Annotated in this window: 822 protein-coding genes, 11 tRNA genes, 10 pseudogenes and 4 riboswitches (2 of these 847 cut by a window edge); of the genes and pseudogenes, 474 read left to right on the plus strand and 369 right to left on the minus strand. The window is 73.3% G+C overall.

Features of this window, described 5'->3' with window-relative positions:
- Positions 1-2237, plus strand: partial view of a LamG-like jellyroll fold domain-containing protein gene (locus tag ACN27D_RS22125; protein WP_199733169.1) — the 3' portion only. Its footprint begins 1225 nt before the window's first position; only the last 2237 of its 3462 coding nucleotides appear in the window; its start codon lies beyond the left edge, outside the window; it ends in the stop codon at positions 2235-2237.
- A gap of 91 nt (positions 2238-2328) precedes the next feature.
- Positions 2329-9099, plus strand: a complete 6771-nt coding sequence (locus ACN27D_RS22130) for a polymorphic toxin-type HINT domain-containing protein (protein ID WP_421499897.1) — start codon at positions 2329-2331, stop codon at positions 9097-9099.
- A 1143-nt stretch (positions 9100-10242) separates the two neighbouring features.
- Here the strand turns inward: ACN27D_RS22130 and ACN27D_RS22135 are convergent.
- Together ACN27D_RS22135 and ACN27D_RS22140 are read right to left on the minus strand one after the other, a co-directional pair.
- Positions 10243-10629: a polyketide cyclase gene (locus ACN27D_RS22135; RefSeq protein ID WP_421499898.1), complete on the minus strand. Its 387-nt coding sequence runs from the start codon at positions 10627-10629 to the stop codon at positions 10243-10245.
- Positions 10619-11353, minus strand: coding sequence for a class I SAM-dependent methyltransferase (locus ACN27D_RS22140; protein ID WP_358170124.1), 735 nt, complete (start codon positions 11351-11353; stop codon positions 10619-10621). The genes ACN27D_RS22135 and ACN27D_RS22140 overlap by 11 nt, the downstream gene beginning before the upstream one ends.
- Positions 11354-11633: 280 nt before the next feature.
- Here ACN27D_RS22140 and ACN27D_RS22145 point away from each other — a divergent pair.
- A tRNA-Lys gene (locus ACN27D_RS22145) sits at positions 11634-11709 on the plus strand.
- An 81-nt stretch (positions 11710-11790) separates the two neighbouring features.
- Here the strand turns inward: ACN27D_RS22145 and ACN27D_RS22150 are convergent.
- Both ACN27D_RS22150 and ACN27D_RS22155 read right to left on the minus strand, forming a co-directional pair.
- On the minus strand, positions 11791-12732 hold the full coding sequence (locus ACN27D_RS22150; RefSeq protein WP_421499899.1) for a GlxA family transcriptional regulator: 942 nt from the start codon (positions 12730-12732) through the stop codon (positions 11791-11793).
- 16 nt (positions 12733-12748) lie between these two features.
- Entirely contained in the window at positions 12749-13183 is a 435-nt protein-coding gene (locus ACN27D_RS22155) for a DUF6010 family protein (RefSeq protein ID WP_252449503.1), read from the minus strand.
- A gap of 184 nt (positions 13184-13367) precedes the next feature.
- On the opposite strand from ACN27D_RS22155, the gene ACN27D_RS22160 reads away from it, so the two are divergent.
- The 3 genes from ACN27D_RS22160 to ACN27D_RS22170 all read left to right on the plus strand — a co-directional run bounded on the left by ACN27D_RS22160 (position 13368) and on the right by ACN27D_RS22170 (position 16664).
- Positions 13368-13440, plus strand: a tRNA-Lys gene (locus ACN27D_RS22160).
- Between the two features lie 141 nt (positions 13441-13581).
- A complete protein-coding gene (locus ACN27D_RS22165) occupies positions 13582-14910 on the plus strand; it encodes an MFS transporter (RefSeq protein ID WP_421499900.1) in 1329 nt (442 codons plus the stop codon).
- On the plus strand, positions 14907-16664 hold the full coding sequence (locus tag ACN27D_RS22170; protein WP_421499901.1) for a glycoside hydrolase family 2 protein: 1758 nt from the start codon (positions 14907-14909) through the stop codon (positions 16662-16664). Before ACN27D_RS22165 ends, ACN27D_RS22170 begins: the two co-directional genes overlap by 4 nt.
- Here ACN27D_RS22170 and ACN27D_RS22175 read toward each other — a convergent pair.
- Together ACN27D_RS22175 and ACN27D_RS22180 are read right to left on the minus strand one after the other, a co-directional pair.
- Positions 16649-17629, minus strand: coding sequence for a DUF2804 domain-containing protein (locus tag ACN27D_RS22175; protein WP_358170131.1), 981 nt, complete (start codon positions 17627-17629; stop codon positions 16649-16651). The genes ACN27D_RS22170 and ACN27D_RS22175 overlap by 16 nt on opposite strands.
- 45 nt (positions 17630-17674) lie before the next feature.
- Positions 17675-19171 carry a sigma-70 family RNA polymerase sigma factor gene (locus ACN27D_RS22180; protein ID WP_421499902.1) on the minus strand — a complete coding sequence of 499 codons (1497 nt, stop codon included), beginning with the start codon at positions 19169-19171 and terminating at the stop codon, positions 17675-17677.
- Positions 19172-19283: 112 nt separating this feature from the next.
- Here ACN27D_RS22180 and ACN27D_RS22185 point away from each other — a divergent pair, with 112 nt between their 5' ends.
- Positions 19284-19592, plus strand: a complete 309-nt coding sequence (locus ACN27D_RS22185; RefSeq protein ID WP_252449498.1) for a hypothetical protein — start codon at positions 19284-19286, stop codon at positions 19590-19592.
- A complete protein-coding gene (locus tag ACN27D_RS22190; protein WP_421499903.1) occupies positions 19593-22247 on the plus strand; it encodes a DUF4132 domain-containing protein in 2655 nt (884 codons plus the stop codon). It begins immediately after the preceding gene.
- Between the two features lie 27 nt (positions 22248-22274).
- On the opposite strand, the gene ACN27D_RS22195 is transcribed toward ACN27D_RS22190, so the two are convergent.
- The gene (locus ACN27D_RS22195) at positions 22275-23984 is read right to left on the minus strand and encodes a Na+/H+ antiporter (protein WP_421499904.1); all 1710 of its coding nucleotides are present in this window, start codon (positions 23982-23984) and stop codon (positions 22275-22277) included.
- Positions 23985-24048: 64 nt separating this feature from the next.
- On the opposite strand from ACN27D_RS22195, the gene ACN27D_RS22200 reads away from it, so the two are divergent.
- On the plus strand, positions 24049-24786 hold the full coding sequence (locus tag ACN27D_RS22200; RefSeq protein ID WP_421499905.1) for a Clp protease N-terminal domain-containing protein: 738 nt from the start codon (positions 24049-24051) through the stop codon (positions 24784-24786).
- Positions 24787-24835: 49 nt separating this feature from the next.
- On the opposite strand, the gene ACN27D_RS22205 is transcribed toward ACN27D_RS22200, so the two are convergent.
- Positions 24836-25354 (minus strand): hypothetical protein, encoded by a 519-nt coding sequence (locus ACN27D_RS22205; RefSeq protein ID WP_358170135.1) that lies wholly within the window; start codon positions 25352-25354, stop codon positions 24836-24838.
- Positions 25355-25462: 108 nt separating this feature from the next.
- The gene (locus ACN27D_RS22210; protein WP_120573939.1) at positions 25463-25648 is read right to left on the minus strand and encodes a DNA repair protein; all 186 of its coding nucleotides are present in this window, start codon (positions 25646-25648) and stop codon (positions 25463-25465) included.
- A gap of 229 nt (positions 25649-25877) precedes the next feature.
- On the opposite strand from ACN27D_RS22210, the gene ACN27D_RS22215 reads away from it, so the two are divergent.
- Positions 25878-26543, plus strand: a complete 666-nt coding sequence (locus ACN27D_RS22215) for a GNAT family N-acetyltransferase (protein WP_421499906.1) — start codon at positions 25878-25880, stop codon at positions 26541-26543.
- Between the two features lie 183 nt (positions 26544-26726).
- On the opposite strand, the gene ACN27D_RS22220 is transcribed toward ACN27D_RS22215, so the two are convergent.
- From ACN27D_RS22220 to ACN27D_RS22235, 4 genes are all read right to left on the minus strand, one after another.
- Positions 26727-27428: a TetR family transcriptional regulator gene (locus ACN27D_RS22220; RefSeq protein WP_120571348.1), complete on the minus strand. Its 702-nt coding sequence runs from the start codon at positions 27426-27428 to the stop codon at positions 26727-26729.
- Entirely contained in the window at positions 27367-27849 is a 483-nt protein-coding gene (locus ACN27D_RS22225) for a thiol-disulfide oxidoreductase DCC family protein (protein WP_091419207.1), read from the minus strand. The genes ACN27D_RS22220 and ACN27D_RS22225 overlap by 62 nt, the downstream gene beginning before the upstream one ends.
- On the minus strand, positions 27846-28283 hold the full coding sequence (locus tag ACN27D_RS22230) for a hypothetical protein (protein ID WP_120571347.1): 438 nt from the start codon (positions 28281-28283) through the stop codon (positions 27846-27848). Before ACN27D_RS22230 ends, ACN27D_RS22225 begins: the two co-directional genes overlap by 4 nt.
- 118 nt (positions 28284-28401) lie before the next feature.
- Positions 28402-29856: a glycoside hydrolase family 3 protein gene (locus tag ACN27D_RS22235; RefSeq protein WP_421499907.1), complete on the minus strand. Its 1455-nt coding sequence runs from the start codon at positions 29854-29856 to the stop codon at positions 28402-28404.
- Positions 29857-29980: 124 nt separating this feature from the next.
- On the opposite strand from ACN27D_RS22235, the gene ACN27D_RS22240 reads away from it, so the two are divergent.
- A complete protein-coding gene (locus tag ACN27D_RS22240) occupies positions 29981-31186 on the plus strand; it encodes an ROK family transcriptional regulator (protein ID WP_421499908.1) in 1206 nt (401 codons plus the stop codon).
- Between the two features lie 85 nt (positions 31187-31271).
- Here the strand turns inward: ACN27D_RS22240 and ACN27D_RS22245 are convergent, their stop codons facing one another.
- Both ACN27D_RS22245 and ACN27D_RS22250 read right to left on the minus strand, forming a co-directional pair.
- A complete protein-coding gene (locus ACN27D_RS22245; RefSeq protein ID WP_120571344.1) occupies positions 31272-32282 on the minus strand; it encodes an ABC transporter permease subunit in 1011 nt (336 codons plus the stop codon).
- Positions 32279-33283: an ABC transporter ATP-binding protein gene (locus ACN27D_RS22250; RefSeq protein WP_120571343.1), complete on the minus strand. Its 1005-nt coding sequence runs from the start codon at positions 33281-33283 to the stop codon at positions 32279-32281. The genes ACN27D_RS22245 and ACN27D_RS22250 overlap by 4 nt, the downstream gene beginning before the upstream one ends.
- 132 nt (positions 33284-33415) lie before the next feature.
- On the opposite strand from ACN27D_RS22250, the gene ACN27D_RS22255 reads away from it, so the two are divergent.
- Both ACN27D_RS22255 and ACN27D_RS22260 read left to right on the plus strand, forming a co-directional pair.
- Complete coding sequence (locus ACN27D_RS22255; protein WP_393155357.1) at positions 33416-34255, plus strand: ABC transporter ATP-binding protein; 840 nt, start codon at positions 33416-33418, stop codon at positions 34253-34255.
- A gap of 16 nt (positions 34256-34271) precedes the next feature.
- Positions 34272-35168, plus strand: coding sequence for a ribokinase (locus ACN27D_RS22260; protein ID WP_350814128.1), 897 nt, complete (start codon positions 34272-34274; stop codon positions 35166-35168).
- A 3-nt stretch (positions 35169-35171) separates the two neighbouring features.
- On the opposite strand, the gene ACN27D_RS22265 is transcribed toward ACN27D_RS22260, so the two are convergent.
- Together ACN27D_RS22265 and ACN27D_RS22270 are read right to left on the minus strand one after the other, a co-directional pair.
- Complete coding sequence (locus ACN27D_RS22265) at positions 35172-35942, minus strand: hypothetical protein (protein WP_421499909.1); 771 nt, start codon at positions 35940-35942, stop codon at positions 35172-35174.
- Positions 35943-36008: 66 nt separating this feature from the next.
- Positions 36009-36488 (minus strand): DUF6232 family protein, encoded by a 480-nt coding sequence (locus tag ACN27D_RS22270; protein ID WP_018786214.1) that lies wholly within the window; start codon positions 36486-36488, stop codon positions 36009-36011.
- Between the two features lie 57 nt (positions 36489-36545).
- Here ACN27D_RS22270 and ACN27D_RS22275 point away from each other — a divergent pair, with 57 nt between their 5' ends.
- Entirely contained in the window at positions 36546-36977 is a 432-nt protein-coding gene (locus tag ACN27D_RS22275) for a nuclear transport factor 2 family protein (RefSeq protein WP_421499910.1), read from the plus strand.
- Here ACN27D_RS22275 and ACN27D_RS22280 read toward each other — a convergent pair.
- The gene (locus ACN27D_RS22280; RefSeq protein ID WP_421499911.1) at positions 36923-37489 is read right to left on the minus strand and encodes a DUF6232 family protein; all 567 of its coding nucleotides are present in this window, start codon (positions 37487-37489) and stop codon (positions 36923-36925) included. The genes ACN27D_RS22275 and ACN27D_RS22280 overlap by 55 nt on opposite strands.
- Before the next feature lie 131 nt (positions 37490-37620).
- Here ACN27D_RS22280 and ACN27D_RS22285 point away from each other — a divergent pair, with 131 nt between their 5' ends.
- Together ACN27D_RS22285 and ACN27D_RS22290 are read left to right on the plus strand one after the other, a co-directional pair.
- The gene (locus ACN27D_RS22285; protein WP_121685869.1) at positions 37621-38394 is read left to right on the plus strand and encodes an enoyl-CoA hydratase/isomerase family protein; all 774 of its coding nucleotides are present in this window, start codon (positions 37621-37623) and stop codon (positions 38392-38394) included.
- Between the two features lie 70 nt (positions 38395-38464).
- Positions 38465-40087: an acetolactate synthase gene (locus ACN27D_RS22290; protein WP_421499912.1), complete on the plus strand. Its 1623-nt coding sequence runs from the start codon at positions 38465-38467 to the stop codon at positions 40085-40087.
- Between the two features lie 56 nt (positions 40088-40143).
- Here ACN27D_RS22290 and ACN27D_RS22295 read toward each other — a convergent pair whose 3' ends face one another.
- The 3 genes from ACN27D_RS22295 to ACN27D_RS22305 are packed head-to-tail and all read right to left on the minus strand — an operon-like array spanning position 40144 to position 41254.
- Positions 40144-40545, minus strand: a complete 402-nt coding sequence (locus ACN27D_RS22295; RefSeq protein ID WP_120571335.1) for a PLD nuclease N-terminal domain-containing protein — start codon at positions 40543-40545, stop codon at positions 40144-40146.
- Positions 40546-40571: 26 nt separating this feature from the next.
- Complete coding sequence (locus ACN27D_RS22300) at positions 40572-40871, minus strand: DUF202 domain-containing protein (protein WP_357799460.1); 300 nt, start codon at positions 40869-40871, stop codon at positions 40572-40574.
- A complete protein-coding gene (locus ACN27D_RS22305) occupies positions 40868-41254 on the minus strand; it encodes a YidH family protein (RefSeq protein WP_421499913.1) in 387 nt (128 codons plus the stop codon). Before ACN27D_RS22305 ends, ACN27D_RS22300 begins: the two co-directional genes overlap by 4 nt.
- Positions 41255-41295: 41 nt before the next feature.
- On the opposite strand from ACN27D_RS22305, the gene ACN27D_RS22310 reads away from it, so the two are divergent.
- From ACN27D_RS22310 to ACN27D_RS22325, 4 genes are all read left to right on the plus strand, one after another.
- Positions 41296-42093 (plus strand): GNAT family N-acetyltransferase, encoded by a 798-nt coding sequence (locus ACN27D_RS22310; protein WP_121685872.1) that lies wholly within the window; start codon positions 41296-41298, stop codon positions 42091-42093.
- Between the two features lie 2 nt (positions 42094-42095).
- Positions 42096-42500, plus strand: coding sequence for a hypothetical protein (locus ACN27D_RS22315; RefSeq protein WP_120573938.1), 405 nt, complete (start codon positions 42096-42098; stop codon positions 42498-42500).
- A 176-nt stretch (positions 42501-42676) separates the two neighbouring features.
- On the plus strand, positions 42677-43456 hold the full coding sequence (locus ACN27D_RS22320; RefSeq protein ID WP_120571331.1) for an electron transfer flavoprotein subunit beta/FixA family protein: 780 nt from the start codon (positions 42677-42679) through the stop codon (positions 43454-43456).
- A 12-nt stretch (positions 43457-43468) separates the two neighbouring features.
- Positions 43469-44428, plus strand: coding sequence for an electron transfer flavoprotein subunit alpha/FixB family protein (locus ACN27D_RS22325; RefSeq protein ID WP_358170147.1), 960 nt, complete (start codon positions 43469-43471; stop codon positions 44426-44428).
- A gap of 97 nt (positions 44429-44525) precedes the next feature.
- Here the strand turns inward: ACN27D_RS22325 and ACN27D_RS22330 are convergent, their stop codons facing one another.
- The gene (locus ACN27D_RS22330; protein ID WP_421499914.1) at positions 44526-45299 is read right to left on the minus strand and encodes an anti-sigma factor; all 774 of its coding nucleotides are present in this window, start codon (positions 45297-45299) and stop codon (positions 44526-44528) included.
- Positions 45253-45858: an RNA polymerase sigma factor gene (locus ACN27D_RS22335; RefSeq protein WP_120571328.1), complete on the minus strand. Its 606-nt coding sequence runs from the start codon at positions 45856-45858 to the stop codon at positions 45253-45255. Before ACN27D_RS22335 ends, ACN27D_RS22330 begins: the two co-directional genes overlap by 47 nt.
- Before the next feature lie 240 nt (positions 45859-46098).
- Here ACN27D_RS22335 and ACN27D_RS22340 point away from each other — a divergent pair, with 240 nt between their 5' ends.
- From ACN27D_RS22340 to ACN27D_RS22370, 7 genes are all read left to right on the plus strand, one after another.
- Positions 46099-46932 (plus strand): DUF4397 domain-containing protein, encoded by an 834-nt coding sequence (locus ACN27D_RS22340; RefSeq protein ID WP_120571327.1) that lies wholly within the window; start codon positions 46099-46101, stop codon positions 46930-46932.
- Complete coding sequence (locus ACN27D_RS22345; RefSeq protein WP_121685876.1) at positions 46929-47594, plus strand: class F sortase; 666 nt, start codon at positions 46929-46931, stop codon at positions 47592-47594. The genes ACN27D_RS22340 and ACN27D_RS22345 overlap by 4 nt, the downstream gene beginning before the upstream one ends.
- 97 nt (positions 47595-47691) lie before the next feature.
- The gene (locus ACN27D_RS22350) at positions 47692-48867 is read left to right on the plus strand and encodes a cysteine desulfurase family protein (protein ID WP_121685877.1); all 1176 of its coding nucleotides are present in this window, start codon (positions 47692-47694) and stop codon (positions 48865-48867) included.
- A 37-nt stretch (positions 48868-48904) separates the two neighbouring features.
- Positions 48905-49981: a tRNA 2-thiouridine(34) synthase MnmA gene (gene mnmA / locus ACN27D_RS22355; RefSeq protein WP_013284461.1), complete on the plus strand. Its 1077-nt coding sequence runs from the start codon at positions 48905-48907 to the stop codon at positions 49979-49981.
- A 30-nt stretch (positions 49982-50011) separates the two neighbouring features.
- Positions 50012-51016 carry a methionine synthase gene (locus ACN27D_RS22360; protein ID WP_121685879.1) on the plus strand — a complete coding sequence of 335 codons (1005 nt, stop codon included), beginning with the start codon at positions 50012-50014 and terminating at the stop codon, positions 51014-51016.
- Between the two features lie 37 nt (positions 51017-51053).
- The gene (locus tag ACN27D_RS22365) at positions 51054-51422 is read left to right on the plus strand and encodes a VOC family protein (protein WP_184682833.1); all 369 of its coding nucleotides are present in this window, start codon (positions 51054-51056) and stop codon (positions 51420-51422) included.
- Positions 51423-51448: 26 nt separating this feature from the next.
- Positions 51449-52486, plus strand: coding sequence for an ADP-ribosylglycohydrolase family protein (locus ACN27D_RS22370; RefSeq protein WP_421499915.1), 1038 nt, complete (start codon positions 51449-51451; stop codon positions 52484-52486).
- A gap of 131 nt (positions 52487-52617) precedes the next feature.
- On the opposite strand, the gene ACN27D_RS22375 is transcribed toward ACN27D_RS22370, so the two are convergent.
- Positions 52618-53253: a type II toxin-antitoxin system PemK/MazF family toxin gene (locus ACN27D_RS22375; RefSeq protein WP_421499916.1), complete on the minus strand. Its 636-nt coding sequence runs from the start codon at positions 53251-53253 to the stop codon at positions 52618-52620.
- A gap of 183 nt (positions 53254-53436) precedes the next feature.
- Here ACN27D_RS22375 and ligA point away from each other — a divergent pair, with 183 nt between their 5' ends.
- The 5 genes from ligA to ACN27D_RS22400 all read left to right on the plus strand — a co-directional run bounded on the left by ligA (position 53437) and on the right by ACN27D_RS22400 (position 61677).
- A complete protein-coding gene (gene ligA / locus ACN27D_RS22380) occupies positions 53437-55590 on the plus strand; it encodes an NAD-dependent DNA ligase LigA (RefSeq protein ID WP_421499917.1) in 2154 nt (717 codons plus the stop codon).
- Between the two features lie 151 nt (positions 55591-55741).
- Positions 55742-58306, plus strand: coding sequence for a putative bifunctional diguanylate cyclase/phosphodiesterase (locus ACN27D_RS22385; protein ID WP_120571319.1), 2565 nt, complete (start codon positions 55742-55744; stop codon positions 58304-58306).
- Positions 58307-58411: 105 nt separating this feature from the next.
- The gene (gene gatC, locus ACN27D_RS22390; RefSeq protein WP_013284468.1) at positions 58412-58717 is read left to right on the plus strand and encodes an Asp-tRNA(Asn)/Glu-tRNA(Gln) amidotransferase subunit GatC; all 306 of its coding nucleotides are present in this window, start codon (positions 58412-58414) and stop codon (positions 58715-58717) included.
- A 76-nt stretch (positions 58718-58793) separates the two neighbouring features.
- Positions 58794-60269 (plus strand): Asp-tRNA(Asn)/Glu-tRNA(Gln) amidotransferase subunit GatA, encoded by a 1476-nt coding sequence (gene gatA, locus ACN27D_RS22395; RefSeq protein ID WP_120571318.1) that lies wholly within the window; start codon positions 58794-58796, stop codon positions 60267-60269.
- A 253-nt stretch (positions 60270-60522) separates the two neighbouring features.
- Entirely contained in the window at positions 60523-61677 is a 1155-nt protein-coding gene (locus tag ACN27D_RS22400; protein WP_421499918.1) for a putative Ig domain-containing protein, read from the plus strand.
- Here the strand turns inward: ACN27D_RS22400 and ACN27D_RS22405 are convergent.
- Entirely contained in the window at positions 61661-62197 is a 537-nt protein-coding gene (locus ACN27D_RS22405; RefSeq protein WP_421499919.1) for a hypothetical protein, read from the minus strand. The genes ACN27D_RS22400 and ACN27D_RS22405 overlap by 17 nt on opposite strands.
- 239 nt (positions 62198-62436) lie before the next feature.
- On the opposite strand from ACN27D_RS22405, the gene gatB reads away from it, so the two are divergent.
- Both gatB and ACN27D_RS22415 read left to right on the plus strand, forming a co-directional pair.
- On the plus strand, positions 62437-63930 hold the full coding sequence (gene gatB / locus ACN27D_RS22410) for an Asp-tRNA(Asn)/Glu-tRNA(Gln) amidotransferase subunit GatB (protein WP_252449471.1): 1494 nt from the start codon (positions 62437-62439) through the stop codon (positions 63928-63930).
- Positions 63931-64026: 96 nt separating this feature from the next.
- A complete protein-coding gene (locus tag ACN27D_RS22415; RefSeq protein ID WP_421499920.1) occupies positions 64027-66384 on the plus strand; it encodes a transketolase-like TK C-terminal-containing protein in 2358 nt (785 codons plus the stop codon).
- A 602-nt stretch (positions 66385-66986) separates the two neighbouring features.
- On the opposite strand, the gene ACN27D_RS22420 is transcribed toward ACN27D_RS22415, so the two are convergent.
- The 3 genes from ACN27D_RS22420 to ACN27D_RS22430 form a co-directional block, all read right to left on the minus strand.
- Positions 66987-68600: a metallophosphoesterase family protein gene (locus tag ACN27D_RS22420; RefSeq protein WP_121686469.1), complete on the minus strand. Its 1614-nt coding sequence runs from the start codon at positions 68598-68600 to the stop codon at positions 66987-66989.
- A 53-nt stretch (positions 68601-68653) separates the two neighbouring features.
- Entirely contained in the window at positions 68654-69829 is a 1176-nt protein-coding gene (locus tag ACN27D_RS22425; RefSeq protein WP_421499921.1) for a PQQ-dependent sugar dehydrogenase, read from the minus strand.
- 86 nt (positions 69830-69915) lie between these two features.
- Positions 69916-71721: a SpoIIE family protein phosphatase gene (locus ACN27D_RS22430; RefSeq protein ID WP_421499922.1), complete on the minus strand. Its 1806-nt coding sequence runs from the start codon at positions 71719-71721 to the stop codon at positions 69916-69918.
- A 142-nt stretch (positions 71722-71863) separates the two neighbouring features.
- Here ACN27D_RS22430 and ACN27D_RS22435 point away from each other — a divergent pair, with 142 nt between their 5' ends.
- Positions 71864-72790, plus strand: coding sequence for a 2-hydroxyacid dehydrogenase (locus tag ACN27D_RS22435; RefSeq protein ID WP_421499923.1), 927 nt, complete (start codon positions 71864-71866; stop codon positions 72788-72790).
- Here the strand turns inward: ACN27D_RS22435 and ACN27D_RS22440 are convergent.
- The gene (locus ACN27D_RS22440; protein WP_358170163.1) at positions 72784-73167 is read right to left on the minus strand and encodes a PH domain-containing protein; all 384 of its coding nucleotides are present in this window, start codon (positions 73165-73167) and stop codon (positions 72784-72786) included. The genes ACN27D_RS22435 and ACN27D_RS22440 overlap by 7 nt on opposite strands.
- A 346-nt stretch (positions 73168-73513) precedes the next feature.
- Between ACN27D_RS22440 and ACN27D_RS22445 the strand changes: the two genes are divergently transcribed.
- Positions 73514-75829 carry an EAL domain-containing protein gene (locus tag ACN27D_RS22445; protein ID WP_421499924.1) on the plus strand — a complete coding sequence of 772 codons (2316 nt, stop codon included), beginning with the start codon at positions 73514-73516 and terminating at the stop codon, positions 75827-75829.
- An 11-nt stretch (positions 75830-75840) separates the two neighbouring features.
- Here ACN27D_RS22445 and ACN27D_RS22450 read toward each other — a convergent pair whose 3' ends face one another.
- Entirely contained in the window at positions 75841-76866 is a 1026-nt protein-coding gene (locus ACN27D_RS22450; protein ID WP_421499925.1) for a LacI family DNA-binding transcriptional regulator, read from the minus strand.
- 349 nt (positions 76867-77215) lie between these two features.
- Here ACN27D_RS22450 and ACN27D_RS22455 point away from each other — a divergent pair, with 349 nt between their 5' ends.
- The 6 genes from ACN27D_RS22455 to ACN27D_RS22480 all read left to right on the plus strand — a co-directional run bounded on the left by ACN27D_RS22455 (position 77216) and on the right by ACN27D_RS22480 (position 84988).
- Positions 77216-78499 carry an ABC transporter substrate-binding protein gene (locus ACN27D_RS22455; RefSeq protein WP_421499926.1) on the plus strand — a complete coding sequence of 428 codons (1284 nt, stop codon included), beginning with the start codon at positions 77216-77218 and terminating at the stop codon, positions 78497-78499.
- 70 nt (positions 78500-78569) lie between these two features.
- On the plus strand, positions 78570-79583 hold the full coding sequence (locus tag ACN27D_RS22460) for a carbohydrate ABC transporter permease (RefSeq protein WP_421499927.1): 1014 nt from the start codon (positions 78570-78572) through the stop codon (positions 79581-79583).
- Positions 79580-80440, plus strand: a complete 861-nt coding sequence (locus tag ACN27D_RS22465) for a carbohydrate ABC transporter permease (RefSeq protein ID WP_421499928.1) — start codon at positions 79580-79582, stop codon at positions 80438-80440. The genes ACN27D_RS22460 and ACN27D_RS22465 overlap by 4 nt, the downstream gene beginning before the upstream one ends.
- Positions 80437-82884: a glycoside hydrolase family 2 protein gene (locus tag ACN27D_RS22470; protein WP_421499929.1), complete on the plus strand. Its 2448-nt coding sequence runs from the start codon at positions 80437-80439 to the stop codon at positions 82882-82884. Before ACN27D_RS22465 ends, ACN27D_RS22470 begins: the two co-directional genes overlap by 4 nt.
- 77 nt (positions 82885-82961) lie before the next feature.
- Complete coding sequence (locus tag ACN27D_RS22475) at positions 82962-83300, plus strand: ArsR/SmtB family transcription factor (RefSeq protein ID WP_091419334.1); 339 nt, start codon at positions 82962-82964, stop codon at positions 83298-83300.
- Positions 83297-84988, plus strand: coding sequence for a SulP family inorganic anion transporter (locus tag ACN27D_RS22480; protein WP_421499930.1), 1692 nt, complete (start codon positions 83297-83299; stop codon positions 84986-84988). Before ACN27D_RS22475 ends, ACN27D_RS22480 begins: the two co-directional genes overlap by 4 nt.
- Here the strand turns inward: ACN27D_RS22480 and ACN27D_RS22485 are convergent.
- Positions 84985-85668 carry a DUF4386 domain-containing protein gene (locus ACN27D_RS22485; RefSeq protein WP_421499931.1) on the minus strand — a complete coding sequence of 228 codons (684 nt, stop codon included), beginning with the start codon at positions 85666-85668 and terminating at the stop codon, positions 84985-84987. The two genes, ACN27D_RS22480 and ACN27D_RS22485, sit on opposite strands and share 4 nt — an antisense overlap.
- Positions 85669-85754: 86 nt before the next feature.
- Here ACN27D_RS22485 and ACN27D_RS22490 point away from each other — a divergent pair, with 86 nt between their 5' ends.
- A complete protein-coding gene (locus ACN27D_RS22490; RefSeq protein ID WP_421499932.1) occupies positions 85755-86456 on the plus strand; it encodes a TetR/AcrR family transcriptional regulator C-terminal domain-containing protein in 702 nt (233 codons plus the stop codon).
- Positions 86457-86501: 45 nt separating this feature from the next.
- Entirely contained in the window at positions 86502-86675 is a 174-nt protein-coding gene (locus ACN27D_RS22495; protein ID WP_358170173.1) for a hypothetical protein, read from the plus strand.
- Positions 86676-86752: 77 nt separating this feature from the next.
- Here the strand turns inward: ACN27D_RS22495 and ACN27D_RS22500 are convergent, their stop codons facing one another.
- Positions 86753-87475, minus strand: coding sequence for a hypothetical protein (locus ACN27D_RS22500; protein WP_421499933.1), 723 nt, complete (start codon positions 87473-87475; stop codon positions 86753-86755).
- A 61-nt stretch (positions 87476-87536) separates the two neighbouring features.
- The gene (gene ilvD, locus ACN27D_RS22505; protein WP_364804106.1) at positions 87537-89384 is read right to left on the minus strand and encodes a dihydroxy-acid dehydratase; all 1848 of its coding nucleotides are present in this window, start codon (positions 89382-89384) and stop codon (positions 87537-87539) included.
- Between the two features lie 110 nt (positions 89385-89494).
- Here ilvD and ACN27D_RS22510 point away from each other — a divergent pair, with 110 nt between their 5' ends.
- The 4 genes from ACN27D_RS22510 (at position 89495) to ilvC (ending at position 95605) form a co-directional block, all read left to right on the plus strand.
- Positions 89495-91942 carry a putative bifunctional diguanylate cyclase/phosphodiesterase gene (locus tag ACN27D_RS22510; RefSeq protein WP_421499934.1) on the plus strand — a complete coding sequence of 816 codons (2448 nt, stop codon included), beginning with the start codon at positions 89495-89497 and terminating at the stop codon, positions 91940-91942.
- 180 nt (positions 91943-92122) lie between these two features.
- Entirely contained in the window at positions 92123-94018 is a 1896-nt protein-coding gene (locus ACN27D_RS22515; RefSeq protein WP_120571300.1) for an acetolactate synthase large subunit, read from the plus strand.
- Positions 94018-94533: an acetolactate synthase small subunit gene (gene ilvN / locus ACN27D_RS22520; protein WP_030500879.1), complete on the plus strand. Its 516-nt coding sequence runs from the start codon at positions 94018-94020 to the stop codon at positions 94531-94533. Before ACN27D_RS22515 ends, ilvN begins: the two co-directional genes overlap by 1 nt.
- A 58-nt stretch (positions 94534-94591) precedes the next feature.
- Positions 94592-95605: a ketol-acid reductoisomerase gene (gene ilvC / locus ACN27D_RS22525; RefSeq protein ID WP_421499935.1), complete on the plus strand. Its 1014-nt coding sequence runs from the start codon at positions 94592-94594 to the stop codon at positions 95603-95605.
- An 81-nt stretch (positions 95606-95686) separates the two neighbouring features.
- Here ilvC and ACN27D_RS22530 read toward each other — a convergent pair whose 3' ends face one another.
- Positions 95687-97369 carry a tetratricopeptide repeat protein gene (locus ACN27D_RS22530; protein ID WP_358170180.1) on the minus strand — a complete coding sequence of 561 codons (1683 nt, stop codon included), beginning with the start codon at positions 97367-97369 and terminating at the stop codon, positions 95687-95689.
- A 265-nt stretch (positions 97370-97634) separates the two neighbouring features.
- On the opposite strand from ACN27D_RS22530, the gene serA reads away from it, so the two are divergent.
- Entirely contained in the window at positions 97635-99233 is a 1599-nt protein-coding gene (serA, locus tag ACN27D_RS22535; RefSeq protein WP_421499936.1) for a phosphoglycerate dehydrogenase, read from the plus strand.
- Positions 99234-99293: 60 nt separating this feature from the next.
- Here the strand turns inward: serA and ACN27D_RS22540 are convergent, their stop codons facing one another.
- Entirely contained in the window at positions 99294-99650 is a 357-nt protein-coding gene (locus ACN27D_RS22540; protein ID WP_205775916.1) for a hypothetical protein, read from the minus strand.
- A gap of 310 nt (positions 99651-99960) precedes the next feature.
- Entirely contained in the window at positions 99961-100833 is an 873-nt protein-coding gene (locus ACN27D_RS22545) for an FAD:protein FMN transferase (protein WP_421499937.1), read from the minus strand.
- 218 nt (positions 100834-101051) lie between these two features.
- Between ACN27D_RS22545 and ACN27D_RS22550 the strand changes: the two genes are divergently transcribed.
- Both ACN27D_RS22550 and ACN27D_RS22555 read left to right on the plus strand, forming a co-directional pair.
- Positions 101052-102083 carry a 3-isopropylmalate dehydrogenase gene (locus ACN27D_RS22550; protein WP_121686051.1) on the plus strand — a complete coding sequence of 344 codons (1032 nt, stop codon included), beginning with the start codon at positions 101052-101054 and terminating at the stop codon, positions 102081-102083.
- Between the two features lie 185 nt (positions 102084-102268).
- Positions 102269-103363, plus strand: coding sequence for a branched-chain amino acid aminotransferase (locus tag ACN27D_RS22555; RefSeq protein ID WP_121686052.1), 1095 nt, complete (start codon positions 102269-102271; stop codon positions 103361-103363).
- 101 nt (positions 103364-103464) lie between these two features.
- On the opposite strand, the gene ACN27D_RS22560 is transcribed toward ACN27D_RS22555, so the two are convergent.
- The 4 genes from ACN27D_RS22560 to ACN27D_RS22575 form a co-directional block, all read right to left on the minus strand.
- The gene (locus tag ACN27D_RS22560) at positions 103465-104205 is read right to left on the minus strand and encodes a tyrosine-protein phosphatase (RefSeq protein WP_421499938.1); all 741 of its coding nucleotides are present in this window, start codon (positions 104203-104205) and stop codon (positions 103465-103467) included.
- Positions 104206-104256: 51 nt separating this feature from the next.
- A complete protein-coding gene (locus tag ACN27D_RS22565) occupies positions 104257-104721 on the minus strand; it encodes a PRC-barrel domain containing protein (protein WP_120571231.1) in 465 nt (154 codons plus the stop codon).
- Between the two features lie 190 nt (positions 104722-104911).
- Complete coding sequence (locus ACN27D_RS22570; protein WP_421499939.1) at positions 104912-105442, minus strand: carboxymuconolactone decarboxylase family protein; 531 nt, start codon at positions 105440-105442, stop codon at positions 104912-104914.
- 2 nt (positions 105443-105444) lie between these two features.
- The gene (locus tag ACN27D_RS22575; RefSeq protein ID WP_121686053.1) at positions 105445-106005 is read right to left on the minus strand and encodes a peroxiredoxin; all 561 of its coding nucleotides are present in this window, start codon (positions 106003-106005) and stop codon (positions 105445-105447) included.
- 315 nt (positions 106006-106320) lie between these two features.
- Here ACN27D_RS22575 and cimA point away from each other — a divergent pair, with 315 nt between their 5' ends.
- Positions 106321-107919, plus strand: coding sequence for a citramalate synthase (gene cimA / locus ACN27D_RS22580; protein ID WP_120571228.1), 1599 nt, complete (start codon positions 106321-106323; stop codon positions 107917-107919).
- Between the two features lies 1 nt (position 107920).
- Here cimA and ACN27D_RS22585 read toward each other — a convergent pair whose 3' ends face one another.
- Positions 107921-108913 carry an endonuclease/exonuclease/phosphatase family protein gene (locus ACN27D_RS22585; RefSeq protein WP_350814156.1) on the minus strand — a complete coding sequence of 331 codons (993 nt, stop codon included), beginning with the start codon at positions 108911-108913 and terminating at the stop codon, positions 107921-107923.
- Positions 108914-109193: 280 nt separating this feature from the next.
- On the opposite strand from ACN27D_RS22585, the gene ACN27D_RS22590 reads away from it, so the two are divergent.
- From ACN27D_RS22590 to ACN27D_RS22630, 9 genes are all read left to right on the plus strand, one after another.
- Positions 109194-109715, plus strand: coding sequence for a hypothetical protein (locus tag ACN27D_RS22590; protein WP_120571227.1), 522 nt, complete (start codon positions 109194-109196; stop codon positions 109713-109715).
- A gap of 192 nt (positions 109716-109907) precedes the next feature.
- The gene (locus tag ACN27D_RS22595) at positions 109908-110957 is read left to right on the plus strand and encodes an AAA family ATPase (protein WP_121686054.1); all 1050 of its coding nucleotides are present in this window, start codon (positions 109908-109910) and stop codon (positions 110955-110957) included.
- Positions 110954-111970 carry a DUF58 domain-containing protein gene (locus tag ACN27D_RS22600; RefSeq protein ID WP_121686055.1) on the plus strand — a complete coding sequence of 339 codons (1017 nt, stop codon included), beginning with the start codon at positions 110954-110956 and terminating at the stop codon, positions 111968-111970. The genes ACN27D_RS22595 and ACN27D_RS22600 overlap by 4 nt, the downstream gene beginning before the upstream one ends.
- The gene (locus ACN27D_RS22605; RefSeq protein WP_013284520.1) at positions 111967-112926 is read left to right on the plus strand and encodes a VWA domain-containing protein; all 960 of its coding nucleotides are present in this window, start codon (positions 111967-111969) and stop codon (positions 112924-112926) included. The genes ACN27D_RS22600 and ACN27D_RS22605 overlap by 4 nt, the downstream gene beginning before the upstream one ends.
- Positions 112927-112965: 39 nt before the next feature.
- On the plus strand, positions 112966-113826 hold the full coding sequence (locus ACN27D_RS22610) for a S1C family serine protease (RefSeq protein WP_421499940.1): 861 nt from the start codon (positions 112966-112968) through the stop codon (positions 113824-113826).
- Between the two features lie 152 nt (positions 113827-113978).
- On the plus strand, positions 113979-114275 hold the full coding sequence (locus tag ACN27D_RS22615) for a hypothetical protein (protein ID WP_013284522.1): 297 nt from the start codon (positions 113979-113981) through the stop codon (positions 114273-114275).
- A 9-nt stretch (positions 114276-114284) separates the two neighbouring features.
- On the plus strand, positions 114285-114710 hold the full coding sequence (gene arfB, locus ACN27D_RS22620; RefSeq protein ID WP_120571223.1) for an alternative ribosome rescue aminoacyl-tRNA hydrolase ArfB: 426 nt from the start codon (positions 114285-114287) through the stop codon (positions 114708-114710).
- A gap of 49 nt (positions 114711-114759) precedes the next feature.
- A complete protein-coding gene (locus ACN27D_RS22625; protein WP_120571222.1) occupies positions 114760-115332 on the plus strand; it encodes a GNAT family N-acetyltransferase in 573 nt (190 codons plus the stop codon).
- Positions 115333-115419: 87 nt separating this feature from the next.
- Positions 115420-116553 carry a cellulose binding domain-containing protein gene (locus tag ACN27D_RS22630; RefSeq protein WP_421499941.1) on the plus strand — a complete coding sequence of 378 codons (1134 nt, stop codon included), beginning with the start codon at positions 115420-115422 and terminating at the stop codon, positions 116551-116553.
- 27 nt (positions 116554-116580) lie between these two features.
- Here the strand turns inward: ACN27D_RS22630 and ACN27D_RS22635 are convergent, their stop codons facing one another.
- Both ACN27D_RS22635 and ACN27D_RS22640 read right to left on the minus strand, forming a co-directional pair.
- Positions 116581-117465, minus strand: a complete 885-nt coding sequence (locus ACN27D_RS22635; RefSeq protein WP_421499942.1) for a 3-methyladenine DNA glycosylase — start codon at positions 117463-117465, stop codon at positions 116581-116583.
- A 34-nt stretch (positions 117466-117499) separates the two neighbouring features.
- On the minus strand, positions 117500-118969 hold the full coding sequence (locus tag ACN27D_RS22640; protein WP_121686060.1) for a hypothetical protein: 1470 nt from the start codon (positions 118967-118969) through the stop codon (positions 117500-117502).
- Positions 118970-119185: 216 nt separating this feature from the next.
- Here ACN27D_RS22640 and ACN27D_RS22645 point away from each other — a divergent pair, with 216 nt between their 5' ends.
- The 4 genes from ACN27D_RS22645 to ACN27D_RS22660 all read left to right on the plus strand — a co-directional run bounded on the left by ACN27D_RS22645 (position 119186) and on the right by ACN27D_RS22660 (position 120542).
- Positions 119186-119989 carry a fumarylacetoacetate hydrolase family protein gene (locus ACN27D_RS22645; RefSeq protein ID WP_120571218.1) on the plus strand — a complete coding sequence of 268 codons (804 nt, stop codon included), beginning with the start codon at positions 119186-119188 and terminating at the stop codon, positions 119987-119989.
- A gap of 106 nt (positions 119990-120095) precedes the next feature.
- A tRNA-Gln gene (locus tag ACN27D_RS22650) sits at positions 120096-120167 on the plus strand.
- A 76-nt stretch (positions 120168-120243) separates the two neighbouring features.
- Positions 120244-120316: transfer RNA gene (locus ACN27D_RS22655), tRNA-Glu, on the plus strand.
- A 153-nt stretch (positions 120317-120469) separates the two neighbouring features.
- A tRNA-Glu gene (locus tag ACN27D_RS22660) sits at positions 120470-120542 on the plus strand.
- Positions 120543-120728: 186 nt separating this feature from the next.
- Here the strand turns inward: ACN27D_RS22660 and ACN27D_RS22665 are convergent.
- The gene (locus tag ACN27D_RS22665) at positions 120729-121415 is read right to left on the minus strand and encodes an IclR family transcriptional regulator (protein ID WP_013284529.1); all 687 of its coding nucleotides are present in this window, start codon (positions 121413-121415) and stop codon (positions 120729-120731) included.
- A gap of 49 nt (positions 121416-121464) precedes the next feature.
- On the opposite strand from ACN27D_RS22665, the gene leuC reads away from it, so the two are divergent.
- The 4 genes from leuC (at position 121465) to ACN27D_RS22685 (ending at position 126390) form a co-directional block, all read left to right on the plus strand.
- Positions 121465-122907: a 3-isopropylmalate dehydratase large subunit gene (gene leuC / locus ACN27D_RS22670; RefSeq protein ID WP_421499943.1), complete on the plus strand. Its 1443-nt coding sequence runs from the start codon at positions 121465-121467 to the stop codon at positions 122905-122907.
- 16 nt (positions 122908-122923) lie between these two features.
- A complete protein-coding gene (gene leuD / locus ACN27D_RS22675) occupies positions 122924-123511 on the plus strand; it encodes a 3-isopropylmalate dehydratase small subunit (RefSeq protein ID WP_120571216.1) in 588 nt (195 codons plus the stop codon).
- Between the two features lie 159 nt (positions 123512-123670).
- Positions 123671-124276 (plus strand): HU family DNA-binding protein, encoded by a 606-nt coding sequence (locus tag ACN27D_RS22680; RefSeq protein ID WP_421499944.1) that lies wholly within the window; start codon positions 123671-123673, stop codon positions 124274-124276.
- Between the two features lie 134 nt (positions 124277-124410).
- A complete protein-coding gene (locus ACN27D_RS22685; RefSeq protein WP_421499945.1) occupies positions 124411-126390 on the plus strand; it encodes an endonuclease/exonuclease/phosphatase family protein in 1980 nt (659 codons plus the stop codon).
- A gap of 28 nt (positions 126391-126418) precedes the next feature.
- On the opposite strand, the gene ACN27D_RS22690 is transcribed toward ACN27D_RS22685, so the two are convergent.
- From ACN27D_RS22690 to cofC, 3 genes and pseudogenes are all read right to left on the minus strand, one after another.
- Positions 126419-127336: an NUDIX hydrolase gene (locus ACN27D_RS22690; RefSeq protein ID WP_421499946.1), complete on the minus strand. Its 918-nt coding sequence runs from the start codon at positions 127334-127336 to the stop codon at positions 126419-126421.
- Positions 127337-127343: 7 nt separating this feature from the next.
- On the minus strand, positions 127344-129650 hold the full coding sequence (locus tag ACN27D_RS22695) for an RNA degradosome polyphosphate kinase (RefSeq protein ID WP_421499947.1): 2307 nt from the start codon (positions 129648-129650) through the stop codon (positions 127344-127346).
- 276 nt (positions 129651-129926) lie between these two features.
- A pseudogene (cofC, locus tag ACN27D_RS22700) lies at positions 129927-130550 on the minus strand (2-phospho-L-lactate guanylyltransferase); the annotation flags it as partial.
- 95 nt (positions 130551-130645) lie between these two features.
- On the opposite strand from cofC, the gene ACN27D_RS22705 reads away from it, so the two are divergent.
- The 5 genes from ACN27D_RS22705 (at position 130646) to ACN27D_RS22725 (ending at position 135604) form a co-directional block, all read left to right on the plus strand.
- Positions 130646-131371 carry a lysophospholipid acyltransferase family protein gene (locus tag ACN27D_RS22705; RefSeq protein WP_421499948.1) on the plus strand — a complete coding sequence of 242 codons (726 nt, stop codon included), beginning with the start codon at positions 130646-130648 and terminating at the stop codon, positions 131369-131371.
- A complete protein-coding gene (locus ACN27D_RS22710) occupies positions 131368-132375 on the plus strand; it encodes an NAD(P)H-dependent glycerol-3-phosphate dehydrogenase (protein WP_120571211.1) in 1008 nt (335 codons plus the stop codon). The genes ACN27D_RS22705 and ACN27D_RS22710 overlap by 4 nt, the downstream gene beginning before the upstream one ends.
- A gap of 11 nt (positions 132376-132386) precedes the next feature.
- Positions 132387-133505, plus strand: a complete 1119-nt coding sequence (locus ACN27D_RS22715; RefSeq protein WP_421499949.1) for a cystathionine gamma-lyase — start codon at positions 132387-132389, stop codon at positions 133503-133505.
- Between the two features lie 172 nt (positions 133506-133677).
- Entirely contained in the window at positions 133678-134469 is a 792-nt protein-coding gene (locus tag ACN27D_RS22720) for a putative protein N(5)-glutamine methyltransferase (protein WP_421499950.1), read from the plus strand.
- 85 nt (positions 134470-134554) lie between these two features.
- The gene (locus ACN27D_RS22725; protein WP_421499951.1) at positions 134555-135604 is read left to right on the plus strand and encodes an ROK family protein; all 1050 of its coding nucleotides are present in this window, start codon (positions 134555-134557) and stop codon (positions 135602-135604) included.
- Positions 135605-135625: 21 nt separating this feature from the next.
- Here ACN27D_RS22725 and ACN27D_RS22730 read toward each other — a convergent pair whose 3' ends face one another.
- The gene (locus tag ACN27D_RS22730; RefSeq protein WP_120571209.1) at positions 135626-135826 is read right to left on the minus strand and encodes a DUF397 domain-containing protein; all 201 of its coding nucleotides are present in this window, start codon (positions 135824-135826) and stop codon (positions 135626-135628) included.
- A gap of 4 nt (positions 135827-135830) precedes the next feature.
- Positions 135831-136676, minus strand: coding sequence for a helix-turn-helix domain-containing protein (locus tag ACN27D_RS22735; RefSeq protein ID WP_013474343.1), 846 nt, complete (start codon positions 136674-136676; stop codon positions 135831-135833).
- A gap of 235 nt (positions 136677-136911) precedes the next feature.
- Between ACN27D_RS22735 and ACN27D_RS22740 the strand changes: the two genes are divergently transcribed.
- Complete coding sequence (locus ACN27D_RS22740; protein WP_120571208.1) at positions 136912-137136, plus strand: hypothetical protein; 225 nt, start codon at positions 136912-136914, stop codon at positions 137134-137136.
- A 166-nt stretch (positions 137137-137302) separates the two neighbouring features.
- Complete coding sequence (locus ACN27D_RS22745; protein ID WP_421499952.1) at positions 137303-138406, plus strand: D-alanine--D-alanine ligase family protein; 1104 nt, start codon at positions 137303-137305, stop codon at positions 138404-138406.
- An 11-nt stretch (positions 138407-138417) separates the two neighbouring features.
- Here the strand turns inward: ACN27D_RS22745 and ACN27D_RS22750 are convergent, their stop codons facing one another.
- Together ACN27D_RS22750 and ACN27D_RS22755 are read right to left on the minus strand one after the other, a co-directional pair.
- Positions 138418-139005, minus strand: coding sequence for a DUF3515 domain-containing protein (locus ACN27D_RS22750; RefSeq protein ID WP_120571206.1), 588 nt, complete (start codon positions 139003-139005; stop codon positions 138418-138420).
- Positions 139006-139239: an Lrp/AsnC ligand binding domain-containing protein gene (locus ACN27D_RS22755; protein WP_013284547.1), complete on the minus strand. Its 234-nt coding sequence runs from the start codon at positions 139237-139239 to the stop codon at positions 139006-139008.
- 163 nt (positions 139240-139402) lie between these two features.
- Between ACN27D_RS22755 and ACN27D_RS22760 the strand changes: the two genes are divergently transcribed.
- Both ACN27D_RS22760 and ACN27D_RS22765 read left to right on the plus strand, forming a co-directional pair.
- Entirely contained in the window at positions 139403-140350 is a 948-nt protein-coding gene (locus ACN27D_RS22760; RefSeq protein ID WP_421499953.1) for a thiamine-phosphate kinase, read from the plus strand.
- Positions 140351-140475: 125 nt separating this feature from the next.
- On the plus strand, positions 140476-140943 hold the full coding sequence (locus tag ACN27D_RS22765) for a GNAT family N-acetyltransferase (RefSeq protein WP_120571204.1): 468 nt from the start codon (positions 140476-140478) through the stop codon (positions 140941-140943).
- On the opposite strand, the gene ACN27D_RS22770 is transcribed toward ACN27D_RS22765, so the two are convergent.
- Positions 140940-142196 (minus strand): ATP-grasp domain-containing protein, encoded by a 1257-nt coding sequence (locus ACN27D_RS22770; protein ID WP_421499954.1) that lies wholly within the window; start codon positions 142194-142196, stop codon positions 140940-140942. The two genes, ACN27D_RS22765 and ACN27D_RS22770, sit on opposite strands and share 4 nt — an antisense overlap.
- Before the next feature lie 209 nt (positions 142197-142405).
- The gene (rpmB, locus tag ACN27D_RS22775; protein ID WP_013284551.1) at positions 142406-142597 is read right to left on the minus strand and encodes a 50S ribosomal protein L28; all 192 of its coding nucleotides are present in this window, start codon (positions 142595-142597) and stop codon (positions 142406-142408) included.
- 210 nt (positions 142598-142807) lie between these two features.
- Here rpmB and ACN27D_RS22780 point away from each other — a divergent pair, with 210 nt between their 5' ends.
- The 3 genes from ACN27D_RS22780 (at position 142808) to ACN27D_RS22790 (ending at position 147627) form a co-directional block, all read left to right on the plus strand.
- Positions 142808-144421, plus strand: coding sequence for a DAK2 domain-containing protein (locus tag ACN27D_RS22780; RefSeq protein WP_350814170.1), 1614 nt, complete (start codon positions 142808-142810; stop codon positions 144419-144421).
- Positions 144418-146619: an ATP-dependent DNA helicase RecG gene (gene recG / locus ACN27D_RS22785; RefSeq protein ID WP_121686137.1), complete on the plus strand. Its 2202-nt coding sequence runs from the start codon at positions 144418-144420 to the stop codon at positions 146617-146619. Before ACN27D_RS22780 ends, recG begins: the two co-directional genes overlap by 4 nt.
- Positions 146620-146691: 72 nt before the next feature.
- A complete protein-coding gene (locus ACN27D_RS22790; protein ID WP_358170196.1) occupies positions 146692-147627 on the plus strand; it encodes a serine hydrolase domain-containing protein in 936 nt (311 codons plus the stop codon).
- Between the two features lie 99 nt (positions 147628-147726).
- Here the strand turns inward: ACN27D_RS22790 and ACN27D_RS22795 are convergent, their stop codons facing one another.
- On the minus strand, positions 147727-148689 hold the full coding sequence (locus ACN27D_RS22795; RefSeq protein ID WP_421499955.1) for a cell wall anchor protein: 963 nt from the start codon (positions 148687-148689) through the stop codon (positions 147727-147729).
- Positions 148690-148935: 246 nt separating this feature from the next.
- On the opposite strand from ACN27D_RS22795, the gene rsmD reads away from it, so the two are divergent.
- The 9 genes from rsmD (at position 148936) to ACN27D_RS22840 (ending at position 156802) form a co-directional block, all read left to right on the plus strand.
- On the plus strand, positions 148936-149499 hold the full coding sequence (rsmD, locus tag ACN27D_RS22800; protein ID WP_421499956.1) for a 16S rRNA (guanine(966)-N(2))-methyltransferase RsmD: 564 nt from the start codon (positions 148936-148938) through the stop codon (positions 149497-149499).
- Positions 149496-149972 carry a pantetheine-phosphate adenylyltransferase gene (gene coaD, locus ACN27D_RS22805; RefSeq protein ID WP_120571198.1) on the plus strand — a complete coding sequence of 159 codons (477 nt, stop codon included), beginning with the start codon at positions 149496-149498 and terminating at the stop codon, positions 149970-149972. Before rsmD ends, coaD begins: the two co-directional genes overlap by 4 nt.
- 249 nt (positions 149973-150221) lie before the next feature.
- The gene (locus ACN27D_RS22810) at positions 150222-150719 is read left to right on the plus strand and encodes a hypothetical protein (protein ID WP_018786307.1); all 498 of its coding nucleotides are present in this window, start codon (positions 150222-150224) and stop codon (positions 150717-150719) included.
- A gap of 124 nt (positions 150720-150843) precedes the next feature.
- Positions 150844-151407 carry a YceD family protein gene (locus ACN27D_RS22815; protein WP_421499957.1) on the plus strand — a complete coding sequence of 188 codons (564 nt, stop codon included), beginning with the start codon at positions 150844-150846 and terminating at the stop codon, positions 151405-151407.
- A 5-nt stretch (positions 151408-151412) separates the two neighbouring features.
- The gene (gene rpmF, locus ACN27D_RS22820) at positions 151413-151586 is read left to right on the plus strand and encodes a 50S ribosomal protein L32 (protein ID WP_030500827.1); all 174 of its coding nucleotides are present in this window, start codon (positions 151413-151415) and stop codon (positions 151584-151586) included.
- Between the two features lie 132 nt (positions 151587-151718).
- Positions 151719-152678 (plus strand): phosphate acyltransferase PlsX, encoded by a 960-nt coding sequence (locus ACN27D_RS22825; RefSeq protein ID WP_421501184.1) that lies wholly within the window; start codon positions 151719-151721, stop codon positions 152676-152678.
- A complete protein-coding gene (rnc, locus tag ACN27D_RS22830) occupies positions 152675-153490 on the plus strand; it encodes a ribonuclease III (RefSeq protein WP_120571195.1) in 816 nt (271 codons plus the stop codon). Before ACN27D_RS22825 ends, rnc begins: the two co-directional genes overlap by 4 nt.
- Entirely contained in the window at positions 153483-154340 is an 858-nt protein-coding gene (gene mutM / locus ACN27D_RS22835; protein WP_421499958.1) for a bifunctional DNA-formamidopyrimidine glycosylase/DNA-(apurinic or apyrimidinic site) lyase, read from the plus strand. The genes rnc and mutM overlap by 8 nt, the downstream gene beginning before the upstream one ends.
- 239 nt (positions 154341-154579) lie before the next feature.
- Positions 154580-156802 (plus strand): MMPL family transporter, encoded by a 2223-nt coding sequence (locus tag ACN27D_RS22840; protein ID WP_421499959.1) that lies wholly within the window; start codon positions 154580-154582, stop codon positions 156800-156802.
- A 225-nt stretch (positions 156803-157027) separates the two neighbouring features.
- On the opposite strand, the gene ACN27D_RS22845 is transcribed toward ACN27D_RS22840, so the two are convergent.
- Together ACN27D_RS22845 and ACN27D_RS22850 are read right to left on the minus strand one after the other, a co-directional pair.
- Positions 157028-157897 carry an endo alpha-1,4 polygalactosaminidase gene (locus ACN27D_RS22845; protein WP_421499960.1) on the minus strand — a complete coding sequence of 290 codons (870 nt, stop codon included), beginning with the start codon at positions 157895-157897 and terminating at the stop codon, positions 157028-157030.
- A 77-nt stretch (positions 157898-157974) separates the two neighbouring features.
- Positions 157975-159183: a CAP domain-containing protein gene (locus tag ACN27D_RS22850; RefSeq protein ID WP_421499961.1), complete on the minus strand. Its 1209-nt coding sequence runs from the start codon at positions 159181-159183 to the stop codon at positions 157975-157977.
- Between the two features lie 372 nt (positions 159184-159555).
- Here ACN27D_RS22850 and ACN27D_RS22855 point away from each other — a divergent pair, with 372 nt between their 5' ends.
- From ACN27D_RS22855 to ACN27D_RS22865, 3 genes are all read left to right on the plus strand, one after another.
- Positions 159556-159750 (plus strand): hypothetical protein, encoded by a 195-nt coding sequence (locus ACN27D_RS22855; protein ID WP_013284566.1) that lies wholly within the window; start codon positions 159556-159558, stop codon positions 159748-159750.
- Between the two features lie 315 nt (positions 159751-160065).
- On the plus strand, positions 160066-163665 hold the full coding sequence (smc, locus tag ACN27D_RS22860) for a chromosome segregation protein SMC (protein ID WP_421499962.1): 3600 nt from the start codon (positions 160066-160068) through the stop codon (positions 163663-163665).
- The gene (locus tag ACN27D_RS22865; protein WP_120571189.1) at positions 163662-164279 is read left to right on the plus strand and encodes an HAD family hydrolase; all 618 of its coding nucleotides are present in this window, start codon (positions 163662-163664) and stop codon (positions 164277-164279) included. The genes smc and ACN27D_RS22865 overlap by 4 nt, the downstream gene beginning before the upstream one ends.
- 6 nt (positions 164280-164285) lie before the next feature.
- Here the strand turns inward: ACN27D_RS22865 and ACN27D_RS22870 are convergent, their stop codons facing one another.
- From ACN27D_RS22870 to ACN27D_RS22890, 5 genes are all read right to left on the minus strand, one after another.
- Positions 164286-164816, minus strand: coding sequence for a DinB family protein (locus ACN27D_RS22870; RefSeq protein WP_120571188.1), 531 nt, complete (start codon positions 164814-164816; stop codon positions 164286-164288).
- A 52-nt stretch (positions 164817-164868) separates the two neighbouring features.
- The gene (locus tag ACN27D_RS22875; protein ID WP_358170202.1) at positions 164869-165357 is read right to left on the minus strand and encodes a universal stress protein; all 489 of its coding nucleotides are present in this window, start codon (positions 165355-165357) and stop codon (positions 164869-164871) included.
- Positions 165358-165359: 2 nt separating this feature from the next.
- Positions 165360-166949 (minus strand): MDR family MFS transporter, encoded by a 1590-nt coding sequence (locus tag ACN27D_RS22880; protein WP_121685479.1) that lies wholly within the window; start codon positions 166947-166949, stop codon positions 165360-165362.
- 110 nt (positions 166950-167059) lie between these two features.
- Positions 167060-167485, minus strand: coding sequence for a MarR family winged helix-turn-helix transcriptional regulator (locus ACN27D_RS22885; RefSeq protein WP_120571185.1), 426 nt, complete (start codon positions 167483-167485; stop codon positions 167060-167062).
- Positions 167486-167498: 13 nt separating this feature from the next.
- Positions 167499-169211 carry an alkaline phosphatase D family protein gene (locus ACN27D_RS22890; protein ID WP_121685480.1) on the minus strand — a complete coding sequence of 571 codons (1713 nt, stop codon included), beginning with the start codon at positions 169209-169211 and terminating at the stop codon, positions 167499-167501.
- A 148-nt stretch (positions 169212-169359) separates the two neighbouring features.
- On the opposite strand from ACN27D_RS22890, the gene ftsY reads away from it, so the two are divergent.
- The 8 genes from ftsY to ACN27D_RS22930 all read left to right on the plus strand — a co-directional run bounded on the left by ftsY (position 169360) and on the right by ACN27D_RS22930 (position 179002).
- Positions 169360-170550 carry a signal recognition particle-docking protein FtsY gene (ftsY, locus tag ACN27D_RS22895; protein WP_120571183.1) on the plus strand — a complete coding sequence of 397 codons (1191 nt, stop codon included), beginning with the start codon at positions 169360-169362 and terminating at the stop codon, positions 170548-170550.
- 8 nt (positions 170551-170558) lie between these two features.
- The gene (locus ACN27D_RS22900; RefSeq protein WP_174361701.1) at positions 170559-171422 is read left to right on the plus strand and encodes an aminoglycoside phosphotransferase family protein; all 864 of its coding nucleotides are present in this window, start codon (positions 170559-170561) and stop codon (positions 171420-171422) included.
- 166 nt (positions 171423-171588) lie between these two features.
- Entirely contained in the window at positions 171589-172944 is a 1356-nt protein-coding gene (locus ACN27D_RS22905) for an ammonium transporter (RefSeq protein WP_013284577.1), read from the plus strand.
- Positions 172945-172969: 25 nt separating this feature from the next.
- Positions 172970-173308: a P-II family nitrogen regulator gene (locus ACN27D_RS22910; RefSeq protein WP_013284578.1), complete on the plus strand. Its 339-nt coding sequence runs from the start codon at positions 172970-172972 to the stop codon at positions 173306-173308.
- A gap of 17 nt (positions 173309-173325) precedes the next feature.
- Positions 173326-175587 (plus strand): [protein-PII] uridylyltransferase, encoded by a 2262-nt coding sequence (locus ACN27D_RS22915; RefSeq protein WP_421499963.1) that lies wholly within the window; start codon positions 173326-173328, stop codon positions 175585-175587.
- A 114-nt stretch (positions 175588-175701) separates the two neighbouring features.
- Positions 175702-177258 (plus strand): signal recognition particle protein, encoded by a 1557-nt coding sequence (ffh, locus tag ACN27D_RS22920; RefSeq protein WP_421499964.1) that lies wholly within the window; start codon positions 175702-175704, stop codon positions 177256-177258.
- Between the two features lie 67 nt (positions 177259-177325).
- Complete coding sequence (locus ACN27D_RS22925) at positions 177326-177904, plus strand: Uma2 family endonuclease (RefSeq protein WP_120571180.1); 579 nt, start codon at positions 177326-177328, stop codon at positions 177902-177904.
- A gap of 18 nt (positions 177905-177922) precedes the next feature.
- A complete protein-coding gene (locus ACN27D_RS22930; RefSeq protein ID WP_421499965.1) occupies positions 177923-179002 on the plus strand; it encodes an amidohydrolase family protein in 1080 nt (359 codons plus the stop codon).
- 22 nt (positions 179003-179024) lie between these two features.
- Here ACN27D_RS22930 and ACN27D_RS22935 read toward each other — a convergent pair whose 3' ends face one another.
- Both ACN27D_RS22935 and ACN27D_RS22940 read right to left on the minus strand, forming a co-directional pair.
- A complete protein-coding gene (locus ACN27D_RS22935) occupies positions 179025-179618 on the minus strand; it encodes a TetR/AcrR family transcriptional regulator (RefSeq protein ID WP_252449413.1) in 594 nt (197 codons plus the stop codon).
- Positions 179619-179643: 25 nt separating this feature from the next.
- The gene (locus ACN27D_RS22940; RefSeq protein WP_421499966.1) at positions 179644-180174 is read right to left on the minus strand and encodes a hypothetical protein; all 531 of its coding nucleotides are present in this window, start codon (positions 180172-180174) and stop codon (positions 179644-179646) included.
- A 69-nt stretch (positions 180175-180243) separates the two neighbouring features.
- Between ACN27D_RS22940 and proS the strand changes: the two genes are divergently transcribed.
- The 12 genes from proS to ACN27D_RS23000 all read left to right on the plus strand — a co-directional run bounded on the left by proS (position 180244) and on the right by ACN27D_RS23000 (position 188514).
- Positions 180244-181650, plus strand: coding sequence for a proline--tRNA ligase (gene proS / locus ACN27D_RS22945; RefSeq protein ID WP_358170208.1), 1407 nt, complete (start codon positions 180244-180246; stop codon positions 181648-181650).
- A gap of 1 nt (position 181651) precedes the next feature.
- The gene (locus tag ACN27D_RS22950; protein ID WP_120571175.1) at positions 181652-182320 is read left to right on the plus strand and encodes a DUF402 domain-containing protein; all 669 of its coding nucleotides are present in this window, start codon (positions 181652-181654) and stop codon (positions 182318-182320) included.
- A 242-nt stretch (positions 182321-182562) separates the two neighbouring features.
- Positions 182563-183009, plus strand: a complete 447-nt coding sequence (gene rpsP / locus ACN27D_RS22955) for a 30S ribosomal protein S16 (RefSeq protein WP_120571174.1) — start codon at positions 182563-182565, stop codon at positions 183007-183009.
- Positions 182984-183244 carry an RNA-binding protein gene (locus ACN27D_RS22960; protein ID WP_026268109.1) on the plus strand — a complete coding sequence of 87 codons (261 nt, stop codon included), beginning with the start codon at positions 182984-182986 and terminating at the stop codon, positions 183242-183244. Before rpsP ends, ACN27D_RS22960 begins: the two co-directional genes overlap by 26 nt.
- The gene (rimM, locus tag ACN27D_RS22965) at positions 183244-183783 is read left to right on the plus strand and encodes a ribosome maturation factor RimM (protein WP_030269963.1); all 540 of its coding nucleotides are present in this window, start codon (positions 183244-183246) and stop codon (positions 183781-183783) included. Before ACN27D_RS22960 ends, rimM begins: the two co-directional genes overlap by 1 nt.
- Before the next feature lie 13 nt (positions 183784-183796).
- Positions 183797-184585 carry a tRNA (guanosine(37)-N1)-methyltransferase TrmD gene (gene trmD, locus ACN27D_RS22970; protein ID WP_030269961.1) on the plus strand — a complete coding sequence of 263 codons (789 nt, stop codon included), beginning with the start codon at positions 183797-183799 and terminating at the stop codon, positions 184583-184585.
- A 143-nt stretch (positions 184586-184728) separates the two neighbouring features.
- Entirely contained in the window at positions 184729-185088 is a 360-nt protein-coding gene (gene rplS / locus ACN27D_RS22975; protein WP_013284591.1) for a 50S ribosomal protein L19, read from the plus strand.
- A gap of 168 nt (positions 185089-185256) precedes the next feature.
- Complete coding sequence (gene lepB, locus ACN27D_RS22980; RefSeq protein ID WP_120571173.1) at positions 185257-186138, plus strand: signal peptidase I; 882 nt, start codon at positions 185257-185259, stop codon at positions 186136-186138.
- Positions 186135-186767 carry a signal peptidase I gene (gene lepB / locus ACN27D_RS22985; protein ID WP_120571172.1) on the plus strand — a complete coding sequence of 211 codons (633 nt, stop codon included), beginning with the start codon at positions 186135-186137 and terminating at the stop codon, positions 186765-186767. The genes lepB (ACN27D_RS22980) and lepB (ACN27D_RS22985) overlap by 4 nt, the downstream gene beginning before the upstream one ends.
- Positions 186768-186857: 90 nt before the next feature.
- Positions 186858-187325: an NUDIX hydrolase gene (locus ACN27D_RS22990; protein WP_120571171.1), complete on the plus strand. Its 468-nt coding sequence runs from the start codon at positions 186858-186860 to the stop codon at positions 187323-187325.
- A complete protein-coding gene (locus ACN27D_RS22995; RefSeq protein ID WP_120571170.1) occupies positions 187319-188194 on the plus strand; it encodes a ribonuclease HII in 876 nt (291 codons plus the stop codon). The genes ACN27D_RS22990 and ACN27D_RS22995 overlap by 7 nt, the downstream gene beginning before the upstream one ends.
- Positions 188191-188514, plus strand: a complete 324-nt coding sequence (locus ACN27D_RS23000; protein ID WP_011905215.1) for a DUF2469 domain-containing protein — start codon at positions 188191-188193, stop codon at positions 188512-188514. Before ACN27D_RS22995 ends, ACN27D_RS23000 begins: the two co-directional genes overlap by 4 nt.
- Positions 188515-188538: 24 nt before the next feature.
- Here ACN27D_RS23000 and ACN27D_RS23005 read toward each other — a convergent pair whose 3' ends face one another.
- Both ACN27D_RS23005 and ACN27D_RS23010 read right to left on the minus strand, forming a co-directional pair.
- A complete protein-coding gene (locus tag ACN27D_RS23005) occupies positions 188539-189645 on the minus strand; it encodes a sulfite oxidase (protein WP_393155465.1) in 1107 nt (368 codons plus the stop codon).
- The gene (locus tag ACN27D_RS23010; protein ID WP_421499967.1) at positions 189642-190301 is read right to left on the minus strand and encodes a methyltransferase domain-containing protein; all 660 of its coding nucleotides are present in this window, start codon (positions 190299-190301) and stop codon (positions 189642-189644) included. Before ACN27D_RS23010 ends, ACN27D_RS23005 begins: the two co-directional genes overlap by 4 nt.
- 279 nt (positions 190302-190580) lie before the next feature.
- On the opposite strand from ACN27D_RS23010, the gene ACN27D_RS23015 reads away from it, so the two are divergent.
- Positions 190581-191165 (plus strand): murein hydrolase activator EnvC family protein, encoded by a 585-nt coding sequence (locus ACN27D_RS23015; protein WP_421501185.1) that lies wholly within the window; start codon positions 190581-190583, stop codon positions 191163-191165.
- A gap of 31 nt (positions 191166-191196) precedes the next feature.
- On the opposite strand, the gene ACN27D_RS23020 is transcribed toward ACN27D_RS23015, so the two are convergent.
- Both ACN27D_RS23020 and ACN27D_RS23025 read right to left on the minus strand, forming a co-directional pair.
- Entirely contained in the window at positions 191197-192378 is a 1182-nt protein-coding gene (locus ACN27D_RS23020) for an aminotransferase class V-fold PLP-dependent enzyme (protein ID WP_421499968.1), read from the minus strand.
- An 86-nt stretch (positions 192379-192464) separates the two neighbouring features.
- Positions 192465-193454, minus strand: coding sequence for a tyrosine recombinase XerC (locus ACN27D_RS23025; protein ID WP_421501186.1), 990 nt, complete (start codon positions 193452-193454; stop codon positions 192465-192467).
- Positions 193455-193902: 448 nt separating this feature from the next.
- Here ACN27D_RS23025 and ACN27D_RS23030 point away from each other — a divergent pair, with 448 nt between their 5' ends.
- A complete protein-coding gene (locus ACN27D_RS23030; protein WP_358170218.1) occupies positions 193903-194244 on the plus strand; it encodes a hypothetical protein in 342 nt (113 codons plus the stop codon).
- Positions 194245-194249: 5 nt separating this feature from the next.
- Here the strand turns inward: ACN27D_RS23030 and ACN27D_RS23035 are convergent, their stop codons facing one another.
- Genes ACN27D_RS23035 through ACN27D_RS23045 form a run of 3 tightly spaced genes read right to left on the minus strand, consistent with a single transcriptional unit; the run spans position 194250 to position 197306 of the window.
- The gene (locus ACN27D_RS23035) at positions 194250-195428 is read right to left on the minus strand and encodes a DNA-processing protein DprA (RefSeq protein ID WP_421499969.1); all 1179 of its coding nucleotides are present in this window, start codon (positions 195426-195428) and stop codon (positions 194250-194252) included.
- A complete protein-coding gene (locus ACN27D_RS23040; RefSeq protein WP_421499970.1) occupies positions 195425-196945 on the minus strand; it encodes a YifB family Mg chelatase-like AAA ATPase in 1521 nt (506 codons plus the stop codon). The genes ACN27D_RS23035 and ACN27D_RS23040 overlap by 4 nt, the downstream gene beginning before the upstream one ends.
- Position 196946: 1 nt before the next feature.
- Positions 196947-197306, minus strand: coding sequence for a YraN family protein (locus tag ACN27D_RS23045; protein WP_120573924.1), 360 nt, complete (start codon positions 197304-197306; stop codon positions 196947-196949).
- 264 nt (positions 197307-197570) lie between these two features.
- On the opposite strand from ACN27D_RS23045, the gene ACN27D_RS23050 reads away from it, so the two are divergent.
- From ACN27D_RS23050 to ACN27D_RS23085, 8 genes are all read left to right on the plus strand, one after another.
- Positions 197571-198635, plus strand: a complete 1065-nt coding sequence (locus tag ACN27D_RS23050) for a hypothetical protein (protein ID WP_364804236.1) — start codon at positions 197571-197573, stop codon at positions 198633-198635.
- Between the two features lie 373 nt (positions 198636-199008).
- Entirely contained in the window at positions 199009-199896 is an 888-nt protein-coding gene (gene rpsB, locus ACN27D_RS23055; protein ID WP_421499971.1) for a 30S ribosomal protein S2, read from the plus strand.
- A gap of 127 nt (positions 199897-200023) precedes the next feature.
- On the plus strand, positions 200024-200851 hold the full coding sequence (gene tsf, locus ACN27D_RS23060; protein WP_120571160.1) for a translation elongation factor Ts: 828 nt from the start codon (positions 200024-200026) through the stop codon (positions 200849-200851).
- Positions 200852-201008: 157 nt separating this feature from the next.
- A complete protein-coding gene (gene pyrH / locus ACN27D_RS23065; protein WP_013284607.1) occupies positions 201009-201776 on the plus strand; it encodes a UMP kinase in 768 nt (255 codons plus the stop codon).
- An 86-nt stretch (positions 201777-201862) separates the two neighbouring features.
- Positions 201863-202420 (plus strand): ribosome recycling factor, encoded by a 558-nt coding sequence (frr, locus tag ACN27D_RS23070; protein ID WP_091419619.1) that lies wholly within the window; start codon positions 201863-201865, stop codon positions 202418-202420.
- A gap of 255 nt (positions 202421-202675) precedes the next feature.
- The gene (locus ACN27D_RS23075; RefSeq protein WP_421499972.1) at positions 202676-204013 is read left to right on the plus strand and encodes a phosphatidate cytidylyltransferase; all 1338 of its coding nucleotides are present in this window, start codon (positions 202676-202678) and stop codon (positions 204011-204013) included.
- A 104-nt stretch (positions 204014-204117) separates the two neighbouring features.
- Entirely contained in the window at positions 204118-205263 is a 1146-nt protein-coding gene (gene rlmN, locus ACN27D_RS23080; RefSeq protein ID WP_120571158.1) for a 23S rRNA (adenine(2503)-C(2))-methyltransferase RlmN, read from the plus strand.
- A gap of 22 nt (positions 205264-205285) precedes the next feature.
- Positions 205286-206515 carry a DivIVA domain-containing protein gene (locus tag ACN27D_RS23085; protein WP_252449397.1) on the plus strand — a complete coding sequence of 410 codons (1230 nt, stop codon included), beginning with the start codon at positions 205286-205288 and terminating at the stop codon, positions 206513-206515.
- Between the two features lie 77 nt (positions 206516-206592).
- Here the strand turns inward: ACN27D_RS23085 and ACN27D_RS23090 are convergent, their stop codons facing one another.
- Entirely contained in the window at positions 206593-206817 is a 225-nt protein-coding gene (locus ACN27D_RS23090) for a hypothetical protein (protein ID WP_081635946.1), read from the minus strand.
- Positions 206818-207065: 248 nt separating this feature from the next.
- Here ACN27D_RS23090 and ACN27D_RS23095 point away from each other — a divergent pair, with 248 nt between their 5' ends.
- Complete coding sequence (locus ACN27D_RS23095) at positions 207066-208646, plus strand: Rieske 2Fe-2S domain-containing protein (protein ID WP_357897621.1); 1581 nt, start codon at positions 207066-207068, stop codon at positions 208644-208646.
- Between the two features lie 108 nt (positions 208647-208754).
- The gene (locus ACN27D_RS23100) at positions 208755-209393 is read left to right on the plus strand and encodes a TMEM175 family protein (protein WP_199733249.1); all 639 of its coding nucleotides are present in this window, start codon (positions 208755-208757) and stop codon (positions 209391-209393) included.
- Positions 209394-209397: 4 nt separating this feature from the next.
- Here ACN27D_RS23100 and ACN27D_RS23105 read toward each other — a convergent pair whose 3' ends face one another.
- Complete coding sequence (locus ACN27D_RS23105; RefSeq protein WP_421501187.1) at positions 209398-210996, minus strand: phytoene desaturase family protein; 1599 nt, start codon at positions 210994-210996, stop codon at positions 209398-209400.
- A 238-nt stretch (positions 210997-211234) separates the two neighbouring features.
- Between ACN27D_RS23105 and ACN27D_RS23110 the strand changes: the two genes are divergently transcribed.
- Together ACN27D_RS23110 and ACN27D_RS23115 are read left to right on the plus strand one after the other, a co-directional pair.
- The gene (locus tag ACN27D_RS23110) at positions 211235-211654 is read left to right on the plus strand and encodes a 50S ribosomal protein L7/L12 (protein WP_421499973.1); all 420 of its coding nucleotides are present in this window, start codon (positions 211235-211237) and stop codon (positions 211652-211654) included.
- 106 nt (positions 211655-211760) lie between these two features.
- A complete protein-coding gene (locus ACN27D_RS23115; RefSeq protein ID WP_421499974.1) occupies positions 211761-212930 on the plus strand; it encodes an alkaline phosphatase PhoX in 1170 nt (389 codons plus the stop codon).
- Between the two features lie 9 nt (positions 212931-212939).
- Here the strand turns inward: ACN27D_RS23115 and ACN27D_RS23120 are convergent, their stop codons facing one another.
- Entirely contained in the window at positions 212940-213782 is an 843-nt protein-coding gene (locus tag ACN27D_RS23120) for a YhjD/YihY/BrkB family envelope integrity protein (RefSeq protein ID WP_120571151.1), read from the minus strand.
- 51 nt (positions 213783-213833) lie between these two features.
- On the opposite strand from ACN27D_RS23120, the gene ACN27D_RS23125 reads away from it, so the two are divergent.
- The 5 genes from ACN27D_RS23125 to ispG all read left to right on the plus strand — a co-directional run bounded on the left by ACN27D_RS23125 (position 213834) and on the right by ispG (position 218968).
- The gene (locus tag ACN27D_RS23125) at positions 213834-214379 is read left to right on the plus strand and encodes a GNAT family N-acetyltransferase (RefSeq protein WP_358170227.1); all 546 of its coding nucleotides are present in this window, start codon (positions 213834-213836) and stop codon (positions 214377-214379) included.
- A gap of 189 nt (positions 214380-214568) precedes the next feature.
- Positions 214569-215195, plus strand: coding sequence for a Uma2 family endonuclease (locus ACN27D_RS23130; RefSeq protein ID WP_421499975.1), 627 nt, complete (start codon positions 214569-214571; stop codon positions 215193-215195).
- Between the two features lie 129 nt (positions 215196-215324).
- The gene (gene dxr / locus ACN27D_RS23135) at positions 215325-216539 is read left to right on the plus strand and encodes a 1-deoxy-D-xylulose-5-phosphate reductoisomerase (protein ID WP_393155489.1); all 1215 of its coding nucleotides are present in this window, start codon (positions 215325-215327) and stop codon (positions 216537-216539) included.
- Positions 216536-217783, plus strand: coding sequence for a M50 family metallopeptidase (locus tag ACN27D_RS23140; protein ID WP_121685507.1), 1248 nt, complete (start codon positions 216536-216538; stop codon positions 217781-217783). The genes dxr and ACN27D_RS23140 overlap by 4 nt, the downstream gene beginning before the upstream one ends.
- A 9-nt stretch (positions 217784-217792) precedes the next feature.
- Positions 217793-218968 carry a flavodoxin-dependent (E)-4-hydroxy-3-methylbut-2-enyl-diphosphate synthase gene (gene ispG, locus ACN27D_RS23145; RefSeq protein ID WP_030504228.1) on the plus strand — a complete coding sequence of 392 codons (1176 nt, stop codon included), beginning with the start codon at positions 217793-217795 and terminating at the stop codon, positions 218966-218968.
- Positions 218969-219083: 115 nt separating this feature from the next.
- Here the strand turns inward: ispG and ACN27D_RS23150 are convergent, their stop codons facing one another.
- The gene (locus ACN27D_RS23150) at positions 219084-219677 is read right to left on the minus strand and encodes a PadR family transcriptional regulator (RefSeq protein ID WP_421499976.1); all 594 of its coding nucleotides are present in this window, start codon (positions 219675-219677) and stop codon (positions 219084-219086) included.
- Positions 219678-219796: 119 nt separating this feature from the next.
- Between ACN27D_RS23150 and ACN27D_RS23155 the strand changes: the two genes are divergently transcribed.
- From ACN27D_RS23155 to ACN27D_RS23180, 6 genes are all read left to right on the plus strand, one after another.
- Positions 219797-221023, plus strand: a complete 1227-nt coding sequence (locus tag ACN27D_RS23155; RefSeq protein WP_120571144.1) for an MFS transporter — start codon at positions 219797-219799, stop codon at positions 221021-221023.
- 64 nt (positions 221024-221087) lie between these two features.
- Positions 221088-221927 (plus strand): GNAT family N-acetyltransferase, encoded by an 840-nt coding sequence (locus ACN27D_RS23160; protein WP_421499977.1) that lies wholly within the window; start codon positions 221088-221090, stop codon positions 221925-221927.
- 93 nt (positions 221928-222020) lie between these two features.
- Positions 222021-222758 carry an ATP-binding cassette domain-containing protein gene (locus tag ACN27D_RS23165; RefSeq protein WP_421499978.1) on the plus strand — a complete coding sequence of 246 codons (738 nt, stop codon included), beginning with the start codon at positions 222021-222023 and terminating at the stop codon, positions 222756-222758.
- Positions 222755-224905, plus strand: coding sequence for a YhgE/Pip family protein (locus tag ACN27D_RS23170; RefSeq protein WP_421499979.1), 2151 nt, complete (start codon positions 222755-222757; stop codon positions 224903-224905). Before ACN27D_RS23165 ends, ACN27D_RS23170 begins: the two co-directional genes overlap by 4 nt.
- A 10-nt stretch (positions 224906-224915) precedes the next feature.
- Positions 224916-225509: a TetR/AcrR family transcriptional regulator gene (locus ACN27D_RS23175; RefSeq protein ID WP_120571140.1), complete on the plus strand. Its 594-nt coding sequence runs from the start codon at positions 224916-224918 to the stop codon at positions 225507-225509.
- A gap of 90 nt (positions 225510-225599) precedes the next feature.
- Positions 225600-229085 carry an ATP-binding cassette domain-containing protein gene (locus tag ACN27D_RS23180; protein ID WP_421499980.1) on the plus strand — a complete coding sequence of 1162 codons (3486 nt, stop codon included), beginning with the start codon at positions 225600-225602 and terminating at the stop codon, positions 229083-229085.
- 115 nt (positions 229086-229200) lie between these two features.
- Here the strand turns inward: ACN27D_RS23180 and ACN27D_RS23185 are convergent, their stop codons facing one another.
- The 4 genes from ACN27D_RS23185 to ACN27D_RS23200 all read right to left on the minus strand — a co-directional run bounded on the left by ACN27D_RS23185 (position 229201) and on the right by ACN27D_RS23200 (position 233378).
- A complete protein-coding gene (locus tag ACN27D_RS23185) occupies positions 229201-230268 on the minus strand; it encodes an NADH:flavin oxidoreductase/NADH oxidase (RefSeq protein ID WP_421499981.1) in 1068 nt (355 codons plus the stop codon).
- 66 nt (positions 230269-230334) lie between these two features.
- A complete protein-coding gene (locus ACN27D_RS23190) occupies positions 230335-231615 on the minus strand; it encodes a dicarboxylate/amino acid:cation symporter (protein WP_181373726.1) in 1281 nt (426 codons plus the stop codon).
- 136 nt (positions 231616-231751) lie between these two features.
- On the minus strand, positions 231752-232420 hold the full coding sequence (locus tag ACN27D_RS23195) for a DUF998 domain-containing protein (protein ID WP_121685513.1): 669 nt from the start codon (positions 232418-232420) through the stop codon (positions 231752-231754).
- A complete protein-coding gene (locus ACN27D_RS23200) occupies positions 232413-233378 on the minus strand; it encodes a glutathione S-transferase family protein (RefSeq protein WP_421499982.1) in 966 nt (321 codons plus the stop codon). The genes ACN27D_RS23195 and ACN27D_RS23200 overlap by 8 nt, the downstream gene beginning before the upstream one ends.
- A 98-nt stretch (positions 233379-233476) precedes the next feature.
- On the opposite strand from ACN27D_RS23200, the gene pcaF reads away from it, so the two are divergent.
- The 6 genes from pcaF to ACN27D_RS23230 all read left to right on the plus strand — a co-directional run bounded on the left by pcaF (position 233477) and on the right by ACN27D_RS23230 (position 240575).
- A complete protein-coding gene (gene pcaF, locus ACN27D_RS23205; RefSeq protein ID WP_358170241.1) occupies positions 233477-234682 on the plus strand; it encodes a 3-oxoadipyl-CoA thiolase in 1206 nt (401 codons plus the stop codon).
- Between the two features lie 116 nt (positions 234683-234798).
- Complete coding sequence (locus ACN27D_RS23210; protein WP_121686128.1) at positions 234799-235617, plus strand: SAM-dependent methyltransferase; 819 nt, start codon at positions 234799-234801, stop codon at positions 235615-235617.
- A 4-nt stretch (positions 235618-235621) separates the two neighbouring features.
- Positions 235622-237772, plus strand: a complete 2151-nt coding sequence (locus ACN27D_RS23215) for a putative bifunctional diguanylate cyclase/phosphodiesterase (RefSeq protein ID WP_421499983.1) — start codon at positions 235622-235624, stop codon at positions 237770-237772.
- Positions 237773-237831: 59 nt separating this feature from the next.
- On the plus strand, positions 237832-238332 hold the full coding sequence (locus tag ACN27D_RS23220; protein WP_120571132.1) for a DUF456 domain-containing protein: 501 nt from the start codon (positions 237832-237834) through the stop codon (positions 238330-238332).
- Between the two features lie 261 nt (positions 238333-238593).
- A complete protein-coding gene (locus ACN27D_RS23225; RefSeq protein ID WP_350814202.1) occupies positions 238594-240168 on the plus strand; it encodes an amino acid permease in 1575 nt (524 codons plus the stop codon).
- A gap of 29 nt (positions 240169-240197) precedes the next feature.
- Positions 240198-240575, plus strand: a complete 378-nt coding sequence (locus tag ACN27D_RS23230; protein WP_421499984.1) for a nuclear transport factor 2 family protein — start codon at positions 240198-240200, stop codon at positions 240573-240575.
- A 39-nt stretch (positions 240576-240614) separates the two neighbouring features.
- On the opposite strand, the gene ACN27D_RS23235 is transcribed toward ACN27D_RS23230, so the two are convergent.
- Together ACN27D_RS23235 and ACN27D_RS23240 are read right to left on the minus strand one after the other, a co-directional pair.
- On the minus strand, positions 240615-240809 hold the full coding sequence (locus tag ACN27D_RS23235; RefSeq protein WP_421499985.1) for a DUF397 domain-containing protein: 195 nt from the start codon (positions 240807-240809) through the stop codon (positions 240615-240617).
- Positions 240800-241600: a helix-turn-helix domain-containing protein gene (locus tag ACN27D_RS23240; RefSeq protein ID WP_421499986.1), complete on the minus strand. Its 801-nt coding sequence runs from the start codon at positions 241598-241600 to the stop codon at positions 240800-240802. The genes ACN27D_RS23235 and ACN27D_RS23240 overlap by 10 nt, the downstream gene beginning before the upstream one ends.
- A gap of 228 nt (positions 241601-241828) precedes the next feature.
- Between ACN27D_RS23240 and ACN27D_RS23245 the strand changes: the two genes are divergently transcribed.
- Genes ACN27D_RS23245 through ACN27D_RS23255 form a run of 3 tightly spaced genes read left to right on the plus strand, consistent with a single transcriptional unit; the run spans position 241829 to position 242549 of the window.
- Positions 241829-242011, plus strand: a complete 183-nt coding sequence (locus ACN27D_RS23245; protein WP_421499987.1) for a hypothetical protein — start codon at positions 241829-241831, stop codon at positions 242009-242011.
- The gene (locus ACN27D_RS23250) at positions 242008-242301 is read left to right on the plus strand and encodes a hypothetical protein (RefSeq protein ID WP_421499988.1); all 294 of its coding nucleotides are present in this window, start codon (positions 242008-242010) and stop codon (positions 242299-242301) included. Before ACN27D_RS23245 ends, ACN27D_RS23250 begins: the two co-directional genes overlap by 4 nt.
- Entirely contained in the window at positions 242301-242549 is a 249-nt protein-coding gene (locus ACN27D_RS23255) for a flavin reductase (protein WP_421499989.1), read from the plus strand. Before ACN27D_RS23250 ends, ACN27D_RS23255 begins: the two co-directional genes overlap by 1 nt.
- 31 nt (positions 242550-242580) lie before the next feature.
- On the opposite strand, the gene ACN27D_RS23260 is transcribed toward ACN27D_RS23255, so the two are convergent.
- Positions 242581-243759, minus strand: coding sequence for a PQQ-dependent sugar dehydrogenase (locus ACN27D_RS23260; protein ID WP_421499990.1), 1179 nt, complete (start codon positions 243757-243759; stop codon positions 242581-242583).
- A gap of 86 nt (positions 243760-243845) precedes the next feature.
- On the opposite strand from ACN27D_RS23260, the gene ACN27D_RS23265 reads away from it, so the two are divergent.
- The 5 genes from ACN27D_RS23265 to ACN27D_RS23285 all read left to right on the plus strand — a co-directional run bounded on the left by ACN27D_RS23265 (position 243846) and on the right by ACN27D_RS23285 (position 252035).
- Positions 243846-245210 (plus strand): glutamine synthetase family protein, encoded by a 1365-nt coding sequence (locus ACN27D_RS23265; RefSeq protein ID WP_421499991.1) that lies wholly within the window; start codon positions 243846-243848, stop codon positions 245208-245210.
- Positions 245211-245338: 128 nt separating this feature from the next.
- A complete protein-coding gene (locus ACN27D_RS23270; protein ID WP_421501188.1) occupies positions 245339-246685 on the plus strand; it encodes an aldehyde dehydrogenase family protein in 1347 nt (448 codons plus the stop codon).
- Positions 246686-246690: 5 nt separating this feature from the next.
- Positions 246691-247458, plus strand: coding sequence for a 3-oxoacyl-ACP reductase (locus ACN27D_RS23275; protein ID WP_252453926.1), 768 nt, complete (start codon positions 246691-246693; stop codon positions 247456-247458).
- Positions 247455-248165 carry a gamma-glutamyl-gamma-aminobutyrate hydrolase family protein gene (locus ACN27D_RS23280; RefSeq protein ID WP_421499992.1) on the plus strand — a complete coding sequence of 237 codons (711 nt, stop codon included), beginning with the start codon at positions 247455-247457 and terminating at the stop codon, positions 248163-248165. Before ACN27D_RS23275 ends, ACN27D_RS23280 begins: the two co-directional genes overlap by 4 nt.
- Before the next feature lie 207 nt (positions 248166-248372).
- Positions 248373-252035, plus strand: coding sequence for a SpoIIE family protein phosphatase (locus tag ACN27D_RS23285; protein ID WP_358170247.1), 3663 nt, complete (start codon positions 248373-248375; stop codon positions 252033-252035).
- 13 nt (positions 252036-252048) lie between these two features.
- Here the strand turns inward: ACN27D_RS23285 and ACN27D_RS23290 are convergent, their stop codons facing one another.
- Both ACN27D_RS23290 and ACN27D_RS23295 read right to left on the minus strand, forming a co-directional pair.
- The gene (locus ACN27D_RS23290; protein ID WP_252453931.1) at positions 252049-252618 is read right to left on the minus strand and encodes a GNAT family N-acetyltransferase; all 570 of its coding nucleotides are present in this window, start codon (positions 252616-252618) and stop codon (positions 252049-252051) included.
- Between the two features lie 86 nt (positions 252619-252704).
- The gene (locus ACN27D_RS23295) at positions 252705-253016 is read right to left on the minus strand and encodes an STAS domain-containing protein (RefSeq protein WP_244933058.1); all 312 of its coding nucleotides are present in this window, start codon (positions 253014-253016) and stop codon (positions 252705-252707) included.
- A 94-nt stretch (positions 253017-253110) separates the two neighbouring features.
- Between ACN27D_RS23295 and map the strand changes: the two genes are divergently transcribed.
- Positions 253111-253968, plus strand: a complete 858-nt coding sequence (gene map / locus ACN27D_RS23300) for a type I methionyl aminopeptidase (RefSeq protein WP_030269849.1) — start codon at positions 253111-253113, stop codon at positions 253966-253968.
- On the plus strand, positions 253965-254681 hold the full coding sequence (locus ACN27D_RS23305; protein ID WP_120571123.1) for a VIT1/CCC1 transporter family protein: 717 nt from the start codon (positions 253965-253967) through the stop codon (positions 254679-254681). The genes map and ACN27D_RS23305 overlap by 4 nt, the downstream gene beginning before the upstream one ends.
- A gap of 56 nt (positions 254682-254737) precedes the next feature.
- Here the strand turns inward: ACN27D_RS23305 and ACN27D_RS23310 are convergent, their stop codons facing one another.
- Complete coding sequence (locus ACN27D_RS23310) at positions 254738-255466, minus strand: nucleotidyltransferase domain-containing protein (RefSeq protein WP_121685891.1); 729 nt, start codon at positions 255464-255466, stop codon at positions 254738-254740.
- A gap of 67 nt (positions 255467-255533) precedes the next feature.
- Between ACN27D_RS23310 and ACN27D_RS23315 the strand changes: the two genes are divergently transcribed.
- Positions 255534-255803, plus strand: coding sequence for a type II toxin-antitoxin system prevent-host-death family antitoxin (locus ACN27D_RS23315; protein WP_121685890.1), 270 nt, complete (start codon positions 255534-255536; stop codon positions 255801-255803).
- On the plus strand, positions 255800-256081 hold the full coding sequence (locus ACN27D_RS23320; protein ID WP_233586152.1) for a type II toxin-antitoxin system RelE family toxin: 282 nt from the start codon (positions 255800-255802) through the stop codon (positions 256079-256081). The genes ACN27D_RS23315 and ACN27D_RS23320 overlap by 4 nt, the downstream gene beginning before the upstream one ends.
- Positions 256082-256100: 19 nt before the next feature.
- Here the strand turns inward: ACN27D_RS23320 and ACN27D_RS23325 are convergent, their stop codons facing one another.
- From ACN27D_RS23325 to ACN27D_RS23350, 6 genes are all read right to left on the minus strand, one after another.
- Positions 256101-256580, minus strand: a complete 480-nt coding sequence (locus tag ACN27D_RS23325; protein WP_121685884.1) for a nitroreductase family deazaflavin-dependent oxidoreductase — start codon at positions 256578-256580, stop codon at positions 256101-256103.
- Between the two features lie 181 nt (positions 256581-256761).
- Positions 256762-259443 (minus strand): ABC transporter permease, encoded by a 2682-nt coding sequence (locus ACN27D_RS23330; RefSeq protein ID WP_357897581.1) that lies wholly within the window; start codon positions 259441-259443, stop codon positions 256762-256764.
- Positions 259440-260171 carry an ABC transporter ATP-binding protein gene (locus ACN27D_RS23335; RefSeq protein ID WP_121685882.1) on the minus strand — a complete coding sequence of 244 codons (732 nt, stop codon included), beginning with the start codon at positions 260169-260171 and terminating at the stop codon, positions 259440-259442. Before ACN27D_RS23335 ends, ACN27D_RS23330 begins: the two co-directional genes overlap by 4 nt.
- Positions 260172-260190: 19 nt before the next feature.
- The gene (locus ACN27D_RS23340) at positions 260191-260772 is read right to left on the minus strand and encodes a PadR family transcriptional regulator (RefSeq protein ID WP_013284661.1); all 582 of its coding nucleotides are present in this window, start codon (positions 260770-260772) and stop codon (positions 260191-260193) included.
- 69 nt (positions 260773-260841) lie between these two features.
- Positions 260842-261282: a ferritin-like domain-containing protein gene (locus tag ACN27D_RS23345; RefSeq protein ID WP_302904926.1), complete on the minus strand. Its 441-nt coding sequence runs from the start codon at positions 261280-261282 to the stop codon at positions 260842-260844.
- 53 nt (positions 261283-261335) lie between these two features.
- Positions 261336-261785: a hypothetical protein gene (locus ACN27D_RS23350; protein ID WP_421501189.1), complete on the minus strand. Its 450-nt coding sequence runs from the start codon at positions 261783-261785 to the stop codon at positions 261336-261338.
- A gap of 264 nt (positions 261786-262049) precedes the next feature.
- On the opposite strand from ACN27D_RS23350, the gene rimP reads away from it, so the two are divergent.
- The 12 genes and pseudogenes from rimP (at position 262050) to ACN27D_RS23410 (ending at position 273533) form a co-directional block, all read left to right on the plus strand.
- The gene (gene rimP, locus ACN27D_RS23355; protein WP_120571118.1) at positions 262050-262700 is read left to right on the plus strand and encodes a ribosome maturation factor RimP; all 651 of its coding nucleotides are present in this window, start codon (positions 262050-262052) and stop codon (positions 262698-262700) included.
- A complete protein-coding gene (gene nusA, locus ACN27D_RS23360) occupies positions 262697-263740 on the plus strand; it encodes a transcription termination factor NusA (RefSeq protein ID WP_120571117.1) in 1044 nt (347 codons plus the stop codon). The genes rimP and nusA overlap by 4 nt, the downstream gene beginning before the upstream one ends.
- Positions 263741-263755: 15 nt before the next feature.
- Positions 263756-264092: pseudogene (locus ACN27D_RS23365) on the plus strand (YlxR family protein).
- A gap of 93 nt (positions 264093-264185) precedes the next feature.
- Positions 264186-267197, plus strand: coding sequence for a translation initiation factor IF-2 (gene infB, locus ACN27D_RS23370; RefSeq protein ID WP_421499993.1), 3012 nt, complete (start codon positions 264186-264188; stop codon positions 267195-267197).
- An 82-nt stretch (positions 267198-267279) separates the two neighbouring features.
- Positions 267280-268323: a TRM11 family SAM-dependent methyltransferase gene (locus tag ACN27D_RS23375; RefSeq protein ID WP_120571115.1), complete on the plus strand. Its 1044-nt coding sequence runs from the start codon at positions 267280-267282 to the stop codon at positions 268321-268323.
- A 41-nt stretch (positions 268324-268364) separates the two neighbouring features.
- Positions 268365-268658 (plus strand): DUF503 domain-containing protein, encoded by a 294-nt coding sequence (locus tag ACN27D_RS23380; RefSeq protein ID WP_043325814.1) that lies wholly within the window; start codon positions 268365-268367, stop codon positions 268656-268658.
- A 181-nt stretch (positions 268659-268839) separates the two neighbouring features.
- Positions 268840-269331 (plus strand): 30S ribosome-binding factor RbfA, encoded by a 492-nt coding sequence (gene rbfA, locus ACN27D_RS23385; RefSeq protein WP_252453939.1) that lies wholly within the window; start codon positions 268840-268842, stop codon positions 269329-269331.
- A complete protein-coding gene (locus ACN27D_RS23390) occupies positions 269328-270344 on the plus strand; it encodes a DHH family phosphoesterase (protein ID WP_421499994.1) in 1017 nt (338 codons plus the stop codon). The genes rbfA and ACN27D_RS23390 overlap by 4 nt, the downstream gene beginning before the upstream one ends.
- Positions 270345-270487: 143 nt before the next feature.
- A complete protein-coding gene (locus tag ACN27D_RS23395; RefSeq protein WP_357899785.1) occupies positions 270488-270895 on the plus strand; it encodes a hypothetical protein in 408 nt (135 codons plus the stop codon).
- Positions 270895-271104, plus strand: a complete 210-nt coding sequence (locus ACN27D_RS23400; protein ID WP_030269837.1) for a DUF6186 family protein — start codon at positions 270895-270897, stop codon at positions 271102-271104. Before ACN27D_RS23395 ends, ACN27D_RS23400 begins: the two co-directional genes overlap by 1 nt.
- 549 nt (positions 271105-271653) lie before the next feature.
- Positions 271654-272163, plus strand: coding sequence for an adenylate kinase (locus ACN27D_RS23405; protein WP_421499995.1), 510 nt, complete (start codon positions 271654-271656; stop codon positions 272161-272163).
- Positions 272164-272210: 47 nt separating this feature from the next.
- A complete protein-coding gene (locus ACN27D_RS23410) occupies positions 272211-273533 on the plus strand; it encodes an MATE family efflux transporter (protein ID WP_357899791.1) in 1323 nt (440 codons plus the stop codon).
- 6 nt (positions 273534-273539) lie between these two features.
- Here ACN27D_RS23410 and ACN27D_RS23415 read toward each other — a convergent pair whose 3' ends face one another.
- Entirely contained in the window at positions 273540-274481 is a 942-nt protein-coding gene (locus tag ACN27D_RS23415; protein ID WP_393155516.1) for a hypothetical protein, read from the minus strand.
- Complete coding sequence (locus ACN27D_RS23420; RefSeq protein WP_357899797.1) at positions 274475-275479, minus strand: hypothetical protein; 1005 nt, start codon at positions 275477-275479, stop codon at positions 274475-274477. Before ACN27D_RS23420 ends, ACN27D_RS23415 begins: the two co-directional genes overlap by 7 nt.
- 108 nt (positions 275480-275587) lie before the next feature.
- Between ACN27D_RS23420 and truB the strand changes: the two genes are divergently transcribed.
- The 7 genes from truB to ACN27D_RS23455 all read left to right on the plus strand — a co-directional run bounded on the left by truB (position 275588) and on the right by ACN27D_RS23455 (position 283335).
- Positions 275588-276472, plus strand: coding sequence for a tRNA pseudouridine(55) synthase TruB (gene truB / locus ACN27D_RS23425; RefSeq protein WP_358194303.1), 885 nt, complete (start codon positions 275588-275590; stop codon positions 276470-276472).
- A 29-nt stretch (positions 276473-276501) separates the two neighbouring features.
- A complete protein-coding gene (locus tag ACN27D_RS23430) occupies positions 276502-277428 on the plus strand; it encodes a bifunctional riboflavin kinase/FAD synthetase (protein ID WP_421499996.1) in 927 nt (308 codons plus the stop codon).
- A 182-nt stretch (positions 277429-277610) separates the two neighbouring features.
- A complete protein-coding gene (gene rpsO, locus ACN27D_RS23435; RefSeq protein ID WP_013284678.1) occupies positions 277611-277880 on the plus strand; it encodes a 30S ribosomal protein S15 in 270 nt (89 codons plus the stop codon).
- A gap of 219 nt (positions 277881-278099) precedes the next feature.
- Entirely contained in the window at positions 278100-280466 is a 2367-nt protein-coding gene (locus ACN27D_RS23440) for a polyribonucleotide nucleotidyltransferase (RefSeq protein ID WP_121683006.1), read from the plus strand.
- Positions 280467-280587: 121 nt separating this feature from the next.
- Positions 280588-281955 (plus strand): M16 family metallopeptidase, encoded by a 1368-nt coding sequence (locus ACN27D_RS23445; protein ID WP_421499997.1) that lies wholly within the window; start codon positions 280588-280590, stop codon positions 281953-281955.
- Between the two features lie 81 nt (positions 281956-282036).
- Entirely contained in the window at positions 282037-282798 is a 762-nt protein-coding gene (dapB, locus tag ACN27D_RS23450; protein WP_120571106.1) for a 4-hydroxy-tetrahydrodipicolinate reductase, read from the plus strand.
- A 66-nt stretch (positions 282799-282864) separates the two neighbouring features.
- Complete coding sequence (locus ACN27D_RS23455; RefSeq protein ID WP_252453952.1) at positions 282865-283335, plus strand: GNAT family N-acetyltransferase; 471 nt, start codon at positions 282865-282867, stop codon at positions 283333-283335.
- A gap of 216 nt (positions 283336-283551) precedes the next feature.
- On the opposite strand, the gene ACN27D_RS23460 is transcribed toward ACN27D_RS23455, so the two are convergent.
- Positions 283552-284145: a GNAT family N-acetyltransferase gene (locus tag ACN27D_RS23460; RefSeq protein WP_252453954.1), complete on the minus strand. Its 594-nt coding sequence runs from the start codon at positions 284143-284145 to the stop codon at positions 283552-283554.
- A gap of 35 nt (positions 284146-284180) precedes the next feature.
- Between ACN27D_RS23460 and ACN27D_RS23465 the strand changes: the two genes are divergently transcribed.
- On the plus strand, positions 284181-285485 hold the full coding sequence (locus tag ACN27D_RS23465) for a glycosyltransferase family 87 protein (protein ID WP_357799371.1): 1305 nt from the start codon (positions 284181-284183) through the stop codon (positions 285483-285485).
- Here ACN27D_RS23465 and ACN27D_RS23470 read toward each other — a convergent pair.
- On the minus strand, positions 285390-285935 hold the full coding sequence (locus ACN27D_RS23470) for a GNAT family N-acetyltransferase (RefSeq protein ID WP_121684112.1): 546 nt from the start codon (positions 285933-285935) through the stop codon (positions 285390-285392). The two genes, ACN27D_RS23465 and ACN27D_RS23470, sit on opposite strands and share 96 nt — an antisense overlap.
- 97 nt (positions 285936-286032) lie before the next feature.
- Here ACN27D_RS23470 and ACN27D_RS23475 point away from each other — a divergent pair, with 97 nt between their 5' ends.
- From ACN27D_RS23475 to ACN27D_RS23500, 6 genes are all read left to right on the plus strand, one after another.
- A complete protein-coding gene (locus ACN27D_RS23475; protein ID WP_421499998.1) occupies positions 286033-287262 on the plus strand; it encodes a winged helix-turn-helix domain-containing protein in 1230 nt (409 codons plus the stop codon).
- Complete coding sequence (locus ACN27D_RS23480; protein WP_421499999.1) at positions 287252-287932, plus strand: DUF2752 domain-containing protein; 681 nt, start codon at positions 287252-287254, stop codon at positions 287930-287932. The genes ACN27D_RS23475 and ACN27D_RS23480 overlap by 11 nt, the downstream gene beginning before the upstream one ends.
- 115 nt (positions 287933-288047) lie before the next feature.
- The gene (thyX, locus tag ACN27D_RS23485) at positions 288048-288785 is read left to right on the plus strand and encodes an FAD-dependent thymidylate synthase (protein WP_120573916.1); all 738 of its coding nucleotides are present in this window, start codon (positions 288048-288050) and stop codon (positions 288783-288785) included.
- 52 nt (positions 288786-288837) lie between these two features.
- Positions 288838-289764 carry a 4-hydroxy-tetrahydrodipicolinate synthase gene (dapA, locus tag ACN27D_RS23490; RefSeq protein ID WP_421500000.1) on the plus strand — a complete coding sequence of 309 codons (927 nt, stop codon included), beginning with the start codon at positions 288838-288840 and terminating at the stop codon, positions 289762-289764.
- Positions 289765-289815: 51 nt separating this feature from the next.
- On the plus strand, positions 289816-291504 hold the full coding sequence (locus ACN27D_RS23495) for a ribonuclease J (protein ID WP_120571099.1): 1689 nt from the start codon (positions 289816-289818) through the stop codon (positions 291502-291504).
- A gap of 174 nt (positions 291505-291678) precedes the next feature.
- Positions 291679-293229, plus strand: coding sequence for a S1 family peptidase (locus ACN27D_RS23500; protein ID WP_421500001.1), 1551 nt, complete (start codon positions 291679-291681; stop codon positions 293227-293229).
- A gap of 87 nt (positions 293230-293316) precedes the next feature.
- On the opposite strand, the gene ACN27D_RS23505 is transcribed toward ACN27D_RS23500, so the two are convergent.
- Together ACN27D_RS23505 and ACN27D_RS23510 are read right to left on the minus strand one after the other, a co-directional pair.
- A complete protein-coding gene (locus tag ACN27D_RS23505; protein WP_421500002.1) occupies positions 293317-294963 on the minus strand; it encodes a YbjN domain-containing protein in 1647 nt (548 codons plus the stop codon).
- The gene (locus tag ACN27D_RS23510) at positions 294960-295439 is read right to left on the minus strand and encodes a YbjN domain-containing protein (protein WP_350814229.1); all 480 of its coding nucleotides are present in this window, start codon (positions 295437-295439) and stop codon (positions 294960-294962) included. Before ACN27D_RS23510 ends, ACN27D_RS23505 begins: the two co-directional genes overlap by 4 nt.
- 113 nt (positions 295440-295552) lie before the next feature.
- Between ACN27D_RS23510 and ACN27D_RS23515 the strand changes: the two genes are divergently transcribed.
- The gene (locus ACN27D_RS23515) at positions 295553-298006 is read left to right on the plus strand and encodes a DNA translocase FtsK 4TM domain-containing protein (RefSeq protein WP_421500003.1); all 2454 of its coding nucleotides are present in this window, start codon (positions 295553-295555) and stop codon (positions 298004-298006) included.
- Between the two features lie 64 nt (positions 298007-298070).
- On the opposite strand, the gene ACN27D_RS23520 is transcribed toward ACN27D_RS23515, so the two are convergent.
- Entirely contained in the window at positions 298071-298313 is a 243-nt protein-coding gene (locus ACN27D_RS23520) for a hypothetical protein (RefSeq protein WP_121684120.1), read from the minus strand.
- An 86-nt stretch (positions 298314-298399) separates the two neighbouring features.
- A complete protein-coding gene (locus ACN27D_RS23525; RefSeq protein ID WP_120571093.1) occupies positions 298400-298714 on the minus strand; it encodes a DMT family transporter in 315 nt (104 codons plus the stop codon).
- Between the two features lie 59 nt (positions 298715-298773).
- Positions 298774-298838: riboswitch (guanidine-III (ykkC-III) riboswitch) on the minus strand.
- 96 nt (positions 298839-298934) lie between these two features.
- On the opposite strand from ACN27D_RS23525, the gene ACN27D_RS23530 reads away from it, so the two are divergent.
- From ACN27D_RS23530 to pspM, 7 genes are all read left to right on the plus strand, one after another.
- A complete protein-coding gene (locus ACN27D_RS23530) occupies positions 298935-299858 on the plus strand; it encodes an ornithine cyclodeaminase family protein (protein WP_199733122.1) in 924 nt (307 codons plus the stop codon).
- 49 nt (positions 299859-299907) lie between these two features.
- Complete coding sequence (rimO, locus tag ACN27D_RS23535) at positions 299908-301410, plus strand: 30S ribosomal protein S12 methylthiotransferase RimO (RefSeq protein WP_421500004.1); 1503 nt, start codon at positions 299908-299910, stop codon at positions 301408-301410.
- A 47-nt stretch (positions 301411-301457) separates the two neighbouring features.
- Positions 301458-302039, plus strand: a complete 582-nt coding sequence (gene pgsA / locus ACN27D_RS23540; protein ID WP_358170475.1) for a CDP-diacylglycerol--glycerol-3-phosphate 3-phosphatidyltransferase — start codon at positions 301458-301460, stop codon at positions 302037-302039.
- Between the two features lie 59 nt (positions 302040-302098).
- Complete coding sequence (locus tag ACN27D_RS23545; protein WP_252453971.1) at positions 302099-302656, plus strand: CinA family protein; 558 nt, start codon at positions 302099-302101, stop codon at positions 302654-302656.
- A gap of 208 nt (positions 302657-302864) precedes the next feature.
- A complete protein-coding gene (locus ACN27D_RS23550) occupies positions 302865-303305 on the plus strand; it encodes a helix-turn-helix domain-containing protein (RefSeq protein WP_121684125.1) in 441 nt (146 codons plus the stop codon).
- Between the two features lie 127 nt (positions 303306-303432).
- Positions 303433-304284, plus strand: coding sequence for a PspA/IM30 family protein (locus tag ACN27D_RS23555; protein ID WP_013284702.1), 852 nt, complete (start codon positions 303433-303435; stop codon positions 304282-304284).
- A 16-nt stretch (positions 304285-304300) separates the two neighbouring features.
- Positions 304301-305062, plus strand: coding sequence for a phage shock envelope stress response protein PspM (gene pspM / locus ACN27D_RS23560; RefSeq protein ID WP_120571087.1), 762 nt, complete (start codon positions 304301-304303; stop codon positions 305060-305062).
- A 501-nt stretch (positions 305063-305563) separates the two neighbouring features.
- Here pspM and ACN27D_RS23565 read toward each other — a convergent pair.
- Both ACN27D_RS23565 and ACN27D_RS23570 read right to left on the minus strand, forming a co-directional pair.
- Positions 305564-309235, minus strand: coding sequence for a fibronectin type III domain-containing protein (locus tag ACN27D_RS23565; protein ID WP_421500005.1), 3672 nt, complete (start codon positions 309233-309235; stop codon positions 305564-305566).
- A 129-nt stretch (positions 309236-309364) separates the two neighbouring features.
- On the minus strand, positions 309365-310186 hold the full coding sequence (locus ACN27D_RS23570) for a DNA-formamidopyrimidine glycosylase family protein (RefSeq protein WP_421500006.1): 822 nt from the start codon (positions 310184-310186) through the stop codon (positions 309365-309367).
- Positions 310187-310294: 108 nt separating this feature from the next.
- Here ACN27D_RS23570 and ACN27D_RS23575 point away from each other — a divergent pair, with 108 nt between their 5' ends.
- Positions 310295-311545: a hypothetical protein gene (locus tag ACN27D_RS23575; RefSeq protein WP_421500007.1), complete on the plus strand. Its 1251-nt coding sequence runs from the start codon at positions 310295-310297 to the stop codon at positions 311543-311545.
- 117 nt (positions 311546-311662) lie between these two features.
- On the opposite strand, the gene ACN27D_RS23580 is transcribed toward ACN27D_RS23575, so the two are convergent.
- Genes ACN27D_RS23580 through ACN27D_RS23590 form a run of 3 tightly spaced genes read right to left on the minus strand, consistent with a single transcriptional unit; the run spans position 311663 to position 317758 of the window.
- Positions 311663-312451, minus strand: coding sequence for an SAM hydrolase/SAM-dependent halogenase family protein (locus ACN27D_RS23580; protein WP_421500008.1), 789 nt, complete (start codon positions 312449-312451; stop codon positions 311663-311665).
- Positions 312448-312951, minus strand: coding sequence for a GNAT family N-acetyltransferase (locus ACN27D_RS23585; RefSeq protein WP_421500009.1), 504 nt, complete (start codon positions 312949-312951; stop codon positions 312448-312450). The genes ACN27D_RS23580 and ACN27D_RS23585 overlap by 4 nt, the downstream gene beginning before the upstream one ends.
- A 40-nt stretch (positions 312952-312991) precedes the next feature.
- Positions 312992-317758, minus strand: coding sequence for an Lhr family helicase (locus ACN27D_RS23590; protein ID WP_421501190.1), 4767 nt, complete (start codon positions 317756-317758; stop codon positions 312992-312994).
- A 189-nt stretch (positions 317759-317947) separates the two neighbouring features.
- Here ACN27D_RS23590 and ACN27D_RS23595 point away from each other — a divergent pair, with 189 nt between their 5' ends.
- From ACN27D_RS23595 to ACN27D_RS23640, 10 genes are all read left to right on the plus strand, one after another.
- Positions 317948-318271, plus strand: a complete 324-nt coding sequence (locus ACN27D_RS23595; protein WP_421500010.1) for a hypothetical protein — start codon at positions 317948-317950, stop codon at positions 318269-318271.
- Positions 318272-318516: 245 nt separating this feature from the next.
- Positions 318517-321351 (plus strand): Na+/H+ antiporter subunit A, encoded by a 2835-nt coding sequence (locus tag ACN27D_RS23600; RefSeq protein ID WP_121683670.1) that lies wholly within the window; start codon positions 318517-318519, stop codon positions 321349-321351.
- Positions 321348-321830 carry a Na(+)/H(+) antiporter subunit C gene (locus ACN27D_RS23605; RefSeq protein ID WP_120571080.1) on the plus strand — a complete coding sequence of 161 codons (483 nt, stop codon included), beginning with the start codon at positions 321348-321350 and terminating at the stop codon, positions 321828-321830. The genes ACN27D_RS23600 and ACN27D_RS23605 overlap by 4 nt, the downstream gene beginning before the upstream one ends.
- The gene (locus tag ACN27D_RS23610) at positions 321827-323332 is read left to right on the plus strand and encodes a Na+/H+ antiporter subunit D (protein ID WP_252454451.1); all 1506 of its coding nucleotides are present in this window, start codon (positions 321827-321829) and stop codon (positions 323330-323332) included. Before ACN27D_RS23605 ends, ACN27D_RS23610 begins: the two co-directional genes overlap by 4 nt.
- A complete protein-coding gene (locus tag ACN27D_RS23615) occupies positions 323329-323979 on the plus strand; it encodes a Na+/H+ antiporter subunit E (protein ID WP_358170276.1) in 651 nt (216 codons plus the stop codon). Before ACN27D_RS23610 ends, ACN27D_RS23615 begins: the two co-directional genes overlap by 4 nt.
- Positions 323976-324239: a monovalent cation/H+ antiporter complex subunit F gene (locus ACN27D_RS23620; RefSeq protein ID WP_120571077.1), complete on the plus strand. Its 264-nt coding sequence runs from the start codon at positions 323976-323978 to the stop codon at positions 324237-324239. The genes ACN27D_RS23615 and ACN27D_RS23620 overlap by 4 nt, the downstream gene beginning before the upstream one ends.
- Positions 324239-324571, plus strand: a complete 333-nt coding sequence (gene mnhG, locus ACN27D_RS23625) for a monovalent cation/H(+) antiporter subunit G (RefSeq protein ID WP_121683666.1) — start codon at positions 324239-324241, stop codon at positions 324569-324571. The genes ACN27D_RS23620 and mnhG overlap by 1 nt, the downstream gene beginning before the upstream one ends.
- Before the next feature lie 163 nt (positions 324572-324734).
- Positions 324735-326090 (plus strand): hemolysin family protein, encoded by a 1356-nt coding sequence (locus ACN27D_RS23630; protein WP_350814242.1) that lies wholly within the window; start codon positions 324735-324737, stop codon positions 326088-326090.
- Positions 326087-327151 (plus strand): hemolysin family protein, encoded by a 1065-nt coding sequence (locus tag ACN27D_RS23635; RefSeq protein ID WP_350814243.1) that lies wholly within the window; start codon positions 326087-326089, stop codon positions 327149-327151. The genes ACN27D_RS23630 and ACN27D_RS23635 overlap by 4 nt, the downstream gene beginning before the upstream one ends.
- A gap of 102 nt (positions 327152-327253) precedes the next feature.
- Positions 327254-328183 carry a sporulation protein gene (locus ACN27D_RS23640; protein WP_421500011.1) on the plus strand — a complete coding sequence of 310 codons (930 nt, stop codon included), beginning with the start codon at positions 327254-327256 and terminating at the stop codon, positions 328181-328183.
- A gap of 13 nt (positions 328184-328196) precedes the next feature.
- On the opposite strand, the gene leuE is transcribed toward ACN27D_RS23640, so the two are convergent.
- Positions 328197-328859, minus strand: coding sequence for a leucine efflux protein LeuE (gene leuE / locus ACN27D_RS23645; RefSeq protein WP_120571072.1), 663 nt, complete (start codon positions 328857-328859; stop codon positions 328197-328199).
- Positions 328856-330103, minus strand: a complete 1248-nt coding sequence (locus tag ACN27D_RS23650) for a bifunctional pyridoxamine 5'-phosphate oxidase family protein/GNAT family N-acetyltransferase (protein ID WP_421500012.1) — start codon at positions 330101-330103, stop codon at positions 328856-328858. The genes leuE and ACN27D_RS23650 overlap by 4 nt, the downstream gene beginning before the upstream one ends.
- A gap of 38 nt (positions 330104-330141) precedes the next feature.
- On the opposite strand from ACN27D_RS23650, the gene ACN27D_RS23655 reads away from it, so the two are divergent.
- Positions 330142-331476 carry an aminotransferase class I/II-fold pyridoxal phosphate-dependent enzyme gene (locus ACN27D_RS23655; protein WP_421500013.1) on the plus strand — a complete coding sequence of 445 codons (1335 nt, stop codon included), beginning with the start codon at positions 330142-330144 and terminating at the stop codon, positions 331474-331476.
- 50 nt (positions 331477-331526) lie between these two features.
- Positions 331527-332225 (plus strand): UdgX family uracil-DNA binding protein, encoded by a 699-nt coding sequence (locus ACN27D_RS23660; protein WP_121686670.1) that lies wholly within the window; start codon positions 331527-331529, stop codon positions 332223-332225.
- Position 332226: 1 nt separating this feature from the next.
- On the opposite strand, the gene ACN27D_RS23665 is transcribed toward ACN27D_RS23660, so the two are convergent.
- Positions 332227-332883, minus strand: coding sequence for a 4a-hydroxytetrahydrobiopterin dehydratase (locus ACN27D_RS23665; RefSeq protein ID WP_252454439.1), 657 nt, complete (start codon positions 332881-332883; stop codon positions 332227-332229).
- Between the two features lie 83 nt (positions 332884-332966).
- Between ACN27D_RS23665 and ACN27D_RS23670 the strand changes: the two genes are divergently transcribed.
- The 8 genes and pseudogenes from ACN27D_RS23670 (at position 332967) to rny (ending at position 341700) form a co-directional block, all read left to right on the plus strand.
- Positions 332967-333497: a hypothetical protein gene (locus ACN27D_RS23670; protein ID WP_421500014.1), complete on the plus strand. Its 531-nt coding sequence runs from the start codon at positions 332967-332969 to the stop codon at positions 333495-333497.
- A gap of 20 nt (positions 333498-333517) precedes the next feature.
- Positions 333518-334660, plus strand: coding sequence for an acyl-CoA dehydrogenase family protein (locus tag ACN27D_RS23675; protein ID WP_421500015.1), 1143 nt, complete (start codon positions 333518-333520; stop codon positions 334658-334660).
- 70 nt (positions 334661-334730) lie between these two features.
- Positions 334731-336043: pseudogene (locus ACN27D_RS23680) on the plus strand (MFS transporter).
- A complete protein-coding gene (locus tag ACN27D_RS23685; RefSeq protein ID WP_120571064.1) occupies positions 336034-336234 on the plus strand; it encodes a DUF3046 domain-containing protein in 201 nt (66 codons plus the stop codon). The pseudogene ACN27D_RS23680 and the gene ACN27D_RS23685 overlap by 10 nt, the downstream one beginning before the upstream one ends.
- Positions 336235-336419: 185 nt before the next feature.
- Positions 336420-337469, plus strand: a complete 1050-nt coding sequence (gene recA / locus ACN27D_RS23690) for a recombinase RecA (RefSeq protein WP_073830227.1) — start codon at positions 336420-336422, stop codon at positions 337467-337469.
- Between the two features lie 11 nt (positions 337470-337480).
- On the plus strand, positions 337481-338173 hold the full coding sequence (locus ACN27D_RS23695) for a regulatory protein RecX (protein WP_120571062.1): 693 nt from the start codon (positions 337481-337483) through the stop codon (positions 338171-338173).
- Positions 338174-338219: 46 nt separating this feature from the next.
- Positions 338220-338924, plus strand: a complete 705-nt coding sequence (locus tag ACN27D_RS23700) for a 3-keto-5-aminohexanoate cleavage protein (protein WP_421500016.1) — start codon at positions 338220-338222, stop codon at positions 338922-338924.
- A gap of 1009 nt (positions 338925-339933) precedes the next feature.
- A complete protein-coding gene (gene rny, locus ACN27D_RS23705) occupies positions 339934-341700 on the plus strand; it encodes a ribonuclease Y (protein ID WP_121685685.1) in 1767 nt (588 codons plus the stop codon).
- Between the two features lie 74 nt (positions 341701-341774).
- Here rny and ACN27D_RS23710 read toward each other — a convergent pair whose 3' ends face one another.
- The 4 genes from ACN27D_RS23710 to ACN27D_RS23725 all read right to left on the minus strand — a co-directional run bounded on the left by ACN27D_RS23710 (position 341775) and on the right by ACN27D_RS23725 (position 345123).
- Entirely contained in the window at positions 341775-342650 is an 876-nt protein-coding gene (locus tag ACN27D_RS23710) for an amino acid ABC transporter permease (protein WP_121685690.1), read from the minus strand.
- A complete protein-coding gene (locus tag ACN27D_RS23715; RefSeq protein ID WP_013284735.1) occupies positions 342647-343303 on the minus strand; it encodes an amino acid ABC transporter permease in 657 nt (218 codons plus the stop codon). Before ACN27D_RS23715 ends, ACN27D_RS23710 begins: the two co-directional genes overlap by 4 nt.
- Before the next feature lie 78 nt (positions 343304-343381).
- Positions 343382-344317, minus strand: a complete 936-nt coding sequence (locus ACN27D_RS23720) for a glutamate ABC transporter substrate-binding protein (protein WP_121685686.1) — start codon at positions 344315-344317, stop codon at positions 343382-343384.
- A 50-nt stretch (positions 344318-344367) separates the two neighbouring features.
- Positions 344368-345123: an amino acid ABC transporter ATP-binding protein gene (locus tag ACN27D_RS23725; RefSeq protein WP_120571055.1), complete on the minus strand. Its 756-nt coding sequence runs from the start codon at positions 345121-345123 to the stop codon at positions 344368-344370.
- Positions 345124-345321: 198 nt separating this feature from the next.
- Here ACN27D_RS23725 and selD point away from each other — a divergent pair, with 198 nt between their 5' ends.
- Both selD and ACN27D_RS23735 read left to right on the plus strand, forming a co-directional pair.
- A complete protein-coding gene (gene selD, locus ACN27D_RS23730; protein ID WP_120571054.1) occupies positions 345322-346311 on the plus strand; it encodes a selenide, water dikinase SelD in 990 nt (329 codons plus the stop codon).
- A gap of 213 nt (positions 346312-346524) precedes the next feature.
- Positions 346525-347004: a hypothetical protein gene (locus tag ACN27D_RS23735; protein WP_018785973.1), complete on the plus strand. Its 480-nt coding sequence runs from the start codon at positions 346525-346527 to the stop codon at positions 347002-347004.
- A 78-nt stretch (positions 347005-347082) separates the two neighbouring features.
- Here ACN27D_RS23735 and ACN27D_RS23740 read toward each other — a convergent pair whose 3' ends face one another.
- The gene (locus ACN27D_RS23740) at positions 347083-347310 is read right to left on the minus strand and encodes a DUF2277 family protein (protein WP_396883574.1); all 228 of its coding nucleotides are present in this window, start codon (positions 347308-347310) and stop codon (positions 347083-347085) included.
- A 52-nt stretch (positions 347311-347362) separates the two neighbouring features.
- Between ACN27D_RS23740 and miaB the strand changes: the two genes are divergently transcribed.
- Positions 347363-348862 (plus strand): tRNA (N6-isopentenyl adenosine(37)-C2)-methylthiotransferase MiaB, encoded by a 1500-nt coding sequence (miaB, locus tag ACN27D_RS23745; protein WP_421500017.1) that lies wholly within the window; start codon positions 347363-347365, stop codon positions 348860-348862.
- Positions 348863-348904: 42 nt separating this feature from the next.
- On the opposite strand, the gene ACN27D_RS23750 is transcribed toward miaB, so the two are convergent.
- The gene (locus ACN27D_RS23750) at positions 348905-350527 is read right to left on the minus strand and encodes a cellulase family glycosylhydrolase (protein WP_421500018.1); all 1623 of its coding nucleotides are present in this window, start codon (positions 350525-350527) and stop codon (positions 348905-348907) included.
- A 331-nt stretch (positions 350528-350858) separates the two neighbouring features.
- Entirely contained in the window at positions 350859-352067 is a 1209-nt protein-coding gene (locus ACN27D_RS23755) for a DUF349 domain-containing protein (protein ID WP_120571050.1), read from the minus strand.
- Between the two features lie 204 nt (positions 352068-352271).
- Here ACN27D_RS23755 and ACN27D_RS23760 point away from each other — a divergent pair, with 204 nt between their 5' ends.
- The 3 genes from ACN27D_RS23760 to dapF are packed head-to-tail and all read left to right on the plus strand — an operon-like array spanning position 352272 to position 354746.
- Positions 352272-352991 (plus strand): hypothetical protein, encoded by a 720-nt coding sequence (locus ACN27D_RS23760; protein WP_421500019.1) that lies wholly within the window; start codon positions 352272-352274, stop codon positions 352989-352991.
- Positions 352874-353893 carry a tRNA (adenosine(37)-N6)-dimethylallyltransferase MiaA gene (gene miaA / locus ACN27D_RS23765; RefSeq protein WP_421500020.1) on the plus strand — a complete coding sequence of 340 codons (1020 nt, stop codon included), beginning with the start codon at positions 352874-352876 and terminating at the stop codon, positions 353891-353893. The genes ACN27D_RS23760 and miaA overlap by 118 nt, the downstream gene beginning before the upstream one ends.
- A gap of 7 nt (positions 353894-353900) precedes the next feature.
- Complete coding sequence (gene dapF, locus ACN27D_RS23770; RefSeq protein WP_421500021.1) at positions 353901-354746, plus strand: diaminopimelate epimerase; 846 nt, start codon at positions 353901-353903, stop codon at positions 354744-354746.
- Positions 354747-355301: 555 nt separating this feature from the next.
- Here the strand turns inward: dapF and ACN27D_RS23775 are convergent.
- A complete protein-coding gene (locus tag ACN27D_RS23775) occupies positions 355302-356774 on the minus strand; it encodes an NAD-dependent malic enzyme (RefSeq protein WP_421500022.1) in 1473 nt (490 codons plus the stop codon).
- Positions 356775-356970: 196 nt separating this feature from the next.
- On the opposite strand from ACN27D_RS23775, the gene hflX reads away from it, so the two are divergent.
- Positions 356971-358434, plus strand: coding sequence for a GTPase HflX (hflX, locus tag ACN27D_RS23780; protein ID WP_421500023.1), 1464 nt, complete (start codon positions 356971-356973; stop codon positions 358432-358434).
- A 50-nt stretch (positions 358435-358484) separates the two neighbouring features.
- Positions 358485-360191 carry a hypothetical protein gene (locus tag ACN27D_RS23785; protein ID WP_421500024.1) on the plus strand — a complete coding sequence of 569 codons (1707 nt, stop codon included), beginning with the start codon at positions 358485-358487 and terminating at the stop codon, positions 360189-360191.
- 56 nt (positions 360192-360247) lie between these two features.
- Here the strand turns inward: ACN27D_RS23785 and lexA are convergent, their stop codons facing one another.
- Positions 360248-361030, minus strand: coding sequence for a transcriptional repressor LexA (gene lexA / locus ACN27D_RS23790; protein ID WP_358170305.1), 783 nt, complete (start codon positions 361028-361030; stop codon positions 360248-360250).
- Positions 361031-361519: 489 nt separating this feature from the next.
- Here lexA and nrdR point away from each other — a divergent pair, with 489 nt between their 5' ends.
- From nrdR to ACN27D_RS23830, 8 genes are all read left to right on the plus strand, one after another.
- Positions 361520-362020: a transcriptional regulator NrdR gene (nrdR, locus tag ACN27D_RS23795; RefSeq protein ID WP_013284751.1), complete on the plus strand. Its 501-nt coding sequence runs from the start codon at positions 361520-361522 to the stop codon at positions 362018-362020.
- A gap of 38 nt (positions 362021-362058) precedes the next feature.
- Positions 362059-364953, plus strand: coding sequence for a vitamin B12-dependent ribonucleotide reductase (locus ACN27D_RS23800; RefSeq protein ID WP_121684300.1), 2895 nt, complete (start codon positions 362059-362061; stop codon positions 364951-364953).
- Positions 364954-365053: 100 nt separating this feature from the next.
- Entirely contained in the window at positions 365054-365989 is a 936-nt protein-coding gene (locus ACN27D_RS23805; RefSeq protein ID WP_421500025.1) for a DUF2332 domain-containing protein, read from the plus strand.
- Positions 365990-366119: 130 nt separating this feature from the next.
- Complete coding sequence (locus ACN27D_RS23810; protein WP_421500026.1) at positions 366120-366761, plus strand: class I SAM-dependent DNA methyltransferase; 642 nt, start codon at positions 366120-366122, stop codon at positions 366759-366761.
- A 101-nt stretch (positions 366762-366862) separates the two neighbouring features.
- On the plus strand, positions 366863-367888 hold the full coding sequence (locus tag ACN27D_RS23815; protein WP_421500027.1) for an alpha/beta fold hydrolase: 1026 nt from the start codon (positions 366863-366865) through the stop codon (positions 367886-367888).
- 12 nt (positions 367889-367900) lie between these two features.
- Complete coding sequence (locus ACN27D_RS23820) at positions 367901-368305, plus strand: alpha/beta fold hydrolase (protein ID WP_421500028.1); 405 nt, start codon at positions 367901-367903, stop codon at positions 368303-368305.
- A gap of 29 nt (positions 368306-368334) precedes the next feature.
- Entirely contained in the window at positions 368335-368568 is a 234-nt protein-coding gene (locus ACN27D_RS23825) for a DUF5522 domain-containing protein (RefSeq protein WP_071096262.1), read from the plus strand.
- An 87-nt stretch (positions 368569-368655) separates the two neighbouring features.
- A complete protein-coding gene (locus ACN27D_RS23830) occupies positions 368656-369204 on the plus strand; it encodes a hypothetical protein (RefSeq protein WP_120571040.1) in 549 nt (182 codons plus the stop codon).
- Between the two features lie 149 nt (positions 369205-369353).
- On the opposite strand, the gene ACN27D_RS23835 is transcribed toward ACN27D_RS23830, so the two are convergent.
- Entirely contained in the window at positions 369354-370040 is a 687-nt protein-coding gene (locus ACN27D_RS23835; protein WP_030274585.1) for a metal-dependent transcriptional regulator, read from the minus strand.
- A 97-nt stretch (positions 370041-370137) separates the two neighbouring features.
- Here ACN27D_RS23835 and ACN27D_RS23840 point away from each other — a divergent pair, with 97 nt between their 5' ends.
- Genes ACN27D_RS23840 through ACN27D_RS23850 form a run of 3 tightly spaced genes read left to right on the plus strand, consistent with a single transcriptional unit; the run spans position 370138 to position 374805 of the window.
- Complete coding sequence (locus ACN27D_RS23840; RefSeq protein WP_121684296.1) at positions 370138-370995, plus strand: sulfurtransferase; 858 nt, start codon at positions 370138-370140, stop codon at positions 370993-370995.
- A gap of 47 nt (positions 370996-371042) precedes the next feature.
- A complete protein-coding gene (locus tag ACN27D_RS23845; protein WP_252450635.1) occupies positions 371043-372224 on the plus strand; it encodes an acetoin utilization protein AcuC in 1182 nt (393 codons plus the stop codon).
- Between the two features lie 25 nt (positions 372225-372249).
- Entirely contained in the window at positions 372250-374805 is a 2556-nt protein-coding gene (locus tag ACN27D_RS23850) for a bifunctional GNAT family N-acetyltransferase/acetate--CoA ligase family protein (protein WP_120571038.1), read from the plus strand.
- 3 nt (positions 374806-374808) lie between these two features.
- On the opposite strand, the gene ACN27D_RS23855 is transcribed toward ACN27D_RS23850, so the two are convergent.
- The 4 genes from ACN27D_RS23855 to ACN27D_RS23870 form a co-directional block, all read right to left on the minus strand.
- On the minus strand, positions 374809-375216 hold the full coding sequence (locus tag ACN27D_RS23855; RefSeq protein WP_421500029.1) for a VOC family protein: 408 nt from the start codon (positions 375214-375216) through the stop codon (positions 374809-374811).
- Positions 375213-375704, minus strand: a complete 492-nt coding sequence (locus ACN27D_RS23860; protein ID WP_120571036.1) for an SRPBCC family protein — start codon at positions 375702-375704, stop codon at positions 375213-375215. Before ACN27D_RS23860 ends, ACN27D_RS23855 begins: the two co-directional genes overlap by 4 nt.
- On the minus strand, positions 375701-376036 hold the full coding sequence (locus ACN27D_RS23865) for an ArsR/SmtB family transcription factor (protein ID WP_262013557.1): 336 nt from the start codon (positions 376034-376036) through the stop codon (positions 375701-375703). The genes ACN27D_RS23860 and ACN27D_RS23865 overlap by 4 nt, the downstream gene beginning before the upstream one ends.
- A 109-nt stretch (positions 376037-376145) precedes the next feature.
- The gene (locus tag ACN27D_RS23870; RefSeq protein WP_421500030.1) at positions 376146-376967 is read right to left on the minus strand and encodes a sigma-70 family RNA polymerase sigma factor; all 822 of its coding nucleotides are present in this window, start codon (positions 376965-376967) and stop codon (positions 376146-376148) included.
- A 220-nt stretch (positions 376968-377187) separates the two neighbouring features.
- Here ACN27D_RS23870 and ACN27D_RS23875 point away from each other — a divergent pair, with 220 nt between their 5' ends.
- Positions 377188-377976, plus strand: a complete 789-nt coding sequence (locus tag ACN27D_RS23875) for a sporulation protein (RefSeq protein ID WP_121684305.1) — start codon at positions 377188-377190, stop codon at positions 377974-377976.
- A 6-nt stretch (positions 377977-377982) separates the two neighbouring features.
- Here ACN27D_RS23875 and dtd read toward each other — a convergent pair whose 3' ends face one another.
- Together dtd and ACN27D_RS23885 are read right to left on the minus strand one after the other, a co-directional pair.
- On the minus strand, positions 377983-378405 hold the full coding sequence (gene dtd / locus ACN27D_RS23880; protein WP_013474500.1) for a D-aminoacyl-tRNA deacylase: 423 nt from the start codon (positions 378403-378405) through the stop codon (positions 377983-377985).
- A complete protein-coding gene (locus tag ACN27D_RS23885) occupies positions 378405-379889 on the minus strand; it encodes a DUF7059 domain-containing protein (RefSeq protein WP_421500031.1) in 1485 nt (494 codons plus the stop codon). Before ACN27D_RS23885 ends, dtd begins: the two co-directional genes overlap by 1 nt.
- A 180-nt stretch (positions 379890-380069) precedes the next feature.
- Between ACN27D_RS23885 and ACN27D_RS23890 the strand changes: the two genes are divergently transcribed.
- The 4 genes from ACN27D_RS23890 to ACN27D_RS23905 all read left to right on the plus strand — a co-directional run bounded on the left by ACN27D_RS23890 (position 380070) and on the right by ACN27D_RS23905 (position 383848).
- Complete coding sequence (locus ACN27D_RS23890; RefSeq protein WP_421500032.1) at positions 380070-381290, plus strand: S8 family peptidase; 1221 nt, start codon at positions 380070-380072, stop codon at positions 381288-381290.
- 114 nt (positions 381291-381404) lie between these two features.
- Positions 381405-381872: a hypothetical protein gene (locus ACN27D_RS23895; RefSeq protein ID WP_350814263.1), complete on the plus strand. Its 468-nt coding sequence runs from the start codon at positions 381405-381407 to the stop codon at positions 381870-381872.
- An 86-nt stretch (positions 381873-381958) separates the two neighbouring features.
- Entirely contained in the window at positions 381959-382543 is a 585-nt protein-coding gene (locus ACN27D_RS23900; RefSeq protein ID WP_184977128.1) for an HhH-GPD-type base excision DNA repair protein, read from the plus strand.
- A 72-nt stretch (positions 382544-382615) separates the two neighbouring features.
- The gene (locus tag ACN27D_RS23905; protein ID WP_350814264.1) at positions 382616-383848 is read left to right on the plus strand and encodes a low temperature requirement protein A; all 1233 of its coding nucleotides are present in this window, start codon (positions 382616-382618) and stop codon (positions 383846-383848) included.
- Positions 383849-383852: 4 nt separating this feature from the next.
- Here the strand turns inward: ACN27D_RS23905 and ACN27D_RS23910 are convergent, their stop codons facing one another.
- Together ACN27D_RS23910 and ACN27D_RS23915 are read right to left on the minus strand one after the other, a co-directional pair.
- On the minus strand, positions 383853-384164 hold the full coding sequence (locus tag ACN27D_RS23910) for a hypothetical protein (RefSeq protein ID WP_121684289.1): 312 nt from the start codon (positions 384162-384164) through the stop codon (positions 383853-383855).
- Positions 384154-384465 carry a hypothetical protein gene (locus ACN27D_RS23915; protein WP_216932656.1) on the minus strand — a complete coding sequence of 104 codons (312 nt, stop codon included), beginning with the start codon at positions 384463-384465 and terminating at the stop codon, positions 384154-384156. Before ACN27D_RS23915 ends, ACN27D_RS23910 begins: the two co-directional genes overlap by 11 nt.
- Positions 384466-384571: 106 nt before the next feature.
- Between ACN27D_RS23915 and ACN27D_RS23920 the strand changes: the two genes are divergently transcribed.
- Positions 384572-384928, plus strand: a complete 357-nt coding sequence (locus tag ACN27D_RS23920; RefSeq protein WP_013284780.1) for a DUF3099 domain-containing protein — start codon at positions 384572-384574, stop codon at positions 384926-384928.
- 39 nt (positions 384929-384967) lie between these two features.
- On the opposite strand, the gene ACN27D_RS23925 is transcribed toward ACN27D_RS23920, so the two are convergent.
- Together ACN27D_RS23925 and ACN27D_RS23930 are read right to left on the minus strand one after the other, a co-directional pair.
- Positions 384968-385864, minus strand: a complete 897-nt coding sequence (locus ACN27D_RS23925; protein ID WP_252450662.1) for a carbohydrate kinase family protein — start codon at positions 385862-385864, stop codon at positions 384968-384970.
- A complete protein-coding gene (locus tag ACN27D_RS23930; RefSeq protein WP_421500033.1) occupies positions 385861-386781 on the minus strand; it encodes a pseudouridine-5'-phosphate glycosidase in 921 nt (306 codons plus the stop codon). The genes ACN27D_RS23925 and ACN27D_RS23930 overlap by 4 nt, the downstream gene beginning before the upstream one ends.
- An 88-nt stretch (positions 386782-386869) precedes the next feature.
- On the opposite strand from ACN27D_RS23930, the gene ACN27D_RS23935 reads away from it, so the two are divergent.
- From ACN27D_RS23935 to ACN27D_RS23945, 3 genes are all read left to right on the plus strand, one after another.
- Positions 386870-387088, plus strand: coding sequence for a DUF3039 domain-containing protein (locus tag ACN27D_RS23935; protein ID WP_013284783.1), 219 nt, complete (start codon positions 386870-386872; stop codon positions 387086-387088).
- Positions 387089-387128: 40 nt separating this feature from the next.
- Positions 387129-387779: a trimeric intracellular cation channel family protein gene (locus ACN27D_RS23940; protein WP_120571027.1), complete on the plus strand. Its 651-nt coding sequence runs from the start codon at positions 387129-387131 to the stop codon at positions 387777-387779.
- A gap of 192 nt (positions 387780-387971) precedes the next feature.
- Positions 387972-389693, plus strand: coding sequence for a DEAD/DEAH box helicase (locus ACN27D_RS23945; RefSeq protein ID WP_120573908.1), 1722 nt, complete (start codon positions 387972-387974; stop codon positions 389691-389693).
- 100 nt (positions 389694-389793) lie between these two features.
- On the opposite strand, the gene ACN27D_RS23950 is transcribed toward ACN27D_RS23945, so the two are convergent.
- Positions 389794-390027 (minus strand): DUF7455 domain-containing protein, encoded by a 234-nt coding sequence (locus tag ACN27D_RS23950; protein ID WP_013284786.1) that lies wholly within the window; start codon positions 390025-390027, stop codon positions 389794-389796.
- Between the two features lie 244 nt (positions 390028-390271).
- Positions 390272-391873 (minus strand): RNA polymerase sigma factor, encoded by a 1602-nt coding sequence (locus ACN27D_RS23955; protein ID WP_121684303.1) that lies wholly within the window; start codon positions 391871-391873, stop codon positions 390272-390274.
- 287 nt (positions 391874-392160) lie between these two features.
- Here ACN27D_RS23955 and ACN27D_RS23960 point away from each other — a divergent pair, with 287 nt between their 5' ends.
- Positions 392161-392982, plus strand: coding sequence for an inositol monophosphatase family protein (locus ACN27D_RS23960; protein ID WP_421500034.1), 822 nt, complete (start codon positions 392161-392163; stop codon positions 392980-392982).
- A gap of 69 nt (positions 392983-393051) precedes the next feature.
- Here the strand turns inward: ACN27D_RS23960 and ACN27D_RS23965 are convergent, their stop codons facing one another.
- The gene (locus ACN27D_RS23965; RefSeq protein ID WP_199733148.1) at positions 393052-393567 is read right to left on the minus strand and encodes a LytR C-terminal domain-containing protein; all 516 of its coding nucleotides are present in this window, start codon (positions 393565-393567) and stop codon (positions 393052-393054) included.
- Positions 393568-394006: 439 nt separating this feature from the next.
- On the opposite strand from ACN27D_RS23965, the gene ACN27D_RS23970 reads away from it, so the two are divergent.
- Together ACN27D_RS23970 and ACN27D_RS23975 are read left to right on the plus strand one after the other, a co-directional pair.
- The gene (locus ACN27D_RS23970) at positions 394007-394303 is read left to right on the plus strand and encodes a DUF4193 domain-containing protein (protein ID WP_013284790.1); all 297 of its coding nucleotides are present in this window, start codon (positions 394007-394009) and stop codon (positions 394301-394303) included.
- A gap of 292 nt (positions 394304-394595) precedes the next feature.
- Positions 394596-395324: a hypothetical protein gene (locus tag ACN27D_RS23975; RefSeq protein ID WP_176739835.1), complete on the plus strand. Its 729-nt coding sequence runs from the start codon at positions 394596-394598 to the stop codon at positions 395322-395324.
- Positions 395325-395348: 24 nt separating this feature from the next.
- Here ACN27D_RS23975 and ACN27D_RS23980 read toward each other — a convergent pair whose 3' ends face one another.
- A complete protein-coding gene (locus ACN27D_RS23980) occupies positions 395349-395840 on the minus strand; it encodes a DUF3093 domain-containing protein (protein ID WP_120571024.1) in 492 nt (163 codons plus the stop codon).
- A gap of 85 nt (positions 395841-395925) precedes the next feature.
- On the opposite strand from ACN27D_RS23980, the gene dut reads away from it, so the two are divergent.
- The 4 genes from dut (at position 395926) to ACN27D_RS24000 (ending at position 398296) form a co-directional block, all read left to right on the plus strand.
- Entirely contained in the window at positions 395926-396423 is a 498-nt protein-coding gene (dut, locus tag ACN27D_RS23985; protein ID WP_364772276.1) for a dUTP diphosphatase, read from the plus strand.
- A 25-nt stretch (positions 396424-396448) separates the two neighbouring features.
- Positions 396449-397069 (plus strand): DUF3710 domain-containing protein, encoded by a 621-nt coding sequence (locus ACN27D_RS23990; protein WP_421500035.1) that lies wholly within the window; start codon positions 396449-396451, stop codon positions 397067-397069.
- A gap of 169 nt (positions 397070-397238) precedes the next feature.
- Positions 397239-397619, plus strand: coding sequence for an OB-fold nucleic acid binding domain-containing protein (locus tag ACN27D_RS23995; RefSeq protein WP_013284795.1), 381 nt, complete (start codon positions 397239-397241; stop codon positions 397617-397619).
- Positions 397616-398296, plus strand: coding sequence for a DUF3159 domain-containing protein (locus ACN27D_RS24000; RefSeq protein ID WP_120571021.1), 681 nt, complete (start codon positions 397616-397618; stop codon positions 398294-398296). Before ACN27D_RS23995 ends, ACN27D_RS24000 begins: the two co-directional genes overlap by 4 nt.
- Before the next feature lie 10 nt (positions 398297-398306).
- Here ACN27D_RS24000 and ACN27D_RS24005 read toward each other — a convergent pair whose 3' ends face one another.
- Positions 398307-398996 (minus strand): potassium channel family protein, encoded by a 690-nt coding sequence (locus tag ACN27D_RS24005; protein WP_120571020.1) that lies wholly within the window; start codon positions 398994-398996, stop codon positions 398307-398309.
- A 3-nt stretch (positions 398997-398999) separates the two neighbouring features.
- A complete protein-coding gene (locus tag ACN27D_RS24010; protein ID WP_421500036.1) occupies positions 399000-399665 on the minus strand; it encodes a potassium channel family protein in 666 nt (221 codons plus the stop codon).
- Positions 399666-399823: 158 nt separating this feature from the next.
- Here ACN27D_RS24010 and ACN27D_RS24015 point away from each other — a divergent pair, with 158 nt between their 5' ends.
- From ACN27D_RS24015 to ACN27D_RS24035, 5 genes are all read left to right on the plus strand, one after another.
- On the plus strand, positions 399824-401875 hold the full coding sequence (locus ACN27D_RS24015) for an APC family permease (protein ID WP_364814459.1): 2052 nt from the start codon (positions 399824-399826) through the stop codon (positions 401873-401875).
- Positions 401876-401994: 119 nt separating this feature from the next.
- Positions 401995-403203, plus strand: coding sequence for a class I SAM-dependent RNA methyltransferase (locus tag ACN27D_RS24020; RefSeq protein ID WP_421501191.1), 1209 nt, complete (start codon positions 401995-401997; stop codon positions 403201-403203).
- Positions 403204-403212: 9 nt separating this feature from the next.
- Positions 403213-404403, plus strand: a complete 1191-nt coding sequence (locus tag ACN27D_RS24025) for an anhydro-N-acetylmuramic acid kinase (protein WP_421500037.1) — start codon at positions 403213-403215, stop codon at positions 404401-404403.
- Between the two features lie 58 nt (positions 404404-404461).
- A complete protein-coding gene (gene dxs, locus ACN27D_RS24030) occupies positions 404462-406405 on the plus strand; it encodes a 1-deoxy-D-xylulose-5-phosphate synthase (protein ID WP_252450680.1) in 1944 nt (647 codons plus the stop codon).
- 143 nt (positions 406406-406548) lie between these two features.
- Positions 406549-407064: a GNAT family N-acetyltransferase gene (locus tag ACN27D_RS24035; RefSeq protein WP_421500038.1), complete on the plus strand. Its 516-nt coding sequence runs from the start codon at positions 406549-406551 to the stop codon at positions 407062-407064.
- Between the two features lie 132 nt (positions 407065-407196).
- Here the strand turns inward: ACN27D_RS24035 and ACN27D_RS24040 are convergent, their stop codons facing one another.
- Entirely contained in the window at positions 407197-408387 is a 1191-nt protein-coding gene (locus tag ACN27D_RS24040; protein WP_421500039.1) for a hypothetical protein, read from the minus strand.
- Between the two features lie 156 nt (positions 408388-408543).
- Here ACN27D_RS24040 and ACN27D_RS24045 point away from each other — a divergent pair, with 156 nt between their 5' ends.
- Positions 408544-410490: a hypothetical protein gene (locus tag ACN27D_RS24045; RefSeq protein WP_421500040.1), complete on the plus strand. Its 1947-nt coding sequence runs from the start codon at positions 408544-408546 to the stop codon at positions 410488-410490.
- Positions 410448-412232, plus strand: coding sequence for a hypothetical protein (locus tag ACN27D_RS24050; protein ID WP_421500041.1), 1785 nt, complete (start codon positions 410448-410450; stop codon positions 412230-412232). The genes ACN27D_RS24045 and ACN27D_RS24050 overlap by 43 nt, the downstream gene beginning before the upstream one ends.
- 9 nt (positions 412233-412241) lie before the next feature.
- On the opposite strand, the gene ACN27D_RS24055 is transcribed toward ACN27D_RS24050, so the two are convergent.
- The gene (locus ACN27D_RS24055; protein WP_421501192.1) at positions 412242-414113 is read right to left on the minus strand and encodes a hypothetical protein; all 1872 of its coding nucleotides are present in this window, start codon (positions 414111-414113) and stop codon (positions 412242-412244) included.
- Between the two features lie 84 nt (positions 414114-414197).
- Between ACN27D_RS24055 and ACN27D_RS24060 the strand changes: the two genes are divergently transcribed.
- Positions 414198-415460, plus strand: a complete 1263-nt coding sequence (locus ACN27D_RS24060; RefSeq protein WP_421500042.1) for a PQQ-binding-like beta-propeller repeat protein — start codon at positions 414198-414200, stop codon at positions 415458-415460.
- A complete protein-coding gene (locus ACN27D_RS24065) occupies positions 415457-416749 on the plus strand; it encodes a PQQ-binding-like beta-propeller repeat protein (RefSeq protein ID WP_421500043.1) in 1293 nt (430 codons plus the stop codon). Before ACN27D_RS24060 ends, ACN27D_RS24065 begins: the two co-directional genes overlap by 4 nt.
- On the opposite strand, the gene ACN27D_RS24070 is transcribed toward ACN27D_RS24065, so the two are convergent.
- Entirely contained in the window at positions 416750-418123 is a 1374-nt protein-coding gene (locus ACN27D_RS24070) for a peptidase C39 family protein (protein ID WP_421500044.1), read from the minus strand.
- Between the two features lie 470 nt (positions 418124-418593).
- Here ACN27D_RS24070 and ACN27D_RS24075 point away from each other — a divergent pair, with 470 nt between their 5' ends.
- The 4 genes from ACN27D_RS24075 to ACN27D_RS24090 all read left to right on the plus strand — a co-directional run bounded on the left by ACN27D_RS24075 (position 418594) and on the right by ACN27D_RS24090 (position 423772).
- Positions 418594-419262: a response regulator transcription factor gene (locus tag ACN27D_RS24075; RefSeq protein ID WP_421500045.1), complete on the plus strand. Its 669-nt coding sequence runs from the start codon at positions 418594-418596 to the stop codon at positions 419260-419262.
- Positions 419259-420425, plus strand: a complete 1167-nt coding sequence (locus ACN27D_RS24080; RefSeq protein ID WP_374668547.1) for a sensor histidine kinase — start codon at positions 419259-419261, stop codon at positions 420423-420425. Before ACN27D_RS24075 ends, ACN27D_RS24080 begins: the two co-directional genes overlap by 4 nt.
- A gap of 205 nt (positions 420426-420630) precedes the next feature.
- Positions 420631-423180 (plus strand): malectin domain-containing carbohydrate-binding protein, encoded by a 2550-nt coding sequence (locus tag ACN27D_RS24085; RefSeq protein ID WP_421500046.1) that lies wholly within the window; start codon positions 420631-420633, stop codon positions 423178-423180.
- A gap of 205 nt (positions 423181-423385) precedes the next feature.
- The gene (locus tag ACN27D_RS24090; RefSeq protein ID WP_358170347.1) at positions 423386-423772 is read left to right on the plus strand and encodes a VOC family protein; all 387 of its coding nucleotides are present in this window, start codon (positions 423386-423388) and stop codon (positions 423770-423772) included.
- Between the two features lie 57 nt (positions 423773-423829).
- Here the strand turns inward: ACN27D_RS24090 and ACN27D_RS24095 are convergent, their stop codons facing one another.
- The 4 genes from ACN27D_RS24095 to ACN27D_RS24110 all read right to left on the minus strand — a co-directional run bounded on the left by ACN27D_RS24095 (position 423830) and on the right by ACN27D_RS24110 (position 429445).
- A complete protein-coding gene (locus ACN27D_RS24095; protein ID WP_121686449.1) occupies positions 423830-424576 on the minus strand; it encodes a hypothetical protein in 747 nt (248 codons plus the stop codon).
- Positions 424577-424764: 188 nt separating this feature from the next.
- A complete protein-coding gene (locus tag ACN27D_RS24100; RefSeq protein ID WP_357899900.1) occupies positions 424765-426828 on the minus strand; it encodes a 3-hydroxyacyl-CoA dehydrogenase NAD-binding domain-containing protein in 2064 nt (687 codons plus the stop codon).
- Positions 426825-428021: a thiolase family protein gene (locus ACN27D_RS24105; protein ID WP_091420004.1), complete on the minus strand. Its 1197-nt coding sequence runs from the start codon at positions 428019-428021 to the stop codon at positions 426825-426827. The genes ACN27D_RS24100 and ACN27D_RS24105 overlap by 4 nt, the downstream gene beginning before the upstream one ends.
- Before the next feature lie 101 nt (positions 428022-428122).
- Entirely contained in the window at positions 428123-429445 is a 1323-nt protein-coding gene (locus ACN27D_RS24110; RefSeq protein ID WP_421500047.1) for a ribonuclease D, read from the minus strand.
- Between the two features lie 235 nt (positions 429446-429680).
- Here ACN27D_RS24110 and ACN27D_RS24115 point away from each other — a divergent pair, with 235 nt between their 5' ends.
- Both ACN27D_RS24115 and ACN27D_RS24120 read left to right on the plus strand, forming a co-directional pair.
- Complete coding sequence (locus ACN27D_RS24115) at positions 429681-431066, plus strand: trypsin-like peptidase domain-containing protein (protein WP_421500048.1); 1386 nt, start codon at positions 429681-429683, stop codon at positions 431064-431066.
- An 87-nt stretch (positions 431067-431153) separates the two neighbouring features.
- Positions 431154-431969, plus strand: a complete 816-nt coding sequence (locus ACN27D_RS24120) for a hypothetical protein (RefSeq protein WP_350815149.1) — start codon at positions 431154-431156, stop codon at positions 431967-431969.
- Positions 431970-432067: 98 nt separating this feature from the next.
- Here the strand turns inward: ACN27D_RS24120 and ACN27D_RS24125 are convergent, their stop codons facing one another.
- The gene (locus ACN27D_RS24125; RefSeq protein WP_120571001.1) at positions 432068-432640 is read right to left on the minus strand and encodes a DUF3000 domain-containing protein; all 573 of its coding nucleotides are present in this window, start codon (positions 432638-432640) and stop codon (positions 432068-432070) included.
- Between the two features lie 166 nt (positions 432641-432806).
- Between ACN27D_RS24125 and hemE the strand changes: the two genes are divergently transcribed.
- From hemE to hemQ, 3 genes are read left to right on the plus strand one after another with little or no spacing between them, the layout of a single operon-like run.
- On the plus strand, positions 432807-433898 hold the full coding sequence (gene hemE / locus ACN27D_RS24130) for a uroporphyrinogen decarboxylase (protein ID WP_205776070.1): 1092 nt from the start codon (positions 432807-432809) through the stop codon (positions 433896-433898).
- Between the two features lie 9 nt (positions 433899-433907).
- Positions 433908-435317, plus strand: coding sequence for a protoporphyrinogen oxidase (hemG, locus tag ACN27D_RS24135; RefSeq protein WP_421500049.1), 1410 nt, complete (start codon positions 433908-433910; stop codon positions 435315-435317).
- A complete protein-coding gene (gene hemQ, locus ACN27D_RS24140) occupies positions 435314-436015 on the plus strand; it encodes a hydrogen peroxide-dependent heme synthase (protein WP_135238969.1) in 702 nt (233 codons plus the stop codon). Before hemG ends, hemQ begins: the two co-directional genes overlap by 4 nt.
- A gap of 45 nt (positions 436016-436060) precedes the next feature.
- Here hemQ and ACN27D_RS24145 read toward each other — a convergent pair whose 3' ends face one another.
- The 4 genes from ACN27D_RS24145 to ACN27D_RS24160 form a co-directional block, all read right to left on the minus strand.
- The gene (locus ACN27D_RS24145) at positions 436061-437176 is read right to left on the minus strand and encodes a lytic polysaccharide monooxygenase (protein ID WP_194803024.1); all 1116 of its coding nucleotides are present in this window, start codon (positions 437174-437176) and stop codon (positions 436061-436063) included.
- 107 nt (positions 437177-437283) lie between these two features.
- On the minus strand, positions 437284-437727 hold the full coding sequence (locus tag ACN27D_RS24150) for a GNAT family N-acetyltransferase (RefSeq protein ID WP_421500050.1): 444 nt from the start codon (positions 437725-437727) through the stop codon (positions 437284-437286).
- 95 nt (positions 437728-437822) lie between these two features.
- Entirely contained in the window at positions 437823-438500 is a 678-nt protein-coding gene (locus ACN27D_RS24155; RefSeq protein ID WP_421500051.1) for a hypothetical protein, read from the minus strand.
- 53 nt (positions 438501-438553) lie between these two features.
- Complete coding sequence (locus ACN27D_RS24160; protein ID WP_013284826.1) at positions 438554-438814, minus strand: hypothetical protein; 261 nt, start codon at positions 438812-438814, stop codon at positions 438554-438556.
- Positions 438815-438969: 155 nt separating this feature from the next.
- On the opposite strand from ACN27D_RS24160, the gene ACN27D_RS24165 reads away from it, so the two are divergent.
- Positions 438970-439245: an isoamylase early set domain-containing protein gene (locus ACN27D_RS24165; protein WP_120570994.1), complete on the plus strand. Its 276-nt coding sequence runs from the start codon at positions 438970-438972 to the stop codon at positions 439243-439245.
- A gap of 8 nt (positions 439246-439253) precedes the next feature.
- Here ACN27D_RS24165 and msrB read toward each other — a convergent pair whose 3' ends face one another.
- The gene (gene msrB / locus ACN27D_RS24170) at positions 439254-439664 is read right to left on the minus strand and encodes a peptide-methionine (R)-S-oxide reductase MsrB (protein ID WP_013284828.1); all 411 of its coding nucleotides are present in this window, start codon (positions 439662-439664) and stop codon (positions 439254-439256) included.
- 47 nt (positions 439665-439711) lie between these two features.
- On the opposite strand from msrB, the gene ligD reads away from it, so the two are divergent.
- The gene (gene ligD / locus ACN27D_RS24175; protein WP_121686439.1) at positions 439712-440737 is read left to right on the plus strand and encodes a non-homologous end-joining DNA ligase; all 1026 of its coding nucleotides are present in this window, start codon (positions 439712-439714) and stop codon (positions 440735-440737) included.
- 64 nt (positions 440738-440801) lie between these two features.
- Here ligD and ACN27D_RS24180 read toward each other — a convergent pair whose 3' ends face one another.
- Positions 440802-441614, minus strand: coding sequence for a hypothetical protein (locus ACN27D_RS24180; protein WP_421500052.1), 813 nt, complete (start codon positions 441612-441614; stop codon positions 440802-440804).
- Positions 441615-441930: 316 nt separating this feature from the next.
- On the opposite strand from ACN27D_RS24180, the gene ACN27D_RS24185 reads away from it, so the two are divergent.
- The 4 genes from ACN27D_RS24185 to ACN27D_RS24200 are packed head-to-tail and all read left to right on the plus strand — an operon-like array spanning position 441931 to position 449597.
- Complete coding sequence (locus tag ACN27D_RS24185; RefSeq protein ID WP_121686436.1) at positions 441931-445116, plus strand: FtsX-like permease family protein; 3186 nt, start codon at positions 441931-441933, stop codon at positions 445114-445116.
- Positions 445113-447836, plus strand: coding sequence for an FtsX-like permease family protein (locus tag ACN27D_RS24190; protein ID WP_421500053.1), 2724 nt, complete (start codon positions 445113-445115; stop codon positions 447834-447836). The genes ACN27D_RS24185 and ACN27D_RS24190 overlap by 4 nt, the downstream gene beginning before the upstream one ends.
- A gap of 1 nt (position 447837) precedes the next feature.
- Positions 447838-448872, plus strand: a complete 1035-nt coding sequence (locus ACN27D_RS24195) for an ABC transporter ATP-binding protein (RefSeq protein ID WP_421500054.1) — start codon at positions 447838-447840, stop codon at positions 448870-448872.
- Positions 448872-449597 (plus strand): ABC transporter ATP-binding protein, encoded by a 726-nt coding sequence (locus ACN27D_RS24200; protein WP_357824361.1) that lies wholly within the window; start codon positions 448872-448874, stop codon positions 449595-449597. Before ACN27D_RS24195 ends, ACN27D_RS24200 begins: the two co-directional genes overlap by 1 nt.
- Before the next feature lie 73 nt (positions 449598-449670).
- Here ACN27D_RS24200 and ACN27D_RS24205 read toward each other — a convergent pair whose 3' ends face one another.
- A complete protein-coding gene (locus ACN27D_RS24205) occupies positions 449671-450123 on the minus strand; it encodes a GNAT family N-acetyltransferase (protein ID WP_252450778.1) in 453 nt (150 codons plus the stop codon).
- A 159-nt stretch (positions 450124-450282) separates the two neighbouring features.
- Positions 450283-451431 (minus strand): helix-turn-helix domain-containing protein, encoded by a 1149-nt coding sequence (locus ACN27D_RS24210; RefSeq protein ID WP_393377538.1) that lies wholly within the window; start codon positions 451429-451431, stop codon positions 450283-450285.
- Between the two features lie 172 nt (positions 451432-451603).
- On the opposite strand from ACN27D_RS24210, the gene ACN27D_RS24215 reads away from it, so the two are divergent.
- Positions 451604-452878 carry a YncE family protein gene (locus ACN27D_RS24215; protein ID WP_421500055.1) on the plus strand — a complete coding sequence of 425 codons (1275 nt, stop codon included), beginning with the start codon at positions 451604-451606 and terminating at the stop codon, positions 452876-452878.
- 15 nt (positions 452879-452893) lie between these two features.
- On the opposite strand, the gene ACN27D_RS24220 is transcribed toward ACN27D_RS24215, so the two are convergent.
- Both ACN27D_RS24220 and ACN27D_RS24225 read right to left on the minus strand, forming a co-directional pair.
- On the minus strand, positions 452894-454483 hold the full coding sequence (locus ACN27D_RS24220; RefSeq protein ID WP_252450794.1) for an alpha/beta hydrolase: 1590 nt from the start codon (positions 454481-454483) through the stop codon (positions 452894-452896).
- 34 nt (positions 454484-454517) lie between these two features.
- Positions 454518-455630 carry an ATP-dependent DNA ligase gene (locus ACN27D_RS24225; protein WP_421500056.1) on the minus strand — a complete coding sequence of 371 codons (1113 nt, stop codon included), beginning with the start codon at positions 455628-455630 and terminating at the stop codon, positions 454518-454520.
- Between the two features lie 136 nt (positions 455631-455766).
- On the opposite strand from ACN27D_RS24225, the gene ACN27D_RS24230 reads away from it, so the two are divergent.
- A complete protein-coding gene (locus ACN27D_RS24230) occupies positions 455767-455979 on the plus strand; it encodes a hypothetical protein (protein ID WP_357824355.1) in 213 nt (70 codons plus the stop codon).
- A gap of 194 nt (positions 455980-456173) precedes the next feature.
- Entirely contained in the window at positions 456174-456596 is a 423-nt protein-coding gene (locus tag ACN27D_RS24235) for an SRPBCC family protein (protein ID WP_121683107.1), read from the plus strand.
- A 19-nt stretch (positions 456597-456615) separates the two neighbouring features.
- On the opposite strand, the gene ACN27D_RS24240 is transcribed toward ACN27D_RS24235, so the two are convergent.
- A complete protein-coding gene (locus ACN27D_RS24240; RefSeq protein WP_357899939.1) occupies positions 456616-457092 on the minus strand; it encodes a GNAT family N-acetyltransferase in 477 nt (158 codons plus the stop codon).
- Positions 457093-457147: 55 nt separating this feature from the next.
- Here ACN27D_RS24240 and ACN27D_RS24245 point away from each other — a divergent pair, with 55 nt between their 5' ends.
- Positions 457148-457669 (plus strand): DUF1990 family protein, encoded by a 522-nt coding sequence (locus ACN27D_RS24245; protein ID WP_421500057.1) that lies wholly within the window; start codon positions 457148-457150, stop codon positions 457667-457669.
- A gap of 4 nt (positions 457670-457673) precedes the next feature.
- On the opposite strand, the gene ACN27D_RS24250 is transcribed toward ACN27D_RS24245, so the two are convergent.
- From ACN27D_RS24250 to ACN27D_RS24295, 10 genes and pseudogenes are all read right to left on the minus strand, one after another.
- Positions 457674-458588, minus strand: a complete 915-nt coding sequence (locus tag ACN27D_RS24250) for a DNA-3-methyladenine glycosylase family protein (protein WP_278090451.1) — start codon at positions 458586-458588, stop codon at positions 457674-457676.
- A gap of 151 nt (positions 458589-458739) precedes the next feature.
- Positions 458740-459399: a hypothetical protein gene (locus tag ACN27D_RS24255; RefSeq protein WP_120570974.1), complete on the minus strand. Its 660-nt coding sequence runs from the start codon at positions 459397-459399 to the stop codon at positions 458740-458742.
- 204 nt (positions 459400-459603) lie between these two features.
- Positions 459604-460383, minus strand: coding sequence for an anti-sigma factor family protein (locus ACN27D_RS24260; protein ID WP_357154911.1), 780 nt, complete (start codon positions 460381-460383; stop codon positions 459604-459606).
- Positions 460380-461078: a sigma-70 family RNA polymerase sigma factor gene (locus ACN27D_RS24265; protein WP_013284847.1), complete on the minus strand. Its 699-nt coding sequence runs from the start codon at positions 461076-461078 to the stop codon at positions 460380-460382. The genes ACN27D_RS24260 and ACN27D_RS24265 overlap by 4 nt, the downstream gene beginning before the upstream one ends.
- A gap of 98 nt (positions 461079-461176) precedes the next feature.
- Positions 461177-462019, minus strand: a pseudogene (locus tag ACN27D_RS24270) (spermidine synthase); the annotation flags it as partial.
- Positions 462019-462990 carry a hypothetical protein gene (locus tag ACN27D_RS24275; protein ID WP_120570971.1) on the minus strand — a complete coding sequence of 324 codons (972 nt, stop codon included), beginning with the start codon at positions 462988-462990 and terminating at the stop codon, positions 462019-462021. The pseudogene ACN27D_RS24270 and the gene ACN27D_RS24275, both read right to left, overlap by 1 nt.
- Entirely contained in the window at positions 462987-465461 is a 2475-nt protein-coding gene (locus tag ACN27D_RS24280) for an AAA family ATPase (protein ID WP_421500058.1), read from the minus strand. The genes ACN27D_RS24275 and ACN27D_RS24280 overlap by 4 nt, the downstream gene beginning before the upstream one ends.
- Entirely contained in the window at positions 465461-466609 is a 1149-nt protein-coding gene (locus ACN27D_RS24285) for an exonuclease SbcCD subunit D (protein ID WP_363604821.1), read from the minus strand. Before ACN27D_RS24285 ends, ACN27D_RS24280 begins: the two co-directional genes overlap by 1 nt.
- 11 nt (positions 466610-466620) lie before the next feature.
- On the minus strand, positions 466621-468369 hold the full coding sequence (locus ACN27D_RS24290) for an ATP-binding protein (protein ID WP_421500059.1): 1749 nt from the start codon (positions 468367-468369) through the stop codon (positions 466621-466623).
- 278 nt (positions 468370-468647) lie between these two features.
- Entirely contained in the window at positions 468648-469415 is a 768-nt protein-coding gene (locus ACN27D_RS24295) for a pyrimidine reductase family protein (RefSeq protein ID WP_421500060.1), read from the minus strand.
- Positions 469416-469565: 150 nt separating this feature from the next.
- On the opposite strand from ACN27D_RS24295, the gene ACN27D_RS24300 reads away from it, so the two are divergent.
- The 6 genes from ACN27D_RS24300 to ACN27D_RS24325 all read left to right on the plus strand — a co-directional run bounded on the left by ACN27D_RS24300 (position 469566) and on the right by ACN27D_RS24325 (position 476276).
- Positions 469566-470111 (plus strand): plasmid pRiA4b ORF-3 family protein, encoded by a 546-nt coding sequence (locus tag ACN27D_RS24300; RefSeq protein ID WP_199733041.1) that lies wholly within the window; start codon positions 469566-469568, stop codon positions 470109-470111.
- 279 nt (positions 470112-470390) lie between these two features.
- The gene (locus tag ACN27D_RS24305) at positions 470391-471710 is read left to right on the plus strand and encodes an ABC transporter substrate-binding protein (RefSeq protein WP_120570966.1); all 1320 of its coding nucleotides are present in this window, start codon (positions 470391-470393) and stop codon (positions 471708-471710) included.
- A 118-nt stretch (positions 471711-471828) separates the two neighbouring features.
- Positions 471829-472809, plus strand: a complete 981-nt coding sequence (locus ACN27D_RS24310; protein WP_120570965.1) for a carbohydrate ABC transporter permease — start codon at positions 471829-471831, stop codon at positions 472807-472809.
- Between the two features lie 105 nt (positions 472810-472914).
- On the plus strand, positions 472915-473715 hold the full coding sequence (locus ACN27D_RS24315; RefSeq protein WP_199733042.1) for a carbohydrate ABC transporter permease: 801 nt from the start codon (positions 472915-472917) through the stop codon (positions 473713-473715).
- Entirely contained in the window at positions 473712-475145 is a 1434-nt protein-coding gene (locus ACN27D_RS24320) for a GH1 family beta-glucosidase (protein WP_120570963.1), read from the plus strand. Before ACN27D_RS24315 ends, ACN27D_RS24320 begins: the two co-directional genes overlap by 4 nt.
- Positions 475146-475229: 84 nt before the next feature.
- The gene (locus tag ACN27D_RS24325; RefSeq protein ID WP_120570962.1) at positions 475230-476276 is read left to right on the plus strand and encodes a LacI family DNA-binding transcriptional regulator; all 1047 of its coding nucleotides are present in this window, start codon (positions 475230-475232) and stop codon (positions 476274-476276) included.
- A 22-nt stretch (positions 476277-476298) separates the two neighbouring features.
- Here the strand turns inward: ACN27D_RS24325 and ACN27D_RS24330 are convergent, their stop codons facing one another.
- Both ACN27D_RS24330 and ACN27D_RS24335 read right to left on the minus strand, forming a co-directional pair.
- Complete coding sequence (locus tag ACN27D_RS24330; RefSeq protein ID WP_356999324.1) at positions 476299-477510, minus strand: acyl-CoA dehydrogenase family protein; 1212 nt, start codon at positions 477508-477510, stop codon at positions 476299-476301.
- Entirely contained in the window at positions 477511-478584 is a 1074-nt protein-coding gene (locus ACN27D_RS24335) for a phosphotransferase family protein (protein ID WP_421500061.1), read from the minus strand. It abuts the gene before it with no gap.
- Between the two features lie 150 nt (positions 478585-478734).
- Between ACN27D_RS24335 and ACN27D_RS24340 the strand changes: the two genes are divergently transcribed.
- Both ACN27D_RS24340 and ACN27D_RS24345 read left to right on the plus strand, forming a co-directional pair.
- Positions 478735-479439: an amino acid-binding protein gene (locus ACN27D_RS24340; protein WP_355113187.1), complete on the plus strand. Its 705-nt coding sequence runs from the start codon at positions 478735-478737 to the stop codon at positions 479437-479439.
- An 80-nt stretch (positions 479440-479519) separates the two neighbouring features.
- Positions 479520-480608 carry a GNAT family N-acetyltransferase gene (locus tag ACN27D_RS24345; protein WP_421500062.1) on the plus strand — a complete coding sequence of 363 codons (1089 nt, stop codon included), beginning with the start codon at positions 479520-479522 and terminating at the stop codon, positions 480606-480608.
- Positions 480609-480783: 175 nt separating this feature from the next.
- Here the strand turns inward: ACN27D_RS24345 and ACN27D_RS24350 are convergent, their stop codons facing one another.
- Positions 480784-482349 (minus strand): aldehyde dehydrogenase family protein, encoded by a 1566-nt coding sequence (locus ACN27D_RS24350; RefSeq protein WP_421500063.1) that lies wholly within the window; start codon positions 482347-482349, stop codon positions 480784-480786.
- Between the two features lie 429 nt (positions 482350-482778).
- Between ACN27D_RS24350 and ACN27D_RS24355 the strand changes: the two genes are divergently transcribed.
- The 3 genes from ACN27D_RS24355 (at position 482779) to ACN27D_RS24365 (ending at position 488942) form a co-directional block, all read left to right on the plus strand.
- Positions 482779-485652 (plus strand): glycoside hydrolase family 9 protein, encoded by a 2874-nt coding sequence (locus ACN27D_RS24355; protein ID WP_421500064.1) that lies wholly within the window; start codon positions 482779-482781, stop codon positions 485650-485652.
- Between the two features lie 207 nt (positions 485653-485859).
- Positions 485860-488295, plus strand: coding sequence for a non-reducing end alpha-L-arabinofuranosidase family hydrolase (locus ACN27D_RS24360; RefSeq protein WP_421500065.1), 2436 nt, complete (start codon positions 485860-485862; stop codon positions 488293-488295).
- Positions 488296-488318: 23 nt separating this feature from the next.
- Complete coding sequence (locus ACN27D_RS24365) at positions 488319-488942, plus strand: DUF488 family protein (protein WP_421500066.1); 624 nt, start codon at positions 488319-488321, stop codon at positions 488940-488942.
- 1 nt (position 488943) lies between these two features.
- Here the strand turns inward: ACN27D_RS24365 and ACN27D_RS24370 are convergent, their stop codons facing one another.
- Genes ACN27D_RS24370 through bioB form a run of 3 tightly spaced genes read right to left on the minus strand, consistent with a single transcriptional unit; the run spans position 488944 to position 490672 of the window.
- A complete protein-coding gene (locus ACN27D_RS24370) occupies positions 488944-489450 on the minus strand; it encodes a GNAT family N-acetyltransferase (protein WP_120570954.1) in 507 nt (168 codons plus the stop codon).
- A gap of 3 nt (positions 489451-489453) precedes the next feature.
- Positions 489454-489669, minus strand: a complete 216-nt coding sequence (locus ACN27D_RS24375; protein WP_393155654.1) for a hypothetical protein — start codon at positions 489667-489669, stop codon at positions 489454-489456.
- 7 nt (positions 489670-489676) lie between these two features.
- A complete protein-coding gene (bioB, locus tag ACN27D_RS24380; RefSeq protein WP_120570953.1) occupies positions 489677-490672 on the minus strand; it encodes a biotin synthase BioB in 996 nt (331 codons plus the stop codon).
- A gap of 159 nt (positions 490673-490831) precedes the next feature.
- Between bioB and ACN27D_RS24385 the strand changes: the two genes are divergently transcribed.
- The 4 genes from ACN27D_RS24385 to ACN27D_RS24400 are packed head-to-tail and all read left to right on the plus strand — an operon-like array spanning position 490832 to position 495060.
- Positions 490832-491968, plus strand: coding sequence for an 8-amino-7-oxononanoate synthase (locus tag ACN27D_RS24385; protein WP_364804518.1), 1137 nt, complete (start codon positions 490832-490834; stop codon positions 491966-491968).
- Entirely contained in the window at positions 491965-492696 is a 732-nt protein-coding gene (gene bioD, locus ACN27D_RS24390) for a dethiobiotin synthase (RefSeq protein ID WP_120570951.1), read from the plus strand. The genes ACN27D_RS24385 and bioD overlap by 4 nt, the downstream gene beginning before the upstream one ends.
- A 46-nt stretch (positions 492697-492742) precedes the next feature.
- Positions 492743-494386, plus strand: coding sequence for a sensor histidine kinase (locus ACN27D_RS24395; RefSeq protein WP_421500067.1), 1644 nt, complete (start codon positions 492743-492745; stop codon positions 494384-494386).
- Complete coding sequence (locus ACN27D_RS24400; RefSeq protein ID WP_421500068.1) at positions 494383-495060, plus strand: response regulator; 678 nt, start codon at positions 494383-494385, stop codon at positions 495058-495060. The genes ACN27D_RS24395 and ACN27D_RS24400 overlap by 4 nt, the downstream gene beginning before the upstream one ends.
- A gap of 15 nt (positions 495061-495075) precedes the next feature.
- Here the strand turns inward: ACN27D_RS24400 and ACN27D_RS24405 are convergent, their stop codons facing one another.
- The 4 genes from ACN27D_RS24405 to ACN27D_RS24420 form a co-directional block, all read right to left on the minus strand.
- Positions 495076-495897, minus strand: a complete 822-nt coding sequence (locus ACN27D_RS24405) for an ABC transporter permease (RefSeq protein ID WP_421500069.1) — start codon at positions 495895-495897, stop codon at positions 495076-495078.
- Positions 495894-496826 (minus strand): ABC transporter ATP-binding protein, encoded by a 933-nt coding sequence (locus ACN27D_RS24410; RefSeq protein WP_421500070.1) that lies wholly within the window; start codon positions 496824-496826, stop codon positions 495894-495896. Before ACN27D_RS24410 ends, ACN27D_RS24405 begins: the two co-directional genes overlap by 4 nt.
- 69 nt (positions 496827-496895) lie before the next feature.
- Positions 496896-498059, minus strand: a complete 1164-nt coding sequence (locus ACN27D_RS24415; RefSeq protein ID WP_421500071.1) for a cytochrome P450 — start codon at positions 498057-498059, stop codon at positions 496896-496898.
- A gap of 9 nt (positions 498060-498068) precedes the next feature.
- The gene (locus tag ACN27D_RS24420) at positions 498069-498737 is read right to left on the minus strand and encodes a class I SAM-dependent methyltransferase (protein WP_121683085.1); all 669 of its coding nucleotides are present in this window, start codon (positions 498735-498737) and stop codon (positions 498069-498071) included.
- Positions 498738-498927: 190 nt separating this feature from the next.
- Between ACN27D_RS24420 and ACN27D_RS24425 the strand changes: the two genes are divergently transcribed.
- The gene (locus ACN27D_RS24425; protein ID WP_358192298.1) at positions 498928-499758 is read left to right on the plus strand and encodes a hypothetical protein; all 831 of its coding nucleotides are present in this window, start codon (positions 498928-498930) and stop codon (positions 499756-499758) included.
- Between the two features lie 11 nt (positions 499759-499769).
- Here the strand turns inward: ACN27D_RS24425 and ACN27D_RS24430 are convergent, their stop codons facing one another.
- The gene (locus ACN27D_RS24430; RefSeq protein WP_091420285.1) at positions 499770-500372 is read right to left on the minus strand and encodes a TetR/AcrR family transcriptional regulator; all 603 of its coding nucleotides are present in this window, start codon (positions 500370-500372) and stop codon (positions 499770-499772) included.
- A gap of 274 nt (positions 500373-500646) precedes the next feature.
- Here ACN27D_RS24430 and ACN27D_RS24435 point away from each other — a divergent pair.
- The 6 genes from ACN27D_RS24435 (at position 500647) to ACN27D_RS24460 (ending at position 504176) form a co-directional block, all read left to right on the plus strand.
- Positions 500647-500719, plus strand: a tRNA-Gly gene (locus ACN27D_RS24435).
- A 34-nt stretch (positions 500720-500753) separates the two neighbouring features.
- Positions 500754-500824: transfer RNA gene (locus ACN27D_RS24440), tRNA-Cys, on the plus strand.
- A gap of 12 nt (positions 500825-500836) precedes the next feature.
- Positions 500837-500911: transfer RNA gene (locus ACN27D_RS24445), tRNA-Val, on the plus strand.
- Positions 500912-501023: 112 nt separating this feature from the next.
- A complete protein-coding gene (locus tag ACN27D_RS24450) occupies positions 501024-501842 on the plus strand; it encodes an isocitrate lyase/PEP mutase family protein (RefSeq protein ID WP_421500072.1) in 819 nt (272 codons plus the stop codon).
- 52 nt (positions 501843-501894) lie between these two features.
- On the plus strand, positions 501895-503394 hold the full coding sequence (locus ACN27D_RS24455; RefSeq protein WP_421500073.1) for a response regulator transcription factor: 1500 nt from the start codon (positions 501895-501897) through the stop codon (positions 503392-503394).
- A gap of 95 nt (positions 503395-503489) precedes the next feature.
- Positions 503490-504176, plus strand: coding sequence for a hypothetical protein (locus ACN27D_RS24460; RefSeq protein ID WP_396786561.1), 687 nt, complete (start codon positions 503490-503492; stop codon positions 504174-504176).
- 76 nt (positions 504177-504252) lie between these two features.
- Here the strand turns inward: ACN27D_RS24460 and ACN27D_RS24465 are convergent, their stop codons facing one another.
- Positions 504253-504498: a DUF6458 family protein gene (locus ACN27D_RS24465; RefSeq protein ID WP_013284878.1), complete on the minus strand. Its 246-nt coding sequence runs from the start codon at positions 504496-504498 to the stop codon at positions 504253-504255.
- 159 nt (positions 504499-504657) lie between these two features.
- Here ACN27D_RS24465 and ACN27D_RS24470 point away from each other — a divergent pair.
- The 3 genes from ACN27D_RS24470 (at position 504658) to ACN27D_RS24480 (ending at position 506627) form a co-directional block, all read left to right on the plus strand.
- Positions 504658-504730, plus strand: a tRNA-Gly gene (locus ACN27D_RS24470).
- A gap of 11 nt (positions 504731-504741) precedes the next feature.
- Positions 504742-504813: transfer RNA gene (locus tag ACN27D_RS24475), tRNA-Val, on the plus strand.
- 167 nt (positions 504814-504980) lie between these two features.
- Entirely contained in the window at positions 504981-506627 is a 1647-nt protein-coding gene (locus ACN27D_RS24480) for a PKD domain-containing protein (protein WP_421500074.1), read from the plus strand.
- Positions 506628-506688: 61 nt separating this feature from the next.
- On the opposite strand, the gene ACN27D_RS24485 is transcribed toward ACN27D_RS24480, so the two are convergent.
- Positions 506689-507264 (minus strand): hypothetical protein, encoded by a 576-nt coding sequence (locus tag ACN27D_RS24485; protein WP_409072955.1) that lies wholly within the window; start codon positions 507262-507264, stop codon positions 506689-506691.
- 1280 nt (positions 507265-508544) lie between these two features.
- Between ACN27D_RS24485 and ACN27D_RS24490 the strand changes: the two genes are divergently transcribed.
- Positions 508545-509546 carry an NAD-dependent epimerase/dehydratase family protein gene (locus ACN27D_RS24490; protein WP_421500075.1) on the plus strand — a complete coding sequence of 334 codons (1002 nt, stop codon included), beginning with the start codon at positions 508545-508547 and terminating at the stop codon, positions 509544-509546.
- A gap of 18 nt (positions 509547-509564) precedes the next feature.
- On the opposite strand, the gene ACN27D_RS24495 is transcribed toward ACN27D_RS24490, so the two are convergent.
- Entirely contained in the window at positions 509565-510539 is a 975-nt protein-coding gene (locus ACN27D_RS24495; RefSeq protein ID WP_120570939.1) for an Acg family FMN-binding oxidoreductase, read from the minus strand.
- Between the two features lie 187 nt (positions 510540-510726).
- On the opposite strand from ACN27D_RS24495, the gene ACN27D_RS24500 reads away from it, so the two are divergent.
- Complete coding sequence (locus ACN27D_RS24500) at positions 510727-511365, plus strand: response regulator (protein WP_013284884.1); 639 nt, start codon at positions 510727-510729, stop codon at positions 511363-511365.
- Positions 511366-511372: 7 nt separating this feature from the next.
- Here ACN27D_RS24500 and ACN27D_RS24505 read toward each other — a convergent pair whose 3' ends face one another.
- Positions 511373-513040 carry a GAF domain-containing protein gene (locus tag ACN27D_RS24505; RefSeq protein WP_421501193.1) on the minus strand — a complete coding sequence of 556 codons (1668 nt, stop codon included), beginning with the start codon at positions 513038-513040 and terminating at the stop codon, positions 511373-511375.
- Between the two features lie 93 nt (positions 513041-513133).
- Positions 513134-514144: an Acg family FMN-binding oxidoreductase gene (locus tag ACN27D_RS24510; protein ID WP_421500076.1), complete on the minus strand. Its 1011-nt coding sequence runs from the start codon at positions 514142-514144 to the stop codon at positions 513134-513136.
- Positions 514145-514297: 153 nt separating this feature from the next.
- Between ACN27D_RS24510 and ACN27D_RS24515 the strand changes: the two genes are divergently transcribed.
- Positions 514298-516646, plus strand: coding sequence for a heavy metal translocating P-type ATPase (locus ACN27D_RS24515; protein WP_421500077.1), 2349 nt, complete (start codon positions 514298-514300; stop codon positions 516644-516646).
- Position 516647: 1 nt separating this feature from the next.
- Here ACN27D_RS24515 and ACN27D_RS24520 read toward each other — a convergent pair whose 3' ends face one another.
- The 4 genes from ACN27D_RS24520 to ACN27D_RS24535 form a co-directional block, all read right to left on the minus strand.
- Entirely contained in the window at positions 516648-517514 is an 867-nt protein-coding gene (locus ACN27D_RS24520; RefSeq protein WP_047893581.1) for a universal stress protein, read from the minus strand.
- Positions 517511-519913, minus strand: coding sequence for a phosphoketolase family protein (locus tag ACN27D_RS24525; protein WP_421500078.1), 2403 nt, complete (start codon positions 519911-519913; stop codon positions 517511-517513). The genes ACN27D_RS24520 and ACN27D_RS24525 overlap by 4 nt, the downstream gene beginning before the upstream one ends.
- 128 nt (positions 519914-520041) lie before the next feature.
- A complete protein-coding gene (locus tag ACN27D_RS24530) occupies positions 520042-520872 on the minus strand; it encodes a universal stress protein (protein ID WP_121683204.1) in 831 nt (276 codons plus the stop codon).
- Positions 520873-520955: 83 nt separating this feature from the next.
- Positions 520956-521756 carry a PP2C family protein-serine/threonine phosphatase gene (locus ACN27D_RS24535; RefSeq protein ID WP_421500079.1) on the minus strand — a complete coding sequence of 267 codons (801 nt, stop codon included), beginning with the start codon at positions 521754-521756 and terminating at the stop codon, positions 520956-520958.
- Positions 521757-521854: 98 nt separating this feature from the next.
- On the opposite strand from ACN27D_RS24535, the gene ACN27D_RS24540 reads away from it, so the two are divergent.
- From ACN27D_RS24540 to ACN27D_RS24565, 6 genes are all read left to right on the plus strand, one after another.
- Positions 521855-522091 (plus strand): HTH domain-containing protein, encoded by a 237-nt coding sequence (locus ACN27D_RS24540; protein ID WP_030275209.1) that lies wholly within the window; start codon positions 521855-521857, stop codon positions 522089-522091.
- Positions 522091-522666 (plus strand): Clp protease N-terminal domain-containing protein, encoded by a 576-nt coding sequence (locus ACN27D_RS24545; protein WP_421500080.1) that lies wholly within the window; start codon positions 522091-522093, stop codon positions 522664-522666. Before ACN27D_RS24540 ends, ACN27D_RS24545 begins: the two co-directional genes overlap by 1 nt.
- A 100-nt stretch (positions 522667-522766) precedes the next feature.
- Complete coding sequence (locus ACN27D_RS24550; RefSeq protein ID WP_120570931.1) at positions 522767-523774, plus strand: diacylglycerol/lipid kinase family protein; 1008 nt, start codon at positions 522767-522769, stop codon at positions 523772-523774.
- Entirely contained in the window at positions 523767-524768 is a 1002-nt protein-coding gene (locus ACN27D_RS24555; protein WP_120570930.1) for a YihY/virulence factor BrkB family protein, read from the plus strand. Before ACN27D_RS24550 ends, ACN27D_RS24555 begins: the two co-directional genes overlap by 8 nt.
- Positions 524769-524868: 100 nt before the next feature.
- Positions 524869-526359 (plus strand): phosphatase PAP2 family protein, encoded by a 1491-nt coding sequence (locus tag ACN27D_RS24560; RefSeq protein ID WP_358175633.1) that lies wholly within the window; start codon positions 524869-524871, stop codon positions 526357-526359.
- 4 nt (positions 526360-526363) lie between these two features.
- Positions 526364-527161, plus strand: coding sequence for an endonuclease/exonuclease/phosphatase family protein (locus ACN27D_RS24565; protein ID WP_421500081.1), 798 nt, complete (start codon positions 526364-526366; stop codon positions 527159-527161).
- Here the strand turns inward: ACN27D_RS24565 and ACN27D_RS24570 are convergent.
- The 3 genes from ACN27D_RS24570 to ACN27D_RS24580 form a co-directional block, all read right to left on the minus strand.
- A complete protein-coding gene (locus ACN27D_RS24570) occupies positions 527148-527801 on the minus strand; it encodes a GAP family protein (RefSeq protein WP_421500082.1) in 654 nt (217 codons plus the stop codon). The genes ACN27D_RS24565 and ACN27D_RS24570 overlap by 14 nt on opposite strands.
- A 165-nt stretch (positions 527802-527966) precedes the next feature.
- Positions 527967-528803 (minus strand): alpha/beta fold hydrolase, encoded by an 837-nt coding sequence (locus ACN27D_RS24575; RefSeq protein ID WP_421500083.1) that lies wholly within the window; start codon positions 528801-528803, stop codon positions 527967-527969.
- Positions 528800-529762 (minus strand): TIGR03557 family F420-dependent LLM class oxidoreductase, encoded by a 963-nt coding sequence (locus ACN27D_RS24580; RefSeq protein WP_252451064.1) that lies wholly within the window; start codon positions 529760-529762, stop codon positions 528800-528802. The genes ACN27D_RS24575 and ACN27D_RS24580 overlap by 4 nt, the downstream gene beginning before the upstream one ends.
- A 294-nt stretch (positions 529763-530056) precedes the next feature.
- On the opposite strand from ACN27D_RS24580, the gene ACN27D_RS24585 reads away from it, so the two are divergent.
- The 3 genes from ACN27D_RS24585 (at position 530057) to ACN27D_RS24595 (ending at position 532857) form a co-directional block, all read left to right on the plus strand.
- On the plus strand, positions 530057-531451 hold the full coding sequence (locus tag ACN27D_RS24585; protein ID WP_421500084.1) for a cellulase family glycosylhydrolase: 1395 nt from the start codon (positions 530057-530059) through the stop codon (positions 531449-531451).
- Positions 531452-531639: 188 nt separating this feature from the next.
- Entirely contained in the window at positions 531640-532209 is a 570-nt protein-coding gene (locus tag ACN27D_RS24590; RefSeq protein WP_421500085.1) for a hypothetical protein, read from the plus strand.
- 114 nt (positions 532210-532323) lie between these two features.
- Positions 532324-532857, plus strand: coding sequence for a hypothetical protein (locus tag ACN27D_RS24595; protein WP_421500086.1), 534 nt, complete (start codon positions 532324-532326; stop codon positions 532855-532857).
- A gap of 66 nt (positions 532858-532923) precedes the next feature.
- Here ACN27D_RS24595 and ACN27D_RS24600 read toward each other — a convergent pair whose 3' ends face one another.
- From ACN27D_RS24600 to ACN27D_RS24615, 4 genes are read right to left on the minus strand one after another with little or no spacing between them, the layout of a single operon-like run.
- Positions 532924-535167: an alpha-galactosidase gene (locus ACN27D_RS24600; protein WP_421500087.1), complete on the minus strand. Its 2244-nt coding sequence runs from the start codon at positions 535165-535167 to the stop codon at positions 532924-532926.
- Positions 535164-536045, minus strand: a complete 882-nt coding sequence (locus ACN27D_RS24605) for a carbohydrate ABC transporter permease (RefSeq protein ID WP_120570922.1) — start codon at positions 536043-536045, stop codon at positions 535164-535166. The genes ACN27D_RS24600 and ACN27D_RS24605 overlap by 4 nt, the downstream gene beginning before the upstream one ends.
- On the minus strand, positions 536042-536998 hold the full coding sequence (locus ACN27D_RS24610; protein WP_421500088.1) for a carbohydrate ABC transporter permease: 957 nt from the start codon (positions 536996-536998) through the stop codon (positions 536042-536044). Before ACN27D_RS24610 ends, ACN27D_RS24605 begins: the two co-directional genes overlap by 4 nt.
- A gap of 22 nt (positions 536999-537020) precedes the next feature.
- Entirely contained in the window at positions 537021-538352 is a 1332-nt protein-coding gene (locus tag ACN27D_RS24615; RefSeq protein ID WP_120570920.1) for an ABC transporter substrate-binding protein, read from the minus strand.
- A gap of 279 nt (positions 538353-538631) precedes the next feature.
- On the opposite strand from ACN27D_RS24615, the gene ACN27D_RS24620 reads away from it, so the two are divergent.
- The 3 genes from ACN27D_RS24620 (at position 538632) to ACN27D_RS24630 (ending at position 542545) form a co-directional block, all read left to right on the plus strand.
- Positions 538632-540641, plus strand: coding sequence for a beta-galactosidase (locus ACN27D_RS24620; RefSeq protein ID WP_421500089.1), 2010 nt, complete (start codon positions 538632-538634; stop codon positions 540639-540641).
- Positions 540642-540675: 34 nt separating this feature from the next.
- Positions 540676-541452, plus strand: coding sequence for a DeoR/GlpR family DNA-binding transcription regulator (locus ACN27D_RS24625; RefSeq protein WP_421500090.1), 777 nt, complete (start codon positions 540676-540678; stop codon positions 541450-541452).
- A gap of 103 nt (positions 541453-541555) precedes the next feature.
- Entirely contained in the window at positions 541556-542545 is a 990-nt protein-coding gene (locus ACN27D_RS24630) for a sporulation protein (protein ID WP_121686309.1), read from the plus strand.
- A gap of 65 nt (positions 542546-542610) precedes the next feature.
- Here the strand turns inward: ACN27D_RS24630 and ACN27D_RS24635 are convergent, their stop codons facing one another.
- The gene (locus ACN27D_RS24635) at positions 542611-542988 is read right to left on the minus strand and encodes a hypothetical protein (protein WP_091427728.1); all 378 of its coding nucleotides are present in this window, start codon (positions 542986-542988) and stop codon (positions 542611-542613) included.
- 283 nt (positions 542989-543271) lie between these two features.
- On the opposite strand from ACN27D_RS24635, the gene ACN27D_RS24640 reads away from it, so the two are divergent.
- On the plus strand, positions 543272-543694 hold the full coding sequence (locus ACN27D_RS24640) for a hypothetical protein (protein WP_162959127.1): 423 nt from the start codon (positions 543272-543274) through the stop codon (positions 543692-543694).
- Positions 543695-544289: 595 nt separating this feature from the next.
- Here ACN27D_RS24640 and ACN27D_RS24645 read toward each other — a convergent pair.
- Together ACN27D_RS24645 and ACN27D_RS24650 are read right to left on the minus strand one after the other, a co-directional pair.
- The gene (locus tag ACN27D_RS24645; protein WP_421501194.1) at positions 544290-546515 is read right to left on the minus strand and encodes a HelD family protein; all 2226 of its coding nucleotides are present in this window, start codon (positions 546513-546515) and stop codon (positions 544290-544292) included.
- 241 nt (positions 546516-546756) lie between these two features.
- A complete protein-coding gene (locus ACN27D_RS24650) occupies positions 546757-547878 on the minus strand; it encodes a LolA family protein (RefSeq protein ID WP_421500091.1) in 1122 nt (373 codons plus the stop codon).
- Between the two features lie 95 nt (positions 547879-547973).
- On the opposite strand from ACN27D_RS24650, the gene ACN27D_RS24655 reads away from it, so the two are divergent.
- Both ACN27D_RS24655 and ACN27D_RS24660 read left to right on the plus strand, forming a co-directional pair.
- Positions 547974-548630 carry a response regulator transcription factor gene (locus tag ACN27D_RS24655; protein WP_091427735.1) on the plus strand — a complete coding sequence of 219 codons (657 nt, stop codon included), beginning with the start codon at positions 547974-547976 and terminating at the stop codon, positions 548628-548630.
- Positions 548627-550030 (plus strand): sensor histidine kinase, encoded by a 1404-nt coding sequence (locus ACN27D_RS24660; RefSeq protein ID WP_421500092.1) that lies wholly within the window; start codon positions 548627-548629, stop codon positions 550028-550030. The genes ACN27D_RS24655 and ACN27D_RS24660 overlap by 4 nt, the downstream gene beginning before the upstream one ends.
- A 4-nt stretch (positions 550031-550034) precedes the next feature.
- Here the strand turns inward: ACN27D_RS24660 and ACN27D_RS24665 are convergent, their stop codons facing one another.
- Together ACN27D_RS24665 and ACN27D_RS24670 are read right to left on the minus strand one after the other, a co-directional pair.
- Positions 550035-551624, minus strand: a complete 1590-nt coding sequence (locus ACN27D_RS24665) for a tetratricopeptide repeat protein (protein ID WP_421500093.1) — start codon at positions 551622-551624, stop codon at positions 550035-550037.
- A gap of 48 nt (positions 551625-551672) precedes the next feature.
- Positions 551673-552143 (minus strand): MarR family winged helix-turn-helix transcriptional regulator, encoded by a 471-nt coding sequence (locus ACN27D_RS24670; RefSeq protein ID WP_151500744.1) that lies wholly within the window; start codon positions 552141-552143, stop codon positions 551673-551675.
- Between the two features lie 50 nt (positions 552144-552193).
- Between ACN27D_RS24670 and ACN27D_RS24675 the strand changes: the two genes are divergently transcribed.
- Positions 552194-552715 carry a VOC family protein gene (locus ACN27D_RS24675; RefSeq protein ID WP_120570912.1) on the plus strand — a complete coding sequence of 174 codons (522 nt, stop codon included), beginning with the start codon at positions 552194-552196 and terminating at the stop codon, positions 552713-552715.
- A 48-nt stretch (positions 552716-552763) separates the two neighbouring features.
- Positions 552764-553666, plus strand: coding sequence for a hypothetical protein (locus ACN27D_RS24680; RefSeq protein ID WP_357792869.1), 903 nt, complete (start codon positions 552764-552766; stop codon positions 553664-553666).
- On the opposite strand, the gene ACN27D_RS24685 is transcribed toward ACN27D_RS24680, so the two are convergent.
- Together ACN27D_RS24685 and ACN27D_RS24690 are read right to left on the minus strand one after the other, a co-directional pair.
- On the minus strand, positions 553632-554150 hold the full coding sequence (locus ACN27D_RS24685; protein WP_421500094.1) for a potassium channel family protein: 519 nt from the start codon (positions 554148-554150) through the stop codon (positions 553632-553634). The genes ACN27D_RS24680 and ACN27D_RS24685 overlap by 35 nt on opposite strands.
- A gap of 114 nt (positions 554151-554264) precedes the next feature.
- Positions 554265-554438, minus strand: coding sequence for a DUF4236 domain-containing protein (locus ACN27D_RS24690; RefSeq protein ID WP_064498970.1), 174 nt, complete (start codon positions 554436-554438; stop codon positions 554265-554267).
- Positions 554439-554701: 263 nt separating this feature from the next.
- Between ACN27D_RS24690 and ACN27D_RS24695 the strand changes: the two genes are divergently transcribed.
- From ACN27D_RS24695 to ACN27D_RS24725, 7 genes are all read left to right on the plus strand, one after another.
- Positions 554702-554779 (plus strand): putative leader peptide, encoded by a 78-nt coding sequence (locus ACN27D_RS24695; RefSeq protein ID WP_349881247.1) that lies wholly within the window; start codon positions 554702-554704, stop codon positions 554777-554779.
- 136 nt (positions 554780-554915) lie between these two features.
- Complete coding sequence (locus tag ACN27D_RS24700; protein WP_421500095.1) at positions 554916-555944, plus strand: ABC transporter substrate-binding protein; 1029 nt, start codon at positions 554916-554918, stop codon at positions 555942-555944.
- Complete coding sequence (locus tag ACN27D_RS24705) at positions 555941-556759, plus strand: ABC transporter ATP-binding protein (RefSeq protein WP_252450019.1); 819 nt, start codon at positions 555941-555943, stop codon at positions 556757-556759. Before ACN27D_RS24700 ends, ACN27D_RS24705 begins: the two co-directional genes overlap by 4 nt.
- Complete coding sequence (locus ACN27D_RS24710; protein ID WP_421500096.1) at positions 556752-557600, plus strand: ABC transporter permease; 849 nt, start codon at positions 556752-556754, stop codon at positions 557598-557600. Before ACN27D_RS24705 ends, ACN27D_RS24710 begins: the two co-directional genes overlap by 8 nt.
- 11 nt (positions 557601-557611) lie before the next feature.
- Positions 557612-558946: an LLM class flavin-dependent oxidoreductase gene (locus tag ACN27D_RS24715; protein WP_121683380.1), complete on the plus strand. Its 1335-nt coding sequence runs from the start codon at positions 557612-557614 to the stop codon at positions 558944-558946.
- Positions 558943-559506, plus strand: coding sequence for a flavin reductase family protein (locus ACN27D_RS24720; RefSeq protein ID WP_120570906.1), 564 nt, complete (start codon positions 558943-558945; stop codon positions 559504-559506). The genes ACN27D_RS24715 and ACN27D_RS24720 overlap by 4 nt, the downstream gene beginning before the upstream one ends.
- The gene (locus tag ACN27D_RS24725) at positions 559503-560114 is read left to right on the plus strand and encodes a malonic semialdehyde reductase (RefSeq protein ID WP_421500097.1); all 612 of its coding nucleotides are present in this window, start codon (positions 559503-559505) and stop codon (positions 560112-560114) included. Before ACN27D_RS24720 ends, ACN27D_RS24725 begins: the two co-directional genes overlap by 4 nt.
- A 1-nt stretch (position 560115) precedes the next feature.
- On the opposite strand, the gene ACN27D_RS24730 is transcribed toward ACN27D_RS24725, so the two are convergent.
- Positions 560116-560571, minus strand: coding sequence for an RrF2 family transcriptional regulator (locus tag ACN27D_RS24730; RefSeq protein WP_104114498.1), 456 nt, complete (start codon positions 560569-560571; stop codon positions 560116-560118).
- A gap of 7 nt (positions 560572-560578) precedes the next feature.
- Positions 560579-561496, minus strand: a complete 918-nt coding sequence (locus tag ACN27D_RS24735) for a helix-turn-helix transcriptional regulator (protein WP_120570904.1) — start codon at positions 561494-561496, stop codon at positions 560579-560581.
- 188 nt (positions 561497-561684) lie between these two features.
- Between ACN27D_RS24735 and ACN27D_RS24740 the strand changes: the two genes are divergently transcribed.
- Positions 561685-562461, plus strand: coding sequence for a glucose 1-dehydrogenase (locus tag ACN27D_RS24740; protein WP_421500098.1), 777 nt, complete (start codon positions 561685-561687; stop codon positions 562459-562461).
- Positions 562462-562534: 73 nt separating this feature from the next.
- Here the strand turns inward: ACN27D_RS24740 and ACN27D_RS24745 are convergent, their stop codons facing one another.
- Complete coding sequence (locus tag ACN27D_RS24745) at positions 562535-562966, minus strand: SsgA family sporulation/cell division regulator (RefSeq protein WP_007457244.1); 432 nt, start codon at positions 562964-562966, stop codon at positions 562535-562537.
- A gap of 273 nt (positions 562967-563239) precedes the next feature.
- On the opposite strand from ACN27D_RS24745, the gene ACN27D_RS24750 reads away from it, so the two are divergent.
- Together ACN27D_RS24750 and ACN27D_RS24755 are read left to right on the plus strand one after the other, a co-directional pair.
- On the plus strand, positions 563240-563779 hold the full coding sequence (locus tag ACN27D_RS24750; protein WP_174361703.1) for a TIGR02611 family protein: 540 nt from the start codon (positions 563240-563242) through the stop codon (positions 563777-563779).
- 50 nt (positions 563780-563829) lie between these two features.
- Positions 563830-563901: transfer RNA gene (locus tag ACN27D_RS24755), tRNA-Val, on the plus strand.
- A gap of 78 nt (positions 563902-563979) precedes the next feature.
- Here the strand turns inward: ACN27D_RS24755 and ACN27D_RS24760 are convergent.
- The 4 genes from ACN27D_RS24760 to ACN27D_RS24775 all read right to left on the minus strand — a co-directional run bounded on the left by ACN27D_RS24760 (position 563980) and on the right by ACN27D_RS24775 (position 567797).
- A complete protein-coding gene (locus tag ACN27D_RS24760) occupies positions 563980-565200 on the minus strand; it encodes a tyrosine-type recombinase/integrase (protein ID WP_184977079.1) in 1221 nt (406 codons plus the stop codon).
- Positions 565200-565397: an excisionase family DNA-binding protein gene (locus tag ACN27D_RS24765; protein ID WP_184977078.1), complete on the minus strand. Its 198-nt coding sequence runs from the start codon at positions 565395-565397 to the stop codon at positions 565200-565202. The genes ACN27D_RS24760 and ACN27D_RS24765 overlap by 1 nt, the downstream gene beginning before the upstream one ends.
- Positions 565394-566944: a replication initiator gene (locus ACN27D_RS24770; RefSeq protein WP_184977841.1), complete on the minus strand. Its 1551-nt coding sequence runs from the start codon at positions 566942-566944 to the stop codon at positions 565394-565396. Before ACN27D_RS24770 ends, ACN27D_RS24765 begins: the two co-directional genes overlap by 4 nt.
- Before the next feature lie 520 nt (positions 566945-567464).
- Positions 567465-567797 carry a hypothetical protein gene (locus tag ACN27D_RS24775; RefSeq protein ID WP_184977077.1) on the minus strand — a complete coding sequence of 111 codons (333 nt, stop codon included), beginning with the start codon at positions 567795-567797 and terminating at the stop codon, positions 567465-567467.
- Between the two features lie 676 nt (positions 567798-568473).
- Between ACN27D_RS24775 and ACN27D_RS24780 the strand changes: the two genes are divergently transcribed.
- Together ACN27D_RS24780 and ACN27D_RS24785 are read left to right on the plus strand one after the other, a co-directional pair.
- Positions 568474-569409, plus strand: coding sequence for a phosphotransferase enzyme family protein (locus ACN27D_RS24780; protein ID WP_114919826.1), 936 nt, complete (start codon positions 568474-568476; stop codon positions 569407-569409).
- An 83-nt stretch (positions 569410-569492) separates the two neighbouring features.
- Positions 569493-570319, plus strand: a protein-coding gene (locus ACN27D_RS24785; protein ID WP_085985943.1) for an IS5 family transposase whose coding sequence is annotated in 2 segments (ribosomal slippage) — positions 569493-569856 and positions 569856-570319 — 828 coding nt in all. Because the reading frame shifts where the segments join, the coding sequence is not laid out codon by codon here.
- A gap of 149 nt (positions 570320-570468) precedes the next feature.
- Here ACN27D_RS24785 and ACN27D_RS24790 read toward each other — a convergent pair.
- Positions 570469-570777 carry a hypothetical protein gene (locus tag ACN27D_RS24790; RefSeq protein ID WP_162881519.1) on the minus strand — a complete coding sequence of 103 codons (309 nt, stop codon included), beginning with the start codon at positions 570775-570777 and terminating at the stop codon, positions 570469-570471.
- A gap of 179 nt (positions 570778-570956) precedes the next feature.
- Between ACN27D_RS24790 and ACN27D_RS24795 the strand changes: the two genes are divergently transcribed.
- Positions 570957-571523, plus strand: coding sequence for an NUDIX hydrolase (locus ACN27D_RS24795; protein WP_114919827.1), 567 nt, complete (start codon positions 570957-570959; stop codon positions 571521-571523).
- A 3-nt stretch (positions 571524-571526) separates the two neighbouring features.
- Here the strand turns inward: ACN27D_RS24795 and ACN27D_RS24800 are convergent.
- The 4 genes and pseudogenes from ACN27D_RS24800 to ACN27D_RS24815 all read right to left on the minus strand — a co-directional run.
- Positions 571527-572522: pseudogene (locus ACN27D_RS24800) on the minus strand (XRE family transcriptional regulator); the annotation flags it as partial.
- Between the two features lie 511 nt (positions 572523-573033).
- The gene (locus ACN27D_RS24805) at positions 573034-573351 is read right to left on the minus strand and encodes a hypothetical protein (protein WP_421500099.1); all 318 of its coding nucleotides are present in this window, start codon (positions 573349-573351) and stop codon (positions 573034-573036) included.
- The gene (locus ACN27D_RS24810; protein ID WP_358175727.1) at positions 573348-574184 is read right to left on the minus strand and encodes a hypothetical protein; all 837 of its coding nucleotides are present in this window, start codon (positions 574182-574184) and stop codon (positions 573348-573350) included. The genes ACN27D_RS24805 and ACN27D_RS24810 overlap by 4 nt, the downstream gene beginning before the upstream one ends.
- A 424-nt stretch (positions 574185-574608) precedes the next feature.
- Positions 574609-575421, minus strand: a complete 813-nt coding sequence (locus ACN27D_RS24815; RefSeq protein ID WP_421500100.1) for a hypothetical protein — start codon at positions 575419-575421, stop codon at positions 574609-574611.
- Positions 575422-576200: 779 nt separating this feature from the next.
- Here ACN27D_RS24815 and ACN27D_RS24820 point away from each other — a divergent pair.
- The 4 genes from ACN27D_RS24820 (at position 576201) to ACN27D_RS24835 (ending at position 582046) form a co-directional block, all read left to right on the plus strand.
- Entirely contained in the window at positions 576201-577172 is a 972-nt protein-coding gene (locus ACN27D_RS24820) for an IS481 family transposase (RefSeq protein WP_421500101.1), read from the plus strand.
- A gap of 188 nt (positions 577173-577360) precedes the next feature.
- A complete protein-coding gene (locus ACN27D_RS24825; RefSeq protein WP_358175733.1) occupies positions 577361-577909 on the plus strand; it encodes a DUF6426 family protein in 549 nt (182 codons plus the stop codon).
- A gap of 553 nt (positions 577910-578462) precedes the next feature.
- Positions 578463-581330, plus strand: a complete 2868-nt coding sequence (locus ACN27D_RS24830) for an FtsX-like permease family protein (RefSeq protein ID WP_358175736.1) — start codon at positions 578463-578465, stop codon at positions 581328-581330.
- 44 nt (positions 581331-581374) lie between these two features.
- Positions 581375-582046 carry an ABC transporter ATP-binding protein gene (locus tag ACN27D_RS24835; protein ID WP_421500102.1) on the plus strand — a complete coding sequence of 224 codons (672 nt, stop codon included), beginning with the start codon at positions 581375-581377 and terminating at the stop codon, positions 582044-582046.
- Positions 582047-582105: 59 nt separating this feature from the next.
- Here ACN27D_RS24835 and ACN27D_RS24840 read toward each other — a convergent pair.
- The 3 genes and pseudogenes from ACN27D_RS24840 to ACN27D_RS24850 all read right to left on the minus strand — a co-directional run.
- Positions 582106-582858 (minus strand): annotated as a pseudogene (locus ACN27D_RS24840) (replication-relaxation family protein); the annotation flags it as partial.
- 12 nt (positions 582859-582870) lie between these two features.
- Complete coding sequence (locus tag ACN27D_RS24845) at positions 582871-583785, minus strand: IS3 family transposase (protein ID WP_421498224.1); 915 nt, start codon at positions 583783-583785, stop codon at positions 582871-582873.
- On the minus strand, positions 583782-584075 hold the full coding sequence (locus ACN27D_RS24850) for a transposase (RefSeq protein ID WP_421498225.1): 294 nt from the start codon (positions 584073-584075) through the stop codon (positions 583782-583784). Before ACN27D_RS24850 ends, ACN27D_RS24845 begins: the two co-directional genes overlap by 4 nt.
- Before the next feature lie 880 nt (positions 584076-584955).
- Between ACN27D_RS24850 and ACN27D_RS24855 the strand changes: the two genes are divergently transcribed.
- The 8 genes from ACN27D_RS24855 to ACN27D_RS24890 all read left to right on the plus strand — a co-directional run bounded on the left by ACN27D_RS24855 (position 584956) and on the right by ACN27D_RS24890 (position 591940).
- The gene (locus ACN27D_RS24855; RefSeq protein ID WP_421500103.1) at positions 584956-585876 is read left to right on the plus strand and encodes a hypothetical protein; all 921 of its coding nucleotides are present in this window, start codon (positions 584956-584958) and stop codon (positions 585874-585876) included.
- Complete coding sequence (locus ACN27D_RS24860; protein ID WP_421500104.1) at positions 585860-586861, plus strand: TRM11 family SAM-dependent methyltransferase; 1002 nt, start codon at positions 585860-585862, stop codon at positions 586859-586861. Before ACN27D_RS24855 ends, ACN27D_RS24860 begins: the two co-directional genes overlap by 17 nt.
- Positions 586862-586987: 126 nt before the next feature.
- Complete coding sequence (locus ACN27D_RS24865) at positions 586988-587290, plus strand: helix-turn-helix domain-containing protein (protein ID WP_421500105.1); 303 nt, start codon at positions 586988-586990, stop codon at positions 587288-587290.
- Positions 587291-587353: 63 nt separating this feature from the next.
- Positions 587354-588490, plus strand: a complete 1137-nt coding sequence (locus tag ACN27D_RS24870) for a tyrosine-type recombinase/integrase (protein WP_421500106.1) — start codon at positions 587354-587356, stop codon at positions 588488-588490.
- 178 nt (positions 588491-588668) lie between these two features.
- The gene (locus tag ACN27D_RS24875; RefSeq protein ID WP_421498245.1) at positions 588669-589448 is read left to right on the plus strand and encodes a transposase family protein; all 780 of its coding nucleotides are present in this window, start codon (positions 588669-588671) and stop codon (positions 589446-589448) included.
- Positions 589449-589770: 322 nt separating this feature from the next.
- Positions 589771-590967, plus strand: a complete 1197-nt coding sequence (locus tag ACN27D_RS24880; protein WP_421500107.1) for a helix-turn-helix domain-containing protein — start codon at positions 589771-589773, stop codon at positions 590965-590967.
- A gap of 488 nt (positions 590968-591455) precedes the next feature.
- On the plus strand, positions 591456-591635 hold the full coding sequence (locus ACN27D_RS24885; protein ID WP_421500108.1) for a hypothetical protein: 180 nt from the start codon (positions 591456-591458) through the stop codon (positions 591633-591635).
- Positions 591632-591940: a hypothetical protein gene (locus ACN27D_RS24890; RefSeq protein WP_421500109.1), complete on the plus strand. Its 309-nt coding sequence runs from the start codon at positions 591632-591634 to the stop codon at positions 591938-591940. The genes ACN27D_RS24885 and ACN27D_RS24890 overlap by 4 nt, the downstream gene beginning before the upstream one ends.
- A 111-nt stretch (positions 591941-592051) precedes the next feature.
- Here the strand turns inward: ACN27D_RS24890 and ACN27D_RS24895 are convergent, their stop codons facing one another.
- Complete coding sequence (locus ACN27D_RS24895; RefSeq protein WP_421500110.1) at positions 592052-592621, minus strand: TetR/AcrR family transcriptional regulator; 570 nt, start codon at positions 592619-592621, stop codon at positions 592052-592054.
- Between the two features lie 93 nt (positions 592622-592714).
- On the opposite strand from ACN27D_RS24895, the gene ACN27D_RS24900 reads away from it, so the two are divergent.
- Positions 592715-593644: an NmrA family NAD(P)-binding protein gene (locus tag ACN27D_RS24900; RefSeq protein ID WP_421500111.1), complete on the plus strand. Its 930-nt coding sequence runs from the start codon at positions 592715-592717 to the stop codon at positions 593642-593644.
- Between the two features lie 117 nt (positions 593645-593761).
- Here ACN27D_RS24900 and ACN27D_RS24905 read toward each other — a convergent pair whose 3' ends face one another.
- From ACN27D_RS24905 to ACN27D_RS24920, 4 genes are all read right to left on the minus strand, one after another.
- On the minus strand, positions 593762-595501 hold the full coding sequence (locus tag ACN27D_RS24905; protein ID WP_421500112.1) for a PQQ-dependent sugar dehydrogenase: 1740 nt from the start codon (positions 595499-595501) through the stop codon (positions 593762-593764).
- Between the two features lie 28 nt (positions 595502-595529).
- Positions 595530-596597 (minus strand): SMP-30/gluconolactonase/LRE family protein, encoded by a 1068-nt coding sequence (locus ACN27D_RS24910; protein WP_421500113.1) that lies wholly within the window; start codon positions 596595-596597, stop codon positions 595530-595532.
- Between the two features lie 332 nt (positions 596598-596929).
- Entirely contained in the window at positions 596930-597571 is a 642-nt protein-coding gene (gene wrbA, locus ACN27D_RS24915) for an NAD(P)H:quinone oxidoreductase (protein WP_358175777.1), read from the minus strand.
- A gap of 48 nt (positions 597572-597619) precedes the next feature.
- Positions 597620-600895: a BTAD domain-containing putative transcriptional regulator gene (locus tag ACN27D_RS24920; RefSeq protein ID WP_421500114.1), complete on the minus strand. Its 3276-nt coding sequence runs from the start codon at positions 600893-600895 to the stop codon at positions 597620-597622.
- A gap of 225 nt (positions 600896-601120) precedes the next feature.
- Between ACN27D_RS24920 and ACN27D_RS24925 the strand changes: the two genes are divergently transcribed.
- Together ACN27D_RS24925 and ACN27D_RS24930 are read left to right on the plus strand one after the other, a co-directional pair.
- Entirely contained in the window at positions 601121-602284 is a 1164-nt protein-coding gene (locus ACN27D_RS24925; RefSeq protein ID WP_421500115.1) for an MFS transporter, read from the plus strand.
- 107 nt (positions 602285-602391) lie between these two features.
- Entirely contained in the window at positions 602392-603054 is a 663-nt protein-coding gene (locus tag ACN27D_RS24930) for a hypothetical protein (RefSeq protein ID WP_421500116.1), read from the plus strand.
- 29 nt (positions 603055-603083) lie between these two features.
- Here the strand turns inward: ACN27D_RS24930 and ACN27D_RS24935 are convergent, their stop codons facing one another.
- Positions 603084-604172, minus strand: coding sequence for an epoxide hydrolase family protein (locus tag ACN27D_RS24935; RefSeq protein ID WP_421500117.1), 1089 nt, complete (start codon positions 604170-604172; stop codon positions 603084-603086).
- 248 nt (positions 604173-604420) lie between these two features.
- Here ACN27D_RS24935 and ygiD point away from each other — a divergent pair, with 248 nt between their 5' ends.
- Positions 604421-605266, plus strand: coding sequence for a 4,5-DOPA dioxygenase extradiol (gene ygiD / locus ACN27D_RS24940; RefSeq protein ID WP_421500118.1), 846 nt, complete (start codon positions 604421-604423; stop codon positions 605264-605266).
- Between the two features lie 27 nt (positions 605267-605293).
- A complete protein-coding gene (locus ACN27D_RS24945; protein WP_421500119.1) occupies positions 605294-606049 on the plus strand; it encodes an ABC transporter permease in 756 nt (251 codons plus the stop codon).
- Positions 606050-606162: 113 nt separating this feature from the next.
- Here ACN27D_RS24945 and ACN27D_RS24950 read toward each other — a convergent pair whose 3' ends face one another.
- The 5 genes from ACN27D_RS24950 to ACN27D_RS24970 all read right to left on the minus strand — a co-directional run bounded on the left by ACN27D_RS24950 (position 606163) and on the right by ACN27D_RS24970 (position 614322).
- Entirely contained in the window at positions 606163-608991 is a 2829-nt protein-coding gene (locus ACN27D_RS24950; protein ID WP_421500120.1) for a hypothetical protein, read from the minus strand.
- 32 nt (positions 608992-609023) lie between these two features.
- On the minus strand, positions 609024-610595 hold the full coding sequence (locus ACN27D_RS24955; RefSeq protein WP_421500121.1) for a hypothetical protein: 1572 nt from the start codon (positions 610593-610595) through the stop codon (positions 609024-609026).
- Positions 610592-612262, minus strand: coding sequence for a hypothetical protein (locus ACN27D_RS24960; RefSeq protein ID WP_421500122.1), 1671 nt, complete (start codon positions 612260-612262; stop codon positions 610592-610594). Before ACN27D_RS24960 ends, ACN27D_RS24955 begins: the two co-directional genes overlap by 4 nt.
- 204 nt (positions 612263-612466) lie before the next feature.
- Positions 612467-613105: a response regulator transcription factor gene (locus ACN27D_RS24965; RefSeq protein ID WP_350815052.1), complete on the minus strand. Its 639-nt coding sequence runs from the start codon at positions 613103-613105 to the stop codon at positions 612467-612469.
- Positions 613102-614322 carry a sensor histidine kinase gene (locus tag ACN27D_RS24970; RefSeq protein ID WP_421500123.1) on the minus strand — a complete coding sequence of 407 codons (1221 nt, stop codon included), beginning with the start codon at positions 614320-614322 and terminating at the stop codon, positions 613102-613104. Before ACN27D_RS24970 ends, ACN27D_RS24965 begins: the two co-directional genes overlap by 4 nt.
- Before the next feature lie 124 nt (positions 614323-614446).
- On the opposite strand from ACN27D_RS24970, the gene ACN27D_RS24975 reads away from it, so the two are divergent.
- From ACN27D_RS24975 to ACN27D_RS25015, 9 genes and pseudogenes are all read left to right on the plus strand, one after another.
- Positions 614447-615586 (plus strand): ABC transporter permease, encoded by a 1140-nt coding sequence (locus ACN27D_RS24975; RefSeq protein WP_421500124.1) that lies wholly within the window; start codon positions 614447-614449, stop codon positions 615584-615586.
- The gene (locus ACN27D_RS24980) at positions 615583-616266 is read left to right on the plus strand and encodes an ABC transporter ATP-binding protein (RefSeq protein WP_120570878.1); all 684 of its coding nucleotides are present in this window, start codon (positions 615583-615585) and stop codon (positions 616264-616266) included. The genes ACN27D_RS24975 and ACN27D_RS24980 overlap by 4 nt, the downstream gene beginning before the upstream one ends.
- A gap of 155 nt (positions 616267-616421) precedes the next feature.
- Positions 616422-616585, plus strand: a riboswitch (cobalamin riboswitch).
- Positions 616586-616631: 46 nt separating this feature from the next.
- Positions 616632-617726 (plus strand): peptidase, encoded by a 1095-nt coding sequence (locus ACN27D_RS24985; protein ID WP_421500125.1) that lies wholly within the window; start codon positions 616632-616634, stop codon positions 617724-617726.
- Between the two features lie 35 nt (positions 617727-617761).
- The gene (locus tag ACN27D_RS24990; RefSeq protein ID WP_121683348.1) at positions 617762-618247 is read left to right on the plus strand and encodes a hypothetical protein; all 486 of its coding nucleotides are present in this window, start codon (positions 617762-617764) and stop codon (positions 618245-618247) included.
- A gap of 91 nt (positions 618248-618338) precedes the next feature.
- Positions 618339-618455, plus strand: a riboswitch (cobalamin riboswitch).
- A gap of 138 nt (positions 618456-618593) precedes the next feature.
- A pseudogene (locus ACN27D_RS24995) lies at positions 618594-620049 on the plus strand (prenyltransferase/squalene oxidase repeat-containing protein).
- Positions 620046-620957: a hypothetical protein gene (locus tag ACN27D_RS25000; protein WP_421500126.1), complete on the plus strand. Its 912-nt coding sequence runs from the start codon at positions 620046-620048 to the stop codon at positions 620955-620957. Before ACN27D_RS24995 ends, ACN27D_RS25000 begins: the two are co-directional and overlap by 4 nt.
- Positions 620950-622191 (plus strand): energy-coupling factor transporter transmembrane protein EcfT, encoded by a 1242-nt coding sequence (locus tag ACN27D_RS25005; RefSeq protein WP_421500127.1) that lies wholly within the window; start codon positions 620950-620952, stop codon positions 622189-622191. Before ACN27D_RS25000 ends, ACN27D_RS25005 begins: the two co-directional genes overlap by 8 nt.
- Positions 622188-623819, plus strand: a complete 1632-nt coding sequence (locus ACN27D_RS25010; protein ID WP_421500128.1) for an ABC transporter ATP-binding protein — start codon at positions 622188-622190, stop codon at positions 623817-623819. Before ACN27D_RS25005 ends, ACN27D_RS25010 begins: the two co-directional genes overlap by 4 nt.
- Positions 623816-624730 (plus strand): ECF transporter S component, encoded by a 915-nt coding sequence (locus tag ACN27D_RS25015; protein ID WP_421500129.1) that lies wholly within the window; start codon positions 623816-623818, stop codon positions 624728-624730. The genes ACN27D_RS25010 and ACN27D_RS25015 overlap by 4 nt, the downstream gene beginning before the upstream one ends.
- A gap of 132 nt (positions 624731-624862) precedes the next feature.
- Here the strand turns inward: ACN27D_RS25015 and ACN27D_RS25020 are convergent, their stop codons facing one another.
- Complete coding sequence (locus ACN27D_RS25020) at positions 624863-625645, minus strand: aminoglycoside adenylyltransferase domain-containing protein (RefSeq protein ID WP_421500130.1); 783 nt, start codon at positions 625643-625645, stop codon at positions 624863-624865.
- Between the two features lie 192 nt (positions 625646-625837).
- On the opposite strand from ACN27D_RS25020, the gene ACN27D_RS25025 reads away from it, so the two are divergent.
- Genes ACN27D_RS25025 through ACN27D_RS25040 form a run of 4 tightly spaced genes read left to right on the plus strand, consistent with a single transcriptional unit; the run spans position 625838 to position 629388 of the window.
- Positions 625838-626746 carry an ABC transporter ATP-binding protein gene (locus ACN27D_RS25025; protein WP_421500131.1) on the plus strand — a complete coding sequence of 303 codons (909 nt, stop codon included), beginning with the start codon at positions 625838-625840 and terminating at the stop codon, positions 626744-626746.
- A 9-nt stretch (positions 626747-626755) separates the two neighbouring features.
- Positions 626756-627496 carry an ABC transporter permease gene (locus ACN27D_RS25030; protein WP_421500132.1) on the plus strand — a complete coding sequence of 247 codons (741 nt, stop codon included), beginning with the start codon at positions 626756-626758 and terminating at the stop codon, positions 627494-627496.
- 3 nt (positions 627497-627499) lie between these two features.
- Complete coding sequence (locus ACN27D_RS25035; RefSeq protein ID WP_421500133.1) at positions 627500-628762, plus strand: sensor histidine kinase; 1263 nt, start codon at positions 627500-627502, stop codon at positions 628760-628762.
- Positions 628759-629388 carry a response regulator gene (locus tag ACN27D_RS25040; RefSeq protein ID WP_120570867.1) on the plus strand — a complete coding sequence of 210 codons (630 nt, stop codon included), beginning with the start codon at positions 628759-628761 and terminating at the stop codon, positions 629386-629388. The genes ACN27D_RS25035 and ACN27D_RS25040 overlap by 4 nt, the downstream gene beginning before the upstream one ends.
- Positions 629389-629404: 16 nt before the next feature.
- Here the strand turns inward: ACN27D_RS25040 and ACN27D_RS25045 are convergent.
- Positions 629405-630109, minus strand: a pseudogene (locus ACN27D_RS25045) (TIGR04222 domain-containing membrane protein); the annotation flags it as partial.
- Between the two features lie 36 nt (positions 630110-630145).
- Entirely contained in the window at positions 630146-630355 is a 210-nt protein-coding gene (locus ACN27D_RS25050; RefSeq protein WP_421500134.1) for a hypothetical protein, read from the minus strand.
- A gap of 158 nt (positions 630356-630513) precedes the next feature.
- On the opposite strand from ACN27D_RS25050, the gene mraY reads away from it, so the two are divergent.
- Positions 630514-631617 (plus strand): phospho-N-acetylmuramoyl-pentapeptide-transferase, encoded by a 1104-nt coding sequence (gene mraY, locus ACN27D_RS25055; protein WP_121683339.1) that lies wholly within the window; start codon positions 630514-630516, stop codon positions 631615-631617.
- A gap of 25 nt (positions 631618-631642) precedes the next feature.
- Here mraY and ACN27D_RS25060 read toward each other — a convergent pair whose 3' ends face one another.
- Both ACN27D_RS25060 and ACN27D_RS25065 read right to left on the minus strand, forming a co-directional pair.
- The gene (locus tag ACN27D_RS25060) at positions 631643-632131 is read right to left on the minus strand and encodes a MarR family transcriptional regulator (RefSeq protein ID WP_421500135.1); all 489 of its coding nucleotides are present in this window, start codon (positions 632129-632131) and stop codon (positions 631643-631645) included.
- Positions 632132-632139: 8 nt separating this feature from the next.
- A complete protein-coding gene (locus ACN27D_RS25065; protein ID WP_421500136.1) occupies positions 632140-633387 on the minus strand; it encodes an FAD-dependent oxidoreductase in 1248 nt (415 codons plus the stop codon).
- A gap of 92 nt (positions 633388-633479) precedes the next feature.
- Here ACN27D_RS25065 and ACN27D_RS25070 point away from each other — a divergent pair, with 92 nt between their 5' ends.
- The gene (locus ACN27D_RS25070; RefSeq protein WP_120570861.1) at positions 633480-633863 is read left to right on the plus strand and encodes a PadR family transcriptional regulator; all 384 of its coding nucleotides are present in this window, start codon (positions 633480-633482) and stop codon (positions 633861-633863) included.
- On the plus strand, positions 633860-634756 hold the full coding sequence (locus ACN27D_RS25075) for a hypothetical protein (RefSeq protein ID WP_421500137.1): 897 nt from the start codon (positions 633860-633862) through the stop codon (positions 634754-634756). The genes ACN27D_RS25070 and ACN27D_RS25075 overlap by 4 nt, the downstream gene beginning before the upstream one ends.
- An 81-nt stretch (positions 634757-634837) precedes the next feature.
- Here ACN27D_RS25075 and ACN27D_RS25080 read toward each other — a convergent pair whose 3' ends face one another.
- The 3 genes from ACN27D_RS25080 to ACN27D_RS25090 form a co-directional block, all read right to left on the minus strand.
- Entirely contained in the window at positions 634838-635854 is a 1017-nt protein-coding gene (locus tag ACN27D_RS25080) for a hemolysin family protein (protein ID WP_421500138.1), read from the minus strand.
- Entirely contained in the window at positions 635854-637164 is a 1311-nt protein-coding gene (locus tag ACN27D_RS25085; RefSeq protein ID WP_421500139.1) for a hemolysin family protein, read from the minus strand. The genes ACN27D_RS25080 and ACN27D_RS25085 overlap by 1 nt, the downstream gene beginning before the upstream one ends.
- Before the next feature lie 232 nt (positions 637165-637396).
- The gene (locus ACN27D_RS25090) at positions 637397-638137 is read right to left on the minus strand and encodes an alpha/beta fold hydrolase (RefSeq protein WP_421500140.1); all 741 of its coding nucleotides are present in this window, start codon (positions 638135-638137) and stop codon (positions 637397-637399) included.
- 56 nt (positions 638138-638193) lie between these two features.
- Between ACN27D_RS25090 and ACN27D_RS25095 the strand changes: the two genes are divergently transcribed.
- Positions 638194-639159: a helix-turn-helix transcriptional regulator gene (locus ACN27D_RS25095; protein WP_421500141.1), complete on the plus strand. Its 966-nt coding sequence runs from the start codon at positions 638194-638196 to the stop codon at positions 639157-639159.
- 6 nt (positions 639160-639165) lie between these two features.
- Here ACN27D_RS25095 and ACN27D_RS25100 read toward each other — a convergent pair whose 3' ends face one another.
- Positions 639166-639543, minus strand: a complete 378-nt coding sequence (locus ACN27D_RS25100) for a nuclear transport factor 2 family protein (RefSeq protein ID WP_358175839.1) — start codon at positions 639541-639543, stop codon at positions 639166-639168.
- Between the two features lie 80 nt (positions 639544-639623).
- Here ACN27D_RS25100 and ACN27D_RS25105 point away from each other — a divergent pair, with 80 nt between their 5' ends.
- Positions 639624-640391, plus strand: coding sequence for a helix-turn-helix domain-containing protein (locus tag ACN27D_RS25105; RefSeq protein WP_421500142.1), 768 nt, complete (start codon positions 639624-639626; stop codon positions 640389-640391).
- 164 nt (positions 640392-640555) lie between these two features.
- Positions 640556-641512, plus strand: a complete 957-nt coding sequence (locus tag ACN27D_RS25110; protein WP_349878105.1) for a LysR family transcriptional regulator — start codon at positions 640556-640558, stop codon at positions 641510-641512.
- Here the strand turns inward: ACN27D_RS25110 and ACN27D_RS25115 are convergent.
- The 8 genes from ACN27D_RS25115 to ACN27D_RS25150 are packed head-to-tail and all read right to left on the minus strand — an operon-like array spanning position 641437 to position 649640.
- Positions 641437-642672 carry a vWA domain-containing protein gene (locus ACN27D_RS25115; RefSeq protein WP_421500143.1) on the minus strand — a complete coding sequence of 412 codons (1236 nt, stop codon included), beginning with the start codon at positions 642670-642672 and terminating at the stop codon, positions 641437-641439. The two genes, ACN27D_RS25110 and ACN27D_RS25115, sit on opposite strands and share 76 nt — an antisense overlap.
- Entirely contained in the window at positions 642669-643505 is an 837-nt protein-coding gene (locus ACN27D_RS25120) for an SRPBCC family protein (RefSeq protein ID WP_421500144.1), read from the minus strand. Before ACN27D_RS25120 ends, ACN27D_RS25115 begins: the two co-directional genes overlap by 4 nt.
- A complete protein-coding gene (locus tag ACN27D_RS25125) occupies positions 643502-644371 on the minus strand; it encodes an AAA family ATPase (RefSeq protein ID WP_121683329.1) in 870 nt (289 codons plus the stop codon). Before ACN27D_RS25125 ends, ACN27D_RS25120 begins: the two co-directional genes overlap by 4 nt.
- On the minus strand, positions 644368-644940 hold the full coding sequence (locus ACN27D_RS25130; protein WP_358175854.1) for a nucleotidyltransferase family protein: 573 nt from the start codon (positions 644938-644940) through the stop codon (positions 644368-644370). The genes ACN27D_RS25125 and ACN27D_RS25130 overlap by 4 nt, the downstream gene beginning before the upstream one ends.
- A gap of 8 nt (positions 644941-644948) precedes the next feature.
- Positions 644949-645818: an XdhC family protein gene (locus ACN27D_RS25135; RefSeq protein WP_358175857.1), complete on the minus strand. Its 870-nt coding sequence runs from the start codon at positions 645816-645818 to the stop codon at positions 644949-644951.
- 11 nt (positions 645819-645829) lie between these two features.
- Complete coding sequence (locus tag ACN27D_RS25140; protein WP_358175859.1) at positions 645830-648220, minus strand: aerobic carbon-monoxide dehydrogenase large subunit; 2391 nt, start codon at positions 648218-648220, stop codon at positions 645830-645832.
- On the minus strand, positions 648217-648765 hold the full coding sequence (locus ACN27D_RS25145; protein ID WP_421500145.1) for a (2Fe-2S)-binding protein: 549 nt from the start codon (positions 648763-648765) through the stop codon (positions 648217-648219). Before ACN27D_RS25145 ends, ACN27D_RS25140 begins: the two co-directional genes overlap by 4 nt.
- Positions 648766-648767: 2 nt before the next feature.
- On the minus strand, positions 648768-649640 hold the full coding sequence (locus ACN27D_RS25150) for an FAD binding domain-containing protein (protein WP_350815018.1): 873 nt from the start codon (positions 649638-649640) through the stop codon (positions 648768-648770).
- A 116-nt stretch (positions 649641-649756) separates the two neighbouring features.
- Between ACN27D_RS25150 and ACN27D_RS25155 the strand changes: the two genes are divergently transcribed.
- Positions 649757-650830 carry an XdhC family protein gene (locus tag ACN27D_RS25155; RefSeq protein WP_358175865.1) on the plus strand — a complete coding sequence of 358 codons (1074 nt, stop codon included), beginning with the start codon at positions 649757-649759 and terminating at the stop codon, positions 650828-650830.
- Between the two features lie 19 nt (positions 650831-650849).
- Here the strand turns inward: ACN27D_RS25155 and ACN27D_RS25160 are convergent, their stop codons facing one another.
- The 7 genes from ACN27D_RS25160 to ACN27D_RS25190 form a co-directional block, all read right to left on the minus strand.
- On the minus strand, positions 650850-651953 hold the full coding sequence (locus ACN27D_RS25160) for an FUSC family protein (protein ID WP_349878096.1): 1104 nt from the start codon (positions 651951-651953) through the stop codon (positions 650850-650852).
- Between the two features lie 172 nt (positions 651954-652125).
- Complete coding sequence (locus tag ACN27D_RS25165) at positions 652126-652455, minus strand: cupin domain-containing protein (RefSeq protein WP_120570860.1); 330 nt, start codon at positions 652453-652455, stop codon at positions 652126-652128.
- 87 nt (positions 652456-652542) lie between these two features.
- Positions 652543-653319, minus strand: coding sequence for an ABC transporter ATP-binding protein (locus ACN27D_RS25170; RefSeq protein WP_421500146.1), 777 nt, complete (start codon positions 653317-653319; stop codon positions 652543-652545).
- Positions 653316-654335 carry a FecCD family ABC transporter permease gene (locus ACN27D_RS25175; protein ID WP_421500147.1) on the minus strand — a complete coding sequence of 340 codons (1020 nt, stop codon included), beginning with the start codon at positions 654333-654335 and terminating at the stop codon, positions 653316-653318. The genes ACN27D_RS25170 and ACN27D_RS25175 overlap by 4 nt, the downstream gene beginning before the upstream one ends.
- On the minus strand, positions 654332-655321 hold the full coding sequence (locus tag ACN27D_RS25180; RefSeq protein ID WP_233585420.1) for a FecCD family ABC transporter permease: 990 nt from the start codon (positions 655319-655321) through the stop codon (positions 654332-654334). The genes ACN27D_RS25175 and ACN27D_RS25180 overlap by 4 nt, the downstream gene beginning before the upstream one ends.
- Positions 655311-656126 carry a siderophore-interacting protein gene (locus tag ACN27D_RS25185; protein WP_421500148.1) on the minus strand — a complete coding sequence of 272 codons (816 nt, stop codon included), beginning with the start codon at positions 656124-656126 and terminating at the stop codon, positions 655311-655313. Before ACN27D_RS25185 ends, ACN27D_RS25180 begins: the two co-directional genes overlap by 11 nt.
- Positions 656123-657121: an ABC transporter substrate-binding protein gene (locus ACN27D_RS25190; protein ID WP_421500149.1), complete on the minus strand. Its 999-nt coding sequence runs from the start codon at positions 657119-657121 to the stop codon at positions 656123-656125. The genes ACN27D_RS25185 and ACN27D_RS25190 overlap by 4 nt, the downstream gene beginning before the upstream one ends.
- A gap of 105 nt (positions 657122-657226) precedes the next feature.
- Between ACN27D_RS25190 and ACN27D_RS25195 the strand changes: the two genes are divergently transcribed.
- A complete protein-coding gene (locus ACN27D_RS25195; RefSeq protein ID WP_120570855.1) occupies positions 657227-658099 on the plus strand; it encodes a helix-turn-helix domain-containing protein in 873 nt (290 codons plus the stop codon).
- Positions 658100-658139: 40 nt separating this feature from the next.
- Here ACN27D_RS25195 and fmdA read toward each other — a convergent pair whose 3' ends face one another.
- Together fmdA and ACN27D_RS25205 are read right to left on the minus strand one after the other, a co-directional pair.
- Positions 658140-659393: a formamidase gene (fmdA, locus tag ACN27D_RS25200; RefSeq protein ID WP_121684223.1), complete on the minus strand. Its 1254-nt coding sequence runs from the start codon at positions 659391-659393 to the stop codon at positions 658140-658142.
- Between the two features lie 21 nt (positions 659394-659414).
- On the minus strand, positions 659415-659693 hold the full coding sequence (locus tag ACN27D_RS25205; RefSeq protein ID WP_421500150.1) for an FmdB family zinc ribbon protein: 279 nt from the start codon (positions 659691-659693) through the stop codon (positions 659415-659417).
- A gap of 213 nt (positions 659694-659906) precedes the next feature.
- Between ACN27D_RS25205 and ACN27D_RS25210 the strand changes: the two genes are divergently transcribed.
- Positions 659907-661082 carry a cellulose binding domain-containing protein gene (locus ACN27D_RS25210; protein ID WP_421500151.1) on the plus strand — a complete coding sequence of 392 codons (1176 nt, stop codon included), beginning with the start codon at positions 659907-659909 and terminating at the stop codon, positions 661080-661082.
- Between the two features lie 11 nt (positions 661083-661093).
- Positions 661094-662218 (plus strand): glycoside hydrolase family 53 protein, encoded by a 1125-nt coding sequence (locus ACN27D_RS25215; RefSeq protein WP_421500152.1) that lies wholly within the window; start codon positions 661094-661096, stop codon positions 662216-662218.
- A gap of 25 nt (positions 662219-662243) precedes the next feature.
- Here the strand turns inward: ACN27D_RS25215 and ACN27D_RS25220 are convergent, their stop codons facing one another.
- Both ACN27D_RS25220 and ACN27D_RS25225 read right to left on the minus strand, forming a co-directional pair.
- Positions 662244-662648 (minus strand): DoxX family protein, encoded by a 405-nt coding sequence (locus ACN27D_RS25220; RefSeq protein WP_120570850.1) that lies wholly within the window; start codon positions 662646-662648, stop codon positions 662244-662246.
- Between the two features lie 113 nt (positions 662649-662761).
- Positions 662762-664345, minus strand: a complete 1584-nt coding sequence (locus ACN27D_RS25225) for a nucleotidyl transferase AbiEii/AbiGii toxin family protein (RefSeq protein ID WP_421500153.1) — start codon at positions 664343-664345, stop codon at positions 662762-662764.
- Between the two features lie 128 nt (positions 664346-664473).
- Between ACN27D_RS25225 and ACN27D_RS25230 the strand changes: the two genes are divergently transcribed.
- Positions 664474-665655 carry a hypothetical protein gene (locus ACN27D_RS25230; RefSeq protein WP_421500154.1) on the plus strand — a complete coding sequence of 394 codons (1182 nt, stop codon included), beginning with the start codon at positions 664474-664476 and terminating at the stop codon, positions 665653-665655.
- A 26-nt stretch (positions 665656-665681) separates the two neighbouring features.
- Here the strand turns inward: ACN27D_RS25230 and ACN27D_RS25235 are convergent, their stop codons facing one another.
- Positions 665682-666113, minus strand: a complete 432-nt coding sequence (locus ACN27D_RS25235; protein ID WP_175438913.1) for an SRPBCC family protein — start codon at positions 666111-666113, stop codon at positions 665682-665684.
- A 189-nt stretch (positions 666114-666302) separates the two neighbouring features.
- Here ACN27D_RS25235 and ACN27D_RS25240 point away from each other — a divergent pair, with 189 nt between their 5' ends.
- Both ACN27D_RS25240 and ACN27D_RS25245 read left to right on the plus strand, forming a co-directional pair.
- Complete coding sequence (locus tag ACN27D_RS25240) at positions 666303-667166, plus strand: DUF6745 domain-containing protein (RefSeq protein WP_421500155.1); 864 nt, start codon at positions 666303-666305, stop codon at positions 667164-667166.
- 227 nt (positions 667167-667393) lie between these two features.
- Positions 667394-668674 carry a cellulose-binding domain-containing protein gene (locus ACN27D_RS25245; protein ID WP_421500156.1) on the plus strand — a complete coding sequence of 427 codons (1281 nt, stop codon included), beginning with the start codon at positions 667394-667396 and terminating at the stop codon, positions 668672-668674.
- A 75-nt stretch (positions 668675-668749) separates the two neighbouring features.
- Here ACN27D_RS25245 and ACN27D_RS25250 read toward each other — a convergent pair whose 3' ends face one another.
- Entirely contained in the window at positions 668750-669601 is an 852-nt protein-coding gene (locus tag ACN27D_RS25250; protein WP_421500157.1) for a helix-turn-helix transcriptional regulator, read from the minus strand.
- A gap of 85 nt (positions 669602-669686) precedes the next feature.
- On the opposite strand from ACN27D_RS25250, the gene ACN27D_RS25255 reads away from it, so the two are divergent.
- Entirely contained in the window at positions 669687-670466 is a 780-nt protein-coding gene (locus tag ACN27D_RS25255; protein WP_121684213.1) for an SDR family NAD(P)-dependent oxidoreductase, read from the plus strand.
- A gap of 6 nt (positions 670467-670472) precedes the next feature.
- On the opposite strand, the gene ACN27D_RS25260 is transcribed toward ACN27D_RS25255, so the two are convergent.
- The 12 genes from ACN27D_RS25260 to ACN27D_RS25315 form a co-directional block, all read right to left on the minus strand.
- Positions 670473-671171 (minus strand): DUF4386 domain-containing protein, encoded by a 699-nt coding sequence (locus ACN27D_RS25260; RefSeq protein WP_421500158.1) that lies wholly within the window; start codon positions 671169-671171, stop codon positions 670473-670475.
- Between the two features lie 146 nt (positions 671172-671317).
- Entirely contained in the window at positions 671318-672349 is a 1032-nt protein-coding gene (locus tag ACN27D_RS25265; protein ID WP_421500159.1) for a hypothetical protein, read from the minus strand.
- A 53-nt stretch (positions 672350-672402) separates the two neighbouring features.
- Positions 672403-673539, minus strand: coding sequence for an SPFH domain-containing protein (locus ACN27D_RS25270; RefSeq protein ID WP_421500160.1), 1137 nt, complete (start codon positions 673537-673539; stop codon positions 672403-672405).
- Between the two features lie 114 nt (positions 673540-673653).
- Positions 673654-674655, minus strand: a complete 1002-nt coding sequence (locus tag ACN27D_RS25275) for a glycosyltransferase family 2 protein (RefSeq protein WP_393378617.1) — start codon at positions 674653-674655, stop codon at positions 673654-673656.
- Positions 674656-674703: 48 nt separating this feature from the next.
- On the minus strand, positions 674704-676515 hold the full coding sequence (locus ACN27D_RS25280; RefSeq protein ID WP_421500161.1) for a hypothetical protein: 1812 nt from the start codon (positions 676513-676515) through the stop codon (positions 674704-674706).
- An 89-nt stretch (positions 676516-676604) separates the two neighbouring features.
- Positions 676605-677195 (minus strand): DinB family protein, encoded by a 591-nt coding sequence (locus ACN27D_RS25285; protein ID WP_120570839.1) that lies wholly within the window; start codon positions 677193-677195, stop codon positions 676605-676607.
- A 44-nt stretch (positions 677196-677239) separates the two neighbouring features.
- Entirely contained in the window at positions 677240-677656 is a 417-nt protein-coding gene (locus tag ACN27D_RS25290) for a PPOX class F420-dependent oxidoreductase (protein ID WP_121684207.1), read from the minus strand.
- A 104-nt stretch (positions 677657-677760) separates the two neighbouring features.
- The gene (locus ACN27D_RS25295) at positions 677761-678885 is read right to left on the minus strand and encodes an RICIN domain-containing protein (RefSeq protein WP_358175916.1); all 1125 of its coding nucleotides are present in this window, start codon (positions 678883-678885) and stop codon (positions 677761-677763) included.
- A gap of 11 nt (positions 678886-678896) precedes the next feature.
- On the minus strand, positions 678897-680621 hold the full coding sequence (locus tag ACN27D_RS25300; RefSeq protein WP_421501195.1) for a family 43 glycosylhydrolase: 1725 nt from the start codon (positions 680619-680621) through the stop codon (positions 678897-678899).
- Between the two features lie 113 nt (positions 680622-680734).
- Complete coding sequence (locus tag ACN27D_RS25305; RefSeq protein ID WP_358175919.1) at positions 680735-683164, minus strand: ricin-type beta-trefoil lectin domain protein; 2430 nt, start codon at positions 683162-683164, stop codon at positions 680735-680737.
- Between the two features lie 284 nt (positions 683165-683448).
- Positions 683449-684756 (minus strand): cellulose binding domain-containing protein, encoded by a 1308-nt coding sequence (locus ACN27D_RS25310; RefSeq protein WP_421500162.1) that lies wholly within the window; start codon positions 684754-684756, stop codon positions 683449-683451.
- 355 nt (positions 684757-685111) lie between these two features.
- The gene (locus ACN27D_RS25315; protein ID WP_120570834.1) at positions 685112-686299 is read right to left on the minus strand and encodes an ROK family transcriptional regulator; all 1188 of its coding nucleotides are present in this window, start codon (positions 686297-686299) and stop codon (positions 685112-685114) included.
- A gap of 373 nt (positions 686300-686672) precedes the next feature.
- Here ACN27D_RS25315 and ACN27D_RS25320 point away from each other — a divergent pair, with 373 nt between their 5' ends.
- From ACN27D_RS25320 to ACN27D_RS25410, 19 genes are all read left to right on the plus strand, one after another.
- Positions 686673-687788, plus strand: coding sequence for a substrate-binding domain-containing protein (locus ACN27D_RS25320; RefSeq protein ID WP_091427902.1), 1116 nt, complete (start codon positions 686673-686675; stop codon positions 687786-687788).
- A gap of 111 nt (positions 687789-687899) precedes the next feature.
- Positions 687900-688892, plus strand: coding sequence for a phosphotriesterase family protein (locus ACN27D_RS25325; protein WP_252450093.1), 993 nt, complete (start codon positions 687900-687902; stop codon positions 688890-688892).
- Positions 688892-689869 (plus strand): ROK family protein, encoded by a 978-nt coding sequence (locus ACN27D_RS25330; RefSeq protein WP_421500163.1) that lies wholly within the window; start codon positions 688892-688894, stop codon positions 689867-689869. The genes ACN27D_RS25325 and ACN27D_RS25330 overlap by 1 nt, the downstream gene beginning before the upstream one ends.
- The gene (locus tag ACN27D_RS25335; RefSeq protein WP_121684515.1) at positions 689870-690850 is read left to right on the plus strand and encodes an ABC transporter permease; all 981 of its coding nucleotides are present in this window, start codon (positions 689870-689872) and stop codon (positions 690848-690850) included.
- 19 nt (positions 690851-690869) lie between these two features.
- The gene (locus ACN27D_RS25340) at positions 690870-692129 is read left to right on the plus strand and encodes an alanine racemase (RefSeq protein ID WP_358175922.1); all 1260 of its coding nucleotides are present in this window, start codon (positions 690870-690872) and stop codon (positions 692127-692129) included.
- Positions 692129-692917 (plus strand): ATP-binding cassette domain-containing protein, encoded by a 789-nt coding sequence (locus ACN27D_RS25345; protein ID WP_120570829.1) that lies wholly within the window; start codon positions 692129-692131, stop codon positions 692915-692917. Before ACN27D_RS25340 ends, ACN27D_RS25345 begins: the two co-directional genes overlap by 1 nt.
- Positions 692918-693195: 278 nt before the next feature.
- Entirely contained in the window at positions 693196-694851 is a 1656-nt protein-coding gene (locus ACN27D_RS25350; RefSeq protein WP_120570828.1) for an ABC transporter substrate-binding protein, read from the plus strand.
- Positions 694852-694866: 15 nt separating this feature from the next.
- Positions 694867-695877 carry an ABC transporter permease gene (locus ACN27D_RS25355; RefSeq protein WP_128138124.1) on the plus strand — a complete coding sequence of 337 codons (1011 nt, stop codon included), beginning with the start codon at positions 694867-694869 and terminating at the stop codon, positions 695875-695877.
- The gene (locus ACN27D_RS25360) at positions 695877-696761 is read left to right on the plus strand and encodes an ABC transporter permease (RefSeq protein WP_091427917.1); all 885 of its coding nucleotides are present in this window, start codon (positions 695877-695879) and stop codon (positions 696759-696761) included. The genes ACN27D_RS25355 and ACN27D_RS25360 overlap by 1 nt, the downstream gene beginning before the upstream one ends.
- A 2-nt stretch (positions 696762-696763) precedes the next feature.
- Positions 696764-698797, plus strand: coding sequence for a dipeptide ABC transporter ATP-binding protein (locus tag ACN27D_RS25365; protein ID WP_421501196.1), 2034 nt, complete (start codon positions 696764-696766; stop codon positions 698795-698797).
- Entirely contained in the window at positions 698794-700845 is a 2052-nt protein-coding gene (locus ACN27D_RS25370) for a hydantoinase/oxoprolinase family protein (RefSeq protein WP_421500164.1), read from the plus strand. The genes ACN27D_RS25365 and ACN27D_RS25370 overlap by 4 nt, the downstream gene beginning before the upstream one ends.
- Entirely contained in the window at positions 700842-702530 is a 1689-nt protein-coding gene (locus tag ACN27D_RS25375; protein ID WP_421500165.1) for a hydantoinase B/oxoprolinase family protein, read from the plus strand. Before ACN27D_RS25370 ends, ACN27D_RS25375 begins: the two co-directional genes overlap by 4 nt.
- A complete protein-coding gene (locus tag ACN27D_RS25380; RefSeq protein WP_421500166.1) occupies positions 702523-704193 on the plus strand; it encodes a hydantoinase B/oxoprolinase family protein in 1671 nt (556 codons plus the stop codon). The genes ACN27D_RS25375 and ACN27D_RS25380 overlap by 8 nt, the downstream gene beginning before the upstream one ends.
- Positions 704190-705455, plus strand: a complete 1266-nt coding sequence (locus ACN27D_RS25385) for an amidohydrolase family protein (RefSeq protein WP_421500167.1) — start codon at positions 704190-704192, stop codon at positions 705453-705455. The genes ACN27D_RS25380 and ACN27D_RS25385 overlap by 4 nt, the downstream gene beginning before the upstream one ends.
- Entirely contained in the window at positions 705452-705865 is a 414-nt protein-coding gene (locus tag ACN27D_RS25390) for a nuclear transport factor 2 family protein (protein ID WP_350814974.1), read from the plus strand. The genes ACN27D_RS25385 and ACN27D_RS25390 overlap by 4 nt, the downstream gene beginning before the upstream one ends.
- Positions 705862-706866, plus strand: coding sequence for a zinc-binding dehydrogenase (locus ACN27D_RS25395; RefSeq protein ID WP_421500168.1), 1005 nt, complete (start codon positions 705862-705864; stop codon positions 706864-706866). Before ACN27D_RS25390 ends, ACN27D_RS25395 begins: the two co-directional genes overlap by 4 nt.
- Positions 706863-707192 (plus strand): TIGR04076 family protein, encoded by a 330-nt coding sequence (locus ACN27D_RS25400; RefSeq protein WP_091427932.1) that lies wholly within the window; start codon positions 706863-706865, stop codon positions 707190-707192. Before ACN27D_RS25395 ends, ACN27D_RS25400 begins: the two co-directional genes overlap by 4 nt.
- Positions 707189-708187 carry an LLM class flavin-dependent oxidoreductase gene (locus ACN27D_RS25405; protein WP_421500169.1) on the plus strand — a complete coding sequence of 333 codons (999 nt, stop codon included), beginning with the start codon at positions 707189-707191 and terminating at the stop codon, positions 708185-708187. The genes ACN27D_RS25400 and ACN27D_RS25405 overlap by 4 nt, the downstream gene beginning before the upstream one ends.
- A gap of 5 nt (positions 708188-708192) precedes the next feature.
- A complete protein-coding gene (locus ACN27D_RS25410; RefSeq protein ID WP_421500170.1) occupies positions 708193-709284 on the plus strand; it encodes an alpha/beta hydrolase in 1092 nt (363 codons plus the stop codon).
- A gap of 74 nt (positions 709285-709358) precedes the next feature.
- Here ACN27D_RS25410 and ACN27D_RS25415 read toward each other — a convergent pair whose 3' ends face one another.
- The 3 genes from ACN27D_RS25415 to ACN27D_RS25425 all read right to left on the minus strand — a co-directional run bounded on the left by ACN27D_RS25415 (position 709359) and on the right by ACN27D_RS25425 (position 712683).
- Positions 709359-709994, minus strand: coding sequence for a helix-turn-helix domain-containing protein (locus ACN27D_RS25415; RefSeq protein ID WP_421500171.1), 636 nt, complete (start codon positions 709992-709994; stop codon positions 709359-709361).
- A 148-nt stretch (positions 709995-710142) separates the two neighbouring features.
- Positions 710143-711138, minus strand: a complete 996-nt coding sequence (locus ACN27D_RS25420) for an alpha/beta hydrolase (RefSeq protein ID WP_421500172.1) — start codon at positions 711136-711138, stop codon at positions 710143-710145.
- An 18-nt stretch (positions 711139-711156) separates the two neighbouring features.
- Complete coding sequence (locus tag ACN27D_RS25425; protein ID WP_421500173.1) at positions 711157-712683, minus strand: FG-GAP-like repeat-containing protein; 1527 nt, start codon at positions 712681-712683, stop codon at positions 711157-711159.
- A 396-nt stretch (positions 712684-713079) separates the two neighbouring features.
- Here ACN27D_RS25425 and ACN27D_RS25430 point away from each other — a divergent pair, with 396 nt between their 5' ends.
- Genes ACN27D_RS25430 through ACN27D_RS25455 form a run of 6 tightly spaced genes read left to right on the plus strand, consistent with a single transcriptional unit; the run spans position 713080 to position 723890 of the window.
- Positions 713080-716364, plus strand: coding sequence for a DUF2961 domain-containing protein (locus tag ACN27D_RS25430; protein WP_421500174.1), 3285 nt, complete (start codon positions 713080-713082; stop codon positions 716362-716364).
- Positions 716364-718487, plus strand: a complete 2124-nt coding sequence (locus ACN27D_RS25435; protein WP_421500175.1) for a family 43 glycosylhydrolase — start codon at positions 716364-716366, stop codon at positions 718485-718487. The genes ACN27D_RS25430 and ACN27D_RS25435 overlap by 1 nt, the downstream gene beginning before the upstream one ends.
- Positions 718484-720097 (plus strand): sugar ABC transporter ATP-binding protein, encoded by a 1614-nt coding sequence (locus ACN27D_RS25440; RefSeq protein WP_421500176.1) that lies wholly within the window; start codon positions 718484-718486, stop codon positions 720095-720097. Before ACN27D_RS25435 ends, ACN27D_RS25440 begins: the two co-directional genes overlap by 4 nt.
- Positions 720094-721185, plus strand: a complete 1092-nt coding sequence (locus tag ACN27D_RS25445; RefSeq protein ID WP_421500177.1) for an ABC transporter permease — start codon at positions 720094-720096, stop codon at positions 721183-721185. The genes ACN27D_RS25440 and ACN27D_RS25445 overlap by 4 nt, the downstream gene beginning before the upstream one ends.
- Positions 721186-721210: 25 nt before the next feature.
- Entirely contained in the window at positions 721211-722203 is a 993-nt protein-coding gene (locus tag ACN27D_RS25450; protein WP_421500178.1) for a substrate-binding domain-containing protein, read from the plus strand.
- Between the two features lie 52 nt (positions 722204-722255).
- The gene (locus ACN27D_RS25455) at positions 722256-723890 is read left to right on the plus strand and encodes a fucose isomerase (protein ID WP_421500179.1); all 1635 of its coding nucleotides are present in this window, start codon (positions 722256-722258) and stop codon (positions 723888-723890) included.
- Here the strand turns inward: ACN27D_RS25455 and ACN27D_RS25460 are convergent.
- Positions 723880-724944 carry a LacI family DNA-binding transcriptional regulator gene (locus tag ACN27D_RS25460; RefSeq protein ID WP_421500180.1) on the minus strand — a complete coding sequence of 355 codons (1065 nt, stop codon included), beginning with the start codon at positions 724942-724944 and terminating at the stop codon, positions 723880-723882. The two genes, ACN27D_RS25455 and ACN27D_RS25460, sit on opposite strands and share 11 nt — an antisense overlap.
- Before the next feature lie 244 nt (positions 724945-725188).
- Here ACN27D_RS25460 and ACN27D_RS25465 point away from each other — a divergent pair, with 244 nt between their 5' ends.
- Both ACN27D_RS25465 and ACN27D_RS25470 read left to right on the plus strand, forming a co-directional pair.
- On the plus strand, positions 725189-726637 hold the full coding sequence (locus ACN27D_RS25465; protein ID WP_357899169.1) for an FG-GAP repeat domain-containing protein: 1449 nt from the start codon (positions 725189-725191) through the stop codon (positions 726635-726637).
- 20 nt (positions 726638-726657) lie between these two features.
- A complete protein-coding gene (locus tag ACN27D_RS25470) occupies positions 726658-728730 on the plus strand; it encodes an N-acetylmuramoyl-L-alanine amidase (protein WP_421500181.1) in 2073 nt (690 codons plus the stop codon).
- Between the two features lie 38 nt (positions 728731-728768).
- On the opposite strand, the gene ACN27D_RS25475 is transcribed toward ACN27D_RS25470, so the two are convergent.
- Positions 728769-729722 carry a hypothetical protein gene (locus ACN27D_RS25475; RefSeq protein WP_421500182.1) on the minus strand — a complete coding sequence of 318 codons (954 nt, stop codon included), beginning with the start codon at positions 729720-729722 and terminating at the stop codon, positions 728769-728771.
- A gap of 144 nt (positions 729723-729866) precedes the next feature.
- On the opposite strand from ACN27D_RS25475, the gene ACN27D_RS25480 reads away from it, so the two are divergent.
- From ACN27D_RS25480 to ACN27D_RS25495, 4 genes are read left to right on the plus strand one after another with little or no spacing between them, the layout of a single operon-like run.
- Positions 729867-730205 carry a PadR family transcriptional regulator gene (locus ACN27D_RS25480; RefSeq protein ID WP_013285163.1) on the plus strand — a complete coding sequence of 113 codons (339 nt, stop codon included), beginning with the start codon at positions 729867-729869 and terminating at the stop codon, positions 730203-730205.
- Positions 730202-731023 carry an ATP-binding cassette domain-containing protein gene (locus ACN27D_RS25485; protein ID WP_120570806.1) on the plus strand — a complete coding sequence of 274 codons (822 nt, stop codon included), beginning with the start codon at positions 730202-730204 and terminating at the stop codon, positions 731021-731023. The genes ACN27D_RS25480 and ACN27D_RS25485 overlap by 4 nt, the downstream gene beginning before the upstream one ends.
- Positions 731020-731706 carry a hypothetical protein gene (locus ACN27D_RS25490; RefSeq protein WP_421500183.1) on the plus strand — a complete coding sequence of 229 codons (687 nt, stop codon included), beginning with the start codon at positions 731020-731022 and terminating at the stop codon, positions 731704-731706. Before ACN27D_RS25485 ends, ACN27D_RS25490 begins: the two co-directional genes overlap by 4 nt.
- 52 nt (positions 731707-731758) lie before the next feature.
- Positions 731759-734896, plus strand: coding sequence for a BTAD domain-containing putative transcriptional regulator (locus tag ACN27D_RS25495; RefSeq protein ID WP_421500184.1), 3138 nt, complete (start codon positions 731759-731761; stop codon positions 734894-734896).
- Here ACN27D_RS25495 and ACN27D_RS25500 read toward each other — a convergent pair.
- Positions 734880-735626 (minus strand): ABC transporter permease, encoded by a 747-nt coding sequence (locus tag ACN27D_RS25500; RefSeq protein WP_421500185.1) that lies wholly within the window; start codon positions 735624-735626, stop codon positions 734880-734882. The genes ACN27D_RS25495 and ACN27D_RS25500 overlap by 17 nt on opposite strands.
- Positions 735623-736564, minus strand: a complete 942-nt coding sequence (locus ACN27D_RS25505; protein ID WP_421500186.1) for an ATP-binding cassette domain-containing protein — start codon at positions 736562-736564, stop codon at positions 735623-735625. The genes ACN27D_RS25500 and ACN27D_RS25505 overlap by 4 nt, the downstream gene beginning before the upstream one ends.
- Positions 736565-736912: 348 nt before the next feature.
- On the opposite strand from ACN27D_RS25505, the gene ACN27D_RS25510 reads away from it, so the two are divergent.
- Together ACN27D_RS25510 and ACN27D_RS25515 are read left to right on the plus strand one after the other, a co-directional pair.
- Positions 736913-737995, plus strand: a complete 1083-nt coding sequence (locus ACN27D_RS25510) for a hypothetical protein (RefSeq protein WP_421500187.1) — start codon at positions 736913-736915, stop codon at positions 737993-737995.
- On the plus strand, positions 737992-738981 hold the full coding sequence (locus tag ACN27D_RS25515) for a BtrH N-terminal domain-containing protein (protein ID WP_421500188.1): 990 nt from the start codon (positions 737992-737994) through the stop codon (positions 738979-738981). The genes ACN27D_RS25510 and ACN27D_RS25515 overlap by 4 nt, the downstream gene beginning before the upstream one ends.
- Before the next feature lie 3 nt (positions 738982-738984).
- Here ACN27D_RS25515 and ACN27D_RS25520 read toward each other — a convergent pair whose 3' ends face one another.
- Positions 738985-739410 carry a VOC family protein gene (locus ACN27D_RS25520; protein ID WP_071095991.1) on the minus strand — a complete coding sequence of 142 codons (426 nt, stop codon included), beginning with the start codon at positions 739408-739410 and terminating at the stop codon, positions 738985-738987.
- A 45-nt stretch (positions 739411-739455) separates the two neighbouring features.
- Positions 739456-742728, minus strand: coding sequence for a hypothetical protein (locus ACN27D_RS25525; RefSeq protein WP_421500189.1), 3273 nt, complete (start codon positions 742726-742728; stop codon positions 739456-739458).
- Between the two features lie 243 nt (positions 742729-742971).
- Between ACN27D_RS25525 and ACN27D_RS25530 the strand changes: the two genes are divergently transcribed.
- Positions 742972-743865 carry a sulfotransferase domain-containing protein gene (locus tag ACN27D_RS25530; RefSeq protein ID WP_421500190.1) on the plus strand — a complete coding sequence of 298 codons (894 nt, stop codon included), beginning with the start codon at positions 742972-742974 and terminating at the stop codon, positions 743863-743865.
- A gap of 49 nt (positions 743866-743914) precedes the next feature.
- On the opposite strand, the gene ACN27D_RS25535 is transcribed toward ACN27D_RS25530, so the two are convergent.
- Complete coding sequence (locus ACN27D_RS25535) at positions 743915-744379, minus strand: VOC family protein (protein WP_121683115.1); 465 nt, start codon at positions 744377-744379, stop codon at positions 743915-743917.
- 151 nt (positions 744380-744530) lie between these two features.
- Between ACN27D_RS25535 and ACN27D_RS25540 the strand changes: the two genes are divergently transcribed.
- Positions 744531-745241 (plus strand): helix-turn-helix domain-containing protein, encoded by a 711-nt coding sequence (locus ACN27D_RS25540; RefSeq protein ID WP_421500191.1) that lies wholly within the window; start codon positions 744531-744533, stop codon positions 745239-745241.
- Here ACN27D_RS25540 and ACN27D_RS25545 read toward each other — a convergent pair.
- Both ACN27D_RS25545 and ACN27D_RS25550 read right to left on the minus strand, forming a co-directional pair.
- Positions 745223-745801, minus strand: coding sequence for a dihydrofolate reductase family protein (locus ACN27D_RS25545; protein ID WP_421500192.1), 579 nt, complete (start codon positions 745799-745801; stop codon positions 745223-745225). The genes ACN27D_RS25540 and ACN27D_RS25545 overlap by 19 nt on opposite strands.
- Before the next feature lie 55 nt (positions 745802-745856).
- On the minus strand, positions 745857-746321 hold the full coding sequence (locus tag ACN27D_RS25550; protein WP_421500193.1) for a rhodanese-like domain-containing protein: 465 nt from the start codon (positions 746319-746321) through the stop codon (positions 745857-745859).
- 62 nt (positions 746322-746383) lie between these two features.
- Here ACN27D_RS25550 and ftrA point away from each other — a divergent pair, with 62 nt between their 5' ends.
- A complete protein-coding gene (gene ftrA / locus ACN27D_RS25555) occupies positions 746384-747385 on the plus strand; it encodes a transcriptional regulator FtrA (RefSeq protein WP_421500194.1) in 1002 nt (333 codons plus the stop codon).
- Here ftrA and ACN27D_RS25560 read toward each other — a convergent pair.
- Genes ACN27D_RS25560 through ACN27D_RS25570 form a run of 3 tightly spaced genes read right to left on the minus strand, consistent with a single transcriptional unit; the run spans position 747352 to position 748503 of the window.
- The gene (locus ACN27D_RS25560) at positions 747352-747720 is read right to left on the minus strand and encodes a nuclear transport factor 2 family protein (RefSeq protein ID WP_421500195.1); all 369 of its coding nucleotides are present in this window, start codon (positions 747718-747720) and stop codon (positions 747352-747354) included. The two genes, ftrA and ACN27D_RS25560, sit on opposite strands and share 34 nt — an antisense overlap.
- Positions 747698-748174 (minus strand): SRPBCC family protein, encoded by a 477-nt coding sequence (locus tag ACN27D_RS25565; RefSeq protein ID WP_358173148.1) that lies wholly within the window; start codon positions 748172-748174, stop codon positions 747698-747700. The genes ACN27D_RS25560 and ACN27D_RS25565 overlap by 23 nt, the downstream gene beginning before the upstream one ends.
- A complete protein-coding gene (locus ACN27D_RS25570) occupies positions 748171-748503 on the minus strand; it encodes an ArsR/SmtB family transcription factor (RefSeq protein ID WP_421500196.1) in 333 nt (110 codons plus the stop codon). The genes ACN27D_RS25565 and ACN27D_RS25570 overlap by 4 nt, the downstream gene beginning before the upstream one ends.
- 214 nt (positions 748504-748717) lie before the next feature.
- On the opposite strand from ACN27D_RS25570, the gene ACN27D_RS25575 reads away from it, so the two are divergent.
- Positions 748718-749440 (plus strand): hypothetical protein, encoded by a 723-nt coding sequence (locus tag ACN27D_RS25575; RefSeq protein WP_120570791.1) that lies wholly within the window; start codon positions 748718-748720, stop codon positions 749438-749440.
- Here the strand turns inward: ACN27D_RS25575 and ACN27D_RS25580 are convergent.
- Both ACN27D_RS25580 and ACN27D_RS25585 read right to left on the minus strand, forming a co-directional pair.
- Entirely contained in the window at positions 749437-750006 is a 570-nt protein-coding gene (locus tag ACN27D_RS25580) for a hypothetical protein (protein WP_421500197.1), read from the minus strand. The genes ACN27D_RS25575 and ACN27D_RS25580 overlap by 4 nt on opposite strands.
- A 17-nt stretch (positions 750007-750023) precedes the next feature.
- A complete protein-coding gene (locus tag ACN27D_RS25585; RefSeq protein ID WP_233585374.1) occupies positions 750024-751163 on the minus strand; it encodes a zinc-dependent alcohol dehydrogenase in 1140 nt (379 codons plus the stop codon).
- 162 nt (positions 751164-751325) lie between these two features.
- Here ACN27D_RS25585 and ACN27D_RS25590 point away from each other — a divergent pair, with 162 nt between their 5' ends.
- Positions 751326-752279 carry an FAD-dependent oxidoreductase gene (locus ACN27D_RS25590; protein ID WP_421500198.1) on the plus strand — a complete coding sequence of 318 codons (954 nt, stop codon included), beginning with the start codon at positions 751326-751328 and terminating at the stop codon, positions 752277-752279.
- Positions 752280-752291: 12 nt separating this feature from the next.
- On the opposite strand, the gene ACN27D_RS25595 is transcribed toward ACN27D_RS25590, so the two are convergent.
- Positions 752292-752717: an iron chaperone gene (locus tag ACN27D_RS25595; protein ID WP_091423431.1), complete on the minus strand. Its 426-nt coding sequence runs from the start codon at positions 752715-752717 to the stop codon at positions 752292-752294.
- 144 nt (positions 752718-752861) lie between these two features.
- On the opposite strand from ACN27D_RS25595, the gene ACN27D_RS25600 reads away from it, so the two are divergent.
- From ACN27D_RS25600 to ACN27D_RS25615, 4 genes are all read left to right on the plus strand, one after another.
- Positions 752862-753599 (plus strand): VOC family protein, encoded by a 738-nt coding sequence (locus ACN27D_RS25600; RefSeq protein WP_358173141.1) that lies wholly within the window; start codon positions 752862-752864, stop codon positions 753597-753599.
- A gap of 52 nt (positions 753600-753651) precedes the next feature.
- Positions 753652-754188, plus strand: coding sequence for a DinB family protein (locus tag ACN27D_RS25605; RefSeq protein WP_421500199.1), 537 nt, complete (start codon positions 753652-753654; stop codon positions 754186-754188).
- Positions 754189-754270: 82 nt separating this feature from the next.
- On the plus strand, positions 754271-754885 hold the full coding sequence (locus ACN27D_RS25610) for a dihydrofolate reductase family protein (protein WP_421500200.1): 615 nt from the start codon (positions 754271-754273) through the stop codon (positions 754883-754885).
- 47 nt (positions 754886-754932) lie between these two features.
- Positions 754933-755832: a hypothetical protein gene (locus ACN27D_RS25615; RefSeq protein ID WP_421500201.1), complete on the plus strand. Its 900-nt coding sequence runs from the start codon at positions 754933-754935 to the stop codon at positions 755830-755832.
- 2 nt (positions 755833-755834) lie between these two features.
- On the opposite strand, the gene ACN27D_RS25620 is transcribed toward ACN27D_RS25615, so the two are convergent.
- The 6 genes from ACN27D_RS25620 to ACN27D_RS25645 are packed head-to-tail and all read right to left on the minus strand — an operon-like array spanning position 755835 to position 758667.
- Positions 755835-756371 carry an SUKH-4 family immunity protein gene (locus ACN27D_RS25620; protein WP_120570784.1) on the minus strand — a complete coding sequence of 179 codons (537 nt, stop codon included), beginning with the start codon at positions 756369-756371 and terminating at the stop codon, positions 755835-755837.
- On the minus strand, positions 756368-756913 hold the full coding sequence (locus ACN27D_RS25625; RefSeq protein ID WP_121683124.1) for an SUKH-4 family immunity protein: 546 nt from the start codon (positions 756911-756913) through the stop codon (positions 756368-756370). The genes ACN27D_RS25620 and ACN27D_RS25625 overlap by 4 nt, the downstream gene beginning before the upstream one ends.
- Positions 756910-757437, minus strand: coding sequence for an endonuclease (locus ACN27D_RS25630; protein WP_252450152.1), 528 nt, complete (start codon positions 757435-757437; stop codon positions 756910-756912). Before ACN27D_RS25630 ends, ACN27D_RS25625 begins: the two co-directional genes overlap by 4 nt.
- The gene (locus tag ACN27D_RS25635; protein WP_421500202.1) at positions 757430-757924 is read right to left on the minus strand and encodes a hypothetical protein; all 495 of its coding nucleotides are present in this window, start codon (positions 757922-757924) and stop codon (positions 757430-757432) included. Before ACN27D_RS25635 ends, ACN27D_RS25630 begins: the two co-directional genes overlap by 8 nt.
- Before the next feature lie 3 nt (positions 757925-757927).
- Complete coding sequence (locus ACN27D_RS25640; protein WP_091423449.1) at positions 757928-758257, minus strand: hypothetical protein; 330 nt, start codon at positions 758255-758257, stop codon at positions 757928-757930.
- A complete protein-coding gene (locus ACN27D_RS25645) occupies positions 758254-758667 on the minus strand; it encodes a YbaB/EbfC family nucleoid-associated protein (RefSeq protein WP_421500203.1) in 414 nt (137 codons plus the stop codon). Before ACN27D_RS25645 ends, ACN27D_RS25640 begins: the two co-directional genes overlap by 4 nt.
- A gap of 178 nt (positions 758668-758845) precedes the next feature.
- Between ACN27D_RS25645 and ACN27D_RS25650 the strand changes: the two genes are divergently transcribed.
- The 7 genes from ACN27D_RS25650 to surE all read left to right on the plus strand — a co-directional run bounded on the left by ACN27D_RS25650 (position 758846) and on the right by surE (position 764158).
- A complete protein-coding gene (locus tag ACN27D_RS25650) occupies positions 758846-759460 on the plus strand; it encodes an RNA polymerase sigma factor (RefSeq protein ID WP_355513673.1) in 615 nt (204 codons plus the stop codon).
- Complete coding sequence (locus tag ACN27D_RS25655; RefSeq protein ID WP_421500204.1) at positions 759453-760364, plus strand: CU044_5270 family protein; 912 nt, start codon at positions 759453-759455, stop codon at positions 760362-760364. Before ACN27D_RS25650 ends, ACN27D_RS25655 begins: the two co-directional genes overlap by 8 nt.
- 70 nt (positions 760365-760434) lie before the next feature.
- Positions 760435-761388 carry an FAD-dependent oxidoreductase gene (locus ACN27D_RS25660; RefSeq protein ID WP_358173134.1) on the plus strand — a complete coding sequence of 318 codons (954 nt, stop codon included), beginning with the start codon at positions 760435-760437 and terminating at the stop codon, positions 761386-761388.
- Positions 761389-761443: 55 nt separating this feature from the next.
- Positions 761444-761986, plus strand: coding sequence for a hypothetical protein (locus ACN27D_RS25665; protein WP_421500205.1), 543 nt, complete (start codon positions 761444-761446; stop codon positions 761984-761986).
- Positions 761987-762141: 155 nt separating this feature from the next.
- Positions 762142-762354: a hypothetical protein gene (locus ACN27D_RS25670; RefSeq protein ID WP_120570776.1), complete on the plus strand. Its 213-nt coding sequence runs from the start codon at positions 762142-762144 to the stop codon at positions 762352-762354.
- Positions 762355-762396: 42 nt separating this feature from the next.
- A complete protein-coding gene (locus ACN27D_RS25675; protein WP_364805297.1) occupies positions 762397-763338 on the plus strand; it encodes a 1-phosphofructokinase family hexose kinase in 942 nt (313 codons plus the stop codon).
- On the plus strand, positions 763328-764158 hold the full coding sequence (surE, locus tag ACN27D_RS25680) for a 5'/3'-nucleotidase SurE (protein WP_421500206.1): 831 nt from the start codon (positions 763328-763330) through the stop codon (positions 764156-764158). The genes ACN27D_RS25675 and surE overlap by 11 nt, the downstream gene beginning before the upstream one ends.
- Positions 764159-764210: 52 nt before the next feature.
- Here the strand turns inward: surE and ACN27D_RS25685 are convergent, their stop codons facing one another.
- Both ACN27D_RS25685 and ACN27D_RS25690 read right to left on the minus strand, forming a co-directional pair.
- The gene (locus ACN27D_RS25685; RefSeq protein ID WP_120570774.1) at positions 764211-764438 is read right to left on the minus strand and encodes a hypothetical protein; all 228 of its coding nucleotides are present in this window, start codon (positions 764436-764438) and stop codon (positions 764211-764213) included.
- 68 nt (positions 764439-764506) lie between these two features.
- On the minus strand, positions 764507-765334 hold the full coding sequence (locus ACN27D_RS25690; protein ID WP_421500207.1) for an alpha/beta fold hydrolase: 828 nt from the start codon (positions 765332-765334) through the stop codon (positions 764507-764509).
- Between the two features lie 96 nt (positions 765335-765430).
- Here ACN27D_RS25690 and ACN27D_RS25695 point away from each other — a divergent pair, with 96 nt between their 5' ends.
- Complete coding sequence (locus tag ACN27D_RS25695; RefSeq protein ID WP_120570773.1) at positions 765431-766465, plus strand: sigma-70 family RNA polymerase sigma factor; 1035 nt, start codon at positions 765431-765433, stop codon at positions 766463-766465.
- A gap of 30 nt (positions 766466-766495) precedes the next feature.
- Here the strand turns inward: ACN27D_RS25695 and ACN27D_RS25700 are convergent.
- Positions 766496-766729 (minus strand): annotated as a pseudogene (locus ACN27D_RS25700) (hypothetical protein); the annotation flags it as partial.
- A 242-nt stretch (positions 766730-766971) separates the two neighbouring features.
- On the opposite strand from ACN27D_RS25700, the gene ACN27D_RS25705 reads away from it, so the two are divergent.
- Positions 766972-767463 carry a winged helix-turn-helix domain-containing protein gene (locus tag ACN27D_RS25705; protein WP_120570772.1) on the plus strand — a complete coding sequence of 164 codons (492 nt, stop codon included), beginning with the start codon at positions 766972-766974 and terminating at the stop codon, positions 767461-767463.
- Positions 767464-767614: 151 nt separating this feature from the next.
- Here ACN27D_RS25705 and ACN27D_RS25710 read toward each other — a convergent pair whose 3' ends face one another.
- Entirely contained in the window at positions 767615-772012 is a 4398-nt protein-coding gene (locus ACN27D_RS25710; RefSeq protein WP_421500208.1) for a S8 family serine peptidase, read from the minus strand.
- A 259-nt stretch (positions 772013-772271) separates the two neighbouring features.
- Between ACN27D_RS25710 and ACN27D_RS25715 the strand changes: the two genes are divergently transcribed.
- Entirely contained in the window at positions 772272-772823 is a 552-nt protein-coding gene (locus ACN27D_RS25715) for a winged helix-turn-helix domain-containing protein (RefSeq protein WP_421500209.1), read from the plus strand.
- A 254-nt stretch (positions 772824-773077) separates the two neighbouring features.
- Positions 773078-776308, plus strand: a complete 3231-nt coding sequence (locus ACN27D_RS25720) for an Ig-like domain-containing protein (RefSeq protein ID WP_393378569.1) — start codon at positions 773078-773080, stop codon at positions 776306-776308.
- Positions 776309-776370: 62 nt separating this feature from the next.
- On the opposite strand, the gene ACN27D_RS25725 is transcribed toward ACN27D_RS25720, so the two are convergent.
- The 3 genes from ACN27D_RS25725 to ACN27D_RS25735 all read right to left on the minus strand — a co-directional run bounded on the left by ACN27D_RS25725 (position 776371) and on the right by ACN27D_RS25735 (position 779106).
- Positions 776371-777417, minus strand: a complete 1047-nt coding sequence (locus ACN27D_RS25725; RefSeq protein WP_357829545.1) for a zinc-dependent alcohol dehydrogenase family protein — start codon at positions 777415-777417, stop codon at positions 776371-776373.
- Between the two features lie 460 nt (positions 777418-777877).
- On the minus strand, positions 777878-778597 hold the full coding sequence (locus tag ACN27D_RS25730) for a hypothetical protein (RefSeq protein WP_421501197.1): 720 nt from the start codon (positions 778595-778597) through the stop codon (positions 777878-777880).
- 5 nt (positions 778598-778602) lie between these two features.
- Complete coding sequence (locus ACN27D_RS25735) at positions 778603-779106, minus strand: SigE family RNA polymerase sigma factor (protein WP_358173120.1); 504 nt, start codon at positions 779104-779106, stop codon at positions 778603-778605.
- Positions 779107-779242: 136 nt separating this feature from the next.
- On the opposite strand from ACN27D_RS25735, the gene ACN27D_RS25740 reads away from it, so the two are divergent.
- A complete protein-coding gene (locus ACN27D_RS25740; RefSeq protein ID WP_421500210.1) occupies positions 779243-780037 on the plus strand; it encodes a DUF3152 domain-containing protein in 795 nt (264 codons plus the stop codon).
- 173 nt (positions 780038-780210) lie between these two features.
- On the opposite strand, the gene ACN27D_RS25745 is transcribed toward ACN27D_RS25740, so the two are convergent.
- Genes ACN27D_RS25745 through ACN27D_RS25755 form a run of 3 tightly spaced genes read right to left on the minus strand, consistent with a single transcriptional unit; the run spans position 780211 to position 782035 of the window.
- The gene (locus tag ACN27D_RS25745) at positions 780211-781038 is read right to left on the minus strand and encodes a DUF72 domain-containing protein (protein ID WP_358173184.1); all 828 of its coding nucleotides are present in this window, start codon (positions 781036-781038) and stop codon (positions 780211-780213) included.
- 29 nt (positions 781039-781067) lie between these two features.
- Positions 781068-781697, minus strand: coding sequence for a hypothetical protein (locus tag ACN27D_RS25750; protein WP_358173117.1), 630 nt, complete (start codon positions 781695-781697; stop codon positions 781068-781070).
- Positions 781694-782035: a hypothetical protein gene (locus ACN27D_RS25755; RefSeq protein WP_358173115.1), complete on the minus strand. Its 342-nt coding sequence runs from the start codon at positions 782033-782035 to the stop codon at positions 781694-781696. Before ACN27D_RS25755 ends, ACN27D_RS25750 begins: the two co-directional genes overlap by 4 nt.
- Before the next feature lie 198 nt (positions 782036-782233).
- Here ACN27D_RS25755 and ACN27D_RS25760 point away from each other — a divergent pair, with 198 nt between their 5' ends.
- The gene (locus ACN27D_RS25760; RefSeq protein ID WP_120570764.1) at positions 782234-782659 is read left to right on the plus strand and encodes a VOC family protein; all 426 of its coding nucleotides are present in this window, start codon (positions 782234-782236) and stop codon (positions 782657-782659) included.
- Positions 782660-782721: 62 nt separating this feature from the next.
- Here ACN27D_RS25760 and prfH read toward each other — a convergent pair whose 3' ends face one another.
- The 4 genes from prfH to ACN27D_RS25780 form a co-directional block, all read right to left on the minus strand.
- The gene (gene prfH, locus ACN27D_RS25765) at positions 782722-783327 is read right to left on the minus strand and encodes a peptide chain release factor H (RefSeq protein ID WP_121683287.1); all 606 of its coding nucleotides are present in this window, start codon (positions 783325-783327) and stop codon (positions 782722-782724) included.
- Positions 783324-784472 (minus strand): RNA ligase RtcB family protein, encoded by a 1149-nt coding sequence (locus ACN27D_RS25770; RefSeq protein WP_358173113.1) that lies wholly within the window; start codon positions 784470-784472, stop codon positions 783324-783326. The genes prfH and ACN27D_RS25770 overlap by 4 nt, the downstream gene beginning before the upstream one ends.
- Positions 784473-784671: 199 nt before the next feature.
- The gene (locus tag ACN27D_RS25775) at positions 784672-784797 is read right to left on the minus strand and encodes a hypothetical protein (protein ID WP_255498956.1); all 126 of its coding nucleotides are present in this window, start codon (positions 784795-784797) and stop codon (positions 784672-784674) included.
- Positions 784798-784818: 21 nt separating this feature from the next.
- Positions 784819-788163, minus strand: coding sequence for an RHS repeat domain-containing protein (locus tag ACN27D_RS25780; protein WP_421500211.1), 3345 nt, complete (start codon positions 788161-788163; stop codon positions 784819-784821).
- Positions 788164-788729: 566 nt separating this feature from the next.
- On the opposite strand from ACN27D_RS25780, the gene ACN27D_RS25785 reads away from it, so the two are divergent.
- Both ACN27D_RS25785 and ACN27D_RS25790 read left to right on the plus strand, forming a co-directional pair.
- Positions 788730-789488 carry a peptidylprolyl isomerase gene (locus ACN27D_RS25785; RefSeq protein WP_252454055.1) on the plus strand — a complete coding sequence of 253 codons (759 nt, stop codon included), beginning with the start codon at positions 788730-788732 and terminating at the stop codon, positions 789486-789488.
- Positions 789489-789558: 70 nt separating this feature from the next.
- Positions 789559-790536, plus strand: a complete 978-nt coding sequence (locus ACN27D_RS25790; protein WP_421500212.1) for a DUF2804 domain-containing protein — start codon at positions 789559-789561, stop codon at positions 790534-790536.
- A 46-nt stretch (positions 790537-790582) separates the two neighbouring features.
- Here ACN27D_RS25790 and ACN27D_RS25795 read toward each other — a convergent pair whose 3' ends face one another.
- The 11 genes from ACN27D_RS25795 to ACN27D_RS25845 form a co-directional block, all read right to left on the minus strand.
- A complete protein-coding gene (locus ACN27D_RS25795) occupies positions 790583-791956 on the minus strand; it encodes a glycosyl hydrolase family 18 protein (protein ID WP_421500213.1) in 1374 nt (457 codons plus the stop codon).
- Between the two features lie 122 nt (positions 791957-792078).
- On the minus strand, positions 792079-793179 hold the full coding sequence (locus ACN27D_RS25800; protein ID WP_120570757.1) for an L-dopachrome tautomerase-related protein: 1101 nt from the start codon (positions 793177-793179) through the stop codon (positions 792079-792081).
- An 86-nt stretch (positions 793180-793265) separates the two neighbouring features.
- Entirely contained in the window at positions 793266-795527 is a 2262-nt protein-coding gene (locus tag ACN27D_RS25805; protein WP_121683294.1) for a catalase, read from the minus strand.
- 92 nt (positions 795528-795619) lie between these two features.
- On the minus strand, positions 795620-796282 hold the full coding sequence (locus tag ACN27D_RS25810; RefSeq protein WP_421500214.1) for a 4'-phosphopantetheinyl transferase family protein: 663 nt from the start codon (positions 796280-796282) through the stop codon (positions 795620-795622).
- Entirely contained in the window at positions 796279-797103 is an 825-nt protein-coding gene (locus ACN27D_RS25815) for a metallophosphoesterase family protein (protein ID WP_120570754.1), read from the minus strand. Before ACN27D_RS25815 ends, ACN27D_RS25810 begins: the two co-directional genes overlap by 4 nt.
- A gap of 65 nt (positions 797104-797168) precedes the next feature.
- Positions 797169-798119, minus strand: a complete 951-nt coding sequence (gene pip, locus ACN27D_RS25820; protein WP_252454062.1) for a prolyl aminopeptidase — start codon at positions 798117-798119, stop codon at positions 797169-797171.
- 43 nt (positions 798120-798162) lie between these two features.
- Positions 798163-798537 carry a hypothetical protein gene (locus tag ACN27D_RS25825; protein ID WP_120570752.1) on the minus strand — a complete coding sequence of 125 codons (375 nt, stop codon included), beginning with the start codon at positions 798535-798537 and terminating at the stop codon, positions 798163-798165.
- A gap of 127 nt (positions 798538-798664) precedes the next feature.
- Entirely contained in the window at positions 798665-800134 is a 1470-nt protein-coding gene (locus ACN27D_RS25830; RefSeq protein ID WP_120570751.1) for a hypothetical protein, read from the minus strand.
- A gap of 135 nt (positions 800135-800269) precedes the next feature.
- Entirely contained in the window at positions 800270-801232 is a 963-nt protein-coding gene (locus ACN27D_RS25835) for an anti-sigma factor RsbA family regulatory protein (protein ID WP_120570750.1), read from the minus strand.
- Positions 801229-802056, minus strand: coding sequence for an MEDS domain-containing protein (locus ACN27D_RS25840; protein ID WP_120570749.1), 828 nt, complete (start codon positions 802054-802056; stop codon positions 801229-801231). Before ACN27D_RS25840 ends, ACN27D_RS25835 begins: the two co-directional genes overlap by 4 nt.
- A gap of 23 nt (positions 802057-802079) precedes the next feature.
- Positions 802080-803189: a hypothetical protein gene (locus tag ACN27D_RS25845; protein WP_357798588.1), complete on the minus strand. Its 1110-nt coding sequence runs from the start codon at positions 803187-803189 to the stop codon at positions 802080-802082.
- A gap of 175 nt (positions 803190-803364) precedes the next feature.
- On the opposite strand from ACN27D_RS25845, the gene ACN27D_RS25850 reads away from it, so the two are divergent.
- A complete protein-coding gene (locus ACN27D_RS25850; RefSeq protein ID WP_421500215.1) occupies positions 803365-803823 on the plus strand; it encodes a GNAT family N-acetyltransferase in 459 nt (152 codons plus the stop codon).
- A gap of 174 nt (positions 803824-803997) precedes the next feature.
- Here ACN27D_RS25850 and ACN27D_RS25855 read toward each other — a convergent pair whose 3' ends face one another.
- Positions 803998-804513 carry a 2'-5' RNA ligase family protein gene (locus ACN27D_RS25855; RefSeq protein WP_120570747.1) on the minus strand — a complete coding sequence of 172 codons (516 nt, stop codon included), beginning with the start codon at positions 804511-804513 and terminating at the stop codon, positions 803998-804000.
- A gap of 119 nt (positions 804514-804632) precedes the next feature.
- On the opposite strand from ACN27D_RS25855, the gene ACN27D_RS25860 reads away from it, so the two are divergent.
- The gene (locus ACN27D_RS25860; RefSeq protein WP_252454070.1) at positions 804633-805139 is read left to right on the plus strand and encodes a mycothiol transferase; all 507 of its coding nucleotides are present in this window, start codon (positions 804633-804635) and stop codon (positions 805137-805139) included.
- Here ACN27D_RS25860 and ACN27D_RS25865 read toward each other — a convergent pair.
- A complete protein-coding gene (locus tag ACN27D_RS25865) occupies positions 805126-806103 on the minus strand; it encodes a glycoside hydrolase family 88 protein (protein ID WP_421500216.1) in 978 nt (325 codons plus the stop codon). The genes ACN27D_RS25860 and ACN27D_RS25865 overlap by 14 nt on opposite strands.
- Before the next feature lie 133 nt (positions 806104-806236).
- Between ACN27D_RS25865 and ACN27D_RS25870 the strand changes: the two genes are divergently transcribed.
- Together ACN27D_RS25870 and ACN27D_RS25875 are read left to right on the plus strand one after the other, a co-directional pair.
- On the plus strand, positions 806237-806614 hold the full coding sequence (locus ACN27D_RS25870; RefSeq protein WP_120570744.1) for an SCP2 sterol-binding domain-containing protein: 378 nt from the start codon (positions 806237-806239) through the stop codon (positions 806612-806614).
- The gene (locus ACN27D_RS25875) at positions 806611-808689 is read left to right on the plus strand and encodes a glycogen debranching N-terminal domain-containing protein (RefSeq protein WP_358173085.1); all 2079 of its coding nucleotides are present in this window, start codon (positions 806611-806613) and stop codon (positions 808687-808689) included. The genes ACN27D_RS25870 and ACN27D_RS25875 overlap by 4 nt, the downstream gene beginning before the upstream one ends.
- 12 nt (positions 808690-808701) lie before the next feature.
- Here the strand turns inward: ACN27D_RS25875 and ACN27D_RS25880 are convergent, their stop codons facing one another.
- Both ACN27D_RS25880 and ACN27D_RS25885 read right to left on the minus strand, forming a co-directional pair.
- On the minus strand, positions 808702-809412 hold the full coding sequence (locus ACN27D_RS25880; RefSeq protein ID WP_421500217.1) for a Pr6Pr family membrane protein: 711 nt from the start codon (positions 809410-809412) through the stop codon (positions 808702-808704).
- Between the two features lie 23 nt (positions 809413-809435).
- Positions 809436-810164 carry a hypothetical protein gene (locus ACN27D_RS25885; protein WP_358173081.1) on the minus strand — a complete coding sequence of 243 codons (729 nt, stop codon included), beginning with the start codon at positions 810162-810164 and terminating at the stop codon, positions 809436-809438.
- Positions 810165-810308: 144 nt separating this feature from the next.
- On the opposite strand from ACN27D_RS25885, the gene ACN27D_RS25890 reads away from it, so the two are divergent.
- Both ACN27D_RS25890 and ACN27D_RS25895 read left to right on the plus strand, forming a co-directional pair.
- Positions 810309-811199, plus strand: a complete 891-nt coding sequence (locus tag ACN27D_RS25890; RefSeq protein WP_357899059.1) for a DUF72 domain-containing protein — start codon at positions 810309-810311, stop codon at positions 811197-811199.
- A gap of 36 nt (positions 811200-811235) precedes the next feature.
- Complete coding sequence (locus tag ACN27D_RS25895) at positions 811236-811445, plus strand: GTPase activator (protein WP_358173079.1); 210 nt, start codon at positions 811236-811238, stop codon at positions 811443-811445.
- Position 811446: 1 nt separating this feature from the next.
- Here the strand turns inward: ACN27D_RS25895 and ACN27D_RS25900 are convergent, their stop codons facing one another.
- The 13 genes and pseudogenes from ACN27D_RS25900 to ACN27D_RS25960 form a co-directional block, all read right to left on the minus strand.
- Complete coding sequence (locus ACN27D_RS25900; RefSeq protein WP_120573875.1) at positions 811447-811830, minus strand: hypothetical protein; 384 nt, start codon at positions 811828-811830, stop codon at positions 811447-811449.
- Positions 811831-811941: 111 nt separating this feature from the next.
- Complete coding sequence (locus ACN27D_RS25905) at positions 811942-812571, minus strand: hypothetical protein (RefSeq protein WP_120573874.1); 630 nt, start codon at positions 812569-812571, stop codon at positions 811942-811944.
- 84 nt (positions 812572-812655) lie between these two features.
- Positions 812656-813513, minus strand: coding sequence for an alpha/beta fold hydrolase (locus ACN27D_RS25910; RefSeq protein ID WP_358173077.1), 858 nt, complete (start codon positions 813511-813513; stop codon positions 812656-812658).
- A gap of 23 nt (positions 813514-813536) precedes the next feature.
- On the minus strand, positions 813537-814517 hold the full coding sequence (locus tag ACN27D_RS25915; RefSeq protein WP_358173075.1) for a glycosyltransferase family 9 protein: 981 nt from the start codon (positions 814515-814517) through the stop codon (positions 813537-813539).
- On the minus strand, positions 814514-815209 hold the full coding sequence (locus tag ACN27D_RS25920; protein WP_421500218.1) for an SDR family oxidoreductase: 696 nt from the start codon (positions 815207-815209) through the stop codon (positions 814514-814516). Before ACN27D_RS25920 ends, ACN27D_RS25915 begins: the two co-directional genes overlap by 4 nt.
- A 21-nt stretch (positions 815210-815230) precedes the next feature.
- Complete coding sequence (rfaE2, locus tag ACN27D_RS25925) at positions 815231-816631, minus strand: D-glycero-beta-D-manno-heptose 1-phosphate adenylyltransferase (protein WP_421500219.1); 1401 nt, start codon at positions 816629-816631, stop codon at positions 815231-815233.
- A gap of 168 nt (positions 816632-816799) precedes the next feature.
- Positions 816800-817551, minus strand: a pseudogene (locus tag ACN27D_RS25930) (D-sedoheptulose-7-phosphate isomerase).
- Complete coding sequence (locus tag ACN27D_RS25935; protein ID WP_120570735.1) at positions 817551-818768, minus strand: glycosyltransferase; 1218 nt, start codon at positions 818766-818768, stop codon at positions 817551-817553. The pseudogene ACN27D_RS25930 and the gene ACN27D_RS25935 overlap by 1 nt, the downstream one beginning before the upstream one ends.
- Positions 818753-819736: a glycosyltransferase gene (locus tag ACN27D_RS25940; protein WP_358173071.1), complete on the minus strand. Its 984-nt coding sequence runs from the start codon at positions 819734-819736 to the stop codon at positions 818753-818755. Before ACN27D_RS25940 ends, ACN27D_RS25935 begins: the two co-directional genes overlap by 16 nt.
- Positions 819737-819786: 50 nt before the next feature.
- Complete coding sequence (locus tag ACN27D_RS25945) at positions 819787-821355, minus strand: HAD-IIIA family hydrolase (protein WP_358173069.1); 1569 nt, start codon at positions 821353-821355, stop codon at positions 819787-819789.
- Positions 821355-822371: a glycosyltransferase family 2 protein gene (locus ACN27D_RS25950; RefSeq protein WP_121683158.1), complete on the minus strand. Its 1017-nt coding sequence runs from the start codon at positions 822369-822371 to the stop codon at positions 821355-821357. The genes ACN27D_RS25945 and ACN27D_RS25950 overlap by 1 nt, the downstream gene beginning before the upstream one ends.
- Positions 822368-824020, minus strand: a complete 1653-nt coding sequence (locus ACN27D_RS25955; protein ID WP_421500220.1) for a carbamoyltransferase — start codon at positions 824018-824020, stop codon at positions 822368-822370. The genes ACN27D_RS25950 and ACN27D_RS25955 overlap by 4 nt, the downstream gene beginning before the upstream one ends.
- A gap of 162 nt (positions 824021-824182) precedes the next feature.
- Positions 824183-825394, minus strand: coding sequence for a globin domain-containing protein (locus ACN27D_RS25960; RefSeq protein WP_358192405.1), 1212 nt, complete (start codon positions 825392-825394; stop codon positions 824183-824185).
- Between the two features lie 155 nt (positions 825395-825549).
- Here ACN27D_RS25960 and ACN27D_RS25965 point away from each other — a divergent pair, with 155 nt between their 5' ends.
- The gene (locus tag ACN27D_RS25965) at positions 825550-825987 is read left to right on the plus strand and encodes an RrF2 family transcriptional regulator (protein WP_091423567.1); all 438 of its coding nucleotides are present in this window, start codon (positions 825550-825552) and stop codon (positions 825985-825987) included.
- Positions 825987-826619, plus strand: a complete 633-nt coding sequence (locus tag ACN27D_RS25970) for a class I SAM-dependent methyltransferase (protein WP_421500221.1) — start codon at positions 825987-825989, stop codon at positions 826617-826619. The genes ACN27D_RS25965 and ACN27D_RS25970 overlap by 1 nt, the downstream gene beginning before the upstream one ends.
- A 40-nt stretch (positions 826620-826659) precedes the next feature.
- Here the strand turns inward: ACN27D_RS25970 and ACN27D_RS25975 are convergent, their stop codons facing one another.
- Positions 826660-827916 (minus strand): hypothetical protein, encoded by a 1257-nt coding sequence (locus tag ACN27D_RS25975; RefSeq protein WP_421500222.1) that lies wholly within the window; start codon positions 827914-827916, stop codon positions 826660-826662.
- Positions 827917-828205: 289 nt separating this feature from the next.
- Between ACN27D_RS25975 and ACN27D_RS25980 the strand changes: the two genes are divergently transcribed.
- Positions 828206-830320 (plus strand): DNA gyrase/topoisomerase IV subunit B, encoded by a 2115-nt coding sequence (locus tag ACN27D_RS25980; protein ID WP_199733045.1) that lies wholly within the window; start codon positions 828206-828208, stop codon positions 830318-830320.
- A 32-nt stretch (positions 830321-830352) separates the two neighbouring features.
- Complete coding sequence (locus ACN27D_RS25985; RefSeq protein ID WP_358173059.1) at positions 830353-832842, plus strand: DNA gyrase/topoisomerase IV subunit A; 2490 nt, start codon at positions 830353-830355, stop codon at positions 832840-832842.
- A gap of 620 nt (positions 832843-833462) precedes the next feature.
- Here ACN27D_RS25985 and ACN27D_RS25990 read toward each other — a convergent pair.
- The 3 genes from ACN27D_RS25990 to ACN27D_RS26000 form a co-directional block, all read right to left on the minus strand.
- Positions 833463-834803 carry a uracil-xanthine permease family protein gene (locus ACN27D_RS25990; protein WP_358173057.1) on the minus strand — a complete coding sequence of 447 codons (1341 nt, stop codon included), beginning with the start codon at positions 834801-834803 and terminating at the stop codon, positions 833463-833465.
- Positions 834804-834897: 94 nt separating this feature from the next.
- Positions 834898-835533, minus strand: coding sequence for an alpha-ketoglutarate-dependent dioxygenase AlkB (locus ACN27D_RS25995; protein WP_421500223.1), 636 nt, complete (start codon positions 835531-835533; stop codon positions 834898-834900).
- Between the two features lie 40 nt (positions 835534-835573).
- Positions 835574-836899 carry a polysaccharide pyruvyl transferase family protein gene (locus tag ACN27D_RS26000; protein WP_357899028.1) on the minus strand — a complete coding sequence of 442 codons (1326 nt, stop codon included), beginning with the start codon at positions 836897-836899 and terminating at the stop codon, positions 835574-835576.
- Positions 836900-837054: 155 nt separating this feature from the next.
- Between ACN27D_RS26000 and ACN27D_RS26005 the strand changes: the two genes are divergently transcribed.
- The 5 genes from ACN27D_RS26005 (at position 837055) to ACN27D_RS26025 (ending at position 842053) form a co-directional block, all read left to right on the plus strand.
- Positions 837055-838272: an acyltransferase family protein gene (locus ACN27D_RS26005; RefSeq protein WP_421500224.1), complete on the plus strand. Its 1218-nt coding sequence runs from the start codon at positions 837055-837057 to the stop codon at positions 838270-838272.
- Between the two features lie 80 nt (positions 838273-838352).
- Complete coding sequence (locus ACN27D_RS26010; protein WP_421500225.1) at positions 838353-838697, plus strand: hypothetical protein; 345 nt, start codon at positions 838353-838355, stop codon at positions 838695-838697.
- A 127-nt stretch (positions 838698-838824) separates the two neighbouring features.
- Positions 838825-839589 (plus strand): hypothetical protein, encoded by a 765-nt coding sequence (locus ACN27D_RS26015; RefSeq protein ID WP_421500226.1) that lies wholly within the window; start codon positions 838825-838827, stop codon positions 839587-839589.
- Positions 839590-839897: 308 nt separating this feature from the next.
- A riboswitch (cyclic di-AMP (ydaO/yuaA leader) is annotated at positions 839898-840039 on the plus strand.
- Positions 840040-840243: 204 nt separating this feature from the next.
- A complete protein-coding gene (locus ACN27D_RS26020; protein ID WP_350815239.1) occupies positions 840244-841086 on the plus strand; it encodes a C39 family peptidase in 843 nt (280 codons plus the stop codon).
- 220 nt (positions 841087-841306) lie between these two features.
- Positions 841307-842053, plus strand: a complete 747-nt coding sequence (locus tag ACN27D_RS26025) for an alpha/beta fold hydrolase (protein ID WP_421500227.1) — start codon at positions 841307-841309, stop codon at positions 842051-842053.
- 6 nt (positions 842054-842059) lie between these two features.
- Here ACN27D_RS26025 and ACN27D_RS26030 read toward each other — a convergent pair whose 3' ends face one another.
- From ACN27D_RS26030 to ACN27D_RS26045, 4 genes are all read right to left on the minus strand, one after another.
- Complete coding sequence (locus tag ACN27D_RS26030; protein WP_421500228.1) at positions 842060-843736, minus strand: CDP-glycerol glycerophosphotransferase family protein; 1677 nt, start codon at positions 843734-843736, stop codon at positions 842060-842062.
- A gap of 19 nt (positions 843737-843755) precedes the next feature.
- Entirely contained in the window at positions 843756-845258 is a 1503-nt protein-coding gene (locus tag ACN27D_RS26035; protein ID WP_121683891.1) for a bifunctional cytidylyltransferase/SDR family oxidoreductase, read from the minus strand.
- A 104-nt stretch (positions 845259-845362) separates the two neighbouring features.
- Positions 845363-846163, minus strand: a complete 801-nt coding sequence (locus tag ACN27D_RS26040; protein WP_091423599.1) for an ABC transporter ATP-binding protein — start codon at positions 846161-846163, stop codon at positions 845363-845365.
- Positions 846156-847058: an ABC transporter permease gene (locus ACN27D_RS26045; RefSeq protein WP_120570717.1), complete on the minus strand. Its 903-nt coding sequence runs from the start codon at positions 847056-847058 to the stop codon at positions 846156-846158. The genes ACN27D_RS26040 and ACN27D_RS26045 overlap by 8 nt, the downstream gene beginning before the upstream one ends.
- 155 nt (positions 847059-847213) lie before the next feature.
- Between ACN27D_RS26045 and ACN27D_RS26050 the strand changes: the two genes are divergently transcribed.
- The 5 genes from ACN27D_RS26050 to ACN27D_RS26070 all read left to right on the plus strand — a co-directional run bounded on the left by ACN27D_RS26050 (position 847214) and on the right by ACN27D_RS26070 (position 853481).
- Entirely contained in the window at positions 847214-847846 is a 633-nt protein-coding gene (locus ACN27D_RS26050; protein ID WP_120570716.1) for a TetR/AcrR family transcriptional regulator, read from the plus strand.
- A 151-nt stretch (positions 847847-847997) separates the two neighbouring features.
- The gene (locus ACN27D_RS26055) at positions 847998-849104 is read left to right on the plus strand and encodes a DegT/DnrJ/EryC1/StrS family aminotransferase (protein WP_120570715.1); all 1107 of its coding nucleotides are present in this window, start codon (positions 847998-848000) and stop codon (positions 849102-849104) included.
- Positions 849101-850132 (plus strand): Gfo/Idh/MocA family protein, encoded by a 1032-nt coding sequence (locus tag ACN27D_RS26060; RefSeq protein WP_421500229.1) that lies wholly within the window; start codon positions 849101-849103, stop codon positions 850130-850132. The genes ACN27D_RS26055 and ACN27D_RS26060 overlap by 4 nt, the downstream gene beginning before the upstream one ends.
- Positions 850129-851811: a glycosyl transferase family 1 gene (locus tag ACN27D_RS26065; protein WP_421500230.1), complete on the plus strand. Its 1683-nt coding sequence runs from the start codon at positions 850129-850131 to the stop codon at positions 851809-851811. Before ACN27D_RS26060 ends, ACN27D_RS26065 begins: the two co-directional genes overlap by 4 nt.
- Positions 851812-851861: 50 nt before the next feature.
- A complete protein-coding gene (locus ACN27D_RS26070) occupies positions 851862-853481 on the plus strand; it encodes a glycosyltransferase family 4 protein (protein WP_421501198.1) in 1620 nt (539 codons plus the stop codon).
- Between the two features lie 66 nt (positions 853482-853547).
- Here the strand turns inward: ACN27D_RS26070 and ACN27D_RS26075 are convergent, their stop codons facing one another.
- A complete protein-coding gene (locus ACN27D_RS26075; RefSeq protein ID WP_233585561.1) occupies positions 853548-855698 on the minus strand; it encodes a glycosyltransferase family 1 protein in 2151 nt (716 codons plus the stop codon).
- A complete protein-coding gene (locus ACN27D_RS26080; protein ID WP_358173039.1) occupies positions 855695-857137 on the minus strand; it encodes a glycosyl transferase in 1443 nt (480 codons plus the stop codon). Before ACN27D_RS26080 ends, ACN27D_RS26075 begins: the two co-directional genes overlap by 4 nt.
- Before the next feature lie 275 nt (positions 857138-857412).
- Between ACN27D_RS26080 and ACN27D_RS26085 the strand changes: the two genes are divergently transcribed.
- On the plus strand, positions 857413-859308 hold the full coding sequence (locus ACN27D_RS26085) for a hypothetical protein (protein WP_421500231.1): 1896 nt from the start codon (positions 857413-857415) through the stop codon (positions 859306-859308).
- 4 nt (positions 859309-859312) lie between these two features.
- On the opposite strand, the gene ACN27D_RS26090 is transcribed toward ACN27D_RS26085, so the two are convergent.
- A complete protein-coding gene (locus ACN27D_RS26090; RefSeq protein ID WP_363603823.1) occupies positions 859313-860503 on the minus strand; it encodes a hypothetical protein in 1191 nt (396 codons plus the stop codon).
- Positions 860504-860784: 281 nt separating this feature from the next.
- Between ACN27D_RS26090 and ACN27D_RS26095 the strand changes: the two genes are divergently transcribed.
- From ACN27D_RS26095 to ACN27D_RS26110, 4 genes are all read left to right on the plus strand, one after another.
- Entirely contained in the window at positions 860785-862353 is a 1569-nt protein-coding gene (locus ACN27D_RS26095) for a glycosyltransferase family 4 protein (RefSeq protein WP_013285270.1), read from the plus strand.
- On the plus strand, positions 862350-863918 hold the full coding sequence (locus tag ACN27D_RS26100; protein ID WP_013285271.1) for a glycosyltransferase family 2 protein: 1569 nt from the start codon (positions 862350-862352) through the stop codon (positions 863916-863918). Before ACN27D_RS26095 ends, ACN27D_RS26100 begins: the two co-directional genes overlap by 4 nt.
- A gap of 3 nt (positions 863919-863921) precedes the next feature.
- Positions 863922-865205, plus strand: a complete 1284-nt coding sequence (locus ACN27D_RS26105) for a nucleotide sugar dehydrogenase (RefSeq protein ID WP_013285272.1) — start codon at positions 863922-863924, stop codon at positions 865203-865205.
- 201 nt (positions 865206-865406) lie between these two features.
- Positions 865407-867155 (plus strand): CDP-glycerol glycerophosphotransferase family protein, encoded by a 1749-nt coding sequence (locus ACN27D_RS26110; protein ID WP_421500232.1) that lies wholly within the window; start codon positions 865407-865409, stop codon positions 867153-867155.
- 54 nt (positions 867156-867209) lie between these two features.
- Here the strand turns inward: ACN27D_RS26110 and ACN27D_RS26115 are convergent, their stop codons facing one another.
- Both ACN27D_RS26115 and ACN27D_RS26120 read right to left on the minus strand, forming a co-directional pair.
- Positions 867210-867752 (minus strand): acyltransferase, encoded by a 543-nt coding sequence (locus ACN27D_RS26115; RefSeq protein ID WP_120570706.1) that lies wholly within the window; start codon positions 867750-867752, stop codon positions 867210-867212.
- 67 nt (positions 867753-867819) lie between these two features.
- The gene (locus ACN27D_RS26120; protein ID WP_421500233.1) at positions 867820-868158 is read right to left on the minus strand and encodes a DUF952 domain-containing protein; all 339 of its coding nucleotides are present in this window, start codon (positions 868156-868158) and stop codon (positions 867820-867822) included.
- A gap of 84 nt (positions 868159-868242) precedes the next feature.
- On the opposite strand from ACN27D_RS26120, the gene ACN27D_RS26125 reads away from it, so the two are divergent.
- Together ACN27D_RS26125 and ACN27D_RS26130 are read left to right on the plus strand one after the other, a co-directional pair.
- A complete protein-coding gene (locus tag ACN27D_RS26125) occupies positions 868243-868899 on the plus strand; it encodes a response regulator transcription factor (RefSeq protein ID WP_120570704.1) in 657 nt (218 codons plus the stop codon).
- Positions 868900-868909: 10 nt separating this feature from the next.
- Complete coding sequence (locus ACN27D_RS26130) at positions 868910-870298, plus strand: sensor histidine kinase (protein WP_421500234.1); 1389 nt, start codon at positions 868910-868912, stop codon at positions 870296-870298.
- Between the two features lie 7 nt (positions 870299-870305).
- Here the strand turns inward: ACN27D_RS26130 and ACN27D_RS26135 are convergent, their stop codons facing one another.
- From ACN27D_RS26135 to ACN27D_RS26150, 4 genes are all read right to left on the minus strand, one after another.
- Entirely contained in the window at positions 870306-871229 is a 924-nt protein-coding gene (locus ACN27D_RS26135) for a TAXI family TRAP transporter solute-binding subunit (protein WP_421501199.1), read from the minus strand.
- Between the two features lie 108 nt (positions 871230-871337).
- Positions 871338-871985 carry a hypothetical protein gene (locus ACN27D_RS26140; protein ID WP_421500235.1) on the minus strand — a complete coding sequence of 216 codons (648 nt, stop codon included), beginning with the start codon at positions 871983-871985 and terminating at the stop codon, positions 871338-871340.
- A 109-nt stretch (positions 871986-872094) separates the two neighbouring features.
- Positions 872095-872898, minus strand: a complete 804-nt coding sequence (yaaA, locus tag ACN27D_RS26145; protein WP_421501200.1) for a peroxide stress protein YaaA — start codon at positions 872896-872898, stop codon at positions 872095-872097.
- 16 nt (positions 872899-872914) lie between these two features.
- Complete coding sequence (locus ACN27D_RS26150; RefSeq protein WP_421500236.1) at positions 872915-874519, minus strand: hypothetical protein; 1605 nt, start codon at positions 874517-874519, stop codon at positions 872915-872917.
- 82 nt (positions 874520-874601) lie between these two features.
- Here ACN27D_RS26150 and ACN27D_RS26155 point away from each other — a divergent pair, with 82 nt between their 5' ends.
- The gene (locus ACN27D_RS26155) at positions 874602-875678 is read left to right on the plus strand and encodes an App1 family protein (RefSeq protein WP_120570699.1); all 1077 of its coding nucleotides are present in this window, start codon (positions 874602-874604) and stop codon (positions 875676-875678) included.
- 104 nt (positions 875679-875782) lie between these two features.
- Here the strand turns inward: ACN27D_RS26155 and glgB are convergent, their stop codons facing one another.
- The 4 genes from glgB to glgA form a co-directional block, all read right to left on the minus strand.
- Entirely contained in the window at positions 875783-877885 is a 2103-nt protein-coding gene (gene glgB / locus ACN27D_RS26160) for a 1,4-alpha-glucan branching protein GlgB (protein ID WP_421500237.1), read from the minus strand.
- On the minus strand, positions 877873-879984 hold the full coding sequence (locus ACN27D_RS26165; protein ID WP_421500238.1) for a maltotransferase domain-containing protein: 2112 nt from the start codon (positions 879982-879984) through the stop codon (positions 877873-877875). The genes glgB and ACN27D_RS26165 overlap by 13 nt, the downstream gene beginning before the upstream one ends.
- A 216-nt stretch (positions 879985-880200) precedes the next feature.
- On the minus strand, positions 880201-880929 hold the full coding sequence (locus ACN27D_RS26170) for a class I SAM-dependent methyltransferase (protein ID WP_421500239.1): 729 nt from the start codon (positions 880927-880929) through the stop codon (positions 880201-880203).
- A 57-nt stretch (positions 880930-880986) separates the two neighbouring features.
- Entirely contained in the window at positions 880987-882180 is a 1194-nt protein-coding gene (glgA, locus tag ACN27D_RS26175) for a glycogen synthase (protein ID WP_358173016.1), read from the minus strand.
- A gap of 94 nt (positions 882181-882274) precedes the next feature.
- On the opposite strand from glgA, the gene glgC reads away from it, so the two are divergent.
- Positions 882275-883507, plus strand: coding sequence for a glucose-1-phosphate adenylyltransferase (gene glgC, locus ACN27D_RS26180; protein WP_091423661.1), 1233 nt, complete (start codon positions 882275-882277; stop codon positions 883505-883507).
- Positions 883508-883542: 35 nt separating this feature from the next.
- On the plus strand, positions 883543-885186 hold the full coding sequence (gene pgm / locus ACN27D_RS26185) for a phosphoglucomutase (alpha-D-glucose-1,6-bisphosphate-dependent) (RefSeq protein ID WP_091423665.1): 1644 nt from the start codon (positions 883543-883545) through the stop codon (positions 885184-885186).
- 6 nt (positions 885187-885192) lie between these two features.
- Here the strand turns inward: pgm and ACN27D_RS26190 are convergent, their stop codons facing one another.
- Entirely contained in the window at positions 885193-886122 is a 930-nt protein-coding gene (locus ACN27D_RS26190) for an NAD(+)/NADH kinase (RefSeq protein WP_358173012.1), read from the minus strand.
- A 98-nt stretch (positions 886123-886220) separates the two neighbouring features.
- Here ACN27D_RS26190 and ACN27D_RS26195 point away from each other — a divergent pair, with 98 nt between their 5' ends.
- Complete coding sequence (locus ACN27D_RS26195; RefSeq protein ID WP_421500240.1) at positions 886221-887090, plus strand: GNAT family N-acetyltransferase; 870 nt, start codon at positions 886221-886223, stop codon at positions 887088-887090.
- On the plus strand, positions 887087-888145 hold the full coding sequence (locus ACN27D_RS26200) for a DegT/DnrJ/EryC1/StrS family aminotransferase (RefSeq protein WP_421500241.1): 1059 nt from the start codon (positions 887087-887089) through the stop codon (positions 888143-888145). Before ACN27D_RS26195 ends, ACN27D_RS26200 begins: the two co-directional genes overlap by 4 nt.
- Positions 888146-888188: 43 nt before the next feature.
- On the opposite strand, the gene ACN27D_RS26205 is transcribed toward ACN27D_RS26200, so the two are convergent.
- Positions 888189-888830 (minus strand): sugar transferase, encoded by a 642-nt coding sequence (locus ACN27D_RS26205; RefSeq protein ID WP_357208523.1) that lies wholly within the window; start codon positions 888828-888830, stop codon positions 888189-888191.
- Positions 888827-890113 (minus strand): glycosyltransferase, encoded by a 1287-nt coding sequence (locus tag ACN27D_RS26210; protein WP_421500242.1) that lies wholly within the window; start codon positions 890111-890113, stop codon positions 888827-888829. Before ACN27D_RS26210 ends, ACN27D_RS26205 begins: the two co-directional genes overlap by 4 nt.
- A 137-nt stretch (positions 890114-890250) precedes the next feature.
- On the opposite strand from ACN27D_RS26210, the gene ACN27D_RS26215 reads away from it, so the two are divergent.
- Entirely contained in the window at positions 890251-891240 is a 990-nt protein-coding gene (locus ACN27D_RS26215) for an NAD-dependent epimerase/dehydratase family protein (RefSeq protein WP_421500243.1), read from the plus strand.
- Positions 891241-891381: 141 nt separating this feature from the next.
- Here ACN27D_RS26215 and wzy read toward each other — a convergent pair whose 3' ends face one another.
- From wzy to ACN27D_RS26245, 6 genes are all read right to left on the minus strand, one after another.
- Positions 891382-892650, minus strand: a complete 1269-nt coding sequence (wzy, locus tag ACN27D_RS26220; protein ID WP_421500244.1) for an O-antigen polysaccharide polymerase Wzy — start codon at positions 892648-892650, stop codon at positions 891382-891384.
- A gap of 373 nt (positions 892651-893023) precedes the next feature.
- Positions 893024-894382, minus strand: coding sequence for a lipopolysaccharide biosynthesis protein (locus ACN27D_RS26225; RefSeq protein WP_421500245.1), 1359 nt, complete (start codon positions 894380-894382; stop codon positions 893024-893026).
- A gap of 114 nt (positions 894383-894496) precedes the next feature.
- The gene (locus tag ACN27D_RS26230) at positions 894497-895735 is read right to left on the minus strand and encodes a glycosyltransferase family 4 protein (RefSeq protein ID WP_421500246.1); all 1239 of its coding nucleotides are present in this window, start codon (positions 895733-895735) and stop codon (positions 894497-894499) included.
- A gap of 86 nt (positions 895736-895821) precedes the next feature.
- Positions 895822-897027, minus strand: a complete 1206-nt coding sequence (locus ACN27D_RS26235) for a DegT/DnrJ/EryC1/StrS family aminotransferase (RefSeq protein ID WP_421500247.1) — start codon at positions 897025-897027, stop codon at positions 895822-895824.
- A 155-nt stretch (positions 897028-897182) separates the two neighbouring features.
- On the minus strand, positions 897183-898265 hold the full coding sequence (locus ACN27D_RS26240; protein ID WP_421500248.1) for a GNAT family N-acetyltransferase: 1083 nt from the start codon (positions 898263-898265) through the stop codon (positions 897183-897185).
- A gap of 112 nt (positions 898266-898377) precedes the next feature.
- Entirely contained in the window at positions 898378-898812 is a 435-nt protein-coding gene (locus tag ACN27D_RS26245) for a hypothetical protein (RefSeq protein ID WP_135239255.1), read from the minus strand.
- 144 nt (positions 898813-898956) lie between these two features.
- Between ACN27D_RS26245 and ACN27D_RS26250 the strand changes: the two genes are divergently transcribed.
- On the plus strand, positions 898957-899967 hold the full coding sequence (locus ACN27D_RS26250) for a DUF389 domain-containing protein (protein ID WP_421500249.1): 1011 nt from the start codon (positions 898957-898959) through the stop codon (positions 899965-899967).
- Between the two features lie 97 nt (positions 899968-900064).
- On the opposite strand, the gene ACN27D_RS26255 is transcribed toward ACN27D_RS26250, so the two are convergent.
- Entirely contained in the window at positions 900065-902512 is a 2448-nt protein-coding gene (locus tag ACN27D_RS26255; RefSeq protein ID WP_421500250.1) for a Tex family protein, read from the minus strand.
- A 171-nt stretch (positions 902513-902683) separates the two neighbouring features.
- Here ACN27D_RS26255 and ACN27D_RS26260 point away from each other — a divergent pair, with 171 nt between their 5' ends.
- Together ACN27D_RS26260 and ACN27D_RS26265 are read left to right on the plus strand one after the other, a co-directional pair.
- Positions 902684-903946: a nucleotide sugar dehydrogenase gene (locus ACN27D_RS26260; protein WP_357828102.1), complete on the plus strand. Its 1263-nt coding sequence runs from the start codon at positions 902684-902686 to the stop codon at positions 903944-903946.
- A 45-nt stretch (positions 903947-903991) separates the two neighbouring features.
- Entirely contained in the window at positions 903992-905503 is a 1512-nt protein-coding gene (locus tag ACN27D_RS26265) for a deoxyguanosinetriphosphate triphosphohydrolase family protein (protein ID WP_421500251.1), read from the plus strand.
- Between the two features lie 49 nt (positions 905504-905552).
- Here ACN27D_RS26265 and ACN27D_RS26270 read toward each other — a convergent pair whose 3' ends face one another.
- The 5 genes from ACN27D_RS26270 to ACN27D_RS26290 all read right to left on the minus strand — a co-directional run bounded on the left by ACN27D_RS26270 (position 905553) and on the right by ACN27D_RS26290 (position 910863).
- On the minus strand, positions 905553-906698 hold the full coding sequence (locus ACN27D_RS26270) for an MBL fold metallo-hydrolase (protein ID WP_421500252.1): 1146 nt from the start codon (positions 906696-906698) through the stop codon (positions 905553-905555).
- 124 nt (positions 906699-906822) lie between these two features.
- Positions 906823-907767 carry an SDR family NAD(P)-dependent oxidoreductase gene (locus ACN27D_RS26275; protein ID WP_421500253.1) on the minus strand — a complete coding sequence of 315 codons (945 nt, stop codon included), beginning with the start codon at positions 907765-907767 and terminating at the stop codon, positions 906823-906825.
- Entirely contained in the window at positions 907764-908948 is a 1185-nt protein-coding gene (locus ACN27D_RS26280) for a zinc-dependent alcohol dehydrogenase (protein WP_421500254.1), read from the minus strand. Before ACN27D_RS26280 ends, ACN27D_RS26275 begins: the two co-directional genes overlap by 4 nt.
- Before the next feature lie 74 nt (positions 908949-909022).
- Entirely contained in the window at positions 909023-909598 is a 576-nt protein-coding gene (locus tag ACN27D_RS26285; RefSeq protein ID WP_357390186.1) for an isoquinoline 1-oxidoreductase, read from the minus strand.
- Between the two features lie 65 nt (positions 909599-909663).
- Complete coding sequence (locus ACN27D_RS26290) at positions 909664-910863, minus strand: oxygenase MpaB family protein (protein WP_357898961.1); 1200 nt, start codon at positions 910861-910863, stop codon at positions 909664-909666.
- 122 nt (positions 910864-910985) lie between these two features.
- Here ACN27D_RS26290 and ACN27D_RS26295 point away from each other — a divergent pair, with 122 nt between their 5' ends.
- Together ACN27D_RS26295 and ACN27D_RS26300 are read left to right on the plus strand one after the other, a co-directional pair.
- Positions 910986-911792 carry an SDR family NAD(P)-dependent oxidoreductase gene (locus ACN27D_RS26295; protein WP_421500255.1) on the plus strand — a complete coding sequence of 269 codons (807 nt, stop codon included), beginning with the start codon at positions 910986-910988 and terminating at the stop codon, positions 911790-911792.
- Between the two features lie 204 nt (positions 911793-911996).
- Complete coding sequence (locus ACN27D_RS26300) at positions 911997-913868, plus strand: AMP-dependent synthetase/ligase (protein ID WP_421500256.1); 1872 nt, start codon at positions 911997-911999, stop codon at positions 913866-913868.
- Here the strand turns inward: ACN27D_RS26300 and ACN27D_RS26305 are convergent.
- Positions 913776-914747, minus strand: a complete 972-nt coding sequence (locus ACN27D_RS26305; protein WP_120573863.1) for an oxygenase MpaB family protein — start codon at positions 914745-914747, stop codon at positions 913776-913778. The two genes, ACN27D_RS26300 and ACN27D_RS26305, sit on opposite strands and share 93 nt — an antisense overlap.
- Positions 914748-914900: 153 nt before the next feature.
- Here ACN27D_RS26305 and ACN27D_RS26310 point away from each other — a divergent pair, with 153 nt between their 5' ends.
- On the plus strand, positions 914901-916118 hold the full coding sequence (locus ACN27D_RS26310; protein ID WP_421500257.1) for an oxygenase MpaB family protein: 1218 nt from the start codon (positions 914901-914903) through the stop codon (positions 916116-916118).
- Positions 916119-916131: 13 nt separating this feature from the next.
- Here ACN27D_RS26310 and ACN27D_RS26315 read toward each other — a convergent pair whose 3' ends face one another.
- On the minus strand, positions 916132-917325 hold the full coding sequence (locus tag ACN27D_RS26315; RefSeq protein ID WP_233585567.1) for a TetR/AcrR family transcriptional regulator: 1194 nt from the start codon (positions 917323-917325) through the stop codon (positions 916132-916134).
- 63 nt (positions 917326-917388) lie between these two features.
- Positions 917389-918597 (minus strand): TetR/AcrR family transcriptional regulator, encoded by a 1209-nt coding sequence (locus ACN27D_RS26320; RefSeq protein ID WP_358172972.1) that lies wholly within the window; start codon positions 918595-918597, stop codon positions 917389-917391.
- A 162-nt stretch (positions 918598-918759) separates the two neighbouring features.
- On the opposite strand from ACN27D_RS26320, the gene ACN27D_RS26325 reads away from it, so the two are divergent.
- Together ACN27D_RS26325 and ACN27D_RS26330 are read left to right on the plus strand one after the other, a co-directional pair.
- The gene (locus ACN27D_RS26325; protein ID WP_120570672.1) at positions 918760-919974 is read left to right on the plus strand and encodes an acetyl-CoA C-acetyltransferase; all 1215 of its coding nucleotides are present in this window, start codon (positions 918760-918762) and stop codon (positions 919972-919974) included.
- A 9-nt stretch (positions 919975-919983) separates the two neighbouring features.
- Positions 919984-922131: a 3-hydroxyacyl-CoA dehydrogenase NAD-binding domain-containing protein gene (locus tag ACN27D_RS26330; RefSeq protein WP_421500258.1), complete on the plus strand. Its 2148-nt coding sequence runs from the start codon at positions 919984-919986 to the stop codon at positions 922129-922131.
- 6 nt (positions 922132-922137) lie between these two features.
- Here the strand turns inward: ACN27D_RS26330 and ACN27D_RS26335 are convergent, their stop codons facing one another.
- Positions 922138-922746, minus strand: the 3' end of a protein-coding gene (locus tag ACN27D_RS26335; RefSeq protein ID WP_358172968.1) for a GMC family oxidoreductase N-terminal domain-containing protein. The gene runs 1338 nt beyond the window's last position; 609 of the gene's 1947 nt are visible here — the last part of the coding sequence; its start codon lies beyond the right edge, outside the window; it ends in the stop codon at positions 922138-922140.

A 922746-nucleotide genomic window follows, 5' to 3' on the forward strand; every position in this document is an offset into this window, starting at 1 on the left:
CCAAGACGCAGGCCACCTGTACCTCCACCAACCAGAACACGGAGTGGAACGCGAAGGCCGCGGTGCAGCAGGCGGTGACCAAGGGCTGGAGCAACGTGACCCTCGGCCTGCGGTCGGTCAGTGAGAGCGACTCGACGCACACCAAGCGGTTCTGCGACAACGGCGTCCTCTCGGTCCGCTACAACCGGGCGCCGGTGATCGCCAACCTCAACGAACTCACCATGTCCCCCGGCGGGCAGTGTGTCTACGGCTCCGGCGCGCCCTACGTGGACGTGCCGCCGCGGCTGAACGCGGTGCTGCGGGACCCGGACCACTCCTCGGCCCACACCGAGCAGATCAAGGCCGAGTTCAAGGTGACCTGGACGCCGGCCGGCGGGACGTTGCAGACGCGCTCGTACACCACTCCGCTGAAGGCCAGCGGATCGGTCTTCTCGTACACGGTCCCGAGTGACATCGCGCAGAACGTCCCCATCTCCTGGGAGGTGCGGGCCAGCGACAACACCAGCTGGGGTCCGTGGAGCAGTGAGGGCTCGCGCAACGTCTGTCAGTTCCTCTACGACAAGACCAGCCCCAGCGCGCCCGACGTCGACTCCGCCGTGTACCTGCCGCAGGACGCGGCCGACAACGGGACGGCGAGCGCGTCGAACTGCATCGAGAGCGACGAGTGGCTGGGTTCGATCGGTGTACCCGGCAACTTCGTCTTCGACTCCGCGGCCACGGACGTGGTGGAGTACCGGTACGGCTTCAACACCAACCCGGCGCCGGGCGTGAACGTGCTTCGGCCCACCACCGACGGCGGGCCGGTCACCCTGCCGAACTGGTACCCGGACAAGGAGGGCCCGCGGACGATCAACGTCCAGGCCGTCGACCGGGCCGGCCGGTCGAGCAGCATCGCCTCGTGCACGTTCCGGGTGGGCAAGCGACCGCCGACCGCCCAGTGGTCGCTCGGCGAGGTCGCGGGCGAGGACGGTGCCAGCGACGGGCTCGGTGACAACGACGCGACGGCTGGAAGTGGCGTCACGTTCGGGGTCGAGGGTCCGGGTGGGACGTCCGACACCGCCGCCCGGTTCGACGGTACGGCCAACGCCCATCTCACGACCAGCAAGCCGGTCCTGACCGACACGTCGGCGAGCTTCGCCGTCACCGGCTGGTTCAAGGTCGACGATGCCGGCCGCCGGCAGGTGGCGGTCAGCCAGGACGGCACCGGTGAGCCCGGGTTCGCGCTGGGGGTCGAGGGAGGAACCTGGTTCTTCCGGATGCCGGTCAACGACGTCAACTCGCTGGGCCGCTGGCAGGTGGACGGTGCGGCGGCCACCACGGGTTGGACGTACGTGTCCGCCATCTTCGACGGTGCGAAGAAGGAGATGTCGCTCCAGGTCGGGAACAACGCCCCGCGCGTCGCCCAGCGCAGGTCGCTGACCAAGTCGCGCGGTCCGCTCCAGATCGGCCGTGTGCTCACCAAGAGCGGTTACGCCGACAACTGGGGAGGGGCGATGGCGGACGTCTCGGTCTTCGACCGGCTGATCATCGCCGACGAGGTCACCGGTCTGCAGAAGACCGCTCCGAGCCGTAAGGCGTACTGGCGGTTGAACGCGGAGACCAACAAGGTCAGCCCCGAGGAGCGCGGCGGAGCGGGACTCACCCTGGGCGCTGGCGCGACGGTCTTCAAGCACCCGGTCCTGTCCCTGCTCGGCGGTGGTCACCTCGCGCTGACCGGTGGCGCGGACAGCTACGCCAGCACGTCGACCAACGCGGACATGGCGGGCAGTTTCTCGATCAGCGCCCGGGTCAAGCTGACCAGCAACTGTGCGGGTACGCCGATGACGGTCTTCTCGCAGAAGGGCACCAACGGCAGTTCGGTCGTCGTGCGCTGCAACGACGCCGGGCAGTGGGAACTGGCGATGGCGAGCACCGACACGGTCGCGCCGGAGTGGACCAGGAAGGCGACCGACGAGGCGCCGAAGCTGGTCGGCAAGGGTGACCACCTGACCCTCGTCTACAACGGCTACGCCCGCGAAGTGACCCTGTACGTCAACGGGTCCTTCACCGAGGCGATCCAGTTGGTGTCGCCGTTCGTCGCCACCGGCGGGGTGCAACTCGGCCGCGCCTGGCTCGACGGCGCCTTCAAGGAGCACCTGTCCGGTGCCATCGACGACGTCCGGGTCTACGACGGCGTCGCCGACAAGGTCCTGATCGAGAAGCTCAACGTCCAGGTCCGCGAACAACTCTCGCTCTGACGTGACAGGCGGTGGGGCCGCCCGCTCCCGGGCGGCCCCACCGGCACGCGAGACCTTTCCCCGTTCTTGTCCCGCAACCCCTGGAGGGGTGATGTTCTCCCGACTCCTGGTCCGGTCCGGCGGCTTCGTCCGCCACACCGTACGACCGGTTTCCTGGGCGATGGCCGGTGTCATGGCCGCCGGCTTCATCCAGATCGCGACCCCACCCGCCTCGGCCGAGGCGAAGCCGAACCGTCCGTCGACCTCGGACGCGTCCAAGGTCCTGCCCAAGCGCGACCCGCTGCCGGCCAAGCCGAAGGCGGCCAACCCGGCGGTGGCTGCCGCCTCCACCGCCCCGGCGAAGGTCACCTGGCCCGCCGCCGGCGCCGCGGACGTCACCGTGCCGGCGCCCGGGGCCGCCCGCTCCAAGGCCCCGGCGGCCACCGCCAAGATCGGTGGCCTGCCGGTCGCGGTGTCGGCCGCACCCGCCGCCGCGTCCGCCGCGGCGGACGCGGCCCGTCCGGCGGCCTCCGCTCCCGGCAAGGTACGCATCGAGGTGCTCGACCGGAAGGCCTCGGAGAAGGCAAAGGTCGACGGCCCGATCGTCCGGCTGAAGCGGGCCGACGGCCAGGCCGCTGCCGGGAACGTCCGCCTCGACCTCGGCTACGGCGGGGTCGCCGGTGCGTTCGGTGGCGACTTCGGCGCCCGGCTGCGGCTGGTCCGCCTGCCCGAGTGTGCGCTGACCACGCCGGAGAAAGCCCAGTGTGCTCCGGTTCCGCTGCCGACGACGAACGACAGCGCCGCCGAGACGCTCTCCGCCGAGGCGGGCACCGGTGCGCTCTTCGCCATGACCGCCACCGACTCCTCCTCGCAGGGCGACTACGGCGCCACGAAGCTGTCCCCGTCGTCCAAGTGGTCGGTGGCCCCCTCCACGGGTGGCTTCTCCTGGAGCTACCCGCTACGGAGCCCGCCGGTGCCGGGTGGTGGTGCGCCGCCGATCGCGCTGGCCTACTCGTCGCAGTCGGTCGACGGCCGGACCGCGACGACCAACAACCAGGGCTCGTGGATCGGTGAGGGCTTCAACTACGAGCCCGGGCACATCGAGCGCCGGTACAAGCCCTGCTCGGACGACGGACACGACCAGTACGCCGACCAGTGCTGGGCGTACGACAACGCGACCATCCTGCTCAACGGCAAGTCGACGGAACTGGTCAAGACCGGTGACACCTGGCGGTTCGGGACCGACGACGGCTCGAAGGTCGAGCGGCTCACCGGCGCGGCGAACGGTGACAACGACGGCGAGTACTGGCGGGTCACCACCACCGACGGCACCCAGTACCACTTCGGCCTGAACCGGCTCCCCGGCTGGACCTCCGGCAAGGAGGAGACCGGCTCGACCTGGACCGTGCCGATCTACGGCGACGACTCGGGCGAGCCCTGCTACAACGCGACGTTCACGTCGGCGTACTGCGACCAGGCGTGGCGCTGGAGCCTCGACTACGTCAAGGACCGCTACGGCAACGTCACCTCGTACTTCTACGAGAAGGAGATCAACTACTACGCCCGGGGCAAGAAGACCGACGTCAACGGTGTCCCGTACGTCCGGGGCGGCTGGCTCAAGCGGGTCGACTACGGCCAGCGGCACGAGACCGTCTACACGACCAACGCCCCCGCCCGGGTGCGCTTCGAGACCAAGGAACGGTGCCTGCCGTCCGGCAACGTCGACTGCGACCCGCAGGATCTGAACACCACCACCGCGCCCTACTGGCCGGATGTGCCGTTCGACCGGAACTGCGCCAAGGACACCAAGTGCAAGCTCGACCAGATCACCCCGACGTTCTGGACCCGGGCCCGGTTGACCGGCATCACCACCGAGATCCGCGAGGGCACCGGCTGGACGCCGGTGGACAACTGGAAGCTCGACCACCTGCTCACCGACAACGGTGACGGCTCGCGGACCCTATGGCTCCACAAGATCACCCACACCGGTCTCTACGGGCCGGGCGCCGACATCGCCATGCCGTCGGTCGAACTGGGCGGCCTGCAAATGCCCAACCGGATCGACCGCGACGGCGACAACATCGCTCCGCTGGTCCGCTTCCGGCTGGCGACCGTGTGGACCGACGCCGGCGGTCAGATCGACGTCAACTACGCCACCCCGGACTGCACCAAGAGCACGCTGCCCACGCCGGGCAACAGCACCAGGCGCTGCTACCCGGTGAAGTGGAACCCGCTCGGCAGCGGCGACCCGATCACCGACTGGTTCCACAAGTACGTGGTCGAGCAGGTCGTCGAGACCGACCGCACCGGCGGGGCGCCGGACATGGTGACCCGCTACCAATACCTGGACGGGGCGGCCTGGCGGCACGCCGACCCGGACGGCATCTCCGACCCGAAGGACCTCACCTGGAGCGACTGGCGCGGTTACGGCCGCGTGATCGTCACGGCCGGCGACGGTCAGGTCCAGACGACCAAGACGGAGTACCGCTACCTGCGCGGCATGCACGGCGACAAGGATCCGGACGGCGGCACGCGTACCGTCAGCGTCGCCGACTCGACCGGCGGGAGCCACACCGACCACAACGAGTTCTCCGGCCACCAGTTGGAGAGCATCGTCTACGACGGCGCCAACGCGGTCAGCAAGAGCATCGCCGTCCCGTGGCGGCACAACACCGCGACGGAGACCCACAGCTGGGGCAGCAAGAAGGCCTGGTTCATCAACACCACCACCGCCCGGAGCCTGGTCGCCCTGGCCGCCGGCGGGTGGCGGGAGACGAAGCAGACCTCGACCTTCGAGACCAGCTTCGGCCGGGTGACCGAGACCGAGAACGAGGGTGACGTGGCGGTCACCGGCGACGAGGCATGCAGCCGGACCACGTACGCCGACAACGCGACCGCCCACCTGTACAGCCTGGTGTCGCGGGTCGAGTCGGTGTCCGTGGCGTGCTCGGCCACCCCCGACCGCAGCAAGCAGGTCATCTCCGACACCCGGACGCTCTACGACGGCAAGGCGTTCGGCGTCGCGCCGACGCTGGGCAACCCGACGCGGACCGAGCGGCTGAAGAGCCACAACGGCACGACGGCCACCTACATCCGCGCGTCGGAGGGCACGTTCGACGCGTACGGCCGGCCCTTGACCGCCGTCGACGCGCTGGGCCGGGTCACGAAGACCGTGTACACGGACACCAACGGCCTGACCACCAAGGTCAAGGAGACCAACCCGCTGCAGTTCGTCACCACCACCGACTACGCCCCGGCGTGGGGTGTGCCGGTCGGCCAGGTGGACCAGAACGGCCTCAAGAGCGTCCTGGAGTACGACGCCCTGGGCCGGCTGGCGAAGGTCTGGATGCCGGACCGGACGGGCGCCAGCGGGCTGGAGCCGAGCATCCGCTACAGCTACCTGGTCCGCACCGACAAGCCGGTCGCCATCAAGACCGAGCGGCGGCAGAACGACGGCTCCTACAGCGTCGAGTACAAGCTGCACGACGGTCTGCTCCGGCCCCGCCAGGTGCAGTCGGAGGGCCCGGACGGCACCCGTACCGTGGCCGACACCTTCTACACCGGCACCGGCCAGCTGGCGAAGACGTACGCGACGTACACGGTGGCGGGCACGCCCACCGACGTGATCTACCCGGCCGTCAACGGTGACGTCAACGGCCAGACGCTGTACGTCTACGACGGCGCGGACCGGGTCAAGGCGGAGATCTTCGCGGTCGCGGGCAACGAGAAGTGGCGCACCACGACCACCTACGGCGGCGACCGGGTTTCGGTCGATCCGCCGGCCGGCGGCACCCCGACGACCTCGATCACGAACGCCCTGGGCAAGACCACCGAACTGCGGCAGTACAAGGGCAGCGGTCCGACGGGCGACTTCGACAAGACCGAGTACACCTACACGCACGCCGGGCAGCTGAAGACGGTCAAGGACCCGGCCGGCAACGTCTGGTCCCACGAGTACGACCAGCTGGGCCGCAAGACGAAGTCGATTGACCCGGATGCCGGCACGTCGACGTCCGGCTACGACGACCTGGACCGGCTCACCAGCACCACGAACGCCCTCAACCAGACGATCAGCACGAAGTACGACGAGATCGGCCGGAAGATCGCCGTCTACAAGGGGGCCGCCGATACCGGGGAACTGCTGAGCAGCTGGACGTACGACCTGGAGATGCTGGGCCAGCTCTCCTCGACGAGCCGCTGGATCGACGGGCACGAGTACGCCACGTACTTCTCGATCTACGACGAGTTCTACCGGCCGCACGCCACGTACTACTCCGTGCCCGAGCACGCCGGTGCCGAACTGGCCGGCTTCTACACCTTCGGCACGGAGTACAACCGGGACGGCAGCGTCCAGTCGGTGAGCATGTCGGACGGCGGTGGGCTGCCGTTCGAGACGGTCGCCTACACCTACGACGATCTTGAGCGCCTGACCGCGACGACCGGTGACGCCCCCTACCTGACCGACGTCGAGTACGCCAGCACCGGCGAGGTGCTGCAGACCGAGGCCCGGGTGGGCACCCGGAAGGTCTGGTCGACCTACGAGTACGAGCAGGGCTCCAAGCGGCTCACCCGGCAACGGCTGGACCGCGAGTCGGCCCCGGTCGTGGACATCGACGCCCGCTACACGTACGACCAGTCCGGCAACATCCTGCGGATCGCCAACAACCCGTCCGGCACGCAGGACACGCAGTGCTTCACGTACGACTACCTGCGCCGGATGGAGCGGGCCTGGACGTCGGCGAGCACCGCGACCGACCCGTGCGCCGGCGGGCCCTCGGTCACCGGGGTGGGCGGTGTGGCCCCGTACCACCACGCCTACACCTTCGACGTCACGGGCAACCGCAAGACCGAGGTCCAGTACGGGACCAACGGCACTCCGCTCATCGAGCGCAGCTACACCTATCCGGCCGCCGGCCAGGCGCAGCCGCACACGCTGAGCCAGATGACGGAGAAGACTCCGCAGGGCGACCGGCTGTACTCGTACGAGTACGACGCGGCCGGCAACACGAAGAAGCGGACGAGGACCGGCGAGGACCAGACCCTGGTCTGGGACGCCGAGGGCAACCTCGAGTCGGTCACCGAAGCCGGCAAGAAGACCAGCTTCCTCTATGACGTCGACGGCTCCCGGATGCTCCGCAAGGAGCCGGCCTCGACCACGCTCTACCTGCCGGGCATGGAGATCCGGCTGAACCACCAGACCCGGTCCACCGACGCCACCCGGTACTACGCGCTTCCGGGCGGGGCGAGCCTGGTCCGCAAGGTGGACGGCCTCCGGTACGTCGCGAACGACCACCACGGCACCGGCCAGGCAGTGGTGGACCAGAGTGGCGCTGTCACGCACCGGCGGATGACCCCGTACGGCGAGAACCGGGGTGCCTCGCCAGGTCAGTGGCCGACGGAGAAGGGCTTCGTCAACGGGAACATCGATTCCACGACAGGCCTGGTCAACATCGGCGCGCGGGAGTACGACACGATCACCGGCCGGTTCATCTCGGTCGACCCGATCATCGACGTCAACGACCCGCAGCAGATGAACGGGTACGCGTACGCCAACAACAACCCGATCTCGTTCTCCGACCCGGACGGCCTCAAGGCCTGTTCCGACGACGCCTGCGGCCCGGGCGCCGACTACGAGGACATGTACGGCAACTACCACAAGGTCAAGGGCCACAACGACGGTTGCGGTGGTTGCTCGGGCGCGTACGACCCGGACGAGCCGACGATCAACGTCCACAACAACCCGCGGGCATCAGCGGAGGAGCGGGCCGCGGCCGCGCGGGCGGCGGCGGAGAAGGAAAGGCAGCGGCGGATCGCCGCGGCCAAGGCGAAGATGCTCAACGCCGCCAAGGCCCTGGCGAAGATCCTGATGGACGAGTTGGGTATCACCGATGCCCTGGACTGCTTCCTCAAGGGCGACATGGGCGGCTGCCTGGCCACAGCAGTCAACGTCGCGGGCGCGGCGATCGGCGGTGCGCTGGGCAAGCTGGCCGTCAGATACGGCGCTCCATGGAAGTGGAAGAAACTCGCCAACCTGACCAGCCGGGTCAAGGGCCTGCTCATCGACCTGGTCGACAACGCCAAGGCATTCATCAAGTGCAAGAACAGCTTCGTGCCCGGCACGTTGGTGGTGATGGCCGACGGATCGCGCAAGCCGATCGAGGACGTCAAGACCGGCGACATCGTGTTGGTGACCGATCCGGTGACCGGCAAGACGACGATCAAGCCGGTGGTGGCGACCATCATCGGTCAGGGCAGCAAGAACCTGGTCGAAGTCACCATCGATCCCGACGGTGACAGCGGCGACGCCACGGAGCGCGTGGTCGCCACCGACAACCACCCGTTCTGGGTACCGGGCCTCGACGAGTGGGTCGATGCCGCCGATCTGCGTGCCGGTCAGTGGCTGCGTACCTCGGCCGGCACCCACGTGCAGATCAGCGCGACCCGGCAGTGGACGGAACCGGCACAGGTCTACAACCTCACGATCGACGACATCCACACGTACTATGTGGTCGCCGGGTCCACGCCGGTCCTCGTACACAACTGCACAACTGATCTCTATCGAGTTTCCCCGATTGATCGGGGTTCCAGCGAGTTGGATCATGGACTTGATCCACGCAACCACCCGCTGGATTTCGATGAGGGTCTGGACGGTTCGGCTTACTTTGGCAACAGGGCGAGGGTTGAAGACTACGCTTCCCAGCACCGCGATTCTCATGGTCAGGGGTTCAAGGTGGCGGTCCCAACAAAATGGCTGAGAAAAAATAATATCGAGCCTATTGAGGATTTCCTTAACGAAGGCGCGGTTGAGTATGCTATCCCGTCGCACCTCTTTGATGAATTCAATACATTCCCACGCACTCCTTGGAAGCCTGGTGGCGCCTGATGGGCACTCCTGAGCACCCCCAATACTCTCTGGTCGAGTGCCGCATAGTCAGGCATCAGCACTATGGCTTGGTAGTGCGTACGGTGTCTGACGATCAGCCAGGATTCGTCGACGAATCCGCGATATCTGATCAGCCGTCAGTCCCTATGGATGAGTGGCCGGGCGTGGGAGCAACGTTGCCTTGTGTCGTCCTCGGCGGCACTCGGGACGGTAGGCTGCGGTTAAGCTCTCGGCCCCGTGATGTGGCTCTCGCCCGCGCAGGGTTGAATGTCGAGGCCGCGCTTTCAACGTGGCGGCGCATACGGGATGAGGCGACCGTGGAGGATGATCTCTTGGTGGATTTCTTCGAGTCGCAGGAAGCTCTGCCGACGCTGCGATGGGCGCTTGATAGGCCGCACGGGTCAGCAGATCGTTCACGTGCAATCGAAATTGCCGAAAAGGCGCCTGACTGGCTGAAGAGTCGACTGTGCTGACAGAACAATAGGTCTCGTTTCCTGCGTTAAGAGTATTGGGCTGTCTGGACTCCGCGAAGATCCCTTCACCACCCTCCGGCTGGTGAAGGGATCTTCGCGGAGTCGGCGATTGATTGCCGCTGCTCTTGGTGCGCAGCCCGATGCTTGCCGGGGTGCGCGGAGCCGTAGGTCCGTAGCGCGTGCGCGCGATCCAGCGCATGCTGCCCCGTCTTGATCCCGTAGAAGCAGTTTGAGCCAGTCGGGATCTTGGCCGGAGGCCTCGGTTCGGACTGGCTTATTGCTTCGGAGGTGTTCGGGCTGCTGGGCGTAGTTGCCGCGGTCGACCTGTTAGTAATCACTTCAGCGATGAGGCTGCTGTTGCTGTGGACGTGACGCAGCAGGACGTGCTGGGCTGTCGTCGTCGGCCGCGCGAGCGTAACGGTAGCGGTGATGGCTTATTGGGGTCGGCGAGCCAGACGAGTGTCGCGGTGGCCAACCTGGCGGCGCCCGACGCCCGCGGCGCCGATACTGCCCTGCCCGCACGGCGATCGAGGCGGCTAGCGCAGTGTGCAGAGCGAGCCAGAGGCCGCCAGGGCGCCGGATGCTAGGGCTGACGGTGATTAAGAGCCGTGCTTCGGACGTCTAAGGCACCGTTCCGGTCGTGGGCCGCCGACCTTAACCGGTACTCGAACTACAGCGGTCCCGGTCCGAGCGCAATACCCACCATTGCGCGGACGATCGTGCCCGTGAGGCCCGGCGGCACGCCCCGGTTAGGCAGCACGGGCTCGACCGCGAGGATCCGGCCCCGCCGCCGCCCGCCGGCAGTCGTGAACGCCTCGCCCACCACCGGCTCGGGAAGGTTCACCAACCGTTGCGGTGAACGGCGGCCGAGATTGTCGATCCAGTCGTACGAGTACGGCGCGAGCCGGATCTGGGCGACCCACCGCCACACGGCGGAAGGTGGCGCGTCCACGCTTACCCCGCGCCACGCCCGCAGGTTGGGCGCGGGAACGAAGTCGTCGCACGGGTACCGGCGACGTGTCTCGTCGTCGGAGACACCCCACCGGTCACCGAGCATCGGCCCGGCCCAGCACCAGCGTGGTCCGCAGGTCGAGCACCACGGTGCCGCCGAAGTCGTCGACCAGCCGGTCCAGCGCGGCGATCCCGCGTCGCTGCTGCTCCGGGGTGCGGGACAGGTACGGCCCGAACGTGCGCATCAGCGCCAGGTAACGCTCCTTGTCCAGCGGCAGCTCCCGCCGGAACACCTCGCGGCGTACGTCGTCGAACTGCCCGCTGTCGAGGACGTCCCGGTGGAACCAGTCGACGGGCCGCTCCCGGACGGTGGGGTCGACGGATCGCAGTGCGGCCCGGACGGCGGCCTGCTGGTCGGCGTCGGCGTAGTCGTAGCGGTGCCCGAAGACGGCGAGCGTGCCGCCGGGTGCCAGGGCGCGCCGGGCCAGGGCGTTGCGGGTGGCGGCGTCCAGCCAGTGCCAGGCCATCGCGCAGGCGAGCACGTCCACCCCGCCGGTGGGCGGCGACCATCGCTCGAACGTCGTCGCCTCGACGCGGGCGTCCGGGAACCGCTCGGCCAGCCGGGCCGCCATCAGTGCGTCCGGCTCCACGCAGGTCAGTGGCCCGCCGAGGCGGACCAGCACCTCGGTGCCCTTGCCGGTGCCCGCGCCGACCTCGGCCACCGACGCCGGTGCCCCGCCGTGGTAGGCGCGTATCGACTCGGCGATCTCCCGCGGATATCCGGGCCGGGCGCGCTCGTACAGGTCGGCCACCGTGCCGAAGAGCTCCATCACCAGCACGATACGGCTCCGACCGGTTCCCGACCGGCCGCGAGGAAGCCGGCGTCCGCCTCTCCAGCCCGCTCCACGGGTACGCCGCACCTCCCGCCACGTGATCGACAGTGCCGGCGGACCCGGGCCGGCGGTGTTGCCGGCGTCCGGGGCGTACACCCTGGTGGTGGGCCCGTCTGGGGCGGCGACCGGGCGGGTCAGGCCGGCATTGCGGTGAGGCCGGCCCTGCGTTTTCGGGGTGGTGTTCGGGCGTGCTAACGTCGCGTCCCGTTGTCAGTGAGCGCCGCTAGCTCAACTGGCAGAGCAGCGGACTCTTAATCCGCGGGTTCGGGGTTCGAGTCCCTGGCGGCGCACCAACGAGCAAGGCCCTGACCAGGCATTCCACGCCGGTCGGGGCCTTCTTCGCGTGTGGGTCCGCCGCTGGTCCGCGGGGACGCTCACCCGCTCCGGAAGCTGCGCCGGTACGCCTGCGGGCTGGTGCCGGTGACCCGCCGGAAGCGGTCCCGGAAAGCGGTGACGGAGCCGAATCCGACCTGCGTCGCCACCCGGTCCACCGGATGCGCCGTGGTCTCCAGCAGGTGCTGGGCCTGGTGGACGCGGACCCGGTGCAGCCACCGCAGCGGGGTGGTACCCACCTGGTCCCGGAACCGTCGGTTCAGGGTGCGGACGCTCATACCGGCGTGACGGGCGATGTCGGCCAGCGCCAGGTCCCGCCCCGCGTTCTGGCGCATCCAGGTCAGCAACGGCTCCAGTGTGGCTCCGTCGGGGGCGGGCGGTTCGTGTGCGATGAACTGCGCCTGCCCGCCCGCGCGTTCCAGCGGCATCACGGACAGCCTCGCCGCGTCGGCGGCGACGGCGGCACCGTGGTCGGTTCGGACCAGATGCAGACACAGGTCGAGGCCGGCAGCCGCGCCGGCCGAGGTCAGGATCTGGCCGTTGTCGACGTACAGGACGTTCGGGTCCACCTGGACCTGTGGGTACCGGGCGGCGAGCTGCGCGGCGGCGACCCAGTGGGTGGTGGCGCGCCGCCCGTCGAGCAGGCCGGCGGCGGCCAGTGTGAACGCCCCGCCGCAGATCGAGGCGATCCGGGTGCCGCGGGCCTCGGCGGCACGCAGCGCGTCCAGGACCGGGGCGGGCGCCGCCGCCCCCGGGTCGGTCACCCCGGGCACGATGACGGTGTCGGCATCGGCCAGGACGTCCAGGCGCCACGGTACGGCGATGTCGAACACGCCGGTGGTCACCGTCGGCCGTTCGGCGCAGACGACGACGCGGTAGCCGGGACGGCCGCCGGGCAGGCGGGTGCGGTCGAAGACCTCGATCGGGGTGGCCAGATCGAACGGTACGACGGTGTCGAGGGCGAGCACGGCCACGGTGTGCATGGGGAGATCCAAACAGTCAGGACCCGGCGGTCACCGGTCGGCCCGCGTCGGGCACCCGCCGGGTGAGGCGGTGGTACAGGTCGGTGACGGACGGGCCGCCGGCGAAACACCAGAGGGCGATCACCGGGTCGCAGAGGGCGCAGCCGAACGACGAGTCGTGCAGCGACGGGATGATCGGGGTGCCGCGACGGTGGTGCAGGACGTCCCAGACGGTGTGCAGGAGCCAGCCCACACCGATGAAGGTGTACGAGGTGAGCCCGGCGTAGCCCACCGCCACCAGCAGGGCGCAGAACGCCAGCTCCCACAGGCCGAATCCACCGCCGCTGAGGTAGGCGGCCCCCGCGCCGGTGACCACGAGTGCGTTGAGGCGCCGCCGGTGCGGTTCGGGCACCACGGAGTTGAGCCCGACGTAGACCAGCCCGATCACCATCGGCATGACATAGCGAAGCATGATCCCAGTCCTGTCCCGGTCCGCGGAAGCGTGTCGGAAAGGCAGCCTAGGCAGGCCGGACGTGGGGGACGAGAGGCGAAACTGCCGGGGTCCGACGGATTCCGGCCACGCCGATCAGCCCCGGGTCGCCCTGTCTGCCCGGGGTGGTGGGGGGCGTGCTAACGTCTCGTCCCGTTGTCAGCGAGCGCCGCTAGCTCAACTGGCAGAGCAGCGGACTCTTAATCCGCGGGTTCGGGGTTCGAGTCCCTGGCGGCGCACAGACGATCAAGGCCCTGGTTCGGTCACCCGTACCAGGGCTTTTTCGTCATGCCTGCTCGGACGCGGCAGCACGGCCGACCCCGGACCCATCGACGGCCGGACGGAATAGATCATATTCTGATCCGTCGAAGGAGGCCGTCGTGTCCACCACCCGGAGCGTGCTCACCCCGGCCACCTCGGCCGGTCCGGCCGGCCTGCGCCCCCGGGTCTGGACCGCCCTGATCGTCCTCGGACTCGTCGGGCAGATGGCCTGGACCATCGAGAACATCTACCTGAACCTGTTCGTGTACGACACGATCACCGGCGACCCGAACGTGATCGCCACGATGGTCGCCGCCAGCGCCGTGACCGCCACTGTCGCCACCCTGCTGCTCGGCGCCCTCTCCGACCGGACCGGCCGGCGCCGGTCGTTCATCGCCGGCGGCTACCTGCTGTGGGGCGTCTCCACCGCTGCCTTCGGCTTCCTCACAGTGGGTTTCGTGGAGGACATCGCGCCCGTGGCGAACGTCGTGCTGGTCACGGCGATCGCGGTCGTCACGCTGGACTGCCTGATGTCCTTCCTCGGCTCCGGGGCCAACGACGCGGCGTTCCAGGCGTGGGTCACCGATGTGACCGAGCCGGCCAACCGTGGCCGGGTCGAGTCGGTGCTCGCCGTCATGCCGCTGGTCTCGATGCTGGTGATCTTCGGCGGGTTCGACGGGCTGGCCCGCGCCGGGAACTGGCAGCTGTTCTTCGTGATCATCGGCGCGATCATGGCGGTGGCCGGGGTGCTGGCCTGGTTCCTGGTCGAGGACAGCCCGTCAGTCGTGCGGCACGAGGGCGGGTACCTGCGCGCCGTCGTCCACGGTTTGCGCCCGGCCGCCGTCCGGGCCAACCCGGGGCTCTACCTCGCCCTGGCGGCCTGGTCGATCTGGGGGATCTCCACGCAGGTGTTCCTGCCGTATCTGATCATCTACCTCCAGCGGTACCTGCGGATCGAGGGGTATGCGATCGTCCTGGCCGTCGTCCTCGTCACGGCGTCGGCGGTGAGCGTGGTCGGCGGGCGGCTCATCGACCGCGTCGGCAAGGTGCGCTTCCTGCTGCCGGCGGTAGTGGTCTACGGCACCGGCCTGGCCCTGATGTTCTTCGCCCGCGGCATGGTTCCCGTGATCGCCGCCGGGATCGTGATGATGTCGGGCTTCATGCTGGTCCTCGCCCCGATCGGCGCCATCGTGCGCGACCACTCGCCACCAGACCGGGCCGGTCATGTGCAGGGGCTGCGGATGGTCTTCGCCATCCTCGTCCCGATGCTCATCGGCCCCTACCTCGGCGCCGCCGTGATCACCGGCGCCGGCGAGGTCTACGAGGATCTCGGCGTGGTGAAGCAGGTTCCGACGCCGGGCATCTTCCTCATGGCGCTGGCCGTGCTGGTCCTCATCGCGGTGCCGGCCGTGGCGCTGCGGCGGCGGGAGCGGGAGGCCCGGGCATGACGCTGCTGACCCCGTGGGGTGCCACGCTCGACGCGGAGCGTGTCCTGCCCGAGTATCCCCGACCGCAGTTCGCCCGGGACAGCTGTCTCAACCTCAACGGCCGGTGGGAGTACGCGATCACCGGTTCCCCCACCGAGCCGGAACGCTACGACGGGGAGATCATCGTTCCGTTCTCCCCGGAGTCCGCGCTCTCCGGCGTCGGGCGGCAGCTCCAGCCGGGCGAGACGCTCTGGTACCGCCGTCCGCTGACCCTGCCGGCGGGCTTCCACGCTGCCGGCTCTCGGCTGCTGCTGCACTTCGGCGCGGTCGACCAGACCTGCCAGGTCTACCTGAACGACGTCCCGGTCGGCGGCCACACCGGCGGGTATCTGCCGTTCACCTGCGACATCACCGACGCGCTCCGCGAGGACGCCAACGTCCTGGTCGTGGCGGTCCAGGACGACAGCGACACCGGCCACCACTCCCGGGGCAAGCAGCGGTTGCGCCGCGGCGGCATCTGGTACACCGCCCAGTCCGGGATCTGGCAGACGGTGTGGGCGGAGAGCGTGCCCGCCGTACACCTGCGGCACCTCACCCTGACGCCGCTCCTCGACGAGGGGTGCGTCGAGGTGACGGCGCACGCGACGGCGGATGCCGGCGACGCCGGCATCCGGATCCTGGCCGACGGGATCGCGGTGGCCGAGGCCACCGCGCCGGTCGGCGTGGCGGTGCGCATCCCGATCCCCGAGGTACGGCAGTGGAGCCCCGAGGATCCGTTCCTCTACGACGTGACCGCCGAGCTGGGCGCGGACCGGGTCCGCAGCTACTTCGGCATGCGCTCGTTCGGTGTCGGACCGGACGGGGACGGCGTGCCCCGCCTGCTGCTCAACGGCCGGCCGTACTTCCACGCCGGGATCCTCGACCAGGGCTACTGGTCGGACGGCATGTACACGGCGCCCTCCGACGAGGCGATGATCGCCGACATCGCCACGATGAAGCGGCTCGGGTTCACCATGCTGCGCAAGCACATCAAGATCGAGCCGCTGCGCTGGTATTACCACTGCGACCGGCTGGGGATGCTGGTCTGGCAGGACATGGTCAACGGCGGCAGCGGTTACCACCCGCTGGTCGTCACCGCGCCCGCGGTGACGCCGCTGCGGCTGCCCGACCGGGGCCGGTGGCGGCGCTGGTTCGGCCGTGCCGACGCAGGCGGACGGGACCGATTCCGGGCCGAGCTGCGCGACACCGTCGAGCATCTGCGCAACGTGGTGAGCCTCGCCGTGTGGGTGCCGTTCAACGAGGGCTGGGGGCAGTTCGACGCGGCCCGGATCGCCCGCGACGTCGCCGAACTCGACCCCACCCGTACTGTCGACCACGCCAGCGGCTGGCATGACCAGCGCGGGGGCGACCTGCGCAGCCTGCACGTCTACTTCCGCCGGTTCCGCGTGCCGCGGCGACGCGGTGACCGCCGGGTGCTGGTGCTGTCGGAGTACGGCGGCTACAACCTGCGCGTCGACGGGCACGCGTTCAGCCGCAAGGATTTCGGCTACCGGCGGTGCCGCAGCGCCGAGGAACTGGCGGAGGCGTTCACGCGGCTGCACACCGAGCAGATCGTGCCCGCGATCCGGGCCGGTCTGAGCGCGACCGTCTACACCCAGCTGTCCGACGTGGAGGACGAACTCAACGGTCTGCTCACCTACGACCGGCGCGTGGTCAAGCTTCCCGAGGACGTGGTGCGGCAGGTCAACGCCCAGCTGCGTCACCAGCGGTTCTGAGCTTCCTCCGCCCAGCCGACCAGGCCGTCCAGAGCCACCCGCTCGCCGTCGTCCGCCTGGGCCCAGCCGGAGAAGTGCCCGAAGCACTGGTGGGTCTCGCTGGCCACGACGCCGAGGTTGGTGCGGGAGACCTTCTCGTGGAACGGGTGGAACTCCACCTCGACCCGATCACCGCTGATCCGCCACGGCCGCAGCCAGTCGCTGCGGTCGTAGCTCCAGCGCAGTTCGGCGCCGAGCTTGTGCAGCCGGCCGCCGGTGAACAGCGCGTTCTCGGTCGAGCCGGTGCCGTCGGTCCACTTGCCGCCGAGCTGGATCGACACGTCCGGTCCGCTGCCCGCCGCCCAGTTCCACGTGATCGCGTACGGCCACTTGCCCCGGCCGTGGTCGAGCACGGCGAACGAGTCGTCCTCGGCCACGGTGTGCGTCGTGCCGTTCACCCGCAGCGAGCCGCGCACCGGGCGGCCGACGTCCTTGACCGTGTACTGGAACCGTCGCGTGCTCCACGGGACCACGACGCCGAGCGACTCGTGGCCGGGCGGGAGTGGCACCACGAGGTCGATCTCGATGCCCGGTGCGGTGGCACGGATCGTGCTGCCCTCGGCGGTCTGGCCGATGTCGATCGACAGGCCGTCCCCTCGTGCGCACACGGTGCCCGCGCCGCTGACCGGCGGCATGACGACGCCACGGGCGAACGGGACCACGACGTCCTTGCCGGTCTCGACCTTCGTGGCGCGGTCGAGCACGTAGACGCCGTGCACCCCGGCGTAGTCCAGCGACGACGCGACGAGGCCGACGATGTGGGTCGGCGTCACGATCCCCCAGTACTCCCAGCGCTTGGCTCTTCCCCAGCCGCGCAGGTTCGCCCGGTGCAGCGGCCGGCGGGTCCAGCCGATCGCGGCGGGGTTGAGTCGCCCGTCCGGCATGCACAGGTCGACCGGCTCGACGATCTCCTTCTCGTGCGTCATCGGGGGAGCGTAGCGACCGCCCGCGACGGTGGTCCGAGCCCGCCCTCAGTAGTCGATGTTGATGGCGGCGACCTGGCGGCTGCCGTTGAAGACGATCGCCGGGCCGGCGAAGCGGGAACTGGCGTACGTCAGCGCCGTCTTGTGCCCGGGGCTGTTGAACCAGGCCTCGATCATCTGCTCCGGCGAGGAGTTGCCCGACGAGGCGAACAGCACCTCGTGCCCGCAGTGCTTCAACCCGCTGCCGGCGTTCAGGTTCTGCCGTACGCAGGACTCCGCCTCGCGGTGCTGCGCCGCGCCGAGCTTGACCTCGGTCAGCCCGAGCGCGCGACGCCGCTCGTTGAGCAGCACCAGCAGCCGGCGTTCCGCTGCGGACAGGCCGGTGGACGTGGCGGCGGACCTGGAGGGCGACGACGACGGGGTCGGCTTGGGCGACTTGCTGGGCTTCGCCGACCTGCTGGGGGTGGGGCTCGGGCGGGCAGCGGTCGGGGACGGCTCCACCGCGGTCGGCGAGGGCGTGAGCGCCGGTGCGGCGGTCGCGGCCGAGGGCTGCGCGGCTGCCGCACTCGCCGGCTGCGTCTTCGGCTCGCTGTTGTAGTTGGCGAGGACGAGCGCGCCACCTCCGGCCACCGCGACGGCGGCGACGACGCCGACCAGGACCTTGGACAACGAGAGCCCCGACCGCGCTCCGGCGGTCACGGCGTGGAGGCCGGGCGAGGCGGCCTGCGAGCCGGCGACGGTGTGCATCGTGTGGGTGACGTCCGAGGCGAGTGCGGCCGGGGGTGGCGTGAGCGCCAGGCCGGCCAGCAGCCGCTCGGCGGGTACCAGGTCGTTCGTCGCGTCCGGGCAGTGCGGGCAGTCCCGGACGTGCCGGGCGAACCGCTTGCGCCACACCGGCGCCGGCTGACGGTCCCAGCCGGCGGCCGTGTCGGCCAGGGCGGCGCAACCGGGCCGGGCGGTGAGCGCCCGCACCACCAGCCGGGCGGTGTCCAGTTGCGCCTTCATCCGGGACACCCGGACGGTCACGTGATGCGGCGCCAGGTTCAGGGCGTCGACCAGATCGGCGCGGGTGAGGTGGCCGGCCTCGACCAGCCACCAGAGCGACAGCAGGTGACGGTGGTCGTCGTCCAGCCAGCGTGTGGCCAGGACGACCTCCCGGCGCTGGTCGGAGAGGCGGAGCTGGGTCAGGGTCAGGTCCTCGAAGTCCGCGCGCGGGTCGATCACGTTGTCGATGTCCTCCGGCGGCGCCGGTGTGGTGTGCCGGCGCTGCGTGTGGGTGCGGATCTCGTTCATGGTGACGGCGACGAGCCACGACCGGAAAAGCCGCGGCTCGCGTACGCCCGCCAGCCCGCGTACGACGTTCAGCATCGTGTTCTGCACCACGTCGTCGACGTCGGCCGACCGGTTCAGCGCCCGGCCCACGATGTTGTAGACCAGCGGCAGACAGTGCGAGACCAGCTCGTCCATCGCCGCCCGGTCGCCGCGGCGAGCCGCGTCCACCACCGCCGACATGCCGGCCCTGCTCGGGTACGCGTGATAGGACACGCTCACAACCTCGCCTTCGCGGAACGATCTCGTACACCGTGGAGACTGTCCGATACGCACTCAGGTCACACAAATGCGTGCGCTGTCGGAGGAGAGCGCTATCTTCTCCGCCATGCCGATGATCACAATCGCCGATGAAGTGACCGGGGCGCCGAGCGGGCCGGTGTGGACCATGAAGGTCTTCGAGGACGAGGTACGTCTCGACGAGCTGATCCGCCGCCGGGTGTTCCTGGAGATCGCCGAGTCCGGCGTGGACGCCGATCCGGAGGAGCGCACCCGGACGACGCTCGACGCCTTCGGCCGCAACGCCTTCGTGGTGCTCGTCGACGACCGCCAGGTCACCGCCCTGGACGAGAAGGTCCGCCTGCACGCGGGATCCCGCGTCACCTTCCTCAAGCTCGTCCCGCTGGTGGGTGGCTGAATGACGACGTACGACCCCGAGTCGGCCCTGCGCGATGTGGCCGCCACCGCCAAGAAGTGGTGGGGCCCGAGCGGCGAGAACCTCAACGAGACCGGCAAGCAGGAATTCGTCGACCGGGTGGTGGCGGTGTGCTGCTGGGCGCCGGCGGGGACGGCTCCGTCGCTGCTCGCTGCGCTCAAAGATCCGCACGGGCCCTACGATCTCGCTGCGCCGTTGGTCGAGCTGCTGCCGGAGGCCACCCGGAAGGTCGAGTCGGTCGCCGCCGCCGTGGCCGACCTGACCGGCGACGACGCGGATCACGACAGGCGGGTCGCTGCCGCCTCCACCCTGATCGGCAGTCTGCCGGACCTGCCGTACCAGCACGAGAAGCCGTTGGACCGGGCCCGGGGCGAGGCGTGGCGCCGGACGACAGAACTCCTTGCCGCACAACCGGCGCCGGTGCGGCAGGTGGTGTTCGACGCGCTCACGGTGCCGGGGGAGAAGAGCGACGGCAGGGGCAAGCTGATCCGTGCCGCGCGCTCCGGCGGCGGGCTCGACGGCGCCGTCTGGCTCGATCGGCTCGGTGGTCAGGCCTGGCTGGGATTCGGTTACTGGAGCTCGCAGCTCCAGGGCTTCACCTGGGAGTCCATCAAGGCGACGGCGGCGGCCGGGCGTACGAATCCGGCGGCGCTGGCGGCCTGGCGCCGGACCCGGCTCGAACGTTCGCTGAGCGACATCAGCGACGAGGCCGACCGGATGTGGCCGATCCCCAACGTCGGTGAGCAGTGGGCCGACCGCGCCGTCGCGGACATCGAGGCGATGCCGGCGGATCGCCGGTCCTCGTGGGAGGCGCTGCTGGCCCACTGTCCGGTCGAGGTGGACAAGGCGAAGCCGACGGCCGGTTGGCGCAAGCAGGCCCGGTCGCTGCTCGACGCGGTGGGCGTCGACGATTTCACCGCCCGGCTCGACGACTGGCTTCCGCTCGTCGGGCAGGCGCGTAGCCTGCCGCTGCGCATGACCACATGCTGCCCCGGCCACATCAAGGACATGCCACCACGGATGATCGACCGCTACAACGTCGGGCTGCTGTGGGGACTGATCTGGATGCGGACGATGTGCCCGCCGTCCGAAGAGGCCCTGCGCAGCCTCGGCCAGATCGCGGAACGGGCCGCCCGCAAGATCTCCGGCCACGGCCCGGCGAGCCCGAAACTGGCGAACGTCGCGGTCGCGGCGCTCGTCGACACCGATCACCCCGCCGCGCTCGCCCAACTGGCCCGGCTGTCCTCGCGGCTGACCTACAAGAGCACCCTGCGCCTGGTGGAGAAGGGGCTGACCCGGCACGCCGAGGCGCGCGGCGTCAGCCGGGAGGACGTCGAGGAGATGGCCCTGCCCGGCTTCGGGCTGCCGCTCGCGGACAAGCTGGGCGACTGCTCGTACGAGCTGGAGGTGCGCGGTGTCGACGCCGTAGTGGTGTGGCGCAACGCGGACGGCAAGGTGGTCAAGACGCCTCCGGCCCAGGTGCGCAGGGATCACGGCGACGAGGTGAAGGAGCTGAAGGCGACTGTCGCCGACGTCGCCGCCACGCTCGTCGCCACCCGCGACCGGTTGGAAGGGCTCCTGCGGCGCGACCGTTCGTGGACCGTCGAGCAGTGGCGCGAGCGGTTCCTGGACCATCCGCTGGCCCGTACGCTGGCCCGGCGTCTCATCTGGACCGTCGACGACGTGGCCTGCTGCTGGGCCGGTGAGGCGCTGCGAACGGTGGACGACACCGTGGTCGAGCCGGCCGACGAGGCGACGGTCCGGCTGTGGCATCCGGTGCTCGACCCCGACGCGGTGGCGCCGTGGCGGGACTTCCTGACCCGGCACGCGATCACCCAGCCGTTCAAGCAGGCGCACCGGGAGCAGTACCTGCTCACCGACGCGGAGCGGGCCACGGGCATGTACTCCAACCGGTTCGCCGCGCACATCGTGCGTCAGCACCGGCTCAACGCGCTGCTGTCCCGGCGCGGCTGGTCGTACGTCCAGCACCGCAACGACGGGGCCTCGTACAACCTGCCCTGGCTGGCCCTCCCGGACTGGGGGCTGCGCGCCGAACTGGGCGTCGCCGGGATCGAGGACCGGGGCGACGACCTCGTGTTCGACACGATGGGGACCGACCAGCTGTTCTTCATCCGGGGGGAGCGCCTGCCGGTTCCGCTGGCGGAGGTGCCGCCGGTCGTGCTGAGCGAGGTGATGCGCGACGTCGACCTGTTCGTGGCCGCGGCCGGGGTGGGCGCCGACCCGAACTGGTACGACGGTGGGCCGCAGGGCCGGCATCGCGACTACTGGGCGCAGAGCAGCTTCGGCGAGCTGACCCCGACCGGCCGGACGCGCCGGGACGTGCTGGCGGAGCTGATCCCCCGGCTGGCGATCGCCGGTCGCTGCACGCTCACCGACAGGTTCCTGGAGGTACGCGGCGACCTGCACACGTACCGCATCCACTGCGGCTCGGGGAACATCCTGATCGCCCCGGACGAGCGGTACCTGTGCATCATCCCGGACTCGGCGAAGGCGAAGGAGCCGGAGATGTACCTGCCCTTCGAGGGTGACAGCCGGCTCGCCGAGATCATCAGCAAGGCGTTGCTGCTGGCCGCCGACAAGAAGATCAAGGATCCGGTGATCCTGCGCCAGCTGTGAGGCGGCCGGCGGGCGCCGGGCCCAGGGTCAGCCCGGCGCCCGCTTCGGCAGCAACAGCTCCTCGTGGTCGAGTTCGCGTTCCAGCACCCGCAGCTCCTCGTCCGGCAGCCGGCCGGAGTCGCGCCACCGCAGCAACTCCTCGCGCTGCGCTTCGAGGACGGTCCGGCGGACCCGCAGCGCCGTCTCGTACTCCGGTGAGGTGGGCAGCTCCGACGAGCCGCTCTGCTGGATCAGGTCGAGCCGTCCCCGGTAGCGGGCCAGCCGGGTCTGCAACTGGGTCCGCGTGGTGTCGACGGCGACCCTGCTGTCCGGCTCCTCGGCGACGACGGTGTCGAGGCGGGCGAGCGCGGCCTCCACAGCGGCCGAGCGGGCCTCGTTGCGTACCCGGGCCTGGTCGGCCTCGTTGGCGCGCAGGCCGAGCATCCGCACGAGCGGCGCGAACGTCAGGCCCTGCCCGACCAGCGTCACCAGGACGACCACGAAGGTGCAGAACAGCAGCAGGTCACGATCGGGGAAGGGGTCGCCGCTGCGGGTGGTCAGCGGCAGCGTGAAGATCGCGGCCAGGCTGATCACACCACGCGTACCGGACCAGCTCAGCGCCACCACCTCGCGGGAGGTCAGCCCGCGGGCGTTGCGGTCGACGCCGCCGAGCCGCCGCGCGGCGTCCGGCCCGTCGGTGTCGTCCTGCTCGGCGACGCCACCGAGCCGGGTGTGCAGCGACCGGGGGAGCCACTGCGTCAGGATCAGCCAGGCCGGGCGCAGGAGCAGCACCACGCCGACCGACACGGCGACGGCGATGACGATGGTCGACGTGTCGTACTGGCGCAGGCCCCGCATGACGGCGGGGAGCTGCTGGCCGATCAGCAGGAAGACGAAGCCTTCGAGGAGGAAGTCGACGAGCCGCCACACGGCGTTGGTCTGGAGGCGGGCGGCGCCGGACCCGAACTCCGGCGTCTGGTGGCCGACGATCAGGCCGGCGACCACCACCGCCAGCACACCGGAGACGTGCAGCGCCTCGCCCAGCAGGTACGCCACGAACGGTGTCGCGAGCGAGATCGCGTTCGACAGCAGCGGGTCCGCGGTGAGCGGCCGGACCAGTCGTTTCGCCCGGGCGACGACCACGCCCACCGCGATCCCGCCGGCGGCGGCCAGCACGAACTGCCCGATCGCGGCGTGGAACGAGAACTCGCCGCCCACGGCGGCGGCCACGGCGACGCTGAGCATGGTCAGCGCGGTGGCGTCGTTCAGCAGTCCCTCGCCCTGGATGATCGTGACCATCTTCGGCGGCAGGTTGACCCGCCGGCCCACGGCCAGGGCGGCGACCGGGTCGGGCGGGGCGACGGCGGCGCCGACCGCGATGCCTGCGGCCAGCGTCGCGCCGGCGACGAACAGGTGGAACCCGACGCCCACGAGCAGTCCGGTGAGGAGCACCAGCACCACGGAGAGGCTGACCACGATCCGCAGGTTGCGGCGGATGTCCAGCAGGGACGAGTCCAGCGCGGCGCTGTAGAGCAGCGGCGGCAGCACGACCATGAGCACCAGCTCGGGGTCGAGGCCGATGTTGGGGCCGGGGAGCAGCGCGTACGCGATGCCGATGAGCGGCAGGAGTGCCGCCGCCGGCAGACCGGTACGGGAGGCGACCCACCGCACGGCGATGATGACCGCGACGGCGGCGAGCACGAACAGCAGTGTCGAATGGGTGCTCACCCCGACCGACAGTACCGGGGCCGAGATCATCGCGCGCCGACGGTGCCGTCAACCGAGGGTTGACGGGCAAGGACCGTCAACCTATGGTTGACGCATGGAGGAGACCGAACCGCTCAAGATGACCCATCCGGTACGCCTCGACGACCTCATCGACGGCATCAAGAAGGCACACACCGACGCGCTCGACCAACTGGCCGACGCCGTCCTCGTCGCCGACCACCTGGGCGACGTCGCCGACCACCTGATCGGGCACTTCGTCGACCAGGCGCGCCGCTCCGGCGCCTCGTGGACGGAGATCGGCCGCAGCATGGGCGTGACCAAGCAGGCCGCCCAGAAGCGCTCCGCCGCCAAGGCGGAGACCGCCGCCGCGCTCGACCCGAACTCGGGGTTCGGCCGGTTCACCCCGCGCGCCCGCAACGTGGTGCTGGCCTCGCAGGAGGAGGCGCGGGCGGCGGGCAACGCCGAGATCACCCCGGGACACGTCGCGCTCGGGCTGCTCGCCGAGCCGGAAGGGCTCGCGGCCGCGGCGATCGTGGCTCGGGGCGTACCCCTGGAACGGCTGCGGGAGGTCGTCACCGCGACGCTGCCGGCGAAGGCCGGCCAGGTCCCGGACCTGATCCCCTACGACGCGCGGGCCAAGAAGGTCCTGGAGCTGACGTTCCGGGAGGCGTTGCGGATGGGGCACAACTACATCGGTACGGAGCACATCCTGCTCGCCCTGCTGGAGGAGGAGGGCGACGACGGGGTGCTGCGCGGGCTCGGCCTGGAGAAGTCCGAGCTGGAGTCGGCGTTCGAGGCGACGCTCGCCGAGATCACCCGGAAAGGGGCCTGACACCGCGCCGGGCACGCGTCACGGGGGCGCGTGCCCGGTGTGCGGGTGTTCAGCCGGCGACGGGGAAGCCGTACCGGGCGGCGTGCTCCGGGTCGGCCGGGTCGACCTGGCGGATGCCGGCGTCGGCGAGGCGCTTGTTCACCTCGTCAAGGTGCTCCCGGACCAGCCGGGCCTCCTCCTCGGTGACCCGGCCGCGGTGCGGGCGCCCGGCGTGCTCGATGGTGCCGTAGTCGATCTTCTCGGTGGCGCGGCGGGCCTTGGGCGGCTTGACCCGCTCGGCGGTACGCAGCAGCTGCGCCATCGGCACGTCGGTCGCCATCGAGTCGAACTCGCTGGCGGTCAGCACCACCCGGCGCGGCTCACCGTGACCGTGCCGGTCGTGGATCTCCACCACCGCGACGTCGAGCGCCGCGTCGTCGATGCTCTCCACGTCGACCGGGGTGGCGTCCAGCTGCACGGGCCCGGCGACCAGGTCCGGGTGCTCCAGGACGACGACCTTGACCACCTCGTCGTCGGGGCTGAGCACCTGACCGGTGAAGTCGGAGACGTGGATCGTCTTCTTGCCCATGCGCGGAGCTTCTCCTGTCGTAGGCCGGAAATCGGACCACAAGACGCTACCGCACAGGTGTGCGAAGGCCGGTACGCGCGCCCGGCCGGTGTGTCGCCGCCCGCGTTCCTATAGGGGTGAGAGGCCACGCCAGGCGGCGGCACCGGCCGGTTGCGCGTTCAGTTCGGCCCAGGAGAGCCCTCGGTCGCGGGCCTCGCGGTACGCCGGCTGCGCCGGGAACCGTCGGGCGTCTGCGGCGGCCCGCCAGCCGCGCTCCGCGTCCTGCTGGAATCGGTCATTCGGTTCGTGAGGCATGACCACTACCGTCCCAGAGAAACTTGTCCATGTATGGAAATGAATATGACGCAGGGGCGATGCCTTCGGTTCCGCGAAGCGCCGGGTTTCCTGCGGCCGGTGGCGGGACCAGGAATCGGCGTCCGTCGCTGGCGTGCCGACCCTCTACCCACCTGCCGCGCGTCTCAACCGCGCCGCGATCGGCGAATTCCGCGGGCACGGGCGCGGCGTCCCGGCGTACCATGATCACGTGCTCGACCGGCGGGTCTTCCTTCATCTGGCGACCTGGTTGGGGCAGTGGCCGGCGGGCCCCGGGCTGCACGTGGTCCGGTCCTATCGCCGCGCCCGCCCGGCCTGGGACGGGCGGCTGCGCCCGGCCGTCGCGGTGACCGCGGGCGGCAGCACCGTCCTCTCGGTGGCCGCCGACCGGGTGGAGGCGGTCCGGACGCTGGTACGCGACCGGCCGCTCGGGGAGTGGCTGTCCGACCTGCCGGTCACTGTCGGCATGCCCGAGTTCGTCGCGCACGCCTCGGTCTTCCGCTGGTGCACCGACCCGGCGCCGCTGCCCGAGGTGGGGGAGTGGGTCCCGCCCACGCTGCCCGGGCTGCCGCCGTGGCTGCGGCTGTTCGACCGGGAGGTGCTCGTGGTGCGGGGCGCCGACGGCGCGTACCGGGCCGGCGTGGGGATCAAGCGGCACGACGCGTACGGGCACGAGCTGGCGGTGGGCACGGTGCCGACGGCGCGCGGGCGCGGCCTGGCCCGGCGGCTGGTCGCGCAGGCGGCCCGCCGGGTGCTGGACGAGGGGGCGATCCCCACCTACCTGCACGACCCGGGCAACGCCGCGTCGGCGCGGGTGGCCGAGGCGGCCGGGTTCCCGGAGCGCGGCTTCACCGCGTTCGGCGTCTTCCCCCGCTGACCCGCCCCGCTGGCCGAGTCCGGCGCGGACCGTGGATCCCGGGCCGGATCCACGGTCCGCAGCTCTCCCCCCAGGCCCGACATCGGTAACGCTATGTGTCAGTTCCTGTCGGGAGCAAGGGGTGCGTTGCTGTCCGGTTACGGACTCTCACCTGCGCAATCGCTTGCCTTCGCGTCGGCGGGATCAGTGACGCAGCGTGTGGATCAGGGCGAGCGCCTGTCGGGTGACCGGCCGCAGCACGCGCAGCCGGGACAGACCCACCAGCCGGTCCACGAGCGGCACCACGCCGTCGATGAGCTGCCGGGTCTTGACCTGCCCCTCCGAGCGGTCGTGCACCCAGTAGAGCACCACACCCATGTAGCCGAGCCAGAGCAGCTCGGGCAGTGCCTCGCGCAGCTCGTCGTCGAGCTTGACTGTGGACCCGGTCAGCGCCTCGCGGAACAGCGCGATCGACATGTCCCGGGGTGCCGACGACTCGGCGGAGAACGGGCTGAGCGGTGAGGTCGGCTCGGCCGCCGTCTTGAAGAAGGCGCCCGCGAACGCGTGGTACGGGCTCAGCACGTCGATGCCCGCGTGCAGCACCCCGGCCAGTCGCGGGCCGAAGTCCCGCTCCCGGGCGAGCACCGGCGCGGCTGCCTCCCGGTGCTCGCGCTGGGTGCCCGCGTAGAACTCCTGGACCAGGTGTTCCTTGGAGCCGAAGTAGTAGTAGGCGTTGCCCACCGCCACGCCCGCCTCCTGGGCGACGGCGCGCATCGTCGTCCGCGCGTATCCGCGCTCGCGGAACAGCCGCATCGCGGTGTCGAGGATCAGCTGGCGGGTCTGCTCACCCCGGGCCGTCGACCCCTGCCCACCCGCAGCGGTCGTCGGCGCACTCTGCTCGGTCATCGTCGTCACCGTATCCCGGTTCCCGGATCCGTTCGCGGACCGCGGAGGCCGCCGCCACCACCCGCCGGGCCAGCGGCAGCAGGTGCGGGCGGGCCAGCCGCTCGGCCGTGCCGCGATGTTCGGCGAGCGCCCAGAGGCAGGCGAACCAGGCGCCGTCGCCGCGGTAGACCGCACCGGTGTCGGCCACCACGGTCAGGTCGCGCAGTGTGGCATCGTGGTCGAGCCCGGGGAAGCGCCGCCGGGCCTCGGCGGACCCGGCCGGCACGAACTCCAGCGGTACGAGCTGGGCGCGCGAGGCGAGCCAGCGCCGGGCGGCCCGGCACATCGGGCAGTCCGCGTCGAACAGGACGGTGAACCCGCGGATCCCACCGGCCCCGTGCCCGGTGGGATCCTGCTGGTGCCCGCCCGCGGCGGACGTCACCGGGCCGGCGGGTTCGGGCCCGCCGCCGGTACGGGCCCGCCCTGCGGCGGGAGCATCCTGACCGGCGGCAGCGGCGGGTGGAGGGCCTGCTGGCGCAGGCGGCCGCGCCGGTAGCGGCCGAGCGCGAAGACGTTGAAGAAGTGCAGCGCGCCCAGCACCAGCAGGACGAATCCCACCTTCATGGAGAGCTGCTCCAGCGCCTGGCTGGTGTCGCCGACCGGGCCGGACTCCTTCATCGCCACCGTGACGTAGCCGAGGTTGAGCAGGTAGAAGCCGACCACCAGCAGGCTGTTGACCGCCTCGGCCAGCCGGCTGTCGGCGAACACGTCCTGCAGGAACACCAGCCCGTTGCGGGACAGTGCCCGCGCCACCCAGATGGTGAGGCCGATGCTCACCGTCAGGTAGGCCAGGTACATCCAGACCTTCACGTCCATCCCCGTCGCCTCTCTTGAACGTGTTCAAATCCTGGGCACCCTGAGCGTACGACAGAATTTGAACACGTTCAAGAGAGCGGCCGGCCGTCCGGAGACGGCGGGCCGGGTGGGGTCCGGGTCAGGCGGTCAGGCCGAGCACCTCGGCGGCGGCCCGGCCGTTGGCGTGGCTGGCGCCGTGGGTCGCGACGAAGGCGCGCGCGCCCGCCGGCCGCCAGGCGCCCGGCCAGCCCATCTCGACCACGACGACGCGGTGCGTGACGGCCAGCGCCTCGACCAGCTCGCGCGCGCCGGGAAGCCGGTGCAGGTGCCGGCCGACCAGCACGACCGGCCGGTCCCCGGCGAGCCGCCGCAACTGCTCCGGGTCCGTCTCGCCCGCCACCGCGCGGGCCTGCTCGACTCCGGCGGTCAGGTGCGGGCCGAGCCCCCAGGGCACCCGCCCCTCGGCGATGGTGGAGGTGGCGTGCACCTGCACCACCAGGGGCGCGGTGTCGCCGGTGAGGTCGCCCTCGACGCGTACCGCCCGCAGCGCGGCGGCGTAGCCGAGGCCGTCGACGGCCGGCGGCGGAGCGTCGGCGGGGCCGGTGGCGGCGGCGAGCGCGGTGGTCCGGCCGGCGGCCTCCTCGACCCGGGCGCGCGCCAGCCGGCCGTCACCGATGGCCGCGACGATCTCGGCGGCGACCGACTCGACCAGCTCGGCGTCGACCCGGGCGCCGATGCAGAGCAGGTCCGCGCCGGCGGCCAGGGCCCGGACCGCGCCCGCGCCGACCCCGCCCGCGGCGAGCACTGCGCCCTTCATCTCCAGCGCGTCGGTGATGACCGCGCCGGCGAAGCCGTACTCGACGCGCAGCAGGTCGTGCAGGACCGCGCGGCTGAACGTGGCCGGACCGTCGCCGGTCAGCGCCGGCACCCGGATGTGCGCGGTCATCACCGCGCGGACGCCCGCGTCGACCACGGCGGCGAACGGCGGCAGGTCGCGGCCCCGCAGGACCGCCGGCGGCACGTCGACGGTGGGCAGCTCGTGGTGCGAGTCGGCGACCGTGGCGCCGTGCCCGGGGAAGTGCTTGGCGCAGGCCGCCACGCCGGTCGACTGGAGGCCGGCGACGGCTGCGGCCGAGTGGACGGCGACCCGCTTCGGGTCCGCCCCGAACGAGCGGGTGCCGATCACCGGGTTCTCGTCGGCGGTGTTCACGTCGACAGTGGGGGCGAGGTCGACCGTGATGCCGAGCGCGGCCAGCTCCGCGCCGATCGCCGCGTACACCTGGCGGGTGAGGTCGGGGTCGTCCACCGCGCCGAGCGCGGCGTTTCCGGGGTACGGGCTGCCGGTGGCGTGCGCCAGCCGGGTGACGTCGCCGCCCTCCTCGTCGATCGCGACGATCACGTCGGGGCGGCCGGCGCGCAGCGCCGCGGTGGACGCCGCCACCTGGGCCGGGTCGTGGATGTTGGTGCCGAACAGGGTGTGCCCGGCGAGCCCGTCGGCGAGCAGGTCGACCGCCCAGTCCGGCGGGACCGGTCCCGGGTACGCGGCCAGCAGCGTGCCCAGCGCGAGCCGGCGCAGTCCTGGATCCAGACCCACGAGTATCCCCTTTCCCTGCCGGGTCGTCCGACCTCTGCGGATGGGGGTGGCCGATACGCTAACGGGCACCCCTCGGCAGGCGTTTTGTGGTTAGAAAACTTTACTGAAAATTGAGGACGTTGGCATGAGTGCGACCCGGCTGCCCGGCACCCCCCGACTCCTGCGGGCGCTCAACGATCGTGCGGCGCTGGAGCTGCTGCTCGAACGCGGCCCGCTGACCCGGGCCCGGATCGGTGAGCTGACCGGGCTGTCCAAGGTCACCGCGTCCCAGCTCGTCGAGCGGCTGGAGGAGCGTGGCCTGGTCGCCCGGGTCGGCGAGCAGGCCGGCGGGCGGGGCCCGAACGCCCAGCTCTACGCCGTCCGGCCGAGCAGCGCGTACGTGGTGGGCGTGGAGGTGGGCGCGGAGCGGGTGGTGGCCGCCTGCGCCGACATCACCGGCACCGTGGCGGGCCGGGTCGAGCAGTCCACCAGGGACACCGACGACCCGGTCGGCGTGGTGCACAACGCCGTGGTCCAGGCGGCCAGCAGCGCCGGGGCGGAGCTGTCCGCCGTCCGGCGCGTCGTGCTCGGCACCCCGGGCCTGGTCGACCCGCAGACCGGCGACATCACGTTCGCGTTCAACCTGCCCCGCTGGCACAGCGGCCTGCTCGCCGCGCTGCGCGAGGACCTGGACACCCCGGTCGTGTTCGAGAACGACGTGAACCTCGCCGCCGTGGCCGAGGCGCAGTCCGGCGCGGCCCGTGGCACCGCCGACTTCGTGCTGGTCTGGGTGGACGCGGGCGTCGGCCTGGCGATCATGCTGGGCGGCCGGCTGCACCACGGCAGCAGCGGCGCGGCGGGGGAGATCGGCTACCTGCCGGTGCCCGGTGCGCCCATCCCGCGCGACGTGTCCAAGCGGGCCAAGCCGGCGTTCCAGCAGCTCGTCGGCGCCGACGCGGTGCGCGCGGTGGGCGCCGAGCACGGTTTCGCCAGCCCGGAGGCGGCCGAGCAGGGCGTCGCGGCGGCCCGGGCGGCCGAGGTGGTACGCGCGGCGATCGCGGCCGGCACCGCGGGCGGGCCGATGCTCGACGAGCTGGCCCGGCGGCTGGCGCTCGGTGTGGCGAGCACCTGCGTGGTGCTGGACCCGCCGCTCGTGGTGCTCGCCGGCGCGGTCGGGCAGGCGGGCGGGGCGGCGCTGGCCGAGCGGGTGCAGCACGAGGTCGCCGCGATCACGCTCGTGCGCCCCCGGGTGGTGACCACCGGGCTGACCGAGGAGCCGATCTTGCGGGGCGCGCTGCGTACCGCGCTGGACGCCGTACGCGACGAGGTGTTCGGCTCGACCGTCGGCTGACCACGTCGTGCACCCTGGCGCCATGTGAAGGAATCCTTCATCATGGCGCCAGGGTTCGCAAGGAGTTGCCGGAGCGTCGCTCCGGTCAGATCAGGTCGCGGCGACGGAACACCGTGAACGCGGCGGCCACCAGCGCACCGGTGAGCCCGAGCAGCACCACCAGGCCCGACGTCCACGTCAACGTGTACGAGCCGTCGCAGTAGCCGGAGATCCCCGGGCCGCAGGCGTTGCTGTCCCACAGCCGCACCTCACCGGACAGCCAGGCCGCCAGATAGCTGGACAGCATGTACCGGTCCGGCCGGCCGACCTCCAGGATCTGGAACACCAGCCGCGCCCCCAGCTCCCACACCACCACGTACGCGGCCACCGTGCCGAGCGCCGCCGACGTGTGCCGGCCCAGCGTGGCGACGGCGAACCCGAGCGCCGCGGCGAGCAGCACCAGCATCAGCCCGCGTACCCAGATCGCCGCCAGCGACGGCCAGAAGTCGCCGCCGGTCCGCCCGACCAGGCCGGACGCCTGGCCGATCAACCAGAACGCCCCGAGGTACGCCGCCGACGCCAGCACCGACAGGCCGAGCAGCCCGCCCAGCAGCGTGCCCAGCTTCGCGGCGAGCACAGTGGGCCGCCGTGGCCGCCACAGCAGCAGGTTGACCACCCCGCCCGAGTTCAGGTCGGCCCCGATGTAGGAGGCGCCGACCAGGAACCCGAACAGCGTCAGGAACGCGATCAGGAAGTAGAGCAGCGGCTCGGCCTCCTTGGCGAAGACGAAGACGCCGCTGAGGTAGTCGGCCGCGCTCGGCAGCTCCTCGATCTGGGCCGGGTCGATCTGGGCGCAGTCGCGCGGCAGGTAGTCGTTCTCGCCCGGCGGGAGCGAGCCCTCCCGGATCCGCAGGCAGCGGTCGTACGTCATCTCCATCTGGCGCACGCTCTCCGCCGCCTGGGCCTGCGCCCGGCTCAGCTCCGCCGGGCCGGGCCGGTGCGAACCGGCGAGCGTGGTCACCACTGTCACCGCGAAGGCGGCAGCCAGCAGCACCACCATGAGCTGCACGAAGCGCCGGGCGGCCAGCCGCTCCAGCTCGGCACGGACCAGGTTCACGCGTCCACCTCCCGGCTCTCCCGGACGTCGAGGTCGATCACACCGTCGTTCGGCGGTGCGCCGTCGACCTGTCGCGGCACCGCCACGTGCTCGTGGCCGCCGGTCAGCTCCAGGAAGACGCTCTCCAGGTCCGGCCGCAGCGGGACCAGCTCGCGTACCCACATGCCCTGCTCGCCGAGCGTCCGGCTGATCGTCTCCGGATCCTGCACGCCGGTCACCACCAGGTGGTCCGGCGCGACGGTCACCGACAGGCCGGCCCGGCCCAGCAACTGCCCGGCCTGCTCCGGGTCGGCCACCCGGACCCGCCACTGGTGCTGGTCGAAACCGGCGAGCACCTCCTCCACCGGCCCGTACGCGACCCGCCGCCCCCGGCTGACGATCGTCACGTGGTCACAGATCAACTGGATCTCGGCGAGGATGTGACTGGACAGCAGCACCGTCACCCCGGCCTCGGCCAGCGACCGGGTCAGGTCACGCATCTCCCGGATGCCGGCCGGGTCCAGCCCGTTCGCCGGTTCGTCCAGGATCAGCAGCTCCGGGTTCTTCAGCAGGGCCGACGCGACCGCCAGCCGCTGCTTCATGCCCAGCGAGTAGCCCTTGACCCGCTCGTCGCCCCGGTCACGCAGCCCGACCTGCTCCAGCACCTCGTCCACCCGGGCGGTCGGCACACCACCGGCCAGGGCCAGCAGCCGCAGCGTCCGGTGGGCGGTGAAGTTGGCGAAGAACTGCGGGCTCTCCACGATCGCGCCGACCCGCCCGGCCACGTCCGCCAGATGCTCGGGTGACTCGGCGCCCAGCACGCGCATCCGCCCGGCGTCCGGCCGGACCAGCCCCAGCAACGCGCGCAGCGTGGTGGTCTTCCCGGACCCGTTCGGCCCCAGGAAGCCGTGCACCTGGCCCGCCTCGACCAGCATGTCGAAACCGTCGACGGCGATCCGGCGCCCCTGGCGCAGCGTGTGGAACGTCTTGCGGAGGCCGGCGATCTCGATGACCGCGCTCATCCGCGCGCCTCCCGGCAGCGGTCGGGCATGGGTGTCCTTCCGGAAGCGGTGACCAACGACACGGCGCCCCACCCTATGGCGGTGGCGCCGCCCGTGGGGGGCGCCGGGCCGGGTGCGTGATTGGATGGAGCGGTGACTGGTGACCTGATCCCCGGCGCCCCGGGCGCCCCCGCCCCCTCGACCGTGGACGCGGATCTGGTGGTCAGCCTCGACGGAGTCGTCGTCAGGCGTTCCGGCACCGCGCTGGTGCACGACGTCGACTGGCGGGTCGAGCTGGACGAGCGGTGGGTGGTGCTCGGGCCGAACGGCGCGGGCAAGACCACGCTGCTCAACCTGGCCGCCGGCCGGCTGCACCCGACCAGCGGCGTCGCGCACGTGCTCGGCGAGCGCATCGGCCGTACCGACGTCAACGAGCTGCGGACCCGCATCGGCCTGTCCACCGCGACGCTCGCCGAGCGGATCCCCGCCGAGGAGCGCGTTGTCGACGTGGTGGTGACCGCCGCCTGGTCCGTGGTCGGCCGCTGGCGGGAGAGCTACGACCGCACCGACGTGGCGCGCGCCGCCGCGCTGCTGCGCCAGCTCGGCGTCGGCCACCTCACCGACCGCACGTACGGCACGCTGTCCGAGGGCGAACGCAAGCGCGTCCAGATCGCCCGCGCCCTGATGACCGACCCGGAACTGCTGCTGCTCGACGAGCCCGCCGCCGGGCTCGACCTGGGCGGGCGCGAGGACCTGGTGGCCCGGCTGGCCGAGCTGGCGTACGACCCGGACGCGCCCGCGATGGTGCTGGTCACCCACCACGTCGAGGAGATCCCGCCGGGCTTCACCCACGCGCTGCTGCTGCGCGAGGGCGGCGTGGTGGCGCAGGGGCTGCTCGCCGACGTGCTCACCGCCGACAACCTGTCGAAGACGTTCGGCCTGCCGCTGGTGGTCACGCGGTCCGGCGACCGCTGGGCCGCCCGCGCCGCCTGAGCGACGGGACGACACAGTGCCGCAGACCCGGATCGCCGTCGTCGGCAGCGCCAACATGGACCTGGTCGGCATCGGCGCCGCGCTGCCCCGGCCCGGCGAGACGGTGCTGGGCGACGACTTCGTCATGCTGCCCGGCGGCAAGGGCGCCAACCAGGCGGTCGCCGCGGTACGTGCCGGCGCGTCCTGCGTCTTCCTCGGCGCGATCGGCTCGGACTCGTTCGGCGTGACGCTGCGGGCCCGGATGACAGCGGCCGGCGTGGACACCGGCCACCTGCGGGTGGTCTACGGCCCGTCCGGCGTCGCGCTGGTCATGGTCGGCGGCGCGGGGGAGAACGCCATCCTGGTCACCCCCGGGGCGAACGCCGCGTTCACGTCGCTGACCGCCGACGAGCTCTCCGCCGTACGCGATGCGGACGTGCTGGTCGCGCAGCTGGAGGTGCCGGTCGAGACGGTGACCGAGGCGGCGCTGGCGGCCCGTTCCGCGGGCACCCGGGTGGTGCTCAACGCCGCACCGGCCCGGCCGGTGCCGGCCGAGCTGCTGGCGGCCACCGACCTGCTCGTGGTGAACGAGCCGGAGGCGCAGGCGCTGACCGGCCGCGGCCGGGACGAGCCGGCGGCGCTGCTGGACCTGGTGCCCCGGGCGGTGCTCACGCTCGGCGGCGACGGCGCCTGGTACGTCGACCGGGACCGGCCGCCGACGCACGTGCCGGCGGTGCCGGTGGACGTGGTCGACTCGACCGCCGCCGGGGACGCGTTCACCGCCGCGCTCGCCGTTGCCTGGGGCGAGGGGCGGGACCTGGCCGACGCGGTGCGCTGGGCGGCGGCCGCCGGTGCGGCGTGCGTGCGCAAGCTGGGCGCCTCGGTGGCGCTGCCGCACCGCGCGGAGATCGACGAGCTGTTCCCGGCCGGCTGAGCCTCAGCCGGCCGGTTCGTCGGTGAGGCGCTCGCCGCGGCGGCGCAGCATGCCGAGCCCGGGGATGCCGGCGACCGCGAGCTTGAGATCGCGTGTGACGTCCAGCAGGTCGTGCAGGTCCGGACCGACCCGGTCCAGCGTGGCCAGGATCGGCAGCACGTCCGAGGTGAGATGGTCCTTGAGCTTCGGCAACTCGTCGACCAGCCGGATCGCGGCGGTCACCTCCTCCGGGCTGAGCTGCTCCACGAAACGGGCCGCCATCGGCGCGGCCCGGCGCAGCGTCGCCTCGTACGCGGTCAGCAGCTCGGTCGCGACGCCCGTCGCCTTCTCGGCGGTCGCCAGCGTGCCCGCCGCGCGGGTGGTCACCGTCTCCGCCTCGGTCACCACACCGGCCGCCGTCCGGGCCACCCGGTCGGCCTCGCCGACCACGGTGGCCGCCGCCTCGGAGACCCGCTGCGCCTCGCCGACCACCACAGTCGCCGCGGCGGCCACCTCGGTCGCCGTGTCGATCGCCGCGGTGGCGGCGGCGCTGATCACCGCCACCTCGCGGACCGCCGTCTCCGCGTCGGTGAGCACCCGGTCGGTGCGGTCGAGCGTGCCCTCGATCCGGTCCACCACCCCGTCGATCCGCCGGACCAGCGCCTCCACCTGGTCGAGGACGGCGAAGGCGCGAGCGGGTACCGAGGCCACCGTGGCGGCCGAGCCGAGCGCCTGGTCCACTGCGGTACGGGTGAGGCCGAGCAGGGCGCCGGGCCGGGGAAGAGGGATCGCCATGGCATCCAGTGTGCGGCGTCGCGGCCAGTGCCGCCGGATGAGGTGGCCGCCGCGCGCCGGGCCGGCTCACCGCAGGTCGCCCTGCTCGACGGCCCGCTGCACGGCCCGGTAGATCTGCCCGAACCGCAGCGCGTCCGGCGTGCGGACCAGCATCGTTTCCCGGCCGTGGTGCTGCACCCACAGCTCGTGCACCCGGTTGCCGCGCTCGTAGGAGCGGTCCAGCCAGCCGAGCGGCACCTCCAGGAACGGGGTGAGCGCCAGACCGGCCACCACGAACGCGGCCAGGATGATCAGGGCGAGTTTCCACTCGCCGCGGTCCTGCGCGGACCAGGCCAGCGAGAGCACGCAGACCACCGCGACCAGTGGCGGCAGCGACAGCAGCAGGACCAGCACGCCGCGGCCCAGCACCCGCCCCCGGACGGCGAGCGTGGTGGTGCCGCGCGCGTGCCAGACGTACGTGACGTCGGCGAGCGCGACGACCTGCCCGCCCGCGTGGATCGCCTCCGAGGTGACCTGCACGGCGTCGTCCCGGTAATAGAGGACCATGAATCAGCCTAACCGCGCGGGGCGGCGTCGGTGATCGCGCACCGTTAGGCTGGCGGCATGACGGACCGGAACGGGGCCGGAACCAGCGGTGACGAGCAGGCGCGCAACGTCGAGGTGGTCCGGCGTTACCTGCGCACCTTCGTCACGAAGGACCTGGCCGAACTGGCCGAGGTGGTCGACGAGGACGTGGAGATCTACGGCTCGGGCACCGCGGTACGCGGCCGGCGCTACCCGGAGGCAGCGGTCTCCTCACCCGGCCTGACCGTGCTCGACCAGGAGATCCGGGAGATCTTCGCGGCCGGGGACCGGGTGGTGGTGTCGATGGCGCAGACGTACCGGCGGGAGGCGACCGGTGCGACCACGGTGCAGAGCGCGTGCAAGATGTACCGCCTGGCCGGTGGCCGGATCGTGCAGTTCTGGGGCGAGCAGGACACCTACGGCCTGTTGCGCGGGCTCGGCCTGCTGCCGGACGAGCCGATCACGTTCTGACGCGAGGCACGATCGGGCTGGCGGGCGGCACGATCGGGCGCGGCGCGCCCCGGCGCTGGCGGCAGGGCCTCCATGGCCCGCTGCACCGCCCGGTAGACCTGGCCGAAGCGCATCGCGTCGCGGGTGTGCAGCAGCCGCACCGGCCGGCCGCGCCACTGCGCCCACATCTCCATCTCCCGGCTGCCCCGGGCGTAGGAGCGGTCCAGGTGTTCGAAGAGGAAGTCCGCGAGCGGACCGACGGCGAGGCCGAGCAGCACCGAGACCCCGACGATGGCGATGGTGACCACCGCCGAACGCTGGAGCCACACGGCCAGCGCTATGCCCAGCACGGCGGCCACCAGCGGTCCGGCGAGCGCGGCCCCGATCGCGCCGCGCCCGGCGATCACCCGCCAGGAGCGGTCGCCCCGACGGTGCCACACGGTGGTCAGTTCGGCGAGCGGGTAGCTGCGCCCGTCCACCCGTACCGCGGTGGAGGTGACCTGGACGGAGCGGTCGTCGTAGTAGGTGATCATGGCCTCACTCCCGGTGGCGGGGCGGCGGCGGCTCCGGCGGCGACCTGGGGAGTCGCCGACACCACACTGTCTACCCCAACGAGGCGAGTCGTAAGGTTGGCACGCGACTTCGACGAGGAAGTGAGGGCAGCGTGGGCGAGTTCGTCAGGCTGGAAGTGAAGGACGGCATCGGCACCATCCGGCTGGAGCGGCCGCCGATGAACGCGCTCAACACCCAGGTGCAGGAGGAGCTGCGCGCCGCCGCGTCGGCGGCCACCGCCGACACCGAGGTCCGCGCCGTGATCGTGTACGGCGGCGAGAAGGTCTTCGCGGCCGGTGCGGACATCAAGGAGATGGCCGACATGTCCTACGTGGACATGGCGGAGCGCGCGGCCGACCTGTCCAGCGCGCTCGGCGCGATCGCCCGCATCCCGAAGCCGGTCGTCGCCGCGATCACCGGGTACGCGCTCGGCGGCGGCTGCGAGCTGGCGCTGGCCTGCGACTGGCGGATCGTCGCCGAGGACGCCAAGCTCGGCCAGCCGGAGATCAAGCTCGGCATCATCCCCGGCGCCGGCGGCACCCAGCGGCTGGCCCGCCTGGTCGGCCCGGCCCGCGCCAAGGATCTGATCATGACCGGGCGGATGGTCGACGCCGCCGAGGCGCTGCGGATCGGCCTGGCCGACCGGGTGGTCCCGGCCGCCGAGGTCTACGACGCCGCGGTGGCGTACGTGAAGCCGTTCCTGACCGGGCCGGTGCAGGCGCTGCGCGCGGCGAAGGCGGCTGTCGACGGCGGTCTGGACATGGACCTCACCTCGGGCCTGGCCTGGGAGAGCCAGCTCTTCGCGGCGTTGTTCGCCACCGACGACCGGCGCGAGGGCATGGCCGCGTTCGTGGAGAAGCGCAAGCCGGGCTTCACCGGTCGCTGACGCGAGAGCTGTTCACATCTGCTGTACCGGCCAGTAGCGTGACCCCGGTCGGTCGACGAAGGGGAATGGCATGACGGAGCGGATCGAGGGCCACGGGGGCGATCTGGCACTCGCGGCACTACGCGCGCACGGCGTACGGGAGATGTTCACGCTGTCCGGCGGGCACGTCTTCCCGCTCTACGACGCCGCGCACAAGGCGGATTTCCCCCTCTACGACGTGCGGCACGAGCAGTCCGCCGTGTTCGCCGCCGAGGCGGTCGCCAAGCTCCAGCGCCGCCCCGGCCTGGCCGTGCTCACCGCCGGCCCCGGCGTCACCAACGGGGTCTCCGGCCTGACCAGCGCGTTCTTCAACGCCTCGCCGGTGCTGGTGCTCGGCGGGCGGGCGCCCCAGTTCCGCTGGGGCTCGGGCAGCCTCCAGGAGATGGACCACCTGCCGCTGGTCGCGCCGGTGACCAAACACGCCGAGACGGTGTTCAGCGCCGACGACATCCCGCGCGCGGTGTCGGCGGCGCTGACCACCGCGCTCACCCCGCACCGCGGCCCGGTCTTCCTGGACTTCCCGCTGGAGGCGGTCTTCTCGGTAGGCGACGCCGACCTGCCGGCGGTCACGCCGCCGGCGCCGATCGAGCCGGACCCGGACGAGGTGGCCAAGGCGGCCCGCCTGATCGCGGGCGCGTCCCGGCCGGTGATCATCGCCGGTTCCGACGTGTACGCGGGCGACGCCGTCGAGGCGCTGCGTGCCGCCGCCGAGTCGCTGCGGGTGCCGGTGTTCACCAACGGCATGGGCCGGGGCGCGCTGCCGCCGGAGCACCCGCTCGCGTTCGCCAAGGCGCGCCGGGTCGCGCTCAAGGGCGCCGACGTGGTCGTGGTGATCGGCACCCCGCTGGACTTCCGGCTCTCCTTCGGCGACTTCGGCGACGCCCAGGTGGTGCACGTGGTGGACGCACCGAGCCAGCGGGCCGGGCACGTGCAGCCGGCCGCCGCGCCGGCCGGTGACCTGCGGCTGATCCTCGGCGCGTTCGCCGACCACACCGGTGACCGGGCCGACCACGCCGACTGGATCGCCGAACTGCGGACCGCCGAGGACGCGGCGAAGGCCCGCGACGCGGAGGAGATGGCCGCCGAGAGCGACCCGATCCGCCCGGCCCGGATCTACGGCGAGCTGCGCAAGGTGCTCGCCCCGGACGCCATCACCATCGGCGACGGCGGCGACTTCGTCTCGTACGCCGGGCGGTACCTGGAGCCCGCCCAGCCGGGCACCTGGCTCGACCCCGGGCCGTACGGGTGCCTGGGCACCGGCATGGGCTACGCGATGGGCGCCCGGGTCAGCCACCCGGACCGGCAGATCTGTGTGCTGATGGGCGACGGCGCGGCCGGCTTCTCGCTGATGGACGTGGAGTCGCTGGTCCGGCAGAAGCTGCCGGTGGTGATCGTGGTCGGCAACAACGGCATCTGGGGGCTGGAGAAGCACCCGATGCGGGCGATGTACGGCTACGACGTGGCCGCCGACCTCCAGCCCGGCCTGCGTTACGACAAGGTGGTCGAGGCGCTGGGCGGCGGGGGCGAGACGGTGGAGAAGGCCGCCGACCTCGGGCCCGCGCTGGGGCGCGCGTTCGACTCGGGCGTGCCGTACCTGGTGAACGTGCTGACCGACCCCGCGGACGCGTACCCCCGTTCGTCGAACCTGGCCTGAGACACGGCGCGTGCGGGCCGTCCGCCGGGTGACCGGCGGGCGGCCCGCTGCGCGTGTCAGACCTCGGGGCGGTCCCGGTCGTCCGGACGGCCGCGCAGCTCCTCCTCGCGGCGGCGCAGGTCCTCCTCCCACAGCCGCAGCCGTTCCTGGTCCTCGCGGCGGGACCGCTCGTCCAGCGAGGCGAGGAACTCCGGGTCGTCGTCCGGTGCGAGCGGGCGGCGGGCCGCCGGGGCGGCGGGACGGGTCGTGCCGGTGACGCCGGCGGTCCCGGCCGGGCGCTCGCGGCCCACCAGGAACCAGGCGATCGAGCCGACCAGCGGGAAGAAGAGAATGATCAGCACCCAGATCATCCGGGGCAGCGCCTTGACCTTCTCCTCGTCGGCGGAGAGGCAGCTGATCAGCGCGCACACGGCGAGGACGATCTGAACCAGGAAGAGCAGCACGTAGAGGCGGGCCATGCCCCATGATGGCTCACCGCCGCACGTCAGCGCACCCCGCCGAGCACGTGCGCCACACCGAGCACCGCCAGTCCGGCCGCACCGAGCGCGGTCAGCGGCACCGACCAGCTGTCGAACCGGCGGGGTCCGGTGCCGGTGGCCCGGTGCCACGTCACCACCAGCACGGCGAGCCAGACCAGGAGCGCCGCCCCGGTCAGCAGCGCGTCGAGGACGCGGCCGGTGAACGCCTGCCGGAGCTGGAGCAGCAGCACCGCGGTCAGCGTGAGCAGCGTCCGCCGCCAGGCCAGCCGGGTGCGCTCGGGCTGCAGTCCGGGATCTCGGGTCACCCCGCGCCGCCCAGCAGCACGGCGGCCACCAGCAGCAGCGCGCCGACCGCGACGACGAGCGCCAGCACGGCCGGGAAGCGGGACGCGGGCAGCTCCTCGTTCAGTCGCATGGCGCGTTCGGTGCGCGCCCAGTGGTCGACCGCCCGGATCGAGACGGCCGCGCCGAGCAGCAGCAACGCGATCGCGAGCGCCTCGCGCAGGTGGGCCAGGCGCAGCGGCGGGAGGAACTGGGCGGCGGCCAGCCCGCCCGCGACCAGCGCGAGCCCTGTCCGCAGCCAGGCCAGGAAGGTCCGTTCGTTCGCCAGCGAGAAGCGGTAGTCCGGCGGGATGCCGACCGAACGCAGCTCACGCGGGTCGAACCAGCTCTTGATCGACTCCCACACGCTGCCGATTATCCGCTTTGCCCCGCGCCTAGCCTGGGGGGATGACCGATCTTGACGCGCGCGAGCTGCGTGACGCCTACGACAGCCAGATCCGACCGGAGCTGCCGGACCCGCTGCCGGACGGGGTGACGGTGGAGCGCGACGGCCCGCTGTTCCGCGTGCTCGGCCTCGACCACCGGGGCTTCCTCACCTACCGGACGCTCGACGGCCTGGCCGGCGCCGAGCTGGACGCGCTCATCGCCCGGCAGGTCGAGGTCTTCCGGGCCCGGGGCGAGTCGGTCGAGTGGAAGCTCGCCGGTCACGACGAGCCGGCCGACCTGGGCGACCGGCTGCGCGCCGCCGGCTTCGTACCGGAGGACCAGGAGACCGTCGTGGTCGGCCCGGTCGCGCCGCTCGCCGCCGCCGTCCCGGTGCTCCCCGAGGGGGTACGCCTGCGCGAGGTCACCAGCCGGGCCGACCTGGAACGGATCGCGGCGATGGAGGAGGAGGTCTGGCGCACCGACCGCAGCCACCTGGTGATCGGCCTGCTCCGGGAGATCGAGGCGGACCCGCAGTCGATCACGGTGGTGGTGGCCGAGGCGGGGGAGACGGTGGTCAGTGCGGGCTGGATCCGCTACCAGCGCGGCACCGGCTTCGCCAGCCTCTGGGGCGGCTCGACGCTGCCGCAGTGGCGGAAGAAGGGCATCTACCGGGCGCTCGTGGCGTACCGGGCGCGGCTGGCACAGCAGCGCGGCAAGACGTTGCTCCAGGTGGACTGCTCGCCGGACAGCCGGCCCATCCTGGAGCGGCTCGGGCTCGTTGCGGTCACCACCTCCACGCCCTACGTCTACACTCCGTGATCATGGAACGGTTGACGGCGGACGAGCGGCTCACCCTGAAGACCGGCGCGTTCGGTGCCGTGTTCCTGGTCTCCAACGCCGTGCCCGGCGTGCTGGCCATGGTGCGGGAGAGCTTCGCCGCCTCCGGTGCGCTCGCCGAGGTGGGGGGTGTGGTCAAGGAGGCGCTGACCACCGGGCCGCTGCCGCAGCTTCCCCGGGACTCGGTCATGGAGATCGAGTCGGTGGTGCTGCCCGCGCTGGGCCGGTCGGTGGAGATCCTGCGCGCCAAGTCGCCGGACGACGTCGAGACGTACCGGTCGGTGGTGCTGGCCGCGGCGGAGCGGGTGGCGCAGGCGCACCGGGGGATCGAGCCGGCCGAGGCGGCGGCGATCGAGAAGATCCGGCAGGCGCTGGCCGAGGCGGCGTGACGGTGGTGAGTTGCGTCACTCCGGGCCGCCGGGGTGGCCATGCTACTTGCGGGTAACATTGCCTCGTGGGGAAGTGCACAGCTGCCCGCGGTTGACCCACGTTGCGTCACGCGGGAGGCTGCGCCCGTGACCGGGCGAGTGATCGCTACACCAAACAGGAGGGTCGTCGAAGCGCGATGAACATCGTCGTACTCGTCAAGCAGGTGCCCGATTCGGGCGCGGACCGCAACCTGCGTTCTGACGACAACACCGTCGACCGCGGTTCGGCGAACAACGTCATCAACGAGATGGACGAGTACGCCATCGAGGAGGCGTTGAAGATCAAGGAGGCGCACGGCGGCGAGGTCACCATCCTGACCATGGGTCCGGACCGGGCGACCGAGTCGATCCGCAAGGCGCTCTCCATGGGCCCGGACAAGGCCGTCCACGTCGTCGACGACGCCCTGCACGGCTCCTGCGCGGTGGCCACCTCGAAGGTGCTCGCCGCCGCCCTCGGGCAGCTCAACGCCGACCTGGTCATCTGCGGCGCCGAGTCGACCGACGGCCGGGTCCAGGTCATGCCGCACATGATCGCCGAGCGGCTGGGCGTGGCCGCCCTGACCGGCGCCCGCAAGCTCACCGTCGACGGCGCGAACCTGACCGTCGAGCGGCAGACCGAGGAGGGCTACGAGGTGGTCACCGCCTCCACCCCGGCCGTGGTCTCCGTCTGGGACACCATCAACGAGCCGCGCTACCCGTCCTTCAAGGGCATCATGGCCGCCAAGAAGAAGCCGGTGCAGACGCTCTCCCTGGGCGACCTGGGCGTGGCCCCGGCCGAGGTGGGCTTCGACGGCGCCACCAGCGCCGTGGTCGAGCACTCCAAGCGCCCGCCGCGCTCCGGCGGCGAGAAGATCACCGACGAGGGCGAGGGCGGCGTGAAGCTGGTCGAGTTCCTCGCCACCGAGAAGTTCGTGTGAGAGGTCACTGACATGTCTGAGGTTCTCGTCGTCGTCGAAGCCACCAAGGAATTCGGCGTCAAGAAGGTCACCCTGGAGATGCTCACCCTCGCCCGCGAGCTGGGCACCCCGAGCGCTGTCGTCCTCGGTGGCGCCGGCGCCGCCGAGGCGCTGAGCGCGAAGCTCGGCGAGTACGGCGCGGAGAAGATCTACGCCGCCGAGGGCGAGGAGATCGACGGCTACCTGGTGGCCCCCAAGGCGACGGTGGTCGCCGAGCTGGTCAAGCGCGTCCAGCCGGCCGCCGTGCTGCTCGCCTCCTCCCAGGAGGGCAAGGAGATCGCCGCCCGCCTGGCGGTCAAGCTGGACAACGGCATCCTGACCGACGTGGTCGGCCTGGCCGCCGACGGCACCGCCACCCAGGTCGCGTTCGCCGGCTCCACCATCGTCAAGTCCAAGGTCACCAAGGGCCTGCCGCTGGTCACCGTCCGGCCGAACTCGCTCAACCCGGCCCCGGCCGCGGCCACCCCGGCCGTCGAGCAGCTCACCGTGTCGGTCACCGACGCGGACAAGCTGGCCAAGGTCGTCGAGCGGGTCGCCGAGCAGAAGGGCTCCCGCCCCGAGCTGACCGAGGCGTCGGTCGTCGTCTCCGGCGGTCGCGGTGTCGGCAACGCCGACAACTTCAAGCTGGTCGAGGAGATGGCCGACCTGCTCGGCGGCGCGGTCGGCGCGTCCCGCGCGGCAGTCGACTCCGGCTACTACCCGCACCAGTTCCAGGTCGGTCAGACCGGCAAGACGGTCTCCCCGCAGCTCTACGTCGCGCTGGGCATCTCCGGCGCGATCCAGCACCGGGCCGGCATGCAGACCTCGAAGACCATCGTCGCGGTGAACAAGGACGCCGAGGCGCCGATCTTCGAGCTGGCCGACTTCGGCGTGGTCGGCGACCTGTTCAAGGTCGTCCCGCAGGCCGCCGAGGAGATCCGCAAGCGCAAGTGAGCGTCGCGTGAGAGAAGGCCGCCGCCCGGTGCACCGGGCGGCGGCCTTTCTCGTAGGGAGCTGATCGGCGGGCCGGGGAGCTGAGCCGGCCCGCCGATCAGCCCGTCAGGGTGCCCCTCAGCAGGCTGTCGCCGGAGTGGCCGGGCTTGTTGTCGTACTGCTCCGCGCTGACGTCGACCACGGTGTAGGTGCGCAGGTCGACGTTCGAGGGGATCGGCAGCAGCGCATCCCCCGAGCCGTTGCTCAGCGTACCCACGGAGAACATCTCCATCGTGTTCGGATCGATCAGCCAGACCTCGTAGTACCCCGGAACGCTCGGGAGATTCGCCACGTGCAGATGCAACCGGTTGTCACCGAGCACCCGGGCGTCGCCGGAGGCGTCCTTCGGCGTCGCGCCGAACGCGGCGAGCGGCGCGCTGGCCACCACCGGCGGCTCGGGGTCGGCCGGCTCGCCGCCGCCACCGCCGAGCACCGCGGCCGTGCCGGCCACGCCGATCACCGCGGCGGCGGTGGCGGTGACCGCCGTGGTCGCCCACCCCGGCCAGCGCCGGCTCCGCCGCGGACGACGTGCCACGACGGGTACGGCGGCCGGCTCCACCGGGTCGGCCGGGCGCGGCAGGCGCCGATCGGTCAGCGCCGGCAGTTCCTCGGCGGCCCGGATCTCGGCCACGATGCCCTGCCAGATGTGCTCCGGCGGGTCGGGCAGGTCGGCCAGGCCCTGGGTGCCGGCGCCGAGCCCGGCGACGTGCTGGAGCGACTCCATCTCGCCCCGGCAGTGGTCGCAGGTGTCCAGATGGGTGGCCTCGCCGTCAGCCGCCTCGCTCTCACCGAGCGCCAGAAAGACCAGCCGGTCGTGGTCCAGGTGCTGCACCGTCCACCTCCCATCTGCGTTTCAGGCTCTGCATGCCGCGTCTGATGTGACTCTTGACGGTGCCGAGCGGCACTCCGGTCACCGCCGCGATCTGCTGGTGTGTCAGGTCGTCGTAGAACGCCAGCTCCAGCATCCGGCGTTGTTCGTCGGGGAGCCGGGCCAGTTCGTCGGCGACCACCAGCCGGTCGACCACGGTGTCCGGGTCGGGGCCGGTGGAGACCGGCTCCGGCAGTTGCTTCACCGTCTCGACCACCCGGGTCTCCCGGGCCGCGGCCCGGATCCGGTCGACCACCTTGCGCCGCCCGATCCCGAGCAGCCAGCCGACCAGTGAGCCTTTCGCCGGGTCGAACGTCTCCCGGCCGAGCCAGGCGGCGACGAACGTCGCCTGGGTCACGTCCTCGGCGTCACTGCGGTTCACGAGCGTCGTGGTGGCCAGGTGCAGCACCGCCCGCCCGTACCTGTCGTACGCCTCTCGCAGGGCCGCCTCGTCGCCGTCGCGGAACCGGGTGGCGAGGTCGTCCTCGCCCGGCGGTTCGGGGCCCTGCCTGGCCGCCGTCACCGGGCGGCTCGCCTTCCGTGGGGCATGCCCGACTGTAACTCCCACAGCCCCCGCCCCACTCTCCCGGTGTGTCCGTCACGACCCTCGTCACCTCTCCTTCGTCGCCGCAGGGTCCGGCGGATGCGCCCGGAGACGGGAAAAAGAAATCGGATCCGGGCGCATCCGGGGGCGACGGAGCCGGCGTAACCCGTTCTGCAAGCCAGGCCTGACGAATCAGCATCAACCACCAGGAGGCAGACAATGCAGTACGCGATGTTCCGTCGGGTCGCCGCGGGCGGCGCGGTGGCCGCCCTCACCTTCGCCGGCGTCGGCGCCGCCACCATGAGCCCGGCCTACGCCGCCTCGTCGAAGGTCTCCGTGGTCCACGGCATCCCGGACACCCCGGTCGACGTGTACGTCAACGGCGAGAAGACGCTGAACAACTTCAAGCCCGGCGACGTCGCCGGCCCGCTCACCCTGCCCGAGGGGGAGTACGACATCGCCCTGACCAAGCCCGGCGAGGCGATCGACAAGGCGATCCTGAAGGTGGACGACGCCGAGGTGCCGGGCGGGGCGAACATCAGCCTCGCCGCCCACCTCAGCGCCGCCGGCGAGCCGCAGATCACCCCGTTCGTCAACGACGTGTCCAAGGTGGGCGCCGGCAAGGCCCGGCTGATCGTCCGGCACACCGCCGCCGCCCCGGCCGTCGACGTGCGGGCCGGTGGGAAGCCGGTCTTCGAGAACCTGACCAACCCGAAGGAGGCCAAGGCGGACGTGGCCGCCGGCTCGGTCGAGGCGGACGTGGTGCTCGCCGGCACCGACACCGTCGCCATCGGCCCGGCCGACCTGAACCTGAAGGAGGGCACCGCCACCATCGTCTACGCGATCGGCTCGGCCGAGGCGAAGAACCTGAACGTGGTCGCCCAGACCATCAGCGGCCTGCACTCGGCGCCGGGCGGCGTGCCCAGCGGCACCGGCGGCCAGGCCGGCACCGGCGTGGACACCTGGTGGTACGTGCTGGCCGGGGCCGGCGTGCTGCTCCTGGTCGGCGGCGGGGCGCGGGTGGCGGCAACCGCCCGGGCCGGTCGCCGGTGACGGTGCGCAACCGCGGGGCGCTGGCGGCGATGGCCGCCGGCGCCGCCGCGCTCACCCTGGCGACAGTGGTGGCGTGCGGATCCGAGCCCGCCGAGGACGTCGGCGGCGACGAGGTGACGGCGCTGGCCAGTGCCACGCCCACACCCGCGCCCTCGGCGACCGGCGGCGGCTCGGTCCCGGTGAACCCGGGCACGCTGCCCGCCGGCGCCGAGATCGTGCCGCCGGTGAAGCTGAGCATCCCGCCGATCCGGGTCACCGCCACCGTCAACCCGGTGGGCGTCAACGAGCGCACCGACGAGTTCGAGGTGCCGCCCAGCGTGGACCAGGTCGGCTGGTACCGCTACGGCCCGGGCCTGGAGGCCGGTGCCGGCTCGGTGGTGATCGCCGGGCACGTGGACAGCGCCGAGCAGGGCAAGGGGGCGTTCTTCCGGCTGCGTGAGCTGGGCCGGGGGGACGAGCTCACCGCCACCGGCTCGGACGGCCGCGAGCGCTCCTACCGGGTGGTGGCCCGGGAGGAGTACCGGAAGTCGAAGATCCCGCTGGAGCGGTACTTCGCGCGTGACGGCAAGCCGCGCCTCACGCTGATCACCTGCGGTGGGCCGTTCGACGCGAAGACCCGCAGCTACCGGGACAACATCGTGGTCACGGCCGTTCCCGCGTGACCATGACGGGCCCGCGTGAGCGGGCCGGACCGCCCCGGGTGGGACGGGGCGGTCCGGCCCCCGGGGCCGGGTACGCAGGCCGTTAGGCTGAACCGTGATGGCATACCTTGATCACGCCGCGACGACCCCGATGCTGGACGAGGCACTCGAGGCGTACGTCGCTGTCGCCCGCGAGGTCGGCAACGCCTCGTCGCTGCACGCGGCGGGTCGCCGGGCCCGGCGGCGGGTGGAGGAGTCCCGCGAGCGGGTGGCCGCCGCGCTCGGCGCCCGCCCCTCCGAGGTGATCTTCACCGGCGGCGGCACGGAGAGCGACAACCTCGCCGTGAAGGGCGTCTTCTGGGCCCGTCGCGCCGCCCGCGCCGACCGGGTCCGGGTGGTCTCCAGCGCGGTCGAGCACCACGCCGTCCTCGACGCGGTGGACTGGCTGGTCGAGCACGAGAGCGCGCAGGCCGGCTGGCTTCCGGTCGACGCGGCCGGGCGGCTCGATCCGGAGCGACTGCGCGCCGAGCTGGCCGAGCACGGCGAGCGCGTCGCGGTGGTCACCGCCATGTGGGCGAACAACGAGGTGGGCACCGTCCAGCCGGTGGCCGAGCTGGCCGCCGTCGCCGCCGAGCACGGGGTGCCGTTCCACACCGACGCCATCCAGGCGGTCGGGCAGGTCCCGGTCGACTTCGCCGCCAGCGGCGTGTCGGCGCTCACCGTGACCGGGCACAAGCTCGGCGGCCCGGCCGGCGTGGGCGCGCTGCTGCTGGCCCGCGACGTGGCGGCCACCCCGCTGCTGCACGGCGGCGGCCAGGAGCGCGACGTACGCTCCGGGACGCTCGACACCGCGGGCATCGTCGCGTTCGCGGTCGCCGTCGAGAGCGCGGTCAAGGGCCAGCAGGAGTACGCCGCCCGCGTCGCCGCGCTCCGCGACGAGCTGGTCGAGCGGGTCCGGCAGGCCGTCCCCGAGGTGATCTTCAACGGCGACCCGGCCGACCGGCTCCCGGGCAACGCGCACTTCTCCTTCCCCGGCTGCGAGGGGGACGCGCTGCTGCTGCTCCTGGACGCCCAGGGCATCGCCTGCTCGACCGGGTCGGCCTGCTCCGCCGGGGTGGCCCAGCCCTCACACGTGCTGCTGGCCATGGGCGCCGACGACGACCGGGCCCGGTCCTCGCTGCGCTTCACGCTCGGGCACACGAGCACCGGCGCGGACGTGGACGCGCTGATCGCCGCGCTGCCGGCCGCGGTGGAGCGGGCCCGCCGCGCGGCCGCCCTCCGTACTCCCCGCTGATCCGGATACGCTCGGTGAGGACGAGGGGAGTGGGCCGGTGAGGGTTCTGGCGGCGATGTCGGGCGGGGTGGACTCCGCCGTCGCGGCGGCACGGGCGGTGGAGGCCGGGCACGACGTGACGGGCGTGCACCTGGCGCTGGCCCGCAACCCGCAGACGTACCGCACCGGCGCCCGGGGCTGCTGCACGCTGGAGGACTCCCGGGACGCCCGGCGCGCCGCCGACGTGCTCGGCATCCCGTTCTACGTGTGGGACATGGCCGACCGGTTCCACGACGACGTGGTGGACGACTTCGTGGCCGAGTACGCCGCCGGGCGTACCCCGAATCCCTGCCTGCGCTGCAACGAGAAGATCAAGTTCGCGGCGGTGCTGGACCGGGCCGTGGCCCTGGGCTTCGACGCGGTGGTCACCGGCCACCACGCCCGGCTCGGCGCCGACGGCCTGCTGCGGCGCAGCGTGGACGCGGCCAAGGACCAGTCGTACGTGCTGGCGGTGCTGACCCGCGCGCAGCTCGACCGGTCGATCTTCCCGCTCGGCGACTCGACGAAGGCCGAGGTGCGCGCGGAGGCCGCCCGGCGCGGCCTCGCCGTGGCCGACAAGCCGGACTCGCACGACATCTGCTTCATCGCCGACGGCGACACCCGCGGCTTCCTGGCCGAGCGGCTCGGCGAGGCGCCGGGCCAGGTGGTGGACGCGCTCACCGGCGCGGTGGTGGGCAGCCACAGCGGCGCCTACCAGTACACCGTCGGGCAGCGGCGTGGCCTGCACCTGGACCGCCCGGCGCCGGACGGCCGGCCCCGCTACGTCCTGTCCATCACCCCGACCACGAACACCGTGACGGTCGGCCCGGCCGAGGCGCTGGAGGTGTCCGACGTGCGGGCCACCCGCCCGGTGTGGACCGGCGGGCCGCGCCCGGACGGGCCGGTCGAGTGCGAGGTGCAGCTCCGGGCGCACGGCGACGTGGTGCCGGCCGCGGTCGAGGTCGACGCCGACGGGCTGCGCGCGTCGCTGCGCCGCCCGGTGCGGGGTGTCGCCGCCGGCCAGGCGATCGTGGCCTACCGGCCGGACCCGGCCGGCGACGTCGTCCTCGGCTCCGCCACCATCACCGCTGCCTGACCGGCGACGGGCAGCGGATAGGCTGCGGCCGTGACTGAGCAGGCGTGGCCCTGGCCCACCGGCGCGGCGACCGGCATCGGTTCGCTGCCCGGCACCGACATCGCCGAGGCGCAGCGGATCGTGCTCGGCGAGCTGCCCGCCCTGCCGCACCTGCCCGAGCTGCCCGCGCGAGGGCCGGGCGCGGACATCGTCGGCCGCACCGCCGGCCTGCTCGTCGAACTTCCGGTCGAGCTGTACGCGGCCCGCTGGCGGATCGCCCCGCGCCCCGGCCGCGACCTGCGCCGCGCCCGCGACCTGATGGAACGCGACCTCGACCAGCTCGCCGAGCAGGCCGAGGAGTACGCCGGACCGGTCAAGGTCCAGGCGGCCGGCCCGTTCACCCTCGCCGCCGCGCTGGAGCTGCCGATCGGCGGCCGGATGCTGCGCGACCCGGGCGCGGTACGCGATCTCGCCGGCTCGCTCGGCGAGGGGCTGCGCGGGCACGTCGAAGCGGTGACCCGGCGGCTGCCCCGCGCCTCGGTGCTGCTCCAGCTCGACGAGCCGTCCCTGCCGGCGGTGCTGGCCGGCCGGGTTCCCACCGAGAGCGGCTTCGGCACCCACCGACCGGTGGAGACCGAGGTGGCGCGCGGGCTGCTGCACGACGTGATGGAGGCGGCCGGCGTCCCGGCGCTCGTGCACTGCTGCGCGCCGGACGCCCCGCTGGAGCTGATCCGGTCCGCCGGGGCCGTGGGCGTCGCGCTCGACCTGTCGCTCGTCACCGACCTCGACCCGCTCGGCGAGGCGATCGACGCCGGGCTCGGGCTGCTGGCCGGTGCCGCGCCGACGCTGCCGCCGCCGTCCGGGCGGGCGCCGACGTCGGCCGAGGTCGCCGACCGCATCCGGCGGGTCTGGGACCAGCTCGGCTTCCCCCGTCGCCGGCTGGCCGAGCAGGTGGTGGTCACCCCCGCGTGCGGTCTGGCCGGCGCCACCCCGGCGTACGCCCGCGCGGTGCTCACCGCCTGCCGCGACGCCGGCCGGCGGCTCGCCGAGGACTGACGTTTTTCCGTCGTACCCGCCGGGCACGATGACCGGCATGATTGGACGACTGCGTTCCACAGTGATCGACTGCCCCGATCCGCACGCGCTCGCCGCCTTCTACTCCGAGCTGCTCGGCCTGCCCTTGGTGGAGGAGAACTCCGACGGCGACGAGTGGGTGGTGCTCGGCGGCCCGCCCGGGCACCAGCCGCGGGTGGCCTTCCAGCGGGCGCCCGGCCTGCGCGCCCCCGACTGGCCCGACCCGGCCCGGCCGCAGCAGTTCCACCTCGACGTGACGGTCGACGACATCGAGGCGGCCGAGAAGGCGGCGCTGGCGCTCGGCGCGCGGCGGCTGCCGGGTGAGGGGGAGGGCTTCCGGGTCTACGCCGACCCGGCCGGTCACCCGTTCTGCCTCTGCTGGGACTGATCTTCCGCGACTTGCGCGGCGGGGGCATGATCGCCACCGTGACCGCCTCCACCGCCACCGGCCGCGCCGCCGGTTCGCTGTTCGGCCTGGCCTACGGCGACGCCCTGGGCAAGCCGACCGAGTTCCTCACCGTCACCGAGATCGTCCGGCGCTACGGTCCGGGCGGTCCGCGCGAGCTGACCGGCGACCCGGCCCTGGTCACCGACGACACCCAGATGGCGCTGGCCGTGGCGTGGGCGCTGCACGACGCGCCCGCGTACACGGCCGGGGCGGTGGAGCCGCTGCTGCGGCAGCGCTTCGTCGACTGGTCGGTCAGCCCGGAGAACAACCGCGCCCCCGGCATGACCTGCCTGCGGGCCTGCGCCGAGCTGGCCCGGGGTGCCCGCTGGCAGGAGGCCACGGTCGCCGGTTCCAAGGGCTGCGGCGCGAACATGCGGGTCACCCCGGTCGGGCTGCTCGACGTCGACCTGGACACGATGGCCGGGCTGGCCCAGCTCCAGGCCGGTCTCACCCACGGCCACCCGACCGGGCTGGCGGCGAGCGAGCTGACCGCGTACGCGGTCCGGCTGCTGCGCGACGGTGCGGCGCTGCCGGAGCTGCCCGGCCTGCTCACCGAGCGGGCCCGGGAGCAGCGCACCGTCTACCGGGACGACTGGCTGGGCGACCTGTGGCAGCGGCCCGACGAGAGCAGCGCGGCCGAGTTCGTCGCCCGGGGCTGGGACGACTGCCTGCGCGTGCTCGGCCGGCTGGAGGCGGCGCTGGCCCGCCCGGACGACGGCGGCGACCCGTGCCGGTTCACCGGCGAGGGGTGGATCGCCGAGGAGGCGCTCGCCACCGCGCTGCTCTGCGCGCTGCGCCACACCGACGACCCGGTCGGCGCGCTGGCCCGGGGCGCCACCACCGCCGGTGACTCGGACTCCATCGCCGCCCTGGCCGGCGCGTTCGTCGGCGCCGCGTACGGCATGGCCGCCTGGCCCGCCGGGTGGGCCGGCCGGATCGAGTACGCCGGTCAGCTCACCGCGCTCGCCGCCGCATTCGACGGAGGGGTCCAGCCCGCGCGCTGAGGGCCGGACAGCCGCACCGGCTCCCGCTCGCGCGGGTGGTTCGGACGCCGCTTCCGGCTCGCGCGGGTGGTTTCGGGCGCCGGTTCGGCTCGCGGGGTGGGCGGGTCCGGGTGCCGGCTGCCGCGGACGGGTCAGCCGGTGAGGTGGTCGAGGCGGCGGATGCCGCGCCACAGGGCCGGGTCGCAGGTGCCGGCCCGGTCGGCGAACGCGCTCAGCGGCACCGGGATCGGCTCGCTGACGTCCAGGTAGCTGTCGTGGTCGGCGTCCGGATCCCAGTCCCGCGTCGGGATCGGCAGGTGGTCGTCCCGGTCCGACTTGTCCTGGCTGGTGATCTTCAGCACCTCGGCGTCCCGGCCGTCGACGCGCAGCACCAGGCAGGGGCGCACCTTGGAACCGGTTCCGTCGGCGTAGGGCACGTCGGCCCACCAGATCTCCCCGGGCCGGGGCTCGTCCCGGTCGGCCCGGGCGCCCCGCGGCCTCGGCGGCGCGCCGACGCGCTCACCTCGCGACCCGCCGCCGGCCCGGTCACCGCGGCGCCCGCCGCCGGGCCGGTCGTCCCCACGTCCACCGCCGGCCCGGTCGGTGCCGGGCCGGTCGCCGCCCGGCCCGCTGCTCCGGCTGCCACGGCCGGTGCCCGGCTGCCGTCCACCGGCCCGGTCGCGCGTCCCGGCGGCGCGTTCGGCCGAGCGGCGACGCCAGTCGTTCCACAGCCAGCCGGCCGCGACGCAGGCCACGATCACCAGCGCCCAGATCACCCCGTCGCGCATCCGTCGCCCGCCTTCCCGACCGTTGTCGCCCAGCACCGCCGACGCGATCGTCGCACGGCCGGGCCGCACCCGCCCGGCGGCGCGACCGGCGCCGGTTCGCCCTGCTCGGCGCGGGTGGCCGGACGACTGTCACCCCCGACCGCTACGGTTCTCGGGTAGCACGAACACGGGAGGTCGACAGCGGTGTCCGAAGGCGGCGGCGTGTCCGAAGAAGCGGTTCCCCCAGCGGTCGACGCGGCCCAGGACGCGGCGGCGGGTGCCGAGCCGACCCCGGCGGCCCGGGAGCGGCACGCCACGCTCAGCCAGGAGCTGACCGAACACCAGTACCGCTACTACGTGCTCGACGCGCCGACCGTCACCGACGCGGAGTTCGACAGGCAGCTGCGGGAGCTGGAGGCGCTGGAGGCCGAATACCCGGCGCTGCGCACGCCCGACTCGCCCACCCAGCGGGTCGGCGGCACCTTCTCCACCGACTTCACGCCGGTCGCGCACGCCGAGCGGATGCTCTCGCTCGACAACGCCTTCGCGGACGAGGAGCTGGCGGCCTGGTCCGAGCGGGTCGAGCGCGACGCGGGCGGTCCGGTGCCCTACCTGTGCGAGCTGAAGGTCGACGGGCTCGCCATCAACCTGACCTACGAGAAGGGCCGGCTGGTGCGCGCCGCGACCCGGGGCGACGGCCGCACCGGCGAGGACGTCACCGCCAACGTGCGCAGCATCAAGGGGGTGCCGGCCCGGCTGACCCCGGCCGACGACTTCCCCGACGTGCCGGATCTGATCGAGGTGCGCGGCGAGATCTACTTCCCGGTGGCCGCGTTCGCCGACCTGAACGCGAGCCTGGTCGAGCAGGGCAAGGCGCCGTTCGCCAACCCGCGCAACGCCGCCGCCGGCAGCCTGCGGCAGAAGGACCCCCGGGTGACCGCGTCCCGCCCGCTGCGCCTGGTGGTGCACGGCATCGGCGCGCGCAGCGGGTTCCGGCCGGCCGCGCAGTCCGAGTCGTACGCTGCGCTCAAGGCGTGGGGGCTGCCCACCAGCGACAGGTGGCGGGTGGTGGACGACCTGGCCGGCGTCGCGGACTACATCGCCTACTACGGCAAGCACCGGCACGACGTCGAGCACGAGATCGACGGCGTGGTGGTCAAGGTCGACCCGGTCTCCATCCAGGGCCGTCTCGGCTCGACCAGCCGCGCGCCGCGCTGGGCGATCGCCTTCAAATACCCGCCCGAGGAGGTGAACACCAAGCTGCTCGACATCGACGTCAACGTCGGGCGCACCGGCCGGGTCACCCCGTTCGCCGTCCTCGAACCGGTCCGGGTGGCCGGCTCCACAGTGGCGCTGGCCACGCTGCACAACGCCCGCGAGGTCGAGCGCAAGGGCGTGCTCATCGGTGACACGGTGGTGCTGCGCAAGGCCGGCGACGTGATCCCCGAGGTGCTCGGCCCGGTGGTCGAGCTGCGCCCGGCCGACGCCCGCCCGTTCGTCATGCCGACCACCTGCCCGGCCTGCGGCACGCCGCTCGCGCCGGCCAAGGAGAGCGACGTCGACATCCGCTGCCCCAACGGGCGGGCCTGCCCCGGTCAGATCCGCGAGCGGGTCTTCTACCTGGCCAGCCGCAAGGTGCTCGACATCGAGGTGCTGGGCGAGAAGGGCGCGGCGGCGCTGCTCGACGCCCAGATCATCACCAACGAGGGCGACCTGTTCCAGCTCGACGCCGAGCAGTTGAGCCGGTCGCCGTTCTTCGTCAACAAGGACGGCAGCCTGGGCAGCAACGCCACCAAGCTGCTCGACAACCTCGCCGAGGCCAAGGAACGCGACCTGTGGCGCGTGCTGGTGGCGCTGTCCATCCGGCACGTCGGCCCGACCGCCGCCCAGGCGCTCGCCCGGCACTTCCGCTCGGTCGCCGCGATCGAGGCCGCGAGCGAGGAGGAGCTGTCCTCGGTGGACGGCGTCGGCCCGACCATCGCGGCGAGCGTGAAGGAGTGGTTCGCTGTCGACTGGCACCGCGACGTGGTGCGCAAGTGGGCCGAGGCGGGCGTACGGATGGCCGAGGAGGCCGCCGACGAGGGGCCGCGACCGCTCGACGGCGTCACTGTGGTGGTCACCGGCACGCTCAGCGGGTTCAGCCGTGACCAGGCGGCCGAGGCGATCCAGGCCCGGGGCGGCAAGGTGACCGGCTCGGTCTCCAAGAAGACCGGCTTCGTGGTGGTCGGCGACAATCCCGGCTCCAAGGCCGACAAGGCCGCCACGCTGAAACTGCCGATCCTCGACGAGGACGGATTCCGCGTCCTGCTGGACTCCGGCCCGGAGGCGGCCCGCGAGGTGGCTCGGGTGGAGGACTGACAGGCTGGTCACAGCTTCTGTCCGGCGGATACCAAGTTAATTACGACTACGACCGATTCGTGACTGTCGTGTCGGGGAAATCGCCTCGGAGGGCGTTTCATTGGCGTACGACGCGTGACGGCGCGCGCCAGGACGTTCCCCGGGAGGTGCGATGGAGACCGGCGACCCGCGTAACTCCGTCCCGCCCGGGCGGAGCGGGCCGTTCTTCGGCTTCGTCGGCGCGATCGGCGTCGTCGCCCTGGCGGTCTCGGCCGGTCCGCTCGTCGCGCTCGCCGACAGGTGGAGCGGACTGCCGGCCGCGTTCTGGACCATGGCGGCGCTCGCTGTCGCCTGCGACGCCCGCCCGTTCGTCCCGCCCGGCCGGCGGCAGACCTCGGCGGTGTTCCCGTCGACCTGCTTCACCTTCGCCATCCTGCTCGGCTGGGGCTTCGGTCCGGCCGTCGCGGTGCAGGCCGTGGCGGTCGCGGTCAGCGGCTGGCGGCTCGGGTACGCCCCCTGGCGCACCGGCTTCAACGCGGCGCAGTACGCGTGCGCGCTGGCCGCCGCGTACGCCGTCACCCGGATCGGCCCGGGTGAGCTGTTCGACGGCGGCCGGTTGCACTGGACCGACGTGGCGGCGGTGGGCGGCGCGACTGTCGCCTGGTTCGTGGTCAACTACGGGCTGGTCAGCTCGGCGGTCCGGTTGCGCTTCGGCGACCGCTGGTGGCCCAGCGTCCGCAGCGGCCTGGCCTACGAGCTGCTCGCCACCGGTTCGCTGCTGCTGCTCGCGCCGGTGCTGGTGGCCGCCGCCCGGGCCAGCGCGGCGCTGATCCCGCTGGTGCTGGTGCCGCTGTTCGCGGTCTACCGGATGGCCCGGCTCTCCGCCGAACGGGAACAGCTCGCCGACGTGGACCCGCTCACCGGGCTGCCCAACCGCAAGGCGCTGCTGACCGAGGTGGCCGAGCAGGTGCACCTGCACGGCGACCGGGCCGCCCGGGGCGCGCCGGACGCCCACCTGGCGCTGCTGCTGCTCGACCTGGACCGGTTCAAGCACGTCAACGACGCGCTCGGGCACGCCGTGGGTGACCGCCTGCTGGTCGAGGTGAGCGCCCGGCTGATGGGCGCTGTGGACGGCGGTGACATGGTGGCGCGGCTCGGCGGCGACGAGTTCGCCATCGTCGTACCCCGGCTCACCGACATCGACCAGGCCCGCGAGCGGGCCGACCGGGTGGTGGCCGCGCTCGCCGAGCCGGTGCCGCTGGACGGGCTGCCGCTGGACGTGGGCGGCGCCATCGGCATCGCGCTCTACCCCGACCACGGCGAGGACTTCGCCACCCTGATGCGTCACGCCGACGTGGCCATGTACGACGCGAAGCACCGCAACGACACGGTGGCGGTCTACGCGCCGGAGTCCGACCACAACTCGGCCGAGCGGCTGAGTCTGCTGGCCGACCTGCGGCGGGTGCTGGAGTCCGGCCCGTCCGCGCAGGGCGGCGAGACGGTCGGCGTACGCGGGGGTGACGGCGCCGCCCTCCAGCCGGCGCTGCCGGTCCGGGCCGACCGCCCGGCCCGCAACCAGCGCCCGGCGCGCGACGGCGGCCGCGGGCGGTCCGGCGACGGGCCGAACCGGTGGCTGCGGCGTCGCCGGGACCGGGCGGAGGAGCGGCACGACGACGACCTGATCGAGCGGATCCTCACCGGCGCCGACCCGATCCGCAGCCGGGCCGCGCGCGCCGGCGGCACCGCAGCGGTGGTGGCGCCGCTCGTGGCCGGTGGCGGGGATGCCGACGCGGAGACCGCGCGCGGGACGGACGCCGGGCACGACGTCGAGGCCGGCACCGGGCACGACGCGCAGGCCGCGGTGAGTACGGGCGCGCCGGGCGTCATCGGCCCGACCGCCGACGGGAGCACGACCGCCGAGCCGGACGACCAGGCCGCGCACCCGGGCGAGATCACCATGTACTACCAGCCGCAGATCGCCATCGCGACCGGCGAAGTGGTCGGCGTCGAGGCGCTGCTGCGCTGGCGGCACCCGCGCCGGGGCATGGTCGACCCGGGCGAGCTGATCCAGGTCGCGGAGCAGAGCGCGGTGATGCGGCTGCTCACCCGCCGCGTGGTGGACGACGTGGTGGAGCAGCTCGCCAAGTGGTCGGCGGCCGGGCTCACGCTGCGGGCCGCGCTCAACGTCAGCGTCCGTGACCTGCACACCGGCGAGATCGCCGACCAGATCGCCGACCGCCTGGCCCGGTACGGCGTGCCGCCGGAGCGCCTCCAGGTGGAGATCACCGAAGGCGCGCTGATGGCCGACCCGCGGCGGGTGCTCGCCAGCATCACCCAGCTGCACCGGATCGGCGTCGGCATCGCGCTCGACGACTTCGGCACCGGCTATTCGTCGCTGCAGCACCTGCGCCGGCTCCCGCTGTCCGAGGTGAAGGTGGACCGGTCGTTCGTCCTCGGGATGGCCGAGGACCCGGACGACGCCGCGATCGTCCGCTCGATGATCGAACTGGCCGGCGCGCTCGGGCTGCGGGTGGTGGCCGAGGGCGTGGAGGACGAGCGCACCTGGCGGCTGCTGCACGCCGCCGGGTGCGACGTCGCGCAGGGCTGGTTCCACGCCCGGCCGATGCCGGCCGAGGATCTGGTGGCCTGGCTGTCCCGCTACCGTCCGGTGCGCCCGGTGGAGGCGGGGAGCCGCAGCGGTCCGGCGCCGGAGGGGGAGTCGAAGGCGTCGTCGTGACGGCGGGACAATAGACTCGCTCCGGTCACCGCGCGTCATCGAGCACGCCCGTACGCGCGGCCGGCCCACCGCAGACGTCTCAGGACAGCCACGAAGGGGGCACTGATGGCCGCCATCTCCCGCGAGGAGGTCGCGCACCTCGCGCGACTGTCGCGGCTCGCCGTCACGGAGGAGGAACTGGACACCTTCGCCGGCCAGCTGGATGTGATCCTCCAGTCGGTCGCGCAGGTCGGCGAGGTCGCCGCGGCGGACATCCCGCCGACGTCCCACTCCGTGCCGCTGACGAACGTGCTCCGCGAGGACGTGGTGCGGCCGGGCCTGACCCCGCAGGAGGCGCTGTCGGGCGCCCCCGACGCCGAGGAGCAGCGGTTCCGCGTCCCGCGGATCCTGGACGAGGATGTGGCCTCATGAGCGAGCGCAGCGAGCGAATCATCAGGCTCAGCGTGGTTGTCGGTCGTGACGGCACGGAGCGAAGCGGAGTGCCGGCATGACCGACCTGACGAAGCTGACCGCCGTTGAGATCGCCGGGCTGGTGGCGAGCGGCGAGACCTCCGCGGTCGAGGTCACCCAGGCCCACCTGGACCGCATCGGCGCCGTCGACGACCGGGTGCACGCGTTCCTGCACGTCGACACCGAGGGGGCGCTCGCCGCCGCCCGGTCCGTGGACGAGCGGCGCGCCGCCGGTGAGGAACTGGGCCCGCTCGCCGGTGTGCCGGTCGCCGTGAAGGACGTCCTGACCACCAAGGGCGTGCCGACCACCGTCGGGTCGAAGATCCTGGAGGGCTGGCGCCCGCCGTACGACTCGACGATCGTCGAGCGGCTGCGCGCGGCCGGCACGGTGATGCTCGGCAAGACGAACATGGACGAGTTCGCGATGGGCTCCTCCACGGAATACTCGGCGTACGGTCCGACCCGTAACCCGTGGGACACCGACCGGATCCCGGGCGGCTCCGGCGGCGGCAGCGCGGCGGCGCTGGCCGCGTACGAGGCGCCGCTGTCGATCGGCTCGGACACCGGCGGCTCGATCCGCCAGCCCGGAGCGGTCACCGGCACCGTCGGCGCGAAGCCCACCTACGGCGGCACCTCCCGCTACGGCCTGGTCGCGTTCTCCTCGTCGCTGGACACGCCCGGCCCGTGCGCGCGTACCGTGCTCGACGCCGCGTTGCTGCACGAGGCGATCGGCGGTCACGACCCGCGCGACTCCACCTCGATCCCGGCCCCGGTGCCGGACGTGGTGGCCGCGGCGCGGCGCGGCGCCACCGGCGACCTGACCGGCGTGAAGCTCGGCGTGGTCACCGAGTTCACCGGTGAGGGCGCGGAGCCGGGCGTGATGGCCGCGTTCCGCGAGTCGGCCGAGGCGCTGGCGAAGCTGGGCGCCGAGATCGTCGAGATCTCCTGCCCGCACTTCAAGTACGCGCTGCCGGCCTACTACCTGATCGCGCCGAGCGAGTGCTCCTCCAACCTGGCCCGGTTCGACGGCGTCCGGTTCGGCCTGCGGGTCGGCGACGACGGCAACCGGTCGCTGGAGGAGGTCATGTCGCTGACCCGCGAGGCCGGCTTCGGCCCCGAGGTCAAGCGCCGCATCATGATCGGCACGTACGCGCTCTCGTCGGGTTACTACGACGCCTACTACGGTCAGGCGCAGAAGGTCCGCACCCTGATCACGCGGGACTTCACCAGCGCGTTCGAGCAGGTCGACGCGCTGATCTCGCCGACCACGCCGTTCGTGGCGTTCCCGATCGGGTCGCGTACCGCCGACCCGTACCAGATGTACCTGGCGGACCTGTTCACCATCCCGACGAACCTGTACGGCGGCCCGGCCATCTCGGTGCCGTGCGGCCTGTCCGAGGGGCTCCCGGTCGGCTTCCAGATCATGGCGCCGACCATGGCCGACGACCGGATGTACCGGGTCGCCGCCGCGCTGGAGAGCGCCGTCGGCACGCTCACCCCGCCGACGCTCTGAACCCGGGGGTACGGAGGCGCTCGCCCGCCTCCGTACCGGGAAACGTCCCGCGCCCGGTGCGGTCACCACGACCGCGCCGGGCGCGGCTGTCGTCGTGGCGACACGGTGATCACCGATCAGTGGATTGCCCGGGGTCGCTGGCACTGGTCGAATAAACTCCGAGTCTGCTGGATCGACTGGACTGTGGCCCGCTGGCGGACGCGAGCGGTTCCGACCGAGAGCTGGATGTGCGATGGGGACACTTCGCCCGGTCATGGCCCTGACGATGGTTGCCGCTCTGCTGCTGGGCGCCGCGCAACCGGCCACCGCGCAACCGGCCACCGCCGCCACCGAGGCCGTCACCATCACCTCGGGCAAGCCCCGGTCGGTCATGGTCATCGGGCAGGTCTACGCGATCCACACCGTCGAGGCGAGCGGTGGCACCGGGCCGTACCGGTTGTCGGTGGTCTCGGGCGCTCTGCCGCCGGGCATGCTCGTGGTGGGGAACTCGCTCGGCGGTGCCCCCACGACGCCTGGCACCTACACCTTCACGCTGCGGATGACCGACCAGAACGACCTCTTCGACGAGCAGACGGCAACAGTCGAGGTACGCGAACCGAAGGTGGTCATCACGTCGGGCAAGCCCCGGTCGCCCCTGTACCTCGGGCGGGTGTACGGGATCCACACCGTCGAGGCGAGCGGTGGCACCGGGCCGTACCGGTTGTCGGTGGTCTCGGGCGCTCTGCCGCCGGGGATGCTCGTGGTGGGGACGTCGCTCGGCGGCGCGCCGACCATCCCTGGCACGTACACGTTCACGCTGCGGATGACCGACAAGAACGACCGCTTCGACGAGCAGAACGCCACAGTCGTCGTCGCCGAGGCGGCGACCGCGTTCACCTCCGGCGAACCGCCCGCCGGCACCGTCGGTAAGCCCTACTCCTTCCGGTTCACCGCCGACGGCGACTCGGACATCGCGTTCGCACTGGCCGCCGGGGCCCTGCCGGACGGCCTCACCCTCGACGAGGAGGGCCGGCTCCGCGGCACCCCGACCAGCGCCGGCACGTTCGCCTTCACCGTCGCGGCGAAGGGGTACAGCACCAGCGCCACGAAGCAGGTGTCGCTGACCGTCGCCGCCCCGGCCCCGGGCACCCCCACGGCGACCCCGGCCGACCCCACGGCCACGCCGACGCCGGCCGACCCGACGGCGACGCCGACGCCGAGCGATCCGGCCGCCACGCCGTCGGAGAGCAGCACCGCGGCGCCCCAGCCGACGCCGTCGCCGTCGAAGGTGAGCGGCGCGTGGCTGCCGATCACCGGGCCGGGTTCGCCGCTCGTCCTGCTGCTGTTGAGCGTCGTGGCCTTCTCCGTCGGCGGCATCCTGCTCGTGCTGGCCTACAACCGTCGGCGGAGTTTCACCACGCCCGAGTGACGCCCGGCCCGGGCCCGGTCGTCGTTCTGGGGTGTTCCGCCGGCGTCAGGTAGCGGCGCGCCTCCCGGAGGCCGCGCCACCGCAGCCACGCCGTGCCCGACCACAACGCGAGGAGCACACCGGCGGCCAGCCGGGTGGACCACCGGGGGCCGCCGACGAGCGGCAACGTCTGCAGCGCCGCCAATCCCAGATAGAGCCACAGATGCCATCGCTGGCCGAGCCGGCGGCGGGCCTCCCGGCGGGCGGCGGCGTCCACGGCCGGGTCGGTGGTCCGGCCCGCGCGCAGAGCGTCCCGCACGGCTACGGTCGGGCTCGCAGCGGAGGTACGCATCCGCGGCACCAGCCGCCGGCCGAGCAGCAGCGCCGCGCCGGCACCGACGAGTGCGGGCACGGCCGTGACGAGGAACAGGCCCACCACGTCCTGGAAGTCACGCTCGCCTTCGGTTGCCCACATACCGACCGCCAGGGCGGGCACGCCGAGGGCCACCGCCCCGGCCACCAGCACCGCGCCCGTCGTCACGGGGCCCCTGCTCCCTTGGTCCTCCCGTCCTCGGTCCGGCGCGTTCACCGCCCTGGTCCGGCCACCCCGTGCCGTCGAGCCGTCCCCCGTATTCGTCATCGTCGAGACGTACCCTCGGGTTGGTCGTGCCATGCCGGCGCGGCGGCCCGCCGTGCGGTGATCTCGAAGCCCGACAGCGGGGTGGCCGGGCCAGCCGATTAGGCTGGAACGGTTCTGTCCGGATCGCGCCTGGAGCTCAGATGACGACGACACTGCCCGCGTACGACGAGGTCGTCGCGCGCTTCGAACCGGTGATCGGCCTGGAGACCCACGTCGAGCTGGGCACGAACACCAAGATGTGGTGCGGCTGCCCGACCGACTTCGGCGGCGAGCCGAACACCCGGGTCTGCCCGGTCTGCCTCGGCCTGCCCGGCTCGCTGCCGGTGGCGAACAAGGCCGCCATCGAGGCGACCATCCGGATCGGGCTGGCGCTGAACTGCTCGATCGCGCAGTGGTGCCGGTTCGCCCGGAAGAACTACTTCTACCCGGACATGCCGAAGAACTTCCAGATCAGCCAGTACGACGAGCCGCTGTGCTTCGACGGCTACCTGGACGTCGAGGTCAACGGCGAGCTGGTGCGCATCGGCATCGAGCGGGTGCACCTGGAGGAGGACACCGGCAAGACGCTGCACGTCGGCGGCGCCACCGGCCGCATCCACGGCGCCACCGAGTCGCTCGTCGACTACAACCGGGCCGGCATCCCGCTCGTCGAGATCGTCACCAAGCCCATCCCAGGCACCGGCGCGCTCGCGCCCGAGGTCGCCCGCGCGTACGTCGCCGAGCTGCGTGACGTGATCCGCTCGCTCGGCGTCTCCGACGTGCGGATGGAGGAGGGGTCGCTGCGCTGCGACGTCAACACGTCGCTGAACCGGCCGGGCGAGGAGTGGGGCACCCGCACCGAGACCAAGAACGTCAACTCGCTGCGCTCGGTCGAGCGGGCGGTGCGCTCGGAGATGCTGCGCCAGGCGTCGGTGCTGGAGGCCGGCGGCCGGATCACGCAGGAGACCCGGCACTTCCACGAGGACACCGGCGACACCACGCCGGGCCGGTCCAAGGAGACCGCCACCGACTACCGGTACTTCCCGGAGCCGGACCTGGTGCCGCTGGCCCCGGACACCGCGTGGGTGGCCGAGCTGAAGGCCGCCCTGCCGGAGCTGCCGCGGCTGCGCCGCAAGCGGATCCAGCAGGAGTGGGGCCTGTCCGACCTCGACATGCAGTCGGTGGTCAACGCCGGCGCGGTCGAGCTGATCGAGGCGACGGTGGCCGCGGGCGCCACCCCGGCCGCCGCCCGCAAGTGGTGGCTGGGCGAGCTGTCCCGCCGCGCCAACGAGACCGGCGTGGAGCTGGCCGACGTGGGCGCCACCCCGGCCCAGGTCGCCGAGCTCCAGGGCCTGGTCGACGCCGGCAAACTCAACGACAAGCTGGCCCGTACCGTGCTGGAGGGCGTGGTGGCCGGCGAGGGCTCGCCGACCGAGATCATGACCAACCGCAACCTGGAGGTCGTCTCGGACACCGGCGCGCTCACCGCCGCCGTGGACGAGGCGATCGCAGCCAACCCGGACGTCGCCGACAAGGTCCGCAGCGGCAAGGTCGCGGCGGCCGGCGCGCTCGTCGGCGCGGTCATGAAGACCACCCGTGGCCAGGCGGACGCGAAGACCGTCCGCGAGCTGATCCTGGCGCGCCTCGGCGCCTGATCCGGTCGTGTGGGCCCTTTCCCGGCAGGGGAGGGGCCCTTCGTCCGCTCCTCACCCCGCAGAGGGCGTCAACGGCGACGCCCGGATGGAGTCACCGTGAACCAGCACGACCTCGACGTCCTCGACGAGATCCAGCGCCGGGTGCTCTGGCTCGCCACCCGCATCGTCGACGCGGCCAACCACGACCGCGACACCGGTGACGGGGTGAAGGTCGGCGGCCACCAGGCGTCCAGCGCCTCCCTCGTCACCGCGATGACCGCGCTCTGGTTCCATCACCTGGACGCCGAGGACCGGGTGGCGGTGAAGCCGCACGCCTCGCCGGTGTTCCACGCGATCCAGTACCTGCTGGGCAACCTCGACAAGTCGTACCTGCCGAAGCTGCGGGCACGCGGCGGGCTCCAGTCGTACGCGTCGCGCACCAAGGACCCGGACGAGGTGGACTTCTCCACCGGCTCGGTCGGCCTGGGCGCGGCCGCGCCGCTGTTCGCCGCCGTCACCCGCCGCTACGTCGACGCGCACTTCGGCCCGCGCCCGCACTCCCGGTTCGTCGCCATCATCGGCGACGCCGAGCTGGACGAGGGCAACATCTGGGAGGCGGTCGCCGACCCGGCCACCACCGGGCTCGGCAACGTGATGTGGCTCGTCGACTTCAATCGCCAGTCGCTGGACCGGGTCGTCCCCGGCATCCGGATCAACCAGTGGCGCGGCCAGTTCGAGGCGGCCGGCTGGCACGTCGTGGAGGTCAAGTACGGCCGGAAGCTCGCCGAGGCGTACGCCCGGCCGGGCGGCGCGGCGCTGCGCGACTGGATCGACCGGATGCCCAACGAGCAGTACCAGTCGCTGTTCGGACTGGCCGGCCCGGCGCTGCGCAAGCAGTTCCTGGACGGCGCGCCGGCCGAGGTGGCCGCGTTCGTCGCCGACATCGGCGACGACGAGCTGGGTCCGCTCGTCACCGACCTGGGCGGGCACGACGCGCAGGCCATGCTCGACGCGTACGCCCAGTGCGACGCGATCACCGACCGGCCCAGCGTCGTGTTCGCGTACACGGTCAAGGGCTGGGGTCTGCCGATCGCCGGCAACCCGCGCAACCACTCGGCGCTGCTCACCACCGACCAGGTCGACGCGCTGCGCGCCGCGCAGGGCCTCACCGCCGAGACCGAGTGGGACCGCCTCGACCCGGCGTCCCCGGCCGGCATCCGGGCCGGCGAGCGCCGGGAGGCGCTGTCCCGCCCGCCGCGCGAGCGGGCGCTGGGCGTCACCGTTCCGGAGACCACGCGGGTACGCGCGAACAAGCCGGTCTCCACCCAGGAGGTCTTCGGCCGGGTGCTCGTCGACCTGGCCCGCGATCCGCAGGTGGCGCCCTACCTGGTGACCACCGCGCCGGACGTGGCCACCTCGACGAACCTGGCCGGGTTCATCAACAAGACGGGCGTCTTCGCCCCGACCGAGCAGCGGTCCTGGACCGAGGACCGGATGCTGCGCTGGACCGAAAGCCCTGCCGGGCAGCACATCGAGCTGGGCATCTCGGAGATGAACCTGTTCCTGCTGCTGGGCCAGCTCGGCCTGTCGTGGGACCTGTCCGGCCAGCCGCTGCTGCCCGTGGGCACCGTCTACGACCCGTTCGTGCTGCGCGGTCTCGACGCGTTCCTCTACGGCACGTACTCCGGCTCGCGGTTCGTGGTGGCGGGCACCCCGTCCGGCATCACGCTGGCCCCCGAGGGCGGGGCGCACCAGTCCACCATCACCGCCTCGGTCGGCCTGGAGCTGCCCGGGGTGACGTTCCTGGAGCCCGCGTACGCCGGCAGCCTCGACTGGCTGCTCTGCGACGCGCTGGGGCAGATCGCGGGTGGCTCCGCTCCGGCCGCGACCGCCGCGCCGGCCGAGGACGGGGCGTACTACTTCCGGCTCAGCACCCGGCCGATCGACCAGGCGCCGTTCGAGGCGGCCCGGGCGCGACTCGGGGACGCCGTGCTGCGGCGGCAGGTGGTGGCCGGGGCGTACCGGCTCGTCGACGCGCACCAGGCGTACCCCGATCTGGCTGACGCCCCGGTCGTGCAGCTCGCCGCCTCCGGCGCGGTGCTGCCGGAGGTGCTCGCGGCCGCCGCGGAGCTGGCGGAGGAGGGCGTGGCCGCGCACGTGGTGGACGTGACCAGCCTGGACCGGCTGTACCGCGCGTGGCAGCGGACGCTGCGCCAGGGCGTGCGGACCGCTACCGTGCCGAGCGTGCCCGGCGCGCTGCGGTCGGCGTTCGCCGACCGGGTGCCGGTGGTCACCGTGCACGACGCCGCCTCGCACGCGATGGCCTGGCTCGGATCGGCGGTCGGCGCGCCGGCGGTGCCGCTCGGCGTGGACGAGTTCGGCCAGTCCGGCAGCGTCCGGGAGCTTTACGAGCTGCACGACCTCCTGCCCGGCAGCATCGTCAACGCCGCGCTGGCCGCGATCGCGCTGCGCTGACGCGCCTGCGTCGCGCTGACCGCACCGCGCCCCAGTTGCCCTGACCGCACCGCGTCACGGGGCCGGCCGGACCTTCCGGGCGGCCCCTCGCGCCGCGGTGAGGTCCGGCCTCCGTGCGCGCGCCTCGGCCGCTCGCTCGCCGGCCTCACGGCGCTCTCGGGCCGGTCCGTCCTGCCCTCGGGCACTCGGCCCCGGTGCGTGCTGCGACCGGACTGTCCCGGCTCGACTCCGGCATGGCGGTCCGCGTCCTGGTCGATCCTGGACGATTTGTCTAACGGAACGTAACCGCTGAGGTGGTTGCGGGGAGTAACTGCCTCTGGCAGCCGAAGCTGTTGCCTCTCGGCCCCTTTGCTCTGCAGCCATATCCGCAGCACCGCTCTTGAGCTGGGGTGGGGCGGTCCGCGCCGCTGCTCTGCAGCCACCCGCGCGGTTACTCTCGGTGCCTGCTGCGCCGATGGGTGCAGAGCAAAGGCGGCGGCGGGGTATCCCGGCGCCGCACGGATTTGTTACGCGGAGTGACCGGATGTCACGCGTGGCGAGCGGTCAAGCGCCACGTGAGGGACCGCCAGAAGCAGCGAAGAATGGACGCAGGTGCGGGACGGTCAGCTCGTCGGGGTGGGGCTCAGGGTCGTCGTACCCGGTGACGGCGACTCCGAGGGGCCGCGGGTGGGCGTCGGGGTGACCGGCACCTGGTCGCCCTTGGCCGGGTCGCGGATGACGTGCCGTTCCAGGTTGACCTGCGACTGCCCGGTGCCGCCCACGGTGATCTCGTCGTACGCCTGGAGCAGCTTCTGCTGGTCGAAGTAGAGCACCGTCATGGTCAGCGGGGTCGGCTTCTCGCCCTCCAGACCGCGCAGCCCGGCCCCACCGGTCGAGCCCTGCACCATCAGCGTGGTCGGCTGCTTGCCCTCGACCTGCGGCAGCTTCGACACCTGCCGGGAGTGCGTGTGCCCGGAGAGCACCAGCGGGCAGGTGCCGGAGAGCGGGCCGGCCGAGGCGGGGTCGTGGATGAGCGCGATGTCGACCTTGCGCGGCGACTTCTGGATCGTGCCGGCGAGCTGTTCGCCGGCGCCGATCACCTGGTCGGCGACGGCCGAGGTGAGGCCGCTGCCGGCCGGCGAGGTCTCCTTGTCCGGCGTGAAGCGGGGGTCGCCGATGCCGGCGATGGTCAGGCCGCCCACCGTCGTGACCGAGTTGTTCAGCACGATCGCGTTCGGCTGCTGCGCCACGGCGGCGGCGGTGCGCGGCGAGTCGTGGTTGCCGCGGATGAACACGTACGGCTTCTTGAGCAGGCCGATCGAGCCGACGAACGACGCCTCCGGCTCGCTGCCCCAGTCGGTCATGTCGCCGGTGTCGACCACCACGTCGATGCCGAACTGCTCGACCACGGTACGGATCAGCTGCCACCCGGTCGGGTTGAGGTGGATGTCCGACACGTGCAGCACCCGGGTGGTGCCGGGCGACGGCTGCACCACGGGCAGGGCGGAGACCGTGGTGTAGAGCTTGCTGACGTTGCCGACCAGCCGTTGGAGCTGCTCGGCGTACTTGGTGTAGTCGTTCGCGATCCGCCGCGCGTCACCGACGATCGCGGGCGCGTTGACCAGCAGGCCCTCGTACCGTGGCTCCTCGATCGCCTGCGGGCGCAGGGTGCTCGCGGCCATGCCGAGGCTGCCGGCGGTCACGACGAGCGCCAGGCCGCCGGCCCAGGCGGTACGCCGGACGTCCCGGAAGACGAGCGCGGCCAGCAGCAACGTGGCCAGCACGGCCGAGGCGAGCGTACGCAGCCCGAGCCGCATCACGCCGTCGCGGACGTCCTGGACGGCCGACTGGCTGGCCCGGCTGATGCTGGCCGGGTCGTCGATGAGCGCCTCGGTGCGCCCCTGGTCCAGCGAGCCCACCTCGACGGTGAGGTACGCCGGGCCGTCGTGGCTGTCCAGCAGCAGCGCGCCCAGCGGCGGGATGTCGACGGTGGTGCCGCCGGACAGCGACGGGCTGAGCTTCAGCTCGGCCCGGAACGGGCCGATGTCGGTGCCGACGTGGCCGCCCGCGTACGTGCCGACCACTATGCCGCCGAGCGTGACCGCGAGGACAGCCAGCACGACACCCAGCCGACGCAGCCGGTCACCGGGCCGCCACGCCGCCCAGCGGCGGGCGCGCCCGCGCTCCGGAGACGTCTCGTCCCCGGTGCGGTGCTGTTCGTTCTCGTGGCCGTCCATGCTGAGATCCTGACCTGCCCCTTGAGCGATCTTGACAAACCCGGTGGGCCGGATCAGCTCCGGCCGGCGCCCCCGTCGGCGAAGACGAGTCGCAGGATGCGGTCGTCCTCGGCGGTGGGCGTACCCCGCCCGTCGCGGTTCGAGGTGCTCACCCAGAGCGAGCCGTCCGGCGCCGCCGCGACGGCCCGTAGCCGACCGTACCGGCCGGTGAGCAGGTCGCGGGGCTGACCGAGGACGGTGCCGTTGCCGGCCAGCTCGACCAGCCACAGTCGCTGGCCGCGCAGGCAGGCGGCGACGAGCAGACGGTCCGCCGCCGCCAGGCCGGAACAGGAGGCGTCACCGGTGGGCCACTGCGTGATCGGGTTCACGTAGCGCTTGTCGTCGCCGCGCCCCTCCACCCGGGGCCACCCGTAGTTGCCGCCCTTGTTGATCTGGTTGATCTCGTCCCAGGTGTTCTGGCCGAACTCCACCGCGTACATCTTCTTGTCCGGCGTCCAGGCGAAGCCCTGGACGTTGCGGTGACCGGTCGACCAGACCGGCGACCCGGCGGTGGGGTTGCCCGGCGCCGGCTTGCCGTCCGGCGTGATCCGCAGGATCTTGCCGCCGAGACTCTTGGCGTCCTGGGCGTTCTCGGTGCGCCCGGCGTCGCCGGTGCTCGCGTAGAGGTGGCCGTCCGGGCCGAAGCCCAGCCCGCCGCCGTTGTGCGTGCCGGACTTCGGGATGCCGGTCAGGATCGGCTTCGGCGCCTGCCCGAGCTGCATCTTCGCGATCCGGTTGTCGTCCTCGGCCGTGTAGTAGACGAAGACCGTGCGGTCCCGGGCGTACGCGGGAGAGACCGCGATGCCCAGCAGGCCGCCCTCGCCACCGGCGGCCACGTCGGGCACTGTCTGCACCGGCCGGACGGCCAGCCCGTCCGGGCCGGACTCCGGGCCGACCTGGAGGATCCGTCCCTCGTCCCGCTCGGTCACCAGCGCCCCGCCGTCGGGCAGGAACGCGATGCCCCACGGCACCTCCAGGCCCTTGGCCAGCACGGTGGCGACCACCTGCTGGCCGGCCCCGCCGGGACTCGCGGTGCCGGACGGCGTCGGCAGGTTGGGCGGCGCGCCCGCCGGGTCCGGCTCGGGCTCGCCGAGGGCGCAGCCGGCGGTGCCCAGCAACAGCGCCGCGCAGGACGCCGCCAGCGCCGTCCGGAGGCGGCGGACACGGGGGTACGCAAGACGCGGGCTCACCCGCCCCAGCCTAGCCGGGCGGACCCGCGAACCGGGCACGTCACGCGTACGCCTGCCCGCGTCCGGCCGTTCGGGGGAGTGCCGGTTCAACCGGCCCGCAGCGCGAGCAGGGCCACGTCGTCCTCCCACTGGTGCGCGGCGGCGAGCAGCCGGTCGCAGAGCAGGTCCAGCGGTACGCCCGGCCCGCCGGCCCGGAGGTGGGCGAGCAGATCGGCCTGGCCCTCGTCGATCGGCTGGTCCCGGCGCTCGATCAGCCCGTCGGTGTGCAGCAGCAGCGTGTCGCCGGGGGCGAGGGTCAGCGTCCGGCCGGCGCGCCGGGGCGGCCGGGCCAGGCCGAGCAGCGGTCCGCGACCGTCGGCCACCGAGACAGTGCCGTCGGCCCGCACCAGCAACGGCGGCGGGTGTCCCGCGTTGCACCAGGAGACCGCCAGCCCGTCGGCGGCCGGGCGCACCCGGGCCAGCACGGCGGTGGCGACGGTGGGCACCCGCAGCCCGCCCATGGCCCGGTCGAGGTGGGCCATCAGATCCTCCACCGGATCGTCCCGCCCGTACGCGTTGCCCCGCACCAGGTTGCGCAACTGGCCCATGGTGGCCGCCGCCTCGATGTCGTGCCCGGCGACGTCGCCGATCGCGGCGATCAGCTCGCCGTCCGGCTGGACGAAGGCGTCGTACCAGTCGCCGCCCACCTCCACCCGGTCGGCGGCCGGCAGGTAGCGGGCGGCCAGCTCGATCCCCGGCACGGCCGGCAGGGCGGGCAGCATGCTGTGCTGGAGCACCTCGGCGACGTGGCGCTGCTCGCCGTAGAGGCGGCTGTTGCCGACCGCCTGTCCGGCACGTACCCCGATGTCCTGCGCGGTGCGCAGGTCGCTCGCGTCGAAACCGCGCCGCCCCTCACGGTTGACCAGCGTGACGGCCCCGATCACCCGGTCCCCGGCGGCGGTGATCGGCACGGTCAGGTGGGAACCGACGCCGAGCCGGTCGGCGAGCGGCACCAGGTCCGGGTGCGTGGTGCCGCGCGCCACGTCGTCCAGGCCGGCCACGGCGCGCACCGCCGGCCGTCCGGTACGCAGCACCGACCGGATCTGCGACTCCGCGCTGAGCCCGGTGGTCAGCAGCTCGGCGAAGCGGGCCAGGTCGGCCTCGCGTTCGGCGTCCCGGTGCACGCCGGTGACCGTGCGCGGCCGGCCGGCCGGGTCGACGAGCGTGACCAGGCACCAGTCGGCGAGCAGCGGCACCATCGCGTGCCCGAGCCGGGCGACGGCAGTGGCCACGTCGAGCGTGCCGCCGAGCATCTCGCTCATCCCGGCCAGCATGGCGAGCCGGTCGTGCGCCTCCTCCGCGCGGCGGCGGGCCTGCTCGGCGCCCCGGACCGCGATGCGCAGCCGCAGCTCCGAGGAACACGCGGCGGCCAGGTCCGCGAGCGTGCGCAGCTGCTCCTTGCTCCAGGCCCGGGGCTTGCTGTCGATCGCGCAGAGCGAGCCGAGCACCCGCCCGTCCAGGTCGGTCAGCGGCATGCCCGCGTACGCGACCACGCCCAGGTCCTCGATGGCCAGGTTGAGGCGCACCCGGGGGTAGAGGCGGGCGTCGGGCAGCACCAGCGGCATCTCGATGTCGACGACGTGCTGGCAGAACGAGTGGCTCAGCGGCGTCTCCCGGCGTGCCGCCCACGGCTCTGGCAGGCCGGTGGCCCCGGGGAAGAACTGGCGCTCGGCGTCCACCAGGGAGACGAGTGCGACAGGCACGTCCAGCAGGTCGCCGACCAGACGCGCGAACCTGTCGAACGCCTCGTCCGGTACGGCGTCGAGCCGCGTCTCGTCGAGTGAACGTAACCGGTCGGGGTCGGCGAGCGCCGGAATCGGCACGGACACCCGTCCCCGGCCGTGCTCGCTCATCGCCACCGTCCTCAGGAAGCGGAACACCCGACCGGCGTCCCGCACTCGGTTATACCCCGCCGGACCGTCACTCCATTCCCGGCGCGGTGTTCGTCACGGGTCACGCCGCGCCGGCCGGTCCGGGCCGATATCGTCGGCGGTCGTGAAGGCATGGATCCCGCACCCCGAGGGCCGTCGGCTGCTCGGCGAGCTACCGCCCGGCGTCACCGTGGAGCTGCTGGACGACCCGCGGCGGCTCCCGTCGTCCCCGGTCGGTGTGCGGTTCTGGGTGCCGCCGTTCCTGTCCGGCCCGGACGCGGGGGCGCTCCTGGCCGAGCTGCCCGACGTCGAGGTGGTGCAACTGCTCTCCGCCGGGGCGGACGCCTGGGTGGGACGGATCCCCGACGGCGTGACGCTCTGTGACGCCCGGGGCGTGCACGACTCGCCCACCGCCGAATGGGTGGTCGCCGCGATCCTCTCCTCGCTGCGCGGGTTCGCGCCGCTGGCCCGTGCCCAGGCGCGGCGCGAGTGGGCGTACGACGAGGTGGCGCCCACCGACGAGCTGGCCGGCAAGCGGGTGCTGATCGTCGGCGCCGGCTCGATCGGCACCGCGGTACGCGACCGGCTCGCCCCGTTCGAGGTGAGCTTCACGCTCGTGGCCCGTACGCCGCGACCCGACCAGGGCGTGCACGGGGTGGACGAGTTGCCCGCGCTGCTGCCCGAGGCGGACGTGGTGGTCCTCCTGGTGCCGCTGACCGAGCAGACCCGGGGCATGGTCGACGAGCGCTTCCTCGCCGCGATGCCTGACGGCGCGCTGCTCGTCAACGCCGCCCGCGGGCCGGTGGCGCGTACCTCGGCGCTTGTGGCCGAGCTGACCTCGGGCCGCCTGCGCGCGGCGATGGACGTCACCGACCCGGAGCCGCTGCCCGCCGACCATCCCCTGTGGGAGCTGCCGAACGTGTTGCTCACCCCGCACGTCGCCGGCTCGGTACGCGGGCTGCTGCCCCGCGCGTACCGCCTGGTGGGCGAGCAGTTGCGCCGGTACGTGGCCGGGAAGGAGCTGACGAACCGGGTGGTCGACGGCTACTGATCGCCGGCGGTGCCGGAGAGCTCCTGGCCGGTGACGGCGACCAACTGGGGCAGGTCGGTGGCGCGTACCGCCGGCAGCACCACGACCTCGCCGTCGTCGAGCCGGGCCACCGCCCGGCCCCGGGCGTCACCGGCGAGTTCGGCGACCCGGTTCCACGGCACCCGGCGCTGCCCGACGAGCGCCCGCAGCCGCAGCTCCCTGGCGTCGGCGTCGGTGCCGGCCCGCCACGCCCAGACCGCGACGGCGAGCGGTACGAGCAGCACCCAGAGCAGCCACCAGCGGGCGGAGGCCAGCGGCAGCGCGCCGATGAAGGCGACGATCGCGGCGACCAGGATGGCCTGGTTGTGACGGAAACGGACGGTATCGGCGCGGCTCACCCCCCGATGATCCCATCCGGCCAGCTCACCCCACCCCGCGGGCGTCCCCACCCCAACCGACCGCGCCGAGATCTTGGTACGGCTCCGCCCTTCCTGGGGCGGTTCGGTACCAAGATCTCGTGCCGGGAGACGCGGCGGCGTCGATCTTGAACGGGATCCGTCGCGATGGCGTCTATTGATGTGACGGACGTCACTGGTGCGGTGACGTCACCGGACGCTTCCGGGATCGTTTCTAGGCGTGGCCGCAGCGGTCCCCGCCGATGCGTCCCGCCCCGCCCCGACCCCGCACGTCGTACCGCGTACCGCAACCGCACCGCCCCCGTGCCCCCTCACGAAGGCGACCGCCGTGCCCGTCCCCCCTCCCGCCGCTCCTCGCCGGCGACCAGTCCTGCCCGATGTCGTCGTGTCGCTCGCCGGCGCGGCCTTCCTCCTCGCCGGTGTCGCCGGTGTCCTGCCCGGCCCCGCCGCGGCCGCACTCGCCGTCGCCGGCGGCTTCGCCCTGGCCTGCGTCCGGCTCGCCTGGCTGGCCGGACCCGGACCGCAGCAGCCCGGACCGCAGCAGGCGCTCGCGTTCCGGTGTCACGCGGGCGAGACGACTGACACCGCCCTGGCGCACGGCGCAACGACGACCGGGCGGCGGGCGCGACGCGCTGCCCTGTCCCGCCGGGTCGCCGCCATCCTCGACAGCGCCGTCCTGGTCGCCGGGCTCACCGTCGCGGTGCTGCCGCTGAGCGACGCCGCCCACCGGCTGCCGGTCGCGCTGGCCGGGCTGTGCCTCACCGGGGCGCTGCACGTGACGGCCCTGTTGCGCCTGCCCGGCCGCTCGCGGCTGTCCGGCCCGGAGCTGGTGCGCCGGACCGTCGACGTGCTCGCGCTCGGCGTCAGCCTGGTCTTCGCGGGCTGGATGCTGCTGCCGGGCGGCCCGGTCCCGGCCGTCGCCGGGGTCGTCGCGGCTGGTGGTGCGGTGGTGCTCGCCGTGCTCGCGGTGGCGGCCGTCGCCGAACGTCGCCGCCGGCCGGGCGCCGCTCGCTGCCACGCCGGGGCGGCGCTGACGCTCGGCGGGCTGACGCTGCTCGTGGTGCTGCTGGCCTACGGCGCGCCGGACCGGGCGCTGCCGCTCGTCGCGGCGCCGCTGGTGGCCGGGGCGCTGCTCACCGCCGCCGGGGCCCGGCGCACCTCGGGCGGTGAACGACCGGGCCGGGACGTGGCGCCGGCCGCCTGGCCCCGCCTCACCGCGCCGGCCGGGATCGCCGCGCTGGCCGCCGGGATCCACCTGGGTACGGCGGGGGAGTTCAGCACCGCCGCGATGGCGCTGGGCCTGGCCGTCATTCCGCCGATCATGATGGGTGAGCTGCTCGCCGCCGCCGACCAGCGCCGCCGGGTGCAGCGGCTCGCGGCCCGCGAGGCGTGGCTGCGGCGCCGCCTCGGACCGGACGCCCGGGCCGCCGAGCCCGTGCCGCTGACGCGCGCGGAGCTGGTCCGGGCGATGGCGGAACGCAGTGGCGGCGCGCTGCTCGTCGTCGACCTGCACGGGGTGGGTGGCGCGGTGCCGGAGGGACCGGTGCTCACCGAGGCCGCGCGCCGGCTGCGGGCGGGCTCCGGGACGCACGATCTGGTGGCCCGGCTCGGCGACACGGAGTACGCCGTCCTCACCGACGCGGGGCCGGTGCTCGCGTACGCGCTCGGCCTGCGGCTGCTGGCGGCGCTGGCCGAGCCGTACCCCCGGCCCGGCGGCGTCGCCCGGCTGGGGGTGAGCGTCGGGCTGGCCGAGACCGGCGGCGGCGATCCGGAGGACGTGCTGCGCCAGGCGGACCTGGCCCGCCGGGCGGTGCAGCTCGGCCGGGACCGGGTCGAGTGGTACGACGCCTACCTGGAGGAGCAGCTGGTCCGCCGGCTGGATCTGGAACGGGAGCTGCCCGGCGCGGTGGCGCGCGGTGAGCTGGACCTGGTCTACCAGCCGGTGGTGGCGCTCGCCGACCGGATGCCGGTGGGTACGGAGGCGCTGCTGCGCTGGCGCAGCCCGGCGCTGGGCACCGTGCTCCCGGCCGAGCTGCTGCCGGTGGCGGCCGACCTCGACCTGACCGGTGAGATCGGGCGGTGGGTGCTGGACCGGGCCTGCCGGCAGCTCGCCGCGTGGTCGGAGGGCGGCCGTGAGCTGTGGATGGCGGTCAACGTGACGCCGCGCGAGCTGGCCGCGCCGGACTTCGTGGCGCGTACCGCGACCGCGCTGGCCGCGTACGACGTGGTGCCGGAACGGCTGGTGGTGGAGGTGGCCGAGCCGGTCGTGGGCGGGGAGCTGTCCACTGTGGTGGCCCGGCTCGCCGGTCTGCGGTCGATCGGCGTGCGGATCGCGCTCGACGACTTCCGGGCCGAGCACGCCTCGCTCGCGCAGCTCCGCCGGCTGCCGATCGACCTGCTCAAGGTGGGGCCGCACCTGGTCGGCCCGGGCGGGGACGGTCAGCGTCCGCTGATCGACGTGGTGGCGAACCTGGCCGACCGCCTCGGCGTGGAGTTGGTGGTCGAGGAGCTGGAGTCGGAAGGGCAGGTGGCGGGCGCGCGGCGGGCCGGCTGCCGGTACGGCCAGGGCTTCGCGCTGGCCCGCCCGGCGACCGCCGAGCGGGTCGAGGCGTGGTTCGAGGAGTACCCGTCCACCGCCCGGTGAGCTGAACCGGTTCAGCGAGCCGTCGTACGAGGTGGGGCGGTGCTGCCGCGCGGCGTCAGGTGCGCCGTCTCGTCCTGCACGACGGCCGCCGGTTCGCCGGCGATCACGGCCAGGAGCTGCCGGGCGGCGTGCGCGCCGTACGCCGGGATGTCCCGGCCCAGCGCGGTCAGCGGCGGGTGCACCAGCCGGCAGAGCGGTGAGTCGTCCCAGGCCACGATGGACAGGTCGCCGGGCACGGTCAGGCCCATCTCCTGGGCCACCGAGAGCCCGGCGATCGCCATCACGTCGTTGTCGTAGATCACCGCGGTCGGGCGCCCGGCGGAGCTGAGCAGCCGGCGGGTGGCCCGCGCGCCCTCCTCGCCGGTGTAGTCGGACCAGACCGTCGCCGCCTCGTCCAGCCCGAGCCGCGCGCACACACCGGTGAACGCCTCGTTGCGGATCTCGGTGTGCAGCAGCGAGGGCAGCCCGCCGACCCGGGCGATGCGCCGGTGGCCGAGCGCGACCAGGTACTCCACCGTCTCGACCAGGGCCGCCGCGTCGTCGGACCAGACGCTCGCCAGGCCGCCGGTGTGCCCGGGGCCGCCGATCACCACGGCCGGCAGTTGCAGTTCCTCCAGCGCCGGCACGCGCCGGTCGTCGGTGCGCAGGTCGCACACGAGCACGCCGTCGACCCGGCGTTCGGCCCACCACCGCCGGTAGACCGCGATCTCGGCCTCCTGGTCGCTGACCACCTGGAGCGTGAGCGCGTACGAGCGGGCCGACAGCTCGGCCTCGACGCCGCTGATCAGCTCCATGAAGAACGGCTCGATGCCGAGTATCCGGGCGGGGCGGCACAGCGCCAGCCCGACCGCCTTGGCGGTGGCGCCGGACAGCGCGCGGGCGGCGCTGCTCGGACGGAACCCGATCTCGGCCGCGATGGCGAGGATGCGCCGGCGGGTCGCTTCGGAGACGCCGGGCTGCCCGTTGAGCGCGTACGACACCGCGCCCTTGGAGACCCCGGCGCGCCGGGCGACGTCGGCGATGGTCGGCCGCTTCACCGGAGCGTTCCTCCACTGTGTCCGGCCCTCGCGGGCGCTTCCGGTCGCCGGATCACCGGCGTCTGGTGACGCTACTGCACGCGTCGCCGGTCCCGGGTGCAGCCGGCTGTGCCGATGGACCGCGGTCGGCCGAAGGCGCTTGTGCGGTTCAGCTTAGATCCCCGGCTCGCCGACGAGCGTCACCAGCGCCCCGGATCTCGGTCGTGAGCGGCGGGGAGGTTACCGGGCGGGTGCATCGGTAACCGACCGTTGACAGTCATGAATGGGGACCGTACGGTGGCGTCACTTATCCGGTTCAGTCAACGTCTCTCGATATTCGGGAGCGTTCCCTTTAGGCGCGGAGGATGAGATGAGACGGTCCTGGACGCACCTGGCGCGCGTGGCCGCCGTCGGTGCCGTCAGCCTGGTCATGGTCGCCGCCTGCAGCGGCAGGAGCACCACCGGCGGCTCGGACTCGGCCGGCGGTCAGGTCACGCTGAAAATCAACTTCTGGGGCGACTTCGGCCTCCAGGACCTCAAGGTCAAGTACGAGGCCGAGCACCCGAACGTCAAGATCCAGCTCAACTCCGGTGAGTACAACGCCCAGCACGAGGACCTGCAGAAGAAGCTGGTCGCGGGCAACGGGGCACCGGACATCGCGGCGATCGACGAGGGCTTCATGGTCCAGTTCCGCAGCCAGTCCGACAAGTTCGTCAACCTGCTCGACAAGGGCGCCGGCTCGTACGAGAGCAAGTACCTGCCCTGGAAGTGGAAGCAGTCGCTGTCGGCCGACGGCAAGACACAGATCGGCCTCGGCACCGACGTCGGCGGCCTGGCCATGTGCTACCGCACCGACCTGTTCAAGGCCGCCGGCCTGCCCACCGAACGCGACCAGGTGTCAGCGCTCTGGCCCACCTGGGACCGGTTCATCGAGGTCGGCCAGCAGTACACCGCCACGACGAAGAAGAAGTTCATCGACGCCGGCACCAACCTGTTCAATCCGATCCTCGGCCAGCAGCCGGTCGGCTTCTACGACGAACAGGACCAGCTCCGGATGGAGCAGGGCCCGAAGGTCGCGTTCGACTACACGGTCAAGGCCGTCGGCGCCGGGCTGTCGGCCAACCTGGTCAGCTTCCAGGCCGACTGGGACAAGGGCTTCACCAGCGGCGCGTTCGCGGTGCTCGCCTGCCCGGCCTGGATGCTCGGCCACATCAAGGACACCGCGCCCGGCACCGAGGGCAAGTGGGACATCGCCGCGGTACCGGGTGGCGGCGGCAACTGGGGCGGCTCGTTCCTGACGCTGCCCAAGCAGGGCAAGAACGTCGACGAGGCGTACAAGCTGCTGACCTGGCTGGTCGCGCCGGAGCAGCAGATCGAGATCTTCAAGAAGGTCGGCAACCTGCCGTCACAGCCGGCGCTCTACGCCGACCCGGCCATCGCCGACTTCAAGAACCCGTTCTTCAACGACGCCCCGGTCGGCCAGATCTTCCCGAAGATGGCGCAGGGCCTCACTCCGCAGTACCTGGGCCGCAAGAACGGCCCGACCCGGGTGGCGGTGGAGAACGTGATCCGGCGGGTGGAGAACAAGTCGCTCAAGTCCGACGCCGCCTGGTCCGAGGCGGTCAAGGAGGCCGAGAAGGCCGCCAAGTCCTGACGTGTCAGCGGTGGCGGGGCGGCCCGGTCCGCCCCGTCGCCGTCCGATCTCCCGGCCCTGGAGTGAACCGATGTCCAGCACCCGTGCCGCGCCCGCGCCGCCCGACCGCCCACCCGCGCGCAAGCCCGGCCCTACCGGAGCCGCCGACCGGCGGATGACCTGGCGCGACCGGCTGTACCGCTTCGACATGCGGTACATGCCGTACCTGATGATCGCGCCGTTCTTCCTGCTCTTCGTGGTGTTCGGGCTGTTCCCGCTGCTGTTCAACGCGGTCGTGTCGCTGCGCAACTACCGCCTCGACGACCCGACGCTGCCGTACTGGGCGGGCGTGGAGAACTTCAGCCGCCTGGTCGCCGACGAGGACTTCTGGAACGCCCTGGCCAACACGTTCGGCATCTTCCTGCTCTCCACGGTTCCGCAACTGCTGCTCGCGCTGCTCGTCGCGTCGCTGCTCAACCGCAAGCTGCGGGCGCAGACGTGGTGGCGGGTGGGCGTGCTGCTGCCGTACGTGACACCGATCGTGGCCTCGACGATGGTGTTCAGCGTCTTCTTCTCCCGCGACTTCGGCATGGCGAACTGGGCGCTGGGCCTGCTCGGCATCGGCGGCGCGGACGACCCGATCGACTGGCGGGCGGACAAGCTGCACGCCTGGATCGCCATCGCCACGATGGTCAACTGGAAGTGGATCGGCTACAACGCGCTGCTCTACCTGGCCGCCATGCAGTCCATCCCGCGCGACGTCTACGAGGCCGCGGCGATCGACGGCGCCGGGCAGTGGAAGCAGCTCTGGCGGATCACCGTGCCGATGATCCAGCCGGTGGTCCTGTTCACAGTCATCCTGTCCACCATCGGCGGGTTGCAGCTGTTCACCGAGCCGATGCTGTTCGACCCGAACGCGCAGGCCGCGACCGGCGGGCCGGACGGCGAGTGGCAGACCATCGCCCAGCTCATCTACAAGGTCGGCTGGAAGGACCTCAACCTCGGGTACGCCGCCGCCATGTCCTGGGCGCTGTTCCTGATCATCCTGATCGTGGCCGGCGTCAACTACCTGCTGACCAACCGACTCTCCGGAGGCCGCCGGTGACGACGCGACGCGTGGTGGCCCGGGCGCCACAGGACACCCCGGCCGGGCTCTGGACCTACCTGCTCCTCGCGGTGAGCATGCTGTTCGCCGCGTTCCCGCTCTACTGGATGTTCGTCATCGCCACCGGCGACGACGAGGCGCTGGCGAAGCTGCCCCCGGCGGTGATCCCCGGCGACCGCTTCCTCACCAACGTCGACGAGGTCTTCTCCCTCCAGGACGTCTACTTCGCCGCGTCGCTGGTCAACAGCGTCATCGTCTCCGCCGTGGTGACCGCCTCGGTGCTGTTCTTCTGCTCGCTGGCCGGGTTCGCCTTCGCCAAGCTGCGCTTCACCGGCAGCCGCGTGCTGATGCTGTTCGTGGTTCTCACGCTCACCGTCCCCAACCAGCTCGGCATCGTGGCGCTCTACATCGTGATGGGCAAGCTCGGCTGGAACGGCACGCTGCTCGCGGTCATCGCGCCCGGCCTGGTCACCGCGTTCGGCGTGTTCTACATGCGGCAGTTCATCGTGAACACCGTCCCGGACGAGCTGATCGAGTCGGCCCGGGTCGACGGCGCCACGACCATGCGGGTGTACGCGACGATCGTGCTCCCCGCGATCCGTCCGGCCCTGGCGGTGCTCGGCCTGCTCACGTTCGTGGCCACCTGGAACGACTTCCAGTGGCCGCTGATCACGCTCAGCGGCACCGACTACCCGACGTCGATGGTGGCGATCTCGGACCTGGCCAGCGGCAACTACGTGATCTACCGGCGGGTGCTCGCGGGCGCGTTCATCGCCACCGTCCCCCTGCTGGTCATGCTGTTCATCGGTGGACGTCAGATCGTCCGCGGAATCATGGAAGGCGCGGTGAAGTCGTGAGCCGTCGAACGCTGCTGCACGAGGGATGGACGCTGCGGGCCGAGCCCGGCCCGGCGGTGCCGCCGGAGATCGCCGGGGCGGCGGTGCCGGCCACGGTCCCCGGTAGCGTGCACACCGACCTGCTCGCGGCCGGCCTCGTCCCCGACCCGTACCTGGACGACAACGAGAACCGCCTCACCTGGATCGGCCGCACCGACTGGGTCTACGAGACCACATTCGCCTGGCAACCCGGTGACGAGGACCGGATCGACCTGGTCTGCGCCGGACTGGACACGGTCGCCACCGTCACGCTCAACGGCGTCGAGGTCGGCCGCACCGAGAACCAGCACCGCTCGTACCGCTTCGACGTCCGTGCGCTGCTGCGCCCGGACGGCAACACCCTCGCCGTACGCTTCGCCTCCCCGTACCGGTACGCGGAGGCGCACCGGGACCGGCTCGGTGACCGGCCGAACGCGTACCCGGAGCCGTTCCACTTCATCCGCAAGACCGCCTGCAACTTCGGCTGGGACTGGGGACCGACGCTCGTCACCGCCGGCATCTGGCAGGACATCGGGCTGCACGCCTGGTCGACCGCCCGGCTCGCGTCGGTCCGGCCGCTGGTCACGGTGGTCGACGGCACCGGCCGGGTGGAGCTGCGCGCCGAGGTCGAGCGGGCCGGCGACGAGCCGCTGACCGTCCGCGCCACCGTCGCCGGGGTCACCGCCGAGGTCGCCGTACCGGCGGGGGAGCGGACCGCCGTCGTGACGCTCACCGTCGCGGACCCCGCGCTGTGGTGGCCGATCGGGTACGGCGACCAGCCGCGGTACGACCTCGACGTGAGCCTGCACGGCGCCGGTGGCCGGGAGCTGGACGCCGCGTCCCGCCGGATCGGGTTCCGTTCGGTCCGGCTGGACACCACGCCCGACGCGCACGGCACCCCGTTCGCGCTGCACGTCAACGACGTGCCGGTGTTCGTCAAAGGCGTCAACTGGATCCCCGACGACGCGTTCCCCGACCGGGTCACGCGGGAGCGCCTGGCGCAGCGGTTCGCCCAGGCGGCCGGGGCGAACGTCAACCTGCTGCGCGTCTGGGGCGGCGGCCGGTACGAGTCGGACGACTTCTACGACCTCGCCGACGAGATGGGCCTGCTGGTGCAGCAGGACTTCCTGTTCGCCTGCGCGGCTTACCCGGAGGAGGAGCCGTTCCGCACCGAGGTCGAGGCGGAGGCGCGCGAGCAGGTGACGCGCCTTGCCGGGCACCCGTCGCTGGTGCTCTGGACCGGCAACAACGAGAACATCTGGGGCTGGCACGACTGGGACTGGCAGGAACCCCTGGCCGGGCGCACCTGGGGACGCGGCTACTACCTGGAGCTGCTGCCGGAGATCGTCGGCGAACTGGACCCGACGGTCCCGTACTGGCCGGGTAGCCCCTGGTCCGGCAGCGAGGACGTCCACCCCAACGACCCGGCGCACGGCACCACGCACATCTGGGACGTGTGGAACACCGACGACTACACCCGCTACCGGGACTACGTGCCCCGCTTCGTGGCCGAGTTCGGCTACCAGGCGCCGCCGGCGTACGCGACGCTGCGCCGGGCCCTCTCCGACGACCCGCTCGCGCACGACTCGCCGGGCATGGCGCACCACCAGAAGGCGGCCGACGGGGACGGCAAGCTCCGGCGCGGGCTCGACGCGCACCTGCCGCCGCCCGCCGACTTCGACGACTGGCACTACCTCACCCAGCTCAACCAGGCCCGCGCCATCCAGTTCGGCGTGGAGCACTTCCGCTCGTACCGGCCGGTCTGCGCGGGCACCGTCGTGTGGCAACTCAACGACTGCTGGCCGGTCACGTCCTGGTCGGCGATTGACGGCGACGGGCGCCGCAAACCGCTGTGGTACGCGCTGCGCCGCGCCTACGCCGACCGGCTGCTCACCGTGCAGCCGCGTGACGGCGGGCTGGCGCTGGTGGCGGTGAACGACACCGCCCAGGCGTGGAGCGGGCCGGCCACCGTCACCCGGCTGACAGTCACCGGGGAGCCGAGGGCGAAGACCTCGGTCGACCTCGACGTCCCGGCGTACTCCTCGGTCGTGGTGGTGCTGCCGGCGGAGCTGGCGCGGCCGGACGACGGCCGCGTCGAACTGCTGGTCGCGGACGCCGGGGACGCCGCGGAGCGCGCGCTGTGGTTCTTCGCCGAGGACCGCGACGTGCGGTGGCCGGCGGCGCAGTGGGACGCGACCGTCGAGCCGGCCGACGGCGGCTGGCGCGTCCGGGTGACCGCCCGGACGGTGCTGCGCGACCTGACGCTGTTCCCGGACCGCCTCGATCCGGCCGCGCAGGTGGACCGGGCGCTGGTGACGCTGCTGCCGGGGGAGAGCGCGACGTTCACCGTGCGCGCGCCCGGTCCGCTCGACGCCGACGCGCTCACCCGCCGCCCGGTGCTGCGCTGCGTCAACGACCTGCTCTGAGGCGGTCAGCCTCATCTCCGTCGATTTGAAGATTTCTGCAAGTGCTAAAGTCTTCAGAGTCGTCGGAGGGGTGAGTCGTGTCGGTGCCGCTGTACCAGGCCAAGGCGGAGCTGTTCCGCACCCTCGGGCACCCGGTCCGCATCCGGGTGCTCGAACTGCTCCAGGACGGGCCGTTGCCGGTCCGCGACCTGCTCGCCGCCATCGACGTGGAGGCGTCGAACCTCTCCCAGCAGCTCGCCGTGCTGCGCCGCGCCGGCATGGTCACCTCCTACCGGGACGGCCCGCTGGTGATGTACGCGCTCAGCACCCCCGACGTGGCCGACCTGCTCGCCGCCGGACGGCGCATCCTCGGCGCGGTCCTCACCGACCGGGATGCCCTGCTGGACGAACTGCGGGCCTCGGGGACGGACCGGTGAGCGGGGCGGCCCTTCGCGCCGGTGACCTCGTACGGCAGGCGGGCCGGCTGTTCGGCCGGCTGCTGCCCGGTCGGGCCGACTGGGCGGCAGTGCGCCGCTCGCCCCGGCGCGACCTGCTCGCCGGGCTCACCGTCGCCGTGGTGGCGCTGCCGCTGGCGCTGGCCTTCGGCGTCACCTCCGGGCTCGGCGCGCAGGCCGGTCTGGTCACCGCCGTCGTCGCCGGAGCGGTCGCGGCGGTCTTCGGCGGCTCCAACCTCCAGGTCTCCGGTCCCACCGGGGCCATGACAGTCGTGCTGGTGCCGGTGGTGCAGCAGTTCGGCGCCGGTGGCGTGCTGATGGTCGGCGCGCTGGCCGGGCTGATCCTGATCGCGCTCGCGCTGGCCCGCCTCGGCCGGTACGTCCGCTACCTGCCGGCCCCGGTGATCGAGGGCTTCACCGCCGGCATCGCCGTGGTGATCGCGCTGCAACAGGTGCCCGCCGCGCTCGGCGTCACCGGGGCGCACGGCGAGAAGGTGTGGGCGGTGGCCGCCGACGCGGTCGCCCGGTTCGCCGCCCAGCCCCGGCCCGCGGCGATCGCCGTGGCGCTCGGCGTGGCGGCGCTGATGCTGCTCGGCGGCCGGTGGCGGCCCGCCGTGCCGTTCTCCCTGGTCGGGGTGGCCGCCGCGACGATCCTCGCCGAGCTGGCCCCGATCGACCTGGCCCGGATCGGCGAGCTGCCGCAAGGGCTGCCCGCGCCGTCGCTGGACTTCGTGGACCTCGGCGCGCTGGGCGTCCTGCTGCCGAGCGCCCTGGCCGTGGCCGCGCTCGCCGCCCTGGAGAGCCTGCTCTCCGCGACGGTGGCGGACGGCATGACAGTCGGCGAGCGGCACGACCCGGACCGGGAACTGTTCGGCCAGGGCCTGGCCAACCTCGCCTCCCCGGTGTTCGGCGGCATCCCGGCGACCGCCGCCATCGCCCGTACCGCTGTCAACGTCCGAGCCGGTGCGTCCTCGAAACTCGCCGCGCTCACCCACGCGGTGGCCCTCGCCGCGATCGTGCTCGCCGCCGCCCCACTCGTCGGCCGCATCCCGCTGGCCGCGCTGGCCGGCGTGCTGCTCGCCACCACGGTCCGGATGGTGGAGGCGGCCTCCCTGCTGGCGCTGATGCGGGCCACCCGGGCCGACGCGGTGGTGCTGGTGCTGACGTTCGCCGTCACGGTGATCTGGGACCTGGTCACCGCAGTGGTCGTCGGGCTCGCCGTCGCCGTGGTCCTGGCGCTGCGCGCGGTGGCCCGCAGCGCCAAGCTGGAACAGGTGCCGCTGGACACCGGCGAGCACAGCGACGAGGAGCACGCGCTGCTCGCCGAGCACATCGTCGCGTACCGGCTGGACGGTCCGCTGTTCTTCGCCGCCGCGCACACCTTCCTGCTGGAGCTGGCCGAGGTGGCCGACGTACGGGTGGTGATCCTGCGGATGTCCCGCGTCTCCACCATCGACGCGACGGGCGCCCAGGTGCTCGGCGACGCCGTCGCCCGGCTGCGCGGCCGGGGGATCACGGTGCTGATCTCCGGCATCACCCCGGGCCACGACCAGGTGCTCAGCACGCTCGGCGTCGCCGACGAGCTGCGCCGCGAGGGCCTGGTGTTCGCGGACACCCCGGCCGCCATCCGGTACGCCAGAGGTGTCGCCCTCGCCGCGAGCCACGCCTAGGCTTTCGTCACCTCGGCGTCCACCTCCTTCTGCTTCCGCACGCCGAAGATGATCAGGTAGCCGAGGATCCAGACCTCGCCCACGGTGGCGGGCACCACCAGCAGGTCGCCCACGGCCCCGGCGCCGGGCGCGAGGTACGCGACGAACGTCATGAGCACGTAGCCGGCGCCACCTGCGACGAGGACCCAGCCCAGCGGCAGGGGCAGCCAGCCCGACCGGAGCACGCACCAGCCCATCGGCACCAGCCAGAGGCCGAAGAAGAGGCCGCCCACCTCCCACAGGTTCCCGCTGACCAGATAGAGCAACTGGACGGTGCCGGCGTCGCCCGGCCCGGCGGTCGCGGCCTGCAGAGCCGTCGCGAGGACGGCGGCGCTGCCGAGGATCGCGACGGCGTTGACCAGCCCGAAGGCGGCGATGCTGCCCGCAGCGGTGCCGTCGACGGTACGGAACAGCCGGTAGAACCAGACGGCGGTGAGCGTCTGGGTGAGGACGACCAGCAGTTCGAGCGCGATGCCGGCGCGAGCCAGCGGCTCGTGGGCCACCAGGTTGGCGAGCGTCGTGCCCGCGTCGTCGGCGTCGAAGATCATCGGCCGGACGGTGAGGAAGCCCAGCGCGCCGGTGACGGCGAGCCCGAGGTAGAACAGCCCGGTCACGCGGGCGGTACGGATCAGCTGGTGCATGGCGGCTCCTCGGGGGTGGGTCGACGTGCCGTGGCGGGGTTGCCTTACGTCGTAAGGCCAACCATACGTTGTAAGGTCAAGGGGAGATGGGAAGCCGGATGGGAGCGCGGAAGCCTCGGGAGCCGCTGAGTCGCGAGCGAGCCCTGGCCAGCGCGATCGCCCTGGTCGACGCCGAGGGGATGGCCGCGCTCACGATGCGCCGGCTCGCCGCCGAACTCGGCGTCGAGGCCATGTCGCTCTACCACCACCTGCCCGGCAAGGCCGGACTGCTCGACGGCCTCGTGGACGCCGTAGCCGCGGAGATCACCTCAGCCGCCGAGCAGGCCGAGGCGGACGCGCCCGGCGCCGACTGGCGAACCCGGCTGCGGCTGCGCTTCCTCGCCGCGCGTGCCGTCATGCTGCGGCACCCATGGGCCCCGGCGCTGCTCAGCTCCCGCCCGACCGTCCCCACCGGGGTGTACGCCTACTACGACGGCATCCTCGCCACACTCGTCGACGGCGGCTTCTCGTACCGGATCGCCCACCGGGCGCTGCACGCCTTCGGCAGCCTGGCGCTCGGCTTCGCCCAGGAGGTGTTCCGGCCGGACGCGGGCGGGGAGGCGGACGCGGACGCCGCGGAGGCCGAGATGGTGGCGCTGGCCGAACGGCTGCCGCACCTGGCCGCGATGGTCGCCGCCGAGACGCACGACGCGGCGGATCCGACACTCGGGTGGTGCGACAGTCGGACCGAGTTCGAGTTCACCCTCGACCTGCTCTTCGACGGCCTGGAACGACACCTGCCGCGCTGACGTCCCCGGCGGGTTCGGGCGGCGCCCGGCGGGTACCAGGACGGCATGACTGATCCGGTTGAGCTGTCCGAACTGCACGCCGGAGGCGCCGACCCCGACGACGTCACCCCGGACGACCCGCACGCGGACCTGGACGGGACCGACGAGAACTCACCGGCGGAGTTCGGCCTGCCAATCGACGGCACCGCAGCGGCCGAGGAAGATCCCACCCAGCGGTGAGGGGAACGCCATGGGTGTCAAACGGGCCCGGAGACACCCATGGTGTTCCACTCGGTGGCGGCGGAGGCCGCGGGGCGCTAGTTGGGCAGGGCGGCGAGGCCGGCCAGCAGTTCCCACCGCTCGGCCTCGGTGAGCACCGCGTACGCCGGTTCGTCGCGGCGGTCGGTGTCCGCCTCGATCGCCGCGCGTTCCGGGCCGTCCGGCAGCGCGCGGATCTCGTCGGCGGTCAGCCCGGCGGCCCGCCACGCGGCCCGGTGCGCGTCCGCGCGGTGGTGGCGCAGCGAGCCCAGCCGGGTGACGAGCAGCAGCGCCGGGGAGGCGCCCTTCGGCTCGTACGGCGGGGACATCGCCCGGAACACCGGCCCGCCGGTGGCCTGCGCGTGCGTCAGCACCCGGCCGACCAGGTCGGCGAGGCGGGGCACGATGCTCAGACCGGGCAGCACCCCGGGCAGCATGGTCCACAGTTCCTCGGCGGCCTCGCCGGTGGCCCGCTGGGCGAACAGCGTCAGCTCGCGGCCGAGGTCGGTGAGGTGCCACGCGCCCTCGGCGTCCCGGACGACGACGCCCTGCTCCAGTTCCTCGTCCATGCTCCCGGAGGTGTAGACCAGGCCGTCGGCCAGCGCCTCGGCGGGCATCGGCCGGGCCAGCACACCGGAGAAGAAGGTGTTCTCCGCGCCGAGGGTGCAGCCCCGCTCGGCGTAGAACGCCTCCATCCGGGCGCGGGCTCCCCAACGGGCGCCCACGTAGACCCGGTCGATCGCCGGCCGGACCAGTCGCGCGTAGCTCACCGTCGTCTCCACGCCGCCGGACCCTACCGGCGGCGGGCGTCGCGCGGGGCCCTGTCGCAGACCCCCGCGCTGCTCACTCGGGGACGCGGCGGTAGGCGCCGTCGCTGGCCGAGGTCGCCATCGACGCGTACGCGCGAAGCGCCGCCGACACCGGACGCTGCCGGTCGACCGGGGTGTACGGGCGGTCCCGCTTCTCCTCGGCCACCCGGCGCGCCTCCAGCTCGTCGGCGGGCACGTTCAGTTCGATCGACCGGCCCGGGATGTCGATGACGATCTCGTCGCCGTCACGGACCAGCGCGATCAGCCCGCCGGAGGCCGCCTCCGGGGAGACGTGCCCGATGGACAGGCCGGAGGTGCCGCCGGAGAACCGGCCGTCGGTCAGCAGCGCGCAGGAACGGCCCAGCCCACGGCCCTTGAGGAACGAGGTGGGGTAGAGCATCTCCTGCATCCCGGGGCCGCCCTTCGGGCCCTCGTACCGGATCACCACCACGTCCCCGGCGACGATCTCCTTGGCGAGGATCGCGGTCACCGCGTCGTCCTGCGACTCGTAGACCTTGGCCGGGCCGCGGAACGTGAGGCACTCCTCGGGCACACCGGCGGTCTTCACCACGCAGCCGGCCGGCGCGAGGTTGCCGTGCAGGATCGCCAGGCCGCCGTCCGCGCTGTACGCGTGCTCCCGGTCGCGGATGCAGCCGCCGGCCGCGTCGGTGTCCAGCGACGACCAGCGGTTGGCGGTGGAGAACGGCTCGGTGGTGCGCACCCCGCCCGGCGCGGCGTGGAACAGCTCGACCGCCTCTCGCGTGGCCGAGCCGCCCCGGACGTCCCAGTCGGCGAGCCACTCGTCGAGGCTGGGGGAGTGCACCGCGCGCACGTCGCGGTGCAGCAGCCCGGCGCGGTCCAGTTCGCCGAGGATGGCGGGGATGCCGCCGGCCCGGTGCACGTCCTCCATGTGGTAGTTCGGCGAGTTCGGGGCGACCTTGGCCAGGCACGGCACCCGACGGGAGATGGCGTCGATGTCGGCGACGCCGAAGTCCAGTTCCGCCTCGCGGGCGGCGGCGAGCAGGTGCAGCACGGTGTTCGTGGAGCCGCCCATCGCCACGTCGAGGGCGATCGCGTTCTCGAACGCCTCCCGGCCGGCGATCGAGCGCGGCAGCACCGAGGCGTCGTCGTTCTCGTACCACTGCTTGGCGATCTCGACCACGGTGCGCCCGGCCTCGACGAACAGCGACCGCCGCGCGGCGTGGGTGGCGAGCGTCGAACCGTTGCCGGGAAGGGCCAGGCCGATGGCCTCGGTGAGGCAGTTCATCGAGTTGGCGGTGAACATGCCGGAGCAGGAGCCGCAGGTGGGGCACGCGGAGCGCTCGATCTCGCCGAGCTGGTCGTCGGTGACCGCCTCGTTCGAGGAGGCGATCATGGCGTCGATCAGGTCGATCTTGGAGTGCACCACGCCCTCGATCGCCACCGTCTTGCCGGCCTCCATCGGGCCGCCGGAGACGAAGACCGTCGGGATGTTGAGCCGCAGCGCGGCCAGCAGCATGCCCGGGGTGATCTTGTCGCAGTTGGAGATGCAGACCAGGGCGTCCGCGCAGTGCGCGTTGACCATGTACTCCACCGCGTCGGCGATCAGCTCCCGGCTGGGCAGGGAGTAGAGCATGCCGCCGTGGCCCATGGCGATGCCGTCGTCCACGGCGATCGTGTTGAACTCCCGGCCGACGCCGCCGGCCTCGGCCACCGCGTCGGCGACCAGGCCGCCGAGGTCCTTGAGGTGGACGTGACCGGGTACGAACTGGGTGAAACTGTTCGCGATGGCGACGATCGGCTTGCCGAAGTCGTCGTCGGTCATCCCGGTGGCCCGCCAGAGGGCCCGGGCGCCGGCCATCGTCCGACCGTGGGTGGAGGTCCTCGACCGCAGCTCAGGCATGACAACCAGTCTGACACCATCCGCGCGGCTATCCCGCGGCGCGCACCCTGTGTCCCAACAGTTGCACACCCGGTGCCCCACGAGAGGCGCTCATCCGGCAGAGTTGACGCGTGCAGTCGTCCCCGGGGATGGTCACCGTCGCGGTGTTGAGCGGCATCGTCGCGGCCGGTGCCGCCGGGCTGCTCGCCGCGTCGGTGCGGCGCCGCACCGGCCCCCGCCGGCCGGCCCACCTGCTGCTCGCGGTCGCCGCCGGGGCCGCCCTGTTCAGCCTCCTGGTCGGTCTCGGCGGCCTGCTGGCCGCCGGTGACCACTGGGCGCACCGGCAGGGCCAGCGGACCGGGTGGGCGGTCCTCGTCTCCGTCGGTACGACGCTCGCGGCGCTCGGCCTCGGCGCCGCCGTCCTGCGGCTGCCCGGCGCCGCCGCGACCCGGGCCGCCACCGCCCGGCTGCTGCTCGACGGCCTGATCATGGGCAGCGCGCTCTGGTTCGTCGGCTGGGTGGCGTTCAGCGAGCCGACCCGGCTGCTCGGCGACGCCACCCCGGTCGCCTGCCTGCCGATCGTGCTGGCCACCGTCAGCGCGGCGCTCACCACCGGGCTCACGATGATCGTCGTGCTGCGGGTCGCGCCGCCACGCGGGTGGCTGACGCTGCTCGCCGCCGGCGCGATAGCGGTGACAGCCGGCGGGCTGGCCGTGTCCGCCGGGCTCTGCCAGGCCGGCCCGGGCATGGTGCTCACCGGCGCGGTGCTGACCGCCGCCGGTCTGCTGGCCACCGTCGTGGCCGGGCGCCGGGCCGACCTCACGCAGCTCGACGTCGACTTCATCCGCCGCGACGGCGAGTACGCCTTCGTGCCGATGTTCGCCATGGCGGCCTCCGCGATGTACCACCTGGTGCAGGGCGGCGGATTCGACGGGTACGCCATCGTGGCCGGCACCGTCGAGGGGTTCGCGCTGGTGACCCGGCAGTACCTCGCCCTCAACGACGTGCGCGGCTACGCGATCCGGCTCGCCGAGCGGGAGGCGCACTTCCGCGAGCTGGCGCACACCGACCCGCTGACCGGGCTGGCGAACCGGCGCGGGCTGCTGCGTGCCCTGCACCGCAGTGCCGAGGCCGGCGTGCCGTGCGTGCTGCTCGGGCTCGACCTCGACGGCTTCAAGAACGTCAACGACATGCGCGGGCACGACGTCGGCGACGCGGTGCTGATCGAGGTGGGGCGGCGGCTGCGGGGCAACCTGCGCCCGGGTGACCTGGCCGCCCGGCTCGGCGGCGACGAGTTCGCGGTGCTGATGCACGGGCCGGCCGACCCCGGCCCGGTCGCCGACCGCCTGCTCGGGGTGCTCGGCCGCCCGTACGAGCAGGGGGACGGGCCGGTCTTCCTGTCGGTGAGCATCGGGGTGGCCGCCGGGCACGGTGAGCAGGACGTCGAGCTGCTGCTGCGCAACGCCGACCTGGCGCTGCGCTACGCCAAGCAGCGGGGCAAGAACCGGATCGAGCGCTACGACGCCACGTACGACCAGCTGCTGAGCCGGCGTACCCGGATGGAGCACGAGCTGCGCGGCGCGATCGAGCGCGACGAGCTGCGGCTGGTCTTCCAGCCGGTGGCGTCGCTGCCCTCGGTGCGGCCGGTCGGCGCGGAGGCGCTGCTGCGGTGGCGGCACCCGGAGCTGGGCAACGTCCGGCCGGACGAGTTCATCCCGCTCGCCGAGGAGTGCGGGATGATCGCCAAGCTCGGCGCGTGGGTGCTGCACCAGGCCTGCTTCCAGCTCTCCCGCTGGCTGGCCGACGGGCACGACGTCTGGGTGTCGGTGAACGTGTCGCCGCGTGAGCTGCACGCCCCGGAGTACGTGGTCCAGGTGGCCGACGCGTTGCGCGCGCACCACGTGCCGCCGCAGCGGCTGGTGCTGGAGGTGACCGAGCACGCGGTCGCGACTGACCTGGACGAGCTGATCCGGCGGCTCACCGCGCTGCGGCTGACCGGCGTCCGGATCGCGTTGGACGACTTCGGCGCCGGCTACTCGTCGCTCGGCCAGCTCCGGCGGCTGCCGATCGACATCCTCAAGATCGACCACAGTCTGGTCGCCGAGCACGAGCCGGTACGGCCGGTCGGGCGGGACGGCCCGGCGTTCGCCCCGATGGTCGACATCGTCATGCGCCTGGGCCACCAGCTCGGGCTGGAGGTGATCGCCGAGGGCGTCACCAACCCGACCGAGCTGGCCGCCGTGGTGGCCGCCGGCTGCCGGTTCGGCCAGGGCGCGCTGTTCGGCTGGGGCGTACCGGCCGAGCACCTGGAGGCGATGCTGGAGGCGGCCACCGCCCCCGGCAACCGGCACAGCGCGATGCCGCCGGTGCCGCCGCCCGCGCCGGCGCGCGCCCCGTCGCCGCTGCTGCCGCGGCTGCGCAACAACCCGCCCGCCGCGGTGCCCGCCCAGCGTCCCCCGATGGGGGGATCTTCGCAGGTGGCGGCGGGCGCGGAGGGGGTGCCGGCGGCCGACACTCCCACGTCCGTGAACCAAAATGTGGGATCAGTTGACTCATCGCGTGAGATGCGTCAGGCTTAGCCGCATGTCGTCGAACCGGTCGCCGCGAGTACTTACCTGAGCGCACTCTCCCACCGAGAGTGCGCTGGCCCCGTGCATCCTGCACGTGGGCTTTTTTGTTGCCGTCGGACCATCGCCGGGACCTCCCCGTCCCATCCTGAGAAGCGCGTCACCCACTCACTTCCGAAGGCTTGAACCGCCATGACGAGACCCACGCCAGAGACCCTCGCCCACTCCGCCCGCCGTGCCCGTTCCGGCACCGGCGCGGCCGGTGACTCCGACCCCGCCGCCCGCTCCGGCCGTACCGTCCCGGCGGCCCCCACCACCGAGACGCCCGTACGGGAGCCCGCCACCGCGCAGGTCTCGGGTGCCGGTTCGCTCGTGCGGTCGCTCGAGGCGCTCGGCGTCGACGTGGTCTTCGGCATTCCGGGCGGCGCGATCCTGCCCGCCTACGACCCGCTCTACGACTCCACGGTCCGGCACATCCTGGTCCGCCACGAGCAGGGCGCCGGGCACGCGGCCACCGGTTACGCGCAGGCCACCGGCCGGGTCGGCGTGTGCATCGCCACCTCCGGCCCGGGCGCGACGAACCTGGTGACCCCGATCGCGGACGCGTACATGGACTCGGTCCCGATGGTGGCGATCACCGGCCAGGTGGCCCGGCCGTCGATCGGCACCGACGCCTTCCAGGAGGCGGACATCCAGGGCATCACGCTGCCCATCACGAAGCACAACTTCCTGGTGCAGACCGCCGACGAGATCCCCCGCGTGCTGGCCGAGGCGTTCCACCTGGCCGCGACCGGCCGTCCGGGCCCGGTGCTCGTCGACATCCCCAAGGACGTGCTCCAGGCGCCGGCGACGTTCTCCTGGCCGCCCACGCTCGACCTGCCCGGCTACCGGCCCACGCTGCACCCGCACGGCAAGCAGATCCGGGAGGCGGCCCGGCTGATGACCTCGGCCCGCCGCCCGGTCCTCTACGTCGGCGGCGGCGTGCTCAAGGCCGGCGCCACCGAAGGGCTGCGCAAGCTGGCCGAGCAGACCGGCATCCCGGTGGTCACCACGCTGATGGCGCTGGGCGCGTTCCCCGACTCGCACCGCCAGCACCTGGGCATGCCCGGCATGCACGGCACCGTCGCCGCGGTCTACGGCCTGCAGAAGGCCGACCTGATCGTGGCGCTGGGCGCCCGCTTCGACGACCGGGTGACCGGCAAGCTCGACTCGTTCGCGCCGGACGCGGCAGTGGTGCACGCCGACATCGACCCGGCCGAGATCGGCAAGAACCGGCACGCCGACGTCCCGATCGTGGGCGACGCGCGGCACGTGATCGACGAGCTGATCGCGGCGGTCACCGCCGAGCAGGCCGCGCACCCGTCGGTGGACCTGACCGACTGGTGGGCCCAGCTCGACGACCTGCGCGAGCGCTACCCGCTCGGCTTCGAGGAGCCGGCCGACGGCACGCTCTCCCCGCAGTACGTGATCAAGCGGCTGGGCGAGATCGCCGGCCCGGACGCGGTCTACGTGGCGGGCGTCGGCCAGCACCAGATGTGGGCCAGCCAGTTCATCTCGTACGAGAAGCCGCACACCTGGCTCAACTCCGGTGGCCTGGGCACGATGGGCTACGCCGTCCCGGCCGCGATGGGCGCCAAGGTCGGCAAGCCGGACACCACGGTGTGGGCGGTCGACGGCGACGGCTGCTTCCAGATGACCAACCAGGAGCTGGCCACCTGCGCGCTGGAGGGCATCCCGATCAAGGTCGCCGTGATCAACAACGGCAACCTCGGCATGGTGCGGCAGTGGCAGACCCTGTTCTACGGGGAGCGCTACTCCAACACCGAGCTGGGCACGCACAAGCACCGCATCCCGGACTTCGTCAAGCTCGCCGAGGCGCTCGGCTGCGTCGGGCTGCGCTGCGAGAACGCCGCCGACGTGGACAAGACCATCGAGGCGGCCATGGCGATCAACGACGCGCCTGTGGTCATCGACTTCGTGGTCGGCAAGGACGCGATGGTCTGGCCGATGGTCGCCGCCGGCACCAGCAACGACGAGATCATGTTCGCCAGGGGTGTGCGCCCCGCGTTCGACGAGGACGAACTCTAATGACTATGCACACGCTGTCCGTGCTGGTGGAGAACAAGCCGGGTGTCCTCGCCCGGGTCTCCGGGCTGTTCTCCCGGCGCGGGTTCAACATCGACAGCCTCGCCGTGGGCGAGACCGAGAACCCGGACGTCTCCCGCATCACCATCGTGGTCAACGCCGAGTCCTCGCCGCTGGAGCAGGTGACCAAGCAGCTCAACAAGCTGGTCAACGTACTCAAGATCGTGGAACTGGACCCGCAGGTGTCGGTGGCGCGGGAGCTGCTGCTGGTCAAGGTCCGCGCGGACCGCACGGCCCGCGCCCAGGTGCTGGAGACGGTCGGCCTGTTCCGCGCCCGGGTGGTCGACGTCGCGCCGGACACGCTGACCGTCGAGGCCACCGGCACGCCGGACAAGCTCGACGCGCTGCTGCGCGACCTGGAGCCGTTCGGCATCAAGGAGATGGTCCAGTCCGGCACCGTGGCCATCGGGCGGGGCTCGCGGGCCATCACCGCCGGCCCGGCCCTGCGCGCCGCCTGATCCGTACCCATAAGTTTTTCGACGGGCCGACGGGCACCGCCGTACGAAAGGGAAGTCAATGAGCGTTGAGGTGTTCTACGACGACGACGCCGACCTGGGCCTGATCCAGGGCCGCAAGGTCGCCGTGATCGGGTACGGCAGCCAGGGCCACGCGCACGCGCTGTCGCTGCGCGACTCCGGCGTCGACGTGGTGATCGGCCTGCTCGCCGGGTCGAAGAGCCGGCCGAAGGCCGAGGAGCAGGGCCTGCGGGTGCTCACGCCCGCCGAGGCGGCGGCCGAGGCCGACGTGATCATGATCCTGGCGCCGGACACCGCCCAGCGGCACATCTACGCCGAGTCCATCGCGCCGAACCTGGCCGCGGGCAAGGCGCTGTTCTTCGGGCACGGCTTCAACATCCGGTACGGCCTGATCAAGCCGCCGGCCGACGTGGACGTGGCGATGGTCGCCCCGAAGGGCCCCGGTCACCTGGTCCGCCGCCAGTACGTCGACGGCAAAGGCGTGCCCTGCCTGGTCGCCGTCGAGCAGGACGCCAGCGGCAACGCGTTCGGCCTGGCCCTGGCGTACGCCAAGGCGATCGGCGGCACCCGGGCCGGCGCGATCCGGACCACCTTCACCGAGGAGACCGAGACCGACCTGTTCGGCGAGCAGGCGGTGCTGTGCGGTGGCGCGGCGGCGCTGGTGCAGACCGGTTTCGAGGTGCTCACCGAGGCCGGCTACGCGCCCGAGGTGGCCTACTTCGAGTGCCTGCACGAGCTGAAGCTCATCGTCGACCTGATGTACGAGGGCGGCATCGCCCGGATGCGCTACAGCATCTCCGACACCGCCGAGTACGGCGACCTGTCCCGCGGCCCGCGCGTCATCGACTCCCGGGTCAAGGACGAGATGCGCAAGATCCTCGGCGAGATCCAGTCCGGCGAGTTCGCCCGCGAGTGGGTGGCCGAGGACGAGGCCGGCCGGCCGAACTTCGCCAAGTGGCGGGCCGAGGGCGCGGCGCACCCGATCGAGGAGACCGGGCAGAAGCTGCGGGCCATGATGAGCTGGGTCGACCGGCCGATCACCGAGACCGCCTGAACCCTCCCCACGTGCGGCCCGCGACCCGACGCTCTCCCCGGCGTCGGGCCGCGGGCCGCAGTCCGTTCCGCCCACCACCGGTCAGGTCGCGACCAGCCGGTCCGCCTCGGCGAGTGCCCGCCCGGCCTCGTCCCGGCGGCCGAGCGCAGCCAGCGACGTGGCCAGGTTGCGCAGTGCGACGGCCATCTCCGCGGGCGGCAGCCCGCCGTCCACCGCACGCGCCTGCTCCACCGACTCGCGGTGGGCGTCGTACGCCTCGTCGAGCCGGCCCAGCGCGTCCAGCCGGTTGCCGAGATTGCCCAGCGCGTGGGAGAGGTCGGCCCGGTGGGCCGGATCCTCGTCGGCCAGCTCCCGGCGCAGGGCCACGCACTCCCGCAGCGCCTCGGCCGCCCCGGCCACGTCACCGGACCGGTTCAGGGCCCGGTCCAGGCCGAACAGGGCCGCGCTCAGCAGCGCGCGGTAGGCCGGTTGTTCGGCCACCAGTGACCGGGCCAGCTCGACCGCCTCCCGTCCGGCCGCTGTCCCGGTCGTACCGGCGATCCGCGTGCCGGGCGGCGGCGGATCCTCGTCGCCCCGCTTGAAGGCGGACATGACCGTCACCGCGCACAGGCTCTGGACGAGCAGTGGGCGGAACACCTCGGGCAGGTCGTCGGCCTGCCGTCGGCAGAGCGGCAGGAACTCCTCCAGGAGCGGCTCCAGGTCTTCCCACGCGCCGGCCGTCATCCGTGCCGAGACGAGCGACGCCAGTGCCCCGGCCAGGTGCATGCCCCCGCCTTCGCGTGCCACCTCGACGGCTTCGGCGAGGCGGGCGACGCCCTCGTCCGGCCGGCCGCTACGCAGCAGCAGGAGACCGTGGGTGCGCAGCGCGTGGGCCAGGCTGCTCCCGCGTACTCCGGGAGTCCGGTCGACGAAGCGCCGTAGGTGGTCGACCGCCGTGGCGGCGAGCCGGTCGGCCGCCTCGTCGTCACCCAGTTCCTGCCGGCAGAGCGCCTCGGTCAGCAGCGCGTCGGCGGACATGCGGTGCCCGGGTACCGGTGTGACGGATCGGAGCACCTCCAGGTTCGTGGCGGAGGCCGTCAGCAGTTCCAGCGCGTCCCGGTGCCGACCGTGCACGGCCATGCTGCCCGCGAGGCTCACCGCGGCGTTGGCGCCGACGGACATCCAGCGCAACCGGTGCCGCCAGGGAAGGCCGCGGTACGCGTCCCAGGCCTGCCGGCGGACGTCGAGCGCTTCGTCGGACCGCTCCAGCGTCGTCGCGCATTCCCCGACCACCAGCAGGGTGAGGATCCACCGGGCCCGATCGTCGACGGTGAGCGGTTCCACGCCGGCCCAGGTGCGCAGCGCCAGCCGCGCCGACGTGAGCGCCTCCCGCACCTGGCCGAGATGGGCCCGGTGCCGGGCGAGCAGCATCCGGGCGGTGGCGAGCGCCACGAGCCCGAGCCGGTCGGACGACTCCTCGACGTACCCGATCGCCTCGGTGAGCTCGGCGATGACCGCGGTCGTGGGACGGACGTCCGGCACGCCGGCGCGGGCCACCAGCGCCCGGGCCAGAGCCGTCCGGTGCCGATCCGGGCGTTCGGCGACCAGCCGGCGGCAGAGCGCCACCGCCTCCTCGGCGGCGGCCGTCCGCCGGGCCGTTCCACCCCGCAGGCCGCTCACCACCTGGGACCGGGTGATCAACGCCTCGGCCAGCCTCGGCCCCCAGCCTGCCGGGTCGAGCCGGGCCATCGGCCGCAGCAGCGCGATCCGGACGACCACCGACATCGGCGCTTCCTCCCTCGTGACGACAGCTCCCGTTGTAGCGGGCCGCTGCCAGCGCGACGTCCGGTGAACGGGGGATGACAGGCGTGCGACGGGCCTGTGTGAGGGCCCTCACCCCGCAGTCCGGGACACGCCGGGCGGGCGGCCCCCTACCATCCTTGGTGTGGTGCCCGAGCGCACCCGACGGCCGTGGCACGGATCGGCGCAGGGCGCAGCGCGGCGTCCCGGCGCCCCAGGCCGAACCATTACCGAGCGTCTACGAGGACCGATGAATCCTGTCGTACTGATCGCCGAAGAACTCGCCCCCGCCGCCATCGAGGTGCTCGCGCACGACTTCGACGTGCGCCACGTGGACGGCACCGACCGCCCCGCCCTGCTCTCCGCCCTCTCCGAGGCCGACGCGGTGATCGTACGCAGCGCCACCCAGATCGACGCCGAGGCCGTCGCCGCCGCGCCGCGGCTGAAGGTGGTCGCCCGGGCCGGCGTCGGCCTGGACAACGTCGAGGTGCCGGCCGCCACCGCGCGGGGCGTCATGGTCGTCAACGCGCCCACCTCGAACATCGTCTCCGCCGCCGAGCAGGCCGTCGCGCTGCTGCTCGCGGTGGCCCGCAACACCGCCAGCGCCAGCGCCGCGCTCAAGGCGGGGGAGTGGAAGCGGTCCAAGTACACCGGCGTCGAGATCCAGGGCAAGACCGTGGGCGTGGTCGGCCTCGGCCGCATCGGGGTGCTCTTCGCGCAGCGCATCGCCGCGTTCGGCACCCGGCTGATCGCGTACGACCCGTACATCCAGCCGGCCCGTGCCGCGCAGCTCGGCGTCCGCCTGGTCGGGCTGGAGGAGCTGCTGCGGGAGAGCGACTTCATCTCGATCCACCTGCCGAAGACGCCGGAGACGGTCGGCCTGATCGGCGAGAAGGAGCTGGCGATCGTCAAGCCGGGCGTCCGGATCGTCAACGCCGCCCGCGGCGGTCTGGTCGACGAGCAGGCGCTCGCCGACGCGATCGCGGAGGGCCGGGTCGCCGGCGCCGGCGTCGACGTGTACGCCAAGGAGCCGTGCACCTCCTCGCCGCTGTTCGCCTTCGACAACGTGGTGGCCACCCCGCACCTGGGCGCCTCCACCAACGAGGCGCAGGACAAGGCCGGCCTCGCGGTGGCCAAGAGCGTCAAGCTCGCGCTCCAGGGCGAGTTCGTCCCGGACGCGGTGAACGTGCAGGCCGGCGGCGTGGTCGCCGAGGACGTCCGCCCGCTGCTGCCGCTGGCCGAGCGGCTGGGCCGGGCGTTCACCGCCCTGGCCGGCGGGGTGGCCGCCAGCGTCACCGTCGAGGTGCGCGGCGAGATCGCCGCCCACGACGTGTCGGTGCTCAAGCTCGCCGCCACCAAGGGCCTGTTCAGCTCCGTGGTGGAGGAGCAGGTCACCTACGTCAACGCGCCGCACCTGGCCGCCGAGCGGGGCGTCGAGGTCACGCTCGCCACGCCGGGCGAGACCGTCGACCACCCGAACCTGGTGACCGTGCGCGGCGCGCTGCCGGACGGGCGCACCGTCCGCGTCTCCGGCACCGTGGCGCACACCGGCACCCGCGACGTGTTCAAGCTGACCGAGGTGGACGGCTTCGACGTGGAGATCGGCGCGGAGGGCATCCTGGTCTTCCTGCGCTACGCCGACCGGCCCGGCGTGGTCGGCACCGTCGGCACGCTGCTCGGCGAGGCCGGCGTGAACATCGCCGCCATGCAGGTGGCCCGCCGCGAGGCCGGTGGTGAGACGCTGATGACGCTCACCGTCGACCAGGCGCTCGGCGCCGACCTGCTGACCTCCGCCGCCGACTCGATCGGCGCGGTCGCGGCCAGCGCGGCCGACCTGCGCGACGTGTAGTCCGAACAGGACACATGGGGGCCCGGCCGGATCGGCCGGGCCCTTCGTCGTCCCGGTGGGTCAGGAACGGACGCGGGCCGGTGGCGGGTAGACCGAGCCGTCCTGCGCGTCGAAGAGCATCAGGTCGTGCTCGCCGGCCAGCCGCTCGATGTCCAGCAGGACCTGGTCCGGGCAGGTCGGATGCAGGTTCATCTCGATGTGGTCGGCGGCCGTGTGCAGCGGCGCCACCTCCCACGGCGTACCGGGCCGGGCCGGGCGGTCCGGGTAGCTCGCCGTGATCGCCCGGTAGAAGGCGACGAGTCGCGGGTCGGGGTGCTGCTCGCCGTGCCAGCCGTCGCGGCACTGCTGCACCGCCGCGCGCACCTGCTCCGGTGTCGCCCCGTTCGGCAGGGCCCACACGCTCAGATCGAAACTCACGGCGGACAGCGTGCCATCCCGGGCCCGGCCCGTCACCTCTGCCCCACCGTGCGTTCACCGCTGATTGCCGACACCGTTCACCCGGCGTCCGCTGTGGAGACTGTTGCGTCGAGTTGCGTCGATTCGCTAGCGTACCGATGCGGTTTCCGCTGAGTCGATCCCCGGCCCGTCTTCGGGTGGCGTGGTCGGGCGCCCGGCCCCTCGGCCCGCACCCCTCGATTGCGCGAGCCACGCGCACTCGTCGCTGACCGGCCCTCACGGTCGTTGCCGAGACCGTGGGGGCCGATCGCGCTCCGCGCCGGGCAGCGGATCAGCGTCGGTGGTGCGCGAACAGCGGCCGGTAGTCCGAGTCGTGACGGAACCAGGCCAGCCCGGCCGGTCCGGCGGCGTACAGGGCGGTGGCGTAGGCGTCGGCGACGGCGAGGTTCGGGCCGAGCACGGTGGCGGCCACCAGCCGGTCGGTCGGCTCGCCGGTGTGCGGGTCGACGACGTGGCCGCGCCGGCCGGTGACGCCGGACGTACCGACCGCGCCCGTCGTCATCTCCAGCACGACAGGTGTCCGGCGGGTGTCGGTGGGGTGGTGCACCGCGACGCGCCACGGCCCGCCGTGCGCCGCGTGTCCGCGTACCGTCAGGTCGGCGCCGCTGAGCACGGCGTAGTCGTGGATGCCGGCGGCGCGCAACCGCGCCGCGGCCCGCTCCACCGCCCAGCCGCCGAGCAGGCCGCCCGGGTCGAAGCCGCCGGGCACGGCCCAGGCGTCGAACCAGCCGTCGGTGGCCGCCCGCATCGCGGCGCAGAGGTCGATCAGGTCGGCCAGCGGCGGGTACGAGTCGGGGCTGATCTCGTCGCGGCGCAGCCGGGAGACGAGGCTGTCCGGCCGGTTCGGGCCGTAGGTGAGGTCGACGGCGCGCAGTTCGGCGACGGCGTCGCGCAGCGCCTCGCTGACCGCCCGGTGGCCGAACCACTCCGGCGCGTTGAGCAGCATGGTGTAGTCGGCGGTCGAGGTGGCGACGGTGTGGCGGACGCTGATCCGGCCGGACGCGGCGACGCCGGACCGCTCGGCGCGGTGGTTCGTGGCGCCCAGGTGCAGGTCCGGGCGGGCCGGGCGGAACGCGGACTGGTCGACCCAGCGGGTGCGTGGCTGTTCGTCCGCCCAGTGGGCCCGCCGGTGCTCGATCCGCATGACACCTGCCCCCTCGGTGGTCGCCGCCGCGTCGCGGCGGTGCCGGATTCCGGGCCCCCGTCGGCCCGTGACCCCGACCCTAAGCAGTGGAGATGACCGCACCATGAGTGCCGGCTGGGAGCCTCCTGTGATTCGCCGTCCCGGATGATGGAAGATTCGTACCGGGGGGCGGGACGGCGACGTACGGTTGCGCCTAACGACAAGACGAGGAGCGTCAGGTGGCACACATCGCGGTGGTGGCCGGCGACGGCATCGGACCCGAGGTGGTCGCGCAGGCCCGTAAGGTCCTCGACGCGGTGGTGCCCGGTATCGAGGCCACCGAGTACGACCTGGGCGCGGCGCGCTATCACCGCACCGGCGAGGTGCTGCCCGACTCCGTCCTCGACGAGCTGGCCGGTCACGACGCCATCCTGCTCGGCGCGGTGGGCGACCCGACCGTGCCGCCGGGTGTGCTGGAGCGCGGTCTGCTGCTCAAGCTCCGGTTCGCCTTCGACCAGTACGTCAACCTGCGCCCGTCCCGGCTCTGGCCCGGCGTCGCCGGTCCGCTGGCCGCGGTCAAGCCCGGCGAGGTTGACCTCGTGGTGGTCCGCGAGGGCACCGAGGGGCTGTACGCGGGTGCCGGCGGCGCGCTGCACCGGGACACCCCGGCCGAGGTGGCCACCGAGGAGAGCCTGAACACCCGGCACGGCGTCGAGCGGGTGATCCGCGACGCGTTCGCCCGCGCCGCCCGCCGGGAGCGGCGCAAGGTCACGCTCGTGCACAAGACCAACGTGCTCACCCACGCCGGGTCGCTCTGGGCGCGCGCCTTCGCCGCGGTGGCCGCCGAGCACCCGGACGTGACCACGGAATACCAGCACATCGACGCCGCCGCGATGTTCCTGGTGACGAACCCGTCGCGGTACGACGTGGTGGTCACCGACAACCTGTTCGGCGACATCCTCACCGACATCGCCGCGGCCGTGACCGGTGGCATCGGGCTGGCGGCCAGCGGCTGCATCAACCCCGAGGGGCGCTACCCGTCGATGTTCGAGCCGGTGCACGGCTCGGCGCCGGACATCGCCGGCCAGGGCGTCGCCGACCCGGTCGCCGCGGTGCTGTCCGCCGCGCTGCTGCTGGACCAGCTCGGCCACGCCGACGCCGCCGCCCGGGTCACCGCCGCGGTCGGCACCGAGCTGGCCGCCCGTACGCCCGGGACGCCGCTGCGCACCGAGGAGGTCGGCGACCGGCTCGCCGCGCTCTCCGTAGCCTGACCGGGCCGACCCTGCTGGCGGCCCGGTACCGGGCCGCCAGACCCGTCACCGGGCCCACCCCGACCGTCCGGCGCGTCCGCCGGGGCGGAGCTATCCGCTGAACGACCGTTCGGGGTAAGTTTTCTGGCACCAGTGACGTCGGCGCGCGATCCCGCATGCCGTCAACCCGCAGGGAGGTCAGCGCGATGAGCGGTGGTGACATGCTCGATTTCGAGATCCGTCCGAATCCCGCGCCGGTATCCGCCGCCGACCGGGCCGCCCTGCTGGCGAACCCGGGCTTCGGCCGGGTCTTCACCGACCACATGGTCACCATCCGGTACGCCGAGGGCAAGGGCTGGTACGACGCCCGCCTGGAGGCGCGCGCGCCGATCCCGATGGATCCGGCCGCTGCGGTGCTGCACTACGCGCAGGAGATCTTCGAGGGGCTGAAGGCGTACCGCACCGGTGACGCGGTGACGATGTTCCGCCCGGAGGCCAACGCGGCCCGGTTCAACGCGTCCGCCCGCCGGCTGGCCATGCCGGAGCTGCCGGAGGAGACGTTCGTGGAGTCGCTGCGCCGGCTGGTCGAGATCGACCAGGCGTGGATTCCCGAGCACGAGGACGCCAGCCTCTACCTGCGGCCGTTCATGTTCGCCAGCGAGGTCTTCCTCGGTGTCCGCCCGGCCAACGAATACCTCTACTGCGTGATCGCCTCGCCGGCCGGCGCGTACTTCGCCGGTGGCGTGAAGCCGGTGACGGTGTGGGTCTCGCCGGACTACACCCGGGCCGCGCCCGGCGGCACCGGGGCGGCCAAGTGCGGCGGCAACTACGCCGCCTCGCTGGCGGCCCAGGCGGAAGCGATCGAGGCCGGGTGCGACCAGGTGGTGTTCCTGGACGCGGTGCAGCGGCGGTACGTCGACGAGCTGGGCGGCATGAACGTCTTCTTCGTCTACGACGACGGCAGCATCGTCACCCCGCCGCTGGGCGGCACGATCCTGCCGGGCATCACCCGCGACGCGATCCTCGCGCTGGCCGCCGAGGCCGGGCACGAGGTGCGGGAGGCGCCGGTCGCCTTCGACGACTGGCAGGCGGACGCGGCGAGCGGGCGGCTGCGCGAGGTGTTCGCGTGCGGCACGGCCGCCGTGATCACCCCGATCGGCGGCGTGCGCTTCCCGGACGGCGAGTTCCTGATCGGCGGCGGTGAGCCGGGCCGGGTCACCATGGCCCTGCGCCAGAAGCTGGTGGACATCCAGCGCGGCCGCGCCGAAGACCCCCACGGCTGGGTCACCCGGGTCCTCTGACGGTCCTCCCGCGGTGATCAAGGAGTTTGCGTCCGGTTCCGGCGCGGACGAGGACACCAACTCCTTGATCACCGCTGGGCAGGGCCGGGGCGGGGCGGCGGTCAGTCCAGGAGGTGGGTGCGGAGGGACTCCAGCTGCGCCTCGGTGACGCCGGCGTGGGTCAGGTAGCCCTCGATCGAGCCGTAGCCGCCGCGCAGCTCGGCGAGGAACAGCTCCATCGCCTCGGCCGGGGAGGCCAGGAACGGCGGCGGCGGTTCCTCCGCGTCCGGCAGCGTGGCGCGGACCCACTCGGCGAAGCGCTGCGACGCGGCGCTGCTGAGCGCGTAGTCGGCGACCACGTCCTCGTCGGGCACCCCGAGCACCGCGAGCGTGAGCGCGCAGACGATGCCGGTGCGGTCCTTGCCGGCGACGCAGTGCACCACCACCGGGGCGTTGGCGCTGTCCGCGATCAGCCCGACCGCCTCGGCGAGCCCGGCCGTGCCGGTGTGCGCCAGGTCGGCGTAGCGGTCGGCCAGGTAGCGGGCCAGGCTGACGCCGGAGGAGTCGAACCGGTTCGCGCCCCAGTCGGCATGCTCGGGGTGGATGTGCCGGTAGGTCAGGCCGTCGTAGTCGGGCACCCGCCCGTCGCGTTCCACCTCGGTGGGGCGGCGCAGGTCGATCACGGTACGGATGCCGAGCGCGGTGAACGCGCTCCGGTCGGTGTCGTCGATGCGGTGCAGCGAGTCGGAGCGGTAGAGCCGGCCGCGGCGGACGGTGCGCCCGTCGCGAGCGGCGTATCCGCCGACGTCGCGGAAGTTGAACAGGGCGGGGAAGGGGCTCTCCGGGGCGTCCACATCCGACACGGTAACGGCCGGCGGGGCGCTCGCGCGTCCCCGCCGGCCGTCGCCGAGGTGTCAGATGCGCGGCGGCACGTCCGGCGGCAACGCCGAGTGGTTCTCGCCGTAGTAGCCGCCCAGCCGGTCCCGGTAGCCCGGGTCGGCGTGGCTGGACTCGTCGTACTCCGGGGCGGCCTTGATCTGGTCCTTCTCCCGGTCGACGTGCACGGTCCGGGCGTCGTGGTCGACGTGGTTCACGGTGCCGGCCGGGAGCATCACCTTCTTGCCGAAGATCCACGGCCCGGTGTCCACGACCAGGTAGCTGTCGTCCACCTCGTGGCTCGCCCGGTCGATCTTGCCGATGGCGCCGTCGGTGGCCTCGACCTTGTAGCCGGTCAGGTCGGCGCTCGCCACGCCCGCCTCGTCGCGGTAGCGCCACGGGTCGAAGGCGCCCGCCGGAGCGCCCCCGGCGACCGTGCCCCGGCCGTCGTCGAGGATCGGCTCGGTGCCGCCGTGCGTGGCGCGCGGGTCCAGTCCGTCCATGTGCCGCCTCCCGTCCCCAGGGCCGCGGCCGTCGCGGCGCCGTCAGTCGAAAGGGTTACCCACCCTGTCCGGGCACCAACCCGCCGGCGGCCGGCCCGCCGACGCCGAGGGGCCGGCGCCACGGTGGTGACGCCGGCCCCTCGGGTCGTCGGCCCGCGCGGTGCCGGTCGGGCGCGCACGGGCCGGTGGGTCAGGTCAGTGCGGCCTCCGCGTCCAGGGTCACCGCGGCGGCGTGTACGACGGCGGCGATCCGCAGTCCCTCGTGCACCTGCTCACGGCTGAACCCGGCGGCGCGCAGCGTCTTCTCGTGCGACTCCAGGCAGACGCCGCAGCCGGTGATCGCCGAGACGGCGAGGCACCACAGCTCGAAGTCGGTCTTCTCCACGCCGGGGCGGGCGATGATCTGCATCCGCAGCCGGGCCGGCAGCGACGCGTACTGCTCGTCGCCGATCAGGTGCTTGGCCCGGTAGTAGACGTTGTTCATCGCCATGACCGCCGCCGCGCCCTTGGCCGCCTCGACCGCCTCGGGCGTGAGGTGACCGGCCGCCTCGGCGGCGATCTCCCGCAGCACCACCGGGTTGCGGGCCGCCACCGCGCAGGCCAGGGCGGTGCCCCACGCCTGCTCCGGCTTCAGCGTCGAGGTGGTGATGGTGGAGCCGAGGTTGAGCCGGATGTCCTTGGCGTACTCGGGCAGACCCGCCTTGATCACGTCCAGGCCCATGGTCAGGCCCCGGCGCCGGCGAGGAGCGCGTTGGCGTCGAGCGTCGCCCCGCCCTTGTTCCAGTTGCACGGGCACAGCTCGTCGGTCTGGAGCGCGTCGAGCACCCGCAGCACCTCGGAGACGTTGCGGCCGACCGAACCGGCGGTCACCATGGCGAACTGGATCTCGTTGTTCGGGTCCACGATGAAGGTGGCCCGCTGCGCGACACCGTCCTCGCCGAGCACGCCGCAGGCGGAGGTCAGCTCACGCTTGATGTCGCTGAGCATCGGGAAGGGCAGCTCGCGCAGGTCCGGGTGGTCCTTGCGCCAGGCGTAGTGGACGAACTCGTTGTCGACGGAGACGCCGAGCACCTGGGCGTCCCGGTCGGCGAACTCGCCGTTGAGGCGACCGAACTCGGCGATCTCGGTCGGGCAGATGAAGGTGAAGTCCTTCGGCCAGAAGAACACGACGCGCCACTGGCCCTCGTGGGACTTGTGGTTGATCGTCTCGAACGCCTTGTCGGCGTCGAGCGACACGCAGGCGGTGAGTTCGTACTCGGGGAAGTGGTCACCGACAGTGAGCACGGGTCCTCCTTGAGCGTGACCCGGCAGCACCGCCGGGTCAGTAACTGGATCTGTTCAAGATTCTTCCGTAGCCCCGTTTGCGCTCGTGGCGGGCGTGCCCGCGTGTGAAGACGATCACCGGGCGGGCCGTCGTCCCGGAATATGGGTTTCGCCTCCCAAAACCGGGGGCGGGGTGGCAGAGTACGGGTCGTGACCAGCTTCGTCCTGATCATTAGCAGCTAGCGCGCCGGCCCTTCCCTCGCCGAGCGCGCAGACCTCCCGCATCCGCGGGGGGTCTTTTTGTTTGCTCCCCCAGGGCACGAGAAGAGGACTCCGATGACGTTCCAGGTGTACGACACGACGCTGCGCGACGGCGCGCAGCGCGAAGGGCTCACGTACTCGGTGGTCGACAAGCTGGCGGTGGCCCGCCTGCTGGACGACCTCGGAGTCGGCTTCATCGAGGGCGGCTGGCCGGGCGCGGTGCCCAAGGACACCGAGTTCTTCCGCCGCGCCCGCACCGAGCTGGAGCTGCGGCACGCGATCCTGGTCGCCTTCGGCGCCACCCGCAAGGCCGGCCTCGCCGTCGAGGACGACCCGCAGGTGCGCGGCCTGCTCGACGCGCAGACCCCGGCCGTGGCCCTGGTCGCCAAGGCGGACCTGCGGCACGTGGAGCGGGCACTGCGCACCACCGCCGAGGAGAACCTCGCCATGGTCCGGGACACCGTCTCCTACCTGGTGGCGCAGGGGCGGCGCGTCTTCGTCGACGGGGAGCACTGCTACGACGGGTTCCGGTTCGACCCGGGCTACACCGCCGCCGTCGCGGAGACCGCGCTGGCCGCGGGCGCCGAGCGCTTCGTGCTCTGTGACACCAACGGCGGCATGCTGCCCTCCCAGGTCACCGCCGTGATCGAGGGACTGGTGGCGCGGACCGGGATCGCGCCGGAACGGCTCGGCATGCACGCCCAGAACGACACCGCCTGCGCGGTGGCGAACACGATCGCCGCGGTCGAGGCGGGCGTCCGGCACGTGCAGGGCACCGCCAACGGGTACGGCGAGCGCCCCGGCAACGCCGACATCTTCGCGATCGTCGCCAACCTCCAGCTCAAGCTGGGCATGCCCGTCCTACCGGAGGGCTGCCTGGAACAGATGGTGCGGGTCTCGCACGCCATCGCCGAGATCGCCAACATCGCCCCCGACACCCACCAGGCCTACGTCGGGGCCGCCGCCTTCGCTCACAAGGCGGGGCTGCACGCGAGCGCGATCAAGGTCGACCCGTTGCTTTACAACCACGTGGAACCCACTGTGGTGGGCAACGACATGCGGATCCTGGTGACCGAGATGGCCGGCCGGGCCAGCATCGAGCTCAAGAGCCGCGAGCTCGGTCTGGACCTGGCCGGCCATCCGGACGCCCTGTCCCGGGTCACCGGGCGGGTCAAGGAGCTGGAGGCCGACGGCTGGTCGTTCGAGGCCGCCGACGCCTCGTTCGAGCTGCTGGTCCGCTCCGAGCTGCCGGACGCCGCGCCGGCCCGGCCGTTCGCGCTGGAGTCGTACCGGGTGATCGTCGAGCACCGCGAGGACGGCGCCGTGGTCTCCGAGGCGACGGTGAAGATCCGGGTACGCGGCGAGCGGGTGATCGCCACCGCCGAGGGCAACGGCCCGGTCAACGCGCTGGACGAGGCGCTGCGGGTGGGTCTGGCCCGGCACTACCCGGAGCTGCGCGAGTTCGAGCTGGCCGACTACAAGGTCCGCATCCTGGAGGGCAGCCACGGCACCGGCGCGGTGACGCGCGTGCTCGTGGAGACCGCCGGCGCCGGCCGCGACTGGACCACTGTGGGCGTACACCCGAACGTGGTCGAGGCGAGCTGGCACGCCCTGGTCGACGCGCTCACCTACGGCCTGGACCGGGCCCGGGTGCCGGGCGCGACGGCGGCCTGACTCACCCGGCCGGTAGGCGCAGCTCGACCAGCAGCGCGCGGTGGTCGCTCCCAGGCACCGGACGGGTGCCGGCGGCGCGGACCGCGATGCGCCGGTCCACCAGCACGTGGTCGATGGCGACCGGCGGGATCGGGTCGCCGTCGTACGGGCCCCAGGTGCCGCCGAACCCGGCTCCGGCCGCGTCCGCCGCGTCGGTGTAGCCGGTGGCGATCAGGTCCCGCAGCGCCGCGTGGTCGAGCGTGGCGTTGAAGTCGCCGGCCAGCACGCTCAGCCCGCCGTCCGGGGTGGCCGGCGGCTGGGCGCGCTGGTCGGTCCACCAGTCCGGCACCACGTCCGGGGCGTACGGCGCGGCCGGGTGCGCCGACTCCACCCGCAGCGGCGGCGCCCCGGGCACCGTCACCGTCGCGTACGCCTGGGTGAAGAAGAAGCCCTGGTTGCGCCGGTGGCCGGTGTCGCGCAGCGGGTGCCGGGCGTACACGCCGGAGCCGGTCGAGCCGACCTCGGGGGTCAGCGACCGGTACGGCAGCAGCGCGGCCAGGCCGAGCCGGTCCAGCTCGGCGGCCAGCGGCGGGGTGAGCTCCTGCACCGTGAGCACGTCCACCCGGCGCGTCCGGACCAGGTCCACCAGCGCCGCCGGATCGGCCGAGCCGAGACGCAGGTTGGCGGTGAGCAGCCGCAGCGCCGGCCCGTCGGCGGCGGGCCGGTCGCCGGGGACCGCGCGGGGCGCCACCGCGCCGGCCAGCGCCAGCGCGGCGAGGGCCGCGACCACCGCCGGGGCGCGGCGCCGCAGGGCGAGCGCCGCCACCGCCACGACCGGGGCCACGGCGGCGGCGTACGGCGTGAACGCGATGGCCAGCACCATCGGACCGCGTTCCAGTCCGGTCAGGCGCACCAGCGCCCACGCGGCGACCGGCGCGACCGCGAGCCAGCACGCGACGGTGGCCGGGCGGCCGCCCCGGGTGCCGGCCCGGGGCAGGCGCGGCAGGGTGATCATGACGGTGAGGCTACCCCGATCCGGGCCGGCGCGACGCCCTCCGAAACAATTTCGTGAATTGTTTCTCGCAATTTTGGGGCATCTATGCGGATCGGTCGGACACGCAATAACACTATTGACCGCCCGCATTTTACGGTGCTAGGTTCCACCTGGTTGAGACGTCGCGACTCTCTGTAGTAAGGCCAGCTCACGAGCGGTGCGCTCCCGAGCGGATACCCGATGATCCGCAATTTTGACGCGCGCAGTCGCCGTATCACCACGGTCTACCAAGGGAGAACTCATGGCCACATTCTTCAAGCGAAAGGCGACGGTGGTGGCGCTCGCCGCGCTGTCCCTCAGCCTGGCCGGTGGCGGGATCGCCGCGGCCGCCCAGCCGGAGGCGAAGCCGCAGCCCGGCGCCCGGCACTCCACGGCGCAGCCGCCGGTGACCGCCGTCGAGCGGCAGGCCGCCCGGACCGCGATGCGGGCCACCCTGGCCCCACCGGCCGCCGGCCAGGTCGCCTGGGCCGTCGTGGCGGCCAACGGGACGCTGTTGCAGCACTCCGGCAACGTGGTGTCCTCGTTCCGGTTCACCCCGGGCACCGGCGTCACCGCCGGGCAGTACCAGGTGCTGCTGGACTACAACGTCTCGGCCAAGGCGTACGTGGCGACCATCGGCACGAACGACCCGGCGAACGTGCCGCCCGCCGGTGAGGTGTCGGTCGCGCCCCGCACGCTGACCCCGAACGCGGTCTTCGTGCAGACCCGCAACTCCACCGGCGGCGCCGCCGACCGGCCGTTCCACCTGGTCATCGCCAACTGACCCGTCCGGCCCCGCACCGGCCCCCGCTCCGGCGGGGGCCGGTGTCGTGTTCCGTGCCGGTCCGGCCGGTGCCGCGCCGCTTCGTGCCGTTCCCGCCCGGCTGGGGAGATGCTGCCCGTCCGGCCCGCAGACCACCGTCCAGGGGCCGATAATCCGACGTTTGTCGCCGGTCCGGTACGGGAAGCAAGCACCGTGACGGACATCTCGGACACCCCGGCCAGCGTGCTCAGCCCGGTCGACGCCGACGCGAGCGGCGTCGAGCTGGAACAGACCCTCGTCGAGGTCAAACGCGTGATCGTCGGGCAGGATCGGCTCGTCGACCGCCTGCTCACCGCCCTGATCGCGGACGGGCACTGCCTGCTGGAGGGCGTACCGGGGGTGGCCAAGACGCTGGCGGCGCAGACGCTCGCCACAGTGGTCGGTGGCACGTTCTCCCGGATCCAGTTCACCCCCGACCTGGTTCCCTCCGACATCGTCGGCACCCGCATCTACCGCGCCTCCACCGAACAGTTCGACGTGGAGCTGGGGCCGATCATGGCGAACCTGGTGCTCGCCGACGAGATCAACCGGGCCCCGGCCAAGGTGCAGTCGGCGCTGCTCGAGGCGATGGCCGAGCGGCAGGTCTCCATCGCCGGCCGGAGCTGGCCGGTGCCGGACCCGTTCCTGGTCCTGGCCACCCAGAACCCGATCGAGTCCGAGGGCGTCTACCAGCTCCCCGAGGCGCAACGCGACCGCTTCCTGATGAAGGTCGTGGTCGACTACCCGAGCGACGCCGACGAGCTGGCCATCCTCTACCGGATGAGCACCGAGCGGCCCACCGCGCGTACCGTGCTCGACCCGAACCGGCTGCGCGATCTCCAGCGCCGCGCCACCGACGTCTTCGTCCACCACGCGCTCGCCGAGTACGTGGTCCGGCTCATCCTCGCCACCCGCGACCCGGAGCGCTTCGGCCTGCCCGACGTCGCGCCCCTGCTGGCGTACGGGGCCAGCCCCCGGGCCACGCTCGGCCTGGTGGCCGCCGCCCGCGCCCAGGCGCTCATCCACGGCCGGGACTACGTGCTCCCCGAGGACATCCGGGAACTGGCGGTGGACGTGCTGGCGCACCGGCTCGTGCTCTCCTTCGACGCGATCGCCGACGGGATCTCCGGCGAGGACGTGGTGCGCCGCGTGATCGAGGCGGTGCCGCCGCCCCGGCTGGTCAACGGGCCCACGGAGACGGTGAACGACCTGGCGGCGGCATGACCGGCGCAGCCGAACCCGGGCTCGCCGATCTCGCCCCGGACCAGCGGCTGCGCCGGCTGGAGCTGACGGTGACCCGGCGGCTCGACGGCCTGCTGCACGGCCGGTACCGCGGCCTGCTCCCCGGACCCGGCAGCGAGGCGGCCGGCAGCCGGGAGTACCGCCCCGGCGAGGACGAGGTACGCCGGATGGACTGGGCGGTCACCGCCCGGACCACCGTTCCGCACGTCCGCGAGGTCGACGCGGACCGGGAACTGACCACCTGGCTGCTCGTCGACGCCAGCCCCAGCATGGAGTACGGCACGTCCACGCTGGACAAACGGGAGCTGGCGGTGGCGGCCGTGGCGGCGGTCGGCTTCCTCACCGCCGGAGTCGGCAACCGGCTCGGCGCCCAGGTGCTCACGCCGGACGGGCTGCGCCGGTTCCCGGCCCGCAGCGGGCGTACCCATCTGCTCGGGCTGCTCCGCGCGCTGCTCGGCGCCCCGCGTACCGGCGGCCTGCCGGACTCCGGCGGCGCGGGCGCGGCCGGCGCGGGCCCTCGGGACGCGGTGCCGGGCCTGGTCGACGGGCTGGACGGCCTCCAGCGCGTCGCCACCCGGCGCGGGCTCGTGGTGATCGTCTCCGACTTCCTCGACGAACTGCCCGACGACCCAGACACCGCGCCGCCGCCGTGGGCCGCGGCGCTGCGCCGCCTGGCGGTCCGCCACCAGGTGCTCGCGGTCGAGGTGACCGACCCGCGCGAGCTGGAACTGCCCGACGTCGGCCTAATCACGCTCGTCGACCCGGAGAGCGGCCGGCACCGCGAGGTGTGGACCGGCGACCCGGGCCTGCGCGAGCGGTACGCGCGCGCCGCCGCCGAGCAGCGCGACCAGGTACGCCGCACGCTGCGCCGGGCCGGCGCCACCCACCTGGCGCTGCGCACCGACCGGGACTGGTGCGCGGACGTCGTCCGGTACGTGCACGAGCAGCGCCGGCTGGCCATGGTGCCGGCCGCCGCCCGCGGAGGTGTCGCATGACCTGGCAGTCACCCGCCCGCCTCTGGCTGCTGCTCGCCGTCGTCGCCCTGGTCGCCGGCTATCTGGTGCTGCAACGACGGCAGAGCAGGTACGCGGTGCGCTTCACCAACCTGCGCCTGCTCGACCGGGTCGCCCCGCGCCGCCCGGCCTGGCGGCGGCACGTCCCGGCGGGCCTGTTCCTCGCCATGCTCGCGCTGCTGGTGGTCGGGTTCGCCCGGCCCGAGGCGGAGGTGCGGGTGCCCCGGGAACGGGCCACGGTGATGGTCGCGGTGGACGTCTCCACCTCGATGCTCGCCGGTGACGTGGACCCGGACCGGTTGACCGCGGCCAAGGAGGCGGGCCGGCGGTTCGTCGACGGGCTGCCGGACGAGTTCAACGTCGGCCTCGTCGCGTTCGCCGGCAGCGCGGCGGTGCTGGTGCCGCCGAGCACCGACCGGGAGGCGCTGCACGACGGCATCGGGCGGCTGGCCGAGGGCATCACCGGCGTGCAGGGCACCGCCATCGGCGAGGCGATCAGCACCTCGCTCGGCGCGGTCAAGAGCCTGGACGCCACCGCCGCCAAGGACCCGCCGCCGGCCCGGATCATCATCCTCTCCGACGGCGCGAACACCTCCGGCATGGACCCGATGGAGGCCGCCGACCAGGCGGTCGCCGCGAAGGTGCCGGTGCACACCATCTCCTTCGGCACCCCGGGCGGCTCGGTCGACCGGGGCGGCCGGGCGATCCAGGTGCCGGTGGACGGCCAGACGCTGCGGGCGGTCGCCGAGCAGACCGGCGGCGGCTTCCACGAGGCGTCCACCACCGCCGAGCTGAAGGACGTCTACGAGGACATCGGCACCTCGGTCGGCTACCGCACCGAGCGGCAGGACATCTCGGCCCGCTTCATCGGCCTCGGGCTGGTCCTGGCGATGGGCGCCGCGGCCGGCTCGCTGCGGTGGTTCTCCCGGCTGCCCTGACCCGCACACCACTACCGCACGACATGTGAGGAGCCAGGCATGGCAGTGCAGACCGGACTCGGCGAGCCACGCGGACCGTGGTTCGTCTCGCCGGAGCTGGACCCGGACGGGCGCGGCCACCGGGACGTACCCGGGGGTGGGCCGGACGCCGGGCGGCGCAGCCTGCGGCACCGGCTGCTGAGTGTGGCGGCGGTGGTGGCGCTGTCCACCGTCTCCGGCGCGGCGGCCGGCACCTGGGCGGCCGACCGGGGCGCGCCGGGACCGACGGCGGCCTCCGCCGCGCCGGTGCCGGCCGAGCTGGTCACCGCCGCCGGCAAGACGGTGCCCGGGGTGGTGTCGGTGATGGTCGGGGGCCGTTCCGGCGCGTCCGCGTCCGGCTCCGGGTTCGCCATCGACAACGAGCAGCACATCGTCACCAACGACCACATCCTGGCCCGGGGCGGTGCCGGCGCGGTCACGGTGGAGACCTCGGACGGGCGGCGTTTCCCGGCCGAGGTGGTGGGCCGGGAACCGGCCAGCGACCTGGCCGTGCTGAAGGTGCCCGCGTCGGCCGGGTTGCCGCCGTTGCCGCTGGCCAAGGCGAACTCGACCAGGGTGGGGGAGCCGGTGCTCGCGGTCGGGTCGCCGCTCGGGCTCGCCGGGACGGTCACCGCGGGCATCGTCAGCGCGCTCAACCGGCAGGTACGCATCGGCAACGGCCGGCACACGGCGGTGCAGACCGACGCCTCCATCAACCCGGGCAACTCCGGTGGGCCACTGGTGAACGCGCGCGGTGAGGTGGTCGGCGTGAACACCGCGATCGCCACCATCGACGGCAACGGGTCGATCGGCATCGGCTTCGCCATCCCGATCGACCAGGTCCAGCAGACCGCCGACACCATCATCGGCCGGGGCGGCTGAGTCGCCGGCGCGGCCACCCGCGCGGGGTTGCTCCGGCGCCCCGCGCGGCGCTGACCTGCACAGGCGCCGCAAGATCGGTGCGAAGTGTCGGATATCCGGCGTGGGATCATTGGGGCATAGAAATATTACGCTGAGTATGGATACTGGCGGAGGTGGAGCAAGCTGTCATTGCGGCCCTCCTCGTGGTGGGCCTGATCATCGGCGCCGGTGTCGGCGCCTCCTACGCGCGTGCGAAACGCGGCTGGACGGACTACCAGACGATCCGTACCAGCGTCCCCGGCGCCCGGCGCAACGCCTGGCTCGCGATCCGGGGCGTGGTCGTCAAGCTCGCGGTGATCGCCCTGCTGCTCGTCGGCGCGGCCGCGTACGCGGCGTCCGGCGGCGGCGAGGAACGGGCCGGTCCCACGCCGAGCGCCACCCCCACCCCGAGTCACCGCGCCGGGCGCTAGCCTCGGGGAGTGGACGACGGACTGCGGGTCACCGATCGGCTCGTGGTGCCCGCCGCCGAGCTGCGCGAGCGGTTCTCCCGCTCCTCCGGCCCGGGTGGGCAAGGGGTGAACACCACCGACTCCCGGGTCGAGCTGAGCTTCGACCTGGGCGGTTCGCCGAGCGTGCCGGAGGCGCTGCGGGAACGCGCGCTGGCCCGGCTCGCCGGCCGCCTGGTCGGCGGCGTGCTCACCGTCACCGCCAGCGAGCACCGCGCCCAGCTGGCCAACCGGGAGGCGGCCCGCGAGCGGATGGCCGCGCTGCTGCGCGAGGCAGTCGCCCCGCCGCCGAAGGCACGCCGTCCGACCCGCCCCTCCCGTGGCGCGAAGGAGCGCCGTCTGGCCGAGAAGAAGCGCCAGTCCCAGCGCAAACGCGACCGCCGGGTGGACGGCGACTGACCGAAAATCCGTTGAGCCGCCACGCGCGCCGCGCGGAGAATTCCGCCACGTGATCGACTTCTCCGTCAAGCCCACGCTCACCGGCGAGCTCGTCGTGCTGCGCCCGTTCCACGACGACGACCTGCCGGCGCTCGCCGAGATCCTGGCCGACCCGGAGGTGGCCCGGCTGACCGGCAGCCCGGCCGGCGAGACGTTCGAGCCGTCCCGCCTGCGCGCCTGGTACGGCACCCGCAACAGCCAGGACGACCGGCTCGACCTCGCGGTGGTGGACCGGGCCGGCGGTGTCTGCGTCGGTGAGGTGGTCCTCAACGAGTGGGACCGGACCAACGCGAGCTGCAACTTCCGCACCCTCATCGGCCCCGGCGGCCGCGACCGCGGCCTCGGCACCGAGGCGGTCCGGCTCATCGTCGGGTACGGCTTCGAGCAGCTCGGCCTGCACCGCATCGGCCTGGAGGTGTTCGCGTTCAACCCGCGTGCCCGGCGCGCCTACGAGAAGGTGGGCTTCGTCGCCGAGGGGACGCTGCGGCAGGTGCTGCGCGACGGCGACGACTGGGTGGACGCCACAGTCATGTCGATCCTCGCCCCGGAGTGGAACCGGCATCGGGGTCACCCGGAGGCTTGAGCCGGAGGCGTCGAAGCGCTTCAATGCGTACGGGAGCTTCAGGGCCGTCACCGACCACCACGTCACAGTGACAGGAGTCCTTTCCGCATGTCCCGAAACCCGCTGCGCGCCGCGCTGACCGCGCTCGCCGCGCTGCTACCGGTCCTCGCCCTCGGCCTCACCCTCACCGCCACCACGCCCCCGGCCGCCGCGGCGGCCACCCCGGTCCGCGTCATGCCGCTCGGCGACTCCATCACCGGGTCGCCCGGCTGCTGGCGGGCACTGCTCTGGAACCGCCTCCAGTCCACCGGCCACACCGACGTCGACTTCGTCGGCACGCTGGGGCCGCAGGGCTGCGGTGTGCCGTACGACGGCGACAACGAGGGGCACGGCGGCTACCTCGCGACGAACGTGGCGAACCAGAACCTGCTGCCCGGCTGGCTCGCCGCCACCCGGCCGGACGTCGTGCTCATGCACTTCGGCACCAACGACGTGTGGAGCAACATCGCGCCCGCCACCATCCTGGCCGCGTACTCGAAGCTGGTGGACCAGATGCGGGCCGCCAACCCGGCCACCACAGTGCTGGTCGCGAAGATCATCCCGATGAACCCGGCGAGCTGCCCCGAGTGCGGCTCGCGGACGGTGGCGCTCAATGCGCTCGTCGACGGCTGGGCGGCCGGGAAGACCACAGCCGCGTCGCCGATCGTGGTGGTCGACCAGTGGACCGGGTTCAGCACCGCCACCGACACGTACGACGGCGTGCACCCGAACGCCGCCGGGGACCAGAAGATGTCCGACCGGTGGTACCCGGCGCTGGTCGCCGCGCTCGACCGCACCACGCCCGGCCCGACCACGTCCCCGACCGGCGGCCCCACCTCGTCGCCCACCGTCAGCCCGTCACCGACGACCAGCCCGTCGCCCACCGGCGGCCCGACGGCGGCGCCCGGCGGCTGCACCGCCACCTGGCGCCTCGCCGGTCAGTGGCCGGGCGGCTTCCAGGGCGAGGTGACCGTCCGCAACGACGGCGCCGCGCCGATCGGCGGCTGGACCGTACGCTTCCCGCTCGCCGCCGGACAGCGGATCAGCCAGGCGTGGAGCGCGGACGTGACACAGAGCGGAACCACGGTGACCGCCCGGAACGCGAGCTGGAACGGCGCGCTGGCCCCGGCCGTCCAGACCACGTTCGGGTTCCTGGCCGAGGGAACCGCGCCGAGCCCGGCGCTGACCTGCGTGGCGAGCTGAGCCGTCGGGCGTGCCGGCCGGCTCCGCTCAACGGGGGTCGGCCGGCACGGCCCGGTCCAGCGCGGCCAGCAGCCGGGCCCGCAACCCGGCGGCCCGCTCGGCGAACCCGCGCTGGGCCGCGGCGTACTCGGCCCGGCCCTCCGGCGTCTCCACCCGCACCGGCGGGTAGCCGAGGTCGGCCAGGTCGTACGGGCTGGCCCGCATGTCCAGCGCCCGGATCTCCCGGGCCAGCGCGAAACAGTCCGCCACCAGCTCCGACGGCACCAGTGGCGACAGCTTGTACGCCCACTTGTACAGATCCATGTTGGCGTGCAAGCAGCCCGGCTGCTCCAGCGCGTGCTGACCCTCCCGGGTCGGCTGGAGCACGTTGAGCGGCCGGGCCGGCGCGGTGAAGAAGCGGAACGCGTCGAAGTGGCTGCACCGCACGCCGCGCTCCTCGACCACAGCCGCCGTCGCCGCCGGGCTCAACCGCAACGGCCAGGCGTTGTGCCGTACCTGCTCCTGGGTCTGCCGGTAGACCATCGCCCACTCGTGCATGCCGAAACAGCCGAACTGCGCCGGGCGTCCGGCGGTCGCCGCGAGCAGCGTACGGATCCAGGCGATCGACTCGGCGCGCCGCGCGCGTACCCGATCGGTGTCGAGAGTGAGCCCGGCGGAGGCCGCTGTGTAGTCCGGGCCGAAACCGGCCGGGTCGGCGTCGCGCAGCACCACGCCGGCACCCGGGTGCCAGCGGCGCAACTGCGCCGGGCGGTGCGAGTAGTAGGTGAACAGGAAGTCCTCGACCGGGTGCTTCACCCCGGTGCGGCGGCGGGCCAGGTGCGGCGTCAGCCAGGCGTCCACCCGAGCCTCGTGGGCGTGCCGGCGCGCCTGCCAGTCGGCCAGGTCGAGCGCGGGGGCGAGGGCGGCGGTCACACACCCCAGGGTACGACCGCCGCCCGTGCCCGGATCACGCCACGTCCACCCGCACGCCCGCGGAGAAGACGCCGCTGCGCAACTCCAGCCGCTTCGGCGGCTCGTCGCCGCGCATGGTGAACACCAGCGGCAGCAGCACCCGCCGCCCGGCGGCCACCGGCTGGGAGAAGACGTCCCGGCCCAGGTTCGCCACCCGGGTCGCGTCCTCGTCCGCCGCCACCCAGTTGCCGCTCGGCAGGTACGCCCGCTGCAACTGCCCGTGCCAGGTCTGGTCCTCGTTGGTGAGGTTGCGCACCCCGACCGTGGCCAGGCACGGCCGGCCCCCGCCGGGCGCCGGTGGCAGGACGTCGGCGCCGCAGCTCACCCGGTAGACGGTGAACTCGAACGCGGTCTCGCGCAGCGGCTGGCCCAGCGCGCCGGTGACGCTGCTGCCCACCCACGCGCCGCTCGTCGGCTGCTTGGTGGTGTCCATCGCGGCCACCCGCTGTGTGGCCGACCAGGCCGCCGCGCCGACCACACCGGCGAGCACCGCCGCCGCCACGCCGACCACGAGCCAGACCGGCGGCCGGCGACGACGGCTCGCGGGCGACGGCACTGCCGTACGCGGATAGACGGTGCCCCGCTCGGCCGGCCCGCTGTGGCCCGGCATGCCGTTGCCCGGTCCGCCCTGGCCGGGTCCGGCTCCGCCCGGCATGTCCAGGCCGGGCACGCCGCCTTCGGGGGCGCCGGTGTGCATGGCGCCGCCTCCGGGCGTACCGGTGGGCGTCGCGGCGCTCCGCGCGGCCGTGCGCCGGCGGCGGCGCCACACCGCCCACCACACCACACCGGCGGTGACCACCAGCAGCGCGGTGAACGCGGCGAGCAGCACCGGCGGTCGCCGCCAGGCCGGGGCGGCGGTGACCTGCGCCGCCGGGGCCGTCGCGGCACCCACCCAGGTCGCCGTGGCGCAGTCGAACGGGCGGGTGCCGTCCGTGCCGTACACGCAGGTGGGAGCGGTCACCGAGCGGCCCGGACCGGGGACCGACAGCGCGGTGTGCAGCGTGGTGGTGCTCTTCGCCGGCAGCCGCAGCCGCCAGGTCACCTCACCGGCGCTCATCCCGGCGGGCCGGCTGGCCCGGCCGCCGCCGGTCACCGTGGTGGCCCGCGACCCGTTCGGCAACTCCTGCCGGACCATCGTGTCGACGGGTGCCGAGCCGGCGTTGCGGACCTCGATCCGGTAGCCCGGCGCCGGGGTGCCCGACGCGCCCACCGCCACGCTCACCGGGGGCATCGACGGCCGGACCGGGGCCGGGCCGGTGGTCGGCACCGCCGGGGGCACCGCCGGCACGCCGGTCGGGATCGGGGTGGCCGCGGCACCGGGGAAGACCGCCGGTGCCGGAGCCGGATGGGCGGGGGCGGCGGCCGCGCCTGGCGTCGCCGGGGACAGCGCCGGTACGGCGGCGATGACGCCGAGGCAGTTCACGAACACTGCCAGGGCCCTGTGGTGTCGTCTCGATGCAGGCATACCAACGAACCTCCGGACCCGAAGCTATGGTCCGGGGCCCGCCGGGCGGGTACGAAGCCGCCATTCCCGCCCCGTCCGGCGCGATCGCGCGTACCCTGTGCGGCTCCCGCCGGTCCGGTGCCGCCGGCGGCCCGCGAGGGTGTGGTGCGCGACCGCCGGGGCGTGCCGCCTGCCGGTGTCCGCCGGGCGGCCCGCGGGCGGGGATAGATTGGCCGGGTGCGTATCGCTCGTTTCGCTCATGCCAAGGGAATGTCGTTCGGGGTCGTCGAGGGCGAGCCGGAGGCCGGGCCGCAGGGCCTGACCATCGCCGAGATCGAAGGCCACCCGTTCGGGCAGATCCAGTTCTCCGGCGCCCGCTGGGCGCTCTCCGACGTGCGGCTGCTGTCGCCGATCCTGCCCAGCAAGGTGGTGTGTGTCGGCCGTAACTACGCCGAGCACGCCGCCGAGCACGGCAGCGAGGTGCCGAAGGAGCCGCTGCTCTTCCTCAAGCCGTCCACCTCGGTGATCGGCCCGCGCGACGCCATCCGGCTGCCGATCTTCTCCAAGCAGGTCGAGCACGAGGCGGAACTCGCCGTGGTGATCGGCGCCCCGGGCGCCCGCCGGGCCGACCGGGCCGCCGCCGAGCGGGCCATCTTCGGCTACACCTGCGCCAACGACGTCACCGCGCGGGACCTCCAGCGCTCCGACGGGCAGTGGACCCGCGCCAAGGGCTTCGACTCGTTCTGCCCGATCGGGCCGTGGATCACCACCGGGCTCGACGTCAGCGACCTGGAGATCCGGTGTGAGGTGGGTCGCAACCCGGAGGAGATGGAGGTACGCCAGCTCGGCCGGACGAAGGACATGGTGTTCGACGTTGCCGGCCTGGTGTCGTACATCTCGCACGTGATGACGCTGCTGCCCGGCGACGTGGTCCTCACCGGCACGCCGGCGGGGGTTAGCCCGCTCACCGAGGGGGATACGGTCACCGTGCGGATCCAGGGGATCGGGGAGCTGAGCAACCCGGTGGTCCCTGTCGCCTGATCGCTCCGATGCCTCGTTTCCGCTGGTCAGGTGGGTTTCGAGGGGTTGGATTTGGCCTGTCGGCACCGGGAGGGTAAAGTTCATTCCCGGCGCCGCAAGGGGCCAATGGGGTATGGGGTAATTGGCAGCCCGACTGATTCTGGTTCAGTTAGTCTAGGTTCGAGTCCTGGTACCCCAGCGCAGCCGCGGGTTCGCGAGAACCCTCGGACGCTGGAATCCGGCAGCTCACGCTGGCGGAGTGCAATGAAGGTTCTGGCCCCGTCGTCTAGCGGCCCAGGACGCCGCCCTCTCAAGGCGGTAGCGCCGGTTCGAATCCGGTCGGGGCTACAGCACCGACAGCCCGTCCCGTTCTCCGGGGCGGGCTTTCTGCTGTCCGGCCCACGCGCGCAGGGGGTGGACCCCCCTCCGTGGTGCCGGACGGGATGCCGCTAGACTACTGCCACACCGCCCGGCAGGGTGGTGAAGCACGAAAAAGTGCCTGGCCCCGTCGTCTAGCGGCCCAGGACGCCGCCCTCTCAAGGCGGTAGCGCCGGTTCGAATCCGGTCGGGGCTACATCCACGAACGGCCCGTCTCGCTCCGCGAGGCGGGCCGTTCCGCATCCCCGCCCCGCCCTCCCCGCGCCCTCCCCGCCCTCGCCCGTTGATCATGAAGTTAGCGGCAGTCTGAGAGATCAAAAATGCCGCCAACTTCATGATCAACGGGGGCGGGTGGTGGGTGGGGTGGGTGGGGGGCGGGGGGTTAGAGGCCGGAGAGGCGCTGGCCGGCTCGGACCACTGCCATGGCGTGGCGTTCGCCGGGGCGGCGGCCGAGGCGCTCGATCGGGCCGGAGATGCTGATCGCGGCGATCACCCGCCCGGTCCGGTCGCGGATCGGCGCCGAGACGCTCGCCACACCCGCCTCCCGCTCGGCGACGCTCTGCGCCCACCCGCGCCGCCGCACCTCGGCCAGCGTGCGGCCGGTGAACTTGGAGCGGGGGAGCAGCGGCATGACCGCCTCCGGCGGCTCCCAGGCGAGCAGGATCTGCGCCGCCGAACCGGCGGTCATCGGCAGCACCGAGCCGACCGGGACGGTGTCCCGCAGGCCGCTGGCACGCTCGGCGGCGGCCACACAGATCCGCTCGTCGGCGCGGCGCAGGTAGAGCTGGGCGCTTTCGCCGGTGGCGTCCCGTAGCGCGGCGAGCAGCGGCTCGGCGGCGGTCAGGAGCACGTCCGGGGCCGCGTTGGCCAGCTCGCCCAGGCGTGGACCCGGGCGCCAGCGCCCCTGGGTGTCCCGGACGAGCATCCGGTGGATCTCCAGCGCCTGTGCCAGCCGGTGCGCGGTGGCCCGGGGCAGCTTGGTGCGTTCAACGAGTTCGGCCAGGCTAGCGCCGTCGACACAGGCGGCCAGGATGACCACCGCCTTGTCGAGAACGCCGACACCGCTCATACTGTGTCCCACAAGCCGAAATTTACCTCCCAGAATTTAGGATGTCCAGATGGTGGGAGTCACTCAACCGAGGACCCTGGCCGAGAAGGTCTGGGACGCACACGTGGTCCGCTCCGCCGCCGGCGAGCCGGACCTGCTCTTCATCGACCTGCACCTGCTGCACGAGGTGACCAGCCCGCAGGCGTTCGACGGTCTGCGTCTGGCCGGGCGCGGGGTCCGCCGTACCGACCTGACGATCGCGACCGAGGACCACAACACCCCGACCGGGTACGACGACCCGGTGTTCCGTTCCCGGCGCGGCGACCTGCTCACGATCGCGGACCCCACCTCCCGCACCCAGATCGAGACGCTGCGTCGCAACTGCGCCGAGTTCGGCGTCCGCCTGCACCCGCTGGGCGACGAGAACCAGGGCATCGTGCACGTCATCGGCCCGCAGCTCGGCCTCACCCAGCCCGGCATGACGATCGTGTGCGGCGACTCGCACACCGCCACCCACGGCGCGTTCGGGGCGCTGGCGTTCGGCATCGGCACCAGTGAGGTCGAACACGTCCTGGCCACGCAGACGCTGCCGCAGGCCCGCCCGAAGACCATGGCCGTGAACGTCGTCGGCGAGCTGGCGCCCGGCGTCACCGCCAAGGACCTGGTGCTCGCGCTGATCGCGCAGGTCGGCACCGGCGGTGGACGCGGTCACATCGTCGAGTACCGGGGCGAGGCGATCCGCGACCTCTCGATGGAGGGGCGGATGACGATCGCCAACATGTCCATCGAGTGGGGCGCCAAGGCCGGCATGATCGCGCCGGACGAGACCACGTTCGCGTACCTGAAGGGGCGGCCCAACGCGCCCCAGGGCGACGACTGGGACGCGGCGCTGGAGTACTGGCGGACGCTGCCCACCGACGAGGGCGCGACCTTCGACACCGAGGTGACGCTGGACGCGAGCCGGATCACGCCGTTCGTCACCTGGGGCACCAACCCCGGGCAGGGCGTGCCGCTGGGCGCCACGGTGCCGGACCCGGAGGAGTTCGTCACCGAGCCGGAGCGGGTCGCCGCCCGCCGGGCGCTGGAGTACATGGACCTCACCCCGGGCACCCCGCTGCGCGACCTCGCGGTGGACGTGGTGTTCGTCGGCTCGTGCACCAACGGCCGCCTGGAGGACCTGCGGGCCGCCGCCGAGGTGCTGCGCGGGCGGCGGGTCGCCGACGGCGTACGCATGCTCGTGGTCCCCGGCTCCGCCGCGGTCCGCGAGGCGGCCGAGATCGAGGGGCTGGACAAGGTCTTCACCGACGCCGGCGCCGAGTGGCGTTTCGCCGGCTGCTCCATGTGCCTGGGCATGAACCCGGACACGCTGAAGCCGGGCGAGCGTTCCGCCTCGACCTCCAACCGCAACTTCGAGGGCCGCCAGGGCCGGGGCGGGCGTACCCACCTGGTGTCCCCGCCGGTCGCCGCCGCCACCGCCGTGGTCGGCCGGCTGGCCGCCCCCGCCGACCTGTAAGAAGGGCAGCCGACAGATGGACAAGTTCACCACCCACACCGGCACGGCCGTGCCGCTGCGCCGATCCAACGTGGACACCGACCAGATCATCCCCGCCGTGTACCTCAAGCGGGTGACCCGGACCGGATTCGCCGATGGTCTGTTCAACGCGTGGCGGGAGGACCCGTCATTCGTCCTCAACGATCCCGTCCATTCGGGTGCGTCGATTCTGATCGCCGGCCCCGAGTTCGGCACCGGATCCTCCCGGGAGCACGCCGTGTGGGCGCTGCGGGACTGGGGCTTCCGGGCCGTCATCTCGCCTCGCTTCGGTGACATCTTCCGCGGCAACGCGCTCAAGGAAGGTCTCCTTCCGGTCGAGCTGGAATTGAAAGCCGTGGAAGAACTGTGGGATCTCGTGGAATCCGAGCCGACCACGCCGATCACTGTCGACCTCGCCGCCCGCCAGGTCCACGCCGGTGACGCCACCTGGGCGTTCCCGCTGGACGACCACAGCCGTTGGCGGCTGATGGAGGGCTTGGACGACATTGGACTCACCCTCCGGCACGAGGCCGAGATCAGCGCGTACGAGGCCGACCGGCCGGCGTTCCTGCCCTCGATCGCCTGACTTCCAGCGCTATTCGCCCCCACCGGTGCATCCGGTGGGGGCGAATCCGTTGCGACACAAGGGCTTTTTTCCACCGAATGTTTGTGTCCAGGCAGCACAGGGCATACCGTGCGCGCAGAATGGCTCGCGTCGAGTCAGTTGCACAATCGGGAGGAAGTCGTGAACAAGGCCGAGCTCATCGAGGCGCTCGCCGTTCGCCTGGGGGACCGGAAGACGGCGACGGCCGCGCTCGACGCGGTTCTCGCTGAGGTCCAGGCGGCGGTCACCAAGGGCGAGAAGGTGGCGATCACCGGTTTCGGAGCGTTCGAGAAGCGCGTCCGGGGAGCCCGAACAGCGCGCAATCCGCGGACCGGCGAGGCGGTGAAGGTCAAGAAGACCTCCGTCCCGACGTTCCGGGCGGGCGCGGGCTTCAAGGAGATGGTGGCCAGCGGCAAGGTGCCGAAGGACACCGCCGCCGCGAAGAAGACCACCGCCGCCGCGAAGAAGACCACCGCGGCGAAGACCACCGCCGCCGCGAAGAAGACCACGGCGGCGAAGGCCACCAAGACCACCGCGACGAAGAAGGCCGCGCCGGCGAAGAAGGCCGCCGCGACCAAGACCACGGCGGCGAAGAAGACGACCGCGGCGAAGTCCACCGCGGCGAAGAAGACCACCACCGCCAAGAAGACGACCGCGGCGAAGTCCGCCACGGCCAAGAAGACCACGGCGGCGAAGAAGGCGCCCGCGAAGAAGGCGCCGGCCAAGAAGGCCGCCACCCGGCGCTGACCGGACGGCCCACGAAAGGGCGCCCACCGTTCGCGGTGGGCGCCCTTTCGTATGGGTACGCGTTGACCGCCCGCCGCCGCGCCCCGCAGAATCGCCGTGCCGAAAACCCCCGTCGGTCACGAGAAGAGGCGCCCGTGCGGCACCGTCACCTCTCCACCCTGGCGCTCGCGCTGGGCATCGCGATTCTGCTGGACGTGCTGCGGGTCTGGCTGCCGTCGATCATCACCCTGTTCGGCCAGGCCGCCGAGACGCCGGCCGAACTGCTCGGCGCGTTCGCGCTCGGCTGGTTCCTGCTCGCCCTCGCCGCGCCCACGCTCGTACGCCGGATGGGTGCCGGCCCGGTCGGACTCGTCGCCGCGGGCGTGCTGGCGGTGGCCCGGCTGGCGCTGACCGCGCAACCCGGCGGCCCGGCCCAGCTCTGGCTGGCCTGCGCCGGGCTGCTCGCGGGCCTGGTCTGGCTCGCCGCGATCGCCGCGTCGGTTCCAAGGCCGGTCGCCGGGCTGGCGCTCGGCCTGGCCGGGAACGCGGTCGGGCACGCCCTGCTCGGCACCGAGGACCTGGTGTGGCGCGGCGGCGTGCTCGGCTGGGGCCTGAGCGCCCTGCTGGTAGCGGCGTTCCTGGCCGCGTCGGTGGCACGGCGGGAGCGGACGGCCGCTCCGGTACGCGCCGACGCGGCGCGGCCGGCGGCGGATGCGGCGGACGGCGACGGCGGGCGGCGCGTGCCCACCCCGGGCCGGCGGGCCTGGTCGCTGTGCGGGCCGGCGCTGTTGCTGGCCGGTCAGGTGGCGCTCGCCCCGGCGATCTGGAGCGCCGCCGCCGGCACCGGGTCGCCGGATTTCCCCGGTCTCGCCCGCCCGGCCGGCGGATCGCTGTGGGGCGCGCTCGCGGTGCTGCTGTTCCTCGCGGCGGCACTGTTCCGGGCACCGGCGCGCGTGGCCCGGGTGCTGTGGCCGCTGGCGCTGCTCGCCGGGTCGGTGCTGTTCGTGACCGGGCGTCTCGTCCCGGCGTACCTGCTCACCGCCGCCGGTCTGGGCGGCTGCCTGGCGCTCACCGACACGCCCGCCGACGACGCGGCCGGGAACGGTGACGACGGGCGGGCGGGGGCGCGGCGCGGACGGGTGGCGGTGCTCGGGATGCTGGTGTTCGCGGTGGCCACGGTGGCCTACTACGCCGCCTACGACGTGGGGTACCCCAACGGGTGGGCTCCGGTCGCCACGGCCGTCCTGGTGGCTCTGGTGGCGGTTACCGCGCCTGTCCGCCCCGCCAGGACGTCGCCCGCCCCGATGTCGCGCGGCGCGGCAGCGCCCGGCCCGGTGCTGCCCGCCACGGTCCGGGTCGCGGCCCTGGCGGGGCTCACCGCGCTGGCCGGGCTCGCCGCCGCGCTGCACGTGCCGCCCACATCGGCCCGGGCCACCACCGCACCGGCGGCGGTACGTGTGGCCGCGTACAACATCCGGATGGGGTTCGGCCTGGACGGCCGGCTGGACCTGGACGCGGTGGCCCGGGAGTTGCGCGACGCGGACGTCGTGCTGCTCAGCGAGGTGGATCGGGGCTGGTGGCTCAACGGCGGCCACGACACGCTGGCGTTGCTGGCCGGGCGGCTCGGGATGCCGTACGTCTTCGCGCCCGCCGCCGACCCGGTCTGGGGCGACGCGGTGCTCAGCCGCTTCCCGATGCGCTCCGGGCAGACCCGGCGGCTCACCGCGCACGGCGCGCCGACCGGGGCGCAGGCCCTCGGCGTCACGCTCGAGGTCGGCGGCCGCGAGTTGGCGGTGGTGGCCACGCACCTGCAACCGCCGCCCGGCCGGGATCCGGTCGAGCAGGCGGGCGAGGTGGCCGCGTTCGCCGGCCGGTACGCGAACGGCCGTCCACTGGTGCTCGGCGGCGACCTGAACACCGAACCGGACGACCCGGCGTTCGCCGAGTTCACCCGTGCGGGCCTGGTGGACGCGCTGGCTGCGGCCCGGCCGCTGCGGACCAGCCCGGCCGACGAGCCGCGCACCCAGATCGACCACGTCTTCGTGTCGCCGGGCCTGACCGCCGGCGAGGTACGCGCGCCGCGCACCGAGGCCAGCGACCACCTCCCGGTGACGCTCACCGTCACGCTGCCCTGAGCGGCCGCCGCAAGAACCGCGGCCGGCCTCACAACCGGTCGGGAAGGACCAACCGGTCACCGGCGAACGGCAGCAGCCAGCCGCCGCCCTTGGCGGTGGTGAAGTCCTCGTCCACGCGGCCGGTGAGCCGTTCCAGCGCGCCCGGGATCACCTTGCCCTGGCTGCACACCGCTACCGTCCCGACGGCCTGCGCCAGCGCGGTCAGCCGGGCCGCGGCGGCGAGCGCGCACTCCTCGACCTGCTGGCCCGGCGCCGGCTCGTCGAAGTCGCCGCAGACCTCGATCGGCAGGTCCAGCCGGGCCGCCGCCGGGTCCAGCGTCTGCACGCAGCGGCGGGCCGAGGCGGAGAACAGGCGGGCCGGGCGGACCAGCGCCACCAGCGGGACCAGCAGACGTGCCTGCGCCCACCCCTGCTCGTCCAGCGGGCGGCCGTGGTCGGGGCCGGTCCAGGTGCCGCGCTTGCCGGCGTGCGCGTGCCGGACCAGCAGCACCGTCGCGGTGACCGGCGGCAGCGCCGCGAACGCGGCGATCACCTCGGCGTCGTGCGGGTAGCTGACCCGGCGTACCGCGTCGTCGACCGGGAACCAGGCCACGTCGTCGACCTCGGTGCCGGGCTGGAAACCGCCGGTGCCGGCCGCCCGCATGGACCAGTAGTCGACCGCCTTGGCGAGACCCTCGCTGCGGTAGCGGACGGTGGGCAGGCGTACCTGCGGCACGGCGCGTACGTCGCTCTCCTCGGCCACCTCGCGGACGGCTGCCACGAGCGGGTGCTCACCGCGGTCCAGCTTGCCCTTCGGCAGCGACCAGTCGCCGTACCGGGGACGGTGCACCAGGCAGACCTCGACGCCGGCCGGACCCGGGCGCCACACCACGCCGCCCGCGGCCCGGATCCGTACCGGTTCGTCGTCGCTCACCCGCTCACCGTATGCCCGCCCGGCACGCCCCACGGCCCGGTCAGTCGGCCCGCCCGCCGACCCGGCGCAGCAACAGATCCTGGAGGTGGGTCAGCGGCACGTCGCCGTCGGCGGTACGCCGGTGCCAGGTGCCGTCGGCGGCCAGCTCGAACGCGTCCACGTCGGGATCGAACGCGGCGGCGAGGACGTGGTCCAGTTCGGCCCGGGCCACCGGGTCGCTCACCTGCACCAGCGCCTCCACCCGGCGGTCCAGGTTGCGGTGCATCAGGTCGGCCGAGCCCATCCAGAACTCGGCGTCGCCGTTGTTGCCGAACCGGAAGATCCGGGAGTGTTCCAGGAACCGGCCGAGGATCGAGCGGACCCGGATGTTCTCCGACAGGCCCGGCACGCCCGGCCGCAGCGTGCACATGCCGCGGATCAGCAGGTCCACGTGCACGCCGGCCCGCGACGCCCGGTAGAGCGCGTCGGTGATCTCCTCGTCCACCAGGGAGTTCACCTTGAACTGCACGAGCCCCGGCATGCCCAGCCGGACGTGTTCGATCTCCCGGTCGATGCGCTCGATCAGGCCGCTGCGGATGCCCTGCGGCGCCACCAGCAGCCGCCGGTACGCGGTCTGCCGGCTGTAGCCGGTGAGCACGTTGAACAGGTCGGTCAGGTCGGCGCCGATCTCCGGGTCGGCGGTGAGCATGCCGAAGTCCTCGTAGAGCCGGGCGGTCTTGGGGTGGTAGTTGCCGGTACCGATGTGGCAGTAGCGGCGGATCTGGTTGCCCTCCTGGCGTACCACCAGCGCGGTCTTGCAGTGCGTCTTGAGCCCCACCAGGCCGTACACCACGTGACAGCCGGCTCGTTCCAGCGTGCGCGCCCAGCCGATGTTCGCCACCTCGTCGAAACGCGCCTTCAGCTCGACCAGCACCACCACCTGCTTGCCGGCGGCGGCCGCGTCGACGAGCGCGTCGACGATCGGGGAGTCGCCGCTGGTGCGGTAGAGCGTCTGCTTGATGGCGAGCACGTTCGGGTCGGCCGCCGCCTGCTCGACGAAGCGCTGCACGCTCGTCGCGAACGAGTGGTACGGGTGGTGCACCAGCACGTCGCCGTCGCGCAGCGTGGCGAAGACGCTGCGCGGCACCTCACCCTCGGCCAGGCGCGGATGGGTGGCCGGCACGAACGACGGGTCCTTGAGGTCGGGCCGGTCGGCCTCGCCGTAGACCTGCCAGAGCGCGGACAGGTCGAGCAGCCCGCGTACCCGCAGCACGTCGTGGCCGTCCATGTCCAGCTCGCGGACCAGCAGCTCCAGCATGTGGTCGGAGATGGAGGCGGCGACCTCCAGGCGTACCGGCGGGCCGAACCGGCGCCGGGCCAGCTCCCGTTCCAGCGCCTGGAGCAGGTCCTCGTCGCGGTCCTCGTCCACCTCCACCTCGGCGTTGCGGGTCACCCGGAACAGGTGGCACTCGACCACCTGCATGCCGGAGAACAGCTGGCCGAGGTGCACCGAGATGAGGTCCTCGACCGGCAGGAACCGCACGCCCGGCTGGTCGCGGTGGACCCGGACGAACCGGGGCACGTTGTTCGGCACCTTGACCCGCGCGAACAACTCCGAGCCGCCGTCCGGGTCGCGTACCGACACGGCCAGGTTCAACGACCGGCCGGAGATGTACGGGAACGGGTGCGCCGGGTCGACCGCCAGCGGGGTGAGCACCGGGAAGATGTGCTCCCGGAACCAGGTGCGCAGCCGCTCCCGCTCGGCGTCGTCCAGGTCGCTCCAGCGCAGTATGCGGATGTCCTCGGCGGCGAGCTTCGGCAGCACGTCGTCGACCAGGCAGGCGGCGTGCCGGGCGACCAGGCCGGCCGCCTTGGCGGTGACGAGGTCGAGCTGGGTGCGCAGCGGCAGCCGGTCACCGCCGCGTACCGGCAGGCCGGCGGAGAGCCGCCGCTTCAGCCCGGCGACCCGGACCATGTAGAACTCGTCCAGGTTGCTGGCGAAGATGGCCAGGAACTTGGCCCGTTCCAGCAGCGGGGTGCGCGGGTCCTCGGCGAGCGCCAGCACCCGGGCGTTGAAGTCGAGCCAGGACAGCTCCCGGTTGAGGAAGCGGTCCTCCGGCAGCGGCGGCACGGCCGGCGACGCGGCGTCCGCTGCGGTCTCGTCGGCCGGGCCGGGGCCCTCCACCGGGTCGAGCGGTTCGTCCAGCCCGGCCGCGCCGGCCGCGTCCGGATCGGCGCCGAGGCGCTCCTCCGGGGGCCGGGGCTGGCGGAACCGCCCGTCCGGGCCGCGGGTGGGGCGGCCGTTGCGGGGCGTGCCGGGGTCGAGGATCGGCGGCGGGCCGTCGGGTTGCTCGCGAGGGGTGCTCACCACCTCATGATTCCCCGATAAGGGTGAACGGAAAATGAACTCGGGCCAGGTTGTTCACGCCATCGTCGGCAAGGTCACCCGGACCACCTCGCCGTCGGCGTCCCGCTCGATCCGGACACGCTGCCCCAACCGGAGCAGTCGCAGCCCGGAGGCGTCGAACGCGCGGGCCGGGAACGCCAGCTCGGTGCCGTCGTCGAGCAGCAGCACACCGCTGCGGGTCGACGCGTCGTAGGTCGCCACCGTCCCCTGCATGCCAGCACCGTACTCCACCGCCGCGGCGACCCGGGCCAGCAGCGCGGCCGTGCGCGGCCCCACGCCCAGCCCGGCGGCGTCGGCCAGGTCCGCCGGGGTGTCCACGTCCCGGCGCAGGCTGGGCCAGTCGCCGGCGAGCGGCAGCGCCCCGCTCGCCGCGTGCGCCGCGGCCGAGCCCGGCCCGAACCGCGGCGCCAGCGGCGTACCGGCCGGCGCGGCGAGCAGCACGGTGCCTCCGCCCGGGGCATCAGCCACGAACCCGCGTACCCCCTGGGTGGCCCGCAGCGCGGCGGCCAGGTCGGCCGGTCGCAGCGCCGGCAGGTCGGCGGTCAGGCCGGCCACGGCGGCGCGCGGCCCGGCGACGGCCGCGCCGTGCCGCAACGCCGCGTTCAGCCCGCCGCCGGGGTCGCCGGCGACGCGGGCGCCCGCCGCGCCGGCCGCCGCGCTCACCCGCGGGTCGTCGGTGACCACGAGCACCCCGGCGACCGCCGGGCACGCCCGGACCGCGCGCAGCGTGTCGGCCGCCAGGGCCAGTGCCAGTTCCTCATGGGGTACGCCGGGCAGCGCGCCCCGCAGACGGCTCTTCGCCGCCGGAAGGCGCTTCACCGGCATCACCACGGTCCAGCGGGCCTCAGACACGCCGACCATCCTGCCAGCGAGGGCGGCGGTACCCGCACTGGCCGCAGCGGGGGCGAACAGGCATGATTCTGTGCCGGGGCGCGAGGGCGGATCGAGGAGGCACTGTGGCACGGCGGAGGCTGGGGGTCTGGCGACGGCTCGCCGTGGTGCTGGTGAAGCCGCTGATGACGGTCTGGACCCGGCGCACCTGGCGGGGCATGGAGCACCTGCGCGGCGACGGCGGCGTGATCCTCGTGCCGAACCACATCTCGCACGCCGACCCGCTCGTGGTCGCGCACTACATCTACGACGCCGGGCGCTGGCCGCGCTTCCTCGGCAAGGCCAGCGTGTTCCGGGTGCCGGTGGTCGGCTGGATCCTGCACCGGTGCCAGCAGATCCCGGTCGAGCGGGGCACCGTCGAGGCGGTCAAGTCGCTGGACAAGCTGGTCGCGGCGCTGGCCGAGGGCGGCGCGGTGGTGATCTACCCGGAGGGCACCACCACCCGCGAGCCGGACCTGTGGCCGATGAAGGGCAAGACCGGCGCGGCCCGCCTGGCGCTGGCCACCGGCGCCCCGGTGGTCCCGATCGCCATGGTCGGCCCGGAACGGATGTTCGACCCGCGCACGGCCCGGTTCGGGCTGCGCCCGCGTACCCCGGTGACGGTGATCGCCGGTCCGCCGGTGGACCTGAGCCGCTGGGCCGGCGCCACGCCGACCCGGCCGATCCTGGAGGAGATGACGGACACCATCATGCTGCGCATCCGGGATCTGGTCGCGGAGATCCGCGGCGGCACACCACCGCCGCTCTGGCAGCGGCCCGCCCGCACCGGCACCCGGGAGGCCACCGAATGAGCGGGCACGTCGCCGTGCTGGGCGCCGGTTCCTGGGGGACCGCGTTCGCCAAGATCCTCGCCGACGCCGGGCGGGACGTCACGGTCCTGGCCCGCCGGGCCGCCGTGGCCGAGGCGATCCGGACCGGGCGGCACAACCCGGAGTACCTGCCGGGCGTACGCCTGCCCGAGCGGGTGACCGCCACCGGTGACGCCGCCGAGGCGATCGAGGGGGCCGAGGTGGTGGTGCTCTCGGTGCCCTCGCAGACGCTGCGCGGCAACCTCGCCGACTGGACGCCGTACCTGGCGCCGGACGCCACGCTGGTGTCGCTGATGAAGGGCATCGAGCTGGGCACCACCAAGCGGATGAGCCAGGTGATCACGGAGACCGCCGGGGTGCCCGCCGACCGGGTGGTGGTCGTCTCCGGGCCCAACCTGGCCCCGGAGATCGCCGCCGAGCAGCCGGCCGCCACTGTCGTCGCGGGCACCGACAGCCGCCGTACCGCGCTGGTGCAGGCGTCCATCCGGACGCCGTACTTCCGCCCGTACACCAACGACGACGTGATCGGCTGCGAGCTGGGCGGCGCGGTGAAGAACGTGATCGCGCTGGCGTACGGCATCGCCACCGCGATGGGCTTCGGCGACAACACCCGGGCCATGCTGATGACCCGCGGCCTGGCCGAGACCGCCCGGCTGGGGGTGGCGCTCGGCGCCGACCCGATCACGTTCGCCGGGCTGGCCGGCATGGGTGACCTGGTCGCCTCCTGCTCGTCGCCGATGGCCCGCAACCGCACCTTCGGCGAGCACCTGGGCCGGGGGGAGACGCTGGAACAGGCCCAGGCGGCCACCCGGCAGACAGCCGAGGGCGTCAAGAGCTGCCTGGCCATCCGCGACCTGGCCCGGGCGCACGGGGTGGAGATGCCGATCACCGAGCAGATCGAGCGGATCTGCCACGAGGGGATGGATCCGCGCCTGGCGGTGGACGCGCTGATGAGCCGCACCGCCAAGCCCGAGTCGTACGAGTGAGCGGAGCCGGGATGACCGACGAGCACTGGGGTGACGGCACGCGCAGCGTGCACGCCGGCCTGCCGGACGCGGTACCCGGGCAGCCGTTCCTGCCCGGCCCGGTCTTCGCCGCGCCGTACCACCTGGACCCGGAGCGCGGCCCGTCGGCGGCGGTGGACGGGTACGGACGGCCCGACAACCCCACCCGGCGGCTGCTGGAGACCGCGATCGGCGAGCTGGAGGGCGGCGACTGCCGGGTCTTCGCCAGCGGCCAGGCCGCCATCACCGGGCTGCTGCTGACCGTGCTGCGCCCCGGCGACACCGTGCTGCTGCCCGCCGACGGCTACTACTCGGTGCGCGCGTTCGCCTCGGGCACGCTGGAACAGCTCGGCGTACGCGTGGTGCTCGTGCCGACGGCCGGGCCGTACCCCTCGTTCGAGGGTGTCCGGCTGGTGCTGCTGGAGACCCCGGCGAACCCCGGCCTGGACGTCGCCGACGTCCGGGCGGTGGCCGCCGCCGCGCACGCCGCCGGTGCGCTGGTGGCGGTGGACAACACCACCGCGACGCCGCTCGGGCAGCGCCCGCTGGACCTCGGCGCGGACGTGGTGGTCGCCTCCGGCACCAAGGCGCTGACCGGCCACTCGGACCTGCTGCTGGGCTATCTGGCCACTCGGGACCCGGGGCTGCGGGACGCGGCGACCACCTGGCGCAACGCCACCGGCGGGGTGCCGGGCGCGTTCGACTGCTGGCTGGCCCACCGCTCGCTGGCCACGCTCGACCTGCGGCTGGCCCGGCAGACCGCGAACGCGCGGGCGCTGGCCGACCTGCTCGCGGCCCGCCCGGATGTCACCGGCGTGCGCTGGCCCGGACGGCCGGACGACCCGGCGTACCCGGTCGCGTCGGCCCAGATGCGGCGCGTACCGGGTGTGCTCTCGTTCGACCTGGGCGACGAGCGCCGGGTGGCCCGGTTCCTCGGCGCCGCCCGGCTGGTGGCCGCGGCCACCTCGTTCGGCGGCCTGCACACCACAGCCGACCGGCGGGCCCAGTGGGGTGACGACACGTCGGCGGGTTTCGTGCGGTTCTCCTGCGGCGTCGAGGACACCGCCGACCTGCTCGCCGACGTGTCGGCGGCGCTCGACGCGGCGGGCTGACGGCGTGTCGGCCGCTGGGCTATCGTGACGGTCAGCCACGGCCCGTGCGGCCCCGACCCGAGGAGGTGAGTCCGATCCACCAGCAGAGGACCGGCGCTCCCTCCGAGTCCGCGTCGCTTCGGGGCTGAGGCGACGCCGGGGGCGCCGACGAGCGCTTCCCGAAAGGCTTGCCATGGCATCCACCGTGTTCACCCCCGACCGTCCCGCCCTCGTCCGGCGGTTGCGCGCCGCCGGTTGCGTCTTCGCCGAGGACGAGGCGGAACTGCTGATCGCCGCCGCCGACTCGGCGCAGTCGCTGACCCGGCTGGTCGACCGTCGCGTCGCCGGCCTGCCGCTGGAGCACCTGCTCGGCTGGGCCGAGTTCTGCGGCCGGCGGATCGCCGTACACCCGGGGGTCTTCGTGCCGCGCGGCCGGACCGCGCTGCTCATCGACGCGGCGACGGCGCTGGCCGGGCCGGCGCCGGCGGTGCTCGACCTGTGCTGCGGCTCCGGCGCCGCCGCCGTGGTGCTGCACGAACGGCTGGCGCCCCGCTGGCTGGCCGCCGCCGACATCGACCCGGTGGCGGTGGCCTGCGCCCGGCGCAACCTCGAACCGCTCGGCGTCCCGGTCTACCAGGGCGACCTGTTCGACGCGCTGCCGGCCGGGCGGCGCGGAGAGCTGGACCTGGTGGTGGCGAACGCGCCGTACGTGCCGAGCGGTGCGGTGGCCTCGTTGCCGGCCGAGGCGCGTCTCTACGAGGCGCCGGTGGCGCTGGACGGCGGCACGGACGGCCTGGCCGTGCTGCGCCGGGTCGCCTCCGGCGCAGCCGAGTGGCTCGCGCCGGGCGGGCACGTCGTGGTCGAGGCGAGCGCCGCGCAGGCCCCGGAACTGTGCGCCGTGTTCACCGCCGCCGGGCTGGCCCCCGCCGTGGTACGCGACGAGGAGCGGGAGGCCACGGCGGTCACCGCCCGTCGTCCCGGCTGACCGCACCGGGGAGTCCGCGCCGGGGCGTGGCGGGTGGGCCGGGCGGGAACTAGCCTCGGGTCAGGCGCGGCGGGAGGCGGTGGCGGTGGGCGGCTCAGGTGTGCCGGTGGTGGTGGGGCTGGACAACGGGGGCACGAGCGACAACGCCACGGTGCTCACAGTCGACGGCCGGTTCCTGGTGGACGGGCTGCTGGAGATCCCGAGCGAGGTCGGCGACGGCCCGGAGGCGGCGGTGGAGGCGCTGGCGCGGGCGTTCGACGGCGTCCTGGCCCACACCGGCGTGCCGCGTGACCTGGTCCGCGCGGTCGGGCTGGACACGCCCGGCCCGGCCAGCGCCACCGGCGTCATCTCGTCCCGCGGCTCGACGAACTTCTCCCAGCCCGCCTGGCGGGGCTTCGACGTGCGCACCGCGCTGGAGCGGCGGCTGGGCCTGCCGGTGGTATACGCCAACGACGGCAACGCCGCCGCGCTCTACGCCCACCACGTGCACTTCGGCGCCGAGGCGATGGCCCGGTCGTCGGTGTCCGCGATCGTCGGCACCGGGCTCGGCGGGGGAGTGGTGGAGTCCGGTCGGGTGATCGGCGGCGCGGCCGGCATGGCCGGCGAGTTCGGGCACGTGCACATCCCGCTGGACGGCCTGGTCGAGCCGGACCAGGCGGCGCCGGTCTGCGCCTGCGGCTTCACCGGGGACGCGGAGAGCGTCGCCTCGCTCACCGCGATCCGGCGCAACCTGCTGCCGTACTGGCTGGCCCGGCACCCGGAGCACCCGCTCGCGGCGGAGGAGCCGAACCGGGCGGCGAAGCTGCTGCGCGGCTACGGCGAACGCGGCGACCCGCTGGCCCGCCTGGTGTTCACCCAGCAGGCCAAGGCGCTGGGCCGGCTGTTCACCATCGCGGCCAACTTCACCGACCCGCACGCGTACTTCGTCGGCGGGGGTGTGGTGGAGGCGGCGCCGGAGTTCCGGGACTGGTTCCTCGCCGCCGTCGCCGAGCACACGGTGCTCCGGGAGGAGCAGCGGGCGGTGGCCACCTTCGCGCTGGTGCCGGACCGGGACATGGCCGGGGCGCGCGGGGTGGCCATCGCGGCGCTGGAGGCGGTACGCGGCATCGTCACCGCCGCCGCCCCACTCGGCTGATCGCCGCCCGCCGAGGGCCGCTCAGGCGTGCGGCGGCGCCGCGGTGAACGCTGCCCACGCCTGCGGCGGGAACACCAGCACCGGGCCGGCCGGGTCCTTGGAGTCGCGGACCGCCACCGCGCCGGGCAGCGGCGCCATCTCCACGCACGCGCCCTCGTCGCCGCTGTGGCTGCTCTTGCGCCAGCGGGCCGGTGTGGGGTTCGCGCGGTTCGTGCCGTTCATCTGGTCACCTCTCGTTCAGCAGGCGGAGGAGCTGGTCCCGACTGGCCGCCGGGCTCAGCGCCACGGTCCGCAGGTGCTCCATGATCTTGGCGCAGGTCCGCAGGTCACCCGGCCGGTCGAGGACCATCTGCCCGGCGACCGTCTCCACCGAGGCGATGATCGGGTCCTCCGGGTCGGCGAACTCCAGGATGTGCAGCGATCCCCGGGTGCCCCGGTGGTAGCCGGCGGCCAGCGGGATCACCTGCACCGTGACGTTCGGCAGCTCGGCCATCTTCAGCAGGTGCTGGAGCTGGCCGGACATGACCGAGCGGTCACCGACCGGGCGCAGCAGCGCGCCCTCGTCGATGATGGCGTCGAGGATCGGCGGCTCGGCGCCGGAGAGCCGCTGCTGGCGGTCCAGCCGTAGCTGGACCCGCTGCTCCACCTGCTCGTCGGTGAGCGTGTGCGGCCCGCCGCGCATCACCCCGCGGATGTAGTCGGCGGTCTGGAGCAGGCCGGGCACCACCGACGGCTCGAAGTTCGCGATGCCGGTGGCCTCGGCCTCCAACGCGATGAAGTCGATGGTGCGCTGGTCCAGCAGGTACGAATAGGACACCCACCAGCCCGGCTTGCGGGCGTCCTTCGCCAGCTGCACCGCCGCGGCGATGTCCGCCGGGCCCACGCCGTAGCTGGTCAGCAGCGCGCGCACGGTGGCAGGACTGACGAGCGTCTGCGCGTTCTCGTAGCGGGACAACGTGCTCCGGGTGCTGTTGATCTCGTCGGCCGCGGCCTCCAGGGTGAGGCCGGCGGCCTCCCGGTGGGTCCGCAGGGCGATGCCGAGCCGTCGGGCCCGGGCGGTCTTCGGCGCCATGCATCGATGGTCGCACATCCCGCGGGAAAGCGGGCATGAGAGAAAGTCGATGAGAGTTGCATTCACGCCGGTGAACCTGTCAATGTGTGACGGAGTCCTCACCATCGGTTGTCGTGGCGACGGTGATGGTGAGCGACCGGAGGGGATGGGGCGCGCGGTGGTCGGATTCTTCACTCCCCCACGATCCGACCGCCGCGTGCCCCTGCCGGTCCACGAGACGGGGAGGGGTTCCGCGGTGACCAGGTTCCTGGTGGTCCTGACCGACGTGCGTCCACCGGACGGCACCCGGCGTGACGAACGGACCAGCCCGGAACGCCGCCGCCAGGTGGTCGGCGCGAGCAGCCGGGAGGCCGCCGACCGGATCGCCGGCGCGTTCATGGCGCTGGGCATGGTGCGGGCCGGCCGGCAACGCGTGAAGGTCATCGCGGTCGGCCGCCGGCCCCGGCACCCGGTCTTCTGAGACACACCGTTCCGTTACTCCCCGTAGATGTCACCTTGACCGTTTGCCACGCGACTCCGCGTCTCCCCGGGTAACGACCACCGCTTGCGGCAACGCACAGTAAGGTCATTCGGGTGAGCGCCACCGGCGAGCACGGCCAGCCGCAGTCGCGAACGATGAGGTGACCATGACCACCCCAGGCAAGACCCGCGTGGCGATCGTCTTCGGCGGCCGCAGCCCCGAACACGGCATCTCCTGCGTCAGCGCCGGCAGCGTGCTGGCCGCGCTCGACCCGGACGAGTTCGAGGTGGTCCCGGTCGGCATCACCCGGCAGGGCCAGTGGGTGCTCGCCAGCGGTGACCCGAGCGGGCTCGCCATCGCCGACCGCAAGCTCCCCGAGATCACCGCCGGCTCCGGCGCCGAACTGGTGCTGCGCGCCGATTCCGCCGTCGGCGGTCTGATGGTGCTCGACCCGGCCCAGGGGCCGGTCGCACTCGCCGACGTGGACGTGGTCTTCCCGGTGCTGCACGGCGCGTACGGCGAGGACGGCACCATCCAGGGCATGCTGGAGATGGCCGACATCCCCTACGTCGGCGCGAACGTCTTCGCCTCCGCCGCGGCCATGGACAAGGAGTTCACCAAGAAGCTCTGCGCCGCCGAGGGCATCCCGGTCGGCCCGTACGCGGTGCTGCGCGCCGGGATGTCGCTGAGCGAGGAGGACAAGGAGCGCCTCGGTCTGCCCGTCTTCGTCAAGCCGTCCCGGGCCGGCTCCTCGTTCGGCATCACCAAGGTCGACGACTGGGCCGACCTGGACGCCGCGCTCGTCACCGCGCGCGAGATCGACAGCAAGGTGCTCGTCGAAGGCGCGGTGGTCGGCCGCGAGATCGAGTGCGGCGTGCTGGAGGGCGAGGCCGGTGGCGCGCCGGAGGCCTCGGTGCTCGCCGAGGTGCGCATGATTGGCGACCGCGACTGGTACGACTTCGAGGCCAAGTACATCTTCGCCGACGAGGTCTGCGAGTACGACGTACCGGCCGACCTGCCCGAGCCGGTGGCCCGGCAGGTGCGCGACTACGCCACCCGTGCGTTCACCGCGCTCGACTGCTCCGGCCTGGCCCGGGTCGACTTCTTCGTGACCCCGCAGATGGACGTCTACCTCAACGAGATCAACACGATGCCGGGCTTCACCCCGACGTCGATGTTCCCGCGGATGTGGTCGGCCAGCGGGCTGGAGTACCCGAAGCTGGTCAACCGGTTGATCCGTACCGCCCTGCACCGCCGCGCCGGCCGCTGAGCCGGCGGGCGTCAGGCGGAGCAGCCCGAGGGGGCCTGCTTCGCCGAGGGGACCGAGCTGACGATCGTGTCGGAGATCGAGGTCACCCACTGCAGCGGCGGCTCGTACGACTTCGGCACCCGGACCCGGATCGGGGTCTCCCGGTCGACGGTGGTCAGGATCGTGGCGTCGGCCTCCTCGGCCGCGTGCCAGCAGACCTTGTTGACCGTCCACACCTCGTCGGTGGGCGGGAACTGCGCCGGGCTGCCGCCGCAGGCCACGGTCAGCGCCGGGTCGCCGTACGCGGCGTTCTGCTCCGGGCCCGCGGTCACCGGGCGCTGCGCCAGGTCACGCACGCTGTCCGGGAGCTGCGACATGAGGGCCCGGCAGAGGATGGTCGGGCGCTCGGCCAGCGCCGGTGCGGGCATCTCGACCGGCGCGCTGGACTGCGTCCGGGGGCTCGCCGACGCGCTCGGCTCGGCGTCCGGCGACTCCGGGGCCAGCTTGGCGAACGTGAACCCGGCCACCGCCAGGGTCACCGGCACCGCGACGAGCGTCGCCCAGAGCGCGGCACGGCGGGTGGCGCCGTCCCGGCGGGGGGAGGTGTCCTTCTCGTCCACTTACAGCCGCACCACCGAACACGTGAGGGTGCGGGTGATGCCGGGCACCATCTGCACCTTGCTGACGATGAGTTTGCCGAGCTCGTCGACGGTGTTCGCCTCGGTGAGCACCACCACGTCGTACGGCCCGGTGACGGCGTCGACCCGTACCACGCCGGCCAGGTCCGCGATCAGACCGGCCACGTCACGCGCCCGGCCGACCTCGGTCTGGATGAGGATGTACGCCTGTACCACGACTCGACCTCCGTCCGTCGCCTCCGGGCGACCCGAAGGGTGAAACTACCGTACTGAGCGGCCGTGATCCCTATCGGTTGCCGGTCGGACGCGGTGAGCGAGCACACGCCGGTACGGACAGGGGTGGGACGTGCGGAACGACGCAGCGGAGCGAGGGGACGGAATGACTGTCACTGATGTCGGCGAGTTCGGCCTGATCGACCGGGTGACCGCCCGGCTGGCGCAGGGACAGAACTGCCTGCTCGGCCCCGGCGACGACGGCGCGGTGGTGGCGGCGCCGGACCGGCGGGTGGTCGCCTCGACCGACGTGCTGGTGGAGGGCCGGCACTTCCGCCGGGACTGGTCGTCGGCGCGGGACGTGGGACACCGGGCGGCGGCGGCGAACCTCGCGGACATCGCCGCCATGGGCGCCACCCCGACCGCGCTGCTCGTCGCGCTCTGCATGCCGGCTGAGCTGGACCCGGCCTGGGCCGAGGAACTGGCCGACGGGCTGGGCGCGGAGGCGGCGCTCGTCGGCGCGAGCGTGGTCGGCGGGGACATGTCCGGCAGCCCGACGCTCACCGTCGCGGTGACGGCGCTCGGCGACCTGGCCGGCCGCGCCCCGGTGGTCCGCTCCGGCGCCCGCCCCGGCGACGTGGTGGCGCTGGCCGGGCGCACCGGCTGGTCGGCGGCCGGCTACACAGTGTTGTCCCGGGGTTTCCGCACGCCCCGGCTGCTGGTCGAGGCGTTCCGCCGCCCCGAGGTGCCGTACGCCGCCGGACCCGCTGCCGCCGCGGCCGGGGCCACCGCCATGATCGACGTGTCGGACGGGCTGCTGGCCGACCTCGGGCACGTGGCGACCGCCAGCGGCGTGGCGATCGACCTGAGCCGTGAGGCGTTCGAGGTGCCCCGGCAGATGCGGGACGCGGCGCAGGCGCTCGGCGTCGACCCGTACACCTGGATCCTGGCCGGCGGCGAGGACCACGCGCTGGCGGCGACGTTCCCGGGGGACGCCGTGCTTCCCGACGGCTGGCGGCCGGTCGGGCGGGTGGCGGCCGGCGCCGGGGTCACCGTCGACGGCGCCGCCTACAGCGGCCCGCGCGGCTGGGACCACTTCCGCAGAGCGGAATAGTCGGCACAGCCGGCGGACGGCGGCACAGCCGGCACAGCCGGCGCAGTGGCGGGGCCGGAGTGATCTGCGTCCGACCCCGGGCCGCCGGGCCGGGCCGGGGCCGGCGGCGGTCGTAACCTGGCACGGTGAGCGAGATCGAGATCCGGGAGCGGCGCTTCGACGCGCCCGAGTCGCAGGCGCTGATCCGGGCGGCGCTGGCCGACCTCGGCGCCCGGTACGGCGGCAGCGGCGACGAGACCCCGGTCGACGCGGCCGAGTTCACCCCGCCGGACGGCGCGTTCCTCGTCGCCTACCTGGACGGGCGGCCGGTGGGCTGCGGCGGCTGGCGCAGCCACGGCGAGGACGGCGACACGGCCGAGCTGAAGCGGATGTACACCGACCCGGCGGCCCGGGGCCGGGGCGTGGCCCGCTCGGTGCTCGCCGCGGTCGAGCGGTCCGCCCGCGACCACGGCCGCAAGCGGATCGTGCTGGAGTGCGGCGACAAGCAGCCCGAGGCGATCGCCATGTACACCTCGGCGGGCTACGAGCGGATCCCGAACTTCGGCTTCTACAAGGACGCCCCGGGCTGCCTGTCGTACGGCCGCACCCTCTAGCCGACGGTGATGCGGATCTGGCTCGCGGCGCGGCGGGCGGCGTTCGCGGCCTCGTCCGGGGTCGCGCCCCAGGCCATCAGGTGCCCGCTGCGGTGCGCCGAGGAGAGCAGCTCCGGCACGGTCTGCCCGACCTTCGTCTCCACCTGCACGTCGAGCACGCCCGGCACGCGCAGCGCGTCGCGCCTGCCGTCCACGGCGGTGACCCGGCCGGGCGGCGCGATCAGGAACTCGATGGCCGCCGCGCCGGTCGCCCGCGCCGGCAGCGCCGGCCGTTCGCCGCGCAGGATCCGCAGGTACGCCTCGATGACGTCCCGCTCGTAGGCGATCGAGATGAGCGCGGTGATCATGTCGCCGGGCATCCGGGCCGCGCACTCCACCAGCGTCGGCACGTCGTCGGCGAGGATCCACTCGCTGTGCAGCATGCCGCTGCGGAAGCCGGCCGCCTCGGCGAGGCGTACCGCGGCGGAGCGCAGCGCGTCGTGCGCGGCGGCGGGCAGCGCGGACGGCACCGTGTGGCCGGTCTCGACCGGGTAGCGGCCTCCGGCGATCCGCTTGTCGGTGACGTTGGCGAAGACCACCTCGCCGTCGGCGACCAGCAGCTCCACGCTGTGCTCGGAGCCGACGAGCAGTTCCTCGACCAGCACGCCGGTGGGCAGACCGCGCTCGGTGGCCTCGGCCGGGTCGGGCGGGGCGGCGCTCGCCGCCCAGCGGGCCGGCACCTCGGCCGCGTCGGTGATCAGTTGTACGCCCAGGCTGCCCGAGCGGCGGGTGGGCTTGAGCACGCACCGGCCGCCGTGCGCCTGCGCGAACTCCACCGCCCGCGCCGGGTCGTCGACCAGCTCGTACGCGGGGTTGGCCAGCCCGATCCGGTCGGCGAGCAGCCGCATCCGGTGCTTGTCGGAGAAGACGTCGGCGGCCTCCACCCCGGCGCCGGGCAGGCCGAGGCGCTCGGCGAGCCGGGCGGTGGCGCCGACCGCGTACTCCAGGCCGGGCAGGACCAGCCGGGCGTCGGCGAGGCCGGGCTCGCGGGCGAGCAGGGCGTCCGGGTCGAAGCCGGTCTGGTACTCGGCCGCGACGAGGCGCCCGATCATCGGCAGCCGCTCGGCGAACCGGGCCAGGTCGCGGCGGGCGATCACGTCCGGTTCCTCGACCAGCACCACGCTGCCCGGCGGCAGTTCCTGGTCGAACCAGCTCAGCGAGCCGAACGACGCGCCCACCACCACCAGTTGCTCGCGACCCAGATCGAGGTCCACCGGTCACCCTCCCCACGGCTCGCGCCGGAACCGGACGGCCGGCGCAGCAGCACCCTAACCGGCCGGATCGCGTCGGTCGCCGTACGGTCGGTCAGGGGTGCGGGGGCGGGTCGGTGGATACAACGCCCCGGGTCGCCGGACACGACAGAAGCCGGCGGACCCCGAAGGGATCCGCCGGCGACCGACGATGTTCCGGTGGCGCTACCGCGTCAGGCGCGGGTGACCTTGCCGGCCTTGATGCACGAGGTGCAGACCTGCAACTTCTTGGTGGTGCCACCACCGGCCGGGGTACGCACCGACTGGATGTTCGGGTTCCAGCGGCGGTTGGTCCGCCGGTGCGAGTGGGACACGTTGTGGCCGAAGCCCGGCCCCTTGCCACAGACGTCGCACACGCTAGCCACGGGATACTCCTGGGATTGAAACGTTCATGAGGTCGCCGCCAGGCGCTGCCCGGGCAACCTGGTCAGGTTACCCGATGACAGTCGGTACGCCCAACCGGCCCTTTCGCGAGCCCACCCAGCGTACCGGCGTCCCCGCCGGGCCGTCGGCCGGGGCGGACACGCGGCGGACGACCCCGGCGCGTGTCGGTGTACGCCAGTAGGCTTCCCGACGTGCTGGAGACCCTCGACGCCGCAGCGGTACGCCGCTGGTGCGCGAGCGGGCTGACCGCCCTCCGGGCCCACCAGGGCGAGATCGACGAGCTGAACGTCTACCCGGTGCCCGACGGCGACACCGGCACCAACCTGGTCCTCACACTCACGTCGGCCCAGCAGGCCCTGGCCATGGACCTCGGCACGCTCCCCGACGACGGGCACACCCCGCACGGGCACGCGCTGCGGCTGATGGCCCGGGGCGCGCTGCTCGGGGCGCGCGGCAACTCCGGCGTGATCCTCTCGCAGATCCTGCGCGGTCTCGCCGACACGCTCGCCGCCGCGCCCGCCGTGCGCGGGCGGCAGCTCGCCGACGCCCTGGCCGACGCCACCACCGCCGCCTACGCCGCTGTGGCCCGGCCGGTCGAGGGCACGTTGCTGAGCGTGGTCGCCGCCGCGGCGCACGCGGCCCGCCGGGCGGACAGCGACGACCTGCGCGCCGTGGCCCGGGCCGCGTCCGAGGCGGCGGCGCACGCGCTGGCGCGTACCCCCGAGCAGCTGCCGGAGCTGGCCCGCGCGGGCGTGGTCGACGCCGGCGGGCGCGGCCTGTGCCTGCTGCTGGACGCTCTGGTCGAGGTGGTGACCGGGGAGAGCCCGGCCCAGCCGGCGCCCGCGCCGCCCGCCCGCCGCGTGCCGGCGACCGCGGTGCGGGAGAGCGGCTCCGACGCGTACGCCTACGAGGTGCAGTACCTGCTCGACGCCACCGACGAGGCGGTGACCCGGCTGCGCGCCGAGCTGGACGCGCTCGGCGACTCCCTGGCGATCGTCGGCGACGGCGCCGGCACCTGGAACGTGCACGTCCATGTCAACGACATCGGGGCGGCGGTCGAGGCGGGCGTGGTCGCCGGCCGGCCGCACCGGATCAGCGTGACCCGCTTCGCCGACCAGGTCGCCCCGGCGCCGGGGCCGCAGGTGCCGCTGCCCGAGGGGCGGGCCGCCGTGGTGGTGGCGACCGGTGCGGGCATCGCGGAGCTGTTCGCCGCCGAGGGCGCGGTGGTGGTGCCGGCCAACCCGTCCACCGGTGAGCTGCTCGACGCGATCCGGGCCACCGGCGCCGCCCGGGTGGTGGTGCTGCCGAACGACCCGAACACCCAGTCGGTGGCGAGCGCGGCGGCCAAGGAGGCGCACGGGCTCGGCATCAAGGTGAGCGTGGTGCCCACCCGCTCGCCGGTGCAGGCGCTCGCGGCGCTGGCCGTACGCGATCCGAAGCGGCGCTTCGAGGACGACGTGATCGCGATGGCCGAGGCGGCCGGCGCCTGCCGGTACGCCGAGGTCTGCCACGCCGCCCGGGAGGCTCTCACCGTCGCCGGTCCGGCCCGCCCGGGTGACGTGCTGGCCCTGGTCGAGGGCGAGGTGCACCTGATCGGGCAGGATCTGGTCGACACCTGCACCGCCGTGGTGGACCGGATGCTCGGCGGCGGCGGCGAACTGGTCACGTTGCTCTGCGGCGCGGACGCGCCGGCCGGGCTGGCCGACCGGGTCCGCGCGCACGTCGAGAGGGCCTGGCCGTTCGTCGAGGTGCAGGCGTACGAGGGCGGGCAGCCGCACTATCCGCTCCTGGTGGGGGTCGAATGACGAGCGAGGCGGCCACCGTGGACACGCCGCTGAAGAAGCTGGTCGGCGAGCGCACGGCGAAGGCGCTGGCCGGGCATCTCGACCTGCACACCGCGGGCGACCTGATCTACCACTTCCCGCGCCGGTACGACGAGCGCGGCGAGCACACCGACATCCGCTCGCTCGACGTGGGGGAGCAGGTCACCGTGCTGGCCCAGGTGCAGCGCACCGCGGTCCGCCCGATGCGTCAGCGGCGCGGCAACCTGCTGGAGGTCACCGTCGGCGACGGCTCCGGCGGCGTGCTCACCTGCACGTTCTTCGGCAACCAGGCGTGGCGGGAACGGGAGCTGCGGCCCGGCCGGTGGGGGCTGTTCGCCGGCAAGGTGACCGAGTTCCGCGGGAAGCGCCAGCTCAACGGCCCGGAGTACGTCCTGCTCGGCGAGGGCGGCGAGGGTGAGGCGGCGGCCAACGAGGAGGTCGAGGAGTTCGCCGGGGCGCTGATCCCGGTCTACCCGGCCGCGGCGGCGGTGCCGACCTGGGTGATCGCCCGCTGCGTCCGCGTCGTGCTCGACACGTTCACCCCGCCGGAGGATCCGCTGCCGGCCACCGTGCGGGCCACCCGCAACCTCATCGACATCGGCACCGCGCTTCGCGAGATCCACCGTCCGACCAGCAAGGAGGCGCTCTACCGGGCCCGCCGCCGGCTGAAGTGGGACGAGGCGTTCGCGGTGCAGCTCACGCTGGTGCAGCGCAAGCACCGGGCGGCGGCGTCGCCGGGGCGGGCCCGACCGGCGAAGGCGGGCGGCCTGCTGGACGCGTTCGACGCCCGGCTGCCGTACGAGCTGACCTCCGGCCAGCAGGTCGTCGGGCGGGAGATCGCCGCCGACCTGGCCCGGGCGCACCCGATGCACCGGCTGCTCCAGGGCGAGGTGGGTTCCGGCAAGACGGTGGTGGCGCTGCGCGCCATGCTCCAGGTGGTCGACGCCGGTGGGCAGGCCGCGCTGCTGGCCCCGACCGAGGTGCTCGCCGCCCAGCACCACCGGGGCATCCTCGACCTGCTCGGCCCGCTCGGCCGGGCCGGTGAGCTGGGCGCCGCCGAGGACGCCACGCGGGTGGAGCTGGTCACCGGCTCGCTCGGCGCGGCGGCCCGGCGCCGGGCACTGACCGAGGTGGCCGAGGGCCGCGCCGGCATCGTGCTCGGCACGCACGCCCTGCTCTACGAGGGCGTCGACTTCCACGACCTCGGCCTGGTGGTGGTGGACGAGCAGCACCGTTTCGGCGTGGAGCAGCGCGACGCGCTGCGCGCCAAGGCCGAGCAGCCGCCGCACGTGCTGGTGATGACCGCCACCCCGATCCCGCGCACCGTGGCCATGACCGTCTACGGCGACCTGGAGACGTCCACGCTGTCCCAGCTTCCGCAGGGCCGCTCGCCGATCGCGTCGCACGTGGTCCCGGCCGCCGAGAAGCCGGCCTTCCTCGACCGGGCCTGGCGCCGGCTGCGCGAGGAGGTCGCGAAGGGCCACCAGGCGTACGTGGTGTGCCCGCGGATCGGCGAGGGCCCGGTGTCGGACGAGGAACCGCCGCGGGAGGACGACAACGGGCGGCGCCCGCCGCTGGCCGTGACCGAGGTGGCCCCGCTGCTGGCCGAGGGGCCGCTGCACGGGCTGCGAATCGGGGTGCTGCACGGGCGGCTGCCGGCGGACGAGAAGGACGCGGTGATGCGCGCGTACGCCGACGGCGAGCTGGACGTGCTGGTCGCGACCACAGTGGTCGAGGTCGGCGTGAACGTGCCGAACGCGACGGTGATGATCGTGCTGGACGCCGACCGGTTCGGCGTCTCCCAGCTGCACCAGTTGCGCGGCCGGGTGGGCCGGGGCTCGGCCGCCGGTCTGTGCCTGCTGGTCACCGAGGCGGCCGAGGGCTCGTCCGCGCGGGAGCGGCTGGACGCGGTCGCCTCCACCACCGACGGCTTCAAGCTCGCCGAACTCGACCTGGAACAGCGCCGGGAGGGCGACGTGCTGGGCGCGACCCAGTCCGGCCGGCGCTCGCACCTGCGGCTGCTGTCGTTGCTGCGGGACACGGAGCTGATCCGCGACGCGCGGGCCGAGGCGATCGAACTGGTCGAGGAAGACCCGGATCTTTCCCGGCATCCGGCGCTGGCGGCGTCGGTTGCCGCGCTGGTCGACGAGGAGCGCGCCGAATACCTGGAGAAGGGCTGACCCGCAAGCTCGGCGGGGCGGTGACGGATCGCGGGACTGCGGCGCGCGCGTCGCGTGCCTAGGCTCGCGCAGATGTCGACACCATTCCTCGAACGCGGTGTGCTGCTGCTGGCCCGGGGCGACGAACTGCTTGTGGACCGGGCGGTCGGAGCGGCCGACGAGACGTCCGGCCGGCCGTGCACCGCGGCGACCCGGTTCCAGATCGCGTCGATCAGCAAGCAGATGGCAGCCGTGGCGGTGCTGCTGCTCGCCGAGCGCGGCGTGCTGCGGCTGACCGACCCCGTCACCCGGTGGCTGCCCGGCACGCCGCCGCGCGAATGGTCCGGCATGACGCTGCACCACCTGCTCACCCACACCTCCGGCCTGGGCCACTGGGAGGAGTACCCGGCGATCGACCTGCACGGGCCGGCCGAGCCGGACGAGCTGCTGGACCGGTTCGCGGCGCTGCCGCCGCTGTTCCCGCCCGGATCCGGGTGGCACTACAGCAGCCCCGGTTACGTGCTGCTGGCCCGGACCGTCGAGCGGGCGGCCGACCGGCCGTACGCCGCGTTCCTCGCCGAGGAGGTCTTCGCGCCGCTGGGCATGACTGGTAGCTTCGCCGGTGCGGGCGACGGCCGGCCGGACCTGGCGGTCGGGCACGAGGGCGGCCGTCCGGTGCCGTCCTGGGACCTGGCGACCGTGAGCATGGGCGCGGGTGACGTCTGGTGCACCGCTGCGGACCTGATGACCTGGCTGGACGTACCGCGCCGGGGCCGGCTGCTCGCCCCGGCCTGGGTGACGGCGCTGACCGCACCGCACGCACCGACCGGGCGGCCGGATGAGGCGTACGGCTACGGGTTCTTCGTCGGGCCGCTGGCCGGGCGGCGGGCGGTGCACCACTCGGGGGACAACGGCGGCTACAAGGCGTTCGCGGCCTGGCTGCCCGACTCGGACGAGCGGCTCGTCCTGCTGGCCAACCAGGCCGAGGTGAACCCGGCCGCTGTCACGTCGGTGCTCGACGCGGTCTGATCCGCCCGCGTCGCACGCACGGCGAGGGCGCGCCGACCGGGTGGTCGGGCGCGCCCTCGACGCGGATCAGCGGGTCAGCGGATCAGCCAGATCGGCGGATCAGGCGGTGAAGCGGATCCGGCGGCGACGGGCCACCACGAACAGCACCGCGCCGGCGGCCAGCAGCAGTGCCGCGCCACCGGCGATGGCGCCTGCGGCCGGGCCGGTCACCGGCAGGCCACCGCCCTGCCCGGAGCAGTCGTCCGGCTGGGCGTACGGAATGGTCTCCGCGTCCTCGACCACGTCGTACTTCACCGTGACCTTGAGGCCCGGGTAGGCGTCGAACCCGACCGAGCTGGTCCTGCCCGGCTCGGAGACGAGCTTCCTGGTGACGCCCTTCTCCGTGGTGAGCGTGGCGGTGAAGGGCACGCCGTCGGCCGGGTTCTCCACGACGAAGGTCATCGAGTCGCAGTCCTGGTCCAGCTTGAAGATCGGCTCCGCGGGCTGGGCGGGAGAGCTGGGCGGGGCGGACGGGCTCGGCGGGACGGACGGGCTCGGCGGGACGGACGCCGAGGGCGTCGGGGTCGGCGAGTCGGGCGTGCTCGGCGAAGGGCTGGCGCTCGGCGGCGTGCTGGGCGAGGGCGACGGCGACGGGCTCTGCGTCGCGCAGTTCCGTCCCGGGCGGGCCGTCACGGTCCGCTCGCCGTCGTGCGACTTACGACCTCGCTCCCAGTGCGCCCCGACGGTCAGCTTCAGTTCCGGGACCGGGCCGGCGAACGTGTGGGTCTGGGTGCCGGTCAGCGGGCCCTGGCCGGCCGGCTTCAGCTCCGCGCCGACCGCGAGGCCGCCGCTGATCGCGCCGGGCACCGTGGATTCGATCTTGATGATCCGGCCGGAGATGTCGGTCTCGCTGCTGATCACCGACCAGGTCACGGTCACCGTGCCGTTCTCGGTGGCGCAGTAGCTGCCGGACGGCTCGGGGTGGTGGGCGGCGGCCGGGCCGGCGACGGTGGCGACGCCCGCGAGGCCGAGCAGCGTGCCGGCGGTGAGGACGGCGGCACGCCGGAGGTGGAGACGGTTCACGCCTACTCCTGACGAGGGGAGGATGGGAGAGGCCGGGCGGAGGGGCCGAAGCCACGCGTCCGCTCGGCAATCGGGCCAGACCCTAGCGAGATCGACAGTGCGGGCGTCACCATGATCGAAGGGTCGTAAAGGGTCCGTTATGCATTCGAGATCATTGATGCACGTCGAGTCACGGATCGTCGCGCCGGGTACCTCGTCCACGCCTCCCGGCGTCGCGTAGCGTCGGGGCATGCGCAGGGAGCGACGGTGACCCGGATCGTGGCCGGCACGCTCGGCGGCCGGCGGATCGCCGCGCCACCGGGTGCCGGCACCCGGCCCACCTCCGACCGGGTCCGCGAGGCGCTGTTCAGCGCCGTGCACTCCCACGTCGACCTGGACGGGGCGCGCTTCGCCGACCTGTACGCAGGTTCCGGCGCGGTCGGTCTGGAGGCGCTGTCCCGGGGCGCGGCCCACGTGCTGCTCGTCGAGTCCGACGCGCGGGCCGCCCGGGTGATCCGGGAGAACATCGCCGCGCTGCGGGCCGCGCCGGCCGCGCGCCTGGTCACCGGCAAGGTCGCCACTGTGCTGGCGGCCGGGCCCACCGACGGGCCGTACGACGTGGTGTTCGCCGATCCGCCGTACGCGGTGCCGGACGCCGAGATCACCGCGATGCTGGCGGCCCTGGTCGGCGGCGGCTGGCTCGCCCCGGATGCCCTCGTGATCGTCGAGCGGTCCAGCCGTACCGGACCGGTCGCGTGGGTGGAAGGTGTCACTCCGGAGCGCAGCAGACGTTACGGCGAGACCACTCTTTGGTACGGTCGCCGATCATGAGACGTGCGGTCTGCCCGGGCTCGTTCGACCCGGTCACCAACGGACACCTCGACATCATCGGCCGGGCCAGCCGGCTGTTCGACGAGGTGATCGTCGGAGTGCTGGTCAACCAGTCGAAGCAGGGCCTGTTCACGGTCGAGGAGCGGATCGACATGCTCCACGAGGTGACCGCCTCGTACGACAACGTCCGGGTGGAGTCGTTCCGCGGCCTGCTCGTCGACTTCTGCCGGGCGCAGCAGGCGAGTGTGCTGATCAAGGGCCTGCGTGCGGTGAGCGACTTCGACTACGAGCTGCAGATGGCCCAGATGAACATCGGCCTGGCCGGCGTGGAGACGCTGTTCATGCCGACCAACCCGCTCTACTCGTTCATCTCGTCCAGCCTGATCAAGGACGTGGCGAAGTGGGGCGGCGACATCTCCGCCCACGTCCCCGACCTGGTCCGAGCCCAGCTCGCCGCCCGCCTCCGCCCCTGACCCCCGCCCCCGCCCGCCCCACCCCTCCGCCCCGCGATCTTGCACTTTCGGCCCGGACATTCCTCCCGCAAGGGACGAGTGCCGGGCCACAAGTGCAAGATCGCGGGGGAGGGGGGCCGGGCGGGCGACGCGCCGGGTGGGGCGGGTGGGGTGTGGGTGGCCTCGGCGCGACATGATGTCTGCAGCGCCGAGACGGGGCGCGAGGCCGCATGATGGAGGGCGGCCGACGAAGACAGGAGTGAGGTACCGGTGGACCCGCTCGATCGCATCGACGAACTGATCGCCATGGTGGAGCAGGCCCGCTCCGTCCCGATGTCGCGCAACAACTGCATGGTCGACCGGGGCGAGATGATCGCCGCGCTCGACGAGCTGCGCGCGGAGCTTCCCGCGGACCTGCGCCGGGCCGCCGCGCTGCTGGAGGAGCGGGACAAGATCATGGAGGCCGGCAAGCGTGAGGCCGACCGGATCATCAGCGAGGGTGAGGCGGAACACGCCCGGCTGGTCTCGGTCAACGAGATCACCGTCTCGGCCGAGCACGAGGGCGCCCGGATCATCGCCGAGGCACGGGCCGAGGCGCAGCGCCTCCGCGAGGAGGTGGACGACTACGTCGACACCGCGCTGGCCAACTTCGAGCAGTTCCTCACCCGGGCGCTGGCCTCGATAGAGCGTGGCCGCGACAAGATGCACGCGCTGCGTGAGATCGGCACCTTCGCCGGGGACGAGGCGGACCGCCCGCTACCCTTCTGAGCGGCGCGCGGGCCGGTCGCCGACAGCCGGCTGCCGTCGGGCCGGAGGTGAGCCCCCGGTTCGACGGTCCGCCCGTCTGGCAGGTAACCTTCTTTGTCGGCCTCTCAACGGCCGGAGTCTGACTATGCCCAAACACTCGCCAAGCACACTCGACCCCAGGTCGCCGCTGGTCCTCGACACGAGGGAACTGCCGCGCCGACCTGGCGCGTTGCGTATGCACAAGCGGGTCGTGCCGGCACCGGCGGACCTCGGCGTCGAGTTGATCGGCGTGCCGGAGGGCGCGGACCTCGACCTCGACCTGAGGTTGGAGTCGGTGTCCGAGGGCGTGCTCGTCTCCGGGACCGTCACCGGTCCCGTCAAGGGCGAGTGCGGCCGCTGCCTGCGCGAGATCGACGACTCGTTGGCCGTGACGATCCAGGAGCTGTACGCGTACGAGCACAGCACCACGGACGACACGACCGACGAGGACGAGGTGGGCCGGATGCAGGGCGATCTGATCGACCTGGAGCCGGCGTTGCGGGACGCGGTGGTGCTGGCGCTGCCGACGAACCCGCTCTGCCGGGAGGACTGCCCAGGCCTGTGCCCCGAGTGTGGGGTGCACTGGGACGATCTGCCGGCCGACCACAGCCATCAGCAGGTCGACCCGCGTTGGGCGAGCCTGACGCAACTGACCCGTACAGAGGAGTAAGAACCGTGGCCGTCCCCAAGCGCAAGATGTCGCGCAGCAACACCCGCGCCCGCCGGGCGAACTGGAAGGCCTCGGCGGTGGCGACCGTGGCCTGCCCGCAGTGCAAGTCGGCCAAGCTGCCGCACGCCGCCTGCTCCGTCTGCGGCACCTACAACGGCCGTCAGGTCCTCGAGGTCTGACCCGGCCGCCGAGTGACGTCCCCGACCACCGGTCGGGTGACGCGCGCACCAAGGCTCTCGCCCGGTGCCCCGGCTCCCGCCACCGCCGACCGGCTTCAGGTCGGCGGACCGTCGGAGCCGGGCACCGCGCGGATCGCCGTCGACCTCCTCGGCGGGGACGATGCTCCCGCCGTCGTGGTTGACGGCGCTCTGCGAGCGGTACGCACGGATCCCGCCCTGCACCTGCTGCTCGTCGGCCCGATCGAGGTGGCCGACGAGCTGATCGGTGCGCTCGAACCGGCCCAGCGCGCCCGGGTCACGGTCCGCCCGGTGCGGACCGCCGTCGGCATGGCCGACCATCCCACCGCCGCCCGCGGCGAGAGCACGGTACGCACCGCCGTGCATTCCGTCCGCGACGGACTCGCCGACGCGGTCGTCTCCGCCGGCTCGACCGGCGCCACGGTCACCGCCGCCGCGCTCGGCCTCGGCCGCTGGACCGGGATACGCCGGCCCGCGCTCGCCGCCACGCTGCCCGCCGTCGAAGGGCCGGTGGTGCTGCTCGACGTCGGCGGCACGCTCGAACCCGGCCCGGCCACGCTGGCCCGCCACGCCCTCCTCGGTGCCGCCTACGCGTCGGTGGCCCACGCCGTCACCGCGCCCCGCGTCGGGCTGCTCTCCGTCGGCCTCGAAACGGGCAAGGGCGACCGCCTGCGCCGGATCGCCGCGCCCGCGCTCGCCGCCGCGCCGCTGCCCTGCGACGGCCGCTACGTCGGCCTGGTCGAGGGGTACGACATCTCGCTCGGTGCCCGCGCCGACGTCGTGGTGACCGACGGCTTCACCGGAAACGTCCTGCTGAAAGCCATCGAGGGCGCGTACGCCATGGCCGGCGGCCCACCGTCACGCGGCGGCGCCCCGCGTGCCGCGGCCCTGCTCGGGGTGGGCGGCACCGTGGTCGTGTGCCACGGCGCGGCCGGCTCCGAGGACGTCGCCTCCGGTATCGCGCTGGCCGCCCACCTGTGGCGCCGTGACGCCGCCGGGACGGTCCGCGGCCTGCTCGACGACATCCCGCACGATCTCGCACCTGACCGACACGACACCGAGGTAGCACCATGACCAACGACAAGCGGCGGCGTGCTCCCGTCGGCCACCTGGAGGCGGCCTTCGGGGTGTCGCTCGACCCGGAGCTGCTGGAGCGCGCGCTGACCCACCGCTCGTACGCGTACGAGAACGGTGGCCTGCCCACGAACGAGCGGCTGGAGTTCCTGGGCGACTCGGTCCTCGGCGTGGTGATCACCACAGCGCTGTTCCACAACCACCCCGACCTGCCCGAGGGCCAGTTGGCGAAGCTGCGCGCCAGCGTGGTCAACATGCGGGCGCTCGCCGACGTGGCGCGTGGCCTCGGCCCGGACGGGCTCGGCGCGTACCTGCTGCTGGGCAAGGGCGAGGAGGCCACCGGCGGACGGGACAAGGCGAGCATCCTGGCCGACACGCTGGAGGCGCTGCTGGGCGCGATCTACCTCCAGTACGGCCTGGACACCGCGGCCATCGTGATCCACCGGCTGTTCGACCCGCTGATGGCCGAGTCGGCGGGCCGGGGCGCGGCGCTGGACTGGAAGACCAGCCTCCAGGAGCTGACCGCCGCGCTCGGGCTCGGCGTGCCCGAGTACCGGATCGAGGGCACCGGGCCGGACCACCTCAAGACGTTCACCGCCTGGGTGGTGGTGGCCGGCAACCGCTACGGCGGCGCGGAGGGGCGCAGCAAGAAGGAGGCCGAGCAGCGGGCGGCCGAGTCGGCCTGGCGCACGCTCACCGAGCAGGCCGAGGCGGCGGCACGGGCCGAGGCGGACGCGGCGGCGCAGGCCCAGGACGGGACGAGCCCGCAGGCCGACACGACGGATGTCGAGGCGGGCGCCGGCCGTGCCTGAGCTGCCCGAGGTCGAGACCGTCCGGGTGGGACTCGCCCAGTGGGTGATCGGCCGGCGGATCGCCGCCGTCGAGGTACGCCACCCGAGGGCGGTACGCCGGCACGCGCCCGGTGGTGCGCACTTCGCCGACGTGCTCGCCGGACGGACGATCACCGGCGTACGGCGCCGGGGCAAGTACCTCTGGCTGCCGCTGGACAGCGGCGACGCGGTGATCGGCCACCTCGGCATGTCCGGCCAGCTGCTGTTGCAGCCGGTCGGAGCGGCCGACGAGCTGCACCTGCGGGTCCGGTTCCGGTTCGCCGACGACGGGCCGGAGCTGCGCTTCGTCGACCAGCGCACGTTCGGTGGGCTGTCCGTGTCCGAAGGCGGGGCGGAGCTGCCCGCCGAGATCGCGCACATCGCCCGCGACCCGATGGACACGGAGTTCTCCGACGAGGCGTTCGTGGCGGCGCTGCGCCGCAAGCGTACGGAGGTCAAACGCGCGCTGCTCGACCAGACGCTGATCTCCGGGGTGGGCAACATCTACGCCGACGAGGCACTGTGGCGGGCGAAGCTGCACGGCGCCCGCCCGGCCGACGCGCTCACCCGTCCGGCCGCGCTGCGGCTGCTCGGGCACGTCCGGGACGTGCTCGCCGAGGCGATCAAGCAGGGCGGCACCAGCTTCGACGAGCTGTACGTCAACGTCAACGGCGAGAGCGGCTACTTCGACCGGTCGCTCAACGCGTACGGCCGGGAGGGGGAGCCCTGCCCGCGCTGCGGCGCGCCGATCCGGCGCGAGGCGTTCATGAACCGGTCCTCCTACAGTTGCCCGCGATGCCAGCCGCGGCCCCGGGGCACCCTCCGGGGATGACCCCGAGCCGGTTCGGGGTTGCGCCGGTGTGCATCGCCAGGCGGTCCCCGGAGACGCGCCGGAGCGTACCCGGAGATGCCCTTTTCCGCCCGGTCCGCGCGGCCGGAACCGGCCGCGCGGACCTCGCCGCCCGGATCGGGGACGAGCGGGGGCCGTTCCCCGATGCCGGGGCCCCGCCTGCTGCCTAGCGTCATCCTGGGTCGGCGCAGGGCCGGCATCAGGAGGGTGGAACCCGGGACATGGGCAGGCGACCGGTGACCGTGCGGCTGGCACGGTGGAGTGCGGAGCATCCGTGGCGCGCGATCGCGTTGTGGGTGGTCTTCGTGGCGGTGTGCTTCGTCGGCGGCAGCGCCGCCGGGCTGAACGAGGCCACCGACGAGGATCAGGCGATCGGCGAGTTCGGACGGGCACAGCTGATCGTCGACAGTGGCGGGTTCGACCAGCCGGCCACGGAGAACGTGCTGATCACCGCCCGGTCGGGTCCGCTCGACCAGGCCGCCGCGAAGGCCGCCGCGCAGGACGCGGCGGACCGGCTGCGGCAGGTCGACGGCGTGGCGTCGATCGGTACGCCGATGCCGTCGCGCGACGGCAGCGCGCTGCTGGTGCCGATCACCATGTCGGGCGACCCGGGCACCGCCGGGGACCGGGTGCAGCCGCTGCGGGACACCACCGCGAAGGTGCAGGTCGCGCACCCGCAACTGCGGGTGGAGCAGGTCGGCGGCCCGTCGATCGACAAGGCGCTCGACGACACGCTCGGCAAGGACTTCAAGCGCGCCGAGCTGCTCAGCCTGCCGGTGACGCTGGCCATCCTGATCATCGCGTTCGGCGCGCTGATCGCCGCCGGGGTGCCGGTGCTGCTGGCGCTCTCCTCGGTGGCCGCCGCGATGGGTCTGTCCACACTCGCGTCGCACCTGGTGCCGGCCACCGACACCACCGCGAGCGTGATCCTGCTGATCGGCATGGCGGTCGGTGTGGACTACTCGCTGTTCTACGTGCGGCGGGAACGGGAGGAACGGGCGAAGGGCCGGTCCGGCCTGGACGCCGTGGAGATCGCGGCGGAGACCTCCGGGCACGCCGTGGTGGTCTCCGGCACCGCCGTGATCATCTCGATGGGCGGTCTGCTGCTCGCTCAGGACGCGATCTTCTCCTCGCTGGCGGTCGGCTCGATCCTGGTGGTGGCGGTCGCCGTGATCGGCTCGCTCACAGTGCTGCCGGCGCTGCTGGCGAAGCTGGGCCGCTGGGTGGACCGGCCGCGGGTGCCGCTGCTGTGGCGCCTCACCGCCCCGCGCACCGGGCGGGACGGGCAGCCGGCGCGGCCCCGGTTCTGGCCGGCGGTGCTCAAGCCGGCGCTGCGCGCGCCGGTGGCCACGCTGCTGATCTCGGTGGCGCTGCTGCTCGCGCTCGCCGCGCCCGCGCTCGGCATGAAGCTGAAGTTCCCCGGCCCGGAGGACGTGCCGCGCAACACCGCGGCCATGCAGGCGTACGACCGGCTCACCGCGGCCTTCCCGAGCAACGGCACCAGTCACACGGTGGCCGTGCGGGCGCCCGCCGAGCAGGCCGACCGGGTGCGGGCCGCGCTCACCGACCTGGCCGGCCGTACCGCCGCCGATCCGCTCTTCGCGCCGGCCGAGGGGGACGGCCCGGAGATCCAGGTGTCGGCGGACCGGCGGGTGTCGGTGCTGGAGGTGGCCACGCCGCACGCCAGCCGCTCCGACGAGGCGTCCCGGTCGCTGCACGAGCTGCGCGAGGACCTGGTCCCGGCCACGCTCGGCGGCATCCCGGGCGTGGAGTACGCGGTCGGCGGCGGCGTGGCCGCCAGTGAGGACTACGCCGCCCACATCTGGGCGAAGCTGCCGATCGTCGCGGCGTTCGTGCTGGCGCTGACGTTCCTGGTGATGGCGTGGACGTTCCGGTCGGTGGTGGTGGCGCTGACCTCGATCATGCTGAACCTGCTCTCCGCCGGCGCCGCGTACGGGCTGCTGGTGCTGGTCTTCCAGAGCGACTGGGCGGAGGGACTGCTCGGCTTCACCTCGATGGACGCGATCGTCACCTGGCTGCCGCTGTTCCTGTTCGTGGTGCTGTTCGGACTGTCCATGGACTACCACGTGTTCGTGGTGAGCCGGATCCGCGAGGCGGTCGACCGGGGGATGCCCAACCGGGAGGCGGTGGCGCACGGCATCACCTCCTCGGCCGGGGTGGTGACCAGCGCGGCGGTGGTGATGGTGGCGGTGTTCTCCATCTTCGCCACGCTCAGCATGATCGACTTCAAGCAGCTCGGCATCGGCCTGGCGGCGGCGATCCTGCTGGACGCCACGATCATCCGCGCGGTCGTGCTCCCGTCGGTGATGACGCTGCTGGGTGACGCGAACTGGTGGGCGCCGCGCTTCATGCGCCGCCGTACGGCCGCCCCGGCGGTCGAGCCGCCGCCCGCACCGGCGCCGGAGCTGGTCGGCGCCCGCTGACCAGGGCGCCCAGGCGGCGTACGGCCCGCACGACATGCCCCGGGAGTCACGGCTCCCGGGGCATGCCGGTTCCGGGTCTTCGCCGTGGATTAAGGCCCCGACCAGCGGGGCATCTCGGCCGCCATGGGCGAACAGCTGTCGCCGGCGGCCCGTCGCGCCTCGGCCTCCGCATCCCGCCGGCGGGCGTCGTGAGCACCGACGCCGACGGGCGGGGGCGCCGGGGCGTCAGGGCAGCGTGCACGGCTCCCGCCAGGAGTCCAGCTGGCGGTCCTTGCGGATCGAGGCGAAGCCGTAGCCGACCGAGGTGACGCAGAAGTCCGCCGGCTCGCCGGTGTACTCGACGTGGAAGACCGGCTTGCCGGCGTCGACGAACGGCAGCAGCTTCGCGCACTCGCGGCGGCGTACGCACTCCTGGTTGACCGCGAAGTCGAAGTCGGGGGCCAGCGCGGCCACCTGCGCGACGTCGTCGACCAGGCCGGGGGAGAGGTCCAGCTTGCGGGCCAGCCCGGCCAGCCGGCGGTTGAACAGCAGCTGGTCGTCGAAGTCCAGCGGGAAGCCGGAGCGGTGCCGGTAGCCGTCCGCGTCGGCGAACGCCACCGCGCCGAAACCCTTGCCCCGGCACAGCCGGAACCGGTCGGCCAGCACCGGCGCGAGCGCGTCCCAGTTCCGTACGTCCAGGAAGCGGCTTCCCGGCCGCCCCGGCACGGCCGTGCCGCGTACGGCGGCGGGGAAGCGGGTGGCGTCCGGTTCGTCGGCGGCGTACGTGCCGACCCGGACGTGGCAGACCAGCCGGCGGTCCTGCTCGCGCAGCGCGGCGGTCTCGGCCGAGGTGGTCGCCACCGGGTCGAGGAGGAAGACGTCGGCGTCGACGGTGGTGTCCACCGGGGTGGTGAGCTGCCACTGCCACCGCCAGCTGCCGGCCTGGGCGGCCGGCCAGGGCGTGGGCGCGCCGGGCGGCGTGATCGGCCGGCGGCAGGCCGGCACCGGGGCGAGCAGCAGCGCGGTCAGCGCGAGCGCCACGCCCCGGCGCGGGCCACGTCGGCGGACGTGGGCCGGCCGGGAGCGCGGCACGGCCCACACCGGCCGGATCCGCATCGACAGCTCCCCGGACGCGGGCGGCCCGACGCCGCCCCCGACCGGTCAACGAGCGCCGGGCCGGTCACGACGCGCGGTCAGCTCGGGGTGGCGAAGACCTGCGTCCAGTACGGCCCGTTGCTGCGCGCAACGCCCACACCGATCTGGGTGTACGAGCAGTTGAGGATGTTCTTCCGGTGGCCTTCGGAGTTCATCCAGCCCTCCATGACCGCCGCCGGGGTCTGGTAGTTCCAGGCCACGTTCTCGCCCACCATGCGGTAGCTGTAGCCGGCGGCCTTGACCCGGTCCCAGGGCTGGCTGCCGTCGCTGCCCGTGTGGTCCATCTTCTTGTGGTCGGCCTGGTCCTGGCTGTGCCGCTGGGCGGCCAGGTTCAGCTTGGCGTTGACGGTGAGCGCCTTGCAGCCGGCCTTCGCCCGCTCCTGGTTGACGATCGTGACGACCTTCTGGAGTTCGGCGCTGAGCCCGGTCGTGGCGGTGGCCTTGGTGCTCGTGGAGCCGCCGCTCGACCCGCTCGACCCGCCGCCGCTCGGGGCGCTGCTGCGCTCCTGCTGCCGCGACGGTGCGGTGCTGCGGCTCGGCTTAGGGGTGGCCTTCTTCGTCGGGCTCGGCGCGGCGGTGGTCGGTACGGCCGACGGGCTCGCCGACTCGGGTGCGAGCGCGTCGGCCGGCCCCTCCTCGGTGCCGTCGGGCGCCTGCGGCGCGGCGGCCACCGGGGCGTCGGCGGACGTGCGCTTGGTGCCCTGGTCGTCGCCGGGCAGCAGGACGGCGCCCACGCCGAGGCTCACCACGAGCGTCGCCGCGGCGGCGGCCCCGCCGATCACGAGCGGCCGGGACAGGCGCCGCTTCGGGCGCCGGTCGTCGGCGGGGGTGTCGGTCGCCGGCTGCCAGGTCGCGGCGGGCTGCTCCCAGCGGCCGGCCGGCTGCTCGTGCCCCTGCCAGGCGGTGGGCTGCTCATGGCCCTGCCACGCCGCGGGCTGTTCCTGGCCCTGCCACGCGGGCTCCTGGCCGTGCCAGGCGGCGGTCGGCTGCTCCTCGCCGTTCCACCGGTCCCGGGGCGGCGGGTAGGAGCCGGCCGGTCCGTAGGCCGGGGGCGCGCTCTCGGGGCGGTAGCCCTCGGCGGCCGGCGCGGGTCCGTGACCGGCGGGCGGCTGCTGCGCTCCGTCCCCGAACAGGTACGACGACCGCGGCTCGGGCCGGTCGCTGAGCCACGCCGGACCCTCGTCGGTCGGCGGCTCGGGACGCCGGCGGGCGCCCTCCGGTTCGATCGGGTCGTTCCAGCGGTACACGCCTGTCCCCTCCACGGGTCGGTTGCGGGCCCGGGTGACGCTACGGGTGCGCTCCAAGCTGCGGCAACGTGGCTAAGAAAGAGTTAAGGCGAAGCCGGCGGCAAGGATGAGTCGTTCACACATTTCCGGCGTACAGTAAAGGCGTCCGGACAGAGCGTGTCCGCGCCTTGTGGCAGCCCCCCGGCGAGTGGACCGGCCGACGTGGAGATGATCTACGGCCTTGGTCAACTTGACGAAGGAGGGGGTTTCGGCTCAATATGTAGGTGTCGCCAGTCGCGCCCAGCCATGCCCCGATGCAGTGGGAATGGTAGCCGCGAACATCATGGGCGCGCGTTGGCCGGCCTTTCCGGCAGCGCACATCAAGGAGTCAGCATGGCGAAGGCCCTCTACGGCCACGTAAGTGCAGCGCCCGACCGGCGTCTGCTCGACGAGGTCACCCGACTGCGTGCCAGGGTTCAGGCACTGGAGTTCGAGATCACGCGTCTGCGCGCCGACAACGATCGGCTCGCGGCGGCAGCGGCGGAGGCGGATGACCTCCTCCGTCTGGCTGAGCCCGCACTGACCTGATCTCCAGTTGTCGAAAAACTGAATCGCACCACACCGAAAAGCGCGCCGACACTCAAGTGCCGGCGCGCAGCCATGTTCGTACCCCTTTTCGTCGCTGCCGCCGCAATTATCGATCTTGCGGAACCGCCCGGAATTGCGCCCGGTAATTGTGATCATGCATTTCCGTTCCCTCCGCGACCACCGGGCCGAAAGCGGACAGCCGGTCCGGCGGGTGGGTCGCGTGGCGGCGGCGCCCCGGTCCCGGGTTAGTCTGCGGGTTCACCAGGTCCGCGCAGCCGGCGACGGTACGGCGGCCACCGGACGAGGATCGAGAAGGTGCATCTCAAGAGCCTGACGGTGAAGGGCTTCAAATCCTTCGCCTCCGCCACGACGTTGAAGCTGGAGCCCGGGATCACCTGCGTGGTGGGCCCGAACGGCTCCGGCAAGTCCAACGTCGTCGACGCCATCGCCTGGGTGCTCGGCGAGCAGGGCGCCAAGGCGCTGCGCGGCGGCAAGATGGAGGACGTCATCTTCGCCGGCACCGCCGGGCGGGCGCCGCTGGGCCGGGCGGAGGTCACCCTCACCATCGACAACACCGACGGCGCGCTGCCGATCGAGTACACCGAGGTCTCCATCACCCGCCGGATGTTCCGCTCCGGCGAGAGCGAGTACGAGATCAACGGCGACTCCTGCCGTCTGCTGGACATCCAGGAGCTGCTGTCCGACTCGGGCATCGGCCGCGAGATGCACATCATCGTCGGGCAGGGCCGGCTCGACGGGATGCTGCACGCCAAGCCGGAGGACCGGCGGGCGTTCATCGAGGAGGCGGCGGGCGTCCTCAAGCACCGCAAGCGCAAGGAGAAGGCGCTGCGGAAGCTCGACGCGATGCAGACCAACCTCAACCGTCTGACCGACCTCACCGCGGAGCTGCGCCGCCAGCTCAAGCCGCTGGGCCGGCAGGCCGAGGTGGCCCGCCGCGCCGCCGGGATCCAGGCCAACCTGCGCGACGCCCGGCTGCGGCTGCTCGCCGACGACCTGCACACGCTGCGGACCACACTGGACAAGGAGATCGCCGACGAGACCGCGCTGCGCGAGCGGCGCGAGCTGATCGAGGCCGAGCACGGCGAGGTGCAGGGCCGCCTCGGCGAGCTGGAGGCGGCGCTGGCCGAGGACGCGCCGCTGCTCGCGGCGGCGCAGGACACCTGGTACCGCCTCTCCGCGCTCCAGGAGCGGTTCCGCTCGATCGAGCAGTTGGCCCGGGAGCGGCTGCGTCACCTCAGCGCCGCCGGCGACGACGAGCGCCCCGGCCGCGACCCGCAGCAGCTGGAGGCGGAGTCGCGGCGCGTACGCGAGCAGGAGGAGGAGCTGCGCGCCGCGCTCACCGAGGACCAGATCCGGCTGGCCGAGGCGGTCGAGCACCGCCAGGAGCTGGAACGGCAGCTCGCCGCGGCCGAGCGGGAACTGGTCGCCGCTGCCAAGGCCATCGCCGACCGGCGGGAGGGGCTGGCCCGCCTGACCGGCCAGGTCAACTCCGCCCGGGCGCGGACCACGAGCGCGGGCGAGGAGACCGAACGGCTGGCCGCCGCGCACACCGACGCGATGGGCCGGGCCGAGAAGGCGCAGGCCGACCTGGACGCGGTCGCCGAACAGTCCACCGAGGCGGACCGGGACAACGCCGACCTGGACGCCCGGCACGACGAGGCGGTGGCCGTGCACGAGCGGGCCCAGGCGGCGGTGCGCAGCCTGGCCGACGGTGAGCGCGCCGCCGAGAAGGACGCCGCCACCTGGAAGGCCCGCGAGGAGGCGCTCGCCATGGGCCTGCGCCGCAAGGACGGCGCCGGTGAGCTGCTCGCCCGCGCCGACCAGGTGCCGGGGCTGCTCGGCAGCCTCGCCGGGCTGCTCACCGTCGCCCCCGGTGAGGAGGCGGCACTGGCCGCCGCGCTGGGTGGCCTGGCCGACGCGGTGGCGGTCAGCGGCGTGGACGAGGCGGTCGAGGCGATGCGGCTGCTGAAGATCTCCGACGCCGGCCGGGCCGGGCTGCTCGTCGGCAGCCCCGCCGGGCCGGGCATGGACGGCTCCGCCGACGCGCTGCGCCCGAAGCTGCCCGAGGGCGCCCGCTGGGCCCCGGACCTGGTGGAGTGCTCGGCCGCGATCCGCCCGGCCGTGCACCGGGCGCTGCGCGACGTGGCGCTCGTCGACGACCTGGCCGCCGCGTCCGCGCTCGTCGCCGCGAACCCGGAACTTCGCGCGGTCACCCCCGACGGCGACGTGGTCGGTGCGTACGCGGCGGCGGGCGGGTCGGCCAAGGCGCCGAGCTTCATCGAGGTGCAGGCCGCCGTCGAGGAGGCGCGCGCCAACCGGGCCACCGCCGAACGCACCGCCGCCGAGCTGCGCGAACAGCTGGCCGAGGCGCGCGCCGAGGTGACCGCCGCCAAGGAGGCGGTGCAGCATGCCGCCGCCGCCAAGCGGGAGGCGGAGAGCCACCGCAACGCCGCCGCGCGCCGCCTCGCCGAACTGGGCGCCGCCGCCCGCTCGGCGAAGGCGGAGACCGACCGTCTCGGCGAGTCCCGGGCCCGCGCCGAGGCGGCCCGGGAACGGGATCTGGCCGCGCTCGCCGAGTTGGAGGAACGGCTCCGGCTGGCCGAGGCCACCCCGATCGACGCCGAGCCGTCCACCGAGGAGCGGGACCAGCTCGCAGCCATGGTGCCGCAGGCACGGCAGAACGAGATGGAGGTCCGGCTCGCGGTGCGTACCGCCGAGGAGCGGGTGGCCTCGATCGCCGGGCGGGCCGACTCGCTGGCCCGGCAGGCCACCGCCGAACGGGCGGCGCGGGAGCGCGCCGCGGCCCGGCGCGCGGCCCGTACGCGCGGCGCCCAGATCGCCCGGGCCGTGGTCGGCGGCGCCCGCGAGGCGCTCACCCGGCTCACCGTCTCGATCGCCCGGGCCGAGGAGCACCGCGACGCCGTCGCCCGCGAGCGCGCCGCCCGCGAGGCCGAGCTGTCCGAGGTACGCGGCGCGGCCAAGCGCCTCGCCGCCGAGCTGGAACGGCTCACCAGCCAGGTGCACCGCGACGAGGTGGCCCGCGCCGAGCAGCGGATGCGCATCGAGCAGCTGGAGGCGAAGGCCGCCGAGGACTTCGGGCTGGACGTGGCCACGCTCGTCGCCGAGTACGGCCCGGACCGGCTGGTCCCGCCGACCGACGCGGACGTGGCGCTGGCCGAGAAGGACGGCCGGCCGGTGCCCGAGCCGGTCCGCTACGAGCGGCCGGTGCAGGAGAAGCGGGCGGCCAAGGCGGAGCGGGAACTGGCCCTGTTGGGCAAGGTGAACCCGCTCGCGCTGGAGGAGTTCGCGGCGCTGGAGGAGCGCTTCAAGTTCCTCTCCGAGCAGCTGGAGGATCTCAAGGCCACCCGGCGCGACCTGCTCACAGTGGTCAAGGACGTGGACGACCGCATCCTGGAGGTCTTCGCCAGCGCGTTCGAAGACACCGCCCGGGAGTTCGAGCAGGTCTTCACAGTGCTGTTCCCCGGCGGCGAGGGCCGGTTGGTGCTCACCGACCCGGAGGACCTGCTCACCACCGGTGTCGAGGTCGAGGCCCGCCCGCCGGGCAAGAAGATCAAGCGGCTCTCGCTGCTCTCCGGCGGGGAGCGGTCGCTGACCGCCGTGGCGATGCTCGTGGCGATCTTCCGCGCCCGGCCCAGCCCGTTCTACATCATGGACGAGGTGGAGGCGGCGCTCGACGACGTGAACCTGGGCCGCCTGATCACGCTGCTGGCGCAGTTGCGGGAGAAGAGCCAGCTCATCGTGATCACGCACCAGAAGCGGACCATGGAGATCGCCGACGCGCTCTACGGGGTGACCATGCGCGCCGGTGTGACCCAGGTGATCAGCCAGCGGCTCAACCGGGCCGACGACGAGGAACAGGTGACGAGCGAGTGAGTCGGGAACGCGCCACGGCGCTCCTGGTGGACTTCGACGGCGTGCTGCGCCGCTGGGATCCGGCGGTGGCCGCGGGTGTCGAGCGGGAGTACGGGCTGACCGAGGGTGTCCTCGGTGAGATCGCGATGTCCTGGGGAATGCTCCAGCCGGTGCTCACCGGCCAGGTCAGCCACGCCCAGTGGATGATGAGCGTCGCCGACGCGCTGACCCCCGCGGTCGGCGTGGATCGGGCGCGTGCGGCCGTTGCGGAGTGGCAGAGCTACCGCGGCGAGGTCGACCCGGAGGTGCTGGCGTTCGTCCGCGAGGTGCGGGCGGCGGGCATCCGGGTGGGGCTGGGCACCAACGCCACCGACCTGCTCGACGCCGACCTGGCCGCGCTGGGCCTGACCGAGGAGCTGGACGTGATCGTCAACTCCTCGGTCATCGGGGTGCACAAGCCGGCGAAGGAGTACTTCCAGGCCGCCTGCGAGGCACTGGGGACGCCGCCGGGGCGGGTGCTGTTCGTCGACGACGAGGACCGCGCGGTGGCCGGTGCCCGGGTGGCGGGCCTGTCCGCGCACCGCTGGAGCGGCCCGGCCGACCTGCGGTACCTGCGGGCGGCGCTGGCGTACTGAGCCGGGTCAGCTTCCGGTCACGCCGTCGACGCGTTCCCGGATCAGGTCCGCGTGGCCGTTGTGCCGGGCGTACTCCTCGATCACGTGCACGTACACCCAGCGGAGGCTGATCTCGCCGGTGCTGCCGTCGGGCAGGCGGTGCCGGAACGTGTGGTCCAGCGGCAGGTCGGCAACGGCCCGGTCGGCCGCCTCGATCTCGGCCCGCAGCGTGGCGAACGCCTCGGCCGGGTCCGCGTCGGCGATGTCGTTGAGGTCGGCGTCCGGGTCGGTGCTGTAGTCGTAGAGGTCCGGCAGGTCCAGGCCGGCGGCGCGGTGGCGGAACCACCACCGTTCGACGTCGGCCAGGTGCCGGACCAGGCCGAGCAGCGTCAGCCCGGAGGGCTCCACGCTCGGTGTGCGCAGTTGCTCGGCGGTCAGCCCGGCGCACTTGTGTTGCAGGGTGTCACGGTGGAGGTCGAGCCAGCCTTGCAGCATGGTGCGCTCGTCGGCGACGTAGGGCTCGTGGCGGCGGTCGATCTCGGGTGCGGTCCAGGTCATCCGAGGGATGCTAGGTGAGCGCCGGGCACGCCGCGACGCGTTAACCGCCGGGTCACGGCACCACGACGACCGGCCAGCGGCCGGTGCGGACCAGCCGGGTGGCGACCGAGCCGACCAGCCTGTGCCCGGCCTGCTCGGAGGAGCCGACCACCACCATGTCGGCGCGGTGCTCGTCGGCGGCCCGGCACAGCTCGGTGTAGGCGTCGCCGCGCCGGCACAGGAACGTCACCGGCAGGTCCAGTTCCTCGGCCCCGCGCCGGCACTCGGCGCGCAGCTCGTCGGCCAGCTCGTCGTGGGTCTGCTGGACCGCCCCGGCCACCACGCCGGAGAGCATCGCGCTGTACGAGGCCGGCGAGCTGACGAACACCGCCACCAGCGTGGCGCCCTGCCGCCGGGCCAGTCCGGCGGCGTACGCGGCGGCGCGCATCGAGGTGCGGCTGCCGTCCACGCCGACGAGGACCACCCGTGGCCCGTCCGTACCCCGTTCGTAGGGCAGCGGACGGGTCCGCGGGCCGTACCGCTCACGTTCCGCGGCGTCCATCGTCAGTCTCCCGCTCGCGCCGGGATCGCGTCGGCCGTCTCCCGCCCGGCGGGGACCGGCTCGGCGTTGGAGCGGCGCAGCGGCACCTCCCGGATGAGGACCACCGCGACGAGGGCGAGCAGCCCGAACGGTGCGGCGGCCAGGAAGATGTCACCGGCGGCGTGGCCGTACGCGGCCTCGACCACGTCCCGGATCGGGCCGGGCAGCGTGTGCACGTCCGGCAGCCCGCCGCCGCCCGACCCGGAGGCCGGGATGCCGAGGCGGCTCAGGCCGTCGGCCATGTAGCCGGTGACCCGGTGCCCGAGCACCGCGCCGAGCGCGCTCACGCCGATCGCGCCGCCGAGGCTGCGGAAGAACGCCACCACCGAGCTGGCCGCGCCGAGTTCGTCCGGGCGGACCGTGTTCTGCACGGCCAGCACCAGGTTCTGCATGCTCATGCCGACGCCGAGGCCGATCAGCGCCATGAACACGGCGAGGTGCCAGTACGGGGTGTCCGCGCGCATGGTGCCCATCAGCGCGAAGCCGGCGGTGAGCAGCACCGAACCGATGACCAGCCAGCTCTTCCAGCGGCCGGTGGCGGTGATGATCCGGCCGACCACCGTGGAGGAGACCAGCAGGCCGCCGATCATCGGGAGCGTCATCAGGCCGGACATGGTCGGGCTGGCGCCGCGGCTGATCTGGAAGTACTGCCCGAGGAACACCGAGGCGCCGAACATGCCGACGCCGACCGCGATGCTGGCGACGACGGCGAGCGTGATGGTGCGGTTGCGGAACAGCCGCGGCGGGATCATCGGGTCGGCGGCACGCTTCTCGACCCGGGCGGCGAGCACGCCGAGCGCCGCCGCGCCGGCCACCATCACGCCGCTCTGCCAGGAGATCCAGTCGTACTTGTCGCCGGCCAGCGTGATCCAGACGAGCAGCAGCGAGACGGCGGCGGTGATGAGCGTGGCGCCCCACCAGTCGATCTTCACCTCGCGCTTGACCACCGGAAGGCGCAGCGTCCGCTGGAGCACGACCAGGGCGAGCACGGCGAACGGCACGCCGACGTAGAAGCACCAGCGCCAGCCGAGCCAGGAGGTGTCCACGATCACGCCGCCGATCAGCGGGCCGCCGATGGTGCCGACGGCCATCACGGCGCCGAGGTAGCCGCTGTACCGGCCGCGCTCGCGCGGCGCGATCATCGTCGCCATGATCACCTGGGCGAGGGCGGTGAGGCCGCCCGCGCCGACGCCCTGCACGACCCGGCAGGCGATCAGCTCACCGGTGGTCTGTGCCTGCCCGGCGAGCACCGAGCCCAGCACGAAGACCACCAGGGAGAGCTGGACCAGCAGCTTCTTGCTGAACAGGTCGGAGAGCTTGCCCCAGATGGGCGTGGTCGCGGTGGTCGCCAGCAGCGTCGAGGTGACCACCCAGGTGTACGCGGACTGGCCGCCGCGCAGGTCGGTGATGATCCGCGGCAGCGCGTTGGAGACGACCGTGGAGGAGAGGATCGCGACGAACATGCCCAGCAGCAGGCCGGAGAGCGCCTCCAGGATCTGCCGGTGGGACATGTCGACGGCGGTCGCCCGTGCGGGCGCAGTCGCCTGAGTCATCGTGGATTGCCTCCGGAGCGGGGGAGAAAGGTTGCTTTGGGCAACCGTATGAGGTGGTTGCCCAAAGCAACAACTTCACCCGGGCGGGCTTTGTTCCAGGTGGGGCCGGGTCAGAACGACTCGTTGAAGCGGTGCATCAGGCGGGCGAGGTCCGCGACGTCCTCTTGCGGCCAGCTTTCGAGGGAACGCCTTATCTGTCCGAGTCGGGCCGCCCGGGCCGCGTCGAACCGCCGGGTGCCCTCCTCGGTGAGGCTGAGCTGGGCCGCCCGGCGGTCCGTCGGGTCCGGGTCGCGGCGGACCAGGCCCAGCGCCTCCAGCCCGCCGATCTGGCGGCTGAGCGTGCCCTTGCCGATGCCCAGCTTCGCGGCCAGGTCGGTGAGCCGGATCGAGCCCGAGCGGCGCAGCCAGAGCAGCAGGCCGTACGCGTTGGGCTCCAGATTCGGGTGGACCTCGCGGGCGATCTCCCAGGACAGCGCCCGGCCGCGGCGCAGCAACGCGGTCAACTCGTGCTCCACGGCGCGCAGCGTCTCGTCCACGCTCAGAGGGTACTCAGTCCCCGTCGCTGAGTTGCTGTTGCGCCACCGGCCGCAGCTCGCCGTCGCTGGTCGTGCCCTCGATCACCACGGCGGCCTTACGGCCCTGGTGGGTGAGCGTGGCCACCGCGTTGCCGAAATAGGGCCCGGCCAGCTTCCGCCAGCGCACCGGCGGGCGGCGTACCCCGGCCGAACGCGCCAGCGCCCGGGTCGCCCCGGCTGGGCCGGGGTTCCAGCCGAGCGTCATCAGCGGGCGCATGCCGGCCGGCACCTGGTTGTGGATCGGCGAACAGGTGAGCTGGTGCACGGGCGTGCGGACGTCGCGGTCGGCGAACCGGGCCCGGGCCACGTACGAGTGGTGCACGTCACCGGAGAGCACGCTGATCGAGGCCGGTCGCGCGTACGCCGGCCCGGCGCCCACCCGCGCCCCGGTGCGGGGCGCGGTGCCGCTGCCCAGCCGCGCGAACAGCTCGCCCAGCGCCTCGAACGAGCGCCGGAACGCCGCCCAGTGCTCCAGGTCCAGGGCCCGGCGGATCTGCTCGGAGAGCCGGGCCACCCAGGGCCGGCTGGAGTCGGCCAGGCGCTCGTTCCACGCCTCGACGTGGTGGATGCCCGGCGGCAGCAGCCACGGCAGCGAGCTGCCCACCACCAGGTGGTCGTAGGTGCCGTGCGCCTGGTCGAGGAACCACGACCACTCGCCCGGCGGCAGCATCGCCCGGTTGCCCGGCTGGAGCACCCGGCTGGACCGGTTGTCCAGCATGACCAGGCGGGTACGGCCCAGGTCCAGCGCGTAGCTCCACTGGTACTGCACGGCCCGCCAGCGCTCGGTGTCGTGCGCCAGGTCGGCCTCCTTGTCGACCCGCTCGCCGAACTCGTGCAGCACGCTCGTGGCGTCCTCGGCGGCCATCACCTTCGCGTACACCGGATCGGCGGCGATCTCGTCCGGGCTCAGGTTGCCCAGGTGCTGATAGACCCAGTAGGAGGCGAGGCCGCTGCGGATCCGCTCGGCCCACCACGGCTGCTCGCGCATGTCCGCGCGCCACGACTGCGAGGTGTTCCAGTCGTCGATCACCTCGTGGTCGTCGAAGATCATCACGCTCGGCACGGTGGAGAACAGCCAGCGGATCTCCGGGTCGCGCCACGACTCCAGGTAGAGCTTGGTGTACTCGTCGAAGCTGACCACCTGCGTCGCCGGGGCGTCCTTCGGCCGCCGCCGGCGCCGCTTGAGCAGCCGCCGCACCGTCGGCGAGGTCTCGTCCGCGTACACCTGGTCGCCGAGCAGCACCAGCAGGTCGGGCAGCGCGGCGTCGTCGGGCGCGGCCATCACCCGCCGGGCGTACGCGTCGAGCGCGTCCGGCGGCAGCTTCCGCGCGGTGGAGTGCTGGGTGGTCTCCCGGCAGGAGCCGAACAGCAGCCGCACCGGCTGGTCCGCGTCGTCGAGCGCGCGGGTCCGGATCACGCTGGGCGGGAACGACGAGTCGGGCAGCGGCCACGCCACCTCGTCGTCGATCAGCACCTCGTAGGTCGTGACGCTGTCCGGGGTGAGCCCGGTCACCACCACGATCGCGTAGTGGTGGTCGTACGCGGAGAAGGTCGGTGCGCTGCCGGTGGCGCCGTCGGCCGTGCGGACGGTGACCACCGCGGGCGCGCTCGTCTCGACCCAGACGGTCGCCCGCGTGTCGACGACCCGGCGCAGCAACGGGCCGATGAGCAGGCGGGAACCGGGCACGACATACACCTCCGACAAGATCGTTTCGGCTGTTCCCTACCCGGCCGGCGGTTGCGGTACGCCTTCCGGTGCGAGCGTACCCGCAGGTTGTTCGCGTGCCGAGGCGGTGAGTGGGACGCCGTCGCCGGCATCTGACAGGATTTCGGGCATGACGGAATACCTCCTCGTCGCTCTCGCCCTGCTCGGCGTGCTGATCATCGGCGGCCTGAGCCTCGTGGTGCCCCGGCTGCGCCGGCGCCCGCAGCCGCCGCTGCCGCGTACGGAGGTCGACACCCGGACGGAGGAGGACCTGGCCGGCCCGCCGGTCGAGGCCCCGGAGGCGGAACTCACCACCGGCGTGGTGGTGGAGGCGCCGCCGGCCCCTCCGGTCGAGGTGCCGCAGGTCGAGGTGCCGGAGCCCACGGCCGGCCGCCTGGTCCGGCTGCGCTCGCGGCTGTCCCGCTCGCAGAACGTCTTCGGCAAGGGCCTGCTCGGCCTGCTCAGCCGCGACCGGCTGGACGAGGACACCTGGGAGGAGATCGAGGACAGCCTGATCACCGCCGACGTCGGCATCGATGCCACCCGGGAGATCGTCGACCGGCTGCGCGAGCGGACCCGGGTGCTCGGCACCCGTACCGGTGACGAGCTGCGGGCGCTGCTCGCCGCCGAGCTGGTCAACGCGCTCGACCCGGGCCTGGACCGCGCGCTGCGCACCGCGCCGAAGGAGGGCGTCCCGGCGGTGGTGCTCGTGGTCGGCGTCAACGGCGCCGGCAAGACCACCACCTGCGGCAAGATCGCCCGGGTGCTGGTCGCGGACGGCCGCAGCGTGCTGCTCGGCGCGGCCGACACGTTCCGGGCCGCCGCCGCCGACCAGCTGGAGACCTGGGGCGGCCGGGTGGGCGCCGAGACGGTCCGCGGGCCCGAGGCCGCCGACCCGGCGAGCGTCGCGTTCGACGCGGTCAAGCGCGGCATCGACACCGGCGTCGACACCGTGCTCATCGACACCGCCGGCCGGCTGCAGAACAAGGTCGGCCTGATGGACGAGCTGGGCAAGGTCAAGCGGGTGGTGGAGAAGCACGGCCCGATCGACGAGACGCTGCTGATCCTCGACGCCACCACCGGCCAGAACGGGCTGGAGCAGGCGCGGGTCTTCACCGAGGCGGTGAACGTCACCGGCGTGGTGCTGACCAAGCTCGACGGGACGGCCAAGGGCGGCATCGTGATCGCCGTGCAGCGCAAACTCGGCATCCCGGTCAAGCTCGTCGGCCTCGGCGAGGGCAAGGACGACCTGGCCCCGTTCGACCCGGCACAGTTCGTCGACGCGTTGCTCGGCACCGAGCCGCTCGCCCGGGACGCGTAGCCTCTCCCGTGACGACTGACGATCGCGCCTACGCGGGGTGGCGCGACCCCAGCCACCCGTCGCCACGCCTCGGGAGACCGTACGTGACTTCGCAGGAGATCCCGCTGCACGGCGGGAACGTGAGCACAGTGGTCCGTGTGGGCGACACGGTCCGGCGCAACGCCGGCCCGTGGACGCCCTCCGTGCACGCGCTGCTGCGCCACCTGGAGTACGTCGGATTCACCGGCGCGCCCCGGGCGCTCGGCATGGACGAGCGCAACCGGGAGGTCCTGTCGTACCTGGAGGGGGAGTGCGGGGAGTACCCGCTGGCCCCGCACTGGGTCACCGACGAGGCCCTGGTGACGGTGGCCACCATGCTGCGGATGTTCCACGACGCGCAGTACGGCTTCACCCCGCCGCCCGGCGCGGTCTGGCGCTCGTTCGGGCCGCCCCCGCCGGACACCGAGGTCATCTGCCACCACGACGCCGCGCCGCACAACGTGATCTGGCGGCCGGACGGCACGCTCGGGCTGATCGACTTCGACCTCGCCTCGCCCGGCGCCCGCATCTACGACGTGGCGTACGCGGCCTGGACCTGGGTGCCGATCTTCTCCGACCGCGACTCGATCACGCTCGGCTGGAAGCACCCGGACCGGCCGCGCCGGCTGCGGCTGTTCGCCGACGCGTACGGGCTGATCCCGCGCGACCGGCACCGCCTCATCCGGACCATCCGCAAGCGCATCGTCGACCACGTCGAGGGCATCCGGCGGATGGCCGCCGCCGGTGAGCCGGCGTTCGTCCGGATCGTCCACAAGGGTCACCTGCGTCGCCCTATGCGCGACCTGCGGCTGCTCGACTACGAGCGGCACCAGCTGGAGTACGCGCTCCGCTGACCAAGATCGGCGTTCTTCACACGCCGGAAACAACCCGTCACGCGTCGGAAATCGCGCGGTGTCGCTGAAGGAAACAGCCGGCGACAAAGCTTCCGCGCAACCGGCTGACGGGCGATGCTGCCAGGTCTCAGTCGGAGGGAGGAATACGACAACGAGAGGAGGCAGCGTGGAGATCGACACCGGGAACACTGCCTGGTTGCTTGTCTCGACTGCCCTCGTGCTGCTCATGACCCCCGGTCTCGCGCTGTTCTACGGCGGCCTGAACCGGTCCAAGGGCGTTCTGAACATGATGATGATGAGCTTCTCGTCCATCGGGCTCGTCAGCATCCTGTGGCTTTTCTACGGCTTCACCGTCGCCTTCGGCGAGGGCGGCAGGTTCTGGGGTGACCTGGGCCAGTACCTGGGCACCAAGACCTTCGTCGGCGAGAACGACCTGTGGGGCGAGACCGGCATCCCGATCTACGTCTTCATCGCCTTCCAGATGATGTTCGCGATCATCACCGTGGCGCTGATCAGCGGCGCGCTCTCCGACCGGGTGAAGTTCGCCGGCTGGCTGCTGTTCGCGTTCGGCTGGGCCACGCTGGTCTACTTCCCGGTCGCCCACATGGTCTGGGGCGGCGGGCTGATCGGCGGCGACATCGGCGCGCTGGACTTCGCCGGTGGTACCGCCGTGCACATCAACGCCGGTGCGGCGGCGCTCGCGCTGGTGCTCGTGCTCGGCAAGCGGGTCGGCTGGCCGCGCGAGAGCATGAAGCCGCACAACGTCCCGATGGTCGCCCTCGGCGCCGCGCTGCTGTGGTTCGGCTGGTTCGGCTTCAACGCCGGCTCCGAGCTGACCGCCGACGGGGTCACCGCGCTGGCGTTCATCAACACCCAGGTCGCCACCGCCGCCGCGCTGCTCGGCTGGATCGTGGTGGAGTGGCTGCGCGACGGCAAGCCGACCCTGGTCGGCGCCTCGTCCGGCGCCATCGCCGGCCTGGTCGCGATCACCCCGGCCTGTGCGTTCATCACCCCGGCCGCAGCGGTGCTGCTGGGCGTGGTGGCCGGTGCGGTCTGCGCCCTCGCGGTCGGCCTGAAGTACCGGCTCGGCTACGACGACTCGCTCGACGTGGTCGGCGTGCACTTCGTCGGCGGCTGGATCGGCTGCCTCTGGATCGGCCTGTTCGGCACCGCCTCGGTCAGCTCGCTGGTGGAGACCGACGGCCTGTTCGTCGGCGGCGACGCCTCGCTGCTCGGCAAGCAGGCGATCAGCGCGCTGATCGTGAGCGTCTACTCGTTCGTGGTCGCCTTCGCCCTGGGCTTCGTGATCGACAAGACGATCGGCCTGCGGGTCTCCGCCGAGGCCGAGGTCGACGGCATCGACATCGCCGAGCACGCGGAGAGCGGCTACGACCTGTCGCCCACCACGGGCAGCAGCGGTGGCGCGTTCGCGATGGCCGGGATCGGCGCCGGCAAGCCGGCCGCGGAGCCCGCCGTCGAGACCGACGAGTCCGCGCCGGTCAGCGAGAAGGTCGCCGGTTAACGTTCCTGGGATGGAGGGGTTGGACATGAAGCTGGTGACCGCGGTCATCAAGCCGTACCAGCTGGACGCGGTGAAGGAGGCCCTGCACGCGCTCGGCGTGGCCGGGCTGACCGTCAGCGAGGTCCAGGGCTACGGCCGGCAGAAGGGGCACACCGAGGTCTACCGGGGTGCCGAGTACACGGTCGAGTTCCTGCCCAAGATCCGGGTCGAGGTGCTCACCGACGAGATGGACGTCGACAAGATCGTGGACGCGATCGTCGGCGCCGCCCGGACCGGCAAGATCGGCGACGGCAAGGTCTGGGTGACCGGCGTCGAGGAGGTCGTCCGGGTGCGTACCGGCGAGCGCGGGCTCGACGCCCTCTGATCGCCGGATCCGCCGACATGACCTCGTTGACCACCGCCACCGGCCCCTCCGAGGGCCAGGCGGTGGTCAACGAGGTCGTCGGCGTACCCGGGGGCATCGGCGCGGCCGCCCGGTCCGCGCGGGCCGACGCGCTCGACGCCTGGCTGTGCCGGGCCTTCCCGGACCGGGACGGCGTCGCGCTCGTCGCGGTGGGCGGGCTGGGCCGCCGCCAGTGCGCCCCCTACGGCGACCTCGACCTGGTGCTGCTGCACGCCGGGGTGCCCGGCATCGACGAGCTGGCCGCGTCGCTCTGGTATCCGATCTGGGACGCCGGCCTGCGGCTGGACCACTCGGTGCGCACCGTCGCCGAGGCGCTGTCGGTGGCCCAGGACGACGTCAAGGTCGCCCTCGGCCTGCTCGACGCCCGGCACGTGGCGGGCGACCCGGCGCTCACCGACCAGCTCTCCCGTACCGCCACCGACCACTGGCGGCGGACCGCGATCCGCCAGCTCCCCGGCCTGCGCGAGATCACCGCCGCCCGCTGGGAGGCGCACGGCGAACTGGCCTTCCTGCTCGAAGGCGACCTCAAGGAGGCGGCCGGCGGGCTGCGCGACGTGGGCATCCTGCGCGCCATCGCCACCGCCGGGGTCACCGACGCGCTCCGCCCGGCCGTGTACGCGGCACACCGGCGGCTGCTGGACACCCGCGACGCGCTGCACCAGCAGGTGGGCCGCCGGGTCGACCGCCTGGTCGCCCAGGAACGCGACGGCGTGGCGCGCCTGCTCGGCGCCGAGGACGGCGACGCGCTGCTGCGGCTGGTGGCCGGCGACGCCCGCACGGTGAGCCACGCCCTCGACGACGCCTGGCGGGCCGCCGACCGGCTCCGCTCCGGCCGGCACCGCGCCGCGCCCGGCCGCCCGCTGCGCCGCCCGGTCGCCCGGGACGTGGTGGAGCAGGACGGGGAACTGGTGCTCGCCCGCACCGCCATCGGGGCCCGCCCCGACCCGAGCCTGTCGCTGCGCGTGGCCGCCGCGGCCGCCACCACCCGGCTGCCGATCGCGCGGGCCACCTGCGAGTGGCTGGCCGCGTACTGCCCGCCGCTGCCCGCGCCCTGGCCACCGGCGGCCCGCGCCGCGCTGATCACCCTGCTCGGCGCCGGTCCCGGCCTGGTGTCCGCCTGGGAGACCTGCGACAGGTACGGGCTGATCGACCGCTGGCTGCCCGAGTGGACCCGGATGCGCAGCCTGCCCCAGCACAACCCGGTGCACCGGTTCACGCTCGACCGGCACCTGGTCCAGACCGCGTACGAGGCGAGCCGGCACACCCGCGACGTGGAACGGCCGGACCTGCTGCTGCTCGGCGCGTTCCTGCACGACATCGGCAAGGGACTGCCCGGCGACCACTCGACAGTGGGCGCGCCGCTGGCCGAGGCGGTCGCCACCCGGGTCGGGCTGCCGCCGGACGAGGCGGCGCTCATCGGCACACTGGTCCGGCTGCACCTGCTGCTGCCCGACGTGGCCACCCGGCGCGACCTGTCCGACCCGAAGACCATCGCGGGGGTCGCCGGGCGCGTCGGCGACACCGGCACGCTGGAACTGCTGCACGCCCTGGTCCGCGCCGACGCCGCCGCCACCGGCCCGGCCGCCTGGTCCGGCTGGAAGGGCCGGCTGATCGCCGAACTGGTGAGCCGGGTCCGCACCACGCTGGACACGGGCGTGGTGCCCGCCCCACCGGCTCCGGACCCGGCGCTGGTGGCGGGGCCGCTGCCGGTCGTACACCTGGGGGAGGACCGGGTGTCGGTGGCCGCGGCCGACCGGCGCGGGCTGCTCGCGACGGTCGCCGGCTGCCTGGCGCTGCACCGCCTGGAGGTGATCTCCGCGGACGCCGCCACCGTCGACGGCCGGGCCCTGGTCGAGTGCCGGGTGCAGCCGCGCTACGGGCTGGCCCCGGAGCCGATCGCGCTCAGCGCCGACCTGCGCCGCGCGGTCGGTGGCGACGTCTCGGTCATCCAGCGGCTGCGCGGCCGGGCGCTCGCCGCGCGCGGCCAGGGTGCCGCACCCCGGGTGGTCTGGCACCGGGAGGCGGCCACCGACGCGGTCCTGCTGGAGCTGCGGGCCGCCGACGCGGCCGGGCTGCTGTACCGGGTCACCTGTGCGCTGGACGAGGCCGGCGCCCAGGTGCGCGCGGCCCGGATCTCGACGCTCGGCGGCGACGTGGTGGACACGTTCTACCTGGTCGGCGGCGGGCTCTCGGACGAGGAACGGGCCCGGATCGAGGCCGCCGTGCTCGCCGCCGTGTAGCGGAACGGGCTGCCGGGCCGGAGCGGGCGGGTGGGCGGCGGGATACCCTAACGGTGGGCTGGACCACCGGCCCGGCAGCATGTGCCCGCCGAAAACGACAAACGGGATGTTCGCGTGTTTGACACCTTGAGTGACCGCCTGTCCGGGATCTTCACCAAGCTCCGCGGCAAGGGCCGGCTCACCGACGCCGACATCGACGCCACCGCGCGCGAGATCCGGATGGCGTTGCTGGAGGCCGACGTCGCCCTGCCGGTGGTCAAGGGCTTCATCGCGAACGTCAAGGAGCGGGCGCGGAGCGCCGAGGTCTCCCAGGCGCTCAACCCGGCGCAGCAGATCGTCAAGATCGTCAACGAGGAGCTGATCAACGTCCTCGGCGGCGAGGGGCGGCGGCTCCAGTTCGCCAAGAACCCCCCGACGGTGATCATGCTGGCCGGCCTCCAGGGCTCCGGCAAGACGACGCTCGCCGGCAAGCTGGCCCGCTGGCTCAAGAGCCAGGGCCACCAGCCGCTGCTCGTCGCCGCCGACCTCCAGCGTCCCAACGCCGTCGGGCAGCTCCAGGTGCTCGGTGGCCGGGCCGGCGTCGAGGTGTACGCCCCGGCGCCCGGCAACGGCGTCGGCGACCCGGTACAGGTGGCCCGCGACTCGATCGAGCACGCCCGCCGCGCCGCCCGGGACATCGTCATCGTCGACACCGCCGGCCGGCTCGGTATCGACACCGAGATGATGCAGCAGGCCGCGGACATCCGCGACGCGGTCCAGCCCGACGAGGTCATCTTCGTCATCGACGCCATGGTCGGTCAGGACGCGGTACGCACCGCCGAGGCGTTCCGCGACGGCGTGGGCATCACCGGCGTGGTGCTGTCCAAGCTCGACGGCGACGCCCGCGGTGGCGCTGCGCTCTCCGTCCGCGAGGTGACCGGCCAGCCGATCCTGTTCGCCTCCACCGGCGAGAAGCTGGAGGACTTCGACGTCTTCCACCCGGACCGGATGGCCAGCCGGATCCTCGGCATGGGCGACGTCCTAACTCTGATCGAGCAGGCCGAGGCGGCCTTCGACTCCGATCAGAAGGAGAAGATGACCGCCAAGCTGATGGGCGGGGAGACCTTCACGCTGGAGGACTTCCTCGACCAGCTCATCGCGGTCCGGCGGATGGGCCCGATCGCCAACGTGCTGGCCATGATGCCGGGCATGGGGCAGATGAAGGACCAGCTCGCCGAGCTGGACGACAAGCACTTCGACCGGGTCACCGCGATCATCCGGTCGATGACCCCGGCCGAGCGCACCAACCCGAAGATCATCAACGGCTCCCGCCGGGCCCGGATCGCGGGCGGCTCCGGCGTCACCGTCATGGACGTCAACCAGCTGCTCAACCGCTTCGCCGACGCGCAGAAGATGATGAAGCAGATGGGCGGCATGATGGGCCTGCCCGGCGGTGGCCGGCGCAAGGCGACCAAGTCGCCGAAGAACAAGCGCAAGGGCACCAAGGGCGGCGGGCGGCCGCGTACCGGCGCCGGGATGCCGGGCGGCTTCCCGGGCGGCGGCATGCCGCAGCTCCCGCCGGGCCTGGACCCGGGCGACCTGGCCGGTGGGCAGGGCCTGCCGCCGGGCTTCAAGCTCCCGAAGATCGACTTCAACAAGCTGGGCAAGGGCGGCGACAAGGGCCCCCGCTAGCGTGTCGGTGACGGTGGGCGACATTGCTGTCTCTTAAGGTGATGTCGCCCCCTGGAAGGAGATGTCAATGACCGCGGCCCCGATCCTGCCGGAGCGGCACGAGTGGACGGTCGACGACCTGGGCGAACTGCCCAAGGACCTTCCGTACGAACTGATCAACGGAAGGTTGATCGTGCCGTCGCCCACTCTGCTGCACCAGGACATGTGTGTCGAGTTGCTGCTCGCGCTCCGCGTCAACTGCCCGAAGGAGTACCAGGTCGGGATCGACCTGTCGATGCGGGTCGACCACCGGAACGAGCCCCGGCCGGACGTCGTCGCGGTCGTGCGGGGTAACGCCAACCGGAGCCCGTTGCCGGTCGAGGACGCGGTGCTCGCCGTCGAGGTCATCTCGCCGACCTCCACCTTCCGCGACATGTACGACAAGGCCAGGGTCTACGCGCACGCCGGTGTCCGCTCCTACTGGGTGCTCGACCCGGTCAAGGAGAAGATCACGCTGACTGAGTACGTGCTCGGCGCCAATCGCGAGTACAAGCAGGTCAGTCAGGCCGAGGACCTGTTCGTCACCGAGCGGCCCTGGAAGGTCTCGGTCGACCTGCCGGCGCTGACCGCGCGCCGCAACGACCTGCTCGCCGGCGAGGAGGACTGATCGGGTAGGACTGTGCACATGGCTCTGCACGTGCGCGGTGTGTTCCTTCCCGACGACGAGGTCCGGGACGTCTGGCTGGTCGGCGACCGGGTCACCTTCGAACCGGTGCCCGGCGCCGAGACGGTGGCCGACGGCGGCTTCGTCCTGCCCGGCCTGACCGACGCGCACTGCCACATCGGCATCGCCCGCGGCGGCAGCCCGATCACCTCCCTCGACCAGGCCCGGGAGCTGGCCCGGATCGACCGGGACGCGGGCGTGCTGGCGATCCGCGACGCCGGCTCGCCGTACCCGTACCCCGAACTGGAGGACGAGCCGGACCTGCCGCGACTGTCCCGCGCGGGCCGGCACGTCGCGCCGCCGAAGCGCTACCTGCGCGACATCGGCGTGGAGGTCGGCGCCGCGGAGGTGGCCGCGACGGTGGCCGCGCAGGCCGCGGCCGGCAACGGCTGGGTCAAGCTGGTCGGCGACTGGATCGACAGGGGGGTGGGGGACCTGGCGCCGGCCTGGGACGCCGACACCATGACCGCGGCGGTCGCCGCCGCGCACGTCGCCGGGGTACGCGCGGCGGTGCACACCTTCTCCGAGTCGGCCGTGGAGATCATGGTGCGGGCCGGGGTGGACTCGGTGGAGCACGGCACCGGGCTGAGCCTCGACCTGATCGACCTGATGGCCCGGCAGGGCACCGCGCTGGTCCCCACGATGATCAACATCCGGACGTTCGGCCACATCGCGGAGCAGGCCCGGCCCAAGTTCCCCGGGTACGCCGACCACATGCTCGCCCTGCGCGACCGCTTCCCCGAGGTGGTGCGCGCCGCGCACGAGGCGGGCGTGCCGATCTACGTCGGCACCGACGCGGGCGGCGGCATCGACCACGGCCTGGCGGCCGAGGAGATGCTGCTGCTGCACGAGCAGGCCGGGATGTCCGCCCCGGACGTGCTGGCGGCCGCCTCCTGGGGGGCCCGCGAGTGGCTCGGCTTCCCCGGGCTGGTCGAGGGCGGCCTCGCCGACCTGGTGGTCTACCCCGAGGATCCGCGCCGCGACCTGAGCGTGGTCCGCGCGCCCAGCCGGATCGTGCTGCGCGGCCGGGTCGTCCGCTGAGCGGCCGTCGCGGGCGGCGGGCCTAGCGGGCGGTCGCCGCCATCACGAACAGGCGCACCGCCAGGTCGGCCAGCCGGTCGGCGGTCTCCTCGACCGGGCCGCCGGGCAGCACGATGTGGCTCACCACCAGGCGTACGACGCTGTCCGCCGCGAACGCCAGCGCCGCCGGGTCGGCGTCCGGCAGGCGGTGCCCGGTCCACTCCAGCAGCGCCGCCGCGGCCTCGGCGAGCACCAGTTCGGACCGGGTGGTCAGGTACGGCAGCAGCTCCTCCGAACCGCCCCGGGTGCTGGTCAGCACCGCCCGGACCAGCGGGTTCTCGGCGGCCGAGGCGAGGGTGCGGTGGATCGCCGCGTACGCGGCCGCGCGGACGTCCGAGTCGTGCTCGTCGAGCGCGGACCGGACCTGGCCGACGAACCGGTCCACCTCGTGCCGGGCCAGCGCATCGCCCAGGCCCGCCTTGGTGCCGAACTCGTTGTAGACCGTCTGCCGGCTCACCCCCGCCGCGCTCGCGACGGCGCCCATCCGGACCCCGGCCCAGCCGGTCGTGACGGTCAGCGAACGGGCGGCGTCGACGATCGACTCGCGCACCGGTGTGACATTCCTCGGCTTAGGCATGGTGATCGAAGTCTACGGGCGCTCGTCAGCGCACCTCGAGGTCGTACTCCGCCTCGACCCGGAACGCTCCGCCGTCGTGGCCGCCGAAGGCCAGGTGGTGCGTCCCCGGCGCGGGTGGCGGCACCAGACCCCACAGGCCCCAGCAGGAGACGTGCACCGGCCACGGCCACGCGGTGACGACGTTGTTGAAGAACCCCCGTACCGGGAACGAGGCGGGGGAGCCCGCCGGCCGCACCGGCACCGCGACCCCGTCCAGTTCGGCGTGCCCGCCGGCGTGGGGCATCGGCGCGACCGGGCCGTCCCGGCGGCCGACCCGCCAGCAGCAGATCGCCGGGAAGAACAGGGGGCGACCCGCCGGTACCACGCAACGCCGGGCGACCCCGCCGCCCTGCGTGCCGGCGAGGAACCACACGTCGTCCGGCTGGTGGCGCCCGCCGTGCCGGCCGGTGGTGTCCTTGAGCGGGTTGACCGGCTGGCGGTGGGCGGCCACCCAGGCCACCCAGCGGGCGGCGAGCGGGGCCAGCGCCGGTGCCGGGTCGGGGCTGGGGGAGAGCATGACGGCAGATGGTAGTGCGGGCGCGCCCGGCTGCGGCGACCCGTCACGGGACGCATAGGATGTGCGGTCATGGCACGCGTGCTCACTCCCCGTGCGGAGGACTTTCCCCGCTGGTACCAGGACCTGATCGCCAAGGCGAAGCTGGCCGACAACGGCCCGGTCCGGGGGACCATGGTGATCCGACCGGCCGGCTACGCCATCTGGGAGCGGATGCAGGCCGAGATGGACGCCCGGATCAAGGCGGCCGGCGCGGAGAACGCGTACTTCCCGCTGTTCATCCCGGAGAGCTACCTCAAGCGCGAGGCCGAGCACGTCGAGGGCTTCTCGCCGGAGCTGGCGGTGGTCACGCACGGTGGCGGCAAGCAGCTCGCCGAGCCGGTGGTGGTGCGCCCCACGAGCGAGACGGTCATCGGCGAGTTCATGGCCAAGTGGATCGACTCGTACCGCGACCTGCCGCTGCTGCTCAACCAGTGGGCCAACGTGGTCCGGTGGGAGCTGCGCCCGCGGATCTTCCTGCGTACCAGTGAGTTCCTCTGGCAGGAGGGGCACACCGCGCACGCGACCCGCTCCGACGCCCGCGCCTACGCCCGGCGGATCCTGCACGAGGCGTACGAGGACCTGATGGTCAACGTGCTCGGCATCCCGGTGGTGGTCGGCCTGAAGACCGCCCGGGAGCGCTTCGCCGGCGCCACCGCCACGTACACGTGCGAGGGCATGATGGGCGACGGCAAGGCGCTCCAGCTGGGCACCAGCCACGAGCTGGGCCAGAACTTCGCCAAGGCGTTCGACATCAGCTACTCCTCGGCCGAGGGCGGCCGGGAGCACGCGTGGACCACCTCCTGGGGCACGTCCACCCGGATGCTCGGCGGCCTGATCATGTGCCACGGCGACGACAACGGGCTGCGGGTGCCGCCGAAGCTGGCGCCGGTCCAGGCGTACGTGATGATCGTCAAGGACGGCGACGGCGTCGGTGAGGCGGCCCGGAAGCTTCACGACGCACTGCGGGACGCCGGGGTGCGGGTGGCGCTCGACGACCGGACCGACACCGCGTTCGGCCGCCGCGCCGTCGACGCCGAGCTGCGCGGCTACCCGGTGCGCGTCGAGGTCGGCCCGCGTGACCTGACCGCCGGCAACGCCGTGGTGGTCCGGCGTACGGACGGCTCGAAGGCCCCGACGCCGGTCGCCGACGTGGTCGGCGCGGTGCTGGCCGCGCTGGAGGCCGACCAGCGGGCGCTGCACGACCAGGCGCTGGAGTTCCGCCGGTCCCGCACTGTCGAGGTGTCGACGCTGGCCGAGGCGATCGAGGCGTCCGCCACCGGCTGGGCGCGGGTGCCGTGGTCGGCGGTCGGCGTCGAGGGCGAGGCCGAGGCGAACGGCCAGGGCGTGACGGTCCGTTGCCTGGTGCGCGCCGACGGCTCGGTGCCGGACTCGGAGGACGAGCCCGACCTGGTGGCGATCCTCGCCCGCGCGTACTGAGATGCGGCCCGGCGATCCGGCCGGCCGGTTCGCGCCGGGGCGGCTGATCCTGCACCGGAACGTGCGGCACGGCCGGATCGGCTGGGTCCGGTCGGCCCGCGTGGTCTCCGACGACGAGCGCGGCCTGCTGCTCTGGGTGGCGCGGACGGCGCCGGTCGCGCACGAGGTGACGGAGGCGGGCCTGGGCATGCGGGCCGTGCCGTTCGCCGAGTGGGTGACGTCGTCCTACCGGCTCGCGCAGGGGCTGTGGAACGGTCCCCCGGTGCTGAAGTTCCTGCCCACTGGCGCGGCCCACTCGGTCTGGTGGTTCCGCGACGCGGCGGGGCGCTTCCAGAACTGGTACGTGAACCTGGAGGAGCCCGGCGTCCGCTGGGACGACGGCGCGGTGGCCGGGGTCGACATGGTCGACCAGGACCTCGACGTGGTGGTCCACCCGGACCTGAGCTGGGAGTGGAAGGACGAGGACGAGTTCGCCGAGCGGCTGGCGTTCCCGGAGCACTACTGGGTGACCGACGAGAAGGCGGTACGCGCCGAGGGCGAGCGGGTGATCCGGATCGCCGAGGCGGGCGAGTTCCCGTTCGACGGCACCTGGTGCGACTTCACTCCACCCGCGGAATGGGATGTACCGGACGAACTTCCGCCCGGTTGGGACCGTCCGCCGGTGCGCTGAACCGGTGTCCTCCGTCACGGCCCGCCCCGCCCCGGGCGTGGTGTCCGGGTCCGGTGTGAGAGTTCCGGGCCGGATCTGGCAGAATGGGTCGCTGGTATCCGGCGCGCGTCCGGCGCCCTCTAACCCGGGCGCGTCGCCAGTTCACCGAGCAGTCTCCGGCCCAAACCCCACTGTGCCGGTCGGCGCTCACCCGCCACACCGCCCTTACGGGCCGGTGAGATCGCAACAGGAGCGAAACAACTGTGGCCGTAAAGATCCGGCTCCTGCGGATGGGCAAGATCCGCAACCCGCAGTACCGCATCGTCGTCGCCGACTCGCGCACCAAGCGTGACGGTCGCGCGATCGAGTTCGTCGGTGTGTACCAGCCGAAGGAAGACCCTTCGGTGATCGAGGTCAAGTCGGAGCGGGTCCAGTACTGGCTCTCGGTCGGCGCCCAGCCGAGCGAGGCCGTGCAGCGCCTGCTGGAGCTGACCGGTGACTGGCAGAAGTTCAAGGGCCTGCCCGCCCCGCCGCCGCTGAAGGTCGCCCCCGAGCGGGCCGACCGCAAGGCGGCGTACGAGGCCGAGGCGAAGGCCGCCGCCGGCGTGGCGGACACCCCGGCGAAGCCGGCCAAGAAGGCCGCCAAGCCGGAGGCCGAGGCCCCCAAGGCCGAGGAGCAGACCGGTGCCGAGTCCGGCGAGCAGGCCTGACATGCCGCTGCGTCCCGCTCTGGAGCACCTGGTCAAGGGCATCGTCGACCACCCGGACGACGTCCGGGTGCGCATGGTCGACTCCCGTCGGGGCAAGCGCCTCGAAGTCCGCGTGCACCCCGAGGACCTCGGCACGGTGATCGGGCGGTCCGGCCGGACCGCCAAGGCGCTGCGCCAGGTCATCGGCTCCATCGGCGGGCGTGGGGTACGCGTCGACATCGTCGACTCGTACTGATGCTTCTCGTCGTCGGCCGGATCGGTAAGCCGCACGGCATCCGCGGTGAGGTCACCGTGGAGGTGCGTACCGACGAGCCCGAAGCACGGTTCGCCCCCGGTTCGGTGTTGACCACCGAGCCGGGGGTCACCCCGTCGGAGCCCGGCGCCTGGCGGGTACCGCCGACACTCACCGTCGAGTCGGCCCGCTGGCATCAGGGCCGCCTGCTCGTCGCCTTCGAGGGCGTGCTGGAGCGCGACGTCGCCGAGGCGCTGCGCAACACGCTGCTCGGCGTGGACAGCGCCGACGTCGCCCCGCCGGAGGACCCGGAGGAGTTCCACGACCACCAGCTGGTCGGGCTCACCGTGGTCACCCGCGACGGCGAGCACGTGGGCGAGGTCGCCCGCATCGACCACGCGCCCGCGTCCGACATGCTGGTGCTGCGGCGCCCCGAGGGGCGTACCGCGCTGGTCCCGTTCGTCAAGGCGATCGTGCCCGAGGTGGATCTGGCCGGCGGTCGCGTCGTCGTCGACCTGCCCGGCGGTCTGCTCGACCTCTAGCTGGAGCCACCGCATGCGCGTCGACATCGTGTCGATCTTCCCCGAGTACTTCGCCCCGCTGGATCTCTCGCTCATCGGCAAGGCCCGGGCGAACGGCACGCTGCGGCTGGCCGTACACGATCTGCGGACCTGGACCCACGACGTGCACCGCACCGTCGACGACACGCCCTACGGCGGCGGTCCGGGCATGGTCATGCGGCCCGAGCCGTGGGGCGAGGCGCTGGACGCGCTGGCGCCCGGCGAGCTGAGCCCGGACGGGCACACGCTGCCCCGGCTGCTCGTGCCGTCGCCCGCGGGCGTCCCGTTCACCCAGGCCCTGGCGCACGAGCTGGCCGCCGAGTCGCACCTGCTGTTCGCCTGCGGCCGGTACGAGGGCATCGACCAGCGGGTGCTGGACCACGCGGCGACCCGGATGCCGGTGACCGAGGTCTCCCTCGGCGACTACGTGCTGTTCGGCGGCGAGGTGGCCGTGCTGGTGATCCTGGAGGCGGTCACCCGGCTGCTGCCCGGCGTGCTCGGCAACGCCGGGTCGCTGGACGAGGAGTCGCACGCGCACGGGCTGCTGGAGGCACCGCTCTACACCAAGCCGGCGAGCTGGCGCGGGCTGGACGTGCCCGAGGTGCTGCGCTCCGGCGACCACGCCAGGATCGACCGCTGGCGGCGGGACGAGTCGCTGCTGCGGACCGCGGCCCGGCGCCCCGACATGATCGGCGCGCTGGCCCCGGAGACGCTCGACAAGCGGGACCGGGCGACGCTGGACCGGGGCGGATTTTCCTCGCCGCCGGGGCATGTGGCAAAGTAGAGGGGTTGCCGCATCCGTCCGCGCCGTGGGCGGCTGCGAGGACCCTCGACCGGGGCCGGTCTCGCCGGTCACCACCCGGGGGTCAGAATCACCCATCCGCGCATCGACTGACGATGCGCCGTGAGCCTCACGAGGACACAGCGATGAACATCCTGGACGCCCTTGACGCCCAGTCGAAGCGTACCGACCTGCCCGACTTCCGTGCCGGTGACACCGTCAAGGTGCACGCGCGGGTCGTCGAGGGCAACCGGTCCCGGGTCCAGATCTTCCAGGGCGTCGTCATCCGCCGCCAGGGTGACGGTCTGCGCGAGACCTTCTCGGTCCGCAAGGTCAGCTTCGGCGTCGGCGTGGAGCGGACCTACCCGCTCAACGGCCCGGGCATCGACCGGATCGAGGTCGTGACCCGCGGTGACGTGCGTCGCGCCAAGCTCTACTACCTGCGTGAGCTGCGCGGCAAGAAGGCCAAGATCAAGGAGCTGCGGGAGAAGCAGCCGGCGAACTGACGTCCGTACGCCACGCCGCCCGAGCTGCGCGGATGTCGTATCGACCAGACCGCATTACCCTGGTCGGTACGGGCGCAGCCGGACGGTGCGAAACGGTCCACTACCGCCCGTGGGGTCTCCGAGGAGACTCCCGGGCGGTAGTGTCGTTTCCGCGGACCGGAGAGTGGCATGGTGCAGATGGTTGACGAGGACGGCGCCGTCGATCCCTGGCGCCGGCGGGCCCGCCGCGGCCGCCGCCAGATGCCGCTCTGGCAGGAGCTGCCGCTGCTGCTGATCGTGGCGTTCTGCCTCGCGGTGCTGATCCGCACCTTCCTGCTCCAGGCGTTCTTCATCCCCTCCGGGTCGATGGAGAACACGCTGCTCGTCGGCGACCGGGTGCTGGTCAACAAGGTCGTCTACGACGTCCGCGACCCGGTCCGCGGCGAGGTGGTGGTGTTCCGGGGCACCGACCGCTGGGTCGCCCAGGAGGCGCCCGCGCCGCCGGCCAACTTCGCCGGCCGGGTCGGCCGCACGCTCGGCGACCTGGTGGGCGTCAGCCGCCCCGGCGAGAAGGACTTCATCAAGCGCGTCATCGGCGTACCGGGCGACAAGGTCTGGTGCTGCGACGACGGCCGGGTGGTGGTCAACGGGGTGCCGCTGGACGAGCAGGCGTACGTCTCCGAGGACTCCCCGGTCGAGCTGCCGCCCAATCCCAAGGAGTGCCGGTCCCGGCAGTTCACCGAGGTGGTGGTGCCGCCGGGGCAGATCTTCGTGATGGGTGACCACCGGCTGGTCTCGCAGGACGCCCGATGTCAGGGGCCGGTGCCGATCGAGAACGTGGTCGGCCGGGCCTTCATGATCGTCTGGCCGTCGCAGCGGTGGACCACTCTGTCCGTACCGGAGACGTTCACCAGCGTGCCCCGCGCGGACGCCGCGCCCGCGGGGCCGCTGCCGGTGGATCCCGACCCGGTCGGCGGCGTCGTCCTGATCCTCCCGGTCGCGGCGACGCTCACCGTTCTGGCGGGTTCGGGGCGACCGCGCCGTACCCGGCGACGTAGGCTCCTCCCGTGATCGACGAGCAGACCGAGAAGCCCCGCAGTTCCTTCTGGAAGGAGCTGCCCATCCTCCTGGGCGTGGCGATCCTGGTCGCGGTGCTGGTGCGTGCCTTCGTGCTGCAGACCTTCTTCATCCCGTCGCCGTCCATGGAGAACACCCTCAAGATCGACGATCGGGTGCTTGTCAACAAGCTGGTCTACGACTTCCGCTCGCCGCACCGGGGTGAGGTGATCGTCTTCAAGGCGCCCACCGAGTGGAGCGGCAACCCCGACGGCGAGGACTTCATCAAGCGGGTGATCGGCGTCGGCGGCGATCACGTGGTCTGCTGCGACCGCACCGGCGGCCAGGAGCGGCTGGTCATCAACGGCAAGCCGATCGACGAGCCGTTCATCTTCCCCGGCAACAAGCCCGCCGACCAGGACTTCGACGTCACCGTGCCGAAGGGGCGCCTGTGGGTCATGGGCGACCACCGGGAGGCGTCCGGCGACTCGCTGGAGCACTGGCAGCAGTCGGGCGAGGACATCAACGTCGCCACCATCCCCGAGGGCGAGGTCGTCGGCCGGGCCTTCACCATCTTCTGGCCGGTCAGCCGCGCGACCTGGCTCAGCGTCCCCGAGCAGTTCGACGGGATCCCCAATCCCTGAGCCGGCCCGCGTCACGCTCCGGCACGCCGGCCCCGGCTCGGCGGCGGGAGGGCGTGGTCGTTCGTCGCAGGCGTCTGGCAGGCTGGTGCGGTGACCGTCTACACCCCTCGTCGCGCGGCCCGGGTGCTGCTGGTCGACGCGTCCGACCGGGTGCTGCTCTTCCAGGGCAGTGATCCGGCCCGGCCGGGTCACCGCTACTGGTTCACCCCCGGCGGCGGGCTGGACCCGGGGGAGTCCCCGGCCGACGGCGCCGCCCGGGAACTGGCCGAGGAGACCGGCTTGCGCATGGCCCCGGCCGAGCTGGGCGCGCCGGTCTGGGCGGAGACCGTCGAGTTCCCGTTCGACGGCGTCTGGTACCGCCAGGAGCAGCAGTTCTACCTGGTCCGGGTGACGGGCTGGGAGGTCGACACGGCCGGCTTCAACGACGTCGAACGGGCGAGCGTGCACGGGCACCGCTGGTGGCCGGTCGCCGAGCTGGCCGCCTCCGCCGAGCGCTACTACCCGCCGGACCTGCCCGGCCGGCTCGGCGCCGTGCTGGGGGGAGGTGGCGCGTGCTGACCCCGCCGCGCACCGTGGTGCGCCGCGACGGCGGCCTCTACGCGCTGGAGCGGGCCCTGCAACGGCGCGGCTTCCGGCACGTGGCGGGCGCCGACGAGGCCGGTCGAGGCGCCTGCGCCGGGCCGCTCGTGGCCGCCGCCGCGATCCTGCCCGAGGGCCGGCGCGGCGAGATCGACGAGCTGGCCGACTCGAAGCTGCTCACCCCCGCCGCCCGCGAGCGCGTCTACGACGAGGTGGTGGCACGGGCCCTGGCGTACGCAGTGGTGGTCATCCCGGCCGAGGAGGTCGACGCCCGCGGGCTGCACGTGTGCAACCTCGCCGCGATGCGCCGGGCGCTCGCCTCGCTCACCACCCGCCCGGAGTACGTGCTGACCGACGGCTTCGGCGTCGACGGGCTGGACGTGCCGGGCCTGGCGGTCTGGAAGGGCGACCGGGTGGCCGCGTGCGTGGCGGCGGCGAGCGTGCTGGCCAAGGTCACCCGGGACCGGATCATGGTGGAACTGGACGGGCGGTTCCCCGGCTACGGCTTCGCCGAGCACAAGGGCTACATCACCGCCGAGCACAGCGCTGCCCTGCGCGCGCTCGGGCCCTGCGGGGAACACCGCTTCTCGTACGTGAACGTGGCCGCCGTCTCCGGACGGGACGGCCGGCCTCCCCGCGCCCGCCGACCGGTGGGCGCCGACGCGGCTCGGCCCGAGCCCGCGGCCGGGCTGCCGGGTCTCGGGCCCGGAGCGTTCGCCGGCCGCCCGGACGAGCCGATGGGGCACTGCGGCGCGTCAGGGGGTACCGTCGGCGTGGCGTTGGGCGAGCAGCCGCGACCTCCGGCGTCGGTGGGGGAAGATGTGGTCATGGAAGGCGGAGTGCGATGAGCGCGGAAGATCTCGAGAAGTACGAGACCGAGATGGAGCTGCAGCTCTACCGGGAGTACCGGGACATCGTCCGCCAGTTCTCCTACGTGGTGGAGACCGAGCGCCGTTTCTACCTGGCCAACCAGGTCGACCTGCACGTGCGCAACTCCGACGGCGAGGTCTACTTCGAGGTCGAGATGCACGACGCCTGGGTGTGGGACATGTACCGCCCTGCCCGTTTCGTCAAGAATGTTCGAGTAATGACGTTCAAGGACGTCAATGTGGAAGAGCTCGAAAAGCCCGACATCTCGCTTCCCGCAGATTCCGGATTCGGGAGCTGACCGCAGGCGGCTGACCGCCCGGGATCACTCCGCCGGCACGACCACCTCGACCCGCTGCACCAGGTTGTTCGCGAACCCGCCCCGGTTCCACGGCTGCTCGACCGGCTGGGTACGCCCCGACGCGTCGGTCGCCCGGGCGCCGAGCACGTACCGCCCCGGCGTCGCCGTCCAGCTCACCGACCACCGGCGCCACGCCCACTCGCCACCGGCCGGCTCGTCCAGGACCGCCGGTGTCCACGTCTCGCCGCCGTCGACAGTCACCTCGACCGAGGTCACGGGTGCGTGACCGGACCAGGCGCGGCCGTCCAGAGTGCACGGTCCCGGCCGCAGCACCCGGGTGCGGGACATGAAGTCCGGGAACCCGGGCGGACGCACCAGCGCGCGCGGCTCGATCCGGGTCACCGGCACGCCCGGGTCGTCGGCGTCGCGTCGCAACCGGTAGGCCACCGCGTTCTGGTAGCCGTCGAACGGCCCGGTCGTCACGGTGATGTCGCGCAGCCACTTCACGTGCGCCATGCCGTACCAGCCGGGCACGATCAGGCGCAGCGGCGCGCCGTGCTGCGGCAGCAGGGGAGCGCCGTTCATCTCGTACGCCAGCAGCACCTCCTCGCGCAGCGCGTCGGCCACCGGCAGCGCCCGCTGGTAGTCCTGCTCGACACCGCGCTCCACCCCGTGGTCCGCGCCGGTGAACACCACGTCCACCGCGTCGCCGGACAGGCCGGCCTCGCGCAGCAGCGGCGCCAGCGGCGTACCGGTCCACTCGGCGTTGCCCACCGCCTCCACCAGCCACGGCTGGCTGACCGGCCGGGGATGCAGCAGCGCCCGGCCGTTGCCGGCGCACTCCAGCGTGACCCGGTGGGTCACCCGGGGCCGGTCGCGCAGCGCCGCCAGGTCCAAGCGAAGTGGACGCTCGACCGCGCCGGACACGCTCAGCGCGTACCCGGCCGGGTCGACGTCCGGGATGTCGTAGTGGATGAGCAGATAGTGCAGGCCCGCCGGGGTCACGTCGTACCGCAGCGCCTCCAGCGGGATGCCGTGGTTACGCGCGGCGAGCTGAAGCTCCTCGGCACTGATCGCCTCGTCCGGCCCGGCCACCCGGGAGGGCCGGCTGACGTCGTCCACAGTGGTCATGACTGCTCCGTCCGCTCCAGCACGTCGTAGCCCACGAACGTGAACATCCGCGCCCCCGCCGCCAGCGGGCGGGGCGTACCGGTGAAGCGGTGCGCGCCGACGCCCACACCGTCCGCCGGGCTGTTCACCGCCACCGCCTCGAAGCCCTCCTCGGCGAACCACTCGCAGATGACCGGCACCAGATCCGGCTCACGCCGGTGCCGCGTCCACAACACGGTGCCGCCGGTGGCGCAGAGCGAGGCGCAGTGCCGCACCGTCGCCCGGATGTCGTCGTCGGTGATGTTGCCGAAGATGCCGCAGACCAGCACCAGATCCGCCGGGGCCAGGTCGGCGTAGCCGTCGGTCAGCGAGGCGTCCCCGGTCACCACCTCCACGCCGGTCAGCCCGGCGTCGACGGCCGCCCGACGGGCCAGGTCGGCGTTGCGTGGATCCAGTTCGACCAGGCGGGCGGTCACGTCGCCGCCCCGGGGATGGGCGGCCAGCACCGGGATCAGGTCGCGGCCCTGACCCGCGCAGAGGCTCAACGCGCGCAGCGGGCCGGGCGGCGCCACGTCCAGCGCGTCGGCCACACGCTGCCGCACCTCGGCGAGTCGCCGGGCCAGTGCGGACTCGGGCTGGTCGTAGTCGCTGTGCCAGGCGTACCAGTCCTTCGTCACCCGGCCAGCATAGGCGTCCGGGCCGTAGCAGATCGGCCCCGATTCCGGCGCTCGTCCACAGCCGGTGCGTCGTCCACAGGGCGGTCGCGCGGTGCTCGCGGGACGGTGCCCGTGGTGGGCAGGGTGTCCGGCGTGCGTACCTCGATTTCTCCGGCCGGCCGGGCCGTGCTGTCGGTGTTGTTCCTCGCGGCTTGCCTGCCGGGCGCCTCCGCGCCGTCCCGGGCGGCGCTGTCGTCCTCGGCCGGGCCGCCGTCGCCCTGGACCGGTGCCCATTCGTTCGTGGCCGGGCCGTTCGCCGGGTCCGCGGCGGGCGCCCATTCGTCCGTGGTCGGGCCGTTCGCCGGTGTGGCGGCGGGTGCCTCGGCAGCCGGTGATCCGATGGCGGGTGTTTCGGGGGCGGGAATCCGGGCTGCGCCCGGTGGGCGGTTCCGGTGGCCGCTGCCGGGCGCTCCCCGGGTGGTGCGGCGGTTCGACCCGCCGCCGCAGCCCTGGCTGTCCGGGCACCGGGGCGTCGACCTCGCCGCCGCACCCGGTGCGCCCGTGCTGGCGGCCGGTGCCGGGACCGTCCTGTTCGCCGGGTCAGTCGCCGGCCGGCCGGTGCTCACCGTCGGCCATGTCGACGGGCTGCGCACCACATACGAGCCGGTCCGCTCCCGGCTCACCGCCGGTACCCCCGTGGACGCCGGCACGCCGGTCGGCGACCTGCTCGCCGGGCATCCCGGCTGCACCGAGGCGGCCTGCCTGCACTGGGGCCTGCGGCGCGAGACCGAATACCTCGATCCGCTGGCCCTGCTCGGGCTCGGCCGCGTGCGGTTGCTGCCGCTGCACCCCGTCTCCGACGGTCCCGCGGTTGTCGCCGGCTGATCGGCGGCGGCGCCGGTCGGCGGCGCGCGGCTCAGCCCTGGGCGAGCAGCGTGGGCAGCCGGACGGCCAGCCGGTCGTACTCGTCGGGGGTGTTGTAGACCTGGCCGCACAGCCGCAGGTAGCCGCGCCCGTTCCAGCCGGCGACCGACACCTCGGCGGAGAGCCGGTCGGCGATCCGGGCCCGGAGCTCCCGGGCCGCGTCCAGCGTCGTCGCGACACCGGGCGGCAGCGGCACGAGCCGCATCGCGACCGCCGGTCCGCCCGGCTCCGGCAGCCGCTCCGGCGTCACACCGAGCGCGTCCCCCACGACCCGTTGCCCGTACGCGGCCAGCGCCGCGTTGTGCGCGCGTACCCGGTCCACGCCGAGGCTGCGCAACGTGAACAGGCCCACCGGGGCGGCCAGCCAGCCGGTGTAGTCGAGCGTCGCCTGCCACTCCACCCGGACCGGGAACCCGCTGTCCTGCTCCCACGAGACGACGAGTGGCTGGATCTTCTCCCGCCACTGCGGCGTCACCACGAGCACGGCGGTGCCGCGCGGCGCGTACGCCCACTTGTGCAGGTTGCCGACCCAGAAGTCGGCGCCGACGGACGCGACTGTGGCCGGCAGCATGCCCGGCGCGTGGGCGGCGTCCACCAGCACGGGCACGCCCTGCTCCCGGGCCACCGCGACGATCGCCGCGGTGGGGAACAGCCGGGCGGTCGGCGAGGTGAGCTGGTCGACGATCAGCAGCTTGGTACGCCCGGGGCGCAACCCGTTGCGGACGATCTCGACCACCTCCTCGTCGGTGGCCATCAGCGGCACCGGCAGGGTGCGGGACACCGCCCCGGTGCGGCCGCACTCGCGGGTGACCGACAGCGCCACCGCCCCGTACCCGTGGTCGGTGGTCACGATCTCGTCGCCGGGGCGCAGCGCCAGCGACTGCAACACGACGGCCGCGCCCGTGGTGGCGTTGCCGACGAGCGTGGTCCCGTCCGGGTCGGCGCCGAGGAACGCGGCCAGGTGCCGCCGGGCGTGGGCGATCCGGTCGACCAGGCCCTGCGTGAAGAACCGCAGCGGGTTGGCCTCCATCTCGTCGCGCAGGCGCTGCTGGGCGCGTTGCACGGCGATCGGTACGGCGCCGAACGAGCCGTGGTTGAGATGGCTGACGGAGGGATCGAGGGAGAAGAGCAGCCGAGCCCCGGGAATCGGCTCGGGTGGCTGCGGCACCGTCATCCGTCGATCCTAGCCCGAGATGGATCATGCGCTGGGCGGATTCCGCCCGCAGACCGTGCCACCGACGGCCTGCGCGCCCGTGGCGGTCAGGCGCGGGGGTGGGCCTGCCGGTACGCGGCGCGGAGCCGCTCCACCGAGACGTGCGTGTAGATCTGCGTGCTGGCGAGCGACGAGTGCCCCAGCAACTCCTGTACGGCGCGCAGGTCCGCGCCGCCTTCGAGCAGGTGCGTGGCGGCCGAGTGGCGCAGCCCGTGCGGCGTCACCCGCGGCACCCCGGCGGCCCCGGCCCACGCGGCCACGATCCGCCGCGCGGTGGTCGGGTTGAGCCGTCCGCCGCGCGCCCCGAGCAGCAGCGCCCGGCCCGAGCCCGGGGCCAGCAGGGCGGGTCGCCCGTCGCGCAGCCAGGCGTCCAGCGCCCGCTGGGCCGGCACTCCGTAGGGCACCGACCGCTCCCGCCCGCCCTTGCCCAGCACGCGTACCACCCGGCGGGCCTGGTCGACGTCGGTGACGTCCAGGCCGCACGCCTCGCTGATGCGTACCCCGGTGCCGTAGAGCAGTTCCAGCAGCAGCCGGTCGCGCAGCAGCACCGCGTCGGGCGGTCCGTCGCCGACGGCCTCGGCGGTCGTTCCGTCGTCGCGTCCGAGCCCGGCGCCGTCGGGGTGGGCCGTCGAGCGGTCGGCCCCGGACGGGCCCGGGCGCTGCTGCGAGGGCGCCTCCACCAGGGCGGCGGCCTGGTCGGCGCGCAGCACGGTGGGTAGTTCCCGCCGGGCCCGAGGGCTGGCCAGCGGTGCGGCCACGTCGTCGGCGAGCAGGCCGGTCCGGTGCGCCCAGGCGCTGAACGTCCGGGCCGCGGCGGTGCGCCGTGCCATCGTCGTCCGGGCCGCGCCCATGGTCCGCTGCTTCGCCAGCCAGCTACGAACCACGGCGAGGTCCAGCTCCGGCAGTTCGGCGCAGCCCATCCGGACGGCGTGGTCCAGGAGCGACACGAGATCCGTGACGTACGCCCGGACGGTGTGGACGGAGCGGTTGCGGACCCGCGACAGGTGGTCGGCGAAGTCGTCCACCGCCTCGCGCATCGACGCGGGCAGCTCCTCGTGCGCGTCCCGCGTGCCGCGCCGCCGCTGACTCACCGCGGCACCCGGTCCGGGCGTACGCGGTCGGGGCGGCGGAGGCGGACGGCGATCACCGCCCCAGCGTAAGGCGGAAGTGCCCTCGTCCGCCGTGCCGCCGTCCCCGCCGTTCACCGTGCCGGCCCGGCCGTCACTCCGCCGTCCGGCGTCGGTCGGTCGACCGGCGTGTGCCGTCCGCCACGTCGGACGCGCCCTTCCGGCGCCGGATCAGTGCCGACGCGTGGAACGGGGGTGGCAGAAGCGGGTCTGGACAGGGGAAACTCATGCTGCGGCACGCTCCGGTGCGGCGACCGGCGGGCAGCGTGGCCGAGCCGGCCCTGACGGAGGGTCGATCCGGCCGCGATCAGGCGAACGCGTCCCCGTGACGGTGACGCCGCTACGAGGAGGGCCGAGAGTGGGAGTGGACGCCGTCCTCTACCGGCAGGTGTCGGCGGGTGACAGTCGCCGCCGGCCCGTGTACGTCTCGATCGAGGTCGTCGCGGACCCGCAGGACGTGCTGCTCGACCTGCTCAAGCGTGTCCGCGGCGGTGGCCGGACCCCGCTGCTGGACCGTGTCGACCCGCTCGGCGAGCTGACAGTGGGCGCCGAGCGGATGTCGCAGCTGCTGGCCGAGCTGCGGTGCCTGGCCGAGGTGGCCGGGGCGCCGACCGAGGTCGACCACGTCCACCGGCTGGCCCGGCTCGTCCGCCGGTGCGCGGAGCGCCGCGACGCCGAGATCCGGTTCGAGGGCGACTGACGCGTTCACGTGCGTGCGGCCGACGGCGGCGCGAGCGCGTAGCCGCCGTCGCGGCGTACCACCATCGCCAGTTCCTCCAGCATGGACAGCTTGCGCATGGCGGTACGCAAATCCACGCCCGCGCGCGCCGCGACGCTCTCCAGGTCGAGCGCCCGGCGGCGCGGCAACGCCTCCAGCACCTGGGTGGCCTCCTCGTCGAGCCGGTCCCGTGCGCGCTCGGGCGCCCGGGCGGGCGGGGCCAGGTCGTACCCGATGCGCCCCACCTCCTCCAGCACGTGCGCGACATTCGTGACCAGCCGGGCCTCCGGCCGTTCCCGCAGCACCTCGTGCCCGCCGACGGACATCGCTGAGGTCACCGGTCCGGGCACCACCATCGCCGGCCGGCGCAGGCCGAGCGCCCGGTTGAGCGTCTGGGTGGCGCCGCTGCGGGCGGCGGCCTCGACCAGCACCGTGCCGCTCGTCGCCGCCGCGATCACGCGGTTGCGGATGAGGAACCGTGGCCGCAGCGGCTCCGCGCCCGGAATCCACTCGCTCACCAGCAGGCCGGTCTCGGCGATCCGGTCGAACAGCGCGGCGTTGCCCATCGGGTACGGGCGGTCCACCCCGCAGGCGAGCACGGCGACGGTGCGCCCGCCCGCCGTCAACGCGCCCCGATGCGCGGCGGCGTCGATGCCGAACGCCCCACCGGAGACCACTGTCCACTCCCGGTCGGCCAGGCCGTAGCCCAGCTCGGTGGCGATGTGCGCGCCGTAGGGGGTGGCCGCCCGGGCGCCGACCACCGCCACCGAGCGCGCCAGCGCCTCACCGAGCGGCCACGCCCCGCGTACCCAGAAACAGAGCGGCGGGTCGGTCTCCACGTCGACCCGCCGGGTGGCCCCGGACAGCGCCAGCCGGCGCAGGTCGCGGACCTGAGCGGGCCATTCGTCGTCCTCGGGGGTGACCAGCCGGGCGCCGAGCCGTTCGCCGCGGGCCAGCGCCTCCGCGGCGACCGCCCGGGCGTCACCGGAGGCGCCGCGCGCCGCGACGGCCGACCGGAGTGCCCGTTCCGGCGCCTCGCCGGACAGCAGCAGGTCGAGCGTGGCGACCGGCCCGATCCGCTCCACCAGGGCGTACACCGACCGGGTGCCGGGCTCGGCGAGCCAGGTGAGCGCCACCCGCGCCAGCCGGCGGTCGTCGGCGCTCACGCGACCTCCCCGGTCCTGAGCTGGATGGCCTCCGCCACGTCGTCGTGGCCGGGCCGGTCCCGCCCGTCCAGGTCGGCGATGGTCCAGGCGAGACGGAGTACGCGGTCGTAGCCGCGCGCGGACAACGAACCGGTGTCGAGCCGGTGGCGCAGATCCCTGGTGACCCGGGCGGGCAGGTGCCACGGCGGCCGGCGCAGGTCCGGGCCGGGGACGTCGGCGTTCACCCGGTGCCCGGTGGCCGCCCAGCGATCGGCGGCGGCGTGCCGCGCGGCGACCACCCGGGCGGCGACGGTGGCCGAGGACTCCTGCGCGGCGTCGGTGCTCAGCAGCTCCGCCGCGCGTACCGCCTTCAGCTTGACCTGCACGTCCACCCGGTCGAGCAGCGGACCCGACAACCGTCCCAGGTAGCGTCGCCGGGCCAGCGGCGGGCACTCGCAGTCGACGTCACCGGAGGGCTTCGCGCACGGGCAGGGATTGGCCGCCAGCACCAGTTGGGTGCGGGCCGGGTACTCGGTGGCACCGCGGGTACGCGCCACCCGCACCCGGCCGCTCTCCAGCGGCTGCCGCAACGCCTCCAGCGCGCTCTTGCCGAACTCGGGCGCCTCGTCCAGGAACAGGACCCCGCGGTGGGCGAGCGACACCGCGCCGGGCCGGGCCAGCCCGGAACCGCCTCCGACGAGCGCGGGCACCGTGGCGGTGTGGTGCGGCGCCTGGAACGGGGGACGGCGCAGCAGCCCGCCGCCGGGCGGCAGCAGGCCGGCGATCGAGTGCAGCGCGGTCACCTCCAGGGCTGCCTCGTCGTCCAGCTCCGGCAGGATCGAGGGCAGCCGCTCGGCGAGCATGGTCTTGCCGGCGCCGGGTGGGCCGAGCAGCGCGAGGTGGTGGCCCCCGGCGGCGGCGATCTCCAGGGCGCGCCGCCCGAGCGGTTGCCCGGCCACGTCGACCAGGTCGGGCCCGGCCGGGCCGCCGGGCGGCACGTGGGCGGGTGGGGCGAGCAGGGGACTGCCGTCGCGGACGTGGGCGACGAGCCGGTGCAGGGTGTCGACCGCGTGCACCCGTACGCCCGGGATGACTGCCGCCTCGGCGGCGTTGCCGGCGGGCACGACGACGCGGGTGTGCCCGGCGCGGGCGGCGGCGGCGATCATGGGCAGCGTGCCGCGGACGGGGCGTACCGCGCCGTCGAGGCCGAGCTCGCCGAGCACGACAGTGGCGTCCAGGGCGACCGGTGGCAGCTCGCCCGAGCCGGCCAGGACGGCGAGCGCGATGGCGAGGTCGAACGCCGAGCCGTACTTGGGCAGGGTGGCGGGAAGCAGGTTGAGGGTGATGCGGCGGTTGGGCCACTTCTGGCCGGAGTTGACGATCGCGGCGCGGACCCGGTCGCGCGCCTCGTGCAGCGCGGTGTCCGGCAGGCCGGAGATGATCACGGCGGGCAGTCCGGGCGCCAGGTCGGCCTCGACCTCGACGAGGTGCCCGGCGACTCCGGCCAGGCCGACGCTCAGCACTTTCGCGTACCCCATGTCAGAACGCGCCGCGGAGGTGCTCGACGCGGGCGGGGCCGGTGAGCGGGAGCCGGACGGAGAGCACGTCGAAGCGGACCTCGTCGGCGGTGGTCCCGGTCTCGGCGAGCCAGCGGGCGGCCAGGCCGCGCAGCCGGCGGGCCTTGGCGTGCACGACGGCCTCGGCGGGGGAGCCGAACTGCTCGCCACGGCGGGTCTTGACCTCGCAGATGGCGAGGACCGGGCCCTCCCAGGCGATGATGTCGATCTCGCCCTCGGGACAGCGCCAGTTGCGGGCGACCGGGCGCAGGCCCGTCTCGATCAGGTGCCGTAGCGCGCACCGCTCGCCGTACGCCCCGACGGCTCGGTTCCGGTTCGTCATGCCGGCCAGGATGCGACCGGCGGCCGCGAGCAGGGGCGCCGTGAAGGGCCGCCCTGTGGACAAGGTGCCGCCTGTGGACGGAACGACGATCATGATTCCGATCTGCTACGGAGCGGCCTCCCGTACCCGGACGTCATGCCGGCGTTCACACCGTGCGGCTACTGACCGTGTCCCGTCGGCGACCCGGCGGCATCGGCGCTGACCTGGGCCGATCCCCGGTGACCCGAATGGCGCGGCTGGAGCCGGTCGCATACCGTGCCGGTCGTGGACGGACGACGGAGCTACTCCGAGGATGAGCAGGGGTCGCGATGGGGCGACCGGGGATACGAGTCGGACTGGCGCGCCGCGGGCGAGCCCCGCTACCGCGACGACGACTACCGCACGCCCGAGCAGCGCGCCGGTGACAGCCGGTACGCCGAGCCGGGCCGGTACTCCGCCGCCGATCCGCTGGTGGACGACACGAGCAGCTGGCGGTCGCAGCGGCCGGACGACCCGGAGGTCTCCGGTGAGCTGCCCGGATCGCGCGCCGGCCGCCGCGCGGCTCGCGAGTCGGCGGCCCGTGGCGCGGACGACCCGCTCGGCGCGGTGTCCCGCAGCGGCGTCGACGCGCTCGGCACCGCCGCGCACGGGAACCCGCTGTCGAGTTCGCTCGGTACGCCGGCGGCCGCCCCGCTGACCGGTGCCGCCCCGGCCGGTGCCGACCCGTACGGCCTCATCGCCCACGGCAGCGACCCGGCCGGCGGTCCCGGCGTCGACGCCCGGAGCGCTGCCGGCGTCGACAAGCCGCGGCTCAGCCCGATCGGCGGCTACCCGGTCGTCGAGCCGGCACCGGGAACCACCGGCCCGGACGGCGGGGCCGAACCGACCGCCGCGGCACGGCTGAACCCGGGCGAGGCCACCCCGCTGCGGATCGGCGAGCGTCCGGGCGGCCCGGCCCAGCCGGCCGCGACCCCGAACCCGCTGGAGATGCCGACCGGCCCGATGCCCGCGGTGCTGCCGCGTCCGGACGGGCCGCCGCCCGGTGACGGCGTCTACCGGACCCGGCGCCCCGCGCTGGCGGTGCTGCTGGCGGTGATGGTGCTGGTGCTGGAGGTGCCGGCGGTGCGGGTGCTGCTGCACGGCCTGTTCGGCGACCCGGTGTCGACGTCGCACGTGGTGGTGGGCATCTTCCTGGTGGTCGGGCTGCCGATCTTCGGCACCGGCCTGTACGGGCTGCGTACCGGAGGGCTGGCGCTCGCCGACGGCAGCCGGGGCTGGCTGCGCCCGCCGACGGCGTACCTGACCGTCGGCCTGGTCCTGTTCCTCGCCGCCGCCCTGGCGGCGGGCTGAGCGGCGAACGCCCGCTGATCCCAGTACGCCGGAGTGGCGGTGTCACCGACAGGTTGACACCGCCACTTCGCCGTAATGGCGTCGATCAAGGCCGGGGTCGATCAAGGCGGAGTCGATCAAGGCCGTCCCCAGGGTCGGTCAAGGCGGCCTCCCGCACCCGGGGGCCGGGCAGCGGGGAGGGCGCGTACACTGGTCGACTGGCGACCGCCTCGTGCGGTCGACCTCGCGTGCCCTCTCCACGGTTTCCTCCGTGGGGCGACGGCCTCCCTGGTCCTGATCTGACGTATCGGGCCCACCCTGGCCGGCGACCGGGCGCCAGGCGTCCGGCCGCCGGCCGGACGGACAACCAGGGACAACGTAGGAGTAACCCACCATGGCCGTCGTGACCATGCGTCAGCTGCTGGAAAGCGGTGTGCACTTCGGGCACCAGACCCGGCGCTGGAACCCGAAGATGAAGCGCTTCATCTTCACCGAGCGCAACGGTATCTACATCATCGACCTGCGCCAGACGCTCGACTACATCGAGAAGGCGTACGAGTTCGTCCGCACCACCGTCGCCGGTGGCGGCAGCATCCTGTTCGTCGGCACCAAGAAGCAGGCCCAGGAGGCCATCGCCGAGCAGGCGACCCGGGTCGGCCAGCCGTACGTCAACCACCGCTGGCTCGGTGGCATGCTGACCAACTTCCAGACCGTGTACAAGCGGCTGCAGCGGATGAAGGAGCTGGAGGCCCTGGGTGACCTGAGCGGCACCGCCGCCGGTTACACCAAGAAGGAGACGCTCCAGCTCTCCCGCGAGAAGATCAAGCTCACCAAGACCCTCGGTGGTCTGCGGGACATGCAGAAGCTCCCGGCCGCGGTCTGGATCGTCGACACCAAGAAGGAGCACATCGCCGTCGACGAGGCCCGCAAGCTGGGCATCCCGGTCATCGCGGTGCTCGACACCAACTGCGACCCGGACGAGGTCGACTTCCCGATCCCGGGCAACGACGACGCCATCCGCTCGGCCGAGCTGCTGACCAAGGTCGTCGCCGCCGCCGTCGCCGACGGTCTGATCGCCCGCTCCGGTCGCAACCGGGGCGCGGACGAGAAGCCCGAGGCCGGCCAGGTCGGTGCCGACGAGCCGCTGGCCGAGTGGGAGCGCGAGCTGCTCGAGGAGCCGAAGAAGGCCGACGAGCAGCCCGCCGCCGCCGCGCCGGCCGCCGAGCAGGCCGCGCCGGCCGCGCCGGCCGCCGAGCAGCCGGCGACCGCCTCCGCGGAGTGATCTCGCCGTCGCGTCCCCACCGGCCGGATTCCCGGCGGTGGGGACGCGACGGGTACGCCGGGCAGAACCGGCCCGGAACCGGGTAACCAGCACCCCAGACCACCTCACTGACACCGAAGAGAGAGTCATGTCCAACTTCACCGCCGCGGACGTCAAGAAGCTCCGCGACCTCACCGGCGCCGGCATGATGGACTCCAAGAAGGCGCTGACCGAGGCCGAGGGCGACTTCGACAAGGCCGTCGAGATCCTGCGCGTCAAGGGCGCCAAGGACGTCGGTAAGCGGGCCGGGCGCACCGCCGCCAACGGCCTCATCGCCCACTCCGGCCAGGCGCTGCTCGAGCTCAACTGCGAGACCGACTTCGTCGCCAAGAACGACGCCTTCATCGCGCTGGCCCAGCAGCTGGTCGAGCACGGCGTGGCCAGCGGCGCCACCAACGCCGAGGAGCTGCTCGCCAGCAGCATCGACGGCAAGAGCGTGGCCGACCTGATCCAGGAGCAGTCCGCCAAGATCGGCGAGAAGCTGGTGCTCAACCGCTTCGCCAAGCTGGACGGCACCACCGCGGTCTACATGCACCGCAAGAGCCAGGACCTGCCCCCGGCGGTCGGCGTGCTGGTCGAGTTCACCGGCAAGACGGACGAGGCGGCCGACGCCGACGCGCGCGCCGTGGCCATGCAGATCGCCGCGATGCGGCCGAAGTACCTCACCCGTGACGAGGTGCCGGCCGAGACCGTCGAGTCCGAGCGGCGCATCGCCGAGCAGACCGCCCGCGAGGAGAACAAGCCCGAGGCGGCGCTGCCGAAGATCGTCGAGGGCCGGGTCAACGCCTTCTTCAAGGACTTCGTCCTGCTGGAGCAGTCGTCGGTCGCCGACAACAAGAAGACCGTCAAGCAGGTGCTGGCCGACGCCGGCATCGAGGTGACCCGCTTCCTGCGGTTCGAGGTCGGCCAGGCCTGAGCCGCCGCACCGGGCCGTCCGGCCCGGGCACAGGGGAGAACGTCGACGAGGAGGCCGCCGGTGTACGCGACAGGCACCGCGGCCTCCTCGTCACATAGGGTCGGCAGGGGCACGTACGCGACGCTCGCGCGATGCGCGGGGAGAAGGGGCGGGGCGGATGACGCAGGTTGTGAGTGACCGGAGCCTGGCGGCGGAGGACCCGACCGCCCCTCCGCCCGGTCGGTCCCGCCGGGTGGTGCTGAAGCTCTCCGGTGAGGTCTTCGGCGGCGGCGCGATCGGCGTCGACCCCGACGTCGTGCAGGGCATCGCCCGCCAGATCGCCACAGTGGTACGCCGCGGCGTGCAGGTGTCGGTGGTGGTCGGCGGCGGCAACTTCTTCCGCGGCGCCGAGCTGCAGAAGCGCGGCATGGACCGCGCCCGCGCCGACTACATGGGCATGCTGGGCACGGTCATGAACTGCCTGGCCCTCCAGGACTTCCTGGAGAAGGAGGGCATCGAGACCCGGGTGCAGAGCGCGATCACCATGGCCCAGGTCGCCGAGCCGTACATCCCGCTGCGCGCGATCCGGCACCTGGAGAAGGGCCGCGTGGTCATCTTCGGCGCCGGCGCCGGCATGCCGTACTTCTCCACCGACACGGTGGCTGCCCAGCGGGCGCTGGAGATCCGCGCGGACGTGGTCCTGATGAGCAAGAACGGCGTGGACGCGGTCTACACCGCCGACCCCCGGATCGACCCGACCGCGAGCAAGCTCGACTCGATCACCTTCTCCGAGGTGCTGCGCCGTAATCTGCGGGTGGCCGACGCCGCCGCGTTCAGCCTCTGCATGGAGAACGGCCTGCCGATGCTGGTCTTCGGCGCCCAGGGCGACGACACCATCGTCCGGGCCGTCGGCGGCGAGAAGATCGGCACCCTGATCACCGCCTGACCGGCCCGCCGGACCGGCAGCGGTCCCTCTGCCACGGCAGCACCCGCACCACACACGACGAGCGACAGAAGGAGGCGAGGAGACCGGTGATCGACGACACCCTCCTCGAGGCGGAGGAGAAGATGGAGCGTGCCATCGAGCACGCCAAGGAGGAGTTCGGCGGCATCCGTACCGGACGCGCCAACGCCGCCATGTTCTCCCGGATCGTCATCGACTACTACGGCAGCCCGACCCCGCTGCCGCAGATGGCGTCCATCGCGGTGCCCGAGCCGCGCATGGTGATCATCAAGCCGTACGACAACTCGCAGCTGGGCGCCATGGAGAAGGCGATCCGCGACTCGGACCTCGGGGCCAACCCGAACAACGAGGGCAACCAGCTCCGCATCGTCCTGCCGCAGATGACCGAGGAGCGGCGCCGCGACATGATCAAGGTCGCCCGGCAGAAGGGCGAGGAGGCCAAGGTCGCCGTCCGCAACATCCGCCGCAAGGCCAAGGAAGAGCTGGACCGCCTGGTCAAGGACGGCGAGGTCGGCGAGGACGAGGGCCGGCGCGCGGAGAAGGAGCTGGACGACCTGACCCAGCGCTTCGTCGCCAACGTCGACGAGCTGGTCAAGCACAAGGAGAGCGAGCTGCTCGAGGTCTGAGCACCCGCGTACCTCGCACGGCACCGCGCCGCCGTCGCCCGCCCGGGCGGCGGCCCGGTGCCGTCGTCGTGCCCGGCGGCGCACACCCTCGGGGCCGCGGCGGGTGCAGTAGGCTCGGCACGATTCCCGACCACCACGGGGTGAACGGCGGGAGTCGCCCGGCCCTCGGTCGGTAAAACAGGAAGTCTCACGCCGGTAGGGGATGGTCTTGGTCTTGCGTCATGTGGTGGCTCTCGTACCGGCTGCCGGTGCGTGATGTCCCACCCCGACCCCTACGGCAACACCGAGTCGCGCGGCTGGGACCGCCCGGCCGCCCCGGCCCTGCCCTGGCCGGACACCGATCTGGAGCCCGGCCCGTGGCGACCGGGTCCGGCCGCGCACACCCGCCCCGCCGAGCCGGACACCTACGCCCGTCCCGGCGCAGGCCCGGACCCGTATGCCGCTCCGGACACCTATGCCGCTCCGGACACGTACGCCGGGCCGTACCCGACGACCTCGCGGCACCACGACGGCCCGGGCCGGTACGACGGACCGCCGGCCGGTGACCGCGCCCGGCCGGACGGGCCGGAGCACGACGGCCCGTGGGGCGAGCCCGCCCGCGACGACGAGTACCCGACCGCGCAGATCGCGCCGGTCCGGGACGAGCCCACCGACCAGATCCCGGCGGTACGCGACGAGCCCGCACCCACGCCCGAGCCCGAGCCGCCGGCCGGCCGCCGCGGGCCGGGACGCCGTCGGGCGAGCGCGGAGCGTCCGCCGACCACCGCACCGAAGGCGTCCCGGGCGGGGCGCAACCTGCCGGCCGCGATCGGCGTCGGGGTGGCCCTCGGCGCGGCGGTCGTGGTGCCGCTGTTCTTCTTCATGCCGGCGTTCCTCGCCGTGCTCGCGGCCGCGGTGGGGATCGGCATCTGGGAGATGGCCCGCGCGGTACGCCGCAGCGGCGCCCACCCGCCGCTGGCGCCGCTCGTCGCCGGTGGCGTGATCACAGTGGGCCTGGCCTGGTACGCGGGCCCCGACGCGCTGTGCCTCGGGCTGCTGGTCACGGTGCTGGGCACGATGATCTGGCGGCTGGGCGACGGGCCCGGCAACTACCAGCGCGACCTGACCGCGGCCACTCTGATCGCGGTGTACGTGCCGTTCCTCGCCGGGTTCGCGGCCATGCTCGCGGCGGCGCCCGACGACGGGGCCCTGCGGGTGCTGGTGACGCTGGCGGCGGTGGTGCTCTCCGACACCGGCGGGTACGCCGCGGGCGTGAGTTTCGGCAAGCACCCGATGGCGCCGACGATCAGCCCGAAGAAGTCCTGGGAGGGCTTCGCCGGCTCGGTGACGGCCGCGGCGGCGGGCAGCGCGGCGCTGCTGTGGGCGTTGTTCGACGTGGCCCCCTGGTGGGGTGCGCTGTTCGGGATGGCGATCTCGGTCTCGGCGGTGCTCGGTGACCTCGCCGAGTCGATGATCAAGCGGGATCTCGGCGTCAAGGACATGAGCAACCTGCTGCCCGGGCACGGCGGCCTGATGGACCGGCTCGACTCGATCCTGTTCGCCGTGCCGGTGGCCTACCTGCTGCTCGCCGTCTTCGTCCCGGTGGTGAGCTGAGGCATGCGTCACGGCGGCGACCCGCTGCGGACCGGGTGGCCGGGGGCGATTCGACACGTACGGACGGGTGCGTCCGGGCGGGAGCGTGTCAGACTGGACGCGCCATGACGAGTCTCCCGCTGATCTCCGTAGACCCCGACGCCCGCGGCCGCCGGCCCGCGATGCCTCCCCGCCACCTCGCCGACCTGGACCTGCCGGGCCGGCAGGCGCTCGTCGCCGAGCTGGGTGAGCCCGCGTTCCGCGCCAAGCAGGTCTCCAACCACTACTTCGGCCGCCTGGTGCGCGACCCGGAGCAGATGACCGACCTGCCGGCGGCGACCCGGGAGCGGCTGGCCGGCGAGCTGCTGCCCAACCTGCTGACCCCGGTACGCGAGCTGGCCTGCGACGACGGCGCGACCCGCAAGGCGCTCTGGCGGCTGCACGACGGCTCGCTGGTGGAGAGCGTGCTGATGGGCTACCCGGACCGGGTGACCGTCTGCATCTCCAGCCAGGCCGGCTGCGGCATGGCCTGCCCGTTCTGCGCCACCGGCCAGGCCGGGCTGACCCGCAACCTGTCCACCGCCGAGATCGTCGACCAGGCGGTCTACCTGGCCGGGGTGGCCGCCTCCGGCGCGGTCGCGGGGTCGCCGCCGCGGCTGTCGCACGTGGTGTTCATGGGCATGGGCGAGCCGCTCGCCAACTACTCGCGGGTGGTGGCGGCGATCCGCCGACTGGTCGCCCCGGCACCGGAAGGGCTGGGCCTGTCGCAGCGGCACATCACCGTCTCGACGGTGGGCCTGGTGCCGGCGATCCGCCGACTGGCCAGCGAAGACCTCTCGGTGACCCTTGCGTTGTCGCTGCACGCCCCCGATGATGAGCTGCGCGACGAACTCGTCCCGGTCAACCAGCGCTGGAAGGTGTCCGAGGTGCTGGACGCGGCGTGGGACTACGCGGCCACGACGGGGCGTCGCGTGTCCATCGAATACGCGATGATCAAGGACGTGAACGACCAGCCGTGGAGAGCCGATCTGCTCGGGCGGCTACTGGCCGGCAAGCTGGCCCACGTGAACCTGATCCCGCTCAACCCGACTCCGGGCAGCCGCTGGGACGCCAGCCCGAAGCCGGTCGAGCGGGAGTTCGTCCGGCGGTTGCGCGACGCCGGGGTGTCGACCACGGTGCGCGACACCCGGGGACGCGAGATCGACGGGGCCTGTGGGCAGCTCGCCGCCGCCGGGGACACGGACGGCGACTCAGGCGCGGCAACGGCGTAGCGGTACGAGACCAGGAGACATAGTGGCGAGTCAGGGTCAGCGTTTCCGGCGTAAGGCGCTCCGCCGGGGCTACAAGGTCGACGAGGTCGATGCCTTCCTGGACCGGGTCGAGGCGACACTCGACGGCCAGCCGATCGGCGCGCCCGTGGCCTCCCAGGAGGTCCACGACGTCGTCTTCCGGGTCCGGTTCAACGGCTACGACGAGTGGCAGGTCGACCTGCACCTCGACCGGGTCGAGCGGCAGCTCGCCGAGCTGGAGGAGCGCGGTGGCGCACCGGCCGGGCGCGGTGGCGATCCCCGGATGGCCGACCGGCTCGGCCCGCCGATGCGCGACGACCGGGGCATGTCGCCGGTGCCGCAGCCGCCGATGCCGCCCCGGCAGATGCCCGCTCAGCCCGGCCCGCCGGCCGACCGCTACGGCAACCGCTACGACGAGCCGACCGGCGCGTTCGCCGGTGGTTACGACGGCCCGCGCGGCGGCTACGACGGCCCCCGCGGCCCGGGTGGCCCCGGCCCGATGGGTCCGGGTGCGCCGATGGGGCACGGCGGCCCGCCGCCGCGCGGCCTGCCGCCCGGCCCGGGTGGCTACGGTCCGCCGGACAACGGCCCCGGCGGCTACGGTCCGCCCGACAGCGGCCCCGGTGGGTACGGTCCGCCGGACAGCGGCCCGGGTGGCTACGGTCCCCCGGACAGCGGTCCCGGCGGGTACGGCCAGGAGGAGCGGTTCGACGGGTTCGAGGCCGGCCGGCGCGCGCGTGCCGACATGACCGCCGAGATCCGCATGCCCGAGCGCGAGCTGCGTGGTCGTGGCCCCGGCGGCCCGCCGGCGCTGCCGCAGCAGGGCTACGGCGCACCGGAGCCCGGCTACGGGCCGCCCGACCCGGGTTACGGTCCGCCGGACCAGGGCTACGGCCCGGGCCCCTCGATGACCGGCCCGCCGCTCGTGGGTCCGCCGGTCGCCGGGCCGCCGATGGTGGGACCGCCGATGGCCGGTCCGCCCGGCAGTGACCTGCACCGGGTCGACCAGATCCGGCGCAGCTTCCAGGTCCGCCGGTTCGGCAGCGGCTACGACCCGGACCAGGTCGACCGGTTCTTCGAGACGCTGCTCGGCGGCATGCAGGGGCGCAACCCGATGCCGGTGAACCCGAAGGAACTCGACACGCTGCGCTTCGGGCTGGTGCCCGGTGGCTACTTCGAGGCCGAGGTCGACGCCGCGCTCAAGGACGTGCAGGACATCCTGCTCGGCCGCTGACCCCGGCCGCGAGACGACGAAGGGCCCGCCCCCTCACCGGGGGCGGGCCCTTCGCGCACTACCGTGGGCGCCGCGCGTCAGGACCGCAGACCGTTGCGGCGCAGCACGGCGTCGCCGATGACGATGGCGATCAGCAGTCCGGCGATCCCGAACAGCCAGATGTGCTCCACCCGGCCCTCCTCGATCCCGCAGAACGCCATCAGAACCAAGGCCAACGCCGACAGCACCGCACCGATCCGTCCGGACTTGCGGTGTCCGGGCTTGTGCTGATCTGGCGCGGTTACCGGCTCGTCTCCTGCCACTGTCGGTCCTTCCCTCGCGATCGGATCTCCGATCAGTCTGGCACGCCCCCAACCGGGCCCGGCGCAGGGTCCGACCTCCTGTGCCGGGGATGACCCGGGCGGGCGACAGCGGGTGGCCCGGCCGGCCCGGGTCGTTGGTCCCGTACCGGTGGGGGCGGATGGCCACTACCGGCGTCGCGGGACGGCGAGCACACTGCCTCCGGTAGCGTCTTGACGTACACCTTGATGCCTTTTTGAGGAGGACTGCGGTGCGAGTGACCGGTACGGGGCATGCCAGCATGCGGATCGACACGGCCGCGGGCAGCATCCTGTGCGACCCGTGGGTCAACCCCGCCTACTTCGCCTCGTGGTTCCCCTTCCCGGACAACTCCCTCCTCGACTGGGCGACCCTGGGCCAGGTCGACTACCTGTACGTGTCGCACCTGCACCGGGACCACTTCGACGCGAAGCACCTGCGTGACTTCGTGTCCAAGGACGCCACAGTCCTGCTGCCCGAGTTCCCCACCTCGGAGATGGAGGACGAGTTCCGGGAGCTGGGCTTCACCAAGTTCCTCAAGGCCCCGAACGAGCAGGTGGTGGAGCTGCCCGGCGGCCTGAAGATCATGATCCAGGCGCTGACCAGCCCGACCGACGGCCCGATCGGCGACTCCTCGCTCTGGGTCGAGTACGACGGCGTGCGGCTGCTCAACCAGAACGACGCCCGGCCGACCGACCTGAGCGTGTTCGCCGAGCTGGGCCACGTGCACGCGCACATGCTCCAGTTCTCCGGCGCGATCTGGTACCCGATGGTCTACGAGCTGCCGCAGGCGGCGAAGACCGCGTTCGGCAAGCAGAAGCGGGACCGGCAGTTCGACCGCACCTGGCGCTACATCGACGACCTGAAGGCCGACCACGTCTTCCCGATCGCCGGCCCGCCGTGCTTCCTCGACGACGAGCTGTGGCAGTTCAACGACATCTTCGGCGACGAGGGCAACATCTTCCCCGACCAGTCGGTGTTCCTGGCCGAGTACGCCAAGGTCGGCGGCACCAACGGCATCGTGCTGCTGCCGGGCAGCGTCGCGGAGGTCACCACCGAGGGTGCGACCACCACGCACCCGGTGCCGGTGGAGGAGTTCTTCGCGAACAAGGTCGCCCACCTGGAGGAGATGCGGGAGCGTAAGCGCGGCGTGATCGAGGCCGAGAAGGCGTCCTGGCGGCACCCCGAGGTCGACGTGCTGGGCGAGATGAAGCGCCGGATCGAGCCGCTGCTGGACGAGTCGATCTACCTGGCCAAGGGCGTCGGCGGCCCGGTCCGCTTCGACCTGGTCGGCTACGACGGAGAGAGCGTCGAATCCATCGTGGTGGACTTCCCGGGCAAGGAGGTCCGGCCGTACGCGGACGAGAAGGTCCGCTACCGGTTCCGTACCGACCGGGCGCTGATCGAGCACCTGCTGCACATCGGCGAGGTGGACTGGGTCAACTCGCTGTTCCTGTCCTGCCGGTTCTCCGCGGCCCGCATCGGCCAGTACAACGAGTTCGTCTACGCCTTCTTCAAGTGCCTGTCCGAGGAGCGCCTCCAGTACGCCGAGGGCTGGTACGACGAGCACGAGCGGGCCGTCGACGCCGAGGACATCACGCTCGACGGCTGGGTGGTGCAGCGGCGCTGCCCGCACCTGAAGGCGGACCTGAGCCGGTTCGGCATCGTCGACGGCGACCAGCTCACCTGCCAGCTGCACGGCTGGAAGTTCGACCTGGCCAGCGGTCGCTGCCTGACCAGCGTCGGGCACAAAATCCGCGCGCACCGCGCCGACGCGGAGACCCCGGCGCCGGCCGGGGAAGCGGCCATCTGACGTTTCCGCCCCGTCCGCCGCCCCCGGCACGCGACCATCGGTCGGGAGGGGGGCGGCGTGACGGGTGCGGACAGGGAACCGGCGTACCGGTTCGGGCGCGGCAACGAGATGGCGCGCGACGCCTCCCGGGTAGAGGCGTTCAGCGACGCGGTGATCGCCATCGTGCTCACCCTGATGGCCGTCGAGCTGCTGTCGTTCGACCCGGACACGCCGCAGGACGACGGGCTGCCGGCCGCGCTGCTGCACGAGTGGCGCGCCTACCTGGCGTACGTGATCACGTTCGCCATCGTCGGCCAGGTCTGGCTGACCCACCACAACATGTGGCGGTACGTCCGCCGGGTCGACCAGATGCTGCTGGTGCTGAACCTGCTGCTGCTGATGTTCGTGGCGGCGATCCCGTTCACCGCCGACCTGCTCGCGGACAACCTGCGCGGCACCGTCGACGACCAGCGGCTGACCGCCGCGCTGTACGCGGGCGTGGTGCTCGGTGAGGCGCTGTTCTTCAACCTGAGCTGGTGGTGGGCGCGCCGCCGCGGGCTGCTGCAACCGGGTCTCGACCCGAGGCTGGCGCGGGCGGTGGCCCGCCGGTTCCGCCTCGGTCCGCTGCTCTACCTGGTCGCGTTCGCGATCGTGTTCGTCGACCCGGTGCTGAGCCTGCTGGCGTACCTGCTGCTGGTCGGCGTCTACCTGGTGCGCGGGCCGGGCGACCTCCCGCCGGCCGGCCAGGAGGCGCCCGACACGCCGTGAGGACTCAGCCCAGGTCGGCGAGGATGCGCCGGGCCGCGTTGTGCCCGGCCGCGCCGATCACGCTGCCCGCCGGATGGCAGCCGGCGCTGCCCGCGTACACGCCGTCCACACCCGTCGCGTACGGCATCCGGTCGGTGAACGACACCGCGTTGTCGACGTGGTGGATGTGCCCGCCGGTGATGCCGAAGTGCGCCTCGATGCCGGGCGGCGGCAGCGGCACCGCGTCCGCGACCAGGTCGGCGGCGCCCGGGGCGTACCGCTCGCAGATCGCGAGAAGCCGCTGCACGTACCCGGGCAGCGCCGCGTCCCACGTGGTGCCGGCCGGCTCGTAGGGGACCGACTGCACGAACAACGCCGACGAGTGGTGCCCCGCGTCGTCGGACAGGGACGGGTCGACGGTCGTGTGCAGGTACCACTCGATCGTCGGCTCGTCCGGCAGCCGTCCGGCCCGCACGTCCGCCCACATGCCGCGCAGCGCCGTCATGGGTGACTCCCCGCCGTCGCCGACGAGCGAGGCCGAGCCGGGCAGCAGGTGGATGGTCGAGCCGAACGGGCTCGGCGCGTCGTCCGGCAGGCAGGAGAAGCGCGGCAGCCCGGTCAGCGCCAGGTTGAGCTTGAGCGTGGTGCCGGTGCGGCGGACCGCCGCCATCCGCGCGCCCAGCTCCGCCGGGAGCGCGCCGTCGGGCAGCAGCTCCATCAGCCGGTACGGGTCACACGCGCCGAGCACCACGGAGGCGTCGACCTCCCGGCCGTCGGCGAGCGTCACCCCGGCGGCGGCGCCCCCGGTCAGCCGGATGGCGGTGACCGGCGCGTCGGCGACGATCCGCGCCCCGGCGCGCTCGGCGGCCTCGGCGAACGTGCGCGACACGGTGCCCATCCCGCCCCGGGGGATCATCCAGGTGCCGTCCGCGCCGGGCAGCCGGCACATGTTGTGCACCAGGAAGTTGTGCCCGGTGCCGGGGTCGTCCGGGCCGGCGTTCAGCCCGGACAGCCCGTCGGTGACCGCGTACATGCTGACCAGCAGCTCGGAGCGGAAGTCGAAGCGGGCCAGGTGGTCGGCCACCGACCCGCGGACCAGGTCGACGAAGACCTGCCGCAGCGCGGGCCGGACGTAACGCTCGGCGGTCTCCTCGACCGGCAGCGGCTCGGCCAGCCACGCCGGGGCGAGATCCTCCCGCAACCGGGCCAGCTCGGCGTGCAGCGCGTCGTCGGCGGCGACGTCGGCGGGGGAGAACATCTCCGCGAGCTGCCGCCGGCCGGCCGCCACGTCGCTGCCGGCCAGCAGGTACGGCGAGCCAAGGCCGCCCGGTGTGGGCAGGAAGTAGTGCGGGTCGCGGCGCAGCACCGGGATGGTCACGTCGAGCGTGGCCAGCAGTTCCGGCGGCATCAGCCCGAGCAGGTACGACCCGGTGGAGTGACGCAGCCCCGGCACCTTCGGGAACGGGTTCTCGGTGCGGGTCGCCCCGCCGATCACCCCGGATGCCTCCAGCACGAGGACGTCCAGGCCGGCGCGGGCCAGCAGGATCGCCGAGACCAGGCCGTTGTGCCCGGCGCCGACCACGACGACGTCGGCGCGGGACGGCAGCTCACTCGCGTCGCTCATGGAGTGCCGGCTGGGCATGCGCTCACGGCCCTCGCTCCGCTCGGTGCGTTCGCTCATGGGGTGCTGGTTGGGCATGCGCTCACGGCCCTCGCTCCGCTCGGTGCGTTCGCTCATGGGGTGCTGGTTGGGCATGCGCTCACGGCCCTCGCTTCGCTCGGTGCGTTCGCTCATGCCGCGGAGCGTAGCGGCGGCAGGGCCACGAAGGGAGGGTTCGCGCCGGGGCGCTACCGTTCCGGGCATGTCCCCGGCTGTCCAGATCGCGCTCGCGGTGGCGCTCGTCGTGGTGGTGTTCCTGCTCCTGCTCGCGTTGCGGCGCGGCCGTCCCCGGGATCTGGTCGCCCCGGACCGCCCGGCGGGCGACGGGCAGGCCGAGGTGCTCCGGCTGGCCCGCGCGGGGCGTACGGTCGAGGCGGTCAAGGTGCTGCGCGAGCAGACCGGGCTGTCGCTGCTGGAGGCGAAGCGGGCGGTGGACGTGCTGGTGTCCGGCGGAACCTGGTCGCCCGGCCCGCCGGCACCGGGAAAGGGCGTCGACGACGCGGTGCGGGCCGAGGCCGCACGGCTGCTGTACCGGGGCAAGAAGATCCAGGCGATCAAGGTGGTGCGGGAGCACACGCACATGTCGCTCGCCGACGCGAAGCGGTACGTCGAAGGCCTCTGACGCCGGACGGCCGTCACCCCGCGTTCATCCTATAGTGGCAGTTGTCGATGCATTACTCGTCCTACCGTCGACGGGACACCCACCGCCCCCCGGGAGGTAATCCCCGATGGATCGTCGTACCGTCCTGCGCGCCACAGCCGCCGGTGGCGCCGCCGCTCTCGCCGGTGGTCTCTGGGCCGCCGCTGCCGCCCCGGCCCAGCCCGCCCAGCCCGGCCCCGGCCCGTACGGCGACCTGCTGGCCGCCGACGCCAACAGCCTCCAGTTGCCGGCCGGCTTCACCAGCCGGGTGATCGCGCGTTCCGGGCAGCGGGTCGCGGGCACCTCGTACACCTGGCACCCGGCGCCCGACGGCGGCGCCTGCTTCCCGGCCGGCGACGGCTGGACCTACGTCTCCAACTCGGAGGTGCCGCTCGTCGGCGGCGCCTCGGCGGTGCGGTTCGCCGCCGACGGCGCGATCGCCGCCGCGTACCGGATCCTCGGTGGCACGAACGTCAACTGCGCGGGCGGGCCGACCCCGTGGGGGACGTGGCTGTCCTGCGAGGAGGTGCCGCTGGGCCGGGTCTTCGAGACCTGGCCCGAGGGCGGCCGGTCCGGTGAGGAGCGGACCCGGATGGGCCGGTTCAAGCACGAGGCGGCGGCCTGCGACCCGCAGCGGCGGGTGGTCTACCTGACCGAGGACGAGGGGGACGGCTGCTTCTACCGGTTCGTCCCGGACACCTGGGGCGACCTGCGCACCGGCCGGGTGCAGGTGCTCTGCGCCCCGGACGGCCAGGTGACCGGGCCGGTGACCTGGCGGGACCTGCCGGACCGCGACGGGTTCCCGGTGCCCACCCGCTACCAGGTGGCCGCGGCGCAGACGTTCGACGGCGGCGAGGGCTGCTGGTACGCCGACGACACCTGCTGGTTCACCACCAAGGGCGACAACCGGGTGTGGGCGTACGACGCGGTGAACCAGCGGCTCGACCTCGCGTACGACGACTCGCTGGTGCCGGCCGGGGCCGCGCCGCTGACCGGCGTCGACAACATCACCGGCACCGCCGGCGGTGACCTCTACGTGGCCGAGGACGGCGGCGACATGGAGATCAACGTGATCACACCGGCCGGTGTGGTGACGCCGTTCCTCCGGCTGCTCGGGCAGTCCGAGTCGGAGATCACCGGCCCGGCGTTCTCCCCGGACGGCAGCCGGCTCTACTTCTCCTCACAGCGCGGCACCAGCGGCGCCCGGGCCGGCACCGGCGGCATCACGTACGAGGTGCGCGGCCCGTTCCGGCGCTGACCGCAGCCGTCAGGCGCGGGCCGCCTCCCGGGTGGCCCGCCACCGGCTCGCCGCCAGCGTGGCCGAGTAGCCGGACAGCACGATCACGTGGAACAGATAGAGCCAGAGCAGCACCGCCACGCCGCCGCCGATCTCGTCGAACCCGCCGAACGGCACGCCCAGGTCCAGCGGCAGCGAGCAGAACAGCACGAAGCCGTGCACGAAGCCGGACAGGTTCGCCGCCGTGAACGAGCCCAGGACGACGGTGGCGAGCCAGTCCGGCGAGGCCGGGCCGACCACCCGGAACACCCAGATCAGCACCGGCGTGAGCACCAGCCACACCGCCAGGAACGACAGCACCACGCCGAGCGCGCCGACCCAGCCGCCCTGGCGTACCAGACGGGTGGTCATCGGCAGCCCGAGCAGGATCGACAGCAGCAGCGCCGGGGCCGGCGCGAGCAGCGGGAGCAGCAGCAGGCGGCCCCGCCAGCCCACCAGCGCGCCGGACTCGGCGCGCGGCTCGGCCACCGAGACGAAGGCGCGGCGCAGTCCCTCGCCGTAGAGCGAGGCCGGCAGCAGCGAGGCCAGCGCCAGCAGCGGGGTCAGTCCCAGCCCGGCCTCGACCAGCGCGGCCGCCGCCCGGTGCGCGCCGATCTCGGTGGGCAGCGTGTCGATGGCGTACCCGGTCAGCCGCCGTACCCGGTCCGCCCCGGCGAGCAGCCCGGTCAGCCAGATCGCCAGCAGCGCCACCGGCACCACGGCGATCGCGCCGTAGAAGGTGATCGCGGCGGCGTGCAGCGACAGGTCGCGGCCGCGGACCGGCCGGAACGCCGCAGCCGTGATCCGCTTCGTCCGCTCCCACCCGTCGCCCATCGCCCTCTCGTTCCCCGTACGACCCCGCGCCACGCATTACGATCCGGCGGCATGACGATCGCCACGACCGACCGGCTGGTGCTCCGGGACTGGACCGAGTCGCCCGACGACCTGGCCCGGGTCTACGACATCTACTCCCGGGACGAGGTGATGCGCTGGCTGGGCGGCGGCAAGGGGCGGATGACCGACCCGTCCGAGGCGCGTGAACGGGTCCGGATGTGGCACGAACGCTGGGCGCCCTACGACGGCCGCTGGGGCCTGTGGGCGATCGAGCCGCGCGACGGCGGGCCGGTGGCGGGGAGCATCCTGCTCAAGCCGCTACCCGGTCGCGACGGCGTCACCCTGACCGACGACATCGAGGTCGGCTGGCACCTGCACCCCGACGCCCAGGGCAACGGCTACGCCACCGAGGCGGCCCGCGCGGTGCTGGAACGCGAGTTCGCCACCGGCACCCCGAGGGTGTACGCGGTGGTGATGGCGGGGAACGACCCGTCGATGGCGGTGGCCCGGCGCCTCGGCATGACGCACGCAGGCGTGCGCACCGACTGGTACGGCGGGGTCGAACTGGAGACCTTCGTCCTGGAGCGCCCCGCCTGACCGTTCAGACCCGCGCCCGCCCCGGCGATCATGGAGTTGACGGTGACAAATCGGACCGCCGACGCCGTCAACCTCATGATCGCCGGGATTCCGGTGGTTGGGGGCGGACAACGTGTGCGAGCAGGGCGGAGCGGGACAGCGCCGTTAGGGTGAGTGGTAGCACGATTACCCGCTGAGGGGGTGAGCCTGATGGCCCAGGCCGCATTCGCGCCCGAGCCGGCACCGCAGCCCGCCGAGCCGTCGTTCGAGGTGCTCCGCTGGCGCGACGAGCCCTGGACCGCGCAGCTCGCTCTCGATCTCCTACCGGAGACCAACGGCCCGAAGGTCGAGGTCCTGAGCGGAAGCGTGATCGTGACACCACATGCCGGCATCGACCATCAGTCGGTCGAACGCGAGTTGCCGTATCGGCTGCACCGGGCCGCCCGGCGTAGCGGGCTCTGGGCCTACCCCGAGATCAACCTGATTTCCGGCAAGGATCTGTTCATCCCCGACATCGCCGTACTGCGCTCCTCGGGCGGTGGCCGATCCGCTGTCGACATCGGCCAGGCGGTGCTCCTCGGTGAGATCGTGTCGCCCGGTAACCGGCGAAAGGACGTGATCGACCGGCCACGGGAGTACGCGGCCGCCGGTGTGCCGTACTTCCTCCGGGTCGACCTGCGTAACCGGGTGCCCGCGCTCGCCCTCTACGAACTGGTCGAGGGCGAGTACCGGCCGCTGGCCGCCGCGGCCGCCGGTACGACGTTCGTGATGCGGCAGCCGTTCGAGTTCAGCGTCGACCCGGCCGACCTGCTCGATGAGGAGGCGCCGCAGGCGTGATCGACACCGGATCGCCGAAGTGGCGGCATCGCGGCAACCCTGATGCCGCCACCTCGGCGAAGTGGAGTCGATCATGTCGCCGGGCACTCCGGGACGAACCGGGGTGAGGCGCTGGGGAACAATGGTCCGGTGACCACTCCCCGAGATCTCGTACTGCTCGGTTCGACCGGCTCGATCGGCACCCAGGCCATCGACATCGTCAAGCGCAACCCGGACCGCTTCCGGGTGGTGGCCCTCGGCGCGGGTGGCGGCAACGTGGAGTTGCTCGCCGCGCAGGCGCTGGAGCTGGGCGTGGATGCGGTCGGTGTGGCCCGCGCGTCCGCCGCGCAGGATCTCCAGCTCGCGTTCTACGCCGAGGCGAGCAAGCGCGGCTGGGCCAGCGGTGACTTCAAGCTGCCCAAGATCGTGGCCGGGCCGGACGCGATGACCGAGCTGGCGCAGTGGCCGTGCGACGTGGTGCTCAACGGGGTCGTCGGCTCGCTGGGCCTGCCGCCGACGCTGGCCGCGCTGCACGCCGGGCGTACCCTCGCGCTCGCCAACAAGGAGTCCCTGGTGGCCGGCGGCCCGCTGGTCAAGGCCGCCGTCTCCCGACCGGGGCAGATCGTCCCTGTCGACTCCGAGCACTCGGCGCTGGCGCAGTGCCTGCGCGGCGGCGCCCGGGGCGAGGTGCGGCGGCTGGTGGTCACCGCCAGCGGCGGCCCGTTCCGGGGGCGGCGGCGCGACGAGCTGACCGCCGTCACCCCGGAGCAGGCGCTGGCGCACCCCACCTGGAACATGGGCCCGGTCGTCACGATCAACTCCGCCACGATGGTCAACAAGGCACTGGAGGTGATCGAGGCGCACGAGCTGTTCGACGTGCCGTACGCCGACATCGAGGTGATGGTCCACCCGCAGTCGGTGATCCACTCGATGGTCGAGTTCACCGACGGTTCCACGCTCGCCCAGGCCAGCCCGCCGGACATGCGGCTGCCGATCGCGCTGGGCATCGGCTGGCCGGACCGCGTGCCCGGCGCCGCCGCGGCTGTCGACTGGACCACTGCACACACCTGGGAGTTCTTCCCGCTCGACGACGCCGCGTTCCCGGCGGTCGCGCTGGCCAAGGCGGCGGGCGAGGCCGGGCGCTGCCGCCCGGCGATCTACAACGCGGCGAACGAGGAGTGCGTGGCCGCGTTCGTCGCGGGCCGGCTGCCGTTCCTCGGCATCGTCGACACCCTCCAGCGGGTGCTGGAGGACGCTCCCGATTTCGACGAACCAGGTACCGTCGAGGACGTGCTCGCCGCCGAGTCGTGGGCACGGGCGCACGCCCAGGAGATCATCGTCGGGTCGGTGGAAGGAGCTCGATGAGCTATCTGCTCGGGGTGGTGCTGTTCGCCCTGGCGATCCTCATCTCGGTGAGCCTGCACGAGGCGGGGCACATGCTGACCGCCAAGGCGTTCGGGATGAAGGTCACGCGCTACTTCGTCGGCTTCGGCCCGACGCTGTGGTCGTTCAAGCGGGGCGAGACCGAGTACGGCATCAAGGGCATCCCGCTCGGCGGCTTCTGCAAGATCGTCGGCATGACCCCGCAGGACGACGACGTCGAGCCGGGGGACGAGAAGCGCGCGATGTGGCGCTACCCGGTGTGGAAGCGGACGATCGTGATGTCCGCGGGTTCGATCACCCACTTCGCCCTGGCCCTGATCGCGCTCTGGATCATCGCGGTGTCGGTGGGGCTGCCGAACCCGAAGTTCCCCAGCACCGAGGCCGGCTTCCGGGCCGAGCCGGCGGTGATCGCCATCGCGCCGTGCGTGGTGGTGGAGAACGCGGCCCGCGCCTGCGAGTCCGGCGACCCGGCCAGCCCGGCCGAGAAGGCCCAGCTCAAGGACGGCGACCGGATCACCGCGGTGAACGGCAAGCCGGTCTCGACCTGGGGCGACATGCTCGACGTGGTCCGCGCCACCCCGCCCGGTACGGCCACCGTCGCCTTCGTGCGCGACGGCAAGCCGGACGAGGCGCGGGTCGACCTGGCCTCGGTGCAGCGTCCGCCGCTGGGCGACCCGAAGGGCGCCACCTCGGCGGTGTCCGCGCTCGGCGTGGCGCTCTCGCCCACCACCCCGACCCGGGTCGAGTACGGCCCGGTCGCCGCGTTCGGCGCGACCGCCGACTTCACCGGCACCATGGCCGTGCAGACCGCGCACGCCATGCAGCGCATCCCGCAGAAGGTGCCCGCGCTGTGGAACGCGATCACCGGCGGCGAGCGCGACGTGGACACCCCGATCAGCGTGGTCGGCGCCAGCCGGCTCGGCGGCGAGGCCGTGGAGAACAACGCCTGGCTGGTGTTCTTCATGCTGTTCGTGTCGCTGAACTTCTTCATCGGCGTGTTCAACCTGCTGCCGCTGCTCCCGCTGGACGGCGGCCACATCGCCATCGCCTGGTTCGAACGGGCGCGCTCCTGGCTCTACGCGCGCATCGGCCGCGCCGATCCCGGCCGCGTCGACTACCTCAAACTCATGCCCGTCACGTACGCGGTGATCCTGATCGGTGGCGCGTTCACGCTGCTCACCGTCACCGCTGATGTCATCAACCCCATCACGCTCTTCTCAAGGTGAGTGCCTGAAGTGACCGCTGTCAGTCTCGGTATGCCCCCCGTACCGCCGCCGCCGCTGGCCCCGCGCCGGGCCAGCCGCCAGATCATGGTCGGTTCGGTGCCGGTCGGTGGGGGCGCGCCGGTCTCGGTGCAGTCCATGACCACCACCCTCACCGCCGACGTCAACGCCACGCTCCAGCAGATCGCCGAGCTGACCGCGTCCGGCTGCCAGATCGTCCGGGTCGCCGTGCCGTCGCAGGACGACGTGGAGGCGCTGCCCGCGATCGCCAAGAAGTCGCAGATCCCGGTGATCGCGGACATCCACTTCCAGCCGAAGTACGTCTTCGCGGCGATCGATGCCGGCTGCGCCGCGGTGCGGGTGAACCCGGGCAACATCCGGCAGTTCGACGACAAGGTCAAGGAGATCGCGCGGGCCGCCGGCGACGCGGGCGTGCCGATCCGGATCGGCGTCAACGCGGGCTCGCTGGACAAGCGCCTGCTGGCCAAGTACGGCAAGGCCACCGCCGAGGCGCTGGTGGAGTCGGCGCTGTGGGAGTGCTCGCTGTTCGAGGAGCACGGCTTCCGGGACATCAAGATCTCGGTCAAGCACAACGACCCGGTGGTGATGATCCGCGCGTACCGGCTGCTGGCCGAGAAGTGCGACTACCCGCTGCACCTGGGTGTCACCGAGGCGGGCCCGGCGTTCCAGGGCACGATCAAGTCGGCGGTGGCGTTCGGCGCGCTGCTGGCCGAGGGGATCGGCGACACCATCCGGGTCTCGCTGTCCGCCCCGCCGGTCGAGGAGATCAAGGTCGGCGCCGCGATCCTGGAGTCGCTGGGCCTGCGCGAGCGTGGCCTGGAGATCGTCTCCTGCCCGTCCTGCGGCCGGGCACAGGTCGACGTCTACAAGCTGGCCGAGGAGGTCACCGCCGGTCTGGAGGGCCTGCCGGTGCCGCTGCGCGTCGCGGTCATGGGCTGCGTGGTGAACGGCCCGGGTGAGGCCCGCGAGGCCGACCTGGGTGTGGCCTCCGGCAACGGCAAGGGCCAGATCTTCGTCAAGGGCAAGGTCGTCAAGACAGTGCCGGAGGCGCAGATCGTGGAGACGCTGATCGAGGAGGCGCTGCGCATCGCCGACGAGATGGGCGCCGAGATCCCCGAGGAGCTGCGCGACCTGGTGCCGGGTGGCGCCACCGTCACCGTGCACTGATCTGTTCCCCGCGTCGCCGTGCGGCCGTCCCCGACCTCGGGAACGGCCGCACGCGCGTTTCGCGGACCGGTATGCACGGTGTCACCGGGTGCAGCCGGGCTGCCGCGCCGGGCGGTCACTCGGACTCGGCGAGGATGGCGTAGAGCTTGCGCCGGGTCTCGTCGAGCACCTGGGCGGCCCGGGCGCGCTGGTCGTCGGTGCCGGTGGTCATCACCTGCCGCAGCGCCTGCATGGCCTGGGCGCCGGCGTCGCGGATGTCGTGCCAGCTGTTGACCGTCTGCTCGGCGAACTCCGCCCAGGGCGGGGTCTGCGCCGCGCCGGCCGCCTCGGCCTGGCCCGCCTCGGTCAGCGCGAACCGCTTGCGTCCACCCTCGGAGTCGGGGGCGGTCGCGATGAGCCCTTCGTCCTCCAGCAGTTGCAGCGTCGGGTAGATCGAGCCGGGGCTGGGCCGCCAGGCCCCGCCGGTGCGGGAGTCGATCTCCTGGATCATCTCGTAGCCGTGCATCGGCCGCTCGGTGAGCAGGGCCAGCACGGCGCCGCGCACGTTGGGTCGCCGGCCGCGTCCGCGCCCGCCCCGGCCCCGCCCGTGACCGTGACCGTGCGGTCCGGGGGAGAAGGGCGGCGGACCCGGGGGTACGGGCGGGAAGCCGAAGCCGCCACGGCGGCGCATCTCGTCGTGCATGGCGTGCATGCGTCGATGGAAGCCCATCGGTTCTCCTTCTGTCGGTGTATCACTGATGCATCAACGATATATCGGCAATGCATCGCCGACAAGACGTTACGTAAACGGGGCTGAAAACCGTACGTACGTCTTGCTAGGGTGCCGGTGTGCGCCTGCTTCCCGAACCGGGCCCGTCCCGGACCCTCGCCCTCTCCACGCTCGTCAACACCGTCGGGCGGGGCACCTGGCTCACCGCCAGCGCGCTGTTCCTCACCCGGTCGGTCGGGCTGTCGGTCACCCAGGTCGGCGTGGCGCTCACGCTCACCGCGCTGGTCAGCCTGGTGGCGAGCACGCCGATGGGATACCTCGCCGACCGCCTCGGGCCGCGCGGGCTCCAGATGGCCGCGCTGCTCGCCTCGGCCGGGTGCACGGCCGCCCTGGTGGCGGTGCGCTCGTTCACCGGCTTCCTGGTCGTCGGCGTGCTGATGGCGGTCGCCGACGCGGGTACCCGTGGCGCCCGGGGCGCGCTGATCGCCGGTGCCGTCCCGCCCGACCAGCGGGTACGCACCCGCGCCTACCTGCGCGCTGTCACCAACGTCGGCATCTCGGTGGGCACGGTGCTGGCCGGGTTCGCGCTCGCCGCCGACACCCGCGGCGCGTACGTCACGCTGATCCTGCTCGACGCCGCCACGTACGTGCTGGCGGCGGCGGTGCTGCTGCGGCTCCCGCCGGTGCCGCCGATGCCCGCCCCGGCGCACGGTCCACGGCTGATCGCGCTACGGGACCGCCCCTTCCTCGCCTTCACCGTGCTGGATGGGCTCATGTCCATGCACTTCTCGCTGATCAACATCGCCCTGCCGCTCTGGATCGCCGGGCACACCACGGCGCCGAACTGGCTCATCTCCGCCTGCCTGCTCGTCAACACGGTGGTGGTGATCCTGTTCCAGGTCCGCGCCTCGCGGGGCACCGAGGACCTGACCGGCGCGGGCCGGGCCGCCCGCCGGGCGGGTGTCCTGCTCGCGGTCGCCTGCGCGCTGTTCGCGGCCGGTGGCGGCGTACCGGTCGCGGCGGCGGTGCCGCTGCTGCTGGGCGGCGCGCTGGTGCACGTCGTGGGCGAGCTGTGGCACGCGGCGGCCGGCTGGGGCATCTCCTTCGGCCTGGCCCCGGCGCACGCGCACGGGCAGTACCAGGGCGCGTACGGGATGGGCATGCAGCTCGGCTCGATGGTCGCCCCGGTGGTGGTGACCACGCTCGCGATCGGCTGGGGCGTGCCCGGCTGGCTGGTGCTCGGCGTGGTGTTCATGCTGCTCGGCGCGCTGGTGCCGCCGGTGGTGCGATGGGCCGCCCGAACCCGTCCGGCCACGCCCGAACCGGTGCCGGCGCCGGCCGGCTGAGCGCGGTGCGGCAGGTGCCCGGTCGGCCCGCGCGCGCCGGGGTGGATCTGGCAGGCTGGTAGCCGTGCTCACGGTGCCGGTACGCCAACTCGGGGAGTCGGAGCGCCGCGCGGTCGAGCGGCTGCTCGACCACGACCCGTACGCCGGCGCGCAGGTCGCCGAGCGGGTGGCGGCACGCGGCCTGGCGTGGTGGCGGGCCGAGGCGCGGATCCTCGGGTACGGCTCCCGCCGGCACCTGGAGTCGATCTGCTGGCTGGGCGGCAACCTGACCCCGGTGCTCGCGTCCGAGTCGGCGGTGACCGCGTTCGCCGACCAGTTGAGCGCCGAGGAGCGGCTCTGTTCCTCGATCGTGGGGCGGGCCGACGCGGTGCTCGGGCTCTGGGACCGCCTCTCCGCGCACTGGGGCCCGGCCCGGGACGTACGCCCGAACCAGCCGTTGCTGGCGACGGACGCGCTGCCCGCCGTGGCGCCCGACCCGCACGTGCGGCGGGTGCGCGGCAGCGAGGTCGACCTGCTGTTCCCGGCGGCGGTGGCGATGTACACCGAGGAGGTCGGGGTGTCGCCGCTGGCCGAGGACGGCGGGCGCGGCTACCGGCGGCGGGTGACCGAGCTGGTGCGCGCCGGCCGCGCCTACGCCCGTTTCATCGACGGGCGGGTGGTCTTCAAGGCGGAACTCGCCGTGGTGACCCGCCGGACCGCGCAGGTGCAGGGCGTCTGGGTGGCGCCGGAGTGGCGTGGCCGGGGCATCGCCACCGCGGCGATGGCCGCCGTGGTCCGCGACGCGCTGGAGCGGGTCGCGCCCACTGTGAGCCTCTACGTCAACGACTTCAACCTGCCCGCCCGTCGGGTCTACGAGCGCTGCGGCTTCCGCCCGGTCGGCACGCTCGCCACAGTGCTGTTCTGAGGATCACTCCCGCCGGACGTCCCGAACCGGACACCCGACGCTATGCTGGGCATGTTTTTATACTGACTAGTCAGTTCGGAATTCGGGGTCGGGATGAACATCGTCGAGGCCAGGGGCCTGGGGCTGCGCACCCGCCGCGGCTGGGTCTACCGCGACGTCGACCTCACCGCCGCGAGCGGTGAGCTGCACGCCGTCACCGGCCCGCCCGGCAGCGGGCGCACCTCGCTGCTGCTGGCGCTGGCCGGGCGCTTCCCGCACAACCACGGCGAGCTGCGCCGCCGCGGCCCGGCCGCGCTCGGCCAGGTGGCGGGCGTGCACGAACCCGACCCGACGCTCACCGTCGCCGAGCACATCACCGAACGCCTGCTGCTGCTCGGCCCGGTGCCGCGCCGCCGGCGCCGGCTGGTTCCGGTCGCCGCGGTACGGGCCCGCCGCGCCTACCGCCGCGACGCCTACGCCGCCGCCATCGCCGGCGCCGGACTCACCGACGCGCCGCTCGACCCCGACCGGTACGGCCGCGACCTCACCCCGGTCGAGCGCCAGGTGCTCGGGCTCGTGCTGGCCAGCCTCGCCGGCCCCAGCCTGATCGTCGCCGACGACGTGGACGCCGGCGCCGACCGCCCCGAGCGGGCGTGGATGTGGGGCGCGCTGGAACGCCTCGCCGACCAGGGGTACGCGGTCGTCGCCAGCGCCCGCGCCGTCGAACCCGGAGTCGCCGCCACCGTGCACCGCATCGGCGACCCGGCCCTGCCCGTCCCCGCCCTGACCGTTCCCGACGAGCCCGCGTCCGCCCTGACCGTTCCCGACGAGCCCGCCGAGGTGCCCGCATGAGCGTCCTGCGACTGGCCCTGTTCGAGCTGCGCCGGATGACCCGGGGCCGGCTGCCACGAGCCGCGCTCGCGGTGCTCACCATCGTCCCGCTGCTCTACGGCGCGCTCTACCTGTACGCGTTCTGGGACCCCTACGGGAAGATGGACCGGATCCCGGTCGCCCTGGTCAACGCCGACCGCCCGGCCACCGCCGGTGACGGCAGCGAGGTGCACGCCGGCCGCGACCTGACCGAGAAGCTGCTCGACCGCAAGGTGTTCGGCTGGACCGTCACCGACCAGGCCGACGCCACCAACGGGCTGCGCGACGGGCGCTACCACCTGGTCTTCTCCATCCCGCAGGACTTCTCCGCCACGCTCGCCGCCGGCCCGGAACCGGACCGCCCGGCTCGGCAGGGCGAACTGAAGGTCGTCAACGACGACGCCACCAACTACCTCTCCGGCCTGCTCGCCCGGTCGGCGTTCAGCGAGATCCGGGCCGCCGCCGCGCAGAGCACCGCCGCCACGTACTTCGACAGGATGCTGATCGGCTTCACCGACGCCAAGGCCGAGACCGGCCGCGCCGCCGACGGCGCCGGAAAGATCGCCGACGGGCTCGGCAGCTCCCAGCGGGGCGCCGACCAGCTCGCCGACGGGCTCGGTGACGCCGGGGACGGCGCCGGGCAACTCGCCGGTGGACTCAACCAGTCGGTCCAGGGCGCGGACAAGCTCGCCAAGGGCCTCGACCAGCTGCGCACCGGCGCCGCCCAGCTCGCCGAAGGCGCCGGGCGCGCCGCCACCGAGACCAAGGCCGCGGCGGCCACCGTGAACGCCGCCGCCGACAGGTACGAGCCGGTGCTGCGCCGCAACGCCGACAAGATCGAGAAGGCGGCCACGCTCGTCGCCGACGGCGCGCAGCAGCTCGCCGCCGGGCTGGACGCGCTGCCGGGCAAGGCCGCCGAGGTGGTCGCGAGCGCCGAGGAGGTCCGCGACCGGCTCGACGCGGTCGCGAAGGCACACCCCGAACTGGCCGACGATCCCGGATTCGCCGCCGCCCGCAAGGCCGCCGACCGGGCCGTCACACAGGCCCGGTCCGTGGTGGCCGCGCTGGACAAGACCGACATGGCCACGCTGCGCAAGCAGATGACCGACGTGGCGAAGACCGCCCGCGAGGTCGCCGCCGCCGCGCCGCACCTGGCCGACGACGTCGCCTCCGCCCGCGCGAAGGTCAACGAGCTGGCCGGCGGGCTCACCACGCTTGCCCAGGGCAGCGCCAAGCTCCGCGACGGGCTGGGCGACGCGTCGACCGGCGCGAACGAGCTGCGCGGCGGCCTCTACCGCCTCGCCACCGGCGCCCGCCAGCTCGACGGCGGCCTGGCCCAGCTCGGCAGCGGCAGCAACCGCCTGGTCGACGGGCTGACCCGGCTGGAGGGCGGCGCCGGCGACCTCGCCGACGGGCTCGCCGCCGGGGAGCGGAAACTACCGGGGTACGACGACGCGGCCACTCGCGCCGGCGTGCTCGGTGACCCGGTCGGCCTGATCCGCGACTCGCAGAACCCGGCCGGCTCGTACGGCGTGGGCTTCGCCCCGTACTTCCTGTCGCTGGCGCTCTGGGTCGGCGCGATGATCACGTACATGCTGTTGCGGCCGGTCAACCGCCGGCACGTCATGTCCGGCGCACCCGGCTGGCGGGTCGTGCTCGCCGGGTGGCTCCCCGCCGCCGGCATCGGCCTGGCCCAGGTCACTGTGCTCTACACGGTGGTGACGCTCGGCCTCGGGCTCGACCCGAGGCACGGCCCGGCCACGTTCGGGCTGCTCGCCCTCACCTCGCTGGCGTTCACCGCGATCATGCAACTGCTCGGTGTGGCGCTCGGCCCGGCCGGGCGGCTGGCCGCGCTGGCGCTGCTGATGCTCCAGCTCACCTCGTCCGGCGGCACCTACCCGGTGCAGACCTCACCCGGCTTCTTCCAGGCGATCCACCCCTGGCTGCCGATGACGTACGTGGTGGACGGCCTGCGGCACACCATCAACGGCGGTACGACCGCACCCGTGGTCACCGGCGCGCTGGTGCTGCTCGCGTTCGGGCTGGGCGCCATGGCGCTGACCGTCGGCGCGGCCCGCCGCTCCCGGCGGCTGACCCCGGCCAAGCTGCACCCCGAACTGACCATGTGAGGATGAGCCGGTGACGGACGGACGGACACGCCGGCGCGAGGACACCCGCCAGCGCCTCTTCGTGGCGGCGGTGGACCTCATCGCCGAGCAGGGCTTCTCGGCCACCACCGTGGACGACATCGCGGCCCGGGCCGGCGTGGCGAAGGGGACCGTCTACTACAACTTCGAGTCCAAGACGGTCCTGTTCGAGGAGCTGCTGCGGCACGGCATCGGCCTGCTCACCGCCGAGTTCCGGGCCGCCGTCGACGGGCTGCCGCCGCTGGAGGCGCTCGGCGCGCTGGTCCGCGCCCAGCTGGAGTACATCCGCCGCTACCGCGCCTTCGCCCAGCTCCTGCTCTCGGAGATGTGGCGGACCAACCGGGAGTGGCAGCAGACGCTGCGGCTGCTGCGCGGCGAGGCCATCGCGGTGATCGCCGACACCGTGAAGGCCGGCGTGGACAGTGGCGACCTCCCGGCCGACCTGGACGTGCGTACCGCCAGTTCGGCGCTGTTCGGCGTCGGGCTCGTGGTGGCCGTGGACTGGCTGGTCTTCTCGCCGGAGCGGCCGATCGACGAGGTGCAGGAGTCGCTGCTCGGGATCGTCCGGCGGGTCGCCCGCACCTGACCAGCGGTCGGTAATTCGGTTGATTCCGGACCGCCGGAAGGGTGAGGCTGAGGGCACCGCCCCCACCGATCCGAGTCCGGAGGACCTTCCATGCGCCTGCTCCGAGATCTCTGGGCCACGGCGCCCCGCCGGATGGCGGCGGTCCTGCTGCTGATCGTGCTCGGCGCCGGTGGTCAGGCGGCCGCTTCCGCGCTGGCCGGGCCGGTGCTGGTGCACCGCTCGTCCGGCTGGTTCGTCGCGCTCGCCGTGGCGCTCGTCGCCGCTGTCGTCACCGACCTGCTGATCGGCCTGATCATGGCCCGGCTCACCGCCGACTGGTCGGCCGACGTGCGGCGGCGGCTCTGCCGGGTCGCGCTCGGCCAGGACCTGCCCACCCTGGAGACCACACCGGTCGGCGAACTGCTCGACCGGATCGACAACGACGTCTACCAGGTCGCCGCCGAGATGCGGAACACCGGCGTACGGCTGGCGCAGGGCCTCGCGGTCTGCGCCCTCGCGACGGTGAGCGCGCTGATCGTCTGGTGGCCCGCCGGTATCGGCATGATCGTGCTCACCTCGCTGCTCGCGGTGACGCTGCGCCGACCGACCGCCCGGATCGCCCCGGCCCGGATGGCCGAGGAGGAGGCGTGGTCCGACCTCGCGGCCGTGATGGAGGAGGCGGTGCACGGGCAGGACGACGTGCGCACCAGCCTCGCCCGGCCGTACGTGCTGCGCCTCTACGCCCGCCGCGCGGCCGAGGTGATCACCCGGTGCGTCCGGGTGTTCCGGCTCTCCGCCCGGGTCACCGCGGCCGCCGCCGGCGCGGTCCGGGTCGGCATCGCGGGCGTGGTGCTGGGCGGCGCGTGGGCGCTCGCCACCGGCCGGGTCGACGCCGCGCGGCTGACCGCGATCTGGTTGCTGGCCATCGCGTTCGGCGCGACGGTCGAGCACATCGCCCGCTGGGTGCCGCACCTGCAACAGGCGTTCGGCGCGTGGGGCCGGGTGCAACTGCTCGCCGGGTCGCCGCAGGAGCCCGACGGCGGGGCCACCCCGGTCGACGGGGACCTGACCGTGCGCGGGCTCACCTACCGCTACCCGGCCGGCGGGGACGAGCGCGGGCCGGCGCTGCGCGACGTCCACCTCGACTTCGTCCGCGGCCGCTCGTACGCGCTCGTCGGGCGTACCGGCTCGGGCAAGTCGACGCTGGCCAAGGTGCTCACCCGGGCGGTGGACGTGCCCCGCGGCACAGTCTTCCTCGGCGGCACCGACCTGGTCGACCTGGACGTGGAGGAACTGCGCCGCTGGATCGCCGTGGTGCCGCAGCGCACCGAGATCCTGGCCGGCACGCTCGCCGAGAACGTGGCGCTGTTCGACCCGGAACTGCTGGACGCCGCCGAGCGGGCGCTCACCGAACTGGGCCTGGCCGGCTGGATCGCCGAACTGCCCGACGGCGTGCACACCCGGCTCGGCGACGGCGGCTACGTGCTCTCCGCCGGGCAGGAGCAGCTCGTCGCGTTCGCCCGCATCCTGGTCCGCGACCCGCACGTGGTGATCCTCGACGAGGCCACCGCGCGGCTCGACCCGGTCACCGAGAACCGGGTACGCGAAGCCACCGAACGGCTGCTCACCGACCGGATCGGCATCGTCATCGCGCACCGGCTCTCCTCGGTGCGCCGCTGCGACGAGGTGGTCGTGATGGCCGACGGCGCGGTGCTGGAGGCTGGTCCGCTGCGCGAGTCGGCCCGCTTCGCCGAGCTGCTCGCCACCAGCCACGCCGGGGCGTACGCCGGAGTGGGCTCCCGGCGCGGTGGCGTGGACCTGCTCGACGCGCCCGCCTGGGACGACGCGCCCACCACGCCGGCCGCGCCCGCGACGCGGCCGGCCGCCGTGCCGCGCGCCGACCCGCCACCCGCGCCGCCCACGCCCCCCGCGCGGACCATGCGGGAGATCCTCCGGCTGGGCACCAACGACCCGCGGTACGGCATGGTCTCGGTCGCCCTGTTCATCGTGATGACGGTGCTCGGGATGGACGGGGCAGTGCTGCCCTGGCTCTGGGCCGACCTGGTCGGCGGCGGCGACCCGTGGCTGCCCGCGCTGGGCATCGTGGCGGCGCTGCTCGTGGTGCTGCCGCTGCCGTACCTGACGAACCTGTGGTTCCCGCAGTGGTGGATCCGGCAGATGCTGCGGATCAGCGCCCGGCTGGTGCACGGGCAGACCGGCGCGCGCCGGGTCAGCGGGCACACCCCGGCCGAGGTGGTCGCACAGGGCGGCGACACCGACCGGGTCGTGCACCTCGCCGACAACCTGATGGACCAGTTCATCTCGCTGACCATCGTGATCACCATGACGCTGGTGACCGGCAGTCTCGTACCGGCGCTGTTCTTCGTCGGCACGATGGTGGTCTCCGGGCTGGCGGCGACGCTGTTCGGGCCCCGGCTGGAACGCAACGCGGCCGGCACGGTGAAGGCGCGCGCCGCGTTCGCCACCGCGCTGGTGTCCGCGCTGTCCGCCGCCCGGACGGTGAAGCTGGCCGGCGCGACCCGCCCGGTGCTGCGCCACCTCGCCCGGCTGGACGAGGTACGCAGCGAGCGGCAGCGACGCGAGATCGCCATGCAGGTGTGGGCCCGGTCCACCCCGTCGGTCGCCAGTGGCCTGCTGCCGATCGGCGCGTGGGCGCTCTACCTGGCCGGTGAGCTGTCGGCGGGTGCCACGCTGGTCGCCGTGTCCACGCTGGGCGCGGCCCGCTGGTTCGCGTGGACCACCGCGTCGCTGGTGTCGCAGTACCCGTCGGCGCGCGTGTGGACCAGGCGGACGGTGGCGATGACCGGCGAGGCCGTGTACGCGGCGCCGGTGCCCGGGCTCGATCTGGTCGCCGGCACCGCGCCCGCGCCCGAGCCGCCGCCCCGGCACCCGCTGCGCCGCCTGGAGCTGTCCGGCTTCGGCGCGCTGCACTCCGACGGCACGCTCGCCGTCCGCGACGTCGACCTGGTAGTCGAACGCGGGCAGCTGGTGCTGGTCGTCGGCCCGGTCGGGTCCGGCAAGTCGTCGCTGCTGCGCGCGCTCGCCGGGATCGTGCACCACGTCGGCGAGCTGCGCTGGAACGGCGACCCGGTCACCGAGCCGGAGATGTTCCTGCGCCCCAACCAGGTCGGGTACGTGGGCCAGCTACCCCGGGTGCTCTCCGGCACGGTGGCCGACAACATCGCGCTCGGCCACCAGGTGGACGCCGCCGGGGCGGTCTCGACCGCCCAGCTCGAACACGACCTGGCCGCCGCCGGGGGCGGGCTCGGGCTGCTGATCGGGCACAAGGGCACCCGGCTCTCCGGTGGTCAGCTCCAGCGGCTGGCGCTGGCCCGGGCGCTCGCCCCGCGTACCGAGCTGCTGGTGGCCGACGACGTGTCGTCGGCGCTGGACGTGAGCACCGAGCTGGCGTTGTGGGCGGCACTGCGCGAGCACGGGGTGACAGTGGTCGGCTCGACCGCGAAGCGGGCCGCGCTGGTGCGGGCCGACCGGGTGGTGGTGCTGATCGACGGCACGGTGGCCGACCAGGGCACCTGGACCGACCTGGAACCCCGCTGGAACCACCTGGCCGGCTGACCCCCGCGCCCGCCGTCCTCCTCGTCGATCATGAAGTTGGCGGCGACAAATCGGACGCCGTTCGCCGCCAACTTCATGATCAACGCACCGGGGCGGGCCGGGAGGGCGGGGTGGGTCAGAAGGCTCGGGTGTACTGGTTGGGCCAGGTGGGGGTGGCGCCGAGCTTGGCGGCGGCGCGGCGCGGCCAGTACGGGTCGCGCAGCAGTTCCCGGCCCAGCAGCACCAGGTCCGCCTCGCCTCCGGCCACGATCTGCTCGGCCTGCTCGGGCTCCACGATCAGGCCCACGGCACCGGTCGGCACCCCGGCGTCGCGGCGGATCCGGGCGGCGAGCGGCACCTGGTAGCCGGGTCCGACCGGGATGGACGCCTGGACCGCCGCGCCTCCGGAGGAGGTGTCGATCAGGTCGACCCCGGCGGCGGCCAGTTCCCCGGCGAGCACCACGCTGTCCTCGACGGTCCAGCCGCCGTCGGCCCAGTCGGTGGCGGAGATCCGGGTCAGCACCGGCACGGACTCGCCGACGGCGGCGCGTACCGCGCGGGCCACGTCGAGGGTGAGCCGCATCCGGGCGGCCCGGTCGCCGCCCCAGCCGTCGGTGCGCCGGTTGGTCAGCGGGGACAGGAACTCGTGCAGCAGGTAGCCGTGCGCGGCGTGGATCTCCACGGCGGCAAACCCGGCGTCGAGCGCCCGTCCGGCGGCGGTGGCGAACGCGTCCACCACGGCCGCGATGCCCGCCTCGTCCAGCGCGGTGGGGGTGCGGTAGTCCGGGACGAACGGCTGGTCACCCGGGCCCACAGGGGTCCAGCCGCCCTCGGCGTCCGGCACACCGCCGCGCGCCGGCGCCCACGGCCGGTACGTGGACGCCTTGAACCCGGCGTGCGCGAGCTGCACGGCCGGCACCGCGCCCTGACCGGCGACGAACGCGGTGATCGGACGCCACGCGTCGACGTGCGCGCCGGACCAGAGGCCGGTGTCCTGCGGGCTGATCCGGCCCTCGGGCACCACCGCTGTCGCCTCGGTGATCACCAGGCCGGCCCCGCCGACCGCGCGGGAACCGAGGTGCACGCGGTGCCAGTCGGTGGGCAGGCCGTCGGGTCCGGCGCTGTACTGGCACATGGGCGCCAGCGCGATCCGGTTGGGCAGGGTGACGCCGCGCAGGGCGAGCGGGGTGAACAGGGCGCTCATTCTCGGATCCTCCGGTCAGTGCGACGGGTGCGCCTCCTTGTGGAGACGCACCCGTCGGTGTGTGGATCAGGCGGGTACGGGGTCGAGCCGCTCGGTCTCGACCGGCTCGATCAGGTCGCGCTTGCCGGCCGAGTCGTACGCGGCCCGGTCGAGCGTGCCCTCCCGGGCGGCCACGATGGTCGGCACGACGGCCTGCCCGGCCACGTTCGTGGCGGTACGGATCATGTCCAGGATCGGGTCGATGGCGAGCAGCAGACCGGCTCCGGCCAGCGGCAGGCCCAGCGTGCTCAGGGTCAGCGTGAGCATGACGATCGCGCCGGTCAGGCCGGCGGTCGCGGCCGAGCCGACCACCGAGACGAACGCGATGAGCAGGTAGTCGGTGACGCCCAGGTTCACGCCGAACACCTGCGCCACGAAGATCGCGGCGAGCGCCGGGTAGATGGCGGCGCAGCCGTCCATCTTCGTGGTGGCGCCGAACGGCACCGCGAAGGAGGCGTACTCGCGGGGGACGCCGAGGCGCTCGACCGAGCGCTGGGTCACCGGCATGGTGCCCACCGAGGAGCGGGAGACGAAGGCCAGCTCGATGGCGGGCCAGGCGCCGGCGAAGAAGCGCAGCGGGTTGAGCTTGCCGGCCACCGCGAGCAGCACCGGGTAGACCACGAACAGCACCAGGGCGCAGCCGACGTAGACGGCCGTGGTGAACTTCGCGAGCGGGGCGAGCAGGTCCCAGCCGTACGAGGCGACGGCATTGCCGATCAGGCCGAGCGTGCCGATCGGGGCGAGCCGGATGACCCACCACAGCGCCTTCTGCACGATCGACAGCAGCGAGCGGTTGAGCGACACGAACGGCTCGGCGGCGTCGCCGACCAGCAGTGCGGCGGCACCCACCACCAGGGCGAGGAAGACGATCTGCAGGACGTTGCCCTCGACGAACGCGCCGACCGGGTTGGTCGGGACGATGCCGGTGAGGAAGTCGATCCAGGAGCCGGTGGTCTTCGGCGCGGTGGCGCCGGCCGGGTCCAGGTTGACGCCCCGGCCGGGGTCGGTGAGCAGGCCGAGGCCGATGCCGATGCTCACCGCGATCAGCGCGGTGACGGCGAACCAGAGCAGCGTCTTGACGGCGAGCCGGGCGGCGTTGGCGACGCCGCGCAGGCTGACCACGCTGACCACGATGGCGGTGAAGACCAGCGGCGGCACTGCCAGCTTGAGCAGCTGGACGAAGAGGCCGCCGACGGTGTCGAGCGTGCTGGTCAGCCAGGCGAGGTCGGCGGCGCGGGCGAGGAAACCGAGCGCCACGCCGAGCACGAGGCCGAGCAGGATCTGGACGGAGAAGGGGATTCTGCGCAGGGCGGAGGTCATGAGGACGGATCCAAGGTCTGGAGAGGGAAGGCGGGCGTCGGGGCGTGGAACTACGCCGGACAGACGCCGCTGGCCTGCCGCCGGAGATCGACGTACAGGCGCTCGGTGAGGCACCAGACATTGGTCATCGTCGCGACACGTTACTCCCCTCCGGCGCCGGAACGGAAGGACCGTCGCCGGTGAGGCTCCTTACAGCCAGGTAGCCGGAGGTGACCAGTCCCCAGGCGGCGACCACGACCAGCAGCACCCGTTCCGACACCCCGAGCAGCGCGCTGCGGCCGACCAGCAGCAGCGCCGCCGCTACCACGGCGGCCACCGGCAGCGCCACCGCCGCGCCGACCGCGGCGATCCGCCGCAGTCCTCGGTCCGCCGCCGGGGAGAACAGCAGCACGAGCATGGCGAGCACCACCGCGGCGGTCGCCGCGATGCTCGCCCCGCCGTGCACCAGGTCGGCCACCGTGGTCGCCTCGAACGGCGGCAGCGGGCAGCCCTCGCTGCACGTGACAGCGCCGGAGAGCACCGTGGCGACCGCGCCGACGCCGAGCAGCCCGGCCGCCGCCCGCACCCCCGGCGGCAGCGCCCCGGCGAGCAGCAGCAGCGACGCGGCCACCGAGAAGATCCCCATCCGGTACGCCCCGGCGTACCCGCTGTCGGCGATGCCCGCTTCGCTCACGTACGCGATGGGTCCGGGTCCGGGACCGGCGACCACCGCGACCGTCACCGCGGCCACGCCGGCAGCCAGGCAGACGGCGGCGAACGCGGCGGCGATCCGGCGGGCTGTGCCCTCAGCCACGTCCGTGCGGGGTGGTCCAGCCGGACAGGTCCGGGCCCAGCGGCACGATCCGGGTCGGGTTGATCATGTCGTGGGTGGCGTAGTAGTGCCGCTTGATGTGGTCGAAGTCCACCGTCTCGCCGAAGCCCGGCGTCTGGAACAGGTCCCGCGCGTACGCCCAGAGCACCGGCATCTCGGTGAGCTTGCGCAGATTGCACTTGAAGTGCCCGTGGTACGCCACGTCGAAGCGCACCAGCGTGGTGAACAGGCGCACGTCCGCCTCGGTGATCGTGTCGCCCATCAGGTAGCGCCGCCCGGCCAGCCGCTCACTGAGCGCGTCGAGGCGGGCGAACAGCGCGGTGAACGCCTCGTCGTACGCCTCCTGGGAGGTGGCGAAGCCGCACCGGTAGACGCCGTTGTTGACGTCCCGGTGGATCTCCGCCATCAGCGCGTCCATCTCCGGGCGCAGCTCGACCGGGTAGAGATCCGGCGCGTCCGGCGCGTGGAACCGCCGCCACTCGGTCGAGAAGTCCAGCGTGAGCTGCGGGTAGTCGTTGGTGACCACCCGTCCGGTGAGCGTGTCCACGAGCGCCGGCACCGTCACCCGGCCGATGTAGTCCGGGTCGGTGGACAGGTACGCCTCGGACAGGAAGCCGATGCCGAGCACCGGGTCGAAGCCGTCCGGGTCGAGCGCGAACCGCCAGCCCCGCTCGTCCCGGATCGGGTCGACGGTGCCCAGCGAGATCACCTCGTCCAGCCCGAGCAGGCCGCGCACGATCCGGGCCCGGTGCGCCCACGGGCAGGCCCGGCACCAGATCAGCCGGTACCGGCCCGCCTCCAGCGGCCAGCGCCCCGCATCGTCCGGCCCGCCGCCCTCCGGTGAGGTGGAGTGCGGGGTGACCCGGCCGGTGAACCGGTTGGGCTGGCGGACGAACGCGCCGCCGCCGCTGGTCTCTGCGCTGAACTGGGCCCCGGACATGCGGCAAACCTATCCGCTCCGGTCACGGATATCCTGGCGCCGGGTACCCCCGCGACCCGCCGACCGACCCCTTCCCACCCCCGAAGGACGTACGCGCGATGACAGTGGCCTATCTCGTTGCCGGAGTCCGCACCCCGATCGGCCGGTACGCCGGCGCCCTGGCCGGGGTCCGCCCCGACGACCTGGCCGCGCACGTCGTCCGCGAGCTGGTGGCCCGCCACCCGTCCGTCGACTGGGCCCGCACCGACGACGTGATCCTGGGCTGCGCCAACCAGGCCGGCGAGGACAACCGCAACGTGGCCCGGATGGCCGCGCTGCTCGGCGGCCTGCCGGAGGAGGTGCCGGGCAGCACCGTCAACCGGCTCTGCGGCTCCGGCCTGGACGCGCTCGCCTCCGCCGCCCGCGCGATCGTCGCCGGGGAGGCCGACCTGGTGGTGGCCGGCGGCGTGGAGAGCATGAGCCGCGCGCCGTTCGTCATGCCGAAGGCGGCCACGCCGTTCGCCCGCACCGCAGAGGTGTACGACACCACGATCGGCTGGCGGCTGGTCAACCCGCTGATGCGCAAGGGCTGGGGCATCGACTCCATGCCGGAGACGGCGGAGAACGTGGCGGCCGAGTTCGGCGTGGACCGGGCCGCGCAGGACGCCTTCGCGTACCGGTCGCAGCAGCGGGCCGCCAAGGCGCAGGCCGACGGCCGGCTGGCCGAGGAGATCGTCCCGGTGACGGTGCCTGCCGGCAAGCGGGAGACGAAGCTGGTCGAAACCGACGAGCACCCGCGCGAGACGACGCTTGCGAAGCTCGCGGCGCTGCCCACCCCGTTCCGCGAGGGCGGCACTGTCACCGCCGGGAACTCCTCCGGGGTCAACGACGGCGCCGTCGCGCTGCTCGTCGCCTCCGCGGCCGCCGTCGAACGCTACGGCCTCACCCCGCTGGCCCGGGTACGCGGTGCCGCGTCGGCAGGCGTACCGCCGCGGATCATGGGCATCGGCCCGGTCCCGGCGACCCGGAAGCTGCTCGACCGGACGGGCCTGTCACTGGGCGACGTGGACGTGATCGAGCTGAACGAGGCGTTCGCCGCGCAGTCGGTGGCGGTGCTGCGCGAGCTGGGCCTGCCGGAGGACGCCGAGCACGTCAACCCGGGCGGCGGGGCAATCGCGCTGGGTCACCCGCTCGGCGCCAGCGGCGCCCGGCTGGCGTTGACCGCCGCGCTGGAACTGCGCCGCCGGGGCGGCCGGCGGGCGCTCGCCACCATGTGCATCGGCGTCGGCCAGGGCATCTCGCTGCTGCTGGAATCGGCCGACTGACCCGGGCCGGCAGCATCGCCCGCTGTGGATCTCCCGTACCCGGCCGTACCGGCCTAGAGTGGTCTGGACCACATGATCCGCCATCGACGGCGGACGACGACCTGGGGGACCGAGCGATGCAGACGCCGGAGAGCCTGCCCACCGAGATCGACCTGAGCCGGCCGAGCGCCGCCCGGGTCTACGACTACTTCCTCGGTGGGGCGCACAACTTCGAGATCGACCGGCAGCTCGCCGAACAGATCGCGGCGATGACGCCGAACCTGGCCGCCACCATGCGCTCCGGGCGGGAGTTCCTGCGCCGGGCCGTACGGGTGCTGCTCGACGCCGGCATCGACCAGTTCCTCGACATCGGCTCCGGCATCCCCACCGTCGGCAACGTGCACGAGGTCGCCCAGGCCGCCGACCCGGACGCCCGGATCGTGTACGTCGACATCGACCCGGTGGCCGTGGCGCACAGCCACGAACTGCTCGCCGGCAACGACCGGGCCACCGCCGTCCTGGCCGACCTGCGCGAGCCGAAGCTGATCCTGGACCACGCCGCCGCCAGCGGCCTGATCGACTTCGACCGGCCGTTGGGCATCCTGCTGGCCGGCGTGGTGCACTTCGTGCCCGACGCCGACCGCCCGGCCGACATCCTGGCCACCCTGCGCGCCGCCGCCGCGCCCGGCAGCTACCTGGTCATCTCCCACTCCACGTTCGAGGACCAGCCGCAGGAGATGCTGGACGCGCAGCGGCTGTCGGCGCGTACCGCCACCGAGATCACGCTGCGCTCCCGGGCCGAGATCACCGGCTTCTTCGGCGACTGGACGATCCTCGAACCGGGCGTCGTGCACATGCCGCTGTGGCGGCCCGACTCCCCGTCGGACGTGGACGAGCACCCGGAACGGTTCGGAGCCTTCGGCGGCGTCGCCCGGCACGACCGCGCAGCCGGCTGAGCCCATGCGCGCCCCGGACAGCGACGGGGGAGACGTCAGCCGGCCCGGCGCCGCCGCGTACGCCGCCGAATGGGCTCGCGCGGTGCGCCGCATCGGGTTCGTGCCGCTGAGCGCGGCCGAGACCGAGCGCCTGCTGGTGCCGCTCACCGAGCGGCTCGGCGAGGCCCTGCTCGCCCCCGCCTTCTCCGCCCGCCCCGCGGAGGAGGTGGGGCGCGCCCTGGTCGAGGCGCACCTCACCGAGCCCGGTGTGCTCGACTGGTCGGTGCAGGCACTGGGCGACCGGTTCCTGCCCTGGGTGCTGCCGTCGCGGACCGAGTCGCCGGAGTTGCGCGAGCGGGTCGCGCTGCTCCAGGGCGCGTTCGCCGCCGGGTTCGCCCGCGCGCTGCGCGACCGGGTCTTCAGCCAGCAGGAGCGGATCGCCCGGTCCGCGTGGCAGGCCCGGGACACCGTCGAGCAGGCGCTGCGGGACAGCGAGGCGCGTTTCCGGGCGGTCTTCACCGGCGCCGCCATCGGCATCGGCATCGCCGGTGTGGACGGGCAGATCATCGAGGTCAACCAGGCGTTCGCGGACATGCTCGGCTACACCGTCGCGGAGATGCGGCGGATGAACGTGTCGGCGCTGGCCTATGCCGACGACGCGGCCGGAATGTGGGAGCTGTACAAGGAGTTGATCGAGGGCAAGCGGGACAGCGCCCGGGTGGAGAAGCGCTACTACCGCAAGGACGGCAGCGTGGTCTGGACCGACCTCGCGGTGTCGCTGATCCGGCACGACGACGGCCGGCCCCGGTTCACAGTCGCCATGGTGGAGGACATCACCCAGCGGTACGAGTTGCAGCAGCGGCTGCGCTTCCAGGCGCTGCACGACCCGCTGACCGGCCTGCCCAACCGGACGCTGTTTTTCGAGTCGCTCGGCGAGGTCTTCGACGGCGCCGGCCCGGACCAGCGCGTCGGGCTCTGCTTCATCGACCTGGACGGCTTCAAGGCGGTGAACGACAGCCTCGGCCACGACCTGGGCGACCGGCTGCTCAAGGTGATCGCCCGCCGGCTCAGCGACTGCGTGGCCGGGCGCGGTCACCTGGTGGCCCGGATGGGCGGTGACGAGTTCGTGATCCTGGTCGACTCCGACGGCGGCATCGACGACGCGGTGGAGGTCGCCGAGCTGGCCCTGGCCGCGGTGTCCGCGCCGGTGCACGTCGGCGACCAGCAGCTCGCCGTGTCGGCCAGCATCGGCATCGTGGAGTGCCCGGCGGCGGAGACGAGCGTCGGTGACCTGATGAAGGCCGCCGACACCACGCTCTACTGGGCCAAGGCGGAGGGCCGGGGCCGCTGGGCGGTGTACGACCCGGAGCGCAGCGCCGCCGACATCGCCCGCTCCGCGCTGGCCGCGAACCTGCCCGCCGCGCTGGACCGGGGCGAGTTCGTGCTGCACTACCAGCCGATCGTGTCGCTGCTGGACGGGACGATGGTGGCGGTCGAGGCGCTGGTGCGCTGGCAGCACCCGGAGCTGGGGCTGATCGGGCCGGACCGGTTCATCGGGCTGGCCGAGGAGACCGGCCTGATCGTCCGGCTCGGCGCCTGGGTGCTGCGTCAGGCGTGCCGCGACGCCGAGTCGTGGCGGCGCGCGTACCCGGACACCACGCCGGTGGTCAGCGTCAACCTGGCCGCTCGGCAGACCGACGACCCGGCCATCGTGGAGACGGTGGCCGAGGCGTTGCAGCACACCGGCCTGCCGGCCGAGCTGTTGCAGCTGGAGCTGACCGAGAGCGCCGTCATGGGCAGCGCCGGCGAGCCGCTGCGCACACTGCACCAGCTCGCCGGCCTCGGGCTGCGGCTGGCCATCGACGACTTCGGCACCGGCTACTCGAACCTCGCGTACCTGCGGCGGCTGCCGATCCACTGCGTGAAGCTGGCCGGCCCGTTCGTCGAGGGGATACGGGGTGACGGCGCGGACGCGGTCGCCGACCACCGGGACGAGCGGATCGTGGACGCGCTGGTCCGGCTGGCGCACGCGCTGGAGCTGTCGGTGACCGCCGAGGTGGTGGAGACCGAGGTGCAGGCCGAACGGTTGCGCGCGCTGCGGTGCGACACCGGGCAGGGCCGGCTGTTCGGCGCCCCGATGCCCGCCGACGGCATCCGCGCCCGCCTGGGCGGGTAAGAAGACGCATCGACCGGGCGGGTCCTCGCCGGGCCGGTGCGGAGGAGACGAGGAGCACGGTGAGCCTTACCGATTCGCAGGCGGTGGTGTCGGTCGTCGCCGCGCTGGCGATCGTCGCCGGCCTGGCCGGGGTGATCGTGCCGGGGCTGCCGGCACTGCCGCTGTGCTGGGGCGGCGTGCTGGTGTGGACGCTGTTCGGCGACGCCGGGCCGGGCCGCTGGGCGGTGCTGGCCGCCGCCACGGTGATCGCCGCCGGCGGCACCGTGCTCAAGTACCTGTGGCCGGGGCGCAACCTGAAGCGGACCGGCGTGCCCACCACCTCGCTGCTGGCCGGCGGGCTGCTCGGCGTGGTCGGCTTCTTCGTGATCCCGGTGATCGGGCTGCCGATCGGCTTCGTCGGCGGGATCTTCGGCGCGGAACGGCTGCGGCTGGGCGACACCCGGCTGGCCTGGCCGGCCACGGTGCAGGCGCTCAAGGCGGCCGGGTTGTCGATGGTCCTGGAGTTCACCGCCGGCCTGATGATCGCCGCGCTGTGGGTCGCGGGGTTGCTGTTCGTCTAGGGTGCGGCGGCGCGGGGCGTCCGGAGGGTACGGCCGATCGCCGTACATCAGTGAGAGAGAGGTGGACGCCGCGCGCCGCCGCGGACCGGGCGTTGCCGAGCGCCCGGTGCCGGCCCGTCGGGTCGGGCCTGGTCACGCCCACAATGATGCCCCCGGTGGGATCCGGCGACAACGCAATTACCGGCGCGCGTATTGACCACCTTGATCGGCCGGGAGCACACTGCGAGCACTCGCACGAGGATCGCCTCGAGGAGGTGTGCAGTGGCCACGACGCCCGCGCCGACCGCCGAGCAGCCGATGGACGACGACGCCCGACGACTGGCCGAACTCGGCTACAAACAGGAGCTGCGCCGCAAGTGGAGCGGCTTCTCCAACTTCGCGATCTCGTTCTCCATCATCTCGATCCTGGCCGGCTGCTTCACCACGTTCGGCCAGGCGTGGAACAACGGCGGCCCGGTGGCGATCTCCTGGGGCTGGCCGCTGATCTCGCTGTTCATCCTGATCATCGGCTTCTGCCTGGCCGAGCTGGTGTCCGCGTACCCGACCGCGGGCGGGATCTACTGGTGGGCGGCGACCATGGGCCGGCCGGTGCACGGCTGGTTCACCGGCTGGCTCAACCTGATCGGGCTGGTCGCGGTGACCGCGTCGGTCGACTACGGCTGCGCCACGTTCCTCAACCTGACGCTGTCGGCGCTGTTCGACGGCTGGGCCGGCACCGGGCACCAGACGTTCGGGCTGTTCGTGGTGATCCTCGCGCTGCACGGGCTGATCAACATCTACGGGCACCGGATCATCGACGTACTCCAGAACGTCTCGGTCTGGTGGCACGTAGCAGGCGCGGCCGCCGTGGTGCTGATCCTGGTCCTGGTCCCGGACAACCACCAGAGCTTCCAGTTCGTGTTCACCGAGCGGTTCAACAACTCCGGCTTCGGTGACGGCGACACCGGCGGGCTGGCGTTCTGGTTCTACGTGCTGCCGCTGGGCTTCCTGCTCACGCAGTACACGATCACCGGCTTCGACGCCTGCGCGCACGTCTCCGAGGAGACCCGGGGCGCGTCCAAGGCCGCCGCGCAGGGGCTGTGGCGGTCGATCTTCTACTCGGCGGTGGGCGGCTGGATCCTGCTGCTGGCGTTCCTGTTCGCGGCCACCGACGTGGACGCGATCAACGAGGCGGGCGGCTTCTCCGGGGCGATCTTCGAGAGCGCGCTGACGCCGTTCTTCTTCAAGGCCGTCATCATCATCTCCACCATCGGGCAGTTCTTCTGCGGCATGAGCTGCGTGACGTCGATGTCGCGGATGGCGTACGCGTTCAGCCGGGACCGCGCGGTGCCGGGCTGGCGGCTGTGGTCGAAGGTCAACCGCAACGGCACGCCGGTCAACGCCATCATCGGCGCGACGCTCGCCGGGCTGGTGCTCACGCTGCCCGCGCTCTACCAGCGCGGCGGCATCCCGGTCGCGTTCTACGCGGTGGTCTCGGTCGCGGTGATCGGGCTGTACCTGTCCTTCATCATCCCGATCTTCCTGCGGCTGCGGATGGGCGACCGGTTCACCCCGGGCCCGTGGACGCTCGGCCGCCGCTACAAGCTGCTCGGCTGGATCGCGGTGGTCGAGATCGCCGTCATCTCGGTCTACTTCGTGCTGCCGATCGTCCCGGCGGGTGTGCCCGGCAACCCCGACTTCAGCTGGACGGCTGTCAACTACGCGCCGATCGCGATCGGTGGCGTGCTGCTCGGCGTCGCCATCTGGTGGTACGCCTCGGCCCGCAAGTGGTTCACCGGCCCGCGCCGCACCGTCGACCAGCCCGAACCGGAGCCCGAGCCCGCCGAACCGTCGTAGCTGTCGGTGGGGCCTGCCATGATCCGGCGATGGATTCGGAAGCGGTGGTACGCGCGTTGTGGGATCGCATGCAGGCCCGGGACTGGACCGGCGTCGGCGACCTGCTGGCCGACGACGTGGTCGTCGAGTGGCCGGTCAGCGCCGAGCGGATCGTGGGCCGCGACAACTACGTGAAGGTCAACGCCGAGTACCCGGAGGGCTGGTCGATCCGGGTGCTGCGGGTGGTGGCGTCGGGCGACACGGTGGTGTCCGAGGTGGAGGTGCCGCACGAGGAGATGGGCGTGCACCGCGTCGCGTCGTTCTGGACCGTGCGCGACGGGCGGATCGTCGACGGCCGGGAGTACTGGACGAGCCTCGGCGCGGACCCGTCCCCGCAGTGGCGATCCGCCTGGGTCCAGCCGATGTGAGCGCCGGGCCGTCCGGCGACCTTGGCGATGGCTCGTCGGTCAGGTCGCAGGCCCGATCTGCTTGGCCAATGCGAGGAAGGACCGCCACGAAGACGGCGTGACGTGGAGGGTGCCGCCGTCCCGGTCCTTGGAGTCGCGTACCAGCACCACTTCCGTCAGGTTGTCAGCCACCTCGACGCAGTCGGTGTTGCCGCTCCGGGTCGCCTTTCGCCAGGTCGCGCCGCTCAGATCCATGACGTCTCCACCTCTTTCAGAAGCTCGAGAGACTGCCGGCGGGGCAAAGCTTCACTCCGGATCATCTCCCATCTCGACTGAAGCGTAGCCACGTCGGCGTCGCCGTCGATCACGCTCGTGGTGAGCTGGCATTCCATGCTGGCGACCCAGCCACCCTCCGCGCCTCTCGCCAAAGTGAATGGACCGGACAAGCCGATGTGCAGCCCGACCTGTAGTGGAAGCACGTGGATACTGATGTGCGGGCGCTCGGCACAGACGACCAGGTGCTCGATCTGCTGAGCCATCAGGCCGCGGAAGCTCTCTTCGCGGCGGTGCAGCATTCCCTCGTCGAGTACAGCGACGAGCTGGGGCGGAGATGGCTGCCGCAGGACTTCCTGGCGATCCATCCGGGCTGCCACGCGGCTCTCCACGTCGGCGTCGCTGAGTAGGTCGTCACAGCGAATCACCGCTCGGGCGTAGTTCTCCGTCTGGAGCAGGGCTGGAACGAGAGTCGGATGGAAGCACCGGAGCTGGCGAGCGTTGCGTTCCGCATCGAGCCATGGTCTAAGCCAGGACGGCAAGCCCTCGCGTTCGGCCATCTTGAGCAGGGACACCAGCAGGCCGCCGGAGTTCAGCACCTCGTCGGCACGAGCCAGAAAGAGCCGGTCGTACGGACGGCTGCCGGTCTCGACGGCGGACACCATTGACGGGGAGTAGTGGACCAGCCGACCAAACTCCTCCTGATTGAGACCGGCAACGTTCCGTAGTCGGCGGAGCTGCGCACGGATCAACTCTGCTGTCTGTTCCTCCACAGTTCCTCCACAGTCCGTGCGTGAACTTCATTCGATATCTGCCGACGGTGCCGGAACTTCACTGGTGCGCCGTGACCAGGCTCGATGTCTTCCGACCGTAGTGGTGTCCTCACCAGACTGTCGCACAAGCGGATCCGCTCGTCGCAGGCGAGCACGGGCGGATTCCAGCCCGGGGCCGCCCGGTCCCGGGGATGCCGGGCGGCCCCCTCCATTGGCGAGGAGGCCGATGTGCGTGTCCGATGGTTCCGGTGCCGTACCCGGGAGCTGCCCACCCTGCCGAAGCGCGACCCCGGCAGCAACCTGCCGGCGTGGATGCGCGAGCCGACCCGGCCGTTCCCCACGGTTCGCCCGGGCAGCCCGGGGCGTCTGACGCCGGCGCAGGAGTGGCGGGCGAACGGGGGCCGTTGGTGACGGCCCTGGTCGGTGTGCTCAGCGCCATCGGTCACATCGGGTACGAGCCGGACTGGGTATGCGAGCGCTGCCGGGAGCCGTGGCCGTGTCCCACCCTGCGTCGCATTCCCCGCGACCAGCTCGAACCGGCGGCGCTCATCCGGATGATGGCGTTCCTGGTCCGTGGGGCGATCCGGGATCTGCGCGGTCGCGTCGAAGGACCGGAGCCACCCGAGATCGTCCGGCGGTTCTTCTGGTTCCTTCCGCTCAGCGACGACGAGGCGCGTGCGATCGCCCGAAGGCTGCGGTGATGGGCCGTCGCGTGGTTCCGCACCTGCCAATGCGCCCGCTCTGGCGGTGCCGCAGCTGCGGTGCGGAGTGGCCCTGCCAACCGGCCCGTCTGTCGCTGCTCGTCGAGTACCGGGAGGACCGCACCGCGCTGCTGCTCTATCTCGGCGGCCTGATGGCCGAGGCACGGGAACAACTCGCCCGCTTGAATCCCCACCACGCGCCGGACCTGCACCGCCGTTTCCTGGCCTGGGCGCGGGTTCGTGACTGACGCGGGGTGGGCTGTGCGCGTACTCAAGGGGTCAGATCGTGGGGCGGCGGTGGGTGAGCGGGAAGCGGAGGATGCGGTCGTCGCCGGCCGCCGGGGTGCCGCGGCCGTCGCGGTTGCTGGTCGCCACCCACAGCGCGCCGTCCGGCGCCACCTCGACGGTACGCAGGCGGCCGTAGGTGCCGGCCAGCTCCGCCACCGGTACGCCCACGCGGCCGGCGGAATCGACGGGCACCGCCCAGAGCCGGGCGCCCCGCAGCGCGGCGACGTAGAGCGTGCCCCTGGTGAACGCGGCGCCGCTCGGGGACGCCTGCGCGGGCGGCCAGACGACGACCGGGTCACGGAACCGGGGGTCACCGGCGACGCCCTCGACGAGCGGCCAGCCGTAGTTGCCGCCGGGCACGATCCGGTTCACCTCGTCCCAGGTGCTCTGCCCGAACTCGGTGGCGAACAGCCGCCCCTGCCGGTCCCAGGCGAGGCCCTGCACGTTGCGGTGGCCGTAGCTGTAGACCAGCGAGCCGGGGAACGGGTTGCCGGCCGGCACGCCGCCGTCCGGGCGGATCCGCAGGATCTTGCCGTTGCGGCTGGTCAGGTCCTGCGCGCGGGCGGCAACCCCGGCGTCGCCGATCCCGGCGTAGAGCATGCCGTCGGGGCCGAACGCGATCCGGCCGCCGTCGTGCACGGCGCTGCGGGCGATGCCGCTCACCAGCACCTGCGGCGCCCGGGACGAGCCGAGTCGGAACCGGACGATCCGGATGTCGGTCGCGGTGGTGTAGGCGGCGTAGACCCACCGGTCCCGGCGGTACCCGGGGGAGACCGCGAGCCCGAGCAGGCCCGCCTCGCCGCCCGCGGCCACGTCGGCGATCCGGGCCACCTGCCGGGCCGGGCGTCCCGGGCGTACGCGCAGGATCGTCCCCCGGTCCCGCTGCGCGACCAGGGCGCTGCCGTCGGGCAGGAAGTCAAGCCCCCACGGCGCCTCCAGCCCGGTCGTGACGACGCGGGGGCGGGTCAGGTCGTAGCCGGACCAGCCGGCACGTCCGTCGAAGCCGCGCAGGTCGAGCACGACCGGGCGCTGCTGCGCGCCCGCGGGGACCGGCCGGTCCGGGCCGTCCGCGGGTCGCTCGCCGGTGGGCCGGTCGCCCGCGTGGGCGTCGGTCACGGCGAGCACGATGGCGAGGACGGCGGCGACGACGGCGACGGTACGACGACGCATGTGTGCTCCTCGGTTTCGCCACCGGCCCCGCCGGGGCATTGACGGTGATCCGGTTTGCCAGTAGACCTTGGTGATGGAGGCCCCTGATGAAGCAAACGCCGCTCTCGCTGGAACAGTTGCGGGTCGCCGTCACCGAGGGTGAGATCGACACGGTGGTGCTCGCCCTCACCGACATGCAGGGCCGACTGCAGGGCAAGCGGTTCCACGCGCCCTACTTCCTCGACCAGGTGGTCACGCACGGCAGCGAGGGCTGCAACTACCTGCTCGCCGTGGACGTCGACATGAACACCGTCGACGGATACGCGATGTCGAGCTGGGAACGCGGCTACGGCGACTTCGCCATGCGCCCCGACCTGGACACGCTGCGCCGGACGCCCTGGCAGCCCGGGTCCGCGCTGCTGCTGGCCGACCTGGAGTGGCTGGACGGCTCCGGCCCGGTGGTCGCCTCGCCCCGGCAGATCCTGCGTAGGCAGCTCGACCGGCTGGCCCAGCACGGGCTGACCGCGTACGCCGGCACCGAGTTGGAGTTCGTGCTCTACCGCGACTCGTACGAGGAGGCGTGGCAGCGCGGCTACCGCGACCTGACCCCGGCCAACCAGTACAACGTGGACTACTCGCTGCTCGGCACCGCCCGGGTCGAGCCGCTGCTGCGCCGCATCCGCACCGAGATGGCCGGCGCGGGGCTCACCCCGGAGAGCGCGAAGGGCGAGTGCAACCTCGGCCAGCACGAGATCGCCTTCCGGTACGACGAGGCGGTGCGCTGCGCCGACCACCACGTCATCTACAAGAACGGCGCGAAGGAGATCGCCGCCCAGGAGGGCATGGCGATCACGTTCATGGCGAAGCCGAACGAGCGGGAGGGCAACTCCTGCCACATCCACTTCTCCCTGCGCGACGCCTCCGGCTCGTCGACGATGCTGGGTGACGGGCCGGCGCACCTGAGCGTCACCGGGCAGCGGGTGCTGGCCGGGCTGCTCGCCACCATGCGCGAGTTCAGCCTGTTCTTCGCGCCGAACATCAACTCCTACAAGCGCTACCAGCCCGGCTCGTTCGCGCCGACCGCGTTGCGCTGGGGCACCGACAACCGCACCTGTGCGCTGCGGCTGGTCGGGCACGGGCAGGGGATGCGGGTGGAGAACCGGGTGCCGGGGGCCGACGTCAACCCCTACCTCGCGATCGCCGCGCTGGTGGCCGGGGCGGTGCACGGCATCGAGAACGAGCTGGAGCTGGCGGACGAGTGCACCGGCAACGCGTACGACGACCCGGACGCCGAGCGGGTGCCCACCACGCTGCGCGACGCGTTGGAGCTGTGGCAGCGCTCGGAGGTGGCCCGGGCGGCGTTCGGCGACGAGGTGGCGGCCCACTACGCCAACCAGGCGAAGGTCGAGCTGACCGCCTTCGACGCCGCGGTGACCGACTGGGAGCTGACCCGTGGCTTCGAACGCCTCTGACCCCGCCCCCGCGCCCGCTGTCGACGTCGATCTTGCACTTGCGGCCCCCGGTGCGGGCGTTATGCGGCATTCGCCGGGGCAGCAACCGCAAGATCGACGAGGTGAGGGGAGGGGGACGCGTGGGTGAGGTGATCTCGCCGGTCGACGGGGCGGGGATCGGGGTCGTTCCGGGGTGCTCCGTCGCGGACGTGGATGCGGCTGTCTCGCGGGCTTCCGCGGCGTTCGAGACGTGGCGGAACGTGGCGCCGGGGGATCGGGGGCGGCTGCTGCGGCGGTTCGCCGCCCAGGTCGACGCGCACCTGGAGGAGCTGGCCCAGCTGGAGGTGCGCAACGCCGGGCACACCGTCGGCAACGCGCGCTGGGAGGCGGGCAACGTCCGCGACGTGCTCGACTACTACGCGGGCGCGCCGGAACGGCTGACCGGGCACCAGATCCCGGTGCCCGGCGGGCTCGACGTCACGTTCCACGAGCCGCTGGGCGTGGTCGGTGTGATCGTGCCGTGGAACTTCCCGATGCCGATCGCCGGCTGGGGATTCGCCCCGGCGCTCGCCGCCGGCAACACGGTGGTGCTCAAGCCCGCCGAGCTGACCCCGCTGACCGCGCTGCGCCTGGCCGAACTGGCCCGCGACGCCGGCCTGCCCGACGGCGTGTTCACCGTGCTGCCCGGCCGGGGCAGCGTGGTCGGCGAACGGTTCGTCACCCACCCGGCCGTCCGCAAGATCTGCTTCACCGGCTCGACCGAGGTCGGCACCCGGATCATGGCCGGCTGCGCGGCCCAGGTGAAGCGGGTGACGCTGGAGCTGGGCGGCAAGTCCGCCAACATCGTCTTCGCCGACGCGGACCTGGAGAAGGCGGCGGCCACCGCGCCGTACGCGGTCTTCGACAACGCCGGCCAGGACTGCTGCGCCCGCTCCCGGATCCTGGTCCAGCGCCAGGTGTACGACAGGTTCCTGGAACTGCTCGAACCGGCCGTGCGGGCGTTCCGGGTGGAGGACCCGGCCCGGGAGAGCGCCGAGATGGGCCCGCTGATCTCCGCCGCGCACCGGGACCGGGTCGCCGGCTACGTCGACGGCGCGGACGTCGCCTTCACCGGCTCCTGCCCCGAGGGCCCCGGCTTCTGGTACGCCCCGACCGTGCTGCTCGCCGGCTCCCCGGCGGACCGGCACTGGCGGGAGGAGGTCTTCGGCCCGGTCGTCTCGGTGCTGCCGTTCGACGACGAGGCGGACGCGATCCGGCTCGCCAACGACACCGAGTACGGGCTCTCCGGCTCGATCTGGACCCGGGACGTCGGGCGCGCGGTGCGGGTGGCCCGCGCGGTCGAGTCCGGCAACCTCAGCGTCAACTCGCACTCCTCGGTGCGCTACTGGACCCCGTTCGGCGGGATGAAGCGCTCCGGCCTGGGCCGGGAGCTGGGCCCGGACGCGCTGCACGCCTTCACCGACGTCAAGAACGTGTTCATCGGCACCGAGGAGTGATCACAGTGCAGGGACGGCTTTCCGACCGGGTGGCAGTGGTGACCGGCGCGGGCAGCGGCATCGGGCTGGCCACCGTACGCCGCTTCGCCGCCGAGGGCGCGCGGGTGGTGTGCGTGGACATCGACGCCGACGCCGGCACCCGGGCCGCGCAGGAGGTGGACGGCGAGTTCGTCGCCGCCGACGTGGCCGACGAGACGGCCGTCCGCGACCTGTTCGACGGGGTGGTGCAGCGGCACGGACGGGTGGACGTGTCGTTCCACAACGCCGGCATCTCGCCGCCGGACGACGACTCCATCCTGGAGACCGGCCTGGACGCCTGGGAGCGGGTGCTGCGGGTCAACACCACGAGCGTCTACCTGTGCTGCAAGTACGTCATCCCGCACATGCGCCGGCAGGGCAAGGGCTCGATCATCAACACCGCGTCGTTCGTGGCGCTGATGGGCGCGGCCACGTCGCAGATCGCGTACACGGCGAGCAAGGGCGGGGTGCTGGCGATGACCCGGGAGCTGGGCGTGCAGTTCGCCCGCGAGGGCATCCGGGTCAACGCGCTGTGCCCCGGGCCGGTGGCCACGCCGCTGCTGCTGGAGCTGTTCGCCAAGGACCCCGAGCGGGCCGCCCGGCGGCTGGTGCACGTGCCGATGGGCCGGTTCGGCGACCCCGCCGAGATCGCCGCCGCGGTGGCGTTCCTCGCCAGCGACGACGCCTCGTTCATGACCGCCGCGCAGTTCGTCGTCGACGGCGGCATCACCGGCGCCTACGTCACCCCACTATGAGGCCGGTCATCGGCATCACCGCGTACGTCGAGCCGGCCGGCTGGGCGGTGTGGCGGGAGGTGCCGGCGACGCTCGTGCCGCACGCGTACGTCCGGTCGGTCACCGCGGCGGGCGGCCGGGCCGTGGTGCTTCCTCCCGACGACGCCGACGCCGACGTGCTGGGGCTGCTGGACGGGCTGCTGCTGGCCGGCGGCGCGGACGTCGGCCCGGAGCGGTACGGCGAGCCGCCGGACCCGCGTACCGAGAGCCGGCCGGAGCGCGACGCCGGGGAGGTGACGCTGCTGACCGCCGCGCTCGCCGCCGACCTGCCGGTGCTGGGCGTGTGCCGGGGGATGCAGTTGCTCGCGGTGGCGTACGGCGGCGTGCTGCACCAGCACCTGCCGGACGTGGTCGGGCACGACGGGCACCGCCCCGCGCCGGGCGTGTACGGGTCGCACCCGGTGCGCTTCGCCCCGGACAGCCTGACCGGGCGGGTCATGGCCGGGGTGGACCGGGTCAACTCGTACCACCATCAGGCGGTGGCCGACCCCGGCGGCCTGGCGGTCACCGGCTGGGCCGACGACGGGGTGATCGAGGCGGTGGAGGACCCGGCGCGGCGCTTCGTGCTCGGGGTGCAGTGGCATCCGGAGAACGAGGCCGACCCGCGGCCGGTGGCCGCGCTGGTCCGGGCCGCGATGTCGGCCAGATCACACACCCGCGTTTCGTAGGTGGGGGAAAGGCCGAATCGGCGGTCCCGCCGACCCGGCGAGGACCGCCCGAGTCGCCCCGGACCGTCTGTTACGCCAGGATGAGTCGGAGGTAACCAGCGTCGAACGGTGCGGGTGCGTTACGTTGCTCGTCCGTCGGGGTAGTACGCGGGGACGGTCGGCGGAGAATCGCCGGCCGTCGTGATCATGGCCGGAGCGGGAGGCTGCATGGGCTCGGCCCTGGGGGGCGGGGACGACGGTCGTTCGTCCCCGGCGGCCGGCGAGGCGTCCCTACCGCCACTGCTCGCCGCGGCGTTCGCCGCCGGTGGCGAGATGGGCGAGCGGCTGCGCGGGTTCGACTGGTCGACCACCGCCCTCGGCAGCCCGGACCGCTGGCCCACCGCGCTCTGCCACGCCCTGAGCACCATGCTGTCGTCCCGCGCCCAGATGGTCGTGTTCTGGGGCGAGGAGCACCTGGCCTTCTACAACGACGCCTACCGGCCGACCATCGGCGACAAGCACCCGGCCGTGATCGGACAGCCCGCCCGGCGGCACTGGGCGGAGACCTGGGACGTGCTCGGCCCGCTGCTGGACGGAGTGCGTCGCACCGGCGTGCCGTACCGGGGCGAGAACCATCCGTTCGTGCTCGATCGCCACGGTTTCCTGGAGGACGTCTACTTCGACGTCTCGTACGACCCGATCCGCAGCGCCGACGGCACCATCGGCGGTCTGTTCTGCTTCGTCAACGAGACCACCGGCCGGGTGCTCGGCGAGCGCCGACTGCGCGCCCTCGCCGAGCTGGGCAACGAGCTGGGCGACGTGCCGGGCCTGCTCGAACTGGGCCGGGCCGTCACCCGCGTGCTCGACGCCCACCGCGCCGACGTGCCGTTCAGCGCGCTGTGGTTCCAGGGTGAGGGCGGGTCACTGGTGCCGGCCGGTTGCGCCGGGGTGGATCCGGCCACCGTCGCCGGCCCGCCGCCCGGCCTGCCCGAGGGCGAGCCGTTCACCGAGCCGCGCTGGATCGCCACCGCCGACCTGCCGGGCGCGGTGCCGCCGGACGCCGCCGACCAGGCGCTCCTTCTGCCGCTGACCGCCACCAACGAGCCGGCGGGCGTGCTGCTGCTGGGGGTGTCGCGCCGGCTGCCGTTCACCGACGACTACCGCGACTTCGTCGACCTGGTCGCCGCGCAGGTGTCCCGGGCCGTGGGCAAGCAGCGGGCGTACGAGCAGGAACGCGCCCGCGCCGCCGAGCTGGCCGCGCTGGACCGCGCCAAGACCAGCTTCTTCGCCAACGTCAGCCACGAGTTCCGTACCCCGCTGACGCTGGTCCTCGGGCCGCTGGAGGAACTGCTCGCCGACCGGGAGCTGCCCGAGCGGTACCTCGACCGGTTGACCGTCATGCACCGCAACGGGCTGCGCCTGCTCAAGCTGGTCAACACGGTGCTCGACTTCTCCCGGCTGGAGTCCGGCCGGCTGGCCGCCCGCTACCAGCCCACCGACCTGTCCGACTACACCTCCCGCCTGGCCAGCACGTTCCGCTCGGCCACCGAGCGGGCCGGGCTGCGCCTGGTGGTGGACTGCCCGCCGCTGCCCGCGCCGGTCTACGTCGACCGGGACATGTGGGAGAAGATCGTCCTCAACCTGGTGTCGAACGCGGTGAAGTTCACCTTCGACGGCGAGATCCGGGTCCGGACGCGTGCCGCCGACGGGGCCGCCGTGCTGGAGGTCACCGACACCGGCGTCGGCATCGCGCCGGAGGAACTGCCGCAGGTCTTCGAGCGGTTCCACCGGGTGGCCGGCGCCCGCTCCCGTACCCACGAGGGCACCGGCATCGGGCTCGCCCTGGTCCGCGAGCTGGTCGAGATGCACGGCGGCACGGTGACCGCGCACAGCGTCGTCGACCGGGGCACCACCTTCACCGTGACCATGCCCTTCGGGTACGCGCACCTGCCCGCCGACCGGGTGTCCGCCCTCTCCCCGGTGCCGCTGGGTGAGCCGGCGCAGGCCCGCCTGTACGTCGCCGAGACGGCGCTCTGGACCGACGAGGTGGCCCGGCCCGCCGGGCTGCCCGAGCCGAACGGCGCGACCGGCGGCGCGGGCCGGATCCTGTTCGCCGACGACAACCCCGACCTGCGCGAGCACGTCGTGCGGCTGCTCTCCCCGGCGTACGAGGTGGTGGCCGTGCCGGACGGCGCGGAGGCGCTGCGGCTGGCCGTCCAGACCCCGTTCGACCTGGTGCTGACCGACGTGATGATGCCCCGGCTGGACGGATTCGGGCTGGTCACCGCGTTGCGTTCCGACCCGGCCACCCGGCATGTGCCGATCGTGCTGCTCTCCGCGCGGGCCGGCGCCGCCGAGGAGGTCGCCGGTCTGTCCACCGGCGCCGACGACTACCTGACCAAGCCCTTCTCCAGCCAGGAGCTGGTGGCCCGGGTCCGGGCCAACGTCGAACTGGGCCAGTTGCGCGGGCAGATCATCCGCCGCCTGCGGGCACTCGCCGACGCCGCCGTGGAGATCAACACCGCCCGGTCCACCGCCGACGTGGTCCGGGTGGCCGCCCGGCACGCGCTGCGCCTGGCCGAGGCCGGACGCGTCCGGGTCACCGCCACCGGGGCCCGCCACGAGGAGGACGCCGGCGGCGACCTGCCCGCCGAGCCGACAGTGGTGCTGCCGCTCACCGGCACGTCCGGCGAGCAGCTCGGCGAGTTGCGGGTGTGGCGCCGGGAGGGCGGCGGCACCGAGGAGGCGGCGCTCACCGAACTGGCCCGGCTGGTCGGCGTACGGCTGGAGAACGCCCAGATCTACGAGGCCGAGCACCACATCGCCACCACGCTCCAGCACAGCCTGCTGCCGCGTACGCTGCCGCAGTTGCCCGGCGCGGTGGTGGCCAGCCGCTACCTGCCCGGCAGCGCCGACGTGGAGGTCGGCGGCGACTGGTACGACGTGATGGCCACCGCCGACGACGACCTGGTGCTGATCATCGGCGACGTGGTCGGCAAGGGCGTGCGGGCCGCCGCGGCGATGGGCCAGCTCCGCAACGCGCTGCGGGCGTACGTCCTGGAGGGCTACGACCCGGGCGAGGCGCTGACCCGGCTCAACCGGCTGGTCCACTCCGCCGGCAGCGGCTCCTTCGCCACAGTGGTCTGCCTCGGCTTCTCCCCGCGCACCGGCCGCATCCGGTACGCCAGCGCGGGCCATCCCGCACCCCTGCTGATCCGAGGAGACGACGTGGCGTTCCTGCACGATCGGGCCCTCGGACCGCCGATCGGGGCCATTCCCGGCGCCGTCTACCCGGCCGCCGAGGGGGAACTCGCCCCGGGCAGCCGGCTCCTGCTCTACACCGACGGCCTGATCGAGGACCGGTCCGCGGGCATCGACGCAGGGCTGGGCCAGTTGCGGGCGGACGCGACGGCGCGCGCCGGGCACGTGGCGGACCTCGTCGACGCCGTCATGGCCCGGGTGGCCGGGCGGTCCCGGCACGACGACGTGGCGGTGCTCGCGCTGGAGGCGGCCGAGCTGAACCGGTTCGCGCTGCGCCTGCCCGCCGACCCGACCCGGCTCAGCGTGCTGCGCAAGCGGCTGGAGGACTTCCTCGTCGCCCACCACGTCGGCGAGACCGACCTGTTCGACCTGACCGTGGCGGTCTCCGAGGCGGCGGCGAACGCGATCGAGCACCCGGTCGACCCGGTGGACCCGACGATCGAGGTCGAGGTGACCATCGCCGACCGTACGGTCACCGCGACCATCCGGGACAGTGGGCGCTGGCGGGAGTCGAGCGGGTCGACCTTCCGGGGGCGCGGGCTGGCGCTGATCCAGGCGCTGGGCGAGATGAACGTGACCCGCACCGAGGCGGGCACCGAGCTGACGCTGCGCCGCCGCCTGGCCGACTAGGGGCGCCTACCGGTCACAGCGGTGACGGGTCGTCGCGCAGCCGGCTGTAGAGCCACCCGTCACGCCAGGCGCCGGCCCGGAACTCGCAGGACCGCAGGATCCCCTCCAACTGGAAACCGGCTTTCTCCAGCGACCGCTGCTCGGCGGCGTTCTCCGGATGAGTGCCGGCCTGGATGCGCTGCGCCGGGGTGTGACTGAACAGGTAGTCGCAGAGCAGCGCCTGGGCCCGCCAGCCGAGACCGCGGCCGCGCCACTCGGGCAGCAGCACGATGCCGATCTCCCAGTACGGTGCCCGCCCACCGCTCTCGCGCTGCAGGTAACTGAGGAAGCCCACCGGTACGTCCGGGGGCTCGACCTGGACGATCAGGCCGCCGACCTTCTCGCCGAGATAGCCGTCCTCGGCGAAGCGGCGGGCCGGCGCGGCGGCGTCCTGGAAGCCGGCCCAGTCCAGCCCGACCAGGCCGGGTTCGACGGCGAACCGGCGCAGCATCGCAAGGTCGTCCTCGGTCACCGGGCGCAGTCGTACGGTCGAGCCGGGTGCCTCGTGCACGACGCCGGCCATCGACGGATGGAAGCTGTCCATCCTCTGCACCGTAGCGACGGGCCGGGCCGCTCGCTGTCCCTTGTCAACGGCGTTCACGCCGGGGGGAGCTGCCCGCCCGTCGCCGACTAGTCGGCCAGCCAGTCCTGGTCGCCGAGGCCGGAGATGTCCAGCACGCGCCGGACCTGCGGGGACGGCAGCACGGTCAACGCGTCCGGGTACCGCTGGGCGAGCCGGACCACCGCGTGGATGGCGGCCGAGTCGAAGAAGGTGACCGCCCGCAGGTCGAGCGCCAGCCGCTTGGCGGGCTCGCGGAGCGCGGTCTGGAACATGGTGTCGGCGGTCGCCATGTCGACCTCGCCGGTCACCTGGACGCGCAGTTGGTCGCCGTCGACCTGGGCGGTCACGGAGAAGACGGGCGCCGCGCCCCCTTGATCCACGGAGCAACAATGGCACAGCGTTTGCGGCACGGCAACAACCTCCCCGGCGGGCCTGTGGCGGGGGGCACAGCGGCCCCGGCGATAGGCTTGGACCATGACCGTCCGTGCGCCGCTGACCCCCGGCACGCTCTCCCCGTGGCGAGCGGTTCCCGCCCACATCCCGCGCCCGGAGTACGTGGGTAAGAAGCGCCCGCAGGAGTGGCGCGGCTCGCACGTGCAGACGCCGGAGACCATCGAGAAGATGCGCGTGGCGGGGCGTCTCGCCGCCCAGGCCACCCAGCTCGCCGGTGAGCACTGCAAGCCCGGGGTGACCACCGACGAGATCGACAGGGTCGTGCACGAGTTCCTCTGCGACCACGGCGCCTACCCGTCGACGCTCGGCTACCGGGGCTTCCCCAAGTCGTGCTGCACCAGCCTCAACGAGGTGATCTGCCACGGCATCCCCGACACCACCGTGCTCCAGGACGGCGACATCATCAACGTCGACGTCACCGCGTACCTGAACGGCGTGCACGGCGACACCGACGCCACGTTCTGCGTGGGCGAGGTGAGCGAGGAGGCCCGCCTGCTGGTCGAGCGGACCCACACGGCGATGATGCGCGGCATCAAGGCGATCGCCCCGGGGCGGCAGATCAACGTCATCGGCCGGGTGATCGAGTCGTACGCCAAGCGCTTCGGCTACGGCGTGGTCCGCGACTTCACCGGGCACGGCATCGGTGAGGCGTTCCACAGTGGCCTCTACGTGCCGCACTACGACAGCCCGCGCCCCACCGACGTGATGGAACCGGGGATGACGTTCACCGTCGAGCCGATGATCACGCTCGGCACCTACCAGTACGACATGTGGGACGACGGCTGGACCGTGGTCACCAAGGACCGCCGGTGGACGGCCCAGTTCGAGCACACCATCGTCGTGACCGACGACGGCTACGAGATCCTGACGCTGCCGTGACCGACACCCCCGCGGCACTGCGCGAGGCGCACCACGCGGACGTCTCCGGCGGATGGCTGCGTCCGGCGGTCTTCGGCGCGATGGACGGCCTGGTCACCAACATCGCGCTGATCGCCGGTGTGGGCGGCGGCGGGGTGTCCCCGCGCAGCGTGGTGCTGACCGGCACGGCCGGCCTGGTGGCCGGCGCCATCTCGATGGGCCTCGGCGAGTACACGAGCGTCCGGTCAGCGAACGAGCAGGTCGCCGCCGAGGTGGCCAAGGAGCGGCGCGAGCTGGAACGCCACCCGGAGGCCGAGGCCCGGGAACTGGCCGACGCGTGGGTCGCCCGTGGACTGCCCCGGGACCTGGCGACACAGGTCGCCGAGGCGGTACGCGCCAACCCCGAGGAGGCGCTGCGCGTGCACGTACGGGAGGAACTGGGCGTCGACCCCGACGACCAGCCCAGCCCGTGGGCCGCCGCGATCTCGTCGTTCATCTGTTTCTCGATCGGCGCGCTGGTGCCGCTGCTGCCGTACCTGCTCGGCTTCACCAGCCTCTGGCTGGCGCTCGCCGTCGGCGGCGTGGGGCTGTTCGTGGCCGGTGCGGTCGTGGCCCGGTTCACCAACCGCGCCTGGTGGCGCAGCGGCCTGCGGCAGTTGCTGCTCGGCGCGCTGGCGGCCGGCGCCACCTACCTGATCGGCGCGCTGATCGGCGTCGGCGGCGGCATCGGCTGACGGTAAACCGTCCGCGACCGCCAGCCGTCGGCGAGCCGCCAGCCGTCCGCAGGTCGTCAGCCGGACAGCAGGTCGTCGATGGTGCCGTCGACCGGGCGGCCCCGGGCAGCCAGCTCCTCGGCCTGGCGGGTCAGCGCCGCGCCCACCTCGGTCATGTCCGCCCCGGCCAGCCCGGTACGCCGCACCGCGTCCCCCGGGTCGCGGAAGTAGGTGCGGCTGAACAGCCCCTGCACGGTTGCGGCGGCCAGCCGTGCCTCGCCGAGCATGAGCAGCGCCTGGTCCGTCTCGTACCACTCGGCCAGCCGCAGCGCCCGGGCGTGCGCCGCGCTGCCCCGGTACCACGCCTGCCGCGCCGCGCTCGTGAACTCCGCCGGCCGGGCCCGTGCCAGCCGCGCCAGGTGCTCGTCGCGCAGCTTCCGCAGCCAGCCGGTCGGATCGTGCAGGGCGCGCGTGGTGACGTACCGGTCCGCGGCCAGCGGCCAGCGGGACGTGATCGTCGTCGCCCGGCGCAGGTAGTCGTCCGCCCCGGCCACCGTGAGGTCGACGAGCACACCGTCCACCCGCCGGGTGGCGGGCGGCGGCCCGGCGCCCGGCCGGTAGGTGACGACAAGCAGGCCGACCTCGCGGTCCCCGCCGCCGTCGTCGTCGCCGTGCGCGAGCGGACCGTGTACGGCGACCGCCAGCACGTCGGCCGGGAACCGCCGCAGGACGGCGTCACCGACCCGCTCGGCCACCTGCCACCGTGGATCGTCCAGACGCCGCTCGGCGTCTCGTTCGCCGGCCAAGGCCACCGCCAATCCGCAACGTCGTCAGTTCCAGTTGTACGACTCGTACGAGCTGTACGCTTCAGGTATGACCGAGCCTGCTGCCGAGCTTCCGATCTCCGACGCTCGCGAGAATCTCGCGGACGTCGTCTCACGTGCTCACTACGCCGGCCGCATCACCTACGTCACTCGTCGTGGGCAGCGGCTGGCTGCCATTGTCCCGGCGGACCTCGCCGAGGCGATCGAACGCGCCGAGGACGCGATCGACGTCGAGGCCGCCCGGGCCGCCCTGGCCCGTCTGGATGCGGGCGAGGCGCCCATCTCCCTCACCGACCTACGCAAAGAGCTGGGCCTGTGAGCGGGCAGACGCCACCCGGATACACCGTCAAGATCGAGCGCGCAGCCGCCAAGCTCCTCCGTAAGCTCGACCGTCCGGTGCAGGCTCGCCTCATCGACGCGATCGCCGCTCTCGCCGCCGAACCTCGGCCTGCCGGCGTCAAGGCGCTCGTCGGGCATCCGGGCCTCCTGCGCATTCGTGTCGGCTCCTACCGCGTGGTGTACACCGTCCGCGACGAGGAACTGATCGTTCTGGTGGTGCAGCTCGGCCACCGCAGCGACGTCTACGACGCGCTCTGACCGTGCGTGGCGAGGGCGCTCAGGTGGCCGGGTTGCCGTTCGGGACCAGGCGGAACACGCGGATCTCGCGGCCACCGGCGCGCTCGACGTACGTGCGGTACGCGGGCCACTCCTGCACCAGCCGCTGGAACAGCCGTTCCCGTTCCTCGCCCGTGACCTGCTCCGCGGTGACCGGGATCCGGCGTCCCTTGACGTCCACCTCGGCACCCGGGTGGGCCATCAGGTTGAACGTCCAGGACGGCTGGTGCTGCTGCCCCCAGTTCGAGCCGATCACCACGTAGGCGTCGCCGTCGGGGACGTACACCAGGGGGTTGCTGCGGGGCTTGCCGGAGCGGCGGCCGGTGGAGGTGAGCACCAGCGTGGGCACGAGCCCGAAGGCGACCACGCGGCCCTTCGTCATCCGCCCGACCAGCCGGTCGGCCGGGACGAGCAGGCGCATGGTGGCGCCGAACCAACGCTGGTGACCTAGGCGGCGGGTGAGGGTTCCCAGGGCTGACATCCGACAAGTGTGCCGCCCACACCGCGCCCCGTCACCCCCTCGGACGGTCAGTCCGCCCCAAGGTCGACTCCATTTCCCCGAAGTGGTGGCATCCACCTCACCGGGATGCCGCCACTCCGGCGAAGTGGTGTGGATCATGGACGGTGGGGTGGGTGGGTGGGGCGGGTGGGGCGGGTGGGGGTCAGTCGAGCCGGCGTTCGATCGGCAGGCGGGAACGGGTGAACAGGGCCGCGCCGCCCATTGCCACCAGCGGCACCACGACCAGCGCGGCGAGCGTCACGCCGGGCACCGTCACCGGGTACGGCGCCTGCACCGGCCAGGCTTCCGCGTACCGCTGGTTGAGCGCGGCCAGGACGACCACGGCTGAGCCGAGCCCGGCGACGATGCCCAGCGCCGAGCCGAGCACCGCGATGACCCCGGCCTGGCAGAGGGACAGCAGGCGGCGTACCCGGGGATCGGCGCCGACCGCGGCGAGCGTGGACAGGTCCCGGCGGCCCTCGGCCGCGGCGAGGCCGGTGGCGACCGCGGCGGCGCCCAGCGTGATCAACCCGGAGGCGACTGCGAGCAGGATCAGCATCGGGCGCTGGTCCGACGGCGGGTCGGCGGTCGCCACCTGCGCGGACATGGGCCCGACGTCGAACAGCTCGTCGGTCAGCATCTCGACCTGCCGATCGGTGGGCGAGCCGGTGGTGTCCAGCAGGTAGCCCAACGGCACGGCGGACAGGCCGAGCGCGTCGGCGGCGGCGGGGGAGAGCACCAGCCGGTCGACCGTGAGACCGCCGCGCAGCGCGTACCCGGGCAGGAGACGCCCGGTGGGCGGGCCGCCGGAGTTGTAGTTGACCTCCACCCGGACCTGCCCGTCCGTCACCCGCCGGGGGTCGGTGACCACCACGCCGCCGGCGGCGAGCGTCCGGCGTGCGGCGGCCAGCTCGTCGGCGGGCGCTCCGGTGAGCGCGGCCAGCGCGCCGCCGTCGTCCACGAGCGCCGGCAGGTAGACGTCGACCGGCTCCTGGAAGGGGCTCACGCAGCGCGGATCGCGCCGGGCCGAGTCGGGGATCACCGGGTCGGAGGAGGTGTACGGGCAGCGCTGCTCGGGCGGAACGACCGCGTACGCGGCGCAGTCGTCCTTCTCCCGGACGCCGCCGGAGCAGCCGGGGACCGCGACGGGCGCCACAGCGGCGTCGGGCAGGACGGTGCGGGCCCGGGTGGCGACGACCTCGGCCGACGGCGGGTCCGCCGGGGTCTCACCGGAGTAGGTGACCAGCACGTTCCCCGGCGGGAGGCCGGGTTGCCAGAGCTCCCGCGACCGGGTCTCGTCGCTCGCCACGTAGACGCCGATCGCGACGCTTCCGGCGACCGCCGCCATCACCGCCGAGATGGCGGGCGCGGCCGACGACCGGTTGCGGCTGGCGTCGCGCAACGCGAGCCGGGGGGTGAGCGGCAGCAGCCGGCCGGCCCGGCCCAGGACGCCGACGAGCGTCGGGGTGCAGAACACCAGCCCCAGCTCGCCCAGGGCGACGCCGGCCAGCACACCGGTCTGCGAGGTGCGGCCGGCGGCGAACGCGGCGATCGCGGTCCCGGCGACGGTGAGCGCCACCCCGATCAGCAGCCAGCGGCGGCGGGGCCGGCTCGCGTCGCGCCGGCCGGCCAGGCCGGTCGCCACGTCCTGCCGGGCCGCCGTCCAGGCCGGCGCCATCGCCGCGAGCACCCCGGCCAGCACCGCCGTCGCGGCGATCGCCACCAGTGCGCTCGGGAAGACCCGGTACGCCCCGAGGCGCTCCCCGAGCAGGTACTGCTCGACGATCGGCCGGCCGGCGAACGCCGCGCCGATGCCGAGCAGCAGGCCGAGGGCGGCCCCGCCGGCGCCGAGCACCACCCCGTCGGCGAGCACGATCCGGCGCAGGTGGGCGGCGTCGCCACCGGCCACCGCGACGAGTGCGAGATCCCGCCGCCGGCGGCGGACGCTCACCGCGAAGGCCGGGCCGACCAGCAGCACCACCTCCAGCAGGCCCAGCCCGCCGACCACGCCGATGACGCCGGCCTCGTCGGCGTCCGGTACGCGCATGCCGCGGGTGAACTCCTCCCGCCCGGGCAGCGGGTCACGGACGACGACCTGGATTCCCTGCGCGTTCAGCCGGTCGGCGAGCCCTGGGTCGAGCGGGCCGGGCAGGTCCACCAGCCAGGTGTCGCTGCCGACTGCGGTCTCCGGGGTCACCCCGGCCAGCGTGACCACGTCCCGGAGGTTGTCCGGGTACTCCACCACCCCGACCACCCGGTACGTGGCGCCGTCGATGGTGCGGACCGGGTCGCCGATGCGGGTGTCGAGCCGGCGCAGCGCCGCCGGGCTGACCGCGATCTCGTCCGGGCGTACCGGCGGGCGGCCGTCGAGGACCTCGGCCAGCGGCCGGGTGAGCGGGTCGGTCAGGTCCAGGGCGCGCGCGTCGACCGACTCGACGTGCCGGCCGACCCGCGTCGAGAACGTCATCCACCAGCGCGTGCGGGCGACCCGGCTGCCCTCGGGCAGCAGCGCGCGCACCTCCTCGGCGGTCGCCGGACGGGTCCGGCCGACCCATTCGCCCTGGACCGGCCAGGCCGACTCGCCCCAGGCGTCCTGCGTCACCGGCGTCAGGCTGTCCCAGCGCAGGGCGACGTCGGCGCCGCCGAGCTGGCGCTCGATGCGCTCGGCGCGGGTCAGATCACCCATGTCGTAGCTGACCGCGGCGAAGCTGAGGCCGAGCACCGGCAGCGCGATCATCACCAGCACCAGCAGCGTGCGCCGCCGGGACCGCCGGGCCTCCCGGCGGGCGATCCGCAGCGCGGTCCGCCACGAACCGCGTACGGCGGCGAGGCGGCCGCCGGTCACCGGCTGCTGCCGCTGAGCAGGTGGTCGACGCCGATCAGCGGGGCGGTCGAGTCGACCATCACCCCGTCGCGCAGGAAGACCACGCGGTCCGCCCAGCCGGCGTGCCGGGCCTCGTGGGTGACCAGCACCCCTGCCGCCCCGGCGTCCACCCGGCGGCGCAGCAGGTGCAGCACCGCCTCGCCGGTCTGCGAGTCCAGCGCGCCGGTCGGCTCGTCGGCGAGGACCAAGCGGCGTTCGCCGACGAGGGCCCGGGCGATCGCCACCCGCTGCTGCTGGCCTCCCGACATCTGGTCCGGGAAGCGGTCGGCCAGGTCCTCCAGGTCGACCTCGCGCAGCGCGGCCAGCGCCGACTGGCGGGCCGCCCGTACGCCGGTGCCGTCCAGTTCCAGCGGGAGCGCCACGTTCTCCACGGCGGTCAGGCTGCCGAGCAGGTTCAGGTCCTGGAAGACGTACCCGATCCGGCGGCGGCGCAGCCGGGCCAGCTCGCGGGCGGACAGCCCGACCAGCGCCTCACCCTCGACCACCACCTGGCCGCCGGTGGGCCGGTCGAGGCCACCGGCGAGCGCCAGCAGCGTGGACTTGCCGGACCCGGAGGGGCCCATCACCGCCACCAGCTCACCGGCCCGCACGGTCAGGCTCACGCCGCGCAGCGCGTGCACGGCGGCCTCGCCGGCGCCGTGGGTCCGGCGTACGTCCCGCAGCTCCAGCACCCCGTCGATCGGGTCCATCAGCGCCTCCCGTGCCGGGTCACCGGCGGGCTTCGTCGCCGGCCCGGTCCACCGCCTCGGGGTGGTCGACCGCCCGGATCGGCGCCGGGCGGTGCCGGACCAGGCTCGTCTCGCAGTGGTCGAGCCACCGCACCTCGGCCTCGGTCTGGAAGATCATCGCGTCCAGCACCAGCCGCCAGGGTAGATCCTCCGGCTTGTCGCTCGTGTACTTCAACCGGGTGAACTCCTGGAGCGCGCGCATGGTGGCGGTGCGCTGGGTCTGCACCACCGACCGCACGTCGACGCCGGGGGTGGTCAGCGCCAGCGCCAGTTTGATGGACAACTCGTCGCGGGGGCGGTCGGCGCGGCTGATCGGCGTGGCGAACCACAGCGCCAGGTCCGCGCGTCCGGCGTCGGTGATCTCGTACGGCCGCTGCCCGCTCTCGTTCTCCGGCAGCGGGCGGACCAGCCCGTCACGTTCCAGCCGCGCCAGCGTGGTGTAGACCTGTCCGATGTTCAGCGGCCAGGTCGACCCGGTCGACTCCTCGAACGCGGCACGGAGCTGGTAGCCGTACATCTGGCCGCGTTCGAGCAGGGCGAGCAGGCCGTGACGGATGGACATGACCGCGAGTATGCATACCTGGTATGCGCTACGCAACCGGAGGGTTCCGCCGGGTGACCGGCGTCGCGCTCAGGCCGGGCGGCCCGGGAACGGAACGGTGACCGGCGTCACCCCGGCCGTACGCCGCCAGCGGGTGGCACGCAACGCGCAGTCGGTGAGCGCGGCGAGCGCGGTGTTCCGGTCCGCGCCGGTGGTGTGCGGCAGCGCGGCCCGCCAGTGCCCGGCCGTCCGCTCCTCGATCTCCACCGCCAGGCGCAGCGCGCTCGCCCGGTCCGTCACCGGGTAGGGCAGCGCGTATCCGGCCCGGTCGGCGGGCACCTGCCCGGAGCCCTCGGCGAGCTGGAGCAGCAGCGCGTCGCGGCGGGACCGGTGGGCCGCCTCGGCGGCACGGGCCGCCGTACGCGCCGCCTCGGTCAGGTGCACGCCGATCACCCCGTACGCCCAGACCGCCGCGTACTCGGCGGCGAGCGCGTCGGCGAGGGCCGAGGCCGGACCGGTCGTCGGGTTCATGCTGTGCCTGCCGGGCGTGCCCTCACGGCCCTCGCTCCGCTCGGTGCGTTCGTTCACTTCAGGGCCTCCACGTGAGTGGCCCGCGCGGCGGCGATGGAACCGAGCAGCGCGGCCCGCTCGGCCGGGGCCTCGGCGCACGCCCGGGCCGCGTTCGTCCGGCCCTCCTGCTCGGCCCGGCGTAGCTCGGTGAGCACGGCGTCGGGCGCGGGCGCGCTGGCCGAGCCGGCGGCCACCGGGGCACCGGACGGCGCCGGACGGCCGATCACGCGGCGTAGCTCCTCGGCGTGCGCCCGGTGCGCGTCGGCGATCGGGGTGAGCCGTTCGGCCAGCGCCGGCGCGGCGGTGGCGGCGGCCCGGTAGCGGGCCTCCAGCGCGAGCGCCTCGGCGGCCAGCGGTTCCAGCGCGTCCGGCTCCGGTGGCTCCTTGTCGCGGTCAAGAAGATCACAACCGGTCAGCGGCGCGGTGGCGCCGCCGAGCGCCACGAGCCCGCCGGCGCGCAGCAGCCAGCGCCGGGAATGCCCCGCTCTGACCTGGTCGGATGGTGTTCTGCCGATCCCCACCTGACAGAGTCAACACCATCCGCGCCGCCTCGTGGGGCAGGGTCTCGGTGCGCCGCCGGGTCCGTCGGCGGCCACAAGCGTTACGCTCTGCGCAACCACCGGGCGCGGACGCCCCGGTGGCGCGCCGGTATGGCGGGCCGATCGCCCGCACCCGGCCGAGGACAACACGGCTCGCGGGTCGTGGCAACAGCAGGAGAGGTGCGCGCAATGACGCAGCGTGGCCGTGCCACCCGGTCGACGGGGCCCGCCGGGCGGCCCCGCCGGGCCGACGGGCCCCGCGGCACGGACCGGAGCGGCGCACCTCGCGGCGATCTCGCCGCCCGCCGCAACCGGCTGCGCGAGGTGATCGAACCGGTCGTCACGGCGGCCGGTTACGACCTGGAGGACCTCTCCGTCTCCCGCGCCGGCCGGCGGCACGTGGTCCGGGTGATCGTGGACGCCGACGGCGGGATCAACCTGGACGCCGTGGCGGACGTCTCCCGCGCGGTCTCGGCGGCGCTGGACGCGGCCGAGGAGGCCGGTGGCGACATCGTGGCCGGCGAGTACCAGCTGGAGGTCAGCTCGCCCGGCGTGGACCGGCCGCTCACCCTGCCCCGGCACTGGCGGCGCAACGCCGGGCGGCTGGTCAAGGTCACCGTCCGCGGTGACGCGGGGGACCGCCAGCTCACCGGCCGGATCACGGCCGCCGACGACGAACGCGTGGTGCTGGAGACCGACGCCGGCCCCGCCGAACACCCGTACGCCGAACTCGGGCCCGGCCGGGTCCAGGTGGAGTTCAACCGCCTGGACGACCTGGCCGACGAGGACTTCGGTGACGACACCGACGACGACGAAGATCTGGAGGACGAGGAGAGGTGAACATCGACCTCGCGGCGCTGCGCGCCCTGGAGCGCGAGCGGGAGATCCCGTTCGACACGATCCTCGCGGCGATCGAGACCGCGCTGCTGACCGCCTACCGGCACACCGACGGCGCCGAGCCGCACGCCCGGGTGGAGATCGACCGCAAGAGCGGGGCCGCCTCGGTCTACGCGCAGGAGCTGGACGCCGACGGCACGGTGACCCGGGAGTGGGACGACACTCCGCACGACTTCGGGCGGATCGCCGCCATGACCGCCAAGCAGGTGATCCTCCAGCGGCTGCGGGAGGCCACCGACGAGGTGCACTTCGGCGAGTACGTCGGCCGCGACGGTGACCTGGTCACCGGTGTGGTGCAGGCGCACGAGACCCGCCGCGAGAAGGGCATCGTCAGCGTCGACCTGGGCAAGCTGGAGGGTGTCCTGCCGCAGTCCGAGCAGGTCCCCGGCGAGCGGTACGAGCACGGCGAGCGGATCCGCTGCGTGGTCGTGCACGTCGCCAAGGGCATGCGCGGCCCGCAGATCACGCTGTCCCGGTCGCACCCCGCGCTGGTGAAGAAGCTGTTCGCGCTGGAGGTGCCGGAGATCGCCGACGGCACCGTGGAGATCGGCGCGATCGCACGTGAGGCAGGTCACCGTACGAAGATCGCCGTGCGCTCGACCACCTCCGGCGTCAACGCCAAGGGCGCCTGCATCGGCCCGATGGGCCAGCGGGTCCGCGCCGTGATGAGCGAACTGCACGGCGAAAAGATCGACATCATCGACTGGTCGGACGACCCGGCGACGTTCGTCGGCAACGCGTTGTCGCCGGCCAAGGCGCTGCGGGTCGAGGTGGTCGACCTGGCCACCCGTACCGCCCGGGTGACCGTCCCGGACTTCCAGCTCTCGCTCGCGATCGGCCGGGAAGGGCAGAACGCCCGCCTCGCGGCCCGCCTGACCGGTTGGCGCATCGACATCCGGTCCGACGCGGAGACCGCGGCCCCGCAGAGCCGGGGCGGAGCTGATCACGTACCGGAGCCGGGCGGCGCGATCTCCGGCGGCTAGGGGTAGACTTACTCAGTGGTACGACGCGCGATTCCGGAGCGCACCTGTGTGGGCTGCCGGAAACGAGCGCCGGCCAGCGAGTTGTTGCGGGTCGTCGCGATCGGTGACGAGGCTGGTCACACCAGTCTCCGGCCCGATCCGGCCCGCAGACTGCCGGGTCGGGGAGCGAACATGCACCCTGATCCGGCCTGCTTCGCGCAGGCGGTGCGGCGTCGCGCCTTCGGGCGGGCACTGCGCCTCACCGGGGTTCCCGACCACGGTGCGCTTGCGGAGCACGTCGACGCGCAACCCCCGACGACCGGTCAAGCCCGACCGGTCGAGGGTCGCTAGCAAGGTAGGACGACCGACATGAGCACACGATGAAGTCCCTGAAATGACCAGGCTTCAAGTGCAGGAGTGAGGTCGCTGCGGGTGCTGCCCGCACGACCTCGGAGTGAGGAGTGCAGTGGCAGGAAAGGCCCGCGTACACGAGCTTGCCAAGGAGCTCGGGGTCGAAAGCAAGACCGTTCTCGCCAAGCTCAAGGAAATGGGCGAGTTCGTGAAGTCCGCGTCCAGCACCGTCGAGGCGCCCGTCGCCCGGCGGCTGCGTAGCGCGTTCGTAGCCGGTTCGTCGGCGCCCGCCGGCCCGCCGGCTGCCGCGCCCAGTGGCCCGGCACCGACCCCGACGCCCATCCCGACCCCGGGCGCCCCCCGGGTCTCGGCCAAGCCGATGCCGCCCCGGCGCCCGGCCGCGCCGGCCCCTGGACCGAAGCCCAAGGGCCCGGTCCCCGGCCCGCCGCAGCCGGCGACCCCGGTCGCCAAGCCGGCGAGCGCGCACGACATCGAAGTGGCGGCCGCCGAAGCGCGTGCCGCCGCGCTCAAGGCTGAGCAGGAGGCCGCGGTCAAGGCCGCCCAGGCCGCCCGCCAGCAGCAGCGCGAGACCGTACGCCGGGAGCCTCCGGCCGAGGGCGGTCCCCGTCCCGGCCCGCGTCCCGGCCCGAACGCCATGCCGCCGCGTCCGGGTTCCCCGGCCGCCGGTCGTCCCGGCGGTCCGGGTCAGGGTCAGGGCCCCGGTGCCCGGCCCGGCGGTCGTCCGCCGGCGCGCGGCGCCGGTAACAACCCGTTCGGTATCCAGGGCGGCCAGCAGCAGCGGCCCCCGGCCGCCGGTGCGGGCGGTCCCCGTCCCAGCCCGGCCGGCATGCCGCCGCGGCCCAGCCCGGCGTCGATGCCGCCGCGGCCGAGCCCGGCCTCGATGCCGAGCCAGCGCCCGACCACCGGCCGCCCCGGCGGCCCCGGTGGCGGTCGTGGTGGACCCGGCGGCGGCGCCGGTCGTCCCGGCGGCGGTGGCGGTGGCTACCGCGGTGGACCCGGCGGCGGTGGCGGCGGTGGCGGTGGCTACCGCGGCGGTCCCGGCGGCGGTGGCGGCGGTGGCGGTGGCTACCGCGGCGGTCCCGGCGGCGGTGGCGGTGCTCCCGGCGGTGGTTTCCGTCCGGGTGGTCCGGTCGGCGGCGGTGGCCGTCCCGGTGGCGGCGGCCGTGGCCGTGGCGGCGGCGCGGCGGGTGCCTTCGGGCGTCCGGGCGGCCGGCCGACCCGCGGTCGCAAGTCCAAGAAGCAGCGCAGACAGGAGTTCGACAACCTGTCGGCCCCGACCATGTCCTCGGGCGCGCCCCGCGGTCAGGGTCAGGTCGTCCGGTTGTCCCGTGGCGCCTCGCTGTCGGACTTCGCCGACAAGATCAACGCCAACCCGGGTTCGCTGGTCCAGGAGATGTTCAACCTGGGCGAGATGGTGACGGCGACCCAGTCGTGCTCCGACGAGACCCTGCAGCTGCTGGGTGAGCACCTCGGCTTCGACGTGCAGATCGTCAGCCCGGAGGACGAGGACCGCGAGCTGCTCGCGCAGTTCAACATCGACCTCGACGCCGAGGTCGCGGCGGACCGCCTGGTCAGCCGTGCGCCGGTGGTGACCGTCATGGGTCACGTCGACCACGGTAAGACCAAGCTGCTCGACGCGATCCGCAAGGCGAACGTGGTGGCCGGCGAGGCGGGTGGCATCACCCAGCACATCGGCGCCTACCAGGTCCACGTCCCGCACGAGGGCGAGGACCGCGCGGTGACGTTCATCGACACCCCGGGTCACGAGGCGTTCACCGCCATGCGTGCCCGTGGTGCCCAGGTCACGGACATCGTGATCCTGGTGGTCGCGGCCGACGACGGCGTCATGCCGCAGACCATCGAGGCGCTCAACCACGCCAAGGCGGCGGACGTGCCGATCGTGGTCGCGGTCAACAAGGTCGACAAGCCCGAGGCGAACCCGGACAAGGTCCGCCAGCAGCTGACCGAGTACGGCCTGGTCGCCGAGGAGTACGGCGGCGACACCATGTTCGTCAACGTGGCGGCCAAGCCCGGCATCGGCATCGAGGAACTGCTCGAGGCCGTGCTGCTGACCGCCGACGCGTCGCTGGAGCTGACCGCTCCGATCGACGGGCCGGCGCAGGGTGTCGCGATCGAGGCGCACCTGGACAAGGGCCGTGGCGCGGTGGCGACCGTGCTGGTGCAGAAGGGCACCCTGCGTGCCGGTGACTCGATCGTCGCCGGTGGGGCGCACGGCCGGGTCCGGGCCATGCTGGACGAGAACGGCAAGCCGGTCGATTCGGCCGGCCCGGCGCGTCCGGTCATGGTGCTGGGTCTGACCACGGTGCCGGGTGCGGGTGACACCTTCCTGGCCGCCGAGGACGACCGCACCGTGCGGCAGATCGCCGAGCAGCGGCAGGCGCGGAGGCGGGCGGCGTCGTTCGCCAACTCCCGTGGCCGGGCCACTCTCGAGACGCTCATGGAGCAGCTCAAGGAGGGCGAGAAGACCTCGCTCAACCTGGTGCTCAAGGGCGACGTCTCCGGTTCCGTGGAGGCGCTCGAGGACGCGCTGTTCAACCTCGACATCCCCGAGGAGGTCCAGCTTCGGATCATCCACCGGGGCGTGGGCGCGATCACCGAGAGCGACGTCATGCTCGCGAGCGCCTCGTCCGAGGCGGTCACGATCATCGGCTTCAACGTGCGGGCCTCGAACAAGGTCCGCGAGATGGCCGACCGCGAGGGCGTGGAGATCCGGTACTACACCGTCATCTACCAGGCCATCGAGGAGATCGACGCCGCGCTCAAGGGTCTGCTCAAGCCGGAGTACGAGGAGGTCGAGCTGGGCACCGCGGAGATCCGCGACGTCTTCCGCTCGTCCAAGATCGGCAACATCTCCGGCTGTATCGTCCGGTCCGGCCTCATCCGCCGCAACGCCAAGGCGCGGCTGCTGCGGGACGGGGCGGTCGTGGCGGACAACCTCACGATCAGCTCCTTGAAGCGGTTCAAGGACGACGCGACCGAGGTCCGCGAGGGCTTCGAGTGTGGTCTGACGCTGGGCGGCTACAACAACGTCCAGGTCGGCGACGTCATCGAGACGTTCGAGATGCGCGAGAAGCCGCGCGCCTGAGAACCACGCGTACGACCGGTCGGCGGCCGGGGCCTTCGGGTCCCGGCCGTCGCCGTTTCCGCAGGCTGCGACAATCTCCGGCGTGATCCGGTACGCACTGCTCCTCGCGCCCTCGGCCAACCGCGTCTACGCCGACGCGGCGGCCCGGCTGGCGCGCGCCGAACTGGCGGTGTTCGCCGGTTCCGGCGTGCTCGACGTCGTACCGGCCGGCGCGGAGGTGACCGGGATCGGTGGCGTGGAGTACCTGACGTTCACCACCGCCGAACCCGGGCTGGGCGAGCGGGACCTGGCCCACCTGGCGAACCTGTCGGCCGCGTACGCGCTGTTCGAGCGCGTCGGCGACGACCTGCTCCGCCCGGTGCCGCTGCGTCCGCTGGCCCGGTACGACTCCGACCTGATCACCATTCCCAAGTACGCCGGCAAGACCAACGAGCAGTTCACCCGGCTGCTGCTCAACGTCACGGTGCTCGCCTCCGCCGCCGCGCCGCGGATGCTGGACGGGCCGGTGGTGGTGCTGGATCCGCTCTGCGGCCGGGGCACCACGCTCAACCAGGCGCTGATGTACGGCTACGACGGCATCGGCATCGAGCGTGACAGTCAGGACGTGGAGGCGTACGCGGCGTTCCTGCGCACCTGGCTGCGCCGCAAGCGGCTCAAGCACACCGCCGAGTCGACGTCGGTGCGCCGGGACCGCAAGCTGGTGGCCCGCCGCTTCGAGGCGGTGCTGGCGCCGTCGCGGGACGAGCACCGGGCCGGGGCCACCCAGCGCGTCACCGTGCTGAACACCGACACCACCCGGGCCCGCGAGGCGCTGCGCGCCCGCTGCGCGGACGTGATCGTCACCGACGCGCCGTACGGGGTGGCGCACGGCAGCCGTACCGGCCAGGGGTTGTCCCGCAGCCCGTTGGAGCTGCTCACCGCCGCCGTGCCGGTGTGGCGGGAGCTGCTGCGTCCGGGCGGGGCGCTCGGGCTGTCCTGGAACACCCACGTTGCGCCGCGGGCGCAGGCGGAGGCGGTGCTGGCCGACGCCGGTCTGCGGGTGCTCGGCGGCCCCGGCTTCGGTGACTTCGCCCACCGGGTCGACCAGGCGATCGAGCGGGACGTGCTGGTGGCGGTCGCGCCTTAATCGCGTGCCGGGGTGCGCCGCCCGGCGTACCGTTGCTCGCCGTGTATACCGGAACCGCGCTGTTCGACCTGTTGCTCCCGGGTGACTCCCGGTCCCTGAAGGCCAAGCGGTCCTACGTCCGGCCGATCGTCGCCGCGCTGCGCAAGTTCGAGGTCTCCGCCGCCGAGGTGGGGGCGCTGGACCTGCACGGCCGGGCCGAGATCGGGGTGGCTGTGGTGGCCGCCGAGCCGGCCCACGTCCGCGAGGTGCTCGACTCCTGCGAGCGGCTGGTCGCCGCCCGCCCGGAGACCGAGCTGCTGTCGGTCCGCCGTCGACTGCACGGCGAGGACGACTGACGGCGCGTCGCGCGGCACTCCGGCCGTGCCGCGCGACGCCCGGCCGGGCGCGGGTAGTGTTCTTCAGCGTTGGGCGGTCGGACCCGGCGGCGCCCACGCGCCCGCCGTCTCCGGCCGACGGCCCGGATCGCCTGGTGGTCCGGTGCCGTCATTGGTACAGGTGATCCCGGAGGTGGGGGACATGTCGGATCCGGCCAAGGTGCGCAGGCACGCGGAGCGCATCCGGGAACTCGTCGCGTCGTTGGTGCGCAGCCAGATCAAGGACCCCCGGCTCGGCATGATCACGATCACCGACGCCCGGATCACGGCCGACCTGCGCGACGCCACCGTCTTCTACACGGTGCTCGGTGACGCGGCGGCCCAGGCGAGCACCGCAGCCGCGCTGGAGAGCGCCAAGGGCATGCTGCGCAGCACCGTCGGCAAGGCGCTCGGGCTGCGGCACTCGCCGACGCTGACCTTCGTCCTCGACGACGTGCAGGACCAGGTCAAGCACATCGACGACCTGCTCGCCGCCGCGCGTACCGCCGACGCCGAGGTGCAGCGGCTGGCCGCCAAGTCCTCGTACGCGGGCGACGCCCAGCCGTACCGGGTCGAGGAGGACGACGAGGACGCCGAGGAAGCCTCCGCGGAGGACGAGGACGACGACGAGCCGCGCGCCGGCGAGCGCCGGTGACCGAGGCGGCCGGGCCCACCGAGACCGCGTGGGCGGCCGCCGTCGCGGCGGTACGCGATCTCCCCGCCGACGCGCGGGTGCTGCTGATCTGCCACGTGAACCCGGACGGGGACGCGCTGGGCAGCATGCTCGGCTTCGCGCTGGGCCTGCGCCGGCTCGGCGTACGCGATCTCCAGGCCACCTTCCCCGGCCCGCCGGAGGTGCCCGAGCCGTTCCGGTGGATGCCCGGGGTGGACCTGCTGGTGCCGCAGGACGACGCGTACCCGGCGCCGGACCTGGTGATCTGCTTCGACGCGGCGAGCGAGTCCCGGCTGGGCGACCTGGCGGACCGGCTGGACACGGCGGGCACGTCGCTCGTGCTCGACCACCACGCCTCGAACAGCGGGTTCGGCCGGATCAGCCTGGTCGACCCGCACGCCGCCGCCACCTCCGTGGTCGCGCTGGAACTGCTGGACCGGCTCGGCGTGACGCTGGACGCGGATATCGCGACCGGGCTGTACGTCGCGCTGACCACCGACACCGGCTCGTTCCGCTTCGAGGCGACCACACCGGCCGTGCACGAGATGGCGGCGCGTCTGGTCGCCACCGGCATCCGGCCCGGTGACATCTCCCGGCGGATCTTCGACACCCGCCCGTTCGGCGCCGTCCGCCTGTTCGGCGAGGTGCTGGGCCGGGCCACGCTGGAACCGGCGGCCGCCGCCGGGCACGGCCTCGTCTGGACGTACGCGACCCGCGACGACCTGGTCCGCCACGACCAGCCCGCGTACGTGCTGGAGGCGCTGATCGACTCGGTGCGCTGCACCGCCGAGGCGGACGTGAGCTGTGTGGTCAAGCAGGCCGGCGAGGCCGAGTGGGCGGTGTCGCTGCGCAGCAAGGGCGCTGTCGACGTGAGCCGGGTGGCGGTGACGCTCGGCGGCGGGGGGCACCGGTTCGCCGCCGGCTTCACCGGCCGGGGAGCGCTTGACGAGGTGGTCGGGCGGATCCGCGCCGAGCTGGCCACCGGCACGCTCTAGCCCTTAGGGCTGGGATTGCCCTGATATTTCTGCCGCGCCGAGGTGCGGCGGCGATCTGAAGTGTGAGCTGATCGGCGGCTTTTCCGGGGATTACGAGGCGTGCCAGCCTTTCCGCCGTCCGTGACGCTGGGGACAATCGGGTGATGGATCATCCCCGTGAGCTCACCGTCGAGGCGCCCCGGGCCTGGGACCGGCCGGTCGTCTCCGTGCCGGTGCTGATCTGCCTCTCTCTGGTCGGCGGCCAGATGCCGTCCTTCTCGACCGCCGCGAACCTCTACATCCTCACCACCGGCGGGGGGTTGATCTGGGTCGGCCTGAGCAACCGGGTGCCCCGGCGTCCGGCGCCGCGCCGGCTGTCGTCGGTCGCGCTCTGGTGGCTGGTCCCGGTGACCGTCTTCGGGGTCTTCGAGGGGGCGACGTTCGTGATGGCGGCGGGTGACGACTTCCCCACCTTCTCCCGGCTGGCCGATCCGCTGCTGGAGGACAACCTGATCCGCTCGGCGGCCTGGTTCGCGTGGCTGTCCGCGTTCTGGGGACTGGTGCGCCGATGATGCGGGCACTGGCGATCGGCGGTTTCCTGGTTTCGATCGTGCTGTTCGCCGTCGTCGAGTGGGCCGCGCGCCGGGAGGGGTCGCGGATCCCGTCGCTGGCCGACGTCTGCGCGTTCGTGATGCGGTACGAGGTGGGCCCGGTGCCGGTGGGCCGGATCGGGCTGTTCGGTTTCTGGTGGTGGCTGGGTTGGCACTTCCTGGCCCGTTGACCGCTCTCGCCGGGCCGGGCGACGACATTGATCTGTCCGCATTTCGGGAACAGTGGGCAGTATCTGGAAAGTGAACGTTAATTTGGGTGCGGGACCGGCGCTTCGCGGCGCTGGTCACGGGCGGTGGTGCCGCACCCGGCCTCGCCTCCCTCCAGGGTCAGACCGACCCGGGCTCCCGCTGCCAGGCGAGCCGCTCCGGTGATCCCGGACCGCTGCCGGGCGCTCAGCCGCCGACGACTCCCGGTCGCGGCGCGACCCGTCGTCGCGCCGAGCCGGAGCGCCGGGCGCCCGTAGGACCGCCACGTCCCGGCGGTCCGCACCCTGGAAGGACCTCAGATGCCCAGCAAGCGCAAGCCGCAGACCGAGACCACCACCGACGAGGCGCGCGAGCAGATGCGCCGCGCGCTGCAGACCTCGATGGACACCCGTCAGTGACGTACGCCGTCCGGCGGTGACGCCGGCCGGGCCCGCGGTCCACACCCCGGCCCGACGCCGACGTCACCGCCGCTCGGGGCGCATCGCCGCCCCGCGCGCCGTTACCGTCGCCCGGTGAGACGCATCCTCGTGGTCGGCAGCTCCGGCGCCGGCAAGAGCACGCTCGCCGGTGAATTGGCCCGGCGACTCGACCTTCCCCTGATCCACCTCGACCGGCACTACTGGCGCCCCGGCTGGACCGCCTCCGCCCCGGCCGACTTCCGCGCCGAGGTGGCCGCGCTCGCCGCCCGCCCGGCCTGGGTGATGGACGGCAACTACGCGAGCACGCTCGACCTGCGGCTGCCCCGCGCCGACCTGCTGGTGCTCTGCGACACCTACCGGCTGCGCTGCCTGGTCCGGATCGTCCGCCGCCGGTGGGCACATCGCGCCGCGGCCCGCCCCGACCGGCCCGAGGGCTGCCCGGAGCGGCTCGATCTCGACTTCCTGCCCTACGTCTGGCGTTACCCCCGCGACTCCCGGCCCCGGGTGCTGGCCGCGCTGTCCGAGCACGCCCCCGGGCTGCCGGTGCGCCGCCTGCGGGGGCGCCGTGACACGGCCCGGTTCCTGGCCGACGTGGGTAAGTAGTATTCCGCCTTGCGGACCTTACTGGGGGCGTGCCAGGATCGGCGGCGATGAGCACCACTGCCGCCCCCGCCGTCACCGCCTCGCCGCGGCGGATCGCCGCGCTCGCGCTGCCCGCCCTCGTGGTGCTGGCCGCCGAGCCGCTCTACGTCCTGGTCGACACCGCGGTGGTCGGTCACCTCGGGCGGGTGCCGCTGGCCGCGCTGGCCGTCGGCGGCACCGTCATGACGCTCACCGCCTGGGTCGGCACCGTCGTCGCGTACGGCACCACGGGCCGCTCGGCCCGCCGGTTCGGGGCGGGGGACCGGGCCGCGGCGGTGGCCGAGGGCGTCCAGGCGTCGTGGCTCGCGCTCGCCACCGGAGTGCTGGTGGCGGTCGCCATCGGTATCGGCGGCGGGGCGCTGGCGCGTACCCTCGTCGGCGGCCCCGGCGAGGTGGCCGACGCCGCCGCCGGATGGCTGCGGATCGCGGCGCTTGGCGCGCCCGGCCTGCTGCTCGCCGCCGCCGGCAACGGCTGGCTGCGCGGCATCCAGGACACCCGGCGCCCGCTGCTGTTCGTGCTCGGTCCGAACCTGCTCTCCGCGGTGCTCTGCCCGCTGCTGGTCTATCCGGCCGGGCTCGGCCTGGTCGGCTCCGCGGTGGCGAACGCGATCGCGCAGACGCTCTCCGGGGTGCTGTTCGCGGCGGCGCTCGTGCGCGAGCGGGTCTCGCTGCGGCCCCGGCCCCGGGTGATCGGGCAGCAGCTCGTGCTCAGCCGGGACCTGCTCGTGCGGGGCGTCGCGTTCCAGGCCAGCTTCCTGTCCGCCACAGCCGTCGCGGCCCGCTTCGGCGCCGCCGCGGTCGGCGCGCACCAGATCGCCGTACAGCTGTGGTTCTTCACGGTGCTGGTGCTCGACGCGCTGGCCATCGCCGCGCAGTCACTGGTCGGCGCCGCGCTCGGCGCCGGCGACGCGGCGGGCGCGCGGTTCCTGGCCCGCCGCGTCGCGCTGCTCGGCGGCCTGTGCGGGGTGGCCTTCGCGGTGCTGATCGCCGCCGGCGCCGGCGTGGTGCCGTCGTGGTTCAGCTCCGATCCGCAGGTACGCGAGCAGGCCATGACGGCCTGGCCCTGGTTCGTCGCGCTCCAGCCGATCGGCGGCGTGGTGTTCGCGCTCGACGGGGTGCTGATCGGCGCGGGCGACGTGCGCTACCTGCGCAACCTCACGATCGTGTGTGCGTTCGGCGGGTTCCTGCCGGCGATCTGGCTGGCCTACGGGTTCGACCTCGGGCTGGGCGGGATCTGGGCCGGGCTGACGCTGTTCGTGGTGCTGCGGCTGGTCGGCCTGCTGCTGCGGATGCGCTCGGGCGCGTGGGCGGTGGTCGGCGCGGTCCGCTGACGCCGGTCAGCAGGAGACCGGCAGCTCGATCGGGTGCTCCGGGTCGTACAGCGCGTCGGGGTCCTCGGGGGAGCCGATGCCGGCCGGGTCCAGGCCGCCGGGGCGGATCAGCCCGAGCTTCACGGCGTCGCAGTCCACGCCCGACCCGTAGCTCGACATCCGGTGCAACCAGAGCCCCCGGTCCGCCCGTGCCACGTCGCCGGCGTGCGGCAGCCGCCAGACGATCTCGTCGTGCAGCACCACCACCGAGTGACCGGATCGGGAGGCGAGGTCGCGGAACCCGTAGACCCAGACGAAGTTGCTGGTCACCTCCAGCATCCGTACGCCGTCGGCCTGCCGGACGGCGCGGTAGGTGAACCGGCCCTTCGTCCGCGGCTGGTCCGGGGTGAGCCGGGCGTCCGGGGCCAGCCGGGTCGCGTACGTGGCGATCGTCTCGGTGGACCAGTCCTTCCGCACCGACTCCCGGGCAGCCGGCGCGACGTGACGCAGCAGCGGGGCCGGGCTGCCGCCGGTCATGAACGCGCGGTCCAGGCGGGCGGTCAGCATGGCGGCGCGGACCCGCGCCAGCCCGGCGGACACCTCGGCTCCGGTGAAGCCGCCGGTCGGCCGGGCCGGCGGCAGCACGATCCCGGCCGCCCCCGCCGGCCAGTCCGCCGCCGGCGTGCCGGCGAAGACGTCCGGTGAGGCAGTCGGTCCCGCGGTCGCCGGAGCGCCGGTGACCGCCGGGGACGGCGCGGCTGCCGGACGCCGGAGCTGTCGGTAGCCGTAACCGGTGGCACCGGCCGCGGCGGCCAGCAGCAGCACCACGCCGAGCGCGGCCGTCAGCCGGCGGGCGCGCCGCCGGCACCAGATCCGCAGGCGTACGGCGAGACTCGGCCGGATCTCCCGCTCCAACCGGTCCAGCCAGTCGGGGTAGCCGTCCCGCTCGGATCCCCTCGGGCTCAGCACGGGTCCGCGACCTTCAGCGAGCGGTCCAGGTCGTACACGGCGTCCGGGTGCTCCCCGGCGCTGCCGGCATCCCCGTAGGTCGGCGTGATCTCCAGCTCCAGGAGGCCCTTGCTCAGACCGGCGCACTCCACGTTCGTGACGTAGGAGTTCGCGTCCCGCATCCACAGCCCGCGGGAGCCGGTGACGACGTCCGCCGGGAGGGGCACCTCCCAGATCACCGTGTCGTGCACCAGGATGACGTCCGGGACCGACGGGGCGCGGGTGCTCCGGACGGCGTAGACCCAGACGAAGTTGGTGGTGATCTCCAGGACGCGGATGTCGTACGCGTCCCGGGTCGCGCGGTACGAGATCCGCCCCTGCACCCGGGGCGGGTCGTTCGTCAACCGGGTGCCGGGCCCGAGCCGGGTGGCGTAGTTGGCGGCGCCGCCGGCCGTGAAGTCCTTCCGGATGTGGGCGCGGGTGTCCGGGGCGAACTGGCGCACCAGCCGATCCGGGCTCTTCTCGGTGAAGAACGTGCGGTCCAGCCGGGCGGTGACCAGGGCCTTGCGTACCTTGGCCAGACCGTCGGCCACCTGCTTCTCGGTGAACGGCCCGGTCCGCTTGACCCGGGGCAGCGCGATCCCGGCCGCACCCTCCGGGAAGCCGGCCGCGGGGGTGCCGTCGAACGGGCCGGCGGCCGGCGGGGGCGACGCGGAGCTGACCGCCTGCTCACCGCTCGGCGGGCTCGTCGTCGGGTATGCCGTCGAGATCTCGCGCCAGCGCTGGAAGCCCTGGTAGCCCAGGCCGCCGACGAGCCCGAAGAACGCGAGCAGCGCCAGCACGACCACGCCGCCGAGCAGCTTGCCGGAGTGCCCGCCGAGCGCGATCCGCAGGCGGTCGCCGCGGCCCGGCTCGACCTCGGGCGCGGGCCGGCGCAGCCACTCGGGTACCCGTCCCAGCTCGTCCTCCGGCGAGTGGCCGGTGGGGTAGGGGTCGGGGGCGGGGCGGTGATCGGTCATCGGACTTCCCGGGCAGACGGGTCGGGGGCGCACGATCTTGACACCCCGCCGAAGCTGGGCGGTATCCCCCGCAGGGCCGATCAGCGCCGTCTGGCAGGCTTGGCGGTCGTGAGCACAGACGGTCTGATCGTGGTCGACAAGCCCGGCGGCATGACGTCGCACGACGTCGTGGCCCGCATCCGGCGGCTGGCGCGTACCCGGCGCGTCGGCCACGGCGGCACGCTCGACCCGATGGCCACCGGCGTCCTGGTGATCGGCGTGGGCCGGGCGACGCGGCTGCTCACGTACGTGATCGGCGCCGGCAAGAGCTACGCCGCGACGATCAGGCTGGGACAGTCCACGGTCACCGACGACGCCGAGGGCGAGGTGGTCGCGACCACCCCGGCCGGCGCGGTCACCGACGACGGGGTACGCGCCGCGCTGGCCGCCCTCACCGGCGAGATCGACCAGGTGCCGAGCGCGGTCAGCGCCATCAAGATCGACGGACAGCGGGCGTACAAGCGGGTCCGCGACGGCGAGGCGGTCGAACTGCCCGCCCGGCGGGTCACCGTGTCACGGCTGGACGTCCTGGCGATCCGCCGGGACGTCCCGGACGTGGTGGACGTGGACGTGGACGTGACCTGCTCGTCCGGGACGTACATCCGGGCCCTGGCCCGCGACGCGGGCGCCGCCCTCGGCGTCGGCGGTCACCTCACCGCGCTGCGCCGGACCGCTGTGGGTGGGTTCACGCTGGCCGAGGCGGCCACGCTCGACCAGCTCGAGGAGCGCGCGCCGGACGTGGTGAACCTGCCGCTGGACGCCGCCGCCGCGCGGTTCTTCCCGCGCCGGGACGCCACCGCCGACGAGACCCGGGTGCTGTCCCACGGCGGGCCGCTGGCGCCGGCCGGCATCACCGGGCCGTACGCCGTCTTCGACCCGGCGGGCGGGCTGATCGCTATCGTCAGCGAGCGGGACGGTCGGGCCCGCGCGGAGATCGTGCTCGCCCCGGCCTGAACGGCGCGGGCGGACAGGGGAGGAACGGCATGCAGCGGTGGCGGGGGTACGAGGCGGCGCCCGGCGGCTGGGGACGCTCGGTGGTCACCATCGGCGTCTTCGACGGCGTGCACCGGGGGCACCAGGCCACCATCGGCCACGCCGTGGCGCGCGCCCGGGAGCTGGGCGTCAAGTCGGTGGTGGTGACGTTCGACCCGCACCCGGCCGAGGTGGTGCGCCCCGGCTCGCACCCGGCGGTGCTCACCGAGCCGGCGCGCAAGGCCGAGCTGATCGAGGCGCTCGGCGTGGACGTGCTCTGTGTGGTGCCGTTCACTGTCGAGTTCTCCCGGCTGCCACCCGAGGCGTTCGTGCACGACGTGCTGGTCGCGCACCTGCACGCCGCGCTGGTGGTGGTCGGCGACAACTTCCGCTTCGGGCACCGGGCCGCGGGTGACGTGCCGCTGCTGGAGCGGCTGGGCCGTACCTTCGGGTTCGCCGTCGAGGGCGCGCCGCTGGTCGCCGAGGCGGGGACCGTCTTCTCCTCCACGTACATCCGGTCCTGCGTCGACGCGGGCGACGTGGGCGCGGCGGCCGCGGCGCTGGGCCGCCCGCACCGCGTCGAGGGCGTGGTGGTCCGCGGGGACCAGCGCGGACGTGAGCTGGGTTACCCCACCGCCAACCTGCTGACCCACAGGTACGCGGCGGTGCCGGCCGACGGCGTCTACGCGGCCCGCCTGGTGCGCCGAGACGGCGAACCGCTGGCGGCGGCGGTGTCGATCGGCACCAACCCGACGTTCTCCGGCCGGGAGCGGCGGGTGGAGGCGTACGCGCTGGACTTCACCGGCGACCTGTACGGCGAGCGGCTGGCCCTGGACTTCGTGGCGCACCTGCGTGAGCAGCGGACATACGACGCGATCGAACCGCTGGTGGCCCAGATCGCCGAGGACGTGGAGCGCACCCGCCGGGCGGTGCCCTGACCCGCGCGGGGCGACCTTGACCGGCCGTCCGGCCCGGGTGCTGGTAGGCTGACGTAGACGTCGGCTGACCGACGGGGGCCTCGCGTGCCTGCACGACGCCGCGGGTGCGAGGAACCGGTCCGTTGCACCGGTCACCACGACCGCTCCGGACCTCATCGAATGACCCACGAAACAGGGAGAACATGGCGCTCGACCAGGAAGCCAAGGCCAAGATCCGCCAGGAGTACGCGACCGCCGAGGGCGACACCGGCTCGCCCGAGGTGCAGGTCGCGGTCCTGACCAAGCGGATCGCTGAGCTCACCGAGCACCTGAAGGTGCACAAGCACGACCACCACAGCCGCCGTGGGCTGCTGCTGCTGGTCGGCCGGCGCCGCCGGCTGCTCAACTACGTCCAGAAGAAGGACATCAACCGCTACCGGTCGCTCATCGAGCGGCTCGGCCTGCGCCGATGACCTGACGGGGGAGTGGCCGCCTGGCCGCTCCCCCGTTGCAGTACCACCGAAGAACCCGGCCGCGCGACACCCGAGAGGGAGCCGGTCAGCACCGGTCTCCGGTAGTGGCCCCCGGGAATCCCGGCACGATGCCGGCCACCCCGGGCGCTTCGATCGAAGACCGGCCGCCTGAGCAGTTCCCGTGTCGTCGGCCGACGACGCGAAGGAGCACCACAGCACATGACCGAGACCAACCTCGGCACCGAATCCCGCACCGCGGTGATCGACAACGGGGCCTTCGGCACCCGCGAGATCACCTTCTCCACCGGCCGCCTGGCCCGCCAGGCCGCCGGCTCCGTCGTCGCCCAGCTCGGCGAGACGGTCGTCCTCTCCGCCACCACCGCCGGCAAGCAGCCGCGCGAGTCGTTCGACTTCTTCCCGCTGACGGTGGACGTCGAGGAGCGGATGTACGCCGCGGGCCGGATCCCCGGCTCGTTCTTCCGCCGCGAGGGCCGGCCCAGCGAGGACGCCATCCTCACCTGCCGGCTGATCGACCGGCCGCTGCGCCCGTCGTTCGTCAAGGGCCTGCGCAACGAGGTCCAGGTCGTCGAGACCGTCCTGGCGCTCGACCCGCAGCACCCGTACGACGTGGTGGCGATCAACGCCGCGTCGATGTCGACCAAGCTCTCCGGCCTGCCGTTCTCCGGCCCGATCGGCGCGACCCGGGTCGCGAACGTCGACGGCCAGTGGGTCGCCTTCCCGACCCTGGAGGAGCTGGAGCGGGCCACCTTCGACATGGTCGTGGCCGGCCGCACCCTGGCGGACGGCGAGGTCGCGATCATGATGGTCGAGGCCGAGGCCACCCCGAACGCGGTGGCCCTGATCTCGGGCGGCGCCACCGCGCCGACCGAGGAGATCGTGGCCAGCGGCCTGGAGGCCGCCAAGCCGGCCATCCGCGAGCTGTGCCGGGCGCAGAGCGAGCTGGCCGAGGTGGCCGCCAAGCCGGTCGCCGAGTTCCCGATCTTCCTGGACTACCAGGACGACGTGTACGACGCGGTGGCCGACGTGGCCCGCGCCGACGTCGCCGAGGCGCTGAAGATCGCCGGCAAGGCCGACCGCGAGGAGGCCCTGGACCGGATCAAGGCCAAGGTCGCCGAGGAGCTGACCGGCCGGTTCGAGGGCCGCGAGAAGGAGCTCTCCGCCGCGTTCCGTTCGCTGACCAAGTCCGAGGTCCGCAACCGGGTGCTGCGCGAGCAGGTCCGCATCGACGGCCGCGGCCCGCGTGACATCCGTCCGCTGACCGCCGAGGTCGGCGTGCTGCCGCGGGTGCACGGCTCGGCGCTGTTCGAGCGCGGCGAGACCCAGATCCTGGGCGTCACCACGCTGAACATGCTGCGCATGGAGCAGATGGTGGACACGCTGTCCCCGGAGAACCGCAAGCGCTACATGCACAACTACAACTTCCCGCCGTACTCGACCGGTGAGACGGGCCGGGTCGGCTCGCCGAAGCGGCGCGAGATCGGCCACGGCGCGCTCGCCGAGCGGGCGCTGATCCCGGTGCTGCCCTCGCGCGAGGAGTTCCCGTACGCCATCCGGCAGGTCTCCGAGGCGCTCGGCTCCAACGGCTCCACCTCGATGGGTTCGGTCTGCGCCTCGACGCTGGGCCTGCTCTCGGCCGGTGTGCCGCTGAAGGCGCCGGTCGCCGGCATCGCCATGGGCCTCATCTCCGACGAGGTCGACGGCAAGACCCAGTACGTGACGCTGACCGACATCCTCGGCGCCGAGGACGCGTTCGGCGACATGGACTTCAAGGTCGCCGGCACCCGTGACTTCGTCACCGCGCTCCAGCTCGACACCAAGCTGGACGGCATCCCGTCGGACGTGCTGGCCGCCGCGCTCCAGCAGGCGCACGAGGCCCGGCAGACCATCCTCGACGTGATGCAGCGGGCCATCGAGGCGCCGGCCGAGATGTCGGACTACGCGCCGCGGGTCACCACTGTGAAGATCCCGGTCGACAAGATCGGCATGGTGATCGGCCCGAAGGGCCAGACCATCAACGCGATCCAGGACGAGACCGGCGCCGAGATCTCCATCGAGGACGACGGCACGATCTACGTCGGCGCGACCAACGGGCCGGCGGCCCAGGCCGCTGTGGACCGGATCAACGGGATCGCCAACCCGACGCTGCCCAAGGTCGGGGAGCGGTTCCTCGGCACCGTGGTGAAGACCGCCGCGTTCGGCGCCTTCATCTCGCTGCTGCCGGGCCGCGACGGCCTGCTGCACATCTCCAAGGTGGGCGACGGCAAGCGGGTCGAGAAGGTCGAGGACTTCCTCAACGTCGGCGACAAGGTCGAGGTGGAGATCGCGGACATCGACGCCCGCGGCAAGATCTACCTGGACAAGATCCGTCCGGAGGGCGCCGAGGCGCCGGCCGCCGGTGAGGCCGCCGGTGGCGAGCGTCCGTCGGGCGGCCGGGACCGCGGCGGCGACCGCGGCCCGCGTGACCGGGGCGACCGTGAGCGCCGCTCCGAGGGTGGCGAGCGCCGCTCCGAGGGTGGCGAGGGCGGCGGCGAGTCCCGTCCGCGCCGCCGGACCCGGCACAGCTGATCCACCGACCGGCCCGGGTGACGTCCGCGTCACCCGGGCCGGCCCACGGCTCCAGGTCGCCTGCGCGAACTGGAGCCGTCGTACGTCCCGCCGTTCCTCGTCATCCGGAGAGCAGGTTCTCGTGAGTTCGTCAGTCGCCTCGACGGGACGGGGGGTGGCGTCGACCGGTTCGGCGGCCCGCGCGGTCACCCGGACGCTCAGCGACGACCCGCTCGGCGGCACCGTCCGCCGCACCGTGCTGCCCAGCGGACTGCGGGTGCTCACCGAGGCGATCCCGGCGATGCGCAGCGTGTCGTTCGGCATCTGGGTGGCGGTCGGCTCGCGCGACGAGACCGGTTCGCAGGCCGGCGCCGCGCACTTCCTGGAGCACCTGCTGTTCAAGGGCACCAACAAGCGCAGCGCGCTGGAGATCTCGGCGCAGATCGAGGCCGTGGGCGGCGAGACCAACGCCTTCACCACGAAGGAATACACCTGCTACTACGCGCGGGTGCTGGACGAGGACCTGCCGCTCGCCATCGACGTCATGTGCGACCTGGTCGCCGACTCGGTGCTGGCCGCCGCCGACGTGGAGACCGAACGCGGCGTCATCCTCGAAGAGATCGCCATGCACGACGACGAGCCCGGCGACGAGGTGCACGACCTGTTCGCCCGCGCCGTCTACGGCGACCACCCGCTGGGCCGGCTCATCTCCGGCACTGAGGAGACGGTCACGCCGATGACGCGGCGGCAGATCCAGGGCTTCTACCGCCGCCGCTACACGGCGCCGCAGATCGTGATCGCCGCCGCCGGCAACCTCGACCACGCCGCCGTGGTCAAGCTGGTCCGGCAGGCGCTGCGCGGCACCCCGCTGGACACCGACCCGGCGTCGCCTGCGCCGCACCGCCGGGCCACCCCGACGGTACGCACCAAGCCGGCCACCACGCTGGTCGAGCCGAAGGAGACCGAGCAGGCGCACGTCATCCTCGGCTGCCCGGGGATCGACCGCACCGACGACCGGCGGTTCGCCCTCGGCGTGCTGAACAACGTGCTCGGCGGCGGCATGTCCAGCCGGCTGTTCCAGGAGATCCGGGAGCAGCGCGGCCTGGCGTACTCGGTCTACTCCTACGCCAGCCAGTACGCCGACAGCGGCGTCTTCGCCGTCTACGCCGGCTGCGCGCCGGGCAAGGTGGACGAGGTGCTGGACCTGACCCGCGCGGAGCTGGCGCGGGTCGCCGCCGAGGGGATCACCGAGGCGGAGCTGGCCCGGGGCAAGGGGATGAGCAAGGGCTCGTTCGTGCTCGGGCTGGAGGACACCGGCTCGCGGATGAGCCGGCTCGCCAAGGGCGAGCTGCTCTACGGCAACCTGATGCCGGTGGACGACCTGCTGGCCCGGGTGGACGCGGTGACGCTCGCGGACGTGAACGCGCTCGCCGCCGAGCTGCTCGGCCGGCCGATGTCGCTGGCCGTGGTCGGCCCGTTCGACGAGGGCAGTTTTACCGTCGGCCGCTGAGCGGCGCCCCGGTCCGCCGGATGCTGGGCGGCGGTGCGGTCCGCCGGACCGCGCCGCGCGGGCTGGGATAGGTTGTGGCCCGTGACTGAGCAGCAGAACGCGGCGGCCCGGGTCGGTGTGCTGGGCGCCCGGGGCCGGATGGGCATGGAGGTCTGCAAGGCGGTCGACTCCGCCGCCGACCTGGAGCTGGTCGCGGCCGTCGACCAGGGCGACGACCTGGACGCGGTGGCGCAGGCGGGCGCCGGGGTGGTCGTCGACTTCACCACCCCCGACGCGGTCATGGACAACCTGCGCTGGTGCGTCGAGCACGGCGTGCACGCGGTCGTCGGCACCACCGGCTTCACCGAGCAGCGGCTCGCCGAGGTGCGGGGCTGGCTCGCCGACCGGCCCGGCGTGGGCGTGGTGATCGCCCCCAACTTCGGCATCGGCGCGGTGCTGATGATGCAGTTCGCGGCGCGCGCCGCCCGCTACTTCGAGTCGGTCGAGATCGTCGAGCAGCACCACCCGCGCAAGCTGGACGCGCCGAGCGGCACCGCCACCCACACCGCCCGGCTGATCGCGGCCGCCCGCGCCGACGCCGGCCTGGGGCCCGCGCCGGACGCCACCCGCGACGAGGTGCCCGGCGCCCGCGGCGCCGACATCGACGGGGTACGTGTGCACGCCGTACGCGCCACCGGCCTGGTCGCCCACCAGGAGGTGCTGTTCGGCACCACCGGTGAGACGCTCACCATCCGGCACGACTCGTACGACCGGGTGTCGTTCATGCCCGGCGTGCTGCTCGCGGTCCGGGAGGTGGGTCGCCGGCCCGGTCTCACCGTCGGCCTGGACGCCCTGCTCGACTGACCCGTGCTCCGGCCTGCTGCCGGAAACCGTTTTGCCTGGTCGGCGGAGCAGTCCTAGGCTTCTTTCATGATCGATTCCGGACATTCCGACCGCGCCGGCCGCCGGGTGACGCTGCGCCCGGTGGACGACGACAACTGGCGGGCGGTGGCGGACGTCGCCCCGCACGACGACCAGCGTGCCTTCGTGGCCGCGCTGGCCGCCCGCTACCTGCTTCTCACCGAACGCTCGGACGTCTGGAACTCGCTGGCGGTCTACGCCGACGAGACGGTCGTCGGGCACGTGATGTGGGGCGTGGACGACGACGGGTCGCGCTGGATCGGCGGCATGGTGATCGACGCCGCCGAGCAGGGCCGGGGCCTGGGCCGCGCGACGGTGCGGACGCTCGCCGATTGGCTGGCCGAGGCGGGCGAGCCGATCCGCCTGAGCTACCACCCCGACAACAAGCCCGCCGCCGCCCTCTACACGTCCCTGGGTTTCCACCCCACAGGCGCCCTTGAGGACGACGAACTGGTAGCCGAACTCCACCCCCCAGCCTGACCGCTCTCTCCCCCTCCCCCCCGGCTGATCACGAAGCCCGCGAACTGAGCCCGGCGATCATGAAGTTGGCGGCAGTTAAGGAGATCGAAAAGGCCGTCAACTTCATGATCGACGGGGTGAAGGGCGGGTGGGAGGGCGGGTGGGTGGCGGTCCTGCCCCGTGCCGGGACCGCCGGCCCACCCCCACGAGAGGGTGGACCGGCGGCGGGGCCGGAACTCATCGGTCGGCTGAGGAAATCTCCTCTGCGGTCTCCGGGATCGCCACGTGGAGGCGGATCTGGGGGACCAGCATGTCGTCCACGTCCAGCGCGCGGGCCGCGCCGTCCGGCTCCCAGCCGGTCGAGCCGAGGAACTTCCGGGTCGCCGCGTCGGCGTCGAACGCCCACGCCACCGCCCGGGTCAGACCGTCCGCGCGCCAGTGCTCGACGGCCGCGGCGAGCAGCCGGCTGCCGTGCCCGCGCCGCCCCCACCGGGGCTCGACCAGCAGGTCCGTGACCGCCGCGACGTCCGAGCCGAGCGCCTCGGCCGGCTCCTCCGGGGCGAGCGCGTCGGCATCGGCCGGACCGGAGGCGACGAACCCCACCAGATAGGATTGCGCCGCCTGTTCGACGGCGACCAGCACCCGGTGCGCGCCCGAGGGCGGCTCCTGCACCGCCGCGCCCCACCGCCGCGCGAGGTACGCCTCGTCGAGGTTGTCGAGCACGTGCCGTGGCAGGATCCGGCGGTACGCGACCCGCCAGGTCGCGAGCTGGATGCGTGCGATCTCGCCGGCGTCCTCGGGACGCGCGGGCCGGACGTAGCCTGCAGCCATGGCACGTGAGCCTACGCAGGGCGAGGAGGGTGACGGTGGCGCAGGGTGCCGGGCGGACGATCACGCAGGTCGTCGCCGTGGTGGCGCTCGCCGCGGCGGTCACCGTGTTCCTCTCCGTGGCGGCGGTGCGACACGGCTTCTTCGACCTTCAGGTCTACTACGGCGCGCTGACGTACTGGGCGCGTGACGGCGGGGAGATCTACGACTTCCTGCGCCCCGGCACGCAGTACGGCTTCACCTACCCGCCGTTCGCCGCGCTGGTGATGCTGCCGATGGCGTACCTGCCGTGGAGCGCCGCGATCGTGGTGAGCGTGACCGCGACGGTGCTGGCGAGCGCCGTGGTGATCTGGCGGCTGCTGGACCCGGTGGCCCGCCGGTCCGGCTGGACCCGCTGGTTCGCGCTCGCGGTCGCGCTCTGCCTCGCCGCCGCGTACGAGCCGATGCGCGAGACGGTCAACTTCGGCCAGGTCAACATGCTGCTGCTGTTCCTGGTGGCGGTGGACCTGCTGTGGCTGCTGCCGGCACGCAGCCGCTGGGCGGGCGTGGGCATCGGCCTGGCCACCGCGATCAAGCTGACGCCGGGCATCTTCATCGTCTACCTGCTGGTCACCGGCCGCTGGCGGGCCGCGCTGACCACTGTCGGCACGGCCGCGGTCGCCACGCTCGTGGCCGCCGGTCTCTTCCCCGACGCCTCCCGGGAGTTCTGGACCGAGGCGCTGTGGAACACCGACCGGGTCGGTGAGCTGGCGTTCGTCTCCAACCAGTCGCTGCGCGGGGTGGTGGCCCGGCTCGACCCGCAGCACCCGAGCACGATCGCCTGGCTGGTGCTCGTACTCCTGACGCTCGTGGTGTGGGCGTGGCGTTCGCGGGCGGCGGTGGCCGCCGGCGACGAGGCCACCGGCCTGGCCCTCACCGGCGCCGTGATGTGCCTGGTCAGCCCGGTGACCTGGGTGCACCACCTGGTCTGGCTGCTGCCCGGGCTGATCCTGCTCGTCGACAACGGCATGGCGGCGCCCGCCCGCAGCCGCCGGCGCCGTCTGCTGCTGGCCGCCGCGTTGATCGGGTACGCGCTGCTGTGCAGCCGGATCGTCTGGTCCTGGGAGAAGGACTTCACCGGCGTGGACGGTTTCCTGGGCAGCAACACGTACGTGTGGATCAGCCTGGCGTTGCTGCTCGGGCTGCCGATCCGCCGCTGGCTCAGCCCGGCCGGCGGTGAGCGTCCCGGCGACGGCGTCCCGGCCGGGTCAGCTTCCGGCGGTGTACCGCAGCTCGCGGAGCAGGATCGGGGTGCGGCCCCCGGACAGCGGCACCGGGTAGGTGGACTCCTCACCGTCAGGTAGGTGCCCGGCCCGCTCGTAGAAGCGGCGGGCCCGGGCGTTGTCGGCGAGCACCCAGAGCCGGTACGCGGTCCAGCCCCGCTCGGCCAGACCCTCGCGGGCCGCCGCGAGCAGCGTCCGGCCGGCGCCCGAGCCCCAGTGCGCGGGCTCCAGGTAGATCGCCACCAACTCGCCGTGGGCCGGGTCGAGGTCGTCGCGGTCCTGGTTGTTCCGGTACGGCCCGAACGTGGTGAACCCGACGATCGTGCCGCCGTCCTCGGCGACGAGCGTGGTGAACGGGTGTTCCGGGTCGGCGGTGCCGAGGTCGCGGCGGCGCTGCGCCCAGGCGCGCGGGTTCAGCCGGCTCAGCACCTCCTCGGGCATGATGCCGGCGTAACCGGCCTGCCAGCCGTGGACGTGCACCCGGGCGATCGCCTCGGCGTCGTCCGGTTCCTCCCGGCGAATGGTGAGCACCTGTCCGTTCTATGCCCCGGCGGGCGATCGGTCCAGCCGCCGCTCCCGGCCCGGCGCGTCCACGTGATGTCGTACCGCTGGATTAGGGTCGCCGACGATGGCCGTACCGGAATCGCTCTCCCTCGCCCAGGCCCGCCGGATCGCCTTGGCCGCCCAGGGCTTCGCCGACCCGGCACCCACCGGCGTGCCCACCCGGCGGCACCTGCGCCGGGTGCTCGACCGGGTCGGGCTGATCCAGATGGACTCGGTGAACGTCCTCCAGCGGGCGCACTACCTGCCGCTCTACAGCCGGCTCGGGCCGTACCCGACCGCGCTGCTGGACACCGCCGCCTACCGCCGCCCGCGTGAGCTGTTCGAATACTGGGCGCACGAGGCGTCGCTGGTGCCGGTGGGGCTGCACCCGGTGTTGCGCTGGCGGATGGCCAAGGCCCGCGACGAGTCCTGGGGCGGGATGCGCCGGATCGCCGAGGAGCAGCCCGAGCTGGTCGCCTGGGTCCGCGACGAGGTCGGCGCCCGAGGCCCGCTGACCGCGGCCGAGATCGAGCACGACGCGCCTCGGGAGACCGGCAACTGGGGCTGGAACTGGTCGGCCGTGAAGCGGGCCCTGGAGTTCCTGTTCTGGGCCGGCGAGGTCACCGCCGCCGACCGCACCAACTCGTTCGCCCGCCGCTACGACCTGCCCGAGCGGGTGCTCCCGGCAGCCGTGCTGGACGCGCCCACCCCGAGCGACGCCGAGGCGCACCGCACGCTCGTGTCGATCGCCGCCCGCTGCCTCGGCGTGGCCGCCGAACCGGAGCTGCGCGACTACTTCCGGCTGCCGGTCGCCGGGGCGCGGCGGGCGGTGGCCGAGCTGGTCGAGGCGGGCGAGCTGACCCCGGTCACGGTCCAGGGCTGGCGGCACCCCGCCTACCTGCACGCCGAAGCCCGGCTGCCCCGCTGGGTACGCGGCAACACGCTGGTCAGCCCGTTCGACCCGCTGGTCTGGGAGCGGGCGCGCACCGAGCGGCTGTTCGGGTTCACCTACCGGATCGAGATCTACGTGCCGGCGCCCCAGCGGGTCTACGGCTACTACGTGCTGCCGTTCCGCCAGGGTGAGCGCTTCACCGCCCGCGTCGACCTGAAGGCCGACCGGAAGGCCGGGGCGCTGCTGGTGCCCGCCGCCTGGGTCGAGCCGGGCGCCGACCCGGGGGAGACCGCCGTGGCGCTCGCCGCCGAGCTGTACCGGCTCGCCGGCTGGCTCGGCCTGGACGCGGTCGCCCCGCCCGCCGCCGGCGACCTGGCAGGGCCGCTGGCCGCCGCGCTGGTGGGCGTGGCCGGTGTACGGTGAGCGCGTGACGAGCGTTGACCGGCCTGCCACCGCGCCCGACCCGCACCCCGAGTCGCACCCGCACGGGCAGCCGGAGTCCGGGCCGCATGGTGACGCGTACGCCGGGCAGCCCTCGCACGCCGAGGCGCACGCGCACGCCGGTCCGCACGCTCCTACCGAAGCGCCTGGAGCACCCGGAGCGCCGTGGCCGGGGGGTCACCCGGCGGCGTACCAGCCGGTCGAGGCCGACCGGTTCACCCGGATGGTGATGCGCCTGCACGCCCGCGCCCCGCGCTGGGCGGTGCCGCTGGCCGCGCTCGGCTGCGTCGGCGTCGGCATCGCGTACGCGCTGGTCAGCGACCCGACCCGGAGCGACCCGGACGCCGCGCCGACCTGCCTGCTCAAGCTCACGACCGGGCTGGACTGCCCGGGCTGCGGCGGCACCCGCGCGCTCTGGTACGTGCTGCACGGCGACCTGCCCGCCGCGGCCCGCCACCACTTCCTGTTCGTCTTCGCGCTGCCGTTCCTGGCCTGGCTCTTCGTGGCCTGGGCGGGCAACCGGGCGTTCGGCTGGAAGCTGCCCGAGGTCCAGTTCAGCCCCAAGGTCGTCGGCATGTTCCTGGCCGCCTGGGGCGTCTTCTCGGTGGTCCGCAACCTGCCCTGGGCCCCCTTCACCTCGCTCTACGTCTGACCGGGGCCGAGCCCTCCGCGAGATCTCGGACACCTGCGCGGAGCGCCCGCCGGTCGGCCGCGTGCCCGATTTCCACGCCGGGCGCGAGCCAACTACAGTCCCAGGAATGCCGGAGATGGTTCAGCCCCAGGTCAAGTTGATCGCGTGGACCCAGTTCCAGGCGCCCGAAGAGGTGCCGTGGTCCACCGACGCCGACGGCGGGCAGGCGCTCGCCGAGTTCGCCGGCCGGGCCTGCTACCAGAGCTGGAAGAAGCCGAACCCGGCCACCGCCACCAACGCCGGTTACCTGGCGCACATCCTGGAGGTCGGCCACCTGAGCGTGCTGGAGCACGGCTCGGTGAGCTTCTACTTCAGCGGCGTCTCCCGCTCGTTCACGCACGAGTTGATCCGGCACCGGCACTTCTCCTACTCGCAGCTCTCCCAGCGCTACGTGCCGGAGCGGGACGCGGCGATGGTCGAGCCGTCGGTGATCGCCGACGACCCGGAACTGCACAAGAAGTTCGTCGAGGCCACCGACGCGGCGGTGCGGGCGTACACCGAGTTGCTGGAGGGGCTGGAGGCCCGCTTCACCGACGAGCCCAACCCGACGCTGCGCCGCAAGCAGGCCCGCCAGGCGGCCCGGGCGGTGCTGCCGAACGCCACCGAGACGCGGATCGTGGTGACCGGCAACTACCGGGCCTGGCGGCACTTCGTCAAGATGCGCGCCACCGAGCACGCCGACGTGGAGATCCGCGAGCTGGCGGTGGAGTGCCTGCGGCAGCTCAAGGGCGTCGCGCCGAACGTCTTCGCCGATTTCGTGATCTCCACCCTGCCCGACGGCACCGAGGTGGCAGCGTCGCCGCACGCGGAGTGACTCGTCGCCCTTCGCCGCCGGGCCACCGGCGGCCGTCCGCTAGGTTGTGAGCATGACGCACGACCACTCCGCCGCCCCGAGCCGGGGCGCGTCGCGCCCGTTCGGGCGAGTGTTGACGGCCATGGTGACCCCGTTCACGCCGGACAGCGGCCTGGACCTCGACGGCGCCGCCCGGCTCGCCGAATATCTCGTCGACCAGCAGGGCAACGACGCGCTGGTGCTCAACGGCACCACCGGCGAGTCCCCGACCACCACGGAGGCGGAGAAGGAGTCGCTGATCCGTGCCGTGGTCGAGGCGGTCGGCGACCGGGCCCGGATCGTCGCCGGTGTGGGCACCAACGACACCCGGCACACCGTCGAGCTGGCGGCGCAGGCCGAGAAGGCCGGCGCGCACGGCCTGCTGGTGGTCACGCCCTACTACAACAAGCCGCCGCAGGCCGGGCTGCTGCGTCACTTCACCACCGTCGCGGACGCCACCGGCCTGCCGGTCATGCTCTACGACATCCCGCACCGCGCGGGCGTGGCGATCGCCACCGAGACGCTGGTGAAGCTGGCCGAGCACGGCCGGATCGTCGCGGTGAAGGACGCCAAGGGCGACCTGTTCGCCACGTCCGAGGTGCTCAGCCGCACCGACCTGGCCTACTACAGCGGCGAGGACGCGCTCACCCTGCCGATGCTGTCGGTGGGCGCGGTCGGCGTCGTCGGCACCTCCACCCACTTCACCGGCGCGCTGACCAAGCAGATGATCGAGGCGTTCGAGGCGGGCGACAACGCCCGGGCGCTCGCCCTGCACCGGCAGTTGCTGCCGCTCTACACCGGCATCTTCCGCACCCAGGGCACGATCCTGGTCAAGGCCGGCCTGGGGGCGCAGGGCCGCCCGGCCGGTCCGGTGCGGCTGCCGCTCGTCGACGCCACCGGTGACGAACTGGCCCAGCTGCGCGCCGACTGCGCCGCGGCGGGCCTGCCCCTGCCCGAATGAATCAACGACACGACGGACGCCGCGCGACGGCGTCGCAGAATGAGGTGACGCGTGACCGAGGCGCACATCGAGGGTGAACTGCCCCCGCCGCTGCCCGAGGGCGGCCTGCGGATCATCCCGCTCGGCGGACTCGGCGCCATCGGCCGGAACATGACGGTCTTCGAGTACGACGGCAAGCTGCTCATCGTCGACTGCGGGGTGCTGTTCCCCGACGTCGAGCAGCCGGGCGTGGACCTGATCCTGCCCGACTTCGGCCCGATCCTGGACCGGCTGGCCGACGTGCAGGCGATCGTGCTCACGCACGGCCACGAGGACCACATCGGCGCGGTGCCGTACCTGCTCGCGCACAAGCCGGACATTCCGCTCGTCGGTTCCCAGTTCACGCTCGCGCTCGTCGAGGCGAAGCTGGCCGAGCGGCGGATCCAGCCGTACACGCTGACCGTGCGGGAGGGCGGCCGGGAACGGCTGGGCCCGTTCGAGTGCGAGTTCTTCGCGGTGAACCACTCGATCCCGGACGCGCTGGCGGTGGCCATCCGTACCCCGGCCGGCCTGGTGCTGCACACCGGCGACTTCAAGATGGACCAGCTTCCGCTCGACGGGCGGATCACCGACCTGGCCGGGTTCGCCCGGCTCGGCGCCGAGGGCGTCGACCTGCTGCTGTCCGACTCGACGAACGCGGAGATCCCCGGCTTCGTCACGCCGGAGCGGGAGATCGGCCCCGTCCTCGACTCGATCTTCGCGAAGGCCAAGGGGCGGATCATCGTCGCCTCGTTCGCCTCGCACGTGCACCGGGTGCAGCAGGTCTTCGACTCGGCCGTCGAGCACGGCCGCAAGGTGGCGCTGATCGGCCGGTCCATGGTCCGCAACATGGGCATCGCCCGTGACCTGGGTCTGCTCAACATCCCGCCCGGCCTGGTGGTCGGGATCGAGGAGGCCACGAACCTGCCGCCCGAGCAGATCGTGCTGATGTCCACCGGTTCGCAGGGCGAGCCGATGAGCGCGCTGGGCCGGATGGCCAGCGGCGACCACCGGCACATCACCATCGCGCCCGGCGACACGGTGGTGCTGGCGTCCTCGCTGGTGCCCGGCAACGAGACCTCGGTCTACCGGGTGATCAACCGGCTGGCCCGGGCCGGCGCCGTCGTGGTGCACAAGGACGTCGCCAAGGTGCACGTCTCCGGCCACGCGCCGGCCGGCGAGCTGCTCTACCTGCTCAATGTCGTACGCCCGAGCAACCTGATGCCGGTGCACGGCGAGTGGCGGCACCTGCGGGCGCACGCCCGGCTCGGCATCGAGTCCGGCGTCGCGCCGGACCGGGTCGTGCTCTGCGAGGACGGCGACGTGGTCGACCTGGTCGAGGGCCGCGCCAGCCTGGTCGGCCGGGTCAAGAGCCGGTACGTCTACGTCGACGGTCTCGCCGTCGGCGACGTCAGCGAGTCGCTGCTCACCGAGCGCCGGATCCTCGGCGACGGCGGTTTCATCGCCGCGACAGTCGTCGTCGACTCGGTCACCGGCAAGGTGGTCGCCGGGCCGACCGTCTCGGCGAAGGGCTTCTCCGAGGACCCGGCCGCGTTCAACCCGGTGGTCCCGCTGGTCACCGAGGCGCTCAACCGGGCCGCCGCGGACGGCATCACCGACCCGCACCAGCTCCAGCAGATCGTCCGCCGCACGGTGGGCCGCTGGGTCAACGACGCGTACCGCCGTCGACCCATGATCGTCCCGACCGTCGTCGAGGTCTGACCCGACCGCGCCGCGCGCCGGTCCACCGTCCGCGGTGGGCCGGCGCCGTCGCTTTCCGGGTACGCCCCGACACGGCGCGTCGAAACGTGGTGACCGTACTCATCCGATCGGCGTCCGTCTCCGTACCTCCCGACGGCCGGCGTGCCCCTACGCCGGTCGGGAGGAGCGTGGCGGATGGACCGCAGACGGATGACAGCCATCGGCGTACTGGTGGCGGCGGCCGGGTTGACGGCGGCGGTGACCGTACCGTCGTTCGCCGGTGAGGAACCCCGGCGGGCCGCGCCGGCGGCCGACGGGGTCGCGCCGGAGGTCCTGGACGCGATGGGCCGTGACCTCTCGCTGACCCGCGACCAGGCGGTGAAGCGGTTGCGGACCGAGCGGTGGGCGGCCGGCACCGTCACCCGGCTGCGCGGCGAACTCGGCGCCGGCTACGGCGGGAGCTGGCTCAGTGAGGACGGCGCCACGCTCACCGTGGCGGTGGCCGACCCGGCCGGCGAGGCGCGGGTACGCGCGGCGGGCGCGGTCCCGAAGCGGGTCGCGCGGGGCGTCGCCGAGCTGGACGCGGTGAAGTCCCGGCTGGACGCGGCGGGCACGGACGCCAGCCCGGACGTCGCCGGCTGGTACGTCGACGTGGCAGACAACGCGGTGGTCGTGATCGCCCGGCCGGGCGCGGAGGCCGACGGCCGCCGGTTCGCCGCAGCCGCCGGTTCGAAGGCCGCCATGGTCCGCGTGCGGATCGCCGACGAGGCCCCGCGCCCGCTGTTCGACGTGCGGGGTGGCGACGCCTACCTGATCAACAACGCGGGCCGCTGCTCGGTCGGCTTCTCCGTCGTCGGCGGGTTCGTCACCGCCGGGCACTGCGGCCGGCCGGGGGACCGCACCACCGGATCCAACCGGGTCGCCCAGGGCACGTTCGCCGCCTCCTCGTTCCCCGGTGACGACTGGGCGTTCGTGCGGGTCAACGCCGACTGGACGCCGCAGGGCGTGGTGACCGACTTCGCCGACGGCGGCACGGTGGCGGTGAACGGCTCCACCGAGGCGCCGGTCGGCGCGTCGATCTGCCGGTCCGGCTCCACCACCGGCACCCGGTGCGGGCTGATCCAGGCGAAGAACGCGACAGTCAACTACCCGGAGGGCACTGTCACCGGGCTGACCCGGACGAACGTCTGCGCCGAGCCGGGCGACTCCGGCGGCGCGTGGCTCTCCGGTGACCAGGCGCAGGGCGTCACGTCCGGCGGCTCCGGCGACTGCACCCGGGGCGGTACCACGTTCTTCCAGCCGGTCAACGAGATCCTCCAGCGCAACAACCTGACGCTGGTGACCGCCGGCGACCAGCCGGCGCCCACGCAGCCTCCGGCCGGCGGCGGCGAGACCACCCCGCCCGCGACCGCCGAGCCGACCCCGCCCGCGGGCGACACCGACTGCTCCGGCCAGGTGAGCCGGACCGGCCGGATCGCCGCCGGACGGACCCAGGTCCAGCCGGACGGGCGCTTCTTCCGGGTGCCCGACGGCACCCAGGAGGCGTGCCTGTCCGCGCCGGACGGCGCCCGCGTCGTGCTGGAGCTGCAACGCTTCACCGGCGGCGCGTTCCGCACCGTGGCCCGCGCGGCCACCGCGGACGGCACGGCCCGGCTGACCGCCGAGACCCCGGCCGGCGCCTACCGGTACCGCGTCGTCGGGTTGTCCGGCTCCGGCGAGTACACGCTGGCGTTCTCCGCCCGCTGACCGCCGCACCCAGACCGCGGCCCTCGACCACCACCGCCCGGTGGTCGGGGGCCGCGCCGCGTCTGCGGCACTGTCGGTCGGTGCGGCTCAGGGCAGCGCGGCGACCGCTTCGGCGTACGCGGTGCCGGTGCGGACCGCAGCGGCCACCAGCACCGCGAGCTGCGCCGGGGCCACCCCGCAGGACAGGTCGGTGGAGACGCCCGCGGCCAGCACCAGCGTCCCGTCGCCGGGCTCGTGCACGTACGCGGCGGGCAGCAACCGGTCGTGGTTCCAGGCGTTGCAGAACGCGTACGCCTCGGCGCGCCGATCGGCCGGCAGCCGCCGCTGCGCCACCACCCGGGCGTGCAGCACGTCGCCGTGCCGGCCGAGCAGGCGGAACTGGATCGTGGCCTCGCCCCACCGCCCGGCGAGCGTGCCGTCCGGCTCAGGCGTGTACGGCTCGCCCCGGGCGTCGAGCGCGGCGGCGAGCAGCGCCGCGTCCAGCGGTGCCGGTTCCTCCGGCCCGGGCGGCCCGGGTTCGGCCGGATCGGCTTCCGGCTCCTCGTCGAACTCGGTCTCGGCAGCCAGCGACACCGGCGCGGCGAGCGGCCGTTCGGCCAGCCAGGAGGCGATCCGGCCGGACTGGTGGCCGGTGCCGTTGCGGGCGTCGAAGCTGCCGGCGAGCGCCGTCGCCAGTGCCTGCAACTGCGTACCCAGCGTCGCCACGTCCACCTCGGCAGCGGGCCGGGAGCCGTGCCCGGGGCGGTGGATGCGCCGCCCGCCCAGCCCGGCCTCGGTGGCCAGGCCGCACAGCAGCGCGCCCGCCGCGGCGAACTCCATCGCGGACAGGTCGTCGGCCGGGCGGTCCAGCTCGGGCAGTTGCTCGGTCAGGATCTCCAGCCCACGGTGCAGGTATCCGCCCAGCGCGCAGAAGCGCAGGTGCGCGGCGAGCAGCGGGAACGCGGTCCGCTCGCCGCGGTGCCGGCGGTACGCGCGCACGTGCGCCCGGGCCGCCCGCGTCACCGCGCCGGTACGCAGCAACGGCAGCAGCCCCACGGCGAGCGCCCGTTCCGGCTGGTCGGTGCAGGCCGTCGCCCCGGCCGCTGCCGCCTGCCGTTCGCCCCGCCGGGTCGGTGGCGCCTGCGGCTCGACCCAGCCGGTCAGCGCGGGCGCGAGCGCCGCCAGTGCCGCGTCCGGCTCGCCCCAGCCGGCCAGCAGGTCGGCCCGTCGCGCCGGGGCGCACCCCGCACACCCGCCGACCGGGTCGTTCGCGTCCGCCTCCGACCAGCGCTCGTACGCGCGCCGGGCGGCCGGCTCGTCGCCGAGGTGGTCGGCGAGCCGGCAGCGCAGCTCCGCCACCGGCGCCGCGTCCTCGCCCAGCTCCGCGGCGAGCGCGTCCAACAGGGACCGTGCCTGGTCCAGGCCCACCCGGGGCGTGCCGAACGACGCCTCCACCGCCTGCCGCTGGTGCCGGCGCAACCGGGTCAGCTCGTCGGGGCGGGCGTCCAGCAGCCCGGGGTGCCGGGCCAGCGTGGCCCGCATCCGCCGGACCGGTTCCACCGCGCGCCACCGCTCGCCCCGGTGCAGGTACGCCTCGACCAGCGCGAACCGCGCCGACAGGGCGGTACGCGGGTCGCCGGTGGCGTCCGCCCGGGACGCGATCCGCTCCAACTCGGCGCAGCGCTCCGCGCCGTCGGGCCGGTCCCGGGCGTCGGCGAGCGCGGCGGCCAGCCCCCGGTCGCGTGCCGTGGTCACCGGAGCGTCCCGCCGGCCAGCTCGTCGACGGCGGCGGCGAGCTGGCACCCGGTGGTGACGCCACAGTCGACGAGCCGGTCGAGCTGGTGCGGGGTCACCCCGCGCTCCAGGTCGGTGGTGACCTCGCCGCACACCTGTGCCGACCCGTCGTCGGCGACGTGCACGTACGCCTTCGGCCAGAGCCGGTCGTGGTTCCACGCGTTGCAGAAGGCGTGCAGCTCGGGTACGCGCTCGATGCCGAAGTGGTGCGCGACGACTGTGCGTACCTGGAGCAGCTCACCGGCCGCTCCCCGGCGGTGGAACCAGATCAGGTTGCGCTCCCAGCGGCCCACCAGCGCGCCGTCGGGTTCCTCGGCCACCGCGTACCCCCGGTGGCCGAGCACGGCGGCGATCAGCTCGCCGGTCAGCGGGCGCAGTTCCTGCGGGTGTCCGGCCAGCGGACCGTCCGGACCGTCCTCGATCTCCGGCGACGCCATCGGGCATCCCTTCTGAGGCGAATAACACAAACGACGGTCCGACCCGTGCTGCGACGCGCGGACACGACCCGGAAAAGCGGCGATCCACCGGGTGCCGCCGTTACCGTGACTCTATGGCGGGCCGTACCTCTCAGGCGAGCCGGCGGCGCGGCGCGTCGCCGCGTGGCACCACGAACAACCGCGCCCGGCAACCGGCGAAGAAGGCGGCGGCGCGGAAACCGGCGCGGCGGCGCCCGGCCCCCGGGCCGAGCCCGGCCGCGTTCGTCGGCCGGGCCGTGGGCGCCCTCTGGATGGGGCTGGCCCACTCGGTGGGCTGGGCGTTCCGGGCGGCCGGGCGGCAGGCCGCGTCCACCCGGGAACTGGATCCGGAGCACCGCCGCGACGGCGGCGGGCTGCTCCTGTTCGGCCTGGCCATCCTCAGCGCGGTGGGCATCTGGGGCGGCGGCGCCGGGCCGGTGGGCCGGCACCTGGCCGACACCGTACGCCTGTTCATCGGCGCCATCTCGATAATCCTTCCGGTGCTGTTCATGGTCGGCGCGTGGCGGCTGATGCGGAGCCCGGCCGACCCCGAGCACCGCGGTCGCGGCCTGGTCGGCTGGGGCTCGATGATGCTGGCCACCGCCGCGATGCTGCACATCGGGCAGAACCCGGTCGACGAGGTCCAGCGTGACTTCGCCGGCGGCCTGATCGGCGCGGGCGTGGGCGACCTGCTGAAGTCGGCGGTGACCGCCTGGGTGGCCATGCCGCTGCTGCTCCTGCTGCTGGTGTTCGGCCTGCTCGTGGTCACCGCGACGCCGATCAACAAGATCCCGGAGCGGCTCGGCCTGCGCGCCGACCCGGCCGGGCCGGACGTCGACGACGAGCTCGCCGAGGACGAGGCGCCGGTGAAACCGGCCCGCAGGCGCCCGGCGAAGCGGATGCCACCGCCGCTGGAGCCGCTGGACCCGGACGACGAGCTGGCCGGCGTCGACCTCCAGGAGACGCTGGTGCTGCCGCGCAAGCCGCCGAAGGTGCCGGCGAACCGCAAGCCGGTCGAGCCGCCGGAGCACTCGCCGCTGCCCACCCGCGCCGAGCAACTGGCGCTCACCGGGCTGGCCGGCGACTACACGCTGCCGCCGGCGAACCTGCTCGGCAGCGGCGCCAAGCCGAAGAGCCGCAGCAAGGCCAACGACGAGGTGATCGCGGCGCTCACAGGCGTCTTCGAGCAGTTCGACGTGGACGCCGCCGTCACCGGGTTCACCCGCGGCCCGACGGTCACCCGGTACGAGGTGGAGCTGGGCCCGGGCGTCAAGGTCGAGCGGATCACCCAGCTCTCCCGCAACATCGCGTACGCGGTGAAGTCGCCGGACGTCCGCATCCTCAGCCCGATCCCGGGCAAGAGCGCGGTCGGTGTGGAGATCCCGAACACCGACCCGGAGAACGTGTCGCTCGGCGACGTGCTGCGCTCCCGTGAGGCGACCAGCGACCACCATCCGATGGTGGTGGCGCTCGGCAAGGACATCGAGGGCGGCTACGTGGTGGCCAACCTCGCGAAGATGCCGCACATTCTGATCGCGGGAGCGACCGGCGCCGGCAAGTCGTCCTGCCTCAACTCACTGCTGGTCTCCATCCTGACCCGGGCCACGCCGGACGAGGTGCGGCTGCTGCTGATCGACCCGAAGCGGGTCGAGATGACCGGCTACGAGGGCATCCCGCACCTGGTCACGCCGATCGTGACCAACCCGAAGAAGGCGGCCGACTCGCTGGAGTGGGTCGTCCGCGAGATGGACATGCGCTACGACGACCTCGCCGCCAACGGGGTCCGGCACATCGACGACTTCAACCGCAAGGTGCGCAACGGCGAGATCAAGGCGCCGCCGGGCAGCGAGCGGGAGATGCGGCCGTACCCGTACCTGCTGGTGATCGTGGACGAGCTGGCCGACCTGATGATGGTCGCGCCGCGTGACGTGGAGGACTCCATCGTCCGGATCACCCAGCTCGCCCGCGCCGCCGGCATCCACCTGGTCCTCGCCACCCAGCGGCCCTCGGTCGACGTGGTCACCGGCCTGATCAAGGCGAACGTGCCGTCCCGGCTCGCGTTCGCCACCTCCTCGCTCGCCGACTCCCGGGTCATCCTGGACCAGCCCGGCGCGGAGAAGCTGCTCGGCCGCGGCGACGGCCTGTTCCTGCCGATGGGCGCGTCGAAGCCGCAGCGCATCCAGGGCGCCTGGGTCACCGAGCGCGAGATCTCCGACGTGGTCAAGTTCTGCAAGGACCAGCGCGAGCCGGAGTTCCGCCCGGACGTGCTCGCCCCGGCGCAGGACAGCAAGAAGAAGATCGACGAGGACATCGGCGACGACCTGGACCTGCTCGTGCAGGCGGTCGAGCTGGTGGTCACCTCACAGTTCGGGTCGACCTCGATGCTCCAGCGCAAGCTGCGGGTCGGCTTCGCCAAGGCGGGCCGGCTGATGGACCTGATGGAGACCCGGGGCGTGGTCGGTCCGTCCGAGGGCTCCAAGGCCCGCGACGTGCTGGTCAAGCCGGACGAGCTGGAGGAGGTCCTGGCCGGCCTGCGCGGCGGCGACTGACGGCCCCGAAACGGACGACGGCGGCCCCCACCATCAGGTGGGAGCCGCCGTCGGCGGTTCCGGGTCAGTTGATCAGCGCGGCGAAGAGTACGGTGCCGAGCACCGCGGCGACCGCGCTCGCGGCGGCGGCGTACCAGCCCAGCGGCTTGTCGCCGAGGACGGCGCCGACGATGCCGAGGACGATCCCGAGGATGCCGAAGATGAGCGGGGACACGAAGAGCGCGAGGGCCGCGAAGACGAACGCGACGATGGTGCAGATGCGGGCGGCGTTGCTGCGCGGACGGGCGCCGGCGTGGATGTCGGCCATGGGGTTCCTCCGTGAGTGATCTCGCTGTGGCTACGGAGGATCCGGTACCCCGGGCGCCGCACCGTCCAAACCGGATGACGCACCGATCAGCTGAACAGCTTCAGCCCGATCACGCCGGCCACCACCAGCAGCAGGCAGGCCACCCGTGGCAGGTTGACCGGTTCGCCGAGCGCGAGCATGCCGACCAGCGCGGTACCGAGCGCGCCGATGCCCACCCACACCGCGTAGCCGGTGCCGACCGGGATGTCGCGCAGCGCGTACGCCAAGCCGGCCATGCTCGCCACCAGCGTGACGGCGAAGACGGCGGAGGGGAGGGGACGGGTGAAGCCGGCGCTGCGGTCCAGCGCGATCGCCCACGCGGTCTCCAGCAGTCCGGAGATCACCAGCACGATCCAGGCCATGGGTATCACCTCTGACGGACGGGCCCGGCGCGGGAGCGGGCCGGGCGACGGTCGGGTCACGCGGGGCGTCTTGGCCTGACCGGGTACGCCACCACTCGTCCGGGACGGCCCTGGGGCCGTCGTGGCCGACGGTAGCACCGGGCGGGCCGGACCGGCGGCGTGGTGAGAAAGGCCACCATGGGTGGAGTTGACGTCAACTTCAAGTTGCAGGATGGACGCCATGACCCTGCTCTTCTCCGACGACGACGTCGCGGCCGCCGTGGACGCCCCGCTCACCGTCGCGGCCATGCGGGACGCGCTGCTGGCCGCGTACGCCGGGCGGCTCATCGCCCCGCCCCGGGCGTCCGCGCCGCTGGACGGGGGCCGGATGGTGCTCACCGCCGGGCACCTCACCGGGCAGTGGTACGGCTTCCGCTCGTACGACACGTTCGGCCACCCGGAGAGCGGTCAGCTCGTCGTGCTGCACGACGCGACCACCGGCGCGGTACGCGCCATCGCCGTCGGCGAGGAGCTGGGCTCCCGGCGTACCGGAGGACTCGGTGGCGTGGCGGTCGACGCCCTGGCCCGCGCGGACGCCGCCACGGTCGGCGTGGTGGGGTCCGGCCGGCAGGCCTGGACCCAGGTCTGGGCCGCGGCGGCGGTCCGGCCGCTGCGCGAGGTGACCGTGTACAGCCGCTCGGCGGCCCGGCGGGAGGCGTTCGCCGCGCGGGTCCGCGCCGAACTGGACGTGCCGGCCCGCGCCGTCGGCTCGGCCGCCGCCGCGGTACGCGACCGGGACGTCGTGGTGCTCGCCACCACCAGCACCGCCCCGGTGCTCGACGCCGCCGACCTGGCCCCCGGCACCCACGTCAACACGGTCGGCTTCAAGCAGACCGACCGGCACGAGTTCGGCACCGACCTGCTCGACGCCGCCGACCTGCTGGTCACCGACTCGCCCGGGCAGGCCGCCGCGTACGTGCCGCCGATGCTCGCCGCCGTCGAGCCGTACGCCGGGCGGCTGCGTGACCTGGGCGCGGTGCTGGCCGGCGCGCTTCCGGGCCGGACCACCGCGGACCAGATCTCGGTCTTCTGCTCCACCGGCCTGGCCGGCACGGAGGTGTTCCTCCTCGACCGGCTGGCCCGGGTGGCCGTTCCCGCCCGCTGAACCGGCCGGACGGGTGCGCGGCGGTCCGGAACCGGCCCGGTACCCTCGGATGGTGTCTGCCTCCTCCTCCACCCCGCGATCCGACGGGCGCCGCGTCGCCCTGCTGACCCTCGGCTGTGCCCGCAACGAGGTCGACTCGGAGGAGCTGGCCGCCCGGCTGCACGCCGACGGATGGCAGGTCACCACCGACGGCGAGGGCGCCGACGTGGTGGTGGTGAACACCTGCGGGTTCGTGGAGAAGGCCAAGCAGGACTCGATCCAGACGCTGCTGGCCGCCGCCGACACCGGCGCCAAGGTCGTCGCCGCCGGGTGCATGGCCGAGCGGTACGGCCGTGAGCTGGCCGACAGTCTCCCCGAGGCGCAGGCGGTGCTGAGCTTCGACGACTACCCGGACATCGCCGCCCGGCTCGACTCGGTGCTGGCCGGCGAGGCGATCGGCGCGCACACCCCCCGCGACCGGCGGGAACTGCTGCCGCTGACCCCGGTGAAGCGCCGCGACGCGGCGGTGTCGCTGCCCGGGCACGGCACCCCGACCCGGGTCGCACCGGAGACCGACGCGCACACCCCGGCCCACCTGCGGCAGGTGCTGCGGCACCGGCTCGACACCGGCCCGGTGGCCTCGCTGAAGCTCGCCAGCGGCTGCGACCGGCGGTGCGCGTTCTGCGCCATCCCGGCGTTCCGCGGCGCGTTCGTCTCGCGTACCCCCGACGAGCTGCTCGCCGAGGCCGAGTGGCTGGCCAAGACCGGCGTACGGGAGCTGGTGCTGGTCAGCGAGAACTCCACCTCGTACGGCAAGGACCTGGGCGACCCCCGCGCGCTGGAGAAGCTGCTGCCGCAGCTCGCCGCGATCGACGGGATCGTGCGGGTCCGCGCCAGCTACCTCCAGCCCGCGGAGACCCGGCCCGGCCTGGTCGAGGTGATCGCCACCACGCCGGGCGTGGCCGCGTACTTCGACCTGTCGTTCCAGCACTCCAGCGAGCCGGTGCTGCGCCGGATGCGGCGCTTCGGCTCCACCGACCGGTTCCTGGAACTGCTCGCCTCCGCCCGCGAGCTGGCGCCGGACGCGGGCGCGCGCAGCAACTTCATCGTCGGCTTCCCCGGCGAGACGAAGCAGGACGTGGCCGAGCTGGTCCGGTTCCTCACCGAGGCGCGGCTGGACGCGATCGGCATGTTCGACTACAGCGACGAGGACGGCACCGAGGCCGCCGGCCTGACCGGCAAGGTCTCCGCCGCCACGATCAAGCGGCGGTACGACAAGCTCAGCGCGCTGGCCGACGAACTCTGCTCGCAGCGCGCCGAGGAACGCCTCGGCGCGACGGTGGAGGTGCTCGTGGACTCGACCGCCGACGGCGTGGTGGAGGGGCGAGCCGCCCACCAGGCGCCCGAGGTCGACGGCTCGACCACGCTCGTCGCGCCCGTCGGCGGCGGCGTGGATCTGGCCGCGTTGCGCCCCGGCGACCTGGTCCGGGCCACTGTGACCGCGACCGAGGGTGTCGACCTGGTCGCCGTACCGGATGAGATGATCTCGGCGGCGCCCGGCGCGGTACGGTGACGGCGGGCCCGGACGGAGCGGGGAAGCCACGTGGGGCGATGCGGGACATGACGGGAGCGGAGTCGACGGCGGCTGCCCCCGTACCGCTGCTCAACGCGGCGAACCTGCTGACCGGCGCGCGCCTGGTGCTGGTGCCGGTCTTCGCGGCCACCGTGATCGCCTCCGGTATGAGCAACGCGGGCTGGCGTACGGCCGCCTGCGTGATCTTCGTGGTGGCCTCCGCGACCGACCTGGTCGACGGCTGGATCGCCCGCCGGTACGAACTGGTCACCTCGCTGGGCAAGGTCGCCGACCCGATCGCCGACAAGGCGCTCACCGGCGCTGCCCTGGTGCTGCTCTCCTTCTACGACCGGCTGCCCTGGTGGGTGACGGCGGTGATCCTGGCCCGCGAGCTGGGCATCACCGGGCTGCGCTTCTGGGTGATCCGGCACGGGGTGATCGCCGCCAGCCGGGGCGGCAAGGTCAAGACCGCACTGCAGATCCTGGCCATCACCTGGTACCTCTGGCCGATGCCGGAGGCGCTCGCCGCGATCGGGCCGTGGATCATGGGAGCGGCCGTGGTGGTCACCGTGGTCACCGGGTTCGACTACATCGCCCAGGCGTTGCGGCTGCGCCGCCCGGCCCGTTGAGCCGGTCGGCGGGTCCGTCGATCCGGGCGGCGGACGAGTAAGCCGGCGCGGTGCGGGAAATGGGGGCGGGCATGGACACCGACGCGAGAGACCACCGGCCCGCCGGCAGCCCGGCGGCCGCCGTGGTGCACCGGCTGCACGAGTGCGGCGAGACGCTGGCCACCGTCGAGTCGCTGACCGGCGGCCTGCTCGCCGCCGCGATCGTGGAGATCGCCGGGGTCAGCTCGATCTACCGGGGCGGCATGGTGGTCTACGCCACCGAACTCAAGGCGACGCTCGCCGGCGTACCGGAGGACCTGCTGGCCGACCGCGGCCCGGTCGACCCGGACGTGGCGGCCGCGCTGGCCGAGGGCGGACGGCAGCGGTGCGGCGCCGACTGGGGCCTGGCCACCACCGGTGTGGCCGGGCCGGAACCGCAGGACGACAAGCCGGTCGGCCTGGTCTACGTGGCGGTCGCCGGGCCGGACGGCACGCAGGTGCGCCGGCTCGACCTCGACGGCGGCCGCGACCACATCCGTTCGGCCGCGGTGATCGAGGCGCTGCGCCTGCTCGCCGACCGCATCCAGCTCCCCCAGGACGCCGGCGCGCCCGATCCGGCCGGGGCCGGCCACCGGTGAGCCGGCGTCACACCGGCACGCCCGGCGGCGGGACCGCCGGACCGGCCGATCCGCCCGGATTGGGGAGGCGGGGTGGGATGTCGTCGTGGCGACCAACGGGTACGGTTGCGGGAAGGCTCCGGCGGTCGCCGTCGGCGCCGGAGCGGTCCGCCGCGTCCGGCGCGACGCGAACGGCCGGGGATGGTGGTCCCGCTCAGGGGGAGGTGCGATGGTCCTGCTACGCCGGGTGATCGGTGACGCGCTGCGCGCACGCAGGCAGGGGCAGCACCGCACCCTCCGCGAGGTCTCCTCCGCGGCCAACGTCAGCCTCGGCTACCTCTCCGAGATCGAACGCGGCCAGAAGGAACCCTCCAGCGAGTTGCTGGCCGCGATCTGCGACGCGCTCGGCGCCCGCCTGTCCGAGCTGCTGCGCGAGGTGAGCGACACGGTCGCCCTGGCCGAGCAGATGCCCGGCGTGCTGGTGCCGGTGGCCGACGAGCCGGCCCCGGTGGCCCCGGCCGCCGTCCGCAAGGCGACGAACAGGGGTGTCCGCCAGGTCACCTCCGACGGCGGGGTCGCCGTCCAGGTCCGGCAGGACTCGCCGCTCAAGGCCACGCTGCGCAGCACCCGCGTACGCCCCGCCGAGCGGGATGTGGTCTGCGCCGCCTGACCCCGGCCACGGCGTCGTGGGCAGTGCTGGCGTTCGCGTCGTACTGTTGATCAGGAGCGTACGGGTGCCGGAGTGGCGTCCGGCTGGGACGATGTAGGCGCGACGCTACTGAGGGGACGAGGCGGAGATGGCGAACCCGTTCGTCAAGGGTTGGAAATACCTGATGGCGCTCTTCGGCGCGAAGATCGACGAGCACGCCGATCCGAAGGTGCAGATCCAGCAGGCCGTCGAGGAGGCGCAGCGCCAGCACCAGGCGCTGGTCCAGCAGGCGGCGGCGGTGATCGGCAACCAGCGCCAGCTGGAGATGAAGCTGTCCCGGCAGATGACCGAGGTCGAGCAGCTCCAGGGCAACGCGCGGCAGGCGCTCGCCGTGGCCGACCAGGCCCGGGGCCGGGGCGACGAGGCCGAGGCCGGGCGCTACGAGCAGACCGCCCAGATGCTCGCGACCCAGCTGGTCTCCGCCGAGCAGGCGCTGGAAGACCTCAAGACGCTGCACGACCAGGCGCTCGGCGCGGCCGCACAGGCCCGCAAGGCGGTCGAGAACAACTCGATGATCCTCCAGCAGAAGCTGGCCGAGCGCACCAAGCTGCTCAGCCAGCTGGAGCAGGCCAAGATGCAGGAGAGCGTGGCCCGCTCGCTGGAGTCGATGTCGTCGCTCACCGCGCCCGCCAACACCCCCTCGCTGGACGAGGTACGCGACCGGATCGAACGCCGTTACGCCACCGCCATGGGCCGGGCCGAACTGGCCGGCAACTCGGTCGAGGGCCGGATGCTGGAGATCCAGAAGGCCACGCTCGACTCGGCCGGATCGGCGAGACTGGAACAGATCCGGTCGAGCATGGCCGGCGAGCAGCTCGGCAGCCGGTCCGAGACCCCCGCCGTGGGGCAGCCGGCCGACCCGGCCGCCGCCGCCCGGCTCGACGAGATCCGGGCCAGCATGAGCCGGGAACGCGGCACCGGGGAGACCACGACCGGCTGACGGAGGGGCGGACACGATGGCGGACGAACGGGCCCGGCACTTCCGGAGACTGCGCAGGCTGCGCAACTCGGCGCGGCGGTGGAGCGTGCTGGCCGGAGGGCTCGGCGGCGCCGCCGCGGTGCTGACCCCGTACGCCGGACTGGGTCTGGCGGACGCGGCCTGGGCCGGCGCCGCGGGCAGCGCGATCGCGGTGGCCGCCTGGCGCTGGGTCGACCACCGCGCGCTCGCCGCCGTGCCGCCACCGCCCGCGCTCGACCCGGCCGAGGCCGCCGCCCGCTCCCGCGCCCGGCTGGTCGCCGCCGTCGAGCGGCTGCCCGTCGGCCCGGGCGTCGTGGCCGAGGTACGCCGGGTCCGTTCCCGCCTCGCACTGCGCGGCACCGCCGCGGCCGAACCGTGGGCCCGGCTGGACCGGGCCGCGCTCACCCTGGCCGGGCTGGCCGGTCGGCTCACCGGGCTGGCCGAGCCGGCGGTCCGCGAGGCGGCCGAGGCCGACCGGTCCCTGCGCGAGTTGGCGACCCGGGTGGCGGGCGTGGAACGCGCGGCGAAGCTGACCCCGCAGAGCCCGCTGAACGAGGTGCACGCAACGCTGGTGACCCAGTTGGAGGACGGGGTGGCCGCGTACGAGCGGCTGGTGGTGGCCGCCGCCGGTTACGTGGCCGAGGACGCACGCCCGAACACCGAGCACCCGGCCGCCGCGCGCCTGACCGAGGCCACCGACCTGCTGCACGGCGTAGCCTCCGCCCTGGCCGAACTCCGCACCCCGCTGCGCGCCCCCTGACAGCCCTCCCTGCCTCGCTGTCTCCCCGGCCCTGCTCCCGGCCCTGCCCCCGGCCCTGCTCCCGGCTCTCCCCGTTGATCAAGGAGTTTGTGTCCTCCCACCGCCCGGATCCGGACACAAACCCCTTGATCACCTGTGCGCCCTGGCGCCCTGGACCGGCCGGCCCGCCCGACCTGCACGATCATGAGGTTGACGGCACTTTTGATCTCCATTCCTGCCGCCAACCTCATGATCACCGGGTTCCTGCCGGGCGCGGCGGCGCGCCGTCCGCCGGCCTCTCCGCTCTCTGCGCTGTCCGCTCTCTCCGCTCGCCCCCGTGATCAAGGAGTTTGTGTCCGGATCGGACTCGCTACAGGACCCAAACTCCTTGATCACCGGGCGAGGGCGGGGCCGAACGCCCGGGGAGCGGGGGCCCCGGCTGGGTGATCATGAAGTTGGCGGGGATGTTGATCTCTGAAACTGCCGCTAACTTCATGATCAACGCCGAGGGAGAGGGGTGGGTTAGGTGGGGGTGGTTTTGGGGGTGGGAGGGGTCCAGGGGGAGGTGCCTACGACGTTTGTGGCGCGTACCCGGTAGTGGTAGGTCGCACCGCGGGCCAGGCCTGTGTTGGTGAAGCCGCGGCCCGTTACGTGGAACGTCGCCGGGTCGCGGGTGAAGGCGGCGTCGGTGGCGCGCTGCACGATGAACCCGGCACCCGGCCCGGCCGGCGTCGGCGCCGACCAGCTCACCGTCACGGTCGCGGTGTCCGGCCCGGACACGCTCGCGGTGACGCTCACCCCGGTCGGCGCGGCCGGCCGGGCCGGGGTGGTCACCGCGGCCACCGTGGACCAGGGGGAGGCGGCGCCCAGGTACGTCGTGCGTACCCGGTAGTAGTAGGTGGTGTCCGGCGCGACGGCCGGGTCCACGTGGGCCTCGCCCACGGCGATGGCCGTGGTGCCCGGACCGCTGGTGAACGTGGGGTTGGTGGCCCGCTGCACGTCCACTCCGGTGGCGAACGAGTGGTTGGCCCAGCGCAGCGCCACCCGCAGCGGCGCGGTCGGTGGCAGCACCGCGGTCAGCCGGGTCGGCGCGGCCAGGTGCACCGCCGCCGGTACGGCGTTGGACCAGGACGAGCAGCTCACCGCGTTCTCGGCCCGGATCCGGTAGTGGTAGGTGACGCCGGGGGTGACAGTGGCGTCGGTGTACCGGGTGGCGGTGGCGGCCACTGTGATCTCGGTCAGCCCGGTGGTGAAGGTGCTGTCGGTGGCGCGTTGCAGCCGGTGGCTGGTGGGTACGGGCCGGCTGCCGTTGCCGGTCCAGGTCAGCGCGATGGCGGGTAGTGCGGTGGCGCTGCCGGGCGCCGGGGTGGCGGTGAGCCCGGTCGGCGCCTTGGGCGCCACGCGCAGCACCAGCGGGCGGCTCATGCCCTGGTCGCGCAGTCCGGCGGAGCGGGTCTGCCAGCGGTACTCCCAGCCCAGGTTCACCAGCTGGTTGACCACGACCGCGGGACGGCCGTCCACCGGGCTGACCGGGCCGGCGTCCAGCCGTGCGCCGGCCGGGCGGGTCGGGTCGAGCAGCCGTACGCTGTCGCCGATCTTGAACGGCAGGGCGGGCGGTACGGGACGCAGCGCCACCACGACGTCCTCCCGGGGGTTGACCCGGACGGTGTCCTTCCACCCCAGCTCGCCCGGGTCCGGCGGGCGGACCGTGCCGTCCCAGCCGACCCGGTTGACCAGTTGCACGTCGCAGCCCTCGATGTGGACCGGGTGGGTACGCGGGGCGTCGCCGACGATCCGCCAGAGCTGCGTGCCGTCGCCGGGCGCGCCGACCGCCACGGCCGGGTCGGTGGCGTGCAGCACCTCGGTGGCGGGGTCGGCCGGTCCCAGCGGCAGGGTGGCCGGGGCGAGTGGCCCGGCGACCGGGTGGCCGACGCCGAGCCGTCCCACCGCGCGGCCGTGCCGGGCCTCGAACACCTGCCCGACCGACTTCACCGCCAGCGGCAACGTGACCGGGGCGGTCGCGCCGGCCGGGGTGAACGTGACCGAGGTGGCCCGCGCGGGAACGAGCGTCGGGCGCGGGGTGGAGGTGCCGATCGCGGCGTCGTACGCGGGTTGCGGCACGATCGGCGGCGGCTGGCTGCGGGCGTACGCCCCTGGTAGCCGGTCGGCGAGCCGCCGCGTGTCGTACGGCTCGGCCGGGGTGCCGGTGACCCGGATCTGGAGCAGGGTACGGGTGTTCGGGCCGTAACCGGGGCGGGCCGGCGGCAGGCCCCCGGCGGCGGTGCGGTCCGGTGCGCCGGTGTGGTGGTCGTGGCGCGGGTCGAACCGGGGCAGCGGCGCGGGGCAGTCGTTGTAGAGGATGAGCGTGCTGCCCGGGGCCACTGTGGAGAAGTCCACCACCACGTCGGCGCGTTCGCCGGGGGCGAGCAGCAGCGCGTGCCCGTCCACGTTGAGCACCGTCGGGTCCTGCCTGTCGTACCGGTAGTCCACCGGCCGGTTGGTCAGCACCACCGGGGCGGGGAGCAGGCCGCCCTCGTTGCCGATCTGGATCATCTCGGGTCCGGCGGCGGCCGGGTCGGGCACGCCGCCGTCGCGTCCGTCCGTCGGCCAGTAGGCGGGCCGCCCCGGCGCGCGTACCGCCTCGACCATGGGCACCTCACCGGCGTCCGGGTCGGCCGGGCTGCCGTCGGGCGCCCACATCGGCGCGTCCGAGGCGGCCCGGTAGAGCTGGAGGTTGAGCGCCCGGTCCGCACAGGCGTTGAGGATCCGGAACCGGTACGCCCGTGGCGCCACCTCCAGGTACGGGTAGGCCACGCCGTTGACCAGCGGGGTGTCGCCGTACGCGTCGGGGACCGCCGACGGGTGCGGGACGCCCGGTACCAGCGGCGGCTCGTCGGGGTCGGTGTCGGGGTCGTGGTGCGGGTTCGGCACCGGCGCGACCCACGGGCTGGCGCCGCCGTCCGGGTCGTGGGTCCACGGCCCGTAGTCCCAGCGTCCGGTCGGGTTGGTGCCGGTGAGCCGGTACGGGTTCTGCCGCGGCTGGTAGACGTGCGGGTGCCAGAGGCTGCCCTTGGCGCCCCAGCGGTCCCGGTCCCAGGTGGGGTCCTGGGCGGCGAGCTGCGCGTCGTCGGGTACGAACGTCTTGTCCTCGATCACCAGCGGGAGCTGGTCGGCGGGCAGCACGCCGTCGTCGACGAGCCGTTCCTCGGCCGGGTCGGTGAGCAGGTAGAGCGCGATCTGCCCGGAGTAGACGGTGAGCCGGGACAGGCCGAGCGTGTTGTCGTGCAGCCACATGAGCCGGCCGCTCTGGTCGTTCGGGAAGTACAGCGTGGTGGCGCCCGCGCCGGGCGGCGGCATGTCCGGCACCGGCGTCAGACCCACACCCGTCGGGTACGGGGTGATCTCACCGGCCGGGGTCACCCACTGCCACGGGTTGCCGGCGCTGATCCACCCGGTCTGCGCGCCGGACAGGTGCGGCACGGCCCGGTTCTGCGGGTACGGCGCGGGACCGTCGAGCGGCCCGTCACCGGCGCCGTCGACTGTCTCGTCGACCGGCAGGAACAGCTCGCCGGCCCGTCCGGTGGGGAGCTGGTTGATGAACTTGATGCGCACCGGGCGGCCCCGCCGGGCCACGATCATCGGGCCGAGGTGCCAGGGGCGGCCGGGCGGGCTGACCGTGTTGTGCCCGGAGGGGTCGGTGCCCAGGTTGAGCTGGCGGTAGCCGCGCAGCCGGGTGGCGGGCAGGTCGCGGTGCAGGCGCTGCGCGTACTCCTGGAGGCCGATCTCGTAGTAGTCGCAGCCCGGCCAGGTGATGGTGTCGGGGACGGCGACGGGCAGGCGGGCGCCGAGCCCGGCGGTGGCCGGCTGCCCGGGTAGCGGCAGCGGGTCGACGAACTTGCGGATGCCGGTGCCGGGGACCGGGTGGCCGTCCGGGTCGAGCGTGGGCAGCGGGCTGGCGGCGGTGTTCGGCACCGGGCCGAACAGGCGCGGGACGGCGGCCGGGTCGAGGCTGGCCGGGGCCGGGCCGCCGCCCGGTTCCTCGTCGCCGCCGCGAGCGGCCGGAACGGCGGGCGCGACGGAACCGGCGGGCGTCGGGGCGCCGGCGGGCACGGGCGGCGTGGTCTCCTCGGCGACGACGGCGGCGATGGCGGCGCGGTCCGGACGTCCGGGCCGGCTGCGGCGGAACAGCACCATGGCTCTCCCCGGGTCGGGGCGCGCCGGCCGACACCCCGGCGTGGCGGGCGTACGCGCTGCTGACGATCCGTGAGCGGTCCACCGCAGCATGCGACGTCACAGGGGTGAGGCGGAAGTACCCAATCGTCCCTATCTCGGCCGATCTTGGGCGTTTGGTGGAAGTTCCACGCCGGGCTGGCAGGCCGGGCACCAGTAGGTGACCCGTTCGCCCAGTTCCTCCTTGCGGACGGCGGTCCCGCAGCGGCGGCACGGCTGCGCCCGGCGGCCGTACACGTAGCTGGTGCCACCCCGGTGCAGCACCCCCGTGGTGCTCTGCGTCCAGCGGCCCCGGTTGGCCGCCAGCAGCCGCTGGGCCAGCGCGACAGTGCCGGGCAGGTCCGGCACCGCGCCGACCGGCGTCCACGGCGACACGCCGCGCAGGAACAGCACCTCGCACTTGTAGAGGTTGCCCACCCCGGCCAGGTTGCGCTGGTCGAGCAGCGCCTCGCCGATGGTGCGCTCCGGGTCGGCGGCGAGCCGGCGGACCGCCTCGTCCGCGTCCCAGTCCGGGCCGAGCAGGTCCGGCCCGAGGTGGCCGACGAGCGACTCCTCGTCGGCGGTCGGCACCAGCGCCAGCTCGTGCAGGTGGTAGCCGACGGCGACCGCGGCGGGGGAGCGCAGCACCACCCGGATCAGGTGCGCCGGCCGCGCGGTCCAGCGCTCACCCGGGGCGTACGCCCGCCAGGCGCCGTCCATCCGCAGGTGCGAGTGCAGCGTCCAGGGCTCGGCGTCGGTGCCGGTCAGGCGCAGCAGCAGATGCTTGCCCCGGCTCGCCGACTCGCGCACCGTCCAGCCGGTCAGGTCGGTGGTGGCGAGCTGTGGCAGGCGGAAGTCGGACCCGGTGAGCCGGGCCCCGGCCAGCGCGCGTTGCAGGACGCGCGCGGTGTTCCAGACGGTGTCGCCTTCGGGCACCCCGCCATTGTCCCCTACCGAATGGAATTCGCATGTGTCGCTATTTGTACTGAGGTTCCACTTGATCTGCGGAAACGCAACGATCAGGGGGTTCTGAGGAGAATGCTGATGGCACATCTACGACGTCGTACCGTCGTCGCCCTGACCGCCCTGCTCACCGTGGCCGCCGGCCTGCCCGGCACGCCCGCGCAGGCCGCGCCCCCGCCCACCGCCGCACCGGCACGCGCCGCCGCGCCCGGCTCCGAACGCTGGTCCGTCGACCTCGCCGTCGCCGGCGGCGACGACGTCAACGTCGCCTGGCGGTCCGGCCGTCTGCGGCTGGCCGACCCACGGCCCACCGCCCGCACCCGCCCGGCCGCCGTCGCCGGACCGGTCGCCGAGGGCATCCTGCTCTCCGCGCCGCGCACCCTGGACCGGCCCGCGACCCGGGTACGCGCACAGCTCGCCGCGCGCACCGGCGACGGGGGTACGGCGGTGGCCCAGGTACGCGGCTGGCGTGCCCGCAGCTGGACCGAGTGGCGCGACGCCACCGAGGCGGTGTTCGACCAGCCGGTCAGCCGGGTCCAGGCGCGCGTGGTGCTGACCACCAGCGACTCCGCGTCGGAGGCCACCGTCACCGGGCTGACGCTCGCCGCCGACTCGGTCGCCACCACGGCGGTCCAGCCGGCCGCCGCGCTCAAGTACCGGGTGTACGCGACCCGGATCGGCCTGGTCGGCGGTATCACCGCCAACGGGCACACGGTGCGGACCCGGGACCACTTCGCGGCGCTGCCCACCCGGCGCGGCCTGTCCCCGCGCGGCACCGGCGACTACACGGTCAAGGTCTGCACCACGAGCGGCAGCCGCTGCGAGTACGCCCCGGTCTGGGACGTCGGCCCGTGGAACACCCGGGACGACTGGTGGAACCCGGCTTCGGTCCGGGAGAACTGGAAGGACCTGCCGCGCGGGAAGCCGGAGGCGCAGGCCGCCTACCAGGACAACTACAACGGCGGGCGGGACCAGTTCGGCCGTACCGTGCGCAACCCGGCCGGACTGGACCTGGCCGACGGGACGTTCTGGGACGGGCTGCGGCTCACCGACAACGCGTGGGTGGACGTGACGCTGCTGTGGACCGGCGGCGGGGCGCGGGCCGTTGTCGGCTCCGGGCCGCTGAACCTGCGCGCCGGGGCGAGCACCTCGTACGCGAGCCGAGGGCTGGCCGCCACGTACGCCCACGTGCCGGTGCAGTGCTACGTGACCGGGCAGAAGATCGCCGGTACGTACCGCACCACGACGAGGTGGTACCGCCTGGTGGGCGGCAACTACGTCAGCCACGCCTACCTGTCCTCGATCTACGGCGGCACAGTCCCCCGCTGCTGACCCGTGCCGCCCTCCCCTCGCCGACCTCCTCCGCGATCTTGCAGTTTCGGCCCTCTCGCCGGGGCATTCGCCCTTTGTGCCGGGGCATCAACTGCAAGATCGCGGGGGGAGGCGGGGTCAGGGGTTGGTGATTCTGATCAAGGCGCCTGGGGTGGTTTGGAGGGTGTCGGCGGCTCGGCCGGTGTTGACCGCTACGGCCACCAGGCCGGCGGAGTCGACGTAGACCACCAGGGCGCCGGGTTCGGCGTCGCCGAACGTGCGGCCGTGCACCGCCTCGTGGCCGTTCACCAGGACCCGGGACGGCAGGCCGTCGAGCAGCGCGCCCGGCGCGGCGAGTTGGACGTTGCCGAAGTGGTCGACGGTCAGCACCTCGGCGGTGAGGCCGCCCGGCTCGGCGCGTACCACCGGTTCCGGCAGCCGGACCAGCGCGCCCGGGTCCACTGCCGGTCCCGCCTCGCCCGGCGGCGCGCCGAGTGCCAGCCGGGCGGCCACCGGCGCGAACACGTCCCGCCCGTGGAACGTGCGGGACACGGCCGGGCCGAGCCAGTCCGGGTTGGTCAGCTCCACCGCGGCGGTCACCCCGCCGAGCGCCTCCGCGGCCGGGACCAGCAGCCCGTTGTCCGGCCCCACGAGCAGCCCGCCGGGCGCGGCGAGCGCGATCCCGCGCCGCGTCGTGCCGACACCCGGGTCGACCACCGCCACGTGCACGCCCCACGGCAGGTACGGCACCGTCTGCGCGAGCACCGCCGCGCCCCGGCGTACGTCGGCCGGTGGGATCAGGTGCGTCACGTCGATCACCCGGACGGCCGGGGCGAGCCGGGCCAGCACCCCGTGGCACGCGGCCACGAACCCGTCGGACAGCCCGTAGTCGGTGGTCAGCGAGACACACCGAGGGGTGCCGTTCACTTGTCGCCCGCCGGGGGCAGGTGCCGCGCCAGGCGCAGCTCGTCGTGCAGCGGGATCCCGTCCGCGCCGACGTGCGGAATGGCCGGCTTGACGGCTCGGGCCCGGTCCACAGCGCCCGCGTCCACCGCGACGATCCGCAGCCCCCGGCGCTGGTAGAAGCGCAGCGCGCCCAGGTTGTCGTTCGTGGTGACCAGCCAGATCCGGTCCGCCCCGGCAGCGGCGGCCACCTCCTCGGCGGCGGCCAGCAGGGCGCTGCCGGCCCCGGTGCCGGGCGTCGACGCGGCCAGGCTCACCACTTCCAGCCCGTCGGTGTCGACCCGGTACACCAGCGCACCGGCGAACGCGCCGCCGTCGTCGGCCGCCACCAGCGCGGGCAGGTCACGCAGGTCGTAGCGGGTGTCGTGGACCACCACGACCGGCCCGCCCCACTCCCGCTCGTGCAACGCCGTCAGCGCGGCGCGGTCCTCGTCGCGCGCCTGACGTACCCGGATCGAGGCCACCGGCACACCCTACGTTCCCGCTCCCCGGAACTCCGGGCGGTCAGCCGCGCAGGCGCAGGCCGCGCGGGGTGGCGCGGAAACCGGCGGCGGTCAGCGCGTCGCGCAGCGGGGACGCGTTCACGGCCTCGCCGTCGGCGCGTTCCACCGAGATCGCGCCGAGCGCACCGGAGTGCACCGCGTCGGCGAGCGCCTTGCCGGCCGCGCCGAGCGTGTCGGCGTCGTCGGTGAACGACAGGATCGTCCGGCCGCCCCGCTCGACGTAGAGCACCAGGTCGCCGCCGACGAGCACGACCAGCGCACCCGCCTTGCGCCCGGCCCGGTGGCCGGTGGCCGGCGCCGCTCCGTCGCCGGAGTCGACAACGCGCTCGGGCCAGGGCAGCGCCGCGCCGTACGGGTTCGCCGGGTCGGTGGCCGCGAGCACGACCGTCGGCCCGCCCCGGCCCTGGGAGTCGTCGGCGAGCGCCCGGATGCGGTCCACCGCGCCCGGCACCGCGAACTGCGCCGCGCCGAGCCCTTCGACGAAGTAGCCGCGCCGGGCCGCCCCGCGTTCCTCCATCGCGGACAGCACCGGGTAGACCCCGGCGAAGCCGCCGGTGACCTGCTCGGCGACGACCGCGCCCCGGGTCACCACGCCGTGCCGTTCCAGCAGCAGGTCGGCCAGGGCGGCGGCCCGGCGGGTGGGGTCGAGGTCGCGTTCGGGCAGCCGGGACCACCGACCGGCCATGGTGGGCGGGCCGCCCCGGCTGGGCAGCGCCACCCGGCCCGGCCGGCGGTAGCGGGTGCGCGGCGCCGACGGCCGGGACCGGTGTGCCCCGCCGGCGCCGAGCGCGGCCCGCAGCGGGGCGAGCGTGTCGTTGGTGAGGTGACCGGCCCAGACCAGATCCCACACCGCGCCGGACAGGGCGGCGTCGTCGGTGGCGCCGACCCGGTCGGACAGCGAGCGGAAGAACAGCGCCTGCCCGTCGGTGAGCGCGTCGAGCACCGACTCGTGCAGCGGGGTCAGCGTCAGCGCCTCGTCCGGCGGTGGGAGCAGCAGCGGCGCGACGTCGGCGTACGCGAGCGTCACCCACCCGTCGCCGCCGGAGATCGCGCCCGCGCCGGCCCACACCACCTCGCCACCGGCGCACAGCTCGTCGAGCTGGGCGGGGGAGTAGTCGGCGACCCGGGCGGGCAGCACCAGGCGTTCCAGCGCGGACGCCGGCACGCTCACGCCCTGCAACTGCTCGACGGTGGCGGCGACCGCCTCGACGCCCCGGGCCGACGAGCCGACCTGCTGCCAGCGGGGCAGGAACGCGGCGAGCGCGCGCGGCGGCACCGGTTCGATCTCCCGGCGCAGGGCGGCAAGGGAGCGGCGGCGCAGCAGGCGCAGCACCTCCGCGTCGCACCACTGGGTGCCCACACTGTCCGGCGCGAACTCGCCGGAGACCACCCGGCCGTTCGCGGCGAGCCGGCGCAGCGCCTGCTCCACCACGAACACGCCGAGCCCGAACCGGGCCGCGCAGGTGGCCGCCGCGAACGGGCCGTGCGTGCGGGCGTACCGGGCGACCAGGTCGGCGAGCGGATCGGCCACCGGCGCGAGGTACGCCTCGGCGACCCCGACGGGCAGCGCCACCCCGAGCGCGTCGCGCAGCCGGGCGGCGTCCTCGACGACCACCCAGCGGTCCTCGCCGGCGATGCGGACCCGCAGCACCCGCCGGGCCGCCGCCAGCTCGTCGGTCCAGGACTCCGGTACGCCCCGCTCGGCCAGCTCGGCGCCGCTCAGGTCACCGACCACGCGCAGCAGCTCGACCACGTCCTCCGGGTCGCGGGGCCGCCGCTGCTCGGTGAGCCAGCGCAGTTGGCGCGCGGTCTCGGCGAGCACCTCCGGGTCGAGCAGTTCCCGCAGGTCGACGCGGCCGAGCAGCTCGCCGAGCAGCCCGGAGTCGAGCGCCAGCGCGGCGGCCCGCCGCTCGGCCAGGGGCGCGTCGCCCTCGTAGAGGAACGCGCCGACGTACCCGAACAGCAGCGACCTCGCGAACGGCGACGGGCGCTCGGACTCCACCTCGACCAGGCGTACCTTGCGGGCGGCCAGGTCGCGCATCAGCTCGCCGAGGGCGGGCTGGTCGAAGACGTCCTGGAGGCACTCGCGGGCGGCCTCCAGCGTGACCGGGAAGTCGGCGTACTCGCGGGCCACGTCGAGCAGCTGCGCGGCGCGCTGGCGTTGCTGCCACAGCGGCTGCCGCCGCCGGGGGTCACGCCGGGGCAGCAGCAGCGATCGGGCCGCGCACTCGCGGAACCGGGACGCGAACAGCGCCGACGTGCCCACCGACTCCTCGACGAGCTGGGCGATCTCGTCCGGCTCGAAGACGACCACGTCGGCGCCGGGCGGGGTGTCCGCGGTGTCCGGCAGGCGCACCACGATGCCGTCGTCGGAGGGCATGACCTGGGCGTCAACGCCGTACCGCTCGGCCAGCCGGCGGCCGATCGCCAGCGCCCACGGCCCGTTGACCCGGGCGCCGAGCACCGAGTGCACGGCGAGCCGCCAGTCGCCCAGCTCGTCGCGGAACCGTTCGACCACCACCGTCCGGTCGTCCGGCAGCGACCGGGTGGCCGCCTTCTGCTCGCGCAGGTAGTTCATCAGGTTGCCGGCGGCCCAGTCGTCCAGCCCGCCGGCCCGCAGCGCAGCGACCGCGTCGGCGTCGGACTGCCGCAGCAGCGCCCGGACCCGGGCACCGATCGCCCGGCCCAGCTCGACCGGGCGGCCGAGCTGGTCGCCCTTCCAGAACGGCATCCGGGCCGCCTGCCCGGGCGCGGGGGAGACGAGCACCCGGTCGGGGGTGATCTCCTCGATCCGCCAGGACGACGAGCCGAGCAGGAACACGTCACCCACCCGGGACTCGTAGACCATCTCCTCGTCCAGCTCACCGACCCGCGCGGCCCGCTCGGCGCCGGCCAGGAACACGCCGAACAGGCCCCGGTCGGGGATGGTGCCGCCGCTGGTCACGGCGAGCCGCTGGGCGCCGGGCCGGCCGGTCAGCACGTCGGTGGCGCGGTCCCAGACCAGCCGGGGACGCAACTCGGCGAACGCGGTCGACGGGTAGCGCCCGGAGAGCATGTCGAGCACCGCGTGCAGCGCCGAGTCGGGCAGCTCCGCGAACGGCGCCGCCCGCCGGACCAGCATCGCCAGGTCGCCGAGCCGCCACGGCTCCAGCGCCACCATCGCGACGATCTGCTGGGCCAGCACGTCGAGCGGGTTGCGCGGGTAGTGCAGCTCCTCGATCGCCCCGACACCCATCCGTTCGGCCACCACTGTGCAGGAGAGCAGGTCGCCCCGGTGCTTGGGGAAGACGACGCCGCGCGAGACCGCGCCGACCTGGTGCCCGGCCCGCCCGACGCGTTGCAGCCCGGCCGCCACGCTCGGCGGCGCCTCGATCTGCACCACCAGGTCGACAGCGCCCATGTCGATGCCCAGCTCCAGGCTGGACGTGGCGACCACGGCGGGCAGCCGGCCGGACTTGAGCGCCTCCTCGATCTGCTTGCGCTCCTCCCGCGACACGCTGCCGTGGTGCGCCCGCGCGATCACCGCCGGCGCCCCGGCCGCCGCGCCGGACTGCGCCATCACCTCCGCCGGCTGCCGCGGCGGTCCGACCGGGCCGCCGAACGCTGCCGCCCCCCGCCGTACCCGGCCCCCGTCGCCCGGCTCGCCGCCGGACACCGCGCCGGGCCCGCCGCCGTCGTCGAGCCCGGCCCCGTCGCCGGCCGGCGGGCCGTCGGGGCCGGGCAGCAGATCGGATACGCGCACCGGCTCCCCGCCCCGGGCCACGCGGCTGCCCTCCGGGGCGGACGCCGCCTCCAGCTCCTCGGCGGCCAGCTCGTTGAGGCGGGCGCAGAGGCGTTCGGCGCTGCGCCGGGAGTTGGTGAACACGATCGTGGACCGGTGCGCGCGGATCAGCGCGAACACGCGTTCCTCGACCGCCGGCCAGATCGACGGGCGGCGGGGTGCGAGGCCGCCCAGGTCGTCCTCCGGCGGCTCCTGCTCGTCGAGGCGGGTCATGTCCTCCACCGGGACCTGGACGCTGACCTCGATGGTCTTGTTCGCCGGCGGCTGCACCACGTCGACCGGGCGTGCGCCGCCCAGGAAGCGGGCGCACACGTCGATCGGCCGGACGGTGGCGGACAACCCGATCCGTTGGGCGGGACGCTCCAGCAGCGCGTCGAGCCGTTCCAGGGACAGCGCCAGGTGGGCGCCGCGCTTGGTGCCGGCGACCGCGTGCACCTCGTCGACGATCACCGTGTCGACGCCGCGCAGCGAGTCGCGGGCGGCGGAGGTGAGCAGCAGGAACAGCGACTCGGGCGTGGTGATGAGGATGTCCGGCGGGGTGCGGGCGAAGGCCCGGCGCTCGTCGGCCGGGGTGTCGCCGGTCCGCATGCCGACGGTGATGTCGGGCGGGACCAGGCCGAGCCGGGAGGCGGCCTGGCGGATGCCGGTGAGCGGGGCGCGCAGGTTGCGTTCCACGTCGACGGCGAGCGCCTTGAGCGGGCTGACGTAGAGCACCCGGCAGCGGCGCCGGGGATCGGCCGGCGGCGGCTCCTTGGCGAGCCGGTCGAGTGACCAGAGGAACGCCGCGAGCGTCTTGCCGGAGCCGGTCGGCGCGACGACGAGGGCGTTGCGTGTGGCGGCCACCGAGCGCCAGGCGCCCTCCTGGGCCGGGGTGGGCGCGGCGAACGCCGCGGTGAACCACTCCCGGGTAGCCGCGCCGAACTCCGCCAGGACACCGCCCGGCCTGCCTGACCCGCCTGACCCGCCTGGCCGGCTCGCCGGGGTCACCTCGTCCGCCACGCTCCCATCCTGCCGCGCCGGTGTGACATCCGGCCCGCCGCCGGACCGTTCCGTCCCGCCCGCGACAGCCCGAGAATGGAATGGGCGATTATTCCGTTAAGTCTTACTTAACTGCTTGCTTGTGGGCTGCAACATAAAGTAACTTCACTCGCGATGCGGCGTGGGGTGGAGGCGTGGATGACCGTCGAGGACCGAGGTCTGGGTTCCGGAACCGACGTGCTCATCCGCAAGGTCGACAGTCGCCTGGCCGCGCTCCGCGCCGCGCTGCACGGCCCCGATCTCGAACTGGCCGAGGAACTGGCCGCGCGGCTGCGCGAGATGATCCTGGCGACCGCCCGCTCCAGCGCCGCCGACCGCGCCCGCGTCCGGGCCGCCGTGCACTACTTCGTCCAGCGCCGGGAGAGCCGCGACGCCCGGCTGCCGCTGCGCTCCCTGGTCGCCGCCCAGCGCGCCGTCGACCGCGCCGCCCGTCAGCTGGCCACCCCCAACCCCACCCTCTGACCCCCGCCGCACCCCGCCCTTCCGCCCTCCCGCCGCCCCGGTGATCAAGGAGTTCGTGTCCGGGAGCGCGCCCGATCCCGCCGCAAACTCCTTGATCACCGCCCGAGAGGCCGGGACGGCCGGGACGGCCGGGTGGAGGTAAGGGTGGGTTTTGGGGAAAACGGCCCGGTTCGGTGCCTCTGTGGCGTGTGATCGGTTGTGACACCAGCGTGTTCTGCGCGCTGTCACCTCGACCGGGAGTACGCGTGCTCGTCCTGCTGATCGTGCACCTGGTGGCGGCGCTGCTCGCCCCGCTGCTGGTCCGCCGGTGGGGTCCGCGCGCCTGCCTGCTGCTCGCGCTCGCCCCGGCCGCCACAGCGGTCTGGGCGGCGGCGCACACCGCTGACGTACGCGACGGCGGCGAGGTGGTCGAGACGTACTCCTGGATCTCGCAGCTCCAGCTCGACGTGGCGCTGCGGGTCACCACGTTGTCCTGGCTGATGCTGCTGCTCGTCGGCGGCGTCGGCGCGCTGGTGCTGGTCTACTCCGCCCGCTACTTCCCGCCCGGGTCGGTCGGGCTGGCCCGGTTCGCCGCCGTCATGGTCGCCTTCGCCGGGGCCATGCTCGGCCTCGTCGTCTCCGACGACCTGCTGCTGCTCTACGTCTTCTGGGAACTGACCACCGTCTTCTCATACCTGCTCATCGGGCACAGCACCGAGCGCCGCTCCAGCCGGTGGGCCGCCGCGCAGGCGCTCACCGTGACCACGCTGGGCGGGCTGGCCATGCTCGTCGGGTTCCTGCTGCTCGGCCACCACGCCGGGGGCTACCGGTGGTCGGAGGTGGCCGCGGCGCCGCTGCCCGGCGGCGGATACCTGACCGTCGCGGTGCTGCTCATCCTCGCCGGTGCGCTGGCGAAGTCCGCGGTGTTCCCGTTCAACGCCTGGCTGCCGGTGGCGATGGCCGCCCCGACGCCGGTGAGCGCGTACCTGCACGCGGCCGCGATGGTGAAGGCCGGCATCTTCCTCATCGGACTGCTCGGCCCGGTGCTCGCCCCGGTCGACGGGTGGCGGCCGGTCACGGTGGTCGCCGGCCTGGTCACGCTCGTCATCGGCGGGTGGGCGGCACTACGGCAGACCGACCTGAAGCTGCTGCTGGCGTACGGGACGGTCAGCCAGCTCGGCCTGCTCACCGTGGTGTTCGGCGCGGGCACCCCGAAGGCGGCGCTGGCCGGCGTGGCGATGCTGGCCGCACACGCCCTGTTCAAGGCGGCGCTGTTCCTGGTCGTCGGCATCCTCGACCACGAGGCCGGCACCCGTGACCTGCGGGAGCTGTCCGGGGTCAGGCGGACCGCGCCGGTGCTGGCCGTCGTCGCCACGCTGGCCGCCGCCTCGATGGCCGGGGTGCCGCCGCTGCTCGGGTTCGTCGGGAAGGAGGCGGCGCTCGCCGCGTTCACCGGCGATCCACTGGTCCTGATCGTGCTGGTGGTCGGCAGCGCGCTCACCGTCGCGTACAGCATCCGGTTCCTCTGGGGCGCGTTCGGCGCCCGGCCCGGTGTGCCGGACACCGAGCTGGCCCGGCCGCCCGCCGCGATGCTCGTGCCCCCGGCGCTGCTCGCCGTGGCCGGGCTCGCCGCCGGTCCGGCCGCCGGGTGGCTGAGCGGCCTGTTCGAGCCGTACGCCGAGCTGTTCGGGCCGGTCGAGGAGCACCTGGCGCTCTGGCACGGACCCACGGCGGCGCTCGGCCTGTCCGCCCTCGTGCTGGCCGGCGGTGTGGTGCTGCACCTGATCCGCGGCCCGCTGGCGCCCGCGCTGGCGCGGCTGCGCTCGCCGGTGAACGGCAACCAGGGGTACGAGTGGGTGACGCACGGATTCGACCGGCTCGCCATCGAGGTCACCGGCGCCACCCAGCGGGGTTCCCTGCCGCAGTACCTCGGCACCGTGCTGCTCGTGCTGGTGTTCGTGCCGGGCGGGGCGATGCTCGCCACCGCGCCGTGGCGGGTCGACCTGGCGCCCTGGGACAACCCGGCCCAGCTCGTGGTCTGCGTGGTGATCGCGGTCGCCGCGCTGCTCGCGGTCGGCGCGCGCCGCCGGCTCACCGCGATGCTGCTCGTCGGCGTGACCGGTTACGGCACCGCGATGATGTTCGTCCTCTACGGCGCGCCGGACGTGGCGCTGACGCAGTTCCTGGTGGAGACCGCGACGATCGCGGTGTTCGTGCTGGTGCTGCGGCGGCTGCCGGAGCGCTTCTCGGCCCGCCCGCTGCGCCGCAGCCGCTGGGTCCGGCGCGGCATCGGGATCGCCGCCGGCGTCGTGATGGCCGGCCTGGCGCTGGCCGCGGCCGGAGCGCGGCGGGCGCCGTCGATCTCCGCCGACTTCCCGGACCTGGCCCTGGTCGAGGGGTACGGCCGCAACGTCGTGAACGTGACGCTCGTCGACATCCGGGCGTGGGACACGATGGGGGAGATCTCGGTGCTCGTGGTGACCGCGACCGGCGTGGCCAGCCTGATCTACGAGCGTTCCCGCACCGGGCCGCGTCCCCGCCGTCCCCAGCCGGTCGCGTTGCGCGCCGGCGACCGGCGCACGGTGTGGCTGCGCGGCGGGCAGACGCTGCCGGAGCGGCGGCGCTCGATCGTGTTCGAGGTGGTCACCCGGCTGATCTTCCACACCGTGCTGGTCTTCTCGCTGTTCCTGCTCTTCTCCGGGCACAACGCCCCCGGCGGCGGCTTCGCGGGCGGGCTGGTCGCCGGCCTTGCGCTGGCCCTGCGTTACCTGGCCGGCGGCCGGTACGAGCTGGCCGAGGCGGCGCCGGTCGGGGCCGGCACGGTGCTCGGCGCGGGTCTGGGCATCTCGGTCGGCAGCGGCGTGCTGGGCCTGGCGCTCACCGGCGAGGTGCTCCAGAGCGTGAAGGTCAACCTGTGGCTGCCGGCGATCGGTGACTTCTACCTGGTCACGTCGCTGTTCTTCGACATCGGCGTCTACCTGGTGGTGGTCGGGCTGGTGCTGGACATCCTGCGGAGCCTGGGCGCCGAGGTGGACCGGCACGTGGAGGCCGCGGGCGAGGCCGGGCGAGGTCTGGTCGTCCAGCGGGACGGCCCACCATGACGAGGGGGGCGGCCGGGCCGACGCTGGTGCTGGTGCTGGCGGTCGGGGTGCTCGTCGCCGCCGGTGTGACGCTGCTGCTGGAACGCAGCCTGACCCGGATCCTGCTCGGCATCATCCTGCTCGGCAACGGCGTGAACCTGCTCATCCTGCTCGGCGGGCGGGCCGGCGCCGCACCGCTCGTGGGCTCCACCTCGCCGGGCGCGATGAGCGACGCGCTGCCGCAGGCCATGGTGCTCACCGCCGTGGTGATCACGTTCGGGCTGACCGCGTTCCTGCTCGCCGTCGCCTACCGGAGCTGGTACACCAGCGGCGACGACGAGGTGCAGGACGACCTGGAGGACCGGCAGATCGTCCGGCTCGCCGAGAGCAACGAGGTGTCCACGGCGGACCTCGGCGGCGAGGGCCCGGACGACGACCCGGAGCAGGTGGATCCGGAGCCGGCCCGCCGGCGGTTGCGCCGGGACGGGGAAACCACATGAGTGCCCTCGTGCCGCTTCCGGTGGTGGTGCCGCTGCTCGGCGCGGCGCTCACCCTGCTGCTGTCCGGGCGGCCCGGGTTGCAGCGGTGGGTGAGTGTGCTCTGCCTGTCCAGCGTCCTGGTGGTGGCGGCGGTGCTGCTGGTGCAGGCGTACCGGTTCGGGCCGGTGGTGGTGCAGGTGGGCGGCTGGCCGGCGCCGGTGGGCATCGTGCTGGTGGCGGACCAGTTGGCGGCGCTGATGGTGCTCGTCTCCTCGGCGGTGACGTTGTGCGTGCTGCTCTACTCGATCGGCCAGGGCCGGGGGGAGACCGGGGAGACCGCGCCGGTGAGCATCTTCCACCCCACGTACCTGGTGCTGACCGCGGGCGTGACGAACGCCTTCCTGGCCGGGGACCTGTTCAACCTCTTCGTCGGCTTCGAGATCCTGCTGGCCGCGAGCTTCGTGCTGATCACGCTGGGCGGCACCGAGGTGCGGTTGCGGACCGGGTCGACGTACGTGGTGGTCAGCATCCTGTCGTCGCTGCTGTTCCTGTCCGCCGTGGGGCTGGTGTACGCGGCCACCGGCACGCTGAACATGGCGCAGCTCGCCGGCCGGCTGGACGCGCTGCCGTCGGGCGTACGCCTGACCCTGCAACTGACGCTGCTGCTCGCGTTCGGGATCAAGGCGGCGGTGTTCCCGCTGTCGGCGTGGCTGCCGGACAGCTACCCGACCGCGCCCGCCCCGGTGACGGCGGTCTTCGCGGGCCTGCTCACGAAGGTCGGCGTGTACGCGATCATCCGCACCGAGACGCTGCTGTTCCCCGGCGGGCAGGTCGCCACGCTGCTGATGGTGGTGGCCGGGCTGACCATGGTGGTCGGCATCCTCGGCGCGGTCGCCCAGTCGGACCTGAAACGGCTGCTGTCCTTCACGCTGGTCAGCCACATCGGCTACATGATCTTCGGGGTGGCGCTGAGCAGCGTCGCCGGCCTGTCCGGGGCGATCTTCTACGTGGTGCACCACATCACCATCCAGACCACGCTGTTCCTGGTCGCCGGCCTGGTCGAGGAACGCGCGGGCAGCACCGACCTGCGCCGGATCGGCGGCCTGGCGCGGATCGCCCCGATGCTCGGCGTGCTCTTCTTCGTCCCGGCGATGAACCTCGCCGGCATTCCGCCGTTCTCCGGGTTCCTCGGCAAGCTCGGCCTGCTCCAGGCCGGCGTGGCGGCCGGCGGCACGCTGCCCGCCGTGCTGGTCGCGGCCGGCACGCTGACCAGCCTGCTCACGCTCTACGCCGCCTCCCGGGTATGGAACATCGCGTTCTGGCGGGAGCCCCGGCTGGCCACCGCCACCCCGCCGGCCCGGCTGCCCGGGCTGATGGTCGGGGCGACCACCGCCCTGGTGGCGCTGGGCGTGCTGTTCACGCTGCTGGCCGGGCCGCTGTTCCAGGTCACCGCGGACGCGGCCACCGACCTGCGCGAGCGCACCCCGTACGTGCGGGCGGTCCTGCCCCGGGACGTGCCGTGACCGACGACCTGCCCCCGGGCGCGGGGGCGACCGGTGAGCCCGCGGGCGTACCCCGGGCCGCGCCCGCACCGGACGCGCCGGCACCGACGGTCGGCCGGGGTGGGCGGCGGCGGGACCAGGCGGTCGCGCTCGCCTGGCTGGTCGTCGCGTGGATGTTGCTGTGGGGCGACGTGTCCTGGGGCAACCTGTTCGCCGGCCTGGTGGTCGGCGTGGCAGTGCTGCTGTTCTTCCCGCTGCCGCCGGTCACGTTCGGCGGCCGGGTACGCCCCCGCGCGCTGCTGGTGTTCGCTGCCACGTTCGTCGCGGAGCTGGTCAGCGCCAGCCTGCACGTGGCCGCCGTGGCGCTGCGCTTCGGCTACCGCCCACGCGGCGCGATCATCGCGGTGCCGCTGCGCGTGCGCACCGATCTCAACCTGGCGCTCACCGCGGAGGTGATCTCGCTGGTGCCGGGCACGCTGATCCTCGACGTCGACCGGGCCGAGGGCGTGCTCTACGTGCACCTGCTCGACGTGCGCGGACCCGAGGACATCACCGCCAGCCGCGAGCGCGTGCTCGCCGTCGAGCGGCGCATCGTGCGCGCCATCGGATCTCCCGACGAGGTACGCCGGCTCGACATCGAACCCGTGGAACGGAGGAACCACCAGTGACAGTCCTGCTCGCCGTCGCGCTCACCGTGCTGCTCTCGGCCACCGCGCTGCTCGCCCTGGCCCGGATCTACCGCGGCCCGTCCCTGCTCGACCGGGTCGTCGGTGCCGACCTGCTGCTGTCGGCGATGCTCGCCGCGGTGGGGGCGGAGGCCGCGGTGAACCGGCACGCCACCACTCTGCCCGTCCTGGTGGTGCTCTCCCTGCTCGGCTTCATCGGGTCGGTGTCGCTGGTGCGCTTCGCGGTCCGGGCTGAATCCTGATGGCCGGCGCGGTCGCGGACTGGGTGGGTGGCTTCCTGCTGCTGGCCGGGGCGGCGCTGGCCCTGGTCGCCGGCATCGGGCTGGTGCGCTTCCCGGACGTCCTGGACCGGATGCACGCGGCCACCAAGCCCCAGGTGCTGGGCGTCCTGCTGCTGCTGGCCGGGCTGGCGCTGCGCCTGCGTACCCCCTCGGATCTGGGCATGCTGGTCCTGGTGGCGATCTTCCAGCTCTCCACCGCGCCGGTGGCCGCGCAGATGATCGGCCGGGCCGCGTACCGCTCCGGGCGGGTCGACCGCACGCTGCTGGACGCCGACGAACTGGCCGGGCGCTGAACCGGACGTGCGGGAGGCTTCCCGGCACCCTCAGCGAACATCCAGCGGCCCCCGATAAAATGGGCGGCATGATCGACTCTCCTGCCCCGGAGGGCAGCAGTAGCCGGCCGGGTCATACCCGGCGAATTCCCTCCCCGACGACCCCGGGAGCCCTGAACCTCCCGTGTTGATCCTCGTCGGTCTCCTTCTCATCACCGTCCTCACCGCCGCCACCGGTTACTTCGTGGCCCAGGAGTTCGGTTACGTCGCCGTGGACCGGGGCAAGCTCAAGCAGCTCGCCGACGGTGGCGACCGTGCCGCGGCCCGGGCCCTGGAGGTGACCGGGCGGCTCTCGTTCATGCTGTCCGGCGCGCAGCTCGGCATCACCGTGACCGCCCTGCTGGTCGGTTACGTCGCCGAGCCGTACCTGGGTGCCGGGCTGGCCGACCTGCTCGGCCTGGCCGGGCTGTCCACCTCGGTGTCGCTGCCGCTGTCGGTGGCCCTCGCCCTGATCATCGCCACGGTGGTGCAGATGGTCCTCGGCGAGCTGGCCCCGAAGAACCTGGCCATCGCGCGGGCCGAGCCGCTCGCCCGCGCGCTGTCCCGGTCCACCCTGATGTACCTGAAGATCGCCGGTCCGCTGATCACGCTGTTCGACCGGGCCGCCGTACGGCTGCTCCGCCGGGTCGGCATCGAGCCGATCGAGGAGCTGCCCAGCGGCGCCACCCCGCAGGACCTGGAACAGATCATCGCCGAGTCCCGGGAGGAGGGGCATCTCGACGCCGAGATGTCCGACCTGCTGGACCGGGGTCTGGACTTCCGGGAGCTGACCGCCGGGGAGGCGATGGTGCCCCGGGTCGACGTGCACACCGTCCGGGCCGACGAGCCGGTCAGCCGGATCGTCGAGCTGCTGGACACCGGCCACTCCCGGTTCCCGGTCAGCGGCGCCGAGGGCGTCGACGACCTGATCGGCGTGGTCGGCATCGCCGACGTGCTCGGGGTGCCCCCGGCGCAGCGCGCGACCACCCGGGTCGACGCGGTGGCCGTACCCCCGTTGCTGGTGCCCGAGACGCTGCCGCTGCCAACGGTGCTGGACCGCCTGCGGTCCGGGCACCGGCAGCTCGCCTGCGTGGTCGACGAGTACGGCGGCTTCGCCGGCGTGATCACGCTGGAGGACCTGGCCGAGGAGCTGGTCGGGCCGATCCGCGACGAGGACGACCCGCCGGACCGCGCCGCGGCGCGGCAGGAGGACGGCTCCTGGGTGGTCCCGGCGCGCTGGCGCATCGACGAGGTCGCCGACAGCACCGGCATCGAACTGCCGGAGGCGCCCGAGTACGACACGCTCTCCGGTCTGGTGATGCGTGAGCTGGGCCGGGTGCCCGAGGTCGGTGACCGGCTGGAGATCCCGGTCGCCACGGACGGCGACGGGCCGGCCGGCGGCCGGCGGGTGCTGGTCGAGGTGCTGGCCGTGGACCGGCACGTGGCCGACTCGGTGCGGCTGCGGCCGACCGCCGACGTGTCCGGGGAGGGTGGCGCATGAGCCCCGGGTTCGCGTTGATCTTCTCCGGGGTGCTGCTGGCGCTCAACGGGTTCTTCGTGGCCGCAGAGTTCGCGCTCGTCGCGGCCAAGCGGTACCGGCTGGAACAGGCGGCGGCCGGCGGCGGCCGGGCGGCCCGCGCGGCGCTGGACGGCGTCCGCGAGCTGAGCCTCATGCTGGCGGGCGCGCAGCTCGGCATCACGCTGTGCACGCTGGGTCTGGGCGCGCTGGCCGAGCCGGCCATCGAGCACCTGCTCAGCCCGCTGCTGCACGCGGTCGGCCTGCCCGCCGCGGCCAGTCACGTGGTGGCGCTGGTGTTCGCGCTGTCGCTCGTGACGTTCCTGCACCTGGTGGTCGGCGAGATGGCCCCGAAGTCGTGGGCGATCACCGACGCGGAGCGTTCGGCGACGCTGCTGGCGCTGCCGTTCCGGGCGTTCGCCCGGATCGTCCGGCCGGTGCTGTCCGTGCTCAACGGGCTGGCGAACGCGATGCTGCGCCTGTTCGGGGTGCAGCAGCAGGACCAGCTGGCCCAGGTGCACGGCCCGGACGAGCTGCGCATCCTGCTGGAGCAGTCCCGGGAGCACGGGCTGCTCGGCGCCGAGCAGCACCAGTTGCTCAGCAGCATGCTGGAGCTTCAGGGCACCACAGTCGCCCAGGTGATGGAGCCGTTCGACCGGATCGTCACGGTGGGCCGGGGCGAGACCGCCGAGCGGATCGAGCACGTGTCCCGCGACAGCGGCCGCTCCCGGCTGGCGGTGGTCGACACCGGTGGCGAGGTGTGCGGGCTGGTGCACGTACGCGAGGCGGTGCGCGCCGTCACCACCGGCCGGCCGGCGACCGCGGAGGAGTTGATGACCAACGCCTTCACGCTGCCGGCCGAGGCGTCGGTGACCGAGGCGGTGGCCGCGATGCGGGCGCAGCAGGCGCAGCTCGCGCTGGTGAGCAACGGCGGTGGGCCGACCCGCCCGATCGGGTTCGTCGCGCTGGAGGACCTCCTGGAGGAGGTCATCGGCGAGTTCGACGACGAGACCGACCCGGTGCCGCGAGGCCGCCGGATGCGCTGACCGTCATGATCCATGCCGGCCCGGCGAGGTGGGAGACCACCCCGCCGGGCCGGCGTCCGTTCCGGCCTGGCATGGCCGGGCGGGCAGCGGGAAAGCCCCGGCATGCGGTTGACCGGCGTGTCGCGGGACTCCGCCTGGACCGGGCTCTCGGTGAGCACCACGGTGCCCAACCCGAGCACCCGGCCGGGCCTGCGCCTGCCGGGCCGGGTGACGCTCGCCGCCGGCGGCTCGGACGTGCCGGTCCGGCACATCCGGCTGGGGTTGGTGACCCAGGTCGAACCGGAGGACCCGGAGGCGCCGCGCCGCCTGGTGCAGTTCCAGACGTGGACGATCGCGGGACGGTTCGTGGTGCCGGCCGGGCGGCGGCGGGCGGTCGACTTCGCCGTGCCGCTGCCGTGGGAGTCGCCGGTGACCACGTACGGCGGGGTGCCGTTGCTGAGCCTTCGTACCGGGCTGCGCACCGAGGTGTCGGTGGACCCGGAGGTGGACCAGGGCGCGATGGTGCCGGTGCTGATCCACCCGCTGCCCACCCAGGAGCATGTGCTCGCCGCGCTGGACACGCTCGGCTTCGCGATCCGGCAGGCGGGGCTGCGTGAGGGACGGCTGCCGGGGGTGGAGCAGACGTTGCCGTTCCAGCAGTGGTACGGGTTCTGGGCCGCCCCGCTCTACGCCGGCCCGATGACCGAACTCGAAGTGATCATGCTGACCGACCCGGCCGGCATGGAGGTGCTGCTCTGGGTGGACCGGCGGCTCTCCCTGGCCGGGATCACCCACCAGAGCATCAGCCGGTTCCGGGTCTGGCACGCCGGGGCCGACCAGCGCGACTGGGTGGCCACAGTGGACGGCTGGCTGCGGCACACCATCGACCGGCACGCGGCGGCCGCCGCGCACGCCGACTGGTCCGCCACGATCCGCGAGTCGGCGCACGTCAGCCGCCGGCCCGACCGGCCCGTCGCGCCGGGCTACGGGCTCGGTGGGACGGCCGGCGGCGCGGGCATCGGCGGTGGTGGCGGAGGTGGTGACGGCACCTGACCGGCGCCGCCGGTCAGCCGGCGGCGAGCTTGAGGCTGAAGCCGAGGAACAGCACCGCGACCGCCGTGGTGCCGCTCGCGGCGAGCCGGCGGCGCTGCCGGAACTGGGCCGCCAGGTACGTGCCGGTGAAGATCAGCACGGTCAGGTAGATCGCGCTGGCGACCTGTGCGATCAGCCCGAGCAGCAGGAAGGACAGCGCCGGCCACGCGTACCCGGGGTCGACGAACTGGATGAAGAACGAGACGAAGAACAGGATCGCCTTCGGGTTGAGCAGGCTGATCACCAGCGCCCGCCGGAACGGCTCCCGCTGTTCCGCCGGCTCGACCTCGTCGATCAGGCGCGGCGTGGCCGGGTCGTTGCGGTCGCGCCAGCGCCGCCACGCGCCGCGCAACATGGCCAGCCCCAGATACCCGAGGTACGCCGCGCCGGCGTACTTGATCACCAGGTAGAGCGGCGGGTACGCCTGGAGCAGCGAGGCCACCCCGGCGGCGGACAGCACCATCAGCACCGCGTCGCCGACGAACACTCCGGCGGCGGCCCGGTAACCGGTGGCCACGCCCCGGCGGGCGGCGGTGGCCAGCACGAAGAGCGAGTTCGGCCCGGGCAGCAGCACGATCGCCACTGTGCCCAGCACGTACGTCCAGATGTCGGTGATCCCCAGCACGCCGGACATCATGACGCCGCGCCCGCCGTGGGGCGAAGCCTTTCCCGCAGGCTGACCTGTGCCTTCCGCCACTCCTGCGCGAGCATGGAGTACTGCACGGTGTCCCGCCAGGAGCCGTCGGCGCGCTGCTTGTGCTGCCGCAGCACGCCCTCCCGGCTCGCGCCGAGCCGTGCGATCGCCCGCTGCGAGCGTTCGTTGCGGATGTCGGTGTGCCAGACCACGCGGACCGCGTCCAGGTCGTCGAAGGCCCGGCCCAGCAGCAGCAGCTTCGCCTCGGTGTTGACGCCGGTACGCCACCACGGGCGGCCCAGCCAGGTGTAGCCGACGGCCAGCGACCGGCGGACCGGGTCGATCTCGTAGTACGAGGTCGTGCCGATCACCGCGCCGGTGACCGCGCAACGCTGGGTCCAGCACACCTGCTCGCCGCGCTCCTGCGCGTCCAGGTAGCCGGCGACCACCCGGCGCATCTCGTCGGCGTCGGCGGGCTGCGTGCCGCCCAGGTGCCGCCAGACCTCCGGGTCGGCGGTGGCGGCGTACAGCTCGTCGGCGTGGGCGAGGTCGAGCGGCTCCAGCACGACGTGCTCACCGCGCAGCACCGCCGGCTCGTGCCACGGCGAGCGGGCCGTCCGCAGGTACGCCGGCACCGGCGCGGCCACCCCGGGCGCCGGTTCGGGGCGGCCCGGCGTGAGCCGCAGCGGCACCACACCGGCCCAGTACGGCAGCGCCTCGTCGGCCGGCTCGTCGTTGACGCCGCCGGTGCGCATCCGTACCGACACCTCGCGCAGCGGCAGCGCCAGCACGGCCGTCTCGGCCAGCTCGCGCCGGTTCGGCGGGCGGCTGTCGCCGGACCGGCCGGTGGCCACCTTCTCCACCAGCGCGGTCATCACGGCGGCCTTCTCGCCGGGGTCGTCGACGAGCCGGGCGGTGCCGTGCGCCACCACCGAGCGGTAGTTGGCGCTGTGGTGGAACTGGGAGCGGGCGTAGATCAGCCCGTCGAGGTGGGTGACGGCGACGCAGACCGGCAGCCCGGCCTCGCCCCGGGCGGCGAGCAGCGCCCGGCTGCCGGTGGACCCGTGCAGGTAGAGCGTGTCGCCGAGGCGGACGTGCAGCGTCGGGAGGACGCGCGGCTCACCGTCGACTGTGAACGCCAGCGCGCAGTGGTACGCCTCGTCGAGCAGCGCGTGGGCGGTCGCCCGGTCGTAGTGCATCCGGTCGCGGACGCGGCTGGCGGTGGTGCGTTCGGTCGGGGGGTACACGTGACATCCCACCTTCGTGCTAGTACAATCTCCGAACTGTGGCAGCACATTATCAGATCGTCGGCTCCACCTCAGCCGCGATTTCGGCAAGCGTCGAATCCGGCATCCGCACCGGTGACCTCGCTCCGGGCGACGCCCTGCCCGCCGTCCGGGCGCTCGCCGCCGACCTCGGCGTCAGCCCGGCCACCGTCGCGAAGGCGTACCAGGAACTGCGGCAACGCGGCCTGGTCGCGACCGCCGGCCGGCACGGCACCCGGGTGCGCCCCCGCCCGCCGGTCGCCGCCCGCCGCTCCGCGCTGCTGCCCCCGCCGCTGACCGGCGGCCGCGATCTCTCCGCCGGTCAGCCCGACCCCCGGCTGCTGCCCCCGCTCGGGCCGCACCTGGCCGCGCTCGCCGCCGAGATCGGACCCCCCGGCGGGTACGCGACCGACGCCGTGCTGCCCGACCTGGCCGCCCTGGCCCGGGACCGGCTCACCGCGGACGGGGTGCCGGACGGCGAGCTGACAGTCACCGGCGGCGCGCTTGACGGCATCGAACGGCTGCTCGCCGCCCACCTGCGCCCCGGTGACGCGGTGGCGGTGGAGGATCCGGGCTGGGCCAACCTGCTCGACCTGATCGCCGCGCTCGGGCTGCGTACCGTCGGGGTGCCGGTGGACGACGAGGGCCCCACCGTCGGCGGCGTCCGGGCGGCGCTGGCCGCCGGGGTCCGGGCGCTCGTGGTGACCAGCCGGGCGCAGAACCCGACCGGCGCCGCCGTCTCCGCCGGCCGGGCCGACGCGCTGCGGACGCTGCTCGCCGGCCGCGCCGACCTGCTGCTGATCGAGGACGACCACGCCGCCGAGCTGGCCCGCGTACCCCTGTGCCCGCTCGCCGGGGCGACCCCGGCGTGGGCCTTCGTCCGGTCGGTGAGCAAGCCCTACGGGCCCGACCTGCGGCTGGCTGTGCTGGCCGGCGACGAGGCCACAGTGGCCCGGGTCGCCGGGCGGGCGCGGGTCGGCGCCGGCTGGGTCTCCACGGTGCTGCAACGCCTGGTCCTGTCGCTCTGGCGCGACCCGGCCACCGCCGGGCTGGTGCGGCACGCGGCGGACAGCTACGACAGGCGGCGCGACGGGCTGGTGGCCGCGCTCGCCGCGCGTGGGGTGGCCGCGCACGGGCGTACCGGGATCAACGTGTGGGTGCCGGTGCCCGACGAGACGGTGGCGGTCACGACGCTGCGCGACGCCGGGTGGTCGCTCGCCCCCGGCGGCCTGTACCGGATCGCCGCCGCCCCCGCCGTGCGCGTCTCGGTGAGCGCGCTGGACGAGGCGGACATCCCCGCGCTCGCCGACGCGATCGCCCGCGCCACCCGGCCCACCCCGACCTTCACCGCCTGATCGCGGCAAGCGCTCGCGTGGGCTCCGCCCGACGGGGTAGAACGGTCGGCATGGCCGAGACCGAGAGCGCCCCCGGAGCGCAGGAGTTCATCCCGCCGTCGGCGGACACCATCGACGAGCTGCGCGCCGCGGCGGGCGGCTGCCGGGGCTGCGAGCTGTACCGGGACGCCACCCAGACCGTCTTCGGCCGCGGCGACGAACACGCGCGCGTGGTCTTCGTCGGCGAGCAGCCGGGCGACATCGAGGACCAGAAGGGGCTGCCGTTCGTCGGCCCGGCCGGACGGCTGCTGCGCAAGGCCGTCGACGACGCGGCGCTGGACCCGGCCCAGATCTACCTGACGAACGCCGTGAAGCACTTCCGGTTCGAGCTGCGCGGCAAGCGGCGCATCCACCAGACCCCGGACCGGGTGCACGTCACCGCCTGCCGGCCCTGGCTGGTCGCCGAGTTCGCCCGGCTGCGCCCGGAGATCGTGGTCGTGCTCGGCGCGACAGCCGCCAAGGCGCTGCTCGGCCCGAGCTTCCGGGTGACGAAGCAGCGCGGTGAGCTGATGCCCTGGCCCGCCGCCGCCCAGCACCCGGAGGACTTCGAGCGGGTGCCGGTGGACCGGACGGGCGCTGTGGCCGACGCCCCGGCGGCCCGGCTGCTCGCCACCATCCACCCGTCCGCGGTGCTGCGCGCCGACAACCAGGACGTCGCGTACGAGGGGCTGGTCGCCGACCTGAAGGTGGCCGCCAAGGCGCTGCGCTGACTCAGGAGCGCTGTTGCCAGGTGCAGAGGCAGACGCGGTTGCCGTCCGGGTCGGCGAGCACCCAGAAGCTCGGCGCCTCCGCGTCGCTGACCAGCGTGCCGCCGGCCGCCAGCGCCGCAGCGATGCGCGCGTCCACCTCGGCCGGGTCGACCCACACGTCCGGGTGCCACCGCTGCCGGGGCTCGTCCCGGCCGGAACGCTGGAACCAGACCGTCGGCAGCACGCCGTCCGGGTCGCGTACCTCGTCGTCGTCCGGGCCCCGGCCGCCCGGCGACCGCCAGGCCAGGACCGCCCGCCAGAACGGCAGCACCGCCGCGTGCTCCGGGGTGTCCAGCGCGAGTTCCAGGCGGGCGAGCCCGGCCGCCGACAGGGTCAGCCCGGCGTCGGCGGCCAGCGCCGAGATCGTCCGGGCCAGCCGCAGGTCACGCTGGGTCACGCCGCCCGCGTCGTGCGACCACAGCCGCACGTCGACGTGGGTGTAGCGCAGGTCCAGGTCAGGATGATGGTCGACCCGCTCGGCCTCCGCGCCCACCGCGGCCACCAACGCCAGTCCGGCTGCGAAATCGGGGGTACGGATGCGCGTCTGCAACGCCCCCAGCAGGTACGTCCACCCGTCCAGCCCGGCCTCGGCGACCTGTTTCCCCGTGAGTGTGCTCATCCGGCCATCCTGGTCTGTCCGCCGCCCGTCCGCCACCGTCCACAGAGGGCTCACGGATCGACACGCAGGGATACGATCCGGGCATGGCCGACTCCCGACCTCGTGTGTCACTGCTCCGGTTCGGCGCTCCCGGCCCGTACGTGGCCTCCATGCTGTTCGCCGGCCTCCTCTGGCTGCCCGTCCGGCTCTGGGAGGAGTGGGACGGGTCCGCGCAGGTCGCGGTGGTCCGCGCCGGTCTGGGCGCGGTGATCTGGGGGTTCGCGCTTTTCTTCACGCTGAGCCGGTTCGGGAAGCCGCGCCCCGCCGAGGCGGACCGGGCCGCCGCCTGGGCGGTCACCGAGACCGCGCTGCGCCGGGGTGAGCCGCCCGCCGACGAGGCGGGGCGTGCGGCGGTGACGGACGACCTGTCCGCGGTACGCCGGGGAGCGCTGTTCGGGGCGGCCGGTGGCGTGGTGCTGCTCGGCCCGCTGATCGTGCTCGCCATCCGCGCCGGGTGGGAACTTGCCGGGGTCGGGTTCGGGATCGTCCTGGTCGCGGTGCTGGCCGAAGCCGTGCGTACCGGCCGCCGGGAGCGCCGGCTGCGAGCGGCGCTCACCCCTGTCCAGGACGGGTGAGCGGTGCCAGACTGGCCGCCATGGAGCAGCATCTCTACGAGCCCGTCCACGACGAGTTCCGCGACCTGTGCCGCCGGTTCCTGACCCGGGAGGCGGTGCCGCACCACGAGCGCTGGGAGGCCGACGGGATCGTCGACCGGGAGGTGTGGCGGGCCGCCGGCGCCGCCGGGCCGCTCGGCCCGGACGTCGACCCCGAGTACGGCGGCGGCGGGCAGCGCGACTTCCGGTTCAACGCGGTGCTGGACGAGGAGATCGTCGCGTCCGGGTGCTCGGGCCTCGGGTTCGGGCTGCACAACGACGTGGTCGCGCCGTACCTGACCGAGCTGACCACCGACGACCAGCGCAAGCGGTGGCTGCCGGGCTTCTGCTCCGGCGACCTGGTCACCGCGATCGCGATGAGCGAGCCGGGCGCGGGCAGCGACCTGGCCGGCATCCGCACCGGCGCGGTGCGCGACGGCGACAGCCTGGTCCTCAACGGGCAGAAGACGTTCATCACCAACGGTGAGATGGCCGACCTGGTGGTCGTGGTGGTCAAGACCGCGCCGGACCAGGGCGCCCACGGGGTGAGCCTGGTCGTGGTGGAGAGCGGCACACCGGGCTTCAGCCGGGGCCGCCGCCTGGCGAAGGTCGGCCTGAAGGCCAACGACACCGCCGAGCTGTTCTTCGACGACTGCCGGGTGCCGGCGGAGAACCTGATCGGCACCGAGAACCACGGCTTCTACCACCTGATGGCCAACCTGCCCCGGGAGCGGTTGAGCATCGCCGTGGCAGCGGTGGCGGCCTGCGAGAAGCTGCTCGCGCTCACCATCGAGTACGCCCGCTCCCGCGAGGCGTTCGGGCGGCCGATCGGCCGGTTCCAGCACAACCGGTTCCTGCTGGCCGAGCTGGACACCGAGGTCACGATCGCGCGCACGTTCGTCAACCACTGCATCGCCGAGTTCAACGCGGGCCGCCTGTCGGTGACCGACGCGGCGAAGGCCAAGTGGTGGACCACCGAGCTGCAGACCAGGGTGGCCGACCGGTGCGTGCAGCTGCACGGCGGCTACGGCTTCATGGCGGAGTACCCGGTGGCGAAGGCGTGGCTGGACAGCCGGGTGCAGACCATCTACGGCGGCACCACCGAGATCATGAAGGAGATCATCGGCCGGGGCCTCGGCCTGTAGCGAAACCGGGTTGCCGGTCGGACGGACCGGCGGGGGAGGATGAGGGCATCCGTCCTCACCAGGAGCGCGCATGTCCACCGACCTGACCGCGCCGGCCCCGCCCCGGCCCGACGTCGCCGGCATCCAGCGGCGTACCGTCCGGCTGCTGTTCCTCACCCAGATCATCGGCGGCATCGGCGTCACCATCGGCATCTCGGTCGGCGCGCTGCTCGCCGCCCGGGTGGCCGGCACCGCCCTGGCCGGGCTGGCGCAGAGCGCCGGTGTGGTCGGCGCCGCGCTGCTCGCCATCCCGGTCACCCGGCTCATGGCCGCGCGTGGCCGACGGCCGGGGCTGGTCCTCGCGTACGCGGTCGGCGCGGTCGGCGGCGTGCTGGTGGTGGTCGCCACCGTGACGCGCCTGGTGCCGCTGCTCTTCGTCGGCATGCTGCTGTTCGGCGGCGGCACGGCGGCCAACCTCCAGGCCCGCTACACGGCTGTGGACCTGGCCGAGCCGCAGCGCCGGGGGCGGCAGCTCTCGCTGGTGGTGTGGGCGACCACCATCGGCGCGGTGGCCGCGCCGAACTTCGCCGCGCTCGCCGACGAGACGACCCGGGGCTGGGGCCTGCCGGCGCTGGCCGGCCCGTTCGCCTTCAGCGCCGTCGCGTTCACGCTCACCGCCGTCGTACTCCTGGTCCTGCTGCGGCCGGACCCGCTGCTCACCGCGCGCCGGCTGACGGCGGCCGAGCCGGCGCCGGGCGCCGCACCGGCGGTCACCCGCCGCGGTGGCATGGTCGCCGCGTGGCGCACGGTACGCGGGCGGCCGGCCGCCCGCCTCGGCATCGCCGCTGTCGCGGTGGGGCACCTGGTGATGGTCGCGGTGATGTCGATGACCCCGGTGCACCTCGGCGAGTGGCACTCCGACGAGGACGTGCTGCCGGTGGTCGGCCTGGTGCTGAGCCTGCACATCGCCGGCATGTACGCGCTGTCGCCGGTGGTGGGGTGGCTCACCGACCGGGTCGGCCGGCGCCCGGTGATCCTCGGCGGGGTGGCGCTGCTGCTGGCCGCGTGCGCGGTGTCCGGCACCGCCGGGCACCACACGCCGCTGCTGTCGGTGGGGCTGACGCTGCTCGGGCTGGGCTGGTCGGGCACGATGGTGGCGGGCTCGACGCTGCTGTCGGAGTCGGTGCCCACCGCCGACCGGCCCGGCGTGCAGGGCCTGTCCGACCTGCTCATGGGGCTGGCCGGGGCGGGCGCGGCGGCGGCGAGCGGGTTCGTCATGCGAGCCGTGGGGTACCCGACGCTCACCCTGCTGTCGGCGATCGCGGTGGTGCCGCTGGTGGCGCTGGCGCTGCGCCGTACCGGCACTGCACCACTCGACGAGGAGGACTGAACACGTGCGGCTGACCGACTTCTGGACGCGGCTGGAGGAGGCGTTCGGCCCGGGGTACGCGGCCAGCATCGCCAGCGACCAGGTGCTGCCCCAGCTCGGCGGGCGGACCATCGAGCAGGCCCTCGCCGCCGGTGAGGAAACGCACGTGGTGTGGCGTGCCGTGGTCGCCGCATACCCGGACCGGGTGCCCGCCCGACTACGCTGAGCAGCCTTTTCGTCGATCCCGCGTGTCGCTTGCCCAGTCGTACACCTGTTCGGCTATTGTCCACAGCGGGGTGCTCGTCCACAGCTCACGGCCCGTCGGCTGGTTTTCTGTCGGACCCAGCGCCTAGCGTGTCCCGCGTGACGCGAAGCTCAGGAAAGACGCCGGCGAAGGCAGGGGTGGCAACGATGGCAGCAGGGCCTGACCGGGAGAAGGCGCTCGACCTTGCTCTCGCTCAGATCGACAAGCAGTTCGGCAAGGGTTCGGTGATGCGGCTGGGGGAGCGGCCCGTCGTGCAGACGGCTGTCATCCCGACCGGCTCCATCGCGCTCGACGTGGCGCTCGGCGTGGGCGGTCTGCCCCGCGGCCGCGTGGTCGAGATCTACGGTCCGGAGTCCAGCGGTAAGACCACCGTCGCCCTGCACGCGGTGGCGAACGCCCAGCGCGCCGGCGGCATCGCCGCGTTCATCGACGCCGAGCACGCGCTCGACCCGGAGTACGCGCGGGCCCTCGGCGTCGACACCGACGCCCTGCTGGTCTCCCAGCCGGACACCGGCGAGCAGGCGCTGGAGATCGCGGACATGCTGGTCCGCTCCGGCGCGATCGACATCATCGTGATCGACTCGGTGGCGGCCCTGGTGCCGCGCGCCGAGATCGAGGGCGAGATGGGCGACAGCCACGTCGGCCTCCAGGCCCGGCTGATGAGCCAGGCGCTGCGGAAGATCACCGGTGTGCTCAACAACACCGGCACCACCGCGATCTTCATCAACCAGCTCCGCGAGAAGATCGGCGTGATGTTCGGCAGCCCGGAGACCACCACCGGTGGCCGTGCGCTGAAGTTCTACGCCTCGGTCCGGCTCGACGTGCGCCGCATCGAGAGCCTCAAGGACGGCACCGACGTGGTCGGTAACCGCACCCGGGTCAAGGTCGTGAAGAACAAGGTCGCCGCGCCGTTCAAGCAGGCCGAGTTCGACATCATGTACGGCAAGGGCATCTCGCGCGAGGGCTCGCTGATCGACGTCGGCGTGGAGCAGGCGATCATCCGCAAGTCGGGCGCCTGGTACACCTACGACGGTGACCAGCTCGGCCAGGGCAAGGAGAAGGCCCGCGAGTTCCTCCGCGAGAACCCGGACGTGGCGGCCGAGATCGAGAAGAAGATCCTGGAGAAGCTCGGCGTCGGCACCGGCGGTGCCGGTGACGCCACCGGCGGCCCGGAGCTGCCGCCGGTCGACTTCTGATCCGCTGACCCGTGGCAGGACGACGCGCCCGTACGGGCCGGGGCTGGGATGCCGGCCCACCCCGTACGGGCGACGCCACAGGTACGCCCCGGCCTCGCCGGGGACGCCGTGATCGCGCGGCGGAGCCCGATGCAGGGGAGGCTCCGGCTCCGCCGCGCGACGAGGCCGAGGTGGCCCGGGAGATCTGTCTGCGGCAGCTCGCGGTGCGCCCGCGTACCCGGGCCGAGCTGGCCGGTGCGCTGGCCCGCCGCGGCATCTCCGAGGAGGTCGCCGAGCAGGTCCTCGACCGGTACGACGAGGTCGGCATCGTCGACGACGCCGCCTTCGCACGTGCCTGGGTGAGCAGCCGGCACAACGGCCGCGGGCTGGCCCGCCGTGCGCTCGCCAACGAGCTGCGCCAGCGCGGCGTCGACGGCGAGGTGGCCGGCGCGGCCCTGGACGGGCTGGACGAGGAGACCGAGGCGCAGACCGCCCGCGCCCTGGTGGAGCGCAAACTGCGCAGCACCCGGGGCGAGCCCGACGCGGTGTTCCGGCGCCTGGTCGGCATGCTGGCGCGCAAGGGCTACCCGGCCGGGGTGGCGATCCGGGCGGTGAAGGACGCGCTGGCCGCGCAGAGCGCCGAGGCGGCCGAGTTCGCCGAGCACATCGACGCCGACGCGATGGCCGACGCCGAGAACGACCTCGACTCCCGCCGGCCCGACTGACCGGCCGCCCTTGTCGCGGCCGCCGACCCAGGAGAGGCGCACACCGGTGCTGAAGGCGTGTCTCAACGGCACACGACGGCGGGACGAGCACCCCGCCGTACCGCTCACTCCGGCCGAACTGGCCGCCGACGCGGTGCGCTGCGCGACCGTCGGGGTGGCGGCGGTGCACGTGCACCCGCGCGACGACAGCGGCACCGAGTCGCTCGACCCGGCGGTGATCGCCGCGGCGGTCACCGCCATCCGCGACGCCCGTCCCGGCCTGCCGGTCGGCGTGAGCACCGGCGCCTGGATCGTCCCCGACCCGGCCGCGCGGGTCGCCGCCGTCCGCGCCTGGACGGTGCTGCCCGACTTCGCCTCGGTCAACGCCCACGAACCCGGAGCGGCCGAGGTCGCCGCCGCCCTGCACGAGCGCGGCGTGATGATCGAGGCCGGTCTGTGGACGCCGTCAGCGATCGACGCCTGGCGCCGCTGGTCCACGCCCACCGGACGGATCCTCGTCGAGTGCATGGCCGAGCAGGTCGAGACGGCGCTCGCCGACGCGGCGGCGATCCTCGGCGCGCTGCCCGGCGAGCACCCGCCGGTGCTGCTGCACGGCGAGGGTCCGGCCACCTGGCCGGTGTACGCCGAGGCGGTCCGGCGTGGCCTGCACACCCGGATCGGCCTGGAGGACACGCTGCTGCTACCCGACGGCACCCAGGCCCCCGACAACGCCACCTTGGTAACCACAGCCCGAGCCACCGCCGCTCCCTGACCCACCCCACCCCGGTCCCGCCCGCTCCAGCCCCGCCCGGCCCGGTCGCGCCCGCCCCAGCCCCGCCCGGCCCGACCCGGCCCGCCCCAGCCCGCCCCAGCCCGGTTGATCATGAAGTTGACGGCACTTCCCGTCCGTTTTGTCCAGGCCAACTTCATGATCGAGCCCGTCAACCTCATGATCGTGCGGGGAGGGGCGGGCCGAGGGGCCGTCGCGCCTCCCTCGCCGGCGTGCCTGCGACGGCCCGGTCGGCTCGGCGCGGTGATCAAGGAGTTTGTGTCACGGGAGGAGCCGTGGGGTGACGTCAACTCCTTGATCGTGTGGGCGGGTGGCGGGCGGCGTCGATGGGGCAGAGGGCCTGAGCAGGCCGGGAGCGGCGAGCAGTGGCGCTGAGGGGCGGGGTTTGTCCGGGCCTGTCCGGCATCTGATCACCGCTGAGTGACGCTGCAACTTCTCTCCGTCCGGGTGGTTTGATCATGACTCCTTGACCGAACGGCCCCTCGCGACCTAGCCTCGCCATACAGGCTCACTTTGCCCGACCAGCGCAGGCTAAGCGCACAACATAGATCTCGTAACAGAACAGCATCACTTTGGCCAGCTACACCGGCCCTTGACGGGCGCTCCGGAGACCCCGGAGCCTCCGACAACTGCAACCGGCCCGCCAGCGGTGCCCCACAGGGGACACCGCCGACGGAAAGCTGCCCACAGCCAGCCGCTCCGGTCGGGCGTCCAGAGCCGCAGGCGCGTGTCCTTCGCGCGTGTCCTGCGGCGCCGACGTTCAGGGGGAGGCGGCCATGGCAGGGCGGCACAGGTTCACCGGCGGTCTGCCACACGGCCCCGATCCCTCCCCGGAGGGTGACAACCCGGCCACCGGGCCCCGACGCGCCGGCAACGCCGGCCGAGCGACCGGGGCGGGGCGGAACGGGGACCCCGGCCGGACCACCGGAGCAGGGCATGACACCGGAGCCCGGCGGGCGAGCGCGTCCGCGTACCGGTGCGGAGCGGCTCGATGAGCGCCTTCGACGTCGTCCTCCTTCTGGTCGTGCTGCTGCTGGTCGTGGTGGTGGTCGGCGCCGTGCTGTTCGGCGTGCGGACCCTCAAGCGGCTCAGCCTGGCGCCCGCACCGGAGGACCCGGCCTTCATCGCGGAGAAGGACCGGCAGGAGCAGTCCCTCGCGGCGTTGCGGACGGCCGCCGACGAGGTGAACAGCACCATCGACGTGGCGAAGTCCGCGGCCGCGGCGGCGCGGGCCGAGGCGGCCGCCGCCAAGGCGGAGGCGAAGGCGGCCCGGGCCGAGGCGCGGCGGGTGCTCGACGACGCCCGCGCCGAGGCGGACACGGTGCTGGAGCGCGCGCACAAGCAGGCCGAGGCGGACGCCGAGCAGTTGCGTGCCACCGCGCGGCGCAGCGGCGAGCGGGAGGTGGCGGTGCTGGCCGCCACCACCCGGGAGCAGGCCGCCGAGGTGGAGCGCCGGGCCGCCCGGATGGACGAGCGGGAGCGGCTGCACACCGAGGAGGTGGAGCGGCTGGCCGAGCGGGAGCGGCAGCTCACCGCCGCCACGGCGGCGCTCGCCGCCCGGGAGGCCGCCCTGGCCGAGCGCGAGCGGGCGCTGACCGAGGTGGAGGAGCAGCGCCGCCGGGAGCTGGAGCGGGTGGCGGGCCTGACCGCCGACGCGGCCCGCGCCGAGCTGGTCGACTCGATCGAGGGGCAGGCGAAGCGGGAGGCCGCGCTGCTGGTCCGGGAGATCGAGGCGGACGCCCGGGGCAGCGCCGAGCAGCGCGCCCGCAACATCGTGGTGGACGCCATCCAGCGGGTGGCAAGCGAGCAGACCGCGGAGAGTGTGGTCAGCGTGCTGCACCTGCCCGGCGACGAGATGAAGGGGCGCATCATCGGCCGGGAGGGGCGCAACATCCGCGCCTTCGAGTCGGTCACCGGCGTCAACCTGATCATCGACGACACCCCCGAGGCGGTGCTGCTGTCGTGCTTCGACCCGGTACGCCGGGAGGTCGGCCGGGTCACGCTGGAGAAGCTGGTGCTCGACGGCCGGATCCACCCGCACCGGATCGAGGAGGTCTACGACCTGGCCCGGCAGGAGGTGGAGGAGCTGTGCCTCCGGGCCGCCGAGGACGCGCTGGTCGAGGTCGGCATCACCGAGATCCACCCGGAGCTGGTCACGCTGCTGGGCCGGTTGCGCTACCGGACGTCGTACGGGCAGAACGTGCTCAAGCACCTGGTGGAGACCGCGCACATCGCCGGGGTGATGGCCGCCGAGCTGCGGCTGGACGTGCCGACGATCAAGCGGTGCGCGTTCCTGCACGACATCGGCAAGGCGCTCACCCACGAGGTGGAGGGCAGTCACGCGATCATCGGCGCGGACGTGGCCCGCAAGTACGGCGAGAGCGAGGACGTGGTGCACGCCATCGAGGCGCACCACAACGAGGTGCCGCCGCAGACCATCGAGGCGGTGCTGACCCAGGCGTCGGACGCCTGCTCGGGCGGGCGGCCGGGGGCGCGGCGGGAGAGCCTTGAGGCGTACGTCAAGCGGCTGGAGCGGATCGAGGAGATCGCGGCCGGCAAGCTGGGCGTGGAGAAGGTCTTCGCCATGCAGGCGGGCCGGGAGATCCGGGTGATGGTCAAGCCGGACGACGTGGACGACATCGGCGCGGCGGTGCTGGCCCGGGACGTGGCCAAGCAGATCGAGGAGGAGCTGACCTATCCGGGTCAGATCCGGGTGACGGTGGTGCGCGAGTCCCGGGTCACCGAGATCGCCCGCTAGACCGGCAAGACCGAGAACGGGCGGGTGGGGGAGAACCCCACCCGCCCGTTCCGTGTCCGTCGGACGACGTCAGCTCATAGCGGCGTGGCGCCGGTGCCACCGTCGGTCTGCGTGGCCGCCACCGGCTTGGCCGCGGTGCGCGGCAGCCGGGTCAGCCGCTTCTGCAGCCACCAGGCCAGCACCGACAGCAGGCCGCAGATGGCGATGTAGATGGCCGCGACGATCAGGTACGTCGGCACGTACGGCAGGCCGAACGCTAGCCGGCCGCCGATCTGCTTGCCCACGAACAGCAGCTCCGGGTACGTGATGATGAAGCCGAGCGCGGTGTCCTTGAGCAGCACGACGAGCTGGCTCACGATCGCCGGGAGCATCGACCGGAACGCCTGCGGCAGCAGGATCAGCCGTAGCACCTGGTTCTTGCGCATGCCGATCGCGTACGCGCCCTCGGACTGCCCGTACGGCACGGCGTTGATGCCGGCGCGGAAGATCTCCGCCAGCACCGAGCCGTTGTAGAGCGTCAACCCGATGACCAGCGCCCAGAACTTGTCGATCGGCCAGCCGTACTGCAGCGGCACGTAGTAGCCGAAGAAGATCAGGATCAGCAGCGGGATGGCCCGGAACAGCTCCACCACGAACGTGGCGGGCGCCCGGAAGAACACCTTGTCGCTGAGCCGGGCGCTGGCGAAGAACGCGCCGAACAGCAGTGCCAGCACGGTGGCGACGGCGGCGACCTTCAGCGTCGCCCAGAGGCCGTTCAGCAGCTCCCGCTGCACGGCCGCGTACTGGAACTGTTCCCACTTGCGGGCCTCGAACTGGCCGGTCTGGTCGAACTTGTAGACCACGAACGCGATCAGCGCGACGATCGCCGCGATCGAGACGATGCCGAGGATCCGGTTGCGCCTGCGGGCCTTCGGGCCGGGGATGTCGTAGAGGACGCTGCTGCTGCTCACCGGGCCACCGCCCACTTGCGCTCGAGGATCCGCTGGAGCACCACCAGCGGGATGATCAGGATCAGGAAGCCGATCACGATCCAGGTGAGCACGATGAACTGCGGCTCACCCCGTTCCGACATGTACGCCGGGATGGCGCCGGCCTCCAGCACGGAGAAGCCGGCGGCGATCGTGGTGTTCTTCAGCATGGCGATGAGCACGCTCATCATGGGCGGGACCATGGCCCGCAGCGCCTGCGGCAGCACGATCAGCGTCAGCACCTGGGCGAATGTCATGCCCAGCGCGCGGGCCGCTTCGGCCTGCCCGGTGGCTACCGTGTTCACGCCGGAGCGGACCACCTCGCAGATGAACGCCGAGGTGTACGCGATCAGCGCGATGCAGGCGCTGTTGAAGTAGTCGATGTTGACGTCCAGCTTCGGCACCGCGAAGACGAGGAACGCGAACACCAGCGTCAGGGGAGTGTTGCGCACCAGGTTGACGTAGGTGGCGCCGAACGCCCGCAGCGCGGGGACGGGGGACACCCGCATCGCGCCGAGCAGCATGCCGAGGACGAGACTGCCGACGCCGGCGATCAGGAACAACTTGACGGTGTTGTAGAACCCCTCGCGGAACAGGCTCGCGTTGTCCGTCAGGACGCGGAAGAACTCGCCCATACCTCGCTCTCACTCTCTCCAGACGGGACCGGGCGGGGAGGAGGACCTCCCCGCCCGGTCCGACGTCGGTGCGGACCGTCAGTACCGCTCGAGCTGCGGCGCAGTGGCCGGCGAGCCGGACTTGCCGAGCGTGCCGTCGTAGATCTTCTTCCAGGTGCCGTCGGTGAACGCCGCCTCGATCTGGTCGTTCACGTAGTCACGCAGCGCCTTGTCGTCCTTGGGCAGGCCGATGCCGTACTTCTCGGTGCTGAACGGCTGGCCGACGACCTTGAGCTCGTCCGGGTTCTGCGCGGCGTAGCCCTTGAGGATGGCGTCGTCGGTGGTCACCGCGTCGACCTTCTTGTCGAGCAGCTGCGAGACGCACTCGGAGTAGGTCTTGAACTCGACGATGTTCTCGCCCTCGGTCAGGCCCTCGTCGCGGATCTTCTGGATCGGCGTGGAGCCGGTGGCCGAGCAGACCTTCTTGCCCTTGAGCGTGTCCTTGCCGGTGATCGACGACTCGTCCTTGCGGACCAGCAGGTCCTGGCCGGCGACGAAGTACGGGCCGGCGAAGGAGACGTCGTTCTTGCGCTTGTCGGTGATCGAGTAGGTGCCGACGTAGTAGTCGATCTCGCCACCCTTGATCGCGGTCTCCCGGTTGGCGGAGGCGATCTCCTTGTACTCGATCTTCGCCGGGTCGACGCCGAGGGTGCTGGCGACGTACTGGGCGATCTCGATGTCGAAGCCGCAGCGCTTGCCCTGGGCGTCCTTGTAGCCGAGGTTCGGCTGGTCGAACTTGACGCCGATGACGACCTTGCCGGCCGACTTGATCTTCTCGAAGGCCGGGCTGCCGGCGACGTTGGCGTCCGTCTTGGGGGTGAAGGTCACGCCCGAGCTGCTGCAGCTGTCGCCCTGGGCTCCACCGCTGGCGTTGCCGCCGCCGCTGGGAGCGGGGTCCCCCTCCTTGCCACAGGCGGCCGCGGACAGGGCGAGCGAGGCCATCATGGCGACCGCCGCCACGCGCTTGTAACGCATAATCATCTCCTTCTTCGACGGAGTCGACGGGACGACTCCACTACGGACGCTCAGTGGGTGAGGATCTTGGAGAGGAAGTCCTTGGCCCGCTCGCTGCGCGGGTTCGCGAAGAACTCGGCCGGTGGCGCGTCCTCGACCAGCTTGCCGTCGGCCATGAAGATGACCCGGTTGGCCGCGTGCCGGGCGAAGCCCATCTCGTGGGTCACCACGACCATGGTCATGCCGTCGCGGGCCAGCGACGTCATCACGTCCAGCACCTCGCCGACCATCTCCGGGTCCAGCGCGCTCGTCGGCTCGTCGAACAGCATCGCCTTGGGCTGCATGGCCAGCGCGCGGGCGATCGCCGCCCGCTGCTGCTGACCGCCGGAGAGCTGCGCCGGGTACTTGTCCGCCTGGTTGGCGATACCGACGCGGTCCAGCAGGGCCAGGCCGCGCTCACGGGCGGCGGCCGGCTTCTCCTTGCGGACCTTGACCGGCCCCAGCGCGACGTTCTCCAGGATGGTCTTGTGCGCGAAGAGGTTGAACGACTGGAACACCATGCCGACCTCGCTGCGCAGCTTGGCCAGGGGCTTGCCCTCGGCCGGAAGCGGCTGCCCGTCGAAGGTGATGGTGCCGGAGTCGATCGGCTCCAGCCGGTTGATCGTGCGGCAGAGCGTCGACTTGCCGGAGCCGGACGGGCCGATCACCACGACCACCTCGCCCCGGTCGACGGAGAGGGACACGTCGTCGAGCACGTGCAGCGGCCCGAACCACTTGTTGACCCCGTCGAGCACGATCAGCGGGTCGCCCGTCGTCACGTCGTCCACCGTCCCTGTCGTCCATGGCGGAATTCGGGGGTCGGTCGACCCCCGGTTGGGCAACTGTAGGCGGGGTGATGTGGCAGAACGCAACTCAGATGGTCACGGAGCGGTAACACCGGTCACGGGCGTACCGGCCCGTCCGAATTTCGTCACCCGAGGGTGGGCCGAGTGGCGCCGTCGCCGCAGGCCCGAGATCATGAGGGGATGACCGACGCGATCCGGCTGACCGACTACGCCCGCGGTGGCGGTTGCGCCTGCAAGATCCCACCCGGCGAGCTGGAGGCGATGGTCGCCGGTCTCGGCGCCACCGGCGGCTCGGCCGACCTGCTGGTCGGCCTGGAGAACGGCGACGACGCGGCGGTGGTCCGGCTGGACGAGCGTACGGGCCTGGTGAGCACCGCCGACTTCTTCACCCCGGTGGTCGACGACGCCTACGACTGGGGGCGCATCGCCGCCGCCAACGCGCTCTCCGACGTGTACGCGATGGGCGGCACCCCGCTCGTCGCGCTGAACCTGCTCTGCTGGCCGCGCGGGGTGCTGCCGCCGGAGATGGCCCGCGAGGTGCTGCGCGGCGGTCTGGACGTGGCCCGGGAGGCGGACTGCCACCTGGCCGGCGGGCACAGCGTGGACGACGACGGCCCGAAGTACGGCCTGGCGGTCACCGGCGTGGTCCGGCCGGAGGAGCTGATCACGCTCGACGCCGGGCGGGCCGGGCTGCCGCTGTCGCTGACCAAGCCGCTCGGGGTGGGCGTGCTCAACACCCGGCACAAGCAGACCGGGCAGCGCTTCCCCGAGGCGGTCGAGTCGATGGCCCGGCTCAACCGGGACGCGGCCCGCGCGGCGGTGGCCGCGGGCATCCGCTGCGGCACCGACGTGACCGGCTTCGGCCTGCTCGGGCACGCCTCGAAGCTGGCCCGCGCGAGCCGCCTGACGGTGGCGATCGACGCGGCGGCGGTGCCGTACCTGCCGGGTGCGCGGGAGGCGTTGCGCGACGGGTACGTCAGCGGTGGCACCCGGCGCAACCTGGAGTGGGTCATGCCGTGGACCGACTTCGGCGGTGCGGACGAGGGGGAGCGGCTGCTCCTCGCCGACGCGCAGACCTCCGGTGGCCTGCTGGTCGCCGGTGAGGTGCCGGGCGGCACGGTGATCGGTGAGCTGCTGCCTGCTTCGGAGCATCTGATCCGGGTGCGCTGAGCCTCGATCGTCGCGGCGCGGCCGGCCGTCGCCGCGGCACCGTACCCGATAAACTGTCATCTTCCAGCTACTCTGGGCAACGTCGCCCGAGGGAATTTTGCCCGGAATGGTCACAGACCGGTAACTTGCGCCCGGCTGAGGTCAAATGCACCCCACCATCGTCATTAAGGCCCGATCCGGAGGCCGGTGGAACGAGCGCAGCGAGGAGGCGGCATGACCGAGCTGTGGAACTGGAGAATCGACGGCGGCGAGCCGGTGGAGGTCTACCCGGCACTGGCCGAGGCGCTCGGCCGGGTGGTGATGCCCATGGCCGTCGCCGACCCGATGCGGCTCCCCGCGTACGCGGTGGTCTGCGACGTGTGGGAGGCACCCGGGCTGTACGGCACGGTGGTCGACTGTTACGGCGTGCCCGAGAGCCTGACCGAGCTGCCCGCGATCGCGGCGCTGGCCCGGCTGCTGGGCCGCAACTGCCTGACGCGTGACGACACGCTCGACGCCGGCCGGCACCTGCTGGTCGCGCCGGACGGCACGATCCGGCCGGTGCACTTCGACGTGGCCGACACCGACGACGGTGAGGTGCTCAGCCACCACCGGCTCTGCACTGTCGCCGACGCGCGCTGCCGGGGCTGGTCGCAGTGCCACCGCTCCCGGTGGGCCCCCGACACGGTCGCCCCGGCGCTCGCCGCCGCCTGAGCGCGGACGCCGGCGGGCACCCCTGAGCGGTGCTCGCCGCCGTGTCCCCGCCGGCGGCGAGCGGTGGCGGCCCCGGGCTCAGCCCCGGGTCGCCGGCTGCTGCCCCCGCACCACGAGCTGGTCGAGCAGCGTCGCGGTGGCGGCGGCCACGGCGTCCACCGCGGCGTCGAACGCGGCGGCGTTGTGGGCGGCGGGGGTACGGAATCCGGAGATCTTCCGGACGTACTGCAACGCGGCGGCGCGGATGTCCTCCTCGGTCACCACCGGGACGTACGGCTCACGCAGGGTCTTGATGCTCCGGCACACGGCTCCTCCTCGTTCGATCCGATCGGCTCCACCCGGATACGCTGTCCGGGTCATGACTACCGCAGCCGCGGGCAGCCCGCGCACCTACCAGGTGCGTACGTACGGCTGCCAGATGAACGTGCACGACTCCGAGCGCATCTCCGGCCTCCTCGAGGATGCCGGGTACGTGCGCGCCGCGGAGGCCGACGAGCAGCCCGACGTGGTGGTGTTCAACACCTGCGCGGTCCGGGAGAACGCCGACAACCGCCTCTACGGCAACCTGGGTCATCTGCGCCCCGTGAAGGCGAAGCACCCCGGGATGCAGATCGCGGTCGGCGGCTGCCTGGCCCAGAAGGACCGGGGCGACATCGTCCGCAAGGCGCCCTGGGTGGACGTCGTCTTCGGCACGCACAACATCGGCTCGCTGCCGGCGCTGCTGGACCGGGCGCGGCACAACACCGCGGCCGAGGTCGAGATCCTGGAGTCGCTGGAGGTCTTCCCCTCCACGCTGCCGACCCGGCGCGAGTCGACGTACGCCGGGTGGGTCTCGATCTCCGTCGGCTGCAACAACACGTGCACGTTCTGCATCGTGCCCTCCCTGCGCGGCAAGGAGAAGGACCGCCGCCCCGGCGACATCCTCTCCGAGGTGCGCGCGCTGGTCGACTCCGGCGTGCTGGAGGTGACGCTGCTCGGGCAGAACGTCAACTCCTACGGCGTCGAGTTCGGCGACCGGTACGCCTTCGGCAAGCTGCTGCGCGCCTGCGGCGACATCGACGGGCTGGAGCGGGTGCGGTTCACCAGCCCGCACCCGAAGGACTTCACCGACGACGTGATCGCCGCGATGGCCGAGACGCCCAACGTCTGCCACTCGCTGCACATGCCGTTGCAGTCCGGCTCGGACGACGTGCTGCGGGCGATGCGCCGCTCGTACCGGTCGGAGCGTTACCTGGGGATCATCGAGAAGGTCCGGGCGGCGATGCCGGACGCGGCGATCACCACCGACATCATCGTCGGCTTCCCGGGCGAGACCGAGGCCGACTTCGCCCGCACGCTCGACGTGGTGCGGGAGGCGCGGTTCTCGTCGGCGTTCACGTTCCAGTACTCCAAGCGCCCCGGCACCCCGGCCGCGACCATGGACGGCCAGCTGCCCAAGCAGGTCGTGCAGGAGCGCTACGAGCGGCTGATCGCCTGCGTCGAGGAGATCACCTGGGCGGAGAACAAGAAGCTGGTCGGCGAGACCGTCGAGGTGCTCGTGGCGGTCGGCGAGGGCCGCAAGGACGAGCGCACCGGCCGGATGTCCGGCCGGGCCCGCGACGGCCGGCTGGTGCACTTCGCCACCGGTGACCTGGCCGGGCGGATCCGTCCCGGCGACATCGTGCACACCACTGTCACGTACGCCGCCCCGCACCACCTCAACGCCGACGGCGCGCCGCTGGCGCACCGGCGTACCCGGGCCGGGGACGCGGCCGAGGCGGGACAGGTTCCGCGTACCCCCGGGGTGCTGCTCGGCCTGCCGACGATCGGCGCCCCGGCCGCCCCACCCGCCCCGGTAGGCGGCTGCGCCGCGCACTGAGCCGAGCGTGACGGCGGGGGCGGGGCCCCCGCCGTCACTGCCTCAGCAGGCGGTGCCGTTGAGCTTCACGCTGCCCGGCGTCGCGGCGGTGCCGTTGGCGGTGAAGCCGACGGTGACCGACGCGCCCGGCGCCAGCGACGACGCCCAGGCCGGCGCGGCCGCCGTCACCGTGGTGCCGGACTGCGTGACAGTGGCGTTCCAGCCGCTGGCGAGCGTCACCCCGGACGGCCAGGTCCAGGTGGCCGACCACGGGTTCACCGCGGCGGTGCCGGTGTTCTTGACGGTCAGCTCGCCCTGGAAGCCGCCCGCCCAGGAGTTGATCTGCTTGTAGGTGGCGGTGCAGCCACCGGTCACCGGAGGCGGCGGGGTGGTCGGCGCCGGCGAGGTGTTCGGCGTGCCGGTGGGGGACGGGCTGGTGGTGCCGCCGCCGCCGGTCGGCGGGATCAGGTACGGCGTGAGGATGTCCTGCTTCGGCTGGTTGATCGTGGTCCAGTCGTCGTTGGCGATGCCGCCGGTGTCACCCGAGTTCGGGTTCCACGACCAGTACGTGAACGACATGCCGTTCACGCCGGTGCCGGTGTACGCCATCAGGTTCTGCAGCCAGATCTTGTCCTTCGGGTCCTGGAGCGTGGTGCCGAACTCGCCCATCATGATCGGCGCGATGTTCTGCTTGTAGAGGTAGCCCCAGTACTTGTCCCAGATGGCCGGCATGTTCGCCGGGTACGACGGGTCGTCGAACCAGGCCTGCCGGTAGACCGACGTGGCGTACTCGTGCGGCGAGTAGACCAGCCGGTTCGCCACGTTCAGCCGGACCGGGAACTGCCCGGCCTTGGACAGGTTGCCGCCCCACCAGCCGCAGTCCTCGTCGTTGCTGGGGTCGTTGTCCCAGACGTTCGACAGGCCGCCGCTCGGGCAGCTCACCCCCTCCACGAAGATCAGCCAGTTGGGCTGCACGCCGAGGATCGCGTTGCCGGCCCGCTCGGCGGCCAGCCGCCAGTCCCGGGCGGTGTCGCCGCAGCCCCAGCAGGCGCCGGTGGCGGCCGGGTTGGTGCCCTCGGCGTGCGGCTCGTTGTGCAGGTCCGCGCCGATCACAGTGGTGTTGCCGGCGTACCGCTGGGCCAGCATCTTCCAGTCGTTGATCCAGGTCGCCTCGGAGACGGTCGAGGTGTACCAGAGCGGCGACTGCCCGGCCGACGTGGGCCGGTGCCGGTCCAGGATGACCCGCATCCCCTTGCTGCCCGCGTAGTCGATGACCTTGTCGAGGATCTGCAACGGCGACAGCCCGATCAGGTCCGGGTTGACGAAGTCGTTGATGCCGGTCGCGGTCGCGCCGGACTTGAGCGCGTCGTTCGAGTACGGGATGCGCAGCGTGTTGTAGCCCAGCCGGGCCATGGTGTCGAGCTGCGAGCGCCACGGGTTGCTCGACCACAGGCCGTGGAACGTCTTGTTGTCGGTCTCCATCCCGAACCAGTTGATGCCGGTCAGCCGGACGGTCGCGCCCGTACTGTCGACGATCTTGTTGCCGCTGGTGTGCAGGTAACCGGTGCCGGTGCCGCCGGCCGCCGCGGCGGCCGGTGCGGTGGAGACGGCGGCGGCGACGAGAACGCCGGCCGCTGCGGTGGCGAGCGCCGTCAGGGCGCCGCCGAGGACGGTGCGTCGGTGCATGGAAGCTCCACTTCGGATGCCCGCGCCGCACGGGCGCCGCGGGCGGCAGGACCAGGAGGCACGTCCCGCTCGTCATCGAGTACGCGCGCAGCGCGCGCCGGGCCGTGTCGTGTGGACGGCCACCCGCGAGATGTCACACCGGCGATCGTCGACGGCGCAGATCAGCCGTCGGTGCCCTCGTGCCGGTGCCTGAACCTGGCTCCGCCGCTCATTCTGATCAGCCCACCTCGATGCGTCAACCCGGCCCGGACGCAGGTGAGCCCCCGGCCGACCCGGCCGGGGGCTCACCCGATGTGTCTGTCCGCCGGCCTGCCCGGCCGGGGTGCTTCCGTCAGCCGGCCTGCTCGGCGAGCTGGAGGAACTGCCGCTTCGAGGCGAGCGCCTGCTCGGCCTCCTTGATCCGGCGGGCGTCACCGGCGGCCTGGGCCCGGGCCAGCCGGTCCTCGGCCTCGGCGACCTGGGCGCGCATCTGCGCCAGCAGCGGGTTGTCCTCCTTGGAGGTGCGCCGCCACGCCGAGTCCATCACCTCGCGGACCTTGTCGTCCACGGCCCGCAGCCGGCGCTCCAGCCCGGCGGCGGCCTCGCGGGGCACCCGGCCGGCCTCGTGCCACTGCGCCTGGATCTCCCGCAGCTTCGCCTGGGCGCCCTTCGGGTCGCCGTCGACGTCCAGCGCCTCGGCCTCGGCCAGCAGCGCCTGCTTGCGCTCCAGGTTGGCGCGCTGCTCGTTGTCGCGCGCCGAGAAGACCTCGCTGCGGCGGGTGAAGAACTCGTCCTGCGCGGCGCGGAACCGTTCCCAGAGCTTCTGCTCGGCCTCCTTGGCGGCGCGCGGCGCGGCCTTCCACTGGGCCATCAGGTCCTTGAGCTGACCGGCGGTGACGCCCCAGTCGGTGGACTCCTTGAGCTTCTCCGCCTCGGCGACCAACTCCTCCTTGACCGTCTGCGCCTGCTTGCGCTGCTGGTCGAGGGAGGCGAAGTGGGCGCCCCGGCGGCGGGTGAAGCCGTCCCGCGCGGCCGCGAACCGCTTCCACAGCTCACCGTCGGTCTTCTTGTCGACGCCGCGGATGGTCTTCCACTCGTCGAGGATCTCCTTGAGCCGGTCACCGGCGGTCTTCCAGCCGGTCGACTCGGCGGCCAGCTTCTCGGCCTCCTCGACCAGGGCGGTCTTGCGCGCCAGCGCCTCGCCCCGGGCGGCCTCGCGGGCCGCCTTGGCCTCGCCGGCCTTCTCCTCGGCGACGGTGGCCAGCTTGTCCAGGCGGGCGGCCAGGGCGTCGATGTCACCGACCACGTGCGCCTCGGCCAGCGACCCACGGATCCGGCGGATCGTGGTCAGGGAGTGGCCGGCATCAGCCGCGCCCGAGTTGAGCCGCGCCTCGGTCAGGTCGACCTCGGTCACCAGATCGGCGTAGCGCCGGGCGAAATGGGCGAGCCCTTCCTCCGGTGCCCCTGCCTGCCAGGATCCGACCACCCGCTCGCCCTCGGCGGTCTTGACGTAGACGGTGCCGTCCTCGTCGACCCGTCCGAAGGCAGTCCAGTCGCTCATGTGCCCATCCTCGTTCTCCCGGCGTCGAGGGGACAGCCCCCTCGTTCGCCGCCACGGCGCAGCAAACTTTCTCCCGGCATTGTCACAGGTCCGCCCCCGTCCGTGTCGAGCGCCTGTCGCCGACCGTGACCATACGGTGTTGTACGCCCCCGATGACCGGATCGGCGCGGGGACGCACCGGGGGGCCCCGATAGGTTTGGGGGCGTGCCCCTGGTCGCCGCCGCCGTCTGCCCCCACCCGCCGTTGATCGTGCCCGAGCTGGCCGGCGCCGCCGCGCCCGAGCTGGACGACCTGCGCGCCGCCACCGACGCCGCCGTCGCCCGGCTGCTCGCCGCCGAGCCGGAGGCGATCCTGCTCGTCGGCGGCGGGCCGGAGACGGTCCGGTTCAACGCCGCCGACTGGGGCTCGCTGCGGCGCTTCGGGCTCGACCGGCCGGTGCGGCTGTGGAAGACCTCCTGCTCCGGTGGTGAGGTCCTGCCGCTGAGCCTGACGATCGGCGCCTGGCTGCTGAACCGCTCCGGCACCGAGCTGCCCCGGCTGGCCCGCTCCGTGGCGCACGACGCCACACCGGCCGAGTGCGCGGCGTTCGGCGCGAGCCTGATCCTCGACGACGATCCGCGGATCGCGCTGCTCGTGCTCGGCGACGGGTCCGCCTGCCGGGGCGTCAAGGCGCCGGGGTACGACGACCCGCGCGCCGAGGCGTACGACGAGGGGGTCGCCGCGGCGCTGGCGGTCGTGGACGCCGACGCCCTGCGCGGCCTGGACCCGGTGCTGTCCGCCGAGCTGCGGGTCGCCGGGCGGGCGCCGTGGCAGGTGCTGGCCGGCGCGGTCGGCGCGGCGGGCGGCGACTGGCGCGGCGAGCTGAGCTACCACCGCGCCCCCTACGGCGTTGCCTACTTCGTGGCGAACTGGGAGCGGTCGTGACAGTCGTGGCGGTGGTCGGGCCGACCGCGGCCGGGAAGTCGGCGCTGAGCATCGCGCTGGCGCACGCGCTCGACGGCGAGGTGGTCAACGCCGACTCGATGCAGCTCTACCGGGGCATGGACATCGGCACCGCCAAGCTGACGCCGGCCGAGCGTGAGGGCGTGCCGCACCACCTGCTGGACATCTGGCCGGTCACCGAGCCGGCCAGCGTCGCGGAATACCAGACGCTGGCCCGCGCGGCGGTCGACGACATCCTGGCCCGGGGCCGGGTGCCGCTGCTGGTCGGCGGCTCCGGGCTGTACGTGCGGGCGGTGCTGGAACGGTTCGAGTTCCCCGGCACCGACCCGGCGCTGCGGGAGCGGCTGGAGGCGGAACTCGCGGCGGTCGGCCCCCTGCCGCTGCACGCGCGGCTGACCGAGGCCGACCCGGGCGCGGCGGCGAGCATCCTGCCCACCAACGGGCGGCGGATCGTGCGGGCGCTGGAGGTGATCGAGCTGACCGGCGCGCCGTTCACCGCGTCGCTGCCGTCACCCACGCCGTACTACCCGTCCGTGCAGCTCGGCGTCGACCTGGACACCCCGCTCCTGGACGAGCGGATCGCGCTGCGGGTGGACCGGATGTGGGCCGACGGACTGGTCGACGAGGTGCGGGCGCTGGTCGGCGAAGGGCTGCCCGAGGGGCGGACGGCCAGCCGGGCGCTCGGCTACCAGCAGGTGCTGCGGTTCCTGGCCGGCGAGATGACCGAGGCCGAAGCGCACGAGGAGACGATCCGCGCCACCCGCCGGTTCGTGCGGCGGCAGCGTTCCTGGTTCCGGCGTGACCCGCGCATCCACTGGCTGGACTCGGCCTCGCCCGCGTTTCTCGACACTGCCCTGCGGGTGGTCGCCGAGCATCGGCGATGATGGGGGCGTGGAGTTCACCAAGGGTCACGGCACCGGCAACGACTTCGTCATCCTGCCCGACCCGGACGGCGCCCTCGACCTGACACCCGGCCTGGTCGCCGCGCTCTGCGACAGGCGGCGCGGCCTCGGCGGCGACGGCGTGCTGCGCGTCGTACGGGCCGCCAAGCACCCCGAGGGCGTCGCGCTGGCGGGCGAGGCCGAGTGGTTCATGGACTACTGGAACTCCGACGGCTCGTTCGCCGAGATGTGCGGCAACGGGGCCCGCGTGTTCGTCCGCTACCTGCTGGACCGTTCGCTGGCCGCCCCGTCGGGCGGGACGCTGCCGATCGCGACCCGCGCCGGCCTGGTGCGGGCCCGCGTCGAGGGCACGGACGTGGCGGTCGAGATGCGCCGCCCCCGGCTGTACGACACGGCGACCGCCACGCTCGGCGGGCTGACGCTGGCCGGCACCGCCGTGGACGTCGGCAACCCGCACCTGGTCTGCGCGCTGCCCGCCGCGCTGGAACTCACCGGGCTGGACCTCACCCGCGCGCCCGAGGTCGACGCCTCGGCGTTCCCGTCCGGGGTGAACGTCGAGTTCACCACGCCGGGCGAGCCGGTCGACGGCACCGACGGGCACGTGCTGATGCGGGTGTACGAGCGCGGCTCCGCCGAGACGCTCTCCTGCGGGACCGGCGCGTGCGCGGTGGCGGCGGTGGCGTTGCGCGACGCCGGCCTGGACACCGGCACGGTGTCTGTGGACGTGCCCGGCGGTCGGCTGACGGTCACCGTGACGGCCGATTCGTGCTGGCTCTCCGGCCCGGCGGTCCTGGTGGCGACCGGCACCCTGACCCCGTCCGCCCTGACTCCCTGACCGTTCCCGCCTTCGGTGCCTCTGCCGGTTGATCAAGGAGTTTGTGGCGGATTTCCAGGCTCTGGTGACGCGAACTCCTTGGTCAACACCCGGGCTGAGTGGTGTTTCGCGGGCCGGCCGTCCCGTGCTGCTACCCGCATGATCAACACCAGTTCGGGGAAGTGGTGGTGTCGTGGGGCCTCTGATGCCACCACCCCGGCGAAGTGGTGTTGATCAAGGGTGCTGATGCCACCACTTCGGGGAAGTGGAGTCGATCAAGCGGCGGCGATGGGTCCTTCTGCCTGACTTGTCCCGTCAAGGCGAGCCGCTGCTGGAGATCTTGGAAGATTCGGGCCCCTCTGAGGGCCGTTTCCTTCCAAGATCTCGTGTGGACGCGCCGGGGACGCCTGACTATGCGGGTGCGGGTGCGCACGCGCCGCCCCGGTGGGAGGTGTTGCCCCGCGAAGCGCCCCCCGCGAGGCGGTGCCCTGTGAGGCGGTGCCCCCAGCAGGAAGGTGCCCATGAGAGGGCGCTGGCCTGTGCAGAGGCGCCGCGAGGGGCTGGGGCGTGCCTGGGTCAGGGGGTGGCGCTGGCGTTGGCGGCGATCTCGGGAAGGTCGGCCGGGCCCGGGTCGGCCGCCGGGGCCGGCGTGGCGGCCGGGTTCTGGGCGGCGGCCCGCACCGCGGCGGCCACCGCCGGGGCGACCCGGGAGTCGAAGACGCTCGGCACGATCACCGTCGGGTTGATCTTGTCTTCGCCGACCACGTCCGCGATGGCCCGCGCGGCGGCGAGCGCCATCTCCTCGGTGAACTCCTCGGCGTGCGCGTCGAGCATGCCGCGGAACACGCCGGGGAAGGCGAGCACGTTGTTGATCTGGTTCGGCTGGTCCGAGCGGCCGGTGGCGACCACCGCGGCGTACTTGCGCGCCTCCCGCGGGTCCACCTCCGGGTCGGGGTTCGCCAGCGCGAAGACGATCGAGTCCTTCGCCATCTGGGAGACGTCCTCACCGGTGAGCAGGTTCGGCGCGCTCACGCCGATGAACACGTCCGCGCCGCGTACCGCGCCGGCCAGGTCACCGGAGTAGTTCTCCTTGTTGGTGTTCTCGGCCAGCCACTGCCAGGCCGGGTTGAGGTCCGGCAGGCCGCGGTGCAGGGCGCCCTGGCGGTCGTACGCGATGATGTCGCCCACGCCCTGACGCAGCAGCAGCTTCATGATCGCGGTGCCGGCCGCGCCGGCGCCGGAGACCACGACCCGGACGTCCGCGAGCTGCTTGCCCACGACGCGCAGCGCGTTCGTCAGCGCGGCCAGCACGCAGATCGCGGTGCCGTGCTGGTCGTCGTGGAAGACCGGGATGTCCAGCGCCTCGCGCAGCCGGGCCTCGATCTCGAAGCAGCGCGGCGCGGCGATGTCCTCCAGGTTGATCCCGCCGTACGCGGGCGCGATCGCCTTGACGATCGCCACGATCTCGTCGGTGTCCTGGGTGTCCAGCACCACCGGCCAGGCGTCCACCCCGCCGAAGCGCTTGAACAGCGCCGCCTTGCCCTCCATCACCGGCAGCGACGCGGCCGGCCCGAGGTTGCCCAGGCCGAGCACCGCGGTGCCGTCGCTGACCACGGCGACGGTGTTGCGCTTGATGGTGAGCCGGCGCGCGTCGGCCGGGTTCTCCGCGATCGCCATGCAGACCCGGGCCACACCCGGGGTGTACGCGCGGGACAGCTCGTCGCGGGTGCGCAGCGCGACCTTCGGGGTGACCTCGATCTTGCCGCCGAGGTGCAGCAGGAAGGTGCGGTCGGAGACCTTGCGCACGTCCACCCCGTCGAGCGCGGTGAGCGCGTCGACGACCTGGTCGGCGTGGCCGGCGTCGGCGGTGTCGCAGGTGAGGTCGACGATCACGTGCGCGGGGTCGGAGTCGACCACGTCCAGCGCGGTGACGATGGCCCCGGCCTCGCCGGCGGCGGTGGTGAGCCGGCCGATGGAGGTGGCGTCGGCGGGTACCGCGATCCGGATGGTGATGGAGAATCCGGCACTCGGCAGTCGTGTGTTGGCCACGAGAAACTCCTCCGTCGGCGCTGAGCGGCTCGACTGGCATTTCTACTCGCCTGCCCAGGTCGCCCGGCATCCGCCCCCGCTACCAGTGGGTAGCGTCGCGGGCATAACACACGTGCGCCCGGCGTTGTCACATGTCAGGATTGCTGTCACGCGCCGAAAATTCTCGGCGTTGCACATAACGGACAGGAGACGCAGTTTGCGCGAGCAGGAGACCTTCCATCCCTACGAGGACGACGAGCTCGACGCCACCACCGGCGAGTACGAGCTGTCGGAGCGGCAGGCGCTGCGGCGGGTCCCCGGCCTCTCCACCGAACTCACCGACATCACCGAGGTCGAATACCGCCAGCTCCGGCTGGAGCGGGTCGTCCTCGTGGGGGTCTGGACCGAGGGCACTCAGACCGACGCCGACAACAGCCTCACCGAGCTGGCTGCGCTGGCCGAGACGGCCGGCTCGCAGGTGCTCGAAGGGCTGATCCAGCGTCGCCACCGGCCCGACCCGGCCACGTACATCGGCCGGGGCAAGGTCGACGACCTGGGCGCGGTGGTGCTGTCGACCGGCGCCGACACGATCATCTGCGACGGTGAGCTGTCGCCGTCGCAGCTGCGCAACCTGGAGCAGCGCACCAAGGTCAAGGTGGTCGACCGGACCGCCCTGATCCTCGACATCTTCGCCCAGCACGCCAAGAGCAAGGAGGGCAAGGCGCAGGTCGAGCTGGCCCAGCTCGAATACCTGCTGCCGCGCCTGCGCGGCTGGGGCGAGACGCTGTCCCGGCAGACCGGTGGTAGCGGCCGCGGCGGGGGCGCCGGCGGCGGCGTGGGTCTGCGTGGTCCCGGTGAGACCAAGCTGGAGACCGACCGGCGGCGCATCCGCCACCGCATCGCGCGGCTGCGCCGCGAGATCAAGAGCATGGCGACGGTACGCCAGACCAAGCGCGCCCGGCGTACCCGTAACGCGGTGCCCGCGGTGGCCATCGCCGGCTACACCAACGCCGGCAAGTCCAGCCTGCTCAACCGCCTGACCGGTGCGGGCGTGCTGGTGGAGAACGCGCTGTTCGCCACGCTGGACCCGACCACCCGCCGGGCCACCACGTCCGACGGACGGCTCTACACGCTGTCCGACACGGTCGGGTTCGTCCGGCACCTGCCGCACCAGATCGTCGAGGCGTTCCGCTCGACGCTGGAGGAGGTCGCCGACGCCGACCTGGTCGTGCACGTGGTCGACGGCACGCACCCGGATCCGGAGGAGCAGGTCCGGGCGGTGCGCGAGGTGCTCGCCGAGGTGGGCGCCGACCGGCTGCCGGAACTACTGGTGGTGAACAAGACCGACGCCACCGACGAGGAGACGATGCTGCGGCTCAAGCGGCTCTGGCCGGACGCGGTCTTCGTCTCCGCCCACAGCGGGCGCGGGATCGACGACATGCGCGAGGCCGTCGAGCGGCGGCTGCCCCGGCCGGCCGTCGAGGTGCGCGCGGTGCTCCCGTACGACCGGGGCGACCTGGTCGCCCGGGTGCACCGGCAGGGTGAGGTGCTCAGCACCGCGCACCTGCCCGAGGGCACGCTGGTGCACGTGCGGGTCAACGAGGGGCTGGCCGCGGAGCTCGCGCCGTACCGGGCGGGTGACCGGCTGACCAGCGACGAGCGGGTGGGCGCCGGGCGGTGAGCCGTCCGGCGTCACCCGCCGGAAACCCGTGCCGTGCGACACTGAGCGTCATGCGGCACGTTGTCTCCTCGGTCACGCTCGCGCTCGGCCTGGTCGGCGCGGTCGTGGCGCCGGCCGGGCCGGCCCCGGCGGCTCCCGCCGCGGCCCCCGTGCTGGCCGCGGCTCCCAAGAAGAAGTGCACGGTCGAGGACGACCGGCTCCGCGAGCTGTCCGGCCTGGTGGCCACCAGCAGCGGGTACGTCGTGATCAACGACGGCTCGGACGACCCCAGCCGCAAGCGGGTCTTCTATCTGGACACCAAGTGCAAGGTCGACAGGGAGGTCCGTTACTCCGGTGACGGGCCGCTCGACACCGAGGACCTGGCGCTCAGCCCGGACCGCAAGACGCTCTGGATCGCCGACACCGGCGACAACGTGGAGAAGAAGACCCGCCGGGAGCGGGTCGCGGTCTGGACGATGCCGCTGAGCGGCTCGAAGCAGCCGGTGCTGCACCGGCTCAGCTACCCGGGCAAGGAGCCGCACGACGCGGAGGCCCTGCTCGTCGGCGACGACAACATGCCGCTGGTGATCACGAAGGAGCTCTCCGGCAAGTCGGAGATCTACACCCCGACGGTGAAGCTGAAGACGAGCGGCGACACCGAGGCGATCCCGATGAAGAAGGTCGGCGAGGTCACGCTCCCGAAGACCAGCACCGAGAACAAGCTCGGCTCGCCCGGGCGGGCGCTCGTCACCGGCGCGGCCCGCTCGCCCGACGGCAGCAAGGTCGTGCTGCGCACGTACGCCGACGCGTTCGAGTTCGACGTGGCCGGCGGCGACATCGTCAAGGCGCTCACCACCGGCAAGCCCCGGGTCACGCCGCTCGCCGACCCGTTCGGCGAGGCGATCTCCTACACGCCGGACGGCAAGCTGTTCGTCACCGTCTCCGACGGCGGCACGCTCGACGAGTCGGACCCGATCGACATCCTCACCTACACCCCGTCGACCACCGGCGCCGAGGCGCTGCCGAACGGCGGCAAGGCCGACACCAAACCGGCCGCCCAGAAGTCGTGGCTCGAAGGGCTCTCGCTCGACGAGATCACGTACCTGATCGCGGCCGTCGGGGTGCTCGGCGCGCTCCTGGTCGGCGCGGGTGTGTTCGGCATCCTGCGGGCGCGGCGCAAGCCGGCGCCCCGGGCGCCGGCCGACGAGCCCGAGCGCAGCGGCGAGTTCCCGGTGAACAACGGCTTCCCGTCGGGCGAGCGGCCGGCCGCGCCGCGCGGCGGTGTCTACGGCGGCGGCCAGGGCGGCGTGTACGGCGGCGCGGCCAACGGCGACCGCCCGGCGTCCGGCGGTGTCTACGGTGGTGGCCGGCCGGGCGGCGGCGTGTACGGCGGCGGCCCGCAGGACGGTGGCCGTGGTCAGGGCGGTGGCCGTCCTCCGGGCGGAGCCCGTCCGCCGGGTGGCGGCGGCGTCTACGGCGGCGGAGGCCAGGGTGGACCGGGCGGCGGCGCGGGCCAGGGTGGCCCCGGTCGTGGCGGCCCGGGTGGCGGCGGCCAGGGCCGCGGCGGCCCTGGTGGCGGCTACGGCGGTGGCCCGGGCGGGGCCGGACACCGCGGGCAGCCGAACGGCGGCGGGCCGCGGGGGGACGGCGGCCGGGCCGAGCCGCCGCGCCGCGGTCAGGAGCCGCGGGGCGGGCGCCGCGACGACGGCTACGACGGCCGTGGCCAGTACGGCCCGGTGTCCGGCGGTGGCCGGGAGTACCGCGGCGACCGCTACTGAGACGACACGACGAAGGGGTGACCGGCCACCGGTCACCCCTTCGTCGTCGCTGTCGCTCAGATGCGGCGCAGCACCGCCACCACACGGCCCATGATGGTGGCGTCGTCGCCGGGGATCGGGTCGAAGGCCGGGTTCTGCGGCATCAGCCAGACGTGCCCGTCGCGCCGCCGGTAGGTCTTCACCGTCGCCTCGCCGTCGAGCATGGCGGCCACGATGTCACCGACCTCGGCGTTCGGCTGCTGCCGGACGACCACCCAGTCGCCGTCGCAGATCGCCGCGTCGAGCATCGAGTCACCCTTGACCTGGAGCATGAAGACCTCGCCCTCGCCGACCAGCTCGCGGGGGAGGGGGAAGATGTCCTCCACCGCCTGCTCGGCCAGGATCGGCCCACCGGCGGCGATGCGACCCAGCATCGGCACGTACGCCGGGGCGGGCCGCTGCGCGCGGGCCGCCTCTTCGTCCGCCTCGCCCGGCGCGCGGACGTCGACGGCGCGCGGACGGTTCGGGTCGCGGCGCAGGAAGCCCTTCTTCTCCAGTTCCTTGAGCTGGTAGGCGACGCTGGACGGGGACACCAGCCCGACCGCCTCGCCGATCTCGCGCACGCTCGGCGGGTAGCCGTGGCGCTCGACCCAGTTGCGGATGAACTCCAGGATCCGCCGCTGCCGGGCGGTCAGGTCGACCGTCGCCGGGTCGGGGAAGCTGCTCACCACCGGGGTGACCGGACGCACCGCCGCGGGGGCGGTGCGGCTGCGGGCGGTGCGGGGGCGACGGGTCGCCGGAGGACCCGCCCCGTCGTTCGGCTGCGGGTTCTTCTGCCGGCTGGCCCGGTCCTCGGTCACGTCCGTCCCTCCCTGGTCGGCGCTGGGGTGCCTCGTCGGCTCGTGGTGCGTGTGGTCTGACCGTATAGGTGAGATCGGCCATTTTCAAACATCTGTACGACCTGCTGTCGGCGTGTCGCGCCGAATTCCTGGATTTCCGAACTGGTGTTCTGATAGAAGAGTACGCCGCTCGAACGGGTGTTCTATCCCGGCCGCCCGTGACTAGCACGGGAGGCCGTCCGTTGGGCTCCTCGGTGGCGTCGTGCCGGGCGTGATCCTGATGACGCGCCGGACACGCCCGCCAACTTGACCTCGCTTGGGGTTCGGCATACGGTCGACCCCTAGATGTAGTAGTCACACGGGCGTAAGTTGCCTACAGGTTGGGTTCAACTACCGAACGCACTCCCGCACCGCGCACTCGGCGACGGTCATCGGACGATGGCCCCGCCGTGTCGACGCGTGCCCGGGAGCCGGTAGGTGTGCCCGCGATCGACGGAGGAGGTCGGGCGAATGCGGTGTCCGTACTGCCGGCACGCCGACTCCCGGGTGGTCGACTCGCGGGAGGCCGACGACGGCCAGCTCATCCGGCGGCGACGGTCGTGCCCGGAGTGCGGCAAGCGGTTCACCACCGTCGAGGAGGCGGTGCTCGCGGTGGTCAAGCGCAGCGGGGTGACCGAGCCGTTCAGCCGCACGAAGATCATCGGTGGGGTGCGCAAGGCGTGCCAGGGGCGGCCGGTCGACGACGACTCGATCGCGCTGCTGGCACAGAAGGTCGAGGAGACCGTACGGGCCAAGGGGGCGGCCGAGATCCCCAGCCACGAGGTGGGCCTGGCCATCCTCGGCCCGTTGCGTGACCTCGACGAGGTGGCCTACATGCGGTTCGCCAGCGTCTACCGGTCCTTCGACTCGCTCGCCGACTTCGAGCGCGAGATCGAGACGCTGCGGGCCGCCGCGCGCGCCCGGGAGGGCGCCGGTGCCGGTGCGGCGGACGCCGCCGGCGCGATCAGCTGACATTTTCGGGTTTCTGACAGGTACACGAGGCGCGGTGGGTGACCGTTGCCGACGAGGGGGGCGAGGGCGTGACGACCAGCAAGTCACGGAACAAGGCCGGGGCGGGGCTGAAGATCGAGCGCGTCTGGACGACCGAGGGGGTGCATCCCTACGACGAGGTCGCCTGGGAGCGCCGCGACGTCGTCATGACGAACTGGCGGGACGGCTCGATCAACTTCGAGCAGCGCGGGGTGGAGTTCCCCGAGTCCTGGTCGGTGAACGCGGCGAACATCGTGACCACCAAGTACTTCCGGGGCGCGGTGGGGACCCCGGAGCGGGAGTGGTCGCTGCGGCAGCTGATCGACCGGGTGGTCGAGACCTACCGCACCGCCGGTGAGGAGTACGGCTACTTCGCCACCCCGGCCGACGCCGAGGTGTTCGCGCACGAACTGACCTGGATGCTGCTGCACCAGGTGTTCAGCTTCAACTCGCCGGTGTGGTTCAACGTCGGCACGCCGTCGCCGCAGCAGGTCAGCGCCTGCTTCATCCTGTCGGTCGACGACTCGATGGACTCCATCCTCGACTGGTACAAGGAGGAGGGCCGGATCTTCCAGGGCGGCTCGGGCGCGGGGGTCAACCTGTCCCGGATCCGTTCCTCGAAGGAGCTGCTCTCCTCCGGCGGTACCGCCTCCGGCCCGGTCAGCTTCATGCGCGGCGCGGACGCCTCCGCCGGCACCATCAAGTCCGGTGGCGCCACCCGGCGTGCGGCCAAGATGGTCATCCTCGACGTGGACCACCCGGACATCGAGGAGTTCGTGGCGACCAAGGCGCGCGAGGAGGACAAGATCCGCGCGCTGCGCGACGCCGGGTTCGACATGGACCTGGGCGGCGCCGACATCGTCAGCGTGCAGTACCAGAACGCCAACAACTCGGTCCGCGTCTCGGACGAGTTCATGACCGCCGTGGAGAACGGCGGCGGCTTCGACCTGCGCGGCCGGCTCGACGGGCAGACCATCGAGACGATCGACGCGAAGAAGCTGTTCCGCACCATCTCCCAGGCCGCGTGGGAGTGCGCCGACCCGGGCCTGCAGTACGACGACACCATCAACGACTGGCACACCTGCCCGGAGACCGGGCGGATCACCGCGTCGAACCCGTGCTCGGAGTACCTGCACCTGGACAACTCCTCGTGCAACCTGGCGTCGCTGAACCTGATGAAGTTCCTCCGCGCCGACGGTGGCTTCGAGGTGGAGAAGTTCGTCAAGTCGGTCGAGTTCGTCATCACCGCGATGGACATCTCGATCTGCTTCGCCGACTTCCCGACCGAGAAGATCGGTGAGACCACCCGCGCCTACCGGCAGCTCGGCATCGGGTACGCCAACCTGGGCGCGCTGCTGATGGCCTCCGGCCTGCCGTACGACTCGGAGCAGGGCCGGGAGGTGTCCGCCGCGATCACCTCGCTGATGACCGGCACCGCCTACCGCCGTTCCGCCGAGCTGGCCGGCATCGTCGGCCCGTACGACGGCTACGCGCGCAACGCCGAGCCGCACAAGCGGGTCATGCGCAAGCACGCCGCAGCCAACGACGCGATCAAGGCGACCGGCACCGTGGCCACCGCCGTGCAGCGCGAGGCCACCAAGCAGTGGACGCTGGGCAACAAGCTCGGTGACAAGTTCGGCTGGCGCAACTCGCAGGCCAGCGTGCTCGCCCCGACCGGCACCATCGGCCTGATGATGGACTGCGACACCACCGGTGTCGAGCCGGACCTGGCACTGGTGAAGTTCAAGAAGCTGGTCGGCGGCGGCTCGATGCAGATCGTCAACCAGACCGTGCCGCGCGCCCTGCGCAGCCTCGGCTACCCCGAGGAGCAGGTCGAGGCGATCGTCGAGCACATCGCCGACCACGGCCACGTGGTGGACGCCCCGGGCCTGAAGCCGGAGCACTACCCGGTCTTCGACTGCGCCATGGGCGAGCGCTCGATCGCGCCGATGGGTCACGTGCGGATGATGGCGGCCGTCCAGCCGTTCATCTCCGGTGCCATCTCCAAGACGGTGAACATGCCGGAGCAGGCCACCGTCGAGGACGTCGAGAAGATCTACTTCGAGGGCTGGAAGCTCGGCCTCAAGGCGCTGGCGATCTACCGGGACAACTGCAAGGTCGGCCAGCCGCTGTCGGCCGCCAAGCCGAACAAGGCCACCGCCGAGACGCAGGCCCCGGCCGCCGAGGTCGAGAAGGTCGTGGAGAAGGTCGTCGAGTACCGCCCGGTGCGCAAGCGGCTGCCGAAGAAGCGCCCGTCGCAGACGGTCTCCTTCTCGGTCGGCGGCGCGGAGGGCTACCTCACCGCCTCGTCCTACCCGGACGACGGCCTCGGCGAGGTCTTCCTCAAGATGTCGAAGCAGGGCTCGACCCTGGCCGGTGTGATGGACGCCTTCTCGGTGGCCATCTCCATCGGTCTCCAGTACGGCGTCCCGCTGGAGACGTACGTCAGCAAGTTCACCAACATGCGCTTCGAGCCGGCCGGCATGACCGACGACCCGGACGTGCGGATGGCCGCCTCGGTGATGGACTACATCTTCCGTCGCCTGGCGCTGGACTTCCTGCCGTACGACCGCCGCGCCGAGCTGGGCATCTTCACCGCCAAGGAGCGGGCCGCCCAGCTCCGGGCCGAGGCGGAGGCGGAGGCGAGCGGTGCGGACCTCACCGCGATGGCCGCCTCCGCCCCGGTCGAGGCGCCCGAGCCGAAGACCGGCCCGATCGCGCAGCCGGCGCAGGAGATGGCCGACGCCGCGGCCGTCAAGCCCGCGCCGTCGGTGGGTTCCAGCACCGAGCTGCTGGAGGCCGTGATCGGCAAGGCCGCCGACGCGCCGCTCTGCTTCACCTGTGGCACGAAGATGCGGCCCGCCGGTAGCTGCTACGTCTGCGAGGGCTGCGGCTCCACCAGCGGCTGCAGCTGACGCACGACCGAAGACGCGAGCGCGGCAGGGAGTTCCCTGCCGCGCTCGCGCGTGCCCACTGTCACACCCCATCGTGTACGCGAGCTGGAATGCTCGGGGGATGAGCACGGCAGACATCTATCGGGTCTTCGCCGAGCGTGAGACGCGCGGCGTGTCCCCGGCGTACGAGCGGTTGTCGCGGGCGGTCGCCGGTGACGCGGAGCTGCTCGCCCTGCTCGACACGCTGCCACCGGCCAAGCGTCAGCCGAACCTGCTGTTCGGGGTGGTGCGGCTGCGCGGCGGGCCGGTGGACGACCCGGCGGCGTTCCGCGCGTACGTGATCGCGCACTGGCCGGACGTCGCGGCGCAGATGCGGGTGCGGGCGACGCAGACGAACGAGGCGGGACGCTGCGCGGTGCTGCTGCCGGTGCTCGCCGCGTTGCCGCAGCCGCTGGCGTTGCTGGAGGTCGGCGCGTCCGCCGGGCTGTGCCTCTACCCGGACCGGTACGCCTACCGCTACGGCGACCGGCAGGTCGGCGAGGGCGAGCCGGTGCTCGACTGTGACCTGACCGGCACCGATCCGCCGCGGCGGCGCCCGGAGGTGGTGTGGCGGGCCGGGCTCGACGTGAACCCGCTCGACGTCACCGATCCGGCGGACGTGGCCTGGCTGGAGGCGTTGATCTGGCCGGAGCACCGGCACCGCCGGGAGCGGCTGCGCGCGGCGGCTGCGGTCGCGGCGGCCGATCCGCCGCTGCTGGTACGCGGTGACCTGGTCGACGACCTGCCGGCGCTGGCGGAGCAGGCTCCGGCCGGGGCGACGCTCGTGGTGTTCCACAGCTCGGTGCTGTACCAGGTGCCGCCGCCACGGCGGGAGGCGTTCACCGCGCTGGTCCGGACCCTGCCCGGCCACTGGATAGCCAACGAGGACCCGTCGGTGCTGCCCCACGCCGACCTGCCCGAGCCGCCCGCCCAAGGCTTCCACAACGTCCTGGCCCTGGACGGCCGTCCCGTGGCCTGGACGACCGGCCACGGCCAGTCCCTCACCTGGCTAACCTGACCCGCCCCTGCCCCCGGCGATCATGAAGTTGACGGCGCGACACGCCGACGCGACGGCCGTCAACTTCATGGTCAACGAAGACAGGGGCGGGCCGGGTGAGAGCGGACACGCGTGACTAGGGTCGGCGGGCGTGACCGAACCTGCCTGGCTGGTCGAGACGCGTGCCGCCTACGACGCTGTCGCCGAGGACTACGCGCGGCTGCTGCCCGACGTGGTGGAGCCGCCGCTGGACCGGGCCCTGCTGGCCGCGTTCGCCGAGACGGTCGGGCCGGGGCGGCCCGTGCTGGAGGTGGGCTGCGGCACCGGTCGCGTCACCGCCCACCTGCACCGGCTCGGCCTCGACATCAGCGGCGTCGATCTGTCGCCCGGCATGGTGCGGGTCGCCCGCCGCGCGTACCCGGACCTGCGCTTCGAGGCCGGCTCGCTGACCGAGCTGGCCGTGCCGGACGAATCACTGGCCGGGCTGGTGTCCTGGTACTCGGTGATCCACCTGCCACCGGAACTGCTGCCCGAGGTGTTCGCCGGTTTCCACCGGGTGCTCGCTCCGGACGGTCACCTGCTGCTCGCGGTGAAGGCCGGCGACCGGCTCGACCGACGGGAGCAGGCATACGGCCACTCCGTCGCCTTCGACGTCTACTGGCTGTCCCCGGATCGACTGGTCGCACAGCTCACCGCGGCCGGGTTCGCGGTGTCGGCGACGACGGTCCGCGCGCCGGTCGGCAGGGAGCGGCAGTCCCAGGCGTTTCTGCTCGCGCAGCGTCCGCCCGGCTAAACATTCACCACAGCCGACCCGATCTGTACCGCACGTGAGGACGGGACAGCGAAGAGTGGCCGCTCTGGCTAGGGTTGACGATCTCGGCGGAGGGAGACGGCATGCGCACCCGGATGCTCCTCGCGTCGACGCTGCCCCTGCTCTGGGGCGCTGTCGCCGGCTGGTGGACCCCGCGTGGGCCCGGCACGGTGGGTGCGGCACTCGCCTCCGTCGCGGTGAGCCTCGTCGTCGGGCTGGCCGCCGGGTGGCTGGGCCGGTCCCGCTGGTTGATGCTCGTCGCGCCGGTGATCTTCGCGGTGGCTGTCGAGCTGGTCCGGCTGCGGCTGCGCGGGCCCACCGTCGACCGTCCGCACCTGTCCGGCTTCGGTGTCGTGGCGCTGCTCGCCGGCCGGGGCGTACACGGGCTGCTGACCTTGTTGCCGCTGCTGGTCGGCGCCGCCTACGGCGCCGGCCTGGCACGTCGCCTCGGCGCGGTGCCGCCGCGCCGGCCGGTGCCGCGCTGGGCGGGCCGGGTCGGCGTCGGCCTGCTGGCTGCGCTGCTCGCGCTCGTCACCGTCGGCGCGGCCGTGCCGGGCCGCACCGACCCGATCCCCGGCGGCATCGCCCGCTTCGACACCGTCGACTCCTCCGGGCGCGAGCTGGGCCTGCTGATCCGGGGTACGGACCGCGGCGCTCCGGTGCTGCTCGTGGTGCCCGGTCCGCCCGGCGGCTCGGAGATCGGCGCGGTCCGTCGCCACCTGCCCGAGTTGGAGCGCCGATTCGTGGTGGCCGTCTGGGACCGCGCCGGCGGGCCACGCTCCTGGTCGGGGTTCCGCGCCCCGTCGGGCTGGCACCTGGACGACGAGGTGGACGACCTGGTCGCGGTGGCCCGGCACCTGCGGGAACGGCTGAGCCGGGATCGGATCCACCTGGTCGCGCACTCCGGCGGCACCATCGCCGGCCTGCTCGCCGTGCGACAGCACCCGGAACTGTTCGCCGCGTACGTGGGCGTCGGGCAGGTGGTGAGCCTGCGCGAGGCCGACCGCAGCCAGTACGCCGACACGGTGGCCTGGGCCCGCCGCACCGGCCGGACGGCGCTCGCGGACCGGATGACCGCGCAGGGGCCGCCGCCCTACCGCGACCTCTGAGCGTACGAGCCGTTGCTGACCAACGAGGCAGGGGCCTTCCCGGTCGACCGGGAAGGCGCGAGCGAGGACGAGACCGGGACCGTCGGCAACCTCGGCGTCTCCGAATACAGCCCACTGGAGAAGGTGCACCTGTTCGGTTTCCTGGACGGCTGGGACGTCCTCTACCCCCGGTTGCAGGAGATCGACTTCCGGCGTGACGTGCGGCAGCTCGCGGTGCCGGCGTACTTCGTGGACGGCGCGCAGGAGGTGCCGGGTCGGCTGCGCCTGTTCGACGAGTGGTACGCGCAGCTCCAGGCGCCGCGCAAGGACCATCTGGTGATCCCGCGCGCCGGGCACCGTTCGTTGTTCGAGCGGCCCGAGGCGTTCGTGCCGTACCTGGAACGCCTCGGGACCGAGAGCGGCCCGGGCGGAAACTAGGGCGGGCCGGGCGTCCGTAGACTTCAGCGGTGCGCGACGAGCTGGCGGGACGGCCCCTTACCGAACCGCACCCGTCGCGGCTGTCGCCGGACCACCCGGGGCGGGAGCGCATCCTCGCCGCGCACGCCGCCGCCCTGGCCGCCGGGGAGGCCGGCTACCTGGACCCGGAGACGGGGCTGTTCGTGCTCAGCGCGGGCTTCCTGGCGCGGCGTGGCACGTGCTGCGGGCGAGGCTGCCGGCACTGTCCGTACGTGGCCGATTAGGGGGCTTCCGTCCCCGCTGGGGCACGCCGTACGGTGTCCGACGGAACTCCGGCGGGTCGGACCCGCCGCCGACCGCGGAGGTCTCCCGTGCGTGCACGTATCTGGCTGGCCGTTCCGGCCGTCCTGCTCGCCGCCGGCTGCGCCGACGAGGGGCCGACCCGGTCCGGGCCGCCGGCCCCGCCTCCGCCGGTGCCGGTCGCGGCGGCGTCCTCGGGCGGGGCGTGCCGGCTGCTCGACTTCGCGGTGATCGCCGAGCACACCGGCGGCACGTTCGACGTGGCGGCGGCCACCGAGCGGGGCGACACCCACACGTGCGTGGTCCGGGCGGCCGGGGCGGTGCTGCCGGAGCTGACGCTGTCGGTGACCGAGACGTCGATCGACGCGGCCACGTTCGCCCTGGACGTGCAGCCGGGCGGCGCGGCGAAGATCACCAAGCTGGGCAAGGCCGCCTACCGGCGCACGCTCCCCAAGACCGCGAAGTCCGGGCCGGCCGCCGAGGTCGGCTGGCTGGCCACCGAGGGGCGGCTCGCCACCCTGCGCTGGACCGCCCCGGCCGGCACCGCGAAGGCGGAGGCGGACAAGACGGCCGGCAAGCTGGTCACGCTGGCCAAGGTGATCGACACCCGGCAGCTCTGACCGAAGGTCGCCAAGCAGCTCTGACCGAAGGTCGCCAGGCAGCTTTGACCGGAGGTCGCCAAGCAGCTCTGACCGCGGGCCACGCCGGCAAGCTCCGACCGGAGGTCACGCAGGCAGCTCCGACCGTAGGCCAGAGCTGCCGGACGCGATCAGCGGGCCGCGACGAACACCCGGGACGCCACCTCGCGGGGAAGGCGTACCCGGTCGCCGGAGCGGTCGATGGAGACGGCGTCGCGTTCCTGCGCCACAGTCACGGTCGCGCCCGGGTCGACGCCGGCGGCGTGCAGCTGCCGGAGCACGTCCGAGTCGGTCTGCACGCTCTCGCAGATCCGCCGCACCACGACCGGGCCGGACAGGCCGGGGAAGGCCAGGTTGCGCTCGCCCTCGACGGCGTCGGCAAGCGTCTGGCCCGGGTCGCCCAGCTCCGCCAGGCCCGGGATCGGGTTGCCGTACGGCGAGCGGGTCGGGCGGTTGAGCAGGTCGAAGACCCGCTTCTCCACCGCGTCGCTCATCACGTGCTCCCACCGGCAGGCCTCTTCGTGGGCCTCCTCGTAGGGCATCCCGATCACGTTCACCAGCAGCAACTCGGCCAGCCGGTGCTTGCGCATCACCGACACGGCGGTGTTGCGGCCCTGCGGCGTGAGAGTCAGGTGCCGGTCGCCCTCGACGGTGAGCAGGCCGTCGCGCTCCATGCGGGCGACGGTCTGGCTGACGGTCGGACCACTCTGCTTCAGCCGCTCGGCGATGCGGGCACGAAGCGGCGGCACCCCCTCCTCCTCGAGTTCGAGGATGGTGCGCAGGTACATCTCGGTGGTGTCAACAAGGTCGTGCTTCACGTCTGCGGCCTCCTGGGCTCCGATGGTACCCGCTCCCACCGACCATCGACGCAGGCGAAGCCGGAGGTGGCGGGCCGAATGGTGTTGACTGGGCCGCATGCCCGCCACCGCAGACCTGCTGGTCGAGCCCGACCGGCTCGCCGCCGAACTCGATCACGCCGACCCGCCGACCCTGCTCGACGTCCGCTGGCGGCTGACCGGCCCGCCCGGACGCGACGACTACACCGCCGGCCACCTGCCCGGCGCCGTCTTCGTCGACCTGGACACCGAGCTGTGCGGGCCGCCCGGCGCCGCCGGCCGGCACCCGCTTCCGGACCCGGCGGCGTTGCAGGCCGCGCTGCGGGCCGCGGGCGTCCGCGCCGGTCGTCCCGTCGTGGTGTACGACGGGGGCGACGGCATGTCCGCCGCCCGCGCCTGGTGGACGCTGCGCTGGGCCGGGCACCGGCAGGTGCGGGTGCTGCACGGCGGCTTCCCGGCCTGGACGGCCGCCGGCCTGCCGGTCGACACGAGCGTGCCCGCCCCGGTGCCCGGCGACGTGACCGTGGCGCCCGGCGCGTTGCCGGTGCTCGACGCCGCCGCTGCCGCCCGGCTCGCCGCCGCCGGGCCCGGCGTGTTGATCGACGTACGGGCCGCGCCCCGCTACCGGGGCGAGCACGAGCCGGTCGACCCGGTCGCCGGGCACGTGCCGGGCGCGGTCAACCTGCCCGCCCCGGAGTACGTCACGCAGGGCCGGTTCCCGGGCGCCGAGGCGCTGCGGGAGCGGTTCGCCGCCGCCGGGGTGGACGCGGACGCGCCGGTCGGTGCGTACTGCGGCTCCGGGGTGACCGCCGCGCAGGCGGTGCTCGCGTTGCACCTCGCCGGTCGGCCGGACGCCGCGTTGTACGTCGGCTCGTGGAGCGAGTGGGTGGCCGACCCGGACCGTCCGGTCGCGACCGGCGGCACGTCCGGCCGGTGAGCGCACGACTGGTGGGCGCGTCCCGGGCCACGTGCGACGATGGCCGCATGGCCGACGACACGGTGGTGGTGTGGGACGAGGGTCTCCTCGCCTACGACATGGGCGACCATCCCCTCGACCCGGTCCGGGTCGAGCTGACCATGGCGCTCGCCCGCGAGCTGGGTGTGCTGGACCGGCCCGGCGTGCGGCTGGTCAAGCCCGAGCCGGCCGACGACGCGCTGCTCACCCGCGTGCACGATCCGGCCTACCTGGACGCGGTCCGGTCCGCGCCGCGCGACCCGCTGTTCGCCGGTTTCGGTCTGGGCACGTCGGACAATCCGGTCTTCGACGGGATGCACGAGGCGAGCGCGCTGATCGCCGGCGCCACGACGGCCGCCGCCGAGGCGGTGTGGCGCGGCGACGCCCGGCGTGCGGTGAGCGTGGCCGGCGGGCTGCACCACGCGATGCCCGCCCGGGCCGCCGGGTTCTGCGTCTACAACGACCCGGCCGTGGCCATCGCGCGGCTGCTCGACCTCGGCGCGGAACGGATCGCGTACGTGGACGTGGACGTGCACCACGGCGACGGCGTGCAGGAGATCTTCTACCGGGACCCGCGGGTGCTCACGGTCAGCCTGCACGAGACGCCGCTCGCGCTGTTCCCCGGCACCGGGTTCCCGGACGAGACCGGCGGCCCGGGCGCGGAGGGCACCGCCGTCAACGTGCCGCTGCCGCCGGGGGTGGGCGACGCCGGCTGGCAACGGGCGTTCCACGCGATCGTGCCGTCGGTGCTGCGCGCGTTCCGGCCGCAGGTGCTGGTCACCCAGTGCGGTGCCGACGGGCACCGCAAGGACCCGCTGGCCGACCTGCACCTCTCGGTGGACGGGCAGCGGGCCACCTACCGCGCGCTGCGGGCGCTCGCCGACGAGCTGTGCGACGGCCGCTGGGTCGCCACCGGCGGCGGCGGGTACGCGCTGGTCGAGGTGGTGCCCCGGGCCTGGACGCACCTGCTCGCGATCGCCACCGGCGAGCCGGTCGACCCGGCCACGCTGACCCCGCCCGGCTGGCGGGAGCTGGCCGCGCGGCGGCGACCCGGGCACGACGTGCCGTTGCGGATGACCGACGACGTGGACCCGTCGTACCAGCCGTGGCAGCCCAGCGGTGAGCCGAACGCGGTGGACCGGGCCGTCGCGGCCACCCGCAAGGCCGTCTTCCCGCTGCTCGGGCTCGATCCGCACGACCCGCGCGACTGAGCCGGCGGCAGGGGAGGACCGACCGGTGACCACCGTCGAACAACCGGTGGACGTGCTGCTCAGCGACGGCACGACCGTCCAGCTGCGACAGATCCGTCCGGAGGACGCGCCCGAGATCGTGGCCATGCACGGCCGTTTCTCGGAGCGCACCCGATACCTGCGGTACTTCTCGCCGTACCCGCGTATCCCGGAACGCGACCTGAAGCGCTTCGTCAACGTCGACCACCGCGACCGGGAGGCGTTCGTGGTGCTCGCCGGCGAGCGGATCGTCGCCGTCGGCCGGTACGAGCGGCTCGGCCCCTCCTCGCCCGAGGCCGAGGTGGCGTTCGTGGTCGAGGACGCCTACCAGGGCCGGGGCATCGGCTCGGTGCTGCTGGAACATCTGGCCGACGCGGCCGGACGCAACGGCATCGTGCACTTCGTCGCCGAGGTGCTCCCGGCCAACGGGGCGATGCTGCGGGTCTTCGCCGACTTCGGCTACCAGGTCCAGCGCCAGTACGCCGACGGCGTGGTGCACCTGAGCTTCCCGATCGCGCCCACCGAGGCGACGCTCGAGGTGCAGCGCGGCCGGGAGCACCGCACGGAGGCCCGGTCGATCGCCCGGCTGCTCGCGCCGCGCGGCATCGCCGTGTACGGCGCCAGCACCACCGGCCAGGGCGTCGGCGCGGCGCTGCTCGGGCACCTGCGTGACGGCGGCTTCGCCGGGGCGATCGTGCCGGTGCACCCGAGCGCGGCGACGGTGGCGGGGCTGCCCGCGTACCCGTCGGCGGCCGACGCCGGCCAGGACGTCGACCTGGCCGTGGTGGCGGTCCCGCCGGACGCGGTGACCGACGTGGTCCGCGACGCGGCCCGCGCGGGCGCGCACGGCCTGGTGGTGATCTCGGCCGGGTTCGCCGAGTCCGGGCCGGCCGGCGCGGCGGCGCAGCGCGCGCTGGTCCGCGCCGCGCACCTGGCCGGCATGCGGGTGGTCGGCCCGAACTGTCTCGGCGTCGCCAACACCGACCCGGCGGTACGCCTCAACGCCACGCTCGCCCCGGTGCTGCCCGCGGCGGGACGGGTCGGCGTGTTCAGCCAGTCCGGCGCGTTCGGGGTGGCGCTGCTGGCCGAGGCGTCCCGGCGCGGGCTCGGCCTGTCCAGCTTCGTCTCGGCCGGCAACCGGGCCGACGTGTCCGGCAACGACCTGCTCCAGTACTGGCAGGACGACCCGGCCACCGACGTCATCACGCTTTACCTGGAGACGTTCGGCAACCCGCGCAAGTTCGCCCGGCTGGCGCGGCGCATCGGCCGCCGCAAGCCGGTGGTGGCGCTCGCCTCGCTGGCCCGGCCGCCGGGCGTGGGGGAGGCGCCCGCGCTGGACGCGGCGGCGGTGAGCGCGTTGTTCGCCCAGTCCGGGGTGATCCGGGTGGACACCGTGTCCGAACTGCTCGACGTGGGCGTGCTGCTGGCCCACCAGCCGCTGCCGGCCGGGCGTCGGGTGGCGGTGGTGGGCAACTCGTCGGCGCTGACCGGGCTGGCCGCTACCGCCTGCGCGGCGCAGGGACTGACCGTTGCCGACGGCTACCCGCGGGACGTCGGGCCGAGCGCCGGGGCCGCCGCGTACGCCGCCGCGCTCGGCGAGGCGGTCGCCGACGAACGGGTGGACGCCGTGGTGGCGGTGTTCGCGCCGCCGCTGCCGGGGCAGCTCGCCGATCCGGTGGCCGACTTCGCGGCGGCGCTGCCCGAGGCGCGGGTCACCGGCAAGCCGGTGGTGGCGACGTTCCTGGCCGGGCTGGTGCCGGCCGGGGTGCCGGCGTACCCGAGCGTGGAGGAGGCGGTGCGCGCGCTGGGCCGGGTGACCGCGTACGCGGACTGGCTGCGCCGGCCCGCCGGGGTGCTGCCGGAGCTGGCCGACGTGGACCGGACGGCGGGGCACGCCGCGCTGCGGCCGGACGGCGCCGACTCGGCGGCGTTGCTGCGCGCGTACGGAATCGACGTGGTGGACTCGGTGCCGGCCCGCTCGGCCGAGGAGGCGGCGGCGGTGGGGGAGCGGCTCGGCTGGCCGGTGGCGCTCAAGGCCGCCGCCCCGGGGCTGCGGCACCGCCTCGACCTGGGCGCGGTACGCCTCGACCTGGCCGACGCCGCCGCGCTGCGCCGCGCGTACGCCGAGATGGCCCCGGTGTTCGGCGCGGAGGTGCTGGTCCAGCCGATGGTCGCGCCGGGCGTGGCGTGCGTGGTGGAGCTGGTGGAGGATCCGGCGTTCGGGCCGGTGGTCGGGTTCGGGCTGGGTGGTGTCGCGACCGAGCTGCTCGGTGACCGGGCCTGGCGCGCGGTCCCGCTGACCGACCGGGACGCCGCCGAGCTGGTCGACGAGCCCCGGGCCGCGCCGCTGCTGCGCGGGCACCGGGGTGCCGCGCCGGTGGACCGGGCGGCCCTGGTCGACCTGCTGGTGCGGGTCGGCCGCCTCGCCGACGAGCAGCCCCGGGTGCGGTCGCTCACGCTCAACCCGGTGCTGGCCCGGCCGGACGGCATCTCGGTGCTGCACGCCACTGTGCGCACCGGCGCCGAGGCCGCCCGTCCGGACACCGGCCCGCGGAGGTTGTAGACCTCAGCCGCGCTCGGAGATCTGCTGCACCGCCCACTCGTTGCCGTCCGGGTCGCGGAAGAACACGAAGCCGACGTTGTCCAGCGGGTGCGGCACCGGGCGCGGGTTCTGACCCATCACCTGGATCTCGCTCACCTCGACGCCCCGCTCGACCAGCTCGGCGTGCGCCCGCTCCAGGTCGGGCACGACGAGTTGCAGGCCCTTGAGGGAGCCCGGCGGCATCTCCGGTACGAGGCCCCGGCCGAGCACGATCGAGCACCCGGAGCCCGGGGGAGTGAGTTGGACGATCCGCCCCGCGCCGCCCAGATCGGTGTCGTTGTCGAGGACGAAGCCGAGCCGCCGCGCGTAGAACTCCTTGGCCCGGTCCAGGTCGGAGACCGGTACGACCACCACTTCCAGCGTCCAGTTCACGTTGTCGCTCCTGTCGTCGAATCGTTGTGCAGCGCTGCCGCGAGGCGGTCGAACGCCTCGCTCAGGCCGCGGGTCATCGGATAGCGCAGGACGGTGTCGCGGCCCTGCGCGGTGGCGTACCGCAGGTGGGTGACGACCGTGGTCCGGTCCGCCGGACCGGTGAAGTCGTGACGCACCAGCGTCTCGCCCGGATAGGACTGTCCGTCGAAGAGTTCGGTGCAGACCAGCCGCGCGGGCGGGTCGACCTCCCGGTACGTGCCGCCCTGGGCCATCAGGTCGCCGTCCGGTCCCCGGGAGACGAACCGCCAGCGTCCGCCGACCCGCAGGTCCACCTCGCACTCGACCAGGTGCCAGCCACGGGCGCCCCACCAGCGGACCAGCAGCTCGGGGCGGGTGAAGGCGGCGAACACCAGGTGGCGCGGGGCGGCGAAGTCGCGGCTGAGCCGGATCTCCCGGTCGCCGTGCAGCGTGACGGTCAGGCCGGTCACCGCTGCTCCCCGGCGGTCAGCTCGGCGAGCACCTCGTCCAGCCGCGCGTAGCTCTCCGCCCAGTAGTCGCGGTAGTCCGCCAGCCACGCGACGGCCTCCCGCAGCGGCCGGGCGTCGAGCCGGCAGGGGCGGCGCTGGGCGTCCCGGCCCCGGGTGACCAGGCCGGCGCGTTCGAGCACCTTGAGGTGCTTGGAGACGGCGGGCTGGCTCATCGCGAACGGCTCGGCCAGCTCGGTGACTGTGGCCTCACCGGCGGCGAGCCGGGTGAGGATGGCGCGCCGGGTGGGGTCGGCGAGCGCGGCGAATGTGGCGTCGAGCAGATCCGCGGGCACGTTCATAACCTCCTGGTTGTGTAACCAGTCGGTTCTATACGGCGGGAGCGCCCGGGTCAAGCGCGACAGGCCCCGGCGAACCGCCGGGGCCTGTCGGGGCAGGGGTGGATCAGCAGGCGTACGCCTCCAGCCGGTTCGCCCGCTCCGGGTCGCGCAGCTTGAGCAGCGTGACCTTCTCGATCTGCCGGATCCGCTCCCGGGACAGGCCGAACTCGCGGCCCACCTCGTCCAGCGCGCTCTCGCCGTCCTCGCCGACGGCCTGGTCCAGGCTGACCGGCTCCCGGTCGTAGGAGATCAGCTCGATCACCTGGAACTCCGGGATCTCCAGCGCCACGGCCACCTCGCTCACGGTGGGCTCGCGGCCCAGCGTCACCGACAGCTCGCGGCGCACCCGGACCATGCGGTTGACCTGCTCGACCATGTGCACGGGGATGCGGATGGTGCGGGCCTGGTCGGCCATGGCGCGGGTGATGGCCTGGCGGATCCACCAGGTGGCGTAGGTGGAGAACTTGTAGCCCTTGGTGTAGTCGAACTTCTCGACGGCGCGGATGAGGCCGAGGTTGCCTTCCTGGATGAGGTCGAGGAAGGCCATGCCGCGACCGGTGTAGCGCTTGGCGATGCTCACCACCAGCCGCAGGTTCGCCTCCAGCAGGTGGTCCTTGGCGGCGCGGCCCTCGGCCGCGATCAGCGCCAGGTCCGCGCGCAGCTCGGCGGAGACGGGGGTGCAGGTGGCCAGCTTCTCCTCGGCGAAGAGGCCGGCCTCGATCCGCTTGCTCAGCTCGACCTCCTGCGCCGCGGTGAGCAGCTTGGTGCGGCCGATGCCGTTCAGGTACGCCCGGACCAGGTCGGTGGAGACGCCGCGCTCGTCGGTGGCGTCGAGGTCCGTGAGGGTGACGTCCATGTCCTGGTGCTCGATCATCTGCTGGGTCATCTCTGTTCTCCCCGTGTCCGACGTGCCTACCGGTCCCGTGCCGCCCACGCGGTGGTGGCCGATGACAAACAGCTTGGCGGTCGGGGCGTGAGACGGGAGTGAGGCGATCGGGGAACCGACAGGAAACCTCGCGGGAATCCGGCATCCGCTTGCCCGGCGCGGTTACCGTGCCACCGACCGGCCGTCGGAGCCGGCCCGGCACTGATGATCGGAGAACGTGGTGGTCTTCAAGCGGCTCATGCAGGCGATGGGTGTGGGCGGACCGTCGGTGGAGACGGTGCTGGCCAACCCGAACTGCCGCCCGGGCGGCGTTCTGGAGGGCCGGATCCAGGTGGTCGGTGGCGACCACCCGGTGGACGTGAGCTACGTCGCACTCGGTCTGGTCACGCGGGTCGAGGTGGAGAGCTCCGATTCGGAGTACGACGTCAACCAGGAGTTCGGCCGGGCCCAGATGACCGGCCCGTTCCGGCTGGAGCCGGGGCAGCGTCACGACGTGCCGTTCCGCTTCCAGGTGCCGTGGGAGACGCCGCTCACCGACCTGTACGGCCAGCACCTGCACGGCATGACGATGGGTCTGCGTACCGAGCTGGAGGTGGCGCGGGCGATGGACAAGGGTGACCTGGACCCGGTCGCGGTGCACCCGCTGCCCGCCCACGAGCGGCTGCTGGAGGCGCTGCTACGGCTGGGCTTCCGCTTCGCGCGCGCCGACGTCGAGCGTGGACACATCTACGGCCTGCACCAGCAGTTGCCCTTCTACCAGGAGATCGAGTTCTACCCGGCGCCGCAGTACGCGGGCGCGATGAACCAGCTGGAGGTCACCTTCGTGACCGATCCGCGGCAGGTCCACGTGGTGCTGGAGCTGGACAAGCGGGGTGGCCTGTTCACCGAGGGCCGCGACGCGTTCGGCCGGTTCACGGTGGACCACGCGACGGCGGACCGTACGGACTGGGCCGCCCAGCTCGACGGCTGGCTGCGTCAGTCGCTGTCCCGCCGCGGGCTGTTCTTCTGATCCTCCTCAGAGGTCGAGCACGAGGGTCCGGGGACCGACGTTGACGCTCTCCACCAGCATGTGGGCGCGGAAACGGCCGGTCTCCACCTTCGCGCCCCGGGCGCGCAGCTGTTCGACCACGGCGTCCACCAGGGGCTCGGCCACCTCGGCCGGCGCGGCGGCGGTCCAGCTCGGCCGCCGGCCCTTGCGGGCGTCGCCGTAGAGCGTGAACTGGCTGACCACGAGCAGCGGCGCCCCGACGTCGGCGGCGCTGCGCTCGTCGTCGAGGATCCGCAGCTCGTGCAGCTTGCGGGCCATCGTGGCGGCCACCTGCGGGGTGTCGGTGTGGGTGACGCCGAGCAGCACCAGCAGCCCGTCGGCGATCTCACCGGTCACCTCGTCGTCGACTGTCACCCGGGCCCGGCCGACGGTCTGCACCACCGCCCGCATCAGTCGGTCACCGGCTCGACGATGCCGCGCTCGACCAGGTGCGCCACGATCGGCCCGGCCGCCTCGGCCAGCTCGTCCGGTGCCACGTCGTGCGCGGCGGCCAGCAGGGCGAGCTGGTCGCGCAGCGGCAGCCGGCCGTCGGCGCCGCCGACCAGGGCGAGCACCAGCGGGTCGATCTCCTCCGACCAGCGCAGCCCGCGCGGCATGGCCAGGACCTGCCGGTCGACAGCCCAGCCGTCGTCGCCCATGGTGGCCTCCTGCCGCAGCTGGAGGCCCTCGGCGGCGCGGTAGCGGGCGGCGAGCAGGCCCTCGGTGTTCCGGGCGCGCAGCCAGTCCTGCCGGGCGAACCACTCGCCGATCCGGTCGCCCAGCGGCGGCTCGACCCGCTGGCGCAGGTCCTCCACCCGGACGACCGGCTGGTCGTGGCCGGAGCGGCGCAGCGAGACGATGCCGAAGCCGATCGCCTCCACCTTGTGCGCGTCGAACCAGTCCAGCCAGGCCGCCATCCGCTGCGGGTCGGCGCTCTCGCCGACGTCGGTGAGCCACAGGTTCACGTACGCCATCGGGTCGGCCACCTCGCGCTGGATCACCCACGCGTCCAGGCCGGTGCCGGCGAACCAGCCGGTGACCCGCTCGGCCCAGTCCTCGCCGGTGACGTGCACCCAGTTCGCCAGGTACTGCATCGTGCCGCCCTCGGTGAGCAGGTCCGGCGCGGCGGCGGCCAGCTCCGCGCCGATCGCGTCGCCGACCCGGCCGGAGTCCCGGTAGACGTGCGTGGTGGTGCCCGGGCCGACCACGAACGGGGGATTGCTGACCACCAGGTCGAAGCGGCGCCCGGCCACCGGGGCGACCATGTCGCCGCGCAGCAGTTCCCAGTCCTGCCCGTTGAGCGAGGCGGTGGTCGCGGCGAAGCGCAGCGCCCGCTCGGACACGTCGGTGGCGGTGACCCGGCGGGCGTGGGTGCCCAGGTGCAACGCCTGGACGCCGGAGCCGGTGCCGAGGTCGAGCGCGGTGTCCACGGTCGGGCGCACCGCGGCCGAGATCAGCGTCTGGGTGGCGCCGCCGATGCCCAGCACGTGCTCGGCGTGCAGCGGGCGCCCGGGGCGCGCGGCGGCCGGCACGTCGGCGAGCACCCACCACTCGTCCCCGTACGGCTCCAGGTCGACCCCGGCACGCAGGCCGTCGCCGTGCCGCTCCACGATGCCCCCGGCCAGTGCCTCGTCCAGCGCGAGCGGGGCCAGCGCGGCGGTCACCGCCGCCTCCGGCTCGGTCTGGTCGCAGATGAACACCCGGATCATCGTGGCCAGCCGGTCCCGGTCCTCGGTGGCGCGCAGCGCGGCCCGGTAGTCGTTGCGGGCCACCGCGCCGGTGGCCTGCGGGCCCAGGCGGTCGGCGATCCCGTTGGCGGTGAAGCGGGCGAGCGTCAGCGCGGTGCGCAGCGCGTCGACCCCGGCGGGGGAGAGCAGCATGTCGTGACGGTCCACGTGCTCATCCTGCCCCGGGCGCCGTCCGGCGTGGCGCGGCACCCGCCGAATCCATAACGTCGACCGCATCTATCGGCGGCTATCTCTTTCATGTTTATCGATCTCTGGCTAGCATTCCTGCCAACATCCGTCGATGGGCGATCCGGCCACGAACCGGGCCGCCCGGTAGGGAGCCAGACGATGCCCGACGTGTCCCTTCCCCGGCGGCGCGCGCTGCGTGCGCTCGCCGTCACGGCCGCCGCCGCGGCCTTCGCCGCCGCCGCCTCCACGCCCGCTCTCGCCGCGCCCACCGGGGAGATCCGGTACGCCGGCGCCGCGGACGCCGTCAGCGGCAGCTACGTGGTCGTGCTCAAGGGCGACGCGGTCGGCACCGCGAACACCCTCGCCGCCCGTACCGCCGTGCCGGACCGGGCCGCCGGCCTGGCCAAGCGCTACGGCGGCAACGTCGGCACGGTGTGGAGCTCCGCTCTCACCGGCTACAGCGCGAAGATGACGCCCGCCCAGGCCCGCCGGCTCGCCGCCGACCCGGCCGTCGCGTACGTCGAGCAGGACCGCGTCATGACCACCCAGGGCACCCAGACCGGCGCCACCTGGGGCCTGGACCGGATCGACCAGCGCAACCTGCCGCTGAACAGCACCTACACCTACCCGAACACCGCCAGCAACGTGCGCGCCTACATCATCGACACGGGCATCCGCACCACGCACAGCGACTTCGGCGGCCGGGCCACCTGGGGCACCAACACGGTCGACACCAACAACACCGACTGCAACGGCCACGGCACGCACGTCGCCGGCACCGTCGGCGGCACCAAGTACGGCGTGGCCAAGAGCGTGCGCCTGGTGGCCGTCAAGGTGCTCAACTGCTCCGGCAGCGGCACCACCGCCGGCGTGATCAGCGGCGTCAACTGGGTCACCTCGAACGCGGTGAAGCCGGCCGTGGCCAACATGAGCCTCGGCGGCGGCGCCAGCACCACGCTGGACAACGCGGTGGCCAACTCGATCAACTCCGGCATCACGTACGCGCTCGCGGCCGGCAACTCCAGCGCCAACGCGTGCAACTCGTCGCCGGCCCGGGTCGCCTCGGCGATCACGGTGGGCGCCACCACCAGCACCGACGCCCGTGCCTCCTACTCGAACTACGGCTCCTGCGTGGACATCTTCGCCCCGGGCTCGTCGATCACCTCGGCGTGGCGCACCAGCGACACCTCGACCAACACGATCAGCGGCACCTCGATGGCGTCCCCGCACGTGGCCGGCGCGGCGGCGCTCGTGCTGTCCGCGAACACCTCCTACACCCCGGCTCAGGTGGCCAGCTACCTGACCAGCAACGCCACCACCGGCAAGGTGACCAGCCCGGGCTCGGGCTCGCCGAACCGGCTGCTCTTCGTCGTCAACTGACGACACGGGTGACCTGACCACACCGTGGGCCGCGGCCCGGTGGACCTCGCAGGGGTCCGCCGGGCCGCGTCACGTCACGGAGACGTCCGTGGCTCATCGGGCAGACTGAGCCCGGTGAGCGATCACTACATCCGGCTGGTGCCCACGGACCCGAACTGGCAGCCGGATCCCCGAGCCGCAGCCGCGGTCGTCGCCTACGTGGCGAGCCTGTTCTCCGGGCCCGGTGACGCGGTCGACGAGGTGAAACAGACCTTCTACGACCGAGTGACCCTGATAGACGCCGGCATGTACACGGAGCGGATCACGTGCCCGCGCTGCGCCGGAACCATCAGCATGGATTGGCTCGGCGACCTGGTCCGCGACAACGGCACGAGTTTCGACCACCTGGACGTGGCAGTGCCCTGCTGCGGTGCCGTCGTGGGGCTGAACACCTTGCATTACGAGGAGCCGATCGGCTTCGCTCGCTTCGAGGTGAGCGCCTTGAACGCGACCAGGGCGAGATACGAACTCGACACCGACGAACTGGCCCGCGCGGCCGACCTTCTGGGTCACCCGGTCGCGCAGATCCTCGCGCGCTACTAGCCCACTCTCGTCCCCCTCCTGCTGACAAGACCCCACGCGCCGTCGTCGGGGAGTCGGCGCCCGCGACCGGCGGGCGGGGCGGCAGGATGGTTCCCATGACGCTGTCACTGCCCATCGACCCGCAGGCGAACGAACTGCTGGCGCGCAGCCCGCTGGCCCTGCTCCTCGGCATGGTGCTGGACCAGCAGGTGCCGATGGAGAAGGCGTTCTCCTCCCCGTACGTGCTGGCGCAGCGGCTCGGCCACGAGCCCGACGCCGCGGAACTGGCCGGGTACGACCCGGAGGCGCTGGTGGAGATCTTCGCCCGGCCGCCCGCGCTGCACCGCTTTCCCAAGGCGATGGCGGCCCGTGTGCAGGAGGTGTGCCGGGCGCTCGTGGAGCGTTACGACGGCGACCCGGCCCGGCTCTGGTCCGACGTGACCGACGGCCGGGAACTGCTGCGCCGGGTGGGTGAGCTGCCCGGGTTCGGCCGGCAGAAGGCGCAGATCTTCGTCGCGCTGCTCGGCAAGCGGTTCGGGATCACCCCGGACGGCTGGCGCGAGGCGGCCGGTGACTACGGCGACGCGGACGCCCACCGGTCGGTCGCGGACGTGACCGATCCGGAGTCGCTGCGCCGGGTACGCGAGTTCAAGCAGCGGATGAAGGCGGAGGCGAAGGCCGCGAAGGGCTGATCCGCCGCCCGCCGCCGCAACCGGCCCGTCGCCGCTGTCGTTGGTCGCCAGGACGGGGGACGGGAGCGGACGATGACCGAGCAGCGGGGCGGGGCGCTGCTGCGTACCGCGTCCAGTCCCGGGCGGGCCACGTTCCTGGAGCTCTTCTTCGACCTGGTCTTCGTGTTCGCGCTGACCCGGGTCTCCCAGCGGCTGATCAACGGCCTCGACGGCTCCGCCGGCGCGGTGGCCGCCGAAGTGGGCAAGACCCTGCTGCTGTTCATGGTGCTGTGGCAGGTCTGGACGATCACCACCTGGGTGACCAGCCGGTACGAGCCGGAGCGCGTCGTCATCCAGGTCGTGGTGGTCGGCACCATGTTCGGCAGCCTGGTGCTGGGCGTGACGCTGCCCCGCGCCCTGGAGGAGCGGGCGCTGCCGTTCGCGCTCGCGTACGTGGTGGTGATGGTCGGCCGGCCGCTGCTGATCGCGGTGGCGTTGCGCGGCCACCCGCGGCGTCTGGTCCCGGTGCGGCTGGCCGCCTGGGCGGTGGCCAGCGCCCCGCTGTGGCTCGCCGGCGCCCTGATGCCCGGTCCCCGCCTGGCGCTGTGGGTCGTCGCGCTGGCGGTGGATCACCTCGGCACGTTCCTGGGCTGGCCGCTGCCGTGGATCGGGGCGTCGCGTATCCGGCAGTGGCTCGTCGCCGGGGAACACCTCGCCGAGCGCTACCAGCAGATCTTCCTCATCGCGTTGGGGGAGTCGATCCTGGTGATCGGCGTGACGTACAGCGGGAAGGAGTTCTCCGGTGAGGCTGCGGTGGCGTTCGCGATCTCGTTCGTGATCACGGCGCTGCTCTGGCGCATCTACTTCTACCGGGCCGGTCACCTGCTGGCGGAGGCGTTGCGGATGGCCGGCACGCCGGGGCGGCTGGCCGAGTCGGCCGCGCAGACCCACCTGTTCATGGTGCTCGGCGTGATCGGCGCCGCTGTCGGCTACGAGCTGGTCATCGCCCACCCGTACGACACGGTTCAGCCGAACTGGCTGGTCTTCGTGGCGGGCGGCCCGGCGCTGTTCCTGGCCGCCCGGTCCCGGTTCGAGTACGAGATCTTCGGCCGGGTGTCCCGCCCCCGGCTGGTCGGGCTGCTCGCCCTGGTGCTGCTCCTGCCCGCGTTGGCGGCCGTGCCGGCGATGTTCGCGCTCGGCGCGGTGGCTCTCGTGCTGGCGCTGGTCGCGTTCGCCGACGCCCGCCGGGCCTGGCACCGGCCGCCGGAGCCCTCCGCCTCACCGATCGGGCGGGAGATGCTCGACGAGGCCGGCCCGGAGGCGTGAGTCGTCAGGCGGCGGTCGGGCGGGACAGCGACGCCAGCGCGCGGCGTACGTCGGCCAGCGAGACGGTGGCCGAGTCGTCCAGGTCGGCCAGGCCGGCCTCGATCCACTGCCGCATCAGTGTGGTCACCCCGATGCCGCGCGCGTCGGCGGCGGCGCGGACCCGCTCGTACGTCTCCAGCGGGAGCCGGACCGACCGGCTGACCATCGGCACGTCGGTGTCGGGGGTGGGCAGCTGCGCCGGTGACGTGTCGTCGATCAGGTCGGCGAACGCGTCGCCTCCGGAGTGGAACCGCTTGGTCGCCTCGTCACGGTGCATCGTGACCGCCTCCTCGTCGGCGTGAGTTCCGCACCGCCTCGTCGTAGCGCTTGGCCTCGACGTCGCTCAGCTCGCGGGCGGAGAGGATGTCCCAGTCGTTGTCGGTGCCGTCGGCCTCGGCCAGCAGCACGGCGAGCCGCCGGCCGCGGTGGTCGGTGGCGTAGACCACCATGACGTCGTCCCCGAGGTGGCGGATGACCCGGCGGTTGCTGTGCAGGGCCTCCCAGACTTCCCCGGGTGTGACGTCGTAGACCCGCAGGTTCGCCAGCGCCTCGTCGGTGAAGCTGAACCGGTTGGCCACGGGCGGAGCGTACCACGCACGTAACACGTACCGGGCTGTCACGATTTTCGCCGATCATCCGTCCGGAGTGACAGGATGGGCCCTATCCCCTCGTAGGAGGTCCGTGGTGAAGCGTCAGGCGTACCAGCCGATACTGATCACCGACGCCCCGCGCAGCCAGGACGACCAGCTCAACAGCCGGCAGAAGCGTTACGTGCTGATGATGGCCATCCGGGTCGCGTGTCTGGTGGCCGGCGCGATCCTGGTCGGCGCGAAGGCACCGCTGCTCTGGCTCTGGCTGCCGCTGTGCGCGCTCGGCATGGTGCTCGTGCCCTGGCTGGCGGTGCTGCTGGCGAACGACCGGCCGCCCAAGGAGGAGCACCGCCTGGCGAACCGGTTCCAGAACCGGCGCCGCGAGGAGCCCGCGCCCACGGCCCTCACCGCCGAGGAGAATCCGCACAAGATCATCGACGCCGAGCCCTGACCGGCCCGGGCGGAGCGCCGCCCGGACCGGCCGCCGGCGTCACGGCGCCGGGCGGGCACCCACTGTCGTCACGGCGAGCGCGCCCAGGTCACCGGCCCGGGCCAGCGCGGCACGCGGGTCGGCGCCGGCCAGCCACGCGGTGAGCAGCCCGGCCGCGAACGCGTCCCCTGCGCCGGTCACGTCCACCACGTCCACCCCGGGCGCGGGCGCGAACTCCACCACACCGCCGCGCTCCACCCACACCGCGCCCGCCGCGCCGCGCTTGACCACCACCCGGTGCGCCACCGCTGTGAGCGCCCGCGCCTGCGCCGCCGGGTCCAGCCCGCCGGCCAGCACCGTCGCCTCGTCCGTGTTGACCAGCAGCAGGTCGACGTCGCGTACCCAGGTCAGGAACGCCCCGCCGACGCGCCGCAGCGGCGCCGCGGACGCCGCGTCGACGCTGACGGTCAGCCCGCGCTCGCGGGCCGCGGCCAGCGCGCGCAGGCCGGCGCCGCGCGACCCGACGTCCAACAGGGTGTACGCGGACAGGTGCAGATGCCCGGCGTCGGGCGCGGCGGCCAGCGCCGCGTCCACGTGCCCGGCGGTCAGCCGCAGGTTCGCGCCCCGCTGGCTGATCATCGTGCGCTCCCCGTCGTGGGCGAGCACGATGACGGTGCCGGTCGGGTAGCCCTCGTGCCGCTCCACCGCGCACTCGACACCGATCCGGGTCAGCTCGGCCACCCGCTCCCGGCCGGTCTCGTCGTCGCCCACGGCGGCGACCAGCGTCACCGCCGCGCCCTGCCCGGCGAGCCAGGCCGCGGTGTTCGCCGCCTGCCCGCCGCCGCTGAACCGGATCCCGGCCGCCGTGTCCGAGCCGGTCGCCAGCGGCCCGGACAGCACCGCGAGCACGTCGGTGATCACGTCGCCGACGACGACGATGCGCGGCCTCCCGCTCATGAGGTGGTCGCCGCGGCGACCGCGATCCGGGCCGCGAGATCGGCGTTGCGCAGGATGATCCGGACGTTCACCGCCAGGCTCGCGCCCTCGGTCGCGGAGTGGAAGTGCGACAGCAGGAACGGGGTGACCGCCTTGCCGGTGATCCCCTCGCGGGCCAGCGCCGCCAGTCCTTCGGCGAGCGTGCGGTCGTGCAGCGCCGGGTCGAGCTGCTCGTCGGCGGGCAGCGGGTTGGCCACCACCAGGCCGCCGTGGTGCACGCCGTGCGCCGCGCGGGCGGCCAGCACGTCGGCCACCTGCTCCGGCGACTCGACCGACCAGTCCAGGTCGAAGCCCGCGTCGGTGAGGTAGAAGCCGGGGAATCGGCGGGTGCGGTAGCCGACCACGGCCACCCCGAGCGTCTCCAGCCGCTCCAGCGTGGCCCCCACGTCGAGGATCGACTTCACCCCGGCGCAGACCACGGCGATCGGCGTCCGGGCCAGCGTGACCAGATCGGCCGACTCGTCGAACGTCTGCGCCGCCTCGCGGTGCACGCCGCCGAGCCCGCCGGTGGCGAACACGCCGATCCCGGCCGCCGCCGCGACCGCGCTCGTGGCCGCGACGGTGGTGGCGCCGTCCGCTCCGGTGGCCGCCGCCGGGGCCAGGTCGCGGACCGAGAGCTTGCTCACGCCGTCGACGGTGGCGAGCCGGGTGAGCTGGTCGTCGTCCAGCCCGACCCGCAGCCTGCCGGCGACCATGCCGATGGTGGCCGGCACCGCCCCCGCGTCCCGTACGGCCTGTTCGATCTCGCGCGCCACGCGCAGGTTGTCCGGCCGGGGCAGCCCGTGCGAGACGATCGTGCTCTCCAACGCCACGACCGGGCGGCCGTCCCGCAGGGCGTCGGCCACCTCACTACCGAGACTGATGTGAAAGTTGGTCACGTCGGCTACCGTACGGGCCGCCTCCGGCCGGGGCCCAGGTGGACCGGGGCGGACCGACCTGCAAAACTGGAACGCCGGAGGTGTAGTCGTGAGCACAGAGGTTCTCGAGCGTCCCGAGCTGAAGGACGCCGACACTGGTCCGGAGATGTTCCACTACGTCCGCAAGGAGAAGATCGCCGAGAGTGCCGTCATGGGCACCTACGTGGTCGCGCTCTGCGGCGAGACGTTCCCGGTCACCAAGGCGGCCAAGCCGGGCTCGCCGGTGTGCCCGAAGTGCAAGGAGATCTACGACTCGTACGCCGAGTGATCCCGGGCGGCTCCGCCGCCCCTGGACGTAACCTGCGGCGGTGACCACCTCCACCCCCCTTCTGCTCGCCGATCTGACCGGCGTGGCGGTCTTCGCCGCCTCCGGCGCCTCCGCGGCGGTGGCGAAACGGCTCGACCTGTTCGGGGTGGTCTTCGTCGGCGTGGTCGCCGCGCTCGGCGGCGGCATCTTCCGTGACCTGGCGATCGACGAGGTACCCCCGCTGGCGTTCGCCGACTGGCGCTACGCCGCCACCGCCGCAGTCGTCGCCGCGGCCGTGTTCTGGCTGCACCCCCAGCTCGCCCGGCTGCGCACCACGGTGCTGGTGCTCGACGCCGCCGGCCTCGGCCTGTTCACCGTCACCGGCACGCTCAAGGCCCTCGACGCCGCCGTCCCGGCCGTCGGCGCCTGCATGATCGGCATGCTCACCGCGATCGGCGGCGGGCTGGGCCGGGACCTGCTCACCGGCGAGATCCCGGTGGTGCTGCGCCGCGAGATCTACGCGCTGGCCGCGCTCGCCGGTTCGATCGCGGTGGCGCTGCTGTCGGCGTGCGGACAGGCCACCGCCGTGCCGCTCACCGGCGCCGCGATGTTCGTGTTCGGGCTGCGCCTGATCGCGCTGCGCCGCCGCTGGTCCGCACCGGTGGCGACGATGCGGCCGCCGCGCACCGGCACCCGGGGACCACTGCCCTGACCCGCCGTGCGCCGGGGTGGGCGGATGTGACAGGCGTGGCGTCGAGTGGGGCGTACGGCCCGCGCTGGTTATGCTGACCCCGGCCTTCGCGGCACCGGATGCGCGAGGGCGTTTTCATGGGCGGCGGCTCCCGTGGCCCCGGTCGGGCCCGCCGCCGTCCGCGGCGGAGAGGAGCTACGCGTGCCACCGCGGATGCCGGCGCTCGACACGTTCCCGCCCCTGCGCGCGTGGCAACGCAAGGCGCTCGTGGAATACCTGCGCCGCCGGACCGAGGACTTCACCGCGGTCGCCACGCCCGGCGCCGGTAAGACCACGTTCGCGCTGCGCATCGCCGCCGAGCTGCTCGCCGACGGCAGCGTCGAGGCGGTCACCGTGGTCGCGCCGACCGAGCACCTCAAGACCCAGTGGGCGCAGGCCGCCGCCCGGGTCGGCATCCAGCTCGACGCCGCGTTCCGCAACGCCGACCTGCACTCCGCGGCCGACTTCCACGGCGCGGTGGTCACCTACGCCCAGGTGGGCATGGCGCCGCAGGTGCACCGGCGCCGCACCATGACCCGCCGCACGCTCGTCATCCTCGACGAGATCCACCACGCCGGCGACTCCCGTACCTGGGGCGACGGTGTGAAGGCGGCGTTCGAGCCCGCGGTACGCCGGCTGATGCTCACCGGTACGCCGTTCCGCTCCGACGACAACCCGATCCCGTTCGTCAGCTACGAGCGTGGCGGCGACGGGCTGCTGCGCTCCCGCGCCGACTCGGTCTACGGCTACTCCGACGCGCTGCGCGACGGCGTGGTCCGGCCGGTGCTGTTTCTGGCGTACTCGGGGGAGACCCGGTGGCGCACCAACGCCGGCGAGGAACTGGCCGCCCGCCTCGGCGAGCCGATGACGCAGGACCTGATCGCCCAGGCGTGGCGTACCGCGCTCGACCCGGCCGGCGACTGGATGCCGCAGGTGCTGCGCGCCGCCGACGCCCGGCTCAGCGTGCTGCGGGCCAACGGCATGCCCGACGCGGGCGGCCTGGTCATCGCCAGCGACCAGCAGGTGGCCCGCTCGTACGCGAAGCTGCTGGAGCAGGTGACCGGTGAGAAGGCCGCCGTGGTGCTCTCCGACGACCAGGGCGCGTCCGCGCGGATCGCGACGTTCGCCGCCTCACAGCAACGGTGGCTGGTCGCGGTGCGGATGGTGTCCGAGGGCGTCGACATCCCCCGGCTCGCCGTCGGCGTGTACGCGACGAGCGCCAGCACCCCGCTGTACTTCGCGCAGGCGATCGGCCGGTTCGTCCGGGCCCGCCGCTCCGGCGAGACCGCGTCGGTCTTCCTGCCCAGCGTGCCGCACCTGCTCGGGCTCGCCAGCGAGATGGAGGCCGAGCGGGACCACGTGCTCGGCAAGCCGAAGGACCGCGAGGGCTTCGACGACGACCTGCTGGAGCGCGCCCAGCGCGACGACGGCGCCAGCGGGGAACTGGAGAAGCGTTTCGCCGCGCTCTCCGCGACCGCCGAGCTGGACCAGGTGATCTTCGACGGGGCCTCCTTCGGCACCGCCGCCCAGGCCGGCACGCCGGAGGAGGAGGAATACCTCGGCCTGCCCGGGCTGCTCACCGCCGACCAGGTCTCGCTGCTGCTCACCAAGCGGCAGGCCGAGCAACTCGCCGCGCAGAAGCGCCGGGCCGCCCAGCGGACCGCTGAGCCGGCCGCTGCGGCCCCGGCGGCGGCGCCCCCACCGATGAGTGCCGCCCAGCGCCGCGTGGCGCTACGGCGGCAGCTGAACGCCCTGGTGGCCGCCCGGCACCACCACACCGGCCAGCCGCACGGCAAGATCCATGCCGAGCTGCGCCGGATCTGCGGCGGCCCGCCCAGCGCGCAGGCCACCATCGAGCAGCTCGAGGAGCGCATCGCCACCGTGCAGACCCTCTGACGGGTCGGCCGGGTCGCACCGGACACGAAAAACCGGCCGGAGGCTCCCCTTGCGGGTGCCTCCGGCCGGTCATGTCGGGTTATGGACTTCCTGTCGGACCTCAGTTCGCCATCAGATCGGCGCCACGCCAGCTGAACTCCGGGTCCGACGCGTAGCGCACGGTGATCTTCACGAGATCCTCCGCGTACTTGTTCGCGTGGTGCCCACAGAACACCAGCTCGCTCCCACCCGCCAGAGTGATCCGGAGCTTGCCGGCAGCATTGCAGCGGTCGCACCGTTCATCGGCGGCCGGGGGGCTCACCGTCTCGGGCGGCGGCGTGAGGGTCGGGGTCATCGCCTTCCTCCTCTGGTCGTCACCGATGAACACTCTCTTCGGTTGCTCACCTATCGTGCAACACCCATCTCGGGCCCTGCCTTCCCTGTGTGCCCGCGGGGGACCGAGGTCACACCTGGCGTGGAGGACAGTGTGCCGTGCACCAAGGGTGCCACGTCAACGATCACAAACAGGCAACCGACCGATCACCAAAGAGTGTTGTACGGCTGGTGATCAAACCGGCACGATTTGTTGACGTGCGCGGTCAGTCCAGGTAGTCGCGGAGCACCTGGGAACGCGAGGGGTGCCGCAACTTGGACATGGTCTTGGATTCGATCTGCCGGATGCGTTCCCGGGTCACGCCGTACACCTGGCCGATCTCGTCCAGAGTGCGCGGCTGGCCGTCGGTGAGGCCGAAACGCAGCCGCACCACGCCCGCCTCACGCTCGGACAGCGTCTGGAGGACCTGCTGGAGCTGGTCCTGCAGCAGCGAGAACGACACCGCGTCGACCGCGACGACCGCCTCGGAGTCCTCGATGAAGTCGCCGAGCTGGCTGTCACCCTCGTCGCCGATGGTCTGGTCGAGCGAGATGGGCTCCCGGGCGTACTGCTGGATCTCCAGCACCTTCTCCGGTGTGATGTCCATCTCCTTGGCCAGCTCCTCCGGGGTGGGCTCGCGGCCCAGGTCCTGGAGCAGCTCGCGCTGGATCCGGCCGAGCTTGTTGATCACCTCGACCATGTGCACCGGGATGCGGATGGTGCGGGCCTGGTCGGCCATGGCGCGGGTGATGGCCTGGCGGATCCACCAGGTGGCGTAGGTGGAGAACTTGTAGCCCTTGGTGTAGTCGAACTTCTCGACGGCGCGGATGAGGCCGAGGTTGCCTTCCTGGATGAGGTCGAGGAAGGCCATGCCGCGACCGGTGTAGCGCTTGGCCAGCGAGACCACCAGGCGGAGGTTCGCCTCCAGCAGGTGGTTCTTGGCCCGCTCGCCGTCCCGGGAGATCCACATCAGGTCGCGCTGGAGGTCGCGGACCAGCTTCTCCTCGCCCTCGTCGGCGGCGCGCAGCCGCTCGGCGGCGTAGAGGCCGGCCTCGATCCGCTTGGCCAGCTCGACCTCCTGCTCGGCGTTGAGCAGCGGCACCTTGCCGATCTGCTTCAGGTACGCCCGCACGGAGTCGGCGGAGGCGGTCAGCTCGGCGTCCCGGCGCGCCTGCTTGAGCGCCTCGGACTCCTCGTCGTCCCACTCGAAGTCGTTGTCGGTGGCGGAGCTGGCCGCGTCGGCCTCGGCGGCCTGGGTCAGCTCGGCCGGCTCCTCGACCACCACGTCCTCGATCTCGGCGGCCAGCTCCTCCGGGTCGATCTCACCGTCGGGGCCCTCGGCCTTGCCGCCGGCCTTGGCCGGCTTGGCCGCGGCGGTCTTCGCCGCCACCGTGGCCTTGGTGGCGCGGGTCGCCTTGGTGGCCTTCGCCGGGGCCGCGGCCTTGGCCACGTCGGCGGTGGTGGCCTTGCGCGCGGTCGCCTTCCGGGGGGCCGGTGCGGGCGACTCGTCGGCGGCGGGCGCCTGCTTCGGGGCGGGCGCGGCGGCCTTCTTGGTGGTCTTGGCGGTGGTGGCGCGGGAGGCCGGGGTGGCGGACCGGGCGGCGGCGACGCGGCGGCGGGTGCTCGCCGAGCCGTCCACCACCACCGTCACGCCCGCCTCGGAGAGCGCGCGGAGGATCTTCTTGGCCTGGGCCGGGGTCACCTCAGCGGACTCGACGGTGCGCGCGAGCTGGGCCGACGTGAGCTGGCCGCCGGCGCTCTGCGCGTGGGCGATCAGGGTGTCGGTGAGCGAGCGAACGTCGGCGCCGGTCTGGCGGGGATCTGTCACGAAGACCTTCCGGAGGCGAAAGAGCGAGCACGGCCGGGTCGTCCGGCGCAGCATGGGACGGCCGCGCCGGGCGAGTCGTTGAGGACCCCCGTGTCCCGGGCCGTCCGGTCGCTGGCGGTCCGTGGCGCGTGGGGCAGGGTGAATTGTAACGCCGTCTGCCGCGATCATCCCGCGCCGCACGGCGGACCTGCGGTCCGGGACCGCAGATTCGGCGCAGATGTGGACTTTGTAAGGATGATACCCGCGCACGAGACGGCCGGTCCCGATCGTGCCGGAAGGGGAGAGACATGATCACCTCGACGCCCACGGCGCGGGAGTTGCTCACGATCGCTGTCGACGTGGCCCGGGAGGCCGCCGCCACCGCGTACCGGATGCGGGTCGAGGGCGTCTCGGTGGCCGCGACCAAGAGCACTGTGACCGACGTGGTCACCGCCGCCGACCGGGCGGTGGAACGGCAGGTGGTCGCCGCGCTGCGGCAGCGGCGGCCCGGCGACGCGGTGCTGGGCGAGGAGTACGGCGCGGGCGAGACCGGCCCCGCCGACCCCGACGGCGTGCGCTGGATCCTCGACCCGATCGACGGAACCGTGAACTACCTGTACGGGCTGCCGTACTGCGCCGTCTCGCTGGCCGCCGAGGTGGCCGGCGAGGTGGTCGCCGGGGTGGTCCGCAACGTCGTCACCGGCGAGGAGTGGACCGCGACGCTGGGCGGCGGCTCCTGGCGCGACGGGCAGCGGCTGCACGGCTCCACCGCCACCGACCTCGGGCAGGCGCTCGTCGCCACCGGGTTCGGCTACGACGCCGGCCGCCGGGCCCACCAGGCGCGGGTGGTGACCGAGCTGATCCCGCACATCCGGGACATCCGCCGGATGGGCGCCGCCGCGCTCGACCTCTGCCTGGCCGCCGAGGGGCGGGTGGACGCGTACTACGAGAAGGGCCTGGCCGACTGGGACCTGGCCGCCGGCGGGCTGGTCGCCCGGGAGGCCGGGCTGCTGGTGACCGGCCTGTCCGGCCGCCCGCCCGGCCCGGACCTGGTGCTCGCCGCGCCGCCGGCGCTGCACGGGCCGCTGCACGACCGGCTGGTCGACCTGGACGCCTCCGGCGGGCCGTGACGGCGCCGCACACGCGACAGGGCGGCCTCCCCGGAGGGAGACCGCCCTGTGCCGTCGTCGCGCCGCCGCCTACTTCTCGATCGGCATCGGGCAGGTCTCGGGCGGCGCCTGCGGCGCGCCCAGGTCGCCGAGCGACTGGTTGACCTCGGTGGTGGTGGCGAGCTGCTGGAACTGGTTGCCCAGGACCACGTCGACCACGTCGTCCTTGCGGTTCGCGTCGAACTTCTGGTCGGCCTCGTTGAGGAAGTACGCGCGCAGCAGGTGCGCCGAGCCCACGGCCTTGGGCCCGAACCGCAACTGGGCCACGCCGTCGAACGCCTTGGCCTCGTTGCCGACCTTCTTGACCTGGAACTTTCGGTTGCGGAAGTCGTCCGCGACGCTGCCGGCCCGGCCTGCCTCGTCGGTGGCGTTGTAGACGTTGATCTTGACGTCCTTCTGTTCCCGCAGTCGCAGGTCGACCAGCGGCCAGCCGTCCGGGCAGGCGGCCGCCGTACCGGCTGTGCCCTGGCTGTCCTTCAGCACGGCGACGACCACGAAGACCAGGGCGACGACCGCCAGCAGTCCGACGACAACGAGTGCCCGCACTCGCGCAAAACTCATCCTGGGCGCTCCCCGGACAGTGATTGGGTGGTGGCGGGCGACGCGGTCGGGCCGCGACCTGTCGGCCGTCCAGTACGCCGCTGAGGTTAACGCTTGTCCGGCTCAGGCGTGGAAACAGTCCGACATACCGGCGCGCCACGCGGTGAACCGGTAGGACTACCCCTATCTTCGTGTCGCCTGAGTCACATTGGGAACAACTTCGGGCGCAGAGGCGTACATCTCTCCCGCGAGGGCGGTATACATGCCTCGCCCACAGGGGGGGTAAGGTTCCGCGCTCACCGGGGGCATTTCGCACCGGCGAGCCCGGCCCACCGCTCGTCGGGTCGGGTGCCCGACAGAGATGGTGGCCGGTCAGGGGAACCGAAACGGCGTCGTCCGGCGTTACAACCGGCAGCGACAATATCGATATTGGAGAGTGAAACCGATGGCCACCGACTACGACGCCCCGCGTCGCGACGAGGTCGACCTCGGCGAGGACAGCCTGGAAGAGCTCAAGGCCCGGCGGGTCGACTCACAGTCGGGCGCCGTGGACGTCGACGAGGCCGAGGTGGCCGAGAGCTTCGAGCTGCCCGGCGCCGATCTGGCCGACGAGGAGCTCACGGTCAAGGTCCTCCCGATGCAGCAGGACGAGTTCCGGTGCGCCCGCTGCTTCCTGGTCCACCACCGCAGCCAGCTGGCGGTCGAGCGCAACGGCGACCTGATCTGCCGCGAGTGCGTCTGATCCCGACCGAGGACACCAGCGGCGGCCTCCTCGACGGGGCCGCCGCTGTTCGAGCCGCCGCCGTGCGCGTGCGGCCGATTGCTGCTTGACTCGTTACGGGCGGCTGCCACGCCGCGCGGAGCGGGAGGGCGGACGGGTGAGCGAGCGCAGCGAGGGGACCGGCGCCGACCGGACCCCGGCTCCGGCGGCGAGGCCGGCACCGACCGGGCCGGACGTCACAGCGGCCGGATCGGACAGGGGCCCGGACGGCGCGGGCACGACACCCGATCCGACCGGCCCGGACACCGAGGAGCTGGGTGCCACCGTCGCCGCCCTGACCGCCGACGACATCGCGCCGGCCCGCCGGCGCCAACTGCTGACCCGGCTGGTCGGGCAGGCCCGGGCCCGGGGGATCACCGACCTGTTCAAGCCCCGTGCCGCGGTGCGCTGGATGACCGACACGGTCGCCGAGGTCGCCCCGCACGTGCCGATCCGCGACCTCGCCACGCTGCGGCGGCACTTCCCCGGCCTGGACGACGACGCGCTCGCCGACCGGCTGGTCCGTAACGCGTCCCGCGCCACCGCCGGGGTCGGCGCCGCGGGCGGCGGGGTGGCCGCGGTCGAGTGGGCGGTCACGCCCACGCTGCTCTCCGCGCCCGTGCTGCTGGCCGCCGAGACGGTGGCCGTGGTGGCGATCGAGCTGAAGCTGATCGGCGAGCTGCACGAGGTCCACCGGGTGCCGCTGCCGGCCGGTGGCGCCGGCCGTGCCGTGGCGCTCGTGCAGTCCTGGGCCACCCAGCGGGGGGTCAACCCGATGATGCCGGGCGTCGGGGTGAGCGCGGTGCTCGGCACCGCCGCCCGCCGCGAACTGCGGGACAGCCTGATGCGCCGCTTCGGGCGCAACCTCACCACGCTCGGGCCGTTCCTGACCGGCGCCGCCGTGGCCGGGTACCTCAACCGCCGGGCCACCCGCGCGCTCGGCGAGCAACTGCGCAAGGACCTGCGGCGCACCGCGCGTGCCCTGCCGGAGGCGCCGTCCTGACCGTGCGGGCCGGGCGGCAGCAGGTCAGGCCGCGTCGCGGGCGGCCAGCAGGGCGGTCGCCAGCTGGACCGGGTGCCGGGTGCTGACCACCCAGAACGGCGTCGGGTCGGCCGGGTCGTCCAGCACCACCTGCACGGCGCCGCCGATCCACGGGCGCTGCACCACGAAGGCGAGCGGGTCGGAGCCGACGCCGAGCACCTCGCGCCGGCCGGCCGCGTCCAGCGGCACCACGTCCGCGACGTACCGCACCGGCAGGTGGGCGTCGTCCACCCGCAGCTCGCCGTCGCGCACCTCGACCCGGATCCGGCCCAGCCACCACAGGGCGGCCACCGCGGCCGGGATCAGCAGCACGAACGGCAGCCAGGCGCGCACCCCGGTCGCGCCCATCCACAGCTCGACCGCGAGCAGGACGGCCGCGGCCAGCCCGAGCGGCCACGCCCACCAGGGCAGCCCGAGGCGCTCCGCGTACGGCGCGGCGGTGGCCGTCGGGGCGGCCGGAGATGACGACTGACGCACACAGACGAGGGTACGGCGCGGGAGCGGCCCGGCAACCGGCAGGATGGCAGGGGCACCCCGCAGGACCGGACGGAAGAGGATGACCGTGACAGACGTCGTACCCGTGCCCGTACGGCTGCTCGACCCGGAGCTGCCACTGCCGGCGTACGCCCATCCCGGCGACGCCGGGGCGGACCTGGTGGCCGCCGCGGACGTCGAGCTGCCCCCCGGCGGCCGGGCCCTGGTGCCCACCGGCGTGGCGGTGGCGCTGCCGGACGGCTACGTCGGGCTGGTGCACCCGCGATCCGGACTCGCGGCCAGACTCGGCGTGACGGTGCTCAACGCGCCCGGTACGGTCGACGCCGGCTACCGGGGTGAGATCCTGGTCAACCTGATCAACCACGATCGGGACACGCCGGCGAAGATCAGCCGGGGCGACCGCATCGCGCAGCTCGTGGTCCAGCGGGTCGCCCGGGCCGAGTTCCGGTCGGTGGCCGAGCTGCCCGGGTCCCGGCGTGGCACGGGCGGGCACGGGTCCACCGGCGGGCACGCCGGGCTGGTCCCGGCGCCGTCCGGCGGGCAGAGCGAAGAGGTGGCAGGGTGAGTGTGAACAGCGGAGGGTGGGCGCAGTGATCTTCTCCCGGAAGCGGGCCGACGAGGCGCGTGACAATGGGGTCCTCGACGCCGAGGAGACCCCGTCGGCGCCGGACCGCGGCCCGTACGACGTCAGCGAGGCGCCCGAGGCGCCTCGCCTCGACCTGGGCAGCCTGCAGATCCCGGCGGTGCCGGACGTCGAGGTGCGGGTGCAGGCCGACCAGCAGGGCGTGATCCAGCAGGTCGTGCTGGTGCACGGGCAGAACGCGCTCCAGCTCGGCGTCTTCGCCGCACCCCGTTCCGAGGGCATCTGGGACGAGGTGCGAGAGGAGATCCGCCAGTCGCTGGTGAGCGACGGCGCGACCGTCCAGGAGGTCGAGGGGGAGCACGGGCCCGAGCTGCGCGCCCGGGTGCGTACTCCGGACGGGCCGACCGACCTGCGGTTCGTCGGCATCGACGGCCCGCGCTGGATGGTGCGCGGCGTCTTCCAGGGCGCGGCCGCCGCCGACCCGGCCTCCGCCGGCCCGCTCGCGGCCTGCCTGGACGGCCTGGTCGTCGACCGCGGCCAGGAGGCCAAGCCGGTGCGCGAGCCGCTGCCGCTGCGGCTGCCCCGCGAGGTCGCCGAGCAGCAGGCCGCCGACGCGCAGGAGGTCTGATCCACGACGTGCACGGGCCCGGCGCGAAACCGCGCCGGGCCCGCGGCGTGTCCGGTCCCGGCCGGCGGTACGCGCCGCGCCGCTCCCGCCGGCGGGCCACTGCGCGTACGCTGGCGGGACGGTTCCGCCGCCCGCGGGGCCCCGCTGTGGAGAGGGTGACGCGGAGGTCATGACGACCGACGAGAGCCGGGGGTCGCTGCGGCGGCTCCTGCACCGGCTCACCGCGAGCGAGGCCGAGATCGAGGCGCAGGAGCTGCGCCGGGAGAGCGCCGAGTCCGGCGGCACGCCCGCCCACCAGTGCAACAGGGGTCAGGTGGTGTCGGTGGCCGGGCGGCTGCGTACCGTCGTCTACACGCCCCGCACGAACCTGCCCACGCTGGAAGCCGACCTCTACGACGGCAACGACGTGGTGACACTGGTCTGGCTGGGCCGCCGGCACATCGCCGGGATCGAGCCGGGCCGGCACCTGACCGCGCGCGGCCGGGTGGCGGTGCGCGACGACCGCAAGGTGATCTACAACCCGTACTACGAGCTGGAGTCGCCGAAGTGACGACCGGACAGCAGCAGACCCCGCCGGGCCTCGGCCCGCAGGACGAGGAGCGGCTGCCCAGCCTCGCCGAGCAGATGGCCGACCAGCTCGGCGGATGGCGCGGGCTGGTCGAGTCGAGCATCCCGGTGGTGGTCTTCGTGGTCGCCAACGTGATCGGGGAGCTGCGCCCCGCCGTGTACGCCTCGGTGGCGGTCGCGCTGCTGATCGCCGGGCTGCGGCTGGCCCAGCGCAAGCCGGTGCGGCACGCGGTCAACGGGCTGTTCGGCGTCGGCATCGGCGCGCTGCTGGCGCTGCGCACCGGCGACGAGCGCGACTTCTACCTGCCGGGCATCCTCTACGGCATCGGGTACGGCCTGGCGCTGCTGCTGTCGGCCGCGATCCGGCAGCCGCTGGTCGGCTGGATCTGGTCGGTGCTGGTGGCCAAGGGCCGCTCCGAGTGGCGCGACGACCCCAAGCTGGTGCGCACCTTCACCCAGCTCACCGTGCTCTGGGGCGTGGTGTGGCTGGCGAAGGTCGGCGTACAGGCCGGGCTCTACCTGGCCCACCAGGACACCGCGCTCGGCGTGGCCCGGCTCGCCCTGGGCTACCCGCCGTACGCGCTGCTGCTGCTGATCACGGTGTGGGTGGTGCGCCGGGTCACCCGGGAGACCGCACCCACCCCGCTGCCCGGCTCCTGAGGCCGCCGCCTCAGGAGCGGTCCCGGTGCCGGTCCGCGCTCGTCGGGCCGAGGATCACCGCGCGCACGTCGTCCTCCACCGCCGCGGTGCAGACGAACACCAGCTCGTCGCCGGCCTCGATCGGGTCGTCCGGCGTCGGCACCAGCACCCGCTTGCCGCGTACGATCGCCACCAGCGCCGCGTCCCGGGGGATCGGCACCGCGTGGATCGGCTGCCCCACGTAGGGCGCGGTCGGCGGCAGCGTGATCTCGACCAGGTTCGCCTCGCCCTGCCGGAACGTCATCAGCCGGACCAGGTCGCCGACGGTGACCGCCTCCTCGACCAGCGCCGCCATCACCCGCGGCTTGCTCACCGCGACGTCCACGCCCCACTGCTCGGTGAACAGCCACTCGTTCTCCGCGCGGTTGACCCGGGCCACCACGCGGGGCACCGCGAACTCGGTCTTGGCCAGCAGCGACACCACCAGGTTGACCTTGTCGTCGCCGGTGGCGGCCACCACCACGTCGCACCCGGCCACGTTGGCCTCCTCCAGGCTGGCCAGCTCACAGGCGTCGGCGAGCACCCAGTCGGCGGCCGGCACCCGGTCGGGCCGCAGCATCTTCGGCTGCCGCTCGATCAGCATCACCTGGTGGCCGTTGTCGATCAGCTCCTGGGCGATCGAGCGGCCCACGTTGCCGGCGCCGGCGATGGCGATCCGCATGGCTCAGTGCCCCCCTTCCGGCGGCGCCGCCGCCACCGACGTGACCGGGCCGTTGATGTCGTCGGTCACCAGCATGTAGACCTGGTCACCCTCCTGGATCACCGTGGAGGCGGTGGGCAGGGTGCCGATCCCGAACCGGTTCAGGTAGGCGACCCGGGCGCCGACGGCCTGCTCCAGCTGCCGCAGCGGCCGGCCGATCCAGTCCTTGTGCACCGGCACCTCGATGATCGAGACGGTGCTCGTCGGGTCGCGGAAGATCTCCACGTTGCCCTCGGGGACCAGGTGGCGCAGCATCCGGTCGGCGGTCCACCGGACGGTCGCCACGGTGGGGATGCCGAGGCGCTCGTAGACCTGGGCGCGACGCTGGTCGTAGATGCGGGCCGCCACCCGGGACACGCCGAACGTCTCCCGGGCCAGCCGGGCCGAGATGATGTTGGAGTTGTCGCCGCTGGACACCGCCGCGAACGCGTCGGCCCGCTCGATGCCGGCCTGGCGCAGCACCTCGCCGTCGAAGCCGGCGCCGGTGACGGTGATGCCGGCGAAGTCGGGCCCGAGACGGCGGAACGCGTCCGCGTCCTGGTCGATCACCGCCACCGAGTGGCCACGCGCCTCCAGGCTGTGGGCCAGGGTCGCCCCGACCCGGCCGCAGCCCATGATCACCACATGCACGGTGTCCGCTCCTCCCACGGCGCCGCCCGCCGACCCGTCGTCTGCGAGCCTGCCACGTCCCTCTGCCGGACGGGGGACCGAACCGTACCGCGCGGCCGCGCGCGGGGGAGATCGACCACCCCCGCGCCCCGGACCCGGTGGTCGTACGCTTGGCGGTTGTGGCCCGACCCACCTCGCTGCTGAAGCGACTCCTCCTCGGTCGACCGTTCCGGTCCGACCGCCTCCAGCACACGCTGCTGCCGAAGCGCATCGCGCTGCCGGTCTTCGCCTCGGATGCGCTCTCCAGCGTGGCGTACGCCCCGGACGAGATCCTCCTGACGCTGTCCATCGCCGGCGCCTCGGCGTTCATCTTCTCGCCGTGGGTCGCGCTCGCGGTCGTCGTGGTCATGCTGACTGTGGTGGCGAGCTACCGGCAGAACGTGCACGCCTACCCCTCCGGTGGCGGCGACTACGAGGTGGCGACGGTCAACCTCGGTCCCAAGGCCGGCCTCGCGGTGGCGAGCGCGCTGCTCGTCGACTACGTGCTCACCGTCGCCGTCTCGGTCTCCTCCGGCGTGGCGAACCTCGGCTCGGTGGTGCCGTTCGTGGCCACCCACAAGGTGCTCATCGCGGTCAGCGCGGTGGTGCTGCTCACCGCGATCAACCTGCGCGGCCTGCGCGAGTCGGGCACCGCCTTCGCCATCCCCACGTACGGCTTCGTGATCGTGATCGGCGGCATGCTGCTGACCGGGCTGGTCCGCGTCTTCGTGCTCGGCGACGACCTGCGCGCGCCGAGCGCCGGACTGGAGATCCAGGCCGAGCACAGCGTCACCGGGTTCGCGCTGGTGTTCCTGCTGCTGCGCACGTTCTCCTCCGGCTGCGCCGCGCTCACCGGCGTGGAGGCGATCTCCAACGGCGTGCCGGCGTTCAAGAGCCCGAAGTCGAAGAACGCGGCGACCACGCTGCTGCTGCTCGGCGGCATCGCGGTGGCCATGCTCGTCGGCATCATCTGGCTGGCCCGCCTCACCGGCCTCCAGTTCGTCGAGGATCCGCGCACGCAGATCATCTCCGGCCCGGACGGGTACGTGCAGAAGACGGTCACCACCCAGCTCGGCGAGACCGTCTTCGGCGGCGGCTCGGTGCTGCTGTACGTGGTCGCCGGGATGACCGCGCTGATCCTGTTCCTGGCCGCGAACACCGCCTTCAACGGCTTCCCGGTGCTCGGCTCGATCCTCGCGCAGGACCGCTACCTGCCCCGCCAGCTGCACACCCGCGGTGACCGGCTGGCGTTCTCCAACGGCATCCTGTTCCTGGCCGTCTTCGCGGTGGTGCTGATCGTCGGCTTCCAGGCCGAGGTGACCAAGCTCATCCAGCTCTACATCGTCGGGGTGTTCGTCTCGTTCACGCTCTCCCAGGCCGGCATGATCCGGCACTGGAACCGGCACCTGCGCCGCGAGCGGGACCCGGAGGCGCGCCGCCGGATGATCCGCTCCCGGGCGATCAACACGTTCGGCATGGTCATGACCGGCGTCGTGCTGATCATCGTGCTGGCCACCAAGTTCCTGCTCGGCGCCTGGATCGCGATCGTCGCGATGGCCGTGATGTACGTGGTGATGCTCGGCATCCGCCGCCACTACGACCGGATCGCCGAGGAGCTGGAGCCGACCGAGCAGCGGGCCGTCCTGCCCGCCCGCAACCACGCCATCGTGCTCGTCAGCAAGCTGCACAAGCCGACGCTGCGGGCCGTCGCGTACGCCCGGGCCACCCGGCCGGACACGCTCACCGCGGTCACCGTGAACGTGGACGAGCAGGACACCCGCGACCTCCAGGCCGACTGGGAGCGCCGCGAGCTGCCGGTGCCGCTCACCGTGATCGACTCCCCGTACCGGGAGATCACCCGCCCGATCCTGAACTTCGTCGCGTCGGTGCGCCGGGAGTCGCCGCGCGACGTGGTCACCGTCTTCATTCCCGAGTACGTGGTGGGGCGCTGGTGGGAGAACCTGCTGCACAACCAGAGCGCGCTGCGGCTCAAGGGCCGGCTGCTGTTCGAGCCGGGCGTGATGGTGACCAGCGTGCCCTGGCAGCTCGCCTCCACCGCCAGCAAGAACCTGGACCGGCTGGACGCCACGCTCAGCCGGGGCCCGGCGCGCGGCCCCCGGGTGGCGCCGCAGAGCACGCTGCCGCCGCCGGTGGCGTCCACGCCCTCCGCCGAGCGGGAGGAGCGCTCGTGAGCGCCGTGGAGCGGTCTGGGCCTGCGTCGCCGGCCGGGCGGCCCGGTGCCGCGTCGGCGGATCGGCCCGGCCCTGCGTCGGCGGACCGGCCCGGCCCTGCGTCGGCGGACCGGCCCGGGCTGGAGGAGGCCGAGCGGGTCGAGCTGACCGTCGACGCGGTCGCGCCCGGCGGGCACTGCGTGGCCCGGGTCGGCGGGCAGGTGGTCTTCGTCCGGCACGCGCTGCCCGGCGAGCGGGTCGTGGCCGAGGTGACCGAGCTGCACCGGGGCTTCGCCCGCGCCGACGCGGTGGAGATCCTGGACGCCTCGCCGGACCGGGTCACCCCGCCGTGCCCGTACGCCCGGCCGGGCCGGTGCGGCGGCTGCGACCTCCAGCACGTCGCCCCGGCCGCCCAGCTCGACTGGAAGCTGGCGGTGGTGCGCGAACAGCTCACCCGGCTGGGCGGCCTCACCGCCGAGCGGATCGACGCGCTCGGCGTACGCGTCGAGGCGCTGCCCGGCGGGCCGCTGGGCTGGCGTTCCCGGGTCCGCTACGCGGTCGACGCGGCCGGCCGGGCGGGGCTGCTCAAGCACCGCTCGCACGAGGTGGTGCCGATCGAGCGGTGCCTGATCGCGCACCCGGCGATCCAGGAGCTGCCGGTGCTCCCGCCCACCGGCGCCCGCTGGCCGGACGCCGACGCGGTGGAGACGGTCGCCAGCACCGGCGGGGACGTCGCCGTGGTCGCGTACACCGACGGGGTTCCGACGGCGGTGAGCGGGCCGGAGCGGGTCCGGGAGACGGCGGCCGGGCGGACCTTCACGCTGCCCGCCTCCGGGTTCTGGCAGGTGCACCCGGCGGCGGCGGACGCGCTGACCGGCGCGGTCCTCGACCTGCTCGACCCGCGGCCGGGCGAGACGGCCTGGGACCTGTACGGCGGGGCCGGCCTGTTCGCCGCCGCGCTCGCCGGACGGGTCGGCGGCGCCCGGGTGACACTCGTCGAGTCGGCGCCGGACGGCGTGGCCGCGGCCCGGGAGAACCTGGCCGACCTGGCCGGCGTCGAGGTGGTGGCGGCCCGGGTGGAGACCGCGCTGTCCCGGCGGCGGATCACCGGCCCGGTCGACCTGGTCGTGCTCGACCCGCCGCGCTCCGGCGCGGGCGCCCCGGTGGTCCGTGCCGTGGCGGCCGCCGGGCCGCGCGCGGTCGCGTACGTGGCCTGCGACCCGGCCGCGTTCGCCCGGGACGTGCGGACGTTCGCCGACGCGGGCTGGCGGCTGGCCGCGCTGCGCGGCTTCGACCTGTTCCCGATGACCCAGCACGTGGAGCTGGTGGGCCTGTTCCTGCCTGGCTAGCCTGACCCGATGAAGATCGTCGGGCTGATGTCGGGCACGTCCTACGACGGCGTGGACGTGGTCGCGGCCGAGTTCACCGCCGACGGCGACACGCTGCGGCTGCGGCCGCTCGGGCACCGGGAGCTGGCGTACCCGGACGACCTGCGGGCCGAGATCGGCGCGCTGCTGCCCCCGGCCGCCACCACGATCGAGGCGGTCTGCCGGCTGGACAACCGGCTCGGCGAGGTGTTCGCGGAGGCGGCGGTCGCCGGCGTCGAGCTGGCCGGGGGAGCGGCCGACGCGGTCGTGTCGCCCGGCCAGACGGTCTTCCACTGGGTCGAGGACGGCCGGGTGCGCGGCACGCTCCAGCTCGGCGCGCCGGCCCGGGTGGCCGCCCGGGTGGGCGTACCGGTGCTGCACGACCTGCGCTCGGCGGACGTGGCGGCCGGCGGCCAGGGCGCGCCGCTGGTCCCGGCGTTCGACGCGCTGCTGCTCGACCCGGCTGCCTCCCCGCGCGCACCGGGGGGCGCGGCCGCCGGGGCCCGCGCCGCGTTGAACCTCGGCGGGATCGCGAACCTCACAGTGGTCGCGCCCGGCGCGCCCGTCCTCGGGTACGACGTGGGCCCGGCCAACGCACTGCTGGACGCCGCAGCCCGGCGCTTCCTGGACCGGCCCTGCGACGTCGACGGCGCCCGCGCCGCGGCCGGCCGGGTGCACGAGGCGCTGCTGGCCCGGCTGCTCGCCGAGCCGTACTACGCCGCGCCGCCACCCAAGTCGACCGGCAAGGAGCTGTTCCACGGCGGCTACCTGGACGCCGCGCTGGCCCCGCTCGGGGAGCCGGTGGCCGCCGACGACGTGCTGGCCACGCTCACCGAGCTGACCGCCCGCACGGTGGCGGACGCCTGCGACCGGCACCGGGTGACCGAGGTGGTGGCCGCCGGCGGGGGAGTGCGCAATCCCACACTCCGGGCGCGGCTGGCGGCGCTGGGCGAGGGGCGCTGGCGGCTGCGCACCACCGACGAGCTGGGCGTGCCCGCCCAGGCCAAGGAGGCGTACGCGTTCGCGCTGCTGGGCTGGCTGTCCTGGCACGGGCTGCCCGGCGCGGTGCCGTCGGTGACCGGGGCGTCCCGGGCCGCCGTGCTCGGCTCCTGGACCCCGGCCGGGCCGTCCGCCGCCGCGCCGCGCCCACCCGCCCCGAGGCGGCTGGTGGTGGACGCCTGACCTGGGTCGATGCACGGCCGGGCTGCGGACTGTTCCGCGGCCGATAGACTCTCCGGTCATGAGTGTTGAAGAGGGCACGGCCAACCACGGTCGGCTGCTGGGCACCGTCCACGGCCCGCAGGACGTGAAGCGGATGACCGCCGAGCAGCTGGACATCCTCGCCGCCGAGATCCGTGACTTCCTGATCGCCAAGGTCTCCCGCACCGGCGGCCACGTCGGCCCCAACCTCGGTGTGGTCGAGCTGACCCTGGCGATGCACCGGGTCTTCGACTCCCCGCGTGACCGGCTCCTCTTCGACACCGGCCACCAGGCGTACGTGCACAAGATCCTCACCGGCCGGCAGGAGGGCTTCGACAAGCTCCGCCAGCGCGGTGGCCTCTCCGGCTACCCCAGCCAGGCCGAGAGCGAGCACGACCTGATCGAGAACTCGCACGCCTCCACCGCCCTGTCGTACGCCGACGGCCTGGCCAAGGCGTACGCGCTGCGCGGCGAGAAGCGGTCCGTGGTCGCCGTGGTCGGCGACGGCGCGCTCACCGGCGGCATGTGCTGGGAGGCGCTGAACAACATCGCCACCGCCGGCAACCCGCTGGTGATCGTGGTCAACGACAACGGCCGGTCCTACTCGCCGACCATCGGCGGCCTCGCCGACCACCTGTCGTCGCTGCGGCTCAACCCCGGCTACGAGAAGGTGCTCGACACGGTCAAGGACGCGCTGGGCAACACCCCGTTCGTCGGCAAGCCGATGTACGAGGTGCTGCACGCGGTCAAGAAGGGCATCAAGGACGCGGTCGCCCCGCAGGCCATGTTCGAGGACCTCGGCATCAAGTACGTCGGCCCGGTCGACGGCCACGACGTACCGGCGGTCGAGGCGGCCCTGCGCGCCGCGAAGAACTTCGGCGGCCCGGTCATCGTGCACGCGGTCACCCGCAAGGGCTACGGCTACCGTCCCGCCGAGGACGACGAGGCCGACTGCCTGCACGGCCCCGGCGCGTTCGACGCCGAGACCGGCAAGCTGCTCGCCGTGCCGTCGGTGAAGTGGACGAACGTCTTCGCCGACGAGCTGGTCGCGATCGCCGACGAGCGGCCCGACGTGGTCGGCATCACCGCCGCCATGGCCGAGCCCACCGGCATCGCCACGCTCGCCCGCAAGTACCCGGAGCGGGTGTACGACGTCGGCATCGCCGAGCAGCACGCGGCCACCTCCGCCGCCGGCCTCGCCATGGGCGGGCTGCACCCGGTCGTCGCGGTCTACGCCACGTTCCTCAACCGCGCGTTCGACCAGGTGCTGCTGGACGTGGCCATGCACAAGCTGCCGGTCACGTTCGTGCTGGACCGGGCCGGCATCACCGGCCCCGACGGGCCCAGCCACTACGGCATCTGGGACATGTCCGTCTTCGGCGTGGTGCCCGGCCTGCGGATCGCCGCGCCCCGCGACTCGGCCACGCTGCGCGAGGAGCTGCGCGAGGCGGTCGCCGTGGACGACGGCCCGACCATCCTGCGCTTCCCGACCGGCACCGTCGCCGCCGACCTGCCCGCCGTGCGCCGGGTCGGTCCGGTCGACGTGCTGGCCGAGTCGGCGCGTACCGACGTGCTGCTGGTCGCGGTCGGCTCGTTCGCCGGCCTCGGCGTGGAGGTCGCGGCCCGCGTCGCCGAGCAGGGCTACGGCGTCACGGTCGTCGACCCGCGCTGGGTGCGCCCGGTGCCGGCCGAACTGGTCGAGCTGGCCGCCGGTCACCGGCTCGTGGTCACCGTCGAGGACGGCGTGCGCATCGGCGGCGTCGGTTCCGCGCTGGCCCAGGCGATGCGCGACGCCGACGTCCGCGTACCGGTCAAGGACATGGGCGTACCGGCCGACTGGCACCCGCACGGCACCCGCGCGCAGATCCTGGCCGACCTGCGGCTGACCGCGCAGGACGTGGCGCGCGACGTCACCGGCTGGATCTCCGGCCTGGACGCCGCCCCGGTCGACCCGGCCACGAACGGAGCCCGAGCCCAGAGCTGACCCACCCCCGCGCGCGCCCTGCGCGCGCCTTGCGCCTGACTTCCGCGTTGATCTTGCACTTGCGGCCCTCCTGATGTCGGCTTCGCCCGATTACGGAGGGCCGCAATCGCAAGATCGCGGGGCCTGACGTGGAGGGAGGGCTCGTGGAGGTGCGGGAGGCGGGGCTCGGGGATCTCTTGGGGATCGTCGAGGTGCACAGCCGGGCGCGGGTCGCCTACTACGGGGCCGGCGGGCTGCCGGTCGGGGAGATCCTCACTCCGGAGCTGGCCCGGGAACAGCGGGAGGGTTGGACGGCGGCGATCACCTCGGCGCACAAGCGGGTGCGAGTCGCCATCGTGGACGGTGTGCTGGCCGGGGTGCTCGCCATGGGCCCGCCGCACTCGTCCGACCTGGATCCGCGGACGACCGCGCAGCTCTACCAGATCCACGTCGACCCGGAGATGTGGGGACGAGGCGTGGGGAGTGCGCTGCACGCGCTGTTCGTACGTCACCTGGCGGACGAGGGGTTGGCGCGGGGCGTGCTGGAGGTGTGGGAGCGCAACACCCGGGCCCGCGCCTTCTACACGCGCCACGGATGGCGCCCTGACGGCACCTCCCGCCCCGGCCTGGCCCGCCCTGTTGACCAAGGAGTTCGGGTGCGCGGAGAGCCTCCCGGATGACACAAACTCCTTGATCACCGAGCCGGTCGGGTGATCATGAGGTTGGCGGTGGTTCGTGTCTGGTTTGTCGCCGTCAACTTCATGATCGACGGGGTGGGCGACCCCCCCCGGGGCGGGGAAGCGCGGGTCAGGTCAGGGGGTGGGGAGGGAGCGGTACCAGGTCTTCTCGGTGCCGGCCAGGCTGAACGTCTGCCTCTGGTCGGTGTGCTCGACCACCACCAGGCCGGGACGGTCGACCAGACGCGTCGTGCCGGGCGGGGCGGAGAACGAGGCGTCCCGGGTACGCCAGGACAGCACCGCCAGCGGCCGTCCCGGCATCGGCAGGTGGTACGCCTGAAGCGTGGTGGACCGGTCCGCGGGGGAGACCACCGGAGTTCCGCCGTCGGCTGGCCGGTAGACCACCGCCGTCATCGTCCCGGCCGGCGTCTCCCAGCTGAGCTGCTCCAACTCGCCCGGTTCGCCCTCGCCGAGAGCCACCGAGCCGAGCGACCGCGTCGCGATCTTCGCCATCGGCCAGGACTCCGGCGCGGAACGGGGCGCCTCGCGGTCGCCGATGCGGCGCGGCACGCTGCCGAACGGGCCCCGTTCACCGGCCAGCACGCACGTGTCCAGTCCGGTCAGCGCGCGCTTCCCGGCGCCCGTCTCGTCGCGTACCAGGGGATAGCGGGGCGCTTCGGTGGCCGTACCCAGGTCGAGGACGCGGTCCGCGGCCCGGCCGCGCGGCAGCGACGGCGTGGACCGCAGCGTCGCGGTCAGTTCGACGGCCCGGCAGGCCGGTACGGCGACCGGGTCGGTGACGCCGTCGGTGCTGCCGAGCACCTTGCCGTCGGGCCCGGTCAGGCGCTCGACGCGGGCCGAGGTGAGGTAGCGACGGCCGTCCGGCTCCCGCACCGGCAGCACGTCGGAGTAGACCAGGTAACCGGGGTCGGTGTACTCGGTGGCGTGGACCACCCGCCAGCGCTGCCCGTCCCGGTCGAGTTGCAGCAGCCAGGAGGCGGCCTCACCGGGCACGTCGGCGGCGACGAGCGCGAGCGCCGACCCGGCGACCTGACCGGAGAAGAGGATGCCGGACGTGGGCACGTGCACCCGGTCGTCCACCGGGGAGCGCCAGTCGCGTACCGCTGTCGTGATCGCGGCGGTGGCGTCTGCGTCGCGGGCCAGGCTGCCGCGCGGCGGCCACACGGCGAGGGTGCCGTCCAGACTGTCGTAGCCGACCCGCAGGTCCGCCGGCCGCCGTTCGGCGACCGGTCCGCAACCGACCGTGACCAGCAGCAGAGCTGCCAGCGCGGTGCCCGTCGTAGCGCCTCGGCGGGCTGAAAGCACCCTGATCCCCTCGCCGGTCGTCGGTCGGAAGCTCACATGGTACGAGACGACCCGTCACCCGGCCGCGCCCGGCTCACCCTTTCGGCCGATCGGCCACTGCGGAACGTGACGGGCGATTCGGGCACCAATATCCGGCTCCGGTAGACTCCGCCGACTGTGACGCCTGCCGAGACCCGCGGCGCCTCGACGCCGGACGCCGCCGCCCCGACGGGCCACCGCGCCGTCACCCTGGACCCACCACCGGTCACCATCGCCGAGCCGGAGCGGGCGACCACGACCACGCCGGAAACGCCGACCACGCCGGAAGCGCCGACCGAGCCGGAGGCGCCGGCCACGCCGGGCGCGCGGCGCGTGCGCCGGTGGCGGTGGACGCGCCGCCGGATCGACCTCACCGTGTACGGCGGATTCCTGCTCGCCGCGATCTGGGTCACCAGCGGCATCTGGGTCGACCCGGCCGGGCGGGTGGCCGCGCTCTACAGCAGCGACCCGGCGCAGGTGCAGTTCTTCCTGGCCCACTCGGTACGGGTGGTGCTGCACGGCGAGTTCCCGTTCTTCACCGAGCAGTTCAACTACCCCGACGGCGTCAACCTGATGGCGAACACCGCCATCCTGGCGCTGGGCATCCCGATGGTGCCGGTGACCCTCCTGTTCGGACCGGCGGTCTCCTTCGTCACGCTGGTCACGCTCGGACTGGCCGGCACCGCCGCCGCCTGGTACCGGGTGCTGTCCCGGCACCTGATCCGGCACCGCCCCGCCGCCGCCGTGGCGGCCTGGTTCTGCGGGTTCTCGCCGGCCATGCTGTCGCACGCCAACTGGCACCCGAACATCATCAGCCAGTTCCTGCTGCCGTTCATCGTGTGGCGGGTGCTGGTGCTGACCCGGTCGGCCCGGCCGGTCCGCGACGGCGTGCTGCTGGCGCTGCTGGTCACCGCGCAGGCGTTCATCAACGAGGAGATCCTGCTCTTCACCGCGCTCGCGCTGGGCGTGTTCCTGATCGCCGTGGTGGTGCAGCAGCGCGAGCGGTGGGCGACCGCGTGGCGGCCGCTCGGCGCCGGGCTCGCGGTGTGCGCGGTGCTGGCCGGGGCGCTGCTGGCGTACCCGCTGTGGGTGCAGTTCGCCGGGCCGATGGCGTACCACGGGCTCAGCGACGCGGTGCGCGACTACGGCAACGACATCGCCGCCTTCTTCGCGCCCGGCTCGCCCACGTTCGGCGGCAACGAACGCGCCAACGTCAACCTCGCTCCGAACTACTCGGAGGAGAACGCGTTCTTCGGCTGGAGCCTGTCGCTGCTGGTCGTGGGCATCGTGGTGTGGCTGCGGCGGGACGTGATCGTCCGCGCGCTCGCCGCCACCGGGCTGTTCTTCGCCGTGCTCTCCCTCGGCGAGCGGATCTCCTGGTGGGACCGGGAGATCGCCACCGGCCCGTGGGAGCTGCTGGTACGGCTGCCGCTGCTCGACGCCGTGGTGCCGACCCGCTTCGGCCTGATCACCGGCGTGACGGTGGCGATCCTGCTCGCGTACGCGGTGCGCCGCGCCTGGGCGCTGCGCGGCGTGGACCGGCGTACCGCCCGCAGGCTCACCGCCGCGGGCCTGGTCCTCGCGCTGCTGCCGATCGCGCCGATGCCGTTGCAGGTGACCACGCGGGAGCCGGTGCCGGAGTTCATCACCGCCGACCGGTGGCGCAAGTACGTCGGGCCGGACCAGACGCTCGTGTCCGTGCCGGTGCCCGCGATGGGCAACACCGACCCGATGCGCTGGGCGGCCAGCACCAACCTCGACTTCAAGATCCCCGGCGGCTACTTCCTCGCGCCGCGCAACGGCGTCACCGGCGACCCCGGACGCTTCGGCGGCCGGCCCAGCGGCATCGGCGAGATGCTGCGGGAGGTATCGTCCACCGGCCGTACGCCGAAGCTGGACGATCGGCAGCGCCGTCGCTACCTGGACGAGCTGCGGCACTGGAACGCGGCGGTGGTGGTGCTGCCGCGCGACGAGCAGAACGCCGAGCCGCTGCGCCGAACCGTGGAGCAGCTGGTCGGCCCCGGACGGCAGGAGCTGGACGTGTGGCTGTGGGACGTGCGGAAACTGACCAGCCGGTCCGCCTGACCGAACCGGCGGTCCCCGCCGCCGCGCCCCGCCGCCGCCGGCCCCGCCCGGTCGACGTGCTGGTGGTGGCCGGCTACCTCGGTCTGGCCGTGCTGCTCACCACCGGCCAGTGGCGCCGGCCGGAACGGCTGTTCCACCAGGCCGGCGACCAGATGCTGTTCGAGTGGATGCTGGCCCGGGCCGCCCGCGCGGTCACCGGCGGCGAGAACCCGCTGTGGAGCGGCGCGTTGAACGCCCCGGACGGGGTGAACCTGATGGCGAACACGTCGGTGCTCGGGCTGGGCGTGCCGCTCACCCCGGTCACCGTGGTCTTCGGCTCCCAGGCGGCCTTCCTCGTCGCCGTGACGCTCAGCCTCGCCGGCACCGCCACCGCCTGGTACGCGCTGCTCGCCCGCCGGCTGGTCCGCTCCCGGGCCGCCGCCGCGGTGGGTGGCCTGTTCTGCGGCTTCGCCCCGGGCATGGTGGCGCAGGCCGGGGCGCACCTGCACATGGCCGCCCAGTTCCTGGTGCCGGTGATCCTCGCGCTCGTGTTCCGGCCGGCCACCGACCGGGTACGCCGCGACGGCGTGCTGCTCGGGCTCGCGGTCGCGTACCAGGTGTTCCTCGGCGAGGAGGTGCTGGTCTTCCTGGCGCTCGCCGCCGGGGTGTTCGCCGGGGCGTACGCGTTCGCCGACCGGGCCGCCGCGCGTCGCCTGGCGCCGGTGGTGGCCCGCCGGCTGGGCGTCGGCGCGCTGGTGGCGGGCGTGCTGCTGGCGTACCCGCTGTGGTTCCAGTTCGCCGGGCCGGGCCACTACCGGGGCATGCCGTTCCACACCGAGGGCTACCGTCTGGACGTGGTCTCGTTCGCCGCCACCGCCCGGCAGACGGTCGCCGGGGACGCCCACCGGGCCGGGCTGCTGTCACCGAACCCGACCGAGCAGAACTCGTTCTTCGGTCCGTTCCTGCCCCTGCTGGCCGTACTCGTGGCGGTGCGGCTGTGGCGGCGGCCGCTGGTGCGCGCGCTCGCCGCGTGCGGCCTGCTGTTCGCGCTGCTGTCACTCGGTTCCCCGGTGGTGGTGAACCGGCACGACACCGGGCTGCCGGGCCCGTACCGCCTGCTCGCCGGGGTGCCGCTGCTGGACCTGGTGGTGCCGGCGCGGTTCGCGCTGGTCTGCGTACCGGTGCTCGGGGTGCTGCTCGCGCTGGCCCTGGACCGGGTCCGGCGCGGCGGCGTGCGCACCTGGGCGCCGTGGGCCGGCGCGGTCGCCGCCGCGCTGCTGCCGCTGGCGCCGACGCCGATCCGCGCGGTGCCGGTCCCGCCGGTCCCGGCCGTGGTGTCCGGCGGCGGCTGGCGGGAGTACGTGCCGGCGGGCCGGACGCTGGTGCCGGTGCCGCCGGTGACCGGCGCGGCGGTCAGCCCCGCCATGTTCTGGTCGGCGCGCACCGCGCTGGCGTTCGACGCACCGGGCGGCTACTTCATCGGCCCGCGGTCGGCCGGCGACCCGGCCGCCCGCTGGGGCGCGCCGGACCGGCCCACGTCGCTGCTGCTGCGTCGGGCCGCCGAGACCGGCCGGGTGCCGCCGGTCGGTGAGACGGAACGCCGGCAGGCGATCGACGACCTGCGGCACTGGCGGGCGGCGGCCCTGGTGCAGGGCGACTCGTCACCCGGTGACCCGGTCCGCGCCACAGTGGACGCGCTGGTCGGCCCCGGCCGGGACGTGCCCGGCGGATACCTGTGGGACGTCCGGCCGCTCGTCGGCTGACCGGCGGGGTCACACCCGGTCGCGGACGTCCCAGATCCACACGTCGTCCACCCGCTGCGGCGGGCCGAGCAGCTCGGCCATCAGGTCGCGCAGCACCGCCTCGCGCGGGCCGGCCCCGAGCACCACCACCGAGGCCCGCCAGAAGCGCAGGTCGTCCACGGCCTGGCGGCGGTTCTCCTCGGTGATCTCCGGCACCTCGTTGGCGTCCATCGTGGCGTAGATGAGCGTGCTGGTGGGGCGGTTCGGGGCGCCGAAGACGCCCTCGCCGCGCTCGTTCGGGCCGATGAAGTAGCCACCCGGGACCGGGAACTCGTGCCGGGTCAGCGCGCTCCAGCGCAGCGTGTGCAGCCCGTGCACGTTGCTCGGGATCGGCACCGGCACGAGCGTGCGGCCCTCCGGCACGTACGGCCGCCAGCCGCCGGCGGTGATGAAGTGCGGCGGCGGGTCGATCCGCTCGGCCGGCAGCGGACGCGGGATCAGCGGCACCACGGCGGCGGTGATGGCGACCAGCCCGGCCAGGCGCAGCACCCGGCGGCGCGTGTCGCGCGCGGCCGACTCGCCGTCCGCGTCGTCCCCGCCGTCGTCGGCGCCGGAGCGGGGGGCGGGCACCGGCGGGCGGCCGGCACCGGCGAGCGCGTCCCACGCCAGGGCGAGCAGCACGCCGACGGCGGCCACCACGACCAGGCTCAACCGGGTCGGCATCATCATCTCGACCAGCGGCAGGTCGTCCGGCACGTACGCCCACGGCCCGTCGATGTCGGTCTCCGCGCCGTTGAACCGTACGACCGGGCCGATCGAGGCGATCGTGAACACGACCACCAGCACGGCCAGGATCCGGGCCGGCACCGAGCGGCGGACGAGCAGCACCAGCGCGGCCAGCGCCACCAGCACCAGCGGCCAGCCGAACCAGGTGTTCTGCTCGGTCAGGCCGATGGTCTTCTCCACCGCCTCGTCACCGGCGATCGTGTCCCGGGCGAACGTGACGAACGCGACCAGGTCCTCACCCCAGTTGTGGAAGACGCCACCCTGCAAGCCGCGGTAGGACTGCGGGCCGTTGAACTGGAACCAGATCGGGTACGCGGTCAGCAGCAGCGCCAGGCCGCCGCCGAGACCGAGCGCGGCCACGAACGACCCGGCCCGCTCGCGGGCCGCGCGGGGCCGCTGCACCACGAACGCCACCACGACGACCAGGCAGGCCAGCGCGGTCAGCAGCAGCATCTCCTCGTTGATGAAGATCTGGTACGCGACCAGCAACCCGAGCGCCACCCCGTTGCGCCGCCAGCGGCCCGGCTCACCCAGCCGCAGCACCCGGGCCACGATCAGCGGCAGCAGGAAGTTCGACACGAAGTTGGGCTGCCCGTTGGCGTGGTGCACGATGCCCGGCGCGAAACCGAGGAACGCGCCACCGACGAACGCCGCGCCCCGCGAGCGGACCAGGTGCCGGGACAGCACCCAGTACGACGTGGCGGCGGTCGCGGACAGCGCGGCGCCCAGGTAGAGCGCGTACATGACCTGCGGGCCGAGCAGCAGCGTCAGCGGCGCCAGCGGCAACGTCACCCCGAGCAGCGAGGTGTTCGCCATCATGTTCACCCCGTCCGGCGCGTTCTGCCGGGTGGTGAACAGCGGGTTCTCCAGGTGCTGCACCGAGTACGCGCCGTGCGCGAACAGCCACTCGAACCAGCTGTGGTCGGTGGGCAGGTGCGAGGAGACCCGGTGCTCCACGTCGCCCCAGTAGTTGAGGCAGACGAGAACGCCGAGGAGCACATAGGCTCCGATGGCCAGCACGTCGGCGCGGGCCGGCCGGCGACGGGCGCGGCGTGGCGGGTCGGCCACGACGGCGTCCGCCTCGACGGACGAGGGGTTCAACGAGGGGTCCACCACGGGCACGGCCACGACGCGCCATCGTACAGGCGGTTCGTCACGCGGCCGGTCACGGTCGGGCGGCGGCCCGGCGCGCGGGAGAGGATGGTCGTGACCGTCATCGATCTGGGGGAGATGCGCGACGACGCCTCACCCGGTCCGGCGCCCCGCCCGCCGCGCGCCGTCGGGCGACCGTTCCGCCTTCTCGCGGTGCTGCTGGTGGCGCTGCTCACCCTCACCGCCGCGACGCCGCCCCGACGCCCGGCGGAGTGGACGCTGCCCGGCGGGCTGGGATCGGCCGTGTTCGTCTCCGGCGACGTGGTGTACGTGGTGCAACCGGACCGCGGAGGCACCGGCGGCGGGCGGGAACTCGTCGCGTACCGGGGCGACCGGGAGCGGTGGCGCAGTCGGCTGCCCGGCGCCGGCACCGCCGTGTCGGTGTGGGAGCAGGACGGCCGGGTGATCGTGGCCGGCCGGAGCGTCGACGACACGGACTGGCAGACGGTGACGTACGACGCGGCCACCGGCGCGGACGTCTGGCGCCGGCCCGGAATCGCGTTCGCGGTGGGCCGGGTGCTGCTGATCCAGTCGGCCACCTCCGACACCACGACGTCGATCATGAGGGTGGACCCGGCCGACGGCCGTACGGTGTGGACTGCGCCGATGACGGGCGTGCTGGGTTTCGACTTCGAGCCGACCGGGCCCGTACGCATGGTGTTGTCCCCGATGACCGGGCAGACGGTCGTCGTGGACGCGCGCACCGGCGCGCGGCTCGTGGCCCGCGACCTGTACCCGGTGCGATCGCCCGGCCCGCGCCGGTTTCAGATCGCCGGCGGGCTGCTGCTGGAGTTTCGCGACGGAGACGGAGCCATCGAGGCGTACGACCTGGACACGCTCCGGCCGCGCTGGACCGTCGCGCGGAAGCTCGTCGGCCACGCCGAGAGTTGCGGCGCCCTGCTCTGCGCCGCCGGGCTGGCCGGCGGGACGACCGCGCTGGATCCGGTGAGTGGCGCCGTGCGCTGGAGCGTGGACCGGTGGGTGGGTGTGTCGGCGGAGCGTGGCGGCCGGCTGCTCGTCGGCGTCCCCGACACCGACCTCGACGCCGGCTTGGCGGTGCTGGACCAGGACGACGGGCGGGTGATCGCCGACCTCAGCGGCTGGACCCTGGTCCCGCAGCACGAGTCGGGCGGCCCGCTGCTGGCGACACGACCGCTGGGCGGCGGCCGCCGGCTCCTGGCCGAGGTGGCCCTGTCCGGCGACCCGCCCTCGGTCCGGGGCACGTACACCGGCACCGACTGCACCACGGGCGTGACGCTGCTGGTCTGCCGCCGGCCCGGCGGCGACTACATGGTGCGGCGGTTGACGTGAGCCCGGTGATCGAGCTGGGGGAGATGCGGCACGGCGAGTCCGCCGACGAGCCGGCCGACCGGCCGCCCCGCCGGCCGCCGGGCCGGACGGCACGGGTGGCGCTGCTCGGAGCTCTGGTGCTGCTCGTGGTCACCGCCGCCGCCGCGCCGCCGCGCCGGCCCGAGCCGATCCGGGTGCCCGCCCCGCAGGGTGCGGCGTTCGTGCTCCTGCCGGACCGGGTGGTGGTGGCCGACGGCCCGGGCGCGATCGGCCGGGGTGGGCGGGTGGTCGCCGCACACCGGCTGCCCGGCGGGCAACCGGTGTGGCGGTTCGCGCTGACCGCCGGTGACCACGTGCTCGACCTCACCGCCGTGGGCGGGGGACTGCTGGTGACGAGCAGCCCGGCCGGGGACGGCGACTCGGTCTCGGCCATGCTCGACGCGGCGACCGGCGCGCTGCGCTGGCGGCACCCCGGCTACCCGGTCCGGACCGCCTCCGGCGGGTTGCTGCTGGAGAATCCCCGCCCGCCCGGTGCGGGCACCGTGCGGGCCGTGGACCCGGCCTCCGGCGCGGTGCGATGGACGCTGCCCGTGCCCGGTCAGGAGGTGGGATACCGTCACGACACCCACGGGGTGACGCAGCTCGTGCTGGTCACCCCGCAGGGCCGGGTGACCGTGTACGACGCGGACTCCGGCGCGGTCGCGCACACCGGTCAGGTGGCGCCCGCGGCCGATCGCGCCACCTACCGGTACGCGCAGGTGGTGGCCGATCTCCTGCTGGTCGAGGACGCCCGGGGCACGGTCACCGGGTACGGGCTGGACCGGCTCGACGAGCGGTGGAGCCTGCCGGTCGGCTCCCGCGCCGGGCTCTGGTTCGCCGACTGTGCCGGAATGGTGTGCCTGCGCGACCAGGTGGGCGGCGCGCAGGCCCTCGACCCGGCCACCGGCCGTCCGGCCTGGTCGGACGAGCGCTGGCTGGGCATGGGCCCGGTCGGCGACCGGCTCATCGCCGCCGAGCGCGGGGTCGGGGAGGAACTGGAACTGTCGGTGCTGGACCCGCCGACCGGCCGCGTGCTGGCCCGGCTCGGACGCTGGCGCGTCTCCGGCAACGGCCTGCAGTCCGGGCCGCTGATCGGACTGCGCACGCTCACCGGGGACCGGACGCTCGTCGGCGCGCTGGACGTGGCGGCCGGGCAGGTACGGATCCGGGGGATCCTGCCGGGCGCCTGGTCCGAGTGCGCGGACACGGGTACGGAACTGGTGTGCCTGCGCCCGACCGGGGGGATGGCAATCTGGCCGGTCGGCCGCTGATCACCAGTTGGCCTGCGCCGGTGGCGGCGGCAGCGGCGTCGACTCCGGCCGCAGCACGTACGCGATCCCGCCGCTGCCCGCCTGCCAGGCGCTCTCGAACGGTCCGCGCGGCACGGTGCGGCGGACCCGCTCGTCGTCCGGCGCGTACGGGTCGTTGAGCACCGGGTCGCCGTCGGCGGTGAAGCCGGCCAGCACCATGAGGTGTCCCCGGGTGTCGTAGTCCAGGCCGGGTACCTGACCGGCGGTGAACGCGGCCGAGACGATCAGCGGGATGCCGGCGGCCACGAACCGTTCCGCCTCGGCCAGCGAGCGCAGCCGGGTGACGAAGGCGTCCACCCCGTGCGTCGCCGCGTACGCCGTGTTGAACGGCCAGTTGCCCGGCCCGCCGAAGGCGTGGTCGTAGCAGTGCCGGGCGGCGTGCACCACCTGCGGGCGCGGGCCGGGCGGCGCCACCCAGGCGTACCGGTCCGGGGTGGGCCCGGCGCCCCAGAAGTCGAGCACCATCGACACGCAGGTGGGGCTGCACCAGGAGTCGCCACCGCCACCCCAGCGGGTCTCCCCGGCGGCGTGCAGCCGCTGCGCGTACCGCGGCACGTCCAGCACCCGTCCCCACGCGCCCGCCTCCCCGCCGCCGGCGGCCGTCGTGTCACCGGTCGCCGCGCTGCCGGTCGCCGCACCGATGGCCGCCGCGCTGCCGGCGTTCGCGCTGGTCGCGTCCGCGCTGATCGTGTCCGTGCCGTCGGCCTGCGCGCCGCCGGGCGGGTCGGTCGAGGCGACCACGCCGAGCGTGTGCAGCACCGGGCCGGCGGGCGCGTCGAGCCGCCGCAACAGCGTCACCCGGACCTGCCAGCCGGTCACCGTCGCGCCGGTCACCCGCAGCGTGTCGGCGGCGACCCGCGCCCGGTCGTCCTCCTGCCCGGGTACCGACGCGCGGTGCACGGCACTGTCGTCGGCGGCCCAGTGGCCCAGCTCGTACCAGCCGGTGGCGGCCGTGTCGTCGGCCCAGCCGCGCAGCTCGACCCGTAGCCAGCAGCCGGGCGGGGTGTCGGCGGTCCAGGAGGGCACCAGCTCGGTGACGGCGAAGCCGACGGGCGTCACGGGGGAGGTCCAGGTGCCGGCGGCGTACTCGGCTGTGGTCCCGGAGTGCGGGTCGGTGTGCGTGACCCGGCCGGCATCGCCGTCGAGCGTCAGCCCGTCCGGCCCGGCGCGCAGCCCGTCCGCACGACCCCGGTCCCGGTCCGCCGGGAAGCGGAACCGGTGGTACGTGATGTCGCGGCCGCTCATCGGGAACCCGCCCGGCACGGCCGTGACCAGTGGCTGCTGCGCTTGTCGATCATCGCCGCCGAGCATCGCGTACCCGAAGGTTTTCTGCAACGGCGACCCGTGCCGCCGCACGCGGCGATCGGCCTGGCAGCCTGTCACCGACCGTAACCGCAGCGCGTCCGCGGCATGGTCACCCCCGCGCCCTTTGCTCTGCAGCCATCGGCGCACCGGTGACCTACGGCTACCGCTGCGCATGGGGCTGCAGAGCAAAGGGCGCGAAGGGGTATCTCCGCCGGCGGAGGCCGGTTCAGAGTCTCTGCTGGTCAGAGCGATATGACCTGCTGGTTGTCCAATTTGGGCGGTCGGGTGCCCATCACGGTGCGTGACGCAGTCGTGAATCGGCGCCAACGTCACGAAGAGTCACACCCTGCGTCCCGGGCCGGGTGGGATGGCCGGAGCGCGCACCACGGGCGCTCCCCGGTGGTGTGCTCGTCGACGGCCGTCTCGGGTGGATGGCTCCTCCGCCGGCGGGTTTTGCCTGCCGCACTAGGTTGTCAGGGGTCACGAGGTGGGAGGCCGGGATGCGGGTACTGGTGGTCGAGGACGAGCGCAACCTCGCCGACGCGATCGCGCGCGGGCTGCGCAAGCGCGGGATGGCGGTCGACGTGGCCTACGACGGCGACGCCGGGCACGAGGCGGCGTTCGTCACCCGCTACGACGTGGTGATCCTGGACCGCGACCTGCCCGGCGTGCACGGCGACCGGATCTGCGCCGACCTGGCCGTCTCCGGCGCGCTGACCCGGGTGCTGATGCTGACCGCCAGCGGCACCGTCGCCGACCGGGTCGAAGGGCTGCAGCTCGGCGCCGACGACTACCTGGCCAAGCCGTTCGCGTTCGACGAGCTGGTCGCCCGCGTGCAGGCGCTCGGCCGCCGCGCCACCCCGGCCGCGCCGCCGGTGCTGGAGGTGGGCGACCTGGTGCTCGACCCGGCCCGCCGGGTGGTGAGCCGGGGCGGCGTGCCGCTCGACCTCACCAACAAGGAGTTCGGCGTGCTCGCCGAGCTGCTCAAGGCGCGCGGCGCCGTGGTCTCCAGCGAGGAGCTGCTGGAGCGGGTCTGGGACGCCAACACCGACCCGTTCACCACGATCGTCCGGGTCACCGTGATGACACTGCGCAAGAAGCTCGGCGAGCCGCCGCTCATCGACACCGTCGTGGGCGCGGGATACCGCATCGGCGGGGTACGGCAGTGAACGCGCGGAGTGCGCGCCGGGTGCGGCCGACGCTGCGGCTGCGGCTCACCCTGCTCAACGGCGTGCTGCTGGTCGGCGCCGGAGCGATCCTGGTGCTGCTCGCCTGGCTGCTGGTCCGCGACGCGCTGCGCCCCACCGACGAGCTGCTACCCGGCACCACTGTGGTGCTCACCGACGGGCGCACGCTCGACGCCGGGCAGTGGCAGCGGCAACTGGTCGACGCCGCGTCACAGGAACTGCTGGTCAAGGGGCTGCTCGCGCTGCTGGCGATCAGCGTGGTCGGGGTGGCCGGGGCGTACCTGGTGGCCGGCCGGGCGCTGCGCCCGCTGCACCAGGTCACCGCCACCGCCCGCCGGCTCGGCGAGGCCACGCTCGACGAGCGGATCGGCTGGTCCGGCGCCGACGACGAGGTGGCCGAGCTGGCCGAGACGTTCGACGCCATGCTCGACCGGATCAGCGGCGCGTTCGAGGCGCAGAAACGGTTCGTCGCGAACGCCTCGCACGAGCTGCGGACACCGCTGGCGGTGATGCGTACCGAAATCGACGTGACGCTCAGCGACGACGACGCCGACCTCGCCGAGTACCGCCGCATGGCCGGCGTGGTGCGCGACGCCTCCGAGCGCGCCAACGGCCTCGTCGACGCGCTGCTGGTGCTGGCGCGCAGCGAGGCGCAGACCGGACGGCGGCTCGCCCGGCGCGCCGAGTCGGACCTCGCCATCGGCACCGCGAACGCGCTGTCCGCCGTCTCCCGGGAGGTGGAGCGCATCGGCCTGAAGGTGCACACCTCGCTGCGCCCGGCGCCGGTGATCGGTGACCCCGGCCTGCTCGACCGGCTCGCCGGCAACCTGGTGGAGAACGCGGTCCGCTACAACCACCTGCACGGCCGGATCTGGGTCCGCACCGGCACCGACGGGGAACGGTCCTGGCTGGTGGTGGGGAACACCGGCTTCGAGGTCGCTCCGGCCGACGTACCCGGGCTGTTCGAGCCGTTCCGGCGCGGCGGCCAGGAACGCACCGGCGCGCGCGGCTCCGGTCTCGGCCTGTCGATCGTGCGGGCCGTCAGCGACGCGCACGGCGGCACGGTCAAGGCGGTCGCCCAGCCCGGCGGCGGCCTGGAGGTGACAGTCACGCTTCCGTCGGCCGACCCGCCGGCGTCCACCTGACCGCCCACGTCACGCCGACCAGGCGGTGAGGTGGCCTCACCTTTTCGTGCGGGCAGCCTCGGCTGTCCTGCCCGGACCCGACGGTGGTCGGCCGCGGCGGCCCGGTGGTCGGGCAGAATGCGCCGCTCCCGCTGGACGCGGAGGCGTGGATCAACGGAGAGTGAGCGCAGCGACGCCTCACCCTGCTCACCCACCGGAGCTGCCCGTGACCCACCCCTCGGCCCCGCGCCGCCGCCGTCTCCTCGCGGTCCTCACCGCCGGCGCCCTCACCGTCGCCGGACTCTCCCCGGCCACGCCCGCGTCGGCCAACGCCGCGCCCGGCCACGACAAAGTGGTCCACACCGTCCCCTCCGCCGCCTCGCCCGACGTCCAGGACGGCTCGGTCGACGCGATCCACGACGCCGGTACGAAGATCATCGCGGGCGGCTCGTTCACCCGGGTGCAGAACCGCAACTCCGACGTCGACATCCCCCGTGACTACCTGCTCGCCTTCGACAAGGCGACCGGGCAGGTGGACACCGCGTTCGCGCCCACGCTCGACAACGAGGTGACGGCCGTCGTCGGCGGTCCCACGGCGGGCACCGTCTTCGTCGCCGGCAAGTTCAACACCGTCAACGGCGTGACCCGGCGCAAGGTGGCCCTGCTCGACGTCGCCACCGGCGCTGTCGTCACCAGCTTCGCGCCGCCGGCGTTCAACGGGCTGATCAAGGACATCGCGCTGGTCGGCGACCGGCTGCTGGTGGGCGGCATCTTCACCACGGCCGGCAACCCCAACCCGCGCGGCGGGCTCGCCTCGCTCAACGCCACCACCGGCGCGGTCGACGGCTACCTCACCACGACGCTGACCGAGAACCACAACTGGGACGGCGTCAGCGGCGCCAAGGCCGGCGTGGGCGCGGAGAAGCTGGCGGTATCCCCGGACGGCACGCAGCTCGTCGTCATCGGCAACTTCAAGAAGGCCGACGGGGTCCTGCACGACCAGATCGTCAAGCTCGACCTGGGCGCCACCGCCGCCACCGTCGCGGACTGGAACACCGCCCGGTACACGCCGCGCTGCAAGTGGCAGTCGTTCGACTCGTACGTCCGCGACGTCGCGTTCTCCCCGGACAACAGCTACTTCGTGGTGGTCACCACCGGCGCCCCGTACAGCGGCACGCTCTGCGACACCGCGGCCCGCTGGGAGGCCGGCGCGACCGGCTCCGCTCTCCAGCCGACCTGGGTCGACTACAGCGGCGGCGACACGTTCCTGTCCGTCGGCATCAGCGAGCAGGCGGTCTACGTCGGCGGTCACCTCCGCTGGCTGAACAACACCACGGGCACCGACAACGCCCGGGCCGGTGCGGTCGGCCGGGCCAGCATCGCCGCGCTCGACCCGGTCAACGGCCTGCCGCTGTCCTGGAACCCGGGCCGGCACCCGCGCGGCATCGGCGCTTCCGAGATGCTCGTCACCGAGTCCGGGCTCTGGATCGGCGGCGACACACTCTGGATCGGCAACTTCCAGTACCGGCGGGAGCGGATCGCGTTCTTCCCGCTCGCCGGCGGCAAGGCCCCGCACCCGACCAGCACCGCCACGCTGCCCGGCAACGTCTACCAGGCCGGCCTGCCGAAGCCGACAAACGTGCTGCACCGGGTGAACGCCGGCGGCCCGCTGGTCGCCGCCACCGACGGCGGGCCGGACTGGGCGGCCGACACCAGCTCCAGCCCCAGCCCGTACCACAACACTGGCAGCTCGACCTCCAGCTTCAATACGGTCGGCAGCCTGGACGCGACGGTGCCGGCCGGCACCCCGGCCGCGCTCTACAGCGACGAACGGTACGACCCGGCCGGCGGCGCGGAGATGCTCTGGCAGTTCCCCGTGCCCACCGGCACCGAGGTGCACGTGCGGCTTTACCTGGCCAACCGGTACGACGGCACCTCCGCCCCGAACACCCGCGTCTTCGACGTGGCGCTGGACGGCACCGTCGTCCTCGACGACCTGGACCTGTCCGCCAGCGTCGGGCACAACGTGGGCACCATGCGGGAGTTCACGGTGACCAGCGACGGCACCGTCGACATCGAGTTCCGCCACGTCAAGGAGAACCCGCTCGTCGACGCCGTCGAGATCGTCAAGACCGGGCCTCCGCCGGCTGGTACCGGCGAGGAGGTGCAGGTCCGCTCGTACGACGGCCTGACCGGCGTCGGCACGCCCAGCCCGGTGGCGAACCCGGACGAGACCGTGTGGTCGGCCACGCGTAACGCGTTCTGGGTCGGCGGGACGTTGTTCTACGGCGCCGAGGGCGCGCTGTGGCGGCGGACGTTCGACGGCACCACGTTCGGCACGCCCGAGCTGGTGGACCCGTACCACGACCCGTACTGGGACACCGTGGTGACCAACTCCGGTCCGGCCGGGCAGACGTACGTCGGCGCGACCACCGGCTTCTACGCCGAGATCCCGAACGTGACCGGCATGTTCTACACCGGCGGGCGGCTCTACTACTCGCTGTCCGGGCAGAACGGCCTGTTCTGGCGCTGGTTCACGCCGGACAGCGGTGTGGTCGGCGCCGACCGGTTCTCCGTGTCCGGGGCGAGCGGTTTCGCCGACGCGGGCGCGCTCTTCGTGGCCGGCTCCACGCTCTACAAGGTGAACCGGAGCACCGGCGACCTGTCCGCCGTCGACTGGGTGAACGGTGCTCCGTCGGGGACGTTCACGGTGCGCAGCGGCCCGGCGGTCGACGGCGTCGACTGGCGCGCGAAGGCGGTCTTCGTCGGCCCGTGACGCGGCAGTGCCCGCCGGCCCGGTCCCGCACCCGCGGGGCCGGGCCGGCGGCTTGTTCCGGCCGGCCGTCGATGGCATGATCATCGGGTCAGCCCGAGAGGTGGAAGGGGGTGTGGTCGATGTCCGTCGTGAACCGTCCCGCGCCCCGCGTTCCCCGCTGACGTTCCCACTCCGTCGGGGCGCGCTCCCCACAGGAGGAAGCACCATGAGTGCAAAGATCCACTGCGTGACCGTCGAATCCGACGACCCGTACACCCTGGCCGTCTGGTGGGCCCGCGTGCTCGACCGCCGGCTCGCCGACGACGACCACCCGGGCGACCCGGAGGCGGTCCTGGCCGCACCCGGCGGGCACGGCCCCGACCTGCTGTTCGTCGAGGTGGGCGAGCGGCACGGCAAGGGCGCGTTCCATCTCGACCTGCACGCGGCCGAGGGCACCCGGGACGAGGAGGTGGCGCGGCTGCGTGAGCTGGGCGCCACGCTGGTGGCCGACCGGCGCCGGCCGGACGGGACCGGCTGGGTGGTGCTGGCCGACCCCGAGGGCAACGAGTTCTGCGTCTGCCGGAGCCCCGCCGAACGGGCCGCGTCCGCCTGATCCGGAAACGACGCCGGGCCCCCGCCGTGACGGCGGGGGCCCGGTGCGGGACGGGTGTCAGTCCTGCTTCTCGATCTCGCCGCGCATCGTCACGAACTCCGACTGGAGCTCGGCCGCGGACTTGAAGTAGACCACCACCATGCCGAGGCTGCCCCGGTCGACCCAGATGCAGACGGCCACCGGCACGTCCGACGCCTTGCCGTCGGAGCACTTGGCGTCGCCGCCGAGCGGGCCCGCGTCGACCGTCTTGAAGTCCTTGGTGGCCAGGTCCGGGGTGACCGCCGCGGTGGCGTCGGCCAGCTCCTTCTTCGGGTCCGCCATGAGGCCGGACACCGCGACGATCATGACCAGGTCCTTCTTGGCCGGGTCGCCGTAGAAGGCGCCGACAGTGCTGGTCGCGTCCGGCACGTCCTTGCTGAGCTCGGACTTCATCTGCGCCGCGGCGGACTGCAGCTGCGGGTCGGTGACCTTCGCCCGGCCGCCGAGCGTCTGCGGCTCGACCACCCGGGTCTTGGTGGCGGTGACCACCTCGTCGACGGTGTCCTTCGTGGCGAAGTAGGCGGCGACACCGCCGCCGACGCAGAGCACCAGGACCACGGCGAGGACGATCAGCAGGATCTTGCCGACGCCGGACTTCTTCTTCGGCGGGACCGGCGCACCGAGCTGGCCGCCGTACTGCGGTTGCTGCGGAGTCTGCGGGTAGTCACCGCCGTACTGCGGCTGCTGCGGCGGCTGGTAGCCACCGGGCTGTTGCTGGGGGGAGGGGTAGTTGCCGGAGTAGGGACTGGACGGCGGCTGGGACATGTAGGCAGCTCCTGTGAGAAAACTGGACGCGTGATCGTAGCCAGCACCACCGACAGCCCGCTGTCCCGACAAGGGACGACGACGGAAAACCGCGACCTACCCGTGACCTGGGCCGCAGACGCCGATCGCGGTGGCCGGACCGTCCGGAACGGACAGCCCGACCACCGCGATCGATGCGTTGCGGCCGGTCAGCGCAGGCTTGCCACGCCTCGCGGCAGGAACCGCTTGCCGGTCACCCGCTCGGAGGTGCCAGTCCGGTCCAGGTACGGCGTGACGCCGCCCAGGTGGAACGGCCAGCCGGCGCCGAGGATCATGCACAGGTCGATGTCCTGCGCTTCGGCGACGACGCCCTCGTCGAGCATGAGCCGGATCTCCTGCGCCAGCGCGTCCAGCGCGTTCTGCCGGACCTGCTCGGCGGTCAGCGGCTCGTCACCGACCACGAGCAGCTTCGCCACCTCGTCGTTGATCTGGTCGTCGACCACGATCGGCTGACCCGAGTCGGCGATCCGCTTGAGGTTCTCGCTGACCCCGAACCGGTCCGGGAACGCCTCGTGCAGGGTGCCACCGACGTGGTACGCCACGGCCGGGCCGACGAGCTGCAGCAGCGCCAGCGGACGCATCGGCAGGCCCAGCGGGTCCAGCGCGCTGTTCGCCACGTCCAGCGGGGTGCCCTGGTCGACGGCGGCGAACACGGTGCCGAGGAAGCGGGTCAGCAGCCGGTTCACCACGAACGCCGGGGCGTCCTTCACCAGCACCGACGACTTCCTGAGCTGCTTGCCGACCGCGAACGCGGTGGCCAGCGTGGCGTCGTCGGTCCGCTCACCGCGGACGATCTCCAGCAGCGGCAGCACCGCGACCGGGTTGAAGAAGTGGAAGCCGACCACCCGCTCCGGGTGCTCCAGCTCGGCGGCCATCTCGGTGATGGACAGCGAGCTGGTGTTGGTGGCGAGCACCGCCTCCGGCTTGACGATCTTCTCCAGCTCGGCCCAGACCTGCTTCTTGACGCCCAGGTCCTCGAACACGGCCTCGATGACGAAGTCGGCGTCGGCGAAGACGGACTTGTCGACCGAGCCGGACACCAGGCCGTACAGCTTGGCCGCGGTGCCCTTGTCCATCCGGCCCTTGCTGACGGCCTTCTCGATCTGGGTGTGCACGTAGCCGACGCCCTTGTCCACCCGGGACTGATCCAGGTCGGTCATCACGACCGGCACCTGGAGCCGCCGGGCGAACAGCAGCGCGAGCTGGCTGGCCATGAGGCCGGCGCCGACGATGCCCACCTTGGTGACCGGACGGGCCAGGCCCTTGTCCGGCGCGCCGGCCGGGCGCTTGGCCCGCCGCTGCACCAGGTCGAAGGCGTACAGGCCGCTGCGCAGCTCCTCGGAGAAGATCAGGCCCGCGAGGGCCTCGTCCTCCGCCGCGGTGCCGGTGGCGAAGTCGGCGTCCTTCGCCGTCTCCAGCAGGTCCAGCGCCTTGTACGCGGACGGGACCGCGCCGTGCAGCCGCTGGTCCAGGGTCTGCCGGGCGAAGTAGAGCACGCCCGCCCACATGTCCTTGTCGACCTCGGGACGGGTCACGGTGACCTCGCCCCGGACCACGCCGGCGGCCCACTCCAGCGACCGCTCCAGGAAGTCGGCCGGCTCCAGCAGCACGTCCGCGATGCCCATCTCGGCGGCCTGCTTCGGCTTGAGCATCTTGTTCTGCATCAGCGGGTTCTGGATGATCACCTGCGTCGCGGCCGGGATGCCGATCAGGTTCGGCAGCAGCTGCGTACCGCCCCAGCCGGGGATCAGGCCGAGCGAGACCTCGGGCAGCGCCAGGGCCGCCGCGCCCGCCGACAGGGTCCGGTAGTGGCAGTGCAGCGCCAGCTCCAGGCCGCCGCCCATCGCCGCGCCGTTGACGAACGCGAAGGTGGGGACGCCGCTGTCCTTGAGCCGGGCGAAGACCCGGTGGCCGAGCCGCCCGATCTCCAGCGCCTGCTCGCGGTTCTCCAGCGCGGGCAGGCTGGTGATGTCCGCGCCCACGCAGAAGATGTACGGCTTGCCGGTGACCGCGATGAACGCCGGCTCGGCCGCCAGCGCGGCGGTGATCGCCTCGTCCAGGCTGGTCAGGCCGGCCGGGCCGAAGGTGTTCGGCTTGGTGTGGTCGAAGCCGTTGTCCAGGGTGATGAGGGCGGCGGGCCGGTCCAGCCCGGGTACGGCCACCTGGCGCAGCAGCGCCTTGGTGACGACCTCGTTCGGTGCGGCGAGGCTCACTTGTCTCCACCCTCCCAGTGCGGGTTCTCCCAGATCACGGTGCCGCCCATGCCGATGCCGATGCACATGGCGGTGAGGCCGTAGCGGACCTCGGGGTGCTCGGCGAACTGGCGGGCGAGCTGGGTCATCAGCCGGACGCCGGAGGACGCGAGCGGGTGACCGATGGCGATCGCGCCGCCCCACGGGTTGACCCGCGGGTCGTCGTCGGCGATGCCGAAGTGGTCGAGGAAGGCGAGCACCTGCACCGCGAACGCCTCGTTCAGCTCGAACAGGCCGATGTCGTCGATGCTCAGGCCGGCGATGCGCAGCGCCTTCTCGGTCGACGGGATCGGGCCGACGCCCATCACCTCGGGCTCGACGCCGACGAAGCCGAACGACACCAGGCGCATGCCGACCGGCAGGCCCAGCTCGCGGGCGGTCTCCTCGGCCACCAGCAGCGCGGCGGTGGCGCCGTCGTTCAGGCCGGCCGCGTTACCGGCGGTGACCTTGCCGTGCGGCCGGAACGGGGTCTTCAGCCCGGCCAGCTTCTCCATCGAGGTGTCCCGGGGTGCCTCGTCCACGCTGGCCAGGCCCCAGCCCGCCTCCGGGTCGCGGACCGCCACCGGCACCAGGTCGCCCTGGAGCTTGCCGTTGGCGTACGCCTTCGCGGTCTTCTGCTGCGAGGCCAGCGCGAACGCGTCGGTGCGCTCCTTGGTGATGTGCGGGACGCGGTCGTGCAGGTTCTCCGCGGTGGAGCCCATCACCAGGGCGGACGGGTCGACGAGCTTCTCCGCGACGATGCGCGGGTTGGGGTCGACGCCCTCGCCCATCGGGTGGCGGCCCATGTGCTCGACGCCGCCGGCGATGGCCACGTCGTACGCGCCCATGGCGATGCCGCTGGCCACTGTGGTGACAGCGGTCATCGCGCCGGCGCACATCCGGTCGATGGCGAAGCCGGGCACGGTCTTGGGCAGGCCGGCCAGCAGGGCGGCGGTGCGGCCGATGGTCAGGCCCTGGTCACCGATCTGGGTGGTGGCGGCGATGGCCACCTCCTCCACCTTCTCCGGCGGCAGTTGCGGATTGCGGCGCATCAGCTCGCGGATGCAGCGGATCACCAGATCGTCGGCGCGGGTGTTGGCGTACATCCCACCCGCCTTGCCGAACGGGGTACGGACGCCGTCGACGAAGACGACATCCCGGACTTCACGGGGCACTTGGAGCCTCCCTCGGCACGGGCATTTCCCCGGATGCTACTCGCCAGTAACCAAACGTGGCACCACCCCCCGCGTGGCCCACCTCACACCTGCCACCGACGTTACTGCTGGGGGGTGCGCAGCGCCTCGGTAAGAGCGGGCAGCAGCAGACCGATCTGCCACTCGCGGGCACCGAACCCGCGCAGCGTCTCCGCAACCGTCTCGTCGGTGATCTCCGCGGGCGGCTGCCACGCCAGCCGGCGGATCGAGTCCGGCGCGATCAGGTTCTCCGCCGGCAGGCGGTGCGCCCCGGCGGTGCCGACCACCACCTCCCGGGCGCGGGCCAGCCGGCCGGCCGCCACCGGGTCGCGTTCGGCCCACCGGTGCGGCGGAGGCGGCCCCTCCACCGTCGGGCTCACCGGCAGCGCGTCGTCCGGCAACTGGCGCGCGTCGTCCAGCGCCGCCAGCCAGGTACGCGCCAGCCGGCGCACCGACCGCCCACCGAACCCGGGCAGCGTGAGCAGCGTCTTTTCGTCCTTCGGGTCCAGCTCGGCGGCGGCCACGATGGCCGAGTCGGGCAGCACCCGGCCCGGCGCGGCGTCCCGGCGGGCGGCGATCTGGTCCCGCGCGTACCAGAGGGAACGCACCCGGGCCTGGGCGCGCGCGCCGCGCACCCGGTGGATGCCGGACGTGCGCCGCCACGGCTCGGCGCGGACGCGCGGCGGACGGGCGCCGTTGCGCACGAGCGCGTCGAACTCCTCCGCCGCCCAGGCGGACTTGCCCTGCCGCTGCAACTCCTCGTCCAGCGCGTCGCGCAGGTCCACGAGCAGCTCCACGTCGAGCGCCGCGTACGTCAGCCAGGACTCCGGCAGCGGCCGGCTGGACCAGTCGGCGGCGGAGTGGTGCTTCTCCAGGCTGAACCCGAGCAGCTGTTCGGTCAGCGCGGCCAGGCCGACCCGCTCGAACCCGGCCAGCCGGGCGGCCAGTTCGGTGTCGAACAACCGGCGCGGGCGCAGACCCACCTCGGCCAGGCAGGCGAGATCCTGGCTGGCGGCGTGCAGCACCCACTCGGTCCCGGCGATCGCCGCGTCCAGGGCGGACAGGTCGGGCAGCGGCAGCGGGTCGATGAGCGCGGTGCCGGAGCCGCCGCGACGCAGCTGCACCAGATAGGCGCGCTGGCTGTAGCGGTAGCCGGAGGCGCGTTCGGCGTCCAGGGCCACCGGGCCGCTGCCGGCCGCGAAGCGGGCCACGACCTCGTCCAACTCGGCAGGTGTGGCCACCGGGGCGGGCGTGCCGTCGCGCGGCGCGGTCAGGGGGACGGCCGCGCCCGGGTCGGTCTCGGTCCCCGCGTCCGCCGGCTCCGGCAGGGCCGACGTCGGATCGGCGGACGCCTCTCCGGTACGGCTTTCGGCGGCCCGACGGCGCAGGGGTGGTTCGTCGGTCACCTGACAACCCTAGTAGGCCGGACGATCCGGTGTGCGCAGCCGGTCGGGCGCGTGTCGGCGCGACGGCCGTCAGGTGACCGGAAAGGTGCGGGTTGCGGGGCCGTGAGAGGGTCGGACAAGGGGGAAGACAAAGCCCGTTCCCGCCGGTACGGTCCATCGAGCCGCGAACGGCGTACGGGCCGTGCCACAGCGGTCGGGGGGCGTCGGCGGAAGCCGACGGGGAGGACGGTCGAGCATGACAGGCGGGTACGGAACCGGCGACGACGTGCCGGGACAGGTCGGCGGCGACACGGCGGCCGACCGGCCGGGGCCGCTGCCGCCGCGCTTCGCCCCGCTCGCCGGCTCGGCCCCGGCGCCGTTCGCCGGTGGATCCGAGTGGAGCGGCACGCCCGGCTACCCGGCGTCCTCGGCTCGGGCCGCCGTCCAGCCGCCGTCCTACGGCACCACACCTTCCCAGCCGGGCCAGTCGTCCTACGGCGCCGCACCGGCGCAGCCGTCGTCCTTCGGCGCCGTACCGGCGCAGCCGTCGTCCTTCGGCGCCGTACCGGCGCAGACCTCCCGGTCCGCCGCTCCGGCGTACCCGGGTCAGCCGGCCGCGTCGCCGTCGTATCCGGGACAGCCGGTCTCCGCGACGCCGTCGTATCCGGGCGGGGCGGGGTCGTCGTACCCGGACCGGCAGCCCGCACCGTCGTATCCGGGCCCGTCCGGCGGCGGCCCGTCGTACCCGGGCCCGCCCGTGTCCGCGCCCGCCTATCCGGGCCAGCCGGTGTCCGGGCCGTCGCAGCCGGGCCCCGCGTACCCGGGTCAGCCCGCGCCCCTGGGCGGCCCGGCCGGCCCGGCGTCCCGGCGCAGCCGGGTGGCGGTGGTGGCGCTGGCCCTGGCCGCCGTGCTGACAGTGGTCACCGGCGTGCAGGCGTACCAGATCTACCGGCTCGACGACCGGCTCGCCGCCGCCGACAAGCGGATGGCCGAGGGGCAGGGCGCGGACGCCAGCCGGCTCGACGGCCTGGAGCAGCGCGCCGGCAGCCTGGAGAAGCAGGCCGACGCGGCCTTCAACCCGGAGGCGGTGGCCAGCGCGGTGCTGCCGAGCGTGTTCCGGGTGCGGGCCGGGCAGTTCACCGGTACCGCGTTCGCCGTCGGCAAGGCGCCGTCGGGCGGCGGCACCACGCTGCTGACGAACTTCCACGTGGTCGAGGCGGTCTTCACCGCCGGTGAGCGCAAGGTGTTCCTGGAGCGCAAGGACCAGCGGTTCGAGGCGACCATCATCGCCACCGACAAGGACAAGGACCTGGCGCAGCTCCGGACCACCGCCAAGTTCACCGGGCTGGTCGCGGCCGGCGCCCCGGTGCGGTCCGGCCAGCAGATCATCGTGGTCGGCGCGCCGCTCGGGTTGCAGGACAGCGTCACCACGGGCGTGGTCAGCGCGTTCCGTGAGGACGAGCGCGGCGGCGGCCCGGTGATCCAGTTCGACGCGCCGATCAACCCGGGCAACTCCGGCGGTCCGGTGATCAACGGTTCGAAGGAGGTCGTCGGCATCGCCACGGCCAAGGCCCGTAACGCCGAGGGCATCGGGCTCGCCGTGCCGATCAAGACCGCCTGCGACCGGTTCCGGCTCTGCTGACCGGTGGCCACACCGGCCCGGCCGCACCGCATCGACCCCGGCCCATCGGGCCACCCCGCGGGGGACCAGCACATCTGGAGGAACGACATGTCCTACCCACCGGCCGGGGGCGACAACCCGCCCCCGGCGCCGGGGGGCACGGTCTACGGCAACCCGTACGGCAGCCGGCCCGCGCCCCAGCAGTACGACCCGAACCAGCCCGCGCCGACCCTGCACCAGCCCACCGCGTCCGACGGCGCTCCCGGGTACGGCGGATACCAGCCCGCCGCGCCGGGACAGCCGGGATACGCGCCGGGTGCCGCCCCGGTGCCCCCGCCGGCGCAGCCGATGTCGGCGCCGCCGGTATCCGTCCCGCCGGTCTCCGCCCCCGGTTACGCGCAGCCGATGTCGGTCCCGCCGGCGTCCGCGCCGCCGGTGTCCGGCCCCGGCTTCGCGCCGCCGCCGATGTCCGGGCCGCCCGGCCCGTACGGCCCGCCGGCCGCCGCGCCGGCGACCGGCGGCGGCCGGAAGTGGGCCGCGCTGGTGCTCGGCCTCGTGGCCGCGTTGCTGTTCGTCTTCGGCGGCGTGATGACGTTCCTGTACGTCTCTACGAACGGCGAGCTGGACAAGTCCCGGCAGACGGTCAGCCAGCGTGACGGCACGATCTCGGCGAACCAGCAGGAGATCGAGAAGCTCAAGGGCGAGCTGAAGACGGTCCAGGAGCGGCTGTCGGACACCCAGCAGGACCTGACCGGCACCAAGAACGACCGAGACGAGCAGGCCCGGCAGAAGAAGGTCATCGCGAGCTGCCTGGACAAGCTGACCACCGCCATCGCGGCGGCGTCGCGCGGCGACCGGGCCGGCTTCGAGGCGGCCAACAAGGGCCTGGACAAGGTCTGCGACGAGGCCGAGAACTACCTCTGACCGCGTCCGCCCGAAGGCCGCCCCGGCTCGCCCGGGGCGGCCTTCGCGCATCGGGCGTCAGCGGCGGAGCCGGCCGGGCGGCGGAGAGGGTACGACGGTCAGGCGGCGCCCGCCGAGCGGCGGGTGGGCAGCGCGGTGACACCGGGCGGCGGCAGGCCGGCCGTGGAGGCCAGCAGCGTGCACCAGCCCAGCAGGTGCGGGCCGAGGTCGGCGCGCAACGGCGTCCAGGAGGCGCGGATCTCGATGTCACCGGCGGCGGGCGGCCCGGCCAGCTCGCCGAAGCGGGTGGAGAGCGTCTGGGTGACGGTGCCGCCGATTGCCCGGTGCCCGGCGCCCTGCACGTCGAGCGCGTCGGTCAGCCAGGTCCAGCCGACGCCCGGCAGCAGCGGGTCGCTGGCGAGGTCGACCTCCAGCTCGGCGGTGACGTACGTGACCAGCCGCAAGGTGCCCTGCCACGCCTCGTGCCCGGCCGGGTCGTGCAGCAGGATCAGCCGGCCGGTGGCCACCTCGTCGTCGTCGCGCATCACGGCGGCGGACAGCGCGAACGCGTACGGGGCCAGCCGCTGCGGCGCGCCGACCTCCTCCAGGACGATCTCCGGGCGGGGTGTCACCGACCGCAGCCCCGCGACCGCGCGAGCGAACGTTTCCGGGAGCGCGATCGGGGGGGCCATGCGGGCAGCCTATGCGCGCTCACCGCGCGGCGCGCGACGGCGCGCCGGGTGATCGACGGTTAAGGCGACGCTCTGCCGGAGGCGTCGGGCGGGTGCCCTTCCTTCTACGTCACAAATGCGGACGGTGAGCGCGGGCGCGCACCGGGGGCGTGGCACGATTGCCGCGATGACCACCGACACCACGGGCACTGCCGCCCGAGACGGAGAACCCCGCCGCGGCGGGCCGGCCGACTCGCCCTTCGTCCGCGCCTGCCGGCGCGAGCCGGGCCCGCACACCCCGGTCTGGTTCATGCGCCAGGCCGGCCGGTCGCTGCCGGAGTACCGGGAGATCCGGGCCAACGTGCCGATGCTGGAGTCGTGCCGCCGGCCCGAGCTGGTCACCGAGATCACGCTCCAGCCGGTGCGCCGGCACGGCGTGGACGCGGCGATCCTGTTCAGCGACATCGTGGTGCCGGTCGCCGCGGCCGGCGTCGACCTGGACATCGTGCCCGGCACCGGTCCGGTGGTGGCCGAGCCGGTCCGTACCGCCGCCGACGTCGAGCGGATCAGCCCGATCGGCCGCGACGACGTGTCGTACGTGGACGAGGCGGTCCGCCGGCTCGTCGTCGAGCTGGGCGACACCCCGCTGATCGGCTTCGCCGGCGCTCCGTTCACGCTTGCCAGCTACCTGGTCGAGGGCGGCCCGTCGCGTACGCACGCCAAGACGAAGGCGCTGATGTACGGCGACCCGGACCTGTGGCACGCGCTGTGCGCGCGGCTGGCCGAGGTGACGCTGGCGTTCCTCCAGGTGCAGATCGACGCCGGGGTCTCCGCGGTGCAGCTGTTCGACTCGTGGGCGGGCGCGCTCTCCGAGGCCGACTACCGCCGTTTCGTGCTGCCGCACTCGACGTACGTGCTGGGCGGGCTCGCCGACGCGGGTGTGCCGCGGATCCACTTCGGGGTGGGCACCGGCGAGCTGCTCGGCGCGATGGGCGAGGCCGGGGCCGACGTGGTGGGCGTGGACTGGCGTACCCCGCTGGACGTCGCCACCGGCCGGATCGGCCCGGACAAGGCGGTGCAGGGCAACCTCGACCCGACGGTGCTGCTCGCCCCCTGGCCGGCGGTGGAGACCGAGGTGCGGCGCATCGTCGAGCAGGGCCGGGCCGCTCCCGGCCACGTGTTCAACCTCGGTCACGGCGTCCTGCCGGAGACCGACCCCGAGGTGCTGACCCGGGTGGTCGCGCTGGTGCACGAACTGACCGCGCGACCGGAGCGCTAGGAGGAGACAGTGGTGCGACCGTGGCGGGTGGCGATCGTCGGTGGCGGGATCACCGGGCTGGCCGCCGCCGTCCGGTTGCGCGACCGGGCTCCCGAGGGCACCGAGATCACCGTGTACGAGCAGTCCGGTCGTCTCGGCGGCAAGCTGTTCACCGGTGAGCTGGCCGGTGGCCCGGTCGAGTTCGGCGCCGAGTCGTTCCTCATGCGCGACCCGGCCGGTGGCGAGTCGGCGGCGGTGACGCTGGCCCGCCGCCTCGGCCTGGACGAGGAGATCGTGCACCCCACGGTCGGGCAGGCGGCCCTGCTGGTCGACGGCACGTTGCGCCCGGTGCCGGGCGGCACGCTCGTCGGCGTACCCGGGGATCTGGACAAGGTGGCGGCGGTGGCGCCGCCGGCCGCGGACGCCGACCGCGACGCGGGCCACCCGCTGCTGGCCGACGGCGAGGACACCTCGGTCGGTGAGCTGGTCCGCAAGCGTCTCGGTGACGCGGTGGTGGAGCGGCTGGTCGACCCGATGCTCGGCGGCGTGTACGCGGGGCGGGCCGACGACCTGTCGCTGGTCACCACGATGCCGGCGCTGGCCCGCGCGGCCCGCGCCGAGCACACGCTGGTCGGTGCGGTACGCGCCGCGCAGGCCGCCGCGCCGCGCGCGCCGGGCGCCCCGGTCTTCGGCACCCTCGCCGGCGGGCTGAGCACGCTGGTCGCGGCGGCGGCGACGGCGAGCGGTGCGACGATCCGCCGGGGCGCCGCGGTACGCGAGTTGCGCCGCACCCCGGACGGCTGGCGGCTCACAGTCGGGCCGACCCGCGACGCCGAGCACGTCGAGGCGGACGCGGTGCTGCTCGCGGTGCCGGCCCGCCCGGCCGCCCGGCTGCTCGCCGCCGCCGCGCCCGAGGCGGCCGGCACGGTGGGCGCGCTCGACTACGCGAGCGTCGCCCTGATCACCCTCGCGCTGCCGGGGCCGGCCCTGCCGGAGCTGTCCGGCTTCCTGGTGCCGGCCGGTGAGGGGCTGACGATCAAGGCGTCCACGTTCTTCACCACCAAGTGGGGGCACCTGCGGCGGCCGGACGGGCTGGCGCTGATGCGCGCCTCGGTGGGCCGGTACGGCGACGAGACGTCGCTGCAGCTCACCGACGACGACCTGGCCGACACGGTGCACCGGGAGCTGTCGGCGGTGCTCGGCGCGCCGCTGCCGGCGCCGGTGGCCCGGCACGTGCAGCGGTGGGGTGGCGCGCTGCCCCAGTACACGCCCGGGCACACCGCCCGGGTGGCGGCGGTCCGGACGGCGCTGCGCGCCGCCCACCCGACGCTTGCAGTGGCCGGGGCCGGTTACGACGGCGTCGGCATCCCGGTGTGCGTCCGCTCCGGCGAGACGGCGGCCGAAGAGATCATCACGGCACTGGAAGGATCGGCAGCATGACCGAGCAGACCAACGCGGCGCGGCTGCGCGAGCTCAACGAGACCATCCGCTACACGATGTGGTCGGTGTACCGGGCCACCAGCCCGCTGCCGTCGCTGCGGGAGAACGTCGTCGACGAGGTCGAGTCGCTCTTCACCGAGCTGGCCGGCAAGGACGTCACGATCCGGGGCACGTACGACGTGGCCGGGCTGCGCGCCGACGCCGACCTGATGATCTGGTGGCACTCGTCGTCCAGCGACGCGCTGCAGGACGCGTACCTGCGGTTCCGCCGGACCACGCTGGGCCGGGCCCTCACCCCGGTCTGGTCGCAGATGGCGCTGCACCGCCCGGCCGAGTTCAACAAGAGCCACATCCCGGCTTTCCTGAACGACGAGGAGCCCCGCGCCTACCTGTGCGTCTACCCGTTCGTGCGCTCGTACGAGTGGTACCTGCTGCCCGACGCCGAGCGGCGCGAGCTGCTGGCCGAGCACGGCAAGATGGCCCGGGGCTACCCGGACGTGCGGGCCAACACGGTCGCCTCGTTCGCGCTCGGCGACTACGAGTGGATGCTGGCGTTCGAGGCCGACGAGCTGCACCGGATCGTGGACCTGATGCGCGACCTGCGCGCCTCCGGCGCCCGCCGGCACGTGCGGGAGGAGATCCCGTTCTACACCGGCCGCCGCCGCCCGGTCGCCGACATCGTCAACTGCCTGGTCTGAGGGTGCCCGGCCGGGACCGCGAGCGCGGTCCCGGCCGGAGCCCGGTCAGGCGGTCGTCGTGCAGGACAGGATGCCGGGCACCGGGTTCGTCGCACCGGCCGAGCCGGTGAAGCCGAACGAGGTGCTGGCGCCCGGTGCGAGCGAGCCGTTGTAGGCCACGTTGCGTGCCGTCACCAGCGTTCCGCTGGTGGTGACAGTGGCGTTCCACGCCGAGTTGACCTGCTGGCCGTTCTGGTAGTTCCAGCTCACCGACCAGCCGCGGATCGGTGAACCGCTGCCGTTTGTCACCTTCACCTCGGCCTGGAAGCCGCCGCCCCACGAACCGGTGATCGCGTACGTCGCGGTGCAGCCACCGGCCGGGTTCGGCGTGGTCGGCGGCGGGCTGGTCGGGGGCGTGCTGGTGGGCGGCGTGCTCGTCGGCGGGGTGCTGGTCGGCGGCGTGCTGGTCGGCGGCGTGGTCGGGCCGGACCCGCCGAAGTCCACGTCGCTGCACAGGTAGTAGGACTGGTCCAGGTGGCTGGCCTGCCAGATGGTGTAGACGATGTGCCGGCCGGTGCGGCCCGGCGCGTTCGCCGGGATCTGGATGGACACGCCGTCCACCTCACGCGTCCACTGGCTGGCCGGGGTGTTGCCGATCTGGCCGACCAGTTCCAGGTCGCTCCAGCGCAGCGGCGAGGTGAGCGCGTTGAAACCCTGCTTGGTCACGTACACCCGGATGTAGTCGGCGCCGTGGCTGGCCTGGTCGAAGAACTTGACCCGGAAGCTGTTGGTGACCGGCACGGTCTTCCAGGCGCCGACGGTGTCGAGCGCGTTGTACCGGCCGCTCTGGGTGCGTCCGCCGCTGCACAGCTGCCCGTCCGGGATGGCGCCCTGATGGTTGCCGGCCACGCCCTCGCGGAACAGGCCGTTCCAGTTCCACATGGCGTTCGGGTCGGCCTGCCACGCCTGCCAGCACATCGGGTCCTGGGTGGCCATGGCCGGGTTCTGGAAGTCACCGCCCCAGCGCTGCCAGCAGCTGTAGGCGCGCGAGGCCGGGTCGACGACCGACCCGTGCGCCGAGGCCGGGCCGGAGAACGCGGTGGTGAGCAGCGCCGCCACCACCGCGCAGACGGCGAGGATCGCCGCCGCGAGCGGTAAGGGGCGGCGGTACGGAGTGGACATGGGAAAGCCTCCGGGATGGGTGTCGGTGCACGACGCCCGGACTGTCGGGAGTTGCCCTCTCCCGCGTGGCGGCTCCGCCCGCACGGTGCCACAAAAAGCGACAAACGTCAATGAGTCGGGTCGCGGCGCATCGGGGTGTGCGGGATGCCGTCCTCGACGTAGCCGGGGCCGTCGACGGTGAAGCCGAACCCGGCGTAGAAGCCGACCAGGTGCGTCTGCGCGTCGAGCACGCACGGCCGGTCACCCGCCACGGCCAGGGCCTCGGTCATCAGCGCACCGGCCAGGCCCGCGCCGCGCGCCGCCGGCGCCACCACGACCCGTCCGATCCGTGCGACGCCGCCGGGGTCGGCCAGGATCCGCAGGTACGCGACCACGGCGCCGTCACTGCTCAGCCACAGGTGGCGGGTGCCGGGTTCGACGTCCCGGCCGTCCAGTTCCGGGTACGGGCAGGACTGCTCGACCACGAACACGTCGATGCGCAGCCGGAGCAGGTCGTGGAAGGTGCGGGCGTCCAGGTCGGCGAAGCCGGCCAGGTGGGACTCGACGGGCATCGGCCCAGGGTAGGCGGCGCGTCTCCGGCCGCTCGTGGTCCCCCTGGCGCGACGCGTCGGCTCGGCGCGCGCCAGGCCGGCGCGGCCCGGCGCGTTCAGCCCTTCGAAGTGCGCAGCCCGGTGGCGGTGACGGTGACGGCGCGCTCGAACCAGGTGCCGGTGTCGGCCGCCGAGCGGGTCCAGACCGCGACGCACTGGGTCACCCGGCCGTGGTGCAGGCAGCCGTAGCGGTGCGGGAAGCGCGTGCCGTCGGACACGGTCATGGTCGCGGACACCACCCGGCCCGGCACGCCCAGCCCGGTGGGCAGGTCCGCCGCGGTGTGTCCGGCGGTCACCTGGCCGCCCTCCTCGTCGCGCTCGCACGCCTCCAGCACGCCGAAGACCTGCCGTACCGCGTCCGCGGCTGTCTGCTCGTCCGGGTAGACCACCGTCTCCTGGGCGATCTCGACGAACTCGCCGGCCGGGGTCCCCTCCGGCGTGACGAAGACCCGGGTGGACGCGACGAGCCGCCGGTCGAGCAGGGGCAGGGAGCGACCGCAGGCGACACCGTCGGAGTCGAGCCGTTCGCTGGCGTGCTCGGGCTTCTCGGCCAGGCCGGCCAGGCTGCCGGTCGCGGCGTACCGGTCGCGCAGCGCCGCGGCGGCGCCGCCGTCGGTGGGCGAGGGCGCGACGAGCGCCGGATCGGGGGCGGTCGCGGCACCGGGCTCGGTGGCGGAACCGCAGCCGGTGAGGGTGGCGACCAGGGCCACCGAGATGATCAACCGTCGGGACACCGGAGGGATGGTAGACGGAGATCGACGCCGGTGGTGCCCCGGGAGCGGCCGCGTCAGGCGGGGCGGGCGCCGACCGCGTCGCGTACCTCGGCGCCCTGCTCGCCCTCGACGGCGCGGGCGCAGTGGGCGCAGCAGAAGAAGCGGCCGGAGACCTCGACGCCGTGCCCGACGATCTTGATCTGGCAGTGCTCGCAGATCGGCGCCATCTTGTGCACCGCGCACTCGAAGCAGTCGAACGTGTGCCGCGACCCGTCGACGGTGCGCACCTCGAACGCCATCCAGTAGTCGTTGCCGCAAACCTCGCAGGCAGCCATGCGAAACCCCCCGAAAACGGACCTGTCATCCGAGAGTCGCGCAGAGGACACCTTCGAGCAACCGGAACCGGCGAACCTGATCCGGCCCCACGGCGAGTCGCTCCCGGCGTGTCGCGCGTTGACTCCTGTGACCGCCGAAAATCCCCGGAGGATTCGTGATCAAGCGCAACAGGCTCTTCGGCAACCAGACCCGGGTGACGTTCTCGCTGCCCCGGGACACCCCGGCCGGCACGGTCAGCGTGGTCGGCTGCTTCAACGGGTGGGAGCCCGGCCGGCACGAGCTGGTGCCGCGGCGCGACGGCACCCGTACCGTGACGGTCCGGCTCGCGCCGGGGGAGTACCGCTTCCGCTACCTCGCCACCGGCGGGGTGTGGCTGGACGACGAGGCCGCCGACCAGGTGGACGAGGCCGGCGGCCTGCTGCGGTTGTGACGCCGCCGTCAGCCGGCGCTGGGCTCCAGCCGCACCGAGATCGAGTTGACGCAGTGCCGGGTGTCCTTCGGGGTGAAGCCCTCGCCCTCGAAGACGTGCCCGAGGTGGCTGTCGCAGCGCGCGCAGCGGATCTCCACGCGCCGCATGCCGAGCGTGTTGTCCGGGATCTCCTTGACCGCGCCCGGGATGGCGTCGTCGAAGCTCGGCCAGCCGCAGTGCGAGTCGAACTTGTCCTGGCTGCGGAACAGTTCCAGCCCGCAGGCCCGGCAGTGGTAGACGCCGGGGGTCTTGGTGTCGACGTACTCACCGGTCCAGGGCGCCTCGGTGCCGGCCTCGCGGAGCACCCGGAACTCCTCGGGGCTCAGCCGGACGCGCCATTCGTCCTCGGTACGGGGCAGTTCGTTGTCGGAAAGACTCACCGTTCCACGGTACGTCGGGTGTCGGTGGCATCGCATATGGTCGCGTGATGGCGGGCAGGAGTGCGGTCGAGGAGATCGAGGTAGCCGGGCACACGGTGCGGCTGAGCAGCCCCGATCGGGTGATCTTCCCGCAGCGCGGCTTCACCAAGGCCGACGTCTTCCGCTACTACCTCGCAGTCGGCGACGGGATCATGCGCGCCCTGCGCGACCGGCCCACCACGCTCCAGCGCTTCCCCGACGGCATCGAGGGGGAGATGTTCTTCCAGAAGCGGGTGCCGCAGCGGGGCGTGCCGCCGTGGGTCCGCACCGCGCGGATCGCCTTCCCCAGCGGCCGCCCGGCCGACGAGCTGTGCCCGGCCGACCTGGCGCACGTGGCCTGGGCGGCGCAGATGGGCACAGTGGTGTTCCACCCGTGGCCGGTGCGCGCCGCCGACACCGACCGCCCCGACGAGCTGCGCGTCGACCTCGACCCGCAACCCGGCACCGACTTCGCCGACGCGGTGACCGCCGCCGGTGAGCTGCGCGGGCTGCTCGACGAGCTGGGCGTGCCCGGCTGGCCGAAGACCTCCGGCGGCCGGGGCGTGCACGTCTACCTGCGCATCCAGCCGCGCTGGACGTTCGTGGAGGTGCGCCGGGCCACCATCGCGCTGGCCCGGGAGCTGGAACGCCGCCGCCCCGAGCTGGTCACCACCGCCTGGTGGAAGGAGGAGCGCGGCGAGCGCGTCTTCGTCGACTTCAACCAGATGGCGCGGGACCGCACCATCGCCTGCGCGTACTCACTGCGCGCCAACGGCCGCGCCACCGTCTCCACCCCGGTCGACTGGGACGAGCTGCCGCAGGTCGACCCGGACGACTTCCACCTCGGTACGGTGCCGGCCCGGTTCGCCGAGCGCGGTGACCCGCACGCCGGCATCGACGACGCCCCGTGGGACATCACGCCGCTGCTGGAGTGGGCCGAGCGGGACGCCGCGGACGGGCTGGGCGACATGCCGTACCCGCCGGAATACCCGAAGATGCCCGGCGAGCCGAAGCGGGTCCAGCCGTCCAAGGACCGCGACCGCCCTCGCCCCTGACCCCGCCTCGCCGTTTCCTTGCCGACGGGTGGACCGGCGTGCGTCGTGCTCGGGTGACCGCGGCTCAGCCGGAGGCGGTCAGCAGGGCCCGGACCGAAGCGACGACGTGCCGGGGGCGGCGGTAGAGGTCGGTGGCCGTGTAGACCCGCATGCGCCAGCCGTGCTCGGCCAGCCAGTTGAGCCGGGAGCGGTCGTGGTGCAGCCGGCCGGGGTCGAGGTGGGATCCGCCGTCGTACTCCAGACCGATGCGCTGGTCGCGATAGCCCAGGTCGAGGCGGTAGATCGGTATCCCGTCGTGGTCGGAGACCCACAGCTGCGGCTCCGGCGGCGGCAGCCCGCCGTCGATCAGCAACAGGCGTAACTGGCTCTCCTGCCGGCACTCCGAACGCGGGTCGGCGAGCGCGACGAGTTGCCCCGCCTGTCGTACTCCCCGCAGGCCGGCGTGCCACGCCACCTCGGTCCGCAGATCCTCGTGGCGGCAGGCGCCGACTCGAAGGCAGAGGTCCAGCACCGGTAGCGCGTCCGCCCGCCGGATCAACCGGGCCAGGTCCACCGCGCAGCGGGCGGCGGGCGCGCAGGGGATGCCGGCGATCTCCACCGCGTCCGGGACCGGCAGCACCGTCTGATGCGCCGCCACGCCCCGGATGCGGGGCGCACCCGCGCCGGGCGGCACGATCACGTGCACCCGGCCGTCCGGCACCGCCCCGAACCGGTGCAGTCGCGCGCCCGTGTGGAACCCCGCGACGGTGCCCGGCGGCAACCGCCGGAACAGGGCGCGCAACCGGCTCGTCTCGTCGTCGGCACAGCCGTAGACACCCCGGCCCAGCCGGCCCAGCCGTCCCGCCTCCACCCGGTGCCGGACTGCCCCACGGCTCATCCCACCCGCCAGCAACTCCCCGTACCGCCACACCCGCCCACCCTCCCGCCCCACCGCCCCTCCCGTCCGCCCCTGTGGACAGCCGCGCCCGCTACCCCGGTGACCCTCGTCGATCTTGGAGTTGTGGTCGTTCCCAAAAGCCACATAGAGCGCATCCGAGGTGCCACAACTCCAAGATCGACGGGGAGGTGGGCGGGGAGGGCGCGGTGGTGGGGCGGCGGGGACCGATAACGATCATGTAACGGGCGCGAACCTTTTGCGGGGTGTCACTGCTCTCTCTCGGCATCGGCCCGCCGGGGCCAGGAGAGGACGTCGGATGAAGCTGGTGTGGAGGCGGGCGGTAGAGGCCCGTGGGCTGCTGCTCGCCGCCGCTGTCGCGGCACTCGTCGCGGTCGCGTTGGTCACCGGGCTCTCCGACTACAACCGCCGTGCGGTCGAGGCGGGCGCCCGCGCGGTGCTCGACGCCGCCCCGGCCGAGGAACGCAGCCTGCTGATCAGCGGCTCCGGCGGCGCCGACGCCGCCGCGTTCGCCGAGCGGGACCGGGCGGTACGGGAACAGTTCGCGAACGGGCTCGGCGGCGCTCCGGTCACCGTGGCCGGGACCCGCTCCGGGACCGGGCGGGAGCTGACCGGTGACGTGGGTGCCGCCCGTACCGACGACGATCCGATGTTCGCCAACCTGGCCACGCTCGACGACCTGCCCGCGCACGCCGAGCTGGCCGCCGGGGCGTGGCCGGTGCCCGGCAGCAACCCGTTGCAGGTGACGTTGCCGGAGAAGGTGGCCGCGCAACTGAGCCTGGAGGTCGGGGAGCGGGTGCCGCTGTACGACCGGGGCGCGGAGCGCGCCGGCACGGTGGTGGTCGTCGGCACGTGGCGGCCCCGGGACGCCGCCGAGGCGTACTGGCGTCTCGCCCCGGGGGTGGGGGAGAGCCAGGGCGACGCGGAGATCACCTCGTACGGGCCGTTCGCGCTCGACCCGGCCGACTTCGCCCGCACCTTCCCGGGCTCCACCTCGGCGGCCTGGGTGGTCGACCCCGACCTGGTGGCGGTCGAGCCGGCCCGGCTGCCCGCCGTGACCACAGCGCTGGACGAGATCACCGGGAAGCTGCCCGAGGCCACCGGCCTGGGCTCCTCGACACAGCAGGTCAGCCACCTGGACCGGCTCGTCGACCGGCTCAGCCGGGCCGACCTGGTGGGCCGGTCGGCGCTGCTCACCCCGCTGCTGCTGATCGTGGTGCTCGGCGGGTACGCGCTGGTGCTGGTGGCCGCGCTGCTCAACGAGGACCGGCGGGCGCAGACCGCGCTGCTGCGGGCCCGGGGTGCGGCCCGGGGGCAGATCGCCGGGCTGGCCGTACGCGAGGCGACGCTCGTGGTGGCGCCGGCGCTGCTGCTGGCCCCGGCGCTGACCGGGCAGGCGATCCACTACCTGGGCGCGGACCTGGGGCTGGCCGACGGCGACCTGGCCCGGGTGTGGGTGGTCGCGGTCGGCGCGGCGGTGGGCTGCCTGCTCGCCATGGTGCTGCCGGCGATGCGCCGGGCCGGCACCTACGTCGCCGACATGGCGGCCCGGTCCCGTCCCTCCCGGGGAGCGGCGGTGCAGCGGGCGAGCGTGGACATCGTGCTGGTCGCGCTCGCCGTGCTCGCCTGGACCCAGCTGCGGCAGTACTCCTCGCCGCTGGCCGGCGCGAACGGCAGCCTCGGCATCGACCCACTGCTGGCCGCCGCGCCCACCATCGGCGTGCTGGCCGGCGCGGTGATCGCGCTGCGGCTGCTGCCGCCGACCACCCGGATCGCGGAACGCTTCGTGGACCGCCGGACGTGGAACGCCACCATGTTCGGCATGTGGCAGGCGGGCCGCCGCCCGCACGCCGGTCCGGTGCTGCTGCTCGCGCTCGCCGTCGGCGGCAGCACGCTCGCCTGGTCGCTCGTCGCCTCCTGGGAACGCTCGCAGCGCGACCAGGCGCAGCACACGGTCGGCGCGGACCTGCGGCTGACCGAACGGGACGGCACCGCCCCCGCGGACCGGGCCGCCCAGCTGGCCGCCGTACCGGGCGTCGACCGGGTGCTGCCGGCCTGGCGCGACGACGTACGCCTGGGCCGTGAGGCCCGGCCGGCGACAGTGGTGGCGTTCGACGCCGCCGCCGCGAAGGGGATGATCCGGCTCGACGACGCCGGCGGTGACGCGTCCACCGGCGCCCTGCTGGACCGGCTCGCGAACGGCCGGACCGCGCCGGCCGGCGGCGTTGTGCCCGAGGGGGCGAAGACGCTGTCCGGCACCGTCCGCACGCCTGTCGACAGCATGTACGACCGGCCCCGGGTGACGGTGACCGCGTTGTTCACCACCGACGCCGGGGCCACCTGGCGGGTCCGGCTGGCCGAGGCCGACGGTGACGGGAAGCCGATGCGCTTCTCGGTGCCGGTGCCCGACAGCGGCGGCGCCCCGCTGCGCCTGGCCGGCTTCGAGGCCGACGGCGGCGACGCCACCGGCAGCTCCTACCGGCTGCTCCTGGACGAGCTGCGGCTCACCGACGCCGACGGAGGGGTCCTGCCGGTGCCGGTGGAGGGATCCTGGCGGGTGATCGACCCGGGCTCCGGGCCGCGCGGCACCGCCAAGGCGAGCCCGACCCGGATCGACGGGACGCAGGGCTTCGACGTGCCGGCCGGGCTGTTGCAGTTCGCCCGGGTGCCCTCGTCCCGGTTCGCGCTGGTGCCGCAGGCGCCGGACCGTCCGGTGCCGGTGCTCGTCACCCCCGGCGTCGCCGCCGCGATGAGCCTCAAGACCGGCGACACCGTCAAGCTGTCGGTCGCCGAGGTGACGGTCGAGGTCACTGTGGTCGGCCAGGTCGCCGCGGTGCCCGGCACCGGGGGCGACGGGGTGCTGCTGGACCTGCCCACCGCCACCACGCAGCTCCTCGAACGCAGCGGCGGCGTCCGGCCGGTGGCCGAGTGGTGGCTGGGCACCACGCCCGGCGGGCACACCGCCGCCGCTGACGCGCTCGCCCCGACCGGCGGCACGGTGCTGCTGGACCGCCGTGCGGTGGCCGCGGAGGCCGCCGAGGACCCGTACTGGCAGGGCGCGCGCACCGGGCTGCTGGCCGCCGCGCTCGGCTCGGTGCTGCTCGCCCTGGTCGGCCTGGCGGTCGACGTGTGGGCCACCACCCGGCGCCGGCTGACCGAGTTCGCCGTGTTCAACACGCTCGGCGCGAACACCCGGCTGCTGGCACGCGCGTACCTCGCGGAACAGACGTTCCTGGCCGCGATCGGCGTCGGCGTCGGGATGCTCGTCGGCGCCCTCGTCGCGGCCACCATGGTGCCGCTGGTGATCCTCACCCCGGCCGCCGGCCGGCCGGTGCCCGAGGCGGCCTTCACAGTGCCCTGGGTGCCGATCGGGACGACAGCCGCCGGGCTGCTGCTCGCCGCGCTCGCCTTCGCCGCCCTCATCACCACCGGCATCCGCCAGCGGGTCGCCGCCGCGCAGCTCCGGATCGGAGGAGAACGATGAGCCTTCCTGGTGCCGCGCGCCGGGTACGCGCATACGGCGGGCAGTTCCTGCTGCTCGCCGTCCTGACCCTGGTGACCGCCCTGCTGATCACCGGGGTGCCCCGGGTCGCCGACCGGCTGACCGGGCAGGGGCTCACCGAGTACGTGGCCGGGCAGCCGGTGGCCCGCCGCGACCTCACGTACAGCACCGCGCCGACCGCGTTCCCGCCGTCGACCCGGGCCGCCGTGACCGGTAACGCGGCCGAGCTGGCCGGGATCGAGGAGGCGATGCCCGCCGAGGTCCGGGACAGCATCGGCCAGCGCTGGTACGTCGCCCAGACCGTCCCCGGACGGCTGCGCGGCCCGACGCTCGCCCCCGAGAAGGGGCTGATCGACGTGCACCTGCGTGCCGGTACCGGCATCAAGGAGGCGGCCACCCTGGTCGGCGGGCGGTGGCCGGAACGCCCCGCCGCCCCGGCCCGCACGGTCGAGGTGACGCTCGCCGAGACGATCGCCGGCACGCTCGGCGTGAAGACCGGCGACCGGTTCCAGCTCCTGATCCTCGATCCGGACGACAACGTGCTCAAGTCCCTCCCGGTCCACCTGGTCGGCGTGTGGCGGCCGAACGACCCGGCCGACGGCGTCTGGGACACGCTGCCGTCGATGCTCAAGCTCACCCCGCCCGAGGGCGACGGCGACCCGTTCGTGGGCGTCGCCTACACCGCCGACGGCGGCGTCGACGAGGCCGTCGCTACCGGTTGGCCGGTCAGCTTCGGCTGGCGGTACCGGATCGCCCCGGACCGGCTCGAACCGGGCCGCCTCGACGCGCTGATCGCCGGCGTCGACGGGCTGGAGCGCAGCCGTCCCGCCGTGGCGACGCTCAGCCAGGGCGTGGACATCGCGCTGCGGCGCTTCGCCGACTCGCTCGCCGCCGCGCGTACCCTGCTCGCGGTCATCGCGGCCGGGCTGCTCGCCACGCTGGCCGGGCTGACGCTGCTGGCCGCCCGGCTGGCCGCGCGCCGCCGCCGCGCCGAGTTCCACCTGATCCGGGCACGCGGCGGCTCCACCGGCGCGGTGCTGCGCCGCGGCCTGGCCGAGTCGCTGCTGGTGCTGCCGGCCGCGGCCGGGATCGGCTGGCTGCTCGGCGGACTGCTGCCCGGCACCGGGGCGTCGTGGCGCTGGGTGGTGATCGCCGGGCTCCTGGCCACACTGCTGCCGCCACTGGCCGCGCTCGCCGTCGGCCGCCGGGCCGGTGGGCGTTCCGACCTGGGCGGCCGGTCGCCGGCCGTCCGGCTCACCGTCGAGGTGGCGGTGCTCGGGCTCGCCGTGCTCGGCGCGTTCCTGCTGCGCCGGCGCGGGCTCACCGCCGGTTCGGTGGACCCGCTGCTCGTCTCGGTTCCGGTGCTGCTGGCGATCGCGGCGGCGCTGCTGGCGCTGCGCGCGTACCCCTGGCCGTTGCGGCTGGTCAGCCGCGTCGCCGCCCGGGCGCGCGGCAGCGTCGCGTTCCTCGGCACCGCCCGCGCGGGCCGGGCCGCGACCACCGGGCCGCTGGTCGTGGTGGTGCTGGCCGTGGCCACGGCCGCGTTCTGCGGCGTGGTCGCGACCGGCATCGAGACCGGCCGGGACACCGCCGCCGCCCAGGCCGTGCCCGGTGACCTGCTGGTGGGCGGTGAGCGCTTCACGCCGGACACCGCCGAGAAGCTGGCCGAGCTGCCGGGGGTACGCGCTGTCGCGCCGCTGCTCACGGTGCCGGCCGAACGCCCGTACTCCGACCGCGCCGGACGTCCCGCCCCGATCACCGAGATGCGTGTGGTGCTGGTGGACGGGGAGCGGTTCGCCGAGGTGGCACGGGAGGCCGGCGTACCGGTGAGCGTGCCCGACGCGGTGCGGGCCCGCACCGACGGGAACAGCCCGCTGCCGGCGCTGGTGTCCCCCGCGGTGGCCGAGGAGCTGGCCGACGCCGGGCTCGCCGACGCCCGGGGTGAGCGGCCCGCCTGGCTGGACGTACAGGGCAACCGGCTGCCGGTGCGGACCGCCGCCACCGTCGACGAGTTCGCGCTCGTGGGCGAGGGCGTACGCCGGTTCGTGGTGCTGCCGTGGCCGGCGTTGCCGGCCGACGCGCCGCATCAGCTCGCGCCCACCGGGTTCGTGCTCGCCGGGTCGGGGGTGGACGCGGCCGAGGTGGACCGGGTCGCGCGGGAGGGGCAGCGGCGCTACCTGCGCATCGGCGGGGTCGACACCGGCGACAAGGCCCGCGCGCCGGAGGTGACGACCCGTTCGGCGGTGCGCGCCGACCTGGGCGGCAGCGGCGTGAACGGCCTGCTGGTGTTCGGGTTCGTGCTCGGCGCCGGAGGCGGTGCCGCGCTGGGGCTGCTCGGGCTCGCGCTCGCGGTGCTCGCCGGGGCCCGCTCGCGCGGGCAGGTGTTGTCCCGCCTGCGCACCATGGGCCTGTCCCGCCGCCAGTGGCGCGGACTGCTGATGGTCGAGCTGACGCCGCTCGTGCTGGTGTCGGTGCTCACCGGAGCGGTGGTCGGCGCGTTGCTGCCACTGTTGCTCACACCGGTGCTCGGCCTGCCCGCCTTCACCGGGGGCGTGGACGTGCGCCCCAGCTTCGAACCCGGCCTGGTGGCCGGGGTGTCGGTCCTGGCCATGCTGGCCCTCGGCTTCGCGGTCACCGTGGAAGCCGTCAACAACCGCCGGTTGCGCCTCGGTGAGGTGCTGCGGCTCGGAGAGGAGAGCTGACATGACCGCGACCGCTTCCGGTCACCCGGGCCCGGCGCGTCTCACGCCGCGCGACGAACCGGCGTCCGCCGTACCGGACCTGGCGTCACTGCAACAGCGCGCCGCGCAGCGCGCCGCCGAACGGGCCGGCGGGCGCGACCGGCTGCGCGGGCACATCGTCTGCGACGGTCTGGTGCGCATCTTCAAGACCGAGGGCGTCGAGGTCGTCGCCCTCCAGGGCCTCGACCTGGTCATCGACCGGGGCGAGCTGGTCGCGATCGTGGGCGCCTCCGGCTCCGGCAAGTCGACGCTGCTGAACATCCTGTCCGGCCTGGACACCCCCACCGCCGGCATCGCCCGGGTCGCCGACTACGACCTGCTGTCGCTGTCGAACAAGCGGCGGCTGGCGTACCGGCGGGACGTGGTCGGGTTCATCTGGCAGCAGACCGGCCGCAACCTGCTGCCGTACCTGACCGCGCTGGAGAACGTGGAGCTGCCGATGAAGCTGGCCGGACGGGCCGGCGGCGGGCGCAAGCGGCGCGAACGGGCCCGTGAGCTGCTGGACATGGTCGGCGTCGGCTACTGCGCGGACCGCCGGCCGGGCCAGATGAGCGGCGGCGAGCAGCAGCGCTGCGCGGTCGCCGTGGCGGTGGCGAACGACCCGGAGATCCTCTTCGCCGACGAGCCGACGGGCGAGCTGGACGAGGCCACCGGCGCCGAGGTCTTCGCCGCGCTGCGCACCATCAACGCCGAACTGGGGGTCACCATCGTGGTGGTCACCCACGACCACGCCGTGGCCGGCCAGGTCCGCCGTACCGTCGCGATCCGCGACGGCCGGACCGCCTCCGAGGTACGCCGGACCGCGCGCATCACCGCCGACGGCGGCACCGAGATGGTCAGCGAGGAGTACGCGGTGCTGGACCGCACCGGCCGGATGCAACTGCCGGCGCAGTTCGTGGAGGCGCTGTCGCTGCGCGACCGGGTCCGGCTCAACCTGGAACCCGACCACGTCGAGGTGCGCCCCGGCGACCGGGCGCACGGCGAGGAGAGTGAGTGATGACCGACCAGACAGTGGTGCTGCCGGCGGTGCCGGCGTCGGCCGTCGAGGACGTGGTCCGGGTCGAGGGGGTGAGCCGCACCTTCGGCAGGGGCGAGCACGCCGTGCACGCCGTGCGGGACGTCTCGTTCACGGCGGGACGCGGCGAACTGGTCGCCGTCCGGGGCCGCTCCGGCGCCGGCAAGACCACGCTGCTGAACCTGGTCGGCGGCCTGGACCGGCCGGACTCCGGCCTGATCCGGGTGGCCGGGCACGACGTCACAGCGGCCGGCGAGCGGGAGCTGCTGTCGCTGCGCCGGGGCACGATCGGGTTCGTGTTCCAGACGTTCGGCCTGGTGCCGATCCTGTCCGCGGCGGAGAACGTCGGGGTGCCGCTGCGGCTGGCCAAGGTGCCGGCGGCCGAGCGGGAGCAGCGGGTGGCGGTGCTGCTGGAGCTGGTCGGGCTGGGCGGGCACGCCGCGCAGCGCCCGTACGAGCTGTCCGGCGGCCAGCAGCAGCGCGTGGCGGTGGCCCGGGCGCTGGCGAACGAACCGGACCTGCTGATCGCCGACGAGCCGACCGGTCAGCTCGACTCCGAGACCGGGCGGTCGATCATGGACCTGCTCCGGGCGGTGGTGCACGCCCGCGGCATGACCGCGCTGGTGGCCACGCACGACCCGGCACTGATCGAGCTGGCCGACCGTACGCTCACGCTGCGCGACGGCCGGCTCGTCTCGGAGGACTGACCCGCACGCCGGGCCGCCACCGGGGCGGCCCGGCGCCGGGCAGCGGCCGGCCCGGCGAAGGTTCGGGGCCGGGTCAGAGCGCCAGTTTCATGCCCTCGTGGCTGGCCACGAAGCCCAGGTCGCGGTAGAACCGGTGCGCGTCGGCGCGCTGCTTGTCGGTGGTGAGCTGCACCAGCGCGCAGCCGCGCTCGCGGGCCCGGTCGATCGCCCAGCGCATCATCGTCCCGCCCAGCCCGCGGCCGCGCCGGTCGGAGCGCACCCGCACCGACTCGATCAGGCACCGTTCGGCACCGTGCCGGCCCAGCCCCGGGATGTACGTGAGCTGGAAACAGCCGACCAGCTCCCCGCCGTCGTCGGCGACGATCAGCTGGTTGCGCGGGTCGGCGTCCAGGTCGGCGAAGGCCCGCTCGTACGCCTCGTCCACCTCGGGCAGGTCGCGGGTGCGGCCCAGCACGTCGTCGGCGAGCAGCGCGAGCACGGCGGGCAGGTCGGCGCGGACCGCCTCCCGGAAGATCACCTCGGTCACCCGGCCAGCCTGGCACAGTGCCTCGCGCCGGTGTGGCCCGGGCGGCGGCCCGACGTGTCGTCCGGTCGTGTCGCCTGGTCGTGTCGCCCGGCCACGGCCGGGCGGTCGCGTCTTCCGGTCGCGTCTTCCGGTCGCGGCGCCCGGTTGCGGCGGCCGTGGTCAGTCGCCGTCCAGCCAGCTCCGCAGCGCCCACCACCAGTGCACGGTCTCCGGCACCGTGCACCGCGCCCCCTCCTCGACCGGTGGCCCGCCGGTCAGCTCCCGCAGCCGCCGCAGCCGGTAGCGCACCGTGTTCGGGTGGACGTGCAGCGCGGCGGCGGTCTGGTCCAGCCGCTGACCGTGGTGCAGCCAGGCGAGCGCGGTGCCGGCCAGCTCCCGGTGGAAGCCGTCGGCCGGGTCGAGCGCGCCGAGCAGCGTGCCGCGCAGCAGTTCGGCCAGCAGCGGCTGGGCGGCCAGCGCGGTCTCCCCGGCCAGGTCGGTGACCCGACGTAGTCCGCGCAGCCGCCGGTTGGCCGCGGTGGCGAGCGCCGCCAGGCAGAGCGCGTACATGGCCGGGGCCCGCTCCAGCGGCTGCGCGGGCGCCACCAGCGTCAGCAGGTCGGCCGGTACGGCGTCGGGCGGTCGCGGGAGCAGCCCGGCCAGCCGGTCCCCGACCGTGCCGAGCAGGCCGCCCCGCGCGGTGAGCTGCCGGTGCAGGGCGTACGCCCGGACCGGGTCCGGTGGCGCGGCGACCAGGCAGTGGTAGCGCCCGTCCGGCCGCAGCCCGAACCGGGTCAGCTCGGCCGGGGGCAGGCCCGCCGGGCCGTCACGCAGCAGCCGCCGCAGCAGGTGCGCCCGGGCCGCCGCGCCGGTGCGCACCAGTTCCCGCTCGGCGCTGCGGTGCCCGTCGACCACGGCCCGCTCCACCGCCGCGGCGTACCGGCCGATGGTGAGCAGCCCCTCCAGCAGCACCTCGTCGGGGATGCCGGCGGCCCGGCCGTGCCGGACCACCAGCTCCACCGCCCGGTCCCGCCCGGCCTGCACGCCGCGCAGCAGCCCGGCGACGGAGACGCCCTGCGCCGCCCGGTCCGCGCCCAGCCGGCGGGCCTCGGCGAAGTCCCGCCCGGCCGGATCCTCGTGGCGTTCCAGCGCGCCGAGACCGCTGGTCAGCAGCAGGACGACCTGGCGGCGTACCTCGTCGGCGGGCAGCCGGGCCACCTCGGGGGAGTCCGCGCGGGCCGCCCGCGCCACCTCGTCGAGCGCGGCCGGATCGGCGGACAGGTCGCGCAGCAACGCGCCGAACGTCGGGGCCTGTCCGGTACGGGTCATCGGCGTCCGCCGCCCTCCGGTTGTCGACACGGCACAACCGGGCCGCCCGGGCGTTGGCGTCAGTTCCCTAGCCCCGGCGACCGGCCGGTTGCTCTCCTGGTTGTTACCGCAAGGTAACACCGCTCGCGCCACTGAGAAACGTCGATGTCCTACCGGCTGCCAGGAGGCGTCCATGACACCCGTGCCACCCCGCCCGTCCCGCTCCCGCCGCCGCGTCGGCCTTGCCGTCCTGGCCGCGCTCGCCCTGGTCGCGCCGTTGCCGCTGGTGACGGCCCCCGCGCCGGCCACCGCCGCGGTCGCGCTCCAGGAGGTGATGTTCGTCGGCAACAACTGGGACGGCACCGCCGACGTCATCCGGTCCCGTGGCGACTACGCCAAACTCGGCCGGATCAACGTGATCCCGGACCGCGCCGCGCGCCTGCGCGAGATCTACCTCAACCCGATCAAGCTGGCGTTCTTCCTCGGCATCCGGCAGGGCCCGGGAGAGGGCCACGACCAGCTCATCGACGACATGTACACCACGCCGGACGGCACCGCGCTCGTGGTGTCCCGGCCAAGCTTCGCCGACGTCGTCTCGATCGACCTGGCCACCGGCGCGCTGCGCTGGCGGTTCCCGGTCTCCGGCTACCGCGCCGACCACATGGCCGTCTCGCCCGACGGCACCCGCGTCGCGGTCTCCGCCTCCACCTCCAACACGGTGCACGTGCTGGACATCCGCACCGGCGCGCAACTCGGCTCGTTCGGCGCCGGCGACAAGCCGCACGAGAACATCTACACCGACGGCGGCACCCGGCTGTGGAACATGTCCATCGGCGAGGTCAACACCGACCTGGACGCGCCGTGGCTCGACTGGACCAAGGGCGACCGCCGGATCACCGTCGCCGACACCAGCACGTACCAGGTGGTCAAGGTGATCGACATGCGGGACCGGCTGGACGCCGCCGGCCGCCGGGATCTCTCCGACGCGGTCCGCCCGGCCGTGTTCACCCCCGACGGCAGCCGGCTCTACTTCCAGGTGTCCTTCTTCAACGGCGTGGTCGAGTACGACGTGGCCACCGACCGCGTCACCCGCGTCGCCACGCTGCCGAAGAACCCGGCCACCAGCGAGGACCGCACCACCTGGGTCAACGACTCCCGGCACCACGGCCTGTCGATGAGCCCCGACGGCACCCGGATCTGCGTGGCCGGCACCATGGACGACTACGCCACCGTGATGGACCGGGCCACGCTGCGGGAGGGCCCGCTGGTGTCCGCGAGCAAGCCGTACTGGGCCACCGTCAGCGGGGACGGCCGCGACTGCGTGATCTCCGAATCCGGCGCGGACCAGGTCACCGCGATCAGCTTCGCCACCGGGCAGAAGGTCGCGAGCGTCCCGGTCGGCGACCACCCCCAGCGCGTCCGCATCGGGCACATCCCGGAGGGCTGGACGCCCCCGGCCGCCGGCTGACCGGCGGCCGGACCGTCACCGGGCGGGGCAGCGCAGCCCCTCCCGGGGGACGGTGAGCGAGATCAGGTACGCGTCGACCGCCGACGTCACGCACGACGTCTGCGGATAGGCGGTGTGCCCCTCGCCCTCCCAGGTCAGCACCCGCCCCACCCCGAGCATGGACGCGAGCGCGGGCGTCTGCTCGTACGGCGTGGCCGGGTCACCGGTGGTGCCGACCACCAGGATCGGCGGCGCGCCGTCCGCCCGGCCGGTCGGGTACGGATCCCGCTCGCCGGGCCACTCCACGCAGCCCAGCATCCCCACCGCCAGCGCGGGACCGAACAGCGGATACTTCTGCCGCCACTGCGACTGCAACGAGCGGACCTGCTCGCGGGTCGGCTTCTCGGTCTCGTCGGCGCAGTTGACCGCCAGGTTCGCGTCGAACAGGTTGGAGTAGTGCCCGTCGGGCTCGCGGCCCGCGTACGCGTCGGCCAGCTTGAACACGCCGTCCGGGTCGCCGCCCTGGAGGTCGTCGATCGCCCGGGCCAGCTCCTGCCAGCCCTGCTCGGTGTAGAGCGACGAGATCACCGCGTAGAAGACCCACCCGGGGGTGGCCTTGCGGCCGTCCTGCGCGCGTGCCGGGGAGGCCTTCGCCTTGGCGATCGCGTCCGTGACCGCACCCCGGGCGTCCGGGGCGATCGGGCAGCGGCCGGCGTTCGCCGCGCACCACCTGGTGAAGTTGTCGAACGCCCGCTCGAAGCCCTTCGCCTGGCTCTCCGACCCGGCGATCAGCTTCTGCTGCGGGTCGACCGCGCCGTCGAGCACCAGGGCGCGCACACGCTGCGGGTAGAGCTGCGCGTATGTGGCACCGAGCAGCGTGCCGTAGGAGTAGCCGAGGTACGTCAGCTTGTCGTCGCCGACCGCCGCCCGGACCGCGTCCATGTCCCGTGCGGCCTGCTCGGTGCCGTAGAGCGGGAGCTGGTCGCCGTACTTCGCGCCGCACCGCTCGCCGATGCGCCGGTTGAGGCCGACGAAGCCGTCGAACGACGACTGGCTCTCCGGGTCGGGGTCGTAGCCGAAGCTGGCGTCCAGGTCGGCGTCGGAGATGCACTTGACCGGGCTGGACCGGGCCACCCCGCGCGGGTCGAAGCCGACGATGTCGAACCGGTCCGTGACCGCCGTCGGCAGGCCGCCGAACGCCGGGCCGAAGGACAGGTAGACGGCGGTGTCGACGCCGGACGCCCCGGGACCGCCCGGGTTGATCACCAGCGAGCCGATCCGGTCGCGCTGCTTGGTCGAGCGGGCCCGGATCAGCGCGATCTCGAACGTCTCGCCGGCGCCCGGCCCGGCGGTCGCACCGGTGGTGGCCCCGGTGCCCCAGTTGCGCGGCACGGCGATCCGGGCGCAGTCGTAGCGCATGTCCGCCGCGCCCCGCCCGACCAGCTCGTCGGGCACCTCCGGGCAGGCCCGCCACTCCGGTGCGGTGCCCGGCGGAGCGGCCTCGCCCTCGCTCTCGGCACGCGGGGCGAACGCCGGCAGTGTGCAGCCGGCGGTGAGCACCACCGCCGCGACGAACGCGGCCAGGACGGGCCGGAACCGGCGGGGCCGGTCGGGGAAGCGGGTCACGTGGGCGCCCTCCATGATCGTGTCGACCGTCAGGCTACGCCCGGCCGCGGGTGTCACCGACCGTCGCCGCCGGATCGCCGCGCAGCACCTCGTCGACGTCGTAACGGATCGGGCGGTCGAGCTGGCCGTAGTCGCAGGAGCGGGGATCACGGTCGGGCCGCCAGCGCAGGAACCGGGCGGTGTGCCGCAGCCGGTCGCCCTCCATCGCGTCGTACGCCACCTCGACCACCAGCGCCGGGCGCAGCGGCTCCCACTCCAGGTTCTTGCCGCCGGTCCACCGGCTCACCCCGCCCGGGATGCGCTGACCCCGCTCGTGGTCGCCGTGCACCCACGGGTGCTCGCCGCCGACGTCGCGGTACGGCTCCAGCTCGTCGAGCAGCTCCTGGCGGCGGGCCATGGTGAACGAGGAGCTGACGCCGATGTGGTGCAGCACGCCGTCGTCGTCGTAGAGGCCGAGCAGCAGCGAGCCGACCACCGGACCGGACTTGTGCCAGCGGAAACCGGCCACCACCGCGTCCATCGTGCGCGCGTGCTTGACCTTGAACATGAGCCGCTTGCCCGGCTCGTACGGCAGGTCGGCCGGCTTGACAATCAGCCCGTCCAGCCCGGCGCCCTCGAACACGTCGAACCAGCGGCGGGCCGTCTCCGGGTCGGTGGTCACCTGCGTCACGTGCACCGGTGGGCGCACCCCGGACAGCGCCTGCTCCAGCCGCTCGCGGCGCCGGGGATAGGGCTGGTCCGTGAGCAGCTCGTCATCGATCGCCAGCAGGTCGAACGCGACGAAGTCGGCCGGGGTGGTCTCGGCCAGCATCTTGACCCGGGAGGCGGCCGGATGGATCCGCTGGGCCAGCAGCTCGAAGTCGAGCCGGGGATGCCCGCCCGGGCCGTCCCGGCGGATCACGATCAGCTCGCCGTCGACCGCGCACCGGGGCGGGAGCTGCCGCCGGGCCTGCTCGACCACCTCGGGGAAGTAGCGCGTCATCGACTTGCCGCCCCGGCTGGCCAGCTCGACCTCGTCGCCGTCGCGGAACACGATGCAGCGGAAGCCGTCCCACTTCGGCTCGTACGTCAGACCGGGATCGGTGGGCAGCTCGGCCACGCTCTTGGCCAGCATCGGCTCGACCGGAGGGTTGATCGGCAGGTCCACGGCGACCAGTCAACCAGACCCCACCGACAGTGGTGAGGCAGATCACCGCCGGTGGCCGGGCGGCGTGTCCCGTCGCGGCCGCGTTCGTCACCGTCGCCCGAATGGTGAAACCGCAGGTCAGAGCTACCGTCGCGGCGTGCCGGAGTGGAGTTGCGGATGCTGCGGGCGCTGGCGGGTCAGCGTCGAGCTGATCCGTGGCCGCTACCGCTACCGGCTGGCGCACCACTACCCGCCCCAGCACGGCGGCGGCGCGAACGTCCTCGGCGAGGTCGGCTCGGTGGCCGAGCTGGAGCGCCTGCTGAAGCGCTACGCCCCGGTCACCCTGGCCGACCTCCACGAAGCGGCCTGACTCTCCGGCCGGCCCGGCGAACCGCCGATCTTGGAGTTGTGGCACCTCATAGATCTCGCCGAACGGACATCCTGGGCGCCACAACTCCAAGATCGACGAGAGCGGTCGAGCGGGCGAGCGGGGCGGGCGCGGGGCGGCGCGGGAGGGCGGCGCGGGCATAGCCTTGGGGGACCGTCCACGGGGGAGGAACGCCGATGCGGTTCGCCGAGTCCGTCGAGATCGCCGCCGACGTCGAGCGGGTCTGGGAGGTGCAGAGCGACGTCGACCGTTGGCCGGAGTGGACGCCGTCGGTCACCGCCGCCCGCCGGCTGGAGCCCGGTCCGCTGCTCCTCGGCTCGACGGCCCGGCTGGAGCAGCCCCGCCTGCGCCCGGCGGTGTGGCGGGTCGTGGAGATCTATCCGCCGTACTCGTTCGCCTGGGAGTCGGCGAGCCCCGGTGTGCGTACCCGTGGTGAGCACCGGCTGATACCGCTGGAGGACGGGCGCACCCGGGCCGAGCTGGTTCTGGTGCAGACCGGTCCGCTGGCCGGCCTGATCGGGCTGCTGGCCGGCTCGATGATGCGCCGCTACCTGCGGCAGGAGGCGGACGGGCTTCGGCGCCGCTGCGAGACCCCCTGACCGGCGCCGGAACGCACGCTCAGGACCCGGGGGCCGTCTTCTCCAGCACGGCGAGGCGGTTGCCGTTCTCGTCCGGCCGGTGCGCCACCACCCGGTAGCCGCGGCCCGCGTACAGGGACAGGTTCGCCGCGCTGTCCGCGCCGGTGAACAGCGCGAACCGTGTCACCCGGTGCGCGCAGGCGTGCTCGACGGCGTCCAGCAGCCGCCCGCCGACGCCCCGGCCCTGCTGGTCGGGGGCGACCGAGAGGCGGCCGACGTGGGCGGTGTCGCCGTCGAGGCGGGCGCGTACCGAGCCGACCAGGCGGGTGCCGCGCCGGGCGGCGAGCACCACGTCCGGGCCGGCCAGCGCCGCCCGTACCTCGTCCAGCGTCTCGGTCAGCGGGGGCAGGAACACGTCGCGGTAGCGCTGCGCCTCCACCAGGTACGCGGCACGCTGCACGGTGAGGATCTCGCCCGCGTCGGCGGGGCCGGCGGGGGCGATGGTCACGTCGGTCACCGGCTCAGCTCACCACAGCGCTCCCGGGCGGCCGTACGCTGGCGGGGGTGTTCCCATGAGCGTGGAGGTGACAGGCGTGCCGGAGCTGACGTACCCGGAGGTGGGCGCGACGCGCGACGGCGGCCTGCCGGCCGGTTACCACCACCTGCGCCACCGGGTCCGGCTGCCGGACGGCGGTTTCCCGGTGGCGGCGGACGCGGTGCTGGGCTGGCGGCTGCACCGCGCCGCCGGCGTGGTGATGCGCGCGGACGCGCCGCGCGCCGCCCCCGGGGTGCGGGTCACGCCGGGGCTCGGTGTCGGCCCGGTGCGGCTGTGGGGCCCGACCGAGGTGGTCTGGACGGTGGACGAGCCGGACCGGGCCGGGTTCGGCTACGGCACGCTGCCCGGGCACCCGGAGGTCGGTGAGGAGGCGTTCCTGGTGACCCGGGGCGCCGACGGCGTCTGGTTCGAGGTGACCGCGTTCAGCCGCCCGGCCCACTGGTACGTGCGTGCCGGCGGGCCGGTCGTGCTGGGCTTCCAGCGGGCGTACGCCTGGTGGCTGGGTCGGACGCTGCGGCGGCTGTGCCGGTGCCGTTGAGCGGTCAGTAGCGGGCGAAGGAGCGGATCGGGGCGCGCGGGCCGTACTTCGGTGCCTGGACGCCGGCCGCCTCCAGCAGCACGCACACCCGGCCGCGGTGCCCCCGGAACGGCTCCAGCAGCGCCAGCATCCGGGCGTCGTCGCCGCGCGGTTCCCCGGCGAGCGCCCAGGCCACGGTGTTCGGCACGTGGTAGTCGCCGACGCTCACCGCGTCCGGATCCCCGTACGCGACGCGCACCACCTCGGCGGCGGTCCACGGCCCGATGCCGGGGACGGCGGTGAGCCGCCGGGTGGCCTCCGCCGAGTCGGCGCAGCGTTCCAGCCGGTCCGCGACGGCCGCCGCGCGGCGCAGCGTGTCGGCGCGCCGCTGCTCGACGCCGAACGGATGGAACACCCAGTACGGCGTGGCCGCCACCGCGGCGGGCTCGGGCGGCAGCAGCAGGGGTTGCAGCGGGCCCGGCGCGGGTTCGCGGAAGTGCCGGACCGTGGCGGCGTACGCCCGGTACGCCTCCTTGCCGGTGACCTTCTGCTCGAAGACGGCCCGCAGCAGCCGGGGGAAGATCTGCCCGGTGGCGGGCATCCGCAGCCCGTGGTGCGTGTGGGCGAGCCGGGCCACCAGCGGGTGCGCGGCGGCGAGCGCGGCGAACCCGGTCAGGTCGTCGCACAGCCCGGCGATCCGGTCGGCCCGCTCGACCACCCGGTCGGCGCCCGGGCCGTACCCCTCGGCCAGCAGGTCGCCCGCTTCCGGGCGCAGCGCCAGCGTGGCCGGGCCGTCCGGGGTGCGGGTGGCCCACCAGAACGTGCCGGCGGCGATCCGCGCGCACGGGTCGTACGGGCTGAACGTGAGCGCCCGCACCGACGGGGCCAGCCGGTAGCCGGCCGGCGGGCGCAGCGTACGGCGGGCGTCGGGCGAGGTCACCAGGCCACTCTGCCACGCGGCCCGGCCGTGACGCCGGGCACGCCCCGCGTGCCGGGAGGCGGGCCGATGCCGGTACGCCCCGCCTCCCGGGTCCGCGACGATGACCGGCCGCGCCCTCCCCGGCGGCGAGCGGTCACCGTGTCCTGGTGCGTCAGTACGAGTAGTCCGAGCCGCCGCCGGAGCTGTTCGAGCCGCCCGCGGCGGGCGGCGCGACCGCCTTGGGCGTGCCGGTCGGCAGGCAGGTCAGGTTCTTCTTGCCGTTCGGGTCGACCACGAACCAGGTGCCGCCGACGCCCTGACCCTTCCACTGGCCGGGCTTCTTGTCGCCGATGTAGCGGTAGACCGGCCAGCCGCCGATGGTGAGCTGCCGGGTGCCGTCCTGGCGGGTGATGGTGCCGACCTTGTCGTCGGAGACGCCGCGCAGCTGCGGGTTGCCGTCGGTGAGCGACGGCGGCCACACCTCGGCGCACTTGTCCACGCAGTTGGACTGCGGCGGGTCGTCGGAGTCCTTGTCGAACCGGTACAGCACCCAGCCGTCCTGGTCGGTGACGACGCGGCCCATCCGGGGCAGCTTCTTGCCGACCAGCTCGTCTGTGATCTTCACGTTGGACGGGGGCGCCTTGTCCGCGACCGGCTTCTCCTCGGGAGCCGCCGACGCCTCCGGTTCGGCCGCCGCGGTGGGTTCGGCCGCGGCGACGGCGACCGGCTCGGCCGCGCCCGAGTTCGCCCCGTTGTAGCCTGCTGGGGCGCAGGCCGTAAGTGCGACCATCGCGCTCGCGACGATGACGGTCGTCCGCTTGTGGTGTGCCACGTGCCCTCCTCGTTCTTGGCAGTTCGCCGAGTAGTACGGGCGCGGCGGTGTCAAGGTTGAACCCGCAAGGGTGGCACATTTCACAGTGGACCGATTGAACCGTTGGGTGCCGGCGTGCGTGCGTCAGCACGAGGGGGTCCGCCGGCCGGGCACGACACGACGGCGCCGGGTGGCCCAGCCACCCGGCGCCGTCGGCACACCCGGTCAGATGTCGTCGACCGTCACCAGCGGACTCGCCACGCCGTTCGCGTCGACCGACTGCACCTGGAGCTTGTCGATGTCTCGCACCGGGGTCCACGTGGACGCGCTCAGCTGTAGCGGAAGCTGGTTCTGGTTCGTCCCGTAGCCGCCGACCGGCACCGACCAGCTGGAGATCACCTCGCTGGTGGCGTCCTTGCGGACCACCACCAGCCGGCACGTGCGCGGCCCCGGCAGGCGGCTGAGCTGCACCGCGATCTGCGTGCCGTACTCCTTGCGGGCCAGCCACATCGTGGTCTGCACGCCCGTCCCCGGGTCGGTCGCGTTGTGCTGGTCGCCCTCGATCTCCTGTTCCCCGCCGACACCGGGGGCGTTCGGGTCGCCCGGCTCGCCGCTCGGCGCCGCCGTCGGCGCTCCGGGCGTCGGCACCGCCTGCGGCGGCGCCGGCTCGTCGCCGAGCATCCCGGCCGCCACCGCGCTCACGCCGCCGAACACCACCACGGCCGCCGCCGTCGCCAGCAACTGCCGCACCCGGGTACGGCGGCGATCCCGCCGCACCGCCATCAGCGTCCGGTCCAGCAGCGCCGGATCGGTGTGCGTCTGCTCCAGCGCGGCCATCGCCTCGCCGTCGATGCCGGAGAGCAGCCCCACCACCGGGACCATCGTCTCCAGTTCCGCCGCGCAGGCCCAGCAGGTGGCCAGATGTTCCTCGAAGCGCTCCGCGTCCTGCGCATCCAGCACGCCGAGCGCGTACGCGGCGACGTCCATGTGGTCGGCCCGGCTCATTCGGTCACCCCCCTCTCCTGCAGAGCCGTGCGCAGCGCGCGCAGCGCGTAGTAGACCCGCGACTTGGCGGTACCGAGCGGAAGCCCCAGCTCCTCGGCCGCCTCCGGCACGGTGCGCCCCCGGAAGTACGTCGCCACCAGGATCTCCCGGTGCGACTGGCTCAGCGTACGCAGCGCGTCCGCTACGGTCATCGTGCGCAGCACCCGGTCGGTGCTGTCCGACTCGGCGAACATGGTCAGATCCCGGTCGTACGTCTCGGGCGGGCGGGCCTGCTCGCTGCGGTGCTCGTCGATGGCGATCCGCCGGGCCACGGTGACCAGCCAGGGGCGCAGCGAGCCCTGGCCCTGCACGCCGAGCCGGTGCGCGTTGCGCCAGGCCCGCAGCAGCGTCTCCTGCACGATGTCCTCGGCGCGCTGCCGGTCCCCGCCGGTCAGCCGCATCACGAACATCAGCAGCGGGCCGGCGTGCTCGGCGTAGAGCAGGCGGATCAGCTGGTCGGAGTGGCTGGCCTCGGCGGAGGTCGCCTGGTGGCGTCCGGGAGCGGGTCGCGGCGGCACCGGGTCATTCTGGCGATCCGTGGACCGGGCGTCGACCCCCCGGCCAGAACGCGAGGCGCGTGAGTGTGGTTGTGCCCGGGCGAACATCCACTCGGGCCGCGCCACCTCGCCGTGCCAGCCGGCCGCCACCGCATGCATGCAGACCTCCGCTGTCCAATGACATCAGCCGGCCCCCCACGGGCATGGCCGCCCGGTGATACGCAGCGATCAGCGGATCGGATCAACGTTTGACGGAAAAAAATTCCCGGCGGTGGGGGAGTGGAGTCGACGGCGTCCGCGTCGTGGACCACCGCCGCGCCGCCGGTGAACCGGTCCAGCTCGGCGCCGGCCAGCACCCGGCCGGGGAACCAGTCGCCCGCCGCCCGCCGGGTCAGCTCCGGCACCGGCGGCTCCACCCGGGACGCCACCAGCACCAGGTTGCCGTAGCGCCGGCCGCGCAGCACCGCCGCGTCGCCGACCAGGCAGGCCCGCGGCAGCACGGTACGCACGGTCGCGACCTGCGCCCGCGCGTGCCGCAGCGGCGGGCCGTCGGCCACGTTCGCCAGGTAGCTGCCGCCGGGTGCGAGCACGCGGGCCACCTCGGCGGCGTACTCCACCGAGGTCAGATGCGCGGGGGTACGGGCGCCGGCGAACACGTCGGCCACGATCACGTCGTACGCGCCGTCCCGGCTCGACGTCAGCGTCGCCCGCGCGTCGGCCACCCGTACCCGCAGCCGCGGATCGGACGGCCAGGGCAGCTCCCGGCGGACCAGCTCGACGAGCGCGCCGTCCACCTCGGACACCCGCTGCGTCGAGCCGGGCCGGGTGGCCTGCACGTAGCGGGGCAGGGTCAGCGCGCCGCCGCCCAGGTGCAGCACCCGCAGCGGCGTCCCGGCCGGCGCCACCAGGTCCAGCGCGGCGGCCAGCCGCCGGACGTACTCGAACTCCAGGTGCGTCGGGTCGGTCAGGTCCACGTGCGACTGCGGCGCGCCGTCCAGCAGCAGCGTCCACGAGCCCGGGCGGTCGGCGTCCGGCACCAGCTCGGCCCGGCCGGTGTCGACGTCGGCGGCCATCCGGTCGGAGTCGCGTCGCCGGCCCATCAGCGCCGCATCCCGCGCGCCGCGGCGGTGAGCACCCGGTGCAGCAGCCGCGCGTCGCCGAGCATCCCGCGCAGCCGGCGTTCCAGCCCGGCGATCGGCACCAGGTTCTGCGGGGCGCGCGGATCCTTGTACGGGGTGGAGGCGAACCGGGGCAGCGTCACCAGCGACAGGTCGGCCAGCGCGATCGCCTCCGGCACGGTCAGGTCGGCCGAGCACTCCACCCGTACGATGCCCGCCCAGGGCGCGCCGGCGCGCACCGGCAGCCGCAGATACCACGACCAGCCGCCCCACGCCGTGCCCAGCCGGAACACCGGGCACCGCTCACCCGGCGCCAGCCCGGTCACCACAGCGGTCAGCCGGGCGTCCAGGTATTGGCTGTGCTGCGTCTTGATGTACCCGAGCGTGCGCGGCAGGTTGCGCCGGCTGCGCAGCGGGCCGTCCACCACCAGCAGGTCGCCGTCGGTGCGTACCGCGTCGGAGACGGCCACCTCCAGCGCGGTAAGCGGCGCCTGCACCGCCGCCGGCAGCTTGCTCAGCTCACCGGTGCCGCTCACCCGGTGCACCGGGTAACGGACCGAGCCGGCGACCACGTCCTGCGCCGACGGGCTCGCCGTGAACAGCCCCCGGCCCACCCGGGCACCGGCCATCTCGGCGGCGCCCCGGTCCAGGTCGCAGCGCACCACACCGGCCGCGTACGAGGCGGCGATGCCGGGGAACGAGCCGCCGTCCTCCTCGGCCGTCCAGACGCTGGCGTCGATCCGGCGTACCCCGTCGACGAGCAGCACCACGTCCGGCGTCCGCACGCCCGCGCGGGGGCCGATGGCCCGCCAGTCGGTGGCCGGCAGCTCGACGTCGGCGTCGACCTGGGCGCTGCTCGGCGCGGCCGGCCCGGACCCGCCCGCCGCCTCGAACGACGCGCCGTACGCCGGATCCCAGGCGTCGACGAAGAACGCCGGCGACTGTGACGTCACAGGCCGGTCCGTTCCACGCGGGCCGTCCGCGCGTCCTTGCGGACCTCGAACCGGACCGGGATGCGCTCGGCCAGCGCCGGCACGTGGGTGACCACGCCGACCATCCGGTCACCCCGGGCGGCCAGGTTCTCCAGCGTCGCCGCGACCGTGTCCAGCGTCGCCGCGTCGAGTGTGCCGAAGCCCTCGTCCAGCACGATCGACTCCAGGCTCGCGGCGGTGGTGGACATGCCGGCGAGCTGCTCGGACAGCGCCAGCGCGAGCGCCAGCGACGCCTGGAACGTCTCCCCGCCGGACAGCGTCCGCACCCCGCGCCGCAGCCCGGCGTCGTGATGGTCGACCACGAAGAACTCACCCTTGTCGTGCATCAGGTCGTACTGCCCGCCGGAAAGCTCCCGCAGGATCCGCGACGCGCCGTCGACGAGCAGGTCCAGCGCCTCGGTGAGCAGCCAGCGTTCGAAGTTGTTGGCCCGCAGGTGCGAGGCGAGCGCCCGCGCCACCCGCGCCTCGTGCTCGTGCCCGGCCCGCTGCTCCCGCAGCCCGGCCGCCTGCTCCCGGCGCTCGTCGAGGCGGCGCAACTCCGCCTCGGCCCGCTCCACCGCCACCGCCACGTCACGCGGCGCGTCCTGCGGCGCGTCCAGCCCGGCGGCGGTGAACAACGCCGCGATCCCGTCGGCGACCTCGGCCGCGGCCCGCTGCGCCGCCTCCACCGACGCGGCCAGGCCGTCCCGCTCCGCGCGCCGCGCCTGCGCCTGCTCGCCGGCCCAGCCGGCCAGCGCCGCCCACGCCGCCGCCACGTCGTCCCGGTCGGCGGCCGGCGGGCCGAACCGGGCCAGCCCGTCGCGTACCGCGTCGAAGTCACGCCAGGCCCGGCGCAGCCGCTCCTGCGCGGCGTCCAGTGCGCCCCGCGCCCGCCGGGCCGCCTCCCGCCCGGCCCGCACCGCGCCGGCCGCCTCCTCCAGCGCGGTCCGCAACCGCGCGTGCTCGGCCAGCGACTCGCGCAGCCGCTCCGGCGCGGGCGCGTCCGCGAGCTGCTCGTCCAGCTCGGCCAGGCGCGCGCCGAGCTGGTCGTGCTGGGTCCGGGCGCGCAGCAGCACCCGGTCCAGGTCGCGCGCGGCGGTGTCGCGTTCCTGCACCACCCGCTTGGCCGCCTCGCTCGCCGCCCGCGCCGCCTTGCCCGCCTCGATCGCCCGGCTCACCGCCGAGCCCTTCGGCACCGCCGGCACGGAGGTGACAGTCTGCTCGCACACCGGGCACGGCGCGCCGTCGACCAGGTGCGCCCGCAGCGCCACCGCCTGGTCGGCGGCCTTCGCCTCCTCGTGCGCGCGGAACGCCGACTCCAGCTCCACCTCGGCCCGCTGCGCGTCCGCGCGCGCCGCCGCCAGCGCCTCCGCCGCCGCGTCGTGCTCGGTCCGCGCCGCGTCCACCGCCGCGCGGACCGTCGCCGCCTCCGCGGTCAGGCGGTCCCGGTCCGCGTACGCCTTCAGGTGCAGCCGCGACGCGCTCTCGTCACCGGCGGCGGCCAGCTCCCCGCGCAGCTTCTCCTCGCGCTCCTCGGCCAGCCCGACCGCGCCCGCCGCCTCGTCGGCGGCGACCCGGGCCTGCGCCACCGCCCGCGCCAGCTCGGCGGTGCCGTCCGGCGGCCGCACCCCGGCCAGCACACCCAGCTCGGCGTCGAGGGCGGCCAGCGCCGCCGCCCGCTCACCCGCCGTCGCCCGGGCCCGCTCCCATTCGGGTACGGCGGCAGCGACCGCTGCGGCCAGTTCCCGCATCGCGTCCACCCGCTCCCGGGCGGCGGTCAGGCTGTCGTCGTCGACGTCGGCGAGCCCGCCGAGCATCTTGTCGACCGTCTCCAGCTTCGCCTCGGCCTGCCCGGCCCGCTCGACCGCCTTCTTCTGCACCTCCTCGTAGACGCCCAGCCCGAGCAGGTTCACCAGGATCTGCTGGCGGGTGGCCGGCTTGGCGTGCAGGAAGTCGGCGAACTGCCCCTGCGGCAGCACCACGCAGGAGGTGAACTGCTCGTACGGCAGCCCCACCGCGTCCAGCACCGCCTGCTCCATCTCGGCCGGCGTGCCGGCCACCACCTCGCCCAGATCCTCCGGGCTGAGGCCGGTGTCGAGCTTGGTGACGTCGAACCCCGGCGGCATGAGCTGGAGACCGGCGTTCGCCGTCTTCACGGTGCCCCGGCCGTCGCGGCGCACCACCCGGGTCGCCACGTACCGGTCCCCGGCGGACTCGAACACCAGCCGGACCCGCGCCTCGGTCGCCGACGGCGCCAGCGCGTTCGCCAGCCCCCGGGTGCCGCCCCAGCGCGGCACCGTGCCGTAGAGGGCGAAGCAGATCGCGTCGAGCACCGTCGACTTGCCCGAACCGGTCGGCCCGACCAGCGCGAAGAAGTCGGCGTCGGTGAAGTCGACAGTGGTCTCGTCGCGGAACACCGTGAACCCGGCCATGTCCAGCCGCATCGGCCGCATCAGTGCTCCACCTCCTCGAGCAGCTCGTCGAAGAGTTCCCGGACACCCTCGTCGGCGTGCCCACGGCTGTCCAGGTAGTCGCCGAACAACTCACCCGGCGACCGGCCGGCCCGCTGGGCGGTACGCGTCCCGCTGCCCGGCGCGGGCACCAGCTCCGGGTCGATCCGGATCTCCAGCGCCCGGGGCAGCAGCTCCTGCACCTCCTCGCGCAACCCGGCCCGGGGCTGCTCCCGGACGTAGACGCGCAGCCAGCCCTCCGGCGCCTCGATCTCGGCGAGCTGCGCGAGCGTGCCGCGGACCGTGCGCAGCGGCACCGCGCCCGGCACCGGCACCTCGCGGACGCGGGCGGCCGTGGTGGCGGTCACCTCCACGATCGTCACGGAGCAGACGTTCTCCTGCTCGCCGAAGTCGACCGCCAGCGGGCTGCCGCTGTAGCGGATCGGGCACGGGCCGATGACCCGCTGCGAGCGGTGCAGGTGACCCAGCGCCACGTAGTGCGCGTTGCCCGGGAAGACAGTGGCCGGTACGGCGTATCCGAGCACCGTGTGCGCGTCCCGCTCGCCGCCGCCGGTGCTCGCCCCGACCACAGTGAGGTGCGCGGTCACCAGGTGCACCCGGTCCGGCTCGGTGAACCCCTCGGCGAGCCGCTCCAGCACCCGGCCCAGGTGGTCGGCGTACGTCTGGTTGGCCTCGGCCGGGGTGAGCGTGTACATCTCCACCGCGCGCACCGCGTACCGCTGGGACAGGAACGGCAGCGCGGCGATGCGCCAGCGCTCCCCGGCGGCGGTCACCCCGTCGACGACGTGCTCGTCCGGGCTCTCCCGGACGCTGCCGCGCAGCGTGATCCCGGCCGCCTCGGCCCACGGGCGCAGCGCGTCCAGCGCCGCGCCGTTGTCGTGGTTGCCGCCGATCGCCACCACGTCGGCCCCGGTACGCCGCAACGCGGTGAGCGCCCGGGTGACCAGCCGGGTCGCCTCCGGGGTGGGCGCCGCGGTGTCGTACAGGTCACCGGCCACGATGACCAGGTCCGGCCGCTCGCGCTGGGCGATGTCGATGACCTGGGCGAGGACCTGCTTGTGCTCCTCGGCCCTGGACTGCCCCTTGAGGACCTTGCCGACGTGCCAGTCGGAGGTGTGCAGGATCTTCATCTGGGTGCCGCCTAGAACGGGATGTCGTCGTCGGAGGAGCCGGAGCCGACCACCGCGAACGGATCGGCGGCCTGGGTGATCGACCGTAGCGTCTCCGAGGGCGCGCGGCCCGCCTCCGAGACCCGGGTGGCCCACGCCGGGAACGGGAACTCCAGGCAGAGCGGCACCGGGATGTCCGGCTGGTTGACGAACATCGTGCCCGGCTTGGCCAGCAGCGCCCGCTGCCGCTGGGCGGGCGGCAGGAAGCCGTACTCCGGGCGGGACGCCTCGGCCGGGTCGAGCCGGCCCACCACCCGGATCGCCGAGTTGGTGACGATCCGCCGCTCCACCTCGCTGGCGGTCTGCTGCGCGCCGACCAGGATCACGCCCAGCGAGCGGCCCCGCTCGGCGATGTCGAGCAGCACCTCCTTGATCGGCGACGAGCCCTCCCGCGGCGCGTACTTGTTCAGCTCGTCGAGCACGACGAACAGCAGCGGCTTGGCCGTGCCGGCCTTCTCCTTGCGCTCGAACTCGCTCTTGAGCGTCACGCCGACCACGAACCGCTGCGCGCGGTCCGGCAGGTTGTGCAGGTCGACCACAGTCACCTGGGCGCTCTCCGCCGTGTTGATCGAGTGCGGGCGGCGGGTCGCCAGGTCACCCCGGATCAGCCGGCCCAGGTCCTTCTTGCTGCCGATCAGCCGTCGGGCGAACGCGTTCACCGTGCCCAGCCCGACCGCGCTGCCGGCCCACTCGCCGCGCGTCTCGTCGTCGTTCAGCTGCTCGACCACGTGGTCGACCAGATCGGCGTACGAGCCGAGCCGCACCCCGTCGATGCTGACACCGCCGTCGGCGGGCTGCGCGTAGCGGGCCAGGTGGGCGGCGACCGAGTGGACCACCATCGTGTACTGCTGGCGCTCGTCGTCGGCGTCGGCGAACACGTACGGCAGGAGCCGGTCGGCGCAGAACTCGGACAACGTCCAGTAGAAGCTGTCCACGCCGCTGAGCCGGCTGCTCACATCGGGCGTGCCGGAGGAGTCGCCGACCCGCGGCGGGGCGTACACCCGCACGTCCGGGAACGCGCCCGCGTCCAGGCCCAGCTTCGCGTACGCCGCCCGGGTCGGATCGTCGAGCCGGCTGTTCGGGTGGTCGAGGAAGAGCAGGTCCTCGCCCTTCACGTTGAAGATCAGCGCCTTGGCGTTCACCGCGTCGCCGCCCAGCACGCCGGAGCGGAACACCGAGTAGAGCAGGAACGTGGCGAAGCTCGTCTTCGTGGCGACACCGGAGATGCCGGAGATCGACACGTGCGCGCCCCGGGTGCCGTCGAGGAAGTCGGCGTTGAGGTAGACCGGCACGCCGTCACGGCCCATCCCCATCGGGATCCGCCGCTCCATCCGGTCGAAGTGCAGCGCCCGCGCCCGCGCGTCACCCTCGGCCCGGTGCACCACGGCACCCGGCGTGGGCGGCACGTAGAACTCCGGGTCGACCCGCGTGGTGGTCACCTCGGCCGCCTCCTGCACCTGCGCCGGCAGCGTGCCGTCGGCGATGGCGAAGACGTCGGAGTCGAACTGCGCCCCCTCGTGCCGGGCGCGCACCTGGGTCACCACCCCGGCGATCGTCACCGGCTCGCGGTCGGGCAGGTCGCGGCGGGTCACCACCACGTCGTCGAGTTGCAGGTAGCTGCCCGGCGCGACCGCGGTCCAGAAGGTGAGCGGGGTGGCGTCGGCGGTGCCGAGCACCCGGCCGACACCCTCGCCGGGCCCGTCGAGCTGGTCGTCGGTCATCGGCGGTCTCCGGTCGGCTGGTCGTACCGTTGGCGGTGCACGTCGTGCATCCTGCCCGAGGGATGCGACAGGTTGCCACGCGACGCGGCGGACGCCACGTCACCCGTGCGCCGAACGGTAGCCACCCGGATCCGCCCGATCACGATGCGTGCGTTTCCTCCACGTTCGCCATCTCCTTTCGCCCGCCAGTCAGGACGGCGCGGAGATCTTGGTACGAAAGGGCCCCTTATAGGGGCCGTTTGCTACCAAGATCTCGCGAGCCGTGGGCCGTGGGCGGGTCAGGCGGGCGGTGTCTCGGCGGGGTCGCGGGCGTAGCGCAGCATCAGCACCCCGTCGGCGGCGACCAGCACGTGTCGCAGCGGCAGGTGACGCGGGACGCCGGCGTCCCCGGCGGTGATCCGGCCCGGACCGGCGCCGGCGAGCAGCGGCGCCACGGTCAGGCACAGCTCGTCGACCAGGTCGGCGGCGGTGAGCGCGCCGAACAGGTGCGGGCCGCCCTCGCAGAGCAACTGGTCGAGTCCGCGCCGGCGCAGCTCGGCCAGGCCCGCGGCGAGGTCGACCCGGTCGGTGCCGCAGCGGACCACGTCGGCGACGTCGGTCAGCCGGGGCGGCGGTACGGCGTCGGCGTGGGTGAGCACGACCGGCCGGACCGGGGCGTCGGCGAACGCGGCCTGCGCCGGGTCGAGGTCGAGTGAACCGGAGACGACCACCAGCGTCGGGTACTCGGCCAGCCCCTGCTCGCGACGCCAGGCCCGGCGTTCCGGGCTCAGCCGCACCGCCCGGTAGCCCTCGTGCCGCAGCGTGCCGGCGGCCACCACGAGACCGTCGCAGAGCATCCGCAGCAGCCCGAAGACCCGCTTGTCCGGCTCGCCGGAGAGCCCGGCGGAGTAGCCGTCCAGAGTGACCGCACCGTCGGCGCTCGCGACGAAGTTGACCCGCAGGTGCGGACGGTCCGCCCGGCCGTAGAGCGCGGTGAGCTGCGGATCGGTCAGCGCACCGGTGACGGGTGCGGGCCAGATCCGTTCGATCGGGGTTCCGACGGTCATTCGCCGGCCGGACCGGTGACCGGAGGGGTGGGTTCGGGGGTACGGTGCTGGCAGTCGCACCACTTCCGGCCAGGACAGTCGTCGTGCCGCCGTTCCCGGCAGGCTCGGCAGATCATGCAGGCAGCCTATGCCCAGGAAGGATGGGACGTCGTGTCGCGTCAGATCTTCCAGCTCATGGTGTCGCTGGCCGGCGTCCGGCCACCGGTGTGGCGGCGGGTGCTGGTGCCCGGCGGCTACACGCTGGACCGGCTGCACCGGGTGATCCAGCACGCGATGGGCTGGCGCGACTGCCACCTGCACTCGTTCGACGTCGACGGCCGGCAGTACGGCGAGCCCGACCCGGACGGCGAGCTGTCGTTGCGCGACGAACTGGACGTCCGGCTGGACGCGCTCGTGGGCAAGGGCGACCGGTTCCGCTACACCTACGACTTCGGCGACTGGTGGGAGCACGACCTGGTGGTGGAGGACTGCTGCGCCGCCGACCCGGACGAGCGCTACCCGCTGTGCCTGGACGGGGAGCGGGCCTGCCCGCCGGAGGACGTGGGCGGTCCGGCCGGGTACGCGGTCCTGCTGGCCGCGCTCGCCGACCCCGGGCATCCGGAGCACCCGGCCATGCGGGAGTGGGCCGGCCCGGCGTTCGATCCGGCCGTGTTCGACCCGGACCGCGCCACCGTCCTGCTGCGCCGCTGCTGCTGAGCAACCGGCCACCGCAGCGCCGGAAGCAACCACCGCGCCGCTGACCGAGCGAGGCCCGCACCGCTGAGCCGGCGGCCCTCGGACCGGGGCCGCGCGCCGACGCGGTAACGAAATGGGAACGCTCCCAATGGTCTATTGACACCCCTGTCACCTCCCGGCAACCTCATGGGAGCGCTCCCGAGAGTGGTGCGGATCTCCCTCCTGCCCGCTCCGGCCCGCGCGAAACGCACCCCCCACCACACAGCAGATATCGCCTCACCACCGAAAGAGGGGTCTCGGATGAGCGTCCCAATCCGTCGTCGGCGCTTCGCGGCCATCGCGCTCGCGTCCGTCGTCGTGCTCGGCACCACCGCCGCCTGCGGCGACGACTCGGACAGCGGCGACAGCGGCAGCGGCGGCGGCCCGATCACCCTGGTCGTCGACGTCTTCGGCGACCAGGGCTTCGGCTACGAAGAGCTGTACAAGCAGTACGAGGCGGAGCACACGAACGTCAAGATCCAGGAGCGGGGCAAGGGCCTCGGCCTCGGTGACTACAACACCCGCCTCACCCAGCAGATCACCGCCGGCTCGGGCGCCGGCGACGTGGTGGCCCTGGAAGAGGGCACGATCGTCCAGTTCTACGCGCAGGCCGACAAGTTCGTGAACCTCGCCGACCACGGCGCGAACGACCTCAAGGGCAACTTCCTGCCGTGGAAGTGGGAGCAGGGCACCACCCCCGACGGCAAGGTGCTGGGCCTCGGCACCGACGTCGGCTCGATGGCGCTGTGCTACCGCAGCGACCTGTTCAAGGCCGCCGGGCTGCCCACCGACCGCGAGCAGGTCGGCGCGCTCTGGCCGACCTGGGACGAGTTCATCGCCACCGGCCAGAAGTTCGCCGCCGCCGACAAGAAGCACAAGTTCGTCGACTCGGCGACCAACTTCTACAACGTGGTGCTGATGCAGGTCGCGGGCCAGGGCACCGGCTACACGTACTACGACAAGAGTAACAAGATGGTCATCGACCAGAACCCGGACGTGAAGACGGCGTACGACCTCACCACCAAGATGATCGCCGCCGGGCTGTCCAACAACCTCCAGTCGTTCTCCAACGAGTGGAACGCCGGCTTCAAGAACGGCACCTTCGCCACCATCGCCTGCCCCGCCTGGATGACCGGTGTCATCAAGGGCCAGGCCGGTGACGCGGCGGCCGGCAAGTGGGACATCGCCAAGGCGCCGGGCGCCGGTGGCAACTGGGGCGGCTCCTTCCTCGGCGTGCCGAAGTCGAGCAAGCACCAGAAGGAGGCCGCGGAGCTGGCCAAGTTCCTGACCAGCGCCAAGGGCCAGATCGGCGCGTACAAGGCGGTCGGCAACCTGCCCTCGAACCCGCAGGCGCTCACCGACCCGGCCGTGGCCGACTCGACCAACGACTACTTCAGCAAGGCCCCGGTCGGCAAGATCTTCGCCGCCGGCGCCACCGAGCTGAAGCCGGTCTACCTCGGCCCGAAGAACAACGCGGTCCGCACCGCGGTGGAGAACAGCCTGCGCGCCGTGGAGCAGGGCAAGTCGGCCGGCGAGCAGTGGCAGACGGCCCTCAAGAACGGTGCGGCCGCCGGTAAGTGACCGGTTGAGCCGCCCGCGGGTGGCGTCGGCAGCCCGGCTGCCGGCGCCACCCGCGGTGCCCGCAGAGTCCGGCGTCGCCCGTGTGGCGGGTGACGCCGGCTGAGGAGAAGGACTCCCCATGAGCCTCGACCTGCACGCCGCGGCGCCGCCCGATCCCGGCCCGCCGCGCGCCGCCCGTCACTCGCGCCGCCGTGCCGCCTCGCTGACGCGCCTGGACCTGAAGTACTCGCCGTACCTGTACGTCCTGCCGTTCTTCGTGATCTTCGCCGTGTTCGGCGTGTACCCGATCGCGTACACGGTCTGGATCGCGCTGACCGACCGGTCGCCGCTGAACTCGACGATCTCGTTCGTCGGGATGGACAACTTCGTCGAGCTGATCACCCAGGACCCGCAGTTCTGGAACGCGGTGGTCAACACGTTCGGCATGTTCCTGCTCTCCACGGTGCCCCAGCTGCTGCTGGCGCTGATGCTCGCCAACGCGCTGAACCGGAAGCTGCGCGCGCAGACGTTCTTCCGGATGGCCATCGCGATGCCGATCATCACCTCGACCGCCGTGGTCGCGCTGATCTTCTCGATGATCTACGCCAAGGACTTCGGCCTGGTCAACTGGCTGCTCGACAGCGTCGGCCTGGACCCGATCGACTGGCGGGCGAACCGCTTCGCGTCCTGGTTCGCCATCTCGACCATGGTCGACTGGCGCTGGGTCGGCTACAACGCGCTGATCTACCTGGCCGCCATGCAGTCGATCAGCAAGGACATGTACGAGGCCGCGGCGCTGGACGGCGCCTCCCGGCGGCGCCAGTTCTGGTCCATCACGGTCCCGCAGCTGCGCCCCACGATCATCTTCACGCTGATCATCTCCACCATCGGCGGCCTCCAGCTGTTCACCGAGCCCCTGCTGTTCACCAGCGGCTCGGGCGGCCTCTCCGGTGGTTCGGAGGGTCAGTTCCAGACCATCACGATGTACCTGCTCGACGTGATGAACCAGCGCTTCCGGTGGGGCTACGCCGGAGCGGTCGCGCTCGTGCTCTTCGTGCTCATCGCGTTGATGTCGGCGATCAACTACCTGCTCGCCCGCCGCATCAGCTCCGACAAGTGAGGTGACGAGATGACGACCACCGCCGTCCGCCCGCCCACCCGGCAGAGCCCGCCGGTGAAGACCACCCACCAGGCCGAGCGGCTCTGGAAGGCCAGCCCGCTCACCATGATCGGTCTGATCTTCGGCGTGCTGCTGTCCCTGTTCCCGTTCTACTGGATGATCGTGATCGCCAGCCGGACGAACGACGCGGCCAACTCGTGGCCGCCGCCGTTCCTGCCCGGCGGCAAGCTCGGCGAGAACATCGAGCGGGTGCTCGCCAACAGCGATGCCAACATCGTCAAGGGCCTGATGAACTCGTTCCTGGTCTCCGGGACGATCACCGTCGCGACGGTGTTCTTCGGCTCGCTGGCCGGCTTCGCGTTCGCCAAGCTCCGCTTCCGGGGCAAGAACGCGCTGCTGCTGATCATCCTCACCTCGATGATGGTGCCGATCCAGCTGGGCGTGCTGCCGCTGTACATCCTGATGGCCAAGCTCGACTGGCTGAACACCATGCCGTCGGTGACCGTTCCGTTCCTGATCGGCGGCTTCGGCATCTTCATGATGCGCCAGTACGCCGAGCAGGCGGTACCGAACGAGTTGATCGAGGCCGCCCGGGTGGACGGCTGCTCCACCTGGCGGGTGTACTGGCACGTGGTGGCACCCGCGCTGCGTCCGGCCGCCGCGGTGCTGGGCCTGCTGACCTTCATGGAGCAGTGGAACCAGTTCTTCTGGCCGTTCGTGGTGCTGGCGGACCCGTCCAACCCGACCGTCCAGATCTCGCTGCGCAGCCTCAACACCGCCTACTTCGCCGACAACTCGCAGATCTTCGCCGGTACGTTGATCGCGACCCTGCCCCTGTTCATCGTGTTCGTTCTGTTCGGCCGCCAGATCATCGGCGGCATCATGGAAGGCGCCGTCAAGTCGTGAGCAACCCAGCAAGCCCGCCCGCCGTCGGCGTCCTCGACGCCGGTCCGGCCCTCACCTTCCCGCCCGACTTCCTCTGGGGCGCGGCCACCGCCGCGTACCAGATCGAGGGCGCGGCGACGGAGGGCGGCCGTGCCCCGTCGATCTGGGACACCTTCAGCCACACCGAGGGCCGGACGGTGGCCGGGCACACCGGCGACGTGGCGTGCGACCACTACCACCGGATGCCGGACGACGTGCGGCTGATGGCCGACCTGGGCCTGCGGTCGTACCGCTTCTCGGTGAGCTGGCCGCGGGTGCAGCCGGGCGGTAGCGGCGGGATCAACCAGGAGGGCATGGACTTCTACCGCCGGTTGATCGACGAGCTGCTCGGCCACGGCATCGAGCCCTGGCTGACGCTCTACCACTGGGATCTGCCGCAGCCGCTGGAGGACGCGGGCGGCTGGCCGGCCCGCGACACCGCCGGCCGCTTCGCCGAGTACGCCCACCTGGTCGCCGAGGCGCTCGGTGATCGGGTGAAGTACTTCACCACGCTGAACGAGCCGTGGTGCTCGGCGTTCCTCGGCTACGGCTCCGGCGTGCACGCGCCGGGCCGCTCCGACGGCGCGGACGCGGTCCGGGCCGGGCACCACCTGATGCTCGGGCACGGCCTGGCCGTGCAGGCGGTCCGCGCGGTCCGCCCGGAGGCACAGCTCGGCATCACCGTCAACCTGTACCCGGTGACCCCGGCGAGCGGATCGGCGGCGGACGCCGACGCGGCCCGCCGGATCGACGCGCTGGCGAACCGGTTCTTCCTGGACCCGGTGCTGCGCGGCGCGTACCCGGCGGATCTCGTCGCGGACCTGCGCCAGGTCACCGACATGGGGCACGTGCGCGACGGTGACCTGGCGACCATCTCCACGCCGCTGGACATGGTCGGGGTCAACTACTACAGCCGGCACGTGGTGGCCGCGCCGGTCGAGGGCGCGGAGCCGGAGCCCTACTGGCGGGCGCAGTCCTGCTGGCCGGGCAGCGAGGACGTCCGGTTCGTCACCCGGGGTGTCCCGGTGACTGACATGAACTGGGAGATCGACGCCCCGGGCCTGGTGGAGACGCTGGAGCGGGTCCACCGGGAGTACACCGACCTGCCGCTCTACGTCACCGAGAACGGCTCGGCGTTCGTCGACGAACTCGTCGACGGCCGGGTGGACGACCCGGACCGGCTGGCCTACTTCGCCGCGCACCTGCGCGCGGCGCACGCCGCGATCGAGGCCGGGGTGCCGCTCAAGGGCTACTTCGCCTGGTCGCTGATGGACAACTTCGAGTGGGCCTGGGGCTACACGAAGCGGTTCGGCATGGTCTATGTCGACTACGACAGCCAGGCCCGGATCGCGAAGTCCAGCGCCAGGTGGTACGCCGACGTGATCCGACGCAACGGACTGCCCGCACAATAAGCTGGGCCAGCCAGTAACGGGCGGCCCGGCGCCGACGCCTCAATCGGTGCCGGGTCCGCCCGACCGTCGGAGGAGCAACAGACGATGACAACGCAGCGCACCCGCTCGCTCGGGCGTCCGACCCTCGACGCGGTCGCGGCCCGCGCCGGCGTCGGGCGCGGCACGGTCTCCCGCGTGGTCAACGGCTCGCCGCAGGTCAGCCCGGAGGCCCGGGCCGCCGTCCAGCAGGCCATCGCCGAGCTGGGGTACGTGCCGAACCGCGCCGCCCGTGCGCTGGTCACCCAGCGGACCGACTCGGTGGCCCTGGTCGTCTCCGAGTCGGGGGAGCGGGTCTTCACCGAGCCGTTCTTCGCGGCCATCGTCCGGGGTGTCAGCTCCGGGCTGGTGGAGACGCCCATGCAGCTCTGGCTGGCCATGGTGCAGTCGCCGATCGAGCGGGAACGGGTCGAGCACCACCTGACCAACCAGCACGTGGACGGCGTACTCCTGCTCTCGCTGCACGACGCCGACCCGCTGCCCACGCTGCTGGAGGAGCGCGGGCTGCCGACTGTGCTCGGCGGCCGGCCGGCCCGGATGCTGCACCCGAACGCGCAGCCGGCCTGGTTCGTCGACATGGACAACGTGGGCGGCGCGCGCCAGGCGGTGGAGCACCTGTTCCGGCAGGGCCGCCGGCGGGTGGCGACCATCGCCGGCCCGCAGGACATGGGCGCCGGCCTGGCCCGGCTCTCCGGCTACCAGGAGGCCGTGCGCGCGTCCGGCGTCCGCGTCGACCCGGGCCTGATCGCGTACGGGGACTTCAGCGAGGGCAGCGGCACCGCCGCCATGCGCCGGCTGCTCGACGTCTGCCCGGAGCTGGACGCGGTGTTCGTCGCCTCCGACCTGATGGCGTTCGGCGCGCTGCGCGCGTTGCGCGAGGCCGGCCGCCGGGTGCCCGAGGACGTGGCGGTGATCGGCTTCGACGACGCGCCGATCGCGCGTCAGGCCGAGCCGCCGCTGACCACGGTGTTCCAGCCGGTGGAGGAGATGGGCCGGCAGATGGCCCGGCTGCTGGTCTCCCGCATCCGCGGCGAGGAGGTCCCCTCGCCGCACGTGCTGCTGGACACCGAACTCGTCCACCGGGCCTCCGCCTGACCCACCCCGGGCGGGGCGCCGGTCAGGAGTGGCGGCGCAGCTCCCGGCGGGCCAGCGAGGCGCGGTGGACCTCGTCCGGGCCGTCGGCCAGGCGCAGCGTGCGGGCCTGCGCCCACAGCTCGGCCAGCGGGGTGTCCTGGCTGACCCCGGCCCCGCCGTACGCCTGGATGGCCTTGTCGATCACCCATTCGGCCATCAGCGGAGTAGCGATCTTGATGGCCTGGATCTCGGTGTGCGCGCCCTTGTTGCCGACGGTGTCCATCAGCCACGCGGTCTTGAGCACCAGCAGGCGGGCCTGCTCGATCCGGACCCGCGACTCGGCGATCCACTCGCGTACCACGCCCTGCTCGGCGAGCGGGCGGCCGAACGCGACCCGGTCGAGCACCCGACGGCAGAGCAGTTCCAGGGCCCGCTCGGCCATGCCGACCAGGCGCATGCAGTGGTGGATCCGGCCGGGGCCGAGCCGGGCCTGGGCGATGGCGAACCCGGTGCCCTCCTCGCCGACGAGGTTGTCCACCGGCACCCGTACGTCTGAAAAGTCGATCTCGGCGTGCCCGCCGTGCGGGGCGTCGCTGTAGCCGAAGACCCGCATCCCGCGGCGTACCGTCACGCCGGGGGTGTCCCGGGGGACCAGGATCATGCTCTGCTGGCGGTGCCGGTCGGCGTCCGGGTCGGTCTTGCCCATCACGATGAAGATCTCGCAGCGCGGGTCCATCGCCCCGGACGACCACCACTTGCGGCCGTTGATCACGTAGTGGTCGCCGTCGCGGACGATCCGGGTGGCGATGTTCGTCGCGTCGGAGGACGCCACCTCCGGCTCGGTCATGCAGAACGCGGACCGGATCTCGCCGGCCAGCAGCGGCGTGAGCCACTGCTTCCGCTGCTCCTCGGAGCCGAACTCGGCCAGCAGCTCCATGTTGCCGGTGTCCGGCGCGGCGCAGTTGAGCGCCTCCGGCGCCAGGTGCGGGCTGCGGCCGGTCAGCTCGGCCAGCGGCGCGTACTGGAGGTTGGTCAGGCCGGCGCCGTAGCGGGCGTCGGGCAGGAACAGGTTCCACAGGCCGCGCTCCCGCGCCTGCGCCTTCAGCTCCTCCATCACCGGCGGGCGGGCCCACGGGTCACCGGCGGCGAGCACCTGCTCGTGGTGCACCGGCTCGGCCGGGTACACGCACTCGGTGAGGAACGCCTCCAGCCGCTGCCGCAGCTCGACCGTCCGGTCGTCGTACGCGAACTCCATCTAGCTCTCCCTCACCGCGCGCAGCCCGTGTGCCACGAGCGGCGCCACCATGTCGCCGATCCGGTCGAAACCCTCGCCCAGCGTCTGCCCGAGCGTGTGCCGGTAGTGGATGCCCTCGCAGATCACCGCGAGCTTGAAACAGCCGAGCGCCACGTGCCAGTGCAGCGGGCCGACGTCGACGTCGCTGCGCCCGGCGTACCGCTCGATCAGCTCGGCGCCGGTGGGGAAGCCGGCGCGCGGGCCGATGCCGTCGGCCACCGGGTTGCCCTCGCCGTGGTCGCTGTCGCCGAGCACGTCCCAGTACGTCAGCAGCAGCCCGAGGTCGGCCAGCGGGTCGCCGAGCGTGGCCATCTCCCAGTCGAGCACCGCTCGTACCGCCACCGGGTCGACGGTGGCGAGCAGGTTGTCCAGCCGGTAGTCGCCGTGCACGATCCGGCCCGCGTTCGCGCCCTCGGGCACGCTGGCGGCCAGCGCGTCGCGCAGCTCGTCGATGCCCGGCAGCGGCCGGCTGCGGGACCGGTCGAGCTGGCCGCCCCAGCGGCGCACCTGCCGGGCCAGGTAGCCCTCCGGGCGGCCGAAGTCGGTCAGCCCCACCTCGGCCGGCTCGACCCGGTGCAGCGTGGCGAGCGTGTCCATCATCGCCATGGCGAGGTCGCGCCGCTGCGCGTCGGTGAGCGCGTCGGTCTGCTCCCGCCGCCGGTAGACCTCGCCGTCGACCTTCGCCATCAGGTAGAACGGCGCGCCGATGACGCTCTCGTCGGCGCAGAGCAGCAGCGCCTCCGGCACCGGTACGCCGGTCGGGGCGAGCGCCGAGATCACCCGGTGCTCGCGGGCCATGTCGTGCGCGGTGGCCAGCACGTGCCCGAGCGGTGGCCGGCGCAGCACCACCTCGCGGTCACCGGCGCGCAGCAGGTAGGTGAGGTTGGACTTGCCGCCGGCGATCAGCCGCGCCGACAGCGGCCCGCTCAGGTCCGGCCGGTGGACGGCCAGGTGGGTGGCGAGCCGGTCGAGGTCGAGCCCGCGCGGGGCCGGACCGGTCGAGGGCGCGGCGACATCGGCGGCCGGATCGGTCATCCGATTAGTTGATGGCAGCTCAGCTTTGTTGTCAAGGTCGGGTTTTCCCGGCGGGACATGCCCTTGCAACAGGGGCGAAATGGTCAACCGGCAGGCTGGGCCCCAGCCTGCCGGCCGCTCGGCCGGCCCGCCGAGCGGAGGGGATCAGACATGCTGCTGAGAGTTCGGGTGACCCTGCCGGACCGTCCGGGCACGCTCGGCCAGGTGGCCCGGACACTCGGCGTCTCCGGCGCGGACATCGTGCAGGTGGTGGTGCTGGAACGGCTCGGCGGCCGGGCGGTGGACGACTTCACTGTGGTCTGGCCGGGTGCGGCGCGGGTGGAGCGGATGCTCGCCGGGCTGGCCGCGATCCCCGGCGTCCGGGTGGACGGCGTGTGGCGGGCGATCGGCGCGCCCACCACCACCGGCCAGGACGCCGAACTGCTCGCCCAGGTGGCGGCGAACCCGGTCGACGGGGTGGCCACGCTCGTCGACGCGGTGCCCGGGCTGCTCGCCGCGGACTGGGCGGTGGCCGCCGTCGTACCGCTGGACTGGGCCTCGCGCAGCGGCGAGGCCGGCGTCGCCGCGATCGGGCACGCGAGCTGGCGGGCGCCGTCGCCGCCGCGCCTGCCGGAGGTGACCCCGCTGCGGGCACGCTCGATGACCAGCCCGGACGGGCACCACTACGCGGTGGCGCCGTTCGGCCGGGCCGGGCTGGTGCTCGTGGTCGCCCGCGACCACAGCGAGCCGCTCGCCGCCGCCGGGTTCCACTCCACCGAGGTGGACCGGCTCGCCCAGCTCGTCCGCGCCAGCGCGGTGATCCTCGGCGACCGGCTGGACCTGGTCGGCACGCCGCCAGTGACCACCGTCACCTGACCGGACGGCCCGCGTCACCCCGGGGCAACGGGCCCGCAACAGGCGGACGGCATGGTCGGTGCCGAGGAAGGGAGACAACCATGGCGCTGTGGCGGATCCGAGCCACCGTGGACGACCGGCCGGGCTACCTGTCGGTGCTCACGGCGAGCCTCGCGTTGCGCGGGGTCAACATCCTCAGCGTGCAGGTGCACACCACCGAGGCCGGCGCGGTCGACGACTTCCTGGTCGACGCGCCCGAGCAGGTGACCGAGGCGGAGCTGCGGGCCGCCGTGGAGCGGGGCCGGGGCCGGGACTGCTGGGTCGCGCGCAGCGGGGCGCGTGGGCTGGCCGACGAGCCGACCCGGCTGCTCGGGCTCGCCGGGCGGCTGGTCCGCGACCCGGAGGCGACCGGCGAGGTGCTGCGTACGCTGCTCGGCGCCGACACGGTGACCTGGCGTCCGACGTGCGCCACCGCGCCGGGCGGGGTGGGCGGCACCACGATGGTGCTCGCCGACCCGGCCGGCGGCGCGCACGAACTGCACCGCCGGGAGCCGAGTTTCACCCCGGCCGAGTACGCCCGCGCGCAGGCCCTGGTCGAGCTGGCCGCGACGCTGGCCCGGCGGGACGCCGACCGGATCACGCTGGTGCTGCCGGACGGCGGCGAGGTGTCGGTGCGGGCCGCGACCGCCGAGGACGTCCCCGGCGTACGCGACCTGCACGCCGCCTGCTCGGCGCGCAGCCGGCAGCGGCGCTACCTGAGCGGGGCGGCGGACCCGTCGCCGGCCCGGCTGCGCCGGCTGCTGGAGCCGGCCCGGGGCGTGACCCTGCTCGCCACGGCGGGCTCCGGCGGGGCGGCGGAGCCGGTCGTGGCGATGGCGAACCTGCTCGGTGAGGGCGACGAGGCCGAGGCGGCGCTGCTGGTCCGCGACGACTGGCAGCGGCGCGGCCTTGGTTCGGCGCTGCTGCGCCGCCTGGTCGGGCACGCCGACCGGGCCGGGTACGCCGCCGTGCTGCTGCACGTGCAGTCCGAGAACACGCCGATGCTGCGTACGCTGCGCCGGCTGGACCGGCCGGTGGCGATGGAACGCGACGGCGGCGTGCTGACCGCGACGCTGCCGCTGGCTCCACGGCCGGTGGTCGAGCCGGCCGCGCGGGCCGAGGTGACGGTGCCCGCGCAGCGGTCGAGTTGAGCTGACGGCCGACCGGCCGGACCCCGGAGGTGCGCCGCAACGGCGCGGCACACCCGAGGGGTACGGCCCGGCGGCCGGAACCGGCGCGGTCACGCGCCACAGGGGCCGACCTCCGATACGGAGGACGGTGACACGGCGGGGCTCCCGATGCGGGGGCCCCGCCCGTCTGTGCGGATCAGGTGGCCGGGTAGCTGCTGTAGTCGGGGAAGTTGCCGTAGAGCCGGCCGTCACCGCCCACCGTGACCGCCTGCACGAGCAGGTCGCCGCCGACGAACGCGCCCTTCCAGGACGCGCCCCGGCCGCCGAACGGCTCGTCCCGGTCGCCCCGGGAGCGCGGCTTGTTGATGCCCACCTTGAACGCCTGGAGGTCCACCGCCAGCTTGCCGGCCAGCTCCTCGTCGTCGCAGGCGAGCGACGCGACGAGCGCGCCGTTGGAGGCGTTCATCTGGGCCAGCAGCTCGTCGGTGGTGTCCACCACGACGATCGTGTCCACCGGGCCGAACGGCTCGGCGTGCATGAGGCGGGACCGGCCGGGTGGGGCCAGCAGCACGGCCGGGGCGACGTACGCGGAGGTGTCCTGCCCGTCCAGGAACGGCGCGCCGTCCAGCTTGCCGCGGTGCAGCGGCACGGCGCCGCCGCGTACCGCCTCGTCGACCTTGCGTCGCAGCTCGTCGGCCTTGGCGGCGCTGATCAGCGGCCCGAAGTCCAGCTCGGGCAGCGGGTCGCCGGCCGACCAGTCGGCACCGACGGCGAGCGGGTGCCCGAACCGGATCGAGCGGACCACCGGCAGGTACATGTCGAGGAACTCGTCGACCAGGTCGCGCTGGACCACGAACCGGGGGTACGCGGTGCAGCGCTGCTTGCCGTACTCGAAGCCCTTGCGCAGGTGCGCGGCGAGCGAGTCCCACTGGGAGAAGTTCCAGATGCCCCAGGCGTTCAGGCCCTCCTGCTCGATGAAGTGCCGCTTGTCGCAGTCGAGCAGCGCGGCGGCGACCTTGCCGCCGTTGGAGCGCCCGCCGACGAACGCCACCGCGCCGATCTCCGGCGCGCGGACGAGCACCTCGGACAGTTCCTCGCCGCTGCCGGACAGCAGCGTGGCGGGCAGTCCGGCGCGGCGCATCAGCGCATGTGCGACGGTGAGGCAGACCGCCCCGCCCTGCGACGGCGTCTTGGCGATGACCGCGTTTCCGGCCAGCAACTGCACCAGCTCGGCGTGCACCAGCACGCTCATCGGGTAGTTCCAGGAGGCGATGTTGCTGACCGGGCCGGGCAGCGGCTCCCGGCCGTCGGCGAGCATCCGCCCGATCTCCTGCACGTACCAGCGCACGCCGTCCAGCGCGCGGTCCACGTCGGCGCAGGCCAGCCGCCACGGCTTGCCGATCTCCCAGACCAGCAGCAGGGCGAGCAGGTCGCGGTGCGCGGTGAGCGCGTCCAGCGCGTCGGTGACCCGGGCGACGCGCTCGGCCAGCGGGGTCTGCGCCCACTCCCGGTGCGCCGTGGCGGCGTGGGCGACGGCGGCGCGGGCCGTGTCGGCGTCGAGCCGGGCCAGGTGTACGAGCACTGTGTTGTCCACCGGGGTGCGCACGGCGGTGGGCGTGCCGAGCGCGCGCCAGTCGCCCTGGACGAGGTTGTGCAGGGTGGTGGTGCCGTCGGGGCCGGTGCCGAACGCCTCGGGCGTGGCGGCCACCGCCCGGGCGAGCGTGTCGGACCAGGAGGTGCCCTCGGCGAGTCGTAGAGCCATCGCGATCTCCTCAGTGTCGTCCGGGGAGCGGCGGCGTCGATGGCACCGCAGGTGAGGCGTACTGTCCCGCGGGGCCGAGCGGCCGGGCAACCGTACGTTCGTATGCCAGGACGGCCCGGCCGCCGCCGGCGCTCTCGCGGGCGTGTCCGCCACCGAGCCGATGTCGCTGAGCTGGGACTTAACGCGCTCAATATTGAGAAGTGTCGATGATGTGATCCAGCTCCCGATGGTTACCCGTGAGTACGCCCGGGTGCTGCGGATCAGCGTGGTCTTCCCCTGTGATGAACGGCGCATTACATTGTCGGTTGTCCATGGGAGCGCTCCCGAACCTCCCGCGGACACCCACCACCACCGCCCACGCGGCAGCCGGAGCCCTGCGAACCCGTCCCCGCTCCGGCTGCCGCCCGGCGCCAGCCACAGGAGCTCGCCATGCCCCGTCCGATTCCGCCGCCGGGAGGCCGGTCCCGGCTCCGCCGGCTGTTCGCCGCCGGCGCCGCGCTGGCCGTCGGCCTGGCCACGGCCGTAGCCGCCCCGCCACCCGCGTCCGCCTCCGCCGCGCAGGCCGCGCCCGCGTTCAACTACGCCGAGGCGTTGCAGAAGTCGCTGTTCTTCTACGAGGCACAGCAGTCGGGCCGCAAGCCCTCCTGGAACCGGGTGTCCTGGCGCGGCGACTCCGCGCTCACCGACGGCGCCGACGTCGGCGTCGACCTCACCGGCGGCTGGTACGACGCCGGCGACCACGTGAAGTTCGGCTTCCCGATGGCGTTCAGCGCCACCATGCTGGCCTGGGGCGCGGTCGAGTACCGCGACGGGTACGCCGCCTCCGGCCAGCTCACCCACCTGCTGAACAACCTGCGTTTCGTCAACGACTACTTCGTCAAGGCGCACCCCGCCCCGAACGTCCTCTACGGACAGGTCGGCAAGGGCGACGACGACCACAAGTGGTGGGGCCCGGCCGAGGTGATGCCGATGGCGCGGCCCGCGTACAAGATCGACGCGAGCTGTGGCGGCGCGGACCTGGCGGGGGAGACGGCGGCCGCGATGGCCGCCTCGTCCATGGTGTTCCGGCCCACCGACGCGGCCTACGCGGACAAGCTGCTCGGCCACGCCAAGCAGCTCTACACGTTCGCCGACACGGTGCGGAAGAGCTACCACGAGTGCATCACCGACGCGACGAGCTTCTACAAGTCGTGGAGCGGCTACCAGGACGAGCTGGTGTGGGGCGCGATCTGGCTGTACCGGGCCACCGGCGACGCCACCTACCTCGCCAAGGCCGAGAGCGAGTACGACAAGCTCGGCACCGAGCCGCAGTCCACCACCCGTTCCTACAAGTGGACCATCGCCTGGGACAACAAGCAGTTCGGCGCGTACGTGCTGCTGGCGAACCTGACCGGCAAGCAGAAGTACGTCGACGACGCCAACCGGTGGCTGGACTACTGGACCGTGGGCGTCAACGGGCAGCGGGTGCCGTACTCGCCCGGCGGGATGGCCGTGCTCGACTCCTGGGGCGCGCTGCGGTACGCCTCCAACACCGCGTTCGCCGCGCTGGTCTACAGCGACAGGACCACCGACACCACGCGCAAGTCGCGCTACCACGACTTCGCCGTCCGGCAGATCAACTACGCGCTGGGCGACAACCCGCGCAACTCCAGCTACCAGATCGGCTTCGGCGCCAACTCGCCGCGCAACCCGCACCACCGCACCGCGCACGGCTCCTGGTGGGACAGCCAGACCGTGCCCACCGAGACCCGGCACGTGCTCTACGGCGCGCTGGTCGGCGGCCCGTCCTCGGCCAACGACGCGTACACCGACAGCCGGTCGGACTACGTGATGAACGAGGTGGCCACCGACTACAACGCCGGTTTCACCTCGGCGCTGGCCCGGCTGACGAACGAGTACGGCGGCAGCCCGCTCGCCGGCTTCCCGGTCGCCGAGACGCCCGACCTGGACGAGCTGACTGTGGAGACCACAGTGATGCAGGCCGAGCCGCGCGCCACCGGGCTCAAGGCGATCGTCTACAACAAGTCGGCGTTCCCGGCCCGGGCGCTGACCACCGGTAAGTTCCGGTACTTCTTCCGGCCCGACGGCACCGGCCCGGTGACAGTCACGCCCGGCTACACCCAGGGCTGCCCGTCCCCGTCGGCGGCGAAGCAGTTCTCCGGCGACATCTGGTACGTCGAGGTCGACTGCACCGGCTACACCATCGCGCCCGCCGGCCAGTCGCAGCACCGGATGGAGGTCCAGTTCAAGATCGGGGTGCCGGAGGGCGGCACCTGGGATCCGACGAACGACCCGTCGTACCAGGCCACGGCCGGGCCGAACCGCAAGGTGCCGCTCTACTCCGCCGGCGTACGCGTCTGGGGCGAGGAGCCCGGACCGGCCACGCCGGACACCACGGCGCCCTCGGTGCCCGGCACGCCCGTCGCGTCCGCCGTCACGTCGAGCGGGCTCACGCTGAGCTGGGCCGCATCCACCGACACCGGCGGCAGCGGCCTGGCCGGGTACGAGATCACCCAGTCGCAGACCGGCAGCGACGCGCTGGTGCTGCGGACCGCCACCACCAACACGCTCGCGGTGACCGGGCTGCTGCCGGAGCGGACGTACCAGTTCACCGTGCGGGCGCTCGACGGCGCCGGCAACCGCTCGGCGTCGTCGGCTGCCGTCAGCGTCACCACGCCGGCCGGCCCGGCGCCGGACACCACCCCGCCGACCGCACCCGGTACGCCCACCGCCTCGGCGGTCGGCCCGACCGGCCTGACGCTGACCTGGGGCCCGTCCACCGACGCCGTCGGGGTCACCGGGTACCGCGTCTACCGGGGCGGGAACGTCCTGGTCGGCACCGCCACCGGCACCACGCTGGCGGTGACCGGGCTGACCGCCTCCACCACGTACACCTTCACCGTGGTGGCGGTGGACGCGGCCGGCAACGTCTCGCCGGCCTCGCCCGGCGTCACAGTGACCACCACGGCCCCGCCCACGGGCGGCGCCTGCGCGGTGACGTGGACGGCGAACACCTGGGACACCGGGTTCACCGCCAACGTCACCGTCGCCAACACCGGCACCACGGCGATCAACGGCTGGACGCTGGCGTTCACCTTCGGCAACGCCGGGCAGAAGGTCGGGCAGGCCTGGTCGGCGAACGTGACCCAGACCGGTACGGCGGTGACCGCGTCGAACCTGTCCTACAACGGGACGCTGGCGCCGGGGACGTCGACGAGCTTCGGTTTCAACGGCACCCACACCGGCGCCAACCCGAAGCCTGCCGCGTTCACGCTGAACGGCTCCGCCTGCACCGTGTCCTGACCGTCGAGGCGGCGTGGCGTGGCCGGTGCCGCACCGGGCGACCGGCCACGCCACGCCTCGCGCGGCCAGAACCTTTCCGAAACGTTTCCGAAACACCATTGTCCCCGTCGATGCGCGATGGAAGCATCGACGGAGCTAGATACCCAACCGAGACGTCCAGTCGTCTTCGCCCCGGCGGCCTGGGTGTTGGCCAGTAAGGAGGCCAAGATGGCCATGAGCCCATCCATTCATCGCGGCGTGAGCCGGCGACGGCGATCACCCGCCGTCCGGGCGCTGCTCGCCGGCGCGGTCAGCGCCGTGACGGTGGCCGCCGTCGCGGTGATGATGCCGTCGGCGAACGCCGCCGCGAGCACGTTGGGCGCCGCCGCCGCGCAGTCGGGCCGCTACTTCGGCACCGCCATCGCGGCGGGCCGGCTCGGCGACTCGACGTACAGCACCATCGCCGGGCGCGAGTTCAACATGATCACCGCCGAGAACGAGATGAAGCCGGACGCGACGCAGCCCCAGCGGGGCCAGTTCAACTTCAACTCCGGTGACCAGATCTACAACTGGGCGACCCAGCGCGGCCTGAAGGTCCGCGGGCACACCCTGGCGTGGCACGCGCAGCAGCCGGGCTGGATGCAGAGCCTGAGCGGCAGCAACCTGCGTCAGGCGATGATCGACCACATCAACGGCGTGATGGGCCACTACCGGGGCAAGCTCGCCGCGTGGGACGTGGTGAACGAGGCGTTCAACGAGGACGGCAGCCGCCGCCAGTCGAACCTCCAGGGCACCGGCAACGACTGGATCGAGGTGGCGTTCCGCACCGCCCGGGCGGCCGACCCGTCGACCAAGCTCTGCTACAACGACTACAACATCGAGAACTGGTCGTACGGCAAGACGCAGGGCGTCTACAACATGATCCGGGACTTCAAGTCCCGGGGCGTGCCGATCGACTGCGTCGGGTTGCAGACCCACTTCACCGGCGGCAGCTCGCTGCCGGGCAACTTCCAGACCACGCTGTCCAGCTTCGCGGCGCTCGGCGTGGACGTGGCGCTGACCGAGGCGGACGTCACCAACGCCTCGACCAGCCAGTACGCGGGTCTGACCCAGGCGTGCCTGAACGTGCCGCGCTGCATCGGCATCACCGTCTGGGGCGTCCGCGACAGCGACTCGTGGCGCTCAGGCGAGAACCCGCTGCTGTTCGACGGCGGCGGCAACAAGAAGGCCGCGTACAACTCGGTCCTCAACGCGCTCAACGCCGCCGCCCCGACCTCGGGGCCGACCACGACCCCGACCACGGGACCGCCGCCGAGCGGCGGCGCCGGCCGGATCGTCGGCGTGCAGTCGGGCCGGTGCATCGACGTGCCGAACGCCACCCAGACCAACGGCACCCGCGTCCAGCTCTACGACTGCAACGGCCAGTCCAACCAGCAGTGGACGTACACCTCGAACAAGCAGCTGATGGTCTACGGCAGCAAGTGCCTGGACGCGAACGGCGCGGCCACCGCCAACGGCACCGGAATCATCATCTGGGACTGCAACGGCCAGTCGAACCAGCAGTGGAACATCAACTCCAACGGCACCATCAGCGGCGTGCAGTCCGGCCGCTGCCTGGACGTCTGGGGCACCGGCAACGGCCAGCAGGTCCAGTTGTACGACTGCCACGGACAGACCAACCAGCAGTGGCGGACCGACTTCGGTGGCACCACGCCCCCGACCACGCCGCCGCCGACCACGACGCCCCCGCCGGGCGGCTGCTCGCTCCCGTCGACCTACCGGTGGTCGTCGACCGGCGCGCTGGCCAACCCGCAGAACGGCTGGGTCTCGCTCAAGGACTTCACCAACGTGGTCTACAACGGCAAGCACCTGGTCTACGGGTCGTACGTCAACAGCAGCGGCCAGTACAGCTCGATGAACTTCAGCACGTTCACGAACTGGTCCGACATGGCCTCGGCCGGCCAGAACGGAATGAGCCAGGGCACCGTGGCGCCCACCCTGCTGTACTTCGCGCCGAAGAACATCTGGGTGCTGGCGTACCAGTGGGGACCGACCTCGTTCAGCTACAAGACGTCGAGCGACCCGACGAACGCCAACGGCTGGTCCTCGGCGCAGACGCTGTCCACCGCCACCCTGCCCGACGCCCCGTACGGCGTGATCGACCAGACGCTCATCGGCGACGACCAGAACATGTACCTGTTCTTCGCCGGGGACAACGGCAAGATCTACCGGTCGAGCATGCCGCTCGGGAACTTCCCGGGCAGCTTCGGTTCGAGCTACACGACGATCATGACCGACTCGACGAACAACCTGTTCGAGGGCGTCGAGGTCTACAAGGTGGCGGGCCAGAACCAGTACCTCATGATCGTCGAGGCGATCGGGAGCCAGGGACGCTACTTCCGGTCGTTCACGTCCAGCAGCCTGAACGGCTCGTGGACCCCGCAGGCCGCCACCGAGAGCAACCCGTTCGCCGGCAAGGCCAACAGCGGCGCGACGTGGACCAACGACATCAGCCACGGTGACCTGGTCCGCACCAACCCCGACCAGACCAAGACCGTCGACGCCTGCAACCTCCAGTTCCTGTACCAGGGCAAGAACCCCAGTGCGGGAGGCGACTACAACCTGCTGCCGTGGCGGCCGGGTGTGCTGACCCTCCAGCGCTGACCGTCACACCTTTCGAGGAGAGCGTGCCCGGCACCCGTGCGGTGCCGGGCACGCCCGTTCCGGTGGGCCGGACCGGCCGGCGGGCGAACGGCGGTGACCCGGGGCAAGCTGGATCGGTGGAGCGCATGCTGCTGACCGTCGGCCACGGGGCCGCCCACCGCGACCAGCTCGGGGACCTGCTGGCCGGCGCGGAGGTCGCCCTGGTCGTGGACGTGCGCCGCTACCCGGCCAGCCGGACCAACCCCGACGTCCGCCGCGAGGCCCTCGAACGCTGGCTGCCCGAACGGGGCATCGACTACCGCTGGGAGCCGCGCCTCGGCGGCCGCCGGCACGTCCGCGCCGGCGAGCCGGAACCGGACACCTGGTGGACGGTCGCGGCCTTCCGGGCGTACGCCGCGTACACCCGCACGCCCGACTTCGACGCCGCACTGGACGAGGTGCTGGCCGACGCCGCGCGGCGGACCACGGCCGTGATGTGCAGCGAGAGCGTCTGGTGGCGCTGCCACCGGCGGCTGATCGCCGACGTCGCCGTGCTCGGCCGCGGCGTGCCGGTGTCGCACCTCATGCCGGACGGGCGGCTCAGCCCGCACCGGCCCGCCGAGGGCGCCCGCCGCCTGCCTGACGGGCACCTGCTCTGGGAAGGCTGACTCAGCCGGCCAGGTCCTCGGCGAGCAGGTCCATCAGCAGCGCGTCGTGCCAGCGTCCGTCCGCGCCGCGTTCGTAGCGGCGCATGATGCCCACCGGGCGGAACCCCACCTTCGCGTACGCCCGGATCGCCGCCGTGTTCGCCGCCGCCGGGTCGATGGTGAACCGGTGGTGGCCGTACTCGTCGATCAGGTGCCGGACCAGCGTGCGGATCGCGTCGCCGCCCAGCCCCGAGCCGCGTACCGCCGGGTCGAGGAACACGTCCAGGCTGGCGTGGCGGTAGTCCGGGTCGGTCTCGGCGTACCACTGGATCGCGCCGACCAGCCGGCCGTCGTGCTCGACCGCGTAGGTCGTCACCGCGTCGTCGGCGAGGTCGGCCCGCACCGACGCGGCCAGGTCGTCGCCGCCGCGCCACCAGCGGCGCACCTCGGGGGTGGCCCGGATCGCGGCCAGGGCGGGCACGTCGGCGTCGGTCACCGGCCGCAGCGTCACCGCCCGCCCCCGCAGCACGCCTCAGCCCCGCCGCTCGCCGTGCTCGACGCAGACCGCCGACCAGCCCGTCGGTACGACCTGCACCTTCATCCGCCGCCGGCAGGACGCGCACCAGCGCGGCGGCTCCCACGCCCGGGCCGCCTCACACGCCGGGTGCGGCCCGGCCGCCACCGACTCGCCGCACCTGTCGCACCAGAGCACGGCGGGGGCCGTGGTGGCGGGGGAGGATTCGGTCACCGCTGCCTCACAGGGTCGCCGAGAGCGCCTTCACCGGCATCTTCAGGTCTTCCAGCAGCTTCAGATCGGCCGTCGCCGGCCGGCCCAGCGTGGTCAGGTAGTTGCCGACGATCACCGCGTTGATGCCGCCGAGCAGACCGTCGCGGGTGCCCAGGTCACCGAGGGTGAGTTCGCGGCCGCCCGCGTACCGCAGGATGGTGCGCGGCATGGCCAGCCGGAACGCGGCGATGGCGCGCAGCGCGTCCTTGCCCTCCACCACCGGGCGGTCGCCGAGCGGCGTGCCGGGACGCGGGTTGAGGAAGTTCAGCGGCACCTCGTGCGGGTCCAGCTCGGCGAGCTGGGCGGCGAACTCGGCGCGCTGCTCGACCGTCTCGCCGAGCCCGAGGATGCCGCCGCAGCAGACCTCCATGCCGGACTCGCGGACCATCCGCAGCGTCTCCCAGCGCTCCTCCCACGAGTGCGTGGTGACCACGTTCGGGAAGTAGGAGCGGCAGGTCTCCAGGTTGTGGTTGTAGCGGTGCACGCCCATCTCGACCAGCTCGTCGACCTGCTCCTGGGTGAGCATGCCGAGCGAGGCCGCGACCTGGATGTCGACCTCGGCGCGGATGGCGGCGACGCCCTCGCGCATCTGCTTCATCAGCCGGGCGTCCGGGCCGCGCACGGCGGCCACGATGCAGAACTCGGTCGCCCCGGTCGCGGCGGTCTGCTTCGCGGCCTCGACCAGCGCCGGGATGTCCAGCCAGACCGAACGGACCGGGGAGGTGAACAGGCCGGACTGCGAGCAGAAGTGGCAGTCCTCCGGGCAGCCGCCGGTCTTCAGCGAGATGATGCCCTCGACCTCGACCTCCGGGCCGCACCAGCGCATCCGGACCTCGTGGGCGAGCTGGAGCGCGGCGGGCAGGTGCTCGTCGGGAAGGTTCAGCACCGCGAGGACGCCGGCCTCGTCGAGGCCGACGCCGTTGCCCAGCACCCGCTCCCGGGCCTGGTCGAGGATCTCTGGCATGGCTCGTAACCTAACAGGCCACCGTGAGCCCGGGAAACCGCCGCCGCCGGCCCTCCGGCGAGCCGGGACCGCGCCACGCCGGGGCCCTCCGCGCGGGTGGTAACTTCGCCCCGCGGAAGCGCCCGGCGGGGCGGGGAGTCGGCGGGAGGGGACGGCACGGTGGCGGACTGGCTGGCGGCCCTGGACCGCCGCGCCGAGCTGCGGGCCCGGGCGGGGCTGACCCGCACGCTGCGCCCCCGGGCCGCCGACGACGCCGTGGTCGACCTGGCCGGCAACGACTACCTCGGCCTGGCCACCCACCCGGAGGTCACGGCCGCCGCCGCGACGGCCCTGTCCGAGTACGGGCTGGGCGCCACCGGGTCGCGTCTGGTGCGCGGGTCCACCGACGCCCACCACGCGCTGGAGGACGACCTGGCCGGCTGGCTCGGCGTCGACCGTGCGCTCGTGTTCTCCTCCGGCTACCTGGCCAACCTCGCCGCCGTCCGGGGGCTGACGCAGCCGCGTACGCTGCTCGTCTCCGACGCCCACAACCACGCCTCGCTGATCGACGGCTGCCGGATCTCCGGCGCCGAGACGCTCGTGACGCCGCACGCCGACGTCGCAGCGGTGGCCGCGGCGCTCGCCGCCGCGCCGGGCCGCCCGGCGGTGGTGGTGACCGAGTCGGTCTTCTCCGTCGACGGCGACCTGGCCCCGCTCGCGGAGCTGCACGCGGTGGCCCGCCGGCACGGCGCGCTGCTGCTCGTCGACGACGCGCACGCGCTCGGCGTCACCGGCCCGGCCGGCGCCGGTGGGGTGGCCGCCGCCGGGCTGGCCGGCGCGCCCGACGTGGTGGTCACCGCGACGCTGTCCAAGGCGCTCGGCGGGGCCGGCGGCGTGGTCGCCGGGCCGGCCGAGTTCGTCCGGCACCTGGTGGAGACCGGCCGCACGTTCATCTTCGACACCGCGCCGCCGCCCGCCGTGGTGGCCGGGGTCCGCGCCGCGGTGCGCCTGGCCCGCACCGGTGACGCGCTGCGCGCCGAGCTGGCCGACCGGGTCGCCACGGCGGTGCGCCGGCTCGGCGGGGCCGGGCTGTCCGTGTCCGCCCCGGACGGCGCCGTGATCTCGGTGACCGCGCCCGGCCCGCAGGAGGCGACCGCCTGGGCCGCCGCCTGCCGGGACCGGGGCGTGGCGGTCGGCTGCTTCCGTCCCCCGTCCACGCCGGACAGCCGCTCCCGGCTGCGGCTCACCGTCAGCGCCGGGGTGGACCGGGCCGACTTCGACCGGGCCCTGGACGTCATCGTGGAGTGTGCGCCATGAGCTTCGGCGACGCCTGGACCGGGCCGGTGCTGGTGACCGGCACGGACACCGAGGTCGGCAAGACGGTGGTGACCGCCGCCGTCGCCGCCGCCGCGCAGGCGGCCGGCCTGCGGGTCGCCGTGGTCAAGCCCGGCCAGACGGGTACGGCGACAGGCGAGCCCGGCGACGTCGACTCGGTGACCCGGCTGGCCGCCCCGCTGACCGGCCGGACGCTGGCGAGCTACCCCGATCCGCTGGCCCCGCTGGCCGCGGCCCGGGTGGCGGAGCTGCCGCCGCTGGAGCTGTACAACGCGGTCGACGCCGTCCGCGAGGAGGCGGACAAGCACGACCTGGTGCTCGTCGAGGGCGCGGGCGGGCTGCTCGTACCGATGGGGTTGCGCCCGTCCGGCGAGCCGTGGACGGTGGCCGACCTGGCGGTCTCGCTCGGCGCGCCCGCGGTGGTGGTGGCGCGGGCCGGACTCGGCACGCTCAACCACACCGCGCTGACGCTGGAGGCGCTGGAGCGGCGGGCCGTCCCGGCCGGCGTGGTGATCGGCGCCTGGCCTGCCGAACCGGAGCTGGTGCACTGGCTAAACCTGTCCGAGCTGGTGCCGAACCTGCTCGGCGCGGTGCCGGCCGGCGCGGGCGGGATGGACCCGGGCGTGTTCCGCCGGTCCGCGTCCGGCTGGCTCACCCCCGCCCTGTACGGCGTGCTGGACGACTGGCGGGCCTGGGCCGAGGAGACCTGACTTTCGTCGGTGCCCGGCCCGGCCGGGCGTGGGTAGCGTGACCGCCGTGGAACCCCGCGAACGACAGCGCCGGGCCGGTGACCTGCTGCTCTGGGCCGTGCTCGCGGCGCCTGTCGCGTACGGCCGGCTCACCCCGCCGCAGATCGGCGAGCTGCCGCCGCTGGCCGCCGCGCTGGCGCTGCTCGGCACGGCGGTGTGGATCGGCCGTCGGTGGCCGCTGGTCGCGGTGCTCGCGGTGGTGGCCGGCTCGCTCGTCGACGGCAACGTGGTGTTCGCCATCCCGGTCTTCGGCTACCTGGCCGGGCGGCGCAGCGACCGGGCCGCACCGGCCGCCGCCGTCTTCGCCGCCATCGCGGTCACCGGCTCGGTGCTCAACCTCGGACTGCTCGGCACCGAGCCGTCCACCTGGTTCCTGCTCGCCTCGGTGCTGCTGTTCGCCGGGGTGTTCCCCTGGCTGCTGGGCCGGCTGCGGCGGCAGCACCGCGCGCTCGCCGACGCCGGGCTGCGGCACGCGCAGGCCGAGCGCCGGGCCGAGGTCGAGCGGGTACGCCTGCGCGAGCGGGCCCGCATCGCCCAGGACATGCACGACTCGCTCGGCCACGACCTGAGCCTCATCGCGCTGCGGGCGGGCGCGCTGGAACTGGCACCGGACCTGTCCCCGGCGCACCGGGCGGCGGCCGGTGAGCTGCGGGCCAGCGTCGCCGCCGCCACCGAACGGCTGCACGACGTGATCGGCGTGCTGCGCGAGGAACGCACGTTGCGGCCGCCGGGGGAGACGGTCGCCGACGTGGTCGACGGCGCCCGCGACGCCGGGATGACGGTCGACCTGCGCGCCGACGGGGCGGACCTGCCGCCGCTGCCCGCGCACGCCGTGCACCGGGTGGTCCGGGAGGCGCTCACCAACGCCGCCCGCTACGCCCCCGGCGCCCCCGTCACAGTCGCTGTGGGACGCGATGCCGGCGCGGTGACTGTCGCGGTGGTGAACGCGCCGCCGCCGGCCGGTCCGCTGCCCGGGCCGCCGTCGCACGGCTCCGGGTTGCTGGCGCTGCGCGAGCGGGTACGCCTCGCCGGCGGCACCCTGGACGCGGGTCCCCGCGACGGCGGCTGGGCGGTCACCGCCCGCGTCCCGCTGACCGGCCCGGCCGACGCCGAGGCTGCCTCGCCGGTCACCGGCGGCCTCACGGACGCGCTCGGTGTCTCCGGACGCGCCGGTGTAGACACCGGTCCGGCCGGCGATTCCGGGACGACCATCCCGCGATCCGGTGGTCTCGGCGACGGCCGCGCGGACGCGGATCCGCCCGGCGTGTCCGGAAGCGCGGCTGCCGGCGTACCCCGGCGGGGTGAGCCCGGGGACGCGGCCCGGCGGCTGCGGGAGGCCCGGCGGCGGGTGCGGCGCAGCCTGCTCGTCGCGATCGGCGCGCCCGCCGGGCTCGCACTGGTGCTGGCGCTCGTCTACTACCCGCTCGCCACGGCCGGCGCGGTGCTCGACCGGGCCGGCTACGAACGGCTGCGCCTCGGTGAGCCGCGTGACGCGCTCGGGCTGCCCCGGCGGCAGGCCGACCCGCCCGCGACCGGCGCGGTGCCGGGCTGCGAGTTCTACACCGACGGCAACTTCCCGTTCGCCCAGGCGACCTGGCGGCTCTGCTTCGCCGACGGCCGGCTGGTCAGCAAGGAGCAGATCGCACCATGAGCGACGACCTCGACCGCCCGCTGCGGGTGGTGCTCGCCGACGACGAGGCGCTGGTCCGGGCCGGGGTCCGGGCGATCCTGGCGGCCGACCCCGGCATCGAGGTGGTCGGTGAGGCGGGCGACGGCCTCGCGGCGGTGGAACTGGTCCGCGCGCACCGGCCCCGGGTGGCGCTGCTGGACATCCGGATGCCCCGCTGCGACGGGCTCAGCGCCGCCGCGCAGATCCGCCGGCTGGTGCCGGAGACGGCGGCGGTCATGCTCACCACGTTCGGCGACGACGACCTGATCGCCCGCGCGCTCGGTCACGGCGCCGCCGGGTTCCTGCTCAAGTCCGGTGACCCGCGCGAACTGCTGGCCGGGGTGCGGGCGGTGGCCGACGGCGGGGCGTACCTGTCGCCGCGGGTGGCCCGCCGGGTGATCGAGCTGAACGGCCGCCGGATGGCCCGCGGCCCGTACGCGCGGGACCGGCTGGCCGGGCTGACCGACCGGGAACGCGACGTGCTGGCGCTGGTCGGGGCGGGACTGTCGAACGCCGAGATCGCCCGTCGGCTGCATCTGGTCGAGGGCACCGTGAAGAGCTATCTGACCAGCATCTTCACCCGGCTGGACGTGCGCAACCGGGTGCAGGCGGCGATCCTCGCGTACGAGGCGGGGCTGGTTCCGCCGACCGGCTGACCAGCCCCGCCCCGCTCAGGCGTCGCGTCGTGCCAGCGCCCACCGGCCCAGCGCCAGCGCGGCGGCGGTCCAGGCGGCGAGCACCAGCAGCCCCGCCGCCGCCGGGTACGGCTCGGTGTCCCCGGCCAGGAAGTGGTTGCCGGCCACGCCGGGGAACGCGTCGGCGATCCGGGTCAGCACCGTGATGTCCGGCTCCTGCAACGACAGCGGCACGATCATCAGCAGCGCGAACAGCACGGTCAGCGTCAGTACCGCGCCGCGCAGCGCGGACGCCAGGCCGAGCGCCAGCACACCGACGAGCGCCAGGTACGCCGCGCACGCGACCACGTCGGCCACCGTGCCGCCCAGCGGGGCACGGCCCCACTCGCCGAGCACCGGCCGGGCCGCCGCCGCGCCGACCACGCCGAGCAGCAGCCCGAGACCGAACGTCACCCCGCCCACCACGATCGCCTTGGCCGCCAGCACCCGGCCCCGCGACGGGGTGCACCGCAGCGTGGTGCGGATCGTGCCGGTGGCGAACTCGCTGGTGATCGCGAACAGGCCGAGCGCCAGCACCACGTACTGGGTCAGCTCCAGCGACCCGGCCACGATCTCGCCGACGTCCACCACGCCCGGGTTGTTCGCCAGGTCGTCGTCGGTGTTGGCGTTCTGCGCGTAGATGGCGAGCTGCGCGCTCGTGGCCGCCATGGTCAGCACCGCCGCGAGCAGCGTCCACCAGGTGGAGCGGACCGACCAGAGCTTCGTCCACTCGGCGGCCACCGCCCCGGCGAGCGGACGTCCGGTGGGGGCGGGCCGGGCGGTCCGCCGGGCCGGGTCGAGCGTGGACGGTGCGGTCATCGGGTGCCACCTCCGGTCGGGCCGGCCGCGTACTCCACGCTGTCGGCGGTCAGCTCCAGGAACGCCTCCTCCAGGGAGGGGGCGACGGGGGTCAGCTCGTGCAGGCGTACCCCCATCTCGTGCGCCAGGTCGCCGACGCGGCCGGCGGTGCTGCCGGCGACGGACATCCCGCCCTCGTCGGTGGTGACAGTCGCGCCCTCGGCGGCGAGCCGGTCGCCGAGCGCGGCGAGCGCGGCCGGCTCGGGGCCGCGTACCCGGACCGACGCGGTGGGCCGGGCGGCGATCAGCTCGGCCAGCGGCGCGTCGGCCACCAGCCGGCCGCGCCCCAGCACCACCACCCGGTCGGCGGTCTGCTGCATCTCGCTCATCAGGTGGCTGGAGACGAGGACGGTGCGTCCCTCGTCGGCGAGGCGGCGGGTGAAGCCCCGGATCCACCGCACGCCGTCCGGGTCGAGCCCGTTGACCGGCTCGTCGAGCAGCAGCACCGGCGGGTCGCCAAGTAGCGCGCCGGCGATGCCGAGCCGCTGGCCCATGCCCAGCGACAGCGCCCGGCCCGGCTTGCCGGCCGCGCGGGCGTCCAGGCCGACCAGGTCGAGCACCTCGGTCACCCGCCGGGCCGGTACGCCGTTGCTGCGCGCCATCGCCCGCAGGTGCGCCACGCCGGAGCGGGCCGGGTGCACGCCGGTGGCGTCGAGCAGCGCGCCGACCTCGTGCAGCGGGTGCCGCAGCGTGCGGTAGTCCCGGCCGCCGACCAGTGCCTGCCCGGCGGTGGGCCGGTCCAGGCCGAGCACCATCCGCATGGTGGTGGACTTGCCCGCGCCGTTCGGGCCGAGGAACCCGGTGACCTGCCCGGGGCGGATCTCGACGGTCAGGTCGTCGACGGCTGTCACGTCGCCGAACCGCTTCGTCAACGCACGAAGTGTGATCATGCCGCGACGCTATGGGCCGGCGGGGGTGCGGCACCGCCGTCGAACGGCAGCGGCCCGCACTGACTTTCGTCAGGTGCGACGGACCACGAACGCGTCCGGCATCCGGAAGGTGAGGTTGTCCGGGCACCACGGTGGACGCACCACAGTCACGCCGTCGAGCAGCGCGGTGGCCTCGGCGACCACCACGGCGGCCTCCATCCGGGCCAGCTGCGCGCCGACGCAGCGGTGCGGCCCGGCGCCGAACGCCAGGTGCCGCCGCGAACCGGGCTGGCCGGGGCGGAACTCGCCCGGCGCGCCGACCACTGCCGGGTCGCGCCCGGCGCGGGCCAGCCACGCCACCACGCTGGTGCCCGCCGGTACGGGGACCTCGCCGAGCGTGGTGTCGACGGCTGCCACCCGCCGCCAGGTGACGATCGGCGGCTCCAGCCGCAGCCCCTCCTCGACCACGTCGTCCACGTCGATCTCCCCGGCGCGCAGCCCGGCCCGTACCGCCGGTTCGCCGGACAGCCGGTGCAGCAGCAGGGTGAGGAACTGCGAGGTGGTCTCCTGACCGGCGACCAGCAGGAAGAACAGCGCCCCGACCACCACGTCGGGGGAGTGCCCGGCCTCGCGCAGCCGCGCGGCGAGCCCGCCCCCGGTGGCGGCGAACTCCCGCAGCACGGTGTGGAACCGGCCCACCTCGGCGGCCAGCGCGAGCTGCCGGTCGGCGTCCAGCGGCGCCCAGAACAGCTCCAGCGCGGCGCGGGCGAAGTCCTTCACCGCGCCGACCGGGGCGTCCGGCAGCTCGACCAGCCGGGCCAGCACCAACAGCGGCAGGTCGGCGGCGAGCCCGGCGTACAGGTCGACCGGGCGGCCCGCGTCCAGCTCCGCCGCCAGCCCGGCCACCCGCTCCCGGACCAGTCCGGTCAGCCACCGGCGCTGGGCATCCACACGGTGCGGGTGCAGCGCGTCGGCGACGATGCCCCGGATCTCCGGGTGGCCGGCGCCGCCGTTGTTCGCCAGCGTCGGCGGCAGCCGGAACCGGTGCCCGGCGAGCACCCGCAGCGCGGCCACCGGGATCGGGGTGACCGCGTCGAGCGCGTTGTCCGGCCGGAACGTCACCGGATCGGTGAGCACCCTGCGGACGAGCGCGTGCCGGGTCACCACCAGGTGCGGCACGCCGACGTGGTCGACCACCGTGGCCGTGTCGGGCCACTGTCCGTCGACGGACTCCCCCCAGCCCCGGAACAGCACGCGGTAACGCTAGCGGCGGGCGCCGGGCGGGTTCGGGTCCAGCTCCCAGACGGTGGTGTGCTTCACCCGTACGCTCTCCAGCGCCTCGGACACCGGCACGTCGTACGCGGCCAGCTCGTGGAAGCGCTCGCGGGGCAGGAACGCCCGGCCCGGGTCGCCCACCAGCACCCGGGCGCCCGCGCGGGCGGCCCGGAGCAGGAACCGCAGCATCCGGCGGGCCATCGCCTCGCTGTAGAAGACGTCCCCGGCCAGCACCACCTCGGCGTCGCCGGCGTCGGAGTCGAGGATGTCGCCGAGTTCGGCGTCGACGCGTACCCCGTTGGCCTCGGCGTTGAGCGCGACGGCGGCCACGGCGCGCTCGTCCACCTCGACCGCCCGGACGGCGGCGGCCCCGGCGCGGGCGGCGGCGACGGCGACCAGGCCGGAGCCGGAGGCCAGGTCGAGCACGCGGCGGCCGGCGACCACCTCGGGGTGGTCGGTGACGTAGCGGGCCAGGCCCTGCCCGCCGGCCCAGGCGAACGCCCAGAACGGCGGCGGCTGGGCGCTGCGGAACTCGCCCTCGGTCAGCTCCCACAGGCCGATCGGCTCGTCGGCCTGGTGCAGCAGCACCTCGGGGACGAACGCCACCGGGGCGAGACGGGCGTGCAGCCGGACGAACGCGGCGGACAGCTCGGACACCGGAGAATTGTGGCCCACCCCGGTTCCCAACCCGCATCCCGGGCGTGTCGCGGTGCCGTCGTGACCGGTTCACCACGCTCGGTGAAACAGGCCCCGTGTTGTGGCGTTGGATGCGAACACGCCCGTCTACCGGCGTGCCCGGCGCGCTCCTAGCGTTGCCTGTGGACACGACCGAGGGTGAGGAGGCGTGGTGAGCGGCTGGCGGCACGCGCTGCGGATCGGACTGGTGCTGACCTTCGTGGCCGGGACCGGATACGGCGGAGCCGTGCCGGCGCGGGCGGCGGCGGCCTTCTCCACCGAGTTGAGTGGCCTGCCGGACGAGTTCACCGCCGGGGACCGGGTGGAGACGCTGTCCGCCGTGGTGTCCCGCTCCGACGGGGGCGGCTGTGTCAAGGTGCGCTGGTCGATGCTGGTGCGGGTGCAGGGCCTGCGGCTGGACCAGCTCAAGGTGGACCGGGTGGAGGACAGCGGCTCGTTCCCGTTGGAGATCCGCACCGAGGGAGACACCGCCCGGCTCACCGACCGGCAGCTCGACCCGGGTGTGCTGTGTCCCGGCCGTACCGTGACCGCCCGCTACCGGGTCGCGTTCGCCGAGGACGTCGGGCGCGGGCGGGTGAGCTTCGCCGCCGAGGCGTACGACCCGCAGTTGCGGCTGCTGGCCCGGCGGACCGCCTCCCGTGAGGTGGTGGGGGAGGAGGTGGCTTCGCCGACTCCCTCGCCGAGCAGCGCGGAGCCCACACCGAGCGACGAGCCGTCTTCCGAGGCGCCCGACGAGGAGCCCACCGACGAGCCGACCGACGCCGCGGTGGTGGAGCCTCCCGCGCCCGGTGGCGTGGCCGGGCGGCCGGTGGCGGACAGCGGCGGCTTCGGCCTGGTGCAGGCCGCGTTCCTGCTCGGCGGGTTGCTGCTGTTCCTGGGCGCCGGTCTGCTGCTGCGGATGCGCCGTCTGCTGCGCCCCGCCCCGCAGGCTGACCCCGACCTCCCGCCCCCGTTCGAACGCCCCCGCCCTCGCTGGCACTGACTCGCGGGCGGTCAGTCGAGCTGGCTGGGCTCCAGGCCCAGCTCCCGGGCGGCCACCAGACGGATCCACTCGGCGATCTGCCGGCGGGTGATCACCCGTTCGTGCACCGCGAGCTGGACCGCCAGCCCGTCCATCACCGCGCTGATCCGCCAGGCCGCGCCGGCCGGGTCGGGGCAGTCGAACGTGCCCTCGGCGACCCCCGCGGTGATCACCGCGGCCAGGTCCTGCCGCCACCGCAGGTCGAGACGGCGGGAGAGCTTCTCCAGTTCCGGCGTACGCAGCGACTCCGCCCAGCCGTCGATCCACATCGACCAGGAGGTGGCCCGGCCGGTCGGCGCGTAGAGGCGCAGCATCCGGCGCAGCTTCGCCAGCGGCGGAGCGGAGGAGCGCAGCACCGCGTCGAGGCGGGCCAGATCCTGCTCGACCGCGTACGCGAAGGCCTGTGCGAGCAGGCGGTCCTTCGTCGCGAAGTGGTAGAAGACGAGCGCCTGGCTGACCCCGGCGGCCTCGGCCACGTCCGCGGTGCGGGTGTTGGCGAGCCCTCTTTCCGCGATCACCTCGCAGGCCGTACGCAGCAGCGCGTCCAGGCGGATCTCGGCGGCTCGTCTCGTCACGGCGTTACGGTAACCCATCCGTATGACCACAGGGAGTTACCGAAGCGGCCGGTCGGCGGCAGGACAGTCGGATGCCGGACACTCGAGTCGCCGAGCGGATTCCGCAGGTCGCGGCCCTGCCTGCCAGCCCCGGAGGCCAGCCACCCAGGCTCCTAGGAAGCCTGCGGGGTGCGGTGCCGAGCGCATCCGGACGCGCCGGAAGGGGACCCGATTTGGCAACCGTTCCCGGGCTCGGCTAAAGTTCTCATCCGTCACCGGATAACACCGGGGGCGTGCGGACGTAGCGCAGCTGGTAGCGCATCACCTTGCCAAGGTGAGGGTCGCGGGTTCGAATCCCGTCGTCCGCTCGGAGATGCCGCCACGCAGTTCGGGGGCAACCTCGGTGGAGTGGCCGAGAGGCGAGGCAACGGCCTGCAAAGCCGTGTACACGGGTTCAAATCCCGTCTCCACCTCGCAGTAGACGAGGGCGATTGGCGCAGTGGGAGCGCGCTTCCTTGACACGGAAGAGGTCACTGGTTCAAACCCAGTATCGCCCACCAGCGGAAAGGCCGTGTCGATCATTCGACACGGCCTTTCTCGTCGTCGTCGATCAGTCCAGTGCCGTGCCGCTGGCCATTGCCGCCGCCGCAGCGCCCCGCCCAGACTGGCCCGGTGGACGATCAGCAGACCCGAGCCCGGCAGTTCCGCGCCCTGCACCTACCCGGTGAACCACTGATCCTGGTCAACGCCTGGGACGCGCTGAGCGCCCGGATCGTCGCCGCGGCCGGCGCCCGGGCGGTCGCGACCACGAGCGCCGGGGTCGCGTGGAGCCGCGGCGCCCCGGACGGCGACGCGCTCGCCCGGGACACCGCCGTCGACGTGATCCGCCGGGTGGCCGACGCGGTCCCCGTACCGGTCACCGCCGACATCGAATCCGGTTACGGCGACAGCCCCGCAGAGGTCGCCGAGACGATCACCGCCGTGGTCGCGGCCGGGGCTGTCGGCGTCAACGTGGAGGACTCCCGGCACGACGGCGGAGGCCCGCTACGCCCGGTCGGCGAGCAGGTGACCCGGCTCGCCGCGGTCCGGGCCGCCGCCGACCGCGCCGGCATCCCGCTGTACGTCAACGCGCGGGTGGACACGTATCTGCGCGGCGCCGGTGGCGTACCCGAGACGGTCGCGCGCGCCGAGGCGTACCTGGCTGCCGGCGCGGACGGGATCTTCGTACCCGGAACCGTGGAACCGGAGACGGTGGCCGCGCTGGCGGCGGCGATCCCCGCACCGCTGAACGTGCTGGCCGGGCCGGGCGCGCCACCGATCGGCGAGCTGGCCCGGCTCGGCGTGGCCCGGGTGAGCATCGGACCGGCGGTGGCCGAGGCCGCGTACGCGGTGGCCCAGCGGGCGGCGGCGGAGGTGCTCGGCGCCGGGACGTACGGCGCGCTCGCCGGCGGGCTCGACTTCGACGCGCTGAACGAGCTGATGCGGAGCTGACCCGGACGGCGCGGCATCGACCGCGGGGCGGGCCACCGGGTTGAATGTGCCGGTGACCGCCTCCGTCCGCCCGGTGCCCGCGCTGCTGGGCCCGCCCGTCGTCACGGGAGTCACGGCGGGGGCGTGCGTCGTCGCGCTCGCCGGCCTGGGTGCGGCCGGTCACGGCGGCTTCGCGACCGAGCCGGCCGGCGCCCTCGCCCTGGCCGTGGCGGCAGTGGCCGCGGCGGTCGCCGCGTCCCGGCTCGCCCGGTCGGGCCACCGCGCCGCCGGGCGGCTGGCGACCGGGCTCGCCGCGTCGCTGCTGGCGTACCTGGGGCTCGCCGTCCTGGCGGTGGCCACCGTCGCGGCCGGGCACCGGTGGGCCGGTCCGGCCGTCGCGGCGTGGAACTCGGCGTGGATCCCGCCGCTCGCGCTCCTGCAACTGGCCGCCTCGGCCGCCGTCCGCACCGGCACCGTCACCCCGAAGGCGCACCGGTACGTCGGTCTCGTCCTCGGCGCGGCCACGCTCGTCAACGCGCTTTTGACGACGGCGACCGAGCCGTTCGACGGGCTGCCGACGATCGCGGGGGATTCCTGGCGTACCGCCCTCGCCCCGGTCGGCGCCGCCGTCACCCTGCTGGGCGTGGCGGCGCTGCTCCTGCTGCCGGTGACGCTCTGGCGGGCCGCCCTCGGCTCGCACCACACCGTGCGGGCGCGGCTCGGCGTGGCCGCCGCGGCCACCACCGCGGCGCCGTTGACTGTCGTCTTCTGCCTGCTCCTCGCGATCGCCCGCGCCCCCGGTGACGTCGAGCCGTCGCTGGGCTCGGTGGCCTTCCTGGTGGCCCTGTCCGGCGCCGCCGTGTTCGCCGCCGCCTGCGCGGTCACCGCCGCCCGGGGCACCACCGAGCCTCGCCGGGTCGGCACTGTGGTGCGCGCCACCGGCCTGGCCGCCGCGGCCCTCCTGGTCGTCGGCGCCGGCACGCTCGTCGCCGCTCCCGGCTCGTCCCTGGGCCCGACCTCGGTCGCCCTGGTCGTGTCCGCGCTGACTGTCGTCGTCGGCGGCGGGGCGTGGGCCGGCACCGGCCGGCTGGCGGCGCTGCTCACCGCCGCGCCGGAAGTGCCGGCGGTGGCGCCGGTGACGCCGCGAGGCGGCGCGGAGGGTACGGCGGCAGGCGACGCGCCACCGCACGCCGGAACGCCCGATGCGGCGGTTTCGGATGTCGTCGAGACGACGGGCCCGGGCGCGGCGGCAGCGGAGGTCGCGCCGGACGCCTCCGGCGCGGCGGTGCGGGCCCCGACGCCGACCGGCGCGGGAGTACGCGTCCCGGCGCCGGCCGGTGCGGTTCCGGCATCGGTCGGCGGGCTGACGGCGCGCGAACGCGAGGTGCTCGCCGCGCTCGCCGAAGGCGCCAGCAACGCGGGGATCGCGGCGCAGCTCGTGGTCTCCGAGCGCACCGTCGACGCCCACCTGCGCGCCATCTTCGTCAAGCTCGGCCTGACCCCGGGCGGCGACACGAACCGGCGGGTACGGGCGGCGCGGATCTGGCTGGAGCACGCACGACAGCCGCGCTGAGCAGGACTTTCCCGAAGCTAGGTGTTGAGGCCGATGCCCGCGCCGGTGGTGCCTCGGCACGGTGGGGCGACACCCGATCGACGGAGGCTCCCACAGTGCCCGTACCGAACACCGTGCCCGTACCGAAGCTGCGCCGCGCCGCGCTCGTCGCGCTTTTCGCCCTGCTCCTGGTGGCCCTGGCCGGCCGTACCCTGTTCATGTTGTGGGAGCCGCCGTTCGACGGCGCGATCCACTACGACGACGTACGCGAGCTGGGGTCCGCGTACTGGCCGATGAACCTCTACCTGGGCGGGCCCGCGTACGCCGTCTCCTGGATCGCCGCGGCGGTGTTCATCGTCGGTCTCGCCCGGGGCCGCGCGGGCGTGCTGAACCTGGTGGGGGCCTTCCTGGCCGGCCTCGGCGGCGTGGTGTTCGCGTTGGCGATCACCGCCGAGGTGCTGCCGTTCGCCTACGCCGCCGACCCGGCCGTCCTGCCGGAGCAGGAGGGGCGCGCGTTGTTCGACGTCTTCAACGACCAACTGGACGGGCTGCTCCCGGCAATCCTCGGCAGCCAGGTGGCGATCGTCCTCGGCATGGTCCTGGCGCTCGTCGGGATCCTGATCGGCCGCACGATGCCGCGCCCGCTGGTCGTCGCCGCGCTCGTCTACGTCGTGGCGTTCGTGCTGGTCCCGCAGGACGCGGGTCGCGCGGTGGTCGTCGTGAGCTACCTGCTCCAGGTGGCGCTCGTCGCCGCGATCGGCTGGTACGGGCTGCGCGCCGCCACCGCCGACGAGCGCCCGTAGCAGAGCGGGCCGGCCGGATCGGGTGATCCGGCCGGCCCGTTCCGGGACCGATCAGCTCCGTCGGCCCCGGTCGCTGTCACATCGGCGGGGCGACGTCCCGGCGCTCCTCGACCCGGCGGTACTCCACCGGCTGCTCGGCGGTGGTCGTGACCACCTGGCGACGGCGGCCCCACACCAGCGTGGTCATGATCAGGCCGAGGACGCCGGCCGCCATCAGGATCCAGCCGACGACGTCGAGGTCGACCCCGCCGACGCTGGCGTTGAGCGCGAACGTGAGGATCGCGCCGACCGCGATCAGGAAAATGCTCGTACCGATACCCACGACAGCCTCCTTCGGGGGGATGGTTGTGCTGTCACCGGCCTCAGTACCCCGGCGGCGAGCAGCGCAACCACACGGCCACCCGACGCGGCGGGGGCCTGCCGCACGGCGATCTTGGCATCGGGTAGAGTTCACCCCGTCGCCGGCGCGAACCGGCGGCACGCGGACGTAGCGCAGCTGGTAGCGCATCACCTTGCCAAGGTGAGGGTCGCGGGTTCGAATCCCGTCGTCCGCTCGCGATTGCCCGGGCGATTGGCGCAGTGGGAGCGCGCTTCCTTGACACGGAAGAGGTCACTGGTTCAAACCCAGTATCGCCCACCGAGAGTCACCCTCACCGCCCGCCGGCGCCGCCGGTCGATCGGCGGACGTATCCCACCGGACGGTTCGTACCGGCCACATCGGTCACCCGGCTCCACCGTGCGGATTATTCAGCCGCTGCCACCGCGCGTGTCACTGTGATGCCCGATGCGCAGGGAGGCGGTCACATGCACATGATCGAGCGGGGACGATGGCGGCGGACGGCCGCCCGGTTAGGGGTGGCGACTGTCGTCGCGGCGGCCGGGGTGACGGTCTCGGCCGCGCCCGCGCAGGCCACCGCGACGCGGACGGTGGCGTTCTTCAGCATGGACGAGCCCGCGTCGTCGACGGTGCTGACCGACTACAGCGGCAACGGCCGCCACGGCACGATCGGCGGCGAGGTGGTCACCGGCGCGCTCTACGCCGGGGCGACCGGCCACCGCTTCGCCACCCACCTGCCCACCGACCAGGAGTACGTCCCGGGCCACGTCGACCTGGTGCCGCACAGCACCGACTTCAACCCGGACGCCGGGGACTTCTCGGTGACCATCCGCTACCGGACCACGTACTCCTTCGGCAACATCCTCCAGAAGGGACAGGGCAACACGGCCGGCGGCTACTGGAAGTTCGAGGCGCCCAACGGCAAGCCGAAGTGCCTGTTCCGGGGCGCGGACGGCGCCTCCCGTACCGGCTACACGGACGTGCCGATCTCCGACGGCCAGTGGCACACGGTCACGTGCAACCGCACGTCGGCGTACGTGGAGATGTACGTCGACGGTGTGCGGACCAGCCGCCTCAACGGGCCGACCAGCACCATCGCCAACACCTGGCCGCTGTCCGCCGGCGGCAAGAGCCAGTGCGACGGTACGAAGGTCACCTGCGACTACTTCGCCGGCGACATCGACTACGTGAAGATCCTGAAGGGATCGGGCGGCCCGGCCAACCAGGCGCCGGTGGCAGCGCTGACGCCGACCTGCTCCGGACTGGTGTGCACGTTCTCCGGCGCGGCGTCCAGCGACGCCGACGGCGCGATCCAGGACCACGGCTGGGCCTTCGGCGACGGGGACAGCACCGGCACCGCCTCCGTACCGACCACGTCGCACACGTACGCGGCCGCCGGCACCTACCCGGTCACGCTCACCGTCACCGACGACCGGGGCGCCACCGGCACCGCGACCGTCGACGTGACCGTGGCGCCCGTACCGGAGCGGATCTCGTTCGTCGGCCAGGCCACCGCGAACGCCAACTGGACCAGCCACACGGTCACCGTCCCGGCGGGCGTGCAGGCAGGTGACACGTTGCTGCTCCTGCTCAGCCAGAACACGCACACCGGCACCGGCGAGCCGACCGGGGTGACCGGCTGGACCAGGCTCGACCGCCTCGACGGTGGCTTCGCCACCACCACCGCCTGGTGGAAGACAGCGGGCGCGGGCGACGCGGGCACGGCCGTCCGGGTAACGCTGGACAGCCAGGCGAAGGGCAACCTGGTGCTGGCCGCGTACCGGGGTGCCGCCCCGTCCGCGCCGGCCTTCACCAGGGCCACCGACCCGGCGAGCACCGCCACCCGGATCACCCCGTACGCGCCGGTGACCGCCGCGCAGAGCTGGGCCGTGTCGTACTGGCTGCACGGCGACAGCACCTCCACCGCGCTCACCCCGCCGTCCGGGGTGGCGGTGCGCAGCAACACCTCGCAGACCGGCGGCGGCCGGGTGACCGGGCTGCTCGCCGACTCGGCGAGCAGCGTGCCGACCGGCAGCTACGGCGGGCTCACCGCAACGGGCGCCGCGGCCAGCACGACCACCACCACGTGGACGTTCGTCCTGCCCCCGGCCTGACCGATCGGGTACGCGAAAAGGCCGGCACCCCGGGTTCGGGGTGCCGGCCTTCACGCTTGTCTTACTTGTTCCAGTGTTCGGCGACGAGGTCGGCGGCCTGCTGCTCCCACTGGGCGTAGTGGTCCGGGTAGGCGGACACCTGGACGGTCTGGGCGGCCTTGGTCAGCGGCATGTCCTGCCAGCCGTCGACCTGCTTCAGACCCTTCAGGAACGCCGTGGTCGAGTACTCGGGGTCGGTGATCTGCTCCACCGTGCCCCAACCGGAGGACGGGCGCTGCTGGAACAGGCCCTGCGAGTCGTGGTCGTTACGGTCACCGAGGTGGCCGAGGTTCTCCAGCTTCGACTCCTGCAACGCCGTAGCGATGGAGACGACCGCGGCGCGCTCGTCCATGCCGGCCTTCTTCGTCGCGGCGATGATCGCCTTCACATTCTTGGTCTGCTCGTCGTTCAGGTCGATACGGGACTGGGCGCCCTGCACACCGTGCGGGATCAGCTTGTCACCCTGCACCGTGACGCTCACCGGCTTGACCGCGTGGGTGGTGTCCGCCGCGTGAGCGGCCACCGGGCCGGCGAAGACGCCACCGGTGAAGGCCAGACCAGCAATACCCAGAACGCTCTTCCGCAGAATCGTGTTCATCAGAAATGCTCCATTCGGGGGTCGACGCACCCGGGGGACGGGATGCGCGGGCACCGTCAGGCGCTCAAGAAAGTCTTCAAGGGGGATCTCGGCTGCTCGCGCGGCAGGGGGTTGCCTCTGCGCGGCGCCGGAAGCATGTCCAACGACCCGCCACCCGCCACCATTCCCGAGGCGGCGCACGCCACCAGGGCGGCGCGGGGGTTCACGTCGTCGGAACCGTGTTCAACGACCAGCCCGCCAGGATCATTCCCCGCGGCTCACGTCGCCAGAACCGAACTCAACGACCACCAGCCCCGGGACTGTTCCCGCAGCCAGCGGCCCCTTCTCAGGGCGCGGCTGGTACTCGGTCGCTCACCCGGTTACAACGCCACCCACCCGCCAGCCATTCCACCGTCAGAGTGCCGCCCACCACCCCCGAACCGGACACCCCCACCCACACGCCGGACCGGACACCACGGCCGACAAGCTGCCCGCACTCCGGCCCAGCCTCAGCAGCATCCCGGAGCCCTTCGCCAGGCGGCCTCCCTCCGCATCCCGAGAGCAGCCGCAGATCTTGGTACAAAACGGCCCCCGTGGGGGCACTTTCGTACCAAGATCTACGGCCGGCTCGGTCCGAGGCGAGCGAGGGCATCCCGCCCTGGCGGTCGATCATGAACTTGGCGGCGACAAACCGGACACCAAACGCCGCCAAGTTCATGATCGACCAGGCCGGGGCGGGTCGACGTGCCAGCCGGGCTACGTCGCCCGGCGAGGGCGGGAGGAGGCGCGTCGGGGTCCTCGGCGATCTTGCAGTTCGAGCCCTCCGCGCGTCCCATTCGCGCAGTTTGCGGTGCACCAAAGTGCAAGATCGCGGGCGGTCAGGGCGGTCAGGGCGGTCAGGGCGGTCGGGGCGGTCGGGGCGGCCCGGGCGGTCGGGGCGGTCAGGGCGGCCCGGGTGGTCGGGGTGGCCCGGGTGGTCTTGGGGTGGCTGTTGATCGAGGGCTGGCGAAATGGGGCCGTGAACTCTGGGGCGGACTCGTCGATCTTGGAGTTGTGGCACCTCGCGAACTGGGCTTATCGGGCATCCGGGGCGCCACAACTCCAAGATCGGCGGTGAGGGGGCGAGGGGCGAGGGGGCGGCAGGGCTCCCGGACGGCGCGGGACGGGTCGGGACGGGGCAGGTTCGGTGGGGGTGAGTGCGGTGGCGCCCCCATGACGGGAGGCTGGGTTCTGCCGTTGGCAGATCCGCTGACCGTGAAACAGGGCAGCCGTACCCGACCGGCGGCGGCACGCTGGGACTCATGCGAGTCCTGATGCTTGGCGGTACGGGCTTTGTCGGTGGTGCGGTCGTGGCCGAGGCGGTACGCCGCGACTGGCAGGTCACCGTGTTCAACCGGGGTGTGCACGGGCAGGTGCCGGACGGCGTACACCGGTTGCGGGGTGACCGGACCGCGCCGGACGGCCTGGCCGCGCTCACCGGCGGCGAGTGGGATCTGGTGGTGGACACCTGGGACGGCGCGCCCCGGGCGGTACGTAACGCGGCCTCGGCGCTGGAAGGCGCGGTGCCGCACTACGTCTACGTGTCCAGCGGCTCGGTGTACGCGCCACCCGTCGAGCTCGGCACCGGCGAGGAGGCGCCTACGGTGGCGGCGGACGCGGACGCCGAGGACGGTGACTACCCGGCGAACAAGGCCGGCGGGGAACTCGCCGCCACCCGGGTGTTCGGTGACCGGGCGCTGCTGGCGCGTGCCGGGCTGATCCTGGGGCCGGGGGAGGACATCGGGCGGTTGCCGTGGTGGCTGAACCGGATCGCCCGGGGCGGTGACGTGCTGGCGCCGGGGCCGCGTGACCTGCCGATCCAGTACGTGGACGTGCGGGATCTGGCGGCCTGGCTGCTGGACCGGGGTGCCGAGGGCGTCGGCGGGGCGTACAACGTGGTGGGTCGCACCGGGCACGCGACGATGGGTGACCTGCTCGACGCGGCGGTGGCCGCGACCGGGTCGGACGCGACGCTGCGGTGGACCGCGCCGGAGCCGATCCTGGCCGCCGGGGTGGAGCCGTGGAACGACCTGCCGGTGTGGATTCCGCGCGGGCACGAGTACCGCTGGTTGCAGGAGCGGGACGTGGAACGCGCGTACGCGGCGGGGCTGGTCTGCCGGCCGGTGACCGAGACGGTCGCGGACACCTGGCGGTGGCTGCGCGAGGTGGGCCGCGTGCCGGACCGGGCGGGGCGTCCGGCGCGCGCCCCGGTCGGCCTGGCGCCGGAGCGGGAGGCCGCCCTGCTGGCCGCGCTCCCGGCCTGACCGGCGGAGGGGTACGGGTCAGGCCGACACGACCGGCAGGTCGAGCACCTCCTCGACCGGGCGGCGCGGGGTGGCGCGACCGGGCTGGCCGTACCCGATCCGCATCACCATCTGCGGGGTGCCGAACCGGCCCAGCGACATCCGCAGCGCCTCCCGCGCGGCCGGCACCTCGATCGGCTGGGACAGCATCGACACGCTCAGCCCGGCGTCGGTGGCGGTGAGCAGCACCCGCTGCAGCGCCTGCCCGGCGAGGATCTGGTCGGCGGAGGTGTTGCCGGCCGAGCCGAGTACCGCGACCAGCGGCTCCGGTTCGAAGTCGCGGCCGGGGGCGCGGTTGCGTCCGCCGAAGCCGCGCTGGGGCAGCAGGTCCTGCGGCTCGCTCTGCGGTCCGCCGGCGTCGGTGGGCACGCCGTCCGGGGCCGGCTCGGAGCGGATCCACTCGGCCCGTTCGGCCACGTACGCGGGGTCGCGTTCCAGCACCCGGTGGGCGCTGCGGGCGACCTCGGCGACCGCGTTGACGGCGCTGGTGCCGATCACCAGTTCCAGCCAGCACTGCTCGGCCCGGGCCGCCTCGCCGAGCCGCCAGCGGGCCTCGGCCGGCACCGGGTCGGGCCAGAACGGCGCGCGGTTGCTGAACCGGTGGCCGATCGCTCCGTACAGGCTCTGCTCGACCGGGGTGGGTCGGCGCGGCACGTCCGGGACCAGCCGGGCCACGACGTCGGGGTCGGCGGGGTACGGGCGCAGCCGCACAGTGGCCGGGGTGCCCGCGACGGCGAGCGCCAGCCGCAGGTTGAACAGCGCCGCCCCGGCGGCGATGCGCGCGCCCCAGCCGGTCGGGTCGGTGGCGGGCAGGCCGCGCAGCGGGTCGACGGACACCTCGATGCCGCCGTCGACGAGCCGGAACCGCCACGGCTGGGTGTTGTGCAGCGACGGCGCCCGGACCGCGTCGGCGACCGCGGCCCGCAGTTGCTCGCCGGTGTATTCGGTCGTCATGGTGGTGCTCCCTCTCGTGCGGCGCCGGCTTCCCCGGCCGGGTACACCACTACGGTGCGTCAGCGGGCGGCGCGGTGAGCAGGGCCGGAGGTCCCCACCTGGGCCCGGCCGTCGGTCCCGGCCGACGCGGTCAGGACGGGACTTTCGACCCGTGCTACGGGGGCGGGAAAGCGGGTAGAAAGGACTGATGATCCGGGTGTTCCTGCTCGACGACCACGAGGTCGTCCGTCGTGGCCTTGCCGACCTGCTCCAGAGCAGCGGCGACATCGAGGTGGTCGGCGAGTCCGGCCTGGCCCAGGAGGCGGCGCGCCGCATCCCGGCGCTGCGCCCCGACGTGGCGATCCTCGACGCCCGGCTGCCCGACGGCAACGGCATCGACGTGTGCCGGGACGTCCGCGCCGTGGACTCCTCGATCAAGGGGCTGATCCTCACCTCGTACGAGGACGACGAGGCGTTGTTCGCGGCGATCATGGCCGGCGCCGCCGGGTACGTGCTCAAGCAGATCCGCGGCACCGACCTGGTGGACGCGGTCCGCCGGGTCGCGGCCGGCCAGTCGTTGCTCGACCCGGCGATCACCACCCGCGTGCTGGAGCGCATCCGCAGCGGCGTGGAGCAGCCGCGGGAGCTGAAGTCGCTCACCGAGCAGGAACGGCGGATCCTGGAGTACGTGGCTGAGGGGCTCACCAACCGGGAGATCGCCGGGAAGATGTTCCTCGCCGAGAAGACGGTGAAGAACTACGTCTCCAGCGTGCTCGCCAAGCTGGGCCTGGAGCGGCGTACGCAGGCGGCGGTGCTGGCCACCCGCCTGCTCGGCAAGAACACCTGACGGCGCCTCAGTCGAGCGGGACGCTCCAGCGCACCTCGGTGCCGCGCGGCTCGGCCCGGCGCAGCGTGAACTCGCCGCCCAGCCGCTCGGCCCGCTCCCGCAGGTTGACCAGGCCGCTGCGGGCCGCCTCCGGGTCGCAGCCGATCCCGTCGTCGGTGACGGTGATCTCGACCCGGCCGGAGTCGACGCGTACGCGCACCGACACCCGGTCGGCCTGCGCGTGGCGTACCGCGTTGGACAGCGCCTCGCGCAGCACGGCGGTGAGTTCGGGGCGCAGGTCGTCCGGGACGGCGCTGTCGATCGGGCCGATCAGCTCCAGGTCGGGGCGGTAGCCGAGCGATTCGGCGGCCACCTCGATCGCCTCGCGGATCTCGGTGCGCAGCGCCGCGCTCATCGGCGTCCGCAGCTCGAAGATGGTGCGGCGGATGTCTCGGATGGTGGCGTCCAGGTCGTCGACCGCCTGGTTGATCCGCTTGGCCGCCTCGGGGCGGGCGTTCATCGCGCCGCTCTGCAGTTGCAGGCCGGTGGCGAACAGCCGCTGGATCACCACGTCGTGCAGGTCGCGAGCGATGCGTTCGCGGTCCTCCAGGACCACCAGCAGTTCCCGTTCCTCCTGGCCGCGGGCCCGTTCCATGGCGAGCGCGGCCTGCCCGGCGAAGCTGGCGAGCAGGGCGAGGTCGTCGTCGGCGGCGGGCCCGTGGTCGGGCAGGTAGCCGATCACCAGGACGCCGTGCAGCGTGTCGGCGGCGGCGAGCGGGGAGACCACGGCCGGTCCGGCGACCACCGGCCGGGGCCAGGGCGCCGCGGCGGCGAGGTCGTCGACCTGGTTGTGGCGGCCCTGCGTGACGGACGCGGCGAAGCTGGTCTCGGCGGCCGGCAGCACCGCGCCGACCAGTTCCCGGCTGACCGGGTCGGCGCCGTCGACGACCTCGACGGTGAACTGGGCCTCGTCCTCGTCGTAGAGCAGCACCAGCGCCAGTTCGGCCTCGGCGACCTCGCGGGCGCGGCGGGCCACGAGCGTCAGCGCGTCGGTACGGCGTACCTCGCCGAGCAGCACCGAGGTGATCTCCGCGGCGGCCGCCAGCCAGCGTTCGCGGCGGTGCGCCAGCGCGTAGAGGCGGGCGTTCTCGATCGCCACGCCGGCCGCGGCGGCCAGCGCCACCACGATCTCCTCGTCGTCCTCGGTGAACTCGGCCGCGCCCTGCTTCTCGGCCAGGTAGAGGTTGCCCCAGACGTGGTCGCGGATGCGCACCGGCACGCCGAGGAAGCTGTGCATCGGCGGGTGGTTCGGCGGGAAGCCGTACGACTTCGGGTGCTTGGTGATGTCCGGCATGCGGACCGGCTTCGGCTCGTCGATGAGCAGACCCAGCACGCCGCGGCCGTGCGGCAGCTCGCCGATCTTCGCGTGCAGTTCGGGGCTGATGCCGTGGACGATGAAGTCGTGCAGCATGCGGTCGGGGCCGATCACGCCGAGCGCGCCGTACCGGGCGCCGGCCAGCTCGCACGCCGACTGCACGATCCGCTGCAGCGTGCTGCGCAGGTCGAGGTCGGACCCGATGCCGACGACCGCGTCCAGCAGGGCCCGTAGCCGCTCGCGGCTGGTGACCACCTCGCCGACGCGGTCGAGCATCTCCTGGAGCAGTTCGTCCAGGCGGACGCGGGACAGCGGGGTCAGCCCGAGCGACGGCGTGAGGTGCTCGTGCCGGGACTGGGGTGCGGCGGCCACCCGGCGATGGTATCGCCCGGTGGCCGCCGTGATCGAGACCGGTCAGGCGAGCCGGTCGCGGACCGCCGAGGTGTCGACCGTCTGTGCGACGTCCAGCCGGGGCGTGTGCGGCGGCCCGGCGTGGTTCGGGTCGGCCAGGCCGAGCCGCATGCTGATGTACGGGAACCCCAGGCCGGAGAGCATCTGCCGCAGCACCTCGCGGGTGCTCTCGACCTCCACCACACCGGACAGCGGCACCAGCGACACCCCGTGCCGGGTGGCGGTGAGCCAGGCGGCGGAGAGCGCCTCACCGGCGCGCAGCCAGCTCATCAGCTCGTCGTCGGAGCCCCACAGGATCCCGTACACGGCGGCCTTGTCGTGGCCGGGCCCGATCGGCAGCGAGCCGGCGCGGCCGAAGTCGCGGGCCGGAACGGTCGTCTGCGGGGCCTGCTCGGGCAGCACCTCCGGCGGCAGCCCGGTGCCGGTGCCGGCCCGGCTGGTCCAGTAGGCCAGCTCCTCGCGCAGTTCCGGGCTGTCCGCCTCGACGGCGGCGGCCTGCTGCGCGGCGCTCGCGAGCTGGATCTTCTGGGTGTCGTCGAGCAGTTGCAGGTTCACCCCCTCCAGCGTGGCGGCCCGGTCGATGTCGTTCAGCGCGGCGGTGGCGATCGGCTCGTCGCTGACCGGCCGCCGGTCGGTGTGCCGTACCTGCATGCACTGCACGACGCGCATGGCGTCGGGGTCGGCGCCGGTGTGCTTGAGGGTGGTGATCCGGGCCAGCAGGTCGGGTTCCTTCGGGTCGGGCAGCCGTTCCACCACCGGGGTCCAGCCCTCGGCGGCCAGCGCCACCCGGGCGTGGTGCAGCGCGGCGCCGCAGCTCACCACCAGCAGGTGCCCTTCCGGGTCCAGGGCGCTGAGGTGCCGTTCGCGGACCACCCGCAGCTCCAGCGCGTCGGGCAGGACCGTCCAGTGCCACGGCTGCGTGTTGTGCACCGAGGGGGCGTGGCCGGCCATTCCGGCGGCCTCCGCGAGCGCGGTGGTCAACGGGCGATCGCCGGCCGGCGTCTCGTGGCTCATCGTCACGACCTTTCCTGTTTTCCCCATCGTGCCCCACCCCCGGGACGCCCGGGTGGGGATGCCGCTCCATCCTCGGGCATGCCCGGCCGCCCCGCAGGGCCGGATTACCCGTGTCGCCCCGCCGCCTCACGCCGGGACTGAGACGATCCACACGTGGGAACCGAGCCACGCGAGTGCGTACCCGAGCAGCCGGCCCGCGCCCGGCGGTGGGCGTGGGCCGAGTGGGCGCCGCTGGTGCTGCTCACCGCGGCGGTGCTGGCCGGTGCGGCGCTGTGGTTCGCCGGCGCGCACGACGCCGCCCGGCTGGTCTGGGCGGCGGTCACGGTGGTCGCCCTGGTGCCGGCGGCCTGGACGACGCTGCGCCAGTTGTGGCTGCGGCAGTTCGGGGTGGACGTCATCGCGGTGCTGGCGCTGCTCGGCGCGCTGCTGGTGCGGGAGTACCTGGCCGGCGCCGTGATCGCGGTGATGGTCGCCACCGGCCGGGCGCTGGAGGAGTACGCCCAGCGTCGCGCCACCCGCGACCTGCGGGCGCTGCTGGAACGCGCGCCTCGGCAGGCCCGCCGGCGCACCCCGGACGGCGGGATCGAGGTGGTGCCGCTGGACCGCGTCGCGGTGGGGGACCGCCTGGTCGTCGGGCCGGGCGACGTGGTGCCTGTGGACGGCGTGGTCGAGGAGGCGGCCACGCTCGACGAGTCGGTGGTCACCGGCGAGTCGCAGCTGGTCACCCGTGCGGCCGGGGAGGAGGTGGCCAGCGGCGTCGTGAACGCGGGCGCCGGCTTCGGGCTGCGGGCGCGCCGTAACGCGGCGGAGAGCACCTACGCGGGCATCGTCCGCCTGGCCGGCGAGGCGACGGCCCGCAAGGCCCCGATGGTACGGCTGGCCGACCGGTACGCCGCCGCGTTCGTGCCGTTCACGCTGGTGCTGGCCGGGCTGGCGTGGCTGCTGTCCGGCGAGTTCACCCGGGCGGTGGCGGTGCTCGTGGTGGCGACACCGTGCCCGCTGCTGCTGGCCACCCCGATCGCCGTGGTCTCCGGGCTGTCCCGGGTGGCCCGGCGCGGTGTGCTGGTCCGGGACGGCGGATCGCTGGAACAGCTCGGCCGCGCCCGTACCCTGCTGCTGGACAAGACCGGCACGCTCACCGCCGGGCGGCCCCGGGCGGCGGAGGTGGTGGTGGCGCCGGGCGGCGACCGGGACGACGTGCTGCGGCTGGCCGCCTCGGTCGAGCAGCTCTCCCCGCACGTGCTGGCCGCCGCGCTGGTCCGGCAGGCCCGGGAGCGCGGGCTGGCGCTGGCCGAGCCGACGCAGGTCACCGAGGAGCCGGGGCACGGGGTGAGCGGGCGCGTCGACGGGCGGATGGTGCACGTCGGGCAGCTCGCCGGGGAACCGCCGGAGTGGGCGGGCCGGCTCGGTGAGCGCGCCGAACGGGCCGGGCGCTCCGCGGTCTGGGTCAGCGACGACCACGCGCCGCTCGGCGCGATCCTGCTGGAGGACCCGGTCCGGCCGGACGCCCGGCGCACGGTGCGGCGGCTGCGCGAGGCGGGCCTGACCCGCCTGGTCATGGTGACCGGCGACCGGCCGGGCACGGCCCGGCAGGTGGCGCAGGTCGTGGGCGTGGACGACGTGATCGCGCGGTGCTCGCCGCAGGAGAAGGCCGATCGGGTACGCGAGGAGTCGGCGCACGCGGTGACGGTGATGGTCGGCGACGGCGTGAACGACGCGCCAGCGCTGGCCGAGGCGCACGTGGGCGTGGCGATGGGCGCGACCGGGGCGACCGCCTCGGCGGACGTGGCCGACGCGGTGCTCACCGTGGACCGGCTGGACCGGCTCGCCGACGCGGTCGAGATCGCCCGGTACGCGCGCCGCATCGCGGTGCAGAGCGCCACCGTCGGGATGGGCCTTGCGGTGCTGGCCATGCTGGTGGCCGCGGTGGGGCGGCTGCCCCCGGTGGCCGGCGCGTTCCTCCAGGAGGGCATCGACGTCCTGGTGATCCTCAACGCGTTGCGCGCGCTCGGCGGCGGCCTGCGGCGGCGGGACCTGCCCGCGCACACGGTCGAGCTGATCGACCGGTACGCGGGTGAACACGGCGGCGTCCGGGACGTGCTGGCGGCGCTGCGGGACACCGCCGACATGGTGGCGACCCGCCCGGACGACCCGGCGTGCCTGCCGGCGCTGCGGGAGGTGCACCGGCGTCTGGTCGACGAGGTGCTGCCGCACGAGGCGGCCGAGGACCGGCAGCTCTACCCGGCGCTGGCCGGTCCGCTCGGCAGCGACGAGGCGACCTCCACGATGAGCCGGGCGCACGTGGAGATCGTCCGGCTGGTGGAGCGGATCGGCGGGCACCTCACGGCGCAGCCGGACGGCCGGCTGCGCCGTGACGAGGTGCCCGATCTGCTGGCCGCGCTCTACGGCCTGGACGCGGTGCTGCGCCTGCACCTGGCCCAGGAGGAGGAGGACTACTTCTCGCTCAACCCGGAGGAGGGCTCCACCGCGCCCGGCCGCTGAGTCAGCGCTCGCGGACCACGGCGACGGGGCAGTGTGAGTGCTGGATGAGCTGCTGGCTGACCGAGCCGAGCAGCATGCCGCGCAGGCCGCCCCGGCCCCGGCTGCCGACCACCACCAGCTGCGCCGACCGGCTCGCCTCCACCAGGAGCGCGGACGCGCTGCCGGGGACCGCCTCGATCTCGACCGGCACGTCGGGGAAGCTCTCCCGCCACGGCGCCAGCTCCGCCTCGGCGGCGGCCCGCTCGCTCGCGGCGACCTGCTCCGGGTCGAAGTCCGGCGGCACCCACCGGTCACCCGGCGGCTCCCAGGCCCGCAGCACCCGCAGCGGCACGTCCCGCTGGGCGGCCCGCTCGACGGCGAAGCCGAGCGCCCGCAGCGCCGACTCCGAGCCGTCCGAGCCGGCCACCACCGGCCCGGACGTGGCGGCCTGGCCGTCGCGGACCACCACCACCGGGCAGTGGGCGTGCGCGGTGACCGAGACCGCCGTGGACCCGGCGAGCAGCCCGCCGAAGCCGCCGTGGCCCCGGCTGCCGAGCACCAGCATCCCGGCGTCGGCGGACCGCTCCTGGAGCACCAGGGCGGGCGGCCCGTCGAACACCTCGCCGTGCACGGTCAGGCCCGGCCGGTCGGCGGCGGCGTCCGCCGCCGCCTTGCGGACCAGTTCCTCGACCTGCTGCCGGGCGGCCTCGTCCGGCCACACCCCGGGCGCCACGCCGGGCCCGATCCAGCCGGTCACTGTCAACCACTCGAAGACGTACGCCAGGCGTACCGGCCGGCCGGAGCGGCCCGCCTCGTCCAGCGCCCAGTTCAGGGCGACGGCGGCGTCCGAGGAGCCGTCGTAGCCGACCAGGATCTCGTCGTCGTTCATTCGCCACTCCTCACCGCGGGGTCGTTCTCCCTGATCCAGCGCCACTCGGCGACCCGGGGGTCGTCCTCGCCGTAGCGGCGGGTGTAGTCGCGGCAGGCCTGGCGGGCGTCCACCATGTCCTGGCGCAGGTGCGCGGCGCGCGACCGCAGCCCCGGCACCCGGTCGATCACGTCGATGACCAGGTGGAAGCGGTCCAGGTCGTTGAGCATCACCATGTCGAACGGCGTCGTGGTGGTGCCCTCCTCCTTGTAGCCGCGCACGTGCAGGTTCTCGTGGTTGGTCCGGCGGTAGGTGAGCCGGTGGATCAGCCACGGGTAGCCGTGGTACGCGAAGATGACCGGCTTGTCGCTGGTGAAGATGGTGTCGAACTCGTTGTCCGGCAGGCCGTGCGGGTGCTCCGACGGCGGTTGCAGGCGCATCAGGTCGACCACGTTGACCACCCGCACCCTCAGGTCCGGCAGGTGCCGGCGCAGCAGGTCGGCCGCGGCGAGCGTCTCCAGCGTCGGCACGTCGCCGGCGCAGGCGAGCACGACGTCCGGTTCGGTGCCGTCGTCGCTGCTGGCCCAGTCCCAGATGCCCAGGCCGCGGCGGCAGTGCTGGATCGCCTCGTCCATGGTCAGCCAGTTCGGCGCGGGCTGCTTACCGGCCACCACCACGTTGATGTAGTGCCGGCTGCGCAGGCAGTGGTCCATGGTGGACAGCAGCGTGTTGCCGTCCGGCGGCAGGTAGACCCGGACCACCTCGGCCTTCTTGTTGACCACGTGGTCGATGAAGCCCGGATCCTGGTGCGAGAAGCCGTTGTGGTCCTGGCGCCACACGTGGCTGGACAGCAGGTAGTTCAGCGAGGCCACCGGCTCCCGCCACGGGATGTTCCGGGTCACCTTCAGCCACTTGGCGTGCTGGTTGACCATCGAGTCGACGATGTGGATGAACGCCTCGTAGCTGGTGAAGATGCCGTGCCGGCCGGTCAGCAGGTAGCCCTCCAGCCAGCCCTGGCACAGGTGCTCGGAGAGCACCTCCATCACCCGGCCGTCGGGGGAGAGGTGGTCGTCGCCGGGCACCTCGGCGCCCACGAACGCGCGGTCGGTCACCTCGAACGCCGCACCGAGCCGGTTCGAGGCGACCTCGTCCGGGCCGAACAGGCGGAACGTCTCCGGGTTGCGCGCGATCACGTCGCGGACCCAGGGGCCGAGCACACCGGTCGCGCCGGCCATCGGCTCGCCCGGCGTCGGCACGTCGACCACGTAGTCGCGGAAGTCCGGCAGCTCCAGGTTGCGCAGCAGCCGGCCGCCGTTGGCGACCGGGTTGGCGCTCATCCGGTGGTCACCGGTGGGAGGCAGGCCGGCCACCTCGGCGACCGGGCCGCCGGTGGCGTCGAACAGCTCCTCCGGCCGGTAGCTGCGCAGCCAGCGCTCCAGCTCGGCCAGGTGCTCCGGGTTGTCCCGGACCTCGGAGATCGGCACCTGGTGGGCGCGGAACGTGCCCTCGACCTGCTTGCCGTCGACCCGGGACGGACCGGTCCAGCCCTTCGGCGTCCGTAGAATGATCATCGGCCAGCGGGGGCGCTCGACGTGCTCGCCGGAGCGGGCCCGGCGCTGGATCGCCGCGATCTCGTCGACCGCGCGGTCGAGCGTCGCGGCCAGCAGCTGGTGCACGGTCGCCGGGTCGTCGCCCTCGACCACGTACGGCTCGTAGCCGAAGCCGCGCATCATGTCCCGCAGGTCCTCGCCGGGGATCCGGTCCAGCACGGTCGGGTTGGCGATCTTGTAGCCGTTGAGGTGCAGGATCGGCAGCACCGCGCCGTCGCGGGCCGGGTTGAGGAACACGTTCGACAGCCAGCTCCCGGCCAGCGGGCCGGTCTCCGCCTCGCCGTCACCGATCACGCAGGCCACGAGCAGGTCCGGGTTGTCGAACGCGGCGCCGTACGCGTGGCTCAGCGCGTACCCCAGCTCGCCGCCCTCGTGGATCGAACCCGGCACCTCCGGCGCCACGTGACTCGGGATGCCGCCCGGGAAGGAGAACTGCCGGAACAGCCGCTGCATGCCGGTCTCGTCCCGGGGGATGCTGTGGTACAGCTCGCTGTAGGTGCCCTCCAGCCAGGTGTTCGCCACCAGAGCCGGGCCGCCGTGGCCGGGGCCGGTGACGAAGATGGCGGACAGGTCCCGGTTCACGATGACCCGGTTGAGGTGCGTGTAGAGCAGGTTGAGCCCGGGGCTGGTGCCCCAGTGGCCCAGCAGGCGCGGCTTGACGTGCTCGGGCTTGAGCGGTTCGCGCAGCAGCGGATTGTCGAGCAGATAGATCTGGCCGACGGTCAGGTAGTTCGCCGCACGCCAGTAGGCGTCCAGCCGGCGCAACTCGTCGTCGGTCAGGGGGCTGTGCAGGTTCACCGCGGTGTCCATGCTGCCTTAGCCTCTCGTGGCTCGGGGTCGGCTGCCACTCGGGGAGCACATCTTCTTTCCCGGCGCGTCCAGCGTCGCCCCCGTCGGGGGTCGCCGGTCAGGGCCGTAGGTCCCGCCTCGCGCGGGCGTCATGACCCGTCCCCGGCGTCGGCGGCGACTCCCCGTACGACGATCAGCGGGGCCGGCGAGTGGTAGAGCAGGGACTGGCTGACCGCGCCCAGAGTGGACCCTATCGGCCCGTCTCCCCAGGCGGCCACCACCGCGAGCTGCGCCGCGCGGGACCGGTCGAGCAGGACGGACTTCGGGTCACCGTGGACGGTCTCGCAGTCGGCGGCGACCCGGGGGTACCGCAGGGCCGTCCGGGTGACCGCCTGCTCCAGGCGCCCGTCGTCGCGGTCGCCGGACTCCGGCTCGATCACCCGGACGGCGAGCAGGCGGGCGCCCCGGTGCTGCGCGCAGTCGAAGGCGTACCCGAGGGCGGCCCGCGAACTGGGCGACCCGTCGAAGCCGACGAGCAGCGGGCCGGGCGGGGCCGGCTCGGTGCGCCCGACCAGCACCGGGCAACCGGCCCGGGCGGCCACGTCGACGGCCGGCGTGTCGGCGGGTACGCGGTCCGGGTGCGCGGACATGCCTCCGTCACCGAGCGCGATCAGGAACGCGGTGTCGGCGACCCGCAGCAGCGCCTCGACCGGCGAGCCCTCGACGATCCGGCCGCTGACCGGCACCTGCGGCGCGCACTCGGCGACGACCTGCCCGGCGTGCTCCAGCACGTTCTCCGCGTCCGTTCGGGTGCCGCCGGCCGGGGCGGGGCCGGGCGTCGCGGCCCAGTTGAACGCGTGCATCAGGTGCAGCGGCCGGTCGTGGGCGGCGGCCTCGGCGGCGGCCGTGCGGACCACTGTCAGATCGGCCTCGGACCGGCCGACGCCGACCACCACCGCGCCGTGGCTGGGTGCGGCCACCCCGGCTCACCTCCCGACCCCTGCTTTTCACCCACCGTAGTCGTGGGACCGGGTGCGCCGGAGCGGGTCGGCGGAACTGGCGGTCAGCGCGGGGCGGGCAGCGCCGGGTGCACCCGCAGCACGACGGCTGTGGCGTTGTCGTCGCCGCCCTCGTCCAGGCTGGCGGCGAGCAGGGCCTCGGCGGTGCGCGCCGGGTCGCGCCGCGCGGAGAGCAGGTCGCGCAGCCGGTGGTAGCCGAGCTGGTCGCTGATCCCGTCGGTGCACAGCAGCCAGGTGTCGCCCCGGCGCAGCGGCACGGCGAGCAGGTCCGGCTCGGGCCGGTCCGGGTGGCCGACGTAGCGCAGCAGCTGGTAGCGCGCCCGCGCCGCCTCCGGCGAGTCGGCCGGCCACCAGCCGTGCAGCAGGCCGAGCCAGGCCATGGTGTGGTCGACGGTGATCAGTTCCAGCAGCCCGTCGCGCAGCCGGTACGCCCGCGAGTCGCCGAGCTGCACCAGCCAGCCCTGGTCGCCGTCCGGCTCGATCACGAGCGCGGTGAGCGTGCATCCGGTCAGGCCCGGCTGTGCCGCGCCGGCCTGGCGTACCCGCCGTTGGGTCTCGGCCACGGCGGCCCGCAGCGCGGCGGCGCCGACGGCGGGCCAGCCGGCGCGGACCTGCGCCACGAACGTCTCCGCGGCGGTCGTGCCGGCCACCCGGCTGCCCTCGCCGTCGCCCATCCCGTCGCAGAGCACCGCGAGCGGCAGCTCGGGGTCGACGTGCAGCACGTCGTAGTTCTCCGGGTAGCGGTGCCCGACCACGCTGCCCCCGGCGATCTCCAGGGTGAGGCGGCCGGCGGTGAGCCGGCGCGCGGACTCGACCGGCCGGTCCAGCGGACGGCGGCGGAACACCAGCGGACCGTAACACCGGGACGGGCCGGACAGCGGCAGGCCGCCTCGCCTGTCAACCAGGGTTGACGGGCGAGAGTCTGTCAACCTACATTGACAGCATGAGTCAGGCGACGGAACTCGCGGCGGCGGCCGGCAGCACCGACCCCAAGGTCGGCCTGCGTGCCGTGCTCGCCCTGCGCCGGCTGCTGGAGCGGCTCGAGGTGATCCAGGTCGACAACGCCCGGCGGCAGGGCTGGTCGTGGCAGGAAATCGCCGACGCCCTCGAGGTCAGCCGGCAGGCGGTCCACAAGAAGCACGCCGGACGGCCGGCGGTGCGCGAGAGCTGGGAGGCGTGATGTTCGAACGGTTCACCGACCGGGCCCGGAGCGTGGTGCACCACGCGCTCGACGAGGCCCGCACCGAGGGACGGCGGCCGGTCGGCACCGAGCACCTGCTGCTGGGCGTGCTCGCCGACCGCGACAACCTGGCGGTACGCCTGCTGGCGGCCGGCGGCGTCGACGCCGACGCCCTGCGCGCCGCGGTGGCCCGCCACACCGCGCAGGGCGTGGACGGGCTCGGCGCGGCGGACGCCGCGGCGCTGCGCGAGATCGGCATCGACCTCGCCGCGATCGTGGCCCGGATCGAGGAGTCCTTCGGCCCCGACGCGCTGCGCGAGGCGACACCGCGTCCGCGCCGCTGGTGGCGGCGGGGGTCGCACCAAGGCACGTTCTCGCCCCGCGCCAAGAAGGTGCTGGAGCTGTCGCTGCGCGAGGCGCTGCGGCTGCGCCACCGGCACATCGGCACCGAACACATCCTGCTCGGCCTGGTGCGCGAGGGCGACGGCCTGGCCGCCGTGGTGCTCACCGAGGCCGGCGTCGACCTCGACGACCTGCGGCGGCGCGTGGACGCGGCGCTGCGCGAGGCGGCCTGACGGCGACGACGCGCATCCATTTTTCAAACCTGTTTGCGGTCCTTGCAACGTCCCGCCCCGCCGGGTCGCCGTCACGCCAGGTGTCCTGCACACTGACGCCGTGGACGGTGCAGACGACAAGCGCCCGGTGAACGCGGAGAACCGCACCCCGCGCTCGGCAGTGGTGGTCAACCCGGTGAAGGTGGCCGACCTGGACGAGTTCCGCCGCACCGTGGACGGCGCGCTCGCCGCCGCCGGGTGGCCGGCCCCGGCCTGGTACGAGACGACGGTCGAGGACCCGGGCCGCGGGCAGACGGAACAGGCCGTCGAGGCGGGCGCGGAGGTCGTCTTCGCCTGCGGCGGCGACGGCACGGTGATGGCGTGCGTGACCGCGCTGGCCGGCACCGACGTGGCGCTGGCCGTACTGCCCCAGGGCACCGGCAACCTGCTGGCCGCCAACCTCGGCCTCTCGAACGACCTGGCCGCCGGGCTGGAGGTCGCCGTCGAGCGCGGGATGCGCCGCCTCGACGTCGGCGCGGTCGGCGACAAGTGCTTCGCGGTGATGGCCGGGATGGGCTTCGACGCCCAGATGCTCGACTCCACCTCCGAGACCACGAAGAAGCGGATCGGCTGGCCCGCGTACGTGGTGGGCGCCGCCCGCCACCTGCGCGACCGGCCGATGCGCGTCTCGGTGCGCCTCGACGGCAAGCCGCCGCTGCGCCGCCGGGCCCGCTCGGTCCTGGTCGCCAACGTCGGGCGTCTCCAGGGCGGGGTACGCCTGCTCACAGAGGCCGAACCGGACGACGGCTGGCTCGACGTGGCGGTGCTGACGCCGCGTACGCTGCGCCACTGGCTCGCCATGGGCTGGGCGGTGCTGCGCCGCCGCGACCGGGTGCCCGGCATGGAGGTGTTCCGGGCCCGGTCGGTCGAGATCACCAGCACCCGGTCGCAGCCCCGGCAGCTCGACGGCGACCTGATCGAGCCGGGCCGGTCGCTCAAGGCCACCATCCGCCCCGAGTCGCTATGGCTCTGCGTACCGCGCCCGGCGGAGGACCCCGACCTGGCCGTGGACGCCGACGCGGTCGGCGAGCGCGGTGAGCATCTGGTCGAGGAGGCCCGCCGTGAGTAGCACGAAGCTGGTCCCCGAGACCCGGTTGATGACCGAGGACCAGCTCTCCGCCGACGACGCCTGGCACACACTGCGCCGGCACGGCGGCTGGTGCCTGCTGCGGGACGCGTTCATCCGGTTCCGCTACGGCGACGGCTTCAGCCACTCCCGGGCGCTGGCGTTGCAGCTCTGCCTGGCCGTGGTGCCGTTCCTGATCGCGCTCACCGGTCTGATCACCGACCTGGGCGTGGACGAGGGCGGCAAGGTCGTCGCCGACACGGTGCTGGCGATCACGCCCGGCCAGAGCGAAGCCATGGTGCAGGACCTGCTGACCGACAGCGAGCGCACCGAGGACGCCGGTGAGCTGGCGCTGACGCTGGGTCTGCTCACCGGGCTGGTCGCGCTGACCACCACGATGGCGCAGATCGAGCGGGGAGCCAACCGGATCTACGGCGTCGAGCGGGACCGCCCGGCGCTGGCGAAGTACCTGCGCGCCGCCGTCCTCGCGGTGGTCGCCGGTGTGCCCGCGCTGGCCGGTTTCCTGATCCTGGTCGGCGGCCGGGCGATGGGCGAGTCGGTACGGCGGCACTACGAGTGGGGCGACCTCGCCATGGCCGGGTGGGACGTGATCCGCTGGCCGCTGAGCCTCGGCCTCACAGTGCTCGCCGTCGCGGTGCTGTTCCGGCACGCACCCCGGCGCCGCCAGCCCGGCCTGTCCTGGCTCTTCTTCGGCGCGTCCATCGCCATCGCGATCTGGTGGCTGGCCAGCCTGCTGCTCGCCGCCTACGTGAAGTACAGCGGCGGATTCGGCCAGACCTACGGCGCGCTGACCGGCATGATGGCCCTGTTGCTCTGGGCCAACCTCACCGGGATCGCGCTGTTCGGCGGGCTGGCCTTCGCCGCCCAGCTCGAAGCGATGCGCATCGGGGTGGAGGAGCCCGCCCAGCCGGACCTGTGGGAGCCGGAGGCGCAGCGGGCGGAGCTGTTCGACACCGGCGAGATGACCTCGCTCTGACGCCACGGCCGGTCCGGCGTGGACGCCGCGCCGGTGCGGCGTGTACGGGACACGCCGATCGGGTACAGCGCGCCTCGCAGAGGAACGAGGGAGGTGCGGTGTGACCGCGGTCAAGGAAGCCGGGAGCCGGCCGCTCAGCCATTTCGCGGAGCGGAGCCTCGCGGGCCTGCTCGCCGTGGCCGGCGCGGGAGTCGGGTTCGGCGTGCTGCTCATGCTGGTCCGGTTCCGGTGGAGCCCGCTGGGCGACGCCGACCACGCGGTGGCCGAGTGGTTCAACGACCTGGTGGCGCCGCACGGCCCGCTGGTCACAGTGCTCCAGGCGATCACCGACCTGGGCGGACGGCCGGTGCTGATCTGGCTGGTCACCATCGCCGTGGTGGGCCTGCTGATCCGCCGCCAGTCCCGGCTGGCGGTCTACCTGATCGTCACCGGCGCCGGCGGGCTGATCCTCGACCCGTCGCTCAAGGCGCTGGTCGGGCGGCTGCGCCCGGTGGTGGACGTGCCGATCGCCAGCGCACCGGGCAACAGCTTCCCCAGTGGTCACGCGCTCGGCTCGTTCGTCGCGTACGGGGCGCTGCTGCTGGTGTTCCTGCCGGCCATGTCGCCGCGCTGGCGCAAGCCCGCCATCGCGATCGCCGGTGTGCTGATCTTCCTGGTCGGGCTGACCCGGATCGCGCTGGGCGTGCACTTCGTGTCCGACGTGATCGGCGGCTGGCTGCTCGGCGCGGCCTGGCTGGGCGTCACCGCGTACGCCTTCCGGCTGTGGCGGCGCGAGCGCGGCCGGCCGGTGCCGCCGCTGCGCGAGGGTCTGGAGCCGGAGGCCGGCGAGGAACTGGCGCTCGCGCCGGACGAGGAGAAGGTGCTGGAGCACCCGCGCTCGGCGGTGGCCGAGCTGCTCGTCGGCTGGGTCCTCGCCTTCGGCGTGCTCTACGCGTTCGGCATGTTCGTCAGCTACCACGCCAAGGGCACGTTCTTCGACACGCTCGACACCGAGGTGCCGCGCTGGTTCGCCGAGCGGCACACCAGCGCGCTCACGGAGCTGAGCTGGTGGTGGAGCAAGTTCGGCGACACCCACGCCATCCTGCTGGTGTCGCTGGTGTTCTGCCCGATCGTGCTGGCCGTGTGGCGGCGGTGGCGCCCGGTGCTGTACGTGGTGCTGGCGATGTTCGGCGAGCTGAGCCTGTTCCTGGCCAGCGCCCGCGTGGTGGACCGGCCCCGGCCGCCGGTGGAGAACCTGGACGGGCAGATGCCGACCTCGTCGTTCCCGTCGGGGCACATCGCGGCGACCATCTGCCTCTGGGTGGCGATGGCGGTGATCGTGTTCCCGCGTACGGACAGGTGGTGGCGGTGGCTGTTCGTGGGCATGGCCGTGCTGATGCCGGTGGGCGTGGCGACCTCCCGGATGTACCGGGGCATGCACCACCCGACCGACTTCATGGGCGCGATCCTGCTCGGTGCGCTCTGGCTGTCGCTGCTGTACTGGGTGATCAAGCCGAACGCCGACGTGTACGAGGGCAACCGGCCGGCGATCGAGTCCGAACAGGTCGACGAGCTGGACGACGAACTGGCCAAGGCCGCGCGGCCGGACTGAGCCGATGCTGCGGGTGATGACCTGGAACATCCGGACCGGCGGGCGGGACGGCGGCGGCGCCGACCGCCGGGACCGGATCGTCTCGGTCGTCACCGCGCAGCGCCCCGACGTGCTGGCGTTGCAGGAGCTGCGCGGGATGGACGCCACGCTGGGCGGCCTGGCCGACCGCCTCGGCATGACGCCGTACCTGGCCCGGTCCTGCTTCGGCCAGCCGGTGGCGGTGCTGGTCCGCCCGCCGCTGCGGGTGCTGCGCGCCGGCCGGGTCCGCCGCCCGTTCCACCACGCCGCCGCCCGGGTGCAGGTCGCCACCGGCGCGGGACCGTTCACCGTGTTCAGCACCCATCTGAACCCGTACTCGGGTGGGCGGCGCCGGATGGAGGCGGACTGGCTGGCCGCCGCGCTGCGGCGTACCGGGGGAGCGCTGGCCCTGCTGGCCGGTGACCTGAACACGCTGGAGCCCACCGCCGATCACACCGCCCGGCTGGCCGGGCTGGCCGCCCCGTACCGGCGGCGGCACCTGCGCCGCGACGGCCGTACCGTGGACACCCGGGCGGTGGCCCGGCTGCTCGACGCCGGGCTGGTCGACCTGTGGCCGCGCTCCGGCGGCGACGAGCCCGGCGGCCTGACCGTGCCGACCCGGCACGGCGGCGCCGAGTTCGCCGGGATGCGGCTGGACTACCTGCTCGCCACCCCGGCGCTGGCCGACCGGGTACGCGCGGTGCGGGTGGTCCGCGACGGTGACGCCGACTCGGCGTCGGACCACTATCCGGTGCTGGCCGAGGTGGACCTCACGGCCGGCTGAACGACCCCGCCAGGTCCGCCACCACGAAGGCCGCGAAGATCAGGATGACCGTCTCGCTGACCAGCCAGGAGTGCCTGTCGGTCCAGGAGCGGAACGCGGGCAGCAGCCGTTCCGCGCGGTCGCCGGCCAGCAGCAGCGTGAGCAGCGGCAGGGCCAGCAGCAGCACGGTGAGCGCCGTGAACGGCAGCAGATGCCACCACGGGCGGCCGTGCCCGGCCATGCTGCCCGCGACCGACGCCATGACCAGCTCGTCGCTCGGCACGGCGACGGCGAGCAGCAGCCCCAGACCGAAGGCGTACGCGGGCCGCGGGTCCTGCAACCGGCGCAGCCACCCCGGGGGACGGTCGCGCCGCCGTCTGCGGAACGTGACCACCATGAGGACCGCCAGCAGGACCAGCACGATCCAGTCGATGAGCCGGCGGCTGCCGCCTGCCCCGATGCCGTGCACGGCGGTGTGCCGCACCACGCGGAACGCCGCGTACCAGAGCGTCAACGGCCCGAGCACGCCCACCGTGACGCCGGCCAGGTACGCCGCCGAGCTGCGGCGCGGGTGGCGGCCGGCGGCGAGGACGACGGCGCTGACGAGCTTCGACCCGGCGACCATCTCCAGCGCCAGCGGCAGCGCGGTCAGCAGGGGCATGCCCCATTCTGGTGTCGCCGTCGCGCACGCCGGGCCGGGTTCTACAGGACCAGGTTGAGCAGCACGGTGAGCACCACCGAGGCGACGATCGAGAAGAGGATCATCAGCAGGCAGCCGAGCCCGCCTCCGGCGGGCCGGATCTCGGTGTTCCCGATACGCATGGCGTCAACTCCTCAGCGGGGCGGTGAGCAGGTCGTGGACGGCGTCCGCGACCTGGGCCGGGGCGGTGGTGACCACGTTGTGCGCCGCGCCCGGGACGGCCACCGTGCGGGCGTCCGGCACCAGCCGGGCGACCTGCTCCCGCCAGGCGGCGGGCGCGACCGGGTCGCGCCCGCCGGTCAGCACCAGCGTGGGCGCGGTGATCCGGGCCAGGTCCTCCTCGACCGCGTTGCGGACCGAGTGGGACAGCGTCGCGAACACCCGCCACGGCCGGGCGTCGGCCACGTCGCGCAGCAGGATCGGCGCCTGCCACTTCGCCTCCCGCAGCGTGTCCCGCAGCCACCGGCCGACCAGACCGCGCCGGGACCGGGCGGCCGGGTCGCTGGTCGGACCGGCCAGCACCAGGGCGCGGACCAGGCCGGGGTGACGGGCGGTGAGCGCGGCGGCGACCTCCGCGCCGAAGGAATGGCCGAGCAGCACGACCGGACCCAACCGGTACGCGTCGAGCCAGCCGGCCAGGAACGCCGCGTGCCGGTCCACGTCGTACGCGGCGCCGGGGCGTTCGGTCAGCCCGAAGCCGGGCAGGTCCGGCACGTACACCGGCTGGCGCGGCGCCAGCGCGACGGCCAGCGGGGTGAGGTAGCGGTGCGACACTGCGAGGCCGTGCACCAGCACGACCGGCGGCCCGTCCCCGCCCGGTGCGGCGGAGCGGCGGGTGTGCGCCCGCAGCCCGCCGACCTGCCGGAACTCGCTGGTCAGCCCGGCGGCCGGCCGGGGCGCGGCGAGCGCCAGGCGCAGCTCGGCCGGGCCGAAGCGCCCCGGCGGGGACGGTACGGCTGTCACAGCTCGCGCAGCCGGGGCAGCAGTTCCTCCTGGGCCCAGTCGAGGAACATCGGCTGGGTGCCGCCGCCCACCTGGACCAGCGCGACGTGGGTGAAGCCCGCGTCGACGAACTTCTTGAACGCCTCCACGTGCCGGTCGGTGTCCGGGCCGCAGGAGATGCCCTCAGCCACGTCCTCCTCACGGACGAACTGGGTGGCCGCCTCGAACGACTCCGGGCCGGGCAGGTCGGCGTTGACCTTCCAGCCCAGGCCGAACCAGCGGAACTGGTCGTGCACGATCTTGCGGCACTCGTCCTCGTCCGGCCCGTAGCAGATGGCCACCTGCCCGTAGCGGGGTCGGCCCGCGCCGCCGGCCTCCTCGTACATGTCGATCAGGTGGGACAGCGGGTCGGTGGCGATCATGGCGTCGGCGTACTCGGCGGCCAGCGTGGCCGACTGCCGCCCGGAGGCGGCCACCGCCATCGGCACCGGCCGCTCGGGGCGGTCCCAGACGTACGCGTCGGGCACGTCGAAGTGGTTGCCGGAGAACGTCAGCGTCTCGCCGTTGAGCAGCGGCCGGATGATCTGCAGCGCCTCCTCGAACATCTCGTGCCGCTGCTGCACGTGCGGCCATCCGCCCACCACGTGCTCGTTGAGGTTCTCCCCGGCGCCGAGGCCCAGCGTGAACCGGCCGTCCGAGAGCACCCCGATGGTGCTGGCCTTCTGCGCCACCACCGCCGGGTGGTACCGCCGGATCGGGCAGGTCACGAACGACATCAGCTCGGCCCGGCTGGTGGCGTGCGCGACCGCGCCGAGCACCGACCAGGCGTACGGGGAGTGGCCCTGGGACTCCAGCCACGGGTAGTAGTGGTCGGACATGACCAGGTGGTCGAAGCCGGCGGCCTCGGCGCGTACGGCGTGGTCGACGAGTTCCTTCGGGCCGGCCTGCTCGCACATGAGGGTGTAACCGACGTTGACCATGGCACGTCTCCTTCCCGGGCGGATCGTCCACGGATACCCCGCGCGGCGCGGGTCAACCCTGCTGTCCGCTTCCGCGCCGGCTCTTAACCGGTTCAGCTCATCCGGCCCGTCAAGCGGTGCCGCCTCCCGGCCCATCCCGCTTAACCGGTTGCCTCAGGCCGTCCATCGCCCTACGCTGATGCCTGCGTCCGTTCGGGAACCGGGCGGCGGCTACCGGGCTCAGTCGCCACCTTCGTCGTCACCGTCACCGCACCCCCGCTCGGGCACGGGGGAGACCTTCCCCTGAGGACAGCCATGAAGAAACTGCTCTCCGTCGCGGGCGCCGCCCTGCTGACAGCCCTCGCCGCCGTCTTCGCCCTCGGGCAGCCGGCCCACGCCGCCACCGGGTTCTCCGTCTCCAACGGGCGGCTCTACGACGCCAACGGCGTCGAGTTCGTGATGCGCGGGGTCAACCACGCGCACACCTGGTACCCGCAGCAGACCAGCTCGTTCGCCGACATCAAGGCGCTGGGCGCGAACACCGTCCGGGTGGTGCTGGCCAGCGGCGACCGCTGGACGAAGAACAGCGCCGCCGACGTGGCGAACGTGATCTCGCTGTGCAAGGCCAACCGGCTGATCTGTGTGCTGGAGGTGCACGACACCACCGGGTACGGCGAGGAGGGCGCCGCCGCCTCGCTTGCGAAGGCCACCGACTACTGGCTGAGCATCGCCGACGTGCTCAAGGGCCAGGAGAAGTACGTCATCGTCAACATCGGCAACGAGCCGTTCGGCAACCAGGGCTACAGCGCCTGGACCACCGACACCTCGAACGCGATCAAGCGGCTGCGCACCGCCGGCCTGACCCACACGATCATGGTGGACGCGCCGAACTGGGGCCAGGACTGGTCGTTCACCATGCGCGACAACGCGAGCACCGTGTTCGCCGCCGACGCGCAGCGCAACACCGTCTTCTCCATCCACATGTACGGCGTGTTCGACACCGCCGCCGAGATCAGCGACTACCTGGGCCGGTTCCGTACCGCCGGGCTGCCGATCGTGGTCGGCGAGTTCGGCTTCAACCACTCCGACGGCAACCCGGACGAGGACGCCATCATGGCGTACAGCCAGGCCAACGGCATCGGCTACCTCGGCTGGTCGTGGAGCGGCAACGGCGGCGGCGTGGAGTACCTGGACATGACCACCGCCTTCAACCCGGCGCAGCTCACGAGCTGGGGTCAGCGGATCTTCAACGGCGCCAACGGCATCGCGGCCACCTCCCGCGAGGCGTCGGTGTACGCCGGCAGCACCCCGACCCCGACCACCAGTCCCACCCGCAGCCCGAGCCCGACGCCGACGCCGACCGGTAGCCCCACCCCGACCCCGCCGCCGACCACCACGCCCCCGCCGTCCGGTGGCTGCACCGCCACCTACACCGTGGGCAACTCGTGGCAGGGCGGATTCCAGGGCGAGGTCAAGGTGACCGCCGGAGCCGCGGCGATCACCGGTTGGACGGTGCGCTGGACGTACGCGAACGGCCAGTCCGTCACCCAGGCGTGGAACGCGAGCGTCAGCAACAGCGGGTCGGCGTACACCGCCCGCAACGTCGACTACAACGGCCGCCTCGGCGCCGGCGCGAGCACCAGCTTCGGCTTCATCGGCACCTGGCAGGGCACCAACTCCACCCCCGCGGTGACCTGCACCCCCGCCTGACCCGCACCCCCAGTGGCGTGATCAAGGAGTTTGTGTCCCGATCGGACCTCGACGGAGACACAAACTCCTTGATCAACTGGGATGGACGGGATGGACGGGATGGACGCGTGGGCGGTGGGTGCGGCGCTGCCGTACGATCTGCCGCGCGCCGGGCCGGCCGGTAGGCGCGACCGTCGGGAGGGGACAGGATGAGCATGCCGGGGACCCGGGGCCGACCGTCGGGACTCGTGGTCGGCTCGCTCGTGGCGATCTCGTTCGGCACCGTGTTCGTGCTGGTCAACAGCGGTGGCCTGCCCGCGCCCTGGCCGCTCGTGGTGCGCGTGGCCGGCCTGCTGGTGGCCGCGCTGCTCCTGGTCACGCTGTTCCGGGTGGCCGGCCGGGAGACGCCCGCCCCGCAGGGGGAGGCCGCCGGGTTCATGGACCGCCGCTACTGGCTGGTGGTGGCGCTGGAGGCGGTCGCGCTCTTCGGTGGCCTGTCTGTGATCAACAACGTGCTGGACCGCCCCGCCGTGGCCGTCGCCTGGGTGGCGGTGGTCGTCGGCGTGCACTTCTTCGGCCTCGCCCACGTCTGGCGGATGCCGCTCTACCACTGGCTGGGCGCCGTGATGACAGCGCTCGGCCTGGCCGGGTTCCTCGCCCACGCGCTCGGCGCGGGCGCCGGCACCGTCGGCCTGATCTCCGGTGTGGGGTGCGGCGCGGCCCTGTTCGCCGCAGTGGCCCTGGCCCTGCGGGACACCGTCCGTCGCGCCGCCGCCTGAGGACGGCCGGACCGCTGAATGGCGTCGGGAGGAACGCGGCCGGAATTCAGTGACTCAGGGTGTTGCGGTCTCTGCTTAGCGTGAGGGGAGTCGTACTCCTTGAAGGGCGGGGACATGTGGGAAACGATTCTGGGCTTCGTCAGTCTGCTGCTGGTCGCGGTGTCGTTGTGCTTCTCCGCGGTGCAGACGCGGGAGGTGGCGAAACAGAGCCGCATCAACAACGGCATCGGCTCGGCCACCGCGCTGATGGAAGTGAACAGTTTGTCTCGCGCCTGGCACGACCGCCTGTTGGAGAATCCGCCGCTTCGCGCATACTTCTTCGACCGGAAGCCCTCCGCGCCAACCGACACCGACCGGTCCGTCGTGATCACCCTCGCGGAGCTACTCGCGGACGTGCTGGAGTGCGAGCTGCAGGTGGCCGGGCTGCTGCCCGACTTCCGATTCGCCCACTCCTGGCACCGGTGGCCCGCGCACATGCTGGAGCAGAGCCCCGTCCTGGTCGAGGTGGTGGAGAGCCACCCCGACTGGTGGCCCACGCTCCACGAGCTGTGGCGCTCGACCGGCGAGTCCGGCCGGGCCACCGTGACCCATCCATTGGTCGGTGGGGTTGCGGCCACCTCGACCCGCGTCCCGGGGCGGCGCCGGTGACCCACGAACGTCCCGGGCGCGTAGGCTCCCGCGGTCGAACGGGCCGGTCACCGCTGCCGGCGTCTCTCAGCCAACGACGGTGACCTCCAGGAGGAGGGCCTGCTCGGGGTGCAGGGCGGGTAGCTGAACGCCGACCGACCCCAGCACCGAACCGCTCACCGTGATCCCGCCGCCCGGCCAGGCCAGCCAGCCCGGCGGCGACATCTCCAGCAGCGCCGGCTCCGGCACCCCGGCGGGCGGGCGCACGAGGTAGCGCCGCTCCGGGTCCAGCCCCGGCAGCCGGACCGCGCCCGGCACCTGTGCCACCGAGGTGGCGACCCGGCTGACCGCGTACACCGCATGCGAGCGGTCGTGGGCGACCACGCCGTGGGCCTGCACGGCCGGGTCCGGGTGGTCGACCCGGACCACCCGGCCGGTGTGCAGCAGCGGGCGCAGCCGCTTGTGCAGCGCCACCCAGGCGGTGAGTTCGGCCCGCTCGGTGGCGTCGATCGCGGTGATGTCCCACTCGATGCCGTGGTGGCCGAACAGCGCGGTGACCGCGCGGAACCCCAGGTCGTGTACGCGGCGCGTGGTGTGCGAGCGCTCCGGCCCGATGTGCGTGCCGATCAGTTCGGGCGGCAGCAGCAGTCCGGTCCAGCGCTGGATGGACAGCCGTTCCAGCGCGTCGTTGCAGTCGCTGGCCCAGACCCGGTCGGTACGCCGCAGGATCTCCAGGTCGACCCGCGCGCCGCCGGAGGAGCAGCTCTCGATCTCGACGTGCGGGTGCCGGGCACGCACCTCGTCCAGCAGCCGGTAGACCGCGAGCGTCTGCGCGTGCACCCCGGGCCGTCCGGCGTGCCCGGCCTCGGTGAGGTCGCGGTTGTGGTCCCACTTCAGGTACGCGATCCCGTCGTGCTCGCTCAGCACCGCGTCGAGCCGTTCGAGCAGGTACGCGTACGCGTCGGGGTGGGCCAGGTCGAGCACCTGCTGGTGCCGCCACGGCGGCGGCAGCCGGCCCGGCGCCTGGAGCAGCCAGTCGGGGTGGGCGCGGAACAGGTCGGAGTCGGGGTTGACCATCTCCGGTTCCACCCAGAGCCCGAACTGCAGGCCGTGCCCGCGTACGTGGTCGATCAGCGGCTGCAACCCGTCCGGCCAGACCTCGCCGTCGACCCACCAGTCACCGAGCCCGGCCTGGTCGTGCCGCCGGCCGCGGAACCAGCCGTCGTCGAGCACGAAGCGTTCCACGCCGACCTCGGCGGCCGCGTCGGCGAGCGCCCGCAACCGGTCCAGGTCGTGGTCGAAGTAGACCGCCTCCCACACGTTCAGCGTCACCGGCCGCGGCGTGCGCGGGTGCGACGGGCGGGCCCGCAGGTGCGTGTGCAGGGCGTCGCTGAGCCCGTCCAGTCCGTCGGCCGAGTGCGCCGCGTACAGCAGGGGAGTCGCGTACTCGTCGCCCGGCCCCAGCACGATCTCACCGGGCGTGAGCAGCTCACCGCCGCCGATTGTGGACTCGCCGGTCGGGCGGCGCTCGGCGGCCGTGACGTGGTCGCCGCTCCACGCGGTGTGCACCGCCCACACCTCGCCGTGCCGGAAACCGAACCCGGCCGTGCCCGCGACCAGCAGCAACGTGGCGTCGTGGCCGGTGCGGCCGTGCCGTCCCTCGCGTACCCACGCGCCCATCGGCCACGGATGCCGCTGCGGCGCGCGCTCCCGGCACCACCGGCCGGTCAGGTCGAGCAGTTCGGTGGCGACCGCCGGCACCGGCAGCGCCGGCGTCAGCTCCCGCACCTCGTACCGGCCGTCGCCGTCGTTGCGCAGCCGGTGCCGCAGCGTCAGCACCCCCGCCGCATCCAGCGTGATCTCGACGGTCAGGCTCAACCCCGCGCCCGGGTCCGCCGCCCGCACCGTCACCCGTGCGGCGCCGGCCCCGTCGCGGTTCCGCTCCTCATCGGGTACGCGCACCGCGTCCCCGCCTCCGGCCACGCCGCCCGGGGCGGGCGTGCCCGGCGCGTCGCCGTGCGGGGACGGCTCGTCGCGCACGTCGAGGTCGGCCAGGCGGAACGCGGTCGACCAGTCCCGGCCGTCGCGGTGACCGGCGAGACCGGGCCGCCCGCTCCACCCGGCGCTCGCCTCGGGCAGCAGCGACAGCACTGTTGGCGCGTCGAAGCTGCTCGGCACGACGGGTGGCACGGTGGCGTCGACGAGCGCGGGCAGGTCCCCGTCGGGCAGCGGGCCGAGGTCGGCGCCCCAGTGCACGACCCGGGGCAGCCCCGGGCCGCGTGCGTCGAGCACCAGGCTGGTCCGCGCGCGGCGCAGGTGGACGATCGTCATCCCTTGGAGGCTCCCAGCGTCAGACCCCGGACGAACTGCTTCTGGAGCAGGAAGAAGATCACCAGGGTGGGGATCGCGACCAGCACCGAACCGGCCGAGACCAGGTTGTTGTCGGTGAAGAACTCGCCGCGCAGGTTGTTCAGCGAACTGGTGACCGGGAACTTGTCGCCGGTCCGCATGAGCACTGTGGCCCAGAAGAACTCGTTGTAGATCCAGGTCACCTCCAGCGTGGCCAGCGCGGCGAGCGCGGGGCGGCACAGCGGCAGCGTGACCTGCCAGTACTGCCGCCACACGTTCGCCCCGTCGACCATCGCGGCCTCGTACAGCTCGTGCGGCAGCGCCTTCATGTAGTTGCTGAGCACGAACACGCAGAAGCCGCACTGGAACGCGACGTTGACCAGGATCAGCCCCCAGTAGCTGTCGTAGAGCAGCTCCGAGTCGCTCATCCAGGCCGGCAGCGGGATCTCGGTGAACATCCGGAACAGCGGGATGAGCAGCGCCTGCTGCGGCAGCAGGTTCGCGGCCGTGAACAGGCCGAGCAGCGCGATGTTGAGCTTCCAGCTGAACCGGGCGATCACGAACGCCACGCAGGAGGCGAGGAACAGCGTGAGCAGCACCGCCGGAACCGTGATGTAGGCCGAGTTGAGGAAGTGCTTGCCGAACTCGGCGGTACGCCAGGCGGTGACGTAGTTGTCGATCGTCCAGCCGCCGAGCGACACGTAACCGTTGGCGGCCGTGTACTCGTAGGAGCGGAACGACGTGAGCACCGCCCAGAGGATGGGGAACAGCCAGCCCACGGCGACCGTACCCAGGAACAGGTGCAGGACGACCCGGGCGGGCCGCACGGGGCGGCGGCGGCCGGCGGAGACGGCGGTCATCGCTTGTCCTCCCGCATCACGGTCCAGAGGTAGATGGTGATGAAGACCAGCGACACGGCCAGCATGATCGTCGCCAGCGCGGAGCCGAAGCCGATCCGGCTGGCCTCGCCCACCACGTTCTGGGTGACCAGCGCGGAGATCAGCTCCAGTCCGTTGCGGCCCTTGTTGATGACCCAGACCAGGTCGAACGCGCGCAGCGACTCGATCACGGTCACCACCAGCACGATGATGTTGATCGGGCGCATCACCGGGAAGACGACCCGGAAGAACGTGCTGGTCTCGGACGATCCGTCGACTGCGGCGGCCTCACGCAGCGACGGGTCGACGCCCTTGAGGCCGGCCAGGTAGAGCAGCATGATGTAGCCGACGTGCCGCCAGCCGGCCGCCACCAGCACGGCCCAGATGTTGACGTTCGGGTCGCCGTACCAGTCGGTCTCGCCGCCGAACACGCCGTTGAGCAGGCCCTGGTCGCGGCTGTAGATGAGCTGCCAGATGAAGCCGATGAGTGCCAGCGACAGCACCACCGGCAGGTAGAGCGCGGTCTGGTAGAAGCGGCTGCCGCGCAGTTCCTTGTCCAGCAGCACGGCGAGGAACATGCCGATCGGGGTGGCCACCACGAACAGCGCGGCCAGCCAGAGCAGGTTGTTCTGCACGGCGGGGACGAACGGCGGGTAGATGCTCACCACGTCGTCGTAGTTCTTGACCCCGACCCACTCGATCTCGCCGATCGGGCCGATGCCGTCCCAGTTCGTGCCGGAGAGCAGCACCGTCGCCACCGCGGGCAGCCAGACCAGGCCGGTGACGAGCAGCAGGGGTACCAGCACCATCAGCGTGATCACCACGCGGTCGGTGCGGGACAGGAGCCGTAGCCGGCGACCGCGACCACCGTTCGTGGTGGTCGCGACCGGCGGCGACACGGCGCGATCCGCTTGGATCAGGGGCAGGTCGGACATGATGTCCTTCCCCCTTCCGCCGTCAGCTGGTGAAGATCGACTTCTTCTGGTTCTCGATGCTGGTGAGCAGCCCGCTGATGTCCTTCGGGTCCTTGATGAACTGCTGGAGCGCCGGGATGATCACGGTGGAGGCGAAGTCCGGCCGGGTGTCCCGGTCGAGGAACTGGGCGATCTCGGTGGCGGAGCCGACCAGCTCGGCGGCCTTCTTCTGCAGCGCGGTGTAGGCGGCGGTGTCCGCGCCGCTGTTCGCGACGAGCGTGCTCGGGTCGTTCTTGACGGTGATGTCCGCCGCCTCCTTGGAGCCCAGGTACGTCAGCAGCTTCTGCGCCGCGTCCTTGGACTTCGGCTTGCGGGCCATCATGTAGCCGTCGATCGGGGCGTCCAGCGCCTTCGCGCCGATCGTCGAGTCGACCTCGGGGAACGTGAAGAAGTCCAGGTCCTCCAGATCGGCGCCGCTGAACTGCTGGCCGACGAACAGGCCGAGCAGGTACATGCCGCTCTTCTTCTGCTGCAACGACTGGGCCGCCTCCTGCCAGGTGCGGCCGAGCGAGTCCGGCTGGTGCAGGGGGAGCAGCCCGGCCCAGGTGTCGAAGACCTTCTTCACCTTGTCGGAGGTCCACGCCTCCTTGCCGGCCATCAGGTCGATGTGGAACTGGTAGCCGTTGATGCGCAGGTTGAGGATGTCGAACGTGCCCATCGCCGGCCAGCCGTCCTTGTCCGCGAACGCGATCGGGACCAGGCCGTCCTTCTTCATCTGCGCGCCGAGCGTGTTCAGGTCGTCAAGCGTCTTCGGCACCTCGTAGCCGCGCTGCTGCCACACCGACTTGCGGTAGAAGACCGCCCACGGGTAGTACGACGCCGGCACGAAGTACTGCTTGCCGTCGTCGCCCGTGGACGCCTTCTTGAACGCGTCGGAGTAGCCGTCGAGCTTGCCCCACACGTCGCTGAGGTCACCGGCCAGGCCCTTGGCGGCGAAGAACCGCATCCGGTAGCCGGCGAACCAGGTGAACACGTCGTCCGGCTTGCCCTGCAGGTAGTTGTTGATGTTCTCCTGGAACGTGTTGTGGTCGACCGTGTTGATGTCGACGGTCACGCCGGAGGACGTCTTGAAGCCGTCCATCACCTTCGCGACGACGTCCTTGGGCTTCGGGTCCGACTGGTTCGAGCCGAGCGAGACGCTCTTGGCGTCGCCGCCGGAACCGGAGTCGGAGTCGCCGCAGCCGGCGAGCAGACCGGTGCCGAGCAGCGCCCCCGCACCGGCCGCACCGGCGAGCAGCGAGCGCCGGTTCAGGCCGGCGACGGACGGGGGTACGAGCCGGGCGAGGTATTCGGCTTGCGAGCGGGGACGGGACATGGTGCCTCCTGCGTGGAAGAGGTGCGCTGCGCTCATGGACCGTGATCGTTGGCGGTGAGCGGTGTTCGTGTCGGCCGCGGCAGATCCACCGAGAATCCACACGTCCGAACACAAACAGCCGGTGGCGCTTGAAGCTACCCCTTGGCACGGCGCTGTCAAGAGGGCAAAAAGACGACGCCTGTGGCGGTGAGGCAGGGCAAAGAGCCGGTAAACGTTGGAACGTCAGTCGATGTTGGAAAGTGTTGACTTGGGTGCTGTTCGGGGGCACCCTCTGCTGTCATGCGGAACTGGCACGGCGAGGGCATCTGGTACGGCGCGGACTACAACCCGGAGCAGTGGCCCGAGCAGACGTGGGCCGAGGACGTCGAACTCATGCGACGCGCCGGGGTCAACCTGGTCTCGGTCGGCATCTTCTCCTGGGCCCTGCTGCAGCCCACCCCCGAGCGGTACGCCTTCGACTGGCTGGACCGGGCGATCGACCTGCTGCACGACGGCGGCATCAGCGTCGACCTGGCCACCGCCACCGCCAGCCCACCGCCGTGGCTGGCGCACCGGCACCCGGAGACGCTGCCCCGCCGGGCCGACGGCACGGTCCTGTGGCCCGGCGGCCGGCAGGCGTACTGCCCCAGCTCCCCGGTGTTCCGGGACCACTCGCTCGCCCTGGTCGAGGCCGTCGCCCGCCGGTACGCGCGCCACCCCGCCGTCGTGCTCTGGCACGTCTCCAACGAACTCGGCTGCCACAACGTGCACTGCTACTGCGACGTCAGCGCCGAGGCGTTCCGCGGCTGGCTGCGCGAGCGCTACGGCGACCTGGACTCGCTCAACGCGGCCTGGGGCACCGCGTTCTGGAGCCAGCGCTACCACGACTGGGCCGAGGTCAACCCGCCGCGCACCGCGCCGACGTTCGCCAACCCGACCCAGCAACTGGACTTCCTGCGGTTCTCCTCCGACGAGCAGCGCGCCCAGCTGCGCGCCGAACGGGAGCTGCTGAACCGGCTCGTCCCGCAGCCGGTCACCACGAACTTCATGATCGGCACCGGCATCAAGTACCTGGACTACCACTCCTGGGCCTCCGACGTGGACCTGGTCGCCAACGACCACTACCTCACCGCCGCCGACCCGCAGCCGCAGGTCAACCTGGCCCTCGCGGCCGACCACACCCGGGGCGTCGCCGGTGGCGCGCCGTGGCTGCTGATGGAGCACTCCACCAGCGCGGTCAACTGGCAGCCCCGCAACGTCGCCAAGACGCCCGGTCAGATGCGCCGCAACAGCCTCGCCCACGTCGCGCGCGGCGCCGACGGCGTGCTGTTCTTCCAGTGGCGGGCCTCCCGGGCCGGCGCGGAGAAGTTCCACTCCGCGCTGGTCCCGCACGCCGGGCCGGACACCAAGGTGTTCCGCGAGGTCTGCCGGCTCGGCGCCGACCTGCGCGCGCTCGCCGAGGTACGGGGCAGCCGCGTCGACGCCGACGTGGCGATCCTGTTCGACTACGAGGCCTGGTGGGGCGCCGAACTCGACTCCCACCCGAGCGTCGACGTCACCTACACCGACCGGTTGGCCGCGCTGCACGCCGCGCTCTGGCGGGCCGGGGTCACCGCCGACGTGGTGCACCCGTCGGCCGACCTGTCCCGCTACCGGCTCGTCCTCGCGCCCACGCTCTACCTCGTCCGCGACGCCGACGCCGACGCGCTGCGCCGATTCGTGGAGGCCGGCGGCACCACCGTGGTCACCTACTTCAGCGGCATCGTCGACGAGCACGACCACATCCGGCTCGGCGGCTACCCCGGAGCGTTCCGCGACCTGCTCGGCGTACGCGTCGAGGAGTTCTTCCCGCTGCGCGACGGCGAGACGGTACGCCTCGACGACGGCGCCCGCGCCGACGTGTGGACCGAGTGGCTACACGCCGAGGGCGCCGAGGTGCTGGCCGCGTACACCGACGGGCCGCTGCCCGGCGTGCCGGCGCTGACCCGCAACGCCGTCGGCGCGGGCGCCGCCTGGTACGTCGGCACCCGCCTCGACGACGACGCCACCGACCGGCTGGTGGCCCGCCTGCTCGACGAGACCGGCGTCCGTCCACCGGTGAGCGCGCCGCCCGGGGTGGAGGTGGTGCGCCGCCACTCGGCGGAGCGGAGCTGGCTGTTCGTGGTCAACCACACCACCGAACCGGCCCGGCTGGCGGTCAGTGGCCTCGAGCTGCTCGGCGGCGTCAGGTGCGACGGCACCCTGGAGGTGCCGGCGGGTGAGGCGGCGGTGGTCCGCGAGGAGCCCGCTACGGTGCCCGCGCGCGCCTGACCGGTACGTGGCCGTTCGCGCCGAGGAGGTCCCCATGCTCGCCCAGCAACGGCAGAGCGCCATCCTGGAGTTGATCCGCCAACGCGGCGGCGTCCGGGTCAGTCACCTGGTCAGCCGCTTCGGGGTGTCCGACATGACGATCCGCCGCGACCTGGAGGTGCTCGCCGACCGCGGCCTCATCGACAAGGTGCACGGCGGCGCGACACTGGCCGGGCCCGGCTCCACCGAGGAGCCCGGCTTCGCCGCCAAGTCCGTCCGGCAGCAGGCCGAGAAACGCGCCATCGTGGAGCGGGCCGCCGACCTGGTCGAGCCGGGGATGGCGGTCGCGCTCTCCGCCGGCACCACCACCGCCGCGCTGGCCGCCCGGCTGGCCGAGGTACGTGGGCTGACGGTGGTCACCAACTCGATCCCGGTGGCCGACGCGCTCTACCAGAACCCGCGCACCGATCAGACCGTCGTGCTGACCGGCGGCATCCGTACGCCCTCGGACGCGCTGACCGGCCCGGTCGCCGAGGCGGCCATCGCCGCGCTCAACGTCGACCTGCTCTTCCTCGGCGTGCACGGAATGAGCCCGCGTACCGGATTCACCACGCCCAACCTGCTGGAGGCGGCGGTGAACCGGCGGCTGATCGGCTCCGCCCGCCGTCTCGTGGTGCTGGCCGACCACACCAAGTGGGAGACCATCGGCATCGCCACCATCGCTCCGCTGGAGGAGGCCGACGTGCTCATCACCGACGGCGGCCTGCCGCCGGAGGCCCGCCGGCAGCTCGGTGAGCAGGTCGGCGAGCTGGTGGTGGTCCGGGCCGACTGAGACCACGGCGTGCCTCACAGACAGTTCTCAGCCCCGCCGTCTAGGGTGCCCTGACGAAGTGCCCGACGGTCCATGTCGGAGCGCAGTTGCACGGGAGTGACCGATGGTCTTCAAGAAGATGTTGAGCGCGTTCGGCGTCGGCGGCCCGACCGTCGACACGGTGCTCAGCAACCCGAACACCCGGCCGGGCCTGACCCTGGACGGGCACGTGAACCTGGTCGGCGGCGACGCGGCGGCCCGCATCGAGCAGATCAACATCGGTCTGGTGACCCGGGTCGAGATCGAGAGCGGCGACCACGAGTACGCCGGCGTGATGGAGTTCCACCGGATGCCGGTCAGCGGCGCCTTCGAGCTGGCCCCGAAGCAGCAGCTCTCCATCCCGTTCCAGATGCCGGTGCCGTGGGAGACCCCGATCACCGACGTGTACGGCCAGCGCCTGCACGGCATGACCATGGGGCTGCGTACCGAGCTGGCGGTGGCCCGCGCGGTCGACAAGTCCGACCTGGACCAGGTGTCGGTGCACCCGCTGCCGATCCACGAGCGGATCCTGGAGGCGTTCCAGGCGCTCGGCTTCCGGTTCAAGCACGCCGACCTGGAGCGGGGCCACATCTACGGCGTGCCGCAGACGCTGCCGTTCTACCAGGAGATCGAGTTCTTCGCCGCGCCGCAGTACGCGCAGACGGTCACCGAGGTCGAGCTGACGTTCGTGACCAGCCAGCAGGGCGTCGAGGTGATCCTGGAGTGCGACAAGCGCGGCGGCTTCCTCAGCGCCGGGCACGACGTCATCGGGCGGTACTCGGTCCCGCACAGCGACGCCGCCCGTACCGACTGGGTGCAGGTCGTCGACGGCTGGCTGCGGGAGACCACGGGCCGCTACGGCAGCCTGCGGGCCCAGGGCTTCGGCATGCCGCACGGCGGCCACGGCTACCCGGGCCAGCACGGATACGCCGGTCACGGGCGGCGCGGCCCGGGCATGGGCGGCGTGGTCGCGGGCGCCGCGCTGGGCGTCGCCGGCGGCATGATCGCCGGTGAGATGCTCGACGACGCGTTCGACGGCGGCGGCGACGACTTCGGGGACTTCGGCGAGGAGTGAGCAGACGCGACGACGCCCCCGGGACGGATCCCGGGGGCGTCGCCGTACGCGTGACTCGGCGCGCGTCAGCGCCGGCCTCGACGCTCCTCGCCGGAGCGGCGCGCGCTGCCCGCCTTCGACAGGCCCCGGCTGACCAGGTACGCGCCGGTCAGCGCGGTCAGGTACCACCAGGCCTGGTTCGGGTTGTTGATGTTCAGGCCGTTGGCGGTGGTGCCCTTCCAGAACGCGGCGATCGCCACGACCGCGACCGCGGCTGCGTACACCCAGAACTCGGTGGTCAGGAACGCCTGCTTCGTCTCCGTACCCGGGGACGGCATGTTCTCCCGGTGGCCGTCGTGCATCGACGGCATCTGCCGGGTCGACGTGTCCTGCATGTTCGACCGGTTCTGAACGTCGGACATCGGCCGGTTGGCCGGCCTGGTGGATGCAGCCTGCGTGCTCATCTGGTCCTCCTCAGGATTTGATGAGTCGTACCTGCATACCCTCGCCCCGCTACCGCAGGTCGGCCACGGCACGGTTCGCGCTCTGTGGCGGGGGCACCCTGGGTCTACCCCTCGCCGGAGACAAGGTAACCGCCGGTCGCCATCCGATGGCCGCCACGCTCGGCTCGCAGCCGGAACCGGACACCCCGGTGCACACCGGTCTTCCCGGTGCCGGCCCCGGTTTCAGCCACCCACCCTCGGGCACGCAACACCGATACCCCGAGAGAGCTGCGAGGTGGTTGACGTGCGTGAGGACGACATGCGGCAGGACGCCGCCCGGCGGGCCGAGCAGCGGGTCGCCGGAGGCGTGTACGGCGAGGGCGCGCTGGACGAGGTCACAGTGCCGCAGACCGACGTGGAGCGGATGCGGCAGGAACTGGACCCGGACGACCCGGCGGACGTACCCGTCGACCCGACTGTGCTGCGCGACGGCGGACCGACGCGGGGCCAGGGCGCGGTGACCACGACCGGTGGCACCGCGGGCCCGGCGAGTGTGCGCCGGGTGGCCCGCCAGCCCGAGAAGCATCCCGGCAAGGTGGCGCCCACGACGACCGGTGACGCCGGCACAGGTGGCCTGAGCACCCCGGCCGGCGGCTCGACAAGCGACAACTCGTCCACGGGTGCCCAGGTGGGCAACTTCACCGACAACCGCCCCAACCCGGGCTGACCGGGGCGGCACGGCACGGCGGGGGCGGCCTCCGGCCGCCCCCACCGTGCGACTTCTGCCACCGCCACTTCGGCGAACTGGCGCAGTCAGGGCGGGCGCGATGTAGCAACTTCCCCGACCTGCCGCACGTCCCCGCCACTCCGGCGAACTGGCGCGTATGCCTGACCGGTCCCGCCTCACCTGGTGGTGGGCTTCCTGCGGCTGGCGCTGGCGGCGTGCCACCACTTCGGCGAACTGGCGGGGTCGGAGCGGCCGTGATGTAGCAACTTCCCCGATCTGGCGCACGTCCCCGCCACTCCGGCGAACTGGCGCGAACAGGCCGCCCGGAAACGCACCCCGCCACCACCCCAAGCCTGCACTCGCCGATCTTGCACTTCCGCCCCGAAAAATGTCCGTTTGGCGGAGCTTTCCGGGGCCACAACTCCATGATCGCGGAGCGAGGGGGAGGGTGGGGCGCGGCGGGGCATGAGGCAAGACGTGCCTGACCCCGTCGATCATGAAGTTGGCGGCCGATCTGGAGATCGACAATGCCGCCAACTTCATGATCAACGGGGCGGAGGGCGGAGGGCAGGGGCGGGGAGGGCAGGCGAGGGGGTTAGGCAGTGGGGGTGCGGAGGATGCCCAGGCGCTGGGTGGCTCTTGTCAGGGCCACGTAGAGGTCGCTGTTGCCCCTCGGGGACTCGGACACGATCCGGGCCGGGTCGACCACCAGCACCGAATCGAACTCCAGGCCCTTGGCCTGCTCGGTGGTCAGCACCACCACCCGGTTCGCCAGCTCCGGCTGCTCACCCACAGTCGCCTCCGGCAGCGCCGCCACCACCGCGCCACCCAGCTCGGCCACCCGGCCGGTGGGCACCAGCACGCCGAGCCGCCCGTCGCCGAGCGACGCGGTCTCCCGGGCGGTCGCCTCGACCAGTTCCGTCACCAGCCGGTCCGCCGGTACGGTCCGGTCCCACGGCGGTACGCCGGTGGCGCGTACCGAGCGGGGTGGCCGCAGCGCCGGGTCGATCTCGGCGAGCACGTCGGCGGCGACCGCCATGATCTCGGCCGGGGTGCGGTAGCTGACGGTCAGCTCCTCCAGCCGCCACCGGTCCGCCACGTACGGCGCCAGCGCCTCGCCCCACGACGGCGTGCCGGCGAGCGCGCCGGTCTGCGCCACGTCGCCGACGATCGTCATGGACCGGCTCGGGCAGCGGCGCATCAGCAGCCGCCACGCCATCGGCGACAGTTCCTGCGCCTCGTCCACGATGACGTGCCCGAACGCCCAGGTACGGTCGGCGGCGGCGCGCTGGGCGGTGGTGAGCCGGTCGGACTCCTCCTGCCGCTCGGAGAGCCGGTCGGCGTCGATCAGGTCGGTGACGCCGAGGATCTCACCGCCGTCGGCCTCGTCCTCGACGTCGATGGAGCGGGAGCCGCGCCAGATCTCCAGCACACCCTCGGCGTACTCGCGTTCCAGCGCCCGGATCCGCTCCCGGCGGGCCACGGCTGCGCGCTCGTCCTCGCCGAGCAGTTCGGCGGCCTCGTCCAGCAGCGGCACGTCGGCGGGCGTCCAGCCGCCGGGCTCGCGGTGCAGCGCGGCCCGCTCGGCGTCGGTGAGCATGGGCGCGGCGGTGGCGATCCGCTCCGGCGAGGCGTACAGGTCGGCGAGCAGGCGTTGCGGGGTCAGCACCGGCCACAGCTCGTCCAGCGCGGCCCGGATCTCCGGCTCCTCGCGCAGCTCGCGGCGGATCTCGGCGCGGTCGGCCTCGGAGAGCAGGTTCTCCCCGCCGAGCGGGTCGGCGCCGATCCGCTCGGCCACCTGGTCGGCGAGCGCGTGCACGATCTCCACGTCGAACAGGGCGCGGGCCAGGTTGTGCGGGCGGCCGGTGCGGCGTACCCGGTCGCGGGCCTGCCGCACGGTCTCCGGGTCGAGCGTCAGCACCTCCCGTTGCGGCAGTTCGATGGTGACCGGCTCGTCGGGCACCCACTGCCGGTCGCGGACCGCTGCGGCGAGCACGTCGGCCAGCACCGCGCGGCCCTTGAGCGCGGCGGTGGTGGCCGGCTCGGCCCGGCGCGCGTGCACGCCGGGGAACAGGTCGGCCTGGGTACGCAGCAGCACGCCGGTCTCGGCCAGCGTGGGCAGCACCTGGGAGATGTAGCGCAGGAACGTGGCGTTCGGGCCGACCAGCAGCACGCCGCGGGTGGAGAGCTGCTGGCGGTGGGTGTAGAGCAGGTACGCGGCCCGGTGCAGCGCCACCGCCGTCTTGCCGGTGCCGGGGCCGCCCTGCACCACCATCACGCCGGGCAGGTCGGCGCGGATGATCCGGTCCTGCTCGGCCTGGATGGTCTCGACGATGTCGCGCATCCGGCCGGTGCGCCCGGCGTTGAGCGCGGCGAGCAGCGACGCCTCGCCGGTCAGTTCCTCGTGCGCGGTGGGGGAGGCGGCGGCGATGTCCAGCACCTCGTCGTTGAGCCCGGTCACCTTGCGGTCGCGCGTGCGCAGGTGGCGCCGGCGGCGTACGCCCTGCGGGTTGGCGGCGGTGGCCAGGTAGAACGGGCGGGCGGCCGGAGCGCGCCAGTCCATCAGCAGCGGGTCGTAGTCGCCGGAGGAGTCGAAGATCCCGATCCGGCCGATGTAGCGGACCGCGCCGTCGTCGCCGTCGAGGCGGCCGAAGCACAGGCCGCTCTCCACCGCGGAGAACTGCTCGACCTGGTCGGCGTACATCGCCACTGTCGAGTCGCGCTGCGAGCGGGCCTGCTGCGTGCCGCCGGTGTGGCGCAACTCCTCGTCGAGCCGCCGGGCGGCCTGTTCCCGCATGCCGTCCAGCCGGTCGTACAGCATCGAGACGTATTCCTGCTCCCGGCCGATCTCGTCGTCCTGGCGCAGGTCAGCCGACACGTCGGAGTGCGTTGACAATCCGGCTCCTCATTGACTAGAATTGCTGCAGGAATGGCATTCAGAAGCCATTCCTTTTTTGTGCCTGAACTGAGAAAGATAGCGCGTCGGCCGCCACCCGACCAAGCCCGGACACGACTCGGGGCCCGGCCGGCGTCAGCCGACCGAGCCCCGGGCACGGCAGTTCTCAGCCCTTGGCCGCCTCGTAGAGCCGCTCCGGCGTGACCAGACCGGCGATCACCCGGCCGTCGTCGGTCAGCAGCACGCTGAACAGCTTGCCGCTGAGCAGCCGGCCGCTGCCCCAGTCGCCGCTGACCTTCGGCAGGTCACCGAGCACCTGCGCGAGCATCTGGGCGTCCGGCGCGTCCGCGCCGGGCTTCGCGCCGGGCTTCGCGCCGTCGCCGGTCGCCGCGTCGCCGATCTTGGCGACCACCACGGTGGTCCAGCCGGTGCCGACGGTACGCACGTCCGGCTTCTCGGCGTCCTTGCGGTCGAACCGCTTGCCCGCCGGCCCGGGCCGCTCGTCCTCGGTCGCCTCGGTGACCTTCACACCGGGCGGCGGGTTGAACCGGAACTGGTCGGCCTCCGGCGTGCGGAAGTCGACCTGGGTGAACGCCACCTGGAACGCCGGCTCGTCCTGCCCGTCGGCGAGCACCTGCAGGCGCAGCGGCACGTGCTCCTTCGCGTCCAGCGCGATCCGGACCTGGTGCACCAGGGACGCCTTGTCGCGCGGGGTGAGCACCAGCTCGTACGCGTCCCGCCCGGCCACCGTCGCGGTGCGGCCGACGGTGACCGCCGTGGTCGGGTCGATCGCCTCCAGCGCCCGGTCCGCGGCGTCGGCCGGGGTGGCCGGCACGGTGGCCCGGTCCGGTGCGTCGGCCGGCAACGTCCGGTGCGTGGCGGTGTTCTCCCGGCTGTTCCAGGTCCAGACGTCGCGCCCGTTGCGCAGGATGTCCTGCTCGCCGAGCGTGTCGACCAGGGCCAGCCGCTGCCGGTCCTCGCCGCCGTACCAGACGCGCAGCGTGTGCGTACCGGACACCAGCCCGGCCAGGTCGTTGCCGGCGGCCCGGCCGGCGAGCGCGGCGATCGGCGGCAGGCCGAGGTCGGCGCGCTGCACGACGGTGCCGGAGAGCCCGTCCAGGCGGGACGTGCGCAGGTCTTCCAGGAGCTGGGCGGCGCTGCGCGGCGGCAGCGCCGGGTCGGCGCCGGCGGCGAACGTGCCGACGGCGGCGCCACCGCCGATCACGGCGACCCCCGCGGTCACCGGGACCAGCCAGCGCAGCACGGCGCGGTTCTTCATCACGGACATAGTGTGCACCTCCTGCGCACCATGCTGCGCGATCGTCGCTGTGACCACGCTGAGGAGATCCCCTACGGGTGACCCCATGGTGGCACCCTGGACCGGTGCGGTTGCTGGTGGTGGAGGACGAGACGCGGCTCGCGGCGGCGCTGCGCCGGGGCCTGTCGGCGGAGGGGTTCGTGGTCGACGTGGCGGCCACCGGCCCGGAGGGGCTGGACGCGGCCCGGCACGGCGAGTACGACGCGATGATCCTCGACGTGATGCTGCCCGGCCTCTCCGGCTACGAGGTGGTCCGCCGGCTGCGCGCCGAGCAGCGCTGGCTGCCGGTGCTGATGCTCTCGGCCAAGGACGGCGAGTACGACCAGGCCGACGGCCTGGACTGCGGCGCGGACGACTACCTGACCAAGCCCTTCTCGTACGTGGTGCTGCTGGCCCGGCTGCGGGCGCTGCTGCGCCGCGGCGCACCCCGGCGGCCGACCGTGCTCACCGTCGGCGACCTGCGCCTGGATCCGGCCCGCCGCCGGGTCACCCGGGCCGACGCCGAGGTGGTGCTGACCAGCCGCGAGTACGCGCTGCTGGACTACCTGATGCGCCGCCCCGGCGAGGTGGTCTCCAAGACCGAGCTGCTCGACCACGTCTGGGACGCCTCGGTCGACACCGCGCCGAACGCGGTGGAGGTCTACGTCGGCTACCTGCGCCGCAAGATCGGCCGGGAGCGGCTGGAGACGGTGCGCGGCGCCGGCTACCGGCTGGCCACATGAGCCGGTGGATCCGGGGCCCGCTGCCACGGCTGGGCCTGCGCGCCCGGCTGCTCGCGCTGGGTGTGCTGGGACTGGCGGTCGGGTTCGCGTTCGGCGGGACGCTGCTGGTCGGCGCGCTGGGCTGGACGCTGCAGCGCTCGGTCGACGAGGAGGCGCTGCGCACCGCCGACGCGGTCGCGCTGCTCACCGCCGAGGACGCGCTGCCGGACCCGCTTCCGGTGGCCGGCGGGCAGTTGCGGGTGCAGGTGGTCGACGCGCAGGGCCGGATCCGGGCCGCGTCCATCGACGCGGACCGCCTCGTGCCGATGCTCGGCCCGGACGAGCTGCGCCCCGGGCAGCGCCAGCGGCTGGTGGTGGACGGGCGGCGCGCCGGCATGCCCGGCCCGGTCCGGGTGGTCACGGTGCCGGCCGGCACGGCGCAGGAGCCGCGCACCGTGCTCGTCGCCAAGTCGCTCACCGACGTGCGGCACAGCCTGCACGTGGTCCGCAACCTGCTGCTCGTGGGCTTCCCGCTGCTGGTCGCCGGGCTCGGTGTGGTGGCCTGGCGGGTGGTGGGCGCGACGTTGCGCCCGGTCGAGCAGTTGCGCAGCGGCGCCGCCGAGATCACCGGCCGGGCCGGGGCGGAGCGGCTCCCCGTACCGGCGGGGCAGGACGAGATCCACCGGCTCGCGGTCACGCTCAACGACATGCTGGACCGGCTGGCCGCGTCCCGGGACCGGCAGCGGGCGTTCGTCGCCGACGCCGCGCACGAGCTGCGCAGCCCGCTGACGAACATGCGTACCGAGCTGGAGGTGGCCCGGCGTCTCGGCGACGACACCGACTGGCCGGCGGTCGCCGACGACCTGCTCGCGGACACCGAGCGGCTGAGCCGTCTGGTGGACGACCTGCTGCTGCTGGCCCGCCTCGACGAGCAGGACGCCCGGCCGTCCCCGGTCGGCCCGGTGGAGCTGGGTGAGCTGCTGCGCGGTGTGGCCGCCCGCTACCCGTCGCCGCCGGTGCGGCTGACGCCGCCGGACGCGCCGCGGTGGGTCGAGGGGGACGCGGGGGAGCTGCGCCGGGTGCTGGTGAACCTGGTGGACAACGCGCTGCGGCACGCGTACACCGGTGTGGATCTGGCGGTGAGCGGGCCGGACGGTGCGTACCACCTGATCACGGTGACCGACGACGGGCCGGGCATCCCGGCGGCGGACCGGGAGCGGGTGTTCGCCCGGTTCACCCGGCTGGACGACGCGCGGGCGCGCGACGCGGGCGGCGCGGGCCTGGGCCTGGCCATCGTGCGCGAGCTGGTGCGCCGGGCCGGCGGCACGGTGGAGCTGGCCGACGCGACGCCCGGCGCCGCCGCGCCGGGCCTGCGCGCGACGGTACGGCTGCCCGCGCTGGCCGAGCCGGACGCGGAGTGAGCGGTCAGCGGCGGCGCCTGGTGCAGACCGGGCCGGTGCGCGCGACGGTGTCGGTGGACCAGACGAGCGCGACGGTGAAGCAGTAGTCGGTGGTGCGGTCGAGCCCGTAGGCGATGTAGTCGGCCGAGCCGGCGGGCAGCGTGGCGAACGTGCCCTGCGGCTGCCCGGACCGGCCCCCGGCGACCACCACCGGCCCTTCCGCGCCGGCCGGGTACGTCCAGCTCAGCACGATGCTGTCGCGCCGGTCGGTGAGCGTGAACCGCCCGGGTGGCGTGCCCGGGGCGGCGGCCGCCGCCGTGGTCGGCGCGGGAGCGGCCGAGGTCGGCGGCGCGCTGCCGGCCGGGGCGCTGGTGGCCGGTGGCGGGGTGTCGCGGCCGTCGTCCACCCGGGACACCCCGGCGATCACCGCGATGGTGCCGAGCAGCAGCGCCACCACGACGCCGAGCACCACGAGCGGCAGCCAGGGCAGCGTGCGCCGCTCCGGGGCAGGCGGCCGGGGCACGTGCACCGGGAGGTAGCGCGACGGCGGCTCGGGCGGGGGCGGCGGCACCCGTCGTACGCCGTCGGGCTCGTCGTCGGCGAGGCCGACCACCGTGGGCGGCAGCGGGTCGGCGCCGGGCCGCCACGGCTGCTCGGCCGGCTCGTCGGGCGGCCACGGGTAGTCGTCGAACGCGTCGCCGTCGGCCTCCGGCGCGGTACGCGGTGTCGGCACGTGCGCGGTCTCGGCGGCCCGGCCGGGCGGGTGGTAGAGCGGCGTCTCGACCGGCTCGTCGAGCGCGGGCGGGCTGTACGGCGGCAGGTCGTGCGGGCCCTCGGTGGCCGGGGGAACCCGGGCGGCGGGCACCACCGGCGTGGTCCGGGCGGGCGGCGGCTCGGGCGCCGGGGCAGGGGCGGGCGCGGGGCAGACGTGGTCCGGGTCGGCGGCGGCGCGGGCCAGCCCGGCCACCTGGGCGGCGAGCGGGTCGTCGGGGTCCAGGTGCAGGCGGCACAGCTCCTCGGCGAGCGTCAGGTGCTCGTGGGAGTCGGCGTACCGGCCGCAGTCGCGTTCCATCGCGCCGAGCTTCGCCAGCATCTTGATGCCGCTGGGGTGGCCGTCGCCGTAGACCTCCCGGTGCAGCTCCCAGGCGTCCTGCAACCGGTCGCGGGCCACCTCGCACTGGCCGCGCGCGTACTCCACGGTGGCCAGGTCGGCGTGCGCGGCGAGGACCCGTTGCGACTCCGGGCCGTCGCGGGCGGTCAGCTCGATGATGACGTCGGAGTAGAGCCGGGCCGCCCGGGCGTCGCTGCCGACCCGGTGCAGCACCGCGGCGAGCGTCGCGGCGGCGGTGACGGTGCGCTCGTCGGAGCGGCCGTGCAGCCGGGTGGCCGCCGCGTACGCGAACGCGGCCCAACCCCGGGCGGAGTGCGGCTCGCCGAGCGCGACCAGCACCCGGGCCTGGAGACCGGCCGCCTCGGCCAGCTCGGGGGAGGCGTTGCCGGGGCGGGGATCGGCGTCGCTGAGCGCGTCGGCGAGCAGCCGTTCCGCGCCGGTGAGGTCGCCTTCGGACACCAGTTGGTGCGCCTGGACGGTCAGGTCAGCGAAGCCGGAGGACACGCCCCATCGTGCTCGTCCGGCGACGGTATGTACAAGACCCGGAGTGGATCAGTTTGGTCCCGAATCCGTCAGGTGGTCGGCGAGCGTCTCGCTGATCCGGCGGAGCTGGTCGACCTGGGCCGGGCTGAGCGCGTCGAACAGGTGCCGGCGGACCCCCTCGACGTGGCCGGGCGCGGCGGCGGCCAGGGTGGCGAAGCCCTCGTCGGTGAGCACGGCGACCTGCCCGCGCCGGTCGGTGGGGCAGTCCTCCCGGCGGATCCACCCGGACGCCTCCAGCCGGGCGGCGGCGTGCGACAGCCGGCTGCGCGACGAGCCGGTCAGCTCGGCCAGTTCGCTCATCCGCAGCCGCCGGTCGGGAGCCTCGGAGAGGCGGACCAGGATCTCGTAGTACGCGTGCGGCATGCCCGCGTCGTGTTGCAGCTCGCGGTCGAGCGTCTCCATCAGCGCCCGGGAGGCGGTCAGGAAGGCGCGCCAGGTCCGCTGCTCGTCGGGGTCCAACCACCGGGTCATGACGCCCATCATAGCGCCGATAGTTGAACGCTCAACAAAACCGGGGTACGGTCGACGGCATGGGCATCCACCGACTCAACCACGCCGTCCTCTACGTCAGTGACCTGGAGCGCAGCGTCGCCTTCTACGGCGACGTGCTGGGCTTCCGCCGGGTGCCGATGACGCCCGAGGGCTTCCGCGGCGCCGCCTTCCTCCAGGCGCCCGACTCCACCAACGACCACGACCTCGGCCTGTTCGAGATCGGCGCGGCCGCCGGGGCGTCCCAGGCCGGCCGGGCCACGGTCGGGCTCTACCACCTGGCCTGGGAGCTGGACACGCTCGACGAGCTGGCCGCCACCGCCGAGCGGCTCTCCGCCGCCGGAGCGCTGGTCGGCGCGTCCGACCACGGCACCACCAAGAGCCTCTACGGCCGCGACCCGGACGGGCTGGAGTTCGAGATCGTCTGGATCGTCCCGGCCGACCTGCTCGACGACGCCGCGCTCGCCGCGCGTACCCGCATCGGGCGGCTCGACCTCGACCGCGAGCGGCAGCGCTACGGCGGGCAGACCCGCGGCGGCGTGGGCATCTCCGTCCCGGTCTGAGCGGGGTTCACGGCCGGGCCCGCCGCGCCGTGCGGTAGAAACGGCACCATGTCGACCGACGCCGTCCTGCGCGAGCTGCTCGTCCGCCAGCTCGACCACTGGCTCCCCGCCGCGCTGCACCGGGCGCGGCGGGCCACGCTCGCGCTCGCGTACGCCGGGGGTGACGCCGCCGGCGCGGAGGAGGCGTTGCGGGTGGTGGCCGAGTTCGCCGACCGGCTGCGCGGGCGACGGCTGACCGTGCTCGTGGTGGCCGACGACGGCACCGACCTGCCGGCCCGTCTCGGCGCCGCCGAGGCCGCGCTGCCCGCCGACGTCGCCGTGCACCTCGTGCCCGGCGGCCCGGACCGGCTGCCGGTGGCGCTCAAGGCCGCCGGGGCTGCCGGCGCGCCGCTGCTCACAGTGGCCGACGGCGCCGACCCGGACCCGGCCCTGCTGGCCGCCGCCGCGTCCGGGCGCCCGGCCGAGCTGCTGCTGGTCACCACGCCCGGCCGGTCGCTGCGCCCGGCGCTCACCGGTGCCGGGTTCCCGCTCGTCACCGAGGTCGAGCTGGTGCCCGACGGGGACGGCCCGGCGCGGCTGCTCGGCTACGCCACCGGCTCCGACCGGGGGCTGGAGGCGGTCAAGGAGGCGCTCTGGGCGGTCGACGAGTACGCCGGTGTGCGCTACCGCGACCCGGCCGACCCGCAGGGGCGGCTGCTCGACATCTCGCTCGAACCCGAACCCGGCCCGCTGCGCCGGGAACTGCTGGCCGAGCTGGCCCGCTCCGGCCCGCGTACGGTCACCGAGCTGCGCCGCTTCGCCACCACGTCGACCGTCTACCGGGCCGCCGACGCCAACCGGGCGCTCGCCTCGCTGCTCGCCTCCGGCGCGGTGACCCGCGACCCGGAGCACGGCCGGCTCGGCGGGGACGTGTCGATCAGCGCCGTCCCGAACGCTGGGTCATCTGCTTGACCACTATCGACGCTCCGGTGGCGACCACGCCGATGCTGAACACCATCTGCGCGCACACCGCCACCCGGGCGATCTGCCCCTGGGCGTGCACGTCGCCGTAGCCGACAGTGGTGAGTGTCGTGAGCGCGAAGTAGAGCGCGTCGACCCGGGTCCGCAGGCCGACGAACTCGCCGGGCCGGGTGTTCGCCACCACGTAGTCGCCGAGCGCGAAGACCAGCAGCCCGGCGACCAGCGCCACCGCGAGGCGGGTCAGCGCCCGGTCCTCGTCCCGGCCGGTCGGCTGGTCCCGGACGAGCTGGCGGCGGACCTGGCCGGTGACCAGGAACGCGATCACCACCACCAGGACCGCCGTGCCGATCGAGCGCAGGGCCAGCCGCAGGCCGTTCGGATCGGCCTCGACCGGCACGAGGAAGTAGCCGACCAGCATGAGCGCGCAGGCCGCCACGGCCCGCCGTCGCAACCGCCGCAGGAACACGTCCGCCATGCGGCGATTCTCCGGTCGCCGGGACGCCGTGACGGGCGGAACCGCAAACCCGGCCGCAGACGACGAGCGGGGTGCCGGCGGTCAGCCGGCACCCCGCTCGTCGTCCGGGAAAGGTCAGGCCTTGTCCTGCTTCCAGGACAGCGGCCCCGGAAGGTCCACGCGGTGGGCGCGGGTGTTCGAGTTCCAGGACCAGCGGCCGATCTTGATGCTCCACGACGAGAAGCCGTTCTGGGTGAAGTGGAGGATCAGCGGCCCGTACTTCTTACGCTTGCGGAACTGGACGCCCATCGGGGGTGCCTCCTTCTCTCCCTGCCTCTGCAGTCGTCTGCATGCCTTCGCGGCAACGAACATGCCCGGATCGACGATTCGCGAAACCCTGCCCGGTCCGCTCTGGACGGTGGGACTGCCGCCCGGCAAAATCTCTATCCAACGGGTAGGTGTTAAGGAGTCGTAAATGCTGGTGGAGGCGGGTCGTAACAAAGCCAGCGACGAAAGTCTCACTGGATGGAAGGGCATTGACCGGCGTGGAGAACGGTCGGCAGCATGAGGGCATGTCGCAGCGGGACGAGCTTCTCCTCACCGCTCGCGTGCACGTCGACCTGGTCCGGCACGCGAGCGCGCTCTGTTGAGCCGAGCGCTCGTCGTTCCCTCTCCGCCCGTCCGTTCCCGCAGCCGGCGCACCGTGGCCCGGCGCGGTGCGGCGTGCTCCCCGGCCCCCGCGCGGGCCCCCTCCACCGCATCGTGGACAGATCAGGAGACTCCGCCATGCCCTCGACCCGATCACCGCGGCGTGCCCTCACCGCCGCCGTCGCCCTGCTCGCCCTCACCACCGCCACCGCGTGCGGCGCCGACGCCGCCGGCGGCGCACAGACCAAGGAACTGCGCTACCAGGGTTCGGTGGGCCAGGTGACCCTCCCCGAACTCGCCGCCGACCTCGGCTACCTCGGTGACGTCAGGCTCAACTGGATCGGCAACGTCACCGGCGGCCCGGCCGACATCCAGGCCACCGCGACCGGCCAGAGCGACTTCGGCGGCGCGTTCAACGGCGCGATCGTCAAGCTCCAGGCCGCGAACGCCCCGATCACCGCCGTGGTCAGCTACTACGGCTCCGACGCGCAGACGTTCCAGGGCTACTACGTGCTCGACGGCAGCCCGATCCGCGGCCCGCGCGACCTGATCGGCAAGCGGGTCGGCATGAACACGCTCGGCGCGCACGCCGAGGCCGTCCTGCGTACCTGGCTGGCCCGGGGCGGCCTCACCGCCGCCGAGATCGGCAAGGTCGAGCTGGTCGCGCTGCCGCCGGTCAACACCGAGCAGTCGCTGCGCGCCCGGCAGATCGACGTCGCCGTGCTCGGCGGCGTGATCCGCGACAAGGCGGTCGCCAACGGCGGCATCCGTACGATCTTCACCGACTACGAACTCCTCGGCGCGTTCAGCGCCGGCACCTACGTCTTCCGCGACGACTTCCTCACCCGTAACCCGGACACCGTCCGCACGTTCGTCACCGGAGTGGGCAAGGCGATCGAGTGGGCGCGCACGCAACCGCGCGAGACCGTGGTGGCCCGCCTCAAGGCGATCATCAGCGAGCGCGGGCGCAACGAGGACACCACGCTCGTCGACTACTGGAAGTCCAGCGGCGTCGCCGAACCCGGCGGTGTCATCACCGACCGGGAGTTCGCCACCTGGATCGACTGGCTGGCCGACACCGGCGAGCTGAAGGGCGAGCGGCCGAAGCCGTCCGACCTCTACACCAACCGGTTCAACGCGGCCGCGACCCCCGGCGGTGGCGCATGAGCACCGACAAGATCCTCTTCGACCGGGTGCACAAGGTCTTCCCGGGGCGGCGTGGTGGCGGCGGCGCAGTCACCGCGCTCGACGGGCTCACCCTCGGGGTACGCCCCGGCGAGTTCCTCGTCGTCGTCGGCCCCAGCGGCTGCGGCAAGTCCACCCTGCTCGACCTGCTCGGCGGGCTGGCCACCCCGACCGGCGGGCAGGTGCTCGTCGACGGCCGCCCGGTCACCGGGCCCGGCCTGGACCGGGGCATCGTCTTCCAGCAGTACGCGCTGCTGCCCTGGCGCACAGCCGCCGGCAACGTCGCGTTCGGACTGGAGGCCAAGGGCCTGCCCCGCGCCGAGCGCGCCGACCTGGTCGCGCACCACCTCGACCTGGTGGGGCTGACCGGCTTCGCCGACCGCTACCCGCACGAGCTGTCCGGCGGCATGAAGCAGCGCGTCGCCATCGCCCGAAGCCTCGCGTACGACCCGGACGTGCTGCTCATGGACGAGCCGTTCGCCGCGCTGGACGCGCAGACCCGCGACTCGCTCCAGGACGAGCTGGTGCGGATCTGGCAGGCCACCGGCAAGACGATCGTGTTCATCACGCACGGCATCGACGAGGCGGTGCACCTCGGCCAGCGGGTCGCCGTGATGACGTCGCGGCCCGGCCGGATCAAGCAGGTCATCGACATCGAGCTGGGCGACCGGGAGGCGGAGGAGGACGTCCGCTCCACCGACGCGTTCCGCCACCACCGGCACCGCATCTGGACGCTGCTGCGCGACGAGGTACGCGCCGCGCAGTCCGCCGTACGCGAGGAGGCCCGCGTTGGTTGACGTCGCCGCACCGCCGGTCCGGCCGGTGGCGCCCCCCGCCCCGGCGGCCGTGCCCGCCCGGCCCCGCCGCCTGCTCGGCCTCGGCGGCCGGATGCTGCACCGCAGCGCCGCGCTGCTGGCGCTCGCCGCGATCTGGGAGACGGCGCCCCGCGCCGGGCTGGTCGACCGGGTCTTCCTGCCGCCGCTGTCCGAGGTGCTCGCCGCCTGGTGGGAGCTGCTGCGCAGCGGGCAGCTCGCCGACCACGTCGGCGCCAGCCTCACCCGCTCGCTGACCGGGCTGGCGCTCGCGGTGGTCACCGCCATCCCGCTCGGCCTGCTGATCGGCTGGTACCGGCCGCTCGCGGATTTGCTCAGCCCGCTGCTGGAGGTGTTCCGCAACACCGCCGCGCTCGCGCTGCTGCCGGTCTTCGTGCTCATTCTCGGGCTCGGTGAGACGTCGAAGATCGCCCTGGTGGTCTACGCCTGCTCCTGGCCGATCCTGCTCAACACCGTCGCCGGCGTGAAGGGCGTCGACCCGCTGCTGATCCGCTCGGCCCGCTCGATGGGGCTCAACCACCTGCGGCTGTTCCAGAAGGTGATCCTGCCGGCGGCCGTGCCGACCGTGTTCACCGGCGTCCGGCTCGCCGGGGCGTACTCGATCCTGGTGCTCGTCGCCGCCGAGATGGTCGGCGCGAAGGCCGGGCTCGGCTACCTCGTCAACTACGCGCAGTACAACTTCGCGATCCCCGACATGTACGCCGGGATCATCACCATCTCCGCCATCGGGCTGGTGGTCAACCAGCTCCTCGTCGCCGGGGAACGTCGCTTCTCCACCTGGCGCGCCGACGTCACCACCGCCTGAGAGGAACCGCCATGTCCCGGACCCTGCACCTCAACGCCTTCCTGATGGGTGTCGGCCACCACGAGGCGGCCTGGCGGCACCCGCGCGCCGACCCGAGCCGCCTCGCCGACGTACGCCACTTCCAGGAACTGGCCCGCATCGCCGAGCGGGGCACGCTCGACTCGGTGTTCCTCGCCGACGGGCTCGCCGTCGGCCCGGCCGTGCGGCACAACATCCAGGCCGTCTTCGAACCGATCACGCTGCTCGCCGCGATCGCCACCGCGACCGAGCACATCGGCCTGATCGCCACCGCCTCCACCACGTACACCGAACCGTTCAACCTGGCCCGCGCGTTCGCCTCGCTCGACCACCTCAGCGGCGGCCGGGCCGGCTGGAACATCGTCACCTCCGCCCAGGCCCGGGAGGCCCGCAACTTCAACCTCGACGACCACCCCGCCCACGCCGACCGCTACCGGCGGGCCGCCGAGTACGTCGACGTGGCGATCAAGCTCTGGGACAGCTGGGAGGACGACGCGCTGGTCCTGGACGCCGCCGCCGGTGTGTTCGCGGACACCGGCCGGGTGCACGAGATCGACCACGCCGGCGAGCGGTTCCGGGTCCGCGGGCCGCTGAACACGCCCCGCCCGCCGCAGGGCCGGCCGCTGCTGGTGCAGGCCGGCTCGTCCGCCGACGGCATCGCGTTCGCCGCCCGGTACGCCGAGGCCGTGTTCACCGCCCAGCAGACGCTCGCCGACGGGCAGGCGTTCTACGCGGCGCTCAAGCGGGCCACCGCCGACGCCGGCCGCGACCCGGAACTGGTGAAGGTGCTACCCGGTATCGCGCCGGTCATCGGGGGTACCGAGAAGGAGGCCCGTGCCCTCGCCGACGAACTGGAGGCCCTGATCGTGCCCGAGCACGCGCTCGCCCAGCTCTCCGGCATGACCGGGCTCGACCTGACCGGGCTGCCGCTGGACGGCCCGCTGCCCGACCTGCCGGACGCCGGCGCCGTGCAGTCCCACCAGAGCCGCTACCAGCTCGTCGTCGACCTGGCCCGGCGGGAACTGCTCACCCTGCGGCAGCTCATCGGCCGGCTCGGCGGCGGACGCGGGCACCGCGTCGTGGTCGGCACCCCGGAACAGATCGCCGACCAGATCGAGCTCTGGTTCACCCAGGGCGCCGCCGACGGCTTCAACGTCATGCCACCGCTGCTACCCGATGGACTGGAGGCCTTCGTGGACCACGTCGTACCACTGCTGCGCCGGCGCGGGCTGTTCCGTTCCGCGTACACCGGGCGCACCCTGCGCGAGCACTACGGCCTGCCCCGCCCGGCCAGCGTCTACGCGACCCGTGAGCTGGTGGCGTCGTGACCACCGTGGACCGGCCCGGCGCCGCCACCGTCGAGCTGCGCCCGGTCGACGTCGACTCGTTCCGCGGCCTGCTGCGCCGCCAGGCGTCCACCGTCACCGTGGTCACCACCCCCGGCCTGCGTGGCAACCGGATGCGGCCGGACCTGCCGCCGGCCGGCTTCACCGCCACCTCGTTCACCTCGGTGTCGCTCGACCCGCCACTGGTCTCGGTCTGCCTCGGCCGCGCCTCGTCGAGCTGGCCCACCGTCGAGCAGGCCGAGCACGTCGCGGTGCACCTGCTCGCCTCCGGCCAGCAGGAGATCGCGCAGATCTTCGCCACCAGCGGCATCGACCGGTTCACCGCCCACCCGGGCTGGACCACCGGGCCGTTCGGCGTGCCGCTGATCGGCGACGCGCTCGCCGTGCTGCTGTGCCGGGTGGTCCGCCGGATCGAGGCGGGCGACCACACCATCCTGCTCGGCGAGCCGCTCGCGCTCGGCGCGGGCGAGGACGGCGACCCGCTGCTGCACCACCGGGGCCGCTACACCACCACGCTCGGCGACTGGCCCGAGGCGTGGTGACCACCGCCGCCGACGAGCTGATCGCGCTCGACCGGGCCGCCCAGGACCTGCTGTTCCGGGCGGCCCGCACGGCCAACGCGTTCACCGACGAGCCGGTCGGCGACGAGCACGTCCGCGCCGTCCACGACCTGGTCCGGTACGGCCCGACCGCGATGAACGCCCAGCCGCTGCGGGTGCTGCTGCTGCGCTCGGCGGCGGCCCGGGCGCGGCTGCTGCCGTACGTCAGCGCCGGCAACCGGGACAAGACGGCCTCCGCGCCGCTGACCGCGGTGCTCGCCGCCGACGTGGACTGGCACGACCGGCTGCCCGAGCTGTTCCCGCACCGCCCTGGCGCGCGGGACTGGTTCACCGGCGACCCGGCCGGCCGGGAGGCGCAGGCCCGGTTCAACGCCGCGCTCCAGATCGGCTACCTGCTGGTCGGCGTACGCGCCGCCGGGCTGGCCGCCGGACCGATGGCCGGGTTCGACGCCGCAGGCGTGGAACGCGAGTTCTTCACCGGCGGGCGGCACCGGGTGCTGCTGCTGATGAACATCGGCCGCCCCGCGCCGGACGCCTGGCGGGAACGGCTGCCCCGCCTGCCCTACGAGGAGGTGGTCAGCACGCTGTGAGTCAGCGCGGCTCCCACGCGTCCGGCTGAGCGGTCAGCTTGCGCACGTGGGCCGGCAGCCGGCCGCTGACCAGCTCGTCCAGGCTCACCTCGTCGACCACCCGGCGCACCGACGCGCGTACCGCCACCCAGAGGCGGGGCAGGTTCTCCGCCGCCCCCTCGTACTGCGTCTCCTCGGGGCGCAGCCCGCGTACCCCCGCGAGCGGACCGTCGACGGCGCGCAACACGTGCCCGATGGTGATCTCCCGCGGCGGCCGGGCCAGCGTGTAGCCGCCCTCGGCGCCGCGCTGGGCCCGGACGACCCCGGCCCGGCGCAGGTCCGCCAGGACCGCCTCGAGGAACTTGCGCGGCATGTCCTGCTCCGCCGCGATGGCCTGGGTGGACAGCAGGGTGGGGTACGCGGTGGCCAGGCTCAGGGCTGCCCGGACCGCGTAGTCGCCGCGCGCGGAGATCTGCACAGTGCCATCATGCCTGGCCGCCGGGTGCGGGGGAGTCGGCGGGCGGCCGGGGTCGCACCAGACGGACGGGCAGCGGGCGTTCCCGCTCGGCCCGGAACGTCCCCGGACTCACCCCGACCTCCCGGGTGAAGAAGCGGCCGAAGTTCGTCGGCTCGGGAAAACCCAGCTCCCGGCCGATCGCGGCGATCGACTCGTCGGTGGCGGCGAGCAGCCGGCACGCCTGCAACGCCACCCGCTCGTCGATCACCTGCTTGGCGCTGCGGCCGGTCACCGCCAGGCAGGCCCGGGTCAGGGTACGCACCGAACAGCCGAGCTGGGCGGCGTAGTCCTCCACCCGGCGGGTGTGCCGGTAGCCGCGTTCCACCTCCCGGCACAGCCGCCGGAACGTCTCCGTCTCGGCCCGGGGCGTCGCGCCGTTACGCGGATGCGGCAGCAGGCTCAGCCGCAGCAGCAGCACGGCGAGCTGGTGGCGCAGCAGCGCCGCGGCGGCCGGCACCAGCGCGTGCCGGTCGGCGTCCACGGCGAGCTGGCTCACCTCGCTGATCACCGCGTCCTCGTCCTCACCGGCGAGCTGGCGGTGGGCGGGCACCGCGTCCGGGTCGACGTCGAGGCCGCGCAGCGCGTCCGGCCGCCAGCTCACCACAGTCGCGTCGAGCTGGGCGCCGACGAACCGCAGCGCCTGGCCGGGGTGCGCGCGCAGCAGCGTGCCCGGACGGCAGGGGACCGGCCGGAAGTCCAGCTCGGCGGTGCCGTGGCCGTGGGTGACCAGGATCAGCAGATCGCGGTCGAGCAGGACCGGGCGGGGCCAGCCGGGCTCGGCGGCGAGGTCGCCGAGCACACCGGTGACGATCTCGTCGGTGCCGGGGCGGAACTCCGGCAGGCCGGTGCGGGTGGCCGGGGAGGGCTGACCGGTAGTGACCATCATCCCGACGGTAACCGGCAAGCCCGCACGTTGCATCTCGACGGTTTCACCCGCACGGGCCGCTCTTGTCGGCAGCCGAGCCGGACGGTTAGGTTACCGATCGGTAAGACCCGGGCCGGCGTGCGTTGCGCACCCCGGCCACGCGGCCCCGGCCGACCGGCCCGCGGCCGGGCGACGGCGATGGGATGGGCATGACGGATCTGTTCTCGGTCGACGGCAAGACGGTCCTGGTGACCGGCGGCTCACGCGGCATCGGGCTGATGATCGCGCGCGGCTTCGTCCGGGCCGGCGCCAAGGTGATCATCTCCTCGCGCAAGGCCGACGTGTGCGAGTCGGTCGCCAAGGAACTGTCCGCCGAGGGCCACTGCGAGGCCATCCCGGCCGACCTGGGCAGCGACGCGGGCGCGCTGGCGCTCGCCGAGGCCGTGCGGGAACGCCACGACCGGCTGCACGTGCTGGTCAACAACGCGGGCGCCACCTGGGGCGCGCCACTGGAGGAGTACCCGGAGGGCGCCTTCGACAAGCTGTGGGCGGTGAACGTCAAGGCCGTCTTCCGGCTCACCACCGCGCTGCTGCCGCAACTGCGCGCCGCGGCCGACGCCGACGACCCGGCCCGCGTGATCAACATCGGGTCGATCGACGGCATCCGGGTCCCGTGGATGGAGGTGTACGCGTACTCGGCCACCAAGGCGGCCGTGCACATGCTCACCCGTGGCCTCGCCCACCAGCTCGCCGGCGAGCAGATCACAGTCAACGCGATCGCGCCCGGACCGTTCGAGAGCAAGATGATGGCGTTCGTGCTGGACGACCCCGAGTCGCGCGCAGCCATCGAGCAGCAGGTGCCGCTGGGCCGCATCGGCCGGCCCGAGGACATGGCGGGCACGGCGATCTACCTGGCGTCGCGCGCCGGCGCGTACCTGACCGGAGCGGTCATCCCGGTCGACGGCGGGATCACCACGCGCGGCTGAGGCGTACCCCGGTTGCAGACGGCCCGGGGCCGCGCGGACTCGGCAGATCCGCGCGGCCCCGGGTTTCGCCGTGTCAGCGACCGGCGAGCAGCCGGTTCACCGCGGTGTCGACGTCCAGGTGCTCGGCCTCACGGCCACGCGGGACGACGACGTAGGTCCGGCGCAGGAAACGCACCAGCACGCTGCGCGGAACCTCGAACAGGGCGTTGCCGTCCGGGGACGACAGCGCCAGCGCGACGAAGTCGCCGCGCGGGGTGGCCCACGGCCAGACCCGCACATCACCGATGCCGGCCGGCTCGTCGAGCCCGGTGACCAGCAGTTCGCGTGCGAACGACCAGCTCACCGCCTCGCCGCCGGCGGACTCGGCATGGAACAGGACATGGACCGCATACGGGTCAGCAGGGTCGTAACGCAGACTGGCACGCACCGGCAAGGCGGTGGCGTCAGGCGCGACGAGCCTTAGCGACGTCTCGACCTCTACGGTCGTCGGTCGGATGACACTCATGGACGTTCTCCCCCCGGCACCGCTGCGGAACGCGCGTGTCCCGCTTTTCCCATACTCAGGTGCTGCTCCTGGCTACGCTCCGCCATACGCTGACTTCACCCAGTGGTGGGAAGGGGTTCCGAAAGCCCCCGGGACCGCCTGGCCCCGCGTAGAATTTCCGGTTCCGCCCACTCCGTCGTTCCGCCCGGCAACGGGTGGTTCAGTCGTCGACTTACTCCGGTAACGTCCAGTCGTGAGCAGGGGTGACGGTCCCGCGCGACACTGGGGGTGGAAATGGTCACGAGGGGCTCCTCGGTGACGTCGCGGACCACGGCCGAATCGCCGAAAGGTGCGGCCCGAGCAGCCGAAAGTCGGGGGTACGAGGTGCCGGTGGAAGGGCGGTCGCAAGGCGCTCTCATGGAGCAGCGCCGGCGGCGACGGGGCTGGCGGGGACGCCTGCACACCACGCTCGACCTGATCCGCGCCAACCCCACCGGCCGCGTCGCCCTGAAGATCTTCATAGGCATCCTCGGCGCCATCGTCGTCACAGTCGGTGTCGCGCTGATCCCGCTGCCCGGCCCCGGCTGGCTGCTGGTCATCGCTGGCCTCGGCGTCTGGGCGGTCGAGTTCCACTGGGCGCGACGGCTGCTCGCGTTCACCCGCCGGCACGTCAACTCCTGGACGCGCTGGGTGAAGATGCGGTCGCTGGGCGTGCGCTTCGTGCTCGGGGCGGTCGGGCTCGCGTTCGTGTCGGTGGTGGTGTGGCTGTCGCTCAAGTACAGCTTCGGTATCGACGTGGTGGCGGAGGCGCTGCACTACCTCGCGACGCACTGAGGCCCGGTTTTTGGTCCGGGCGGGTGATCGGGTAGAGTCATGCGCGCTGAGGGCGATTAGCTCAGCGGGAGAGCGCTTCGTTCACACCGAAGAGGTCACTGGTTCGATCCCAGTATCGCCCACGCAGGTCAAAGGCCACTTCCCGGCTTCGGGAGGTGGCCTTTCTGCTTGCGTACAGCAGCTTTGTACAGCAGTTCTCGTCAGCGGCTCAGGGATTCGCCGAGGCGCTTGAGTGCGTCTCTCGTCTTTGTCGATGTGACCTGCGTGTAGATCTCCATCGTTACCGAGAAGCGGGCGTGCCTGAGCACCTGCATGGCGACTCTGGGGTGGACGTCGAGGTCGGCCAGCAGTGTGGCGCAGGTACGTCTGGCGTCGTGGACCGTGATCGGCTTGACGCCTGCTTTCTCGCACCTCGTCTGCCAGGAGCGTTGGAAGTTGCGCGGCTCGATCGGTGTGCCGTAGCGGGTGGTGAAGACGAGTCCGCTTTCGTGCCACGCCTTGCCGGCGGCTGCTCTCGCCTCGTCGCGTTGCTCGCTCCGCAGTTTCAGGGCCGTGAGGCAGATGTCGGGCAGGGGGAGGGTGGCGTCGGATGCCTGGGTCTTGGTGTCGCGGTGCAGGAGCTGTCCGCGTACGCGTTGGAGCTGGCGGCCGATGGTCAGTTCCCCGGCGTCGAGGTCGACGTCCTTCCAGGTGAGTCCGAGCGCTTCGCCCTTGCGGAGACCGGTGACGAGGACCAGGGCGTAGGCGGCGTAGAGCGGGTCGTCGTCGGCTTTCGCGGACTCCAGGAACTTCCGTGCCTCGTCGCTCGACCAGGACCTACCCCGCCGACGGCGGACCGTGGCCAGGGTGACCGGCACGGCGGGATTCTTGGTGATCAGGTCTTCGGCCTGGGCGTGGGTGAGGGCGGCCCGCAGCGCGGCCCGGATGTCGCTGACCGTCCGCGTCGACGGGACTGCTTGGCAGCAGCGGCCGACCGCGCAGCAGCGGCGCTTGTGCTTCGGGCGGGCGGCGTCCTTGCCTTGTGCGCAGCACTGGCAGGTGCGGGCGACCTGGTTGATCCAGGTCTGCACGTCGCGGGACTGGAGTCGGTCGAGCCGCTTCGCTCCGAGGCCGGGGGAGATGTAGAGGCGGACGAAGGTTTCGTAGGTGGCGTAGGTCAGGGGTGCCCGGTTCGGCTGGATGATCTCGGTCAGCCAGTAGGTGAGGAAGGTGCCGACCGTCGGCACGCTCGTTGCTACTGGTCCCTGCTTCGCCTGCTGGTGCAGTTTGATCCACTTGTCGTGGACGGCTTCGCGGGTCTTGCCGTAGACGTACTTGCGGGTGCGCCGGCCGTCGGCCTTGGTGACCCAGACGTACGCGGCGAAGCCGTAGCGGTACGGGAAGATCGAGCCTTCGCCGTTGGCTCGGGCGCGTCCGGGCATCAGGCGGCCTCCTGGCGTTCGACCTGTTCGCGGATGTAGTCGTCGACCCATTCGGGGAGGACGCGGCGGTACTTGCCGTCCTTGATGGAGCGCAGCTCGCCGGTGGCGATCTTCATCTTGATCTTGGAGATGCCGAAGCCGAGCAGCACGGCGACCTCAGCGGGGGAGTACCAGCGCGGGGTGAGGTCTCGGCTCATGCGGCCACCCAAGTTTCGTGGGCGAGTTCTTCCCGGCCGATGCGTCTGCTCTCGCGTCGCTGCCGCGCGGCGGTGTTGGCGAGCAGGGCGTCACCTTCGGTGAGCCAGCCGGAGCCGAGGTAGGTGAGGGTGCCGACGCTGATCGTGTCGGCCGGTTCGTCGTCCTCTTCGCGGCGGTAGGTGGTGCGGGTGGCGCGGAGCTGGCCAAAGGTGACGGAGTAGCGGCGGGCTTTGGTGAGGAAGTGGCCGCCGAATCCGAGCATGTGCGCCCAGCGCCGCAGTCCGGTGTAAGGGTTCGGTTTGGTGTCAAGGCTGGCTTGACGGTGGTCGCCGGTTGCGGCGCCGCCGGTCACATCGGTGTGGGTGGGGCGGCCGAGGTGCCAGCAGGCGTCGATGAGGCGGGCGACGTGGTCGCCTCCGGGGTCGGCGTAGTCGTCGATCGTGGCCGTGGTGAGTCGGGTGGAGGAGTGGCCGGTGGCTTCGGTGGCCTTGGTGGCGTACTTGGCGAGGTAGGCGGCCACCTTGCCGTCAGTCAGCTCGCCGCCAACGGTGTTGATGCGTCGGACGTCGACCTGCTCGCCCCAGGTGACCAGCCAGCCTTGCGGCTGGTCGGGGTGCGGGGGTGTGGTGACGGTGATCTGCCGGGCGGCGGCGTGGATCGCGTCTTCCAGGTCGTCGACGGTGATGCCGGCCGGTGGCGGTACGAGGGCGTCCGGGTCGTCGGGGTCAACGCCGTCCAGGCGCAACAGGACGTGGAAGTGCACCGCTCCCCGGCGTTGCATTTCGGCGACCTTGCCGTGGGACACCCGCACGGGCGGCACCCAGCGGACCTTGCCGGAGGCGGTGACGATGCCGAGCTTCGGAATGCCGCGTCGACGGCACGTTGCGCCGACGTGGCGTTCGGCGGCCTGTTTGGTGCGTCGCCACAGCTCGCCGGAGAAGTGGTTCCAGACGACCTGGTGGGCGTGGTCGTTGCAGTCGAGGCACAACGGCTGGCCGAGCCGCGGATCGTCGGCGTCGTGGCGGGCGAAGCACGCTATGGGCTGCCCGTGCGGGCAGGTTCCGGCGTTGCTGCGGGCGCGGCAGGGGGCGGGTCGGCAGTCGCAGCGCTGCCGGTGGCGGCAGGTATGACGGGGAACGTGGCGGTGGTGGACCGGGCTGAAGGACGGGGCGGTGAAGGTGGCGAAGACGACCGGGTGTCGGCCGACCGAGGCGGGGATGCCCTTGCCGCCGGTCAGGCCGCGACAGACGACTTGGTAGGCGTCGCCCTGGTAGACCCAGGCGCAGTCGGGGCACGCCGATTCGCGGCGGTTGCCGCACGCCTTGTACAGCGTCCGGTCGGGCAGCTCGTCGGTGTGCTGCTCGCTCAGGACTCGGCCGGTGTTCCGGTCGACGGCGGCGATCGTGCCGCTGAGGCGGACCGGGCGAGCACAGCCGCCGGCGGGGCGGGTGTGCTCCAGCCAGCCGGAGAACTCCGGCGTAGCGGCGCGGTGCAGGGCCTGGGCGTCACGACCGGCGGCGAGGCCGGGGCGGTAGGTGGTGAATATGGCTGTCTCCTCTTTAGGGGTGGCAGGGACGGGAGACGAAGCACCACCAGCCGTGGACGCCTGTCCGCTGGTGGTGTTCGTCGTGTCTCCTGGCACCGCCGAGAGGGCGGCTGACGCCGGAGGGCGGAATCGTGGCGATGCCACTTCCCGCCGATGGGTCATGTCCTTCCACGCTCGAGGACTCGGTGATCAAGTGCCGGCACGGGTAGGGAGCCTGGGATATCGGCATCCGGCGGGTTGCCGCAGGCTGCCCCCACCCGTGGAGGTGCGCGAATCCGGGCCATCGTGGACGGCAGGAGGACCGTGCCGGGCCGCTCAGCGGATTCGGAAAGCCGGCATAGCGCCGGTGCGATCGAGAGCCGGCGGGGGCGTGGCCCGCATCGGCGGCAGTAAGGCCGCTCGGCATCTCCGTCATCGAGTCCAGCGATCCGGCGGGAAGGCCGCGCCAGCGTCCTCGACGAGCGCCAGAGTAGCACCGGGTACCGACACGTCAACGTAACGCGAAACTGACGTCGAGCAATCAGGTTCGGTTTGCCTGCAGAGCGATGCGGTTGACGACCGCTTGCTGAACCGGACCGGTGTACTCAGTGAGGGTGAAGCGGCGATGCCCATCCGTGGGTTGCACGGTGACGGCGAGAGCGCTTCCGTCTTCGAATCGCAGCGTGAAGACCGGATCGAGTTCGCAGAGGAACGCAAACGCCTCGCGGTCCTCGTCGCTTGCGCTGACGAGGCGGCCGTCGGCCTCCCAGCCGCCGGTGACGGCGGCAATCACGATGGCCACCTTGACGCTGCCGAGGACGGTGGATGAGTTCGCCCACCAGTCCAGCCAGCACCGGCCCTCGAAGCGTTCCATGCCGTCATCTTTGCAGGGCGGCGGCGAAACGGTGGGGTGTCCTATGCGACCCGGACCCCGTTTTCGTGCGTGGCCGGGCTGACTGCCGGCTTGTGTGGGAGGACTTTCTGTACGTCTATCAAGGCGGCCCGCAACGGGCCGCACGCGCCGCCGCCTGGGCGCGCGTCCGTCGCTCCGCTGGCGCTCCGACTCCGGCCACGCAACACGCCCGGCGGCTGGCGCGGATAGCGGGAAGCCCGGAGGGGCCGTCGCATGACGACAGCAACGTTGACCGGGTGAGAGGTTGGGCCGGCAGCCGGCCGGGCCGCGCGGCCACGAGCCCGCGCGGCGTAGGGGAGCGCACGCCGGCCGCGTGGGCGAGCTGTGGCGGCTGCGGGGTTGCGGTTACTGCGCCTCCGGCGGGGGCGCTCCGGCTCCAGGATGGCCGGGGCCCCGTCGGCGGGTCACGGTCCGTGGGTGGTTGCAGTGGGCCATCCCGCCTGCCATCGACCCGGGCGAGCCGAGCAGACCACCGCCCGACCCGCCAGCGTCCATCGGGCGTCAAGGTCCGCTTGACGTGGCGGGCCGGGCGGTGGCCCGCTCCCCGGAGGGCGGGTCGATGGCCGACGGGATGGCGAGGTGGGCACGCGGTGAGGTCAGAAGTTCGTAGCCAGTTGCGGTGAATGGTGTTTGACTCGTGCTGGTGATCGATAATGGGAAGCTGTGTGCGTGTCTCGCGGCCTATTGGGGACTGGCGGACGCGGCGGTTCAGGTGCACAACGGCGGAATGAACTCGGCGACGTGGTTCGTCTCCGAGGGCGGTGAACGGTGGGTAGCCAAGGCGGTTGCGCCGGGATCGCGCCGTTCCTTCATGGGCGGCCTTGAGGTCGCGGCTCACGTCGAGGCGGCAGGCGTTCCGGCGGGCACCCCGGTAGTGACGAGGCACGGAAGCGTCGTCGCCGATGTCGACGGAGTGCCACTCGGGTTGTTGAACTGGGTCGCAGGCAACGGGCTGCTTGGCAGGAGCCCGGACGAGCAACGGCTGATCGGGGCAACCCTGGCGCGAGTGCACGCAGCGCTTAGAAGCGTGACGATCAAGGATGCCGATCGGTTTGACTGGGTCGATGCGCGGGCACCACATTTGGCAGTTCGTCCTTGGGTTCGACCCTCAGTGGCGGCCGCCCTTGCGGGGTACGAGGCGCTTGATGTCGGGTCTTTGTCGTGGGGCCTGCTACACACCGATCCGGCTCCAGAGGCATTCCGGCTCGACCGCAAGACGGGAGAGTGCGGACTGATCGACTGGAGTATCGCGATGAGCGGTCCGCTGCTGTACGACCTCGCGTCGGCAGTGATGTATGTCGGAGGCATCGATAACGCGGACTACCTGGTGGAGGCATACCTAGAGAGCAAGACGATGACGCGCGCCGAGGTGGAACACGGCTTGCTGGCCATGCTCCGGTTTCGGTGGGCGGTGCAGGCTGACTACTTCGCCCGTCGCGTCGTTACCGACGATCTGACCGGAATCACGAGCGCAGCCGACAACGAAGTGGGCCTGGAGAATGCGCATCGATGGCTCGGCCGCTTGGCGGCCAAAGAGCCTTCGGGGGCACACAGGGGGCACAAGACAGCGTGAAACGTCGGCAACCAGCCACTAAGAGCTCCTAACGAAATGATGTTGGGCGTGTCCTCGGGACGCGAGGATCGTTCTGTCTGAACGTGAGGAGGGGTGAGCAGCCGCCGTGGGTCGTCTCGGACGAACTCTGGGCCGAGGTCGCACCGCTGCTGCCGCCCCGTCCGCCCCGGCGGCGACGGTTCCCGGGCCGCAAGCCTCTCGATGACCGCAAGGTGCTGTGCGGGATCTTGTTCGTGCTCTACACCGCGATCCCGTGGGAGTACCTGCCCCAAGAGCTGGGTTTCGGCTCAGGAATGACCTGCTGGCGCCGGTTGCGGGACTGGAACGACGCTGGCGTGTGGCAGCGCCTGCACGAGGTGTTGCTCGGCAGACTCCGCGCCGCGGGCCAGTTGGACATGTCCCGGGCGGTGATCGACGGCTCCCACGTCCGGGCGCTCAAGGGCGGCCCAAAACCGGTCCGAGCCCGGTCGACCGCCGCAAGCCAGGCTCGAAACACCACGTCATCACCGACGCGGGCGGCATCCCCCTCGCCACGGCACTGACCGGCGGCAACCGCCACGACGTCACCCAGCTCATGCCCCTGGTCGACAAGATCCCCCGCATCAAGGGCATCCGCGGCCGGCCCCGGCAGCGACCCGACCGCATCTACGCCGATCGCGGCTACGACTTCGACAAGTACCGCCGCGAGCTACGGACCCGCGGCATCACACCTGTCATCGCCCGACGCGGCGTCCCACACGGCTCTGGGCTCGGCACCCGACGCTGGGTCGTCGAGCAGACCATCGCCCTGCTGCACTGGTTCCGCCGCCTGCGCATCCGCTGGGAGATCCGCGACGACATCCACGAAGCGTTCCTCACTCTCGCCTGCGCCATCATCTGCTGGCGCCGACTCCAACGCTTAAAGAGTTAGGAGCTCTAACAGCGTAAGCCCAAGATGTGGCGTGACAAGCCTGCCGACTGGGTCGCCGCCGGTCATGCGAGCGCCCGTCTATGTTCCGCTTCAACGTCTGAGCACCAGCGCAGCGCGGGTGCCTAGGATTTGCGGGTGACCCCGACTCATCACGCCGTTGAGATGGAAGACCTGCCCCGGCTGCGCAGCTCCTGGACGATGGAGCCGACGTCGAGGACCCGGACGAGCACGGCATAACTCTGCTGCATCATGCCGTGGATGTAGAGGGTGATGGTGCCCTCCAGAGAGGTGGGCCTCTCCACGTGGAGGTGACCGTCCTGCTGCTGATCCGAGGTGCGAGGCTCGACGTCGTCGATCGGGAAGGCCGCACGCCCTTGGACTACGCCCGAGCTAATGGACATTGGCCGGCCATCGAGCTGTTCGAGGCATGGCGGCGTCGACAGCAGCCGTGACAGCAACGGGCCTGGATGGACCCGGCCGGGGTCGGTGTAACACGGACGGTCGATCGAGGCGACGGTCCGGGACGCCGCCGGATGACGCGCCCGGAACTACAAGCGAGGGGTCGAACGCCGGGGTGGTGCGACCAGCAGATGCCGACTGTCGCGCAGGTGATGGGGTCGGCGCGGATACTGGCGAGGTGGTGGAGAAGCAGGCGACGGAGTTGACCCGGTGGACCATCCACGGCGAGCGGGTCGTGGACGACACCCGGCGGGCGCGGCTGAGTATCGCCGAGGTGGAGTTGCCGGACGGGGTGCGTTTCGAGCAGTACGTGATCCGGGCTCCCCGGTCGGCCATGGTCGCCGTACTGGACGACCGGGAGCGCTTGCTGTTGATGCGGCGGCACCGCTTCGTGTTCGACCGGTGGGTGTGGGAGTTGCCCGGCGGCTATGTCGATGACGAGGAGCACCCGGCGCAGTGCGCGGTGCGGGAGGTCGAGGAGGAGACCGGCTGGCGGCCCCAGGCGGTGGAGCCGTTGCTGTCCTTCCAACCGTGGGTCGGCACTGCCGACGCCGAGAATCTGCTCTTCCTCGCCCGGCAGGCCGAGCACATCGGCACACCCGTGGACGTCAACGAGGCTGAGCAGGTCGCCTGGATTCCGCTCGACGAGGCGTACGGGCTGGTGTCCCGGGGTGAGATCGTTGGTGCCGGCACGGTGATTGCAGTGCTGGAGCTGGTCGCGCGCAAGGCCCGCGGGGAGCTGTAGGGGTCAGCGTCGGGGGCCGAGGGTGGCGTCGATGCGGCCGCTGAAGTGCCGGACGGCGGGTAGTCGCCGGTGTGGAGCGAGTTGGGATTGCAGGTCGCGCAGGTAGCGGACGGCTCTGGCGGACCGTAGCTGGCTGGTCAGGGTCAGGGCTTCTGCGCCGATGGCGCAGGCCCGGTCGGGTTGTCCCTGGTGGGCGTGGACGCTGGCGAGTAGGGCGAGGTTGAAGGCTCGGCCGCGTACGTAGCGGTTGTCCATGCGCAGGGATCGGGCGGCGAAGCGTTCGGCGTGGGTGGTGTGGCCGAGGGCGTGGAAGCAGTGTCCGAACTTGGCTGACAGGTACGCCTCGTCGAAGTAGCTGAGCCATTGCGGGTCGGTGCTGCGGTCGGCGCGGTCGAGGGCTTGTTCGGCCTGATGCAGGGCGGTGGCGCAGGCTCGTTCGTCGTTAGCTTTGGCCAGGGCGTGGGCTTCCATGACGTGGGCTTCGGCGGTCAGGACGGGGATTCCGGCGCGGCGGGCGGTTCGGCCGGCGGCGCGGGCGAGGTCGAGGCCGGTGGCGGTATGGCCGAGGTAGGTGGCCTGGTGGCTCATCGCCGCGAGGATCTCCGCGCCGAGGCCATCGTCTCCGGCGGCGTGGGCGAAGTCCAGGGCGAGGGTGAGGTACCGCTGGGCGATGCCGTGTTCGGCGGTGTCGTATGCCTGCCATCCGGCGAGCTGGGCCAGTTCGGCGGCGGCGCTGAGCAGCCGTTGACCGGTGGGGTGGTTGTACCGGCCGTCGGTGAGCAGCGGGGTCACCTCCTGGTGGAGGTAGCGGGCGACGGTGTCGCGGGCGTGCCCGCCGCCGTACTGGTTGTCCAACTGGCGGTAGGTCGTGGTCATGGCGCGGATGGTGTCAATCTCGGGTTGACCCACGGTGTTGCGTCCGCGTTGGGTGACCGGGGCCGGATCGGGGGCGGTGAGCCAGCGCAGCGCCGGCAGAGTATAGCCGGCGGAGCTGAAAGCTGACGGCGAGTAGCAACAGCAGGAGGGTCAGCCCGGCGGGTTGACCCTCCTGCATCTGTCCGTGGTCTCCGGGGCGATGGCCGGTGGCCAAAGCACCGTCCCGGACCCGGCGTCGGAAAACCGCCTCAAAGACGGTGACGTAGTCGAATCCGGCGTGCAGCAACAGCAGCGCGGTGACCGGGCCGGTGATACTGCCGCCAATGACGGCGATGGTGGGCTGCCGACCGGAGGCCGGCCTGGTGGCGGATGTCATGAGGGTTCCCTTCTGAAGAGCGGGAAACCCGGGCACGGCCGTGCCCGGGTGTGCGCGAGTGCGCGGGTGGCCGGGCATCGGCCAGGTGGTGCCAGTGAGAAGGCGGGTCAGCGACGGTGGACCGCGGACACACAGGCCAGCCGCCTTGATGCGGCGGGCGGATGGAGGCTCGGACGGCGCGGCGCCGGACGGCGTCCGCTGGTGCGCGAGGTGCGACCGGGCCGGCAGGGCGGCGCGGGAAGGTGTGGTCTCGGCGGGTTAGCGGCCGGGCGTGGTGAACGGAGACGGCACGGGAAGGATCCGCCGGGCCCGCTGCATTACCTCGTCGGCGACCGTGATCAGCGGTGTCGCGTCCGGGGGCGTGGCTGGGGTCGTGCGGTGCCAGCCACTACCGGGGCTGCTCGCGATGATCGTCCAGGTGAACAGCGGGGTGAGAACTTCGGCGACCGCCGTGCTCTGCGTGGCGTAGCTATCGCGGCAGACCCGCACCCGCAGGACGTACCCGTCGATGTGGTGCACCCGGGTCAGCTCGTAGGTGCCGTGGCCGTGCTGATGGAACACCTCGTCAACGATCACCGCGACCGGTCCTCCGGGTCCGTGGCGCGGGTCGTCGCCTCGGACGCGACCCGGCTCCAGGGCCACTGGTAGGCGCCGATGGCGTAGCAGCGGTTGGCATCCGGGACGACGCGGTCGTGCTCGACCCAGCGGCTGCCCAGGCCGTCGTCGCCCTCCCACTCGACGGTGACCTCGTCGCCGTCGAACCGCAGCCGGGGATGCTCTCCCGACATGTCCCCGGGGTAGAGGGCGTCGAGGTGGGCGGCCATGCGCTGCACCGCGAACCGAGGGAAGCGGCACAGCACCCCGGCGCGGGAGAGGGTGGTGTAGCCGGTGGCGACCATGGCGCGGTAGGCGCCGCCGCCGACCACGTCGCAGGTCACCGTCGCCGGGGTCCAGGTGGCAAGCGGCGGGGTGATGTCGCCGCGGCTGCGGAAGATGCGGTAGCGGACGTCGCTCGCCGGGTCCGGGTGCAGCCCGAACCAGCGCATCCCGTGGCGGCGGGCGTAGCGGAGCAGGTCGAGCAGGTCCCGCCGGCCGTCGACGTATTCGGTGTGCAGGGGCAGGAATCCGTGTCCGTCGTCGGTAGGGATCGGGTTGCCGGTGGCGCCGGTGGCGGTGTGGGTCCAGGTTTCGGCGCGGACGCGGTGGTCGGCGCCGTCGGCGTCGTACCAGCGGGGGACGCCGTTGGAGGACAACCAGTCACCGTCGGCGTCGTGTGACCAGATGAGCGCGGCCTGGTCCGAGACCCCGGCCCGGTACTGCTGCCGGGTTCTACGGTGCGCGCCGGTGGAGGCGGCGTGTTCGGCGAGCGGCAGGACGTCGTCGACGCGGAACCACAGTCGATCGGACATGGTGGGGAAACCTCCTGATGTGTGGAAGAGGGAAAGGTCGGCCGCTTCGCTGGCCGGGCTTGCGAGGCGCCCCAGCCCGGGGCGCCGGGCGGTGCCCGCACGGGGCCGGCAGCTAGTCCACGCCACGCTGCTCCGGCCCGCGGGTACGACGACGCGTGGCCCGCAGAAGCGGGTCGGTCGTGGTCCCAGGCGGGCGTGGTTCAGGTGGCAATGGACGTGGCGTAGGGGCAGTGGCCGCATTGGTCGTGGCGGGGTGTGCGTCGCAGGGCTCGGGAAGCCTCAGGGGCGCGGCGGTAGAGCTTGCGTCTGCTGCCAGGAGCCGGCGCGGCGCGGGTGGAGTGGCGTGGAGCCGGTCGGGTCGCCGCCGATCCCCAGGGAAGCAGGGGATGGGCGGTGGTGCCCGACCGGTTCCGGTGCCGTGGTGCTACAGGGCGACGGCGAGCAGCCGCTGGTCGGTCTCGACGGTGTCGAGGTACCGCATCGCCTGCTCGAGGTAGGTCACCCGGTGGGTCAGGGCGTCGCTCGCGGGTGCGAGCTTGTGCCCGTCCGGCGTGAGCAGGGCGTCGCCACAGACGGCGGTGGTGGCGCTGTAGTGCTGGTAGGCCATCGGGCCTGCCTGGAACATCTCCAGCTCACCTGGGCTGAGGCGGGCGGTGCCGTAGCTGGCCGCGTTGTGCATCCGCATCGCGTTGACGCGGGGTTGCTGGTGGAAGTCCGCCTCGGCCCGCTCGCGCGGGTAGCGGGCGGGGTCCGCCAGGTGGCGGGCCAGCAGGGTCGGCCACGGGGTGGCCAGCCGGGTGCCGTGCACGACCTGCTGCCACAGTTGGTGGCGGATGCCGGCGCCGACGCCGGCGGCGTGGCGCATGGCGGCGAGGTCGAGCAGCTTGATCGGTCCGCCGGCGCAGTACACCGGACGTCCCTTGCGAGGCGCGACCAGGTCGCGCCGCTGCCACAGCCACATGTCCGGGATGGCCCAGAAGCGGGGCTGCAGGGTGCCGGACACGCCGAAGTGCCGGTCGAGCTGGGTGGCGGTCAGCGCCTGCGACGGCAGTCCGTCGGGCAGGCAGACGATCATGGTGTGGATCGTCGCGGTCGGCGTGACCACCGGGCTGGTGGGCGCCGTGGTGCTGGCGGTGTTGGCTGCGGGAGCGGGCTTGCGGCCCGGGCGGGGCGTCACCGTCGGAACGCGGGTGCCGTAGCGGCTCAGCGGAGTCGCGGCACCGTCGGTTGCGGTCATTCGGGGTTCCTCCTCCGGTTGGGGCGGGCTGTTGGGCGCGCGGAAGCGGCCGGCCCACCGGGGTACATGGGTCGACTCACGGGACGAACAGGGGATGGGTGCAGCAGAGTGGCTGCTGGTGGATCGGGATGGTGCGGGTGGTGCGGTGCGACCTGGGGGTCGCCGCGTGGCGCGGGCGCCGACCGGCCGAGCAGACGGGTGGGCGGAGAACACCGTGGGGTGCGGCGGTGGTTCCCGAGGTGGGACCGGACCGGGTGGAGCGATATATGAAGGTGGTGTCGATGACGGTAGCGGCCGGATCTGTCAGCGCTGGCTGCGGTCCTGATCGTCAGTAGTGCGGTTGACCTGCACTGTCAGAGGCTTGCTGGTTCCGCGGGTGGGGGCACTAGGAGATGGGGTCGGTCTCACAGCCGCCCACGAGCGGTAGGAAGCCGCCAGTGGGGAGGGGTGGCCGCCGGGCCACGCACCGCGCCCGCCATAGCGGCCGTACTTGGCGGAACCCCGCCGCCACTGGGACTGATCAAGCCGGACAGTCCCCGACGAACGCATCCTGAACAGCTTTACCAAACCGTTACCGTTACCGTTGGTGTTCGTCGAGTCGGACGGAACGGCATCAGGGGGCTGCATTGAGTGCATGACTGTCGATATCCCGACTATGGACCTCACCGTGAGCTAGTTGTAATGCCCATGAGGGTTGTTGACGGCGTGGCGGCTTGAGACGAGGCGAGACCTCCGGCGAGGTGTGAGGTGCTGACGCCCACACGGAACCGGAGGTCTCCATGGCCCACCGTAATGCCCGGCTGACCATCCACGGCCGGCGGCTGCTCATCACGCGTGTCGTTGACCAGGGTCGGCCGGTGGCCCACGTCGTGAAGGAACTGGGCTGTTCTCGGGCCACCGGCTACAAGTGGCTACAGCGGTGGCGGGCCGAGGGCGACGCTGGTCTGCGGGATCGATCCAGCCGGGCTCACCACCAGCCGCACAAGACGCCCGCCCAGTTGGAGGCGCGGGTCTGCCAACTGCGCCAGGAACGCAAACTCGGGGCTCGCCGGCTCGGACCGTTGCTCGGGATGCCGGCCTCGACGGTGCACGCCGTTCTGACGCGGCACGGTCTACACCACCTGGCCTGGCTCGACCGGCCCACCGGTCAGCTCATCCGCCGCTACGAGCGCGACCGGCCCGGCGAGCTGATCCACGTCGACGTCAAGAAACTCGGCCGGGTTCGCGACGGCGGCGGCTGGCGCATCTTGGGCCGCGACAGCCTGGAACACCGCCGTGCCCGCACCGCCGGCCGTGTCGGCTTCGACTACGTGCACTGCGCCATCGACGACCACACCCGTCTCGCCTACGCCGAGATCCACCCCGACGAGAAGACCGACACCTGTGCCGGCTTCCTCCGCCGCGCCGCCGAGCACTTCGCCACCCACGGAATCACCCGCGTCGAACGCGTCATGACCGACAACGCATTGGCCTACCGCCGCGGCCGAGCCTGGCACCAGGCCCTGACCGACCTCGGTGCCACCGCCCGCTTCACCCGCCGCTACCGACCACAGACCAACGGCAAAGCCGAACGCTTCAACCGCACCCTGTGCGACGAATGGGCCTACGCCCAACCCTTCACCAACAACCAGCAACGCGCTGACGCTCTACCCGCCTGGCTGCACACCTACAACCACCACCGCAACCACACCTCGCTCGGCGGCAAACCACCCATCAGCCGCGTCAACAACGCTGCTGGGCATTACAGCTAGTGCTTTCAGGGGAGCGGCGAGCCCGGACAGTCGATGTGTCGTGCGGGGCCACCACGAGAGGTCCGGCCGCCCTATGATCATCGAACCTCCTTGACCAGCCGGTCGAGGAAAACGGGGGAAAGGTACGGCCGCGGTGTGCCACCACCGCGGCCGTGATGTTCCCACGGACGAGTCTCAGGAGGATCGAAGTGAGAACAGTTCCAATGCTACGCCCAGCGGCAGGAGCCGCGCTGGCTGGTCTTGCCACGGCCACGCTGCTCATCACGCCGGGCGCAGCGCAGGCCGCGCCGAAGGGTCCGGACCCGGTTATCCAGGGCTGCCCAAGCGAACACACCTACGGGTCCATCACCAACCAGGGACAGGTCCACTACCGGGTGGGACCGGGATACCAAAACTACAACGGCACGAACAGCACGGCCACCGTGAAGCTGACGGCAACGGTCGCCGGCACTGTTAGCTACTCGCTGTCCTCGACGGCGAGTGTCAAGGTGGACGTCATCGTCGCCGGCGTCGAGGGATCCCTCGGTGTCAATGTCTCTACCTCCCTCACCGCATCGGTGACCAACGAGATCTCCCTCACCGCCCGGCCGAAGACCTATGTCTACGGCGACTACGGCGTCTGGCGGCAGAAGTCGAAGGGCCTCTACGGGATCATGCAGCAATCCTGCAACGTGAAATCGTCGTGGATCACCTCGTACATGCCGGCCCGCGTCGGCTGGAACACGTGGGGCGGCTAGGAATTTAGCTGGGTGTCACCGGTCCACCAGGTCGGTGACACCCACCGTCTGCCGCCCACCGGGAGTTGATCAAATGTTCATCATGCCAATACGCTCCGTCGTGGTCGCCCTGTCAATCATCGTTGTGGCCACTGCGTGCGAGGCGTCACCCCAATCCCCCCCGCCGCCCTCCGCGACCCCGTCCACCAGTGCTGCCGAGGCACCACCGACGCGAGACAGGGCGCTCGACGTACCGGAACTTCCGGCACCCGAGGCGGGCCGAACCACCCTGGCGACGGTTAGCGCGCGCAACGGCGGCACCACCGTCGCCACCGTCGAGGTTGGCCCGGGCGGCCTCTGGATCTCATCCGATTGCACTGGGGGACTAATGACGATTGTCATTGATCCGGGCGTACGTCTGCCGATCCAATGCATCACGACTGGCGTGACTCCATCGGGAAACCGCATCGGGTACTCCACACGTAAGCAGCTGTCGATCCGCGTGGAGGCGCCGGCCTCCGTCCGGTGGAACATGCGAGTCGAGTTCGAGAAGTAGGGCCGATCATTGCTGCGGATGGCGCTTAGCCAGATCCGGGGGCAGGCAGGACGCAGCGTCACGCTGTGGTTGGGCATCGTTCTCACCGCGGTAGGCGTCCTTCAACTGACTGCCATCGCCACCACCACCCGACTGGACGCCGTCGGGCAGATCCAGCAGAACGCCCGTCCCGCCTACGACATCCTTGTCCGGCCGACGAACTCTCGGCTACCCGTCGAGAAATCTACTGGGCTGATCCGTCCCAACCATCTGTCCGGACTGCACGGCGGAATCACCGACGATCAGTGGGAGGAAATTCGACGGCTGCCCGGCGTTGAGGTCGCCGCGCCCGTCGCGATGCTCGGCTACGCCTCGTCCGAGGGCCGGATCGACGTTGACCTCGGCGACGCCATCGATCGCTCCCGGACGCGGCAAATCATCAGGGTCCTTCCCACCTGGGTCGCGGACACGGATCTCACCCGGGTCCCCGAGAGGAACCCGCGGTACGTGTACGTCACCAAGCGGCCGGTCGCAGTGCCCGAGACAATCGGCGTGAGTGGCACCAACGGGCAGCAGAGCTACCGAGCCCCGGACGGCATGCGCCTGACGTACCAGCAACTGTGGGATCTAGGCTGCAGCGACCGCCAAGTGCCGAACTTCTACCTCGAACAGCAGGAGAACGGCAGCTGGAAACCGCTGTGCGGGACATGGCAGCTCAACGGCAAGGACGCTGCCTGGTTCGCCGCCAACCGCAACGACCAAGGGTCGCTGTCGCTGGCCGGCTCGCGGTTCTCGGTAATCCAGGCGTTGCAGGACGGGACGTTCCTGAACTTCGCCGACGTCGTGGATCCGGCTCGCGCCTCCGGCGACCAGGAAGGGGTACGCCACGAGCCGGTCCGCTCAAACAACCCCACGCTTAGCATCATCTGGCCGATTTGGCTGCCGGTCGCAGCGATCGATCCCGGGCAGGAGGCACAGCTGATGGGCCTCGACCAAGCACTGAGTAGCGGTTCCTACCTAGCACCTGCCAAGGATCCGGGCTGCGCTGCACCGTCGGGTGTCCCGGCCATCGCGCCGGACCGCGTCGACCTTGACGAGCGCCTGTCGGTGAACCTGGCGCGGGTGGCCGGTGAGCGGCCCATAGCCGGCCAGCGGCCAGCCGACCTGGCCGCCGAGTTGCGCAAGACTTCGGTCGACCACCCTGCAAACCGGACCTACTCCGTCTCTGACGCCTACGCGGCAGCTGCCCAGTCAGCGTCAGGACATACACGGCTGGACGTCATCATCCAGGCGAGCGCTCCGGACTACGTCCGCCGGACCGACGGACAACTGACACCCCAGTTCAAGCAGGTGGACGCCGGAAGCTGGCGCACATCGGTGAGCCGCTACGGGGAGACCGCGACAGGCGCGGCGGCCGGACAGCCGGAGTTAGCCAGGGACAACGGGTTTCGGGAGCTGAGCAATTCGGCCGAACCTGTCACTCCCGACGCGGTCACTCCACGGATCGCACGATGGGTTGGCAGCTTCGACCCAAACCGAATACGTCGTTTCTCACCGCTCTCCGCGGTGCCCCTTGAGACGTACCTTCCCATGCTGGCCTCCGGTGCCGACGACAAGTCCGCCGCTCTAATGGGGGGCAAAGCTCTTCGGGCCAGCAGCAATCCCGCCGGCTACTCCACAGCGCCCGCCTCGATGCTCATTCCCATCTCCATGGCCAAGTGTGTTGTGAAGCGAACAGACCCAATCAGTGCCGTCCGGGTCCGTGTACGAGACGTGACTGGCGTCGACCCGGTGTCGATGGAGAGGGTCAGAGTCGTTGCCTCGACTATTGCCGATAGGACGGGGCTTGACGTCGACGTAACCCTCGGGGCGTCGCCGCAGGCGCAGACCGTTGTCCTGCCGGCAGGACAGCACGGTCGGCCAGAACTCGCATTGACCGAATACTGGGCCAAGCCTGGCGCGGTCTTGACCGTCATCGAGACGGTGGAGCGGAAGAACGTTCTGTTTACCGGGATCGCTGGGATCGCCGGCGTGCTCTTCCTGCTTACCAACGCCCTTGCAGCTGCGAATGACCGTCGTCGTGACTTGGCGGTTTTAGCCCGGTTCGGCTGGTCGCGGAAGGCCCGCTTGACGCTGCTCCTTGCCGAGACATCGGTCCTTTCGGTAGCGGCCGGACTTGCCGTCGCCACCGTCCTCACGACGTTGCGCTTCGCAGTCGAGCGCCCGGTCAACTGGGTACAGGCAGCTGGCGTGATCGCAATCGCCGCCGCGATGCACTTCATAGCGGTGGTTGGGACAGTTGCCGGCACAGGTGAACCGGGCTGGGCTCCGCACCGACGAAGCCGTCGTTCCCGCCGGCAGTTGCAGATTTGGACAATGGCAATCGACCAGATTGCCGGAGCCCGGAGCCGCACCGCCGTCACGCTCGGAAGCATGACGGTGGCGGCAGCGGCCACACTGATCACAGTAGCGCTCGTCAAGTCGACCGACCGTGCCATGGTGGGCACGCTGCTGGGGGAAGCCATCTCCCTCAGAGCAGGCCCCTCCGACCGAATCATGATCACCTTGGTCGGAGGGCTGTCGTTCGCGTCCGTGGCGATCGGCTTGCGCCACGACCTGCGGGAGCGAACCCGACAACTCGCACTCCTGCTAGCCCTGGGTTGGCATCGGCGGACCGTGGTGCAACTCATCGTGCTGGAGCTTGCTGCGCTGGCGCTGGCGGCCACAGTGACCGGATGCGGCGCCGTGGTGCTGGCACTCGCACTGGTGGAGGGAGCCTTTCCGGCCTCGGTAGCTGCCCTGACTCCCGCGGTGCTCGGCACCACCATGGTCCTTGCCATGGCCGCCGCGAGCATCGCCTTGCTGTCCCGCCGGACCGTCTCGGTAGCGGAGGCATTGCGGCAATGACCAAAAGGCAGGTGACCATGCAACCTGTACCCGCGGGCTCGTCCGTGACCCTGGACAAGCTGTCCAAGACCTACTCGTCACGAGGCGAGCGCATAGCAGTGCTCCACGAAGTGACCTACCATTTCGACGCCAAGACACCAACCTGCGTCGTGGGTCCCAGCGGATCCGGCAAATCCACCCTCCTGAATATCATTGGCGGCCTCCTGAAGCCAGACGCTGGCACCGTGACAGTCGACGGCCGGCGGGTAAACAACCTGTCCTCTTCCGAGCTCACCGAATATCGACGAAAGATCGGCCTGCTCTTCCAAGAATTTTATCTCCTCCCATCGCTGACGGCGCTGGAGAACGTCATAGTTCCCACAGTTCCTTATCGGCGTCGGCAATCCGAGGTCCGACAGCAAGCCTTGGCGTTGCTTGACCGCGTCGGCATGGCCCACAAGGCCAATTCGCGGCCTTCGGAACTCTCCGGCGGTCAACAGCAGCGAGTGGCCATCGCCCGCGCGCTCATCAACAACCCTCGACTAATCCTGGCGGACGAGCCGACCGGCAGTCTCGACCGCGCCAACGGCGAACTGGTAGCTGACCTCCTTGTCGAAAGCGCGGCCGAGGGCGCCGCCACGCTAGTGATCGCTACCCATGACCAAGTCCTGGCTTCGCGCTGCGGCCGGTCGTTGGAGTTGTCCAACAGCGATCAGCTGGCCGAACGAACGGCATAGCTCATCCTGGCCGACAAAGAATGACTTCGTAGCTGCGAACAACGGCTGGGAAGCGCCAACTACGGCTGAGGGTCACAGCGGGTCGCGTCGCTGGGGTCGGTGTCGGGGAAGCGGTGCGGGTTGGTGGCCGGGTTGTCCGGGCCGTGGTCGGAGGGAAGTTCGTGCAGCCAGCGGCGCTGCCGGGGGGCGGCGGTGAGGGTCCAGGCGGGTCCGGCGGGGTGGTCGCCGTGGAGGCCAGTGGCGACGGGCATGGCGGTGGGCACTCCGGCGAGGGCGTCGAGGAGGTGGTGTTCGCGGCGGCGGCCGGGGACGCGCAGCAGCACCGGGTACCGCGGCCCGTAGCCGGCGAGCTGCTCGTAGCCGCGCAGCTTGCGCAGCACGGTGGCGAGGGTTTCGGTGCCGTTGTCGTGTTCGAGGAAGAACCCGACGGTGCGCCCGTCGGCGTGCCAGATGCCGTGCCCGTCGGGCTGGACACCGGTAGCGCTGCCGGCGGCGTAGGAGGCGGCGGCGTAGGCGGCGGTGGTGTGCTGCTCGGACCACCAGCGCGCCAGCCGGGCGTGCTCGTGGGTGCGGGCGTAGCTGATGAGGTCGGTGAACAGCTGGTTGGTGCCGAGCAGGTGGGCCAGGCGGCGGCTGCCGATGATGCGTTCGGTGCGGTCGATGCTGGTGCGTGGGGCGCGGGCGTCGGCGTGGTTGGGGTCGTTGAACTGGGTGGGGTGGACCACGGCACCGAGCGGGCCGAGAGTGTAGAGGTACTGGCCGCTGCCGGTGGTGACGTCGACGAACCGGCTGACCGCCTCGATCTGGTGCAGCTGAAGTGACCCCTATGGTCCGGACACCTCGATGTGTGTCAGGGACTCTCGGTGGATCTTCTCGTAGGTGTCGGGGCTGACGTTACCCAGACGGCTGTGCCGTCGGCGAGGGTTGTAGAAGCCTTCGATGTAGGAGAAGACCTCCATTTCCAGTTCGTGCCTGCTGGGCCAGGCTCGGGTGTAGACCAGTTCGGTCTTGAGGGTGGCGAAGAACGTCTCGGCCATGGCGTTGTCGTAGCAGTCGGCGACCGAGCCCATCGAGGCCAGGACCCCGCAGGATCGCAGGGTGCGGCCGAACTCGAACGACGTGTACTGGGTTCCGCGATCCGAGTGATGGATGAGCTGGTCACGGGCAGGTCGGCGGTGCTGGATGGCCATGCCGACCGCGTCGAGGATCAGCTCGGTGCGCAGGTGATCGGCCATCGCCCAGCCGACGACGCGGCGGGAGTAGGTGTCGACCACGACGGCGAGGTAGAGGAACCCTTCCCAGGTGCGTAGGTAGGAGATGTCCGCAACCCAGAGCCGGTTCGGGGCGGTGACGTGGAACTGCCGCTGGACTAGGTCCGGTGCGGTCGCCGTGGACGCGGCCTTGCGGCGGGGCTTGCCACGCCGCCGCCGGTGAGCGCCCTCGATCCCTGCCAGCCGCATCAGTCTCGCTACCGCCTTGCGGTTCCAACGGTGACCGCGCTCGTGCAGCTCAGCGGTGAGCCGGCGGGCGCCGTAGACGCCTCGGTGCTCCGACCACGCCCGCCGGGTGACCTCGACGCGCTGTTCGTCGTGGCGTTGCCGGTCGGCGGCACGTTGTCGACCGGCGCGCAGCCACTGGTAGAAGGCGCTGTGGCCGACGCCGAGCAGGCGGCAGAGCAGACGGACCGGGTAGGTGGTCTTCTCCGCGTCGATGAACCGGTACACGTCTGCCCGGTTCACCGCTCCGTCTCGCGTGCGAAGAAGACCGCGGCTTTTTTCAGGATCTCCTTCTCCAGCTCCAGCTGGGCGACTTGGCGCCGCAGCCGCACCAGCTCGGCCCGCTCATCCGCGGCCAGGTCGGTGGGCCGGCCGCCGTCGCGTTCCTGCCGCACCCGGTCGACCCAGTTGCGCAGCGTCTCGTGGTTGACGCCCAACTCCCGGCCCACGTCACGGATCGTGCGACCGGAGTCGAGCACCAACGCCGCGGCCTGGCGGCGGAACTCCTCGGGGTACTTGCTCTGTCGAGCCACAGCGTTTTCCTCCTCCTCGGCAGGATGCCAAGTCAGGAGGTGTCCGGTCTCAGGGGGTCACTTCAGACGAATGTCGGGGACGGGCCGAAGCCGCGCAGTCGGCACGCCTGACCGCCATTGAGCCACCCCGGCCTCACGGACCCCTGACAACGCAGGCTGGCCGACATGGACGCCGGGTCGACGCCATCAGTCGCCTCTCGCGACACCACCGCTCACTGACGATCGACGTCGACGTGCACCGTTCTGATACGCCACGCTGACCTGCGCGCTGACACGACCAGAGACGGACGGACATGCTCCGCAGCCGCGGCCGGGGGAGAGGACGCGCCACCGCGGCGCGGGTCCGACGAACGCCTCCCAGCCCGTCTCACAGTGCCTGACAGCGAACAGTGGCAGACCGCGATCGGCTGGACGCCCCGCCTGTCGGCGTCCACGGGGCGTGGCGTGCGCCGGCGTGCCGGCTGACAGCGTCCGTCCGCCGGGCCGTGACGGTCTGACGAGCCGCCGTCCGAATGACAGATCCGGAGCCGGTGCCCCCGGTGGCGCCGCTGCTGTCCGGCGAAGGCGGACAGCGGTCTGACAATGCCGGCCAGCACCCCGTGTCATTGGCGTACGCCGCTGGTGTGGCCGAGGTGGCCGTGACACTGGGCGGCGGACAGAACTGGGACGATCGACGGCTCTGGCAGCCTCGCGATAGTGATCCGACCCCATGGAGTTGGCGCCCGCGTGAACATCCCGGCGGCCAGGACAGCTAAGCGGACGGGAACCGGCTGTCAGAGATTCGTGAGATCACCGTGAGATTGGCAGGTGTTCGCCACGGCTGACAAACACCGGTTTGAGGGTGTCAGCGCACCACGGCGCGGCGCGGAGCCGACACCACATGAGCGAGCACACGCCGCAGCACCACAACCCGCATCCCGATCCCACCGCCGACACCGGCCCTCGGGCCGAAGTCGACCCGACACCGACCGACCTGGTCGCCGGCGACCCGCCGGTACCGCTCACCGTCTGGCGCACCGCCCACACCCCGGGCGAAGCCGGACGCAGCATCGGCACCCGACTGGCCGGCCGCCTCATCGCCGCCTACAGCCGCCCCGGCGAGACGGTCGTCGACCTCACCACCGATCACGCCCTCACCCAGGCCTGCGCGGCCGGAGCGCGCCGTCACCACCCCGCGTGGTTCACCGACACGTCCAGCCTGATCATCGGCCCGGGCGCCGCGGCCCCGCCTGCCGGCGCCACCGTCGGTGCGGAACCGGGGGAGGAGGACGACCTGCCCGAGATGGGCGCCTGGTTCGGTGACGATCTTACCGACCCGCAACTGCACCCACCGACCGACACGGCGGCCGTCCCACCACCCGACAACTCCCTGCAGCAGGCGACCAGTCTCGTGGTCGCCTGCTGGCCCCTGCACGAGCACGCCGCCGCCAACCGGGTCCGGCTGGCGTGGCTGCTGACCGCCTGCGCTGCGCTGCTGCAACCGGGCGGCTGCCTGATCCTCCTCGTCACCGTCCCGGCCGGCACCACCACCGGCCCGGAAGACTTCTCCGGCGTGGTCCAGGCCGCCGCCGGCGTCGGACTGGGCTACCTGCAGCACCTCGTCGCCGTCACCGCCGACACCGACGGCGACGCGTTCGTCTACCACGTCACCGACGAGGAACTGCTCACCCTCACCACCACCGACCAGCGGTGGCAGATGGCGCACCTGCGAGTCCACGCGGACCTGATGGTCTTCAGCCAGGCCCAGAGCCGCGCCACGCGTCGACGGGGCGGGCGCGAGGGCGGTGGTCGCCGTGGCTAAGCACCGCGCAGAAACCGCCGGCGACCCCGACGAGCAGAGCACACCGACTGCCCCCTTCACCATCGACCCGATCGGAGGTCATCAGGCTGCTGCTGGCCCGGAGGGCCTGTCGGTGTGGGCGACCGCGCAGGCCACCGGACCGGTCCAGCGCCGCGGCCGGTACGTGCGCGAGTCCGTGCAACACCCGGCGCGGATGCTGCCGGCGATCGCCGCGCACGCCGTGACCGCCTACACCCAGCCGGGGGACCTGGTGCTCGACCCGATGTGTGGGATCGGCACGACCCTGGTCGAGGCGATCTACGCCGGCCGCGACGCGATCGGCGTGGAGTACGAGTCCCGCTGGTCCGACATCGCCGACGCCAACATCAAGCACGCCCACACCCAGGGCGCGACCGGCCGGGCCGGCGTCATCCGCGGCGACGCCACCAGCATCCTGTCGCTCGTACCCGGCGCCCTGGCCGGGCAGGTCGCCCTCGTGGTGACCTCGCCGCCGTACGGACCGACCGTGCACGGCCTCGTCCGGCCCGGCGCCGACGGGGTGGCGAAGTTCGACAACGCCTACAACGACGGCACCGACCGCGGAAACCTCGCCTACCGCGACCTCACCGGACTCGCCGACGGGTTCACCCAGATCCTCACCGGCTGCCACACCCTCCTACGCCCCGGTGGCGTCGTCGTCGTGACCGCCCGACCGTGGCGCAAGCACGGCGAACTCGTCGACCTCCCATCGGCCGTCATCGGCGCCGGCATCCGCGCCGGCCTCACCCCCGTCGACCGGTGCGTGGCGCTGCTCGCCGCCGTCCGCGACGGCGAGCTCGTCGCCCGGCCGTCGTTCTTCCAACTCCAGGCCGTCCGTAAAGCCCGGGCCGCCGGCACCCCCATGCATCTGATCGCGCATGAGGACGTCCTCGTGTTCACCAAGAGCCACACCGGCTCCGGCGCAGAGACCCCGAAGGACACCGGTGAGGGAGGGGCGGTCGCGTGAAGGCAACTGCCCGCCGCTGCCCTCCCTCTCCTGCTGTTCCGCCACCACTGACCACCCGCGGGCTCGTCGCAGGCCGACATCCGCCCGCGAAGAGCCCGCCCCACCCGCGCCTTCGAGGAGCTCACCGTGCGCGACAACCCGCCCCGCCCCCGACGGCGCTCACCGCCGCCACCCACACCCGCCCACGTGACAGGACACCACGACGAGCAGGAACCGCGCCTCTACACACCAGCCGAAGCCGCAGCGCTGCTGCGCATCCCGGAATCCTGGCTACGCCGCCGCGCTGGGCGCCGTCAAATCCCCTGCACCTTCCTCGGCAAACACCTGCGCTTCTCGGCCGCCGACCTCGCCGCCCTCATCGCCGCCTCCGCCGAACCGGCCACCGGCCGCCGCACCCACCGGCGCCACCGCCCGCCAGCGGCGCCTTGACCCAACCCGCGAAGTCACGTGTCCATCACCGACGCACCGCACCCGCACCGAATGGAGTAACCCATGGCCTGGGTGGAACAACGCGGCATGAAGTTCCGCGTCCGCCTCCGCATGACCGACGGCACCGTCACCACCGACTCCACCCATGACCTGCGCGCCGACGCCGTCATCCGCGCCAAAGAGATCGACGTCGAAGTCGCCCGCGACACGTTCATCGACCCTCGCGGCGGACGGATCCCCCTCGCCGAATGGGTGCCCATCTGGGAGTCCACCCACCAGGCGTCCCCCGCGACCTGGGCCGCCTACCGAAGCCACCTGCGGCTGCACATCCTGCCCACCCTCGGCCCGCTACCCCTGGTCGACATCCGCCGTCAACACATCAAGACCCTCGCCGTCGCCCTCGGTAAACGCCTCGCACCCCGATCCGTCGCCGACGTGATCATGGTCTTGTCGATGGTCTTGCAAGAAGCAGTAGAAGACCGCCGGATCCCCTTCAACCCCTGCCGAGGAATCCGCATCCCCAAAGGCATCCGCGCCGAACGACCCCACGCCGCCGCCGAACAAGTCGCCGCCATCGTCGCCCGCCAAGCCCGCCCATCCGACGGCCTCATGATCCTCACTGCCGCCTACACCGGCATGCGCTGGGGCGAAATCGCCGGACTGCACCGAGACAACCTCGACCTCACCCTCGGCAGCATCTACGTCCACCCCGACACCGGCGCCCTGCACGAAGTCGAAGGCAAGCTGTACCTCGGCCCACCCAAAACCAGCGACTCCGTCCGCCACATCCGCCTACCCCGCTTCCTCACTAACCTCCTCGCCACCCACCTCGCCGAACACCCCCACAACACCGTCTTCCCCGGCGCCCGCGGCTACCACCAACGCCGCTCCAACTTCAACCGCCGCGCCTGGACCCCCGCCCTCACCGGCGATCCCCAACGAGACATCCCGCCGATCCTGCCCGGCATGCACTTCCACGACCTACGCCACACCCATAAGACCTGGCTCATCGAAGACGGCATCCGCGAGATCGCCCAGGCCCGACGGCTCGGCCACCGCCTCGCCGGCGTCAGAGGCATCTACAGCCACGTCACCGAACCCATGATCACCAATCTTGTTGACGCGCTGCAGCGACGCTGGGAGACAACCCAACCCGACCGCCCCAACAGCACGCTGCGGCATCTGCGACCGGTCGCTTGATCAGGCTGCTGAGGTGCGCATAGGTGTCCAGCCGATAGGGGCCACACCATCTCGCCCCAGCACTGGACATGAGCGAGCACTGGTTGAGCGGGGAATGGTGCCGCGCATTCGCGAGCACTAAGGGATGTCTCGTAACCCTGGTGTCTGTCTGTTGAGGACGATCGGGCAGGATGCCTGGGTGCAGGTGATCACCGCGGCCCACTCTGAGTGGATCTTTCCGTTCACCGGGTTGCAGCCCGCCCAGTTCCGCAGGCTGGTCCGGCTGGTCGCCGAGCGTGGCGGTGACGGCATCGCTGACGGCCGGCCGGGTCGGCAGTGGGCCCTGGACCTGGCCGATCGGGTGCTGCTGGTGGCCACCTACTGGCGGACGAACTTGACGATGCGGCAGGTCGGCCCGCTGTTCGGGGTGTCGCACTCGGCTGCGCATCGGGTCATCGACACTCTCGCGCCGCTGCTGGCCCTGGCGCCGGTGCGTAAACGGCCGGTCGAGCAGATCGCGATCGTCGACGGGACTCTGATCCCCACCCGCGATCACCGGCTGGCCGCCCGGAGTAAGAACTACCGGTACTCGACGAACCTGCAGGTCGCTATCGACGCCAGCACCCGTCTGGTCATCGCCGTCGGCGACCCGCAGCCGGGCAACCGCAACGACACGATCGTCTACCGCACCTCGGGCATCGCCGAGAAGCTGGACGGGCGGCCGGTGATGGCTGACGGCGGCTACCGCGGTAACCCGGAGGTGATCATGCCGTACCGCAAGCCCGCCGACGGCAGCACTCTGCCGGACTGGAAAGAAGCCCTCAACATCGAACACCGCACCGTTCGAGCAGGGGTCGAACACGCCCTGGCCAGGATGAAGTGCTTCAAGATCCTGCGCGACTACCGCCGCGCCGCCCACACATTGGCCGACGCCGCTTCCGGCATCGCCAACCTCCACAACATCATCCTCGCCGGCTGACCACCAGCCCGGTGCCGGGCAACGCCTTCAACCAGTTACGAGACGTCCCTTAGCTGGGTGACGACCGACGCGGCCGAGACCGGACGTCCACGGACGATGGTGGACCGTTCCGGCAGCTCAGCTCAGCTATTCGCCCAGCTCATCGACGCTTGGTCATTGCTTCACACCGAAGAGATCACTGTTTGATCCCAGGGGTGCGGTGCGCAAGGCCACTTCACCGAGAAGTGAGCAGCATGGGACATCCACGTGTGAAGAGTCGGGGTACCGTCGATGGGGTGGCGGCCGGCTGATTAGCCGGGCCTCTTGAGCTGGGAGCGGCGCTATGGCCTCGTCCGTCGATCCGCGCTTTGGGGTAGCTCTGCGGGAGTTTCGGGAGCGGCGTGGCCTGTCGCTTCGGTCTCTCGGGCAACTCGCTCACCGGAGTAAGAGCCACCTGCACGAGTTGGAGGCAGGGCTCAAAGCTCCGACGGTCGACACAGCCCGCCACCTGGACCGGATCCTCGACGCCGGGGGAGTGCTTGCTCGGCTGGTCGATGCGCCGATCGACCATGCGGCCGAGGCCGGCGAGTTGCGGGCGAGAGTCGCCGCCAGCGATGTCAGCATCGACATGCTCGAACGGATCGAGCAGGGCGTAGACGACCTCGCCAGTTCCTATCCGACGATGGCACCGGCGGATCTGTTGCCGTTGGTGCGGCGGCACCTCTCCTATGTGGTGCGGCTGCTCGAAGGACGGGTAACGCTTGCTCAACAGCGTCGGCTGTTGGTTGCCGGCGGTTGGCTGGCCGTGCTGCGGGCCACGGTTCACATCGACCTGCGGCAGCGGAATGCTGCGGCTGCTCATCTGCGAGCTGCTCGTGACCTTGCTGAACACGCTGAGCATCCCGAGATCCAGGCATGGTGTCTGGAGACGCGGGCTTGGGACGTGTTGACACAAGGTGACTACCGTTCAGCACTCGATCTTTCCCAGCAAGCTCAACGGGTTGCACCTCAGGGCAGCTCTGCCAGGATTCAGGCGACTGCTCAGGAGGCCCGTGCATGGGCTCGCATCGGGGACGTTGCTGCCACCCGACGAACGCTGGACCGGGTAGAGCGATTAGCGGCGAATCTGCCCGTTCCCGAGCGAGCCGAGCATCACTATCGCTACGACCCTGCCAAAGCCGCCGCTTACACGGCCACGACTTTGGCGTGGGCCGGTGACCCGGGCGCCGAGCAGGTAGCTCGGGCCGTACTGGCCGATCTGGATCCGCACGGTGACGGTGGAGCGCGGCCACGCCGGTCGGCATCGGCGCGTCTCGACCTCGGACTCGCTCTTGTCGCCGCCGGTCAGCCTGACGAAGCGGTTGCGCTCGGGGCGCAGGCCGTGGCATCCGGGCGTGTGGTGCCGTCGAACTGGTGGCGGGCCGCGGAACTGTTGGCGAAGGTCGAGGATCTCGGAGCGCCCGAGGCCGCGATGTTCCGTGAACTGTGCGTCGAGTACGCCCCCGCCAGGCGATCGACAGCGGACAGCACGCCTGGTTAGCGGACAGTCACCTTCTGGATCGTAGGCGCGCGCGGCGCGACGCTGGACCTCACTGAACCGGGCGCGGATCGAGGCACATCAGCAGGTGCCTCTTCGTGCTCTCATCATGGAGGGCCAGAAGATGACGGTGCCTATCGGGCTCCTGGGGCGGCTCGTGGGCCGGTACCTCCCGTCGATCCGACGGCGTACGGCGTCGGGCAGCGCATCCAGTCGATGGAGCAGGACATCGCCCGGCGGCGGTTGCTGGACCAGGCGCGCGGCGGGCAACAGGCCCCGGTGTGCGCCGGGGACACATCGATGTCGCGAGAGCGGCGCGTCTCGTATGACGAATACCTTTCTGCGACCGCGCTGACTCTTGCTCGCAGACACCGGCCGGTGTGGTCGTGGCGGCTCTGGCGGCGCATCTGCCGCTGTGGGTCCGACCTGCCCTGCCGCGTCCGGCATCGGATACCGATCAATCGGGGCCATTGGCCGTCGGAGGGTGAGCAGTGACCGGTGAGCAGGAACAGGCGATCGTCGCGGTTCATGTACGAGGACTCGACGGCATGTGTGTCGGCTGCGGACTGTGGTGGGCGCGGCTGACTCCGTACCCCTGTTGGCAGGTGGAATGGGCGACGAGCCGGCAGGCGCGGGCGGTCACCGCGCGGTTCCTGGAGGGTGCGCGGTGACCACCCACGGCCCGGTCATGCCGGTCTGGAGCTGCGGTGGCTGCGACCTGCCCTGGCCCTGCCCCACGCGCAAGCGGGAGCTGCGCGCGGAGTTCATGGATGCGCCGGTGTCGCTGGCTCTCTACCTTGGTGCCTACCTCGTCCAGGCCACCGAGGACATGCCCTGGACTCCGGCGGGCGTGCTGCACCGCCGCTTCCTCGGCTGGACCAGGAAAACCGGCCACCTCGTGCCGGTAGCGGAGCAGCGAGGTGCAGCAACCGTGCCGGCCGAATCCGGTCGAGACGAGTCCCGCCAGGAGTGGTAGGTGTAGGCGAGGAGTCGAGCAGGCACGTGAGCCGTAGCTCGGACCGCTACCGGTTCCGGCGAAGCCCGCCGGAGCTACTGCTTGCGATCAGGCCCTGGCCCGGGGGCGTGGTCAGGCCCTGGTTTCGGAAGTGGGTTCCTGCGGTGCCACCGTGAACCCCGTCATGGCCAGCGAGAGCAGGCGGGTCGCGGTGGTGCCGGGGTCGGGGTCGTTCTCGGTTGCCAGGGCGATGCCGGTGACCAGCGTCGACAGGTCGGCGAAGGTGATGTCGGGCGCCAGCACTCCGGCCTGGGCGGCCCGGCGTACCAGTGGCTCACCCGCCTCGGCCAGTTGGTCGGACGCGCAGTAGACGCTTTCGGTGCGGCCGCGGTTCAGCGCCTCGGCCAGGCCCCGGATCGTCGCGGCAGCCCGCGTGATCTCGATCAGGAACTCGACGAGCGCGGCCCGGGGGTCCGGTTCGCCCGCCAGTTCGCCGGCGCGGGCGCAGAGGGCGTCGATGCGCTCCCGGAAGACGGCTTCGAGCAGGGCGTGCCGGGTCGGGAAGTGGCGGCGGACCGTGCCGGAGCCCACCCCGGCGGTCCGGGCGATCTGTTCCAGCGACGCGTCGGCCCCGTGCTCGGCCACCGCCTCTGCTGCCACCGCGAGCAGAAGTTCGTAGTTGCGGCGGGCGTCTGCTCGCATGTCTCACCTCGGCGTTGCTAAGCGGCGGGGTCCGCCGTATGTTAGCAAGCATAAACGGCGGCCCCCGCCGTTTCTTGGTCAAGGAGTGTGTCCATGTCAGATCGAGCACCAGTCCTGGTCACCGGCGCCACCGGCCGGCAGGGCGGGGCGACCGTCCGCGCCCTGCTCGCCGCCGGCGTACCGGTGCGCGCCCTGGTCCGTGACCCTGCGGCCACCAAGGCCGCCGCGGTCGCCGCCCTCGGCGCCGAGCTGGTCACCGGCGATCTCCGCGACCCCGCATCGCTGGTCCCGGCGGCCCGGGGCGCCCGCGCCGTCTTCTCCGTGCAGATGCCGGAGCTGCGCGGCGACACCTGGGACTTCGAGAGCGAACTCGCCCAGGGCGTCAACCTGATCGAGGCCGCGCTGGCCGCGGAGGTCCCACAGTTCGTGCACGCCTCGGTCTCCGGCGCCGGGCAGCACGAGGACGCCCCCGGCTGGACCGACGGACGCTGGGCCGCGATGGAGCGCGTCTTCCTGCCCAAGGCCGGCATGCAGGAACGCGTCCGGGCCGCCGGCTTCGACCGGTGGACGCTGATCAAGCCGGGCTTCTTCATGGAGAACTTCCTGCCCGACCTGGCCTACCTGCTGCCGCGGGGCATCGCGGGCGGGCTCGCGACGGTCCTCCGGCCGCAGACCCACCTGTCGCTGATCGCCGTCGACGACATCGGCCGAGCGGCCGCGGCGGCCGTCGCCGACCCCGACCGCTTCCACCGCGTCGAACTCGAACTGGCCGGCGACCACCTGCCGATGACGGAAATCGCGAAGATCATCGGTGAGTCGCTCGGCATCGACGGGACCGCTCCCGACATGACCGAGGCGGAAGCGCTCGCCGCCGGCATGCCGCCGTGGGCCACCACCTCCCACGAGTTCCTGAACGTCGCCGGGCAGCCGGCCCGGCCGGAGTTCGCGCACGCCCTCGGCATCCCCCTGACTCCGTTCGCCGAGTGGGCCGACCGCCACCTGCGCCCCCTCCGTCAGGGCTGACGCCAAGGCGCTACCGCTGGGCCGGTCTGCTGCAGTGCCAGCCCGGACCGCTCGGAGGGTGCCCGCGCGACGCGGGCACCCTCCGAAGGCCGGCGGTGCCGGATTCCCGGCTCGCCCTCAGCTCGTGGGGCCGGACGCCGCCCCGCCGAGGGTCACCTTGAGGATCTTCTCGTTGCTGTTGTTCGGGGTGCTGTCCTTGTCCCCGCCGGTGCTCGTGGTCAGCCACAGGTTGCCGTCGAGGGTCGGTTCGACGGTGCGCAGCCGGAAGTACGTCCCGACGAAGTACTGCTGGACGTTGGTGAGCGTGTTGCCGCTGATCTCCGCACGGTACATCCGGTTGCCGCGCAGGCAGGCGATGTAGAGCACGTCCCGGACGATCGCGATGCCGCTGCACGAGGCCTCGGCCACCGGGTACGTCCGGATCGGGGCCCTGAAGTTCGGGTTGGCGCAGTCGCCGGAGGTGCCCTCGCAGGCGGGCCAGCCGTAGTTGCCGCCCTTGACGATGATGTTGGTCTCGTCCATGACGTTGTTGCCGAACTCCTGCTCGAAGAGCCGGCCCTGGGAGTCGAAGGCGAGTCCCTGCGGGTTGCGGTGGCCGTAGCTCCACACGTAGTTGCCGAAGGGGTTGTCCGCCGGCACGGTGCCGTCGGGGTTGAGCCGCAGCACCTTGCCGCCCAGGTTGCCGGTGTCCTGGGCCACGTCCGGATCCTGTCCATCGCCGGTGGCGGCGTAGAGCTTGCCGTCGGGGCCGAAACGCAGCCGGCCGCCGTTGTGGTACTTGTTGCGCGGGATTCCCGTGACGAGCACCTGCCTGGTGTCGGTCTGCAGCGTGCCGTCGTAGCGGATGCGCACGATCCGGTTGTCGGTCGTGGTGGTGTGGTAGATGTACAGCCAGCGGTCGGTGGTGAAGGTGGCCGAGACGGCCAGCCCGAGCACGCCGCCCTCGCCGCTGGTGCCGGCCACGTTCGGCACGGTGCCGATGCTGCGCTTGTCGGTGCCGTCCGGGTTCATGGCGACGATGTCGAACAGGTCGCGCCGGCCGTAGAGGACCGTGCCGTCGGGCAGTTGTACCAGGCCCCAGGGCAGGTCCCTCTCGGTGGTGACCGCCGTGGCGCCGCAGATCGGGCTCGTGCAGCCCGAGCCGGTGTGCGCGGTGACCGCGGCGCTCGCCCCCGAGACGTTGCCCTGGGCGTCCCGGGCGGTCACGGTGTACCGGTAGTCGGTGTCGGGCGTCAGCCCGGTGTCGGTGAACGTGGTCGCCGGCGGGTTGCCGGCGGTGCCGGTGGTGGAGCCGACCGCCGTACCGTTGCGCAGGATGGTGTAGCCGGTGACCGCGACGTTGTCGGTGGAGGCCGACCAGGTGAGGGTCACGTCCGTGCCGTTCACAGTCGCGGCCAGGTTGGTCGGCGTGCTGGGCGGAGACGTGTCCTGCTGGCAGAACGGCGGGGTGACCGAGAGCGTGGAGCTGGCCTGCGAGACGTTGCCGGCGGCGTCGCGGGCGTTGACGTACCAGCCCCAGGTGACACCCTGCACGACGCTGAGCGTTGCGGTCCGCGTCCGGCCCGGGACCGAGGTGATGAGCTGGCCGTCGTGGTAGATGTCGTAGAAGGCGACGCCGACGTTGTCCCAGGAGGCGTACCAGGCGAGCGTGACGGACTGGCAGGTCAGCCGGGTGCTGCGCAGGCCGGTCGGCCGGGTGGGCGGGCTGGTGTCCGCGGCGAGCCGGGCCGTCGGCCGGCTCCCGGTCGCCGGCGCGGCCGTCGCGGCGTTGGCGGGTACGCCGGTCAGGATGGTGCCGGCGCAGATCAGCAGGGCGAGCGGTACGCGGTGTCGGAACTGGCGAGGATTGGTCCGCACGGATGCTTTCCTTCCCGGGTTTTCTTGGTCAGTACGGGTAGCCGGGGACGTTGAGCCGCACGCTGTACAGGCCCGAGTCGTTCGTCCGGCCGGAGGTGATGTAGAGGGTCTGCCGGTCGGGTCCGCCGAACGCCACGTTGGTGGTGCCGGTGCCGCCGGAGCGGATCGTGCCGAGCTGCGCGCCGGCGGGCGAGTAGACGTGGATCAGCCCGTCCGAGCCGGAGGCCCAGTACACGTTGCCGGCGCAGTCGACGGTGACCCCGTCGGGACCGCCGATGTAGTTCACGAAGACGCTGCGGGCGCCGGTGCTGCCGTCGGGCTGGACGACGTACTTGTAGATCTTGTTCTCGGAGTAGGCGCCCACGTAGAGCGTGCTGCCGTCCGGGGAGAGCGCGATGCCGTTGGGTTGCCGCAGCCGGTCGTCCACCAGCGACACCTGGCCGCCGGAGACGCGGAAGACACTGGTACGTCCGCTCATCTGGTCGGGTCGGCTGCCGCGCTGGAAGCTGGGGTCGGTGAAGTAGACGACGCCGTCGGACCGGACCGTGACGTCGTTGGGTGAGTTGAACGCCCGGCCCTGGTAGTCGGCGGCGACGGTGCTGCGGGCCTGGTCGCTCAGCCGGTAAGCGGAGACGTTCCGCTGGTCGTGGGTGGCGGCGATGACCTGCTGGGCGTCGGGGCTGAGCGCCAGGCCGTTGCTGCCGGCGTCGGCGACGAAGGTGTCGAAGGTCGCGGGCGGGGTGAACCGGCGGATCGTGGAGGGCTGCACGTTGCCCGGCCCGGCGCCCGCGGCCATGTCGGAGATCAGCAGGTAGCCGCCGTCGGCGATCCAGACCGGTCCTTCGAGGAACGAGAACCCGCTCCGGATCTTCGTCGCGGACACCGAACCGGCCGGGAGGGGCGGACCGTACGCGGCGCCCTCCGGACAGACCCCGGGTGGAGCGCCGGGTGGGCCGGTGAACGGGTAGGTGTGAACGTTCACATCAGAGGCGTCCCGAGGTGCCGGGGGTGCGGGTGCGGCACCGACGGGGCCTGGTGCGGTGGTGAGCACCAGGCACAGGCCGGTGAGTGCGGCCATGGTTGGACGCCAGGTCATCGGGTACTCCCATCGGAGTCGGTGAATGCTTGGCTGGGTCGGTCCCGGCTCTTGCCATCACCTACTATTGATCAGTATCGATGTATATGGGACGCAGCTTAGGCGAGGAAGCGGCGCCCCGCATCAGTTGTCCACGATCACCTTCGGCGCATGCCCCGAAAGGCACCCGATGACCTGGCCGGTTGAGCGCTGACACTCCGTACACCTTCGTGGTGACCGCCCGCGACGCGGCGGGCGACGGGTCGGCGGCCCCACCCGGGTCCTTGACTTCCGCATCCGCACCGCTTCCACGCCGATGGATTCCGCCGGCATCGGCGAAGACCGCCGGGCTCCTACCCGAGCCTGCTGTCCGTGCGGGCGGCGGCGAGAGCGGCTGCGATCCGGGTCAGGCGTGCGCCCTGGAAGCAGGCCGTCTCGAGGACAGCTCTGGCGTACTCGGGATCCCGGCCGGCGCGGCTCTCCACCTGGCTGACGCCGTACGGGTTTCCGCCGGCGGCGTGAGCGGTGTCGTAGTTCAGGTAGCCCGTGGGCAGGATGATCGACCCCCAGTGGTGGAAGGTCTGGTAGAGGCTGAGCAGGGTCGCCTCCTGGCCGCCGTGTTCCTCGTAGGTGGCGGTGAAGCCGGTCGCCGGCTTGTCGGCCAGTTCCTCCGCCTGCCACGGGGCGGTCGTGGTGTCGAGAAACTGGCGCAACTGGGAGCAGATGTTCCCGAAACGGGTCGGCGTGCCGAAGGCGTACCCGTTGGCCCACCGGAGGTCGTCCAGGGTGGCGACCGGGATGTCGGCAGTGGCGTCGAGGTGGGCGCGCCACTGCGGCTTGGCATCGATGACGTGCTCCGGCGCCAACTCTGCCACCCGGCGCAGGCGGACCTCAGCGCCGGCGTCCGCGGCGCCGTCGACAAATGCCTGCGCGAGCCGGTGCACGGTACCGGTGGCGGAGTAGTAGATGACGGCGATCCTGGCATCGGTCTGCATGGTGCCTCCTGGGTCGGCTCGGTTCTCGGTCAACCGTGCCGAGCAGGCTTACCGTTCGCTGACCATCTCCTTGCCGACGCCGCTGAAAGGCTGTCCGTCCAGGTCGAGCTGTGCGCCGCGGCTCATCTCGGCAGTGAGTTCGTCGCTGCCGAGCGCCTCCCGGAGGCGGACCGTGATGCGCTGGACGTCATGTTGTTCCCCGGGAGGCAGCGGCGCTCCGGCGGCGTCGCGCAGCGTCCGCGCCGCGGCGAGCAGCCGCGCGGCGGGGCGACTGTCACCGCCGAGGCTGATGGCACCGGCCAGGCCCTCGAGAGCCAGGGCGACCGCCCGTTGATCCCCGGTGGCGCGCGCCGCGTCGAGCGACTCACGGTGGCGGCGCTCGGCGAGGACAGCATCACCGCGGTGCTCCGCGATGAACCCCAGCTCGGCCAGCGCGAGCGCGCAGCCCGGCAGGAAGCCGGCGCGGCGGTTCCAGTCGAGCAGGTCCCGCTGCTGCGTCTCGGCGGCGTCGAGGTCGCCCCGCCGTCGCGCGATCATTGCCAGGCCCGTGCCGGCGAAGGCGACGGCGGAAGGGCTCGACTGTTCCCGGGCCACCTGCAGCGCGCGGTCGTGACTGACGGCGGCCTCGTCGAGGTCGCCTCTCAAGATGGCCAGCCGTCCGATGCATGCCAGCTGCCGGGACACCGACGTCCACAGCCGCAGGTGTTCGGCGATGCGCAGCGCCTCCCGGTAGCGGGTGGCGGCGCGATCGTAGTCGCCGTGGATCTCGGCCAGGGTTCCCAACAGGCTCGTCGGATGCACCTGTCCCCAGCGGTCGCCCAGCTGCTCGAACAGCGCCCGGCTGGTCTCGCAGTCACGCTGCGCCGCGGGCAGGTCGCTGCGGAGTACGAGCGCGAGGTCCGCTCGGATGGCGCAGGCGGCAGCGATGCCCCACCGGTCCCCGCCGGCGCGGAACGCCGCCAGCGCCGCGTCGACCAGGACGGCGGCCTCGCCCGGATCCCCGGAGCCGAGCATCATGGAGGCGAACAACCACTGCGCGAACGCCTTCTCCGGCCCCTCGGTGTCCTGGTAGCTCTCCAGGATCCGCCGCCGGGGAGCGGTCGGATCGCCGTCCCGGGTGGCGAGAGCGGCCAGCCACATCTCCGCATGGCGCCGCAGGCCGTCCGGCGCGACGTCGTCCTCGCTCCTCGGGACGATGTCCAACGCCGTCCGCAGTGACCGGCTCACCTCTCCGAATCGACCCCGGAGCAGGCGGTACCAGGACAACGAGGTCGCGAGCGCCAAGCCCACGCGAGCCTGACCGTCGGTGGCGGCGACGTCGAGTGCCGCCCGGAGGTTGGCGCTCTCGGCGTCGAGCTCACGTAGCGCACGACTCTGATCGTGACCACGTAGCCGTCCGGCGGCCTGCTCGGCGAGACGGGCGAAACACGTGGCGTAACGGCGACGAGTCGCAGGCAGTTCGGCGGCGCTGTCGAGCTGTTCCAGACCGTAGGCAGCCACCGTCTCCGGCAGCCGAAAGCGTCGCGGAGTCTCGCCGTGCCGCACCATGACCAGCGATCGGTCGATCAGGCGTGCCAGCACGTCGAGGACCTCGTCCGATGCCACCTGCCCGCCCCCGCACACCTGCTCGGCGGCGGCCAGGGTGGCGCCGTCGGCGAAGACCGCGAGCCGGCGCAGCACCGCGCGTTCGGGAGGTGACAGCAACTCCCAACTCCAGTCGATCACGGCGCGAAGCCCCTGCTGACGCGGGGGCGCGGTGCGCCGGCCGGACGACAGCAGCCGGAAGCGATCGTCGAGCCGTGCCGCCAGCTCGCCCGGGTCGAGAACGGCCAGACGGGACGCGGCCAGTTCCAGCGCCAGCGGTACGCCGTCGAGACGCCGGCAGATGACGGCGACCGCGTCCGTGTTCCGCTGATCGACGGTGAACCCTGGCTCGGTGGCGCGGGCGCGGGCTACGAAGAGCCGAACCGCCGGAGCCTCGGCGATCTGCCGCGCGCCGGCTCCGGGCTCCGGCAGGGTCAGCGGCGGCACCGGAAAGACGGCTTCGCCGGGGATCCCGAGCGGCTCGCGGCTCGTCGCCAGGATGCGCAGGTCGGCCACGGCGCCGAGAAGCTTCTCGGTCAGTCGAGCGACCGGCGCCACCACGTGTTCGCAGTTGTCGAGCAGCAACAGTATCCGCCGACCCCGCAGCGCGGCGACCAACCGGTCCATCGGCTCGCGCGGTGGTCGATCACCGGGCAGGCCGGGCGGGCTGTCGTCCCGGATCTCGAGCGTCGCCGCCACCATGTCGACGATCTCGGTGCAGGTCGCGTGGTCGCCGCAGTACGGCTGGCCGGCCAGCTCGACGAGCCACACGCCAGCGGGGAACGTGTCACCCAGCGCACGAGCGGCCTCGATCGCCAACCTGCTCTTTCCCACCCCACCCAGACCGGTCAGGGTCACCAGCCGCTCGTTCGTCAGCCGCTCCCGCACCGCCTCGACGGCCGCGTCGCGCCCGATCAGCCCGCCGTACGGACCAGGCGACAGAGGCGCCGGAAGATTGGTCCGGGCCGGAGTCGACGCCGGCGCCGGCGGCTGGAGGGCGGGATCCTGGCGCAGGATCGCCCCGTGCAGCTCGACCAACTCCCTGCCGGGATCGATGCCGAGTTCGTCGCGCGCCTGCCGACGGAACTGCTCGTAGGCGAACAGCGCCTCATGCTGGCGTCCCGAGCCGTACAGGGCGCGCAGGTGCGCGGCCCGTAGTCGCTCACGCCACGGGTGGCGTGCGACCAGGTCGGTCAGTTCCCCGACGAGCAGGTGGTGCTCACCGAGATCGAGCCGGGCCTCGGCCAGCTCCTCCAGCGCGGTCAGGCGCTGGTCGTTGAGCCGCTCGACCGCCTGGCGGACGAACCGCTCGTCGCTGAAGTCGGCGTACGGGGAACCGCGCCACAGCGACAGGGCCTCCGTCAGCGTCGCCGCCCGCACAGCCGGCTCCCGCTGCGCGCCCGAACGTACCAACAGAGCGGCGAAGCGACCGGCGTCGACCGATTCCGACGGCGTCCGCAGCCGGTAGCCGGCTTCACCGGACTCGACCAGCGCACGGCCACCCGCCTCGCCCGCCCCCAGTGCGCGGCGCAGCTGCGACACCTTGGTCTGGAGCGCCCCGAGCGCGTTGCCGGGTGCCTCGTCACCCCAGAGATCCTCGATCAGCCGGTCGGCGGTCACCGGGTGCCCCTCGTGAACCAGCAGGTCAGCCAGCAGACCACGCACTTTGAGGCCGGGCACGGCGACAGGTGTGCCGTCCGACGTCCACACCGCGACGTCGCCCAGCACTCCGAACCTCATCGCTTCACACTAGCCAGCCGGCTGTCCCGCCCCGCGAACGTCCGCCGACCGGCGGTCTGTTCACCGGGAAGCGGCGCGGGGTCACCGACGCGTACGTCAGCCGGCCGTCAGCCGGTGGTAAGGAGCCCCGGGCACGCTGAACCGAGCCGACACCGGAGGAACGACATGGATCAGCTACAGCGGCGCCGAGCCGCTTCCCGCCACAGGCCGCTCGCACCAGGGCGGGTGGCCACACCCTGGCTCGCCCTGCTGGCCGGTCCGCTGTCGTTCGGGATTGCCGCACCGGCACTGCTGCTCGACGACCTGGCGCGCGCAACGGGTAGCGGGGAACAGGCCGCGACCGCCGGTGTGACCGCCTTCGGCTGGGGGATCGCGTTGGGGACGCCGCTGCTGGCGGCGCTGCTCGCCCGTCGCGGCGTACGAGCGGTCCTGACCGCCGCGTCCGCGCTGGTGGCCGCAGGGACGCTCATCCTCGTGCTGATCCCGAGCGTGCCGGCGATGGTGGCCGGTGCGGCGGTGCAGGGACTGGGGTCCGCCGGCCTCACCGTGACCGCGATGAAACTGGCCGACTCGGCCCGGCAGATGGGCGTGGTCGCCGCGTCGCTGGCAGTCGTCGGGGCCACCGGTCCGCTGACCGGCGCACTGATCGCCGACCTATCCTCGTGGCAGGCGGCACTGGCGTTGCCGCTGCTGGCGGCGCTCGCCGTGCCCGCGGCTCGCCGCGGCACCACCTCACCGGACGCGGTGCCGGCGCCGTTCGATTTCTTCGGGATGACCATCCTGGCGATGCTGGTCACCGCAGCCGTCCTCATTCCGCACCGGCCGCTGGTGGCCGGCCCGGCCACCGTTGTACTGCTGCCTCTGCTGGCGTTCTGGACCAAGGTCCGTCCGGACGGCTTCCTGCCTGCTGCGGTGGCACGGAACGGCCGGTTCCTCGCGGCGTGCGCGCTGGCCTTCGCGCTGGGAGTGGGGAACTTCGCCCTGCTCTACGCCGCGCCGGACCTGCTGCGACAGCACGCGGGATGGGCAGGCACCATGAGCGGGATCGTGCTGCTGGCGCCCTACCTGATCGGCGGCGTCTGCTCCGGGTTCCTGGTCGCGGCATCGGTGCGAGTGTCACGCCGCGTCGCGGCCGCCACGTTGCTCGTCACCGGCGCCGCCGCGCTGCTGCTGGCGGCGGTCACCACCGCCGTACCGCTGCTGCTCGCGGCGATGACGCTCGGCTCCCTGGCCGCCGCGACCGGCCAAGGCGTACTCGCCCTGCACGCGGCCGGCGTCGTATCCGCCTCCCACCGGGCCGAAGCACTCGGCCTGTTCAACCTCGCCTACCTGCTCAGCGTCGCGATCGGGCCAGTGGTTGCCGTGACGCTCTCGCACCCAACCGCTTGAGGACCCCGACGCGCAGTTCAACGTCGGCCGCGTCGGCGTCGTGGCCTGCTTGGCGCACTGTTCGAGAGGATCTGGACCACTCCTGCCATGGCTGAAATGATCCGGACGTGAAGGCTGATGCCACAGGCCGACGCAGCCTCGACGAGGTACGCGAATACCAGGTGACGCGACTCAACCACGCCTTGCGCCGGCCGGGCATGTGGGGCGGCGAGACCGCCTTGCGACTGTTGATGGACGCGGTGGCCTTCGCCGACGGGCTCGACGAGGTCTGGCAGGCAGAGTGTGAGCAGCTCCGTGCGCGGGGAGCCGCCAATTCGCTCGGTGTGCGCGGAGCCTTCTCCGCGATCCTGCCCGGATACCGCGACGACGGAGCGGTGGCCTCGGTCTACGCCGACATCGCCTGGCGGCATGGCTGGCTCAAGGTTGACCGGACGCTCTCCGCCGATGACTTCCAGCGGCTACGTGACGAAGCCACCCGCTGGTGTGCCCAAGACCGCTACCTCGATGAGGCCCTGGTCGAACTCGGGGCACCCGCCGTGCTGTTCGGCGGTAGCAATCCCTGCTATCCCAAGACCCTGGCCTACGCCGCCGACCGCGCCACTGGGCTGATCTGCCTGCACTTCGCCGGCACGTGCGACTGGAACACCACACAGCCACAGCCGGAATCCCCGCCGGTGCTGCTGGCGGTCCGCCACGGCGACGGCGCCTTCGCGGACACCTTCACCCTCACACCGACAGGCTCCACCTACCGCTACGAAGCCGACCGTTGACCAGCCGTAAGCGAGGTTGAGTTCCTGGATCATCGCAGTGCGTTGAAGAAGGCGCGCAGGTCGGCAGCGAGCAGGTCGGGTTCTTCCTGGGCGAGGAAGTGGCCGCCGACGGTGGGCTCGCGCCAGTGGGTGAGGTTGGCGTAGGTGCGTTCGGCGAACGACCGGGGCAGGCCGGCGTCCTCCACGCTGACCGTGATGCCGGCGGGCACGGCGACCATCGGCAGATGTGGGGCCAGGTGGTCGTCACGGTAGGGCCGGAAGGACGTGCCGATGCAGTTGGTGACCCAGTACAGCATCACGGTGGTCAGCAGCTCGTCGAAGTCGAACCGGCGGGAGATGTCGCCGCCGCAGTCGCTCCAGCGCTGGTACTTCTCGACGATCCACGCGGCCAGGCCGGACGGCGAGTCGCTCAGGGCGGCCGCAAGGGTGTCGGGCCGTGTCTCCTGGAGGAATCCGTAGCCCCAGTCGTCTTGGGCCTTCGCGTCGAGCTTGGCGACGAACGCCTCCTCGGCCGGGCTGAGGTCGTCCCTGCGGTCCGCCGGCGGGAACTTGATGTGCTGCGAGAAGACCCCGGTCATCCGATCCGCGTGGCGGGCGCCGAGCCACGTCGTCACGCCGGACCCGATGTCGCCACCGTAGGCGCCGAAGCGGTCGTAGCCCAGACGGGTCATCAGCTCAGCCCACACGTCCGCGACAGCCGCCTCGGTCGTCGGGCCCTCGGCGAGTGGTCCGGAGAAGACGAAGCCGGGCAGGCTCGGTATGACGAGGTCGAAGTCTGCGAGCCGGGACACCAGGGGCAGCATCTCCGTGTACGTGCCGGGCCAGCCATGGGTCAGGATCAGCGCCGTGGCGTCGGGCGATGCCGAGCGGACATGAACGAAGTGGACCGGCGCGCCCCGGACCGTGGTGACGAACTGGGGGTACCGATTGAGGGCACGCTCGACCGCACGCCAGTCGAATCCGTCGAGCCAGTACCGCACCAGATCTGCCAGGTACCCAGGGTCGGTGCCGGCGGCCCACGGCTCTCCCGGGGCGGCCGGCGCGAACCTCGTCCGCGAAAGCCGAGCGCGCAGGTCGTCCAGGACGGCTTCGGGCACATCGATGCGGAAGGGCGTCACCCGATCATGCTCCCATCGCAATGAGTCACTGGGCAGCCGCCCGAACGGGCAGGCTGCCGAACGGCGATCGGCAGCCACGATCCGGCAGACTCGATCTCCGATCCGCCGGGGAGCGTGATTCCGGCCGGAACCGCTGCGTGGCGGCACTATCGTGACCCTCAGGTCCGGCAGGCCGCGCCGTGCGAACCGGTCCTCCAGGGAGGGAAGTTCACGTGCCTTCAGACGTACATCCGGGCTCGGAGGTCTTGATGCCCGCGGCGTTCCTGGGCCACGGCAACCCCATGAACGCCCTCGAGGTCAACCGGTACACCTCGGCGTGGAGAGCCTTCGGCGCCGCGGTGCCGCGTCCCCGCGCGATCCTGGTGGTCAGCGCCCACTGGTACATCAACGCCACGGCCGTCACCGCGATGCCCCGGCCGAGGACCATTCACGACTTCTACGGGTTCCCCCAGGAGCTGTTCGAGGTGCAGTACCCGGCGCCGGGGCTGCCCGAACTGGCTGAGGAGGTCAGTGACGTCGTCCATCCGACCTGGGTCGGGGCGGACGTCGACAGCTGGGGCATCGACCACGGCACCTGGTCGGTGCTGCTGCACGCCTTTCCGGACGCGACGATTCCCGTCGTCCAGCTCAGCATCAACGCCGACAAGCCGATGGACTATCACCTTCAACTCGGCGCCCGGCTCGCTCCACTGCGTCGGCGCGGCGTGCTGATCGTGGCGAGCGGCAACGTCGTGCACAACCTGCGCGGCATGGACTGGGCACTGGCCGACGACGGCTTCGACTGGGCGCGGCGCTTCGACGAGGACGCCAAGGCCCGGATGTTGACCGACCCGGGCGAGTACGCGACCCTCGACGCTCACGGGGACTTCCGCCGTGCGGTACCGACACCCGATCACTTCATCCCCGCGTTGTACCTCGCCGGTCTGGCCGCCACCATGGACACCCCCGACACCGAGGTCCTCGTCGACGGCTACGCCTACGGCTCGTTGTCCATGACGGCCTACACCCTGGGCATGTCCTGTCCACCGGCTGCCGGCCGCGGCGGATCCCCGCAGCCACCGCCCGGTCTGCCGCCGGACGGCTCCAACATCTGAGCAAGCGCCGGCTGGTCGAATGGTCCCATGGATCAAGGTGCAGTCGCGGTGGGTCCGGCGCTCGCCGCCGTACTCGTCGCTCTTGTGCTCGTCGCCGTGGCGACAGTGCGGGCCGGTCGGCTCGGCCACGCACGTGGCATCGCCACGGCGGCGCTGCGCGCGGTGGTGCAGTTGTGCGCCGTGGCGCTGCTCATCACTGCCGTCCTGCGGTCGTGGTGGGCCAGCGCCGGGTTCATCGCGCTGATGATCCTGGTCGCGGCGGCGACCTCCGCGCGCCGGGTCAGCTCGCTTCGCCTCGGCTGGCCGGTGCTGGCGCCGATCGCGGTCGGCGCGCTCCCGGCCTGCGCCCTCGTCGTGGCCTCCGGCACGGTGCCACTGACCGAGGTCGCTGTCGTTCCGATCGCCGGGATCCTCATCGGCGGGGCGATGACGGCTACGTCCCTGGCTGGCCGCCGCGCGTTGGACGAGCTTCGCGACCGCCATGGCGAGTACGAGGCGGCCCTGGCGCTGGGCCTCGTGCCGCGGGATGCGGCGCTGGAGATCTGCCGGCCCAGCGCGGGGCAGGCGCTGGTGCCCGCGCTGGACCAGACACGCACGGTCGGCCTGGTCACGCTCCCCGGTGCCTTCGTCGGCGTGCTGCTGGGCGGCGGCACACCCGTCCAGGCCGGGGCGGCCCAACTACTGGTCCTGGTCGCGCTCCTGGCCGTCGAGGCGATCGCCGTCGCGGTGACCGTCGAGCTGGTCGCAAACGGACTGCTTCGCCGACCGAGCCCGGCCGTCTAGGTCCCGCTTCGACGTCTGGCCGCCAGGCGGGAAAGAACCCGAAGGCGGGATGGAGCCGCTACGCGAGAGGTGGGAGCGGGACCCGACGGCCGACGCGGACCTCCTCACCGGGATCAACCGGTGACGGGCTCCGGGTCGGTGGCACCGCCGGCAGGCTCCGGCCCGCCGACCGGCGGGTTGAGGTCGGGGCCGGCCTGCAACTGGACGAGCGAGGTGGGTGTGACGACCTCCCACGGATCACCGACGGCCACCTCCTCACCCGGCCGGTCGAGAGCGTCGGCGATCAGCTCCTCGATCGGCGGGTACGGATTGCCGCCGTCCCGCCACGGCCGTGGCGACAGGGTGGGCACCTGGGAGGAGGCGAGATACCCGCCGACGGCGTACTCGTAGCCGGGGCGTACCGGCACGATGACCCGGGCCGCGCCGGCCTGCAGGAACGCCTGGTGCAACGCGTCGCTGCTGGTGCGGCTGCGTACGGTGACCCAGCGGTCCCGGCCCGCCCACTGGTAGGGGTAACACAGGTAGGTCAGGTTCTCCCACTCGAAGACCTCCTCGAAGAACTGGATGTGGTCGGCTTCGGCGGTGATCTGCATCCGGTCGATGCGGGGAGCCTCGTCGTCGGGAGTGTCCAGGGCCCCGTACAGGTCGAACTCCTGCCCGGTGAGCACGGTCTGGCAGGCCCGCTTGAGTTCCAGCATCTCCAGCTGCCGGAGGCCGGCCGCCGACCCGCTCGCCTGGTAGGCGGTGCGTGCCTGCCGGCGTGCCTGGTCGTTGTCGTAGGCGGAGCGCTGGGCCAGGTATCCGGCTCGGATCGTCTCCCAGGCCCGCAGCCGCCACGCCGCGAACGCGCCGTCGGTCCGGGTGCACCGCACCCGCACCACGACGGTGAGCCCGCCCCGCTGGTCGGTGCTGATGCCGATCGGGACCGGACCGGGGACCGGTGAGTCAAAGTCGATCTTCGCATTGCCGACGCTCTCGTTGAGGGTCACCCGGTGCTCTCCGACCGCGACCTGCGCGGCCTGCGGCGGGTTGCCGACGTCGGTGGGGTATTCGCCCTCGGACAGGCCCCACGTGGTCCAGACGTACGCCCTGCTCGCCTCGTAGCCGGCCGGTACCGCGACCTCGCCGGTGTAGGAGGCGTACCCCCATTCGGGCTGGGACTTGTCAGTGGAGTTCTTGGGATAGTCGAACGGCCGGGCGGCCGGGTCGACGAAGGTGGCGGTGGCGAAGACCTCCGGGTCCGGGGGCGGCTCGACGCCGAAGACGTCCCAGCGGGCGGCCTTGGCGGCCCAGTTGTCGTCGTCCAGGTCGTCGACGTCGAGGAACCAGGCGGGCGGTTTGGGGACGGCACCCGCGCTGGTGTCCTCGGACGTCCGGGTGCTCAGCCAGACCAGCGTGGCGGCGGGCTCGGGGACGACGAACTCCAGCATCAGCCGCTCGCCGTAGTTGTAGACCTGCGCCTGGTCGACCTTGTCCAGCCAGCGGTAGACGCCGCTGATGTTCGCGGCGCCGGCGGCGTTGTCGAAGGAGTGGGTGTTGGTCTCGGTGACCCGGACGCTGCTCGTGGTGGTGCGGCGTTGACCGGTCTCGGTACGCAGGAGCTGCGTGGCGCTCTCGGTGATCGTCTTGGCGTACGACACCGCGGAGCTGCTGCTCGTCTCGGTCGAGGTGGACTGGTCGGCGTTGATCTCGATTCCGGCCTGGACCGGCCCGAGGCCGCTGGACACGCTGACGCCCAGCGAGGTGGAGTTCTGCTGCGACGCCGCCGTCGCCAACGCCCGGTCCAGGCTGTTCTGCTCGGTGGACGCGAGGTCCTCGGTGGACGCGTCGATCGTCTTACTGATCGTGGTCACGGTTTCGCTGGTGCGGGTGTCGGCCACGTGGGACCGGCCGCGCGTCTCGCTGGCGAGCACGTTCTCGACGTACGAGATCTCGCCGGGCTGGTAGCGCAGCAGCGCGGTACGGATGACCATGAGGTCGCCCCGGCCGGCGATGCGGGTGTACGCGTCCAGCACCGGCACCTTCGGCTGCCCCGGATAGGGCAGCGGGTCGGCCGGGCCGGGGTGCGACGGGATCGGTTCGGCGTCGCCCGGGTCCAGTCTCGCGGTCGCCCGGCGCCGGGCGTCGTCCTGCTCGGCGGAGAACACCCGGGCGAGGCGGCTCAGCGTCGTGGTGTCCGGGACACCCAGGTCGGCCGCGGCCTGCGTGGTGGCCGCGATGGCCGGACCGAGATCGGGAAAGCCGCTGTTCCGCAGGTCCCGTACGGTGGCGTCGCTCAGGCCGATAGCGCCGGCCCGGGCGCGTAGCCGCCGCAGGGTCTGGCCGAGGTCGGCGAACCGGCCGGCCCGATCGGCGTCCGGGTCGGTCCGCGGGGGCGCCGGCGGGTCCGGAAGCAGCACGTCGCGTCCGCCGAGCAGGGCCCGGACCAGACACGCCGCGTCGGCGTCGGAGCGGGCGAGGCGCAGCAGCGTCATCCCGCGCAGCACGCGGACCAGCACGACGGCTGCCGGTGACCGGGGGATCCGCAGGAACCGGCCCAGCACCAGCACGTCCACCACCCAGCCGGTCAGTTCCGCCGCGGCCGTGGTGAGCTGTCCGGCGTCCAGGTCGTGCTCGGTGGCCCACCCGGCGACGCCGTCGCGCAGCCCACCGACGGTCAGCCGGGCGTCGACGGCCACCCGGAGCAACAGCCACAGCGTCTGCCTGCCGAGCTCGTCGAGGCGGTCGTCCCGCGCCGCCAGCCGCTTGGCCAGCAGTCGCCGCGCCCGGTCGTCGTCCCCCTCGGTGACGACCTCCCGGACCGGATCCGACCAGGCGTCCCGGAAGTCGACGACCGCGTCGATCAGTTTCGGGCCGGTGGTGCAGGCGTCGGGGGCGGCGTCGCCCTCCCGGCGCAACTGGACGAACCGCAGGCCCACGTGGGTGGTGACAGGGGTGGTCATGGTTCCCCTCCGGTCTCCCGACTCGCTTGTGGTCAGATCTTCGGCAGGTGCAGGGCCGCGGGCATGCCGTACGCGGCGAGGTGTGTGTTGAGCCGGTCCACGAGCTGGTTCCATTCGGCCCGCACGTGTGTGTTCTGGCCGGCCGTCGTCTTCACGGCCTTCTGCCACTCGTCCTCGTGCAGTGCGCCGACCAGTTCCGCGAGGGTGAACTGGTCGAACGCCACGATCGGTTCGTCGGCGCGCGGCGTGTCGGTGAGCGGGAACGCCCGCAGCGTCCCGCCGCCCGTCAGGGGGGAGTCGGCCGCACGGGCGGCGTCGTCGTACGCCGCCACGTCGCGGAGGGTGGGCACGGCCCGGTTGCCGTACCTGTCGACGCGCGTGACGCCGTCGAACATCCGACCGGCGTGCAGGTCGACCCGGGCGTGCTCCCAGGGGGAGAGGAGCTGGAGGTTGGCCGGTTCGGCGGCGCCGGTGAGCATCGACAGCCGGCTGGCCCAGACGGTCTCGTCCAGGTGGTTGCCCAGCCGATGCGCCCAGTCGTTCATGCGCTTGGTGAACCGCTGGACCAAGCCGTGCTCCCATTCGCGGGAGCGGGTCCGTACGTTCCAGGCGCCCGGCAGGCGGAGGGCCATCTCGAACAGCTCGTCCCGGGACCTCCGGTAGTACGGATCCCGGGCGTACCGTGTCTCGAGGTTCGTGGGGTCTCCGGTCCTGCCGGCGGTGTCGCTGCCGTGGTGGCTCCACAGCCGGTGCAGCGTGGCGTCGTCGGCCTCGATGAAGGCCTCGTCCTCCAGCCGGGCAGCCAACTCCCACCGCGCCTGCTCGGCGGTCCGGTCGTTGACCTTCTCCCGCACGAGCTTGAAGTGGTACACCGGCGAGTCGCCGGTCGTGATCATGTGGGCGATCTGCGGTTCGGACAGCAGCAGGTCGGGGTCGTAGTCCCAGGCGTGCAGCACGTCCTCGCTCTTCAGCCCCAACGTCCGGAACAGGGTGACACCGCGGGCGTCCAGCGGGATGTCGCGCCCCCACGCCCGCGATGCCATCACCATCCCGATGGTGCGGTTGCCGCGGGCGGTGACGAGCTTTCCGTAAGCCGGATAGTGCAGGTCCGGCCCGGTCGGCGCGTTCATCGGGATGACGTTGAGTTCCTCGGGCAACGCGACGTGGTGCCCGATCTGGTAGCGGTACCTGCTGTAGGCGATGCCGCCGTCGTACGGTGTCGGGCCGAACCGGAAGTCGTGGAACGCCTGGACGAGCGCCTGGCGGTACAGGTCGGGGTCGGTGGTGCGCAGCATGGTCGCGGCGGCGGGACCGAGCAGCGAGTCGACGATGCCGTGGAACAGCGAGTCGGCGGCGCCGCCGGCGAGGAACTCGCCGGTCGTCAGCCGTGGGTTGTCCCGCCGGGCCGCCTGGTAGAGATTCTGCAGGTACGCGGATTCCAGCGCGACACCGGAACGGTCGACGAGTTGCGCCGGATCGCGCAGGAACGCGGTCGGGACCGGCGTCACCGCCCTGGTCGCCGAGGTCTTCGCGGCCTGGGCGGTCAGCTTCTGCTGGGCCATCAGCAACCCCTGCTGCTGCACCAGTCCCACCGGCCGGGTCACGGCGACACCCGCGGCAGTTCGTCGATCAGGGTGGCGGCCAGGTCGGCGTCGACCGGGGCGGCTGCCGCCGCCGCCCGTGCCAGTCGGGGGAGCGGCACGTCACCACGGGTCAGCACCCGCCGGCCGGCGGCCAGCAGCGAACCACCGACCCGGTCCACCACGGGCGGCACCAGTACGCCCCCCAGCGTCAGCGCCGCCGTCAGGCCGCTCATCGGCTCCCCGTCGAGATCCCTGCCGGTCAACACGTACGCGGCGACCGAACCGAGATCACGTAGGTCGTACATGGCTTGGACGGTGGGAACGGGGACGAACTGGCCCACCGTCGCCACCACGTGGACGATCTCCGCCAGAGTGGCCGGCCGGGCCGGCAGATCCCGCACCGGCACCACTTCGTCGGTGATCTCCAGGGGTACGTCGTCGAAGTGGGTGGCCACCCGCTCCCGGTAGCGGACGATCCCCTTGACGGTGCTCACCCCGGCGGCGCCGACCGAGTCGTCGAGGAACACCCGCACCCCGGTGGTGCGGATCACGGTCAGCTGCCACACCGGTCCGTCGGGCGTCGTGGTGGCCGGGCCGCCGACCGGCTCGCCGTCGGAGTCCAGCAGATCCAGCCGGTAGGCGAAGCGGTCCTCGGCGCCGGCCGGGTCGACCCGGATGTGGATCGGCAGCGGCGCGCTGTCGGGTATCCCGCCCAGCCAGTCGATGTAGGTGTCGTACACGTCCTTGGCCAGCGTGAACGCGATGTCGTCGAGGACCGAGGCGGCGGCGACGAACCAGTCGGGCTGCCAGGACCAGGGCTGACCGCGAGGCGGGCGGCCCTGGTCGGGGCGGATCAGCACCAGGTCGAGTCCGTCCGCCCGGACCTGCTGGACGGCCGTCGGCAGCAGCTCGCCGCCGACCCCCTCGACCGCCGCGTCCAGCGCGACGGTCCCGGCCACCAGGTCGGGCTCGGTGAGCGGGGCCGCCCGCAGCGGACCGCCGAGCGGTGGCAGCGTGTCCGGGTGCCGGTGGCGCTGGATCTCGAAGGCCAGGCTCTGGTCGCAGCGGGTGGGTCCGTCCCCGGGCAGGTACGCGGCTCGCAGCGCCCGCAGCCCGTCCGCGCCGAGCAGTGGCCGCGCCGAGAACGACACGCCCGGCGCCATGGCCAGCAGCAGCCGCATCGCGCTCCAGTGCACCAGCGGGGTGGCCTTCGGGTCCGCCTCCTCGATCTCGAAGGCGCGCGCGGGCGTGAACGCGTATCCCATCGGCAGCGGCGCGTACGAGATCGTCTCTCCGCCGACCACGACGCTCCGTTCGGCACCGGCGATCCGGTGCTCGACCCTCAGGTCGAAGACCAGCGGCTGGGCGGCGTCGACGTCGGTCACCATGACGGCGGACGCCTCCGGCCGCCGGTCCGCGTGCGCCGCGGTGGCGGCCTCGTAGCACCAGCCGGGCAGATAGCTCACGGTCAGCGAATCGGCGCCGTCGAAGCGGACGTGCAGGACGTTGCTCATCGCGTCGAGGCACACGAACACCGGATCTGCCGGTGCACCGCCGTACAGCTCCAGCCAGCGGCCCTCGCCCTCGACCGCGGTGTCGAGGGTCAGCCAGACGTCCTCCAGCACGGCGCGCAGTGGCCGGGCCGCCTCGTCGGCAGCCTCCAGAAGGGTCGGTGGACCCGGGGCCATGGTTGGCAGCGTATCCACGGCGTGTCACGCTGCAGTCACCTGTCGGTCACTCGCGCGCGGGAAAGCGGACAGCGCGGAATCGGACAGGCCGCTCGACCCGCGTCGGCGCGGCGACACCGCAGGAGACCAAGGAACCGGGGCCAATGGCCGTCGGAGGGTGAGCGGTGACCGGCGGGCGGGAACAGGCGACCGTCGGACACCCGGTCAGCGGCGGATGAGGCCGAGGTCGGTGGCGGTGGCGACGGCGGCGGTGCGAGAGTCGACGCCGAGTTTGGCGTAGATGCGGGCCAGGTGGGACTTGACCGTGCCCTCGGTCAGGTAGAGGCGGGCGCCGATGGCCTGGTTGGACAGACCGTCCGCGACCAGCGCGATGACCTCGGTCTCCCGTCGGGTCAGGGCGGTGCCCGGCGTACGCAGGCGGTTCATCAGCCGGTCCGCGACGGCGGGCGCCAGCGTGGTGCGTCCGGCGGCGGCGGTGCGGACGGCGGCGGCCAGGTCCTCGGGTGGGGCGTCCTTGAGGAGGTAGCCGGTGGCGCCGGCCTCGATGGCGGGCAGGGTGTCGGCGTCGGAGTCGTAGGTGGTGACGATCAGCACGCGCGGCGCTCCCGGGCGGGCGGTGATCCGGGCGGTGGCTTCGGCGCCGCCCATGCCCTTGCCGAACTGGAGGTCCATCAGCACGACGTCTATGTCGCCTTCGGCGGCGCGGGTGACGGCGTCCTCGGCGGTGGCGGCCTCGGCCACGACGACGAGGCCGGGTTCGGTTTCCAGCACGGCGCGCAGCCCGGCCCGTACGACGGGGTGGTCGTCGGCCAGGAGGAGGCGGATGGGGGCGTCGTCGGTCACGGGCGGCCCTCGGGCTCGGTCTCGGTGGGTTGGGTGAGGGGAAGCCGGGCGGTCAGGGCGGTGCCGTGACCGGGCGCGGACTCGACGGCCAGGGTGCCGCCGAGGGTGTCCATGCGGGCACGCATGGCCGCCAGGCCGAAGCCGCCGCTGTCGGCGTCGGGGGCGGACGTCCGTTCGGGGTCGAAGCCGCGCCCGTCGTCGACGACGTGCAGGGCGACGTGGTCGCCGAGATTGCTGAGGGTGACCTCGGCGGTGGTGGCCCGGGCGTGCCGGACCGTGTTCGCGAGGGCGGACTGGGCGACACGCAGGAGAGCCACCTCCTGGGCGGTCGACAGCGGCACGGGATCGCCGCCGAGGCGGAAGCGCGCGGTGAGGCGGTGGCGGGCGCTGGTGGTGGTGCACAGGCGCTCCAGTGCACCGGCCAGGGTGGTGCCCTCCAGGGCGGGCGGGGTGAGTGCGGCGACGAAGCGCCGGGCCTCGGCGAGGTTGTCCACGGCGACCTGGCGGGCCGCGTCGACGTGGCCCGCGGCGGCGTCGGTCCGGCCGGGCAGGGCGCGCTCGGCGGCGCGCAACAGCAGTTGGATGCTGGACAGGCCCTGGGCGAGGGTGTCGTGGATCTCGCGGGCCAGACGCTCGCGTTCGGCGAGTACGCCGGCGGTATGCTGGGCCCGGGCCAGGTCGGCCCGGGTGGCGGTGAGTTCCTCGATCAGTTGCCTGCGCTGCTCGCTCTCCCGGTACAGGGCCTGGTATCCCCACACCACCCCGACGGCGACGGCGGCGCCGAGCGCGGGACCGATCGCCACGGCCGGGGTGAAGGAGCCGGCGTGGGCGGCGAACCCGGCGACGGCAGCCGCGGCGGTGGCGATCACGGCGGCCAGGCCGGCGCGGCGCGGCAGCAGGTGGAGCTGGAGGAAGTACAGTGGAAAGGCCACCCAGATCGCGTCGGGGGACAGGCCCAGCAGCAACAGCCACACGGCGCCCACGGCGGCCAGCCACCACGCGGCGGTCCGCCGCGAGCGGCGGATGCGGGGAAGGAACGGCCCGGCGGCGTACGTCAGGCCGAACGCCGCCGCAGCAGCGACGATCAGTCCGGCGTGGGGCCGGTCGACGGCCACCGCCCGGCCGGCGGCCAGGACGAGCAGGCCGGCGATCAGCAGGTGAAGGCACCAGGCCAGGGCCCGGATGGTCGGCGTCAGGACGGGGGCAGCGGTGCTCACAGTGCGTCCCACGTTACCGAGGCAGGCGGCCCGGGGGCCTCTATCGAAAGTTAGAACCCGGGTGCCGTCTTCCGGCCCGCGAAGTGCCGTCCTACGCCAGACGCGCACACGGGCGTCGGCAGCGATGGTGGATCCATACCGCTTCCACCGCTGGAAAGGACAGGCCGAGGCCGTGTTCGTCGCCTGGAGAGATCTGAAGTTCGCCAAGGGGCGCTTTGCCCTGATGGGGACCGTCATCGTGTTGATCACCCTGCTGGTCGGGCTGCTGTCCGGGTTGACGGCCGGACTGGGCCAGCAGAACGTCTCGGCCATCACCGGCCTGCCCGCCGACAGGATCGCCTTCCAGGCACCCGGCGACGGCCAGAGTGTGTCGTACTCCAACTCCACGGTCACCGAGAAGCAGTGGGAGCAGTGGGCCGAGGCTCCCGGAGTCACCGGTGCCGAGCCGCTGGGCATCACCACCACCAAGGCCACCGCCGGGGACAGAAGCGCCGGGGTCTCCGCCTTCGGCGTCCGGCCCGGCTCCCGCCTGGCCCCCGACAGCGGCAGGATCGACGGGCGCTCGGCAGTGCTGTCCACCAAGGCCGCCGACGACCTCGGCGTGCAGGCCGGTGACTCGATCACGCTGGCCGCGCAGCAACTCACAGTGGCTGCAGTACGGGGCGACGCCTCCTTCAGCCACACCCCTGTGGTGTGGACCAGCTTGGACGCGTGGCAGCGGATCGCGCCTCCCACCGGCACCGGTGGCGGTGGCCCGACGGCCACCGTCGTCGCCCTGACCACCACCTCGGGGGCCGATCTGGCGGCCATCGACCGGCAGGCGGGCACCGAGACGGTCTCCGTCGACGACTCGCTGTCCGCGATCGGCTCCTACACCTCCGAGAACGGCTCCCTACAGTTGATGCGCGGCTTCCTGTTCGCCATCTCCGCCCTGGTCATCGGTGCCTTCTTCACCGTCTGGACCATCCAGCGCAGCGGTGACGTCGCCGTGCTGAAGGCACTCGGCGCCTCCACCGCCAACCTTCTCAAGGACGCCCTCGGACAGGCCGTCGTCCTGCTCACCGGCGGCACCCTGCTCGGCACCGGCATCGCCGCCGCCCTCGGCGCCCTCGTCGCCGGGTCCGCGGTGCCGTTCCTCCTGACCCCGGTGACCGTCCTGCTCCCCGCGGCCGTGATCGTCATTCTCGGCGCGCTCGGAGCCGCTCTGTCCATCCGCCGCATCACCTCCGTCGACCCGCTGACCGCCCTGGGGAGCGCCCGATGAGCCTGAACCTGACCGACGTCACCCTCACCTACCCCGACGGCGAGGGCCGCCTGACCGCCCTCGACCGCGTCACCCTGGACGTACCCAAGGGCAGCCTGACCGCCGTGATCGGCCCTTCCGGCTCCGGCAAGTCCAGCCTCCTCGCGGTCGCCGCCACCCTCATCACCCCCGACTCCGGCACCGTCACCGTCGACGGCACCCCCACCACCGGCATGATCAGGAGCGAACTCGCCGACCTGCGCCGCCGCAGGATCGGCATCGTCTTCCAGCAGCCCAACCTGCTGCCCTCCCTCACCGCCGCCGAGCAGCTCCAGGTCATGGCCCACATCGACGGCCGCCCGCCGGCCACGGCCCGCACCCGCGCCATGGAACTCCTCGACGCGGTCGGCCTCGCCGGCCAGGCCGACCGCCGGCCCCACCAGCTCTCCGGCGGCCAGCGCCAGCGCGTCAACATCGCCCGCGCCCTGATGAACGACCCCACCGTGCTGCTCGTCGACGAACCCACCAGCGCCCTCGACCACGAACGCGGCGCCGCCGTCATCGACCTGATCACCCGCCTCACCCACCAGCAGGCCACCGCCACCGTCCTGGTCACCCACGACCGCACGCTCCTCACCGCCGCCGACCAGATCGCCGAGGTCCACGACGGCCGCCTCCACCTTCCGGCACCGGCCCGCTGAAGCGGCGCGACCCACGAGCTGTCCGGCCCGCAGCAGCAACCCGGCGTACGCCGGGACGCCGGCCCGTCCCCGGCCGGCGGGAACGCGGTCGCGGCCGACGGAATGTGAGACCGCCGACTCCGCCGCTCGTCACGGCACGTGTGCGGCTCCTGGCGCATTGACACCGGGGCTACGGCCACATAAGACTGTCGCGACAACTGAATCACCGCGTGTACGTGCGGGGGAAGACCGGTCGAAATCCGGCGCTGGCCCGCAACGGTAGGCCGTCCAGTGAACTCTGGCGGCGAGCCCGAATACCCGTCGTACGCGTGAATCCGCTCCCCACCCGTCGTGGCCCACGGGTCGGAGTCCCGACCGACCCGGCGTTGCCGCATCGGCCGGGCTTTCGACGACCGCCGGGCCGGAAAGGCGCTTCCGATGGTCGTCCGCCGAAGCCGGCACCGCCTGCTCGCGCTCCTCTGCGGCGTGCTCGCCGCCTCATCCTCACCACACCGGCCGTCGCCGCACCCGAGCGCGCCGCCCTCACCCGCCCCGAGGCCGCCGCCGGCTGGCTCGCCCGGCAACTGGTCGACGGGGAACGCTTCGAGGCGGTCTTCGACGGCGTCGCCTACCCCGACCAGGGGCTGACCCTCGACGCCGTGTTCGCCTTCGCCGCCGCGGGCGCCGCCGACGACTACAGCGCCGACGCGCTGGCCTGGGTCACCCGGCCGGACATCCGCGACGGATACGTCGGCGACGGCGTCGCCGAGGCGTACGCGGGCGCGACAGCCAAGCTCGCCCTCGCCGTGCAGGTGCGCGGCGGCGACCCGGCCGACGTCGGCGGGGTCGACCTGATCGCCCGGCTGCGCTCGCTCCAGACGCCGGCCGGCCGGTTCAGCGACCGGTCCGCGTACGGCGACTACAGCAACGCGTTCAGCCAGTCCTTCGCGCTGCTGGCGCTGGACCGCACAGCGGCCGGGGCGCCACCGGCGGCGGCCGCCTGGCTGGCCGGCACCCGATGCCCGGACGGCGGCTACCCGCTGCTGCCCGCGCAACCGGTCTGCGTGTCCGACGTGGACGCGACCGCGCTCGCGACGCAGGCGCTGCGCGCCGCGGGGCGTCCGGCCGACGCCGCCGCCGGGCTGCGCTGGCTCGTGTCCGTCCAAGGTGCCGACGGCGGCTTCGCCAACGCCGCCGGCACGCCGAACGCCAACAGCACCGGCCTCGCCGCGCAGGCCCTGCGCGACGGCAGCCGGCCCCTGGCCTGGGCGCGCGCCCGGGCGTTCCTCGCCGGACTCCAGGTCGGCTGCGCCGGGGCGCCGGCGGACCGGGGCGCTGTCGACTTCGACGGCGGCGGCTTCGACCCGGCCACCGCACCGCGGGCCACCGCCCAGGCCGTCCTCGGTCTCACCGGGACCGGGTACGCCCGCCTGTCCGCCGCCGGTGCCGAACCCGGCGCGCCGGCGCTCGCCTGCCCGTGAACCCCCTCGCCGCTCACCCGATCACAGGAGGACCCGTGTTCCGTCACCGTTCCACAGTCCGCACCTGGCTGGCCGGCCTGCTGGCCGCCGCCGTGGCGGGCGTCGCGCTGACCGCCGCCGAACCCGCGCCCCGGGCGGCGCACGCCGCCGCCTGCGTCGGCACCTCGGGAGTCACAGTGGTCGTCGACTTCGCCGCGCTCGGCGGCGGCGTCCAGGTCGGATGTGCCCCGGGTGACCCGGCCACCGGCCTGGCCGCGCTGCAGGCCGCCGGCTTCACAGTCACCGGCACCGCCCGCTGGGGCCTGGCCTTCGTCTGCCGGATCAACGGCAAGCCCACCGCCGCGACCGAGCCGTGCGTCAACACCCCGCCGGTCACGGCGTACTGGTCGTACTGGCACGCCCCCAGCGGCGGCTCCTGGTCCTACAGCACGTCCGGGGCGACCAGCTACAACCCCGCGCCGGGCAGTGTCGAGGGCTGGTCCTTCGGCGCCGGCGCCCCGCCGAGCATCGCCGCTCCCTAGGTGTGACCAGCGGCGCACCGGGTGCCGGCCGCTGCTCTGGCGTCGTCGCGCGCCCGGGCGGTACGGTGTCGGCACCCGGTGCGCCGGGCACACAACTGCATACGTCCCGTGTGGGGGGAAGCCGGTTCGAAGCCGGCGCTGACCCGCAACCGTGAGCGAGAGTGCCTTCTCGCGAGCCGGAATGCCCCGCCCGGGACGAGCGGCTTCCACTGTCGAGGTCTACAGGGTGAAGTCCGGGCCGCCGAGGTCCGACCACCCCCGCTCACCGCAGCACGCGGAGCGGGGTGTCCGTTTCTCGGGGTGCTTTCCGGAGGTTTCACCGACCGCTCTGCGAAAGGCACCCCTGATGCCCCTGTCCCGGCGTCTCACCACCGGTCTCGGTATAGCCACGGTCACGGACCCTCGCCGCGATCACCGGCGCCCCTCTGACCGTTGTCGCGGCACCCGCCCCGGCCCACGTCACAGCCGCCCGCGACGCCGCGGCCTGGCTGGCCGGCGAGTTCACCGACGGTACGCTGCCCGGCCCGTTCACCCCCGAGGACTGGGGGCTGACCATCGACGGCCTGGTCGCACTGTCCGCCACCGGCGTGGACGCGCCCACCCGGCAGGCGGCAACCGCGCAGGCCGCCAAGCACGTGCGCTCCTACAACAGCTACGACGACTGGGGCATCGAGGGCTTCACCGACGGCGGGGCCACCGCGAAACTGCTCTACGCCGCCTCCGCCGCCGGCGCCGACCCCACCGACTTCGGCGGCTACGACCTGCGGGCGGAAACCCTGTCGCTGATCGCCGGCGCCGACGCCGGGCACCAGCGGGGACGGATCACCAGCCGCACCACCGCCGACAGCGGCCCGGACGCCAGCAACACCTTCGACCAGTCGTTCGCCGTGCTCGGCCTGGCCCGCAGCGGCGACCTACCGCAGGAAACTGTGGACTTCCTGCTCCGGCAGCAGTGCGCGGCCGGTGGCTTCCGGCTCTACCCGGACACCGCCGACGGGCCGTCCTCCTCCTGCGACGAGCAGCCCGGCGCCACCCTCGATGTCGACTCGACCGCGATGGCCGTGCAGGCGTTGCTGGCCGCCGCCGAGGACGGCGCCACCGGTGCCGGCGACGCCGCGCGCAAGGGCGCCGACTGGCTGGTGGCCCAGCAGCACGCCGACGGCTCCTTCGGCGGTTCGGGACCGACCACCGGTGCGAACTCCAACAGCACCGGCCTGGCCGGGCAGGCCCTCGCCGCCGCCGGACGCGACGACGACGCCGCCCGGGCCGCGAAGGCCCTGGCCGCGCTGCAGCTCACCGCGGGCGACGGCGGGGCCGCCTCGGCCGACGCCGGCGCGATCGCCTACAACACCGACGGACTCACGGCGGCCACGGCGGGCGGGATCACCGACACCGACCGTGACCAGTGGCGCCGCGCCACCGCGCAGGCCCTGCTCGGGCTGGCCCAGGTTCCGCTGGGCCGGATCGGCCTCGACACGCCGCCCACATCGACTCCCACCCCGACCGGCACGGCCTCGCCCACCGCGCCCGCCACGCCCACCGCGTCTCCCACGCTCACCACGTCGCCTCCGCCGACCGGCACCGCCGGCCCGACGCCGAGCGTGACCAGCCCTCCGGCGACACCCGCGCCCACGACCGCGGCGCCGACCACCGCCGCTCCGCCGATCACGACCCCGGCCGCGTCAGGGCTGGGCGGGCTGCCGACCACCGGCGCGGCGATCGGCAGCTATCTGCTGATCGCGCTGCTGCTGATCGGTGGCGGAGTGACACTGCTCGTGCTCGGCCGACGGCGGGCGGGATGAGCCTCCGTGCCGCCCGCGGCGGGCTGGTCGTCGCCCTGGTCACCGCAGGCACAACGATCGGACCGGGCAGTCCTGCGGTGGCCGCCGGGTCGGCCGGCTACTGCCCGGACGCCTCCGGGGTCACAGTCGTGGTGGACTTCAACGAACTCGGCGGCGGAACGGTGGTGCGCTGCGCGCCGGGCACCCAGGCCACCGGCCTCGCGGCGCTCAAGAACGCGGGCTTCCCGATCACCGGCACGCTGCGCTGGGGCGAGGGGTTCATCTGCCGGATCGACGGCAAGCCGTCGGCCGCGACGGAGAAGTGCGTCGACACGCCGCCTGCGAGCGCGTACTGGTCGTACTGGCACGCGCCGAACGGCGGCAGCTGGACGTACAGCGACAAGGGTGCGCTCAACCGCAAGCCGGCGGCCGGCAGCTTCGAGGGCTGGTCGTTCTCGCTCAACCGCAACGCCAACGACGCGCCTCGTCCCGGCGCCGCGCCGAAACGACCCGCGCCGCCGCCCTCTCCGCCACCGGCCCCTCCGCCGCCGCCACCCGCGGGCGGCGGGCCGGCGGTGCCACCACCGGCGGGCGGAACCGTCGTGGCGCCGCCGGTCGGCGGTGGCCGGCCCGGTGAGCCCACCCGGCCGGCCGGCACCGCCGGCCCGCCGGCCTCCGTCAGCCCGCCGGCCTCCGCCGGCACGTCACCGACGGCCGGTACGCCGACCCTGGCGGCGACGCCGGGTGCCGCCACCAGCACGGCACCGCAGGGCTCCTCCGACGAGCCCGTGGTGACCGATGTCGCCGCGTCCCGTGACGACGACGGCCTGCCACTGGGCACGATCGCCGGGGTTCTGCTGCTCGCCGTGCTCGCCACCGGCGCGCTGGTCGCGGCCCGGCGGCGGCGTGCCGCCGGCCCGGATGACTGACGCCGCGGTCACCGGGTCGCCGGCCGCTGACGCCGGTCGTCTGCCGGGCCGGTGGTCGGTGTGGTGGCTGCCCCGGGGGCTGCATCCGGGCGCATGGTGGCTGTGGGCGCTCGGCTTGGCGACCGCGGCCAGCCACACCACGAATCCGCTGCCCCTCGCCCTGCTCGTCGCGGTCGCCGGGCTGGTGGTGGTGCGCCGTCGCGGCGACGCCCCGTGGGCTCTGGCGTTCCGCATGTACGTCTGGCTCGGTGTGGTGATCGTCGCGATGCGAGTGGTGTTCCGGATCGTGTTCGGCGGCGGCCAGGGCGAGCACATCCTGGTCCGGTTGCCGGAGATCCCGCTGCCCGCGTGGGCGGCGGGCATCCGCCTGTTCGGACCGGTCGCCGTCGAGCAGATCCTCGGCGGCTTCTACGACGGGCTGCGGCTGGCGACGATGCTGATCTGCCTCGGTGCGGCGAACGCCCTGGCCAACCCGAAGCGGCTGCTCAAGGCCGTACCCGGAGCGCTGTACGCGGTCGGTACCGCCGTCGTGGTCGCGTTGTCGGTCGCCCCGCAACTGGTGGAGAGCGTGCTCCGGGTCCGCCGGGCCCGTCGGCTGCGTGGCGCGACCGGGCGGGGGATGCGGGCGTTGCGCGGGATCGCCCTGCCGGTGCTGGCCGACGCGCTGGACCGGTCCCTGGCCCTCGCGGCGGCGATGGACTCCCGTGGTTACGGCCGCACCGCTTCGGTGGCCGCCGGGCAGCGGACCGTCACCGGCGGGCTCGTCCTCGGCGGGCTGGTCGGCGTCTGCGCCGGCACCTACGGGCTGCTCGACAGCGCCGGACCCGGCTACCTGGGGCTGCCGATGCTTCTGGCCGGACTGGCGGCCGCCGTGACCGGCATGCTGCTGGCCGGTCGCCGGGTCCGCCGCAGCCGCTACCGGCCGGACCGCTGGCACCCGGCCGAGCTGATCGTGGCCGGCTGCGGGGTGGCCGCCGCGGCGCTGACCATGCTCGCCGGCTCGGTGGACCCGGAACTGCTCTACCCGCCGGTCAGCCCGCTCACCTGGCCGCAGCTGACCCCGCTGATGCTTCTCGCCGTCGGCGTCGCCGCGGCGCCGGCCTGGCTGGCACCACCACCGCCCGTGGTGCGGGTCCATCGCCCGCCGGCGGTGGACCCGCCCGTCCCCCTGCCGAAGACACCGGCGGACGGAGAACGCGTCGCGACGACACAGTCACCGGGAGATCGCCGATGATCACTTTCGACCGGGTCACCGTCCACTACGCCGAGGGCGGCCCGCCGCCGCTGCGGGACTTGACACTGCACATCGACGAGGGTGAACTCTGCCTGGTCGCCGGCCGTACCGGCGCCGGAAAGTCGACGCTGCTGCGGGCAATCAACGGCCTCGTCCCGCACTTCACCGGCGGCACCCTGCACGGCACCGTCACCGTCGACGGCCGGGACACCCGTACGCACCCGCCGCGTGACCTCGCCGACGTCGTCGGCGTGGTCGGCCAGGACCCGCTGGCCGGCTTCGTCACCGACACCGTCGAGGAGGAACTGGCGTACGGGATGGAGCAGCTCGCCCTGCCGCCGGCGGTGATGCGCAAGCGGGTGGAGGAGACCCTGGACCTGCTCGGCATCGCCGACCTGCGGGACCGGCCCCTGCGGACGCTGTCCGGCGGACAGCAGCAGCGGGTCGCCATCGGCGCGGTGCTCACCGCGCACCCCCGGGTGCTGGTGCTCGACGAACCCACCTCCGCGCTGGACCCCACCGCGGCGGAGGACGTGCTCGCCACGGTCACCCGTCTGGTCCACGACCTCGGGGTGACCGTGGTCCTGGCCGAGCACCGGCTGGAGCGCGTGCTCCAGTACGCCGACCGGCTGCTGTACCTGCCCGGCGACGGCCACGTGCACGACGGCACGCCCGCGACGGCGCTGGCCCACGTCGACATCGCGCCACCCCTGATCGAGTTGGGCCGCCTCGCCGGCTGGACACCGCTGCCGCTGTCGGTCCGCGACGCCCGCCGACGGGCGTCCGACCTGCGGCACCGGCTCGCCGACGCGGATCCGCCACCGGCCCCGGTGGTCGCGGACACCCGTCCCACGCTGACCGCCCGGAAGATCGTCGTACGGTACCCGGGGACCGTCGCGGTGGCCGGCGTCGACCTCGACCTGCGAGCCGGCGAGATCGTCGCGTTGATGGGCCGCAACGGATCCGGCAAGTCCAGCCTGCTCTGGGCGGTGCAGGGCAGCGGGCCCCGCCACGGCGGCACCGTCGCCGTGACCGGTCCGCAGGGCACCGCCGACCCCAGGGCACTGCGGGCCGGGCAGGCCCGCCGCCAAGTCGGCCTCGTCCCGCAGAACTCCGGCGACCTGCTCTACCTGGAGACCGTCGACGCGGAGTGCGCCCAGGCCGACCGGGAGACCGACGTGCCGGCCGGCACCTGCCGGGCACTGTTGGACCAGCTCGTCCCCGGCCTGCCCGGTGACCGGCACCCCCGGGACCTGTCCGAGGGACAGCGGCTCGCCCTCGCGCTCGCCGTGCAGCTCACCGCCGCTCCGCCGGTGGTCCTGCTGGACGAGCCGACCCGCGGCCTGGACTACCACGCCAAGCGGCAGTTCAGCGCCGTCGTCCGGATGCTGGCCGGCGACGGCCGGGCCGTGGTGGTCGCCACCCACGACGTCGAACTCGTCGCGACCCTCGCCGACCGGGTGGTGGTGATGGCCGAGGGGGAGACGGTCTCCGACGGCACCACCGCCGAGGTCATGCTCGCCTCCCCGGCATTCGCGCCGCAGGTGGCCAAGGTCCTGGCCCCCGCACCCTGGCTGACAGTGGAACAGGTCGCCGCCGCGATCAGCGCGACCGGGGGACCGGCATGAGCGTGCTGCGGGTCGCCCCGCGTTCCGCAGCGGTGCTGACTCTCGCCTCGGCCGCCGCGCTGGCCACCTTCACCTGGCCCTTCTTCGTCCCCGCGAACCCGGAGAGCACCGCCCGAACCGCCGAGGCGCCGCTGGTCTTCCTCGTCATGCTGCCGGTGCTCGTGGCGCTCACCCTCGCCGAACTCACCTCCGGCGGCATCGACAGCAAAGCCCTCGCGATGCTCGGCGTACTCGCTGCCGTCAACGCCGCCCTGCGGCCCCTGGGCGCGGGAACCGCGGGCATCGAGACGGTGTTCTTCCTGCTCGTCCTCGCCGGCCGGGTCTTCGGACCCGGGTTCGGATTCCTGCTCGGCGCCACGTCGCTGTTCGCGTCCGCACTGCTCACCGCGGGCGTCGGACCGTGGCTGCCGTTCCAGATGCTCTGCGCCTCCTGGATCGGCCTCGGCGCCGGCCTGCTCCCGGCCCGGCTGCGCGGGCGGGCCGAGACCGCCGTCCTGGCCGGCTACGGCGTGCTCGCCGCCTACGGCTACGGCCTGCTGATGAACCTGTGGTTCTGGCCGTTCAGCGTCGGCGCGGACACCCAGCTGTCGTACGTCGCCGGCGCGCCCGTACTGGAGAACCTGCACCGCCTCGCCCTGTTCACCGCCGTCACCTCCACCTTCGGCTGGGACACCGGCCGGGCGATCACCACCGCCGTGGCGATCGTCCTCGCCGGTCCAGCCGTCCTGGCGGCGCTGCGCCGCGCCGCCCGGCGGGCCGCATTCGGCGCTCCGGTCACCTTCGCCGCGCCCGAATCCGCCACGCCCGGGGCGGGTGGTGAGCAGGTGACCATGCCCGGCATCAAGCCGACATCCTCGCAGGCGGCGGAGGAGGTCAGCTCATCGCAGACCCCGCGACCGCCCGTCAGATGATCGGTGACGCGTTTCGCTACCGGGCAGCGCTGCCGCCCGAATGAACGACGGGTGGGCGCAGGTCAGCGACGCCCCCGGCAGGTTGGCCTGACCGTGCGCTTCGGCGCACTGTTCCCAATCCTGGGCCGGCATTCACCGGGCGCGGTCGGTGTACGCCTTGCGTTGTTCCGCGGCCAGGATGGCGGCGCTGACCTCGTTCACGAATGCCCGGACCTCGTCGAACCGGCCGGGATCGGTGTCGTGGCCGGAGTCGTACCACCAGTCGCGCGCCCAGACGATCAGGTCCGCCCATCGCGGGAGGGCGGCGGCGGTCTGCTCGGCGGCCTGCCGCTTGGACAGTTGCCGGCCGTTGCGCAGCCGCTGGAAGGCCCGGCAGAGCGTGAGCACCGCGTACGACTGGGCTCCGGGTGGGGTCATCGCGAGCACCCAGGCCGGCCAGTCGCGGACGTGGCCGAGCAGAGCCGCGCGGACCTGGCCGGGGTCGACGGCGGGCAGCAGCTCGCCGGCCGGCGGTCCCAGCAGCGTACGGCCGTGGTCGCGCACGGCGACCCAGGTCACGACGCGGTGAGTGGTGGCGGGCAGCAGGTGCAGCGACTCGCCGGGGCTGATCCGGGCGATCAGGTGGCCCCGGCCGCCGACGGCGCGCACCGCGTCCAGTGACACGTATTCCACCTCGATCCGGCCCGCCCACTGCGGATGCCGCCGGTCGAGATCCGCGTGCAGTCCGGCGAGTACGTCGAGGAGCTTCTCGTCCGGGTCGCCGGCGAGGACCGCGAGCAGGTCCAGGTCGCTGCGGCCCAGATCGAAGTCGCCTGCCACCAGTGAGCCGTGCAGGTACAGGCCCAGAAGGCGGTCGGCCAGCGCTTCGCGCCACGCCTCGCGAAGGTCGGAGAGAACCATGTCGGGTGAAGCCACTGGGTGATCCTGCGCGGCCGGTTGCCGGGCGGCCACCGATTAAGCCGCCCCGGACATCGCCGGCAGCATGCCAACGACCCCGGTCGACCCCGGCATCAACCACCTGGTTGACCGCCGCACCCACCGGGCTGTGCGGCGGCTCTCGCCGCGCGGTCGATTCGGCGTACGGGTGCCGGACGGCACGCTTCTGTCATGGCAATCATCGAGGTGGACGGCCTCGTCAAGCGCTACGGCGAGCACACCGCTGTGGACGGCGTCAGCTTCGCCGTCGAGCAGGGCGAGATCTTCGGCATCCTGGGCCCGAACGGGGCCGGCAAGACCACGACAGTCGAGTGCGTCGAAGGGCTGCGCGTCCCGGACGGCGGCACCGTCCGGGTCTGCGGCATCGACCCGCAACGTGACACCGAGGAGATGCGGCACCTGCTCGGCGCGCAGCTCCAGGCGAGCGAGCTGCCCGACAAGCTCACAGTCGGCGAGGCGATGGAGCTGTACAGCTCCTTCTACCGCCGGCCGGCCGACTGGCGTGCGCTGATCGACACGCTGGGTCTCACCGGCAAGCTCGGCACGCAGTTCCGGCGGCTCTCCGGCGGGCAGAAGCAGCGGCTGTCGATCGCGCTCGCGCTGGTCGGCGACCCGGAGGTGGCGGTGCTCGACGAGCTGACCACCGGCCTCGACCCGCAGGCGCGGCGCGACACGTGGGATCTGATCGAGGGCGTCCGCGATCGGGGTGTGACGGTGCTGCTGGTCACGCACTTCATGGAGGAGGCGGAACGGCTCTGCGACCGGCTGGCGGTGATCGACGCCGGTCGCCTGGTCGCGCTCGACTCCCCGGCCGGGCTCGTGGCGCGCGTCGACGACCGGCAGCGAATCCGGTTCCGGCCCTCCGCGCCGCTTGATCACGCCCTGCTGACCGCACTGCCGGAGGTCACGTCCGTCGAGCGGGCCGGCAGCCAGCTCGTCGTGACCGGTACGGGAGACCTGCTGCTCGCCGTGACCACTGTGCTCGCCCGCCACCAGGTCGTCGCGGCCGATCTGCGGGTTGAACAGACCTCGCTGGACGACGCGTTCGTCGCGCTCACCGGCCGCCCGATCGACGCTTGAGGAGACATCATGTCCGTGCTGTACCGGCTCACCGCCACCGAGACCAGACTGTTCTTCCGCGAGCCGATCATCGTCTTCTTCGCGCTCGGTTTCCCGCCGCTCCTGCTCGTCATCTTCGGTGCGATCCCCGCGTTCCGGGAGCCCGACGCCGACCTCGGCGGGCTGCGGACCATCGACCTGTACGTGCCGATCATCGTCGCGCTGAGCATCGCCATGTTCGCGCTGAACAGCCTGTGCCAACTGCTCGCCACCTACCGGGAGAAGGGTGTGCTGCGCCGGATGCGGACCACGCCGGTCAAGCCGGCGGCGATGCTCGGCGCGCAGTTGCTGATGTCCACTGCGATGTCCGTGGTGACGATGCTCGTCGCGCTCGCCATCGGCCGGTTGGCGTTCGGCGTACGGCTGCCCCGGCAGGTGCCGGCGTACCTGACGAGTTACGTGCTGGCGGCCGTGACGATGTTCGCGATCGGTCTGCTCGTCGCCGCGCTCGCGCCCGGCGGCAAGAGTGCCGGGGCGGTCGGGACCGTACTCTTCTTTCCGGTCGTGTTCTTCGCCGGTCTCTGGCTCCCGCGCGACAGCATGCCCGGCGTGCTGCGGGGGATCAGCGACTTCACCCCGCTCGGGGCGGGCGTGCAATCATTGCAGGACGCCACCGCCGGTCAGTGGCCGCAGGTGCTGCACGTGGCTGTGATGCTGGGGTGGACGATCGTGGCCGGCGGGCTGGCCGCGCGGTACTTCCGCTGGGAGTAGGTCGTGAGTATCGAGGCCGAGCTACGTGCGGAGTTCGACCGCTGGGAACGCAAGGAGACGGTGTTCTTCTCCGCCCTGCCGTACTTCCTCCTGTCGGTCTGCGCGCTCATCACGCTGGTGCTGCCGTTCTGGGACGTGTCACTGAACCTGCCGCTGGTGCTCGGGCTCACGCTCGTGATCGCCCTCTGGGTGGGCTGGTTCCATGCCCACCCGCAGTGGCAGGAGAGTGGCCCGTTGACGGGCCTCTACTACGTGGGGCTGATCGTGCTGGGCGCGAGCGTGGTGACGCTCGCTCCCTGGTACGGCATCTTCACCTTCATCGGGTACGTCCACGCGTTCCTGTTCCTGAAGGGCCGCTGGCGGTACGCGGGGGTCGCCGCCACGGCGATGATCCAGGCCGCGTCCTCCACCGGTGGCCTGTCCGGCGCGACGGTGAACGAGTGGCTGGTGCTGTCCCTGGTCATGATCGTGCTGGCCGGGGCGTTCTTCCGCTTCGCCGAGCTGGACGACCGGCGCAACCACAGGCAGAAGCGGGCGCTCGCCGAGCTGCACGAGGCGAACGTCAAGCTGGAGGCGGCGCTGGCGGAGAACGCCGGGCTGCACGCCCAGCTGCTCGTGCAGGCCCGCGAGGCGGGCGTGCAGGACGAGCGGCAGCGGATGGCCCGGGAGATCCACGACACCCTCGCCCAGGGGCTCGCCGGCATCCTCACCCAGCTCCAGGCCGCCGAGCAGACGGCCGACCGGGACGAGGCGTGGCGCCGGCACGTGGACAACGCGAAGAACCTGGCCCGCGACAGCCTCACCGAGGCCCGCCGTACGGTGCACGCCGTGCAGCCCGAGGTGCTCGCCGAGGCCCGGCTGCCGGAGGCGATCAGCGACGTGACCCGGCGCTGGTCGCAGGTGCACCACATCGACGCGGTGCTGACCACCACCGGCGATCCGCGCCCGATGCACGCCGATGTCGAGGTGACACTGCTGCGGGCCGCGCAGGAGGCACTCGCCAACGTCGCCAAGCACGCCCGGGCCAGCCGGGTCGGGCTGACGCTGTCGTACATGGAGGACCTGGTGACGCTCGACGTACGCGACGACGGGGTGGGTTTCGAGCCCGGCGCCAGGCGCGCCGACGGCGCCGGGGGTTTCGGGCTCACCGGCATGCGGCAGCGGGTGCAGCGCCTCGCCGGGCGGCTGGAGATCGAGTCGGAGCCGGGCGGCGGTACGGCGATCTCGGCCACGGTGCCGGCCATCCCCGCCGGAGCGGGCCGGTGATCTCGCTGCTGATCGTCGACGACCACCCGGTCGTACGCAACGGGCTGCGCGGCATGTTCAGCGCCGACCCGCGTTTCGAGGTGCTGGGCGAGGCGGGTGACGGTGCGGAGGCGATCGTCGCGGGGGAGGCGCTCCGGCCCGACGTGATCCTCATGGACCTGCGTATGCCGCGCGTCGACGGCGTCTGCGCCATCCGGGAGCTGGCGAGACGGGGAGTGCCGGCCCGCGTTCTGGTGCTGACGACGTATGACACGGACAGCGACGTGCTCCCCGCCATCGAGGCGGGCGCCACCGGCTACCTGCTGAAGGACGCGCCGAGCGAGGAGCTGTTCCGCGCGGTGGAGGCGGCCGCGCAGGGGCAGGCGGCGCTGTCCCCGGCCGTCGCGACACGGCTCATGCGGCAGATGCGGCAACCGGCTTCCGAGCCGCTGTCGCAGCGGGAGCTGGAGGTCCTGGAGCTGGTCGCCCGGGGGTCGACGAACCGCGAGGCGGCGAGGCAGTTGTTCATCAGCGAGGCGACTGTCAAGACGCACCTGCTGCACGCGTACGCGAAACTCGGCGTCAACGACCGCGCGGCGGCCGTCGCGGCAGCGTTCTCCCGCGGCTACCTGACGCCGGAGCGGTGAGGGCGGCGGCGGCCGGTCAGTTCCAGAAGCTGCTGGTGTTCGTGCCCCACGGCGACGAGTCGAGGCGGCTGTCGACCTGGTGTGAACTGCGGCCGCCGTCGAGCAGGCCGGCGTCCCGGGTGAACCGCGGCATCAGCGCCTGCGCCGCGGGGGTGCCGAAGAGCGCCACCGCGAGGCCGACCTCGGCCGGTTCCAGATCGGCTCGTTCGAGGAGGTCGCCGTGTCGTGCCCGGGCGGCAGCCAGGGCTCGCGTTCCGGCGACGGTACGGAGGGGCAGCGACCACACGGCGACTCCCACGAGAATCACGACGGCCACCAGTCCCTGGGTCACGCCGACCGTTCCCGCCGCCACCAGCTTCACGAGCAACGCCGGGGGCAGCACCACCAGCAGGATCGGCAGCAGCACCCGTCGGCCGGGCGTCCGGGCGAGACCTCGCGCAGCCAGGCTCCGTCGCACGTCGCGGAGCGCTCGATGGACGCGCTTCTGCCGGGCCAGTTCCCCGGGGCCGACGGATCCGTAGAGGGCGGCGTACAGCGCCCGCTCCAGCGGTTCGGCCTCCGGCGGAAGCGACCCGGTCCGGCGGACCCGGCCGGCTCCTGCCGCCAGGACCCCGCGCGCGTTCAGCATGGCCAGCGCCGCGACCACCGCTGCCCGGTCACCGCCCTGCAGCAAGCCGATCTCGGTGGCCGCAAGTGTCTCCGCGTCGCCCATGCGTTCAGGATCCGGGGTACGCGCAACCGCGTCCGCCGGTCGCGCCTACGTGCTCGGCGGGTTGCGGTGCCGCTCGGCGAGGCCCGACGCGACCTGCCGCTGCGCGTCGTGCCGGTGCTGGTCGGCGCGGGCCTGGTGAACCGCAGCCGAGTCCTCGTCCGACGGGCGCCTCGTCCGGTCGCGCCGGGCGACGAAGACGACGAGCGCCAGCGCCAGCGCCAGCATCATCGCGAGCGACACCACCATCGTTCTCATGCCGTCGACGCTACGGCGTACGCGCCAGCCTCGGCGTGGTGACGGTCAGGGGGCTGCTCCGTCCGCCGCCGGATGGCAAGCTCACGTGTCGTGGTCGACGACTTCGCGAAGAGCGGTGGGAACGCGGTACGGGATCCGGACCTCGTGGAGGTCCGCCGGTGAGGGCGGTCATCGTCGCGGCCGCTGTCGCGTTCGTCATCTCCCTGTTCGGCACGCCGGTGGCGGTTCGCGTCTTCACCGCGCTGAAGGCCGGTCAGCCGATCCGGTCCATCGGGCTCGCCAGCAACGAGCACAAGGTGGGCACGCCCACGATGGGCGGCGTCGTCTTCATCGTGGCGACGGTCCTCGCGTACGTCGCCGGGCACCTCGCCCTGACCACCCTGCCCGAACGGCAGATCGCGCAGGAGGGGCCCACCATGACGGCCCTGGTGCTGCTCGGGCTGTTCGTCTTCTGCGGCGCGGTCGGCTTCTTCGACGACATCCTCAAGGTGCGCCGGCGCAACTCCGACGGGCTGTCGGCCAAGGGCAAGCTGCTCGGCCAGGCGCTCGTCGGCGGCGGGTTCGGCGTGGCCGCGCTGTACGTGCCCAGCACCAACGGCCAGACCGTGGCCAGCGAGCACATCTCGCTCATCCGCGACATCAGCTGGCTGGACGTCGGCAAGGTCGGCGCGGTCATGGTCTTCATCTTCGTGATCACGGCGATGTCGAACGGCGTGAACCTCACCGACGGCCTCGACGGCCTGGCCACCGGCGCGTCGATCCTGGTGCTCGGCGCGTACTCGCTGATCGGCTTCTGGCAGTACCGGCACTGGTGCGCAGACGACGGGTACGCGCGCGTGAACGAGTACTGCTACCAGGTCCGCGATCCCCTGGAGATCGCCATGATCGCGGCAGCCGCGGCCGGCGCCTGCGTGGGCTTCCTGTGGTGGAACACGTCCCCGGCGCGGATCTTCATGGGTGACGTGGGCGCGCTCGGGCTGGGCGGCCTGATCGGCGGGCTCGCGGTGGTGACCCGTACGACGCTGCTCTCGATCCTGATCGGCGGGCTCTTCGTCATCATCACCACGACCTGGGTGATCCAGATCGTCTCGTACCGGACCACCGGACGACGCGTCTTCCGGATGGTGCCGTTGCACCACCACTTCGAGCTGGCCGGGTGGAGCGAGTCGACAATCGTGGTCCGGTTCTGGATCGTGGCCGGCGTCTGCGTCGCGGCCGGCCTGGGCCTGTTCTACTCGGACTTCCTGGCGACTGTGGGATAGCGGCAGAGCGACAGGAGACGCCGGCTCACACGGAAGGCTGCGGGGTGTCGCCGCCGCGGAGGTGGTCCAGCTCGGCGAGGTACATCTCCTGCAGGCGGCCGTGGTGCCGGACCAGCAGCCCGACCTCCTCGGCGCTGTAGCCCTCGACGAGCCGTTCCGCCCGCTCGGCGAAACGCTCGTACGGTCGCTCCAGGTCGGCGATCCGCTCCGGCCGCATGGTGACGACGACCCGCCGCCGGTCGGCCGGGTCGCGTTCGGCCGTCACGTAACCCGCCTGCTGGAGCCGGCGGACCATGCTGGTGACCGCGCCGGTGGTGAGGTTGGTCCGCTCGGCGATCTGCCCCGCCGTGGCGGATCCGACGTCCGCCAGGAAGTCCAGGCACTCCAGGTCGCTCACGGTGAGGCCGAGCCGTTCCGCGATGGCGTACCGGAGCACGGTGGACAGCCGCGACGTCTCCCGCCCGGCGTGCATGAGGTCGGCGATCGCGGAGGCGCGGGCCGGATCGTGGGACATGCGGGCAATCATGCCTCCGGCACGGTGACCCGGTGCAGCCGAGGTAGCACGTGGGTCAGCACCCAGTGCGGTGCCGCGGCGCCTCCGGTGAGGCGGCGCATCAGCCTGGCGGCGTCGTCGACGGCGTGGAAGGCGTACGGCACCATCTCGTCCTGGTAGCCGGCGATCGCCTCTTCCACGGGCGTGCCGTTCCTCCGGGCCTCGACCAGCCTGTGGCCGAGCAGGGCGGCGTCGCGCAGCGCGGTGTTGCCGCCGTGCGCGCCGAAGGGCGGCATGACGTGTACGGCGTCGCCCATCATCGTCGCCCGGGGCACCGCCCACCGGTGCGGCCGCCGGCCGGTGGCGAAGAGGTTGAGCACCGTGGCGTCCAGCTCGGCCGTGTCGACGAGCCGCCGGACGAGCGGGTGGAAGTCGATGCTCATCCGGGCCGCCACGTGCCACAGCGCCCGCAGGTCCCCGCGTACGGCGGGAGGCAGTTCGTCCCGCCGGAGCAGCAGTGCCCACATGACGTAGTCGTCGCCGGTGGGGGCGTAGCTGCCCGGGGCGAGGCGTGTGAACGCCTCCCGTGGGCTCTCGCCGAACCGCATGGAGGTGAAGAAGAAGGCGCTGCCCGGCCGGTCGGCGATGGACAGGACCCCGCTGGTGCGCAGCGCGTCCGGGATGACGCTCGCGCCGTCGCGCCACAGCGGCGACCGGCCGTAGACGCCCGCCATCGGGGTGTCCGCGGGGTCGGCGCCCGGCATGAGCTGCGCGCGTAGCGCCGAACCGACGCCGTCGGCGCCCACCACGACTGTGGCCGCGGCGGCGCTGCCGTCGGAGAACCGCAGCCGCAGCTCGGCCGGGCCGCCGCTGTCCACGGCGACGGCGGCCTTGCCGTAGTGGATGCGCCCGTCCAGCCCGGACTGGAGGATCGACCGCAGCGTCAGGCGGTCCACCTGACGGGTCTCGTGCGGATCGTCCTTGAAGGTGATCGTGAAGGCGTCCCGCAGCCGTCGGTCGGTGAAGCGCAGGTGCCCGCCGGGCTCGTCGCCGGTGGTCAGCGCCAGGCGGTACAGCGGGCGGGGCAGGCTCTCGCGCAACGCCGCCAGCCCGTACCGGTCGAGGATGATCCGGTAGCCCTGCCGCCGGACGAAGGGGCCGGGGTCCCGCTCGTAGACGTGCACGTCGACGCCGGCACGCGTCAGGTACTGGGCGAGGCAGAGGCCGGAGAGGCCGGCGCCGGCGATCGCCACGGAGAAGTCGGTCGATGCGCTCATTCGATTACCTTAACCATTAAGATAATTTGAGCAAGGGGCACTGTGGACAGTCACCTTGGACGGATACTCAAGTTGGTTGTATATTCGGCGGCATGGGATCTGCTTCGCGTCCCGCGCTACGGGAACCGTCGTACTTCGTCCTCGCCGCCCTGCTCGGTGGGCCGCTCCACGGTTACGCCGTGATCAAGCGGGTGACCGAGCTGTCCGACGGGCGGGTGACCCTCGCCGCCGGATCGCTGTACTCGGTGATCGACCGGCTGCTCGGCGAGGGACTCGTCACCGCCGACGGGGAGGAGATCGTCAACGGGCGTGCCCGTCGCTACTACCGGCTCACCGACGAGGGCTGTCGCGTACTCACCGAAGAGGCCGACCGGCTCGCCCAGGCCGCGCGGGTGGTCATGGACCGCCTGCCACGCCGGGTCACATCGCAGGCAAGCGCCCCTCAACCTTCTACCGCGAGGATCAGACCAGCATGAGTTCCGATGTTCTGGAGAAGCGTTACCGCCTGCTGCTGCGGGCCTACCCGGCCGGCTACCGCCGCGAACGCGCCGACGAGCTGATCGACACGTTGATCGGCGACGAACCGACCGACCGTCGCTGGCCCAGCCTCCGAGAGGCGGCCTCGCTCGTCCGGGGCGCCCTGCGGGTGCACGGCGGCAGCACCGCGCCCCGGCCCGCCGCCGTGCTGTTCTGGCAGGGCATCCACCTCGGCGCCCTGGCGGCGCTGGCGCTGGGTGTGCTCATCGGCCTGGACGACATCGTCGAGGCGTTCCAGTACGGCGGACTCTCGGACCCCCTGACCGTCCTGCGGAATCAGGGCGTCCACGAGGTCGTGCTGATCGCGGCGCTGGTGGCGCTCGTCGCGGGCCGTACCCGCACCGCCGCCGTCCTGGCGGTCGCCGCGGCCGTGGTGCCGACCGCGATCTCCCAGTACCTGTTCCTCAACGGCCTGCCGCAGTGGTGGGCGCCGGTCGTCGCCGCGCCCCTGATCGTGCTGGGCCTGCGGCGTCCGGCTGACGTGCCGCCGGCGCCCCGGGCCAACGCCGTCCTGGTCACCGCCGGCGTCCTCGCCCTGCACCTGATCCCCGCGGGCGGCCTCCGCATGGTCGACGCGGCCCCGCGGATCGTCGCCGCCGCCATGGTGGTCGCCGGCGTGGCCGCCTTCCTGTGGGTGGCGACCGCCGACCAGCGGCTGCTGATCGCGGTCGTCCCCACCCTGCTGCTGGGCACGCTGCACCAGCTGGACAACGCCGGGCTGACGGGGGAACTGCTGCGCCGGCCCGATGCACTGCCGTCCCTGATCGTCGCGGTCCTCATGGCTGTTGTCGCGGTCGTGTCGACCCGGCAGCGGCAGCGCACCCGAGCCTGACCAACAAGCGGGCGGTCCGGTCATGACCGGCGTCAGCTGATGCGCGAGTCGCCGGAACGGGCAGGCCGCCGGCGCGGTAGGTCAACTGGAGCGGGCGGCGGCAGGGGCGCGGAGCAGGCGCTCGACCACGTCGGTCAAGGTCGCCACCGCCGGGCCGTTCGAGGTGGCGACCACCACCAGGTGGTGGCGGGTGGCCCGCATGACGGACAGCGCCTCGTAGGCGAGCGTCGAGCCGTCGAGCACGAGGACATCGCGCATCACCTCGCCGGCGGTCTGGTCGTCCGGCTGGTCCATGGTGTCGCGGACGTGGACCACACCGACGGCCGCGCCGCCGCGCAGGACGACCACCCGCAGGTGGCCGGTGTCGCGGGCCACCGCACGGACCGTCAGGACGGTGTCGGCAGTCCCCACCGCTGTCAGCTCACGCTCCGGGCCGGTGAGGTCGGCCAGGGTGAGTCGGTCGAGGTCGAGGGCATCGGTGAGTTGCGCGGAGTACGACGCGTCGAGCGCGCCGACGTTGGCCGAGTGCTCGACCAGGTGGCGCAGATCGGCGGCGTTCTGGCCGGTGGCGATGGTGTCCCGTGGCTCGACGCCGACCCGGCGCAGGCACCAGTTGGCGCTGGCGTTGAGGGCACGCAGCACCGGCCGGGTGAACCACATGAAGGCGCGCATCGGCATCGCCAGGGCGATGGCGGTCTTCTCCGGGTGGGCGATGGCGTACGACTTCGGGGCCATCTCCCCGATGACCAGGTGCAGGAACGTCACGACCAGCAACGCCAGTGCGAAACCGGCCGCGTCGGCCGTCCAGCCGGGTGCGCCCCAGGACGCGAACACCGGAGTCAGCGCGTGGTTGACGGCCGGTTTGGTGACCGCGCCGAGCCCGAGCGCGGCGGCGGTGATACCGAGCTGGCAGCCGGCCAGCAGCACGGTCAGTTCGTCGAAGCTGCGCACCGCAGCTCGGGCCGAGCGGCTGTGCTCGGAACGCGCATCGAGGCGGTGCCGGCGGACCGCCAGCAAGGCGAACTCGGCGGCCACGAAGAAGGCGCTGAGCACGATCAGCGCGATGGTGACGGCCAGCACCACCCAGGGGTTGCCCATCAGCGGTTCTCCTCCGTCCGCAGCAGGACCAGCGACGGGACGTGCCGCTCCAACTCCACCACCTCAAGTGTCAGGATGGCCTCGCCGAGGCTCAGCCGGGCCACGGCGCCGGGGGCGGGCAGCTCGCCGAGCAGTTCGATGACCAGGCCGGCGAGAGTCTCGCTGTCCGATTCGGGCAGGTCGTGCCCGATGGCGCGCTCGACCTCGTCCAGCGGCAGCGTGCCGGCCAGTTCCCAGGCGCCGTCCGCCGCGGCCAGCGCGGCCGGCGAGATGGGTGCCGTGGCGTCGTCGTGCTCGTCCTCGATCTCCCCCACCAGTTCTTCGGCAAGGTCCTCCACTGTCACCACGCCCGCCAGCCCGCCGTGTTCGTCGAGCACACAGGCGAGCTGGGCTTTCCGCTCGGCGAGGGTCTGCACGACCCGGGGCAGCGGCATCGAGGTCGGGACCAGCACCGGCGGCCGCATGATGTCGGCCACCGTGCCGGCATCGTCGCGGTCGACGGCGAGCAGGTCGGCGAGGTGCACCACCCCGATCACGTCCTCGCGGTCGTCCAGCACGGGGTAGCGAGAGTGACCGCCGGCGATCTTGGTCCAGAGTTCCCTGGTGGTCAGGCCGGGTTCCACGACATCCACCCGGGCCCGCGGGACCATCGCGTGGGCGGCGTCACGGTCAGGGAAGTCGAGCACCCGGTCGAGCAGCATCCACAGCTCGGCGGGCAGGTCCCCGGAGTCGCGGGAATCGCTGACGATGTGTTCGAGGTCGCGGCGGCTGGCGGCGTGTTCCACGTCGTGTACCGGTTCCATGCCGAACAGGCGCAGCAGGGCGTTTGAGGACCTGTCGAAGAAGGCGATCAGCCACCCGAACACCCGTAGGTAGATCTGGGTGGATCTGGCCAGCCAGAGGGCCACCGGCTCGGGCCGCGAGATGGCGAGGTTCTTGGCGAACAGCTCGCCGAACAGCATCTGCACGACGGTCGAGAGCAGCAGCGCGGCCACCGTGCCGACGGCGACGCCGACGCCGGTCGGAACGCCGACCCCGCCGAGGGCGGCGCCGACCGACTCACCGATCAACGGTTCGGCGACATAGCCGACCAACAGGGCGGTGACGGTGATCCCGAGCTGGGCGCCGGACAGCATGAACGAGGTCCGGCGGGTCACGTCCAACGCGCGCTTGGCGGCGTCGTCACCGGCCGCGGCGCGGGCCTTGAGCCGCGACCGGTCCACGGCCATGTACGCGAATTCCTGCGCCACGAAGTAGCCGGTGGCCGCGGTGATCGCCAATACCACCAGCAGCCCCAGAAGGAGACTCAACGCCCACATGGGGCCATGCTCCTGATCAGGGTGGCGCCGGGTGAATCAGGCCCGTGGCGGCGGTTCAATGGTCTCGGACGTTGGCCGTCGCCCATCGGGTCGCGCTCCTCCTCGTGTCAGCAGGGAGCGCAGAAACCTGACAATTCGCTCCCGGCCGATCTCTGGCCCTCGTCGTGACCTCCCGTATCGGCGCCCGGGTGACCTCGGCGCGAGGTCACCCGGGCACCGCGGGCTATGCCGTGGGCCTGGCTTCGTGCAGGATCCGGGCCAGCTCGACCGGTCGGCTCAGCATCGGCCAGTGCCAGGTCGGCAGTTCCGCGTACCGCCACGAATCGCCGGCCATGTGCCGGCACAGCGGCACGGTGGCGGCCATCTCGCGTGCCTGCTCGGCGGTGAAGCTCGACAGCACACCGAGGCGGGGGAGCTTCTCCCACGCCCCGGTGAGCCGTACCGGGGTGGTGGCAGTCGCCCACGGCTGAGCCACCGACCGCTCATCGAGCAACGCGACGACCGACTCATCGACGTCTGCCGTGCTCGCCAGTTCGGCCCACGGCGGTGGTGGCAGGCGCCAGCCGTCGCCGTGTTCGGCGACCACCGCCGCGTTGCGTTCACGCTCCTGGCGCGGGCTGAAGTCGTCGTTCGCCGCGCCGTCGGGTAGCGGGCCGGTGTCGACGAAGACCAGTTGGGCGATGCGGTCGGTCATGCGGTCGGCAACGGCGGTCGTCACGACCGCGCCGGCGTAGCTGTGCCCGACGAGGACCACGTCGTGCAGGTCCTCGTAGCGCAGCAGGTTGACCACGTCCGTGACGTGGACGTCGAGGTCGGTGTCCGGGCGGGCCAGGTGGGCGCGCTCGCCCAGGCCGGTCAGGCTCAGCGGGTACACCTCGTGGCCGTGCCCGCGCAGGGCGGCGGTGACCGGGCGCCAGGCCCATGCGCCGAGCCAGAACCCGGGAATCAGTACGAAGGTCGTCATGCCTGACACGCTACGATCAATACCGGACAGGTTCCGCCCGGATGAGGAGTGGGGATTTGACCCGGCCGACCGCGCGCGTACTGGCGTTGCTGGAGATCCTCCAGGCCGGTGGCGGCTTCACCGTCGCCGACCTGGCCGGTCGGCTGGGCGTCGACGAGCGCACCGTCCGCCGATACGCCGCGCACCTCGCCGACCTGGGCATCCCGGTCGAGGCCCGGCGCGGCCGCTACGGCGGGTACCGGCTCGCGCCCGGATACAAGCTGCCGCCACTCATGCTCACCGACGAGGAGGCGGTCGCCGTCATGCTCGGGCTCGTCGCCGCCGGCCGGGCCGGGCTGGTCACCGCCGAAGGCGCGGCCGCCGAGAGCGCGACCGCGAAGATCCGCCGGGTGCTGCCGGCCGTTCTCGCCCGGCGGATCGATTCGCTGCTGGAGACCGTGGACTTCACCGCACGGGTACGGAAGCCCGCCCCGCCCGGCATCGAGGTGCTGCTGGTGCTCGCCGAAGCGGCCCGGCATCAGCAACCGGTGAGCATCACCTACACCACGTGGCGCGGCCAGTCCGGCGAGCGCCGGCTCGACCCGTACGGGCTGGTATTCCACGCCGGCCGGTGGTACGTCACCGGTCACGACCACAACCGCCGGGCCGTACGGACGTTCCGGCTCGACCGCATCGGGACGGCCCGCCCCACCCCGGGCAGGTTCGACATCCCGGCCGGCTTCGATCCCACGGCGCAGGTACTCACCGGTCTGGCAGCCGTGCCGTACGCACACGACATCTCCGTGGTGCTGCACACCAGCCTGGAGCAGGCCCAGCGACGGATCCCGCTCTCGGTCGGCACGCTCACCGAGGTTCCCGGCGGAGTGCGCCTCACCGCCCGGGCCGAACGGCTCGACGGCGCGGCACAGATGCTCGCCGGACTCGGCTGGTCGTTCACGATCGACCGACCGGAGAAACTCAAGGACGAGGTACGGGCCCTGGCTGCCCGACTGCTCGCCGACGCCGACGCCGACGCTCGGTAGAGGTGGTCAGACCCACCACGCGAGGTTGGCGGTCACTTGGGCCACCGGCTCGATGATCTCCCACGCCTCGGCGATCAGCCCGTCGTCGATCCGCCAGATGTCGACGACCGCGATCTCCGGTCCTGCATCGGGAAGCCAGCGCCGCGAGTACATCACGACGTGATCGCCGTCGGTCAGCACCTGATGGATCTCGACCTGCATGCCGGCAAGCGGTACCAGCGCAGCGCGGACGGCGGCGAGCCACTCCACCTTGGTCGATGTGGTTGCACCCGGCCTGTGGTGGACGAAGTCATCACTAAGGAAGGGGGCGAGCGCATCGACGTCGCCCGTCTCGATCAGTCCTGCCAGCGCCCGTTGGACGATGCTCTGGTTCTCCATGGTCATGGATGCAGTGTTTGCGCGACCGCTTCGATTGTCGATGAACTCGGATTTCATGGCGTCCGACTCAACGATGAGTACGCTCCATGACCGTGCACACGGTCGGGGAACTCTTGCGGCAGTGGCGGCAGCGCCGGGGACTCAGCCAACTGGATCTCGCGATCGCTGCGGATGTCTCGGCTCGTCACGTCAGTCTGGTCGAGACCGGTAAGTCCAAGCCGAGCTCCGACATGATCCTTCGACTCGCGGATCAGCTCCACGTGCCGCTGCGGGATCGCAACCGGCTGCTGCTCGCCGGTGGCTTCGCACCTCGGTACGCCGAGAGTCCGCTAGACCACAACGCACTGTCAGCCGTCCACGACGCTGTCCGGAGGGTGCTCCGCGCCCACGAGCCCTACCCGGCGGTGGTCTTCGATCGCCGGTGGAACATCGTGACGACCAACCGCGCTGTCGACCCGTTCTTCGCACAGGTGGCTCCTGACCTGCTGCGGCCGCCGGTCAACCTGGTACGGCTGGGACTGGACCCGCGCGGGCTCGCGCGCATGGTCGTCAACCTGGCCGACGTGCGCGCGGTGTTCCGCGCCCGGATCTCACGCCAGCTCGCCACTGCCCCCGACCCCGAGCTGACCGCGCTCTACGAAGAACTGTTGGCGCCCGAACCGCAGGACACGTCGAGTCAACGGGTCGAACCGGACGTCGTGATACCGATGATCCTTCGCGTCGGCGGACGAGAGTTGCGGCTGTTCTCGACCATCACCACATTCGGCACCCCGATGGACATCACGATCGACGAAATCGCGATCGAGTCCTACTACCCGGCCGACGCGGAGAGTGCCGCCTACTTCACGACGTAGCGTTCCGTCAGCCGCTGTCGAGTCGCGGGCGCTCACCCCGCGTACCGGTCGGATCGCTCCGAGGTGCGCTGTCCCTGGCGGCGGGGCAATCCGCGGGGAATGATCGGGGTACACCGCGGGCTGCCCGCAGCAGTCCACGGCGCCGCAGAAGGGCGGTCACGCCGATGACTCCGACGCAGCTACGGGCCTACGTCGCTGTCGTCCGGCTGGGATCGGTCAAGCAGGCCGCCGCGCAACTGGAGGTCTCCGAGCCGGCGGTCTCGCTGTTGATCGGGCAGCTGCGCAAGGAGTTCGGAGATCAGCTGTTCACGCGGACGGCGGCGGGGCTGGCCTTCACCCCCGGCGGGCTGCGGCTCGCCAGCCGCGCGGCCGAGATGCTGGGGCTGCAGGACCGTACGGTCCTGGAGGTCAGTTCGGCGGCACACGGCCGCCGGATGCTGCGGGTCGCCGCGTCCAGCGAGTTCGCCGAGTTCGCCGCGCCGAGACTGATCGAGCTGTTCGCCAGACGCGCCGCCGACCTCGACATCGAGCTGAGCGTCTGCGACCCCGGCTCCTTCGAGTCGCTGCTGCTGACCCGGGCCGCGGACATCGCGATGGGGCCGCTGCCGCCGGTGGCCGAACCGGCGATCTCCTGCCGGCCCATGATGAACTACCGGCTCGTGACGGTCGTCGGCCCGGATCATCCGCTGGCCGGTGTGCCGGCGTCACCGGGGCAGTTGCGCGACCAGACCTGGCTGCTCGGGCCTTCGGCCACCAACGCCCTGGGCGCTGTCCCGGCGATGCTGCGCCGGCTCGGTGTGCCCGAGGAGCGGCAGCAGATCTTCCAGAGCCACGCGGCAGCGCTGGGTGAGGCCCAGCGCGGCCGGGGGATCGCGCCGGCGCTGTCGTTCACCGTCGCGCCGGACGTCCGTGGCGGCCAACTGGTGGCGTTGTCCGGGCCGCACGCGACGGCCGAGGCGACATGGCATTCGCTGGTGCTCGTCACCCCCGGCACTCCGTCCGCGGCAGCCGAGCTGTGCCGCTTCGCGTCGACGCCCCGGGCGATTCAGGCGATGATGCGCGGCGTGGGCGTCGCGGTCAACCGTTTCCGGCCCTCGGTGCACGTGACGCTCTGGAGCTGATCGGCGGCGTCCAGCAGGTCCCGGAACGTCGCGGCCGGCAGGAGCCGGTCACAGTAGGGCAGGGCCGCGGCCATGCCCGCCACCAGGGGAGCGAAGCCGGGGGCGCCGGCCCTGGGGTTCAGCCAGACCACCCGGTGGGCGCGGTGGCTCAGCCGCGCCATCACGGCGGAGAGCTCGGCCGGCGGGTCGCTGTCCCAGCCGTCCGAGCCGATCAGCACCACCGCACCGCGAACCGCCTCGCCGTGCGGGGAGGCGAGCAGCGACCGCAGGTTCGTCACGATGCGCGTACCCCCGAACCGGTCGGTCACGGCGGCGCTGGCGTGCGCGATCGCCGCGGACGCCGACGTGTGCCGCAGCGCGACGGTGAGCCGGGTGAGCGTCGTGGCGAAGGCGAACACCTCCGCGTCGGCGGCCATCGCGAAGGCCCGCAGCAGGTGCAGGTACGCGTGGGCCTGGGCGCGCATCGACTCGCTGACGTCGCACAGCAGCACGACCCGGCGCGGCCGGCGTACCGGTCGCTCGCGGACGACCTCGACGGGCTCCCACGCGGTGCGTCGGGCGCGGGCGATCGTCGGACGCAGTGCGACCCGGCGCCCGGCCGGGCCCACGGCGTGCCGCCTGGTGCGCCGGGACGGCCAGCGGGCGACGGCCTCGCGCAGGGCCTCGCCGAGCAGTTCGAGCTGGGCGCCGTCGAGATCCTCGAACGGCCGGTCGGCGAGCCCGGCGAGGGCGCTGGGCCGTCGTTCGGGCAGCCGCAGTCCGGCATCGGAGGGCTCCGCCTCGGCGACGGGCGCCGGCAACGTCGCCCACGGCAGCCCGCCACCGTCGCCGGTGTCGTCGGTGTCGGCGGGCACCGGCAGGTGTACGTCGTCACGGGCGCCCGGCGGGGCCGCGGACCGGGTGAGCGGCAGCGGCGGCGTGTCGACGAAGACAGCGGCGAAGACACTGTCGAAGGCGGCGAGGTCGGCGTGCCGCCGCACGAAGCTGATCCGGGCGGCCCAGTAGAGTGCGGTCGTCTCCCCGGGTGTGCACACGCCGAGCGCCCGGACGAAGTCGCCGGCCTCGGTGAGCCCGGCGGGTACGCCGGCCCGCCGCAACCGGCCGGCGAACGCCGTCGCGAACGCCGCTCGGTCGACGCCGCGCAGCAGACCGTCGCTCACCGGCGTGCGACCCACCAGGCGATCACCGCGCCGACGACGACGATCCCGACGAGGACCGGCACGAGGCGCTTGACGACGGCACCACCGGCGACGTCGAGCAGGTCCAGCGTCTCCGGTTCGGCGGCGGTGCCGGCATCCGGTCGGCCGGCGGACGCCGGGGCTGCCACGGGAGTGCCGGCCACGGTGGTCCCGGCCACGGTGGTCCCGGACGGGGTGGCGGGCGAGAGCCCGGCGGGTGAGGCGGCGACCGCCGCGGCGTCGGCGTCGGCCGCGAGGGTACGGGGCAGGGCCGTGGAGGCGTCGGGTCCGGTCGCGGCGGACGTGGCGGCGACGGCCGGTGCGGGCTCGGATGCGTCCGGCGCGGTGGCCGCGTGCGGGTCGCCGGTCTCCTCGGCCGCCAGCCTCGCCTCGAGGTTGGCGACGAACTGGGCGAGCAGCTTGCCCGACACCTCCTTGATCATGCCGCTGCCGAACTGGGCCAACCGCCCCGAGATCTTCAGATCGGTGTCCACGCTGACGACGGTGCGCCGACCGTCCGGCCGAAGTTGGGCGGTGACCAGGGCGGACGCGTTCGCCGCCGACCGCCGGTCGCGGCCCTTCGCGTCGATCACCCCTCGATAGCGACTGTCGTCCTTCTCGACGAAACGTGCGGTGCCGGCGAACTCGGAGACGACCGGACCGACCTTGACCTTCACCGTGCCCTGGTGGACGTCGCCGTCGACGCCGGTCAGCCGGGCGCCCGGCAGGCACGGTGCGATGCCCTCCAGGTCGGTGAGGATCGCCCACGCCCGCGCGATCGGGATGTCGACTGTGAACTCGTTGGTGATCTTCATGCCGGCCTCTCCTGGTGTGCGCCGAGCGCGGCGGCGACGGCGGCGCGGTCGTCGGGGGTCTTGGCGATGGTGCCGATGGTCCGGACGACGTCGTCGGCGCAGAGGTCGGCGGCGCCGAGCACTGACAGCGCGGCGACCCAGTCGATGGCCTCGGCCATGCCGGGTGCCTTGTCCAGGCCGAGGGCGCGTACGTCGCCGACGAAGGCGGTCGCCGTGCGGATCAGCCCTTCGGTGGCGCCCGGCACGGCCCGCCGGACGATCTCGGTGGCGCGGCCCGGCTCCGGGAAGTCGATCCAGTGGTACAGGCAGCGGCGGCGCAGCGCGTCGTGCAGGTCGCGGCTGCGGTTGGAGGTGAGCACCACGACCGGCGGCGTGGTCGCGGTGAACGTACCCAGCTCGGGGATGGTGATCCCGGACTCGCCGAGGAACTCGAACAGCAGCGCCTCGAACTCGTCGTCGGCCCGGTCGATCTCGTCGATCAGCAGCACCGGCGGGACCGGTCCCGGGTGGCGTACCGCCCGCAGAATCGGCCGTTCCTGCAGGAACTCCGCGGCGAACAGGTCGGCGTCGGTGAGCGAGGCGTGCCGGGCCTCGGCCAGCCGGATGGCGAGCAACTGCCGCTGGTAGTTCCACTCGTACAGCGCCTCGCCGGGGGTCAGGCCCTCGTAGCACTGCAGCCGGATCAGTGTCGTGTCCAGCGCCCGCGCAAGCGCCTTCGCCGCCGCGGTCTTGCCGACGCCGGGCTCACCTTCGAGCAGCAGCGGCTTGCCCAGCTCCAGCGCGAGGAAGACGGCCATCGCCATGCCGTCGTCGGCCAGGTAGTCGACGGCGTCCAGCCGGCGCCGCACGGCCTGCGGATCCTTCACCGCGCCTCGCCCGAGAGCAACCGCCGGTAGTCCGCGCGGGTGTCCACGTCGATCGGCACCGGCCCGTCCACCGGCACCTCCATGACCGGGTGCCGGCCGGAGTGCAGCAGCTTCCACACCGCCTTGTCGCCGTGCAGGACACGCAGCTCCGGCAGGACGTCACGGGCGAACCAGAACGGGTGCCCCAGGCCGTCGGTGTACCGGCACACCGCGAGCGGGGTGGTCGCCGCCGCGACCCGGCGTACGTCGGCGGCCCGTACGCCGGGCTGGTCGCCGAGCAGGAGCACGAGCCCGTCGGCGCGCGGGTCCACCACCTGTGTCGCGGCGCGGATCGACGATCCGCAGCCCGTGCTGAACTCGGCGTTCTCGACGACCTGGACCCCGGTCAGGTCCACCCGCTCGCGGACCAGGTCGGCGGCGCCGCCGAGGGTCACCAGCAACTGGTCGAAGGCGCACGAGCGGGCCAGGTCGAGGGTGGCGTCGAGCAGCGTCCGCCCCCGGTACGGCAGCAGTTGCTTGGCCTCGCCGAGGCGCACCGACGCCCCGGCGGCCAGAACCAGGCCGGTCACGAACACGGCTACGCCGCCACGTGCCGGTCGCGGCAGCCGGGGCAGCAGAACCAGTGGTCGGTGCCGTCGATCCGCACGTGCGGGGTGTCCGGCCCGACCAGGACGGTCATCCCGCACACCGGGTCGACTGCCTGCTGGGGGAGCGCCGCGGATGGCGCGGGGGAGGAGGCGGCGAGGCCGTCCACCCGGAGCGCCCGCACCACCTCGGCCATGATCGACAGCGCGATCTCCTGCGGTGAGCGCGCCCCGATCTCCAGTCCGGCCGGGGTCCGGACCCGGGCACGCTCCGCGTCGGACAGCGCCAGTTCGTCGAGCACCGCCGCCCCGCGCTTCCGGCTGGCGACCAGCGCCACGTGCCCCACCCCGGCATCCAGCGCGGCGCGGACGGCGTCCTGTTCGCCCTTGCCGAGGCCGGCCACCACGACCGCCGTCGCGCCGGAGAAGTCACCGGACGTGGCCACCTCGAAGTCGAGGAAGGCAGCCAGGGTGGCCACCGCCGCGCTGATCGGTACGTCACCCACCAGACCCAGCACGGGTACGGGCAGCACCGGGCGCAGGAAGATCTCCAGCGCCCCGCCCGAGTGGCACGGGTTGACCACGACCCGTGCCCCCGGCGTGTCGGGGAAGGCGGGCGCGCCGTCCGGCAGGACCCGCAGCAGCAGCGCCTTGCCGTCCCGGAGCGCGTCCAGGGCGGCTGTCCGCACCGAGTTCTCGGCGCACATCCCGCCGACGAAACCCTCGATGGTGCCGTCCGGCAGGATCACGGCGTCGTCGCCGGGCCGGGCCGACGTCGGGTCCTGCGCCCGGACCACTGTGGCGTGCACGAACGGCGCGCGCGAGACGGTCAGATCATGCGTACGGCGGGCGATCGTCGTCATGGCCACCTCCCCTAGATCGGCGGGCGGGCGTTGCCGCGCATCGCGTCCCAGACGCGCGACGGCGTCAGCGGCATGTCGGCATGCCGTACGCCGAAGGGTTCGAGGGCGTCGACGACCGCGTTGACGATGGCGGGCGGGGAGCCGACGGTGGCCGACTCGCCCACGCCCTTCGCGCCGATCGGGTGGTGCGGGGACGGGGTGACTGTGAAGCCGGTCTCCCAGTCGGGCACCTCCAGCGCGGTGGGAATCAGGTAGTCCATGAGCGACGCGCCGAGGCAGTTGCCGTCCTCGTCGAACGCGATCATCTCCATCAGGGCCATGCCGACTCCGTCGGCCAGCCCGCCGTGCACCTGACCCTCGATGATCATCGGGTTGATCCGGGTGCCGCAGTCGTCGACGGCGATGAACCGCCGCACCTTGACCTGCGCGGTGCCGGGGTCGATGTCCACCACGCAGATGTACGCCCCGTGCGGATACGTCAGGTTCGACGGGTTGTAGCAGATCTGCGCCTCCAACCCGCCCTCGACGCCCTCGGGCAGGTCGCCGGCGCCGTGCGCCCGCATCGCGATGTCCTGGATGGTCACGCTCTTGCCCGGGTCGCCCTTTACCCGGAAGGAACCCTTCTCCCACTCCAGGTCGACGACCGACACCTCCAGCATGCCGGAGGCGATGATCTTGGCCTTGTCGCGGACCTTGCGGGCGACCAGGGCCGCCGCGGCACCGGACACGGGGGTGGACCGGCTGCCGTACGTGCCGAGACCGAACGGCGTGTTGTCGGTGTCGCCGTGCACCACGTCGATGTCGTCCGGCGGGATGCCGATCTCCTCGGCGACGATCTGCGCGAACGTCGTCTCGTGTCCCTGGCCCTGGGACTGCACGCTGAGCCGGACCACGGCCTTGCCGGTCGGGTGCACGCGCAGCTCACAGCCGTCGGCCATGCCCAGGCCGAGGATGTCCATGTTCTTGCGCGGGCCGGCGCCGACGGCCTCGGTGAAGAACGCGATGCCGATGCCCATCAGTTCACCCCGGGCCCGCTTCTCCTGCTGCTCGCGCCGCAGGTCGGCGTAGCCGGCCATCTCCATCGCGAGCCGCATGGTCGGCTCGTAGTCGCCGGAGTCGTACACCCAGCCGGTCTTCGTCGTGTACGGGAACTGCTCCGGGCGGATGAAGTTCTTCAACCGCAGCTCCGCCGGGTCCATGCCCAGTTCGTCGGCGAGGCAGTCCACGATCCGCTCGACGAGGTAGACGGCCTCGGTGATGCGGAACGAACAGGCGTACGCCACACCGCCGGGTGCCTTGTTGGTGAAGACCGCCGTCATCTTGCAGTACGCGGCCTCGATGTCGTAGCTGCCGGTGAAGACCCCGAAGAAGCCGGCCGGGTACTTCACCGGCGCGGCGGTGCCGTTGAACGCGCCGTGGTCGGCGAGGACGTCGGTGCGGATGGCCAGGATCCGGCCGTCACGGGTCGCCGCGATCTCACCACGCATGATGTAGTCGCGGGCGAAGCCGGTGCTGATCAGGTTCTCGAAGCGGTCCTCCATCCACTTCACCGGCTTCCCGGTGACGATCGACGCGACGATCGCGCAGACGTACCCCGGATAGATCGGCACCTTGTTGCCGAAGCCGCCGCCGATGTCCGGCGAGATCACCTGGATCTTGTGCTCGGGGATCCCCGCCACCAGGGCGTAGAGGGTGCGATGCGCGTGCGGCGCCTGCGTGGTGGACCAGAGGCGCAGCTTGCCGTCGACGGCGTCGAAGTCGGCGAGCGCCCCGCACGTCTCCATCGGCGCCGGGTGCACCCGCGGATAGACCAGGTCCTGGGTGACCACGACGTCCGCCCGGGCGAACACGGCCGCGGTGGCCGCCTCGTCACCGGTCTCCCAGTCGAAGCAGTGGTTGTCGGTCTTGCCTTCGAGATCGTCGCGGATCACCGGGGCGCCCGGTTCGAGCGCGCGGCGGGCGTCGACGACCGGATCGAGGACGTCGTACTCGACGTCGATCAGTTCCAGCGCGTCCCGCGCCGCGTACTTGTCCTCGGCGACGACGAACGCCACCTCCTGGCCCTGGAAACGCACCTTGTCGGTGGCGAGCACGGCCTGCACGTCGTTGGAGAGCGTCGGCATCCAGGCCAGACCCTGCTCGGCCAGCATCGCCCCGGTCACTACCGCCTTCACCCCGGGGGAGGCCTCGGCGGCGCTCGTGTCGATGCTCAGGATCCGCGCGTGGGCCACCGGCGAGCGGAGGATGGCCAGGTGCAGCATGCCGGGCAGCCGGACGTCGTCGACGAACCGGCCCCGGCCGCGGACGAACCGCGGATCCTCCTTCCGCAGCATGCGGCCGTATCCCACCGGCTTCTGGTCGTTGTCGTGGAAGGTGTCCACGCGCTCGTGCACAGTCGTCATACGACGCTCCCGGCGGGCCGGCCGGCGTTGTCGATCTCGCCGGCTTCGCGTGATTCGGTGGTCTCGGTGACCGCGGCGGCGGCGTTGGCCTCGTGTACGGCGGCCCAGCGCACCGAGCGCACGATGGTGGCGTAGCCCGTACAGCGGCAGATCTGACCGGAGATCGCCTCGCGGATCTCCGCCTCGGTCGGGTCCGGGTTGCGGTCGAGCAGTGCGCGGGCGGTCATCATCATGCCGGGGGTGCAGAAGCCGCACTGCAGGCCGTGGCACTGGATGAAGCCCTGCTGGACCGGGTCGAGCTCCGCGCCCTTCGCAGGGCCCTCGACGGTACGCACCCGGTGTCCGCCGGCCATCGCGGCCAGCACGGTGCACGACTTCACCGGTTCGCCGTCGAGCCACACGACGCAGGTGCCGCAGTTGCTGGTGTCGCAGCCCGCGTGCGTGCCGGTCAGGTCCAGCACATCGCGCAGGAAGTGCACCAGCAGCAGGCGACCCTCGATCTCCCGGGTGACCTCGACGTCGTTGACGGTCATGGTGACCTGCATGCTCAGCTCCTCGCCCGTTGCACGGCCCGGCGCAGGGTCCGTCTGGTCAGCTCGTCGGCCAGGTGCCGCTTGTAGTCCGCGCTGCCCCGCTGGTCGGTGACCGGATCGCAGCTGCGCGCGGCGATCGCACCGGCCTGCTCGAAGAGGCTCTCGCTGGGCTCCTGCCCGCGCAGCGCCGCGGAGATCTCCGGGATACCGGTGGTGTTCGGACCCACAGCGGCCAGCCCGACCCGGGCGTCGGAGATCACGTCGCCGTCGAGCCAGACCGCCGCACCGGCCGAGACCACCGCCCAGTCGCCGGCCCGGCGCTCCACCTTCTCGTAGGCGCTGCCGCAGCCGGGCCGCACCGGCAGCCGGATCTCGACCAGGATCTCCCCGTCGCCGACGGCCGTCTCGTACGGCCCGACGTGGAACTCCTCCATGGACACCACCCGTTCGGCGCCGCCCGGCCCACGGATCACGCAGCTCGCGTCCAGGGCGGTGCAGACCGCGGACAGGTCCTCCGACGGGTCCGCCTGGCACAGGGAGCCGCCCAGCGTCCCCCGGTTGCGCACCACGGGATCGGCGATCACCCGTTCGGCGTCGGCGAAGATCGGGAAGGCCGCCGTCAGGGTGGTGGACTCGAGCAGTTCCCGGTGCCGGGTCAGCGCACCGATGCGTAGCTCGTCCGGACCCGCCTCGATGTAGCCGAGCTCGTCGTGGAGATCGTTGATGTCGATGAGATAGTCGAAACTGGCCAGCCGCAGCTTCATCATCGGCAGCAGGCTGTGCCCGCCGGCGATCAGCCGGGACGTGCCGCCCAGCCGTTCCATCAGGCTGATGGCGTGGTCCACACTGGTTGCTCGTTCGTACTCGAACGGGGCCGGCACCTGCATATCGCACCTCCGGAAGTCGTCAATGTGGTGCCGGTGCCCGCGGAAGTCAACGCCGACCTAAGCAAGTCCTTAGGTCGGCGTTGACGGTGCCGCTGCTGCTCACGGATCGTGCGGCAATGCGAGACATCGTCGACGGCTTGACCGCGTGGCGTGCCGCCGGCGTCCGGTTCGCCGTCGCGACAGTCGTGCGGACCTGGAGGTCGGCGCCCAGACCGCCGGGCGCGGCCATGGCGGTCTGCGCCGACGGCGAGGTCGTCGGCAGCATCTCGGGAGGGTGCGTCGAGGGCGCGGTGTACGAGCTCTGCCAGGAGGCCATACGCACCGGCCAGGCACGCACCGAGACGTACGGTGTCGGCGACGACGACGCCTTCGCGGTGGGCCTGACCTGCGGTGGCACCATCGAGGTCCTGGTGCAGCCGGACGTCGTGCTGACCGAGCCCGACGCGGTGCTCGCCGCGATCCGGGCGGGTGCGCCGGTGGCGACGGCGTCGGCCGGTGCGGCCCAGCTGGTGGTCTGGCCCGACCGGGTGGCCGGCACTCTTGGCGACGCCGACCTGGACCGTGCGGTGGCGCAGCAGGCCGAGGGCATGCTCGCCCTCGGCACCACCGGAGCCGTCCGACTCGGTACGCGCGGGCAGCAGCGGCACGACGAGGTGTCCGTCTTCGTCCAGTCGTACCTGCCGCCACCACGGATGATCGTGTTCGGCGCGATCGACTTCGCGGTCGCGGTGGCCCGGATCGGCCGTTTCCTCGGCTATCACGTCACGGTGTGCGACGCCCGTCCGGTGTTCGCCACCCGCAAGCGCTTCCCCGACGCCGACGCCCTCGTCGTCCAGTGGCCGCACACGTACCTGGAGTCGACGACCGTCGACGAGAGAACGGTGCTCTGCGTCCTCACCCACGACCCGAAGTTCGACGTCCCGCTGCTCCAGGTCGCCCTGCGCACCCCGGCCCGCTACATCGGCGCGATGGGCAGCCGCCGCACCCACGCCGATCGGTTGCGCCGCCTGCGCGAGGCGGGCGTGGACGAGGCCGCCCTCGCCCGGCTCTCCTCACCGATCGGGCTCGACCTGGGGGCGCGGACGCCGGAGGAGACCGCCGTGGCGATCGCCGCCGAGTTCGTCGCCCTGGCCGCGGGAGGCTCCGGCCGGCGGCTGACGGACCTCGACACCCCGATCCATCACCGCTGACCGGCCGGCGGCGAACTCGTCACCCCCGGCTCAGGCCGAGCGCCTCGTCCACCCGGTCCAGCACCGTCACGTCGTCGTGGCCGACGCCGCGCAGCAGGTCGATGGCGGTCGCCCGGATCTGCCCGACGATCATGGTGACCGGCAGCGGCGGATCGGTCCGGAGCAGGCCGGCGGCGATCCGTACCGCCTCCAGGGCCGCCGTGTCGGCCTGCTGCGCGTGCCGGTCGGCGTCGGCGCCGGTGAGGTCGTGGGCCATGGCCTCACCGGCCGACCGTACGGCGGAGGTCAGCGCGCCGATCGCGGCGGCCAGCTCCGGCGGGGTGGCGGTGTGCCGGCGGGTCAGGGTCACGCCGGCCCGGGCCAGCACGCGGATGTTGCGGGCGGCGTAGTCGAGCTGCCGCAGCGTGGCCTCCACCTCGACGAGCTTGCCCAGGTGCCGGCGGCGCAGTCCCAGCCGCAGCGTCTCCCCGGTGGCGAGCACGGCGGCCTGCATTTCGGCGACGCAGTCGTCCACCTGCCGCGCCCGGTCCAGCGCGGCGCGGGCGGCGTCCTCGTCGCAGCCGCGCAGGGCCGCGTTGACCTGGTCGAGCAGGTCGGCCAGATCGGTGTAGCTGCGGCGGGCCTGGGCCACCAGTGGCGCCAGCGGGTCACGGGCGGCCATCAGTTGACTGGCGCCCAGTGCCACCACGCCGCCGATGAGCGCGTCGACGAAGCGGAACGGCATCAGCGTCCCGTTCGGCGCGGAGACCACCACCAGGTACATGGCCGAGACGCTGGCCTGCACGACCAGGGCCCGGCGGGCCCCGATCACCACGAGCGTCGTGGTGGTCAGCAGCAGCACCAGCAGAACCGTCTCGGTGCCCGGGCCCAGCGCGTACACCAGCAGCTCCGCGACGAGGACGGCGGCTGCCACGGCGAGCAGGATCTCGACGGTCTGCCGCAGCCGCCGACCACGGGACTCGCCGAGCACGACGAGCGCGGCCGTCGGTGCGAAGAACGGGTCCGGGTGACGGATCACCACCGCCGCCACGATCCAGGCGACCACAGCGGCGGCGGTCAGCTCGACCACCGTCATCCCGTCGCCGCGCAGCCGCGCGACGGCGTCGCGTAACCAGGTCCGCACCGGTGGTGCCCCTCTCGCCGGGCGGACCCGGACCGGCCGCCGCTTGATCTTCGCGAGGAGGGCCACTACCCCGGCCGTGACCTGCTCAATCGTTCGGGTGGCCGGCGACGGACCCGGGGCACGCCCGGCGGTTGGTCGCGGTCGGCCTGGCCGCCCTGCCGGGTTCGGGCCGTCAGCGCTTGGCGACGGTGAGCAGCACCGCGGAGTCTTCGAGCGCCTCCAGCGTGTGCCGGCGGTCCGGCACGATCAGCAGGTCGCCGGCTGAGCCGTCCCAGGATGTCTCGCCGGCGCCGAGCCGCACCCGGCCGCGCAGGACGTGCACGGTGGCCTCGCCGGGGTTCTCGTGTTCGCCGAGCATCTGCCCGGCGGTCAGCGCGATCAGCGTCTGTCGGAGCCTGTGCTCGTGACCGCCGTAGACGGTGGAGCTGCTGCGGCCGCTGGAGGAGGTGTGCGCGCGCTCCAGCTGCTCGCGGGCCAGCGCGGTCAGGGATGACTTCTGCATCAGGTGTCCCGTCCTCTCGTCGTACCGCTTCTCCCGAGCCGCCCAACCGGCTCAGGTCGACTCTGGCATACCGACGAGGGCTTCCGGCTAGACGGTCGGAACCACCATCGGGGCGCCGGTGACCGGGTTCGGCATCACCACGCTGGGCAGACCGAAGACCTCCCGCATCAGGTCGGCGTCCACCACGTCGGCCGGCGGCCCCTGCGCGACGATCCGGCCGGCCTTCATCGCCACGATGTGATCGGCGAACCGGCACGCCTGGTTGATGTCGTGCAGCACCGCGACGACAGTGCGTCCCTCGTCGCGCAGCTTGGCGAACAGCGCCAGCAGCTCGTACTGGTGCGTGATGTCCAGGAACGTGGTGGGCTCGTCCAGCAGCAGGTACGGCGTCTCCTGCGCCAGCACCATGGCGATCCAGACCCGTTGCCGCTGCCCGCCGGAGAGTTCCTCCACGGGCCGCTCGGCCAGGTCGGTGACGCCGGCAACCGCCATGGCCGACCGGACGGCCTCCTCGTCGGCGGCCGAGCCCGCGCCGAGCAGGGACTGGTGCGGGTAGCGGCCCCGGGCGACGAGCCGCCGCACGATGATGTTCTCCGGCGCGACGAGGCCCTGGGGCAGGAAGCCGACCTGGCGGGCGAACGGCTTCGGCCGGTGCTCGGCGACGTCCCGGCCGTCGAGGCGCACCGTGCCCGACGCCGGTGTGAGCAACCGGACGAACGCCTTCAGCAGCGTCGACTTCCCGCAGGCGTTGGGGCCGACGATCGCCGTGAACGCGCCGTCCGGCACGGCCAGGCTCACCCCCGTCGACACCACCCGCTCGCCGTAGCCGAGCGTGACGTCCTCCGCGATCAGACGACTGGTCACCGCCGTTTCACCTCCATGCCGAGCAGCCAGATCAGATAGCAACCGCCGATCGCCGTGGTGACCACCCCGACCGGCAGGGCGACCGGCGCGAGCAGCATCTGCGCGACGAGATCGGCGGCCAGCAGCAGGACCGCGCCGGTCAGCGCCGCCGGCACCAGTGGGACACCCGCGGCCCGCGCGAGCCGCCGGCCGATCTGGGGCGCGGCGAGCGCGATGAACACGACCGGCCCGGCCACCGCTGTCACCGTCGCGGTGCAGCCCACCCCGGCCAGGACCAGCAGCAGGCGGAGCCGGCCCAGACGTACGCCTGTGGTGCGCGCGATCTCGTCGCCCAGCGCCGCCTGGTGCATGGCGTGCGAGACCACGACGAGCAGCAGGACGAACAGGCCGATGACGACGAACGGGAGCCGCACCTCGGCCCAGTCGACGCCGTTGAGTGAACCGGCGTTCCAGCCGGTCGCGGCGAGCGCCACGTCGATCTCGGCCCGCAGCACGATCCAGGAGTTGAGCGCGGTCAGCATCGCGTTGACGGCGATGCCGATGACGACCAGCCGGACGCCGCTGAGCCCGGAGTCCAGCGACAGCAGGTAGATGAGCGCGGCGGCGAGCAGCCCGCCCGCCACCGACCCGGCCGCGAGTTGCCCGGCGGTGCCGTTCAGCACGGTGATCGCGACAAGCGCGCCGGTGTACGCGCCCGCGTCGAGGCCGATCACGTCGGGGCTGCCCAGCGCGTTGCGGGTCAGGTTCTGGAAGACCGCTCCGGCCAGGCCCAGCGCGGCGCCGAAGACCAGCGCGGCGGCCACCCGGGGGAGCCGCCACTCCCGGATCACGAAGGCCGAGTCGCCGCCCTGGAACAGGGCGTCGAACACCTCCGCCGGTGTCGCCCACTCCGGTCCGTGGCTCAGCGTCAGCAGCGCGAGGGCCGCCGCGGCCGTGAGCAGCCCGGCCGAGGCGACGGCCGAGCGCCGTTCGACCTCGACCGCTAGGCGTCCCGCCCGCAGCCTCACCGTGCTCACAGCGCCGCCGCCCCGTAGCGGCGGACCGCCCAGATCAGCACCGGAGCGCCCAGGAACGCGGTGACGATCGACACCGGGACCTCGCCAGTGGGCAGCAGGACCCGCGAGCCGACGTCCGCGACGAGCAGCAGGATCGGCCCGAGCAGCATCGCGTACGCCATGATCCACGGGATCGAGTCGACTGCGAGCCGCCGCGCCAGGTGCGGAACCATCAGCCCGACGAACGCGATCGGGCCGGCGACCGCGGTGGCGACGCCGGTGAGCAGCGTGACGAGCACCAGGACGGTGACCCGGGTCCGGGTCACGTGCGCGCCGAGCGAGTGGGCGACGTCCTCGCCGAGGGCGAGCGCGTTCAACGGCCGGGTCGCGACCATCGCGGCGGCCAGGGCGGCGACTGTCACCAGCACCGGCAGCACCAGCGGCGTCCGCTCCGCGCCGGCCAGCGCCCCGACCGACCAGAACCGGTACCTGTCGAAGACGTCCGGGAAGCCCAGCCGCAGCCCGAGCGAGACGCCCATCAGCACCCAGCTCAGCGCGACTCCGGCGAGGACCAGCCGCAGCGGTGAGGTCCGCCCGACGGCGTAGACGGCGACGGCGGCGAGCGCGGAGCCGGCCACCGCGAGCACGAGCTGCCCGGCCTGCGACCCGGCGACGCCCGCCAGCACGCCCAGGTTGATGGCGAAGCCGGCCCCGGCTGTCACGCCGAGGATGCCCGGCTCGGCCAGCGGGTTGCGGGTGAGCGTCTGGATCAGCACCCCGGCGGCGCCGAGGGCGGCGCCGACGCAGACGCCGAGGATCGTGCGGGGCAGCCGGATGTCGCGTACGACGAGATGGTCCGTCGTGGCCGCGAAGTCGGTCAGCGCCCGCCACACCTCGGCCGGCGCGACCGGCCGCGCGCCCACGGCCATGCTCGCACCCGCCGCGACGACGAGCAGCGCGGCGGACACGAGCAGGAACGCCGCCCGGCGGGACAGGTCAGTCTTCAAGCCCGGCGACTCCGCGCTTCCAGTACCCGGTGATCAGTGAGTCGAGGCGGCCGGCGCTCCAGGCGCGCAACGGCCTGATGTCGTTCGCCTCCCCGGCCGCGAAGAGGAACGCCCGCCCGGCCGGCAGACGCAGCGACCCCACCTGCTGCGCGAGCGTGGACCCGGTGGCCGCGCGCACCAGCCACGTCACCGCCACGCCGTCGCGGTGCGCGAGCGGGTAGTCCCGTTCGGCCGGGTCGTCGACCTCGGCGACCACGTGCGCCGACACGTCGGCCGGGGACTCCTCCAGCCACCTGGCGACGGCCGGCAGAGCGGTGGCGTCGACGGCGAAGACGTAGTGGTCGTAGCTGTGCGGGAACGCCTTCGCGCCGGGCGGGCCCGCGATCGTCACCCCGTCGCCCACCGCCACCGCGTCCGCCCACGCCGACGCGACGCCGCCGTCGTGCAGCACGAAGTCCAGGTCGATCTCGCAGGCGGCGGGATCGTAGCGGCGCACCGTGTACTTGCGGGTGGTCGGCAGCGGGCGGGGCCAGTCGAGCATGCCCCGCCCGTCCGGGACGGGATCGCGCCGGGTGCCGTCCGGATCCGGGAAGACGAGCTTGACGTGGTCGTCCGCCTGGTAGGTGTGGAAACCGGCGAGGGCCGGGCCGCCGAGCGTCAGCCGCACCATGCGCGGGGTCAGCCGCCGCCGGGCGACGACCCGGACCTCGCGTACGTCGATCGGGTAGCCGATCCGGACCGTGCCACTGCCCGCGCGGTGGTGGGCGGCGACCCGGCCGGCCGGGTCGTGACGGTCGACTGTCATCGGGCCAGCAGCGGCGCGAATGCCTTGTCGACGGAGTCGAGCGTCCGGAGGGCCGACTCGTACGTCGCCGCCTCCGTGTACTGCAACCCGAACACCCGGCCGGCCTTGACCGCGGGCAGGTTCTTCCACAGCGCGGAGTCGAGCACCTGCTTCACCGCCTCGGCGGGGGTGCCGTCGGGCTGCAACGTGTACGTGATGGCGTCGGCCCCGCCGAGGCTCGTGGGCAGTTCCTCGATCGCCGGGTACTCGGTGACGTCGAGCCCGCCGCCGCCCTTCTCCTTGACCTCGCCGTAGTAGGTCACGCCCGCGTCCTGGGCGATGTTCGTGCCCCACGAGCCGGCGAACTCGCGGTGGAAGGTGCCCTTGGCGATCTCGCCGTAGCTGCCGACGTGCCCGAACTTCAGGCCCGCGAGGGCGGCGCCGTACTTGTCCTTCAGCTCCGCGGCCCTCTTCTCGTACGCCTCCTTGGCCGCCTCGAAGTTCGCGCCGCGACCGGCGGCGTCGGACTGCCGGCGGGACAGCTCGCGCCACGCGGCGGGCGTGGTGGGGCCGATCGCGACGACCGGCGCGATGCTCTCCAGCCGCTTCATGTCGATGCTGCCGAGAGCCGGCTTCGGCACCCCGATCACGATGAGGTCCGGCTTGGCGGCGGCGACGGCCTCGTAGTTGGTCTCGGCAGCGGCCTCGCCGGCGACCTTCGGCAGCCGTTCGTAGGTGGCCCGGTCCTGCTCGGTCATCAGCGCCAGGCCGCGCTTCCAGCTGGAGATCCCCACCAGTGCGGCGTCCGCCTCGATCAGGACCGGCACGGCGTAGCCGGTGGCGACGACCCGCTTGGGGTCGACCGGGATCGTGATCTCGCCGTTGTCGGCGGCGAAGACGCGGGTCGCGGCGTCGCCGGACTTCGCGGCGGAGTCGCCGCCGTCGGATCCGCAACCGGTGACCACGGCGAGCGTCACCGCGGCGGCGATCACGCGCCAGTGCTGTCGTACGGACATCTGCCAGTTCCTTCGGGTTCTCAACACAGAGGTGCAGCCCCGCTGGGCTGCAGAGCTTAGGCTAGCCTTACTTCTGCGGGCGGAATGTCGCCGAGAGGTCAACCGATGTCGGGGAGAGGTCAGAGCGTGATGGTCACCGGCCCGTTCACGGCGGATCCGGTCAGCTGCGAGGAGTTCGGCTACGGCCTGGGCCGCCCCGACGGCATCCTCCTCCTGCGCTACCGGTCGGTGACCCGGCTGGCGTTCGCCGAGAACCGGGAGGACTTCCTGCACCAGTTCTACTGGTCACCCGACGGTCTGCTCTCCGCCCGCCACGGTCCGCACACGACCTTCCTCGGGCCGGACGAGGTCTTCTGGGTGCACCGGGCCGTCACCCACGAGGTGCACGCGGCGGACCGGCAGACGGTCTACCGGATCTGCCTGCGCGAGGTGCCCGACGCCCTCGACGGGCTGGGGGCCGGCGTCGCCACCATCGACGCCGAGGCCGTTCGGCTCGTGCTCACGCTCGCCACCGCCGGCTACGACGAACGCGACGCCCCCGCCGCCCGCAGCCGCGTCATGGCCGGGCTCGCCCCCCGGCCCGACCCCGACGACCGGCAGGCCGGCGGTACGGGCGTCGCGCTGGCGGTCGCCACGGCCCTGGCCCGCGACCCGGGTGACACGACGGGGCTCGCCGAGTGGGCGGACCGCCTGCACGTCAGCGTCAAGACGCTGCAACGCGACTTCGACCGCGAGTTCGGCATGTCGTACTCGCAGTGGCGCACGAAGCTGCGCCTGCGTGCGTCGCTGGCGCTGCTGGAGACCCGGCCGGTCGGCGAGGTGGCCCGCCGCATCGGGTACGCCAGCCCGTCCGCGTTCATCTCCGCCTTCGCCCGCGAGTACGGCTACACGCCGGGTCGCGCCGCCGCGATGCGGCGTACCGCTGACATCCCGGCGCCCCGCGCGGCGAGGAGTTTCCGGCGCCCGCCCGCCCCCTGACCGGCCCGGTCCTGCCGGAACGGGTGGCGCGGTCACCTGCTCAGCTCATCGTGGCCTTCGGGGCGCCCATGCCCGGGTCGATCCGGGCCGGACCGGCGGCCGAGGGGCGGATGTCGAAGTCGAAGATCTCGGTGGGCAGGTAGACGGTCGCGCAGGAGTTGGGGATGTCCACCACGCCGGACAGCCGGCCCTCGATGGGTGCGGCACCGAGCAGCAGGTACGCCTGTTCCGGCTGGTAGCCGAACCGGGTCAGGTAGTCGATGGCGTGCAGGCAGGCGCGCTGGTACGCGAGCTGCGAGTCGAGGTACCGCTGTTCGCCGTCGAGCGTGACGGACATGCCGGAGAAGGCCAGCCACCGGGAGAACTGCGGCGGGGTGTCGCCCGGGATGAAGATGGCGTTCTCGGCGACGCCGTACGTCTGCATGCCGTTCTTGATCAGGTCCACGTGCAGGTCGATGAACCCGCCCATCTCGATGGCGCCGCAGAAGGTGATCTCCCCGTCGCCCTGGGAGAAGTGCAGGTCGCCGACGGACAGGTTGGCTCCCGGCACGTACACCGGGTAGAAGACCCGGCTGCCGACTGTGAAGTTCTTGATGTCCTGGTTCCCGCCGTTCTCCCGGGGCGGAGCGGTGCGCGCCGCCTCCGCGGCCACCCGGTCGAAGTCGGCGCCGCTGAGGCCGCCGAGGATCGCGTCCTGCGGCTCGGGAGGCAGGGCCAGGGGCGGCACCCGGTCCGGCGCGGTGGCGATCAGCGCACCCTCCCGCCGGTTCCAGGTGGCCAGCAGCGACGCGGACGGGGCGGTGCCCATCAGCCCCGGGTGGGCGATCCCGGTGAACGAGACCCCGGGGATGTGCCGGGAGGTGGCCGTGCGGCCGGTGAAGTCCCAGACCGCCTTGTAGGCGTCGGGGAACTGCTCGGTGAGGAAGCCGCCGCCGTTGCCGGTGGGGAAGATGCCCGTGTAGCCCCAGCCCTGGCCGGCCAGCGGACCGGACTCCTGCGGGATCGGGCCCATGTCGAGGATGTCGACCATGAGCAGGTCGCCCGGCTCGGCGCCCTCGACGGCGAACGGGCCGCTGAGCGCGTGGACCCGGGTCAGTGGCGCGTCCCGGATGTCCTCGGCGGAGTCGTCGTTGTGGATCGCGCCGTCGAACCACTCACGGCAGTGGACGCGGAACGACTGTCCGGGCCGTACCGTCGCCACGGGCGGGATGTCGGGATGCCAGCGGTTGTGCCCGACCTTCTCCTGGTCGGTGAACCTCTTGGCGGAGTCGAGGGGGAACAGCAGTTCAGGCACGGCGTCGAGCCCTTCTCGTGGTCACCATCGCGGCAGGCGGGCGTGGGCCGGGTCGGTCGAGCGGCATGCCGGGCGACGACCGGGTACCCGCCCGACCACCTCCGGCTGTTCCGCGCTGCGCTCGGTCCGGTCCATGGCCTCGCGCAGCGCCGCCGGCATGCGGCCCAGCCGGGGCGCGGCGAACACCCGCGTCGCCGGGTTCCCGCACCGGGGACAGTCCGTCGACGGACCCGCGGCGCCGACCGGCAGCGTGACGTCGAAGCTGCCGTCTTGCCGGCAGCGGTACTCGAAGGTGGCCATCGCCGTTCCCGTCTGGGCCTCTCGTGCGTGCGGGTGGCCGTTCCGCGGCCACTCACCCCGTCTTCCCGATTGTGGGCGATCGGCGGCAGAAGCGGCGCAAAACGACGAATGAGACGGAACTTCCGCCGTCGCGACGGACCGGCTGGGCCGCCGCACCGACCGAGGCGTGAGATATGTTGGCGATCATCGATGGGTTGACCGCATCGTCGACGTATGGCAGCCGTCTGTTCGTCCTCGCTGTTCCGCCGCCTGCGGCCGGGTCTGCCGGCCGCCGCCGTGCTGGCCACGGCGGTGCTCGCAACCGCGCTGACCGCCGCGCCGTCGGCCGGCGCCGGCACCGCGTACCCCCAGGTCGCGCCGGCGCCCGGCGGCGCCGCGGCCTTCGCGGCGGAGCCGACCGGGACCGCGCCGCCGCCCACGTCGACGCCGAGCACGCCCAGCACCACGCCGTTCCCGCCGAGCGCGCCCACGAACCTGACCGCCACCCGGGTACGGAGCACGTCGGTCACCCTCACCTGGACGGCCGCCACGCGCGGCTGCTGCCCCGTCGTCGGGTACGACATCACGTACTACCAGGCGTTCGACGACGTGGTGTACGGCGTCAGCCTCGGCGACGTCACCACCGCCACGATCACCACCTACATCCAGCCCGGCCGGCAGTACTCGTTCCGGGTGTCGGCCCGCGACGGCGACGGCCGCCGTTCGCCCTCCACCGACGCGCTGACGGTGGTCACGCCCGTGACGGACACCGGCCCGGACACCACCCCGCCGAGCGCCCCGCAGAACCTCACGGTCGGCGACGTGACCGCCTCGACCGCCAAGCTGTCCTGGTCGCCGTCGACCGACGACGCCGGCGTGCTCGGGTACGACGTCTACCGGTTCGACGGCTGGTACACCTCGACGCGCGTGGCCACCGTGCCGGGCACCACGTACACGGCCGCGCTGCCCCCGGAGACGCCGCTGCGCACCCTGTACTACGTGCGGGCCCGGGACGCCGCCGGCAACGTGTCGATCGCGTCCAACACGGTCACCCTGCCCACGACGACCACGCCGCCGCCTCCGCCACCCTCGACCTGCCGGGTGACCTACCGGAACCAGTCCGAGTGGCCCGGCGGTTTCGTGGCGACCGTGACGGTCCAGAACACCGGGACGGCGCCGATCGACGGCTGGATCGTCACCTTCAGCTTCCCCGGGGACCAGCACGTCACCACCGCGTGGAACGCCACCGTCGGCCAGACCGGTGCCGCCGTGACCGCCCGCAACGCCGACTGGAACCGCGTCATCGCGCCGAACGGCGCCACGACCTTCGGCTTCCAGGGGCGCTGGAGCGCGAGCGACGCGCCGCCGACCGGCTTCTCGCTCAACGGCGCCCCCTGCACTGCCGGCTGAGAGGAAGTCTCGTGACCACACCCCACCGCCGTCGGACCCTGGCCGGGGCCGTCACGGCCGTCGTCCTCGCCGCCACCACCACATTCGGGGGTACGCCCGCGTCCGTCGCCGCCGCGAACATGCTCAGCATGCGGGGCGCCGACGTCTCGTCGTTGCAGCGCAGCCTGGACCTGGGCGCGAAGTACCACGACGCCAACGGGGTCGCCCGCGATCCGCTGGACATCCTCAAGTCCGTCGGCGTCAACTACGTCCGGCTGCGCGTCTGGAACAACCCGGCCAGCGGCTACAACAACAAGAGCAGGGTGCTGGCCCAGGCGCGCACGGCCAAGGCGAAGGGCCTCAAGGTACTGATCGACTTCCACTACTCCGACACCTGGGCCGACCCCGGCAAGCAGTACAAGCCGGCCGCCTGGTCCGGGCACAGCCTGAGCCAGCTGCGCAACGACGTGTACGCGTTCACGTACGACGTCTGCGCCGCCCTGCGGGGACAGGGCACCCTGCCCGACAGCGTGCAGATCGGCAACGAGATCAACGTCGGGATGCTGTGGAACGAGGGGAAGGTCGTCAACAACGACTTCGGCCCGCTGGCCGGCCTGCTGAAACAGGGCTACAACGCGGTGAAGGCCTGCGGCGGCGGCATCCCCGTGATGATCCATACCGCGAACGCCGACAGCAACGCCAACGCCCGGTGGTTCTACGACGGCATCCGCGCCCAGGGCGTGCAGTGGGACATGACGGCGCTGTCCTACTACTGCATGTGGCACGGCAGCCTGGCGAACCTCTACGACAACATCGTCGACCTGCGCGGCCGCTACGGGAAGCCGGTGGTGATCGTGGAGACCGCGTACCCCTTCACCCGGGACGACGCGGACGGCCAGCCGAACGTCATCGGTGACGCGACCTGCGACGGCATCAGCGCGACCTGGGCCGGGCAGGCCCAGGAGTTCGACTGGGTCCAGAACACCGCCCGCAACGCCGGCGCGATCGGGGTCTTCTACTGGGAACCCACCTGGTACGCCGTCCCCGGCAACGGCTGGGACCCGGCGGACATCAACGGCACCGGGAACGGGTGGGACAACATGGCCCTCTTCGACTGGTTCGGGCGGGTGAACCCGGGGGTGCGCTGGACGCCCTGACGGATCGGCCGGCGCACCCCCCAGCTCAGCGCTTGAGCAGCCGGCGTATCGAGTGGCGGCGGCCCCACGCGATGAACACGAACAACGCGAACAGCACCACGGGCGTGAGCACCAACGCGCCGCCGTCCAGGATGAACGCCTGGGTGATCGCGGCGCCGACCATGAGCAGCGCGAGCCCGACGGCGGCCAGCCCGGCGAGCCGCGGCACCAGCAGCCCGATGCCACCGGCCAGCTCCAGCAGGCCGACGAGATAACGGAACCAGGGCGCGGCGCCCATGTCCTCGAAGGTCTGGACCGCGTTGGCCTCGCCGAACAGCTTGGGACCGGCGGAGGCGACGATGAGGAAGACTCCGAGGACGCCCTGCAGCGCCCACAGCGTCCGGTGCAACCCGCGTGCGACGGGCGGGGGAGTGGTGTCGACGACGGTCATGGTTCTCGTCCCTCCTGGCGGTCGGGTGTTCCGCATCCGATCGGATGTACCAGCTCAGACCGGCGGAGGCAGCCGAACTCATCGCGGAGTCCGGCCGGCTCGGCTGACTCGGGCTATCCCCAGGCGCGTTCGAGGGCCAGAGCCAGCCGCCTCGTCCACTCCTCTCCGGTTCCCTCGATCCCCGGGTACTCGTCGACGAAGTTGTCCCAGTCGATGCTCCACGTCAGCACGTCCTCGGCGCTGAAGCCGTCCGCCTCGGCACCCAGCTCCGGCCGCATCAGACGGCGGACGAGGTCCCGGTCCACGCTCGTGGTCTCGGCCAGCAGGACCGCGTCGTACAGGTCCTTGCCCTGCGCGTACGCGTCGGTGGCCAGCCACAGCAGCTTCCAGGCGAGCGCCAGCGCGGCGGGCGCGGCGAGCACCGCGGCGGCGACACCGGGGAGCATCACCGTCTCCGGCGGGAGCGGCAGCTCCTCGCCGAAGACGACATCGATCTGTACGTGGCCGTCCGGCGCTCCGGCGATGCCGAACGGGACGACGAGGCGGCGGCCGTCGGCCCGCTCGTACGTCCAGATGGCCGCCTCGCTGATCCGGTCCGGGCGCAGGCCGGCGTCCGGCACGCTCCAGACGGCGGCCTTGACGGCGTCGAGCAGCGTACGGGCCTCGTCGCTGCCGCTGGTGACCGTGTGCGGGACGACGACGAAGTCCAGATCGCCGGGCTCACGTGCGGCGGCGCCGACCTGGACCGGCATCAGCGCACTGCCCCGCAGCACCAGGTGACGGCCCACGGGGGCCGCCGCGATCGCCGCCAGCACACCGATGAGCGCGGTACGCCGGGCGGCGCTCCACCGCCGGCCGGTCTCGGGCACCAGGAAGTCCGGCTCACCGGCACGGTACGCGTTCGGATAGTGCTTCAGAGCGGGATCGAACGCGGCGCTCTGGCGGACGGGAGCGTCGGCGGGCAGCGGCTGGTAGGTCGGCGGGAAACCCCGGGACCGTGCGGGCGCGGACCGCATGGCGTTCTCGCGCCTCGTCACCCAGTCGTTCGGCCGCGTCTCCTCCGGGCTTCCGGACGGGTCCAGCCAGCCGAGGTCGCGGACCGGTCCGCTGTCGAACACCACGTACTCCTGCTCCACCTCGGCGATCTCGAAGCCGGCGGCGGACACGGCCGCGACGAGGGCCTCCAGGCGCTGCCCGGCCGTGGCGAGCCCGACGCGGTAGCAGCGCTGGGTGACGAACCGCTCCTGCACACCGTCGGCGCGTACCCGGCGCGCGTTGCGGGACAGCCGTGCCCCGTGCGGCTCGACCAGGCCGGTGAGCGCCAGTGTCCGCGCGACCGTCGGTCCGGCCAGCAGCAGTTTGACGTGATGCTCGAAGTAGCGGGCGGCCGGCTCCGCCGCGGCCTCCTCGTCCGACTTCGGCACACCGGCAGCCCACGGCGCCACTTCGATCTTCGTGCGGCACACGTGGATCCCGGACGCCTCCACCTCGCCCTGCAGGCGCTCCGCCACGGCCTGCTGCTCGGCGTGCGTGCCCCGCCCGGTCAGCGTGACCATCGGCTGGGAGGCGTAGGCACCCCGGTCGAGGACGATGTGGACGAACTTCAGCCCGTGCCGCGCGGCGAGGGCGGACAGCCTCTCCGCGTCGTAGGGCTGGGCCGTCACATGGATTTCGAAGTCCCCCGACACCTCAAGCACCGGCGAAGCCTACGACACGTCGTCCAGCCCGGGCTGCGGCTTTTACGGCCGTACCGTCGGGCTGCGGTGATGCCGGGGCGAGGGCGCGTGTACCCCTGCGGCCGCCCGTCCGGCCGTACCATCTCCCGGTGAAGCTCCGCCGTCGGCTGGTCGCCGTGCCACTCCTCCTGGCGGTGGAGGCGACGGCGTTCGCGCTGCTCGTCACCGAGTCCGTGACGGGTGCGATCATCGCCGCCGGCCTGACCTGCCTGTCGTTGTGGCTGCACCTCGTCCTGCACGAGTGCGGGCACCTGGTCGTGGCGAAGCTGCTGGGTCTGCCGGTCGTCGCGGTCCGTATCGCGCCCTTCAACGGTTGGCGCAACGAGGTGTCGGTCCGGCCTTCGCCGTCGACGACGGCGTTACCGCTGCGGATGGTGCTGTTCTACCTCGGTGGCCCGCTGGCCAACCTGTGCGCCGCGACGGCACTCGTCGTCGCGTCCGGGTACACCGGTACGGCCTTGACGCGGTTGACGTTGTTCGGCGCCGCGTTCGTCGGGGCGCTGCTCGGCCTGACCAACCTCGTTCCGGGGCGTTCGACCCGCAGCGACGGCCACAACCTGCTCCGCTGGCTCCGGGCTCCGGCCGCCGCCCGTGATGCGCTGCGGGCGGGCTACTACCAGGAGGAGGTGGTCAGGGCACTGCGGGCGGTCGTCCGAGCGGGTGGTGTCGTCCACCGGGCCGGGATTCAGGCCCGCGCCGGCAGCGATCCGCTCCTGGCCCTCGCTGCCTACCAGCGGAGACTGAGCACGGCACACACGCAGTCGGCGGAACTGGTCGAGGAGGCCGAGCGGCTCGCGGCGCTGGCTCGCGCGGGCAGCACCGATCCCGCGGCTGCCGCGGCCATCGGTCAGACGCTGAGCGTCCAGTTCGGGTTGTGGTACCTGTACGCCGCGGTGGTGACCGGTTCGCCGGTGGCACGCCGGGAGGTGCGGGAGATCTCGGAACTGGCCGGGATCGCCGCCCGGACACAGCCGCACGCGTTCTCCGCCCGGATCGCGATGAGTCTGGCTCATCTGCTCAACCAGCGGCCCGAGGATGCGCGATCGCTGCTTCTCGACGTCCGCCCCGGTAGCGAACCGGCCGACCTCTGTGCCGTCGCGCTCCTTCTGCGGGCGGCCGCCGAGTCGTACCTCGGCAACCACGCCGACGCGGACCACCTCCTCCGCGCGGCCCGCGGCGACTATCCGCAGCTGGCGCAGCTCGTGGGCGCGATCCGGGCCGCCGACCCGGCACCACCCCTGTTCGCGCCGGTGCCGGTCGCCGGCGCCTGACCGGACTGCCGGGCCGGCGGCTGCGGTCAGTCCTCGAAGCCCGCCGGGTGGGCGTCTCCGACGGCGTTCAGCAGCACACCCTGCTCCAGCAGCGCCTTGCAGGCGCAGAGGACCATGGTGAACCCGCCCATCGAGTCGATCGCCTTGCTGACGGCCTGGTCGGCGGTCCCGGCGAAGCCGGTCTCGGTGACCCGGACCAGCGTGGTGTCGCCCTCGCCCGGCAGGAACCGCCACTCGACCTGGGTGGGGGACTCCGGATCCCACTCGGCCAGGATTCGGCGGTTCTCCTCCACGTCCTTGACGGTCACGACGGTGGAGACGCCGTACATCTCCCAGTCCCAGGTCACGACGGCGCCGGGTTCCAGCCGGCCACTGCTCCTGGTGAACCAGAACTTCGTGGTCACGGCCGGGTCGGCGAACGCCTGGAAGACCTCGGCGGCGGGCCGGCGGATGAGCATCTGCGCGGTGATGACAGGGGGGCGGGTCAGACGGTCACTGTCCACGAGGGTCACTATATGGCCGGGAAGCACCGTGCCGGGCCACGTGCGGATGACCGGAGAGGACCGGAATTCGCTTGAGCGGTGCCGCGACATGGGTCAGAGTCGTTCCATGATCTCCAACCGGAAGGGCGGCGACGCCCCGGCGCGATGAGCGCCCCCACGCGGCGCGACGGCGCCGCGAAGACCCCGCACGACCTGTGGCAGCAGGCCGTCCGGATCCGCCAGGAATGGCTCGACCACGCCCTGTCCACGCAACCGGCCGACCGACCGGCTGCCGAGCGCTGCCTGACCGCCCTCTACGCGAGGGCGTCGCGGCCGCGGCCCCGGTTCGAGTGGGTCGACTCGCCGGACGAGGCGATGCCGCTGGTCGGCGGCTGGCCCACACTCGACCACCTCCACGAACGCATCCGGGCGGCACGGCCGGCCCGGACACCCCTGCTGGCGAGCGACATCGCCATGATCGTCTCCCAGCTCCGGGGCGCGCTGAGCGCGGGCGTCGTGCACACCGATCCCGAGCTGTCACCCGCGCGTACGGGCAAGGCCAAGGAGCCGTGGCCCGAGCTGGCGCCGCTGCGGGCGCTGGACAGCGGCGTACCGCTCGCGGTCGTGCTGCACCAGGGGGTACGGGCGGCGCTGCACCGGAGCCTCGCGCACGGGTTCTACCTGCCGGTGCGTGGGGCGCTCGCGAACGACGGCCCGGTGCCCGTGTGCTGGTACGGGCAGCAGGACGCGTCCTGGATCGCCTACTACGACGTGCTGCGCCGGCTCGGCCTCGCCCGGTACGGGCCGGAGGAGGCCGGGCACCTCGACACCTGGGCCGACCTGGCCCGCTCCTGCGGCTGGTGGTGGCCGGGGGAGGAGGTCTGCGTCGTCGTGGACCGGCCGCAGACGATCCGGACCGAGCCGGTCCCCGGTACGCCGCACGACCGGATCCGGCTGCGACCCGGCGGTGTCCGCTATCGCGACGGCTGGCAACCACTGCGCGGCGGCGCGGGCGCCGATCCGGGATGACGGGCGGGCGCAGACCTTGATTGGATAGGCGACGGTAAATAGATTGGGCTCGGGCGCCGCCGAGGTCCGCACACCGGACCCCGGCGGCTGACCGGGCCGCCTTCGAGCCGGGCACATCGGTCGTACGCATCGACCACGTGGCGCATCGCCGCGCCGCACCCTCCCGCGCTGCGGCGTCCGTCCCGGACGCGCGTCGCTGCGCCCTGTCCCACGCCGAAGGACTTCCCATGACGATTCTCCGTGCCCGCCCCGCCCCGCTCGTGGCGGCCGTCGCCGCGCTGGCCGCCGTCAGCGCGGCCGGTACGGCGCTGCTCACCGGCCCGGCCGCAGCCGCACAGGGCTGCCGGGTCGACTACACACCCAACCAGTGGCCCGGTGGGTTCACCGCGAACATCAAGGTGTCACCGGGTGACACAGCCGTCTCCGGCTGGACCGTCACCTGGACGTACGCCGGGGACGAGCGCGTCACGAACGGCTGGAACGCCACGGTGAGCCAGTCCGGGTCGACGGTGACCGCCCGCAACATGTCGTACAACGGCAGCATCCCGGCCGGCGGCTCGACCGAGTTCGGCGTGCAGGGCACGTTCGGCACCGCCGGCGGCACGCCGACCGGGTTCAGCCTGAACGGCGTACCGTGCAACGGCGCCGGCCCGACCACGCCGCCGCCCACCACGACGGTGCCGACGACCGCCCCACCGACCACCGCCCCACCGACCACGGCGCCGCCCACGACCGCACCGCCCACGACGGCCCCGCCGACCACGCCTCCGCCCACGACGCCACCTCCCACGACGCCTCCGCCGACCACCCCGCCGCCGAGCGGGTGCGCGGGCGCGGTGCTCTGTGACGGCTTCGAGAACCAGACCGGTTCGACGCCCTCGGGTGACTGGAGCGTGGTGAGCCCTGACTGTTCCGGCGCCGGCACGGCCACCATCGACACGGCCACCACGCACAGCGGCAGCCGCGCGGTCCGGATCAACGGCGCCGCAGGCTACTGCAACCACGTGTTCGTCCGGACCACGAAGAACCTCAGCAACCTGGGCAGCGTCCGGTACGCGCGGATCTGGGTCCGGCACACCACCGCCCAGCCCACCGACCACACCACGATGATCACCATGTCCGACGCCGCCGACGGCAACCGGGACCTGCGCCTGGGCGGCCAGAACGGCGCGCTCCAGTGGAACCGCGCCTCCGACGACGCCACGCTGCCCGAGCAGAGCCCGGCCGGTGTGGCGCAGAGCGCGCCGCTGCCCACCAACCGCTGGGCCTGCCTGGAGTTCATGGTGGACGGCTCGGCCGGCCAGTTGCGTACCTGGCTGGACGGCGTCGCCGTAACCGGGCTGACCGCCGACGGCGTACCGACGCACGACATCGACGGCCAGTGGTACAACCGCACCTGGCGACCGCAGCTCACCGACCTGAAGCTGGGCTGGGAGAGCTACGGCGGCGGCGCCGACACCCTCTGGTACGACGACGTGGCGATGGGCTCCACCCGGATCGGCTGCTGACCCATTGCGAGTGGAACGTCACGGGTGCCGGACGGCAGCCCGGACACCCGTGGCGTTCCACCGAGAGCCAGCGGCTCAGTGCTCGACGGTCATCCGCTGGGTGCCGATCACGGAGAGCAGCCGCAGCGCCTCCTCCGAGGGTGAGCCGGGCGTGGCGGTGTAGATGACCACCTGCTGGTCGCGGTCGGTGATGTCGAGGACGTCGCAGTTGACGATCACCGGGCCGACCAGCGGGTGCCGGAACGTCTTGCACAGCGTCCGCGCGCCGCCCACCTCGTGGGAGGCCCACAACCGGGCGAACTCCTCGCTCCCGGCGAGCAGCTCCGCGATCAGCGCGGCCATCTCCGGGTCGTCCGGGTAGCGGGCCGCCGCGGCGCGCAGCCGCCCGACCGAGTGGCGGGCGAACTCGCCCACGTCCGACACGTCGTACAGCCCCGCGCCGTGCAGGTGCGGGCCGAGGAACGCCCGCCGGACCAGGTTCCGGTCCCGCCGGGGCACTGCGGAGAAGTCCTCCATGAGCGCCGCCGCGAGGTCGTTCCAGGCGATCACCTCGAACGCCGCCGAGGTCACGAACGCCGCCGCCTGCGGCAGCCGGTGCAGCAGGTCCAGCACGCTCTGCCGTACCTCCCGGGGTGGCCCGGGCGGCGGTCCCGGCGGCTCCCCGGCCAGGTGGTGGAGGTGGTCGCGTTCGGCGTCGGAGAGCCGCAACGCGCGGGCCAGCCCGGCCAGCACCTCCCGCGACGGACGCGGACCCCGGCCCTGCTCCAGCCGGGTGTAGTACTCGGTCGAGATGAACGCCAGCCGCGCCGCCTCCTCGCGGCGCAGCCCCGGCGTGCGGCGGCGCTGCCCGGCGGGCAGGCCCACGTCGGCCGGGGCGATCCGCTCCCGCCTGCTGCGCAGGAACACTGCCAGCTCACGTCGGTCCACGACCCCAGTGTGCCCGCGTGCGGCGGGCGTAACCAGGTACCGCCGGTGCCTGGATGGGCTCCGCGACCGGACGCAGGCTTGCCGCATGGACACCACACGCAACACTCAGGGCCTGCTCGCCGGCAAGGTCGCCTTCGTCACCGGCGCCGGACGCGGCATCGGCGCCGCGGCGGCCCGGCTGTTCGCCGCCGAGGGCGCCCGGGTGCTGCTCGCCGCACGCACCGAGGACCAGCTGAAGGCGGTCACCGAGCAGGTCCGGGCCGCGGGCGGCACCGCCGAGTACGTCGTCTGCGACCTGGCCGACGCGGCAAGCGTGCGCGCCGCCGTCGACCGCACGGTCGAGGTGTACGGGCGCCTCGACGTCGCCTTCAACAACGGCGCGACGATCGTGCCGCCCGGACCGATGGACCGGGTGCGCGAAGAAGACTTCGACCACGTCTACACCGTCAACCTGAAGGGGCCGTGGCTCGCCATGGTCGCCGAGGTCGCGGCGATCCGGGCCACCGCCGGCACCGGCGCGATCGTCAACAACTCCAGCGTCGGCAGCCTGATGGGCAACCCCGCGCTGCCCGCGTACGGGGCGATGAAGCGCGCGGTCAACAGCCTCACCGAGTCCGCGGCGGTCACCTACGGGCCCGAGGGCATCCGCGTCAACGCGATCGCCCCGGGCAGCACGCTCACCGAGATGATGCGGTCCTGGGACGCCGAGTCGCCCGGGATCATCGACCGTCTCGCGGCGGCCACGCCGCTGCGCCGGGCCGCCGAGCCCGACGAGATCGCCCAGGCCGCCGCCTGGCTGCTCAGCGACCGCGCCTCCTTCGTGACCGGTACGGTGCTGCGGGTCGACGGCGGCGCGCGGGCCTGACCCGGCTCAGACGGTGGCGTCCTGGACCGGCCGGGGCTCGGCCGTGCCGGCCGTCACGGGGGAGGGCCGGAAGCCCTTGACGACCAGGTAGACGCCGATCGAGAACTCCCACACCGCGATGGGGAGCGCGGCGACCGCCGCCACCGCTGACAGCCGGTCCCAGGCGCCGAACAGGGTGCCCAGGTCGGAGGCGACGAGCAGCGGCGCGCCCACCAGGCCGAGCACCGGCAGCACGCGCGGCACGAGGCGCGACTGGTACAGCAGGGTGCCCAGCAGCAGCGCGTTCACGGCCGGCAGGAACCCCTGGCTGAGCAGGAAGACGGAGTCGTAGAACGCGACGAGCATCCGGCCGGTGAGGAGCGCGTCCGGCCCGGCGTCGGACTCCCGCAGCGCGACGAGCGTCAGGATGCTCGCCACACCGACGAGGATGCCGGCGGCTTCGAGCACCCGGGCGCCGACGAGACCCAGCGCCCGGGCCTGCCCCTGGTGCTTGAGCACCGGGTACAGCGCGACGGCGGTGCCGATGCAGGCGAGCGCGACGACCACCTCCAGGACGCCGCCGAGGACGACCGGAGCCGGCGACGTGGTGCCGAGGACGTAGTCCGACTCGCGGACCGGGGCGTACAGGCCGACGGTGGGGATCGAGACGAAGGTGAGCAGGTACGCGCCGCCGGCGACCAGCGAGATCTTCCGCAGTGGGTCCATCGGGGCCTCCTCCGTCACCGCCCGGCCGATGGTGGTCGTGCCCTCACTCTCCTGTGGACCGGCGCGGTGGCGCATCGGCCGCTCGGACAGTCACCTCGCGCGACGCGCGTGGGCCACCGGCACGGCATGCCGGTGGCCCACGCGCGTCAACGGCTCATCGCGTACGCCACCACGAGCGCGACGAGCGCCAGCGCGGCCAGCACCGCCGCCACGATCTTCGCCGTGCTGTAGGGGCGCTCGCCGATGACCTCACCGGTCCGCGCGTTCACCAGGACCTGGTACGACCGGCCCGCGTGCAGGTACGCGGCGATCCACACCGGCAGCAGGACCAGCTTGTACGACACGTCGGAGTACGCGGTGTCCACGGCGGACACCCGTTGCTCGTCGCCGCCGATGTCCGACCGGCAGTCCCGCTCGATGACCGGCGCCATCCGCGCCTTCGCCTCGGTCAGCCCCGCCTCGGGCTCGGTGTCGTACCGCAGGGCCTGGTATCCGGCCAGGTAGTCGCCGTGGAACGCGGTCACCTCGGCCAGCGGCCACGGCGCCAGCTTGTCCAGCTGCTCGGTGGGCAGGTGGGTGGTGGCCGGCACCAGCACGTCGTCGAAGTCCCGGCGGACGGTGCCGGCGGCCGGGTGCCACCGCGTGTGCCGCACCTGCCGGGTCCGCGTCTCCTGCCTGCCGTCGACTGTCACCGTGTACGTCTCGGTGACGTAGTAGTGCTCGCCCCGCTGACCCTGATAGTCCGACACGGTCCGCGCGTCGAACGTCCAGTGCGGCAGGTACGTGCCCTTGAGCGTCTCCGCCTCGCTGATCTTCTTCAGGCTCCCGGGCGCGAACCAGCGGCTGCGGCACCACTGGCCCAGGGCCGTCCGCACGCCGTTGCGGTCGACGGCGAACGGCAGCACCGCCTCGGGCGCGATCAGCTCACCCGCCCCGGCGTCGGCCACCAGCGGGGTGGCGCAGAACTGGCAGCGCTGCGCCAGCGCGTCGCTCTCCGTCCGGGCGCCGCAGCCCGGGCAGACGAACGTGTGCGCACCGACGCTCGCCACCGGCTTGCGGGGCAGCGACGCCAGATCCGCGTACGCGTGCTCGCGCACCTCCCGGCCCGCGCCGGCGATCTCCTGCCGGTGCCCGCAGTACGGGCAGCTCAACGCGGTCGTGCCCGGCGCGAACTCCACCCGGGCACCGCAACCCCCGCACTGGTACGAGGGCGGGGAGACTGCCGTGTCGCTCATTGCGGCGGCAGCGGCGGCGGGACGCTGGCGAGCACCGGCGCCAGTTCGGGCACCTGCCCGGCCGGCTGCCACTGCGCCATGCCGGCACGCCAGACGAGCGTGTCCGCGGCGAGCGCGCCCGCACTCGCCTGCTCGGCCAGCCCGCCGAGGTCGTACGGGCCCTGGCGCTGGCCGCCGACGCCCACGTACCACTGGGCCTGGCCCGGCAGCGGCGGCGGCTCGGCGGCGGCCGGCTGCGCGGGGGCGGGCTGGACCGGTGCCGGCTGCGTGGCCGCGCCACCGCCCATCGAGCGGGCCATCTGCTGGCCCATCGCCATGCCCAGGCCCAGGCCGATGCCCGCGCCCGCCTCGCCACCCGGGTTGTTCGCCGCGGCCTCCATCGCGTTCGCGGCCTGGAAGCGGGTGTACCGGTCCAGGTCGCCGAGCGCGCCCATGCTGGTCCGCTTGTCCAGCGCCTGCTCGACCTCGGGCGGCACCGACACGTTCTCGATGACGAACTTGGGGATCGCGATGCCGACCTCGGCCAGTTCCTCGGTCAGCACGGCGGCCAACCGCCGGCCGATCGCGTCCTGGTGCGCGGCGAGGTCCAGCAGCGGCACGCCGGCCGTGGCGAGCGCGCCGCCGAGGCGCCCCACCATGAGCTGCCGCAGGTACTCCTGCACCTCCTCGGTGCGGAACTGCGGGTCGGTGCCGACCAGCTCCCGCAGCAGCCGCGACGCGTCCACCACGCGCGCCGCGAAGGCGCCGAACGCCCGCACCCGGACCACGCCGAACTCGGCGTCGCGCAGGATGACCGGGTTCTGGGTGCCCCACTTCATGTCGGTGAACTGCCGGGTGTTGACGAAGTACACCTCGGCCTTGAACGGCGAGTTGAAGCCGTACTTCCAGCCCTTCAGGGTGGACAGGATCGGCAGGTTGCGGGTCTCCAGCGTGTACGTCCCGGGCGGGAAGACGTCGGCGATCTTCCCCTCGTTGACGAACACCGCCGTCTGGGACTCCCGGACGACCAGTTTGGCGCCCATCTTGATCTCGTTCTGATACCGGGGGAACCGCCAGACCATCGTGTCGCGGCTGTCGTCCAGCCACTCGATGATGTCGATGAGTTCGCCCCGGAGCTTGTCCATCAGCCCCATCGCAACCCTTTCCTCGGCGCCGGTCTCCGGCGTCGCGGGCGACCATAGCAACCGCCCGCCACCTGCGAAAAGAGAACGATTCTGCGCCTATCGGCGCCCACCGATCGGGGTTGCTCAGCCGGTTTCGCCGGCCATCGATTCGCCCGTGGCCGTACGCTGCTCCGGAATCCGGGACAGCCGGCCGGGGGTATCGACGACGTGCTCGGTCTCCTGCACCAGATAGTGCGGACGGCGTTTGGTCTCGTAGTAGATCCGGCCGATGTACTCGCCGATCACCCCGAGGATCATCATCTGGATGCCGCCGAGCCCGATCACGCTGACGATGATCGTGGTGTAGCCGGGCACGTCGATGCCCTTCTCCACGGCGTCCGCGACCACCCAGGCCATGTAGCCCACCGCGATGAGCGTGAGGAACAGGCCACCGTAGATGGCCAGGCGCAACGGCCGGTTGTTGAACGACAGCAGGCCGTCGAACGCGTAGTTGAACAGCTTGCCGAACGTCCAGCGGCTGCGCCCGGCCTGCCGGGTCTCGTTGCGGTGCGCCACCACCGCGGTGCGGAAACCGATCCACGAGAACAGGCCCTTGGAGAAACGGTTGTACTCCGGCATCGCCAGGATCGCGTTCACCGCGAGCCGGGACAGCAGCCGGAAGTCGCCGGCGCCGTCGAGCAGGCGGACGTCTATCCACCAGTTGACCAGCCGGTAGAAGGAGCGCGACGCGACCATCCGGACGAACCGGTCACCGCGGCGGTCCCGGCGGGCGATCACCTGGTCGAACCCCTGGCGGTAGAGCATCACCATCTCGGGCAGCAGCCGCGGCGGGTGTTGCAGGTCGGCGTCCATGATGACGACCGCGTCGCCGGTGGCCCGTCGCAGGCCGGCGAGCATGGCCGCCTCCTTGCCGAAGTTGCGGCTCAGCGACGTGTAGCAGACGGCCGGATCGGCCGCGGCGAGCCGGCGCAGCGCCGCCAGCGTGCCGTCCTCGCTGCCGTCGTCGACGTACACCACCTCGACGTCCACGTCGGACAACTCGGCGAGCGCGGCGCTGAGCATCTCGTGCAGCCGCTCCACCGACGCTTCCTCGTTGAAGCAGGGCACCACCACGGACAGCCGCACGGTGCTCACCCCGCCCGGCCCGGGCACACGCGCCCGGCGCCCACGGTGTCAGAGGCGGTAGACAAGCGTGCCATCGACATCCTCCCGGGTGATGCCCAGCCCGTCGACCGGCCGGGTCTCGATGCCCTCCCACGGCGTTCCCGCCGCGCGGCTCGGCACCGCGACGACCGACCGCACGCCGATCCCGCGCAGGTAGGCCACGCTGCCCGCGTCGGGGAACGTCGCCACGGCGACCCGCGTCTGGGCCTGGGTGACCGGCTCGAAACCGCCCAGCCCGTTGGTGATCCGGGGGAACCCGTCGGTCGACCAGAGCATGTAGTTGAGGTCGCCCACCCCGCCGGCGGGCAGCACCAGCATCGGCTCCGGCGCGGCCCGCATCGCGGCCGGCGGCGTCGGCACGGCCGGGTGCGGCGTGCGGTTGACGCCCTCCAGCGTGACCAGGGCGAGCGGCACCAGCAGGACCAGCGCCGCCACGGCCCGGGACGCGCGCGCGGCCGCGGGCCGGCGCCACGACTCGGCCAGCGCGGTCACCAGCCCGGCGGCCAGCACCGCGAGCAGCAGGCTGGTCCAGTGCATCATCCGGCCCGGGGTGCGCAACGCGTCCCAGCCCGGCAGGAGCGTGGACAACGTCAGGTAGCCGGGGTCGCCGTCCCCGCCGAGCGTGGCGCCCAGGCCCAGCAGCACGGTGCCGGCCACGCCGAGCCCCAGCGCGACGCGGTGCCGCACCGGGAACGCCGAGACGAACAGCCCCGCCGCGGCCAGCCCGATCAGCGTCATGCCCGGTAGCAGCGCCATCTCCGGCGGCCAGGTCAGCTGCTCGCGGGCGGCGGCGTGCCGTTCCCCCCACAGCCACGAGTCGCCGGGCGCGGTGACGAACCCGATCAGCGGCGGGGAGAACATCTTGGTCCAGTCCAGCGACCGGACGGCCTGCGGGTTGAGGTCGACCACGCGCAGGTAGACCAGCCCGAGCAGCAGCGTCACGGTGCCGAACACGGCGCCTCCGGCCAGGTCGGCGATCAGCAGCCGCCGGCCGAACGGGGGCTGCTCCCGCTTGCGCCACCAGGACCAGCCGTAGCAGCCGGCCGCCACCAGCGCGGCGGCCAGCAGGAAGTAGACGAGCGGCAGCCCGATGCCGAAGCCGAGCGTGACCTGCCAGGCCGCGACGAGCCACCCGGCCACCGCCCAGCCGGGCTTGCGGCGTTCCGGCCGGTAGCCGTGGCGCAGCGACCAGCCGTGACCGCGCGCCAGCATCGCCAGCGCCAGCGCGATGCCGCCGCTGGACAGGATGTTCAGGTGGCCGGAGTGCGCCAGCCGCCAGGGCGCGTACGCCCACGCGATCCCGGCGACCGCCCCGCCCCAGCGGTTCGCGCCGAGCTGCCGGGCCAGCGCGTACGCCCCGAGGAACGCCAGCGCGTGCAGCAGCACGTAGAGCACGTTGTAGCGGATCACGGCGGCCTCGAAGCCGGAGCCGATCATCCCGAACGGGGCGTACCCGAGCAGCGTGTCGCTGTAGGCGTACGTGTAGCGCTCCGGATAGAACGTGTTCGAGTTCCAGAGGTTGGCCGGGTCGTTGAGCAGCGCGTGCCCGGACCAGGCGACCTGCCACGCCTGCAACGTCGGGTCACCGAGGTCGCCGGGGATCGTGGTCGCCGGGTGCCGCATCGTCGGCCAGGTCAGCACCACCGCCAGCAGCAGGCTGCCGAGGATCGCCAGCGTCCACTCCGGGTTCGGCCGCCACCGGCGTCTGCCGTCCGCAGGCCGTTCGTCGGAGGGGCGGTCGTCCGAGGGCCGGTCGGCGGGAGGCTGCTCGGGACCGGTGTCCTCAGCGGTCGGCGGGGCGACGGCGGGCCGGATCTTCATGGGATAGATGCTTCACGATGCTGCTGGTCCTGTCGATCCGCTGTCCGAAATATGGTTGAAACTTCCGGCCGGAATACCGGAAGGACCGGCTACGCGAACCGGTCGGCGAGCGTCGTCAGCTTGCTGACGTACGCCGGCCAGTCGTAGCCGCCGGGGATGTTCCTGTTGTCCCGCCCCAGCCCGATCGCTGCGTCGTGCTGCTCGCGCATGATGTCGGCGTGACCGGCGTGCCGGGCCAGGTCGACGCAGACGTGCACGATGACCTGGTGCAGCGTGACGTCCTGCCGGCCGGGTCCCCACCACGGCACCCGCCCCGGCGCGTCCAGCGGCAGCGCCTCGATCGTCTCGTCCGCGAACGCACCCACGCGGCGGTACAGGTCGATCAGCCCGTCCTTGGTCTCGTCCTCCCGGGCGTACCAGTCCGCCTGCGGGTCCGCGTCGACCGCGTCGTCCGGGACCAGCTCCCCGGGGGTGGGGAACTCCCGGCCGAAGGTGGTCCCGAAGTAGCCGGCCTCGACGTTCAGGCAGTGCTTGAGCAGGCCCAGGAAGTTGTTGCCGGTCGCGGTGCGGGGAAGCCGGGCGTCGCGTTCGCTCAGCCCGTCGAGCTTCCAGATCAGGTCCTCCCGGATCCCGCGCAGGTATGCGTGCAGCGCGGTCTTCGGGTCCTTCGGTGCGGTCATGCCCGACACTCTGCCCTACGGGTCGGACATCGTGGGGGCGGCGGTCAGCCGGTCTGGCTGCTGTCCTTGTGCGCGCCCCACCCGTGCCAGCGCTCGATCTCGATCCACGCGCTGACCCGGGCGCGGTCCCGGCGCGGGTACGGCCGCCCGGTGTAGTGCTGCGAGATCCGGTCGATGTCCGTCAGGCCCTCGTCGTCACGCAGCTCGACCACCCGCCCGATGAGGCTGACGTGGGTGTACCAGTTCCCCTCGTCCAGCACGGTCAGGGAGACCCGGGGATCGTTGCGCAGGTGCGCCAGCCGGCGGCGGCCCTCGTCCATGTTCACCAGGACGCGGCCGTCCTCCCAGAGATACCAGGTGGCCGCGGACACCGGCTGGCCGTCGCGAAGCGTGGCGATGACGGCGGGATTCGGTTTGCCCAGCATGGCGACGGCGGGCTCGGGCAGCGGCGGCTTCGACATGGTTCGCACTCTACGTACCCGCGGGGTCCGCCGCTGGTCATGCGGCGGGCGCCGCCCGGACGGGCTCCCCGGCGGCGTCCGCCGGAAAGCCCGTCTCGTGCCGGTCAGGCGCGGGCGCTCCACTGCTGGTTGGTGCCGCCGTGGCAGTCCCAGAGGTTGATCCTCGTCCCGTTGGCGGTGCCGTAGCCCGCCGCGTCCAGGCAGCGCCCGGACTGGACGCCGCTGATCGTGCCGTTGGCGTTGAGGTTCCACTGCTGGTTGGGTTGGCCGTTGCAGTCCCAGATGATCACGCTGGTGCCGTTCGCGGTGCCCCGCCCACTGGCGTCGAGGCACTTGTTGCCGAGCACCTGCAACTGCTTGGCCGAGGTGTAGCTCCAGCGCTGCATCGTGCCGCCCCAGCAGTCGTACAACTGCACGGCGGTGCCGTTCGTGGTGCTGCCGTTCGGCACGTCCAGGCACCGGCCCGAGCCGGCGCCGACGAGCTGCACGTTCTGGTACGTGCCGCCGCCGCTGCCGGGGGTGCCGATGCTGCCGGACACCGACTGCAACGCGCGGTACCAGACCGCCGCCATCTTGTCGTAGCCGGTGGCGGTCGGGTGGATGCCGTCGATCAGGTCGGCGGTGGTCAGCGCCGAGTACTGGTCGACCAGGTGGACCCGCTTGCCGGCGTTCACCTTCGACTGCACGATCCCGGGGAGCGCGGCGTTGAACGTGCGCACCGCCGCCGCCTGGCCGGAGTTGGCGAGCGGGATGATCTGGGCGACGAAGACGTCCGCGTTCGGCGCCGTGGTGGTGATGCGGTCGATGAGTGAGGAGAGCCGGTTCGGCGCGGTCGAGACGTTGTAGTTCTGCAGGATGTCGTTGGTGCCGATGTGCAGCAGCACGGTGCGCGGCTGGTAGGCGTTCAGCCAGCCGGTGATGTTGGCGTCGATCTGGTCGATGCGCCAGCCGGGGTGGCCCTCGTGGTCGTGGTCGCCGAGGTTGCCCGGCCCGTTGAACTGGGAGCCGACCAGGTCGACCCGGTAGCCGCCGCCGGCCAGCCGCTGCCACAGGCCGATCCGGTAGCCGCCCGGGACCTGTGTGCCCTCGGTGATGGAGTCGCCGAGCGGCATCACCCGGGTGCCGCCGTTGGACTCGGCTCCCGCCGGGCCGGCCGGCGTGAGCACACCGGCGGCCAGCAGCGCCAGCGCGGCGCCCGCGGTGAGCCATCTCCTCACTCTGGTACGCAATACTGCTCCTCTCACGAGCCGGTGCAGGTCAGGGACGGGGTGGTGGGCGAGCCGTCGGCGATGAAGCCGAACGTGGTGGAGCCGGACGCGGGCACCGAGCCGTTGTACGCGGCGTTGCTGACGGTCGCGGTGGAGCCGCTGGTGCTCAGCGTGCCGCTCCAGACCTGGTTGATGCTCTGGCCACCGGCCAGGTTCCACCGCACGGACCAGCCGTTGAGCGCCGCGGCGCCGGCCGTGACCGTCACCTCGGCCTGGAAACCACCGGACCAGGAGTTGGTGGTCCGGTAGGTGGCGGTGCAGGCGCCGCCGGTCGGCGGCGGCGTGCTGGGCGGCGGGGGAGAGGAGGGCGGCGGGGTCGACGGGGGGACCGGCGGCGGGGTGCCGCTGAGGCTGGAGGTGAACCACCAGTGGTCGATGTTGAACAGCGAGCCGCTGCCGCCGGTGAACCGCAGGTAGAGGTCGTGGGTGCCGGTGGCACCGCTGACCGGGCAGCTCGGGTTGGTCCAGGTCTGCCAGCCGCCGGTGGGGGTCACCTGGCAGGTGCCCACCAGTGGGCCGGTCACGCTGTCCAGGCGCAGCTCGATGGACCCCCCGCTACCGGCCGAGGCCACCATGGCGGTGAACTTGGTCGCGCCGGCGCCGAAGGCCACGCCCTTGACCTTGATGTAGTCGCCGTTGTCGATGTAACCGACGTTCCTCCCGCCCAGGGAGGACGCCTCGGTCTCGACCCCCTGCCCCCAGGCCATCGTCTCGGCCTCCTGCCGGGCGTACGGGTCCAGGGTGCCGACCTGCGGGGCGCCGGTGGTGGTCATGTTGATCGTGGGGATCGAGCCGTCCGCGCCGTAGGAGAACTTCTCCACCGCCACCGACCTGGTGAAACCGCCGCCGCCGGGCAGCGCGCCGTTGTGGTAGAAGAAGTACGAGTTGCCCTTGAAGTCGATGATCCCCGGGTGGTTGGTGAAGCTGCTGCCCTGGGTCGGCATGATCATCCCGCGGTACGTCCAGGGGCCCAGCGGCCCGGGCGCGGTCGAGTAGGCGACGAACTCGGAGCAGCACCTGGCCGCGAACGCCATGTAGTAGAGGCCGTTGCGCTTGTACACCCACGGGCCCTCCTCGTAGAGGGTGGGCCGGTTCGCGTCCCCGGTCCGCGCCCCGAAGCCCGCAGTGGTCAGCGGGATCTGGGTGGGACTGCCCGAGTACGAGATCATGTCCGCGTTCAGCTTCACGTACCACAGGCGCGGGTTGCCCCAGTACAGGTACGCCTGGCCGTCGTCGTCGATGAACACGGTGGGGTCGATCTCGCCGTTGCTCACCAGCGGACGCCCGATGGCGTCGCGGAACGGACCGGTGGGGCTGTCCGCCACCGCCACCCCGATGCCCATCTGGCCGGTGGCCCGCACGACCATCGGCACGTACCAGTAGAACTTGCCGTTGCGGTGGACCGCCTGGCCGGCCCACGCGTCCTGCTTGGCCCAGCTGAACGTGGTGAGGCTGAGCGGCGATCCGTGGTCGGTCCAGTTGACCATGTCGTCGGACGAGAAGACCCGCCACTCCTTCATGGTGAACCAGGTCGAGTTGTCCTCGTCGTGGCCGGTGTACAGGTAGACCCGGTTGTTGTACACGAGCGGGGCCGGGTCGGCCGTGTAGATGGTCTGCACGATCGGGTTGTCCGCCCGGGCGACGGTCGGGTTCAGCCCGCCGGCGACGACCGGGGCCAGCCCGAGCAGGGCGAGCATGGTCACGGCCAGCGCGAGCCATCGTCTGGTCCGGCGGTCGGGTCTCCATAGCGTTGAGGTCACAGGTCATCTCCCCGGTAGGCCGATGGGTACGGTCGGCGAAGGTCGGGCCGTCACGCCCGGCTCCACTTCTGGCTGCTGCCGCCGGTGCAGGCGGACAGGACGATCGGGGTGCCGTTGCCGGTCCCGCCGCCGTTCGGGCTCAGGCACAGTCCGGACTGGACGCCGGTGATCGTGCCGTCGTTGTTGACGTTCCACTGCTGGTTGGCGCCGCCGTTGCAGTCCCAGATGATGACCCGGGTGCCGGACGAGGTGCCCTGGCCCTCGGCGTCGAGGCACTTGCTGCCGTACACCTGGAGCTGCCGGCCGGAGGTCGCCGTCCACTGCTGGTTGGTGCCGCCGTTGCACTCCCACAACGTGGTCTGGGTGCCGTTGGTCTGGGACTGGTTCGGCACGTCCAGGCAACGGCTGGAGTTGGGGTTGAGCCACGCGCCGCTCGTACCCCCGGGGTTGCCGCCCGGGCCGGCGACCACCGACAGGTTGTCGAACTGGGCGGTCTCACCCTGGCTGGTGCCGAAGCCGACCTGGCCGGTGCCGAACGTGGAGTCGGTGGCCGTGCCGACGGTCGTGCCGTCGATGGTGGCGGTGATGGTGGTGCCGGAGAAGCCGAGCGCGAGGCTGTGCCAGCGGTTGGTGCCCAGCGCCGCGACGTTCCCGCTGCGCAGCGTGGTGAGCTGTCCGGCGGTGTTGTTGCGCAGGATGGACCACGCGCCGGAGTCGGTGACCCGGAGGAAGTAGGCGTTGTAGCGGCCGATGGGGTCCAGGTTGGTGCTGCCGACGCGGCCCTGGATCTGGGCGTAGCCGGACTGTTCGAGCAGGACGTCGGCGGAGACGGTGTAGTTGCCCCAGCTCAGGTTGCCGCCGTAGGTGGCCGGGTCGGCGAGGGTCTTCCAGGTGATGGGCGCCTGCGCGGACATCTGGCGCAGGCACATGCCGGTCCGGCCGCCGCCGCAGCCGACGATCTCGAACGCGCCCTGCATGTCCTGGAGGTACTTCGGGAACCGCCCGCTGGCGTAGCTGTCGAAGTCGTCGCGGTACGGCAGGCTCAGCGAGCCCTGCGCCGGGCTGGTCGCGGTGCCCTTGCCCTGCCCGGTGGTGGTGGTGACGGTGTAGAGGTGGCCGGGCTGGACGGTGAGCGAGAACGAACCGCCCGACGGGGTGATGTCCGCGCCGCGGACGAAGAAGTCGTTCGGGTTCGTCGAGTTCAGGTTCGTGGACCAGACGTGCACCTGGCCGGTGGACAGCCCGCCGGTGACGTTCATGGTGATCTGCTGGGCCGCTGTGGCGTCCATGGTCTCGACGACAGTGCTGTAGTCGCCGGTGGTGGGTGAGCGCAGCGACACGTAGCTGCCGTTGTTGCGGTTGCCGCCCAGGTAGCCCGAGGAGGAGTCCAGGTAGCGCCAGCCGGGTGCGGTGAACTGCGTGGTGTGCGCGAGCGCCCAGGTGTTCTTGCCGACCGAGTACCAGCCGGACCAGGGCTGGTTGGCCAGGATCAGCCCGACCGTGGACCAGGGCAGGTTCGGGGTGATGGCGGCGATCAGGTCCCAGTTGAGGTAGGCGACCATCCGGCCGTCGATGTAGCCGCGGTTGATGCCGCGCGCGAGCGGCTTGGCGCCGTCGTTGTAGTCCTGGGAGCCGCCCTCGCTGTTCCACAGCGTCTTGCCGGTGGAGGTGGCTGTCGACGAGACGGTGCAGGTGGTCTGCGCGCTGAGGTAGCCGCACGGGTAGTGGCCGCTGAGCACGTCGATGCTGTTGCGCAACGTGGCGTTGCTGGCCACGGCGTTGGCCGGGCCCCAGCTACCGGGGTAGTCGTCCCCGTAGATGATCTTCACGCCGCTGTAGCCGTTGGCGTTCAACGCCTGACGCAGGCTGATGGTCCAGTTCGCGTCGGTCCGCTTCTCGTTCTGGGCGGCGGTGATGTAGTCCATGGTGAGGTTGTGCTGCCGCGCGCAGCCCAGCCAGTCCACGAAGTAGTTGATCATGTCCTGGGACATGAAGTTGCCGTTGCCGATCCACCCGGGAGCGCCCCAGGGCAGTGCCGCCAGCTTGATGGCGGGGTTGCGGGCCTTGGCCTGCTCCATGATCCACCACTGGTAGCCGCGGTTGCAGTTGAGATCGCCCCGGACGTGTTCGTGGCTCGGCTCCGAGCCGCTGGTGGAGTTGGTGTCGCCGCCCATCTCGACCTTGAGGATCTGCAACGCGGCGCCGTAACCGGGCTTGAACAGGTAGTCCAGGATCTGCCCGCGCTGCGGCTCCGGATAGTCGATCAGCAGCCGGCTGTTGCCGCCGCCGCCGCTGACCGCGCCGACCCCGTCGAACGTCTGGCCGCCGGAGGCGCCGTTGACGGTGATCGTGGTGGCGGCCTGGGCGGGGCTCGCGGCGAACGTGAGGCCGCCGCCGGTGGCGGCCAGGGTGAGAGCCAGGGCGGGAATGACGAGACGCGATGGTCCGGATCGGACGGACCGGGGACGGGGGATCACCATGACGGCTCCTCGGGTACGCGCGGGCGCCCGACCGTCCGGACGGCGCCTCGCGAGTTGTGGGTGGCCGTCGGTGTAAACGCTAACAGCAGCAGTGCGGCGGCTCCGAGGTGTCGGCGGTGGTGACCTGCGGAGTCATGAATGTTAGCGCAAACATCGACCAGAGTTAATTAGAGCACATCCCGCCGCCCGGCGGGACATCGGTTGTGCCGGCCGGTGCCGGGCCGGGGCGGCGGCATGCCACCCACGGCCCGGCTCCCCGTGCGGGGATCGGCGCTCCGGCGAGGTCAGGGACTGGTGCAGCTGACACCGCTGGGCGCGGTGGCCCCGTTTCCGGTGGCGGTGAACCCGAACGTCGTCGAGCCGTTCGCGCCGACAGTGCCGTTGTAGTCGGCGTTGCGGACCGACACCGAGCCGGTGGTGCCCGTGTTGACGCCGTTCCAGAGGCTGCTGATCGCCTGGCCGGAGGCCAGGGTCAGGCGTACCGTCCAGCCGTTGAGCGTGGTCGCGCCGTTGTTGGCCACCGTGACCTCGGCCTGGAAGCCACCGGGCCAGGTGTTCACGGTCCGGTAGGTCGCCGTGCACGCGCCCGGCTCACCGGTCGGCGGCGGGGTCGTGGGCGGCGGGGTGGTCGGCGGCGGGGTGGTGGGCGGCGCGGTGGTCGGCGGCGCGGTGGTGGGCGGCGGCGTGGTGGACGCGAACTGGCTGAAGAACCGCCAGATCTCCCCCGACGTCCAGGTTCGGGAGTCGTTCGGGCTGGACGACCCGTCGACCGGGCTGGGGGTGTGGTCGCCGTCGAAGGCGGCCCACTGCACCGGGTAGCCCTCGCGGCAGCCGGAGTACGTGGTGGTGATGTGGGTGAGGCTGCCCCGGCTCGGCTCGCGCGGGCTCTGCGCGGTGCAGCCGTTGTTGCGGACGAACGTGTCGCGCAGCGACCGGCCCATGGAGATGTTCAGCACGCTGTCGTAGATGCCGTGGATGCCGAAGTAGGCGACCGGCTGGGTGCCGCCGTTGCAGCCGCTGAGGTTGGCGCCGGAGATGACGGTGACCGCACGGACGATCGTGGGCCGGGCGCAGGCCACCGCGTAGCTCATCGCCCCGCCGTAGCTCCAGCCGAGCGCGAACCGCTGGCTGGTGTCGACGCAGAGGTCGTTCTCGACCTGCCGGGAGATGTCGTCGAACAGCGTCAGGTCGCGGCCGTTGGTGTTGGCCCAGCCGTTGTCGATGCCCTGCGGCGCGACGAAGATCGTGCTGTTGTTGGACAGCGGCAGCAGGCCGTAGTAGCCGGCCGAGGCGACGTTGTTCGCCGAGCCGTTCAACCAGTGGAACCCGAAGATCAGCCGGTACGGGCGGTTGCGGTCGTAGCCGTCCGGGATCCGCAGGATGTAGCTGCGGTTCTGGCCGCCGCTGGAGATGGTGCGCGTCCCACTGGACAGCGTCGGGGCCTTGCCGCAGCCGGCGGTCGCCGCGAGCGTGCCGTTCGTCGACGCCTGCGCCGTCTCGCCGAGGCCGGCGCTGAGCGCGCCGCCGGCCGCGGCCGCGAGGAGCACGGCCGCGGCGGCGACGGATGAGAGGAGGGATGTTCGTTTCGCCATTGCTGGACTCCTTGCCCTGGGTGGCGGTGCAGGCCGGACCGTCCGTCGATGCCGACGTCGCCTGCGAAGAGGGCGCGGAGCCGCGCGTGCGGCCGGGGCCGAAGTCGTCCGTTGGCCGCCTGCGTCGGCGTGCATCGGCGGAGCGGCCCGGACTGGTCACCGGCCGGCGGGGCGGCGAGGACGGTGCCTCGGGTCGCCTTGCCGGTTGCGGGGGTGACGGGGAGCGTGCCCTTCGCTCCCGTGCCGGAACATAGCAGGTTATCGATAACATCTTCAACCGGCCGGGCCCGGAGGAATGCCGGGTGGGCCGCCGGGTGAGCGCTCACAGGAGCGCGGTGCCGGCGTCGCCGCCTGCTCAGGCGCGGTCGGCCAGGGCCGGCAGGTCACAGCCGGCGAGGGCGTCCGGCTGGGGTACGCGGGCGAGGTCCGCCTCGGCGAGCCCGAGCCGCCGGTACGCGGTGTGCAGCGCCGCGACCACGGCGCCCAGCGCGCCGGAGAGGTCGCCGAGTTCCGCGCCGTGCACAGTCGCCTCGGCGGCGGGCACGATCTCGTGCAGCCGGCCGCGCAGCCGGACCAGATCGGGTGTGAGCGCGTGGGAGACGCCGCCGCCGAGGACGATCACCTCCGGTTCGTAGGCGACCACCGCCGCGGTGAGGATGACCAGCAGTGCCTGCTCGACGTACTGCCGGACCGGCACCAGGCGCGGGTCGGCCGAGCGGAACACGTCCGCCGCGTTGTCGAACGACAGGCCGAGCTCGCGGGCGCGGGCGAGGATGCCGGACCCGCTGATGATCCGTTCGAGCGGTGCGCCGAGCGGACCGGCGGGCAGGTGGCCGAACTCGCCGACCAGGCCGCTGCGGCCCCGGAACAGCCGGCGGTCGATGGCGACGCCGGCGCCGAGCCCCGCCCCGATGGTGAGCATCACCGCGGTCTGCGCGTCCCGGGCGGCGCCGAAGCGCAGCTCGCCGAGCAGCGCGTAGTTGGAGTCGTTGTCCACCTCGACCGAGGTGTCCAGGTGCTTCTCCAGCAGCCGCAGGAACAGCGGGTCCTCCACCTGCGGCAGGTTCGGGGCGTTGGACACCGCGCGGTCGCCCTGCCGGACGGCGCCGGGCAGGCCCACCGCGACGCAGGCGAGGCGCTCCCGGTCGGCGCCGACGGTCCGGAGGATCAGGTCGGCCAGCCACTGGGCCAGCCGGGGGGCGTCGTAGCCGGCCGGCGTGGGCACGGTCCGGCCGGTCAGCGGCTTGGCGGCGAGGTCGGCGACGACCAGCCGGACGTTCGAGCCGCCGACGTCGACCCCGCAGACCACGCCGCGTCCGGCGGCGATCGCCACCCGGGTCGCCCGCCGGCCCCGGGTGGTGGTCGGCGCGCCGTCGGTCTCGGTCAGCAGCCCTTCGTCGAGCAGTTGTTCCACGATGCGCGACACGGTGGCGGGGGAGAGGTCGGTCTCGTGGCCGATGGCCGTGCGGCTCACCGGACCGTGGGTCAGCACGTGGGCCAGCACCGTGGACCGGTTCGCCGCCCGGGGTGCTCGAGATTCCACGCCCACCTCCGCCGATTTTCTTTCCGCCCGAATGTTAAAGCCGTGCCGCCTCCCGGGCAACCACCCGGGGCGTGTCGTCCGGTGCCGGCGCGTGGCGGACATCGACGCCCGTCCTCCCGCAGCCTCGCGCGGGCGTGAAAGCCCAGGTCAAGTGCCATGCCGGCGGCTTGGAGCCAGTGGGAGGAATCTCTGACCAGCACCCTTGACGGGGTGTGATTACCGCGATAATACTTTCACCCTGAACGGAAATAGAGGTCGCTGGCCCCCAGGGACGGCGGCGGGTGCCCCCGCACGCGCCGTGCCGGTCGCATCGGACCCCCGTGTCAGTCCGGAATCACCGGTTCCAGACCCCGTTGCTGTGAAGGGAAGAGCAATGATTCTCAGCCGTAGACGTGGTGCCGCCCTCGGCGCGCTCTGCGCCCTGGCGCTCATGGTCGGCGCCTGCTCGAACGAGACCTCCGGGAGCGGCGGCGCGTCGAGCGGCCCGCGTACCGAGCCCAGCCTGTCGTTCGTCGGCCCCGGCGGCGAGACGCCGACCGCCGCCGACCAGCTCTCGCTCACTCCCGAGGAGCGGCAGAAGGTCAAGGACGGCGAGTACTCCGCCGCCTTCGTCTGGCACGAGGGCTCCGCGCTGACCAAGGCCGTGGAGTCCGGCGTCCGCAAGGAGTTCGACCAGCTCGGCATCAAGGTGCTGGCCAGCACCAGCGCCGAGTTCGACGCGGCCCGGCAGGCCAACAACGTGCAGACCGTCCTGGCGCTCAAGCCCGACCTGATCGTCACCATCGCGGTCGACCCGACCGCGGCGGCTGCGGCGTTCAAGCCCGCCGTGGACGCCGGCGTCAAGCTCGTCGTGATGACCACCCCGCCGAAGGGCTACAAGTCCGGCGAGCAGATCGTCGGCATCGTCACCGCCGACCTGACCGCGTTCGGCAAGGCCAACGCGGAGATGCTCGGCAAGGCGCTCGGCGGCAAGGGCAAGGTCGGCTACGTCTACCACGACGCCGACTTCTGGTTCACCAACCAGCGGGACAAGGCGTTCAAGGACTGGCTGGGCTACCTCTACCCGGACATCGAGATCGTCGAGGAGGCCGGGTTCTCCGACCCGGCGCGTACCGAGGACATCGCCACCGCGATGCTGACCCGCCACGCCGACCTCAAGGGCGTCTACGTCGCCTGGGCCACCGCCGCCGAGGGCGTGCTCGCCGCGACCCGTCAGCAGGGCCGCACCGACGTCAAGATCGTCACGAACGACCTGGAGGCGAACCTCGCCGCCGACATGGTCAAGGGCGGCAACGTCGCCGGCGTCGTCGCCAACGGCTCGACCCGCCTCGGCGAGAACCTGGGCGTCGTCGCCGCGTACGGCCTGCTCGGCAAGAAGGCCCCGGAGCTGGTCGTCGGATCGCCGATGGCCGCCACCAAGGACAACATCGCCGACGCCTGGCGCGACGACTACGGCCAGGAGCCCCCGGCCGAGGTGCTCGGCAACTGACGCCGGGCCGCGAGGTCCGGGGCCTCCCCGAACAGGCCCCGGACCTCGCCGGACGCGGCCCGGCCCACACCGCCGGGCCCGCGACCACCGCGAGACGAGAGGAAGAAGCACATGGGGTACGTCCAGACAGTCCTCGGGCCGGTGGCTCCCGAGTCGCTCGGCCGGGTGCTGAGCCACGAGCACCTCGGCGCGCTGGTGCCCGGGCCGTGGCTGTCCGGCGGCGCCGGGGACGACCGCGCCGACCTCGCCGCCGACGCGGTGAGCGGCCTGCCGGAGCTGGGCTTCGGCACGGTCGTGGACCTGTCCCCGTACGAGGTGGTCGGTCACGACGTGACGCTGCTGCGTGAGGTGGCGCTGCGTACCGGCCTGAACGTGGTCGCCGGATCGGCGATCTACCTGGAGCCGTACTCCCCGGGCTGGGCGCTGACCGCGAGCGTCGACGAGATGCGCGAGCGCTTCGTCGCCGACGCCACGATCGGCGTCGGGGACACCGGGATCAAGGTGGGCATCTTCGGCGAGCAGGCCACCGGCCTGAACGAGATCACCCCGCACGAGGAGAAGTGCCTGCGCGCCGCCGCCCGCGCCCACGTCGCCACCGGCCTGGCGGTGAACACCCACACCACCCACGGCACGATGGCGCTGGAGCAGGTCGAGATCCTGCGCGAGGAGAAGGCCGACCTCTCCCGCGTCGTCATCGGCCACCTGGACATCAACCCCGACCCGGACTACCTGCGGGCGGTGCTGGCCACCGGCGTGAACATCGCCTTCGACACGCTCGGCAAGCAGTTCTGGGACTTCGTGCTCGCCCCGCTGCCGGCGGACCCGCCGGAGGGCGAGTTCGCCAAGCGCGCGTACCACCGGCCCGACCGGGCCCGGCTGGACATGCTCGCCGGGCTGGTCCGGGACGGGTACGCCGACCGGATCCTGCTCTCGATGGACCTGACCGGCGCCGAGGCGTACCTGAACCCGGGCACGCACGGCCGCCTCGGGTACTCGTACCTGGGCGCGGAGATCGTGCCGGGTCTGGCCCGGCTCGGTGTGCCGCCGGAGGCGATCGACCAGATGCTGGTGGCCAACCCGGCCCGGCTCCTGACGGTCGGCTGATGGCCGCGCATCCGCGTCCGTCCGGCTACGTCGCCGGCGTCGACCTCGGCGGCACCAAGCTGCGGGCCGCGCTGGCCGACCTGGACGGTCTCGTCGTGGACGAGCAGGTGCAGCCGACCGACCCCAGGGGCGGTACGGCGGTCGCCGCGCAGATCGACGCGCTGCTGCGCCAGCTGGCCGCCCGGGCCGGCATCGACTGGTCCGACGTGCGGGCCAGCGCGATCGGACTGCCCGGCGTACCCGACCCGGCGACCGGCGCCATCGAGCTGTCGCCCAACGTCTCCGACCTGGAGGCCCTCGACGTGCGGGCCGAACTGACCCGCCGGCTGGGCCACCCGGTCGTGCTGGACAACGACGTCAACATGGCCGCCGCCGGCGAGCAGTGGCTGGGCAGCGGGCGTACCCACAGGCACTTCGTGTTCGTGGCGGTCGGCACCGGTGTCGGCATGGGCATCGTGCTCGACGGCGAGCTGGTCCGCGGCGCGCGCGGCGCGGCCGGGGAGATCTCCTACCTGCCGCTGGGCACCGACCCGTTCGACAAGGACAACCAGGTGAAGGGCGCGCTGGAGGAGGCGGTCGCCGGTGCCGCCCTCGCGGCCCGCTACCGGGCGGTGTCCGGCGAGCAGGCGAGCGTGCCCGACGTCTTCGACCGGGCCGCGTCCGGTGACCCGGACGCCCTCGCGGCCATCGACGAGGAGGCGCGGCTGATCGCCCTGGCGGTCGTCGCGGTCACCGCCGTCCTGGACCCGGAGGCGGTCGTCCTGGGCGGCGGCATCGGCTCCCGGGCCGAACTCGTCGAACCGGTCCGGCGCTGGGTCGCCGCGCTCAGCGCGGACGCCCCGTTGATCAAGACCAGCCGGCTCGGCGACCGGGCCGGCCTGCTCGGCGCCGTCGCGGTCGCCCGCCGGGAGGCCGGCGTACGAGACGACGTACCGGCCCACCGGAACACCTCTTTCCAGACAGCGGAGGGACGATAGATGACCCACACGGATGCGGCGGTGAAGACCAGCGCCGCCCCGGCCTGGCGCCGGATCAACTGGCGCGACTACGTGGTCTACATCGGCTTCGCGGTCGTGTTCCTGTTCTTCGCCATCACCCAGGGCAGCAACGGCTTCCTGACCACGAGCAACCTCACCAACATCGTCATCCAGACCGCGCCGATCACGATCATGGCGGTCGGGCTGGTCTTCGTGCTGGCCGCCGGTGAGATCGACCTGTCCATCGGCTCGGTCGTCGCGCTCTCCGCGCTCGTCGGCGCGGTGACGTTGCGCGAGACCGACAGCATGCTGCTCGGCGTGGCCGCGGGCCTCGCCGCCGGCGCGGCGGTCGGCCTGGTCAACGGCGTCTTCGTGACGCTCGTGCGGCTGCCAAGCTTCCTGGTCACGCTCGCCACCATGGGTGCGGTGGCCGGTCTGGCCCGCGAGGTCACCGGCCTCCAGTCGGTGCCGGTCAGCAACGACGCGTTCCTGTCCTTCTTCGGCCAGGGCGAGATCCTCGGCATCCCCGGCCTGGTGCTCTGGTCGGTGGCGGCGGCTGTGGTCGGCTACCTCGTGCTGCGGCAGACCCGGTACGGCGCGCACACGCTCGCCATCGGCGACAACGTCGCGGCGGCCCGGGTCAGCGGCATCAAGGTGATCCGCGTCAAGATCATGGTGCTGATGGGCAGCGCGATGTGCGCAGCGATGGCCGGCCTGCTGTACGCCGGCCGCCTCCAGGGCGCCCGGTACACCCTCGGCGAGGCCGACCTGATGTCCGTGATCGCCGCCGTGATCGTGGGCGGTACCAGCCTCTTCGGCGGCAAGGGCTCGATCATCGGCGCGGTGCTGGGCAGCCTGCTGATGGGCATGCTCAACAACGGCCTGATTCTGGCCGGCCTGTCCGTGTCGCAGCAGATGATGGCGCGCGGCGCGATCATCCTGGTGGCCGTCTCCCTCTCGCTGCGCGAGCGGCGAAGCTGACCCGGAAGGAAGCACACGCATGTTTCTGGACCTGCTGCGACGCCGCAATCCGGGCCTGCTCGCCGCCGCCGCGAACCTGCACGGCAGCGGTGACCTGCCGGCCAACTGCTACGCGCTGGACCTGGACACGGTCGCCGCGAACGCCGCCGCCATCCGGAGCGAGGCCGACCGGTTCGGGCTGTCCGTCTACGCCATGACCAAGCAGGTCGGGCGCAATCCCGACTTCTGCCGGACGGTCCGCGACGCGGGCATCACCGAGGCGGTCGGCGTCGACCTCCAGTGCGCGCTCGCCGACCGGCGCGGCGGACTCGGCATCGGTCACCTCGGCCACCTGGTGCAGATCCCCCGGCACGAGGCCGCTGTCGCCGCCGCGCTCGCGCCCGCGTACTGGACGGTCTTCAACGACGCCAAGGCCGCCGAGGCGGCCGCCGCGAGCGCGGCGGCCGGGCGGGAGCAGGCGCTGCTCGCCCGGATCGCGGCTCCCGGCGACCGGTTCTACCGGGGCCACGAGGGCGGCTGGCCGGCCGAGGAGGTCGTCGCTGTGGCCCACCGGCTCGACGCCCTCGACGGCGCCCGGTTCGCCGGGGTCACCAGCTTCCCGACCCAGCTGTTCGATCCGGCCGCCGGGCGGGTCGTGCCGACCCCCAACCTCGGCACCCTGCGGAGCGCCGCCGCGGCGTTGCGCGCCGCCGGGTGGTCGCACGTCGAGATCAACGCCCCGGGTACGACGTCGGCGGCGATCCTGCCCACGCTGGCCGAGGCGGGTGTGACGCAGGTCGAACCCGGTCACGGGCTCACCGGCACCACGCCCTGGCACGCGGTCACCGACCTGGTCGAGGAGCCGGCCGTGCTCTACGTCAGCGAGGTGTCCCACCTGTGGGACGGGCGGGCGTACGTCTTCGGCGGCGGGCTCTACGTCGACCCGGTGCTGGGCCTGGGCGGCACCCGGGCGCTGATCGTGCCCCGGGGCGGTGGTCTCGACGACGCGTACCTGGTCGACGTGGAGATGCCCGCGCCGGAGGCGATCGACTACTACGCGATGGCCGACGTGACCGCGGCGCCGGGCGTCGCGCCCGGCGACACGGTCCTGTTCGGCTTCCGGCCGCAGGCGTTCGTCACGCGGGCGCTGACGGCGGGCGTGACCGGCGTCCGGTCGGGCGCCCCGGCCGTGGCCGGCGTGTACGCCGCCGACGGCTCGGCGCCGATCGGGCTGGACGACATCGACGCGGTCGGCGGCCCCGGCACCAACCACACCGCTCGCAGCGCAGGGAGGGCATGATGAGCACGGTCACCGACAAGACCGACGCGACCAGGGCGGGCGCCCCGCCGCTGCGGTTGCGCGGCATCCGTAAGCAGTTCGGCGGCGTCGTCGCGATCGAGCGCTTCGACCTGGAACTGGCCGCCGGCCAGATCACCGCGCTGGTCGGCGACAACGGCGCCGGCAAGTCCACCCTCGTGAAGATCATCTCGGGGGTGTACCAGCCCACCGAGGGCGAGCTGGAGATGCACGGGCGGCCGGTGACGTTCCGGGACGCCTCCGACGCCCGCCGGCAGGGCGTCGAGGTGGTCTACCAGGATCTGGCCCTGGCCGACTCGCAGCCGGTCTACATGAACATGTTCCTGGGCCGGGAACTCACCCGCGGTCCGCTGCGGCTGCTGGACCGGCGCCGCATGGCCCGGGAGACGCAGGAGCTGGTGGACGCGCTGGACGTACGCATCCCCAGCGCGAAGGCGACCATCCGGGACCTGTCCGGCGGCCAGCGGCAGGCGGTGGCGATCTGCCGCGCCACCCACTGGGCCAGCGGCCTGGTGCTGATGGACGAGCCGACCGCGGCGCTGGGCGTGGCCGAGACCGCCAAGGTGGAGCAGCTGATCCTGAAGCTGCGGGAGCGGGGCGCGGCCGTGCTCGTGGTCAGCCACAACCTGGACCAGGTGTTCCGCATCGCCGACCGGGTGGCGGTGCTGCGCCGGGGGCGCCAGGTCGGCGTCCGCGGCATCACCGAGACCAGCCGCAACGAGATCGTCTCGATGATCACCGGCGCGTCCGAGGAGACCGTCCGCCCCTGACCCGCGCGAACCACCGCGCGAGACGATGACCCCGGGTGTCCCTCCCGGGGTCATCGGCGTTCCCGGCCCCGTTCGATCCGCCGTACGTAACGTTTGTGTGAACCCATGTGAACGCTGACAGCGCGGCTATCCCGCACTTCGGGAGCGCTTTCATTTCGTTGCGCGGCCGTGTTCACTGAACACCGTTCACCCTATTGTTCACTGGTGCTAAATCCGGTAGAACTCCTGGTAGGTCCGCTGCTCGGGCCATCTGCCTCGTGCTTCTAGGAGGACTTCTCATGGCTCGTTCACCCCGTCCGGGCGCCTCCTCGCCCGCGCTCTCCCGCCGCGGCGTCCTGCAGTTGGGCGGCAGCGTCGCGCTCCTGTTCGCCACCGGCGCCTGCGCCGCGGACAGCGGTAACAAGTCCACGGACGGCAAGTCCGGCGGCGCCTCCGCCAAGACGCTGCGCATCGCCGTCTCCAGCTACCTGTCGAGCTGGGACCAGGACTTCGTCGGCTTCGACCTCACCGCGCTGATGCTCTACAAGAACGTCTTCCCGTACCTGATCGACTACGGGGTCACCAACGCCGGCGGAAGCCAGATCCTCGACACCCAGAACATCACCCCGACGTTCGCCGAGTCGTTCGAGCCGGACGCCGAGCAGAAGGTGTGGACGCTCAAGCTGCGCCGCGGCGTGAAGTTCGCCAGCGGCAACGAGATGAAGGCCGCCGACGTCAAGTGGTCGAAGGACCGTGCGTTCGCCGCCCAGGCCAACGTCGCCGGCGTCTACCGCACCATCGGCCTCACCAGCGCCGACCAGGTCAAGGTCGTCGACGACTACACGGTGGAGTTCCACCAGGCGTTCCCCAGCGCGCTCACCCGGCAGATCCAGGCGATCTCGCTGTACGTCTTCGACTCCGTCGAGGCCAAGAAGCACGCCAGCGCCAGCGACCCCTGGGCCAAGGACTGGTTCGCGAAGAACCCGCCCACCGGCGGCTACTTCAACGTCGCCAAGGCCACCCAGGGCCAGGAGATCGAGCTCAGCGCCAACACCGGCTACCCGGGCCCGGACCCGGCCAAGACGCCGACCATCCGGATCTCCGTCGTGCCGGCCGCCTCCAACCAGCGGCTCCAGCTCCAGGCCGGTGACATCGACATCGCCCTGGGCATCAGCCAGCGCGACATCCAGGACCTCAAGAAGGCCCCGGGCATCAAGGTGATCTCGGCGGCCAGCAACCGCCAGGTCGCCATCCAGATGTCGGTCACCGCGGCGCCGTTCAACGACGTGAACGTGCGCAAGGCGCTCGCCTACGCGGTGCCCTACGAGCAGATCATCAACAACGTGTACGGCGGCGACGCCCGCGCGGCCAAGAGCCCGGTCCCGCTGGACATGCCCGGGTACGACGAGAGCGGCTACCCGTTCACCCACGACCTGGAGAAGGCGAAGGCCGCCATGGCCGCCGCCGGCCGGGCGTCGCTCGACTCCGAGCTGGTCTTCGAGGCCGACAACGAGGAGCAGCAGAAGATCGCCGTCCAGGTGCAGAGCGAGGCGGCCAAGGCCGGCATCCGGCTCAAGCTGACCCCGCTCGACCCGGCGACCCTCGGCGAGCGGCGGACCAAGAAGAACATCCCGCTCCAGATCACCTCCGGGCAGCTCTGGGTGGACGACGTCGAGTACATGCTGGCGACCAGCTTCGTCAAGGGCGCCAACCTCAACTACTCGAACTACACCAACCCGGAGATCGAGCAGATCTACGAGAAGTCGCACACCACTGTCGACACGGGCGCCCGCAACGCGCTGTGGAAGCGGGTCCAGGAGATCCTCGCCGCCGACGTGCCGTGGGTGGTCATCTGCCAGCCCAACTTCAACCTGCCCGTCCGGGAATCCGTCGCCGGCTGGGTGCAGCCGATGGACGGCCTCGCCCGCCTGCGCTACCTGAGCGCTTCGGCCTAGGGACGTCACCCACCCATGCGTATCTTCCGGTTCGTCGCCAGGCGACTGCTCCAGCTGATCCCCGTTCTGCTCGGAGTGGTCGTCCTGGCCTTCCTCCTGGTCCGAGTGCTGCCGGGCGACCCCGTCCGCAGCATCCTCGGGCAGAACGCCACCGAGGAGGACGCCGCCGCGGCCCGGGCCCGCTTCGGGCTCGACCAGTCACTGTGGCAGCAGTTCCTCGACTACCTCGGCGGGCTGCTGACCGGTGACTTCGGGACCTCGATCCAGAGCGGCAGCTCCGTGGGCTCGGAGATGGCGCTCCGGGTGGGTCCGACCCTGGAACTCGTGGTCATCTCGGTGACCATCGCGCTCGTGGTGGCGACGGTGCTGGGCATCTGGTCGGCCAAGCGGGCCAACCGGGCCGGGGACCACAGCGTCCGGATCTTCGCGCTGGTCGGCAACTCCGTACCGGAGTTCTGGCTCGGCCTGGTGCTGGTGCTGGTGGGCTACAGCATCCTCGGCTGGTTCCCGGCGCCCAACGGCCGGGTCGACCCGGACACCGGCCTGACCCCGCTCACCGGCGCCGATCTCGTCGACGCCGTCCTCACCGCCAACGGGCCGGCGATCGCCTCGGCCGCGGCGTACCTCGTGCTGCCGGTGCTGACCCTCGTGGTCGGCGTGGTCGCCCCGCTGCTGCGCAGCGTCCGGGCCTCCGCGCTGGAGGTGCTGCACTCCGAGTCGTACGCCGCGGCCAAGGCGCACGGGCTGCGCGACCGGACGCTGCACTACGGCTACCTGCTGCGGGCGACGCTGGTCCGGCTGCCGTCGCTCGCCGCGCTGGTCTTCGGTACGGCGATCGGCTCCACCGTGCTCGTCGAGTACGTGTACTCGTGGCAGGGCTTCGGCCAGTGGGCCCTGCGCGGCCTGCTCTACCGGGACTACCCGGTGGTGCAGGCGTCGGTGCTGGTCATCGCGTTGTGCTACGTGCTGGTGTTCCTCATCGCCGACGTGGTCCACGCGATCCTCGACCCGAGAGTGAGGCTCTGATGGCCGAGCTGCGAACCGTCCCCGACGGTCCTGCCGCCGCGCCGGTGGTCGTGCCCGGCGGTGACCGGGACAGCCGTTTCGCCCGCCGCATGATCATCGCCGGGGCGAGCATCCTGTCGGTGGTCGCGCTGGTGGCGGTGTTCGCGCCGCTGCTGAGCCAGTGGGGCGAGACCGAGATCGACGCGGCGAACACCCTGGTCGCCCCGGGCGGCAGCCACCTGCTCGGCACCGACGGCAACGGCATGGACATCTGGAGCCGGGTGCTCTACGCCGCCCGGCTCGACCTGGGCATCGCCCTGGCCGCTGTCGCGCTCGCGGTGGTCGTCGGCACGCTGCTCGGCCTGGTCGCCGGCTACTTCGGCGGCTGGCTCGACGACGTGCTGATGCGGGTGGTCGACATCTTCCAGTCGTTCCCCACGTTCATCCTGGCGCTGGCCGTGGCCGCCCTGCTCGGCAACGGCACGATCAACCTGATCATCACGATCGCGGCGGTGAACGCGCCGGCGTACGCCCGGCTGGTCCGCGCCGAGGTGCGGTCGCTGCGGGAACTGCCGTTCGTGGACGCCGCGATCACCTCCGGGGCGTCGCCGGTCGGCGTGCTCTGGCGGCACCTGCTCCCGAACAGCCTCACCCCGGTCCGGGTCATCGCGCCGCTGAACTGCGGCTGGGCCATGCTCACCCTGGCCGGGCTCTCCTTCCTCGGCCTGGGCGTGAGCATCCCCGAGGCGGAGTGGGGCGCCATGATCAGCCTCGGCGCCGCGGACGTGGTCGGCGGCCGGTGGTGGACCTCGGTCCCGCCCGGCCTGGCCCTGTTCGTCTGCGTCCTGGGGTTCAGCCTGCTCGGCGAAGGCCTGCAGGACCGCGCCAACGCGAAGCGGCGGTGACCATGCTGTCGATCGAGAACCTCTCCGTGACGATCCGCCGGCCCGGCCGGCAGGTGGCAGCGCTCAGCGGCGTCAGCTTCGCCGTACGACCCGGCGAGGTCGTCGGCCTGGTCGGCGAGAGCGGCGGCGGCAAGAGCATGGTGGCCCGCGCCGTCGTCGGGCTGCTGCCCGGCGGCTCGCACGCCACCGGCCGGGTGCGCTTCGGCGACTCGGACGTGCTGCGCATGGACGACGCCGCGCTCGCCGCCCACCGCGGGCGCGGGGTGGCGATCTGCTTCCAGAACCCGCGCGGCGCGCTCAGCCCCACCCGCACCATCGGCAAGCAGCTCGTCGACCGGCTCGCCACCCACCAGGAGATGTCCGGCGAGCGGGCGCGGGAGGCGGCGCGCGAGCTGTTCGAGGCGGTCGGCATCCGCAGCCCGCAGCGCCGGCTCGACGCGTACGCCCACGAGCTGTCCGGCGGCATGGCCCAGCGCGTGATGATCTCGCTGGCCACCGGCTGCGCGCCGGAGCTGCTGATCGCCGACGAGCCGACCACCGGCCTGGACGTGACGCTGACCCGGGAGATCCTGCGCCAGTTCCGGCACGCCGCCGACACCGACGGCCGGGGCGTCCTGCTGATCTCGCACGACCTGGCGTCCATCGCGGAGGTCTGCGACCGGGTGGTGGTGCTGTACGCCGGCACCGTGGTGGAGAGCGGCCCGGCCGCGCAGGTGCTGCGGGAACCCGCGCACCCGTACACCCGGGCGCTGCTGCGCTCGGTGCCGGACGTCGGCGGCCGGCCGGTCGTCGCCACCCCCGGCGCCATGCCGCTGCTCACCGAGGCGCCGCACAACTGCCCGTTCGTCGCCCGGTGCGCGCACGCCGACGGCACCTGCTCGTCCCGGCGCCCGGCCACCGTGCCGGTGCCCGGTGGTGGTGAGTGGTCGCTCGCCTGCTTCCACCCGCAGACCCGGCCGCTGGACGCCGACGTGCCGCGGACGTCGCACACGCCGGTCGCGTCCGGCACGGTCGCGGCCGGCACGGACCCGAAGCCCGCCGTGCTGGAGATCGAGGACGCGCACGTCGTCTACCGCAGCCGGTTCGGTTCCGGCGGGCACCACGCGCTGCGCGGCGTCACGCTGCGGCTCGGGCCGGGCGAGACGCTGGGCGTGGTCGGCGAGAGCGGCTGCGGCAAGAGCACGCTCGCCAAGCTCGTGATGGGTCTGGTCGCGCCCACGTCCGGCACCGTCACGGTCGCCGGGCAGGCGCTGGTCAAGCAGCCGGGCCGCCCCCGGCCGCGGGGCCGGGCGCTGCGCCGGGCCCGGACCCGGGCGCAGCTCGTGTTCCAGGACCCGATCGGTTCGCTCAGCCCGCGCCGTCCCGTCGGCGACTCCATCGCCGAGCCGCTGCGCGCCGCGGGCCTGTCCCCGGCCCAGCGGGCCGAGCGCGTCGCCGCCGTGCTGGACCGGATGGAGCTGGACCGGTCGATCCTCCAGCGCTACCCGCACGAGCTGTCCGGCGGCCAGGCGCAACGCATCGGCATCGCCCGCGCGCTGGTCGGCGAGCCGGACCTGATCGTGTTCGACGAGCCGACCTCGGCCCTGGACGTCACCGTCCAGGCGCAGATCCTCGACGTGATCGCCGACGTGGCGGCCGACGCGGACCGCGCCTCGGTGTTCATCTCCCACGACCTGGCCACAGTGCGCGGGTTCGCCGACCGGGTCGTGGTGCTCTACCTCGGCCGGGTCGTCGAGGAGGGACCGGTGGACGTCGTGTTCGACACGCCCCGGCACCCGTACACCCGGGCGCTGCTGGGCAGCGCCCCCCGCCTCGGCGGGACGACCGGGTCCGACGGCGAGGCCGTCGAGCTGGTCAAGGACCTGGAGGAAGCCGACGCCGCGACCGGGTGCCCACTGGCCGCCCGGTGCCCGTTCGTCACCGACCGGTGCCGAGCGGAGCAGCAGGAGCTTCAGTCGTACGGCGAGAGCCGGGCCGCCTGCTGGCGCGTTCCCGAGCTTCCCGCCCTCATCGGAAGGCAGGCTGTCACGCCATGACCCGTCGCCCCATCCGGCTCGCCGTCGACATCGGCGGGACCTTCGTGGACGCCATGGAACTCGACACGCGCACCAACCGGGTCCGCTTCCGCAAGGCGGCGACGACCCCGGCCCGGCCCGCGGACGGCGTCCTCAACGCGATCACCGCGCTCGGCACCGACCTGTCCGAGGTGGAGCTGTTCATCCACGGCACCACGCTCGGGCTCAACGCGGTGCTGGAGCGTCGTGGTGGCCGTACCGGCATCATCACCAACGAGGGCTTCCGGGACATCTTCCTGATCGGCCGCGGCAACGTGCCGTCCGACCACATGTACGACTTCCAGTACCAGCGGCCGGAGAGCCTGGTGCAGCGCCGCTTCACCGCCGGTGTGCGGGGCCGGCTCGACTACCGGGGCCGCGTGGTGGAGCCGCTGGACCCGGACAGCGTCCGGGAGGCCGCCCGCACGCTCGTGGTGGACCAGCAGGTCACCTCGATCGCCATCTGCTTCCTGCACTCGTTCCTCGACCCGAGCCACGAGCGGGAGGCCGCGCGCCTGATCCACGAGGAGTTCCCCGAGGTCAGCCTGTCGCTGTCGACAGACATCGTGCGCGAGTACCGGGAGTACGAGCGGACCAGCACCACGGTGCTGGAGGCGTACATCCGGCCGATCTTCGAGCGGTACGTGGACGAGCTGGAGTCCGGCCTGGCCGAGCGCGGCTTCGCCGGGCGCTTCCTGATCATGCGGTCCGGTGGCGGCTCGATGACCAGTGCGGTCGCCAAGACCGCACCCACGCACACAGTGCTGTCCGGCCCGGCCGGCGGCATCGTCGGCGCCGCGTACGTCGCCTCCGAGCTGGGCCGGGACAACGTGCTCACGTTCGACATCGGCGGCACCTCGCTGGACGCCTGCGTGATCGAGCGCGGCAACCCGGTCGCCGCGTACGAGGCCCAGCTGGAGCACTTCCCGCTGCTCATCCCGACGTACGACATCCGGACCATCGGCGCCGGCGGCGGCTCGATCGCCTGGCTGGACCACGGCCTGCTCAAGGTCGGCCCGCAGAGCGCCGGAGCCGACCCCGGGCCGGTCTGCTACGGCCGGGGCGGCACCAAGCCGACTGTGACCGACGCGGCGGTGGTGCTCGGCTACATGGACCCGGACCGGTTCCTCGCCGGCACCATGGGGCTGCGCGACGCCGAGGCGCGCGCCGCGATCACCGAGCAGCTCGCCGAGCCGCTCGGCCTCACCGTGGAGAACGCGGCGGCGGGCGTCTTCGACGTGCTGCTGGCCCGCACCGTCGGCGCGGTCCGGCAGATCACCGTCGAGCGGGGTCACGACCCCCGGCAGTTCGCGCTGCTCGCGTTCGGCGGCGCCGGACCGCTGCTGGCGCCGCTGCTGGCCCGCGAGATGGGCATCGGCGAGGTGGTCGTGCCGTTCGCGCCGTCCGGTTTCTCCGCCTGGGGCATGCTCTCGGCCGACATCGTCAACGACTTCAGCCGTACCGTGATGGCCACGCTCGACGACGCCGACCTGGCGGAGCTGGAGCAGCTGTTCAAGGCGGTCGAGGCCGAGGCGGTCGCGTCGCTGGTGGCGCAGGGCGTGCCGGTCGGCGAGGCGGTGCTGGAGCGGCAGTTCGAGCTGCGCTACCTGGGCCAGGAGCACAGCCTGATGGTCACCGTCGGGCGCGAGCTGGACCGCGACGCGATCCGCGCCGCGTTCGACGAGACGCACCGCACCCGGTACGGCCACACCATGGGCAACCCGCTGCAGATCCTCAACCTGCGGGTGCGCGGCATCGGGCGCACCGACCGGCCGGAGCTGGAGACGCTGGCGCGCGGTGACGGCGACCCGGCGCAGGCGTTGCTGACCCACCGCGACGCGTACGACTTCGGGCAGCAGGCGGTGGTGCCGTTCGCCGTCTACGACCGGGCCCGCCTGGAGCCGGGCGACACCTTCGACGGACCGGCGCTGATCGACGAGGGCACCTCCACCACTGTGGTGCCCAGCGGCCAGCGGGTCACCGTCGACGACCACGGATACCTGCTCGTCACCCTGGAGGAAGCCGCATGACCACGCTGGACGGAGCCCAGGTCGAGGTCGTCCGCAGCTATCTGCTGTCGGCCGCGGAGGAGATGCGGGCCACCCTCATCCGTACCTCCTTCAACCCGGTCATCTACGAGGTGCACGACTTCGGCCTGTCGATGTACGACGCCGACCTGCGTCTGGTCGCCGAGGCCACCGGGTTGACGTTCTTCCTCGGCGCGAACGACTTCTCGCTGCGCAAGGGCGTGGAGTACGTGGGCCGGGAGAACCTGCACCGCGGTGACGTGGTGCTGCTGAACTACCCGTACTGGAACGCGGCGCACGCGTTCGACGCGACGCTGTTCGCTCCGGTGTTCCGGCCCGACGAGGCCGACCCCGACGCGGACGGCGACCTGGTCGGCTTCCTCTGCGTCCGCGCGCACTGGATGGACCTGGGCGCCAAGGACCCGGGCTACGTGCTCGACTCGACCGACATGCACCAGGAAGGGCTGATCTTCCCGGGCACCAAGGTCGTGTCCCGGGGCGAGCCGGTGCGCGAGATCCACGAGCTGATCCGGTTCAACTCGCGGATGCCGGACGCGGTGCTGGGTGACCTGCACGCGCAGATCGCCGCGCTGCGCACTGGCGAGCGTCGGATGCTGGAGATCATCGAGAAGTTCGGCCGGGACACCGTGAACCAGGCGATCGACCGCATCATCGTCGACGGTGAGGCTCGCGCCCGCGCGGCGCTGGCCACGCTGCCGCAGGGCACCTGGACCGCCGAGGACTGGGTGGACGACGACGGCATCAGCGACGACCCGGTGAAGATGCGCGTCACCGTCACCATCGCCGACGGGCGCTTCGTCGTCGACTTCGCCGGTTCGGCGCCCGCCACCCGCGGCCCGATCAACATGCCGTTCGGCGCGACCGAGGCGATCTGCAAGGTCGTGCTGAAGTCGCTCACCTCCCGGGACGAGCCGTCGAACGCCGGCACGGTGGCGCCGCTGGAGGTGCGGGCCGAGCCGGGCAGCCTGTTTCACGCCGTCTACCCGCAGCCGACGTTCACGCTCTGGACCGGCATCGTCGCGGTGGAGCTGATCCTCAAGGCGCTGGCCCAGGGCATGCCGGACCTGCTGCCCGCCTCCTCCGGCGGCGACGTGCCCGGCTTCATGATGGTCGGCCTGCACCCGGACACCGGGAAGATGTTCGCGGTCAGCAACAACGACCTGGTGGGCTGGGGCGGCACCGCGCAGCACGACGGGATGGACGCCGCCACCCACGTCTCCGGCAGCACCGGCCGGGGCACCCCGATCGAGGTCATGGAGGCCAAGACCGGGATGTTCTTCGAGCGCTGGGAGATCCGCGAGGACTCCGGTGGCGCGGGCCGGTTCCGGGGCGGTTGCGGCCTGCGGCGGGACATCCGGTTCGTGACGCCCGGTGAGTTCCTGACGGTGATCAAGAAGACCAAGAGCGCGCCGTGGGCGCTCGACGGCGGCTTGCAGCCGGAGCCGAACCAGATCGTGGTGTTCCCGGGCACCGACCGCGAGCACCGGGTGAGCACCAAGCGCACGACGGTCGCCGTCGGCGACCGGGTGACCCTGCTGACCGCCGGTGGCGGCGGGCACGGTGACCCGCGCGGCCGCGACCCCGAGGCGGTCCGGCGCGACGTGGCCGAGGGCTACGTCTCCCCGGAGGCGGCCCGGGACGTCTACGGAGTGGACGTCGATGGGTGAGCCGACGGTCGACGGGGCAACCGTCGAGGTCGTCCGCAGCCACCTCGTCTCGGCCGCCGAGGAGATGCGGGCCGCGCTGGTGCGCACCGCCTTCAACCCGGTGATCTACGAGGTGTACGACTTCGGCATCTCCGTCTACGACCGCCGGCTGCGGCTGGTCGCGGAGTCCACGGGGTTGTCCCGCTTCCTCGGCGCCAACGACTACTCGCTGCGCAAGGGCGTCGAGTACGTCGGCGTGGAGAACCTGCACCGCGGCGACGTGGTGCTGCTCAACTACCCGTACTGGAACGCGGCGCACACGTACGACGCGACGATGTTCGCGCCGGTCGTGCTGCCGGACAGCGAGGAGCTGATCGGGTTCCTGTGCATCCGGGCGCACTGGATGGACCTGGGCGCCAAGGATCCCGGTTACGTGCTCGACTCCACGGACATGCACCAGGAGGGGATCATCTTCCCCGGCACGAAGGTGTACGACCGCGGTGAGCCGGTGCGCGAGATCCACGAGCTGATCCGGTTCAACTCGCGGATGCCGGAGCTGGTCATCGGTGACCTCAACGCGCAGATCGCCGCGCTGCGTACCGGCGAGCGGCGGGTGACCGAGCTGTACCGCGACTACGGCCCCGCGGTGGTCGACGCGGTGATCGACCGGGTGATCGACGCCGCCGCGCAGCGCAGCGGCGAGGCGGTGGCCGCGCTGCCCCAGGGCAGCTGGACCGCCGAGGACTGGCTCGACGACGACGGCGTCACCGACGAGCCCATCCTCATGCGGGTCACCGTCACGGTCGCCGACGGTGAGTTCACAGTGGACTTCGCCGGGTCGTCCCCGGCGGTGCCCGGGCCGGTGAACCTGCCGCTGGGCGCCACCATCGCCACCTGCCGGGTCGCGTTCAAGGGCGTCACCACGCCGCACGAGCAGACCAACGCCGGGCACTTCGCGCCCCTGCGGGTACGCGCCGAACCCGGCACGCTGTTCCACGCGCAGTACCCGGCCGCCACGTTCACCCAGTGGACCGGCACCGTCGCGCTGGAGCTGATCCTCAAGGCGCTGGCGCAGGGCATGCCGGACCGGCTCGCCGCCTCCTCCGGCGGTGACGTACCCGGGTTCATGATGGTCGGCCTGCACCCGGACACCGGCGACATGTTCGCGGTCAGCAACAACGACCCGGTCGGGTGGGGCGGCACGCCCCGGCACGACGGCATCGGACCGGCGAACCACCTGTGCCAGACCCAGGCGCGCAACACGCCGGTCGAGGTGCTGGAGTCGAAGACCGGGATGTTCTTCGAGCGCCTGGAGATCCGTACCGACTCCGGTGGCGCCGGCCGGTTCCGGGGCGGCTGCGGCCTGCGGCGGGACATCCGGTTCGTGGCACCCGGTGAGTTCCTGACCGTGATCAAGAAGACGAAGAGCGCGCCGTGGGCGCTCGACGGCGGCTTGCAGCCGGAGCCGAACCAGGTGGTGGTGTTCCCGGGCACGGACCGCGAGCACCGGGTGAGCACACGGCGTACCGCGGTGGCGGTGGGGGACCGGGTGACGTTGCTGACCGCCGGTGGCGGCGGGCACGGTGACCCGAGGAGTCGGGATCCAGAGGCGGTGCGACGGGACGTGGCCGAGGGCTACGTCTCCGCCCGGGCCGCCCGAGACGTTTATGGAGTGATCGCGTGAGTGCCGCCTATTCGCCCGAGCAGCCCAGCCTGCTGCTCGGCAACTGCACAGTGCTGGACGCCCGCGTGGTGGACGACATGGCGCCGGTGACCGGTGCCGGAGTGTGGGTCCGGGGTGACCGGATCGCCGCCGTCGGGCCGTACGCCGAGGTGGCCGAGCAGGCGCGGGCCGCCGGCCGGCTGACCGAGGTGGACCTCGACGGCGCGTACCTGACGCCCGGTCTGGTCAACATGCACACCCACTTCTCGCTGTCGCTGCCCGGCTCCGCCGGCGAGGGCGTCAAGGGGATGGGCTCGTACGACCTCGCCCACTACATGGCCGACGGGGCGCGGCGTACGCTGCACTCCGGCGTGACCACGGTGCGCTGCGTGGCGGAGAAGGACCACGCCGACTTCGCGCTGCGGCGGGCGATCAACGCCGGGCGCGTGCCGGGTCCGCGCATCTACACCGCCGGCCGGGCGCTGGTGTGCACCGGCGGGCACGGCCACGAGAGCAACGACACGCTCGAATGCGACGGCCCGGTGGGCTTCCGCCGGGGCGTCCGCAGCCAGATCAAGGCGGGCGCGGACCTGATCAAGGTGATGATCTCGGGCGGCATCGCCGGTGAGCACGAGAGCATCCACACGCCCCAGTTGTTCGCCGACGAGATGACCGCGGTGATCGAGACCGCGCACGCGTGGGGCCGCAAGGTGACCGCGCACGCCGGTCCGGCCGACGTGATCGGCGCGGCCGTGGAGCTGGGACTGGACTGCGTGGAGCACGGCTACCAGCTCACCCCGCAGGTCGCGGCGCGGATGGCCGAGCGCGGCACCGCGCTCGTGCCGACGCTGCTGGTGACCCGGTGCAAGGAGTTCTTCGACGAGCTGGGCGTACCGGAGTGGATGCAGTGCCGGTCGCTCGGCGCCGGCCCCCGGCACCTGGAGAGCTTCGACATGGCGATCGCCGCCGGCGTGGAGGTGCTGCTCGGCAGCGACATGCCCCCGTTCTGGGAGTTCGAGGGCACCACCGCCTCGATCCGGGAGCTGGAGTACATGTCCGAGCGGATCGGCACCGCGCGGGCCATCCACGCCGGCACCCTCGGGCCGATCCGGTGGCTCGGCGCGGAGTCCGACCTCGGCACCGTCGAGGCCGGCAAGCTGGCCGACCTGATCGCGACCGACGCCGACCCGCTGGCCGACACCTCGGCCTTCCGGGACGTGCGGTGGGTGATGAAGGGCGGGCAGATCGCCCGCGACGACCGGAACCAGGAGGAGACGCGATGACGTTCGCGCAGGCAGGCGCGGCGGCGATCGCCGCCGGCATCGATGACATGTACGACGCGTTCCTCGCCGGGGACCAGCAGCGGTTCGACACGCACCTGCACCCCGAGGTGACCACCTGGGAGACGCACCTGCCCGGGCCGCTGCGGACCCGCGCCGAGCTGGACGAGTACCGCGCCCGGCGGGACGCCGCGGGGCAGCGGCCCCGGCTGGCGGTGCTCGCCGCGCGGGACAAGCGCATCGACGTCTGGGACGACTTCGGCGTGGCCCGGTACGAGCTGGTCTCGCAGCTCGGCCCGGACGACGAGCCGGAGATCACCCGGGTCACCGACGTGGTGCGCCGGATCGACGGCCGCTGGGTGATCGTGCACCACCACGCCGAACTGGTCCGGGAACCGGTGGGCGCGGCGTGATCCGGCGGCTGGTCGCCGGGCGGACCGGCGAGCCGGCGGACGTGCTGTCGGTCGCCGACCTGCCCGACGACCCGCCGCCCGGCCCCGGCGAGGTGCGGCTCGCCGTCCGTACGGTCGGGCTGAACTTCCTGGACGTCATGCTCTGCCGGGGCGAGTACCCGGTGCGGCCGGAACCGCCGATGACACCCGGCGTGGAGGCGGCCGGGCGAGTCGTCGCCGCCGGCGCCGGGGCCGGGCATCTCCTCGGCCAGGAGGTGCTCGCCTGCCCGGCGCTGCCGCGCGGCGCGCTCGGCACGACCGTCACCGTGGACGCCGCGGTGGTCGTACCGCGGCCGTCCACAGTCGACCCGGTGACCGCCGCGGCGCTGCCGGTCACCTACCAGACCGCGTGGTTCGCGCTGGAACGGGCCGGTGTCACCGCCGGGCAGACGGTGCTGGTGCACGCGGGCGCCGGCGGGGTCGGCATCGCCACGATCCAGCTCGCCGTCGCCCGCGGCGCGCGGGTCCTAGCCACCGCCGGCGGTCCGGCCAAGACCGCGATCTGCCGCGACCACGGCGCCGCGGTCGCGATCGACTACACCGCGGCGGACTTCGTGCCCGCCGTGCTCGCGGCAACCGGCGGCCGGGGCGTGGACGTCGTGGTGGACCCGGTGGGCGGCGACGTGTTCGCCCGATCCTGGGAGTGCCTCGCGTTCGAGGGGCGCCTGGTGGCCGTGGGCGCAGCCGGCGGCACGCCGCCGCCGGTCGACCCGCTGCGGCTGATGGCGGCGAACGCGACGCTCGTCGGCCTCTCCTGGGGCTCGCAGTACCCGTGGCGCCGGGCGAGCGCCGTCGAGGCCGCCTACCAGGAACTGTTCGACATGTGCGTCTCCGGCGCGGTCCGGCCGCCGGTCAGCCGCGTGGTGTCGCTGGACGAGGCGCCCGCGGCGCTCACCGAGCTGGCCGAACGCCGGACCACCGGCAAGATCATCGTACGGATCGAGGAGGGGGAGGGGCCGTGAGCGACAACGACGACGGCGACATGGAGATCTACGACCTGAAGGTGACAGTTGACCGGATCGAGGGCCGGTCGGTGTGCGGCATGGCCGTGGGCGACCACTTCGAACTCACCAACAGCGCCCACCTGCGGCTGCCCGAGGGAAAGCACTTCTGCGTGTACGCGCTCGCCTCGGTGCTGCCCTTCCTCGCCGCCAAGCAGCGTGACCTGGCGCCGGGGGACTGGCTGGCCCAGGACTCCCACTTCATCTGCCCCGACCCGGAGGAGCGGCTCGTCATGAAGGTGGAACGGACCTGCCGGCGCACGATGAACTCGGCGGACCTGACATGACGGTCGAGATCGGACTCGGCCTGCAGAGCGACAAGCCGGCCGGCGCCTACGCCCGGCTGGCCCGCGCCGCCGAGGCGCACGGCTTCGACGTGCTCACCGTCTTCGGCGACCTCATGTACCAGCCGCCGATCTTCCCGCTGCTGGAGATGGCGCAGGCGACCGAGCGGGTACGCCTCGGCGCGGCCTGCCTGAACCCGTACTCGATGGCACCGTACGAGATCGCCGGTCAGATCGCCGCCCTGGACCTGGCCTCGCACGGGCGGGCCTACCTGGGTCTGGCCCGGGGGACCTGGCTGGGCGCTGTCGGCCTGCCGCAGCCGCGGCCGCTGACCACGATCGAGGAGGCCGTCCAGGTCGTCTACCGCCTGCTGCGCGGCGACCGCAGCGGCTTCACCGGGAAGGTCTTCTCGCTCGCCCCCGGCACCGCGCTGCGCTACGACGTGCGGCGGCCCGACCCGCCGCTGCTGCTCGGCGCGTGGGGTCCGCAGGGCGCGGCGCTGGCCGGCCGGATCGCCGACGAGATCAAGGTGGGCGGCAGCGCCAACCCGGACATGGTCCCGGTGATCCGCGAGCGGCTGCGGACCGGCGCGGAGAAGGCCGGACGCGACGTCGCGGACGTCGGCATCGTGCTCGGGGCGGTCACCGTCGTCGACACCGACGGCGAGGCGGCCCGCGCCAAGGCCCGCACCGAGGTGGCCATGTACCTGGCGGTGGTGGCCGAGCTGGACCCGACCGTCGTGATGCCCGACGACCTGGTCAAGCGCGTCGGCGAGCTGGTCGACGCGGGCGAGGACGAGGCGGCGGGCCGGCTGATCCCGGACGACGTGCTCGACCGGTTCGCCTTCTCCGGCACCCCGGAGCAGGTCGCCGCGCAGGCCCAGGCGCTCATCGACGCCGGTGTCCGCCGGGTCGAGTTCGGCACGCCGCACGGCCTCACCGACGAGCGTGGCGTGGACCTGCTCGGCTCCGCCGTCCTGCCGCTGCTGCACAGGTGAGTCCGATGCGGCTCACCGTCCTGGTCGGCCCCGGCCTGGTGGCCGACGCGGCCCTGCTGGCGTCGTCGACGGCCGCCACCTGCGCCGAACTCGACGTCACCGGTCGGGTCGTCACCGCCGGCTCGGCCGACGAGATGCGCTCGCTGCTCGCCGCGACGCAGCAGCCGGTGGTGGCGCTGCCCGGCCCCACCCCCGCGGCCCGTGCCCTGATCGGCGCGCAGCCGTCCGGCGTGGTCTGGTACGACCTCACCGTCGAGCCACCGGTGCCCGGCGCGGTCCACCTGGCCGGGCGGGGACTGTGGGGCCTGGCCTGGGCGATCCGGCACGCCGTGCACCGCCTCCGCGCGCCGGCCGGCCGGATCGCCTACGGACCGGACCCGGACCAGTGGGGTGACCTGCGACTGCCGTCGGCCCTCGACACCGGCGCGGCGCCGGTCGCGGTGCTGCTGCACGGCGGGTTCTGGCGGTCGATCTGGGGCGCGGACCTGATGGACGCGCTCGCCGCCGACCTGACCCGGCGCGGCTACGCGTCCTGGAACCTGGAGTACCGGCGTCCGGACCGGCACGGCTGGGACGCGACCACACAGGACGTGGAGGCGGGCCTCGTCGCGCTGCGGGAGCTGGCCCGCGACCGGCCGCTGGACCTGGACCGCATCGTGGTGCTGGGACACTCGGCCGGTGGCCAGCTCGCGCTGCGCGCCGCGGCGGACCTGGCCGGGCGTACGAGCGGGCCGCGTGTCGCGCTCGCGGTGTCGCTGGCCGGGGTGCTCGACCTCGCCGAGGGCGAGCGGCGTTACCTCGGCGACGGCGCGGTCGCCGCGGCGCTGGGCGGTTCACCGGCGACGGCTCCCCGCCGGTACGCCGAGAGCGACCCGATGCGGCGGCTGCCGACCCGGGTGCCCACGCTGCTCGTGCAGGGCACGGAGGACAGCCTCGACCTCGTCGACGCCAACCGGCGCTACGCCGTGGCGGCGGCCGGTGCGGGAGACGACGTCCGCCACCTGGAACAGCCGGGGGACCACTTCGCCGTCATCGACCCGGCCTCGGTCATCTGGCAGGACACGATGACCGCCGTGGACGCCCGCCTCGGTCGCTGACGCCGGATGCGAAATCGCCCTCCGAGTTCACGTGGGTGAACACGGAGGGCGATTCGTGGTGCCCGGTGTGCGGGTCAGAACAGGCGGGGCGTGACGACCGAGACCACAGTCGTCACCGCGTCGGTGTCGTTGTAGAGCTGGTGCGGCACCGATGAGCGCAGGTGCACGCTGTCGCCCGGGAACAGCCGGTGCTCGACGCCCTCGACCTCGTAGAGCAGTTCGCCGGAGATGACGTAGGCGAACTCCTCGCCCCGGTGGCCGTACGCGTTCTCCCGGCGCCCGCCCGGCGCGATGTGCACGAGCATCGGTTCGAGCACCAGGTCCGGCCCCCGGTCGGAGAGCATGCGGTAGGTCTGCTGCCCGGACACGTACTGAGTGGCGGCCGTCTCCGCCCTGGTCAGCGTGAAGTGTCGGGGGAGCGAGGAGACGGTGCTGTCCGGCGATGCGGTGCCGGCGTCGAAGAAGTCGGCCACCGACCGGTCGAGCGCCTTGGCGACGCTGCCGAGCGCGGTCAGGCCGATGGAGGAGATGCCGCGCTCGACCTGGGACAGGAAGCCGATGGACAGCCCGGAACGGGAGGCGAGGCCGCGCAGCGTCAGCCCGCGCTCCTTGCGGTAGCGCCGGATCCGGCCGCCGACGACGCCAGCGGGCGTGTTATCGCCCGCGGCGCCGCCGGAGCCGGCCTGCTCCGACGGCGGCTGACTGTTCATGGGCCGCACGGGGACCTCCTGTCGAGGTGGCGGGACGTCCGCCGGGATGTTCGATGGTATCGAACATCCCGGCGGATCCGCGAGGGGTGTCCACCCACGATTCGCAGCGGGACCGCAGGTGGAACCCCTCGTGCGACGCCGCTGCGCGTCAGCCGGCCCGGCGCAAACGGCCGAGCATGCCGGCGAGGTCCTGGACGAACAGTTCATGGCGGAAGTAGTGCCCGCCTGGCACCTCCCGCCACTCGTGCGGGATGCCCGCCCGGCTGAGCGCTCCCCGGAACTCGCGCTGGCCCGCCAGCACCTGACCCTCGTTGACCGAGTCGAACCAGTTGACCGGGTCGGGTGACGTGCCGGCGGCCAGGAAGATCCGCTTGTTGCGGTAGCTCTCGATGCGCTCCATCGGGTTGTCCGCGCTGACCCGTGCCTCGTCCCACAGGGGCGCGCCGTAGACGGTGCCGCCGCCGAGGTCGAGCGCGGCCGAGGTGACGTTCGCCCAGTGGACGACCAGGCCGAAGTCGCGGCGCAGACTGGCCGGCCCGGAGTGGGCGCTGACCGAGCAGAAATGGCCGTAGTACTTCGCCGTGTACTTGAGTGCCCCGAAGCCGCCCATCGAGAAGCCGGCCACGGCGCGGCCGTTGTACTCGGGGAACGTGCGGAAGTTGGCCTCGATCCAGGGGAGCAACTGGGCGATGTGGAAGGTCTCCCAGTTGCGCGGCCCGGTGTTGCTGGTGACCGGGTTGCAGTACCAGCCGGTGGAGGCGTCCGGCATGACGACGATGATCTCCCGGCCGGCGGTGAGGTTGATGATGTTGTCCTGGAGGTGGAACGTGCGGAAGTCCGCGTTGCCGCCGTGCAGCAGGTACAGCACCGGATACCGCTTGCCGCTGGTGTGATAGCCGTCGGGCAGCAGCACGTTCACCGCCGGATCCCACTCGATCGCGTCGGTGGCGAAGCGGTAGTACTGCAACCGGCCGCCGTTCTCGTTGCGGGCGACGATGCGCAGGCCGTACCCGTTGACGGCGGCACCGGCCGCGGACGGCGCGGTGAAGGCGCCGGCGAGGGCGCCGGTCGCCGCGACCGCGGCGGCGCCGGTGAGCAGCCGCCGGCGGCTCACCGTGGGGGAGACGTTCCGGTCGTGCGACATGGAGGTTCCTCCTGGGGTTCAGAGTGTGGTTTCGCCGGTGAGGCCGAAGTAGTCGTGCCATTTGGTGGAGGGGGCGAAGGTGGTGCCGGTGGACAGGGCGACGTAGATGTCGTTGGTGGTGTTTTTGGTGAAGACGATGAGGTCGTGTTTGCCGTCGCCGTTGGCGTCGGCGAGGTAGGGGAATTCGCCGGGTAGGCAGAAGAAGTCGTGCCATTTGATCGTGGTGCCGGTGAAGGTGGTGCCGGTGGAGGTGGCGGCGTAGACGTCGGCGTCGGTGTTGCAGGTGAAGGTGACGATGTCGTCGCGGCCGTCGCCGTTGATGTCGCCGATGCGGGGTTGTTCGGTGCCGACGGCGAACAGGTCGTGCCATTTCTGGGGTGGGCCGAAGCTGGTGCCGGTGGACAGGGCGACGATGACGTCGGCTGCGGTGGCGGGGCCTTGGGTGAAGGTGATGATGTCGTCGCGTCCGTCGCCGTTGACGTCGCCCAGGGCGGGGAACTCCCCGGCGATGGAGAAGTAGTCGTGCCATTTGATCGCGGTGCCGGTGAAGGATGTGCCGGTGGACAGGGCGACGTAGACGTCGGCGTTGGTGTCGTGGGTGAAGGTGATGATGTCGTCGCGGCCGTCGCCGTTGACGTCGCCGACGGCGGGGACCTCGGTGCCGGGGGCGAACCAGTCGTGCCATTTCGCCGACGCCGCGAACGAGCTGCCGGTGGACAGGGCGACGTGGACGTCGGCGGTGGTGCCGTGGGTGAACACGATCGCGTCGTCTCGTCCGTCGCCGTTGACGTCCCCGGTCAGTGGTGTCTCCCCGGACAGGGCGAACCAGTCGTGCCACTTCACCGACGTGCCCGCGAACGACGAACCCGTCGACGTGGCCACATACGCGTCAGCCGCCGCACCGTGGGTGAACGCCACCACGTCATCCCGACCGTCACCATCGAAATCCGTCGGCGAACCACCGAGATACCGGGGCGTGGGCGGCGGCGGTGGCGTGCCGCAGTTGTCGCTGACCAGGAACCTCTGGTTGTACTGGCCGGGATACGGCGCGAGCGAGACGCCGTTGATCGAGATGACCTGGCCGACGCCGTTGTAGAGCTGCTCGTAGTGCACGTGCGCGCCGGAGGAGTTGCCGGTGCTGCCGGTGATCCCGATCTGCTGCCCCTGCTGCACGTAGGCGCCGTCGGGCACCGAGTAGGCGCTGAGGTGGAAGTAGTAGGTGGTCCACCCGCCGCCGTGGTCGATGACGATGTAGTTGCCGGCGCCGCTGGGCTGCGAGTAGCGGCGGGCGACTCCGGCGGCGGACGCCACCTGGGGCGTACCGCCTGTGACACCGCCGTCGGCGCGGACGAAGTCCAGCGCCTGCCGCACCTCGGCGCTGTGGTGGCTGTACGTCCACCGCTGCCCGCAGGGGAACGGTGCCTTGAAGGTGGGCGCGGCGAGTGCCGGTGACGGGGCGACCGTCACCGCGGTGAGGGTGGCCGCGGCCAGGGTGAGCAGCGCGACGAGGGCCCGCCGGGCGGGACGCGTCGGGAATCTGGGCATGCGGTGACTCCTCGTCGGAAGCGGGATGCACGGTCGGAGCGGCGCGTGGGCGCGTCGAGCCAGGGGCCGGTGTCGCCGATGGGCGGGCCCTGACAGTTCGCGTCGGAGAAGGGGCGGCTGGCGTCCCGATCGGCGGGACGGTGGCGCTGAGGAGAAGTGAAACCGCAGACTTCGGAGCCTGTCAATACCCGCCGGGGTGGTGAGTGCCGGCGGAAAACTTCCTTCAGCGTCGCTTCCGCCCGGCCTGGCTGCGCGGCGTGCGGGCCGGCCCGCCGCGAAGATTCCTGCCCTGGAGGGAAAGCCGGGCGCAAAGTATTGACAACCGTGGAAGTCTCGAAGTTAACTCGCCAGCAATCGATTTCTCATGGCTCCTACGGCCGCTCGGAAGGGACACCGATGAGGCTTCGCATCGGCCGTTGGGCCGGCGCCGCAGCAGCCGCGCTGCTGGCCGTTGCCGTGCCCGCGACCTCGTCCGCCGCCGCGCCGGCCGCCACGTCGGCGCCCGCTCCCGCTCTCGCCGTCGCCGACGACAAGGGACCGATCGGCTGGGACGCCTACCGCCGGCTCGACCGCCTGCCGGAGCTGGCCGCCGGCACCCGTACCCACCAGTTCTCCAGCTTCGGCCGCGACGGCTCCAACGACGACGGCTTCGTCGGCACCTGGTCGTGTCTGCGTCGGAGCGGGGGATGTGTGATCGCCGAGGCACGTGGCCCGGGCGAGGTGCAGTCGATCTGGTTCACCCGCGACGACGGCAACGTCCGCGCCACCGGCTGGATCCGCGTCGAACTCGACGGCGTCGTGGTCGTCCAGGCCGACCTCCAGGATCTGGTGGACGGGCGGCTCGGCAGCCCGTTCGTCGCGCCGCTCGTGAGCAACGCCGACCAGACGTCCGGCGGCGTCACCGTCAAGGTGCCCATGCCCTACCGGGAGTCCATGCGGATCACCACCCAGAACAACCCGCTGTTCCACCACGTCACCTACCGGACCTTCGCCGACGCGGCAGGGGTGCCCCGGTTCGATCCGGCCGACCCGGCCACCGACGTGGTCACGCTGCTACGCGCCGCCGGCACCCGCGACCCGAAGCCCGCCCAGGCCGGCGCCTCCACCACGCGCGCCACCGTCACCGCCCCGGCGCAGGGGCAGGTGTCACTGGCCGCCCTGACCGGGCCACGCGCGATCACCGCGCTGCGGCTGCGCGTACCGGACGCCGCGGCCGGGGCGCCGACGCTCGCCGGGCTGCGGCTGCGGCTGACGTTCGACGGGCGTACCACAGTGGACAGCCCGATCGGGGAGTTCTTCGGCGCCGGGCTCGGCGAGCGCACCGTCCGGTCGCTGATGTTCGCCATGGACTCCGCGCCCGGCGGCTGGTACAGCGCATGGTGGCCGATGCCGTTCCGCACCGCCGCCGCACTGACGCTCGTCAACACGACAGGCGCCACAGTCGGCGGCGTCGAGGTCGAGGTGACGTCGGCGTCCGGCACCGAGTGGACGTCCCGGCTCGCCGCCGACGGCAACGCCGGCTACTTCACCACCCAGTCACGCCGCGCCGAGACGGTCGGCGGCACCGACTGGATCATCGCCGACCAGTCCGGGCGGGGCCGGTTCGTGGGCGTCTCGCAGACCATGCGCGGCCACATCATCGGCGGCAACACCCGCAACTACCTGGAGGGCGACGAGCGGGTGTACGTCGACGGCTCGCCCACGCCGCAGATCTACGGCACCGGCACCGAGGATTTCTACGAGTCGGGCTGGTACTTCAACCGCGGCGCGTACAGCGGCGTCTTCACCGGCAACACCGCCCACCTGGTCCGCGGCGGCGGATGCGCCGACGAGTGCGACGCCGCCTACCGGCTCATGATCGGCGACGCGGTGGCGTACGGCACCGCGCTGCGCTTCGGCATCGAGCACGGACCGGCGAACGACATGCCGGCCGAGTACGCCTCGACCGCGTTCCTCTACACCCAGCGCACCGTGACCACGCGCCGGACCGACACCGTCGTCACCGGCGACGCCGCCAGCCGCGCCGCGCACGCGTACACCGACTCCGGGGCGACCCAGACCGCGCTCAGCTCCGCCTTCGAGGGTGACGACGACAACGTCCCGCAGACCGGCCAGGTCCGCGCCACCACCGCACCGGTCCGCTTCCGGCTGGCGATCGACCCGGCCAACCAGGGGGTACGGCTGCGCCGCCACGGCGACCAGGCCGGCGGCTACCAGCAGGCGGCCGTGTCGGTGGACGGCACGCCGGCCGGGGTGTGGCTGCAGCCGCTGGGCAACGACAGGCAGCGCTGGCTGGCCGACGAGTTCGTGCTGCCCGCGGCGCTTACGGCGGGCCGGTCGGCGGTCACCGTCCAGCTCACCCCGGCTGCCGGCGCGCCGGCCTGGACCGCCGCCCGGTACCTGGCCGACAGCATGGTGGCGCCGTTCACCGACACCGTCGCCCCGGCCCCGGTCGCCGGTCTCGCCCTGACCGGCGGGCGCATGCACGCGCTGGGCCTGACCTGGTCTCCCTCCGCCGACGACGTCGGCGTGGTCTCCTACCGCGTCTACGCCTCCCGGAACCCGGGGGTGGCGATCACCGCCGCCAACCTGGTCGGCACGACCCGTGCCACCACGTTCCGGCACGGCCCGCTGCCCGCCGCGCAGACCCGCCACTACCGGGTCGTGGCTGTCGACGGGTCGGGCAACGCCGCCGCGCCGTCGGCGGAGGTGTCGGCCACCACCCGTACCCGCAACACCAGCGACGCCGACGGCGACCGCCGCGACGACGCCGTCGACTTCACCCGAGGCGCCGCCGCCGACGTGTTCACCTCGCTCTCCGACGGCACCCGGTTCGTGCCGGACAGCCGGCCCTGGAACGACTTCTTCGCCGTCGGCGCGGAGGTGCCGCTCACCGGCGACGTCAACGGCGACGGCCGCGCCGACGTCATCACGTTCACCCGCGGCGACAGCGCCGACGTCCACGTCGGGCTCTCCACCGGCGCCGGATACTCCGCCGGGGTCAAGTGGCACGACTTCTTCGCCGTCGGCGCCGAGATCCCGGCGGTCGGCGACGTCAACGGCGACGGCCGCGCCGACATCATCACGTTCACCCGCGGCGCCGCCGCCGACGTCTACGTGGCGCTCTCCACCGGCGCCGGCTTCGGACCCGGCGTCAAGTGGCACGACCACTTCGCGCTCGGCGACGAGTTCCCGGCCGTGGGCGACGTGGACGGTGACGGCCGGGACGACGTCGTGACGTTCACCAGGGGCACGACGGGCGACGTGTTCGTGTCGCTGTCCGACGGCACCCGCTTCGTCGAGGACGGCTGGAAGTGGCACGACAGCTTCGCCGTCGGCGACGAGCTGCCGGCGGTGGGCGACGTGGACGGTGACGGGCGGGACGACGTCGTGACGTTCACCAGGGGCACGACCGGCGACGTGTTCGTGTCGCTGTCCGACGGCGGCCGCTTCGTGCAGAACTCCTGGAAGTGGCACGACCACTTCGCGTTCGGCGACGAACTGCCCGGGATGGGGGACTTCAACGGCGACGGGCGGGCCGACGTGGTCACGTTCACCAGGGGCCTGACCGCCGACGTGTTCGTCTCGCTCTCCACCGGCGGTGGATTCGGGCCACCGGGAAACCGCTGGCACGACCAGTTCGCACCCGGCGCCGACCTGCCCCGTCCGAGCGTGTCGTGATGCGCGCCCGGCGTGCCCTCGCGGCGCTCCTGCTCGGGGCCGCCCTGGTGGCGGTCCCGGCCGGACCGGCAGCGGCCGACGACCCGGTCCGGTTCGAGGCCGAGTCGCTCGCCGTCGTCTCCGCCACCGCGCCGGTCGGCGCGCAGGCCGACTGCTGCGGGGTGAGCTGGTCCGGCGGACGGCAACTGTGGTTCCGGGGCGCCCGCGCCGGTGACGCGGTGACGCTCACCCTGCCGGCGGTACCGGCCGGGCAGTACGACATCGGCGCGGTGCTCACCCGGGCCGGCGACTACGGCACGCTTCGCTTCGCCGTCGACGGGGTGGCGGTCGGTCAACTCTTCGACGGGTACGCGGGCGGGGTGCAACGTACCGGCGCGGTGCCGCTGGGCTCGGCGTCCCTGTCGACAGGCACGCACCGCCTCACCGTCACGGTGACCGGCCGGTCCGCGTCCTCCACCGGCTTCTTCGCCGGGCTGGACACGGTGACGCTGCGCCGCGTCGGCCCGCTCGCGGCGGTCACCACGACGCCGTACGAGACGCTCGGCGAGACGCCGGCGCGGGGCGCGTCCACGCGCGTCTACGACCCCGGCGCCGGGGAGTCGACGACCTGGTACTACAACGACCACACGCTGGTACGACACGAGCAGACCGGCGTGTGGCACCTGTTCGGCATCACCCACGCCGAACCCGGCGCGCCGCAGGACGAGAAGATCTTCGGGCACGCCACCGCGCCCACCCCGACCGGCCCGTGGACGAAACGGCCGGTGGCGCTGGCCGCCGACCCCGGGGCCGGGGAGCAGTGGATCTGGGCCCCGCACGTCGTCCAGCACAACGGCGTCTACTACATGTTCTACGCGGCCGGGAACCCGGACTACGCCCGGTACCGCATGCACCTGGCCACCTCGACCGACCTGTTCACCTGGACCCGCAGCTCCGCCAACCCGCTGTTCACCGACGGGTGGGAGGGCCGCGACCCGATGGTGACCCGGGTCGGTGACCGCTGGGTCATGTACTACACGGCCACGTCGAGCCCGTCCGGCGGCAACCATGTCGTGGCGTACCGGACCAGCACCGACCTGCGTTCGTGGAGCGGCCGCGCGATCGCGTACACCTCGCCGTACACCGGCCGGGCGGGCGGGCAGACGGAGTCGCCGTTCGTGGTGCGCCGGGGGGAGTGGTGGTACCTGTTCGTCTGCTGCGACGGCACCGACTACGGCGCCGCCTACCGGCGGACGGCCGTCTACCGCAGCCGCGACCCCCTGCGCTTCGACGGCGCGGAGAAGGTGACGGTGCTGGACGCGCACGCCGCCGAGGTCGTGGTGGACGGCTCCAACTGGTACCTGACCCACGCCGGCTGGGGTCAGGGCGGGCTCTGGCTGGCGCCGTTGACCTGGTCTACCGGTGTGGTGGCCCGGGGCTGGACGGTGACCACCGGATTCCTGCGCGCCGACGTGCGCACCTGGCCGAACGCCCGGATCGCCGAGCTGACGGTGGACCCGGCTGGCGCCGGCAACCACCGTCCCGCGCTCGACTCGTCGCACCGGGGCACCGGCCCGTACCTCGCCGTCGGCCGGTTCGACGTGACCGACCGGGCCGGGGCGCCGGCCCGGGTCGACGTGTCGGCCGACGGCTCCCGGATCAACCTGGTCGGCATCCCGTTCGGCGACGAGCCGGTCACCGCCGACTGGCTGCTCACCGTGACGCCCCGGTGGACCGGTCCAGGGTTGCAGAGCGACGTCACCTGGTCGGTGAACGGGTGGCCGACCGCCGCGGTGTGGGAGGTGGCGTTCAACATCGACGGCTCGTCGCCGCTGGTCGGCGACCCGGTGGCGGAGGCGCGGCCGACAGGTGACGTCACCGGCATGCCCCGCTGGACGATGAGCACCGGCGACGGGCTCTCGGTGGTCGCGGCGCACCGGTGGGGGTCGGCCTGGCGCGGGGACAACACCTGGTACGACGCCGGCCACGCGATGGCGGCCTGGCAGCCGCTGTGGCGCTCCGGCGGCCTGTCCTGGGCGCCTGGCCAGTACGCGGGCGGCACCTGGCGCCTGACCGCGAGCGGGGTCCGGCGGGACGTGCCGTTCGCCGACGCCGCGCACGCCGCGATCAACGCGATCCCATGACCGGCGTGGACAACCGCGACGCGCCCGGCCCGAGCGGCCGGGTGGTGGTCGCGGCGACCGGTGTGGCCAAGCGGTTCGGCGGCGTGACGGCGCTCGACGGCGTCGACTTCGACGTACGGGCGGGCGAGGTGCACGCGCTGCTGGGCGAGAACGGCGCGGGCAAGTCCACTCTGATCAACGTCCTGTCCGGCGTGATCACCGACTACGACGGAGAGGTCACGGTCGACGGGACGCCGGTACGGTTCACCGGCCCGGCCGCCGCCCAGGCCGCCGGGATCGCGACCATCCACCAGGAACTCGACCTGGTGCCCGCCCTGTCGGTGGCCGACAACCTCGTGCTCGGGCGGGAGCCCCGGACCCGGCTGCGCACAGTCGACCGGCGGGCCGCGGCCCGTACCGCGCGCGAGCACCTGGACCGGCTCGGCGCCGACATCGACCCGCGCCGCCCGGTTGGCTCACTGCGCGTCGGCGAGCAGCAGCTCGTCGAGATCGCCAAGGCGCTCGCCCTGGACGCCCGCGTCCTCGTCATGGACGAGCCGACGGCCGCCCTCGCCGACGGGGAGGTGCGGCGGCTGTTCACCACCATCGGCGGCCTGCGCCGGCGGGGCGTCGGTGTCGTCTACATCTCCCACCGGATGGAGGAGATCGAGGTCGTCGCGGACCGCGCGACGGTGCTGCGCAACGGTTCCGTCGCTGGTGTCGTACCGGCCGGCCGGATGGACCGGCGGCGGATCGTGGCGATGATGGTCGGCGGCCGGGCCGCGTCACTGTTCGAGCCCGCCCCGGCGGAGGTGGCCGGCGCTCCCGGCCCGCCGCCCGGATCAGCCGGCGGCGACCCGGTGCTGCACGTCACCGACCTGGCCGTGCGGCCCCGGGCGCCCCGCCCCGGCCGCTGCGAGCCGGACGGCATCAACCTGACCGTGCGGGCCGGCGAGATCGTCGGCCTGGCCGGGCTGATGGGCGCCGGACGCACCGAACTGCTGGAGACCCTGTTCGGCGCCGGGCCCGCCGGTCGCCGCACCGGCACGGTCCTGCTGGCCGGCCGCCCGTACGCGCCGCGCCGCCCCCGCGCGGCGCTGCGCGCCGGCGTCGGCTTCGTCCCCGAGGACCGGCGCCGCTCCGCGCTCGTCCTGGAACACCCGGTCGGCCGGAGCATCGTGCTGGCCGCCCTGTCCAGGCTGACCTCGGCCGGGTTCGTCAGCCGCGGCCGGGAACGGGCGGCCGTCGCGCGGTCGGTCACCGATCTGGCGATCAAGACGGCGTCGGCGGCCACGCCGGTCGGCGCGCTCTCCGGCGGCAACCAGCAGAAGGTCGTCTTCGCCCGCCACCTGCTCACCGAGCCGCGGCTGCTCCTGCTGGACGAGCCGACCCGCGGCGTCGACATCGGGGCGAAGGCGGAGATCTACCGGCTGCTGCGCCGGCTCGCCGGCGACGGCATGGGCATCCTGCTCGCCTCCTCGGAACTGCCCGAGCTGCTCGGCGTCTGTGACCGGGTGGTGGTGCTGCGCCGCGGCCGGGCCGTGGCCGACCTCGCCACCGGCGGCTGCACCGCCGAGGACGTCCTCGCGGCGGCGATGGGCGGCCCGGCCGCCGGAAGGGACGACCGATGACCGACACCCGCGTGCCGCCGCCCGAGCCGGCAGTGACCGGGGCCCCGGCCGCCGGTACGGCCGGACTGCGCGGCGCGACAGCCCACTGGCTGCGCCGGCCGCGCAGCCGCCGGGAACTCGCCGACCGGCTCTTCGCGGTGCAGAGTCTCTTCGCGCTGCTCGTGGTCTTCGTCGTGGCGGTCCTCGCCTCCCCGCGCCGCGACGGCGAGATCCTCTTCCTCACCGCCGGCAACCTGGGGAACATCGTCCGCGCGGTGTCGGAGATCGGCATCATCGCGATCGGGATGACGTTCGTCGTCCTGCTGGGCGGCATCGACCTGTCGGTCGGGGCGATCCTCGGTCTGTCGGCGGTCGGCACCGCGACGCTCATGGTCGACTCCGGGCTCGGCATCCTGCCCGCCGTCGCCGCGGTGCTCGCGATCGGCGCGCTGTTCGGCGCGCTCCAGGGGTACGCCGTGGCCCGCCTCGGCATCCAGTCGTTCATCGTGACACTGGCCGGTCTCCAGGTCGCCCGAGGCATCGCCCGGATATGGTCCGGCGGCCTCGGCATCCCGATCGCCTACGGCGACGGACCCCAGGAGGCGCCGCCCGCCTTCGAACTGCTGAACGGCTCGATAAACGGTGTGCTCCCGGTGCCGGCGGTGCTGTTCGTCCTGATCGGGGTGGCCGCTGTCGTGGTGCTGCGGACGACGGCGTTCGCCCGGCACGTCTACGCGATCGGCGGCAACGAGAAGGCGGCCCGGCTCTCCGGCGTGCCGGTGACGCGGGTCAAGGTCGCCGTGTTCGCCGTCGCCGGCCTCCTGGCGGCGGTGGCCGGCGTGGTCCACGCGGGACAGCTCAACCAGGGCAGCCCGAACGACGGCGCCGGATACGAGCTGGACGCGATCGCCGCCGTCGTCATCGGCGGCACCAGCCTGGCCGGTGGCTCCGGCTCGATGGGCGGCACCCTGGCCGGCGCGCTGCTGCTCGGCATCCTCAACAACATCCTCGCGCTCAACAACATCGACGCCAACGTCCAGCTGCTGATCAAGGGACTGGTGATCGTGCTCGCAGCGGCGTTGCAGAAGCTGCGCCGCGGCCTCGCCTGACCGAACCGACTCCGAGGAGCCACCGATGGACAAGCGAACCACACTGCTCGCGCTGCTGGTCACCGGCGCGCTGGCGGCGACGGGGTGCAGCGTCGAGAAGCCGTCCGACGACGCCGGGCAGGCCCGTGCCTGCGGCGCCGGCAAGGACTTCCTGATCGGCATGTCCCAGGCCAACAACGCCGAGCCGTACCGGCAGGTGATGAACAACGACGTGCAGACGGCGGCGAAGTCGGTGCCCGGCTTCCGCGTCGTGGTCTCCGACGCCGCGCAGGACAACAGCAAGCAGGTCGCCGACGTGGAGAACTTCCTCACCCAGAAGATCGACCTGCTGATCGTCTCGCCGAACGAGGCCAAGCCGCTGACCGCCGTGGTGAAGAAGGCGTACGACCAGGGTGTGCCGGTGATCGTGCTGGACCGCAAGGTCGAGGGGGAGGCGTACACCGCGTTCATCGGTGGCGACAACGTGGCGATCGGCAGGGCGGCCGGCGAGTTCTACGCCACGACGCTGCTGCCCGGCGGCGGCAAGGTGATCGAGATCGCCGGGCTGCCCGGCTCGACCCCCGCCGCCGAACGCGCGCAGGGCTTCCGCGACGGCATCGCCGCCAACCCGAAGATCCAGATCGTCGCCTCCCAGCCCGGCGACTGGCTGCGGGAGAAGGGACAGTCGGTGGCGGACGCGCTGATCAAGGCCCACCCGGACGTGTCCGCGATCTACGCGCACAACGACCCGATGGCCGAGGGCGCCTACCTCGCCGCGAAGTCGGCCGGTGCCGAGCGGCGGATCAAGTTCACCGGCATCGACGCGCTGCCGGTGCCCTCCGGCGGGATCAAGGCCGTCGAGCAGGGCCGCCTGGCCGCCACGTTCCAGTACGCCACCGGCGGCCGGGAGGCGGTCGAGCTGGCCCGGAAGATCCTCGTCGACTGCGCCGAGGACGTCCCGCGTACCACCACGCTGGGCACCATGCGGATCACCAAGGAGAACGCCGCCGAGGCGTACGCGAAGCTCGGTGGCCTCTGAACGCGGCCGCGCCCCGTCCCGCCCACCGTCCGCCCGTCGAGGGAGCCGCCCCGTGACCCGCTACACAATGCCCGTGCCGGTCGAGCGCCCGGCCGCCCCGCCCCGCACCGTCTACACGGTGGCCAGCGGCGACCTGCGGCCGAGCGCCAACGTCACCTGCTGGCCCACCCAGCGGCAGCTCGAAGCCGACCTCGCCGCCGCCGTCACCGCGCTCGGCTGGCACGTCCGGCGCGGTCACGACGTCGACCCGCTCAAGGGACACGGCTTCATCGACAGCCAGCGCGCCGGGATCGAGGTCTTCCGGAGCATCCCGGCCGACGTGCCGCTCGTCGTGGTGGAGGCGGTCTGGCAGTACAGCCACCACGTGCTGGCCGGGCTGCGCGCCCACCGCGGGCCGATCCTGCTGGTGGCGAACTGGAGCGGGGAGTATCCGGGCCTGGTGGGCCTGCTCAACCTCGCCGGCAGCCTCACCAAGGCGGGCGTGCGGTACTCGACGCTGTGGAGCGAGGACTTCACCGACGAGTGGGCGCGCGACGGCCTGAAGAAGTGGCTGGAGACCGGCCGGGTGACGCACGACGAGAGCCATGTACGCCCGCTGCCCGAGCTGCGGCCGGACGAGGAGGTCGAACTCGGCGTGGCGCTGGCCCGGCAGCTCGTCTCCGAGCGGGCCGTCATCGGCGTCTTCGACGAGGGCTGCATGGGCATGTACAACGCCATCATCGACGACGAGCTGCTCAACCCGATCGGCGTCTTCAAGGAACGCCTGTCGCAGAGCGCACTGGTGGCGGAGATGGCGCGGGTGCCCGACACCGAGGCGCGGGCGGTGCTCGCCTGGCTGGAGGCGGCCGGGATGACGTTCCACACCGGCGCCGACGAGGCCACCGAGCTGACGCACGCCCAGTTGCTCAGCCAGTGCCGGATGTACGTCGCGGCGCTGCGCATCGCCGACGACTTCGGCCTGGACGCGGTCGGGATCCAGTACCAGCAGGGGCTCAAGGACACGGTGCCCGCCAGCGACCTGGCCGAGGGTCTGCTGAACAACGTCGATCGTCCCCCGGTGACCAGCCGGGACGGCTCCCGGGAGCTGTACCCGGGCGTCGCGCTGCCGCACTTCAACGAGGTCGACGAGGGCGTCGCGGTGGACTCGCTGGTCACCAACCGGATCTGGACCGCGATGGGCCTGGACCCGGCGACGACGCTGCACGACATCCGCTGGGGACAGCAGTACGGCGAGCACTTCGTCTGGGTCTTCGAGATCTCCGGATCGGTGCCCGCGTCGCACAACGGGGGCTACGACAGGTCGTACAGCATGCGTCAGCCACCGATGTACTTCCCGCTCGGCGGCGGCACGCTCAGCGGCGTGTCGAAGCCGGGGGAGATCGTCTGGTCGCGGGTGTTCGTGATGGACGGCGGCCTGCACGTCGACCTCGGGCGCGGCACGGTGGTGGAGCTGCCCGAGGCGGAGACCCGGCGGCGGCTGGACGCCACCACACCGCAGTGGCCGATCATGCACGCCGTGCTGCACGGCGTGGGCCGCGACCAGTTGATGGCCCGGCACAAGGCCAACCACGTCAACGTGGTCTACGCGCCCGACGCCGACACCGCCGACCGCGCGCTACGGGTCAAGGCCGCCCTCTTCGCCGAGCTGGGCGTACGGGTACACCTGTGCGGAGAGGTCACGATCTGAGCGAGCCGGCGGCAGTGCCGCGTGACCGGGTACGGCCCGCCGCGGAGCCCTGGCGGCCGGCCGACGGCGCCGAGCTCTCGCGTACCCGCAGCTCGGTGTGGAGCACCACTGTCGAGGGCACCCTGGCCGGGTCGGCGATCCGCTCGACCAGCAGCGTCGCCGCGGTACGCCCCAGGTCGTAGGTGGGCTGCGCGACGGTGCTCAACGAGGGCCGGACCAGGTGCGCCCACGGGATGTCGTCGAACCCGACGATGCCGAACGGGTCGGGCACGCCGATGCCGTTGTCCACGAGGCACTCGACGGCGCCCACCGTCATCAGGTTGTTCGCCGCGAACACCGCGTCCGGCGGCTCGACGGCCTCCAGCAGGGAGGCCATCGCGCGGTAGCCGCCCTCCTCGCGGAAGTCCGCGTACCGGATCAGGTCCTCGGTGGCCGGGCGTCCGCTCGCCTTCAGCGCCCGCTGGTAACCCCGCAACCGCTGCATGGCGGTGGAGATCCGGCGCGGGCCGGTGATGCAGGCGATCCGCCGGTAGCCGCTGCCCACCAGATGGGCGGTCGCCTGCTCGGCGCCGTGGGTGTTGTCCACCAGCACGGTGTCCACCTCGACGCCGCGTGGCTGCCTGTCGATCGCCACGACCGGGATGCGGGCCTGCACCAGGCGGCTGATCAGGGCCGGCCGCCCGGACGAGGAGATGATCACCCCGGCCATCCGCTCGGCCAGGGCCGCGGCGACGTAGCGGGCCTCCTTCTCCGGGTCCTCGTCGCCGTTGCAGAGCACGACCGAGAAGCCGGCCTCCTGCGCGACGTCCTCGACACCGCGCACCATCGAGGTGAAGAACGGGTTCCCGATGTCGGAGATGATGACCGCCCAGAGGCTGGTCCGGCTGCGGCGGAGGCTGCGCGCGACGGCGTTGGGGCGGTAGTCGAGGTCCTGCGCGGCCTGCCGTACCCGCGCGGCCATCTCCGGGTCGACCGAGGCGCGCCCGTTGAGGACACGGGAGACGGTCGCCGGCGACACTCCCGCGCGACGCGCCACGTCGTAGATGGTCGTCATCGCGCTCCCGTCGTCGTCGCCCGGGCGCTCCGGCCCGGCCCCCGTCGGATGGTGACGTACCGGAGGGGGACCGCCACCGCGGGAGATCGCTCGGAATCCTATACCCGTCCAGCAATCGATTTCCGGATGGGTGCGTCGCGCACGGCCGACGCTATTGACATCGATGATGGTGACTACGAGACTCGTTAGCAATCGATTTCTCGCCTGGTGCCGCTGGTCACCCCCCACACCCCTGAGGAGCACGGTGAGACGAAACCTGCTGGCGATGCTTGTCGCGCTCTGCACCGTCACGGCGGCCGGTGCGCTCGGCGCGCCGGCCGCCGCCGTACCGATGGACACGCTCGCCTGCCCGTCCGTCCCGGCCACCCACGACCCCGCCGTCACCGTGATCGTCTACCGGGTGGCCCGGTCGTACAACGTCAACGACAAGGTCATGCTCTCCACCTTCGAGGCGGGCTGGGTCGAGTCCCACATGAACAACCTGCCCTGCGGCGACAAGTCCAGCCTGGGCGTGTTCCAGCAGCGCTGGGACTACGGCTGGGGCACGCCGGAGCAGATCATGGACCCGGTCTACGCCACCACCCAGTACGTCACGCGCGCGATCACCTGCGACCGCAACAACCCCGGCTTCACCCCGGGCCAGGTCGCCCAGTGCGTCCAGCGGTCGGGCTTCCCCGACCGGTACGACCAGGCGGCGGCGACCGCGCGGACGCTGCTCAACCAGGCGGCGCGAACCCACGGCATGGCCGGCGGCTCGTCGACGGACGTGAACGGTGACGGCCGCGACGACATCCTCACCTTCACCCAGAACGCCTCCGCCGACGTGTACGCGAGCACGTCGACCGGAACCGGCTTCGCCGGGACGTCGGTGAAGTGGAACGACTTCTTCTCCATCGGCGGGGAGACCGCGTCGACGGGCGACGTCAACGGTGACGGCCGCGACGACATCGTCACGTTCGCGCACGGCAACACCGGCGACGTGTACGTTGCGCTGTCGAACGGCTCGGCGTTCACGTCACCCGGCAAGTGGCACGAGTGGTTCGCCCCCGGCGCGGAGATAGCCGCCGTGGGCGACGTCACCGGCGACGGCCGCGACGACATCGTCGCGTTCACGCACAACGCGACGGCCGACGTCTACGTCGCCGTGTCCACCGGATCGTCGTTCGCCGGGACGGCTGTGAAGTGGCACGACTTCTTCTCCGTCGCGGGGGAGTTTCCCGCCCTGGGCGACGTCAACGGCGACGGACGCGACGACATCATCACGTTCACCCAGGGCCCCGCATCCGCCGCCGACGTGATCGTGGCGCTGTCCACCGGCACCAGCTTCGGGGCGCCGCAGAAGTGGCACGACCTGTTCGCCGTGGGCGCCGAGCAGCCTCGGGTGGGCGACATCAACGGCGACGGCCGCGACGACATCGTCACCTTCACCTGCAACACCGACGCCGACGTCTACGCCGCCACCTCCACCGGCACCGGCTTCGCCGGCACCACCGTCAAATGGCACGACTTCTTCTGCCTGCCCGGCGAATTCCCCTACCTCGGCGACGCCAACGGCGACGGCAAAGACGACCTCATCGTCTTCACCAAGGGCGCCACGAACGACGTGTACGTGGCGCTGTCCACCGGCACCACATTCGGTCCCTCCAGCAAGTGGCACGACTACTTCGGGCTCACCGGTGAGGTGACCCTGTGACGTCAGGATGGGAGGCCCCCGTGGCCGGAACACGACGGAGACGGCGGCGCGCCGGCGTCGCCCTGCTGACCGCGGCGCTCGCCGGCGGGATCGCGGTGCAGCCCGCGCCGGCGTCCGCGACGCCGCCGGTCCGGACCGCGCTGGACGCCGCGTTCGTGCGGGCGGCGCAGGAGTACGACGTACCCCGGGACGTCCTGGTCGCGGTCGGCTACGGCGAGTCCCGCCTCGACGCGCACGGCGGCAAGCCGAGCCAGGCGAACGGCTACGGGGTGATGCACCTGGTGAGCAACCCGGTCCAGCACAGCCTGGAACGGGCGGCGGAGTTGACCGGCGAGCCGGTCGGGCGACTGAAGACCGTCGCGCCGGCGAACATCCGCGGCGGTGCGGCCGTGCTGCGCGATCTGGCCGACGCCGAGGGACTGACCGGGCGGGACCGGGACCGGGTGACCGCCTGGTACCCGGTGGTGGCGCGGTACGGCGGCGCGGCCGACGACGCCACCGCACGCCTGTACGCGGACGGGATCTACGAGCTGGTGCAGCAGGGCATTCCGGGGGCGGTGCCGGTCCGGGCGCACCGGGTCGAGCCGGAGCGGGGCCGCTACGCCACTGTGGCCCCCGCCGGCACCGCGTCCCGTACCCTGGCCGCCGCCGTGCCCGAGTACCCGCCGGCGCGGTGGGTCGCCGCGAACGGCGCCAACTACGGCGTCGGGCGGTCCAGCCGGATCACCACTGTGATCCTCCACGTCACCCAGGGCTCGTACGCCGGGACCATCAGCTGGTTCCAGAACCCGTCGTCCGGCGTCAGCGCCCACTACGTGGTGAAGTCCAGCAACGGCGAGATCACCCAGATGGTCCGCGAGGGCGACACCGCCTACCACGCCCGGTCCGGCAACGCGTACGGCGTCGGCATCGAGCACGAGGGGTACGTCGACAACCCGGCCTGGTTCACCGACGCGATGTACCGTTCGTCGGCCGCGCTGACCCGTTACCTGTGCGACAAGTACGGCATCCCGAAGAACCGCACCGGCATCAAGGGCCACAACGAGATCCCGGGCAACGACCACACCGACCCGGGGCCGAACTGGAACTGGAACTACTACCTCTCACTGGTGAACCAGGGCGGGGGTGGATCGGCCGCCCGGTATTTCGGTGGTTCGCCGACGGATTTCGATGGTGACGGTCGGGATGACGTGGTGGCGTTCACCCACGGTGCGGCGGCTGACGCGTATGTGGCCACGTCGACGGGTTCGTCGTTCGCGGGCACGTCGGTGAAGTGGCACGACTGGTTCGCCCTGTCCGGGGAGACACCACTGACCGGGGACGTCAACGGCGACGGACGAGACGACGCGATCGTGTTCACCCACGGCACCACCGCCGACGTCCACGTCGCCCTGTCCACCGGCAGCTCGTTCGCGGCGTCGGCGAAATGGCACGACTGGTTCGCCCCCGGCACCGAGGTCCCCGCCGTCGGCGACGTCAACGGCGACGGCCGCGACGACATCATCACCTTCACCCACGACACCAACGCCGACGTCTACGTCGCCCTGTCCACCGGCACATCCTTCACCGGCACCGCGATCAAATGGCACGACTACTTCTCCATCGCCGGGGAGTTCCCCGCCCTGGGCGACGTCAACGGCGACGGACGCGACGACATCATCACCTTCACCCAAGGCCCCGCCACCGCAGCCGACGTCATCGTCGCCCTGTCCACCGGCACCAGCTTCGGCCCACCCCAGAAATGGCACGACCTGTTCGCCGTCGGCACCGAACAACCCCGCATCGGCGACATCAACGGCGACGGCCGCGACGACATCGTCACCTTCACCTGCAACACCGACGCCGACGTCTACGCCGCCACCTCCACCGGCACCACCTTCACCGGCACCACGATCAAATGGCACGACTTCTTCTGCCTACCCGGCGAATTCCCCTACCTCGCCGACGCCAACGGCGACGGCAAACACGACCTCATCGTCTTCACCAAAAACACCACCAACGACATCTACGTCGCCCTGTCCACCGGCACCACCTTCGCCCCCTCCACCAAATGGCACGACTACTTCGGCCTCACCGGCGAAACCACACTCTGAACCCGACAGCGGTAGACGCCGGCCCGGCGGGCCGGCGTCTACCGCTTCACCAGGTTGCGCAGCGCCCCGAGCAGCGAGCGGTGGCTGACCTCGGCGTAGATCTTCTTGTCCTGGCCGTACAGGACCACGTACGGGCACTGCTGGTCGTCCCCGCCCATGGTCTTGTCCAGCAGCCGTCGACCGGTTGCCACCTCGTACACCCGCAGGCGGTAGGTGGCCTTCAGCAGCGTCAGCGTGTCCGGCTCCGGGTCGTCGTAGCGGCACTTGCGGATCGTCGCGCCGGTGCTCGTGCGATCCAGGCAGGCGACCATCTGCACGACCTTCGGGTCCTCCGACGCCCAGGTCCGCTCCACCCGCTTCGACAGGCCCTCGTCGTAGTAGTAGACCTGGTCGTGGCGGCGGCTGCCCGTGCCCAGGTCGGTGCCGACGAGCAGCGCCACCGGGTGCGGCGCCGCTCCGGTGCGCTTCGGCGACTGCGGAAAGTAGAGAACGCCGTCGCACACGTCGTTCAGATCGGAGATCTGCGCCGCCGGGAAGTCGCTCGGCTGCGGCCCGCGCGCCGACGGCTCCGCGCTCGCCGTCGCACCCGGCGTGGGCGTCGCGCCGGACGACCGCCAGGGCGCGGCCGGCTCCCGCTCGGCCGTCTCGCGGGGCGAGGAACCCAGCAGGAACGCGCCGCCGATCAGACCTGAGCACGCCACCAGCAGCAGCACGCTCAGCACCGCGACGGCGACGACCAGAGCGCGGCTGCGGCCGGACGACGGCGGGCCGGGTGGCGGGTACGGCCCGTACGGCGGAGCCGGCGTGGCCGGGCCGTACGGCGGACCAGCGGTGGGCGGTCCGTAACCCGGAACGGGCGACCCGTGACCCGGCCCGGTGGCGGGCGGTGGTGGCGGCCCGGGAACGCCGGGCGGCCGCATCCAGGCGGTCTCTCCCCGCTGTTCCGCGTCCCCCGCCGGTCCCTGCTCGGATCCGGCCCCCGTGTCGGACATGCGCATTCCCCCGTCGAACCCGTGCGGAGCGCGCAACCTATCAGCCTCGCCGGGCCGGAGGAGGCCCACTAGATGGTTGCGCTACCTAGATGGCGGCGCTACCGTCATCGCGGATGTCGTCCGATCGGGACAGTGCGGAGCGGAATGAACCAGGAACGGCGGGCGCAGTGGCTGCGCGGGGTGCTCGACCTCTGCGTGCTCGCGCTGCTGAGCCGCGGCGAGTCCTACGGCTACGAGCTGTCCCAGGCGCTGCGGGCCCACGGGCTGGGCGCCGTGCAGGGCGGCACCCTCTACCCGGTGCTGCTGCGGTTGCAGCGCTCCGGCCTGCTCACCGCGCACTGGCGGGAGGGCGGGACCGGGCCCGCGAGGAAGTACTACCGGATCAGCCCGGCCGGCAGCGCGGCGTTGCGGGCCGCCGCGATCGACTGGAGCGCCTTCGCGTCGAGCGTGGGCACGATACTGCGCGAGGAGCCGAAGCGGTGAACCACGAACCCTGGCTCGCCGCCCTGACCGGCGAGCTGCGCCGGCACGGGGTGGGGCCCGACCTGACCGGTCACGTCGTCGCCGAGGCGGCCACCCACCTGCTCGACAGCGGGGAATCGCCGCTGCGGGTCTTCGGCGCGCCGGAGGCGTACGCCCGGGCGGTGGTCGACAGCCTCGGCGGCCCCGACGTGCGGCCGCCGCGCCGCCAGCCCGGACCGGTGCGGCTCGCCGCCCGGGGCGTCACCAAGCGCTACCGGGGACGCACCGTCCTGGACCGGGTCGACCTCACCGTCCGGGCCGGCCAGATCGCGGCGGTGGTCGGCGCCAACGGCGCCGGCAAGAGCACGTTCCTGCGGATCTGCGCCGGCCTGCTGAGCCCGGAGGCGGGCACCGTCGAGGTGCACGGCACGCTCGGCTACTGCCCGCAGGACGGCGGCACCGCCGAGTTCCTCAGCCCGGACGAGCACTTCGTGCTCATCGGCGCCGGCCGAGGGCTGGGCCGGACGGCGGCGCGGCGGGCCGGGCGCGCGGAGGCGGCCGGGCTGGAGTGGACACCACCGCGGCGCACCCAGGCCCGGCACCTCTCCGGCGGCACGCGGCAGAAGCTCAACCTGGTGCTGGCCCGGCTCGGCGAGCCGGACGTGCTGCTGCTCGACGAGCCCTACCAGGGGTTCGACCGGGGCACCTACCTCGACTTCTGGCACGAGGTGTGGCGGTGGCGCGACGCAGGCAAGGCCGTCGTGGTCGTCACCCACCTGCTCAACCAGCTCGACCGGGTCGACGTCGTGCTTGATCTTTCCGGGGAGCGGAACGCATGAGCCGGACCCTCGTGGTGGCCGAGGCCGCCCTGCGCGAGCTGCTGCGCCGTCGTACCGTGCTGGTCATCCTGCTGCTGATGCCGCTGGCCTTCTACCTGAGCCGCCGCGGCGACTTTTTCGGGCAGTCGATCCGCTTCGTCTGTCTCGGCCTGGCCTGGGCGCTCAGCACCGCCGCGCTGTTCGCGGGCAGCGCGGCGCGGGGCATGGAACCCCGCCTGCGGCTCTCCGGCTACGGCAGCCGGCACCTGGTGCTCGGCCGGCTGCTCGCGCTCTGGACCGTCGGCGTGCTGCTCTCCACCCCGTACTTCCTGCTCGTCCTGGTCGACCAGCGCGACGTGCGGTACGGCGCGATCGCGCTGATCATGGCGTTGACCGTGTTCGTGTCGGTGCCGTTCGGCCTGCTGCTGAGCGCCGTGCTGCCGCGCGAGCTGGAGGGCACGCTGGTGCTGCTGACAGTGGTCGGTCTCCAGATGGTGATGGACCCGGCGGGCAGCGCCACCCGGGCGCTGCCGTTCTGGTTCAGCCGCGAGCTCGCCACGTACGCCGTGGACCACACCGACGGCGGCTACCTCACCCGGGGCCTGACCCACGGGCTGGTCTTCGCTGTCGCGCTCACGGTGCTGGTCGTGGTGGCCGCCGCGGTGCGACTGCGACAGCGCCGGCATCTGCGCCTGGCCACCTGACCGGCGGGGGCGGCGGACCGGACCGGGGCGCGGGCCGTGGCAGGATCGGCGCGTGCAGATCGGGTTGCTCGGGCCGTTCCAGGTCACCACGGACGGCGGCCTACCGGCCGACGTGCCGGGCGCACGGCTGCGCGGACTGCTGGCCGCCCTCGCGCTCCAGCCCGGCCGGGTGGTCCCGAAGACGGCGCTCGTCGACTGGATCTGGGGCGAGCAGCCGCCCGCCGACGCCGCGAACGCGCTGCAACGGCTGGTGTCCCGGCTGCGCAAGGCGCTGCCGGCGGGCGCCGTCGACGGGCTGCCGGACGGCTACCGGCTCGCCGTCGAGCCCGACGCCGTCGACGCCGTACGGTTCGAACGTCTCGTCCGGCGGGCCCGCGACGGCGACGGGCCGCAGCGGGTACGGCTGCTGCGCGAGGCGCTGGGCCTGTGGCGCGGCGACGCGCTGCGCGACGTCGGCCTGCCCGACAGCCCGGCGCTCGACGCGGCGGCGACCCGGCTGGAACGGCTGCGCCTGACCGCGACGGAGGACCGGTACGACGCCGAGACCGGGCTCGGCGGGGAAGCGGACCTGATCCCGGAGCTGACCGACCTGGTGGCCGCCCATCCGGTTCGCGAGCGGCTCGCCATGGCACTGATGCGTGCGCTCGCCGCCGCCGGCCGGGACACCGAGGCGCTGCTGGTCTACCAGCGCACCGCCGACGCGCTCGCCGACGCGCTGGGCGCCGACCCGTCGCCGGAACTGTCAGCGCTGCACGTCGCCCTGCTGCGGGGCGAGACGGTACGCCGCGACGACACCCGCCGGACCAACCTGCGCGCCGAGCTGACCAGCTTCGTCGGCCGGGACGCCGACCTCACCGCCGTCGGCGCGCTGGTGACCGAGCACCGGCTCACCACGCTCACCGGCCCGGGCGGCTCCGGGAAGACCAGGCTGGCCACCGAGACCGGGCGCCGGATGACGGGCGACCTGCCGGACGGCGTGTGGCTGGTGGAGTTCGCCGCGATCAGCGCCGACGGGGACGTGGCACAGGCGACGATCTCCGGGCTCGGCCTGCGCGACGCGCTGCTCGGCGACGCGGGCAGCGCGGAGCCGGACGACCGGCTCGTCGCGGCGATCCGGGACCGGGAGATGCTGCTGATCCTGGACAACTGCGAACACGTCGTGGAGCAGGCGGCGGCGCTGGCGCACCGGCTGCTCGGCGAGTGCCGGCGGCTGCGGATCCTGGCCACCAGCCGGGAACCGCTCGGCATCACCGGGGAGGTGTTGTGGCCGGTCGCGCCGCTGGGCCTGCCGGACGGCGACGCCGTGGTCGCCGAGGTCGAGTCGTCGCCCGCCGTCCGCCTGCTGCGGGACCGGGCCGTCGCGGTCCGCCGGGACCTCGCGTCGGACGCCCGCACGGCGATGACGATGGCGCGGATCTGCCGCGCGCTCGACGGCATGCCGCTGGCGATCGAGCTGGCCGCGGCGCGGCTGCGCGCCATGTCCGTCGACCAGCTCGCCACCCGGCTCGACGACCGGTTCCGGCTGCTCACCGGTGGCAGCCGGACCGCCCTGCCCCGGCACCGGACGTTGCGCGCGATGGTCGACTGGAGCTGGGAACTGCTCACCGACGCCGAACGCGCGGTGCTGCGCCGGCTGTCGGTGTTCTCCGGCGGGGCGGGCCTGGACGCGGCCGAGCGGGTCTGCGCCGGCGGCGCCGTCGAGCCGGGCGACGTGCTCGATCTGCTCACCGCGCTGACCGAGAAGTCGCTGCTGGTCGCCGCCGGCGACGTCGCGCCGCGCTACCGCATGCTCGGCACGATCAAGGAGTATGCCGCGCAGCGGCTCGCCGAGGCGGGGGAGGCGGACCTCGCGCGCCACACGCACCTGGCGTACTTCACCGAACTGGCCGAGACCGCCGAGCCGCGGCTGCGCCGCGCCGACCAGCTCACCTGGCTCGCCCGGCTCGAAGCCGAGCACGACAACATCACCGCCGCGATGCGCGGTGCGCTCGCCGCGGGTGAGGGGCGCGAGGCGATGCGGCTCGCGGCCGGCGCCGGCTGGTACTGGTGGCTCGGCGGCCACCGGACCGAGGGCATGGAACTGATCATCGCGGCCACCGAGACGCCCGGCGACGTGCCCGACCACATCCGCGCCGTGGTGTACGGGCTGGTGGTGCTGTTCCTCAGCTCCGGCCCGGGCGACGCGCAGCACGCGGCCGAGTGGATCCACAAGGCGTACCGGTTGAGCGGGGAAGGCCGCGGCGGTCACCCGGAGCTGGCCCTGGTCGTGCCGATGGAGCGCATGCTGCGGGAGCCGGGCGCGCTGCTGCCCGCCTGGGAGTCGCTGCTCGACCACGAGGACCCGTGGGTACGCGCGCTGGCCCGGCTGCACCTGGGCAAGCTGCGGGTCATCCTCGGCATCGAGGCGGCGGAGGCGGAGGCGTGCCTGCGGCAGGCGCTCGCCGAGTTCCGGGCGGTGGGCGAACGCTTCGGGATCTCGTTCGCGCTCAGCGAGCTGGCCGAGCTGATCGCCGTACGCGGTGACGTCGTCGCCGCCTGCGCGTACTACGAGCAGGCCGCCGCGGCGGTCACCGAGGTCGGCGCCGTCGAGGACGTGATCCGGATGCGGGCGCGGCTGGCCTGGCTGTACCGGCTGGGCGGCGACGAGGCGGCGAGCGCCGCGGCCGTGGCCGAGGCGCAACGGCTCGCCGCCCGGGTCGCCTGGCCGGGCGCGCTGGCCGAGCTGGCGCTGGCCGAGGCGTACATGGCCCGCCACGACGGCGACGCGGACGAGGCGTACGCGCAACTGCGGGCGGTGTCGGCGCTGCTCGGGGACGAGGCGGACCTGGCCGGCGTCCGGGCGGGCACCCAGGATCTGCTGGGCTATCTGGCCGAGGACGTCGAGCAGGCCCGTACCCATCGGGCGGCGGCGTGCCGGGCGGCGCGCGAGGGCGGCTACGCGCCGCTGACCGCGCAGGTGCTCGTCGGCGTCGCGGACCTGGCGTTGCGGCTGGACCGGCCGGACCAGGCGGCGCGGCTGCTGGGCGCGGGCGACGCGGTACGCGGGCTGCCCGACCGCACCCACCCCGACGTGCCCCGGATCGAGGCGGCGGCGCGCGACCGCCTCGGCGACGCGGGGTTCGCCGAGGCGGTCGCACAGGGCCGGGAGACCGGCTGGGAGCGGCTGGTCGAGATCACGCTCGCTTCGTGAACGTGGACCGCGCCCAGAGGTAGCCGACCAGCGCGATGCCGGCGCACCAGGCGATCGCGGGGATCACGTCACCGGCCGACGGCGTACCGCCCAACAGGCCGCGCAGGGTCTCGATGATCGGCGTGAACGGCTGGTACTCGGCGAACTGCCGCAGTCCCGGCCCCATCTTGTCCGCCGGCACGATCGCGCTGCTGAAGAACGGCAGCAGGACCAGCGGCACGGCGGCCATGCCCGCCGACTCCGGCGACTTCGCGAACAGGCCCAGCGCGACTGTGAACCAGCTGACGGCGACGCTGAGCAGCACCACCATGCCGGCCACACCGAGCCAGTGCAGGGGATCGGCGGCCGGGCGGAAGCCGAGCAGGAACGCCACCCCGACCAGGGCCGCGACCGCGAGGACGTTCGTCAGCACGGTGGCGACGACGTGGCCGGTCAGCACCGCGCCCCGGGAGACGTGCATGACCTTGAACCGGTTGATGATGCCCTTGGTCATGTCGGAGCTGACCGACGTCGCGGTGCCGCCGAGGCCGTAGCAGACCGCCAGCAGCATCAGGCCCGGCGTCGCGTAGTCGACGTAGTCGACACCGACGGAGAACGCGTCGCCGAGCATGTAGACGAACATCAGCATGACGATGATCGGCATCAGCACCGCGTTGAACACCGAGGTGGGGTTGCGGCGCAGGTGCGTCAGGTTGCGGCGCAGCATGACTACCGAGTGGTTCCTGCTCATTTCGCGGCCACCTCCGGGGTGCGGCCCGTCAGGGCCAGGAAGACGTCGTCGAGGTCGGGGGTCTGTACGGACAGGTCGCCGGCGGTGATCGCGTGCGCGTCGAGCCGGTCGAGCAGGGCGCGCAGCGCCGCGGTCCCGCCGTCGGTGGGCACGCGCAGCGCCAGCGCCTCCTCGTCGCGTACCGCGTCGGACAGCACCAGCGCCGCCGAGTCGAGTTCGGCGAGGGTGCCGAACCGCAACCGCACGTGCGTGCCGGGGATCCGGCGCTTCAGCTCCTCCGGCGTGCCCTGGGCGACCAGCCGGCCCTGGTCGAGCACCGCGATCCGGTCCGCGAGGCGGTCGGCCTCGTCGAGGTACTGGGTGGTGAGGAAGACCGTCACGCCGCCGGCCACCAGTTCCCTGATGATCGACCACATGGTGCGGCGGCTGCGCGGGTCCAGCCCGGTCGTCGGCTCGTCCAGGAAGATGATCCGCGGCTCACCGACCAGCGTCATCGCTAGGTCCAGCTTGCGGCGCATGCCCCCGGAGTACGTCGACACGAGCTTGTCGGCGGCCTCGACCAGGTCGAACCGTTCCAGCAGTTCCGCGACGACCCGCTTGCCGGGCACGCGGTCGCGCGGGCCGAGGTCGACCATGAGTTGCAGGTTCTCCCGCCCGGTCAGCAGTTCGTCCACCGCCGCGAACTGCCCGGTCACGCCGATCGCCGCGCGGACCGCCTTGGCCTCGGTGGCCACGTCGTGCCCGGCGACCCGCACCGACCCGGCGTCGGCGCGGATCAGGGTGGTCAGGATGTTGACGGTGGTGGTCTTGCCGGCCCCGTTCGGGCCGAGCAGGGAGAAGATCGTCCCGGCGGGGACGTCCAGGTCGATGCCGTCGAGCACCACCCGGTCCTTGTACGCCTTGCGCAGCCCGGAGACCGCTATCGCTGAACTCGTCATGCGCCCACCATGGGCGGCCGTACCGCCACCGCCCTGACACGGCGCTGACACGGCCGCTGACAGCTTGTCGGTGGGGCGGCGTACGGTCCCGCCGTGGATCGGGAGACGTTCTGGGACATCGTGGAGCGGGCGCGCTCGACGCCGCCGACCGCGCTGCTCCCCCGGCCCGGCGCCGGCCGACCCGGCCGGTGCGGACTTCGACTTCGGCGACGACGAGCAGATGCGCGCCCGCCTGCCGCGCCTGGCGGCGATCTGCCGGCCGGTGGAATGACGCGTCACGGCCCGCCGCCGACCCGATCCGGGTTAACCGCTGGTCCGCCGCGGGCCGGGTGGGCGAGCATGGTCGGCATGGCCGGGTCGACGGGTGCGAGGCTGCCGCTGCAGGGCGGGCTGCCACCCGGCGAGGCGCTGACCGGCGCGGTGCGGGAGATCGCCTGCGACGAGTCCGGCTTCTCCGGCACCAACCTGCTCGACCCGGCCACCCCGGTGATCGTCCACGCCAGCGTCGACCTGAGCCGTGACGAGGCGGCCGCGTTGATCGGTACGCTGCGGTCCGGGTTCCGGTTCTCGCCCGACGAGGTCAAGTCGCGGCAGTTCCTGCGTCGCCGTGAAGCCGCCGAGGCGGTGGAGTGGTTCCTGTCGGCGTTGCGCGGCCGGGCGCACGTGCACCTGGTCGACAAGGAGTTCTTCCTCGCCACCCGGGTCGTCGACCTGCTGCTGGCCGAGCCGTCGTACGCGGCGGGCACCCGCCTCGCCGGTGACCGGCGTCCGGCCGCGGCGGCGCTGCACCGGGCCGGGCGGGCGGCCGGACCCGGCTGGGCGGTCTTCCTCGCCGCCGTGGTCGAGATGCTGCGCACCAAGCGGCGGGACCGGGCCGACGACCGGAGCGTGGCACGGTTCTTCGCCGCACGGGACGCGCTGCGCCGCCACGTCGACGACACGCAGGCCGGGGCGGTCCTCGACGCGCTCGACCCGGCCCGGGTGGCAGCCGTGCAGGCCCGGTTGTACGCGGGCGACCGGACGATCCCGCCGCCGCTGGAGCCGCTGCTGCCGGCGCTGGCCGAGACCGTCCTGCACTGGAGCGGCGGCCGGTGGCGGGTGCTGGTGATCCACGACGAGCAGAGCGCGCTCACCGAGGACCGGCTGCGCCGCCTCCAGGCGGCGCTGGCCGCAGGCGATCCGGCCGGCCCGTCGCCGCTGGCCGGGCTGGTGATGGCCGACTCGCGCGACGACCCGCGCGTCCAGGCCGCCGACCTGCTCGCCGGGGTGGCCCGCCGGATGCCCGGCGTCCCCGGCGACGGGCCGCTGCGCCCGCTGCTGTCCCCGGCCCCCGGCCACGACCCGGGCGCCGTCGTCGCGACGCACGAAGCGGGCACCGCAGCCGTGGCGCACGCCCCGAACGCCGTGACGGCGGAACAGGAGCCGACGTGATCCTCGACGACGTGACGCCGCGCGCCGGAGTGCACTGCGAGACCACCACGCTCGGCGTGCTGACGCGGCACGCCGGCCTGGACCTGTCCGAGCCCATGCTGTTCGGTCTCGGCGAAGGGCTCGGCTTCGTCTACTGGGACGCCAAGAGCATGGACGTGCCGTTCCTCGGCGGGCGCACCAAGCCGCTGTGCGTGACCCGGGCCGCCGCCGGCCGCCTCGGTCTGGACCTGCGCGTCCGCGAGACGACGTCGGCGGCCAAGGCGTGGCGCGACGTCACCGACGCGCTGGACGCCGGGCACCCGGTCGGCCTGCAACTGGACTCGTACCACCTGGACTACTTCACCACCAAGGTCCACTTCGGCGGGCACACGGTCGCCGTGTACGGCTACGACGACACCCACGCCCACCTGGTCGACACCGCCCAGCAGGGCGGCGCGGTGACCACCACGCTGGAGAGCCTGGCGCGGGCGCGCGCCGCGCGTGGACCGATGACCGCGCGCCACCTGTCGTACACGCTCACCGCGCCCGGCGGCCCGCCGGACCTGGCCGCCGCCGTCCGCGCGGCGGTACGCGCCAACGCCGGGGCGTTCCTCGACCCGCCGATCGCCAACCTCGGCCACCGGGGGATCGCCACCGCCGCCGCCCGGGTGACCCGCTGGCTGGACCGCGCCGCCGATCCGGCCCGCGACCTGCCGCTCGCCGCGACGCTGATGGAACGCGGCGGCACGGGCGGCGCGCTGTTCCGCGCCGTGTACGGCGACTTCCTCGCCGAGGCCGCCGCCGTCACCGGCGACGCGCGACTGCGGCGGGCACAGCGGATGTACGCCGACATCGCGCCGCTGTGGACCGCCGTCGCCGACCACATCGCCGCCGCCGGGCGGACCGGCGACGCCGCCCACCTGACCCGCGCGTCGGCGGTCCTGGCCGACCTGGCCGTCCGCGAACGCGAGGCGATGACGGTGCTGGCCGCCGTGGACGCCGGGTAGCGGTCAGCCGAGCTGCTGGGCCAGCGCCACGATGACTCCCGCCGGGCCGCGCAGGTAGCACAGCCGGTAGACGTCGCCGTAGTCCGCCACCTCACCGATCAGCTCGCCGCCGTGGGCCCGCAGGCGGGCCACCGTGTCGTCGACGTCGTCCACGGCGAACATGACCGACCGCAGGCCGAGCGTGTTCGGCGGCGCGTCCGACGGTTCGGCGGCGACGAGCGCCGGCGCCCGGAACCGCGTCAGTTCGAGCTTGCCGTGGCCGTCCGGGGTGCGCATCATCGCGATGTCCACCCGCACGCCGTCCATGCCGTTGACCCGGTCCACCCAGGCCCCCTCGACCGGCGTCTCGCCCTCCACCTCCATGCCGAGTTCGGTGAAGAAGGCGATGGCGGCCGGCAGGTCGTCCACCACGACGCTGACGTGGTCCATCCGCTGAAGCGTCACGCCCCGAGCATAGGGCGACGTCCGGCCCGGTCAGCTCATGTCGAGCGTGTACGCGGCCTCCCGCACGTCGGCGTCCGGATGACGGCGCAAGCCGACGAGCAGGTCCCGCCACGGCGTCTTCCAGCCGAACTCCGACCCGTGCGCGACGAGCGCCACCGCGAACAGCCCACCGGCCAGGTCGCCGCGCCCGGCGAGGCGCGCCACCGTGCCGGCGAGCGCCGCCGGGTCGGGCCGCCGCCGCATGGTGAGCAGGCGATCGCCGACGCGTTGCGCGGTGCGCACCGCGACCACGGGCCGGCCCGCGCAGAGCGCGGCGACCTCGTCCAGGTCGTCGAGGCGGCCGAGGTCGACGAGCAGCCCGGTGGCCGTACCCAGGAAGGTGTCCCGGCCGGCGAGCCACCGCGCGGCCTCGACCAGCCCGGCCCGGTCGGCGGCGGCCGGGCGGCTGTCGGACCACAGGGCCGCGCCCTCCGCGAGCAGCTCGACGCGCCGCCGGGCGGGCCGGTCGGCGGCCGGAGCGCCCGGGTCGTCGTCGGCGGCGTCCCGCTCCACCAGCCGGGCCAGCGCGGCCCGGAACGCCCCGTCGCCGCCGGCCCGCAGCAGGTTCGCCACCCCGATGCCCGGCGTCGTCTCGTCCGGGTCGGTGAGCCGGTCCACGACCAGGTCGGTGACGCCGGTCAGCCACTGCCACCACTCGCCGAGCGCGTCGAACGCCGCGCGGCGGACCTCCCGGTCGTCGGCCCGGCACGCCTGCACCACCAGCGCGGCGTAGGTGCGGCGGTGGCGCTGCGAGATCCCGGACGGGTACGCGCCGAGCACCGCCCGCCGCTCCTCCCGGCTGGCGTGCACCGCGGCGCGCAGGACCGCCCAGCCCGCCTCGGTCCCCAGCCGCTGCCGGGCGGCGGAGACGATCGCCGCGCGCACGTCGCGGTGCGTGCCCGGATCGGCGTACGCCTCACCGAGCGCCGCCATCACGTCCACCTGCGCGTAGCGGGCCAGGAGCCGGGCGGCCTCCTTGCGGCTGGTGACCTTCGCGGCACCGGTCAGCACCCCGCCCAGCAGCTCGGCCAGCCGGGCCGGCGGGACGTACCGGGCGGCCCGCCCGGCGGCGTACAGCGCGACGCGTGCCCGGTCGCCGTCGGCGTACCGGAGCAGCACCGGGAACGCCTCGTCCGGCCGGTCGGTCCAGACCAGCGCGCCCAGCGCCGCCTCGGCGACCGGCACCTCGGACGCGTCGACGTGGCGCAGCACCAGCTCGCGTCCGGCCGGTCCGGCCCCGGCGGCGGCCCGGATCGCCGCCGCCCGCTGCCACACCCGGTGACCGGAGTCGGCGACGACGCGCGCCTGGAGCGCCACGAAGCGTTCCTGGTGGCGGGGGAGCCACCGTTGCGCGCGCGGCGCCGGGCCGGGCACCCACCGTTTCCCGTTCTCCACGAACCGGCCGCGCGGGGGCCGGTCCAGCACCCGGTCGAGCAGGTCGGTGCGGGACGTGCAGACGATCGCCCACACCTCGTGCAGCGCCACCGCCGACGCGTCGACGTCGAGCACCTCGGCGACGCGCCGCGAGCGGGTACGCGGGTCGTCGAGCCAGAGCCCGGCCGCCGTCCGGGCGACAGCGGGCAGGGTGTCCGGCCCGATCGTCCGGCGCAGCAGGTCCTGCAGCCCCGGCAGACGCCAGGCCCGCCGGCCGAGCGCGTGGGTGAACGCGAACAGCAGCCCGTACCGGCCGCGCGCCATGCCCGCCTCGATCCGGCCGCGCAGCCGGTCGAACACCACCGCCTCCTGGCCGTGCCGCAGCACGGTGTCGAGCCGGCGCAGCACCGGAACGTTCGCGTCGCTGCTCACCGCGTCGATCGTGCGCAGTGCCCATTCGACCAGTTCCGGCACGTCCACGTGGTGGGTGAGGACGTCGACGGCGAGCCGGCTCAACGCGGTGGTGGTGGTCGCCGAGGCGTCCCGCGCGTCGACCGCGTCGGTGGTGAGCCCGGTCAGTCCACCGGCGCTCGTGGCGGTGAGCAGCGGCGCCACAGTGGCGAGCGCGGTGAGCGCGGCCGCGCGTACCGGGTCCTGCTCGTTGCGCAGCCGGCCGAGCCGGACCACCACCTGGGCCACCGTGCGCGGGTCGCGGGAGCGTCGCGCTGCCGCCACCAGCAGCCGCCAGCCGTCCGCCCGCTCGTCCGCGTCGCCCGAGCGCAGCGCCGCGCTCGCCGACGCGGACGCCTCCGGCCAGGGCAGGTACGCGCTCCAGAACCGCACCTGCTCCTCCCGCTCGCGGACCGACGGCAGGGTCAGCACCCGGGCCGCCTCGCGCGCCCGTACCGCCGCCGGCAGCACCTCCATCACCTGGGCGCCGGGCAGCAGCGCCGTGGTGTCGGTGTCGGCCAGCGCCCCGTCGTACAGCTCGGCGCGGCGGCTCGGCGCGACGGCGTGCAGCAACGCGGCCAGCGCGTGGTCGTGCTCCCGCAGCCGGGCGGCCAGCGGGACCAGCTCGGCGGTGGGCAGCGCGGCGAGGCGGCGCAGCAGCGCCCGGGGCAGCGTGGTGCGTGCCAGCCAGGCCGCGCGTGCGGGCGACGTGAGCAGGCGGACGACCCGGCGGGCGTCGTGTGCGGCGAGCCGCCCGTACGCGACGGGCGGGCCGGGCAGCGACTCCTCGGGCGCGTACCCGTCGAGCAGGTCCAGCGCCCGCGCCGGATCGCCGTGCAGCACCGCGCCGGCGACCTCCGCCCAGATCCGCCCGCGTGACTCCGGTGGGGCCACGGCCATCCGCTCACCGGTGCGCGTCAGCACGATGTCGGAGTGCGACCGCATCAGCCGTTGCGGGTTCAGCGCGTGTTCCAGATCGGGCAGCCACGCCCGTACCGTCTCGGGGCCGCACGCCGGCAGCAACGCGGCGGCCTCGTGGTCACCGAACCGCTCTCGTACCCCGATGATCAGCGCGTCGGCGACGGCCGGCACCGGGTTGCGGCGCAGCGCCCGGTAGACGCGCCGCCGCGCGTCGGCCGGCCGGTCGGTCAGGTCGGGGGGCGTCACGCCGGCCCGCACGGCGGCGGTCAGCGCGGTGGCGGCGATCGAGGGTTCCGGGTCGAACGTCGCGGCCAGGACGGCCGCGGTGTCCCGGGTCGCCAGCGCGGCGAGCAGCGCGAGACGCCGCTCGTAGGGCCCGTGCCGGCGCAGGTCGGCGCAGACCTGCGCCCGGTCGGGCGCGGTGCGTGCCCACGCCACGAGGCGCCGCGTCCGGTCGCGGTGGGGCAGCGGGTCGAGGGCGGCGAGCAGGTCGCGGGTGGCGGTGGGCACGGCGCTCATTGTGCCGGTGCGCGGGTCGCCGCGGGTGCCCGTCGCGCCTATTCCGCAATTCCTATGGAAATTGTAGATTTTCAGCGTTCTCCCAGCCGCCCGGGATTGACATCAATCGGACCGTCGGGGATATTCCTAGCGGCGCGTCGGGGCGCGGGGCGGAGCAGGCGAGGTCTGCGGACTTCACCTGCGTGACGTGCGGAAAGGTGTTCGTGCTGCCCCTGCTCCGCGGGGTCCGGATGAGGTTGGGAAATGATTAATCGGGCCGTCGAATTCGCCAAGCACAATTCGCCGAATTCTCTGCGGGTCAAGGCCCGGCGGGCGCAGATGGAAGCGCGCAACGCCCGTATGCGACTCACCGTTCCGGTGGTGGCCCAAAGCGAGTTCGACAACATCTTCCACTGCACCGTCCGCAAGACCGGCAGCCAGTGGATCAAGGCGTTGTTCAGCGACCCGGCCGTCTACCGCCACAGCGGGCTGCTGCCCTACGACCCGCGCTTCTACTCCGGCGGCGCGACCGCGCCGGTGCCGGCCGGCCGCATCGGCCTGGCGATCTTCCTCTCCCACAAGCGGTTCGAGGCGGTGCCCAAGGCCGGCGGCTACCGCGCGTTCTTCGTGATCCGCGACCCGCGCGACGTGGTCGTGTCCAGCTACTTCTCGCTGCGCAACTCGCACGCCCCGATGGGCGACATCCCGCAGGCGCGCAAGGCCCTCCAGGAACTGCCGAAGAAGGAGGGCATGCTCTACGTCATCGACCGCCTGCGCGACAAGAAGCAGTTCGGGCAGATGCGGTCCTGGGCGGTCGCGCCGAGCGACGAGACGTTCCGGCTGTTCCGCTACGAGGATCTGACCGGCGAGCGGCAGGCCGACGAGGTCGACCAGCTCCTGCGGCACTGCGGCATCACGCTGCCCCCGGCCGAGCTGGAGGCCCTGCTGGCCCGCTACAGCTTCACCAGGATGAAGAAGTCGAAGGAGACGCCCGGGCGGATCTCCCACTACCGCAAGGGCGCGTCCGGCGACTGGCGCAACCACTTCGACGACGACATCTACGCCGCGTACACGAAGGCGGCCGGTGACCTCGCGGAGATCCTCGGCTACCCCGCCCGGGACGACGAGCGGAACGGGCAGGAATCCGCCGCACGGTAGAGCGGTGACGGCGGTACGGTGTTCGTCCCGCTCGGAAGGGGACGCATCATCACGAGCCTGCCTGCCCGAACCACAGATCGTGGACAGACTGCAAGCCGTCGTGCGTCGAGTCGGTCACTCGGAAGAACTTCCACGCATAGCCGAAGGGGTCCTCGAACTCGACGTACCTCTCTCCCCACGGTGCGTTCGCCGGACCGGCACTGATGACGCAGCCGGCAGCTTCACACCGCAGGGCGGCTTCGTCGATGTCGTCTACCTCGAGCCCGATGACAACGCCGAGCCCGCGCGGGCCGGTCTTCGTCTGACGTTCCCGGGCGCTGTCCGGGAACGGGATGCCAACCAGCGCGTCGACCAGCAACTGCAACGGACCCCGCCGGAGGATTGCCATGGCGAGACCACCATCAGCGCCAGGCACCGTGCCCACCGGGACAAAACCAAAACTCTGATACAACGTCGAGGCCGCCGTTACGTCATTGACCCGCAGCGCGACCCGTACCGGTGGCTCGTCGGTCATCCCGCGACGGTAGCGATTCGGCACACTGCGCGCAACGCTCACCCAACCGGTCCATTCCACCTCCGTATCTCGACGGTCCTTTCCGGAACGCGAAGGATCGTGCGAGGCGGTGAGCGAATAATCCCCACCTGGGCCGCCGTATGCTCCTGCCGTGGAGCTGCGGTTCACCACCCGGACGTCCGACTCGGACTGGATCGACACCGTGTGGACCTGCACCAGCGATCGGGTCGACGAGATGACGTCGGTGGCGACCCCGTGCTGGGGGCTCGTGTTCTGGCAGCGCGACGGGCGCTCGTACGCGGCCGTCTCCGGCCCCGAGACCGCTACCGGCACCGCGCCGGTGCCCGAGGGCGCCACGTTCGTCGGCATCGAGTTCGCGGTGGGCACCTCGCTGCGGCTCGTACCCACGCCCGCGCTGGTCGACGGCGGCGCCGAGCTGCCCGACGTGAGCCGCCGGACGTTCCGGCTCGACGGCGGCCGGTGGCCCACACCCGGCCCGGACGACGCCGAGGCCCTGGTCGACCGGCTGGTCCGTGCCGGTGCGGTGGTCCGCGACCCGCTCGTCACCGAGACGCTGCGCGGCGGCCGCCCACCGGCCTCACCCCGTACCCTCGAACGCCGGTTCCGCGCCGCGACCGGCCTGACCCGGGGCGCGGTGCGGCAGATCGACCGCGCGCGCCGCGCCGCCGTGCTGCTGGCCGCCGGCGGCCCGCCCGCCGACGCGGTCACCACCTTCGGGTACGTGGACGAACCGCACCTGGCCCGCGCGCTGCGCCGGTACGTCGGACGGACGGCCGGTGAGCTGCGCGCGGGCGCCGGTGGTGCGATAGCGCTGGACCCGGCTCAGCGGGTCACGTCGTAGATCAGCTTGACCACGCCGTTGGGGTAGGCGGCGGAGTCGCGCAGACGCAGCGTCTGCCGGTCCCGGTCGGCCTGGCTGAACAGGCTCTTGCCGGCGCCGAGCAGCACCGGGAAGACGAGCAGGTGGTACCTGTCGATCAGGTCCGCCTCGGCGAGACGGCGGGCGAGTTCCGCGCTGCCGTGGATGAAGACGTCGCCGCCGTCGCCCTGCTTGAGCGCGGCCACGTCGGCGGTGCTCCGCAGGACCGTCGTCGGCCCCCAGCCGTCGACCAGGGCGTCCTCGGGCAGACTGGACGACACCACGTACTTCGGCAGCTCCCGGTAGGCGGCGTGGTCCTCGGAGTCGCGCCAGGTCGGCGCGAACGCCTCGTAGCTGCGCCGGCCGAACATCAGCGCCGTGGTCTGCGCCAGTTCCTCGCCCTTGAGCGAGAACGCCTCCGGCAGGAACTCGACGTCCTTGACGACCCAGCCGCCGCTGCGGTGCTCCTCGCCCGGGCCGCCGCCGGGGGAGTCCACGACGCCGTCGAGCGACATGAATCCGGTGTACACGAGATCACGCATGCGGGCCATGCTAGGAACGGCCGCCATCTGCTGTCTTGTACGGAACCGACACGCCTCAGCAGCCGCACGAGACGCCGGCCGGGGCGGTGAGGTCGTCGGCGGGCCGCCGGACGAGCCCCGCCCCGGTACGCACCGGGAAACCCTCCCGCACCCAGTACTCGTACCCGCCGATCATCTCCTTGACCGGCCGGCCGAGCCGGGCGAACTCCAGCGCCGCGCGGGTGGCGCCGTTGCAGCCCGGCCCCCAGCAGTAGGTGACCACCGTGGCGTCCGGCGGGAGCAGCTCGCCCGCCCGCGCGGCGATCTCGGCGGTGGGCAGGTGCACGGCGCCGGGGATGTGCCCCTGCCGCCACGCCGGAAGGGAGCGCGAGTCGACCACGACCAGGCCGGGGACGCCCGCCTCCAGGTCGGCGTGCACGTCGCTCACGTCGGCCTCGAACGAGAGGCGGGCCGCGAAGTGGGCGAGGGCGTCGGCGGGGCGGGCGGCGGGAATGCGCAGGACGTTCGACATGGCACCCATCGTGGTGGCCGCCGTCCGGCCGCTCCAGTGGCGCGAGCGGCGCCCTTCGCTAAGATCCCGCCATGAACTGCGCCACCGTGTCGGTGCTGGCGTACGAGGGCATGTCGGTGTTCGAGACCGGCATCGTCACCGAGGTCTTCGGCCTGCCCCGCCCCGAGTTCGACGTGCCCTGGTACGAGCTGACCGTCTGCGCGGAGACCCCGGGCACGGTGCGGCTGGTCGGCGGCGCCACCCTGCACACCGGCCACGGCCTCGACGCGTTCGCTGCCGCCGGCACGCTGATCGTGCCCGGGGTCGCCGACGTGCACGCCGACCCGACACCGGCGCTCACCGGCGCGCTCCGTGCGGCCCACCGGCGCGGCGCCCGGATCGTGTCGATCTGTTCGGGCGCGTTCGCGCTGGCCGGCGCCGGCCTGCTCGACGGCCGCCGGGCCACCACCCACTGGCGGTACGCCGACCTGCTCGCCCGGCGCCACCCGGCGGTACGCGTCGACCCGGACGTCCTCTACGTCGACGACGGCGACATCCTCACCAGCGCCGGCAGCGCCGCCGGTCTCGACCTCTGCGTCCACCTGGTACGCCGCGACCACGGCCCGACGATCGCCAACGCGGTCGCCCGCCGGCTGGTCGTACCGCCGCACCGCGAGGGCGGCCAGGCGCAGTTCATCGAGTCGCCGGTGCCCGGCGACCCGGAGGACGACCGGCTCGCCGCGAGCATGTCGTGGGCGCTGGCGAACCTCGACACCCCGATCACAGTCGACCGGCTGGCGCGGCAGGCGCACATGTCGGCGCGTACCTACCTGCGGCACTTCGCGCGGGCCACCGGCACCACACCGATCCGGTGGCTGATCGACCGGCGCGTCCAGGCCAGCCTGCCGCTGCTGGAGACGACCACCGTGCCGATCGAGGAGGTCGCCACGACCGTCGGTTTCGAGACGGCGGTGACGTTCCGGCACCACTTCACCGCCGCGATGCGGACCTCGCCGTCGGCGTACCGCCGGGCCTTCACCCGGCCCGGCGGCCGCCGCGCTCACGACCCGGCGACCCCCAGCGGTACGACGTAGGAGTCGACGCGGGCGATGAGCCCGTCCCGGAACGTGAACAGGTCGTTGAAGGCGAACCGGAACGGCCCGTGCTCGACGCTGACGCCCCGGCCCTCGCCGGTCACCACGACGACCGGCCCGTCCTCGTGCACGCGCTCGACGTCGAGCCGCGGGCTGCCGGTGAACGCCGGATTCTCGATCTCGCCGTCGAACTCCGCCCGGCCCCGCGTGGTCCGGTGGCCGTGGATGACCCACTCGACGTCGTCGGTGAGCGTGGCGAGGATGCGTGCGTGGTCACCGGCCCGGAAGCCGGCGAAGTATTCGGCGACCAGGTCACGCTGGGTTGCTCGGGTCACTGTCGTCTCCATCGTCGTGGTGTCGGAGGTGCGCGGCGAGGGCGTCGAGGATCGAGGCGAGCCCGTCGGCGGCCTGGTCGGTGCGCAACTCGGGCGGGAGCTTGCGCTGGTGCACGGTGAGGTCGGTGCCGTCCCCGGCGGGCCGCAGCGTGACGGTCGTGCGCAGCCCGGTGACCGGCTCGTCGAAAACCAGCTCACGTGGCCTGTCGACGCTCACGTAGACGAACCGCAGCCGTCCGGTCCGGCCGTCCGGCGCGCGCGTGTCGAGCGCGAACTCGCCGCCCGGTCGCAGGTCGACAGTCACCGACGCCCGCGGCACCGTGGCGTGTGAGCCGCCCCAGAACGCGGCGATGCCCGCCGGTGAGGTGAAGGCCACCCACACCCGGTCCGGCCCGGCCGGAAGGTGACGCCGGGCGATCAGCTCGTCGCCGTGCCGCTCGGTACGGGCCCTCACCGGGTCGCCTCCGGTCCGGCGAGGTGGTCTTCGAGCGCGTCGAGACGGTCGTCCCAGGCGCGGCGCTGCTCGTCGATCCACGTACTCAGCCGGGTGAGCCGGTCGACGCGCAGCCGGCACGGTCGCCGCGTGCCCTCCCGTCGTTGCTCGACCAGGCCACACCGGCGCAGCACGCCGACGTGGTGGGAGATGGCCTGCGGCGTCAGGTCGAACGGCTCACCCAGCTCGCCGACTGTGGCCTCACCCCGGGCGAGGCGGGTCACCAGGGCGCGGCGGACCGGGTCGCCGAGGGCGGAGAACGCGAGGCCGAGGTCCGGATCGGAGCGCATGACCCGCACGCTATCGCAAACGTACGTTTGCGCAAACAAATCTTTGCATATTGCTGGTCACGCGGGTGGCCTCCGCGCCGGAACGTGGCACGGGGTGTGGGCGTTGGGGAAGCAGGGACGGGAGCGGCCGTTTCGGGCGGCGTGGCATCGGGAACGTCGTCGGGACGGGCACGGGACGGAGGTCGACGTGAGGACACCGGGTCGCCGTAGGCGGATGCTTGGCGTACCCCTGCTCGTCACCGCGCTGCTGGCCGGCGCGTGTGGCGACGGCGGTGAGAACGACGGCGGCGGCGACGCGGGGCCGGGCGCGACCTCGGCGGCCCCGGCGCCCACGGCCGTCACGCCGTCGGCGTCGCAGTCGTCCGGCGGGCGCGTGACGATTCCGACGTCCGCCTTCGCCGACCTGCCGCCGGAACTGCGCAAGTCCGACGCGCAACCGATGGAGGTCACCGACGCGCTGCCCGGGTTGTGCGACCAGGAGTTCCGCAGCGGCGGACGGTCGGTCACCGCGAGCGCCGCCATGATGAGCGCCTACAAGCAGCCGAAGGACCCGCCGGAGAACGTGCCCTACGGCACGCTGCACCAGACCGTCTTCGCCTTTGAGGGCACCGGCGCGGCCGACTACCTGCGCCGGGTCCGCGGCGCGGTGGCGGACTGCCGGTCGTTCCAAGCCTCGGGCGGCACCGTCACCGTCCGGTCCCAGCCGATGGCCGGGACCGGGGACGAGGCCCTGCTGGTCACCGTGAGCCGGCCGGCGACCGGCCTGGACGGCAGCCCGGCCGAGGGCCGGACCACCAGCCAGATCCTCGTGATCCGGGTCGCCGACGCGGTCACTGTCGTGCACGACCAGGGCTGGGAGGGCACCAGCAACGACCCCGGCCTGGCCGACGACGTCGCCCGGGCCGCTGTCCGCGGCCTCGACTCCTGGCAGCGCTAACGACGGCGGCGCGCCACCCGGCGTACGAGCAGGAAGGCGACGCCTCCGGCCAGCACCCAGGGCGCGGCGACCACGACCGGGTCGAGCGGGTGGTGCACGCGGTCGACCCGGTTGCCGCGCCGCGACGACAGCCCGTGGTGGGTGAACTCGCTGCGTACGCCCGTCTCGGCCACCGGGTTGTCCGGGTGACGGCTGAACAGCGACCCCAGCCTGCTCTCCGCGGTGTCGACCCGGTCGGCGGCGAGCAGCAGCAGCCAGTGCGCCGCGCGGCCCTCGCTGAACCGGCGGTACGAGTAGCGGCGGATCACGCCGGAGAGCCCCTTGGGCGGGCACGAGGTGCCGAAGACCGGGGTGAGGAACCTGTGCTCGATCGACCGCTCGCGCGGCCACTTCTCCGGCTGCCGCTCGGGGAACTCCCAGTGCGCGCCGGTGATCTCCGGGGCGAAGCGCTCCTTCGGTACGGCGGGCCGGTCGGCCGGGTCGAGGTCGGCGCCCCACCCGGCGATACGGGCACGCAGCTCGTCCGGGGACTCGGCGAGTTTCGGCTTGTCCGGCGTGTACGGCATGGTCGGCTCCGGTCCTCTCAGGCGGCGTTCGGGACGATGAGCGGCTTGATGCAGCCGTCGAGCTTGGCGGAGAAGATGTGGTACGCCTCGGCGACGTGCTCCAGCGGGATCCGGTGGGTCACGATGTCGCTGGGCTTGAGGTAGCCGTTGCGGATGTGCTCGAACAGGCGCGGCCACTGCCGCTTCACCGGGCACTGGTTCGTCCGCAGCGTGAGCCCCTTGTTCATCGCGTCGCCGAACTTCACCGCGCTGAACATCGGCCCGTACGCGCCCATCACGGAGATCGTGCCGCCCTTGCGTACCGAGTCGATGGCCCAGTTCAGCGCCACCGGCGAGCCGCCCTGCAACTTCAGCTTCGCCGCGGTGACGTGCTGCAGCAGGTTGCCGTCCGCCTCCGCGCCGACCGCGTCGATGGCGACGTCCGCGCCCAGGTGGTCGGTGATCTTCTTCATGTGCACGACGATGTCGTCGTACTCGGCGAAGTTGTACGTCTCGGCGTGGGCGAAGGAGGCGGCCTTCTCCAGCCGGTAGTCGAGGTGGTCGATGACGATGACCCGGCCGGCGCCCATCAGCCACGCCGACTTGGCGGCGTACAGGCCGACCGGCCCGGCGCCGAACACCACCACCACGTCACCCTCGGCGATGTCGCCGAGCTGCGCCCCGAAGTAGCCGGTGGCGAGCGCGTCGGTGAGCAGCACCGCGTCGTCGTCGTCCATCCACTCCGGAATCGGGCTCGGCCCGACGTCGGCGAACGGCACCCGGACGTACTCGGCCTGGCCGCCGTCGTAGCCGCCGCAGGTGTGCGAGTAGCCGTAGATGCCGCCCACGGCTGTGGCGTTCGGGTTCACGTTGTGGCAGTTGCTGTAGAGGCCCCGGGCGCAGAAGAAGCACGACCCGCAGTACACGTTGAAGGGCACCATCACCCGGTCGCCGGGCTTGAGGTTGCGCACCGACGGCCCGACCTCGTCGACCACGCCGACGAACTCGTGACCGAACGTCATCCCGACCCGGGTGTCCGGCATCATCCCGTGATAGAGGTGCAGGTCGGAGCCGCAGATGGCGGCCCGTGTCACCCGCACGATCGCGTCGTTGGGATGCTCCACGACGGGCCGGTCCTTCTCCTGTACCCGCACCCGGTACGGACCGCGGTAGACCATTGCTCGCACTCGACGCCTCCCGGATGCCCGTGCCCTGTTCGACTCGCCCCGGATCGTCCGGAGCACTGGGAGGGCTACCCCCGACGATGAGGGACAAACGGGAGCGGGGTCACCGGGCAGAATGGGTGGGCGGCCACAGCCGTGACGCGATGGGAGCCCGCCATGACCGCACGTCCGGACGTCGTCGTCCTCGGAGCCGGGGTGAGCGGCCTCAGCACCGGCATCCGGCTGGTCGAGAGCGGCGCCCGGGTGCTCGTCCGCACCGCGGCGCCGCCCGCGCACACGACGTCGGCGCTGGCCGGGGCGATGGTCGGCCCCAATCTGTCCCCACCCGGCGACCCGCAGCGCGCCTGGACCGACGAGACGCTGCGGGTGCTCGGCGCCGAGCCGCTGCCGGGCGTGGCGTGGCGCGACGGCACGCTCGCCGCCCGGCCGGAAGGGGCGACGCCCCCGTTCGCCGACCAGGCGCCGGGCTTCCGGCAGTTGGGCGACGACGAGCGCCCCGCCGGCTTCGGCACCGCGTTCGCCGTCCGGCTGCCGCTGGTCGACATGCCGGTCTACCTCGCGTACCTCCTGGAGCGCTTCCGCGACGCCGGCGGCGAGGTGCGGGTCGCGCCGGTGGGCTCGCTCGACGAGGCGGCGACGTCGGCCCCGGTGGTGGTCAACTGCGCCGGGCTGGCGGCGCGGACGCTGACCGGCGACACCGGCCTGCACCCGGTGCGCGGCCCCCGGATCGTGGTGCGCAACCCCGGCCTGGACCGGTTCTTCATGGAGGCGCCGATGGCGCCGACATGGGCGTCGATCTTCCCGCACGGTGACCACGTGGTGCTCGGCGGCGGCCAGCGACGCAGCGACGACACCACCCCCGATCCGGCCGAGGAGGCCGACGTCCTCGCCCGGTGCGTCGCGATCGAACCCGCCCTGGCCGCCGCCGAGATCCTCGAACACCGCGTCGGGTTGCGTCCCGGCCGGGCGGCGCCGCGCGTGGAGGCCGAGCGGCGCGGTGGCGCGCTCGTCGTGCACAACTACGGCCACGCGGGCAACGGCGTGATGCTGTCCTGGGGCTGCGCCCGCGACGCCGCGGCGCTCGCCCTCGGCGCGGCGCCCGCCGCCTGACGGGGCCGCCGGTCAGGAGACGGCGGCCCGCACCAGCTCGGTGATCCTCTTCTCCACCTCCGGGCTCCACTTCACCAGCGCGAACGACGCGGGCCACATGTCGCCGTCGTCGAGCTTCGCCGCCTCCTGGAAGCCCAGCGTCGAGTAGCGGTACTTGAACTTCCCCGCGTCCTGGAAGAAGACGACGATCTTGCCGGCCGCGTCGGCGTACGCGGGCATGCCGTACCAGGTCTTCGGCGCCAGCTCCGGCGCGGCGGAGGTGATGGTCATGTGCACGCGCTCGGCCAGCTCGCGGTCCTCCGGCGCCATCTGCGCGATCCGGTCGAGCACGGCCTGGAGGTCGTCGGCCTTCTTGGCGCCCTTCTTGCCCTCGGCGCGCAGCTCGGCCGCGCGCTCCTTCATCGCGGCGCGTTCCTCGGCGCTGAAACCGTCGGACATCTCGATTCCCCCTCGTGGCTCGCGGTCCGCGTGGTGCCGACCGCCCGAGGACAACGCTATGGCGCGGCGGTCACGGTGCGCTTCTCGATTCCTGATCACCTGCCGGGACCACGCCGGCACGGCCCACGCCCTAGCATCGCGGCCATGGCAACCCGGCTCGTACAGATCAACATGAAGGCCCACGACGAGATCACGCTCGGTGACTTCTGGGCGAAGGTGCTCGGCTGGGAGATCTCCAGCGAGGCCCCCGGCGTGACGAACCTCGAACCCGAGGGCTTCACCTACCCGGACCCCCGCTTCCTCTACGTCGACCTCGTCGTCTCCTCCGAACCGAAGACGGCGAAGAACCGCGTCCACGTCGACCTCGCGACCACCTCGGCCGCGCACCACGCGGAGGTGGTCGCGCGCCTGACCGCGCTCGGTGCCAAGCCCGCCGACGTGGGTCAGGGCGACGTGCCGTGGACGGTCCTGGCCGACCCGGAGGGCAACGAGTTCTGCGTACGGGAGCCGGACCCGCGGCACGCGGACACCGGGCCGATCGCCGAGGTGGTGGTCGACTGCGCCGACCCGGGCGCCATGGCCGGCTTCTGGAGCCGGGCCACCGACTGGACCGTGCACGAGGTGACCGACCAGCAGGCCGTGCTGCGCTCCGCCAAGGGCGTCGGGCCGTACCTGCGGTTCGCCCGCAGCACCGACGCGAAGACCGGCTGGAACCGCGTCCACCTCGACGTCCGCCCCTACCCGGGCGACGACCTGGACGCCGAGGAGGCCCGGCTGCTGGCGCTCGGCGCCACCGCCGCCGACGTGGGTGGGGCCGACATCCACTGGCGGGTGCTCGTCGACCCGGAGGGCAACGAGTTCTGCCTGCTCACCCCGGGCTGACCCCGACCGTCGCCGCCCCCCACGGATTTCGCCGGCTGCCTATGCTTCGGCGATGGACGACGTGACCACCGAGACCGAGGCCGAGGCGCTGCTGGCCGTCCTGGAACGCAACCGGCGGACCTTCGCCTGGAAGACCGACGGGCTCGACGAGGCGGGCCTGCGCGCCGTCACCGCCGCCAGCACCATGACGCTCGGTGGCCTGATCGCGCACATGGCCCTGGTCGAGACGGACTGGCTGGCCGTGAAGGTGGCCGGTCAGGGGTACGGACCGCCGTGGGAGGGCATCGACTTCGACGCCGAACCCGACTGGGAGTGGCGTTTCGGCGCGCAGGCCGCGCCGGACGACGTGTACGCGCTGTGGCGAGCCGCGGTGCGGCGGTCGCGCGGGCTGATGGATGCCGTCGTCGCCGAACGTGGACTGGCCGGGCCGTCGTCGTTCACCTGGCCCGACGGGCGTTCCCCCACCGTCCGCAAGATGCTCCTCGACGTGATCGAGGAGTACGCCCGGCACACCGGGCACGCGGACCTGCTCCGCGAGGCGGTCGACGGGCGGGTGGGCGAGGGCGCTCCGCCGGATTTCACGTTCTGACGCCGGTGACGTCGTCGCGGGCCGATGAGTTTGACACGGTGCGGCGGTCAACCCGTCGAACCCACTGACAAGGAGCACCGCGATGGCCAAAGTCATCTCCACGCTGTTCATCTCGGCCGACGGTGTCGCCGAGATCGACCCCGACTGGCACTTCCCGTACTTCGACGACAACATGGGCCGCGCCGTCACCGAGGACTACGACACGTCCGACGTCCTGCTGATCGGCCGGGAGACGTACGACAGCTTCGCCGGCGCCTGGCCCGACCGGGAGGCCGCCGGCGGTGAGGACGCGCCGTTCGCCAAGCAGCTCGGCGACATGCGCAAGGTCGTCGTCTCGCGCCAGCCGCTGGAGTTCTCCTGGCGCAACTCCGAGCTGATCCAGGGTGACCTGGTGGACGCCGTCCGCGCGCTCAAGGCCGACGCCGGCATCAAGGGCATCCTCATCCCCGGGTCGATCTCGGTGGTGCAGCAACTGCTCGCCGCGGGCCTGGTGGACGAGCTGCGGCTGCTGGTGCACCCGGTCGCCGCCCGCAAGGGCCGCCGGCTGTTCGACGAGGGCGACGCGCCGTACCACCTGCGGGTGGCCGCGACCGAGGCGTACCCGACCGGCGTGATCCGGGTGATCTACACCCCGGCACCGGCGCCGGGCGCGGTCGGCTACGACGACGTCAAGGACCAGGTGCCGGCCGGGAGCTGACGACCACGGGGCCGCGGCGGGCCGCTGTGTCGTGAAAGGATCCGCCGGTGCGTCGCGCTCCGCTGCTGCTGATCCTCGCGGCGGTGTCCGCCGTCGCACACGTCGTCGGCGTCCTGGTGGCCGCCCCGCTCTGGCGCGGCGCCGAGGTGCTGAGCCTGGCGCTGCTGCTCGGCTACGCCGTCGCCGCCGGACTGCCGGCCCCGCGCTGGGCGGTGCCGGCGGCGCTCGTACCGCTGGTCGTGGACGCGGTCCGCACCATGCCGGCCGAGCCGGGCGCGGGGGACTTCGGCTGGACGGTGTACGGCAGCGGCGACAGCGGCTTCGACGTCACGGCCGGCTTCGACGCGGCGTTCGCCGGCAGCTGGGCTGCGCTGGTCGCGGTGGCGGTGCTGCTGGTCGCGTTCCGGGGCCGTGGACGGCGCCGGCACCTGATCGCCGCGGCGGTCGCCGCCGCCCCCGTCCTCGGGTACGCGGCCGTCCGGGTCGCCGACGTCGGCGCCGCCGTGGCCGCGAGCACCCGGGTCGTGGAGGTCCGCACCGAGACCACGCTGACCCGGGTGGGCGGCCCGGCGTACGACCAGGCCGACGCCGTACCCGCGCTCGTCCTCGCGGTGCTGCCGCCGCTGGCGCTCGCACTCGCCGCCCTGGCGCTCGCCGTGCTGCTGGCCGGGCGGGGCCGGCGGCTCGCCGCGACCGGCGCGGCCCTGCTGGCGGCGCTCGCGTTGCCGCTGCTCGACGCGGGCATCGAGGCCGTGCCGCTGCCCGGCCCGGACGACAGCACCGCCCTGTTCGCCTGGTACGCCATCGCGCCCACGGCGGCCATGCCGCAACCGATGGCGGCGCTGACGGCGGCGGTGGAGCTGACCGCGTACCTGCTGCTCGTCGCGGGCCTGACCGGCGCGAACCGCGCCGCACCGGCGGTGCCCGCACCGGCGGCGGCCGGTTGACGTCAGGCGGTCGACTCCAGCTCGTCGAAGGCCATGTTCCACCACGACTCCGGATCCGCGAACGCGACCGGGTCGACCGGGCGCAGGTCGTCGCGGATCGCCGCCGCGCGCGCGGCCCGCTCCCGCCCGCCCGGGTCGGTGGCGATGAGCTGCCCGAGCCGGTAGAGGAACTCCACGAACGCGGCGAACGTGCTGTTCACCGTCTCCAGGTTCGGTGTCTCCAGGTCCAGCAGGATCACCGCGCCGGTGCCCGCGTCCAGGCAGAACAGCAGCGCCGGGTCCTCCGGGGAGGCGCCCAGCACGACGTACGGACGGGGGCCCTGGTCGCCCAGCTCGATCGACAGCGTGGAGAACAGCTCGACGTCGGGTACCGAGACGTCGACCGTGAACAGGATCGGCACCTCGACCGGCAGCGCCCCGTCGGGCGGGAACACCTCCGGCCCGAGCGGCCCGAGGATCGCGTCGAAACGCTGGTCGGGGAAGTAGATGACGCCCCGCTCACCCCAGAGTGCGGTGAGCTGCTCCCGGGTGACGGTCACGGCTGCGCCTCGTCCTCGTCCACGTCGTCCGACTCGTCGAGCAGGCCCTGCCGGTCCAGGAACGCGTACCACCCGTCGTCGTCGGTGACCAGCTCGGCGTAGCCGGGGCCGAGCACGTAGTAGTGCACGAACGAGTCGAGGTCGGGCGCCAGCTCCTCGAACGCGTCGCCCATGAACCACTCGGTGCCGGTCGGCGGGAAGTACCAGACCGCGCCGGTCGCCCGCTCCAGGAAGATCGGCTCGTCGCTGCGGGTGCCGACGACCAGCCAGCCGGTCTTGTCCTGCGGGATCGGAGAGAAGTCGGGCGCGTAGTCGAGGAAGTACTGCACGCCCGCGAGCCGGCCGGCCGAGGCCAGCTCGAACGCGCCGGCCCGCAGGCCGTCGGCGGCGAGCAGCAGGTCGCGCAGGCCCGCCGGCAGGTCCGCCGGCACGTCACCGGCGTCGGCCGGGTCGCCGATCTGCCCGTACGCGAGACTGGCCGGCTCGTCGGCGGCCAGGTCGGCGCGGAGTTCGGCGAGAAGCTGCGCGAGATCGGAAGTCAATCCACTACCTCTATTCGGATCGGGGTTCCGTCCGGCAGATTCTGGATCTGCCCCCAGATCTGGGAGCCGATGTCCGTGTTGGTTCTACCATGCAGCAGCTTGAGGTTGTCGACGGTGTCCGGCCCGCCGAGCTGCAGTTCCCACACGTGGTCGGGATGGTAGTCGCTGAGCCGTTGACTGAGCCGGTTGGCGAGATCCTTGTCGTGCGGCCAGTACTTGTCCCAGATCTTCTGCCGGATCCGGTCCTTGTATCCGTCGGTGATGCTCTTGTCGCGCTGCACCGGGTTGGTGGCCTTGTAGAGCTTGCCCTCGTCGCTGAGCTTCTTCAGCGCGGCCATCTTGCGCCGGAACTGGGCGGTGGCGTGGAAGTCCCGGCGCTCCACCCGCACGACCTTGGTGGGCAGGCTGTGGTTGGGCCCGGTGACCCGGACGATCGGCTTCTCCAGCTTCTCGACCGCCTTGCGGACGATCTTGCCGGCCGCCGGTTTCGCGGCGGCGCCCCGGCCGCGCTTCGGGCTAGGCATCGAGCAGTCTTCCGATGACCTGGTCGATCAGCGCGCCGACGATCTCCCGGGTGATGATCTGGAAGATCGGGATCTCGGCCAGCGAGGCGCCGAACGTGATCACGGCCGTGGCGATGGCCTGGGCGACCTGGAACGCGAGGATGGCGAGCTGCACGATCACCGCGATCTTCAGCGCCAGCACGATCGCCGCGCAGATGATCAGCCCGGCGCCGAGGAGCATGGCCGCGGGCATGCTGTCGTGCAGCACCAGCGGCCCGTTCTGCTCGCCGCCCCACCACTTCTGGAACGCGGCGATCGCCGGGCCGACGTTCTGCGTCCAGACCTGCGCGGCCACCGCGTCCGCCTCGCCGGCCGCCGCCCCGATCCGGCCGCCGAACTCGAGCCACGCCTGGCCCATCTCGAAGAGCTTCTCCTCGTCGGCCTGCGGCCAGGTGTAGCCGATCCAGCCGAGCGCGGTGATCAGCTCACCGGGTAGTTGCAGTCCCACGGCTCACCCCAGCCCGCCGGCCAGCGAGCGCATGGTGCCCGCACCGTCCTCGTCGACTCGCTCGTACGCGTCGGCCATCCCGGTGATGTCGGCGCCCGCCGAGGTGAACTCGTCGGCCGCCATGCCGACGCAGTCGAAGATGTAGTTCGCCACCTCGGTGTAGGCGATGCCGATCAACGAGCCGATGTCGTCGGCGCCCCACGGTTCGCCGTAGCCCTGCATCCGCGCCTCGAACGCCTCCAGCTCGCCGTTGAACCGCTTGGCGAGGTCGGTGACGCCGCGCCCGGCGGCCCGGATCAGCGGCGGGTGCACCTCGAAGCCGTCGCCGCTCATCGCTGCCCGCCGCGCGCCAGCCGCTCCTGCGCCTCGGTGAGCGCGTCGAGGAACGACCCGAGCCGGGGTACGGCGGTGTCCCGCACCTCCTGCAACTGCTCCCGCAACTGCGACATGTCCGCGACCTGTGGCGCCGGGCCGGTCCGCAGCCCGTCGATCGCCGCGTTCACGGCGGTGACGACGTGCGCGGTCAGCTCCTCGGAGCCGAGCCGCATCAGCCGCGGCTCGACGTGCAGCGACTGGAGCTTGCCGTCGCGCCCCATCTCGGCGCGTACCTGCCCGTCGGCGGCCTCGCCCACCGCCGGCGTCTCCGCCTCCTCCGCCGGCGGCGGACCGACCGTCCGAAGCGCCGCCATCGTCGTGTCGAGCATGCGGGTGAAGTCGCCGCTCATCGAAGGATCCGCACTCATGAGCCCTCCCCAAGGCCAAACGCCACGAGCGTAACCGAGAGGGACAAAGTGATTCCGTCCCGTACGACCGCACGGTCCACGACGGACCGCCCGACCGGCCTACCGTCACGGGCGTGAACCGTCCGGACGCGAGCAGCGGACAACAGGTGACACGTCCCCACTCGCCGAAAGGCCGCGCATGAGAAGACTGAGACGGGCGAAGGATGTCGACGTCGGCGCGCTCACCGACGCCGAGGTCGTCGCCCGGTCCGTGCGGGAGCCGGAGACCTTCGCCGCGATCTTCGACCGGCACGCGCCGCACATCCACCGCTACCTGGCGCGCCGCCTCGGGTCCGCGGCCGCTGACGACCTGGTCGCGGAGACGTTCCTCGCCGCGTTCCGACGCCGGGACCGGTACGACACCGGCTGCCCGAACGCCCGCCCCTGGCTGTACGGGATCGCCACGAACCTCGTCGCACAGCAGCGGCGCACCGAGGAACGGGAGTACCGGCTGCGGCAGGCGTACCACCCGGCGACGTCCGAGGCGTCCCCCGCCGACCGGGTAGCCGCCGAGGTGACCGCGCGGTCGCTGCGCCGGCACCTGCTGGACGCGCTGGCCGGGCTCGCCGACGGGGACCGCGACGTGCTGCTGCTCGTCGCCTGGGAGGACCTGACGTACGAGGAGGTCGCCGCCGCGCTGGCCATCCCGGTCGGCACCGTGCGGTCCCGGCTGAACCGGGCGCGCCGGCTGCTGCGGGAACGGCTCGGCGGCGAACCGGCCGACACCATCGAGGAGGTACTGAGCAATGGATGAGATGAGACTGCTCCAGCGGCTCGGCGACGAGACCGAACTGCCTGCGGACGAACGGCTCGGCGCCGCGCGTACCCGGCTGGTCGGCGCGATGACCGCGACGGAGGCCGCGCCCGTTCGACGGCCGCGACGGCCCGCCTGGCGGCTGGTCCTCGCCGGCGTCGCGACGGCGTCGGTGGCGGCGTCGCTCGCCGCGGTGCTGGTGCTGGCGCCGGACCGGATCGGCGGCAGCGCGCCGGCCGCCCGGGCCGACGCCCGGCAGGTGCTGCGCGACGCGGCGGCGGCGGCGTTGCGGCTGCCGGACGTCGAGCCCCGGCCCGACCAGTTCGTCTACACGCGCTCGCAGGGCGGCGCGGAGCTGCGGGAGAGCTGGGCGTCGGTGGACGGGACCAGGGACGGCCTGGTCGTCGAGTACCCGCCGGGCGGCCGACAGGAATACGTGCTCCCCGGCTGCCGGGACGGCCGCGCGAAGATGTACAAGGGTCAGCAGCTCATGCCGGGCACCGAGCCGTGCGTGCCGGAGCCCGCCTACGATCCCGCCGTGCCCACCGACGCCACCGCGATGCGCGCCTACCTGGACAAGCACCGCAGCGGCGAGCCCGGTGACGTCAACGCCGCCGCCAAGGACGTGCTGTTCCTGCTCAACGACTCGTACCTGAGGCCACGGTCGCGGGCCGCGCTGTTCGAGGCCGCCGCCGCGACGCCGGGCCTGAAGGTGGTGGAGAAGGCCACCGACGGTGCGGGCCGCTCCGGTGTGGGCGTCAGCTGGTCCTACCCGGGGAACCCGGCCGTGATGGTGATGGTGTTCGACCCGCGGACGTACGCGTTCCTCGGCATGGGCGGGGAGGCGGGCACGTCCGCGGTGCTGTCCGTCGCGGTCGTTGACCGGGTCGGCCAGAAGGGCTGAAGCCCGCCGGGCGGGTCGCCTCCCTGGGCGGCCCGCCCGCTCCGGTCGTGCGTCCGGGGCCTGCGCCATCATGGGCGTCATGACGAAGGCGGACGTGGTGGTGGTCGGCGGCGGGGTGATCGGGATGACGACAGCGCTCACGCTCCAGCGGCGGGGCGCACACGTCACCGTGCTGACCGCCCACGACCCCGCCGACACGGTGTCGACGGTGGCCGCCGCGGTCTGGTACCCGAGCCACACCGAGGAGGATCCCCGGGTGCTGCGCTGGGCCCGGGACACCCACGCCGAGCTGCGCCGCCAAGCGGCCGACGGCGTGCCGGGGGTGGTCGACCGGCCCACCCTCATGTGGCTGCGCCACCGCTACGCCGGGCCGCCCTGGTGGGCCGACGCCTGTGGCGACCTGACGGTCGAGCCGGCGGAGCCGCCGTACACCGCGCTGCTGCGGTTCACCGCCCCGTCGGTGGAGATGACTGGCTATCTCACCTGGCTGCGGCAGCGCCTGGAGGCCGGCGGCGGGCGGGTCGTCCGTCGCGCGCTGGGCACGCTCGCCGAGGCGTACGAGTTCGCGCCGGTCGTGGTGAACGCTACCGGTCTGGCCGCCGGCCGCCTCGCCGCCGACCCGGCCGTGTACCCGGCGCGCGGGCACGTCCTGCTGGTGCCGAACCCGGGCCTGACCGTCTCGGTACGCGACGAGGACGACCCGGCAGGCATCACGTACGTGCACCCGCGCCGCCACGACGTGGTGCTCGGCGGCACCTACGAGGCCGGAGTGGGACACACCCGCCCCGACCCGGAGGAGGCGGCGGCGATCCGACGCCGGTGTGTGGCGCTGGTGCCGCAGCTCGCGGACGCGCCGGTGCTGGGGGAGCGGATCGGGCTGCGCCCGGCCCGGCACGGCGGCCCCCGGGTCGAGGTGGACGCCGCCGACGGGCGGCTGGTGCACGCGTACGGGCACGGCGGCGCGGGGGTGACGCTGTCCTGGGGCTGCGCCGCCGAGGTCGCCGATCTCGCCCTGAGTGTCTGACCGTCGCGGCGCGGGCGGCCCCCCGCCGGAGCGCGCGGGCGGTAGCGTCGGCCCGGTGTCCGCCCGTCGCGCCGCACTGTCCGCCCTCGTCGCCCTGATCGCCGTCCACATCGGCTGCACCCTGGTCGCGCTCGCGGCCTACAGCCACCGGATCGGCCTGGTGACCCGCGACGGCGCCAGTTTCCCGGTGGAGCTGCTCGACGCCGTGGTGCCCCTCCGTGACCTGCTGCCCGCCGTGCTCTGGCTGCTGCCGGTCACGTTGCTCGTCACGTTCGCGGCCCTCGGCTGCTGGGTCGCCCGGCGGAACGTCCGTCCCGGCGACGAGCGGCTACCGAGGGCGGCCTGGACCGCCGGCATCGCCGCGGTGCTGCTGAACCCGCTCGCGGCCGTGCGCTACGCGTCCGCGACCGCGAACGGCGGCGAGTACATGCGTACGGTGCAGGTGGAGACCACCCTCCTGGTGCTGGCCGCCGCCGTGGCCACCACGATGAGCGCGCTCGCGGTCGCCGGGTTCGTGCGGCGCTCCGACACGGCGAGCCCGGCGTCGCGGCGGATGCGGGTGGACGACTGGTCCGCGGACCCGGCGGGACGCGAGTGACCTGCCGCTCAGGCGCGCGGGCTGGCCGCTGACTGACCAGGAGCAGCGCGGCGTGGACCGGTCAGGAATCGAGAAGCGTCGCGCGGGTGGGCGGACCTAGCGTTTCCGGCACGGGCCTCCCACCGGGGCGGCCACCGGGGAAAGGTCGTCGACCCATGGACACGCGCATCCGTCAGCTGCACCGCTGGTTCTCCATCGCCTTCACCGTGACCGTCGTGGTCACGTTCGTGGCGCTGGCCCAGAAGGACCCGATCGTGTGGGTCTCCTACGTGCCGCTGCTCCCGCTCGCCCTGCTCCTGATCAGCGGCCTCTACCTGTTCGCGCTGCCGTACCTGCGGCGTCGCCGCGCCGCCGCACGTCCGCGCTGACCTGGGGGATTACCGGGGCCGGTCAGCGGGCAACACTGGCGGATGGACCAGAAGGTGATGGTGTTCGCCCCGGCCCCGCTGTTGACGGTGACCATCGAGCAGCAGGGCGAGGCGACCGAGCTGCATCTGCACCCGGGCGGGCAGGGGGTGTGGCAGACCCGGATGATCGCGGCGCTCGGCGTACCGGTCACGATGTGCGTGGGCCTCGGGGGAGAGGTCGGCGACGCGGTCCGCAAGCTGCTCGACGACGAGGACGTCACGGTACGGGTGGTGCGGCGCGAGTCCGGCACCGGCTGGTACGTGCACGACCGGCGCGACGGTGAGCGGACCGAGATCGCCGAGCACCCGGGCGCGCCCATGGTGCGGCACGACATCGACGAGCTGTACACGGTGACGCTCACCGAAGGGCTGCGCGCCCCGGTCAGCGTGCTCAGCGGACCGGCCGACCCGCGTGTGGTGGACCCGGACATCTACCGCCGGCTCGCCGCCGACCTGAGCGCCAACGGCGGGACGGTGGTGGCCGACCTGTCCGGGCCGTACCTGGAAGCGGTGCTCGACGGCGGCGTGAGCGTGCTGAAGGTCAGCCACGAGGAGCTGCTCGACGACGGCCTGGCCAAGGACGACAGCGTCGAGGCGCTGCGCGACGCCGGCCGCCGGTGCCAGGAGCGCGGCGCGCGGACGGTGCTGATCAGCCGGGCCGGGGAGCCGGCGCTGGCGCTGCCGGAGGACGGCGAGCCGCTGCTGGTGCACGCCCCGCCGCTGGAGCTGGCCGACCACCGGGGCGCCGGTGACTCGATGACCGCCGGGGTGGCGGCGGTGCTGGCCCGGGGCGGGGACATGCGGGAGGCGCTGCACGTCGGCGCCGCCGCCGGCGCGCTGAACGTGACCCGGCACGGGCTCGGCACCGGCCGGGCCGAGGCGGTACGCGAACTGGCCGGCCGAGTGCGGCTGACCTCGCTGGACGGCGGCGACCATGACGGCTGACCGGCCGCCCCGGGTGCTGGTGACGAACGACGACGGCGTGCACGCCCCCGGCATCCGCGCGCTGGCCCGGGCCGCGTACGAACGAGGGCTGGACGTGGTGGTCGCGGCGCCGGAGGCCGAGGCGAGCGGGATGAGCGCGGCGCTGTCGGCGGTGACCGAGGACGGGCGTCTGGTGTTCCGCGAGACCGAGCTGGACGGCCTGCCCGGCGTGCCCGCGTACGCGGTGGCCGCCTCACCGGCGTACATCGCGGTGCTGGCCGGGCTGGGTGTGTTCGGGCCGGTGCCGGACCTGCTGCTGTCCGGCATCAACCGGGGCGCGAACGCGGGCCACGCGGTCCTGCACTCCGGCACCGTGGGCGCGGCGCTGACCGCCGGCAACAACGGCATCCGCGCGCTCGCCGTGTCGCTCGACGTGCTCACCGCGGCGGCGGCGAGCGCCGGCAGCGGTGGCGCGGCGATCGCGGTGCTGGACAGCGTGGACGACGAGTCCCGCCACTGGTCGAGCGCCGCCGAGCTGGCCGGGACGTTGCTGCCCTGGCTGGCCGGCGCGGACCCGGGCACCGTGCTCAACCTCAACGTGCCCGACCTGCCGGCCGACCGGGTGGCCGGGCTGCGTCAGGCGACGCTGGCCCCGTTCGGTCAGGTGCAGGTGTCGGTCGCCGAGCGCGGTGAGGGCTTCGTGCGTACGGCGGTGGAGGCGAACGCGGTCCGCGCGGTCCCCGGCACCGACATCGCCTGGCTGGCCGACGGGTACGCCGCGGTCACCGCGATCCGGGCGCTCGGGCACCTGCCCGATGTGGAACTGCCGGTCGACGGCTGAGGACGGCTCCGCCCCGCCACAGTCGTACGGATGGCGGGGCGGAACCGGTCGTTCACTCGCCGGCCGCGCGCCGGCGGTCGGCCTCGGCGTCGGCGGCTCCCACCGGGGTGCCGTCGCTGTCCCGGTCGGCCCGGGACAGGTCCACGTCGGCGCCGGCCCGGGCGGCGTCGGCGGCCGCGTCGTCGGCGCCGACGACCTCACCGCCGCCGGTCTGTCCGTCGTCGGGGACCAGCTGCCCGGCGGCGGCCAGCCCGATCGGTGCGTACCTGGGGTCGGTCATCTCGTCCTCCTCACCGGTGCTCCTGTGCAAGCGGTACCCCGGGACGGGACGCGGCACACGCGCGGGGGTCAGCGGCCCCGGTCGAGGAAGTCCAGGGTGACCGCGGCGAACAGCGGCGACTGGTCGATGTCGTAGTGGGTCAGGCCGGGCAGGAGCGCCAGCGCGTGCCCGCCCGCGGGCCGGCCCTCGCCCGCCCAGCCGCCGTCACGCCGACCGCCGTCGAGCAGCCCGAACACCTCGACGAAGTGACTCGGCGGGGCCATGTCGGCGTCGGCGGCGACGACGAGCGTCGGCACCCGCAGGGCGCGTACCTGCTCGGTGAAGTCGAAGTCCTTCCGCATCGCCTCGCCGATCTTGTCGAGCAGCCGGGGGAAGTCCTCCGGACGGGGCGCGACCCGCTGGTAAAGCTCGTACATCGGGGTGCCCTTCATGTACTCGGCGGCCGCGGCGTTGACCTGGCCCTGCTGCGCCAGCAACTCCGGGTAAACGGCGTCGCGGCGGATGTGCGCGGACGCCGCGACCAGCCGGCCGACCTTCTCCGGGTGCCGGAACGCGGTGTGCAGGGCGACGCCGCCGCCGAGGGAGAAACCGACCACGTCCGGCCGGTCCAGGCCCAGGAGGTCGATCAGCGCGGCGACGTCGTCGGCCATGAGCGCCATGTCGAGCGGCCGGTCCACGTCGGCGGTGCGGCCGTGCCCCTGCAGGTCCACCAGGATCACCTGGTGCTTCGCGGTCAGCGCGGGCAGGATCGGCGCGAACATCTCACCCGAGGTGAGGCCGCCGTGCAGCAGGATCATCGGCCGGCCTTCGCCGTGCGTCTCGTAGTACAGGTGCACGCCGTTGACGTCGGCGTACCGCCCCGGGGCGTGGGTCTCGTCGCGCTGCGCTGTGGTCATCGGTGCTCCTCGGACGTGGTGACCTGACCACTGTTGGACCGGGCGGGTGGGGCGTACTCATCGGCACGGGCTCGAACGTGCTCGCGTCGACGCAGCATGTGGGCTAGTTTCAGCCAGGTGAGCGAGGTGGCGAGCGTCCCCGTCGAGGCGCAACTCGAGGCGTACCGGTCGGAGCTGACCGGCTACTGCTACCGGATGCTGGGTTCGGCCTTCGAGGCCGAGGACGCGGTGCAGGACACCTTCGTCCGGGCCTGGCGCAACTTCGACAAGTTCGAGGGGCGGTCCGCGCTGCGGACCTGGCTCTACCGGATCGCGACGAACGTCTGCCTCACCATGTCCACCAGCGCGCAGCGCCGGATCCGGCCGATGGACCTCGGCCCGGCGGGCAGCGGCACCGCCACGCACCCCGGTGAGCCGCGCCCGGAGCAGATCTGGCTCGGGCCGGCGCCCGACGACCGGGTGCTGCCCGAGGTCGCCGACCCGGCCGAGGTGGTCGCCGGCCGGGAGTCGGTCCGGCTGGCGTTCGTCGCGGCGTTGCAGCACCTGCCGCCGAAGCAGCGGGCCGTGCTGATCCTGCGCGAGGTGCTGGCCTGGTCGGCCCAGGAGGTCGCCGACCTGCTCGACACGTCGGTGGCGAGCGTCAACAGCGCGCTGCAACGGGCGCGCGCCACGATCGCCTCGGCCGACACCGAGGCCGACGTGCGCCGGCCGCTGGACACCGAGCAGCAGGCGCTGCTCGCCCGCTACGTGCGCGCCTTCGAGGCGTACGACCTGGCGGCGCTCACCGCGCTGCTGCACGAGGACGCGACGCTGTCGATGCCGCCGCTGCCGCTGTGGCTGCGCGGCCCGGAGCACATCGCGGCGTGGATGGCCGGCACCGGCAGCGGCTGCCGCGGCTCCCGCCTGGTGCCGACCGCGGCCAACGGGATGCCGGCGTTCGGGCACTACCGGCGCGACCCCGACGGCTCAGGCCACGTGCCCTGGGCGCTGATCGTGATCGGCGTCTCCGGCGGCCGGATCACGTCGCTCAACAACTTCCTCGACGTCGACCGCCTGTTCCCGCTGTTCGGGCTGCCCGCCCGGCTGGAGGAGGGCGCCGGCCAGCCCGAGCAGGCCGGCCAGCTCGCGTAGGTCGTCGCCCGCGCCGCGTACCTCCATCCGCCAGCCGAGCCGCCGGGCGGTCAGGCGCATCCGCGCCAGCACCTCGACCGTGACGAGGTCGGGCGCGGTCACCGCGGACACGTCGCACACCACCACGCCCCGGTCGCGGCCGCGCAGCGCCTCGGCCAGTTCGGCGCAGCGGGCCGCGATGTCCGCGCGGGTCGGCGTCCCGTCGGCCAGGCAGAGCATGTGCGTGATCACACGCATTGGACCGCCGTACGTCCCGGCTCTCATCGGTACGCGCGCGGCCCGCGCAATTTGCCTCGAACACCTTGTTGCAGGCAGTTACATCGACGTTAACTGCTATACCAATCATCGGTGCTCGGCTATATGATCCCGGTAGTTCACCCCGAAGCCTCACGAAACTGCAGCTCCCACACCCCTCGGGTCGAACTCCGCAAGCCAGGTGCCTCCGCAACGTCGTGCCTGGCGACCGCCCGGCGTTGTGGTTCGGCCTGCCGGAAAGGTGGGAACGGATGACAGGGCTCCCGTCCTTGGTCATCGGCATCGCGTCCTCGTCGGCCGAGCGCCGGCAGCTCGCCCAACTGCTCGGCGGCACCGAGTCGTTCCTGATCGTGTCCAGCGCCCATCAGGCCCGCCGCTTCCTGGACCTGGTACGCCGGCCCGCGCTCGCCCCGGCGCCGCACCCGCCCGCGAGTGACGAGGCGCCGGCCGAGCCGCCCGGACGGGATCTGGCCGTCGACTCCGACCGGCGGGTGCTGCGCTGGCGGGAGCGGGAGATCGGGTTGACGCCGCTGGAGCACGACCTGATCGTCTGCCTGACCGGCACGCCCGGCCAGGTGTGGACGTACGCCCGGCTGCACCGCGCCGTCTGGGGCAACGACCACCTCGGGCGGCGCTCCGACATGCACTCCGTGGTACGCCGCCTCCGCCGCAAGCTGGGCCGCCTGGACGCCCCCGCGACGATCCACGCGGTGCGAGGCGTAGGTTTCCGCCTCACTCCCTGACGCCCCCCTTCTCGCCGTCGATCTTGCACTTGCGTCCCTCGGGGTGGGGTATTTGTGTGCCTTGCCGGGGCGGTAAGTGCAAGATCGCTGGGAACGTGGGGCGGCCCGCCCGGTGTGTGTGCGCCGGGCGGGCCGTCCTTCGGGTGCTGGGTCAGCAGCGGGTGGGGGAGAGGGTGAAGTCCTCAACGGTGGGCGTGCTGCTGTTGATCTTCGTCTGGCGCGTCTGGGGCTTCCAGCCGTCCTTCGCGACGATCAGCGTCAGCGGGTTGTTGCGCCGGTCCATCCAGTAGGCGTACCGGCCCTCGGCGTCGGTCGTGAACGTGTACGAGTTCGCCCAGGAGTCGACCTGCACTGTCACGCCTGCCAGCGGCGCGGTGGCGCCCTGGCAGCTCTTGCCGGAGACCGTGCCGGACAGCTTGCCCCAGGTGGTCGGCGGCTGCGCGATCATGGTGACCGCCACCGGCTCCACCGTGTACGGGGTGTTCTCCTTGATCACCACGGACGCGGAGTACGTGCCGGGCTGGTCGACGTTCGCGGTCATGCCGACCGTGACGGTGACCTTCTCGCCCGGCGCCAGCGTGACCTTCGACTTGTCGACGGTCAGCCAGCTCACGTCGGCCGCGCCCTCGGCGCACTCGCCGAAGCCGGGCAGGACCTCGCTGTCCTTGGTGGCCGTGAAGCCGCCCGACGAACCGCCGACCTTGTAGAACCCGCAGGCCGCGCCACCCCGGTAGCGGGGGGCGTTGGCGTTGGGCAGGTTGGCCCACGAGTTGGTCGCCGGGTCGAAGGCGAAGCCGGCGTTGGTGATGGCGCCACCCTGCGACCCGCCGACGACCAGGAGCTTGCCGTTGGCGACCGCGTACGAGGCGGCCCAGCTGTCGGCCGGCGCGTCCGGGATGGCGGTCCAGGCTCCTGCACCGGGGTCGAAGGCGTAACCGACCTTCTGCGACGTGGTGCCGTCGTTGCCGCCGGTGCAGTAGACGGTGCCGTCGATCCCGCCGCAGGACAGGAACGCCACCGACTTCGGGTACGCCGGCAGCGTCTCCCAGGCGTCGGCGCCCGGGTCGTACCGGACCACCGAGTTGGCCATCGGCGTGCAGCTCGCGGTGGTGCAGCCGCCGATCGCGTACAGCTTGCCGCCCGCGACCGCCTGGCCGGCCGCCGCGCGCGGCGCCGGGTTGTCGGCCTTGCGGGTCCACGTGTTCGCCGCCGGGTCGTACGAGAAGGTGGCGGCGTCCGGACCGGCGGCGCCCCAGCCACCGGTGGCGATGATCTTGCCGTCGATCACGCCGACCGTCATGGCGTTACGCGCGCCGGGCAGGTCGGCGATGCCGGTCCACGCCTGGGTGATCGGGTCGTACCTGTAGTTCTTGGCGCTCGACGCGGTGCCGTCGCCACCGGCGATGGAGTAGACGGTGCCGTCGACGTTGACGACCCGGTTGTCCATCACGTTCGCCGGGTAGCCCGGGATGGTGGTCCAGGGGTCCGCCTGGGGTGCGGCGGCGGTGATCGCGTTCGACGACTTGCCGGACGAGCGGGCCGCGAACGACGTGGCGGCGGTCAGCCGCTGGACCGGCGCGCCGGTGGAGCCCAGCAGCGCCTGCTCGGACAGCTGGGTGCCGTCGGCCCGTTGCAGCACGAACCCGCCGTCGCGCTCACCGAACTCGGCGGTGACCGGGGCCCCGCCGGTGTTGGTCACGGTGAAGGTCTTGCTGACCTTCCCGCTGGGCATCCGGACCGTGCCGGTGATCGAGGTCGGCTTCACCGACAGCCGGCCGGCGGCGAGCTGGAAGTTGGCCGTGGTGGCCCAGTCCTCCTCGACCGCCACCTGCTTGGTCTGGCTCACGTAGTTGCCGGCGGCGGCGGTGAACGGGTGCGTCCCGGTCAGCGACGAGAACATCCAGTAGAAGCCGTCGGGCAGCTCGGTGTCGTCCGGCGTGGCGACTGTGGTGGCCTTCTCCGCCGGGCGGTCCTTGCTGGTCACCGTGGCGCCGTTGACGTAGCCGTTGTCGTTCTTGTCGCGGACGTGGCCGAGGACGAGGCCGCCGTTCACCGGCTTGCAGACGAGCTTGCTGCCGATGAGCACGTTGTCGACCTGCCACCACCATTCCCAGCTCGCCTCGTAGTAGTGGAAGCGCACCCGCACCTGCGACTGGCCGGCCGCCTGCGGGATCGGCACCTCGGTCACCCGCGGGCCGCGCACGTCGGCGGCCTGCCGGAGCACGTTGCTCCACGTGGTGCCGCCGTCCAGGCTCAGGTCGACGTCCGCGCGGTCGCTGTTGAGCCAGTTGTAGTCCTGGTTGAACCGGATCACCGGCGTGGTCACGCCGGTCAGGTCGACCACCGGGCTGACCAGCGACGTGTCCTGCCGCCCGCCGCTGCCGTAGTTGTCGCTGTCGATGATGGCGAAGTTGCCGCTGCCGCCGGTCAGGTTGCCGCGCTCACCGGCGTCGGTGAACTCCCAGACCTGGCCGGTGCCGGCGTTGTCCACCACGGTCCAGCCGTCCGGGACACCGGTGCCGTCGAACGTCTCGTACTCGCCGTCGGAGCTGACGGTGTAGCCGGGGGCGGTGGTGCACGCCTCCGGGTTCGCCTGCACCGCGATGTTGGCGGTCACGTTGGCCGTGCCGACGGTGACCTCCTTGGTGGTGGTCAGGTAGCCGGCGTACTGCGGCTCGACAGTGAGCCGGTACGTCGCCCCGGACGGCAGTGACAGGCTGTAGCGGCCGGTCGACGGCGTCGTGTAGTCGGAGATCGGCGTGCCCTCGACGCTCACCTTCGCGTACAGCGGCCAGCCGTGCCCGGAACCGTCGGTGACCTGACCGCTGACCGTGACGCTCGCCACCGCGGTGAGCGCGACATCGAGCGTGGTGGTCGTGTTCGCGGTGATCGTCGCGGACAGCGTGCGGGTCGCGTACCCGAACGCCGAGACGACCACCTGGTAGTCGCCGGCCGGCAGGAGCGAGGAGTACGTCCCGTCCGCGCCGGTGGTCAGCGTGCGGTCCGCCGGGCCGGTCAGGGTGACAGTCGCGCCGGCGATCCCGGCGCCGGTGGCGGCGTCGGTGACCTTGCCGGCCAGCGTGCCGTTGTCGCCGATGGGGGCGGCGGCGAGCAGCGCGAGCGCGTCCAGGCGGCCCTCACCGTAGACGTTGTTGTCGTCGGTGGTGCCGCCGCACTGCGAGTCGCCCTTGTCGATCGCCGTGTCGTTGAGCAGCGCGCGGGTCGCCGTGACGTCGCCGACCAGCGTGGGCGCCGCCGACCAGAGCAGCGCGATCGCGCCGGCCAGGTGCGGCGCCGCCATCGAGGTGCCGCTGATGCTGGCGTACGAGTTGGTCGGCACGCTGGAGCGCACGTTCACGCCCGGCGCCGAGATGTTCGGCTTGATCTCGCCGTTCTGCCCGGTGCCCCGGGACGAGAAGCTGGCGATGTTGTTGTTGACGTCGTACGCGCCGGCCGAGTAGTTGCTCGCCAGGCTGCCCGGCGAGCCGCTGGTCTGGCAGGACGGGCCGTTGTTGCCGTTGGACCAGACGCCGAAGATGCCGGAGGCGGTCCAGGCGTCGGTGACGTCCTCCATGAACGGCTCGTTGGACGGCGCCGTGGTGCCCCACGAGTTGTTGATGATGTTGGGTCGCTTGCTGGCGTCCGGGTTCTGCCCGTTGAGGTCGGTGGGCTCCAGCATCCACTGCCCGGAGGAGATCAGCGCGGCGTCCGACGGGCAGCACCCGTTCGCGGCGATCCACTTGACCTCGGGGGCGACACCGATCTGGTTGGCCCCGTCGGCGCCGGCCATGGTGCCCATGGTGTGCGTGCCGTGGCCGTCGGTGTCGCACGGCGCGGTGGCGCACTCGCCCGCCGCGTCGAACCAGTTGTAGTCGTGGTCGAAGGTGCCGTCACCGTTGTTGCCCCGGTAGGGGTTCACCAGCGCCGGGTGGTTGAACTGGACGCCGCTGTCGATGCTGGCCACGGTGATCCCGGCGCCCTTGACGCCGTACTGGGACCAGACGTCGTCGGCGTTGATGTTGGCGATGCCCCACTCCAGGGCGTTCGCGGACTTCTCGTCGGTGCCCGGGGTGGTCTCCGGCAGTTTGTACTCCACCGGTGCGTACAGGCCGTCCACCTCGGAGTGGGCGGCGAAGTTCTGCGCCATGGTCAGCGAGCCGTCGGTGACCTTGATGGCGTTCGTCGCCCAGAAGGTCTGGTACTTCGTGCCCGAGCGGTCCAGCTCGGCGCGGATCTTCGACTGGCTGTCGGCGGCGGTCTTCTTCAGCGCTGCGGCGACGGCGGCGCCGCGCTCGTTCCAGTCCTTGATCGCGGCGGCCTTGCTCAGGTCCGCCTTGGCGCCGAAGTGGATCCAGAAGTCGCCCTCGCTCTTGCCCTGGAGCTGGCGGGTGAGTTCGGGACGGATCTTGTCGCCGGCCGACGCGCCCGCGCCGGTCCCGGCCTGTGCCGCCGTGCCGGTCGCGGCCAGCGCGGTGGCCGCGAGCACCAGGGCCGCGCCCGCGCTCACCAGCCGCCGGGCCGGGCCCCATCTGTGTGGACGTCTCAGCATCGGTGCTGCCTCCTGTTCCGATGACCCGCGGATGATCGAGCCATGGCAGAAGGGCCAGGAGACATGCTCTCCCGACTACGACACCGGTGTGAAAAGAACCCCCCAGGCCCCCTAGGCGCCGTGCGGGTCTGCGCCGGACGCCTGAGTGGACACTATGATCGACAGTGACGAACGATCAATGACCGTACGTGAGCAACATGTCACCAACAGGCCCCCGGATCGGGCGGCCTGTTGACAGTTTTTGTCACGGTGGGGCGCGGTGACGACTGACGGCACGAACGCGGCGAACTCCGGCACCGACCCGCCGGAGCACCCCTTCTCGCTCGTCATCGGGGTGACGTCGTCCCCGGCCGAGCGGCTGCGGCTGACCGAGCTGCTGGACGGCGTCGCGCCTCTTCTGATGGTCGCCGATCTGGACGAGCTACGCGAGTTGATCACGGACGCGCCGGCCCCGGCCGGCGCGCCGGCCCGGCCCGTACCCCGGGACAGGCCCGCGCCGGACGGCGCGCTGGTGATCGACGCGGCCCGCTCGACCGCCCGGTGGGGCAACCGGGAGACCGCCCTGACCCGGCTGGAGCGCGACCTGCTGACCTGCCTGACCGCCGAGCCGGTACGGGTGTGGAGCTACGCCGAGCTGCACCACGCGGTCTGGCACGACGCGCCGACGCACGGCCGGGCCGACGTGCAGTCCCTGGTCAAGCGGCTGCGCCGGAAGCTCGACGAGCTGGGCACCGGCGTCACCATCGCGGCGGTACGCGGCGTCGGCCTGCGGCTCACCGACCACCGCCACCCCCGGGTACGGGGCGACTGACCCACCCCTCGGTTCCGCTGTGGAAGACCGCACGTCGCGGACCGGGCGGGCGCACGGCCGGACGGTGACAGCCGGTGACCCGATCGGTGGAGCCGCGCTGCCGGTGTGGCCGGAATTGATGGCGACCGGTCGATTACCGGTGCGGCACGTATCGCGAGAAGTCTTTGCCTCCTACGGTGGCGTCCGGCACGCGGACGGAGGGGACTCGGGAATCACCCGAGGGGCCGTCCCGGCGGACAGGGAGAGTTGTCTCGATGCGAGTTTGGCTTCGCGCGGTGGCGGTGCTCGCCACCGGCGCGATCGTGGTGGCGGGAGTGCCGGCGCTCGCCGCCACCGTCACCGTGCGGGACGCCGGCGTGGCCGGCCAGACCGGCGCACAGGCGACCGGAAGCAGCGCCGCGCTGGGCGCCGCGCGCACCACCGCGACCCGTGCGCTGGTCACCCCCGGGGACACCCGGCTGATGCCGACCACGCCCCGCACCGACACGCCGCGGATCAACAACGGCGAGATCACCGACATCGAGGTGATCGGCAACCGCGTCTTCATCGCCGGCACGTTCACCTCGATCGCGAACGTCGGCGGGTCCACCATCACGCAGCGGTCCCTGGCGTCCTACAACCTGGACACCGGCAAGGTGGACACCGGCTTCAAGCCGGTCGTCGACGGCGCGGTCGCCGCGGTGGAGGCGTCGCCGGACGGCTCGTCGCTCTACATCGCCGGCTCGTTCAACACGATCAACGGCGTCACCAAGCGCAAGATCGCCCGGCTGAACCCGACCACCGGCGCGCCGGTCGCCGCGTTCACCGCCACCGCCAACGCGCGGGCCACCGCGCTCGCGGTCAGCGGCAACGCCGTCTACGTCGGCGGCCAGTTCGCCACCGTCAACGGGGTCGCCCGCAGCGGCCTGGCCGCGCTCAACCCCACCACCGGCGCCGTCGACACCGGCTTCAACCTGCCGGTCACCGGCGGCATCGGCGTCGGCGGCATGCTCACCGTGCAGCAGCTCAAGCTCACCCACGACCGCAGCAAGCTGCTGGTCGTGCACACCGGCCGCCAGATCGCCGGCCAGGACCGCTACGGCGTGGCCCTCATCGGTACGGCCAGCAAGGCGCTGCTGCCGTGGCGTACCCGGCTGTGGGAGGACAACCTCTCCTTCGTCGGCGGCATCCAGCGGGTCTTCGCCGGTGACATCGCGCCGGACGACTCGTACTTCGTGGTCACCAGCGGCTCCGGCGGCGACCGTCCGCCGATCAACGACACCGCCATCGCGTACCCGCTGACCGGTAACGACCACGTCGAACCGCTCTGGATCTCCCGGCACTTCGACAGCATCTACTCGGTCGCGATCACCGACACCGCCGTCTACGTCGGCGGCCACTTCAGCTGGCAGGAGTCGCCCACGTCGAACGTGCCGTGGCCCGGTCTGGACAACGTCGGCTACGGCACCGGCCAGGGGCTCAGCGGCTACGGCCTCGGCGACCAGGTGGTCCGTCGCGACCACCTCGGCGCGCTGGACCCGCTCACCGGCACCGCGCTGGAGTGGAACCCCGGCTCCAACTCGTACGAGGGCGAGAAGGCGATGCTCGCCACCTCGCGCGGCCTGCTCGTCGGCGGCGACGGCAACGTCAAGGGCGGCAAGACCACCGGCCGGGTGGCCTTCTTCGACCTCTCCAAGGAGCCCACCCCGGCGGCGCTGGACACCACGATCACCACGCCGATCGAGGGTGCGGTGAAGCCGGCCGGCGAGTCGTTCACGATCAGCGGCCAGGCGCTCGCCCCGGCCGGCGTGGCCCGCGTCCAGCTGGAGATCCAGGACCGCAACAGCGGCAAGTACCTCCAGGCCGACCTGACCACCTGGGGCGCGTTCAAGGCGATCAACACGACGGTCGCCGCGCCGAACGCCACCTCCACCACGTGGAGCCTGCCGGTGACGCTGCCGGCCGGCGTCTACCAGTTGCAGGCCAAGACGTTCGACCGCAACGGCGCCGGCGACACCACCAAGGCGGTCAAGAAGATCGAGGCGTTCCGCTTCGACGACCTGCCGCCGACGACCCGGATCAGCTCGCCGGCGGCCGGCCTGCTCGCCACGCAGACGTTCGTGGCCTCCGGCACCGCCACCGACGACAAGGGCGTCAACTCGCTCATCTACTCGTTCCGCACGGCGGACAACCGGTACCTGCAGGACGACGGCACGGTCGCCGCGGTCTACAACACCTTCCGCGGCGAGCCGGACGTGATCGGCGCGACGTCCACGTCCTGGCAGTACGAGGTCACGCTGCCCGTCGAGGGGCAGTGGAAGATGACCGCCACCGCCGTCGACACGACCGGGCAGAGCGACCTGCGCGGCGACACCCGCGACTGGACCGTCTCCGCCAACGGCGTACCGCCGACGGTGGCGATCACCTCGCCGGTGGCGATGACCCCGCCGGGCAACCCGGCGCCGTTCACAGTCGCGCCCGGCGGCGCGGTCACGTTCGCCGGTACGGCAAATGACGACGACGCCCTCAAATCGGTCGAGATCTACCTGCGCAACAACACCACCCGTGAGGCGCTCGCCAGCGACGGCACGTGGGGCGCCGACTCGGTCGCCGGCTACCACCGGATCTCCCCGACGAACCTCGACGCCGCGACGTTCGACTGGTCGTTCACCACGGTGCCGCTCACCCCCGGCGTCTACGACTTCCGGGTACGGGCGACCGACAAGCTCGGCCTGACCACGTCCAGCACCAACATGGGCCGGCTCACCGTCACCGCCCAGGTGCCAGGCGACGCCTTCCCGAACGGGCTGCTCAGCTTCACCGGCACCAACCAGGACATCGACCAGCTGCACCTGGACCTGGCCGGCACCGCCACCGACGACAAGGGGGTCCGGGCGGTCCGGATCGCGCTGCGCGACCTCGACACCGGCCGGTACGTGCAGCCCAACGGCACCATGGCCGCCGCGTTCGCCACAGTCGACGCGACGCTCGCCGCGCCCGGCGCGACCAGCACCGCGTTCACGCTGTCCATCGACCTGCCCACCCGGGGCACGTACAGCGTCGAGGCGTGGGCCGTGGACACCGCGGGTCAGCAGGACAACTCGACGAACGGCGCGACCGCCCGGTACCTCGTCTACCCGGGTGACACCGACCCGACGCTGGAGCCGAGCATCACGCCGGTCGACGGGCAGGCGTACACCGGGGGCCGGATCGTGATCACCGGCCGGGCGGTGGACGACGGCGGGATGCAGAAGGTCGAGGTGCAGATCGGCAACAGCGCCGGGCAGGGCATGAACTCGGCCGGCACGTTCGGCCGGGCGGGCGCGCCGACCAGCTGGCCGTGGATCGCCACGTTCCTCACCAGCCCGGGCTCGCCGGGATCGAACTTCGCGTACACGTCGCCGGTGATCCCGGCCGGCACGTACACGGTGACGATCCGCGGCATGGACAACCGGGGGCAGTACCAGCAGCCGCCGCGTACCGTCACGGTGACCGTCACCGACTGACGGGGCAGGCTCGCGGGCCGGTCCGCGCCGGGTCTCCCGGCGCCGGGCCGGCCCGTGTCCGTTCAGGGACGGATCAGGCACATCCCGGCCGTGGCCGGCCGGTCCATGGTGGCCAGCGCATCCGGCGCGGCGTCCAGGTCGACGGTGCGGGTGACCAGCTCGGCCGGGCGCAGCACCCCGGCGGTGACCAGCCGCAGCATCTCCGGGTACGCGTGCGCCGGCATGCCGTGGCTGCCGCGCAGCTCCAGCTCGTACGCGATCACCAGGTCCATCGGCAGCGCGGGCCGGCCCTGCGCGGCGGGCAGCAGCCCGACCTGCACGTGCCGGCCGCGCCGGCGCAGGCCCTCGATCGACGCCACGCAGGTGGCGTGACTGCCGAGTGCGTCCAGCGACAGGTGGGCGCCCCCGCCGGTGGCCTCCCGGACCGCGGCGGCCACGTCGGCGGGACCGCCGAGCGTGCTCGCGTCCACGCACACCGCGGCACCGCTGCGGCGGGCCAGCTCCAGCGCGCCGGGCGACACGTCCACGGCCACCACCCGCGCGCCGCTCGCCGCCGCGACCATGACCGCGGACAGGCCGACGCCGCCGCAGCCGTGCACTGCGACCCACTCGCCCGCCGCCACCCGGCCCTGCGCGACGACGGCCCGGAACGCGGTGGCGAACCGGCAGCCGAGCGCGGCGGCTGCCGCCTCGTCCAGCTCGTCCGGCAGCCGGACCAGGTTCACGTCGGCGTGCCGCACCGCGACCAGCTCGGCGAACGAGCCCCACCCGGTGAATCCCGGCTGGGTCTGCCGCTCGCAGACCTGCTGGTCGCCCGCGAGACACGACGGGCACCGCCCGCACGCGCAGACGAACGGCGCGGTCACCCGGTCGCCGGGCCGCCAGCCGCGTACGTCCGCGCCGGCCGCCACTACGACACCGGCGAACTCGTGCCCCGGTACGTGTGGCACTTGGATGTCCGGGTCGTGGCCCTGCCAGCCGTGCCAGTCACTGCGGCACAGGCCGGTCGCGCCGACCCGGACGACCACCCCGTCCGGCGCCGGCACCGGATCGTCCACCTCCCGGACCTCCGGCCGCACCCCGAACCGCTCGAATACCACCGCACGCATGCCCCCGATCCTCACACCCCCACCCCGCGGCCCTCCTCCCACCCTCCACGCCTCCCCCCACCCGCCCCCGGGGCCGCTCCCCGCCCGCCCCCGCGATCTTGCACTTGCGGCCCTGTCGATGTCGCAGATGTCCCATCTGACCGGGCAGAAAGCGCAAGATCGCCGACGAGGGCCGGTCCCAGACGCGTCATGTCCCCATCACCTGAGATCCGTGGCCCGCATCCCGGGAGCAGCCGTAGATCTTGGTACGAGAGCGCCCTGATGGGGGCCGTCCCGTACCAAGATCCACGGGCGGCTCGGGTCGGCGAATCAAGCAGTCCGAGGGCGGGGTCCGCTCTCACGCCTCGACCCCCTGACCCCGGTGATCAAGGAGTTTGTGTCCTCATCAGGGCCGTATCAGTCCGCAAACTCCTTGATCACCGGGGGGAGGGGACGGGAGAGGGAGGGGAGAAGGAGCGGGCTACAGGCGGCGGCCCTGGGGGTCTCGGGCGGTGATGCCGTCGAGCGGGGTTCCCGGGGCGAGGGTCGCCGGGTCGAACCAGAAGATCACCACCTGTGGGTCCTCGCTCCACCGGGCCAGTTTCGCCTCGACCTGCCGGCCGTCGACTGTCCCGACGATGCGTGCCGCCGGGCCGACGAAGTAGCCGAACGTCGGTACCGGCGTGTCCGTGGGCACCCGCTGCTGGTCGTACCCGATCTCGTGGAACCCGGCCCGGCGGTCGCTGCCGGACACGTCGTTGACCAGGAAGTCGGAGGTCAGGTGGCCGTCCGGCGCGCGCCGCCCGGCGACCAGGCCGATCGTCACACGTGGCAGTTCCGGCACGTCGACCGGGACCATGAAGAACACGCGCGCGTCGGCGCCGTACCGGATGCCGCTGTCCACGACGGTCCCGAGCGGCCGCAGCGGCGACTCGGTCGGGGCCGGCGCGGCGGTCGGCGTGGGTGGGGGAGTGCCGGTGGACGCGGTGACGACCGGCTCCCCGGCCGGGAGGTCCGGCGGGCCGGTCCGCGTCGCCACCGCGTCGACCCCGACCGCCACCGCGACCGTCGTCACCGCCGCCGCGACCCCGGCACCGATCCGCCGGCGTCGGCGCAGTCGGCGTCCCCGGCGCATGATGTCCGCGATGTCCAGGCCGTCGGCCCGTTCGGTCGCCCGCATCGCGCGGCGCAGCTCGTCCATCTCGGTCACCGGCACGTCTCCTGCGGTCGGGGCGCGGACAGACCTGCGGTACGCAGCTTCTCCAGCGCCCGGGACGAGGTGCTCTTGACGGTGCCGACGGACACGTCGAGTTCGCGGGCCACCTGGGCCTCCGGCAGGTCGAAGTAGTGGCGCAGGACGACGACGGCGCGTTCGCGCGCGGTGAGCGTGCCGAGCGCGGTGACCAGCCACCGCCGCGTCGCCACCTCCTCGGCCATGTCGCCGCCGTGCCGCTCCGGGAGGTCGTCGCTCGGGTACTCGCGGATCGGCCGCCGCCAGGTGTCGACGAGGTGGTTCACCAGCACCGAACGGGCGTAGCCGTACGGGTCGCCGTTGCGGATCCGGGACCAGGACGCGTACGTGCGCACGAGCGCGGTCTGGGCGGCGTCCTCGGCGTGGTGGTGGTTGCCGGTCATGAGGAAGGCGGCGTGCGTCAGCCGCGCGGAGGACGCCCGCGCGAACTCGACGAACTCCGCGTCACCCCGGGCCATGCCGGTCCTCTGCACCTCTCACCCCGGTAGGGACGTGCGGGACACGGAAAAGGTTGAGTCCCCGCCGGACCAACTTTCGCGACGGGTCACCCGTCCTCATCCCCGCGCCCCCGACCGGGCGCCGAGGGGAGACGAGATGACCAGGACCGTGGACCGGACGCGCGGCGGCGCGGCGCTGATCGCGCTGGCGGTGTCGCTGGCCGGTTGCACACCGGCAGGGGCCGACCAGCCCGCAGTCGCGCTGTCCGAGCCGGCCGGGCCGTCCGCTGCCGCGCCGGCCGCGTCGGCGGCGGCGCCCGTCCGGTCCCGGCCGGCGCGGATCGGCTATCCCGCCGAGGGCGGCAACCGATGGCGGTACGCCGCCGCCGAGCCGGCCACCACAAGGGGTACGGGCCGGCTGCTGCGCTACCGGGTGGCGGTGGAGCGCGACATCACGGGTCTGCCACCGGCCGAGTTCGGGGCGCAGGTCACCGGCATCCTCGCCGGCCCGGGTGGCTGGACGACCGACGGACGGATCGCCCTGCGCCGCGTCGGCGCCGGCGGACCCGCCGACCTCACCGTCTACCTCGCCACCCCCGGTACGCGCGACGACCTGTGCGGGGACGGGCCGGACCGGTACACGTCCTGCCGTAACGGGGACCGGGTGGTGGTGAACGTGGCCCGCTGGGTGCTCGGCGCGCCCGCCTACGGGAGCGACCTCACCGCGTACCGCCGGTACGTGGTCAACCACGAGGTCGGTCACCGCCTGGGGCACGGGCACGAGCGCTGCCCGGGGCGGGGGCGTCCGGCGCCGGTGATGCAGCAGCAGACACTCGGCCTGCACGGCTGCACACCGAACCCGCTGCCGTTCCTGCGCGGCGAGCGGTACGCGGGCCGGTCCGGCGCGTACGACGACCGCCTGCCCCCGCCCGAGGGCGGCCGGCCGGGCTGAGGTCCGGTCCGGCGCCGGGTCTGTGCGGCCGGGCTGCGCGGGCCGTCCGGTCGGGCGCGCCTGCGCCCGGCCGGGCCGGCGATCCCACCCGGCGCTCGGAACAGCATGACCGGGCCGGCGATCCCGCACGGCGCTCGGAACAGCATGACCGGGCCGGCGATCCCGCACGGCGCTCAGAACAGCGTGGCCGGGCCGACCGGCTCCGGCTCCGGTAACGGCGCGAGGCCGGGCACCCGCTCGCGGACCTGGTCGTGGAAGCGGCGGGCCAGCTCGGGCGCGTCCGCGTTGTCCGGCGTGTGCACGAACACGGTCGGCGAGCGGCCCTCCCGCAGCCAGTCGGTGACCACGTCCAGCCACGGCTGCCAGCCCTCGACGGTGCGGGCCGGGTCGTCCCGGCCCAGGTAGCGCACGACGGGCCGGTCGGTCAGCGCCCGGGTACGCAGCGGCAGGCGCGGCTTGCGCGTCCACGCCTCCCGCTCCGCGTCGCTCGTCGGCGGCGTCCGGAAGAACGCTGTGGTGTCGAACGGGATCCACTCGGCACCGGCCCGGTCGAGCGTCGCCTCCAGCGCGCGTACCGCACCGGCCTCGGTGAAGAAGGCGGGGTGGCGGACCTCGACGGCGTACCGGTGACCGGCGGGCAGCGTGCGCAGGAACCGGTCGAGGTCGGGCACGTCACCGGGGCCGAACGAGCCGGGCAGCTGGATCCAGAGCGCGTCCGCCCGGGGGCCGAGCGGCTCCATCGCGTGCAGGAACGCCCGCAGTTCCGCCTCGCCGCCGGTGAGCCGGCGCTCGTGTGTGACCACCTTCGGCAGCTTCGGCAGGAAACGGAAGCCCGGGTCGGTCTGCTCGGCCCAGGACGCCACCGTCTCCCGGGCCGGGGTCGCGTAGAACGTGGTGTTGCCCTCCACGGCGTCGCACCACCCGGCGTACGCGCGCAGCCGCTCGTGCGCGGGCAGCGGGTGCGGCAGGAAGCGGCCGGACCAGGACTTGTGCGTCCACATGGCACAGCCCACGTGCAGGCGCAGCCCGGTCACCGGTAGGGCCAACTCGTCGAGCCGCCGCGCAGAGCCGCCTCCCGGTTCCATTTCCGGGTGAAGTGCAGCGCGAGGCAGCCGAGGCCGGCGAGCACCGGGGCGAGCAGCATGAGCAGCAGTCCGGCGCCGAGCCGGAACCGGTCGCTCTGGATGCCCTTGGCGGTGGTCAGCGCGAACGCCTCCGCACCGGCGCCGGTGCAGCTCACGAAGTCGGTCTCCATCCAGCCGGTGCCCTCGGTGGCCAGCACCGGAGTGAACTGCCGGGGTTCGCCGCGGTCGCGCATCACCGCCGCGGTCCCCTCGGGCCGGGCCCCGGTCAGCTCCCTGGACCGCTGCTCGCCGGTGGAGTAGACCCGGCTCTTCGCGGTGCACCGGACGGTGGCGGGGTCCACAGTGGCGGGGGTGGCGAGGATCAGGATGTTGCCGGGGCGTACGCCGGTGTCCCGCACCTTGATCTCGGCGCCGGGGGCGAACTCGGCGGCGGCGGAGAAGGTCGACGCGGCCGCGAACGGACCCGTCTGGGTCAGCAGGGCGAGGCCGAGGAACCCGGCCAGCAGGAACCCGCCCCAGCCGACGAAGATCCACATCGCGACCACGGCGCGGAAGCGCTGCACGAGCGGGTTCACCGGACGCGGTCCATGTCGCAGGCGCCGTCGGCGACCTGTCCGGGGTCGGAGGAGTACACGCTGCGCTTGGCGTCCGGCACGGACAGCTGCACGCAGAGCGCCGACGCGTCGTTGTCGGTGACGAACGTGACGACGCCGACGCCGTCGTAGTCCCCGATCGACAGATCGCTCACGCCCCTGGGGAACTGCCCGGTCTCCTGCTCGACGGACACGGCCTCGCGCATCGCGTCGCGGAGGTAGGTCTCGGGATCGGTGCCGGCGTCCCCGCCGCCGCAGGAGGCGAGCGAGAGGGCCACTGTCGCCAGCGCCGCCGCCAGACCGGTCCTTCTCCGTCGCATCCGTCCTCCTCGCGCGCCACGTCGGCGGGCTGGGGCCGCCCGTCCGCCGCGCCCACGGTAGCCGGACCGGTCAGCGACGACGGATCGGGCCGCGACCGCCGGGCGTCACCGCGTCGGATCGGGTCGCGACCGGCGGGGCGTCACCGCGGCGGATTGCGCCGCGACCGGCGGGGCAAGAGGAGGCCGGAGGTGGTGACGATGACCGACGGACCGGGTCTGCGGCTGTGCCAGGTCGTGCTGGACTGCACCGACGCGCGCGCCCTGGCCGAGTTCTACCGCGCGCTGCTGGGCCTGGTCTACCGGCCCGGTGACGAGCCGCCGGCGGCCGGGGAACCGGACGAGCGCGGCCGGGACTGGCTGGTGCTGCGGACCGCGGAGGGCGCGCCCCAACTGGCCTTCCAGCAGGTCGACCGGCTGCCGGAGGCGACCTGGCCGGAGGGGGAGGTGCCGCAGCAGTTGCACCTCGACCTGACCGTGCCGTCGGTGGCCGAGCTGGACCGGCAGCACGAGCGGGTGCTCGCGCTCGGCGGGCGGCTGCTGCGGGACCGGTCCGACGACCCGGACGAGCCGCTACGGGTGTACGCCGACCCGGCCGGCCACCCGTTCTGCGTCTTCGTCGCGTGAGGCCGGACGCCGACGGTGGAGCCGGCCGCCGACGGCGGGCACGGGTCACGGCCCGGCCCGCCCTACGGCCGCTCCACCCGTACCGGGTCGCCGCGCACGAGGTCGTCGTGGATCCGCCAGCGGGCGTCGACGCCCGCGCGCCGGGCCGCCTCGTCGTCGGCGGCGATCCGCTGCCGCAGCAGCTCGACCGCGATACGGCGGTTGAGGTGCAGGTGCCGTTCGGTGTCGACCACCACGGTCCGGCCGGACGGGCGGTGCGTGGCGCGGACGGCGGTGCTGGCCTTGTTGCGGTGCTGGCCGCCCGGTCCGCCGGTGCGGCACGGCACGAACTCGATGTCGGCCTCGTCGAACGGGGTGACCACCACGTCGGTCCGGCAGGTCCGCGCGGCGACGTACCAGTTCTTCCGTCCGTGACCCGTCCGGTACGGGCTGGGCGCCTGCCAGCAGAGCGTGCCGGTCCACCCGGCCGCGAACGCCTCCGCCCCGGCGCCGGTGATCCGGACCAGCACCGACCGGTAGGTGCCGGCCCGGTCGCCGGCCACCGTCTCGACCCGGTCGGTACGCAGACCCCGCCGGGTCGCCTCGCCCTCCAGGCGGGACAGCAGCCGGGCCAGCGCCCACGCGCACTCGGCCGGTCCGCGCCCGGCGGACAGCAGCAGCTCGGTCACCGGCGGCCCTTCCGGCGCTCGTCGCGACGACCCACGTCCGGCGTCTTGTAGGTGACCAGCGGAATCGTCGTGGTGACCGGGGTGGCGAGGTCGTGCGCCACCAGGTCGCCGATCACCTGCTCGATGCGCTTGTACGCGGTGGGCGCCTCCTCGAACAGCAGCTGCCGGTCGCCGCACACCACGATCGAGCCGACCGGCGTACGGCGCAGCTCCTCGACGGTGTGCTTGGCCCGGCCCCGGCGCAGCGCGTCGGCGCGGGACATCTTGCGCCCGGCGCCGTGCGCCACCGAGTAGCCGGCCTCCGGCCCGGCGTGCGCCGCCACCAGGTAGGAGGGCGTGCCGCGGGTGCCGGCGATCAGCACGTCCCGCCCGTCGCCCGGCGCCGCGCCCTTGCGGTGCAGGTAGCGTCCGTCGCGGATCTCGACCAGGTTGTGGCACTGGTCGACGACCGGCTCGGTCGGTTCGGCGCCGAGCGCGTACGCGACCCGCGCGGCCAGCAGCCGCCGGTTGAGCGAACCCCACCGCACCGCGGCGTCGTGCCGGGCCAGGTATGCGTCCGGGTCGGGTGCGGGGCCGGCGCCGTGCGTCTCGGTGTGCTCGCGCAGGATCCGTTCGCCGAGCCCGCGCGAGCCGGAGTGCACGACGAGCACCAGGTCGCCGGCGTCCAGCCCGAGCCGCGCGGCGTGCTCCGCCGCGAGGACGGGCCCGACGCGGGCCAGCTCGACGAAGTGGTTGCCGCGCCCGACCGTGCCGAGCCCGTCGAGGTGACCGGCCGGGATCTCGCCGTCCAGCACCGACCACGCCGGGTCGTCGCTGTCCGGGTCGAGCGCCCGGTCCAGGTCGGGGAACCGGGCGGCGAGCCGTTCGGGTACGACCCGGCGCAGCGCGATCGGGAAGACCGCGATGCCGCACCCGATGTCGGAGCCGACCAGGAACGGGTAGAGCACCGTCGAGGACATCGCGGCGCCGATCGGCGCGCCCTTGCCGGGGTGCAGGTCCGGCATGGCGGCGACGTGCGCCATGGCGTCCAGGGCGGCGACCTGCCGGCACTGGTCGAGCGCGGCGGACTCGATCCAGCTGCCGGGGGAGGAGAAGACGGAGACGGTGGCGGGCACGACGGCCCGCCCGGAGGGGTACGCGGACACAGACGCTCGTTTCTGGGGAAGAACGCGGAGAACGGCGGACGGCAGGCGGCGAGGGCCTGCGGGCTGGGGTGCGATCCGTCAGAACGTCATGCCGATGACCCTTCCCCACACCGTCCGGCGCGGCAACTGACTTTCCCGGCCGGAACGCGCGGACGGCCGGCCGGTCGAGAAGACCGGCCGGCCGTCCGGGCCGTGACGCCTACCGGCGGCGGCTCCTCAGGTAGACGACGAGAACGAGCAGCAGCGCCACCAGGACGAAGAATCCGGCGAGCACCGGCGCGGGCAGAGGTGAGCGGGCAGCGATCGTGGCGGCGAGCAGGTCCATGTCAGTCCTCACGTGGTGGGGTCAGAAGGCGTAGGTTCCCTGGAAGCCTGTCGAGCAACCCGTTCCGCCGCTGCCGACGCCGCCGTTGTAGTCCGACTCGCCCTGCCAGTCGACCTCCGCTCCCGCGCTGAAACCGCCGAGGGAGCACTGGCCGTACACGCCGCCGCCGTCCTCCACGTTCCCGCTGCCCTTCTGGTAGCCGACCGAGGCGCCGGCGCCGGTGCCGATGGTTCCGGTGACGCCCTGGTTGCCCTCGTCGTCCCACTCGTAGCTGAGGCCGGCGCAGAGCACGTAGCAGATCTCGAAGCCGATGCTCTCGCTGTCCTGCCCGGTCGGGTCGATGTTGCCGATCGGGTTGTCGCCGGCGTACGCGTACCGGTTGCCGTTCGCCGGGTTGCCGATGAAGCTGAGGCTGTCCTGCTGGGTGAACCGGCCGTGGGCGGCGTTGTACCAGCGCTGGCCGAACTTCGTGTACCGGCTGCCGGCGTCGTAGACGCCACCGGCGAAGCGCAGGATGTTGGTCTGCCCGAGGTAGTACTCGTCCGAGCTGGTGATCGTGCCGTAGGGGTCGTACCGGTACGTGGCGACCGTGGTGCCGTCCGATCCGATCACGGCGATCGGGGAGCCCTGCCCGTCGAGGACGTAGGCGTAGTCGCGGTTGTTCGTCCGCAGCCCGAGCAGCGAGCCGGTCCCGTCGCGCTCGACGAAGACGGTTCCCGTGCCGTTGCGGTAGGACTGGAGCGCGGGCACGCCGTACTGGTCCTCCTGGCCGTACACCATCGTGGTGCCGTTTCCGGTGGTCAGCTCGACCTGGTCGGCGCCGGCGTAGGCGTAGCTGCCGCTTCCGGCGGTGGTCATCTGCTTCAGGCCGTTGTAACCCATCGTGGTGACGGCCGGAGCGCTGCTCTTGGTTTGGCTGCCCCGGCCGTCGTAGGTGTTGTTGGCCGAGGTGATCTGGTTCGCGGAGTTGAAGGTCAGCGACTGGGTGGTGCTGCCGTCGACCTTCACCGTGGTACGGCTGCCGTTCGTGTCGTAGGCGTACTCGTAGGTCTTGCCGCCGATGTTCGTGGCCTTGGTCAGCCGGTTGCCCTTGTCGTAGCTGAACTGGCTGACGGTGCCGGTCGCCTCGTCCTTCTGCCATTGGCGCAGGCCGGTGTCGTCGGCCTTGTCGGTCGAGCACCCCTGGCCGGAGACGTACCGGGCGTAGCAGTAGGTGATGTCCGAGACGGTTGCCGGACTGCTGGAGAAGCGCTTTGTGGTGACGCGCAGCGGACGGTCCGACTTGTCGTAGGTGGTGGTGGTCTTCATCGCCCAGGTGCTGTTCGTCTCGTCCGTGGCGAAGTAGGTGGTGGTCCGGTTGCCGTTCTTGTCGTACAGGAAGTTGTAGCGGGTGCCGCCGGCGGTGTCCGTGCGCACGAGCAGGTTGCGGGCGTTGTAGTAGTACTGCGTGGTGCCCCGGCCGTCGGTGAGCTTGACCAGGTTGCCGACGGCGTCGGGCACGTAGGACAACGTCTCGGTCGGGGTGGTCCGCTGCCGTAGCCGGTTGAGGGTGTCGTACAGGTAGGTGGTGACGCCGGTGACGTCGGTGCGCTTGATCAGGTTGCCGGAGCCACCGTGCTCGAACGTGACCTCGCCGGCGGTGCCACAACCGGAGTGCGACACCTTGCTGATGCGGTCGTCGAGGCTGTACTCGTACGTGGTGACGCACCCGTCGTTCACCGTCTTCAGCCGGCCGAAGTTGTCGTAGGCGAACGTCTTCGCGACGAGCCCGTTGCCGGTGGGCGGGGTGAGCTTGGTGACCTGCTTGTTGGCGTCGTAGCTGTAGGTGGTGGCGTTGGTGCCGTTGCCGGGATCGGTCGACGACTTGACGGTGCCGTCCGAGTTGTAGTCCACCTTCGCCTCGGCCGCCAGCGCGTCCTTGGCGGAGGTGCGATTCCCGACGCCGTTGTAGGTGTAGGTGGAGCCGTTGTTCTGCGTGTCGATCGACGAGCTGGGCTGGAAGTTCGCGGTGGGGTTCGTGGAGGAGGCGACCCCGGCGTACGCGGCGGACGCGCTCGCCCCGGTGGGCGAGGCCGACTTGGTCAGCGACTCCCCGCTGTTGGCGCCGTAGGTGTTCGCGACGGTGCCGCCCTCCGGCGAGACGGTGCCGGCCACGTCCCCGAAGGGGGTGTAGGAGGTCTCCCGTTCGTTGTTCGCGGTGTCGGTGACCTTCGTGACCTTCTTGTCGCTGTTCAGGTCGTAGGTGAGGTGCGGCACGGAGGCCACCGGCTGGCCGAGGTCCTGGCGCGCGTCCGCGACGAGCGTCTGGGAGGACGTCGGGTACGCGAACCGGGTGGTGGATCCGGTCATGGTCGGGACGTTCGTGACCTGGGTGACCGAGGTGACCCGGTGCTGGCCGTCGTAGGTGAAGGTGGTGAACGAGTTGTCCATCGCGGTGATCTTCACCAGGTCGCCGGCGCTGTTGTAGTCGAACAGCACTTTGCGCCAGGTGGCCGACTGGATGGTGGTGAGCCGGCTCGCCGAGTCGTACTGGTAGGACACCTCACGCCATGCGCCGTCGTCGCCGGTCTGCCGGTACTTGGTGATCTGGTTCCCGGTATAGGTCGGTACGGCCGAGCGGACCGTGCCGTTGCCCCGGTCCGAGGTGACCTTGCTCAGTTTGCCGCTGGCATAGGTGTACGTGGTGGCGTTGTCGTTGCGATCGAGTGCCTTCGTCAACAGGCCGGACGAGTCGAAGTAGAGCCGCTTGCCGCCGTGCTCGGTGAGCTTCCAGCCGGTGCCGTCCTTGGCCAGGACCGCCTTGAACTCCACCGGCGTCTTGTAGCCGGAACCGAGCACCGTGAACTTGCCGACCACGCCGTCGGCGGCGGCGTACGTGACCGAGCCGTCGTCCGCTTTGACCAGCCGGACGTCCATTCCGGCGCGGGTTCGCCAGCCGGGGCCGTGTGCGCCCTGGGGGAGATCCGTGCCGACCAGGAGGCTGTTGAACGCCGCGCCGATGGTCACGTTGCCCGCGACGCCCGGCAGGGTCAGCTCGCTGCTGGTGAGGAGCAGGTTCCCCGAGCCGACGTTCACCTTCGCCTGGAGGCGGTCGCTGATCGAGAACGGAACCTGGGTGGCGTTGCGGACCGGCCCCGTGCCCTTCGGCACGGTCGGTGCCGCTCCCTGGGCGAGGAACGTCCGGTTCGCCCGGCGCGGCGTGTCGAACAGCTTGACGGTGTCGCCGGAGCGTGGCGACACCACCGGGGTGAGGCTCGTGGAGCCGGCCGGCGCGGCGGCCCGGGCGGGGGCGGCGGGCGATGCCAGCCAGGCCGACGCGACGGTGGCGAGCACGGTCGCCACCGCTATGGAACGACGTTTCTGCATCTACTCTCCTCGACGGATCCGACGATTGTCGGGCAGGGTGAATTGCCGTTTGCGCATGACTGCGAAACGGCGCCGATGGGCGACCGAAATTGCGCACGCCTAGAGTCGGCGTGCATTTCGGCAATGCGGTGAGATGATGGCGTCAGGCTGCGCGAAGGCAGCCTTTTCGGCCTCCCTGCCAGGGGCTTTCTGGGTGGCGAGGTAGGGCGTGACGCGGTTGAGACGGACACGATGCCGCGCGACGGCGCGGACGGCTGTGGCCGCCGAAGCCAATTCCTTCGTCCGGCTTGCGATTATCCCCGTTCTTTTCGCGCCGGCGCTTGATGGATGGCAATTAACCTATCGACGCAATTGTGGAGCTGTCAATGACGATCACGAATGGTTGTCACCTAAGTGGCCTAACGGACACTTCGGACGGTATTCTCACTGAGCGTGAGAGCCGCGTCACCGCCTCCTGCTCTCGCGGTCGGCAACGGCCTCGCCCGCGGCGTGGGCGGCGTCGACATCGTCCCACCCGATCCATAGACTCCGGTCGTTCTGGTACCACGAGTCCAGGGAGGACCACCGTGTCGAGCGAGACCCGAACGCACGCCGCCTTACCCCTGCTGGCCCGCCTCGCCGGGGTGAGCCTGGCCGCCGCGACGATCGTCGCCGCCGCAGGTGTCGCCGCGACCGCGGCGCCCGCCGCCGATCCCGCGCCGACCAAGGGACCGTGCGCGTACACGCCCACGCCGGACGAGCCGGCCGCCCGTCCGGTGCCGCTGCCGCCGGACCCGCGCCGGACGCCGGACCGGGGCACCGTGCGGGTCACGCTGCGCACCAACCAGGGACCGATCGGGCTGACGCTGGACCGCGAGCAGGCGCCGTGCACCGTGCAGAGCTTCCTGCACCTGGTGCGGAAGCGCTTCTACGACCGGACGCCCTGCCACCGGCTCACCGCGTACCCGACGCTGACGGTCCTCCAGTGCGGAGACCCGTCCGGCACCGGCGAGGGCGGCCCGGGCTACCGCTACCGCGACGAACTGCCCACCGACCTGCCGCCGGCACCGACCGACCCGACCGGCGTACGCCGTCTGTACGCGCGCGGCACGCTCGCCATGGCCAACGCCGGCCCGGACACCAACGGCAGCCAGTTCTTCCTGGTCCAGGCCGACTCGGCGCTGCGCCCGAACTACACCGTGTTCGGCCAGGTCGACGCGGCCGGGCTGGCCACGCTGGACCGGATCTCCGCCGGCGGCATCGCGCCCACGCCGGAGGATCCGGCTCCGGTCGACGGCGCCCCGGCGGTGCCGGTGGAGATCTGCCGCGCCAAGCAGGGACGCTGACGCGACGGCCCGGCGGGACGGCCGTCCAGGCCGCCCGCCGGGCCCGCGCCGCCCTCGGTAGCCTGCGGCGATGACGCATGAGCGGGAGATCACCGAGCCGGTCGACCTGTGCCGGCCGGACGGGCGGCTGAACCCGGACGCGGTCGGCTGGAGCCGCCGGCCACTGCACCGGGCGAACCTGCGTGGCTGGGGCCGGGCCAAGCGGTGGGAGCACTGGGGCGTGGTCACGCCGACGCACATCCTCGGCCTGGTCGCCTCGTCGCTCGACTACGCCGGGGTGCAGAGCCTCTACCTGCTCGACCGGCGCACCGGCCGGGAGACCACGGCGGAGGCGGTGGTGCCGTTCGCCCGGGGCACCGTGCTGCCGCCGGTCAGCGGCGCCGGTCCGGTCCGCGCCCGGGGCGGGAAGCTGACCGTCGCGGTGGACCAGGGCCCGGACGGCAGCACGGTGCGGGCCTCCGCGCCCGGCGTCGAGGTGGACCTGGCCGTGCCGCTGCCGCCGGGGCACGAGTCGCTCGGCGTGGTGGTGCCGTGGAGCACCCGCCGGTTCCAGTACACGGTCAAGGACATCGGCCGGCCGGTGCACGGCACGCTCACCGTGGACGGCACGGCGTACCCGGTGGGGGAGGGGTCGTACGCGGCGCTCGACCACGGCCGGGGCAAGTGGCGGTACGCGGTGCGGTGGAACTGGGCGGCCGGCAGCGGCCCGGGCCGGGCGATCCAGCTCGGCGGCACGTGGACCGACGGCACCGGCTCGACCGAGAACGCGGTCTTCGTCGACGGGCGGCTGCACAAGATCGGCGCGGACCTGACCTGGGAGTACGACCGCACCGACTGGCTGCGACCGTGGCGGATCACCGGCGACCGGGTGGACGTGACGTTCCACCCGTTCCACGAGCGGGTGGCGCGTACCAACCTGCTCGTGCTGGCCGGGGAGACGCACCAGTGCTTCGGGCACTTCACCGGCTGGGCGGCGACCGACGACGGTGGGCGCGTGGATCTGGACGGCCTGGTCGGATGGGCCGAGGAGGCCCGCAACCGCTGGTGAGGCCGGTCCCCGCCGGGTGGGACAGCCCGGCGGGGAGCCCTGGGGGTCAGGCCGGCAGCCGCCAGACCTGGTTGGCGCCGCCGAAGCAGTCCCAGATCTGCAGCCGGGTGCCGTTGGCGGAGCTGTTGCCGGTGGCGTCCAGGCACCGGCCCGACGCGGGGTTGCGCAGCGTGCCGTTGCTCTGCGCCTGCCAGACCTGAGCGCCGGTGCCGTTGCAGTCCCACAGCTGGATCTTCGTGCCGTTCGCGGTGCCGGCGCTCGTCACGTCCAGGCACTTGCCCAGCGCCCGCAGCGTGCCGTCACCGGCGACGTTCCAGCTCTGCGCGGCGGTGCCGTTGCAGCCGTACAGCTGGATGGCGGTGCCGTTGGCGGTGCTCGCGGCGGCCACGTCCACGCAGGCGCCGCCGATGCCGGTGATCGGCCCGGTACGCCCGGCCGGCGGCGGGTTGCCGCCGCCGGTGACGGTGTCGTAGATCGCGCTGACCAGCGACGTCGAACCGGTGGTGTCCTGCGACAGCTCCCAGTTCATCATCCCGCCGGCGTTCGTCATGGCCCACTGCGTCTTGCGCTTGACGGTCGGTACGCCGTTGTAGCACTGCTGCGCGCCGCCGACTGTGGTGCAGTCCCGGTTGGCGTTGGCCGGGTCCATGCCGACCAGCGCCGAGTAGGTGTAGTAGCCGGGCCGGCTGTAGAAGGGCACGCCGAGCACCGCCTTGGCGGCGGGCAGGCCGCGCGACTTCCACCTGTTGACGCTGGCGATCGACCAGTCGTAGCCGGCGTGCGGGCTGCCGCCGTCGTACGCCATGATGTTCAGCCAGTCCACCGAGCCGAAGACGGCGGTGGGCACGCCGTCGACGTAGTAGCCCTCGGAGACCACGGCGGCGGTGAGCAGCTTGCCACGGCTGTGCAGGGCGCTGCCGAGCTGCTGCATGAGCAGCGTGTAGTTGTTCGCCGAGGCGCCCGGGTCGGGGTACTCCCAGTCCATGTCGACGCCGTCGAGGTTGTACTGGTCGACGAAGGCGATCAGGTTGTTGACGAACGCGGTGCGCGTGCCGGAGTTGGCGGCGAGCGCCTCGAACGCGGAGTCGTCGCCGTCGTTCCAGCCGCCCACGGCGATGGAGACCTTGACGTTGTTGGCGTGGCCGAGCGACACGAGCGAGGAGAGCTTGCTCGGGTTCTCCACCGGGCGCAGGCTGCCGTCGCCGTTGGGGAGCACGAAGGCGTAGTTGATGTGGGTGAGCTTGCCGTACTGGATGCTGTTGACGTTGCCGCTCCAGGACGGCATGTAGCCGACGCTCTTGAAGTTGTTCGGCAGCACCACCGCCTCGGCGGCGGTCGGGGCGAGGGTGAGCGTCGCGGCGGTGGTGGCCAGCGCGAGCGCACCGGCGGCGAGGCGCCGCCGGAGGTGGGGTCTGGGCATCGAGGGCCTTCCCGGGGGACGGGGGCGGATGGGGGTCTTCCTCGAGGTGGCCCAAATATTAAAGAGTATTAACTAAGGCGTCAACGACACACTTCGATACGTGACGCGGCGTGCGCCCTCGGTCAGCGCAGCAGCACCGGCCCGGCGTCGATCGGCACCCGGAACAGCGCGTACGGCTTGCGCCGCAGATCCCGTCCGCCCTGGTAGGTCGCCTGCCGGTGCAGCTGGTTCGCGGTGACGTAGAGGTGGCCGTCGACTGCTACCGACATGGTGTCCGGCCAGAGCAGGCGCGGATCGTGCACCACCGTCTCGAACTCCCCGTCCGGGCGGCGTCGCAGCACCGCGTCGTGCTCGTACGCGGTCAGGTAGAGCGCTCCGGAGTCGTCGGTCTCCAGACCGTCGGAGCCGGTGCCCTTGTCGCCCTCGTCCACCACCGTGGCGGCCACCTGGTCGTCGCCGAGCGACCGGTCGGCGAGCGCGTCGGTGGCCACGCTGTACCAGCGGCGCGAGGCGAGCGGGCAGTAGTACAGCCGGGCGCCGTCGGCGGAGATCGCGATGCCGTCCGCGCCCATCGACACCGGCTTCGCCGGCCCGTCGGCCGGGCGTTGCAGGAACGGCCGCCCCTCCACCACCGGCCGGAACGCCGACAGCGGTTCGGCCTTGGTGGACGGGTGCTCGTGCAGCCGGCGCCAGGACTCCCCGGTGGCGAGGTCCACCACGATGAGACCGTTCGGACCGGAGTCGGAGGAGTCGGTGATGTAGGCCAGGCCCGCCTCGCCGCGGCGCAGGTCGAACCGGACGTCGTTGAGGTACGTCGTGGGCAGCGCCACGTCGGCCGGGAAGGTGATCACCTGTCCGACGGAGTCGGTGTCCAGGTCGACGCGGACCAGCTTCGGCCCGCCCGGCTTCGTCGGCTGGAACATCGGGCTGCCGGTGTCGAGCACCCAGAGACGGTCGGCCGGGTCGACCACGATGCTCTGCACCGAGACGAACGCGCCCGCGTCGTCGTCGCCGGACGGATCGTTCCAGTCCCGGTCGGGGAACGGCACCTCACGGCCGTCGCGCAGCTCCACGACGGTGGCCGGCACCTCGTCGCCCCACTTCGGGAAGTTGACGAAGATCCGGCCGGTGTGCGACACGCTCACCCCGGTCGGCATCGCCCCGGTGAAGGTGTGCACCAGTTCCAGCTCGCCGACCGGTTCGTCGGCCACAGGCCCGTTCATCCACTGCTCGTTCCCGGGCGGGACCGCGGCAAACGTGGACGTGGGGCGGTCCCGGATCCGGGACCGCCCCACGCACGTGGACGAGATCAGGCGACCGAGGCCGGGAACCTCTCCCAGACCCGGTGCGCCGCCATCAGCCGCTGCACCTCCGTGAGCACCTCGGCCCCGGAACCGCCGGTGACCACACCGGGCGTGCCGGTGACGCCGGCCTGGTGCAGCACCTCGGCGCCCGCGCCCCAGGCGCCGATCACCTTGGCGTGCCGCCACGCCTCCTCGACCAGCAGGAGCACCCGCGGGTCGACGGTGGAGGAGCCCGGCGCGCCGGCCTTGGCGTCGCGGGCCGGCAGCGCGTCCGGCGCCGGGGCCGGCGCGCCGGCCAGCAGCACCGCGTCGAACTCGACCGAGCGGCCGGTGGCGAACGTGCGCTGCACCGGCAGCCCGTCGACGGTGCCGCCGTGCGCGGCGATCAGCAGCGGCACCATGCCGGCGGCGAACACCGCCCGGCGTACCTCGTGCACGTCGCCCATGTCGCCCTGGGCGTCGACCACGATGCCGACCATCCGGCCGTCGGCCGGCCACTCCCGGCCGACCTGGGACAGCGCGGGGCTGGGCTGCACCTCCGCCAGCGGCACGGTGGGCTGCGGCACGGGCAGGCCCAGGCCGATCGCGACCTGCTCGCACAGCACCGGGTCGACGTTGGCCAGGCACTGGAGCTGCCGCTCCTTGATCGCCTGGTGGTAGCACTTGCCCAGCTCGAACGTGTACGCCCGGATGATGTGCTCCTTCTCCACCGGCGACATGCTCTGCCAGAACAGGCGTACCTGGCTGTAGTGGTCGTCGAAGGAGGCCGGCGAGGCGCGCACCTTCGGCGCCTCGGCCACCGTCACCGGCGTGTCCACGAACGCGTGCTCCCGGTCGCCGGCCGGGAACGGGTTGCCGCCGTCGAGCGAGTTCGGCCGGTACGGCGCCACGCCCGCGTGCACCGCGTGCTGGTGGAAGCCGTCGCGCAGCATGTCGTTGACGTCGGCGTGCGGCCGGTTGATCGGGATCTGGGTGAAGTTCGGCCCGCCGAGGCGGGTGAGCTGCGTGTCCACGTACGAGAAGAGGCGGCCCTGCAACAGCGGGTCGTTCGTCACGTCGATGCCCGGCGGCAGGTGCCCGACGTGGAACGCCACCTGCTCGGTCTCGGCGAAGAAGTTGCGCGGCGTCTTGTTCAGGGTGAGCTTGCCGATCGGCTGCACCGGCGCCAGCTCCTCCGGCACGATCTTCGTCGGGTCGAGCAGGTCGATCCCGGCGAACGTCTCCTCCGGCGTGTCCGGGAAGACCTGGATGCCCAGCTCCCACTCCGGGAACGCGCCGGCCTCGATCGCGTCGTACAGGTCGCGGCGGTGGTAGTCCGGGTCGATGCCGCCGATGAGCTGCGCCTCCTCCCAGGTCAGGGAGTGCACGCCCAGCTTCGGCTTCCAGTGGAACTTGACCAGCACCGTCGCACCGGCCTCGTCGACCATGCGGAACGTGTGCACGCCGAAGCCCTCCATGGTCCGGTAGGACCGCGGGATGCCCCGGTCGGACATGTTCCACATGGTGTGGTGCTGCGCCTCGGTGTGCAGCGAGACGAAGTCCCAGAACGTGTCGTGCGCGCTCTGCGCCTGCGGGATCTCCCGGTCCGGGTGCGGCTTGCCGGCGTGGATCACGTCCGGGAACTTGATCGCGTCCTGGATGAAGAAGACCGGGATGTTGTTGGCGACCAGGTCGAACGTGCCCTCGTCGGTGTAGAACTTGGTGGCGAAGCCGCGGGTGTCGCGGACCGTGTCCGCCGAGCCGCGCGAGCCCAGCACGGTGGAGAAGCGGACGAAGACCGGCGTCTCGCGGCCCTTCTTCAGGAACCCGGCCCGGGTCACCTCCTCCGCGGTGCCGTACGCCACGAACGTGCCGTGCGCGCCCGCGCCCCGGGCGTGCACCACCCGCTCCGGGATCCGCTCGTGGTCGAAGTGGGTGATCTTCTCCCGCAGGTGGTGGTCCTGGAGCAGGACCGGGCCGCGCGGACCGGCCTTGAGCGAGTGGTCGGTGTCGCGCAGCCGGTGCCCGTTGGCGGTGGTGAGGTACGCGCCCTGCTGCCCCTTGGCGATCTTCGGCACGCCGGTCTCGGCGCCGGTCGGGGTCCGGGTGTCCGGCGCGCCCTGCTCGTCCTTGGGCGGCAGCGGCCCGTGCGGCGTGGTCGGCTCCTCCAGTGGTGGTGGCGCGCTGCCGGGTGCGCCCGGCACGTCCGGAGTCAGCGCGTCGCCGACCTTCTCGACGGCGGCTTCGACGACACCCTTGACGATCTGGGTGGGCTTGCTGGATTCCATCAGGACCTGTCCTCCTACAGCGAAATGTCCAGGCCCCTTCGGCCGTACCCCAGGTCGGGCCGGGCAAACCGGAACAATCGCGGTATCGCTGGTCAGGGTCGGTGCGGCACGGCCACGGCGGTGAGCAGCAGCCCGCCGGCGACCAGCCAGCGGCCGTTCAGGACGTCCAGCGGCGGGCCGCCGTCGGTGCGGGTGCCGTCGACCAGGATGCGGGCGGTGAACCCGCCGGACCGGTCGAAGGTCAGCTCCGCCTCCTCGAAGCCGAGCCAGCGCCCGGTCAGCGGGTACCACGCCTTGTAGACCGACTCCTTGGCGCTGAACAGCAGCCGGTCCCAGTGCGTCGCCGGGTCGGCGGCGCGCAGCGCGGCCAGCCGTTCCGGCTCGCCCGCGGTGAGGACCACGCCGGCCACCCCGTCGGGCAGCGGCTCGTGCGGCTCCGCGTCGATGCCCAGCCCGGCCAGCGCCCCCGCCGGCGCCACCGCCGCCGCCCGGTAGCCGGTGCAGTGGGTGATGCTGCCCACCACGCCGGCCGGCCAGACCGGCTCCCGGCGGGGACCGGGGCGGATCGGCGCCGGGGCGTACCCGAGCCGGGCCAGCGCCTCCCGCGCGCAGCGGCGGGCCGTGACGAACTCCTGGCGGCGCGCGGCGACCGCGCGCGCGACCAGGTCCTCCTCGCCCGGGTACGGCGCCTCGTCCGGCACGTCGGCGAACGCCTCGACGGCCAGCGCCCCGGCCGGCAGCAGCGCCCCGATCATCCGAGGATCCGCTTCATCGGCGCCGGCTCGCCGCCGCGGCGCCGCCACTCGCGCGGGTAACCCAGCGACACCTCCTCGAACCGAACGCCGTCGTAGTGGGTGGTGCGCGGGATGTGCAGGTGGCCGTAGACGGCGACGGTGGCGCGGTGGCGCACGTGCCAGTCGGCGGTCTGATCGGTGCCGCACCACTGCGCGAACTCCGGGAACCAGAGCACCTCGGTCGGCTGACGCACCAGCGGCCAGTGGGTGACCAGCACCGTGGGCAGCGCCGGGTCGGTGGCCTCCAGGCGCCGCCGCGTCTGCTCCAGCCGGGCCGCGCACCAGGACTCCCGGTCCGGGTACGGGTCGGGGTGCAGCAGCATCTCGTCGGTGCACACCACGCCGGCGTCGTACGCCGCGCGCAGCGACTCCTCCTTGGTCGTGGTGCCGGGGGCGCGGAACGAGTAGTCGTAGAGCAGGAACAGCGGCGCGACGGTGACCGGCCCGCCCGCGCCCCGCCACACCGCGTACTCGTCCTCCGGGGTCAGCACGCCCAGCTCACGGCACATCGCCACCAGCGCGTCGTAACGCGCCACCCCGCGCAACGTCACCGGGTCGTTGGGGTGGGTCCACAGCTCGTGGTTGCCCGGCGCCCACACCACAGTCGCGAACCGGTCGCGCAGCAGCCGCAGCGTCCGTTCCACGTCGGCGAAGACCTCGCCGACGTCGCCGGCCACGATCAGCCAGTCGTCCGCCGTCTCCGGCCGCAGGCCGTCCACCACCGCGCGGTTCTCCGCGTACGACACGTGGAGGTCACTGACCGCGTACAGCGCACCCGTCACCCGGCCGATCCTGCCAGCGGCGCTCCCGGATGACCAGGCGCGGACCGGTGGGGGTCCGGCGCCGGTCAGCCGACCCTCGCGGTCACCTCGTCCAGGGCGCGCAGCACCTCCCGGGTCACGCCCGGCTCGGCCGCGGAGTGCCCGGCGTCCGGCACGATCCGCAGCGTCGCCTCCGGCCACCGGCGGGCCAGGTCGTACGCGGACACCGGCGGGCAGCACAGGTCGTAGCGGCCGTTGACGATCACGGCGGGCAGGTGCCGGATGCGGTCCACGCCGTCGAGCAACTGGCCCTCGGCGAGGAAGCCGCCGTGCACCGCGTAGTGCGACAGGATCCGGGCCACCGGCAGCGCCTGGTCGTCGGCGGTGAAGTGGGCGAGCAGCTCCGGGTCGGGCCGCAGCGACGAGTTGACCGCCTCCCACCGCCCCCAGGCCCGCGCGTACTCCCGGGCCCGCGCCTCGTCCGGGCCGTGCAACCGCCTGTGGTACGCGGCCAGCACGTCGTCGCGCTCGTCCGGCGGGACCGGCGCGACGAACCGCTCCCACTCCTCGGGCTGGAGGTGGCGCAGCCCGCCCTGGTAGAACCAGTCCCGCTCGCTGCGCCGCAGCAGCAGCACGCCGCGCAGGACCAGGCCGGTCACCCGCTCCGGGTGCGTCTGGGCGTACGCCAGGCCGAGCGTGGTGCCCCACGAGCCGCCGAACACCAGCCAGGAGCCGATGCCCAGCCGCTGCCGGATCGTCTCCAGGTCGGCCACCAGGTGCCAGGTGGTGTTGGCGCGCACCTCGCCGTGCGGGGTGCTGCGCCCGGCGCCGCGCTGGTCGAACAGCACGGCCCGGTGGCGGGCGGGGTCGAAGAACCGGCGGGCCACCGGCACCAGGCCGCCGCCGGGCCCGCCGTGCAGGAACACCACGGGTACGCCGTCCGGCCGGCCGACCTCCTCGACGTACAGGACGTGGCCGTCACCGACCGGGACGCGGTGGGTGGCGTACGGCTCGACGGGCGGGTGCAGGCCGGTCATGCCCGGTCATTCTGCCCGCCGAAGGGCCTCCCGGTGGTCCCGGTCAGCAGGCGACGTTGCCGCCGAGGTTGTCCAGCAGGGCGTCGGCGACCCAGCCGGAGACACCGGTGGTGACGTCCCGCAGGTACGTCCACGTGTAGGTGGTGTGGCCGTTCGCGCTGACCCGGTCGCCGCTGGCGAAGCAGTGGAAGTCGACCGTGTGACTGAGCTGCCCGTAGCCCAGCGAGGCGCAGGTGGTGTGCGGTCCGGTGCGGATGTTGACGTTCGTGGCGTTGAACAGCTGGCCGAACTTGCTGTCCACGTTGGAGTGCGAGTGGCTGCACCCGGCGCTCGCCGGTCCGGCCGTACCGGCCACCACGGCGCCCGCCGAGGCGACGGTCAGGACGACGGCGGCACCGATCGAGGAAATCTTCCGCATACCCGTCAACCCCCGAATGAAGATCGAGACGCATCAGCAGATCGATCCAAATATTTGCATATAGCAAGGTCGATGGGCAAGATGCGGTGCCGCCGCCGGCCCGGCCCGGACCGGCGGCGACGGTTGCTCAGGCGGTAGCCGGTACGCCGTTGTCAGTACCCGTGCTCTCCACCTCGGGCACCCCGCGCGGGGCCGGCGTGCGGACCGCGAACGCGTCGAAGCTCGGCCCGTCCAGCCGCTCCACGATCGGCTCCACCGCAGGCGGCTCCGACCGGTCCGGCTCGATCGCGTCCGGCTCGATCCGCCCATCCACCGCCCGCGGCGCCACCTCGGCCGGGACGGTGATCGCCGGACGCGTCGCCACCTGCGGGTACTCGGCGGTCTCCCCGCCGCCCGCAGCGGCCGCCATGACCGCCGCCGCGGCCAGGTCGGCGACCCGCTTGGCCTCCCGCTGCACCCGGGCCCGGGTCTCCTTGGCGTGCTGCTCGGCCAGGTCCGCCGCGCGCCGCGCCTCGTCGAGCCGCCTGCTCTCCGAGGCCAGGTCCCGGCGTACGCCGACCAGCCGCTCCTCCAGCTCCGCGCCGGTCCGCTCGATGGTGGCGATCTCCCGGCGGGTGTCCTCCAGCTGCCGGCCGGCCGTCTCCAGCTCCGCCTTGAGCCCGGTCAGCGTCTCCTGCCGCTGCTGGATCTCCCGCTGCACGCCGGCGAGCTGCTCCTGGTGCGCCGCCGTCTCCTCGTCGGCCCGCTCCCGGACCTCGTTGGCGTACTGCTGCGCCTCGGCGACCAGCGCGGCGATGTCCTTCTCGGCGGCGGCGGCCCGGTCGGCCAGCTCCTGCTCGGCGGCGGCCCGCCGCTCGTCCAGTTCCTTGGCCATCGTGGCCTGCCACTGGGCCAGTTCCTGCTGGGCCTTGCTGCGGTTGGCCTGGACCTCCTGCTGGATCTGCGTCCGCGCGGCCTTCACCAGCGCCTCGGACGCCGAGCGCGCCTGCTCGACCTGCTGCGCGCTCTGCTCGGTGATCCGCTTCGCCTCCTGCTGGGCCCGGTCGTGCACGGCCTGGCCCTCGACGCGAAGCTTCTCCGCCAGCTCCCGCACGGCGGTCAGCTCCGCCTGCGCGGCGGCCCGCCGCTCCTCGTCCACCCGCTCCTGCTCGGCCCGGCGGGCGGACAGCTCCTCGTCCAGCTCACGCCGCTCCCGCGCGGCCTGCTCCTGCGCCGCCGCGAGCAGCTTCTCCGCCTGCCCCTGGACGTCCTCCGCGCGCCGGGTGGCCAAGTCGGTGATCTGGCCGGCCTGCTTCTCGGCCAGGTCCAGGATCTGGTCGACCATCGGGCCGAGGTCGCGGAAGGACGCCCGGTCCACAGCAGTCGGACGGTCGCGCAGCTCCACCGTCTCGGCCTGCGCCCGCTGCACCTGCGCGGTCAGGTCGCGCACCTGCGCGTACGCCCGGTCCCGCGCGGCGGTCAGCGCGCTCACCTCGGCGTCGACCTGCTCGACGTACCGGTCCACCTGACGTTTGTCGTAGCCGCGCAGCGCGGGATCGAACCGCGGACGCGCGGACAGGTCGTCGTGGGATGCGAACGGCTCGGCACCGTTGGACATGCGCCATCCTCCGTCGGTTCGCCAGCGCCAGGCCGGCGGATGACCGCCCCGCAGGGCACGATGAGGCGCTACGGTACCGCGTCCGCGCGCGGGGCTCGCCCCGCCCCGCCCCCTGCCCGCCGACCGGCGGCGCGGTCAGACCGGGAAGTGCGGGTTCCCCGCCGTCAGGCGGATGGTGAAGCCGCCCGCGTCCCGGTGGTACGTCACGTGGTCGCAACTCTGGTGACTGATCCACAGGCCCAGCCCGCCGTCGGAACCGTCGCCCGCCGGCAGCAGCCCGGCGTACGGATCCTTGGGGCCGCTGCCCCGATCGTGGACGGTCACCACCATCCGGTCCGGCGCGCGCCACAACCGCAGGCACACCGGCGGCTCACCGTGGCGCAGCGCGTTGCTCACCACCTCGCTGACGGCGATGACCAGGCCGTCGAGGCCGTCCGGCGTGAGCAGGCCACGGTCGGCGGCGCGCACCTCGGCGCGGGCGCGGGCCGGCGTCGGATCGATCAGCTCGACCAGCGGCACGGTCCGCTGCACCGGATCAGCGGGCGCCGGACGGAACTCGGTCAGGTAGCTCGTCGGCTCGGTGTAGAGACCCGCCGCCTCGTGCCCGCCGTCCGGCCGCGCCACCCGCGGATGGGTACGCGCCACGTCGGCGAGCACGTGCGCGGGCGTGCCCCGCCGGTCGTAGGCGCAGATGCCCCAGAGCGGGAAGTCGTCGTAGGCGTGGTTGATCGCCGACTCGTAGCGCGCCCACCAGTCCCAGGTCGCGCCGAGCAGCACCGGAGGCAGCTCGCCGACCATGCGAATCTGCGCCGCCCCCGCCGCCACGTACGAGGCCAGCAGCTCCCGGTAGGAGCGCAGCGCGACGCTGGGCCGGGCGTAGACGTCGCCGACCGGCAGGAACGTGACCTCGGCGCCCGGCGGCAGCGCCCGGCGCACCAGCTCGGCGTTGCGCTCGTCCAGGTTCACCGCCGTCGGCTCGCCGGCCGCGACCCCGTCCAGCAGGAACGGCAGCGCCACCGCCAGCAACTCCTCGTCGGAGTCGTAGACGAACGCCTCGTGGAAGTAGCCCACGTGGCCGGAGGCCGCGCCGCTCCTCATCGGACGACCTCCACCCGTACCTCGGACAGACCGAGCAGGTCGACCAGCCGGGCCGGGGCGCGGCTCGGCGTGCGCAGCACCGCGACGGCGTCGTGCCGGCGGGCATGGTCCCGCAGGTGCAGCAGGCTGCGGTGGTCGACGAACCGCAGCTCGGCGGCGTCGAACACCAGCCGTCCCGCCACCGGCCGCGGGTCGGCCCGCTCCAGCGCGGCGGCGAAGTCCCGGTGGTTGGACGGGTCCAGCTCGCCGGCCAGCGCCACCACCGAGTCGCCGCCGCCGGCGTGCAGCCGGAACAGCACGTCGGCGTTGGTCTCCGGGTGCAGGCAGGCCAGCTCGGCGATCGCCGCGTCGTCCAGTTGCCGGCGGTCGTAGGCGCAGATCGCCGACATCGGCCGGTGTCGCATCCAGTGGTCGATGCGGTGCTCGTAGCGGGCGAAGGCGTCCCGCTGGGCGGTCGTGCGGACCAGGCTGGTCGCCTCGGCCAGCACCCGCAGGCCGGTGTGCCCGGCGGTCAGCGCCTCGGTGGTGGCCCGCACGTACGCCCGGACCTGTCGCTCCGGGTCGACCACCTCGTCGTGCCGGTACGCCTCGCCGACGGGAACCAGCCGGAGCGCGTCCCGCCGGCGCGCGGCGTCGACCCCGGGGACCGAGGCCAGCCAGCCGGTGACCGTGGCGCGATCCTCCGGACAGACCACCCAGACCTGCTCACCGGCGGCCAGACCGGCGGTTACCTGCGCGACCGCCAGCGCGCGCAGCGTGGCCGGGTCGTCGTAGGCGAGGCAGCCATGGGTGTAGCCGGGGTGCGTCACGCTCCCGCTGGTCACCGGCTCCGCCTCATGGGACCAGTCTATGCCGGGCCCACCTGGAGATCGCGCCAGGCCGTGGCCTCGGGCGGCGGGTCGCCCAACTCGAACTCGGCCCAGTTGTTCCAGTACGCGATCGCGTCCACGTCGTTCTGCTGGCGCAGCCAGGTGACGTGCTCGCGGATCGTCCGCGCCCGGCCCGCGCCGGTGGTGTCGGCGGCGGTGCGGCTCAGCCCGTACTCGGGCACCAGCAGCCGGATGCCCGGGTACGCGGCGCGCACCTTGCCGAAGGCCACGCCGAACATCCGGGAGGCCGGCCAGTACGCGGCGGTGTCCCGGGAGTAGCAGTCCACGCCGTAGTGGGTCATGCCCGGGTAGCCCCAGTCGGCCGGGTTGCCGCGCCCCTCGTCGAGCCAGTAGCGGGTCACGATCGGCCCGTGCCCGAGCACCCACCGCCGGTTGCGGTGCGCCGCCACGATCTGCGTCACCCGGCTCGCCGTCGCCCGGTACGTGGCCGGGACCACGTCCCCCATCGGCTCGTGGTACCAGGTCAGGTAGATCGGGCGGTTCACGCCGTCGAGCCATCCGGCGAGCTGCTCGACGTCGTCCTTCCAGCTGACGTGCATGACGGCCGAGGGCGCGTCGGCGAACTTGCCGGCGTTGAGCGCGGGCAGCTCCGGCAGCGTGTCCGCGTCCGGGCCGTCCGTGCCGAAGTCGCGCATGTAGCGGATCCCCGGGTAGTCGGCCACCGCCCGTTGCGTCCGGGCGCCCTTCTCGGCGCTCATCCCGACCAGCAGCGGCACGGTCAGCGTGGTGGTGCCCGTGCCGGTGCGGCCGGCGCCGTCACGCGCCGTCGCGGTCAGCGTCACCGTGCCCCGGCCGGCCAGCACGGTGACTGTGAAGCGGCCCGGATCGGCGCCGCTGGGTGTGATGGTCACCCCCGGCGAGGCGCTGGCGAGCTGGACGGTCAGCGGGACGCTCAGATCCACCCGGATGGGGCTGTCCCAGGTGACGCCGGTGGGGTCGCTGACCCGGCCGGCGAGCGTCAGCAGCCGCGAGTCGGGGTGGAAGGCGTCGACCCGTACGGTGGTCGACTGCCCGGGCAGCAGGACGGTCTGGTCGGCGGTGACGGAACGGACGACGGGTGCGGCCATGAGGCTCTCCTTCGACGTGCTCGGCTGCCGCTCCGGCCGCACGTCTTCGGGTGGCCAGAATGGCTCTGACCTGCGCTTTTACCAGCTTGCTCCGGTTCGGCCCCGATCGTCAGGGCAGCCGCAGATGGCGCGAAACCCGGTCGCCGCCCCGCTGTCCCGCCCGCATCCTGAACCGATGCCGATCACCGTGCGGGACCTGCGCGTACCGGACTGGCCGCACCTGTGGCCGATGTTGCGGGACATGGGCGTCGGCGACGACCCGCCGGAGGCCCACCGGCTCCGGTTCGCCGCGCTGCTGGCCGATCCCCGCTGGGCGCTGCTCGGCGCCACCGACGGGGGCGGGTTGATCGGGTACGCCGCCGCCCAGGACCACGGGCCGCACCTGCGTTCCGGCGACGCGCACCGCACCGTACGCCTGCACGACCTGTACGTCCGGGCGGACCGCCGCCGGGACGGGGTGGGCCGTTCGTTGTTCACCGCGGTCCACCGCTGGGCCGGCGGGCGGGCCCGGCACCTGGAGTGGCAGGCCCACCACGAGCGGGCGGCGCCGTTCTACGAGCGGCTCGGCCATCGGGGCGACCCGTGCCCGCAGCCGGACTACCCGACCTTCCTGCTCGACCTCGCTCCGCAGTGACCCGCCGCCCCCTGACGTGACCGGCTCACCGCCCGCTCGTGATCGACACCGGTTCGGGGAGGTGGCTGCATCCGAGACGGTCCGATGTCACCATTTCCCCGAGCTGGTGTTGATCATGGAGTGGGATGGCACCACCTCCCCGAGCTTGTGTCGATCATGGGGGCGGGGAAGGTGTCAGGGGAGGGGGTGGGAGATGTCGCGGGCGTGGTCGGCCACCGCGGCGCCGACCACCGTCGCGGTCAGCGGCAGCACCTCCAGGCACCGGCGTACCGCCGCGCCCATCAGCGGGTTCGGCACCCGCATGGACAGCGTGCAGTGCGGCACCCAGCGGCCCGGCCGGTAGTGCTCCACCACCTCGACGCCGGCCCGCGCCAGCCGGTCGTGCACCGCGGCGTGGTGCGCCAGCAGCTCGGGCGTCGGCGCCGGCCCGAGCCAGAGCACCCGCCCGAGGAACTGCCCGGCGTGCTGGAACTCCAGCCGCAGCGGCGCGGCCACGACGGTCCCGGCGAGCGCCTCGGCGACGCGGTGGGGGTCCAGGCGGGGCGCGACCGCCAGCGAGACGTGCGGGCGGTGCCGCTGCGCCAGCAGGGACCGCATGCTCGGCACCCCGTCGGACTCCAGCAGGTCCCACAGCACCCGGATCCGCCGGGTGGCGTCGGTGTCCAGATACAGCTCCAGCGCCGCGACCACGCGATCACCCTAGAGGCGGTGCCCGTGCCGAGGTTTGCCGGGCACGCTGGGCGGTACTGCCCGAAGGGACGGCAGGAAGGCCGAGGGGACGGCAGGAGACGGCAGGGGAGTGAGGACGCGTGGACGCGACGGACGTGCTGACCGAGGCGTACGGGCGGCTGCCCGATCTGGTCGCCGGGGCGCTCGACGGGCTCGACGCGGCCCAGCTGCGGCGGGCGCCGGCCGACGGGGCGAACCCGGTCGGCTGGCTGGTCTGGCACCTGACCCGGATCCAGGACGACCACGTCGCCGACGTGATGGGCCAGCCGCAGCTCTGGGCCACCGGCGACTGGGCGGCGAAGTGCGGCCTGCGGCCCGACCCCGCCGACACCGGCTTCGGGCACGGCCCGGAGCAGATCGCCGCGGTACGCCCGGAGAGCGGTGAGGTGCTGCTGGACTACCACCGGGCGGTGGTGGACCGGAGCCTGAAATACCTGCGCGGGCTGCGCCCGGCCGACCTGGACCGGGTGGTGGACGAGAACTGGGATCCGCCGGTCACGCTCGGGGTGCGGCTGGTGAGCGTGCTCGACGACGATTTCCAGCACGTCGGTCAGGCCGCGTACGTGCGCGGGCTCATCCTGGGCTGAGCGCCGGACCGGCCCGGCGCAGCGCGGCGTGCCCGAGCAGGTGACACGCCTGCGCCTCGGGCGAGGTGCCGGGGCGCTCGAAGTCCGGCGCCCCGCTGACGCCCGTCACCCGGCCGTACGCGTCGATGCGCCGACCGGCGGCGGCCAGCAGGTCCGCTCCCACCTCGTACCAGGACCGGGGCAGCCAGCCGCCGGCCACCCCGGTGAGGGCCGCGTACCCGAGCAGCTGGGCGGTGTTGGCCTCGCGGAAGGCGCCCGGCTCGTCCAGCACGTCGGGGAAGAGCCCGTCCGCGCCCCGGTACGCCAGGCAGGCGGTCAGCACCTCCTCCACGTGCCCGGCCAGCTCGGCGCGGAGGGTGCCCGGCCAGTCCGGCGCGAGCCGCAGCGCGCGGGTGATCCCGGCGACCACCCAGCCGTTGCCGGTGCCCCAGGGCCCGGGTCGGTCCAGTTCGCCCCGGTCCTCGTCCCAGCGGGCGGCGTACAGGCCGGTGCGCGTGTCGTACAGCCGTCGCCGGTGCCCCGCGACCTGCGCGGCGGCCGCTTCGGTCCGGCCGGTCAGCGCCAGCAGCGGCACCACCATGTAGATGGTGTCCGCCCACACCTGGCGGCCGTCGAGCAGGTGGAACAGCGTGCCGTCGGCGGCCCTAGGCGCCCGCCGGGTCAGCCAGTCGAGCTGGGCGTCCAGCGCCACGGCGTACCGCCGGTCGCCGGTGCGGCGCGCGGCGTGCCGGACCACCTCGCCGCACGCGGCGCCGTTCACCGCGCCCACCGAGCCGGGCGGCTCCCCGAGCCGCCCGTCCGGCCGCTGCCGGGTCACCGCGGCGTCGGCGACCAGCACGGCGGCCTCGTCCAGGCCCAGGTCGAGCAGCGCCTGACCGAGGATTCCCTGCTCCCACGACTCGCGCTGCATGGTCAGCAGCGCGAGCAGCACCCGGTCGGCGGTGGCGTCCCCGGTCGTCGGCACGGCTCAGGGATACCCGCCGGACCGCCGCGACTCACCCGGACCGGGTGAGTTCGCCTCACCCGCAGCGCGGGGACGCTGCGGGACGAGCGGCGCCGGCAGGCGGGCGGCCGCGACCACCGACGAGGAGGGCCCGATGAGCGTCTCGGCCGTGGAACACCTGGCCCGCGGGACCGCCGGCCGGCACCCGGAGCTGCCCGAGACCACCTCCGGCACCATCCGCCTGGACCTGCGCGACGACGGGCACACCGAGCACTGGTACCTGACCATCGACCGGCAGGACGTCCGGGTGGAGCGCCTGGCCGAGGAGGCGGACCTGGTGGTCGGCGCGAACCGGGAGGTGTTCGACCGGATCGCGGCGGGGCGCCTGCACCCGGCCGCCGCGCTGCTGCGCAACGACCTCGCCGCGCGGGGCGAACTGAAGCTGCTGATGACGCTGCGCCGGATCTTTCCCGGCCCGCCGGACGCCCGGGATCCCCGCGACGTGCCCGGCGAGCGGGCGGCGGCCCGATGAGGCAGGAGCTGGTCCACGTCCTCGCCGGCAACGCGTTCGCGTTGAGCGACGCGCAGGGCGACATGGAACGCGACCCGTCCGCCCCGATCGGCCTGTTCTCCTTCGACACCCGGTTCCTGTCCCACTGGGTGCTCACGATCGACGGCGAGCGGCTGCACGCGTTGTCCCGCGACGACCTGACCTACTTCGAGACCCGCTTCGTGCTGGTGCCGGGCGCGGCCAGCCACTACGTGGACGCCGACGTCTCGGTGATCCGGCACCGCTCGATCGACGAGGCGTACCACGAGAGCCTCACGGTGCTGAACCACTCGGCCGAACCCGCCGAGTACACGGTGCGGATGGAGATGGCGGGCGACTTCGCCGACACCTCCGAGATCCTGCGCCCCGGCCCGCGCCGCCCCACCGTCGTCCCCGACCCGGAGGGGCGGCGGTTGCGGATCCGGTACGAGCGCGGGCGGTTCGTCCGGGAGACGTGCGTCTCCAGCACCGCCCCGGCCGAGGTGGACGCGCGGGGGATGACCTTCCGGATCCGCGTCGAGCCGCAGGGCGAGTGGAACGTCGACCTGCACGTCTCCATGATCATTCAGGGCGCGGGAGGGCGTGACCTGCGGGCCGACATCGAGTCGCACCGGCAGCACGTCCGGCAGGACATGCGGGGGGACCTCGAACGGTGGTACGAGCGGGCGCCGCACCTGGTCTCGGACCGGCCCGCGCTCACCGCCGTCTACCGGCAGGCCCTGACCGACCTGGCCGCGCTGCGCTACATGCCGCTGGCCTACACCGACCGGGTCCCGGTCGGGGGGATGCCCTGGGCGATGACGCTGTACGGGCGGGACGCGCTGTTCACCTGCCTCCAGACGCTGCCGTTCACGCCCGAGCTGACCCCGGCCACGCTGCACATGCTGGCGATGTTGCAGGGCGGCCGGCTCGACGACCGGCACGAGGAGGAGCCCGGCAAGATCGTCGCCGAGCTGCGGTACGGCGAGGCGGCCGCGTTCGACGAGCAGCCCACCGCGATCTACTACGGCGCGGCCGACACCACGCCGCTGTTCGTGATCCTGCTCGACGAGTACGAGCGCTGGACCGGTGACGCCGACCTGGTCCACGAGTTGCGGCACCCGGCCCGGATGGCGCTGGACTGGCTGACCCGCTACGGCGACCAGTGCGGCGACGGCTACCTGCGCTACCGGCCGCGCAACACCGACAGCGGGGTCGCCAACCAGACCTGGCGCAACTCCCCGGAGGCGATCGTCGACCGGTACGGCGCGGAGCCGCCGTACCCGCGCGCCACGTGCGAGCTCCAGGGGTACGCGTACGACGCCCGGATCCGGGGCGCCCGCCTGGCCCGGGAGTTCTGGGGCGACCCGGGCTACGCGCAGCGCCTGGAGGCCGACGCGGCGCGGCTGCGGGAGCGGTTCGACAGTGACTTCTGGCTGCCGAAGCAGGGCTACTACGCGCTGGCGCTCACCCCCGACGGCGAGCCGGTCGACGCGCTCACCTCGCATCTGGGGCACCTGCTGTGGAGCGGCATCGTGGAGCCGGACCGGGCCGGCGCGCTGGCCGCGCACCTGCGCGGGCCGGACCTGTTCTCCGGCTGGGGCGTGCGCACCTACGCGCAGGGGCAGCGGCCGTACAACCCGGTCGGCGCGCACCTCGGCGCGGTCTGGCCGTCGGACAACGCGATCGTCGCGGCGGGCCTGCGGCGGTACGGCTTCGACGAGGAGGCGGCCGACATCGCCGCCGGTGTGTTCGCGATGGCGGAGACGCTCGGCGGGTCGGTCCCGGAGGTGATCGCCGGCTACCCCCGCGCGTTGACCAAGTACCCGGTCCAGTTGCCGGAGGCCGGGCGGCCGCAGTCGTGGGCCTCGGGTGGGCTGCTGATGCTGCTGGGGACCATGCTGGGGCTGCGCCCGTGCGGGGAGAACCTGCTGGTGAACCCGGCGATCCCGACCGGGTTCGGGCGGATCGAGCTGCTCGACGTGCCGGGCCGGTGGGGACGGGCCGACTCGTACGGCCGGGAACGCGGCGGGGGCCGGCGGATGCGCGCGGGTCAGCCCACCCACCGGGCGGCCTGACCCGCTCGCCGCTCAGCCCGAGCCGCTGGTCTCCCGCTGGGCCACCGGGGGCTCCACCGGTTCGGCCGGGGCCGGCGGCTCCGCCGACTCGGTGCGCCCGGCCCGGGCGAGCAGCCGGTCCACGCCCACGAACAGCAGGCCCAGCAGCCAGAACACCGCGGCGAAGCCGACCGCGCTGACCGCGACCCCGTCGTAGCCCAGTTCGCCCGCGTCGATGAACGGGTACGGGTAGCTGGCCACGATCAGGCCGCGTACCAGCGCGAAAACGAGGTACCCGACCGGGAACGCCAGCCACCAGGCGGCGTACCGGGGGCGCAGCCGGCCGCGCCTGTCGAACAGCGCCCAGTCGGCGACCGCCAGCAGCGGCACCACTGTGTGCAGGAACTGGTTGCCCCACCACTCACCCGGTTGCCGGTCCGGCTGGGCCATGGCGAACGGGCTGGCCGGGTTGGCCAGCACCAGGTGGTAGACGGTGCCGGTGATGGTGATGTAGAGGGTCACCGCGCCCTTGAGGACGCTCGGCGGCTCCGGCCGGTCGCGCAGCGCGCACCAGGCGCCGTACCCGGCGAGGACGCCGACCGCCACGTTGCTCTGGACGGTGAAGTACGGCAGCAGGCCGGTCACGGTGGCCGGACCGAGCGCGGTGAGCACGATGCCGGCCAGCACGGCGAGCACCACGGCGAGGCGGAGGAGGATCGCCGGTAGGCGACGCCGGGGGGTCACGGGGGCAAGTTACCAGCCGGTCGTCAGCCGTTACGCCGCCCGGGCGGGGTGCCGGACGGCCGCCCGGCGTGCTCGGGGGCGGGGCCGTCCACGCCCGGTGGCGTGTCGCCCACGCCCGGCGGCGTGCCGTCCGGGCGGACCGGGTGCTCGGTCCTGCCGCCGCCCCGCTCCTGGCCGGACTTCCCCGGCGGGTCGCCCGCGCCCAGGAGCCCGGCGCAGTAGTCCGGCACGCGGTCGCGGCCCCCGGCGGCGCTGACGAGGTCGCCGAAGGCGGGCGTGCCCAGGGCGTGGCCCCGGTCCGGCTCGGCGACGGCCCGGTACGCGACGCACAGGCCGGACGGTTCGGACGGCTGTGGTGTCCCGGGCGCCGGCGAGCGGGCCGGCGGGCTCGGGCGGTCCGGCGGCGTGGGCGGTGCGGTGACGACCGGCGGCGCCGCCGGTCGGACGGCGCGCGGCAGGTTCCCGGTCGCGGCGAGCGCGACGCCGCCGGTGAGGGACGCGGCGAGCGCGGTCACTGCCAGCCGGACGCCGAACCGGGCCGGGACGCCGAACCGGGCACCGCTGCGGCGCATCCGTCGGGCCGACCGGAACGCCGCGACGGCGGCCGCCTCGCCGTCGAGTTCGCCCGTGCCGGGAGCGGCGCGGACCGCGTCCAGCACGGCGGCCAGCCCCGGCGGGGCGGACGGCGTGTCGCCGGAGCGGCCGGCGAGCAGCCGCTCGACGGTTTCCTGGTCCAGGCCGGATGCGTCCATCTCGTGACCCTCAGCGCCGCCACCCGGCCGGGCGTCACACTCCGGCACGTCCGGCCCACGGTGAGGTCGGTCACCCGGTGCCGGTCACGGCCCGGAGGGCATCTCCGGTTGCCGATGTCCCGCGGTCGCGGTGAACTGAATTACATGGGTGTCATCAAGGTGGGCACGTCCTCGTGGGCCGACCAGATGCTGGTCCGCTCCGGCTGGTATCCGCGTGGGGTCAACACACCCGCCGGGCGGCTCGGCTGGTACGCCGAGCGGTTCGGACTGGTCGAGGTGGACACGTCGTACTACGCCGTGCCGGTGCCGGAGACCACGGCGGGCTGGGCGGAGGCGACCCCGGACGGGTTCACTTTCGACGTCAAGGCGTTCCGGCTGTTCACCGGTCATCACACGCCGGTCGACGCGCTGCCCCGTGACCTGCGTCCGGAAGGCGGCCCGAGCCGGATCCGCTGGCGCGACCTGCCCGCCGGGGCGTACGACGAGTTGTGGGACCGGTTCCACGCGGCGCTGGTGCCGCTCGCGGCGGCCGACCGGCTCGGCGCCGTGCTGTTGCAGTTCCCGCCGTGGCTGGCCCGCGGCGAGGCGGCCCGGCGGCGGATCCTGGACGCCGCGCGGCGCTGCCGCCCCTGGCCGGTGACGGTCGAGCTGCGGCACTCGTCCTGGTTCGACGGGGACGCGATGGCCGACACCGTCACGTTCCTGCGTGAGCACGACCTCGGGTACGCCTGTGTGGACATGCCGCAGGGGCACGTCTCCTCGGTGCCGCCGATCCTGGTCGCCACCACCGACCTGGCCGTGATCCGGTTCCACGGGCACAGCACGGCCTGGGAGAGCGGCGACAAGCAGGAGCGGTTCCGGTACGCCTACGGCGAGGGGGAGCTGCGGCGCTGGTCGGTGCTGCTGCGCGAGCTGGCCGACCAGTGCGCCGAGCTGCACGTGCTGATGAACAACTGCTGCGGCGACCAGGCCCAGCGCGACGCCGCCCGCCTGGCCGACCTGCTCGGCGTCGCGCCCGCCGCCGCGCGCGCCTGACGTTTCCTCAGCCGTCGTCCGGGTACCGCCGGGTGCATGGACGAGCGCGAAGGGGGATCTGTGGAGAAGCGGCGCGGCGAGGACGAGCGGGACCCGCGAGCGACCCGGGAGGCCGAGGAGGCGCACGGCGGCAGCATGGCGCCGGGCCTGGTCGACGACACCGGGCACCCGGTGGCCGAGTCACCGGTGCCGGACAACGAGCCGTCGGTGCCGGGCCGGCCGGGTGAGGACGGCACCGGCTCCTGAGCTAGGGACGCGTCTCCGGGTGCATCCCGGTGGCCTCCTCCAGCGCGTTGTCGCCGAGGTCGCCGTCCGCGCTGTCGTCCGGGAACGTCCGCCCCGACGGGGCCGGATCGGGCGGCGCGCCCGGCCCGGCCTCGGGCGTCCGGGTCGGTTCCACGGATCCGAACCCGTGCCGGCCCGCCTTCGGCCCGCCCGGCCCGGCGCCGGCCGCCCGGCGTTCGCCGAGCCGCCCCTCGGGTACGGCGGTCTCCTCGCTGCCCTCGTCCATCGGGTCGCTGTCGCCGGCGCCCCAAGGCGGGTCGGCGTCGAAGCCGTCGGTGGTGCCCCACGGCGCGGCCGACTCCGGCCCTCGCCCGTCACCCGTACCCGGCCGGTCCCTGCTGGTCATGGTCACCTCGCCTGGCTGCTGATGTCCGTGCCGCCCGCCGACGGACGGCCTGCCCCGGTGCACCGCGCGGCCGGTGGCCCACCCCGATGTGGGTCGCCGGCCGCGCGGTGGTCAACGGGCCGCTCCGACCAGGGAACGTCCGGCGGCGCCCATGGTGGCCACCTTGCCGAGGTGCTTGGGCGCGGACATGATCCCGCCCGCGCGGTCCAGCATGCCCCGGAACACCTGGCCCGGTTTCTGCTGCTCACCCATGTACGCCGACACCACGACCAGCGCGCCGGTCAGTGCCGGGACCGCCCACTGGAGCAGCTTCATCTGCCGCTGGCTGGCGGCGACGCTGGCCGGGGTGTGGTGGTTGGGCTCGGTGGTCCCCTCGACCGGCGGCCCGCCGGCCTTCTCCAGCCGCATGCCGACCAGCCGGCTGTAGCCGGTCACCGCCAGCGCGCCGACCGTCAGCGCGGTCTTCACCGCGCTCACCCGTCCCACGCCCGCCTGGCGGGCCATTCGCGGGCTCTCGGTGACGAGTTCACCGACCGCGCCGGCCAGGTGCGCGCCGATCGCCGCCGCGTTGACGGGCGTCCACCGCGCCCAGCCGGCCGAGGCCACCGGCAGCCGCTCCGTCGTGTCGTTGATCCGTGCCGCCGCGCCGTTGACGCCCAGCGCCCCCATCAGGGAACCGCCGAACCAGGCCGCCAGGCCCAGGTCGTGCATCGAGCGCAGCGTGGTGTGCCGTTCTGACATCAGATCCCCCTCCGCCGTGTTCGGGCGGTGCGGCATACCCACGATCGGGCGACTCACGCCCGGCGTGGCGGGCAGGAGGAGGGTTCAGCGCCGGGGGAGCGTGCCGGCGAACGCGGCGATCCGGGCGGCCAGGGGACCCGACGCGCGTACCCAGGTGAAGTGGTCCAGCGGCGCGCCCGCCTCGGCGACGGTGTAGCGCTGCCGCGTCACGGGCGCCTCGGCCAGCTTCTCGCACAGGTGGTCGAGCGTCTCGTGCGGCGTGTACTGGTCGTCGTCCACGCTGACCGCGAGCACGGGCGTCCGGATCCGCCGCACGGCGGCCTCCGTGTCCACCCCGTCCAGCGCCGGGAACCGGCCGGTGCGGGCGGTGTGCGCCCAGTCCCGGATCACGCCGGCGGCCTGCCGGCCGCCGAAGCCCCAGCCGGGCCAGACGCCGAGGAGCCGGGCCGTCGCCGCGATCCCCTGGGTGTACGGCAGCACGCCCCACCCGCGCCGGCCCGGGTACCGCCGCCACCACGGCAGCCCCACCGCCACCAGCGCCAGCCCGTCCACCCGGCCGTCGTCGTGCAGCGCCTGGTGCAGCACCGCGACCTGACCGCCGAGGGAGTGCCCGAGCAGCAGCCGGGTGCGGCCGTCCAGCCGGGGCTTGAGCGCGTCGAGCACGGCGCCGATGTCGGCGGCCATCTCCTGGTAGCCGTACCGGCAGGCGCGCGACGGCGCGGGGGTGCTCTCGCCGGTGCCGCGCAGGTCGGCCACGATCACCGCCAGCCCGGCGTCGCGCAGCGCGGCGGCGAACGGCCGGTAGTAGCGGGCGCGCACGCCCATCGCGGGCCAGATCAGCACCACCGGCGCGCCGGGCGGACCGGCCGGCTCCGGGTAGACCTGCACGCCGATGCGCGCGCCGTCGACGTCGACGTACTCCTGGGTGTAGTCCCCGCTCACCCGGGCAAGCCTACGGCCCTAACCTACCGGCGGGTAGTAAGGGGTGTCCGTGCCCGCTGCACCGGCACGCGTGGGCGGTGCCGGGCGGCCCGTTCCACCCGGTCCACGGCGGCCAGCACGTCCGGCACGTCCAGCGCGGCGAGCGCCGGGTGCACGTCCTCGTCCCCGGCGGCCGGACGCGGACCGGCCCACAGCGCCTCGTGCCACGGCCGGTCCGGCGGCGGCCCCCACCACGACGGCGGCACCGGGCCGAACAGCAGCACCGACGGGGTGACGTAGGCGGTCGCCAGATGCCCGATGCCGGTGTCGCCGCAGAGCACCAGGCGGGCGTACGCGACGAGCGCGGCCAGCTCGCCCACGTCGGTCGCGCCGGCCAGCACCGCGTCGCCGGGCAGCCCGGCGGCCCGGGCCACCGCCGTCGCCAGCTCCCGTTCGGCGGGGCTGCCGGTCACCACCACCCGGTGCCCGCGCCCGGCCAGCTCCCGGGCCACCGCCGCGAAGCGCGCCACCGGCCAGCGCCGCTGCGCCGCCTTCGCCCCGGGATGCACGATCGTCACGCCGGCCGGGAACCCGTCCGGCGCCGGGCGGCGCAACGCCAGGTCGGCGCGGTCGGCGGGCACGCCGTACCAGGCCAGCATCCGGCACCAGCGGTCCACCTCGTGCTCGTCGGCCCGCCACGGCGGCCCGTCCGGCACGCCCGCCTCGGGGCCGGCGAAGGCCAGCAGCCGGCCCGGCCGCAGCGCGGCCAGCATCAGATGCGACTGCGGGCCCCGGCCGTGCAGGTTGACCGCCGTCTCCGGCGGCGGCCCGGACCAGGGCAGCGGCCCCAGCCCGTCCGCGTGGACCTGCCGGTCCACGCCGCCCACCAGCTCGACCAGCGGTGCCAGCCAGCGCGGCGCGACCAGCGCCAGCTCCTTCCCGGGGTACGCGGCACGCAGCGCGCGCAGCGCCGGCACCCCGGTCGCGAGGTCGCCGACGCCGAGCGCGCGCAGCACGAGGATCACGGGTACGACGACTCCTGCTCGGCGCAGACCACCAGCTCGCGTACCGCGCAGCCGGGCGGCTGGGTCAGCGCGAACATCACCGCCTCGGCGGTGTCCGCCGGGTCGTTGAGGATCGCGTCCGCCCCGGGCTTGTACTTCTCGTCCCGCTCGTCGAAGAACGCGGTCCGCATCCCGCCCGGGACCAGCAGCGTCACGCCCACCGAGCCGGCCAGTTCGGCGGCGAGCGCCCGGGTGAAGCCGACCACCCCGAACTTCGCCGCGCAGTACGCCGTCGCGTCGCTCACCGCCTTCACGCCCAGCGTCGACGCCACGGTGACCACAGTGCCGTGCGCGCGCTCCAGCTCGGGCAGCGCGGCCCGGATCACCGCGGCGGTGCCGAGCAGGTTGATCGCCACGATCCGGTCCCAGACCGCGCCGTCGACGTCGCCCAGCCGCCCCGGCACGTCCATGCCGGCGGCGGTCACCACGCCGGTCAGCTCACCGGCCTGCTCGGCGATCCGCCGGGTGGCCGCCTCGGCGGCGCGGCTGTCGGCCAGGTCGCACTCGACCCAGGGCACGCCGTCGGCGGGCGCGCGGCGGTCCAGCACGTACGGCCGCCCGCCGGCCTTGGCCACCGCCGCCACGACCGCCGCGCCGAGCCCGCTCGCGCCACCGGTGACGAGCACCGCCTGGCCGTTGATGTCCCTGCTCATGCCGGACTCCTTCTCGCTCGTTCAGACCACTGTTCGGACCAGGTGCAGGCCGCGCTGGCGCGCGGCGGAGATGGTGCCGGTGGTGGACCGGCCGGACAGGTAGGGGACGGTGACCACCCGGCCGCCCCAGCGGCGTACCAGTTCCGCCTCGGGCAGCTCCACGTCGCCGTAGTCGCCGCCCTTGACCCAGACGTCCGGCCGCAGCCGGGCCAGCACCTGGTGCGGGGTCGGCTCGTCGAAGACCACCACCGCGTCGACGCAGTCCAGCGCCGCCAGCAGCCGGGCCCGGTCCTCGGCCGGGTTGACCGGGCGCTCCGGTCCCTTGAGCCCGCGCACGCTCGCGTCGGAGTTGAGGCAGACGACCAGGCAGTCACCGAGGCGGCGGGCCGCGCGCAGCGTGGACAGGTGCCCGGCGTGCAGGATGTCGAAGCAGCCGCCGGTGGCGACCACAGTGCCGCCGTCGGCGCGTACCGCGGCGATCAGATCCTCGGCGGCGCGCGCCGGATCCCGCGGGGCCGGTTCGTGTTCCCGGCGCAGCCCGGCGGCCCCGCCCGCCGCCACGTACGCCGAGGCGGCCTCCACCGCCGCGCGGACCGCCTCGGCGATCGGCGCGCCGTCGCCGAGCGCCAGCGCCGCGGCGGCGGCGAACCGGTCCCCGGCGCCGCAGGTGTCGTCGACGTGCTCCGGCACCGACGACGGGGGCAGCACCAGCGGGGTGGCGCCGCCGTGGCACAGCACCGCACCGTCCGGGCCCATGGTCACCGCCACCGCGCCGACCCGCCACCGGTGGCGCAGCTCCTGCCCGGCCCGGGTGGCGGTGGTGAGCGGCGAACCGCCACCCGCGTCGCCGGTCACCCGGCGCAGCTCGTCGAGGTTCGGTGTGGTCAGCCGGGTGCCGGGCACCGGGGCGGGGCCGCGCGGGTGCGGATCCCAGACCACCGGCGCGGCCGCCTCGGCCAGCGCGGCGCGCAGTGTCGGCTGCCGCAGCAGGCCGCGCCCGTAGTCGCTGACCAGGATCGCGCCGGCCCGGCCGAGCAGCTCCCGTACCGCCTGCGACGGCTCTCCCGGCTGCTGCGGGTCGCCGCCGCGATCCAGTCGCAGCAGCGTCTGCCCGCCGGCCCGCAGCCGGATCTTCTCCGCTGTCGCGCCGGGCAGGCGCATCGGGTAGAGCGCGACGCCCGCGCCGGTCAGCAGCTCCGCCAGGCGCGCGCCACCGGCGTCGTCGGCCAGCGCGGTGACGAGGGCGACCTCGCCGCCGTCGGCGGCCGCGAGCAGCGCCGCGAGTCCCGCGCCGCCCGGCCGGTCGGTGGCGGTGCGCTCGTCGAGCACCGGCACCGGTGCGTCCGGGCAGACCCGGCTGACGGTGCCGTCCACGTCGCGGTCCAGCAGCGCGTCGCCGACGACGACCAGCGGGCCGTTCACGACTCCACCCAGCCGGTGCCGGTGTCGCCGTCGCGGCGGCGGCCGTTCGCCGCGCGCCCGTCCGCCGCGCATCCGTCCGGCGGCGCGAATCCGTGCGGGCCGTGCCCGTTCGGCCCGTGGCCGTTCGTCGCATGCCTGTTCGTGCCGTGGCCGTTCGCGGCGTGGCTGTTAGGCCCGTGGCCGTTGGGCCCGTGGCCGTTGGCGCCGAACGGTGCCGCGCCGTCGACAGCGGCCAGCACCAGGCCGTCCCACCCGGCCCGGTCCGGGCCGCCCTCGGCCGCCGTCCGGCCGGTGCGCTCCACGGATACGGAGTCGACCGGCCGCCACGGCGCGTGCGGGAGGTGCCGGACCAGCGGCAGCGCCTGGTCGACGTACTCGCACAGCAGGTGCGTGGAGACCAGGTGCAGTTCCTGCACGACCTGGCTGTCCGGCGACGGCACAGCCAGCGCGTCGTGGCAGAGGTCGGCGAGGGGGTTGGGTGCGGGTCCGGTGAAGGCCCAGCAGCGTAGTCCGGTCTGGTGGGCGGCGTGGGCGGCGGTGAGGAGGTTGGTGCTGGTGCCGCTGGTGGACAGGAGTAGGAGGATGTCGTGGGGTCGGCCGTGGGCGCGTACTTGTCGGGCGAAGGTTTCGTCGTATCCGTAGTCGTTGGCGATGGCGGTGAGGGCGCTGGTTTCGGCGTGCAGGGCGATGGCGGACAGGGGTTGGCGGTCGTGGCGGAGTTTGCCGACGAGTTCGGCGGTGAGGTGCTGGGCTTCGGCGGCGCTGCCGCCGTTGCCGGCCACCAGCAACCGCCCGCCCCGGGCCAGCGTCCACGCCAGTTCCGTGCCCCAGGCGGCCAGCCGCTGCGCCTCCCGCCGGTACGGCAGCAGGGCCGCGGCCAGCCCGGTCAGGTGCGTCTCCAGCGGGTCGGGACCGGTCATCACGCCACCGCCGGTGTGGGCCGGGCCGCGCTGGTCAGCGTGCCGTAGACCGCGCCGAGCTGCTCGGCGCACCGCTTCCAGGAGTACCGGCTGCGGATGCGGTCGAGCGCGGCGGTGGCGTACGCGAACCGGCGCACGTTGTCGCCGAGCAGCCGGCGCAGCGCGGTGCCGAGCGCGCGGGGGTCACGCGGCGGCACCAGGTCGCCGGTGAGCCCGTCCACCACGCTGTCGGCGATGCCGCCCACGTTCGTGCCGATCACCGGCACGCCGCAGGCCATGCCCTCCAGCGGGGTGAGCCCGAACGGCTCGTACCAGGGGGCGGCCACGAGCACGTCCGCCGACCGGTACCAGGCGCCCATCTCCTCGCGCGGCACGCCGCCGAGCAGCCGTACCCGGTCGGCCACGCCGCACGAGTCGGCGAGCGCGGACAGCCGGCGGGCGAACGTGTCGGCGGGCAGCAGGTGGGCCGGCGGGCCGCCGACCACGACGCACTCGGCGTCCGGCACCGCCGGCAGCGCCCGCACCACGTCCAGGAAGCCCTTGCGTTCGACCATCCGCCCGACGGTGAGGATGCGCGGGCGCGCCGGGTCGCGTGGCGCGACCGGGCCGTCCGGGCGGAACACCGCCTCGTTGACGCCGGACGGGACCAGCGCCATCCGGGACCGGGGCACGCCCATCCGGACCAGCTCGGCGACCTCGTCCGAGCACTGCACGACGACCCGGTCCACGGCCCGGCCGAGCGCCCGCTCGTAGCCGGCGCGCCCCGGTGGACTGGTGTCCCGGGCGCCCTGGTGGCGGCGCTTCACGGTGCCGAGCGCGTGGTACGTCAGCACCGTCGGCACGCCGGTGCGGCGGCTCGCGTGCACGGTCGCCAGTCCGCTCATCCAGAAGTGCGCGTGCGCCACGTCCGGGGTCCAGCCGCCGCGCCGCCAGGTGTCGGCCAGCCAGCTGCCGAATTCCCCCATGTACGGCAGCAGGTCGTCCTTCGGCACCCGCCGGGCGGGACCGGCCGGCACGTGGCACACCTGGTAGCCGTCCGGCGCGCCGACCACCTCGGGCAGCGTGGGGGAGTCGCGGCGGGTGTAGACGCGGACGTCGTGTCCCGCGCCGGTGAGCGCGGACGCGAGTTCCGCCACGTGCGTGTTCTGGCCGCCCGCGTCCTCCTCGCCGAGGGCGGCGAGTGGGCTGGCGTGCTCGGAAATCATCGCGATGCGCATGTCTCCTCCTCCAGGATCCGGTCCCAGTCGGCGAGGAAGCGGTCCAGACCGAACCGTTCCTTCGCCACCTCGCGTGCCCGTGCGCCGAGCCGGTACGCGGCGTCGGCGTCCTCGGTCAGCCAGTGCGCCGCCTCCACGAGCGTGTCGACGCGGGTGGACAGCACCCCGGCGTCCGGTGGGACGGCGTCCACCGCTTCCGTGGTGGCCAGTGCCACCACGGGCATGCCCATGGTCATGGCCTCGATGAGGCTGAGGCCGAGTGAGGTCCAGCGGCACAGGTGCAGGTACGCGCGCCGTTTGGCCAGCTCGGCGTGCATGGCGTGCTGCGGCAGGTCGTCGTGCCCGGTGACCGGCAGCCCCGGGAAGCCCGCCGCGGTGAGCGCGTCCGGCAGCCCGGCCACGCCCATCCCGTACACGTCGAGCGGGGCGACCGCCGCGAAGCGCGGCATGAGGTCGGTGCCGGTGACCCGCCAGCGGCGTACCGGTTCGTTGGTGACGACGGCGAGGCGGTCGAGTTCGCCGGTCCACTCGACGGCGGGCGGTACGACGCCGTGGTCGACCACTGTGGTCCTGGTGGCGCCGTTGTCCCAGAACAGTTCGTTGAACGCGGTGACGTGGGTGAGCAGCAGGTCGTCGCGGTCGGCCATCGGGTGCCGGGTGTTGGGCACGTCGCCCTTGGGCGTGTTGTGCTCGACGTAGATCGCCGGCACGTCGCGGCCTGGCCGGCGGCCGAGCCATTCGGCGGCCAGGTCGATCTCCTCCGGGCGTTGCAGGATCACCAGGTCCACGTCGGTGTCGCGCAGTTCCTCGGGGGTGACCTCCACGGCGCTGTCCGGCCACGGGTAGGTGCGCGCCCGGCCCAGCCCGTACGGACCCCGGTCCGGGGTGACCGGCACCAGGTAGCGGTGCTTGCCGTGCACGAAGGACGTCGTCCAGGAGCCGTGCACGTGCCACAGCAGTACGTTCATCTCTCTCCTCGGGGGCGACGGTTGCGGTGCTCGACGGCGGCGCGGGCGGGTCAGCCGGGGGCCAGCGTGCGGACGGCGGCCACCACCGCGCCCGGGTCGACGCCGCTCAGGCACGGGTGCCCGGGGACCGGGCAGACGGTGGCGCGGGTGTCCCGGCACGCGGCGCCCGCGTCACCGAGGCGCACCGTCGGCACCCGGTACGGTCCCCACTGTCCGAACGGCACAGTGGGTGCGAACAGGCTCACCACCGGCACGCCGAGCGCCGCGGCCAGGTGCGCCGGCCCGGTGTTGCCGACCACCAGGCACCGGGCGCCGGTGAGCAGCCGGGCGAGCCCGGCCAGGTCCGTCGTACCGCCCAGGTCCACGCCTGCGGCGGCGGCCACCTCGGCGGTCAGCGCCCGCTCGTCCGGCCCGCCCGTCACCAGCACCCGCCGGCCGTCGGCTGCCAGCGCGGCCACGATCCGCGTCCAGAGCTGCGGCGGGCAGGCCCGGGCGGGCACCGACGCGCCGGGGTGCACCACGACGTACTCCCCGCCGGGCGGTTCCGGGTCCGGCCCGGTCCGCACGCGCAGCGCCGGTTCGTCCTGGTCGGGCAGCGCGAAGCCGGCGGCGGCGGCGAGGGACAGGGCGCGTTCGGGTTCGGGTACGCCGGCCGGGACGCGGTGGCGGACGTCGAGCAGGCTGCCGGGGTAGTCGTCGCTGATCGCGCTGATCCGGGGTACGCCGGCCAGGCGTAGCAGCAGGGCCAGGGGCAGGGCGGACTGGTGGAAGGAGGTGAACACGACCGCCTCGTCGGCGCGTACCGCCGCCAGCCGGTCGGTCAGTGCGCGCATGTCGTCCGGGTCCACCGGCGCGGGGGAGCCGTCGATCCAGGGCAGGGGCCACTCGATGACCTCGTCGACGCCGGGCAGCAGTTCGGCGGCGGCCCGGCCACGTGGCCCGCACAGCAGCACCACGCGCGCCGCGCCGGCCGCTACCGCCCGGATGCCCGGCCCGGTCACCAGCACGTCTCCGGCGGAGTCGCTGCGGACCACCAGCACCGTGCCGGTCGTCCGGGGCGTCACCGGCCGGACCGCCCGCGCCCGGCGCAGGATCTCGTCCACCGCGGCGGGCAGGTCCCGGGCCACGGCCGGCGCGGCGGCGACCTCCTCGGGCCGGGTGACAGGGGTGGGTACCAGCACACCAGTGGCGCCGGCGGCGAGCGCGGCGGTCATGTCCCGGCCGATGTCGCCGACGAGCACGCACCGGGACGGCGTGGTGCCGAGCGCGCGCGCCGCCTCGTGCACCAGGCCGGGTGCCGGCTTGCGGCAGGCGCAGCGGTCGCCGTCGTCGTGCGGGCAGATCGCCCAGTGGTCGAACGGGCCCAGCAACTCCTCGATCCGGGCGTGCACGGCGTGCATCTGGGCCTCGGTGAACAGGCCCCGGGCCAGGCCGGACTGGTTCGTCACCACCGCCAGCCGCAACCCGGCCGCGCGCAACCGGTCCAGCGCCTCCCGGGCACCGGGCACCGGCCTTACCTTCTCCGGGTCGCCGTTGTACGGCACGTCCTCCACCAGCGTGCCGTCGCGGTCCAGCAGCACCGCGTCGTACAGCCCGCGCGGCAGCTCGGGGGTGGACATCAGCGGCCGTCCCCGGCCGGGACGGCGCGGGCGCGCCACCAGCCGCGTACCCAGTGGAGCGTCGCCAGCGGCGGGATGAGCGCGCTGGTGACGAGCATGGTGGCGACCTCGTCCGGGGTGCGCGGACCGGGTGCGATCCGGGCCCGGGCGAACTCGGCGGTCCCGGCCGCCCACCCGAGCGCGGCCAGGCCGCCGGCCACGCCGAGCGCCCGCCGCGCCGGCTGCCGGACGGCGGCCCGCGCCGCGACGGCGGCGAGGGCCACAGTGCCCGCAGCGGTGATCGCGGCGTGCCGGGGCCGCCGCCCCGGCGGCAGGTCCAGGTCGGTGCGCCAGCGGCGGCCGTAGCGGCGGCGCAGCAGCGCGTCGTCGGCGTTGCCGCGCTGCGTGCGCAGGCTGACCCAGCGGCTCTCCGGTCGCACCGGGTGGGTCACCCGTCGTTCGCCGCGCACCAGCTCCCAGCCGGCGCGGCGGACCCGGTGGGCCAGCTCCGCGTCCTCCCGGTAGGCGCGCGGGAACCGCTCGTCGAACCCGCCGACGGCGGCGAGCGCGGCCCGCCGGTACGCCATGTCCGCGGTGATCCACCGCCCGTCGGCCAGCCCGGCGGTGCCGCGTTCCCAGTCCGTGGGGCGCCGGTGCTCAGGCAGCGGCACCTCCACCACGCCCTGCACGCCGCCGACCCGGCCGGGCACGGCCAGGTCGGCGCGCATCCGCGCCGCCCAGTCCGGCGCCGGGACCACGTCGTCGTCGAGGAAGACCACCCATTCGCCCCGGGCCGCGCGCCAGCCCAGGTTGCGGGCGGCCGCAGGCCCCGCGCCGCGCCCGGTCAGCACCTTCGTGTACGCGGTCAGCGCCCCCGGCACGGCCAGCTCCCCGGCGTCCTCGCCCCGGTCGTCGACCAGCAGCAGCTCGACGTCGCTCGCGGCGTCGCTTCTCTTCTCACCCAGTTGGGCGGCGAGCGCGTCCAGCAGCGCGGCCAGGCTGGGGCGGCCCAGCGTGGGCACCACCAGGCTGATCACCGGTCACCGCCGAGCGCCCGGCGGCGTACCGCGAACGGACCGAGCGCGAGCAGGTCCACCGGCGCGGAGCCGAACAGCTCCATCGCCTCGCGCGGCGTGTCCACCATGGGCCGTCCGGCGGTGTTCAGCGACGTGTTTACCACCACCGGCAGGCCGGTACGCCGCTCGAACTCGGCGAGCATCTCGGCCACCAGCGGCTCGGTCTCGGCGTGCACGGTCTGCACCCGGGCCGTGCCGTCCACGTGGGTGACGGCCGGGATGCGGTCCCGCCACTGCGGCTTCACCCGGTGCACGAACAGCATGTACGGGCTCGGGAACACGCCCTCGAACACGCCCGGGAAGCGTTCCGCGCGCACCATCGGGGCGATCGGGCGGAACTGCTCCCGGCCCTTCACGTCGTTCATCCGGCGGGTGGTGTCCCGGTCGCCCGGGTGGGCGAGCAGCGACCGGTGGCCGAGCGCGCGCGGGCCGTACTCGCTGCGCCCCTGGTACCAGGCGACGATGCCGTTGCCGGCGAGCACCTCCGCCGCCTCGGCGGCGATCGACTCCGGCCGGGTGTACGGCAGCGCCGCGCGCCGCAGCTCGGCCTCCAGTTCCTCGTCGGACCAGCCCCGGCCCAGGTCCACCCCGGTCATCGGGGCGGTCCGGTCACCGAGTTCGGCGGCGACGTGCAGCGCCGCGCCGAGCGCCGTGCCCGCGTCACCGGCGGCCGGCTGCACCCACACGTCGCGGTACGGGCCCTCGGCGGCGATCCGCGCGTTCGCCACGCAGTTCAGCGCCACTCCGCCGGCCATGGCGAGGGTGCGGGCGCCGCCGGAGGCGTCGTGCAGCCAGCGGGCCAGGTCGAGCACGACCTCCTCCAGCCGCCGCTGCACGCTGGCGGCCAGGTCGGCGTGCGCCTCGCCCAGCTCCGTCCCCGCCTCGACGCGCTTGGCCAGGCCCGCCCAGTCGATCGGCTCGACCCGGAAGCCGCCGTCGTCGGTGACCCGGACCAGCTCGCGCAGCGCGTCCAGGTGCTTCGGCGTGCCGTACGAGGCCAGCGCCATCACCTTGTACTCGTCGCTGGAGTGGAGGAAGCCCAGGTGTCGGGTCAGGTCCTCGTAGAGCAGGCCGAGCGAGTGGGGCAGTTCCTGCGAGCGCAGCGGCGACAGCCGCCCGTCGCGGTAGACGCCGGCCAGGTGGCTGGCCACCTCGCCCCGGCCGTCGAGCACCAGCACCGCCGTGTCGTCCCCGGCCGGCGGCGCGGCCAGCCCGGCCGAGGCGGCGTGCGCCACGTGGTGCGGGACGAACCGCACCTTCTCCGGGTCGAGGCCGGGCAGCGCGGCGGCGAGGAACTGCGGCGCGCGCCGCGCGTAGTCCACCCGCAACCCGTCCCACGGGTCGGCCAGCCCCAACTCGGCCGCGTCGCGGCACAGGCCGGGATCGAAGGAGTACGCGACCGCGTCGAGCCGGTCGACGTCGATGCCCGCACTGGCCAGGCACCACGCTGCGGACAACTCGGGCAGCTCCCACGCGGAGAACGGCACCGGCCGTTTGCCGTGCTTGCGGCGGCTGAACCGCTCCTCTTCGGCGGCGGCCACCACCCGGCCGTCGACCACCAGGGCGGCGGCCGGGTCGTGGAAGATCGCGTTGATGCCAAGGACGCGCATGGGTGGACCCGTACCCTCGGGTTCCGCCCCTAACCAGTAGATCATCGACTTCTCTGCGGGCCCGTCTCCTCCGCTGTGGAGGCTCCGGGCCCTGGCCAGGGCATCGACACGCGTCCCCGGACCGAAAAACGGGTCTGCGGAGTCCTGTTTCGCGGCGGGGCGTCAGCCCGGCAGCATCCCGGGGCCGAACACCTCGTAGGCGATCCGCTCGGCCGGCACACCCCGGCGCAGCAGGTTGCCCCGCACCAGGTTCATGAACGCGATCGGGCCGCACAGGTGCACGGCCGCCCCGGCGGGCAGCGGGAGCCGGTCCGGGTCGATCAGTCCGGCGGACACCTCCGCCTTCAGGCCGGGCAGGTCGGCCCCGGCGGCGTCGAGATACCAGAGCTGGACGGCCAGGTTCGGCAGCCGCTGCTGGAGCGCGGGGAGTTCCGCACGCAGCGCGTGCGCCTCGGCGTCCCGGTCGGCGTGCGCCAGCGTCACCCGGCGTCCGGGGTCGCGGTCGGCCAGGTGCGCCAGCGTCGCCATCGCCGGGGTGAGCCCGATGCCGGCGCTGACCAGCAGCAGCGGCCCGTCGCCGCCGGTGGCGTCCACGTCGCCGAACGCCGGGCTGAGCCGCAGCGTGTCGCCGACGGTCACCCGGTCGTGCAGGTGACCGGAGACCATCCCGTCGGGCGCGCCGCCCTCCCCGCGTACCCGCTTCACGGTGATCCGCCACTGGTCGGCGCCGGGGCGGCCGGAGAGGCTGTACTGGCGGATCTGCTGTCCCCGGCCGCCGTCCAGGTCGACGGCGACCGAGACGTACTCGCCGGGGGTGAAGCCGGGCGCGGCGCCGCCGCCGGCCGGCGCGAGGGTGAGCGAGACGACGTCGGCGCTCTCCCTGGTGCGGCCGGTGACCCGCCAGTCCCGCCACACCGGGCCGCCCTCGGGCACGCCGGCGCCGGCGTAGAGCCGCGCCTCGCGGGCGATCAGCTCGCAGGCCAGCAGCCAGTAGACCTCGTCCCAGGCGGCGGCCACCTCCGGGGTGACCGCGTCGCCGAGCACCTCGCCGACCGCGGCGAGCAGGTGCCGCCCGACGATCGGGTACTGGGTGGCGGTGATGCCGAGCGAGGCGTGCTTGTGCGCGATCCGGTCCAGGATCGGGCCCCACGGCATGCCGGTGTCGCCGGTCAGGTGCGCCGCGTACGCGACCACGGCGGAGGCGAGCGCGGCCTTCTGCGCCCCGGTGGCCTGGTTGCCCCGGTTGAACAGGTCCAGCAGGTCCGGGTGGGCGTCGAACATCCGCTGGTAGAAGCGGCCGGTGATGGCCTCGCCGTGCGCCCGCACGACGGGCAGGGTGGCGGTCACGACCGCTGCTGAGGATTCCGAGAGCACGACCGAATCTCCTTCCGGGGCTCGAACAGGTCGATCCCCACGAAACAGGAATCAGCAATTCCTGTTTTAGGGCCGAAGGTCCCGGTGCCGGGGTGGCATGGGTCACCGTGAATCTGCTTGTGTCCTGGACGGCGCCGAGTGGCTAGGGTCGGGGCGTGAGGCTCAACCGGTCGACCGACATGGCGCTGCGGATCGCCATGCTGACCGCCGCGTCCCCGGTGCGGGCCACAGTCGACGAACTCGCCACCCGGCTCGCGCTGCCCCGCAGCCACGTCGCCAAGGTGGTGCAGCGGCTGCAACGCATCGGGGTCCTGGTGACCATCCGGGGCCGCTCCGGCGGTGTGGCCTTCGCCGAGCACGCCGCGGACATCACCGTCGGCCAGGTGGTCCGCGCCTTCGAGGGCGACGGCGAGGTGGTCGACTGCGCGCAGCCGGTCTGTCCGCTGATCGCGGAGTGCCGGCTGCGCGGTGAGCTGCGCCGCGCGCAGGCCGCGTTCCTCGCCGTGCTCGACGGGGTACGCCTCGGCGACCTGGTCGACGGATCCGCCGGCCCGCTCCTGCTCAGCCTCGGCGCGCCACCGGCCGGTCGCTGATGGCCGTCTCCCATCCGATCTTCTCCCGGCTGTTCGCCCGCGCCAGCGTCGCCATGGACCAGGCCGGCATGGCCGAGCACCGCCGCCGCCTGGTCGCCGGGCTGCGCGGCCGGGTGGTCGAGGTCGGCGCCGGCAACGGGCGCAACCTCGCGCACTACCCGCCGGGGGTGAGCCGCGTGGTCGCCGTCGAGCCGGAACCACGCCTGCGTGCCCTGGCCCGCGCCGCCGCGCCCGGCGCCCCGGTCCCGGTGACAGTCGCCGCCGGTCTCGCCGAGGCGCTGCCGGTCGCCGACGGCGCCGCCGACGCGGTGGTGCTGTCGCTCGTGCTCTGCTCGGTGCCGGACCAGGCGGTCGCGCTGCGCGAGGCGCGGCGGGTGCTGCGGCCCGGCGGGGAACTGCGCTTCTACGAACACGTGGTGGCCCGGACCTCCGGCCTGCGCCGGGCCCAGCGCATCGCCGACGCCACGCTCTGGCCGCTGTTCTGCGCCGGCTGCCACACCGCCCGGGACACGGTGGCAGCGATCCGGGCCGCCGGCTTCGAGGTGACCGAACTGGACCGGTTCCGCTTCCCGCCGACCGGGCTGCCGGCCCCGGCCTCGCCGCACGTGCTCGGCACCGCGATCCGGGCCTGACGCCGGACCGGGCCGGATGCCCGGCCCGGTCCCGGCGCGCTCAGCTCACATTCACCGTGCCGTCCGGGGCGCGGACGCAGGAGACGGTACGGGCGCCGGTGGCCGCCGCCCCGGCCAGGCACCGGCCGAGCACCTTGTGCCCGGCGGCGTTCGGGTGCCACGACTCCTGGCAGGTCTGGAAGTACGTGCCACAGGCGTTGGCGATCCGCTGGATGTCGAGCTTGTCGTACCCGGAGAGGCTGGTGACGAACGTGCCGGTCGGGCCGTCCATCAGCCGGATCGGCGTGGCCAGGGCGTTGCCCGGGCTGCCGGTCGACTCGCAGAGCCGGGCGCCGTCGAACGCGCGCTGCACGTTCAGGTAGACCAGGTCGTCCTGCGGGAACTCGGCGGCCAGCGTGCCGCGTACCGAGCTGACGAGCGTGCCGAGCCCCTGCGAGAAGCGGTGGCCGGGCGCCAGGCTGGCCCGGTGGATCGGGCAGCCGGCCGCGTACCGCTCGGCGCCCAGCGCGCGGAACTTGTCCCGGGTGTCGTCGCGGCTGTCCTCGGTCCAGTAGCTCTGGTCCAGCTCGAACGGCAGCGGGTTGGTGTAGTCCTGGAACACCACCCGGTGCCGGCCGTCGGCGTCGATCTGGTCCAGCGTGGCCAGCAGCTGCCGCAGCGCCGTGGTGGTCTCCGCGGTGGCGGCGGTGAACTGCGCGGCCGTGCCCAGGTCGGCGTCGGTGCACGGCTTCTGCTCCACCGGCCCGCCCAGGTACGCCCAGAACTCCCACCAGCCGGTCCACGCGTCGGCGATGAACCGGTTGGCGCACTTCTCCGCCACGCTGCCGAAGGTGAACGAGCTGTTGTTCGAGCCGAGGCCGACGAGGACCAAGTCGATGTCGTGGGTCCGGGCCACCGTCCGGAGCTGGTCGAGCTGGGCGGCCACCTGCCGCCCCTTGGCCCGCGTCGACGAGGCGTTCGCGATGTCGTACGGCTGGCCGCCCGAGCAGGCCAGGTTGAACCGGGCGGAGATGCCCGGCAGGTTCGCCTGGAACAGTGAGGCGTTCGGCGAGCGGTGGCAGAAGTAGGCGTTGGCGTTGGCGGCGGACCAGCCGGGGAAGCCCTGGGCCACCCCGTTGACGTCCACCACCGGCGCGTACGCCCCGGCGCCCTCACCGCTGATGAAGCTGTCGCCCAGCGCCACCGCGGCGGTGGGCAGCGCGGCGGCAGCGGGCCGGGCGGGCGCCGCGGCGGCGGGTAACGCGACCGTGGCGAGCGCCAGCGCCGCCGCGAGCACGGAACGACGGAACACGGACATGCCCGACCTCCCAGACATCGAAATGTGAAAGATTCTTCAGGGGGGCGATCAGATCACGCGCGTGTGACGGACGTCAATGGTTCGACATCCGCGGCCCCGCACCGGGGAAGACATCCGGCGCCCGGGGCGTTGTGCGGCCTGGACCCCCAGCCCGTCCCGCCGGCCGCCGTACACGGCCGCGGCGGGGACCCGGCCGGCAGGCCGATCGCGCAACGCACCGCCCCGGTGCCGCCGACCTGTCGGGGCACCCGGCTAGGCTCGCTCCGGCGCGCCGCGCCCGGCGATCATCGTGGGGGGATCACACGGTGAACGGCACCACACCGCCGAGACCTGGGAGTACGACCAGTTGACCGCACAGCCTGACACCCTCTACGGGGCCGACGACCTGACGCATCTGGAGGGCCTCGACGCCGTCCGCAAGCGCCCGGGCATGTACATCGGCTCGACCGACAGCCGTGGCGTGGGTCACCTCGTCAACGAGATCCTCGACAACTCGACCGACGAGGGTGTCGCCGGTCACGCCACCAGAGTCGACGTGATCCTGCACGCCGACGGCTCGGTCCAGGTCGACGACGACGGCCGGGGCATCCCCACCGACGTGCACGCCAAGTCCGGCATCTCCGGCGTCGAGCTGGTGCTGACCCGCCTGCACGCGGGCGGCAAGTTCGGCGGCTCCGGCTACAAGACCTCCGGCGGCCTGCACGGCGTCGGCGCGTCGGCGGTCAACGCGCTGTCCCGCCGCTTCGACGTCACCGTCCGGCGCGGCGGCAAGGTCCACGCCATGTCGTTCCGCCACGGCGTCCCGGGCGTCTTCGACGGCGACGGCCCCGACGCGCCGTTCACCCCGGGCCCCGGCCTCCAGATCGTCGGCGCGATGAAGCGCGGCCAGCGCACCGGCACCTCGATCCGCTGGTGGCACGACCCGCGCTACTTCGAGACCGGCGCGGCGCTCGACACCGAGACGGTCCGGCTCAAGCTGCGCAACACCGCGTTCCTCGTCCCCGGCGTGGCCTACCGGCTGCGCGACGAGACCGGCGAGGAACCCGTCGAGGAGAGCTTCCACTTCCCCGACGGCCTCACCGACATGGTGGAGTTCCTCGCCCCGGCCGGCGACCGGCCGGTCTCCGGCACGCTGCTGGTCACCGGCGAGGGCACCTACCGGGAGAACGCCGCCGACGCCAACGGCGTCATGCAGTCCAACGTGCAGCGACGTGCCGAGGTCGAGGTGGCGTTCCGCTGGGGCACCGGCTACGAGCGCACCGTCGAGTGCTTCACCAACACCATCCGCAACGCCCACGGCGGCACCCACCGCAAGGGCTTCGAGCGGGCGCTCGCCCGTACCCTCGCCGAGGCCGCCCGCAACGCCCGCGGCCTGCTCAAGCCCAAGGAGGACGCGCCCACCCTGGACGACGTCCTGGAGGGCATGACGGCTGTGGTGCACGTGCGCATCCCCGAGCCGCAGTTCACCTCGCAGACCAAGGACGAGCTGTCCACCGCCGGCATCACCAAGGTGCTCCAGGGCCTGGTCGAGGCACACCTCAAGAGCTGGCTGGACGACCGCCGGACCAAGGCCGAGGCCCGTACGGTGCTCCAGAAGATCGTCGACGCGGCCCGGGTCCGGCTCACCCAGAAGCAGCAGAAGGACGCCGCCCGCCGCAAGACCGCGCTGGAGGGCGCGGCCATGCCGGCCAAGCTCGTCGACTGCCGCGCCACCGGTGTGGAGCGCAGCGAGCTGTTCATCGTGGAGGGCGACAGCGCGCTGGGCACGAGCCGCATGGCCCGCTCGTCGGAATACCAGGCGCTGCTGCCCATCCGCGGCAAGATCCTCAACGTGCAGAAGGCCAACCTCCAGCAGGTGCTGGACAACGCCGAGTGCGCGGCCATCGTGCAGGTGCTCGGCGCCGGCTCCGGCCGGACGTTCGACCTGTCCGCCCTGCGGTACGGCCGGGTGCTCATCATGGCCGACGCGGACGTCGACGGCGCACACATCCGTACCCTCCTGATCACGCTGTTCGCCCGCTACATGCGGCCGCTGATCGAGGCCGGGCGGCTCTACGCGGCGATGCCGCCCCTGCACAAGATCACCACGAAGGGGCGCAACCCGCAGACCGTCTACACCTACACCCAGGCCGAGATGGAGGCGACCGTCCGCAAGCTGGAGAAGGCCGGCAAGCAGATCGTCACCCCGATTCCGCGCTTCAAGGGCCTCGGTGAGATGGACGCCGACGAGCTGTGGGAGACCACCATGAATCCGGCCACCCGGGCGGTCCGCCGGATCACGCTCGACGACGTCGAGGCCGCCGAGCGGATCCTCGAACTGCTCATGGGGGAGAAGGTCGAACCCCGCCGCAACTGGCTGATCGACTCCGCCGACCGGGTCGACCGCGACGCCATCGACGCCTGACCAACGGGTTCGTCTCGGAAGGAAACCGCACCATGGCACGCCGCAAGGACGACCGCGCGAAGGCGGACCTGGCCGCCTTCGATCAGGCCGGCGCCCGCGTCTTCGACAACCCGCTGGTCACCGAGGTCTCGGACTCCTACCTGGAGTACGCGTTCTCGGTCATCCATTCCCGCGCCCTGCCCGACGCGCGCGACGGGCTCAAGCCGGTGCACCGGCGCATCCTCTGGTCCATGCACGAGCAGGGCCACCGACCGGACCGCGGCCACGTCAAGAGCGCCCGGATCGTCGGCGACGTGATGGGTAAGTACCACCCGCACGGCGACACCGCGATCTACGACGCGATGGTGCGGCTGGCGCAGGACTTCTCGCTCAACGTCCCGCTCATCGACGGGCACGGCAACTTCGGCAGCCCGGACGACGGCCCGGCCGCGGCCCGCTACACCGAGGCCCGGATGTCCCGGGAGGCGATGCTGCTCACCGGCGAGCTGGGCGAGGACACCGTCGACGTCGAGCCGAACTACGACGGCTCGCTGACCCAGCCCACCGTGCTGCCGGCCGCGTTCCCGAACCTGCTCGTCAACGGCGCGTCCGGCATCGCGGTCGGCATGGCCACCAACATGATCCCGCACAACCTCGCCGAGGTGGTCCAGGCCGCCCGCTGGCTCATCAACCACCCGGACGCCACGCTCGACAAGCTCATGGAGTTCGTCCCCGGCCCCGACCTGCCGACCGGCGGGCTGCTGCTCGGCCTGGACGAGGTGCGCCGCGCGTACGAGACCGGGCGCGGCGTGGTGCGCATGCGCGGCCGGGTGGAGATCGGCCCGCTGGAGGGCAGCCGCGGCCGGCAGGCCATCACCGTCACCGAGCTGCCGTACGGCGTCGGCGCCGAGAAGGTCATCGCGGCCATCACCAACGAGGTCAACAAGACCAAGCGGCTCACCGGCATCGCCGACGTCAAGGACCTCACCGACCGGGAGAACGGCACCCGCCTCGTGGTGGAGTGCAAGGTCGGCGTGAACCCGCAGGCGCTGCTGGCCGACCTCTACCGGCTCACCCCGCTGGAGCAGTCCTTCGGCGTGAACAACCTGGTGCTCGTCGACGGCCAGCCCCGCACGCTCGGGCTCAAGGAACTGCTCGACGTGTTCCTGGCCCACCGCTACGAGGTGGTGACCCGGCGCAGCGCGTACCGCAAGCGCAAGCGGGAGGAGCGCCTGCACCTGGTCGACGGCCTGCTGATCGCTCTGCTCGACATCGACCGGGTGGTCAAGCTGATCCGCGCCAGCGAGGACGCCCAGGCCGCCAAGGACGGCCTGATGCAGAAGTTCAAGCTCTCCGAGATCCAGGCGGCCTACATCCTGGACACCCCGCTGCGCCGGCTGACCAAGTACGACCGGCTGGAGCTGGAGGCCGAGCAGGAGAAGCTGCGCGGCGAGATCGCCGAGCTGTCGAAGATCCTGGACGACGAGAAGGTACTGCGGAAGGTGGTCTCCGACGAGCTGGCCGCAGTGGTCAAGCAGTTCGGCGCGCCGAGGCGGACCACGCTCGTCGACGGCGACCTCAAGGAGGTGCTCGCCGCCTCGGTGCCCGCCGGTCCGCTGGAGGTCGCCGACGACCCGTGCCAGGTGATCCTCTCCGCCACCGGTTTGGTGGCGCGGACCGCGGCCGAGTCGGAGGAGGCCGCCGAGGCGCGCCGGCGCAGCGGCCGGGTCAAGCACGACGCGGTACGCGCGATCGTGCACTCCACCGCCCGCGGCCGGGTGCTGCTGGTGACCAGCGCCGGCCGCGCGTTCAAGATCGACGTGCTGCCGTTGCCGGTGCTGCCGGAACAGTCCGGCACGGTGTCGCTGCGCGGCGGCATGTCGGCGGCGGAACTGGTGCCGCTGGAGCCCGGCGAGACGGTCGTCGGGCTCGCCCCGCTCGGGCCGTCCGCGCAGGGGTCGCCCGGCCTGGCGCTCGGTACCCGCGCGGGCGTGGTGAAGGTGTGCGCCCCGGACTGGCCGGTCCGCTCCGACGAGTTCGAGGTGATCTCGCTGCGCGACGGCGACGAGGTGGTCGGCGCGACCTGGCTGACCGACGGCGCCGAGACGCTGGCGTTCGTCTCCTCGGAGGCGTCGCTGCTGCGCTTCGCCGCAACCGTGGTACGCCCACAGGGGCTCAAGGGCGGCGGCATGGCCGGCATCAACCTGCCAGGCGACGCCCGGGTGGTCTTCTTCGGCGCGATCCGCACCGACGACGCGAAGCACGGTGAGCCGATGGTGGTCACCTCGACCGGCGCCACGGTCAAGGTGACGCCGTTCAAGGCGTACCCGGCGAAGGGCAGGGCGACCGGCGGCGTACGCGCGCAGCGGTTCCTCAAGGGCGAGCTGGAGCTGTCGGTGGCCTGGATCGGTCCGCGACCGGTGGGCGCGACGGCCACCGGCGACCCGGTGGAGCTGCCCCCGGCCGACCCGCGCCGAGACGGTTCCGGTTTCGCCGTGATGCTCGGCCCCACCGTCGTAGGCCATCACATCGACCGCGACTGACGGGGTTGGGGCGGGCGGCCCGGCCCACCCGCCCCAACCGCTCAGTCGCCGCCGCTCGTCCCCTGCCTCCGCCCGCCCCCGGCCCTTGCCGCTGCGCCCCTCCCGGCCCCGCCCAACCCGGTTGATCAAGGAGTTAGCGGCCTTTTCACGCCCCGCGCCGACCACAAACTCCTTGATCACCGCAGCGGGTGGTGCGGCCTACCAGGGCACCCGGGGCGGCTGGCGGCCGCTCGGCGCTGGGATGCCCGGTCGCACTTCCATCGCGCGGTGATCAAGGAGTTTGCGGACTCTTCGCGCCTTCTACCGACCACAAACTCCTTGATCACCGCTGCGGGCGCTCCTGCCGCACTGGCCGCCCGGGGTGGCTGGCGAGTTCCGGGCGTCTGGGCACTCGCCCCCCACTCTGCACGGTCGATCATGAGGTTAGCGGCGACAAAACGGACACCGATCGCCGCTAACCTCATGATCGACGCGGTCGGGCCCTCCGGGTGACCTGATCGCACCCCCACCGCCTGTTGACCATGAAGTTGGCGGGCGTGAATCGGGCAAACTGTGCCGCTAACTTCATGATCAACGGGGCGAGGGCGGGCGAGGGCGGGTGGGGCGGCGGTGGGGTGGGGTCAGAGTTCGGGTTCGGGGGACTGGCGGGACTCGGGGGTGGTGCCGCGCAGGCGGGCGATCAGGCGCATGCCGTGGTAGATCGCGAGGGCGGCGGCCGTGCCCAGGGCGATGCCGTTGAACGACAGGTCGCCGGCCGTCAGCGTGTAGTTGGCGGCGCCGATGATCACCGCCACCGCAGCGGTGAACAGGTTGATCGGGTCGTGGAAGTCGACCCGGCTCTCGATCCAGATCCGGGCGCCCAGGATGGCGATCAGGCCGTACAGGGCGGTGGTGGCGCCACCGAGCACACCGGCCGGGACGGTCAGGATCAGCGCGCCGAACTTGGGGCAGAGCCCGAGCAGGATCGCCGTGGCGCCGGCGATCCAGTACGCGGCGGTGGAGTAGACGCGGGTCGCCGCCATCACGCCGATGTTCTCCGCGTACGTGGTGGTGCCGGAACCGCCGCCGGACCCGGCCAGCACCGTGGCGACGCCGTCGCCGAGCAGCGCCCGGCCCATGTCGCGGTCGAGGTTGCGGCCGGTCATCGCGGCGACCGCCTTGACGTGCCCGGCGTTCTCCGCGATCAGCACCAGGATCACCGGGATGACCAGCACGACGGCGCGCGCGTCGAAGCTCGGCGTGTGGAACTCGGGGAAACCGACCCAGGCCGCCTGACGAAGGCCACTGACCGCCTGCTGGTCGAGGTTGCCGGTGAGCGCAGCGAGCACCCAGCCGACCACCACGCCGACGAGGATCGACAGCCGCGCCACGAAGCCGCGGAACAGCACTGTGGTGAGCAGGATCGCGACGAGCGTGACCACGGCGATCAGCGGCTGTGCCTTCACGCCGGTGCCGGATCCGTCGCCGTCCCAGGCCACCGGCGCGAGGTTGAGGCCGATCAGCATGACGATCGCGCCGGTGACCACCGGCGGCATCAGCGCGTCGATCCAGCGGGAACCGGCCACCTGCACCACGACGCCGACGATCGCCAGCGCGACGCCCGCGACGACGATGCCGCCGAGGGCCGCGCCGATGCCGCCGTCGGTCTTCGCGGCCAGCACCGGCGCGATGAACGCGAACGACGAGCCGAGGTACGAGGGCAGCCGGTTGCCGGTGATCAGCAGGAACAGCAGCGTGCCGAGCCCGGAGAACAGCAGCGTGGTGGCGGGCGGGAACCCGGTGATCAGCGGGACGGTGAAGGTGGCGCCGAACATGGCGACCACGTGCTGGACGCCGACGCCGATGGTGCGCGGCCAGGAGAGCCGTTCGTCGGGTGCGACCACGTCGCCGGGGCGTACGTGGCGGCCGTCGCCGTGCAGGGTCCACGGGGACCAGCGGGAGGAGGTGGGGGACTGGGTCATCGGTCGCCCTTCGCGTCATCGGGTGACGGGGGCGTGATCGACCCTGGGGGTTGTTTCTAGCACGTGCCCTGGCCAGATGTGGGCCCGCCCCGGCTCAGGCGACGCCGGTGGGACGGAACTGGACGCTGACCCGGGGGCCGACCGGGCGGGTGGTCTTCGGCACCGCGTGCTCCCAGGTGCGCTGGCAGGAGCCGCCCATGACGACGAGGTCGCCGTGGCCGAGCGGGAACCGCAGGCTGCCGCCCCCTCCGCCGCGGGGGCGCAGCAGCAGCGCGCGCGGGGAACCGAACGAGACGATCGCGACCATGGTGTCGGTGTGCGCGGAGCGGCCGAGGGTGTCGCCGTGCCAGGCCACGCTGTCACGACCGTCGCGGTAGAGGCACATGCCGGCGGTGACGAACGGCTCGCCCAGCTCGGGCGCGTAGTGCCGGGTGAGCGCGTCCCGGGCCGCGGTGAGCACCGGGTGCGGCAGCGGCCGGCCGGCGGCGTACCAGCAGAGCAGCCGGGGCACGTCGACCTCGGCGTCGTACATGGTGCGGCGTTCGGCCCGCCAGGGCACCTCGTGGCGCAGCGTGTCGAGCACCTCGTCGGAGCCGCGCACCCAGCCGGGCAGGTGGTCGACCCAGGCGCCCCGGCTCAGCTCGTGCCGGCGCAGCGCCCCGGCGAGCGGGCCCAGGGTCGGGCCCTGCTCGGCCAGGTCGAGCATCGAGGGCTGGTACGCGTCGGACACGCAGCCGATCGTACCGTGCTCTCGAACAGGCGTACGACGGTCAGCGCCGCAGCATTCGGCGGACCTTGCCCGGGACGGCCTGCTTGATCCGCTCCCGGAGCTGCTGCGAGCGCATCGCGACGATGGTGGCGCTGAGTTCGGCGTTCTCGTCGCGCAGCCGCTCGATGCGGGTCAGCAGTTCGGCCGGCGTGGTGGCGGCGGCGGGCCGGACGGCCGGCGGGAACACCGTCTCGCCGACCCGCCGGTCGAAGCGCGCGGCGCTGTCGCCGTCGGCGAACGAGGTGCCGAGGTCGTGCTTGGCCAGGAACGCGGTGATGGTCTCGAAGCGGGCCTTGTGGCCGTCGTTGAGCGCGGTGTAGTCGGCCTCGGCGTAGAGGTCGGCGGCGTCGACGTCGGCCGGCACGTCCCGCATGATCCGGTGCGGGATGCCGAAGTAGCGGGCCAGTTCCAGGGTGCGCGAGTCGTGCGCGAACAGGTAGCCGGGCGTGCCGGCGACGAGCGCGGTGATGGTGCCGTGGATGCGGGTGCCGAACGCGAAGTCGTACCCGGACAGGTGCGACATCCAGGTCCACGGGTCGACGAACATGCGCACCTTGTCCTCGGCGAACAGCGGGTGCGAGGTGTGCAGCGGGATGTCGCTGCTCTGGCCCCGGTGCTCGGGCGCGTCGCCGTAGAGCAGGGTGCCGAGCGTCCGCAGGTCCTGCGGCACGTAGCAGAGGTTCGGGTAGCGCTCCTGGTGGTGGCGGACCACCGAGGCCATCGAGCGGACGTACGGGGAGATGGTGAGCGCGACCTTCGAGTCGGCGGTCAGCTCCGGGCGGGTCTTCTCCAGCTGGAACGTGTCGCCGTGCAGGAACATCGACGGGCAGCCGATCTGCTCCACGGCGGAGAAGCCCAGCGCGTTGAGGTAGCTCTCGGTCACCTCGCCGCGGACGCCGATGCTGTGCGACCGGTCCAGGACGGCCTTGCAGAACGCGCGGACCGGCTCGTCGATCGGCCGCAGGTACTCGCGGTCGCCGTCGACGTTCGTCTGCACGCCGACGCCGAGCACCACCACCGGGATCTTCAGCCGCTCGATCAGCCGGGTCAGCGGCGTGAGGCGGTGCACGAAGCTGCGGCGGAACGCGTTGGCGAGCGGTACGACGAAGACGTCGTGCCGTTCGTTGATCTCGTCGGCGAGCCGCGGGTCGGCCGGGGTGCGGGTCGGTGTGATCTCGGCCGTGGAGGTGGCGAGCAGCTTGTACGCGGCGTGGCTGAAGACCAGGTTGCCGCTGTTGTCCCCGATCCAGTTGCCGGCGAACGTCTCCTCGGGCGTGAGGACGTCGAACGGGCCCTTGCGGGCGCGGAGCAGGATCCGCTGGTGCATCCGGTTCGCTCACCTTCCGTACGGCACGGCGTGCGGGCGGGGCCGGGTGGGTGCCCGCGCGTGCAGGAACGGAAATCCTATCCGCCGCCGGTGTGGAGCCGAGCGGGCGGCGGCTCGCCGGGAACGTCCCGGTTCCCCGGGGTAGGGTGCCCGGAATGACCAGCGCGCCGACCGTCACCCGTGCCCCACGACTGCCGTCGCTGACCGGATTGCGGTGGGTCGCCGCGCTGCTGGTCTTCGCCTTCCACGCCGGCACCATGGGGATCGTCGCCGAGCCGCGCCTGAAGCCCCTGGTGGACAAGGCGTTCAGCCTGGGCCTGTCCGGCGTCGAGTTCTTCTTCATCCTCAGCGGGTTCGTGCTGGTCTGGTCGTACCGGGACGGGGAGCGCGCGTGGACGTTCCTGCGCCGCCGGTTCGCCAAGATCTACCCGAACCACGTGGTGACGTTCGTCGCCGCGCTGGCGATCGCGGCCTGGTTCGCCGATCCGGTCGTGCCGTGGGCCGCGATCGCCAACTTCTTCCTGGTCCAGGCGTGGATCCCGCTGGGCGGCTACTTCTACAGCGTCAACAACGTGAGCTGGTCGCTCTCCTGTGAGCTGGCCTTCTACCTGTGCCTGCCGCTCGTGGTGCCGTGGCTGCGCCGGGCCCGTACCGGCGTGCTGCGCACCGTGCTGGTCGCGGCGCCGCTGCTCATCCTGGCGCTGTGGCCCGGCCAGCACCTTGTCCCGGAGGAGCAGCGGTGGTGGTTCACCCAGATCTTCCCGGTGACCCGGTCGCTGGAGTTCTGGATGGGGGTGGCCGCCGCCGAGCTGATGCGCCGGCACCGCTGGCGCGGACCGAACCTCGCGGTCGCCACCGGGCTGTTCGTCACCACCTGGGTGGTGGCCGCGCTGTGGATCCCGGCCGAGTTCTGGGCGGCACTGCTCGCGGTCGCGTACTTGCTGGTCATCGCCGCCGCGGCGGACGCCGACGTGCGGGGCCGGCCCACCCCCTGGCGGTCCCGCGCGATGGTCTGGCTCGGTGAGGTCTCGTTCGCCTTCTACCTGGTCCACGTGCTGGTCATGGTCACCGTGCTGCGGCTGACCGGGCACTGGGGGACCGGGCTGCCCGGCTGGCGCGGCCCGGTCGCGGTGCTCGGCTTCCTCGTGGTCACGCTCGCGCTGGCCGCCGCGTTGCACCGCTGGGTGGAACTGCCGATGATGCGCCTGCTCGGCCCGTCCCGCCGGGCCCGCGCGGCGTCGCGCGCACCGGCCGTGCCGGCTCCGCGCGGGTCCGCCGAGGACGCCGCCACCCCGGCCGCCGACAGGGGCGCGACGTCCGTCGCCGGTCGGGCCGAGGGCATCGAGTACGCCGGGCGGCGTCGCCCGGACTGACACGCGCAGTCGTCTGCCGGCCGGTCCGCGACACGCCGTGCGCCGGTGCGTTCGTGGGGGATCGGCGGTAATTTGTACCCGTGCTTCCGATCGCGCTCACCTGCCCCGTGTGGTGGGTGGCGCGCTGGACCGCCCGGATGCTCGCCAGTCTCGCCGTGGTGGTCGCCTGTTCGTTCGGCGCCGCCACGCTGCCGGCCGGTGTCGCCGCTGCCGCCCCGGCTCCGGCGGTCGCCGCCTCGGCGTACACGGTCACGGGCGCCTCGACCGCCGCGCGGCCGGAGGCCGACCGCGTGGCCGAGCGGCCGGCCTCGCCCGCCGGTGTCCCGGCGCCCGCTCGCCGGGCGACGGTCCCGGCCGTCGCGGAGCCGGTCCCGGCCGGACGGGCCGCCGCGCCGGCCGGCCCACGGGCCCCGCCCGCCCGCTGATCCGCCCACGGGCCCCGCCCGTTCCCGCACCCACCGAACGTCATTCCCGCACCCGCCTCCCGGTGGCCCGCCCGCCCCGGCCGGCCGTGCGGCCCTCCCGCCAGGTCCTTCCCGTGAGGTGCCGACCATGTCGCAGACCGCTCTGTACCACTTCCTCACCTCCGTGCCCGAGGCCGCGGCCATCTGGTCCTTCCTGCTGCTGCTCGCGCTGGGCCTGCTCGCCGCGCTCGTCGCCCGGCCCGAACGCGAGCCCGCGCCGGACGCCGTCCCCGAACCGGCCGACGCCGACGCCGCCCGCCGCGACGACCTGATCCGGTACGCCGAGGAGGTGGCGGTGGCCGCCGCCGGGGCCGCCCAGACGGCCCGCCGCCGCCGTGAGCGGTGGCTGGCCGCGCAGGACGAGGCGGAACTGGCCTGGACCGCGTACGACGAGGCGGACGCCGCCGCCCGCCGCCTGGCCGGCGCCGCCGCGCTGGCCGCGCCGCGTACACCGCGAACCCCGGCCGAGTACGCGGCCCGGGAGCGCTGGCTGCACCACGCCGCCATGACGGCGCACTGGCGGGGCGACCTGACCGCCCGTCAGCTCGCCGACGTGCTGGCGGGTCGCAACGGGTGGGATCCGCGCCGGCACCCGGCCGAGCAGGAGATCGTGCTGGCGCGCACGGTCCGGGACGGTCGCCGGGCCGGATGGGAGAGCGCCGCCGAGCGGGAGCGGTCGGCGTGGCGGGACGCGGAACTGGCGGCCGAGGCCGCCCGGACGCTCGCCGCCGAGGCGTACGCCGCCACCGTGGCGCTGCGGCCCGCCCCGGCGTACCGGAGCGCGACAGCAAGCGCCCAGCCGGTGCCCGCGACGGTCCGCAACGCCCGGTGGCGCCCGGCCCGGGTCGGCTGAGACGACCGTCTCGACCGAATCGTTACCCGCAACGTGGTGAGCCCGGTCACCCGGGCCGCCGAAACGGGCGTCCGGCGCGGAACAGGTCATCGAGTCGCGCAATTGCCGGGCCGGTGCTGGCCATCTGTCCGCTTTCCGCCGCCGGGTGCCGTCGAAACTGCTTGTCCCATTGAGCGAAGTCAGTAACCGGGTGTTCCGAAATCCGTTACCGCGGATCACGTTTACGCAGGTGGGAGCGCTTGGCATGGGACATACCCACCGGTAGTGTCGGCGCGTCCGATGCGGTAATCGATTGCCGACGGCGACGCCGCACCGACCCGCCTAATCGTGTTCCACGAACCGGGGACCCATGAGCACCATCGGGGTGAATCCGCGAGCCACGGCCCGCGGTAGGGCGTACTTCCCGCCCGAATCCGTCAGCTAACCCGGTCGGCGGCCACGGAAGGAGTACCCCTCTTGCCCACCCCTCGATCGTCCCCCCGCCTCCACGGCACCGCGGTGCCCGCGCTCGCCTGACGCGCGACCGGCAACCGCCCCCTGGGCGCCCGGCATCACGGGCGTTCCCGATCCCCCGGCCATCCGGCCCCGCCAGCACGTGTGAGTTCCTCCGCGTGCCGGGCCGGCGTGCGCCGCTCACGCCCCGTGGAGGATTTCGTGAAGCACCACCTGAAGCGTCAGCTGCGACGGATCGTCACCGAGCGCCCGTACCAGATCATCGCCGGATCGGCCGCCGCGCTCGTGCTGGCCGCCGGCGCCGGCACCGTCGCCACCGCCGGTGACGACGCCCCGGTCCAGGAGAACACCGCGGCGGTCGCCGATCTCGGCGCCGCCCGTCTCGGCGAGCAGCCCGCCAGCCGCGGCGAGGCCCGCATCGCCGTCCCGCCGGCGTCGCCCAGCGCCTCCGCCGCGCCCAGCGCGTCGCCGAGCGCCTCCCCGTCGAAGAAGGCCACAGCCGACCCGGACACCACGCCCAAGGCCAAGCCGAAGCCGCCGTCGAGCAAGTCGCTCGACTACGACTACCAGGCGCAGATCAACTACTTCTACTGCGGTCCGGCCGCCGTGCGCAACGCGCTCAGCGCCGCCGGCATCGAACGCAGCCAGGACGCGCTCGCCGGCCCGCTCGGCACCACCGAGATGGGCACCAACTCGGCCGAGGACACCACCCGGGTGCTCAACCAGCAGGTCAAGGGCAACCCGTACCGGACCCGCATGATCCCCGGCACCGCCACCCCGGCCCAGATGGACCGGCTCCAGGCCGACGTGGTCGAGGCGATCAGCAACGGCCGCGCGGTCGTCGCGAACGTGGCCGGCACCGCCACCGACACCAACGGCGGCTGGCACTCGTTCCCGGGCGGCCACTACGTCGCGGTGGTCGGCTACAAGAACGACGGCCGGACGGTACGGATCGCCGACTCGGCCGACCCGTCGCTGCCGTCGTACTGGGTCACCACGATCGACCTGGCGAACTGGGTCTCCACCCGCGGCTACTCCGCCTGAGCAGTCCCACAGCCCGAAGGCCGGCACCCCCACCCCGGGGGTGCCGGCCTTCCCCGTCCCACCCCGCCCGGCCCCGCTGATCTTGCAGTTGCGGCCCCGTCACAACGGGCAAGCCGGGCGTCCCGTGGGCCGAAACCGCAAGATCGACGGGATGGCGGGCGACGAGGCTGGCCGGGGTTCGGTCTCGCGTGTGCGGGGCGGGCGGTGGCAGACTGCGCCAATGGGCGATGCGACGGGGAAGCGGCACCTGATTCTCCTGCACGGCATGGGTGCCACCGGCGAGGTGTGGCTGCCCTGGGCGCCGCTGCTGGAGCGCCGCTGGCCCGGCCGCTGGCTCGCCCCCGACCTGGCGGGACACGGCTGGTCGCCGCCGCTGCACGGCTACTCGTTCGAGGCCCTGGCCCAGCGCGTCGTCGACGGGCTCGGCCCGGTCCGGCTCGGCTCCACCGACCGGCTGGTGCTGCTCGGGCACTCGCTCGGCGGGGTGGTGGCGCTGGCGCTCGCGGCCCGGCAGCGAGGGCTTCCGGTCGACGCGATGGTCGGGCTCGGCATCAAGGCGGTCTGGTCCCCGGCCGAACTGGCCAAGTCGGCGGAGCTGGCCGCCCGGCCGGTCACCTGGTTCGCCACCCGTGACGAGGCGGCCCGCCGCTACCTGCGGGTCTCCGGGCTCGCCGGGCTGTTCGCACCGGACCATCCGGTGGTGGAGGCGGGGCTGCGCCGGGTGGACGGTCGCTGGCGGCTCGCGATGGACCCGGCCGCGTTCGCCGTCGGGGAACCCCGGCTGCCGTCCCTGCTGGCCGCCACCGGTGTGCCGGTGCTGCTGGCCCGTGGCGAGCTGGACCCGATGGTGACCGACGCGCAGCTCAAGGAGCTGGGCGCGCCCGTGGCGACGCTGCCCGGGCTGGGCCACAACGCGCACGTCGAGGACCCGGAGGCGGTGCTCGCCCTGCTCGACCCGTACCTCTGAGCGGGCCTACACCCCGGCGCGCGGCGCCGGGACCGCCCAGTCGGGTTCCAGTTCGCGGCGGGCGGCGGTGAGGAACGCCTCGGCGTACCCGTCGGCGGGGAAGTCGCCCAGGTAGCGGGTCCGGGCCGCCCAGCGCTGCGCCGCCTTCGGGTCGGCGTCGAGCAGGTCGGTGAGCACCTCGTCCACGTTGGACATGTCACGCCGCAGCACGTAGCCGGACGCCGCCAGCGGGAACCGCTCGACGAAGTGCTCGCCGTCGGCGCCGGTGTCGGTGACCGCGTACGGCTTGCCGGAGTAGAGCCAGTCGGAGATCACCCCGGAGACGTCGGAGACCAGCGCGTCGGCGCGGTTGACGCACTCGGTGAGCGTCAGCTCGCGGCTCGCGGCGGCGCCGAACAGGTGCGGCCGGCCGGTCTTCGCCCGGTCGGCGGCGAGCAGTTCGGTGAGGCGGGCGAGCTGGCGGGCCGAGGCCGGGTTCTTGTCGGTGTAGGGGTGGGCGCGCAGGATCACCGCGGCGCCCCTGTCGATCAGCCGGCGGATCAACGTCTCGGCCACCGGCAGCGAGCAGTAGTTGGCGTCGGCGTGGTGCCCGGTCCAGGTCGGGGTGTAGAGGACGGTGGGGTGCGCCGACGGAGTGACCGGCTCCCGGCGTACCTCGATGGCCTCGACCTGGGGGCGGCCGACCACGACGAACTTGTCGGCGGGGATCTCCACGCCGGCGCGGGCGTACCTGTCGATCGCGGCCTGCCCGGCCACGAAGATCTTGTCGAAGATGGCCGAGACCGGGTTGGCGCTGGGGGCCTTGTCGCTGTCGCCGTGGTGCAGCTGCACGTGGGTGAGCTGGTTGAACCGGATCACGTGGGCGTTCTTCGCGCCGTGGTTGACGTAGAACGCCACCCGCAGGCTCGGCACCAGCGCCTCGTCGAGCGCCTTCAGCGTGGGGCAGAGGACGACCGGGGCGCGGGTGGCGGCGGCCACCGCGGGCAGGAGCTCCGGTTCGCGCAGCACCACCACGAACGGGCGGCCGATTCGCTCCAGGTACGGCAGCCACATGGTGACCTGGTACTCGGAGCCGGGCGGGGCGGAGAAGTGCAGCACGAACTCGGGCTGGTGGCGGCGCAGCGCGCGGCCGACCGGGCCACCTCCGGCGGGCGGGCGGAACCGGCGCCGGGCCAGGTCCAGCGCGACCGCCCCGCAGCCGGCGCCGACCAGCAGCGCGGCGACGAGCGCCGTCCAGGCGGGCAGCGCCAGGGCGGCGGCGAGCGCCACCACGGCGAGCAGCACCAGCAGCGCGTCGCCGAGCCGGGCGGCGACGACCGGTGTCCACGTGCGGACCGGAAGGTTCGCCGCCCGGATCTCCAGCGCGCCGGCCTGCCGCAGCGGCCCGACCAGCAGCACCAGCCCGAGCAGGACCAGCGCGGTGGCGGCCAGCGCCGGGTCGAAGCCGTCGTCGAGCCGCCGCGCGTAGCCGACGAGGATGCCGGCGGCGACGAGCACCGTCTCGGCGAGACCGTCGGCGGACGGCCGGACCCGGCGCTCCCAGGCGGTCGCGGCGAGCGCCGCGACGGCCAGGGCCAGGCCCCAGCCGGTCGCCCCGGTGAGCGCCACGACGAGGAAGGCCAGCACCGCCAGCCCGGTGGTCAGCACCCGGGCGAGCAGCTTGCGGACCAGGTCACCACGCATCTGGTACGTCCCGTCGGGTTCAGGCGTCGGCGGACAGCTCGGACCGGTGCGGGCCCGGCTGGGCCGGCACGGCGGCGACCTGCTCGCCGGGGGACCGGCGCACGTCGACCACCTGGCCGGTCAGGTCGGAGATCAGCACGTCCAGGGACGCCTGCGCGACCGCCTCGGAGGAGAGCAGCGTGTGCTCCGGCTCCTCGCCGAACGCCCGCGTCCGCATCGGGGTCGCGGTGCGTTCCGGGTTGACGCAGTTGACGCGTACGCCGAACTCGGCCCACTCGTCGGCGAGCGCCTGGGTCAGGTTGACCAGCGCGGCCTTGGTGGCCGAGTAGAGCGCGTAGCGGGCCCGGCCCCGGGTGTACGAGCTGGACGTGTAGAGCAGCAGCTGGCCCTTGGTCTGCTGCAGGTACGGCAGCGACTGGCGCGCGATGGTGACCGGGCCGACGAAGTTGACGTGCAGGAGACGGTCCATCGTCTCCGAGTCCATCTCGGCCAGCGCGCCCTTCTCCAGGATGCCGGCGGTGACCACCACGTGGTCGATCCGGCCGGTCGCCTCGAACGCGGTCTTCAGCGCGGCGGCCACGTCCTCGGCGCGTTCGACGTGCGTGCCGGTGGTGGAGCGGCTGAACGGGAAGACCTGGGCGCCGTAGCCACGGGCCAGCTCGGCCAGGTCGTGGCCGATGCCGTAGCTGCCGCCGAAGACCACGATGGTCCGGCCGGTCAGCTCCTCGGCGTAGCTGCGGTGGTCGGTGAGGCGGGGCGCCTGGGCGGCGGCGAGCTGGAACAGCTTGTCGGCCAGGTGCACGTCGACCGGGTGGGTGACCTTGATGTTCTCGTCCGAGCCGTCGATCACCTTGATCGGCGTGCCGGGCAGGTAGCGCAGCACCACGCCGCAGTCGTCGGTGGCGGCGAAGTCGGGGTCGCCCTCGGCCCGGCGGTACGCCTCGCGGATGGTGCCGGAGCGGAACGCCTGCGGGGTCTGGCCGCGGCGCAGCCGGGAGCGGACCGGGATGTCGGTGATGCAGTCGTCCGCGTCGACCTGGATGATCGTGTCGGCGGACGGGATGGCCACGTCGACAGCCGAGTACGTCCAGAGCGCGTTCACGCACTCGCGCACGATCCGGGCGCTGACCAGCGGGCGGACCGCGTCGTGGAAGAGGATGTTGACGTCGCCCTCGCCGACCGCGTCGAGCGCGATCCGGGTGGTGTCGTTGCGGGTCTCGCCGCCCTCGATCACCTTGGTGACCTTGCGGAAGCCGGCGCCGGCGACGATGCGCCGCGCGTCGTCGACGTGACCGGTGGCCATCAGCACGATGATCTCGTCGATCTCCGGCGCGGCCTCGAAGACGGCGAGGGTGTGCTCGATGATCGGCTTACCGGCGATCTTGAGGAGCTGCTTCGGGATGCCCAGCCCGAGGCGCGTGCCGGTCCCCCCGGCGAGGATCACGGCCACCGTACGCGCGGGGCGCCAGGGTGCCGGGCTCGCCGGCGCGGCGTCCGGTGCGGTGGTGTGGTCCTGCGTCATTGCCGTACCTCACTCTGGGTGAAAGGGGATGGGTCCGAAAACCTTAACGCGTACGCGGGAGCGCACCGCTCCGGGCGGAACCCGGTGCGGTGCGCTCCGGGGCGCTACTTCTGGTTCTCGTACGCGTCGCAGACCTCCTTGGTGGGGCCGTCCATCTTCAGGACGCCGCTCTCCAGCCAGATGGTCCGCTCGCAGGTGTCCCGGATCGAGCCGATCGAGTGGCTGACCAGGAAGACCGTGCCGGCACTGTCGCGCAGTTCGCGGACCCGCTGCTCGCTGCGGACCCGGAACTTGCGGTCGCCGGTGGCCAGCGCCTCGTCGATGAGCAGCACGTCGTGCTTCTTCGCCGAGGAGATCGCGAAGCGCAGCCGCGCGCCCATGCCGGAGGAGTAGGTGCGCATCGGCAGCGAGGCGAAGTCGCCGCGCTCGTTGATCCCGGAGAACTCGATGATCTCCGGGGCGATCTTCTTGACCTCGTCCGGGTGCATGCCCATGGCGAGGCAGCCGAGCACCACGTTGCGCTCGCCGGACAGGTCGTTGAGCAGCGCGGCGTTCACGCCGAGCAGCGACGGCTGGCCCTGGGTGTAGACGGCGCCGCGGGCCGGCGGGAGCAGCCCGGCGATGGCGCGCAGCAGCGTGGACTTGCCGGAGCCGTTGCTGCCGATCAGGCCGATCGCCTCACCCTCGTACGCGGTGAAGCTCACGCCCTTGACCGCGTGCACCTCGCGGATGTTCGGCGCCTTGGTGCGGGAGACGATCCGCTTGAGCGCGGAGACCGGGGTGGTGCCGCCGCTCGCGCCCTTGTGGATCCGGTAGATCACGTGCACGTCGTCCACCACCACTGTGGGGACGCGACCCGAGTCGGTCACCGGACCGGCGTTCAGCGGCAGGGTCTGCTCAGCCACGGCCGTACTCCTTCTCTCCGCGCCAGAAGTAGACGAATCCGCCGACGCCCATCACGACCGCCCAGAACAGGCCGAGTGCCCACAGCTTCAGCGGGGAGCTGATCAGGTTCGGCTGGTGCGAGTCGAGCAGCGCGTAGCGGGCCAGCTCGATGAAGACCAGCGGCGGGTTCCACTCCAGGATGTTCGCCGCCCAGTTCGGCAGGTGCTCACGGATGAGCGCCACCGGGTAGAGCACGCCGGAGGCGTACAGCCAGGTGCGCATCACGAACGGCATGATCTGCTTGAGGTCGGTGACCTTGGAGCCGAGGCGGGCCATCACCATGCTCAACCCGACGTTGAAGATCGTCTGGAGCAGCAGCATCAGGGGCAGCAGCAGCCAGCGGAAGGTGATCGGCTCGCCGGTGAACAGCACGATCGCGCCCAGCACGACCATCGACATGAGCAGCTGCTGGAGCTGCACCAGCGTGACGGTGATCGGCAGCGCGGCCCGGGGGAACTGGAGCGCCCGGATCAGGCCCAGGTTGCCGGTGATCGCGCTGACGCCGTTCGTCGCCGCCGTCTGGGTGAAGATGAAGATGAAGATGCCGGTGCACAGGTACGCGATGAAGTTCGGCACGTTCCGGTGCTGGGCCAGGATCACGCCGAAGATCAGGAAGTAGACCGCCGCGTTGGTGAGCGGTGTCAGCACCTGCCAGAGCTGGCCGAGCTGGGTGTTGCTCAGCGAGGAGGCGACCTTCGCCCGCGAGTACGCGGTCATGAAGTGCCGGTACGCCCACAACCTGCGTGCGTACTCACCCAGGGCGGGTCGTTCCCCGGCCACCCGTAGCCCGTACCGCTGGGCCAGCTGGGCCCGGGTCAGTCCGGATTCGGGGTCGGCCACCGCGGTGTTGGCCATGTTCAGGCGCTCCGATCTTTCGTGCTGATGGGGAGCAGTGCGGTGAAAGAGATCCAGCGTGGCCGGGCGGGGAGGAGCCGCCTCGCTGCTGCATGGAAGGTAGTCCACCGAACGTCGGGACGCAACCGTACCGTCGTTGCGCTACATTGTTCCACGTGACGACCGAGAAGAGGCGTGCCCCGGCCGGCGCGGCGGTGCTGCGCGGGGAGATCACCAGTGCCATCCGCGCCGCCGTGATGCAGGAATTGGCCGAGGTCGGCTACGGTCGCCTCTCCATCGAGGCGGTGGCCCGCCGGGCCGGTGTGAGCAAGACCGCCATCTACCGCCGCTGGCGTTCCAAGCTCGACCTGGTGCTGGACATGGTCTCGGCGGTGGCCGGGCGGAACATCCCGCTGCTGGACACCGGCAGCCTCCTCGGCGACCTGGAGATCCTGCTGCACGTGATGGCGCGCGCGTTGCGTCACCGTCTGGCCGCGCAGATCATCCCGGACCTGCTGGCCGAGGCGGCCCGCAACCCGCAGATCGCGGAGAAGTTGCAGGCCGCCCTGGACGACTACCAGCAGGCCATCGGGCGGATCCTGATCGGCCGGGCGGTCGAGCGCGGTGAGCTGTCCCCGGACACCGACCGGCGCGCCGCCGTCGATCTCATCGTCGGCCCGGTCTACTGGCGGATGGCGATCTCCCGGGCGCCGCTGGAGCCCACCGAGGTGCCCCGGATGGCGGCCGCGATCGTCGCCGCGCTGCGGGTAGCATGCGTGGGGCCTGTACGCGACGAGGTGGAAGTCTGAACCCCGGGCCGCCCCCGGAGGGCCATCGTCGATCATGAACAGAAGGTCACACCCGGTCGGACAATCAGTGCAACCCGCTGGTTCTCCCGACAGACCGGTACCATCCCCCGAAACGTCTCTCATGAACCACGCGTCGACAGGAGGAAGCCCCATGGTCGGGCCGCATCCAGAGTTCATTCCCCCCGCACGGCCGATCATCGGCGAGGCCGAGATCGAGGCGGCCGTCCGGGTGCTGCGGAGCGGCCGGGTCGTGCAGGGCCCCGAGGTCGCCGCGTTCGAGGAGGAGTTCGGTGACCTCGTCGGCGGCCGGCACTGCGTCGCCGTCAACTCCGGCACCTCCGCGCTCCAGCTGACGCTGATGGCGCTCGGCTTCGGCCCGGGCGACGAGGTGATCGTCCCGTCGTTCTCCTTCGCCGCCAGCGGCAACGCGGTCCGGCTGGTCGGCGCCGAGCCGGTCTTCGTGGACATCGAGCCGGGCAGCTTCTGCGTCGACCCGGAGGCGGTCGCCGCCGCGATCACGCCGAAGACCGTCGCGATCATGCCGGTGCACCTCTACGGCCACCCGGCCGCGATGGACCGGATCATGGAGATCGCGCAGCAGCACGGCCTCGCCGTGGTCGAGGACGCCGCGCAGGCGCACGGCGCCGAACTGAACGGCACCCCGGTCGGCGCGTTCGGCACCGCCGGGTGCTTCAGCTTCTACCCCACGAAGAACATGCACTCCCTCGAGGGCGGCATGATCAGCACCGCCGACGCGGACCTCGCCCGCACCCTGCGGCTGCTGCGCAACCAGGGCATGGAGCAGCGGTACGCCAACGAGATCGTCGGCGCCAACATGCGCATGACCGACGTGGCCGCCGCCATCGGCCGGGTGCAGCTCACCCAGCTCGCCGAGTGGACCGAGCAGCGCCGCGCCAACGCCAAGTTCCTCGACTCGGCGATCACCGGCATGGTCACCCCGCCGGTCGCCGACGGCGCCAAGCACGTCTACCACCAGTACACCGTGCGGGTGCGGGGCGACCGCGACGCCGCCCAGGCCCGCCTCACCGAGCTGGGCATCGGCAACGCGGTCTACTACCCGACCCCGATCCACCGGCTCAAGCCGTACCTTGTCGACGGCAAGCCGGGCGCGTGGGACCTGCCGGAGACCGAGCGGGCCGCCGCCGAGGTGGTCTCGCTGCCGGTGCACCCGTCGCTGAGCCAGGCCGAGCTGGAGCGGATCGCCGAGGGCGCGAACCTGGCCGGCGGTGCCCGATGAGTGACGGCGGACGGAAGCTGCGGGCCGGCCTGATCGGCCTCGGCGCGATGGGGCGCAACCACGCCCGCGTGCTGTCCAACCTGGACGGCGTCGAGCTGGTCGGCGTGGTCGACCCGGCCGGCGACGTGACCGGCACGCTGCGCGCGCCCGTCGTACCCGAGCTGAGCGACCTGCTCGCCCTCGGCGTCGACTACGCGGTGGTGGCCTGCCCGACGGCGCTGCACGAGCCGATCGGCATGGAGCTGGCCGCCAACGGCGTCTGCGCGCTCATCGAGAAGCCGCTGGCCCAGTCCGTCGACGCCGCCACCCGTCTGGTCGAGGCGTTCGAGAACGCCGGCCTGGTCGCCGGCGTCGGTCACATCGAGCGGTACAACCCTGCGCTGCAGAGCCTGCGTACCCGGCTGGAGGCGGGCGAGCTGGGCGAGGTGATCCAGGTCGTGACCCGGCGCCAGGGCCCGTTCCCGCACCGGATCGCCGACGTCGGCGTGGTGATGGACCTGGCCACCCACGACATCGACCTGACCGCCTGGGTGACCGGCCAGCAGTACAGCTCGGTCGCCGCCCGCACGGTCTCGCGCAGCGGCCGGCTGCACGAGGACATGGTCGCCGTGGTCGGCCAGCTCGCCGACGGCACGATGGTCAACCACCTGGTGAACTGGCTCAGCCCGCTCAAGGAGCGGTCGACTGTGGTCACCGGTGACAAGGGCTGCTTCGTGGCCGACACGCTCACCGCCGACCTGACGTTCTACGCCAACGCCGCCATCGACACCGAGTGGGAGGCGCTGCGCGCGTTCCGCGGCGTGGCCGAGGGCGACATGGTCCGCTACGCCATCCCGAAGCGGGAGCCGCTGCTGGTCGAGCACGAGCGCTTCCGGGACGCGGTGGAGGGCAAGCAGAGCGACATCGTCACGCTGCGGCAGGGTCTGCGTACCGTGCAGGTCGCGGCCGCCCTGCTGGAGTCGTCCGCCGACGGCAAGGTCGTGTCCGTCGCGGCCGACGGCAGCGACGCGGAGCCGGCACTGCGATGAGCCCGGCGCCGGTGCGGCGGACGGTCTCCGCGGTACGGCGGCGGATTCCCCGGCGGTGGCGCATCGCGCTCCGCCGGGCCGCCGCCGGCACCCGGCCCTGGCAGACCCCTTCGGTACGCGAACTGTGTGAACTCCCCGCCGGCACGCCGCTGCTGGTGCACGCCGGCGGGATCACCGGCGACCGGGCGCTGGACGGCGTGCTGCGCGCGCTCGTCCGGCTGCCCGAGTTCCACCTGGCGCTGGTCTGCGGCGAGGCGGAGCGGGCGTCGGCCCAGGACCTGGTCCGCCACGCCGGCAAGGCGCGCCGGCGGGTCCACCTGGTGCCGCGCCCGCGTACCGTGACGGCCGCGTTCCTCGCCCCGGCGGACGTGGCGGTGTTCGGGTTCGACCCGGACGCCGGTCTCGACCTGCTGGACACCTTCCTCGCCGCCGGGCTGCGGGTGGTCGCCGCCGACAGCCGGGTGGTGCGCGAGCACCTCGCCCGGCACGGCGGCGGCGACCTCTTCGCGCCCGGCTCGCTGCCGTCGTTCACCAAGGCGGTGGAGCGGGCCCGGCAGCGCGGCGGCGACGAGGCGCCGCCGGCGCAGGAGCCGCCGGCCGCGCCGGTCGAGGCCGGCACGCCCGGCCCCTGGCGTCCGCTCGGCGCCGGGCCGATCCGGCTGGGGCTGGGCACGGCGAACTACGCCGGGCAGCTCTCCGCCCTGGCGGTGGCGATCACCACCGCCCGCGCCGACGTCGGCGTGGAACTGGTGATGGCCAAGCCACCGGCCACCTACCGCTACCCGGCCGACCGCTACCTGAACTACCCCGGCGAACACCGGCTCGACGTGCAGATCGCCCGGGCCGAGCGGGTGCTCGGCTGGTACACCCACCTGATCGTGGACGCGTTCCGCCCGGTGCTCGGCCGGGCCAACGGCGACGACATCGCCGCGGACCTGCCCGCGCTGCGCCGGGCCCGGCTCAAGGTCGCGCTGCTGGCGCACGGCAGCGAGATCCGCCATCCGGGCGCGCACCTGGAGCGGCACGCCGAGTCCGCGTTCCGGGACGCCCCGGAGGACCTGATCGGGCAGCTCACCACCGTGGCCGAGCGGAACCGGCGCACCGCCGAGGAGAGCGGCCTGCCGTTCTTCGTGACCACCCCCGACCTGCTGGACGACGTGCCGTCCGCCACCTGGGCGCCGCTGATCGTCGACGTGGACGCCTGGGCCTGCGACCGCCCGGTGCTGGAACGCGCCCGGCCGGTGGTGCTGCACGCGCCGTCGAAGCGGTGGACCAAGGGCACCGACCGGCTCCTGCCCCGGTTGCAGGAGCTGCACGATCGACGGATCATCGAACTGCGCCTGGTGGAAGGGCTGCCGCACCACGAGATGCGGCGCCAGGTGCAGGAGTGCGACATCGTGGTCGACCAGCTCGTGATGGGCAGCTACGGCACGTTCTCCTGCGAGGGGATGGCCGCCGGGCGGGTCGTGGTGGCATACCTGAGCGAAGGGCCGCACCGGGCCGCCGGGGTCCGGCCGCCGATCGCCAACGCCACCCCCGGCACGCTCGTCAAGGCCATCGAGTCGCTGCTCGACGACCGGCCCGCCGCGGTCGCCCTGGCCGCGGAGGGCACCCGTTACGTCCGTGACCACCACGACGGGCGACGCACCGCCGAGGTCTTCGACGCCTTCCTCCGGTGACCAGCCCACCCACCACCCACGCCCGCACCGTCAACGAGGAGAAGCACCCGATGCAAGCTGGCGCTAACAGCGATGCCCGACCGACCCGGGGCCGGGTGGTGATGCTGGTCGACAACGGCGTCCACGGCGACTCCCGGGTGCAGAAGGCAGCACGCTCGGCCGCCGACGCCGGCTGGGAGGTCTTCCTCCTCGGCATCCGCAACGCCCGCTCCGACGTCGACACCTGGCGCATCGGCGGCGCCGAGGTGCGGCTGCTGCGGGTGCCCAAGCCGCTGCACCGGCTGCCCCGGGAGTACAGCCGGTCGCTGCGCCGGCCGCTGGCGTACGCGTCGACCACCAAGGCCGCCTACCGGGTCCAGGAGATCAAGGCGTGGCAGGCCGATCTGTACGAGCGCCGCGTCCGCGCCCAGGCGCTGGGCGGCGGGCTTCCGGCCGCCGTGGGACGGGCCGCTCAGCTGCCGTCCCGCGCCGCCGCCACCGCGCTCGCCCGCTGGGTGCGCTTCCGCAGCGCCGAGACCCGCCGGCTGCGCAAGGCGCAGACCGACCCGGAGGCGCTGTTCAGCCGCCTGCCCGTGCGGTTCTGGAAGGGAGTGCTGGGCGACCGCGCCTGGCGCCGGCTGGACCCGGGCCTGTGGGACTTCGAACTGGCCTTCCGCAAGACGCTCGACGAGCTCAAGCCGGACATCATCCACGCCAACGACTTCCGGATGCTCGGCATCGGCGCGCGGGCGACGCTGCGGGCCCGGGCCGCCGGCCGGCGGACCAAGCTGGTCTGGGACGCCCACGAGTTCGTCGGCGGCATCACCGGCCGGGCCGACAACCCGCGCTGGCTGCCCGCCCAGATCGCCTACACGGCCGAGTACGCCGCCTACCCGGACGCGGTGGTGACCGTCTCCGACACGCTCGCCGACCTGCTCCAGGAGACCCACGGCCTGCCCGACCGGCCGGCCGTGGTGCTCAACGCGCCGATGGCGCCGCCGGCCGAGGCCGACGGCGACGTGCCGGACCTGCGGGCGCTGTGCGGCGTGGACGACGGTACGCCGGTGCTCGTCTACTCCGGCGCGGTGAACCCGAGCCGGGGCTGCCAGATCATGGTGGAGGCGCTGCCGGAGCTGCCCGGCGTGCACGTCGCGTTCGTGACCATGAACCCGAACGGCGACAACCAGTTCTCCGAGGCGCTGCTGGGGCGGGCCGCCGAACTCGGCGTCGCGGATCGCGTGCACCTGCTGCCGTACGTCGCGCACTGGCAGGTGGTGCCGTTCCTGTCCGGCGCGGACGCCGGGGTCATCCCGATCCACCACAAGCCCAACCACGAGCTGGCGCTGATCACGAAGTTCCTGGAGTACTCGCACGCCCGGCTGCCCATCGTGGTCAGCGACGTGAAGACCATGGCGCAGACCGCGCGGGCCACCGGGCAGGGCGAGGTGTTCACCGCCGAGGACCTGGCCGACTACGTCCGGGCCGTCCGGGCGGTGCTCGCCGACCCGGAGCGCTACCGGGCCGCCTACGACAAGCCCGGCCTGCTGGAGGGCTGGACCTGGGAGGCCCAGGCCCGGATCCTCGACGAGGTGTACGCCTCGCTGCTGGGCACGCCCGCCGCGAGCGGGGCGCGTCCGCCGGCGTCCCGGCGCCCCGGCGACGAGCGGGAGTACGCGGCCACCTCGCGCTGACCCCCGGCACAGAACGGTTCGGCCGGCTCCCCGCGAAGGGGAGCCGGCCGATCGCGTGTACGGCCCTCAGGCGGACGTGGCCGGCGGCTCCAGCAGCAGCCGGTCGAAGTCCTTCTGCGTCACCGACCAGTCCCAGGTGCTCAGCACGTGCGACGCCGCGGCCCGGCCCGCCTCACGCCAGACCTCCTCGGTGGCGGTAACGGCCAGGATCCGCTCGGCGGCCTCCTGCGGCGTACCCACCACCCAGTCGCTCGGGAACAGGCTCCGGGCGCTGTGCGGGCGGCCGGCGAAGAACGGCCAGTCGCGCACGACCGGCACCGCGCCACTGGCCGCGCCCTCGACGAGCGCACAGTGGAAGCTCTCCCGCAGCGAGGTGCTGAGGATGACCCCGACGTCGGTGAGCGCACCGGGCACGTCCTCGGTACGGCCGGTCCGCACCACCGCGCCGGACGGCTCCAGTTCGGCCAGTTCGGCGTCGAGTTCCCGGACGTAGGCCGCGATCGCCGGGCTGAGCTCCGGGTTGAGGTCGTCGCCGACCAGCTTGAGGCGGTACCGCTCGTCGTGCCGGCGCAGCTCCCGCAGCACCGCCAGCGCCCAGCGCGGGTCCTTCGCCAGCGAACTCAACCCGACCAGCCCGAGCGTGAACCGGCTGTCGGCGGAGACCTTCGGCGCCACGTACCGGTGCAGGTCCATCGCGTTGCTGATCATGTGGGTCCGGGGCCCCTGCGGCGCGCGCAGCCGCGGCACCGCGGCCAGCGCCAGGTCGCGCAGGTGCTCGGAGACGAAGACCACGTCGTCCACACGCGACCAGTCGGTCAGGTGCGGCCACCAGCTGAACGCCTCGAAGCTGTGCAGGCGGACGATCACCCGGGTGGTGCCCGGGTCGATCATCGTCAGCATCGCGGCCCCGAGGTTGCACCAGTCCACGAAGACCGTGTCCGCCCACTCCAGGTGGGGGCCCCACGCCTCCTGGACCTCCCCGGCCCGCTTGGAGGCGCCGGCGAGCATGTGGAGCGTCACGTTCGTACGGCCGTTGCTGAGCACCGGGAGGATCGACTCCTCCATCAGGTTCAGCCGGCGGACCTCCACCCCGGGCATCGCCTCGTAGCGCTCCAGGATCGGCCCGAGGAAGTTGTCGTTCAGCCCGGTGAAGAAGAGCATCCGGTGCGGCCGGCCGGCGGGCGGGAACGCCGCCGGGCTCTGCCGCCCGCGCGGTGTCGCCATCGCGCGGCCGGCCTCGCTGTTGTGCAGCGGCGCGAGGAACTTCTCCGGGTCCTCGGCCAGCGGCGAGGTGGTGCCGTCGAACTGCACGATCCGGTGGAACATCAGGTTGAACGCGCGCAGCACGTGCGGGGCGGCCTTGCCCGGGTTGCGCTTCTTCAGGTAACCGTCGGCCAGCTTGAGCTGCCCCCGCACCACTGTCATCAGGTGCTCGGGCACCTTGCCCTGGCTCAGCTCCGCGTCCACGATCGGGCCGAGGAGCTGCCCCTTGGTCGCCGGGCTCTTCAGCCGGCCCTGCGCCGCCAGCGCCAGCCGCTTCGCGCTGGCGCCGTGCCCGGTCTTGAGCATGTTGCCGGTGACCCGCCGGGCGATCTTGCCGCGGTGCCGCTCCGGCAGGCCGGGCGCCGTGACGGCGCCCTGCCAGAACCAGCGCACCGGACCGAGCTTCATGGCCCGCTTGCCGGTGCTCATCTCGAACACCCGCTTCGCCAGGTCGACCGTCTGGTTGCGGGTGGCGCTCGCCAGCACGGTCGGGGCCGGGCCGACGGTGTTCAGCCGGGGACGGCGGTAGCGCGCCGGGTCGGCGGACCGCTTCTCCACCGCCCGCAGCGCCGGGGCGATGCCGTAGACGGCGTCGGCCCGCCGGTAGCGCTGCGCGAGCTGCCAGACGGTGTGCAGGGCCTGCGCGTCGAGCGCGACCAGGACGTCGGCCCGCTTGGCGTGCCGGCGTACCCACGGGTCGCGCTGGGCGCGCAGCCACGGACGCCGGGCCGGAGCCGCCCGCTTCACCGCCCGGCCGAAGCGGGGGCCCAGCTCGGTGGCGGTGGGCAGCAGGTGCACCTCGGCCAGCTCGGTCGCCGCCGGGATCTTCTCCACCGGGTCGAAGGTGGTGGCCACCCGCACGGTGACGCCCCTGTCGCGGAACTGCTGGAGCGCGTCGGTCAGGACCGCCACCCGCCCGGGGACGGTGCCCATAACCATCAGGACCTCGATCATGACCTACCTTCTCGGGCCAGGACGCGAGCGCCGGCGGGGGAGGGCTGTGGGGTGCCGGCCGGACCGCCGGTGCCCAGCACCAGCTCGGTCACCTCCCGGACGGCGGGGATGAGCTGCTCCTCGCGGGCGTACTGCCGCGCCTCGGCGCGGGCCTTCTCCCGCTCGGGCGCGTCGGCGGTACGGGCCATTGCGGCGGCCCGCCGGAAGGCGCCGGCCAGTTCGGCCGGGTCCAGCCCGACGGCGCCGGTCCAGAGCGGATAGGTGGACAGCACAGTGGAGGCGTCGTGGTCGGCCTCGTGGGCGGAGACCACCGGCAGACCGGTCGCCATGTACTCGTAGACCTTGCCGGAGGTCATGTACCGGCCGCCGGTCACCATCAGCACCACCGCGTCCCAGCGGGAGTAGAGGTCGACCACCTCGGCCTTGGGCACCGAGCCGCCGACCAGCACGCCGTCGACGGCGGCGGCCTTGAGCAGCTCCGCGTGCGCGTTGTCGCCGCGCGCCCAGGCGGCGCCGATGTGGCCCCGCACCTCGAAGCGGGCGTCGGCCAGCGCCGGGTCCTGGGCGCGTGCCGTGCGCCAGCCCTCGAGCACGGCGCTCAGCAGCGGTACGGGGAGATTCAGCGCGCCGAGGTAGCCGAAGGTCAGCGGCCGGTCCGGCGGGGCGGGGCGGACCTGGGCCGGGATGCTCGCCGCGTCGTAGCCGTTGCGCACGATCCGCATCTTGTGCGCCAGCTCGGGGTAGCGCTCGCGGTACCAGCGGGAGATCGGCTCGTTGACGTTCCAGATGGCGACGGCGTTGGTGAGCAGCTTGATCTCCCACTGCCCGGAGACCGACTCCCGGGTGAACGCCTCACCGTTGTTGATCACGTCGACCGACCAGCCGTCGCGGAAGTCCACCACGTACGGCACCCGGTGCGTCTCCCACAGCTTCCAGGTCGCGGACAGGTTGACGTACGGCGCGCAGGTGGTCACCAGCAGGTCGACGGGCCGCTCCCGGTGGATCCGGAGCAGGGCCTTCTCCAGCGCCGGACGCCAGCCGCCGAAGACCGGCTCCGGGAAGACCTTGAGGTTCTGCTTGCGCAGGTCGGCCAGGTAGTCCTTGTGCGCCAGGGCGCGCTGCTCGGTGAACGTGCGGATGTCGGTCTCGAGGTCGTCCCGGAACAGCGGCAGCTTCACCACGCGCACGCTGGGGTCCACCCCCTGGGAGAGGGTGTGGTCGAGTCCGTACTCCCGTTCCCAGGCCTCGTCGGCGATGGTGACCGCGGTCACGTCCCAGCCCGCGGCGGCGAACTGGTTGGCGGTCTCCCGCATGCGGTAGGCGCAGCTCTTGGCCGCCGGTGGGAAGCCGATCGCGAGGTAGACCATGTGCGGCCGGGACCCGGACCGTCGCGGCCGGGGGAGTTTCAACGAGTCCCAGAGAGTTCGCCCGTTGTTCATCGATTCCGATCCTGGGGAGGTGGGGAGATGCCGTGTCGCGGCCTGGACGGCTCGGCCGGACGCGGTACCTGCTGTGCCGGTGGCCGCGTAACGACCGCCGGAGCGCGTGCGGACACTACAATAACGCCGTTCCGCGCGCCGGACCTGCCGCCGCCCGGCGGCCGGCGGGTGCGCCGTGCCCCGGATCACCGGGTCCGTCGCCGGCGCCGGCCGGCCGAACACGCCGTCTCGGCCGGTCCTCGACCGCGGCCTCCGCTTTCGTAGACTCCTACGCCATGACCGCGCCTGCGCCCGACACCCGCGACCGTGAGCCCGCCCCCACCGGCGGCGACGGGTCCGCGGCCGACGACTCGTCCGATCCGGGGTCGTCCACCCCGAGCCCGACGACGACCACGGCCCCGGAGCAGCCGGAGAAGCCGGACACCGCGGCCGAAAAGCGGCGCGGCGGCCGGTGGCGGCGGGCCGACGCGCTGGTGGCGCTGATCTACCTCGCCGGAGCGTTCTGGGTCACCGCCCGCGGCTGGCGCGACTACGACGGCCGGCTGCTCGGCAGCCGCCCGAACGACCAGGGCTTCAACGAGTGGATGCTGGCGTACGCGGCGCACGCGGTCACCAATCTGGAGAACCCGTTCTTCACCACGCTCCAGAACGCCCCGGCCGGCGTGAACCTGATGACGAACGTCGGGATGCAGCTGCCCGGCCTGGTGCTCACCCCGGTCACCCTGCTCTTCGGCGCGTCCTTCTCCTATCTGCTGTTCATCACGCTGAACCTGGCCGGCACCGGGTACGCCTGGTACCACGTGCTGTCCCGGCACGTGGTCGACTCCCGGGCCGCCGCGTTCGTCGGCGGTCTGTTCTGCGCCTTCGCGCCCGCGCTGATCTCGCACAGCAACGGCCACCCGCACATCACCGCGCAGTGGCTGGTGCCGTTCATCGTCTGGCGGGTGGTCGCGCTGTCCCGCGGCGAGCGGGTGATCCGCGACGGCCTCATCCTGGGCGGGCTGGTGGTGGCCCAGTTCTTCATCAGCCTGGAGATCCTCTTCCTGACCGCGCTCGGCTGCCTGATGCTGGTCCTGGCCTACCTCGCCTTCCGGCCCCGCGACGCGGTACGCCGGCTGCGCCCGCTGCTGTCCGGTCTGGCGATCACCGGCGTGCTCGTGTCCGCGGCGGCGGCGTACCCGCTGTGGATGCAGTTCGCCGGCCCGCAGCACCGGGTCGGCCACCCCGGCACCCCGGACATCTACGCCCTCAAGCTCGGCTCGTTCGTCGAGTTCGCCACCAAGTCGATCGCCGGTGGCCCGACCAGCGCGATCGGCTGGGCACCGAACACCACCGAGCAGGCCAGCTTCTACGGCTGGTCCCTGGTGGTGCTCGCGGCCGGTGTGCTCTGGTGGCTGCGCCGGGAGACCACGGTCCGGGTGCTCGGGGCCGTCGGCCTGGTGTCGGCGCTGTTCTCCATCGGCACCACCTGGACCGTCGGCACCCGTCGCACCGACGTCCCCGCGCCGTTCGCCCTGGTGCAGAACCTGCCCGTGTTCGACTCCGTGGTGGTGTCCCGGTTCGCGCTGATCACCACGGTGGCGCTCGGTGTGCTGCTGGCGGTCGCCGGGGACCGGCTCGCCGCCCGCCGCACCGAACCGGCCGGCCGGCTGGCCGCCCGCGTCGGGGCCGTGGCGGTGGCCGCCGCGCTACTGCCGATCCTGCCGATGCCGCTGGACGCGAAGGGCCGCACCCCGGTGCCGGACTTCGTCACCGCCGGCACCTGGCGCGACCACGTGGCGCCCGGCCGCACGCTCGTCCCGGTCCCGGTGAACGGCATGACGTCGCTGTACTGGAGTTCTGCCGCGGTGGCCGGCTTCGCCGTCCCCGAGGGCTACTTCCTCGCGCCGGTCTCCGCCACCGACAACACCGGCCGCTGGGGCGTCGACCCGCAGCCCACGGCGAAGCTGCTCACCGCCGTCTCGCTCGGCGAGCGGGACACCACGGTCGGCCAGGCCGACGTCGACCAGGCGCGCGCCGACGTCCGCTACTGGAAGGCCGACGCCGTGGTGCTGCCCGACCGCGGCGCCCGCCGCCACGACGACCTGAAGACCGTGCTGGACGCGCTCTACGGCCCGGGGGAGCGGGTCGAGGACGTCTGGGTGTGGGACGTCCGGCCGTTCACCCGCTGACCGGTCACGGCGACTTCGTCCAGATCAGCAGCAGATAGCCGCCGAAGTAGGCGGAGAGCGCCACGAGCGTGACCAGCACCGTGCCGGCCCGGGCCCATCCGGCCCGGGCCAGGCCCACGGCGGCCGGCAGCAGCAGCGGGAACGCCGGCAGCAGGAACCGCGCCTTGGAGTGGTAGTAACCGGCCGCGCCGAGCGTGGTGACGAGCATCAGGCCGCTGTAGAGCAGCAACTGCCACGGCTGCCGGTCGATCGCGCTCAACGCGAAGAACATGATCGACAGCAGCGCCACCACGGTGACCACCAGCAGCGGCAACGCGGCCACCTGCACCAGCGCCTGCTGGCCCCGGTCGACGGTGTAGACGCCGAAGTCGAAGGTGGTGCCCCACCCGGCGGACTGGATGTGGAACCAGCCGTCCGGCCGGCCGGTCCGGGTGCCGACCCAGGCCAGGTAGCCCAGCCAGCCGGCCGGGGCGAGCAGCAGCGCCGCCCAGGGCCGCCAGCCGTCGCGCCGCCTGACGACCGCCAGCAGCGCGGCCAGCCCCACCACCGGGATCAGCGACGAGGCGGTGGGCCGGGTCAGGCCGGCGAACAGGCACACCACACCGGCGGTCACCCAGTGCCGGCGCAGCAACGCGTACAGCGTCCAGGCGGCCAGCGCGGTGAACAGGCTCTCGCTGTAGCCCATCGACTCCACGACGGCGTGCGGCACGGCGCCCCAGAGCGCGGCGAGCAGGATGCCGGTACGCCTGTCGTGCAGGTGCTTGCCGATGGCGTACAGGCCCCAGGCAGCGGTCAGCGCGGCCAGCCACGCCACGACCAGCGCCGACTCGCGCGGGCTGAACGGGGAGAGCCGCTCCAGGGCCGCGGTCAGGCCCGGGTAGAGCGGGAAGAACGCCATGTTGCTCTGGGTCTTCTCGTACCCGTCGTAGCCGTGCTGGACGATCCCGAGGTACCAGTTGCCGTCGGCCCGGGTGAGCCGCTCGACCGGGGAGACGTCGATGTTGCGGGCCCACAGGTAGACGACGAGCACGCCGATCAGCCGGATCACCGCGTACAACGCCAGCGCGGGCGCCGCGTCCCGGGCGGCGTCGCGCAGCCGCCGGACGTAGCCGGGCCGGACGCGGTCGGCTGTGGCCGGGCCGGTCGGCGGGGCTGGTGCGGGCCGGCTGGGTTCCTCGGTGGTCACCACGTCCATTGTGCGGTCCCGTTCGCGCTGAGCTGCGATTGTCCGGAGGCCCCGCGTGGCGCGGCCGGCGACCCGGCGAACGACCCGGAGCGGGCGCCGGTCGTTGAACAGGATGGAGGGTAGCAACCGTCACACCAGGTCGTGGGGCACCGGCGGCGGCGGGCGTTCGAGCCCGATCCGCTGTCGTAGACTCGCTCGGGTCCGCGGGCGCGGTGCTGGCGACGACGAAACGGGCAGGAATGGGATCTGACGGCACGACCGCAGCGGCGGGCACCCGGGGACGGGTCGTGATGCTGGTGGACAACGGGGTCATCGGGGACTCCCGGGTGCAGAAGGCGGCCCGCTCCGCCGCCGACGCCGGCTGGGACGTCGTGCTGCTCGGCCGCGCGCCGGTCGGCAGCCCGCAGAGCTGGCGCCTCGGCGCCGCCGAGGTACGCCTCGTGCCGATGCCCGAGCCGCTGGCCCGCCGCCGGCACGAGTTCCGCCGGGCCTGGCTGCGGCACCCGCTCGCCTATCCGCCCAGCGGCATCGCGGCGCAGCGTACCCAGGCGGTGAAGGCCTGGCGCGCGGACCTGGCGGTCCGCCGGGCGGCACTCACCGTCGCTGCCCGCGAGTCCGGCGCGGGCCGGCCGGGCGGGCTGCCCTGGGCCGCGCTGCGCGCCGAGGAGAAGCTGTCCGGCCTGACCCGCAAGTGGGTCGGTTTCCGCAACCGTCAGCTCACCCGGGCCCGCAAGGGCCGCAAGCTGGACGGCCCCTGGGACCGCGCGTACACGCTGTTCTGGCGCAAGCTGCGCGGCGACGGCGCGTGGCGGCGCCTGGAACCGGGCCTGTGGGACTACGAGCTGGCCTACGGCCCGGTGGTCGACGAGCTGGCGCCGGACCTGATCCACGCCAACGACTTCCGGATGCTCGGCGTCGGCGCCCGCGCGAAGGTCCGGGCCGCCGCGAAGGGCCGCCGGATCGCGCTGCTCTGGGACGCCCACGAATATCTGCCCGGCGTGCAGCCGTGGCGCGACAACGCCCGCTGGCTGCCCGGCAACGTGGCGCACGAGCGGGAGTACGTGCCGTACGCCGACGCCACCATGACCGTCTCCGGCGGTCTGGCCGACCTGCTGCGCACCGAGCACGGGCTGGCCGAACGGCCGGCGGTCGTGCTCAACGCACCCGCGGTGGACGAGTTGCCCGCGGATCCGGCCGGGCCGGCGCCGGACATCCGCGCCCGCTGCGGGCTCGGGCCGGACGAGCCGCTGCTGGTCTACAGCGGGGTGGCCGCCGCCAAGCGCGGCCTCGGCGTGATGGTCGAGGCGCTGCCCCGGCTGCCCGGCGCGCACGTCGCGTTCGTGGTCAACAAGCCCGACTCGGCGTACGTCAGGGGCCTGGTCACCCGGGCCGGTGAGCTGGACGTGGCGGACCGGGTGCACGTGCTGCCGTACGTGCCGCACCACCAGGTGGTCCGGTATCTCGGCGGCGCGCAGGTCGGAGTCATCCCGATCCAGCACTGGCCGAACCACGAGATCGCGCTGATCACCAAGTTCTTCGAGTATTCACACGCCCGCCTGCCACTGGTCGTCTCCGACGTGCGCACCATGGCCGAGACTGTCCGGGAGACCGGTCAGGGTGAGGTGTTCCGCGCCGAGGACGTGGCCGACTTCGTCCGCGCGGTCACCGCGGTGCTCGCCGACCCGCAGCGGTACCGCGCCGCGTACGACCGGCCGGGCCTGCTGGCCGGCTGGACCTGGGAGGCGCAGGCGCGGGTTCTCGACGAGGTCTACTCCCGGCTGCTGCCCGACGCGCCGCCCCGGCCGACGCCGCCGGCGCACGCCCCGGTGGAGCCGGCACAGGTGGAGGTGGGCGCGTGAACGGGCCGGACGTGACGGTGGTGGTCGCCGTCTACAACACCATGCCGTACCTGACCGCCTGCCTCGACTCGCTCGTCGGGCAGAGCATCGGCCGGGACCGGCTGGAGGTCGTCGCCGTCGACGACGGCTCCACCGACGGCAGCGGCGCGGAACTGGACCGCTACGCCGAGCGGTACCCGGGCACGGTCCGGGTGCTGCACCAGGCCAACTCCGGCGGCCCGGCGGCGCCGAGCAACCTGGCGCTCGACCACGCCCGCGGCCGGTACGTCTTCTTCATCGGCTCGGACGACCACCTCGGCCCGGAGGCGCTGGAGCGCCTCGTCGACGCCGCCGACCGGTGGGACTCCGACGTGGTGCTCGGCCGGATGGTCGGCACCAACAAGCGCTACGTGCACCAGGCCGTCTACGCCACCACCCGGGAGCGGCTCGACCTGTTCGACAGCGACCTGCCCTGGTCGTTGTCGAACACCAAGCTGTTCCGCCGGGACCTGATCGAGCGGCACGGCCTGCGGTTCCGTACGGACATGCGGATGGGCAGCGACCAGCCGTTCACGCTGGAGGCGTGCGTCCGGGCGAAGAAGGTGTCGGTCCTCGGCGACTACGAGTTCTACTACGCGGTCAAGCGGGACAACGCCCAGAACATCACGTACGCCAGCCGGTTCGAGGAGCGGCTGCGCTGCGCCGAGGAACTCGTCGGGTTCGTCGCCGGCCTGATCGAGCCCGGCCCGCGGCGGGACGCGGTGCTGGTGCGCCACTTCACCTGGGAGGTGGCGAAGCTGCTCCGCGCGGAGTTCCTCGCCCTCGCCCCGGACGTGCAGCGGCACGTCCACGACCGGATCCGCAAGCTCGCCGAGGCGTACCTGACCGACGGGGTGACCGCCCGGATGGCGCCCGAGGAGCGGCTGCGGGTGGCGGTGGCGCGCGACGGCGACCTGGACGCGCTGTGCACGCTCATCGGCCAGCAGTCCGACCGGTCACTGCCCGAGGTGGTCGTCGACGGCGACCGCTGGTACGCCGACCACGTCGGCTTCCGCGACCCGGCGTTCGGCTACCCGGACGACTGGTACGACGTCACCGAGCGGGCCGCCGCGATACTGGCCAAGCTGACCGCGACCGGGCTGGCCTGGGGACGCGACGCCGCCGGGGCGCGGGCCCTGGTGGTCACCGCCCGCAGCCGCCGGGCCGAGCTGGCCGAGCTGAGCGCGGAGGCGCTGCGGGTCAGTGTGGGCGATCTGACGGGTGTCACGTCGGCCGAGTCCTCCGGCAGCGGTACCGTCGTACGAACGGACTTCGCGGTGGACCGGTTGCTGGCGGTCGTCGCGGGGACAGGCGAGCGTCGTATCGTACGCGCCGAGGTCTCCGCCCTGGGCGGGACGGGCTCGGCGCCGTTGCGCACCGACCGCCCCGTCGCCGCACCCCGGCTGGTGGCCCGGCGCGGTGTCCGCTGGCACCTCGTCACACCCACCACGAACCACAAGGGCCAGGTGATCGTCGCGATCACGCCGGTGACCCCCGGTCGGTTCCTTGCCCGCCTGCGCCGAATCTGGCCCTCTGGAGGAAAGTAGTTCATGAACATCTGCGTCGTCGCGCTCGGCAAGATCGGTCTGCCGCTGGCCGTGCAGTTCGCGTCCAAGGGGCACCGGGTGATCGGCGCCGACGTCTCCGAGCGGGTCGTCCAGCTGGTCAACGACGGTGCCGTGCCCTTCCCGGGTGAGGCCGACCTGGACGTCAAGCTCAAGGAGACGGTGGCCGCCGGACTGCTGTCGGCCACCACCGACACCGCCGCCGCGGTCGCCGAGTCGGAGGCGGTCGTCGTGGTCGTGCCGCTGTTCGTGGACGCCGAGGGCGTGCCGGACTTCGGCTGGATGGACGACGCCACCCGGGCCATCGCCCGTGGGTTGAAGCCGGGCACGCTGGTCAGCTACGAGACCACGCTGCCGGTCGGCACCACCCGTAACCGGTGGGCGTCGATGCTCGCCGAGGGCTCCGGCCTGACCGCCGGCACCGACTTCCACCTGGTGTTCAGCCCCGAGCGGGTGCTCACCGGGCGGGTCTTCGCCGACCTGCGCCGCTACCCGAAGCTGGTCGGCGGCATCGACGAGGCGTCGGCCGCGCACGGCGTGCGGTTCTACGAGGCGGTGCTCGACTTCGACGAGCGCCCCGACCTGGACCGGCCGAACGGCGTCTGGGACCTCGGCTCCGCCGAGGCGTCCGAGCTGGCCAAGCTCGCCGAGACGACCTACCGGGACGTGAACATCGGCCTGGCGAACCAGTTCGCCCGCTTCGCCGACACCGTCGGCGTGGACGTCACCAAGGTCATCGAGGCGTGCAACACGCAGCCGTACAGCCACATCCACTCGCCGGGCATCGCGGTCGGCGGCCACTGCATCCCGATCTACCCGCGGATGTACCTGTGGAACGACCCGGCCGCCACCGTGGTCCGCTCGGCCCGCGAGGCCAACGCGGCCATGCCGGAGTACGCGGTCGACCTGCTCGCCGCCGCGTACGGCGATCTGACCGGCGTGGGCGTGCTGGTGCTGGGCGCCGCCTACCGGGGCGGCGTCAAGGAGACCGCGTTCTCCGGTGTCTTCCCGACCGTGGACGCGCTGCGCCGGCGGGGTGCGGTGCCGTACGTCTCGGACCCGATGTACACCAACGAGGAGCTGGTCGCGCACGGCCTGCCCGGGTACGACGGCGAGCCGGTCGGCGCCGCGGTGATCCAGGCCGACCACGCCGAGTACCGCACCCTCGCCCCGGCCGACCTGCCGGGCGTGACGGTGCTGGTCGACGGCCGCCGGGTCACCGACCCGGCGCGCTGGACCGGCGTGCGCCGGGTGGTCATCGGGGGCTGACCCCACCGACTCCGCGGGCCCCGACCGTCTCGAACGGCCGGGGCCCGTCGCGTGCCGCCGCCGGGATGAGCCGGGATCACGCCGTGTGGAGTTCACCTGCCGGACACCCCGGCAATACTTGTGTCATGTGATCCGTTTAGGGTCGCAGCCGTCGGAAATCGACCCGCACCGACATCGGTGGGGCAGACAGGGAGCGTGTCGTTGTTCAGCAGAGTACGCAGCCAGCAGGGTCTCGCCGCGGTCGGCGCGACGCTCCTCGGCTACGCGGTCATGGTCCTCGCCGGAGTCCTCGGCCTGGTGGTCCCGTACGCGGTGGCCGCGGTGGTCGCCGTCGCCGGTGAGCTGGCCCTGGCCGGGCGGCACACCGAGACCGCCACGCTGCTCGACAAGGCCGGTCTGGGCGAGACATTCCGGCGGCTGGTGCGGGACCTGTCGGTGGTCCTGCTCGTGGTCGCCGCGGTGCGTCCCGGCGTGGCCGGCACCGTCGCCGTCCTGCTGCTGCCCGCCGCGCTGTGGACCGTGGCCGTCGCCACCAACGCGGTGACCAAGGTGATCGACGGCCGGGTCGACCCACCGGCGTACACCCGCAACATCGACCTCGGCGCGCTGCGGCGGGTTCCGGTGCCGCCGGCCTGGGCGCGGCTGCTGGCCGGGCTGCGCATGCCGCTGCTGAACGTGCTGCTGGTGCCTGCGGCAGTGGTGGCCGCCGCACTCGACCGGGTCGCCCCGGTGGTGCTCACCGCCCTGGTCACGCTCGCCGCCGGCCTGGTCACCGCCGCGGTGCTGGCGCTCACCGCGCTGCGCGGCCGGGGCAAGGCCCCGGGTGTGCTGCCCGCCGTGCACGACTGGATGGCCCGGGAACGGCCCGAGGTGGCGCTCTACTTCGCCGGCCCGGCCAAGGACGTCTACCAGGCCAACATGTGGCTCGCGCCGGTGGAGGCGACCGGCCGTCGCGCCGTCGTGCTGCTGCGCGCCGCGGACGCGTTCGAGCAGCTCGCCGACACCCGGCTGCCGGTGATCTGCGTGCCGGCCGGCGTCGACTTCATGAACCTGGACCTGGGCTCGCTGCGCGTGGCGCTGTACGCCGCGAACGTCGGCGCCAACATCCACCTGCTGCGGGAGCCGGGCGTGAAGCACGTCTTCGTCGGCCACGGCGACAGCGACAAGCAGGCGAGCGTCAACCCGTACAGCAAGGTGTACGACGAGGTCTGGGTGGCCGGGCCGGCCGGGCGGGAACGGTACGCCCGGGCCGACGTCGGCGTGCTGGACCGCGACATCGTGGAGGTCGGCCGCCCGCAGCTCGCCGGGGTGCACACGTTCGGCTCGGGTGCCGCCGACCACCGCTTCACGGTGCTGTACGCGCCGACCTGGGAGGGCTGGCTCGACGACGACCCGTACCACACGTCGCTCGTGCTGATGGGTGAGCGGATCGTGTCCGGCCTGCTCGCAGCCGGGGACGTGCGGGTGATCTACAAGCCGCACCCGCTGACCGGGACGCGCTCGCCGAAGGCCCGCGCCGTGCACGAGCGGATCGTGTCCCGGATCAAGGCCGCCGGCGGCGAGACCGATCCGTCCTCGCTGGACGGCACCGCGCACCTGGTGGTCACCGGCCGCACGCCGGGGCTGTTCGACTGCTTCAACGTCACCGACCTGCTGGTCAGCGACGTGTCCAGCGTGGTCTCCGACTTCGTGCAGAGCGAGCGCCCGTACGTGGTGGCGAATCCGGCCGGCCTGCCCGAGGACGAGTTCCGGCGGCAGTTCCCGACCGCGCGGGCGGCGTACCTGCTCTCGGCGGACTGCGGTGAGCTGGCGAAGATCCTCGACGTGACCCGGGCCGGCGACGACCCGATGACCGGGGCGCGGCGGGAGCTGAAGGAGTACCTGCTCGGACCGGCCGGGTCGAACCCGATGGACCGGTTCCGGGACGAGATCGGCCGGCTCTGCGGCTGAGGCGTACCCGGAAAGGGGCGACGACCGGCGCGGTCGTCGCCCCTTTCCGTCCGGTCAGCCCTGGTGCGGCGGGTTGTCGACGTCGCGGGAGACGACCTCGCCCTTGGCGTCGACCCAGCCCTTCGGGCGGGCCGGGTTGCCGGCCACCAGCTGGTACGGCTTGACGTCGCGGGTCACCACCGAGCCGGCGGCGATCATCGCGTACTCGCCGACCTCGATGCCGCACACGAGCGTGGCGTTCGCGCCGATCGACGCGCCCCGGCGGACGAGCGTCGGGGTGATCGTCCAGTCCGGATTCTGGGCGCGCGGGCGGAAGTCGTTGGTGAACACCGCGCACGGGCCCACGAACACCTCGTCCTCGATGGTCACGCCCTGGTACACCGAGACGTTGTTCTGGATCTTCACCAGGTCGCCGACTGTGACGCCCGCGTCGACGTAGACGTTGCGGCCGATCACGCAGCCGGCGCCGACCTGGGCGCTGGACCGGATGTGCGCCAGGTGCCAGACCTTGGTGCCGTCGCCGACCTGGGCGCCGGACTCCACGTCGGCCGTCGGGTGGACGAAGACGGAGGCGGACCGGTCGTTGCTGTCAGTCATCTCAACTCGCATCACATGCCAGGGCGCGTCGCGCCGTCGGGCGGGCTCGACGCAGCATAACGAGCGCTCACCCGAGCAGTTCGGCCACCGCGTCGGCGGCGGGCCGGTCGGCCGGCAGCGGGTGCGCGGCCACCACGGCGTCCACCGGCAGCGCCGCGTACAGGTGCGGGAACAGCGCGCCGCCGCGCGACGCCTCCCAGCGCAGCGCGTCGCCGAGCCGGGACTCGTCCACCGCCAGCACGGTCAGGCCGGTGACCCCGGCGAAGAATCTCCGCGCGGTCTCCACCACCTGGTCGGCGGCGGACAGGTGGACGTAGCCGTCCTGCCGGTCCATCGCGGTGCCGGCGAACCGCCCGTCCGCCCGTGCCCGCGCCCACTCGTCGTCGGTGAGAATCTTGTAGATCACGGCAGCAGCCTAGAGCGGCCTCGCGTCCCGGCGGCGCGTCTGCCACCATTCGCAGGGCAACACGTCGAGTCGAGGGAGGAACGGGTGCGGATCCTCCTGGTCGAGGACGACCGCCGGGTCGCCGCGGCGTTGTCGTCCGCGCTGACGCGGCGCGGCTACCAGGTGGAACACGCCGCGACGGTGGCCGCCGCCCTCTCCGCCGCCCCCTGCGACCTGGTGCTGCTCGACCTGGGGCTGCCCGACGGCGACGGCACCGACCTGTGCCGCGAGCTGCGGCGGCGCAGCAGCCGGCTCGGCATCATCGCGGTGACCGCGCGCGGAGAGGAACGCGACCGGGTGCTGGGGCTGCGGCTGGGCGCCGACGACTACGTGGTGAAGCCGTTCTCGATGGTGGAGTTGCAGGCGCGGATCGAGGCGGTGCTGCGCCGGGCCGCGCACACCGCGCCGCAGCGCAACCTGATCGAGGCCGGCGCGGTCCGCATCGACGTGGGCGGCCGGACCGTGACGGTGGCCGGCCGGGACGTCACGCTCACCCGCAAGGAGTTCGACATCCTGCTGTCCCTGGCCCGCCAGCCCGGGGTGGCGGTGCCGCGCGAGCGGATCCTGCTCGACGTGTGGGGCACCACCTGGGCCGACCGGCACACCGTCGAGGTGCACGTGGGTTCGCTGCGCGGCAAGCTCGGCGACCCGACGCTCGTGGAGACCGTGCGGGGGGTCGGCTACCGGCTCCGCGACGCGTGAGGAGGGGCCCGTGCGCCGCCGGCTGGTGATCAGCTACCTGCTGCTGATGGTGCTGGTCCTGCTCGCCCTGGAGACCCCGCTGGCGGCCACGCTCGCGACCCGGGAGACCGACCGGGTACGCGCCGACCGCCTCGCCGACGCCACCCGCTTCGCCTCGCTGGCTGGGCCGGCGTTGCGGGGCGGCAGTCCGGGCCCGCTGGACGGGGAACTGGCCGCCTACGACGCGCTCTACGGCATCGGCGCGGCCGTGGTGGACCGGGAGCGCCGTACCGTGGTGGCCTCGTCCGGCTGGGAGCCGGGCCCGGGCGCCGGCGCGGCGCTCGACACCGCGCTGTCCGGGCAGCAGTTCAGCGGCCCGGAGTCGGTCTGGCCCTGGGGCAGCGGGCCGGTGGTGACGGCCGTGCCGATCAACGACGGCGGCGAGGTGCTCGGCGCCGTGGTCACGACCAGCCCGGCGGACGGGGTCCGCCGCACCGTCACCGTGTGGTGGCTGCTGCTGGCGGGCATCGGCCTGCTGGCGGTGCTGGCCTGTGTCTCGACCGCGTTCGGGCTGGCCGGCTGGGTGCTGCGCCCGGTCACCGAGCTGGACGCGGTGACCCACGAGATCGCCGAGGGCCGCCGCGCCGCGCGGGTCCGCGCCGGGCTGGGCCCGCCCGAGCTGCGCCGGCTCGCGACCAGCTTCAACGACATGGCCGACGCGGTCTCCGACGTGATGGACCGGCAACGCGCCTTCGTCGCGCACGCCAGCCACCAGCTCCGCAACCCGCTCACCGCGCTGCGGCTGCGGGTGGAGGAACTGGGCCCCAGCCTCGCCGACCCGGACGGGCGCGCCGAGCACCGGCTGGCGCTGGAGGAGACCGACCGGCTCGCCACGGTGCTCGACGCGCTGCTCACCCTGGCCCGCGCCGAGCGGGAGGAGAACGAGCGGGTCACAGTCGACGCCACCGCCACCGCGGCGTCCCGGGTGGCGGCCTGGCTGCCGCTGGCCCGGCACCGCGAGGTCACGCTCCGCCTCGACGCCGGTGACGCGCCGGTGTACGCCCGGACCGTGCCGACCGCCATCGACCAGGCGCTGGACGCCCTGATCGACAACGCGGTGAAGTTCAGCGGCGCGCAGGGAGAGGTGACGGTGACCGTACGTGCCGCCGACGGCGGGACGGTGCTGACCGTCGGCGACACCGGCCCGGGCATGACTACCAGTCAGCTCGACCAGGCCACGGAGCGGTTCTGGCGGGCGCCGGACGCGCAGAACGTGGACGGCGTGGGCCTCGGGCTGACCATCGCGGCGGTGCTCGTGGACGCCTCCGACGGGCGGCTCACCATGCGCCAGGGCGAACCCCGGGGCCTGGTCGCCGAGCTGTGGTTCCCGGCGCCCGCCGACGAGCCGATCCGGCGCTGACCCGGCGTCAGGGCTTCGCGGCGCGGTACCACTGCGCCGCGCCCGGATGCAGCGGCAGTGGGGTGGTGACGATCGCCGACCGGGGACTCATCCGTCCCGCCGCCGGGTGCGCGGCGGCCAGTTCCTCCCGGCGGTCCATCAGCAGCCGGGTCACCTCCCGCACCAGCGCGGCGGGCAGGTCGGCGCGGACGATCAGGTAGTTCGGGTTCGCCACAGTGCTCACCGGATCGGCCCGGTACACCGACCGGGGCACGTCCCGGGTCACGTAGACCTGCCCGTACGCCCGGCGCAGCGGCTCGGTCCAGTCGCCCAGGTCCACGATCCGCAGCGAGGTCCGCTGGGCGAGGTCGGCGACGCCGCGCACGGGCAGCCCGCCGGAGAAGAAGAACGCGTCGATCCGTCCCTCCCGCAGGGCCGCGACCGAGTCGTCCAGCCCCAGGTGCTCCTGACGTACCCGGTCGCCGCCGAGCTGGGCCACCGCCAGCAGACGGGTGGCGGTGATCTCCGTGCCGGAGCCGTCGGCACCCACCGACACCCGCCGTCCGCGCAGGTCACCGAGCGTGCGGATCGGCCCGCCCGCGCGGGTGACCAGGTGCAGCAGGTCGTCGTAGACCCGGGCCACCGCCAGCACCGACGGATGCTCGGGTTCACGCGGCGGCAGCACGTCGGCCTGGGTGAAGCCCAGCTCCGCCTCCCCGGCGCCGACCAGCCGGACGTTCTGCGCCGAGGCGGCGGTGACCACCACCTCGGCCCGTACGCCGGGCACCTCGCGGTTGAGCAGCGCGGCGAGCGACTGGCCGAAGGCGTGGTAGACGGCGGTCGGACTGCCGGTGGCGATGCGGATGCGGGTCGGCTCGGACGGCTCGTCCCGGCAGCCGGACAGCCCGGTGACGAGCAGGAGCACCAGCACGAGCGGGGCGGCGGCGCGCACAGGCCAGTGTCGGCTCACGGGCTGCACTCTGCGCCGTGCACCCGCCGCGGCGCAAGCCCACGCGGTGCCCGGACCGCCGGGCGGGCCCGGGGCGTGCGCCCGGGCCGGTCAGCTCGCCGGGGCCAGCTCCGCGCTCTCGGTGATCCGCTCCCGGTACTCGCCGTTGGGCACCACCACGAGGAAACAGCCCGAGCCCGGCCGCAGCGCCGCCGGCACGTCCAGCAGCGCCGCGCCGCGTACCAGCACCGCCGCCAGGTCCCGGTCGGCGAGCCGGATGCCGAGGCAGTGCCGGCGGACGTGCCGGCCGCCGGCGAGCAGCGCCGCCCGCCAGGCCGCCGCCGCCAGCCGGGGCCGCCAGAGCCGCCGCGGCGCCGAGGCGCCCGGGAACGGCCCGCCGAGCAGCTCCCGGCGGCCCTGCCGCCAGCCCGCGGTCAGCAGATTCGCGTACGCCGCCCGGTGCTGCGGCGGCACGGACAGCCGGTGCAGCTCGTAGCGGCGGCGCAGCCCACCGGTGGCCAGCTCGTGCTCCACCGGCACGTCGAGACGTCCCAGCAGCTGCCGCATCCGCTGCGCGGCGTCCTCGCGGTTGAACTCGGCGATCCCGCCCCGGTGCGGTCCGGAGTCGAGCCGGCGTACGTCGGCGGCCGGCGGCGGCGTGCAGCGCACCATGCAGGCGATCTCGAAGGCGTCGGTCAGGGTCAGCCAGTCCAGCGGTGGCGGCGACGGGCGCGGGCGGTCGAGCAGCGTGGTGAGCATCGGCGCGGCTCCTCGGTCAGAGTCGGGGTACCTCTACCGTCGCTGCCCAGCGCCGGGCCGGGAACCGCTGCGCCCGAGCCTTGAGCAAAATTTGCGGGAAGGCCGCGTCTCAGAGCTCGGTGACCACCAGGTCGACCTGCCGCGGCCGGCCGGGCGACCGGGGCGCCTCCTCGACCGTGTACTTCAGCTCCCGCAGCGCCCCCACCAGCGCGTCGGCGGTGCGCGGCCGGGCGTCGGCGAGCAGCAGATCCCGCACCAGCCGGCCCTTCGTCGCCTTGTTGAAGTGGCTCACCACCGACCGGACCGGCGTGCCGTCCACGATCCGCTCGTGCAGCACCCGCACCGTCACCGTGCGTTCGGCGAGCGCCCCGCGCGGCGTCCAGGTGGCCGCGTACGCGCCGGAGCGCAGGTCCAGCACCGGACCGCGCCCGGCGGCCGGCTCCAGCACCGGGCCGAGCGCCTCCCGCCAGTACGCCGACAGCGCCCCGAGCCCCGGCAGCCGCGCCCCGATCGGGCAGCGGTACGGCGGGATCCGGTCGGCGAGGCGTACCGCGCCCCACAGGCCGGAGCTGATCAGCACCTGGCGGCGGGCCGCCCGCTGCGCGTCCGGGGGCAGCGTGTCCAGGCCGAGCGCCTCGTAGAGCACCCCGGTGTAGAGCCGCCCGGCCGGCGCGGTCGCCGCCTCCCGCAGCCGGGCGTTGCGCCGCAGCTCGCCGCGCTGCCCCTCGGTGAGGCTCAGCGCGGTCCGGGCCGCCGTCTCGTCCGGCCCGGCGCACAGGTCGACGAGCGCGGTCAGGACCGCCTCCCGGGCCGGGTTCAGCTCGGTCAGGGACAGCCGGGACAGGTCCAGCCGGCGGCCGGTGCCGGCCTCGGCCTTCCCCTCCGACGGGGGCAGCAGGATGAGCACCGGCACAGCGTACGGGCCGGGGTCAGCGCCACGGCCGGACGGCACGCTCGGGGTGGTACACGCGACTGCCGCCCACCTCGGCCACCACCGCCGCGTCGGCGCGGTCGCCCAGCAGCCGCCGCAGCGTGCGCTCGGCCGGGGAGCCGACGGCCACCACGTACCCGGGCCGCGGCGCGCGCGCCACCCGCTGCCAGTACGCCGGATAGCGGTTCTGCCCGGGCGTCAGCGCCCCGTCGAGCACACCGCAGGAGACCGTCTCCCCGGTGTTGAAGATCAGCCGGTTGCACGTCCAGTAGTCCCCGTACACCTCGTGCAGACCGGCTCCCCGCACCGCGTCCGCCAGCCGGCGGGCGGTCAGCTCCTCGTCCCGTACGCCCGGCACGCCGGTCAGGAACGCCACGGTGCCGGCCAGCGTCGCGGCGGTCAGCCCGGCCAGCACCACCGCCGCCGTGGCGCCGCCGAGCCGGGCCGCCCACCCGGCGGTGCCCCGCAGCGCGTGCGCGGCGGCCAGCCAGAGCGGCCACAACACGGCCGGCAGCGAGATCTGGAGCACCGACAGGTAGCGGGCGTTGCCGAGCGGGTCGGTCGCGGCGAGCGGGCTGCGCACGTACGCCAGAAGTGTCAACGCCGCGCCCGCGACCAGCGCGAGGATCGCCACGGCCCGCACCCGCGCGGCGTGGTCGGCGGCCCGGCGGTACGCGAGCAGCCCGAGCCCGGCGGCGGCCACCAGCAGCACTGGATAGAGCACGCCGAACCACTGCGCCCAGCGGGCGCAGCCGTCCATCGGGCACATGCCCGACGCCAGCGGCACCCCGTCCAGCAGCCCGCCGCGCAGCCGTTCGGCGAGCGACGGCGCGACCCCCTCCTTGGTGCTGATCTCGCGGAACACCGACAGCGAGTCCTGCCCGGGCGGCGCGACGAGGTTGTCCTTGACCACCGGGGCGATCCCGGCCAGGAAACCCACCACCAGCAGCACACCCGGCCAGCCGATCAGATCCCGGGGCACCGCCACGGCGAGCACCACTGCGGCCACCAGCAGGTACGGCGCGATCAGCCAGTCCGACCACAGCGCCAGCCCGGCGAGCAGCCCGAACGCGCCGGTGGCCAGCCAGTGGTGCCGGATCCGCCGGCCGCCGAGGGCCACCGCGATCAGCAGCATCGCCAGCACCGCCGGCTTGACCTCCGGGCGGCCGCCGACCGCGGTGAGCTGGTCGCGGACCACGCGTTCCGAGCCGAGCGCCAGCAGGCCCACCACGACCACTGCCAGCCAGGGGGAGAACAGGCTGCGGGTCAGCCGGTACGCCAGCCACAGGAAGACCGCGAAGAGTGCCAGCAGGGGCAGCCGCAGCAGCGGCCAGCTCGGCCCGGCCCAGCCGACCAGCGGCGCGGCCAGGTACGACTCCAGCACGCCCATGTAGCGCTGGCCGTAGAGGAAGACCGGCCGCTCACCGCGCTCGGCGATGTGCAGCGCGGCCAGGCCGAACGTCGCCTCGTCGCTGTTCGACGCGGGCACCGTGAGCAGCGTCAGCACCAGCCGGTAGCCGACCCCCGCGACGCCGAGCAGCAGCGCCACCAGCGCCGGAGCGTCCGGACGCGGCCGTACCCGGTCCCGCTTCGTCGTCGACACGACCAACGCCCCCGTCGTCGTCCCGACCGCAGTCTGTCACGGCGGCGCCCGGCGCCGGGGCGGATCGGCGTGGATCACTCGCGTGGCCCGGCCGCTCCGGTTGTGGCACTGTTGCCGTGTGCCGCCCACACCACCGGACCAGCTTGCCGTTCCGCAACTGCACCGCGCCGCGCGCTTCGAGGACGCCGTGCACGGCCTGGTGGAGCGCCGGTTGCGGCGCACCGGATGGCAGCCCAACATCATCGCGTACGCGGGCTACGGCGCCCCGGGCTGGGCGCGCGTGCTCTGCCGGGTGCTGCTCGGCCGCCCGGACACGCGGCGGCGGGGCCGACTGGACAAGGTGCGGGGCTGGCGCAGCTTCGCCACGCTGCCCGCCAAGCACGTGAAGGTGACCATCGAGGCCGACGGCGTGCGCCAGGAGGTGACCGCCGACCGCAGCGGCTTCGTCGACACCGTGATCGAGGCCGACTTCACCCCCGGCTGGGGCTGCGTACGCCTCAGCGTCGCCGACGCCGAACCGGTGGAGGCGCTGGTCCGCATCCTCGACCCGGCCGTGCGCTTCGGCATCCTCTCCGACATCGACGACACGGTCATGGTGACCGCGCTGCCCCGGCCGCTGCTCGCCGCGTGGAACACGTTCGTGCTGGACGAGCACGCCCGCACCGCCGTGCCCGGCATGGCCGTGCTGTACGAGCGGCTGGCCACCGCCCACCCGGGCGCGCCGGTCTTCTACCTGTCCACCGGCGCGTGGAACGTCGCGCCGACGCTGACCCGGTTCCTGTCCCGGCACCTCTACCCGGCCGGGCCGCTGCTGCTCACCGACTGGGGGCCGACCGCGGACAGGTGGTTCCGCAGCGGCCGGGAACACAAGCGGGCCACGCTGGCCCGGCTGTCCCGGGAGTTCCCCGAGGTGCGGTGGCTGCTGATCGGCGACGACGGGCAGCACGACCCGGAGATCTACCGGGAGTTCGCCGCCGCGCACCCGGACCACGTGGCAGGGGTGGCGATCCGGCAGCTGTCCCCGACCCAGTCGGTGCTCGCAGGCAGCCTGCCGGCACCGGCCGGCCGGTCGTCATCCGGCCCGATAGGCCAGAAGTGGCTCAGCGCCCCCGACGGCGCCGGCCTCTGGAAGCTCCTCCGAGAAGCCGACCTGGTCTGACCGTCTTTTGCTTCTCCGCGTCGATCATGAAGTTGACGGCGTTGTGGATCTCCTAGAGTGCCGCCAACTTCATGATCAACGGGGGTCGCGGGGCCGGCACGGGGTCAACGGGGGGAGAGCCAGAGGACGCCCAGCGGGGGGATGCGCAGGGACGCAGACGCCGGGAGGCCGTGCCAGGGGATGTTCTCGGCGTGCACCTCGCCCAGGTTGCCCACGCCGGAACCGCCGTAGTGGTGGGCGTCGGTGTTCAGCGCCTCGGCCCACGTACCGGCCGCCGGCAGGCCGATCCGGTAGTCCTCCAGCGGGGCCGCGGAGAAGTTCGCCACGCACACCAGCGTCTGACCGTCCGGGGCGATCCGGATGAACGACACCGTGTTGTTGGCGACGTCGTCCCCGGCGATCCAGCGGAAGCCGGCCGGGTCGGTGTCCTGCGCCCAGAGCGCCGGGGTCTCCCGGTAGACGCGGTTCAGGTCGGCGACCATCCGTTGCACACCGGCGCGGGCCGGGTCGTGGGTGAGGTACCAGTCGAGGCCGCGCTCCTCGCTCCACTCCCGGTCGTCGGCCAGCTCACAGCCCATGAAGAGCAACTGCTTGCCCGGGTGCGCCCACATGTACGCCAGCAGCGCCCGCACGGTGGCCAGCCGCTGCCAGGTGTCGCCGGGCATCTTGCCCGCCAGTGACCCCTTGCCGTGCACCACCTCGTCGTGGCTGATCGGCAGCACGTAGTTCTCGCTCCACGCGTACGCCAGCGAGAACGTGAGCTGATGGTGGTGGTGCTGCCGGTAGATCGGGTCCTTCGAGGTGTAGAGCAGCGTGTCGTGCATCCAGCCCATGTTCCACTTGAACCCGAACCCGAGCCCGCCCTCCGACGTCGGCTTCGTGACGCCCGGCCAGGCGGTGGACTCCTCGGCGATCATCAGCACGCCCGGGTGGTGCCGGTAGACGGTGGCGTTCACCTCCTGGAGGAACGCGATCGCCTCCAGGTTCTCCCGGCCGCCGTGCACGTTCGGTGCCCACTGCCCGTCGGACCGGGAGTAGTCCAGGTAGAGCATCGAGGCGACCGCGTCCACGCGCAGCCCGTCGATGTGGAACTCGTCCAGCCAGTACAGCGCGTTGGCGACCAGGAAGTTGCGCACCTCGTTGCGGCCGAAGTCGAAGACGTACGTGCCCCAGTCGGGGTGCTCGCCGCGACGCGGGTCGGGGTGCTCGTACAGCGGGGTGCCGTCGAAACGGGCGAGCGCCCACTCGTCCTTCGGGAAGTGCGCCGGCACCCAGTCCAGGAGCACCCCGATGCCGGCCGCGTGCAGCCGGTCCACCAGGTGGCGGAAGTCGTCCGGGTCACCGAACCGGGCGGTGGGCGCGTAGTAGCCGGTGACCTGGTAACCCCACGAGCCGCCGAACGGGTGCTCCATCACCGGCAGGAACTCCACGTGGGTGAAGCCCATCTCGACCACGTACGCGGTGAGCTGCTCGGCCAGCTCCCGATAGCCGAGGCCGGGCCGCCAGGAGCCCAGGTGCACCTCGTACACGCTCATCGGCTCCTGGTGCGGCGCCTGCCGGGACCGGCGCGCGAGCCAGTCCGCGTCGCCCCACTCGTACCGTGACTCGTGCACCACCGACGCGGTGGCCGGCGGCACCTCGGTGCGCGCGGCCATCGGGTCGGCCTTGTCCCGCCACCGGCCGTCGGCGCCGAGGACGCGGTACTTGTAGCGGCTGCCCACCGGCAGTCCCGGCACGAAGATCTCCCACACGCCGCTGGACCCGAGCGACCGCATCGGCCACCCGTCGTCCGGCGCCCAGCCGGTGACGTCGCCGACCAGCCGCACGGCGCGGGCGTTCGGCGCCCAGACGGTGAACGCGACGCCCTCGTCGAAGACCCGGGCGCCGAGCGCCGCCCAGAGCCGCTCGTGCCGGCCCTCGCCGATCAGGTGCAGGTCGAGGTCGCCGAGCGTCGGCGGATAACGGTACGGGTCGTCGTGCGTCGTGCCGTCCACCTCGACCCGGTAGTCGAGCACCTCGCCGGGGAGCACCGCCTCGAAGACACCGGCGTCGTGCACCCGCTTCATCGGGTGCCGTTCGCCGTCGGCGAGCACCGTCACCTCGCCCGCACCCCGGCGTAGCGTCCGGATCGTGGTGCTCCCGTCGGCCGGATGTGCGCCGAGCACGGCGTGCGGGTCGTGTACCTCGCCGGTGATCACCTGGTCCATCGGGCGTCGTCCTTGTCGGCCGGTGCGGTCGGGGCGGTGCCGCCGGAGAGATCGGCGGGTACGTCTTCCACTGTGAGGTCGGGCGCGGCCGGGTGCTCCGGTTCGGCGGCGGCCGGCTGCGGCGGCTCGGGCGTGGCCGGGCGGCGCACGGTGAGCACGTGCGCCGGTTGCAGGTACGGGTCGAGGCGTACCGCGTTGCGCTGCCCCCAGTCGTACTCGGCGCCGGTCAGCTCGTCGCGCACGGTGAACCGCTCGTGCCAGTCCAGGCCGAGCGCCGGCATGTCGAGCGTCGTGTTGCCCCACTGCACCTCGCGGGAGTCGAACGAGCAGACCACGATCACCGTGTTGCCGGTCTGGAGGTCGTGCTTGGACCAGCACAGCAGCGCCGGGTTGTCGATGTCGTGGAACCGCAGGTTGCGTAGCTGGTGCAGGGCGGGGTTGTCCCGGCGTACCCGGTTCAGCGTGGTGATGAACGGCGCCAGCGACCGGCCCTGCGCCAGCGCGGCGTCCCAGTCCCGGGGCCGCAGCTCGTACTTCTCGTTGTCCAGGTACTCCTCCGCGCCCGGACGGGCCACGTGCTCGAACAGCTCGAACCCCGCGTACATGCCCCAGGAGGGGGAGAGCAGCGCCGCCAGCACCGCCCGGATCTTGAACATCGGCGGGCCGCCGTGCTGCAACGACGAGTGCAGGATGTCCGGCGTGTTGGGCCAGAAGTTCGGCCGCATCCAGTCGACCGAGGCGACCAGCTCCTCGCAGTACTCCCGCATCTCGGCCGCCGTCGTGCGCCAGGTGAAATAGGTGTACGACTGGGTGAAGCCGACCTTGCCGAGCCCGTGCATGATCGCCGGCCGGGTGAACGCCTCGGCCAGGAACAGCACGTCCGGGTCGACCTTCTTGACCTCTGCGATCAGCCAGTGCCAGAAGTCGAACGGCTTGGTGTGCGGGTTGTCCACGCGGAAGATCCGGATGCCTTCGCCGACCCAGTGCAGCACCACCCGCAGCACCTCGGCCCGGATGCCCTCCGGGTCGTTGTCGAAGTTCAGCGGATAGATGTCCTGGTACTTCTTCGGCGGGTTCTCCGCGTACGCGATGCTGCCGTCGGCGCGGGTGGTGAACCACTCCGGGTGCTCGGTGACCCACGGGTGGTCCGGCGCGCACTGCAACGCCAGGTCCATCGCCACCTCCAGCCCCTGCTCGGCGGCGGCCGCGACGAAGTCGCGGAAGTCCTCCGGCGTACCCAGATCGGGGTGGATGGCGTCGTGGCCGCCCTCGGCCGCGCCGATCGCCCACGGCGAGCCCACGTCGTCCGGCCCGGCGGTGAGCGCGTTGTTGCGGCCCTTGCGGTTGACCCGGCCGATCGGGTGGATCGGCGGCAGGTAGAGCACGTCGAAACCCATCGCCGCGACACCCGGCAGCCGCTCGATCGCGGTGGCGAACGTGCCGGAACGGGCGGGCGCGTCGACGGTGGCCGGGATCGCGCCCTCGGAGCGGGGGAAGAACTCGTACCAGGCGGAGAAGAGCGCCCGCGGCCGGTCCACCCACAGCGTGCGCTCCTCGCCGGTGGTGACCAGCTCGCGCACCGGGTGCTCCCAGAGCAGGTCGGCCAGATCCAGCGCCGCGCTCACCCGCCGCGGCGGGTCCAGGTCGTCGTCGGCCAGGGCCCGCGCGGCCTCGCGTACGCGATCCCGGTCGGCCTTCGGCACCAGGTCGAGCGCGGCGGTGAGCACCCGTACGCCCTCGGCCAGGTCGTTGGCCAGCTCGGCCGCGCCCTGGCCGGCGGCGAGCTTCTTGGTGACCACGTTCTGCCAGGTGAGGTACGGGTCTCCGAACGCCTCCACGGCGAAGCGCCACAGGCCCACCGCGTCCGGGCGGATCGTGGCGTGCCAGCGGTCCTGGCCGGGCTCGCCCGGGCGCATCCGGGTGAACGGGCGGGCCGCGCCGTCCGGGCCGAGCCAGACCACGTTGCACCCGAGCGCGTCGTGGCCCTCGCGATAGGCCCGCGCCGACACCGGCACGACCTCGCCGACCACCGCCTTGGCCGGGTAGCGACCGCAGGAGACGACGGGGGAGACGTCTTCGATCGGGAACCGTCCAGTCACCCGCTCAACCTACTGCGCGAGATCCTCTCGCGCTCGGCGACTTCACCTCAGCCTTCAACCCGCCCACGAGGGCGTCGAGTCCGTGCCGGTGAGGCACCCGTGCCGTTCCACCGAACGAGCGTGGGCTGCGGTGAGTGGAACGCTATGGGTGTCAAAAGGGCGCTGAGGCACCCATGGCGTTCCACCGAACGGGTGGCGGACTTCCGACGGCGACGTTCAGGTCGACCGCTGGGCGACGAAGACGAACTCCCGGCCGGGGCGGTCGGGCGCGTCCCGCACGTCGAGCACCCGGTAGCCGGCGGCCACCAGGCTCGCCTCGACCTCGTCCCGGTCGCGGAACCGCAGCGTCGAGTCCGACGTGACGACGGCGCCGTCGGCCGGGAACCGGTACGTGAACCGGAAGGTCACGAACGGCAGGTCGACGGCGATGACGTCGAGACGTCGTTCCACCGGCCCGACGTCCGGCACGTCCCGGATCACCGGCGCGGTGTCCGCCGCCCACTCCTCCCACGCCCGGCGCTCGGGACGCCGCGTCTCGAACACGAGATGCCCGCTGGGCCGCAGCGCCGCGTGGACGCCCCGCAGGGTGCGCGCCCAGTCGTCGTCGGCGCAGAACACCTGCGCCACGTTGCCGGTCATCACGGCCAGGTCGGCGCGCAGCGGTGGCAGCGTCGTGGCGTCGCCGTGCACCCAGCGCACGCGGCCTTCGCGGTCCTTCGACCGGGCGACGGCGAGGGACGCCCCGGCCGGGTCGACCCCCACGACGGTACGACCGCGGCGAGCGAGCAGGAGGGCCAGGTTCCCGGTGCCGCACCCCAGGTCGAGCACCACGCGCGCGTCCAGCTCGTCGGCGATCGCGAGGTACGCGTCCAGGTCGTCCCGGTCGCCGTCGAACGCGTCGTAGACCGGCGCGAGCCGAGGATGGGCGAAGATCGCATCCGGCATCCGGCGACTGTATCCGCCGCCCCGTGCCCGGGCGGGCTGTCAAGAAGGTGCCCTTCCTTACACCCCCACGGAGCGGTACACCTCGATCGTCTGCTCGGCGATCGCCTGCCAGGAGAAGTGCTCCACCGCGCGCCGCCGCCCCGCCGCCCCGAACGCCGCGATCCGCTCCGGGTCGGCCAGCAGCTCGTTGATCCGCGCGGCCAGGTCGGCCACGAAACGCTCCGGGTCCAGCGGCGTGCCGGAGCCGTCACCGGCCTGCTCGATCGGCACCAGCAGCCCGGTCTCGCCGTCGGCCACCACCTCCGGGATGCCGCCCGTGGCGGTCGCCACCACTGCGGTCTCGCAGGCCATCGCCTCCAGGTTGACGATGCCCATCGGCTCGTAGACGGACGGGCAGGCGAAGACCGTGGCGTGGGTGAGCACCTGGATCACCTCGTGCTTGGGCAGCATCGCCGCCACCCAGACCACCCCGGACCGGGTCGCCCGCAGCTCCGCCACGAGCCCCTCCACCTCGGCGGCGATCTCCGGGGTGTCCGGCGCGCCGGCCAGCAGCACGAGCTGGGTGTCGGCGGGCAGCTCCCGGGCCGCGCGCAGCAGGTACGGCAGGCCCTTCTGCCGGGTGATCCGCCCGACGTAGACCACGCTGGGCCTCCCCGGGTCGATGCCGAGCCGGTCGAGCACGTCGGTGCCCGGGTCCGGGGCGTACTGCGCGGTGTCGATGCCGTTGTAGACCACGCGTACCCGATCGGGGTTCACCGCCGGGTAGGCGGTGAGCACGTCGCGGCGCATGCCCGCGCTCACCGCGATGATCGCGTCGGCCGACTCGAAGGCGGTCCGCTCGCACCAGGAGGAGAGCGCGTACCCGCCGCCGAGCTGCTCGGCCTTCCACGGGCGCAGCGGCTCCAGGCTGTGCGCGGTCACCACGTGCGGCACCCCGTGCAGCAGCTTCGCGGTGTGCCCGGCCAGGTTGGCGTACCAGGTGTGGCTGTGCACCACGTCGGTGCCGGCGGTCCCGGCGGCCATCTCCAGGTCGACGCCCATGACGCGCAGCGCGGCGTTGGCGCCGGCGAGCGGGGCCGGTTCGGCGTACGCGGTGACGCCCTTCTCGTCGCGGGGCGCGCCGAAGCAGTGCACCCGCACGTCGGCGAGCCGGCGCAGCTCACGGGCGAGGTATTCCACGTGCACCCCGGCGCCGCCGTAGACCTCCGGCGGGTACTCGCGGGTGAGCAGGTCGACGCGCATCGGTGCCATGCCCGCACCCTAGTGCAGAGCGCCACGTCGCACCGGGTGCGCAAGTGTGGGCGTCCGAGTGGTGAAGTCGGTTCGGGGTGGTTAGCGTCTGAGCATGGCTGCCAAGGTGCTCGCGATCGTCCTGGCCGGCGGGGAGGGCAAGCGCCTGATGCCCCTGACCACCGACCGGGCGAAGCCCGCCGTCCCCTTCGGCGGGATGTACCGCATGGTCGACTTCGTCCTGTCCAACCTGGCGAACGCCGGCTTCCTCAAGATCGTCGTGCTGACCCAGTACAAGTCCCACTCGCTGGACCGCCACATCACCAAGACCTGGCGGATGTCGACGCTGCTGGGCAACTACGTCACGCCGGTGCCCGCGCAGCAGCGCCGCGGCCCGTGGTGGTTCGCCGGCTCGGCCGACGCGATCTACCAGAGCTTCAACCTGATCAACGACGAGCAGCCCGACTACGTGATCGTCTTCGGCGCCGACCACATCTACCGGATGGACCCCCGGCAGATGGTCGAGGACCACATCGCCTCCGGCGCCGGGGTCACGGTGGCCGGCATCCGGCAGCCGCTCGCGACGGCCGACCAGTTCGGCGTGATCGAGGTCGGCGAGGACGGCAAGCGCATCCGCGCGTTCCGGGAGAAGCCCACCGACGCGGTCGGGCTGCCCGACGCGCCGGACGAGATCTACGCCTCGATGGGCAACTACGTGTTCACCACCCGGGCGCTGTGCGAGGCGGTCGAGCGCGACGCGGCGGACAAGACGAGCAAGCACGACATGGGCGGCAGCATCATCCCGATGCTCGTCGAGCGCGGCGAGGCGAACGTCTACGACTTCAAGGACAACGAGGTGCCCGGCAGCACCGACCGCGACCGCGGCTACTGGCGGGACGTGGGAACGCTCGACTCGTTCTACGACGCGCACATGGACCTGATCAACGTGCACCCGGTGTTCAACCTCTACAACTTCGAGTGGCCCATCTACACCGAGCAGCCGCCGTACCCGCCGGCCAAGTTCGTGCACGCCTGGGGCGAGCGGGTGGGCCGCGCGGTCAGCTCGATGGTCTCGCCCGGCTCGGTGATCTCCGGCTCGCTGGTGGAGAACTCGATCGTGGCGCCGAAGGTGAAGGTGCACTCCTGGGCGCACGTCGACGGCGCCGTGCTGATGGAGGGTGTCCAGATCGGCCGCCACGCGGTCGTCCGGCGCGCGATCCTGGACAAGAACGTCCACGTCCCGGAGGGCGCCGAGATCGGCGTCGACCTGGAGAAGGACCGCCAGCGCTACACCGTGTCCGACAACGGCATCGTCGTCATCGGCAAGGGCCAGCGCGTCGAGCCCTGAGCAGTCCACACCGCATCACCGAGGAGGATCCCGCAGTGGCCCACCCCCGTGCCGGCCAGCCCGCACAGCCCGCCGACCTGGTCGACGTGCCCCGGCTGGTCACCGCCTACTACGCCGAGCACCCGGACCCGGACGACCCGGCGCAGCAGGTCTCCTTCGGCACCTCCGGGCACCGCGGATCCAGCCTGCGCAACGCGTTCAACTCCGACCACATCCTGGCCGTCACCCAGGCGCTCTGCGACTACCGCCGCGAACAGGGCCTGGACGGGCCACTGTTCCTCGGCCGGGACACCCACGCGCTCTCCGCGCCCGCCGAGGCCGACGCGCTGGAGGTGCTCGCCGCCAACGACGTCACAGTGCTGCGCGACAGCCGCGACGGCTACACCCCGACCCCGGCGGTCTCGCACGCCATCCTCACCCACAACCGGGGGCGCACCAGCGGCCTCGCCGACGGCATCGTGATCACCCCGTCGCACAACCCGCCGTCCGACGGCGGGTTCAAGTACAACCCCACCCACGGCGGGCCCGCCGACACCGACGCCACCAAGTGGATCCAGGACCGCGCGAACGCCATCCTCGCCGCCGGGCTCAAGGAGGTGAAACGCATCCCGTACGCGCGGGCGCGTGCCGCCGCCACCACCGGCGAGTACGACTTCCTCGCCCGGTACGTCGACGACCTGCCCGCCGCGCTGGACATCGACGCGATCCGCGACGCCGGGGTGCGCATCGGCGCGGACCCGATGGGCGGGGCGAGCGTGGCGTACTGGGGCGAGATCGCCGAACGGCACCGCCTCGACCTCACCGTGATCAACCCGCTCGTGGACCCGACGTGGCGCTTCATGACGCTCGACGGCGACGGCAAGATCCGGATGGACTGCTCGTCGCCGAACGCGATGGCCTCGCTGATCGCCGCCCGGGACGACTACGCGGTCTCCACCGGCAACGACGCCGACGCCGACCGGCACGGTATCGTCACGCCCGACGGCGGCCTGATGAACCCCAACCACTACCTGGCCGTGGCGATCGGCCACCTGTTCCGTACCCGGGAGCAGTGGGGCCCGGCCGCGGCGGTGGGCAAGACGCTCGTCTCCTCCTCGATGATCGACCGGGTCGCGGCCGACCTCGGCCGCCCGCTGCTGGAGGTGCCGGTCGGGTTCAAGTGGTTCGTGCCCGGCCTGCTCGACGGCACCGTCGGCTTCGGCGGCGAGGAGAGCGCCGGCGCGTCGTTCCTGCGCCGGGACGGCGGCACGTGGACCACCGACAAGGACGGCATCCTGCTCTGCCTTCTCGCCGCCGAGATCATCGCCACCACCGGCCGTACGCCGAGCGAGCACTGGGCCGAACTGGCCGACCGCTTCGGCGCGCCCGCGTACGCCCGGATCGACGCGCCGGCCGGCCGGGAGGAGAAGGCGGTCCTGGCGAAGCTCTCGCCGGAGCAGGTCACCGCCACCGAGCTGGCCGGCGAGCCGATCACCGCGATCCTCACCACGGCACCCGGCAACGGCGCCGCGATCGGCGGCCTCAAGGTGACCACCGAGTCGGGCTGGTTCGCCGCCCGCCCCTCCGGCACCGAGGACGTCTACAAGATCTACGCCGAGTCGTTCCAGGGCCCGGAGCACCTGGCCCGGATCCAGGAGGAGGCCAAGGCGCTGGTCGACGGCGTGCTAGCCACCGCCTGACCCGGCTCAGCGGGGCGGGGGCAGCTCCCGGCGGTTGAGCTGCTCCCGCAGCCCGTCCGGCAACAGCTCCCGCAACTGGTCCGGCAGCAGCGGCAGGTCCAGCAGGCTCAGCTTGAGCTGGTTGCGCTCCTGGTAGCGGCGCGGGTCGAGGCGGACCACCCGGCCGGCGTCCTTGACGTACCGGATGTGCACCGAACCCTCCGTCGCCGCCTGCCGGATCAGCAGCCCGTCCATCTCCACCGCCACCGGCGCCGAGTCCGCGCGCAGCTCCAGGTGCACCGTCTCGTGCGCGGAGAGCAGCACTGAGCGGGAGATCCCGGCCATCGGCGCGGACGGTGTCACCACCATCGCCTCGGTGGCCGGTGAGATCAGCGGCCCGCCCGCGGCGTAGCTGTACGCGGTCGAGCCGGTCGGCGTGCTCACCACCAGCGCGTCGCACCGGTAGTAGCCGTACCGCTGGCCGTCCACCGCCAGGGTGGCCGTGACGAAGCCGGCGCCGGGCTGCCGGACCAGGGCGATGTCGTTGAACGCCACCACGTCGTCGCCGCAGACGTCGCAGGCCAGGCAGGCGTGCGACTCGATGGTGAAGTCGTGTTCCACCAGCCGTTCCAGCGCCCGGGGCAGGTCCGGCGGCTCCACCTCGACCAGGAAGCCGAGCCGGCCCAGGTGCACGCCGAGCACCGGCTTCGGGTCGCGGACGGCCATCCGCAGCGCGCCCAGCATGGTCCCGTCGCCGCCGATGCTGATCAGCGCGGCGCAGCGGTCGGCCAGCTCGTCTGCGGCGACCGCCTCGACCGAGGGGGGTACGCGCGCCCGGTCCTCGGCGCGTACCGCCAGGGTGATCCGGTGCCGGGCGGCCCAGTCCGCGATGGTCCCGACCACCTCGGAGACGTCCCGGGTGGGGTGCAGCACCAGCCCCAGCACATCGCCCGCCACCGGTACAGCTCACCACACCGGGACCGGACCAGGCCGGGACCGGGCGGCGGTGATCCGAAATCCCCCTTTGGGGTGGTAGCGGACACTATGGTGTGAACATGCCGGTCCCGTATGGTGCCCAGTCGATCGTCCCATTCCCGAGCGTCGCGGTGGCGTCCCGCGCGAACGCCGCATCCGGGGTCCGGGTCCGCCCGGCCACCGTCGCGGACGCGGACTGGCTGGCGGAGGTCAGCCGGGCGTCGTTCGCGCGACATCTGCACGACTACCTCACATCGGCCCAGCCCGGCGTCGGCCGGTTCTGGGAGGTCGTGCTCGCGCACCCGGAGTCGTTCCCCGGCCGGTGCTTCCTGGTGGCCGAGGACGAGGACAGCCGGCGGCTGGGCTTCGCCGACCTGACGCGGGTCGAGCCGGGCCTGGCGCACCTGTCCTACATCTGCGTGGTGGAGGCCGCCCGCGGCCGGGGCGTCGCCCGGGAACTGCTGCGCGCGTACGCCCGCGCCCACTCCGACCTCCGGTCGATGCGGCTGGACGTGTTCGCCGACAACGCCCCGGCCCGCGCGCTCTACGACCGGCTCGGGTTCACGGGCGACGCCACGACCACCTGGTGGGTCGCCGACCTCGCGCTCGGCGGGATCGCGCCCGCCACCGACGTCCGCTTCGAAGGGCTGCACGCCGCCCGGGCCTGGCTCGACACGTACGGCTTCGGTGAGCTCACCGTCGTCGCGGGGGACGCCACCCACGTACTGGGGCGGCCGAGCGCGCGGGTGCTGCGGTGCTTCGACCCGGCGACGCTGCGACGGCCGGCCGTCGTCGCCGCCGTGGTCCGGGCCTTCCCCGGCATCGACCGCGTCCTGGTCATGGCACCCGGCGAGGACGCGCCGCCCAGCGCGGTCGGCCCGCTCCGGGCCGTCAACCGCTCACTCAGGATGTCCACCTCCGAGATCCGCGCCAGACTGGAGCTTCCGTGACGCAGACGATCCCCAAGACCGCCACCGACCCGGCTGCCTTCCGCACGCCGAGCCTGTTCTACCGGGCGGCCCGGGAGGGCATGCGCGACCTGCTCGCCCAGCCCGGGGTCTGGCGCGGCGAGCGGCGCGACATCCTGCTTCCCTCGTTCATCGGATGGTCCGCCAACGAGGGCAGCGGCGTCTTCGACCCGGTGACCGAACTCGGGCTCCACCCCGGCTTCTACGACCTGACCGAGGACCTCGCGGTGGACGTGTCCTCGCTGGAGGCCCGGCTCGCGGAGCGCCCCTACGACGTCGTGGTGGTCATCCACTACTTCGGCCGCACCGAACGGGCGATCGGCCGGATCCGGGAGCTGACCGACCGGCACGGCGCGCTGCTGCTCGAAGACCTCGCGCACGCGTGGTTCACCCACGCGCTCGGCGGGCCGGCCGGCCGCACCGGCGACGTGTCGCTCTACTCCCTGCACAAGATGCTGCCGATGCCCGGCGCACGTGGCGGGATGATCACCTACCGCGACCCGGGCCGGCTCACCGGTCAGCGGGAGACCGAGCCGGACCTGTCCCGGCACGTGCTCGACCACGACACGCTCGGCATCGCCGCGCGGCGGCAGGAGAACTTCCGCGCCCTCACCGCGCTGCTGCGCGGCCTGCCCGAATTCGGCGTCGCGTTCGAGCTGATGTGGCCCGACTTGGCGCCGGACGACGCCCCGCAGACGCTGCCGGTGCGGATCCTCGGGACCGGGCGGGAGAACCGCGACCACGTCTACGCCGAGATGAACCGGGAGGGCTTCGGCATGGTCAGCCTCTACCACACGCTCATCGCGCAGTTGCGGGATCACCCGTCGATGGCCCGGCTGTCCCGGCAGATCATCAACTTCCCCGTACACCAGGACGTCGCACCGGCCGATTACCCGGCGCTGGTCGCGAGCTTCCAGCGGGCGCTGGGCACACTCCCCGAGCGCGGCACGCTCGCGCCTTCGGGACGTCCGGCGGCGCCGGCCCAGAGCGGCGCCTCGGCGCCGCGACCGTCCGGCGTGCCCACCGGTTCGGCCTGAACGCGTGTCGGTGCCCGCCCGGCGCGGGCGGGCACCGACCGGCTCAGCGGACGCCGGTGAGGCGCCGTTCCTGGTCGAGGTCGAGCATCTGCGCCGACGGGTCGACCGCCACACCGGAGGCGCGCAGGACCTTGCCCGCGGTCCGCGCGAGGATGCGCAGGTCGAGCCAGAGGGACCAGTCGAGAACGTAGCGGACGTCCAGTTCCAGTCGCTCGGTCCAGGCCAGGTCGTTGCGGCCGTTGACCTGCGCGAGCCCGGTGATGCCCGGCCGCACCTCGAAACGCTTGCGCTCCCGGTCGGTGTACCAGGGGTCGTAGCGCAGCAGCAGCGGCCGGGGACCGACCAGGCTGAGATCGCCGCGGAGCACGTTGACCATCTGCGGCAGCTCGTCGATGCTCAACCGTCGCAGCGTCCGGCCGACGCCCCGGCAGCGGACCCCGTCGGGCAGCAGCCGGCCCTCCGCGTCACGGTCGTCGGACATCGTCCGGAGCTTGAGGACCCGGATGCGGCGCTCGTACCGGCCGGTGCGTTCCTGGCGGAAGAAGACCGGGCTGCCGAACTGGGCCAGGACGAGCAGCGCGGCGACCGCCACCACCGGCGCGGTCACCACGAGCACGACGAGCGCCACCGTGATGTCGATGAGCCGCTTGAGCCGCAGCTCGATCGACCGCCGGCCGGGGCTCACCGGGAGTGCGCCTTCCCGGCGGCCTGCGGGGCGTACTCCCCGGGTGGTCCGCCGACGCCCGCGGCGTGCTCGATGACCTCGGCCATCCGCACCGCGGAGATCCGGTTGTCGAAGTGCCGGTGCGACCGCTCGCGGGCGCGTACGCCGCGCTCGGCGAGACGCCCGGACCGAAACTCGGCGTACGCGTGCTCCATGGCCTGCGCCAGGGCGGCCGGGTCGTCCCGGGGGACCACCCACCCGCAGCTCTCGTCCACCGTCTCCGGCAGCCCGCCGGCGTCACTGACGATGCTGGGCACGTCCAGCAGCGCCGCTTCGGGCGGCGCGCCGTGCCCCTCGCTCAGCGACGGGCTCACGCTGAGGTCCGCCGCCCGGTAGTAGGGCCGCACGTCGTCGGCGGTGTCGATCCAGCGGACGGAGTGGTCGTCCGCGACCCCGAACCGGCGGATCAGCTCCTGCCGGTGGTCCTCGCCGGCCTGGTCCGAGCCGCCCCCGACGAGCATCAGCACCGCCTCGGGGTGCCGGGACCGGATCTCCTGCCACGCCGCGAGCAGGACGTCGTGGCCCTTGAACGCGCGGTCCCGGTGCGCGGCGAGCTTCCGCGGTGGATAGACGTACGCCACCATGATCACGACGAACTGGTCCGGGCTCAGCCCGAGATCGGCCCGGCACTTCGCCCGGGCCTCCGCCCGCGTCGCCGCCGTGTCGTCCGGGAGGTCGGCGGTCGCCCAGGCCAGGTTGAGCCCGCTGGTCACGGCCGGCCGGCGCGACGCCGGTACGCCCAGCTCGCCGTAGAGGCGGGAGGTGTAGCGGGTGCCGCAGATGATCGTGCGGTCCAGCCGCCAGAGCAGCCGCTCGACCATCCGGACCGCCCGTGACTCCAGGAACGCGGGGCCGGCGACGAACTGCACCCGCGCCAAGGGCAGGCCGACGGTCGCGAGCCGCGCGCCCAGCGTGGCCGCGTACAGGTGGTGGTAGAGCACCTGGGGCCGCAGGCGGCGGACGAGGCGGCGCAGCCGCCACAGCTCGGACAGCGTGGTGAGGCTGGGCCGGAAGCGGAACGAGAACGGCGACGCCACCGTCCGGATCCCGGCCTCGGCCAGGCGGTCGTTCAGGCGCCCGCCGGGTGGGCAGATCACCACCACCTCGTGGCCGCGATCCCGCAGGGCGCACGCCTGCGGGATGGTCCAGAGTCCGCCGTAGTTCGTCTTGACGATGACGGCGACGCGCAGTGACCGGCGCCCGGACGGGTCGCCGGCAACGCCGGACCGGGGATCGTGCCTCACGTGGTTCGCCTCCAACGGTCGGCGCGGCGTCGTTCGCCGCTCCACCCAGGGCAACGAGCTTTGTGGTGTTTAGTAACCAACGTCGGATTCTCTCGTTGGCCCTGCGGAGAGAGCACCGGCGAGCGGTAGGAGCGCACGTGAGAGTCGTCGTCACGGGAGGCGCCGGTTTCATCGGTTCCAACCTGGTGCGGGCCCTGTCGGAAACGGGCCGGGTCGCCGAGATCGTCGTCGTCGACGACCTCTCCACCGGGTCGATGGAGAACCTGCGCGGGCTGCCGGCCGAGGTGCTGATCGGCACCGTGCTGGACCCCGCGCTGCTCGACCGCGCGATGAGCGGCGCGTCGAGCGTGGTCCACCTCGGCGCCCTCGGCTCGGTGCCCCGCTCCATCGACGACCCGCTGCGCAGCCACCACGCGAACGCCACCGGCACCCTGACGGTCCTCGACGCCGCCCACCGCAACGGCGTCCCGCAGTGCGTGCTGGCCTCCTCGTCCTCCGTGTACGGCGCCAACCCGGTGCTGCCGCGCCAGGAGGGCCTGCGGCCCATGCCGGTCAGCCCGTACGCGGTGTCGAAGCTGGCCACCGAGGCGTACGGCATCGCGTTCGCCAACTGCTACGGCATGGCGGTCCTGCCGTTCCGCTTCTTCAACGTCTTCGGGCCCCGGCAGGCGGCGAACCACGTGTACGCGGCAGTGGTCCCGCGGTTCGTCACCGCAGCCCTGGAGAACCGGCCGTTGCAGGTGCACGGCGACGGGCGGCAGTCCCGGGACTTCACCTACGTGGGCAGCGTGACCTCGGTGATCGTGGACGCCGTCCTGCGACAGGTGGCGTCCCCGGACGTGGTGAACCTCGCGTTCGGCGCGCGCATCTCCCTGCTCGACCTCATCGCCGAACTGGAGACCGTTCTGGGCCGGCCGTTGGAGGTCGTGCACGTGCCGGCCCGGCCCGGTGACGTACGGGAGTCCCAGGCCGACCACACACGACTGCGCGAGCTGTTCCCGACCGCGTCGCCGACCCCCTTCGCCGAAGGGTTGCGGGCTACGGTCGAGTGGTTCCGGTCGGGGGAGGCCCTGACAGCAGGCACCGTGCCGGCGCAGGGGCAGTCCGTCAGCGCGCCTCTTTCCTGAGGCGTATCCACGCGCAGTTGCCCATGGCGAGCCGGTCGTTGAGGCGGCGGCGCCAGAGCCGACGGCCGCGACGGCCGCAACAGCCTCCGGCACCGCCGGTCCCGGTCTGTCGAAGGTGCACGCGCACCGGCGTTCGTCCCACTATCCCGATGTCCGGGCCGGCTGGCGGGGTGTGTCGGTCGACCCGGACGTCGGCTCGCGCCGCACAGTGGCGTGCATCGGAGCCGGCATGGTGCCGCTCCGCACGAATCCCAGACAGATCACGGCGTAGAAGACGGCACCGTACAGAAGGGTGTTGAGGAAGGTGATGCTCTCGCCGCGGAAGCCATACATCCAGTCGACGGTGTAGAGGATGCTCGCGTAGGCGAACACGTGCCCTCGCCCGGCTCGGAGAAGGATCAGCCGGTGGCCGAGTGTGATCGCGGCGAAGACGAACGGGATGCCGACCAGGCCGAAGTTGAGGTACGCCTCGGCCGTCAGGGAGAATCCGTAGCCCGACGTGGATCCGGGGGCCCACTGGTCGACGAGCCAGTTCATGAGCATGGGACGATCCGGCACCAACGCTGACGGCAGTAGGGCGAGTAACGCCTCCGCATAGCTCTGGCCCGGCCACAGTCGGAGGCTGCTGTCGCCGTACGTCATGACGTAGGTGTCCACGAACATCGTGGAGCCCTCGTTCAAGGCCTTCCCGATGTTCAGTGTGCCCCCGCTCCGAACGGCGCTGAGGTAGGTGGCCGCCACGGCGAATGCGACGCCGGCCAGTCCGAACTTCGGGGGAATGCGCCTCCGCTGGAGCAGAAGAATGTGCATCGCCACGGCGAAGGCGACGAAGAGGAAATCGCGTTCGTTCGTGGCCAGGCAGTAGAGCACGTAGAGGCCGAAATTCAACCAGTACGGCAGTCGCGCCGAGGGCACCGCCCTGGTCAGGAAATAGAGCGAGCAGGCACAGATCTCGAGAGCGAGGTAGCGGTAGTGCAGCGGACCGGCGAGCTGGATCCGTTCGAGCTTGTTGCCGGTAATCATTGCCGGACCGCGCAGCAACAGGATGACGGCCGCGTAGGACGCCATGGCCCAGAGCGCCGCCGGAACCAGCGCGTTCTTCCGCGGGGCGCGGAGTACGGACAGGTCCGGCAGTCGCTCGCGGATCGGCATGAGGAGGGCCACGGCCGCTACGCCGGCGAGGGCCAGCAGTAACGCGAGGCAGGCCTCCTTGATCTTGTCCGGGATGATGCCCACGTAGATCTCATTGCCGAGGGCGTAGTTGATCGCCGGGCCGAGGCCGAAGAAGATGAAGTAGGCGAAGAGGTAGGGCAGGAAGTCGCTCCGGCCCGATCGGAGAAAGACGGCGAGCAGCATCGCCGCACCGAGTGCGAGGGACAGCCAGACCACCAGGCTCGTGCTCAATTCCACGGAGTCTCCAACTTGGTGCGCGACCGGTGCGACGCGTGTGGTGCAACGGGTCGACTTCGGAGTGCCGGCGTTGAGAACGCCGGTGCGTGACTGTGGTGCCCAGTGGACACGACGGCGCAGCGACCCCACCTGTCGAAGTGGCGGGGGTGCGCGCGGGATCGGCGACGAGTGCAACAGTTCACGACGTTCCAATGCCTCAGTGGCTCGCCGTCAATGATGCACCATGACGTCTTCTCCGGGGCGCTGACGTCCAAACAGCAGAAAACTGATTTCGCGGTGTCGCTGTCGAAACTCGAATGAATCGCCGGGCCTCCCGTCGTGTCGAATATTCTTCGCGCCGCCGACTCGGCGAAAACCGCTACCATCTGCTGGATCACGCCCTGTGCCGCGCCGTGGTTGACGGATCGGCGGGCGTCGCGAGCGCGTGGCGGAACATCACCACTTTCAGCACTGCCTCACATCCGAGTGCCACAACCAGTGCCCAGGCCGCTCCGGTCAGGCCGTGGGCCGAGATCAGGGTCAGGCTGACGACCACGTTGACGACGAGCATGGTGAGGCTTGCCGCGAGTTGCCGGCCGAACTTGCGCGTCGCGGAGATCGCGCTGTTGAGGAAGAACAGCGCACCGCTGAAGCCCACCGACGTGGCGAGGATCGCCAGCAGGTGGCCCTGCTGCGCGTAGGTGTTTCCATAGACCAGCCGAAGTGCCGTATCTCCTCCGAGCAGTGCGCCCACGACGGCGCCCGCCCCCAATGCGAGGGACCCGAGGACGAGGCGGGAGGTCAGGGTGGACAGGGCGCGGAGGGCACCGCGGGAGTAGAGCTCCGACATCTTCGGCAACGCTGTCTGGGCGATGCCGGCGAAGAGGATGTTGGTGACCACTGTGGCGTAGGCCACGACTGCGAAGATGCCGAGGGCGCCGGTACCTGATCGATGTTCCAGAAGGTAGCGGGGCACGTTGCCGCTGAAGGAGTTCAGCCCGGATGCCAGGCCGACGGGTAGCGCGATCCGCACCAACGTGCCGGCCCTTCGGATTCCTCCCGGCGGCGCGGGACGGGGCGTGCGCGACGGCCCGCCCGGTTCCAGACGGCGCGCAGCCCACCGGCAGTAGAGCAGGGAGCCGAGCGTCGAGCCGGCGACGGATCCCGTGGCGGTCCAGGCGATGTCCTGGGTGAGGCTGAGCAACACCGCCATGAGTAGCAGGGTCGCGACGTTATTCATGATCATCGAAGTGGCGATCAGCCGCATGCGCAGCAGTTGCTGGAATCGGCCGCAGTAGATGTCGCCGACACCGTCGATGGCCTTGGCGATTCCGATGAGCATGATCACTGTGCCGTCGCCCGAGCCACGCGTGGCAGCGATGACGCCGACAGCGGTCACCGCCACCACCATCGCCGCGGTCCGGAGACGTAGATACTCCCGAAAGGCGAATCGCCCGGACGTGTCGGTCACCAGCACGACCCGCAGTCCGAGACTGGCCAGAAGAATCACCGGTGCGGTGGCGGCGAGGCCGAGTGCGTACTGGCCCACCATCGTGGGGCTGCCGAAACGGGCCAGCAGGGCGATGATCCCCCACTGGGTGACAGCACTTCCGAACAGGCCGAGCAGGTTCCAGGCAACGTTGCCGGTCTGACCGGGAAGGCGTAGGCGGACCCGGCGGAGGGCCGGCCGGAGCGGTTGCGCGGTGGTCGCCACGATCGCCGGCTCGTCGGTGGGGCTCTGGCTACGGACCACGGTTGTCTCCCGACGTGGTTCGCGTCGGACCGTGCCTGCCGAACCGGCTTCCGGAGGCCGACGTGAGCCGTGGATCATCGAGCGGGTTCCCGACCGGGCCGTTCGGCGGATCGGTCACCTGCGCCGAGCCGGCTGCGGACCAGCGGGCTCCGGCCGGGTCATGCCCCGGATGGCACTCTCGGTCGCTTCCCGGACCGAGCGGTAGAAGTCGGCGCGGCGCGGCGTGAGGACGTCCCGCGAGTAGCGCCTCGCCCGGTCGAGGTTGCGACCGGAGGCCGACGCCATCCGCTCGGGATCGCCGATCATCCGGCGCACGGCCTCCGCCAGGGCGTCCGGCGAGTTCGGTTCCACCAGATCGTCGGGGGGTAGTAGCTCGGGGATTCCGCCGACGCGGGTGCCGAGCGCCGGCAGCGCCCGGGCCATGCCCTCGATGAGCGCCTTGGGGAGGCCCTCGGTCCGGGAGGGCATCACGATGACGTCGGCCTCGTCGAGCCGAGCGTGCAGCGGTTCGCCCGGAGCAACCCAGCCGGCGAAGGTCACCTGCTCGGTCACGCCGTGCGCGGCTGCCAACCGCTCCAGATCGGGTCGGTACCGGCCGCCGCCGAGGTGTGTTAGCCGGACACGGACGCCGGACGCGGCCAGGCGGGCCACCGCCAGGATGAGGCAGTCGATGCCCTTGTACAGCTGGTCGAGGGTGCCGACGCTCACCAGGTGGGCCTCGGCTGTCCAACATCGGGCGACCGGACGCGGAGTGGCGACGAAGGCGGTGGGCGGAAGGTCGATGGTGGAGATCGCGGCGGTCACCGCGTCGGGGGCGGCTGGATAGCGGCTCTGGAGGTGCTGCTCCGTCACGTAGGAGACGGCTGCGGCCGATCGGCAGTCCCGGCGTAGCTGGGTGCTGAACTTCTGCCGCAGCAGCGGGCGCAGCGGATGGCTGAGGACACCGGGCCCGAGCACGTCGTACGGGTCCCCGATGACCTCCAGCGCGTACGGCAGCCCCTGCCGGCGGCGGTCCCGGGCGAGCAGGGATCCGAACGCGGACGGCGCTCGGACGATCACCGCGTCGGACGGCCCGGCCGCGGCTGCGACGGCCTGGCCGATGCGCCGGCGTTGCCGGAGGTACTGCCGAGATCCCAGATAGTGCGGCAGGGCGTGCACGTCGACCTGAGGTCCGTCGACGCGCACCATCCCCTCGGGGACGCTGTCCTGGCTGGCGATCCGAGCCATGATCCGGACCTCGTCGAAGGCGCTCAGGTAGCGCTGCCAGAAGCCGTAGCCGGGCACGTACATCGTCCACACCCGTCCGTCCGGCGTCCGGACGAGTCGGGACTCCGTGCTGACGACAACCCTCATTGACGGAAACCTCCAAGAGCGGGGCCGTGGCCCGGGCGGGCTGGGAGCAGTTCCTGGCCGAGACGTCGCGCGTCGCCGGGAAGCGGTCAGCGCCTGGCGAGGAAGCTGCCGAGCGTGTCGAAAAGTCGCTCGGCGGTCCCGCCGACCAGGGTCGACCCGCTCGGCAGTGAGATGCCGGTGGCGAAGAGCCGGTCTGCGGCGCCGGTCACGACGGCTTCGCGGCCGAGGTGGGCCGGCTGTCGATGCATCGGCTTGAACATCGGGCGGCTTTCGATGTCATGACGCGCGAGGTGCTCGGCCAACTCGTCCGCCCGCCACCCCGCCTCGCCGGGCTCGACGATCAGCGAGGTGAGCCAGCAGTTCGATCCGGGATCACCGTCACCGAGGATGCGTGTGCCCGGGACGGTGGCGAAGAGTTCGGCGTACCGTTTCCGGATCGCCCGGCGGCGCTCGATCATGCCCGTCAACCGTCGTAGCTGTGCTCGCCCGAGAGCGGCGAGCAGGTTGCTGAGCCGGTAGTTGTAGCCGATCTGCTGGTGCTCGTAGTGTGCGACCGGCTCCCGGGCCTGGGTGGCGAGATGACGCGCACGCTCGATCAGGGATGCGTCGTCGGAGATCAGCATCCCGCCGCTCGACGTGGTCATGATCTTGTTCCCGTTGAAGGAGAAGACCCCTACCTGGCCGAAGGTGCCGGCATGCCGGGCGTTCCGGGCCGCGCCGAGAGCCTGTGCGGAATCCTCGACGAGCGGCACCCCGAACTCGGCGCAGACCGGCGATATCCGCTCGTAGTCGGCGCAGGAGCCGTTGAGGTCCACCGTCACCACGGCCGCCACCCGGCGTCCCTGCGCCCGAAGCCTGCCGAGCAGCGGTGGCAGCAGGCCGGGGTCGAGGTGGCCGCTCGCGGCGTCGCAGTCCACGAAGATCGGTTCGGCGCCGGTGTAGGTCACGACGTTGGCGGTCGCTACGAACGTCATGGTGGGCACCACGACCACGGAGCCCGGCCCGGCGCCGGCCACCGTCAACGCGAGGTGAAGGGCGGCGGTACCGGAACTCACTCCGACCGCGTGCCCACTGCCCACCCGCTCGGCCACTTCGCGTTCGAAGGCATCGAGATCGGGCCCGGCAGGCGCGACCCAGCCGGAGCGGACCGCCGCAAGGATCAGCGCTTCCTCGGTCGGACCGACATCCGGTGGGGAGAGGTATATGCGTCCCAGGCTTCTCGCCCCGTCCTGCCGCGGAGCGGGTCGAGCTGCCAATGGATGTTTCTGTGCCACGGTGCTGGTCTCCGTCACGAAGGTGAATGCTTCGGGCCGCACGCTGGGAAGTGCTACCGCACTTGAATCGGGTCGTTGCGACCTCGGTCGCGCCCGGTCCATTGGTTCAACGTGCCGGCGGAGGTGGCGTTACGGTGTCCGGGCGGCTCACGTCGGCGTACTCCACCGAGGGTTCAGCGAGGACTGGGCAACGTGCCGCGGTATTCGGGGAAGAACTCGGAGGAGCCCGACCACGCCGGATCCCGCCGCGTGCCCTCCTGTCGATGCGCGGAACACAGCCGCCCGTAGATCTGCTCGTCGATCACCCTCGTGCCGAGGTGGAACGGCACCAACCCTCGGGGGGCGAAGGCCCGCTTGTACCGGAAGATGCCGTCGTCGGGGGCGTATCCACCACCCAGGACGAACCTGGTCCGGCCCTGGGCGCGCCCCCACCGGCAGATTTCGACCTTGAGCAGATCGTTGGGCCGGAGATCGAACGCGGCCTGATCGGTGCCACCGAGATACGAGTAGATGCTCAGTGCGGACACCAGCACCAGTTCCGTGGAGATGACCTTCCCCTCGTGGAACGCGTGGAAGAAGGCGAACTGCCCTGGCAACTCGTCGATGATCCGGGCGAAGAAGTCGCGGGGGAAGTAGTAGCCACTGGCGGCGGCCCGCCGGTCCATGGTGCTCTCGTAGATCCCCAGGAAGTCGTCGAGCCGCGCGCCGTCGAGGTCGACCTCGACAGTCACTCCGTTCCGGCGGGCCTTGTTGACGTTCTTTCGTACCTTGTGGTCGAACTCCCGCCACATCTCCTCGTCGCTGGGCCGCAGGTCACGTACCACGTTCAACTGCTTCTCCCGGACCGGGCCGGGTGGGGAGAGCCGCTCGTCCTCGAACAGCGACAGCCGGGTGACCTCGGACACCACGTTGCGACGGGCGCAGAAGGCGTCGAACGACTCCCAGAACTCCTTCGCCTCCCGCTCGTCCGTCTCCCTCTGGAAGGCACCGCCGTAGCCGTACGGACTGGTGATGTCGTGATACCGGCCGGGTGGCACGCCCAGGTGCGGCGCGTCGGCCGGGCGGAGCAGGAACGGGTACAGCACGAAGCCGTGCTCGGTCCGGGCGTACGCGGCCAGTGGCTCGTCCTGCGGTCCGGCGAACAGCCGGAGGTAGGCCGGGTGGGCGAAGACCTCCCGCCGGTCCCATTCCCGGTGCAGAGCGCGCCAGCGCTCGTCGTCGGCCGGTCTGCGGGCGTCCAGAATCTCCAGTCGCATCTGCGCTCCCCCGTCGCCTGGACACGGCCGCCCCGATGGCGGCCGGCCACGCGTCGTCCGTTCTGGGTAACGAGGATCGGCCGGGACGGTGTCGACAGGTGGCCGGGCGGCCTCAGGGCCAGTCGTCGCCCGCTTCGAGGCGTGCGCCGAGCAGCGCCGTCAGCGGAAGGGACTCCCCGTCGCGCCCGCCGCGGCCGATGACGAGTGACGGCGTGGACGGCTCCGGCCGGGCGCCGAGCAGCCGGGCGCGCAGCCCGGCCGGCACGGTCAGCAGGTAGTACCGGCCCTCGGTGTCCACCGCCCGGCTCCGGGCCCGGTCCACGTACCAGCCGACCAGCGGGGTCCGGTAGCGGCCGCGTCCGCTGTAGGGCGTGGCCACGAGCCGCTCGGTGCGCAGGCCGCGCCGGGCGGCCTCGGCCGCGAACCGGGCGACCAGCTCCGCGGCCTCGGCCTGCTCCGCGGCGCGCTGCCGGGCGTCGGCCTCGGCGTGCGCCCGCACCGCGTGGCGTCGCCGCTCCCGCCACCGCTCGTCGTCGTCGGCACCCACGACCGCGAGGGTACGCCCACAGCCGCGCCCGCCCGACCCGGCTGCTCCTGGCAGGCGCGCCGGGCCGTCGCGCGACGCCCTGCCGCCCCGGCGCGGATCGTCTAGAGTGCTGACGTCCGTCGCGACAGTCGAGGAGCCTGGTCCGTGCTGCACATCCGGGTGATCGCACCAGCGGACCGCTCGTCCGAGATCGCCGACCTGCTGGCCGCGGACCCCGGCGTGACGCACCTTGTGGTGTTGCCGGGCGCGGCCCGTCAGCCGGCCGGCGACTACATCACCTGTGACGTGGTCCGGGAGAGCGCCGACGGTGTCCTGCGCCGGCTGCGGGAGATGGGGGTCGAGGGGCGCGGGGCGATCGCCGCCGACGACGTGGAGCTGACCCTCTCGGCCGCCGCGGACCGGGCCGCCGAGGCGGCCCCGGGCCACGGTGACGACGCCCTGATCTGGGACGAGGTCGCCGCGAAGACGGGCGAGCAGACGGTGCTCACCGGCATCTTCCTGGCGCTGATCGTCGTCGCCACCATGATCGCCGGTATCGGGGTGCTGCTCGACCAGCCCATCCTCATCGTCGGCGCGATGGTCGTCGGCCCGGAGTTCGGTCCGCTCGCGGCGCTCTGCGTGGCGCTGCTGCGCGGCAAGGGGGGTGTCGTCGTCCGGTCGGTGCAGGCGCTCGTCGTCGGCTTCGTGGCGGCGATGCTCGCCACCGTGGTCAGCACCTGGGCCTTGGACGCGGCCGGTCTGGTGAGCCGGGAGATGCTGCTGGCCGAGCGGCCGCTGACCGACTTCATCTGGCGCCCGGACGCGCTGTCGTGGGTGGTCGGCCTGCTCGCCGGCATCGCCGGGATGCTGTCGCTGACCTCGAAGAAGTCCGGCTCCCTGGTCGGCGTCCTGATCTCGGTGACCACCGTGCCGGCGGCCGCGAACGTGGCGGTCGCCGCCGCGTACGGCGTCTGGCACGAGGCGGCGGGTTCCGCGCTCCAGTTGGTCGTCAACCTGGCCGCCATCGTGCTGGCCGGTCTGCTCACACTGCTGGTCCAGCGCTCCTGGTGGCGGCGCGTGGCGCGGCGGGCCGGGCGGCCGGTGCCCCGGCAGCGGGCCGACCGTGACCCGGCGTCCGCCCGGAGCGACCGCCGCCCGCGCCGCGACGCCGGGTGAGACGGCGCGACCCGGGCGGCGTGCGCCCGGGCCGATCCAGCGGCCGCCGGTCGAACTGACGCGTTCGTGACGTCAGCCGGGCCGGCGGCCTGCGCCGTCAGGCCAGGCCGGCCCGGCGCAGCGCCTCCGCCATGGCGTCGTTCACCGGCGCCACCGCTCCGCCGCCGCGTCCCTGCCGCTGCGACGGACCACCGCGCGAGCCGCCCCGATCTCCCTGGCCGCCACGCCGGGCGCCGGCGTCGCCGCGCTGCCCGCCGCGGTCACCCCGCTGCCCGCCGCCGTCACCGCGCTGCCCGCCACCGCGCCGGCCGCCGCGCTCCTCGCCGCCCGGGCCCCCGGCCGCGGGACGGCCACCGGCCGGCGCCTCGTCGTCCAGCCGCAACGTCAGCGAGATCCGCTTGCGCGGCACGTCCACGTCGAGCACCCGCACCTTGACCACGTCGCCGGACTTCACCACGTCGCGCGGGTCCTTGACGAAGGTGTGCGACATGGCCGAGACGTGCACCAGGCCGTCCTGGTGCACGCCCACGTCGACGAACGCGCCGAACGCGGCCACGTTCGTCACCACGCCCTCCAGCACCATGCCCGGCGTCAGGTCGCTGATCTTCTCCACGCCCTCGACGAACGTGGCGGTGCGGAACTCCGGGCGTGGGTCGCGGCCGGGCTTCTCCAGTTCGGCCAGGATGTCGGTGACGGTGGGCAGGCCGAACGTGTCGTCGACGAAGTCGGTCGCGCGCAGGCCGCGCAGGATGGCCGACCTGCCGATCAGCGCGCGCAGATCCTGCCCGGTGGTGGCGAGGATGCGGCGCACCACCGGGTACGCCTCGGGGTGCACGCTGGAGGAGTCGAGCGGGTCGTCGCCGCCGGGGATGCGCAGGAAGCCGGCGCACTGCTCGAACGCCTTCGGCCCGAGCCGTGGCACCTTCTTCAGCTCGGTCCGGGTGCGGAACGGCCCGTTGGCGTCGCGGTGCAGCACGATGTTCTCGGCCAGCCCGGCGCCGATGCCGGAGACGCGGGTGAGCAGCGGCGCGGAGGCGGTGTTGACGTCGACGCCGACCGCGTTGACGCAGTCCTCGACCACCGCGTCGAGCGAGCGGGACAGCTTCACCTCGGACAGGTCGTGCTGGTACTGTCCGACGCCGATCGACCGCGGGTCGATCTTCACCAGCTCGGCCAGCGGGTCCTGGAGGCGGCGGGCGATCGACACCGCGCCGCGCAGCGACACGTCCAGGCCGGGCAGCTCCTGGGAGGCGTACGCGGACGCGGAGTAGACCGACGCGCCGGCCTCGGAGACCACCACCTTGGTTAGCTTCAGCTCCGGGTGCCGCTTGATCAGGTCACCGGCCAGCTTGTCTGTCTCCCGGCTGGCGGTGCCGTTGCCGATCGCGACCAGCTCGACGCCGTGCGCGGCGGCGAGCGTGGCGAGCGTGTGCAGCGAGGCGTCCCACTGCCGACGCGGCTCGTGCGGGTAGATCGTGTCGGTGGCGACCACCTTGCCGGTGGCGTCGACCACCGCCACCTTCACGCCGGTACGCAGGCCCGGGTCGAGGCCCATCGTCACCCGCGCGCCCGCCGGCGCGGCCAGCAGCAGGTCACGCAGGTTGGTGGCGAAGACCCGCACGGCCTCCTCCTCGGCCGCCTGCCACAGCCGCATCCGCAGGTCCGCGCCCAGGTGGATCAGGATCCGGGTACGCCAGGCCCAGCGCACCGTGTCGGCCAGCCACCGGTCGGCGGGTCGCCCCTGGTCGCTGATGCCGAACCGGCCGGCGACGGCCGCCTCGTAGCGGCTGGGCCCGGGGGTCGCGTCGGCGTCCCCGTCGGCCTCCGGGTCCATGGTCAGCTCCAGCACACCCTCCTTCTCGCCGCGGAACATGGCGAGGATGCGGTGCGAGGGCAGCTTCGGGTACGGCTCGGCGAAGTCGAAGTAGTCGGCGAACTTCGCACCGGCGGTCTCCTGGCCGTCGCGTACCCGGGAGACCAGCCGGCCCCGCGACCACATCTGCTCGCGCAGCGTGCCGATCAGGTCGGCGTCCTCGGCGAAGCGCTCGATCAGGATGGCCCGCGCCCCGTCCAGTGCGGCGGCGGCGTCCGCGACGCCCCTGTCCGGGTCGGCGAACCCGGCGGCGACCGTCTTCGGGTCCTGGGCCGGATCGGCCAGGAGCGTGTCCGCGAGCGGCTCCAGCCCGGCCTCGCGGGCGATCTGCGCGCGGGTACGCCGCTTCGGCTTGTAGGGCAGGTAGATGTCCTCCAGGCGGGACTTCGAGTCGGCGGCGAGGATCTGCGCCTCCAGCGCCTCGTCCAGCTTGCCCTGGCTCCGGATCGACTCCAGCACCGCCGCGCGCCGCTCGTCCAGCTCGCGCAGGTAGCGCAGCCGCTCCTCCAGCGTGCGCAGCTGCGCGTCGTCGAGCAGGCCGGTGGCCTCCTTGCGGTAGCGGGCGATGAACGGCACTGTGGCGCCGCCGTCGAGCAGCTCGACTGCTGCCCGCACCTGCCGTTCGGCGACGCCGAGTTCCTCGGCGATCCGCTGGTGCACAGACTGGGTCACGATCTGATCCGCCTTCTCGGGTGGGTTCCGTCGTGCATTCTGCCCGTTGCCGCCGCACGCGCCGCACCGGCCGCACGGCGGGCCGGACCGATATCCCGAAAACGGACTTCCGGTCTCAGAAACCCCTCTAGCCTCCAATCAGGTGATTTCCTACGGTTGTCTGGAGCCCGGGTGAGCGCTGAGAAAGTGGTCGTCATCGGTCAGGGGTACGTCGGTCTTCCGCTGGCCATGCGGGCCGTCGAGGCCGGCTTCGACGTGGTCGGGCTGGACGTCGACGCCGACCGGGTCAAGCGGCTCGCCTCCGGTGAGTCCTTCGTGGAGGACATCCCCGCCGACCGGCTGGGCCGGGCGCTCGGCAGCGGCCGCTACCTGCCGAGCACCGAGTACGCCGACGCCGAGGGCTTCGACGTCTGCGTGATCACGGTGCCCACTCCGCTGCGCGACGGCACGCCGGACCTCAGCTACGTGGAGCAGGCCGGCCGGGGCATCGGCCCGTACGTGCGGCCGGGCAGCACCGTGGTGCTGGAGTCGACGACGTACCCGGGCACCACCGAGGAGCTGCTGCGTCCCCTGCTGGAATCGGCCAGCGGGTTGCACGCGCCGGGCGACTTCCACCTCGGGTACAGCCCGGAACGCATCGACCCCGGCAACCCGACCTGGCGGCTGGAGAACACGCCGAAGGTGGTCGCCGGCGTGGACGAGCCCTCGCTGGAGCGGGTGGACGGGTTCTACCGCCGGATCGTGGACCGGACCGTCCCGGTGTCCTCCACCCGGGTCGCGGAGCTGACCAAGCTGATCGAGAACACGTTCCGTCAGGTGAACCTGGGCCTGATCAACGAGCTCACGGTGCTCTCCCACCACCTGGGCATCGACGTCTGGCAGGCGATCGACGCCGCGGAGACGAAGCCGTTCGGGTTCATGCCGTTCCGGCCCGGCCCGGGTGTCGGCGGCCACTGCCTGCCGATCGACCCCTGCTACCTGTCCTGGCAGGTCAAGCGGCGCCTCGGCCGCCAGTTCCGGTTCATCGAGCTGGCCAACGACGTCAACCACGAGATGCCCGAGCACGTGGCGCAGCGGGTGATGGCCGGCCTGAACCGCACCGGTCGTGCCGTCAACGGCGCGCGCCTGCTGATGCTCGGCCTGGCCTACAAGAAGAACACCGGGGACATGCGGGACTCACCGGCGGTGGACGTCGCCCGGCGGCTGTGCGACCTCGGTGCGGACGTCCGCGCCGCCGAGCCGTACGCCGAGGCGCACCAGATCCCCGGTGGCGTGCTCGTCGTGCCGCTGACCGAGCAGGAGGTCGACGCGGCCGACGCGGTGGTCGTCACGACCGACCACGACGTCTTCGACTACGAGATGGTGTCCCGGCGGGCCCGCTACGTGTTCGACGCCCGTAACCGGTGCTCCGGTCCGGTGGTGGAGCGCCTCTAGGCACACCCTGCCCGGCCCGCCGCCGGCTGCGCTAGCGTGGCGATCATGGAGGCACCTGCGGATCCGCGGGCCCGGCGGCTGTTCGGTGGCAGCGCCCGGGCGCTCGGCGACCTGGCCGCCGGCCCGTTCCGGGCCGACCGGGACCGGATCGTCGGCTCGCCGTTCTTCGCCCGGCTGGGCGGCGTGACCCAGGTGATCAGCCCGGGCGGGTCCGGGCTGCTCGTGCACAACCGGCTCACCCACAGCCTGAAGGTGGCCCAGGTGGCCCGGGCGATAGCGGAGCGGCTGAACGCCGACCCGACCCACCGGGACCTGCTGGAGAAGCTCGGCGGCTGCGACCCGGAGGTGGTGGAGGCCGCCGCGCTCGCGCACGACCTCGGGCACCCGCCGTTCGGGCACCTGGGGGAGCGCGTGCTCGACCGGCTGGCCCGGCAGCGCCTCGGGCTGCCCGACGGCTTCGAGGGCAACGCCCAGTCGTACCGGATCGTCACCAGCACCGAGATCCGCGGCGCGGCGACCACCGGGCTGGACCTGACCGCGGCGGTCCGGGCGGCCATGCTGAAGTACCCGTGGACCCGCCTGGACCATCCCGACCCGCACCCGCGTCACCTGGACCCGGCGCCCCGGGGCGCGGCGGCGCCGCCGGAGGATCCGCAGAGCGGGTCGGTGAAGTTCGGCGCGTACCGCACCGAGCTGGACGACCTGCGGCAGGCGCGGGAGCCGTTCGCCGGGCGGATCCCGGACTGGCAGCAGACCCCCGAGGCGTCGGTGATGGACACCGCCGACGACATCGCGTACGCGATCCACGACGTGGAGGACTTCTACCGCGTCGGGGTGCTCCAGCAGGGCGCGGTGGCGGCCGAGCTGATGGCCTGGCAGCGCGAGTGCGGGCACCTGCGGTCGATCACCGCGTCGGCGCTGGAGGGGGCGGGCCGGCGGCCCGGCGCGGCGATCGAGCGGCTGCGCCGGCAACTGCACCGCAAGGACGGCTGGATCGCCGACGACGAGGCGTTCGCCGCCGCTGTCGAGCACGTCCGCGAGGAGCTGGTGGAGGGGCTGCTGGCGCTGCCGTTCGACGGCTCGATCGAGGCGGAGCAGTACGTGGCCCGGTTCTCCGCCCGCTGGTCCACCCGCTTCGTGGACGCCATCACCGTGACGCCGGATCCGGGGGTCCGCTCCGGGTACGTGCTGCTGGCGAAGGCGCAGTGGCACGAGGTGCAGGTGCTCAAGTTCGTGCACCACCGGTTCGTGCTGGCGCGCCCGGACCTGGCCCTGCACCAGCGCGGCCAGGCCCGGCTGCTGGGCACGCTGGTGGAGGCGCTCTGGGAGTGGCTGCTGGACCCGGACGAGGAGTCCCGGCTGCCGCGCCGGTTGCACGACCTGGTGGAGCTGGCCGAGGCGGAGCTGCACCCGCGTACCCCGGACCGGATCGGACGGGCCCGGGGACGGGCGATCATCGACTTCGTCGCTCAGCTCACCGACGGCCAGGCGGTGGCGATGCTGGACGCGTTGTCGGGCCGCTCGGGCGCGCTGTGGACGGACGCCTTCGTGCTCTGATCCCGCTCGGAGCACGAAGGCGGCAGCGCCACCCGGGGACCGAGCCGGGTCAGGCGACCGACTGCCACCACCCGTCCACCGCCGGCGGCTCGTCCACCACCACCCGCTCGCCGGGACGCGGCACGGCGAGCCGGACGTCCCGCGCCTTCGCCTCGGCCCACAGCCGGTCCACCGGCTCGGACCAGTCGTGCAGCGCCAGGTTGAACGTGCCCCAGTGCACCGGCACCAGCAGTCCGCCGCGGACGTCGAGGTGCGCGGCCACCGCCTCCTCCGGGAACATGTGGATGTGCGGCCACGCCCGGTCGTACGCGCCGATCTGCATGAGCGTCACGTCGAACGGGCCGTGTTCGGCGCCGATCTCGGCGTACCCGTCGAAGTAGCCGGAGTCGCCGGTGTAGAAGACCTTCCGGTGCGTCCCGGCGATGGTCCAGGAACTCCAGAGCGTGCCGTCGCGGCGCAGCCCGCGCCCGGAGAAGTGCTGCGCGGCGGTCGCGGTGAGCGTCAGCCCGCCGGCCCGGTGGCTCTCCGACCAGTCCAGCTCGACGATGCGGTGCTCGGGTACGCCCCAGCGGGCCAGGTGGGCGCCGACGCCGAGCGGCACCACGAACGGCGCGGACTGGAGGTCGGCCAGCGTGCGGACGGTGTCCATGTCCAGGTGGTCGTAGTGGTCGTGCGAGATGAGCACCGCGTCGAGCGGGGGCAGCTCGGCCAGGCGTACCGGCGGCTCGTGGATGCGCCGCGGGCCGACCAGCCCGGACGGGGAGCACCTGTCGCTCCACACCGGGTCGAGCAGCACCCGGCGCCCCTCGATCTCGACGAGCGTGGAGGCGTGGCCGTACCAGATCACGTTCAGTTCGCGGGCCGGGTCGGCGGCCGGCGCGGCGCCGGGGCGCAGCAGCGGCACCGGGCTACCCGGCCGCCGCTTCTGCTTGCCGAAGATCAGCTCCCGGACGAGGTTGCGGCCCGGGTCGGCGACCATCGTGGCGCTGGCGCCGGCCGGGTTGTGGAACGTGCCGTCGTGGAAGCGCGGTGACCGGGCCGCCCGGTCCGCCCGGGCGCCGGTGAGCCGGCCGCCGAGCTGGGCGGGCACGTCCCGCGCCACCCAGGCCAGGCCGACGACGGCGGCCAGCCCGGCGAGCTTCCACACCCGCCCGCCGCGCGTCCGGTCCGGTTCCCGCCCCGTTGGTTGCCGCATGCTCGTCCCTCCGCCGTGTCCCGTCGTACACGGTAACCACCCTCGTCGCGGTCCGCCCGCGCGACAGCCCACCCGCACGAGGGTCCGCCCGCGTGACAGCCCACCGGACGGTCCGCGGCGGCGGTCAGGGCAGCCGGCGGCGTACCGCGGACGCCACGGTCGCCGCGCGCCCGCCGACGGCTCGGACGACCTGGGACGCGTCGGGCACCCATCCGCCCCGGACCGCCTCGCCGGCCGGGTTGGGCGTGAACACGATGCCCTGGTGCGCGGCGACCGGCTGCCGGGTCAGTCCGGCCAGGCGCATCAGCGGTCCGACCAGCGCGTCGTACACGCCGGGCAGGACGGTGAAGCCGAAGCGCATGATCACGTTGAGCCGTCCCACCGAGACCTCCCGGCGTGGCCGGTCGAGGCAGTGCGCGATGGCGCGTGCCACCCGCTCGGGGGAGGCGATCGGGGGCGGTGGCCGGCCGATCCGGCCCAGGTAGTTGGCCGCCTGCCGGTAGACGGGCGTGTCGACGCTGCCCGGGTTGACCAGGCAGATTGCGATGCCCGGCGTCTCCCGCGCCTCCTGCTGGAGCGTGCGGGCGAGTCCCTGCAGGCCCCACTTGGCGGCCACGTATCCGCTCATGTAGGGCGCGGTGATGTGCCCGAGCACCGAGCCGGTGAGCACGAGGGTGCCGCCGCCGGCGTCCCGGAACCGGCGCAGCGCCTCCCGGGCGACCGCGGCGGCGGCCAGCAGGTCGGTGCGGACGACCTGTTCGAACACCTCGGCCGGGGTCTCGTCGAAGCGGCCGTAGGCCATCACCGCGGCGGTGTGCACCCAGGCGTCGACGCGGCCGTACTCGGCCCGTGCCGCGTCGGCCAGCGCGGCCACCGCGCCGGGCTCGGTCACGTCCATCGGTACGGCGATCGCCGTCGCGCCCGCCGCCCGGCACTCGTCGCGTACCTCGTCGAGCGTGGCGGGGGAGCGGGCCGCGAGGACCAGCCGGTCCCCGCGGCCCGCCAGCTCCCGGGCGGTCGCCCGGCCGATCCCGCTGGTCGCGCCGGTGACGACCACCGTCCGGGTCACGGTGCGAGCACGACCTTGACGCAGCCGTCCTCCTTCTTCTGGAACATCTCGTACGCCCGCGGCGCGTCGGTCAGCGGCAGCCGGTGGGTCCGCAGGTCCTCCACGCCCAGCGGGTCGTCGTCGCGCTCCAGCAGCGGGATGATCTCGTCGACCCAGCGCCGCACGTGGCACTGGCCCATGCGCAGCTGGATGCCCCGGTCGAACATCTCCATCAGCGGCATCGGGTCCTGCTCGCCGCCGTACACGCCGGAGATCGACACGGTGCCGCCGCGCCGCACGGCCTTGAGCGCGGCGTGCAGCACCACGAGCCGGTCCACGCCGGCCTTGTCGGTCATCGCCTGGGCCAGCTTGTCCGGCAGCAGCCCGGCCGCGGTCTGGGCCATCTTGCCCAGCGGCGCGCCGTGCGCCTCCATGCCGACCGCGTCGATCACCGCGTCCGGGCCGCGCCCGTCGACCAGGTCGATGAGCGTGCCGGGCACGTCGTCGAGCTGGCTGACGTCGAGCACCTCGATGCCGTGGCGGCGGGCCATCTCCAGCCGCTCGGGCACCAGGTCCAGCCCGATCACCCGGCCGGCGCCCAGGTGGCGGCCGATCCGGGCGCTGAACTGCCCGACCGGGCCGAGCCCGAACACGGCGAGCGTGCCGCCGGGCGGGGTGTCCGCGTACTTCACCGCCTGCCAGGCGGTGGGCAGGATGTCGGACAGGTAGAGCCAGCGCTCGTCCGGGCCGCTGTCCGGGATCTTGATCGGCCCGAACTGGGCCTGCGGGACGCGCAGGTACTCCGCCTGGCCGCCGGGGATCGAGCCGTACAGCGAGGTGTAGCCGAACAGGGACGCGCCCTTGCCCTGGCTGGTCACCTGCGTGGTCTCGCACTGCGCGTAGAGCTGCCGCTCGCACATCCAGCACGAGCCGCAGGAGATGTTGAACGGGATGACCACGCGGTCACCCTTCTTGAGCCGGGTCACGCCGGACCCGACCTCCTCGACGATGCCCATCGGCTCGTGCCCGAGGATGTCGCCGGGCTTCAGGTACGGCCCGAGCACCTCGTACAGGTGCAGGTCGGAACCGCAGATGGCGGTCGAGGTGATCCGGACGATCGCGTCGGTCGGCTCCTCGATCCGGGGGTCCGGGACGTCCTCGACGCGAACGTCCCGCTTGCCGTGCCAGGTCAGTGCCTTCATGCCTGTCTGTCCCCTCTCCGGTGCCGTCCATCGGACTGCTACCCGGCAGGAGGCCGTTGAATCGGCGGCGCCGGTCACCGTGGCGTGAGGTCGACCGTGACGGCGATGGTGCTGGTGCTGGCCGCGGTGCCGGCGAGGGCGCCGATGTCGAGGCGGCGGCCGGTGCGGTCGGTGACGGCGCCGGCCGCGAGCCGCAGGCCGGCGACGGGCGTGCCGAGCGCCGCCGACGCGGCCTCCAGCAGCCGCCGCCGGGCCACCGCCACGGCGACCCGGACCGGGGTACGGGTTCCGACCGCCGGATGGGGTGCGCCACGCGTCCGCCCCCCGGCCGGCCGTGGCGGTGGCACACGGACGCGCCGGCGCGGCACGGACAGCCCGTCGGCGATCAGTTCGGCGGCCGAGGTGTCGCCGTCGTACCGGTCCGGCGGCAGCGTGAACGACACGGTCCCGTCCGGGCCGACCTCGACGGAGATCAGCGCCGCCCCGGGCAGGGCCGCGGCCGTCATGATCTCGCCGAGGCCGAGCAGCCCGGCCACGTCCGGCGACGGCGTCCGGGCGGCGGCCGGGTACGCCGCGGTGAGTTCGGCGGCGGCCACGAGGACCGGCGCGGCCAGCACGTAGCCCAGGAACGGGGGGAGGGGCGCGGTCATGGTGCTCACCCGGGCGCTCGTCGCCGCAGCCGGGGACGGGAGGCGCCCCGGCTGCGACGCGGTGGTCAGAACTCGCGGTTGCCGAGCGGGATCTCGATGTTGATGGACTGCCCCTCGGACAGGAACAGCAGGGCGAGCTTGCGCAGGAACTCGTCGAACAGCCAGTAGCACTCCGGTGCGAGCGGGAACGGCAGCAGCGCCTCCCGGACCGCGATGAACGGGCCCCAGCTCGTCCGCAGGAGCGTGTCCCAGAGCAGGTCGCGCGGGATCTCCAGCCAGTTGGCGATCTGGTTGCCGAGCATGAACCGGGTGAACGAGCCGAGGATGGGCTTGCTGAGCAGCCCGGCGTCGATCTCCTTGCCGAGGCCGAGCAGGATGTCGGCGAGCGCGTTGCCCTCGCGGGTGGGCGCCAGGATCGGGTCGAGGACCTCGCTGGCCTGGGCGTTCGCCTCGCTCCACGTGGCCGGGATGTACTCGTCCCTGACGCCGAGCATGTGCGCGGCCACCTGCCACAGGTGCAGGAAGGCGGTCGACTCGGCGGCGGGGATCGGCACCCGCCAGTCGGTCAGCTTCCGCATGACGGTGGTCGGCAGGCTGTGCCAGGTGACCATCAGGTCGCGCTGGCTGATCGGGATGTCCTCGGGCGCGACGTCGGCCCACTCGGGCGACTGCGGCAGGAGGTGACGCACGCCGGCGTGCGCCAGCCGGGTCTTGACGGCGGTCACGATCATCGAGCCGTCGGGCTGGTACGCGTTGGCGGTGCCGATGTCGTACCCGAGCTTGGCGGTCTTGGAGATGCGGTCCTTCATGTCCGCGCCGCCCTTGGAGTAGTAGACGGCGCGCGCCTCCTTCGGGATGACGGTGCTCATCATGCCGCTTGCCAGGCCGTAGAGCACGCCGAGGTAGAGGCCGCGCTTCTCGTTGAAGCGCACGGCGGTGGCCAGCTTGCCCTGGTCCACCCAGGACGGCAGCACGCGTGCGCGTTCGATGAACTGGCGCACGTCCGCCGGGAGGCCGGACGGCAGCGGCTGGCCGTTCTTCGTCCACGTCCGCAGCAGTTGGTTGACCAGTGGTGCGTCGCCCCGGTCCAGGAGCGAGGCGACGAGCGGGTCGGCCTCCTCGTCCCACACCCAGCGGGGGTCCACGCCCGCCCCGGCGCCGGCCACCGATCCCTTGGGCGACCAGGTCCACGCCGATCGCGCCTGTGCCGGCGCGGCGACGCTCAGCGCGCCGAGTGCGCCCAGTGCTCCGCCGGCCTTCAACATCTTGCGTCTGCTTACCGGTTCCACGTTCACTCCTCGGGGTCGAGGCCGCTGATACGGTGAAACGAATGTTGCGCCCGTGTATCACATGAGAGCACGTGGTAACGGTGCCCACAAGGTTCACGATGACAACTGTCGATGGATCAAGAAGAGGGGAGCCCACCGTGGCGGTGGTCGAGGGGATGCTGTCGGGCAGGGTCGCGTGGGTGACCGGAGCCAGCCAGGGCGTCGGCGCGGCGATCGCCGAAGGGCTGGCGCGGGCCGGCGCGTCGGTGATCCTCCAGTCGCGGCGCCCGGACGCGCTGGGCGAGGTGCGGGACCGGATAGCGGCCGGTGGCGGCACGGCGGCAGTGGTCGCCGGTGACGTCGCCGACGAGTCCGCCGCGGACGCCGTGGTCGGCCTCGCGCGGCAGCGCTGGGGGCGGCTGGACGTCCTCGTCAACAACGCCGGCATCAGCCCGGCGCTGCACCGCAGCGAACGGCTGAGCCTGGGGGACTGGCAGCAGGTGATCGACACCAACCTGTCCGGGGTGTTCGTCTGCGCCCGCGCGGCCGGCGCCGTCATGGTCGAGCAGGGCGCGGGCAGCATCGTCAACATGTCCTCCGTGCACGGTCAGGTCGGTTTCCCGCGCCTGGCCGCGTACAGCGCCAGCAAGGGCGGCGTCGAGCAGCTCACCCGCACGCTGGCGCTGGAGTGGGCGGCGGCCGGCGTACGCGTCAACGCGGTCGCGCCCGGCTACCTGGAGACCCCGATGACGGAGGGTCTGCGCGGCCACGAGCAGTGGTCGAAGCGGCTGCGTGACCGCATCCCGATGGGCCGGTTCGGCCGCCCCGAGGAGGTCGTCGGCGCGGTGCTGTTCCTGGCCTCGGACGCCGCGAGCTACGTCACCGGCAGCGTGTTGCACGTGGACGGCGGCTGGACCGCGCAGTGAACCGCGGACCGCTTGGTTAGTCGGCGTTCGTCACCGCGCCACCGTCGCATGTCGATACAGCGCCAGATCACGGACGATCCTTCCCAGAAAGTTAACCCTCGTTTACAGTGCTGCCATCGGCTGCGGAACCCGCGCGGGCACCACGGCGAGGGGTGCGGCCAGCCCTGCCACCACCAGGCCCGGTTGCGTGTGAAGGAGTAGCCCATGGACCCCGCCGACGTCCTCGCCGAGGACTGCGCCAAGAAAGCCGCCGACCTGACCGTCCCGGCGCTGCTGCACCGCAACGCCACCGAGCACGGCGACCGGCCCGCGCTGACCACGCTCGGCCGCGACGACACCCGCACCTGGGCGCAGCTGCGCGACGAGGTCGCCGAGCTGTCCGCCGGCCTGGCCGAGATCGGCCTGGAGGCCGGGCGGCACATGCTGGTCATGATGTCCAGCCGCGCCGAGCACTGGCTGGTCGACCTCGCCGCGGTCCACCTGGGCGCGGTGCCCTCCACGATCTACCCGACGCTCAGCCCCGAGCAGATGCGCTACCTGGCGCGGCACAGCGCCGCCCAGGTGCTCGTGCTGGAGGGCCCGGCCGAGCTGGAGCGCTGGCGGCCGATCCTGCCCGACCTGCCCGACCTGCCCGACCTGCTCCGGGTGGTGCTGGTGGACGAGCCGGGCGAAGCGTCGACTGAGGCCGTGCCGCTGTCCCGCGTGCGTACCCTCGGCCGCACCGCCCGCGAGGCGGACCCGGACGCCTTCGAGCGGCGCTGGCGCACGATCCGGCCCGAGCAGCCGGTGACGCTGCTCTACACGTCCGGGACGACGGGCGACCCGAAGGGCGTCGTGCTCAGCCACCACAACGTGCTCTACCAGGCGGTGGCGCTGGAGGCGATGGTGTCCGTCCCGGACCACGCGCCGACTGTGGCCTACCTGCCGCTCGCGCACATCGCCGAACGGTTCCTCGGCATCTACAACCCGATCTACCGCGCCGGGCACGTGACCATCTGCCCCGACGCCACGCAGCTCGTCGCGGCGCTGCGCACCGTCGGCCCCGCCTCGTTCTTCGGGGTGCCGCGGGTCTGGGAGAAGATGGCCGCCGGCGTCCAGGCCCACCTGGCCGGCGCCGAGCCCGCGGTCCGCGCCGCCGTCGCCGCCGCGACCGCGGTGACCCTGGAGGCGTACGAGCTGCGCGCGGCCGGGAAGCCGGTGCCGGACGAGCTGGCCGCGCGGGTGGCGCAGGCCCGCGACACCGTGCTGCGACCGTTGCAGTCGACACTGGGCCTGCACAACATGGTCTGGCCCGGCAGCGGCGCCGCCCCGATCCCGGTGGACGTGCTGCGGTTCCTCGCCGGGCTCGGCGTCGACGTGCTGGAGGTGTGGGGTCTGACCGAGACCACCGGCACCGCCACCCTCAACACCCCCGACCGCTTCCGCACCGGGACCGTCGGCCGTCCCAACGTGGGCATGGAGGTGCGTCTCGCCGACGACGGCGAGGTCCTCGTCCGGGGTCCGCTCGTGTGCTCCGGCTACCTGCGCGAGGACGGCACCGTCGAGCCGGTCGTCGACGCGGACGGCTGGCTGGCCACCGGCGACGTCGGGACGCTCGACGACGACGGCTTCCTCACCATCACCGACCGCAAGAAGGAACTCATCATCACGTCCAGCGGGAAGAACATCTCGCCGGCGCAGATCGAGAACCTGCTGCGGGCGCACCCGCTCATCGGTCAGGCGGTGGCGATCGGCGACCGGCGGCCGTACGTCACGGCGCTGATCGTGCTGGACGAGGAGGTGGCGCCCCAGTGGGCGCGCACGCACGGCGTCGCCGACCCGCAGCTGCCCGCCCTGGCCTCGGACCCGGTGCTGCTGGCCGAGATCCAGGCCGCCGTGGACGCGGCCAACGCGCGGCTCGCCCGGCCCGAGCAGGTCAAGACGTTCCAGGTGCTGCCGTCGGCGTGGACGCCGGAGTCGGGCGAGCTGACCCCGACGTTGAAGCTACGGCGCCGGGTCGTCGTCGACCGGTACGGCGACCGGATCGACGCCCTCTACCGGCCGGGCGACGCGGTGGCGGAGCCCGTCACGGAGTAGCGCCGGGTCGATGCCGGGCGGGGGTGGCGGCGCGCCGAGGTCGGCGGGCCGGTACCCCCGCGGGTAGCCGGGATAGGTGCGGTTGCGCGGCGCGCGGGTCAGCCGGCTCACCGTCCGCGCGGGCAGCAGCCGCACCACGGCGGCCCGGGCGCGCAGCGCGCCGCCGACCAGCGCGGTCAGCGGTCGCGGCGCGGCCGGGAGCCCGAAGGCGGCGCGCATCTCGGGCGGCAGCAGCGCGCGCACCGCGAGCCGCGCGGCCGGGCGCAGCGGCGCCGGGTACCAGGACGCGAACAGGTCCAGCGTGTACGCCGCGACCCGCTCGTTGCTCGGCGTACGGCGGAACGTCTCGCGCTCGTACGCGTCCTTGAAGGCCCGGAACGCGGCGAAGTCCGCCGGGACGTCCCGGATGCCCATGCGCGCGCCGACGGCGCGGTAGTAGTGGAACGCGGCCAGCCGCTCGTGCTCGTGCAGCGGGCGCCAGCCGTAGCGGTCCAGCCAGTCGATCGGCTCGTAGACGAACGTGGACAGCACGTAGCGCATGTCGTCGTTCGTGATCGCGTACCGCCCGTGCGCCCGGTTGACCACCCGCAGCGCCTCCCGGCCGCGCGGCGAGTCGTACCCGTGCTCCAGCAGCTCGGCCATCAGCAGCGCGGTGTCGTCGTAGCGCTGCTGCGCCCGCAGCCGGAACTCGCCGGTCGCGTCGAGCAGCGCGGAGATGCCCGGCACGCAGAACGTGCGCAGCAGCGCCAGCTCCAGCGCCCGCTGGTAGTCGAAGGGGAACTCGTACCCGGCGGAGAGCCGGTAGATCTCGTGGTGGTCGCGTACCGGGTCGAGCGTCTCGATCCGGCGCAACCAGCGGTACCGCCCGTCACGAGCCATCGCGACCACCTCCACCGTCCACCCTTGCCCATGCAGTCAAGCTCCTCTATGTTAATAGAAAATCACATCCCCGGATAACTCGAAACCTGCTTGTGCGCACCTCACGGGCCGGTGTTCAGGGCGATGTCCGGTCGAAACCGGGAAGTGGTGCTAATGGAGAATCTCAGTAGACGAAGCGTCCTGACGCTCGGTGCCGCGCTGGGACTGGTGGCGGTGGCGGACACCCCGAAGGCGTGGGCGTGGTCGTCGTCCGGCTCGATCGCCGGGACCGACACGGTCACCGACCCGTGGGACGTCTGGGACGACGACACCGACCCGCTCGTCGCCTCGCTGCTGGACGCCGGTCAGATCCCGGCGGTGAACACCGCGTTCGCGTCCTGGATCCGCAACGGCGACGCGCTGCCCGCCGGCCTGCCCTCGGCGCTCACCACCTACCTGCGGCGCGTCAACACGCTGCCGTCCTGGGCCGACCAGGCCAAGCTGGACCGCGCCGCCCAGTTCAACAAGCGCATGAGCATGTACCTGTTCCTGCTCTACGGCCTGGGCAGCGGGATCATGAGCACGGTGATCCCGCGCGAGGCCCGCAACGTCTACTGGTCCGAGGGCGGCGCGGACATGAAGTCGCGCGCCGCGAAGACCTTCACCTACGGGTACGACCTGAGCGCCCCCGACGCGTTCAAGGCCACCGGCAGCTTCGTGGTCACCTCGCACAAGACGCGGCTCACCCACGCGGCCGTACGGCACCTGCTGCCGCAGTCCGCGCCGTGGCGCGGCGTCACCGACCACCCGATCCCGATCAGCAACGGCGACATCCTCATCACCTTCCACAGCCTCGGCACCTACGTGCACCGCAAGCTGCTCGACTGGCGTCGCTGGGGCCTGCGGATGTCGGCCGCGGAGGAGGAGGCCTACCTGCACATGTGGCAGGTCGCCCTGCACCTGCTCGGGGTCCGCGACGAGTTCATCCCGAACAGCTGGGCCGCCGCCGAGGAGCAGTCCCGGTACGCGCTGAACCCGCTCCTCGCGCCGACGCCCGAGGGCATCGACCTGGCCGACATCCTGCTGAACCTGACGTCCTCGGTGGACCTGGGCGTCACCCGGGGATTCCAGCGGGAGTTCGCGCGCTACGTGCTCACCGACCGGATCGGCGACTGGCTGCGGCTGCCCCGCGACTACATCTCCCGGGGTGTGATCGAGGCCGGCTGGCCGACGTACGTGATGTTCCGCGAAGGGCTCTCGCCGCTCATGCCGGAGACGTTCGGCCTGTTCGACAGGTTCATCCGCGGCCTGGCGATGCTGTTCCTCAACAACGGCTCGTCCGCGTCGCACACCCCGATCACGATCCCGGTCATGAACCGGCCGGGCACCTGAGGCGCGTGCGGCTTCACAGCGTCAGGGCGCCGGTGACCAGCGCGGTCACCGCGTCCCGGTGGCCGGGCGAGTCCTGCCAGCGCAGGGCCCGCCCGGCCTCCACCGCCACGCCGAAGCCGGCGTGCACGAGCAGCCGGGCCTGCCGCCGGTCCAGGTCCGGCCGGACCGCCCGCAACTGCTGCTCCCAGACCGCGATGTGCTCCCGCTGGGCGAGGATGAGCGGACGCCGGACGTCGTCCGGAAGCCCGGCCACCTCGGCCTCGGCGACGCTGTTGAGGGTGTTGTGCTCGAAGCAGTAGGCCACGTACGCCGCCGCCAGCGCGACCACCGCCTGACGAGGATCGGCCGCCCGCTGGAGGCTGCGGTCCACGGCCTGGGCGAGCAGTTCCGCCGCCTGGAGGCAGGCGGCCACGAGGATGTCCACCTTGCCGGGATAGTGGCGGTAGATGGCGGACGGCGCGAGCCCCACCGCCTGGGCGATCTGCGCGTTGGTGACGGTGGCGAAGCCGTCCCGGGCGAACAGCGGCACGGCCGCGGCCAGGATCTCCGCGCGCCGGGTCCGGGGCACCGGCTGGGCGGGCAGCTCGACCAGCCGCGCCGTCCCGGCGGCGGTCGTCGGGTCGGTGGCCACCACCCGCATCGCGGACCGGAGCACCAGATCCTCGATCCGGCGCTGGGCGATCGAGGTGTGGTGCATGGTCACCGAGCCGATCACACCGAGCGCCGCCACCGCCCGCAGCCGCTCGTCGGGCAGTGGGTACTCCCGCCGTACCATCTCGGTGACCCGGCCCACGACGTGGCCGAACTTCGCGCGGAGCAGGTGGCGGTCCGCGCGCCCGAGGTAGCGGGCCTCCCACCGGTAGATGCCGCCGGAGGCGCGGTGCGCGACGGTGACCCGGGTGAGGGCCAGCAGCACGTCGGCCAGCGCCGCGTCGGGCGGCCACTCGTCGACGACCCCGACCAGGTTGTCCACCATGACGTTGGCGCACTCGGCGAACAACGCGTACTTGTTCGGGAAGTGCCGGTACAGCGCCGGCGCGCTGATGCCGACCGCCGCGGCGATCTCCTCCATGGACGCGCCGTGGTAGCCGCGCTCGCTGAACACCTGCCCGGCCGACTCCACGATGACCTGCCTGCGGTTGCGTGGCCGGGTGGCCGCGGCCGGCCCGGTGGTCACCGGACCGTCCGGGCGGACGCGGACGGGCACAGGACCATGGGTGTCAGTCAACCACAGCGGTTCACGCCGCCCGCACCCTCGCGATGACGCCGCTCAGGCGTGCAGCACGGCGAGCGCGAGCCGGGCGGTCCAGGTGTCGTAGCCCGCGGTGCGGTCGAAGCGGCCGAGCCGTCCGACGTCGGTGACCACGTTCAGCGCGGCGTGCACGAGGACGCGTGCGTCGCCGGCCGGCAGGTCCGGCCGTACCGCCCGGACCAGGCCCACCCACTCCTCGACGTGCAGGCGTTGCGCGCCGCGCAACTCGTGGCGGTCCCGGTCCGGCAGGTTGTTGTTCTCCGCCAGGTACACCGCGACCAGGTCGCTCTGGCCGAACGCGAAGTCGACGTAGGCCCGCACCACCCGGTGCAGCGCGTCGGCCGGGTCGCTCGCGTCGGCGATCGCCGCGGTGGTGGCGCCGGTCAGCCGGTCGGTGGCCCGGTAGTAGGCGGCCGCGAGCAGGTCGGCCTTGCCGGGGAAGTAGCGGTACACGCTGGACGCCTGCATGCCCGCGGCGCGGCCGATGTCCTCGACCGCGACGGCGTGGTAGCCGTGCCTGTGGAACAGCCGCATCGCCTCGATCAGCAGCAGCTCGCGGCGCGACGCCGGGCGCACCGGGCCGGTGGCGGGCGTGTCCTCCGGCGCGGGACGCCGCCGCGGCGGCACCGCCGGCGCGTCGGTCCGCAGCAGCGTCCAGGCGACCCGGGTGAGCAGGTGCTCGGTGTCGGTGCCGGTGGCCGCGGCCCGGTACGTGGTAACGCTGCCGAACGCGCTCAGCGCCGCGTTCACCAGCAGGTCCGCCTGCCCGGCGGTCAGCTCGGGACGCAGCTCGCGCAGCGGCGCGGCGACGCGGCCGACGAGCGTGGCCATCGACGCGGCGAACTCCTGCCGGTGCTCGGGCGTCAGGTAGCGGCCCTCCCACTGGTACAGCCCGGCCACCCGCCGCCTGCTCACCGCGACCTCGGCGAGCGCGCGCAGCAGTTCGTCGAGCAGCCCGTCGGCGCTGTTCGCCGCCGGCTGCCCGGTCGCGGCGAGCAGGGCGCCGACGACCTCGCGGGTGGCGTGCACGAGGATCGCGTACTTGTTCGGGAAGTGCCGGTAGACGGCCGGCCCGCTGATGCCGACGGCGGCGGCGATCTCGTCCACCGAGACGCCGTGGTAGCCCCGCTCGCAGAACAGCTCGGCACCGGCGAGCGCGATCCGGGCCTTGCGGTCCTTGGGCCGTCTGACCGGTGCCGGGGCGGTGTCGCTGGCTGCTCGTCGCACCGCTACACGTTAGCGCCCCCTCGCGTGGATCCGGTGGCGCCCCTCGGCGGTTTCCGTCGCGGGGCCGGAGCCGGACAGCGTGGAACGCTTCTTGACAAGCGGCGGCAGGCTCAAGAAAAGTTAGGCGAAATTCGCATGCGGGTGAGCAATGAGGAGCTTGGCATGACGACCGATGCGTTCATCTACGACGCGTTGCGCACGCCGCGCGGGCGGGGCAAGCCGACCGGAGCGCTGCACGGGGTGAAGCCGGTTTCGCTGATCACCGGCCTGATCGAGGAGACCCTGCGGCGGATGCCCGGCCTCGATCCGGCGCTGATCGACGACATCGTGCTCGGGGTGGTGTCCCCGCTCGGCGACCAGGGCGCCGACATCGCCCGGACCGCCGCCGTCGCCGCCGGCCTGCCCGACACGGTGGCCGGCGTCCAGCTCAACCGCTTCTGCGCCTCCGGCCTGGAGGCGGTGAACATCGCCGCGCAGAAGGTGCGCTCCGGCTGGGAGGATCTCGTCCTCGCCGGTGGCGTCGAGTCGATGTCCCGGGTGCCGATGGGCTCCGACGGCGGGGCGTGGGCGCTCGACCCGGAGGTCAACTACACCACCGGGTTCGTGCCGCAGGGCATCAGCGCCGACCTCATCGCCACCATCGCCGGCTTCGACCGGGAGACGGTCGACGCGTACGCGCTCCAGTCGCAGGCGCGGGCCGCGAAGGCGTGGGCCAACGGCTACTTCGCCCGGTCCGTGGTGCCGGTCCGCGACCGCAACGGGCTCACCGTCCTGGACCGGGACGAGCACATCCGGGCGGACTCGACGGCGGAGAGCCTCGCCGCGCTGCGCCCCTCGTTCGCCGAGATCGGCCAGAAGGCGGGCTTCGACGCGGTCGCGTTGCAGAAGTACCACTGGGTCGAGCGGATCGAGCACGTCCACACCGCGGGGAACTCCTCCGGCATCGTCGACGGTGCCGCGCTCGTCGCGATCGGCAGCGAGGCGGCCGGCGCCGCCGCCGGCCTCACCCCGCGCGCCCGCGTCGTGGCCACCGCGCTCAGCGGCGCCGACCCCACCATCATGCTCACCGGCCCGGCCCCGGCCGCCCGCAAGGCGCTGGCCAAGGCCGGTCTCGGCGTCGACGACCTCGACCTGGTGGAGATCAACGAGGCGTTCGCCGCGGTGGTCCTGCGGTTCGTCGCCGACCTCGGCCTGAACCCGGACATCGTCAACGCCAACGGCGGGGCGATCGCGATGGGCCACCCGCTGGGCGCGACCGGCGCCATGATCCTCGGCACGCTCGTCGACGAACTGGAACGACGCGGCGGCCGCTACGGCCTGGCCACGCTCTGCGCGGGCGGCGGCATGGGCATCGCCACCGTGATCGAACGAATCTGAGGAGCACGAATGGCCAACACCATCCGGTGGGAGCACGGCGACGACGGCATCGTGCTGCTCACCCTCGACCACCCCGGCCGCTCGGCGAACGTGATGAACGCGGAGTTCGGCGCGAGCCTCACCGCCACTGTGGACCGGCTCGAAGCCGAGCGCGACCGGATCACCGGCGTGATCGTCACCTCGGCCAAGAAGACGTTCTTCGCCGGCGGCGACCTGGAGACCCTGGTGCGGCTGACGCCCGCCGACGCCGAGGCGTCCGCCGCCGACGCGGCCGCGCTCAAGCACGCCGTACGCCGGCTGGAGACGCTCGGCCGGCCGGTCGTCGCCGCGATCAACGGATCGGCCCTCGGCGGCGGGCTGGAACTGGCGCTGGGCTGCCACCACCGGGTCGTGCTCGACGACCCGGCCGTCGAGATCGGCTTTCCCGAGGTCACGCTCGGCCTGCTGCCCGGCTGCGGCGGGGTGGTGCGTACCGTCCGGCTGCTCGGCGTCACCGCCGCGCTGACCGACTGGCTGCTGCGCGGCCAGCGCCGCCGGCCGCAGGACGCGCTCGCGCACGGGCTCGTCGACGAGATCGCCGCCGACCGGGGCGCCCTGACGGCCGCCGCCCGCGACTGGATCGCCGCCCACCCGGACGCGACCCAGCCGTACGACCGCAAGGGCTACCGGATGCCCGGCGGCACCCCGTCCAGCCCCGGCCTCGCGATGCAGTTGCCGGCCATGCCCGCCCTGCTGCGCAAGCAGCTCAAGGGCGCGCCCTACCCGGCGCCCCGCAACATCCTCGCCGCCGCCGTCGAGGGCGCCCAGGTCGACCTGGACACCGCGTTCGCGATCGAGGGCCGGTACTTCACCGAGCTGGCCACCGGGCAGATCGCCAAGAACATGATCAAGGCGCTCTTCTTCGACCTCCAGACCGCCCGGTCCCGGGCCGCCGGCGGGGACCACGAGCCGGTGCACAGCGTCGCGGTCGTCGGCGCGGGCATGATGGGCGCCGCCATCGCGTACGTCTGCGCCCGCGCCGGCATGCGGGTGGTGCTCAAGGACGTCACCGCCGAGGGTGCGGCGCGCGGCAAGGCGTACTCGGCGGGCCTGCTCGACAAGGCCGTCGCCCGGGGCCGGACGACACCGGCCGAGCGCGACGAGTTCCTGGCCCGCATCCACGCCACCGGCGACGTCGCCGACCTGGCCGGCGTCGACCTCGTCATCGAGGCGGTCTTCGAGGACCCGGCGCTCAAGCACAAGGTGTACGCCGAGATCGAACAGGTCGCGCCGGACGCGCTCATCGCCTCCAACACCTCCACGCTGCCCATCACGCTGCTCGCCGAGGGCGTCAGCCGGCCGGAGGAGTTCGTCGGGCTGCACTTCTTCTCCCCGGTTGACAAGATGCCGCTGGTCGAGGTGATCCGCGGGGAGCGGACCGACGAGACCACACTGGGCCGCGCCCTGGGCGTCGTCCGCCGGCTGCGCAAGACGCCGATCGTGGTCAACGACAGCCGGGGCTTCTTCACCAGCCGGGTCATCGGGACGTTCACCAACGAGGGCGTGGCGATGCTCGCCGAGGGCATCCCGGCGGCGACCATCGAGCAGGCGAGCAGCCAGGCCGGGTATCCCGCGCCGGTCCTCGCGCTGATGGACGAGCTGACCCTGACCCTGCCCCGGAAGATCCGGCAGGAGACGGCCGCGGCCACTGTGGCCGCCGGAGGCACCTGGACGCCGCACGCGGCCGACGCGGTGATCGACCGGATGATCGACGAGTGCGGCCGGACCGGGCGCTCCGGTGGCGCCGGCTTCTACGACTACCGCGACGGGAAGCGGGCCGGGCTCTGGCCGGGCCTACGGGAGCAGTTCGGCGGCACGAACCTGGACACGCCGTTCGAGGACCTCAAGGAGCGGATGCTCTTCATCGAGGCGATCGAGTCGGTGCGGTGCCTCGACGAGGGCGTGCTGACCTCGGTGGCGGACGCCAACGTCGGCTCGATCCTGGGGATCGGCTATCCGAGCTGGACCGGCGGCGTCCTCCAGTACGTCAACCAGTACGACGGCGGGCTGCCGGGCTTCGTGGCCCGCGCCCGGGTGCTGGCCGAGCGCTACGGCGAGCGGTTCGACCCGCCGCCACTGCTGACGGCAATGGCCGAGCGGGGCGAGCGGTTCGAGTAGCGGCGGTCAGAGCGCGGCGGCGAGTCGCTGGGCGTTCATGTACGCGATGGCCTCCACGGAGATCATCGGGTTGACGCCCAGCGACCCCGGGAAGGTGGACGCGTCGGCGAGGACCAGGTTGGGTACCTCCCACGTCGCGCCGTCCGGCCGGGCCACCGACGTCGCCGCGCTGCCGCCCATCCGGGCCGCGCCCATGATGTGCAGGGCGGCCATGGTGACCTGCCCGGGCGCGGTTCCCAGTGTCTCGACGTGCCGGACGAACTCGTCGACGGAACCCGTGCCGCGTTCCCAGACCGGGCCGCGCTGGTGTCCGGACCAGAGCCGCAGCGCTCCGGCCGCCTCGACGATCCGGGCCGCGCCGGCGATCCCGGCCCGCAGGTGGGCCGCGTCGTAGGGGGACAGGCGGTAGTGCACCACCGGCTCGCCGTCGCGGCCGACCCGGACCTCACCGCTGTCGCGGTCGCGGGTGATCACGCCGACCCCGCCGAGGTGTGGCAGCGCGCGCATCCGGTCCAGATGTGCCCGTCCGCCCGTCCAGCTCATGAACGACACAGCGGTGGCCGGGTTGGTGGCGGCGGTCTCGTAGATGACGCCGTAGCCGCGGCCGTCGAGGTC

The sequence above is a fragment of the Micromonospora sp. WMMD1274 genome (assembly GCF_049179035.1).
In the GTDB taxonomy this organism is placed as follows: domain Bacteria; phylum Actinomycetota; class Actinomycetes; order Mycobacteriales; family Micromonosporaceae; genus Micromonospora; species Micromonospora tulbaghiae.

Excerpts from the sequence above, each read along its gene's own strand:
- ACN27D_RS22130 (WP_421499897.1), top strand. The coding sequence starts at position 2,329 with ATGTTCTCCCGACTCCTGGTCCGGTCCGGCGGCTTCGTCCGCCACACC.
- ACN27D_RS22135 (WP_421499898.1), bottom strand. The coding sequence starts at position 10,629 with ATGCTCGGTGACCGGTGGGGTGTCTCCGACGACGAGACACGTCGCCGG.
- ACN27D_RS22140 (WP_358170124.1), bottom strand. The coding sequence starts at position 11,353 with ATGGAGCTCTTCGGCACGGTGGCCGACCTGTACGAGCGCGCCCGGCCC.
- ACN27D_RS22150 (WP_421499899.1), bottom strand. The coding sequence starts at position 12,732 with ATGCACACCGTGGCCGTGCTCGCCCTCGACACCGTCGTACCGTTCGAT.
- ACN27D_RS22155 (WP_252449503.1), bottom strand. The coding sequence starts at position 13,183 with ATGCTTCGCTATGTCATGCCGATGGTGATCGGGCTGGTCTACGTCGGG.
- ACN27D_RS22170 (WP_421499901.1), top strand. The coding sequence starts at position 14,907 with ATGACGCTGCTGACCCCGTGGGGTGCCACGCTCGACGCGGAGCGTGTC.
- ACN27D_RS22175 (WP_358170131.1), bottom strand. The coding sequence starts at position 17,629 with ATGACGCACGAGAAGGAGATCGTCGAGCCGGTCGACCTGTGCATGCCG.
- ACN27D_RS22185 (WP_252449498.1), top strand. The coding sequence starts at position 19,284 with ATGCCGATGATCACAATCGCCGATGAAGTGACCGGGGCGCCGAGCGGG.
- ACN27D_RS22190 (WP_421499903.1), top strand. The coding sequence starts at position 19,593 with ATGACGACGTACGACCCCGAGTCGGCCCTGCGCGATGTGGCCGCCACC.
- ACN27D_RS22195 (WP_421499904.1), bottom strand. The coding sequence starts at position 23,984 with ATGATCTCGGCCCCGGTACTGTCGGTCGGGGTGAGCACCCATTCGACA.
- ACN27D_RS22200 (WP_421499905.1), top strand. The coding sequence starts at position 24,049 with ATGGAGGAGACCGAACCGCTCAAGATGACCCATCCGGTACGCCTCGAC.
- ACN27D_RS22205 (WP_358170135.1), bottom strand. The coding sequence starts at position 25,354 with ATGGGCAAGAAGACGATCCACGTCTCCGACTTCACCGGTCAGGTGCTC.
- ACN27D_RS22210 (WP_120573939.1), bottom strand. The coding sequence starts at position 25,648 with ATGCCTCACGAACCGAATGACCGATTCCAGCAGGACGCGGAGCGCGGC.
- ACN27D_RS22220 (WP_120571348.1), bottom strand. The coding sequence starts at position 27,428 with ATGACCGAGCAGAGTGCGCCGACGACCGCTGCGGGTGGGCAGGGGTCG.
- ACN27D_RS22230 (WP_120571347.1), bottom strand. The coding sequence starts at position 28,283 with ATGGACGTGAAGGTCTGGATGTACCTGGCCTACCTGACGGTGAGCATC.
- ACN27D_RS22240 (WP_421499908.1), top strand. The coding sequence starts at position 29,981 with ATGAGTGCGACCCGGCTGCCCGGCACCCCCCGACTCCTGCGGGCGCTC.
- ACN27D_RS22250 (WP_120571343.1), bottom strand. The coding sequence starts at position 33,283 with ATGAGCGCGGTCATCGAGATCGCCGGCCTCCGCAAGACGTTCCACACG.
- ACN27D_RS22265 (WP_421499909.1), bottom strand. The coding sequence starts at position 35,942 with ATGGCGATCCCTCTTCCCCGGCCCGGCGCCCTGCTCGGCCTCACCCGT.
- ACN27D_RS22270 (WP_018786214.1), bottom strand. The coding sequence starts at position 36,488 with ATGGTCCTCTATTACCGGGACGACGCCGTGCAGGTCACCTCGGAGGCG.
- ACN27D_RS22275 (WP_421499910.1), top strand. The coding sequence starts at position 36,546 with ATGACGGACCGGAACGGGGCCGGAACCAGCGGTGACGAGCAGGCGCGC.
- ACN27D_RS22280 (WP_421499911.1), bottom strand. The coding sequence starts at position 37,489 with ATGATCACCTACTACGACGACCGCTCCGTCCAGGTCACCTCCACCGCG.
- ACN27D_RS22290 (WP_421499912.1), top strand. The coding sequence starts at position 38,465 with ATGACGGAGCGGATCGAGGGCCACGGGGGCGATCTGGCACTCGCGGCA.
- ACN27D_RS22295 (WP_120571335.1), bottom strand. The coding sequence starts at position 40,545 with ATGGCCCGCCTCTACGTGCTGCTCTTCCTGGTTCAGATCGTCCTCGCC.
- ACN27D_RS22310 (WP_121685872.1), top strand. The coding sequence starts at position 41,296 with ATGACCGATCTTGACGCGCGCGAGCTGCGTGACGCCTACGACAGCCAG.
- ACN27D_RS22315 (WP_120573938.1), top strand. The coding sequence starts at position 42,096 with ATGGAACGGTTGACGGCGGACGAGCGGCTCACCCTGAAGACCGGCGCG.
- ACN27D_RS22320 (WP_120571331.1), top strand. The coding sequence starts at position 42,677 with ATGAACATCGTCGTACTCGTCAAGCAGGTGCCCGATTCGGGCGCGGAC.
- ACN27D_RS22325 (WP_358170147.1), top strand. The coding sequence starts at position 43,469 with ATGTCTGAGGTTCTCGTCGTCGTCGAAGCCACCAAGGAATTCGGCGTC.
- ACN27D_RS22340 (WP_120571327.1), top strand. The coding sequence starts at position 46,099 with ATGCAGTACGCGATGTTCCGTCGGGTCGCCGCGGGCGGCGCGGTGGCC.
- ACN27D_RS22350 (WP_121685877.1), top strand. The coding sequence starts at position 47,692 with ATGGCATACCTTGATCACGCCGCGACGACCCCGATGCTGGACGAGGCA.
- ACN27D_RS22365 (WP_184682833.1), top strand. The coding sequence starts at position 51,054 with ATGATTGGACGACTGCGTTCCACAGTGATCGACTGCCCCGATCCGCAC.
- ACN27D_RS22370 (WP_421499915.1), top strand. The coding sequence starts at position 51,449 with ATGATCGCCACCGTGACCGCCTCCACCGCCACCGGCCGCGCCGCCGGT.
- ACN27D_RS22375 (WP_421499916.1), bottom strand. The coding sequence starts at position 53,253 with ATGCGCGACGGGGTGATCTGGGCGCTGGTGATCGTGGCCTGCGTCGCG.
- ACN27D_RS22385 (WP_120571319.1), top strand. The coding sequence starts at position 55,742 with ATGGAGACCGGCGACCCGCGTAACTCCGTCCCGCCCGGGCGGAGCGGG.
- gatC (WP_013284468.1), top strand. The coding sequence starts at position 58,412 with ATGGCCGCCATCTCCCGCGAGGAGGTCGCGCACCTCGCGCGACTGTCG.
- gatA (WP_120571318.1), top strand. The coding sequence starts at position 58,794 with ATGACCGACCTGACGAAGCTGACCGCCGTTGAGATCGCCGGGCTGGTG.
- ACN27D_RS22400 (WP_421499918.1), top strand. The coding sequence starts at position 60,523 with ATGGCCCTGACGATGGTTGCCGCTCTGCTGCTGGGCGCCGCGCAACCG.
- gatB (WP_252449471.1), top strand. The coding sequence starts at position 62,437 with ATGACGACGACACTGCCCGCGTACGACGAGGTCGTCGCGCGCTTCGAA.
- ACN27D_RS22420 (WP_121686469.1), bottom strand. The coding sequence starts at position 68,600 with ATGGACGGCCACGAGAACGAACAGCACCGCACCGGGGACGAGACGTCT.
- ACN27D_RS22430 (WP_421499922.1), bottom strand. The coding sequence starts at position 71,721 with ATGAGCGAGCACGGCCGGGGACGGGTGTCCGTGCCGATTCCGGCGCTC.
- ACN27D_RS22455 (WP_421499926.1), top strand. The coding sequence starts at position 77,216 with ATGAGACGGTCCTGGACGCACCTGGCGCGCGTGGCCGCCGTCGGTGCC.
- ACN27D_RS22460 (WP_421499927.1), top strand. The coding sequence starts at position 78,570 with ATGTCCAGCACCCGTGCCGCGCCCGCGCCGCCCGACCGCCCACCCGCG.
- ACN27D_RS22485 (WP_421499931.1), bottom strand. The coding sequence starts at position 85,668 with ATGCACCAGCTGATCCGTACCGCCCGCGTGACCGGGCTGTTCTACCTC.
- ACN27D_RS22490 (WP_421499932.1), top strand. The coding sequence starts at position 85,755 with ATGGGAAGCCGGATGGGAGCGCGGAAGCCTCGGGAGCCGCTGAGTCGC.
- ACN27D_RS22495 (WP_358170173.1), top strand. The coding sequence starts at position 86,502 with ATGACTGATCCGGTTGAGCTGTCCGAACTGCACGCCGGAGGCGCCGAC.
- ilvD (WP_364804106.1), bottom strand. The coding sequence starts at position 89,384 with ATGCCTGAGCTGCGGTCGAGGACCTCCACCCACGGTCGGACGATGGCC.
- ACN27D_RS22515 (WP_120571300.1), top strand. The coding sequence starts at position 92,123 with ATGACGAGACCCACGCCAGAGACCCTCGCCCACTCCGCCCGCCGTGCC.
- ilvN (WP_030500879.1), top strand. The coding sequence starts at position 94,018 with ATGACTATGCACACGCTGTCCGTGCTGGTGGAGAACAAGCCGGGTGTC.
- ilvC (WP_421499935.1), top strand. The coding sequence starts at position 94,592 with ATGAGCGTTGAGGTGTTCTACGACGACGACGCCGACCTGGGCCTGATC.
- ACN27D_RS22530 (WP_358170180.1), bottom strand. The coding sequence starts at position 97,369 with ATGTCGGTGGTCGTCCGGATCGCGCTGCTGCGGCCGATGGCCCGGCTC.
- serA (WP_421499936.1), top strand. The coding sequence starts at position 97,635 with ATGAATCCTGTCGTACTGATCGCCGAAGAACTCGCCCCCGCCGCCATC.
- ACN27D_RS22545 (WP_421499937.1), bottom strand. The coding sequence starts at position 100,833 with ATGCGGATCGAGCACCGGCGGGCCCACTGGGCGGACGAACAGCCACGC.
- ACN27D_RS22555 (WP_121686052.1), top strand. The coding sequence starts at position 102,269 with ATGAGCGGTGGTGACATGCTCGATTTCGAGATCCGTCCGAATCCCGCG.
- ACN27D_RS22565 (WP_120571231.1), bottom strand. The coding sequence starts at position 104,721 with ATGGACGGACTGGACCCGCGCGCCACGCACGGCGGCACCGAGCCGATC.
- ACN27D_RS22570 (WP_421499939.1), bottom strand. The coding sequence starts at position 105,442 with ATGGGCCTGGACGTGATCAAGGCGGGTCTGCCCGAGTACGCCAAGGAC.
- cimA (WP_120571228.1), top strand. The coding sequence starts at position 106,321 with ATGACGTTCCAGGTGTACGACACGACGCTGCGCGACGGCGCGCAGCGC.
- ACN27D_RS22585 (WP_350814156.1), bottom strand. The coding sequence starts at position 108,913 with ATGATCACCCTGCCGCGCCTGCCCCGGGCCGGCACCCGGGGCGGCCGC.
- ACN27D_RS22590 (WP_120571227.1), top strand. The coding sequence starts at position 109,194 with ATGGCCACATTCTTCAAGCGAAAGGCGACGGTGGTGGCGCTCGCCGCG.
- ACN27D_RS22600 (WP_121686055.1), top strand. The coding sequence starts at position 110,954 with ATGACCGGCGCAGCCGAACCCGGGCTCGCCGATCTCGCCCCGGACCAG.
- ACN27D_RS22605 (WP_013284520.1), top strand. The coding sequence starts at position 111,967 with ATGACCTGGCAGTCACCCGCCCGCCTCTGGCTGCTGCTCGCCGTCGTC.
- ACN27D_RS22610 (WP_421499940.1), top strand. The coding sequence starts at position 112,966 with ATGGCAGTGCAGACCGGACTCGGCGAGCCACGCGGACCGTGGTTCGTC.
- ACN27D_RS22630 (WP_421499941.1), top strand. The coding sequence starts at position 115,420 with ATGTCCCGAAACCCGCTGCGCGCCGCGCTGACCGCGCTCGCCGCGCTG.
- ACN27D_RS22640 (WP_121686060.1), bottom strand. The coding sequence starts at position 118,969 with ATGCCTGCATCGAGACGACACCACAGGGCCCTGGCAGTGTTCGTGAAC.
- ACN27D_RS22665 (WP_013284529.1), bottom strand. The coding sequence starts at position 121,415 with ATGAGCGGTGTCGGCGTTCTCGACAAGGCGGTGGTCATCCTGGCCGCC.
- leuC (WP_421499943.1), top strand. The coding sequence starts at position 121,465 with ATGGTGGGAGTCACTCAACCGAGGACCCTGGCCGAGAAGGTCTGGGAC.
- leuD (WP_120571216.1), top strand. The coding sequence starts at position 122,924 with ATGGACAAGTTCACCACCCACACCGGCACGGCCGTGCCGCTGCGCCGA.
- ACN27D_RS22710 (WP_120571211.1), top strand. The coding sequence starts at position 131,368 with ATGAGCGGGCACGTCGCCGTGCTGGGCGCCGGTTCCTGGGGGACCGCG.
- ACN27D_RS22715 (WP_421499949.1), top strand. The coding sequence starts at position 132,387 with ATGACCGACGAGCACTGGGGTGACGGCACGCGCAGCGTGCACGCCGGC.
- ACN27D_RS22720 (WP_421499950.1), top strand. The coding sequence starts at position 133,678 with ATGGCATCCACCGTGTTCACCCCCGACCGTCCCGCCCTCGTCCGGCGG.
- ACN27D_RS22730 (WP_120571209.1), bottom strand. The coding sequence starts at position 135,826 with ATGAACGGCACGAACCGCGCGAACCCCACACCGGCCCGCTGGCGCAAG.
- ACN27D_RS22735 (WP_013474343.1), bottom strand. The coding sequence starts at position 136,676 with ATGGCGCCGAAGACCGCCCGGGCCCGACGGCTCGGCATCGCCCTGCGG.
- ACN27D_RS22745 (WP_421499952.1), top strand. The coding sequence starts at position 137,303 with ATGACCACCCCAGGCAAGACCCGCGTGGCGATCGTCTTCGGCGGCCGC.
- ACN27D_RS22760 (WP_421499953.1), top strand. The coding sequence starts at position 139,403 with ATGACTGTCACTGATGTCGGCGAGTTCGGCCTGATCGACCGGGTGACC.
- recG (WP_121686137.1), top strand. The coding sequence starts at position 144,418 with ATGACGAGCGAGGCGGCCACCGTGGACACGCCGCTGAAGAAGCTGGTC.
- ACN27D_RS22790 (WP_358170196.1), top strand. The coding sequence starts at position 146,692 with ATGTCGACACCATTCCTCGAACGCGGTGTGCTGCTGCTGGCCCGGGGC.
- coaD (WP_120571198.1), top strand. The coding sequence starts at position 149,496 with ATGAGACGTGCGGTCTGCCCGGGCTCGTTCGACCCGGTCACCAACGGA.
- ACN27D_RS22815 (WP_421499957.1), top strand. The coding sequence starts at position 150,844 with ATGCCCAAACACTCGCCAAGCACACTCGACCCCAGGTCGCCGCTGGTC.
- rnc (WP_120571195.1), top strand. The coding sequence starts at position 152,675 with ATGACCAACGACAAGCGGCGGCGTGCTCCCGTCGGCCACCTGGAGGCG.
- ACN27D_RS22840 (WP_421499959.1), top strand. The coding sequence starts at position 154,580 with ATGGGCAGGCGACCGGTGACCGTGCGGCTGGCACGGTGGAGTGCGGAG.
- ACN27D_RS22845 (WP_421499960.1), bottom strand. The coding sequence starts at position 157,897 with ATGCGGATCCGGCCGGTGTGGGCCGTGCCGCGCTCCCGGCCGGCCCAC.
- ACN27D_RS22855 (WP_013284566.1), top strand. The coding sequence starts at position 159,556 with ATGGCGAAGGCCCTCTACGGCCACGTAAGTGCAGCGCCCGACCGGCGT.
- ACN27D_RS22870 (WP_120571188.1), bottom strand. The coding sequence starts at position 164,816 with ATGACCTGGACCGCACCCGAGATCGACCGCCGCCACGAGCCCTACGTC.
- ACN27D_RS22875 (WP_358170202.1), bottom strand. The coding sequence starts at position 165,357 with ATGGACGCCGCGGAACGTGAGCGGTACGGCCCGCGGACCCGTCCGCTG.
- ACN27D_RS22880 (WP_121685479.1), bottom strand. The coding sequence starts at position 166,949 with ATGACTCAGGCGACTGCGCCCGCACGGGCGACCGCCGTCGACATGTCC.
- ftsY (WP_120571183.1), top strand. The coding sequence starts at position 169,360 with ATGACGGAATACCTCCTCGTCGCTCTCGCCCTGCTCGGCGTGCTGATC.
- ACN27D_RS22910 (WP_013284578.1), top strand. The coding sequence starts at position 172,970 with ATGAAGCTGGTGACCGCGGTCATCAAGCCGTACCAGCTGGACGCGGTG.
- ACN27D_RS22915 (WP_421499963.1), top strand. The coding sequence starts at position 173,326 with ATGACCTCGTTGACCACCGCCACCGGCCCCTCCGAGGGCCAGGCGGTG.
- ACN27D_RS22925 (WP_120571180.1), top strand. The coding sequence starts at position 177,326 with ATGACCGCGGCCCCGATCCTGCCGGAGCGGCACGAGTGGACGGTCGAC.
- ACN27D_RS22930 (WP_421499965.1), top strand. The coding sequence starts at position 177,923 with ATGGCTCTGCACGTGCGCGGTGTGTTCCTTCCCGACGACGAGGTCCGG.
- ACN27D_RS22935 (WP_252449413.1), bottom strand. The coding sequence starts at position 179,618 with ATGCCTAAGCCGAGGAATGTCACACCGGTGCGCGAGTCGATCGTCGAC.
- ACN27D_RS22940 (WP_421499966.1), bottom strand. The coding sequence starts at position 180,174 with ATGCTCTCCCCCAGCCCCGACCCGGCACCGGCGCTGGCCCCGCTCGCC.
- proS (WP_358170208.1), top strand. The coding sequence starts at position 180,244 with ATGGCACGCGTGCTCACTCCCCGTGCGGAGGACTTTCCCCGCTGGTAC.
- ACN27D_RS22950 (WP_120571175.1), top strand. The coding sequence starts at position 181,652 with ATGCGGCCCGGCGATCCGGCCGGCCGGTTCGCGCCGGGGCGGCTGATC.
- rimM (WP_030269963.1), top strand. The coding sequence starts at position 183,244 with ATGCTTCTCGTCGTCGGCCGGATCGGTAAGCCGCACGGCATCCGCGGT.
- trmD (WP_030269961.1), top strand. The coding sequence starts at position 183,797 with ATGCGCGTCGACATCGTGTCGATCTTCCCCGAGTACTTCGCCCCGCTG.
- rplS (WP_013284591.1), top strand. The coding sequence starts at position 184,729 with ATGAACATCCTGGACGCCCTTGACGCCCAGTCGAAGCGTACCGACCTG.
- lepB (WP_120571173.1), top strand. The coding sequence starts at position 185,257 with ATGGTGCAGATGGTTGACGAGGACGGCGCCGTCGATCCCTGGCGCCGG.
- ACN27D_RS23000 (WP_011905215.1), top strand. The coding sequence starts at position 188,191 with ATGAGCGCGGAAGATCTCGAGAAGTACGAGACCGAGATGGAGCTGCAG.
- ACN27D_RS23005 (WP_393155465.1), bottom strand. The coding sequence starts at position 189,645 with ATGACCACTGTGGACGACGTCAGCCGGCCCTCCCGGGTGGCCGGGCCG.
- ACN27D_RS23020 (WP_421499968.1), bottom strand. The coding sequence starts at position 192,378 with ATGACGGTGCCGCAGCCACCCGAGCCGATTCCCGGGGCTCGGCTGCTC.
- ACN27D_RS23025 (WP_421501186.1), bottom strand. The coding sequence starts at position 193,454 with ATGCGCGAGGCGGTGGACGACTTCGCCGACCACCTGTCGCGGGTCCGC.
- ACN27D_RS23040 (WP_421499970.1), bottom strand. The coding sequence starts at position 196,945 with ATGGGGTACGCGAAAGTGCTGAGCGTCGGCCTGGCCGGAGTCGCCGGG.
- ACN27D_RS23045 (WP_120573924.1), bottom strand. The coding sequence starts at position 197,306 with ATGACGAACCGGAACCGAGCCGTCGGGGCGTACGGCGAGCGGTGCGCG.
- rpsB (WP_421499971.1), top strand. The coding sequence starts at position 199,009 with ATGGCCGTCGTGACCATGCGTCAGCTGCTGGAAAGCGGTGTGCACTTC.
- tsf (WP_120571160.1), top strand. The coding sequence starts at position 200,024 with ATGTCCAACTTCACCGCCGCGGACGTCAAGAAGCTCCGCGACCTCACC.
- pyrH (WP_013284607.1), top strand. The coding sequence starts at position 201,009 with ATGACGCAGGTTGTGAGTGACCGGAGCCTGGCGGCGGAGGACCCGACC.
- ACN27D_RS23075 (WP_421499972.1), top strand. The coding sequence starts at position 202,676 with ATGTCCCACCCCGACCCCTACGGCAACACCGAGTCGCGCGGCTGGGAC.
- rlmN (WP_120571158.1), top strand. The coding sequence starts at position 204,118 with ATGACGAGTCTCCCGCTGATCTCCGTAGACCCCGACGCCCGCGGCCGC.
- ACN27D_RS23100 (WP_199733249.1), top strand. The coding sequence starts at position 208,755 with ATGGCGCGCGACGCCTCCCGGGTAGAGGCGTTCAGCGACGCGGTGATC.
- ACN27D_RS23105 (WP_421501187.1), bottom strand. The coding sequence starts at position 210,996 with ATGAGCGACGCGAGTGAGCTGCCGTCCCGCGCCGACGTCGTCGTGGTC.
- ACN27D_RS23110 (WP_421499973.1), top strand. The coding sequence starts at position 211,235 with ATGTCCCCGGCTGTCCAGATCGCGCTCGCGGTGGCGCTCGTCGTGGTG.
- ACN27D_RS23115 (WP_421499974.1), top strand. The coding sequence starts at position 211,761 with ATGGATCGTCGTACCGTCCTGCGCGCCACAGCCGCCGGTGGCGCCGCC.
- ACN27D_RS23120 (WP_120571151.1), bottom strand. The coding sequence starts at position 213,782 with ATGGGCGACGGGTGGGAGCGGACGAAGCGGATCACGGCTGCGGCGTTC.
- ACN27D_RS23125 (WP_358170227.1), top strand. The coding sequence starts at position 213,834 with ATGACGATCGCCACGACCGACCGGCTGGTGCTCCGGGACTGGACCGAG.
- ACN27D_RS23130 (WP_421499975.1), top strand. The coding sequence starts at position 214,569 with ATGGCCCAGGCCGCATTCGCGCCCGAGCCGGCACCGCAGCCCGCCGAG.
- ACN27D_RS23140 (WP_121685507.1), top strand. The coding sequence starts at position 216,536 with ATGAGCTATCTGCTCGGGGTGGTGCTGTTCGCCCTGGCGATCCTCATC.
- ACN27D_RS23150 (WP_421499976.1), bottom strand. The coding sequence starts at position 219,677 with ATGGGCTTCCATCGACGCATGCACGCCATGCACGACGAGATGCGCCGC.
- ACN27D_RS23165 (WP_421499978.1), top strand. The coding sequence starts at position 222,021 with ATGAACATCGTCGAGGCCAGGGGCCTGGGGCTGCGCACCCGCCGCGGC.
- ACN27D_RS23170 (WP_421499979.1), top strand. The coding sequence starts at position 222,755 with ATGAGCGTCCTGCGACTGGCCCTGTTCGAGCTGCGCCGGATGACCCGG.
- ACN27D_RS23180 (WP_421499980.1), top strand. The coding sequence starts at position 225,600 with ATGCGCCTGCTCCGAGATCTCTGGGCCACGGCGCCCCGCCGGATGGCG.
- ACN27D_RS23185 (WP_421499981.1), bottom strand. The coding sequence starts at position 230,268 with ATGAGCGCCCTGTTCACCCCGCTCGCCCTGCGCGGCGTCACCCTGCCC.
- ACN27D_RS23200 (WP_421499982.1), bottom strand. The coding sequence starts at position 233,378 with ATGTCCGGGGCCCAGTTCAGCGCAGAGACCAGCGGCGGCGGCGCGTTC.
- pcaF (WP_358170241.1), top strand. The coding sequence starts at position 233,477 with ATGACAGTGGCCTATCTCGTTGCCGGAGTCCGCACCCCGATCGGCCGG.
- ACN27D_RS23210 (WP_121686128.1), top strand. The coding sequence starts at position 234,799 with ATGCAGACGCCGGAGAGCCTGCCCACCGAGATCGACCTGAGCCGGCCG.
- ACN27D_RS23215 (WP_421499983.1), top strand. The coding sequence starts at position 235,622 with ATGCGCGCCCCGGACAGCGACGGGGGAGACGTCAGCCGGCCCGGCGCC.
- ACN27D_RS23230 (WP_421499984.1), top strand. The coding sequence starts at position 240,198 with ATGGATTCGGAAGCGGTGGTACGCGCGTTGTGGGATCGCATGCAGGCC.
- ACN27D_RS23235 (WP_421499985.1), bottom strand. The coding sequence starts at position 240,809 with ATGGATCTGAGCGGCGCGACCTGGCGAAAGGCGACCCGGAGCGGCAAC.
- ACN27D_RS23255 (WP_421499989.1), top strand. The coding sequence starts at position 242,301 with ATGGGCCGTCGCGTGGTTCCGCACCTGCCAATGCGCCCGCTCTGGCGG.
- ACN27D_RS23260 (WP_421499990.1), bottom strand. The coding sequence starts at position 243,759 with ATGCGTCGTCGTACCGTCGCCGTCGTCGCCGCCGTCCTCGCCATCGTG.
- ACN27D_RS23265 (WP_421499991.1), top strand. The coding sequence starts at position 243,846 with ATGAAGCAAACGCCGCTCTCGCTGGAACAGTTGCGGGTCGCCGTCACC.
- ACN27D_RS23280 (WP_421499992.1), top strand. The coding sequence starts at position 247,455 with ATGAGGCCGGTCATCGGCATCACCGCGTACGTCGAGCCGGCCGGCTGG.
- ACN27D_RS23285 (WP_358170247.1), top strand. The coding sequence starts at position 248,373 with ATGGGCTCGGCCCTGGGGGGCGGGGACGACGGTCGTTCGTCCCCGGCG.
- ACN27D_RS23290 (WP_252453931.1), bottom strand. The coding sequence starts at position 252,618 with ATGGACAGCTTCCATCCGTCGATGGCCGGCGTCGTGCACGAGGCACCC.
- map (WP_030269849.1), top strand. The coding sequence starts at position 253,111 with ATGACCGTCCGTGCGCCGCTGACCCCCGGCACGCTCTCCCCGTGGCGA.
- ACN27D_RS23315 (WP_121685890.1), top strand. The coding sequence starts at position 255,534 with ATGACCGAGCCTGCTGCCGAGCTTCCGATCTCCGACGCTCGCGAGAAT.
- ACN27D_RS23325 (WP_121685884.1), bottom strand. The coding sequence starts at position 256,580 with ATGTCAGCCCTGGGAACCCTCACCCGCCGCCTAGGTCACCAGCGTTGG.
- ACN27D_RS23335 (WP_121685882.1), bottom strand. The coding sequence starts at position 260,171 with ATGGACCCGATCGACGGGGTGCTGGAGCTGCGGGACGTACGCCGGACC.
- ACN27D_RS23340 (WP_013284661.1), bottom strand. The coding sequence starts at position 260,772 with ATGTCCATCCGTCACGGCCTGCTCGCCCTGCTCGAACGCGGCCAGATG.
- ACN27D_RS23345 (WP_302904926.1), bottom strand. The coding sequence starts at position 261,282 with ATGAACCCGACGACCGGTCCGGCCTCGGCCCTCGCCGACGCGCTCGCC.
- rimP (WP_120571118.1), top strand. The coding sequence starts at position 262,050 with ATGACGCAGCGTGGCCGTGCCACCCGGTCGACGGGGCCCGCCGGGCGG.
- rbfA (WP_252453939.1), top strand. The coding sequence starts at position 268,840 with ATGTCGGATCCGGCCAAGGTGCGCAGGCACGCGGAGCGCATCCGGGAA.
- ACN27D_RS23395 (WP_357899785.1), top strand. The coding sequence starts at position 270,488 with ATGGATCATCCCCGTGAGCTCACCGTCGAGGCGCCCCGGGCCTGGGAC.
- ACN27D_RS23400 (WP_030269837.1), top strand. The coding sequence starts at position 270,895 with ATGCGGGCACTGGCGATCGGCGGTTTCCTGGTTTCGATCGTGCTGTTC.
- ACN27D_RS23410 (WP_357899791.1), top strand. The coding sequence starts at position 272,211 with ATGAGCACCACTGCCGCCCCCGCCGTCACCGCCTCGCCGCGGCGGATC.
- ACN27D_RS23420 (WP_357899797.1), bottom strand. The coding sequence starts at position 275,479 with ATGACCGATCACCGCCCCGCCCCCGACCCCTACCCCACCGGCCACTCG.
- ACN27D_RS23430 (WP_421499996.1), top strand. The coding sequence starts at position 276,502 with ATGCAGCGGTGGCGGGGGTACGAGGCGGCGCCCGGCGGCTGGGGACGC.
- rpsO (WP_013284678.1), top strand. The coding sequence starts at position 277,611 with ATGGCGCTCGACCAGGAAGCCAAGGCCAAGATCCGCCAGGAGTACGCG.
- ACN27D_RS23440 (WP_121683006.1), top strand. The coding sequence starts at position 278,100 with ATGACCGAGACCAACCTCGGCACCGAATCCCGCACCGCGGTGATCGAC.
- ACN27D_RS23455 (WP_252453952.1), top strand. The coding sequence starts at position 282,865 with ATGATCGATTCCGGACATTCCGACCGCGCCGGCCGCCGGGTGACGCTG.
- ACN27D_RS23460 (WP_252453954.1), bottom strand. The coding sequence starts at position 284,145 with ATGGCTGCAGGCTACGTCCGGCCCGCGCGTCCCGAGGACGCCGGCGAG.
- ACN27D_RS23475 (WP_421499998.1), top strand. The coding sequence starts at position 286,033 with ATGGCCGTACCGGAATCGCTCTCCCTCGCCCAGGCCCGCCGGATCGCC.
- thyX (WP_120573916.1), top strand. The coding sequence starts at position 288,048 with ATGGTTCAGCCCCAGGTCAAGTTGATCGCGTGGACCCAGTTCCAGGCG.
- dapA (WP_421500000.1), top strand. The coding sequence starts at position 288,838 with ATGACGCACGACCACTCCGCCGCCCCGAGCCGGGGCGCGTCGCGCCCG.
- ACN27D_RS23500 (WP_421500001.1), top strand. The coding sequence starts at position 291,679 with ATGGACCGCAGACGGATGACAGCCATCGGCGTACTGGTGGCGGCGGCC.
- ACN27D_RS23510 (WP_350814229.1), bottom strand. The coding sequence starts at position 295,439 with ATGGCGTCGCCGGAGATCGAGGACGGTCCGGACGGTCCGCTGGCCGGA.
- ACN27D_RS23515 (WP_421500003.1), top strand. The coding sequence starts at position 295,553 with ATGGCGGGCCGTACCTCTCAGGCGAGCCGGCGGCGCGGCGCGTCGCCG.
- ACN27D_RS23520 (WP_121684120.1), bottom strand. The coding sequence starts at position 298,313 with ATGGCCGACATCCACGCCGGCGCCCGTCCGCGCAGCAACGCCGCCCGC.
- ACN27D_RS23525 (WP_120571093.1), bottom strand. The coding sequence starts at position 298,714 with ATGGCCTGGATCGTGCTGGTGATCTCCGGACTGCTGGAGACCGCGTGG.
- ACN27D_RS23530 (WP_199733122.1), top strand. The coding sequence starts at position 298,935 with ATGACCCTGCTCTTCTCCGACGACGACGTCGCGGCCGCCGTGGACGCC.
- rimO (WP_421500004.1), top strand. The coding sequence starts at position 299,908 with ATGGTGTCTGCCTCCTCCTCCACCCCGCGATCCGACGGGCGCCGCGTC.
- pgsA (WP_358170475.1), top strand. The coding sequence starts at position 301,458 with ATGACGGGAGCGGAGTCGACGGCGGCTGCCCCCGTACCGCTGCTCAAC.
- ACN27D_RS23545 (WP_252453971.1), top strand. The coding sequence starts at position 302,099 with ATGGGGGCGGGCATGGACACCGACGCGAGAGACCACCGGCCCGCCGGC.
- ACN27D_RS23550 (WP_121684125.1), top strand. The coding sequence starts at position 302,865 with ATGGTCCTGCTACGCCGGGTGATCGGTGACGCGCTGCGCGCACGCAGG.
- ACN27D_RS23555 (WP_013284702.1), top strand. The coding sequence starts at position 303,433 with ATGGCGAACCCGTTCGTCAAGGGTTGGAAATACCTGATGGCGCTCTTC.
- pspM (WP_120571087.1), top strand. The coding sequence starts at position 304,301 with ATGGCGGACGAACGGGCCCGGCACTTCCGGAGACTGCGCAGGCTGCGC.
- ACN27D_RS23565 (WP_421500005.1), bottom strand. The coding sequence starts at position 309,235 with ATGGTGCTGTTCCGCCGCAGCCGGCCCGGACGTCCGGACCGCGCCGCC.
- ACN27D_RS23575 (WP_421500007.1), top strand. The coding sequence starts at position 310,295 with ATGGCACATCTACGACGTCGTACCGTCGTCGCCCTGACCGCCCTGCTC.
- ACN27D_RS23595 (WP_421500010.1), top strand. The coding sequence starts at position 317,948 with ATGACCGTCGAGGACCGAGGTCTGGGTTCCGGAACCGACGTGCTCATC.
- ACN27D_RS23605 (WP_120571080.1), top strand. The coding sequence starts at position 321,348 with ATGACGAGGGGGGCGGCCGGGCCGACGCTGGTGCTGGTGCTGGCGGTC.
- ACN27D_RS23610 (WP_252454451.1), top strand. The coding sequence starts at position 321,827 with ATGAGTGCCCTCGTGCCGCTTCCGGTGGTGGTGCCGCTGCTCGGCGCG.
- mnhG (WP_121683666.1), top strand. The coding sequence starts at position 324,239 with ATGGCCGGCGCGGTCGCGGACTGGGTGGGTGGCTTCCTGCTGCTGGCC.
- ACN27D_RS23635 (WP_350814243.1), top strand. The coding sequence starts at position 326,087 with ATGAGCCCCGGGTTCGCGTTGATCTTCTCCGGGGTGCTGCTGGCGCTC.
- ACN27D_RS23640 (WP_421500011.1), top strand. The coding sequence starts at position 327,254 with ATGCGGTTGACCGGCGTGTCGCGGGACTCCGCCTGGACCGGGCTCTCG.
- leuE (WP_120571072.1), bottom strand. The coding sequence starts at position 328,859 with ATGATGTCCGGCGTGCTGGGGATCACCGACATCTGGACGTACGTGCTG.
- ACN27D_RS23660 (WP_121686670.1), top strand. The coding sequence starts at position 331,527 with ATGGCCGAGACCGAGAGCGCCCCCGGAGCGCAGGAGTTCATCCCGCCG.
- ACN27D_RS23665 (WP_252454439.1), bottom strand. The coding sequence starts at position 332,883 with ATGAGCACACTCACGGGGAAACAGGTCGCCGAGGCCGGGCTGGACGGG.
- ACN27D_RS23670 (WP_421500014.1), top strand. The coding sequence starts at position 332,967 with ATGGCCGACTCCCGACCTCGTGTGTCACTGCTCCGGTTCGGCGCTCCC.
- ACN27D_RS23675 (WP_421500015.1), top strand. The coding sequence starts at position 333,518 with ATGGAGCAGCATCTCTACGAGCCCGTCCACGACGAGTTCCGCGACCTG.
- recA (WP_073830227.1), top strand. The coding sequence starts at position 336,420 with ATGGCAGCAGGGCCTGACCGGGAGAAGGCGCTCGACCTTGCTCTCGCT.
- rny (WP_121685685.1), top strand. The coding sequence starts at position 339,934 with ATGAGCGCCTTCGACGTCGTCCTCCTTCTGGTCGTGCTGCTGCTGGTC.
- ACN27D_RS23715 (WP_013284735.1), bottom strand. The coding sequence starts at position 343,303 with ATGGGCGAGTTCTTCCGCGTCCTGACGGACAACGCGAGCCTGTTCCGC.
- ACN27D_RS23720 (WP_121685686.1), bottom strand. The coding sequence starts at position 344,317 with ATGCGTTACAAGCGCGTGGCGGCGGTCGCCATGATGGCCTCGCTCGCC.
- selD (WP_120571054.1), top strand. The coding sequence starts at position 345,322 with ATGACCGACGCGATCCGGCTGACCGACTACGCCCGCGGTGGCGGTTGC.
- ACN27D_RS23735 (WP_018785973.1), top strand. The coding sequence starts at position 346,525 with ATGACCGAGCTGTGGAACTGGAGAATCGACGGCGGCGAGCCGGTGGAG.
- miaB (WP_421500017.1), top strand. The coding sequence starts at position 347,363 with ATGACTACCGCAGCCGCGGGCAGCCCGCGCACCTACCAGGTGCGTACG.
- ACN27D_RS23750 (WP_421500018.1), bottom strand. The coding sequence starts at position 350,527 with ATGCACCGACGCACCGTCCTCGGCGGCGCCCTGACGGCGCTCGCCACC.
- ACN27D_RS23755 (WP_120571050.1), bottom strand. The coding sequence starts at position 352,067 with ATGAGCGACTGGACTGCCTTCGGACGGGTCGACGAGGACGGCACCGTC.
- ACN27D_RS23785 (WP_421500024.1), top strand. The coding sequence starts at position 358,485 with ATGCGGCACGTTGTCTCCTCGGTCACGCTCGCGCTCGGCCTGGTCGGC.
- nrdR (WP_013284751.1), top strand. The coding sequence starts at position 361,520 with ATGCGGTGTCCGTACTGCCGGCACGCCGACTCCCGGGTGGTCGACTCG.
- ACN27D_RS23805 (WP_421500025.1), top strand. The coding sequence starts at position 365,054 with ATGAGCACGGCAGACATCTATCGGGTCTTCGCCGAGCGTGAGACGCGC.
- ACN27D_RS23815 (WP_421500027.1), top strand. The coding sequence starts at position 366,863 with ATGCGCACCCGGATGCTCCTCGCGTCGACGCTGCCCCTGCTCTGGGGC.
- ACN27D_RS23840 (WP_121684296.1), top strand. The coding sequence starts at position 370,138 with ATGCCCGCCACCGCAGACCTGCTGGTCGAGCCCGACCGGCTCGCCGCC.
- ACN27D_RS23845 (WP_252450635.1), top strand. The coding sequence starts at position 371,043 with ATGGCCGACGACACGGTGGTGGTGTGGGACGAGGGTCTCCTCGCCTAC.
- ACN27D_RS23870 (WP_421500030.1), bottom strand. The coding sequence starts at position 376,967 with ATGACCCAGCAGATGATCGAGCACCAGGACATGGACGTCACCCTCACG.
- dtd (WP_013474500.1), bottom strand. The coding sequence starts at position 378,405 with ATGCGGGCGGTGGTGCAGACCGTCGGCCGGGCCCGGGTGACAGTCGAC.
- ACN27D_RS23890 (WP_421500032.1), top strand. The coding sequence starts at position 380,070 with ATGCCCGACGTGTCCCTTCCCCGGCGGCGCGCGCTGCGTGCGCTCGCC.
- ACN27D_RS23900 (WP_184977128.1), top strand. The coding sequence starts at position 381,959 with ATGGTTCCCATGACGCTGTCACTGCCCATCGACCCGCAGGCGAACGAA.
- ACN27D_RS23905 (WP_350814264.1), top strand. The coding sequence starts at position 382,616 with ATGACCGAGCAGCGGGGCGGGGCGCTGCTGCGTACCGCGTCCAGTCCC.
- ACN27D_RS23910 (WP_121684289.1), bottom strand. The coding sequence starts at position 384,164 with ATGCACCGTGACGAGGCGACCAAGCGGTTCCACTCCGGAGGCGACGCG.
- ACN27D_RS23925 (WP_252450662.1), bottom strand. The coding sequence starts at position 385,864 with ATGAGCGGGAGGCCGCGCATCGTCGTCGTCGGCGACGTGATCACCGAC.
- ACN27D_RS23945 (WP_120573908.1), top strand. The coding sequence starts at position 387,972 with ATGCCGGCGCTCGACACGTTCCCGCCCCTGCGCGCGTGGCAACGCAAG.
- ACN27D_RS23950 (WP_013284786.1), bottom strand. The coding sequence starts at position 390,027 with ATGACCCCGACCCTCACGCCGCCGCCCGAGACGGTGAGCCCCCCGGCC.
- ACN27D_RS23960 (WP_421500034.1), top strand. The coding sequence starts at position 392,161 with ATGATCACCTCGACGCCCACGGCGCGGGAGTTGCTCACGATCGCTGTC.
- ACN27D_RS23970 (WP_013284790.1), top strand. The coding sequence starts at position 394,007 with ATGGCCACCGACTACGACGCCCCGCGTCGCGACGAGGTCGACCTCGGC.
- ACN27D_RS23995 (WP_013284795.1), top strand. The coding sequence starts at position 397,239 with ATGACGACCGACGAGAGCCGGGGGTCGCTGCGGCGGCTCCTGCACCGG.
- ACN27D_RS24005 (WP_120571020.1), bottom strand. The coding sequence starts at position 398,996 with ATGCGGATCGCCATCGCCGGCGCCGGCAACGTGGGCCGCTCGATCGCC.
- ACN27D_RS24025 (WP_421500037.1), top strand. The coding sequence starts at position 403,213 with ATGAAGATCGTCGGGCTGATGTCGGGCACGTCCTACGACGGCGTGGAC.
- dxs (WP_252450680.1), top strand. The coding sequence starts at position 404,462 with ATGAGTGTTGAAGAGGGCACGGCCAACCACGGTCGGCTGCTGGGCACC.
- ACN27D_RS24060 (WP_421500042.1), top strand. The coding sequence starts at position 414,198 with ATGGTCGTGACCGTCATCGATCTGGGGGAGATGCGCGACGACGCCTCA.
- ACN27D_RS24075 (WP_421500045.1), top strand. The coding sequence starts at position 418,594 with ATGCGGGTACTGGTGGTCGAGGACGAGCGCAACCTCGCCGACGCGATC.
- ACN27D_RS24090 (WP_358170347.1), top strand. The coding sequence starts at position 423,386 with ATGAGTGCAAAGATCCACTGCGTGACCGTCGAATCCGACGACCCGTAC.
- ACN27D_RS24095 (WP_121686449.1), bottom strand. The coding sequence starts at position 424,576 with ATGTCCCAGCCGCCGTCCAGTCCCTACTCCGGCAACTACCCCTCCCCC.
- ACN27D_RS24115 (WP_421500048.1), top strand. The coding sequence starts at position 429,681 with ATGACAGGCGGGTACGGAACCGGCGACGACGTGCCGGGACAGGTCGGC.
- ACN27D_RS24120 (WP_350815149.1), top strand. The coding sequence starts at position 431,154 with ATGTCCTACCCACCGGCCGGGGGCGACAACCCGCCCCCGGCGCCGGGG.
- ACN27D_RS24125 (WP_120571001.1), bottom strand. The coding sequence starts at position 432,640 with ATGGCCCCCCCGATCGCGCTCCCGGAAACGTTCGCTCGCGCGGTCGCG.
- hemE (WP_205776070.1), top strand. The coding sequence starts at position 432,807 with ATGACCACCGACACCACGGGCACTGCCGCCCGAGACGGAGAACCCCGC.
- hemQ (WP_135238969.1), top strand. The coding sequence starts at position 435,314 with ATGACCGAGCAGACCAACGCGGCGCGGCTGCGCGAGCTCAACGAGACC.
- ACN27D_RS24145 (WP_194803024.1), bottom strand. The coding sequence starts at position 437,176 with ATGTCCACTCCGTACCGCCGCCCCTTACCGCTCGCGGCGGCGATCCTC.
- ACN27D_RS24150 (WP_421500050.1), bottom strand. The coding sequence starts at position 437,727 with ATGCCCGTCGAGTCCCACCTGGCCGGCTTCGCCGACCTGGACGCCCGC.
- ACN27D_RS24160 (WP_013284826.1), bottom strand. The coding sequence starts at position 438,814 with ATGGCTGCCTGCGAGGTTTGCGGCAACGACTACTGGATGGCGTTCGAG.
- ligD (WP_121686439.1), top strand. The coding sequence starts at position 439,712 with ATGGCGGGCAGGAGTGCGGTCGAGGAGATCGAGGTAGCCGGGCACACG.
- ACN27D_RS24180 (WP_421500052.1), bottom strand. The coding sequence starts at position 441,614 with ATGAGCCGTGGGGCAGTCCGGCACCGGGTGGAGGCGGGACGGCTGGGC.
- ACN27D_RS24185 (WP_121686436.1), top strand. The coding sequence starts at position 441,931 with ATGAAGCTGGTGTGGAGGCGGGCGGTAGAGGCCCGTGGGCTGCTGCTC.
- ACN27D_RS24190 (WP_421500053.1), top strand. The coding sequence starts at position 445,113 with ATGAGCCTTCCTGGTGCCGCGCGCCGGGTACGCGCATACGGCGGGCAG.
- ACN27D_RS24195 (WP_421500054.1), top strand. The coding sequence starts at position 447,838 with ATGACCGCGACCGCTTCCGGTCACCCGGGCCCGGCGCGTCTCACGCCG.
- ACN27D_RS24200 (WP_357824361.1), top strand. The coding sequence starts at position 448,872 with ATGACCGACCAGACAGTGGTGCTGCCGGCGGTGCCGGCGTCGGCCGTC.
- ACN27D_RS24210 (WP_393377538.1), bottom strand. The coding sequence starts at position 451,431 with ATGACCCGTACCGGACAGGCCCCGACGTTCGGCGCGTTGCTGCGCGAC.
- ACN27D_RS24215 (WP_421500055.1), top strand. The coding sequence starts at position 451,604 with ATGACACCCGTGCCACCCCGCCCGTCCCGCTCCCGCCGCCGCGTCGGC.
- ACN27D_RS24235 (WP_121683107.1), top strand. The coding sequence starts at position 456,174 with ATGCGGTTCGCCGAGTCCGTCGAGATCGCCGCCGACGTCGAGCGGGTC.
- ACN27D_RS24245 (WP_421500057.1), top strand. The coding sequence starts at position 457,148 with ATGAGCGTGGAGGTGACAGGCGTGCCGGAGCTGACGTACCCGGAGGTG.
- ACN27D_RS24260 (WP_357154911.1), bottom strand. The coding sequence starts at position 460,383 with ATGAGCCGGGCCGACCACATGGACGTCGCCGCGTACGCGCTCGGCGTG.
- ACN27D_RS24265 (WP_013284847.1), bottom strand. The coding sequence starts at position 461,078 with ATGCATGCGGTGGCGGCCGGCTGGCACGGCGAGGTGGCGCGGCCCGAG.
- ACN27D_RS24280 (WP_421500058.1), bottom strand. The coding sequence starts at position 465,461 with ATGCGGCCGATGCGGCTGGACATGGCCGGGTTCACGGTGTTCCGCGAC.
- ACN27D_RS24285 (WP_363604821.1), bottom strand. The coding sequence starts at position 466,609 with ATGAAGATCCTGCACACCTCCGACTGGCACGTCGGCAAGGTCCTCAAG.
- ACN27D_RS24290 (WP_421500059.1), bottom strand. The coding sequence starts at position 468,369 with ATGACCGACGACCAGCTCGACGGGCCCGGCGAGGGTGTCGGCCGGGTG.
- ACN27D_RS24295 (WP_421500060.1), bottom strand. The coding sequence starts at position 469,415 with ATGACCGTCGGAACCCCGATCGAACGGATCTGGCCCGCACCCGTCACC.
- ACN27D_RS24305 (WP_120570966.1), top strand. The coding sequence starts at position 470,391 with ATGAGCGTCCCAATCCGTCGTCGGCGCTTCGCGGCCATCGCGCTCGCG.
- ACN27D_RS24310 (WP_120570965.1), top strand. The coding sequence starts at position 471,829 with ATGAGCCTCGACCTGCACGCCGCGGCGCCGCCCGATCCCGGCCCGCCG.
- ACN27D_RS24315 (WP_199733042.1), top strand. The coding sequence starts at position 472,915 with ATGATCGGTCTGATCTTCGGCGTGCTGCTGTCCCTGTTCCCGTTCTAC.
- ACN27D_RS24325 (WP_120570962.1), top strand. The coding sequence starts at position 475,230 with ATGACAACGCAGCGCACCCGCTCGCTCGGGCGTCCGACCCTCGACGCG.
- ACN27D_RS24330 (WP_356999324.1), bottom strand. The coding sequence starts at position 477,510 with ATGGAGTTCGCGTACGACGACCGGACGGTCGAGCTGCGGCAGCGGCTG.
- ACN27D_RS24335 (WP_421500061.1), bottom strand. The coding sequence starts at position 478,584 with ATGACCGATCCGGCCGCCGATGTCGCCGCGCCCTCGACCGGTCCGGCC.
- ACN27D_RS24340 (WP_355113187.1), top strand. The coding sequence starts at position 478,735 with ATGCTGCTGAGAGTTCGGGTGACCCTGCCGGACCGTCCGGGCACGCTC.
- ACN27D_RS24345 (WP_421500062.1), top strand. The coding sequence starts at position 479,520 with ATGGCGCTGTGGCGGATCCGAGCCACCGTGGACGACCGGCCGGGCTAC.
- ACN27D_RS24350 (WP_421500063.1), bottom strand. The coding sequence starts at position 482,349 with ATGGCTCTACGACTCGCCGAGGGCACCTCCTGGTCCGACACGCTCGCC.
- ACN27D_RS24355 (WP_421500064.1), top strand. The coding sequence starts at position 482,779 with ATGCCCCGTCCGATTCCGCCGCCGGGAGGCCGGTCCCGGCTCCGCCGG.
- ACN27D_RS24360 (WP_421500065.1), top strand. The coding sequence starts at position 485,860 with ATGGCCATGAGCCCATCCATTCATCGCGGCGTGAGCCGGCGACGGCGA.
- bioB (WP_120570953.1), bottom strand. The coding sequence starts at position 490,672 with ATGCCAGAGATCCTCGACCAGGCCCGGGAGCGGGTGCTGGGCAACGGC.
- bioD (WP_120570951.1), top strand. The coding sequence starts at position 491,965 with ATGAGCTTCGGCGACGCCTGGACCGGGCCGGTGCTGGTGACCGGCACG.
- ACN27D_RS24400 (WP_421500068.1), top strand. The coding sequence starts at position 494,383 with ATGAGCGACGACCTCGACCGCCCGCTGCGGGTGGTGCTCGCCGACGAC.
- ACN27D_RS24405 (WP_421500069.1), bottom strand. The coding sequence starts at position 495,897 with ATGACCGCACCGTCCACGCTCGACCCGGCCCGGCGGACCGCCCGGCCC.
- ACN27D_RS24410 (WP_421500070.1), bottom strand. The coding sequence starts at position 496,826 with ATGATCACACTTCGTGCGTTGACGAAGCGGTTCGGCGACGTGACAGCC.
- ACN27D_RS24480 (WP_421500074.1), top strand. The coding sequence starts at position 504,981 with ATGCACATGATCGAGCGGGGACGATGGCGGCGGACGGCCGCCCGGTTA.
- ACN27D_RS24485 (WP_409072955.1), bottom strand. The coding sequence starts at position 507,264 with ATGAACACGATTCTGCGGAAGAGCGTTCTGGGTATTGCTGGTCTGGCC.
- ACN27D_RS24490 (WP_421500075.1), top strand. The coding sequence starts at position 508,545 with ATGCGAGTCCTGATGCTTGGCGGTACGGGCTTTGTCGGTGGTGCGGTC.
- ACN27D_RS24495 (WP_120570939.1), bottom strand. The coding sequence starts at position 510,539 with ATGACGACCGAATACACCGGCGAGCAACTGCGGGCCGCGGTCGCCGAC.
- ACN27D_RS24500 (WP_013284884.1), top strand. The coding sequence starts at position 510,727 with ATGATCCGGGTGTTCCTGCTCGACGACCACGAGGTCGTCCGTCGTGGC.
- ACN27D_RS24510 (WP_421500076.1), bottom strand. The coding sequence starts at position 514,144 with ATGAGCCACGAGACGCCGGCCGGCGATCGCCCGTTGACCACCGCGCTC.
- ACN27D_RS24520 (WP_047893581.1), bottom strand. The coding sequence starts at position 517,514 with ATGAACGACGACGAGATCCTGGTCGGCTACGACGGCTCCTCGGACGCC.
- ACN27D_RS24525 (WP_421500078.1), bottom strand. The coding sequence starts at position 519,913 with ATGGACACCGCGGTGAACCTGCACAGCCCCCTGACCGACGACGAGTTG.
- ACN27D_RS24540 (WP_030275209.1), top strand. The coding sequence starts at position 521,855 with ATGAGTCAGGCGACGGAACTCGCGGCGGCGGCCGGCAGCACCGACCCC.
- ACN27D_RS24545 (WP_421500080.1), top strand. The coding sequence starts at position 522,091 with ATGTTCGAACGGTTCACCGACCGGGCCCGGAGCGTGGTGCACCACGCG.
- ACN27D_RS24565 (WP_421500081.1), top strand. The coding sequence starts at position 526,364 with ATGCTGCGGGTGATGACCTGGAACATCCGGACCGGCGGGCGGGACGGC.
- ACN27D_RS24570 (WP_421500082.1), bottom strand. The coding sequence starts at position 527,801 with ATGCCCCTGCTGACCGCGCTGCCGCTGGCGCTGGAGATGGTCGCCGGG.
- ACN27D_RS24580 (WP_252451064.1), bottom strand. The coding sequence starts at position 529,762 with ATGGTCAACGTCGGTTACACCCTCATGTGCGAGCAGGCCGGCCCGAAG.
- ACN27D_RS24585 (WP_421500084.1), top strand. The coding sequence starts at position 530,057 with ATGAAGAAACTGCTCTCCGTCGCGGGCGCCGCCCTGCTGACAGCCCTC.
- ACN27D_RS24590 (WP_421500085.1), top strand. The coding sequence starts at position 531,640 with ATGAGCATGCCGGGGACCCGGGGCCGACCGTCGGGACTCGTGGTCGGC.
- ACN27D_RS24595 (WP_421500086.1), top strand. The coding sequence starts at position 532,324 with ATGTGGGAAACGATTCTGGGCTTCGTCAGTCTGCTGCTGGTCGCGGTG.
- ACN27D_RS24600 (WP_421500087.1), bottom strand. The coding sequence starts at position 535,167 with ATGACGATCGTCCACCTGCGCCGCGCGCGGACCAGCCTGGTGCTCGAC.
- ACN27D_RS24605 (WP_120570922.1), bottom strand. The coding sequence starts at position 536,045 with ATGACCGCCGTCTCCGCCGGCCGCCGCCGCCCCGTGCGGCCCGCCCGG.
- ACN27D_RS24610 (WP_421500088.1), bottom strand. The coding sequence starts at position 536,998 with ATGTCCGACCTGCCCCTGATCCAAGCGGATCGCGCCGTGTCGCCGCCG.
- ACN27D_RS24615 (WP_120570920.1), bottom strand. The coding sequence starts at position 538,352 with ATGTCCCGTCCCCGCTCGCAAGCCGAATACCTCGCCCGGCTCGTACCC.
- ACN27D_RS24620 (WP_421500089.1), top strand. The coding sequence starts at position 538,632 with ATGCGGAACTGGCACGGCGAGGGCATCTGGTACGGCGCGGACTACAAC.
- ACN27D_RS24625 (WP_421500090.1), top strand. The coding sequence starts at position 540,676 with ATGCTCGCCCAGCAACGGCAGAGCGCCATCCTGGAGTTGATCCGCCAA.
- ACN27D_RS24630 (WP_121686309.1), top strand. The coding sequence starts at position 541,556 with ATGGTCTTCAAGAAGATGTTGAGCGCGTTCGGCGTCGGCGGCCCGACC.
- ACN27D_RS24635 (WP_091427728.1), bottom strand. The coding sequence starts at position 542,988 with ATGAGCACGCAGGCTGCATCCACCAGGCCGGCCAACCGGCCGATGTCC.
- ACN27D_RS24645 (WP_421501194.1), bottom strand. The coding sequence starts at position 546,515 with ATGCTGTACGACCGGCTGGACGGCATGCGGGAACAGGCCGCCCGGCGG.
- ACN27D_RS24650 (WP_421500091.1), bottom strand. The coding sequence starts at position 547,878 with ATGTCCGTGATGAAGAACCGCGCCGTGCTGCGCTGGCTGGTCCCGGTG.
- ACN27D_RS24660 (WP_421500092.1), top strand. The coding sequence starts at position 548,627 with ATGAGCCGGTGGATCCGGGGCCCGCTGCCACGGCTGGGCCTGCGCGCC.
- ACN27D_RS24670 (WP_151500744.1), bottom strand. The coding sequence starts at position 552,143 with ATGGGCGTCATGACCCGGTGGTTGGACCCCGACGAGCAGCGGACCTGG.
- ACN27D_RS24675 (WP_120570912.1), top strand. The coding sequence starts at position 552,194 with ATGGGCATCCACCGACTCAACCACGCCGTCCTCTACGTCAGTGACCTG.
- ACN27D_RS24680 (WP_357792869.1), top strand. The coding sequence starts at position 552,764 with ATGTCGACCGACGCCGTCCTGCGCGAGCTGCTCGTCCGCCAGCTCGAC.
- ACN27D_RS24685 (WP_421500094.1), bottom strand. The coding sequence starts at position 554,150 with ATGGCGGACGTGTTCCTGCGGCGGTTGCGACGGCGGGCCGTGGCGGCC.
- ACN27D_RS24690 (WP_064498970.1), bottom strand. The coding sequence starts at position 554,438 with ATGGGCGTCCAGTTCCGCAAGCGTAAGAAGTACGGGCCGCTGATCCTC.
- ACN27D_RS24695 (WP_349881247.1), top strand. The coding sequence starts at position 554,702 with ATGTCGCAGCGGGACGAGCTTCTCCTCACCGCTCGCGTGCACGTCGAC.
- ACN27D_RS24700 (WP_421500095.1), top strand. The coding sequence starts at position 554,916 with ATGCCCTCGACCCGATCACCGCGGCGTGCCCTCACCGCCGCCGTCGCC.
- ACN27D_RS24705 (WP_252450019.1), top strand. The coding sequence starts at position 555,941 with ATGAGCACCGACAAGATCCTCTTCGACCGGGTGCACAAGGTCTTCCCG.
- ACN27D_RS24715 (WP_121683380.1), top strand. The coding sequence starts at position 557,612 with ATGTCCCGGACCCTGCACCTCAACGCCTTCCTGATGGGTGTCGGCCAC.
- ACN27D_RS24735 (WP_120570904.1), bottom strand. The coding sequence starts at position 561,496 with ATGATGGTCACTACCGGTCAGCCCTCCCCGGCCACCCGCACCGGCCTG.
- ACN27D_RS24740 (WP_421500098.1), top strand. The coding sequence starts at position 561,685 with ATGACGGATCTGTTCTCGGTCGACGGCAAGACGGTCCTGGTGACCGGC.
- ACN27D_RS24745 (WP_007457244.1), bottom strand. The coding sequence starts at position 562,966 with ATGAGTGTCATCCGACCGACGACCGTAGAGGTCGAGACGTCGCTAAGG.
- ACN27D_RS24750 (WP_174361703.1), top strand. The coding sequence starts at position 563,240 with ATGGTCACGAGGGGCTCCTCGGTGACGTCGCGGACCACGGCCGAATCG.
- ACN27D_RS24760 (WP_184977079.1), bottom strand. The coding sequence starts at position 565,200 with ATGCCCGGACGCGCCCGAGCCAACGGCGAAGGCTCGATCTTCCCGTAC.
- ACN27D_RS24765 (WP_184977078.1), bottom strand. The coding sequence starts at position 565,397 with ATGAGCCGAGACCTCACCCCGCGCTGGTACTCCCCCGCTGAGGTCGCC.
- ACN27D_RS24775 (WP_184977077.1), bottom strand. The coding sequence starts at position 567,797 with ATGGAACGCTTCGAGGGCCGGTGCTGGCTGGACTGGTGGGCGAACTCA.
- ACN27D_RS24810 (WP_358175727.1), bottom strand. The coding sequence starts at position 574,184 with ATGTCCGATCGACTGTGGTTCCGCGTCGACGACGTCCTGCCGCTCGCC.
- ACN27D_RS24815 (WP_421500100.1), bottom strand. The coding sequence starts at position 575,421 with ATGACCGCAACCGACGGTGCCGCGACTCCGCTGAGCCGCTACGGCACC.
- ACN27D_RS24820 (WP_421500101.1), top strand. The coding sequence starts at position 576,201 with ATGGCCCACCGTAATGCCCGGCTGACCATCCACGGCCGGCGGCTGCTC.
- ACN27D_RS24830 (WP_358175736.1), top strand. The coding sequence starts at position 578,463 with ATGGCGCTTAGCCAGATCCGGGGGCAGGCAGGACGCAGCGTCACGCTG.
- ACN27D_RS24855 (WP_421500103.1), top strand. The coding sequence starts at position 584,956 with ATGAGCGAGCACACGCCGCAGCACCACAACCCGCATCCCGATCCCACC.
- ACN27D_RS24870 (WP_421500106.1), top strand. The coding sequence starts at position 587,354 with ATGGCCTGGGTGGAACAACGCGGCATGAAGTTCCGCGTCCGCCTCCGC.
- ACN27D_RS24880 (WP_421500107.1), top strand. The coding sequence starts at position 589,771 with ATGGCCTCGTCCGTCGATCCGCGCTTTGGGGTAGCTCTGCGGGAGTTT.
- ACN27D_RS24895 (WP_421500110.1), bottom strand. The coding sequence starts at position 592,621 with ATGCGAGCAGACGCCCGCCGCAACTACGAACTTCTGCTCGCGGTGGCA.
- ACN27D_RS24900 (WP_421500111.1), top strand. The coding sequence starts at position 592,715 with ATGTCAGATCGAGCACCAGTCCTGGTCACCGGCGCCACCGGCCGGCAG.
- ACN27D_RS24910 (WP_421500113.1), bottom strand. The coding sequence starts at position 596,597 with ATGACCTGGCGTCCAACCATGGCCGCACTCACCGGCCTGTGCCTGGTG.
- wrbA (WP_358175777.1), bottom strand. The coding sequence starts at position 597,571 with ATGCAGACCGATGCCAGGATCGCCGTCATCTACTACTCCGCCACCGGT.
- ACN27D_RS24920 (WP_421500114.1), bottom strand. The coding sequence starts at position 600,895 with ATGAGGTTCGGAGTGCTGGGCGACGTCGCGGTGTGGACGTCGGACGGC.
- ygiD (WP_421500118.1), top strand. The coding sequence starts at position 604,421 with ATGCCCGCGGCGTTCCTGGGCCACGGCAACCCCATGAACGCCCTCGAG.
- ACN27D_RS24945 (WP_421500119.1), top strand. The coding sequence starts at position 605,294 with ATGGATCAAGGTGCAGTCGCGGTGGGTCCGGCGCTCGCCGCCGTACTC.
- ACN27D_RS24950 (WP_421500120.1), bottom strand. The coding sequence starts at position 608,991 with ATGACCACCCCTGTCACCACCCACGTGGGCCTGCGGTTCGTCCAGTTG.
- ACN27D_RS24960 (WP_421500122.1), bottom strand. The coding sequence starts at position 612,262 with ATGGCCCCGGGTCCACCGACCCTTCTGGAGGCTGCCGACGAGGCGGCC.
- ACN27D_RS24975 (WP_421500124.1), top strand. The coding sequence starts at position 614,447 with ATGGTGGATCCATACCGCTTCCACCGCTGGAAAGGACAGGCCGAGGCC.
- ACN27D_RS24980 (WP_120570878.1), top strand. The coding sequence starts at position 615,583 with ATGAGCCTGAACCTGACCGACGTCACCCTCACCTACCCCGACGGCGAG.
- ACN27D_RS25000 (WP_421500126.1), top strand. The coding sequence starts at position 620,046 with ATGAGCCTCCGTGCCGCCCGCGGCGGGCTGGTCGTCGCCCTGGTCACC.
- ACN27D_RS25005 (WP_421500127.1), top strand. The coding sequence starts at position 620,950 with ATGACTGACGCCGCGGTCACCGGGTCGCCGGCCGCTGACGCCGGTCGT.
- ACN27D_RS25010 (WP_421500128.1), top strand. The coding sequence starts at position 622,188 with ATGATCACTTTCGACCGGGTCACCGTCCACTACGCCGAGGGCGGCCCG.
- ACN27D_RS25015 (WP_421500129.1), top strand. The coding sequence starts at position 623,816 with ATGAGCGTGCTGCGGGTCGCCCCGCGTTCCGCAGCGGTGCTGACTCTC.
- ACN27D_RS25025 (WP_421500131.1), top strand. The coding sequence starts at position 625,838 with ATGGCAATCATCGAGGTGGACGGCCTCGTCAAGCGCTACGGCGAGCAC.
- ACN27D_RS25030 (WP_421500132.1), top strand. The coding sequence starts at position 626,756 with ATGTCCGTGCTGTACCGGCTCACCGCCACCGAGACCAGACTGTTCTTC.
- ACN27D_RS25050 (WP_421500134.1), bottom strand. The coding sequence starts at position 630,355 with ATGAGAACGATGGTGGTGTCGCTCGCGATGATGCTGGCGCTGGCGCTG.
- ACN27D_RS25060 (WP_421500135.1), bottom strand. The coding sequence starts at position 632,131 with ATGTCCCACGATCCGGCCCGCGCCTCCGCGATCGCCGACCTCATGCAC.
- ACN27D_RS25065 (WP_421500136.1), bottom strand. The coding sequence starts at position 633,387 with ATGAGCGCATCGACCGACTTCTCCGTGGCGATCGCCGGCGCCGGCCTC.
- ACN27D_RS25070 (WP_120570861.1), top strand. The coding sequence starts at position 633,480 with ATGGGATCTGCTTCGCGTCCCGCGCTACGGGAACCGTCGTACTTCGTC.
- ACN27D_RS25075 (WP_421500137.1), top strand. The coding sequence starts at position 633,860 with ATGAGTTCCGATGTTCTGGAGAAGCGTTACCGCCTGCTGCTGCGGGCC.
- ACN27D_RS25080 (WP_421500138.1), bottom strand. The coding sequence starts at position 635,854 with ATGGGCAACCCCTGGGTGGTGCTGGCCGTCACCATCGCGCTGATCGTG.
- ACN27D_RS25090 (WP_421500140.1), bottom strand. The coding sequence starts at position 638,137 with ATGACGACCTTCGTACTGATTCCCGGGTTCTGGCTCGGCGCATGGGCC.
- ACN27D_RS25100 (WP_358175839.1), bottom strand. The coding sequence starts at position 639,543 with ATGACCATGGAGAACCAGAGCATCGTCCAACGGGCGCTGGCAGGACTG.
- ACN27D_RS25105 (WP_421500142.1), top strand. The coding sequence starts at position 639,624 with ATGACCGTGCACACGGTCGGGGAACTCTTGCGGCAGTGGCGGCAGCGC.
- ACN27D_RS25110 (WP_349878105.1), top strand. The coding sequence starts at position 640,556 with ATGACTCCGACGCAGCTACGGGCCTACGTCGCTGTCGTCCGGCTGGGA.
- ACN27D_RS25120 (WP_421500144.1), bottom strand. The coding sequence starts at position 643,505 with ATGAAGATCACCAACGAGTTCACAGTCGACATCCCGATCGCGCGGGCG.
- ACN27D_RS25135 (WP_358175857.1), bottom strand. The coding sequence starts at position 645,818 with ATGACGACGATCGCCCGCCGTACGCATGATCTGACCGTCTCGCGCGCG.
- ACN27D_RS25140 (WP_358175859.1), bottom strand. The coding sequence starts at position 648,220 with ATGACGACTGTGCACGAGCGCGTGGACACCTTCCACGACAACGACCAG.
- ACN27D_RS25145 (WP_421500145.1), bottom strand. The coding sequence starts at position 648,765 with ATGCAGGTCACCATGACCGTCAACGACGTCGAGGTCACCCGGGAGATC.
- ACN27D_RS25150 (WP_350815018.1), bottom strand. The coding sequence starts at position 649,640 with ATGCAGGTGCCGGCCCCGTTCGAGTACGAACGAGCAACCAGTGTGGAC.
- ACN27D_RS25155 (WP_358175865.1), top strand. The coding sequence starts at position 649,757 with ATGCGAGACATCGTCGACGGCTTGACCGCGTGGCGTGCCGCCGGCGTC.
- ACN27D_RS25165 (WP_120570860.1), bottom strand. The coding sequence starts at position 652,455 with ATGCAGAAGTCATCCCTGACCGCGCTGGCCCGCGAGCAGCTGGAGCGC.
- ACN27D_RS25185 (WP_421500148.1), bottom strand. The coding sequence starts at position 656,126 with ATGACAGTCGACCGTCACGACCCGGCCGGCCGGGTCGCCGCCCACCAC.
- ACN27D_RS25190 (WP_421500149.1), bottom strand. The coding sequence starts at position 657,121 with ATGTCCGTACGACAGCACTGGCGCGTGATCGCCGCCGCGGTGACGCTC.
- ACN27D_RS25195 (WP_120570855.1), top strand. The coding sequence starts at position 657,227 with ATGTCGGGGAGAGGTCAGAGCGTGATGGTCACCGGCCCGTTCACGGCG.
- ACN27D_RS25205 (WP_421500150.1), bottom strand. The coding sequence starts at position 659,693 with ATGGCCACCTTCGAGTACCGCTGCCGGCAAGACGGCAGCTTCGACGTC.
- ACN27D_RS25210 (WP_421500151.1), top strand. The coding sequence starts at position 659,907 with ATGGCAGCCGTCTGTTCGTCCTCGCTGTTCCGCCGCCTGCGGCCGGGT.
- ACN27D_RS25220 (WP_120570850.1), bottom strand. The coding sequence starts at position 662,648 with ATGACCGTCGTCGACACCACTCCCCCGCCCGTCGCACGCGGGTTGCAC.
- ACN27D_RS25235 (WP_175438913.1), bottom strand. The coding sequence starts at position 666,113 with ATGCTCATCCGCCGGCCCGCCGCCGAGGTCTTCCAGGCGTTCGCCGAC.
- ACN27D_RS25240 (WP_421500155.1), top strand. The coding sequence starts at position 666,303 with ATGAGCGCCCCCACGCGGCGCGACGGCGCCGCGAAGACCCCGCACGAC.
- ACN27D_RS25245 (WP_421500156.1), top strand. The coding sequence starts at position 667,394 with ATGACGATTCTCCGTGCCCGCCCCGCCCCGCTCGTGGCGGCCGTCGCC.
- ACN27D_RS25255 (WP_121684213.1), top strand. The coding sequence starts at position 669,687 with ATGGACACCACACGCAACACTCAGGGCCTGCTCGCCGGCAAGGTCGCC.
- ACN27D_RS25260 (WP_421500158.1), bottom strand. The coding sequence starts at position 671,171 with ATGGACCCACTGCGGAAGATCTCGCTGGTCGCCGGCGGCGCGTACCTG.
- ACN27D_RS25270 (WP_421500160.1), bottom strand. The coding sequence starts at position 673,539 with ATGGGGCTGATGGACAAGCTCCGGGGCGAACTCATCGACATCATCGAG.
- ACN27D_RS25280 (WP_421500161.1), bottom strand. The coding sequence starts at position 676,515 with ATGAAGATCCGGCCCGCCGTCGCCCCGCCGACCGCTGAGGACACCGGT.
- ACN27D_RS25285 (WP_120570839.1), bottom strand. The coding sequence starts at position 677,195 with ATGACCGCACCGAAGGACCCGAAGACCGCGCTGCACGCATACCTGCGC.
- ACN27D_RS25290 (WP_121684207.1), bottom strand. The coding sequence starts at position 677,656 with ATGTCGAAGCCGCCGCTGCCCGAGCCCGCCGTCGCCATGCTGGGCAAA.
- ACN27D_RS25300 (WP_421501195.1), bottom strand. The coding sequence starts at position 680,621 with ATGCTCGCCCTGCTCGGGCTGGCCCCGGTCGTCGCCGGCGGGCTGAAC.
- ACN27D_RS25305 (WP_358175919.1), bottom strand. The coding sequence starts at position 683,164 with ATGGTGATCCCCCGTCCCCGGTCCGTCCGATCCGGACCATCGCGTCTC.
- ACN27D_RS25310 (WP_421500162.1), bottom strand. The coding sequence starts at position 684,756 with ATGGCGAAACGAACATCCCTCCTCTCATCCGTCGCCGCCGCGGCCGTG.
- ACN27D_RS25320 (WP_091427902.1), top strand. The coding sequence starts at position 686,673 with ATGATTCTCAGCCGTAGACGTGGTGCCGCCCTCGGCGCGCTCTGCGCC.
- ACN27D_RS25325 (WP_252450093.1), top strand. The coding sequence starts at position 687,900 with ATGGGGTACGTCCAGACAGTCCTCGGGCCGGTGGCTCCCGAGTCGCTC.
- ACN27D_RS25330 (WP_421500163.1), top strand. The coding sequence starts at position 688,892 with ATGGCCGCGCATCCGCGTCCGTCCGGCTACGTCGCCGGCGTCGACCTC.
- ACN27D_RS25335 (WP_121684515.1), top strand. The coding sequence starts at position 689,870 with ATGACCCACACGGATGCGGCGGTGAAGACCAGCGCCGCCCCGGCCTGG.
- ACN27D_RS25340 (WP_358175922.1), top strand. The coding sequence starts at position 690,870 with ATGTTTCTGGACCTGCTGCGACGCCGCAATCCGGGCCTGCTCGCCGCC.
- ACN27D_RS25345 (WP_120570829.1), top strand. The coding sequence starts at position 692,129 with ATGAGCACGGTCACCGACAAGACCGACGCGACCAGGGCGGGCGCCCCG.
- ACN27D_RS25350 (WP_120570828.1), top strand. The coding sequence starts at position 693,196 with ATGGCTCGTTCACCCCGTCCGGGCGCCTCCTCGCCCGCGCTCTCCCGC.
- ACN27D_RS25355 (WP_128138124.1), top strand. The coding sequence starts at position 694,867 with ATGCGTATCTTCCGGTTCGTCGCCAGGCGACTGCTCCAGCTGATCCCC.
- ACN27D_RS25360 (WP_091427917.1), top strand. The coding sequence starts at position 695,877 with ATGGCCGAGCTGCGAACCGTCCCCGACGGTCCTGCCGCCGCGCCGGTG.
- ACN27D_RS25365 (WP_421501196.1), top strand. The coding sequence starts at position 696,764 with ATGCTGTCGATCGAGAACCTCTCCGTGACGATCCGCCGGCCCGGCCGG.
- ACN27D_RS25370 (WP_421500164.1), top strand. The coding sequence starts at position 698,794 with ATGACCCGTCGCCCCATCCGGCTCGCCGTCGACATCGGCGGGACCTTC.
- ACN27D_RS25375 (WP_421500165.1), top strand. The coding sequence starts at position 700,842 with ATGACCACGCTGGACGGAGCCCAGGTCGAGGTCGTCCGCAGCTATCTG.
- ACN27D_RS25380 (WP_421500166.1), top strand. The coding sequence starts at position 702,523 with ATGGGTGAGCCGACGGTCGACGGGGCAACCGTCGAGGTCGTCCGCAGC.
- ACN27D_RS25390 (WP_350814974.1), top strand. The coding sequence starts at position 705,452 with ATGACGTTCGCGCAGGCAGGCGCGGCGGCGATCGCCGCCGGCATCGAT.
- ACN27D_RS25405 (WP_421500169.1), top strand. The coding sequence starts at position 707,189 with ATGACGGTCGAGATCGGACTCGGCCTGCAGAGCGACAAGCCGGCCGGC.
- ACN27D_RS25410 (WP_421500170.1), top strand. The coding sequence starts at position 708,193 with ATGCGGCTCACCGTCCTGGTCGGCCCCGGCCTGGTGGCCGACGCGGCC.
- ACN27D_RS25415 (WP_421500171.1), bottom strand. The coding sequence starts at position 709,994 with ATGAACAGTCAGCCGCCGTCGGAGCAGGCCGGCTCCGGCGGCGCCGCG.
- ACN27D_RS25420 (WP_421500172.1), bottom strand. The coding sequence starts at position 711,138 with ATGTCGCACGACCGGAACGTCTCCCCCACGGTGAGCCGCCGGCGGCTG.
- ACN27D_RS25425 (WP_421500173.1), bottom strand. The coding sequence starts at position 712,683 with ATGCCCAGATTCCCGACGCGTCCCGCCCGGCGGGCCCTCGTCGCGCTG.
- ACN27D_RS25430 (WP_421500174.1), top strand. The coding sequence starts at position 713,080 with ATGAGGCTTCGCATCGGCCGTTGGGCCGGCGCCGCAGCAGCCGCGCTG.
- ACN27D_RS25435 (WP_421500175.1), top strand. The coding sequence starts at position 716,364 with ATGCGCGCCCGGCGTGCCCTCGCGGCGCTCCTGCTCGGGGCCGCCCTG.
- ACN27D_RS25440 (WP_421500176.1), top strand. The coding sequence starts at position 718,484 with ATGACCGGCGTGGACAACCGCGACGCGCCCGGCCCGAGCGGCCGGGTG.
- ACN27D_RS25445 (WP_421500177.1), top strand. The coding sequence starts at position 720,094 with ATGACCGACACCCGCGTGCCGCCGCCCGAGCCGGCAGTGACCGGGGCC.
- ACN27D_RS25450 (WP_421500178.1), top strand. The coding sequence starts at position 721,211 with ATGGACAAGCGAACCACACTGCTCGCGCTGCTGGTCACCGGCGCGCTG.
- ACN27D_RS25460 (WP_421500180.1), bottom strand. The coding sequence starts at position 724,944 with ATGACGACCATCTACGACGTGGCGCGTCGCGCGGGAGTGTCGCCGGCG.
- ACN27D_RS25475 (WP_421500182.1), bottom strand. The coding sequence starts at position 729,722 with ATGTCCGACACGGGGGCCGGATCCGAGCAGGGACCGGCGGGGGACGCG.
- ACN27D_RS25480 (WP_013285163.1), top strand. The coding sequence starts at position 729,867 with ATGAACCAGGAACGGCGGGCGCAGTGGCTGCGCGGGGTGCTCGACCTC.
- ACN27D_RS25490 (WP_421500183.1), top strand. The coding sequence starts at position 731,020 with ATGAGCCGGACCCTCGTGGTGGCCGAGGCCGCCCTGCGCGAGCTGCTG.
- ACN27D_RS25500 (WP_421500185.1), bottom strand. The coding sequence starts at position 735,626 with ATGAGCAGGAACCACTCGGTAGTCATGCTGCGCCGCAACCTGACGCAC.
- ACN27D_RS25505 (WP_421500186.1), bottom strand. The coding sequence starts at position 736,564 with ATGACGAGTTCAGCGATAGCGGTCTCCGGGCTGCGCAAGGCGTACAAG.
- ACN27D_RS25510 (WP_421500187.1), top strand. The coding sequence starts at position 736,913 with ATGGCCGGGTCGACGGGTGCGAGGCTGCCGCTGCAGGGCGGGCTGCCA.
- ACN27D_RS25520 (WP_071095991.1), bottom strand. The coding sequence starts at position 739,410 with ATGGACCACGTCAGCGTCGTGGTGGACGACCTGCCGGCCGCCATCGCC.
- ACN27D_RS25525 (WP_421500189.1), bottom strand. The coding sequence starts at position 742,728 with ATGAGCGCCGTGCCCACCGCCACCCGCGACCTGCTCGCCGCCCTCGAC.
- ACN27D_RS25530 (WP_421500190.1), top strand. The coding sequence starts at position 742,972 with ATGATTAATCGGGCCGTCGAATTCGCCAAGCACAATTCGCCGAATTCT.
- ACN27D_RS25535 (WP_121683115.1), bottom strand. The coding sequence starts at position 744,379 with ATGACCGACGAGCCACCGGTACGGGTCGCGCTGCGGGTCAATGACGTA.
- ACN27D_RS25545 (WP_421500192.1), bottom strand. The coding sequence starts at position 745,801 with ATGCGTGATCTCGTGTACACCGGATTCATGTCGCTCGACGGCGTCGTG.
- ACN27D_RS25550 (WP_421500193.1), bottom strand. The coding sequence starts at position 746,321 with ATGGGTGCCATGTCGAACGTCCTGCGCATTCCCGCCGCCCGCCCCGCC.
- ftrA (WP_421500194.1), top strand. The coding sequence starts at position 746,384 with ATGAACTGCGCCACCGTGTCGGTGCTGGCGTACGAGGGCATGTCGGTG.
- ACN27D_RS25570 (WP_421500196.1), bottom strand. The coding sequence starts at position 748,503 with ATGCGCTCCGATCCGGACCTCGGCCTCGCGTTCTCCGCCCTCGGCGAC.
- ACN27D_RS25575 (WP_120570791.1), top strand. The coding sequence starts at position 748,718 with ATGCTTGGCGTACCCCTGCTCGTCACCGCGCTGCTGGCCGGCGCGTGT.
- ACN27D_RS25580 (WP_421500197.1), bottom strand. The coding sequence starts at position 750,006 with ATGCCGTACACGCCGGACAAGCCGAAACTCGCCGAGTCCCCGGACGAG.
- ACN27D_RS25585 (WP_233585374.1), bottom strand. The coding sequence starts at position 751,163 with ATGGTCTACCGCGGTCCGTACCGGGTGCGGGTACAGGAGAAGGACCGG.
- ACN27D_RS25590 (WP_421500198.1), top strand. The coding sequence starts at position 751,326 with ATGACCGCACGTCCGGACGTCGTCGTCCTCGGAGCCGGGGTGAGCGGC.
- ACN27D_RS25595 (WP_091423431.1), bottom strand. The coding sequence starts at position 752,717 with ATGTCCGACGGTTTCAGCGCCGAGGAACGCGCCGCGATGAAGGAGCGC.
- ACN27D_RS25600 (WP_358173141.1), top strand. The coding sequence starts at position 752,862 with ATGGCAACCCGGCTCGTACAGATCAACATGAAGGCCCACGACGAGATC.
- ACN27D_RS25605 (WP_421500199.1), top strand. The coding sequence starts at position 753,652 with ATGGACGACGTGACCACCGAGACCGAGGCCGAGGCGCTGCTGGCCGTC.
- ACN27D_RS25610 (WP_421500200.1), top strand. The coding sequence starts at position 754,271 with ATGGCCAAAGTCATCTCCACGCTGTTCATCTCGGCCGACGGTGTCGCC.
- ACN27D_RS25630 (WP_252450152.1), bottom strand. The coding sequence starts at position 757,437 with ATGCCTAGCCCGAAGCGCGGCCGGGGCGCCGCCGCGAAACCGGCGGCC.
- ACN27D_RS25640 (WP_091423449.1), bottom strand. The coding sequence starts at position 758,257 with ATGAGCGGCGACGGCTTCGAGGTGCACCCGCCGCTGATCCGGGCCGCC.
- ACN27D_RS25645 (WP_421500203.1), bottom strand. The coding sequence starts at position 758,667 with ATGAGTGCGGATCCTTCGATGAGCGGCGACTTCACCCGCATGCTCGAC.
- ACN27D_RS25650 (WP_355513673.1), top strand. The coding sequence starts at position 758,846 with ATGAGAAGACTGAGACGGGCGAAGGATGTCGACGTCGGCGCGCTCACC.
- ACN27D_RS25655 (WP_421500204.1), top strand. The coding sequence starts at position 759,453 with ATGGATGAGATGAGACTGCTCCAGCGGCTCGGCGACGAGACCGAACTG.
- ACN27D_RS25660 (WP_358173134.1), top strand. The coding sequence starts at position 760,435 with ATGGGCGTCATGACGAAGGCGGACGTGGTGGTGGTCGGCGGCGGGGTG.
- ACN27D_RS25670 (WP_120570776.1), top strand. The coding sequence starts at position 762,142 with ATGGACACGCGCATCCGTCAGCTGCACCGCTGGTTCTCCATCGCCTTC.
- ACN27D_RS25675 (WP_364805297.1), top strand. The coding sequence starts at position 762,397 with ATGGACCAGAAGGTGATGGTGTTCGCCCCGGCCCCGCTGTTGACGGTG.
- surE (WP_421500206.1), top strand. The coding sequence starts at position 763,328 with ATGACGGCTGACCGGCCGCCCCGGGTGCTGGTGACGAACGACGACGGC.
- ACN27D_RS25685 (WP_120570774.1), bottom strand. The coding sequence starts at position 764,438 with ATGACCGACCCCAGGTACGCACCGATCGGGCTGGCCGCCGCCGGGCAG.
- ACN27D_RS25690 (WP_421500207.1), bottom strand. The coding sequence starts at position 765,334 with ATGACCACAGCGCAGCGCGACGAGACCCACGCCCCGGGGCGGTACGCC.
- ACN27D_RS25695 (WP_120570773.1), top strand. The coding sequence starts at position 765,431 with ATGTGGGCTAGTTTCAGCCAGGTGAGCGAGGTGGCGAGCGTCCCCGTC.
- ACN27D_RS25705 (WP_120570772.1), top strand. The coding sequence starts at position 766,972 with ATGACAGGGCTCCCGTCCTTGGTCATCGGCATCGCGTCCTCGTCGGCC.
- ACN27D_RS25710 (WP_421500208.1), bottom strand. The coding sequence starts at position 772,012 with ATGCTGAGACGTCCACACAGATGGGGCCCGGCCCGGCGGCTGGTGAGC.
- ACN27D_RS25720 (WP_393378569.1), top strand. The coding sequence starts at position 773,078 with ATGCGAGTTTGGCTTCGCGCGGTGGCGGTGCTCGCCACCGGCGCGATC.
- ACN27D_RS25725 (WP_357829545.1), bottom strand. The coding sequence starts at position 777,417 with ATGCGTGCGGTGGTATTCGAGCGGTTCGGGGTGCGGCCGGAGGTCCGG.
- ACN27D_RS25730 (WP_421501197.1), bottom strand. The coding sequence starts at position 778,597 with ATGGACGAGCTGCGCCGCGCGATGCGGGCGACCGAACGGGCCGACGGC.
- ACN27D_RS25735 (WP_358173120.1), bottom strand. The coding sequence starts at position 779,106 with ATGGCCCGGGGTGACGCGGAGTTCGTCGAGTTCGCGCGGGCGTCCTCC.
- ACN27D_RS25740 (WP_421500210.1), top strand. The coding sequence starts at position 779,243 with ATGACCAGGACCGTGGACCGGACGCGCGGCGGCGCGGCGCTGATCGCG.
- ACN27D_RS25745 (WP_358173184.1), bottom strand. The coding sequence starts at position 781,038 with ATGTGGACGCACAAGTCCTGGTCCGGCCGCTTCCTGCCGCACCCGCTG.
- ACN27D_RS25755 (WP_358173115.1), bottom strand. The coding sequence starts at position 782,035 with ATGCGACGGAGAAGGACCGGTCTGGCGGCGGCGCTGGCGACAGTGGCC.
- ACN27D_RS25760 (WP_120570764.1), top strand. The coding sequence starts at position 782,234 with ATGACCGACGGACCGGGTCTGCGGCTGTGCCAGGTCGTGCTGGACTGC.
- ACN27D_RS25775 (WP_255498956.1), bottom strand. The coding sequence starts at position 784,797 with ATGGACCTGCTCGCCGCCACGATCGCTGCCCGCTCACCTCTGCCCGCG.
- ACN27D_RS25780 (WP_421500211.1), bottom strand. The coding sequence starts at position 788,163 with ATGCAGAAACGTCGTTCCATAGCGGTGGCGACCGTGCTCGCCACCGTC.
- ACN27D_RS25790 (WP_421500212.1), top strand. The coding sequence starts at position 789,559 with ATGACGCATGAGCGGGAGATCACCGAGCCGGTCGACCTGTGCCGGCCG.
- ACN27D_RS25795 (WP_421500213.1), bottom strand. The coding sequence starts at position 791,956 with ATGCCCAGACCCCACCTCCGGCGGCGCCTCGCCGCCGGTGCGCTCGCG.
- ACN27D_RS25800 (WP_120570757.1), bottom strand. The coding sequence starts at position 793,179 with ATGAACGGGCCTGTGGCCGACGAACCGGTCGGCGAGCTGGAACTGGTG.
- ACN27D_RS25805 (WP_121683294.1), bottom strand. The coding sequence starts at position 795,527 with ATGGAATCCAGCAAGCCCACCCAGATCGTCAAGGGTGTCGTCGAAGCC.
- ACN27D_RS25810 (WP_421500214.1), bottom strand. The coding sequence starts at position 796,282 with ATGATCGGGGCGCTGCTGCCGGCCGGGGCGCTGGCCGTCGAGGCGTTC.
- pip (WP_252454062.1), bottom strand. The coding sequence starts at position 798,119 with ATGACCGGCCTGCACCCGCCCGTCGAGCCGTACGCCACCCACCGCGTC.
- ACN27D_RS25825 (WP_120570752.1), bottom strand. The coding sequence starts at position 798,537 with ATGCGGAAGATTTCCTCGATCGGTGCCGCCGTCGTCCTGACCGTCGCC.
- ACN27D_RS25830 (WP_120570751.1), bottom strand. The coding sequence starts at position 800,134 with ATGTCCAACGGTGCCGAGCCGTTCGCATCCCACGACGACCTGTCCGCG.
- ACN27D_RS25835 (WP_120570750.1), bottom strand. The coding sequence starts at position 801,232 with ATGAGGAGCGGCGCGGCCTCCGGCCACGTGGGCTACTTCCACGAGGCG.
- ACN27D_RS25845 (WP_357798588.1), bottom strand. The coding sequence starts at position 803,189 with ATGGCCGCACCCGTCGTCCGTTCCGTCACCGCCGACCAGACCGTCCTG.
- ACN27D_RS25850 (WP_421500215.1), top strand. The coding sequence starts at position 803,365 with ATGCCGATCACCGTGCGGGACCTGCGCGTACCGGACTGGCCGCACCTG.
- ACN27D_RS25870 (WP_120570744.1), top strand. The coding sequence starts at position 806,237 with ATGAGCGTCTCGGCCGTGGAACACCTGGCCCGCGGGACCGCCGGCCGG.
- ACN27D_RS25875 (WP_358173085.1), top strand. The coding sequence starts at position 806,611 with ATGAGGCAGGAGCTGGTCCACGTCCTCGCCGGCAACGCGTTCGCGTTG.
- ACN27D_RS25885 (WP_358173081.1), bottom strand. The coding sequence starts at position 810,164 with ATGGACGCATCCGGCCTGGACCAGGAAACCGTCGAGCGGCTGCTCGCC.
- ACN27D_RS25890 (WP_357899059.1), top strand. The coding sequence starts at position 810,309 with ATGGGTGTCATCAAGGTGGGCACGTCCTCGTGGGCCGACCAGATGCTG.
- ACN27D_RS25895 (WP_358173079.1), top strand. The coding sequence starts at position 811,236 with ATGGACGAGCGCGAAGGGGGATCTGTGGAGAAGCGGCGCGGCGAGGAC.
- ACN27D_RS25900 (WP_120573875.1), bottom strand. The coding sequence starts at position 811,830 with ATGACCAGCAGGGACCGGCCGGGTACGGGTGACGGGCGAGGGCCGGAG.
- ACN27D_RS25905 (WP_120573874.1), bottom strand. The coding sequence starts at position 812,571 with ATGTCAGAACGGCACACCACGCTGCGCTCGATGCACGACCTGGGCCTG.
- ACN27D_RS25920 (WP_421500218.1), bottom strand. The coding sequence starts at position 815,209 with ATGAGCAGGGACATCAACGGCCAGGCGGTGCTCGTCACCGGTGGCGCG.
- ACN27D_RS25935 (WP_120570735.1), bottom strand. The coding sequence starts at position 818,768 with ATGCGCATCGCGATGATTTCCGAGCACGCCAGCCCACTCGCCGCCCTC.
- ACN27D_RS25940 (WP_358173071.1), bottom strand. The coding sequence starts at position 819,736 with ATGAACGTACTGCTGTGGCACGTGCACGGCTCCTGGACGACGTCCTTC.
- ACN27D_RS25945 (WP_358173069.1), bottom strand. The coding sequence starts at position 821,355 with ATGTCCACCCCCGAGCTGCCGCGCGGGCTGTACGACGCGGTGCTGCTG.
- ACN27D_RS25955 (WP_421500220.1), bottom strand. The coding sequence starts at position 824,020 with ATGCGCGTCCTTGGCATCAACGCGATCTTCCACGACCCGGCCGCCGCC.
- ACN27D_RS25970 (WP_421500221.1), top strand. The coding sequence starts at position 825,987 with ATGGCCGTCTCCCATCCGATCTTCTCCCGGCTGTTCGCCCGCGCCAGC.
- ACN27D_RS25975 (WP_421500222.1), bottom strand. The coding sequence starts at position 827,916 with ATGTCCGTGTTCCGTCGTTCCGTGCTCGCGGCGGCGCTGGCGCTCGCC.
- ACN27D_RS25985 (WP_358173059.1), top strand. The coding sequence starts at position 830,353 with ATGGCACGCCGCAAGGACGACCGCGCGAAGGCGGACCTGGCCGCCTTC.
- ACN27D_RS25990 (WP_358173057.1), bottom strand. The coding sequence starts at position 834,803 with ATGACCCAGTCCCCCACCTCCTCCCGCTGGTCCCCGTGGACCCTGCAC.
- ACN27D_RS26000 (WP_357899028.1), bottom strand. The coding sequence starts at position 836,899 with ATGCACCAGCGGATCCTGCTCCGCGCCCGCAAGGGCCCGTTCGACGTC.
- ACN27D_RS26005 (WP_421500224.1), top strand. The coding sequence starts at position 837,055 with ATGACCAGCGCGCCGACCGTCACCCGTGCCCCACGACTGCCGTCGCTG.
- ACN27D_RS26015 (WP_421500226.1), top strand. The coding sequence starts at position 838,825 with ATGTCGCAGACCGCTCTGTACCACTTCCTCACCTCCGTGCCCGAGGCC.
- ACN27D_RS26025 (WP_421500227.1), top strand. The coding sequence starts at position 841,307 with ATGGGCGATGCGACGGGGAAGCGGCACCTGATTCTCCTGCACGGCATG.
- ACN27D_RS26030 (WP_421500228.1), bottom strand. The coding sequence starts at position 843,736 with ATGCGTGGTGACCTGGTCCGCAAGCTGCTCGCCCGGGTGCTGACCACC.
- ACN27D_RS26035 (WP_121683891.1), bottom strand. The coding sequence starts at position 845,258 with ATGACGCAGGACCACACCACCGCACCGGACGCCGCGCCGGCGAGCCCG.
- ACN27D_RS26045 (WP_120570717.1), bottom strand. The coding sequence starts at position 847,058 with ATGGCCAACACCGCGGTGGCCGACCCCGAATCCGGACTGACCCGGGCC.
- ACN27D_RS26055 (WP_120570715.1), top strand. The coding sequence starts at position 847,998 with ATGGTCGGGCCGCATCCAGAGTTCATTCCCCCCGCACGGCCGATCATC.
- ACN27D_RS26060 (WP_421500229.1), top strand. The coding sequence starts at position 849,101 with ATGAGTGACGGCGGACGGAAGCTGCGGGCCGGCCTGATCGGCCTCGGC.
- ACN27D_RS26065 (WP_421500230.1), top strand. The coding sequence starts at position 850,129 with ATGAGCCCGGCGCCGGTGCGGCGGACGGTCTCCGCGGTACGGCGGCGG.
- ACN27D_RS26070 (WP_421501198.1), top strand. The coding sequence starts at position 851,862 with ATGCAAGCTGGCGCTAACAGCGATGCCCGACCGACCCGGGGCCGGGTG.
- ACN27D_RS26075 (WP_233585561.1), bottom strand. The coding sequence starts at position 855,698 with ATGATCGAGGTCCTGATGGTTATGGGCACCGTCCCCGGGCGGGTGGCG.
- ACN27D_RS26080 (WP_358173039.1), bottom strand. The coding sequence starts at position 857,137 with ATGAACAACGGGCGAACTCTCTGGGACTCGTTGAAACTCCCCCGGCCG.
- ACN27D_RS26085 (WP_421500231.1), top strand. The coding sequence starts at position 857,413 with ATGACCGCGCCTGCGCCCGACACCCGCGACCGTGAGCCCGCCCCCACC.
- ACN27D_RS26090 (WP_363603823.1), bottom strand. The coding sequence starts at position 860,503 with ATGGACGTGGTGACCACCGAGGAACCCAGCCGGCCCGCACCAGCCCCG.
- ACN27D_RS26095 (WP_013285270.1), top strand. The coding sequence starts at position 860,785 with ATGCTGGTGGACAACGGGGTCATCGGGGACTCCCGGGTGCAGAAGGCG.
- ACN27D_RS26105 (WP_013285272.1), top strand. The coding sequence starts at position 863,922 with ATGAACATCTGCGTCGTCGCGCTCGGCAAGATCGGTCTGCCGCTGGCC.
- ACN27D_RS26115 (WP_120570706.1), bottom strand. The coding sequence starts at position 867,752 with ATGACTGACAGCAACGACCGGTCCGCCTCCGTCTTCGTCCACCCGACG.
- ACN27D_RS26140 (WP_421500235.1), bottom strand. The coding sequence starts at position 871,985 with ATGCTCACCACGCTGCTCGACCGCCCGCGCCCGTCGCCGCCACCGCTG.
- glgB (WP_421500237.1), bottom strand. The coding sequence starts at position 877,885 with ATGGACCAGGTGATCACCGGCGAGGTACACGACCCGCACGCCGTGCTC.
- ACN27D_RS26170 (WP_421500239.1), bottom strand. The coding sequence starts at position 880,929 with ATGCCGGATGCGATCTTCGCCCATCCTCGGCTCGCGCCGGTCTACGAC.
- glgA (WP_358173016.1), bottom strand. The coding sequence starts at position 882,180 with ATGGCACCGATGCGCGTCGACCTGCTCACCCGCGAGTACCCGCCGGAG.
- glgC (WP_091423661.1), top strand. The coding sequence starts at position 882,275 with ATGGCTGCCAAGGTGCTCGCGATCGTCCTGGCCGGCGGGGAGGGCAAG.
- ACN27D_RS26195 (WP_421500240.1), top strand. The coding sequence starts at position 886,221 with ATGCCGGTCCCGTATGGTGCCCAGTCGATCGTCCCATTCCCGAGCGTC.
- ACN27D_RS26230 (WP_421500246.1), bottom strand. The coding sequence starts at position 895,735 with ATGAGGGTTGTCGTCAGCACGGAGTCCCGACTCGTCCGGACGCCGGAC.
- ACN27D_RS26240 (WP_421500248.1), bottom strand. The coding sequence starts at position 898,265 with ATGCGACTGGAGATTCTGGACGCCCGCAGACCGGCCGACGACGAGCGC.
- ACN27D_RS26265 (WP_421500251.1), top strand. The coding sequence starts at position 903,992 with ATGGAGGCACCTGCGGATCCGCGGGCCCGGCGGCTGTTCGGTGGCAGC.
- ACN27D_RS26270 (WP_421500252.1), bottom strand. The coding sequence starts at position 906,698 with ATGCGGCAACCAACGGGGCGGGAACCGGACCGGACGCGCGGCGGGCGG.
- ACN27D_RS26280 (WP_421500254.1), bottom strand. The coding sequence starts at position 908,948 with ATGAAGGCACTGACCTGGCACGGCAAGCGGGACGTTCGCGTCGAGGAC.
- ACN27D_RS26285 (WP_357390186.1), bottom strand. The coding sequence starts at position 909,598 with ATGACCGCGCCCCTCCCCCCGTTCCTGGGCTACGTGCTGGCCGCGCCG.
- ACN27D_RS26290 (WP_357898961.1), bottom strand. The coding sequence starts at position 910,863 with ATGTTGAAGGCCGGCGGAGCACTGGGCGCACTCGGCGCGCTGAGCGTC.
- ACN27D_RS26295 (WP_421500255.1), top strand. The coding sequence starts at position 910,986 with ATGACAACTGTCGATGGATCAAGAAGAGGGGAGCCCACCGTGGCGGTG.
- ACN27D_RS26300 (WP_421500256.1), top strand. The coding sequence starts at position 911,997 with ATGGACCCCGCCGACGTCCTCGCCGAGGACTGCGCCAAGAAAGCCGCC.
- ACN27D_RS26305 (WP_120573863.1), bottom strand. The coding sequence starts at position 914,747 with ATGGCTCGTGACGGGCGGTACCGCTGGTTGCGCCGGATCGAGACGCTC.
- ACN27D_RS26310 (WP_421500257.1), top strand. The coding sequence starts at position 914,901 with ATGGAGAATCTCAGTAGACGAAGCGTCCTGACGCTCGGTGCCGCGCTG.
- ACN27D_RS26325 (WP_120570672.1), top strand. The coding sequence starts at position 918,760 with ATGACGACCGATGCGTTCATCTACGACGCGTTGCGCACGCCGCGCGGG.
- ACN27D_RS26330 (WP_421500258.1), top strand. The coding sequence starts at position 919,984 with ATGGCCAACACCATCCGGTGGGAGCACGGCGACGACGGCATCGTGCTG.